Below are 916,542 nucleotides of genomic sequence, written 5' to 3'. Positions count from 1 at the left end.
CAGCAGATATCGCCGACGCTTATCGAGGCGGCCCGGTTGGAAGGCGCATCGGCAACGCAGATCTTCCGCCGCGTGACCGTGCCTCTGATCATGCCGACAACGCTCTTCGTGCTCGTCAACGCGATGATCGGTGCATTCCGTCTGGTCGATCATGTGATTGCCCTCACCAAGGGCGGCCCGGACAATTCGACGACGCTGCTCCTCTATTACATCTACGAAGTCGGGTTCCAGTACTGGGATACGGGTTATGCGGCTGCGCTCACGGCGTTCCTGCTTCTCCTTCTTGCGATTATCGCGCTCTTCCAATTCGGCTATCTCGACAAGAAGGTTCATTATCGATGAACGACACCACACCCACCCGCGCTTCCCATGTGACGACGTTCGGCGCCTGGCTGCTTGCCATCGTCTGGATATCTCCGATGATATTCGCGCTTTGGGCAGCCTTTCACCCCTCCACAGGCTCCAGCAGCTTCGATCTGACCGCGCCGTTGACCTTGGACAACTTCAGTCAGGTCCTCTCCGCCGCGCCGTTTCCGCGCTATTTCCTGAATACGTTTCTGCTCGTGACGCTCATTCTCGCCTGCCAGATCGTGGTGTGCACGTTAGCGGCCTACGCGTTCGTGTGTTTTCCGTTCCGTGGGTCGGGCGTGCTGTTCATGCTGGTGCTGATCCAGCTTATGATCATGCCCGAGATCCTTCTGGTTGAAAATTATCGTACGCTCGCAAGCCTTGGCCTGCGGGACACCATTCTCGGCATGGGCATGCCCTATCTTGCATCCGCATTTGGCATCTTCCTGTTTCGGCAGACGTTCAAGAGCGTGCCGAAAGAACTGGAAGAAGCCGCGAGGCTTGAAGGCGCCAATGCGTTGCAGGTGCTGTTGCGCGTCTTCGTGCCGCTTGCCAAGCCCACCTATGTCGCCTTTGGCCTGGTGACGGTCAGCTATCACTGGAACAACTTCCTTTGGCCTCTCGTGGTGACGAATTCAGTGGAAACGCGGCCGATCACCGTCGGCTTGCAGGTCTTCGCAACGGTCGAACAGGGCGTGGACTGGAGCCGTGTGAGCGCCGCCACCCTGCTTTCCGTGGCGCCGCTTCTGGTCGCCTTCATCATCTTCCAAAGGCAGTTCGTCCAGAGCTTCATGCGGGCCGGCATCCGTTGAGCAGAGGTGGCGAGGCCGCAGAAAGAGATCTACATCATGCTGATAGCTCACATTTCCGATTTCCACGTCTTCTCCAGCCAGCCTGAAACCCGTCAGGTCAGGCTGGATATAGCCGACGTCGCGCGCCGTGTGGTCCAGGACCTCGCAAACTTCACGCCCGCGCTCGATGCAATCGCTTTTACCGGAGATCTGACGGATGGCGGCTCGCAGGAAGACTACGCGCTGTTGAAGGAGATATTGTCGCCGCTACAGGTTCCAGTCTTCATGGTGCCCGGCAATCACGACAAGCGCCGGACGCTGCGCGCAGCCTTCGCCGACACGCTTCCGTTCGAAGACGGGCCGTTTCTCAACTACGAGACGCGGGCCGGAGGTCTCAGGGTGCTGGCGCTCGACACGCTGATCGAGGGGCGGGGCGAGGGCGCTCTCGCGCCGGAAAGTCTTGCCTGGCTCGCCGGACGGCTCACGCCGGCCATGCCCGAGCCGACGCTCGTCCTGCTCCATCATCCGCCATTCCCGTCGGGCATGGCATCGCTCGACAATGCCGCGCTCACGGAAGGGTGCGACGCGTTGGCCGCGATGGTGCGGGAATATCCCGGACGGCTGATCATCCTGGCCGGTCATATCCACCGGCCCTACCAGTCGATCTGGAATGGTGCCTATTGCGCGGTCGGCGGCAGTCCGGCCTTCCAGGTCGCACTTGACCTGGAAGCGGATCGCCATGAGCCCCCCTGCATATCCCAACCCTATGCCTACTACGTCTATCGCATCGACCGAGAGGGCGAGTTCGCCGTTCACACCCGTTTTGTCTCTCTTGATCGCTAAAGGATTGAAGCATTGAATAAAGACTATGAACGCGTAAAAACGATTGCCATCGAGGCGGGTGAAGTCGCGATGGGGCATTTCATGGGCCTGTCGTCGCTCGACGTGGAAGCCAAGGGGCCGCTCGATCTCGTCACTGCCGCGGATCGGGACGTCGAGCGCTTCATTTGCGATCAATTGTCCGCGGCTTTTCCGGAAGACGGCATATTCGGGGAGGAAGGCAGCACGATCGAGAGCAAGTCCGGTCGCGTGTGGGTGATCGACCCGATCGACGGAACGTTCAACTTCGTGCGCGGCAGCGATGGCTGGGGTATATCGATCGGTCTCCTTGAGCAGGGCGTCCCGACATTCGGTGTGGTGAACACGCCGGTAAGACGCGAGCTCTTCGCCGGCGGACAGGGGCATCCGCCATCCCTGAACGACAACGTTTTGCCCGCGCTGCGCCCGTTCAACCGCGGCTGCGCCGCCGTCGGCCTCGGCATTCATCCCAAGGTTCCGACCGAAGAAGGGCTGGATCTGCTGCGACAGGTCACAAGCGACCTCAAGATCGCCTTCCGCGTCACGGGCTCATCCGTCATTTCCCTGATCGACATCGCCAAGGGCGCTGTCGACGGCTACATCGGCCGCGGAATTCCGAGCTGGGATATTCTCGGCATGCTTCCCTGCCTTCAGCAGCTCGGTATCGAGACCACCATCGACTGGCAGGCGGAAGGTCTTGCAACGGAGCTTGACTTCGTTTGCGGGACACCGGAGATCATAGCCATGACAAAGATGCTGGGCTGAGGCGCGGACCGGGGGCGTTTTTCCCTCCGCGACACAAGGCCCGCTCATGAATGACAATATCCCGCGTCCTCTCTCCATCGCAGGAAGGATAGCGCCATAGAGGAAGCAACATGACCTCCACGATCGTCATGATAAATCTGTTCGGCGCGGTTGCCCTGCTGTTGTTCGGGCTTGCCCAGGTCAAGGAGGGAGCGTCGCGGGCGTTCGGAGCAAAGCTGCGGACCGGGCTTGCCACGGGAACGAGAAGCGGCCTGCGCTCCTTCATATCGGGCTTCGTGGCGACGGTCGCCCTGCAAAGTTCGACGGCCACCGCCTTGATGGTATCCTCTTTCGTGGAACGGCAACTGATCGAGCCGCGCATGGCGCAGATCGTATTGCTCGGCGCCAATGTCGGAACAGCCGTAACCGCCTGGATCGTCGCCACCGGCATCGATTGGCTGTCGCCGCTGGTGATCCTGATCGGCATCGTGCTCTACCGGAGTGGGTCGACCAATCGGCAGGGCGGCGGTCTCGCGCTGATCGGCATCGGCTTGATGCTGCTTTCGCTGCATCTGCTGAGCAGCGCAACCGAGCCGATGCGACAGTCGCCGGCGCTGGCCGCCTTCATCGGCCTGCTGGACAATGCATGGCCGGTGGCGCTGGCTTTGGCTGCGATGGTCGCCTTCGTCTCCTCATCTAGTCTGGCTGCCGTGGTCCTGATCCTGTCGGTATCCTCAACCGGCATTCTTTCCAACGGTCTGGTCATCGTGCTGGTGCTGGGCGCCAATCTCGGCGGTGCTATTCCGCCCGTGATTGCGTCGCTGCGCGGTGCACCCTCCGCCAAGCGGGTAACGCTCGGCAACCTCATCGTCCGCGCGATCGGCTGCGCGATCGCGCTGCCGCTTGCCGGTTTCGGTGGCGAGTTGCTGGAGATGTTGCCTCTCGGTCCCGCCAAATTGCCGGTCGATGCCCATCTCGGCTTCAATCTCATCCTTGCCATTCTCGCATGGCCCTTCTCCCGGCCGCTGGCGCGGCTCATGCGCCGATTGGTGCCCGACGAGGCTCAGCCGGACAATGCCCCGAAATATCTTGATCAACGCGAGCTTTCGACGCCGGTGGTAGCGCTCGCCAGCGCGACGCGCGAGACGCTCGGCGTGGGGGATCTCATCGAGCGCATGTTGATCCGTGTTTCGGACGCTTTCGAGCGGAGCGATCTGTCGAAGCTTGCGGAGATCGGCGGTCTCGAGCAGCGGGTGGACGTCCTTCAGAGAGAAGTGAAGGTCTATCTGTCCAAACTCGGCCGCCAGGGGCTGAGCCAGGACAATGCCAACCGCTCGATCGTCATAATCGACTATGCCATCAATCTCGAACATATCGGCGACATCATCGAAAAGGGCCTCGTGCCCCAGGTTGCCAAGAAGGTTACGCAGGGCCTCAAGTTTTCCGACGATGGCTATGACGAACTCGCCAAGCTCTTTCATCTCACGATCGACAATCTGCGCATGGCGCAGACCATATTCGTCACGCGGGATTTCAATCTCGCCAAGCAGATGATGGAGGTGAAGGTCGAGGTGCGGCACATGGAGAAGCAATCTTCGGGGCGCCATCTCGAGCGCCTGCGCGACGGCCGGGTCGAAAGCCTGCAAACGAGCTCGCTGCATCTCGACATATTGCGCGATCTCAAGCGCATCAACGCCCATATCGTATCAGTCGCTCATCCGATCCTCGACGAAAGCGGTCTGTTGATCGAAAGCAGGTTGCGTTCTCCCTAAGAGCCATTTGTTTTCACGCAGTTCCGAACGGAAACCGCTGCGCATTTTTCCTGGAATCGCTCTTAGCTGCAAAACCCGACGTCAACGCTGACCTTTCGGATCATCTCGATGACCTGGCTCAATGCCCGCACGACCGCTCCCTTGTTCGTCGCGACGAACACTTCCTGCATGGGAAGTCGCGTTCGCGTCTTGAGCACCGTCAGCGACCCGCGACGCAGTTGCTCCTGAAGCAACCTTGGGGGCAGGATGCTGATTCCCGTACCGGCCTCCACCAGGTTCAGGATCGCACCCAGGCTGTTGCAGACATTCAGGCGCAGGCCGAGATTGCTGTTGCCGCGAAGCGCGTTCGTCGTCAGCGAATGCAGGTTGGATGGCGCCGGCGTCGAGAATATGCGTTGGGAAAGGAGCGCGTCGTCGGAGACCTCATCCATTCCGGGGAACAGCTTCGGGCTTGCGATCCAGCTGACGGATTGCCGGCCGAGCAATTCGAGCGCGACATTCTCATGAGCGGGCGGCGTCGAGACGACGGCGACGTCCAGCAGGCCTTCGGACAAGTCCTTTGCAAGATTGTGGCTGGTGTCCACCGTCGCGGCGATGCGGCTTCCGGCGAACCGCCGGTCGAGCTCGTCGAGCAGCGCGGGAAGGCAAGCGACCGCAAAGCTGTCCATGACCCCGACGCGCAGCGTCGGCAGGCGGGTATTCCGCGTGCGGATATTGGATTCGATATCGCGGGCGATGCCGATCATGGCTTCCGCATAGCCCTTGAGCGCTTCCCCCTCGCTCGTGAGCAGCAGCTGCCGCTTTTGCCGATGGAACAGCGAAACGCCAAGCTGCGTCTCGAGTTCGCGTATGCGATAGGAAACCGTCGGCTGGGTGACATTGAGCTGCTCGGCCGCGGCGTTGAAACTTTTCAGCTGCGACACCCAGTAGAAAGATTCCAGTGCGGACAAGCTCAACATCGGGCGCCTCAAATAGAATTTTTCTATCGATAGCACCAATTATCCTAATTAGATTTTCAATGCGACAGCGAATAGGGTCAAAACATCAGCAAATGCAGCAGGTGTTGAAAAAATGTACAAGACCATTTCGCGCGCCCATATTTTAGAGGATTTGCCCGAGATCGACGAAATCTCTTCGGCCGATCTGCGGGAGAAGGTAATCGATGCCTGGGTCTTCGCGTTGGAACGGTCTTCGTTCGATCGTGTGATCGACATCCCCGGCGAAGGCAGCCCAAATGTCTTTGCGCTGAAACGCGGCATGCAGGATGCCCATCTCCGCGGCGTGACGCGTCTGGCGCTGGCGATCTATGAGGAATTCAAGGCGACCTTTCCGGAAGCCAGGGTCGATCGCGACATCATTCTCGCGGGCGGCCTTTGCCATGATATCGGCAAGACATGGGAGTTCGATCCGGTAAATCTGCAGCGCTGGCGCGAGCGCGGCGACCGCTATGGCGAGCCGTCGTTCCGGCATTCGGCCTACGGCACGCATGTCTGCCTGTCGGTCGGGCTTCCCGAGGAGATCGGCCACATCTGCATGGGCCATTCGTTGGAGGGCGCGCATATTGGTCACAGCACCGAATGCTATATCATTCGTCAGGCCGACCATACGTGGTGGCATGTCTCGGCTGCGCTGGATCTATGCCGCGCGGATACGATTGCATTCGCCGGGCCCAATCTGCGCGTACGGCCGCTCGGCATACAGTGAGCGCGGCGCTCGAACGCCGAGGCAAGGAAGATAGAGGAAGGTTATGCATTACACCTTTCAGTTTGCCCCACTGCTGGCCTACCTGCCGAAGTTCGCAAACGGTCTTTGGCTGACGCTCCTGCTGTCCATGATCGGGATATTCGGAGGCATGGCGCTCGGTATCGCCTGTGCGGTGATCTCGACGCTTCCGTACAGGCTTCCTCGCTTCCTGGTCCGCTGCTACGTCGAAATCATGCGCAACACACCGTTGCTCGTGCAGATTTTCCTGATCTTTTTTGGCCTGCCTAATCTGGGCATCAGGTTGTCGCCGCTGGTATCCGTGTGCATTGCGCTGGTTCTCAACAATGGTGGCTATATCGCCGAAATCGTCAGGGGCGGTATCCAGTCGACCCATCGCAGCCAGCTGGAGGCCGCCGAGAGCCTCGGCATGACCTACGCCCAAACGCTCAGGTTCGTCATATTGCCGCCCGCACTCGAAAAGGTTTTCGCGCCGATCGTGTCGCAATGCGTCCTCTTGATGCTGTCCACGAGCCTGGTCGCGGCGATTGGTGTCGAGGACCTGTCCGGCGCGGCGATGATTGCGAGCTCCGAGACGTTCAGAACCATGGAAACCTACCTGGTGATCGGGGTGATCTATGTGGTGCTGAACTTCGTGTTTCGAGCGCTCCTGAATGTCTGTGGCCTGATCGTTTTCACGCGGTCTCGCCGTCGCCTGCTGGGGAGGGGTTGAAATGCGTTCGTTTGGCACGCCCGAATTTCTGTTCATCTTCTACGCTCTCAGATGGACGCTCTTGCTGACGGCCATCGCCTTCGCGGGCGGCGCAATCGCCGGCATATTGCTTGCCCTGTTGAGGATTTCGAACAGCGCGATGGCGCGCAGCATGGCTCTTGGGTTCATGCAGCTCATCCAGGGCCTGCCGCTGCTCATCCTTCTGTTTCTCTGCTACTACGCTCCATCCTTGTTGGGGCTGGAAGTGAGCGCCATGGTCGCCGCGGCAATCGCATTGACCATCAATTCAGGCGCGTTTCTGGGCGCGATTTGGGAAAGCGCTCTGAAGGCAATCCCCAGGGCACAGTGGGAGAGCGCCGATGCGCTGGCCCTGACGCCTTATAAGACCCTTCGCCATGTGATTGCGCCTCAGGCCGTGAAGCTTGCCTTGCCGTCGACCGTCGGCTTCCTGGTCCAGATCGTCAAGCAGACGTCGCTGGCGTCGATCATCGGCTTCATCGAGATTACGAGGGCAGGGCAGCTGGCCAGCAACGCGACGTTCGAGCCGCTCAAGGCCTTTCTGGTCGTGGCAGGATTTTATCTCATCGTCTGTTTCCCGCTGACACAGCTCAGCCTGTGGATGGAAGCGCGCACCGGGAGAGGGCGGGGTATCTAGCTTTTACACGGCCCGCAGAGGCCGGATTCAACTGGAACACAAAACTGAGAGGATATGAAAATGCGTCTTAGAAATATCATTGTGGGCCTCCTCGGACTGGTTGCGATAACGGCGACTGCCGTCGCGGCGGAAGCTTCTACGCTCGACGATATCATCGCGCGAAAGAAGGTCATGATCGGCGTCGACCTGTCCGTCCCGCCCTTCGGCATCACCAACGACCAGATGCAGCCAGATGGTCTCGATGTCGACGTTGCCAAGCTTCTGGCAAAAGACCTCGGCGTCCAGCTGGAATTGGTCCCCGTAACCGGCCAGAGCCGCATCCCGGCACTCCAGACGGGCAAGGTGGATTTCGTCGTGGCAAGCTTCGGCATCTACACCGAGCGCGCTTTGTCGATCGCATTCTCCAACCCCTATGGCGGCCACAAGTCCGTCATCGTCGCCCCCAAGGGCACGGAAATTCACAGTCTTCAGGATCTTGCCGGCAAGCGCGTCGGCGTGCCGAGGGGCACGGCGCATGAAAAGATGCTGTCCGAGGCGAACATCAAGGGCATGCAGCTGGTCCGCTTTGACGACGATAGCACGACCTTGAATGCGCTCGTCTCCGGCCAGGTCGATGCAATCGGGACCGTCAACTACATCGCGGCCCAGCTGCAGGAGCGTTATCCCGATCAGTATGAACAGAAGACGACCTATCTGCAGAGCTTCTACGGCGTCGGCATGCGCCGCAACGATCCGGATCTTCTGCATTGGGTCAACACGGTTCTGTTCGTCCACGAGCAAAGCGGCGAGCTCGGCAAAATCTACGAGAAGTGGATGAAGACGCCGATGCCGGAGCTGCCCTCCTTCTAAAGTCTGGAGCGAAACCCTCCATGAGGGTTTCGCAAACCGCAAAGAGGTTTTCATGTCAGTCGTCGTTGCGAAAGACATCCGCAAGAGCTTCGGCCCGCTTGAAGTTCTGAAAGGGGTTTCCCTGACCGTCGAGGCGGGAGAGGTCATCTCCCTGATCGGCCGAAGCGGCTCCGGCAAGAGCACGTTCCTGCGCTGCCTGAACGGGTTGGAAAAGATCGATAGCGGCGACATCGAGGTGGCCGGGCATGTAATGGATCGCAAGCCCGCCAGGCTTCGCGAACTTCGCCGCGATGTCGGTATCGTTTTCCAAAGCTACAACCTCTTTCCGCATCTGACTGCGGGCGAGAATATCATGCTTGCGCCCGTCCAGGTGAATGGCCTCAGCAAGGCCGCCGCCCGCCAGGAAGCCGAAAGATGCCTGTCGCTCGTCGGGCTGGGGGATCGGTTCGGCACCTATCCCGACATGTTGTCTGGCGGGCAGCAGCAGCGCGTTGCCATCGCCCGGTCGCTGGCGATGAAGCCGAAGGTTCTTCTGTTCGACGAAGTGACCTCGGCGCTCGACCCCGAATTGACGGGCGAGGTCCTCGCCGTGATCGAGAACCTCGCAAAGCAGGGAATGACGATGATTCTCGTCACCCATGAAATGGGCTTTGCCCGGCGCGTGGCGAACCGGACGATCTTCATGAAAGACGGCATCATCCACGAAGAGGGGCCTTCGGCCGAACTCTTCAGCGCGCCGAGGACGCCGGAGCTGAGAGCCTTCCTGCGTTCCGAAGTCGGTTGATCCAACCGCCAATTGAAAATCGATGAACGGCCGCGTCCATGGGACGGGCCGAGAGGAGAGCTTTGTGACACGCAAACGGACAGTCGCGATGATCGGATGCGGCGTGATGGGGAGTGCCATCGCCACCCGTCTGCTGGCCCGGGGGCATGAGCTTTTCGCGTATGACCGCGACCCCGCCAAAATCGATGCCTTATGCGCCAAGGGCGCGATGAAAGCGGCGTCCGCCAGCCAGGCGGCGCAACGATCGGAATTCGTGATCCTCAGCCTGAATTCCGCGGCCATCGTGCGCGCGGCCGTATTCGGCGAGGAGGGGGTCTCGACGGGAGCCCGCCGCAACACGGTCATTATCGACATGTCGTCGATCGATCCGATCGCGACCAGAGCGCTGGCTAAGGATGCCGCCGATATCGGCTTGCCATGGCTTGATTGCCCACTTTCCGGCGGCGCCCCCAAGGCACTTCTCGGGAAGCTGACCGTCATGGCCGGCGGCGAGCGGGAAACGTTCGAAAGGGCTCAGACTGTCATGGCGGACCTTTGCGAAAACCTGACCTTGATGGGACCAAGCGGTTCCGGCCAGACGACGAAGCTGATCAACCAGGTCCTGTGTGCGCTCAATTTCGTTGCGGTCGCCGAAGCGACCCGGCTGGCCGTCGACGCCGGTGTCGATGCCCAGAGAATACCTGCGGCTCTGCAGGGCGGGAGAGCCGACAGCGCCATTCTCCAGGAGTTCATGGGAAAAATGGCTCGCCATGATTATTCGCCGACGGGACGGATCGACAACATGGTCAAGGACCTCGATGCCGTGCAGTCGCTCGCGCGCACGACCGGCACGCCCATGCCGATGACGGCGCTTTGTATGGAAATACACAAGGTTCTCGTATCCGCGGGCCTCGGGCCTGCCGACAACGCTGCGCTCATGCGCTTTTTCGATGGCCCCAGGGGTTGAGAGGAGAGAAAAGATGATTACGCGATATGCCGAATTTGTCGGTGCCATCCATGCGGGCAGGGAAAACGATTTCTACGCCTTTGTCGAAGAGCGCCTCGTGCCGCTCTGGACGAAGTTCGAGGGCGCGACGGCGGTTAGCGTATCGAGAGAGGTCTCGCGAGACGAGGGAGCGCCGTCGATGCCGCTCCTGCTCGCGATCTCGTATCCGGACGAAGCCGCGCTGGAACGGGCAATGGCGTGCGACGCTCGTTTTCGGTCCCGGGAAGAAACCCGGGCGTTACTGACGATGTTCGACGGCACCATATTCCATCGCGTCACCCGGCAAAGCAGCTACGAAGTCCGAAAAGCGGGCTGAGGTCCGGTATGGCAAATCTCGCCGGCCTTGGCGGCAAGCGCGTGCTGGAAATGCATGGCTTCAAATCGACGCGATTGCGCTGGTCATTCAAGGACGGCCTTCCATCCCTCTCGTGAAATACCGGAAAAATCGTAAGTTATTACTTACGAATTTGTGCCGCGGGCAAGCGGATTGACTTTCCCCGGCGCGATTGATCTCTCGCCGGACCGGCCTGCGGCATTTTCCGAACGGCTCACCATGGAACTCGCCCCTCCGATCCCCCGGCAAGGGAAGCCCTGTCGCACGCAGGCAGTTCGCGGCCGGCCGCGCTATCAAAAATGGACGTAGGTATTGCGCAGGAATTTGCCTAGCGTCCGGGAGCTGGATGGAAAGGCGGTCGACTGGGTGTCGCGGCCGGCCATCGGCGCTCATCGATCGGGGAAGCCGAACGGACGGCCCGCACGACCGGATTAAGCTTGCGACGCGATGCCGATAACATTGTTGGGAGAAGAATATGGAGCGCCTTCGCCCCTCCATGGGCCGCGATCTGTCGCCGAAGCAACTCGATACACTTCAGAAAGTCTTGAAGCACATCGCCAGCCAGCCATGGTTCGACAATAGGGAACATTGCCGTCAAGCTTTGGCGGAACGGTTGGCACTCTTGATTCACATTGGAATAGAAAGCGCGGCCCATCTGCAGATCATCGCCGTTTCCTGGTCGGTCGACGATTTCAATCGCGCGAAGTCGAAAACAGATCGAGCCGTACCGAAGAGCATGGGTCAGATAATGCAGCTGCGCGATTACCAATAGCGGTTCAATTGACCATTCCCGCGCAGTAGATCCTTTGGATCAAGTCGTCATGACCGACATCGGCCGTCAATAAGCCGGAGGCAGTAAAACAGGCCAAGCTCAGGTCAAGGCGGATAATGCGCCGGACATCAGTCCGTAATCGCGCCGGGCGTGCGTGCCGGATGCGCATCCATAAATGCCGGTATCTCTTCCAGAGCCGCGCGAACTGCCCGGATGCGAGGCATGTCGGCAAGAGAGACACCCCAGCGGTCAGCATTGTAAAGCTGCGGGACGAGGCAGATATCCGCCATCGATATCCGGTCGCCGTGGCAGAAGCGGCCGGTTGCGGGCGAGGCCAGCATCGCCTCGACCGCGAGGAGTCCGGGGCCGATGAATGTCCTCATCCATTCTTCCGCGGTGATGTGCTTTTCCGATGCGCTCACCACATGACAAACCACCCGCAGGTTGCATACGGGGTGGATATCCATGGCGATCGCATAGGCGATGGACCTCACCCTTGCCCGGCCTATGGGGTCGGCCGGCAGGAAGCCGGCGTGGCGCGTTTCATCGAGATACTCGATGATGGCCAGCGATTGGGTCAGGATCGCATCGTCGATCTCCAGGACCGGGACGAGACCTTGCGGATTGAGGGCCAGATGGGCCGGCTCCGTCTGGCGGCCCTTGGTCAGATCGACGGAGACGGTCTCCCAGCTTTCGTTCAGGAGACCAAGCGCGATCCGCAACCGATAGCTTGCCGACGAACGCCAGTAGTCATGCAATATCATGATCGTCCTCCTGCATCATGAGCTGCCGCAGCGCGTTCTGGAACGCGCCCGCCGCAGGCCCGAGTTCGGCTTCAAGCTCCGCCTGGAACGCATCCGCGATCTCGACCAGCCGGCGCATCAGATCCTTCCCCGCCGCCGTCAGCGACAGGCTGACGAGGCGGCGGTCTTCTTCGTGTTCGCGTTTTTCCACGAGGCCCGCCTCTTCCAGGCGTGTTGCCGCGCGGCTCACCTTCGACTTTTCCATGTCGACGCGCTCATGGATGTCTTTCACGCTGACCGAGCCGGATTGCAGAAGATGGGCGAGCACGCGCCATTCCGGCATGGAGATGCCGGATTCGGCACCGTAAAGGCGCGCAAGCCGCCGGCTGACGCGGGCTGCGGCGACATTGAGCTGGTAGGGCAAAAATTGCTGAAGGTCGAAGCGTTTTGTCATGATGAGTTTGTGGCTTGACTTCGTTGCAAATGCAACAATAATATTTATTGCAAATGCAATGAATATCTCCGGCCGGCGAAGGAGGGCAGCCGGCAGATCGCATCCCGACGTTATCGAGGAGGATACACAGGATGAGCATGCCCACCGCTCTGGCGGCGCAATCGGCTTCCGGTCACAAGTCATCCATCCGGCTGCTCTTTGCCAGCAGCGCCGGAACCGTCATCGAATGGTACGATTTCGCCGTCTTCGCTGTTTGCGCGGCCCTTGTTTTCAACACGGTGTTCTTCCCCGGAGCGAACCCGCTCACCGGCCTGATTGCCGCGCTGGCGACACAGGCCGTCGGCTTCGTCGCCCGCCCGCTCGGCGGCTGGTTCTTCGGTGTTCTGGGCGACAGGGTCGGCCGCAAGAAGAGCCTGGTTCTCAGTCTTTTCCTGATGGGCGGTTCCACGGTGGCGATGGGCCTGCTGCCGACCTACGCACAGGCTGGTATTATCGCGCCGGTCCTGCTGTTGCTCCTGCGTCTCCTGCAGGGCTTTGCCGTCGGCGGGGAGTCGACCGGCGCCCTGGTCATGATCGCCGAGAGCCTGCCGGCCAACCGGCGCGGGCTCTGGACCGGGTTCCCGATGATCGGCGGGCCTGCCGGCAATGTGCTTGCGACGGCCGCAGTCGGCGGCGTTATCGGGCTCGTCGGCATCGAGGGCTTCATCGCGTGGGCGTGGCGCGTTCCGTTCCTGGCCTCTATCCTGCTCATTTCGGTCGGCATATGGGTCCGCCGCAAGGTGGAGGAATCACCCGCCTTCATCGAGATTCAGGAAAAGAAGGGAGATGTCGTCAAGACGCCTCTGCGCGAGGCGCTTGCCGAGCATCCCGGCAACATGCTGCGTGTCCTCCTGGTCAAGGCGGGTGAGAGCGCCCTGTTCTACCTGTTCTCGACTTTCTTCATCGTGCTGGCGACGGTCTATCTGAAGGCTCCCCGCGAGGCGGCGCTGAACGCGCTGTTCTTTGGCTCGCTCGTCGAGGTCGCCGCGATCTTGCTGGCCGGTGCCCTGGCGGACCGGATCGGACGACGGCCGGTAACGATCCTCGGGCTGGTCGGAGGCATAGCTGCCGGTTTTCATCTCTTTACGCTCGCCGAGGGAGCAACGGCATCCGAACTCGTGATCGCGACCCTGCTGACCCTCATCTGCCACGGCATCATCGTGGGCGGCATGTCCGCCTATTTCACGGAGCTGTTCCCGGCACGCCTGCGCTACACTGCCATGTCGACCGCCTATTCGGTGGCGGCAGTCCTCGGCGGCGCGCTGGCGCCGATCATCGGCACCTGGCTTCTCGAAGGATTCGGTACGCCGATGGCCGTCGGTATCTATGCAGCCGTCATGGCGGTGCCGGCCATCCTCGTCATGGTGACGACACCCGAAACCAGAGGCCGCGACCTGCCGCGCTGATCTCCGCCAGGCCCGCTTTTATTTCCTCATCGGCAAAGGCCGGCGCGATGCGTCCGCAGGGACCCGATCCCGCTGCCGGGACCCGAAGACGATCTGACATGGATCACCGGTATGCGTACGATCACCACGGCGGACGACGTCAACATACAGGTGGGCATGGCAGGCCACGTCTACCTCGTCACCCGGTCGATGCAGTGTTTCTCAACGACTGGTCGGCGCGCGATATCCAGACATGGGAATATCAGCCCCTGGGGCCGTTCCAGGCCAAGGCCACCGCCACCACCATCAACCCCGTGGATCGTCACCAAGGCGGCGCTGGATCCCTTCCGCGTGTCCACTCCGCCATGCGAGCGCCCTCTGCTCGCCTGCCTCGGGGAACCCCGTCCGCTCAACTTCGATATAGAGCTCGCGGTGGCGCTGACCCCGCTTTCTGGCCAGGAAACCGTCATCTCGGCGACGAACGCCCGGGAGCTTTATTGTTCGGCGGCGCAGCAGTTGGCACACCACGCAAGTTGCGGCTGCCCGATGAGGACCGGTGATCTGCTCGGCTCGGGTACGATTTGGGGGCCGGAGCGCACGAACCGGGGGAGCCTGCTGGAACTGACCTGGAACGGGCAGGAACCGCTCACCCTGCCCGACCGGCAGACGCGCGGATTTATCGAGGACGGCGACCGGCTGACGATCCGCGGATATGCGCAGGGCGCCGGCTATCGCATCGGCTTTGGCGATTGCTCAGGTGAAATCCTGCGGGCGGTCAGCTTACCGAGCTGGGGCGGCGAAGGACATTCCGACGATATCGGGGAAGGTATCTAACGCCGAGGCCGCGTCGATTTTCCTTGGCGTTGCATGCGCAAACCAACGGACCGTCGTCAGTTGCTGCCAGCGACGGGCAAACTCACCGTTAGACCGGCGGCTTCCTTACGCGGCTTCGTGATCGATACGATCATAGCGATTGCAGCAAGGCCCACGAGACAGCCTATGATGACATCGATCACGTAGTGGTTTGCATCCGGTACAGCCGAAAGCGCCATGGTGACGTTCAATGCCAAGCCGGGATAGCGCAGAAGGCGTATTTCCCATGCCGCCCATGCGCAGAGTGTGGCCACGGCGGCATGAACGGAAGGGAAAGTCAGGATGCCGGCACTTTTTGCAAGGCTCCATACGAAAGTGGGATCGTCGCGAACGGCGTGAAATTGCTGCAGGAAAAAATAGCCGTAGGTCGAATCTATATTATGAAGCTTGTTGGGATCGAACTGATAGAATGAGTAGGTGCCGACGGCTGGCCACAGTGTTGAAATTGCACTGGCGATAAAGCACAGCAATCCGTATGCGCCGACCATTTGGTAGGCCCGGTTGCTCCTGCCCGCAACAATCAAAATCAGCGGCCATAGAAGAAGCTGATAGCTAAACGTCCGATAAGCCTGATTGAACGCCGCCGCCAGAAGGCTGTGTTGATCCACCCACATCATCAGGGCTGGCCAATCCACGCCCAGCCAGCTGTCCCATTGCGATAATTGCTGATCTGCTACTGGAAGGTCCATCCGCATCGCTATGTAGGTAGAGAGGGTGATCGGTACGATCAAAAGGAAACCGCAACCCAGACATTCAACCACTGCGCGAAATGTCGGTAGTTTGAACCGTGTCGCGAGGATGCTGAGGACAATCGTATAAAATCCGACGAACAGCACTGCGATGATCGTATCTTGCAGATCGAGTTGCAGGCCACCGGCTTTCGCCAGCAGCCAAGCGGCGCAGTAGGACAGAGGCGTACCCACCGTTAAAACCAATCGGGCTCGAAAAAAATCCTGCATGTGGAGCTGGCCTCGCCTGTAAGTGCGTAGGATTAGCGACGTGAGGTTGCAAATCGGTAAAGATGCCGATCGCAATTGAAGCGTCTGCCCTTCCAGCGCCAGCGCAGGCCCGAGAGGTTGGAAATCGTCAGCAGCACGTTTACGCCCCCGATCCGCATCCCGGCATCATGGCTTTCGGGGTCCGATCAAGGCGGCCTCTGCCTATATCGTGGGGAAATGACAGGCTACCTTGCGGCCGGCGCCAAAGGGTTTTGGCTCTGGTCGCTCCGTGCGGCAGCGGTCTTCTGCAATCGGGCAGCGGGGATGAAAGCGGCAGCCGGGCGGCGGGTTGAGGGGGCTCGGCACATCTCCGGTCAGCAGGATACGCCTGCGCGTACCGGCGCTCGTCGTTTCCACGACGGGAACCGCGGAGATCAGCGCCTGGCTGTAGGGGTGGGCCGGCGTCGAGAAGACCTCCTCGGCTGGTCCCTCCTCGACGATGGAGCCGAGATACATGACGGCGATGCGGGTCGAGACCTGGCGTACCACCGACAGGTCGTGGGCGATGAAGATATAGGTGAGCCCCAGCTTTTCCTGAAGGTCGGCGAGCAGGTTGACGATCTGCGCCTGCACCGACACGTCGAGCGCGGAGACGGGCTCGTCCAGTACCACCAGATCCGGATTGAGCGCGATGGCCCGCGCGATGCCGACGCGCTGCCGCTGGCCGCCGGAGAATTCATGCGGGTAGCGGGCGACGTGATCCGGCAGAAGGCCGACGATTTCGAAGAGTTCCGCAACGCGCCTGTCGATGTCGGCGGAGGAGAGTTTCGTGTGGATGCGCAGCGGTTCGGCGACGAGGTCACCGACGCGCCGGCGCGGATTGAGCGACGCCGATGGGTCCTGAAAGACCATCTGCAGGCGGCGGCGCAACGGCCGCAACTCGTTCAGCGATTTGCCGGTGATGTCTTCGCCTTCGAAGAGCAGCTGGCCGCCGGTGATATCGTAGAGCCGTACCAGACAGCGCGCGAGCGTGGACTTGCCGCAGCCCGATTCACCCACGAGTCCGAGCGTTTCCCCGCGCTGGACCGTCAGCGAGACGTTATCGACGGCGTGAACGGTCCGCCGGCCTTCCGCGGAAAACCGGGTGCCGATCGAAAAGCGCTTCATGAGCGAACGGGTTTCCAGAATGGGGCGGTGTGTGTTCGTCATGGCGTCGCTCATGCTTGTGCCTCCCGAAGGCAGGCGGCGGCGTGCGCGCCGCCTCCGAGGGCCGGCTTTTCCGTCGTGCAGGCCTCATAGCGTACCGGACAGCGCGGTTCGAAGGCGCAACCGTGCGGCAGGCGTAGCAGTGAGGGCGGTGAGCCGGGAATGGCCGGCAGGCGGCGTGGTTTCTCGCCGGTCAGCGGCGGGATCGAACCGAGCAGCGCGCGGGTATAGGGATGGCGCGGTTCGGAAAACAGTGCCGCGCGGCTGCCGCGCTCCACGATGCGGCCCGCATACATGACCATCACCCGATCGGCGAGCTCGGACACCACGCCCATGTCGTGCGTGATGAAAACCACCGCGGAATTGTGGGTGGCGCGCAGCTTGCGCACGAGATCGAGGATACCCGCCTGCACGGTGACGTCCAGTGCCGTCGTCGGTTCGTCGGCGACGAGCAGCGCCGGGTTGCAGGACAGCGCCATGGCGATGACCGCGCGCTGGCGCATGCCGCCGGAAAGCTGGTGCGGATAGCGCGACATGGCCTCGCGCGGGTTGGGGAAATTCACCTCCGCCAGCAGTTCCTCCACCCGCGCCAATGCCTTCGCCTTGCTGATCTTCTGGTGAGCGCGGATCTGTTCGGCGATTTGCCAGCCGATCGTGTAGACGGGCGTCAGCGCCGTCATCGGATCCTGGAAGATCATGGCGATCTCGCTGCCGCGCAGGTGTCGCAGTTCGCGTGCCGGCAGGCCGATCAGCTCGCGGCCGTTGTAGCGGATCGAGCCTTCGATGGTGGCGTTGGGATCGTTGATCAGCCCCATGACCGCCAGCAGGGAGACGGTCTTGCCTGAGCCGGATTCTCCGACGACGCCGAGGATTTCGCCCTTGTCGAGATCGAAGGAAACACCGTCGATGGCCCGGATCAGGCCATCTTCGGTGCGGAACGATACCCGAAGGTCACGCACGGAGAGCATCATGATGTCCTCACACGGGGGTCGAGAAGGATGTAGACGAAATCGACCACCGCATTGGCGACGACCACGAACATGGAGGCATACATCACCGTCGCCATGATCATCGGCAGATCGAGGTTTTGCATCGCGTCATAGGTGAGCTTGCCGATGCCGTTCAGTCCGAAAACCACTTCGGTCAGGAGCGCGGAGCCGCCCACGAGGGCGCCGAAGTCGAGGCCGAACAAGGTGACGAAGGCGATCAGCGAAGTGCGCAGGGCATGACGCAGCAGGATACGGGTCTCCGACAGTCCCTTTGCCCGCGCCGTGCGGATGAAATCCTCCTGCATGGACTCGATGATCGCGGCGCGCAGCACCCGGCCGTAGATGCCGATATAGAGGACGGCAAGCGTGATCCATGGAATGACCAGCGTGAGGAACCAGCCCCTGGGATCGCTCATCAGCGGCTTGTAGCCGAGGGGCGGCACCCAGGAGAACAGCCAGGTATCGTGATAGCGGCTCTGGGTGATGAGATTCATCACTTCGCCGAGCCAGTAGACGGGCATGGAGATGCCGAGCAGCCCGAGCGCCATCAGCAGCTTGTCCAGCCAGCTGTCGCGCGTGGCGGCCGCCACGATGCCGATGACGACCGACACCACGACCCAGAGGATGGCCGCGCCGAAGACGAGCGACAGCGTGACCGGGATGGCGTCGAATACCGCCGGCACGACCTTCCAGCCGCGATTGACGAAGGAAGTGAGGTCGCCGGTGACGAAGATCTTCTTCATCATCAGTCCGTACTGCACATAAAGCGGCCGGTCGAAGCCGAAGGAGTGGCGCACGGCTTCCAGCACCTCGGGCGAAGCGTTGCGTCCGGCAATGCGTGCGGCGGGGTCGGCGCCGGGCGTGGCGAAGAAAATCAGGAAGACGATCACCGAAATGCCGAACATCACGAACAGCATCTGACCGAAGCGGCGCAGGATGGCGTAGATCATCAGGTGCGCCCCAGCTGGACCTTCGAGCGCGGGTCGAGCGCATCGCGCAGGCCGTCGCCGAACACGTTGAGCGCCATCACGGAGACCGCAATCGCAAGACCGGGCGCCAGCGCCACGATCGGGCGCGTATAGAGCAGTGCCTGGCCGTCCTGGATGATCGTGCCCCAGCTCGCGGCCGGCGGCTGCACGCCGATGGAAAGAAAGGACAGCGCCGATTCCGTCAACATGTTGAGCGCCATCATCAGCGGCGTGAAGACGATAAGTGTCGTCGTGACGTTCGGCTGGATGTCGCGCCAGAGGATGCGCCGGCCGGGCACACCGAGGTTGATGGCGGCGAGAACGAATTCGCTGTTGCGCAGCGAGAGGACCTGGCCGCGGATGGGACGCGCCACATAGGGCACGTAGACGATGCCGATGATGATGACAGGCAGCCAGAGACTGCCCGATTCGATCAGGATCGGGCCGATGGATATGCCCTGCGCGATCGTCACGATGGAGAGCGAGATCGCAAGCAGGTAGATCGGAAACGCCCACAGAACGTCGAGGAGGCGGGACAGCGCCGTGTCGGTGAGGCCGCCGAAATAGCCGGCGACAAGACCCGCCGCGGTGCCGATGATCAGCGTGAAGACGGTGGCTCCTCCAGCGATCATGAGGGAGTTCAGCCCCCCGTAGAGCAGGCGGGCCATGACGTCCCGCCCCTGGTTGTCCGAGCCGAGGAAGTAGTTGCCCAGTTCCCAGGTCGGGCCGATCGGCGTGTAGCCGAGGCCGAGCCCTTCCGTCGAAGCTTCCATCACGGGAACCTCGACGCCATCGACCTGGATGACGGCATCGAGCGTCGACGTGAACGGATCCACGCCTGCCCAGCGCGCATAGAGCGGCGCGCTGAGACAGGAAAGGATGATGAGCAGGAAGATGGCAAGGGACGCCATGGCGGCCCTGTTACGTCTCAACCGCGCGAAAGCGAGGGCCCATGGCCCTCGCGTCCGGTGCTGAACGCCAACGGCTTCATTCGACACGCAAACCCCCTACGCCGGATATCACTGCACCCAGGACTGAGTGATCATCCAGTTGAACTGGCGGTTGAACCGGAAATTGCCGAGGCGCTTGCTGACGAAATCGAGACGCTTGGGCGTGAAGAGGCCGACGGCGGGCGCCTGGTCGGTGACTTGATGATCGATCTCGGCCCAGAGCGCATTTGCCGCGGTCTGATCGGTCACGCCGAGGTCGAGTGCCTTGTGCATCTTCGCGTCGATCGCCTCGTCGCAGAAGCCGGCGATGTTGATCGAGGCGTCGGAGCCTTCGCGGAACGAGGCGCAGCCGAACAGGATATTCAGGAAGTCCGAAGCCGCCGGATAATCCTTGTACCACTGGGTCACAGACATCTGCACCTTGTTGTTGGTGTTCTGGATATAGGTGAACTGAATGTTGGCGGAAATCGGCTTGACGTCGGCGACGTAGCCGATGCTCGTCAGAACGCTCTGCAGGTAGACGCCGATGGAGCGCGAGACGGCGGTATCCTCGACGATGATCGTAACCTTTTGGCCCTTGGTGCCCGATTCCTCGACAAGCTGCTTGGCCTTTTCGAGATCGGGAGCCGACCACTTCGCACCCGGATTCTTCGTATAGGGGCAATAATCCACATGGCCGGGGAAATCCGGCGGCAGGACCTGGCAGACCGGCGAGGCGAGCACCTTGCCGCCGAAGAGCTTGACCAGCGTGTTGCGGTCGACGGCGAAGGCGACCGCCTGGCGGGCCTTGACGTTATCGAACGGGGCAAGGCGCGTGTTGAGCGGCGCGTACCACCAGGCCGAAAGCGGCGCGATGTGGAGCTGGTCCTTATATTTAGTACCGAGCTCGGCAAGGCGGTCGCTCGGCAGCGCGTCGAACATCCAGTCCGCTTCGCCGTTCTGGATCGCCGTCACGGCCGCTTCCTCGGAAAGGCCGAAATCGTATTGCACCGTATCCGGATAGCCGTCCGGCTGTGCTTCCTCGCTCCATTCCTTGAAGTGTGGGTTGCGCGAGACGGTCATGCCCTTGTTGGGGTCGAAGGCGGAGATCATGTAGGGGCCGGTGCTCGGGATCGGCACGGAGCCCATGTCTTCGGCGGGCGTGTCGGCGGGGAGCGTCACGGCATGGGGCAGGGCGAGCTTGTAGAGCAGCTCGGCATCCGGCTTGACGAGGTTGATCGTCACGGTGCCGGCCGCTTCGTCGCCCACGACGCCGCCCTCGAGCGTGCAGCTCTTGGTGTCGGCAAGGCATTTGTCCGCGCCGACGATCCCGGCATAGAAGGTGCCGGAGGTCGGGCCGGAGACCTTGAAGATGCGCTGGAAGGAAGCGACCACGTCCTTCACGCCGACCTCCTGGCCGGTGGAAAACTTGATGCCCTTGCGCAGCTTGAAGGTGAAGGTCTTGCCGTCGTTGGAAACTGCGGGCAGCGCCTCGGCAAGGTCCGGAACGATGGTGAAGCCGTCCATGCCTTCGGCCTTGCGGAAGGCGACGAGGCCGTCATAGATCGGCTGGTACATCTGCCAGCCCTGGTCGGTGTAGTTGATGTGCGGGTCGAGCGTGCCGGCCGCAGAGCGGGCGAGAAGGCGCATCGTGCCGCCACGGTGTTCCTTGAGATATTCGGCCTGTGCCGGAGCCAGCCATCCGCCGGCCAGAAGCGCGGCGGCCGAGGCCGTCAAAAGCAGTTTCTTCATTTTTGTCCCCTTTTCTATCGATCGTGCTGATTGAGAAAGTCCCCGACCACCCGCATGCAGTCTTCCTGCTGCTCGATATGCGGCATGTGGCTGGAGTGTTCGAATATCTCCCAGCGCGAGCCCTTGATGCCGTCCTTGAAGGGCTGCACCGTGGCCGGCGTGGCTTCATCGTAACGTCCGGAAATGATGAGGGTGGGCACATCGACGGCCGGCAGGCGGTCGATGACGCTCCAGCTCTTCAAGGTGCCGATGACGTGGAACTCGTTCGGCCCGTTCATCAGCGTGTAGACGGTGGGGTTGCGCGCCGCCTGCTCGAAGCTTTCGGTCACTTCGGGCGGGAACGGCACGACGCGGCAGACATGCCGCTCGTAGAAGGCCATCGTCGCCTGCTGGTAGTCGGGATGGTCCGTCGTGCCAGCCGCTTCATGCCGGGTCAGCGTGTCCTGCACGTCCTGCGGCAGGCCGAGCCGCAACCGGTTGGCCTCCTCTACCCAGAGCTTCATGGAGGCGGGCGAATTGGCGATCGTCAGCGAGGCCAGTCCTCTGGGTTGGAGCACCGCATATTCCGCACCCAGCATGCCGCCCCAGCTTTGCCCGAGCACATGGAAGCCGCCGCGGATGCCGAGGTAATCGACGACGTTCTCCAACTCGTCGATGAAGAGCTGCGGCGTCCAGAAATCGGCGCCTTTTTCCGGCAGCAGCGTGGAATTGCCGCAACCGAGCTGGTCGTAGTGGATGACGGCCCGGCCATCGCGCGCGAGCAGCTTGTAGGCGTCGACATAATTATACGCGACACCCGGCCCGCCGTGCAGAATGATCACCGGCAGCTTGCGGCTGCCGAGGTCGCCGCTTATGCGATACCAGGTTTCATAGCCCCGGAACGGCGCCCGTCCTTCCGTGCTGTCGATCCGAACCGTCATGCCGCCCCTCCCAAGATCGCCGCCATTCAGGCGCTCCTCCTGCCGGTCCGCACCCATTCCTCCAGCATCTGCACGCCGAAGGCCGTGGCGCCCTCCCGGCCGAGGGGGCGGTCCTCCTCAGCCAGTTCCTTGCCGGCAATGTCGAGATGCACCCAGGGGCGGTCTTCGGTGAAATGGCGAAGGAACGCCGCGGCATAGGGTGCGTCGCCATCCTCCATGTCCTTGGCATGGTGGCGGAGGTCGGCAAGGGGCGATTTCAGCCCGTCGTCATAAGCCCGGTCTAGCGGCAGGCGCCAGAAGCGCTCGCCGACCGTTTCGCCCGCGGCGATCATCTCGGCGGCAATTGCATCGTCGGTGCTGAAGAGGCCTGCGAAGACCGAGCCGAGGCCGCGCATGACCGAATAGGTCAAGGTCGCGAGATCGACGATCGCCGATGGCTCGAAACGCGTCGCCGCGTAGTAGAGGCAGTCGGCCAGGATCAGGCGGCCTTCGGCATCGGTATCGAAGACCTCCACGGTCTGGCCCGAGGCTGTGGTGATGATTTCGCGCGGCTTCAGCGATGTGCCGGACGGCAGGTTTTCGGCAATGCCGAGAACGCCGACGGCATGAACCGGGCTCTTCTGCCGGGCAAGCGACAGGAGAAGGCCCGCGACGGCCGCCGCACCGGCCATGTCGGCCTTCATGTCGAACATCTGGACGCCGCCCTTGATGCAGAGCCCGCCGGAATCGAAGCAGACACCCTTTCCGACGAAGGCAAGCGGCTGCTCGCCCGATCCTTCGCCGCGATAGCGCAGCACCGCCACCTTCGGCGCGCGGACCGAGCCGGAACCGACCGCCAGAATGGCGTTCATGCCGAGGTCCTTGAGCCGGTCGGCATCCAGCACCTCCACCTCGATACCGGCGGCGCGCAGTGGTTCCAGGTGCTGCGCGAAACTATCCGGATGAAGATGGTTGGGCGGCAGGTTGACGAGCGTGCGGGCATACTCGACGCCTTCCGCCACGGCATTGGTGCGCGCGAGGGCGGCGTTGAGGGTTTCCTTGTCCGCGCCGACGAGTTGCAGGCGCCAGCTCTTGTCGGCGCCAGCGACAGGTCGCTTGTTGCGCAGGTCGAACCGATAGCGCCGCAGTCGGACGCCAAATGCGACGCGCGCCAGTATTTCGGCTTCGGAAAAGGCGGCGTTGGCAACCGGATCGAGGACCAGGGTTGCCTCATTCTCGCCCCTGCCTTCCAGGTGCGCGGCGAGGCTGCCGCCGGCCTTTGCCAGCGAAAGGGCGCTCATGGCTTCCGCCTTGCCGAGCGGAAGGACGATCACGCGGCGGGCGGTGACGCCCTGCGGCGGCACGAGATCGATGCAGGCGCCGCCTCCGGTGGCGCAGGAGCGCGAGACGATCCCGCCGGTGGCCGCGTCGAGCGCGGCGGCATGCGCGCCGAGGTCCTGCCCGTCGGCTTTCAGGATCACGATGACCGGAGCGTCGGCGGCAACGGCATCAGCCGCTTCGAAGACCGGGACTGGCGATTGGGGCATGAGGGCTACTTCCTGTTACAGCAACGCAAAGGCTGGCTGTCGCAGGCACTTTCCATCGATCCGAAGGACGGCAATTGCCGCCGATCCGTAAGCGATGGCCGTGCCGGAAACTAACCATCACCGGTGGCGAAAGGGGTGCCAGAGAGCGAATAATCGTTTTCCCATGGCGATTTAGGAGCTCATGCAAATCGGTAGCGCCGAAGGGGATAAGCGTTCAAGCGCCAATTTCGTCCATATCGATTGACAAAAACTCAGGTGATAATCCATGGTCCCGCCATGGCTTTACCTTCACTCAACGGCATGCGGGCTTTCGAGGCGGCAGCGCGCCTCGGCAGCATCAAGGATGCGGCGGAAGAGCTGCACCTGACCCCCTCGGCGGTCAGCCGGCATATCCGCACGCTCGAAAAATCGCTTGGCCAGGAACTGTTCGAGCGCGGCTTCCGGCAAGTGACCCCGACGATACGCGGCTCCTATTACGCACGCACGCTTGCGGAAGCCTTCGAGACGATCTGGCGCGCGACGGAGGATGTCAGCCTGCACGAGGGCCCGCGCAGCCAGAAGGCCCACCGCGTCAAGCTCATGTGCGAGCCGACCCTGCTCAATCTGTGGCTGGCCGACCGCCTGCCGAACTTCCGCCGCCTGCATCCGAGCGTGGACCTGGAAATCTCCACCTCGGGCAAGCGGACCAATGTCGATCTCGCGATCATCGACGAGTTCGTCTACAAAGCCGGCCCGGCCCTGACGATGATGATCCCGCTGCTGCTGACGCCGGTCTGTGCGCCTTCGCTGCTGGAAGGGCCGCTGCCGCTGCGCTCGCCCGCCGATCTCCTGCACCACCGCCTCATCCATGAATGCGAAACGACGCGCTGGAAGCAATGGCTGGAGCTGGAAGGCATTTCCGGCGCCGGTATCGCGACGGGCTCCACCCTGCACGATTGCACGCTCATCATGCGCGAGGCGATGAATGGCGCGGGCATAGCCCTTGCCGACACGATCATGGCACAGGACCTTCTGCGGCAAGGCAAGCTCGTCGCCCCCTTCGCAGCCCGCCATGCCTATCCGGCCGGCTATTACCTGCAACAGCGCCGCAGCATCGGCAACAAACCCGGCGCCCGCTTGTTTCAGGACTGGCTGCTGGCCGAGGTCGCCGAGCACAAGCGGGCGATGAACATCGAGTAGGAGGGCGCCGGTTTTCCTGCTGGATCCCGCGCATGCCCTTTGTCATAGAGCCGCGAGACCACGGAATCGCCGGAGTGGATGCCCCAATGAAACCGGACAAATCGTAAAACGCGATATGATGGAATGTTCGTTCCGGGAAAAATCGTAATAAATTGCGGACAACGCAGATTTACTCACCATCCCGACGAATTGTGAATTTTTGATTTATCATATTTTAAGATGTATTTTCCTCTTATGAGCGGCGTATTGCGATAGGTGCTATAGCTTCAGGTGCCGATCATGATGATTGGTGTCGCCGCGTTTTCGCTTGCCGGCCGTATGCGCCGATCGTTGAGATGGTTCATCCGGCCATTCAAAGGCGATCGGCGCAGATCTTTTGGGTGTAACAACGGAGAGGCGGATGCGCTCTGAAATTGATGTCAGAGCAGGTTGAAATATGCACGTATCCAAGGAAACATCGAAGGCGCCGGGCTGTAGGGCGTCGCTTGCTGACGGAGTTGAGGCAGGAACCTGCGCGCGGGCTTCTGCCGGCTGGCATGTCGGGTTTTCCATCGCCATCGCGGCTTTGCTTCCGAGGTTCCTTCTGTCTCGCCAGCCCTGTCCGGCGTCGCCGCTGCAGCCTTCTAGGCCACGCTTCCTGCCAACTCCTGCACTGACATCGAACCGGATGGATGTGACATGTTGAAAGAGACCGAAGAGCAAGCCAGGCACAGCATGCCGGCAAAGGGCGATCCGGCGCAAGCGGGTCTCGAATGGTTGAGCGTGCTGGTTGGCTTCGGCGCTTTCGTAACGTTTACCATATGGGTCAGCGAGTTCATGACGGGAAGCCTCGGAGTGGCCGACATATGGGCATTGCCGTTGCTGTCCCTGGCTTTCGTCGTAACATTCCTGTTCTTGCGGATAAGGCCGGACAGGATAGATGCGATCGGTTATATCCCCGCTGTTGCATTGAACGTCTATCTCATCATCGGCGTATATCTTAATATTTTCCCGCAATTCGGCCGCATGGATTTCTACCAGTTCTACAGTACGTCCTACTGGTTTCCCATCGGAACCGGCGTGTCGTTCATTTTTCTTGCGCCCAGAATTGCGGTGATGTTTTCATTTTCAATGCTGGCAATCATGCTCTTGCCGCTTGCTGTTTCGGCATTGTCGACGGATGCTTATCTTTGGCCCGTAAACTCGCGGCTTCTGGTTCTTCAGGTCGTTCTGGCACAGATCGTATTTGTCATCCTGTTCCTGAACGTTGCAGTCATTCGTTCGAGATATTCGAAGACGCGCGAGTATATTCGCGTGCTCCAGCTTCTGTCCTCAACCGATAGTCTGACCGGTTTGCTGAACCGCCGCGCCATGCTTGAAATCCTTCGCAGGGAGATCGATGCGGCTCGTCATGCGAAGGCGCCCCTTATCGTGGCGATGATCGATGTCGATTACTTCAAGCGAATTAACGACGGACTTGGACACGAGGCCGGGGACGTGGTCCTCATTCATCTCGGACAATTGCTGACGGCGCAATTGCGGAGCCAGGACCATTTCGGGCGATGGGGCGGTGAAGAGTTTCTTCTGATTGCTTCCGAGACGACCTTGCAGAATGGCCATATGCTCATGGAGAAGCTGCGCGAGACTGTCGCGGCGGAGCAGTTTCCATCCGCTCGCCGCGTGACGATCAGCGCCGGTATCGCGGAACTGACCGACCTCGATGATGCAACCATGCTGCTGAAACGCGCGGATGAGGCTCTTTACCGGGCCAAAGCGGAGGGACGAAACCGGACGATGGTCGCGGCTTAGCGCCGTTCGGCGAAAAATCTGCCTGAGGCATAGCGTGCCGCCGGCCTCTCCGTTGTCCACAGCCACCAAAATACTTGACGGCGCGAAGCGGCCGATTGATTGATTTCAATCAGATCTGGGAGATCGCGGTCGATAGCGGCGTTCGGGGATGCTGGCCCGGCTGCAGGTGTCGGAAAGGCTTCGGCGCGGCCGCGGCTGTTGCGGAGAGGTTGGGGCTTATGAATGCGAAACGGCCGGGAGGTCGAGCAACCCTCTTCGATGTTGCGAAGCGAGCGGGCGTCGGCACGGCCAGTGTCGACCGCGTGCTGAACGATCGCGGCAACGTCAGCGAGGAAATCAGCAGAAGGGTTCTGGAGGCCGCAAGGGAGCTTGGCCTTCGCCGGACGCTTCCTCAGGCCCATCGGCGCATGATCCGCATAGACGTCGTTCTCGCGCGGCCCGAGCTGCCGCTTATCGGCAGGCTCGGCTACGAGTTCCGGAGGCTGTCGGCCACGCTCGACCGGTCGATCGTCATCCATCGGACGGTTTTGGACGACGAGCGTCCGGAAACGCTCGCCAAGGCATTGACGAGAACGACTTGCGATGCGGTCGTTTCCTATATGCCGGACCATCCGGCGGTTCACGCGGCTGTGGAGGAGCTGAGCTTGAGAGGCGTTCCTGTGGTGACGGTCGTATCGGATGTGCCCGGCTCCACGCGCATCGGCTATGCCGGTATCGATCACATCAAGGCCGGCCGTTCGGCCGGCTACTTCGTGACGAAGATGGGGAGGGTGCCCGGCAAGGTCGTCATTCTGTGCAACAGCCCGGGCTTTCAGTCCCATTCCGACCGAATCGGCGGCTTCACCCGCTTTCTGGAAGAGAAGGCGCCCGAATGGTCGGTCGCATGCGTCGTGGAGGGTGGCGACGACCGATATCGATCCGAGCTGGAACTGCGCCAAGCCTTCAAGGCAAGCCCGGACGTTGCGGCCGTGTACAATGTAGGTGCCGCCAACATCGGGGTCGCACGGGCGATCCGGGCGGATATCCTGAAGAAGAGACCGATCTTCGTCGGTCACGAGCTGACACGCAACACGGCCGTCTTTCTCAGGGAAGGGATAATGTCCCTTACGATCGATCAAAGCCCCGAACTTCAGGTGCGTGCGGCGGTCAACATGATCCTGAGGCACTTCGAGTTTCCGGGCTTCGACCAACCCGCCTTCGCGCTCGATACCGAGGTTCCGTTCGTCCTGTACGGTCCGGAAAACATTCCCGGTTCGCTTCCCTTCTGATTTAGGGTGTTGATTGAAATCAATCAGCATTGGTTTTGAAATCGGATCGGATTTTGGAAATCCTCCACCCCTCGGCCGAATGCCTCCGAAGCATCGAGGCAACGTCGATAGGGAAGGAGATACCAATGAGCGATAATATTGCCCCGGTCCGCTGGGGTATCCTTGGGGCCGCGCGGATTGCGGATGGCGCCGTCATCCCGGGGATGGTGAACAGCCGATATTGCGACCCCGTCGCGATCGGCGCGCGGAGCTGGGACCGTGCGCGAGCCATGGCCGATCGGCACGGGATCGCCCGCGCCTATGGCAGTTACGAGGAGGTCCTCGCCGATCCGGAGGTCGAGGCTGTCTACGTGGCGCTTCCGAACCATCTTCACGTCGAATGGACGCGCAAGGCTGCGGATGCCGGCAAGCACGTCCTGTGCGAGAAGCCGGCCGGGATGACCGCCGGCGAGCTGACGCAGCTCAAGGGCCTGGATCCGAAGCTGAAGATTTCCGAAGCCTTCATGGTGAGGCAGCAGCCGCGCTGGATCAAGCTTCGCGAGATCCTGCGCAACGGCGACTACGGGCGACCGATGTCTTTCTCGTCACTCCTCTCGTTCATGATGACCAACGAGCAGGACTTCCGTCAGAAGCCCGAGTTCGGCGGCGGCGCCTACTACGACCTCGGCTGCTATACCGCGATGACGGCCCGATACGTCTTCGATGCCGAGCCGAAGCGTGTCTTCGCCGCCGTCGAGCGCAATTCCGGCGGCATCGACATGTTCACGTCGGTGATCCTCGATTTCGGCGATGGCCGGCATGCGACATTCATGGTCTCGCTGGCTGAGGCTTCGTCCCAGTCGATCCAGATCGTCTGCGAACGCGCCTTCATTCAGCTGCCGCAGGCCTACGTGCCTTCACGAGTGAATCCGAACGCGATTGCGATCGATACCTCCGCAGATCATGCGAGCTCGATCGTCCATATGCTCGAATTCCCGCCGCTCGACCAGTACGAGGAGGAGGTCACAAATTTCTCGAAAGCGATCCGCGGGGCGGATGCTCCATATTTCGACATGAACGATGCTCGTGCCAATGCGGCCGTCGCGGACGCGGTCTTTGCCTCGGCCAGGAGCGGCAGCTGGATCGATGTTGGAGAAAACTAGGATGACCATAAAAATTGCCCTGATCGGTGCCGGACGTATCGCGAAAGTCCATTCGAAGGCGATCGCCGCCAGCACTGATGCCGAACTCGTGGCCGTTACCGATGCGTTGCCCGAGGCAGCCCGCGCGCTGGCACTTGCAACCGGCAGCAAGGCGGCGGACCCTGACGCGATCGCGGCAGACAAAAGCGTCGACGCCGTCCTGGTCTGCACACCCACCGACACACATGCCGACCTTATCGAAAAGTTCGCGAAGGCTGGAAAACACGTCTTCTGCGAAAAGCCGGTCGACCTTGATCTGGCTCGGGCCGAGGCGGTCGTCTCGATTGCAGAGAAGGCCGGCGTCCGTCTCATGCTCGGTTTCAACCGCCGTTACGATCCCAATTTCGCCGGCGTTCGCGCCGCCATCGACCAGGGCCGCATCGGCGATGTCGAGATGGTGACGATCACCTCCCGCGATCCGGGCGCGCCGGATATCGCCTATGCATCGCGCTCGGGCGGCATCTTCCGCGACATGACGATCCATGACCTTGACATGGCCCGCTTCATGCTCGGCGAGGAGCCTGTGCTGGTCTCCGCGCATGCCACCGTCCTCATCAAACCCGAACTGAAGGATATCGGTGATTTCGACAGCGCCACGGTCATTCTCGAAACGGCCTCCGGCAAGCAGGCGATCATCACCAACTCCCGGCGGGCGGCCTATGGCTACGACCAGCGTGTCGAGGTTCACGGTTCGCTGGGCGTCGCCGGAGCCGGGAACCAGCTTGAGAACACCGTTGTTATCGGCACAAGGGAAGGATACTCCAGCGCCGCGCTGCAGAACTTCTTCATGACACGCTACACGGCGTCCTACGCGGCCGAGATCGCCGAATTCATCGCCGCGTTGAAGGAAAACCGCGAACCCGCGACGACCGGCCGCGATGGCGTGATTGCGCTGAAGCTGGCCGATGCCTGCGTGGAATCCGTCAAGCAGGGAAGACGCATCGAAGTCTAAGCCAGATATAGGGGAAGCGCGCCCGGCAGCGCGTTTCCCGAGCGACAGCGCATTTCCGCGCGGGAAATGACGTCGTTGTACCGGGCCATCCTCACGCGTCAAAGCTGGTGGTGCTTCCTGTCTGCATGACGAGATCCAGGAACAGCTGCTGGGCAGCCGTGGGCAGCCACTCTGCTCGAAGGGTGACGCCGATCGGCCTTGCCGTATGCTTCAAATCAAGCGGGAGCGCCTGCAATAGCCCGCGCGACAGCTCGGCCTGCGCTTGCAAAAACGATATGCATCCCAGGTGATCGGTTCGGGCCAGAAGCTCGCGCATCAGGATAAGGGAGCTCGACTCGACGATGCTGCTCGGAGGGTTGTCTACCGAGGCGAACAACGCGTCGAAATGGCGGCGGATCGGTGTTCCCGTTTGCCCAACGACCCACGGAAAGGATGCGAGATCCCTGCTCGTGAGATCTTTCCTCCCGACGAGCGGATGGTCGTTGCCCGCGACGATAACGATGGTGTCGCTGAACAGAAGCCGCTGCTCGACGTCGCCAATCGGCGGCGGATCACGCATTGCCCCGATCAGGAAATCAATCTCGCCACGCCGAAGACCTGCCAGGAGGTCTGAATACGGACCTTCCAGCACATGGAGCGGAGTCCTCGGTCGAAGTTTCCGGAACTCTGCAATGGCCCTTGGAAGCACGAAAGAGCGGGAAAGGGGCATCGCCCCTATGATGATCTTGCCGGCTTCCTCATCGTTTGCGTCCGCGAGATCGACCTCGGCTTGCGCGAGCTCGGCAAGCGCAAGACGGGCGGCTTGCGCAAGCCCGTTGGCCGCCTTCGTGGCTACAATGCCGAACGACTTTCGGTCGAACAGCGTGCGGCCAGCTTCCTCCTCGAATTGCGTCACCGCTCTGTGCACTGTCGGTTGCGCCAGCCCCAGCTTCTTTGCGGCAAGGGTGAAGTTCTCGCACTCGCGCACGGCGATCAGCGCGCGCAGTTGCGAGGTGGTCGTCAACATCCGCAGGCGAGGGCTCAGTTCGTCGAGCGCAGGATCAAGGTATCCGAACGCCCGTCGCGCCCTCTTGGCGAGGATGTCGCCGTGAGGAGTCGCGAAAAGCCCCTGCGGCGTTCGCGTGAATAGTTTCGTACGAAGTTCCCGCTCGATCTTTGCCAGCGCCTGTGTGACGGCGGGCTGCGACAGATGACAGGCTGCGGCGGTCTTCGTCACCGAGTTCGTGGTCACGACGGTCAGGAAGACCCTCAGATGGCGAAGGTTGTGCTGAATCTGCGGTGTCGGAGACGTCCCGTTGTTCAATCGGCTGTCGATCCCAAAATCGCGTCGGCCCTGGCTTCCAGAGAGTCTTCGACGGACCACGTCACCCTTCCGCCGATCTGACGCTGCCAGTCCGCCGTCGCGGTTGCCATTCTGTCCGGCAATCCAAGCTCTCTCAGCGTTGCCGCAACCTCGGTCATCTCCGCAGCCCTTCTCTGTCCGTGGACCATCATTCTCTCGAGGTTGTAGGCCGCGCGCTTGTTCCAGTCCAGTCCGGGATCGGAAGCTTGAAGCGACGCGAGCACTGCCGCTTCGACACCTGCGCGCCTTGCCGCCAGAAAGCACTCCGCGGTCAGCGCTTCGAAGCCCTTGATCATCACCGATCTGAGCATCTTGATCGAGGATGCCTGGCCAACGGTGTCTCCGGCTATCGTGGCATTCATGCCGAGCCTGGAAAGAATGTCCAACGCCTTGTCGGCGGACGCGCCCGATAGCAAAAGCGGGGTCCGGTGCCGCGCAGGATATACGGGCGCCATGACTGCGACATCGACATAAATCCCGCCGGCCGCCTCGACGGCTTCCGCGGCTCGCGATTTCGTATTGGGGGAGCACGAGTTGCAATCGAGATAAAGCGTGCTTCTTTCAAGGTTCGCCGCAGCCCGGGTCGCCGCCTGCAGCGCCTTGTCGGCGGTTACGAGACTGAACACGACATCTCGGCCCGCGAGCGCTTCAGCGGGGGTTTCTGCGCATTGAACCCGAAGATCCCCGCATCTGTCCTGCAGATCGGAGCGGGTGGCAAAGTCTTCCATTTTCACGTCGAACGCTGCAATGCTCAGGGGGTCGCCGCTGCTGATCCCGTTGCTCCGCCATCCAGACACGAAGGCCTGCGCGGCCTCCCCAAATCCCATCAGACCTACAGTTGCCATCGTCATTCCTTCCCGGCGCCTAGCGGCTCCCGCGTTTCACGGAATTGCCGACCCGCTCTATCTCTTTGTTTGCACGCAATTCCGAACGGGAAACCGCCGCGCATTTTTCCTGGAATTGTTCTCGTTCGCCCAACGGAATAAAGCGCGGAGGCCCGATTGTGTCTCCGCGCCCATGCATTCAGTGAGCGGGGTCCTTTACGTTCTTGATGGTCTGGAATTCCGTATTGTAGAACTCGCCATCGACCTTCTCGACCTTTCGCATGTATATGTTCTGCACGATGTCGCGGGTCTGGGGATCGATCGAGATCGGTCCGCGCGGGCTGTCGAGCTGCATTCCTTCGGCAGCCTTGATGAACGTTTCACCGCTTGCATCGCCCTTGGTCTTGTCCAGCGTCTTGTAGATCAGGTCTAGGGCGTCCCAAGCCGCGGCTGCGACCATGTTCGGACGCATCCCGTCGTTGTTCTTTTTGAAGGCTTCGACAAATTCCTTGTTTTGCGGGGAGTCGTGGTTGGTGGAGTAAGGGCCTCCGGTAATGACGCCCAGCGCTGGCTCGCCCATCTCGTTCAGCAAATCATCGTCGGTGACATCGGCCATGGCGATCACCTTGATGCCGGACTTGTCGAGACCGCGTTCGACAAACTGCTTCATAAAGGCGGCGCCGGCGCCGGTCGGCACGAACACGAACAGCCCTTCCGGCTTCTCGTCTGCAGCGCGCTGAAGAAACGGGGCGAAGTCGGGATTTGCGAGCGGGACCTTTATCTTGGAGAGGATCGTGCCGCCGTTTTCCTCCAGCGTCTTTGAGAACCATTCTTCGGCATCCTTGCCCGGGCCGTAGTCCGAAACGATGGAAACGAACCTCTTCGTGCCGTTTTCGGGAGCCCATTTTCCGATCACGCTCGCAACCTGCGGGATCGTCCAGGAGGTGCGAAGCATATAGGGGGAAGCCTTCATGATTGACGAGGTTGCCGCCACCATGATCACCTGCGGGATCTTTGCACGCTTCGAAAGCTGTGCCACCGAAAGCGCGGTCGGCGTGTTGCCGAATCCGGTGAGGATCGAGACCTTGTCGTTGGTCACGAGTTCCTGCGAGATGCGAAGGGCGTTATCCGGGGAACTCGCATCGTCCTTGACGATGAATTCGACCTTCTTGCCGCCGGCGGTCTTGCCGTGCGTGGCGACATAGGTCTTCAGCGCTGCGTTGATTTGCCGCCCGTTCGACTGGAAGCCGCCCGTCATGGGAATGACGACGCCGACCTTTACTGCGTCTTCGGCATGCACGGGGACCGCTGTCATCGACATGAGCGACAGCAATGCGGCCGCTCCGGTTAAGATGCGTTTCATGTTCATTCTCTCCTCCTTGTTGACCGCATGCCAGCTCATTTGTCTGCCGCATGCCGCTTCCTTGTCTCAAACCACGTCGTCCGGCGACGTTTGCGACCGTTACGCCGCGCCGACTCCGAGGAACCTGCCCAACGTCGCCCGATCGCCGGCAAGGGAAGAGCTGTCGCCGGAATAGGCGACAGTTCCCCGGTCGAGAATGACCGCGCGGTCGGTAATCGCCAGAATCTGCTGCGCATGCTGCTCGACGATGATTGCAGCAAGACCTTCGTTGCGGACGATCCTTCGGATGGCTGCCAGCAGTTCCTCGACGATGATCGGCGCCAGGCCCTCGGTGGGTTCATCGAGCAGGAGGATCCGCGGATTGAGAACGAGGGCGCGGGCGATTGACAGCATCTGCTGCTCGCCGCCCGAGAGCTGGTTGCCCAAATTCGAACGACGTTCCCGGAGCCGAGGGAAGAGGTCGTAGACCGCCTTCAGTGTCCACTTTCCTGGTCGCGCGACTGCCGTGATGTTTTCCTCGACGGTCAGGGATCGGAAGATTCCGCGCTCTTGCGGAACCCAGCCGACGCCTGCTTCGACCCGCCGCTCCGGGGGCATGCGCTCGATCGGCAGACCATTGAGCTTGATCGAGCCGGACTGGTGGCGCGTCAGTCCAACGATCGTATTGAGCGCGGTCGTCTTGCCGACGCCGTTGCGGCCCAGCAGCGCGACGGCAGTTCCCTGTTCGACCGAGAGGTTGACGTTGTGAAGCACCGTCGCCTTGCCGTAGCCGGCGGATAGCGCATCGATCGCGAGAAGCTCAGTCATGCGCGCCCCCGAGGTAGACTTCCTTGACGCGCTGGTCCCGGGCGATTTCATCAACGCTGCCTTCGGCAAAGAGCGCCCCTGCGACGAGGACGGAAATCCTGTTCGCGAAATTGAAGACCAGATCCATGTCGTGCTCGATTAGCAGGATGGACACGTCCGACGACAAAGCCGCGATTCGCTTCATGACCTCCTTGCGGTCGGCTTCCGGAACGCCCGCGGCGGGCTCGTCGAGCAGCAGGACCCGGGGTTTGGATGCGATCGCCAGCGCGATTTCCAGAAGCCGCTGCTTGCCGTAGGGCAGCGCCGAACACTTTTCGTTGCCCACGCCGGCAAGGCCAAAGTCTTCCAGCAGGGCGGCAATCTCCTGCTCCAATCCCTCGATTGCATGCGTCGGGCGCAGGAAGCTCCATCCGCGACGGTCGCGTTCGGCCACGACGAGCGCCAGGCTCTCGATCACGGTGAGCCCCGCAAAGAGCTGGTTGATCTGGAAGGTGCGGACCAGTCCCTTCGCGACGCGGCGTTCCAGCTTCAGGCGGGTAATGGTCTCTCCATTCAGGACAATCTCACCGCTCGACGGTTGCAACACGCCCGTGAGCAGGTTGATGAATGTCGTCTTGCCCGCGCCGTTCGGGCCGATCAGCGCGTGACGGGCGCCGCGCTCGAGGCGGAAGTTGGCATCGGTAGTCGCGTTCAGGGCGCCGAACGACTTGTTGAGGCCCCTGGTTTCCAGTGCGGGCGTGGTCATGGCGCCTCTCCTTTCGATGCCCGTATCGAAGAGGACGTCTTTCGCGCCCTCAAGCCCCGCGCTGCGAGCTGCTCGATGATCTGACGCGGACGGTCGCGACCCGCCAGGACGAAGGCGACCAACAGGATGCCGAGCCAGAACTGCCAGTATTGCGGGGTCACGGATGAGAGGGCGTCCTGGATCAACTCGTAGACGAGCGCTCCGATCAGGCCACCGTAGAGATAGCCAGTACCGCCGATGACGAGCACCATCAGTCCGTCGGCGGACTTCTGGAACGAGAGGGCGTCGAGCGAGATGAACTGCTGCGTCTGGGTGAACAGCGCGCCGGCGATACCCGCATAGGCTCCGGCCAGTGTATAGATTGCGATCTGGCGTGCCTTCACCGGGATGCCGACGGCGGACGCTCGCAACGGGTTGTCGCGGATCGCCTTCAGGGAGTTTCCGAAGGGCGAGGCCACGAGGTAACGGGCGAGGACGAACAGGACGAAAAGGACGGCGAGGCAATAGGCGTAGCCGACATGTCCGTAGATGTCGAAATCGTAGGAGCCGAACAGGGGCTCGATCGTGATGCCCTGCAAGCCATCGGCGCCGCCGGTCAGCCAGGCAGCCTGATTGGCGATCTCGTAGAGAACCGCCGCCACGCCAAGCGTCACCATCAGCCGGGTCAGATCGGCGCCCCGCAGCAGCAGAAGGCTGGTTGGCAGCGCAACAATGGCACCTGCTGCCGCAGCAACCAGCAATCCGGTCAGCGGCTCCCCGGTTACGTAGATCGAAAAGAGGCCGCTGGCATATGCGCCCACGCCATAGAATGCCGCCTGTCCCAACGTCACTATTCCCGCAAGACCGAGTATCAGGTCGATCGATAGAGCGAGCAGGGCGAAGATCGTGATCTCGGTGAGGATCAGATGTTCGTCAGGCAGAAGGAACCACGATGCCGCCGCCGCCATCCAGAAAAGGACCTCCAGCAGCCCCCAGCGCGTCTGGTGCTTCAAGCTCGCTTTGACCGCGGCCGAAAGTGCTTTGCTTGACTCTTTCGCGAGCGCCATCAGCCGGCCCTCGAGAACAGGCCCTGGGGACGAACAACGAGAACCGCCACCAGCACGATATAGATGATGAAGCCGCCGAGCGACGGCACGTAGTATTTGCCGAGGACGTCAGCCACCCCGAGCAAGATCGAGGCAACGAGCGGTCCGGTCATGCTGGATGTCCCGCCGACCGATACCACGATCAGGAAGTAGACCATGAATTTCAGCGGGAAGGTCGGATCGAGCCCGAGGATTTCCGCGCCGAGCGCTCCCCCCAGTCCGGCAAGGCCCGAACCGACGGCGAAGGTCGCCGCGAAGATGGTGTTGACACGGATGCCGACGCCGCGGGCCACGCGCCGATCGTCGACCGAGGCCCGTAGCCTGCTGCCGAAACGGGTACGGCTCAGGACGAGTTGCAAGCAGGCTGCAAGGGCTCCGCAGACGAGGACCAGGAATGCGCGGTAGACGCCGATCCCGACGCCGAAAACGAACACGCGGCCCTTCAGGAAGTCCGGCAGATTGAGGATCTGCTGCTGGGACCCCATCAGATAGTCGACGCCTGCGACCGCGATGAAGACGATGCCGATCGAGAAGAGGACCTGATCGAGGTGGGTCTTGTCGAACAGCCTGGTATAGAGCGTCCGTTCCAGCACAAGACCCGCGATCGCGGTGACAATGCAGGCGATCGGCAGGGTCAGCAGGAATGGAACGCCCCAGCGGTTCGTCAGGACGACGGTGACATAGCCGCCAGCCATAGCGAAGGCGCCATGCGCCAGGTTGATGAAGTTCATCAGCCCGAGGGTGACCGCCAGTCCGCACGACAATACGAACAACAGCATCCCATAGGCCAGCCCATCGAACAGAAGGGTCAACATGTTTCCTCCCCGTGCGGCCGATGTTCTTGATTCTCGGGCAGCACGTCACGTTGCGGACCCGTCGAAATCGGGCCCGGTTTTCTCGCGTTAACGTGGAGGCATCGGGGATGGAAGGCTATTTCAAAATGGCCCGCAAGACATAACAAATAGCTATAATGTGCGTAGGGTTTCGCGGGTCTCGACAGTTGCCTATAGCCAAATATTATCGGATCGGCCTTAGTTCCAAATTGGCAAACCGCTCTTCAGGGCGTGATATCTCCCCAACAGGAAGGAGACATCAAATGTCGGAAAAGAAGACCGCACTCGTCGTTAGCGCCCATGCCGCCGATTTCGTCTGGCGCTGCGGAGGCGCGATCGCCCTGCACGCGGACAAGGGGTATGACGTAACGGTCGTCTGCCTCTCGTTCGGTGAGCGCGGAGAGTCAGCCAAGCTTTGGAAAGAGAGCGGCATGACGCTGGAGAAGGTCAAGGCGGCAAGGCGTAACGAGGCGGAGAGGGCTGCGAAAGCGCTCGGCGTCCATGATCTCGTCAGCTTCGACCTCGGCGATTATCCGCTGCGATTGACGGACGAGGACAAGTATCGTCTCGTAGACGTGATCCGCGACGTGCAGCCCGCCTTCATGCTGAGCCACTCCCAGTACGATCCCTACAACACGGACCACATGTATGCCACGCAAGTCGCCCTTGAAGCCCGCATGATTGCCCAGGCCTGGGGACATAATCCCGGCCAGAAGGTGCTCGGCGCCCCGCAGCTGTACCTTTTCGAGCCGCACCAGACCGAACAGATGGGCTGGAAGCCGGACGTCTTTCTCGACATCACCCCGGTATGGGAGAAAAAGCGCGCCGCGATCGAATGCATGGAAGGCCAGGAGCATTTGTGGGAATTCTACACGCGTGTCGCTCAGAATCGCGCCAACCACTTCCAGCGTAATTCCGGCGGCCAGTCCGGTGGTCGGGCATCGAAGTATGCGGAAGGATTCCAGTCGGTCTTTCCGCGAACGGTCGACGAACTTTGACCGAACCCGGGAGGATGAAAATGGAGCCATGCTTCGACATCGCGCACCTGGCGCACGTCGAGATGTACACGGACAAGTTCGATGAAAGTCTCGATTTCTTTCTGCGCGTCTATGGGTTGACGCTATCCGCTCAAGAAGAGAATTCCGCATATCTTCGGGCATGGGACGACTACGAGTTTCACACTCTGAAGCTGACGCGCCACCACACGACGGGCGTTGGTCACATCGCCTATCGCGCGTCGTCGCCGGAGGCGCTGGAGCGCAGGGTGAAAGCGATCGAGGAGAGCGGCTATAAGGTGCTCGGCTGGGTTGACGGCGACCAGGGCCACGGACGGGCCTTCCGCTTCGAGGATCCGTTCGGGCACGTATTCGAAATCTATTACGATACCGTGCGCTACCAGCCGCCGGAAGAGCACAAGCCCGCACTGAAAAACATCGCATCCCGGTATCATGGACAGGGATGCCACCCGCGCCGCCTGGATCATTTGAACCTGCTGGCCAGCGATGTCACCGAATTCCGGCGCTTCATGCAGACGTGCCTTGGCTCGCGGGTCACCGAGATGATCCAGCTTGACAACGGCAGGATCGGCGGCTGCTGGTTCACGATCAACAACAAGGGATATGATCTCGCCTGCACCGAGGAGCATGGAAAGGGCAACGCGCGCCTGCACCACGTCACCTATGCGACGGATACGCGCGAAGAAATCCTCCGGGCCGCCGACATTTTTCTCGAGAACGGTGTGCATATCGAGACCGGACCGCACAAGCACGCGATCCAGGGGACTTTCTTCCTCTACGTCTGGGAGCCCGCAGGCAACCGGGTCGAATTGGCCAATGCCGGCGCGCGCCTGATCCTTGCTCCGGATTGGGAGCCTGTCGTCTGGACAGAGGCCGAGCGCAGGAAAGGGCAGGCCTGGGGCCTGAAGACCATCGAGACATTCCATACCCACGGCACACCGCCTGTGGAGACGAAAGGGGACTAAAATGGGCGTCGTCGTACAGAACATCACACGGGCGGACCATTCGGTCATCGAACGTCTTGCGGCTGCCGGCGTTGCAACCGTGCACGAGGCCCAGGGCCGCAAGGGCCTGCTTGCCAGCCACATGCGGCCAATCTATCCCGGTGCCCGGATCGCGGGATCGGCCGTTACGATTTCCGCACCTCCCGGCGACAATTGGATGATCCACGTTGCGATCGAGCAGATCAGGGAAGGTGACATTCTGGTGCTTGCGCCGACCTCGCCAAGCGAGGATGGCTACTTTGGGGACCTGCTTGCCACATCGGCGCTTGCGCGCGGCTGCCGCGGACTGATCATCGATGCCGGCGTGCGTGACGTCAGGGATCTGACGGCCATGAAGTTTCCGGTCTGGTCGAAGGCTGTTTCAGCGCAGGGCACGGTCAAGGAGACATTGGGTTCGGTGAACGTGCCGGTCGTATGCGCCAACGCTTATATCGAGGCGGGCGACGTCATCATCGCCGATGATGACGGTGTCTGCGTCGTCAAGCGCGCGGAAGCTGAAGAGGTTGCGGTTGCCACGGAGAAGCGGCTTGCCAACGAGGACGTCAAGCGCAAGCGGCTTGCGGCGGGCGAACTCGGCTTGGATATCTACGGGATGCGGCCGAAGCTGGAAGCAAAAGGACTAAAATATGTATGAGGAGGGCATCCGCTGCCTGTGGATGCGCGGCGGCACATCGAAAGGCGCCTATTTCATTGCCAGCGATCTTCCAGGCGACAGGACGGAGCGCGATGAACTGCTCTTGAGAATCATGGGCTCTCCGGATCCGCGGCAGATCGACGGTATCGGCGGCGCCGATCCGCTGACGTCGAAGGTCGCGGTTCTTTCCCCGGCCAGCAGGGATGATGCCGATGTCGATTACCTGTTTCTCCAGGTTTTCGTCGACAAGGCGCTGGTGAGCGATGCGCAGGGCTGCGGCAATATCCTCGCAGGCGTCGGACCGGCGGCGATCGAACGGGGACTGGTGCCGGCCGCAGGCGAGGTCACTCCCGTCAGAATCCACATGGTCAATTCCGGCGAAGTCGCCGTCGCCAAGGTCAGCACGCCGGGCGGCAGAGTAAGCTATGTCGGCGCTACAGGCATCGCCGGCGTGCCGGGACACCATGCTGCGGTTCCGATCCTGTTCACCAATACGGAAGGCTCGATGTGCGGGTCGCTTCTGCCGACAGGCAACGAGATCGACGTTATCGACGGGGTCGAGGCGACGCTCATCGATAACGGGATGCCTTGCGTGATCATGCGAGCATCGGACTTCGGCCTGACAGGACAGGAAACGCGCGAAGAGATCGAAGCCAACGACGCACTCAAGCAGCGGATCGAGTCCATCCGCCTGCAGGCGGGGCGGATGATGAACCTCGGCGATGTCGGAACGGCGTCGGTCCCGAAGATGACTCTCGTGTCGGAACCGGTCAGGGGTGGCGCGATCAACACGCGTAGCTTCATACCCCATCGGGTCCATGCCTCAGTCGGGGTGCTGGCCGCCGTTACCGTTGCAACGGCAACCCGCATCGCTGGAACGCACGCCAACAAGCTTGTCGCCGCACCGTCGGACGGACGGTATCGTATCGAGCATCCAACGGGCGAAATGGAAGTGTTCCTGGAAGTGGACGCGCACGGAAGCGTGACAGGGGCCGGCACGGTGAGGACCGCGCGGAAGCTGTTCGACGGATATGTCTTTCCCGCGGAGCAGGTGCGGAAACCAGATTCCCTCACCATGGGGACTAGCTCATGAAAGATCGCCTTTTGCGATGGACGACTCTTTCGTCACCGGACTGTTCTTGTTGCGCTGCCGTCTTGGGATCGCGCTTTTTTCTTTTCGGACAGACTTGACCGGTGCAATGCATGCAGGAGATCCAGTTCCCGGCCTGAGGCGGCAATCCGGCGGGAAAGTGCTGGCAGACATCCTGAAAGCGCCATTTGCGGCAGTGATCGCCACCATGTATTTGAATCATGGTTCTTGAGCGGAAGTTGTTTGTCGGGGAGAGCTTCATGTCGGAGACGCATGTGGTTTGCGAGGTTCGTTATCATATCGATCGGGACGCCCTCGACGAATTCAAGATATACGCACGGACCTGGATGAGGCTTATCGAACGTCATGGCGGAAAACACGACGGATATCTCATCTCTCGACAGGCTCCCGTTGGCGCCGCCATGAGCTTCCCGGCAGTCGGGAACGAGGATGCGTCCGTCGTTGCCGTCGCGCGTTTCGCATTTCCTGATGATGCGAGTTACTTGCGCTATCGGGATGAGGTCGGAAGAGATCCCGACGGTATCGAAGCGAATTTGCGATACGGCACAAACCCGCCGTTCAAACGGTACGAGCGGACCTTTCTCGAGCATTTGCTTTGAATAAATGAGGCACTGCGTTCAAATTGCAAATTATACCGAGGTCTCGGCCCTGACTACCGGAAATCGCGGGCCTTGGGGAATGGGCTCGGCATAGCATCGCGCTCGGGATAAGTGTCCGATGTACCGATCGGCCGGCTCTGTGCTCCGTTTGACATGGTGCCCGAAGCCGCCGGATCAAGCCAACGGATCTCGGTGCTCCAATGGCACCGAGGACGACCCGCCGTCATGGACCTATGGCCGTTCTGAAAAGCTCACCGCTCGCCCCGCACGGGCATTGCGGCAGTTGCTTTTTGACTCAGTCCATGGCCACCCGGAGACCTATTTCGTGCTCAGGTCCTGCGTAATGAAATCGGCTGTTTGCTCATAATGCCGCTGCAGCAGACGGACGGCGTCTTCGGCCTGTCTGTTGAGCACCGTCTTGAGAATGGTTGCATGTTCTTCGGCCACATTCCGCACTCTGAACGCCTTGCGGCTGGATAGCGATCGATAGCGGTGCAGCCTGTCGGCCAGTTGCTCGCAGAAACCGATCAGCGGGCGGGACGCACAATTGCCGATCAGCAGCGCGTGAAAATTCCGGTGGTGGAAGTCCCACTCCGGATTGTTTTCAAAGTGTTCCGGATCAAGCGAACGTGGCGTTCTGTCAAGCCGGTGATGGGCGACGAGCAGGGCCTCCTCCCACTCCGCGTTGGCGTTCGCCATTGATTCGCGAAGCGCCAGCCCCTCCACCCAGCAGCGGGTCTTGGTCAGTTCGGCCAGCTCGTCCAGGCTGATCGACTGGACGAAAAACCCGCGCTGCTCCTTGCCCACGACCAAGTCTTCTGAGGTCAGGCGGTTGAGCGCCTCCCGCAAGGGCGTCTGGCCGGCACCGTACTGCTCCATAAGGAAGCGGAGCTGAAGCTTGCGCCCCGGCTCCAGTCGGGCCGAAAGGATGTCGGCCTTCAGCCGTTCATAGATGCCGGTCGCCAGCGTTGCGGGGCTTTCTCCGCCTCGATTGAGCAAATTCGTGTTCATGATTCTCTCGGATGCCGTAGCTGCCTTTTATATACATGTAGCGATGCAATTCGCAAAATTTATAAATTATTGGCTTGCATTTCAGATTTTGTATATTACACCCTCTTTCCGAGGAGAATGGTCATGGATGGAGTGCGAGATAATTCCCTGCGGCTGAAGCCGGGTTGCCTGTGCGGCGGTGTTGATATTCATTGCCACGTCGTCCCGTCCCGCTTTCCCGAGGCGCCGGGGACCGGCCCCCTGAAGGGTTGGCCTTCGATGGTTGCATCTGGCGAGTGCCACGCGACCGTAGTCATCGATGACAAGCCGTACCGGACCGTCAACGATGCCTGCTGGGTCGCGGAGCGGCGGCTGGAAGAGATGGATAAGACGGGCATTCGCATCCAGGCTCTGTCGCCCATGCCGGAGCTGTTCGGCTATTGGATCCGGGCTGGCGCCGCCAACGATCTCGTGCGTCATGTGAACGATAGCATTGCCGCACTGGTGGCGGAGGGCGAGGGGCGGTTTGTCGGGCTTGGCGGCGTGGCTCTGCAGGATCTTGATCTCGCCATCGAAGAGCTTCGCCGAGTGGTTCTGGATCTGGGATTTGCCGGCGTGGAGATCGGCAGCAATATCAACGGAGTGCCGGTAGGCGATCCGCGTCTTGATCCGTTTTTCGAAGAAGCCGAAAAGCTGGGCGCGGCGATCTTCGTCCATGCGGTCCGCCCGGCGGGCATGGATCGGCTTGTGGGGCCTGCGCCTTTGCAGCAGGTGCTGGGCTACCCGACGGACGTCGGTCTTGCCGCGGCATCCGTCATCACGAGTGGATTGCTTTTGAAGTTTCCGCGACTTCGGATCGCCTTCAGCCATGGCGGCGGCACATTTGCCTCGCTGCTGCCGAGGCTGCAGCAGGGCTATTTTGCCTTCCCCGCCTTGCGGGAGAGCATGGCGGAGTCCCCCATCGTCCAGGCCCGCAGAATCTACGTCGATTCTCTCGTCTTCGATGTCGAGACGCTTCGCCGCGCCGTCTCCGTCTTCGGCGAGGATCGGGTGATGATCGGTACTGATTATCCCTTCAATTTCCGGGATGCGGATCCGGTCGCCAGCATCCAGTCGGCGTTTGCCGACGAGGCTCTCCGCGATCGTTTGATCTTCCGGAACGCCCTGGATTTTCTTGGTCTAGACAAGGTTTTTTCAAATGAGCGACTTTCCCGTGACGAGTTTGCGCAGCGTCGAGCTGTCAACTCCTGATATCGCCGGCTCCGTCGATTTCTATAACCGCGTCTGGGGTCTCGACGTCGTCGCGGAGGCGGGGGGCAAGGTCTTTCTTGCCGCGACCGGCGATGACTTTCACGTACTCGAGCTGAAGGCCGGCGAGCGCTCCGAGTTGCGCAAGATCAGCTTCCGCGTCGGCTCCTCGTCGGATCTGCAAATGTTGGCAGGTCGCACCGTTGCGGCGGGCTGCACTGCGTTGCGCGAGCTCGGAGAGGCTGATGCACCATCGGGGGGACACCGCTTCGTGGTGCGCGAGCCGCAAGGCTCGGTTCTCGAATTCGTGCATGGCGATATCCGCAAGCAGGCAAAACTCGTCGCCAATCGTCCCTGCCGCCTCGCGCATGTCAACGTCAACAGCAACGATGTTGAGGGGCTCTCTTCCTTCTATCAGTCCGTCCTTGGTTTTCGCCTGACCGACCGTTCGAAGATGATGGCATTCCTGCGTTGCAACGATGACCATCATGCCGTCGTGCTCGCGGAAGCGGCCGCGAATGGCCTCAACCATATCGCTTTTCTGATGCCGGACCTGGAATCGGTGATGCGCGGCTCCGGCCGGGTCGTCGATGCCGGGACGCCGATCGGCTGGGGTATCGGCCGGCATGGTCCGGGAGACAATGTGTTTGCCTACTTCGTCGATCCGATGGGAGTCGTGGTCGAGTACACCGCTGAGGTGCTGCAGGTCGATGACGGTTACAAGGTCAAGGGGCCGTCCGAATGGACGTGGCCGCCGGGCCGCACAGATCACTGGGGTATCGCCGCGCCAAAGAGCGAGGCCTGTAAGAAGGCTCAGCTGACGATCGGTTTCGCCAAGTGACGGATCGGTGAAAGACAAGCAATTCAGAGGTTTCCAAGTGCATAGCGAAAATGAAGTTTCCGGTCGTTACGATGTCCTGGTGGTCGGTTTTGGACCGGCCGGAGCGGTTGCCGCCGGTATGCTCGGGCAAAAGGGGTATTCAACGCTGGTCGTCGACCGGCTGACCGGCATCTACGACAAGCCGAGAGCAATTGCACTCGACCATGAGATATTCCGCCATTTCGACAATATGGGCGTGGCCGAGGCGATCCGTCCCTTCGTCGCGCCATTCACGGCCTCGCAGCATTTCGGAGCCAAAGGCCAGCTGATCCGCCGCATCGACATGGTGGCCCAACCCTATCCGCTTGGTTACACGCCGAGCATGGTCTTTACTCAGCCGCCGGTCGAGGCGGTGCTGCGCAACCATGCCGGAAGCTTCGATTGCGTGACGATCGAGCTGGGGACCGAACTGATCGACTTTTCGGATACCGGCGAAGAGGTGGTCGCGAGATTGAAGGATGCCGGCGGCAATGTCCGGACGGTATCGGCGCGCTTCATGATCGGCTGCGATGGCGCATGGAGCACTGTTCGTCAGCATTCCGGCATGAAGCTCGAGGATCTCGTCTTCGACGAACCCTGGCTGGTCGTCGACGTCAAGGTGCATGAGGAGGTGCTCGGCAAGCTGCCGTCGACGTCGGCGCAGTTCTGCGATCCGGCGCGGCCGACAAGCTTTATCATGGGGCCGGAAAATCATCGCCGCTGGGAGATCATGCTTCTGCAAGGCGAAGATCCGCGGGAAATGGAGAAGCCGGAAAACGTCTGGAAGCTGCTTGCTCCGTGGCTGACGCCGCAGGATGGCGAATTGTGGCGTGCTGCGGCCTACCGCTTCCACGCGCTGGTCGCTGATGTCTGGCGCCGTGGTCGCGTCGCCATCGCCGGCGATGCGGCGCATCAGCAGCCTCCTTTCATCGGCCAGGGCATGTGCCAGGGGCTGCGCGACGTTTCGAACCTCGTCTGGAAGCTCGATCGCGTGCTCAAAGGACAGTCCTCGCCCGACCTTCTGGACACCTATACCGTCGAGCGCGGACGCCATGTCCGCAGCCTCACCGGCAAGATCAAGGCGATCGGCCAGAATGTCTGTGAGCGGGACCCCCAAGCCGCCGAGGCCCGCGACGCGCGGATTCTGGCGGAAGGCGGTGGACAGCCGCTGACGATCACTCGCCAGGAAATCGTGCCGCCGATCGAGGAAGGCTTGATCGCAGCAGAGGGGACCCCTGCACGCGGACTGCTGTTTCCGCAGCCGGTCATCGTCGAGCAGGGCGCATTGCGTCTGCTCGACCAGGTGGTCGGAACGGGCTGGCGCGTCTTCATCGACGGCCGGAACGTGAATGCAGGCGAATGCTCCGATCTTGGCAGCGATATCGAGGGCCTCACCGTACGCTCCGTCGTTCCGCGCAGTGTCGATGTGCAAGAGCCCTCGGTGCTCAAGGAGAAGGATGATGTGCTCGCCGGCTGGTTCGACCGGCATCATGCCGTTGGCGTCATCGTTCGTCCGGACCACTACGTTTTCGGCGCCGCCAACGACGTCGACAGCCTTCGTCAACAGCTTACGGAGCTGCGCGGTCGTCTCGCCTGACGGCCGGTGCAGGCTTCACGATTGAACACCGGTTCCTGGGAGGAAAACATGACCGATCCGACATTCCGCAGCGGAAGCCACTGGCGTCCGTTTGCCGTCCTCATTCTGCTCTTTCTCTTCCAGACGCTCAATTTCTTCGACAAACTGGTTTTCGGCCTTTCCGCCGTGCCGATGATGAAGGAGCTTCAGATCACGCCGCAGCAGTTCGGCCTGATCGGCAGCAGCTTCTTTCTCCTGTTTTCGATCTCGGGCGTCGTCGTCGGGCTTTTCGTCATCGGCCGGGTGCCGGTGAAATGGATTCTCGTGACCCTGGCCGCGGTCTGGTCTCTGACCCAGATCCCGATCTATTTCACTGGTTCGGTGACGGTTCTGGTCATTTGCCGTATTCTGCTCGGCCTCGGAGAAGGCCCCGGCCTGCCGACGGCGCTGCATGCGGCGCATAACTGGTTCAGCCCCGAGAAACGCAGCGTTCCGAGCGCGATCGTGCTGCAGGGTATCAGCGTCGGGCTGCTCGCCGGCGGTCCGCTCCTGACCTACATTATCGTGCAGTATGGCTGGCGCAGCGGCTTCCTGTTCTGTGGCGTGATCGGCATTTGCTGGATCATTGCCTGGCTGTTCATTGGCGGAGAAGGCCCGTATTCGGCGTCCGACGAGAAGCGTGCGGCTGTCGCCGCGTCCGATGCCCCGGTTCCGGCGCGCCGTCTATGGCTTGATCCGACCGTCATCGGCGTCATCATCATGTCGACGATGTCCTACTGGATCGTCGGCATGTCGGCTACCTGGCTACCGCCCTTCCTGCAGCAGGGGCTCGGATATTCGCAGCCCCAGACCGGTTCCATCATTTCGGCCGTCTACATCTTCCAGTCGCCGTTGCTCCTGCTCGGTTCCTGGATTGCGCAGCGCATGTTGCAGAGGGGCGTGAGCAAGCGTACGACGCTCGGCAGCGCCTCCGGCTATGCGCTTCTCGTCAGCGGGATCGCGCTGATCTGCTCGGTGCATGTCTCCGGCGCACTGCAACTGGCCCTGATTGCTGTCGCCTTTGCGGCACCGAGCCTCACGACCATCTACGGCCCGATCACGCTCGGTGCGGTCGCCCCCGCCGTTCAGCGCGGCAAGCTGATCGTCGTCATCTATTCGGCCAATGCCATATCGGCACTCGCTTCGAATGCCGTGACCGGCATGATCGTCCAGGCCGCCGGCCCCGACCAACTGCCGCTCGGCTATGCCAATGCGATGATGTTCACGGCAGCGATCCTCATCATCGGCGCCGTTTCCGCCTTTGCCTTGATCTTTCCGGACCGGACGATCGAACGCTTCGGCAAGCTGTCGCGCTTCGCCGATCAAACACAGCAGGCCTGATCGGCCCGCCTCCCTCTTAGAAAGCTACAGGAGAAAGAACATGAGATTGTCTACCGTTAAGGTCGCCGGCTGTGCGACTTGGGGCGTCGTCGAGGGCGACAGTTTCCGCGACGTCGGCGCCGTACTTGCCGGTCGCTATGCGGATCTCAAGGCGGCGATCGGCGCCGGCCTCGCAGGCGTGGAGGAGGCGGCCTCGTCCGCCGTATCGACCCCGATTGCGGACATCGAATGGCTGCCCGTCATTCCGAACCCGGACAAGATCCTCTGCGTCGGATTGAACTACGAGATGCACCGTCAGGAAACCGGGCGTGCGGAGGTCGAAAATCCGACCATCTTCGCCCGCTACTCGAACAGCCAGACCGGACATCTCGCGCCGATCGTTCGTCCGAAGGTATCCGGCGATCTCGATTATGAAGGCGAACTCGCCGTCATCATTGGAAAACCGGGACGCTATATCTCCCGCCAGGACGCGCTGAGCCACGTCGCCGGCTATGCCATCTACAATGACGGCAGCGTGCGGGATTTCCAACGGCATACACACCAGTTCACGCCCGGCAAGAACTTCCCCGATACCGGCGCGTTCGGTCCGTGGATGATGACGCCGGATGAGCTCGGTCCTTTGCCCGAGCTGCGTATCCAGACCCGGCTCAATAGTCAGGTGGTTCAGGATGCGACCTTCGCCCACATGATCTTCGATATCGCGCGCCAGATCGAGTATTGCTCGACCTTCACTCGGCTGGAAGCCGGCGACGTCATCGCAACCGGCACGCCGGGCGGCGTCGGCGCCAAGCGCAATCCGCCTTTGTGGATGAAGCCCGGCGATATCGTCGAAGTCGAGATCGACAAGCTCGGCATCCTGAGAAATCCGATCACGCAGGAAGCGTGATCGGCCATAAAACCGCGTTGCTCTTGGAAAGGAGAGGAGATGAGGACGATCACGTTCGCAGAAGCCGATGGCGCTGAGCTGCACGCAGATCTATACCTTCCGGAGGGAAAGGGACCGTTTCCGCTCGTCACGGGCATCTCTGGCGGGGGATGGGTGCGGGGTCATCGTGGAGCGCTCGCGGCGTGGGGCAAACATCTGGCAAAGGCCGGTTTGGCCTTCGCCAGCATCGATTACCGCCGGGCGGGCGCCAAGCCGGTCTTTCCGGGAAACGCCGAGGACGTGGCGGCAGCCTTGCGGTTCTTCGCCCGGCACGGCGCAGAGCATGGGATCGATCCTGAGCGCATCGGGGTGCTGGGCGTCTCCGCCGGTGGCCATCTCGGCGCGCTGGTCAGCCTTTCTGCCGAGTTCGACTGCCCAACGCCAAAGGTCTTTGCCGGTATTTACGGCGTCTACGACCTGCTGGCGCATTGGCAGGCCGATCGCGATTCCAACAGCGTCACGGCCCTCGACAAGACCGAGCGCATGCTGGGCGCGCGGCCGTTTGTCGATCCGCAACTTTATCATCGCGCCTCGCCGTTGCGGCAGATCACCTATGATCGCAGCATGCCGGTCTTCCTCTGCTGGGGACATCTGGACCGCGATATCGCGCCGGAACAATCGGCTGGCTTTGCCCGTGCGCTTCGCCAGGCGGGCTATCCGGTAACGGTCGTCGAGCTGCCGGATGCGCCGCATCTGTGGTTTTCGGAGGAGAGTCCGGAGGCGTCCGGAAGCTTTTCGGCTCGCGTGGCTCCTGCGCTTGTCCGGTTTTTCAAGCGCAATCTGGTCGCGACGGCGGCGTGAAGATCAAAGTTTGTCCTGCGGCAGAGGCTGCGGGGCACCACCTTTCAACGTAATGAGCGAGAAGAGGCAGGAAAGCCATGTCGAATCCGGATATCAAGACGAACCTTGCCGGCGGGGCGGTTCCCTATGTGCTGCGTCAGGGCGAAGGCCGCGCCCTCGTGGTTGCCGGGCAGGTAGTCCGCATTCTGGCGGGAGTCGATGAGACGGCTGGCGGCTACGGCGCCGTCATTTGCGAGGCGACGATCGACCGGCAGCCGATTCCGCTACATTATCACGAGCGCGAACACGATACCTGGTTTTGCACCCGTGGACGCCTGCGCATTTGGGCCAACGGCATTTCTCGCGTGCTGACGGAGGGCGACTTTGCCTATGTTCGCCCAAATCACATCCATTCCTACCAGTCGGTCGCGCCGCGCACGCAGTTCTTCGGCATTGTCGCCCCGGGAGGCTGGGAGGGCTTCTTCGACAATGCGGGCACGCCATGGGAGCTGCCGGGACTGCCGCCGATAAACCATCCCTTCGACTTTTCCAGGATGGGCCCCGCCATGCAGCGCTTCGGGGTAATGCGCGTTGCATCTGCGACCTATGCCGAGGTTTCGCCGGGCGATGCGACCGATCGCGTCCTGCCGGAGGAGCCACAATCCTACGTGTTGCAGGCCGGCTATGGAAGGCGTCGCCGTCTCAACGGCCATCTCTCAACCCAGGTTCTCGCACCGGAGATCTGCGACGGGAAGGTGGATATGCGTACGATCGAGGCGGGCCGCGGGGCAACGATGCCGTCGATCCGGCATGAGCGGACGCATCTCAGCCTGTACCTTCTGGAAGGCGCTTTGAAGCTGACGCTCTCCGGCGAAACCCATCGGCTCGAAGCTGGCGATTTCGCCAACATTCCGGCTGGCACCGCCTATTCGACCGAGGTCACCGCCGGCCATGCACGCTGGCTGCTCAGCGCTGCGAATGGCGAAGGACTGAGTTTCTGGGACGATCTCGGTGTCATGACCGAGGAGTTCACCTTCTCGCCGCAAACGAACGATCAGGCAATCGTGGCGGCGATTGCCAATACCAGCCTGAAGGACACCGGGATGGCGGGCTGAGACCATGGTGCGATCGCCTCGACGCGTCTCACGCCCGTCTCATCTGTTGTCGCTCGGTTCTCGAATATCCTCTGGAGCTCACGCCGTTGACGCGAGCTCCCACCCTTTATTCTCGCCAGGTGACGAAGTCAGCAGGCGTCGTTCTTCGAAAAGGTGATCCGCGCGTTGCAGATCGTCACGGCGACTGAGACGTTGGAGAACTCCGACACGGACCGCTTCGAAATATCATCATCCAGTATCGTGATATCGGCGAGATAGCCGGGTGCCAGTTTGCCCTTCTGATCTTCCTTGAACTCCACCCACGCGCCGGCGCGGGTATAGGCGAAAAGAGCCTGATCGACAGTGACCGATTGGTCCTTGCCGCCTTCCCGCCATGGACGCCGGTTCACCGCTGCCTGAACGCTTGCGAGCGGGGCCAGCCGGGCAATCGGCCAATCGGAGGAGAAGACAAGCGGCACGCCCGCTTCAAGCAGCTCGCGGGTGCGGAAGGCGATATCCTCGCGATCCTTGCCGATTCGCGGCAGATAGGTCTCTTCCGGAAAGTCCATGGCTGCCGGCGGATGGGCAGGCTGCATGGACGCGACGACGCCAAGCTCGGCAAACCGCGGAAAATCGCTATCCTGCAACAGTTCGATATGCTCGATGCGATGACGGGAATCCCGTTTGCCATTGGCTTTGCGGGCGGTTTCATAGGCATTGAGGACTTGCCGAACCGCCCCGTCGCCGATCGCGTGGACGGCAACCTGCAGCCCGAGAGCATCAGCCAATCCGATCGCATCGTTCAGATCGTTATCGGAAAAAAGCGGCGTTCCGTTTTCCGTGGGCGCGTCCATATAGCCATCGACAAGCACCGCTGTTCCCGATTCCACGACGCCATCGGCAAACAGTTTGACGAAGTCGGAGGTCACGAAATCGCTCTGAAACTCCTCACGCCATTCGGCGGCGCTGCGCAGTTCCTCTGGAGCCGAACCTGGCTTGAACAGATAGGGCACGCGAACGCGGACCGGCAGCTCGCCGTTTGCTTCAAGCTCGCGCAGCATATCGAGTTGATAGTAGTTTCCGTCCATGTTCTGGATGGAGGTGATGCCGTTCTCCGCGCAGAATGCCAGCCCCTTGCGCAACGATGCCATGTCGGCTGCGCGCTCTTCCGCGGATATCCCGCATTCTTCGGCGCTGGTGACCGAGCCGAGCATGTCTCTGCCTCCGGATGGAGAGAGCGCATAAACCAGGTTCATGGCCGGTGCCTCTCTGAGCTCTCCGGTTGCGAGCCCGTCAGCCCCCATCATCACCTCGCTTCCCGAGCGCACCGACGCTCCATGCTCGATGCCGGCAAGCCTGAGGGCTGCCGTATTTGCCCAGGCCGTGTGATGATCCGCGGAAGAGATGAACACCGGAAGATCAGGGCACGCGGCATCGAGATCCTCGCGCGTCGGCATTCTCTCATCCGAGATGAAGTTATATGGCGCGGAGTGGCCGACGATAAAGCCAAGTCCGGGATTCTGCGCCCGCCAGTCGGCAATGCGCGTGGCAAGGTCGCTTACCCCCTTGACCGTTGCAATCGAAAGCTGCTGCAGACTGACGCTCCCCCCGAAGATGTGCAGATGCGCCTCGTTGAAACCTGGCAGGACAGTGCCTCCACGCGCATCGATGACCTTCGTTTCCGGTCCTTCCAGATCCCGGCAGTCGGCGTCCGATCCGACCCGGATAATCCGGTTGCCCAACACCGCCAGGCTCCGAGCGCTCGGTTGGGCTTCGTTCATGGTCCTGATCGCTGCGTTGCGAATGATCAGATCTGCTATGACAGTCATGGGTCCTCCCGATGAGATATTTACGTTGGTTTTCCGGTTGGGCGGTGAGGTCGATTAACTCGCCGAGGTGACGTGCTTGACGCCCTGATAGCTTGCGAGGCCCCATGGGCCGAGTTCCCGCCCGATTCCGCTCGACTTGAAGCCGCCCCAGGCGCTTTGCGGATAGACGATTTGCGGCGTATTGATCCAGATATGACCTGCCTCGATCCGGCGCGCCAGCCGATTGGCCCGGTCAGGATCTCCGGAGACGATGCTGGCCGCCAGTCCGAATTCGGAGTCGTTCGCCAGTGCAATCGCCTCCGCATCGCTGTCGAACCGCCGTGTCGCAAGAACGGGGCCGAATATTTCTTCGGACCAGATCGGGCTTGCCGGATCGACGTCGCGATAGATGGTGGGAGCGACGAAATATCCGCATCCGTCAAGCCTATGGCCGCCGATGAGGCAATCGCAACCCTCGTCGCGGGCGGTCGCGAAATAGGCCTCGACCTTTCGCAACTGCGCGGATGTGGTGAGCGGGCCCATGTCGCAAGTCTCGGCGAAGGGCGATCCGACCGTCATGCCGCGCACGCGCTCCGCGAGCGCTTCCAGCAGTTTGCTTTCGATTTTCCCGTGAACGATCAGGCGGGACGTGGCCGAGCAAACCTGGCCCGCATTGAAGAAGATGCCGGCCGTCACACACTCGACCGCCAGGTCGAGATCTGCGTCTTCCGTCACCACGATTGCCGATTTGCCGCCGAGTTCGAGAGCGACCGGAAGGCCGCGAGCCGCGGCTGCCGCCATCACCTTCGACCCGGCTGCGTTCGAGCCGGTGAACGATATCTTTCGCAACGGGCGGGCGCTCGTCAGCGCCTTGCCGACCTCGGCCGCCCCGGTGACGATGTTCAGCACGCCTGCCGGCAACCCGATCTCCTTAGCGATATCGCCATAGGACAGTTCGGCCAGAGGCGTGAATTCGGAGGGCTTGAGAACGACCGTGCAGCCGGCGGCGAGCGCCGGGGCGATTTTCCAGGCGCTCGTGACCAGCGGGAAATTCCATGGAACGATGAGGCCGACCGGGCCTATTGCCTCATGCCGTACGCGCCCCTTGTGGGCTCCTTCGCCCAGTATCGTTTCCGCGTCCTGTCCTCGATCCATCTGTTCGGCAAGGTCAGCATAATAGTCGAAGGTCGCAATCGCGTCGGCGAGATCGATGGAAGCCTCAAGGCGAGGTTTGCCGCTGTTGATCATCTGGAGCGTGATGAGGTCCGGCGCACGGCTCTCCAGCCCCCGCGCGAAGTCTCTCAGATAGCGGGCGCGGGTCTCGCCCGGCAGACCCGACCAAGGCTCGAACGCGCGCGCGGCCGCTGCTGCCGCACGGTTTACCTGCTCGCTGCTCGTCGTCCCGACCCTTGCGACGGATCTTTCAGTTGCGGGATCGATGACGTCGAGCACCGCGGCGCCTAGCCCGACCTCCCACGCGCCGTTTATGAACGTGGATTCATTGCGATCGAAAGGGTTCATGATTTCATTCCCTGTATTCAGGACAGCGGAAAGCCGAGCTTTCCAACGAATTTGAGCCAGAGATTTCGCCACCCGCCTTTGGCATCCGCGGTGTCGAGCGCATACATCGTCAGGCGCGCGCCCAGGTAGCGAAACGGCTCGGGAGGGATTGTTCCCGGCATTGTGCTCGCAAAATCGCAATCGAGTTCAGGACGATTGGAGCCCATCAGCTTCGCAAGGCCCATATCGGCACCAAAGCGGCTGGCGGAGACACCAAAGCCTGAGTAGCCACCGGCGTACACGACCTTTCCGCCATGATAGGTTTGGAGATGCACCGCCATGCGGGTGGTCAGGTCGATAGGACCACTCCAGGCATGGGTGAAGCCGACATCGTCAAGTTGCGGGAATGTGCGGAAGAATGCTTCGGCGAGCCGCGTATAAGGCGCTGGCGTGCGATCAAGACGCGGATCACGAGGACCGCCGAAGAAATAACCCAGGCGCCCGCCGAAGAGAATGCGATTGTCTCGCGTCAGGCGCATATAATTGAGCTGAGTGCGGGTGTCATAGACGCCCTGGCGGTTTTTCCAGCCGATCCGGTCCATCTGCTCATCGGTCAGGGGCTGCGTCATCAGGATCCGGTCCCGCACCATGGCAACGCGCTTTTTGATATGCGGATGACCGGCCGCGAACGCGCTTGTCGCCAGCAGCACTTTCCCAGCCCGGATGCGGCCGTCCCGGGTCGATGCGACAACCGTGCCTCCTTCATCGGCCAGTTCTCCGAGCGGCGTGTATTCGTGAATGCGGACGCCGAGCGTTAGCGCGGCCCGCTTCAAGCCCCATGCCAGTTTTGCCGGGTGCAGGGTGCCGCTGTTCTTCTTTGCCCAGAGGCCGCCCTCGAAGAGAGGAGAGTTCAGTTGCCGGCGCGTTTCGTCCGCATCCAGAAGCATCACCTCATGGCCGTGCTGCTTGTGTAATTCATACTCTTGCCGCAGGACAGGCGTGCTTCCTTTCCCGACGGCGACGGTCAGCTCGCCATTCCACTCGGCATCGCAATCAATTCCGTATCGATCAAGAGTGGCCAGAAAGCCCGCTATATTGGCCTGTCCAAGTGCTTCGAGGGTGGCAATGTCCTTGGGAAATATTCTGATCGCGTTGTGCAGACCGTGCATGACCGACGTCGAGACGATGGCGCCTGGTCGCCCCGACGCGCCGGAGGCGATGTTCTCGGCCTCTATGAGCACGACGTTTTGCGAAGGGTCAGCCTCCTTTGCCAGGATCGCTGCCCAAAGCCCCGTGAAGCCTCCGCCGACAATCAGCAGGTCTGCTTCCGTGTTGCCGACAAGCCGCGCGTTGGGCGCTGGCGCATCCGGGCGATCGAGCCAGAATGGGTAGAATGTGACGTTCGCCAGTGCGCGTTCACCAAGCATTGCAATCTCGCATAAGGGGCTCGCATAAGGGGGAAGGGGTCGGGCGGGCGGCCACATTGGCCGCCCGTTCGGCCGCAGGATCAGTCATTGAAGAGGACGTAGACCTTACGCAGCGTTTCAAGCACCTCGAATCGCCCCTCGAAGCCCTTCGGGACGATATAGCTGTCTCCAGGGCCGAACGTCTGGACCGTACCATCGGGGTTGGTCAGTGCGACCTTGCCCGTGATCACCAGGCAAAATTCGCTGGTTTCCGGGTAGCTGAGCGTTTCGGCGTAAGGCGTGCACTCCCAGGTCCCGATCAGGAACTTGCCGTTTTTCGACTCGTAGTGCATCGCGCCTGTCTCGGTGGCCGAGCCACTGAGGACGGCTTCGGGCGGAACGACCGAGCAGGCTTCCATAGCGCCCGCGCTCAGGCCGTCACGGGAAAGTCGAATAACTGAGGTCACTGTAAATCTCCTGTCTGAAGTCGGGCGACGACACATCGCCATATTCGTCAGGATGATAGGCAGAGACTGCCGCTCGAAAAATCACGCTTTACATCGCCTTGGATTTGTCGTTCTCAATGAATGGATGAAAATCTCAGGCGCCGATCTGCATCTCCTTTCCGTATTCGACTCCGTGGTTCGCAACGGGGGATTCTCGGCCGCACAAGCCGAGCTCGGCTTGAGCCAGCCGACAATCTCCAATCATATCACCGCATTGGAGACGCGACTGGGTGTTATCCTCTGCCAGCGTGGCAGGCGCGGCTTCCAGCTCACCGAGAAAGGGCTGCAGGTTCACGAAGTGGCCGTTGATCTCCTGCGGCGGATTGACCAGCACTCGATGTCATTGACCGCATTGAAAGGCAGCCTTGTCGGCCAGCTCAAGATTGCTGTTGTCGATTGCGTCGCATCCGATCCGGTGTTCAGGCTACCCGAGGTTGTCCACAAGATCACGGAGGAAGCGCCCGGTATCCGCATCGAGATCGAGGTCGAGAAACCGGGAGCCATTCTTCGCCGGTTGGCCGAGGGGGACATCCACGCAGGGATTGGGAGTTTCGACAACAAGATCAAGGGATTATCCTATACGAACCTGTATGAGGAAAGCCACTCGGTCTACTGCGGCAAGGCTCATCCGCTTTTTTCCACCCCGGACGAAGGCATCACCCAGCTGGAGATGGACAAATGCAACTGGGTGCATAGGGGCTATTGGAGCCGCGAGCGGAAAAAAAGCCAGCAGGTCATCGAAGCCGACCGTATCGTCGACCAGATCGAGGCGCAGCTCATGTTTATATTGAGTGGCAGCTATATCGGCCTGTTGCCCGATCATGCCGTCTCGCCCTATCTGCGCGCCGACCGGCTCAGAAAGCTTCCTCCCCACGAAGACAATTTCGACTGCACAATGCAATTGGTCTATAGAAGCGGCGCGCATCCGAAGACGTTTCAGGTCTTCCGCGAAAAGCTGATCGGTCTTTACCGGTCTCGTGCTCAGGGCCGCGTCAAAGCGACCGAAACGGCCGACGTCTAAAGGCTCTTTGGCGAGTCTGCCGCCTGATACATTGGGTTTTCTCAACGCAAAATTCCGCAGAATGGAATGTTAACCGCCGGACCCATCTCCCAAAAAAGCAAGTGATTACATTTTTTGGGAGGTCGCATGTCTTTCAACCAGCCCCTGGGCGGTAACGCAATGCCGCGCTTTGGAGGTCCCGCCACCATGATGCGGTTGCCCTCCGCAACGTCGGCCGCAAACCTTGACGCTTGTTTCGTTGGCATCCCCATGGATATCGGAGCGTCGAACCGCCCTGGCACCCGCCTTGGGCCGCGGCAGATCCGAGACGAAAGCCGCATGATCCGACCCTACAACATGGCGACGGGCGCAGCGCCCTTCGATGTCCTGCAGGTCGCCGACATTGGTGACGTCCCCATCAATACGTTCGATCTGAAGAAGTCTGTCGACATCATCACCGAGTTTTATCGTGATGTGCTGGAACACGGCACCATTCCTCTGACGCTCGGCGGCGATCATACACTGACCTGGCCTATCCTTCGGGCGATCAAGGAACGCCATGGTCCGGTCGCCCTCATTCATGTCGATGCCCATTCCGATACGAACGAGCACATGTTCGGGGAGGCTGTCGCCCATGGCTGCCCGTTCCGCCGGGCCTGGGAGGATGACTGCCTCTTGAACGACAAGGTTTTCCAGATCGGCATCCGTGGCACCGGCTACAGCCCGGAGGATTTCGATTGGGGTCGCAAGCAGGGCTGGACCTGCATACAGGCCGAGGAATGCTGGTGGAAGTCATTGACGCCACTGATGGCGGACATTCGCCGGAAGATCGGCGATGCGCCGGTCTACCTGTCCTATGACATCGATAGCCTCGATCCTGCATTTGCGCCTGGAACTGGCACCGTCGAGGTAGGCGGACTTACAACGCAACAGGGTTTGGAAATCATTCGCGGCTGCGCCGGGCTCAATCTCGTCGGCTGCGATCTCGTCGAAGTCTCACCCCCTTATGATCCCGCCGGCAATACCGCGGTGATTGCCGCGAACTTTCTCTACGAGATGCTCTGCGCGCTGCCTCGCGTGGCGGAAGCCGCCCGGGAACGAAAGGGAGGCATGCAATGATCGAGGTCGATCGTATCTCCGTCAGGTTCGGCGAGGATCCGAGCGCCTTCGTTGCGTTGAACGATGTCAGCGTGACGATCGGCGAAAGCGAGTTTTTCACCCTTCTTGGCCCCTCAGGCTGCGGAAAAACCACACTTCTGCGTTCGATCGCGGGATTCATCCATCCGCGCGAGGGCGCCATTCGTCTGGCGGGGCAGAATATTCTGTCGCTGCCGCCGTTCAAGCGCCCGGTCAACACGGTCTTTCAGAGCTACGCGCTCTTTCCGCATATGACGGTTGCTGGAAATGTCGCCTTCGGCCTCGAAATGTTGGGGCGACCGCGCGGCGAAATCGCGCGTACGGTCGAGGAGATGCTGGCGCTCGTCAAAATGTCGGCAATGGCGGGCAGGCGTCCGTCCGAACTGTCCGGCGGGCAGCAGCAGCGAGTGGCGCTCGCGCGTGCGCTTGCGCCCAAACCCAAGGTTCTTCTTCTGGATGAGTCGTTGTCCGCGCTCGATCTAAAGCTTCGGAAGGAAATGCAGATCGAGTTGAAGCGTCTGCAGGCGGAAACGGGCATTACCTTCATTTTCGTGACGCATGACCAGGAAGAAGCCCTGACCATGAGTGATCGTATTGCGGTCATGAATACCGGTAAGATTCTACAGATCGGCACGCCCCGCGATATTTACGATCGCCCGCAGGAGCGTTTCGTCGCGGACTTTATCGGCGATACGAATTTCGTCCAGGCCAAGCTTTCCGCCGATGGCATGGTGGAGTTGCCGGGAGGCTCGCGCATCCGGGCAAATATTCCGGAAGGCGGCATATCCGCGCATGGCGCCGTCACCCTCGTTATTCGTCCCGAGCAGACGATGCTGGAGCGATCGGCCGAGCAGCCTAAGCTTTCCGGTGTCTTGGAAAACATCGTCTATTGCGGGACGGACACGCATTTCCATCTCAGGCTCGCCGATGGTGCCCGTTTCGTCGTCCGGCATCAGAACAACCCGCCAAAACCCGTAACGTTCGATAGGGGTCAGCACCTGGGTATCGGGTTCGAACCGCAAGCTGTTCAGGTTCTGAGGAACTGACGCCGTGGCACCAGCACCTGTTCTTTCTGAAACAACCGCCGTCAAGCGGCGCGAAACGCGCAATCGCTGGCTCCTGTTGCTGCCGGCAATCGTTCTCCTGCTTGCGGCCGCCGTCGGCCCGCTGATCGTCGTCGTCTTCTACTCGTTCCTGACGGCGGGCGATTATGGCGGAGTTGTCTGGCACTTCTCTTGGGATGGCTGGCTTGGCGTCTTTACCACCAGAGACGCCTTCGACGGCACTCTCAGCCTTGCCGATGCCCACATTTCCATCCTGTGGCGTTCGGTGAAGCTCTCCCTTTTGACCACACTATTCTGCGTCATTCTCGGCTTTCCCACGGCTTACTTCATCGCCACGCGTCCAGTCACCCAACGGGATGGCTGGATGCTGCTGATCACGATACCGTTCTGGACCAACCTTCTGATCAGAACCTTCGCAATCATGGGGCTGATCCGCAACGAAGGGATCGTGAACGCGTTTCTGAAGTCGCTCGGCCTGATCGATCAGCCGATCCAGATGATGTTTACCGATTTTGCGATCCTGCTCGGCATGGTCTACGTATACCTGCCCTTGATGGTGTTGCCACTCTATGCCTCGATGGAACGATTGAATTTCTCGCTCATCGAAGCTGCATACGATCTCTACGCCACACCGTCGAGAGTGTTGCGCAGGGTCATTATACCTGCCGTCAAACCGGGTATCATCGCCGGATCGATCCTCGTTTTCGTGCCATCGCTCGGTGCCTACGTCATCCCGCGCATGCTCGGGGGAGGAACGCAGCTCATGGTCGGAAACCTGATCGAACTTCAATTCGGCCAGGCCCGCAATTGGCCGCTCGGCGCGGCGCTGTCGTTGACCCTGCTGCTGATGGTGACGGTCGCCCTCATCTTTTACGTGCGGACCACTGCAAATGAAGGAGAGCAAGATGGCTAACCGTTCGAAAGCGTTCGACCCACGCCGTCAGTTCGGCTTCACAGCCATCGCAGCGTTCTGCTTCGTCGTACTCTATCTGCCGATCATCCTGATGGTGGTCTTTTCCTTCAACGGCGGCATGGCGCTGACAAGTTGGGCGGGTTTTTCCTTCAATTGGTATATCACGGCGTGGCAGAACGAGGCCGTTCAGGAAGCGACCGTGCGCTCCGTGGTGATTGCGACAATCGCAACGCTCATCTCGACCGTGGTCGCGGTTCTTGCTGCCGTTGCCATGGGGCGGGGCGGAAACTTTCGAGGGCGCAACGCAATGTTCACTCTCATCAATCAGCCGCTTATGGTGCCGGAGATTGTAACCGCCGTTTCGCTTCTCGTGGTCTTTGCCTTCGTCAAGACACGAACCGGTTATGGTGGACTCGGCTATCTCGTGCTTGCTCATTCCGCCTTTTGCGTCCCCTTTGCCTTCATGCCCGTCAGGGCGCGTCTGCAGGGGATGGACAGGACCCTGGAGCAGGCGGCGGCCGATCTCTACGCATCGCCATGGCGGGCCTTTCGACGGGTTACGCTGCCGCTCCTGTGGCCCGGGGTCCTGGCAGGCGCGATGCTTGCCTTTGTTACCTCGCTCGATGACGTCGTCATCACCGAATTCGTCAAGAGCGCCGGGCAGGAAACTCTTCCGACATACATGCTGGGCCAGATGCGCCGCAACCTGACGCCTGAAACCAATGCGATCGCCACCGTGCTGCTCGCCGTTTCGGTCGTACTCGTCGTCGCGTTCTTTTTCATCAGCCGTGAAAATCACTCCAAGACGCATCATTCCTAATTGAGGAGAAAAGGGAATTATGAAGAGCTTCATAGCATCAGTCGCCGCGGCAGTCCTGCTCGCCGGTCCCGCCTTCGCCGATGGCGAGCTCAACATCTACAACTGGGGGAACTATACGCCTCCGGATCTGATCAAGAAATTCGAGCAAGCCTATAATGTGAAGGTCACGGTCACGGACTATGACAGCAACGACACCGCTCTCGCCAAGGTCGAGGCGGGTGGCCACGGCTTCGATATCGTCGTCCCCGCCGGCATCTATGTGCCCATCTGGATTCAGAAAGGCCTGCTGCTCGAATCTCGTCCCGACCAGATGGCGAATTTCAAGAATGTCGATCCGAAGTGGAGCAACCCCGGCTTCGATCCCGGCCGCCATTATACCGCGCCCTGGCAGTGGGGGACCGTGGGCGTCACCGTGAACAGAGATTTCTACAAGGGGGATATCAACACCTCCGCCATACTGTTCAACCCGCCCAAGGAACTGAAGGGGAAGATCAATATCGTTCCGGAAATGAACGACATCATGGCGCTGGCGGTTCACTATGTCGGCGGCGAGACTTGCACCAATGACATGACGGTTCTGAAAAAAGTGCGCGACCTCCTGGTTGCATCCAAGCCGAATTGGGTTTCGATGGACTATAGCGGGATCGAACAACTGAATCAGGGAGACATTGCCGCGGGCATGAACTGGAATGGCGCCTCCCTTCGTGGTCGCCTTATGAATCCCAAGCTCGAGTTCGGATTTCCGAAGGAGGGCTATTCGGTATTCATGGACAACATCGCGATCCTTGCTGACGCAAAGAACGTCGAGAACGCCAAGCTGTTCGTCAATTTCATCATGGACCCCGAAAACGCGGCGATGATCTCCGCATTCGCCCGTTACGGCAATGGCATCCTCGGCTCGGAGAAATATCTGCCGGAAGACATGAAGGCGGCGCCGGAGATCAATATCGCACCTGAATTTGCGAAAGCGGGCTTTCCCGCGCAGACCTGCTCGCCGGAAGTGATGAAAATCTACACCAAAATCTGGACAGACCTGCAAAAGTGACCTGAATCGCGAGCTCAATCCCACTGTATTTTCGGATCAGCAATTTCATGCCAGGCGCCGGAGACGGCGCCTGGCATTGATTTATCCGGACCCGGAGAATGGGAAGTATTCTTCTGCCGCACGATGCCGTGTCGTCGAGCCGAACTCCAAGCGCCGCCAGACAGCGTCCGCTCTCTACCGGCCCGCTGGCTGCCTGTTCCTGGGTGGATGCGGGGGCAACGATTGTCGGCGGCTGTTGTGTCATCGGCGCGGGTCATATTCATCGCTTGAAAGAGGCTCTTCTTCGCCCTCAAGGCACATAGCGGAACTTCACGAAGTTTCGACCCATTGGGCGCGATGGTGAGCTTTCTTTTGTATCCGGACCAACAGGCGCCGCCGCTGCCGCGCGTGGGAAGGAGAGTTTGGCCATCCGCAGACCTTCGATTTCCTTCGGCGTAAATGCCGATCCCGCTCGCCCGCGGTCAAGGGAATGATCGAACAGGATCGGACTAAATCAGACCGCTTCCCGCTTCGATCGAAATCTGAGCCGCACTCCCGGCATCGCAAGAAAGCAACTTCGCCAAATACCTCAAGGCGCTGCGATGGCGACTACTCTATCAGGCGATCTGCGACGCCTGGACAAAGGACCCGTCAATCTCAAAGACCAATCCGCACCGGCTCACTTTAGGACCATACATCTAGCGTGTCGCGCCCATGATCCATCCGACGGCAGCCGTAATCGCCACAGCCGTCAGTGGGTTTGCCTTGATCCAGGTGCTAATGCTGTTGCCGAGGCCTGCATCGGCGCCGATGTCGGCGTCGGCTTTCACACGCTCGGCCTCCCGGGGATCCGTCCGTCCGGTCGGGACGGAGGTGATCGTGTGTGACACTGGATCGGAGGCGGGGAAGGTGTCTTCCAGCCCCTTGTCGAGGTCGCCCTTGTCCTCTTGCGCGCGCCGTTTGGCTTTTTCCATTTCGTATGCTTGCACTGCAGGGGATGATTTCGGGTCTCTGGCCATCTGTCGCCTCCGTGGATGGATGTCCATTTAACGCCTGCTTCGCCATGATGTTCCTTTTCGGACGTTCTCCCTCCTGTCTGCCGGCGATGAAGAAGGGACGCGATGGCGGCAAGCCGGTTCGGGTTTTCCGGGCGCGATACCCTCGAAATTCAGCGCGTTATCCGCCCTCGAGCTCGATCCAAACCGGCGCATGGTCGCTGGTGTGGTCCCAGGCGCGCGCATACTTGTCCACCCCGGCGGCTTCCAGCCGTTCGCGAAGGGACGGGCTCAATAGAAAGTGGTCGATGCGAAGGCCGGCATCACGAGGGAAGGCATTGCGGAAATACTTCCAGAACGTGTAGATTCGCTCCTCCGGATGCAGCAGCCGGATGGCATCCGTCCAGCCCATGGCGACAAGCTCGGCAAACGCCGCGCGCACTTCGGGGCGAAACAAGGCATCGTCGCGCCATCGCTCGGGGGCGTAAACGTCGAGGTCTGTCGGCATGACGTTGAAGTCGCCGACGAGGGCAACGGGGATTTCCAGCTCGAACAGTTCGGCGGCATAGGCGTGCAAACGCTCGAACCATCGGAGTTTGTAATCGAACTTCGGACCCGGAGCGGGATTGCCGTTCGGCAGATAGAGACAGCCGAAGAGGATACCGCCGATCGCCGCTTCGATGTAACGGCTGTGACGGTCGTCCGGATCGCCCGGAAGGCCGCGCCGGGTTTCGCGCGGTTCCTCGTTGCGGGCAAGGATCGCAACGCCGTTCCAGGATTTCTGGCCATGCCAGATCGCGCCATAGCCCGCGCGTTCGATCTCGCGGCGCGGGAACTTCTCCTCCGGCGCCTTCAGCTCCTGCAGACAGACCACATCCGGCTTTGCCTCCTCCAACCACCGGAGCAGAACTTCCAGGCGGCCGTTGATGCCGTTGACGTTGTAAGTGGCGATCTTCATCGGCTTTTCCGTCAGTGTTTGCGATTATCCTGGCCGGGCTCGGCGTTGTGTTTGGCGTCATGACGGCCACCCGACACAGAGTGGGAAATGTCATGGTCCTGTTGCAACTTGCCCCGTTCTTTACGGTCGACGTAGCGCCTGTCGATGCCGGTATCGATCGATTCGCATTTGCTCACGGCAGAACTCCTTGATGGCTTGCTGGAGGGAGAAACGCTCTGCGCCGCCAAAAGATGCATGACCGGCTGAACGCATGGCCCTGGCCAGGAGAACGGCGGCAATGTCGCAATAGAGGATGTGGTTGTGGATGCTTGCGCATCTTTCTGCGAGGCCATGCGTTTTTTACAGCACAAGCGTGGAGAAAGGCATGACTGTTCGAAAGTTCACTTTGACCCCGGTCCGGATTACCGTAGCGTTGACAGCGGCTTTTCTTGGAGTGCTGGTTTTAGCCGGGAGAAGGCACACGCTCACCAAAGACAGCAGGAATATGGCCCTTGACGACCGTGGTCGCCACGCCACCGTTCCCGAGCAATTGCCCTTGATCGGATTGCGTGACGTATTCTGGCGCGTCGTTCGTGGGGTGTCAGATGATCGCGTTACCTTAATTGCGGCCGGCGTTACGTTCTATCTTCTCCTTGCCATCTTTCCGGCGCTCGCCGCGCTTGTCTCGTTATATGGACTGGCGGCCGATCCGACCGTACTTCCTCAACATCTGCGTGAACTGGCCGGCGTCCTGCCACCCGGAGCCTTTGATCTGTTTTCCGATCAGATCTCCGTTTTGACGGCAAAACCGCGTGGGACACTCGGAATTGCATTTTTCGTGAGTTTGGCGATTGCGCTCTGGAGTACTCACAGCGGTACGCTGGCACTTTTCGATGCGATGAACGTCGCCTACGAGGAAAGGGAAAAGCGAAGTTTCCTCCAGCTGAACCTGATCGCACTGTGCTTTACGCTTTGCGCAATGATTTCCGCCGCTGCCGCGGTGGGGCTCGTTGCCATCCTTCCCGTCCTCTTGGCCAATCTGTGGCTCGATCGTTCTCACGAGGAATTGGCCTTGCTGGCTCGATGGCCCGTGCTTGCGCTGCTGATAGTTTCGGCAATTCTCGCCATCTATCGCTTCGGACCAAGCCGAGAGCCGGCACGGCTGCGATGGATGACGTGGGGTGCGGCGCTGACGGTGCTTGCCTGGCTCGCCATGTCATTTGTCTTCTCCTTCTATCTAAGCCACTTCGCCAATTACAATGCGACCTATGGTACGCTCGGTGCTCTGATCGGTTTTTTGATCTGGACATGGCTATCGGTAACGATCCTGCTCATCGGAGCGGAATTGAACGCTGAGCTGGAGCGTCAGACGGAGAAAGATTCCACAACCGGGTCGCCTCGTCCGATGGGCGTCCGAGGGGCCCATGCCGCCGATACATTGGGCGAGCCGGTGGATTGAGAGGAAAAATATGGCATGGCGCCGACTTGCCGCTCCCGCCACACTGGCGTTCGCCAATCGCCATTCATCGCTTTGGCCGCAATGCTGGCGGGCCAAGCCGCCCGTCAGCATTGCGGACCTAAATGAGACGAATATTATTGCTCTATATCCAACGTGTTCAGGTTTGAACGAGCAGATGCCCAATAATCTCTATCTCGCGATTTTCGCCAATCAGCCGCAACAATGGGGTTTTCGCGGTGATCCCTATTTGTGGAGATTGCTCGCCACCAAACTTGCCGGAATTCCCGACGCTGCGAATGGTGAGGCCGCCATTGAAACGATCTATCGGGTTTTTACGGAGATCACCGGCGAGCACTTAGATATCGCAGGCGATTTTCGACTTGATGGGATTCCAGAGCACGGTATGTCTGGCGGGCTGATCTCGGGTGAAACGTGGCGTGGACTGCTTATTCCATTGCTTCGGTCTCGGGCAGAATCCTATTTCAACGGAGAGCTTTCCTAGACTGACGCGGGACAACGATCGTCACCCCGGCCTCGACCTTTGGTGGATAGTTTTGAAAACTCTGCCGATATGCTCGTCGCCTTCACACGTTCGGGCAATTCCCACGTCCCAACCACCCGTGTCCCATACCACCCGCAGGCTACGTCATCTGCTTCAGGTGCGTGATCAGAGCATCGGTGTTGTCGTTGATCCTTGGGGAAAAGAACTCACTATCTGCCACCTGAAATCGCTATCGGAACCTCGCGCTTGGACCAATCGGCTTCGGGTCGCCGCACCAAGCAACATGGGTCAGGATATGGAGGGTTGCTCGAAGGGGCGTTGTTCATCGCCGAGCTGGCGAATGTAAAGGTGCCGGAAGTTCGGGTTGGTATTGACGAAGATCGGAAGGCTGGCCGCACCGATGACCGGCGCATCGTCCGTCAACTGGCCAACCACGAGTCGGGGAGAGCGCCGATCCTTGCGCTCGCTTAGCGAGCGATATAGCGGATAGGCACGCTCTACCAAGGCGGCGACGATCGAAGGCGGTAGCGAGCCGCCTACGCTGATGAATTCAGGATCGATCGTGCTCTCGAGTATGGCGGTGAGAAAACGCAAGCAAAGCCCGGCTTCTTCCATCCAGCTGGAAAGCCGAGAATCGCGTTGACTATGAAGATCGGTAAGGATCGATACATCGGCAACTGCTGCGTCTGCGCCGTTGATGCTCCATTCGAGCGCTTTCGCAATACCGTTGAGCGAGAGAACGGAATCGATGATGGGCGGTTCGCCGTTGTCGCGCATTCGCTTGGGCTGAAAGGGGAGCAATCCGAGCTCGCCGGCATTACCCCACACGCCTTTCAGGGGCATGCCATCGACGATCATGCCGGCCCCAACGCCATAACCGATATAGAGATGGGCAAAGTTGCGATTTTCTTTCTCGCTGCGTGCAAAATGCTCGCCGATGGCGGCCGCGGTGGCGTCGTTCTCTACGAGAACCGTCAGGCCGCTCAGGTCTTTCAAGCGCTGGGCAACCGGAACGTTGGCCCAGGCGTCCCATCCGGGCTGCTTGGTGGCAAAATCGTAAATGTCGTCATCGAGGGTCGGCAGCACCAGGCCGATGTTCCAGATCTTGTCGCGCGGCACGGCGGTCTCGTTAATCAGGGCATCGGTAAGGCTGGCAATATGGTTCAGCGTCGAATCGGGATCACGGGTATCGCCCATCCAGATCTTTCGGCCGATGACTTCAAGAAGCAGATTGCACACCACCATAACGACCCGATTGCGATCGAGATGGATGCCGATCGAGAAGCCCGCAACCGGGTTCGGTCCGAGATAGATTTGCGGTTGGCCGCGTTGCCCCTGCGAACGGCCGGTCTCGATGATGAACTGCTGATCGAGCAATTCCCGGGTGATGCCGGAGACGGTCTGCGGCGTCAGTCCGACCCGCTTGGCGATATCGATCCGGCTGAGCGGACCGGATTGGTACAGCGCCTCGAAGATGAGGCGCCGGTTGAAAATACGGGAATGCTCGAGATTGGTGCCGGTGACGTTGGGCAGCCTTTGGCGTCCTCCGGGAAGTTTGGTCAGCTTGGGGGCTCCCGACCCTGTCTTTGGCGTATCGGTCATTCCATTTCCATTCAGCGCGCCCGGAATTCCTGGCCGAGGATACCATAGGCCGGGCTTGAGCGACGCCCAAGCATAGCTTGTCCTGCATCGTTGAAAAGATGGACCGCCGCAACCGGGGCTTCCGCCACGAACCGATCGCCGGATTTGCAGAAAATATCGCCGGGATAGCGGACGGTGAGCATCTGCCCGTCGACAAGTCTGAGATAGACGATGCTGGTTTCGCCGAGATGCTCAACGAGGTCGACGATGCCTTCGATCCTCATCGACGGACCGTCGCCCGGGATCCAGTGCTCGGGTCGAATGCCGATGGTCACTTCAGCACCTGCCGCGGTAGCTGCTCCGGAACAGGGAAAGCTTACACGGTGCTCGCCGACCGCAAGCTGCAGATTACTGTCTTCAACAGACAGAACCTGCGCCTTGATCAGATTCATCGCCGGCGATCCGATGAAGCCGGCGACGAACAGATTTGCCGGTGCGTGATACAGATCGAGCGGCGTTCCTACCTGCTCGATACGGCCGCTGTTGAGTACGACGATCTTGTCGGCCAATGTCATCGCCTCGACCTGATCATGCGTCACGTAGATCATCGTCGCGCCAAGTTCGCGGTGCAACTTGGCGATCTCGATGCGGGTATTGACCCGAAGCGCTGCATCCAGGTTCGATAGCGGTTCGTCGAACAGGAAAACTTTCGGTTGGCGGACGATGGCGCGGCCGATCGCAACACGCTGGCGCTGGCCGCCGGAAAGAGCGCCGGGCTTGCGGTCGAGAACCGCATCGAGCTTCAAGATCGATGCCGCCTTACGGACGCGACGGTCGATCTCGTCCTTTGGGATTTTCGCGAATTTCAGGCCAAATGCCATGTTCCGATAGACATCCATATGCGGGTAGAGCGCGTAGGACTGGAACACCATGGCGATCTGCCGTTCTGCCGGGGCGATGTGATTGACCACCTGGCCGCCGATGCGGATCTCGCCGCCGCTGATTTCTTCGAGCCCGGCGATTGCCCGAAGCAGGGTGGATTTGCCGCAGCCGGACGGGCCGACGAACACGACCAGCTCGCCATCTTCGATCGTAAGATCGATCCCATGCAGCACTGTCAGGGCGCCGAACGCCTTGCGCACATTGGTCAGGGACAGGTCAGCCATCGATATTTCTTTCTTTGGTAGCAGGGCGCATCATTTTACCGCTCCCGCCGTCAGGCCGGAGACGATGCGGCGCTGGAAGATCAAAACCAGCAGGATGAGGGGTACGGTGACGATGACGGAGGCCGCCATGATCGTTCCGAATGGAAGCTCGAAGCGGCTCGATCCGGAAATCAGCGCCAGGCCGACCGGAACGGTGCGGACTGTATCGCTGAGCGTGAAGGTAAGGGCAAAGAGGAACTCGTTCCAAGAGGCGATGAAGGCAAGCAGGCCGGTGCTTGCCAGCGCCGGCGCCAGTAGCGGAAAATAGATTTGCCAGATCATTGCCCAGGTCGAGCAGCCGTCCATGCGGGCGGCGTCTTCCAGTTCGGCCGGAATCTGCCGGATGAAGCTGGTCATCACCCATACGGTGAAAGGCAGGCTGAAGATCATGTAGGAGAGAACCAGGCTGCCCAGGCTGTTATAGAGACCGAGCCAGCGGATCGTTCCGAACAGGCCCGAGAGAACGACGATCTGCGGAAACATCGAGGCGCCGAGAATCCCCGCCAGCACGACCCCGCGGCCGCGAAACTTCAGTTTCCCAAGCGCATAGGCCGAGGTGATGGCAAAGATCAGCGACAGCGTCACGACCGATACCGCGACGATCGCGGAATTCAGGATGTTGCGCAGGAAATTGCCGTTGGTCAGCAAGTCGCGATAATTGGTAAGGTCGATCGTCGGAAGGAAGTCGACCGAGAACAGGGCGGACCCTGTTTTGAATGAGGAGACGATCGCCCAGTAGAACGGGAAGACCGTGTAGAACACAACGACGATCTTAAGGAGAGTCAGTGCAATGGTTTTGGCAAGGCGTTTCATCGGCATCCTCACTCGCTGATCAATCGGATCTTGGTCAGCTGGATATAGACAGCCGCCACCAGCGAAATCATCAGGAACACCAGCATCGCCACGGCCGAGCCGTAACCGACATCCTGGAAGTCGACAAGCTGCTGGCGGGCATAGATCGAGATGGTCGCCGTCTCGCGGCTCTTGGAACTGAGCACGTAGGCAAGATCGAACATGCGCACAGCATCGAGGAGACGGAAGAGTATGGCAACGGCAAGGGTCGGCCAGAGCAAAGGCAGGGTAATATAGAAGAACCGTGCCCAGCCGGGAGCGCCATCGACCTTGGCGGCCTCGTAAAGATCACGGGGGATGATCTGCAGGCCGGCGAGAATCAACAGCACCATGAACGGCGTCGTCTGCCAGACATCGACGGCGATGATCGCAGCCATCGCCGTGCCGGTTCCGGCTGTCCAGGCGATGCCGTGGCTGATGAAGCCAAGCTTGATCAACAGCGCGTTGATGACGCCATACTGGTCATGCAGCATCCATTGCCACATCTGCGCGGAGACCACCGTCGGGATCGCCCAGGGGATCAGCATGACGGCCCGCAATGCGCCACGACCCTTGATCTGGCTGTCGATCAAAAGGGCGATACCGACGCCTGCAAGCGTTTCGAGTATCACGGACGTCGTCGCGAAGAGGGCGGTGTTGCGCACGGCATGCCACCAGTCGCCATCCTTCATCAATGCCAGATAATTGCCAAAGCCGATGAAGCGCGGCAGGTCGCCGGCATCGAGCGAGGCATGCATGAAGGAGAGGTACGCTGTGCGGGCAAGCGGCCATGCGGTGACTGTTGCCAGCACGATCAGCATCGGGGCGAGCAGAAGCCATGGTTCGATACGTTTGGTCCAGCTGGATTGGAGAGCCGTCTGCGCCGTCATGCAGTAACCCTGATCGTTTGCCGGCGATCGCCGGGCGGTTTTGCAAGGGCAGCGCCGACAACACCGGCACTCTCGTTGAGCGCTGCGTGAAGCAGCGGAATCGATCGGCAGCGTTCCGCCCAGATGTTCCCGCGCATGTGCTGTTCCAGTTTCGTGCGATAGCGGCCGGTCGAGCAACCAAGCCCGCCGCCGAGAACCACTGCCTCGGGATCAAGCATATTAACCATCTGCGCCATCAGCCGGCCGGTTACCTCCGCCGCCTCATCGAGGATGCGCATGCTGACGGGATCGTCATCGGCGCTTAGGGATTCCAGCGTGCGAACGCCCTCTTCGGGCGGCAATCCGGTGCGGTGAGCAAACGAAAGCTGCATGCCCTTGCCGGAGGCGAAGTCCTCGGCATTTGCGACCGTCAAGCCGGTGTCATCTTCCCTGGGAAGAGCAAGCGAGGAGCTGGCGAAGTGAATCGCAAAGCCGTTGGCCCCCGACCATGGCTGGCCATCGATCACGAGCGAGTAGCTCATACCCGTGCCGAGCGACACATAGACAAAACTGCGATGCAGCACACCGGCGCCGAAGCGGGCTTCGGCATGGGCGGCGGCGCGCACGTCGCTATCGACCATCGCCGGAACATCAAGCATATCTTCGACCTGGGCGCGGATTGTCTCGATCGAGAAATTCCAGTCGCTGCAGACACGGCCTTCGAGATCGACAAGCTCAGGGACGGCGATGCCGATCGATTTTGGACCTCTGCGCTGGGCGTTCGCCAAGGCGATGATTTCGGCGCCGATCTCGACGACATCGCGGATGATGGCGGCAGGGCCCGCGTTGACGGCGGTTGGCCTGCGTCGAAAGTGGCTCACTGCACCCGTTGCGGTATCCACCAGACCGGCGGCGATCTTGGTGCCGCCGAGATCGATGCCGATGCGGTAGTCTGGGCCTTGGGGAGCTGGAGCACGAAATTCGTCGATATTGCCGCTTGTCATATTTTCCCCGCCGCCGCGATATCGAGCAGGATGCGAACTTGCTTGCAGCGATGAATGATGGTGGCCGGCCATTGCGGATCGAAACTATCGCTTTGCGTCAGGCGGCTGGCGGCATCCCTCTTGTGGGCGCCATGGATGACCATAGCAACGGCTTTCGATAGATTGGAGATGGTGCCGAGACCGACGGAGAGGCCATGATGCGGCACGGCATCGAGCGAGGGGAAATCGGGGAAAGTGCCTAAATTGTCGCGCCGCGTTTCCTCAGCGAGCTTGACGATGCAGCTTGAGCCATCCGCGGGGCTGCCCGGCGGATTGAAGGCAACGTGGCCGTCCGTCGCGCCGGATGCGAGGATGAAGAGGTCGACGCCACCCGCGGCCTCGATGCGCGCATCGTAAGCACCCGGATCCGTGGCATCCGGAAACCAGACATGCTCGCTGGGAACCTGATGCTCGGGCTCGATGGCTGCATTCAGCCGTTGGCGGATATCGTGTTCGGCGAACCGGCGGCAGCTATTGTGGGCATCGGGCGGACAAAGATCGAGACCGTTTTCGCCACCGCCGAGATACTCGTCCATCATGACCAGAACGAGATTGGAAAGGTCGAGATTGCCGGCGGCGGCCTTGCCGGCCATTGCGTCATAGACCGGTTTTGGCGATCGTCCGCTTGGGCAACCCAACAGAAACTGTTTTCCGCTGGTGCGTGCGGCGGCAATCCCGGCTAGAATGTCGGTGGCCAGCACGTCGCCGATCTCGGCTGGGGTGTTCAGAATTTCAGTGGAATGCGCGGGCAAATTATCCTCCAGTCAAATCATATGCGGCAGGCGACGGTGCTACGCGGCCTTTAAAGGCCGAGTGTCCTCAGATAGTCGCGATTGTGCTTGGCGATGGGATACGGCTTTTCCGGCGGGCAGGGATACATGTCCTGCTCGACGACGGCGAAACCATCGTAATTCCGGGCTTCGAGGAATTTGACCACGTCTGCGAAGTCGATGACGCCTTTGTCGAGCTCGCACATGACGCCCATCTGGAAGGCATCCATGAATGGAATGTTCTCGTCCGTGATGCGCTGGCGCAGCGTCCCGTCCATATTCTTGAAATGATAATAGGGAATGCGGTCGGCGTGACGCGTCATGAAGGCAAGCGGGTCGGCGCCGGTATAGATGTGATGGCCGAGGTCGAAGCAGAGCCCGACATGCTCCGGTCTTGTATCGGCCAGAAGCCGGTCGATTTCGGCTTCCGTCTCGATGCAGGTGCCGACATGCGGATGGAAGACGAATTTCATGCCGTATTCCTCGACAACGCGCTTGGCCGTCGCGTTGACAATAGCAATCATTCGCGCCCATGCCTGGTCATCGAGCTGGCGATCGCCAGGTGCGGCATAGGATTCGGATTCGTCCATCAGCACGAACCATTCGGCGCCCGCCGCCTTCAGTAGCGCACAGATCGGCCCGACGCGGGCGGCAAGCGTTTCGGCAGAATCGGCAAGCGACAGCGCATGGACAACGCCGGTGCCGCAGAGCTTGATATCACGGCAGCCGAGCTCGGAAAGCAGCGTTTCCGGATCGGTCGGCAGATAGCCCCAGGGGCCAAGCTCGGTCCAGCCGTAGCCGGCCTTTTGCACCTCGTCGAGGTAGCGCTCCCAACCGACCTGCTTTTCGTCCTTCGGATACCAGACACCCCAGGAGTCCGGCGCGGTCGCCACTTTGATCGTCATTATCTTGTCACCTAGCATTTGGAATGGGCGGTCCGCCGTTTCACGGATGCGGACCGCGATTGTCGGAACGTGTTACCAGCCGCCGCGCGACTTCAGTGCCTCAAGTTTCGATGCGATGTCGTCGATGGCGGTGTCGCTTGCCGAAGGATCTGCAAGAGCGGAATGAAGGCCATTGGAAATTTCGGTCGAGATGCGCGGGTAGTCGCTGCCGGTCACGCTGGTCGGACGGGTGACGACATTCTCGAAGGCGGCCTTGGCCGTCGTCAAGAATGGGATGGCCTTCAGAACATCGGCGTCAGAAAACAGCGACGAGATGCTCGGAATATAGGAGCCGGCCAATGCCCGGCGCTTTTCTTCCTTTTCTCCGGCAAGGTAGGCGACCAGTGCCGCTGCTTCCTTCGGATGGGTCGAATATTTCGACACGCCGAGATAGGCGGCACCGTCGATGCCGACATGCTGGCCGTTCGCGCCCTTCGGCAGCGGCGCCACGCCGACCTTGTCCTTGATGGCGCTGTCGGTGCCGTTGGCGAGCGACCAGGCATAGGCCCAGTTGCGCATAAAGACGGCATCGCCATTCTGGAAGACGCCGCGCGAGCCCTCTTCGTCATAATTGAGGACGCCCTGGGGAGAGATCGTTCCGGCCCAGCCGGCAGCCGTCTTCAACATTTCCTTAGCTTCCGGAGAGTCGATGGTGATCTTGCCGTCGGCATCGATAAAGGTGCCCGCGCCGCTGCTGGCAAACCATTCGGTGGCGTTGCAGACAAGGCCTTCATAAGCGCGGCCCTGCCAGACATAACCCCACATCTTGTCGTTGCCGGCCTTACGCTCGCCATCCTGAACAAGCTTGGCCGTCGTCGTCAGTTCAGTCCAGGTTTCCGGAACCTTGGCGCCGTATTTGTCGAGCAGATCCTTGCGATAGAAGAGCAGGCCGGTGTCCATGTACCACGGCATGGCGACGAATTTGCCGCCGACGGTGCCTGCCGCGACGGCGGAGGGGAAGTATTTGTCGACGCTACCGGCGGGCATGGCATCCTTCAGATCAAGCAGGTGGCTCTTCAGCGGGCCGACCCAGACGCCATCGAGGATCATCACATCGACATCGGTCGATTGTGCCGAAAGCAATTGCTGGTAGAGCGACAGCACATCGTCCCAGTTCGCCGGCATCGTGGTGATCTTCACCTCGTTGCCGCTTTCCTTGGCCCAGGCTTCGGAGCCTTCCTTGCACAATTGCAGTTCAATGCCGGAGGACGAGCAGAAGATGTTGATGGTTTCGGCCTGCGAGATGGCCGGATAGGCGGCCGTGAACCCGAGTGCCGCGATACCGAATGCGAATGCCTTGCTGATGGTCATGACATACTCCCCTTTTATTAAATCCAGATTATGGATCATAATACCGAGAAGCTTGCGACTGTAAATGGAATATTCCGGCGTTTTCGCAAAAAATATCGAATATTTATTCTATTTTGTGCTTGAGCTGCCGTTTCGCTTTCGCTAATTAAATGCATTGTTCGAATTTAATTAGCGTTTTTAAAGCGCAACATAGGAGTTGGATATGCGATTGAAGGTTGGTCTGGTTGGGCTTGGGGAAGTGGCGCAACTGATGCACATTCCGACGCTTCACAAGTTGCAGGATCGGTTCGAACTGGCCGCCGTCCACGACGTCTCGCCCTCTGTGCTTACGCAGGTGGCCGACCATTGGAAGATCGAGAAACGCTACGACACGGCGGCGGCGCTATTTGCCGATCCCGAGATCGATGCCGTGCTGATTCTCAGCCCCGACCAGCACCACGGCGAGCAGGCAAGGGCGGCGATCGCCGCCGGCAAGCATGTGTTCATCGAAAAGCCGGCCTGCCTGACGGCTGCAGACCTGGAGACGCTCGTGGCCGCCGAAGCCGCCTCCGATCGTGTCGTCATGGTCGGCTACATGCGCCGCTTCGCGCCGGCCTTCGTGGCCGCCAAGCAGGAACTGGAAGACTTCGGACCGATCTCCTATGTCCGCGTCCGCGACGTGATCTGCGAAGGACCATGGTTCTTCAACCAGACCGACAAGGTCGTCACGCCGAACGGCGATATTCCGGCGGAGCTGATCGACGAGAGCCGGGCGCTTCGCAAGGCGATGATGGATGCCATGTGCGGCGCGGATGCGCCGGCGATCGTCAGGCGAGGCTATGAAGTCATGACAGGACTGTGCTCGCATTCGCTGTCTGCCATGCGCGACCTCCTGGGCAGTTCGCCGAAGCGGGTGATCGGTGCGCAACTGTCGCAGAATGGCGAGCAGCTCACGGCCATGTTCGACTATGGCAGCTTCACCGCCATCTACGAATGCCTCATCGACGATATCGCGCGCTTCGATGCCGGCATCGAGGTCTTCTCGAAGAACAAGCGTCTGCATTTCCGCTATAACACGCCGTATCTGCGCAATCTGCCGATGACGCTGGAGGTGCAGGAAAGCACCGTCGATAGCAATCTGGTGCGCACCCTCGGTCCCTTCCACACGGACGCGTTCCAAATCGAACTTGAAGCCTTCCACTCCTCGATCGTTGACGGTGCGCCGAACCGCACGCCGCCGTCCGACTCGAAAGAGGATATCGAGCTATTCTCAAAAATCCTCGCAGTCGCCAAGTCGACGCTGGCGGCCTGACCGGAGTTTACTTGCTACGAGCCTCTTGGCGCAGGAACGGGTGACGCCGGCGGCAGTGTTGTCGCCGGCCTGGAAAAGTTGCGAGATAGTGCATGTCTCCATCGGCGGCGGGAAGGATCACGTTTCAGTGGCAGATCAGGTTAGCTCTGAGGCAAATTTGATATCTTATGCTGCGGAGTGCCGGAATTTTCGATGCCGAGGAGCTGCCGGAGCGCCGTGGTCGGGCCGACGAGATCCGCTAGAGTGTAACCATCCAGAACATCGAGAAATGCCGAGGCTGCGGTTGCAAGCGCGCGCTTGAGGATGCAGGCCGGCAGGACCGCGCAGCTGTTGCCGCCTTCAGCTTCCATACACGGAACCAGCGCAAAATCGGGCTCGCAAGCTCTGACAATATCGCCAACCCTGATGGATGACGGGTCTTGGGCGAGACGCATTCCGCCCTGACGTCCCCTGACGGTCTCCACCAGGCCCTTCTTGCCGAGCTCGTGTGTAATCTTCATGAGGTGCGCTTTGGAGATGCCGTAAGCGGCAGCGACGTCGTCAATCGTCGACAAGCTGCCGCTCTTGCGGAGACCGAGATACATCATCAGCCGCAACGCATAGTCGGAATAAACTGTCAGCCGCATGAATTCTCTCCCGATTCCATCGCAGCATAATAGCAATCGAGCGGCGGAGCGAATGTCCCGCCGCCGATGCTTTTCTCATGCCGCCAGATCGTCGGCTGGGCCGAAGAACTCATAGTGAATTCTGTCTTTCGGGATGCCGGCCCTGTCCAGCCCATTGACGAACGTGGCGAGGAACGGCTTTGGCCCACATAGATAAATGTCAGCTTCCTTCAGCGGCGTGTTCTCGGCGAGCCATTCAAGGGTGACAAAGCCTTCCTGATCGTAGTGAACGCCCTTCCGGTCGTCGGAGTGCGGCGCGCGATAGAAGATCGTCGATCTCATCCCGTCGCGCCCGAAGGTGAGCTTGCGAACATGCTCGCCCATCGCATGAACCTTGCCGTCCTCAGCGCCATGGACGTAATAGACATTCGCAATGTTCTCTTTTGCCGCGATGGCCTCCAGCATGCTGACCATCGGCGTCAGACCGACGCCGCCGCTCAGCAGGACGACCGGTCGCGCAGTGTTCTCCTTGAGGAAGAAGTCGCCGGCCGGCGGTGCAGCCTCGAGCACATCGCCCACGACCAGCTTGTCATGCAGATAATTCGAAATCACGCCCGAAGGTTCGCGTTTGACGGAAATTCTGTATGTCTCGCCATTCGGAGCGGAGGAGATGCTGTAGTTGCGGCGGTATTCTCCCTTTCCGGGCACGGCGATCCGGAACGTCAGATACTGGCCGGGAAGATGGCGGATGACCGACCGGCCATCTTCCGGCTTCAGGACGAAGGAGGTGATGATGTCGCTCTCGCGGCGCTTGTCGGCAATGCGGAAGCGGCGCCAGCCGCTCCATCCGCCTTCGGCAGAGCTCAGCTCCTCGTAGACCTGCTTTTCCCGGCCGATCAGGATATCCGCCAGGAACCAGTAGGCCTCGCCCCAGGCTGCGAGCACTTCGGGAGTTGCGGCGTCGCCCAGCACCTGCTTGATGGCGGCGAGCAGGGCGTTGGCGACATGCGGATAATGATGCTCCTGGATCTGAAGGCCGACATGCTTTTGTGCGATGCGCTCGACAGCAGACCCGAGGACGGCAAGGTTATCGATATTCTGCGCATAGGCGAGGATCGCCTGCGCCAACGCCTTCGTCTGCCCGCCGCCCTTGCCCTGGTGAGACTGGTTGAAAAGGTTGCGAACCTGCTCGTCCTTGAAAAGCAGCACGTACATGGCGGCGGTGATCTCCGTGCCATGGGCCGCAAGCGCGGGTACGGTGGCCTGCACGATTGCCTTGGTTGCCGCGCTCAGTTCTCTAGCCATTTCGGATCTCCATGATTTTTGATGGTGGCGGCATCGATGTATGATTTAAAACATATATCCACAATATATCTTTTGGCTTTGAGGGCATCCTGTGCGCTTCTGTCACAGCCAGGCGTTTCCACCGGCGTCGGGCGGCGCGAAGGCTTCGGCGTTTGGCTGCGACATCTGATTTCACGGGGCTCTTCCAGGCAATTTCTTGCAGGCAGGCGATCGGTTCGGCCTATCGAAGTCTCATCGCGGCATCGATTCTCTCAATCGCCATGCTCCCGGTGTGCCTGCGCTATCGCAAATCCTCCGGCGACGCTTGCAGCGTCATCGACGCAGCGATGATCGGGGGCAAGGGGTGTGCGAACGAAAAACGGCCCGGTGCATGCACCGGGCCGTTGCCTCTTTGCTTGAACTTTCGCAAATCGCGATGACGGTTCAATCGCGATGTTCAGGCATCGCTTCGAGTTCATCCTTGGTCCAGCTGGTCACTGCGTGGATCGTGCCGCTCTCGTCACGCATGAAATCCAGGTTGGCTGCAGGGACCAATACCGGCTTTGCGCCGATACCGAGGAAGCCGCCGACATCGATAACGATGTTGCTGGCGTTACCGACACCATGAACATGATCCACTTTTCCAATCTTGTGGTCATCGACGCCGTAGACCGAGGCTCCTTTCAGATTGGCTTGCGTGAGTTCGTCTTCGGTGAGGCGGATGTGATTGCTGTGATCCACGACGTTTTTCCTCCATTTGCGTTGATTGGTTTGGCGCAGCTTCGGGCCTTTCCGTGCTGTTCGCTCCGGGCGCGTTCGATGAACGCGCTTACGAAATCAAACGACGGTTCGAAGAGTTTGTTCCAAACAGCAATTTCCGTCACGGCAATGCTTGCGTCCTTTCAACCGAGACGAGCCGGAGGAAAAACGCAAAGCCATAAACCTCCTGCGAGGTGCGCTGCGGGAGGATCACACGCCGGGTGCCCACAAGCTGGACTCCGAGTCCGGCTACTCGAGCTTAATGCCGATCTGAGTGAATGTCGTTTTTGCTAAGCACGAATGGAGGCATTGTCCAGCTGCTGACGCACAAGCATCAGCGCCGACTGGTTCCATGGTTTCGACAAAGTCGGATATCGTGACCACTCGGAGGGCATCTCGTCCGCAAGGACGGAAGTTGAAAATATAACCGGTATGTTCCTCGATACCGCTTTGGCGGCAACGGGAAAGACCAGGTCCGATCCGACATGCACGTCGAGGATGGCCAGCACGATTTCCTTTGTCGTCAGAAGCTCCTGCGCTTGGGCGATATTTGTCGCGACGAAGATTGGTTCAATCCCCAGTTCGGCCAGTCTGTCCTCGATGTCCAGCGCAACGAGGAACTCGTCTTCGACAAGAAGCACTCCCTTCTCGCTTTCCATTTGGCTCTCTCCGTCCATGATCATCATTCCGGCGATACGTCTGCCTTATGTCAACTAGTAGACCGACAAGAAGTTCCATCGGGTGATAGCGAAATCTCACTGAGGTAGGGGTGAGATCCGGACTTTGCTCAATGAGAAGCATCCGACGCAGGCGATGTTCGACCGACAGGCGGAGCTTTGGACCTGCAACCGCCTTCTAGCCTCCTTGCCGCCCCCGGCGACAGAACGCCTGCGCCCTTTCCTCGAGATGATTTCCGCGGAGAAAGGCGACACCTTGTTCGAACCGGGTGACGACGTATCGCATGCCTATTTCCCTCTCGGGCGAACCGTCATCGCGTTTACGCTCCCGTTGCGGGACGGCAGGGCCATCGAGGCTGCCACAGTCGGCCGTGAAGGCGTGGTGGGAGGCATTATCAGCCTTGGGGTCAAGCCTGCTTTCGCCCGCGCGGTGATCCGCATTCCTGGAGACCTCGCGCGAGTCGGCATCCAGCGCCTTGAAGAGGCCAAGCGCGCCGAACCGCGTTTGCAGGAGAACCTGACCCGCTATGCCGACTGCCTGATCGCTCAGGTTTTGCAGTCCGTCGCCTGCGCCACCGTCCATCCCCTTGAGGCCCGTTGTTCCAGATGGCTTCTCATGATGCAGGACCGGCTGCAGGCGCCGCAACTGCCGATGACCCAGGATGCTCTGGCCGAGATGTTCGGCGTTGCGCGCACCTACGTCACCCGTATGGCAAGGGGATTGCAGCGAAAGGGCGCCATCTCCTATCGTCGGGGCGTTATTCGAATAGAAGATCGTGCGGTATTGGAGGCCTCGGCCTGCGAATGTTACGGGCTTGTCCGCGATCATTTCGAAAGAGTACTGCCGGGTATCTACCCCACGCGGGAACCATAAGGTCGTCCATTCATTTCTCCGACAACATGTCTCGGAGGATCCATGGAACGCTCCAAGCGCCAAGTTCATAACCGGCTTCTATCGACGTTATCGGCTCGTGATCGCGCGCTGATTGATCCGCATGTCGAAACACTCGTCCTTTCGAAGGGGGACGTGCTCTTCGAGCCGGGGGAGGATGTCGCAAATGTCTATTTTCCCGGGGCGGGGACGATTGCGTCCTTCGTGTTAGGGCTTCGGGACGGAACCGTCACCGAGGCGGCGATGATCGGGCAGGAGGGCGCGGTGGGCGGCATCATCAGCCACGGACAAAAACCAGCTTTTGCGCGAGCGGTCGTTCAGATCGGCGGAGGCGTTATCCGCGTTCCCGCCGCAGCTCTTGAGGAGGCCCGGCAACGCTCGGTGACGCTGCGGGATCATTTTGCCCGCTATGCAGATTGTCTCCTGGCGCAGGTCCTGCAATCGGTAGCCTGTAACGCGGTTCACGAATACGACGCCCGGCTGGCCCGGTGGCTTCTGGCCACGCAGGATCGGGTCGGGAATTCGCGATTGGATGTCACCCAGCAGTTCGTCTCGGAAATGCTGGGAGTGCAGCGCAGTTACACCAGCAAAGTCATCCACCAGCTCGAGGGAGCGGGAGCCATAGAGCATGGCCGCGGGTTCATCGTCGTGAAGGATCGAAAGCAGCTCACGCGGCACGCTTGTGAATGCTACGGCTATTTGCGCCGGCACTATGAACATCTTCTCCCCGGCGTTTATCCGACCGATGAGAGGTCCTGAAAGGCTGTCCGCGCCTTGGTCTCATTCCGTCGGAGCCGGGATTGCCGCCGTCATCCCGGCGGGGCAGCGATAGCCTGCAGCGAGATTGCGCAACCAGCTACGGCGGCGCGGCTGCCCTCCTGAAGGCGGGCAGCGGAAATGGCAATGCAGGCGAGATCAACCGCAGAGCGCTCCATACGCCCCAAAGCTTAAAATTCCTTCGCCGGCCAGGTAGACTCGCTCGTCGCCTCAATTGTCCGCATACCCTGTCAGGGCGGGACGCGGCATATCGTCAACCACGCGGTTGCACCTTTTTGTTTAGCGCTCAATTTAACCGTTGACACCGTGAAGGGCTTTGTTTAGCGTTAAAAACATGCGGCGGATGTCTCGGGAGAAGAGGGTTCCAATGCATCAGGGAGGCTATCTTTTAACGAAAAGCACCTTTGATCGTATCCGCCCACGGATCATCAAACGGAGGCGATGATCGCGTGCCAACCCGACAGGCATTTTTGCCTGGCGCGCGGACCGTTTCGCCGGATGCTTGGCCATGTCGATCGATGCCTGCCACCGAGCAGGGAGTTTCCCTGAAGAGTGCCCCAGCAATGGGTCGAACGTGGAGAAACACATAATGGACCTGTCCCGTCCCGAAATTTCGAGAACCTTGCCGGTTGCTCAGCGTCTAGCGCAGCTGCATGCAGCGCTTTTGACGCCCTACGACTCCGACGGAGAAGTGTCGGTTGCTTCTCTCAAGCGGCTCGTCGCACACGTCAAGGGAATGGGTATCGAGGGGTTTTACGTTGGGGGATCGACGGGCGAGGGGCTGTTGCAGTCCGTCGAGGAGCGCTTGGCGATCTTTGAGACCGTTGCGGGCGAAGCTGGTTCCGGCGCGAAGATCGGTCATGTGGGTGCGATCGCGACACGCGATGCGCAAACCCTTGCCAAGGGCTGCGCGGCGCTAGGCTATGACGCGGTTTCCGCCATCCCTCCCATCTACTTCCCGCACCGCAAGGATGCGATCTTCGGATATTACGAAGACATTCTCGATGCCTCCCAAGGCACTCCGCTCATCATTTACAACATTCCGAATATGAGCGGAGTCATCTTCACCCTGGACGACCTTGCACGGCTGTTGAGCCTGCCCGGCGTCATCGGAATCAAGCAAACCAGCATCGACATGTACCAGATGGAGCAGCTGCGCCGGGCATTTCCGGACGCGCTGCTGTTGAACGGCTTCGACGAGATGCTGATGGCCGGGCTGGTCTCCGGGGCCAATGGCGGCGTCGGCAGTACGTACAACCTCATGGGACAGCGATACCTCCAGATGCGGGAAAGCCTGGCGGCAGGGAATATGGCGGCGGCCGCCCGCATTCAGTCGGCATGCAACGAGGTTATCGACGAACTCGTCCGGGTGGGCGTGTTCCCCGGCATGAAGTACCTGCTTTACCGCCTCGGCGTGATTGATACGCCCGTATGCCGCAAACCGCTGCTGACGCTGTCGTCATCGACATGCGGTCGGCTCGAAGAGATCTCCGCCCAGCTGAGTTGACGTCGCCTTGATATTCCGAACCTGGCGGCCGTTGGAATGCCGCCGCCCAATGAATCATGAGGATGAGATATGAAACTTGTACCGATGAAGAAGCTCATGGATGCGGCGTATGAAGGCAGGTACGCAGTTCCCGCATTCAATTGCGCCAGCCTGGAAATGATCCAGTGCGTGCTTCAGACCGCGGCCAAACTGCGTTCGCCCGTGATCCTCGGCATTCACCCGGTTGAGGTTGCCTATTTCGGCAACGCCTCGGTGCCCGTGGCTATTGCGAGGGCGGTCGGCGCGGACCTCGACATCGAGGTTGCCATCCATCTCGATCACGGCGACTCCGAAAAGTCCGTCATGGGCGCCATCCGCGGCGGCTTCTCCAGCGTCATGTATGATGGCTCCCATCTGCCGATCGAGCAGAATGTCGAAAATTCCCGCCGTATCGTCGAAATCGCACATGCTGTCGGCGTCACCGTGGAAGGGGAAATCGGCACGATCGGCAATACCGACGAATTCGGTAGGAAACTTGAAAACGCCCACCTGTCCGATCCGGACTGGGCGGAGCGCCTCGCGAATACCGGAATCGACTGCCTGGCTGTCGCAATCGGCAATGCGCACGGCTTCTATGCCGAGGAGCCGCAGCTGCGTTTCGATCTCGTCGAGGAAATCCGCCAGCGCATCAAGATTCCGATGGTTCTGCACGGCGGCACGGGCATCCCCTATGACCAGGTTCAGCGCGCGATCAAGATGGGTGTCGCCAAGATGAATGTCGGCACCGCCCTTCGCTACGCCTTTGTCAAGGCAGCAAAAGACACTTGCGACGCGGAGCCGACCAAGGACCTGCCCCTCATGACCATTGGAACCGCCGGCATCGCCGCAGGGGCCGAAGTCGTCCGGCAGTACATGGAAATGACCATGTCCGCCGGCCGCCTGCGTTGATTGGAGAATTCGTTGTGAACGTCAGAACCGAAAAATTCGAAGTGGAGCGGCATGTGAAAGGCCATAAGATTCAGGACATAGAAGTCCATCTCGTCTCGACCCAGGCTCCCTCGGGCCTCGCCGACGCGACGCGCAAGGTCGAGACCGTCGGTATGACGGTCGTTCGCGTCAAGACCGATCAGGGCCTTGAGGGCATTGGCGTGACCTACCACGAAGTCGGCGGCGAAGCGATCCGCGCGCTGATCAGGAAGGACATGGCGCCTCGTCTCAAGGGACGCGATCCGTTCGATACCGAAGTCATCTGGCGGGAGTTCTTTGCGATCTTCCGCGGCGTCGGTCGCAAGGGCCTGATGTTCTGCGCGCTCTCGGCGATCGACTTCGCACTCTGGGACCTCAAGGGCAAAATCCTCGACATGCCGCTTCACCGCCTGTTCGGCGGCGGTCGCTCCCGCATCCCGGTCTACGCCAGCGGCGGCTGGGCGACCTACGAGGACGACCAGCTGGTCGAGGAAATGCAGGACATGGTCCGCCAGGGTTACAGGATGGTCAAGTTCAAGATCGGTTACGATAACGGCCGCAACCCGACCAGGGACTTCGAGCGCGTCCGCAAGGTCCGCGAGGCTCTCGGCCCGGATATCGGCCTGATGATCGATGCCAACAATTGCTGGGACGCGGCAACGGCAATCCAGTTTGCAAACCGCGTTCGCGAATACAATCCGATGCTCCTCGAGGAGCCCGTCTTCGCCGACGACATTCCCGGCCTTGCCCGTTTCAAGCGCGGGACGGATATCCCGCTGGGGACTGGCGAGCACGAATACACGAAGTGGGGTGTCCGCGACCTGCTGATGGCCGAGGCGGCCGACATCGTCCAGGTCGACGGTGCGCGTGCCGGCGGTTACACCGAGATGATGAAATGCGCCGCCTTATGCGAGGCCTGGAACGTCAAGTTCGCCCCGCATGCGATGGAGCACATCCATATTCCGATCGCCAGCACGGTGGCCATCGTACCGTTCCTGGAGCGTCTGCGCCTGTTCGAGCCGATCACCCACTCTGTCTACCTGAACGCCCAGGTCCCGACTGATGGCTATCTCGACGTCATCGAAGCTCCGGGTCACGGCCTCCAGCTCAACATGGACTTCATCCGCTCCCATGACGAACGCGATTGAGATCGCGATCGATTTCTGAAGATGTTTCCGCCTGACGTGCGGAGTTGAGGAGAACCGACATGCAAATGATCCTCGGAAATGGCTTGGCCGACGCCAGCAATCGGCAGACCAGCCCGATCATCAATCCGGCCAGCGGCGAGACCGTCGACACCGTGCCGGAAGCAACCGTTGAAGACGTGCAACGCGCGATCGCCGTTGCCGTCGAAGCGCAGAAGGACTGGGCCGCCCGCACCACCCGCGAGCGTACCGATCTGATCCGCAAGGCCGCGGGCATCATCCGCAGCCGCCGTCTGGAGCTCGGCAAGCTCCTGTCGCTGGAATCCGGCAAGCCTTACATGGCTGAAGCCGTCTGGGAATTCGACTCCGTAGCCTTCATCCTAGAAGCCAGCTGCGAAGTGGCCAGGCATCATTACGGTGCGGTCATGCCGTCTTCCACGGAATCCGGCTACGACGAAGACCTGCAGTTCACGCTGCACATCCCGCGCGGCGTCATCGCGGCCATCGTTCCGTTCAACTTCCCGCCGGCGATCTGGTCGTTCAAGGTCGGGGGAGCGCTCGCCGCTGGTAACGTGATCATCGTCAAGGCACCGCACCAGAACCCGCTTGCTGTCATCGAATGCCACAAGATCCTCATAGAAGCGGGCATCCCGGCTGCCGTCGCGCAGTGCTTGACGGGTGACGGCCCTCGTGTCGGCGGTACGCTGGTCGGCGACCCGCGCATTGACATGATCAACTTTACGGGCAGTACCCACACCGGCAAGCTGATCGCCAAGGCGGCGGCCGAGCATCTGACGCCATACTATTTCGAGCTCGGCGGCAATGACGGCCTCATCATCTGCGACGACGCGGACATCGATCTCGCTGTCAGCGAAGCTGGCGACAAGTCGAGAAACTCTGGCCAGGCGTGCAGTGCCGCCAAGCGCTTCATCGTCCATAACTCCGTCAAGAAGCGCTTCATGGAGCGCCTGATTGACGAGAAGCTGTCCAAGCTCGTTCTCGGCGATCCCATGGACCCGGCAACGACGATGGGCCCCGTCATCGACAAGCGTGCGGCCGACAACATCGAGAAGCAGGTCAAGCTGACGGCCGATCAGGGGGGACGGGTCGTCTTCGGTGGCAAGCGCCGTAACTCCTATGCATTCTACGAGCCGACCGTTATCGCCGACGTTACGCCGGAAATGGACATCGCCAGGGATATGGAGGTCTTTGGTCCGGTTTGGCCGATCATTGGCTTCGATACGCTCGACGAGGCCATCAGAATTCACAACAACACGAGCTATGGTCTCGGTGGCGGTATCATCACTCCGGATACCCGCAAGGCTCTTCAGGCGGCTAGCAAGATGGTGACGGGCCACGTCGCGATCAACGCTTCCGGTGGTTTCCGCGCAGCGGAGTTGCCATTCGGCGGCGGCAAGAAAGGCAGCGGCAATAGCCGCGAGAGCATGTCCGAAGTGATGCGCGAAGTCACGCACCAGAAATCGATCATCCTGCGGAATGTCTTCAAGCAGGATTGATGCTCATGACATGGCAATCGCGACCCTGTGATTGCGATGTCCATCGAGGCCTGCCCGTTTCTCCTACGGGCAGGCCCTGTCCGTCTCCGGTTCGAATCCTGAAATTACGCGGACTGTCGATTGAGCAGGGCCGGATGCTTCAGACCAATGCGGGTACGCTTTATATCGAGCGGCGGGCCTTTTCCTGTCCCTGTGTCCGGAGTTGCGCAAAAACAAGAGGATAGGGCTTCTTCGCAATTCGAGAAGGAGCGGTAGGTTCCAACGCGCTGCCGCCGGGCTGCTGCTACGGGGCCTTAGCTACCGAGCCGCGCGTGACCATCTGATAAGGAAACACGACATCCTCGTCCAAACGATCGTCCGGGTTGACTTTCCGGCGGCGCACGGCTTCCGTCAGAAGTTCGACGGCGCGTTCGGTCATGGCCAAAGCGTCTTGATGGATTGTCGTCAAACCCGGCCAAGCCTGCTCAGCCACGGGCGAGTCGTCGTAGCCAACGACGGACAGTTTTTCGGGGACAGCAATGCCGCTATTATGCGCAACCGCGAGAACGCTGGCCGCCAGAGTGTCGTTGGCGGCAAAGATCGCCGTCAATCCGGGTTCCTGCTTCAGCAGGCGTTCCGCGGCTTTAACGCCTTGCTGGAAATTGAACTCCGTCTGCACGATCCATTCCGGGCGTGGTTCGATACCGCGATCGGAGAGCGCCTCCTTGTAGCCCTGGAGACGCGCTATGCTGCCGCTTTGCGATTTGGGACCTGCAATGTGACCGATCTTGGTGTGGCCGTGATCCAGAAGCATCGTAACCAGCTCATGGCTGGCCTTTCGGTCGTCGCCGCGCACCGCCGCCATTCCCGAGATCGGAAAGCCCGGCGCGATCGCGACCGCAGGCACATCCAGTGCCTTCTTCTTGAACGTGGACGCGACGAATTCCGCGACGGGCGATGGGAGGAGAAAGCCGTCGATGCCCGCATCTTCCATACGATGCATGGTGTTCCTAAGCGCCTTGGGATCGTCAAGCTTTGCAAGCTCGACCGATACATCGACTTGCAAGCGTGATGCTGCTTTCATCGTGCCGACGATGACGGATGCGATGAACGGGTTGGTAACCCCGGTGTAGATGAGGCCGACATGCGGCCTGGCGATACCTGCGAGCTGCTGCGCCGCGCGGTTGGGTGTGTAGCCCAGCTCCTTGATCTTCGCTTGGACGAGCGCCCTGAGGTCCGTGCCGACGTTGACGCGGTCGTGAATGACGTTCGACACCGTCATCATCGATACGCCCGCCGCGTCGGCAACCTCTTTCAAGGTCACCTTCTGCGTTCCTCGGCCGCGTCGGCGTGTCGTATTCTTTGTATCCATCTCTGTCTCCGGAGCCCTGGGGGAGGGTGGTAGCTATCGATCGGAACCATCGATGCGCGGATGCCGCGCAAAGGGCCGATATCCGGCACTATCCCACGTCTGCCTGTTCATGCCTTTTTCATAAGCCAAACAACTGTCTAGCGGTTGATTTCTGGCAAAATGCGCGTTTTGACGCGTTTTTCCGCCGATGAATTGAATCATTGCCCGATCGAATTGTAGTTGACAACAGTTAGTTTAGCGCTAATTTGGTTTAGCGCTACATTTTTGGAGGCGGTACTCGGTAATCCCGACATGATCGCTGGGCAGGAGCGCCATCAGGTTCTGAGGAGGACAATCTATGAAGAGTTCCGTGTCTGTGGTCGCCGTGGCGGCCGCGCTGTTCATGCACGCCGCCTCCGCAATGGCGGCCGGACCGCAGGCAGAAGTAATGCACTGGTGGGTCTCGGCAGGTGAATCGGCAGCCATCAAGGAGGTTGCGAAAGCCTACACCGCTCAGGGCGGCGTCTGGAAAGACAACGCCATCGCAGGCGGTGAGGTGGCCATCGCGAACATCGTCTCCCGTATCACCGGCGGAAATCCGCCAACCGCCGCACAGATGCCTCTCGGGAAGCAGGTAGAAGACCTGGTTTCGCAAGGTCTTCTCGCACCGATCGATGATGCCGCCAAAGAGACGGGATTCTACAACAATATCCCGGAGACGTTCCAGAAGGCGATGACCTTCAAGGACGGGCACATGTACGCCCTGCCGATCAATGACCATGGCCACAACTGGCTTTGGTACAATAAGAAGGTCCTTGCCGATGCAGGTGCCAAGGAGCCTGTTACATGGGATGACTTTTTTGCGGCGGCAGACGCGATCAAGGCGAAGGGGACCGCAATCCCGATCGCCGTGGGCGCGCAACCCTGGCAGTTGGGGCAGACTTTCCTCTCGGTTCTCCTGACGAAAGAGGGCCCCGAACTTTTCAACAAAGTCTTCGCCGACCTGGACGTGGACGCGATCAAATCCCCTCAATTCAAGGATGCCGTCACGACATTTCTCCGTCTGCGCGACTATTCCGATAATGGCGCGGCAAATCGCGAGTGGAACGTAGCCGCCAATATGGTGATCACGGGCAAGGCAGGCTTCCAGTTCATGGGCGACTGGGCAAAGGGCGAATATCTTGCGGCAGGCCAGAAGGCCGATGTCGATTTCGGTTGCCAAATTCTCGGCAACGGCGACGGAAAGCAGTATTTCAATGTCTCGTCCGACGCGATCATCTTCCCGGTCAACAAGGATCCCGAGCAGCAAAAGGCGCAGGCGATGCTTGAGCGGGTCATGATGAGCAAGGATGTCCAGGTGGCGTTCAACTCAAAGAAGGGTTCGGTTCCTGCCCGTCTCGATGTGGACGAAACCAAACTCGACGCCTGCGCGGCGAAGGGCATCAAGATTCTCAAGGATCCGGCCCAGCGTATTCCGAACGTCGATTTCCTCATTTCGCCAGATGCTATCGGGGCGGAGCGCGATCTCGCAGCACAGGCCTGGGCCGATCCCAGCTATACGCCCGACAAGTTCGTGGCCTCCCTGGTGCAGATCATCGAATCCGAAAAGTCCATGCGCTGAGCCACCTCGGTCTGCCGGCGGGCGCCGGCGGGCCATCATGATCGTGAATTTGAAAGCCATGTGAGGCGGGAGGAAGCAATGAACATTCAGTTGAAGCAAGGTCGCGTCGGTACGGATGTGACAGGCACCGTTCCGGAGCGGTTGAGCCTCAAAGGGCGCGTTGCCATGGTGACAGGCGGATCGCGCGGCATTGGAAAAGCCCTCGCGGTCGGCTTGGCCGAGGCGGGCGCGGACGTCGTCATCCTTTCGAAGAATACGAAGGAGGAAGGCGAAGAAGTGGCAGCCCGGCTCCGTGAAATCGGTGCCAAGGGGTCTTTCGCAATGCTTGCCGACGTGACCAGCCGCTCCGCACTGGATGCTGCCGTCGACGAGGCGGTCAAGCGGCTCGGCAAGGTTGACATCATGGTCGCCAACGCCGGTATCGGCATCGACGTGAATGCCGAAGACATGACCGAAGAGCAGTGGGACCGCCTGATGGACGTGAACCTCAAAGGTGTGTTCTTCGCCGCGCAGGCCGCCGCCCGGCATATGATCCCGCGCAAGTCCGGCAACATCATCGTAACGTCGTCGCTTTCGGCTTACGTAGCCAACGGAAATCCGCAAGCTTGCTACAACACGTCCAAGGCGGGCGTAAACATGCTCGTTCGCTGCCTCGCCTACGAGTGGGCACGTCACAATATCCGCGTCAACGCAATCGCGCCCGGCTTCATCATGACTGATATTCTCGGGCCTTACCTGAGCGAATTCCCCGACGAAGCCTATGGTTACATGATCAAGCCGGCGGCCATGAACCGCATTGGCACGCCTGACGAGCTGGCTGGCGCGGCGGTATTCCTCGCATCCGATGCATCGAGCTACATGACCGGGCAGTGCATGGTTATTGATGGCGGCTATTCTCTAACGCCTCTCGAAAATCGGCTGCTGTGATGGCGGTTCTCGAGAGCACGGCAGGGGTTGCCACGAAGAAAAGCTCCGCAAGACGCAAGGCGCGGTCTCGCTGGGGGAGCTATGCCGGTTTTCTCCCGGCCGTGGTAATCGTCCTCTTCGTCTACATCTTTTCAATGGGTTGGACGGTTTGGATTTCGTTCACGAAATCAAGGATGCTGCCGGTTGATGACTTCGTCGGTCTGGCACAGTATCGGCGCCTGTTCAGCGATGAGCGCTGGCAGATCTCCGTGGTGAACCTCGGAATATTCTGCTGCCTCTTTATCGGCGCAAGCCTGGTGCTTGGGCTCTTGATGGCGATCGCGCTGGACCAGCGCATCCGTTTCGAGAACACTCTGCGGACGATCTATTTATATCCGCAGGGCATGTCGTTCATCGTCACGGGCCTGATCTGGCAATGGATTCTCAATCCGCAGATGGGCTTGCAGCAGTTCTTTCACGATCTCGGCCTGACCTGGGTGACGATCGACTGGCTTACCCGCTCTGATAAAGCGATCTATGTCGTGGCGCTGGCTGGTGTGTGGCAGGCATCCGGACTCGTGATGGCGATCATGCTGGCCGGTCTGCGCGGCATCGACGAGGATCTCGCCAAGGCCGCAAAGGTCGATGGTATTAGTCCGTTCCGCTTCTACGCCCATATCGTGCTTCCGCTGCTGAAACCGATGTTCGCAACGGCGGTCGTCCTGCTCGCTGTCGGTGGCGTCAAGGTTTACGACCTGGTGGTCGCGCTCACGAACGGCGGGCCTGGCATATCGAGCGAAGTGCCCGCGAAGTACGTAATGGAATTCCTCTTTCGCAGAGCCAATATCGGCCTCGCATCGGCAGCAGCTTCCGTCATGCTCATCACGGTGATAGCGGTCGTGGTTCCCTATATCTACCTCGAGCATTTCCGCAAGCAGAAGGGGAGGGCTCCGGTATGACGAAGGAAGTCCATCACAAACTGCGTCATAATCCGGCGGCAAGTGGACGCAAGCCCGGGCATGTTACGGCAGGCCGTGTCGGTTTATACGCATTCATCATCGTCACGGCGCTTTTCTTCCTGCTGCCGCTTGTCGTGATGATCATCACCTCGCTCAAGACCATGGATCAGATCCGCCAGGGCGGGCTCTTCAATCTGCCCAGTCCGTTTACCTTCGACGCATGGATACGTGCCTGGACGAGCGCCTGTACCGGTCTGACCTGCAATGGCGTCAAGGTCGGATTCTGGAACTCGATCCGTATTCTTGTTCCGAGCACGGCATTGTCCATCGGTATTGCCGCGTGGACAGGCTACATGCTCTCGTTCTGGCGCGTGCGTGGCGCGACGGTCCTGTTCGCGATCCTCATGGTTGGCGCATTTATCCCGTTCCAAGTCTTCATCTACCCATTGGTCCGGGTTTTCTCGCTGGCCGGCATTTTCGGCACGCTGCCGGGGATCGTTATCGTCCACACCGCCTTTGGGCTTCCGATGCTGAGCCTGCTCTTCCGGAACTTCTTTCTCGGGCTACCGATCGACCTGTTCAAGGCATCCCGCGTCGACGGCGCCAGCATCTGGCAGATATTCCGGCACATCATGCTACCGATGGCGACGCCGATGGTAATCGTCGCGGTGATCCTTCAGGTAACGGGTATCTGGAACGACTTCATTCTCGGCGTCGTCTTTGCCGGACCCGGTAATCTTCCCATGACGGTGCAGTTGAACAACATCGTCAATTCGGTTTCGGGCGAGAAGGAATACAATGTGAACATGGCTGCAACCATGATTACGGCCCTTGTTCCCTTGGCTGTCTATTTCCTGTCGGGGCGCTGGTTCGTCCGAGGGATCGCGGCCGGTGCAGTGAAAGGATAAGTCATGGGTGTGGTCAAGGCGACCAATGTTTCGGTCGCATTCGGAGCCGTCAAGGTTATCGAAAATCTCAACCTCGACATTAAAGAGGGCGAATTCGTCGTGCTTCTCGGGTCATCGGGGTGCGGCAAGTCCACGCTACTCAACTGCATCGCAGGCCTGCAAGAGATCGTGGACGGCGAAATCTGGATCGGCGACGACAATGTCACTTGGGCGGAGCCGAAGGATCGCGGCGTCGGGATGGTGTTTCAATCCTACGCCCTCTATCCGCGCATGACGGTTCGCGAGAACCTCAGCTTCGGTCTGCGCATGGCCAAGATGCCCAAGGCGGAGATCGACAAGCGCGTGGGACGTGCCGTCAGTATCCTGCAGATCGAGAAGTTGTTGGACAGACGGCCTGCCGAATTATCGGGCGGTCAACGCCAGCGCGTTGCGATCGGCCGCGCCCTTGTCCGCGATGTCGACGTGTTCTTGTTCGACGAGCCGTTGTCCAATCTCGACGCGAAGCTTCGCACCGAACTTCGCGTCGAGATCAAGAAGCTGCACCAACAGCTCGGTTCGACGATGATCTACGTCACCCATGACCAGATCGAGGCAATGACGTTGGCCGACCGGATCGCAGTGATGAACAAGGGCATCATTCAGCAGTTTGCGCCTCCCAGGCAGGTTTACACGCGTCCCGCCAACCGGTTCGTCGCGGGGTTCGTCGGCTCGCCTTCGATGAACTTCATCAAGGCAACCGTGACCGGCGCAGCCGGGCGGGACGCGAAGATTTCGGATGGCCGGTCGCTCTCGCTCAAGGGCTATGAGGGCAGTGATCGTCTGGTATCGGGAAAACAGATCGAAATCGGAGTGCGGCCGGAGCAGTGGATCGTTGGCGATCGGTCCGGCAGCGGACAAACGCTCGATGCTCAGGTCACCGTTGTTGAAAACACGGGTGCCGAGAGCCTGATCTGGGCAAGGGTCGGAGACGAAACGGTCTCGGTCAAGGTTGCGGACGATGCGGGATATCACGAAGGGCAGAAGCTTCGGCTTTCCTTCAACCCGGCGTCCGTATCAATATTCGACACCTCGTCGGGCGAAAGAATTTAACGCTCGGTCGAGCCAATGGCGAAGGGGAGGAGTGCCCCTTCGCCACATTCACAGGGAGCGAGTTTATGTCCACCAAAAGGGTCGCCGTTATTACGGGTGCGACAGACGGAATGGGGCGGGTGGTTGCACCTCGCCTTGCCGGGGCCGGATACCATGTGGTCGTCCATGGCCGCAGCGCGCAACGGGGCGGGGAAGTTGTCAACGAAATCAGGAAAGCCGGGGGCTCGGCGGAGTTCATGGCCGCCAATCTCGCATCTCTTGCGGACATCCGACGGTTTGCCGCCGAATTGAAGGAGAAGTTCCCGAAGATCCACCTGTTCATCAACAATGCCGGGATCGGTACAGGCCCGGAAGATGCGCCGCGTGAAGTCAGCGATGACGGGTTGGAACGCCGCTTTGCGGTGAATTATCTGTCGGTCTACCTGTTGACCAAGCTCGTGCGGGACAGCGTTGTCGCCGCGGCCCCGTCGCGCATCGTCAACGTCGCATCGGATGGCCAGCAGCCAATCGACTTTTCCAACGTGCAGCTGGAGCACGACTATTCCGGCGAAGCTGCATATTGCCGCAGCAAGGTCGCCGAGATCATGTTCACGCTCGATCTTTCCGAAGAACTCAAGGACAAGGGTGTGACCGTAAACACCATGCATCCGAGTTCCTTCATGGACACCACTATGGTCCGGCAGATGAAGCATGCTGTCGTCGAGAGCATCGACGTCGGTGCCGGTCATCTGATCGACCTCGCCCTAAACCCGAAATTCGACGGCGTGACGGGCCGTTATCTGAACCGCGGCGTCGATATGCCTGCCAACGCGCAGTGCTACGACGCGGGCGCGCGCAAAAAGCTTCGCGATCTCTCTGTTGAACTCACGGGCATCTGAACGGACATACCATGACCATCAATCACGCAGCCTATGTACTCGAAAACCGCAAGATGACTTTCGGCGAAGCCAAGATGCCGGAAGTCGGTATCCACGACGTCCTGATCAAGATGAAATACTGCGGCGTTTGCGGCTCCGACGTTCACTTCTACGAGCACGGCGAACCGGAGTTTCCCGATGTCTATCCGTTCATTCTCGGTCACGAGGGTGCCGGTGAAGTCATCGAGGCCGGGAGGGCCGTCAGGAACCTCAAGGTCGGCGACCGCGTCGCGATCGAACCCGGTATTCCGTGCCGCACCTGCGAATGGTGCTCGGGTGGCCGCTATAACCTCTGCCCGAATGTCGTCTTCCCGTCAGCGCCGCGCGAGCCCGGCATCCTGCGCGAATATGTCTGCCACCCGGCCGATCTGTGCTTCAAGCTGCCGGACAGCATGTCCTACGAGGAAGGCGCACTGATCGAGCCGCTTGCAGTCGCAATGACCGCGGCGCGTGAAGCCGGCGCTCGCATCGGCCAGTCTGCCGTCATTCTGGGTGGCGGTTGCATCGGTCTGGTGACGTTGCTTGCTCTTCGCGCGATGGGGCTTTCAAACATCACGGTGGTCGATCTCTTCGATATCCGGCTGAACAAGGCCAGGGAACTCGGCGCGCGCAACGTGGTCAACGCCCGCGAGACGGACCCGATCGCCGAGGTGATCCGTCTTCATGATGGCCTCGGGCCCGATCTGGTTTTCGAGACCGCGGGCAGCACCGTCGCGGCCTCGCAGACCATCAAGATGTGCAAGCGTGGCGGCACGATCATGATCGTCGGCAATGTGACGGGTGAAACCAGGATCGATTTCCAGTTGATGACCAACAAGGAACTGACGATCAAGTCGAACTTCCGCTACAGCAACATCTATCCCACCACGATCGACGCGGTCGCGTCCGGCAAGATCGATGTGAAAAGCATCATCTCCCGTTACTATACGCTGAGCGAAGCGCCGCAGGCTTTCGAGGATTGCATCAACGAGAAGTCGACGATGGTAAAGGCCGTCATCAAATTCGAAGGTGCGTGATCCCATTACCGGTCGTTTCCTGCCCTTTGTCGGGAACGGCCCCAAGGAGCATGAAATGACCGCACCAGACATTCTGTGCGCAGGAATGATTGTCGTGGACGTCATCGTCGACGGGCTGGAGGCAATGCCCCGTTCCGGCGAGACGGGTCGCGTTTCGAGCGTCACGCTGGCCTGCGGGGGTGACGCGATCAACGAAGCTTTCGCGCTTGCCAAGCTTGGGAACAATGTCGGCCTCATGGGGCTCATCGGGCAGGACAGCCAGGGGCAGTTCATCAAGGATCGCTGCGCCGATTACGGGGTCTCGACGGAAGGCCTCCATGCCGACGCCCAACGCCCGACCACAACCTCGATCGTTCTGCTCGACAAGTCGGGCGAACGCAGCTTCCTTTCCGAACGCAACGCGTCGATCGGAGCCTACGGGCCGGAACACGTCGATCTCGACATCATCCGTCCCGGTCTGAAGGTACTGTCCATCGGAAGTATCTTTACCTCGCAGCCCTTCGATACAAAGGCGCTCGCGCCGCTTCTGCGCAAGGCCAAGTCCGTCGGAGCGATCACCGTCGCGGATATGGTGATGGACCAGCAGGGTTACGGCCTTGATGGCCTGGGGGAGGCCTGGCAATATCTCGACTACGTCGTTCCGAGCGAACTCGAAGCTCGGATTTTCACGGGCTCGACCGATCCCAGATCCATTGCCGCGGAGTTCCGTAGGCGAGGTGTCGGGAACGTCATCCTCAAGCGCGGCTCGCAAGGCGTCGTTGGCTTCGCTGACGGAGAAGAGGTGGCTTGCCCGGCATTTGACGTTCCTGTCGTCGATACGACCGGGGCAGGCGACAATTTCGTCGGTGGGCTCGTTCATTGCCTCGTCCGAAATATGCCTCTGAGCGAAACGCTGCGTTTCGCATCGGCCGTCGCGGGTTTGTCGGTCCAGGCCGTTGGCGCTGGTGCCGGCCTGAAGGACCTCGCGCAGGTCGAGCGCTTCCTGGCGGATCAGCGCGTACGTGCGTGAGGTGGGAGAGGCCTGATCATCGGCATCGACATCGGCACGCAGAGCGTTCGCGCGCTGCTTGCCGATGCGGCGGGGCGTACTTTGGCATGCGCGCGCCGCCCTTGGGCTGACGGATGCCGCAAGGCGCGGCTCCATGGTCCGGGCGGTATTCGAAGGCGTTGCGATGGAGGCCCGACGTGTTTCGGATGCGCTCTTTGAACTCCCGGGCGTAGGCGAACCCAGGATTTCAGGCTGATCGGCGGCGGTACTCGCAACTCGCTCCTTCTGGAGATCAAGGCCAGTGTGCTGGGGCGGCCATTTACGGTATGCGACGAGCCGGAAATGACCGCGATCGGCGCGGCGCTGCTTGGTGGCCTGGGTGTACGGCTTTGGCCCGATTTTGCTACCGCCGTCTCGGGACTGGAGTTGTCGACCCGCATAATCCGGCCCAATCCGCAATGGCAGGCGGTCTATGGTGACCTCTATGGATCGGTCTATCGCGGGTTTCACCGGACGCTTGCCGGGACGAACCGGGGCCTTGACGGGATTCCGCACGGCGGCCTGGCGCCTTTCCGCTTTTCTTCGAATCGCGGAAACGCTCTCTCGAATGTCCCTGTTATGGGGGACTGTGATCTGGCGGCTGAATTTTCTGGACCACCGGAACGGATCGATATGGCCGACTACTTCTAAATGCGGGCAGCAAGGCCCCGGTCGGCCAGGTTTCGAAGCAAAGCCCGCGTTCCGAATGTCCATTCAGGGCAGTCGTCGGTCCGGGCGACCCGGTTCGTCAAACGGCCAAGAAGCGGGGTGCCGATCTCGACGATATCGCCGATTTCGTGCGTGAAGCCTTTGCCGACTCCGCGACGGTCCTTTACGGGGGCGAACATCGTTCCCAGGAACAGCACGACGCCGTCGGGGTACTGATGGTTGCGGTTTCGGAGTTGAGCCACAAGGTCGGCCGGCTTGCGGCTGATAGCCTCCATGGCGCTTTCGCCGGTCATCTCGAAACCGTCTTCGCCTGTGACGCGCAGCGTCACGCGAACCTTGCCGAGTTCCTCGAGATTGAAGGAGCCATGGAACAGGCGGATAAACGGTCCGATCGAACAGGAGGCATTATTATCCTTGGCCTTTCCGAGGAGGAGGGCAGATCGCCCTTCCACATCCCGCAAGTTCACGTCGTTCCCGAGCGTTGCACCGAGAATCCGGCCGTCCGAGCGTACCGCGAGCACGACCTCGGGCTCCGGATTGTTCCATTCGGAGATCGGATGAATGCCGACGTCGTCGCCACAGCCGACCGAGGACATCGGCTGTGCCTTGGTGAAGATTTCTGCGTCAGGACCGATGCCCACCTCAAGATATTGAGACCACATGCCCATGCTCTGCAGAAGGTCTTTGACCTGTCGGGCCTTTTCCGACCCGGCAACCACGCCCCGCAGGCTGTCTCCGATCACCGGCGCGAGACGATCGCGGACTTCCTGGGCCCGGCCGCTGTCGCCTTTTGCCTGTTCCTCGATCACGCGCTCGAGCATGCTGTCCGCGAACGTTACGCCGGCCGCCTTGACCGCTTGGAGATCAATCGGGGCTAGAAGGCGACCGCCACTGCCTGTGAGAATGTCGTCCAGGCTTCCCAAGTCCGGAAGCGATGAAGCGGATGCCAGTTTCTGTGCGATGCCGTCGATCTCAAGCAGCCCGGAGACGGTGACGGCAACCTCGGTTAGGTCGAGAAGACGTCCCTCGCGCACGAGCACCGGGCAAGGACCACCCGCCTTGTCGGACCAGATCCGGCCGACGAGGATCGCCGAGGCGGCATCTTGGGGAAGCACGTCCGGGGACGTCAGCACATTCTTCGAGCTCATGATTTCTCCTCAACGGTGCAGGGCTTTTGCGCATGCCGACCCGCGGGCCGGTACTTGCGACCCGAAAACCTCTTGACATTACCCTGGTCCAAAGCTTTCTGTTGTTTGCACGCAATATACAGAAAGCTTATCCATGTCCATAGATTCGAGCGCCGCAGCAATTCTTCTCAACTCCGCCGACGACGTCGCAGTCGCTCGCCGGCGGATCGCTGCCGGAGAGACCACCGGTGTTTCGGGCGTCGTTGCCAATCAGCTGGTGCCGCGGGGGCATAAGGTTGCGCTCCGCGAAATGTCTGCGGGATCGGAGCTTCGGAAGTTCGGGCAGGTAATTGGCGTTGCAACGCAGACCATCCGGCCTGGAGATCATGTTCATCTTCATAACCTCGCAATGTCCGAGGGACATGCCGCTCACCAGTTTTCCACGGAGATTGAAGAGAAGGGGATGGTCGCTCCGGCCGATCGCCGCACCTTCATGGGGTATGACAGAGGAGCCGGCGGCGTCGGAACGCGAAACTACATCGGCATCCTGACGACCGTGAACTGTTCGGCGACGGTTTCCCGCTACATTGCGGATCATTTCAACCGGATGGGCGGTCTGGAAGGCTTCAGCAACGTCGACGGCGTGGTGGCGCTGACACATGGTCTCGGCTGTGCCATCAGCAACAAGTCGGAAGGCTATAAATATCTGACGCGAGTCATCCAGGGATATGCACGTCATCCGAATTTTGGCGGCATCCTGATGATCGGGCTGGGCTGCGAGACAAACCAGATTCAGCCAATCCTCGAACACTATAAGCTGGAAGAAGGGCAACGCTTCAGGACGCTCACGATCCAGCAGCTGGGCGGCACGCGAAAAACGATCGAAGCCGCCTGTGACATGATCCGCGAAATGCTGCCGTCCGTGAACGAGGCCGTGCGCACACCCCAGCCCTTGTCGAAGCTCAAGGTCGCGCTCGAATGCGGCGGGTCCGATGGTTATTCCGGCATCACGGCCAACCCGGCTCTCGGTCACGCATCGGACCTGATCGTCCGCCATGGCGGTACGACCTGTCTTGCCGAGACACCGGAAATCTACGGCGCGGAGCATTTGCTGACCCGTCGCGCCGTGCGGCCGGACATCGCCCAGAAGCTGATGGATCGGATTGACTGGTGGCGGGACTACACCGCCCGCAATGGCGCTGAACTGAATAATAATCCGAGCTATGGAAACAAGCAGGGCGGATTGACCACGATCCTGGAGAAATCCCTCGGCGCGGTGGCAAAGGGGGGCTCGATGCCGCTCAAGGCCGTCTACGAGTACGCCGAGATCATCGACGAAACGGGGTTCGTGTTCATGGACACACCCGGCTACGATCCTGTCGCGGTAACGGGTCAGGTCGCGGGCGGATGCAATGTCGTTTGCTTCACGACCGGCCGTGGTTCCGTGTCGGGATGGAAGCCGGCACCGACGATCAAGATCGCGACGAACACCGAAATGTACGAGCACATGAGCGAGGACATGGACGTAGACACGGGAGGTATCGCGACAGGGCTCTATACGATCGAGGCCGCCGGCGAAAAGCTATTCGAGCAGATTATCGCCGTGGCTTCGGGACAGAAGACCGTCAGCGAGGTCTACGACTACGGCGACAACGAATTCGTTCCATGGCAGGTCGGTGCGATTACCTGATCGAGGGCGCTCGTATCGCTCCGTGCGCGTTCTGACGGCCGACCGCTCCGGCGGTGGGGCAGCGGCGAGATGGTCAAGCAGGCTGCAATTCCGCTGATGAGTAAAAAGGGAAAGCGACGAATCCTGTCGGACCGTACTAACCGCACTGGATATTGAGTATCGACGAATGCATGGCGCCGCCGTTATTCAGGAAATAGGTCCGGGCGACGGGCGCAGCCGTGACAAACGCTCCTGCTGGTCAGGACCAGAGCCTTTCCGCTTCTCTTTAAATCGCGAAAACGCTCTGACCTTTTGTCTTCACGCAACTCCGGACGGAAAACCGCTGGAATTGCTTTAAGGGCGCTCTTTGCGAAGGCTGGACGCCTGCTCGGGAGTGAGGGCCTCGGGTCGATCAGCCCGATGGGAAATAGGGACCTCTCGCCGCAGGTCGGCCGATTGAAGAATTCCGAGCATGACCGCGAGCGTATGAAGCGAGAATTCGCCCGAGCAGCGGTGCGGACGATTGTTCGCAATGGCGTTTGCCATTTCCGCCAGGCCTAGGGAGCGGTAGTTGGCGATCGTCGGATGGCCGAACGGGTAGTTGATCGCGCCGAACGGAAGCTTGGTCGTGCCGATCGGATTCCAATCCGGCCTTTGACCGGCTGCGGCAACAGCGTCGGCGTCGTGGGTGTTGAGGGGCAGGGTGGTATCGGAGAGTTCGACGTCGCCGCCAAACGTATCGGGATCGGGAACGCGGAGAGACGCCTTCGTTCCGTGCAGCTCGATCGGGCGCATTCCGTTTCGCCAGATATCCCAGCTCGCGATGAAGGTAATGATCGCGCCGCTCTCGAATTTCAGGATGGCGTTGATCGTCGTGAATGTCTCGACCTTGAATGTCTTGCCCTTGTTCGGGCCTTCAGCCCCGTAGCGGCGTTCGGCCGGACTGATCTGGCCGATCGCGTATACCGAGGCGACCGGACCGAGGAGGTTGCACAGAGACGAAACGTAATATGGGCCAATGTCCAGGACGGGGCCACCGCCGGCTTGATAGAAGAACGCCGGGTTGGGGTGCCAGTGTTCCATTCCCTTCGACATGATCGCCGCAACGCCGGTAAGAATCTGTCCGGCTGAGCCCTCGTCGACGATCTTTCGCACGGTCTGCTGTCCCGCGCCAAGAATGGTGTCGGGCGCGCAACCGATGCGCAGACCCTTTGCCGCCGCACGCCGGACCAGATCGATCCCGTCTTCGAGAGAGGTTGCCAGCGGCTTTTCGACGTAGACGTGCTTGCCCGCGTCGAGCACCGCGCGACTGATTTCGGCGTGAAAGCTGGGGATCGTCAGGTTGAGGACGATATCAATATCCTCCGACGCCAGCAGCTTATCGACGGACCTTTCTTCGATCCCGAATTTTCCGGCGATGCGCCTGGACGCCTCCGGCAGGATGTCAGCACAAGCGACGATGTCTATGTCACGGAAGAGCTTGCTGTTGGCAGCGTAAATATCGGAAATGTTGCCGCAGCCGATGATACCAACTCTCATTGGAGTCCTCATTGAAAATGTAGTGGAATGGGAACGGGAGTGAGCCCAGATGTTATCGTGACCTGAGATAGCCGGACGGAGCGGCACTTCTGACAAATGCTAGACGATCGGCGGCCTGCCCGGGCTTCAGCGCGTGCAGAATGATCGATCCCTGATAGCCGCTCTCCTGCATCTTTTTCAGGTAGTAGGGATAATCCAGCTTGCCGAGGCCTGCCGGCACATGCCCGGCTTCGCCATCCCTGTCGAGGTCCTTGGCGTGGGCGAGAACGATGTCGGCACCGAGAAGCTCGAACGCTTCGTCGAGTTTCTCGCGCATTCGCGGCAACTCGCCCTTCTGGAAGATGTTGGCTCCGTCCATGATGATCTTCAGGTTCGGCGAGCCAACCTCGTCCAGCAGCCGGCGCGCCTTGCGGACGGTGTTGATGCAGTTGCCGACTTCCGTTTCGACGCCGAGGACAATGCCGTGGGCTTCGGCTGTCTTGACGGCCTGCCTGGTGGTTGCAAGGAGGTCGTGCCACGCTTCGGCGCTATCGCTGTCCTCGTGCCTCTTCCACATGTCTTCCGGATCGCGCGATCCCGTGCATAGCGTGACGACCTTCGTTCCGAGCTTGGGCGCCAGCGCGATCAGCCGATCGAGACCTTTCGCTCCTTCGGCGCGCTTGGCCGCATCGGGGTCGATCATGTTGTATGTGCCCGACAAGGCCGAAAGCTCGAGACGGTTCGCGGCGAAGCCATCCTTGATAGCCGCAATCTGCCTCTCGGTAAGGTTTTCCGGAAACGTGTTGCCGACGGCGTTGACAAGGTCGAACTGAACACCTGTTGCGCCGGCCGCTGCCATGGCCTTCAGGTTGGCTTCCAGGGTAGGGGACGGGAATTCGGGGGAAAGTAGGCCAAGTGTCGCCATGGTCGCATCCAATGCTCTTGAAAGACTTGGGTTGGGAAGTCACGGCCAACTGGCCGTGACCTTTGGCGAGCCGCTGCCAAGAGGGCAGGGCAGGGAGGAATTATTTGCCGCAGGTGTCTGCCTGCTCCGGAGTGCAGGTCACGAAGCCCGTATCGATCGACGGCGGAATCGTCTTGCCGGCCTTGATGTCGTGAAGCGCCATCAGCGCCTTGTACCCGATCTGATAAGGGTTCTGGCCGACGTTGAAGCTACTCAGGCCAGCCTTCAGCAACGGCATCTGCGGCGGCTCGGCATCGCCGAACGAGATGACGAACTCGTGGGCGTCGATCCGCTCCTTGACCCGGTTCATCGCCCGCTTATAGGCGTCCGGTGCATATTGCGCCCAACCACCGACCGCGATCAGCGCGTCGAGATCGGGGTGCGCGATGACGAGGTCATTGAGCTGCTGGGCCGCCAACGTGATGTCATCGTTGTTGTAAAGCGGGCATCCCGACGGTTCGGTCCAGCCGTTCTGGCCATCGAGCTTGGCGACCGGCTTGGACCGGTCGGAACCCGCCAGCGTATCACGCACGCCCTGAACGCGGGTATCGAGATTGATCGACCCGGGGGTTCCCGACTGAATGCAGACGGTGCCGCCCTTGGGCTTCATCTCGATGACCTTCTTGGCCAGCGTGACGCCGAAATTATAGTTGTCCGTGCCGACGAACGAGGTGCGGAGATCCTGGTTGTCTTCGGGAAGATCGCTGTCGAACGTGATGACTGGAATGCCCGAATCCTTGGCCTTCTTAATGAAGCGAGCCACGGATTTGGGGTTCTTCGGTGCGATGGCAATGCCATCGAGGCCCCGCGTCACCATGTCGTTCAGCGTCTGGATTTGGGCTCCTTCGTCATTGCTCGTCGGGCCGACGAACAGGCAGGTGACGCCGATCTCCTTGGCGGCGGCTTCGCAGCCATCCTTCATTTTCGCGCCGAAGGGGTCGATCAGCCCCTTGGGAATGAGTGCGTAGGTCTCCGCAGCCGCGGCACCCGACGGCAACGCCGCCGCCATTCCTCCCAATACCGCCAATGCTGCCAATGCCTGCTTAGTCTTGTGCTTCGAAGTCACGTTGATGTCCTCCTCGACAATCTCAGTGTGGTTTGGTTTCGCGCAATTTCCCCGATGATCACCGTCGAGCGGTGGCCTATTGCCGCGACATGCGCAGTCGCTCCAGCCAGACGGCGAAGATGATGAATGCTCCGACGAAGGTTCCCTGCCAGAAGGGATCAACCCCGGCCAGAAGAAGGGAGTTGCGGATGACCTCGATCAGGAGCGAGCCGACGACGGCTCCCGGCGCGCTGCCGTATCCACCCATCAGGTTCGCGCCGCCGATGACGGACCCTGCGATGACCTGAAGCTCCTGGCCGGTACCGAGGACGTTCGTCGCCGCCCCGAGCCAGCCAAGCAGGAATACCGAAGTCAGCGCCGTAATGACGCCCATGAGGATGTAGACGGAAAGCTTGATCGCGTAGACGGGCAGACCCGTCAGTTCGGCGGCCGACTGATTGCCGCCGATCGCCTTCACGTAGCGGCCCCAGCGGGTCATCGTCAGTGCGAACTGCATCGCGATCGCCGCGATGACGACCGCAATCAACACCGAGGGAATACCAAGGACCGTGCCGCCGCCGACAGCAAACAGCATGTCTCCACCCGGACCGAAATCGTAGAATACCTGGTTTCGGGAGATTACGAGCGTGATCGATCTCAAGACGCTCATCATGCCGAGCGTGACGATGAAGGGCGGCATTTTCATATAGGTGACGAGGAAGCCGTTGATGGCTCCGGCGAGGCCTCCCACCGCCATGGTCAGAATGACCGCGGGAAAGAACGGCATGCCGCCGTTCAACATGATCGCCAGCGAGATCGCGCAGAGGCCGAGGTTCGAGCCGGACGAGATATCGATGCCGCCGGTCATGATGACCGGGGTCATTCCGATCGCCATCAGAGCGACGAACGCGAAATTCTGGAGGATGTTCGACAGGTTGGCGACGGACAGGAACTTGGGTGCGATGGCACCGACGACGATACACAGCAGGATAACGACAAGCAGTATCCAGAATTCCTGGCTGTGCAGAAACGCTCTTGTGAGGCTGCGTTCGCGCTTGTCGAGAACGGCGTCGAGATCGGCCGCGTTCGAGCCGGTAAGACTGGGTGATCCCATGGTCGTATTGTTTCGATCGGTCATGTTCGCTCGTAGAATTTGGTCAGGCGCTGGCCTGAGCGCCGGTGATCAGCGCAGTGACTTCCTGGGGCGAGGTGCTGGCAATCGCCTTGTCGGCTACCTTCTGGCCGCGACGCATCACGATGACGCGATCACAGACCTCGAAGACATCGGGCATTCGGTGCGAGACGAGAACGATCGCCGTTCCCTGGTCTCGGAGGCGTTTGATCAGCGCCAAAACCTCGGCGACCTGGCGAACGGAAATTGCGGCGGTCGGCTCGTCCATCAGAACGATTTTCGACTGGGCCAGACGGGTGCGGGCAATCGCCACTGCCTGGCGTTGGCCGCCCGACATGCGAGCCACAAGATCGCGGGCGCGCGTTTCGGTCTTGAGTTCGCGGAAAATCTCCACGGCCCGCCTGCGCATCGCGCCATGATCGAGGAACTTGAAAGGACCGATGGTCCTCATGATCTCGCGGCCGAGGAAGACATTTGCGGAGGCCGAAAGGTTGTCGCAAAGCGCCAGGTCCTGATAGACCACTTCGACGCCGCTTGCCCTCGCTTCCGCAGGTTTCGTGAAATGGACGTCGTTTCCATTGAGCCTGTAGCTGCCGGAACTGGGCGTGTGATTGCCAGCGATAACGCGGATCAGCGTCGATTTGCCTGCGCCGTTGTCGCCCATCAGACCAACGATTTCCGCAGGCTTGATCGAGAACGACACGTCGGTCAGGGCCTGTATCGCGCCGAAATTCTTCGATACGTTTGATAGTTCAAGAACACTCTGCAAGCTTCTCCTCCTTCTCGCTGAGCTCTCTGTCGGATGCCGCGGCCGAAAAAGCCAGGCAGCTATAATCTTGGTCTTAGACCAGTACTAAAATTCTTCTCCTATCCGCTGCCGCCTTGTTTCCTCCATGGTCTGCATATAGTCTTAGTCTAAGACTTGTGTCAAATTGTTAATGCGGGAGGAGACGAGAATGAGCGTGTATGACGAACTATCGCCGGATATGCAGGCCTTCGCCCGCTATCTCAAAAAGGCGGACGACCTGATCGCATCCGACGCAATCGAAGATGTACGGCTGGGGACACGACGGCTTCGCGATGAGGCAGGGCGCAGGATTCCAGCCGTTGATAATGTGGAGGAGGGAGCATTCGAGGGGATGCGCTTTCGCACGTATCGGCCGGCAACCGCGCCAGGCGTGCCGACCGTGATCTACCTCCACGGCGGCGCATGGAGCCATCTCGATATCGATGTCTACGACCCGATCATGCGGCAGGTCGCCGCCGATGGTCCGGTCAGGGTAATCGGTCTGGAATACCCGTTGGTTCCGGAGGTCCGCTTCCCAGCCAACATGGAGGCCTGCGTAAGGTTCGTCCGTCATGTGATGGCGCGCGAGCCGAATACACCGATTGTCCTGATGGGAGATTCGGCCGGAGCCAATCTCGCGATCGGCACGGCAATCCTCCTGCGTGATCGTTACAAGACCCAGCTTGCAGGGCTCGCGCTTATTTATGGCGGGTTCGATCTTGAAAACGAACGGGAGTCGGATTCACGCTACGGTGGCGGCGAGTTGCCAATGACCACAGAAGGCGTACGCGCCTCACAGGCATTCTATCTCGGGAAGGATGGTGATCCCGCAAACCCGCTCATAAGCCCCATCAAAGCTGACCTGCGGGGTCTGCCTCCGACATTCCTGTCCGTCGCCAGCCACGACAACCTGTACGACGAGAATATCGAGATGGCGCGGCAGCTCGGCTATGCCGGCGTAGCCGTGGAACTGAAAATCTATCCGCGAGCCATTCACGGCTTCCTGGAAGCCTGGAGTGTTACCGGTTCTCCGATAGCGAAGACCGCGCTCGAAGACCTCGCGCGGTTCTCGGTGAGCCGGGGACGGTGATCAGGCCGCGACCGAGCTGAATGCGGGAAGAAGAAACAGATCCTCGCGAATGAGGGCCGCCGCTCCGACCGCGGGCAGGCGTTGTCCGGGGCCGTCGACGACGATCGGCGGCACCGACAATCCGGGAATGAACTTCGCCTGCAGCCGTTCGGCCACTTTATCGGCGACCTTGGGATAGAGCACCGACAGCGGTCCCGACACGACGATAACGGCGGGGTCGAGAAGATAGATTGCGTTCAGGAGCGCCGCTGCGAGCCTGTCCGACCATATGGACAGCACCTCAAGCAGCTCCGTATCAGGTTCCGCGATCGCTGCCAGGGCATTGAGGGCATCCTCGGGGTCTTTGGCTGCGCCGATAAACTTGGCGAAGTGTGCATAGCCCGCACCTTCCTGAAACGTCTTGCCGCTCTGGGAGAGCTCATCCGACAGACGCATCAGGCCGATCTCTCCGGCAACCCCGTGTGCGCCCCGATCCACGATTCCGTTTCGAACAACCGCGCTGCCGATACCGCTTGCCAGCACGAGAACGAGAAGGCTTTCCTTCTCCCGTTCCGGCAGCGGTTCGGAGATAAGGAACGCCGTCGCGGCTGCGTCGTTGCAGCATTTGATTACCCAACCACTTGGCATCGCGGCGGTCAGCATTACCGTCAGATCGACGTCGTTCCACGAACGAACGGGCGGGATAAAGACCTTGCCTGCGGGTGTGACGATACCAGAAACCGACATGCCGAGGCCGTAGACATCTGAATCGGCCAGGCGGCTTTCCCGAAGCATCGCATCGACGATGGATTTCACTCTTTCGACGACGTCTTCGGCAGGCATTTCCGAGATCTTGATGGGTACGTTCACGCGCCTGACGATCGCGAGCGAGAAATCGCACAAGACCGCCAGCAGGTGCTCCGGCGTGACCTCGACACCGACGAAAAATGCGCCGTTGGAATTAAGGGAAAGGACGTTGCCGGGACGGCCTCGATAGCCTCCGCCCTGCTCGACACCGGCTTCGACCACCAAGCCGGCATCCATCAATTCACCCACTGCATAGCCGACCGTCGTTTTGGTGACGCCAAGCTCCCTGGCAAGGTCGGCCTTTGATTGCGGACCTTTGTCGCGAAGCAGGCGAAGGCACTTCTGGGAATTGACATGGCGAAGGAGGCGCGTGGTCGTCATTGATCGATTTTGGTCCTTTCGAATATCGGTCGATGCGTATCGTCGCATGCCCGATAGATCGCGATGCTATCAGACTCCAGCGGTACGGATAAGATAGTTTTTCTCTGAGACAAATTAAGGCAAGTGAAATTCGCTGCCCACGAAAAAAGGGCTCCACCAATGGGAGCCCGATGTTGGTCCTTGCTAAACAATCTTTCCACTGCAACGGGTTAGGCGTTCCAGCTTTTCGAGCCCAGCAGCTTCTCGCCGAGCGGCGTAAGCTCTGCGGTCTTGCCGTGACGCTTTTCCAGGCCACGCGGATCACCGACGAAGCCGGCGCGCGCAATCGGGGTGCGCTCTCTCCAGGAGCGAATGCGGGCTTCACGCTCCACCAGGTCGTGCTCGTCGGCAGGAAACATGGAAATGTACTGCGCCATGCGCACCTTGTTTTCCGACGTGTTGGGTGCAACCCCGTGGGCGAGGAGGGAGTTGAAGATCATGAGATCGCCGGGGAAGAGTTCCAGCTTGACCGCCTTGTCCTCGATGCCAGCCATGTTGGGGCGATGGGGGTCACGGTCGGCAGGCTGGGTCTTCACCCACTCGTCGAAATGCTCGAACAGATACGGGACGCACTGGAAGCCGCCGATATCGCCGCCGTCCTGGTGGACGAGCGAAAGTACGCCCTGAACGGCGATCGGCAGAGGGTCGAGCGACGTATCGGCGTCCCAGTGGATGAAGCCGGGAGAGGCGCGCTTGCCCCTGTTCGGGGTGTTCAGGTTCGCGCGGTCGATCGACACCCAAAGGTCTTCCATATCCCAGATGTCTACGAACGCGTCGTAGATGCGCGGCTCCATACGGTTATTCCAGAGCAGCTGGTGGTGATAGACCTCCACCATGCCCGTATTGGCGACAGCGCCGTCGGGAACCGGATTGCGCGAAGCGACGTCCCATGTGGACGGGTCGTCGGGGTCCTTCTCCTCGAACTCCCAGAGCATCGCCTTGAGGCGCTCGACATTCTCCTTGGGGACGGCGTTGCGGACGATGACGTAGCCGGACCTTTGCCAGTGGTCGAAATCGGCCTGGGACAGGACGCGCAAGGGCAGCTTCTTCTTGATCTGGTGGAGCGGCGTTGTGGCGCGGCTCGATGTCGGGTGGTCGTCCTTGTTGATATCGGTAGCGTGGGTCATCGTTTCTCCTCCGTGGTTGCCAGTCTCCAACTGGCATTCGAGAACGATATCCGAGGCCTTGGCCGCCATGTTGTAGCGTCGTGTTGAATAATGATACTATTGTCGCGTCTATCCGGCTTTGGACGTCACATCGGGGGTACTGGAGCATCGTCTGACGAACGCCCTTTCAACCCAGCCCGTGGCGCGTATCGACATTTCCCTCGACAACGACGCAAGCCGCTGTTTCGCAAGCTTTGCCTTGAACCCGAGCGAAAACCACTATCCCCAACACCGCTTATAGCGCTAAACTGACAAGGGCCGGGGCCAGAAATTGCGCCGGAGCTTATCGTTTTGGGGATGGATACCTCATGAAGCCGTTTCTGGAAAAGGTGGTTGTCGCCGATGATTCTTCATGGTCGATGGTCCGGGCGCTCAGGCATTCCAACGTGCCGTTCGAATGGCATCACCATCCGGAATTCGAACTCACACTTACGACGAATTCGCGCGGCCATCGTTTCATCGGGGACCATGTCGGGACGTATGACGACGGTGATCTGGTCCTGCTCGGACCACACCTTCCGCATACCTGGTCGTCGTCAAGCAAGATCGACGACGACCAGCCTCACAACGTGATGGTGATCTGGTTTCGGCCCGAATGGGCGCGGGGGCTGACGGAGCTTCTGACCGAACTGAAGCCGATCGGCGCAATGCTGGAGCGATCCTCCCGTGGTCTGCGGTTTTCACCGCAAGCGGCCGACCGGGTTCGCGCTTCGATCGAGGCCATTTTCGACAAGAAGCCCGCCGATCGTCTTCTGGACCTTATGGCCATCCTTCTTTCGCTTGCCACGGATGACGGCGCGGCCCCGCTCAGCGCGCCGAACAAGACGCCGTTGGCAACCGAAGCGCCGGGTTCAAGAATCGATCGGGTACTGGAACACGTCCACAAGAATTACCGGGATGAGATCAGGGTCGCCGAGCTGAAGGAAATCGCCGCGCTCAGCGCTTCGGCATTCCATCGCATGTTTATGCGGCATACCCGCCTGACGCTCAGCGAATATGTCATGCGGCTTCGGATCGGCGAAGCCTGCGGCGAGCTGATCGCGGGAGACCGGCCCATTGCATCGATCGCCGAGGCCGTGGGTTACCGCTCGCTTGCCAACTTCGGAAGGCAGTTCAAGTCTCTGAAAGGGCAGACCCCGCGAGAGTACCGACAGCGTTTCAACGTAGCGCCGGCAGGGCAATCTAGCCGGTCACGAGAGTTCTAACCCGATAGACGACTAGGAGCCGGGAATGGCATTCGTGTCGAGAGCGCCGGCGATCTTCTCCATCGAAGCCTTGCAGCGCTTGCAGTTGCGACCGGAGTAACAGGGGCTGACCGCCTCGTCGTCTTGGCCGAGGCGCCCTTCGACAAAGCGGGCGGCATCGGCATCGACGGGATGATGGTCCGATCCACAGGGGCCGCGCCGTTCTCCACGATTGGCCAGTTCGACCCCCGATCCATAACGTCCACTATCGCACATATCCGTCCTCCCAAAGACCATGGCATGGGTTCAGGATATGGACTTGCACGAAACCGTGTTGTCCCGGTTTCTCTCATTCTGATACTATTGTCGCGTTCCCTGCGGCATCAGGGCTCCAATCGGAAAAGTGTTCGCCGTCGAGGTCAGGTCACGCGAAGAAGCTCGCCGGTTCCGTCGCCCCCTCGTGGCGAACCATTTCGGCGCGCGCAACGACGCCAGCGACCGAGCTTCTGATGTGGGCGCGCATGGCAGCTTCCGCCTTGGCGGGGTCCCCCAGCCGGATCGCGGCAAAGACGGCGGCATGTTCGTCGAAGAACGCTTCCCGAGGCGGCTTCTCGACTTTTGTCCCGACGGTGTGCTTTGAGAGAGTGAGCAGGCAATGTGTTGGCTGCAGAGCCTTGGCGAGTTCTCGATTGCTGGTGCGCTGCACGCAAGTCACATGCAGATCGACTTCAAGGTCATACATCTCGGTGGCGGAAATTGCCGGATAACGGCTCGCTCCGTCGGCCAGACGAGCGCTCATGGCGGCAACCTCGTCGTCCGGGAGCCTTTCCAGCGCGCCAGCGAGAGCGACGGGTTCGAGATGCTCGCGCAGTTCGTAGAGTTCGAGGATGCGTCGCTCGTCCAGCGGGACGACCGACCACCGCGAGGCCTCGTCCTTCTCGATCATCCCAAGTGTTTCCAATCTGGAAAGGACATCTCGGGCAACAGTGCGGCCGACGCCATAGTGCCGTGCGAGTTCGTGCTCGTTGATCCGCGTTCGGCCGAAGAAGGAACGGTGGACCACTTTTTGCTCGACGTCGTCGTAAAGCGTCTGCCAGGCGAAATTGATGCGGGGCTCGTGAAGGATCGAGAGACGGGCCAGTGATTGCGCAAGCGGGGCACGGATCGGCTCCACACCGGATGGCCCAACGATATAGCCATGGGCTCCGGCGCGATGCATGAGGCCATCCGCCATCAATTCCTGCAAGGCGCTTCGCACCGGTACGCGGCTGGAGCCCACAAGCTGCGCCAGCGGGACCTCCGTCAAAACGGTGCCGGGCTCGATATCCCCGTTTACGATCGCTTCCCTGAGGCTTCGGCTTAGCTTTTCAGCCAACGTCTGTTTGCGCTGCAATTCGGAGCCCATGCCCTTTCGATCGTCCATGAGCGCAATTGTAACGTCCTCGGCTCGGCGTGTCGACTATCGATGCCCGGCCCTGCGGTACGGTCGCCCGCCCATCGAATGATGTGGCTGACGGGGACTTGCCGGCTCTTATGCCAAGGGCGGAAGTCCCTCGGGTATATTCCGGAAGCGAACCGGACGCAGGAACCTGCGGATCGATAACGTCGCCAGTCCGTATGGCGGCGCGAGCCTCGATCTCATCCGCGATCGCAATCAGGAGCGCCGCACGGCTTGCCCTTAGGCTGTAACCGATAGACGGAAGGCGTCCTCCGTCGCCGCGCAAAACCGATCGGCGCGCTCGACGCCGGCTCATTCTGGAAGGCCGCGCCTCCACCGATCCAGGTCCCTGCTATCAGGTGCCTTAAAGGTCATGCGTTTCTCATTGCGTCGTTGTCAGCGCGACCCAGCGCCAATCGATCGATCGAGGTGGGTGTAGCCGCCGTCCGGGAATATCCATTGGCCCGTGGTGTGGTTCGAGCGATCCGACAGCAGGAATGCGCAGGCGTCACCGATCTCGCGGGCCTCCGTCATGCGCCGTCCAAGCGGAATACGGCCGGTGATTTCCTTCAGTGCCGCTTCTGGGTCGGACATCGTGTCGAGCCAGCGGCGATAAAGCGGCGTCATCACTTCGGCGACAACGATCGCGTTCACACGGACCTTGTGCGGAAGGAACTCCACAGCCCATTCGCGCGTCATTCCCAACTGCGCTGCCTTGGCTGCAATGTAGGCGGAGGTGCCGCCTTGACCGGTCAGTGCCGTCTTGGACGAGATGTTGACGATCGCTCCCTGCGTTGCCCGGAGGTCATCTGCGAGCAGATGGACTATCGTGTAGTAGTGGACAAGGTTCTGATCCAGGCTGGCCCGAAAAGCGGCCGGTCCCTTGTCAATTCCGACGCCGTCATTCGCCCCGGCGTTGTTTACCAGGCCATGGATCAAACCATGCCGCTCCCTGATCGCGCCGACCGCGGCGCGGCAGGCGTCGTCATTCGAAAGCTCGGCCTGTTGAAAGTCCGCTCCGGTCGCCGAAAGCCATTCTTGAGCCGGCCGACGCCGTGCGAGAACCACGGGCTTTGCTCCTTCCTCTGCCAGGACTTCGCAGATTGCGGCTCCGATGCCGGAACCGCCGCCGGTCACGACGACGACTTTGCCCTGAAGATGTAAATCCATCACTTCGCTCCTGTAGTCTGTCCTGAAAATCGGCAGGCTAGTTTCGCCTGCGGATCATTTGGTCAGCTCGTAAAACCGGATCGCGGCTCCGACCATAATCTGCCGTCGAAACCGATCCTGAAATTGATTATTGCGTGCATTATACAGAAGCGCTTGCGCAGTCAACATTTTAACGCTAAATCTAGCGCCGACCACCGAGTTTAGCGCTCCACAAGGCGTCCTCGGAATCAGGTATCGATCACACGAAATAGGAGGATGTGCTCGTGGCGATGATGGACCTCGATCTAACAGGCAAGACTGCGCTGATCACCGCATCGGTAACCGGGATCGGCCTTGCCACCGCGCAGGGTCTGACGGCGCGCGGCGCGAAGGTTTGGATTAACGGAAGAAATGAGGACCGGCTGGCAAAGGCGGCGGACGAGGTGCGTGAACGCGTCCCCGGCGCCGAGGTGATGACGGTTCAGGCGGACGTCGCGACGGCGGAGGGGTGCCGGAAAGTCATCGATACCGTGAAGGACATCGACATCCTGATCAACATGGCCGGCGGCACGAGCAATCTCGTCCCCTTTACACAATTGACCGACGAGGACTGGCAATTCCAGTGGGACTTCAACGTCATGAGCGGCGTGCGCCTGACGCGCCACTATGCTCCGCTGCTGAAAAAGAAGGACTTCGGCAGGATCATTTTCATGACCAGCGAGTCGGGTCTCGTCAGCACGCCTGTCCTGGTCGATTACGGAGTTTGCAAGGCCGCGGTCATTCGTCTGTCCCGAAGCATCGCCGAAGAGTTTCACCGGACCAACGTTACCGTCAATTGCGTTGCTCCCGGCGGCACGATCAGCGAATGGGTTTACCGCGAGGCCAAGGGCATGTCTCTTGAAGAGTTCGAGAAGCGCCACTTCGAAGTCAACGAGCCGACATCGCTGCTGGGCCGTTTTGCCGAAGCGGACGAAGTCGCCAACATGATCGTCTATCTTTGCTGCCCCGCGTCGAACGCGACCCGCGGCGCGCTGCTGCGTGTCGAAGGCGGTGCGGTGCGCACGGACTGATACCCGCGTCAGCTGCCGAAGGGGGGCTTGGCGCCGCGCGTATCAACGACGCACGGCCGAGCCACCTAGTGGCGAACGAGCCGGCGCAGACGCTGGCAGAACAATGGAACCGTGTACGATGAGACTCGCAATCCACTCCTTCGTATGGACCGATGGTCAAGATCAGGAAAGCCTTGAAATGGTGATGGAAAAGGCTGTCGCGACCGGCTACAGCCTGATCGAATTCCCAGGCGTCGACCGCAGCAAGATCAATGTAGATCGCATCGCGAAACGCGCCGATGAACTCGGTCTCGGTGTTCTCGCTTCGGCGGGTCTTGCGCCCGAATACGACCTGACAAGCGAAGACCCCGACGTGGTCCGCCGGGGCGAGGCGTTCCTTTACGAGGCGGTCAGCGTCGCCCGCGATCTCGGCAGTCCGCAGATGAGCGGACCGATGTTTTCCGCCCATCAGAAATTCAAGACGATGCCAACCCGCTGTGGATGGGACACCAGCGTCGGCGTCCTCCAGAAGGTTGCGGCGAAGGCGAAGGCGGCCGACGTCGCCCTCTGCCTCGAACTCGTGAACAGATACGAGACGAACCTGATCAACACGGTCCAGCAGGGGCTGGCCTACATCCGCGATACGGGTTCGGACAACATCTACCTGCACCTCGATACCTTCCACATGAACATGGAGGAGGAAGACCCCGCCCGGGCGATCCGTCTTGCCGGCGATCGCATCGGCTATTTCCACGTCGGTGAGAGCAATCGCGGCAATCTCGGCTCCGGCACGATCCGGTACGCTCCGATCTTCGATGCGCTGCTGGATATCGGCTACTCCAAAATCATCGGCATCGAGGCTTTCGCGAACGCCGGCTGCGGAGATTGGCTCAAGGCAATCTGCGCCGTCTGGCGGGAGAACTGGCGCGATGGCGACAATTTCGCGCGCACCTCCAGGATCTTCGTGGAGATGAAGATCAACGAGGCTGAGAGCCGGCGCAAGGCCTATCAGGCAGCCTGACGCTCAGTCGGCGCCGACCGGTGCGCCATTTCGTAGATCAACAGGTTCGCCCCTTGATTCGGACCGGGGAAGCGCATCAGCGGTCGCCTGGCACAAGCAGCCATACGCGTAAGGTCATGGCAAATCGGAGGAAAACTATGCTTACAGTCGATACCCTCGCTTCCATGATCGATCACTCGATCATCGACCCGAACCATACAGAGGCGGATATGATCGCGGGCATCGAAACCGCGATCGAATACCGTGCAGGCAGGTTCACGACCCAGCCCTTTCGCGTGAAGGCCGCGAAGAAGAGGCTCGAAGGCAAGGGCATTGCCCTCCAGACCTATGTCGGCTTCCCGCATGGCAACGATCACACGGCGACGAAGATCCTGCAGGCGCAACAGGCGCTGGACGAAGGCGTCGATGAGCTCGACATGGTCATCAATATTTCCGCGTTTCTGTCGGGTGACGTCCGGTACGTCGAGGACGACGTTCGGGCAATCGTCAATCTGGCGAAGCCCTACCGCGTGACGGTCAAGGGAATCATCGAATGCTTCTACCTGACGCGCGAACAGCGGCTTGCCGCAGCACGAATCGTCGAAGCCGCCGGGGCAGATTTCGTGAAGACGTCGACCGGCCAGCGCGCCGACATGCAGGCGTCGATCGCGGAAGATGTCCGCGAGATGCGGTCGGTTCTCAAGCCGGAAACGATCATCAAAGCTTCAGGCGGATGCTTCAACCTCGATGCCATCCTTCTCTATTACCGGAACGGCGCGCGTCGCTTCGGGGCGTCCGAGACGGCCACCATCCTGAACGATTTCCGCGCTCGCACGGTCGCCGGCCTCATCATCGACTGATTACAGGAACTGGAGAATCTGATGTTTCGCTACAGCTGGTCGCAGGCTCTTTTCATTGACGAGACGCTGGAGGAGAGCCTCGAGCGTTTGAGCCGCTATGGATATGATGGGGTGGAGCTCCCGCTAATGTCGATGCTGCCGTCCGAGATAAAGAGCCGCCTGAACGCTCACGGGCTGAAGTGTACGTCCGTGAACGGCCGGTTCGTCGGCAGGGACCGGGACCTCTCCAGTTCGGATGACGATATCAGGTCGGCCGCCGTCTCGTATGTCAGATCATGTCTGCAGTTTGCCTCGCATATCGGAGCGCCTGTCGCGATCATCGTGCCGACGCGCATCGGTAAACTGAGCCCGGAGACTTCTCTGGCGCAGGAGTGGGACAATGTCGTCAGGAGTCTGGAGGAGATCGGCCGTATCGGCCAGGGGCTGGGCGTTACGGCGGTCATCGAATGCGTCAACCGGGCCGAGACATACCTTGCGAACCGTCTGGAGACCGCTCACCGCCTCGTCAAGGACTCAGGTTCTCCACACGTCGGGCTGATGGCCGATAGCTTCCATATGAACATCGAGGAAAACGATGTTCATGGGGCGCTCCGCTCCGTTGCGGGGCATCTCAAGCATGTCCATCTGGCCGACAACAACCGTACTGCTCCGGGTATGGGCCACCTGGACCTCGGACGTTTCCTCGAAACGCTCTTCGGCATTGGCTATCGCGGCGCTATCGCCATGGAATGTGATGTGCAGGCGCTTGACCGCTACGGGCGTAACGCGTTCACCTCCGATCCCGAGGTCTTCGATCGATATGCCGAAACAGCGATCTCCAACCTGAAGCGCATGGAAGCAGGCCTTCAGACCAAAGTCGCCGTGTGAGGGAGGGAGAGACAATGGCCACGAAAAATCGCACAGCAATCGTAACGGGAGCCGCACAGGGGATCGGCCGCGGCATCGCGCTTCGTCTGGCGAAGGACGGTCTTTCGGTCACACTGGCCGACTTGCCATCCAGCCTGACGAAACTGAATGCCGTCCGCGCCGAGATGGAGGGCGCTGGCGGCAGATGCCGCATCTCCACTGTAGACGTCACCAAAGCGGATGACGTCAATCGGATGGTTGCCGAGCATGTTGCCGACTTTGGCGGCATCGATGTCATGGTCGCGAACGCGGGTATCGCCATCACCGCTCATTTCGTGGATACGACGGCCGACGACATCGATCGTTCCATGGCGGTAAATGTGCGCGGAGTTTTCAATTGCTACAAGGCAGCCGCGGAGCAGATGATCAGGCAAGGGCGCGGCGGCCGGCTGATCGCGGCGGGTTCCGTCAGCGCACACAAGGGCGGCGAGTGGCAATGCGCATACGTCGCTTCGAAGTTCGCGGTACGCGGTTTCAATCAGACGGTCGCGCTGGAACTCGCGAAGCATGGGATCACCGCCAATATCTACAGCCCCGGAGCGACGCAGACACCGATGTACGATTCAATCGACGAGGTCGTGACACACACGGAAGGCACGCCTCGGGGCAGCGAACTTGCAAAGGTCGGCGCGAAGGTTCCGCTTGGCCGGCTCGCGCAACCTGAAGATATCGCCAAGGTCGTGTCATTCCTGGCTTCAGAGGATTCGGGTTACGTGACGGGCCAGTCGATTGTCGCCGACGGCGGCGTCTACTTCGTCTGATCCGGTGGGATCGTCAGGACAATCGTCAGCCGCAGCTAACCAAGCTCTTTCGCTGTTTCGTTGCTGGTGTAACGCTGAAGCATCGTATCGCTGCATCGCCGACATAGGTAGCAAGTGCTGGAAGACGAAACCGGCTGCCGAAATCGCGGATCTGGAAAAGGCGGTTTGACATGCATCGCCAAAGCGCGAGTTGCTGATGTTCCGCCATGGTGTCTGTCCGCACTTCGCGCCCATTGGCTTGAACGATATTGAACCTGTCGCGTCCGTAACCGATCCTCTGATTTTTGAGCTTCTGAAAACGACAATGATCACCCAACCAAGATTGACAGCCATATCTTTTTTGTTTAGCGTTAAAAACGGCAAATACAGGCAGTTTTCGGGTCGTATTGGGTCTGGATCGTGTGAAAGCGAGCAGTGCCGATATCACTCCGGAACGGGAGAAAGTGCGCCTTGTAATTGGTCGGTCTTGCAGGAACGGCGTCGTTTTGCGGTTCGCTCAAGTTCGCTTGCCAAGTCGAAATCCTCGACATCGGGAGGTTGTTGGATGGAAAATACCAAAACGAAAAAGCAGAACGAGGTGGGAGCTACAATATGCAGCACCCAAGGTTTGACCATTGCCGTCGGCGGCTGGTTTGCTCGCCTGGTTGATTACAGTCGTGTCCCTGGAGGGCTGGCAGGATTGTCGGGGCTGACCTTCCATTCGAAGATGCCGCGACCCGGACACCAGAGCCACATCGACATCTGACATGGAGCGGATGCCGGGGAGAGGCCGGCATCGAAGCAGGCGAGTTCCTGCAGAAGTGTTTCACATAATGTGCTTCAGGCCAACGGCGAGGTGACAATCGCCGAACGTGAAGCCGCGTCGAACTCTGCCGCGCTGCGGTTCAGAGAATGATCTCTTGCGCCTTTTTTACGGCCGAGAGCGCCCGTGATCCCTGAAACCCCGGGATCTGTTGCCTTTTAACCGGCCGTCGAGCGCGGCCATCTGGGAGGATGCAATGCGAATGAGATTTCTTGCGGTGGTCGCCGCAGCGCTTACCCTGCCGATGCTGTACGGCGGCGCGGCACTGGCAGCCGACGACAACAGTGTCGAGGTCCTTCATTTCAACACGTCCGGCAGCGAAGCGGCTTCGTTCTACAAGTTCAAGGACGCGTTCGAAAAGGCCGGCGGCAAGTGGATCGACTCTCCGGTCGCCGGTGGCGGTGGCGACGCGCACGATACGACGCTTCGCGCTCGTGTTCTCGCTGGAGATGCGCCCGGCGCAGCACTTCCGAAATGCCCGGAAGCGGCCCGCTGGTATGAGCAGGGCTATATCGCCAACATCGACGACGTTGCCGCCAAGGATAAGTGGGACGAACGGCTCCCCGAGCTCCTCAAGAATTTCGCCAAGGTCGACGGTCACTACGTTTGCGTACCGTACGATATCCATCGCCTGGACTGGCTTTGGGGTAACGCCGAGGTTCTGAAGTCCGCCGGCGTCGACAAGATGCCTGAAACGTGGGCCGAGTTTGACGAGGCGGCGAAGAAGATCCAGGCGGCCGGCAAGATCGTTCTCGCCCACGGTGGCCAGGAATGGCAGGACGGTACGACGTTCCAGACTGTCGCTCTGGCGATAGGCGGCGCGGACTACTTCCGTAAGCTCGCGAAGGGCGACCCCACCGCAATCGACAGCAAGACCACGCGCGAGATCTTCGACCGCATGCGGATTCTGTCCACCTATGTCGACCGTGGTGCTCCCGGCCGCGACTGGAACCTGGCTTCGGCGATGGTCACCAAAGGTGACGCAGCGTTCCAGATCATGGGCGACTGGGCGAAGGGGGAATTCCTGCAGGCGGGCAAGAAGATGGGTACCGATATCCTTTGCTCGCCGGTTCCGGGTGAAGTCGCCAACCGGCCCGGCATGGTGATGGTTTCGAATTCAATGGGTTTCTTCGTCAAGGAGAAGGGCAAGAACGATGCCACGACGGGACAGAAGCTCCTGGCATCGACCCTGCTGAATCCCGATGCGGAAATCGCCTATACAATGATCAAGGGCTCGGTTCCTTCGGTCAATGACGTGCCGCTCGACAAATACGATAGCTGCGCCCAGCGTTCGGCCGCTGATATCAAGGCGAACAACGAAGCCGGCACCCTTGTTGGCGACATGTGGACGATGACCCAGGGTGTATCTCCCTCTATCGATGCAGCAATTCGCCAGGTCTCCTCGCAGCACTTCAGCTCCAAGACGATGACATCCGACGAGGCTGTCCAGGCAATGCTCGACGCAGTCGAACTCGCGCAGTGATCATCTTAGGCGATCGCGACCCACGGTCGCGATCCGTTTCATGAAGGGAGGTCACAATGACCCGAAAAAGACTGGCGGCTCCATGGCGGGAATACGTCGCGCCCGTGATCGCGATGTCGCCATCGCTCATCACGCTCAGCGTCTTCGTCTATGGCTTCATCGCCTGGACTGTCCTCGTTTCGCTTTCGGCGTCGAAAATGGTTCCCGACTTCACCTTGGTTGGGCTCGAGAACTACTGGAAACTTTGGCGTTTCGGACCGTGGCGGCTGGCCGTCGGGAACTTCCTGGTATTCAGCGTTCTCTACGTAGCGATCGGTCTGGCATTAGGACTATTCCTTGCAATCCTCATCGACCAGCGTGTGCGCGCCGAGAGTCTCTGGCGCACCGTTTTCCTTTATCCGATCGCGTTGTCCTTCGTGGTTACCGGTGTGGTCTGGCGCTGGATCATGAACCCGACGATCGGTGTCGAGCGCTTTGTCCGCGATCTCGGTTTTCCGAACTTCGAGTTCGCGTGGATCAGTGACGAGCGCCTTGTCGTCTATACCCTGGTGATCGCCGGTCTCTGGCAGGTGGCAGGATTCGTGATGGTTCTGTTCCTTTCGGCATTGCGTGGCGTCGATGGCGAAATCATCAAGGCCGCGAGCCTCGATGGGGCCCGTCCTTGGCGGATCTATCTCTCGATCATCGTCCCATCGATCTGGCCCGTGTTCCTGTCCGCAGGTGCAATCCTTGTGGGTATGGCGCTCAAAACCTTCGACCTCGTAATTGTGATGACACAGCGCGGCCCCGGGAGTTCGTCCGAGTTCCCTGCGACGTTCATGTACGACATGGCCTTCAGGCGCAACCAGCTCGGGATCGGTTCCGCTTCCGCTGTGATGATCCTGGTCGCCGCGCTCATCATTGCCCTTCCAGCCCTACTCATTGGAGCGCCAGACCGTGACCGCAACAAATGATTTCTCTCAGCCGACCATCAGGCCGCTGGGGAAGAAAGCCAAAGCGATGACGAGCTCGGAACCTCGAACCGTCGAACAGGCGAGCCCTGTCGCCAGGCTGGTTCTCCATGCGGTCCTGTTGTCGCTCGCGCTTTTCTTCCTGGCTCCGCTTGCGCTGATGCTCATTACTTCGCTCAGGCCGACCGAAGACTTCCGGGGCCAGTCGATCATCAGCTGGCCGGGAACCTGGTCGCTCTATGCCTGGACGAAAGCGTGGGGAGAAGCCTGTATCGGGACGCGGTGTGTCGGCCTCAAGGCCTACTACATGAATTCGTTCATGATCGTTGTTCCCGCGGCGATCATCTCCACCGCGCTGGGTGCGATCAACGGCTTCACGTTGTCCAAGCTCAGGTTCCCGGGCAGCAACATGTTGTTCATCCTGATCGTCTTCGGCGTATTCATCCCATATCAGGCGATCCTGATCCCCGCCGCGCAACTGCTTGGGAAGCTGGGCCTGCTGAATACAATCTGGGGCCTGATCCTCGTTCAGTCTGTCTACGGCATTCCGATCTGCACGCTGTTCTTCCGCAACTATTACACCTCGATACCGGATGAGCTGATCAAGGCGGCCAAGATAGACGGAGCAGGGTACTGGACGATCTTCTTCAGTATCGTCCTGCCGTTGTCGCCTCCGATCATTGCGGTCACGCTCATCTGGCAGTTTACCGCGATCTGGAACGACTTCCTCTTTGGCGTAACGTTCTCCTCGGGCTCCAGTCAGCCTGTCATCGTCGCGCTGAACAATCTTGTCAACACCACCTTCGGCGTCAAGGAATACAACGTCGACATGGCTGGCACGATCATTACCGCACTTCCGACACTCGTGATCTACGTACTTGCGGGCAAGTACTTTGTCCGCGGGCTCACCGTCGGTTCCGTAAAAGGATGAAGTAAATGGGTTCGCTTTCAATCGTAGACGTTACGCGTTGCTATGGATCGTTCACCGCGCTCGACAAGGTCAGCGTCGAAGCAGGCCAGGGCGAGTTCCTCACGTTGCTGGGACCGTCAGGCTGCGGCAAGTCGACCTTGCTCGGCATCATCGCCGGGCTCGACTACCCGACGTCTGGCGAGATCAGAATTGACGGAACGGATGTCAGCGGCACGCTGGCGCGTGACCGCGACATCGCGATGATCTTTCAGTCCTATGCCCTCTACCCGACGATGACCGTTCGGAAGAACATTGAATTTGGGCTCAAGATTCGGAATGTACGGGCGCCGGAGCGTGCGAAGGCAATCCAGAATGTGGCCACGATGCTGCGCATCGACCATCTGCTCGATCGCAAGCCGTGGCAGCTTTCCGGCGGTCAGCGTCAGCGTGTTGCCATGGGGCGCGCGCTCGTGCGCAATCCCAAGCTGTTCTTGTTTGACGAGCCGCTTTCCAACCTCGACGCCCAGCTTCGCACCGAGATGCGCATCGAAATCAAGCGCCTTCATCAGAAGCTCGGCGCGACTATCGTCTACGTCACGCATGACCAGGTCGAGGCAATGACGATGTCGACGAAGATCGTTGTCATGAATGGTGGCAAGATCGTTCAAATCGGCACGCCGAACGATATCTACAATTCGCCGGCGGATCTGTTCGTGGCGAGGTTCGTCGGTTCTCCGGCAATGAATTTACTCGATGGCACCGTCGAAACCCACGGGAGCGCCCAGGTGCTCAAGGTATCGCCCAAACTCTCCATTCCGCTTCCGGACGGATATGCGGCCAACGGGCAGGCGGTGACCTTGGGTATCCGTCCGGAAAACATCACGATCGGCGAGGGACTGAACGAAGACAGCGTCGTCCTCGATGCGCGTGTTGACCTGGTCGAGCCGACAGGTGCCGATACCCTCGTCATCTTCGATGTCGGGGGGAAGGAAGTGACGGCGCGCACCGCACCGACCGCGAAGATCACCACCGGCCAGACTTTGAAATTCGGATTTTCGCAGGATAATTTCCATCTGTTCGACGCCAAGTCGGGCGTGCGCCTACAACAAAGCGTCGAGGCGCGCAGTGCTCGCCCGTCGCTTGCGGCGATGAACGCAGGCCGGTCTTTCTAGGCTATTCGGAGGTTTCCCGAATTGGCCACTCGCAAGAACTATTTAATGCGACTCCGGCAGATTCAGGAGGATTCCCGTTGTAATCTGCTGCGTAGATATTAACATGTGAGTGGGATGGAGTTCCCCTGTAACCGCCATAATCTGGCTGATGACTCCTGCTGCGAAGCTACGCGGCAGGATGCGCCCTGTCTGCCGCGAAGGTGGTTTTGACCAAAGCCCCTCGGCCACGCCACCATTCAGTTTCAAAGCAAAGTTGCCGGCAGGCCGCGGTCTGAGAACAACTCGGTTCGAAGCCTGCCGGCAATTTCAATCTGATAGAAAACGCAATGATTTTATAGCTCGAGTCGTATTTACAACAAACGAGGCTCCCATGCCTTTCCCCTCTCGATCCAAATCAGTTCGTGACGGTTCTTCGCAATATGTCGCCATGCGGTTTGTGCTGCTTGTCGGCGTCCTGAGCTTCTTTGCCGATTTCACCTATGAAAGCGCGCGCAGCATTCTGGGACCGTTCCTGCTGACGCTCGGCGCTACCGCAACTGCCATTGGCTTCATAAGCGGAGTGGGCGAATTGCTCGGCTATGGTCTGCGGCTTGTCTCGGGTCGATGGGCGGATGCTACCGGGAAATTCTGGCCGATTACCATCTTCGGGTATGTTGTGCAGATGGCGTCGGTGCCCGCTCTGGCCCTTTCCCATAGCGTTTGGCAGGCAGCGCTTCTCATCATTCTGGAAAGGGTGGGCAAGGCAATCCGCAATCCGCCTCGCGATGTCATGCTCTCGCACGCCGGCGCGCGCATCGGGCAATATGGTTTTGTATTCGGGATCCATGAGGCGATGGATCAATTCGGCGCCATGTGCGGTCCCCTGATCATCGCTGCGGTCATTGCGCATCGCGGAAGCTATCGAGAAGCATTCGCGATCCTCGTGATTCCGGCTGTCTTCAACCTGACCATGCTCATGCTTGCACGGCTTCTTTACCCGGATCCCGGCCCATTGGACGAACATAGTCTGTCGGCGAAGGGGCAGTTCCCCGGTGCTTTCTGGGTCTATCTTGCCGGAGCGGGATTGGTCGCGGCCGGCTTTGCCGACTATCCGGTCATAGCCTACCACTTTCAGGTCAGTGGGACGGTGACGGGACAGTGGATAGCAATCTTCTATGCGATCGCAATGGGAGTGAGTGGAACGGCATCCATGATTTTTGGCAGAATGTTCGACCACCATGGCTTTAAAATCCTTTTGCCGCTCACGATCGTCTGCGCCGCTTCCGCGCCGCTCGTCTTTCTAGGTAATTTCTGGATTGCCCTGCTAGGTGCTGGAATCTGGGGAATTGGAATGGGAGTGCATGAATCGATTATTCCGGCCGCCGTATCTCCCATGGTCGGGGAGGACAGAAGGGCATCGGCCTTCGGTCTTTTTACCGCCGGCTATGGCGTAGCCTGGTTCCTCGGCAGCGCGACCATCGGCTGGTTATACGACAAGAGCATTTCCGACGTCATAATCTTCTCGGCTCTATGTCAGGTTCTGGCGCTGCCGCTGCTTTGGCGGGTGAGCCGGTTTCACAAGTCGGTCATGTCCCGGACATGAGGCAACCATTTGCCGCCTTCCAAGCAATGAATCTCGGTGCTGCGAGAACAGTCTGGGATGCAGCACGAGCGAAACCCCGCACCGCAGCTCAGGTTCTGCTATCCGGCTAGCTGGCTCGAAGCGTTCTTGGTCTGGCGTTCAGGAATGCTTTTACCCAGGGATGGGGAGATTTATGCAGGAAGCGCGGTTCGCAAAGCGTGACAATCTCGCCGTCAAACAATGCTGCCGCGCGATCGCAGATCTCGAAAAGCGTATCGACGTCATGAGTGACAAGAATGACGGCAATGTTCTGAACTCGGGCCATGTCATGGATAAGGGAGTCGATCTGTTCCGCCATAATCACGTCAAGCCCGGTAGTTGGTTCATCGAGCAGCAGCAGTTCGGGATCGGTGGCGATCGCCCGTGCAAGGCCGGCGCGCTTTGCCATGCCGCCGGACAGTTCACCCGGAAGCCTGTCGGCTACGTCTGCCGGCAGGCCGGCCGCAGCGATCTTCACATCCGCAATCTCATGCAGAAGATCGTCCGGCAGTCCGCTGAGATGCCTGAGCGGGACTGCGACATTCTCCCGCACAGTCAATGTTGAAAAGAGCGCATTGTGCTGGAAAAGTACCCCGCAACGTGATGCGATCCTGCGCAACTCCGCATCCCGGGCAGAGTAAATGTCGGTGCCGAACATCTCAACGATCCCGTCGTCGGGTGGCAGCAGCCCCATGATGCATTTGAGGAGCAGAGATTTGCCCGACCCGGAGTTGCCAACGATGCCGACGATTTCTCCCCGATCGACAGAAAGGTCGATGCCGCGATGAAGCGGTCTGCCTGCGATGGAGGTGCGAAGCTCATGCAGCCGCAGGACGGACGGGCTGCGGTCGCCGCCGTTCAGGCGCGAAGGTTCCGTAAATTTCCTCCCTCGGTCCCGCAGGGACGAACAGACGGTATCCTGTGGATCGAAGTTTCCTGACAACGTCTCCGGAGTGTTGGCAATCTCATATTCCATGACTTCTCCCACCGTTCCATCGGGTTGAACTGGCAGGGGTCATCAGCCATGACGGCGGTTGAGGGAGACACCATTCCCTTTCGATTGACGATCATGCGGGCCATGAGCCGAACGTGGCCGGCAATTCCCCTGACCCGCGAGGCGTAAGAGCTATCGGATCAAGTTTTCGGTAGACTGCGCAAACGTCAGGGGAGGCTTACGTTAGCCGGCATCCTGAGGGACCTTGAAGATTCGCTCATAGAGGTCGACGCCATAACTCTGCGACAGCGGCCTGGCTTCGTTAAGCTGAAAGCTTCTGCTGCCATCTTCACGGCGCTCGGCACGCAGGAAAAGCACATGCGGGTCGTCGATGAAGGCCCGGGCGAACTCGTACATATGCGAGACGAAAAAGACCGTGACGGCGTTCTCGCGCAATGCGGCCACGATCTGCTTCGCGATCTCGGATCCTTCCTCCTCGTGAGTGGCAGCGAAAGACTCGTTGAATAGAACGATCGCTTTGCGATGCATTCGATCGGCGATCCCGCTCATACGCACCAGCTCTTCGTCGAACTTGCCGCTGCGCATCGAGCGATCCTCCTGCCGCTTGAAATGGGTAAAAAGCCCGCTGTGCAACGAGGATTCGAAGGCGTCGGCGGTAACAAACATCCCGCATTGGAGCATCAATTGCGCGAGCCCGACGCTGCGCAAGAAGGTCGATTTTCCGCCGCGGTTGGCTCCCATGATGATGACGAGAGGCCTGTCATCCGCAATTATGCTATTGCCGACCGGAGGCCGTTTCATCGTCAGCGCGAGACAGACATCCCGCAGATTGCGGCAATTGAATATGCCGTCCTTGTTCTTCGGTACTGGAAAAGCGACACTTTCCCCGATCTCTTCAAGATGCTCCCACAAGTTGAGGCAGCCGATATAGAAGGCCAGTTCGGCACGAAACGCGCCGATGAAACTCAACACATGCCTAGCTGACTGGTAGACGGCATCCGAAATCAGGCCGAGGCCTCTTCCCTGCAGTTCGCCAAAGGCCTGCGCTCCGGCATCATCCCGTGGTTGCAGCTGGAGTGTATAGCTCTGGGCACCGGGCGTAAACGCTCGGCGAACCCAGCTCAGGTCACGCTTCTGCGGCTTGCGAAGCATCGTTTCAACCGCCTTGCCGCCGCCGCCGACATGCGCGCTGAGAAGAAGACCGCTTTTGAATGTCAGGTTATCGAGATCCGCACGGGCGGCGGCCAGATAGTCGTTGTCGAGATCGCGCTCCAGTGTTGCAAAGAGCTGCCGAAAGCCGCGTGACGTAAAGCGATGGGCGCTTGCCGAGCAGATGTCGCGAAGGCGCCCAAGGATATCGAGGCAGCTTTGCAGCGTTCTCACGCCGCTGCCAACCATCGAAGAGGGGTCCCGGCCGTAAAGGCTGAAGCTCCAGCTATGCTCGCGATTCAGCGGCTCTATGGCGAGCTGGTAAAATCGACGCACGGTTGCCGCGTTTGCGATGCAATCTTTCATGATGTCCTGGCGGTAGAGGATGGTCGGAACGTCATTCGTCCATGCCTCAAGGCACGCTGCCGCCATGATGTCGTGGACGTAGGCGTCGTCTTTCGCGGCGGCAGCGAGAAGCACCTCCAGCTCTATGTCCTGCGCAAATTCAATAGGCTTGTCTTTCGACGGCACCTTCGCCGCAAAGCCTTGATCTGGATGCATCAGAAAGGTCTTCATGGCAATATGCGCCCTTTCAATTGCTCGTAGGTCACACCCCGCTTTTGAGCGAGCGAGAGCGCATAGGCGAGACCATCGGCGGCCTTTCTGACGATCTTGAAGGTGCGGTGTGCCGGATCCTTTTCGTCGACGGTGCTCACCATGCTGACCGTCTGTTCGCCGAGCCTGGACAGGCGATCGATAAAGGTCACGCAAACCCCAACGGCATCGGTCGATAGGATCATCTTCAGAATATTCGTGCTGAGGAATATTTGGTCATCAAGGCTGGTTGAATTGAAGATTTCATTGAGGATGACCACGCTTTCACCTGTCATTGCCTCGCAAGTTTGATGAAGCCGCACCAGCTCGTCCTCGAGCTTGCCGCGAAGATTGGATATGTCCTCCTCCCGCTCGAAATGGGTGAAGATCCGATCCGGCAAGAACAGCCGCGCGCGACGTCCCGGGACCGGGCAACCAAGGCTCGCCAGGAAATGCAACTGGCCGAACATTCGGGCAAACGTTGTTTTTCCTCCTTGGTTCGGACCGGACACCACGATCAGCCTCTCCGCACCATCGAGATTGAAATCGTTGCAGACGATCGTCCCCCGCTCTTGCAGCAGCTTCCGCGCCAGCGCGAGATCAAAGCTGTCGAGGGCTTCGGACGTCTTTGACGAGGTCGAAATATCAGGAAGGCAAAATGGCAGGCCGGCTCGTCTGAGAGGCTCGATATATGCCAGATAGGAGACGTAGAAACCGATCTCCCGATCAAACCGAGCGATAGTGGGATCTACGAACCCGGCGTGGTGCACGACATATTGCTCGAGGCGGTCGAATTCCCGTTGAAAGAGACGGCTCACAAATTCGAGAATGCCAGCCTCGATATGGTTCAGGCTGAAGTCATTCTTAACGGGATTCACTTCGGTCGGCTTGATGTCTGTCTCTCTGAAGCGTGCGAAGCGCTCCAGGATCGTTACGGTATAATCCGGTTCCCCGGCATACTGGCGCACAGTTACGGCGTCGCCACGGAACAACATCCCATAGCTGCAATTCGCCAGTGTCGTGCGCAGATCCCGAGTTTCGCGTGCTAGCTCCTTGAACAGGCCGGAGCTGGTATAGGTGCGAATGTAGCTTTGCAGATGCTTTAGCCCGATCGACGCTATCTCAACTTTCTGAAGGTGCCAGAGGAGGGAGAGGATGGCCTCGCAATAGGTCTGTGCTGCTCGTAAAATGACGGTGTTTCTGTGGGATTTCTGGGAGATCTGTTCAGCATACGCCAAGTCGGCTCGCACCGAACGCATGGCGTCGCAGAACGGCGGGAATGCGGCATAGGTCTCGGGCTGCTCGAGATCGGCAAAGACTGCCTGCCTATAACGGACGATTTCTTCGCTCCGATGAGCAGAGTAGAATATCGGCCGCAAGATTTCCTCGTCTCTGTTCTCCACTATGGAACCGACGATCTGATCGAGATTCAAATCGACGAAGCAGATTGGTTCGCTCGCCTCATCAACTCCCATATTTTCCAGATGAGAGGGAAAAAGAATGCTGCGGAAGGTCTCGGCTTCAAAGGGACCAGGCGCAACGGTGGCGGGCTCGCTGAACGTTGAGTATTCGCGGAGAGTCATTCGACAGCCCTCCATCCCGATGCAAGGAAATCGTGGTTTACGACACCGCAAGGCATCGATGGATCAGGCGTACAAGATCGGAAAACGTCGTGATTTGCGTTCATGAGTTCCTGCCCTGGCGCCGGATGTGGCGCCTTTAATCAAGTGTGGCAGGAGTCATCAGCTAGTAAGGCGTGAACGGGGGACTCCATCCCCATGGCTTAGAGGTAGGTCGTCGGCGAGGGCAGGTCAATGCCCCATCATCTCTCATAGACGCGTTTCGAAAGCAGATTGGATTGTGGGTCGGGATTTAGGGTCCGATTGAAGGTCATTCAGTGGCTCGTCAGGATCGGGACACCGATATGGTGGAGGAGGTCCTTGGTCGTGCTGCCCAGAAGCGTTTCGGCCAGCCTCGATCGGCCGAATGCTCCCATGACCAGGAGATCCACATTCAGCAGATCGATATGATCGAGGACAATTTGCGGCGTGCCGCCACCTTTCGCTGCTGCAATCTCAGGCCTCGCCCGAATGCCGTGTCTTGCGAGATGATCGGAGACGGCGGCGATCATGTGTTGGGTATGCGTTCGATTTCGGCCTTCGTCCACATAGAGCAAAGTCACTTCAGCCGCATCACGAATGAAAGGTATGGCATCGTGAAGGGTTCTAGCGCACGCGGCGCTATCGTTCCAGGCAATCAATACATGATAACCGATCGTTCGATCGGATCCCCGGCGCTCCGCGAAGCGCCGCGGAACCACCAGCAGCGGTCTGCCGGCCTTGACGATGACATCGTCGACTGGCGGCATGGATGTGTGCTGAAGAGTTGCCGGCAGACCGACAACAACCAGATCTGTGCAGTGCAGCCGCTCCAGCAAAGCCTGGGGACCTGCCTCCTTAAACCAGGCTCCGTTCTCGTTGGCATAACGGAGAAGCTGCGCCATCGTCGAGGTTTCCAGCTCCCCGGTCAGGTCCGAATGCCGGGCGATACCGCAAATGTCGACGGCGCCATAATCGCTATCACCGAGGTCATCGCTCCAGCTAAGGTGCTCGAATGTCTCAGCTCGCCCCTGCTCGAAAACAGTGGTTCTTGCACCGTGATGAAAGGAAAGTCGCAAGGCGATACTGGCTTGCACCGCATCGGCAAGCGGGTCCTCGCCATCGATGATAACAGCAATATCCTTTAACTCACCCGGCATTGCCTAATCCTTCCGCTCATGTGGGTCTCCTCGGGAAAGACGGAGGCTCGATGTCAGGATTGTGCAAAAAAACGATCCCGCCATGAATGAGCTTACGCCTTTCAATAGCAGGAGCCATCAGCCAGCAGGGCGGTTATCTGGAGAGCTCCATCTCCATTCTGTTTTGATAGCCCCAGACACGGGCGTCGTCAAATCCAAAGAGGATGTTCTCGGAAGCGATCAATTTAAGTGAGGTCACGGCAATATTCCCATGCCGGTGCGTTGGTACGCGCTATGGCTGCCATCCTCTCGGAGATCGCCGCCAGGTCAGTTAATGTAGAAAAGCCTCGCATATCCTGTATTCAACAGCAATGGAGTTTGCTTCAACTGCTCTACCGGCAGAAGATCATGCATGGCGTCATCACCCGCCGCGGTGGAATGGCCCGGGCATTCGTTGCCAACAGCGAAGCACGATGTTACCCTGTTCAGGGGAATGGAGTTTCCCGAAAACCGCCTTCACGGCTGATGACTCCTGATCAAGCGTGACCGACTTTAGATTGCGTCGGTCGCGGTGCAGGATTTTGTTGCAATCGTTAAAATGATCGAGGCAGCAAAGTCGGCGTCATCGGCCTGCGAGGTAATCCGTGCGGACATTTGCTGATCCATCTTTTTTCCGTTTATTTCAGGAATTGGTCTCGGAAGCTCATTCCGACCCAAGACGTACGAGGTGGACCCACCGCGGCCTCGATTGGGTGCGGCATCGCCACAGCTTCAACGGCAGTTTTTCGCGATTCTCAATCGATGAATATTGGATCACCAAGCCCGCTCCGCATGGGTGGGCCTTGTTGGTGGTCAAGGAAATGTGGTGGGATGGGGATGACAATCTGCTGCGCTCCACTCATTGGGCCAAGCCTCTCCATGGAAGCCGATCAAGAGCTTTGGAATGGCTCAAGAGGGAGGAGAAACGAATATCGCAAAATTCGCCCGGCGCTCGGCATGCCGATGCGATAATACAGATGGATGGCTTCACTCGGGATGGTTAAAGCCTCAGCCGGCATCGCCTGACACATCTGGCTCCAATCCTGTCGTTCGGTTTCATCCCCCGCCAGTTCCAGCCCCCAGCCAGATCCAGCCAAGGTCGAACTCTTTCTCACGGAGACCGGCCTTTTGCCTGTTTCGTCGCTCGCCAATCTCTTCTATTTGATCTGGAAACCATGAGCCAAGGGATCGCGGTCGTCGACGAAGATCGTGTTGTGACCGATGATCCGCGCCCAGCCACCGACACTGGGCTTGATGCCCCCGAAGTGTCCGACGGTCGCTTCGGCCTCCACGCGGCCCTCGAATATCGTGCCGATCAGGCTTTCCTGCCGGAAGGTTTCGCCAACCTTCAGCCGACCCTTGCCATGCAGCTGCGCCAGGCGCGCAGAGGTGCCGGTGCCGCCGGGGGATCGATCTATCGCCTTGTCGCCATAAAACACCGCGCCGCGACCGTCGGCATTGTGGCTGGTCGGCGCATCGCACCATATCGCATGGTGAACGCCCCGGATTCTTTCATCCTCCGGATGAACCGGATTGCAAATCGGAGCGAGGGCATCCCGTAGCTTCCTGCTGATGTCAACGATGTCATCGTTCGACATGCCGTCCAGCCCGGGCCAGTTCTTTTGTGGTTCGACGACAGCGTAATAATTTCCGCCATAGGCGACGTCTATCGTCAGTGCGCCAACCCCCGGCACATCGATGTCGACATCCGCCGCATGAAGATAGCTCGCGACGTTGAACATGCGGACGACATTTACGGATTCGTCGGGCTTGTCGTATTCGACATCCACTCTTCCGGCCGGTGTTTCGATAGAGAGCTTGCCCGAAATGCGTGGCCTGACGAGACCTTCCTCGATCGCCGCCGTCACGAGGCCGATCGTCCCGGCCCCGCACATAGGCAGGCAACCGCTGACTTCGATGAATATCACCGCAAAGTCGCAGTCCTCGCGATAAGCCGGATAGATCAGCGCGCCCGACATGATATCATGTCCACGCGGTTCGAACATGAGAGCCCGCCGGATCCAATCGTAGTCACGGACGAAAATTTCACGGCGTTCGGCGATTGGAAGATGTGGAAGCAAAGGCCCGCCGCCGGCGACGAGCCGCACCGGATTGCCGCAGGTATGGGAATCGATACAGAAGAAACTGTGTCGCATTGAACTCGTCTCTCCGCCTAGGCGCTTTTTGCCGGTGATCGGGCGCTTCGCTGCAGTGCGCCTTTTGACAGCCTATCGAGCAGGATCGCGATGGCGACGATGGCAAGCCCGGCTCTCAGCCCGAGGCCCATTTCCATTCGGGTTAGGCCGCGCGTTACCTCTGCTCCCAGGCCGCCGGCTCCAACGAGCCCGGCAAGGACGACCATGGCCAGCGAAAGAAGGATGCACTGGTTCAGGCCGACGAGCAGAGTCGGCATTGCCGACGGTACTTCAATCTTGAGCAGGATCGAGCGCGGCGGTGCGCCGCTGGCTTGGCCCAGTTCCAGAAGATCTCTCGGCACCTGATTGAAAGCCAGCGTCGTAAGACGGAGCATCGGCGGCACGCCGTAGATGATTGTTGCAATGATCGCCGGAACGCTACCCAGGCTGAAGATCATGACGGCCGGAATGAGATAGACCCACGGCGGCACCGTTTGCATGATGTCCAGGAAAGGTCTTATGGCAATTTCGAAGCGCTTGTAACGCGATGCGAGAACGCCGAACGGAAAGGCGATCAGGACGGAGATTGTGACCGATACAGTGACCAGCGCAAGCGTCTGCATGGAGGCGGGCCAAAGGCCTGCCAGGAAGCAGAAGGCAAGTGCGAGGGCTGTTATCACCGCGCTTTTGATGTTGATGAACAAGGCGACGAGAAGGACTGCGGCGACGATGACCGCATAGGCAGGCGGGTAGAGCAGTGCGGATTGGATGAATCCGAGCACTGTCTCTATCAGCCTGGTAACGCCTTCGAAGAACGGATGGAAGTTTGTGTTCAGCCAGTCGACGACAGGGGCGAAATATGTGCCCGGCGAGAAACGAAGGCGATCGAGATTCATCTTGCTTCCCTCTTTGCGCGGCGAGCCGAATTCTGCGTCAATCTGTCGAGCACCATCGTTAATATGACGATAGCGATTGCGGCATTGATCGAGGTGGCCATATCGAGCGTGCGGACCGCGCTGTAGATGGTCTCGCCAAGGCCCCCTGAACCGACGATGCCTGCGATCACCACCATGCCGAACGCCATCATCAGGCTCTGATTAATACCGGCCATGACACTCGGAATTGCAAATGGCAGCCGAATTTTCATGAACATCTGCCATGGCGTCAGGCCGCTCGCCTGGCCCAGCTCGATGAATGCGGGCGGAGTCATGCGAATGCCCAGCGAGGTCAGGCGGATCGCCGGAGGCATTGCCACGATGAACGTCGCAATGAGTGCGGTCGCCGGGCCAAAGCCGAGAAGCGCAATTGCGGGAAGAAGGTAAATATAAGGCGGCAGCGTTTGTATGAGATCGAGGATCGGCTCCAGAAACCGATCGAACCATTGCACAAATCCCGCGACAATCCCGACAGGGATGCCGACCATCAGGGCGAAGATCGTAGCGGTCGCCACAAGTGCGAGCGTGCCCATGGTTTCGCTCCAAAGTCCCATGACTGCGCAGAAAAGAAGCGCCAACCCGGCGAGAAGACCGGACACGGCATTGATCAGCCGCCATCCGAGGACCGCACCGACGATGGCGATGACATAAAATGGCGGCAGTTGAAGGAGCCAGAGAACGCCGTTGTAGGTTCCCTCCAGCGCAGTTCGCAAAGGATCGAACAGCCAGTCGCCGTTGTCGCTGATCCAGCCCAGCACATTGTCGGTCCAGGCATCGAAAGTATCCGCAATGACCGAGATGTCCATTTTTCGTCCGTCCTCTCAGGCCATCTGCGTCGGGGAGCCGGCGACGCCGCGAAGCAGGCCGCGGGTAGTGACGATACCGATGATGGAACCATTCTCCACCACTGCCAGCGCGTCGCGCTCCGAGTTCATCGTAAGATCGATGAGTTCGCCGATATCCGCTTCGGGAGAAGTCTTCGGAAACGTGGTTATGTCGTTTTGCGGCTGTAGCGACTTGTATTCCGCGACCGTCTGCATCACCGAATGCGCCTTGACGAGATGAACTCTGGATATGCCCGCCACGAAGTCGGCGACATAATCGTCGATCGGCCGCGTTACGATCTCTTCTGCCGTTCCGACCTGAACGATGACGCCGTCCTTCATGATGGCGATCCGGTCGCCGATGCGGATGGCTTCCTCGAGATCGTGAGTGATGAACACCGCAGACTTGCCCAGCGATTTCGTCAACTGCCGAAACTCGTCCTGCAGCTGACGGCGAATAAGGGGGTCAAGCGCGCTGAACGGCTCGTCCATCAGAATGATTTCGGGATCGGCCGCCAGTGCGCGCGCCAGTCCGACGCGCTGTTGCATTCCGCCGGACAATTCCGAAGGATATCGCGAGGTCCAGTCGGAAAGGCCGACCTTGTCGAGCGCGGCGCGGGCCGTCTTTTCGCGCTCGACTTTCGGAACGCCGCGAACTTCCAGCCCGAACCCGGCGTTCTCAAGAACAGTGCGATTGGGCAGGAGGGCCACGGTCTGGAACACCATGCCGATATGGCGTGAGCGCATGTCACGCAGTTCGGCGGCGTTCAGCCTGGCAATTTCTCTGCCCTTGATCGTAATCCTGCCAAGGCTTGGTTCGATCAGGCGATTCAGGAGGCGGACCAAGGTCGATTTGCCGCTGCCCGAGAGGCCCATGATGCAGAAGATCTCACCACGACGCACCTGGAGATTGGCATCGGAGACGCCGACAACGCAGTTGAATTCCTGAAGCACCTGTTTCTTGGAGAGGCCGCGCTCGGATACTGCCTTGACTGCGGCCGGAGCACGAGCGCCGAATATTTTCCAAATGTTCTGGCAGTCGACCAGGATTTCGCCGGTATTGTTCCCTGCGGTATTCATCGAGTTCCCCTTTATGCCGATCTGGCGCCGGTCTTGTTTCCTTCGTCGGAGGGATGCGGGTCGCACCGAACGGCGACCCGCGGCTTTCATCATTCGCCTTTGATGCTCTCCCAGCGCTTCAGGAGTTCGGCGTGGGCGTCGGTCCAGTCCTTGACGGCCTGATCCATCGTCTTGCCGTCCTTGACCTCGGCGTTGATCGCCGTGATGTCCGCGAGAGGCACATAGACGCTGGCAATGACTTCGCGGGCATGCGGATTGTCGGCGGAGAACCCCTTCTTGCCGATCCAGTAGTATCCCTGCGGCGGGGGGAACACGCCTTTCGGGTCCTTCAGGAACTTGACCGGGTATTTCTGCATCATCCAGGACGGCTCCCAAATCGCAACCGCGACCCATTCCTTGCGGTCGATCGCCGACTTCAGAGCTGCCGTCATGGCCGCCGTGCTACCTTCGACAAGCTGCAGCTTCAGGCCATATTGCTTGACCGCATTGGCGGCATCGCGCATCAGGCCGGAGCCAGCCTCGATCCCGACGATCTTGCCGCCGAACTTGTCCGCATTGTCATTGAGCTGGTCGAGGGAATCGATCGTCACGTAATTTGGAACTGCAATGGCCTGATAAAGGCCATGCGAGACCGGTGAAATCTTCTCCAGGCGGCTTTTGTTCTTGTCCCAATAGTCATGGGCGGCATAGTCGATCTGGGAGGCGAGGATCTGCACGTCCCCCTTGGTAAGGGCGGCGTAAGCGATGCCCCACTCGGAGAACGGCACGACCTTCACGGTGTAGCCGGAATCCTCAAGTACCTTCTTGGTAATTCCCGTGATTGGAGTGAGATCCTCCCAGGACATGGTTCCGATCGTGATTGTCTTTTCTTCTGCTTGAGCAGACATGAAGCTCAACCCGAACATGGCCGCTGCGCAAAGCGCCGTCCACAAAGCCTTCATCTTGTTTACTCCTAGTTTTCGTTCCCATTCTTGTTGAAGATCCGAGGTCGCTCAGTCTTCAGATTGCGCGGCGACGGATCATCCCTCGCGGCCTGCACGCAATTCCTGCCAGCGGATCACCGAATTGATGCCGAGCCATGCGAAGGGCTCCGGTGGCAACCGGGATGGCGCGGCCTGATCCATGAATTGTTCGAGGTTCCGGGAGCCTGTTCCCGTCGCCAGTTCGGCGGCCATCATGCCCGCCAATGTGCTCTTGACGGTGCCGAGTCCGTTCTCGCAGCACGCTGAATAAAGCCCTTCGTCGATCTCGCCGAAAGCGGGCACATGGTTCCGGCTCAGGCAGAGGCGTCCGGCCCAGCTGTATTGAAAGGGGATGTCCTTGAGTCCGGGAAACCGCGCATCGAGGGAGCGTCTGTGCTCCCCGGCCATCTTGATCATCCGGCGATCCGACACGGTGATCGTCGTTTCGCATGTATACTTGGTGCGGATGACGATACGCGACGTCCCGCCCGAGGTGATCTTTCGCACCGTTGCTCCCATGGCATCGGCCGGAAGCAGCGCCCACCTGTCCTGGCCGGTAACGGTCCGGCCGAAGTCGTCCGCGGGAAAGGGCGCAGTCATCGAGGCGTAGGCAAAGATGTGCATCAGGCGGCCACCGAAATGGCCGAAATCATCAATGTGACCGTTCACGCCCAGAATGACTTTCGGAGCCGTGACCTTGCCGCGAGCGGAAGCGGCAACCCATGTTTCATTGTCGCGCGTCAGGGCCGTAACGGGCGAGCGTTCGAAGATGTCGATCTTGCGCGAAAGCGCTGCCGCAAGTTCGCGAATGTAGTCGGCCGGCTGGATCAGCACAGCGCCCGGCGTATAGAGGCCGCCGAGGTAGTAATCGGAGCCGGTTATCTCACGCATTTCGGCGGCGTCGAAAAACGTGTGTTTTTCGCCCGCGTTTCTCAAGGATTGGCCGAAGCTGACATTCAGTTTCACGCCGCGCGCGGTCGCGGCGGCGTTGATCTTGCCCGCCGGGTCGAATGTCTCGGCCGACATGCCATATTCGTCCGCGGCGTCTCTCGCAAAGGCGATTGCAGCCCGATTCTGGGCCATTTCCAAACGAGTGGCATCCAGGCCGCCGCTTGAATATTCGCTCGACGAAAGGTTATGCGGAACATCGATCATGAAGCCGGAATTCCGGCCTGACGTCCCTTTGCCGACCTCGCTTGCATCGAGCACGACGATTTTGTCGTCGGGCCGCAGTTGGAGGAGCCGGCGCGCCGCCGAGAGGCCGGCAAAGCCGGCGCCGATGATCAGCCAGTCCGCCGTCACGTTGCCTTCGAGGCTCCGGGCCGGGAACGACCGGCGACTGATCGCTTCCCAGCCAGAGATGCCGTTTTCTGCCGGCAAACGCCTGACGGACTTTGCGATCATCGGATCGTCTCGTCGACCGAGCGGTCCGATACGTCGATCCAGATCGTCTTCAGTTCGCAATAATTATCATGCGCGAAGATGGATTTGTCACGTCCGCCGAAGCCGGACTCCTTGTAGCCGCCGAACGGCGTTGTCGCGTCGCCTTCACCGAAGCAGTTGACGGTGACGACACCCGCCCGGATTTCGCGCGAGAGCCGGATCGCCTTCCTCAGGCTGCCGGTATAGATCGATGCGGTCAGGCCGTAGTTGGTGTCGTTGGCAAGCGTGATGGCCTCGGCAAGGGTTTCAAACGCCGTCACCGACAGGATCGGCCCGAAAATCTCCTCTTTGAACAACCGGCTCGACGGGGTGACGCCGTCGACGACCGTCGGTTCGATATAGATGCCCTTGTGCGACTTTCCACCATGGGCAACCGAAAGCTCTTCGGTCTTCACATCGTCGAGAAACGACGAAACCTTCTCAAAATGGTTCTTGCTGACGAGGGCGCCAATGCGGTTTTCAGGGTCGAGCGGATCGCCGGTCTTCCATTCGCGCATGTAGGCGCCGATGCGCTTGAGCAATTCGTCCTTGATCGTGGACTGTACGATGAGACGCGAAGTCGCCGAGCAATTCTCGCCCATATTCCAGAACGCGCCGTTCACGACCTGTTCGGCGACGAGGTCCAAATCCTCCGCATCTTCCAGGACGACGGCCGGGTTCTTGCCGCCGCACTCCAGAACGATCTTCTTGAGGTTGGAATCCGCAGCGTAACGCAGGAAGCGCCGTCCGGTCGGCGTCGATCCCGTGAAGGCCACCATGTCGATGCCCATATGCAGTCCGATGGGCTCTCCGACCTCCTTGCCGCCACCGGGCACGACATTGAAAACACCCGCTGGAATGCCGGCCTCATGGGCGAGTTCGGCCACACGCAGCGTGGTCAGCGTCGTTTCCTGCGCGGGCTTGACGATCACGGAACATCCGGCGGCGAGTGCCGGACCGATCTTCCAGGCAAGCATCAGGAGCGGAAAGTTCCAGGGCAGCACGCAGCCGACGACGCCGATGGGTTCGCGCACGACCATGGTCAGTGCATTGGAGCCGACCGGCGCGGTATTGTCGTAAAGCTTGTCGATCAGTTCGGCATGCCAGCGGATGGTATGTATCGTCTCCGGAACGTCCACCGTCTGGCACTCGCGTATGGGCTTGCCGCTATCGAGGCTTTCCATGACGGCAAGTTCGTGGCGATGCTCTTCGAGCAGCCTGGCGAACTTGACGAGCGTGGCTTTTCGGTCGCCGGGCGTTTGCAGGCGCCAGCGGCCGTCCTCAAATGCATCCCGCGCTTTCGAGACTGCAAAGTCGACATCGCTCGCGTCGCAAGCTGCAATCTCGGCTAGAGTCTCGCCGGTGGCCGGGTTCGCCGTCCTGAATGTCTTGCCCGAATTGGATGGACGGAAAGATCCGTCTATAAAGGCGTTCGCGGGAAACTGCAGGCTCGAGGCGATCGCCTTGTACTCGGCTGCGGTCAAGGGTTCATGCATGATTGGCTCCCGACGTGATCTGGGCGACCGTGCGCTTCAAGGTGGCGACGACAGTCTGGAGGGTTCGCTTTTCTTCCGAGTTCAATCCGCGCAGCGGCGCGCGCACCGGGCCTGCCTTAAGGCCGGCGATCTCGCAGCCATGCTTGATGGATTGCACGAATTTTCCGGTTTCGAGAAAATCCATGAGCGGCAGCATCGCCGTCATAATCGCGCGGCCCTTGTCGAAGTTTTTCTCGATCACGCAAGCCTCATAAAGGGCGACGTGTTCACGCGGGAGGAAATTGGAGCCCGCGCAGACCCAGCTTTTCGCACCCCAGGCAAAGAATTCGAGTGCCTGGTCATCCCAGCCGCACGAGACTGCGATGTGAGGATACTTCCTGGCCAGGAGATGGAGGTTTGCCATCTCGCCGGAGCTTTCCTTGATTGCCTTCACGTTCCTGGACTTGCCGACGCGGGAGAAGTATTCGTCTCCCATCATCACGCCCATGCGCGCGGGGTAGTTATAGAGCATGATCGGCAGATTGGCGGCGCGGTCGACCGTCAATGCGTGAATGGCGTTTTCCTTCTCCGTCGGCAGCGCATAGGGTGGCGAGGTTACGAGGATTGCATCGGCGCCGATCTCCTTTGCCGCGGTGGCATAGGCAACCGAATCTTCCGTTCGGGTGGCGCCGGTGCCGACGATCAATGGAATGCGATTTGCAAGGACTTGCCTGGCGTAGCTGGCCAGATCGATGCGCTCCTGCGCAGTCTGCGCATAGTATTCGCCTGTCGAGCCACCGATAATGATGCCATGCACCTTGGCTTCGATGAGCGATTCCAGGACCGCCGCGAATGCGGCCTTGTCGATCTGGCCGTCTGGTCCATGCGGCGTGATCGCCGGGGTGTAGATGCCTTCGAAGTTCAAGACGATTTCTCCATCGATGCAGCGGGCACTTCCACCAGCGCGTCCGCCTTCATTCCCTGCGGTGCGATGAACATTTCCATGTTCTCGCGCGACAGTTCCCAATGCTCGAACACCAGGTCCACGACCGTATCTTCGTCATGCCGTGCGATCGCTTCGATGAAGCCATCGTGATGCTCGACAGCAAGCTGAAGCCGTTCGCGCATGTCGTCATTCCTTGGCCGGAAGAAGGTGTGGCCGATCCGCGCGTGGTCGATCAGCAGGCGGCCCAGGCTCGGCTGCAGATAGGCATTGAATGACATCTCTCCGATGATTTCGTGAAAGCGGTTGTTTTCGAGCACCATGGCGAGAGCGTTGCCGGAGCTGCTCGCCGAGCAAAACCGATCCTGCGTTTCTTTCAGGTCGATGAGTTGCTTCGGTTTGAAGTTCTGAACAGCGAGCCTGCCTATTGCGGCATAGATCATCGGCGCTACCAGGAAGAAGTGCCTGAGAGTCTGATGGTTCATCGGGCTGACACGCGCGCCCCGGTTCGCCCGAATGTCGATATAGCCTTCGCCTTCCAGGCGCCGGAAGATCTCGCGGACGGGGGTGCGCGAGAGCCCGTATTGCTCGCTGAGACTGACTTCGTCCAGATCCTGGTCGGGATCGAGCTCCATCGTCAGAATCTGACGCTTTAGATCGTCGTAGAGACTGTTCTTCCCGCCCTTCATCGCGACGTTCCTCCTTGGGATTTTGCAGCGAATTGAACCCGTCGGCTCCTGTCGATGGAAGAAAGGTCGCACAGGCTTTTCGCTGAGTCAACATAATTGTATAATCTGTGTACACAATGAGTGCTACACAGAAATACAATATCGGGCTGGCCGCCGTCGCCTCGCCGGTCGGCAGCAGGCGGCGGACTTTTGGCCCGTCACTTCCGTGAGGTCGCGGTTCGCTCTTGGCGTGGCATGAGGTCGGGCGTCAATGGTTTGGTCACTGTGCCAGTTCCAGCGAGATCGGAAACGATTTCGCTTTCGCAAGCGTTCTTGGTAGAATTGGTTATGAAAAATCCGGATGGCGCCAGCGCGGGAACCGCCTCCGAAGCATGGAGTTGGCCTGTGTCATTCGATAGCGCGCGCCTGCATGGTCCGTCGCGGAGGGACTGCATGCGGCGTTGTCAGGGCTCTCCATCAAGTTCCCAACCTAAATTGAAATTTGGCGCTCGCCGAGATTTTTGAGGAATGCGATAGACCGGCCCAAGCCCAATAGCCATCGAGGTCGGCTCGTAAAGCTCATAGGGTATCGTGGCAAATATCCTTGAATTGTCTTCTTCCGGTCATTTGAAAGCTATCTTCAGCGACGCTCAAGGAGTGCGCCAGGCTGTCGCCAGCAAATACGCGTTCAAAACAACATGATGGAAGGTCGATTGGGATAACGCAAAGACTAGCGCCATGTTGCCTATGTCGACGATGGAAGCCAACAGCCTTGCCTGAAGCGGCGGGGAGAGGCTCGTTCAGCTCCGATTAAAGAGCGTCATCGGCAAATCCAAAGGCTCATGGACCGACCTTGAGGAAGAGGCCGATGATTGCTCCAATGCGAGCTGAACGTGCTGGCCGCCTCCCGGCACCGTATGCTTCGGGTCGTTCACAAAGCGCGCATTACGCATCCGGCGGAAGATGCGAGTCGACGCTCGTCGTTCGTAACCTGTTGTCTACATTTCGAACCTGTTCGATGGTTAGCAGCAAAGCTTCTATTTTCTTCGCGTCGTCTGCGGTTTCCACGCTGCCTTGGATGACCACCGTATCTCCGTGAACCCGGATTTCGAAGCTGTTGGCGTCGATCTCGCTGTGGCGTCCCAGCCAATCCGTTATAGCCGCCTCCAGGCTGTCATCGTCGATTTGAGTTGCCGGGAGCGGTCCGAATGTGTGGTCGACGTTTTCCTCCAAACCGGTCTCGTCGGCATTGTCGATGATGTAGCCGGAGCTGGCATCGGCATCGAAATTCGCCTTGGTGGAGCCGTATTCCTTGTTTCGAGGATCGGTATCGCTCGCCTCGCTCCCATCGGAGTAAGGCCAACCATCGTTTCGGTCGCGTTCTTCGAAATCTCTGTAGTCTTCTTCACGCGATAGCGGCTTTGAATTCCTGGCGCGTATCATTGCGAATTCCTTTCTTCAAGGCTCTCTCAGGCTGCCGGTGGTAATCGAGGTGGCAAGTGCGACGAGCATTGGCCTTATTGCCATCGCCGCCATTCCGAGTGAGGTGCGACGCAGCAGTCTTCCGGCCGCAAAAGCCAAAAGCGAAGCCGCCGACAGCTTTAGCCATGGATATGGCCCCAGCTGATGATGTGCCGAAGCATCGATCCATTCAGCGTTCTTTCGAACGACGACGTTTGTCTGAACGCCGATTGCTCTAATGCGCGATCGGAGAATTTCGATTTCAATCCGGAGCTGTCGCAACTGTTCATTCAACATCTCTCGAGACTCGCTGTTTTGCGACGCCTCTATGCTGACTTGAAGGGCTCTGCTCGTCTCGGGAAGAATTACGAGGGCTTTACTCGTTCTATTCCCTTCTGAATCGCCGGATGAGCTTTGAAATCGATCCATTGTGCGTAACTTTCCTGGCTGAAGCATGTTCGTCGACTGCGCACATGCCTGCGGCGGGCGCATACTTGACCTTCGAGCTGCATCAGCGGTCAGCAGCGATCGACGTAACGGCGACCATAGCGGTCGCGGTAATAACACTGTCCAGGCTGTCCCGCCACGTTGCCGATCAGGGCACCGGACACCCCGCCGATTGCGGCGCCGACGGCCGCTCCTCTGACATTTCCCGTCGCCGCGCCGCCGATCACGGCTCCCGTGGCTGCTCCGATGCCGGCACCCTGTTCAGTCGGCGTGCATGCCGTCAGCAATGCCATGATAACCCCGGCGGTCCATATCTTTCTCATCCTGGTCTTCCTTTTCAAATAAGGGAGGAACGACTACCGATCGGAACGTGTTTGCTCCCTGGACAATCTCTTCAAATACCGGCTGCATCGAAATCCTAGCCAAAACCGGCTGTGCCTTGGCGCTTTGCGATTGCGCGCGATCATTGCTGACGACTTTCGCGCCGCCGTGATTGCGTCTTGTTCGTCCTGATGTCACCCAACGAAAGCAACACGCAAAAGTTCCCGCCGTTGCGCCGGAACCGACAAACCTTACCGGAGTTATCCGGGCATGAACCAGATGATTTCCAAAGTTGACGCCGCCGCAGCCGCTGCCGAAGCGAAGCTACATTCCGATTTATTTTACATTCAGAGCCTTGACGACGGCATCACTCGAAAACAGGGAAAGAATGGATTTCTCTATTATATGCCTGACGGCACGCGGATTACCGGCCGTAAGGAGATCGCTCGCCTGGCGGCGCTGGCCATTCCTCCTGCCTATACGAATGTCATCATATCCATAAATCCGCATTCGCATCTCCAGGCCATCGGAACCGATGCACGAGGACGAAAGCAATACCGCTATCATCCGGATTGGCAGTCCGAACGGGATCGCGCTAAGTTTAGCCAACTCGTCGAGTTCTCAGGCAAACTTCCAGACATCCGGCAGCGAGTAGATCACGATCTGCGCGCTCGGGCCCTCACCATGGAGAAGGCCCTGGCAACCGTGGTATGGATGCTCGACAATCTCTATATCCGCGTCGGCAATGCGGCCTACGCGGAAGCGAACCATTCCTATGGCCTGACGACCCTGCGGAACCGCCACGTCAAGGTCGAGGGCGGGTGCCTCAAATTCCGATTTAAAGGCAAGTCCGGGAAGGAGTGGAACCTTGTGCATAGCGACCGGCGCATCGCCAACGTCGTTCGAAAGTTGCAGGAGTTGCCGGGCCAGCAGCTTTTCACATATATCGGCGACGACGGCGATTGCCGCCAGATTTCCTCACAGGACGTAAATTCCTATATTCGCGAAGCTTCCGGGAGTGACTTCAGCTCGCGCCAATTCAGAACATGGGGTGCGACCTGTATGGCGGTGGCGGCTCTCGCCGGCATGGAACCCGGTCCGTCGGAGCGGGCAATCGCACGGCAACTCAACGAAGTAATCGATTCCGTCGCCGCCAAGCTCGTGAATACGCGCGCGATCTGCCGATCGTCTTACATACATCCGGCGGCTTTCGAGGATTTCAGGGTAGGGCGTCTTCGCGAAGTTCTTAAATTCCGAACGAGCAGTGAACGGCTCCTCCGCTGGATGGACGAGGAGGAAATTCGCGTGCAGCGGTGGCTCAAAAGGCGCTCGCAGGAAAAGCACGCCGTGAACGACCAATGTCAGGAACCTCCTTCCGGGAGCGGCGTTCTACTTTCGTGAAGAGCACGAACGAAGAGGATAATATCATGCTGAATCCAACTCAGATTCGCGAGCATATGGAAGTCAGAGCTGCCGATGGCAATCATGTGGGAACCGTCGATCATCTGGAGGGCGGAAACCGCATCAAGTTGACGAAGAGCGATTCGGATGATGGCCGTCACCACCTCATCCCGGTGGATTGGGTCGATCATGTCGACGCGCATGTTCACCTTACAAAAAATGCGGACGAGGTTCGCAGCCAGTGGATCTCAGTCAATTAACTGTTTCTGCGCGCCGCATTCGTTGCGGCGCGCACGGCTCCATGGCAATTCATCACGCGGTTGATGATCCGGGTGGCCAACGATATGAGTTTGGCTCGATGCGATAAGCTACCTGCCGATGCCGTTCAGACGTTTTCTATCGCGTGACATGTATGAAGATCTGGCGTCATCTTTGTATCGACATGCAATGTATGTTCATTGAGCAGACACCCTGGCATGTACCGTGGATGTCTCGTACTCTGGACCCGATAGCCGAAGTCGCCGGCCGATTTCCCGAGCGTACCATTTTCACCCGCTTTATCCCGCCGTCGCGTTCCGACCTCATGCCTGGCAAGTGGCGGGACTATTATAAAAAATGGGAGATGATGACCACCGGTCGGCTGCCCGCCGATTCCATGCTGCTCGTAGCCCCGCTTCGGCGTCTTGTTCCTCCTGGCCGTATCTTCGACAAGCTTACCTACTCGCCTTGGACCGATGGTCACCTTCATCGAATCCTAGTCAGGGAGAATGTGGATACCTTGGTCATCAGCGGCGGTGAAACAGATGTTTGTGTACTGGCTGCCGTACTCGGTGCCATTGAATTGGGCTATGGAATTATCATTTTGAAGGACGCGGTCTGTAGCGGCGACGATGATGGGCATGAGGCGGCGCTGACGCTGCTTGAACGTCGATTTTCCGTCCAATCTAATATGATGTCTGTCCAGGAATTTCTATCTGCCTGCTGACCGGAGAGGTTTTGTCGCTTGTCCATCGATCGCGGTTGTCGAACGCCGGCTGACGCCGTGACTTTCGGCAGTTGCCTCGGATAAGAGCCCCCTCGAATTGTTTGTCGTGCCATGTGAGACATGTAATGAGTAGGCCAGAGCCAAGCGCTGATATGCGCTTGGGGGCCGAGCTGCTCGGCCCTGATTTGCCGTTCGATAGAGGAATATTTAATGGATCGAGGCGGCTGCGCGCATTGATGTTTCGCCAAGCATTTGGGCAAGCGTCGTCCGGGCTCGCGATACGCGGCTTTTTATCGTACCGATTTCGCAACCGCAGCGCTGGGCTGCAGTTTCGTAGGACGCGCCGTCGACGATAAGGAGCAACGCATCCCTTTGATAGGCGGGAAGACGCGTCAGCGCCATGCTGACCTCGGCGGTATAGATGGAAAGCTGCTGTTGGCATGGCACCGGAATCTCGAAGAGTTCGTCGTCGGTTGAGCGCAACTGCACGCGCTTCTGTCGTTTGTACTCGGTCATGTAGGTATTGCGCATGATGGTGAAGGCCCAGCTCTTCAACCTTGTGCCCGGCACGAAGCTATCTATATGCACAAGAATCTTCCTGATCGTCTCCTGGGTCAGATCATCGACGTCCGTGTCGTTGGAGACGAACCGCCTCGCGAAGTTACGCAACGCGGGAAGCAAGGCAACGATGTCATTTTGTAGCGACGTCTGCGGTTCTGTGAGCATTTGGCTTCTCCTCTCGAGATATACCAGCAATGCTCGCAATAGCGGCTTGTTCCGTGACTTTTTCGTCTGTACGCCAGCGGACATTGAGACGCATGATCGTGGTGCACCGTATGCCAAACCTGTCTCGTAATGCTTCTGTTTACGGAAAACGACTTGAAGACCGGCGACATTGTCCGAAGGTCTCGGTCAATTATGCGGGGCTGCCGTTATAGAGGTGTTTTTATTCGCTCCCGACCTGGCTCTTATCGAAAATTGGAGAGATGACACGGGAACTCCCGGGATGATCCGGCGTTAGAAGAGCGGACTATCTTGAGGAGGAGTAAAGGCCGTGGAACGCATCAAGCCCGAGGGAACGAAAGTCACCATTTCCGTTTGGTCGGTGAAGGACTATGCCAGGCTCCATAATCTAGGCGAGGATGAGGAACGCCGGCTCCGTCAACTTTTCGGCTCGTTCGCGACTGCTTCCGAGCTTCGGCATAATACGAGACGGCAGCCCAAGTGGCGCTAGCGGCCTCGCTACATTGTTTATCGTAGCCTGTGCTGTTTTGCAGCCGGATCATCCGGCAACTTCCGCCTGATCTTATCGGATAATATTTGTAATATCTAATTTATGGAATTGCGGAAAAGGAAATTTCTCGACCGGATCCGGATTTTGAAGGAGGAGTGGATATGAAAGTGCTTATCGTCGAGGATGAGGCTCTCATCGCCTTTCATTTGAAAGCAATTGCAACCGATGCCGGATTTACGCCGCTCGGTCCGGCGTCGACGATGGAGCAGGCGCTCGCATACGCACCCCAGGCAGACATCGCTTTAATTGATGTCGGTCTCTCCGACGGCAAGAGCGGATTGCAACTCGCGAGACGGCTTATCGACCGCTATCATACGACAGTTATCTTCATCACAGGCATTCCCGAAACTCTGAAAAATGGCGTGGCGGGTGCATTTGCCACGATAGCCAAGCCATTTTTCGACGAAGAGGTCGCTGCCCTTCTGCAGCGCGCTGCGGAAGCCCGTTTGCCGGGGCGTCCGCATGTGACGGTCTGACCATCGCGGGAGTTCTTCACCCTATTCCACCAGGTCCCAAATGACGCTCCATGGCCCGAGCTCGTCGCCCGCAATATTGCCGCATATGAACAGCGCCGCGTCTCCGGTCGGCACGGACATCGTCATGGGGCGGTCCGACAAATTGGCCGTCAAGCGAAGTGTTGACTGACCCATTTGCCAGCTTACGCGCAAGAGCGGGCTATCTGTGTCGTGAACCGTCGCGTGAACTGGCCGCTGTCCGAGAAGGGGCATGATTTTCTGATGCCGCAGCCTGATGAGGTCTCGATAGTGTTGACCGAAGGCCTGGTCGGCCTGGAGTTTGTCCCACTGCAATTTTGCGCTGTGAAACGTTGCATCGCTCGCGGGGTCGACGGCATCTTTCGCATCGAAACCCGGCAGCCGCCTTAGCTCTTCCTTGCGACCAAGCCTCACCTTGTCGTTAAGCTCCTCATCGAAATCGCAAAAGAACGGAAATGGCTGTGTGCAGCCCCATTCCTCGCCCATGAACAGCATCGGAATTTGCGGGGCGAGCAGATAGATTGCCGCGATCGCCTTCATGGCTTCAGCCGGATGGGAGGCAACCATTCGATCGCCTTTCGCCCTGTTGCCGATCTGATCGTGGTTCTGGATGAAGGAAAGAAAAGCGGTCGGGTGCAAGGAAGTGCTTGGCTTCCCTCTGGATCGCTGGCGATAGGCCATGTGCTCGCCTTGAAACGCAAAACCTTCAGCAAGAGACCGGCGAGCGCGCGGCAGCCAATCGGCATAATCTCCATAATAACCGAAGGTCTCGCCTGTCGCTGCTACATGAAGTGCGTGGTGGATATCGTCATTCCACTGCGCGGTGAAGTGCCAAGCCTCGCCATCCGGCTTTCGAGCAAGGAGAGCGGAATCGTTATCTTCATTTTCGAGTATCAAGTGTATGTGACGATCGGGAAAGCTCCGCCGGACGCGCTCGGCAAGCTCGATCAGGATATGCGGATCGCTGTTGTCCTTCATCGCGTGAACGGCGTCCAGCCGCAGGCCGTCCATTCGAAACTCGCCGATCCAATAAATCGCATTTTCGATCACAAAATTTCGCACCTGACGCCCGCCTTCGCCATCGAAGTTCAAACCCTTGCCCCAAGGGCTTTCGTGCCGGGCGCTGAAAATCGGGGCATAGGATGGCAGGTAGTTGCCGTCCGGTCCAAAGTGGTTGTAGACGACATCCAGAAAGACACAGATACCACGCTCATGCGCGGCATCGACAAGTCTCTTGAGATCTTCGGGGCGACCGTAGCTGCTATCTGGAGCATAGGGGAGCACACCGTCATATCCCCAGCCGTAGCGTCCTGGAAAGTCGCTGAGCGGCATGAGCTGGATCGCGGTCACGCCGAGCGATTGCAGATAATCCAGCCGTTCCATGGCCGAGGAAAATGTACCGGCTTGCGTAAATGCGCCGATATGAAGTTCGTAGACGACCATCTCTTCCCAGGGCCGACCTTTCCAGTCCACTCTGCTCCAGGCGAACTGCGGCTGAACGACCTCACTCGGGCCGTGAACGTCCGCCGGCTGGAATCGCGAGGCTGGGTCGGGCACTTCAAGGCCATCGGGGAGAATGAATTTGTAAAGATCGCCAGGCCTCGCCTGCTGCATCTTCAAGATATGCCATCCTCCCTCCCTTGGCTGCATCGTCCAGTCTCCGCGCTGGTCGATCCGGAGAGTCACCCGTTCGGCCAGCGGCGCCCATAGTCGAAACAACACCGCGTCATCCCGGATTTCAGGCCCGAATGTATAGGCTTCCCTCATGTCAATCCGTCCGCTCTTCATAGGACCCCTTCCGAGAGGCCGAACGCATTTTGCCGTCGAGTGTTCCTCCGCGGGAACGGATTGCACGAGAGTTTCGTTGATAGAGGCCGGCTCGCTTCAAGGGGACGCCATGAATATTCCGACTTCCACCTATCGGCTGCAATTTCGCGGCGGCGTTACGTTTGAGCGCGCCGTTGAGCTGGTTCCGTATCTGGAAGACATCGGCATCAGTCATGTCTATGCGTCGCCGATCTTTACGGCAACGACCGGATCCACACATGGTTATGATGTCACCGATCCGAACGAGGTCGATCCGGCTCTCGGCGGGCGACAGGGTCTGGATGTCTTTGTCGCGGCCCTGCAACGCGCCGGCATGGGGCTAATCCTCGATATCGTTCCGAACCACATGGCGGCCTCGATCGAGAATGTTTGGTGGCGTGATGTGCTGGCGCACGGCCGGCATAGCGCCTTTGCCGGCTATTTCGACATCGACTGGAGCCGGAAGCTGACATTGCCGCGGCTTGGAAAGCCGGTGGATGAGGCTTTGGCGGCAGGCGAATTCAAGCTTCGATATGATGTCGCCAACGGCCGGATGATGCTTTTCCATTTCGACGATCCGCTGCCGCTTTCGGACGAGAGTGCAAAAGAGGTCTTGGCGGAAGCCGGGTCCGACGCCGCGCGATTGCAGGCCTTCTCCGCCGACCCGGTCCGAATGAAAGAGCTGCTCGGAAAGCAGCATTGGCAATTGCTGTGCTGGAAGGATGCCGCGGCAAATTTGAGCTACCGTCGTTTCTTCGAGGTTGCGGAGTTGGTCGGCCTTAGAGTGGAAGACCCTTCCGTGTTCGAAGCGACGCATCGTCTCGTGATCGATCTGGTCCGCTCCGGCCAGGTCCAGGGGCTGCGTATCGATCATATCGACGGTTTGGCGGATCCGAAGGCTTATCTCGACCGCTTGCGACAAGCCGTCGGCTTCGAGACGTTCCTTGTCGTCGAGAAGATTCTCGGGCCTCATGAAGCCTTGCCATCGGATTGGCCAGTTTCCGGAACGACCGGATATGAATTCATTACGGCAATGGCCGATCTTTTCGTCGAGGAAGAAGGGCTCGGCAAGATCGATGCGGCATACAGAATGGTCGGCGATGATCACGTCAACTTCGCAAGCGCGCTGAGGGCCGCGAAACTGCAAATGGTCGAGCGCAACTTTGCAGGGGAAATGGCGCGATTGGCCGAACTCGTGCATCGTCTCCTTCCGCAGTTCGGCGAGGAAGCACTTTCCACGGCACTTCGGGAGCTTCTGACGGCTTTTCCGGTCTACCGCACATACGGATATCAGGGTGCGTTGTCAGCAGAAGATGACACCGTCCTGCGCGACGCCATCGAGAGGGCTCGTCTCTCGTCTGCGTCGCCGGCGGCGCTGAATGCGCTGGGCGAGCTGCTCCGAGGCGAAATCGCTGGCTCCGAGGCCATGGAGTTCAGAGCTCGTTTGCAGCAACTGAGCGGCCCGGTGATGGCAAAGTCGGTCGAGGATACGCTTTTCTACCGCTATAATCGCCTGCTCGGGATGAACGAGGTCGGTGGCGAGCCGGCGCGATCGCCCGGAGGTGTCGCCGCGGTTCATCGTTTCATGCTGGATCGATGCCGGCGGCAACCGTGCGGACTATCCGCAACCTCGACGCATGATACCAAACGCGGCGAGGATGCGCGTGCGCGCCTCTACGCTTTAACGCAACGCCCCAAGCTGTGGATTGACGGGGTCGAACGCTGGCGACGCATGAATGCTCGCTTTCGCTCCGATCTTGCCGATGGACCGGCGCCCGAACCCAATATCGAGTGGATGCTGTATCAGGCGCTCCTCGGCATCTGGCCGGCCCCGATGAGACAACGTGATCGGGAAGATCTGTGCGAGCGGCTTTCAGCCTATGCCCAAAAGGCGATCCGCGAGGCGAAACTACGAACGGACTGGATGGATTCCGATGAGGTCTATGAAGCGGCGGTGCTCGATTTCGTCCGTGAGCTTCTCTCCGAGACGAACAATGAGTTTTTGACCGATTTCGGGTCAACCGTCGCTCCCTTCGTCGAGCTTGGTTATCGCAACAGCCTTTCGCAGCTGCTGATCAAGCTCACCGCCCCCGGTATTCCGGATATCTATCAGGGCGCCGAGACACTCGACTTCAGCATGGTCGACCCCGACAACAGAAGGCCGGTTTCTCATATTTGGGCTGGGGTGCCCAGGTCGGAACCGGCGTCCTTGAAGAGACAGATCACTCGCAGCGTACTGCGCTATCGCCGTGACAATCCCGCTCTCTTCCTCAACGGGACTTACCTGCCGCTGGAGGTTGCAGGTCCGAAGAAGGACAGCCTCATCGTTTTCGCGCGCTTTTTTCGCGAACAGGTTGCGATTACCGTCGCCTCGCGCCTGACCGATCCGGACAGGCCCGTATCCGAATTTTGGGAGGATACCACCATCGTCATGCCGCCGGAGATCGATTGCCGCATGCGAGATCTGCTGACGGGAAACCTATGGCCTTCCGGCGATCTTGCTGTCGCTGGCTTGCTGGCGGTTCATCCGGTCGCGTTCCTTGTGAAGCCGGATTAGCGCGTGTGAGCCCAGGCCCGCAGCTGCGAGCCAACCTTTTGGAACAAAGCGACTTATTGGGGTGTTTCTGCTGGGCATCAACGATGAGGTTTCCATGACAGACGACCGAAAGCGGACTGCGATTGAGCCGGGGGACTTTACGCGCCTGGGTGCGACTTATGACGGCGCCGGCGTCAATTTCGCGCTCTTTAGCGCCTATGCGGAAAAAGTGGAGCTTTGCCTTTTCGATGATTCCGGCAGCCGGGAGGTCGAGCGAATTGTTCTGCCGGAATTCACGAATGAGATCTGGCACGGCTATGTGCCGGGATTGAAGCCGGGTGCCTTATACGGCTATCGCGTCCATGGTCCTTTCGAACCGGAAAAGGGGCATCGTTTCAATCCTCACAAGCTGCTCGTCGATCCTTATGCCCGTGAGCTCGTGGGGGCCGTGGAATGGTCTCAGGCGCAATTCGCTTATATCCTGGACGACGAGCAGAAAGACCTTTCCTTCGACGATACGGACAGCGCTGCGCAAATGCCCAAATGCCGCGTCATCGACCTCGCTGACAAGGACAGGGCGCCTAGCCAAAAGCCATCCGTTCCGTGGTCTCGTACAATCTTTTACGAGACCCACGTCAAGGGCTTGACCATGCTGCATCCGGCAATCCCGGAGAATTTGCGCGGCACCTTCGAGGGCGTGGGGCAAAAGGTCATCGTCGATTACATCAAGAGCCTGGGGATTACGTCCGTCGAACTGCTCCCGATCCATTTCTTCCCCGATGACAGCTATCTGTTGGACAAGGGGCTCCGCAACTATTGGGGCTATAATACGCTCGCCTTCTTTGCCCCAGCCTCCCGCTATTACGGTCCAAACGGCCTCATCGGCTTTCGGGAAATGGTGCGTGCATTCCATGATGCCGGCATCGAGGTCATCCTGGACGTCGTCTACAACCATACGGCCGAGGGCAATGAGCTTGGCCCGACCCTTTCCTTCAAGGGGATCGACAATTTTTCCTACTATCGCACTTTGCCTGACCAGCCGCGCTACTACATCAATGATACGGGGACAGGTAATACGATCAATACGTCCCATCCGCGCGTTCTGCAGATGGTCACGGATTCCCTTCGCTATTGGGCCGAAGAGATGCATGTCGATGGCTTTCGCTTCGACCTCGGTACCATCCTTGGCCGCGAACCGGAAGGGTTCGATCAGCGCAGCGGCTTTTTCGACGCGGTCGGACAGGATCCCGTGCTTTCACAAGTCAAGCTGATCGGCGAGCCTTGGGATATCGGTCCCGGCGGCTATCAGGTCGGCGGATTTCCTCCGGGGTGGGCGGAATGGAACGACAAGTATCGGGATACGGTGCGGGATTACTGGAAAGGTACGCCCGGCACCACAAGAGATTTCGCCGCGAGAATTCTGGGATCCGGGGATGTCTACGATCTGCGAGGGCGCAGACCGTGGGCGAGCGTCAACTTCATTGCGGCTCACGACGGCTTCACGCTCAACGATCTGGTCTCATACAACGATAAGCATAATGAGGCCAACGGGGAGGAAAACAGGGACGGTCACAGCGATAACCGCAGCTTCAATTACGGTGCGGAAGGGCCGACTGAAGACGAGGGCATCAATGCAATCCGCGAGCGGCAGAAACGCAATTTCCTGGCGACGCTCTTCCTTTCGCACGGGACACCGATGTTGCTGGGAGGCGATGAAATCGGCCGAAGCCAGATGGGCAATAACAACGGCTATTGCCAGGACAACGAGCTCAGCTGGCTCCATTGGCAGGATGCCCATGGAAGCGCCGAAACGCTGCAGATGTTTGCGCGGCGCCTGATCTCCCTGAGACAGGAACACTCCATTTTAAGACGAGAGAACTGGCGAGACGGCCTGGTCGTCACATGGCTCAATCCCTCCGGCGACGAACAAAGCGAAGAGGAATGGGCAAACGGTGATTGCACGGCGATAGGGCTGCGGCTTTCGCGCTCGCACCCTCTCGAAGAGGGGTGGGACGACGTGCTGATTTTGTTCAATCCCCGCGACGAAAATGTCGGCTTTACCCTGCCGGATGACAAGCGCTGGATGCGCGAGGTTTCGACTTCGGACCCGCGCGCGCAAGGCGCGGAAGCGATCGCCGATGGAACACTTGATCTCGAAAGCCGGAGCCTGGCGATGCTGCGGTCGAGCTGAGCCGGGCTCCGGCTTTCTGAAAGTGCGACGGGCGGCTGCGGCTATCGCGCGCGGTCGTCTCCGTCGTTTCGAAATTGTAATCGGGCAGCACTTCTATTTGGCCTTATGACCCTTGCCTTAAGTCAACAGTCGACATCCAGAGGAGGATATAGTGTTCAAACGCTTGATTTTACTCAGTTTCGCTTTTGCCCCCGCTACGGCTTTCGCGCAATCGGCCGATCTGGAGGCGACCTGCAAGGCTGTCGCTCAGAATTTCTTCCTGTCCGAGAAGTTCGCGATTGGCGCGATTCAGTCATTTCCGGAACTCAAGCCGCCCGGTGTTCGCATGGCTTATTCCACTCGGGCCGGCACGGCTCCGGCTGACATGACCGACACGTTCGAATGCGAATTCGCAAAGCAGGACAAGCCTCATGAGCTCGTCAAATTCTGCGTGTCGACCACTTGCTACACCGCCAACGATGACGATGCCGACCGCAAGCGCCGCTTCGAGGAGATGCGTATTCTTCTGCAGCGAGCCGAGCAATAAGAGCGCGACCTGCAAGAGGAGGAACCCAGGCATTCGGGCGCGATAGCTTGGGAATACCGAGAATCAACATCGCGGCGGCGTGCTGAAAAGCGGAGTTGTCACACGAGCCGGGCGAGGCGAGATTTTCCAGATGGCGGTCCAGTCAGCGACCATTGTCTCGATGTCCTGATTTCTACGCCGATTTCGCCAGGGAAGGCCGTGTTCTGGAATTCCATGATCAACACGCCCCAGAGGTCGAACATGACGACGTTTTACTTTCATACGAGAGACAGGGAAAGTGTACTGGAGGATGATCAGGGGCAAGATTTCCCGGATCTCATCTGCGCTATTGATGAGGCCAAGCGGATCCTGGCGGAAATGGCGGCGGATGGAATTCCGCAAAGGGGCGGGGAACGTCTTGTTGTCGAGATTGCCAGGAGCGACAAGGTCGCCCTTGTGCAGTTGGCTCTCACGATGGAGATTGCCTACCTTGCGCTTGAACAGGACACGGTAAAGCCCTAGCCAGGCAGCGCTTTCTCGGGGAAGCTGGCTGCCCGGGTACGGCATTTCGACAGACGAAGCGCCGTCGCCATATACGCTGCGGCCGCAGGCTAATGGTGCTTGAAATACTGCACTTCGCGCTCGTGTTTTTCTGCGGCTTCCCGGGTCTTGAAGGTTCCGAGGTTCTTGCGCTTTTGCGTCTTTGGATCGACCTTGCGCGAATAGAGACGATATTCACCGGATTTAAGTTTGCGGATCATGGGGCGATCTCCTTTACCAGGAATATAATTCCGAAAGAGCGCTGGAGTTCCGGGACCCCTGCCACCGGGCACGTTTGCCTCCTCGCGTTCCCTGTGCAAATTGCGGAGCCAACTGGCCGCTGGCGTGGTCGCCGCATCGGCGGCGGCGAAAGATTCCAAAGGTGAAGCGGTTCACTATGCAGACATGCCTCATGCGGTTGACCATAAATGGCAAGGGGATCGCCATCACGCCTGACAAGACGCTCTGATAAAGGCTCTTCCCCGGCGAGCAGAAGGTGATCCATCTCTCCTTACGACGTCGTCGGGGATAGGGCGGCTGCGGGGATGCGCAGCGCAATTCTCAATCCGGCCGGATTCCACTCGCGCTGGATGGATCCTTGCAGCGAGCCAATTGTCGCCCGCTCGAGTTGGGTGCCGAAGCCGCCGGCACCCTCGGGTCGTTTGACCGGCGGTCCCCCGGTCTCGGTCCATAGCAATGTGAAATCCGTGTCGCATCGGACATCGATGTCGATGCGCCCATCATGTGCGGAGAGGGCGCCGTATTTTATCGCGTTCGTCGAAAACTCGTGCAATAGCAATGCAAGCGACGTCAGCATGGCGCCATGCACCGTGATATCGTGCCCTCGTATCGATACCCGTTCTATATTGCCGTTCTGATGCGCGGCGAAAAGAGCCTTGACGAGCGTGAACAGAGTCGTTTCCCGAGACTGGATCATGTCGCGGCTGATATCGGGCAATGTTAGCTCATAGGCGATCGCCAATGCGGCTATTCTTTCCCGCATATCGCTTGCAAGCTCCTGTGCCGAGGTCGCGGCACGCTCGCTTAGCCCGATGACGGCATTCATGATCGCAAAGATGTTCTTTACGCGATGGTTCATCTCCTGAAGCAGCAGCATCTGGCGCTCCGCAGCGCGCTTGCGCTCGGACACGTCGCGCGCAACCTTTGAGGCGCCGATGATGTTTCCATTGCTGTCGCAAACAGGCGAAACCGTTAGCGAAATATCAAGGAAGGTTCCATCTTTGCGACGTCGAACGGTTTCATAGTGTTCGATCCTCTTTCCCGCGCGAATGCTGGCGATGATCGTGTCTTCCTCGTGTAACCTGTCCTCGGGGATGATAAGGGTTATATGCTTGCCGACCGCATCCTCGGCGGTGAAACCAAAAAGTCGTTCGGCACTCCTGTTCCAACTGGTGATAACGCCGTTGACAGACTTGCTGATGATGGCGTCGTCAGAGTTTTCGACAATGGCGGCAAGCAAGGCCTGCGCCGGCGGAGCGTGGATGCCGGCTCCCTCCTCGGACGCAGCCTTTCGCTGTGCTGGCGGCAAAATTCCTTCCGCCTTGTACTCGCGGGCTGTTACCGGCGCCGGATGGTCTGTCTCCCCCCTCATCTCTCTCTCTCCCAGTTTCACATTCACGGGCAGCGCGCGTCGGTCCCTGCCATATTCCCACACTTGCGCAAAAACTGAGCCGCATCCCCATTGCATGAGTATCCGTCTTGTCTGCCGACGAGCACCGGCGATGAACAGGCGGATCACATCAATAAACTAGGTATTGCTGTGAACTTTGCCACAGAATCCGCGTTTCTGTCTGATAGCGTACGTTCGTTGTGGCGCGCTTCCAAGAAGAATAGTCTTCTGTGTCCGCTGACAGGGGGTGCCCATGGCAAGGGATGGTTTATCCTCTTGCCCAACCAGGAAGAAGCGATCCATGCCCGCTCCCCACCAATCCGTCATTCGAAACAAGCTCCTCTCGCTCCTTCCCCCTGCTGACTATGAGCAAATCGCAGCCGAATTTGAGCATATCGTGCTGCCGCGCGGCACTGTCATCGGAGAAGCCGGACAGCCGATCGACTACGTGTATTTCCTGTCATCAGGCATAGGGTCCATCGTGGCTTCCACGCCGGAAGGCCGCCGTGCGGAGGCAGGTGTGTTCGGGTTCGACGGCTATGTGCCTACATCCGCTGTCGCGGGCACCGAGTTCAACGCTCACGATGTCATCATTCAGCTGGACGCCGAAGCCTATCGGATAAGCTATGCTTCGTTTCGCTATCTCATGGACCGCAATCGGAACCTTAACAAGCTCATGATCCGCTCCATCGAGGCATTTGCCGTGCAATTGGCCTATACCGCCATTTCGAACGCCCTTCATGAGGTCAATGAACGGTTGGCACGATGGCTGTTGATGTGCCATGATCGGGTCTCCGGGAATGAAATCGCCCTGACCCATGATTTTATCTCCCTGATGCTTGCCGTGCGTCGACCAAGCGTGACTACGTCGCTGCATATATTGGAAGGTAACGGCTTCATTACGGCGCAACGAGGGAATATCACGATCCGGAACAGGCCCGCGCTGGAAGAATTCGCTCACGATGCCTATGGAAAGCCCGAGGAAGAATACAGGCGCTTGATGAAAGGCATCTTTTGATGCCGATGGCACCGGCACCATCGGCATTATCGTTTGGAAGCAAGAATAGAAGCGGCTTCTATGACACGCTACTTCTTTCATATTCGTCGAAATGGCGAAGTGGTTCGCGACGGCGAAGGCGACGAGTTCGCGACGATGGACGATGCGCGTTCGAGCGCAATAAAAGCCGTGCGGGAGCTTGTCGCTGCTCGGATCAAGAACGGCGAGGTTGTTCCCGATGAACATCTGGACGTGCGCGATGAGGCCGATGCATTAAAATTCTCGATCTCGTTCCACCAGGTGGTTCGCGATCATCTCAAGCTGCGGCGCCTCAGAAATCGCCGATAAGTCGGCGATATTCCGCCTCCGGCTTGCCGTAGCAGCTCCCCGCGAACTCCTCCATTCCTTTTCGATCGCGGATCGTTATGCGACCGCGTTCCGCCCGCACAAGCTTTTTGCCCTCAAGCACATGCAATGCCGTCGTGATGCTCGGTCTTCGCACACTAAGCATGGAGGAGATGAACTCATGGGTTAAGGTTATCTCGTCGCCTTCGACCCTGTCGTGACACATGAGCAACCAGCGGGCAAGCCGTTCATCGACCTGGCAATTTGCGTTGCACAAGGCGGTATAGGAAATCTGTGACGCAAAAGTCTGGATGAAGCGGGCCAGCAGATTTGCAAAGACGGGATTTTTCGGGAGAGCGGCTTGAAGGGCCTGCAAGGGTATTCGAAGGCCGTGGCCCTCCACCTGCATGAAAACCTCATGGATGCTGATCGTTCCCCCGACGCCCGCCGGCATGGGTGAAAAACCCTCTCGCCCGAACATCCCCGCCTCGGCACGCTGATCGGCCGTTGAGACCGTGACGACGGACCCAATTCCGCTACAGAGAAAATAGACGTCGTCTATCGGGCTATCGGCGCCGGCAATGTTGAAGCCACGGCTGAGGTTGACGGATTCGAGCTGCTTGCTGATCTTGCGAAATTCATTCTCAGGTAGACGAGCGAGAAGCCGGTTTCTTATCATTGAACGTTCTAGGTCGGGCATGGCTCTCGCAGGAGATCGGGCATGAAATGAGGCGGGCTGGCCGGCAAGCCCGGAGCTTTTTGGACGGATGCCGATTCTATAGCACCCTCGCGTTCGGGGATGATTTTAGGTACGCTGGCAGACGCTCCCGCCATCTCGAGGCGGACAGACGCAGGCGATTTTCTCAGGAGAGATCAGCGGCGCTATCGCGAGGAGAGGTTGCTTCCTGGTGAAGGAGGATACGAGCTGCGCCGAACGGTTGCCCTTGCGGGATGGAGTGGGCACGGCAAGGGCCGGGAAACGGAAGGGCGCAGCCTGCTCGATTTGAACGGCGCAACAGCCATGACAGGTACGCAGGCTCGCTATGCGGCAAGAAATTCTCGCGCCGGAGGGCGGCGCATACGGGCCGCAACCGGAGACAAAGTGAAAGGACCGAGGCGCCAGGATCACCGGCCTGCTGCGGAACGATCGCTGAATTCCCGTTTCGATCGGACGATCAGAACGATGCTACTTCCCCAATTGCTTGGCCATCTGCAGGTGATGTTCGAGAGTAGGCCGCGTATTGGCAGCCCATGCCTTCAAGGCTGGGTTGTCGCCTTTTTCACCGTATCGCTTGAAAAGGTCGACGGCACTTGCATGCGCAGAACGTTGATCGGAATCATAGCGTTGAATGAATTCCTTTCCATTCAGCTTCTGGAGTCTCGCCAACATCTTTTTCTGGTTGGAGGTCATATCCGGGGGAAGGGTTGCATTTGCCTTGCCGCTCGTCACCAGATCTTTCAATTGCATTGTTGTCTTTTGGTGATCGTCGACCATCTGCTGGGCAAAGGCCTTCGTCTGCTTATCGCCACGCTGCAAGGCGAGCTTGCTGGCTTCGATTTCGAACATGTCGCTGCTTGCGGCCTCGTTGACGAAATCCTGCGTTGTGGGCGCGATGCCGACCAGGGAATTGACGCCTGTCTTTTCGGCAGCTGATTGGGCAAATGCCGCCGCGGCGAGGGAAACTATTGCTGCGGTGAGAATGAAACGCTTCATGGCACTCTCCTTTCTTCGATATCCGAACTCCGGAAAGTCCCGAGCGTTCCATTTTCAAAGCGCAATCGTCGTAGAGGCGGCATTGAATAATAGCGTCAAGGCCATCCCGCCGTCCCTGTGAAAGCGGCTTTGCGCTTCAGGGGGCCTGCACTCGCATCCCGCGTCAGCGTCTCATCACATTCATGACGAGCGAAACGACGAAGAAGATGAGGAAGATAAAGAACAGGACCTGTGCGATAGAGGCCGACGCACCCGCGATCCCACCGAATCCAAGGGCGCCTGCGATCAAGGCGACGACGAGGAATACCAAGGCATAATAAAGCATCTTACTCTCCATTGTTTGCTGGATGGAGAACGGAGCTGATAGTTCTTTGTTCCAAAAATCGGAGGCGGCGTCAGCCTGCGAATATCCGTTGTCGTGACGATGCCTTCTGGCCACCCCCAGCGGGCGGCGGGGGGTCGGCGGCATCGAAGTACATTTTCGCCGGTGCCGTCAGCACGAACCAGAGGCTGGCGCCAAGCAGGAAGAGACCTGCTGCCTCATCGCTCGCCGGCACGCAAAAGGGAAAAGCGGCGCCGGTGAGCAAGACCGTCAGGCGTGTGGCCCATTCTGCCTCGCGCTTGCGCGCGGCCCTGGCGGCCAGCGCGCGATAGGACCGTATATCGTAGTCCTGGCTGATCCGGGCAAATGCCAGCAGATGAAGGGACGGCGCACAAAGCATCAGGAGTGTGCCAAGCGCGAAAATATAGATGGTGCCGTCAAGCAGCAGGCTGCTTGCCGAGAGCAGGATGAAAATGACGATAATGTTCCAAAGGGGTGCAAGCTTCTGGGGAGGATGACCTGTGCGTTCATGCCAAATCCGCATGGCCGCCGCCGCTGCAAGAAGCAACGGTCGATCAATGTGACGATTAAGGAATTCCATGGCGCGCCCTTCCAAAGCTCGCGCCAGCTATCAGCAGAGAAATTCGGCGTCAGCATGGCAGGATCCCGAATGCCATGTGAAAGATGCGTTTCTCTGCTCATTGATGCCGGCTGGAACATTCCACGACCGGCAGGGTTGATTGCACGCTTCGCCTTTTGCAAGCGGCTCCGGCAGTGCGCCGGCGCAACCTCAGGTCACAATACCGAAACTCTGGAAAACCTTTCGCCATGACACTTCTCGACGAGGCCATCAAGATCGCACTCAAGGCTCATGAGGGTCAAACCGATAAGACCGGTCGGCCGTACTTCGAACATTGCCAACGGATTGCGCTTCTTGTTTCCGGTGATGAAGCCCGTACGGTCGCCTATCTTCACGACGTTGTCGAGAAAGGAAAGGATTGGACGCCGGATCGCTTGCGAGAAGAAGGCTTTCCGACGCGGATTGTCTCCGCCGTCGAAGCGCTGACGCGACGCCCGGATGAAGCGGATGATGAATTCATCAACCGCGCAGCGTCGAACGCCCTGGCGCTGACGGTCAAACGCGCCGATCTCGAAGACAACCTTTGGCAAAGCGAGCAGACCGGCCAAAGCAGGGCAAAATATGAGCATGGTCTGCGTGTGCTGCTTGAGGTTACGAATAGAAATAGACATCGTCTGTAACGCCCCGTCTCTCTGCCGCTTCGACTGCAACTGAAGCGCTCTGCCACCAATCTGATCTGCCTGCCTGGTTCTTCGGGAACGCTACCCTCCCTTCGCGGTTAGATCATCGGCCCAACCCGAGGAGAACGATGATGAGCCTGAAGGCGCTAGCCCTGAACGCAACTTTGAAGACCTCCCCTGACAAGGAGCCATCCTCCACAGGCCGAATGCTTGCGCTTGTGGCGGAGGCGCTTGCCGGCGAAAAGGTGGAGTCGACCACAATTCGCCTTGCCGACTTTAATGTTCTGCCCGGCGTCACATCCGATCAGGGGCCGACAGACGATTGGCCGAAAATCCGCCGAATGATTCTGGAGGCGAACATTCTGATCATCGGTACGCCGATCTGGATGGGACAGCCGTCGAGCGTCGCGAAACGCGCGTTGGAGCGCATGGATGCCTTTCTGTCGGAAACGGACGACAAGGGCCGAATGGTGTCGTATGGCCGCGTCGCCGCAGTGGCGGTGGTCGGCAACGAGGACGGTGCCCATCATGTCTCCGCAGAGCTTTACCAGGCACTCAATGATGTCGGCTTCACGATCCCGGCCAACGCTGTCGCCTATTGGGTAGGGGAGGCCATGGGGAGCACGAACTTCGTTGATCTGGACGCAGTTCCGGATAACGTCGCCAAGGCGGTCAAGATGCTGGCGCGCAATACAGCGCATCTGGCGAGATTGCTGAACGAGAACGAATATCCGGGTCAAGGATAAGGGCGTGTCTGTCGGTCGGCCGGGAAACGGCGCGCATCTCGCGTCAAGGCTCCCGGCCAAAGTCCTTCCGAAGTTCTTTCTTCGCCTTTTCCAATGTCGCGCGCCGCGATTTCGAAAGCTGATCGCCCGCTCGATTGATATAGAAGTTCAGCATTGACATGGCGGATTGAAACGGGCGGGCTTTACGCCGTTTGCTATGTTCGGCGGATTGCTTCAGGGAGGAGGCGATCTCCTTGGCGCTACCCTTCTTGAACACGCCCTTCTCGAGATCGAGGGAATCGCTACTTTCCGTCACATGATGCGACCATTTCCTTGTTTCGTGCTCAGGCATTGTTCCATCCCTTATTGACATGGATCGGGGCTGCGGCGGACAAGCGCGTATGAAGCACTTCGCCGGCGGAAGCCGCTTCAGCCGTCTCGCGATTCGTCATCGCCTTTTTGTTTGAAAGCGTCGGCGACGCGGCGTTTGCGGGGATGGTCAATATTTTCGCCGCGGGCGTCGCGTGCCTTTTCTCCACCATCCTTGGCGGGAAGATAGCCGGCGGGCTTCGAGCCGGCCGGTCCTTCCCATCGCGGCGATTGATCTGTCGTCCCCGGCGCGCCGTCTCGTGGCTGTTGATGTTTCATTGTCGTTTCTCCTTTGACCAGGCCGGGTTCCCGACATCTTGCCATCGCCTTGAAACCCGCGGGGCGGTGCGTTGTTCCCCGACAAGGCTGCAACGTGCGCGGCTTGAGTAAGCCTGCGAGAGCGACGCCGGAACGGGAACTTTCAACTCGGGTTCTCGTTTGGAACATTGCAAGAGCAAATCCAGGGGAATTCGGTGACGCAGATTTTCACGGCATCTGCTGATACGAGACTGCGCGCATCCCTGCTCGCCGCCGTTATTTTGATGTTTCTGCCGGTTCTGTTCGTCGGCGGTTATGCCAGCTCCAGCTACGGCACGCTGGTTGGTTGGGTACAGGACCAACCCGTTCCCTTCAGTCACGAGCATCATGTGGCGGGTCTCGGCATCGACTGTCGCTATTGTCACACCTCTGTCGAGACAAGCGCCCGCGCGGGCCTGCCCGCGACCCATATCTGCATGAGCTGTCATTCGCAGATCTGGACGGGCGCGAAGATGCTCGCCGCCGTGCGCCATAGCCTTGCAGCCAACGTACCGCTGATATGGAACCGTGTGAGCCGACTGCCTGATTATGTCTACTTCAATCATTCGATCCACGTCGCCCGCGGCGTTGCCTGCGTGACCTGCCACGGGCGGGTCGACCGGATGCCGCTGATGTCCCGTGCACACCCTTTCCAGATGCAATGGTGCCTGGATTGCCACCGAAACCCGGCGCCAAATCTGCGGCCCCCCGATCAGGTGACGCGCATGGATTGGTCCGACTGGGAGGCCGCCCCGGAACAACACAAGGATTTCGGTGAGCAGGTGATGAAGGCCTACGGGATCGAACCGACGAAGCTTATCCAATGCAACATCTGTCACAGGTGAGCCCATGACCGAGCGCCCAGTTTCAAAGGATGCCATCCGCGAACGTCTCGCCGGCAAAACGGGCAGGCATTTCTGGCGCGCTCTGGAAGAACTTGCCAATACCGAGGAGTTTCATCGATTTTCAAGGCGTGAATTTCCAATGCTGCACAGCAACGGCATCAATATCGATCGGCGGTCGCTATTGAAGGTCATGGCCGCCTCGCTTGCGCTTTCCGGGCTCTCGGCCTGCAAGGGCGAGGAGGATGAGGAGGCGCTTCCCTACGTTGAGTCGCCCGAGGGCATTACTGTCGGAATCGCGAAATGGTATGCGACTGCCGTGACCTTTGCCGGCTACGTGCAACCCGTTCTTGGCAAGACCTTTGCCGGCAGGCCGGTTAAACTGGAGGGAAATCCCGATCATCCGGCGTCTCGCGGCGCGACCGATGCTTTTACGCAGGCGGCGCTGCTCGGCCTGTACGATCCTGGCCGCTCGCAAACGCCGCTTCATCTGGGCAAGCCCGCTGATTGGGAGGCGTTTGATGCCGAGATGGCCGCAAACGCCAGCGCGCTCGATACGGTTCAGGGACAAGGTTTCCGCGTTCTGACCACCCCTTTCAGTTCACCGACGATGCATATCCGGATCGAGGCCATGATGAGGCGCTGGCCGAAGGCCCGCTGGCATGTTTGCGACCCTTTGCCCGACGCGGCGCGATTGGACGCCACGCAGCGTGTTTTTGGACGGCAATTGATTTTCCAGCCGGCATTCGCTGCCGCGGAAACCATCGTGAGCCTCGATGATGACTTTCTCGGCCCCGGTCCATTCCAGACCGCCAATGCCCGGTCCTTCGCCGACCGTCGGCGGCTGCGCCAGGAGAAACAGGGGGGGTGCCGGCTGTTCGTTGCCGAACCGACACCCTCGCTCACGGGCACTGTTGCCGATATGCGCCTGAGCGCGTCTCATTCCGCGATGGATCGTTTGCTGCGGGCCATCGGATCCGAGATCGGCTTTGAAGGTCTCGGCGAGGTCAGCCTTGTCGAGCATGAGCGCCGGTGGGTCGCCAGTGCCTCGTCTGCTCTCCGAACATCGAAATCTAAGGGTTTGATATTGATCGGAGCGCATCATGATGCCGATCTCCAGACGCTTGGCCTCCTGATCAACGAGAGGTTGGGAAGCTTGGGAAATACGCTGCGTTTCCTGGACCCGATCATCGCGCCGGCGCCGGATGGGTCTCGATCGCTCGATGCGCTCGCAGCCGATATGCAGGCCGGCAAGGTTTCCACGCTGGCGATCATCGGCGCCAATCCCGCCTATCACGCGCCGGCCGATCTCGGGTTTCGCGATGCGTTGCAGAAGGTGAAGCTGCGCATTCACGCGGGTCTCTATGTCGATGAGACCGCCTCCTTTTCTCATTGGCATGTGCCGCTTCAACATGATCTGGAGAGCTGGAGCGACGGACATGCCGTCGATGGCAGCACCATCATCTGTCAGCCTCTGGTCCGGCCCTTCTATGCCGTACGGTCGGCCCATGTCGTGCTTGAAAATCTAATGGCACGCGCTGCCACCGATCGGGATCTGGTACAGGAGACATGGCGAACAGCATGGGGGCAGGCGTTCGACGAACGATGGCGCGATGCGCTCAATCGCGGTTTTGTTTCGGACACGGCCGCATCACCGGTCAGCCCTGCCGTTCTCGACCGAACCATTCCATCGGCAGCCGCCGTTTCCGGCTCCGGCCTGAATTTGGCCATCCGCCCTGATGCGGGTGTTTGGGACGGCACTCTCTCCGAAAATGCCTGGGCGCAGGAAACGCCGCGACCACTGACGAAGATCACATGGGGCAACGCGATCCTCATCAGTCCGCAGCTTGCATCCCGGAGGCAGCTGGAGAACGGCGCCGAAGTCCGGTTGATGGCGGATAGAGCTGCCATTACCGGGCCGGTGTGGATCATGCCGGGCCAGGAGGAAGATACGATAACCGTCACACTTGGTTACGGGCGGGAGTTGAAGGACTCCATTGCCGCAGGCCTTGGCTATGACGCGTACACTCTTCGACGATCGAGCGCGCTATGGCATATTCCCGGCGTCACCATCGAGCCGACCGGCAACACATTGCAGGTGGCGACGACACAATTACATCAAGCGATCGACGGTTTCGATTTCATTCGAACCGTGGAAACCGGTGAGCTCGATCCCCAATCCCGGGCGAGCCGCAAGCTCAAGCCGCCGTCGCTCTATCCGGATCGGCCGATGTCGGACCCATCCTGGGGGATGTCGATCGACCTCGACCTCTGCATCGGCTGCAATGCCTGCGTCACCGCCTGCCAAGCAGAAAACAATATTCCGGTTGTCGGCAAGGATCTCGTCGCGGAGGGGCGGCAAATGCATTGGTTGCGGATCGATCATTATCATGAAGGGGACGTAACGGCACCGAAATCCTATTTTCAGCCGGTTCCCTGCATGCATTGCGAGCAGGCGCCTTGCGAGATGGGTTGCCCCGTCAATGCGGCCGTCCATAGCATCGATGGCCTGAACCTGCAGATCTATAATCGTTGTATCGGCACGCGCACTTGCTCGTCCTACTGTCCCTATAAGGTCCGTCGTTTCAACTGGTTCGATTTTACCGAAGGCGACACGGACTCCGTCAAGGCCATGCGCAATCCCGACGTGACGGTGCGCAGCCGCGGCGTCATGGAAAAATGCACCTATTGCGTCCAGCGTATCGCCGAGGCGCGAATTGTGGCCGACAAGGACGGGAGGCCGATCCGCGACGGCGAGATTGTCACCGCCTGCCAGCAAGCCTGTCCAACGCAGGCGATCTCGTTCGGCAATGTCGCCGATCCCAATTCCGCCGTCAGCCGCCGCAAAGCCGGCTCGCGCGACTACAGCCTGCTCGAAGAGGCCAATACGCGGCCACGAACGACCTATCTCGCCCGTATCGAGGATTCGGCGATCGCGAAGGTGGAGGCGGCGGGATGAGCGCGAAGATTCGCAATCGGGATGCGTCGGCGACTGCCCGCATCACCCGGATCCCGCTGAAATATCCGGCGCCGGGCGCATGGTGGGTATGTTTCGCGTTTTCGCTGCTGCTGCTCTTGTCCTTCGCCATATCGGCGACGGTGCTTCTGATTTACGGCGTCGGCGTGTGGGGCAACAATATTCCCGTCAACTGGGGTTTGGCGATTGCCAACTATATCTGGTTTCTCGGCATCGGCCATGCCGGCACGCTGATCTCGGCGCTCCTGCTTTTGCTGGGCGCCCACTGGCGCAATTCGCTCAACCGCTTCGCCGAAGCGATGACGCTGTTTGCTGTCGTCTGTGCGGGGCTTTATCCGATCCTGCATCTTGGCCGACCCTGGTTCTTCTATTGGATCGCTCCCTATCCGAATACGATGACGATCTCGCCGCAGTTCAAGAGCCCTTTGAGCTGGGATTTCTTCGCCGTCCTTACCTATCTCACCGTTTCAATACTGTTCTGGTACATTGGCATCATCCCCGATCTGGCGGCAGTACGCGACCGGGCGAAGCGGCGTTGGCAGCAGGTGGTTTACGGCATTGCGGCGCTCGGCTGGCGGGGTTCTGCGAGGCACTGGGCAAGATGGAACCAGGCCTATCGGCTGACGGCGGCGATTGCGGTCCCGCTGGTGGTTTCCGTCCACTCCGAAATCTCGCTCCTCTTTGCGGCCGGCCCGATCCCCGGCTGGACCTCCACCGTCTTTCCGCCCTATTTCGTGCTTGGAGCGGCCTTTTCAGGTTTCGCCGTCGTCGCCATGATCGCGGTCGTCTTGCGCCATGCGCTTGGCCTCGGAATGCTGGTCACCGGCCGTCATCTGGACTTGCTGGGACGCTTCTTGCTCGCGACCGGCCTGATGACGGCCTATGGGTACGTCGCCGAGGTGTTCGACAGCCTTTATGGAGGCGATCCGCAGGAGATCGGGACCCTGATGGATCGGCTGACCGGCGCCTATTCCTTCAGCTATTGGGGAGCCGTCGTCCTCAATTTCGTGCCGCTGCAGCTGCTGTGGTTCAAAAGCGTGCGATGCAAGCCGCTTGCGCTGTTCCTGATCGGCCTGTCTGCCACGATCGGCATGTGGTTCGAGCGCTACATGCTGCTGACGACGTCGCTCTATCGTGATTATCTCGTTTCTTCCTGGGGTCAGTATCATCCGAGCATATGGGAATGGGGCCTCTATGCCGGCATGCTCGGCGTCTTTCTGACGCCGTTCCTCCTCTTCGTGCGCTTCCTGCCTGTCATCTCCGCTTTCGAGGTGGAGGAGGCCTTGCGAGAAACGGGGGATCTGCGCCATGCGTGAGCCGCGTCCCGGAAGCGATCTGTTCGGCCTGCTTGCGGAATTCGACAAGCCCGAGCGGCTGGTCGAGGCGGTGAAACACGCGCGCAAGGCGGGCTTCCTCGCCATGGAGGCATACTCGCCCTATCCGGTCGAAGAATTGTCAGGGGCGCTCGGTTTCGAAGAAAACATCATTCCGTGGCTGACCTTGGCAGGAGGCATCTTCGGGGCAACGTTCGGCTATGGGCTGCAACTGTATACCAACCACGCCTATTCAATCGAAATCGGCGGCAGGCCGCTTTACGCTTGGCAATCCTTCATGCTGATTACCTTCGAGATGACCGTTCTTTTCGCCGTGCTGTCGGCAATTTTCGGCATGCTCATTCTGAATCGGCTGCCGAGACTGCACCATCCGCTTTTCGACATCGAGGCTTTTGATTTCGCGAATTCCGATAGGTTCTTTCTCGTCATTTTCAGCAACGACAGGCGTTTCCATCCGAAGCGCACGCGCGTTTTCCTTGCACATCTCGATCCTGTGCGCGTGGAGGCCATCGAGCACACGGAGCAACCGGAATGAGACGCCGTTTCTTCGTTTTGGCAACGATCCTGCTGTTCACCGGCTGCGATGACATGAATCATCAGCCGCGCTACGACTCCTACGAGAAAAGCTCCCTTTTTGGCGATGGCAAGGCTCTGCAGGCACCTCCGGAAGGAACAGTGGCGCGGGACGACCTTCAGAATGCCTCGGCCCTTGCCGATCGTCCACCCATGAGCGCCGGGCTTCTTCAGCGCGGACGAATGGAATTTGGAATCTATTGCACGCCCTGTCATGACGCCGCCGGTTACGGCAATGGCACTGTGCCGGCGCGTGGCTTTCCCCACCCGCCGAGCTTCCACATCGATCGTTTGCGGCAGGCGCCATCACGCTACTTCGTGGAGGTGATCTCAAAGGGTCATGGCGTGATGTACTCCTATGCAGACCGCGTCTCTCCGCGCGATCGCTGGGCAATCGCCGCCTATATTCGCGCGTTGCAGCTTAGCCAGGGCGCCGATATTGCCGGTCTGCCGCCCGAAGATCAGGCACAGCTGAAAAGGGCGGGATCATGAGCCGGATCGAAGCCCTTCCTGCGCGGATGCTGACGCTCAGCGGCACGGTTTTCTGCCTTGCAGCACTTGCCATGGCTTTTGCCGCGCCCAAGCCGGCATTGTTCGGATGGCTTGCAGCGCTAAGCTTCGTAAGCGCCTTGCCGCTCGGCGGCCTCGCTCTGGCGATGATGATGCGCATCATTCCAGGGGTCTGGCGAAGAGACCTCGACCATGCAGCGCAATCGGTGCTCTCTCTTATGCCTCTCGTGCTGATCGCGTGGCTGCCGATCATGTTCGGCCTGTCCTCGGTCTATGAGTGGGCGAGGCAGCCTCCGGCGGAAACCTTCAAAGCGGCTTTCCTGACGCCGCTCTTCTTCGACCTCAGGACACTGTTCATTCTCGCGGCCGCCTGCTGGCTTGCGCAGGCATTGCCGCGCAGCCGATCCCCGGCGCTTCCCGTTGCCGGTCTCATCGGCTTCGTTATCCTGCAGGAAATTCTGGCAACCGACTGGCTGATGTCGCTCGATCCGCAGTTCCATTCCTCCGGTTTCGCGCTTTACATCCTCGCCGGGCAGATGCTGACCGCGCTTGCGCTGCTCATTCTTTTCAGCGTGACGGAAGGAGGCGTGGCGAAGCCGAGCGTGCTCGGCGCGCTGCTGATCACGGCAATCCTGCTCTGGGCCTATTTGGCTTTCATGCAATATTTCATTATCTGGTCGGGCAATCTTGTCCAGGGTGCGGTGTGGTTTGAGCGTCGCGGCACAGGGATTTGGGCTTCGGTCGAAGTTTTGATCTCTCTACTGCACCTGGCAGCGCTTTTCCTTCTATTCTTTCCGCCGATCCGGCGGTCGAAGCGGTGGTTGGTCGCTCTGGCCCTGGCGATTCTTGGCGGACGAATGCTGGAATATGCCTGGCTCATCCTGCCGCAGCTGACGGCACATCTCGGCTACGCGATCATAGCCTGCTGTTTGTCGCTGACGGGGCTGGTACAGCTCGCGCTTGCTATCCTTTCTCGCGCGAAAACGGTTGTCGTCCAGCGGGCGGCAAGCACGGCGGCGGAGGTTTCCCGATGACCGCGCTGCTCCATAAGAAATCCGGACGACAGGCTTCCTCCCCGCAATTCGAGCCGAGGGATGTCTCATCCCGCCTTGTGCTGCTGGCGACGCTTGGGCTTTTCCTTGGTTTGGGGCTATCGGTTCTCATTGCCTTTGGACTCCTGTGGTGGGTGACGCCCGATCCGCGGCCACCGCAGCCGGGGTTCGGTTCCCGGCAGGCGGCGGGGCCGCGCCTGGAAGTGTCTCCCTCTGCCGATCGTGACCTGCTTCAACGGCGGGCAGAACAACGGCTGCAAGGTTACGGCTCGGTCGATCGCGAGGCCCGGACGGCGCATATCCCGATTGATCGCGCCATGGCTATCCTGGCCGCGCGCGGATGGCCGGATCCCGATGAGCGGGAGGAAGGGCGATGAAGGTTGCTGCATTCATGCTGCCCCTTGGCTTGCTTCTCCTCGTCAGTCCGATACCTGCAGCGGCCTTCGATCCGTTCTCGGCATCCAAGATCGAACGGAAGCCGAATGCGACGGTCCCGCTCGACCAGCGTTTCCATGACGAGGCCGGTCACGTCGTGTCGCTTCGGCAGTTGGGTGGCGGAAAGCCCATCCTGCTCGCTCCGGTCCTGCACAATTGTCCCAATATCTGCGGTGTCACCTTGTCGGGCTTGATGGAGGCAGTTGACGGCCAGCCGTTTCGGCCCGGCGTTGATTTTGTCATCGTCGCCTTCGGCATCGATGCGCGCGAGGGGCCGAAAGAGGCCGGAGCCTCGCTCGATCAATTGAAGCGCCGCTTTCCTTCTCTCTCGAACAATGCCGCGCATGCGTTGACGGGCGAAGAGCGGGCTATTCGCGACGTGACCGATGCGCTCGGATATCGGTACGCCTGGGATCCCGGGATCGGCCAATATGCCCATGCGGCCGCCGTGGCCGTTCTGACGCCGGATGGGAGATTGAGCCGCTGGCTTTACGGCCTGGCGCCGACCAGCCAGGACCTGAAACTGGCTCTGATCGAGGCGGGCGACGGGCGCATCGGCAGTTGGCGCGACCAGCTTCTGGTGCTGTGCTACCACTACGACCCGCTCACCGGGCGATATTCCTCGCTCATTCTGGTCGCCCTTCGTTTGACATCCGCTCTCGTCGCGGTCGCCGGCGTGAGCGCGCTTGTTGCCATTCTCCGCCGCGAACGCCGGTCGAAAGAGGTCAGGGGGAGGGTGCCGTGAGTTTCATTCCGCTCTGGCCGCCTGGAGCATCGGCCTACAGTCATCAACTCGACCTGCTGGTCATCGCCTTTACCGTGCTGATCGTGGCGCTCTCGGCGCCGGTTTTCATTCTGCTCCTCGTCTTCGTCGTCAAATACCGGCGTGGCAGGAAGGCCGATCGAAGACATGCGCCCAACCGCAATATTCCCCTGGAGCTTTCCTGGACGATCATTCCATTTTTTGCCTTGCTCGGCTTCTATGTCTGGTCGACCGATCTGTTCGCCAGTCTTTACCATCCCCCTGCCGACGCAATGCAGATCGATGTCGTCGCCAAGCAATGGATGTGGAAATTCCAGCATCCCGGTGGGCAGGCTGAAATCAATGAGCTGCATGTGCCGTCCAGCCAGCCGGTAAAGCTGACGATGGCATCGCAGGATGTCATCCACAGCCTGTTCATCCCGGCTCTGCGCATCAAGCAGGATGTGGTGCCCGGCCGATATACGGTGAGCTGGTTTGTCGCCGACAAGCCGGGCACCTACCGTATCGCTTGCTCGCAATTCTGCGGCAGCAATCATTCCGAGATGACCGGTAGCTTCATCGTCATGAACCCTGCCGACTACGCCGAATGGCTTGCCCGGTCGTCGAACGACACGAGCCTTGCTGCCGAAGGAGCGGCGCTCTTTCGCAGCCGGGGCTGCAGCGGCTGTCATGACCGGGAGGCAGCCATGGACGCGCCTTCCCTAATCGGAATCTACGGCAATCCGGTGCCTCTGCAGTCCGGCGGATACGTCATCGCGGACGATCAGTACATCCGGGACAGCATCCTGCTGCCCCAGTCGCAGATCGTCGCCGGCTACCGGCCGATCATGCCCACCTTCCAGAATATTTTAAGCGAGGAGGATGTCATGAAGCTCGTCGCCTACGTCAAATCGCTGAAGCGGGCAGAGGTGGCGCAATGACGGAAGCAGCCGACCCACACCTCGAGCGGGCAGAATTTCAAAAAGGCGAGGCAGAGGAAACCGTGGCGCAGCGCGTCAGCTACCTTCGTGCCGGACATAGCCTCCGGTCCTGGCTGCTGACGACGGACCACAAGCGCATCGCCATTCTCTATGTGTTGTCCATCACTTTTTTCTTTTTCATAGGCGCGGTCGCGGCAGCGCTGATCAGGCTCGATCTGCTGACACCCGCAGGCGATCTTCTGACGAACGAGGGCTACAATCGCGCCTTCACCATCCATGGCGTCGTGATGGTCTGGTTTTTTCTGATTCCGTCGATTCCCAATACGTTCGGAAATTTCCTGATCCCCCTGATGATCGGCGCGAAGGATCTTGCCTTTCCGCGGCTGAACCTGCTGAGCTGGTATATCTATATGGTCGCGGGGCTGTTCACGGTATTCATTCTGATTGCGGGCGGCGTGGATACCGGATGGACCTTCTATACGCCGCTCTCGACGATGTACGCCAACGGCAATGTCATTCTGGCGGCAAGCGCGGTGTTCATTGTCGGCTTTTCGTCGATCCTGACGGGACTGAATTTCATCGTGACCGTCCACACCTTGCGCTGCCCCGGCATGACATGGGGCAGGTTGCCGCTTTTCGTCTGGTCGATCTATGCGACGTCGTTGATCCTGGTTCTGGCGACACCGGTGCTCTCGATCACGCTCGTCCTCATCTCGCTCGAGCGGCTATTCGGCCTGGGCATCTTCAATCCCGCGATCGGCGGCGATCCCCTGCTGTTCCAGCATCTGTTCTGGTTCTACAGCCATCCGGCTGTATACATCATGGTACTGCCTGCATTAGGGGTGGTCAGCGAGCTCGTCGCTGCGGGCGCCCACAAGCCCATTTTCGGTTATCAGTTCGTGGCGGGCTCCTCGATCGCGATTGCCGCCCTCGGCTTCTTCGTCTGGGGCCACCATATGTTCGTGTCCGGGCAATCGCTCTATGCGAGCGCCGCGTTTTCCTTCCTCAGCATCGCGGTGGCGATTCCATCCGGTGTGAAGGTCTACAATTGGACCGCAACGCTCTTCAAAGGGCAAATCTCGCTCGATCCGCCGTTTCTCTTCGCCATGACCTTCATCGGCCTTTTCGTCTTCGGCGGATTGACCGGCCTGATGCTCGCCATGCTGGCGATTGATGTTCATGTACATGATACCTATTTCGTGATCGCGCATTTCCACTACATCATGGTCGGCGGAACGATATCGGCCTTCTTCGGCGCACTTCATTACTGGTGGCCTAAGATCATCGGCCGCATGTATTCGCTGGCCTGGGGGCGCGTCACGGCGATTTTCTTCTTCATCGGTTTCAACCTGACGTTCTTCCCGCAATTTCTGCTCGGCTACCTCGGAATGCCCAGGCGCTATCATGTCTATCCGCCGGAGTTTCAGGTGCTGAACGTGGTTTCGACCGGCGGCGCCGCCGTTCTCGGCATCGCTTACGTCATGCCTCTGATCTATTTCGTCTATTCGATGCGCTACGGCAAGCCGGCGCCCAACGACCCATGGGATGCGACCGGGCTTGAATGGACGACGCCGTCGCCGCCGCCGAAGCATAATTTCGAGAGGCTGCCGACCGTCGATCGGCCGCCCTACGACTATGAGATCGAGATGAGGGACGGACATGTCTGACGCAAGGCCGGTCACCGGGCCATTCACCGATCCCTTCCAGCAGCATCGGGCCGCGATGATGGGCATGTATGTCTTCCTCGGCAGCGAAATCATGCTGTTCGGCGGCTTGTTCTGCGTTGCTGCGGCCATGCGTCTGGCGCATCAGCCCGAGATCGTCCAGGCTTCTCGCGCATTGCATTTCGGCATCGGCGGGATCAATACGGCTATCTTGCTCACGTCGAGCCTCTTCGTCGCTCTGGGCGTGGAAAGTGCCAAGGAGGGCCGGGCCAAGATGACCGCCGGCTGGCTCGCCGGAGCCATCATCCTCGGTGCGGCCTTTCTGGCTATGAAGATCTATGAATATCGTCTGGAATTTACCGAAGGGCTGCTGCCGGTGCCCGGTATGCATGCGCGTTATGCAGACGAGATCCAGCATCTCTTCATGAATCTCTATCTGGTCGCCACCGGCCTGCATGCCGTGCACCTGTCTGTCGGCATCGGGCTGCTCCTCGTGCTGCTGTTCCGATCGGGAAGGGGCCTGATCGCGCTGCCGCAGCGGGCGATCGTCCTGATCACCGCCGGCCTCTATTGGCACCTGGTCGATGTGATCTGGGTCTTCCTTTATCCCGTCTTTTATCTTGCGAGGTAGTTTTCACATGCCGCGCCTCGCAAATCCGCTTGTCATGATCTGGGTCGCCCTGCTTGCCCTTCTGGGCGTGACCATTGCGGCCAGCTTCGTCTTGAGCGGCTCTGCCGGCCTTGCCGTCAGCCTCTCGATCGCCGTTGCCAAATCCGCAATGATTTACTGGCGCTATATGCATCTGAACGAGGAGACGGGGCTCAATCGCATTGCAGCGCTCGCCGCCGCTCTCTGGCTTCTGATCCTGCTCGGATTTCTCGGCGTCGATTACTGGGCGCGGCCTCTCCTCTAACTCCGGCCCTGCCGCGGGAACATAAGCCATCTCCGCTTGTTGGATCGCCATTCGCCTCGGCGAATAACGACGCGTAACAAGCGGAGATGGATCATGGCAAAGACGGTTGGCGATTTCATTGTACAGCGCCTTTACGATTGGGGTGTGCGACGCATCTTCGGCTATCCTGGAGATGGCATCAATGGCCTCTTCGGCGCCTTGAACCGGGCCGACGGAAAAATAGAATTCATCCAGGCGCGCCACGAGGAAATGGCCGCCTTCATGGCATCGGCCTATGCCAAGTTCTCGGGCGAACTTGGCGTGTGCATCGCGACGTCGGGGCCGGGCGCCACGCATCTGGTGACTGGTCTCTATGATGCGCGGCTGGACCATCAGCCTGTCCTGGCTCTCGTTGGTCAGCAGGCCCGTCGGGCGCTTGGCGGCCACTACCAGCAGGAAGTCGATCTCGCCTCGCTTTTCAAGGACGTCGCGGGGAATTTCGTTCATCAGGCAGCGGTTCCCTCTCAGGTGCGCCATCTGGTCGATCGCGCCGTGCGCATTGCGCTGGCAAACAAGACGGTCACGGCCGTCATCCTGCCGAACGACCTGCAGGAAATGCCGTATGAAACGCCGCCGCGCAAGCATGGTTCGGTCATGTCGGGCCTCGGCTACTCTGCGCCGAAAACCGTGCCGCACGACATCGATCTGGCACGCGCGGCAGAGGTCCTGAATGCCGGGAAGCGGGTCGCCATGCTTGTCGGCGCGGGCGCGCTCGGCGCCACCGAAGAGGTGATCTCGGTCGCGGACCGGTTGGGGGCAGGCGTGGCGAAAGCGCTGCTCGGCAAGGCGGCTCTGCCGGACGATCTAGGCTGGGTCACTGGTTCCATCGGGCTTCTGGGCACGGAACCGTCCTGGGATCTGATGCGGGACTGCGATACGTTGCTCATGGTCGCCTCCGGCTTTCCCTATTCGGAGTTTCTGCCTGAAGAAGGCGACGCGCGCGGGGTTCAAATCGATCTTCGCCCGGATATGCTGTCGCTTCGCTATCCCATGGAAGTCAACCTTGTCGGCGATGCCCGGGACACCTTGCTGGCGCTTCTGCCGCTTCTCAAGCAAAAGACCGATCTTTCCTGGCGCAAGCAAATCGAGGCGAAGGTCGGCGAGTGGTGGCGGACGCTGGAGGCAAGGGCGCATGCCGAAGCCAATCCCGTCAACCCGCAGCGCGTCGTCTGGGAGCTTTCGCCCCGTCTGCCGGATAGCGTCATCGTCACCAGCGATTCCGGCTCATGTGCCAACTGGTATGCGCGCGATCTCCGCATGCGGCGGGGCATGATGGCGTCGCTTTCCGGCGGGCTTGCCTCCATGGGTGCCGCGGTACCCTATGCGATCGCGGCCAAGGTGGCCCATCCTGATCGGCCGGTGGTGGCTTTGGTCGGGGATGGCGCCATGCAGATGAACAATATGGCGGAGCTGATCACCGTGGCCAAGTATTGGCGCAAATGGTCCGATCCCCGCATGGTCGTCTGCGTCTTCAACAATGAGGATCTCAATCAGGTGACGTGGGAGCAACGCGTCATGGAGGGCGATCCCAAATTCGATGCATCGCAGCGCATACCTGACGTCGCCTATCATCGCTTTGCCGATATGATCGGTCTGCAGGGTATTTTCGTCGATCGGCCGGAAACGCTGGGCGCCGCCTGGGACGAAGCGCTTGCCGCCGAGCGGCCCGTCGTCCTCGAGGTGAAGACCGATCCGGAAGTGCCGCCTATACCGCCGCACCTGACCTTCGAGCAGATGCGCAATCTGAGTGCGGCCTTGCTGAAAGGAGATCCGGAAGAAGGCGGCGTTGTCAAAGGAACCCTGAGGCAGGCGCTCAGCGCTGTCTTCCCCCGGCGCCGATAAAAGGATGGCTCCTGGCCGACCACGAAGGCCGGCCAGGAGCCGCTCGCCGCCGAAGGAGGCTGTTCGGCGGCGCCGAGGCTGGCCGTTTGTCAGGCGAGCGTGCGGATCCGCGGTTCGCGATCCCAATAGCGTTTGGTCGCGGCCCTTAGGAATGAACCGAGATCGACCACGCCGGCATCAGGTTGAACGCCGGCCTTGTCGAGAAGCGCGTTCGCCTCGGCATCATGGCCGATGGCCTTCAGATGACCGAATGCATCCATGACCCATTGAACCGCCGCTCCTTCCTTCGCCAGGGAGGCTGCTCCTTCCTTGGAAAGAATGACGGCGACGGCGTCGAAGAGCTGCGATGGCGAACCGAGGAGTTGGCCATCCGCCCGGATCGTATTGCCGTCGGAGAGCTTCGTCTCTCCGACTTTAGGAGCGACGATGAAAGGCCGCGCCTTGGCGTCATTCAATGCGCCGACAAGGTCGGAAATCGCCTTGGCGTCGCTTCCATCGGCGATCAGAATGCCGATCTGCCGTCCTTCCAGAGTCTCCTTCATGATCTTGTGGATGGAAAGCGCCGCGGATGCGTCGAGCTCGACCGGCTGGCGTGCAGGCGGATTCTTGCTCGGTCCGGCAAGCCCGAGGCCGGCGGCGACGCGATTGGCAAGGCCGGCATCGACATTCATGAGATTGCCGACCATGCGCGGAGGCACCTGTGGCAGCTGTACTTTCGACAGCTCGAAGACGAAAGCCGAGGCGATATGGGCTTGTTCCGATAGTGTCTGGGATTTCCAGAAAAGGCGCGCCTGGCTGTAATGGTCGGCAAACAGTTCGCCACGCACGCGCAGCTTGTCACCTTGTTCCATCGGTCCCGACGCCTGCTCGTAGGTGCGGAACCCCGTCACCGGACACTCGCGCGGCCCGGCGGCTTCGCCGGTGTCGCCCAGGCTGTTCGGTTCGTAATTGGCCCGGCCTGTGGGAACGTTCATTTGCATCTGGCCGTCACGCTGGAAATTCATGATGGGACATTTCGGCGCATTGATGGGCAACTGATGGAAATTTGCCGTTCCGAGCCGGGATTTCTGCGTGTCGAGATAGCTGAAGAGGCGCCCCTGCAGCAGCGGATCGTTGGTGAAGTCGATACCGGGCACGATATTGGCCGGGCAGAACGCCACCTGCTCGGTTTCGGCGAAGAAATTGTCCGGGTTGCGGTCGAGAACCAGCCGCCCGACGATCTTCAACGGCAAAACTTCTTCCGGGATGATCTTGGTGGAATCAAGAACGTCGTAAGGAAGATTTTCGGCAAAGGCTTCATCGAAGAGCTGCAACCCCAGCTCCCACTCGGGAAAATGTCCCGCAGCGATCGCTTCAAAAAGGTCGCGGCGATGGTAGTCGTTGTCGGCGGCCTGCAACTTGAGTGCCTCGTCCCACACCAGCGACTGGACGCCGAGCTTCGGCCGCCAGTGGAACTTGACGAAAGTAGACTTGCCTGCATCATTGACAAAGCGAAAGGTGTGAATGCCGAAGCCCTGCATCATGCGATAGGAGCGGGGGATGGCGCGATCCGACATCGCCCACATCAGCATATGCGTCGATTCCGGCATCAGCGACGCCCAGTCCCAGAAAGTATCGTGAGCGCTGGCCGCTTGGGGATAGGCTCGGTCGGCCTCCATCTTCACTGCATGGATGAGATCCGGAAACTTGATCGCATCCTGGATGAAGAACACCGGGATATTGTTGCCGACCAGGTCCCAATTGCCCTGCTTGGTGTAGAATTTTACCGCGAAACCACGCACGTCGCGCGGCGTATCCACCGAGCCGGCGCCACCGGCGACCGTGGAAAACCGGACGAAGACCGGTGTCTTCTCGCCCTTGCGCTGAAATAGATCGGCCTGCGTAATATCGGAAAGCGGCTCATAAAGCTCGAAGAAGCCATGGGCGCCCGAACCTCTCGCATGCACGATCCTCTCCGGTATGCGTTCATGGTCGAAATGAAAGATCTTCTCGCGCAGGACGAAATCTTCCAGAAGCGTGGGGCCGCGTGTGCCTGACTTGAGGCTGTTCTGGTTGTCTGAAACGCGGATGCCTTGATTGGTGGTGAGGTGGTCCGCAGGATCGTGCGGCCCGCTCTCGGGGATGTGCTGGTGTGTCTCGCCGCCTTCGCCACGCGAGGTTTCGAAACTCGTGTCCGTCGCCATGATGTTCTCCTTCTGCCACAGGAACCGTTCACCCAACGAATTGCGGTCAGCAATGTTCCGGGGCGGAGCGATCGGCGCGATGCCTCAAAGGAAGCGGCCGCCGTGCATCGACCCATCCTCGCGCCCGGGGCGTCATGAGGACGGAGGTCTGCCTCGGGCCGAGTGCGGTATCGGAAGCAATTGTCCTGACGGCGAGGCACCAGGCACCCGGCACCCCTCAGCTCCGGAACATTCCGGGAAGGACACGGTTATCCTTTGTCAGCCATGTGACGCCGAGAAAGCGTCGTCTCTCGCAGGCGGCGTGACGCTCGATAGGAGGCCAAATGGACCGTCAACCGCAAGCGCGTCGCGGCATGATGATCTTCGTTGCGACGATTTTCATTCTTGCCTGTCTCATCGCCGTTTATTTCACCTTCGAGTTCCATCCCGGCGAGCCGGCACTGCCAACGACCGGCGGCGCATCGTCCCAGGTCCAATGACGGGCCCCGGAGGCGGATTTTTTCGCCGAATGCGCGGGGGCGGGCGATCATCGAAAGATGCGGCGCTGAATGAAGTGCTGAAGTCCGGCCGACACAACCGGCCACGGCGATCTTTAGCCGAGTGAGAACCGGACCACAGAAGGCAGCCACCGTCCCCCGCAATCGACAGGGCCGCAAAAATCATCGGCATCCGACGGATTAGGCGCACCATTTTCCGACATGAACCGGAGGCTGTGGAGGCGATGGTCGCAGTTGTGCCATGCATAATCTGCGTGGCACAGCCGAAAGATGTAGTCCGCAGCTATTTCCCGTTGCCTTGCTGTCTGATTTCAGGATGCGGCAATCAGAACTCTCGATCTGATTGCCGCATGCTTCCATGCTATTGCAATGTATCTTCAGTTTTATAGTCTGTTTTCAAAAGAGACTTCGATTTTTTCTCTTGCTTGCGCAAGAGGAAGGCGAACAACAAAATTCCATCTGACAAGAGGGATGTAATGCGTCGCTACCATCACCTTACGGAGGGCGTTCTTCAGCCCGAGGAAATCGACGATCTGCAGAAGATTTTCGATGTTGTCATCGCTCAGCCGTGGTTCGATCTGACCGATTTCAGCCGCGAGACCTTCGCGTCGGAGTTGATCAAAATCTATCGCAGGGGAGTGGTCGATTTCGACAGGCTCCATCACCTCGCCACGTTGATAGCCCTCGCCCATTTCAGCCGTGACATGCCGGAGGAAAAGCGCAGAGCGACCGCTCTCCTTCACAGTGGGCAAGGCGAACTGGGGGAGGATCATGCGCGGGATGCACCCAAGCGTGAGAGCTGATCTTATGTTTGGCGGAAAAGGAAGCTGAGGCTCTGACGTCTTTGCGGCCTTGGTGGGAACCTTCCGTTGAAGCATAAGTTTTAGCCTGACCCGCTCGACATGGATAGGAAGGATGGCATGAGCAGCAGCACAAAGAAGAATATTCCGGTCCTCGTCGTCGAAGACGAGCCGCTACTGCGCATGGATCTGGTCGACAATCTGGAGGATGCGGGGTTCATCGTATTCGACGCGGCAAACGCGCAGGCAGCCATTGACATTCTCGTCGAGCATGGCGAGATCCGGCTCGTGATGACCGATGTCGACATGCCAGGCGGAATGGATGGCATAAGGCTTGCCGCCTATGTCCGCGACAAGTGGCCTCCCTTGAAGATCATCGTCGTCTCAGGATATCGACAGGTATCGATGGACGAGCTTCCGTCTGAAAGCCGCTTTTTCTCGAAGCCTTATGATCCGCGACGGCTCATCAGGTCCATGCATGAGATGCTGGCCGCCGCGTGAGCGTCCGCGTCATGATGGAATATCTTGGATGTCGCAATGGAGCCACTCCGAGGTGGCTCGAACTGCCGGTCGGTCGCGACAAGGCACCGGCAGCGTTTGCGAGGCCGCCATATCCTTCGGCCGCTATTTAACGGATGGTCGGACGAAGGTCATTCCGTCCTTAACGATTTCAACGCCCCGCTCCATTTCGTCAACTCGTCGAGCGCCAGCGTCAGGCCCTCTTTGACCGGTGGCTCGGGGGCAAATATCTTTTCGTCGCTGATGAACTTGGTGAAGAAGGGCACCGGCACGGTTTGCGGAATCGCCATCATGTTGAGATTGCCGATCAGCTGGCGCAATTCCTGGCTGGCGCGGAGCCCACCGGATATCCCGCCGTAACTGACGACGCCGGCGACCTTGTAGCGCCACTCGATCGAGAGGAACTGCAAAGCGTTCACAAGAGCCGCCGAGGTGAAATAGTCATATTCGGGCGTGACGAAGAGGAAGGCATCCGCCGCGCCGATTGCCTTGCTCCAGCGCTTGGTGTGCTCGTGCTCGTATTGCTGCAAGCGAGGGTGCTTCGGCTCGTCGAGCAGCGGCAGACCGAATTCGGCAAGGTCCAGGAGCTCGACATCGAAGGCCCCGTGCGAGACGGCCTCGCTGTAAACCCATTTGGCGACCGGCACCCCGGCACGCCCCGGTCTCGTGCTGCCGATGATAACGCTCAGCTTGTTTTTCATACCTTCACTCCAGTGGTCGTCGTTGCCCCGCCAGTCTCATCACCCAAACAGATACATTAATTCCGATTCAAGCGGAACAAACCCGGCGACGTTTTAGGCGGGTGCCGCGATCCTTCCCGAGGAAGCGCGGAGAAAAGGAAAAATGCTGGAGCGGTTCCTCGTTTCACGGAATCGCCGAACCGCTCTATCTCTTTATTTTTACGCAAATGCGGACGGAAACCGTTACGCAATCCTCCTGGAAGTGCTTAGTGGTGCGCACGGTGCTCCGCGTTCCGTTTGCGGGTCGCTGCCGCTTTCTTGGCTGAGGCCGAGCGCTCCGCAGCCGTCCGTGACGCAGCGGCCTTGCCGCCTTTCCTGCCGCCCTTGTGAGCGGCGGGATGGCCTGTATCCTTTCCCTGACCGGAGCCGCCTGCTTTCTTGCCGCCGCCATCGTCCTTGTTGACGGTCGCCCAGGCACGACGCTCCGCCTCCTTCTCGGAGACGCCGCGATCCTCATAGCTCTCGGCGATATGATCGGCCTTGCGTTCCTGCTTGTCGGTGTACTTGGATTTATCACCACGGGGCATCGCATGTCCTCCTTTGACATTGAGCAGATCGAACGGATGCCCGGCAAGTTTGTTCCAAGTTCACGGCCTGCAGGAACAAACCTCCATGACGGACGTTCGCCGACATGCCCAGCATCAACCAACCCCAACAGCGATCCGGTGTTATCATGACAAACAACGCGCTCCTGAACGACCCTCGTCACCTTTATCCCGCACCGCCTTTTCCCGAACAGCCCCAGCCAGCGCCGGGCCTTGCCGGCAAGATGGATCCCAGCCCGGATCACGGGGAGGAAAGCTATCGTGGCTCCGGAAAGCTGAAGGGCCGCAAGGCTCTGGTGACAGGCGGCGATTCCGGTATCGGTCGCGCCGCAGCGATAGCCTTTGCCCGAGAGGGGGCGGATGTCGCCATTTCGTACCTTTCCGAGGAAGCGCCGGATGCCAGGGAGGTTATCGCGTTGATCGAAGCAGAGGGCCGCAAGGCTGTTGCCTTGCCTGGCGACATCAAGGAGGAGGACTGGTGCGCGGAGCTGGTCGAGAAGGCTGTTTCCGAGCTCGGTGGACTTGACATTCTCGTCGTCAACGCCGGCCGGCAACAATATCGCGAGAAAATCGAGGAGCTTTCGACGGAAGACTTCGACAAGACCATGAAGACCAATCTCTATGCGCTGCACTGGATCGTAAAGGCTGCGGTGCCGCACATGCCGGCTGGGTCGGCGGTCATTACCACCGCCTCCATCCAGGCCTACCAGCCGTCTCCGATCCTCCTCGACTACGCAACCACCAAGGCCGGCATCGTCGCCTATACCAAGGCGCTCGCCAAGCAGCTGATCGAGCGAGGCATTCGTGCCAATGTCGTGGCGCCCGGACCCGTCTGGACTGTACTGCAGCCGAGCGGCGGACAACCGGATGAAAAGGTCGAGAATTTTGGCAAGGACAGCGACTTCGGTCGCCCCGGTCAACCGGTCGAGCTGGCGCCCGTTTTCGTGCTGCTGGCTTCGCAGGACGCCAGCTTCATCAACGGCGAAGTCTATGGCGTCACGGGCGGCAAGGGCGTGGCTTGATCACAACCAAGATATTGCGAGTGTATCACCAGAGCCTTCATTGAAGTATCCGTCCGCAGGCGTGATGGGCGTTGCTTATTGTGTGTCAATCGGCGGGCGGCGGCGTGCCGCCTGTCCTGCCGCGCGGCTTTCTGCGGGGTATGGTCCAACTCGCAATCGATGCCTGCCGCCATCGCTTCCGCGTCGTCACCGGCGATCCCGCTTGCGCGGCCGGTGTGGCAGCCGATTGACTTCGGCGGGGGCAAACAGCATAATCCGATGCGATATTTGGGAATGGAGTCTCCCAATAAAACCGCCGACCGGCTGATGACTCCTGCCTATTCTTCTAAGAGCCAGAAGATATGTTCTGGAGGCAGGGAGTCCGACATCTATTCCTCGTTGTATCTAAAATTTCGCTCAAGGAATCCTTGTTTCCGATGTCGGGAGTCGTGCAATGAGCACGGAAGATGACCTCGGCGACAAGGCCGTGCTGACCATTCTTGCAGAAGTGCCGGATGCGCGCACATGCCTCGATGCCGCGCTCGTTGCCTGCAGCGCAATATCCGGTTCAACGCTCGTCGCCCTCCACGTCCGCGTCGATCCGTTCGACGATATCATGCCGACGGAAGAGGTGCTTACATCCGAACAGATCCGGGCAATGGAGCTTCAGGCCGCGCGGGAAGGACAGATACTCCACGATATCTTCCTCGAATGGGTGAGAACAGCGCGACCTCATTCTCCTGCCCGCTGGCTCGATGTCGAAGGTGGCGAAGTGGCCTTGGTGAAAGCATTGGGATCGCGTTCCATGCTGAACGTCATCGTCAATCCTGAAACCGTCGCGGGCGGCCACACACGAAAAGCGTTCCATGCCTGCATTTTCGATACGCACAGACCGCTCCTGCTGGTCCCAAGATCTTATCGCGCGCAGCCTTTCCGCCGCATCCTTGTCGGATGGCGGGACACGGCGCCGACCCGGCGTGCGCTTGAAGCCGCCGTTCCCTGGCTGATGAAGGCGGACCGCATCGTCATTCTCAGTGTCGGGCGGTATGGAAGGAGTGAGCTGAAGACGGCTGAAGATTTCTTCGAGGCAAAGGGGCTTCGATGCGAATCCCGCAGCATCGACATGCGAACCGACACGTCGGTCGGGCTGCAGATCTTGCACGAGGCGCGGATAGTGAATGCAGATCTGCTTGTAACCGGAGCATTTCGATATGGCGAAGTGATAGAATGGATATTTGGCGGTGTAACCGAAGACCTCCTGCGGGCAACCTCGCTGCCCATCTTCATGCATCACTAGGCCACTCTGAAGGTTTTGCGATCTCGTCAGCGCAGCCTTCCAGCGGTATCATTCGGCGCATATCGGCCCGAGTGCGTTGAAGGAACATTTACCGACGCCTCGACGTTGACCATGAACGTAAGAGTGGTATCATCCACGCAGGCGATGGAGTTCGCCTTTTAACCGCCCCCAGGGCTGATGACTCCTTCTTGTGCCGTAGTCGGCGAGGAGGAGTTGTATGAGAAAAGTATATTTCCCCTTCCCGCAGGTTTCGACGCAAGCATTCGGCGTTGGCAGCACCGCAATTGATTGCGGAGGCCAGTGATGTCGGGTCGCGAACTCTTTCTACAGGCCGCGCAGATCGTTTCCGTCCTGATCTTTGCGCCGCTGCTGCAGGGGATTATCCTGCAATTCGAAGAACGCGTTCAACGGGCTCAAGGCCCCGGCATCTTTCAGCCTTATCGCGATCTAAGGAAGCTTTTCAGCAAAGAGATAGTCGTTCCGGAATCCAGTTCTTGGATATTCTGGCTGGCGCCCGTCATTGCCTTCACCTGCATGCTGACGGTGCCGATGCTCATTCCCGTCCTCACGGACTTTCCACTGCCTTATTCCGACATGGCCGACATACTGGGGGGCGGATTGATCCTGACCCTGGGGTCTTTCATGATTACTCTGGCCGGCCTGGACAGCGGCAGCGCCTATGGCGGAATCGGATCGAGCCGTGCCGTCATGCTATCGATCCTGGCAGAGCCGACACTCATCCTCGTATTCGTCGGAATAACGCTTCTTGCCAAGGCCATGATACCATTTGTCGTCAATCATCTGCTTGTCGAGAATCCCGCCGTCTACTGGAGTCCGGCCCATCTTTTCCTGATTGCGGCCTTCTTTGTGCTTCTTCTCGTCGAGACAGATCGCATGCCGATCCATTCGAGCACCCATATCGAAGTCTACATGATCGACGAGGCGAGAATCCTCGAATATTCGGGCCCGTTGCTTGGCCTCTTGAAATGGGCCTCGATGATGAAGCAGTTCATTCTTTACACGATTTTCTGCAACGTCCTGTTTCTGCCATGGGGCTTGTCTGCCAAGGGCGAAACGGTCGGTATTCTCGGGTCTCTTGGCGCGCTGCTCGTCAAGTTCATCGTCGTGGCCATCGCCGTTGTCTTTGTGGAAACGGCGCAGTCTCGCCTGCGTTTCTATCGATATCAGGAGCCGCTTGCCGCCTCATTTCTGCTTGCCGTTCTCTCGATCATCAGTACACAATTGGGGTAGGCCCATGTTGATGGCACAACTCAGTCCCTTGGCGGCCTCTGTATTCAGTCTCCTTACGATTGTCAGTTTGCTGCTGGCGTTCGTCATGCTCGGATCGCGATGGCTTGACAACTATCTATATGCCTTCGCCGCCGAATGCTGGGTCATTGCCGCTCTGTCCGCGTCGGTGGGTTATTATGCCGGATTTCCGGAGCTTTATCTTGTCGCCGTACTGACGGCTCTCTTCAGGGGCTTGTTGCTTCCCTATCTTCTGTGGCGCATCATCCAGCGCCTGAACGTCGATCGGGAACTTCATGAAATATTGCGCCCGAGCACAAGTCTCGTCGTCGGCGCCTGTGGCGTCGTCTTCAGTCTTATCGTTGCCTACCGAATCGGCGAGGAACTCGGGTTGACGGGAACGGTCGCGGTCCTTGCCCTCACCGTGATGCTGTCGATGAAGCTGATCGGCTTTCTCATGCTTGCCGTCCGCCATGAAGCGATCAGCCACGTCTTCGGTCTGCTCGTATTGGAAAACGGCATTTTTCTCGGAGCACAGATTCTTGTTCCCGGTATGCCTCTTCTCATCGAGCTCGTCATCCTTTTCGACCTTTTGATCGTGGTGGCGTGCTTTGGCGTTCTCGTCCGTTATCTGATTACACGCGTTGGAAGCACGAGCAGCTTCAAGCTGAAGAGATTGGTGGGATAGCGATGATCGGGATCCTCATTCTCATTCTCCTGGGCGCCCCGGCGCTGGCGTCTGCAGGCTCGATTGTCTTCAGGCGGGCAAGAGCGGCGGAGGCTTTGAATCTCGCGGCCGGCGTGATTTCGTTCCTTGTTTCCATCGGCCTGGTAATTCTCGCCGGAAACAGGGAGACGCTATTTCTCGGCGGATACGTATTCATCGACATGATCGGGGCCTGGGTCATTCTCTGCGCCGCGATCGTCTATGTCCTGGCGTCGATCTATGCGGTCGGCTACATGCGCCTGCTCGACGAAGAGCCGCGCCTGCCGGGGTTTTACGCGCTGTTTTCCCTGTTCGCATTCACCATTCTTGCCGGTCCGCTGATGAACAATGCCGGGCTTTACTGGGTCGCGATCGAACTGACCACGCTTGTCAGCACCTTCCTGGTTGCGTTCGAGCGCGAGGCGAGCAGCATCGAAGCCGCGTGGAAATACATAATCGTCGTGTCGGGCGGCATCAGCATCGGCTTGCTTGGGACGGTGATCCTCTATTGGGGCGGCAGCTTCGTCCTCGGCCCGACCTACGATCTGACCTGGGGCACACTCAAAGGCATCGCGCCGAAAATCAATCCGGCCATTCTAACCCTTTCGTTCCTGCTCGCTCTGGTCGGCTACGGCACGAAAGTTGGCCTGGCACCGATGCACACCTGGCTGCCCGATGCCCACAGCGAGAGCCCGGCACCGGTTTCGGCCATGCTGTCCGGCGCGCTTCTCAATACCGCGATGCTCGGAATTGTCCGCTTCCTGTCCATCATGGACGCCTCGCAAATCGGAGCATTGCCACGGAATGCCATGGTCGGCCTGGGGCTCCTTTCCGTATTCGTCGGCGCATTCTTCATCGTCCGGCAGCGCGGTATTAAGCGCCTGATGGCCTATTCGAGCGTCGAACACATGGGGATCATGGCGCTCGGTTTCGGCTTTGGCGGTCCGCTCGGCATTGCCGGGGCGCTGTATCACATGCTCAACCACTCGCTGAACAAATCGCTGATGTTCTTCGGGGCCGGCAATGCGATGCGCGCCTATGGCCGCAAGGACATTGGCGGGATTTCCCGGGTTACCGATCGTCTTCCGGCCCAAGCCGCACTTTGGCTGGCGGGGGCGGCCGCAATTACCGGCGCGCCGCCGTTCGGCCTGTTCCTGAGCGAGCTCGTCATCATCCGGGCAGGGCTTTCCGCTTCTTATCATATCGTCGTCTACGCCGTTCTGATCATGATGATCATCATCTTCGTCGGCTTCATCAACCACTTCCGCAGCATGTACTTCGAGCCAGGTAGCGGCAATGCCGCTCCGCCTGTCGCGCTGGACGCATGGTGCATCGCGCCGATGTGGCTGGCTTTTCTGCCGCTGCTCGCTTTCGGCCTTTGGTGGCCGCAATCCTTCTGGACCTATTTTGCGACGGTATCGCAAGCGCTGACGGGAACGCTGCCATGAGGAAGCGGGACGAAGCCATGGACATCTCAGGCCATGCCGTTCGGGAAAAGGCGGCCGTCACGGTGCAGGAGCTGTGCATCGATGCGGCAGGCCTCGTGGACGCAGCCGATGAGCTGAAGTCCAGCGAAGGCCGCATGCAGATGGCCTATGCCCGGAGGGTCAGGCAAGGTCAGATCGAACTGCGATACCTGGTCGGCGACGGCAAGGGAAAACCGTTCACGATCTGGAAATGTCCGGTGGAAGACAAACCGATTCCGAGCCTGTCCCGCATGTTTCCGATGATGAGCTGGTACGAAAACGAGATTTCCGATCTTTTCGGCATCGAATTCGCCGATCACCCGGATCGGCGCTCCCTTCTGTTCGAGAATGTGCCGTCTATCGTGGCGCCATTCAATCCCGATGCGGTTCCAAAGGGCGGTGATGCCAGCCGGCAGGAGGGGCATAAATTGCCGCTTTTGGAGGGCGCAGGCTCGGATGTCCAGCGCCTGCCATTTGGTCCGGTGCGGGCCGACGTGGTCGAATCCGCGGAGTTCCTGTTCTTCTACGTGGGAGAACAGATCTTGCATTACCATCCGCAGCTCTTCTTCAAGCATCGTGGCATGGAGAAACGCTTCGAAGGATTGACGATACAAGCGGGTGCCGTAATGGCGGAGCGTGTTTCCGGCGTCGGTACGATTGCCCATGCGCTCGCATACTGCCAGGCAGTCGAAGCTGCCGCCGGCTGTGAGGTGCCGATGCGCGGCCGATGCCTTCGCGTGCTGCTGGCCGAGATGGAGCGCGTCTACAATCATTTGCACTATCTCGGAAATCTCGCCGATGCCACGACCCTCAAGGTGGGGCAGGCCGAAGGCCGTCTGCTTGAGGAACAAACCAAGCAGCTCAATGCGCAACTGACCGGTAGTCGTTTTCTGCGCAGCGTGCTGGTGCCGGGCGGATTGCGGCGGGATCTTTATCCGGAAGGTTGGCTGGCGTCGAAGCTCGAAGGGCTGCGAAAGGCAGCGGCGCGCTATATCGAGCTGCTTGAGAGCACGGACAGCTTTCTCGACCGTCTGTTTACGAACGGCGTCCTTCAGCGCAAGGTCGCATTCGATCAGGGCGCGACCGGACCGGTGGAACGGGCTTCCGGTCTCGATCGGGACTTGCGGCGGGATCATTGTTACGCTGCCTACGACACGGTGCCGCTGACCGTACCTATACAGACCGCAGGCGATGCCCATGCCCGATTTAAGGTTCGGGTCGCTGAGCTCGACGCCAGCATCGTGATGATCCAGCGCATTCTTCTTCTCCTGAAGGAGGGGCCTGTTCATTCCAATTGCGTGCCCGCGGCCGACACGTTCGGACTGGGCTGGGCGGAATCGCCGCGGGGAACCTTGTTTTATGCGGTGCATATCGATGAACACGGCCGACTTGGGCGCGTGAAGATCAAGTCGCCGTCTTTCTCGAACTGGCGGGTTTTTCCATTCACCGTCCACGACAGCAACATGATGGACTACGCGATCAACGAAGCGAGTTTCGGTCTTACGATCGCAGGATGCGACAGATAGGAGGGCATGATGGCGCTTTGGACGCTGTTCGGACTGAAGCATGGCATGGCTACCACCCGCTGGCCATCTGCTGACGGATCGGACGGCCAGGACGGCGTGCTCGGAATGCCTCGTTACCGCCCGGAATTGTGCCGGAGCGACTGCACCGCCTGCGCCGATAGCTGTCCTACGCAGGCGATTACGATGCGAGGCCCGGACGACGCCCCGAACGGCGAGGGGACGATCCATGTGGACTATGGCCGATGTGTCGTTTGCCAGCTCTGCACCGAAGCCTGCCCGACAGGTGCCATGGAAGCATCTCCGGACTGGGCTTTTGGAGTGACCGCACGCGACGATCTCGTCTGGCGCAAGAACGCGTCAAGTCTGCCGGCGCAGACCGAGAAGCCGCAGTTCCGTCGCAGCCTGCATATTCGGCATGTCGATGCAGGATCCTGCAATGGTTGCGAGTCGGAGCTTCAGGCGTTGAACAACCCTTACTACAATCTTCATCGTCTCGGCATCTTCTTCACGGCCTCGCCACGGTTTGCGGATCTTCTGCTCGTGACCGGGCCGGTGACCAACGCTATGCTCGAGCCCCTGCGCACCACGTACGAGGCAATGCCAAGCCCGAAATTCGTGATGGCGGTCGGAACCTGCGCGGTATCCGGCGGCATCGCGAGAGATGGCTATGCGTGCCAGGCGGGGCTCGAAGGTACCCTGCCGGTCGATCTCTATCTTCCTGGCTGTCCGCCGAACCCTGCTGCGATCATCGAAGCGCTTTTGATGTTTCTGAACCGGATGCCGCAAAAAGTGGTCGGAGGAAGGATGCGCCATGGCTAATCTGTTGGTTGGCGCCGGCGCCGCATGCTGGCTTGTTGTCGTGGCTCTTGCCTTCTTGCGGTTGAAACTGGCTCTCGGGACGCTCCTGTGCCTTGGGTGCCTGTTGACGATAGCCGCAGCATTGAGCGGATTGCCGGATGGGCTGGACAACGTCGCCCTGCCGGTTGGCATGGCAGGAGAAGCCGTCAATTTCCAATTGAAGCCGGAGGCGCTCTGGCTTCTGGGCTTCGGCCTTTTTCCGGCTCTGTTTGCCTGCGGCCTCGCGGCCCCGCGCAAGCGAAGTGAAGCGGGATGGGCCCTCGGGGCGGCGCTCAGCCTGCTCGGAGCGCTGGGTGTATCCGGATTTTCCGAGGGCGCGGCATTTCTGATCGCTTGGGAGGCCATGAGTTTTGGCGGCGCGGCCATGATCCTCAGCGAAAATCAGGGAAGCGGCCGGCCGGTGTTATTCATGCTCGCTCTGCTGGAGACCGGCCTCATTCTGTTGCTCCTTGCCATACTCGTGCTGGGTGGCCTGGCAAGCGGACTCGATTTTGGCCGCTTTCCATCGGTTGCCCAGGATTTGTCGGCACACTGGCGGTTTGCGCTCACGATGCTGCTGCTCCTGGGCTTCGGAGCCAAGCTGGGGCTGCTGCCCTTCTACGAGTGGTATCCCGGAGCCTATGCTTCGGCCAGCGGCGCCACCGGCGTTATCATGTCGGGCGTCGTGTTGAACGCCGCTTATTTCGCGCTGAGCCAATCGCTGGTGGAATGGCTGCCGCATCCGAACTCGGGACAGGGTATCATAATCGTCGCCTGGGGAACTCTGACAGCCGTCCTCGCAATCCTCTATGCGTTCCAGCAGGAGGACTGGCGGGCGCTCCTGAGTTTCTCGTCGGTGGAGAACGCGGCGATCGCAGTGGTCTGCCTCGGAACCTCAATTCTGTTCCGGGCGGGCGGCCAAACCGCGCTGGCATCGCTTGCATGGACCGTAGCGCTCATTCATCTTGCAGGCCATTCGCTGGCGAAAGGCACCATGTTCCTCGTCGCGGATGCGGTGTATCGTCATGACGGAAGCTACCTCGTCAGGCAGAGCGGACTTCTGAAAGGCAGCGCATGGCCATTGGGAGCGGGCGCATTGATCGCCGCCATGAGCCTGTCCGCCATGCCGCCGCAGGCAGGCTTCGTCAGCGAATGGTATGTGTTCCAATCCATTTTCCAGGGGTTCCATCTTGGCAGCCTTTCCGACCGGCTCACTCTGGCGATTGCAGGCGCCGGGCTGGCGCTTTCGGTCGCGGTCGCCTTTGCGACATTTGTGAAGGTCTTCGGAATCGGGCTTCTCGGCCACAACGGACGGACGGGCGCGATAAAACCTGTCCGGGAAACCATAGCTGTCGGCTTGATTGCATTGGGATTGCTGTTGTTCGTGATCGGCATGCCGCTCTGGATACAGGCGCTGGATCAGGCAACGTATCAACAGTTCGCGGTGCATACGCCCGCCGAAATGAGGGTAGGGCTAATTCTTGTCCCCGGGACCGGCACGCCGATCGCGCCGGACCGGTCGTTTGCATTTATTTCGCCGACGCTGCTTTTCGTTGCGTTCCCATGCCTTGCCATCGTTCCGGCAGCCCTGCTTGTTTTCCTGAAGCGGCAGCCGATCCGCCGGGCACCCGTCTGGTATGGCGGCGGGCGGCAGGATCCGGTCAAGTCGACCACGACGGCCCTTGCCTTCTCAAATGCGCTGCGCGTCTTCTATGCTTTCGTCTATCGTCCAACGTCGACGATGGCGCGTGAAACGGTCGGCAATCGGTACGTCGTGCGCCGTCTCACATTCAATCACATGGTAGCGCCGATTTTCGGGCCGTATTTGTTCGCGCCTGCGGTGCGGATCGTGCGCCGGATCGCTGACAGGATCGCGCGATTGCAGTCGGGTCATCTCAACTTCTATCTTGCGCTGATCGGCGGCCTGCTGGTGCTGATCCTCGCGCTTGTGCTTGTTTAAGCCGAAGGCCGCTCATGTGGACCTATGTTGCAATCGCGATCGGAGGAGTGTTCGGATGCTGGGGCCGCTATGCGATGACAAATCTGATCCAGACCATCTATGGACGGGATTTCCCCTACGCCACGCTCTGCATCAATGTGCTGGGCTGCTTCCTGATGGGATTTCTCTTCATAGAGACGCTCGAACGTCAGACGATATCGCCAGCGTTGCGAGCAGGTATTCTCACCGGCTTTATCGGGGGCTTCACCACTTTTTCGACCTTCGAGATGGAAACGCTTCTTCTGGTCGAAGGGGGCAGCAATCCCAAGGCCGTTCTTTATGTCTTTTTGTCCCTCGTGTTCGGGTTCTTTGCGGCGTTCGCCGGAGCCTACCTGGCACGTAACGTATGAGGATTGCGCCATGAGCAACGAAGTGATGATCGTGCGCATTTACATCCACGAGACCGAGCACGGCCGCCGTACCAACCTGATGGACGAGATCGTCAGTCTCCTTCATGACCAGCAGCGCGTCAGGGGCGTGACGGTATTCCGGGGGATCGTCGGCTTCGGCGCCAGCGGGGCGGTTCACGCGGCAGACGCATTGCGCATCACCGTGGATCTTCCGCTTGTCATCGAGTTCTTCGACACGCCGGAGGTCGCCGAGGCCGCCATGGAGTTGTTGAATGCAATCGTACCGGCCGGCCACATGATCTACTGGAATGCGAACTGCCGGACGCTGACATGACGGACGATACCCGCAGCCGATCGGAAAATACCGGCGACGTCTGGAGCGTCTTTTCCTTCGAAGCGCGAGAACGCTCTAAGAAACGTTGGCTTTCGACGCCTCATCGACAAAGATCTTTTGATAGAGGTCTTCACCGAAACTCGTGGTCAGAGGCACGCCCTCGACCAGCCTGAAGTCGCGCCGCCCGTTTTCATCGCGCTCCGCCCGCAAAAAGATGGCAGGCCGTTCCGCACCGGTCCGCAAGCTCTCCGCCAGTTCGAACATGTGTGTGACCAGGACGACCTTTGAATCATGCTTGAGAAGGGCGTCGATGATCTGCCTGGCTATCTCCGAGCCCTCGCGCTCGTTGGTCGAAGCGAAGGATTCGTTGAAGAGGACCAGCGAATGAGGTCGGATCTGATCGACCAGAGCGGACATCCGGCTCAGTTCCTCATCGAACTTGCCACTGCTCATGCTGGAATCCTCCTCTCTCTTGTAGTGGGTGAATACGCCGGAAACTATGTTCGCGGAGAAGATGCTGGCGGCGACGAACATTCCTGCCTGCATCATCAATTGCGCTTGTCCCGCACTTCGCAGGAAGGTCGATTTCCCGCCTTGGTTTGCCCCTGTGACCACCGTGAGATGCTTTTCCGAGGCGCCGATCGTATTTCCTGCAATCGCTTTCTTCATCTGCAGCGCCAGGCAGATGTCGTACAGCTCGCGGCAGGAAAATTTATATTCGCTGATCGGGCGCGGCTCCGGCAGGCAGTATTGGCAGTTGAGTTCCTTGAGGCGGTCGTCAAGGTTCAGGCATCCCATGTAGAAAGCGAGTTCGGCGCGCAATGTGGTGAAAAAACTCATCACATGGCTGGCGGATTCGGCAACCGCCTGGGCGGCAATCGCCAAGCCGCTGTCCCTGAGCCTGGATAGGGCGCGAAAGCCCGCCTCATCGCGGGGATGTATGCTGAACGTGTAGCTCTCCGGTCTCTTCCGGAACAGCCAGTCGATAATTTCCTGAAACCAGTTCCGGGATGGCGGCGGAGCGCGAAGCGTATAATTCCTGCCCTTGTTGCCGTCCCCGAGCTCGGCGCTGATGAGGATGCCTCCCCAGAATTTCAGCCTTTGCAGGTGTTTTTCGATGACCTTGAAATATTCCTCGTTCAGCTCCTTCCTGAGCACGGCGAACATCGCTCGAAAGCCTTCGGAGTGGAAACTGTTGCCATGTTGGTCCACGAGGGCGCGCAGGCGCCTCTGCATCTCCACGTACAGGTTCAACACCTCGACAGAGCGGTTCAGGACGGTTTCAGGCGAATCCCGGAACAGGCCGTAATGAACCTTCTTTTCCCGTTCGAGCGTTTCGATCGTCAGCTTGTACAATTGCGTGACCGCGGATCTGCACGCCTGGCAGTCCATGAAGATATCCTGTCGATATCGCACCTCCTCCACAGAGGTCTGGAGGGAGGTCAGCAATACACGTCGAACGACACCGTCGATGAACTGATCATTGCCCGCCATCGCGTCGAACAGCGTTTCAAGTTCCAGGTCCTGGGTCAGTGCATCCGCGTTTGTGCGAGCGTCGGCTCTGAAGTCGAAGTTCCTGTCGGCATGAAGAAGATAGGCTTTCATGATTGCAGCCTTTCATTGAGAGCAGACGAGGTCAGCCGGTATTTTTCCGCGATTGCCATCGCATGGGCGCGCCCGTCGGCGGCCCTGCGCACGATCTTGAACGTCCGCGAAGCCGGGTTTTCCGGATCGACGGTGCTGACGAGACTGACGGTCGCCGGAGCAAGGCGCGACAGCTCGTCGATGAAGGTCACACAGACCGCCAGCGAGCCAAGATCGATGATTTTCTGAAGGATGCGTGTGCCGAGAAAAAGGGCGTCGCGCAACGTGGTCGACGTGAAAATCTCATTCATGATGACAATGCTTCGACTCGTGGAACGCTGCAGTATGGCGTGTATGCGAAAAAGGTCGTCCTGTAGCTTGCCGCGCAGGTTATGGATGTTCTCCTCCCGCTCGAAATGCGTGAACAGATTATCGAACAGCAGGAGGTTTGCCTGTGCTCCCGGCACCGGCAGTCCAAGACCGGCCAGATAGTGGAGCTGCCCGAAGGTGCGGGCGAATGTGGTCTTCCCGCCTTGGTTGGGTCCGGACACAACGAAGATGCGTTCTCCCTCGCCGAGTGCAAAATCGTTGGTTACGATTGGTTGCTCCTCTGCAGCTAGTTTTTTTGCGAGCGCAAGATCGAAAGTGCTGTCAGCGCGAATCTTCGTTTCGGTTTCGTCGAGTTGCGGATAGCAGAAGGCAAGACCGGCGGCCTTCAGTGGTGCGATATAGTCGATATAGCCGAGATAGAACTGCAGCTCGCGGTCAAACCGGGCGATGGTCGGATGAACAAGAGCCTGGTGCCGTTCGAAGAAGCCTTGAAGTTCATTGAAGGTCTCGGGATAAAGCTGGCGAACCCCTTCGAGTATATTGGCCTCGACATGATCCATCTCGACGAAGTCCGGAATCTCGAACTTCGGCCGGTCGACGTTGCCAGTACGAAAACGCTGGAAGACGCGGGCAATCTCGACTCCGTAATCTTCCTCCGCATCGAAACGAAAGACGCTGACTGAGGCGTCTTTGACCTGGAACACATACCGAATGCTTTCCAGTCCCGCCGCTGCATGGTCGATCTCGTTCGAGAGCATCCGAAACTGATCGGAAGAAATATGCTCCGCAAGAAATCCGTGTACGGCGATCAGTCCGTCGGATTTCAGGGACAAGGGCCGCAAGGCCGCGTCCAGTTCGATCAGAACAGATCGGTAGAGAGATGCAGCCTTGAGGAACCATGCGTTCTTTTGTTGCTGATATCGAAGCTTCTCGACAAGCTCGAGTTTCTCGCGCAATTCCTTCATGCCCGCGCCGAAGGCTCGCACTATCGCGAGTACGTCGGCGTTCTGAAGATCCTTCACGACTTCCTGGCGATAACGGATGGTATCGCCCGGCAGCGGCCCTGCCCAGATGAAATCTTCAAGTTTGAATCGTTCGCGTCCAGCCATCATTGCAGCCGCGATTTGATCGAGATTCAAATCGTGGAAGCACTCCGGCTGCGCCGTCCCGCATTTGCCGGTGACACCCGCCGGCTCGAGAATGCTCGCGTCCTCGCCATATGGCTTTCTCGACCGAAGCGGCGATTGCGTAATGAACGGAAAAGGTTGCCCGGCTTGTTCTGCGGCGACAGTCTTTAGCGTTAAAGTCATGTCGACTCCTTCTCTCAACAGAGTAGAAGGAGTCATCAGCCACAGATGGCGGTTAAAGGCGAACTCCATCGCCTGAGATAAATTTAAACTATAACTTCCACATTTCAATAGGGTTCCAGTCAGCCGTGGAGAAGGCACTTGATTTGAGAAGCGGTTCATGTAGATTTTTGTGCATGGGGATGGAGTCCCCCGAAACCGCATCGTGCTGATGACTCCTGCCAGTCAATTGCCGCGTGATATTCGCGGAGGCAGGAGCAACAATCATGACTAGACGTACATTACCGTCCGTTATATTCGATATGCTTGACGATCCTATCGTCATGGCTGTGATGAGTGCCGATGGTCTCGACAAGGAATCCGTTCTCAGGATTCTCGATCATGCAGCACAGAGACTTCCCGAAAATGCAAGCAAACCTAAGGCAACCACGCAGGCGAATGCGATGACACATGACCAGCGCAGCACAGCTTCACGCATGGCGCTGATTGCCAGGACGGTGTTGGCAAATACATCGCCCTTGGTATAGCGGCCCTATACGAGAAACGTCGGGAGCAGATAATTCCCGGCAACCAGACGCTCCCGAAGCGGACTCAAGACTGCAAGGCGATGAGCAGACGTCTGCTCCATCGTGCCGATCGTTCTTGCCTGCGATCTGGGATCGCGTCTGGTTGCCGGGAAACAGCAGCAGCGCCGATCAAGAGGCGAGGTTGGAAATGCAGATCATGGCGGCTACAATCACTATCGTCGTGAGCATCTCGCAAGCTCGGCACGTTGTCTCGCCGAGCTTGCGACAATCTTCGAAAAGAGGTGGAGAGCGGGGCGAGGCCGACGATGGTTTCGATCACGACGCAGCTTCATTCATGAATAGCGCCTATTAAGCAGCCTTTCAGCCCTCGGTGTCGATCGGACCTGATCCTCATCAGGTCTCTGCCGTAGCCTCCGACGAGGCATCGCCCGCCCATTGCCGCCGACGGTTTCTAAGCCGCCTTATCCGATCTCGCCGCCGCATGTCCGCTTCGGATCGTTGCGCGGCTACCTCCTCTGCTTCGTCGGTGATGTCGACTCCCAACAGGGCTTCGAAGAGATCCTCAAGCGTTGTGATGCCGACGACCTCACCGTTTTTGACGACGGCACCGATGGGTTCGCGCGCATCCAGAAGTTTCGCGATGGCCTGACCCACCGGGAGGCTGTCTTCAAGCTTGGGCAGGGCATGTCCGAATGCCGAAAGCGGCTTGCGTCGAATCGAGCTGTCTCGCAGCGCCTCACGCAGGACCTCCCGCTGATTGATGTAGCCCGACAAGTGCTCGGGGTTGTCGCCATAGATCGGAATCCGGGCAAAGTGGAGGTCCGCACCATCGTCAAGCAGGGCTGCCGCTGCTGCGGCTTCGGGAAGGGCGACAACGAAAGCCAAAGGCGTGTGCGCATCTGCCAACGTGATCTGGTGGGCGAACAGGATATGGGAAAGCACATCGGATTCACCGTGAGACAATGCTCCCTGAGAGGGAGCGTAGGCAATGATCCGCGCCAGGCTGTTTCGGGTAACATACCCTTTCGAGTCTCCCGAAAGCCATCTTGTAAGCCACCGGGTAATGGCCAGAACGGGCGCCAGCAGCCACAGGAGCGGACGAAGCGTGCGACCGGTGACGCCGGCAAGGTCTTCCGCATGGGTCGCGGCATAGGTCTTCGGTCCAATCTCGGACAGGATCAGCAGGAGAAAGGTGAGGACTGCCGACGCAATGGCAACGGCTGGATCACCCCAAATTCTGGCCGCTTCAGCACCGACGAATCCGGGACCCACGGTGCAGGCGACAGTGTTGACCGTGAGAATGGCACTGATGGCGTCCCCGATCCGCTCCTCCTTGATTTCGAGGAAGAGGCTCACGCCTGACTGGTTTCTTTTTTCGAGAAGGTGCATCGGCCGGGCACTCAGCAGCACGGTCTCGAAGATCGAACACGCGCCGGAAACGATGACCGAGAACAGCACCCAGAAAAGCAGCGTCATCGACGATGCTCCCGACCGCGGCGCTGTCCCCTGCGAACGAGGACGGGGCGCCTTGCCCGACACATATCCCGGCCATGGACGAAGGCCGACAACCCGGCGCCGGACATGAAGAAGAGCAGGATCAAAGACATCTGGAACCTCCTTGGGGCAATCCACGATGACCAATCCCTATCGTCGGCGCGCGCCGCGATAGGGGGCCGTCAGCCGGATGCCGGCCGGTGGCGAATTCCATGCCCTGCAAGGAACATGGATCCCATCGGCTCATCCTCTGGACGACCAGACCTTGAACGGCGAGGAGAAGGCGGCGGCCCGACCCAGGCTTTGCTCGATCCAAAGGAGACGGTTGTACTTCGCAATCCGCTCGCTTCTGGACAGCGATCCCGTTTTGATCTGCCCGGTGCCGAATGCCACCGCGAAGTCGGCAATGAACGTATCCTCGGTCTCGCCGGACCGATGCGAGACGACAGCGTTCCAGCCAGCCTCGTGCGTGACCCGTATGGCCTCCACGGCTTCGGTGACCGTGCCGATCTGATTCAGTTTGATCAGCACGGCATTGGTCGCCTTCCGTTCGATTCCCTGCCTGATTATCGCGGGATTGGTGACGTAATTGTCATCACCGACGATCTGGACCCGGTCGCCCATTGCTTGCGTTTGGGCAATGTAGCCCTCCCAGTCCGCCTCATCGAACCCATCCTCGATGGAAACGATTGGGTACGATTGGATCCATCGCTCGTGGAGGGCAAGCATCGCCTCGCGATCAAGGACGTCTCCAGCAGCGAGACGATAGCCTTTGCCATCGAAGAATGAAGATGCGGCCGGGTCGAGGGCAATTGCGATATCGCTTCCCGGCTTGTAGCCCGCAGCCCTTATCGCTTCCGTTATCAGCTCGCAGGCGTCTTCATTGTTCTCCAGATTCGGCGCAAAACCGCCCTCGTCCCCGACACCGGTCGAAAGGCCCTTTTTCTCCAGTATTTTCTTCAACGCCTTGAATGTCTCCACGCCGTAGCGCAGAGACTCGGCGAATGTCGGCGCACCGTGAGGGACGATCATGAATTCCTGGAAATCCAGGCGATTGGCGGCATGTTTTCCGCCATTGATCACGTTCATCATCGGGACTGGAAGCCGGCGCGCGGTCGGGCCGCCGAGGTAGGAAAAAAGCGGCAGGCGAAGCGAATTGGCCGCGGCGCGCGCGACGGCCATGGAGGCTCCGAGCAGGGCATTCGCACCCAGCTTTGATTTGTTCTTCGAGCCGTCCAGCTCGATCAGCGTCATGTCGATCTGGGCTTGGCGTGTGGCATCGCGGCCGCGCAGGCAGGCTGCGATTTTCGAATTGACGTTCTCGCAGGCGGTCCTGGTGCCCAGTCCATTGTAGCGACCCTTATCGCCGTCACGGATCTCAACGGCCTCGAGGCGCCCCGTCGAGGCGCCTGACGGCACGCACGCCGTTCCCATGGCGCCGCCTTCCAGGGACACCTCTACCTGGAGCGTCGGATTCCCGCGCGAGTCCAAGATTTCGAAAGCATGGACGGATACGATAGAATGTTCACTCATGATCTCTCCTTCGCCGGCGGGTTCCCGTTGGTTCCTGGCGGTCGCTGGTTTGATAGAGATGAACGGCACGAAGCCGTACTCCTGACGCAGTCCTACCGTGGTGCCCAACGGTAGGAGTCATCAGCCGGCTGGCGTTTAAAGACGGGGGACTCCATCCCCGGCCATAAACATCCGATAGAATTGCGGGAAAAGCAATGGGAGACAGTTTTTCCGTTGGCGACTCTGGACTAATTTTGCTCCAGCGCCTATTTGATTGTTACGGGAATGGAGTCTCCCGCAAACCGCCGATCAGGCTGATGACTCCTGCCATTCGCATAGAAGGAGCCGTTGCTCCAGGCAGGATGATCATGATGCTAGTCATATTTGGCACCCTCAGAATTTTCACAGCTTCCCTTCGCGATCCGGTTGTCGCTCGCATGATGGGGGAGCGGCTATGACCGGCATGCTGGTTCTGGCCCGCCACGGGCAAAGCGAAGGCAACAGAAGCAATGTCTTCACGGGGCGCGACGACCCGCCGCTCACGAATGAGGGGCGAATCGAAGCTCGCTTCATCGCCTACCAGATTCAACAGGCACGCATCAGGCCGGATATCTTCTTCACATCCGCCATGAGGCGGACACGCGATACAGCGCAGATAATCGTCGATGAACTGGGTGCGGGCGTCGCCATTGTGTCGGACCCCGCCCTGAACGAACGCGATTATGGCGATCTCACAGGTATGAACAAGGACGAGGCCGCCAGTCAATTTGGCCCGGGACAGGTGCTTGCCTGGCGGCGCTCCTACCGAAAACGTCCTCCGGGAGGAGAAAGCCTTTTCGACACCCGGCAGCGTGTCGTGGCGTATTTCAATCGCGAGATCGCTCCGCGGCTGCGCAACGGGGAAAACGCCGTCGTAATCGGCCACGGCAACTGTCTGCGCGCGCTTGCCATGGAACTGGAGGAACTGTCCCCGTTCGAGATCGAGACGTTCGAAATCGCAACAGGGCAACTCATCGTCTACAAGATCGTGATCGCGGAGCTCGGGTTGAAGGCAGTAACCCTTGGCTCCCGGTCCCAACCGCACAAGAGCATGGCATGACCGGCTCCCGCACGGCATGGTCACGTCGACGGCATGGACCTGGCCCGCTCAGGCTCGATGCGCCATCAGCGAGGCAGACGTTGGCGGATCGCGCGCCATGGTGAGATCGATCAACGAAACGGGTCATCTTCTCGACCACGCAAGCGGTACGGCATAGAGGTTTGAAGGAAGGATTGGAGAGCATGCCAGTTACGTTATGGGTAGCGATCGGTGGGGCGCTGGGCAGCGTTGCCCGATACTGGGTGGCGCTATGGATGCTGCCGATGAGCCGTGATCTGCCATGGGGAACCATCGTCATCAACATTGTCGGTTCCTTCGCGATCTCGTTTTTCGGGACGCTCACGGTGGAGCATGGCCGCTTTCCCATCTCGGATGTCGGTCGGACGTTCTTCATGGTGGGGATTTGCGGAGGGTTTACGACCTTCTCGTCCTTCAGCCTGCAGACGCTGGAACTTCTCAAGGCCGGAGCGGTGGGCAGGGCGGTTCTGAATATCGCCATCTCCGTCGCGCTCTGCCTCGCATCGGTGACGGCAGGCTATCTCGCGGCCGAACGCCTGAACGGCGGTGTGGACGAGGTGGCGCAGAATGCAATCGAGGAGGAAGCCTCATGACCTCTGGAACGCACATAGACGGAGCCGCTATTCTGGCCGTGCTGGCCGAACAAAGAGGCGCACGCGCCTGTCTTGAGGCGGCGCAAGATGCCTGGACCGCCCTTGAGGGAGCTTCAGGCATCACCGCATTGCATGTCCGCGTGGATCCGATATTCGACATCATGCCGACGGAAGAGGTGCTTTCGAAGGATCGACAGCGCTTGATGGAGCTGGATGCCGTAAAAGAAGGGCATGCGCTCCATGACATCTACGCCGCATGGATGGTGGGTTTGCCGGCCAATGTTCCCTCGAACTGGTATGACATCGGCGGAAGCGAAGATGCGAAGATAGAGGAATTTGCCAGGATTGCCCGGATGACGGTGATAGCTCGGCTCGACGCCCATAGCCGGGGCCACGCGCATGAGGCTTTCCATACCTGTCTCTTTCGCACGGGAAAGCCGCTGCTGGTCGTGCCCGACAGATATCAGAAGCGCGATGTGCGGCGCATCCTTGTGGCCTGGAAGGACACCGCGCCAAGCCGCCGCGCCTTGGAGGCCGCGGCGCCATGGCTCAAAAATGTCGAGCAGGTCCTGCTACTTCGAATAGGAGACGAGCGCCCGTTGGAGCTGGAATGGGCGGTCGAGCGGCTCGTCGATCTCGGTGTGCGGAGCAAGACCCTGAACGTGCCCAGAAACCTCAGCCTTTCGGTGGGGCGACAGATTCTTCGTGAAGCACATGCCGTCGACGCCGATTGGATCGTAGCGGGCGCCTTTCACCATGGAGAATTCCTGGGCTGGATTTTAGGGGGAGTGACGGAGACGTTGCTGAAAGAAGCAACGCTGCCTGTCTTCTTCATGCACTAGGACAATCATCGATCCCGGGGGAGACGAGATATGACGGGAGTGCTCATACTTGCTCGGCAGGGACAGAATGAAGGCGAGGCGCTGGAACGCTTCGTGGGGCAGTCCGATTACCGCCTGACCCATCTGGGTCGTCTCGAGGCAAAGGGTATAGTGCGCCAGATTCTGGAGGCCCGTCTGGCCGTTGATACGATATTTGCACCTGTCTCCCGACAATCCGAGGAAACGACGCAGATCATACGCAAGGGGCTGAAATCCGCTGCTCCTGTTTTTCATGCTCCGGCGCTCGGCGAGCGCGACTTCGGCGATCTCACGAACATGAGGAAGGAAATGGCGCTGGATCTATATGGCGCCACCGCAGTCGTCGCCTGGAAACGCTCATTTCACGCAGGCCCGCCTTCCGGAGAGAGCTTCGCCGATTTGCATGATCGGGTCTGGGCTTATTTTACCGAACATGTGCGGCCTTGCCTGGACAGAGATTTGAATGTGCTGATCGTCGCCGATACCGACAGTATACGTTCGCTTGCCCTGGGAGTGGGCGAAGTGCCTGCGACGCAGATGGAAGCGCTGGAATTCGAACGCGGTCAGGTCATCGCTTATGCTTTCGAGGATGCCGGCGGCTCCAGATCCGCCGGCAGAGAGCCGCCACGTCTGCGAATTGTTGCTTAAGTGTTATTGTCCGATCACCCAGCCTTTCCCGTACATCGATGCCTGATGCCGCTCTTTCACCCGCTTTGGGTGGGAGAACGGTATCGATCTACCGATTCAAGAATGATTCGCCTTGCGGCTTCGGCATTTTGCCAGGCGCCGACTTTCGACCATTTTCCGGGTTCGAGATCTTTGTAGTGCTGGAAGAAGTGCGCAATCTTCTGCAGCGTTATTTCGGGCACCTGATCGTAGTTCGTGACGTTTTCAAACTTGCGCGTCAGATGAGGTGACGGAACGGCCAGAATCTTCTCATCCATTCCCGCATTGTCTTCCATCGTCAACAGCCCGATGGGACGGACATTGATGACGCAGCCGGGGATCAGAGGGCGATCGTTGCAGATGATGACATCGATAGGATCGCCATCATCTCCCAGCGTATTTGGAACGAAGCCATAATTTCCGGGGTAGACCATCGGCGTGTAGAGAAACCGATCGACAACGAGCATTCCCGCCTTCTTATCAATCTCGTACTTGATCGGCGGACCTCCAATTGAAATCTCGATGACGACGTTGATGTCGGCGGGCGGATTCTTTCCAACGGGTATCGCTTCCAGACGCATGACGGTCTCCTTGGTTGGATGACGGAGTTGATGTGGGTTTGGTTTTCAAATCTCGCGATCCGTAAGCTCCTCTAGCCTTGTCCGTTCATCGCGAAATGAGCGCTGTTCCCGGCATGCGACATCGCGCGCGGCGTCGCCAGACCGCTTCCAGCGAGGACACGCTTTCTTCATCGATGCGGAACGCCGGATATCGGGTATAGATCTGATGCCGGTCGTCTTTCTCCGACAGGCCTTGCAGGTTCGCCAATCGACGCAGCTCGACGATTATATGCCGGACAAGGCCCAGGATGCCGAAGTTGACTTACAGCTATGGAAAGAAAAATCATGACTCTACTCCGTCGCTTTTGCGCCAAGTAGGAGTCATCAGCTCAAAAGAGCAGTTCCGTCTTTGCGACGCGGCAGAATCCATTGCCGTGTGATTGAAATCACAATCCGATAATTTGCCCCATCTTTGTGAACTGTCAATATGATATCACAACCTGTCGTGGGTGCGGTTGTAATCTGTTCGATACAGCGGTGCGGCTAATGCCTGGTAACTGACTTAATTGCCGCCAGCGTCCTGGACCAAGCCTCCGCTGATGGAATCTCAATGAAAGCGTAAGCGAAAATCCTAGAGCGTCTTGGAGCGTATTTTCTCCTTCTCGCCGCCCTGCTCGGACTGGACAGTCGTGCGCCGGATTACCAGCGAGGGGGCGATCAGCACATGCATCGCCGGCTCGTCGGGTTTCTGCATGCGGGACAGGAGGATGTCGAGGCTTTGGCTTGCCATGTACTGTATCGGCTGGCGGACGGTCGTAAGCGACATCGTTTCGGATTCAGCGAATGGAATATCGTCATATCCGACCACCGCGACGTCCTGAGGTACGCTGATGCCTTCTTTCAGCAGCCGGCTGAGGACGCCGAGCGCCTCGAGATCGTTGGACGCGAAGATGGCGGTCGGACGCGGTTTCTGGGCGAGGATGGCGTCCATGGCCTCGACGCCACCGTCGAGCGTATGCCTTCCAGAATAGACTTTGGGCACGAGCCCTTCCGCTTCCATCGCTGCGCAATAAGCTTCACGGCGGCGCTGCGAGCCGGCATAGGGGCCGCCGTCGATATGCACGATATTGCGATGTCCGAGTTCGATCAGATGTCGGACAATGAGGGAAGCCCCGAGGTGGTCGTCATTGCTGACGCTGTCGATCCGTTCGTTGGAAAGATGCCGCCCGAAGTAGACCACCGGCAGATGTCGCCCTATCCGTTCGATCGCTGCGGTGGATTCCGGGGAGCCGATCAGTATCAGGCCGGCGACACGCTGGGCGACGAGAGACTGGATCGCTTTTTCGGCGGCAGGATCCGAATGACCTTCCAGGGAAAGAAGCACTTCGTACCCCTTCTCTCTGGCCGAAGCGTCTATGCTTTTCGCGACCGATGCGGTGAAGGGGTTCAAGATGTCCGACAGAAGCACGCCGATAGTGCGGGTGCCGCCGCTTGCCAGCCTGCGTGCCGAAAGATCGGGCGTGTAGTTGAGTTCTTCGGCAATCTTGAGAATCCTTGCGCGCTTGTCCGGGTTGACGCCGGGGTCCCCCCGCAAGGCAAGCGATGCAAGCGACCGCGAAACACCTGCTCTATTGGCGATGTCCATCAGAGTGAGTTTCGGCGGCGTCTTGCTCATCAGTTTTCTTTCATCATGTCGAATGCGGCGAACGGGCAGCCGCTGATGCAGCGGTGCCCGGTCCGGGAGCATCGTCACGCTATAGCATACTGTTGCAGAATGCGTGACCCGTCACCGAAAGCCGTCCGCCGGGGTTGTGGCATTGCGGGTTCTACCTATGCCGGTCCTATCGCCCCCTTCGCCTGCGGGTGCAAGCCTCCACCATCGATCGGGCTGTCCGAGCCGCTACGGCCGAACTTGCCGGAGTATGCGCATCACGCGGCCTCTTCGGTGCTTTGCTGGATGCAGAAACGCAACGTGGCGGCAGAGGTCGCGACCGCATCCTCGGCTGCCATGGAATAATCCTCGTTCTCGATGGAGATGACGTCGTCATAACCGGCGGCCCGCAATGCGCGCACGATGTCCAGCCAGGCGCGGACCGAACTGCCGTGGCCGAGCGAGACGAAATTCCAGTAGCGTGAATGGACCGGGATCACATGCTTGGGGTCAAGAAGTCCATTCACCTTCGACGCTGGTTCGATACGGGAATCCTTGCCGTGGACGTGGTAGATGCACTCTCCCAGAGCCTGAATGGCGGAAACGGGGTCGCCTCCCATCCAGATGAGGTGCGACGGGTCGAAATTTACCCCCACGACCGGGCCGACGGCGTCGCGCAACCGGAAGAAGCTCTCGGTGTTGTAGACTACCTGACGGCCGTGCTGCTCCACGCAGAGGCGTATGCCGTCCGTTTCCGCCTTGGAGGCGAATCGTTTCCACCAGGGAATGACCCTTTCGCTCCATTGCCACTCCAGAATTTCCATCGCCTCGAGAGGCCATGAGGAGGTGATCCAGTTGGGATGGCTATCGCCGGGAGCGCCCGGAAGGCCGGACATCATGACCACCCGCCGGACACCGAGCAGCTTTGCGAGTTCCAGCGTCTTGTAGGCAAGGTCCGTATCCTCGGGGCCGATCCGGCCGGGATGGAGCTGGTTGCCGGAGCAGTTCAGGGCGGAGATTTCCAATGCGCGGTCGCGTAGCTTGCCCAGCAGCCGATCCCGCTCCGAAGCGCTCGTAAGCAGCGCCTCCACCTTCAGATGCGGCGCGCTCGACCAGCCTCCCACCCCGAATTCGACGCAGCTCAACCCGAGCGCGGCGACCTTGTCCAGGCATTCGTCCAGACCGAAAGCGCCGAAGCCATCGGTGTTCAAACCTATTTTCATCGATATCCTCCTCACATTTCCATCAGACCGGAGACCGTTCCACCGTCACCGGGCCGCCGTTGTCCGCCGACGCCTGAATCGCATCGAGGACTTCGGCCGCGCGAAGGCCGTCGAGCAGCGTACCGTCTGAGATCGGACGGCCCTCGGCGATCGCGTTCAGGAAGTCGTGGATCATGAACCCGAAGACCTCCGCGTATCCGACCGCGACTCCATCGAACGGCACGGGCAGCATCGATCCCACGTTGGGTGACGACGGACGATTGAAAACGGTCGCAAACGGCGTCTGGCCGCTGCCGTCGAAGCGGGCGATCTGATACTGGTTGATCGACTGTGTCGAGAAGCGGGCGGTTGCTTTCGTTCCAAAGACCTCGAACGAGAGCGTGTTGCCCATGCCGATCGCAACGCGGCTGGTGGAAAACAATCCCTGGGCGCCGCTGTCGAAGCGCAACAGAGCGGACATGACGTCGTCGTTGTCGACGGGACGGCGTTCGGAGCTTAGCTCGACTCGATTGTGTCCCACCGTCGAGCAGGCAGCCAGGAAACGCTCCTTGATGGAAATGGTCGACACCGCGCCGGCGACTTCCGAGACTTCGCCGCAAAGGAAGCGGGCAGTGTCGATTGCGTGCGTGCCGATGTCGAGCAGCGCGCCCGGTCCGGCCCGGTTGCGCTCGTATCTCCACGAGTGGGGCAATTGAGGGTCTGCCGCGTATTCGCACTGGAACTGAACGAGAATGTTGACGATCTCACCGAGTTCGCCAGCCGAGATCATGTTGCGGATTTCGGTGACTGCCGGAATGCGGCGATAATTGAAGACCGTGGCCGCGCAGACGCTGGACGACTTGCCCTGCTCGTACAATCGGCGTGCCTGCGAAGCCGACAGGGCAAGGGGCTTTTCGCAGAGAACATGCTTACCGGCGGCAAGGGCGGCTTCGACTGCATCGACATGCAGGAAATTCGGTAGCGCGACGCTGATCACCCCGATTTCCGGGTCCGAAACAACCTCTCTCCAGTCGGAGACCGTGCGGGAGAAGCCGAAGCTCTGCGCCAACTGTCTGGCGAGCGTTGCGTTCGGATCGGCGACTGCGGTCAGGTTGAGGCCCGGCAGGCGCGATGCAAATTTCGACAGATGGTTCCGATAGCCGAACGCGTGCGCGGCGCCGATCATGCCGGCGCCGACGATTCCGATCCCGTTGCTCACTTCATACCTCCCTTTGCGTCCGATGATGCTGGTTCAATCAGCCGGAGCGCGGTTATTGATATTGGAGCGCTCCAATCCAGTCAATTGGAAATTTTAAAGAGCTGAATGTGGTGTGATGGTAGTCGTTGCCGCCTATAACTATGCGCGGGGCACTCTCTTTGATGGCTGGTGAACGCGTAGACAGGAGGGGGGAAGTTGGAGAGCTGCTCTTGGGCAGGGGCGCACATTGGGAGAAATATATGAATAAAAACAGATGGTTATACAAAGATCGTGGATAGGTGATGCCTCTCGGCCCCGATCGATATGGTGGTCGATGACTTTTCAGGCAGTGCGGTTGGTCATTGCCCTTCGGATGAGCCGATTTCTGATGACTCGCGGATCGGCCTCCGCCTTTCATTCGATTTTTTGATTGACAATATTGGAGCGCTCCAATATTGAGCAGTGAAAGTTGGCGCCGGGAGGGTGCAACGAGAATGGGAGATGGCGGTCGGCTTTGAGGAGTCCGGAAGGTCGTGGCGAGGCTCTCGCGTGGCCGGCGTCCGGTGGCCGCTGGAGCCTGGGTGGCGATCGGACCGGCAGGATTCGTGATCGCGAAAAGATGGTCTCGCCCTTCCAGGCCGCGAAGGTTCTGCATATGGCGCCCCGTCAAGCGCCGAGGTTGGAGATCCCGCCATCGTGGCGGGCAAGAGGAGGAGTGAACAATGAAATTGAAAGCCCTTACGAAGGTGATGCTCGCGACGGCCGCGCTCTCGCTTGCCGCCGCGCAGTCGCATGCCGCCAATATCGCCGTGATTTCCGGCTCGGCGCAGGACGCATTCTTCAATGCCATCAAGAAAGGCGTGGATGATGCGACGATGGTCGTGAAGGCGCATGGCGGCTCCGTCAGCTACATGACCGTTCCCAACTATGACAATTTTGGACCCGATCTGGTCGGCCTGATCAACACGGCAATCAGTCAGAACGTTCAAGGCATCGCTATTCCGGTTTGGGTGCCGGAGGCGCAGATTCCCGCACTCCAGGAAGCGGCAAAGAAGGGCATCAAGATCATGCTCTACAACACCCGGACGGGCGACAAGAGCCAGGATGCCATCGGTCTGAATTACTTCGGTACGGACGAGGCGGTCGCAGGAAATGCAGGCGGCGCCTATCTGGCGAAGCAAGGCGCCAAGAAGATTCTCTGCGTCATCCACGTCCCGGGGGCTGTCAATCTCGAAACGCGTTGCAAAGGTGTGACCGACGGCGCCAAGGCCGGCGGCGCGGAGGTCGAGCCTCTGCGGCTGCCATCGAGCGTACAGTCGGATATGGCCGGCACGGCGGAAGCCATTAAGGCCGAGCTGCTGAAGGATCCGTCGATCGACGCCGTCATGACACTCGGTGCGCAGACCGCCGACGCGGCGGCGATGGGTATCCAGCAAGCGGGCGTGGGCGACAAGGTCAAGCTTGGCACCTTCGACATGAGCGCATCCGTGCTCGACCGCATCAAAAACGGCCAGCAGCTGATGGCGATCGACCAGCAGCCGTATCTGCAGTCGTTCCTGGCGACGACGACGCTTGCCGCGAATATCGACTACGGCCTGGAAATTCCGACGAATCCGGTGCTGACCGGCCCGGCGATCGTCGACTCGTCCAACATCGGCGCCGCACTGAACGGAGTCCAGAACGGCGTTCGCTGACGATAGCCCGGGCGTGTGGCCAGCCCTCCGGTTCCAGGGCTGGCCTGGAAGGTAAAATTGGTTGGACCATGCGGGGAGGCGCATCATGGAAAAACTATCTATCGACAACCTCATGAGACGTCCCGAGATGGGGGCTTTTCTCGGCATGGTCTTCGTCGCGGTTTTCTTCACCATTTTCGGCGGCGTTCTGTTCCTGTCGCCGAACGGTATCGCAAGCTGGCTGAACGTGGCTGCAAATCTGGGCATCATCGCCGTTCCCATCGGCTTTCTGATGATTGCCGGCGAACTGGACATCTCGATCGGCGCCATGGTGCCGGCCTCCTCGATGTGCATCGCCATCGTCTCCGGCTATTACGGCCTGCCCATAGCAGTGGGAATTATTGCGACCCTGGCATTCGGCGCCCTCGTCGGGCTCATCAATGGCCTCATGGTCATCCGTACCGCAGTGCCATCCCTCATCGTGACCATGGGCACGCTCTTCGCCATAGCGGGTCTGATGCTGTTCCTGTCGATCGTCCTGACGAAGACGACGTCTCTGTCCATGATGTCGCCGGCCTGGGCGAAGACCATCTTTGGAAGCTACATCGGCAGCGGTTTCCAGGTAATGATCGTCTGGTGGCTCGTTCTTATGGCGCTCTACTTCTTCTTCCTGCATCTGTCGCCTTGGGGCAACTGGGTCTTCGCTCTTGGAGGCGACCGGATTTCCGCCCGCAATGCCGGCATACCAACCAGCAAGCTGACGGTCGGCCTGTTCATCCTGTCTTCGCTCTCGGCGGCCTTCGTCGGCATGTGCCAGACCATCATGTACAGCTCCGCTCAGGTTTCGACCGGACAGTCGTTCATCTTCAACACCATCATTTCGGTCGTCGTCGGCGGTGTCCTGCTGACGGGTGGGTTCGGGTCGGTCATCGGGATTTTCTTCGGCACGATCACATTCGCCATCGTCAACCAGGGGATTTTCTACACGGGCTTCGACCGCAATCTGTCGAGCTTGATCATCGGCGTGATGCTGCTGATCGCTGTCCTGATGAACAACACCTTCCGTCATATGGCCTTGAACCACACGACCAGGAAGAAGGGAGCGAAATAATGGCCACGCCCATCCTCTCCTTGAAGAACGTCAACAAGAGTTTTGGCCCGATCGAGGTCCTGAACGACATTTCCATCGACATCAAGGCCGGCGAAGTTCTTTGTTTGCTTGGCGACAACGGCGCCGGCAAATCGACGTTGATCAGGATTCTCTCCGGCGTGCATCAGCCGACCTCGGGCACGATCCTGTTCGAGGGTAAGCCGAGCACGTTCCCGACGCCGAAGGCCGCCGCCGAGCGAGGGATCGCCACCGTTCACCAATTCGGCGGAACGTTCCCGCTGATGTCGATCGGCAGAAGTTTTTTCGTGGGCGTGGAGCCGACGAAGGGCTGGGGGCCGTTCAAGGTTTTCGATCGCAAGAAGGCGAACGAAATCGCCGTCCGGGCGGTTCGCGACTTCGGCATCACCAGAATCGATGACGGCGACCGGCTGGTTGGCGGTCTTTCGGGCGGCGAGCGCCAGTCGTTGGCCATTGCCCGCGCCGTTCATTTCGGCGCGAAAGTCCTCATTCTCGACGAGCCGACGGCCGCCCTCGGCGTCAAACAGGCGACCCATGTGCTCCGGATCGTCAACGAGGCGAAACGCCGTGGCCTGGCGGTCGTGTTCATCACGCATCAGGTGATGCATGCCATGGCCGTCGGAGATCACTTCGCCGTCCTCATTCGCGGAGCCGTCGCCGCGGACTTTGCCAAGGGCGAGAAGACCCGCGAGGAGATCACGGATCTGATGGCCGGCGGTGAAACAATGGCGGACCTCGAAGCCCAGATCGAGGGGCAGCCGAGGAGCGAGATGCCTGCGTCCATCGGCGCATGAATTGGCCCGTTCGAAAGGATGGCATCTATGACCTCCCATGCGACGCCGTGCTGGATACCGTCGTTGGGGCAAGCGGGGGAAATGGTCGACGCGGCAGAGCGGTCCGGCCTGGTGACGCAGGTTGGCTTCAACTGCATAAGGAACCCCGCTCTGTCGCTTGCTCGTCAAATGATCATGGAGGGCGAGCTTGGTTCCATCACATCCTTCAGGGGTCTCCATGCCGAGGACTATCTGAGCGACCCGCCATGCCATCGACATGGCGTCTTGCCCCCGATGACGGCGGTGCGCTGATGGATCTCGGCAGCCATATAGTCAACATGGCCCGCTTTCTTCTTGGGCCGATCGAGCGTCTGCGCGGACATGGAGACGGTCATCAAATCCCGCTCTGTCTCGACGGGCGCCAGCGAACGCAAGGCAGTCGAAGTTGACGATCAGGCCCGCCTTCTCGTGCGGTTTGCGCGTGGATGCGCCGGTACGATGGAGGTCTCCTGGACCGCAACGGGCCGGACGATGCAGCTCGTGATTGAGGCGGCAAGGGAATCCTCGAAGCAGGGCAGGTGGCTCGACGTGCTTGAGAGGCGGTATCCTCAGGCGCGATCTTCCTTCGCTGCCTGTTCGTAAAACCAGCAAGCACGGAGCCTGCACGACTTGCGGCAACATAGTGGCTCGAAGCGGAGAAATGACATGCAACCGGACAGCGGCTCAAGCCCACCCAAAGATGTTTCCGAGCTGAAGGAAAGAATCGTCTCGAGAACCACGGAATTTCCTGCATCGATCAAACGGATATTGGAGCTCGGCTTTACGCGACCTGACGCAATCGCATTCGGAAACGCCTCGTCGATAGCGGCGAAGTGCGAACTTGCGCCATCTTCCGTCTCTCGCACGGTACGGGCGCTCGGTTACGCATCTTTCCGCGAATTCCGACAGATTTACCGCGATCATCTTCTGACCGTGTCGCGTGGCTCACGCGTAGCATCGGCGGACAACGGCCAAGCGGTGCTCCGAAACCATGGAAATTGCGGCAGCAGAATTTGAAACTTCAATCCGCTGATCGCGCCTTTATCTTCCAGCCGCCGCCTTTCGGGTCAGGGGTCAATATCCACGACTTTTCGGCGATATCGGTGCCACGCGCCGTCCTGTAGGGGCTTATGGTAAGGCGTATCGTGGCGCTGCCGTTGCGGCTATAGCGAGCCCCGGCGATCGTGCCGTCGCTGAACTGGGCCACGATTTCGTCTGCGTTGTCTTCATCGGCGAGCCTTACCCGGCACCCCGGGTAAGCATGGGTGTTGGCGATTTCAAAACGCATGGTTCACCTCCCGGTTTCATTCTTTCTCCTCATCCCCGCGTTGTGCCACAGCAGGCCCGGATTGCAAGATCGCCGCGGGACGGAGCGAATGCGCTTGACACATCATATACATGAAAATATATTTTGGAATATACGGATTGGCACGCGGGCTCAATCCGTTTTGGGAGGCGATCGCCTGCCAGTGAATCACGCAAACCGAGGGAGCGGGCGGCCTCAAGCATCGCTGCTCCAGAAGAGGTAATGATGTATTATTTCGCTTACTGCACCTGGCTGCACGACATTGAAATTGATCGCTACATGCCGGAGGCAAAGGCTGTTACGAAAGGCTATGCAGCCAATCATTCACTGCGGTTTCATGCCGCCGGCAATCGGACCGATCGTGGCTGGTGCCATTTCCTGAACACGGCCGAGGCCTATGGCGAAAAGGCGATGGGCGTTGTTTTCGAACATGATGAAAGCCACTTCCAGGAAGATTACGACGATTTCGAACGCTGCTGCGTAACGATCTATGGCGACGACGGTAAAACCTACGATTGCTGGACCTATCGTTTGATCACGCCTGGCATTGCGATGCGCCCGCCGAATTTCTATTGGGAGCACATTCCCGCCGGTCTCAAGCAATGGGACTTCCCGCAGGAATACATCGACAAGGTCAATGCCGTATTCGAGGCGGCTGCCGCTTGCCCGCGCGCAGATCGTCCCAATCCCTCGAAAATTCCGGGCCGCGGCGCCGAAACGCGCTGAACGAAGGCCAAAGGCGGCGGATTTTCCGCCGCCTTCACAATGGGGTATGGAGTGAAACGAACGAGCGAGGTTTTATGCGCTGGCCATGGATCGCGCCTTTTGTTGCCTGCCGGTCCGACCGGCACATCGGGCCGCGAGCTTGCGCACGCTGATCCCGGAGCGGGCTGGGCGACGGCGGTTGCACGATATCGCCGGTCGCGTGATCTTCATGGAAAGTGGCCGGATGGTGGAAGATACTGCCGCAGCAGGGTTTTACACGACCGCAAAGCGATAGGGCGCGGCAGTTTCTTGCGCGCGTTCTGGCTGCTTCTACAATATCCGGATGATTCGGAGATCGAGGGCAAATGGCGGCAAAAAAGACAGTTTCCGGTGAATCCATGGCAAAGGACGTCCGGACCCGAATTCGCAGCATGATTCTCGGCTCTGAACTCAAGCCGGGCCAGCGCCTTGTCGAAGACGAATTGTGTGAGCGGCTGGGCGCTGGACGTACGCCCGTGCGCGAAGCGCTTTTGATGTTGCAGGGTGAAGGCCTGCTTGCCCGGGCACGAGGCTGGGTGGTGGAAGATGTCGACGGATCTCAGATCCGGGCGATATTCGAGAGCCGCGCCGCCATAGAGGGTGCGACCGCCCGGTTGGCAGCCAGGCATGCGCCGCGAAAGACGTTCGATGCGTTGCTGCGGCTTATCGAGGCCATGGAGCCGAGCGAGGCTTTAACCCGAGCGGAGCTCAACCGGCTCAACAACGAATTTCACAATCTCATCGTCGAAGGCGCGGAGAACCCCCTTTTGGCCCAGTTCCACGAGCGCACCCAGTTTCACTACTGGATGCTGCGGGTTCCGATCCTCTTTTCGGAAAGCGAGATCATGGAAACGAATCTGCAGCACCGGAAAATCGTCAGCGCCCTGATCGCACGGGACGAGGACGGTGCCGATCGTGCAGCGCGCGATCATGTCGAAAGAACGATGGCCATCGTCGAGCCGGCCATCCATCTCTGATCGATGCCTGAAACGAGAACAACCCGCTCCCGACATCCCGGGAGAACGGAATCCCTATGCCGATTTTCAACTTGGACCAGCCATTCAGGAAACATAGCATGACCGAAATCTTCCAGCATCTGCATCACGTCTGCATCGTCGTCAAAAATCTCGAGAAGACCGTCGCCTATTATGAAAGCCTCGGCTTCGGCCCATGGTTCGACTATCCCAAGAAAGGCGAATATGTCGAACTCGATGTTCCGAACGCGGAAGCCTCCAAGGCCATGCGTTACAAATGCGTGGACCTGGCCAATGTCCAAATCCAGCTTTGCGATCCGGGCGTGCTGGATTCGCCGCAGAAACGCTTTCTCGATGATCACGGTGAAGGCGTCTACCATCTCGGCTTCGAAGTGAACGACCGGGACGCCGCCGAAGCCGGTGGGCGGGCGCTCGGTCTTGAGGTGATCGCGCGCGGCAAACGCACCGACGGCAGCGGCTTCTGCTATTTCGATACGCGTGCCGGTGCCGGCACCGTGCTGGAAGTCCGCAAATCTTAGGAGAGGGATGCACGCGCGCGATTTCTTGACTGCGCGGCCGGTAAAGAACCGCGCGCGTTGCCCGGGCCTGAACTGCTCCCTGTTCGAAACACCCGCTCCGTTATGGCAGCTCGGCCGTTTGGGGAACCGCTTCTCCCAATTCCACGGAACGCATGCGCGCGGCTTTCACCGCCTCGGTGACGAGGGCTGTCAAACGGTTGTCGCCCATGAGCACGGCAAGTGCCGCATCGGTCGTGCCGTTGGGGCTCGTCACCTGTTCGCGCAGCCTCGTCGGGCTCTCGGCACTTGCCGCAGCGAGCGCGCCTGCGCCAGCCACAGTCTGCATGGCAAGCAATGCCGCCGTGTCGTGGGGCAGGCCAATTGCCGTGCCTGCATCGGTCAGAGCCTCGATGAAATGGAACACATAGGCCGGTCCGGAACCGGAGACCGCCGTTACGGCATCCATCAGCGCCTCGTCGTCGACAGTTGCGACCGCGCCGGAAACCTCCAGCAGGCGGGTGATAAAAGCAGCACTCGGCGCGCTCACATGGGGGTTGCCGCAAGTCACCAGCATGCCCTTGCCGATCGCGGCAGGGGTGTTGGGCATACAGCGGACGATTGCCGCATTGGCGCCCAGACATGAGTTCAGCAGTGCAATCGGTATGCCGGCCGCGATGCTGACGAAAGTCGACTGGGCGGCAAAGCGTCGATATGCAGGCAAGACATCGGCCATGATCTGCGGCTTGACGGCGATCAGCACCATATGCGGCTTCAAATCCGGCGGCAGTGTTTCCGCGCCGGCATAGGTGCGAACGCCTGCATTCGCCGCACGGGTGCGCAGCGCCTCCGCCGGTTCCACCACATGCACATCCTCAACAGCCAGGATGCCGCTTTCGAGCCAGCCCTGGAGCAGGGCGAAGCCCATGTTGCCGCATCCAACCAGAATAATCGTACGAGACATGGACCTGATGCTCCTTCGTTTGAGGGGCAGCCGTGTGGCTGCGCCGTTAAGCCGTGCTCTAAATCAGTTCATCAACGCCGATTGCGGCGCCGGATACCTCCGCGCCGTCGGCGAACCGGGCCGAAGAGAATTCGGGTTTGCCGATATCGCGGCTTTGGCCCGTCGCGATCCACTCGGCCGTTCCCATTCCAACAGCCGGCGAGACCTTGAAACCCTTTTCGTTGCCGCCCGCCATGAGGTACAGGTTGCGGCATTCGTGATGCTGGCCGTAGATGCCCTTGAAGTCCGGCGTGAAACCGTCAACGCCGGTCCAGGTATTGATGCCGACGAAACGTTCGGCTGCGGGAATGCGTTGGCGGATTTTCGCGATGCCGCGGGCGACGGCCGCGGGATCGACGTCTTCCTTGCGCTGATCGGGATCGATGGTCTGGCCATAACGATCGTCGCGCATGGAGATAAGGGCGGTGCCTCCATCTTCGGGCCGAAACGACGTGTCGAACCTTCCGTCCAGAAACGTCATCGGATGTTTCACGTCCGCCGGGAGGATCACTCTGCCGATGGTCAACCGACGCGCTTGAACGGGCAGCTCGATGCCGACGCTTCGGGCCAATGGCGCGCACCAGGCGCCCGCGGCAAGGACGATTGCGTCCGCATGTATTTCACCTTGAGGCGTAATGACGCCTACCGCGCGTCCTCCCGCCGCGATGAGGCCGAGGGCGGGGGTACGCGTCAGCAGCCGCACGCCACGCGCCATGGCATTGACCAGCAGTGATTCATTGGCTTTCGCGCCGTAGGCGGTGCCGCAATCCGGCTCGTAGACGGCAATCGTGTTTTCGGCCGCCAGATGCGGCTGGCGTTCCGCAATTTCCGCGCCGTCTATGATCCGGCTGTTGCTGCCGATCTGCCGCAGCATGTCGACATGTGTCTGAAGCGCGCCGCGTCGATCGGCGCTATCGAGCCACAGGAAGCCGGTACGGCGAAATCCGGCGCTGCCCCCGACACGCTCTTTCCAATGGGTGAAAACATCGAGGCTCTTAAGGGCGAGCACCGCCTCGGGTTCATTGGCGTGAAACGTCCGCAACAGGCCCATGCCGCGGCTCGAAGCGCCGGCGCCGGGATAATCCCGGTCTATCACGACCACATTCCTGATGCCTCGTTCCGCCAGGAAGAAGGCCGCGGCCGCGCCGTTGAGACCTGCTCCGACGATGGCAACTTGCGCTGTTGTATAGGCTCGGTTCATTTTCAGACTCCGGAGAATAGCCGTTTCAAATGGAAGTGTGGCGCGGAGCTGCCATGGCGGCAGGCCTCCGGCGCAACGAGAGGAATGAGCCGATGCCGAAGATGACGACGCCGCAGAGCACCGTGGCGAGAGACAGCCATCCTGTCGCGCTCACGCGTTCTCCGAGCACCAGTACGCCGAGCGTGATGCCGACCATCGGCTGGAAATAGGTGTTCAGCGACGCCGCAGTGGATCCCCACAGCCGGATGAAGTGGAAGAACAGCAAATAGGTGAGAGCGGAGCCGGCGATGCCGAGTTCCAGAATAGCGAGAACGGAGATGAGGCTCGGCGTGCCGATCTGCAATGTGCCGGTCAGCAAGCCCGAGACCAGCAGGTAGAATGCGCCGAGGCCGATTTGCAGGAATGCGATGACGAAAGGATGGACGGCATTGAGGAAGCGGCGCGTATAGACGTTTCCGGCGGCGAACATCGCTGAACTCACGACGATGACCAGTGCCCATGCATTGAAACTGCCGCCTGTTTGCGGCTGAAAACCATACAGTGCGGCAATCCCGGCGAATGCGACGAGAAGGCCGAGCGCGCGCATCGGGTTGAAGCGTTCCGTGCGCATGAGCAGCCACGAAAACAGAAAGGCGAACAAAGGCGTCGTCGCGCTCAGCACGCTTGCAAGCGAGGAATGGACGTGAAGCTGGGCCAGCGTCAGCAGGATATAGGGAACCGCGATGTTCAGCGCGCCGAGAAAGGCGAGATGCATCCATATAACGGGATTACGCGGTAGCCTCAGCCCGCGAATGCGGACAATCGCTCCAAGCACGAGCATTGCCAGGAGCATGCGCAGAACCGGAACGGTGAAGCCGTTGAAGCTGCGAAGAGCGAGTGACGTGAAAAAGAAACTCGACCCCCAGACGCTGAACATCAGCACGTAGAGGCACAGCTGCAGCGCAGGGGCGCGCGAAGGGACGCTGCCGCAGGCTGTCGGCGGTGCGGCTGCGGACGATGTCGTGCTTCCATCGCGATCACCAACGGCTCGAAGAGTGCAAATACGCACGATTTCATCCCTCGACTATTCAGTTTCCAGGTTCTTCCATTGATCGAGGCCGATATCCGGACCGGTCGATTTGGAGGTTGAGGTTGGTCAGTTGCGGATCCAAGCTCCGTCCGTTCTCATGAAGCGCTGCGTTGCCGACCCTTTGCGGGCCTGCCTGGCGGGATGCAGCCGGCACCGGATTCCGGCTTTGAAAAGCTTGCCGTAAGGGTGAACTCATGGGTCGCTTCTGGATGCCTCGTTGCCTCGCCGATCACAGACGGCCACTGAAATATATTTTAAAATATATTATGTCAAGAATCGGATGCGTGTGGAGACTGGATTTTTGTTCGTCTACGCAACGCTTCCTTCTGAGGATTCAGCTTAATATGCTGTTATAAATAGATATTTTAACCGTATTCTTGCAAAGACATGCGATGGCGCCGCAAAGCGATCTCGATATTGACAATATATATCTTGGCGTATACAAAGGTATTTATCGTGCTCAATAAACTAGAGAATGCGCGAGCCAGCCATATCAAAGGGGAATGGATAATGACGAAATCGGGATCTGCAGCAAAGTTGATTGCGTTGCTTGCCGGCGGCATGCTTGCCGCATCCGCGCCGGCGAGCCGCGCGGCGGACGCCAAGTTCCAGACGGCGACGCCAGGAGTTCTGGTCATCGCCACGGAAGTCGGCAATCCGGGCTGGATGAACGGTACCGATCCCGACAATGTCAAGGGTGGAGTCGAATGGGCGATGGCCGAACAGCTCGCCAAGGACTGGGGCATTCCGAAAGTCGTGTTCCGCAACATTTCGTTCACGCCGCTCATCTCAGGCACGGCGACAGGCTACGATATCGGCCTGATGACCATTTTCAAAACGCCAGCGCGCGAGAAGGTGAACAAATACTCCGACTGCTATTATGTCGAGGATTCCGGTGCTTTGGTGAAGAAGGGGACGAAGCTGGCCACGGAAGCGGACGCAAAGAAGCTGCAATGGGGACATGTGACCGGCGGTTATGCCGGCCTGATCCTGCAGAAACTCAGCCCCGACAAGCAGCCGAAGGCCTTCCAGGACGGCCCCACCGAATATAACGCCCTGCTGTCGGGCACGGTCGACGCGATACTCGACGACTTTTCAAGCGTTGCCGGCCGCACGCGCGCTGCCGGTTTTGAAAACACCGAAGTTGCGGGAATTCTTGCCTTGAAGGGCGTGCCCGCGCCGTGCGCCGCCGCCCAGCTTCCCAAATCCGCCCCCGATGGCAATGTATCGGCGCTCAACGCCGAGCTGGCAAAATTCAAGTCCGAAGGGCTGATGAAGAACTGGATGGAGCAGTATCTGGCGCCGAACGGCGTCGATCCTTCGAAGTACAAGCGCATAGAAATACAATAACGTCGGCGAGGGCGGTGGTCGCGACACCGCCGCCTTCCTTTTCGATGACGGCGAAAGCATCCTTTGCGCTGCAGGAGTGATAATGAACGCAATTGAAGACAGCAGCTCTATGGCACGCCGGCTGGAGGCGGTGACGTCGATCCGTCGGGGGCGTTACCTTCTTCTTTCCGTTCTTGGCTTGATATTCTGCCTGCCCGCCGGACTTGTCGGGTTGTTCTACCTGCTGCGTGCGAGACGATCTGCCACGAGCAATCTGCGGCAAAGCCGGGTCGATCTTGCGCGTGGCAAGAGCTGGTCCTGGTTTGCCGTCAGCCTTGGCTGTGCGCTTGCTTTGCTTGGTTTGACGGTCCTTATTTTCGCAGCGAATGGCGGCGCGGTATTCTATACGTTCTTCGACTTCGACCTGCTGCGCGACAATGCCAGCTATATCCTGGGCGGCTTCCTGATCAATATCGAACTCTTCGTCGTCTGCGAGGTTCTTATTCTGATCTGGGCGATGATCGTTGCCGTCGTCCGCGAGATTCCCGGGCCGTCGGCAGCGCCGACCCGCTTCATCGCGGCGGTCTACACGGATGTCTTTCGCGGCATTCCATCGCTTCTGGTCCTGCTGATCATCGGTCTCGGATTGCGGCGAACCGGATTACCGGTGCTTTCCGATCTCACGGATGCCCAGGCGGCATGCCTCGCCCTGACATTGAATTATGGCGCCTATGTCGCGGAAGTATTTCGGGCCGGCCTCCACTCCGTACATTGGAGCCAGGGCGCCGCCGCGCGCTCACTCGGATTAAGCTATGCCAAGACGATGCGATTGGTCATCCTGCCGCAAGCGGTCCGTCATGTCATTCCGCCTTTGCTCAACAGTTTCATCAGTCTTCAGAAGGACACTTCGCTCGTCACCATTCTCGGCGTCCTGGATGCCGTCAACAGAGCGCAGGCAGTTTCAAGCTATAGCGCGAGCCTCGCCCCCTATACAGGCGTCGCCATCTGCTTTCTCGTGATCACGCTGCCCCTGACGCGGCTGACTGAGTACCTCGCCCAGCGGGACCGTCGCGCCCGCCTGTCCCGGAGCTGAAAATGGCCCTCGTAAGCCTTACGAACGTTCAGAAGTATTATGGCAATCACCATGTCATCAAAGGCATCAGTCTTGAGGTCGATCGCCATGAGGTCGCTTGCCTGATCGGTGGTTCGGGCAGCGGCAAATCCACCTTGCTTAGATGCATCAACGGACTGGAGAAGATAGAGGACGGAATGATCACCTTCGACGGGGAGGTCATCACCGATCCCGGAGTGGATCTGGACGCGGTGCGCCAGCATCTTGGCATCGTGTTCCAGAGCTACAATCTGTTTCCCCAGATGAGCGTGGCTGAAAACGTCATGCTGGCTCCGCGTCATGTCCTGCGCATGAACAAGGCCGAGGCGCAGGAGCTTGCATTCGAGATGCTCGCGAAAGTCGGGTTGAGGGACAAGGCGGACGCATATCCCGATCGCCTGTCCGGCGGGCAGCAACAGCGCGTCGCGATCGCCCGGGCACTCGCGATGAGTCCGAAGCTTCTGCTGCTTGACGAAGTCACCTCGGCGCTCGATCCGGAGCTCGTCCAGGAGGTTCTCGGCCTCCTTCGCCAACTGGCCGAGGATGGCATGACGATGATCCTGGCAACGCATGAGATGCAGTTCGCCCGCGAGGTCGCCAGTAAAGTCTATTTTCTGGCGGATGGAGAAGTGCATGAAAGCGGGCTGCCGCATGAGTTTTTCGGCAATCCTCAGAAACCACGCACCCGCGCCTTTCTGAAGCGGGTGCTCGGAAGCGACGCGCTTTGACGCGCGACACCCGCGCCGGGAAATCGCGGCCGCGGTGATTTGCTCTGCAGGAAGCCGCTTTTTCGTGAGGAGCGGCGGAACTGCTTGTTGACGCAACGCATTTTGCGCACGCTCCGCACCGCTTCGGCTCACCAGCCCGCCTGAGCCGGCACGAGCACGCCACTCGACGAGAAATCCGGCAGGGTTGCAGTTTTTGCGCGTGAACGTCAAAAAAGTATCAGACATTTCTCCGCCATGAGGTGGATACTTATCCCCGGGAAAGATTACCGTTGGTAAATCTCGCAGCTGCGCCGGAAAGGGAGACCGGAAGGCTATGCCTTGCAGGGAGGCGACAGGGGAGGAGGAATGTGATGCAGCCGGATCTTGAACTGGTCCATATCCGCAAAGGCGAATCTTTCGCCGCCTGGATGCATGGCTATCCGTTCCGCACGGTGCGCTGGCACTACCATCCCGAATACGAAATCCATCTGGTGGCGGCGACGTCGGGCACCTTCTATATCGGCGACCATGTCGGCAGTTTCGGCCCCGGTCAGTTGATCATGACCGGTCCGAATCTCCCACAGAGCTGGATAAGCGATGTCGGCCCTGAAGAGGTTGTTCCCGTCCATTCGCTGGTGATTCAGTTCCCCGAGGCTTTCATCGAGGATGCAAGCGCCGCCATGGCCGAAATGGAGGCCATCCGTCCGCTGCTCGACCGCAGCCGCCGGGGTCTGCTGTTCGACGACGAAACCAGCGCGGCCGTGCGCCCGCTCATGGAGCGGCTGATCGAGGCGCAGGGGCTGCGCCGCCTTGCTCTCTTCTGGGAAATCCTGGATATCCTGGCGTGCGCTCCCGCTCCCGAGGTGCTGGCCAGTCTTAGCTATGAACTCGACCTTGGCGGCGTTCATCACGGCGGGATCAACCGCGCGCTGTCCTATTTGCGGGAACATCTGATCGAGCAGATCGAGGAAGCGGAGCTCGCCCGCATGCTGGGCCAGAGCCCGAGCGCCTTTTCCCGCGCTTTCAAGCGTCATACCGGCACGACGCTGGTGCGCTACCGCAATCAGCTCCGCATCGATCTTGCCTGCCAGATGCTGCTGACCGCGCCGGAGGCGGCGGTGGCCAAGATCTGCTACGATGTCGGCTTTTCCAACTTGTCGAACTTCAACCGGCACTTCCTCAAGTTGAAGGGCATGGCGCCTTCTGAATTCCGTCACACATTCGCGGCCAACAAGGCATTCGCCATGGCCGGCTGACCTCAACCCAACCCGCAAGACACAGCCATTCATGCATCCGGACGGCAGGCGCCGTTCCGGCAACGGCAGGTCGTTCCTGCTTTCACGTTAAGGGAGAAAACAATGATGAAGAAGATGCTTCTCGCCGCCACCGCGCTGGTCGTGCTCGCCGCTGCTCCGGCCTTCGCGCAGGACAAGCTGAAGATCGGCATGAGCTTCCAGGAGCTGAACAATCCTTTCTTCGTGCTCATGCAGAAAACGCTGCAGGAGGAAGCTGCCAGCATCGGCGCGGAAGTCGTCGTCACCGATGCGGCCCATAACGTGGCCAAGCAGATCTCGGACGTCGAGGACATGCTGCAACAGAACATCGACATCCTCCTGCTGAATCCGACCGACAGCGCGGGAGTGGAAGCCGCCGTCAAGGCCGCCAAGGACAAGGGCGTGATCGTGGTCGCGGTCGACGCCAACGCCTCCGGCCCCGTCGACACCTTCGTCGGCTCGAAGAATCGCGACGCGGGCTATATGTCGTGCAAGTATCTGGGTGAAGCGCTCGGCGGCAAGGGCGAGGTTGCGATTCTGGACGGGATCGCCGTCGTGCCGATCCTGCAACGCGTCGAGGGTTGCAAAGCCGCGCTTGCGGAATTCAAGGACATCAAGCTCGTCGATACCCAGAACGGCCGTCAGGATCGCTCGGTCGCCCTCGGCGTGACCGAGAACCTGATCCAGTCGCATCCGAAACTTGCTGGCATCTTCTCGGTCAATGACGGCGGCGCGATGGGTGCGCTTGCGGCAATCCAGGAAAGCGGCAAGGACATCAAGCTGACGTCGGTCGACGGTGCGCCCGAAGTGGTCAAGGCAATTGCCGACGGCACGCCCTTCATCGAAACCACTGCCCAGTTCCCGCGCGATCAGGTGCGCGTGGCGCTGGGGATGGCGCTGGCCCTGAAATGGGGCGCGCGCGTGGTGCCGAAGGAAGTGCCGATCGACGTCCGCGTGGTCGACAAGAAAAACGCCGAAGGCTTCAGCTGGTAACGGTTTCCTCCCCGAGTCCGTCCCCGGTCGCAAGCCGGGGGCGGGCTTGTCCTTAACCCACAGGAGATTTCGATGCTGGAACTGGCCGGGATCCGCAAGAGCTTTGGCGCGATCGAGATTTTGCGCGGCGTCGATCTGACCCTGCGCCCAGGCGAGATTCATGCTCTTCTTGGCGAAAACGGCGCGGGCAAGTCCACGCTGATGAAGATCCTGTGCGGCATCCTTCAGCCGAGCGAAGGCACAATCCGGCTGGACGGCGCCGAGCGCCGCTTCGCCAACTACGACGAGGCGATCGCGGCGGGAGTCGGTGTCGTCTTTCAGGAATTCAGCCTGATCCCCTGGTTGAACGCGATCGAGAATATCTTCCTCGCGCGCGAGAAGACGAACCGGCTCGGCCTGCTCGACCGCCGGGCCATGCGCGCGCGCGCGGCCGAGCTGATGCGCAAGCTTTCCGTCGAGATCGATCTCGACCTGCCCGTCAATCGCCTGTCGGTTGCCGAGCAGCAATTCGTGGAAATCGCCAAGGCATTGGCGCTCGATGCGAGATTCCTCGTCCTCGACGAGCCGACAGCGACACTGACCCCGGCGGAGGTCGAGCATCTGTTTAAAGTGATGCGCGAGCTTCGCCGGCAGGGCGTGGCGATCGTTTTCATCTCGCACCATCTCGAAGAGATTTTCGAGATCTGCGACCGCATCACCATACTGCGCGATGGTGCTTTCATCGCCACCTGCGCGGTGTCCGACGTCGACAACGACCGTCTGGTGGAGATGATGGTCGGCCGCAGGCTCGACCAGAGTTTCCCTCCCAAGCCGCCTGCCCAGATCCGCCCTCCGGTGCTGCAGATCGAGGAGCTGCAGCTTCGCAGGGGCGGCCCCGTCTCGCGATTCGAATTGCGCCAGGGGGAAATCCTCGGTTTTGCGGGCCTCGTCGGTTCGGGGCGCACCGAAACCGTGCTTGCCATGCTCGGCGCCTTGCCCGCCGCGCGCTGCAAGATGAGGCTGGACGGCGTCGAGAAACGTTTTGCCGGACCGGATGAAGGGCTGATGCACGGCATCGGCCTTTTGCCCGAGAGCCGCAAGGAACAGGGGCTGATCACCAGCTTCTCGATTCTTCAAAACATCTCGCTGAACAACTATGGCAGATACCGGCGCGCGCACTGGTTCATCGACCTGAAGAAGGAGCGTGCCGCGACCGAGGCCGCCATGGCCCAGGTTCGCGTCAAGGCGTCCGGCCCGATGGCGCGTGTCGATACGTTGTCGGGTGGCAATCAGCAGAAGGTGGTCATTGCGCGCTGGCTGAACCATGACATGCGCGTGCTGATCTTCGATGAGCCGACGCGCGGCATCGATGTCGGCGCCAAGACGGAGATTTACGCGCTGATGCGCGAATACACGGCCGCCGGGCATTCCATCATAATGATCTCGTCCGAACTGCCGGAGATGGTCGGGATGTCGGATCGGGTCTGCGTATTCCGTTCAGGCGGCATCGTCGCAACGGTCGAAGGCGAGCGTATCACATCGGAGGAAATCATGACCCTTGCCACAACCGGGAGAGTGGAACATGTCGCATAATGCAGTGAAAGACACAGGCGTCAGCGCAGGTGGGCTCTTGCTTGGCCGGACGATCCATTCACCTCTCGCACTGCCTTTTGCCGGGTTGATCGTGGTCTCGATCCTGATGGGGATCGCGAGCGACGACTTCTTCAGCCTCAGCAACATCATGAACGTATTGCGGCAGGTCTCGATAAACGGAATCATTGCGGTGGGCATGACCATGGTCATCCTGACCGGCGGAATCGACTTGTCGGTCGGTGCGGTGATGGCGCTGGTCGGCACGCTGATTGCCGGATTAACGGTGAATGCCGGCCTGCCGGGCAGTGTGGCACTGGTCGCAGCATTGGCGGCCGGCCTCGGGATCGGACTGTTGAACGGGTTGCTCGTCGCCTGGGGCCGGATGCCCGCGATTATCGTAACGCTCGCCACGATGGGCATGGCGCGCGGCCTTGGACTGATCTATTCGGGCGGCTATCCGATCAGCGGAATCCCTGGCTGGATCTCATGGTTCGGAGTGGGGCGCATCGGTTTCGTCCCCGTGCCGGTCATCCTGATGGTCGTCATCTACGCTGTGGCCTGGGTGCTGCTCAACCGTACCGCTTTCGGGCGCCATGTCTATGCCATCGGCGGCAACGAACTGGCCGCGAAGCTGTCGGGTGTGAAGACGCAGCGGATCAAGCTTGCCGTCTACGGCATCTCGGGATTGACGGCCGCGCTTGCGGCGGTCGTATTGACCGGGCGCCTGATGAGTGGCCAGCCCAATGCCGGAGTGGGCTTCGAGCTGGATGCCATCGCGGCGGTCGTGCTCGGCGGCTCTTCGATCGCAGGCGGGCGGGGAGCGATCATTGGAACGCTGATCGGGGCCGTGCTTCTCGGTATCCTGAACAACGGCCTCAATCTGATGGGCATCAACCCTTATCTTCAGGACGTCATCAAGGGCGGCATCATATTGCTCGCCATCTATATCGGGCGCGAATGGCGCTGAGCTTTCCACGGACCTTTTACAACCAGGAGCGAACACAATGTCCAAATCTCTCGACGGCAAGATTGCCGTTGTCACCGGTGCTGCCTCCGGCATCGGGCTTGCCACGACCGAGGCGCTTTTGGCCCACGGCGCGATAGTCGTGATGGTCGACCGCAACGAAGCCGCGCTGAAGGATCTGACAGCGCGGCTCGGACCGAACGCAGTGGCGCAAGTCACCGATCTTTTGAATGCCGAAAGCTGCGCCGCCATGGTGCCCGAGGTGTTGGCGAAGGTCGATCGCATTGATATCCTCTATTGCAATGCGGGGATCTACATCGGCGGCGACCTCCAGGACACGACGGACGAGGCGATCGATCGGATGCTCAATCTGAACGTGAACGCGGTGATGAAGAACGTCCGCGACGTGCTGCCCCATATGATCGACCGCAAGACCGGCGACATCGTCGTGACATGCTCGATCGCCGGACATTTCCCGACCTATTGGGAACCGGTCTATTCCGGTTCGAAATGGGCGATCACGAGTTTCGTGCAGGGGATGCGACGGCAGATGATACCGCATGGCGTGCGGGTGATGCAGGTTTCGCCCGGCCCCGTGGTCTCTGCATTGTTGGCCGACTGGCCGGAGGAGAACCTGCGCAAGGCGAAGGAATCGGGGAGCCTGATAGACCCGTCCGAGGTTGCGGATGCCGTGCTCTACATGCTGACGCGGAAGCGAACGGTGACGATACGCGACATGATCGTGCTTCCCACCAACTTCGATCGCGTCTGAGACGGGCAGGGCGGCGATGGGCGTTCGATCACGCAGCCCGGATGCCGCGTGCGGCAACGCCCTCGTCGCGCCGGGTGTGATATCCATGCGGGCGACGCAAGTTATGTTTCAACCCGTCTGAACCCGCCAAGGAGAGATCATGCAGTTCACCGGAAAATCCGTCATCGTCACGGGCGCAGGCAAGGGGATCGGCCGCGCATGCGCACAGCTGATGGCCGCCCGCGGCGCCGAAGTCATCGCGATCAGTCGCACGCAATCCGATCTCGACAGCCTGCGGGCGGAGATCGGCGGGCGAGGCATCTGCGTCGATCTGGCCGATCCCGTTGCGGCGCGTCAGGCGATGCTCGAGGCGGGAACCTGCGATTTCCTGATCAACAGCGCGGGTATCAACGTGCTGGAGAGCGTCATCGAAATGACCGATGCGGGATACGAAGCCGTGCTGGGCATCAATCTGCGCGCGGCGCTGATCTGCTGCCAGGAGTTTGCCCGCGCCCGCCTCTCGGCAGGCGGCGGCGGGGCGATCGTCAACATCACCTCTATTGCCGGGCATCGCGGCTTTCAGGATCATCTCTGCTACGCGGCCTCGAAGGCCGGCCTGGAAGGGGCAACCCGCGTGATGGCCAAGGAACTCGGCCTGCATGGCATCCGCGTCAATGCCGTCGCGCCGACGATCACGCTGACCGAACTGGCCGTGGAAGCCTGGAGTGATCCGGCCAAGAGCGCGGCGATGATGGTGCGCCATCCGCTCAACCGTTTCGCCGAAGTGGAGGAGGTGGCACAGGCGATCGCTCTGCTGCTGTCCGACGACAGCGCAATGGTAACTGGCGCCGTACTACCCATTGACGGCGGGTTCCTCGCGGTTTGACACCTCCACCGAAGTAGCGCCCGGTCTTTCTTCCTTATTGGAAGAAGCGCTTCCACAGGTAATGGAACACATCTTTTCGGACATGGAAGAACGTGTGCCGAGACCATCAGTTTGCCCGTGAAGGTGAGCAGGCTCACTGCCGCCTTCGCCGGCCAATTGAGAGACTCCGCCAAGGTCGTCTCGCTCTATCCTCAAATCGCCGGTATGATCTCCTCGACCGGGAAGCCCGGCAACGCTGCGCGGGCGATTTTCGCCTTCGGCCCATGCTGCGGCCGAGGAAGGTTTTTGCTCCTTTGGCCGGATCGCAGATGGCATCTGCCTGCCGCGTTTTTCCGGCTTTCAAAGGCGGGCCCGGTTGACACGAAAGCCGGGCGACAACGCCTGACGGCAACCGAGACCCACTCGCTGCGGCAGGCCGCGATCCCTCCCTCTTCTTTTGCGGCTGCCTTTCCGCTCTTGACACAAACTCTCGCCGGTCTATTATTCCACTATTAAATCTTCTATTCCATAATTGGATAATAAAGGGAGAGGGGAATGAAACATCTCAAACTTACAGCGCTTGTTTCCGCGGCCTTGATCGCATCTGCGCCGTTTACTTTTGCGCAACAGAAGGGCGGGGTGATCACCGTTGCGACGATCGGCGAGCCGCCGACGCTGGATCCGATGGTTTCGACCGCCGATCTGGTCGGCATCGTCAGCCAGCATATTTTCGAAACGCTCTATACTTTCGACGCCAGCTGGAAGCCGACGCCGCTTCTGGCAGCGGCGCTGCCGGACATCAGCGCCGACGGCAAGACCTATGTGATCAAGCTCCGGCAAGGCGTGAAATTCCACGACGGCACGGAGATGACGTCGAAGGACGTCGTCGCGTCGCTTGAGCGCTGGACCAAGGTGGCCTCGCGCGGCAAGCAGACCGCCACCATGATCCAGAAGATCGAGGCGGTCGATCCGCTGACGGTCAGGATCACGCTCTCTGCACCCTATGCGCCGCTGGTTTCGCTGCTCGCCTTCAACAATTCGGCGGCGATCATCTTGCCCGCTTCCAAGCAGGCGGAGCCTTTGACCGAATTCATCGGCACCGGGCCTTACAAGTTGAAGGAGCGCAAGCCGGACCAGTATATCCAGCTCGAGCGCTTCGACGGCTATCAGTCCCCTCCGGGCGACAGCAACGGCTATGGCGGCGCGCGCCACCAATATCTGGATGAGATCCGCTTCGTGCCGGTGCCCGACGCCAATACGCGTGTCGAGGCGGCGATTTCCGGCCAGTATGACTATGTGGATTCCATTCCGGTCGAATCCTACGACCGCATCAAGAGTTCGGATGCGTCCGAGCCCGTCATGCTGAAGCCTTTCGGAATGGCGGTTTTCGTTCTCAATTCCGGCGAGGGCATCACCAAGAACAAGGCGCTTCGCCAGGCCGTGCAGGTCGCGCTCGGCGACGAGGACATGATGATCGCCGCCTTCGGGTCCAAGGATTTCTATTCGGCGGACGCTGCGCTCTATCCGGAGGGTTTCGCCTGGCATACGCAAGCGGGCGTCGAGGGGCACTATAACGTCGCCGACCCTGCGAAAGCGGGCGAATTGCTGAAGCAGGCGGGTTACAAGGGCGAGCCGCTCCGCATCCTGACCAGCCGCCAGTACGAGTTCCACTACAAGATGGCGCAGGTTGCAGCCGAATATCTGAAGGCGGCCGGCTTCACGGTCGATCTTCAGGTGGTGGACTGGGCGACACTGACCCAGCGCCGTGGCGATCCCAAGCTCTGGGACATCTACATCACCCACTCGCCCTTCCTGCCGGAGCCGTCCCTGATCGGCATGTTGTCGACCAGCGCACCGGGCCACTGGGACACGCCGGACCGGGCCAAGGCGGTGAATGCCTTCAATGCGGAATCCGACCCGCAGAAGCGCGTGGCTCTATGGGCCGACGTGCAGAAGGTGATCATGGACGAAGTGCCGTTCATCAAGGTCGGCGATTTCAACGCGGTTTCCGCCAAGTCCAGGAAGCTGGAGGGGGTAACGCCGGCGCCGTGGCCCTATTTCTGGAATGCATCGGTAAAGCAATAACGCGATGAATCCGGCCGGGCCAGCCCGGCCGGAGCTCGCATACTCCCGTTGAAACGCCGGAACCGTCATACGTCATGATACGCTACATAATTCAAAGATTGATCGGCATGATCGTCGTGATGTTTCTGGTCGTTACGATCGTTTTCATCATCGTCCGTGTTACGCCGGGCGATCCGGCGGCGGTGATGCTGGGGCCGGACGCCACGCAGGCCGATGTCGCCGCCCTGCGGGCGCAGATGGGGCTCGATCAGCCGCTGATCTTGCAGTACGTCTATTATATCGGCAGTCTGCTGAAAGGCGATCTCGGCCAATCGATCTTCCTCAACCAACCGGTGCTGACCGCGCTCGGCGACCGCGCGGAACCCACCTTCTTCCTGACGTTGTTTTCGATCATCATCGCGTGCGTCGTCGCCTTGCCGGTGGGCATCTACGCCGCTTACCAGCGCGGCTCCCTTGTCGATCAGGCCGCGACCACGCTCGCCATGCTTGCCGCGAGCATTCCAAGCTTCTGGCTCGGCCTGTTGCTGATCCAGTTTTTCGCCGTGCGTCACGGCTGGTTCCCGGTGTCGGGCTATGGCGGGCCGGATGCGGGCTTTCTTGACCGCATGTGGCATCTGAGCTTGCCGGCGATCGCCCTCGGGCTGGTTTCCTCCGCGCTGATCCTGCGTTTCACCCGCGCATCGATGCTCGATGTTCTCAGCGACGATTATGTGCGCACGGCGCGCGCCAAGGGGCTGGATGAGCGGCGTGTCATTCTCAAGCATGCATTGAAGAACGCCTTGATCCCGATCATCACCGTCATCGGCCTCACCATGGCCGTGCTGATTTCGGGCGCGGTGGTCACAGAGACCGTGTTCGGCCTGCCTGGTGTCGGCAATCTGGTGGTGTCCGCGGTGCTGCGGCGCGACTATCCCGTCATTCAGGGCGCGCTTCTCATTATCGCCGCGCTGTACGTGCTGATCAATTTTGCCATCGACATGCTTTACCTGCTGGTCGATCCGAGGGTGCGCTACTGATGACCGATACCGCCATCGAACCCGTCATTGCCGCCGGCTCCCGAAGCGAACGCGCAAAATTCCTGCGCCGGCTTTTGAAGCGCAAGACCGTTGCCGTCGGTCTCGCGATCCTGATCGTCTTCGCGCTGCTCGCGATTCTGGCGCCGTGGATCGCGCCGTACAACCCTTACAAGCTCTCGATCGTCAATCGCCTCAAGCCGCCCTCGGGCGTCTATTGGTTCGGCACGGACGAGTTCGGGCGCGACGTCTTTTCGCGCACCATCTATGCGGGGCGGCTGTCGCTGCTCGTCGGGGCCGCCGTGGTCACGCTCACCTCCGTCATCGGCGTGACGATGGGGCTGCTGGCGGGCTTCTTTCCGAAGCTCGACGCGCCCGTCGCCCGGCTCATCGATGCGATGATGGCTTTCCCCGACATCCTGCTGGCGATCGCGCTGGTCGCGGCGCTGGGGCCGTCTCTGGCGACGGTGATCGTGGCGCTGTCCATCGTTTATGCGCCGCGCCTTGCCCGCGTGGTGCGCGCCTCGACATTGGTGATCCGCGAACTGCCCTATGTCGAGGCTGCCGTCTCCATGGGCGTATCGACGCCGCATATCCTGACGCGCCATGTGCTGCGCAATCTGGTCTCGCCGATCATGGTGCAAGCCACGTTCCTGTTCGCGAGCGCCATGCTGGCGGAAGCGGGCCTGTCCTTCCTCGGTCTCGGCGTCAGCCCGGAAATTCCCACCTGGGGCACGATGATCGCGGCGGGCCGTCAATATGTCGGGCAAGCCGACTGGATGACGCTGTTTCCCGGCGCCGCCATCGTTCTTTCCGTGCTGTCGCTGCAAATGGTGGGCGACGGTTTCCGCGATCTTCTCGATCCCCGCCTGAAAAAGGATATATGATCTCATGCTGGCGCATGCTTCGTCTAATGTCTCGCTGCTTATTGCCAACGTCAAACCCGTGGCTCTGGGTGCTGACGGCCATGCCGGGCCCGTCGACATCCTCGTCGGCGCCGACGGCAGGATCGCCGCGGTCGGCAAGGATCTGCCCCGCGCCGACGCCGGACGGGTGATCGATGGCAAGGGCGCGTGGATTTCGCCCGGCTGGACCGATCTTCATGCGCATGTCTGGCATGGCGGCACGGATATTTCCGTCCGGCCCAATCTGTGCGGCGTGCAGCGCGGCGTGACCACCATCGTCGATGCCGGCTCGGCGGGCGAAGCCAATTTTCACGGCTTTCGCGAATATATCATCGAGCAATCGCGCGAGCGCATCAAAGCGTTCCTCAATCTCGGCTCCATCGGCCTCGTCGCCTGCAACCGCGTCAGCGAACTCAGCGACATCCGCTCCATCGATCTCGACCGCATCGTTGCCTGCTATGAGGCCAATCGCGAGCACATCGTCGGCATCAAGGTGCGTGCGAGCCATGTCATCACCGGCTCGTGGGGCGTCACGCCGGTCAAGGTCGGCAAGAAGATCGCAAAGATCCTGAAGATCCCGATGATGGTGCATGTGGGCGAGCCGCCCGCGCTCTATGACGAAGTGCTGGAAATTCTCGGCCCCGGCGATATCGTGACCCACTGCTTCAACGGCAAGGTCGGCAGCAGCATCATCGAGGACGAGGACCTGTTCCAGCTGGCCGAGCGTTGCGCGAAAGACGGCATTCGCCTCGATATCGGCCATGGCGGCGCGTCCTTCTCGTTCAGGGTCGCGGAAATAGCCATCCAGCGCGGCCTGCTGCCGTTTTCCATTTCCACCGATGTCCATCTGCGTAGCATGAACCAGTCGGTCTGGGATCTGGGCACCACCATGTCGAAGCTCCTGAGTGTCGGGATGCCGTTCGAAAAGGTCGTGGACGCGGTGACGCACGCTCCGGCGGAAGTGATCCGCCTGCCGATGAACGACTTGCTGAAGCCCGGCGCACGCAGCGAGTTCACGATCTTCGACCTTGTCGATACCGAATTGTCCGTGGTGGATTCGCTCGGTCACAAGGCGACGCTCGATCGGCTTTTCGAACCGCGCTACGCCATAATCGGCGGCGACGTCTTCGCGGCCGCCCGTTACCAGCCGGACGCCGTGGACTGTGTCGACCACAGCCATGGCTATGATTACCGCTGATCATATCGAGCAAAATGAGGGTGGCTGCCGTTTGCGCGCCGCCGAATGACAGGAGTTCCCGTGCCGACCCGTACCGCGCATTCAACGACCGGCGAAGATATCGATCCCTATGAACGCCTGGAAGCCCTCGGCATCCAGCTTCCCGACGCGCCGCCGCCGATCGCCAATTTCGTCACCCATGTCCAGGAGGGCAATGTGCTCTACCTGTCGGGGCAGGGCCCGCTCGAAACCGACGGCACGCTTTACAAGGGCAAGGTCGGCAGCGCGGTCTCGGTCGAGGAAGCCTACGGGCACGCGCGCCTGACGGGGATCAACCTCCTCGCCGTCATGCATCACGCCCTGGGCGATCTCAACCGGGTAAAGCGTATCGTCAAGCTGTTAGGCATGGTCAATGCCGAACCGGAATTCGACGAGCATCCGCGTGTGATCAACGGCTGCTCCGATCTTTTCATCGAAGTGTTCGGCTCGGCCGGTCATCATGCGCGCTCGGCCGTCGGCGTCGGCTCGCTTCCCAACAATATTTCCGTCGAGATCGAAGCCATCGTGGCCTTGCACGAATAGGGCAGCCCCGGACGTGCGTGGCGATTTTCCGTTCGGAACCGCAGCACGACAAAGAGACAGGATGGATCAATGATTGCGCCAGCCCATCGCCTTCTCGATCCGCTCGGCGGACTGCCGGACGCTTTCGGTATAGTGTGCCGGGTTGTCCATGATTTTCTGTTCGGGCAGCACGATCGAGATGGTGGCGACGCAGGCGCCCTTCTCGTTGCAGATGGGCGAGGCGATGCAGGCGACCGCATAGTCGGATTCGCCGGCCTGAACCGAAAAGCGCTGCGCGAAGGCGCGCTTGGCCGCATCGGACAGCGTCTGCGGATCGGTGTCGGCCCGACCGGTGGGCGAGGCGGTCGCGCAGCGCGTGAACAGCGCCAGCCGCTCCTCGTCGGGCAGGTGGCCGACCAGCAAGCGGCCCGACGCCGTCCAGTTGAGCGGAACACGGGTGCCGACCCGCGAGGTCACCTGAAAATGGCCGGGACCATCGGCCATGGCCAGCACTTGCATATGATCGCCGTCCAGCCCGCAAAGCTGGATCGTCTCGCCCATCTGGCGGCAAAGATCGTGCATTTCGCTGTTGGCGACGCTCAGGAAATCCAGCGAGCGCGCATAGGCGAGGCCGTAACGGTAAAGCCGGTCGCCGAGCCAGAGATTGCCGTCGGCGCTGCGCGACAGAAGGCCCTTTTCGACCATGTCCTCCACGATCACATAGACGGTGGAGAGCGGTGCGCCGATGGACTTGGCGATGGCGTAGGCGCCGCTCGGCCGGCCGGTGTCGTACAGGAAATCGAGGACTTGCAGCACGCGGTCGATGCCGCTGACACGCGAGCGACGCGCGGCTTTTTCCGTGGCGTCCGCAGGCGCGGTTTTCAGAGCTTGTTCGGCAGGCATGAAACGGGCTCCATCGAAAATTCGGTTGCGAAGCACACTCCCGGCAACGGGGGCGAAATCGATCAATTATTACATAAACAGGAAATAGATGCCAGATTTATGGAATGATCTGGCAGAAAATGAGCGCCGCAGCACCGGCGCATCGGTCCGGAGATGAAGATGACCAATGTGAATATTCGTAACATGCTTGGACTGCGCGAAGTCGTCAACGTCTCGGGCACGATGACGGGGCTCGGCGCATCCATCGCCGTGCCTGAAGTGGCCGAGGCCATGGCGCGCATCCTGCCGCAATTCGTGGAGATCAACGATCTTCAGCGCAAGGCGAGCGCGGTGATTGCGCGCCTGACGGGGGCCGAAGCCGGCTTCGTCACGGCCTCCTGCTCGGCGGGCATCACGCTGGCGGTGGCGGGCTGCATGACCCGCGACGATCTGGCGGCAATAGAGCGCCTGCCGGATACCGCCGGGCTGAGGAACGAGATCATCGTGCAGATGGGCCATGTGGTGAGCTATGGCGCGCCGGTCGATCAGGCGATCCGTATCGCCGGGGCAAAGCCCGTGCTGATCGGGCAGGCGACGAGCGCCTACGACTATCATCTGGAAGGCGCGATCAACGAGCGTACCGCCGCCGCCGTCTATGTCGTCTCGCATCATGTCGTCAATTACGGCCTTCTGGGGCTCAGCCGCTTTGCGGAAATCTGCCATGCGCGCAATATTCCGGTGATCATCGATGCGGCCTCGGAATACGATCTTCGCGGCTTTCTCGACGCCGGCGCCGACGTGGTGCTCTATTCCGGCCATAAGTTCCTCGGCGGCCCGACCAGCGGTATCGTGGCCGGCGCCAAGGAGATGGTGCGCCACGCCTTCCTTCAGAATGCCGGTATCGGACGCGGCATGAAGGTCGGCAAGGAGAGCATCTATGGCGTCATGGCGGCGCTCGAGGCATGGGAGAAGCGCGATCACGCCGTCATTCGCGCGCGGGAAAAATCCTACCTCGATCTCTGGCGCGACGCGCTGGGCGCTTATGACGGGGTGAGCGCCGTGATCGAGGCCGACCCCACGCACAATCCGCTCGACCGCCTGCGTGTGACCATCGATGCGGCGACGGCGCATATTACCGCCTGGGATCTGGTCGATGCGTTGGCACGGGGCAATCCGCCGGTCATCGCCCGCGACCACGAGATCGAGCACAATTATTTCTATCTCGATCCCTGCAACCTGCACCCCGGTCAGGAAACGGTGGTGGCGAAACGCCTTGCCGAGGAGCTCGACAAGGCGCGTGCTTCCAACGAGATCATCGCGACGCCGCTCGGCGATCGCAACAAGCGTCGTTTCGACAGCCTGCGCCGCTGGCCCGACTGAGGCATGCCTCCCGAGGGCGGTTGCCGGTTTCGGAATAAAAGAACAAGGATTCAGGAAGGAACAGAGACCATGACCCGGAATGACGCTGTTAAGCCCGTGCTTTCGGTGGAAAATCTCACCACCTCCTTTCTGGTGGAAGGCGGCTGGAAGCCCGTGGTGCGCGACATCTCCTTCACCGTCAATCCGGGCGAGACCGTCGCGGTGGTGGGCGAATCGGGGTCGGGCAAGAGCGTGACCTCGCTGTCCATCATGCGGCTCCTCCAGAAGGACACCAGCCGCATCGAGGGTCGCATCGTGCTCAACGGGCGCGATATATTGACCCTCGGCGAACCGGCCATGCGCCAGGTGCGCGGCAATGAGGTGGCGATGATCTTTCAGGAGCCGATGACCTCGCTCAATCCGCTCTTCACCATCGGCGAGCAGATTTCCGAGGCGCTGATCTGCCATAAGCCGATGAGCCGCGATGAAGCGCGGGCCGAAACCATCCGTCTGCTTGAGCGCGTGCGCATTCCCTCCGCCGCCTCGCGCTTCGATGAATATCCGCATCGCTTTTCCGGCGGCATGCGCCAGCGCGTGATGATAGCCATGGCGCTTGCCACGCGTCCGAAGCTTCTGATCGCCGACGAGCCGACGACAGCGCTCGACGTGACGATTCAGGGGCAGATTCTCGATCTCATCAAGACCTTGCAGCAGGAGGAGGGCACTTCGGTTCTCTTCATCACCCACGATATGGGCGTGGTGGCCGAAATCGCCGATCGCACGGTGGTCATGTTCCGCGGCGACGCGGTGGAGAGCGGCGTGACGTCGGAAATATTCCACCGTTCGCGCCATCCCTACACGCGGGCGCTTCTCTCCGCCGTGCCGATGCTCGGTTCCATGAAGCCCTATGACCGTCCGCTGCGGTTTCCCGATCTCGACCCGAACACGGGCCTGCCGGAAGAGCCGACCGTGTCGGCCGACACGGTGGACCACGATGCGCCGCCGGTGCTGGAAGTGAAGAATCTCGTCAAGCGCTTCGATATTCATGCCGGCCTGCTGGGCCGCCTGCAGGGGCGGGTGCATGCCATCGAAGATGTGAGCCTCACCCTGCAACCGGGCGAAACCCTGTCATTGGTGGGGGAATCCGGTTGCGGCAAGTCCACGACCGCCCGCGCCATCATGCGCCTGATCACGCCGGAAGAAGGATCGGTAAAAGTCGACGGTGAGGAAGTGCTGCAACTCGACAACCGCGCCCTGCGGCGGATGCGCCACAAGATGCAGATGATCTTTCAGGACCCGTTCGCCAGCCTCAATCCGCGCATCCGGGTCGGAGACGCCATTGCCGAGCCCTATCTCGAGCATCGCATGGGCACGAGAGCCGAGGCGCGCGAAAAGGTGGCCGATCTGTTGCAGCGCGTCGGCCTGCAGCCGGATATGGCCAATCGTTTCCCGCATGAATTTTCCGGTGGCCAGCGGCAGCGCATCTGCATCGCCCGTGCGCTCGCCATGGATCCGAGGATCATCGTCGCGGACGAATCCGTCTCTGCGCTCGATGTTTCGATCAAGGCGCAGGTCATCAATCTGATGCTCGAATTGCAGGCCAGCCTCAAGCTCGCCTATCTTTTCATCAGTCACGACATGGCAGTGGTGGAGCGGGTCAGCCATCGCGTGGCGGTGATGTATCTGGGCGAGATCGTCGAGATCGGCAAGCGGTCGGAAATCCTCGAGAATCCGCAGCATCCCTATACGAAGAAACTGCTTTCCGCGGTGCCCATCCCCGATCCCGACCGCCGGCATCTGCGCCGCATGATGCAGGTGGAGGAGTTGAAGAGCCCGATGCGGCCCGTCGATTATGTGCCGCCGCGGCGCGACTATCGCCAGCTCAGCGAGCATCATTTCGTGCAGGCATGAAGAAAAAGGCCGGAACACCGCGTTCGATGTTCCGGCCTCGCACTGTACGAGCCCGCCAATGACGGGCTTTTTCGACGCTGCAGTTCCGTCAGATTGCGGTCAATGTCAGCCGCTTGGTGCGATCGCTGTTGACGATCATGCCGTCCTGCGTGAACCGCACGGTGAAAAGCCATGGCAGAACCCACGGGCAGACCCGCCATTGATCGTGCACGTCCATGCTCATCGGGTGGGCGAAAAAGAAATCCGCGCCATAAGCGACGAGCTTGACGCGCTGCATGCCTTCCGGCGAGGACAGGCTCAATTGCAGGTCGCCGCCGGCCATCCGGGTTTCGCCGTGGAAATCGCCCGATTGCGCATGGAAGGCGCGGCCCGCAAACGCTTCCAGTGAAATGGCGGCGGGCGCGATGGGTAGGAAACGGCGCACGCGGCCGAAACGCTCGGCAAGAATGACGCCATCGGGCGTGGCCTTCAGCGCAAAGGCGGGGATGGAGGCCTGCGGCTGCCATTTGCCATCATCCACGGCCAGAAGCGGGGCGCCGCCCATATTCATGATCAGGCGTGGCTGGCCGTCGCCGATCTCGATCCGGAACGCATCGTCGCCGCCTTCCTCGCGATAGGTGCCGGGAGCGATATCGAAATCGGCGTCGGGCCTTCCCGCCGATACGCCCAAAAGATCGTAGGCTATGGTGCGCGCCAGCACATAGGGCGCGAAATCGTCATGGTTGGACAGCATGACGATGCCGAGATCCGCTTCCTCGAAACGAACCGATTCCGAGCGTGCTCCGGCGATCCAGCCGCCATGACCGACCGAGGTGAGCGGCCCGCCTGTATCCCGCACGAGACCGTAGCCATAGGGCGAGGCGTGGCCGTTGATCGTCACGCCTGCATCGGCCATGCGTTCGAACAGGGCTCTGTCGCCGACCTTGGGATCGCGCAGGTTCTGTTGCCAGACGACCATGTCGTGCAGGCTGGACACCATGCCGCCCTCGCCGCCAATGGCGATGCCCCAGGCGGATTTGAGCCAGTTGCCGTCAGGGCCGCGCCGGTGATGCACGGCAAGGCGAGGCACGATATCGTCGTCACGCGGCATCAGGCGGGTGTCTTCCATGCCGAGCGGACCGGTGAGGCGCTCATGCAGGAGGTCGTTGAAACTCTTGCCCGAAACCTGCTCCAGAATTTCCGACAGCAGCAGAAAATTGCTGTTGCTGTACAAAAGATCGTGGCCCGGCTCGAAATTCAGCGCGCTCTGGCGGCTGACCACGCCGCGGGCATAGGCGCGCGAGGAAGGGGCGAGGATCGGCACGCCGCCGATCGTCATCATCTCCAGAATGTCGCGCAGACCGCTCGTGTTGGACGCGAGATGATGCAGCGTCACGGGCCGGTCGAAATGCGGCAGCCAGGGCAGATGCTTCTGAACCGCGTCCTGCATCGACAACAGGCCGTCGCGTTCCAGCATCAGAAGCAGGCAGGTGGTGAACTGCTTGCTCTGCGAGGCGATCCGCACGACGGAACGGCTCGACAGCGGCAATCCGTTGGCAATGTCGGCCATGCCATAGGCCGCCTCATGCACGACCTTGCCGCCCGAAAGCACGGCCAGCATCACGCCCGGCGAATTTTCATCGTTCCATGCGCGGAAATAGGGGTCGATGCGGGCGGCGAGCGTGCCGGCTTCGAGAATGGGAAAGCTTGCGGTCATGATATGCCTGCGAAATGCGATCGGGATGGAAAGCGCCGCATCTCGTTTTGAAATGCGGCACGCTGTCAGGTCAGTTCTTGACCTGGACGTTCCAGAAATATGGCCAGGGCGACGGGTTGAAGCCGCCGAGTTTCGGCGACGCCGCCGACAGGGCGCTGAAATCGCCAATCTTGACGATAGGCGCCTGTTCGAAGATCAGCTTCTGCAGGTCGGCCCACAACTTCACGCGGTCCTCCTGCGAGGTCGCGCGGTTGAAAGCATCGAGCGCCTTTTCCTTTTCCGGCGTGTCCCACCAGCCGCCGGCGGTCTTGGACAGGATGAAGTTCAGCGCCGGTTCGGGCAGGAACGGGCTATGGGTAATGAACACATCCCACAATTCCGGCTTCTTGTTGCGCTGGATCATGGTCGCCCAGTCGCTGACCTGAAGATCGACCTTGAAGCCGGCCTGTTCCAGATACATCTGCGCCACCTGTGCCATCTTGTAATGGAACTCGTACTGGCGGCTGGTCAGGATGCGCAGCGGCGTGCCGTCGTAGCCAGCTTCGTCCAGCAGCGCTTTGGCCTTTTCGGGATCGGCGATATTGTAGTTCTCGGTGCCGATATCCGTATGCCAGACATAGTTCTTCGGATACATGGCCGCCTCGACGGCATAGAATTTCGGATCGCCGAAGCCTGCCGCCAGCATATCCGCCTCGCTCAGCGCCATCTGCACGGCCTTGCGGATCTTCGGGTTCTTGAGCGGGCCTTCCTTGTTGTTCATGACAAAGATCGGCCAGCCGAAATGATCGAGCAGGACCGGCTTGTCCTTGCCCTGTTCCAGACGCTGATAGGATTCCACCGGAAGAGAATCGACATAGTCGTACTGGCCGGAAATCGCCGCCTCGACGCGCGTATTGGCATCGGGAAGCGGCGCGAAACGGATTTCATCCGCCTCGGCGACGCGTGCGCCGCCGAAACCGTCGGCCTTTTCGCTGCGCGGCTTGTAATCGTCGAAGCGCACGAGCTGGATATATTGATCCGGCTTGTGTTCCTTGAGCTTGTAGGGGCCGGTGCCGATCACTTCCTTCAGCGGCATGGCCAGCGCGTCGGCCGGCATGATCACGGCGGCGGAATTGTTGAAGGCCAGAAGCGACAGGAGCGGCGCATACGGTTGGGTGAGGGTGATCGTCACCGTGTCGTCGGCCGTCTTCTCGACCGATTTGATATAGACCGCCGTTTGCTTGCCGCGCGAGGCCACGTCCAGCCAGCGCTTGAGCGAGGCAACGACATCGTCCGCCGTCATCTCGCGACCGTTATGAAACTTGATGCCCCGGCGCAGCTTGATCGCATAGACGGTGCCGTCGCCGCTTACCTCGGGCATGGATTGCGCCAGAAGCGGCGTGACGTTCCATTTGCTGTCGAAGGTGAACAGCGTTTCGAATATGTGCTGCGAGATCATGCCGACCAGATCGGTCGCGCTCATCATCGGGTCGAGCGATGCCGGCTCGCCGATGGTCGCGACATTGATCACCCCGCCTTGCTGCTGCGCGAAGGCGGCAGGCGCTGAAAAGGCCAGAAGCGAGGTCGCGACATAGGCAAGCTTCAGGATATTCACGGCATTCTCCTCCCAATTAATACCATTATTGTAGAATAATGGCTATAATTGAAGAATACCCAAGCGGATTGCGACAAGTCAATAGAGGCAGATCCGTATAAGGCCTGACCCCGCTGGATTTGCTTGCTTTGCGATGGCGCAATGGCTGGATTTCGAAGGTTCGCCGTGTTCAGACGACCGCCGTCGCCATGATTTCGAGGCGGATGCCGGCGGACAGGAGATCGGTCACAACGGTAGCGCGGACGGGGTAGGGAGCAGAGAAGAATTCCCGGTAGACGCGGTTCATGCCAGGAGCGTCGGCCTTGTCGATCAGATAGGCTTGGATCTGGACGACGTTGGCGAGCGATCCTCCGGCGGCTTCGAGGGCCTGTCGCAAATTGCGGAAGATCTGGCGGGCCTGCGTTTCGATGTCGCCCGTGACGAGTTCGCCTGTCGCCGGATTCTTGGCGATATGGGCGGAGCGTACGATGCGTCCGGCTCTTACGGTGCCGCTGAGCGGCGCCTTGGAGGCGGCGATGCCGGTTTCGATTTTCTCGAACATAGCTGCTCCCTAGATGGCCCTGCCGAGCGCGGCATGAGCGAGGATTTCGATGCGCAGCCCCTCGGAAAGCAGTTCCTTCACCACGACGGTCGCTCGAACGGGATAGGGTTCCCTGAAAAACTCGGCATAGACGGTATTCATGCCGGCTGCGTCGGCCCGGTCGATGAGGAAGACCTGTATCTGGACGACATCGGCAAGCGTACCGCCGGCGGCGCGCATCGCGATGTCGAGGTTCTGCAGAGTGCGGCGCGTCTGGGTCTCGATGTCGCCGGTGACAGGCTCGCCAGTCACCGGGTCTTCGGAAATATGGACCGACCAGACGAGGTTCCCGGCGCGGACGACTTCGCTGACCGGGACATCCGACGGATCCGACCCGGTATCGATGGCTTCAAACATTTCATTCTCCAATATATAGGGGCAGGCTCATTCGGGCCGCGCGTCGAAACGGGTCACGAATTTCGTGTTGAGATATCCGTCGAAGGTTTCCGTGCCGCCTTCGCTGCCGTAGCCGCTGTCGTTGATGCCGCCGAACGGGGTTTCGGGCAGCGCTAGGCCGAAATGATTGATGCTGACCATGCCGGCGGCAAGGGCTCGGGCGGCGTGCTGGCCGCGGCTGCTCGAACCCGTGAACACATAGGAGGCGAGGCCGAAGGGCAGGCTGTTGGCGCGGCGGATGACGTCCTCGAAACCGGAAAACGGCGTGACGACGGCGATGGGGCCGAACGGCTCCTCGTTCATCAGCCGCAACGCATCCGAGCCGCCGGCCACGACTGTCGGCGCGTAGAAGAAGCCCTCATTGCCGATGCGCCCGCCACCGGTGACGATATCGGCGCCGCGCTCTCGCGCGTCCTGCACGAAGCCTTCCATCGCCGTTACCCGACGGGCGTGGCACAACGGTCCCATCTGCACGCCGGTATCGAGGCCATTGCCGACCGTCGTCGCCGCCATCCTGTCGACAAAACGTGCCAAGAATCGGTCATGGGCGTTTGCCTGCACATAGAAGCGCGTGGGCGAGATGCAGACCTGCCCGGCATTTCGGACCTTTTGCGCGGCAAGCGCGTCGGCGGCGGCATCGATATCGGCGTCGTCGAAGACGATGACGGGAGCGTGGCCTCCAAGCTCCATGGTCGAGCGTTTCATGTGCCGCCCGGCGAGCGCGGCGAGCAGTTTGCCGACTTCGACGGAACCGGTAAAGGAGATCTTCCTGACCTCGGGGGCGGCAAGCAGCGTTTCGGAAATGTGCGACGACGATCCCCAGACTATGTTGAGGCAGCCGTCCGGGAGGCCTGCCTCCTGCATCAGCCTGGCGATCGCGACGGTAGAGGAGGGCGATTCCGCCGGACCTTTCAAGATGATTGTGCAGCCGCTCGCCAGAGCCGCCACGACCTTGCGCAGCGCCTGGCTGAAGGGGAAGTTCCAGGGGGTAAAGGCGATGCAGACGCCGACCGGTTCGCGCAGCACCGCCTGCTGCACGCACGGATCGCGCGCGGGTATGACGCGGCCGTAGATGCGCCGGGCCTCTTCCGCGTGCCAGTCGGCATGGTCGGCGGCAAAACGAATCTCGCCGATGGCTTCCGCCAGCGGCTTGCCCTGGTCGAGCACCATGTTGCGGGCGATCTCGTCGGCGTGCTTGCGGGCGAGATCGGCGAAGCGGCGCAGAATCCGGCCGCGCTCGAGCGGCGAGCTGTCTTTCCACATTTCAAAGGCGCGCTGTGCGGTGCTGACGGCGGCGGCAAGATCGGCGTCGGTGGCATGCGGCAGGTGGCCGAGGATCGCGCCGGTCGCGGGATCGACCACCGCATCCTGCCGATCGGTCTCGTACAGCCAGCGGCCGCCGATAAGCATGCCGAGCCGTTCGTAGGTGTGGGAGGCAGTCATGGCGATCTCCGGTATCAGGCGACGTAACCCTGGGCGCGGGCCCAGGCGAGCGTGTCGTCAAGTGCAAGCTGCATCCGGCCCATGAGATCGTCGATCTCACCCTCATTGATGATCATGGCCGGGCACAGGCTGACCATGTCTCCGAGACCGCGGGTAAGTATGCCCCGTTCCGTGGCGAACTTGCCGGCGTGGTTGGCGACCTGCCAGGCGGGCGGGAAGTTTTCCCTGGTCATCTTGTCTTTGACGAATTCGAGGCCGGCGACGAGGCCCACGCCGCGCGCTTCGCCGATCAGCGGATGCTCGCCGAGCTTGCGGATGCCCTCCTGGAAGCGCGAGCCGACGGTACGAACATGGGAGACGATGTCGATCTCCTGATAGATCGTCAGGGCCTCCAGCGCCACGGCGGCTGCGACGGGATGACCGCCATAGGTGAAGCCGTGCGAGAAGGTGCCGATCTTGCGACTCTGGTCGACGAGAGCATCGGCGATCTTCTCGTTGATCATCAGTGCCGAAATCGGCATGTAGGCGGCCGAAAGCTGTTTTGCGCAGCTGATCATGTCGGGTTTCAGGCCGTAGGTCTCGCAGCCGAACATGTTGCCGGTCCGCCCGAAGCCGCAGATGACCTCGTCGGCGACGAGAAGGATATCGTACTTGGCGAGGACCGCCTGAATCTTCTCGAAATAGGTCTTCGGCGGGGTAATGACGCCGCCCGATACCATGACGGGCTCGGCGAAGAAGGCGGCAATCGTCTCGGGGCCTTCCTCGATAATCATCGCCTCGAGATTACCGGCAAGACGCGTCGCGAAATCCTCCTCGCATTCGCCGGGCTCGGAAAAGCGCCAATAATGCGGGCAATCGGTGTGCAGGATATTGGCGATCGGAAGGTCGAAATCGCGATGGTTGAAGGGCAGGCCGGTGAGGCTCGCGGTCGCGACGGTGACACCGTGATAGGCCTTGCGGCGCGAGATGATCTTCTTCTTCTGCGGCCGGCCGAGCGCATTGTTGTAGTACCAGATCAGCTTGATAGCGGTGTCGTTGGCTTCGGATCCGGAGCCAGCAAAGAAGACCTTGGACATCGGCACCGGGGCCAAGGAGAGGAGCTTTTCCGCGAGCCTGATCCCCGGTTCCGTCGATTTGTGGGCGAAGGAATGGTAGAAGGGCATGGTCTTCAGCTGCCGCGTCGCCGCCTCGACGAGCCTCGACTCGCTGAAGCCGAGGCCGGCGCAGAAGAGGCCTGCGAGCCCCTCGATATAGCGCCTGCCCTTGTCGTCGATGACATAAATGCCCTCGCCGCCGGTGATGACATGCGGCCCCGCTTCCTGATGCACCGCAAGGTTGGTGTAGGGATGGACGAGGCTTTGCCGGTCCAGGGCGTGGAGAGAATTGGGACGATCGTTCATGACGGACTCCGGTATGCTTGACATGGTCTTGGCGATGGTCAGGCGATGACGTGCACATCCTCGCTGCGCCAGGTGACGCGGCATTCGGAGGCGCCGTCGAGCCTGCGCGCATCGACGCCGGGCACGCGCATGCGGATCGCCTGCGTGCCGAGCTTGCCGATGACCAGAAGGTTGTCGCCGTAGTTGATGGTGCTGTCGATCTTCATCGGCTGGCAAGGGCCGTCTGCGCCGTTGGCGAGCCGGATCATTTCCGGCCGCAGCAGCAGCTCGGCCTTGCCGTTGCGGTGGGCGCCCATGACCTTCGTCTCGACCACGCCCACCGGCGTCTCGAAGCGGCCGTCGCCGAGCGAAGAGGCGGCGATGATGTTGCTGTCGCCGATGAAGGAGGCGACGAAGCGCGTCTTCGGTGCGAAATAGATCTCGTCCGGGGTGCCGACCTGCTCGATGCGCCCCTGGTTGAAGACGGCGATGCGGTCGGACATCGTCATGGCCTCGGTCTGGTCGTGGGTGACGTAGACCATGGTAACGCCGAGATCCCGATGGATGCGCTTCAGTTCCACCTGCATGTGCTCGCGCAAGGCCTTGTCGAGCGCGCCGAGCGGTTCGTCGAGCAGGATGATGTCGGGCTGAAAGACGAGGGCGCGCGCAAGCGCCACGCGCTGCTGCTGACCGCCGGAAAGTTCCGAGGGGACCCGTTTCTCGAAGCCTTGCAGCCCGACCTTGGCCAGTGCCTCGCGGGAGCGTCGCTCTTTTTCCGCTCTCTCGACACCGCGCATGCGCAGGGGAAAGGCGACGTTGTCGGCGATCGTCATGTGGGGGAAGAGCGCATAGTTCTGGAACACCATGCCGATGTTGCGTTTGTGCGGCGGCAGCTTGTCGATGGCGCGCTCGCCCAGGCGGATTTCACCGCTCGTCGGGTGCTGGAAACCGGCGATCATCATCAGGGTCGTCGTCTTGCCGGAGCCGGACGGCCCGAGGAAGGAGACGAATTCGCCGGCCTTGATGTCGAGCGACACGTTATCGGCGGCCATATGCTTGCCGTCGTAGGTCTTGTTGACACCGTGAAGCGTCAGGGAACGGGCGTTCATGGCTTTCTCCTGATCAGGATGCCGCAGCAGCGGTCGTGGTTGCGCCGTTTTCCAGGGTCTGGCTCGCGGCACCGGCCCGGCGGCGCACGAATTGCGGCGCGAGCCAGATGCAGATGCCGGCCAGAACCAGCAGGAAGAGGAAGGAGGAGGCAGCCGAGATCGTCGGGTCCGCCTCCTGGCGGACGGCATTGAACATCTGGCGAGGCAGGGTCGCCTTGTCGCGGCCGGAGATGAAAAGCGCGATCACGGCCTCGTCGAAGGAGGCGATGAAAGCGAACAGACCGGCGACCGTGAAGGCTGGGCGTAAAATCGGGAAGGTGATCAGCCGGAAAGTGGTGAAGGGCGAGGCGCCGAGATTCATGGCGGCCCGCTCGACCGAGCGATCGAAACCTTTCAGTGCCGCGGTCAGGATCAGCGTCGACATCGGCATGGCGATGCAACTATGCGCGAGGATGACCCCGAGATAGCTCTGCACGAGGCGAAGCTGGCCGAAATACATGTAGTAGCCGAGCGCCATGACGATGGTCGGCACGATCATCGGCAGCATGATCAGAAGATTGAACAGCGCGCGCCCGACGAAGATGTACCGCACAAGGGCGAAGGAAGCGGGGATCGCCAGGCACAGCGTTACGCATACCGTGCCGAGGCCGATCAGGATGCTGTTCACCAGCGGCTGCGTCCAGTTCGGATCGGAGAAGAAGTTGACGTAGTTCGCCAGCGTATAACCCGGCGGCGGGAAGGCCAGCGAAGCAGCGGAGCTGAAGGACATCGGAATGACGATGAACATCGGCGCGGCGACGAAGAAGGCGATGAGAAGCGCGAGCGCGCGAATGAACGGGTTCATCGGTTGCCTCCTGCCCAGAGCCGGTCGAGGCCGAAGAAGCGGTTGTAGAGCGCGTAGACGGCGAGCGTCAGGCCAAGGAGAACGATCGAGATCGCCGAGCCGAGGCCAAAATCGAGCGTCTGCTCGATCTGGTCGCCGATAATGCCGGCGATCATCTGGTCGCGCGGGCTGCCGAGAAGCACGGGCATGACGTAGAAACCGAGGCAGGAGATGAAGACGAGCGTGCAGCCGTTGACGATGCCCGGCGCCGAGAGCGGCAGGTAGACGGAAAGGAAGGCGCGAAAGGGACTTGCGCCGAGGTTTTCCGCGGCGCGGATATAGAGCGGATCGATGCGTTTCATGACCGAGAACAGCGACATGGTCATGAAGGGAATGAGGGCATGGGTCATGGCAAGCGTTGCGCTGAAGGGGGTGAAGAGCAGCTTTGGCGCGGGGCTCCAGCCGAGCCAGCCGAGCAGCGCGGTGATCGGCCCCTGGTTGCCGAGAATGACCATCCAGGCATAGGTGCGCACGAGGTAGCTCGTCCAGAAGGAGAGGGCGATCACCGTCAGGAGGAAGGTTGCGAAACGCTTCGATCCGTTGGCGGCGGCATAGGCCAGGGGATAGGCGAGGATGAGCGCGAGGGCGGTGACGACAAATGCGGTCTTGAACGTCTGGTAGAGCACGGACGCGAACAGGCTCGATTGCAGCAGGCGGCCGAAATTCTGCAGGCCGAGGACAGGCTGCGAAACGCTCATCCAGCACACGTAGGCCAGCGGCACCAGGAAGAAGACCGCAAGGAAGATCGCCGCCGGGGCCATCAGCGGCATCGGCCCCTCGGTAACAGGCGAAAACGATCTGTGTTTCATGTTTCTGCTCCCTTTCCCGCAATCGGGAAAAAACGGGTCTTGCATGCCGATGGCGCCGGGGCGCTTCAGCGAATGCTTCTGTCATGGATGTTCCCGGTTCCGGTTGTCCGGAACCGGGAGGTCTCCGTCAAAGACCGACCCAGCTTTCGAAGCGGGTGGTCAGTTCGTCGAGCTGCGCCGTCAGCTTGCCGCCGTCGAGCATGACCGCGCGGGCGAGGTGATCGGGATAGGTCGGCATGGTCTTGGCCACGTCCGGCGGTATGAAATCGAAGGCCTTCGGGTTCATCGGGCCGTTCTGGTCGGCAATGCAGAACTGCGCGAGGCCTTTGGCATTCTGGCCGATATGGCTGATCAGCTTGAAACCGTTTTCAGCCCTTGGGCTATCCTTGGCGACGACCCAGCACGCCTGGTCGACGACGGCCTGGTCCCAGACGATCTCGATCGGCTCCTTGGAAGCCTTCTTGGCGCCGGCGGCATCGCTGTCCCAGAGGCCTGCCATGTCGACCTCGCCGTCGGTCAGGATCTGACGGGCTTGCGGGCCTGCGGTCCACCAGACGCGCACGTCGTTCTTGATCTTGTCGAGCGAGGCAAAGGCGCGGTCGAGATCATAAGGGAAAAGCTGGCTGGGGGAAACGCCATCGGCAAGGAGCGCAATGGCAAGGACACGGGCGGCGTGGCGTTGCAGGCTGCGATTGCCCGGAAATTTCTCGACGTTGAAGAAGTCGGCCCAGCTCGTTATGCCAGCCGGATATTTCGCCTTGTCATAGGCGATCTGGGTGGCGAAACCGTGGGTGGAAAGTCCGTTTTCGTAGATGGCGCCCTTCCAGAGCTTGGTGGCATCGATATGATCGCCCAGCGTTTCCAGAAGACCGGCGGCATTCGCACGGGCGATGTCGGCGACGCCGAGCGTGGTCACGTCGAATTCATAGACACCGGTCGTCTTCTGCGCCGCGAGTTTTGCGAAGGAAATCGGCGAGACCGTGCGGATCTCGACGCCGGTATCGGCGGTGAAGGGGTCGAAGAGAAACTTCTTGACGGAGGCTTCCCAGTCGCCGCCCCAGGTGTTGACGTAGAGGACATTGTCCGCGGCGCTGGCGCGACGCACGAACGGCGAGGCAAGCATTGCGGCCCCGAAGAGGCCTGCGCCAAGGACGCTGCGTCGTGATAGGGGATATGCCGATGCTTTCTTGAACGTTTCCATTCGTTCTTCTCCTTAATCGAACGGTCGTTGATTGCTGTTCCCGGGGCCGCTCGCCAGCTGACGGCGACCCTTCTTTCCTTGGATTCCGTTTGCGGATCGATCACTCGGCGCGGAAGACCTCCGAATAGAGGCGCAGCCAATTGTCCCTGAGGATCTTCTTCGCCTCGTCCTGGCTGAAGCCGACACGCCGGAGCGCCGGCGCCACATCCTGGAGGTTTTCCGGCTTCAGCAGCCATTCGGGCTTCGGCACGGCGCCCGGAGTTGCCGCCGAGCCCGCTCCATACTGGACGGAGCGCGTCCAGCGGCCCTTGCGCATCCAGTCGTAGTCGCGCTGGGTATGATTGTGGGAAATGTCGGTGCCGATGCCGACATGGTCTATGCCGGCGATGTCGACCGTGCGCGCCACCATCTCGCACCAGCCGTCGACGCTGGCGCAGGCGCTCTCCGGCGTGATATTGCGGTAGGCGACGCAGCCGATGACGCCGCCGCGTTCGGCAAGCGCCTTGATCACCCTGTCGGACTTGTTGCGCTTGTGCGCGAAAAGCGAGGCAGCGTTGGCATGGGTGATGGCGACGGGCTTTTCCGACCATTCGATCGCATCGAGCGTCGTCCTGTCGCCGACATGGGACAGATCGACCAGCATGCCGACGCGGTTCATCTCACGCACCACATCCTTGCCGAAGCGGGCAAGGCCGCTGTCGTTCTCCTCGTAGCAGGAGCCGCCGAGTTCGTTCTGGTTGTTATAGGTAAGCTGTATGACGCGCACGCCAAGCTCGGCAAAGAACTCCACATAGGCGATGCGGTCCTCGAAGAGATTGGAGTTCTGGTAGCCGAGCACCACGGCGAGCTTGCCTTCGCGTTCGGCGCGTTCGATATCGGCGGCCGTACGGGCAATGAGTACGAGGTCGGCGTTCTCGCGCTCCATGTCGCGCCAGCGGGCGAGGGAATCAAGCGATTCCATCGTTCCTTCCCAGAAGCCGAGCGTCGGCGTGACGGCGCTGTAGCCGCCGCGCTTCAACGCCTCGAAGGAGGCGCGGTTGAAATGGCCGCATTGAAGAGCATCGATGATCATGGCGTTTCACTCAATTGTTGCCAGCGGCGGAACCGATGCCCGGGGCATCGGCCAGCAGCAGAGAAAAGTCGGTTTCGTCTTCGTCCTGCCGGCCAATGACCTTGCCGTCGGCCTCCACGATGATGGGGCCGGCATGCCGGCGCGACAGGTAGGAATCAGGTGCAAGCGCTTCCGCCGAGCGGTGGTAAAGCGTCCACCAGTGCGCCGCATCCACCGCGACACCGTCGCGGCGGATGGTGTCGAGCAGGGCGATCTCCATCGGGTTCGTTGCCGGGGCAACGGCGATGGTCGCGGCCGCTGCGTCAATCTTGACGGTGGCCTTCAGGCCGAAGCGCTGGGCAAGCGCCTCGACCACCCGAAGTTCGCCGATATCAGCGGCGTTGCGTACGGTGACGATGCCCTCGCCGCCGGTTCTGAGGCTCTCGGTTGCGACATCGATGATGGCATCAGCCGCCAGCCAGGCATGCTGATGGCCGCAGTCGATGGTGAGGCCGTCAATCGACAGCGCATGCGGATCGGCCTTTCCGAGCGTATCGAGCGTCGCGGGCAGGCGCGCAAAGCCGCCGAGGCCGAGAGCCGCGGAATAAAGCGCGCAGTCGCGCAGCGACGGCACGAGGCCGCTTTCGATACGCGTCACTTGAAGCAGCCGCTCGAAGACCATGCGCATTTCGCGCAGGCTGACGGTCATGGAGGCGGCGGGATTGGACTGGCAGGTGCTCACAGGTTTGGCTCCGCAGGATAGAACCACAGGTCTTCGGCGCGGCCGGAGGCGATGTCTTCCGGAATGGGGGCGCCGTGAAACAGAACGCCGCGCAGGTTGCGGTCGAGGAAGTCTCGCGTCTTGTCGATGCCGTGGATGCCGACATTGAGCAGACGGGTGATATGGGCCGGCGTGAAGGCGCCGCTCATGATGTCGGCATGAGGCGAATGCAGGCGCGTGCCGGCAAGCGCCTGGACGCGGGTGACTATCGCCCGATGCTGGGGATGGGCGAGAAGGAAGCGCGCGGTGCTGAAATCGGGATCGGAGGCCGCAAGGTCCCGGTCGAGCGCGATGATGAGGCGCGGCAGGTCGAGCCCCAGATTGACGACATCCTCGCCGACTTCGGTGGCAAGGCCGCGGCGCGGTTCTTCCGCGGTCACGGATTTGTACCAGACATAGCGTTCGGTCGCCGGGATATCGAGGCGAAGACGGAATGCCCAGGCATAGTCATTGCGCAGCAGGTCGCGGAGGCGCTTCACCGGCATTTCCGGCCGGCCCGTCAGTTCCTCGTCGATGACGAGACCCTCGACCAATGCGTCGGCTTCGTCGGGCACGAGTTCGATCAGCAGCGAATGAAGCGTTTCCATCGCCTCGGCATGGACGCGGCCTTCGAGCGAGGCGCAGAGGTCGGCGAAGGGTTCGCTTTCGAAACGGCTGCCCGCGCGCCAGCGCTGCAGGAGGTCGGCCACGGCACGGCGGATTACCTGCAGCTCTTCGGCCAGCACGTCCGAGCGCGTGAAATTCTCGTAGGCGGCGCGGTCCTGCATGCGGAAGGTGATCGCCTTCTCCACGAGCCCGAGCAACTTTGCGATCTGCGAGCCCTCATCATCCGGCATCAGGGCTTTGGCGCGGGCGATGGCCTCCTCGCGGATGAAGAGCCAGCGCTCGATCAGCCGCGGATGATTGTTGACGAAAAGCATCAGACCCAGCGCAGAGCCGTTGCCGACGCCGAGGAAGCGCCGCAGGTCCTTCGCCATGTCAGGCGCCTGCGGCGAGCCCAGCCGGACGAGATGCTGCAGGAGGTCCTGCGCAAAGACGCGCATCATGTAGGCGCACAGCATTTGCGCGGCGAGCGACCAGCGCAGCGGATGATCGCCCTCGTAGGCGAGGAAGGTCTTGGTGCCGAAGGTGCCGTTGCCGTCGAGGCCGGTGTTGCGCATGAGGTAGCAGGTCTGGGCCAGCTCGGCGACGTCGGGCTGGCGGCCCGCCGACAGCGCCTGCCGTGCGCTCTCGAAAAAGCGGCCGCTGCGGTTGGAACGGCACCATATCAGCGTGCCGGGCGTGGCACGGCCCTCGTAGAGTTTGGGAAGTTCGCTGCGCGTGGTCTCGAAGTCGGCCCGGCTGATGTCGCCCTCGATCAGCGCACCCATCATGTCCCAGGCGCGGCCGATGATGCGGCCTGTCCGGCCGTGGGGGGAGGGTTCGAAGGAATAGACGGGAAAGCTGAAACGCCAGCCGCCGATTTCGATGCGATACTCCGCGACCCCGTTGCCCTTTTCATCGATCTCGAAACGCTTGCAAAGGATCTGCCAGCGGCCGCGGATCGCCTGGCTGATCAATGCGCGCGAAGCGCTGATGCGCGACGGCTGGATCGCCGCGAGCCGCTCGGGCGCCATTATTTCGCCGGCCGAACGCATCAGCCGCGCGATGCGGTAGGCGTCCGATTCCGGAGCGGGTTTCCTAAGGGCAGTCATTTACTGGTCTCCTCGCATGCGGCCGGAGCTGGCCGCCGCTGCGGCGACGACGATCCCGGTGCATTTTTCAGTGTCAAAACCTTGGAACGGGCCGGAGAGTGCGAGCGCACCGATGCATTCGCCTTGTGCGTCCAGAATGGGCGCGGCGACGGCTGAGACGGTGCGCGGGCCTTCGACCTCCGAAATGGCGTAGCCTCGCGCCCGGACGAGCGACATCATGTCGTCGTCGGGCAGGCTCACTCCCTGTGCCTTCAGTCGCTCCACGATCTCCGGGCGTGCATGCGAAGCCAGAACGCGGCCAAAGGCCGTGCGGTCGAGCCTGAGATGCGCGCCGACCTTGAGATCGGCTCGAAGCACGCCGCGCGACTCCACGCGGCGAACGATGACGGCATCCTTGCCATCGAGAACGGCGAGCGACGCGGTCTCGCCGCTCTGCGTCACCATTTCTTCCAGCACGCCGGCAAAACGGGCGCCGAGATTGGACTGTTCGAGGGCCATGGCCGCATGGCTGACGACCCGAAGGCTGACCCGATAGCGCCCGTCCTGGGTTTGTTCGAGCCAGCCAGCCTCGACCAGCGTGACCAGGCGCTGGTGAGCCGCCCCTCGCGCCTCGTCAAGCTGACGGGCGATATCGGCAAGCCGCATCGGCTCCGTCGCCTGGGCGACGCAATCAAAAGCGGCGAGAGTCTTCAGAACCGATGAAAGCGGGCGCACAGCCATTTTTTTCGTCCGGCCTTTCATTTTTGTGTTGTCCAACATTGAAAGACAATGTATACGTATGTTGGACGATTTACGAATGGCTGTCAACGCAGGAGTTTCTGCGCGCGTAAAAATGATCCGCCTTCTCTCCCGCTCTTGATATGGCCGACAGCCAAGCGATTGAAATTTCATAAAATTTTTTATGTGGAATTATTCCGGGATGGGCGGTCTTGCTGCCGGAAACGGGGCACAGTGCGCTATTGATGCGCCGACGCTCTCCCCGATCTCCATAATTCCGCTCAGCGATGGATCGAAAATCCGCATCATCTGAATCTATTGGAGCAATTCCAGGAAGGGTGCGCAGCGGTTTTCCGTCCGGAATCGCGCATAACCAAAAAGATAGAGCGGCTGAGCGGTTCTAATTAACGTGGAGCCGGTCTAGCGTTTGGGAAAGCCTGGCTGCCGCGCGTCTCTTGGGGTGAACCCGAATTGCTTTTTAAAAGCGGTCGCGAAGTTCGCAGAGCTGGTATATCCGGCAATGTGCGCGGCCTGGCCCACCGTCAGGCCTTCGTCGGCGAGCGCGATACGCGCCTTCTCCAGCCGGAGACGCTTCATGTAATTGAACAGGGTTGTGCCATGGACGGCCTGAAACAGGCGCTGCAACGTGTTGACGCTGGTATTCAATTCCGAGGCAATTGCTTCGATCGACAGGTTGGGATGCCCCTTCAGAAGATCCTCCGCTCTGGAAAGCCGCCTTTGTTCGATCGCGCTCAGACTTGCCAGTTGCGGCCCGGACCCCAGCAAGGCAAAGGCTTCGGATACAAGTCCGAGAACCTTGCTTTCGATATAGAGATTACGCAGGTGGGGTAACAGGTTGGGCGGCCGCATCGCTTGCTCGGCCAAGGCCAGAAAGGCGGCACTGGGGTTCCATGATCTGGCTGACAGCCTCAGGCTTGTGAAAGCACGCAGGCTCTGCGCGTCGGGGTGGGAAAACGTGCCGCCGGCTTCCAGCCATTCGGGAAAAATCTTGATGCTCAGTTTCCTGACCCGATCGCCGGCATTCGCGTTTCTGCGAAACAACTCCTGCTCGGCCTGATTGATCAGCGTCGCAGACGCAATCCACCGATCCGCACCGCCCGCCCGCCGGGGCATCGGAATTTCACAATTTCCGATGCTGGCGCTTACGCCACCGCGAAAGAACAGTTTGATGCCGAGGTGCGGGGAGGCCTCGGACTCGGTCTTCAGATCGACGAGGTTCGTGACATCCGAATAGTGAAGCACCAGACCTTTCCTGATCACCTGCCTGGTGAACGATCCCGTGAGCAAAGGCTGATGACCGTCGACATTCGACTTCAGAACCCGGAAGACCTGGTTCTGCTGCCGCATCTGGTCGAAGAAGTCGTCCGCCTTAACCTTGCCGTGCATGCAATAAGGTACTCCATGAAACGCCAGCCGCCGGATTGACGAAATGCAAACAAGATTGGGGGTTTTGCAAACAGGTTCGGCGTGGTCAATCGCGTCCGGATTCGTATAAAGGAAAAACATGAGTTTTTCCATCATCTTTATCCGGTCAAGACCTGAAATTCGGAAAGATGGGGCGAGAGGGATCAATGCAGTACAGACACATGGCCATCAGCCTGCTGGCCGGAACGGCAAGCCTCGTTTTCAACGCCGCAACGTCGATGGCGCAAGACCAGACGTCGCCAACGGCTCTGGCTCCGATCACCATCAAATCGGCCGGCGCCAAGGACGACGGTCCGGTCGCGAAGGGCGCGCGTGCGGGCACGAAGACGAATACTCCCATCGCCGAGAACCCGCAATCCGTCTCGGTGGTCACGAAGGAGCAGATCAGGAAGCAGGGCGCGACGAGCATTTCGACAGCCCTGCGCTATGAGCCGGGAGTATCCACCGGTTCGCGTCCGGGGGACCGCTTCGACAGCGTCTTCATGCGAGGCTTTGGCGGCTTCGGCGGAAGCGCCAACTATATCCACTTCTGGGACGGACTGCGCGTTCCGGCCGGCATCAATTACAACATTCCGTCGATCGATCCCTATTTTGTGGATCGCATCGAAATTCTGCGCGGTCCGGCCTCCGTGCTCTACGGATCGGGAAATCCCGGCGGTCTGGTCAATGTCGTCAGCAAGCGGCCGGAGGCGGAAGCCTCGCACGAGGTCTTCACACGCTTCGGAAACGACGGCCGCGCCGAAACCGGCTTCGATTTCACCGGGCCGGTGACGCAAGACGGCGACCTGCTCTATCGCCTCATTGGCGTCGGGCGCCGATACGATCTCGGTTTCGACCATTCCGACAGCAAGCGCATCGCGATCGCGCCATCGGTGACATGGTCCCCCGACAAGGATACGACGCTCACGGTCCACGGCAGCTACACGCGCGACCCGAATGCCGCGCTCACCAACTGGATGCCGGCGCTTGGGACCCTGCAGCGCAACCCGAACGGACAGATCCCTTACGACTTCTTCAGCGGCAACCCGAACTACAACTCCTTCAGCCGCACGCAGGAAACCGTCGGCTACGAGTTCGAGCATCACTTCGACGACGTCTGGACGTTCCGGCAGAATGCGCGCTTCATGCACAATGACAGCGACTTCAAGGCCTACTCAGTCGTTCCCAATGCCAATGCATGGTCGACCGCAAGCTGCGGCGGGGTTGCCTATCTTTGCCTGGGGCGCCAGTCGACGCATTATATCGAGCGGTTCAACGCCTTTTCGATCGACAACCAGGCCGAAGCGGACTTCGATACCGGTCCTCTCGAACATCGTCTCCTGATCGGGCTCGATTATCAGCTGCTCGACGCGCAGTCGACCTATGGCAACGGCGCGACGACCTATATCAATTATCTCAATCCGGTCTATGAGGCTGCGCCGAACGTCGCCTTGACGGGCCGTCAAGATCAGACCCGGCATCAGACCGGCGTTTACATTCAGGACCAGATGAAACTCGACAACTGGACCTTTGCGCTGGCGGGGAGGGAGGACTGGTCCTCGATCAGCAGCACGACGACCACGCTTGCGACCGGCGCGCAAAAGCAGGCCGACACCGACGACCGGGCCTTTACCTGGAAAGCCGGGCTGCTCTATCAGTTCGACAACGGCATCGCCCCTTACGCCAGCTATGCGACATCTTTCGATCCCACCATGGGGACAGGCTATGGCGGGACTGCCTTCAAGCCGACCACCGGGCAGCAATACGAGGTCGGCGTCAAATATCAGCCGCAGAACTTCGACGGCCTGTTCACGGTCGCCCTTTATGACCTGCGGCAGCAAAACGTGCTGACGACGGATCTGCAGCATACCAGCACCAACACGACGCTTACCGGCTGCAGCGCCACGGTTTGCCAGACGCAGACCGGCGAAGTCCACTCGCAGGGCGTCGAGCTTGGTGCCAAATTCGCGCTCACCGACAATATCAATGTGAGCGCAGCCTATACTTATGCCGACGTCAAGGTTTCCAAAAGCAACGTCGCCAGCACGGTCGGGACGACGCCCGTCGGCGTGCCGGAGCATATGGCCAGCCTCTGGGCGGATTACACATTCGGCTCCGGCGTTCTCGACGGGCTGAACATCGGCGCAGGCGTTCGCTACATGGGATCGACGAATGGCGACGCGGCAAATTCCCGCCAGATGAAAGTGCCGGACTACACGCTGGTCGACGCCGCGATCAGCTACGACTTCGGCAACTATGATCCCAAGATGAAGGGCCTGCAACTGGCCGTCAGCGCGACCAATCTCTTCAACAAGGAGTATGTTTCCGCCTGCGCATCGGCATATCAATGCTTCTACGGGACAGGCCGTGTCGTGATGGCAACCGCAAGCTACAAATGGTAATGGTTACAGCGATGCTCCCGATGCCGAACACCAAGATGAAACCGACATTCGCGTGGATGGTGGCACTGGCGATGCTGGTCGCAAGTTTCACCGTTCCGTCTTTGGCCCGGGCAGACATCATTCTGCACGACTTGAAAGGCCGTACCGTCACCTTGGCGAAGCCGGCGAGCCATATCGTGGTCGATGACGGGCGCATGATCGTCGCTCTTTCCTTTCTGACGGAGGACCCCGTTCGGCTGATTGCCGCCTGGCCGCATGACGTCGACCGTCTCGGCCAGGAGCTCTATGGCTCGTTTCGCGCCAGGTTTCCCTCGATCGACAGCCTGCCGAGGTCGACGAGCAATGCCCAGGACATGGTTGTCGAGCAGATTTTCGCGGCCAGACCCGATCTGGTCGTGCTGTCGCTTTACTCCCATCCCGCCGAGCAGCAGCTCGACCAGCTGGCGCAGGCGGGAATACCGGTCGTCTTCGTCGATTTCGTCAGCGATCCGTTCGACAATACCGACAGGAGCCTCGAAATTCTGGCACAGGCCATCGGCAGGAGCGGCGCGGCCGAAAAGGTCGTCGCTTTTCGCGATCAGCAAAGAGAGATGATCCGCTCAAGGCTTGCCGGCACGACGGAGCGCCCCGCCGTCTTCATGGAAACGCACGCCTCCACGCAGGAAGCCTGCTGCAACTCCCCCGGAACGGGCAGCGCCGGCAAGTTTCTCGACTTCGTTCATGCGCGCAACATAGGGGATATCCTCAAGAACAAACCTTTCGGGCAGATCAGCCTGGAATATGTCGTTGCCTCCCGGCCGGACATCTATGTTGCCACCGGCGGCGCCTACATGGCCAAACGCGCCGGCCTGCTCATCGGCCCGGCGTTTGGCCCGGACGAGACCAGGCAGTCGCTCGATCGTCTGCTCGCAAGACCGGGCTTTCGCGATTTGCCGGCGGTCAAGGCGGGAGCCGTGCACGGGCTCTCGCAGCAGCTCTTCAATTCGCCGCTGGATATCCTCGCACTCGACCTTCTCGCCAAATGGACCCATCCCGCACTTTTCAAGGATCTCGATGTGGAAGCGGCAAAGCAGACGCTGAACGGCTTGATGGCGGTGCCATTGACGGGCAGCTACTGGACGGAATGATCTTCATGGCCCGGCAAGCAAACGAGCGTCAGCATGACATCGACGACGGCCTGCCGCTGATTGCGGCAGGCTGTCGGTCGTTCACCATGTTCTCCTCCGACACGCATCTCGAATACCGGATTTTCGTGTATGTCCCCGATGAGGCGCCGCCGTCTTCCGGGTTTCCCGTTCTCTGCGTCCTTGATGGCAACGCCGATTTCCTGATGGTGACGGAAACCGTGCGACGCGCGGGCCGGCGCCCGTCCGCTACCGGCATTCCGCCATCGATCGTGGTGGGCGTCGGCTATCCCAACGCCTCCGCCTATGATCCGGAGCGGCGATACTTCGATTTCACCCGGGGGCCTCCCGCCGACCCCACGCAGGCCGATAGCAGATACAAGTATGGCGGCGGCGAGAGCTTCGCCCGCTTTCTGTCGCAACAGTTGCTACCGTATGTCAGCCAGCATTTTTCCGTGCGGCGGGACCGGAGAATACTGCTGGGTCATTCGCTCGCGGCGTTTTTCGTGCTGGACGTTCTGGCGAACCACCCGTCGCTTTTCAGCGGCTACATCGGCCTCAGCCCATCCGTCTGGTGGGATCGGGCGGCGTTGTCGCAAGCGCTGAAGCGCTACGAGGGCGACCCAGCGCCCGTTGCGGCTTACCTGGGTGTCGGACGTTGGGAGGAAGAGTTCGCGCCATGGCAATCAGTCGGCAACGACCGCGATGACTATGCCGACCTGAGAAGGCAGCGGCGCATGATCGAGAATGCCCGCCAGATCTCGCAGGAAATAAAGAGCGCTTTTGGCGAGCGGGCGCGTGTGACGTTCGAAATCGGCGAGGACGAGGACCATGCGACGATCATTCCGACGCTGCTCTGTCGGGCCTTGCGTTTCACCCTCCAGCCGGCAATCGGCTGAGCCGGGACCGCTGCTCCCGCCTTCGTTTCGTGCCTATTTGTCGAATAGCAAATCAATCGATAGAGCGCTTCCACGGGCGCCGTGTAACCGGGAACTGCTATCGGTCCTGGACGGCGCCGTCGACAAGTACGACGGAGTGACCTTTCGAGCATTGCTCGATGCGGGCATCGACCTGGTAGACATCCCGCAGCATGTCGACCGTTATCACTGAAGCCGTCGGGCCGCTTGCCACCATCGATGCATTCGAGATTACGATGGTGTTCTGGCAATAGCGGAAGGCATGGTTCAGATCGTGGATCGCCAGAAGCACGATCATCCCGTTCCGCCTCGCAAGATTCGCAACCAGTTCCAGAACCTCCACCTGACGATGAAGGTCGAGCGCCGATGTCGGCTCGTCCATCAGCAGGACGTTGGGGCGTCTGACCAGAGCCTGGGCGAGCGCCACGAGTTGCCGCTGCCCGCCGGAAAGCTCCGCCAGCCGGCGCGACGCCAGATCGTCGATCCGCAACATCGTCAGCATCGCGTCTATCGCGGCAAGTTCCTGATCCGATACCCGAAGGGCGCTGCCCTGCTTTGCGGAGATGAGCACCGCCTCATGCACGCTCAGCGCGGCGTCGGTGCCTGTATCCTGCGGCATATAGCGAATGGCATCGCTACGGGCGTCCGACAGGCTGACGGCGCCGGAGCCGCCGAGAAGGCCGGCGATCCGCTTGAACAGGGTCGATTTTCCCGCCGCATTCGGACCTATGACGGCGGTCAAGGTTCCCGGTTCGATATTCTCGATCGAGATATCGGCCAGCACCTGCCTCCTGCCATAGGACGCGCCGACCTTATGCAGGCTCAACGTTACCATCGTCTTCTCCGCGCGCCAAAGATCAACACGAAGAAGAAGGGCACGCCGACGAGTGCGGTGATGATGCCGATCGGCAGCACGGCGCCCGGAACCAGGGATTTGCTGAGCACGGAACTCAGCGATAGCAGCAGCGCCCCGCACATCAGCGACGTCGGCAGGAAAAAGCGCTGGTCCTCGCCGACGAGCATTCGCGCAATATGGGGACCGACCAGTCCGACGAAGCCGATCGTGCCTACGAAGGAAACGGGTATCGAGGCGAGAAGCCCGACCAGAAGCATGGTTTGCAGGCGAAGTTGCCGGACCTTCACCCCCATGCTCGCCGCCTTGTCGTCACCGAGCCGGAGCGCCGTCAGGGCCCACGCGTTCCTCATGAAAATGGGGGTGACAAGGACGACGACCCCGGCGACGACGCCGAGCTTCGTCCAGCTCGTCTTCGCGAAGCTTCCCATCGTCCAGAAAACGACCGCGGCAAGCGCCTGCTCCGACGCCACATACTGCAGCAGCGACAACAGTGCATTGAAGGTGAAGACCAGCGCTATTCCCAGCAGGACGATCGTCTCGACGCCGACCCCTCGCATGGTCGAGACCGCATAGATGAAAAAGGTCGCCACCATCGACATCAAAAAAGCGTTGAGCGGAATGACGTATTCGGTCGCACCGGGAAGGAACTGGACCCCGAGCACGAGGGCCAAGGCGGCACCGAAGCCTGCAGCCGCCGAGATGCCGAGGGTAAACGGGCTGGCGAGCGGATTGGAAAGGATCGTCTGCATTTCGGCTCCCGCGGCCGAAAGGCTTGCGCCGACCGCTACCGCCATGAGCGCCACGGGCATCCTGATCTGCCACATGACAACGAGTAGCTGCTGATCCGCGCCGGCCGGGGAGAAGATTGCGGCGGCAACATCGTGAAGCGAGTAGTTCGCAGGCCCGAGCGCCATGTCGAGTGCAACGCTGACGCATAGCGTAAGCAGAAGGCAGCCAATGATAAGGAGCCTTCGGAGGGCTTGTTTCCGGTAGTCCAAACTCGCCATGTTACTGAACGTTAAAGCCTTTTTTTCGACTATCACACCATGTCGGAAAGATAGTCGGCATACCGTTCCGGATGCCTGGTTTCCGCCAAAGCCCTAGGATTTTATGAGGCTCTTTGTCAAGTCTAGAGCCGGCCATACAGGCACGACGAACGGCCATTGACAGCCGCTCGCGGCAGCACCGGACAGAATGCCGCCAAGTGCTTGCACGGAGCCGGCCGTCGTTGCGAACTGCACCATCGGATCTTCGATCACGGTCTTGCCCGTCGCATCAGGAACAGAAAATAGGGAGCGCCTATGAGCGATGCCATCAAACCCGCGGGGATCTCATAGGGAAAGAGCAGGGTGCGGCCGAGCAGATCCGCTGCCACAAGGATGATCGCACTGACGAGCCCTGCCGCAAAAGCCTGCTCGAGCGGCCGGCGAAGGCCCGCTATGCGGACGATATGCGGCGACATCAATCCGACGAAGCTCAACGGTCCGACGAGCATGGTGGTGACAGCCGTCAGGATCGCAATGGCAAGCATGATGACGATGCCGGAAACGGTGCCGTTGACGCCGATGGCGCGTGCCGGCGAGCTGCCGAGCGGCAGGATGGCGAGCCAGCGCCCAAGCAGGGGAAGCGTAGCGGCCGATAACAGGGCAAAGCCAAAGGCAAGCATGGCGTCGCTTGGGGAGACGCCGGAAATGGAACCGGCCATCCAGACGAGAAAGACACGAATGCGCGGATCCCCGATCGTCAGAAGGAAGGTGAGCGTGCCGCTGAACAGCGTGCTTATGGCGACCCCGGCGAGCAGCAGCCTCTCGGGCGAAAAAGCCGAGCGACGGACAAGGGTTAAGACCAGGGCCAATGCCAAGATGGCACCGGCAGCGCCCGATATCATCTGTGTCGCGCGGTCGGGCTGGGCAAACGCCATCACGGTGACGAGCGCACCGAGACCCGCGCCCGACGATACCCCAAGGACTTCCGGCGAGGCCAGCGGGTTGCCCGTCAAGCGCTGGCTTATCACCCCGGCAACGCCAAGAATGAAGCCCGCCGAGATTGCCGTCAACGCGCGCGGCCAGCGCCAGGAGACGGTGGCCCGGAAATCCGCGCCGACGGCAAGATGCCAATGGCTCGCATCGTGGGTCAGGGCCATGGCGAGGCCGCCGAACACCAGAAGCAGCGCAATCGAAAGGACAAGCATCGGCCAGATGCGCCTGCCTGCTGCGGAATGCTCGCCCGGGCGCGTGGTCGGCATCGACACGAGTCGCGGAAGCAGCCACAGCATAAGGGGAGCGCCGAGAAGCGCGGTAACGGCGCCTGCGGGGATTTCTCCGAAGGAACCCGTCAGCAGTTGCAGCCCCTGATCGACGGCCGAAAGGAGCAGGGCGCCGAAGAGCGAGGACAGCAACAGGCGATGTATCAGCCGACGCACGCCGGCCATGCGGGCGAACGTCGCGCCGGCAAGTCCTACGAAGCCGACTACGCCAATCGTGCTTGTGACCGCTGCACTCAGGAATATGCTTGCAGCCAGCGCCAGCAGCCTGACCCTGACGAGAGAGAGGCCAAGACTGCGCGCGCTTTCATCCTGAAGCTGCAGGATCGTCAGCGGCCTCAGAAGAATTGCGATTGGCAGGACGGAGACAAGGATCTGCACCAGCAGGCGGCGTGCGGGATGCCAGTCGTTTTGGACCAGGGAGCCGGCGTTCCAGATGAACAGGCCCTGAAGGCTGTCGTGATGGAACAGCGCCAGCAGCGTGCCCATGGTGCCGCAAAGCAGGCTGACGATCAGGCCGCCGAGGATCAGGCGGATCGGAGACAGGTTTTCGCGTGTTGCCAGCGCCAGGACGGCGAGCATGGCAAGGCCGGCGCCGGCCATGCCGATCAGGTCCCGGCCAGCGCCCAGCAGGCCGGGCGCAAAGAGCGAGGCGATCGTCAGGGCCAGCGAGGCGCCGCCGGAAACGCCGAGCGTGGCCGGCTCGGCAATCGGATTGCGAAGTACAAGCTGCAAGACGGTGCTGACGAAGCCGAGGCATGCGCCCGCCATCAACGCCATGACGAGCCGCGGCAATGCTGAATAATAGAGGATCGCGGCCTGCAGGTTGCCGGAGGGAGCGAATAGATCGGACCAGGCCGAGACTGGAAACGCGCGGCCGAGATGGAGTGTCGTCGCGGTGATGAAGAGAAGCGCCAAGGCGCCGATCATGACCGGCATCAGGGCAGGGCGGCCGAGCGGCGGCGTGGACCGATGCACAACCGTCATCCGTCGCTTCCCGCCAGCGCGGCGGTCAGCAAGCGGGCGAAGCGTTCGGCCGTCGGCAGGGCGCCGAAGCCCCAGATCAAGGGAAGCTGGTGGACGTCCCCCTTCGCCACCTGCGGCAACTGTCGCCAGAGATCGCTGCTGAACAGACCGTCGGAGGAGGCGCCGTCGGGAGATGCGATCCAGACGATGCGTGCCTGCGAATAGGCGGCGAGCGCATCGACGCCGATCTGCGTGCTGCCCCACAGAAGGGTCGGCGGTTTCGACCAGGCATTTCGAAGGCCGATGCGGCGCATGGCGCTGTCGAACAGGCTGCCGCCGGTAAATACGACGAGATTGGTCGGCGACAGGGCCTGCACCAGCAGGATCGGCCGCTGCTCCTTTGCGGCAAGGCGCTTGGCGCAGTCGGCGAAGCTTCGATCCATGCGCGACAGGAATTCGGAGCCGGCCGCGGGGTTTCCGCAAAGCGATGCAAGGCGAAGCGCTGCGCCGCGCGCGGCTTCGACGGGATCGCCCTTGCCGCGATCGTAAAGCGTAAAGCTTTCGACCGGGGCGAAGCGTTCGAGGACCGGCCGTCCCGCCGCCTGCCATGACTGGATGAGGATCAGATCCGGGTCGATTGCGGAAAGCAGCTCCAGGTTCGGATTGTTCTGAAAGCCGAGATCGATCACGCCAGGCGGTGTGGGTGGGTAGCCGACCATGCGCTCGTAGCCGGCGATTTCGGCAGCGGCGACCGGCTCGATATTCATCGCGTACAGCGTTTCGCTCATCGCCCAGTTCAACGATACGACACGTACCTTCGGCCGCTCGGCATCAGCTGTCGCCAGTGTCGGCAGCGCATAGGCCATTGCCAGCGACGGGAGCGTAAGAAGCAGCGAGCGGCGGGTTTGAGCCCGCCGCTGCGACGCCTCGGCGCCAGGGTATGTCCGATGGTCAGTCAAGCGAGGGCCTGTGCTACCATTTGTATCGCAAGCCTGCGAGCACGAGGCGACCCTGGCCATAGGTGCAATAGGTCATGTCCGTGCAGGTGACATAGGTCTTGTCGAACAGGTTGGTGACGTTGAAGGTCGCGGTCAGCCCCTTCGCCTTCGGGAACTGCTTTTCGAAGTCATATTGCAGGCCGATGTCGAACAGGGTGACGGACGGCACGCTGAACGTGTTGGTGGGATTGCCGAAGCTGCCGCCGACAAAGCGTGTCCCGCCCATGATCTTGAGGCCGGGTGCGACATTGTCAGGCATGTCGTAGGAGAGCCAGAGCGATGCCATGTTCGCCGGGATGCCGGCCGGACGCTTGCCTTGGATGTTGGCCGTCGCCCGGGTGTTTTCGATATCCGTATAGGTGTAGCTGGCGATCGCCTGCAGATCGTCGGTCAGGTAGGCATGCGCTTCCAGCTCCATGCCGCGCGAGCGCACTTCGCCCGTCTGCGTGACCGAGCCCGGGTAAAGGGAGCTCGAAACCTTCACATTCGTTTGCCTCAGGTCGAAAAGCGACGCGGTCACGAAGCTGTCGGAGCCGACGGGCTGGTATTTGACGCCGATCTCGTACTGCTTGCCTTTGGTCGGCTGCAGCGCACTGCCGGTATCGGTCGTTCCCGAAAGCGGCTGGAACGAGGTCGAATAGCTGACATAGGGCGCAAGACCATTGTCGAAGTTGTAGATCAGTCCGACCCGGCCGGTCAGCGCATGGTCGTCCTGATCCGACGCGCTGCCATCCTTATAGGAGACGGTATGCGTGTTTGCCCAGTCCTGGCGAAGGCTTCCGACGAAGGTGGCCTTGCCGAATTCGATCTGATCCTGCGCATAGAGCCCGTATTGCTGCGTGCGCTGCTTGTTCGAGGTGCCGAGCATGAAGTCGGGTGTCGGTATATACTGATAGTATATCGGATCGATGATGCTGAGCGAAGGCGTGCCCGCGCCGCTTGTGCTGCCGTAATAGAGATGATGGTCGTACTGGATGTTCTGGAAATCGAACCCGAAGAGCATCTGATGGCTGAGCGCGCCGGTGTCGAAGGTCGCGATAGCCTGATTGTCGACCGTGATGGCGTCGACGGTGCCGAAATTATTATAGGCGACCCGATTCAGAGCGGTCCCCGATGCATCGTAACTGGAGCCGTCTCCGACGTGATGGATCGTCTGGCTATTATGCAGGTAGCGGAAGTTCTGCTTGACCTGCCACACATCGTTGAAGCGATGTTCGAACGAATAGCCGATGGAGGCTTCTTCCTTCTCGTATTCGTCGAAGCCGGGATCGCCGGTATTGAAGGAACGGGGAATATGCACGAGGCCGGGCAGCACGGTGCCGACCGCGGGTACGTAATTGAAGGTGCCGGCTTCGGGGTCCCGCTGGTAAACGCCCGTTATCGTCAGCTTCGTGTCTTCATCCGGCTTCCAGGTGAGGGCCGGTGCGATGCCGATGCGCTTCTGGTCGACGAAATCGGTCTGCGTGCCGGTCGTCAATCCCGTTGCGGTCAGGCGATAGAAGAGATCGTCATGATCGGCGACGGGGCCGGAAAAGTCGAAACCGCCTTGCACGCGGCCGTAGCTGCCGGTCTGAAAAAAGACCTCGTGCTCGGGCGTTTCCGTCGGCTCCTTGCTGACGACGTTGATGATGCCGCCGGGCGGCGTCTGGCCGTAAAGCACGGAAGCCGGCCCGCGGATGCTCTCGACATGGTCGAAGAGATAGGAGTCGCGCGTCGCGATGTTGAACCCGGTAAAGGGAATTTGCAGCCCGTCGAGATAGGTGGTCGTCTGGAAACCGCGGCTATAGAGATATTCGAGCGAATCCTCGTTGACACCGCGCTGTTCGGCGACGACCCCGGCCGTGTATCGCATGGCCTGCGACACGCTCTGGGCATTCTGATCGGTGATCTGCTGCTTTGTGACGACGCTCACGGAGGCAGGCGTCTTGATCAGCGGCGTGTCGGTTTTCGTGCCGCCGGCGCTTCGCGTCGCTACGTAACCCGTGGTGCCGTCCTGCGATCCCTGAACGACGATGGGCGCAAGCACGGTCGCGCCATTCGCGCCGCCGGCATCGGCGGATTGACCAGTCGCGACGATCGTCACCGTCGAGGCGTTGGTGAAGCGATAGGTCAGGCCTGTTCCGGCCAGCAGTCTGCCGAGTGCCTGCTCAGGGCTGAAGTTGCCCGAAAGGCCGCCGCTCTTGCGCCCCGTGACGAGTTGCGAAGGAAAGAGAAGCTTGAGGCCCGCGCGGTCGGCAAAGGTCGTCAATGCGGAGCCGAGCGGCTGGGCCGGGATGTTGTAGGCGGCGAGCCGGGCGGATCTTGCGGCGGCGTCCTGCGCGTGGGCGGGACCGGCCGCAGCCGTCGCCAGAAGCAGCGCCGCTATTGCCGCCGATCCGAGAAGCCTCATCGACGTCGGTCCCATAAGGCCGTATCCGTTCCCCGATCGCGGTATTCGCATTCTGTACCCCTTCGACTTCGATGCATCTGCGGGGCGTCCCTCTGCCCGGCAGCTTCTATCGGAGAGACGAAGCCTTGGCCGCAAACTTGCAGCAAAAGATGACTGAAAATTTCATATTTCGTATAAATTGCTGATATGCTTGGATTATTTTATACGTGACGGATGATCGTCACCAGCGGCAGCTCGGTAATGCGCACCGGCAGCGTCTGGCGGATCGTGGTCAGGACGGATTCGGAATCCGCCATGTCGAAGACACCGGTCACCGGCAGCTGCTGCAGCGACGATCCCACAAGGACGATCTTGCCGCGGCGGTAACGCTCGACCTCGGCAATGACCTCCGACAGGCGGCGGCCGTTGAACACCAGCTTGCCGCGGCGCCAGGCCGTCTCGATATCGGCGTCGACCTCTTCCGTGGCAAGAATGATGCCGTCGTCGCTGTAGCGCATTCTCTGGTTCATATTGACCGGCATCGGCCGGTCCGAGGTGCCTTCCGTCGTGACGGAAACGCCGCCTTCGAGAACGGTTACAGCCACCTCGTCGGGCCGCATGTCGATATCGAAGACGGTGCCGACAGCCTTCGTCTGCCCGCTTGCCGCGGTTACCAGGAAAGGCCTTGCGCGATCATGGGCGACGGAAAACGTCGCCTGTCCTTCGAAAAGCGAAATCCGGCGCTGGTTGGCGTCGAACCTCGCGGAAAGAGCCGACCGCGCGTTCATCAGCACCGTCGAGCCGTCGGCGAGAACGACCGTTTTGCGTTCGCCGATACCGGTGACATAGTCGGCGAGAAAATTCAGCCGCAGAAATCCGGTCTCCACCAGGCCGCTGCCGATCAATCCGACCGAAGCCGCACCGATAAAGGCCCGCCGCGTCACTTTCGCGCGCCTGTTGCTGCGTTCGGTGCTGCGGACCTCCTTGCCGGCGACGCCGATGCCCTGCCAGATGGCTTCGGCCTCCCTGGCGGCGGCCTCGTTCAGCGGATTGTCGCGCCGCCAATTTGCGAAAGCCTCGCGGTCGGCCTGCGTCGCATGTCCAGAATGGATCCGCACCACCCATTCGATCGCCTGATCGCTGATCGCGTCGTCGATGCCCTTTGCGTCTTCCATGTCCGAATTCGCTCCGTCTCGCAGCCGTCATCTATTAGACGAAGGACGCATGCCGATCTTGCAGCCGGTCATGGGACAAACGTCTAGCCGAGCGCACGAAACGCATCACGGCAATGGCGCAACGATTGCGCGAGGTACTTGGCGACCATGCTTTCCGATACCTTCAGGCGGGCGGCTATGTCGCGGTGGGAAAGACCGTCGCAGCGGCTCATCAGAAGCGCTGCCCGGGCCTTTCCGGGCAGCTCCGTCAGTGCGCTGACAAGAGCCCGCAGCTGGTCGCGGTCGATGACGATCGTCTCCGGCGATGGCGCAAGATCTTCGATGGCGGCGAGAATGGCCTCGTCGGCGGTGCACCGGCCCTGATGACGCCGCTCGCGCCTGATGATGTCGATGGCGATGTTGCCTGCGATCCGCAGAAGGAAAGCCTTCTTGTCGCGCACTGCGGCCGGATTCGTAAGGCCGGCGACCCGAAACCATGTTTCCTGCAGCGCATCCTCTGCGACATCGAGCGAGCCGGTTCGTCTGCGCAGATGCGCGCGCAACGCATGCCACTGGCGCAGATAAATCGCCTGAAGATCGTCGTCGATATCGTCAGCAGCTATATTCATTCGAATGCAGTACGTTTGCAAAAGTAACCGTGAGGATGGCTGCTTTATGAGCAGCCAAATGCTTGCCGCTGACCACCACAGTCCTGATCTGCTGGCGACGCGATAATCTATTAAAATTGGTATATTTTAGTCAAGTTATAGTCTGCGCAGTTGCCGCCCTCATCGGTCGTCGGCGGTCTGGCGTACCATTTTAGACACATTCGCCAGGGGAGGGAGTCAATTTAAACCGCGACGATACGGCGGCCGGCGCTTGTTTCGTCACCGATCGGATTCAACAGTGGCGTCAAGCCTGATATCGTCCCTGCATCTGCCATGCAGCAGGGCGCGCGATATCGCGCGCGGAGTGCGGCCCTCACAGGGAGGATTGGAGAGCATGCCGGTTACGTTATGGGTAGCGATCGGTGGGGCGCTGGGCAGCGTTGCCCGATATTGGGTGGCGCTATGGATGCTGCCGATGAGCCGTGATCTGCCATGGGGAACCATCGTCATCAACATTGTCGGTTCCTTCGCGATCTCGTTTTTCGGGACGCTCACGGTGGAGCATGGCCGCTTTCCCATCTCGGATGTCGGACGGACGTTCTTCATGGTGGGGATTTGCGGAGGGTTTACGACCTTCTCGTCCTTCAGCCTGCAGACGCTGGAGCTTCTCAAGGCCGGAGCGGTGGGCAGGGCGGTTCTGAATATCGCCATCTCCGTCGCGCTCTGCCTCGCATCGGTGACGGCAGGCTATCTCGCGGCCGAACGCCTGAACGGCGGTGTGGACGAGGTGGCGCAGAATGCAATCGAGGAGGAAGCCTCATGACCTCCGTTGAGGCGGAAGCGTGCCGAAACACGCTTCGCCATGTTCCGGTGATCAACCGGCATCCGCGATCGTTTCGTCGTCCTCGCTCTGCGGGATGATCGTCTTTTCGACGAGGTGCAGATTGCTGATGGACCAGTGCTCCAGATGCTTGAAGATGATGACCTTGTCATGCAGCATCCCGCCATGTCTCCGGACGAAATTCTCCAGTTCATGGCGATGACCGATGATTTCGACGCACATCGTCAGCTCCGGATTGCGAATCTCGCTGCCGAAATCCTCCACTTTGCCGTGATTGCTGTAGCCATAATGGGTGTGGTGCGCCACGGCGTTCATCAGCCCGGCGTTCTTCGCTTCGAGGACCAGCTCGCGATAGAGGGGGCGGGAGCTCCAGAGGCTGCGAGCTCCTTTGCTCGGCATCTTTTCGCGGGGCTTCAAATAGATTCTTATCATGCCGACGTCGCTATGGGTCAGCGCATGTGAAAACTGCATTTCCTGATCCTTGATCGATGGAGTTTTGGTTCGAGCGGCCGAGGCTTGCCGCCCGAGGCGGTCAAGCAGGCTTGTCACGGGGGCGGGCCGGCCAATTTCCCGAACCTCCCGGAGCGAGACGTCGGGCGGAATGAGCCCGGCATCGTTTTTGGGAACGCCGATGCGCTGCGACAGGTAGATGCCGGAGTGTCCGCTGAAGACGTATGCGATGAAGCAGGCGGTCGCGATGTAGACCGTGTTGCCTGCACCGAAGAGCTCAAGCCCCATAATGGTGCAGGCAAGCGGGGTATTGGAGGCCGCGGCGAATACCGCCACGAAGCCCAGGCCGGCGAACAGATCGACGGGGGCGCCGATCAGCTGCGCGATGGCGTGGCCGAGAGCCGCGCCGATGAAGAAGAGGGGCGTGACCTCTCCGCCCTTGAAGCCGGCGCTCAGCGTTATGACGGTGAAAACCAGCTTGAGCAGCCAGCTCCAGTAATCGGCCCGCGACGGATCGAAAAAGCCGAGAATTGTCGGATCCGCCGGATTTGGCGACCAGACGCCGAGGCCGAGATAGGAACGCGTTCCAAGGGCGTAGACGAGGCCGATGACCAAAAGGCCGCCGACGACCGGGCGGAAGGGGGCGAACGGAAACAGCCGCTTCCAAAGCGTTTGAAGCCCGTGCGACGTTTCTGCGAATATCTGGCCGATCAGGCCGAATGCGATCCCGGCAACGGCAACCTCGGCGAATAGTTTGATATCGAGTTCGAAAGGGGCGCCCGACCCGAATGCAATGGGATATGCGACATGATGGATGCCCCAGAGATGGCAGACCCAGTCTCCCGTGACGGCCGCAATCAGGCAGGGTATCAGGGCTTCGTACTGGATGCGCCCGACGGTGAGCACTTCGAGGGCGAATACGGCTCCGGCGATCGGCGTGCCGAAGACTGCTCCAAATCCCGCTGCGATGCCTGCCATGAGCATCAGGCGGATTTCCGAGGAATCCAGCCGAAAAGCCTTGCCGACCGCGCTTGCCAGGCTGCCGCCGAGTTGCACCGCCGTCCCCTCGCGTCCGGCCGAGCCGCCGAACAGGTGGGTGAGAACCGTCGAAACGAGGATCAGCGGAGCCATGCGCAGCGGCACGCCTGCGCCCGGTTCATGGATTTGGTCGACGATGAGGTTGTTGCCTCCCTCGGCCGAACGTCCGATCCAGTGATAGACCAGTGCTATGAAGAAGCCGGCGACCGGCAGTGCGAAGAGCAGGAAAGGGTATTCGAAACGAGTTTCGGTGGCTCGATCGAGCGCCCAGAGGAAGAGAGCGCAGAGGGAACCGACGGCTGCAGCCATGGGGATTACCGCGGCAGCCCATTTCAACAAGGTGCCGATCTGCGAAAAACGGCCAGTCAAATAAGCAAACGACATGTCTGTCTCCGAACGCAGTCGGAGAGTTCGCCGTCATCGCTTTTGGGGGCGAATGACAGGCACAGGACTCCCACTGCGAGAAAATCACAGTTGAGTAGGAGTCATCAGCCTGTCAGGGCGGTTTGGTTGCGAAGAACCCGGCAGAATCCATTGCCGGAAACGCACTTACCGCATTGCAGCAGAACTTGTCAACGGCGGCATCGACAAATCTCCCTGCCTATCCGCAACCGATAATCTGAACCGCTTGCCGAACAGGGCGGCAGTCTCGCCGGCAGGGCGGCGGAGCACGATCCCGACATGTCATCGGAGGGGGATGGCCCCCTCGCGACAATCGTACTCGACTTACGGGTCGCAGACGGTTTGTTTGATCGCGGCAACCTATGCGGTTGCCGCGCCTTGCGCTCCTGCACTCCACGCCTGCCGGTCTTGGCCTCGGTGCAAGGTCATTTTCCTGCGCCGGATCGTGGAAGGCATTCAGATGGCGGCGCGGCAGCCGACGCTAGGTCATCAGAGCGGCCTGACGTTTTCCGCCTTGGACTTGCCGGTCTTGCGATCCTGGCCCAGATCGTAGGAAACGGACTGGCCCTCTCTCAGCACGTCGCCGTATTGCAGAGCGGAGACATGGACGAATACGTCAGCTCCGCCGGTTTCCGGCGTAATGAAGCCAAAGCCCTTGTCGGTGTTGAAAAACTTAACTTTGCCTGTCGGCATGAGAATCCTCTTGTTTTGTCGCGTGATCGCGGCGCTAACCTAGCGGTCAGCCTTTGCCAGATCAAGCCGCTATGCTGCTGCACTCGATTGTACGTACTTCGGGATCTACAATATGAAAAGCCCGCTCGGCACACGCCTTTCTATCCTTTGGCACACGCCTTTCTATCCTTTGGCCCGCGCATGTTCAATCCATGCTCTCATGGCGGCCATTGCCGCTCCGGCGCGCGGTGCCTGCCTCCATTGCCTCGCGAAAATGTTCTATCCGCCTAAAATCGCGCCCCGGATCATCCGTTGCTGGTGAAGCCGGGCCGGTCCGGATGCGTCAGGCAGCGGCAAACGCTTCAAGGACGTGACGCCGTCCATCGTTGATGACGAACTCCATCGCCTTGTGCGCCGCCGCGCCGTCGCCCGCGGCGATGGCATCGACGATGGCCATATGCGTATCGGCTATATTGCCAAACCCGTTGCTCGCAGGAGGCGCGCTCATGCGGAACATGCCGACAAGCGCCGCCTCGATAAGCCCGCCGAGCGACCGCATGAACGGATTGCCCGAAGCCTCGGTGATCGCCAGATGGAAATGCAGGTCGGCAACCGCAAGGCTGTCCGGCGTGTGATGCGCAGCCGCCATGGACGCGGCAAGACGGCGAAGCAGGTCGATGTCCTCCCGGCTCGCCCGCTGCGCCACCAGACCCGCCGCGAACGGCTCGAACGCCATGCGTATGTCGTAAAGGTGGAGAAGAAACTCCTTGTTGATGCCGCTCTCGAAGTGCCAGTTGAGCACCTCATTGTCGAACATGTTCCAATGGATCCTCTCGGTGACGCGCGTCCCCACCCGCGCCCGCGGCACCACCAGCCCTTTTGCCGCCAGCGTCTTCATGCTTTCGCGCAGCACCGTGCGCGATACCTTGAAACGCTCCAGAAGCTCGCCGTCGCCCGGAAGGATGCTGCCGATCGGAAAGACGCCGGAAACGATCGCCTTGCCGAGGTCGTCGACCACCTGAGCATGGCTCGTGCGCGACTTTCCACCGGGTTCTCTCGTATCAAGCCATCGGCTGCGCAAACACTCCGTCCTTCCCTCAGGCGTATCGTCGATTGAAACGGGACAGCAGCAGAAGGCCCTTCTGCATCAGAATAAAGGCAAACAGCAGCAAGCCGATCAATATCTTCGTCCACCAGCTGGAAAGCGTTCCATCGAAGGTGATGTAGGTCTGAATCAAGCCCTGTATGAGAATTCCGATGAGTGTCCCTCCGACGAACCCCGCTCCTCCCGTCAGCAACGTTCCGCCGATCACCACGGCAGCGATCGCATCAAGCTCGACACCAACCGTGGCCAGCGAATATCCGGCCGATGTATAGAGCGAAAAAACGATTCCGGATAGACCGGCAAGAAAGCCCGACAGCGCGTAGATCCGGATCGTCGTGCGGCCAACGGGCACGCCCATCAGCTCCGCAGTCTGCACACCGCCCCCCAGCGCATAGACGTTCGCGCCGAACCGCGTGCGTTGCGCCAGCAAAATGCCGCCGGCAAAGACGAGAAGCATGATGCCGCCGATCAGCGTCAGCCGACCGCCACCCGGCATCAGCCAATAGAGATCGTTGAGCCTGGAATAGAAATCGTGCTCGATCGGGATACTGTCGATCGACAGCACGAAAGCGATGCCGCGGGCCAGGAACATGCCGGCGAGCGTCACGATGAAGGGCGGCATGCTGAGATAGTGGATGATCGCACCCATGCCGGCGCCGAAGAGCGTGGTGACTATCAGCACCAGCACAAAGGCGATCAGCGGATGGATCGAGGTATCCCGCAGGATGACTGCCAGGAAAACGCCGGTAAAGGCGATGACCGATCCGATCGACAGATCGATGCCGCCGGAGATGATCACGAATGTCATTCCGACAGCCGCAATTCCCAGAAAAGCATTGTCGGTCAACAGATTACCGATCACTCGCGTTGACAGCATATTCGGATACTGCGTCACGCAGCCGGCATAGGCCAGGATGAAGATGACGATCGTCGCAAGCAGCGGAAGATATTTCGAATTCACTTTGCCTGCTCCTTTTGCACCATCTGCCCGTCGCCCCGGCTGCACTGGAGGAATGTCGTCGCGGACCGCATCGCGGGGGATTGAATGACAAGAATGACGATGACGATCACAGCCTTGATCACCAGATTGAACTCCGGCGGGAAGCCCGAGAGCAGGATGCCTGTGTTGACTGATTGAATGATCATCGCGCCGATCAGCGAGCCGACGATACTGAAGCGGCCGCCGAGCAGTGAGTTGCCGCCGACGACTACGGCGAGGATCGCGTCGAGCTCAAGCCACAGGCCGGCATTGTTGGCGTCGGCGCCCTTGATGTCGGCCGAAATGATGATGCCGGCGATGGAGGCGCAAAGCCCGCTCAAGACATAAGCTGCCACGAGCAGGACCGGGGTCCGGATGCCGGAAAGCGTGCTCGCCCGCCGATTGATGCCGATTGCTTCGACGAGCATGCCAAGCGCCGTGCGCCGGACGAGAAGGATCACGACGAGAGCAACGACGAGCCAGATCACCACGGGCATGGGCAACGCCGCAAAGGATCCGCTTCCAAGGAAGGTGAGCCCGTCATTGTTGAAAGTGAGGATCGTGCCTTCGGTGATCAATTGCGCAATGCCGCGGCCGGCCACCATCAGCACCAGCGTCGCGATGATCGGCTGGATATCGAGCATGGCGACGAGGATGCCATTCCAGAATCCGCAGGCCAGTCCGACGCCGATCGTCAGCAATAGCGTATAGGCCAGCGAATAGCCCGCAACGATCGACGCAGCCGCCACGGCGCCGCAGATTGCGATGACCGCACCGACCGAGAGATCGATCCCCTTGGTGGCGATGACCAGCGTCATGCCGATGGACAGGAGCGCCACCGGCGCGCCGCGGTTGAGCACGTCCACGAGGCTTCCGTACAGTCTCCCGTTTTGAATCTCCAGATGAAAGAAATGTGGGAACATAAGGTAATTCAGCGCGAGGATGGCCGCGAGCGCGATCAGCTGCGGCATCAGGCGAAGCAGGGATGCCCTGATTTGCGAGTTCATGGATTCTCCTGCTTCTTTTGAGCCGTGGCGATGGCCTCGACGATATTTCCGGCCGTTATCTCGTCGCCGGTCAACTCGGCGATGTGTTCGCGATCGCGCAGGACGATGACGCGTGAACTATACGCGACAAGCTCCTCGAGTTCCGACGAGATGACCACCAGGGACATTCCCTGGGCGCAAAGGTCGTCGATCAGTCGAATGATTTCCGCATGGGCGCCGACATCGATGCCGCGGGTCGGCTCGTCCAGGATCAGGAAGCTCGGATTGGTGGCCAGCCATCGCGCGAGGATGGCCTTCTGCTGATTGCCGCCCGAAAGAAGCCGGATGGGCTTTTCCCGGTCGGTCGTACGGATATCCAGTGCCTTGATGTAGCGATCGGCGATAGCGTTCTGCTCGCTGCGTGCAAGGGGTTTGGCCCAACCACGCCGCGCCTGCAGCGCCATGATGATATTCTCTCGAATGGAAAGATCGCCGATAATGCCATCGGTCTTTCGGTCTTCCGGGCAAAAGCCGAAGCCGCTCTTGATCGCGGCACGCGGGCTGGAAAGCGTGATGGTATCGCCTTCTATCGTCGCTTCCCCGCTGTCGGCCCGTTCGACACCGAACAGCAATTCGGCGGTTTCCGTGCGTCCGGACCCAAGCAGGCCGGCAATGCCGACTACCTCACCGACATGCACCTCCATATCGAAAGGCTTGATCTTGCCGCGCTTGCCGAAATTCGTGAACCGATATCTTACCGGACCGCTTTCGGTCTCCTTCTGCTTCGCCGTGCTTTCCGTCTGTGAGAGTTCGCGGCCAAGCATCATGGCGATCAGGGTCTGCCGCGGGAGGCCGTTCGCGTCGCGGGTGCCGACCAGGCGACCGTTGCGAAGAACGGTGATGCGGTCGCAGATCTCGTAAACCTGGTCCAGAAAATGCGTGATGAAGATAATTCCGAGGCCGCGCTGCTTCAATCGCCTGACGATGCCGAACAGCATTTCGACTTCATGGGTATCGAGGCTCGCGGTCGGCTCGTCGAGGATCAGCACCTTACCGGAGAGATCGACGGCACGGGCAATCGCAATCACCTGCTGTATGGCAACCGAGAAGCGGTCGAGCTGGCGGCCGACATCGATGTCCATGCCATACTGCTGCAGCAACTCTCTGGCCATGTTGTTCATCGACCTGCTGCTGACCATGCCGAACCGTTGCGGTTGGCGGCCGAGAAAGAGATTTTCCGCGACACTCAGATTGGGCAGCAGGTTTACTTCCTGATAGACGGTTCCGATGCCGAGCTTTTGCGCCGCCAGCGTATCGTGCGGATCGATCTCGGCCCCGTCGAGGACCAGAGTGCCGGCATCGCGGCGATAGGCGCCGGTCATGCATTTGATCAGCGTGGATTTCCCCGCCCCGTTCTCGCCAAGCAGCGCATGCACCTCGCCGCGCATCAATGTGAAATCGACATGATCGAGAGCGGTCGAACCGGGGAAGTATTTACAAAAGCCTGTCGCTGTTAGAAGTCGCTCGACGTCGTGAGCCATGAAGCGCGAATGTCCCTGCATTGAGCCAATGGGCGAAAACAATTGCCAGCGCATTTTGGTGATGCGCCGGCAATCCCGCACGAGAGTCGCACCGGCGGCGTTGCCGGGCCGGTGCGATCGGCGTTCGTCTTAGTAGCCAAGGTCCTTCTTCTGCTCGTAGACCTTCTGCGGGTCATCGGCCTGGGTATAGAGCTTGGACTCGGTCTGGATCCACTTCGGCGGCTCCTTCTTGGTCTTCAGATAGGCGTCGAGCGCGTCGAAGGCGGGGCCGGCCATGTTCGGCGTCAGCTCCACCGTCGCATTCGCCTCGCCGGCGGCCATGGCCTTGAAGAGGTCCGGAACGGAGTCGACGGAAACGGTCAGAATATCCTTGCCCGGCTTCAGCCCTGCTTCCTTGATCGCCTGGATGGCGCCGACGGCCATGTCGTCATTGTGGGCGTAGAGCGCGCAGATGTTCTTGCCGCCGTTCTCGGCCTTGAGGAAGCTTTCCATGACTTCCTTGCCCTTGGCGCGGGTGAAGTCGCCGGTCTGGCTGCGAACGATCTTCAGATTGTCATGGCCTTTGATGGCTTCCTCGAAGCCCTTCTTGCGCGCGATTGCGGGCGAGGAGCCGGTCGTGCCCTGCAACTCGACGATGTTGCACTTCTTGTCGCCGACCGTTTTAACCAGCCAGTCGCCGGCGACCTTGCCTTCATGGACCTGATCGGAAGTAACTGCGGTCAGATAGAGATCCTGCGGTGCGTTGATCGTGCGATCGAGCAGGATAACCGGGATATTGGCTTCCTTGGCTTCCTTCAGGACAGAATCCCAGCCCGTCTCGACGACCGGTGCCAGCAGGATCGCATCGACGCCCTGAGCGATGAAGGAGCGGATAGCCTTGATCTGGTTTTCCTGCTTCTGCTGGGCGTCAGCGAATTTGAGATCGATGCCGCGCTTTGACGCTTCCTGTTTCGTCAGCGTCGTCTCGGCGGCGCGCCAGCCCGACTCCGAACCAATCTGCGAGAAGCCAACGACGAGTTGCTTCGCGGATGCGGACGTAAACATGCAGGCAGCAAGAATCGTGGCACTGATCAGTGCAGTCTTAAACTTCATGATTTCCTCCCAAAGGCCATCTCGTTCGGCCTGCGAAGCAAAAAATCATATAGTAATACTTTTGTAAATCAGTAATCGTTGATGCAGCGCAGCAAACCTATGTGGCCATCGCGAACAACCTCCGGATAGCGCGCCTTCTGGCGCTGCGGGAGCGGCGTTGCGGCCGTGCACGAGGCTCAGGCAGAGGTCTTTGGTTGACGGGATTCCGGTGAGTGAAAGGCAGGGATGCGAAAACGTCCTTGCGGCTGTCGGGGCGGCCGCGATCAAGCTGGCGGCTTGTCGCGCCATCCGGATTCACATGGTCAATTCGGGCGAAGCCGCAATCGTGAAAATCGAGAGGATGCCGGGATCGACGGTATTCCCGCGAGCCATGCCGCCATCCCTCGGCGGTTCGAGAACATTGCCGGCGTCATAGACGGTATCGAGGTTTTCTCGATGCCAGGGAAAGTGGCGCTGCACGGCAGGAGCTGTCTTTACGGCTTCATTTGAAAGGGCATGCGAGGAACGCGGCCGTTTGCTCTGAACGCGATGACAGGGCCGCAAGATTTGGATGAGCTTCGGGGTCCAGGCTTTCGGGTAGCATTTCCCGAGTGAAGCGAAAGGCGACGGCTGTGGTAATGTCGGCCTGAAGGGCCGATTCACCGCAAAGCCAGGGACCGGCGGCCTGCGCTTCTTCCTCCAGCAGGCGGTAGGCCGCGCCGAGCTGTCCCTGCACGCGGGCAAGCCAAGGCTGATGCCGTTTTTCTTCCGGGCGGAGATTGTTTTCATAGACGATCTGAACGGTCTTTTCACACGCTGCCAGAGCCAGGCCGACAATCCTCTGGGCGCGCGTGAAAAGGTGCGCCTCCTCGGGCACAAGTCGCCGCTCGGCGGGAGCAAGCCGTTCCGCATATTCGAGGATCAACGTCGAATCCAATAAGACAATCCTGTCGTCCGTCACCAGAGTTGGTGCTTTCACCACCGGATTGATCGCGGCGAAAACATCGTAGGTCGAGAAGACCGACAAGGATTCATGCTCGAACGGCAGGCCGAGGACGTTGAGGGAGATGGCCACCCGGCGAACATAGGGAGAGTCGTACATTCCAATCAGCTTCATGTTCATTTCCTTGCAACGCGTTCTGGCGGGAGCTTACCGCGGCGGCGGCATCTTGCTAGTGGCAGGAAATGCCACTATCGAAAGGATCATGACAAAAACATCTGGCCCTCTTGTCGCGATCCTTGTTTATGACGGGCTTTGCACCTTCGAATTCGGGTGCGCCTTTGAGGTCTTCGGGTTAACGCGACCGGAGATGGGGCCGAACTGGTATCGCTGCGTGACGGTAGCCGCAGAATCCGGTGTGCTGCGAGCAGCAGGCGGCTTATTTGTCGAGGCAAGCCGAAGCCTGCCTGCACTCATGGAGGCGGATACGATCATCCTGCCGGGTTGGCGCGGCCCCGATGCACGGGCGCCGACGCCGCTTGTGCAGGCGCTGCGCGCCGCCAACGGCGCAGGAAAAAGGATTGTTGCCATTTGTGGCGGGGCTTTCGTGTTGGCTCAGGCCGGGCTTCTCGAAGGGCGGCGCGCAACCACCCATTGGCACCATCTGCAAAAGTTGGCGGATCGTTATCCGGGCGTCGGCGTCGATCCGCAGGCGCTCTATATCGACGCGGGGGATATCCTGACTTCGGCGGGAAGCGCAGCGGGGCTTGATCTGTGCTTGCATGTCGTGCGGCTGGATTTCGGCGCGAAGGTTGCCAACAGCGTGGCGCGCCGGCTGGTCATCTCCGCGCATCGCGATGGCGGACAGGCTCAATTCGTGGAACGCGCCATTCCCTTGCCCGCGGGTACGCACGTCGGAGGGGTGATGGATCGAATCCGGGAGCGCTTGTCAGACGATTGGACGGTGGACCGGATGGCGGCCGTGGCGCATGTCAGCCCTCGCAGCTTGCACAGGCACTTCCACAAGATGACCGGCATGGCTCCGGGAGAATGGCTGCAGCATGAACGGCTGTCCGCCGCGCGGGATCTGCTGGAAGAGACGACGCTTTCCGTCAAGGCGATAGCCGCCCGGGTGGGATTGCGGTCCGACGTCAATTTCCGGCAAGTCTTTCGTCAGGCAACGGGGTTGACACCCACAGACTATCGAAACCGGTTTCATACGAGGGAGACGGCTTCGACACGCCTTACCATTCAGGGCTGACGACCGCACAAGCCCAGCTGCATGCGACCATCCGATTTCGCCGGTCGCCGCTTTTCTTCGTCATGGTTCCATGCGGCTGATGGATCGCCGATATCGCCGCCGGCAGCTTTGGCAGGAACTCCTCCCACATCCGGTTTTCCGGACCGAAAGCGGTGGCGGCTCTGCCGAAACAAGAACCGCCGCCCTGTCGCGGCGATCCTGTTCTTCGGTAATGCTAGTTCCCGTTGGTCAGTCTTCCCAGACGCAGCCCTTCGCCCGCATCATCGCGTAGCGGTCTTCGATGTCCATTTTCCCCTGGCGGTGAAGTGCCATCATGTGGTTTTCGTGCCGGTCTCGCTCTTCGCAGGCGGCAATCAGCTTTGCGATGTCTTTCTCGCGGACGACGACGACGCCATCGTCATCGGCGGAAATTATGTCTCCGGGCGTAATGAGCTCTCCGCCCACCACGACGGGATGGTTGACGGTGCCGAGGGTGTCCTTCGAGGTTCCTTTCATGCACAGGCCGAGCGAGAAGACCGGAAAACCGATCTCGCGCAACCCACGGCCGTCGCGTACGCCGGCGTTGATGACCAGGCCGGCGATGCCGCGGCCGATGCAGGCGGCGGCGAGAACGTCGCCGAAGCCGCCCTGGTTCGGATTGTCGCCGCCATCGACGACGAGAACATCCCCGGGCTTGGCAAGGTTGATCGCTTCGAAGATCATCAGATTGTCGCCGATATGGCATCCGGCGGTGATCGCCGGGCCGCAAACCCTCAGTCCGGGCTTGATCGGCTTGATTCTGCAATCGAGCGCTCCCAGCTTGCCTTGCGCTTCGTGAATCGTGGCGGGACTGAAGCTGCTCAGAGCTTCGACATCGGATTTCGAGGGACGCTCGAAACTGCGGCGGACATGCGGCATGGACATTTACCTTTCGGCTTCTTTGTGGATCGGGATAAAAATCGGTGGGCTGCGGCTCAACCGGTCTTGCCGGATGCGGGGAACGGCTGTGCAAGGCCCGCATCCTCGGGGTTCAATTGCGCGGCGACGATCGGGCCGGTTGGAACGAACCAATAGATCGCGGCCGATACCACCGAGATCGATGCGCCGATGATCAGCGGCATCGAGAAGGACCCCGTGGCTTCCACCGCAAGGCCGGTGACGGCCGGGGCGATTGCGCCGCCGATATAGCCGAAGCAGTTCTGGATTCCGCCGAACGATGCCAGGCAGTTCTCAGGCACGGCGTTGGCCGCGACAAGCCATGAGCATGTCCCGGAAAGCTGGCTGAAGAACATCGCGCAACTGATCCAGACGGTGGCCATCACGACATCGCTCGATTGGGCCGTCAGCACGGTAAAGCCCGCCAGCCCGAGCAGTCCGGCAATGAATACCAGCCGGCCGCTATCCATCGCGGAGACATTGAAACGGGCGATGACATCGGCGATCCAGCCGGCAAAGAGACTGCCGACCGTGGCGCATGCAAAGGGTATGGCGACGAGAAGCCCGGTCTTGCCGATGCTCATATGATAGGTCATCTCAAGATAGGCGGGCAGCCATGTCGCATAGATGCCCGACATATAGGATGTGCCGAAAACACCGAGGAACAGACCCCAGCTCGTGCGGAAGCCAAACAGCTTGCGCCATAGGCTGAAGGTCATGCTCTCGCCGCCGGACACCGGATCGCCTTCCGTCAGGATGGCGCGCTCTTCCGGTAAAAGGGATACATCGTCCGGCTCGCGGTACGTCAGAAACCAGACAAGCGCGCTGATGAAGCCGACGCCGCCCATGAGGATGAACATCCATCGCCAGCCGGCCAGCACCATCAGGGCGGTCAGGACAGGCGCGGCGATAGCCTGGCCGAAATGGTTGGCGCCCGTGAAAATTCCCATGGCCGTTCCGCGCTGGCGAATGCCGAACCATCGCTTTATGACTTTCGTGCCCGCCGGCATGCTCGGCCCCTCGCCGATGCCGAGGAGAAAGCGCAATATCCAGAGCTGGGACATTCCGGTCGCCAGGCCGGACACGCATTGTGCCAGGGACCAAAGCGTGACTCCGGCTCCGAGCAGACGGCGTGGCCCCAGCCGATCGATGATCAGTCCCAGGGGAAGCTGGGCCAGCGCATATGTGAGTGGGAAAGCCGACAGCAGGAAACCCATCTGTGGCAATGAAATACCCAGATCCTCCCGAATGAGCGGATTCGCGATGGAGATCGTCGCCCGGTCCATATAATTTATCATGCCAATGACGGCGAGCTGCGACACGATTCCAAGCTGGATGGATCGCAGGCGTGCGGATGACCGCCCATCGCTCATGGTTTAGTTCCTCCCTCTGCCTGTAGCACTCGGCGAAACCCTCCAGTTGTCGCCTTGCCCCGCATGTTCAAACGGCGCGCGAGGGAAAACAAATACGGATTCTTGAAGCAAACTATAAAAAAGTTGTATAGCTCGGCTGCGCGCCGCGCTTCGGGTCTTCGTCTTGACGCATGCCGTCATTGCGAAACCGCCGCACATTTTCGCGCGGTATGCTTCAACGGGATTCTTGATGCTGGATCTTCATCGACTGAGATATTTCGTCGCCGTCATGGACTGCGGATCGATTTCCGCCGCCTCCAAGCGCGTCAATGCCGCCCAGCCGGCGCTCAGCTACCACATGAGCGAACTTGAACGCCTGACGGGCCTCAAGCTTTTCGATCGGCTGCCGCGCGGGATTTCTCCGACCCCCGACGGTTTGTTTCTCCTGGAGCACGCAAGAAGCCTTTTACAGGCCGTCGACCATGTCGAGCAGGCAATTTCGGCAAGAAGCCACAGATCAGTTCAAGCGCGTGTCAGATTGGGAATGATCCCGTCTCTGGCCGCGACCTACGCCCCCGAGATCATAGCCGCCTGGTCCCGGGCTTTTCCTCAAAGCGAGCTGCATGTATTCGAGGCTCGAACGGCCGACTGCAGCCGGATGCTTGCTCAATCCGAACTCGATATAGCGATCCATGTCGGTACGGGAAAAGAAGATGCTTCCTGCGTATTGTTTACCGAGAAACTCTACCTCATCTCGGGAAAGCCTCTTCCCCAAGCCATCGGCAATGCCATGCCGCTTGAGGCGCTTTCCGGCATAGACCTGATCTTGCCGGCAAAGAGCAATCCGATAAGGGTGGTGATAGACAAGGCATTCAGGGCCAGGCGAATAAATCCGAACATCCTTATGGAAATCGACGGGCAGGATACCGTAAAGAGGGCAGTCGAAGAGGGCATCGCGGCTTCGATCATGTCCTGGAACGGCGTGAGAAAGGAATGCAACAGCAATATGCTGCTGGCATATGCGATAACGGAACCCGATATTCATCGGTCTATCGTTCTGTCGACCGCAAGCCAGTTCGATCAGCGGCTTGTCGGGCAATTGAAGGACATAATGCGGAATATTGTGAATGTTGACAGGGAATAGCGTCGATCTTGAAGACGGCGCGAGGCGGAGGAAGATTGCTTGCCGTTGCCGCAAACGATGCATGAGGCACGCCGATGTCGTCTGAACCCGCGCAGCCAGGCGACCGGCCATCTATTACCGAGCGCTTGATGTTCGCCGTTCCCGCGGCGCTCTTTTATGGAACGATCCTCTACTTCCTGATCTGGATGCCTTCGGGGGAGAGCCTCCCCTTCCTGTCGGGCCTCGTTCTCTTTCCCATGGCGATCACCGGCACCGCGACGATTTTGGCCGATCCGCGCGGAGAAGGAAGCCTGTGGCGCCACATCAAGATCGGCTGGATCTGCATCACGCTCTTTATCGTGCTGTCAATGGTGCTCATGAGGGAGGCTGGCATCTGCGTCGTGATGGCCGCACCGTTCTTTTATGTCGGCTCGGCGTTGGGGTCCCTGATTTCCAGGCTGTTGCTCCGCAAGCTGCGATCGCGATCGATTGCGTCATGCCTCGTCATTCTTCCGCTTGTCGGCCTCCCTGCGGAGCCGCTTGTTCCGGCCCCCGAGCATGAAGGCCAGGTTCAGACCGTCATCGATATCGATGCGCCGCCGGAAATCGTCTGGAAAAACACCGTCGAAATTCCCGATGTCTCTTCCCGCGAGCTGCAATGGACTTTCAGCCACAATGTCGTCGGCGTTCCCAAGCCGGTCGATGCGCGGCTGGAGGGGCAAGGTATCGGGGCCATCCGTCATCTGCGCTGGACACGAGGGGTGACGTTCGAGGAAATCGTGACTGATTGGCAGCCCGACCGATATCTTTCGTGGAATTTCCGGTTCGGGCCGCATTCCATCCCCGAGGCGGTTGAAGGGCATATCAAGGTCGACAGCTCCTATCTGAAGCTGGCCGGTGGCGACTATCGCCTGGACCCTTTGCCCAATGGCGGGACACGGCTGACCTTGACTACCCGATACGTCATCGCGACGCCGATCAACAGCTATTGCGATTGGTGGGGACGCATCTTCCTGAACGATTTTCACGGCACGGTGTTGAACGTCATCCGCCATCGCGCCGAAGCCCAGGCGAAGGGATCGGGCGCGGCGGCCTCGGCTCCGAATCTCATTCACGATCCGGTAGCCGACAGCCCGGCCGGCCGGCCAGTTGCCATGTGATCATGTCGCCGGCGACTGATTTCCTGCAAATGAAGCCGCGCCGCAGTCTCCGACGGCGGTGCTCCTGCGATAGCGAGCGGACCCGGAACTGGAAAAGTTCTACTTAGAGGTCGCTCTCATCGATCAGCCAAGAGGGGCATTGTGTCCGGAAGAGAGCGATAGGCCAAGGCGGATGCGCGGATCACCTTCTACGCGGGCAGGCCTTGCCCGGCGCCCCCCCAGGCCCATCGTGCAGCCGCTGAGTCCACACCTCGATACGGCCGGCGGGATCGGCCTCGGGTGCTTTTCAGGGGTGCTGTTGCACGCTCAATCCGCCATCGATGGTGAGGCAGGTCGCGTTCATGAAGGGGCATTCGTCGGAAATCATGAAGACTGCGGCAAGCGCGATCTCTTCAGGCGAGGCGATACGGCCACCGGGATGCAGCTTCATCGTCTCTGCCCTTGCCGCTTCCGGATCCGGAAAGCTATTCCAGTAGTCGATTACTTTTTGCGTTGCCACATAGCCGGGAGCCAAAGCATTCACTCTGACGCCTCTGGCCGCATATTCCAAGCCCAGCGATTTCGTCATGCCAAGCAGCGCATGCTTGGCAAGCGGGTAGGGGAAGGTGTGCGGAATGATGGTGAATGCGTGTGTCGAGGCGATGTTGAGAATGGCACCGCCGCCTTGCTCGATAAGGCCGGGAAGAACCGCCTTGCAGCAGTTCCACGCACCCTTGAGGTTGATGTCGAAACAGCGCTGCCATTCAGCGTCGGAAGTTGCCAGCGGCTCGGCGAAGACATTCACACCGGCATTGTTGATCAGCGCATTCAAAGGGCCGAGTTCGTCACCGGCCCGGCGAACGGCGGAGGCGACCTGCGCCGCGTCAACGATATCGACGATCTGATGGCCGATATTGGCACCTCCAGCCTTCAGCGTCTCGGCTTCGTGGGCCAGCCTCTCGCCGTCGATATCGACGAGAAAGAGGCTGGCGCCTTCGGCGACGCAAGCCTTCGCTATCGCGAGGCCTATGCCCTGCGCCGCGCCCGTTACGAGGATGCGCTTGTTGGAAAGACGGTTCACCATGACAATCTCCTACCACTCGGCAACGCTGCCGTCCTCGTGACGCCAGACGGGATTGCGCCAGCGGTGGCCTTCCCTTGCGCGCTCGATGACATAGGCTTCGTCGACCTCGATGCCGAGGCCGGGACCCTGCGGGATCGATACGAAGCCGTCGGCATAGCGGAACACCTCCTTGTTGGAGATGTAGTCCAGAATATCGTTGCCCTTGTTGTAATGGATGCCGAGGCTCTGTTCCTGGATGAAGGCATTGTAGCTGACGGCGTCGACCTGCAGGCAGGCGGCAAGCGCGATGGGGCCGAGCGGACAATGCGGGGCGAGCGCCACGTCATAGGCTTCGGCCATGGCGGCGATCTTGCGGCATTCGGTGATGCCGCCGGCATGAGAAAGATCGGGCTGGAGAATGTCGACATAGCCGTCCGCCAGCACGGACTTGAAGTCCCAGCGCGAATAGAGGCGTTCGCCAAGCGCGATCGGCGTCGAGCAATGGTTGGCGATTTCCTTCAATGCCTCGCGGTTTTCGGAGAGGACGGGCTCCTCGATGAACATCAGCTTGTAGGGCTCCAGCTCCTTGGCGAGCACCTTGGCCATCGGCCGGTGGACGCGACCGTGGAAATCGGCGCCAATTCCCACATGAGGTCCGACGGCTTCCCGCACGGCCGCGACATTCGCGATGATGGCCTCGATCTTTTCATGCGTATCAACGATCTGAAGCTCTTCGGCCCCGTTCATCTTGATCGCCTTGAAGCCACGCTCGACAACCTCCCTGGCGTTGTCGGCGACGTCGGAGGGGCGGTCGCCGCCGATCCAGGAATAGACCTTGATCCGGTCGCGCACCTGGCCGCCGAGCAGCGAATGGATCGGCTGGCCGAGCGCCTTGCCCTTGATGTCCCACAGCGCCTGGTCGATGCCGGCAAGCGCCGACATGTGGATGGCGCCGCCGCGATAGAAGCCGGCGCGGTACATGACCGTCCAGTGATCCTCGATCAGGAACGGGTCCTTGCCGATCAGGTAGTCCTCCAGCTCATGCACCGCCGCCTGCACGGTCAGCGCCCGGCCCTCGACCACGGGCTCGCCCCAGCCGGTGATGCCTTCGTCGGTTTCGATCTTCAGGAACATCCAGCGCGGAGGAACGATGTAGGTCGTCAGTTTGGTGATCTTCATGGGAATGCATCCAGTATCATGCAAGAATAAGGTCGGCGGCTTTTCCCGCGGCAGCAAGGACGGCGGCGTTGGTGTTTCCGCTTACGATCGTCGGCATCAGAGACGCATCGACGACGCGCAGTCCGCGCGTGCCTCTGACCTTCAGGTCAAGGTCGAGAACTGCTTCCGGATCATTGTCCCGCCCCATCTTGCAGGTCCCGACCGGATGGTAGCCGGTCTTGACCGTCCGCCTGCAATGGGCGGCAATCGCCTCGTCGCTGACGATGTCCGCACCGGGAAAGATTTCCTTCTCGATAAGATCTCGCATTGGCGTCGCGGCCAATACCGTGCGCGCGAAGCGAAATCCGGCCATTGTCAGCCGCAGATCGTCGGGGTGGCCAAAAATCTGGGTATCCACGATCGGGGCGGCGAGCGGATCGGCAGATGCCAGGGTGACGGAGCCTCTGGCCTTCGGCCGGAGAAGAAGCGAGTTGATCGTGACACCGTCGCCGGGCTCCGTCCCCATGACGTCGCGATCGAGATAGACCGTCGGGACGCAGAACATCTGGATGGTCGGCTGGTCGTTGTTGCCGTCTGGATCATAGAAGGCGCAGGTCTCCACGCCCGTCGTCGAAACCGGCCCTGACTTGAACAAGAGATATTGCAATCCCGCCTTGATCATCGGCCAACCGCGATCCTGCCCATAATAGCCGAACGATCCTCTGGTTGTCGCAACGACCGGGCATTCGTAGTGGTCCTGCAGATTTTTGCCGACCCCCGGCAGCGCGACCTTGGTTCTGATGCCGTGCTTGCCCAGCTCCTCCTCGGGTCCGATGCCCGATACCATCATAAGCTTCGGCGTCTGATAGGCGCCGGCAGCGAGAATGACGTCGATTCCCGCCGATGCGGAGCGCGATCGACCATTCTTCAGGTAGTCGACGCCGGTCACCCGATCGCCGTCCATCTTCAAGCCGGTCACGGTGGCGTCGGTTTCTATCGTCAACAGCGGATCGTTCATGACAGGCGCCAGAAACGCGTCCACGGCGCTGGAGCGCCTGTGCGTCCGCCAATCGATGGTATGCTGCATGAAGCCGACGCCGAATTGGCGCGCGCCATTGAAATCGGGATTATAGGGGATGCCCATGCCCTGCAGCGTCTTTACATAGGTGCGTGTCATAGGACTGGTATGTCCGAGATGGGACACTTTCAGCGGCCCGCCGACACCGTGAAACTCGCCGGCCAGATGATCATTGTCTTCCTGCGCCTTGAAATAGGGAAGCATATCCCGATAAGACCAGGCGCCGTCATTGGCGCCGGGCGGCGAGATCAATTCGTTCCATCGATCAAAATCCGCCGCCTGTCCGCGCATGTAGACCATGGCATTGACCGTGCTTCCACCACCGAGCACCTTGCCCTGGGGAACGATCGGCCCGCGACCGTCGAGCTGAGGCTGGGGCTTGGTCTTATGCATCGCGAGATAGGTGTCTTTTGCCAGGAACTTCATGTAGCCCGCTGGAAAATGCATGATCGGACTTGCCTTTGCCGGGCCGCGCTCGATCAGCAACACGCGTGCCTTGCCTTCGGTGACGAGGCGTGCCGCGACGACGCATGCCGAGCTGCCGCCTCCAACGATGATAAAGTCGAACCGACCGCTATCGGACATAGAAAGTCTCCGTGGTAGTAGAAGTCAGATTGCCTGCGGATGAAGACGGATACGGCCCGAGAGCCGGTCCCCCGGCTTCAGGACCTTGAGATCGCCAAGATCCGGTAGGTTATGACCGTTTGCCAGATGCGACATCGGTTCGAAGCAGAAGTAATCGCGTTTGAAACCCGGATCGAAATCGGTGTCCGACACGAATATGAAGGCATGCCTGAACACCGGGTCCGCGACCAGCCGAAGCGCCGTCCCGCGCTCGGGCCAGCAGATCAAGGCTTCTCCGTCCCAGCCTTCAAAGCCGTTGTTCACCCAGCGGTGGGGAAGGGGCGACGGTTCGCTGAAATTCAGGTCGTCGGGAATAGTCTCGGCCTTGCCGGGAAGCCAGCCGTCGACCTCGGTCCAGAACCTGCGTGCCGGAGCGGTAAGGGTGGTTTGCGGCGTCATCGGAAAGTAGGGATGCCAGCCGAGGCCGAAAGGCAGCGAATGTTCTCCCAGGTTCTCGACGCCAAGCTCCATCTCAAGTTCGTTCTCACGAAGCAGAAACCGCTGATAGGTCCGATACTCGTAAGGCGTATGGCCGCCGCGATGCACGAGGCCGAGTTCGAGTTCGTTGCCGCTTTGCCTTTCCACGGACCATTCGGAATTCCACCCTTCGCCATGAAGATAATGCGGATCCCACTGCGTGTTTGCACTGAAGCCGTATGAACGTCCGTCGAAGGTGAACCTGTTGTTCTTTACCCGATTGCCGAACGGGACCAGCGGATAGCAGCCGGACGAGAGCGCATCGGCCTCGTCGTTCGGCGCGGGTCGAAGCAGCGGCACCGTCTCGGCGCCTTTGTTCCACCAGTAGCCCAGGATCAGACCGCCAGCCGTCGATACGCGGAGCGTCAAAGCGCCATTCTTGAGTTCAATCACCGACATCGACCGGTCAACCCTTGTTGCGCGACGCGCTGCGCTTGATGGCCTGGATGTTGGCCAGGACCGCAACGACGATGATCAGACCTCGCACGACCTGTTGGAAGAACGGATTGATGCCGAGCAGCACCAGACCGTTGCCGATAAGAGTAATGACCAGCACGCCAAGCAGGGTGCCAAGCATAGAGCCGCGACCGCCTGACAGCGACGTCCCACCGACGACCACGGCCGCAATCACGTCGAACTCGAGGCCATTTGCCGCGGTTGCATTTCCGGATCCCAGCCGCGACACCAGAAGGATGCCTGAAATCGCCGCCATCGCGCCGGCGATCGCAAAGAGCGCAACGCGAATCCGCGATACGTCGATGCCGCTCAGGAACGCCGCCTGCGCATTGCCGCCGATCGCAAAGACGGACCGGCCAAAAGCTGTCTTTCTGCTGACGAAGGCAAATACCGCAAACAGGACGAGCATGATGATCGCGGCCGGTGGAATGCCGAAAATCGACTGATCGAGCGCATCAAGCAGATCGTTGCGGCCGATCGATACCGGAAGCGCATCGGTCACGAAGAGGGCAATGCCGCGAAGGGCACTCCAGAGTCCGAGCGTACCGACAAAAGACGGCACGTCGAAATAGGCCCTCAAAATCCCCGGAATCGAGCCGAGCAACGCTCCGACCACCACGGCCAGCGCGAAAGCCAGGGGAGTTGGAATACCCCAGTGCAGGAGATCGGCAAGCACCACGGAAATGAAGGCGACCATCGGGCCGACACTGACGTCGATTTCGCCGGCAATGATGATCAGGGTCGCCGCCCAGGCAGCTATCCCGATCGTTGCCGCGTCGCGCAGGATGTTGATCTGGTTGTTGAACGACATGAAGCCGCTCGCCGTCGAGGTGAACACGATGTAAAGCACGACGATCGCCACGAACAGGCTCAGCTCGTTCATGTGCTGGAAGAAGCTGATGCCGCCCTTATCCACCTTGGCCGCTGCGGGCTTTGCAGCTTGGTCGATTGCCATCGGAACCTCCGTCAATGTCCGGTAATACAGGCGGCCATTACAGCGTCCTGATCGATATTGGGGGAATGGAATTCCTCCTGCAGCGTGCCGTCCCTCAAGACAAGGACCCGGTCGCATACGAGGGGCAACTCCTCTATTTCGCTTGAAACGAAAATGATGCTGCGGCCCTCGGCCGCCAGCTGCCGGATAATCGCATAGATCTGCGCCTTCGCCTCGACGTCGACGCCGCGCGTCGGCTCGTCGAGCAAGAGAACGCGACTGCCGGCATGCACCCAGCGGCCGATGACGATCTTTTGCTGGTTGCCGCCGGAAAGCGTTCCGATCGGCGTATCCGTGCGCGCCGTCTTCACATGCAATCGATCGATCACACGCCGCGCCGCCTCCGACATGAGCCGGGCAGACAGCACGCCGTTGCGACTGACGGAGGCGAAATTCGTCGCCAGGGCATTTTCGTCGACCCCGAGAAGCGGAACGATGCCCTCTTCCTTGCGGCTCTCAGGTGTGTAGCCGAAACCTCGGCTGACCATCTCCCTGTATCGCGGGGTCTTCACCTTCGCCCCGTCGACATGGATTTCTCCATGCGGAAAGGAACGAATGCCCATGATGGCTTGAAGCAGTTCCGTTCGGCCCGATCCCAGCAAGCCGGCGATCCCGAGCACCTCTCCTTCGCGCAGCTTGAAGGATATCGATCGAAGCTTGGGCGGAACGGCCAGATCCTTTACTTCCAGCACCGTCTTTTCGCGGAGGCCGGTCTCAAGCAAAGCGGCCTGCGAAGCCTCGGAACCAAGCATCAGACGAACAATCTCGCGCGTTTCCGCGCCCTTGACGTCCACCGTATCGATGATGCGGCCGTCACGCATGACAGTGGCCGAATGCGCGATCTGCCGGATCTCGTTCATGCGGTGACTGACATAGATAACGGCAATGCCTTCAGATGCGATGCGCGTCACCGCATTCATGACTTTCTCGGCCTCGGCCGCTGCAAGGGAGCTCGTCGGCTCGTCGAGAATGACGAGCTTGGGTTTGCCGATCAGGACACGCGCGATCTCGAGAAGCTGCCGCTCGGCCGGGCTCAGGCTCATGACCAGCCTGCTGGCGGGAAGGTTAAGCCCAAGCCGGCCCATGGCCTCCGCGGCTGCCGCTTCCATCCTGTCATACTGGATTACGCCGCCCTGACGCGGCCACCGGCCCAGAAACAGGTTCTCGGCAAGGGTCATTCCCGGCACCAGGCTCAGTTCCTGATAGACGACGCGGACACCCTTTTCGAAGGCTTCCTGGGCACGTCCCGATCCTGTTTGCCTGAGCTCGACCCCATCGATGGCGACGGTTCCACTGTCCGGAATTTCGGCTCCGGTCAAAAGGCGGATCATCGTAGACTTGCCGGCGCCGTTCTTGCCGAGAAGCGCTCTTACCTCACCCGCCGCGACTTCGAAGGTCGCGTTGTCGAGCGCAAGGACGCCCGGATACTGACGGGTGCAATCCCTGACGGAGGCGACGATCCTGGTGGATGCCGCGGGAGCGGGGTGGTTGGCAGACATCATTGGCACGTTCCACATTGAACATTGCCGCCGGGTATCCGGCGGCATTCTTTCGCGAAAGTCAGGACGACGTCACGTCACGGCAGTCCGTCGGCATGCGCCTTCAGCCAGGCCTTGGCATCGTCTGAGGATTTGTACAGATCGATATCGTAGGGGACCTTGATGTCGGCCGGCGCCTGACCGTTGATCGACTTGACTGCCTGCGCCAAAGCCAGCTTGCCAAGGCCCTGACCGGAAATATCCACGACCGCCTTGATGATGCTGAAATCCGCCAGCTCCTGAGCGATTTCCGTGGTCATGTCGCCGCCGAATACCACGACCTTGCCGGTCTTGCCTTGGCTCTTGACCGCGCGCGCCGCGCCCAGTGTCGCCCCACCGGCTTCACCGAAGAAGGCATCGATATCCGGATTGGAAGAGAGGAGGGTGCTGGCAACCGACACGGCCTTGTCGAGAATGGCGCCCTCCTGATTGGCAACGATCGTCGCGCCGGGAACCTTTGCCTTCAGGGCATCCTCGAAACCCTTGCGTCGCGTCACGCAGACCTCAACGAATTCGCAGTTCAGGATGGCAATCTTGGGAGCGCTTTTCTTTTCGGCCAGGAAATAATCCCCGGCGGCATCGCCGAGCTTATGCCCAAACTCATAAGGGTCTCCGACCGCATAGGCGGAGACGTAGGATTTCATATCGGCATCATTCAGGCAGGTGTTGTAGCAAACCACGGGGATGCCGGCGTCATGCGCGCGGCGAATAGCGCGGTAAGATCCATCTGCCGATACCGGCGAGACGATGATAGCCTTCACGCCTGCGGAAATCAGCGAGTCGATGAAGGACGATTCCTTGCTGACATCGCCTTGGGCGTTGGTTTCGATCAGATCGAGCTTCTCACCCGCATCCTTGGCGCCTGTCTCGATACCCTTTCGAACGCCGGCATAAAACCCCTGGGCATCCATGTAGATGGCGCCAACCTTCAGAACCTTGTCCTGAGCAAAGCCGCTCGATGCATGCGATGCGACAACCGTCGACATTGCCAGCATGGCGGCAACCTTCATGAGCTTCATGCGCTCCTCCCTCCTGATTGAATAATCGAAATAGCAGTGAAGGGCTCAAGGGCCGACCTCGTCTACTGCGGCATCACCATATTCTTGATCATATTAATGTCAATATAAATAGGATTTATTTTTTGATAAATATGGAAAAGAGCCGGCGATTGTGATAGTGAGCAATGGAAAGCAAGCGATATCACGATATAAATATGATTTATCTCAGGCGCCTGCCTGCTCCCGAAAGCCTTGACTGCGAGGCACGCAGACTAAAAAAGCTGTAAGGCAGTGATCTTGGAGAAGGAAAAGGGATGACGAAAGCTAGGGCAGGTCGCGTTTTGACGCTGGACGGCGATCCGATTGCCGAACACGGCAAGCGGAGTGTTCGCGAGGGGCTTCTCCAGCGATTTATCCACCGGATCGTTTCCGGTGAGCTGGCCGAAGGTTCGACACTGCCGAACGAAGCGGAGCTGACGGCTCAGTTCGACGTCAGCCGCACAAGTCTGCGCGAGGCGATGCAGTATATATCCGCGCTCGGCATGGTACGATCGAGAACCCGAGCAGGAACAACGGTGCTTCCGCGGGAAAACTGGAACTATCTGGATCCGCTCGTGCTCGACGCGATGCTGACGCTTTGCGCAGACGAGGATTTCTACGCGTCGCTGATCGACGCCCGCCAGTTGCTTGAACCCGCAGCGGCGGCGCAGGCCGCGGCGAAGGCGACCGCGCGCCAGCTTTATCAGATCTCCAAGGCGTTCGAGGATATGGTCGAAGCCAATTCACGCGACAACGAGGCCTGGAGCCGGGCTGACCTCGAGTTTCACACAGCAATCATCGATGCCAGCGGGAATTGGGTGTATCGCCAATTCGCAACGGCGATCAGAGCGGCTCTTCTGGCCAGCTTTCGATTGACCAACCGTGCCAGCCAATCGCACGAACAAGCCATCATGAAGCATCAGGACGTCCTCGATGCCATAAGGATGCGGCGTCCGGAGGCTGCCAAACATGCCATGGAGCAGCTTATCGGTGTCGCACGCAGCGAGATCAACGAGGCGCTCAGAAAGTCGAGAACCGCGGCCAGCTGACTAGGCTGAGCGATTCCAGAAAAAGTGCATAGCGGTTTTCCGGTATCGGCCGATTTTGTTTCGCTAAGCCCCGGCATGGCGGTGCCAGATCAACCCGTCGTCGGCTTGACCTGGCCGGTTTCAAGTCGTTGTCCGACCGCTTATGCGAGCGAAGCCTTGGCGAGGCCGCTGAGCGCCTGCACAAGAGCCGTCCGGGCCTGTGCCCATACGGCGCCTTTCCAGGCGTCGTTGTCGCAGTAATAGGCGTCAAGAAGCCGTCTGCGGATATCCCTCTGCACGGACGCCGGAAGTTCCGGATGCCGCACGAGCCATTGGGACGCCCTCAGGTGAAAAAGTATCTCCTGAAACGGCAAGGTCCCGATTTCCAGAGCGATAAGGCCGACAGCCGCCTGCGGGCATTCATCGTAGACGGTCGACACAACGGGGCCGGACACTTCGGGCGACTCGGACTGCCCTTCGAACGGCGCAAAGACGTCAGCGCCCCACCAGCTGCGTGCAATCGCGAGATCGGCTGTACTGACACGGCCGGCATATATTTTCTCACCATGGCCGTTTGGGCCCAGGCCGGTGTGAACATCTATCCAGCCGATGTGCTGGGCTCCGGTACAATACCGGCGCAGAATCGTCCGCACTGTGCGATTGTTCCATGTCGGTTCCCGGCCACCATAGAACATGCCGTCGGGCTGATGGTACTGACCCGATGCGAGGGCCGCATGGTAGGCTGACACACCGTATTGCTCCAGGTAGGCAGCCATCGCCCGATCGTCGTCTTGGGTCGGTGGCCACGTTGCCGGCAGCGCCAGAGGATCGACAACTGCATATGCCGGATTAGCGGGAAGCGGCTTGGCAAAATCGATGTGATTGCGGTTGAGATCGACATTGTCCTGGTTGTTGCGCTGGATATGCGAAAACCCGTAGGGGTTGATCCCGTGGATCATCACGAGCCGAATACCCGAACGCTCCAAAAGACCGAGCAAATCATCGTCGTGAAGCGCGGCAACCTGGCAACCGGAACCACAGAAACCTTCAGGGCCATGTGTTCCCGAACTTAGGATCAGCAATCGGCTGGCGTCCCGCGCACCGAGACAGGCGACATCGATCGCCAATTCCTCATCCAGGGCACCGCGATAACCGGGCAGGGGGAAGCTTTCGATGGTCGCGCCGCGATCCGAAGCGGCGGTGAGGAACTTGTTACGCGCCTCGACATAGGTTCCGGAAAAATGGTGGGAAACAATAGCGGATATCATGCGATTACCTTTGCCTTGGAGGACGAGCTGCTGACGGCGTCGCCGCTCAGGTCGATATCGTCCCCGGTGCGATCCTTCAAATAAGGGAGTGCGAAGAGCGAGAGGAGCGCCACGGATATCAGATACCAGGTGGGCGCCAATTTATCGCCGCTCGTCTGGACGAGCCAGGCGCTGACGAATGGTGCAAAGCCTCCGAAAACCGCCACGCCGATGCTGTAGACCAGCGACATGCCGCTGGCACGCACCCGTTTTGGAAACAGCTCGGGAAGGATGACGATGCTTGGCACGGCCTGGACTGCCAGGACGGCGGTAAGCAGGCTGACGATGGTAAAGAGGGTTAGCGGCGTGGGCGAGGCCTTGAGCCATGCGAAAGCCGGATAGATCAGCAGGATGAGTGCCATGCGCCCGCCGGCGATCAATGGCTTTCTTCCGATACGATCGGACCATCGGCCGATCAGGGGAGAAAGCACGAAGGTCAGTCCACCGGTCACGCACGCACCGAAGAGCGCTGCAACCGACGACATGCCAAGCTCGCGAGATGCGTAAGTCGGCATGTAAAAGCCGATGACATAGGAGGCGCCCGTCCCACCCATGGTGATGACGATCGCGACGATAACGGCACGGCGATGATCTCTCCACAGGTCTGCAAGGCCACCTCGTATCGTCGGCTGTCGCTCGCTTGCGGATACGATACCCGCGGCCATGGATGGCTCTTCGACGTGCTGGCGAAGATATGCGCCGATCGGTGCAATCACGAGTCCCAGTATGAAGGGGATGCGCCAGCCGTAGCTTTCCATCGCGGTAGCCGGCAGAGCGAACGACAGTCCGGCGACGATCAACGCGGCGATCAGAACGCCGAGTCCCTGGCTTGCGAACTGCCAGCTCGCCATGAAGCCTCTTTCCGCGGGTGCAGTCCGCTCCACCAATAGCGCGGTGGAGGCCCCGAATTCGCCGCCTGCGGAGAAACCTTGCAGCGAGCGCGCAATGACGATGACAATCGGTGCCGCGATCCCGACCTGTGCATAGGTCGGTGAAATGGCAATCATGGCGCATCCGAGCGCCATCAGAAATATGGTCAGAACCATGGCCTTCCTGCGGCCCGCGCGGTCGGCATAGGCACCTATGACGATGCCTCCGAGGGGGCGCATGACGAAGCCGACACCGAAGGTGGCAATGGTAAGGAGAACCTGACTGGCCGGGTCGAAGGCGGAAAAGAACAGCTTGCCGATGACCAGTGTCAGAAAGCCGTAAACGGTGAAATCGTAATATTCGAGGGCATTGCCAATCGTCGTGGCGAGGATGGTTCGACGACGGTTGCTCTCCTCAAAGGAGTGGGGTCGCATGCTCATGTGCCATCTCCTGAACGTTCCCTCGCAAGGCCGGGAAACCGATGTCCGGAAGTCTGCCCATTTGCCTGCTAATCGAAAAGACAAAATTTTTGACCGAACGTTTCCATTTGGTTTACACTCCCGGCAGGAGGATCCGATGAAGCCGACCCAGCTCAATGCTTTCGTGGCGGTCTCCGCACATTCCAGTATTCGCGGGGCGGCGCGCGTGCTCGGCGTAACGCCTCCCGCGATCACTAAGATCATCCGCGAATTGGAAAGCGAGCTTGGCGTTCCGTTGATCGAACGCAGTGTCAAGGGCGTTGAGCTGACCGAATATGGCGCCGCATTCGCACCAAGGGCCCGTTTGCTTCTCGACGACATGCGGCGCGCGCGCAATGAGCTTGCTGAACTGCGCGACGGCCTCAGGGGCCAGGTTCGTGTCGCGGTCAGCACGACATTTGCGCAGACTTTGCTGGTCCCTACATTCAGGGAGCTGCGCTCCCGTCGCCCGGGCGTTGCTCTCCACCTGAGCGAAACCGGCTTGCCCAGCATGCTGGCTCATCTTCGCGAGGCACAGATAGACCTTGCCATCACCCATCTCGATCCCGCCGTGCTCGATGCCGAGTTCGACAGCATCCCGCTTTTCCCCGTCCCGCTGGTGATTGCCATGGCGAACCGCCATCCGTTGAGGCGCTGCCGCCATGTTCACCAGCTGATGGAAGCCGAATGGGCTTTGCCGGGCGATGCGGATGGAGTATGGCCGGCGACAAAAAGCCTGTTTGCAAGCCTCGGCCTGCCCGTACCGCAGCGAATAATGCAGGGTGATTCCATCACGGCCGGGCTCATGATGGTGGCGCAGATGAATTGTATCGGCATCTTCGCAGAGCCACTTGCAGACAAGATATTCAGACAATACGAGATTCGACGCTTCCAAACCGAGGACCGGCTGCCGGTGCTCCAGATGTGCGCTATCTATCGCCGCGGCAGCCGCCTCACGCCCGCAGCTCTCCAGCTCATCGACTGTATCCGGCACACGATTTCAGCAGGGTAATTCATGTTCGAAGACCAGGGCGCGTGCGAGCCGACGACGGCGCCGGGTATTTGGGGGGAGAGCATGTCCTGCGGTGTTGACGTGTTGATCGGATCGCGTAGCGAGCGGAAATAACCCCGCGTCTATTGAGACCCTCGTAGCAGATGATTGACCAATCGGGCTAGGCAGTCGAAACGAACGATGACAAGAACGTCGCCGGGCGAAGTCCTGCGGCAACTTGGTGAGCACTGGCCTTGCCCGATGCCAGATCCACGCTCTTGATGAATTCGGTGGCAGCCGGCAGCTCGTGGCCTTGGCGTCATCAAGGTGATCTACGATCAAAACCCGCTGTATCCGACAAATAGTCGCGGTGGGGTGAAGGAGAGCTGGTGGCTAAACCTGCTGTGCCCGATTTGGTTCGCTTTTGACGGCATTTGTACAAATAATAAACTCATGAGCAAAGGAAGGTTTGCAAGCGTGTTTTATAGCTCAAATAGAGCGCCGTTCAACGCGTTTTCCTGGTTGAGCTCAACCCACGCTCATCGCGACCCCTTAACGCGCGCCAGCGGGCTCCCTTGGCGGAAATGGCGTGAAATCGGCCGTTTCGGAGCGGAGCTAGGCTGGGCTTGTCATTTTAGCCAGGCTTTGGTGCCAAGAGACGATAGGGGAGGGGAGGAGCTCGACCGGTCCGGCGCGCGTTATTTCCGCTTAATCGGGCAGAATTTCCACCGATCCAAAGTGAAAAAGCCGCAAAACGCCCGGATTTGCGGGCTTTTCGCCGATCCACAAGGACTGACAAGCCGGATTTGCGGGCTTTGTCGATCTATCATCGATAACCAATACTTATCGATGGTTACAAACGCACCCGGTAACACCATCCACGAACGGAAGCAAACGCCACTATAGCTTCCACATGAGGGAATTGAGAAGTTAATTGATATGGTTAATAGATACCAAATTTAGTCGACCTGGCTGTAAGGGAGGTAAGGGATGTCATCCAGCCCGTGACAGACCTCAGGGAGGCAGCACAACGGGCACGATGAGATTTTACAGTCTTGCAATCGTGGCGGTGGTTCGTTGTATGATCACAAAGATGGTGCCGCCGCTGATCAGCAGCGAATGGGGGAGTTCGTGAAGATGGGTGAGGCAGACGGCGACGCGGCGGTCGACGCGTTGCAACCGAAAGCCGAAGCGTCGGCGAAGCCGAAGGATAGGTTCACCTTTGTTTACGCGCTCTGGTAACTGCGCTGCTGCTAGTGTCGAGCTGCTCTCCGATGCTGATGTCGTGTCGGACCTTAAACGGCGCGGGCTGTATCGCGTACGAGGGGAATAAGGTCGTAGTCTACGACGTCGATAAGCCAGAGACGCGGCGTGCGGTGGACCGGTTAGATGCCGCTATGGAGCAGGCGTGCATCTAGTTGCAAAACTATGTGGGGCACTGTCCAATTTGGACGGTGGCGGTGACGGAAAAATCTAAATCGAATCCGTAACTTATCGGAGGTCTCTAAAACAGGCGACAGAACGTCGGCGAGACTGGCGCCAAGATGGTGAATTCAAGGAAATTCCGAAAAGCTGGAAAGCTGTGGAATGCGTGGAAAAGTCTAAATAAAATCAATAAATATCAGATAGTTAGGAAATCACTTGAAAAAAAGGCGGTACTAAAAGCGGGCCATATGAACGGGATGTTCATCCTCGGTTCTCGTGCTCCCCTTGCGGTAGTCGGAAAATCTGACAATATGCGCAGCAGCAGCAGCGCTCACCTTGTTTTTTAAGGAGAGTTGCGCGCATGGAAGATCAGAAAGATTCCCTGACATTCGAATTCGGCAAGTGGAAGGCATCCGCAAGCGGGCGCTTTGCTATTGTCGCGTTGATCCTTTTTGTGGGGTCGGTGGTATTGGGCTCGGCTCTCGCCGGCACAAACCAGATCGCCCATTGGTCTGGCGCAGATCGACAAATAAGCGACAAGTAGCGTTGAAGGATCGGCGTAAAAAATTGCCGCAACCCGAAGGATGCAACAACATTGCTTGTTATTCGGCTGCTTCCAGCCGCTTTTCTTCGACCTCTCCGAACGACCTCTTCCAAAGCCAGTGGGCCGCGTGGCCGGCATAGCTCGCCGCTGAGAATATCGCGCGGTTGTCGTCGGTGAGCACTTTCAGCCAGCTCTCGATGTAGCTGGCGGACCTGAACGACGGCTCGATGCCGAGACGGGCGCATAGGAAGGCGCTCCCAAGCTCGGCCACCAGCTCCTCGAACGCATAGGCCTTATAGCCAAACCGCCTCCCGAAGGTGCGGTCGAGCCGATCCTTGTGGCCGGTCGCGTGCGTCAGCTCGTGATTGAGGACACCCCAATAGGCCGCCTCGTTCACGAAAGCCGCAAGATCCGGCATCACCACCTCGTCGCGGGTAGGGTAATAGGCCGCCTTGTTGGCGCCGTGCTGCACGCCGATGCCGGTTCCCCTGACGAAGGCGATGGCCTTTTCATGGGTCGCCTGCGTATTGTTGGGTTCTTGCTGAGGCTGGCGGTACATATCATCCAGACCGTCGATCTGGTCGATGTTGAAGACCGGATAGCCTTTCACGACCATCCCCGGCTTGTCCTCACCGGAATCATCGTCCTTCCGCACAACGTGCTTTGTGAAGATGATGTGCGTGGCCCGCTCGCCTTTGCAGATGCTGGCGCCTTCCATGCCGATGTCTATGCGTTCTATGTCGCGGGCTATTTCAGCAAATGCACGGGTCGCTTCGCGGAGATGTTTGCGGAGGCGAGGAAGGATATCGGTATGTTCCCTCACCGGTACAAGGAGTGGCCGAAGTAGCGAAGTCCGCTGAAGGGCGGCTGCTGCTATCGGGGATGTCGAAAATTGGGGGAATCATGCTGCTGAACGGACCGGAACGCTACGCACTTACGTACACGCCGCAAAGCTTTACGGTGCTTTGCAATGAAGGCACCTCAAAGCTCTCGGGGCTTGCCGTGTCGAAAAATCCGAAGCTGTATATCGCCAGCGTTGACGGGCACCCGACCTACGTCGGGATCACGAGGCAGAAAATGCAGGCTCGACTTCGCTACGGGTGGAGCGCGGCTTGTACTCATGGCTAGCATGGGTATCCATCGACCGTGCACCCGGTCTCGTTCAGCGCCGAAAATAGGCTCCCCATGCGTTCTTCTTAAGAACGCCACGCTTCACTGCATCCTCGAAGAGTTCGAGGAGTTCGCGCAGTTCGAGGCCACGGCTGATCGCGAAGCTGGGAAAACTCTTGTCGGGGAGGGTATTTCCCCGCTCCACGAATTTGGCCGCGATGAATTCGGCGACGACATCCCGAGGCTCAAAGTGGTCACTTGGTTTTATCATCCGGAGTTCCTTTAGGTGATAGCCGTATGGTTAGTTGGTGGTGTGGCGGCTGTTCGCAAGCCGCACCTATGTGGCTTCATAAGGAAAGATACGGAACTCAGGCCTGCGTCTCGAAAAAAGATGAAGAACCTCTCGGATCTATCGGTAGTCAAGCTTTTGAGAATCGCGGCAACTACTCTTGCAACGAGATGGAGGGGTGGATGGCTGACGAAGCGCAGGATTTGGCGGAGGGGGATGAGGTCTTTGGAAAGCTGAACCGCCTGCTCGCTGTCCTCAACAAAGAGAAGGACGATGAACGTGCCTTGGTCCTATCCATCGCGGCATTTTCGGAAGATTGTCTTGGCCGGCTCCTGCTTGCTTTCATGAGGGATGTGAAGGCTGCCAAGGAGCTGGTTGAGGGTTTCAATGCTCCGCTGGGTACGTTCTCCGCGAGGATTAAGGCGTGTCACGCCATGGGATTGCTGTCGGACATTCAATTCGCTGACTTTGAACACATCCGGAAAATTCGCAACGAGTTCGCACATAACTGGGATGGCATTAATTTCGCCAAGCCCGCGATTGCCAGCAGGCTCGCTCAGATCGCCCCGAGTCGTCTGAGCGCGACCGGGGATGGAAGCGACCGAGGCAAGCTAGCCAGCGCTTTCGCGAGCAACCTGATCGAGTGCGAAGTTCTTATCAGCAATTTGAAAAAAGACGATGGAAGGCTGAAGCCTCAGGCGGTTCGCCTGTCCGCTGGTAAACCGGTGCCGTTGAGAAAACGAAAGTCTGGCGTTGCGGCAAAGAGGCAAAGTCCCTCGAAAGAGGGCTGACCGTCCGGAACGCCAAACGCGGCCTCAGAAATCATTCCAGAACTGCTTGAACGCTTCCATGAAGATGTTGTGGTCGTTTGGTGACCAACTCGTCGGGAAACCATCGCGAAGCAGCCAGTGGATCCCGTTGGCACACGTGAGTTCGGACTTATCTGCCATCCCATAGATATGGTTGAAGCAGTTAATCACGGTTTGCTGGTAGCTAACACCGAAAAGATTGATGGGCACGTTCCAAATCATACCCTCCAAGAAGTAGGACGGGGCAACGCCTTCCTTTAATCGGCCGTCATCGATCATCCTATTCCGGATGTTCTTGAAGATGCGGACGGTGGGCTTGAAATAGCTATTCGTATTTTGGTATTTATTGGTGCAGTTGCTCGAGTGCTGTTTCGGATAGTTGACGATCTGCGTGCCATCCGACTTCCAAAAAATAATGCCTTCGCGATAGGTGGGATTTCCAATGGCCGGATACGTGATGAACTCGCGATGCTCGGCGCAGGCTAGCACGTCCGCGTCGCGACGGTTGCCGCTACCCGGAACAAAGATCGCCTTACCGCTGGCATCAACCCCCGTGCCGAAGTTCTTGGTCAACCACGCGGCCACCTCCTCCTTGAATTTTGCCAAAGAATATTCCGTTGGCGTCCGAAGCTGTTCGTAGTTGGCCTTGTGCTCGGGCGTCAGATTGCTGAGGTCCGAATAGTAAACCGAAGTCAGCCGCATGACGATATCGACATCACTGTCTCGCCATACGTTCGTGTCGTTGCCGTAAGAGCCCTGCAAGAAGATTTCGTAGAACTTTTGGTAATACGGCGAGTCTTTGTGGTCGAGGACGTTGCGGATCGTCTGATAGGTCGCGGCAGACTGCTGGACACTGCCCTGAGCTGACCAGGTATCGAGCTGAGCTTCGTTGATTGCCATGAAGAGGGATCCGCTACAGAAGGTATTCCTTCAGCAAGGCTTCGTTTTTGGCGAATGACTCGCGGCCGCGCTGACGGAGGATGTTGAGTTTTTTGAGGTCGTGTTCAAACAGGTCGGTGGCCATGTCCGGGTGTTCAAAAGTGTCGGATATGCGGACGCTCGGCACGTCCTTGAAGAGAATCGAGCGAAGCTGGTCCATCGACTGTGTGTTGATCTCAAGCGTCTTTTGTAGGAGCTGGACGCTGAGCAGGTATTTGTTTGCCCAATACATCTTGCTGAGCATCGACTGCTTCGGGCTTGGATAGACCCCGACGCCAACGCTGATAACGCGGAGGTCTGCGTGGGTCAGGCCCAATGCCCGGCTGGCATCGGCAATGGCGTATAGAGTCGGATTGTTGGCGCAATAGCCGCCGTCCACCAGTTTCACTTCATCGCCATCGGCAGTGGTGACAGTCTTCGGCGAAAAGAACGGATAAGCGGAACAAGATGCCTGCACCGCGTCGCCAATCCTCACACCGAACCCCGGTTTGAACGTGCCCTTCCGGCCGTGGGCTTGCTCGATGCTGCCCTTGAAGATCATGGGCCTCTCGATCACCCACTTTGTGGTGACGATGCCGACGCCGGTTTTCACGTCATCGAATTTTGCCTCACCAAAAATTCGCTGTGCCAGCTCAGCGAGCTTGGCCGATTTCTGCTCCGGCTTTTTCAGCCGCATGATGTCGGGCACATACTTTTTATAGTTGTCGTGGATATCATCGACGGTCATGCCCAGAGCGATCATGGACGCGATGATGGCGCCAGTGCTGGTTCCGAATACAAGGTCGAACTTCTCGCAGAGACGGCAACCGACAAGGCCTTCGATCTCGGCTAAAACGCCAAGCGTGTAAAACCCTTTGGCGCCACCGCCATCAAGGCTGAGAATACGGTAAGGCTTTCTCGCTTCTACTGTGTCGGCCAAGGCGACTTCCTCCGGATTTGCAACCAGTACAGGAATTCTGTGCTTCGGTCTTACACGCCACCGAGTTGTCCACAGCAAACGCGCGCCCGGAGGCGCGCTTTTACTTGCAACGAGCGTAGCAACTGCCACTCAAACGAAAAGAGGCCCCGTAGGGCCTCTAACAGCAATCACATGGAAGAAACTTAGGCCGGAACGCGGATGAACTTGCCGGGGCGATTGCCACGGTTGTTGCAGATAAAGGCGTTGCCGGTGGTCTGGCTGAACATAATAACGCTACCGATCCGAGCCTGTATCCCTTTGCCGATAATGCGAAGGAATTCGCCAAACGACATATTGTCCGGCTTGGTGATCTGCAACGTAGTCTTGTGCGGCAGGATGTCAGCGGGAATGCCACGCCGCTCGAAGTAACGAAGCGCCTTGCGCACGCTGTCCCCAACGGCGCGATTGAGCTCCAAAATGTAGCGTCTCGGTTTGCTGGCTACTTTCCTACGAATCTTCGGCATGAAATTCTCCTCTCCGGATGAGAATGATGGCTCTACAATTTTGCGCTCTACATTTTGCATCTGGGTGTGAGGGGAGGAATTATCAATCTGCGACGATGAAAAAAATCCGGCCGTTCCGCCGATTACCAGTTGGGAGTTGAGCGAGCCGTTCAAGGTTTGCGCGGAGCTTGAGGAAATCGGGCTCGGCGCGTGGGTAGGTAACGACCTTCTTCTCTATGTCGACGGATTGCAGGCCTTTTTCGTGATGTCGTGCAAGGAGGGCGCGCGGCGGCGCTCATAGGCTATGACTTCGGTTGAAGGCATCGCAGAAGCGACCCTTTTATTTACAGTTGTATTGCTATAGCTCCTCCTCGCGTTTGAACCGGCGAGGGGCCGATGCTTGGTCGATTAGTTGAAATTCTGAATATCGTATTCATCGATCTTCTGCGGAAGAACAAGATCCTGCGGGGAGCTTTCCTTGTCGTTGCGGTCGGGCTCTCCGGAGCAAGTCTTGCCTTGGCCTATGCAGCAACCGTTGGGCACGTCTTCGTGGGCGGGCGCGAGCTTAAACTGATTGATACGCTGCCTGTCCTTCTGACGAGCCTGTTCATCGTCTTCTGGTTGCTCGTATCCGTCGCGGTGAGCGCGATTGATCCTGAGCGATTGAAGGAAGTCCTTTCAAGCAAAGACGAAGATCATTTCGTAAGTGTATTTGCTGAAAGCGTGCTGGACCCGATAGCGGCGACAATCAGGATAGGCAGAAGCGTGGCCGAAGTCCGTCGTGCGCATAAGGAAGAGGTCATCGGTCCGCCAACGCAAGAGGCGCAAGAGCAGACGGTCGTTGAGGAAGACATCATCACCGGCATACGGGGTAACCTCGGCCACCTGATCGAATATTACAAGATGAACAAGAGTCAGGCGCGCAACAGCTTCAATGCGAGCTTGTATTCCATTATTGCGGGTTTTGTCACCCTCGTCATCGGTGGCATCTGGGCCTATACGGCCGAGCGGAACGACCTCACGGCGTATCTGGTGCCGTTTGCAGGCGTCATCCTTCAGTTCATCGGCGGCGGGTACTTCTATTTGTACAACCGTAGCCTCATTCAGCTGAACTTCTTCTTCTCGCGGCTGGCGCAGATGCAAGACACGCTGTTGGCAATCCATCTGACCGAGACGATACCGGATGGGGATGATAAAAACAGGGCGCTTGAACGGCTCATTTTCGTGGTTGCAGAACGGAGCACTACCGCTCCTGCATATCTTAGCCAAGAGGATTTGAAGAAGAAGGCATCGTAGTGGGTAGGCCAGAAATAACCGAGCGGAACTGCATAGAGATTGGCGTCGCGGCGGATCTGAAGCGGCACGGCGCCGATCGCCGCTGGGGGAATCGCCTTGAATTGCTGGAGGATTGCCCCGATCTGGGTTTCCAGTTCAACTCCCTCACGCAACGATTTGAGAAGGGTACTGGTCTCGAGCGACAGAATTTCGCGATTCTTTTTCATCGATTACTTCCTCGTTCGAGCCGTCGAATACACGCGATGCCTTGAGCGGGGAAACGCAGTAGAAAAAGAGCAAGGCAGCGACTGCAGGTTTCATATCTTCTCGAATATCAGGTTGTTGGACCAAGGCGCAATTGTCCGCAATTGGGATAGGCGCGCCTTTGAATGATGCTATGTCGCTAGGGCCAGATGCTCCAAATTGGCCGCTTTCAAGCATGATGCATGCAAGGGAAGGCGGACTATGCCGCCTTCCCCGATGTTTACTGGCGCTTCTTCCGCCAAGGTGCATTCTTCTGCCAGTCGCCGGCCATGATGCTGCCGTATGGGATCACCTCGTCGACTACTTCGGCAAGGCCGTAATGCTCGATCTGTGCCCTCACGTTGGCGGCGCTCTTGTAGGCGCTCGGCAGCTCCGACACGTCGGCAAAACCCGAGAAGAAGCGAACGTCGAGACCGCTGGTCTCCTTCTCCAGGATTGCCGCGATGTTGTTCGGGCTGAGCCCACGCGAATCCGCTCCGTACTCCGCCGACAGCTGCCGCACATGCGCGCTGCGCGAGATGTTGCGGCCGGCGCCATGTGGCGAGAAGCCGAGACCATGAGCGGCATTCGTTCCGCGAACGATCAGCACCGGTTCCGCCATGTTGAGCGGAATGATGGTGAGGTCGGTCGCATCATGTGCCCAGTTGTCAAACGCAGGCGTCGCGCCCTTTCCATGGTAGAACAGCCCGTCCGATTTCCGGAAAACGAAGTTGTGTTCGTTCCAGAAGCGATCGGCGATCTTGGCCGAGAGCTTTTCCGCCGCCATGTCGTGAAGGACATAGTGGTTTTCCTTCGTCCATTGGCGGATCGTCTGCAAGGCCGACCAGTAGAGGTCACCTTCCTCGGTATCCGCCGGAATCCAGGCATTCTCGCGATGGGTCTCGGGTGACATCTGCTCGCGGAACCGATTGGCGACCTTCATGCCCTTGTCGTAGAGCCGTGCACCGGGAGCTCGCGATCCATGATGGGTGACGAGCGCCGTTTCGCCGGTCGACTTCATGGTTCCGACATAGGCGAAATGATTGCCGTCGCCCTGGGTCGCGAAGTGTTCGATGCCGACGCTCAGCGCTCCGTCGCGCAGATAGGGATTCTGCTCGAAACCCGACAGCGTCGCTTCGGAAGGCTTGAACTGTGCGCCGCGCGGACGGCCGCCCGGGCCGAAATGCGTCACGGCATGCACGGCCTCCAGCAGCGATTTCGGATCGACGCCTGGAAAGATCGAGATCGCCATCGAGCAGCAGATATCAGCCGAATGCATGCCAGGATGGATCGCTTCGGAAGCGACGACACCGCCGACAGGAATCGTACCGATCGGACCTGCGGGGCACGCGTCCGGCATGATTGCTGCGGAACGGACAACAGGCGTACGAACCAATGCGCGCATCGTCGCGTGGACCTTTTCGACATTGTCCTGCTCGAAAGCGTTTTCGGCGCGGATGTTCGAATAGATCTCGATATCGTTTTCGGCCCGCAAGGCGAGTGTTGGCCCAGGCTGGAAAGCCTTTGCTGTCTCCAGCGCATCCGCCATCGAGCCGCCGTTGCTCAAAACCGAGTTGGCGGCTTCGAGGGCTGGGCGAAACCACTTTCCCTGGCTCATGCCGGCGTCGATCAAATCCTGTCCGCTCATTACCGTTGTCATCGTCTTTTCTGCGTTTGCAGTCCTTCTATTAGATCGCTTCGTTTCACACACCGCTTGGTTGACGAACGCTGCAGAGGCCATAACGGCACCATTTTGTTTCGTTCGTACCAGATACAGTTCAAGAGGCGTGCCAGTTTGGGGAGATGGACGGGGTGGCGAGAATGTTTCTCATATCTATTTGTTTTAGCAGGATAAATTCTTATCATGCCGCTAGAGAAGTCTGCAGTTGCGAAATCGGATGCCTGGGAGATATTATCCAACTGTCTAGCGGACTATAATTTTGGATAAGTCATGAAGCGGCGTGTTGCCATCAGCATATTGGGAACGACCCTTGATGCGGGGAAATGGGATAACCGTTGGAGCCGCTGGCGCCCGACCGTCGCTCTTTGTCAGCAGCCAGGGCTCTTCATCGACCGGCTGGAACTGATCCACGACAATCATGCACAGCCCCTCAGCCATCGCATCATCAGCGACATAGGAACAGTTTCGCCGGCAACTGAGGTGCGCAGCAATGTCATCAGCTTCCGCGATCCATGGGATTTCTCCGAGGTCTACACAAACCTCAGGGACTTTGCCCGCGACTACAGCTTCGACCCTGATACCGAAGATTATCTCGTCAACATAACCACCGGCACACATGTGGCCCAGATCTGCTGGTTCCTGCTGACCGAGGCGCGCATCATTCCCGGCCGGCTGTTGCAGCTCTCCCCGCCACGCGATCGGGAGGGGGAACAGGATGTCGTCGGTACGCACCGGGTTATCGACCTGGATCTTTCCCGTTACGACGAGATCGCCAAGCGTTTCGCGTCGGAACGGGAGGATGCTGCCTCCTTCCTCAAGTCCGGCATATCGACCCGCAATGCTGCCTTTAACCGTATGATTGACGAGATCGAGAGAGTGGTCATCCGATCGACTGCACCGGTCCTCCTGACCGGACCAACCGGTGCCGGCAAGTCACAGCTTGCCCGCCGGATTTACGAATTGAAGAAGAGCCAACGGAAGATCAGCGGGCCTTTCGTCGAAGTCAACTGCGCAACTTTGCGTGGCGACCAGGCCATGTCTGCGCTGTTCGGCCATGTGAAGGGCGCTTTTACCGGTGCTGCCAGCGAGCGCGCTGGTCTGCTCAAATCTGCCGACAAAGGCGTCTTGTTCCTCGATGAGATTGGCGAACTCGGCCTCGACGAGCAGGCCATGTGTCTGCGTGCGATCGAGGAGAAGAGATTTTTGCCGGTCGGCGCCGATCGCGAGATGTCAGCGGATTTTCAGCTGCTGGCTGGGACCAATCGCGATCTCGGCGAGGATGTTCGGAAGGGACGGTTCCGCGAGGACCTCTACGCCCGGCTCAATCTCTGGACTTTCCAGCTGCCGGCATTGCGCGAGCGCAAGGAGGATATCGAACCCAATCTCGAATTCGAACTCAGGCGTTATCTGGAGCGGGAGGGCGAGAACGTGACCTTCAACAAGGAGGCGCGGGAACGCTATCTGACGTTCGCGACCAGCCCGCAAACCGTCTGGAGCGCCAATTTCCGCGACCTGTCGGCTTCGGTGACGCGCATGGCAACACTCGCGCCACATGGGCGTATTACGACGGAGGTGGTGGACGACGAAATCAAGCGCCTCAATGCGTTTTGGCGACGCGCGACCGATGACGATGGGACGGATGCGATCATTGAAGATGTGCTGGGCGCAGAAGCTGCCGCCCGCCTCGATCGTTTCGACGCGGTGCAGCTTGCAACCGTTCTTCGGACCTGCCGTGAGCACGTAACGGCAAGCTCTGCCGGCAGAGCTTTATTCGCGGTCTCGCGATTAGAAAAGAAAAGCAGCAATGACGCAGATCGCCTAACGAAATACCTCGCGCGCTTCGGCATCAGATTTGAGGACGCCAAACAGTGGTAACGACGGCAGGCTCGGCAGTGCTTCTCTCCAAAACGCCGAAAGGTGAGCTTCATAGTTCAGCCTGATTTAAATAACATATTCTCAAAGGCATAGCAGGCTTATGAGTTGTTTAAAACGCCGGGTCGCAGGATCGATCCCTAATCAAGAATAAGGCGAAACAAATTATGCTCGCACAGGCGCCCTGTGACTGATAGACAATGAAAGGCAGCCTGGAAGTTCGCCTACGCTGCCTTTAAGACGCTCTTTGACAATGTCCGCTGTGTCCCAGGCGCTTTCTTCGCCCGAAAGAAATTCGCCAGGGCTCTCGGATTCGGCGTCATCGTCCACTTTCCACTCTTCAATGAATCTTGCGTGGGCCAGGGCAACCACCTCCGGTGTTTTCTGGCGGTGATAGAATGCCGCTACTCGCATTTCACGATGAAGCGGAAGGTTGGAATCATATTCGTGCTTGCGTCTGCGAGCTTCCTCTAAGACCTCTTCGGTAAATGCCACCTTTGACAAGGAAGTACGCAACCGTCTGGAAGTATCAGAGAGGTCCGGTAGTGCAGGGTAGAAATTCCGCCGCTCACCGCTCAGATCAAATTCGGCCGTGAAATTGACCTGTCCGGTCAGCTGCGTTTCATCAAGCATCCGAGCCAGTGCAACAGCGATGGGGTGGTGGGCCGCTATCATTCTGGGGGTGGTAAATGTTGAGCCACCTAACTGATACCACTCCGCTTTGTGCCCCTCGTGCTTGTTGATAGCCAAGGGCGCTTCTATTCGATCTGCGACACGTTTAACGATGAGTGCGTGGAAATTTGCGATACGGGTAGCTTGATAGGTCCGGAGCGTGAATTTCCTTCCAATCCTTGAGATGGGTAGATCATATAATGAAGCCCAGTCTAGCGATCTCTGAAAGAGTTCTAGCCCAGTCAGGTTCGGGTCGCGCCAATCATCGAAGAGGAATTGGGCACCCGCAAAACGCTGAGGAGGATTCCGGCGGGTATCTGTCGCAACACGACTTCCGTTCGGGCCCTCTTCCCCCAACCAGACGACGGCTTCAGTTAACGCGAGGTCCTCCATTGACACTCTGACCTTCTCCGTCCGAATCTTCTCGTCGGCGCCAGCAAGACCGTTTGGACGGATCACCGTATGATTGGGAATGGGGACGGGCGTTATTTCAGTAGCTGTTTTGGGAGGTGGTGCTGTTCGCGGGACTATAGCCCGATCCGGTTCCAATTCATTGCCCGACTGGACATCGAAAGAGTAGATCCGCCGAAACTCGCAGCCCAGTGACTTTGTCGCATCTTGAGAGAGAGAAAGGCCTCTGATCCCCTTCTTCAGTGCACCGAACACGTTGCGACTGTCGTAACCCTCTTCTGCAAATACCCTGCGGATGAGGTGCTGGCGCCAGGAAGGTGGAACTTTAGTCGCGATCTTGGCGCGTGCTCGAGCAACCTCGTCCTTCGGCACCTTGCGGATTTCGATCTCTGCCTCGATATCGACGTCACCGAAATCTTCGCGATCGAGTTCGAGAACGCTACCGAACAGTCTAAGCTCCTTCACACGTGCAATGCGATCGGGATCGCTGTTAATTCTCCGTGCTCGATTGATTACTTCTTCGATAATGACTTCCGCTTTTTGTCGAGATAGACGTGGACCAAGGTCATCAGCGACAAGGCGAAGTCCGTGCTCCGACAGATCCCAATCTAGACTCCCCCCATATTGGCTATGCCATTTAAGATATCCGGCGACAGCCAGCCGGCGAAGGAAAACATCTGCCTCCTCTGCAGGGATCTTAAGATGTTCGATGGCTGTGGCCAGAAGGGAGCGGGCCTGTCTAGTTTCGTGCTTTAAAAGGAGACTGCGGATGGTTGTGAGGTCCGTACCCGGCACGATAGGATGTTTAGACATGGCACCAAAGTAGCTCTTGGATGAAACAAGTCCAGATATGCGTATATCTTCGTAATCCGCAACCCAAGATTCCATATGAAGCCGCCAGCGAAAATTTGCGGCGCGGGGCGTCTTTGACGCAGGCCATTTGGCATTAATCCGTGTTTTCAAGGAGATATTGCCCGGTTCGTATACTTTCACATCAACTGATCTGATTTCTTAGAATGTGTTTTGCGGTTCAAAGAAGCATCGGAGCGAAGTGCAGGTGCCGGCTGCTTTGCGCTTCCATCAGACATCAAACGCGCTCCTGCACGTGCCTGGAAGCGGTGTCAACGCCGGAGTAAAAGCCGGCCATTCGCGGGAGTAATAGTCGGCGACGGCCGGCCCGCGCATGAGACTCCTGAGACCGGAATGCCGAGCCGGGTAATACCGAATAGCGTCAGCGCGCCGCCGGTACGAACCTGATGGCTCGGTGATCTGCTCACAACGGTGATGGGCAGACCGCTGGGCGATCGCCGGCGGCTTTAATAGGCGTCGGCTCAGGGGATGTTGAACGGTCCCTGATTTCCGGCAACCGTCAGCGTCAAGCCGGGCTCCGGCTGCTCGACGATCGTGACGTCCAGCCCAAGCCTTTCGTAAAGGCTTTGGAGCTTTACCGCCTCTGGATGTCCGACCCGAAACTCTGTTATCCGACCTCCGTCAGGTGCTTCCAGGGATGGGTGATTGGCGGTCTTCCAGGTCATGATATGCGGCATGGCTCGGCCGAATTCGGTCGAGCCGGTTTCCAGAAATTCCCAGGCCAGAGTTTCGCCCGCCTTGGTGCGGCGCGAGCCGGCTACACGACGGGTCGCAATACCGAAATCCGCCAGGGCTTTCTCGGCCGCGTCGAGATCTTCGGTCGCGACGGCGAAGAGAAACAGGTCGCTCCCAGTCTGCGCAGCCATCCACTCGCCGTTATTGCCGACTTGGGACTGCTCCGGATCGGGGCCGTCCAGCGCGAGATAGACACCCGGACCGAGGCTCACGAGCGCGTTGCGCGTGCCCTGGCCGGGATGCGAACCACCTGGCTGCGGGCGAACGCCGGTGCGGGCCTCGAAACGTGCCATCTCATCGTCGAGATCAGGTGAGGACACGGCGAAATGGTCCAGTCGCACGCTCATTACGGCACCATGGTTTCGTTGGGAATCGCGTCGAACGAGCCGAGTGCCGGCGAGCGGAAGATGGAGATGTCCTGCTCGACCTTTTCTTCGAGCGCCAGCCGCGCGGCGATCTCGCCGAAAATAGGCGAAAGCTTGTAGCCGTGTCCGGAAAAGCCGTAAAGCGTCACGAGGTTCGAACAATCTGGATGCAAGTCCACCACCGCGTTGCCCGAAGGCGTCCAACTGTCCATGTAGGCGCCGACGCGGACAGGGTCGGGAATGATCCCCGGTAGGTAGTCGCGGATCATACGGCGCCAGCGAATGAACCAGGCGGACTCGACATTCCTGTTGAGCTTGTCCGGATCCTCGAAAACTCCATGCGAGCCGTTGCGGCCGAGCTTGACGCTGTCGCCGTTGATCATCGGCCAGCCACAGAAATCGAGCCCGCCGGAAAGCCGCATGAAGATGGGGAAGACGTCCGGCTGGAACAGCGTGTCGTTTTCCGTGCGATACCAGGCGAGCACGATGCGGACGAGCTTGTGGTTGAGCTCCGAGCCCGGAAGGAGCCGCCGCGTCCAGGGTCCGGCGGTCAGCACAAGCTTGCGGACCCGCCATTCCTGCGTGTCCGAATAGACCGTCGCGCCATGCTGGCTAAATTCGATGTCGCGGATCGGGGTGTAGCGATGTAGCGTTGCGCCAAGTGATTCCGCTTGGCGGGCAGCCACCATGTTGGCTCGATCGGGCCTGACATAACCAGCCCAACGATCCAGAACTGCGACTTCGCCGGGATCAAGCGTGTGGACCGGATAGCGTTCACGCACTTGGCTCGCCGACAGGATCTCGTGGTCGAGATCGAAATTCCGGCAGGAGGCGATGACGTTGCGCATGTAGTCGGAATCTTCCTGCGCCATGGAGATCGCGCCGATCAGGTTCAGCAGCAAGGTGCCGGTATCGGCTTCTAGTTCGTTCCAGAGATGTCGCGACTTGATCAGAAGCGGGACATAGGCCGGCCCTTCCTTGTAGGCGGTCCGGAAAATCCGGCTCTCGCCGCCCGAAGCGCTCTGGTCATGGCCGGGAGCCAGGCGATCCCAGCCCAAAACGCTAACCCCGCGCTTGGCGAGCCGCCACGCGGTCATTGAGCCCATTGCGCCCAGACCGACTACTCCGACATCCGCATCGAACGTCATGACATGCCTTTCTCGCCATTCCGGCGTGAATTCAGAGAACTTGTTTGAGGAAGGTCCGCAACCGGTCGGATTGCGGGGTATCGAAGATCTGCGCAGGCGTGCCCGTCTCGATGACTTGACCCTGATCCATGAAGACCACACGATCGGCGACATGGCGGGCAAAACCCATTTCATGCGTCACGACAACCATCGTCATTGGGCCGGCCGCGCCGTCACCATGAGCGAGCGCTTCCATGATTTCGAGAACGCCTTTCACGAGCTCCGGGTCGAGGGCCGAAGTCGCCTCGTCGAACAACATGATCTGCGGCTCCATCGCCAGCGCGCGGGCAATCGCGACACGCTGCTGCTGCCCGCCGGAGAGCCGAAAGGTGCGCGAATGCAGCTTGTCCGACAGGCCGACGCCGGCAAGCTTTGCCGCGGCGAGCGCATGGGCGGCGGTCCCGCTCATCCCCTTTACCTTGCGCAGCGCAAAGGCGACGTTTTCGATCACGCTCATATGCGGGAACAGGTTGAAGTTTTGGAACACCATTCCGACCTTGGCACGAAGCTCGTTAAGCTGGCGTTCCGACTCCGGAAAATCGCGGCCGAGCACTTCGACGCGGCCCTTGTCCGGTGTCTGCAGCCCGTTCAACGTTCGCAGCAGGGTAGATTTACCCGATCCGGACGGACCGATGATGCAGACGACCTCGCCACTGTGCACGGTCAGGTCGATGCCTTTCAGCGCCATGAAGTCTCCGAAGCTCAACGATAGGTCGCTGACCTGGATCACGGGCGCGCCCAAGGTCTTCTTCTTCCGCTTCGCCGGGAGCGCGGTCTCGATGGCAACCACCGGAGCGAGCCGTTCCGGCTTGTGCAGCCAGAGGTTCGTCAGTCGGGATGGCAGCAAGGAGCGACCTTCCCGCAAGCGGCGGTCCATCAAATTGACGAGGTGGGTCAGCGGCACGGTGATGATCAGGTAGGCGATGCCGACTGCCGTGAGCGGCGAGAGGTTGCCGGTGCGCTGGGCGATGTCCTGGCCGATGCGATAGAGCTCTCGCTCCGACACCATCAGGCCGAGGACGAAGATCAGGCTCGAATCCTTGACGATGTTGATGAATTGGTTCGTCAGCGCCGGGATGACCCGCCGGACGCCCTGCGGAAAGACGATCTGCAGCATTGTGCGATGCTTGCCGAGGCCGAGAGAGCGGGCCGCTTCCGCTTGGCCGCGATCGACGCTCTGAATGCCCGAGCGCAGGATTTCGGCGATATAGGCGCTCGCGACGATAGAGATCGCGATGATGCCGTAGGGATACGGGTTCTGCCCGAAGGGCCGGAAGCCGGCAAATGGAAGGCCCTGGCCGACGAGGAAGATGGTCACGATCGCAGGCAGTCCGCGAAAGATGTCGATGTAAATGCGGGCGGCATAGCGCAGCACCCAGATGCGGGAGATTGCCAGAAGCGCCAGCGGTGCGCCGATCAGGGCGCCGAGTATGCTCGAAAACAGGGCCACTCTCAGCGTGTTGAGATAGCCGGTGCGCAGGATCTCGGGGATCACCATCGCCATGTAGTCGAGGTTGAAGAATGTATTCCAGAAACCTTGCATCGTGCCGTGTGCGCCCGCGAAGAGACGGGCCGGACACCGCGTGGGGCACGCGCGGCAACCGGCTCCGATGGCTTACTTGGCGGGCTTGAAGTCTGCGCCCGGCAGCGTGGGAACGTTGGCTCCGATCCACTTCTTGTAGATCTCCGCATATTCGCCGTCATCGATCATCTTGCCGATCGCCTTGTCGACGGCGGCAAGCAGATTCGGCCTGTCCTTGGCAATGCCGATACCGGCAGGCTGGTCGGTGTTCGGGATGGAGACGACCACCTTGAGGGGCTTCGGCGATTCCTTGACATAGATCGCTGCCAGGCCGCCATCGAAGAAGGCTGCATCGATCTGACCGGACTGCAGCGCGATCTGGATCGCGGCCGAATCCGGGAATGGTACCACCGAGGCATCCTTGTAGGTGTCGTTGGCGTAGGTTTCCTGGATGCTGGCGGCCACGACGCCGAGACGTTTGCCGGCCAAGCCCTTTTCATCGGCGATGCCAGAATCGGCCGCTGTCAGGATGGTGTAGGACCCGACGAAGTGCGGGCGGCTAAAATTAATGATCTGCAGGCGCGGAAGGGTGATCGAGTGCGAGCCGGCCGAGATGTCGCAGACATGGTTGGCGACGGCGGCGAAGATGCCTTCGAACACGGTCGTGCGGTATTCGGGCTTTAGGCCGAGTTCCTTCGCAATCCCTTGCGTGAAGGAGATTTCATAGCCCTTCATCTCGCCGTCGATCACCGACGACATGGGAGCATTTGCATCGACCACGCAAACGGAAAGCTTTCCCGGCTCATTCGTTTCGACGTCCTGCGCCTGCGCGGCAGCGAAGGAAAGCATGCACAATGCCGCCGCAGCGGCCCCAGTTTTGATCAGTTTCATCGTTCCCAGTCTTTCTTGTTGGTACCGGCGTAAGCCGGGCTTCGCCGTAATGTGCTAATTACAGTTAGCACATTACGATATAGAAAATGGGATTCAAGAGGAAAATTCGCCGCGAGAAAAATCGGCTAGAAGGGTGGAGCAGGCCAGGCCTTCTGGTCAGGCTCGGGCGCGAAAAGCCGCAACATGGGTGCGGTTTCCGCAGGTCTTCGGATCACAGTAGATCTTCGACAGGTTCTTGGTCGTATCGATGAAGACGTTGTGACAGTCCTCCGCCGAACAGCATTTCAGGCGTTGGGTTTCTCTATGGATGATCAACGACATCACCGACATGGCGCTGGTCGAGCGCAAGCGCTCGGCAAGGTCGAAATCGTCACCAAAGAAGTGGATGTGCCAGCCATAGCCTTCTTCGTGATTGAAGATACGCGGCGAGAAACTGAGATCGGCCAGTTCCGCATTGGCGATCCGTGCCAGCTCATCGACGGACGCGCCGAAGATAGAGCGAAAGCGGAGAGCGAGTGCCGCAATCTGATCGCGGTCGTGCGCGGTGACGGGCCGACGATATGTCATGCCGTAGCGGCGGCGGATATCGTCGATCAGACGCAGGTCAATGCCGTCTCCACCGGAGTGCGCGGCGTTGACCAATTCTGCAACGACAAACAGGTCGCGTGTCACTTCCGCAGGCAGCATCTCGAATCCTAGTCGATGAGTGGATCGCTTTCTCGTAGGATAGAAAGGGCGGCAAATGCAATTATTAATGATATTGTGTCTGCTTCCACGACACTCTAGCCTGACGGGTCGTCGGTTCGCATCCGTTCAAGAGCGAAATATTTCCCTTCATCTTGCCAACAGAGGCTTGATTGTTCATTTGTATCAAATCTCACCCGGTTTTGCATTTCGTCGTGAGCCGTTGGTCGCTAGAGAGGTGAGGGGCGATCTGAGGGCTACTTTAATCCTAACTAAATCCTCAACCCTCCAGTTCATAAGGGCAGGATCGTCCTATCCTCTGTCAAATCCGGCGACTCAGTTGAAATAACTGATGCTGACCACTGTCCCCTTACAAGGCCACAGATTTCATTTAAGAGCCTCGTTACGCTGCTGGCCTTATCCGCCAGCCGAACACGGGTTTCGGAAGCTTATCATCTCAGCGAGTTGGTCCGATCTTGTTGACACAAGATATTTTTGATCTTTTTTTGTGTGGCTCATACTCCGTCACAGAAGACGTCTGCCTCAAGGCCTGCCATAAGGAATCACTATGGCGGCAGAGTAGAGTTGTGTTGGCCAAGCTCTGATGCATGAACTTACTGTGAGATCGTCGGCTAAGGCCGGCTCTCGAGAACCGCTTAAGCGGCATAAACGGTCCAGAACGGACCGATAAGAATGTTTCCTAACACGGAGCGGAACAGATGACCCATTCACTTAGCCGCAGAGCTCTCTTTGTCTCCACTGCCCTCCTGACGCTGGCCGCCGCGGTGCCAGGGTTCCCGATTTCCGCGAAAGCGGATGGAGATCCGATCAAGCTGGGCATCGTCGCGCCGATGAGCGGCCCAAATGCGCGTTACGGCGCATTCTCGATGCATGGTGCGGAACTGGCAGCCAAAGAAATCAACGACGCAGGCGGCGTCGACGGCCACAAGATCGAGCTCTACAACGCTGACAGTCAGGGAACGCCGGTCGAAGGCGTCTCAGCGACGCGCCGTCTGATCGATGAAGACGAAGTCGGCTTCATCATCGGCGATGTCTCCAGCTCTGTCACCTTGGCCATGCAGCCGGTTGTTGAGGATGCCGGCATCCTTCTCCTCAACGCCGCGTCCTCCAATCCGAAAATCACCTATGGGGCAGGCGTCGGCGGTTACAAATGGACCTTCCGGAATTATCCAACTGATGAGAACCGTGCTTTGATCGTTGCGAAATACGCAGCCGAACAGCGCGGTTTCACCAAGTTTGCAGTATTGTCCGTTGACACGGATTATGGTCGCTCGGCGATCGAATTCACCAAGAAATACCTCCCCGAGTTCAAGGGCGAAATCCTCAGCGAAGACTACTACAAGGAAGGTGAGGTCGACTTCCGCAGTGTGTTGTCGAAAATTCGCGACAATGGCGCGCAGGCGATCATCATGTACGGCCTTGCCGACACGACGCCCATCGTCGCGCGACAGATGGTGGAGCTCGGTCTCGCGGGCAAGGTGACCCTCATCGGTAATGGCGAATTCAATACGGCAAAGACGATAGAATCTGCGCCAACCGCGCTTGAAGGTGCCATTGAGGCTGCAGCCTGGCTGCCTGCCTGGGATTCGCCTGAAAGCAAGGCATTCGTCGAGAAGTTCACGACGACTTACAAGGATGCGCCCAATAACCACGCCTACGTTCATTGGGATACGGTGCATCTGCTTGCGGAAGCGATCCACGAAGCAGGCAGTATTGATCAGGAAAAGGTTCGCGATGCCCTTTCCAAAATCAAGTATAAGAGTCCCGTGGGCGAGGTTACCTTTGACGATCACAATCAGGCGCGCTTGCCGATGATCCTCCTGCAGATCGAGAACGGCAAGCCCAGCATAAAGGGCGCCTACACCGCAGATATCAAGTATCCGACCGAGTGATCTGGCCGGGAGGAGCGCTACCCATGTTCTCGACTATCCTCGAGCAGGTCGTCAACGGCATCGTCACCGGTTCCGTCTACGCGATCGTCGCCGTCGGCATGACGATGATCTTCGGCGTCCTGCGGGCAATCAACTTCGCTCATGGCGAGTACTACATGCTGGGAACATTCGGTGCGTGGTTCGCAATCGACTATCTCGGCCTGTCATACGAGGCGTCGATCGTGGTCGGTGTCCTGTCGACAATCGTGATCGCCTATGTCGTCGGACGTTTCGTGATGCAGCGCATGGTCGGCGCTCCGGCAGAGGCGGGGGTGCTTGCCACGCTCGGGATTGCTCTCGTCTTGCAGAACACAGTCATTCTCGTCTTCGGCGGTGGCTACAAATTCTTTTCGGGGGGCTATATCCAGCCGGTGTCGATCCTCGGTTTCAGCATTGCCGAGCAGCGAATCCTGATCCTGATCGTGACGCTTCTGGTCTTCATCGGCCTGGAGCTGATGGTTTCCTACAGCCGCATGGGCAAGGCCATGCGGGCGGTCTCGCAGAACGTGGAATGCTGCGAGGTAGTCGGCATCGACGTCTCGCAGGTCGTGCTACGGACGTTCATCCTCGGCGCCGCTCTCGCTGCTCTTTCGGGAGTGCTGACCGCACCGGTCAACGTGAGCGTCTACGGAGGCATGGGTGAGCTCATTACCTTCAAGACGCTTCCCATCATCATCATGGGCGGTCTCGGAAACGTTCGCGGCACGTTCTTCGCGGCCATGATCCTCGGGATCGCCGAGAGCCTGGTTGCCACCTATATCGGCCTGCAGTTTCGCGACACGGTCGGCTTTGCGACCCTCATTCTGATGCTGATGTGGCGCCCCCACGGCCTCTTCTCCACGCAGGCGCGCTTCTAGGCACGCCGCAGGTTCATTCTCGAACGTCGAGGACACGACATGTCTCTCACCGAAACCACCGCACAGCCGAAACGACCGGATTTGCGAATTCCACTCGCCGCGCTGCTGATCATCATTGCCGTGGCAGCCCCTTTCATCGGCAGTCGTTATGTCACGCACGCTCTGATCATCGCCTTGATCTTCATGTTGCCTGCGCATGGGTTGAACCTGCTGGTTGGCTATACAGGCCTGCTGTCGTTGGCCCAGGCCGCCTTCTTCGGCATCGGCGCCTACGCGTCGGGGCTGCTTGCGGTCCATTACGGCACCCCCTTCTATGTGAATATCCTCGCCGCTGCCGCCATAGCGGGCGGTCTTGCTCTCCCACTCGGCATTCCGGCCCTCCGATTGAGGTCAACCTCCTTCGTGATGTGCACTTTGGGCTTCGTGATCATCGGGCAGGCCATTGCGAAGAACTGGATATCGCTGACCCGGGGCGACATGGGGCTTTCAAGCATCCCAAAGCCATTCTTCGAACTCGGCCCATGGTCCTTCAAGATTTCGGGGACGACGAACTTTTATTATCTGACGCTTGTTGTTGCAGTCATCGCCACATTTCTTGTCTGGGCGATCGCACGGTCTCCGGCTGGCCGCAACATGGTCGCCATCCGCGAGAACGAGACGCTCGCTGAATCGGTTGGAATTCCGACCTGGCACTACAAGCTGATCGTCTTCATGATCAGCGCGGCGTTTGCTGGTGCCGGCGGCAGTCTGTACGCCTACTACCTTACCGTGGTCAGCCCGCTGACCTTCCAGATGTACTATTCGACGATGGTCCTGATCATCGTACTCGGCGGCGGCGCCGGCACGATCTCGGGCACGATCATCGGCAGCCTGCTCTTCGTCGGTCTGACGGAAGCACTCCGCGTGGCGCCCGAATTGCGCATGATCATCTACGGTCTCTGCCTGCTGGTGCTCGTCTTCTGGTTCAAGAAGGGTTTTGCACCACTCATCAACCGCTTCTGGAACGTCATCGGGGGTGCGAAATGACAACCCATCTTCCCATCCTGGAGATCAAGAACCTCACGAAATCCTACGGAGCGGTGAAGGCGGTAAACGATGTCTCGATACACATCGATCGCGGTGAGATTGCCGGTCTGATCGGGCCGAATGGGTCCGGCAAATCCACCTTCTTCGATTGCTCGACGGGGCTTGCCCAACCCGACTGTGGAACCGTCACAATCGACGGTCAGGATATCACCGGTTGGTCGCTGAACAGGATTGCCCGCGAGGGGCGGATGCTGCGCTCGTTCCAGAAGACCGTGACGTTCCGGTCCTTGGACGTGGAGGAGAATCTGATCATTGCCGGCCAGATGTTCACGTTTCCATCGCTATGGTCCACCTTCGGCTTGGGGTCAAAGTCCCGAAACCGCGTTGCGGGACTGAGGGAGCGTGCGCGCGATCTCATCAAGATGGCAGGCCTCTGGGACGTGCGGCACCAGCCGGCCGGAAACCTGTCGGGCGGCCAGCAGAAGCTGATCCAGTTCGCCTCGATGCTGATGCCTGAGCCCAAGCTCATCCTTCTCGACGAGCCGATGGCGGGCATCAATCCGAAGATCATCGAGCGCGTCGTCGAGACGATCCTTTATGCAAACAAGAGCCTCGGCGTCAGCTTCCTGGTTATCGAACACAACATCGATGTTGTCACCAGCATTTGCCAACGGGTCATCGTCCTCGACCAGGGCATGAAACTCGTCGAAGGACTCCCGCATGACATCATTCAGGACCAGCGCGTGAGGGAGGCCTACCTTGGCGGCTAATTCCAACCTTTCAATCCAGGGGCTTCGCGCCGGCTACGGCAATCTGGATATTCTCAACGGCGTCGATCTGGATGTGCCATCGGGCCAATTCGTGGCGCTCATGGGTCCGAATGGCGCAGGCAAGTCGACGCTGCTGAAGACGCTTTACGGCATGACGACCATCAAGGGCGGCAGCATATCGTGGCGGGACAAAGAGATTGCCGGATACAGATCGCGGGCAATCCTGGGAGAGGGCATTTCCTTCGTCCCCCAGGGACGCTGCAACTTCCCGCTCATGACGATCGACGAAAATCTGCAGATGGCCGCCTACACGCTGCGCGACGCCAAGGTGAAGTCCGACAGGGACTATGTTTATGATCTCTTTCCGATCCTGAAGACGCGGCGCAACACCCTTGCCGGAAACATGTCCGGAGGCGAACAGCAGCTTCTGGAAGTCGCAATGGCGGTGCTACAGCGTCCCAAGGTACTGCTCGTCGACGAGCCATCCGTCGGATTGTCGCCGGCGGCGATCGGCGTTGTGTTCGATGAGCTGCTGCGGCTTCACGCGGCTGGAATGACCATTCTCCTTGTCGAACAGAACACCAAGAAGGCGATGGAGGTCGCGGAGCGCGCCGTCATCCTTCGCCTGGGCAAGGTGATCTGGGATGGGCTGCCGAAGGACATCACTCACGACGAGCTGGGCGAACTCTTCCTGACTGGAAAGATGCGCGGCGAAACGGAAGCTGCGCACTAACGCAACCGCCCATGCCGGGCGCACATCACCGAGGATATTGAACCATGAGCAATTTCGTGGCCGCGTCACGCGTAGCGCGCATCAAGATTTCGCCCAGCACGGCAGCGGCGGCGCGCGCCCGTGAGCTCAAGGCGGCCGGCAAGGATATCGTCGACATGACCGTCGGCGAGCCCGATTTCGACACGCCGGAGAGTGTGAAGGCGGCGGCGCATGCGGCGATCGACCGAGGCGAAACCAAATATACGGCGGTGAACGGAACACCTGCCCTGCGCAAGGCGATCATGGGTGACTTCAAGCGCCGCCTCGGGATCTCCTATGCCGACAACGAGATTTGCGTCGGTGGCGGGGCCAAGCAGATTCTGTTCCTGGCCTTGATGGCAAGCGTCGAGAACGACGCCGAGGTCATCATCCCCGCACCCTATTGGGTCTCCTATCCGGACATGGTGATCGCCAATGAAGGCAAGCCGGTTATCGTCGAATGCCCGCAGGAGCAGGGATTCAAATTGACACCGGCGGCTCTTGAGGCGGCGATCACGCCGCGAACCATGTGGCTCGTCCTGAATACGCCGTCAAACCCGACGGGCGCCGCCTATAGCCGAACGGAATTGGAGGCGCTTGGAGAGGTGCTTCTTCGTCATCCGCATGTGTTTGTCCTGTCGGACGACATCTATGACCAGGTCTGGTTTCGCGACGAGCCGATGACGACGCTGGTTGCGGCAGTTCCGGAACTCAAGGACCGCGTGCTTCTGACGAACGGCGTATCAAAGTCCTACGCGATGACCGGCTGGCGTATCGGCTACGCCGCCGGCCCAGTGCCGTTGATTGCCGCGATCAACAAGCTGCAGTCGCAGATCTCCTCGTGCCCGTCTTCTATCAGCCAGGCCGCCGCCGCTTATGCTCTTTCGGCCGACCAATCCTTTGTTCGCGATAGCGTTAAGGTCTACAGGGAGCGCCGCGACTATGCCTGCGGCCGCCTCAATGCCATCGACGGATTATCCTGCCAGGTGCCGGACGGTGCCTTCTATCTCTTCCCGAACTGTGCTGGCGTGATCGGCAGGAAGACGCCGGAAGGCAAGGTGATCGAAACGGACCTGGACTTTGTCCTCTACCTCCTCGATGGCGTCGGCGTTGCGGCGCTGCAGGGCGCGGCCTACGGACTGTCACCCTATTTTCGCCTTTCGATCGCCACCTCGATGGAGGTAATCAAGCAAGCCTGCGATCGTATCGAGCGCGCCGTCGCGGCATTGCGCTGAACCGAGCCTCAATGTCGGGAAGGGGGCTTGCATGCGTCCTTCCCGAGAGACTAGGGTCCACGAAAAAGAGCGTGGAACCATGAGCGTAGATTTCCGCAAGCTGAGAAGCTTTGTAAAGATCGTCGACACCGGCAGCGTATCGCGGGCGGCGGCAATTCTGCGAACGGCGCAACCGGCATTGTCGCAGCAGATCGCTTCGCTGGAAGCGCATTTCAAGCACAAGCTTCTGATCCGCAGCAATGTCGGGATTACGCCGACAGAAGCCGGGCTTATTCTCTATCGGCACGCCCAGCTGATGCTGAAACAGATCGATCAGGCACAGATCGACATCAACCAGGCCGCCGCGTCCGTCGCCGGGCGCGTTTCGATCGGGCTTGCGACATATTCGACATCGAGTTCGCTTTCGCTCCCGCTGTTACGCGAAATGAGGGCGAGGCATCCCCAGATCGTCTTGCACATCAACGACAGTTTCGGGCAGATCCTCAGCGAGTTGATCATGACCGGCAAGATGGACATGGCGCTCATTTATGCCTCCGATCCGATCAAGGGCACGACGCTGCAACCGCTCTTCAAGGAAGAGATGTTCCTCGTTTCTCCGCCGGGCGAGAACCTGCCTGGCGCAGCTGGCGAAGCCTTGGCCGTGGGAGCGCTTGCGCAGATACCGCTGCTTCTCCCGAGCAAGAACCATTTGTTGCGACGCCTGATCGACGACGCGCTGGCGCGTGCACGGGCGGCGCCGGTAGTTCTGTCGGAAATCGAGTCCGTCCCGGCCTTGAGCGCTGCGGTCCTTGATGGGCTTGGCTCGACCATTTTGCCGGCTTCAGTGGTGACCGCGACCCCTTCATTCGCCGGAGCACAGGTGCGCGCGCTGACAAGGCCGGTCATCGACGCCACCGTTTCGCTCTGCGTATCCGACCATCTCCCACTATCCGAGCCTGCGCTGGCGGCAAGGGCCGTGCTTCTCGAGATAGTCGCACATATGATGGCAGGGGATCATCCCGGAATTCGCCCTGCATAACATACCCTCTAAAGCTGTCGCAGAACGTTGTTTGCTTGATGACGATCCACTGCCGGCACGACCCCCATCGCCATAAGCAAACCCTATGGCGGCAGACGGTAGTTGTGTTGGCCAATCGGGGCCGAACTCACCTAACCTTGTGGCAGATAAAGGGTTCGGCCTTCGGACCCGCAGTCATAGGCGCGATCGGCGCCAAGCTTCTGCTTCGAGGGAAACATGGCAAAACTGGCTTTCGACACCGGCGGCACATTTACGGATTTCGCGCTTCTTGACGATCGTGGCGAATTGCATCTCCATAAGGTGCTGAGCACGCCAAGCAACCCCGCAGAAGCCGTTGTGCAGGGCGTCTCGGAGCTTCTTGAAAAGTTCTCCGGCTCGATCGCCATCGAAAATTTGCAGATCCTCGGCGCCACGACGGTCGTCACCAATGCTGTCCTCGAACGCAAGGGCGTCGAAACAGGCTTCGTTACCACGAACGGCTTCCAGGACATGCTGCGCATCCGCAACGAAGGCCGGTACGATCTCTACGATCTCAACATCAAATATCCCGATCCCCTCGTAACCCGTGCCAATAGCTTCGGCGTCGAGGAGCGTATCGCGGCCGACGGCGAGGTCATGACGGAACTTAGTGAAGACAGCGTGCGCGAGATTGCCGGCCGCCTGCGCGAGAAGGGTGTTCGTTCAGTGGCGGTGTGTTTGCTGCATGCCTACAAATATCCGCAGCACGAAAAGCGCGTGGCGGCCCTTCTTCGCGAAGAGAACCCGGATATCTTCGTCTCGATCTCGTCCGAGGTTTGCCCGGAAATGCGTGAGTTCGATCGCGCCTCGACCACGGTTGTCAACGCCTATACCCGCCCGCAAATGGCAGGGCACGTCGCTCACCTTGAACGGGAGTTTGCCGGGAGAGGCATCGATCGTCAGGTTCTCTGGATGACGTCTTCGGGCGGTCTCGTGCCGAGCCGTCGGGCTGCGGAGCTTCCGGTCCGCCTGATCGAATCCGGACCCGCGGCCGGTGCTGTCGCCGCCGCCGAGTTCGGTCGTGTTGCCGGCGAAACGAGCGTGCTGTCCTTCGACATGGGCGGAACGACGGCAAAACTCTGCCTCATCCCGAACGGCGAGCCCAACGTCGGCACGGATCTCGAGGTCGCCCATTATCAGCGCTTTCGCAAGGGTTCCGGCTTTCCGCTGAAGATCCAGTCGATCCAGATGATCGAGATCGGCGCGGGCGGTGGTTCGATCGCGGCCAAGAACCCGCTTGGCCTTCTTGACGTCGGCCCGCATTCGGCAGGCGCCATGCCAGGCCCTGCCGCTTATCAGCGCGGCGGCAGCCAGCCGACGGTTACGGATGCCGACATCCTGCTCGGCTACATGGGGACGGAATCTTTCGTCGGCGGCTCCTTCAAGGTCTCGAAAGATGCTGCATACAAGGCGATGGAAAAACTCGCCCTTTCGCTCGACGTCTCGGTAGAGCGCTGCGCCTGGGGCATTCATGATCTCGTCAACGAGTCCATGAGCAAGGCGGCCGCCATGCACGCGACGGATCTCGGCGTCGATCCGCGATCTCTTCCGATGGTGGCCTTCGGTGGCGCAGGTCCGGTCCATGCGTATGGCATCGCCCGCAAGCTTGGTATCAAGCGGATCATTTGCCCGACCGGCGCGGGTGTCAGCTCGGCAATCGGCCTGCTGATCGCGCCTGTTGCGGTGGATCTCTCGATGAGTCATCCGATGCCCGTCAACGCTTGGGATATCGGTGAGATGATCCGTATTCTCGACGAGCTGGCGGCACAAGGTGCGGAAGTGGTATCGGCTGCGGGAGTGGCGAAGGAGACGATCTCCAATCGGTTCACCGTCGACATGCGGCATGTCGGCCAGGGGCACGAGATCACGGTGGTCTTGCCGGATCGCACTCTCCCCAAGGAGGAATTTCTCAAGCAGCTCACCGACAACTTCTTCAAGCTGTATCGCGAACTCTTCGGCCGGACCGTGGCCGCGCCTGTCGAGGTCATCACCTGGCGTCTGCGCGCAAGTGGCGAGAAGGATCAAGTCACCCGTCCTCACGAGACGCGGGCGGAAGAGGCCAGGAAGGGTAGCCGCCAGGTGTATTTCCAGGAGCTGGGCGCTTATGCGGACACCTCGGTCTACGACCACTACAAGCTTCCCGTGAACCACGAGATCGAGGGACCTGCCATTGTCGAGCAGCGTGAGTCGACCGCTGTCGTCGGGCCGAGCGGTATCTTCCATGTCGACGTAAGCGGCAATCTCATAATCAACATTCTCTAGGGAGATATCCGATGTCGAAGCCCGTCACCGATTTCAACGATCCGATCAACCTTCAAGTCATGTGGAACCGTCTGATCTTCATCGCCGACCAGGCCGACAACGTGCTCGGCAAGACGGCATTCTCGCCAATCGTGCGCGAAAACCATGATTACGTGACCGTTCTCCTCGACAGCAAGGGCCGTGCGCTCGCCCAGTGCACCTGGTCGATTCCGGTCTTCATCACGTCGCTGCCGGCTGCGGCACAAAAGTTCTTTCTGCCGAAATTTCCGGCCGAAACACTGGAAGAAGGCGACGTTCTTGCCACCAACGATCCGGAGATCGGAACAGGCCATCTTCCGGACGTGACGATGATCACCCCGATCTTCAAGAGCGGCAAAGTCGTCGCCTATGCCGGATCCATTGCGCACCTCCCGGACATCGGCGGTGCGCCGCTTCACTCGGAGGCCAGCGATATCTTCGAGGAGGGCATCCGCTTCCCGATCGTGAAGTTGCTTAAGGCGGGCGTTCCGAACAAGGATGTGTTCGACATCATCGAAGCGTCTGTTCGCCTGCCGACCGAAGTGCGTGGCGATCTCGAATCCATGATCGCCGCGAACAACGTCATGGGCCGCGAACTCGTCAAGTTCCTGGATGAATACGATCTCGACGACGTCGACGGCTTGGCGGAAGCGATCCACACGCGCTCCGAGGCGCAAACCCGCAAGGCAATCCGCGAGTGGCCAAACGGCAGGTATCCGGCAGAGATGTTGCTCGATGGCTATGACGTCGACATCAAGCTCAAGGCGACCGTGGTTGTGAACGACGATTCGATCCATGTCGATTACACCGGCACGTCGCCGCAGGTGCTGCATTCGATCAACTGCCGCACGAACTATCGCTATGCCCATTCGGTCTATGCGCTGAAATGCCTTCTCGATCCGGATACGCCAAACAATGAAGGCTGCATTACGCCTATCACCGACGATGCCCCATTGGGATCGATCCTGAATCCCGAACAATGGACGGCCGGCAATTCGCGCAATCTCATCGGCCATGCCATTCCCTCGCTGATCTTCAAGGCCCTTGAAGGCGTCGTACCCGACAAGGTCATGGGCGATAGTGGTGGCGCGCCGATCTGGGCCGCAAACTGCGTCGGCCGTCGCGATGACGGCTCGCAATATGGTTCGGTTCAGAATTTTCATGGCGGGCAGGGTGCTCGTGCAGAGTTTGACGGCCTGGACACGCTGAGCTTCCCGTCTAATTGCAAGGTTACCGCGATCGAGATGTTCGAGATCGCTGTTCCCGCGCTGACGGAGTGCAAGGAACTGATTGCCGACTCCGGCGGCGCCGGCAAGTATCGCGGGGGGCTCGGCCAGCGCGTTGTCCTTCGCAACCTCGGCAAGTCGCCGATGAACATCTATCTGGCATCCGAACGCGTCCGTCACCCGTGCTTCGGCGTGGTCGAAGGCCAAAACGGCACCGCTGGCAAGGTCATGAAGAATGGGCACCCGCAGTTCCCCAAGGGCAAGGTCGTTCTCAAGACGGGAGAGCGGCTCGAGGTCGAAACACCCGGAGGAGGCGGTTGGGGGCGAGCGAGCGAGCGTTCCGTCTCATGTATCAAGCAGGATCTTGCCGAGGGCTTGATTAGTCCGCAGGCCGCGAAGACCGTTTATGATTATAAGGGTACCGGCGCGGTCGCAGCAGAGTAGGAGAGAATAATGGGCTTGCTTGAGGGAAAAGTCGCTCTCGTTACCGGAGCCGGCACGGGTATCGGCAAGGAGACAGCATTGCTTCTCGCGAAGGATGGCGCAACCGTCATCCTGACCGGCAGACGGATCGAACCCCTGAAGGAGGTCGCGGCCCTCGTCGAGGCAGCTGGCGGCAGGGCATTTGCGAAATCTCTCGACATCGAATCGCGCTCGGACATTTTCGCGGTGGTCGGATGGGTGAAGGAAAGCGTAGGCCCGGTCGACGTGCTGGTGAATAATGCCGGCAGCGCCAGCAAGGTGTTGAATGCTCGCTTTCTCAGCGAAGAGGAATGGAATTCCACCGTCAACGTCAATCTGACGGCGGTTTTCAATCTGACCCAGGCGGTTCTTCCCGACATGATCGCGAAAGGCGAGGGAACGATCATCACGGTCTCGTCGCTGGCAGTACTCAATCCAAACCTCCTAGGGGGTGCTGCCTATGGTGCCGCGAAGGCGGGCGTGAAGAACTTCATGACGTTCCTGCACAATACCTACAGGAACCAGGGCATTCGGGCGACGACCATCCTGCCTGGCGAAACGGACACGCCGATCATGAACAACAGGGCGCGGCCGCCGCTCGACAGCGAGCGCGCGATCATGCTGAGCCCGCATGATGTCGCTCGGGCAATTGCGTTGTGCGCCAGCCTGCAGAAGGGCGCGACGATCCCCGAACTGCACATTTGCCCGACCTTCATGCGGGATACCTCGGCTGACATCGAGGTTGCCCGCTGGGTAGGCGCCCCGGCCGACACGCCGGACCTGCCAAAAAAGAAGTAATAGGAGGAGCACATCATGAATGGTGCAAGATTACGCGCCCGCCTTCAGGCCGGCGAATCCATAACCATGTTCACGCCACACCACGCCTCCTCGGGTCTTGCTGCCCGCCTGATCGAACTCGGGGCGGACTTGGTGTTTGTCGATTGCGAGCATGGTACCTGGAGCTTCGAGGATGTCCGCGAAACCTCGCAGATCGTTCGGTCTGTCGGCGGCGCCGCGATCATCCGCCCTCACTCGCATGAGCGACCGACCATTATCAGATATCTGAATGCTGGCGCTGACGGGATCATGGTGCCAATGGTGGACAACGCCGAACAGGCGAGCGCCATTGTCGAGGCTGTCCGATACGCGCTGCCGTCGGACTATGAAAAGCGTCTGGTCATCGCAATGATCGAGACCGTCGAGGCGATCGACAATCTCGACTCGATAGTTGCAGTCGAGGGCATAGACGTCTTGTTTATCGGGCCAGGCGACCTCTCGCAGAACATGGGTTTTCCGCCGGCTCCTCCTTTTGGCGAGGCGCGACCGGTCGAAGTGCAGGAGAAGGTGGCGGAAGCGGTCGGAAAGATCCGTTCCGCCGGCAAGGTCGCTGGCACCCTCGTTACAGCGGACGAATTGCCGGGTTGGCTTGAAAGGGGTGTGCAGTTTTTTTACATCCATTCTGACCCCTTCTTGAGACGAGGCATCACGGCAGTAAGACAGATGTTAGCATGACCTACTAATATCCCCCTTCATGAAGGCTGCCAACATTTTGCGGCGGGGGTCGCCCAATAGAAGGCTACAGACCACCTGCACTGGCCAATGATTCAGAGATCTCTCCTTGATCTTGAGGGGTGTGACGCCACTGCGTGTCGGCCCCATTTCTGATGGGGGCTCGTAGAATGTCACCTCAACAATTCGGCAATGAGTAGCGTAGTAGCTCTAGCTTGAGAAGCTCGGGCTCTAACCGGAGGCGACCGCCAATGGCTAAATGCTCGGAAGATCCAGGCTGTCGAGCCCAAACGAAACATGGGAGTATAGTCCCAACAAACTCATGTCATCCCCGCCCTGCGAAACTCAGCGCGACGACGGTCACCGTTCGATCGGGGCTGCGGGAAGACTTTCATCCGCACTCAATTAAGCAGGAGATCGTCTGACCCCAAGGCAGCATCGGCAGGAAGACTAGCTGTTGGCTCGAAAAGCTAGGGGCACGATATCACCTCTTCGAGGACGCCGGTGCCGAGATCATCCTTGCCTCGCCGAAGGACGTCCTGCCGCCGCTCGATCCGCACAGAGACGAGCCGACATTCCAAACCGACCTCGCGCGACGCTTCAACGTCGCCGACGCGGGCCGGGCGCCGCTCGCAGACACCGTCTGCCTCGACAGCGTCGACGCGAATAATTTTGGCACGATCTTCTATCCCGGCGGACACGGCCCGTCATAGGCTCGAGCTGATTGAGTCCCCGGCGCATGGCAAGCCGATCGTCCTCGTTTGCCACCCACCGGGTGTCCTGCGGCACGTGGCCAATCTTGATGGCACCGCGTTAGCTCAAGGACGCTGCGTCACTGGCTTCACCAATACCGAGGAAGCTGTTGTGGGGTTGACCAATAATGATCGCCGACGGCGGCGCACGTTATGTCATCCTCGGTCACTCCGAGCGACGTCAGGAGCATAGCGAGACTAATAGTGACGTCCTTCGAAAAGTGGAACGGGGAATTGCCGCGGGCCTCGTTGTTATTCTCTGCATAGGCGAAACGGAGCATGAAATGGTCGACGGCTCCACGGAGGTTGTTCTTCGTCGGCAACTGGAGGAGTGTCTACCCCACGGCGTCCACGCCTCGCAGGTCATCGGTCGCCTACGAGCCGATATGGGCGATCGGAACCGGACGCGTGCCGACACTTGATCGCATCGCCAAAAACCATTCGTTCATTCGAGGGACGCTCAACCATCTCGTTAACAACGGCGGAGCTGTTCGGATTCTCTATGGCGGATCGGTGAAACCTGACAACGTGACCAATATTAGTCGCATCGACGAAGTCGATGGGATGCTGGTCGGTGGAGCGAGCCTCGAGTCACGTGACTTTCTGGCGATATCGACAGCGTTTGCCGGCTGATCTCGGCTCCTAATCAATGCCGTTAAAGGCATATGTCAGTAGTTTTCGGAATGATGTATCCCTACGCGGTGGTAGGATCTTGCCAATGTCGCAGTATCCTTTTGAAGTAGCCCTATAATTAGACTGTGCAACGCTGTCAGCGATTGCGCATCGGCCCGCGTTCAAACCGCTAAAATGTGATTGATGAGGGTATAATCCTAAATCAGGAGGGCCGTAATCTTCTCTTTTGAAATGGCTGGTGAGAAATAATATCCCTGAATGAGATCGCATTCCCGTGCCGTTAGAAAGTCCAGCTGCTCTCTGGTTTCGACTCCTTCGACAACCACCTTGAACGACATGACTTTCGCGAGATTTATGATCGCTGCGATCAGATTGCATTGTTTTTCGTCGTCAGGAATTCCGACGACGAAGCTTCGATCGATTTTAATGCAGTCGCAGGGGATTTCCCGCAGATAGGAGAGAGAAGAATATCCCGTGCCGAAGTCGTCTAGCGCGATCTGGACACCCATATCCTTCAGCTCCCGGAGCAGAGGGGTGACCTCGTCTTCGCGTTCGATGTAGGTCGACTCCGTTATTTCGATGCCGAGTTGGCCTGCGGGGAAGCCGGTTTGTTCCAAGATCCCACGCAGAACGGATGTGAAGCGGCCAAATCTAAGTTGGCTTGCCGATATGTTCACGGATATGGTGACTGGCGTATGACCGTTTTCCAGCCACTCCTGGCCGTCTCGACAGGCTTTTTCGAGAACATATTCCCCGAGAATATCGATAAGCCCTGTTTCCTCCGCCACCGGAATGAAATCGCATGGAGGAATGACGCCAAGTTCCGGATCGGTCCATCGGACAAGCGCTTCTATGCCACGCAATGCATGGGTCACAGTATCGAACTGGGGTTGATAGTGAACGTCGACCTGGCCCGCCGCGAGAGCGTTTTTCAACTTCAGGCTCAGCTTCATCCTTTTCTGGCTCTCAGCAGTCAGTCCCTCTTCATAGACAGCATAGGAGCCACGTTTATTGCGCTTTGCTTCGTAAAGTGCTGCGTCAGCCTCAAGGAGCAGGTCATTCTCGCTGGCTTCGTGCCGGCTGCTGACCCCGATAGTTGCGGAGGCGATGAATTCCAAGCCGTTCTCGATACGAACTGTCTGGCTAAAAATCGCCTGTATATCCTCAAGGATGGCCCGGATGAATCCGTTGTCGCTGGAGTGAATTAAAAAAGCAAACTCATCGCCGCCGATACGGCATAAGACATCATCGGCAACCAAATCCCGCTTGCGGACCAGGTTCAGACGGTCGGCAATGATACGCAACACCCGGTCACCCACGCCGTGGCCGTAGCTGTCATTGATGTCTTTGAAACGATCGAGATCGAGAATGATAAGTGTATGTGGAATATTCTGAAGGCGGCTTAGGCTCTTGTCGAGCGCGTGGCGGTTGAGGAGCCCGGTCAGATGGTCATGGGATGCGAGATACTCCAGCTTTTCTTGTGTGTTCTTCTGCTCTGTAATATCCGTCAACGAATAGACGTAACTTTCGGCTCCTTCCGTATCCTCGCCGGCTGGCGTTATCGAAAGTATGCCGGGCTTTTTCCTGTCTCGGCCGAACATGATTTCGCGCCGCCACTGTTCTTTCGGGCTTTGCGGCAGGATAACCGGTTTTCCGCCGATCCAGAATGCGTTCGCTAGATCGATGCTCGCGGTGTTTTCCTTGATCTCAAGCATTGCCTGGAAGGCATGATTCGCTTTGAGCACATTTCCTTCATGATCAACGATGGCGAGACCTTCGGTGGAGTTCCTGAAAACGATATTGCCGCGCCGGACGTCCTGATCCTTGCTTGCCATCTCCTTGATCAGTTGCGTGCTGCTGGACGCGAGCAAACGCCAGCGAACAGTGTCGACGGCGAGAAAATCCGCGAATGCCTGCCGTTTCCGCATCACGAACAGAGCGAGCGGCACGCTATAGGCCACTGCCATAAGAATTTTCGCGTCGAGCCCTCCGAAGACGATCGCAGCGATTTCCGCGCTGATGCCGAAAGCGATGAAAGGAAAGGCGATGCCGTCCAGTATGAGGACGAGCATGAATGAGAGAATATAGATTGTCGCCGTAACGACGAGTGGAGATTTTCTTTTCTTTGTGAGCTCGAAGATGAACAGAAGGAGCAGGAGTTCCGCGACGATGAGAAACCCGCCAAGCGCGATCAGAGGCGTTGAAATCGCGAACAGATCGGACGGTACGCCATGCGGATTAACAATTCCCCTGGTTTCGAGAATGGAATGAGTCAGGAAGGAAAAGATGATGTTGAAGATATCGACCAGAACGACAAGCCGAACCAGATGGCGAAGGATGAAGGCGTCCTTTTCGATCCAGACGAACATCACGGATGTCATCATGAAGGCGCCATAGCATAAATTGCCGCCGGAGATGACGATATCGTCGGTGATCGGCAAGGAATAGACATTCCCCATGAAGCCACCGATCAGAAGAACGAGCGAGATGTAGACGTAGAAATGTACCCTGCGCAGCGGGCCGGAAATCGTAGTGAAATACAAAGGAAACAAAGAGAACGCGACAAGCTGCGAAATCAGCAAAAGAGCCATGGTAATTGATCCTTTGATCGCCTCGCACATGCTGCATTTATAGAGCCCTGCCGCCTTTCGGCTGCGTTACTCAGCCTATTGGGATCGATATAAATTTCAGTTACTGCTCTCTCGCGATTGGAATTGGTGACGGTAAAGCAGGGTAGAAGTCCCACTGTCATATCTTCTGACACGATCAGCATCGGTCTGGCAGATCACCGCCTGAATCGGCGACTGCTTTCTTAAGAATGGACAGACAGCTCTTGACCTCATCTCGCTCCTTGCATGGTTACGGACAATTTTCCAAAAGCCATCTTCCTGGCGTGGGCGACTGCGCGAAACGGATAGCGTGTCGAATGTGCATAAGAGCAACACGCGATCCGCTGCCACCTGGTCTAATGGTGCTTCACCTCAAACCAGGCCGCCGGCTGGACTTCCAAAGCGATGAATGATCTCCTAGCTTGCCCCAGGTCTTTCCCTCAATCTGTCCGGACGAAGCCAAAACATGAGCAAGCTCTTCACCTCTATCAAAACAGGCAGCCTTTCAATGCCCAATCGCGTGGTCATCGCGCCGATGTGCCAGTATTCAGCCGAGGCAGGCCGGATGACCAGTTGGCACATGATCCATCTTGGCCAGCTCGCATTGTCTGGGGCAGGGCTCCTGACCATTGAGGCCACGGCGGTCAGCCCCGAGGGACGCATCAGCTATGCCGATGTCGGCCTGTGGGACGACGCCACCGAAGCGGCGATGGTCCCTGTTCTAAAAGCGATCCGGCAATGGTCCGACATCCCGGTCGCGATCCAGCTTGCTCATGCCGGGCGCAAAGCTTCGACTGAAAAGCCGTGGCTGGGCGGGGCGCAAATCCCGCCCGGTCAGTCCAACGGCTGGCAGACCGTCGCACCCTGCGCGCTGCCCTTCACCCCAAATACCCATGCGCCAGAGGCGCTGAACAAGGTCGGGATGGAGCGCATCCGCGACGCCTTCGTCGAGGCAGCCCGGCGTAGCATGCGGCTGGGCATCGACGCGATCCAACTGCATGCCGCTCATGGCTATCTCCTGCATCAGTTTCTTTCGCCACTGTCGAACGATCGCGATGATGCCTACGGCGGCAGTCTTGAGAACCGCTTGCGCTTTCCACTGGAAGTCTTCGAGGCGGTGAAGACCGTCGTTCCAGCCGATTATCCGGTCTCGGTCCGAGTGTCGGGTATGGATTGGGTGGATGGAGGCTGGGACGTTGGAGAGACCATTGCGTTTGCGCAGGAACTACAAAAGCGCGGCTGCGCGGCCATCCATGTATCCAGCGGTGGGTTAGGCCCGCGACAGAAGATTCCGGTCGCTCCGGGCTATCAGGTACCGCTGGCCCGCGCGGTCAAGGCGGCGGTTGACATGCCCGTGGTGGCAGTTGGGTTGATTACCGATTTCGACCATGCCGAATCGATCGTGGCGACGGGCGACGCCGACATGGTCGCCCTTGCGCGCGGGATACTTTACGATCCACGCTGGCCTTGGCACGCAGCGGCACATCTCGGCGCGCAGGCACGGGCTGCTCCCCAATATCTGCGCTGCCAGCCCCGCATCCACCGGCAGTTGTTCCTCGATACATGAGGCATTAGCGAGCGAGGTGTACAGTCGACTTGCTACACGGAAAGAACGGGAGCGCATCGCGCGACGGCAAGCCTTTACAAAAGGGAACTGTTCTTCGCATATCTGGCGAAACAAAGGCGGAGCAAACTCCAGGCAACAACGCCAATGCTGTCGTGATTTTTGTTGAGGGCGGGAGCTGGACATGACGTGGAGGTAGCATCGATTTGCTGAAGATAGCGGAGGGTTCGCTTTGGCATCAAATGGGGATAGTACCAGTTAAGCCACAATCAGCGATAGCGCGCATCATGCGCATCGCATCAGCGTGTGGTTTCGAAAAGGCTACGAGCCACCGCGAGGACATGTTTCGGCACGGGTGAAGGCTTTCCAGCCTTATCGATGGCGATGAGCATGGCGGCGGCCGCGCAGGCGACCTTGCGAAGTTGATGTACACGAAAATCTCGTGGATTGGGCTGCTCGAGGTCGATATCGTTCAGGCTACTGGCGAAAATCTTTATCCAAGGCTGCTCGCTGCTCTTTATGAGCTTTGAAAAAGCGGCAAACGTAGTAGGTTTGCCAAACGAAAAGCCGGTCGAAGTGATTGTTGCCGAAGTGACGATAGGAGTTGCTCCAGATACTGTGGTGATTGGTTTATCCGCAGCTGCAAGTACCAGTTCAATTACGCGTTGCTCCCCATGTGGTCCCGGAATAAGATGGTGAGATTAAATTTGAAGATTGACGGTCTGTTGTCCAGGCGTTGCAGATTGCTCGATACGGAATTCGCTATTGCAGGTCTTGGGCTCTTTGGCGAAATTGAAAGCGATGGTGATGGATAGGGCATGGGTTCAGGCAACCGAGCCATGTCGACAGGCGGCGTGATCTGTTGAAAGCGTTCGCGGCAGGTCTGACAGCGAATGACCCCGTGGTGATCGACGAAGTTTGGCAACGCGTCCCCAGTGGCGATAGCTGTCACGCCGCATGTGGAGAAAGTGATGAGTGAAAACCCATAGGAGGTGTGCATCTTTGCCCGCCGCAAGATCGAGGCGGACACGATCAACGCAGGCGTTCTGAAGCAGCTTTATGCCGACGGATTCTTGCCCAAGGTTTGTATCCCCAATGAACCGATCAAGGTAGTCCGCCGTCAGGCGACGCGACGCAATCAGATCGTCCGGCAGAAATCGTGATTGTAGAATCTCATTCAGTCGATCCCTACGGTCATTTCATACCGTAGTGCCCGCATGCCGGCCTGAGCGGCGTCGAAGGGCAAGTCGGCATTGAGCGAGTGGATTGTACAGTAGGACGAGCGCCTCACCATTGATTGGCATATTCACAAGGTTGACAGGCTGGGTGACGATCTGACGGTCCGTCAGCAGTAGCTAGCAACCGGTGAACCTAGCACCTCCAGTCGTGGAGTTATCCCAAGTCCTGGAAGTTCGGGAGCGGTAATGCGCCCATTCCTGACATCAAACGGACCGTCCGCTGTCTTAAGAGCCACGATGTCGCGGCTCTCAAGAATGCAACGCAGATTTTTTTCGGGAATGGTTTGCCCAAGATGGACGATCGCCGCAAAAGCAATGTCTGAACCCGTCGTCTCCTGAATACTCATGGTGTATCCTGCAGCCAAGCAAATATCCCTGTGCCGGCGGCCCTTCGTCAAGCCTCCATTCTTCGAGACCTTCAACCCAATCCCTTCGGCGGCATCGTCGGCAATGAGCTGGATAATGTTTGGATCATCGATTGCGAGTTCATCAAAAAAGATCGGAACATTTGACCTGCGGCGTAGAGAAACGCATTCCCGCCATGTAGCGCAAGGCGCTTCCAAAACGAAATCCAAGCCGTGTGGGAGCAATCTCAGCATACGAAGGGCGGACTCGACTGTCATACCACCGTTTGCATCTACAATATAAAATTCGCCCGGCTGCTTGTCGGCGAGCGCTGCCGCTATTCGCTCCGCATCAAGAGCGGGGTCGTCGCCTATCTTCACAGAATGGCCGACGTAGCCCTGAGAACGATGTTCAGCGACTCTCTTTCTCATCTCCTCAGGTTCGCCCATGTAGATCGAAGAAATGACCGGCATTTTGACGTTGGTGCGCCCTCCAAGAAGGTCGCAGACCGGCATTCCCACCGATTTGCCGAAGATATCCCAACACGCGACGTCGATGGCGGTCTTTGCGTGAGAATGCCCGACAAGCGCTGTGTCCATTGTCTCGTATACGCGATCGACGCGTCTTGGGTCGAGTCCGATCAGGCTCGGCGCCAATTCGGCGATACCCGCGCGAACGCCCAATGCGTGGGCTGCGATCCAGTTCGGGCCAAAGGGGGTACTTTCACCCCATCCTTCGGTTCCGTCTTGTGTTATAATCCGAACGATTGTGGCGTCGAAACTGGTATACTCACGTCCGCCAGACAGTTTGTAGACACCGCCGGCATATGGAAGATCGACCTGGAAAACGTCGATCTGCTTGATCTTCAGTTCTTTCATTTCAATCACCATTGTTCAAGGGATGACAAGGACCAGCTTGCCGCTGACGGTCTTGGATAGGAAATCTTTCTGTGCTTGCACGATCTGGTGGAGCGGATAGGTTCGGCCGACATTGGGCTTGATCTCTCCGCGCTCCACGTAAGAGACTAGGTTTTCGACAACGACGTCGTCCTGGAATGTGCAGCCGAGAAAGGTAAGATCCTTGAGGTAGAGTGTACGGACGTCTAGTTCGACGATCGGTCCAGCAATCGCCCCGGCAACGGCGTAACGCCCCCCTCTCTTGAGAACATCAAGCAGTTCGGGAAAAGTGGGGCCTGCAGCGACATCGATAACGACATCGACGGCATTCTCGCCTACTGTTTCGAGAAGGCTTTGCTCACGAGACACGACGCGGTCGGCACCGAGTGCACGAACATGGTCGCGCTTTTTATCGCCCGACACTGCGATGACGGTCGCTCCCCGGCGTTTGGCGAGCTGTACAGCGGAAGAACCCACCCCACCGGACGCGCCAGTAATGAGAACGGTTTCTCCGGCGATAACCTTTGCCCGATGGAGCATTCCTTCTGCGGTCGAATAGGCGCATGGGAGAGTGGCAAGTTCGACGTCATTCCACTTACTGTCTACCTTCAAGGTTTCGCGAGAGGGCGCTTTGGCAAATTGGGCGAATGCTCCGTCGCATTCGGAGCCGAAGGTCCAGCACTCCCAAGGACGGTAGTCCACATATGTGCGCAGCAGGTTTCGCACAATGACCCGCTCGCCGATTCTTGCTGGATCAACGCCTTCGCCTGCCGAGACAATGCGACCGCAGCAATCCGCTCCCTGTATGCGCGGAAACTTGAGAGCCTCTCCGGTCCAACTCGCATCCTCGTTTTCTGTCGAAGCGAATCCGGTACCGCCCCCGTGTGACGTTCCTTCTCGGACGGCTTTTGAGTACCATCCAATGCGGGTGTTGATGTCAGTGTTGTTGATTGCGGCTGCAGCGACCTTGATGAGCACTTCGCCCGGCCCCGGACTGGGGACAGGAAGATCGGTGCGGAACTCCAGCTTGTCGAAGCCGCCATGCCCTGTCAGGACGACGCCTGACATGGTCTTTGGGATCGTTTGAGAGGCAAATTGGCCCTCAGGATCGGTGCTATTCATATCCAGATCCTTCACGTTGGATATCCTGTTTCGACCATTGTGATGATGTAGCCGCTTTTGATACTTCTCATCCAAAAGAGGCGATAGGCGCGTCGAACAGGCTTTCGTCCGGAATGACGCCCAGGCCAGCACCGCTTGGCAGTTTGATATGGCCGCCCTCGATATTGATGCCGTTTTCAGGATCGAAGTTCCCCTCGATATAGGGCTGGGCCAACCAGACACCTTCGCAAAGGCGGGGTTGGACTGTGGCGCCGATATGAGTGCAGGCAGCTGCGATGATATCGCCGCCCCATGCGTCGTCGCAAGTATGGGGCATGGTTCTCGCCTCGCAGATGTCGCGGAACGTTGCCATCGCATGCAGCCCGCCAATGCGGGTAACTTTCATACCAAAGCCATCGCAGACGCCGTCACCAATGGCCCGCAGCACGGTTGCGAGATCTTCGCCGTTCTCATCGAGATACACTGCATGATGCAACTGGCTGCGGATCGCCTTGATCTCCTCGATCGTGTTGCAGGGTTGTTCGAGGATGAAGGGAATGTCTAGACATTCCCGACTAAGTCGCAATGTATCACGCGTTGTCAGAGATCGATTGCCATCGACGGCAAGGCGCATTCGGCCGCCGACGCGCTCCCAGACCTTTCGCACGACAGCGATGTCGACCGCGACGTCACGGCCGCCGATTTTGATCTGCATTCTCGGATAGCCCTCACGGGCTCTCTCTTCGGCAATACGCGCGATCTCCTCGGGCTCTCCAATGCCGGATGCATAGTAAGAAGGGACACGCTCGGTCACCGCGCCGCCAAGCAGATCTGCAACGCGGGCTTTGAAATGTTTTCCCATAAGGTCATACGCCGCGATGTCTACAGCTGCCTTCGCATAGCGATGACCATTGAGCAAACCATCCATCGTGCGGCGTAGAAGGAGAGGCTGGATGGGATTGGCTCCGATAAGACCTTGCGCCATTTCCTGCAGGGCGGCGACTGCGCCTCTGGAATGCTGCGGTTGATAGGTGGGACCAACCGGACATGTCTCGCCCCAGCCGAACAGACCGTTATCTGCGACGAGCTTCACCAACGTCGTATCGAGCGAATAAACCTTGCTGCTGGCGATCGTATATGGGCCATTCTTCACGGGCATGGTGTGCGAATAGACGTGTATCTCAGTGATCTTCATTAACTTGCTCCAAGAAAAACGACCGCCGGGAAAACGGTGGCCAAGCATTGAAAGAGATGTCAGTGCTGAGTGTTGAGCTCGTCGACGGCCGGGATTTCGCGCTTGCGCCGCTCGATATAGTCGCGCAGTGCCTCATCGATCCCTTCATCGAGTTTTGGTTCCTGATAGTCGTCCAAGAGGCGCCTGGCATACCGAAGGGCGCGCTCGGTGACCTCAACGCTTCCTTCTGCCTGCCATTGCTCGATGGAGTCGTTGTTAAACAACTTCGGCATGAAGAAAGCGCGCTGGAAATTCGCCTGCGTATGGGGATGGCCGAGATAATGCCCGCCGGGACCGACATCACGGACAGCTGCCAGTGCCTCATCGAAATCGTCCCATCGCACGCCTTCGCCCATCCTGTATCCCATCGCACACATCTCGGCGTCGACCACGAATTTGGCGACACTGCAATGCATGCCTGCTTCGTTCCAGCCGGCTGAATGCCAGATATAATTGGCGCCCGCGTGCAGGACGGCGTTCATAGTCATCGCGCTTTCATATCCGGCCTGGGCATCGAAGGTTTTCGCTCCTCCCAGAAGGTTGGACGTTCGCCATGGTACGCCATAGAATCGAGCCATCTGACCGATCATGAAGTTCATCAAGCTGATCTCCGGCGTTCCCGCCATTGGAGCGCCCGACTTCATCGAGACGGTTGACAGATAGTGACCGTAGATCGCGGGGCAGCCTTTGCGGATCACCTGGGTGTAGGCAAGTGCCGACAAAGCCTCAGCGTTCAACTGCGCGACTGCGGGTGCGACCGAGGCTGGCGTATTGGCTCCGCCGAGAACAAACGGCGAGCACAGGACAGGCTGGTTGCGGCGGCAGAAGGCGCGCATCGCCGATAACATGGTTTCGTCCCATACCAGGGGCGAATTGCCATTGCAGTTGCCGGTGACGACCGGCGTTTGCTCCATTGTGTCTTTGCCGAACAGGATTTCGCACATATCCATGACGTCTTCGGCATTCTTGCCTGAGGTTGTCATGCCCATGAATGTCTTGTCGCTGTATTTCATCGACGAATAAGTGATTGCCAGATGGCGGTGGCTAACCACCATATCCATCGGCTCGACGATGTGATGCGCGGTCGAGTGCAGCGCTGGCGACATGTGAGCCAGCTTGTGAAACATGTTCAGGTCGGCAATCGTCGGCCAACGGCGCTTGTCTTCGAGGTCGCGGATAAACGGTGCCCCCGTCATCGGAACGAAGATGGAATTCTTACCGCCGAAAGGCAGGCTTTTGTCGGGATTGCGTGCGAGATAAGTCCAACTCGACGGTATGGTCGAAATCAGTTCGCGGACGAGTGCACGATCCAAATGAACACGTTCGCCGCGCACGTCCGCTCCCGCCTCCTTCCACTGTTCGATCGCGATTGGATCGCGGAATATGACTCCTACCTCTTCGAGGATCGACATCGACGCATTGTCGATCTTGGCTACATGCTCTTCGTCCATTAACTCGGTGACAGGGAGATTTCGGTGAAGGGCTGGTAGCATTGTAAAATTTGGAGCGTTTCGGAGCGTGCGCCGAGCATCACGGCCTCCGGCTCGGGAGTGTCGAACTGCTTGCTCGCTCATTGACTTATCCCTCCATCAAATCAAGCAAATTTGTGCTTCGGTCGTTCTTCGTCGGCAGTCAGCTTTGCGAACAGTTCGCGCTCAAAAGCGACCGGCGGACAGTTCGCGGATATGTTTCACTCGTCCCGGGCGAGCCATTCCTTCCACCGGAAATACATATTTGCTCCGATCGTGGATAAGGGCGCCGGAATGAGCTTGGTTGGTTGGCCCTCGGCAAGAAAATGTGAAGAGATTTCCGAGGCATGACCGAGTGCGAGATCGGCTGCCCCAATGCCCGTCAGCGTACTACGCACCGTGCCGAGACCGTTGTCGGCGCAGGCGGAAAATAGGCCCGGCTCGAGTTCTCGCATAACGGCGACGCCATTCCAGGTGAGGCATAGATGCCCAGCCCAACTGTATTCCATAGGTACGTCGGCAATCGACGGAAAGCGATCGGCGAACTTGCGGCGATGAATCCCGGCTGCTCGCGCGACGCCTTTTTGCGAGGCCACCATTCCTGGAATGTAGCTGGCGCAGGTTCGCGTCACGATGCGGTTACCACCTTGCGCAGTGTCGATACGGCGCATCGTCGTTCCCATGGGATCCGAAGGCGTGATACCCCAGCGAGGTTGACCGCCGAGCTTTGAAAGGGCCACCTTGTCCAGCTCCACGGTCATCGACGCATAGAGAAACACATGCATCAGCCTGCGGCGTGCGAAACCGAAGCTTTCGAGGTGCCCATTGTTTGCCAGAATGACCTGCGCGCACGAGACGCGACCTTTCGGCGTTGCAAGAACCCAGCCTCCGGTTGCTTGCTCGAGTTTGCTCACAGGGGTATTCTCATAAATCCGGGCGCCGTCGCGGGATAGGCCTGCACTGAGCGATCGGATGTAACCCGCCGGCTGCAGCATCACTGTCCCCGGTGTGTAGAGCCCGGACGTATAATGATAGCTACCGGTGATTTCGTGCATCGACTCGGCGTCGAGCATTTCGTTTGCCTCTCCGAGTTCCGTGAGATGCTCGGCATAGCTGACGTTAAGTTTGTGGCCCTTCCCGGTCGCAGCCCCATTGATCTTGCCCGCGGGGTCGAAAAACGAAGGATCGATCGAATAGTCGTCCACTGCGCCGCGCGCGAATGCGATGGCCGAGCGGTTTAGAGTGGTCATCGTCTTGTCCGCCGCGACCCCCTTTCCGGAGTAGTCGTCCGATTGAAGATCGTGAGGCAGGTCGATCATGAACCCGGAGTTTCGACCGGAAGCACCTTCTGCCAAAGCGCCTGCTTCGAGCACGGCGACACGAAGGTTGGGATCCAGCAGGTGGAGCCTGCGGGCGGCCGAAAGGCCGGCAAACCCGCCACCGACGATGGCGACGTCAACCTGGACGGCTGCATCGAGCGGCGGAAACGGGGCGCGGGTTGGCAGGATCGCGTTCCATGCTGCAGGCCCTCGTTGGATCGGCAGTCTTTCGGCCCTGTGCATTTTTCACCCCACGGCCTCATCGGTGTCGTCAGTGAGATCAAGCCAGATCGTTTTAACCCGGGTATACTGATCGTGGGCCTGTATCCCGTTGTCGCGGCCGCCGAAGCCCGACGATTTGTAGCCGCCAAAAGGTGTTGTGATATCGCCTTCGCCGAAAGAGTTGACGGTCACGGTGCCCGCTCGAATGGCTCTCGCCCCACGGATCGCCCGCTTCGTGTTTGAAGTGTAGATGGATGCCGCTAGGCCGTAATCGGTATCGTTCGCGAGCGCGATAGCTTCTTCAAAGCTTTCCACCGTCAGGACGGAAAGCACAGGTCCGAAGACTTCTTCTCGCACGATCTTGGCATTGCGATCGGAGACGTCAATGATGGTCGGTTCGACGAAACCATCTTTTGCCTTGCCACCAAGGAGGATTTTTTGCCCGTTTTCAAGATACGAACATACCTTATCGAAATGGGCTTTGGAAACCAGGACACCGACGCGATTCTCAGGGTTCAGCGGATCACCCATCGGCCATTCGCGCGCGTGCGCGATGATCCGCTTCATCAGTTCGTCCTTGATGCTGCGCTGGACGATGAGGCGTGAAGAAGCCGAGCAGTTCTCACCCATGTTCCAGAACGCGCCGTTGACGATATGCGCGGCAACGCGGTCGAGATTCTCAGCGTCGTCCAGCACGACCGCGGGGTTTTTGCCCCCCATCTCGAGGGTGACTTCCTTGAGGTTTGAATCGGCGGAGTACCGCGGGAAGCGGCGGCCCGTCGCCGTGGAACCCGTAAACGACACCATGTCGACATCCATATGAAGGCCAAGCGGCTCGCCGACTTCGCTACCGCCGCCTGGTAGCACGTTGAAAACCCCGGCCGGAACGCCGGCCTCCATGGCGAGCTCGGCCACCCGAAGGGCCGTCAGCGTGGTCTCCTTGGCAGGCTTCACAATGACGGAATTGCCTGCCGCCAGGGCAGGGCCAATCTTCCACGCCAACATCAGCAGAGGAAAATTCCAGGGCAAGACAAGTCCGACCACGCCGACCGGCTCACGTACGATCATTGCAATGTGGTTGTCCGACGCCGGAGAGACCTGGTCGTAAATTTTGTCGATCAGTTCCGCGTGCCACTTGATGCAATGGATCGTCTCGGGAACGTCGACGTTCTCGCAATCGTAAATCGTCTTGCCGCTATCGAGGCTCTCAAGGATGGCCAACTCGCGTGCGTTGCGCTTCAAGAGTTTGGCAAGGCGGATAAGCGTCTCTTTTCGCTCCCCGGGATGAAGACTTGACCACCTCCCGTCCTCGAAAGCGGCCCGAGCCTTCTGCACGGTGAAATCCACGTCTTCAGCCGCGCAGGATGCTATTTTGGCGAGGACGCTTCCTGTAGCGGGATTGATTGTGTCGAAGGTCTTGCCCGACATCGATGGGCGGAAACTGCCATCGATGAAAGCCTGCGTTGGAAATTCAAGTTTGGCGGCAATCGCCTTATATTCGTCATGCGTCAGTAGATTGCCCATGCTCATGCCTCCGCCTGGATTTCCGCGATCGTACGCTTGAGAACACGCACCACCTGTTCGAGCTGTCGGACGTCGTCTTTGTTCAATGGTTTCAGAGGGGGGCGGGGCGACCCGGCAAAAAGGCCGGCCATTTCACAACCGTATTTGATGCACTGAATGAACTTGCCGCCCTGTTCGAGGACACGCATGAGAGGCATCATCGCCGACATGATCCGTCTCCCTTTGGTGAAGTTGCCCTCAACGACGCACGCTCTATAGAGCGCGATATGTTCTTCGGGCAAAAAATTCGAGCCACCGCAGACCCAGCTTCTCGCGCCCCAGGCAAAGAACTCCAACGCTTGATCGTCCATGCCGCAAGACATATGGATGTGCGGATAGTCGCGTGCGAGCAGGTGGACGCGGTTGATATCGCCCGAGCTTTCCTTGATGGCGCAAAAGTTCCGGCTTCGGCCGACGCGGTCGAGAAACTCCTCGCCCATATGGATCCCCATCCTGCCCGGATAATTGTAGAGCATGATTGGGAGATCGGCTGAGCGATCGATCGCCAGTGCGTTCAGTGCGTTTTCGCGCTCGGTCGGGACGGCGTAGGGAGGTGACCCGACTAGAATGGCCGATGCGCCGATCTTCGCGGCGGTCTCTGCCATATGGATCGAGTCCGGCAGGCGGATAGCTCCGGTTCCGATGATGAGGGGAATACGCTCACCAATGACGTCCTTTGCGAGCTTGGCCATTTCGACCCGCTCTTCCATCGACTGAGCGTAGTATTCGCCAGTCGAACCGCCGTTGATGATACCGTGCACACCCGACGCGACAAGGTATTCGATTATCTTCGCGAACGCGTCCCGGTCGATCGAGCCGTCATCACGATATGGAGTAATGACGGGCGTATATATTCCCTCAAATTTCATTCAATACTCCCTAAGCTATACTATCGGGCACGCGTCCTAGTGGGACGACGAAGCTTGAAGGCGTTACGAAACTTTCGATTTGCGCGCGCGACAGCTCCCAATGGGAAATTGCGAGATCCGCGCAGCCTTCGGCGTCGCCCGCTTCGATTAATGCGATGAACTGGTCATGTTGCTCGACTGCGATGACGCGTTGATCTGCGAGTTCCGGCCGGCGTGTGTTGTAGAAAATCATTCCAATCCGTGCGTGGTCGATCAGCAACCGTCTCAGGCTCGGCATCAGGAACTCATTATCCGCCATCTCGCCCATGATCGAATGGAATCGTTCATTAGTGAGTGTTCTTTGCTCCGTATTGCCGTCACGGATTGCAGCCCGGAACAACAGCTGAATGTCTTTGAGACGCATGATTTGGGCGGTCGTGGCATTCTGTGCTGCCAGCCTGCCGATCGCGGCGTAAATCATCGGGGCCGCAACGAAGAAATTTCTCAGCGATTTGTGCGACATCGGCGCTACCTGTGCGCCGCGGTTTTCGTGGAGAATGAGATAGCCTTCACCTGCGAGCTGCCGCAGAAGTTCGCGTAGCGGTGGACGGGAAATCCCGTAGGCCTCCGCAATTTCCGTCTCATCGAGATAGCTCCCGGGCTCGAGTGCTTCCGTCAAAATCCTGCGACGGAGATCCTCGAGGCAGTTGGTTTTGTTGCGTTTTGCATCAGAAGTCATGGATCGTCCTCAAACGGGGTCTCATTGTTTCGACCTCGTCCCCTACCATAGCAATATTTGTAGCGCTTCATAATACAACTTGTCTACTGGGATAATTTATGTTGTAAAAAGAAAAACGACAAAGGGGAATGAGTGGATGAACACGCAACCTCAAGAAGCCGTCATCAGATGTGAAAGTATCTGGAAGGTGTTCGGCGGTCGGGGAAAGGATGTCGTCCGGGCGGTTAAAGACGGACAACTGACCAAGGCGCAAATTCGTGACGAGCTTGACTGTATTGTCGGAGTGCGCGACGCCACGTTCGAGGTCACTCGTGGAGAGATATTTTGCATCATGGGATTGTCGGGATCGGGTAAAAGCACCCTGATCCGTCATATCAACCGGCTGATCGAGCCGACCGACGGTGCCGTATTCATTGAGGGCCGTAACGTCAACGCCATGGGTTCTAAGGAACTACGGCAATTACGTGCCGAGAAGATCGGCATGGTGTTTCAGAATATGGCTCTGATGCCCCATCGCAATGTTCGCGACAACGTGGCTTTCGCGCTTGAGGTAAGGGGTATCCCCGAAAGTAAACGCCGCCGTGTGGCCCAGGAAGCCATCGAGGCGGTGGAGTTGTCGGGTTGGGAGTCTAAATATCCAGACGAGCTCTCAGGAGGCATGCAGCAGCGAGTGGGTCTCGCCCGCGCGATAGCCGCCGATCCGACCATTCTCTTGATGGATGAACCGTTCTCGGCGCTCGATCCGCTGATCCGCCATCAGTTGCAGGGAAAGTTCATGGAGCTTTCGGCTGAGCTTCACAAAACGACGGTCTTCATCACGCACGATCTTTCGGAAGCAATTCGCATCGGTGATCGCATCGGAATCATGAAAGACGGGGTCTTGGTGCAGGTAGGAACGCCCGAAGAGATCGTCACAAATCCAGCCGACGACTATGTCGCCCAGTTCGTTGGTGGAATATCGAAGCTCGACCTTGTGACTGCCTCCAAGGTTATGCAGCCACTCGAGCAATTCCGTCAAACCCGGAACGGACAAGATTGGTCTGACTGGCCGGTCGCTCGACCCGACGACAAACTCAATGCATTGGTTGACCTCTCGATCGGTGCGACAACCCCCATTCTGGTCAAAGATGGCGGCGCTCCCGTGGGCGTTGTCACCAAGGATGCCCTTCTCCGTGGGATTCAAGGTCGCGACGACCCGGATCCCGCAATGCAGGAGGCCAAGTGATGGCAGACGAGAACAGCATCAACTGGCTGAATCCCTTCCAAAGTATCGACTTGCATATCGCGGATCGGACTGATGGTATCAAGCAGTGGGCGATTGATCACCGAGAGGCGATTCAACCCTTCAAAATCTTCTTCGACGGAATCATTCAAGGAATTGAGCGGGGATTACAGGCAACGCCGCCTCTGATCATGCTCGTCATCATTGTCCTGATCGCTTGGCAGGCTGCCGGTCGTCGCACTGCCGTCTATGTCGCTATTGCATTGTCCGTTTTGGGTTTCCTTTCGCCCGATGCTTGGGGATTGGCGATGACAACCCTTGCGATCGTTGTAACCGCGGTCATCTTCTCTGTGGTCATCGGATTGCCTGTTGGCATCCTGGCGGCGAAGAGCAATCGTTTCGAGGCGGTTCTACGTCCAATCTTGGACACAATGCAGACCATCCCTGCTTTCGTCTATCTCGTACCCGTGGTTATGCTTGTCGGCATCGGAAACGTCTCCGGCGTTCTAGTAACGGTCATATTTGCGCTCGCTCCATTGATCAGGTTGACGTCGCTCGGAATTCGCACCGTCAACCCCAGCGTCGTAGAGGCAGCGAAAGCCTTTGGATCGACGCCAGCACAGGTGCTCTTCAAAGTTGAGTTGCCGATGGCCACACCGACCATTTTCGCGGGTCTGAACCAGACGATCATGCTCTCATTGTCGATGGTCGTTATCGCGTCGATGATTTCGGTTCGAGGTCTCGGAAACGAAGTCCTTCGTGCCATGGGGCGGCTTGATGCGGGAAAGGCCATCGTCGGTGGTCTCGGTATCGTCATTCTCGCAATCGTTCTTGACCGCGTCACTCAGGGACTCAGTCGCTCCGGGCGCGAACGGGGCCATCGTCATTGGTGGCAGACCGGTCCCGTAGGCCTAGTCGCCAACCTTTTCCATAAGCCTGCCCAATAAATAAACAAACCAGAGGAGAATGAGCATGAAGTTATTTTCCCTTACCGCTGCGATCACTCTTTCGCTCGCAGTGACTTCGGTGATGGCAAAGGACAAGCCAGGCGAGGGGATCACCGTGCATCCAGTGATCCAGCCGGTTCTCGAGGAATATTTCCAAGGACGCATTATCGACCGCGCCCTGAAGGATCTCGGGTACACCGTTGCACAGCCCCAAGAAGTTCTCGCCCAGACGGCGCATATCGCAGTGGGAACGGGAGATGCCGACTATTTCACGAACAGTTGGGATAAGTTGCATGAGGCCTTCTTCAAGGAAGCAGGCGGGCCGGACAAGATCAGCAAGGTTGGCACATTAGTTAGGGGAGCGCTACAAGGCTATCTCGTCGACAAGGCAAGCTACGACGCAGGCGTAAAGAGCCTCGCTGATCTGAAAGACCCAAAGATCGCCGCCAAGTTCGATGCAGATGGCGACGGAAAAGCTGACCTGGCAGGTTGCGTGCCCGGTTGGGGTTGCGAGCGAGTGATCGAACACGAACTGGACGCATACGGTCTCCGTGACACGGTTACGCACAATCAAGGCGAATACAATGCGATCATTGCAGACACGATTGCACGCTTCAAAAGCGGTAAGCCAATCCTCTATTATACATGGACGCCTTACTGGGTTTCAGGCGCTCTTGTTCCGGGTAAGGACGTCGAATTTCTAAGCGTGCCGTTCACATCTCTGCCGGATAACTCTCAAGCTAACACGGTATTTAACGGCAAGAACCTGGGATTCCCGGTCGACGATCTCAGGATTGTCGCACGCAACGACTTCCTGAAAAAAAATCCAGCTGCGGCAAAGTTGTTCGAAGTCGCGACGATCGACATCAACGATATTTCAGCGGAAAATAAGCTCATCGCCGACGGTCAAAAATCCTCCGCCGATATCGACAAGCATGTCGATGATTGGATCAAGGCGCATCAGAGCGAATATGACGGTTGGCTCAAGGCAGCGCGCGACGCGTCGAATTGAAGACAATCAACAGGAGCGCTCTCAAGAGCGCTCCACCATCGAAAACGTTGCGCCATGACTCCAACAATCGATTTCGTTTTCCTTCTCATCGAAGATTTTTCGCATCTAGCATTCTCTTGCGCTCTTGAGCCGCTCAGGATTGCGAACTTGGTTGCCGACCGCGAGCTCTATCGTTGGCATCTTGCATCTACGAACGGCCGGTCGGCAACGTGTTCGAATAGAGCGATTACTTTGGTCGACCGCGGTCTATATCCGACTGAAAATCATGAAATGCTGATGGTTGTCTCCGGACTTCACGTTCAGCATCACATCACGCCGGAACTCCTAAAATATCTCCGCGCGGAGAGGGCGCGGGGCACTTCCATCGGAGCCATATGTTCTGGGGCATTTATTCTTGCGGAAGCAGGATTCCTCCAGGAGCGCAAGGCGGCAGTCCATTGGGAATATCACGATGTGTTCGCAGAGCGTTTCCCTGACGTGCGGCTAACGAAATCCGTTTTCGTCGCTGATGAAAAATTTGTGACTGCATCTGGGGGAGCAGCAGTTGCCGACCTCATGTTGCACATGATCTCCGGAGACCACGGAAGAGATCTTGCCTCGGCAGTTGCCGACCAGATGGTCTACAACGCTGTCAGAGAAGGGACCGCTACGCAGAAGGTTTCGATGCGATCACGATATGGATTGCGCAACAGCCGTCTTGGCGAGGCAATTCGTCTCATAGAAGAGCATGTCGAAACGCCGCTTAGCAGTTCGGATATCGCCGACCGGCTCGGCATTTCGACCAGACAGCTCGAGCGAATGTTTGAAAGATACATGAATACCTCCCCGAAAAGATATGTCATGGAGATGAGGCTCAATCGTGCCCGCAATCTCATCGTACAGTCTGATCAGGCACTAACCGAAATCGCGATGGCCTGTGGTTTCACATCCACCTCGCATTTTTCGAAAGCCTACCGGGAGCACTTTGGGAAGACCCCCGGCAACCAGCGATCGACCCTAAATTAAAACTTGGAACACGAAGATCATGAATTACTTTCGCGACAAGACAGCTCTCGTAACAGGTGCAGCCGGCGGGATCGGCGCGGCAATAGTCAAACAATTGCGTACCGAAGGTGCGCGGGTGGCTGTCGCAGACCGCGAGGTCGCTGGCATTGATGCCGAGGCTCATTTGCCAGGCGATCTTCTAGAACCGGCATATGCTGACGGTCTGCCGCAGGCGGCCTTCGATGCCCTTGGCTCACTCGATATCGTCGTCAACAACGCAGGCGTGATCACCCGAGGTTCTGTAATCAACACCACCGACACAGACTGGGCTCTTTCCTTGGGTGTGAACGTGGAGGCGCCATTCCGGGTATGCCGGGCCGCTATCCCGATCATGGCGGAACGAGGCGGCGGCGCAATTGTCAACGTTTCCTCGTGCTGGGGTGTTAGACCGGGGCCCAATCATGCCATCTATTGCATGACCAAGGCGGCGATCGCATCCCTGACGCAGTGTATGGGTATGGACCACGCGCATCAGAACATTCGCGTCAACGCAGTATGCCCTAACGAAGTCAATACTCCGATGCTACGGACAGGTTTCATCAAGCGAGGCTTCGATCCGGACACCGCAGTCGCCGAACTCGGCAAAACGGTTCCTTTGGGGCGCATTGCGGAGCCGGAAGATATCGCCGAAGTTATCATCTTTCTCGCCTCCGATGCCGCTCGCTACATGTGCGGCGCGTTGGTCGAGGTCAATGGTGGGAAGCCTGTTGGATGAAGCGGTTTGAAGGGAAGGTGGCACTTGTTACGGGTGGTCGTTCGGGCATCGGCCTTGCGATTTCGCACCGTTTGCGGGATGAAGGTGCACGCGTATTCACCGTGCAGCGCGGCAAAGATGCGGAGTTTGAGTCGATCGCGGCGGACATCGGCAATCCTCATGAGGCAATTGAGGCTGTGAGATCCATTGCAGAATGTGCTGGACGGCTTGATGTCTTGATCAACAATGCCGGCGTGATGCAGGAGTCGCTTGCAGAAGAAATGACTTTAAGTGATTGGGAAAGGACTTTGGCGGTAAATTTGACGGCACCTTTCGTCATGATCAAATCGGCCTTGCCGAATCTGCGTCAGGTTGGCGGTACGATCGTGAATATCGGCTCGATCGAGGGGCTGGGCTCTAATCCGAAGCATTCTGCGTACTGTGCTTCGAAGGCGGGTCTTCACGGACTTACTCGGGCAATTGCGATCGACCACAGTGCAGAAGGAGTTCGTTGCAATGCGGTCGCGCCGGGCTGGATTGATACCGATCTGAATCTGGACTTCATTGAGAATATGCCGGATCCAGAAGAGTTTCGTAGATTTATTGGGAAGATTCATCCGGTGGGGCGTACCGGAAAGCCTGATGAGGTCGCGAGCTTGGTGGCTTGGCTTGCTTCGCCGGAATCTTCCTTCGTAACCGGGCAGGTTTGGACAATCGATGGTGGTCGAATGGCGAAACTTAGTTTGCCGCTTTGAGCTGCGCTATAGGAGCGAACGGCTGTCATGAACGGCAACAGCGCCTGAAGTGATTCCGCTACCATACTTTCTCTTATTGATGAGACGACGTTGAACTGCCGGAAGGTGGATAAGCTCAATGGTCGCATTATTTGCGGCTGCATTGCTGTAGCAGTGCGTCGTAAGTTTGGCGTGGGTACACAGCAAGGTCGGATCAATAGCCGACGGGCATCAAGGAGAGGGCCGTACTATTATTTGTGCCGCGTTTTATCGCCACCGCAGTTCCAGTTCGCGATGGTAGATCGTGTCAATTACCAGTTGACACAAGACGTTTGTGTCGTCTATAACACGACACATGGAAATCGAGAGCATCAAGCACAAGGCCCTGCGAAACCTCGTCGAAAAGGGCCGGGTGAAGGGTGTCATCGAAGTCGATCGCGTCATCGACATGATCGCATTTATCGTTGCGGCTACTGATATTGAAGAACTCGGCGTCCCGCCAAACTTCGGTTTCCACGCCCTAACCGGGGATCGCAAGGGGGTTTACGCCATGACGGTTACGAAGAACTGGCGGTTAACATTCACTCTGGCTGATGACGTCACCATCGCTAACCTTGATCTGGAGGACTATCACTGATGGCTATAAAGATTCATCCTTCGATCCACGTTCATCCCGGCCCTTGGCTCAAGCGCCAGATCGTGGAGCCGCGCGGTATCAATGTGAAGGCGCTCGCCGAGCATCTGGACGTTTCCCGCCAGAATCTGAGCAATGTTCTGAACGGCCACACCGCGCTGTCGGCAGAAATGGCAATCCGTTTCGAGAAAGCCTTCGGATTGCGGGCGGAAACGCTTCTGCGGATGCAGGGGGCTTATGACCTTGCGCAGGTGAGAGCCCATGAGCGCGACATCAAAGTCGCACCATTACCCACAGCGGCATGAGGGAATTTCGGGGCCGATAATCGAGAGAGCCTGACACAGGTTTAGAGGGGTGCATTGAAGGGATGTTGAAAACGGATACGCGTCAGGCCAATTGGCGTCGCTCCAATCCGAGCAAATATGATGCTCACCTCGCTGTGCAGCGGGCCGTGAAGGCCGGCGAGCTGGAAAAGCAAACGTGTGAGGTGTGTGGGATCGAAGCAGTCGATGCTCATCACGATCAATACGACGAGCCTTTGCAGGTGCGCTGGTTATGCCGTCGGCATCACACCAGGCTTCACCACTACGGCGAAGACATGTTTCCGGTCAGGGCTCATGCTAGACGAACGGATGCGCTTCGGTAGCGAAGCTGTCGCGAGTTTAGGATTTTTGGGACAGGGCGTCTCCAATGCCACAGGTGGCCGAAGAAAAACCGAGCGGAAAGACTAGCGAAAAATCCGCTGCACCGAACGGCCGTTAGAGAAACCTGTCTTCGTCAGGTTTGGCGGGCGGCTCTACGATGGCGAGCATGCTTCCGGGAAGCGGCCGCTGGAGATGCTTCACCTCGTCCCATTCTCCCGTCAGCCAGAGGTCAGCCTCTTCGGGCGTCGTCAGGATCGCCGGCATGGCCTTGAAATGGATCGGCTTGACGATCTCATTCGGCGAGGTCGGGACTGAGACATTCATCGATAAGAAACTTCATCCGGCGCGCCTACGCCGCGGGGCCCGCTTGTTCGAGATGGCTTGCCCGATCAATTAACCTGTTTGAGATCGACCGACGCGGGCCAGGAGCCCGCATCGGCCGGTACTCGGTGCTTAAAGCGAGGAGTTGAGGCGTTCAAACAGACGCATTGCATTTCCTTGGTTGACCGCTGCGTGGTCGGTGGCATTGAAGCCTTCATAGGCGTCAAGCTTTGCGTTAAACGAGGCCCCGACGCTTGCGGGGGCATAGGGGTAATCACTTCCGTAGAGTATCTGTCCCACACCTGCGAAAGCTTGCAGGCTGGGCAAGCCCGACGGCGATGATAGCGCCGTATCGAAATAGAAGCGCCTGAAGGTCGCCAGCAGCGTTTCCGTATCCGGAACGTCCGACCGCACCGCCGGCGCAAGCTCGGCAAAACGGTGAGAGGCATAGGGAAGGAATCCGCCGGCATGTGACAGGATCACCTTGACGCGGGAATACCGATCCATCACGCCGTTCAGCACCAACTGCACGGCGGTCCGGGTCGTATCGAAGGGATAATCCGTGATCGGACCGGGGATGCCGTCGATAGTCGGGATCGCCGGCTTGCCGGGATGAATGAAGACGACGGCGCCCCTGCGATCGAGTTCGGCCCAGATCGGCTCGAAGAGGATATCGCCGAGATATTTGCCTTGATAGTTGCTCAGCAACACGACGCCATCAGCATCCAGCTTATCGAAAGCGTATTCGATCTCTGCCAAGGCTCCATCGATATCGGGTAGCGGCAATGTGGCGAAATTACCAAAGCGATCCGGATTTCTTGCGACAAGGGCGGCCGTATAATCATTGACCCGATGCGCCATATCGCGGCGTTCATCGGGCTTCCAACCGACGACGCTCGGCGCCGTCAGCGACAGGACGCCAGTCGCGATCTGCTGCGAATCCATGAATTCGATGGCGCTTTCGGGGCTCCATTTCGGGCTATGCCATCCGGAAGGATCGCCGCCGTTGGCCGAGAGCGCTTCGGCCCAGAAAGGTGGAACAACATGTTGATGGACATCTATCCGGGCTGGGCGGGTCATTGGTCGGCTCCTTGTTGCATCTTCGATATCTCCAGAGTGCTTGAGGTGACCAAATCATTCAAATATATTAAATGTATCAATCAATCAGTGAAAGTGATTGAAAATCATGGAACTCCGTCACCTGCGATATTTCCTGGCAGTCGCTGAAGAGGGGCATTTTGGCCGCGCCGCGGAGAGGCTGCATATCGTACAGCCGGCGCTGAGCATGCAGATTCGATCCCTGGAGGACGAGCTTGGAACTCTCCTTTTCACACGGACCAGCCGGAAAGTGGGGCTGACGGAGGCAGGAGAGATCTTGGTCGCGGAAGCAAGAAGAACGATCGGGCAGGCCGAGCGCACCAAAGAACTCGTCATGAAATCGGCCAGGGGAGAACTCGGTTCCATCAGGATTGGCTTTTCCGGAAATGCCTCATTCGTCGGAAAGCTTATCGATGATCTCAAGCTGTTCCACCGGCAGTCCCCCGATGTGGAGATTGAATTGCACGAAATGGCCCCCCGTGAGCAGGCGGACGCCATTCTCGCCGGCGCGCTCGACATTGGCTATTGCCCAACCTTCGATATCGATTTCCATCCGGATTTGAATGCCATGCGTATCGGCTCCTGGCCGTGGCTAATCGCCATGGACGCCGAGCATCCACTTGTCGTTAGAAAAGAAGTTCACAAGGTTGATCTGCTCAACGAGCCCTTCGTCCTCTACGCCGGCGATGGCGCGGATAACGGGCAGTTGGAGCTGCTGCGTCAGGTTCTCGGCAAGGAGCCCAACGTATCATACAAAGTCGGGAATACATTGGCGGTTCTCACGATAGCGGCGGCAGGGCTTGCGCTGGGGTTGGTTCCGGCGCCGCTTGCCAGCGTTGCTCTTCGTGGCGTCCAATACAGGCCTCTCGCCACTCCAGGGCGGATGGCAAATCTCGTGCTGATCAGCCGCAGCCGCGAGACCTCCGGCGCGGTGCGCAAATTTATCGCCCTTGCCAGATCGTAGCTAAGAGTTTTCTCTGATTGGGGGTGAACCCAGCGTCCAGTCCGTCGTCGCAAGCGATAGCAGCATAAAACACTCGCCGTCATGCTGCGCGGATTGAAGTGTTCTCCCCCTTTTAAGTGAGAGCTTTACGCGGCTCGACTTCGACCGTGACATGAGACAGCTCGTGGATTTTGGATAGAACGTCCTTGTAGTGCGACGGCTCCTTCGGGTCCGGCGAGGCGATGGCGACGATCGCCGCATTGTGGCCGGGACCGATCTGGCCTTTGATGCGGCGGGCGCGGGCGAGCAGTTTGTCTCTTTGGCGAGTGATATGGCTCATGCCGTTGGCTACGGTCCCGGAATTATAGTATGGGGGGGTATATTACGTTTGGCGGCTGAGGTGAAGGCATGAACTGGGTCGACGAGCGGATTGAATGGGAAGCGGACGGCAAGCCGATCAAAATCGGCCTGACCCGTTTCGGAACCGGCCCGGCCATACTTCTGCTGCCGGGGCTCAGCTCGATCTCGACCCGGATGGAAATGTGGCCGCTGCAAGAGCGGCTGGGCGCGACCTTCTCGACCGTGGCGATCGACTGGCCCGGCTTCGGCGACATTGCGAGGCCGATGGTCGATTGGCGGCCCGATCTCCACCGCGCCTTTCTGCGCTTTTTGCTTGGCGGGATCGTTCGGCCGAAAGTGACGATCGCGGCCGGACACGGTGCAGGATACGCGCTCGCGCAGGCGGCCGACGATCCGGCCAGCACCGGTCGCCTATGCCTGCTATCGCCGACATGGCGCGGCCCCCTGCCGACAATGACGGGCCGGCGCATGGCGCTGTTTCGGGGGCTGTCCAAGATGGTGGACCTGCCGGTGATCGGCCGGGGTTTCTATCGCCTCAACGTCAACGGTCCGGTTATCGGCATGATGGTGCGGGGCCATGTCTATTCCGATCCCGCTTGGCTGACGCCGACGCGGATGGCGACGAAACGCGCAGTGACCGAAGCGCCGGGCGTGCGCTTTGCCTCGTTCCGCTTCGTCGCCGGCGAGTTGGACCCGTTCAGGGACCGAGGCGATTTCCTTGGAGCAGCGAGCCGCGCAGGGGCGATATTGTGCTTCCACGGTCGCAAGGCCCCCCGGAAGACAAAGGCCGAGATCGAAGCTCTTGGGTCGCTTCCGAATGTGACCGCCATAGAACTCCCCGACGGCAAGCTCAATTTCTACGAGGAATTTCCCGACGAGGCGGTTGCGGCCATAAATGAGAGGCTAGGCCCAGTCGAAGCCTTGATAGGAAAGGGTGCGGAGCACTCCCCTGAAAAACAAACGTTTAGTTGACATCCGACGCAGAAATCCTGCCCGTCTTCGCGATCCAGACATCGCTCGTCCGATCGTGCTCGATCTCGACTCGGCTTTGTCACTGTATCTCCCGTTCCCGACGAAGCAATCTGAACGCAACCGCTGTTGTGGAAAGTGTGATGGCTGCGCTGACGATAAAGACGGCGTTCAAGCCATTCCGGTCGGCGATCCACCCCAGCGTCGGACTTCCGATCGCCATCGCGATATCCAGAAAGGCCGTATAGATGCCCATCGCAAGGCCGCGATTTTCTGGCGATGTGGTTCCTACCGCTTCCACGCCGAGCCCTGGATAAACGAGCGAATAACCGAAGCCTGCCAGCGCAGCTCCCGAGGAAGCAAGCACACTGGTTCCCGCCAGCCCCATGACCAGAAGACCGGCCGACTGCACCAGCACGAACAGCAGGGCGATCTTCGCACCACCGTATCTGTCCGGAAGATGGCCGCAGATCATGCGCGCGGCGATCAAGGCCGCTCCGAACGCCGTGAAACCTAGCCAGACGGGTTGCCAACGGTTATCGGCGTATAGAAGGGAGCTGAAGGCAAGGATCGACCCGTAGCCGATGCTGGCGAGAGCCGCGCCAAGACCGGGCAGCCACACCGTGCCGATAACCGCTCTCAGATTGGATTTCCTCTGCCGCACTCGCCGGCGGGGACCCGGCGTTCGCAACAGCGACACCAACACGACCAACGGCAACAACGCGGTCAGAAGCCCGATCGCGACGAAGCCGCAGGATGTGAACAGGATGGTCCCGAACGGACCGCTGAAGGCCAGCGCCGCAAACATCGCAGTGCCGACCCAGGCGATGACCTTTCCGGAATGTCCGGAGTCAACGAGCGCCAAACCCCAAGCCACGCCACCCGTGATGATGAAGCTCTCCGCTCCGCCGAGCACTGCGCGTCCAACGACGAGGATCGAGACGGAGAGGGCGGGTGAGCCCTCGGCGGCCACGGACAGAAGATAGAAAAGCCCCGCAACCGCTGCGGTCGCCAGGCCGATCAGGACGGCTCGTTTTCCTCCATTCACATCGGAATAGGAGCCCGACCACACGCGCGAGATCAGGGAAGCCGCGAACTGCGCGCCGGCGACCACGCCGACGACGACGCTACCGAAGCCGAGATTGTGGCTGACGTGGAGCGGAAGCACGGGTAACGCCGCACCGATGACGACGAACCCGGCGAGCACCGCGGCCATGATGGGCAGCAGGGTGACAGCGACCGAATGCGATGGGGTTGACGGTGATGGCGAGGGTGTCATTCGGTCGGAGCCATTTGATGAGCGTTACCAGGCGTAGGCTTGCGGTGCTTCGCCGCCGGGCCCGGGCCAGATTTCGTCGAGCTTCGCCAGCGTCTCGTCGGAGAGCTTGAGCGATGGCGCTTTCAGGTTCTGGCGCAGTTGCTCGACGGTCCGTGGGCCGCTGATCACCGAGGTCACAGCCGGATTGTGCAGTAGCCAGGCCAATGCGACGTCTGAGGGTGCTTCGCCCAATTCGCGGCATAGCCCTTCATAAGCCTCCAGTTGCGGACGCTTCCTCTCGATCTGCGCCTGCAAGCCAGGCGTCGCGCGGCGGCCTTCGGAGATTTTGTGCAGCACGCCGCCCAGCAGCCCCATGCCGATCGGGCTCCACGGGATCAGGCCGATGCCGAAATGGCGCAGCGCCGGGATTACTTCCAGCTCGATCGTCCGCTGGGTGAGATTGTAGAGGCTCTGCTCCGACGCAAGGCCTGCCAAGTTGCGCGAAGCGGCCGTCATCTGCGCGGTGGCGATATCCCAGCCGGCGAAGTTGCTGGACCCGACATAGGTGATCTTGCCCTCGCGGATCAGCTGCTCCATCGCCTGCCAGATTTCCTCCCAGGGCGTCGCCCGGTCGATGTGGTGCATCTGGTAGAGGTCGATATGATCGGTCTTAAGCCGCTTCAGGCTGGCCTCGCAGGCGCGGCGGATATGGTAGGCCGACAGGTACTTGTCGTTCGGTCCGGTTCCCATCGGCTGATAGACTTTGGTGGCGAGCACGATCCTGTCGCGACGCGTGCCGTCCTGCGCCAGCCAGCGGCCGATGATCTCCTCGGACGTGCCGAAACCCTTCGCCATGTCAGGCGACTGCGGCCCGCCATAGACGTCAGCCGTATCGAAGAAGTTGACGCCAGCTTCCAGTGCCTCATTCATGATGGCGAAGCTCGCCGTCTCATCGGTCAGTTCGCCGAAGTTCATGGTGCCGAGCGCGACCCGGCTGACTTTGAGGCCGGTGCGGCCGAGATGCGTATAGTCCATCGGATTTCTCCTGATTGTTGGCTGCGCGAACGTCACGCGCAGCAGCGTCTTGAAACGCGCCGTTCACCTACGGTGCTGATTTCCGCGACGATGCGGATCACCAGGGCTGGTTGGCCGGCCCGACCGTGAACTCGTTGATCGTGGTGTCTTCCGGTGCATCGATGGCGAGGGCGACGACGTCGGCGATCCGGTCCGGCGAGATGCCGTATTTGGCATAGATGCCCTGCATGGATTCGGCCGTGCCCTTGTCGCTGATCGTGTCGAGCAGCTCCGTGTTGATCGCCGCCGGGTAGATCGTCGCGGTGCGGATGTTCGTGCCTTCCATGGCGGACTCCATGCGCAGGACCTCCATGAAATCGCGCACGAACCATTTGGTGCCGCCATAGACCGCGCCATTCGGATAAGCCTTGAGCCCAGCGACCGACGAGGTGGTGATCACATGTCCGGACTTCTGCGCCGTGAACGTCGGCAGCACGGCCGCGACGCCGTTGAGGACGCCCTTGACGTTCACGTCGACCATCTGGTGCCAGTCGTCGGTCTTCAGCGCCGAAAGCGGTGAGTTCGGCATGAGGCCCGCATTCAGGAAAATCACGTCGACCCGGCCATAGGTGTCCTTGGCCAGTTCGACGATCGCGTCGTTCTCCGCCTGCCTAGTCACGTCCAGTTCCTGGTAGACGGCCTGACCGCCGCCTTTCACGATCTCGTCGGCGATCCGCTTCAGCTTGTCGGTACGTCGCGCGCCAAGAACGACTTTTGCGCCCTTGCTGGCGAGCAGCTTTGCAGTCGCCTCGCCAATACCCGACGACGCTCCGGTAATGATGACGACCTTGTCCTTGATCATGGCAGTTCTCCGAAATTGATGATCTGGTTTCTCAGGCGCCGTATTCGGCGTCGCTGACATGCTCCATCCAGTCGACGACCTTGCCGTCCTTGACCTCTTGAAGCGCGATATGGGTCATGGCGATCTCGGGCGATGCGCCATGCCAGTGCCTCTCGCCCGGCTCGAACCAGACGACGTCGCCGGGTCGGATTTCCTCGACCGGGCCGCCTTCGCGCTGCACGCGGCCGAGGCCGGAGGTGACGATCAGCGTCTGGCCGAGCGGATGGGTATGCCAGGCCGTGCGTGCGCCGGGCTCAAAGGTGACGTGCGCGCCCTGCACGCGATCCGGAGCCGCCGGATTGAACAGGGCGTCGATGCGAACGCGACCGGTGAACCAGTCGGCGGGGCCGGTACGGGACGGGGTTTGACCAGAGCGATAGATTTGCATGGCGGCCTCCTTCGGCTCAGAGCGCTTCAACGCGCAGCTTATGTTCGCCGCGCACAGAGAGCTGCTTCGCTCCCTGGTCGAACCGGCCGAGCCGGATCAGGCCGCGCGACCAGTGATAGGGGCCGTAGAACATCGCGAGATTGCCCCACGGGGCGTAGTAGCAAAGGTCGCCGACGGCCTCGTTGCCGAAGCGCCCGCCGCCGTCCTCGGTCAGCTTGCGCGGCAGATAGGCGATCTTCTCGTTGCTCGAGTAGTCGCCGATCGTCAGGTCGAGCGGCAGCATCGTAACCAGCTCGCGCGCGGAAGGATTGTCCTCAAGCGTCGCCGTGAAGTCCTGGTCGGCGAAGGTGAATCTGAGACGCATGGCTTTTCCCTCCTGGGCTTGGGCATCTCCTGTTTGCGCGTGGACGACGGCGGGAGCGGCGAGGCCGCCGGAGACAACCAGTAATGTGCGGCGTGAAATCGGGGCGGACATCATCATGTCAGGCCCCTCCTCCAGCTTTGAGCATGCGCTGCCCGTTGCCGATCAGCACGAGCGCGAGCACGGCCAGAACCACACTGCCGATGAAGGTGGCCTGGATCGAAAAGCTGTCGAGCAGAAGACCACCGACCACTGCGCCGAGCAGGATAGAGGCCTGGATCGCCGCGACCATCAGGCTGCCGGCGGCCTCGGGTGCGTCGTCGGCGTTCTGCGACATCCACGTCATCCAGATCACCGAGAACATCGTGTTCATCGCCCCCCAGATCGCCATGAACAGGCCCGCAGCGATCGGAGAGAAGCCGAACAGCAGAAGCCCCACAGTCGCGCCGCCCATCACCAGAGCGGGTAGCTTCAGGAAAGGCGCGACATTGCCCTTCAGAAAGCGCCCTGCCGCCCATGTGCCGATGAAGCCCGCGCAGCCAAGAAGAAGGAGCAGAACCGAGAGCGTCGTCACGTCGACGCCCGTCACCTTCTCCAGAAAGGGGCGCAGATAGGTGAACATCGTGAAGGCCGAACCCCACGACAGCATGCAGGCGATAAGCCCTCGCGAAAAGTAGGGGCGCTTCAGCAGGGCGAACATCGCCCGGAAATCCTGCTTCTGGTGCGCAGGCAGCGACGGCAGCGCGATCACATGCCAGACGAGATTGATGGCGACGATCGGCGTCAGAGCCCAGAACACCGCGCGCCAGCCGAACATGCCGCCGAGATAACTGCCGACGGGTGCTGCAAAGGCGGCAGCGATGGCCTGGCCGCCATACATCAGCGCGAGTGCGCGGGGCACGTCGCTTGCCGGCACCAGCCGCATGATGACGGCGGTTGCAAGCGCCCAGAAGCCGCCGATGCAGATGCCGAGCAGCGCACGGCCGATCATCAGCACGGCGAAATTCGGCGCCATGGCGACCAGCACCAGCGACGCCAGCATGAAGGCGGTCATTGCGACCATCACCCATTTCCGGTTCAGCGTGCCGGCGACAGTGGTGATGAGCAGGCTCGCCGCGACCGCGAACAGCCCGCTGATCGAAATCGCCTGCCCGGTCTGGCCCTCGGTGGCGCGCAGTCCCTCCGCCATCGGGGTCAGCAGGCTGACCGGCATGAATTCCGATGCGATCAGCATCGCCACGCACAGCGCCATCGACAGGACCGCGCCCCAGGCCGCGACCGGCTCTTTATTACTTACATCTGCTGTTGCGGCAGTCATTTCTCCGCATTCTCCTGAACGTTTTTCGGAGCCACATGTAGCCTCCCGCGCGTAGTTTGATTACCCGCCTCAATTGGAATGGACTAATCGACTGGGTCGATTAATCTTGCGAGGCAAAGAGAGCGGGGGCGCATGGAGCAAACCGACTTCAACCATCTGACGTGGTTCCGGATCGTCGCGGAGGAACGAAGCTTCACCCGGGCGGCCGCCCGGATCGGGGTGGCTCAGTCGACGCTCAGCCACACGATCAAGCAGCTCGAGGCGCGCATGGGGATACGGCTTCTTACGCGCACCACGCGCAATGTCGCCACGACGCCCGCCGGAGAAAGGCTGCTTCAGACGATCACTCCGCGCATGGCGGAGATCGAGGACGAGATCGCGGCGCTGATGGCGTTCCGCGACAAGCCGTCAGGCTCGATCCGGCTGACGCTTGCCGATCATGCACTGGAGAGTGTCGTTTGGCCGAAATTGAAATCCGTGCTCAAGGATTATCCAGACATCAGCGTCGAACTGTGTGTGGACGGCCGGTTTCGCAACATTGTCGAGGAAGGCTTCGATGCCGGGGTGCGCCTCGGCGAAAGCGTCGAGAAGGATATGATTGCGGTTCGGATCGGACCCGACTTCCGCCTGGTCGCCGTCGCGTCGCCCGACTATCTCGCCGCGCGCGGGGTTCCACGACATCCCGAAGACCTTCTTGCGCACAACTGCATCAACATTCGCCACGACAGCGCCGGCGGCATCTATGCCTGGGAGTTCGAGAAGGATGGGAAAGCGCTGCGCGTCCGGGTCAACGGTCAACTGACCTTCAGCGATTCCTATGCAATGGTTGATGCTGCGGAGAGCGGGTACGGCATCACCTATGTCCCTGAGAGCATCGTAGAACAGCGCATCGCATCGGGCGTGCTGGTGGCGATCCTGGAGGACTGGTCTCCGTTCTTCGATGGCTATTTCCTTTATTATCCGAGCCGCCGCCAAAATCTTCCCGCCTTCAAAGTGATCGTTGACGCGCTCCGGTATCGGAACTGATCTGGAGAAAGATCTTCGCCTCATAAAACGCACGGCAGTGTTCAGCTCGGCTCTCAAACTTGCTCGCCCTCATACAGAAGCACGGCCCACAGGATCTCGGCCAGGCTGACGATGCTATGAGCATGAATCGGAATAGCCTACGGCAGGGTCGCGTCCGATATTTCTGAGAGCCTAATTCGAGAAACTTGCTTGCGGAATTTTTCTTTTACCAAATCCGGAGACCGCTTCCAGGTTATCTTGAGCGCTGCAGGGTGAGGGAGGAATTATTATGCCCACAGGCACTGTGAAGTTTTTCAATGCCGATAAGGGATTTGGCTTCATAACACCGGAGAACGGTGGGACGGACGTGTTCGTTCATGTGTCCGCTTTGCAAGACGGATCGGTCAGGGAAGGCCAGAAGGTCAGCTACGAACTCGGCCAGGATCGCCGAACCGGAAAGTCAAAGGCCGAAAACGTACGCATCGTCTGACGATACCACACTGTCGAAATGCTGATGGCTCAGAGCGGCGGTTTCCGGCCAGCGGCTCGATGTGCAGCAATTGCAGTATTCGCCATCAGCATGGCGATCGTCATCGGGCCAACACCGTCTGGAACTGGGGTGATGACCGATGCGACCTTCTCGACTTCCGCAAAATCGACGTCTCCGACGAGGCGCATCCTTGGTCGACACCCGCTGCCTGCGGCGCGAGTGCGGTAAATAGCGCCTTTAGGTCCCCGTGAGACGGGAGCTATTCGCCAACGATGAGCTATTGACCAGGAGAGACGGGTGACATGCTATGAAGAGGGCAAGGGTTCGATCCCTTGACCACTGTTTGCTCCGCTTTCATGGCCGCGGCGGCGTCTAATTCAGTGGTTGTGGTACGAACGTAATAACACGTGCTTTACCCCAGGCGCATCTCATCAGTGTGCGTCAGGCCAACCCGGAGAAAATTACTTGAAATTGCACAGATTTCAGCTAACTTCCCGCATAAATAGCAATTCCAACTCTAACGTTTTAGCCGAATTCGACAATGAAACTTCAATTTTTTCTGCATAGCTAAAGTAGAATATTCTGGACGGAGACGGATTGCGATAATGACCGATAACACCTTTCTGACCTATGGCCGTTTGGAGATTGAACGCGCGCAAACGTGCGATGGAATTTCTCGTTTCCTTTACGATCTTCGCGACCGATATCAAGCTGCCAATGTCGTCTACAACATGGCGAAATCCGCCAACCAGATGGGCAGTTTACCAATTTTGGTTGGAACCTGCGACTCATCTTGGGTAAGACAATACCACGATGAGCGGTTAGCCGAGATCGATCCAATCGTAAGGGCCGCCCGCCATTCGATGTTGCCGGTGGAGTGGAAAGACGTAGACCAAACCTCGCGCGCAAGTCGGTACTTTTTCTCGCAGCTCGACCGTTTCAACATCGGTCGCTATGGCGTCACAATCCCACTGGAGGGGCATACGGGTGAGCGCGGCTTTCTAGCCATGAGCCACAATGGAGACGAAGATGATTGGCATGCCTGTTATCATCAACATGTTCCAGAGCTCAGTTATATTGGTCGTTACATTCATGATCGGATGCTGGCTATAAGCGGCAGCGCTCCAAGTCAACAGGCCCCTAGGCTCTCCCGGCAAAGTGCTGCTTGCCTTGAGTTATTGGCGCATGGGCGTGATCCGGCAGAAATCGCTTACGTGCTGGATCTATCCATTCACACAGTCCGGAAACACCTCAATCGCGCGATGGCAACACTTGGCTGTAAAACAAAAATGGAGGCAATCCTCAAGGCGGCTAGGCTGGGCTTTCTGCCGAATGCAATCGGCTTCCTCAGCACTATGATTGTCTCCAGCGCAATATTGGATGACATTTTTGTGGATCGAATGATGATGTGGATATAGTATAATATCGGCAAATTTGGGTATCATGCGGAAGCCATTTCATTAAAATATCTAGTAATTTCAATTAGATAATTCCTTTAATGGTCAATATTGATCCCTTGAGCTTCTATCGTCTTTGAGTATTGTGGGGCGCAAAGCGTCGCCGCTGCGTGGCGCTTTGTTGCATGCATCATGGGGCCAATAGCTCGGTCGAGAAACACGGAATATGTTTGATCAGGATAGCGTCCACAACAGCCCCGATCTTTTCGAACTACATCAAACGCTGGTATTATTGTTTATTCTGGTTATGGTACCTGTGTATCCAGTAATATTTCTTGTATTAAGCATTTTCGGCATAAGTGATTATTTTGGGTTGAATTTCGCGATCTCAAGTATCGTTTCCCTATTAATATTATTAATAAGATCATTATCATATAAATTGAACGATTCTTTTATTAAAAATAGGAAGTTAAAACGTATAAAATATCTCTTCTGGGTGTTGATTCCGTTTATATTTATTTTTGTATTAGTATCATTTAAATCTAATTCATTATACACGCAGCTTATATGTGTTGCTGTATATAATTTGTTCATTTGTTCATTTGTTCTCTACAAAAATGTTTAAAATCGGAGCTATAAGTGAGTACTGTTGAAGCTAATGCCGCAGCAAGAGAGCAATCGTTTATAGATTTTTCGTATGATTTCTTCGGGCTCAAATTTCCCGATGGTAACGTTCCGGTAGTCATTGCCGATTTTTTTGGGATGAGCTCGACAATATTAACTTGGACTACGAGAATTGCGGGAGGGATGGCTAGCTATTCGTCTGGCGAGAGCTTTAAAGCGGCGTTCATGCCTCTGCAACAGGCGCTGGCCGCAATTGGACTCGTTAGTAACGTTTCGGCTGATGTTTTGCGTCTAAGTGACGCAATTGATCACGGGAACCAAGCAAACATTGATCAAGCGGCCAATACGCTATTCTCGGGGATCGCAGGCGCATTGCTTCTGGGGCTCGGTGCCATGGCACTCGGCGTGCCAGCAATTGGTCTTATGGGTTTGGGATACGTTGCTGGCAGAATGCTATACGGCCACGCCGACCTGATTGCGGATCTACTTAGACCGCTGGTAGAGAACCTTCCTGATATGCCCGACTGGCTTGGCGGCGGAATTTCGCAGTTTGGTGAGTTGCTGTCGCCACTTGCCAACATCATTCGTGACCCAATGATACTGGACCTCGATGGCGATGGCATCGAGTTGACCAAGCTTCAAGGCTCATCAGTTCATTTTGACTATAACGGCGACGGGTTCAGCGAGCGGACGGGTTGGGTATCAAGTGATGACGGAATATTGGTGCGTGATCTCAACGGCGATGGCGTAGTCAATGGCGCCGGTGAGATATTCGGCTCAGCGTCACAAGATGGTTTTGCGATACTTGAGACGATGGATTCAAACGGCGATGGCAAAATAGATGCGCAGGATGAGCGTTTCAGTCAATTGCGCGTTTGGCGCGATTTAAATCAAAATGGAATTTCTGACCTGGGTGAGATGCAGTCTCTCCAAGAGATTGGCATCCAGAGTATCTCGACTGTGCGGACCAGTGTCCAGGGGACAAACCAGGGTCATAGCATCGGCTACGGCGCGGAATATGTCAAATCCGACCAATCGAAAGGAACTGTGCAAACGATCTACTTCGAGGTCGACTTGCAAGACACGGTGACCGATAATACTCCAGCATTTACGCCGGGCGATGGCGTACTTGGATTACCGCAATTGGGCGGGTCCGGTCAAATTCCATCGATTGCGTGGAAGCTGACGTTTGATGCAAGCTTCAAGGAGGCATGGCTGAATCTTACAGGTTCGGCCTCTATGGTTTCCGCTGATAGTCTACGAGATACCTTCGAAACCCTAATGCTAAGATGGGCTGGGGTGGAGGCAATCGATATAACTTCGCGAGGACAGTTTGTCGACGCGCGACACTTGGCCTTTGTCGAAAAGTTTTTCGGCTCGAATTACCAGGAAATATATGCTGGCAATCAATTGAGCACATCCCCCACGAACACACAATTTGGGTATGGAATCGAACAGAGCTTTGAGCAAATAGTCAGCGTTCTCCTGGTTTCTTTCCTCAGCCAGGTAGATCTCAGCACAGCAGTTCGTGGTTTAAATATTGACACGCTACAAGTAAGGCCGTACTTCGCGCTAGTCTTACTTCGTGTCGGACTTGACGAATCAGAGACCCTTTCTGACCGTGTATCCGCCGTGGTCAACACCATAATTTCTAATGCGCCAACTGTGCTTGGTGAAGCAGCTACCTACCTCATTAAGGCTTTCTCGGCGCTGAACGGAGTAGTTCCTTCAGGCTACCAAAACAACCGAAATGAATATGTCGCGAATCTCTCTCTGTTTATTTCCAAGATCGAGGATGAGGATTTGCGGCAAATGGTACGATCGATAGTCGATGGAAGTGCTGCACTAGGTACGATGGCAGGCGATGGATTAATAAAATCTATTGGTGATGACGTATTTGTTGGCGGAGGTGGTAACGACATTCTCGTCTCAGGGGAAGGCAGTGATATTTTTGTCTATAGCGGCGGCGACGGCTCGGATTACATTCGGGATACGTCGATTTCTCTAGGGGAAAATGATCGGCTTCTATTCACTGACAAATCGGCGAGCGATCTCACGTTCGAGCGCGCAGGCAACAACCTTCGCATCAAGATCGCCGGTAGCACCGACGTCATCATCTCTGAGGACTTCTTTCGAGAGTGGGGCAAGGAAAATCGGGGTATAGACTCGATTGTCTTGTCTGATGGCTCTGTGCTCAGCCGTGAAGATATACGTAGCAAAACCACGACAATTAGCAATCAATCGACCGAGATCAATGACACTGCACTGAACGACATCATTCACGGTAGCAGTGATCATGAGCAAATCAACATCAGCGGCGGCGACGATACGATCTTGTATTCGGTTGGCGACGGCTTCGACGTCGTCAACGATAAGTCGGGAAACGTAGCCGAGCGCGACAAGCTGGTTCTGGGCGACCTGAAGCCTTCCGAGGTGGAATTTACGAGGTCGGGGAATGCGCTGATCATTAAAATATTGTCCTCGGGCGAGTATCTGACGGACCAATCCTTCTTCTCCAATTCGACCGATGCGTCGACGGCAGGCGGCTGGGGTATCGATCTTATTCAGTTTGCCAACGGCGTTACCTGGAACCGCGATGCGATCAAGGCCGCAGCCGTCGTGCGCGGGGGTGAATTTGCTAACAGCCTTCCTGCCTATAATACCAGCGATAGGTATGACGCAGGCAAAGGCAACGACCAGATTTCGGGAGGAGCAGGCTCCGATACCTATGTTTGGCGGAAAGGTGACGGAAGCGATACCATTATCGACAATGACAACAACGCAGCTTCTTCGGATCGGCTTATTCTCGAGGACGTCGGTCCCGGCGATGTCAGATTCACCCGTTCTGGCGCGCATCTGCTGATTACAATCCGCTCTACTGGCGAAGTAATCACTATCTCAGATCAGTTCTCCAATATCGGTAATATCGTTGAGGACTGGAACGACACGAAATACGGGATTGAAGCGATCCAGTTTTCTTCTGGCGTGGTCTGGGGCCGTCAAAAGATCATGTCGGCGATTTCCAACCTCGGTTTGGACGTCACCAACAAATTTTATGTCGATCCGAAGACAGGGATTAAGTACCCCTATTTCGAGGATGAACTCGGGCATACCGGGACCGGGTACGATCGTGAGCTTGGCAGTCCGGGGCCGACCGCAATTGGCGTTTTCGACACCATCCTCGGCACCAGTGGCGCCGATCAGATTGACGGTTCAATCGCGGCAAGCTCGCTAGATGGGTCTCCTGGCGGGAACTATTTCGACGGCCGCGGCGGCGACGATGTTATTGCGGGCGGCATAGGCAGCGACGGCCTGCGCGGGGGTGACGGAAATGACATCCTCTATGGAGACTTCCTCAATTTTGATCATGAGAACTATGGTCATGACAGCCTCGAGGGGAACAAAGGCAATGACATCCTGCATGGGGGCGCTGGAAACGACTATCTATCTGGGGGCGAAGGTGCCGATAGCCTCTACGGTGACGCGGGTTCGGACTATTTACTCGATGATGTAGGAGCCAGCGACGGTATAAGTGCTGACGACTATTTTGATGGAGGGCAGGGTGATGACACGATCGTGTCCGGCGCCGGCAGCGACACGTTTGTCTACCGTAGAAATGACGGCAATGATGTCATCTCTGATGGCTCCGGATCCACTACCGATCTGGACAAACTGGTCCTTCAGGATATTCGAAGCGATGAGGTCGAACTCACGAGGGCAGGTAATGATCTCATCATCATGATCCGATCCACCAACAAGATGATCGTGGATGCGGGCTTCTTCTGGGGCTCAGGAGCAGCGGGGCAAGGGCTTGAGCAGATCATCTTCGACGATGGCACGATCTGGGACCGCGGTTACATCCGGGAGCACCTTGTTTTCAGGGGAACAGACTCGCGCGAGGTACTCCAGAGCAATGATGCCAATTCGAACACCTTCATTTCGCAGAAGGGCGACGACATCATTATTTCCGCATCGATAAGAGGCGCGGCCAATGTTGGCGGGATGAATGGCAATGATCGGTTCATCTATAGCCGTGGCGATGGTAACGATCTTATTTTTGACGGATCACATTCTCGAGCCGAGACAGATACGCTCATCCTTACAGATATCAAATCGACGGAGGTTGCCGGTTATCGATCAGGGCTGGACTTCGTTTTAAAAGACCTGGCAACTGGCTCGATCCTGATCAACGAAGGTTTTTTCTGGAACTGGGAAACGACGGGCCAGGGGATCGATGTTATACAGTTTGCCGACGGAATATCCTGGGATCGAACCCAAATGCGTGACAATGCCTGGTACCGCGGCAGCGTCACGAACGATTTGCTGCAGGGCTCTGAGGGAAACAACAATGTTTTCTTCGGCGACCTAGGCGATGACATCATCGTGTCCGCTACTACCCGTGGGGGAGCAAACGGCGGGGGTGCGAATGGCAACGATCTCTTCATCTACAATCTCGGCGACGGCAATGACCTCATTTTCGATGGGTCGCATTCAAACGTTGAGACGGATAGGCTGCAACTGAATGGCATCAATGTTTCGGATGTCTTGTTGAGCATCAACGGTTTTGATCTGATCATCAAGATTACTACAAGCGGTCAGCAGATCATCGATGAAGGCGCCTTCTGGTATCGCTCCTCGAACGGCCAAGGTCTGGACGAAATCTTGTTCCATGATGGCACGCTCTGGAATCGTGAAGACATCCGCTATTGGGCGCAGGAAGGGTCGATTTTTTACGGCGGCAACTCGTCCAGCGAGAGGCTGATAGGCTCTCATTTCGATCAAGATTTGAGCGGCAACAACGGCAATGACTATATCGATGGAAAAGGCGGTTCAGATTCGATCCATGGTGATCAGGGTAATGATACGCTTGCAATATCAGTTGCCAACATGGGCGATCTTGACCAACTCGACGGTGGTGCAGGCTCCGACACGGTGACATTTACCGAGTTTGGAGGTTCGGTTTTCGTCGATCTCGTTTTGAACAACGGCGAGGCTAGGACCAGCGATAGCTCAACTGCTGCAGCTGCTTCAGATCGTCTGATCGCCACTATTGTGAACACCGAAAACATAATCGGCACAGCATTCTCCGACGTCGTTCTGGCGGATGCCGGCAACAATACATTGGATGGTGGTGCTGGCGACGACATTCTGGACGGTCGTTCCGGCAATGACATTCTCCTGGGCGGTGCGGGCAACGATGTGTTGGACGGCTACATCGGCGATGATCAACTGGATGGTGGCAGCGGAACAGACACGTTGCGCGGCGGCTTGGGCAACGATATATATGTCTACCGCGCCGGTGACGGCTTGGATGTGATTTTCGAGGGTGTGGCTGAAGGTACCGCGGATGTCCTGAAGCTCTACGGTATCGCCCCATCGGCCGTTTCCTTGGTTCGTGATGGGAATAATTTGAAACTTCAGTTTGCGGGCTTGCCTGGAGACCAATTGACTTTGGTCAACAGCGCCGACACGCCGCTCGAATTCGACCAATATGGAATCGAGAAGATCCAGTTTGAAGACGGGACGATTTGGGACGCGGCGGTTCTGCGACAAAAATCTGTGTATGCAGGAGCCACGGATGGCAATGATATCCTGACCGGTACTGCCGCCTCTGGAGACTTTGGCGGCGGCAAGGGTGACGATGTTCTCGACGCAGGCGCCGGTAACGATAACTATATATATCATCGTGGCGACGGCTATGATTGCATTATCGAAAACGCCAATAGTGGCGTTGCCGATCGCATGACACTTGTTGATATAAATCCCGACGATGTCCTCTTACATCGTGTCGGCAACGATCTCTACATCGATATCAAGGAAAGTTTCGCAGGTGCCGGAGATGGCGGCCTGATCTTGCTTAGGGAGACGCTCGGAAGTGTCTCGCAGCAGGGTGTCGAGCAGATCATGTTTACTGGCGGTACGATTTGGTCACGAACTGAGATCCTTGCCAATATTTCCAGTGAATCCTGGCTACCACCGGTCACAATACCCGGAACGTCGGCAAATGACGTGCTGACCGGCACCTCGGACAACGATGTTTTCGAAGGCGGGGCCGACAACGACCGATTTGAGGGCAAAGAAGGCACGGACGTTTACATATATCGGCCGGGCGACGGGGATGACATCGTCTTCGATTATCGCGGCGTTCGCGACAATCGCCTTGCATTTGGTCCCGGGATAGTAACAAGCGACGTTGTTTTCTCTCGCGTCTCAAGCGATTCAAACGATATGAAGCTGACATTCCATTCCATGACGGGGTCCGTCACGTTCGACAATCAGCTCTGGGGTGATGCCGGCATTGAGTTCATTCAATTTGCGGACGGAACTGTTTGGGATGAGGCTGAGATTTCTCGGCGATATGTGTCCGATCAACAGACCGATGCCAATGACACGATTTGGGGAACAAATCTCTCCGATAACGCAGTTGGTGGTTCCGGCGATGACACCATACTCACCTTCAATGGCAATGATCGGCTTGTCGGCGGAGCCGGTAACGATCGCTTGGAAGGTGGTCAAGGCACAGACGTGTATGTCTACGCAGCCGGAGACGGCGACGACATCATCTTTGACTATACCGGCAGCCGTGACAACGTATTGGAGTTTGGCGAAGGGATCGCTGCAGCGGATATCGTCTTTTCGCGGGTCACAGGTGACTTCAACGACGTGCGGCTGTCTTTCCGATCAATGTCCGGGTCGCTCGTACTCGACAGCCAGCTCTGGGGGGATGCCGGCGTTGAATTCATTCGATTTGCTGACGGTGCAGTTTGGACGGATGCCCAAATCGCGATCCGTTATGTTGCCGGTCAAGCAACGGCTGGCGATGACACCATCTGGGGCACCTATGGTGTTGACACGATCGTCGGCGGAGCCGGAAATGACCGTTTGGAAGGGTCGGAGGGCTCCGATACTTACATCTATAATATCGGTGACGGTGATGATGTAATCCTCGACTATCGCGGAGTGCGAACCAATACGCTGCAATTCGGCGAAGGAATCACGGCCACCGATCTCGTGTTCTCCCGGGTTACGGAAGATGCCAACGATTTCCGGATTTCCTTCCGGTCATTCGCAGGCTTCATTGTATTGGACAATCAGCAATGGGGGGATGCCGGCGTCGAGGCAGTACGATTTGCTGACGGTACAGTATGGAATGAAGCCCAGATTGCGGCGAGATACGTTTTCGATCAGCAAAGTTCGGCAAACGACATAATCTGGGGAACAAATCAGAGCGATAGTATCGCTGCTGGGCTGGGCGACGATATTCTGGAAGGAAATGGTGGAAACGATACCTACGTTTACGTTCGCGGAAACGGAAACGACACCATCAATGAGAAAAGCGGCGGCGGTAGCGCCGACGTGCTAAACTTCGGCGATATAAGCTCCACTTCCGTCACTATGACAAGGAATGGCAACGACGTCTTGCTGCTGATCTCTGAAACAGCACCGGGGGCGGGCGACGGCGCTTCCATCAAACTTACAGCCAGCATCGAAACTTCGTCGGATCAGGGCATTGAAAAGATCCTCTTTGCCGATGGAACGACTTGGAATAAGTCCGACTTTGTCGGAAGAGTTTCCTACGTAGGCGGAACGACGGGCAACGATACTATTGTTGGGACCGCGGTAGCCGATCTCATTCGTGCTGGAGTCGGCGACGATACGCTGCGCGGCCTCCAGGACAACGACAATTATGTCTATAAGATTGGCGATGGTAATGACATCGTCGATGAAGTGACGTCGGGCTCCGATATCGACGTCCTAACCCTGTCAGACCTCAAACTAAACGATATCCGCTACGAGCGCCCGTATGGCGCTATCAATGACGTTGTCATTCGTGTGCTCGCAACGGAAGAGACTATAACGCTGAAGAATCAGCTCAATCTGGCAGGTGGCGTCGAAACAATTGTTTTTGGCGACGGCACTTCAATCGGCGGTACTGTAGGGGCCCTTGATGCGCTCTTGAAGTCACAAAGTTCGATCTATGGAACGGACGGTAACGAAACGATTACGGGCTCATCGGAAGGGGAAACCTTTGTCGCAGGCCGCGGTGATGATCGGATCAATAGCGGGGCAGGTAGCGATCTCGTTCTCTATGCTATGGGCGATGGAAACGATTATCTCGATGATGAATCCGGCTCGACTGTAGACGTCGATACCCTCAAGTTCAGTGATCTGAATGCGAAAGACGTTACCGTCAGCCGCTCCGGCGTTCATGTGAAGGTTCTCGTCAACGAAACTGGTCACGTCATAACCCTCGATGAACAGTTTTATTCCGCAACTGCAAATTGGGGTTTCGAGCGCATCGAATTCGCCGATGGAACGGTCTGGGATCGCGCCGCCATCCAATCGGCTGCCTGGATCAGAGGCACGAGCGGTAACGATACAATCGCCGGCACGGCGAATAATGATGTCATGTACGGCGGAACAGGGAACGACCGTATCAACAACGGCGCGGGCAGCGATACCTATGTCTACGCGAAAGGCGACGGCAATGACTACATCAATGACGAATCCGGCTCCACGTCCGAGGTCGATACGCTTCGTCTCACCGATCTGACGGCGGATGATGTCTTCCTGACGCGATCTGGCGTGCATGCCATTTTGACCGTCAAGGAAACCGGGGAGGCGATCACGTTCGACGAGCAGTTCTACTCGTCTACGGCAAACTGGGGCATAGATAAGATCGAGTTTTCGGATGGCGTATCCTGGGGGCGTGCCGAGATGGAATCTGCCGCCTGGATCAGAGGAACAGGTGGCAATGACACGATTGCCGGCACGACAGGGAACGACACGATCGACGGCGGGCTAGGCAACGATACGCTGAGCGGTCTTGCTGGAAACGATACGTTTGTCTTTCGCGGTAATTTCGGCAATGACACGATCGCGGACTTCACGGCTGGTGCAGGATCCATGGATGTCGTCGCCTTCGACAATGACGTCTTCGCCGATTTCGCGTCTGTCATGGCATCTGCCACTCAAGTAGGCGCCGATACCATTATCGCCTTCGATAGTGACCATAGTGTCAAGCTGAAGAGTGTGCAGATGTCATCGCTGCATCAGGATGACTTCCGCTTCATTTCTGCGGCATGACCAGGATTTGAACGTGTCGAACAGCAATAGCACATCGCCACAGGTCTTCCTTGTAGCGGTCCTTTCGTCCCTGAAGAGGGCGTCGCTCGGGATCGGCATGACCAGCGCCATCATCAATCTGTTGGCGTTGACCGGGTCGTTCTTCATGCTGCAGGTCTACGACCGGGTGATACCCGGCCGTAGTCTGCCGACGCTTGTCGGTTTGGCGATCGTTGCGGCAACACTCTATGCGTTTCTGGGCATACTCGAACTCATCCGATCAATGCTGCTTATGCGCATCGGAACCTCGGTCGACGAGCGTTTCAGCGAGGCGGTGCATGACTCGCTGATTTTGCTTCCTTCTCGCATGCAAATTCCGGGGGATGGCCTCCAATCCGTGCGAGACCTGGATACCGTTCGAGGGTTTCTTTCCGGTCCTGGCCCCACCGCCCTGTTCGACTTACCGTGGATGCCATTCTACCTCGGCCTGTGTTTCCTTTTTCATTTCTGGATTGGGATCACAGGCCTGGCCGGTGCGCTCCTCTTGCTGGGCCTGACCGTCCTCACGGAATATAAATCGCGTCAGCCTGCGAAAGAGGCGAGAAGAATTGCTTCAGAACGCACGGCGATGGCGGAGGCTGCTCGACGCAACTCCGAGGCCGCCCTTGCCATGGGCTTTGGTCATTCTCTCGGGCGTCGCTGGAACGAGGTGAACCAGCGATATCTCGCCAATCACCTGCATGCCACGAACGTGACCACAAGCCTGGCGACATTGTCGAAGATCCTGAGAATGATGCTTCAGTCGGCCATCCTCGCTGTCGGCGCTATTCTGGTGATCCGGCAAGAGGCAACCGGCGGCATCATGATTGCCAGCTCAATCCTTGTCAGTCGCGCGCTGGCACCAATCGAGCTGGCAATCGGCCATTGGAAAGGGTTTTCAGCGGCGCGCGACAGTTGGTCCCGTTTGGTGCGACTGGCCGACATTATGCCCGTAGACGAGCGGGAGGTTTCGCTTCCGAAACCCTCGAGCACGCTTCGAGTGGAGAACCTACATCTCGCTGCTCCGGGTTCAAAAACGATGGTAGTTCGCGGTGCATCGTTCGAGCTTCGGGCTGGTGAGGCGGTGGGTGTCATCGGGCCAAGCGCCTCTGGAAAATCCTCCCTCGCGCGTGGTCTGGTCGGGCTTTGGCTGCCAGCCATGGGTGCAGTACGCCTGGATGGTGCTTCACTCTCGCAATGGGATCCGCGAGCGCTCGGCAAGCACATCGGATACTTGCCCCAAGACGTCTCACTGCTTGGGGGATCGATCGCGGAAAACATTGCCCGCTTCGATCCGGATGCGCCGTCGGACAAAATCATCGCTGCGGCCAAGGCTGCTGGCGTTTACGAGATGATCATACAGTTCTCGGAAGGCTTCGATACGAAGATCGGCGAACAAGGGTCTGCTCTGTCAGGCGGCCAACGACAGCGAATTGCACTGGCGAGAGCGCTTTATGATGATCCGTTCCTGATCGTTCTGGACGAACCCAATTCAAACCTCGATGCGGAGGGTGAGGTCGCACTGTCGAATGCGATCCTTGGGGTGCGCGAGCGTGGCGGCATTGCGATTGTTATCGCGCATCGGCCAAGCGCCCTTGCTGCGGTGGACAAGGTCATCGTCATAGCGAATGGCCAGATACAAGCGTTCGGGCCAAAGGACGAGGTTCTCAAAAAGACCACGCAGCCGACACCGGCCACGCTCCAATCTATTCGATTGATGACGGCTGATGGGGAAATGGCACAATGAGACAGTATCATGCCCCGCTCGCCGAACGGGCCATCAGAAGCCTGACGCTGTTGGCGATTGCCATGATCCTGCTGCTGGTTGGCGTCCTGGGTGGACTTGCCGCAACAATTCGTCTTCAGGGCGCTGTCATTGCCGCAGGAACTTTGGTGGTCGACAGCTACGTCAAGCCGGTCCAGCATAAACAGGGCGGCACGGTTGCGCAAGTCTTCGTCAAAAATGGCGATCGTGTCGACGCGGGACAGATACTCGTGCATCTCGACGATACGCAAACCCGCGCCAATCTTGCGATTGTGTCAAAGCGTTTGAAGGAACTGGCGGCGAGAACCGCGCGACTGTCGGCTGAACGGGACGCAAGGGAGAGGATAGAGTTTCCGGCGTCCCTTCTCAGAGATCGTTCAACCGTTGAGGTCGCGGCGATGCTCGACGGTGAGCAGCGTCTGTTCGACGATCGACGCTCTTCAAGGACAGGCCGCAAGTTGCAATTGGCCGAGCGGGTTCGTCAACTTTCGAGGCAGGCGGAAGGGCTGACCTCCCAACAGGATGGCAAACGCCAGGCGATTGCCATTCTCAAAAAGGAGCTGGCCAGTTTGCAGTCACTGCTCGATCAGGGGATCATCCCGGCGACGAGGGTTTACGCCTTGCAGCGCGATGCAGCCGACCTGACCGGCGAGCTCGGCAGTCTGGTCGCCTCCGAAGCGGAGACAAACGGAAAAATGGCGGAAACCCACTTGCAGATCATTCAAGTCGATGATGATCAGCGAACGGAAGTGTCGGATCAATTGCGACAGGTCGAGAGCGAAACGGGCGAGTATTCAGAGCGATTGATTGCCGCCGAAGACGATTTGAAGCACATAGATATCCGAGCGCCGCAAGGCGGAATCGTCCACCAGCTGTCGGTGCATGCCGCGGGAGCCGTGGTGACGCCAGGTGAGGCCATCATGCAGATCGTTCCCGACAATGATGCCCTCATGCCCGAGCTCAAACTGTCTCCCCAGGATATTGATCAAGTGACGATTGGACAGGACGTGACGCTTCGTCTCTCGGCGTTCAGTCAACGCTCCACGCCAGAGTTGAACGGCCGAGTTAGCAAGATTGCAGCTGACCTGACTACCGACCAACGGACAGGCCAGACCTACTACAGTCTGCGCGTTACTATCCCGGCGGAGGAATGGGCAAAGCTCGATGGTCTGACCCCTGTCGCTGGCATGCCGGTGGAAGCATTCGTTCAGACCGGCGAGCGTACTGCGCTGGCCTATTTGACGAAACCTCTCACCGATCAGATGGCTCGAGCATTCAGGGAAGAGTGAGGTACGGAACCGGGCGTTCTGTTGAATTCAGCCCTGATTTGGCCCGCACTCCCGTCTTTCCGCTTAGCACCGACCTGGTGGACAGAGACAGCTCTATAAGGTGCCTAACTATCTTGAACCAATTGCGGACTATCGCGAAATATCAATCTTGGTGATTTTCGTATGGGATTCAACAGTTTGGTGATCTCATGCAGACGGGTCGCAGGTTCCAATCTTTTCGAGGCGAAAAGCTCCTCCACTGATGGGGTCTAAGGAGGACAGTGATGAATGCGTCTACCGGCGGCTTCGCGCCAAATGCGGCCACTGGAAATGCCGGCGATGGGTTCCGATCAAAGATGACGTGTTGTAGTTCAGACGGGGTCTTTGATGTCAGGGCCATAGGTGTATGTAGCGTCTCCCTCGATAGCGTCTTTGGGTCGAACCCACTTGAAATGGGATTTCACGGGTAACCCCGTATCAACTGATATCCAACTCTTGTAGTAATCAACCTGTTGATACGATAGGTGGTCGTAGGACCAGATTTCGGTCTGGACTCCGCCTATCGTTTCGCTTCCAAGGTGTTCGCAGTTCTCGATATCATTGGTTTTTATCTTCGATGCGTCGGCAGCATTGGATCGAAGGTAAAGACGGATCATCAGTTACTGAGTCTCAGGTGAAGGGTCGATCGGCTAGGCCACATGGCTGTCGCCGAGGCGGGCGGAGTTCGCTGATCGCGCCGCGAGGCGCGATGAAGTTCTTTCATGCAAGATCGAATGGTGCGTCTTCAGGCGCCGTGACGGCTGTTGACGATCGAAACAGCCGGTCTGCCGCGGCTTTGGCAGCTGCTTCGAGATGCATCTTGCGGCGCTTTTGGCGCAGGGCATTCATCTGATCGGCGGCCTTGCACCCTATATCCGATGAAGCACCGCTTATATGCCGTTGCGTTCCGAGCTGCGCGAGCAATGCCTGGATGCAGTCGTCTCGCTCGTCGATCGTTTCGGCGAGATGGAGAGTTTCCCAGAGCTCCTTGATCCGCAGATTGAGGCTGTTCGGGGCAACCAGGTCTCGCCCGATCACACCGATCCCCGTGATGAACACTGGACGACTGCCCGTCCGAAAACGAATTTTATGGGATCGCAGACCCGCACCGGCAATGATCTTGCGGATCTCGCGAACAACGTCGCCATGCACGAACTTCCCCGAAATAGTCAGATCGTCCACCCAGAGGGAATAGAGCAAGCCATCACGCTCGCAAAGATCAGCGATCTTGTCGAACATTGGTCGGTGGATAAGAGTGCAAAGCACAGGTGTCAGCGGCGATCCGAACGAAACCTGGTCATCGATGGTGGCAAGGTGGGTCACCAATCCGGCGACATCCGGATACATTCCCAGCTGGTCCTGAAACCAGCGCCGCACCATCGTGGCCGTCGTCGACGGGTAGAACTGCTTCAGGTCGAGCGTCAGATACTGGTTCTGGCCGAGATGCAGGGCCGCATTGTCGCGTTGGCCGCGACGACGTCGCGGGCTGAACAGGTAGCTCGGCTGTCTGATCTTATTGAGATGGAATTTCAGGCGCTCGTGAACGCCGCGCAGATCCGCTACCGGATACTTTAAGTCGCGAAGCTTCTTCTTCTTACCGATTTCCTCCTGACGGCGCACGATGAAATGCTCCTTGTGGGTGACCAGATAGCGCAGGTGATCGCGCGTCGTGCCGAGAAGTTCGGCGATATCCCGCTGCGTCGGGCGCTGTGCGAAGGGTGATTGGACGAGATCGTACCGTTCAACCGGTGATCGGACGGGCTTACGACGCATGCGAGACGTCGCGTGGAGAAAGCTTATCGAGCAGCGACAGGACGCCGCTTGCCACGATCAGCTTTCCTCGTTTCGGGATCGGCTGGCCGTCGAGTTCTTCGGCGAAAAATAACAACTGCGACATCCGAACATCGAACTTGGTACTGTAACGTTCCAGCAGTTCCATCGACACGGCTTTCGTGCCGCTCTCGACTTCGGACACCATGGATTGCGAAATTTCCAGCTCGGTGGCGAGCTCCTTCTGCGACAGGCCGAGATAAAGACGCAGCAGTCTGAGGGCATCGTTCATCATCGGGCGTTTCATCGTACTCATTACGTGCTCCTTGAGGGCTATTTCCGAGGTCGCCGCTCATTGCCGGTCTGAAAACCAGGACCAAAAGCGCAGGACAGCAAATGTTGCCTGGCCCAACGCGACAATGACCTTAAAGACCACTACCGCGTTCAACATGCGACGCCGCCGCTGGCGATGACCATTTGTGCTCATTTCGTAGTTCTCCATGTTTCCGCCGACCGGGATGGCCGGCGCCCGTAGAAACAGGAAGACTGATCAGCGACGTTTGACCTCGAACATGCCGCACCCGGGCCCGACGGGTGCGGCGCGCGTGCCGCGGTCCCTAGCCAGACGCAGGATTGAATCGGGGATTTTCATCCCCACAGGGCCTCCGGCCCCACGCATAGACGGGTTCAGTTATGAGCAATCATCACGACCAGGAAGATAGGAAACTCGAACGCGATTGTCAAATAAAATATCGCTAAAGGCGATTTGCTATCTGTCCTATGTTCTCGCCCATGGGCTCATCGGGGCTTTCACTGACCTTCTGATGAAACCACGAAATGCATTTATTGTCGCTCGCAGTCTAACTTGGATGGCATGACAAACGACGATCAGCACGAAGCCGACGCTCAGAACGACGGCGACAGGCTTGTTTCCGGACACGCCCGCGAAGATCCTTTCGCTGCTTTCAAAGCGACCTGCATGCCGATGATCGTGACCGATCCGAACCAGCACGACAATCCTCGCGATCGACCAGGACCGTGACAGCATTTCAAAATAATTCAGCTCACCAGCTATATGGGTAAAACCTCGTCATCAGAATCGATGCCGAGAAAATCTTGACCCAAATCGACATCTATTTTCAGCTGCTAGAAGCAGTGCTGAAGGATCGTTGACGACGGTCGAACCGATGAAACCGGCAGCGCGGAGATTGCCGATGGTGTCGCGGCTGACGTCCTTTCCGAAAATCTTCGACAACTCGCCGCGAGTGATCGGCTGAAAATATCCGACCGCCATCAGCACCATTTCCTCGAACTCGGACAGCGTTGCCGCGCCTCCGGGATCTTGGGCAAGAAAGACTTTGGTGCCTTCAAACTCGCCTGAGCTCAGTCCGCCCCGATGCGCTGAAGAACGGCAGCGCGGCGAAACTGCCAAACATCGCCTTCTTGCCCTTTTGAACGCTGGCCCGTTCGCGCTTTTGCCCGCCGCCCGCAATCGAGACCGGTATGGCCGATAGCTTCATCGATCGCGAATACGCGATGGTGGATCTCTTCGCTGATTTTCCATGCGTGCAGGTATATAGGGTCGGCCATAGCGCTACTCTTCGTCGAGGATTTTCAACCGCGCCGGAAGGGTGGTCAGTCTTGGAGTTAACATCGTCAGCTTTCGCTTTGGCTCAGGCTTATGTTTCAAAGCATCTATTGCCGCTTTTGTTAGTCGATAGCATGGGACTACCGGATCCTTGGACCACGGTGTCTTGGTTGCGTAGCCCTTTGCCACGAGACGTTCGGCCATTTCGGCGCTGATGGACGGGATGTGATTTATCGGGTCGTCGAAGCTCGCGCTTTTCAGGGCATTGATCGCCTTGATGATTGCAGGCGGTTCTCGCATCAGCCGAACTCGATCTGGAGCAGATTGGGTCCGCGCATCTTGAAACGGTCGAACTGCAATGGTTCGCCATGGTCGCACGTTCCAAATATGACTTCCGCATCATCCGGCAAATGCGCAATGGCGTCGCGAACATCTTTCACGGTCAAGTAGCCATCGCCATTTCCGGAAATCATGGTGCCGGAAGCCTTGTGCCGATGATTGTAGTTGATTTCACTCATCGCTCTGCTCTCCCGATTTTTCCATCTGAGACAAGGAAATAAGCCACGGATCGGCACACAACTGAAGGATATTGCCGGTGAACGTTTAGGTTTTAGGGTATTAATCCACAACTATGATGATTGCGGGCAGTTGGGGAGCTTTAAGCAAGATGACTTCCCTTGCCGACAATGCCCTCGCGGGCGCGGGGATGGCTCTTTCTTCGAGCTGCGCCGGTCCCAGGTCGATATCCGAGGTACGGGTCGCCGGTTTCTATCATCAGCTTTTGCGCTCTCCTCCGGCCGCTTGGCCAAGAGATCGACGATGGTCCCGGCTTCCAGCTCGTGCTCTGGCCGCCTTCCCCGCGAGGAAGCAGTTTGAACGCTATGTCTCTGGTATTCTCCGCGATGATGCTGGCGTCGATTGGGATGTCGGCCGTATTGCGGCCTGGGCTGTGAATTGAGCCGCCGGTTCTTGTTGGGTGAACACAAATATTGCACGCTCTTCGGAGGATTTTGAGGGCGAGTCGATGTTTGCGAAAGAGTTCGACGAAATAGCACTGGCCGATCTTCAAGCCCTTGTTGATGAGGGAATCCCCGAAGGCAGGCAACTAGAGTTCAAGCGCGATCATTATGGGCGCAAAGACGAAGACCGGCGCGAGTTTGCCGCCGATGTTTCCGCCATGGCCAACGCTGTCGGCGGATATCTTGTGATCGGAGTCGACGAGCGGAACGGAATTGCATCAGACGTCAGCGGCGTTGCGACGTCGGATCCTGATGGTTTGGTTCGAGCGGTTTCCGATACCATTCGAACGTCGCTCGAACCGCCAATCCTCGAATTTCGGGTGAAATGGATTGCTATCGAGGGTGAACGCGGCGTTTTGGCAATCAAGATGGCGCGGAGCTGGAGTGCGCCCCATCGAGTAACTGTCGCCAAGGACTATCGCTTTTTTATCCGCGACGAAAACGGAAAGCATCCGATGTCAGTAGAAGAGTTGCGACGAGCGTTTCTGTTTGCATCCGAGGTCGAAGAGAGGATCAGACGCTTTAGAACGGAGCGGCTGGAAATCCTGACCAACAACGAGGGACCTCTAGCGGTTGGCGCCGATGGAGATGCTCGTCTGGTAATGCAGGTCGTGCCACGAGCATCTTTCACAGAGAGCATTTCACTCTCGTTTGATGAACGTGGCGGAACGATGTGGCCATGGCCTCTCGGCGCCAGCGGCGCGAATCCAATGTACTCGCTCGACGGTCTCGTCGCTTACTCGGGACCGGAAGAGAAATTTGATACCGTCCGCGCATTTTCGACGCTTTTTCGCAATGGTGTCGCCGAGGCCGTTGCAAAATTGAATGTCGGCGGGAAGGACGGTCAACGCAACATTTATCTGACCGGTGTTGAGCAAGGGATTGCGTCCGGTATTCGGCAGATCCTCGGCGAGTACGAACGGCGGTCGATCCCCGCGCCATACACGGTTCTCGTGAGCCTCATTGGCGTTCGTGGCGTTTCGGCCCCGATTGATGAATGGCGCGGCAGCATTACCTATCCGTGTCGTTCTGACCGGATAATGTTACCCGAACTCAACATTGATACGACGGGCGCGGCGGATGTTCCAGAGAATACCCTTAAGCCTCTATTTGATCTCATGTGGAATGCGTTTGGTCATCATGGTTCGCCAAGTTACGACCAGTCGGGAAAATACATCCGGCGCTGAACGCCGTCGTTATCCTCTATTCCTATCCGGCTTATATATAATGCAATGAAACTGCTTGCCTTTTTCGGTTTTTTAGCCGGATTGAACTGATGTTGTTCGCCGAGACTGAGCCGCGTCCCTCATTTTCAGTGCTTTCCTCCACTGCGAACTTATGGTTTTCCAATAATTTAGCGAGAATGAAGAGCACGCCGCAGGTTCGAGTCCGTTCAAGGCGAGGGAGTTACAATAGTGAACTTCTGTGAATCCGCGTTAGCTGCGTGATTTAACCCTGAGCTTTGCTCCATATTCAAAGACGGTGCGGCCCACTTTTTGGGTATGGGACGGTTGTCCACCGCTGTTGTGGCGCTCATCTGCGACGTCAGTCGCGACATGAACTCTTTGCCATAGATTGACGCTAGGCTCCATTCGTGTCCTTTCCTTTCCCATCAAATTCCAGGGGGTCTATTCTAGGGGAAGAATGAGCGGCAGCAGGGTCGCTCAGACACAATTCACTAAGCTCTTGCCAATCGCATCGCGCAGTACTTCGCTCGCTCCTCCCCAGATCGACTGAACGCAACTGTCGATCATATCCTGGGTGGCCCGCTCGCCGGTTTCACCGCTGATACCCTGCGCTCCCCGAAACTGGATAGCGAGTAAAGCGATCGATTTCAGGACTTCGCTCGCACGCAGCTTTGCAATGCTGGACGAGCGGGGATCGTGCCGGCCTTGCATCTGCTCAACGATGCAGGTGTCGATGAAGGCTTGGTTCACGCAGCAGTCGCTATAGAGATCGGCAAGCCTGCTATAGGTCGTCTGATGGTCGAGGATCGTCCCCGTCGACGTCTTGCGCCCATGGCAGAAAAGGATGAGTTCGCGAAGTATGGCGATGGCCGACGCCTGCGCGTAAATGGCAAGCATCAGCCGTTCGAGCCCGAGGAAGGTGAACAGATAGAGCAACCCCTGTCCCTCGGCGCCGAGAAGCCTGGTTTTTGGCACCTCGCAGTCCTGGAAGATCAGTTCGCAGGTATCGAGAGCCTGCATCCCCGATTTAGCGATGGGGGAACGTTTGACGCCCTTCTGACCGGTCTCGACGATGAGCAGGCTCAGTCGGGCATCGCCATCCGGGGCTGTCGCGTCGGTGCGTCCGGCCACCAGGACGACATCGGCGGTAAAGCCGTTCGAAATATGGGTCTTGTGCCCGTTGAGAACGAATGTCCCATCCGCCTTCGAAATAGTCGTGCGCATCTGCGCGACTTCGCTTCCCGACCGAGGTTCGGTCATGGCTATGGCGCCGACCTTTTCTCCCGAGCACAGGCCCGGAAGAAAGGCCGCCTTCTGCTCGTCAGTTGCAAGCCGGACAAAATAGGGAGCGACGATGTCGCTCTGCAGGAATGTCAGAAAGCCCGAAAACCTCCGCTTTCCCAATTCCTCGGCGATTACGACTGACTCGAGAAAGGATGCCGCCCGCCCGCCGTGGCTGCGCGGAGCGGTGCGGCACAGCAGGCCCGCGTCGCCAGCCTTGCGCCAGGCCTCGCGCGGCACGCGGCCGGCCTCCACCCAGCTTGCGTAGCGAGGTGCTATCTCGCCATCGAGGAACGCTGCGACTTCCAGGCGAAACTGCTCGTCTCCCTGAGAGAAAATATTGCGTCTGATCATGCGAGAGCCTCACGAAGCTGAATTGCCGAATTATGCGCCCGAAGAGGGGATGCGCCTCCAACGGGCAGGACAGGCGGCCTGCCACCGTTCGTTCCGGAAAACTTGCGAGAAAACCGCGTATTGGGCGTCCTATATCGTGATTTCTTCCGTCCTTTATCGCGATATAGGAGGCGCCGGACGCGCCAATGCCGTGCCAGGCGCTTAGATCAAGGCGAAGCTGCGGCCTGCAATTGACCGATTGCGCCTGTCAATTTATGGGGATGGCACCGTACTGAAACACGATCGAGGTCGTGTGATGCGACAGTTGCTGACATGATCCTACTTTATCGCATTCAAGCCGCCACAGGTGACTGCCATGCTCTTCATTCCATTCCCTTTCGCCGTCGCTATCGTGCTTCTCGTGCTCTTTGCCGCAGTCTTCAAGCGTGATGACGACCGGCCGGCCAATCTGCCGTTCCTGACGCTCATTCTCGCAAGCGCTCTTCAGTCCGTGCTGTCGGGCCTCCGCTGGGGTTACGGCATTCAATCCGTCATGTATGTGACGCCATTGGTCGCCGCGATCATTCCGCCCCTCGTCTATGCCGGTGTGTCCCAGCTGATCAGAAGGAGCGCCCAGCCGCCGCTCGTGCGCATCGGTATTCACTGCCTGCCTGCCATCCTTGTCCTGATACTCATGATCTTGTGGCGCGATGCGATCGATGTCGTGCTGGTTCTCGTCTTCATCGGCTACGCGATCGCGATCCTCCGGCTCATGCGACCCGGCATGGATGCGCTTCGCCTTGCGGCGTTCGACGAGGCTCGGCCGACTTATTATGCGATCCTGCTGGCCGCAGCCACGCTGCTTCTTTCCGCCATCCTCGATACATTCGTCGCCTTCGATCTGATTTGGAGCCATGGCCGTCACGCCGCGACGCTGATTGCAGGAGGCAACCTCGCGGCACTCATCATATTGTCGGTCGCCGCCGCCGCCGCCAGTCGCGGTCGCGCGGCGAAGGACGTGCCGGAAACCGTCGAAGCTCCGAAGGCCGATGCCGGAGACAGCGAGACGATGGCTGCCATCCAGGCGCTCATGATCGACAGGCAGGTCTATCAGGACCAGGACCTCACCCTGAACAAGCTCGCCCGCAAGGCTGGCCTCTCGGCCCGTCAGATCTCCGAGGCGATCAACCGTGCGAGCGGGAAGAACGTCTCGCAATATGTCAACGAGTTTCGAATCGCGGCCGCTTGCCGGATGCTGACGGAGACGGAGAAATCCGTAATCGAGGTCATGTATGCCGTCGGCTTTCAGACGAAGTCCAATTTCAACCGTGAGTTCCGGCGCGTAACGGATATTACGCCTCTGGAGTGGCGCAAGAAGACGGTTTCGAGGCAATAAAGGGGTCAAAAAGTACCAGATCGCGATCGAGTACGAGCTAGAACGTGTTTGAGGTCGAGTTTTTGCCGGTCTCCTTCATGTTGGCGGCATGAACACGAACACCGAACAAAATCGCAAACTCGCCGAAACGCTCAGGTCATTGTCCCTTGAGCCTTCGTTCCAAACAGTGGAGCCGCCGGTCAGGAAAACCCGGCGTCTTGTCCTCTCAAGTGCCATGCTCGCCCTTGGCGTCAGCGCGATTGCGGTCGCTTTCTTCTGGCCGGATATCGCGCCTCGTCTCAAAACCGCCCTGCAGCCGCAGCCGGCCGTCACGACGCCGACCGACAGCAAACCGGGCGTTCCATCCACCCAGGCGGCGCCCGGTACTGGTTCGCCCATCCCTTTCGCCAATTCGCCGCGACCTGCATCCGCGTCGCAGATAACCGGATCCGGCTTCGTCGTCGCCCCGCGCATCGTGACAGTCTTTTCCAAATATGAGGGAGAGATCGCATCGGTCGGCGTATATGTCGGCGACCGCGTCGAAGCAGGGCAGGTCATTGTTGGAATCGATGACGTCAGCGCCGACTTCGCGCTCGAGCAAGCCAAGGCCGACAGCGATGGCGCAAAGCTCGTCCTCGACGGCAAGATCCTGGCGCTCAAGCAGGCCGACAGTTCGCTGCAGCGCAATGCGGCGCTCTCTGCAAAGAGCGCTGTTTCCATCCAGACCGTCGAGGAGGCGCAGACCGCCAGAGACACGGCGTTGAACGCCGTCGACCAGGCGCGTCAAAGCTATGCCAAGGCGCAACTCGGCGTGAAGATCGCGCAGGAACATGTCGATGCATTGACCGTCAGAGCCCCGATCTCGGGTACGGTGACGCGGCTCGACGCCCATGTGGGTGGCCGGGTACTGGCCCGGGTGGACAGTATCAAGGAAAATGAAAGCCTGCTGACGATCACAGATACCAAGAGCCTAGTGATCGACGCCGACGTCGCCGAAACCAATATCGGCGAACTTCGGCCCGGCCTTCGCGGCCAAGCCGTTCTTGACGGCTTCCCCGACAAGCCCTTCGCGATCGAGATCCTGCAGCTATGGCCGGTCGCCTCGGCGGAAAAGGGTACCATCACGCTGCGTCTGGCGCTCCTCGACCCACCCGAAGGCATCATGCCGAACATGGCCGCCCGCATCCGTATTTCGACCATTCCAGCACAACAGCCAGGAGACACTCCTCAATGACCGCCTCAACAAGCAAAGAGCCGTATATCGTGCTCAACAATGTCAAGAAGGGATACAAGATAGGCACCGAGACCGTACCGATCTTTTCCAATCTCGACCTGCAGATCACCCGTGGCGAATTCGTCGCGATCATGGGGCCTTCCGGATCTGGAAAATCGACGCTGCTCAACATGCTGTCGGGCATAGACAAGCCGGATCAGGGCCGCCTGCGCATCGGTGTCAGCAATCTCGATCAGATGGGAGAGGCGGCCCGCTCCTCCTGGCGCGCCCACAATATGGGCATCGTCTTCCAGTTCTATAATCTCTTGCCGATGCTGAACGCGGCCGAGAATATCGAGCTGCCGCTTCTCTTGAAGCCGCTTTCGTCGAGGGAGCGCCGTGTTCGCGTCGACAAGGTCCTGGATCTGGTCGGGTTGTCGGGTCGCCAGAAGCAGTATCCGAAGCTCATGTCGGGCGGCCAACAGCAGCGCGTCGGCATCGCGCGGGCGATCGTCGCGGACCCGGCTCTGCTGCTCTGCGACGAGCCCACGGGCGACCTCGACCGCCGATCGGCGGACGAGGTGCTGGAAATGCTGCGTTTTCTGAACCGCGAGCTTGGAAAGACCATCATCATGGTGACCCATGACCCTCAGGCAGCAAGCTATGCCGGCCGAACGCTCCATCTCGATAAGGGCAGGTTCGTCGAAGAGCGGAGGATGGACGCATGACGTTCCTCGATCTCGTAAGAAAGAGTGCTTGGCGAAAGCCTATGCGCACAATATTGCTGATGATAAGCGTTGCCACCGCCTTTCTCATCTACGGCCTGACAACGAGCTTTATCGATGGCAGCCAGGGCGCGTCGGCGGCCAGCGAGGACATCCTTGGCGTCATGAGCGCGGCTGGCCGCGCCCAGCCGCTGCCGGTTTCCTACTTGAACCGGATCGGCGCGGACCCGGGCGTGGCCGCCGTCGGCTACATGTCGCGCCTGCGCGGTTTTGCGACGGTTGAAAAGAACATCATTCCGGTGAGTGCCGCCGATCCTGCGCGGCTCTACAGTTCGAACGGCAGGGAGCTCGGGTTGACGCCGGATCTCGTCAGCGCGCTCGCAAGGGACCGCAGCACCGTCCTCGTCGGCCAGGCGCTTGCCGAGGCGCAAGGCTGGACCGTCGGTCAGAAGATCACCGTCACCAGCTTCGACACGGCAAAGCAGGATGGCAGCCGCGACTGGTCCTTCGAAATCGCCGGTATCTTCAACGGCGAGAACGCCTCGACCGACACCTATTTCGTCGTCGCCCAATACGACTATGTCAATGCGCTGAGAGCCCGCAACAAGGACACGGTCGACGCCTTCATCGTCAGGCCGCAGCCGGGTGTCCAGACAGGAGAGCTTGCCTCAAGGATAGATCAGCTGTTTGCCAATTCGGCGGCACCGACCCAAACCAGATCGGAAAAGCAGTTCCTCGAGGCCTTCCTGCGCCAATATGCCGATGTCGGTTTGATCGTGAACATGGTGGTCGGGGCGGCATTCGTCACGCTGCTCATGATCGTCGGCAATACTATGGTCTTTGCCGTTCGCGAGCGCACCTTCGAGATCGGCGTTTTGAAAACCCTGGGCTTTTCCGGCTCCTGGATCATGGCGCTGATCCTTGGCGAAACATTCTTCATATTCGTGGTCGGCGGCACCATCGGCCTGATGCTTGCATTGCTTGCGACGGTCATCACGGGACCTGCGATCGGCCTCGTCTTTTCCAATGCGATTTTTGCAAGAGCCCTGGCGATGGTCACCCTGTTGGCGCTTGCAACCGGCGCCCTTCCGGCGCTCAACGCGCTCAGGATCCCGATAATCTCAGCATTTAGAACGAGGTAAATCCATGTCCTCCAATGCCAAACAAGCATTTGTCATGATCAGGGCAAACCTGTTCAGCTTGCCGCGACGTATCTCCATCTCCGCCTCCATGGTTCTTTCCGTAGCGCTCGTCGTCAGCGTTCTTACAGGCTTCCTGGCCATGGCAAGGGGTTTTGAGACGACTCTGCAAAGTGCCGGCTCCAATTCCGTTGCCGTCGTTCTGGGCGGCGGCACGAACCAGGAGGCTGGCTCGGACGTTCCGGCCTCCGTCATTCGCACCTTGAGCGCAATGACCGATGACATCGGCGCTACAAGGGACACCAGCGGCATGCCGATCTTCTCGCGCGAAATCGTCGTTGCCGTCGACGCCAAACCGAACGGATCAGATGCGAGCCAGACCTTGGCTCTTCGCGGCATGGATCAATCCGGTCCTTCCATCCGCGACCATATAGCCTTGTCGGCCGGCCGCCTGTTCACACCCGGTTCGCGCGAGATCGTCGTCGGGGATCGCCTGGCGCAACAGTTCGGAATTTCTGTCGGCAGTACCTTGCGGCTCGGCACGGTCGGCTGGACGGTGGTTGGTCTGTTCTCGGCGCGCGGCAGCGCCTTCGAGTCCGAGATCTGGGCCGATCTCGACGCGGTTCGATCGGGCTTCGACCGGCAGGGGCAGGTCCAGAGCCTGCGTTTGAGGTTGTCCAATCCCGCCTCCTTGCCGCGGCTGCAGGCCAAGCTCGACACAATCAGGACGACACCGCTGCGCGCCATTGTCGAAGCCGACCTCTATGCGGCGCAATCCGGCCGCACCGCCAGCCTCATCCGGCTGTTCGGCTGGCCGCTCGCACTGTTGATGGCCGTCGGCGCGACCGCCGGCGCGCTCAACACAATGATGAACTCCGTGTCGGATCGTACCGTTGAGATCGCAACGGTCAGGGCACTCGGCTTCAGCAGGATATCCGCGTTTCTCGGCACATGGGTGGAGGCGATCGTGCTTGCCGCCCTTGGCGTGGCGTTCGGACTTCTGGCGTCGTGGCTGGCCTTCAATGGCTGGCAGGCTAGCACGGTTGGAGCGAATGGCGCGCGCATGGCGTTCCAGCTTTCCGTAACCGGCGATGTCATGGCGACGGCGGGTCTGCTCGGACTTGCAATCGGCATTCTGGGCGGCGCATTGCCGGCGACGGTTGCCAGCCGTCTTCCCTTGACCGCCGCCCTCCGGTCGAGCGGATGACCGCGCGGGCATGACGGCCAGCACCAGCAATACCCCAGCAGGGGCCCTGACCTGCCAGGCAGCCAGAGCCCTTATCATCGCCGGACGTAATCGACGCCCGATCGTAATCCCTGAGCGCACGAGATACCAGACAATGCCATCAGGCTCGGCATTCAAAATTCGCGCACACCGCCATTCTGTCCATGAAAAGCACAATCATGCCGCGATCCTTGCGCGATGCGCACTTGCGCGGAAGGGAGGATTGGCATTCTCTCCCGGATGGGATGCTTGGCGGAACCTATCGCGAAAAAAGCACCCTGATGTCGCTCGGCTGGATCTTTGCAAAGGCAATTGAAACGGAATCATTCGACCCCGGTCGGGCACGGTTTCAATTGTCATTTTGATGATCAAATTTCTGCGGGAGTTTCCAAAATGATCAGTCTTCCTTTGCCGATCTTGACAGCAATTTTCCTCGCCATCGTCCTGTTGCGACGATTGAACTCCAAGGATCGATGGGGATCGCCGCTGGTTTTCGTCACGATAGGTCTTTATGCTCTCCAGTCGTTGCTAATCGGAATCAAATGGACACTGGGCGGCTTTCCGTCCTTGTTCCTCGTGAGCGTGTCGCTCGCCATTCCACCAATGACCTGGCTGGTGCTCAGTTCGTTGATCGGCAGATCGAAAGAAGCAAATAAACAGAGGGACATGATGGTTGCCCTAGGGTCTGCCGCAAGCTTCGTCATTGCGGTCAATATCGCCGCTCTCCTAGACTATTTTGTTTTCGCGGAGGCCATTAGCATCGGCGTATACATGGTTTATGGCGCCGCCTTTATCGTGGTTGCCTATCTGTCCGACCACGAGTCGATGGAAAGCCAGCCGCTTCATATGCTCTTTCCCGCGCGGCTCGCATCTCTGGTCGCCGGCTGTATGTTCTTGCTGTCGGCCATAATCGACCTGATCATCGCCTGCGATATTCAATGGAACAATAGCAGCATATCATCGGCACTTGTCGGCTATGGCAATCTCTTCATGCTCCTGGTCCTCATTTCCTTGTTCCTGGGCGTCGGATCGCGGCCAATCATCCCGAGTGCTGAAGCTGATGCCGAGGAAGATTCAAGGCGCGACGACAGGCTGAACCAGGAGATTGTCGATCGGCTTGACCGGCTCATGACGGACACCAAGCTTTTCCGTGATGAATCGTTATCGCTCGACCGGCTCGCCCGCAAACTCGGTCAGCCTTCGAGGCAGATATCGACAGCCGTCAACAGCCTGCGTGCGATGAACGTACCACAATATGTGAATACTTTCAGGATCGCGGACGCCTGCGATCTGCTTGAGACGACCAATGAGTCGATCACGGAGATCATCTACAAGACCGGATTTACGACCAAGTCCAATTTCCACCGCGAGTTTCAGCGCATTACCGGCTATAGCCCGGGAGCCTGGCGCAAGCGTTCGCTTGTGCCCGACCAAAAGGGGACAAGGGTGAAGATGGATCATCTGCGCATCGCGGACCAGCCAATTCCCATGAAGGGATGACTGCCTTTGTCGCGAGGATCGGGAGGAGCTTCCTCTTAAAGTCTGTGCCGGCGTCGCCGCCCTTGGAGTTGCGCCGGCAAGATATGGCGTTGCGTTGTCGCGGGCAATTCCGAAGCACTTGCACCGCACAGCGCGCGGCCGGCAAGCCGGCCTAGATCCCGTTCGGGCAATCCGGGTGCGCTCGGATTGCCTTTTGCTTTTGGCATCGCCGCCAAATCCACCTATCGCTCGGTTGGCAACGACAAGCCGCATGACGCCGGGGCCCTGAGACGTCTCTTGGTCTCGGCGAGCAGGGAAAGGCTCGCCAGCGCCTTTGCATGATCCACGCCAAAATCCACCAGGCAAGCGATCTCGTCGACGCCGGCGCGTGCGAGACGCTCGACCGTTGCGATGACATCGTCCGGCGTGCCAAAGAGACCGCTTTCGTTCATGTAGCGCTCGCAGGCCTCCAGGAGCATCGCGTCGCGGAGTGCCGCCGCAGTCGCGGAATTTCGTCGCGGGGGCTTGAGCCGCTTGGTGGAGGCCTGCGTCAGGTCGAGGGAACTGCCGAGATAGGCCATCAGCGGCTGCTGAATGTCCTTGATCGCCCGCGCCCTGTCCTCATGCACATAGGTGTGCATCATCAAGGTCACCTGGCCACGGCCATCATGGCCGCTGTCCTTTCGACTGCGACGATAGAGCTCGATCTTCTCGGGCAGTTCGTTGAGCTCCTGCCCTCGAAGATGGGTCAGTACATTGGCCCCCATCTTGCCGGCGGCGATGAAACCCTCCTGCCGGCCGGTGGTCGTCAGCCAGACGGGTAGGCTTTCCTGCACGGGTCGGGGGAAGGTCTTTACGGGCAGGCCCGAGACGACGGCATCATCGCCCCGCCAGAGCTGGCGCACCACATCCATGTCGCAGGCCAGCCGCTCCCGGCGTTCCTCGAACGGGCTCGAAGACAATATGAAATCGTTGGCATTCCATCCAGCGGCAAACGAGATGCCGACCCTGCCATTCGACAGATTGTCGACGACAGCCCATTCTTCCGCAATGCGGATCGGGCTATGCAACGGCGACACGACGCTGCCGGCGCGCAGGCCGATTCTCGCGGTGACTGTTGCAAGTGCCGCCGCCAGGACGGATGGATTGGGGAACAGGCCGCCGAAAGCATGGAAATGGCGCTCGGGAAGCCAAACGGCTTCAAATCCGTTGCGGTCGGCATATCGGGTCGCGTCAAGCAGGAGCTTGTAGTTGTCGGCGCCCGGCTTGCCACGATCGTCGTTGGAAAAGAACGACAGGCTGAATTTCATGTTGCTTGCGGTCTGCCGCGGCGCGCCTTGCATGCCTGCATCCAGATGATGGAAGGGCGGCTCGGCAAGCGCTACATCCGCAAGGTCGAATTGATCGTCTGACATGAGCAACTCCTTTTGCTGCTTTGACAAGAATGACGTGGCCGCATTTTCCGGTGCGGCGACAGTTGAAAAGCGCAGGGTTTTCGTGCGCGGAGCCGGTGCCCAGCCGACAAGCGCTCATTTTCCGTCCGCCGCCAAACGCCTTGGCGCGACAGCAGGTCAAATCATTCCTCGTTCAGGCCTCGGCCTTCTTTCCAATTCGCTCGGTGGCTCGGCCGGATCACTCACGTCGCAAGGGCGCAGTCCAGCATGCGGCCGATATCGACCTTGCCGTTGATGTTGAGGATGAACTTGTCGACGATCCGGACGTCGCGCGGGACCATCACCGCCGGAAGCGCGAGCCTCATGTCGGCGACCAGGCGATCGCGAGTCGTTTGACGATCGGGATGCATCTGCGCGAACAGGACGATGTTCGTCACCCGGCCGTCGCTCAAAAGCGGAACGCAGGTGGCCTGGCGAATATAGGGCAGGTCGTTGGCGATACGCTCGATTTCGTTCAGTTCGATCCGGTTGCCGTTCCACTTGACCTGGCGGTCGACGCGTCCAAGCAGGGTCAGGCTTCCATCGAGGTCGACATAGCCAAGGTCGCCGGTCATATAGGTGGGCACTGCGGCGAAGGTGCCGAAGGCATGGTTGCGCGGATGGTCCGAGGGCAGATAGCCCTTTCCGACCTGTGGCCCGAGAAGCTGGACCTCGCCCGGTTCGCCCGCGCTTGCCTCGGAACCGTCCTCGCGCAGGATGCGCATGCTGGAAGGCTCGAGAGCCGGCCCGAGCGGCAGCAGGTCGCCGGTATCGAGATGGCCCCCATCAAGGATCTGGGCATGTGTGACGCAGGTGACCTCGGTCGGTCCATAGGCATGGCAGAGCTTTGCGTGCGGAAACCGCCGCCATAGATCGCGAATGAGAGACTTCTGCACGACCTCGCCGCCGACGAAGAAGCACCGCAGTTCGGGAAAGGTCGCGCCGTTGAAGCCCCTGTCCGTGCACATGATCTGCAGCAATGATGGTGTCGAAAACCAGGAGCCGGGTGTCATTGCGCCGTTTTCGGCGAGCAGGCGCACATTGTTTCGGGCAAGGACGTTGTTGCGATGATCCAGCATGATGACCGCGGAGCCGTTGGCGAGCGCCGGCCATAGATCAAGCATGCCCATGTCGAAGGCGAGGCTTGCGTGATTGACGTGGGCGCCGTTGCCTGCAAGACGACGCAGCATCGGGCCGTACCAGCTGTCGAAATGCTTGAAATTGTCTCTCGAAATGGCAACGCCCTTCGGCTGCCCCGTGCTTCCCGACGTGAAGACGATGTAAAACAGCGTTTCGCTGCCGATGTTGGAACTGCCGCCGTCGGCCGGCAATGCCGCCGCATCGATCGTGGAGACGTCGATTTGATGCAGGGACGCAAGCTCGAGGTAGTCGCCCTCGACGAAGGCATGGCTTGCTCCGGCAATGCGAGCGATCGTCTCGATGCGTTGAACCGGATTGGACCGGTCGACGAAAACAAAGGGCCTGCCGGAGATCGCGCAGGCCAGCATCATCGCGACGCAGTCATGCTCCTTGTGGCCGACGATGACCAGTGGTCCCGGTTCGATCCCCAGAAGATGGCGGCGCATGCCCTCGCAACGTGATCCGAGTTCGCCGAAGCGCATTACGCCGCCGTCGCTGATCAGAGCCGGCGCATCCGGAGTATGGAGGATGTGGCTGCGTATGCGCTGCAAAATACTGTCTACCATGAGTTTTCTCCGCAAAGGGCTGTTTGTGAACGGGCTTCGTCTTGCGCGCGGCTGCGCGCCTCTCCTCTCGGTCGCCACCACAGGCTGACCGCGCCGCGCGGGGCCAGTATCGAGCGGAATACGGGCCGCAGATCCCCCGGCCGGGTTGTCGCCGCCAGGCCGAACGAGCGGCTTGCGCAGATAGCGGTCAGCGCCGATGCGATCTGGGATGTGACCCTTTCGGTCTGCCTACGGGCATTGGGTCCGATGCCGAAAGGCAGGAAATGGCCGGGGTGGCCGGCGAGGTTTGGGACGCGGCCCGGGTCGAAACGGCCAGGATCGAAACGGGTCGGCTCGTCCCATAGGCGCTCGTCGCGGTGCAGCAGGAATGGGGAAAACAAAAGGGTTGCCTGGGCGGGGACGGTGATTGCACCGAAATGGAGATCGCGGCTCGTGGTGCGATAGAGGAAGGGGAGTTCGGGATAGAGGCGCTGGGTCTCCAGGGCGACGGCGGTCGCGAGGCTCGATGCTCCGTTGTCCCGGACGTCCTTGGCAATGGTATCGGCAAGGCCCGGATCCTGGGCGAGATGGACGAGGGCCCAGAGCAGGCTGAGGCCGTCGACCCCAAGCCTTTCGAAGAGGATGCGGAAGAGGAGCGGCCGCAGATGGTCGATCTGGTCGTTCGCTCGGATATCGTCGGGCATGGCTTCGAGCAGGTGGGCGAGGATGGTGTTCTCGCCCGCTCTTGCGGCGGCGATGCCGGCGCGCACGGCGTCGTCGAGAAAGGCGCGTGTCTCGCGGAATTCCTCCAGTGCGTCGGCATCCTTGAAGGCGTTGGCGTCCCTGTTGAACATGAAGCGATGAAAGACCTGCACCTGCGCGATGCCCTCGGCCATTTCGCTGTCATTGACGGCGGTGCCGAAGATGGGATGGCAGGTGGCTCGCACCGCCCACAAGCGGCACAGGGTACGAAGATCGGCGACCGGCGCGAGCGCCTCGTCGAGGAAGGTCGCAGTTGCCCGCGCAAGCGCCTCGTCGAACCAGAGCTCTAACGAGCCGGCAAGGCCGGCGAGCTTGCGGCGCATGGGCAGTCCAACGCGCGCCCAGGAGGCTTCTTCGGTGTTCTCGCCAAGCAGCAGGCGCATGGTCATGGCGCTGCTGGTGACGTCGCCGAACTCGGCGGCGAGCTGGCCGGCATGCTGCCGCCAGAAATCAAGGCCGCGCTCGCCGGTGACGAGATAGGTATCCCGGTCCTCGCGCGTATGCAGAATGACGAGATCGCCATGCTTGCGTGCGGCCGTCTCGGCCACCTTCAGGAGGCCGAGATTCTGATAGAGCGCCGAATTGGCGTCAAAGACCGGACATGTCTGCATATCCATGCTTCCCTTTTCCTTGTCCGTGGGCCGGCTCGCGGCAAGGCCTCAGGCCTGCGCCGCGAGCGAATGAACGTGGCGCGCCGCCGCCTGCGCCGCCGCCTCGACAATGGCGGCGCGGTCGAGTTTGGAGTTCTTGTTGAGCGTCACCGGGAAATCGGCGTACCAGAACCGCGGAACGAGATAGTGAGGCAGCTGCTTTGACAATTGCGTCGCAATCAGGCGTAGCTCGTCACCCGTTTGCGGTCCCAGAACATAGGCGTTGAGCGCGCGCGGCTGATCGTCCAGCGAAAAGACGCTGACGACCACCTCTTCCACACCCGTTTGGGCGCGAATATGGGCCTCGACATCGTCAAGGGCGATACGCACGCCCTGGATCTTGACTTCTCTGTCGATGCGGCCCTTGAAATACCAGAGCCCGTCGGCTGCTTTCCAGCCCCAGTCGCCGGTACGATAAAGGTCGCCTTCGGGAAAGGCATATGCCTGGCGTTCGGGAAGGCCGATATAGCCTCGGCCGACGCTTGCGCCGCGAATATAGATTTCCTGCGCCGCGTCATTGCCGCTATTGTTGCCCTGGGCGCCTGGAGAATGGTCCAGGGTCGTTGCGGCCCGGGCATAGCCGATCGGAAGTTCATGGTCTGCAAGCAGGTGGGCGCGGGTGATATCGACGCTCGTTACCGCGACGGTGCATTCCGTCGGGCCATAGGTGTTGACGACGCGGCAACCCGGGAAGCGGTCAAAAAGGTCGCTGACGATGGCCTTCGTCAAGGGTTCGCCGCAGAAGACGAAAGTCCTACAATCCGGCAGGGTGTCGGCGCCAAACCGCCGGTTCTTGAGGAAGAGCCGCACGATCGATGGCGTCGAAACCCACAAGGAGACCTTATCGGCGGCAAGGCGCCGGATAAAGCCGGTCGAGTTGGCGACGTCGGCGTGATCCAGCGCCGTTATCGGCAGGCGATGCAGCCACGACGTCCATATCTCGAAGAGCGAGACGTCGAAGCAATAGCGAATATTGCCCGACACCGCTGAAAAGCCGGCAGCTTCGGGCAACAGGACGTCAAGCCAGTCGATGAAGTCGACGAGATTGGCGTAAGTGACTTGGATGCCCTTCGGCTGGCCGAGCGTACCGGACGAAAACATGATGTAGGCAACGTCATCATCGGCGATGGCGTCTGTCGCCGGCGCAGGACGGCGCGCCGCGTGATTGGTAAGCCGGTTTTCGCTCCCCAGCTCGATCGCCATGGCCGGAATTGACGGGTCGATGCTCCAAAGCTCCGGCGGCGCGTTGTCGTTGGGGGCGGCGACGAGGATGGCCGAGGCGTTACAGGCAAGGGCGATCTGGCGAACGCGGTCGAGCGGCGTCTCGGGCTCCACCGGAACCAGCGCCCGGCCGCCAATCAGGCATGCCCAATAGGCGACCAGATAGCGCCGATCCTTGTGTCCCCAGATCAGAACCGGGTTTCGGGCCGTGCTCACACTGAAAAGGCGGTCAAGAAGCGCGACAGTCTGTTGGTAAAGGTCGCTGAAGCGCAGATCGCCGGCCGGATGCCGGTAGCAGACGCTTGTGCAGGCTTCGAACGCGGCAAAGATTGCCCGCAGACGCGCCGCTGCCGGCTCTTGCCGCTCGCCCTCGATCGCAAGGGCCGGCCTCATGCGACTTCCCCCTCTAGGAGGCTTTGGCTGACAAATGCCGTGAGGCTTTCGACGGTCGAGAAATGCTCGGGACGCAGCGAGGCCGGATCTATATCAAGGCTTGCGACATTGTCCTCGATCAGGAGGAACAATTCGAGCATGAGGCCGCTGTCGATACCGAGATCCTGCAGGCGCGTCTCCCGCCCGACGGAATGTGGTGCTTGAAGTTCCAACAATTCGACGATCGCATCGATAATGGTGTTCTCAATCGATGTCATGGCTTTTCCTCCTGGCTTCATGGAAAGAGATTGACGTTCAGACGGTTTCGAGGAGCTGCTTGCGAAGAACATGCTTGTCGATCTTGCCATTATGGCTCCTGGCGAACTCATGCAGGATGACGATGCGCGCCGGTATGGCGTGAGGCTCAAGACGATCGCGGCACCACTCCAGAAGATTCTCGGCGCTCACAAGATCCGCGTTCGAAAGTGTGACGAAGGCGACCGGCCGTTGTCCGTGGACGGCGTGGTCCTCCCCGATCACCGATGCTTGCGAGACCGCGTCATGGGCAAGCAGCGCACTTTCGATTTCGCTTGGCGCCACCTTGTGGCCGGCGACCTTCAGGATATCGTCCGAGCGCGCCACGAAATAGAGGAAGCCTTCCTCGTCGAGCTTGCAGGTATCGCCCGTGTAAAGGACGATTTCCTGAAGGTCCGGGCACATGCGAAGCTTTTCGGCGGTCTTTGCCGGATTGTTCCAGTATCCTTTCATGATGGTGTTGCCGCGGATGACCAGCTCCCCGGTCGCGCTGTGGAAATGCTTGCGGCCCGCAGCATCGACGACCCATAATTGCGTGTTGGGGATCGCCTTGCCGATGCTGGATTTGCGCGTGGCGAGCTCAGCCGGATCGAGATAGGTGCAGCGATGGCACTCGGTCAGGCCATACATCGAGAAGATCGTAGCTTTGGCGAAGAGTTTCGCCAACGTGTCGATTTTGCCGGGGTGCAGCGCTGCGGCCGTGCTGGTAATGCAACGCACGCTCGAAAGGTCGAAACGATCGGCGAGCGGTTCGATGAGCGGAACCATCGTCGGCACGATCGGTAGCACCGTTGCCCCGTTCGCGACCATGCGGGCAAGGGCAAACAGCGGCTGTGCAAAATTCCTCTCCACATGCAAGGTCGCCCCGACCAGGGTCGCCATGGTCAGTTGATGCAGGCCATAGTCGAAGGTCAGGGGAATTGCGCAGGAGATAATGTCGCCCTCGACATATCCGAGATATTGCGACACGGACTGTGCCGCCGTCGTCATGTTGAGATGCGTGAGCATGACGCCCTTCGGGTCGCCGGTGGAACCCGAGGTATAGATGATGGCCGCCAGATCCCGGTCGATGACGGAGGCAAGATCGTCGCTGGACATCGACTCGTCGCTCGCCGGACCGGCATCGTCGAACCCCATCCATTTCGAACCCATCAGGCCGCCATCGTGATGGGTCAGGAAATAGACATCCGATCTACTTGCCTGGACGGCTTCGACGGCAACCGAGAGGAGGGCATCGTCGACGATGAGGCTTTTCGGCCCGCAATCCCGGGCGATCCAGGCAAGCTTGTCGCGTTTTGTTTCGGGATTGAGCGGTACTGCGACGGCGCCCGCTAGGAGAACGCCCCAGAGGGCGATGCAGAATCCGACCGAATTGTGCATCAGGAGAATGACGCGCTCACCCTCGGTCACGCCGTTTCGTCGCAGGTCACGGGCCACCGTAAGCGCCAGCCGGTATGCCTGCCCATAGGTCAGCTTGCGCCGCTCGTCCTGTATCGCCGTCCGTTCGGCGCGTGTTTTTGCACTGTTGATCAGGAAACTCGTCAGCATGTTCGGGGAAGGTGTCATCGGCTTGCTCCATTGGAAGGGGACATATGCTTGTGGATCGTGCAGGCACCGACGAAGCCGCCCATGCCGACCGATACGAGGGTCGCGGCGTCTGCCCCGATTTCGGAACTGCGCAATAGTTCGCACAACAACAGGAAAGGATCGCTCGTATAGCAGTGGCCTACGTCCGGAAGCAGGCTGAGGTCGACCCGGCCATATTCCAGACCGTGTTCCCGGCACAGCTGCTGCCAGGCGAGCCTGTTGACATTGTGGGGAAGCAGCGGTGCCGGTCCAAGCCAGTCAAATCCCGCCTCGTCGAGCGCTTGCTTAACCATCGTGCTATGGCCGGAAAAAAAGGCGCTCATCTGCTGCGCCGTGCCGGCTCGCCCGAAATGGAACTCCGGCCTCATGTGAAGCACCATCGGTTCGAACTGCCAGCCGCCGCCCTCCTGATCGACGACGAGACCGCAATAGGCTTCGCCCATCAACGTACATCCCGGGACATATCTGTCGGCCAGCGGCACGTTGGTGTGGCTGTCGCCTGCGATGATGACGACCGAATGTACGATGCCGCCTTGCAGCAGATGCCTTGCCATCTCCAGCGCCCAAAACATGCCGCTGCAATTGTGCTGGTCGACCTCATATTTGAACTTGACGGCGGCAAGCATCGGATGGGAGCCGAGCACCGTGAGCGGCGAGCGGCCGCGCGGATATTGCAGGGGCAGGCCGTGCACATAGATCATGGCATCGGGGCGCGGTCCGCTGTGATCGTCAAGAAGCCGGTCGAGAATGGGTTCGAATTCTGCGGCAAGCGGGCGAGGGGCGGCGTCCGAAGCCGATACCTGTTCGATGCCGAACAGATGCTTGAACACGCGCGCCTCGGAAAGCGGCCGGCCGGCGGCGCGCACGATATCGTCTGCGTCGATTCGCCCGGCGGGTATATGCGTGGCGATGGCTGCAAGCCTCATGGCGCTTCTCCCCCTCTGGATGACAGGCAGACGCCGCTTGCGACGCCATCCTCCCAGTTCAACAGCAGATAATCGCCTCCCTCGGCTCCGTGGCTCGCAAGGGCCGCGAATGGAGCCGAGCAGAGCAGTCGTTGTTCCTGGGGCAGGACGGGTCCCGGCCAGTGGGTATCCGGCAGGATGTGCCGGTCTGCGACGAGCGTGCAGTTTGCGGGATCGACATCGAACTGTTGCGCAAGCCTTCGGGCTGCGCGGCCAACGGTTTCGCATTCCCGGTCGGATAGGCGGCGGTAGCCGCGATAGGTGAGCGGGCCGGTACCGCGCTCGCTCAACACGACCATGCTCGCGGCATTGAAGGGATTGATGGTCTCGATAACGGGGGAGCGGTAAAGAAGATGCCGCTGATCCATAGTGATCAGCAGAGCCTTTCTTCGCCCATTGGCAAGGTAGCGGCCAATGCAATGAAGTGCAAAGAACGGGGCCGATCGGCCGCGGTCGGAAACGGCGAAGCCGAGGCCGTCGTCGATGCCGAGGCTGTGAAGCGCCAGATTGGTAACGGATGTGCCGAGATGGATATCCGGAAGCCAGTGCGCGAGCAGGACGAGATCGAGGTCGTCAAGGTCGGCGCGCTCGCGCAGCAGCGGCAATAGGGCCAAAAGCATATTGGCAAAGGGAGCCCGGTCGCTTGCGCTCAGCCATCGGGCGACATTGCTGTCGTCCGGGGTGTAGTCCCTGCCGTTCGAGCGGAAGAACCGACCAGTATAGTCTTCCCAATAGCCGACCTGGTCCTGCCACCCGGCGACCGGAGGCTCAAGTCCGTCGAATGTGTTCCAGACGATCTGCTTCGGGTCGAGGGATATGGTCATTGCGGCATCCTCGCGACATAGGCGCGGAATGCGTTTTGGGCATGGATGTTGGACGCGCCTTCCATATACTCGAACGCCTTGGCATCGCGTGTCTTCTTGCGGAGTGTCGGGCTCATCATGAGCTCAGTCGACGACGGCAGCGAGAATGCCCGTTCGACGACCCGGTCAGCAAATTGCACCGCCTGCAGCTTCACCATGCTGATCTCGTGCGTCTTGGGGTGACCGGTCTCGTAGGCGGCAAGAACGATCTCCAGCCGACGCAGTAACGCGGCATGCGTCAGCTCCAGATCCGAAATGTCGTGCGCGGCGACTTTCGAGCTTGCGCGCAGATGATCGAGAATGCCGCGACCCGTGCCGAGGGCTAGAGCCGCCACGATCGGCCGGTTCCGCTCGAACACTTCGTTGATCGCCAGGAATCCGTCTCGAAGGCTCTGGTCGTCGCCGCCGAGGATCATTGTGTCGTCGACCGGCAGGTCGTCGATTGCAATGCTGCACAGCATGGCGCCGCAAAGACCGAATGTCGGAAGATGTTCGATCTTCATAGCCGATGTGTTCCGGCCCGGCTCGATCAGCACGAGGATCGGACGGCCGGTATCGGCGTTTCTGGCAAACAGCAGCCCGATCGCGGCTCGCTTGGCGTTTCCGACCAGCATCTTGCGGGCGGTCAGGCGGCGATGTCCCGTTGCTCCGCAAACCGTCGAAACGCCGAGCGAGGGATCGGAGCCTGCGCCCGGTTCCGTAACTGCGAAAAACGTTCCCTGCGGGCCTGTCCTGTATCGGGAAAAGAAGCGTTCGATCTGCCCTTCGGTGCCCATCTTCAAGATAGCGCCACCGGACAGTGACGGGCCTTGGAGCGCGAGGATGCAAGATGCGTCGAAGCGCGCTAGGCGTTCGATCATGGCGATGTGCAGACTGTAGCTGCACGTTTCGACGCCAAGGCTCGTGTTACCGAGCGAAAACCCGTTATAGCGCTCGGGAACGCCAACCAGCGTGAAGGCACGCATGATGGGATCCGCCCAGAGGTCCTGCCACGCATCCGGGTCGTGCTCGAGCTTGTGCCCGGTGGCGATCAGGAGCTCCTTGACCTCGTCGAGGCGCTCAAGGCAGGGATGCTCGAACACCGAGGTGCCGCCGGCGGCGGCTGTCCCGGCTTGCGTCGGCCGGATAGGGCCGGAAATGCTTCGCGGGCGCTGCTCGGCAAGCAGGGCGTCGATCGATGCGCGCTCGCGGACGAGCGTGATCGCCTCGCCGTCGACCATGACCTCGGCCGGCTGTCCGAACCCCAGGAAATTGACGGGCGAGGCGGTCGCGCCGTAAGCGCCCGATTGATGGATGCAGATAAGATCGCCCGCTTCGGGCCGATCGAGCAGGACGTCCTTGCCCAATATGTCCATCGGTGTGCAGAGCGGACCCGTGATGGTCCATTGTCCGCGGGACGGTTCGCGATCCTTCCTCTTGATCAGGGAAACGGGAAAATTCTTGCGCAGCAGCGAGCCTTGTCCGGCGGCGGCGGAGTGAACATTGGATCCGCCGTCACAGATTGCGAAATTTTCCCCTTTCGTGACCTTCGTCTGGCGAACGCCGGTGACGAACCGCCCGGCGGTGGCGACCATGTAGCGGCCGAGCTCGATGCAGATCTTGGTCTCGTGATGCGATGTTTCGTAGCGTGCGATGACCGGGGCGAGCTCATCGGCAAGCGCGTCGATGTCGAGGGCGGTTTCCCCCTCGTGGTAAGGCACGCCGAAGCCGCCGCCGATGTCGACGAAGTCGAGTGGGTATCCGAGCTTGGTTTCCACTTCGTCCGCAAGCAACAGGATCTGTCTGGTGTTGTTGGCGATGGTCGCGGGCTCGAGAATGCGGGTTCCCATATAGACGTGGATCCCGACGATCCGCGTATTGCGATGGCGCCGGGCCTGCCTGAGGACGTCATGGATGGCGACGGCATCGATCCCGAACTGGGTCGCCCGCCCGCTCATCGAAAGTCTCGCGCCAGGGAAATGAAAGTCGGGGTTCAGCCGCAGTGCGACGGCCTGGATACTGTCAAGGCTGCGGGCGAACTGGTCGACCCTTTCAAGTTCCGTCAGGGATTCAACGACGATGGCCTTTATGCCTGTCGCCACGCTTCGCTCCAGCTCCCGGTCCGACTTGGCTGGCCCGACGAACAGGATCCTGTCGCTTCGAACGCCGGCGGCCGATGCCGTTTCAAACTCCAGGAAAGAGCAAACTTCGCAGCCCATGCCGGCTGCGACAAGCTCGGCGACCACGGAGAGATTGGGATTTGCCTTGAGCGAGTAGAAGAAATCTACCGACGGAAAGGCGGTCTTGAGCCTGAAATACTGCTCGCGAATGGCCGCGGCGTCGAACACGTAGAATGGTGTTCCGACCCTCTCGGCAATCGCCCACAAGCGTCTGTCTTCGTCCAACATATCCGATATCTCCGCTTCGGCTCAGGCGGCCTGCGTTACTTTGCCTTCGATGAAACGGGAGAGATCGTCGATGCTACGGAAGGCGGTCGACGAGGTGATGTCGAGGTCGCTCATGAACGTGAAGACGTCGAGGTTCAGTTCCTCGCTCAATCTGGCGACGAAATGAACAAGCTCCAGCGAGTTGAGGATGCCGGTCGGCCCGAATATCTGGGTGCCGCCAAGGACCTCGCCGATGCGCGTGGGGCCAAGGCCGCTCTGCTCAAGCGAAAAGCGAATGATGGATCTGATATCGAGCATGTCTGTTCTCCCAAATGATGATCACAATTTCCATGATCACAGGTTCAGTTCACTTTCACGAGTGCCGACGAGGCCGTGGCGCCAAGGCCGATGCTGAAGAGCAGGACGAGATCGGAGGTCCCGACCCGCCCCTCGCTGCGTGCCTGCATCAGGTTGATGAACGGATCCGCGCCGAAGCAATGGCCATAGGCGGCGATCGTCGACAGCAAGATGCGGTCCGCATCGAGGCCGATCTGCTGAGCGATCTGCAGCCATGAGGGAATGTTGACATTGTGCGGCATCACGCAGCGCAGCTCGCCAAGGCCGATGCCGAAGCGGGAAAGGGCCCTGTGGATCGCCTCGCACGCGAAGTCGAGATAGCGGTTCGAAAACTCGTCGCCGACGGCGTCGCCAGGGCGCCCGGTGATGAGCGCGAAACGGCCGTCGTGATGGACGCTGCTGCCGACGACGTCATAAGGTCCCGACCCATGTCCGACAAGAAGCGCGCATGCCGCCTCGCCCATGATCGTCGCGTTCTCGATGACGCGTACGACGCGATGAAATGCCCGCTCGCCGATGAGCACCAGCGCGACATCCCCGTCCTCAAGCAGCTGGCCGAGCACGTCGAGTACCGTCAGACCCGAGGCGCAATGGTTCATCGTGAGGCTGAAGACTTCAAGGCCGCGAGACGAAAAGGGCTGCAGCACGGATTGCATGTCGGATCGCATGAGGCTTGTCGTCGGCAATGTGTGGCAATGCACGACATGGGTCAGGCGGGCAGCATGCGCTTCGTTGCGTTCAAGGATCTTGCCGGCGGCATCGTGCAGGAATGGCGCGAGCGCTCTCTTCGGCTCGCATCGAAAGCTCTCGAAACCGAAGAACCGCTGAAACATCCGTCTCTGATCATGGGACAGCTGCAATTGCGCCGCCGCCTCGTCCATTCTCTCGACCGTATCGGGAAAATTGAGTTGGACATCAAACAGCGTCAGCATCGGTCCACCTCGAAGGTTCGGCGCCGCCGCCAAGGAAGGCGGTGATGCCGGCGATAAGGCCGGGATGATCGAGAACCGAGCGATGGTTGCAGTCGTCGAGGAAAATCGCCTTCGCCCGGGGAGCGGCCTGGACGATCGAGCGCGCCTCCTCGACGAGGACCTGCCAGTCCGAATTCGCATGGACGACTAGCAATTTATCCTGGAGCCGCGCAAAGGTCGCAGGGCCCGCATCGCAGGGCGAACGCCGCCGCAATTTCCAATAAGCATGTTGCACCTCATGGCGCAGACACTCGGGCGCTCCGGTCTGAACGAGGTAGGCCTGCAGCAGCGACGTCAGCGATTGCGGCGCGCAGATTGTGACGAACCGATGCGCCGGCAACCCTTCCTCCAGCGCGATTGCGGCGATCAGGCCGCCGGCGGAATGACCGATGACGCAGTGAAAGGGTCCATACTGAGCGCAGTAGCGGGCAATCTGCCGCCCCTTCTCGTGAAAGGACATCGGACTCGATGTCGACGCCCCGTCGCCGGGGAGATCGGGATAGACGACCCGGAACCCGCTCCGGGTCAGCGCTGCAGCCAGCGGCAGGATCATCGAGCTGTCGGCGTTCCATCCGTGAATGAGGAGTACCCGTGGCGCCTGCTCGTCGCCGGAAAAACGGATGGCAAGGCGGCCCTTCTCGGTTTGAAGGATCCGGTCAACTGGCTGCGCTCCCGCACGCCGGAGCGGGACCGACGTCCGTTCGAACCGGTGCAATGCGAGCCATGCGCCGGCGAATGGCGAAATCGCTGTCAGGACATGGACGTCCAGTCGACGCAGTCTGGACTTCAGGGCCCTGAATTGTGCGCCCCGCGGCTCCAGTCGCGTCCCTCGAATGCGCGTGAGTGAGCCTAGATATAGTGCCGGGTATAAAATCTCATAGAGCATGATTTTTCTCCCAGCGATGCAGAACGTGGACAAGTCGCGCAACGTATGCCGCAAATAGAAGTGCCGAAGACACCGTCAGAACATGAGATATCGACTCGATCGACTTGCTGTTTTCTGCGGAGAAGATGATCGCGCCTATGGTCGCGGCTTCGGCGACAATGGTGAATACCAGGACCTTCGGCCCGTCTCCGATCTGTTCGAGGATGATCTGAATGCAGACCACACAGGGCATGAGGAAGAATGTCGGCAACAGCAGCCACAGGAGATTGTTCGACCACATGTTCAAGGTGGTGGCGTTTTCCGGAACGATCAGCCCTATCGCCATCGTCTTTGCGAAGAGGATGGCGACGGTGGCGACACCATAGACAGCAAAGACGAGCGGAATGCCCGCAGCGAGATATCGATCGCCTGAAAGGCCGGATCGCGTGTTCAGGGACTGGTTGACGAGAATTGCGATCGCGGATCCTGCCGCGACGGCGGGGATCGTGAAGGCCACTCGCAGGCGAAGCACGACCAGAAAGGCCGAAACCTCATCCGCGCCGAAACGATCGATGACCGGAAAGACGAATGCGGCACTGGCGCTTGCGACGAGAATGGAAAAGAAGACCGGAAATCCAACCGTCGACAGCAATGGCCATATGCGTCTCGCCTCAGGCATGGCTTCCGTGATGTCCGCGTCTTTCATGGCAATCCTTCGAACCAGCATGACGACGATCGGAAGCAGGATCAGCGGGCCGGCGAAGTTGCCGATCAGCACCGCCGTGAACCCGATCTGATATCGATCCAGCAACACATAGGTGACGAGCAGGCTGAGGATTGCGGCAAGCGCGAATGGTCCGATCGCCAGAAGCGCATGGCCGCTGCCACGAAGAGCGCTGTGATGGATCTCGAAGACCAGGAACGCAGCCATCGATAGCGCGGCCATCGGAAGATAGGACAGGATAAGTGCCAGGGATTGCGACTGCAGCGGCAGCATCTGAGATGCGCAATAGGCGATCAGCGCGATGGCGCCGATCAGCAGGAGGCCGACGAGGCAAAGCGTGCGGGAGGATTTGAGGACCGCGCCGGCCGACGGCATATTCTTGCAACGCGCGCTGAAGACCTGATTGCTGATGGCAAGGCCCTCCATCATCGCGATGATGATGAAGAAGGCGGGCTGCATCAGCGACATCAGATAGATTGCCTCGGTATCGCCATGGCGGGCAAGGATCGTCACCATTCCAAGGTTGAGACCGGACAAGATGCAGGCCGAGATCGCCAAGGGCGCGGCAAGCGCGATGATTTGCCCCATCATGGAGGCGAGTGAGACCCGTTGAGCATCGCTGACCTGAACGAGCACGGCGTCGGCTGTCAAAGGCTCATCTCCCGCACATGATTTTGGGCCGAGCGGGCCGGATCCCGTCGAGTCGCCGTCGCATCGCGGCGCTCTTTTTCCAGGACGACATAGCTAACCTCATTGGCCAGCCGGCCGCGCTCGGCGATCCGCTCGACCTCGTCGTTGAGAATGAGAACCTTGGCATGGGCTCCAAGGAGGGCCCTGGCCATGGAGAAGGCGTCTTCGAGTGCCTGCTCGTGTTCGACGCGGATCGCAAACACGTTGCGGTTGATGTCCAGAAGATGGAGCAGCCACTGAAGGATCGGGGAGCGTGTATCGAGTTGATGGCCGCGATGCAGATAAAGGACGGCAAGATCGCGCCCGCCGTGATCCACTCTCAGGCGCTCGACGACGTCTCGCAGGCTCGTGTCATGCGGCAGGTTTTCGTCAAACGCTGCCGTTTGCAGCCCTGCGGCCTCCTCCGCGCCGTGGCAGGCACGCCAGCCATGTAGCTGGTTCCACTCCGATTGCGTTAAATCTCGCCAGCGCGGGGAGACCTGAAGCGTTCCGCGCGCGACGACGAGTTTCTCCGTTGAGAGGGAGGCGACGATCATGGCGCATCTCCAGGCTCAACGGAGTGAACCGTGCGATCACGATACGTCAACACGGCGGATGCGCCATGGCGGCAATAGATCGACGCCATCAGTGATGACAGATACTCCAGCGTGTTGATGCCGGAGATCAGATATCCATGCCCGCCCATGAGTTTCGAGACCTCAGAGAACTCCTCGCTGATCGCAGATTGCATCCTTTCGAGGCCCTGCGGCTCGCCACATTCCTCAACGAGGCCGATTTCTTCGATCAGCCGAACAATCAGAGCGTTCGCATGGGCGAACCTCGTCTTGACCAGCTGATGGTGCATGGTCTTCTGGCCGAAGCTCTGCCGGCCTTCCAGGTGGTGAAAGGCCATATCCAGCGCTTGCGCCAGCAGTCCCAGTCTTGCTGCAACGGCCGCGATCGCGCAGCGTGACACATTCGGCCGCGCCTGGACCTCCGGTTCCGCACGAACCATGGCAAGGCCGATGCGGGCAAGCACAATGTCGCTCTGCTCGTCGACCTGGCGCGCGACGCCGTTTGCCGTCGAGGGACCGACGAGGGGAAAATCGTCATCTACACCGCGCAAGGCATATCCGTTCGCCACCAGGTAACCTTCCCTGGATGTCGCAAAGAGGCAGATTGCGCGAAGGATCGTGCTGGCATCGCCGGTGCGGGCGAGCGCAAACAGGCCTTCCAGGGAGATGCGGGCCGGTACGTGCAACATTATTGTGCCTCGGCGCAGACTTGAGCCGAGATGTAGGAGGCAAGGCTTCCGACCGAATTGAAATCGGTTTGGCCAAGGGCCGTCGGATCGAAGCGGAGACCTTGAACCTTGTCCTCAAGCGAGAGCAGGAACTGCACGAACATGAAGGAATCGAGATCGAAATCCCGGTCAAGCTTCATGTCGCTCCTTATGCCTGGGACGGGCCGCTCCACGACGTCCGAAAGCGCTGCTTCAATCGCTGAAACTATAGTATCGTCCATGTCTATCTCCTCTGTACTTCGCAAAGTTGGACCATCCTTCACAGCCTGAGCCATGCGAATAGTGATGACCGGTGGTCTCCCGTCGGGGAGAAGTAATTCCAGTTAATATTTAGCGTTTGCGGTCAGATGTTGCTTTGGATGCAATGGCTATGCTTTGATGGGGTCGAGCATGCGGACCGAAAATCGCTTCGATGAGTATTCGATAGGCCGAAAAGTGACGCGGCTGCGTCCTATTTCGCGATTCTGGACACACAAAATCGCGAAATAGGACGGAGAAGCTGCAAACGGTCCAAGATTATGAAATGGCTTTGACGTATATTTTGCGCCGATGCTGCCGTGAACTCTTGGTCGAAAGGCAAATATTTCGTTGTTGTTCAGGCCGGTATTTGCAGCAAGGACCGTTCGTGGAGATCAGGACAGGGGAAGAAATCCATCCGCCAATAACAATGCAGCCCGAATCGGGGACTGTCGGCGACGCCAGGCAGCCCGGGCAGGACTGACATTCGCGAACAGCCCGCAAGCTGTCTGGAGTGCCAATTTCCGCGACCTGTCGGCTTCCGGTGAAACGCATGGCGACACTCGTGCCGCATGGGCGTATCACGACGGAGGTCGTCGACGGCGAAATCAAGCGCCTGAACCGTTATGGCGCCGCTCGATCGATGATGATGGAGCCGATATGGATGCGTTGGGCGCAGAGGCTACTGCTCGCCTCGATCGTTTTGACGCGGTGCAGCTTGCAATGGTGCTTCATACCTGCCGTGAGCATGCGACGACGATCTGCCGGCAGATCCTTGTTTGCAATCTCGCGATTGAGAAAGAAAAGCGGCAATGACGCAGATCGCCTGACGAAATATCTCGCTCGCTTCGACCTCTGCTTTGAGGATGTCAAGCTACGGTGAGTGCCCGCAGATCTCGGAGTGCTATTCAAAACGCCGAAGCGAGTTCCATCACCCAGCCTGATCTAAAGCGTAATATACTCGAAGGCTTAGCGAGCTTACGGGTCGTTTGAATTACGGGGCCGACGGTTCGCATCCCATCAAGAGCAATAAGGACCGTTGCGGGTCTCGTCTGGCAGCTTTGTCCGCAAGCCCAAACTGCATTATGCGACTTTAGGATGCGGCCTAACGGGAGACTGCTTCACGTACAAACGGAGCGAGCCTGCAAGAGCGTCTGACAATCACCTGCGAAGGAACAATAATTGCGCGAGTCTCGACGGAATTCGACGAAATCTGCTCCATGAGGATGTCTACCGTCGCACGAACCATTGGTTCAACGGGTTGGCGAACGGTCGTTAGCCGGTAGCCCTTCCAGCCGGCCTCAGGAACGTCGTCAAATCCGACGACTGATATATCTTCCGGCACTTTCAGCCCTAAATCATCGCGAAGCACATCGATGACGCCGAACGCCATGTGATCGTTCGCGACGAAGATGGCGTCTGGGCGCCCCCGCGCGGCGAATAGACGGCGAGTCGCTTCCTCGGCGCCTTCCATCGTGTAGCTGCCGACTTCGCGAAGATGGACCGGCATGCCTGCTTCGCTCATCTCGGCCAAAAAGCCCGCTTCACGGTCCTTGTTGGTCGAGGAATCCTCCGCGCCTGCAATGAAGGCGATATTCTGGTGGCCCGCGTCAATCAACAGCCGGGTGAGCTTGCGAGCACCCTCGAAATTGTCGGTGACGACGCTGCTGGACAACGAATTCGGAACGTATCGGTTGAACAATACGACGGGGATACCCGTATCGACACATTGTTGCGCAAGTGTCGACGACATGTCGGCCGACGCCATCACGATGCCCTCGACCCGATAGGTCAACACCTTCTGGATCACTTCATCCTGATTGCCGCGGTCTGTCATGAACAGCAGGATCTGATAGCCCCGCGCCTGCAACGCCCGCGACAACGTTTCGAGCACGACGGGATAGAAATGGTTGTCCAGATAGGTGACAAGCACGGCGATCAGGCGCGAACGCCCGGTGTTTACCGCCTTTGCCAGAGCATTTGGTCGGTAGCCCAACTGCTCGGCCGCATCGAGAACCCGCTTGCGAACATCGTCCGAAATGCTGGCGCCAGGCGAAAACGCCCTGCTGACCGCCGACTGCGATACCTTTGCCAGCTTCGCGACCTGCCCCGATGTGACTACGCCCTTGGCCATTTCCATATCCCGGATGATTTTGAATAGGCCATAACAATCTATGAATACGATTGCAACAGAATTCATAAATTCGTGAAATATTCAAGTCCTTTCAGTGTGGCTCAAAAATGTAAGAGATATTTCTTAGTGCGAACGGGCGTTGCCGCGGATTGTGTGTCACCCCGCGGCCGTTGTCTTCGGCCTAGAGCTGTCCGCGGCGAAAAAAGCTCTGCATGCGCGCAAAGACATCCACATCCATCTGGAGAAGAAGGTGGATAATGTCCAGCGGCACCCAGTTCTCTCTGATTAGTCCCTCGTCGGCCAGGTAGAAATCCATGACGCGCATCTGGACGTCTCGTCCGGTCGGCGATGTCCCCAGGAAATTCCCGCCGGCATGCCGGGCGTAGACGCTCGGCCAACCGCCGGTCGCCGAATATTTGCCGTCTCCGATCCGAACGTAGTGGTTGCCGCCGCGCCGGTTCGGGAAGGCGTCGCGGAAGGGAAGCTGGTGGTAGTCGACGAAGCCCTGCAGCCCGCGAGTGGTCCCGATGCCGGCCGGTCCGTACCACATCATTTTCGGATGCCAGAATTCCTTTTGCGGCATGACGAGCAGCCCGTCGCGCCCCTTTGCCTGGGTGTCGTCGTATTTGCCCAGCGAAACCTGCATGGCCAGGGTCAATTCGAGCGCTCTTGCCGATTCGGCCGCGTCCTGCTCACACAACAGGATGCCGTCTGCGGAGATCGGACACGGCCATTGCTCCTCGGTTCCAAGGCTTGGCGGGAGCGGCCAGAAGCCAGCTTGACGCATAACGTCCAGAATGTCGAAGAGAACCGTGCTGCAGGTGATCCGTCCGTCGACCACCTGGTGGAATTCACCGTATCGAAGATAGACCGGCCGTCCCGTGGCGGGGATCGTCAGCCAGTCGCGGCGGAAGGTGCCGCAAAGATGGCCGACGGCGCCTACCAGCGCGTTGCCCTGATACGTGCCGCCCATCAAGATCGTATCGCGTCTTTCGATGTCGGGAAACGATTCCATCATTGGTCGCCAGACGGTCGCAGCTATGGCATCCGGTCCCCGCACCTCGTTCAGCGGATGCGAGCCGCGCCACAGCGCGTCCGGAGCGTAGATGTCTGCAAGCGCCCCGTCGATCGTCTGCGGCGATGCCTCGGCTAGGCGTCTCATAGCCTCATGGACCAGTTTCTTATTTGCCAGGTTCTCGCTCGACACCGATGATCCTCCTTGCTGTCGATCAAAAAAAATCCTTGAAACGTATTGAATACGTATTCACATTATGTCAACTTATTTGCATAGAACAGCCGATCAACAGGCTGGCGACCTCAAAAAAGCGGAACAGCGACATGGCTTCAGTCACACTCAAGCGGCTCCTCAAGAGCTGGGGAAAGTTCACGGGCGTCGCTTCCGTCGATCTGGAAATCACCGACCGTGAGTTCCTCGTGCTCCTTGGTCCGTCCGGTTGCGGCAAAACCACGACGATGCGTATGATCGCCGGACTGGAAGACCCGACCTCGGGCGAAATCTGGATCGGCGATCGGATGGTCAATGGCCTGGAACCACGTGATCGCGATGTCGCCATGGTATTTCAAAACTACGGGCTTTATCCCAATCTTACCGTCTACGAAAACATCCGTTTTCCCTTGAAGGTCAGGAAGGTGGCTAAGCCACTCCATGACGAGCGCATCCGGCGCGCGGCGGCGATGGTGGAGCTGGGCGCGCTGCTCGACCGCCGGCCGAGCGAGCTCTCCGGTGGCCAAAGACAGCGGGTAGCGTTGGCAAGGGCGATTGTCCGTGAGCCGCAGGTCTTTCTCATGGACGAGCCTCTCTCCAACCTGGATGCCAAGCTGCGCGTCTCGACGCGGGCACAGCTGAAAAACTTGCACCACGAGCTGAAGGTGACAACAATCTACGTCACGCACGACCAGATCGAGGCGATGACGCTGGCCGATCGCGTCGTCGTCATGAACAAAGGCGAAATTCAGCAGGTCGGTACGCCGACCGAGATCTATGACTGTCCGGCGAACACGTTTGTCGCAAGCTTCATCGGTTCGCCAGCGATGAACCTGATTGCCGGCACCCTGTCGGAGGGCGTCTTTACGGCGCCGAACACGCGAATTGGCGGACTGAGGAGCGATCTGTCCGGGCCGGTGATCCTCGGGTTCCGCGCCGAGGACGCCACAGTCGGGGGCGAAGCCGGCGGCATTCAGGCCCCGATCTACAGCGTCGAGCTTCTGGGCGACATGACGATGGTGAGCGTGCGGTGCGGCGAGGCGCTGGTGGCCGTCCGCGCCAACAAGGACTTTCGCGCCGAGATCGGCAGCGCGGTCGACTTCTCCGTGCCGCCGCGCATCTGCCATCTCTTCGATCCGGATACCGGCCTCCGCCACGAAGCGTCGGTGACAGCCTTATCTGCCTCCAAAAAACAAAAACAGGGAACAACGAAATGATCAGAAAACTTATTCTCGCTGCCGGTATATCGTTGCTTGCCAGCGTCTCAGCCCATGCCGAATGCAGCTACAAGAACGATACGCCGATCAAGTTGCTGGCCGCTGGCTTCGACGCCTGGAAAGCGGTCGCCTCGACGATGGCGGAATGCGGAAATTTTCAGGCCGAGCTCGACCAGAATTTTGCCCAGAAGCAGATGGCAGCCTTCGAGGCAACGCCTGCTCTCTATCAGATCGGTGGTGTCGCCAACGAAACCCTGGTGCCCGTGCTGCAGGAAGGACTGATCCGTCCGCTCGACAGCCTCGTCGCCAAATACGGCCAGAACCTCAATCCCAACCAGCTGATCAAGGTGGATGGTAAGATCGTCGCGATCGCGATGATGGTCAACACGCAACATCTCGTCTTCCGCAAGGACATCCTCGAGCAACTGAACATCCCCGTCCCGAAGACCTATGACGAGGTGCTGGCGGCGGCAAAGAAGATCAAGGATGCCAAGGTCGTCGACTATCCGCTCGGCGGCACCTTCAAGACCGGCTACGATCTTGGCGAGGAATTCGTCAACATGTATCTCGGCTTCGGCGGCCAGTTCTTCGACGACAAGAACATGGCGACGATCGATAACGACAAGGGCGTCAAGACGCTCGATATGTTGAAGGCGCTGTCGCAGTACATGGACCCGGAATTCCTGGTCTCCGACTCGACCTATGTCCAGCAGCAGTTCGAGCAGGGCAAGATCGCGATGGCAAATTTCTGGGCGTCGCGGGCAGGCGTTCTCGAAAATCCGACCGAGTCCAAGGTCGTCGGCAAGATCGGCGTCGCGGCGGCTCCTGCCGCCTATCCGGGCGGAAAGCCGGCGGCGACGCTCTGGTGGGACGGCATGACGATCGCCAGCCATATTTCGGACGCTGATGCGGACGCAGCCTTCAGGCTCGGCATGGAGGGGATGAAGCCGGAGATGGTGAAGGCGCACAACGACGCCTCGGTCTGGCTGGTCAAGGGCTATACGCCGACGCCGATCAGCAAGGGTGCCTTCGAGACGGCCGCGGCCGGCGCCCCTCCCTATCCGGCAACGACCGCGCTCGGGATTCTTCATACGGCGCTCGGTAATCATATTGGCGACTTCCTGACGGGAAAGAAGACGGCCGAACAGGCGCTCGCCGACGTCGAGGCGGAATACAAGACCGGAGCGACCGAGAAGGGTCTGCTGAAGTAGAGCCGACTGCGGGCGGCATGCCGCCCGCTTGCCTTTTCTCACCGGAAGAGTTTGCGATATGAGATCCAGGACGTTTCTTGCCTTCGTGGCACCCTCGGTCGCGCTGATGACGATCTTCATCGCCGTCCCACTGGTCGTCGTCCTCCTGCAGAGCTTCGAGCTGCGCCAGCAGGTCTTTCATCAGGTGAAGACCCAGACGTGCACGCCTGGCTTTGCCGGCCAGGTTTGTACAGACGACATCAAGAATCTGCCGGTTCTCGACGAACAGGGACGTCCCGTCGAGGAGTCGCATTTCGTGGGCTTCGATATCTATCGGACCATTCTATCGCCGACGGCGGTCGTCGATGCATTCAAGCAGGGCGGCGGCGGTCTGGCGGCGATCCTGAATATCGACTTCTATCGCGCTCTCCGCTTCACGCTGACCTTCACGTTGGTCACCCTGCCGCTAGTCATCGGGATCGGGCTTGCACTGGCCATCGCGCTCGAAAACACGCTGAAATCTCTGCGCGGTCCGCTGATATTCTCGTCGTTGCTGCCGTTCATCATCACGCCGGTGATCGGCGCGCTGTCGATCCGCTGGCTGTTTGTCGGCGACGGGATCATGACATCATTGATCGACAAGCTGACCGGCGTCCATATCGCGATGTTTGCACATGGTTGGACGATCGAGATTCTGATGCTGTTCTACAGGGTCTGGAGTTCAGCACCTTTCGCCTTCATAATCTTCTATGCCGGTCTCCAGACGGTTGATCGCGATACGCTCGAATCGGCGATCGTCGATGGCGCCTCGCGCGTCGAGCGTCTACGCTACGTCATCATTCCGCATCTGATGCCGTTGATCGTGTTCGTGGCGCTGATCCACTTGATGGACGCTTACCGGGTCTTCGATGAAATCGTCGGCTTCTCCAGCCAGGGATACCGCATCTCCCTGCAGTGGCTGACCTACGACTTTCTCATTCCCGACAACAGCGGCAATCGCTCTGTGTCTCGCGCGGCTGCCTCATCGATGCTGACCATGGTTGGCATCCTGGTCATGCTTCTTCCCCTCCTGCGCCGGACGTGGCGCGACCATAGAAAGGCGCGCTGAACCATGTCCGTCCCACAAGCCCTCCGGCCGGGTGCCGGCCTCAAGCTCGCCACGGGGATATTCCTGGCCGCCTGGACGCTGATCGCCGTTTTCCCGCTTCTGTGGATCGCGATCATGTCGGTCAAGCTGCCGGTCGATGCCTTCGCATCGGATCCCCTGCAGGTGATCGTCGGAGACGCGACGATCGAGCAACGCGGCGGCCTTTCGCCGATCTTCCTCGTCCTTTATCTCGCGGCGATCTTCGCCGCCTACCGACTGGCCGGAAAACTGGCGAGATCGATGGTGACATCGCTGAGCCTGATGGGCAGCGCGTTCGTCGGCTGGCTGGGCACGGCGCTGGTCATGCTGGGTGCTCTCTTTGTGGCCTTCTTCCTGGTCCTTCCATGGGCGGTGGATCGGCTCGACATTGCGGCCTCGGCGCTGTCGTTTACTTCATGGCTTGGTCGACCGCTTTTCGGCCTGACGATGGAACACTATCGCGCCGTCTGGATTGGGCACGCCTTCTATCACCAGTTCATCAACTCGCTGATCGTGACAACGGGCGTGGTCGTCATATCGTTGACGGTCGGGACCCTTGCCGGCTATGCGCTGGCCCGTACCGAAAGCAATCTCGGCTTCTGGCTGCTGATCATTGCGCTCATCTTCCGCGCTCTTCCGCAATCGGTTCTCGTGACGGGTTATCTGCCGACCTTCATCGACTCGCGGCAATTGCTGATGCCGTTGTGGGCGAGTCCCTGGTCGGGTTGGTTCTTCCGGCTGTTTTCCGATGCACCGCCCACACTCTATGGGCAGCCGCTCGCGGTCATCATGGTCCTGGTGAGCATCAATCAGCCCTTCACCATCTGGATGCTGCGTTCGTTCTTCGTTAACATCCCGCGCGAACTGGACGAGGCGGCCCGCGTGGATGGCTGCACCTATTTCGAAGCCTTCTGGCGGGTAATCATGCCTGTCATGTGGCCCGGTGTGGTGACCACGGGGCTGTTTGCCTTCCTGCTCGCCTACAACGACTTCCTGGTCACCTCGTTGCTGCTGGACTCCCAGTCTCAGACGATGGTTCCGGCAATCGCGTCCTTCTTCAACAGAGAAACAACCACCACCGACCAGGTCCAGGCCGTGGCAGCAGCGGTATCGATTACCGCGCCGCTGTTCGTTCTGGTTATGGTCTTCCAGCGTCAAATCGTATCCGGCCTCACGCAAGGGGCGGTCAAAGGTTAAAAAGGAGAATTGCAATGAAGGGTTCAAGACCGGAACAGGGTAGCCTGACCAAGAACAACGACCGTTCGAAGACGGAGGCGACCCGCGCCGTCGTCGAAGGCATGGTGGACGGCCTGAACGATCATGTCATCGACGGCATCGGGACGTTCTTCGCCAGCAATTTCCGTTGGATGGGCAACGCCGGCTGTGGCACGAAGAATGGCCTGAAGGAATTCCAGGACAACTGGCAGCGCCCCTTCCAGGCGGCCTTTTCCGACAAGGTCTGCGTCGACGAGGCACGGCTTGCCGAGGGTGAGTGGATGGCGGCGTTCGGCCGGCAGGAAGCGACCCATTCCGGCGAGTTCATGGGCATCGCGCCGACCGGCAAGCGCGTCGAAATCCGCTACATGGACTTTTGGAAGGTTGTCGACGGCAAGATCGTCGACAACTGGGTCATGGTCGATTTCCCGCATGTCATGATGCAGCTGGGCGTCGATCCGTTCAATGGTCACGGCTGGGAAGAGTATGACGCCGGCCGCAAGGTACCACCGCGCCCGGATAACAAGGCGGCCTAACAGGCAGTCCGACCAAACGAGATGGAAAATTGACATGCGTGGCGCGACCGAGGTCGGGCTGCGCGTGAAGGGAGGTTTCATGCCGAAATACCTTAAGATCGCCAAGAGCGAACAGGCCCGTGCGGAGGACGATGCGGCAGTCAGGGCAACCGTCGAGCGCATTCTGGCCGAGATCGATGCCGGCGGCGACGCAACCGTCAGGAAGCTCTCGCAGGAGTTCGACCGATATTCGCCCGAAGGGTTCAGACTCGACGAACGGCAGATCGAGGAGGCGCTGTCCAAGGTCTCCGCCAGGGATCTTTCGGATATCCGCTTCGCGCAGGATCAGGTCCGCGGCTTTGCCACGCACCAGAAAGCCGCGCTCCGCGATATCGAAGTGGAAACGATACCGGGCGTGGTGCTTGGCCATCGCAATATCCCGGTACAATCCGTCGGCTGCTACGTGCCCGGCGGAAAATATCCCATGGTGGCCTCGGCACATATGAGCGTCGTCACCGCCAAGGTCGCAGGGGTGCCGAGGATCGTGGCGTCCGCACCACCGCAGGGCGGTGCACCGCACCCAGCCATCGTCGCGGCGATGCATCTCGGCGGGGCAGATGAAATCCTGTGCCTCGGTGGCATCCAGGCTGTCGGCGCGATGGCATTAGGCACCGAGACAATTCGGCCGGTCGATATGCTTGTCGGGCCGGGCAATGCCTATGTGGCGGAAGCCAAACGACAACTTTTCGGACGGGTCGGCATCGACCTCTTCGCTGGGCCGACCGAAACCATGGTTATCGCCGACGAAACCGTCGACGCGGAGATATGCGCGACCGATCTGCTTGGCCAGGCGGAGCACGGCGTCAATTCGCCGGCTGTTCTGCTCACCACATCCGAAGCGCTTGCGCGCGCCACGATGGCGGAGATCGAGCGCTTGCTGAAGATCCTGCCGACCGGTCCGACCGCTCAGCGATCCTGGGAGGACTATGGCGAGGTGATCGTCTGCGAAAGCTATGACGAGATGCTGGAGCAGGCGAACCTGATCGCTTCCGAACACGTCCAAGTCATGACGGACCGCGATGACTGGTTTCTCGAAAATATGACCAGCTACGGGGCTCTCTTCCTCGGACCCAGAACCAACGTCGCTTATGGCGACAAGGTCATTGGCACCAACCACACGTTGCCAACCAGAAAGGCAGGGCGCTACACGGGCGGACTCTGGGTTGGCAAATTCCTGAAGACTCATAGCTATCAGAAGGTGTTGTCGGACGAAGCCTCCGCTCTTGTCGGCGAATATTGCTCTCGCCTTTGCATGCTTGAAGGGTTTGTCGGCCACGCCGAACAGGCCAATCTTCGGGTTCGCCGCTACGGGGGAAGAAATATTCCTTATGGAGAGGCGGCTCTGTGATGAACCTGCCACTCACCCCGTCGTTCAGGCTTGACGGAAAGCGTGCGCTTGTCTGTGGCGCTTCGCGTGGCATTGGGCTCGCCAGCGCGGCAGCCCTGGCGCAAGCGGGTGCGGAAGTCGTCTGCATGTCGCGCGACCGTCCTGCGCTCGAAGCGCTTGTCCATGATCTGAGAGCGAGCGGCGGCACGGCGAGCGCAATCGCCGGCGATGTCTGCGACATATCGTGGACGCGTCATGCGATCGAAGGTCATGGTCCCCTCGACATCTTTGTCAACAGCGCGGGCGCCGCAAGGCATACGCTGTTCACGGACGTCGAGCCCGAGGATTTTGACGCTGTCGCCGGCGTGAACATCCGAGCTACGTTCTTTGTGGCTCAGGCCGCGGCTCGCAACATGCGCCAACACGCAAGAAAGGGTTCGATCATTACCATCTCTTCGCAGATGGGGCATGTCGGTGGCCCGGAGCGATCTGTCTATGCAGCGACGAAGCACGCTACCGAAGGAATGACGAAGTCAGCGGCCATCGAACTCGGGCGTGACGGCATCCGCATCAACACGATTTGCCCGACGTTCGTGCGGACGGCGTTGTCGGAGAAGACGCTCTCGGACCCTGAACGCAGGGCCTGGGTCGACGCCAGGATCAAACTCGGCCGCTTGGCCGAGGTCGAGGACATCATGGGGGCGGTCGTGTTTCTCGCCAGCGATGCGGCTGCGATGATCACGGGCACATCAATTCTAGTGGATGGCGGCTGGACCGCCGAGTGAGGACGACGATGGCAATGAAAGGCTTCGATCCGAAGTTCAAGAACCTTCCCGACTACATCATCGGGATCACCAAGGAGATATGGGAAGATCGGCGCATATCGACCCTTCACCGCTACTATGCCGATGATATGGCCGTTCGATCACCGGCTTCCGTCGTGCTCGGAAACAGGAACGTCATCTCGGCGACGATGGCGACCCTCGCAGAATTTCCCGATCGGACTTTGCTGGGCGAGGACGTCATCTGGTCGGGAAACGAAGACGATGGCTTTCTGTCGTCGCATCGCCTCCTATCAACCGCCACCCATTCCCGGCCGGGCATCTACGGCGAACCGACCGGCAAAAAGCTGACCTATCGAATTCTCGCCGACTGCGCGACGAAGGACAACCAGATCTACGATGAATGGCTGGTGCGCGACCAGGGCGCGATCGTCCGTCAGATGGGTTGGGATCCAAAGACCTTTGCTGCCGATCTCATCGCGCGCGAGGGTGGGCCGGAGAGTTGCGTGCGTCCGTTCACGCCAGAAGTCGACGTCGAAGGGCGCTACAAGGGGCGTGGCAACGATCATCCAGTCGGGCTGCGCTACGAGGATATCTTGACGCGCATCATGTCGGCAGACATGGCCGCGATCTCCGAGGAATATGACCGCGCCGTCCAGCTTGAGCTTCCGGGCGGTGTCACCGGCCACGGCATCGGCGATGCCGACCAGTTCTGGATGAGCCTGCGGGCCGCTCTGCCGAACGCTCGCTTCGAGATCCACCACCGCATCGGACGCGATGATCCCGAGTTTTCACCGCGCGCCGCACTGCGCTGGTCGCTGACCGGAAAGCATGAGGGCTGGGGCTGTTTCGGGACGCCGACCGGCGCGGAGATCCACGTCATGGGCATCAGCCACGCGGAGTTCGGCCCCTGGGGGCTGCGTCGCGAATACGTGCTCTTCGACGAGACCGCGATCTGGAAACAGATTCTTTTGAAGACAGGATGAAACAAATGACACCGGAAGAAATGGAAAAGCGGATCGTCCGCTATGGCGATCTGAAGCCGTGCAAAACCGCGTTCATCGATGCGCACACGCCGGGCTCGAACCAGAAGGAAAACTTCACTATCATCGGCGGCGGCGTTTCGGAAAGCGCCGATCAGCACGTACACATCAAGGAGACCCCCGGTTTCAACATCGGAGCCGCGGGTCAGCCGCCACGCTGCAGGAACTCCCTGCATTCGCACCGCACGGCGGAAGTCTTCTATGTGCACAAGGGAAAATGGCGTTTTTTCTGGGGTCGCCACGGAACGGCGGGCGAGGTGGTACTCGAAGAGGGTGACATCTTCGACATTCCGACCGGTATCTTCCGTGGCTTCGAAAACATCGGCACGGACTACGGGATGATCATGGCGATCCTCGGCGGCGACGACGCCGGCGGCGGAGTGATATGGGCGCCTCAGGTCATCGAAGACGCACGGGACCACGGTCTCGTCCTGGCGGAAACAGGAAAGCTGTACGACAGTAAGAAGGGCCAATCGCTGCCCGAGGGTGTCGGTCCGATGCCGCTTCTGACTGAAGAACAGTTGAAGGAATATCCGGAAACGCCCGTGTCAGATGTCGTGCCGCGTTATGTAGGCCGCTACCTCGACATGATCTCGCTATCCAAACACGCTCCAGCTCGTGTTCTGGGGACCTGGGAAGATGCGCTTATTCGAGACCGCACCGGATTCGAGGTAGAGTTCCTGAGCCGGGGCTCGATCTCTGCGGAAACCTACCAATCCGAACGCCACGAGGTCCTCATGGTTCACAAGGGACACTGGAAGGTTTCCTGGCATGGCGGCGAGGCAGTTTTGGCGCCTGGCGACACATGCGCAGTGCCACCGGAGCTTGAGCATTCTCTCGTTCCATCCATGACGGGGGAATGTGCACTGTTCCGTGTCTACAACACCGATGACCTGGCTGGGCCGACGAGGCTTTGATGCAACCGCTGCTGATCCTGCTGCCCGGTATGATGTGCGACGACCGTCTATTCGCGCCACAGGTCGAGCATTTTTCGGACAGCTTCGACGTGCGCGTCGCCGATCTCACGACGGCGGGCACGATCGAGGAGTTGGCCAAGATCGTTGTAGCTTCGATGGCCGGACGATCGGCGCATGTCGTCGGGCTGTCCATGGGCGGGATCGCTGCCATGGAACTTGCCCGGCAAGCGCCGGAACGTGTCAAAAGCCTCGCGCTATTGAATACGACCAGCGCACCCGATGCGCCGGCGAGACGACCGATACGAGAGGCACAGATGGCGTCGGCCAGAGCAGGACGGATGATGGAAATGTTTGCCGACGAGATCATGCCGCATTACCTGGGGCAGCCGGCGCGAGAGACAGGAAAGTTGGACCCGGTGATCCTTGCCATGGCGCGGGATCTCGGGCCGGACGCGTTCGTCCGACAGAGCGAAGCATTGCTGCTGCGGTCGGCCTATGCGGACGTTGTTGGCGCCTTCGAAGGCCCAATTCTTGCTCTTTCCGGAGCCGAGGACAAGGTATGTGTGCCGGCTCTCCATAAGGAGATGGCCGCAAGGGCGAAGCATGGTCGCTATGTCGAAATCGCCGCCTGCGGGCATCTTTCCACGCTTGAGCAGCCGACAGATGTGAACGCGGCGCTTGAACAGTTTTTGAACGACGTGACCGGAGGAGAATGATGGACTCAACGTTCTGGGAGCTGATGCGCTCGGTTGACACGCCGACGGTCTGTAACGCCATCGAGGTGGTGCAGGGCAAGCGGGGATTTTCAGGCTTCACGAAGGGGACGGTGCTGGCAGCCGTGCCCGACCTCGGAGCGATATGCGGATACGCGCGAACTGCCAGGATTGCAGCGGCGATCGCGGCAAAGGAGCCTCCTGAAGTGGTGCGCGCGCGCCGCATGGATTACTATCGCCATATGGCTTCCGGCGGCTCTCCGCGAATTGCCGTTGTGGAGGACGTCGATTTTCCAGCTTGCGTTGGCGCGTTCTGGGGCGAGGTAAATACGACCGTTCACAAGGGTTTTGGCCTTGAGGGTACCCTCACAAACGGCGTGATGCGCGATCTTGGCGACCTTGCAGAAGGGTTTCAGGTGATCGCGGGCTCTATCGGGCCGAGCCACGCTTTCGTTCACGTCACCCAGGTTGGCGGCGCGGTCGAGGTCTTCGGCTTGCGCGTGGAGGATGGCGATCTTGTGCATGCCGATCGGCACGGAGCCGTGGTCATTCCGCCTGACGTCATCGAGCATCTTGCGACGGCTATCGAGACGATGCGCAAGGCAGAGAATCTGATCCTTCAGCCCGCCCGGCAACCGGGCTTCGATATCGAGGCCTTCGAGATCGCGTGGCGCGCTTTCGAGGAAGCCAGAACCTAACTATCACAGGGCGCGCTCTGCCACATCCTGCGAACACCTATCGGGTCGGCTGCGGCGCGGTTCTTGCCAATGTCGGTTCGTGAACAGGCCGGTTGCCAGAACCCGGACTAAACAGCCTGCTGCTATGTACGGCGATCGGATGTCCCGGTCGAAAGATGAGGCGACCGGGCAGGAATCGGTGCGTTGAGCCGGCAGAATCCCTCCGAACGAAGGAGGAGGACAACACCATCCTAGGGTGGAAAGGACGTTCGATCGAGATGACCGCACTGAAAGAGCCGATGCAAGGCGCAAAAGCGAAACGGCTGAGGATCGGCTTTGTGCTGGCGCGATCGTTCACGCTCTCAGCATTCGCGCTTTTCGTGGACGCGCTGCGTTTGGGCAGCGATCAGCTGGATCGGTCGGGACGTGTTCTCGCCGATTGGCAGGTGTTGGGAAGTACGCGCCATCTTATCGTTTCGAGTTGCGGAATCCAGGTCGCCCCCACCTCCGATTTCGTCGATCCGCGCCAATTTGACTATATTGTCGTTGTCGGTGGTCTGCTGACCATCGAAGAGCCCGTCGATGCCGAAACGATGGATTTCCTTTGTCGGGCGGATGCGCGGAAAGTGCCGCTAATCGGTGTCTGCACCGGCACGTTCATCCTGGCGGCAGCCGGGTTGATGAAATGCCATCCGGTCTGTGTGAGTTGGCTGCATCATCAGGCGTTTCGCGAGCGCTTTCCGGATATCGAAGTGCGCTCGGACCGCATTTTCAATCTCGACCGCAACCGCGGCTCCTGCGCCGGCGGCAGCAGTTCCGCTGACCTGGCCGTCTACCTCATCCGCCGCCATATCGGACTGGACGCCGAACGGAATGCATTGGAGGTTCTGCAGATCGAAAGGGCGCGCTCGCCGCTCGATATTCAACCACGGCGTCCGCTTTATCACGAGTTCGAGGATTCCCGTGTCAGGGCAACACTTATCGCCATGGAGCAAAACCTCGAAATTGCCGTCTCAATTGAAAAGCTGGCCGCTATGGTGGGGTTGTCTCGGCGCCAATTGGAACGCGTTTTCCTGGATGACGCCGGCATTTCTCCGGCAAAAGCCTACAATCGCGTGAGGCTGGAAAGGGCGAAGAGCCTTCTGGCCCGCACGAAAAGACCGCTGATTGATATCGCGCTCGAAGTCGGCTTCGAGAACGCGGCGCATTTTGGCCGCTGCTGCAAACGGATGTTCGGCCGCACGCCGACGCAGATCCGGCAGGGGGCGGCCGGCCTGCCAAGCATCGATACCGCCGATGTCAGCGGCGATCTCCTTGCGGGTGCTGTTTGACGCAATGCCGATACGAATTGGATGGGCATGAAAGCACATATTGCTCGAAGATATGCGCTTACGCAGGACCGTGTTATCTTATAGCGGGGCGCCGGTTCGGCTCCCATCAAGAGCTAAATTGGAGCCAGCAACGGCACAGTTGTCTTTTATCGAATGGAGTGATCCTAGCGTGATGAGAGATGAGGCAGACACCGTCGCCCCGGAAACACTCTACGACGCCCGGAAACTGATCCAAGTGATCTCCGCGGCCGGTTACAACATCAAATATGATGGACCGCCAGCCAAGCTGACCTTGTTGGATCCGGACTAATAATTCGCATTGCCCCCCGCTTAGATCGGCATTCTGTAGCCGTAGAACTCATGATCCTCATTGTAGCCACGTTGGCCAGCACCGAGATGCTTGAAGTCGTCTACAAATTCGACGGCTGAAATCCATTTGACCATCTTAAAGCCCAGCTCATTCTCGCAACGCAGCCGCAGAGGTGCACCGTGCAACACTGTCAATGCCTCGCCGTTCATCTCACAGGCCAGGATCGTCAATTCGTGGCGCATGTTGCTGATCTTGTGGACGTCGTAGTAACGGCCTCGATCTCCGCCCTCGGCGATGGAATAGAAAACTGCATATCGGGCTTCGGGGGCCGGCTTGACGATATTCATGATATCTCGCATCGGTACGCCGGCCCATTTGGCGACACCGGACCATCCTTGAATACAGAAATGTGTGGTGATCTGTTCCTGGCGCCGTAAAGCTTTGAGGTCCGCGAGCGAGAATTCCCGTGGATGTTCGACGAGGCCACCAATTATGAGGCGGTAGCTCTCAAAGTTACCAGCGATAAGGCTGTCGAACTCCGGTGAGTTGGGCATCGTGCCGTTGGGCCAGAGATAGGGCGAGATGTCTTTTTCGGTCATCTGGGAGCGGGGATCGAACCATTCGATCAGACCTTTGATCCAGCCAACCGTGAATTGCCCCGTTTTTTGAACCAGGCGGGCATTACGCAAGGTGAAGGGCGAAACCCACAGCCAAGCGGCAACGATGATAGCCATGGCTAGGAGAAAGAACGGAAATCCTGACCAGCTTTCGTCATGAACCCCGGCGAACATGTGATTGGTGTTCTGCCGAAGGCCGGTCACGAACACCATAACGCCATGCGCGACGATGAAGAACACGAACCACAGAAACGAGATGAAGTGGATGGAGCGCGCCTTCTGCCTGTCGAGTACGCGGCCGAACCAGCCAAGGCGGTTCGAAATAGCCGGCCCCTGCATGAAGCCGGTGATAATCGAAACCGGTGCCGCAACGAAGACGGTGATGAAGTAGGTGAGCTGCTGAAGGCCATTGTAGCGCGTCCACCCTTCGTCGACCGGAAAGTTGAGAGATGCGTATTGTATGCCCGTCGATAGCGCTGCAGGAAACACCTCCCAAGTTAGCGGTATGATGGGCTGCCATTGATCTGTTGCGAAAAGCAGGACGTAGAACAGTACGCCATTGATAGTCCAAAGCAGATTGAGGTCAGAACAAGAGCAGTCCGAAATCGTACGCGGCTCTTATCAACTAAAGACAGAAAATGCCTTGTAAAACAGTATCTTTCATGCGATTCTTCGGTCAGTCCCGAAGGATATAATTATGTCTGAAATGATGCTGGCGATGCTTTCCAATATTCGGACGGTTGAAGACATGGTCGCCGCGTTCCGGGACGAGGAGCGTTGCCGTCGCTTGCTGGAAAGCATGGTATGGCCGACTGGCAGGGTCTGCCCCGCCTGTGGTTACAAGCGTTCGACCGCGATAGCTGGCCGCGACATGGGCAAGCGCCGCGCGCGGCCGGGTCTTTACCAATGCTCCAGCGGGGATTGCCGCTTCCAGTTCACCGTGACAACACATACGCCCCTGCACGCCACGAAGCTTCCGTTGCGCACCTGGCTCAAGGCGCTGTGGCTGTTGCTGCAGTCGGATAAAGGCTTATCCTCGGTCCGTCTCGCCGAGACCCTTGGCGTTAGCCAACCGACGGCCTGGCGGATCGGTCATGCGTTGCGCCTTATGGTGGCGCGCGAGCACATGCTCGACGGCACGGTGGAAGTCGACCATTTCTATCTCGGTGGCAGACCGAGAAAGCATCCCGATGATCCACCGCCCGGAAGAGGCCGCAAGGGACAGGTAAAGACGGAAAAGACGCCGGTCATGGCGATCGTGCAGCGACCGACAGACATCACCCCGGGTTCAAGTGCCGGCGATGCCCGTGCGGCTGTCGTCACCGGCCTTTCGTTGCGTGCTGCCGTTCGAGCAGTTGCAACAGAAGTTGAACTTCGAGCGCATTTGATGAGTGACGAAGCAAAGGCATTCGTTGCCATAGGCGAAAGCTTTGCCGCACACGAGACGGTCAACCACTCCAGCCGCGAATATGTCCGGGATGCCGTCCACGTCAATTCAGCCGAGGCGTTCAATGCACGGGTCCGGCGAACCATTGCAGGCGTCTTTCATCACATCAGCCCGGAACTTGCCGACCTGTATTTCCATGAAATCGGCTTCAGATGGTCCCAGCGCGTTGTTTCCGGCCAAGCAGTGCGGAAAAGCCGAAGCGGCAAGGAAAGCAAGAAGATCCTTTGGTAACGAGTACCTCCTGCACTGCAATTAATACAAGTGTTCCGTGCTGCTACCGGCCGCCAAATGCGCCGTAGTCATAGCGGATGCATCACCATCAAATCTGCCGTGGCTGTCTTTGGTTGATAAGGGCTGCGTACGATTTCGGCCTGCTCTTGTTCTGGCCCCATATAAGCAGCGATGTATTCAGCGTTTACCTTTGGATTTTGTGTCATCTGTCTTGCTATTCAACGGTAAGCGCGTCGTCTTTAGTACGCAGTGCTAGAAGGACAATCGTCCTCCAATTGGGTGAGCTCGATTCCAGCCCCGCCCCTGGACATATTCGTCAGCCCAGTCCGCTTGGCGAACTAGACATGCGGCGCAACGACCATATCGAAGGCCTCCGAAATTTTTCAGAGGACGCACTTCAGGCCCCGGGTCTAAAGCAAAAATTACTCTGAATATACTTATTGCAGAATATTATTGGTGCAGATCGAAGTTTGATCTGCGATGCGGGCGCAAGTTTGTGTCTGGTTCTACCCGGAGAGTGTCAGATTTGCTTGAGATTTAGAGAAAATATGTATAGATTGCAGGTGGGGACTGTCGACTATTACAGGCAACGGGTAGGGAATGCAACGCGAGTGGGACGTTGATCTTATTGCACAATCTTTTTCGGACGCTGCGATAGGTTACAAAAGTTGGCAGAGTTCGCTCGATGCCATTTGCGAAAGCGCTGGCCTCGCGGGAGCAACGCTCATTCCCCTGAAGGGGGCTTTATCTCAGCTGCCAACGAGCGCGAATTTTTCCGAAGCGGTTGATTACTACTTTAGGGACGGGTGGCACAAACGAGATGTTCGCTTTAATGGTTTGGCGACGCTACGAAAGACGGGGCTCGTTACGGATTTTGATTGTGCATCCGAAGACGAGATCAAAAGAAGCCCCTACTATCAAGAATGGCTCGCCGCCTTCCGCTTGAAGTGGTTTGCGGGGGTCTACATCGCCGGGTTCGAGGAAGAATGGGTCCTCTCGCTGCAACAGGCGGAGGCAGGAGACCCCTTCGATCACGTCCAATGCACCCACCTTCGGCGACTCTCCCGCAGCTTTTCTTCCTGCGCAGCACTTGCAAATGCATTGGACTTTTCGCGAGCGGATGCTGCAATGGAGGCATTTGCTGTAAGCGGCAAGGCCGTGGTCCTGCTTAATCGTCATGGTGACGTAACGCGCACCAATATTGCTGCCGAACGGCTCTTCGACGACGAACTACGCATTCGAGATAGGCGGCTCGTTTGTCTGGACAGGACTTCGACAAAGAGATTGGATCTGGCCATCCAGATTGCTTGTACCAGCCCACGGGAGAGTTTCAGTGCTCCCATCCTGATCAAGCGGGCCGATCAAGGCCCCCTGTTCGCGTTCGTTTCGCCTGCTCGAGGAATTTCTCGGGATGTCCTTTCCTCCAGTCAAGCCTATGTAATCCTCGTTGATCCACATCAGCGGCGGACATCATCAACTCTGGTCTTGCAAAGTCTCTTCGGGCTGACCCGAACGGAAGCGGCAGTGGCAGAGCGCTTGGCTCGCGGCGACACATTGCGCGATCTCGCGGGGACAATGAAAATAAGCTACGAAACCGCAAGGTCCCACCTCAGGAGAATCTTTTCCAAGGTCGAGGTTAACAACCAAGCTCACCTGATGGCGGTCCTCATGCAGTTGGTGATCGAGACGAATAGCCATCCGATTGGTTGACGCCAATCTGGAGCGCGACAACGGACAATTTCACAGGGATACGACCATCCAGCGGCCGACGATGGCTGTGATCATGATGGAAGAGCTGCACAGGTACAACATCCATAGTCAGTATCCGGGCAATAGCTCCGAACGCGCCGAAGCAAGTATTCATCGGACACACAGGTCATTTTGCAAGCGTCACCTTGTGAGCAAGTGCGACGAGCTCGGATTGGCGGCCCGTTTTTGTCTTGGCGAAAATCGCCTGCAAATGCGTGCGCGCGGTCTCATAGGAAAACTCGGACGCAATGGCAATCTCACGCAGGGACAGGCCCTCGCAGAGCTTTGAGAGAATGAAGACCTGCCGCGGCGTCAAATTGAAGAAGTTCTGGGATGTCTCGGGCCCCGTTTCCGCTTCTCCGTTGCGTCCTCAAGAAGATACACACCGACGGGCCAGCCAGCTCCCTCGGTCAGCAGGAGACTATGATGTTGCCTGATCCAGTCGCAGCCGGCGAGCTTCAGGATGAGATTGCGGTCAAGGCCGCGATCGGGCGCGGAAGTCGATGTTCTCGACCTGAGCGTCATGGCGCAACCTGGCGACACGGGCTCTCGCCTCGAAGCGCTTCTTGCGGCGCGTGGTCGCCTCACGCTCCAGAAGAAGAGCGAGCCATTCGCCATGCTCGAGGCTCCTCACTTCCGGTTAGGCCTCGAGCTCGTGAAAGGCGCTTGCCATGCCAGAGAGGCCGAGCTCGCGCAGCATGTCGATGGTGGGATTGGTCAGCATTGTCTTGGTCCTCAATGAAAGTAGCCGGGACCGCGCAGGTTTGCGTGTTCCACGACGGCGGCGGGTTCGGTGGAATGCCTGTTGGGCTTGTGGATAGCGATGAGCGCGGTTATGGTCTTGCAGGTCAGGCAGCCGATCTCGACGGCACGCGCTGCGACGGCCTCGGCGCACTCGCGGGGAAGATCGCGATAGAGGCGCAGGATACCGCAGCATCCACCCCGACGGTTAAGCAATTATAACTCTTGGTTGCAATTTCTGCTTCGTGCAAAACTCATCAAGGTTGCGCGAGATGGCCGAGGCTTTAAAGCCGCTTGCAACCAAGCGATGGCTTTCACCCATCCTAGCCGGTGGATGGACAGTGTCGTATTACTATCTTAGTAACAAAAGGTCGGAGCATCGCCTCTGGGCTTTTGCGCTGCGGAGACCTCAGCCGGTTGACTCTGCGCGGGTTTGACCCACCCACCGTCGGCGCGATGAGGGCCGCTATAACCCTCCATACGCGCTCTCCTGCTGCCCGAAAGGCTTTGCAAGTCGATCACCTCCTCCAATTGGGGTACGACAGCAAAATGCACTCCATGGGATAGTCCAAGCGTTGATCATTTATTGTCTCGACACGCAACGGAGTGGGAACACCATGAAGGCCAACGCGCTACGCAACTTAACGCTTGCGGGATTTTCGGGCTTACTCAGCCTAGTCGCTGCCATTGAACCATCGTTTGCACAGAACTGCCCAACAGGCTTCGCTCCAGTCGGGACAGAAAGCGTCAAAAGAAATACTGGGCAAGGCAGCGGCTTCGAACTGCTCCGCATAGCACTTCCTCGCAACCGCGATCGGTCGTATGCTCAGACCAATGCGATTGGCCGACTGACAGGATCGGACGATAGTGGTCGATGGGCTAAAACTCGCTGGGACGGCCGGCACAACATTCGTGGGGTTTGGTTGGAAGCGACTGGGAACTACCACTACGCACTTGGTGTTGACATAAACGGACGTAGGGGCCTTCCCCATACGATTGCCGAAGTTGATCCGGCAACTGGCGAGGTTGTCCGAGAGTTCCTTGAAATCGGTGCCTATTGTGGCCCAGGCGGCAATGGCGAGGGTTGCACCGCGACAATCAATGTCTGCTACAAGCCCAAGTAGTGGCGACGGCTGGAACTGGGGCACGGTGGGCCTCTGGCCGCCGCCCATTTCCAATCGGTGTGACGCGCACCTTTAAATTTCAGCCATACAGAGCTGGTGACTTGCCGCAACGGTGACTTGGCCGACCAACAACCTCTTGCCGCCGTGGTTCACCACACGGATCACGCGCCTTTCAAGGTGGCAGGTGACAGCGGGCTCATTCAGAATTCGGCGCTTTTTGAAAGAAGCGTGGCGTGACCCGTTAACCCGCTGCCACGGAGACCTGCGCAGATAGGCGAGTTATCTCAGGCAGCGACAGCCTTATCGCCCTCAAACGCATAGAAGTGAGGATCCGCAACGGCGTCGCCGGCGAAATTGCGACTGATCTCCACGGTAATCAAACTGTCGCCAGCAAAGGCTGGGCTCAGTTCAAGCGTCAGATATTCGAACAGCGCACGCTCGTGCACCGCGATCACGACTTGCTTGCCGAGACCCTTCGAGAACGTTCGCAACAGAGCGGCAAACTGAGCGATGTGAACGTCATCCATCGACTGCACGGGGTCGTCGAGCACCAACCATGGCAGCTGCGACGGCACCGACAGGTTAAGCGCAAGGAACAGGGTGAGAGCCGAGGTGTTCAAATTGCCCTGGCTTAGCATGGCGCCGGGAGGACCGGAGGACTGCCCTGACCTATGAAACGTCTCCAGCACAGCCTCCACCTTGCCATTCTCCTGATCGGGAAGGCGGAATTGCGGAACGAACTGCTCGTTCGGAGCAAGCCGGACGAACAGGTCGCGCGCGAGCAGGGGGCGTTTGCGGGAGGGGGCGAAATCCTACGCTGAGGCATGGTGGAAGATTACAATGCCAATGGTAATTCGAAACTTCGCTTGAGAGTTTCCATTGGAACATCTGTTTTGACGTTCAGCACGCTCGCGATACGGGTTAGGTGGTCCGCTTGAAAACGCCAATAGCTGTGGAGGTCGGCGGTGACGATGCGCAGGATGGCGTCGCATTCTCCTGTGGTCAGGTAGCATTCCATGACTTCCGGAAGGCGTCTGACAGCTTCTGCAAATTGGAGAGTGACCTGTGCATCCTGCGTTTTGAACCAGACGCGGGCAAACACCGTCAGACCCGCACCCACCTTGGTCGGATCAAGAACGGCCACATAGCGATCAATGATACCCGCCTCTTCCAAAAGCCGAACGCGGCGCAGACACGGCGAAGGAGACAGCCCCACCTCTTTCGCCAGGTCGATATTGGAAATGCGTCCATCACGTTGAAGTACCTTCAGGATCCGCCGATCAATTTCGTCTAAATTGAATGACACAATATGGCTCCGCACCAATAATTTATGGCATAATATGCCAAACTATCTCGTATCCTTGATCTCTTTGCAATCTCATTGCGCGTAGATTGGCCTATCGTTTTCATATTCAATATGAAGGCGAAGGTGATGATGAAAAAGATCGAGAAGATCGTGCTGTCCTACTCGGGAGGTCTGGACACCTCCATCATTCTCAAGTGGCTTCAGGACACGTATCGTTGCGAGGTGGTCACCTTCACGGCGGATCTGGGCCAGGGCGAGGAGCTGGAACCAGTGCGCGAAAAGGCCGAGAGTCTTGGCGTCAAAGACATCCGTATTGTCGATGTTCGTGAGGAATTCGTTCGCGATTTCGTCTTTCCGATGTTTCGGGCCAATACGCTCTATGAAGGGCAATATCTGCTTGGTTCGTCTATTGCGCGACCGCTGATCGCCAAGCATCTCGTCAACATAGCCAAGGAGGTTGGCGCCGACGCCATCGCCCATGGCGCCACCGGCAAGGGCAATGATCAGGTGCGCTTCGAACTGGCAACAAATGCGCTCGATCCGTCGATCAAAATTATCGCTCCCTGGCGCGAGTGGGATATTCAATCGCGCACGCAGTTGATCGAGTATGCCGAAAGGCATCAGGTCGCTATTCCGAAGGACAAGCGCGGGGAAGCTCCTTTCTCGATTGATGCGAACCTCCTGCACACCTCGACGGAAGGAAAGATACTGGAGGACCCGTCGGAGATCGCACCTGCCTATGTCTATCAGCGAACGGTTGACCCTCTGGATGCGCCGAACGAGCCGGAGACTGTTGTTATAGGCTTTGAGAAAGGCGATGCAGTTTCCGTTAATGGCATCGCCCTAACGCCTGCTGCACTACTGACAGAACTCAACAGGCTGGGCGGCAATCATGGGATTGGAAGGGTCGACCTGGTAGAGAACCGGTTCGTCGGGATGAAATCCCGTGGGGTCTATGAGACGCCCGGCGGCACGATCTTGCTCGCCGCTCATCGAGGGATTGAATCAATCACACTCGATCGTGCTGCGGCTCATCTGAAGGACGAGCTCATGCCACGCTACGCCGCGCTGATCTATAACGGCTTCTGGTTTTCCCCGGAGCGGGAGATGCTGCAGGCCTTGATCGATCAGAGCCAAACCTATGTCAGCGGCGAGGTTACGCTCAGGCTCTACAAGGGCTCAGCAAACGTGGTAGCCCGCACTTCGTCCAGCTCGCTCTATTCGATGGATCTCGTTACCTTCGAAGAGGGCTCTGGTGCATACGACCATCACGATGCTGAAGGCTTCATCAAGCTCAACGGGCTGCGTCTGAAAAGCTGGGCCGCCCGCAACGGTAAAGCGCGGCCGGGCCTCGGCGGATCAGAAATTATGTAGGGGGTCTGTTCTGGTGCTGCTCAAGGCCCTAAAGCCAAGCCGAGGACTCGCTTTCCGTAATCTCTGAGTTCGCCCTTGGGGCCGACATACCGGTAGAGGGTGACGCGCTCGATGCCGAGCTCCTTGCACAGATCCGAAACGGGTGTGTCGCGTTGCGCCATAGCGGCCTGCGCGAGACGCACTTGCGCTTTGGTGAGGGCAAACTTACGACCGCCTTTCCTGCCTCGTGCTCTCGCGGCGGCCAGCCCCGCCATGGTGCGCTCGCGGATCAGGTCCCGTTCGAACTCGGCCAGGGTGGCGAAAATACCGAACACCATGCGGCCGGATGCAGTCGTGGTGTCGATCTGAGTGCCCTTTCCGGTCAGCACACGCAGGCCAATCTTGCGTTCTGACAAATCTTTCACGGTGTTGACGAGATGGGCAAGCGACCGCCCAAGGCGATCGAGCTTCCAAACCACGAGTATATCGTCGGCACGAAGGGATTTGAGACAGGCGGCCAGACCCGGCCGATCATCCCGACTACCGGACGCGCGATCCTCATAGATGTTGTCCTGGTCGACGCCGGCGGCCCGTAGATCGTCGTGTTGCAGGTCGAGGGACTGCGAGCCATCGGCTTTAGAGACGCGGGCATATCCTATCAGCATGTATCTTAAACGTTGGTTTGAGGCGGTGTGTCGGACGCGAATGTTTTGTTGGCTAGAATTGTATCTCAACCAGCTTCATAAACAAAGCATCTTAAACATGATCAAATTTTGAAAAAGGAACATAAACGCCGCGTCGCGTCACTCTCGCCGATCGGCAAAGGGATGCGCTGTTGCGCCTGCCGACCTCGCAAGCGGATTTGCTGAAGCATTATACTCTTAGCGATGAAGATCTCGGCCACATCAGGCAACGCCGGCGCGCTCACAACAGATTCGGCTTCGCCCTGCAACTGTGCGTCCTCCGCTATCCAGGCCGGGTGTTGGCTCCAGGTGAACTGATACCGGCAGAGGTGATTGATTTTATCGGAGCGCAGCTCGGCCTCCATGCCGACGATCTTGCCGAATATGCTACCCGTGAGGAGACGCGGCACGAGCATCTTTCCGAACTGCGGGCGCTCTATGGATTCCGCACCTTCTCCGGACGTGGTGCGCGTGATCTGAAGGAATGGTTGTTCCGCGAAGCCGAGATCGCTGTATCGAACGAGGATATTGCCATTCGCTTTGTGACCGAATGCCGTCGCACGCGCACAGTTCTTCCCGCGACATCGACGATCGAGCGGCTTTGCGCCATGGCTTTGGTCGATGCTGAACGACAGATTGAGACAAGAATTGCCAGTCACTTGTCGCAAGAAACCAGGAAGCCGTTGTTAGCGCTGCTCGAAGATACCATTGACGACCGGGTAACTCGGTTCGTCTGGTTGCGGCAATTCGAGCCAGGCTCGAACTCATCGTCTGCCAACCGGCTGCTCGACCGGATAGAACACCTGCAACGCGTCGTTCTCCCCGAAGATTTGCTGGTCGGTGTTCCTGCCCATCGCGTGACACGTCTGCGTCGGCAAGGCGAACGATATTATGCTGACGGCATGCGCGATCTTCCGGAGGACAGGCGGCTTGCAATTCTGGCCGTCTGCGCGTCGGAATGGCAGGCAATGCTTGCCGACGCCGTGGTCGAAACCCATGACCGGATCGTCGGCAGGCTTTACCGGGCATCGGAACGGATTTGCCAGGCGAAGATCGCCGACGAAGCAAACGCGGTGCGCGACACCCTGAAATCTTTCGCTGAAATCGGCGGAGCCCTGGTCGATGCACAAGATGACGGACAGCCGCTGGACGACGTTATCGCAAGCGGATCAGGCTGGGACGGCTTCAAAACCCTTGTCACTATGGCAGCCAGGCTGACCGCCACTATGGCGGACGATCCCCTCAACCATGTGCTGGACGGCTATCACCGTTTCCGCCGCTATGCTCCTCGCATGTTGCGCCTGCTCGATCTCCGGGCCGCGCCGGACGCACAGCCGCTTCTGGAAGCGGTTACGGCCCTACGCACTGGCTTGAACAATACCGCGCATACGGCCTTTTTGCGGCCGAGTTCGAAATGGCATCGTCATCTTCGTACACAGGTGGTCGGCGATACTCGCCTCTGGGAGATCGCAGTCCTGTTCTATCTGCGCGATGCCTTCCGCTCCGGGGATATCTGGCTGGTCAGGTCCCGGCGCTATGGCGATCTGAAACATGCACTCGTGCCGGCGCAGGCGCTGGCCGAAAGCGGCCGCCTGGCTGTGCCATTGCGATCGGAGGAATGGCTGGCGGACCGGCAAGCCCGGCTCGAAATACGGTTACGCGAGCTTGGTCGCGCCGCTCGCGCGGGCACAATTCCCGGTGGGTCCATCGAAAACGGCGTCTTGCATATCGAGAAGCTCGAAGCCGCCGCGCCGTCTGGTGCCGAGGATATGGTTCTCGATCTCTACAAGCAGGTCCCGTCTACGCGGATTACCGACATCCTGCTTGAGGTGGAAGCTGCAACCGGTTTCTGCGAAGCCTTCACCCATTTGCGCACGGGAGCGCCCTGCGTCGATCGGATCGGACTGATGAACGTCATTCTCGCGGAGGGGATCAATCTCGGCCTTCGGAAGATGGCAGATGCTACCAATACCCACACCTTCTGGGAATTGATCCGCATTGGGCGGTGGCATGTCGAGGGCGAGGCCTACGACCGGGCGCTGGCCATGGTGGTCGAGGCGCAGGCGGCGTTACCTATGGCGCAATTCTGGGGCGCGGGTGTCTCGGCATCGAGCGACGGGCAATTCTTCGTAGCGACAGAGCAAGGCGAGGCCATGAACCTGGTCAACGCGAAATACGGCAATACGCCGGGTTTGAAAGTTTACACCCATGTCTCCGACCAATACGCGCCGTTCGCGACCCAGATGATCCCCGCGACAGCAAGCGAAGCGCCATATATTCTTGACGGCCTGCTCATGAATGATGCTGGCCGTCATATCCGCGAGCAGTTCGCTGACACGGGAGGCTTCACCGATCACGTTTTTGCCGCGTGCGCCATTCTCGGCTACCGCTTCGCCCCACGGATTCGTGATCTGCCATCCAAGCGCCTCTATGCGTTCAATCCATCGACAGCGCCGGCGCACTTGCGGGGATTGATCGGTGGCAAGATCAATCAGGCCATGATCGAGCGAAACCGGCCAGACATCCTGCGCATCGCCGCCACCATTGCAGCCGGAACCGTTGCGCCTAGTCAGATATTGCGGAAACTCGCCTCCTATCCGCGGCAGAACGAGCTTGCCACGGCTCTACGTGAGGTCGGCCGCGTCGAGCGAACCCTGTTCATGATAGATTGGATTCTGGATGCCGATCTGCAACGCCGCGCCCAGATCGGTCTCAACAAGGGTGAAGCGCATCATGCGCTGAAACGGGCCATCAGCTTCCATCGCCGGGGCGAAATCCGCGACCGTTCGGCGGAAGGACAGCACTACCGGATCGCCGGCATGAACCTGCTCGCCGCCATCATCATCTTCTGGAACACCATGAAGCTCGGCGAAGTCGTCGCCAACCAGAAACGAGCCGGAAAGCCGTTATCACCCGATCTACTGGCCCATGTCTCGCCGCTCGGTTGGGAACACATCAATCTCACCGGAGAATATCGTTGGCCGAAACCTTAGCGTAGGATTCCGCCCCCTCCCGCAAACGACCTCGAGCAGGCCGTCATCCCGGAGGCGCTCGAGCCAGCGGTCGCACTGAAGCCGATGACATCTGGCGGGGAAGTCGTCGAGGACTACAGCCATGTCGGCCTGACTTTGCGTGCACACCCGCTGAGCTTCCTGCGACATGATCTCACCAAACGCCGGATCGTCACCTGCGAAGATGCCATGAACGCCCGTGACGGCAAGTGGCTCGAGGCCGCAGGTCTCGTCCTCGTACGCCAGCGGCCGGGCTCCGCCAAGGGCGTGATGTTTATCACCATCGAGGATGAAACGAGCCACGCAAACCTCGTCGTCTGGGTGAAGACCTTCGAGAAATACCGCCGCGTCGTGCTCGGCGCCGGCATGATCGGTGTCTACGGCAAGATCCAGCGCGAAGGCGAGGTTGTGCATCTCGTCGCGCGCCGGCTGACCGATCTTTCGGGCGAACTCGCCAGTATCGGGTCGCGGGACAAGGCATTTCCGCTTCCGCATGGACGCGGCGACGAGTTTCACCATGGGTCGTCGGCGCCCGATCCACGCGGGATGCCGAAAGTCCGCGATATCGTTGATCCCTATGGGCACATCGACCAGATCAAGGTCAAAACGCGGGATTTTCGATAGTAGCACCAGCGGAGGTTTTTGTCTCACTTCAGGCTCGCGCCCTGGGTTTGCTTTCAAGCTTTTCGATTGCCAGCATCAGTCTAGCATCGCTCCAACGCTCGTCCGGTCTTGCTCAATCCCGGAAGAGTTTAAGGAGTTGACGACAATTTTCGGTCACCGGTGACGCCAAGCGCGTGAGCGTTAACTGAGTGGCGAGGAACGCCCGTCGAAATGTTGGCGCACCATCCGCATAACGTCAGGCCACAGATCGGGCAGGGCCGGCGATATGACGGAGCCGTATCTTTCGAAGACCATTTCGAGGCTGACACCGTTTTCCGCCCACGTCCCTCCCTCGTTGACGAGGTTGAGCAACAGAGGTTGCAGGCGATCGATTGCCCGGGCAAAAGCCGCTTCGCCACTTAATCCCGTTTCGAATTCTTCCCAGAGTGCAAAATACTCAGCGCCTTGATCCGGCGGCAAAAGCCCGAAGATCCGTCGGGCGGCAAGGGTTTCGGTTTTAAGCTTGTCAGGCCGGTCGGTGCCGTGAAGGGGGGTGTCACCGGCATCGATCTCGACCAAATCGTGGATCAGAAGCATTTTCACTGTATTCAGGAGGTCGAGGGACCGGCCTTTTCCCAGTGTGAGGGCGACGAGTGCGAGATGCCAGGAATGTTCCGCAGAGTTCTCGCGTCGCCCGCCACCGGCAAGCCGTGATTGACGTTCGACCAGCTTCAGCCGGTCAATTTCGATCAGGAATGCGAGCTGCGCGAGGAAGCCGTCTACCACATGACGTCTCCGCCGTTGGGCGAAATGCTCTGTCCGATGAAAAAACCCGCGGGATCGGACGCAAGGTAGACATAAGCAGAAGCGATTTCCTCCGGTTCGCCCGCCCGCCCGATCGGCAACGCCGCGAGCTTCGCATTCACGAATTCCTCTCCCCCGACCCACAGCATGGCCGTGTTGGTCATGCCGGGGCAGACGCAGTTCACGGTAATACCGGCTCCTGCAACTTCCTGGGCCACACTTGCGGTGAGTGCGGTCACCGCTGCCTTGGAGGCACAATAGGCACCATGATTAGCGACCGGCTTGTGTGCGAGCTGCGAAGAGGTGTTGATGATGCGCCCATAGCCGCGCTCCAGCATATGCGGGATCACGTGTTTCATACCGTAGGCGACACCCATCAGATTAACGTCGAATATCCTCGACCAGACATCCCAGTCCTGCCCCTGGATAGGAGAGCCCGAACTCGTGACGCCGGCATTGTTGACGAGAATATCGATGTGTCCAAAGCTCTCCAGGGTTTGACGAACAACGGCGGCCACCGATGTCTCGCTGGTGACGTCGACGTCCAGCCCGATCGCATCGACCGACTGGGCCTCGAGTTCGGCCAGGAGCGAGGCCTTTTCGTCCCGCTTGTCGAGGTCGGCGAAGGCGACATTCGCGCCGGCCTTTGCGAAGGCCAGGCAAACTGCGCGACCTATTCCGACCGCGCCTCCGATCACCAATGCGTTTCTTCCGGTCAATGTCATCACGTTCTCAACCATGGACGACAACCGGCTTGCGTGGAGTGGTCGGGTTGGCGGATTTGGAGTATTTGACGAGCACGGTTTCGAGGCTAGGTTTTTCTTCGGTTTTCTTGTCCTGAAGCAGGTCATGCTCGATATCGTCGAGATGCCGCTCCATCTGCTTGACGGCGTCAGAGGCATCCCGCGCCATCAGGAGCTCGACCAGCCGGCGGTGGTCGTGCGCCTTGCAGCACGCTGTCACATCGCTGTAGGTGGCGATCACCAGCGCCGACCTGCAAATGAGGTTGCGTATGTAGACCCCGAGGACGCCGTTGCCGGAAAGGTCACTCAAGAGAATATGAAACTGGCCTGACAGCCTCAAGGCCTCGCGCTGATCGTTGCGATGATAGGCCGAATCCTCGGCATCGACATGCGCGGCGAGGGCGGCAAGATCCTTGTCGGTAGCAACGTCCACCAGGCAGTTGATGATGAAAGGCTCGATCGCCTTGCGCGCGGCGATAATATCCCGAGCCTCCTTGAGGTCCGGGACGACGACGAAGCACCCCTTGTAGGGCTGCACATCGACAAGGCGATCCTGCTGCAGCCGTTGTATCGCAACGCGTACGATCGTTCGGCTCACGCCGTAGTGGTTGCAAAATACGTCCTCTGGCAGTTTCGTTCCAGGGTCGAGCGCCCTGTCGAGGATCGCGTGGACAACCGTGTCATAGATCTCATCCGGCACACGATCGATGGAGGCGGCCTCGCGCGGCGCTGAACCTGATGCTGCGGTCTGTGGTTTTTTCGACATGAGATCATCCTGGTGTTGATGGGTTGATATAGCCGACGATCGAGTTTCTCTCAACAGGAAATCAATCCGCCGGAGGTATTCGATACGAAACACTAATTTTTCGTATTGACTAAGGTTGGGATTCACTCTCCTATCATGGCGCACAGATCGCCGTCTGCGGTCCGGGCTATCATTGAAGAATGCGGAGGCAAATTAATGCGCAAGAAGCTCATCCTCGACGTCGATACCGGAACGGACGACGCCGTCGCCATCATGCTGGCCGGATTGCATCCCGATCTCGATCTGGTCGCGGTGACTGTCGTCAACGGTAATGTTCCCGTCGAGAACTGCACGGACAACACGTTACGGACGCTGGACTGGATCGGCCGCAGCGATATCCCGGTCTATCAGGGCCTGAGTCATCCGATCGTGCGCGAGGATTTTCCCACACCGCGGGCGACAAAACGCGATCCAAAAGTCCATATGGCGGTATTGCCGCTGCCGGCGGCCACCTCTGCAAAAAAGGACCTGCCAGCACCAATCTTTTTGACTCAGGCATTTGCCGAGCAACCTGGAGAGATCACGCTCGTTGCTGTCGGCCCCCTGTCGAACCTGGCCGCAGCGATTGCGATCGACCCGAAATTTCCAGAAAATTGCGCTGAGCTCATCATCATGGGTGGCGCCGTCAACAAGTCGAATATTACGCCATCGGCCGAATTCAATATCTGGGCAGACCCCGAAGCGGCCGCGCAGGTCTTCCGCGCGCCGTTCCGCAAGATCACGCTCGTGCCGCTTGATGCGACACATGAAGCCCTCGTCTCGAAAGAACAATGCGAGATGTTGCGTGCGCTGGGCAGCCCGGCTTCGAAGGCCTCCGCTGACATCATCGAGCACCGGATCAGAGGCTATGAGGAAACCCAGCCGACCGGCACGCCGCAGACCGCCCCTGTCCACGATGCGGTCTGCGTGGCGGCGCTTGTGGATCGCGAGATTATCGAGACGAAGTATGTGAACGTCGTCATCGAAACCCTTGGCGAATATACGATCGGCCGAACCGTCGTGGATCATGAGAGGCGAACAAAGCGGGAGCCGAACTGCCATGTCGCGTTCCACGCCAGGCGCGAGCCATTCGTCGCGATGTTGACGGAGGTCTTTACTCCGAAAAGGCCGACAGAGGCGAGGGCGAGCTGAATGGCAGCCATCGAACCGGGAGCCGGCCAATGACGATTCGCGAACTTAGTAAGCCAATTCGCATTGACATTTAGATACAATACTGACTAGGATCGTATTAACTTGTGAGGCAGAGTTAATAACTGACCACGGAACACCCGCAAGTTTCCAAATCAAACTGGGGATCAACCATGAGACTGTACAAGACCGCAATCCTGTGTGCCGCGCTTGCTTTCGGAGCGATGTCGACAATCGCTGAAGCCGCCACCCGCGTCGCTTTCGTCACCGCCGAAGGCGGGCTTGGCGACCATTCGTTCAACGACATGATCAACGAGGGACTGAAGAAGGCGAAGGCCGATCTCGGCATCGACTACGTCGTGATCCAGCCGCGGGCAGTGTCGGACATGCAATCGTCGCTGATCAGGGCCGCCGGCCAGAAGTTCGATCTGGTTCTAGGCGCCTCCTTCGACATGATCGAGCCGATGAAGGCGGCCGCCAAGGCCTTTCCCGACCAGAAATTCGGGATCATCGATGTCGGCTCCGACCCGATCGCGCCGAATGTGGTTGGCGCCGTGGCCAAAGACTGGGAAGGCTCTTTCATCGTCGGGATCGCAGCTGCCATGACCTCGAAGACCGGTACGATCGGCTTCGTGGGCGGAAAGGACATTCCGGTCATCCATCGTTTCTTCAACGGCTACTACTATGGCGCAAAGATGGCCAGGCCCGATATCAAGGTTCTTGAGCGCTATTCCGGGTCCTTCACCGACCCGGCAGCTGGCAAGGAATACGCGCTTGCTCTGATCAATAGCGGTTCTGACATCAATTTCGCGGTTGCCAATTTGACCGGCGCCGGGGTTATCGACGCAGCCAAGAGCACGAAGACCTTTGCCATCGGTGTCGACTCCAATCAGAACGGCATGGCGCCAGGAACCGTTTTGACCTCGATGATGAAACGCGTCGATATCCTCGCCTACGACATCGTGAAGTCGGTCGTCGACGGCACCTTCAAAGGCGGCATCAACAAGCAATACGGTCTGAAGGAAGGTGGTGTCGAGGCTGCCATGGATGACAACAACAAGGGCCTGATCGCCGACGCGACCCTGAAGAAGATGGACGAGCTGAAGGCCAAAGTGATCTCGGGCGAGATCGTCGTGCCGAACTACATCGAACTCGACCCGGCCGCCAAGCAGATGGGTACGCCGCCGATCGACCGGCCGGCCGCACAATAAGTCCAACTCCTCCCGAAATGCCCGGGCGTCGCAACGGCGTCCTGGCATGGAAGACATCATTCAGAGGAGAGACGCCATGTCGCAAGCGCCCATACCAGCGCCATCGGATACCAGAGGCGAAATCCTGGCCCTGAACGGGATCACCAAGGCCTTCGGCGACCTGATCGCCATCGAAAATGCCTCACTGACTGTACGCAAGGGGGAGATCCATGCTCTGGTCGGAGAAAATGGCGCCGGCAAGTCGACGCTGATGAATATTCTCTATGGTATCCACGAGCGAGACGGCGGCGAAATTCGCCTCCGCGGCCAGGATGTCCAATTCTCCGGCCCAGCCGATGCCATCCGCGCCGGGGTCGGCATGGTGCATCAACATTTCAAGCTATCTCCGTCATTTACCGTCGCCGAGAATATTATTCTTGGCTCAGAGCCCATGAAGGGGGCAGGCAGGGTGGACTTCACCAGGGCGGAGGCTGAGACTCGTGAACTGAGCCGCCGCTTCGATCTCGAGCTCGATCCGCAGGCGATCGTGGCCAAGCTGCCAGTCGGTCTGAGGCAGCGGGTCGAAATCCTGAAAGCCCTCTACCGCAGCGCGGAGATCCTCATCCTTGATGAACCGACAGCGGTGTTGACGCCGAACGAGACCCGGGAGTTGTTCAACACCATGCGGTCGCTGGCTGCTAGCGGCTGCACGATTATCTTCATCAGCCACAAGCTTCGGGAGGTGCTTGCCGTGTCCGACCGCATTTCAGTCATGCGGCGCGGCAAGATCATGCGCACATTCGACAACAAGAACGTCACCGCGCAGGATATTGCCAACGAGATGGTCGGCCGTTCGGTGCTGCTGCGCGTCGACAAGTCGGCCGCACGCGACGTCGGCAAGCCGATGCTCGAAGTGAACGATCTTGTCGCTTTCGGCGATCGTGGCGAACGGGCGGTCGACGACCTTTCGCTCGTCGTGCGGGGCGGAGAAATCGTCGGCATCGCTGGTGTCCAGGGCAATGGCCAGGATGAACTGGTCGAGTGCATCGCGGGTTTGCGAGCGCCAGGCGCAGGTCGCATCACGATCGACGGAATTGCGGCATCCGCCGAACCGCGCACGGCGCGCGAAGCCGGGCTTGCCTATATTCCCGCCGATCGCGGTGGGCTTGGCCTTTCCCTGCAAAGCCCTCTCTGGGAAAATCTCAGCATCGGCCATCTATCGGAGGTCTCGATGGGGCCGTTCCTTTCGGCACGGCGCGCGCAGGCAAGGGCTGAAACGCTTATCCGGTCCTACGACGTGCGGGGCGGAGGAATGTTCGCCACCGCCGGCTCTCTCTCCGGAGGCAACCAGCAGAAGATCCAGATCGCCCGCGAACTGAGCCGGGATGCAAAGCTGATCGTCGCCGAACAACCATCACAGGGCGTCGATATCGGCGCGATCGAATCGATCCATAAGGTGCTGGTCGCCATGCGCAATGCCGGCAAGGCGGTGCTCGTCGTATCGGCGGACCTCGACGAGGTGATGGCGCTCTCCGACCGGATCGTCGTCATGTATCGTGGCCGGATCGTTGCCGATCTCGCGAGTGAAGAGACCACCTACGAGGAAATCGGGCGTTACATGGGCGGTCTCCACGAAGATGCTCATACGAGTTCCGCCAGGCCCCGCCAAGGCACAGAGCCCACCGGTGCGATCAACGGATAGCGACATGGAAAGCATCAGAACATTGCTCGAAAAGCTCATCAAACCATTGCTTGCACCGCTGGTCGCCATGGCGATTGCCACTGTTGTCGGCGCCATCCTGATCGTGCTGCTTGGTCGCAATCCGCTGGAGGTGTACGAGACGCTGCTCGAAGGCGGGCTCTCCGGCTGGCCGAACCTGTCCGTCACGTTACAGATGATGACGCCGTTGTTGTTCACCGGCCTGTCGGTTTCGATCGCCTTCCGCGCCGGGCTCTGGAATATCGGCGCCGAAGGGCAGATGCTGATCGGCGCGATGTTTGCCGGCGTTGCCGGCTATGCCCTGACGGGTCTTCCGACCATAATCCATCTGCCGCTCTGCATCCTTCTGGGCTTCCTGGGAGGCTTGATCTGGGCATCGATCCCGGCACTCCTGCGCGTTTATCTCGGGGTGAACGAACTTGTTGTCTGCCTGATGCTGAATCCTATAGCGCTGCTGCTGACCGGCTATCTCTCGACCAGGGTTTTGAAAGCACCGGGTCCGACGAACAAGCTGCCAGACATCGCCGAGAGCGCCTACCTGCCATCCTTCTCGATCTATTCGCAGCTCAATGCCGGGATCGTTCTCGGCATCGCGGTCTGCATCGTCTTTCTGATCTTCAACGCCACCACAGTGAGAGGCTTCATTTGGAAGCTGATCGGGCTCAATCCGCGCTTCGCCCATTATGGTGGCATCAACGTCAAGGCCAACGCGCTTTGGGTCATGCTCGTCAGTGGCGGTGTAGCAGGGCTCGCCGGGGTCGAGCAGGTCCTTGGACAATATCATTCCTTCTATGACAATTTCTCGCCGGGCTTCGGTTTCGACGGGATCGCGGTCGCCATGCTCGCCAACTCCAACCCTCTCGGCGTGATCGCGGCCTCCTTCCTATTCGGCACGCTGAACGGCGGAAGTGCCGTCCTGCAGATGACCACGGGCCTGAGCAAATATTTCGTGCAGGTGCTCCAGTTCATCGTGGTCCTCGTTCTCGCCGGCAAATTCGTCTGGCGCCGCCGGCCCCGGGCTCCCCGGCAGGAGGTCGCCCCATCATCCGTCGAACCCAAAACCGTCACCCAGGAGATCTGACATGATCGAAGACCTTGCTTTCTCCGCGCTTCGCATCTCGGCACCCTTGGTGCTGGCGGCTCTTGGCGGCCTGCTGACCTTCCAGGCAGGTATTTTGAACATTGCGCTCGACGGTTTCATGATCATCGCCGCGTTCGCCGCCGTCGCCTTCGCCTATGCAAGCGGCAGCCTCACCGTCGGCATTCTCGCCGCGGTTGTCTGCTCCATGCTCCTGGCGGCGTTGCTGGTGACCTTCAATCTTCGCTTCAAGGCCCATATTTTCATCGCCGGCATCGCCGTAACCTTCATCGCCTACGGCCTCACAGCGCTGCTTCTCGAAGGCATCTTCGGCCAGGACGGCATATTCACCTCAAGCGAGATCCCAACCTTTCCGGCGATCGACATTCCTCTCGTCGAGGATATTCCGTTCATCGGACCGGTCGTCAGCGGCCATACGCTGCTGGTCTATATCGCCTATCTCGCGATCCCGCTCGTCTACTGGGTGCTCTACAAGACGCGCTGGGGACTGCGGGTGCGCGTCGTCGGTGAGGCCGAGGAGGCGGCTGCGGCGGCTGGCGTCAACGTCGAGCGCATCAAGATCGAGACCATGCTCGCGTCGGGTTTCTTTTGCGGACTCGCCGGCGCCTATCTCTCGCTCGGTTATGTCTCGCTGTTTGCCAAGCAGATGACCAACGACCGCGGCCTCATCGCGATCGCGGCGATCATTTTCGCCAAAGGCAACCCATTCGCCACAGCGCTCGTCGCACTGCTGTTCGGCCTTGCCTCCGCCTTGTCGATCCGGCTTCCGGAGGTGACCGGTATCGCGCCGCAGTTGTTGCAACTGATCCCCTATGTCGTCACCGTCCTGGCGCTGATCATCGTCGGCATCCGGAGCGCGAGGACGAGAAACAAGCATGGCAGATGGAATTTCGACATAGCCTGAAAGGCGACCGGATGGAATTCGCAGGAAGCCGGAAGAAGAATGGGAGTAGCATGCAATGCGTGAATCGATCCTCGTCACGGGAGCCAACGGCCTGATCGGCTATGAGGTCGTCAAACGGCTGGCCGGCGCCGGGCGCAATGTCATCGCCGTGGACCGGACGGTGTCGGATGTTGCAACGCTCACCGGAAACGCCTTTCCTCTGGAAATCGGTGACCAGCACAGGCTGCATGAACTGGCAGATCGTTTCCAGATCGACGCCATCGTTCACTGCGGCGGCGTGTCAGGCCCGATGCTTGGCCGCGACAATCCGGCAGCCCTGTTCAATACCAATATCGGCGGCACGATCGACGTCGCCGAGGTGGCGCGGCAGCGCACTCTTCACGGTCATTCTTGCCGGCTTCTTTTCTGCTCGTCGCTTACCGTATACGGCAACCAACCGCAGGACGGCATCCGGGAAAGCAATCCGCTGCTGACGCGGCAGTGCTATGCCTCCAGCAAGGTGGCCGGTGAGGCGGTGGTGCTCTCCTATGTCGAGGAGCACGATCTCGACGCGATCGTGCTGCGTATTGCCGGCGTCTACGGCCCGCGTCGCCGGACGAGTTGCGTGCTGCGACTGATGATTCAGAACGCACTGGAGGGGAGGCCTACGTATCTGCGCTATGGCCAGGGTTTTCCACGGCAGTGGGTGCATGTCGACGACATTGCCGCCGGACTGATCCTGGCGCTCGACGTAGAAGCACCGACCGAGCGCGTCTTCAATCTCAGCGGCGGCGTCAATCCGACGATCGACGAGGCTGCAGACATCATCCGCGCGGTCATTCCGGCGGCAGATATCAGGCTCGATCCCGGCGCAGATCCGGAAGACATCACGCTTGGCCTCCTTAGCATTGAGGCGGCGCGCCGCGTGCTCGGATACGAGCCGTCCGTTACACTTCGGGACGGGATCCATCGCCTCATCCAGTCGATGCGCTCTGGCGACCGACCCAACCAATGATACCAAATTCAAGGGCCCTCACGGCTCGAAAAGGGGAACCCACGCATGAAAAAGATCGCGATCATCGGCTCCGGCCAGGCCGGCTGCATCCTGGCCTATTCTCTGGTGAAGAAGGGCTATGACGTCACGCTCTATTCCGACAAGACGCCGGACCAGTGGCTGAACCATTCCGCGCCCACCGGCACTGCCTGCCTCTACGCCGAGGTCATCGACATCGAGCGCGAGCTTGGCATGGATTTCTGGTCCGATGGCATGTTCCCGGCGGAAGGCGTTCTGCTTGAAAGCGCCCGCTTCCCCAGCGACCCGGAAGCGACGGTAATGAAGGGCCGGATTGAATATGGCCGCAGCGGTGGAGCAATCGACCAGCGCATGCGCATCCACCGCTGGCTGGAGGATTTCGAAAGCATCGGCGGCAAGCTGGTGATCGAAGGCGTTACCCCGGAGCGCGCCGACCGGGTCGCGCTCGAAAACGACCTCACCGTGCTGGCTGCCGGCAAGGCCGATCTTGGCCGGCTCATTCCACGTGATCCGCATCGCAGCGTCTACGAGCGCCCGCAGCGCAACCTTGCAATGACCATCGTGCGCAGCAAGTCGGGCCGGCATGTGCGCGAGTGGTTTTCTGGCCGGACGCCGTACAGCTCGACGAAGTTCGATTTCTTCGCCGATTCCGGCGAATATTTCTGGGTGCCCTACAATCACAAAACGTCCGGCCCGACCTACGGCATTCTGTTCGAGGCGCGGGAGGGCAGCCGCATGGACCGCTTCGCCGGCGCCACATCAGGGCAAGAGGTCACCGAACATGCGCGCAACATCATCCGCGAATTCGCCCCGTGGGAGCACGATATGGTCGATGATATCGAATACGTCGACGAGGATCCGCACGGCTGGCTCGTCGGCCGCTTTCCGCCGACGGTCCGCAAGGCTTTTGGACGCCTTCCGTCAGGTGGGCTGATCATGCCGGTCGGCGACACCGCCATTACCTTCGACCCGATCTGCGGGCAGGGCGGCAACTTTGCCAGCCGCAGCGCGAAGTATCTCGCGGAGGAGATTGCACGACATGGCGATCAGCGCTTCGACGAGGTCTGGATGACCGAAGTGAATTACGGCATGTGGGAGAAATTTGGCCGCGGCGGCTGTGACCTGACGCGTATCTTTCTCGAACCACCATCACAAGCAACACAGATCGTCCTGGACACGGCCCGCGCCGACGAACGAGCGGCTGACGCCTATTATTACGGCTTCCCGCACCCGGAAAGTATCGTTCCTGCCTTAACCGATATCAATGTCGCGAAGGCCTTTGCCGCACGCCACGGCATCACGCAGCCCGGATATTGACCGCGATGCCTAGGTCCGGTCACTTCACCGACATCCAGGAGGATGTAACCGTTTCGTTGCAGGCTTTCCGGGACGGCATGAGCCGTCTCGGGGCAGCAGTGAACGTCATCACATCGAACGGGCCATGCGGCCGCCTCGGCTTTACAGCCACAGCCGTCTGCAGCATCAGCGACACACCGCCGTCGCTGCTTGTCTGCATGAACCGCCGCAGCCTGCAGAACGGCCCGATCCGGCAAAATGGCGTCTTTTGCGTCAACACCTTGTCCGCCGGCCAGCAGGATCTTTCCGGTGTGTTTTCCGGGGTCGGAAAGCTGGAGATGGACGACCGCTTCACGCATGGGAAATGGGCGACGCTGGAAACCGGATCGCCGGTCCTGGTCGATGCGATCGTGTCCTTCGACTGCAGGATCGTTCAGGCACTTGAGGTCAACACCCATACGCTCATGATCGCCGAGGTGCTGGCGGTCAAGAACGGCTCGCGGGCGACAAGCCTCATATACCTCAATCGCCGTTATCACGAACTTCATCCGGAGACCTGAATGGAACCGAAATTCGATCTCGTCATTCGCGGCGGAACCGTCGCCACGGCGGCCGACACATTTTCCTGCGACATCGGGATCGCGAACGGCAAGATCGCTGCGCTTGCCCGTGATCTGCCGAGCGGCATGAGAGAGATCGACGCGACGGATCTGCTCGTGCTTCCAGGCGGGATCGACAGCCATGTCCATCTCGATCAGTACCAGGGCGAGGGGATCGTCATGGCAGACGGCTTCGAGACAGGCAGCCGAAGTGCGGCGGCCGGCGGCAACACTTGCATCGTTCCCTACGCCCTGCAACGAAAAGGACAGTCGTTGCGCGATGCCGTCGCAGACTATCACGCGAAGGCCGACGGGAACTCACTGCTCGACTACGGCTTCCACCTTATCATCAGTGATCCGACACCGGCGGTGCTTGGCCAGGAACTCCCGGCTTTGATCGCAGACGGTTACACATCAGTGAAGATCTTCATGACCTATGACGATCTGGTCCTCAAGGATCGCGAGATCCTGGAAGTTCTCAGTATCGCCCGGCAATATGGTGCGATGGTCATGATCCACGCGGAAGGATACGACCAGATCAAATTCTTGACCGACAAGCTTGAGCAGACCGGCAAGACCGCACCCTATTATCATGCCGAATCCCGGCCGCAACTCGTGGAGCGCGAGGCCACCCATCGCGCCATCGCCCATGCCGAGCTGGTCGATGTCCCCGTCATGATCGTCCACGTCTCGGGCCAAGAGGCAATGGAGCAGATCGAATGGGCGCGAAGCAGAGGCATCAAGGTCTATGCCGAGACCTGCCCGCAATACATCGTGCTGACGGCAGACCACCTGAAGGGCCTCAACATGGACCATTCGGGTGCAAAATACGTCTGCTCGCCGCCTCCGCGCGATCGTGCTTCGCAAGAAGCGATCTGGCGCGGCATCGTCAATGGCATCTTCCAGACCGTCTCGTCCGACCACTGCCCGTTCCGCTACGAGGATGCACAGGGAAAATCCAACCCGAAGGGCAGAACCTCCTTCCGCTGGGTTCCGAACGGCATTCCGGGGGTCGCAGCACGCATGCCAATCCTGTTCTCGGAAGGTGTCGTCAAGGGCCGAATTTCGCTACAGCGCTTCGTCGAACTCACCTCGACCAACCACGCCAAGCTGTTCGGCATGTACCCGGCGAAAGGTACGATCGCTATCGGGTCGGACGCCGATCTCACCCTCTGGGATCCAGAAAGGCAGATAACCATGACGCAATCTCTCATGCATCACGGCAGTGATTACACGCCGTACGAGGGTCTCGAGGTCAAGGGTTGGCCAATAATGACCATCCTGCGTGGAGAAGTCATATTCGATGATGGCCAACCGGTCGGGAAGAAGGGCTTCGGCCGCTTCCTTCCGCGCGACATTGCTGGCAGGCACTAGGTGTCTCATGATCGTTGTTCTGGGTTCGATCAACATCGACACGTCCGATTTGAGGTCGATAGCCTGCCCGCCGCCGGGAGACCGTCCATGCGCGCAATCGAGGCCTTCTCGGCGGTGGCAAGGGCGCCAATCAAGTCCTAGCGGCCAAGCGGGCCGGCGCCGCTGTCGCATTTTTTTTGGGCGCTGTGAGAGCAGATCGGTCCGCTGACATCGCTCTCGGAGAACTCGTTGAGGCGGGCATCCCCGTTTCGAACGTCGCAATGGTGGAGGAGGATACCGGTTCCGCCAACATCTACGTCGATCGACACGGTGAGAATTGCATCGTCGTTGCGACCGGAGCAAATGCGCTCGTGGATATCGATATGGCGGCGGCCGCAGTCGCCAGCGCAAAGAATGGGATTCTGGTCTTGCAGCAAGAGATCCCCTTCGCGACCATCAAGGCGGCGCTAGAACTCGCCCGTCTGAACAACGTCCAGACGATCCTTAATATTTCGCCCTTCGATGAAACGTCCGCCGACCTGTCGCGGCTGGCCGATATCGTGATCGTAAACCAGCATGAGTGGCTACGACTGAACAAGGGCGCGAATCTGCCCGGCACGATGCAGGACTGGAGCCGTTATCAGCGCCAGACCCTTGTCGTGACGAAGGGGGCAGACGGCGTTGCCGTATCCTCACCATCGGAATATTTTGAGATGCCAGCTCCCCAGATTCAGCCCGTACATACGGTGGGGGCGGGCGATACCTTTTGCGGCTACTTCGCGGCGACGCTCGACCATGGCGGATCACTTCGCGAGGCTGCCCAAATTGCCGCCACAGCGGCCAGCCTCGCATGTTTGAAACCTGGGGCACAGCGTCCATTCCTGTCAAAGACGAAGTGATCAAAGCACTGTATCAAGCCAATTGAATACCGCTCGTTGTCGCGCTTTCTGAGCCGGCCACGTTTTCCTCTGCGTGCCGGAGCACGGCAATTCAGATCACGTAACTACGCGGCTTGTCGGGATCGGCATTTAATTGTGAGAATGGTGGCTTCGGTATTCTCATTAACGGCATTTCAGACCAGGTCAGTTCGACCTGCGCGCCTGGAAATAGTCATTCAAATCGGACTGCCGACGTGACGGTTAATCCGTCCTGAACAAGCAAACCTATCAGTTCACTCTTGGCTGCAGAAGGGCAATCCTGAAGCGTAAGCTGTTGCCCGGCTTACATAAATTAGTTCAAATATATGCTACATGAACAACGGGGCGGGCGGCTTCGAGTCCTTTTTGGACCAAACTCAATGATGGTCGTCGAATGGCTTGGTCTGCAGCCATTTCATCATCTTGAACACATTTGAACTGCGCTCAATGCGCACGACAAAGGCAGCAAACAGCTGTTTTCCATATTGTCGCCTTATAAAAAGCAGGCTAATTATTAGTCATCTATCAAAATTATCGTCAGCACGATTATGTCCCATACAAAACGCGTACAGGTTCAGGACTTGCCTGAAAAAGCTGCTGTCGCCGCCTATGAATTGATCGCCAAGGCTTATGAGGGAGACGTTTCGGTCCTGAACATCGAGCTGACGCTCACCGACGACGGTAGACGTGTCGGCCGGTTCGAAATCAGCATTCGTCGGATCGATTAATCCCCTGCAAGGCAAGGTCCGCGAGACCGATCAAAAGGCAGTGCGCCCGGAAGCTAAGTCGTCAGTGAAGAAATCGCCGGTGACATTGGCACGAAACAGGTCGTTGAATTGGTAACCGATGCCCAGGCCGCCGGAAAAATCACCGCCGAAGCGGTTCGAATCGAAATGACCGGAATCGTAATCGCCTCCAGCGGGATCATAGGCGCGGAATGTCGTATCGCTGCGGCTGGCGTTGACGGCGTATCCGACATCGCCGCGTACGTACCATCCCTTTGCAGCCTGGACGCTGACTTCGGGCAGCTTGACGCTTGCTTAGAGCGTCGATTCTGTTTGGTATATCCGCCGTCGAAGATCCGAAATCGTCTTTCATAATTCCTGTCAGGACTAAAATTGAGGGCTTTTCTCTACCTCCTAATATAACGCAGTCCCGTCGACGCCAGCAATTTCAGGGCACTTTGCCGAACGGGGTGCTTCTGTGAAACGTCATGGCCGATCCTTCAAATTTGGAAACCGCCGATATCGGCAGGAATGACGGCCATGATCCCTATTGGACACATGCCCGTTTGCTCGGGCTCACGATGTTGCCATGATATGGCAATTCTATAAAACCTTCGGATCGATAGGAGCATGGCTGCCTTATCGACACGAAGCATTGCAATTGGTTTGATGACGAACACCAACAAAAGAGACGAACATAATGACGAGTTTTTTGGAAAAGTGGTCCTCCAGGAAGTTTGACAAGCCGAAGGCCGGCACACGTAGCGCCGTCGACGCCTTCCGCGTCAGGGTGGCTGAGCAGAAGGCATATCTGGCCGAGTTTGAGAGTGACGCAACCGGTTTCACCAAGTGGCGGTCGACCTGGTTCCAGCGCGTGCCCGGCGGCTTCGGCGAGACCATCGGCCGTGACTCGATCGATGCAGGGCAGGGGCTAAAGTACGTTGTTCTGGAAACCACCGCCCAAGTTGCGGAATTCCTTGATGATCTTCTCCAGCATGCTGACCATGACGTTTCGTTTCAGAAGGCGCTTGAAGAAAATCGTTCGCGTCGCGCCTCGCTTCTGAATACCGCCAAGATGAAGACGAAAGCGCCTGCGACGAAGGCGGCGAGCCGGAAGCCAGCAATGTGAAAGCAACGGAAGCAAAACCAGCGCGGGACGGGACGGAGGCAAAAAGGCCGAAGCGTGGACGCAAGGCAAAGGTATAAGAATCCGGCACAGAGAGGCCCGCGAATGTCGGCCCCTCTGTGACTTTGTCGGAACTCTCCTGCCTGTGGGCGCGGTAGTCCCGCTCAGGCCTCGGTTAGTTTATCACTCTGCCTTGCACTTGAAATTCGCCTGCGGTTTCACGATAGTTCAGACACTCGCCGTGATGTTGCATGAGTTGGCGACCAACGCAAAAATATGGAGCTTTCCGGTAAGCTCCGATCGCCTGATTGTCGGTGGTCGCCGAGCCCTCGAGGCTAAAGGGCAAGTCCGTCACGGTTCAGTTCTATAATCCGTCCATTCTGGTCGTTGCCTGCTCACGCCCGTTTCCCGACGTTGCTCAGGCATGCTCTCACACGGCCATGCCAATGCCGGTACTCGATAATTTCCACTCTTCGCCAGCATGGCCCAGATCACCCGCGTCATTTTGTTTGCGAAAGCGCCGCCCTTTCGTCTTTATGACACCGCCAGATTGCGGGCCTTTGTCGCTTTTTCCCACGAGAACGATCCTAGAACCATCTGTGAACTCGCTTCTTGGAAGTTTAGCGAACCCTTTCCAGGGGCGTGCGTTGCCGGGTTCCATATCGAGATTATGAACAAGTCGGTCATAAGGAAGCTTGCGCAATGGTCGGGTAAGGAAAACTTTCAATGCACATCTTGAACTGATATTATGACTATATTAATCCACTTTTGAGGGCGTGACGTAGTCCTTAAAGCAGAATGGAAGAGTGCCTTCAGTGGATGACGCCGCGCTAAAGAAGCTCTTTGTCGCCCATAAGCGAGAGCTGCAGTCATATCTAACAAAAAAACTGCGCGATCCCGACCTGGCTTCGGATCTGACCCAGGAAACCTTTCTCCGGTTTGCAGAGCATAAACGTGAGGGGCCAGCGCAAGTCAAAGATGATCGGTCTTATCTGTATCGCACTGCGCACAATCTTGCGATCGATCATGTTCGGAAGCGATCGCGCCAAAAGACCGATAGCGTCCCCCCAGAATCTTTGTCTGAATTTCGAGACGAGCATCCAACCCAGGAAGACGAAACAGACGCGAGGCTGCGCCTTAGCCGTTTGCGTGATGCGGTAGCAGAATTACCTGAACTCACGAGAAGAATTTTCGTTTTGAACCGGGTCGAAGGACTGACCTACTCCGAAGTCGCTAATCGTCTTTCCATATCAGACAGCAGCGTCCAGAAACATCTGGCCAAGGCACTTTTTCACGTTACCAGGAAAATGGGCAATCCCCGATGACGATAAATTGCCGCCATTCTTTACCGAGCAGGCCCTCATGAAACGTCTTAGAAAAATAGCGGGTGCAAATAAACGGAAGTACGACGTGTTAAATTCTGAGAGCGAAGGCGAAAAGATTGAAATGGAGGCGGCCGAATGGGTCGTACGCCTCGATGGTCAAGTATCGTCATCTGATCAGCATGCATTCCGACTTTGGCTTTCAAAAAGCGAAAATCACGAACGGGCCTTCTCCATAGCCAGCGCTGTTTGGGCAGAAGCGGCTGCTTTACAGAAAAGTGCAAGACCTGCCTATTATCAGGATACTTCGTTCACTGCCCCCGTTGTTCAAGGCTATTTCAGACCTAAATCAAGGCGCATCTTTGGCCCGGTTGCAGCACTTGCTGCGTGTCTGACGGCTATCATCGGCGGTACAACATATTGGGTCGGCGATCCGATCATTGCTTTAACGGCCGACTATCACACTGAACCGGGAGAGCAGCGACTTATCAAGCTGGTAGACGGGTCGACGATCGAGCTTGGGCCTAATTCCGCAATCGATATCCGATTTAGCTCTGAGGAGCGCCGTGTAGAACTTCTTTCAGGTGTCGCTTATTTCATAGCGGCACCGAGGGCCGGATCAGAGAAACGGTCGTTCATTGTCGAAAGTGCCGGCGGGCAGGTAACTGCCGTCGGAACGCAGTTTTCCGTTGATAGACTCGAGGATGGTGCGGACGTAATAGTGGCTGAGCATCAGGTCGATGTTGCTCTCATGACACGCGACGAAAACCAATTGCCGATCAGGCTGCCGGAGGGCAGTCGCGTGCACTATTCCGAAGCTGCCGGTGTGGGTTCGGTGGAGAAGGTCGATATCGAACAGGCGACGGGGTGGCGGCGCGGTCGGCTTGTCTTCGATGATGTACCTTTGTCGAGAGTGATCACCGAACTCAATCGTTATCGTCGTGGACGGATTGTCATCGCGAACAAAGATATCGCGTTGCGCCGCGTGAGTGGTGTTTTTGACACACGCGACCTTGGTACTGCGCTCGGTCGAATAGCCACGGAATTGAACCTGCGCACAGCCTCGGTGCCTCCGGTTGTCACGGTTTTGTACTGATCGCAGATCGCTGCAAAAAACCGGAAAAAAGTTTTACCGAAAAACATGAGTAGATTCGTCTTATTTCCCGACACGTTCAAGGGGGCGCGTCGGGTCTATTGTAGGGGCATGTATGAAGACGAATTATAGAGGTAGCAGCCCGTTGACACGCGGGATGATCGCGACGTCAAGCTTATTGGCGCTCTTGGTTTCATGGCCGGGTGGTATAGCCCAAGCGCAACAAAAGACGATGCGAGTGTCACAAGCTCCCGCTCTTTTAACTCTCAACATTCCCGCGCAAAGCTTGAACTCCGCTATTCTGGCTTTTGCAGACAAGGCAGGTGTCCAGGTCTTCTACGATACCGCGCGAGTTCAAGGGCTTCGAAGCGGCGGAGCCCGTGGTCAATTTACGCCTGAGCAGGGGTTGGCACGAATCCTGACCGGCACAGGCATGTCCTACCGGTTTACCGGTGCAAATAGCGCGACGATTAGCGCAGGATCACCGGCGGAAGCGAATACACTTGAGCAAGGCGGCGCGACGGAATTAAAGCCCATCACCGTCCGAGCCACGAGTACAACGAGCGACTCCTTTACGGATATGCCGAACCCTTCCACGGTCATTGGCTCTAAGACGCCGCTGACGCAACGGGAAATTCCTCAAACTATATCCGTTGTCACGCAGCAGAAGATACAACAGCAAAATGTCCAAACGTTGAACGAGGCGCTTCAACGAGCACCTGGCGTAACGGTTCTTCAAAGCGATTCATCGCGCTATCAATATTATGCACGTGGTTTTCCCATCGGATCGATCCAGGTCGATGGCCTGCCGACATCGACGAACCCCAATCTTTCGCAGACGTCCAGTACCGGTGCTCCCAATCTTGCCATGTATGATCGTGTAGAGATTCTCGATGGCCCAGCCGGTCTCTACAATGGTTTTGGAAGCCCAGGCGGTGTCGTCAATCTGGTTCGCAAACGCGCACCATATCAATTCAGCGCATCGACGGAGCTTAGCGTCGGTTCGAGTGGCGAACGCAAAGCCCTTTTCGATGTTGGTGGCCCTATTAATCCAGAGGGAACGGTCCGTGGCCGGATCGTCGGTGACGTCTTGAACGGAGATCTGGTTCAGGACGGAACCTGGAAGAAGGATCGTGCGATTTTCGGGACCATCGAAGCAGATCTCACGCCACAGACGTTGTTGCGCCTTGGCGCCAGCTACAGCAGGCGCACCGATCACGATACCTGGGTCGGAAGCCCAATTTACTCCAACAATACGCCAGTTGGTGACCGCTCTCATTACTTTGGTAGCGATTGGAACAAAGATATATATGAAACGACCGACGTTTTTGCGTCGTTGGAACATACCTTTGATAATGATTGGAAATTGCAGTTTACCGGCGATTACAGCTATCTGAAGAATAGCATTCTGCAGACAGATATCTACACACTCGTCGACCCTGCCACCGATCTGGCAACCATCGGCTCCGGCAAAAAAGATGGTAGTGAAAGCAACAAGTCGTTTGACGTCTTTGCGAGCGGGCCGGTGGAACTGCTTGGCCGCAACCATCAGTTCACCATCGGCGCAAACTATTCGCGGATGGACGAACATCAAACAACATATTATGGCGCAGGCGGAGATGACTTTAATAGTCAAGTGATCGACGTTTTTGATTTCAACTATGCCAAGCCGGTGTGGCTTGGCCTGCCAACTGACACCGACGAAAATCGCACCAAGACCTCGCAATTTGGGATTTACGGGAATACTCGCCTCAGCATCACCGATCCCCTGACGGTTATTCTCGGAGGCCGCGTGACATGGTGGCGATCTGACTTTGAACCAGACGCCGTCTATAATTACGATAATTATGATGCGACGCATGACCGCTACGACGGCAAATTCACGCCCTATGCCGGTGTCGTCTACAAACTGAATGAAACCTATTCGGCGTATGGAAGCTATTCCAGCATCTTCCAGCCGCAGACGGAGCGCAGCAGCAATAACGCTGTCATCGATCCCATCGAAGGCCAACAATATGAAGTGGGCGTGAAGGGCGAGTATTTCGGCGGCGATCTCGTTGCATCGGCTGCCCTGTTCCAGATCAATCAGAAGAATCGGGCCGTGCTGGATCCGAATTTCCCGTTCGACGCATTTTACGTCGCGCAGGGAAAAGCCAGAACACGTGGCATCGACCTGAGACTTTCAGGACAGATTGCAGACGGACTGACGATTTTCGGCGGCTACACCTACAATAACTCCAAATATCTTGATGCGGATAGCACAGACGATTTCGGCTCGAATTTTTCTCAAATCGCGCCGACCCATCTCTTCAAAATTTGGACTAATTATCGTCTACCGGATCGCTTGAATAAGTGGGAAGTCGGAGCAGGTCTCAATGTAACCAGCGAATTGTATGCGGAAACGCGTACGGGGAGGCTGACGCAGCCCGGTTATATCACAGTGGATGCTCGTATCGCTTACAATGTCAGCGACAAGGTTTCGATTGCGCTGAACGGAACCAACATCTTCGATCGGCAGTATTTCCAACCGGCGAGCCACAGCGTGAAATGGGGAGACCCAGCCAAGGTAATGCTAACGCTGCGGGCAAAGTATTGATCCGGTGAGGCAGAATAGATCAAGCTTCACCAATCGCCGGACGCTCTTGAAGGGAATGTCATTATTGCCCCTCGTCCGCCGGTCGACCTTTGCAACCGGGCTTCAGTCTCCGCGTTTAGCCGCTCCGGACAGGGGAGCGGCTCAAACCGTCTTGGCGCTTGGCTTAGTTCCTTTGGTATCGGTCTCGCGCGAGTTCTTCGATGCCATGGGCACGGAGCCGCCGATGCCTGACGGCGTTGTCGATTGTGGCGATCCTTCCGAGCCAAATCTGGAAGTCATTCGGAAGATGAACGTCGATCTTATCGTTACCTCGACGATCACGGCCGATATCCGCAATGTCTTGGGCCGCGTTGCGGCGGTCCATGCATTGCAGATTTACACTGGCCTGCCCGATACGCTCGAACGGGCTAAGACAGAAACGCTCAAACTCGCCGCAGAGATAGGTCGGACGGAAGCCTGCCAAAACTATCTCAGGGCGCAGGCGAACTTACTTGAACTATCGCATTCAAAATTATCGTCATGGAAGCGGCGGCCTGTCTACCTGATCGGTTTAGCACCCGATGGACGAAACATGACTGTTTACGGCCGCAACAGTCTCATGTGGGACGTCATGATTAGGCTTGGCGTCGAAAACGCTTGGCACGGTGAAACCAATGTGTTCGGCTTCGCAAATGCCGGGATCGAACGGCTGGCCGATCAGCCGGATGCGGCAATTGTTAGCATCGATTATGGTGCAATCACGCAATCTGCTTTTGCGACGTTGGCACAAAGCCCGTTCTGGGTGCGCTTACCAGCCGTTCAAGCACATCGGGTCTACTCCATAAAGCGCTTCGAAGTCTTCGGCGGCCTGCCGGCAGCAACTCAGTTCGCCCCCCTTCTAACTGACGTCCTGCTTTCGACGGCGATATGACCGAGCAAACTGAACAGCGCCACGAAGCACGCAGTCGAGCTGTTGTTTTACTCCTTTTCGCGATGGCGTCCGTCGCGACAGCCTATAATTTGAATAACGAGTTGCCGCTTCAATCTTGGTTCAAGACTATCGCAAACGGTTCTGCCGATAGTTTGGCCCAAGTCGTTTTCCTGTATTCACTTCTGCCGCGTGTCGTGACGTCGCTCCTATGCGGCGCGGCGCTGGGAATTTCCGGCGCTACGTTGCAGCAAATCCTTCAAAATCCCCTAGCGGAACCGACCACGCTTGGGGTCAGTGCGGGAGCGCAATTGGCGCTCTCAATCGTCACTATTTGGTTTCCTTCCCTTCTAGTTTGGGGAACAGAAACCATCGCTTTGGTCGGGGCCGCAGTGGCAACGCTGCTTGTTCTCTTTCTGGCTTTTGATCGCAGGTTTTTGCCCATTCGTCTGATCTTGAGCGGCTTGGTTGTTTCGCTTTATGCGGGAACTTTGATTGCTGTGATTGCTGCCCTACACGGCGATGATATGGGAGCAGTCCTTCTTTGGAGCAGCGGCGTTCTCAATCAAAACGGTTGGGATGGTGTTCGCCAATTGATTCCACAAGTGGGTGCTTGCACCATTGCGATCCTGCTTCTCGCGCGCCCGCTTTCAATTGCGACCTTGGGCGATGAGCGGGCGTTGGCGCTGGGCGTGCCGATTGGCTTTATTCGTATATCGGCATTGATCCCGGCAATTGCCCTGGGAGCCTCCGTGATCAGTGCCGTGGGCGTCATCGGCTTTGTTGGGATCGGCGCACCGGCGCTCGCTCGTGGCGCGGGCAATCGACGGATGCATGGCTTGATCATCAGTTCGGCACTGCTGGGAGCGCTTCTATTGTGGAGTTCTGATCAGTTCGTCATCGTCATCGGCGCATTCGGAACGATGCTTCCGACAGGAGCGGTAACCGCATTGCTCGGTGCTCCAGTACTATTATGGTTGATGGGAAAAAGCTACGGGAACATTTATTCACTTGAGTCGGAGAGCAATGAACGAAAAAGGCATCCGCGTATGCTGTTCGTTGGGATGTTTATTTTAACAGCTCTTGCATTGCTATTGGCGATGGCAGTTTCGAATTCCGGGCGGCGGTGGAGCGTCGACGCGTGGACAACCATGGAGATGATGTGGGCTCTGCGTCTGCCCAGAATTATTGCTGCAGGTTCCGCTGGCGCTATGCTTGCAATGGCCGGATCGATTTTACAACGTGTCAGTGGAAATCCGATGGCAAGTCCGGAGGTCATGGGCATATCCTCCGCCGCTTCTCTAGGAGCTGTTTTCTTTCTTATGTTTGTTGGCGATCCATCGCGACTGGGAATTTTAACAGCCTCGTCGAGTAGTGCCGCGCTCGCTTTGCTTCTGATGCTCGTCATAACGTTTCGCAACGGTGCGGCGTCGGAGCGACTGCTGCTTGTCGGGATGTCGATCGCGTCATCCACCAGCGCAGCGACGGCACTTTTACTTGCGAGTGGAAACCCAAGACTGAGTCAGGCGCTCGCACTGCTTTCCGGGTCGACCTACAGGGTTACAAACATCGACGCAGGTATGGCCTTCTTCTTCTTATTGGCATCGGGCATCGTTCTGTTTCATCTGACGCGATGGCTGACCATTTTGCCGTTGGGGCAAGCGGTCAGCGTCGGGCTTGGCATTTCGATTAGGCCGGCGAGAATTTTTCTAATCATCATAGCAGCGATCTGTACGGGAGCCGCGACGCTAGTCGTAGGGCCGCTCAGTTTCGCAGGCCTTCTAGCGCCGCACCTGGCACGACGAATTGGTCTTGCAAGAGCCGGTCATCAACTCATAGGTGCAGCAATTATTGGATCGCTTATATTGATTGTCGCGGACTGGCTTGGGCGCAATTTGCTGTTTCCGTATCAAATTCCGGCTGGCCTATTGGGAAGCTTGGTCGGTGGACCGTATTTATTGGTAGCAGTTTATCGAGGCACGCGCTCGCGATGATCTTCCGCTGACAGAGGGATCGCAAAAGCTGATAACTGATCCATAGGTATGGTTAGATTCCAAACGCCAAAAGCTCAGCTTAGGAGATTATGTTCGAGGATTTGACGCATGCAAGCATTACTCGTTAATTAGCCATAAAATGCCGAGGTACATACATCTTTAAGTTTGCAAAGAGAATTTAAGACTTGTGATTACCCAGCGAGAACGGCGGTTCGATTCCCAATTCATATTCACCAAGGCTTCGGTTTCAACCAGCACGATTACGGTGGCGCCGATGCGTTTGTGCGCATTTCCCTGTCGAACGCGCTGGAATGCGCGATCTCGCCGAAGGCCAGAAGATCGGTTACGAGCTGGACCGCGACAACTTCAAGCTTCGGCCTTGGCAAGCCGATGTTCCTCGCGCGCGGCGGTCCAGACGGCGCGGGCGGCGTCGAGGTTCATGAAGGCGATGCCGAAACCGACGATCACGTCCGGCCAGACGGAATGCAGGTAAAGCGTGACGACGCCAGCAATAATGATCGCTACGTTTGCAAGCGCGTCGTTGCGCGCCGAGAGAAAGGCGGTCTTGGCGAGGCTCCCGCCGTGGTGGCGATGGCTCGCGATGAGAAAGGCCGACACGAGATTGATGACGAGCGCGCCGATACCTGTAACGGCGAGCGGGACGGCTTCGGGCGGGACCGGTGCGTTGAACTTCTGCCAGAGCGTCCACAGGAAGGCGAGCGCCGGGGCGAGCAGGATGGCCGACAGCACCATGCCGACCTGCGCCCGGCGCGTGGCGCTCCATCCAAGAGCGGCGACGATCAGGAAGTTGACGGCCGCGTCCTCGAAGAAATCGGCGCTATCGGCAAACAGCGCGACGGAGCCGATCGACAGGGCGATGGCAAACTCGATGCCGAAATAGGCGAGGTTCAGAAGTGCGACGATCAGGACAGCCTGTCGCAGGCCGGAGCTTTCAGCGGTCATGGATTCGCCCTCGGATTTGTGCAGCGGGGCCGGAGATTGGTTTTCCTCGAAAGCCCATGCGTCATCGTTTCTGTCGGCGGCTTCCCCCCGGTAATAGGCCCGGACATGGTTTCGGCCGACGCGATCGACCAGTTGCGGAAGCCACATGATGAGGCCTCCCGTTCATGCCGGAACCTCGAACGTGGCGACGACCGGATAGTGATCGGAAGCGGCGTCCGTTTCAGGGGTGCGGATCACTTCATAGCGGCTCGCGCCGGCGGCGAGCGCGGCGGTCGCCAGCACATAGTCGCAGCGCATGGTCGCGAACTCGGTGCCGGCGAAAGCGGCCGCTGGCACGGTCGGCGTCACTGCCTTGACGAGCGCATGGCCTATGTCGATCCACCCGGCCGCTTCCAGATGAGTGAGAACGCTTCGATCGGTCCCCTTGAGGTCCTCGGCCAGATAGCGGGCGCGATGGTGCGCCGGCAGCACGTCGAAGCCTTCCGGTTCGGGATCGTGTGGCGAGGCGGAATTGAAATCGCCGGTCAGCAGGGCATAGGAGTCCGCAGCGGCCTGTACGGCGAGATAGGCCGCTTCGCGCCGCCTCACGGCCGGGCCATTCGGGCACAGATGCGCGCTGATGAGCGTCAGCGGCTGGCCCGATCCGGGGAGCGCGACCTTGAGCGTTGCCAAGGCATGATGGAAGTTTGCCCCGTCCATCTCGAATGAGAGCGGCCGCAGCGGCTCGCGGATGAAGATCGCGACGTTCTGCCCGGTGCGCGTCGCAACGGCGAGAAAGCCGCGCATTCCGATCTGCGATTCCAGCGCGTGCAGCAGCGCGCCGCCGCCAGCGTCAAAACCCTTGGCCTCCTGCATCAGGAAGACATCGGGCCTGATCTGCGAAATCACATTGATCTGCGTTTGCGCTCGGCGATCGTCCGCGCCGTCCCGACCAGCAAAGAGGGTGTTCCAGGTCAGGATGGTCAGCGTCATGGCAGCGCCCTTCATTTGTTTTCGTCGTGGGCGTCGAAGACGCGCTTGGCGTAGGCGTCGAGCAGGGTTTCGCAGCCCTTCAGCCGCTCGGTGGCCTCGCTGGCGAGCGCCGCGCCGTAGAAATCGAGCTTCCTGATCTTGTCGAACCAGCCCTGGAGCTTTTTCAGATCGACGTCGTTTTCTTCCAGCTCGGCATAAGTGAAATGCTCGGCCGCGGTCTCCTTGGCGATCTCGGCTTCGAAATCGGCACACTTGCCCAAAAACTCGCGATATTCTTCATCGCGATCGGTCTTGAAGCGAGATAAGACCTTTTCCTCTTGCGCCCGGTCTAACGGTCCTGTTTCGAGCAATACCGCCTCACCACCCATTTCCAAGGCGTCGTTCTCCAGCATTTTCAGCCGCCGCAGATGGTCGTCGGTCTTCGGCAACAGGCAGACCCCGTTTTGAAGATAGACGGCACCCATGCCTTTCAGCTTGCGCCAGAGCGCGATGCGCTTGGCGGCCGGTTCGGAGGGAACTTTATAGGTGAGAAGAATCCATGTGTTCAACATGCCGCTATATAAATGTTACGGCTGTTACAAGTCAATCGTTCATTTATGGTGAAGACTAACGACGCCGCAAACCAACAAAGGAGTCAGCTCTTCGACAGGGGGTAATTCCTCGGTTCGCTTCGTAGTAGCCGTATGCGGGAATTCCGCAAATGCGGATCCAGGCGGGACACTCAGCAATGAGCGCCCTACCGCGAACCCTAGGCGACAAGGCAGCTTTCATGCGATTTTGATATGGACCGGTTTCGTCCCATAATAGCTGTTGGATAGTCTCCTTGCAGATGGCCAAATGTGATCGCATCCTTACATGCTTCAACGTAGCTTATGACGGTCCGCCCATGCGGCGATGGCCTTGCCGATGATCTCCGGCTGATCTTCCGGGCAGATGTGGGCAGCCGGTCCGCATGCCTCTACCTCCAGGGCCGAGATGTTCTCCCGCGCCCAACCTGACATTTCCGGTCCGATCATGAGGGTTCCATCTGAATTGTCGAAGACCAGCAGCAATTTGGGGATTTCCGGCGAATTCGCCAACCAGGTGCCGTAGCCTTCGATGCGTCTCACCGTATCGCCGGGTTCGCCCTCTATCGGCATTTCTCTCGGCCAGGCCAGCAGGGGACGCCTGCTTTCTCGCGTGGGATAAGGCTGCCGGTAAATATCGTGATCCTCGGCGCTCAGGCCGGACCGAATGGTTACCTTGAGCGCTTGCTCGATAAAGAAGTTCTCATCAAGGACCTTGGCCTCGCCCATGCCTGCCGTGCGGATCAACTCGTATCGGTGCCGATGCTGGTCGGGAAAATCATTCCAAGTCATCGGACGCAGGATCGTCTCCATGAGGACTATGCCCCGGACACGTTCCGGATGGTGAGCTGCCCAGTCCATGGCGAGCGCGCCGCCCCAATCGTGGCCGATGAGGATCACTCGGTCGAGCGCCAACTTTTCAAACCAGGCGTCGAGATATTCGGCATGATCGGAGAAGCGGTAGGCGATCTCCGGCTTTCCGGAGTGACCCATGCCAATGAGGTCGGGAGCGAGGCTGCGGGCAGGTGAGCCGACATGCGGAATGACGTTTCGCCAGACATGGGACGACGTCGGATTGCCGTGTAGAAATACGAATGGGCTTCCGGTCCCGGTGTCGCGGTAGAAGATTGTGGAATTGAGAACTTGCAGCGAAGGCATGGCTTAATTCCCTGAGTTGGATTTAGTAAGGTACCTGTCTATCTAAACTAAATAGACAGGTACCTGTCAATATGTCTCCAGAGCCTATTCCTGCCCCATATTCGCTCGGCGTCCTGTTGCGGCTTGCTCACCAGCATTTTGCGTCGGCAGTCGATGAGGTGCTGCACCAATGCGGTTTCGGCGACATTCGCCCACATCACGCCAATGTCTTCAGCTTCGTGCCGAACGAAGGGATTCAGGTGTCTGAACTGACTGTGAAGGCGGGCGTGCGCAAGCAATCGATGGCGCAGGCCGTGGAGGAACTGGAGAAACTAGGCTATGTCGAGCGGCGGCGGCATCCAACCGACAAGCGAGCACGCCTGGTTTTCCTTACGGAACGTGGAAAGCAGATACGTCCGCTCGCGATGGCCACCGGCAAGCGCGTCGAAGAACAGTGGGCACAGCTCCTCGGCGAAAGGGACCTGGAGGTTTTGCGTTCTGCTCTGCAGGTGCTGCTCGGCAAGCTGCAAGGTAAGGATGTGGGATCCCAGAGCCGATGACTGGAACTGAATGGCCTGAGGGATGCGCTTTCCCGCGCACCGAGATCTATCGGTGGGATGCCGACTTGTCGGTCAAGCACCTGACGGTGTTTGATCGGTTCAAGGTCGGCTGAGAAGGCGCAGGCGGTCTGCTGTGGGACAATCGATAGTCGTGATTTTTGCAATCGGCCCCATAGCTCTCGGCTCGAGCCAATCTGACTTGGGCCACTCTCCAGTATGCGGCCGGATCTGTCGTCTTGGCGTTTGGATGAGGGATAGGTCGTTGGCTATTGGTTGAGCGTCTGTTTTGAACGTCAGAACAGGATCGAAATGAGGTTGCAGCTCATTGCCAGACTGCGCCAAGCCTAATCGCCGAAGCGAAATCTACTTATCTCCTCGACTGCTCTGATAGTCGATGGTCTGCGGCGTTATAACGCCTTTCCCGTTCATCATCGACCACTATGGTTTTCACCGGCGTAGCCCCAACGCCGAGTGCCTTGATGACGGCGAACTCTGTTCCGGTTGACGCAAGCCTTGACCGCAGTTGCGCAATGTCATCACAGAATTTCGTCTCCGCCTTCACGTCGTTCGCCGTGTCATGTGGAGAAGCCGTGTTAGTAAACGCAACAGCGCGCATCTGAAGGGCCGCTTGCGGATTGCCGCCGAGCTCTACTCCAGTGTCGGGATCAGCGGCACGCTTCAGGACGATACGGCCGTTTTCGACCCATGCAGTCTCCATGCCCTCTTTAATTTCATATCCGAGCTCAGCCAGTCCGGACAGAAGAATCCTCCGCCGGTCAAGTTCGGCCTTCTCCTTCCTCAGCATTTCCAAGAGTGAAGATGAGGAATCGACCATCGTTCTAAGTTCACTGGACAAAAGATCGCTTGTCTCTAGGCTATCGATTGCTTCTAGCCGCTGAGCTGCAGCCTGGTCATCCAACAGCGCAAGCTGTGCCTTTAGGGAGGCGAGTTCAGTCATCAAGCTCAAACGATCTTTAGCTTCGCGTTTGGCTGCCACCACGTCGATGGTCAGGCTGTCGATTAGTAGCGATTGCCTTGATGCCGGCTCATCCGGTAACAATCGCACGCGTTCTTCGAACACAAACGCTGATTGCGGATCGAGAGCTTTCAACTCATAAAGCTGACGTTCCAAAGCGGAAAGCTTGGGATCACTCTCTTCCACCTGGTTCTGTAGCCACGTTGCGCGAGAGGTCCGTTCCTCACCTTCGGAGAGAACAGACGCGAGCTCCTTCTGGCGCTCCGAAAGCTCGGAGGAAACCTGCGACTCCGAAATCGTCACCATCGCCTTCGAAATCGCCGCTTCGATTTCCTGCGAGGAGTAGCGAGCGGGATTGGAAAGCTCCGGTGGAATTGGCGTTTGTCTTTCGCCCAACGCCCGGGATATCGTCACAGCCGCCGCGCGAAGCCGCTTTTCCTTCGTCTGTTCCGATGTTTTCGCATCTGCCATCTTTTGCAGACGATCCTCAACGTCGGCAGTCAGAAAAGCGATTTCCGCCGGCACGCGTTTTTGTAGATCCGCAAACTTGCCAGCCGAAAGCAACTGCTCCATTGCAACGATCCGCGCTTGTACTGCGGCAATATCTCCTTCGGTTATGAGATCGTTTCGCTTGCCGACCCGCTCCCATTGGCCGGCTGCTGCCTTCAGCGCCGCTATATGGCCCCGGCAGATATCGATCAGTTCTTCGCGTGTGACGATCTTGACGATTTTCGGTCCACTCATTCCGCAGCCTCCTTGTACAGCGCAGCTTCAACAGCGCTCCTAAGGTGCTGTCGCTCTTCATCCGGATTATGATACCAGCCATGCGAAGAAACGCGGTGGATGTTGGGGATCGACCTCTTCAGGATACTTGGTCGCCAGATTTCGCGCGCACGGGCGTTGTCGAGGATCTTGTGGCGCGGGGCGTCGCACTCGATACCGAGTCCATAAAGCCCGGTCCGCGGATCCTCGATTGCGAAGTCGAGTCCGAACGCGCTGCCGTCGTTGACGTGATGAGGCTCGACACTCAAGCTGGAGAGGTATTCGAACACCGAGTTCGAGAACCCGTCGAGAGAGTGTTCTCCGCGATACTGTGCCGCTGACCGCTCGGTTACCAGACGGTCTAGGAGCGTGCGTCCAGTTGTCAAGTCGCCTTCGGACATCGTTCGCGCGTATTCGAGATATCCTTGGAGGTAGTCCCGCGGAACGATTGGCTTTCGCCGACTGGACAACATGTCCGACACCAGCTCGATGGGCATGGACGTCACCATGATGACTTTCGTTCGAGCACGTGTAACGGCAACGTTCAAACGGCGTTCGCCACCTTTCTGTCCCAGCACGCCGAAATTCCGGCGGAAGCTGCCCTGAGCGTTGCGGCCGAAGGTCGAGGAGAAGATGACCACGTCGCGTTCATCACCCTGAACGTTTTCAACATTCTTCACGAAGAAGCCAACGTCTTCCCCGCCCTCGACACGCTCCCGCTCGCGAGCGAGCGTCGTCCTGAATTGCTCGTTGCGCTGGGCTCTAGTTTCAAGGACCTCGTCAATCAGGTCTGCTTGCTTGCGATTGAAGGTCACGACACCGACGGTGGGCTTGCGGCCGTCGGTTTTCCAGAGGTCGGCCAACACGTCTACGACCTTCTCCGCCTCGATTTCGTTCTTCTGATCCGCGTAAATGCCATCTGCGCGGATCACTTCTATTGGTCTGGCGCGCCGAATCTCGTCGTCGGGATGACGAACAGGAACGCTCAGGCGGTTTGCATAGAACGAAGCGTTAGAGAAGCCGATCAGCTCGCGGTAGGCGGAGCGGTAGTGGATTTGCAGCGTCGTGGTCGGCATCACGGACTTCGCCAGTTGTAAAAGATCGGGGCAATCCTTGATCTCGCGACGGTTCCATGTGTCGTTGTAGGTCTCGCGCTCTACTTCTGTCGCATCTTCATCCAGCTCTTCGCCATCGAACACGTCGGCTTCATCGTTTTCGACTTTGCTGGAGAAGAAGGCCGTCGGAGGCATCTGCTTTTCGTCACCGCTAACAATTGCGATCTTGCCGCGGAACAGAGTGGGCAATGCGTATTCGACGGGCATCTGTGATGCTTCGTCGTAGATGACGATATCGAACATGCCCTTTCTGAGCGGCAGCACGCGGCTTGCAACGTCCGGATTCATCAGCCAGACAGGTCGAAGTTCCATCAGCCCCAAATCAGGACCCTTTTCGAGGAACTCGCGCAGGCGCTGGGCCCTCTGCCCCCGGAGCCGGGTAATCGGTTCCCATTCACGCTCGGATGCGATTCTCGACCTGTCGACGCCGTGAGCCAGCATTTGCTTGTTCGCTCGCCGCATCGCGCGTTCGCTTTCAGCAACTGTACGAATCTTCGATTGCAATTCTGACGTATCATAGAGAAGTTGTGGGAATTCGCTTTCAAGCTTCGTCTTCCAGGCCAATCGTGCCTCGCGATTGACGATCTTCCTGACTGCGTCCTCGAGTCTATGTGTTGGGATCGCTTCCAAGTCATTCTCCTTGGTGCGAAGCACACCGAAGATCTCGATGGCCTCGGCGGGGAGGGCATTAAGCCGGATGCGGAAACGCTGAAAAGGTTCCAGCGTCACAAGCGCACCAAATATCGCGCCAATCGCGGTATCGTTGCCCTCGTCATCGTCAATCGCCCGAAGTCTAGCCTCGACCCAGCCAGGTTCGAACCATTGGTCGGCGTTCGACAGCGATGCGCGGCTGAATTGCTTGGCTTCATAACGTTCGAACGCCTGCTCGGCACTGTCGCGTAGCTGCTCGTATTGCGCCAGTGTGGCTTTTGCGACGACCTGTCCCATGGCGTCGGTCGACGGAAACGCGAATGCCGCATCCGCAAGTATCTGTGTCTTTTCGAGAGCGGCGTGGCGGTCGTCGGCTACGCGCGCAAGTGCATCCCAAGACATCTCGCGGTTAACCAGCTTGCCTTCGCCCAATCCCTCGATCGTCGTAATGAGAGCTTCGCGGAGCGGCCGCAATTGCAGCTCCCATTCTCCAGCTCTGAGCAGATCCGCGGGCGTCGTTCCTCCGAGACCTAACTCGGCCGTCCGGGCCTTGAGTCGTTTGGCCCGAAGCCAGCGAAACGGGTTCAGCTTTCCAAGCCCCATTGGTGGGGTCGTAACGATCCTTGCCAGTTCGACATCCGCCTGAAGGGTGCCATTGTCCAGAACGATCATCTGGCGACGAACATTCTCAGCCGGAGAGCTGCCGCTCAGCGAACGCAAGCGAACAGCCAATTCGGAAAGTACGCTGGCGATTTCAAGGGCTTTGCTTCCAGTGGCCGCCCGTCCGCAGAAACGAAGCCAGCGAGCTAGGTCATGTCTTTCTCTGTCTTCCAGATGCCGGAACTCAGCATCATGCCGCTCGAACCACAGACGGTAGGGTTCGGGGTCCTTCATTGCCAGGGCATGATCAGTCCTGGTGAGGACGGCCAAGCGTTCGGTCTCACGGTCGACAAACGCTATGAAATCTCCACGGAACGCGGACATGTTCGCTTCGTCCGGATTGAAGATCTTGAGCGACGCCAATGCATTGCCCTCGAATTTTGACGGCAACCAGAAGCGCGCCTGGGGCGCGCAAGCTTCGGCCAGAGCCGCGACCGATCCCGGCTCCAATCGTCCCAAAAGCCGGCGCAATGCGGGGACATCCAACGGAATTCCCGAAGCTTCAAGTTCGATCAGTTCCCCAAGCAGTTCGCGGTACGATAACCCGGTGGTTTCGTCGATACGATGGAGCGCCTCATGATGGACATTGAGATCCTTTTCGATCGCTTCGATGCGCATAGCAAGGTTTTGGCGGTCTCTCCGCCAGCCCTGTGCTCCGGCCGCGCTGTTCTGCACAGCCAATTGGTCACGGATGGCCGTAATAATCGGTTCGCGATCGCGGTTGGTGTCGGTGATCATGAAGATACGGTCTTCGAGGCCTTCGGCCTCCAGACGCTTCTTGACGACCTCGAGCGCCGCCTGTTTCTGGCAGACGACAAGGAGGCTCTTCTTTCGCCCGATGGCATCAGCGACCATGTTGACAATCGTCTGGCTCTTTCCCGTACCCGGCGGCCCTTGAATGACAAGACCCGGTGCGTTTCTCGCCTCTAACACCGCGGCTTCCTGCGACGGATCGCTCGCCACGGTGAAGTAGCGATCGAGTTCCGGAACTTTCATAGCCTCCGGTGCCTTCGGTTCGATCTCCGTAACCTTCAGAGCGGTTTCAAGCCCGCTGTCTCCCAGTTGCTTGCCCTTCAGAGCCCGCAGGTCTTCGACAATGGCTTGCCCCATGTATGCGAGGTGGAAGAAAACTGCGGCGCAGACGATCTTCGGTCGACCGACATCCACCACGGTGTCTTTCCCGGGGAGCGGCCCGAGCTGGCGGCCGCCGAGTTCAGCCAACCCGCCGAAGCCGTCAACCACGTCGGCGGCCGTAAGCGTTGAACGACCGAGTAGATCGTTCGCTGCTTCCTGCCAACGTCGTGTCGCGTCAATACCGAACATGCCTTCGAATGCGGGATTGAGGCGCACCTCCTCGCGATCCCGATCAAACCCGATCGACGCGTGTCCACGGTTGCCGACCTCGGGAATAATCTTGATCGGCCATAGCAGGATCGGGGCAATTCGGGTCCGTGTCCGGTCCTCACGATGCAGCAGGAAAGGAAAGCCGAGATACATTCCGTCGATGCCCGTATCTCGTTTGTATAACGTGGAGTGGGCATGGAGGCTCCGCATCCGGCGCTCAAGCGTATCCGACACTCCGATCGCAGCGGGATCGAGGGTCTGTGTCTGATCGGTTCGAGCAAGGATGTGGTCAAGAAGGGCAGGGGACGGGCGGCGCTCTGTGCCCAGTTCCATGACATCGACACGTGGCGTCGTTTTGCCGATCGTCATTTTAGTTAAAGGGCCGCGGAGGATGCTACCGGAGATCTTCTTTGAGAAGTATTCGAGCAACGTCGACACATATGACTGCTTTGGCGGCTCCAACCAATGTTCGGTGGGTACCGAAAGCAACACTAGCGATCGGTCGAGGCTTATCCTGCGATCCAGACGGAATTGGTCCGCCCATTCGTCGACCCGTTCAATGCCACAGCGCGAGAAGCCGTTGAGACGCTCATCGATCATTGCATGGAGATCGCGCCGGGCGTGCTGAAGGAAATGGCGTACATCCTCGCGATCGAAAAAATATACTCCGGCGCGATCAGCCGTTTTGGCCGCTTCATCGAGGATTTCGTCAATCGACCGGAATTGGCTCACTTCCGCCGACAGAAGGAGAATAAAGTCTTCTTCCGTTGTTTGACGCCGTTCGGTCAGGGAGTTGAGGCCTGGATGATCCGTGTCTGGGAAGATGCGTCTTCGTTCAGCCCAGAGCGCCGCCAATCTAGCTTTCGAGGTCGACAGCAGATGGATCTGCAGATCTTCCTCGTTCAACTGAATCGAAAACTGCTTTGCCTTCTCCCGGACCGAAAGCCCTCGCTGCTTCATCCTCTGAAGCCATTCTTCTGCACCCAGTCGGTGTAAGAACTCGGTCGCGGGACCGAAGATCAGCTCTGTGCCTTCCACCGGATGGTCGAGCAACCAACCAGGGGTGACGATATTCCCCTTGACGATCAGCGGCATGGCGGGATGCAGGATTTTCAACGCAAGCGAAAGCTTGAGGTCGTCCATCAGGCCTTCCGTGTGGGAAAGGCGACGGATGGCAGCCTGTGTCAAGCTATCGAGACCTGCGTCTTCAACCCATGCTGCGACACTTCCACGGGAGACTTGGTTTCGGGCCTCGTCCCAGTTCCCGGGTTCGGCGGCCGCCAAGGCATAGCTTGATGGCTTGCGGAACTCCTTGCCCCCGAGAGAAATCGCGGCGCGGCTATCTAGCTCTGCTGTTTGTTGTCGCGTGTCGGATACCGGGACCTCTTCGCCGTCGTACCAAGCCCTGACCTCGCGCCACTGCCAGCGGTCGCGGTGATCCCGCGTCAGCAATCCTCGCAGCAACGTCGCTATCGTTGGCGGAATATCCGCCGGAATCTCAACACCGTTGGTGATAATGTGGATCAGCAGGGCATGTGAATTTATACCCTCGAAGCATTTCCCGGCGGTAGCGATCTCGAGGACAATCATGCCCAAACTCCACCAGTCGGAAGCCGCCGAAACTCCGCCCGCAATGGCTTCGGGAGCCATGTAGCGTGTGGTTTCCAGGGGGGCGACGATGTCCAGATCGTAGTCTGAAAGTCGGGCTGACCCGAAGCCGCTGATCACGAGATCCAGTGGTTCCGCCGTTCGGATCAGAATGTTGGATGGGCGAATGTCACGGTGGCGCAAGCCTGCCTGAGAGAACGAGCCGAGCGCTTTCCCGATCTCGAATGTGATGGTGCGCAAGATCTGCGGGTCAGCAGATTTCGATGCGAGATGCTCAAGTGTCCCGCCGGTGATCTCTTCGCTGATTTCGTATGCCCGGTCGTTCCAGCGACCAATCTCGAAAATTTCCGGCAGGTGATCGAGCGGCATATTGCGGATTGCGTCGTAAACGGCGGTGTCCGGTTCCGCTCCATCCGCGTAAAGCGTCAGGACGCCTCGTTGTTCGCTAATGGGATTCGTCGCGATAAATCTCTCGCGGACGGAGCTCGACGAAGTGATCCGTGATTCAACGGTCCATCCGCCTATTTCGGTCGGAACCGATGCTGAGACTGGGCTCGTGTCAGCGGCAGGCTCGGGGACAACCGTGAGAGGGGCGTTGCTGTCAATTTCGATCTCTGCCCCGCAGGTCATGCAGAGAAGATCGCCTTCTTCTACAGCGTGGCCATTGGGGCAGGTCCTTGCATGTGCAACCGGCGCGCTGGTAGTTATTGAAGCGGATGACGCGACATTGACAGGCTGGGCGCTCCCGGTTCCCGGCTCACGAATTGCCACAGACGTCAGGTCCCAGTTACAGGTCTTTCCATCGGCCAGGACATTTTCGCAGAAGAATTCACTCAGCGGACGCTCGGTATTGCAGTTTGGACAAAGTCTAATCATGGGGCTTGCCTCGACGTGCTCGGCTTGTGGAGCGGTCTTGCGTAGTGAGGACCGTGTGATGTTGGTTCGATAGATGGCTCGACAGCTTTTCGAAGTCTCCCCGCGCCGGGATTCCTGCCATCCAGACCGTGCCGTCGGCATCCATCATAAGATCAAATTTCTTCTCGCCGGATTGGACAGCCCGATCATACGCGGCAAACCGCGTTTCGCCGAGCGCGGTTAGTCGATGAAGTCTCTGGTTGTCGCTACCTCTCAGGGCCTTCGTCTGAGGGGTGTCGACCAAATATGGATCGGAGATCAGCGCATCCACCAGACCATTTATTCTCTCAAGATGAGGTACGAGCTTTTCTATTGGGTAGCCCGAAAACACCAGGATGTCCGCTTCAGAGCGATGACGAAAAGCCTGCAAGAGTTCGGTTAGCGCATTCGGTTGATCAAATGGCTCGCCGCCCGAAACGGTGAGGCCTTCAGCGTTGGGCAGCCATTGATCCATTACATCGATGACGGCTTCCACGCTCGTTGTCTCCCGACGTACAGCCCAGGTGTCTGCCGAAATGCAGCCGGGACATCGTATCGAACATCCCTGGAACCAGATGCCGATACGGTTGCCTGGACCAAGGGTCGTGATCGGAAAATGTAGCCGTGATAGCGCGATCGGAGTCATGACGTGGGTTTCTCGGTGATCTCCAGCGCGATCAGCGGTTCAATCCGTGCCGCGCTAACGACGAAGGCACCTTCCGTCTTGCCGGAGTCAAAGAGCGCTCTTGACAGTGGGTTGGCAAGGTAAGCTTCGACCTTATTCCGGATGCCACGGCCGCCGTTTGACAGGTCTGATAGGCAATGTTCGCGAAGATCGGCTTCGGCGGAAGACGAGAGCGAGACGTCGTATCCAATTGTTCGCGTTTGATCGAGCAGTCCCCGGACGATCTGGGCAAAAATCTGCTCGGCGATAGGTCTGCGGATGAAATCGAAGACAATGATGTTCTCGCCCATTCGATTTAGGATCTCGGGACGATTCAAGACGAGCTTAAAGTGCCGATCGATCTCTTCGCGTACCTTGGTTTCCACGTCCGGATGGTCATCGCTCGGTGTCACGTTTGGAATTCTGGCTCCTGAGGCATCAATCCGATAGATCCCGAGGTTCGAAGTAAACAGGATGATTGCTTCGGAGAAATAGACGCGATCCCCGCGACCCGATGTCAGGACGCCATCGTCGAGGATTTGTAGAAACTTATCGAGAATCCGTGGATGAGCTTTCTCGATTTCGTCGAAGAGCACAACACTGAAGGGCTTTTCCCGGATCGCGTTCGTAAGTTCGCCGCCTGCGTCGTAGCCCACGTATCCGGGGGGCGCTCCGATCAGCCGCTGGTCAGCATGTTCGGCGCTGAATTCGGACATGTCGAACCGGATATAAGCGGACTCGTCTCCAAACAGGAGGCTCGTGATTGTTTTCGCCAGCTCCGTCTTTCCGACGCCCGTGGGCCCAGCGAGGAACGCGACGCCTCGTGGCCGTCCGTTGGAAGAGGACCTACCAACGCCCGTGACTGCCCGCTTGATAATATCGAGCATATGGACGACAGCATGGCGCTGGCCTTTAACGCGTGAACGGATGAACTCTTCAGCTCCCGCGATCCGGCCACGATCGATTCTCCGCCATGGGTCATCGGTGACGCCGACCTTATAGCGGCGGATGGCGTCCGCGATCCGCCTGATGGAAAGATTGTCGTTCCGGCCCAACTGAGCGATCGCGTTCATGTCAGACAGAAGCAGCCCGTCGGTTAGGTTCACAAAGGTATTGACAGCCTTGTCGAAATCCTCCGCGGAGACCTCACGGGCATCCGGTAGTCCGCGGAGAATGCTCGGAGCGATGGATTTTCGGACAAGGCTGTCCGGAGTAGCAATCGGGATGTGCCGGATCCTTGGGTTTGCGACCATGAACCAATCTGGTAGGTCGGATTCCTTGTCCGCGATCCAGATGACGGTGTTATAAAACGGTCTTCGGCTATCACCTGAAGGTCTGGTTTTCGCGTTCGATGAGCAGATTTGTGCTCGTGTAAACAAAGCCTGTTCTGCGGCGAGAAGGGCGTCGCTCCGATTGACCAGCCTTGAAGCAAAGTCAACGATCAGCGCGGCGGGCTCGCCCTTTGCATCGATAAACGCGGGAAGGATCGCGGCAAGACTCTCAAGTCCGAGGCCGCCATCCGGTTGGTTCGGGATGCCGAGCCTTCCCAATACTGTCGCAACGTCAACGCCGGGGATCGGAGAGGCCAGACTGAAACCCGACATCGGTGTGAAAACGATAACGTCCCCATAGCCCTCCGCACGTAATTGGCTGTCCAGGCAGTGAAGGAGAGGGATCGCGGCGACCGTCCCTGGTTGTAATTCGTATGCCTGCAGATCCCGTACGTTTCCCGTAAGAACGAATTGGCTTTTAAGCGACAAAAACCGGGACAGGTCTCGCAGCCAACGGGATTTCGATGTATTGGTCAATGTGCCCTCCGTCGTAGACCTTACAAGAGGTGCTTGCAGTTGAATAGATGGCATAAAAGCACAATCATGCCTTTTCAACCGAGGATGGTTCATTCGCAACAATCCAGTTTTGTCTGATTGTAGTGGAGTGAACCCCTCGGGCTGGACCACGGGACCGGAAAAACTGATACGCTTTAAGGGCCTCAGTCGGAAAAGGCTCATGAAGTCCAGAGGACCATATCGACGACAATCGGCACCGTTCGAGCTGCAGCTTTGTCAGAATATCCGCAACGGTGTTATCAGGCGGCGTGACGCGTAGCGCACTTACGACGTCTCGGCCAACCTCATTCAGTTGTGGCTGACGCAATTCAATCGCGGCGAACTCACCGGGGAAGAAGCCGAGGCGAGCGTCATCGCTGAATATGAGGCGCAGACCGCGGCGGCTGGAACGCAAGGTCGGCCAGCTCACGATGGAGCGGACCTGGTAAAAAACACCGCACCAGCCGATCGCCGGTAATGAAAAACCCTCCATCGTCACCGGCCCGCCCGCGGCCTGCTCCGTCAGACTGGGGTGCAAAATGATCGACCTCCCGAGAAGCATCTAGTAATACCGACTATTACCGATCGACGGTACAGCCTTTGCGTCTCTGCGATGCCGAACTCGTTGCAATCATCGAGGGCATTCAGGACGCATGGTCCTGCTATGGGTACCGGCGCGTAATGTACGAGCTTCACCGGCGAAGCCACCTCACGGCAGAATGCGCTCGCCCCCTCATTGCGGGAAAAGTGGGCTGCCGTGCGCTGCGACCTCCTTGATGAGATCGGAACGGCGCCGTGTGCCTGTCTTGCGGAAGAGCGAGGCGAAATGGCTTTTGACGGTGGGCACCGTGATGCCGAGGGCGGCTGCTATTTCGCTTGCGCTACCCATCGTCATCGCCGCTTGCAGGATCCTGATCTCGGCTGGCGACAAACGGTGGAGCTTCGCGACGACTTCGATACCCGATATGATCGGAATCTCGGCCCGGCGGATGAAAACTGCAGCGCTGGCCGAAAAGCCCAGACTTGCTTTCTGGCGCGCACCGGACGCCAATGGCAGCACATGGGCCAGGAAACGCACCCCGGTTGTATTCGTCAGCACGATCGATGGCCGCGCATCGCCGAGCGCCAGGTCGTTCCGAGTGCTTGCTGCAAGCAGTGCCGCTTGAAGCAAGCGGTCGGTCGCCGGATCGCAGGCTTTCAGGATGCCGTCCTGTTCCTTCACGATTTCCCTCGCATCAAGAAACTTGCGTCCCATTTCGTTGATGAAGTCGAGGCGGCCCGCCGGATCGACGAGAAATGCGCCGGCTGAAACCGCTCCCAGCAGGGCGTCAAGCTTCGCCGTGCTGGCGCGCTGCGTATCGATCTCGCGCCCGATCATCGCAGCGCGTCTTACATGAGGCACGATCAGTGCCATCTTTCGACGGACTTCTTGATCGGTATAACCTTGTGCGCGGCTGCGGCGGATGGAGAAGGATGATGCGCTTGTCGGATATCGATGAAGGTTTGCGCCGGCGAAATCGATAAAGCCCTGCGGCGAAACCCATTCCTTGAAAAAGCGCGTCTGCTGGAACTCTTCATGCGGCATGAAATCAATGCCGCTGAAAACGACACCCGGCTCAACGAATACGGCGGCGGGAAAAAGTGGGTTCAGATGGACGTAATGCTCCAGATAGCTCGCGATGGCTTCCGGCGAATCCCCGTGGTGGTGCAAGACCATCGCTGACTGTGTCACCGGATCCTGCCAGAACATATTGGCCGCTGCCGCATTAAGGAACACGCAGGCCATCTCCAAGGCATTCGGCCAACCGTCGGGATCAAGGGCCGCATCATAGAAGGCGCCGACCAGGCGTGAGAGCTGCTCGGTCTCTGTCATATCCATGCCAGAATGCCCCCGTTCAGTGTCGTTATGAGTGAGTCAAAAGCCGTTGAACACGATATAGCCATCCCCGAGTTGATCATCGCGAACACGGCCGTCATTTCCAGCGAAAGCCTCCAAGGTTAACACCTTTCGGCTTGGGGCAATCAGGATAACCCGTCCCTCTGTAATCAAGTTCGCAATGGGAGTTCCACTCTTATAGAGCTGAAGATCTTCCGGGAACCTAAAGAAATAGCCTCCGATTGCGTTGTATTCCCTTTCTATAGGCAGGAACCGGCAATGGAAGCTTTCTCCGGGAAACTTTACAGATGGCTGCTTGGGCCATTGTGCTCAGCAGCCTGGGCACTATGGCTCATTGTCACATTTCCTGCCAAGGCTCCCAAAAGAGCGCCGGCGACCAATGACCTACGGCTAAATCTCATCTCTTTACCTTCCGCGCCAGGCGTGATGCTGGTGCTGGTAACTCGATGATGAATTTGCGACCAGTGTTTGGCTGGCGGCTAAAGATGCATAAGAAATTGACGGCGAGGCATCAACGCCGGAGCCGGCGTCGCAGGTCGATATTGCTTGAACCAAGCGGCTTGCTGATGCGACAGTCGTCGTACAAAGGAACTACGCCAAAGATGTCATCATAATGCACCTGCGAGTGGCCGGCATCGCTTAGGGACAGCGCCCATTCGGTCGCATTGAAGGCCTGCGGCGCGGTTTTGCGTGGCGAGATCGAAGCGGAAACTGCGCGCGGCTTGTTCGCTGCGTTCGCCGAAGAACACGATTTGCTGGCGCCGAAGATTGATGGGGTCGTCGCGTTTCCGCGGCAAGACAAAGATCCGCACGTTCGTTGGGCGCTCTATACGTACGATATGTTGCAACAGGCCGCGCCCAATGTCGTGGTCGCCCCGACCTCACCATGCCAGTCAGGCCGGATCAGAGCACCGGCGATCACGGCGGTGACGACGCCGGCGAGTGGCTGCGGGTCCCCGCTATGCGTGACGGAGCGAGAGGTGCTGTGTGACCTTCGTGCTGCACTAATTTTGAAAAGCCGAGTTTATCCACCGCTTCGCCAGCCGCAGCTCTTCGATCGATTCAAGGGGATCGATGTGCAAGGCAGCATATGGAAGGTTTGCCTACACGATCGCCGATCCACCGCCCAGAGTGGCAGCCAGCGTGTTGACCCAGGCTTGGCCAACGAGGCCGTCCGGGTCAGCGACGGATGCCGGGTGGGCTATGGCGCTTTCGGGTGCCAATGGATCGGGGCCTGCCCACAACGGAAGAAGTTTCGTGCGATGGCCGGCCGCCAGGCAATCGGCAAAGGCCTCGTGGGCGGTGATCGGATTGTGGAGGCGCACCCAGTCACCGCTTGGCGCGCCGACGATATTGGGCGGGGCTCCGCCGCCGACCGGCGTAGGACCGACGCCAAGATGGGTCGCCATCAGCGCCTTACGGTGGTTCCGGATGGCGGTGCTCGCGCCGCGATCGAGCAGCCAGTCGGTCAGGACGACATCGTTGGAGCCGTCGAAGGTCAGGCCGCGACGGCTGAGAGAGGAGGCTCCGGTCATACACCAGACGTCGTCGACGATGACAGTCGAGCTGTGGATCGTCATCGGGCGCCCCGGCATGCCAACCGGGTGCGCGATGATGAAGCGTGGTCGGGTTGTGTTGAGGCCGTCCATCGGTTCCGGCGCAAAGCCTGCGAATGTGGCGGCGAGCTGATTGCGCGCGGCGTAGAAATAGGCCGAAAACGGATGGTAATTCGGGCCGAACGGCGTCTCGCGCGGCGTCAGGATGATCACCCGCAGGCGTGGTTCCTGGCGCATGCGCAGAGCCAGTTCCCCGAGAACGTCAGCCGCTGCCGCCGGGTCGGGCGGCGCTCCGTTGCCGGTGGCAGTCATCGAGAGCAGGGGCGTTTCAATATAAACGAGTTCGCGGGCATGCGCGAAGGCACGTCGCAGCGCCCATTGACTATCGCGCCGGCCGTAATTGGCACTGCGCAACTCGCGGCCGATCTGCCGATGCAGTTCTGTATCATTCGGCGTGGTCACCCAGTTGCCGAGTTGGTTTGTCACCCAGTTCACGGCCGCCGGCAGGTCGTTGTCGGGAATGATCGCAAGCTCCGGTGTTTCGACGTAAGCCGGCACGGTCTGCAGCAGCGCCGCCGCGATGGTGGTGGGCGCGGCGGGCGGCGCGGGCGGAACCGACGTGGCGTTGGCCTGCAGCATAAGCCAGTTGTTGGGCAGGCCGGCGATCGGCCCGCTGGTGAAGACAGCGGCAACGTCGGCGGTGGGCACAATCGGCCGCGCCCGATGCGCCGCCGCGACCCACAGGTCGAACCCGAGCTGGCTTGTAGCGGTAATGGCAGGTGCATGCACTTCATGCATGCCGGCCCCGCCGGGATTGGCAAGGCGAGGGGACTGCACGTCCGTCTCGCTCGTCAGCCAGCCGCCGGTCAGGAAGGCGCGATAAAGGTCGGGGCCGGCTGCGGGTAGCAACTGGAGTGCAAACAGGCTCTCGTTGCGGGACATGGTCGGCAGGCGCGGCGCCTCGCGCGGATTGGCGTCCGTGGTCAGCGAGCGCACGATAGCCTGCATGAAAGCGATGGGGTCTCCCAGCGCGCTGGCGAGCGGAAACGGTCCGGGCGAAGGCGCGCCAATCATCGGGTTGCGCGACCAGCCGCGCCAGAACATCGCCGAGAGGATATTTCCGGGCGGCGGAGCGGGGGCGGCAACATCGGGACCGACAGACCACTGGAGATTGCCGATCAGCTTCACCCTGGCGACCTGCGGGTTGCCGGCCGCATCGGGCCCCGGTTGCCAGGTGGCGGCAGCGTCCACCCGAAGTGTCGGCGTCTGAGCGGGGCGCACGGCATTGGGGCCAAGCGCGAAGGGATCGACGAGCCGCAATGTATCGTTTGCGCCGGTGGTGATCAGCCCCGGTCCGTCGGCGCGACGCAACAGCGGTTGCTCGTCGGGGCTGATACCCATCTTGATCTGAAGCGGATAGAGGCGGATCGCAATCCCTGCCGGCAGGGCGGTGGATAACGTCACCAGCACGTCGTTCGTGCCGGCGATCCAGTTTGCGCTGCCGCCGGTGCGCAAGGGGGCAAGCGAGGTGAGTACGGCGGCGTCATTGCCGGGGATCTGGATTGCAGCGGGAGCAAGAGGCCAGGCACCTGCCGGGCCGGGCGCGGTCGGAAACGGCCAGTTGCCATCGATGAACGGGCTTGCGGCAAACATCGGCCCGGTGTTGAAGGCGGCCGCCGGATTGCCGCCCTGCAGATTAAGGATGACCTGTCCCATCCAGCCGAGCGCCGAACGTCCGTCCGGTAGAAGCGTGACCGGGCTTCCCTCGCGGATTTGCGGCTTGTCGGAGACCTGTGTCCGGATATCCGGCGGCGGCAACCCGTCGCGAGGCGCGGCACTCCAGTTGCCGAGCAGATGGAATTCGGGATCGCAGACGACGACGCGCAGCGTATCGCGAACCGGAACCTGCGGACCGGCCGCCGGCCAGCTCAGCGGCGTCGAGTTCATACGCCCCAGCGGATGCCAGCCGAAGCGAATGAGCGTCGGGATCGCCGTAGCAGTCATTCCGCTGGCGAGGGCAATATCGCCGGCCAGTGTCAGCTGTTGACCGGAAGGCCAGGCGTGCAGCAGGCCGTCGCCGACGGGATCCACTTGAGTCAGGGAACCGGGCTGTCCGGAATAGATGCTGATACTGCTGATCTGGCCCGGCGGCGCCTGCCACGGCCTGCCATGCAGGTCGATGGCATGGATGAACTGCCCCGGCGCGGTATTGGCGATCGCCAACGGCGTTCCGGTCGGTGTCCCGGCAGGAACGTTGGTTGGCATCGGCGTTTGGTCGGCCGGCGCCCCGGCCAGCACCGCCGCGACGGCTCCGGCGAAAGCCAGGGGATCGATCGGCAGGCCGTGATCGTCGAACATATAAACCGTGCCGGCCGGCATGGTGAGATCGCCGGCAGCGCAGATCTGCGGCACGGTGAATGTCGCCGACGGGTTGTTGATCAGGATGATCGACGGGACGGGTCGGATCGACTGGTCTATAGGTGTGGCGCCTGCCGGCTGCAGATTGGCCACCATCAGGCGTTCGAGCCGCAGCCGTGCCTGAGGGTGGATCTTGAAAAGAACGGCCGCGGGACCGCCGGCCTGCCACTGCGTTCCGTCGTAACAGGTCAGGCCCAGCCCGCTCGGATTGGGCTCTGCCATGATCATGCCGGCGATCGGTGCGAACCAGTTCGCCGTGACGGTGAAGCTGAGATCCGCAAGATTTGCGGTGGGCACCGCCTGTGTCCAGACCTGTGAGAGCAATGGGGCGCCAAGCCCGAGTGCCGCGACGCCATCGGTATTCAGCCGGTTGCGGATATCGGCTTGCCCTGCGACGGTGAAAGTAACAGGTCTGATCATCGCATGCCCCTCAAGTGCTTGTCGCCTGGCGGTTGATTGACTGGCCGGTGCTGTTGGTGAGCGCGACTGCGATCGCAAGCGGTGTCGTGCTACGGACCCAGATGACGAACTGGCCGGCTTTGCCGACGCGGGTCGCCAGCCACGCGCCTTTGAACTCGGCCGGCGTCGGCACGTCGGCCACCGTCTTGACGACCGGGATGGTCGAAATGGCGACGCTGCGCGTCGTCCAGGTCTGCAGCAGTCCCGTCGCGGGGCGGTGGCGCAGCGAAAGCGTCCAGTCATGGCTTGCATTGAGGGCGGCGGGTGCGTTGCAGACCAAACCGATCCATACCGCGCGATCTGTCGGCGTGTTGTGCCGCGCCACAGTGAGGTTCGCGATGACGGGTTTGACATCGGCCACATAGGCCGGCAGTTGCATCACCCGATGCGTCGCGCGCGACATCGGGTCGGCCAGGTCGATCGATAGGGAAAGAGGCGCGCCGTTCTCGCGGGCAAGCTGCAGATAGAGCTCGTCACCGACATAACCGATCGCGTTGGCTGTCCCCAGCAGCGTATCGAGCGAGGCGAAGCGCTCCAACCCGGAAAGTGGTGAGGAGCCTCGCACGAGCGGTTCGGTGGCCTGCTGCACGACCCAGGCCAGCATATGGTCGCCGATCCCGGTTCCGTCGCGCGGACCATCTGTGTCGATCCGCACTACCGCCCGGTTCGCGGTACGGCGATCGGTCACCTCCACGAGGTTGAGAACCGGCGGCCCGGACGGCGGGTAGAGCAGGTCGAACGGATGGGAGGCCTCTGAATCCACGGCCATACCGGCAATATCCCGGTCGTCGGCATAACGGGCGACGGCCCGATACTGAACCCATTGCCAACCCGGTGCCGCACCGGCGTCGGTGAATTCGGCTCGTTGCCGGGCAGTCGGATCAGCCGCCCGTCGTTGCTGCCAGTCAGCGAGATCGGGGGCCGCGACGCCGACCTTCTGCATCGTCACCGTCTGGCGGGCAAGGATCGGCTTTGCCGTGCGGTAGAGAGAGATCGATGCGGCCGGCCGCATGCCGGCAACGGACACGGTGATCCGGGGCGGGCCACCCGACGAGGCTGTACCCTGAAGCTCCGGCGGTGGCGGCTGCAGGGGACGCGGAATGGCATAGGCGAGGAAGCCGCGCCGGCCATCGGTGCCGGCATTGGGCCACTCCGAGACGACATTGTTTTCACTGATGCCTACGACGATGAAGCAATGGATCAACCGGCTGCCGCGGGGCAGCAGTGCTTCGTAGCGCATCTTTGCGTTCGGCTGGGCCGGTGCCATTATCGGCTGCTCGCCAAGCTTGCGATAGGCGGCTTTCAGGGACGGATGGTTGGCCGGATCGGCATAGAGATCGAACAGATATTGCATGCGGTCGCCATAACCCGCGGTCAAGATCGGGCCGGGCTTGCCGCAGGCTGCCCTGAGTGCCGCTTCGGTCGCCTCGAAGACACGATAACCCCAGGCCCCGGTCGCCTGCCATTCGACGGACGCAAGCGACAGCCCCGCTGCATCCGGCAGAGACGCCCAGACAGGATACTCGACCGGAGGAGGGGTTGGCGTCGGAGGCGGCAGGGGATTGGGCGCAATCACCATTTCGCGCGCATGGCCCCATACGGTAGGCCATTCGCCGGGCCGCACGGTTTCTTCGGCCTGAGCGTAGATGACGACAGCCTTTTCGCGCGCTCCGCCGTAAACGATTGGTAGGTCGCGCCATTCGACGCGATAGCGCCATTCCCGCGTTGCGAACGCCTCGCTTGGAGCCACCGGCGTTTCGTCAGCCTGCAGCGGCGTCACCGTCACGCCTGCAGGAACGCCGGTCGGCTGGCCTGATAGATCGAAGGTAATCATGCTGTCCGCCCGCGCCAGGCCGGGCTGCGGTGTTGTCGCCGGTTCTGGGAGCGGCTGAGGTGGGGCCGGCGGATCGAATACATCGACCACCAGCCGCATCCGGTGGCAGGTCCGTTCCGTGGCGTCCCAGACGACGACCGCCGAGGCTTTCAGGCGGCAGGGATCCTGATTGTTGGCGCCGGGTGACGCCTTTGCACGCGTGATCGTGATGATCGGCGTCTGGATATTGCCGGGGCCGAGCGCCAGCCAGGCCTTGCCCCATGGGCTCCATTGCCCAAACAGATCGACCGCCGCCACCGCGTATTGGTAATTGCTGGAGGAACCGGAAAAGGGCAGGGCAACGCCGCCGTCGCGCAGCGTCACTGTATCGGGCGACTGTGTCGGGTCCGGCGATTGATCCGGCGCGCGCACCGGCGCCACCGCGCCGACGGGAATCCAGCCGCCTTTCGGCCGTTCGCGCAGGCGGTACTGACCGGCCTGCGGCTTGTCGAAGCGGGCGATGGCATAGCCGCTCACCTGTGTCCTGCCGGGGAGGATCTTCACCCGCGGTGTTTCGATCTTGACCGCGCTGGTAAATTGCGCGTCGGGCCACGGCGCGCCCTCCACGAATGTGCTGGCGGGAAGAAGCGGTGAGGGCGCCGCCGGGGCGCTGCGGCGTCTGGGGGAAAGAACAACGGCCACGAGCTCGCGATCGTATTCCTGCTCGATGAGCTTAGTTGTCTTGTCGCTCCACGGCCATGGCGAGGGCTCCTTGACCGAGGCCTTCATCATGCCGTGCCATGGCGCCGTGATCATGAAATCGTCGTAACCGGCCGGCTCGCCGGTCATCTTGCCGAGTTCAGCCCCGGTGCCGAAACCGAGCGCCAAGCTGGCCCAGGTGTCGCTGGCAACGGCAAGCGTCAGCACCTGCAGCGGTCTGGTGACGATCTCGGAGCGTTCGATCTCGCTGCCAGGGCCGAACTTATAGGCGCCGTCTGCGACCAGCTGACTGAATTCCGGTAGTGGCCGGGGGGCGCGCTCCGCCCGATATTGGTCGCTCCCATGCGGCGGCCGGTGTGCGTCGAGAACGCCGACGAGGTCGGTGACGAGATCTGCGCCGAACTGCTCGACCAGGAGCTGAGGTTCCGGCATGACCCAGGGATCGAGTCCGAGAAGCGGACGCCAGCCGAGCACCGGTCCCCAGCGCTTCAACCGTCCGATCGCCGCATCGTAAGGTGTTGTCGGTGCGCCGGCAGGGCCTTGGCCGGATGAATGATAGTAGCTCGCCTCATCGAGTTCGTCGGGTATCGGCAGGCCGACATTCTCGACCTTTTCCCAGCCGTCTTCATTGGCCATGAAGAAAGCGGAGTGTCCCTTCGCCAAGATGACGCTGTCGGGCACGCTCACCCTGACGCCGAGCATCGGTCCGCCTTCCAGCACGATCACGCCCGGGCCGCCGGTCACGGTGGCGACAGGATCGTGATCGGCGCGCGACAGTCCGTAAGCGGTGACCTGTTCGGAGACTTCCAGTTCGATCCGCAGCATCTCGCTGACGCCGTCCCACCAGTAGGTATCGGCGGCAATGCGGCGCCAGAAGCTGATCTCCCGCGCCGGACCGCGTTTTTCCACGGGGCGACGCCAGACAGTGAAGGGTGCGAGCGGAATGCCGAGAACCGGATTGAGCACCCATCTCAGCGCAATGAAGGGCTCCGCGTTCTTGACGCGTCGCTCCGTTTCGGGATCGAACCGGCCGGGATTGGCCCAATCTTCTTTGGTGGACTCGCCCTGGGACATCGCCAGCGCACGGGCTTGATCGATGACGACCGCATCGAGAAACAGTTCGCCCGGAAGGCCAATCCGACGGGCCATTACACCACCTCCCAGATGGCTGCTTGCAGGGTCATGGTGAACAGGTCGATGTCGCTTGTGCCTTCCACTTCGCCCAGGAACGCGCTGTCATGGCGACGCAGCGAAAGGGAAATCGGCTTGCCGCGTCCTTCGGCCACCAGCGCGATGACGACGTTGAGGCCGGGCTGGCTGATGATCGTCAGGCCGGCCGAGCCGGGCACGTCAGCAGAAGCGACCACTTCGAGATAGGGCCTGTCCTCCATGACAATCACTTCGCGCTGCAGCCGCGGCTGTCCGGGCGGCTCGATATTGACCGGCTGTTTGCGCGTCCGGACCAGCGGTTCGGGAGTGCGCAACACCAGGACGCGAGGTTGCTGTGTCCCGCCGCTGCCGCTCCACATAACCTCGACTTCCGGGCTGGCGACGTCGAGAACCGGCCGCAGGCCGGCAGTGCCGAGCGCATCGTCGATCTGCGAGCGGGAAAGCGGCGCTGGCGCGCCGGCCAGCGCCTCGATCGCGCTGATGTCACCGGCGGGAAGCTCGGTGAAACGTGCCTGTCCCACTGAGGCGCACATTTCCTCGGGGTTTGCGTAACGAGATGTTACGAAAGAGCGCCGGAACATCGGCCGCGCCGGCTGGCGGGGTTCGGGCTGCGGCGAATCGACTGGCTCCACATCGAGAATATAGTCGGTCACAGGCTCAAGCAGCAGATTGAGATCAACGATCGTGTGACGGGTGACCGCGCCCAACGTATCGACGCAGGGTTTGTCGGCCAGAACGTCGCGGGCCATGTCTTCCCATGGCGTCAGGACGCTGCTGCCGACCAGCGGCTCGGCATTGATGGCGCCGCCGGTTACGGCAGCGGTGACCGCATCGTTGAGCAAGGCGATCGTGTTGGCGAAGCCCGGAGAGGTCGGACTGACATTCCGGAACGAGGACGCCCGGACCTTGGCCTGCAAGGCCACGCCATAGGTCTGGAACATGCTCAGCAGGTAATCGACTGACAGCACGATGCGCACCGGCGATCCGTAGAAATAGAAATTCTCGCCTTCGTCCGGGTCGGTCGTCAGCACCCAGGGATCAAGCCGGGACGGCAGGGTCTTCTCACCTTGCTCATCTTCACCCGGTGGGCGCACGACGCGCGGCGCAAGCGGCACCCGGTCGGTCCGGAACCTGTAGGTCTGGTCTCTCTGTTTCCAATCTAGCTGGCCGCCGCCATTCGCATCGCAGGTCGCGTATTCCCAGTCGATCCTCACGGCATATTCGGTGTCGGGCAACAGCAGCGCCGGCGGCGCGGCCATGGCGGTCAACCCGCCATTGATCTCGCTCTGCTGGTGGTTCTTGATGAGCGTTTCGGAATCGTGACGCACCAATTCGGCGGTTGCGAGCGTTTCGATCAGCGCAACGAGATAGCTCGGGCGGGGTATGCCGGCTTCCGTCAGAAGCTCGACGTCGTGGATGCCGAAATGGATATAGGCTGTCTCTTTCGGGACATCCGTCTCCGCCAGCACCACCGATCCCGGCCGGTCGCGGCGCGGGTCGGGGATGTCGAGGAAATCCAGGACCTCGAGGACCCGGCAGCGCCAGGGTTTTTCCGGGTCGAGCCATTCCTTGGGAACATCGTTCAACTTAGAGACGCGGCGGCTGATATCGCTGATGCCGATACGCGCCACGATGTTGCCGTTGCGGTCGAAGCAGCGCAGTTCCATCAGGCCCTTGTCGAGCACGATATTCGGCACGTAAAGGAGGCCGCGCAGCCTTGCGATTTCCCCGGTCGACAGGGCGACGATGTCGGCGAATTCGCCCGGCCGTTGCTCCATCTGGCCGTAGAGGCTGGCGAAGACATCGGCGAGCGGATGGTCGTTGAACAGTTCCTTCGGACCGACACGCAGGAAGGGCGCTTCCAGCACCCGTGCGAAGCAGCCGCGCTTTGGCGTGGCGAGACGCGTTTTCATGTTCGCTGCGATGAAGCTGTTGAGTGGCCCCATCTGCTCGGCAGTGCTCGTTGTTAGCAAGCTGTCGCGGATGGAGACATGACTGCCGGTGCTCAGAAGGCCGCCGGTCGCCAGATCGTCGCTCAGAAGCATCGTATTGATCTGCCGGGGACGTGGCCTGAATATGGGGCTTGGGATCTTGCCGCCGCAGCCTTGCGGGCAGGTGACAGGGCCGCCGATGATGCGGGCAGGCGAAATGTCCATGAACATGTCGGCCGCGCCGTCACCCGACCGCCACGTCTCGGCGATATCCAAGCGCAGTCTCGGCGGCGTATCGCGCGTCGTGCCCGGAGGATCGGGCCATGCGATGCCATCGACGATCCAGCCGGTTGGCGAGGGGCCGAGCGCGCTGTCGTGAAAGGTAAAGAGAACCGGGGCGGGCGGGGCTGCCGGGGTGCAAACCGTTTCCCAGTGCTGGGCAATGAAATCCTCGGCATGTTTGCTGCGCTCGACGGCGCTTGGATGGGCGTCCGGCACGCGGGTCAGGAGCGCCAGTTCGCGCTTGCTTTCCGGGCCGGGATTGGGGACGCTCGGCCACCAGACGACCGGCACGGCTCCCGGCGTCAGCGGGTTGTCGAGGGTGATCTTGCGGATGCGATAGGTGTAATAGGGTTCACCGCGCCGCACGGCCGGGCTCGTCGAACCGACCGGTGGACCAAGCGGTACCGTGAAGTCCGCATTATTCTGCCTGACTGCGAAAGCGCCGTCGACGCGTGGCGTGCAGTCGAAATGCAGGACGATGATGGAATCGATCGGCACCGCCTCGCCAGCCGGCACCGGTGCGCCCGGCAGGCCGCCGACATCCTCATGCGCATCCGCAAGCTTGCCGTCGATTGGCCGGTCGCTGCTGACGCCGCTCAGAAGCGCTGCCGACCGCGACTGGAGGCTGATGCCGGTCAGAAGCGGCGGCGGCTCAGGCGCCGAACTCGGTTTGGAGCCCAGCGTAACGTGCACCGATCCTTCCACATTGAAGAAGAAGCAATCGACCTTGCCATGCACTTCGCCGTCTATCTGCACGGTGTTTCGGGTTGGCTGATAGAGCTCGCCCGGATGGTCCGGGTCCGGAACGGGAGGCCCGTCCGGGATTTGCCCTGCGAGCACGCTGAGGCGGGCTGAAGCCTCGATGCTAACGACCCAGAGATGCAACTCGCCCCAGATCCTGAGCTCGCCGGAAAAGATTATCGGCGAGAAGCCGATGCCGAAATCCGCTGACCCGCCGACCGAGATATAAAGGCCCGATCCCTTGTCGCCCCAGATGAAGGATGCCGAAACGCCGGTCGCGAGCGAGAACCCGCCGAGCGGTGAAAGCGGGAAGAGCGTTGTCGCACCGCTGTCGTAGCTGTCCGGCGCGGTGTCCGGAATGCCCTTGCCGCGGATCATCACATAGCCGCGCGCTTTGAAAAGCTCGAAGAAAGTGACGCTCGCCGGCGCATACCAGGTGCCGGCGTCGATTGCGAAATGCGCCAGGTCCTCGAACGGGAAGATCGCCCTTACCGGCACATGGATCGACAGCATCGGCTTGATGTCGTAGTCGAACGTAAGTCCGATCGTGATGCGGCCGCGACCTAGATCGAGGTCGATGACGGCTAGGATGGTTGCGGTCGGATTGCCTTGCCGCGGCGGTCTGATCGCAAGGATCTTCGCCTTCATGACGAAGAGGACACGGGGGCCGGGCATTTCGTAGATCAGCATGCCCTTGACGTTGATGATGAAGCCCGCATCCATGGTGCCGAGCACTGCGCCGAGCCCGATCGCCCAGTTGTCGATATCTGGTATCCACCCCGTGATATCGGTTGGATTGCCGTTGACACGTATCAACCAGTCGAGCGCCGGTACAGGATCGGTCTCGCGCTCGTCGCGCCGGTGGTGCAGGGCGAAAAGTCCGCCGAACCCGTAGATGCCGAGGCCGGAATTGCCGAGCGCGATGGGAACCGGGAAATCCACCTCGAGCGTTATCAGGATCGCCGTTGCCTTGCGGGACGGATCCTGCTCGTCGGTCACCTGACGAACCGACAGCCCACCGGAGACGCGTACGCCGAGGCTCGGCAGAGAGACGTCGAGCTGGCCGGCAAAGCCGTTGTCGTAGATCGCGAGGTAGCCGCCGCCCTCGATCGCGCCGGCGATATCGATATGGACGCCGAGCGCGCTCACTGTTGGAACATGTCCGCCTTCAAGCGGAATTCGGATCGTCGTCTTGTCGATCGTGACGACGCCGAGATCCGCCTTCAGGTTGAGATCGAGCTCGATATTGACGGGGTTGGAGCGGGCGATGCGCGTGCCGGCGACCTGTAGAATATCGCCGAGCGGGCCGGGAACGGTGATGCCACCGCCACTCGGGATGTTGATCGTGTACCCCTTCGAGGAATCGAAGACCGGCACAATATCGTTGAATTGCGGCTGGTCCGACGTTGCGAACCCAACGGCCTTGTAGCGCACGGTGATCGGATTGTTCGGGTCGGTATCGATCAGCTTGGTGCTGCCGCCGAGATCGAGCGTGACGAGAAGCGCCACTTCCACATCGAGCAGCACGGCGACGCGCGTCCCGTTCGGATCGTGGCCGACGATGATCTCACCGCCATAGAAGGTGATGCGCGGCACATGGACGATATCGAGCGCGACGACCGCCAAAGGCAGAGCGGCGCCGGCCGCCAGCGCGACGATATTGCCCGGTACCGTGTCGGCGCTCGCGGTGGCGTCGAGAAGCGGGATCGTGGCGATCATCACGCCGAAGTAGTCGCGCCAGAAATTTTCCGGGACCGGCCCCGTGGCGACCGCCACGGGCGGTGGGGTCTGCAAGAAGCCGTCGCTATCCTGTTCGAAGAAACTGCCGCGCACTTCCCACCGCCCGACCGTACTGTCGAGCGTCAGCTGGAAGCGCATGTCCAGCACGCCGTCATTGGGATCGGAAAGTCTGCCGACCGGCAAGACTGTAGCGCCTTGGCCGCCACCCGGCGGGTTCTGCTGCTGCTTGACGCGGGTAAGGTAGGATTCCAGAACCGTGGTGATATCGATCTTAAGCCGCAGTTCCAGCGCGATGACCTTGTTGTGGTCGAGCTGCAGCCGGAGATGGAATTCCCTGAAGCGGAATTTCTCGTTGCCTGGGGCCTCGCGTTTGATGACTGGCGGCTTGAAGACCGGCGGAGCCGGCTTGCGCGGCGCGCGGATGATGCGGATTGCGGCATTGTAGGTCGTTTGGGTCGGGGGATTCTGGACGGCAATGCTGGCGATCACCCGCCGATACAGGCCGCGACCCGGTGCGCCGGGATAGTCCTGCTCCGGTGGCTGCTCGCCTCTCGGAAGGAAGGTCATCGCATTTGTAGCGCCTTTGCTCTCCAGGAGCTCCTGAATAACCCAGATCCGCCGTTGGGACAGCGCGACGTTATAATCCTCGAGCTTCTGGTTTTCCTTGCTGGCCTCACCGATCAGGGTAATCGCCGTGCCTGAATTCGCTTTGGCGATCGCCAGGAAGTCCGTGAAGGCGCTGCTCTTCTCCACAGGCTCCGTTGGTGGCGGGAATTTTCCGTCCGGATCGTGCGCGTCTTCTGAAGGATGGGTCTGGATGCGGTTGGATTGTTTTGAGAAGGCTTCCCATGCCGGATCGTTCGGATCGTCGACCGGCGCCTTCGGATTGGGCCGTAACGGCTGGTCGTACTGGAACTGTGCGTTGAACGTGGTGGTGCTGCCGGGTGCGGCCTGTTTGACGGTCCATGTCGCCGAGACGTCGATGTTCTTTCCATGCGCCAATGAAACCGACGCTCGGCCATTGACGAAATCGGCGAGCATGGCAACGCCGTTCGATTTCACTTCGACGGTGGCTTCCGGCGGTGTCACCAGAAGCGTGACGGCCTCCTGGCTCGGATAGTCGTATATCAGGATCGTATAGCCTGGAGGCCCGGCAGTTATGACTTCCGATATCGCAGGCTCGAAGGCCGCAACGATCCCGCCCTCTGGTGCGGTGAGCGATGGCGGCAGCAGATAGATCGGAATCTCCGCGACCCGCGACCGCTGGGTATGGACGTCGACGATCTCGATATGGATCGTGCGTTCGGTGACATCAGGTGTCAGCGTTATCGAAACTGGTTGATCGGTCTGCTGGGTATTGTCGATGCTTATATTGTAGGGTGGCTGGCCACCCGTCACATCGACCACCCATTGCGATTTGCGCGGCACCGGAGCAGGCGGAGACGTATAGGTCGGCAGCGGACCTCCGATCGTTCCGGTATCGAGTTCCGGCAGCGCGATCCGATCGACCATGCCGCCGAACTCGTCGTAAATGGTGATCGTGCCGGCCTGTGGTTTGTCGGGGTTGACGATATCCACGCCGAAGATCGCCGAAAGGCCGCCCTCCGGCCCAAGCCCGATCAGCAGCTCGCGGGCCGACACGTCGATGCTCATGCCCTTGGCGCCCGGCACCTTTACGAAGACGCGCACGTCGGGAAGATAGATACCCCTGAAATCGGCTCCGACGCCGTATTTGTCGAGCAGTTGCGGCGGCGTTTCGGTGCCCGACAGGTCAAGGATGACGCTGTTAAAGCCGAATCCCAGGACGTCGTCGGGCCCAAGCAGGGCATAGGGCGGCTGCATTCTGATCACCTCGCCGTAACCGGCGCCGGAAGGGTCGTCGATATCCTGTGCGGCAAAGGAATCGAGCGTCAGCGTCATCTGCGGATCGGCAGTGCCCGGTATCCCGGCAGTCTGGTCGAACGACAGCTTGATCTTCGGCAGCGTGACCGTGACTTCCGGATTGGTCGGATCGACCGCAAGCACGCCGTCTGGCTGCAGCAGCGCGCCGGTCAGGAAAGGCAGGTGCAGGGTTGCGGCATCGAGCAGGAGATCGAGATGGAAGACGGTGCCCGGCGCATCCGCGGCCGGCTGGCCAGGCGGCGGCATGCCCCGCCCGAAATTGCCAAGCAGCGTGCCGACCGCGGCATTGTTCAGCCCCGGCAAAATCTGGTCGGCGACCGGCGAGGATGTGCGGGGCGCGGTTAGCCGGAAGGTGATGGCGATGTCGGGCAGTTCCCAATAGGCGCCGGCCGTGCGCTGCGTCGTATGGTTGACGGTGGCGTTGGGAGCCCAGGTTATCGTTGCCGGCGGAACGTAACGCGGTGTGAAATTGTCGAGATCGGCGCTGAACCGCGCAATGCCGGAGATGCAGATGCCATTGTCGTCGAATGCCGTTTCGATCTCGGTGACGAACAGCGCGCTCAAGAGTTCGTGCCAGGGTTCGCCGATTGCGGCTCCGCCCATCACATAGGGACTGACGACATCCAGCAGCGCAAAACTCGGCATGGCATCCTCCGCGGATAAGCCTATGACCTCATGCGGCGCACCCACGCTGCACCCGACGACAGTTCACAGGATCCGCAAGGCGAGCCCATGATCGAACTCGCAACCTTCGATGGCGCTTTGATCAGCGCGCCAACATAATCAAAAACGATATATTCTAGGCAGGTAGATTGAAACCCGTAAACGCAGTACGACCCCATTGCTCGGTGAAATGCTTTCTAAACTGGATATTTCAAGGGGCCTTCGATGCGGCTTGTTTCAAAACGGTCGAATTCGCTCAAGGACACGGCGCGCAACATCCGCGAGACCGGCGAGTTTACCCTCCATATCTGCGGCAACGTTCTGGTAGACCAGATGGAGGTCTGCGCCATCAAGTTCGGGCCCGAGGTCGACGAGATGGAGAAGGCTGGCCTGGCGACGGTCCCTGGCCAGATGGTGCGCAATCCGCGCATCCTGGCGGCCTCAGCCGCACTCGAATGCCGTCGCCACACGACATTGCAGGTCGGCCCTGCGCGGGAAATCATTCTGGGGAAGGTGATTGGAGTTTTTGTCCGCTCTGATGCGGCCAACACCTCGAAGCTGCATATCGACTAGCAAATAATAGATGCGGTCAGCCGTATGGGCGGCCACGCCTACGCCCGAACACGCGAGTAGTTCGATATCAAAACGTTGACGCCGCAAGAGTGGGAAAATCGTAAGACCGAAGCAACACTCGCGGCGGAGTGACCGGGGCTTCTAACTTCTGAAGAGCCGCCGGTTGCTTGTTATGGAAAAGAAGCAAGAGTTCATTACGACGGATCTTTTCGATCTCGTGAGAGATACATTACTATTATGTTAAATAGGCGTGTTGACGTAAAATCGAACTTTTTCTGAACGTTGATGATAGGGGCTATGCGTCAGCGATTCATATCCCTTCAAGAGCCCGGGCTCCCAATTGTCCATTGCCAACTGGGCTGGGAATTTGGCAGATCACATGTGATGCTCGACCTTGCAATAGTTTCAGCAAAAACAGGTCTATTGAACTTTCTAGCGAAAAACGGCTTGTCCTGGCTGGCTAAACCCGGCCGCAGCATGCCAATTTCAAGATTGAAATGCCAAACTAAAATCCACACTGAACGACAAGCAGGGCGGAGATTGCCAGCCTGATCGGGCGATCCGCGGTCTCCATGGAACGAGAGCCGACAGGGGAGGGAAGTCCGCCATCATCCGACAGATTAGGTGAAGGCAGCTTCGCGGCTGAGCTAGCCAAAATCGATGCAGCTCTTGATCGCTCAGCGCGAGTGCTCGAAAGTAGACGAGCGTGAACGCTACATGCAAAGGGCGGGTCGTCGCTGGTGTCACTCGGTCGGATCGAGACGATCAGGTTGACGCTGTCTTTTACGGGACGCTCGTTGGAAGCGCGGATAAGCGCCGAAGGATGTAATCGACGGATATGCGTCCCGGACCCCAGGCCATGATGGCGAGAGCCATGGCCGCCCATGTGATGTGGATAGGCCATCCGTCCGGCACAGTGAGCTCTACGATCAGCGTCATGAAGAGCAAGCCCAAACCGGCAAATCGCGTCGCAAATCCGAGGACGAGTAGGATTGGAAAGGTGATTTCCCCGCAGCCAGAAAGGAAAGCCATCGCTGTTGGAGCTGGAAACGGGTAGGGGCCACCTGGAAGGTGCAGCATGAACTCATCGGTGAACAGGGTAACAGCCGTGTCGCTCAGTTGAAGAAAGCCATCCCACTTCAATATCCCGGATCGCCAGAACGGAACCGCTAGGGCCACCCTCAGCACAAGCTGGACAAAGGAGGGTTGCGCAATCGCGCGGACGATCTGGCTCGTCTTGTCGACGAGGCGCAAAATAGGGCGAAGTCTTTCAGCCGCCGAAATTGATTGGTTCGTGCTACTCATGAGGTCGCTCCAAAGTCGAGGCCAGTGAACGCACCGGCGGTGAACATGCCGGAAATGCTGGCGGGAAGGTCAAAATTGGGGGCGCTCGCCATCGCGGCCGCAGCCGCGGTGGCGAGCGTCTGCCCGCTGATCAATGCAGTCAGAAAAACCGCCCCGCCTTCCGGGAGGTGACGAACCTCGACCTCGTTTTCCGGGCGCGTGATGAGGGCATCTTCGGCTTCGGTCGCGTCGATCGGATCAACAGGGTCCGTGCTGCGATTGGCAGAGAATATGGTGAGTGCGGCATATCGCGATCTCACTACCCGCGTTGCCGGATGGGACCTGAAGGTAAGTTCGCCGAGATGTTCCGGCGGGACAATAGAAAGCCTCTCGGCCGCAAGCGGGATGGCATCCGCCGCGTGATAGGCATCGAGCCAGGCCCGCTCGATGCGTGCCGTATCGGCGAGCCAGGGCATTCCCCGCGCGTATTCATAACGTTCGATGAAGGCCGGAAACTCGCGCCCATATTCGAAAAGGAGAGGCGAAGTCGGCGGCGTTGCCCGCACATGAAACCGAGCCATGGCACGAAAAAATTCGACACCAGTGATACGTTGCACGACCGGATAAATCGCGGCGAGCGAGTCGATAAGACTGACCGTGACGTTGTTGCGATAAACGTTGTAGCGCTTGACCGCAGCCTTCCCGTTCGGACCCGCGACCACATCAGGCGTTTGATGATCTGGATCGACGAGGGCTGAGGAAAAGGCGTCTGCGTAGGTCGGACGCTGGCGCATATCATGTCGTGAAAAGCGGCTAAGCTGCATGGTTCTTATCCAGAGAAGAGAACCCGACGTATTGGTCCAGAATGCGCTGCGCGGCTGTCGCCTCGGCCTTGAGCACAGGCCAATCGGGAATGTTGCTGTCCCACTCGATGAGCGTCGGGACGGGTCCGCATTTCTGAATGACGATTTCGTAAAGCTTCCACACCGCATTGGCGACCGGGCCGTCGTGGCTGTCAATAAGAAGAAGTTCGCCCTCGTCGTCGGCTTGCTCGGCGTGACCCGCGAGATGGATTTCTCCAACTTTGGCAAGCGGGAAGTTCGAAAGATAGTCGAGGGCTGAAAAACCGTGGTTGGTTGCCGATACGAATACGTTATTGACATCGAGAAGGAGACCGCAACCGGTCATCCGCGCTATGGCGCGGATGAAGTCGGTTTCGCTCATCGTGGATTCACGGAACATCACATAGGTTGATGGATTCTCAAGGAGGATCGGACGCCCAATTTCTTCCTGCACCTCGTCGATATGCGCGCACACCCTCGAAAGCGTTTCGTTGGTATAAGGCAATGGAAGCAAGTCATTGAAGAACGTGTTTTCGTGTGTCGACCAGGCCAAATGCTCGGACACGAGCGCAGGCTCGTAGCGCTCAACGAGCGACTTGAATCGTCCGAGGTGTTCGCGATCGAGCGGCTGTGGGCCTCCGATCGACATGCAGACGCCATGGAGTGACACAGGGTTGTCCTGACGGATCGTTTCGAGTGCTCGATGCGGGGGGCCACCGGCCCCCATGTAGTTCTCGGCATGGACCTCGAAGAAACCCTTGGACTTCCCGTCGGCCATAATCGCCGGAAGATGCTCGTGCTTGAAACTCGTCCCGGCCTGCCCGACGATTGCATGATCCGGAAAGCGGAAAGTGTTCGCCGTCAGCCCGGTGTTCTGATTGAAGCTCGAGGTCATTGCGTTTCTCCGCTTTCCGGGGCTGTTATGGTGGCGATCAGATCGGCTTCAGCGAGCCGTGCTTGCCGCCCGGCACCACGATCGACTCGCAGGTGCCACCCTGCACGAACTTCCAGGAATTGCCCTGGAAATCGACGGTCGAGGTACCTTGGCAGGTGGTGCCAGGACCAGCGGCGCAGTCGTTCTGGCCCTTGAGGGCAACACCGTAGCACTTCACCTTGTGAGCGGAGACGGCGGCCTGCTCTTCGGCCTTGGTCAACGGGGCAGCGACGGCGATAGAGGCTAGCGCACTTGAAACGGCACCGGCGAGTATCAATGAGCTGATTGCGGACTTTGCAGACATTCGGTTACTCCTTGTTGGATTGTGCCTCGAATAAGCGGCACGATAGGTCTTCGTGAGTTTGACGTCTTTCGTTACAAAAAAAATGCTCACGGAGTCGTGAGCGTCCTTCAGGCCGCTTCGTGTGCTCGAACAACGGGGAAGTCGACGTCGGTCTTGGCAACTTCGTTGACGTAGTTCGTCAGCGTGTTGAGCGCGACGTGCAGAACAATCTCGATGATCTGCGCATCGTCATAACAGGCGGCGCGAACGCTCTGAAGTGCAGCGTCGCTGATATGCCCACGCTCGCGCGTGACCGTCGCAGCGAACTTCACCGCCGCATCGGCCTTGGGATCGTTCGAGGCGCCATTACGATTGGCAGTGATTTCGGCGTCATCGAGTTTTGCGAGATTCTTGCCGAGGTAAGTGTGAGCTGACAGGCAATAATCGCACCCGTTGATCTGCGCCACTGCGATGGCGATCCGTTCGCGCGTCGGCGCCGGTAGCTGGCCTTTTCCGAGTGCACCGAGGAGGCCGAGATAGCCCTCGATCGAGGCTGGGCTGTTGGCGACGAGACGGAATAGATTCGGGACACTGCCGAGTTGCTTTTTCGCAGCTTCGAGAAAGGGCTGAGAGGAAGACGGGGCGGCGTCGATGGAAGCCGGGATGGCGATGCGGGACATAGCTTTGTGTCCTTATTCTGGGGCAGGCGACATTGCCTGCCGTTTTTTTATGTGCTTCCGCATTTGATGAATATTGCGGTTCTCTGGAACTTAATCTTCCAGAAATCGGGAGATTAATCGCGGAGATAGCGGTCTTTTCTCCAGCGATTCCGGGGATACCAGCTGGTCTCCTGTCGACCGTCAGCGCCATTCGCCACGCGGCTGTTTTTGCTGCTGGTGATAAAGCAAGGCCAGTCGGCTCGACTGCGCGAGCCGAGTCGTTCAAGTCCGGGTATGCAGCGGTGAATGGTGAAAAGGCAGGGCCCGGAAGCTGTGGGATCCTCAATCAGAGCGATTTCGCGAGTGCGCTGGCGACAGTTGCCAATTGGACGCCGTTCGGATCCGCCAGATCGGTTAGGATCGAGAAGTGTCTCCGCCCAGGAAGCGATAGAAATGAAGCGGTCTCGCCGCCCGCTTTACAAGCGTCGGCGTAATCCTCCGATTGGCGTATCAGCTCGGGAAGTTCATCGGCCCCGACGGAGACGATCAAGGGAGCGCCCGGTTCGATTTTGCGGAGCGGACTAAATCGCGCGATCTCCTGCGGCGTCAATTGGAGTTTGTCGTTAAGCCAACACTGCGCGATTGGCTCCAGGTCAAACAATGCGCTAATCGTCATCGTCAGAGTGATCGCAGGGTGACTTCGGTAGAGGGCCGCCAACTGTCCGCCAGCGGAATGACCGCAGAGACAGACCGGCCGCCCGCCGAAACCGATATCGCTCCCACTGTTCTGCAGAAACTCGATCATCAATCCGATTTCACCGACGATCTCGGTCATGGACGCGTCCGGAGCTAGCGTATACTCAGCAAGCACGACATTAAATCCACATTCCAGCGCTCCTTTTGCAACGAATGCCAGATCTTCTTTTGTGTAGTTTTGCCAGTATCCGCCATGGACGAACAAGAAAGTGGGCGCGTCCGCGCGGTCGCCCGTTAGCCAGTCAAAACGCTGGCGGGGTCGAGGGCCGTATGCGATATCGCGCCGAGCGTCGACATTGCGATAAAGCGCATCACCCTGTTCCTTGAAGCGAGCCATCATGGCCAAATAATCCGGCTCCGCCCGGACATTGTTATACGCCAAGTCAAGGGCGGAGCGGTCCATGCGACGATAGGGAAGAAAAGCCATCTATCCGAATTCCTTTGGCCACCTTGAGGTACATTTCCTCCGCGTTTGGTGGCCGTAAACGATCGGTTAGAGACTCGGAATCCTGAGCCGTGATCAGCCGGGATGCTTCGCCATGAAATCGCGGATCAGCCGCGCGATCTCGTCGTTCTTTTCGTCCATTGCGAAATGGCCCGCATCCAGCAGGTGGATTTCAGCATCGGGCAGATCGCGCTTGAACGCCTCGCCGCCCGGCGCCGTGAACGACGGATCATTTGCACCCCACGCGACCAGCGTGGGCGGCTTGTGATCGCGGAGCCACGCTTGCCATTTTGGATAGGAGGCGACATTGGTCCGATAATCGTAGAGAAGATCTGATTGGATTTCGCGCTGACCCGGCTGGGATAGATGCGCGTATTCATCCGTCCAGGTGTCGGGGTTGTAGCGCTCGGGATGCGACGTGCCGGCGAGATGGCGGCCCTTCGTTGCTTCGAACGACAGAAACGCGTTGACCACCTCGGGATGCTCTTTCGGATTGGCCCAATATTCGGCGATCTTCGCCCATTTGGGGCCTAGGCCGTCCTTATAAACATTGCCGTTCTGGGTAATGAGCGCGTGAAGTCGCTCGGGGTGCATCAGCATGATGCGAAACCCGACTGGCGCGCCATAGTCGTGAATGTAAAGCGTGTAATTATTGATCTTCAGTGTTTCGAGCAGGTCGTCGGTCGTCTTCGCCAGGTGGTCGAACGTATAGGTGTAGCTTGACGGTGGCGGCGCATCGCTCTGACCGAAGCCTGGAAAATCCGGCGCGATCAGATGGTAGTGCGTAGCGAGCAACGGAATGAGGGTATCGAACTCACGCGACGAAGATGGGAAGCCGTGGAGGAGCACGATGGTCGGCGCATCCTTGGGTCCGGCTTCGCGGTAGAAAACGCCTACGCCGTCTACCTGCACACGATGGTAGGTCGTACTTGATGACGTGGACGCCATCGGCTCGGCCCTAGCCGCCTGCGCGGCGAAAAGGCTCGCGGCCACCGCCGCTGCCAATACAATCGGTTTTCTCATCAAATCGCTCCTGCGTTGACAGTTTGGTTTCGGACATGCCCCTGAGCCAGGCGAACAGCGTCCTGTTTGGCGCGTTCGAGGTCAGCGGCAGCGTCGCTTGTCAGGAGCGTCGGCTGAAAGCGCACCTCGTCGATCGCTGATATGCCCGCCTGGTTCAGCCAGGCACGCAAGTAGGTCGAATGGTGATCCACCCCGAAGGCGGGCGACGGCGAAGTCGGCGCAAATGCACCAGACGTTAGGACTAGCGTCGCCTGCTTGTTTTCCAGCAGTCCGAAATAGCCGGTTTCCGGCTTCAATCCGAAAAGAAGACCAGGCTGGTGGATGATGTCGATATACTGCTTCAGCCGGTAGGGAATGCCGCCATTCCACATCGGCACCGCGAAGAGGTAGCGGTCGGCGGAGATGAAGCGATTGGCAATGCCGACGATCTGATCCCAGGCGGTTTGCTGGATGGCGTTTTGATCGTTGCCCAGTATGACGTTAAGTTTTGCTGCAGCCTTATCGCCGTCGAAAGCCGGTAAGTTCGTGTCCCAAAGGTCGAGTCTGTCAATTTCGAGCCTCGGGTCTCCGGCCTGGAGAGTCTTGAGGTAGACGTCGGCAATCTCGATCGATTTGGAATCCGTGCCGCGTGGCGACGCTTGCACGAACAACAGCTTGGTCATGGGTTATCTCCTTGGAATATTGTGATGTTAACGGCACAGGCCGAGGTCGCTCAAACCCGGGTGGTCATCAGGATGGCGGCCAAGCGGCCACCGGAATTGTGATCAGCGTCTGCGATCGGAAGGTCATTGATGCAGGCGAACCGCCGGTGCATCAGGCCGTCCGGCGCGAATTCCAATCCTCGTTGCCATAGCTTCGGAACCAGTTGCCGCTGTCGTCATGTCATTCATAGGCGCAGCGGACGGCAATGCGGTTTCCGGAGAACGCCCAGAGCTCCTTGATCAGACGGTAGTCGAGCTCCTTGCTCCACTTGCGCGTCAGAAACGCGACGACCTCGCCGCGACCATTGACGAATTCGGACCGGTTGCGCCAAGCCGTGTCCGGGGTATAGGCGAGCGAAACTCTTTTGGGATCCCTGTTATTCCAGCCATCTTCGGCAATGCGGACTTTTTCAGTGGCGGTCGCTTGGGTGAATGGCGGAAAGGGTGGTCGGCTCATCGTGCTTGCTCGTTCTATGGCGGATGTCATCCGCATAGATAGAACGCAAATAAAGGACGCAGAATACGTGATAGTTGGAACGCTACCTCCCATTTCGTGGAAGGGGTAACCAGCATCAAACGTCGAATTGAATTACGGCGTCCTTTTGCTCAAAGCTCAGTTGAGATCTTGACGACCTTCCCGGTCTTTCGACCCTGGAGTGTCTCTGATCCTTGAAGCGTGTCCTCTTCGCCCGCGAGATGGTTCTCCGCACCGCGTTTTGGGCCGATTTGCGATAGAAGCGCGCGCAACCGGGGAGTCATGAAGTCGAGGAACGCTCGGAGCTTGAGTGGGATCATTCCTCCGCCTCGATAGACCAGGCTTACGGGTATCGGAGGCGGCTCGAACTCCTCGAGCACGATGACGAGTTCGCCTTTCCTGACGGCGTCTTCGATTTGATAAGAAAGAACGCGCGTCACACCGGCTCCGAGTTTTGCCGCGTTGATCGACGCTTCCGCCGTTGTCGCGACAAACCTCGAATGAACGGGCACGGTGATCGGGGCTCTTGCGATGCCAAAGCTCCACGACAGCGGATTGGACTGCCCTTCGAATGTGACGCAAGGGAGCTGGCTTAAATCGGAGGGGCGTCGGGGCAGACCGTGTTTTTCGAAATAGGCTGGACTACCGCACACCACGCGCCGGATTTCGCCGACCTTTGTCGCCATAAGGGTGCTATCGGGAAGCAGGCTTATGCGTAGGGCTGCGTCGATGTGCTCATCGAGGAGATTGGTGATGTGGTCGCCGAGCGTCAGTCGTACGTCCACCTCTGGATAAGCGTCGAGAAAGTTGACGATGATAGGGACCATATGCAGGCGGCCGAAGACAATGGGGGCTGTGACAACCAGATCGCCACGTGGCGCAACGTATTCGCCGGCAGCAGCACGCTCTGCTTCGTAGATCTGCTGAAGGATATGTCTGCTCGCTTTGAAATATGCTTCGCCCGCGTCCGTCAACGTCAACTTCCGGTTCGAGCGGTTCAGAAGCTTGGTTTTCAGATGCGCTTCGAGATAGGATACCTTCCTGCTCACGGTGGCCAGCGGAACGCCCAGGCTCCGCCCGGCCGCGGAGAGGCTGCCCTTTTCGACGATGGTGACCAGCAACTTCATTGCCTCGATTCGATCCATGCAACTCTCACATTCCGGAAGCGTTTTACTGGAACAGTACACTTGCATTGTGCATGTTGATGCTGGCGAACGTGCCGCCGCTCAGCTTGGTCCACGTCCAGATTTTCGGGGGTGTATAGTCAGAGGAGCTCGTCATTTTGTTCTCCGCCACGTCTTCGGTCAGCTCACGCTGCGGGCGGATAGTTCGATGGGAAGAGAGAGCGCTTGGTCTCTTCATCATTCACTGTTTTGAACGTGTGGTTCTTGCCGACTGCGCGTGCCCGTGCGACCGCCGGGCGAGCGTCCACTGTTTGAAACAACCGCTTCAGATTCGGATAGGGACCGAGAGGATCTTCCGCGCCTTTGCGCACCCGAGAGGCACGGTCCAGCCAGCCCCAGGCCGAGATGTCTGCAATCGTGTAGTCGTCGCCGACGATGTAGGCCCTGCCTTCGAGGTGATCGTTCAACACCTGATAGTGCCGTTCGGCCTCCCTGCGATAGCGATTGACGGCGTAGTCGAGTCCTTCGGGGGCGGTGAATTGGAAATGGACGGCCTGGCCTGAGAACGGGCCGAGGCCCGACGCCAAAAAGAGCAACCACGACAGAAGCTCGGGACGATCCTCCGGTTTGCCGACGAACTTGCCGGTCTTTTCCCCGAGGTAGATCAGGATCGCGGTCGAGTCGAACAGGCGAGCTTCTTTGCCACCAGGGCCCTCGGTGTCGATGATTGCCGGCACCTTGCCATTGGGATTGATGGCACGGAACGACGGCGAGTGCTGTTCGCCCTTGCTGGTGTCGACGGGGACGGTCTCATAGCGAAGACCTGCCTCTTCAAGGAAGAGGGCCACTTTCGCGGGGTTTGGCGTCGGATGAAAATAGAAGCGAATCATATGTCTCTCCTTTAGATTTTGACGGATGAATGCACGGGTGATGGAGTAGGCCCGGAAGCCAGCAGAACCCCGATGACGATGACGGCGATCGACAGCTCCTTGCTAAAAGAGGGTGTCTCAGCAAGAACCGGAACCGCGAGCATCGCTACGGCTGCTGGCAGGAGCGCGATAATGGCGCTTGCTGCCGAAGGGGCTAGCTGTGAGACAGCGCGGTTGAACGAGAATATCGCGAAGTAGGCCGCCGACCAAATGCAAATGAGAGCGGCGGTCTGCGTCACGGTTAGACCGCTTGCGCGAAATACCGGCGTGTAAACGGCCCATAAGCCCCCGGCGCCGGCCAACGCCGCGACGCCTGTCGGATCCGGCGCACCTCGATTGAGCGCCGTGGCGGAAAGCAGGCATGCTAATCCCACGACAATTGCGGCATAGCTGATCCATCGCATAGCGCCTTGCGATTGCCCAATGAACATCCACCCGAAGATGCCCGCAAAGACCGGGATTATCGTCGGCGCAATTGAAGCCGCGTCTGCAGACGGCGTAAGCCGTAGGCCGAGCGCGACGAGGAGGACAAAAGGAACGCCCCAGAGCATGGAAAAGACTAATCCCTGTCTCCATGCCGCCCACGGGAGTCGCGACGATCCACGCATGATTGTCGGAGCAAGAAGAAGTGCTCCCACGCCGAAGCGCAAAGCCGTGATATCCCAAATGCGGAGTTCGCGTATGACGCTAAACCGCGTTGCCACAAACCATCCGGAGAAGATGATCACCGACAGGCCCGCCCAAACGAAACCGGTGAGCCGCCTCAGGCCTGATGACGAGGCGAAGTCACCTTCGGCTATTGCTTCCGTGGCCGAGACCTCACTGTTCGCCATGCGTCATATTGCCCTCAGCGAACCCAACGCGGCTAAAATTTTCTCGGGCTCAAGGCGCTGTGTGTAGTCGACGTCGATATGGGCAAGCTTGACGCGGCCATCGCGGGCGACGACGTAAGTCGACGGCACTGGGAGCTCCCAACTATCGTCGCCGTTGATGTCGGGAAGCGCCTTGTTGACGGAACGCAGTGCCGCTCGGAGTTCGTCAGCTAATGAATAGACAAGGCCGAAGCTACCCGCCACGCGATTTCCCACATCGCTGAGGACGTTAAAGGTGAGGGCGTTCACCTCTGCTGTCGATAAGGAGCCGTCAGGCGCCTGAGGAGATATCGCGACGAGGCTTGCTCCGGCGGCAATGATCTGTGGAAGGATAGCCTGGTAGGCCCGCAGCTGAATATTACAATAAGGGCACCAGCCACCACGATAGAAAGTGATCACGGTCGGGCCCTGTACCAAGAGCGTCGAAAGCGACACAGAGCCGCCCTTGGCATCCGATAGTGAAAAGTCAGGAGCAATGTCGCCTTCGGTGATCGCATTGTCGCGTGCGAAGCTTTGGCGGAGTTCTTCAATTTTTGTGGCGTAGAACTCGACGCGTCCTGCCGGCGCAGATTGCGCAAACTGAGCCTTGAAGGCATCGAGGTCTTGTTTCAGTCCCATGTGGCTTTCCCCCCGGGGCTTGCATTTCGGCAAAAACTGACGAAATTGAGTTTTATTACGTTCGTTCTAGAATGCAATCTCGTTACAATCATGGCACGGTAAATTCTGAGAGAGGTCTGGACGGACGAGAACATGGCAAGGCCGCGAGAATTTGAAGAGAGTGCGGTGCTCGATGCCGCTATGGAATGTTTCTGGAGCCGCGGCTACGAGGCCACGTCGATGCGCGACCTTGTTGACAGGACAGGCATCACCGGAGCGAGTTTGTATAACGCCTTCGGCGACAAGCGCGCGATCTATCAGCGAGCGCTTGATCGTTACGTCGAGGGGAGTGTTGTCGCTCGCCTGGCGCGCTGTGAAGAATTTCCTTCGCTCGATGCGATCGTTGCCTTTTTCGACGATATCGTGTCGCGATCCGTCGAGGATCCTGCCCGGAAGGGATGCATGCTTGTGAACGCTGCGCTGGACGTCGCACCCCATGATGACGAGTTTCAGCGAGTCGTCGCCGAGGTGCTCATGCGCATCGAGGATTTTTTCCGGCGATGCGTCCGGAAAGGGCAAGAGCAGGGCGCGATCACGTCGTCGATGTCAGCTGATGAGTTGGCCCGACACCTGCTGGGTGTTTTGCTTGGGGTTCGGGTGCTCGCACGTGTCCGTCCAGACCGGACATTGCTCGAGGGAGTGGTACGTCCGGCGATCGAGCTTCTTCAGCTGGGCGCGCGCAGATGACGCGGGCGTCACCAACGCAACAACCTTGCACCGACGAAGTAGGACACGCCTGCCACGATAAATGAGGCGAGCGGATACCAGTTGGCAACGAACAACGGGCTGTCGTCGATGGAGTTGGCCGCATAGAAAGGCGCGGTGAATGCCGCGCGCTGCCAGCCCGGCAGCTGCGCCCATAAGTCCCGGTTTAGAGGGAGCGCCTCTGCGAAACGCAAGAAATATGCAGATCAGGGGACCGACCGACAGAAGCGGGATGACTGTTACACACACCCGGGTGTGTTGTGGCCAATGAGATTAACTGCCCACGATCGGGACGGCAGAACATCAGTTCCACGACAACCGCACGCAATAGGATCAGCGGATTGATCAATAAGCTCCAGGACCTGCGCTTGCTTGCATCGCCGGGGCGCGCAAAACTGATGACCGCGCAGATGGCGGTTGCCGCCAACGTCAATGTGACCACGCATTTGAAGAGAAATCTGACAGATGTGAGCGGCGACGAAATATCAGGACGAAAGGCGAGGAAATGACGAACATCACATACGCGAGAGCTGCGCCGCAGGGCACCGCAGATGAGGGAGCACCTCGAACGCAAGCTGAAGGGAAAGCGTTCGCTCTGGTAGCGACCGAACACGCCTGTCGCAAGCTGGCTCGAGGATGCTCCAATCTGCTCGGCGAATTCAAGGATTTCCTCAGCCGCATCTGTCAGCCGATAGCTGGAGGGGCCACTTCTCGAACATTTGCGTTCCAAGGCGCCTTCCAATTGGGCGGTGCGCCGTAGCACGGTGTAATGATCGACCTCGAGACGCTCGGCGGCCGAGCCTTCGTTTGCGACAGCAAGGAAATAACGGACGTCATTCCAATCAATCATCTATCCGGATCCTGCGCAGCCGCAGGCCTGAAGGCGAACCCATCAGAAGCTAAGCAACAGGATTAGCACCGATGGTTTGAGTTTGCACCGGCATATAGGGTTCAAAACGACGCCTTGCCAATGGATGCGCCGCCATCGACATGAAGCGTCTGGCCGGTGATGAAGGCGGCCTCGTCCGAAAGGAGAAAGGCGATGGCTGCGGCAATTTCGTCCGGCTTTCCGAAGCGGCGCATCGGCACGCTTGAGAGATAGCGAGCCTCTCCCTCGCTGCCGGCCGGATTGTTTTGCCGGAACAGCTCGGTTTCCGTCGGCCCTGGCGAGACGGCATTGACGGTAATGCCCAAGGAGGCGACTTCCAGCGCCCAGCTTCGAGTGAAACTGACAAGGGAGGCCTTGGCGGCGGCATAGCTGGTACGCTCGATGCTACCGAGCACTGTAAGGCTGGAGATATTGATGACGCGGCCCCAGCCTCTGGATTTCATGCCAGGCAAAGTGGCCTGCACCGCGATGAGGGCCGGATGCAGATTGACCCGCATTACCTCTTCGCGCGTCGAGATTGTGATCGCGCCGAGCGGTTCCGCCCGCACCAGCCCGACATTGTTCACAACACCGTCGATGCTATTCTCGCGAACAATTTCCACGAGCTTGTCTCTCGATGCAGGATTGCCAAGGTCCATGCGCTCGAAGCGGCCGGGGAAATCGTCAACGGCGTTGCGTGCAATACCGACGATATCGTGTCCTTGTCCAGCGAGGCGCTTGGCGAGGGAAAGGCCGATACCCTTGCTGGCGCCGGTGATCAGGAATGTTCTCTTCATGGCAATTCCCCTCGGCCCCGCTTCATCCGAGCAGGGCCGTTTCAAGATTTCGATCAGGCGACCTGCGAGGTGGCGCGGCGCAGTGCCGGTAGCATGTCTTCCGGCTCGGGGCGGCGCGTGTAGTCCGGGTTCACCTCTGCGTAGAGAATGACACCATCCTGGCCGACCACGTAACGGGCCGGCATCGGCAGTGTCCAGCTTGGATCACCGTTGAAGGCCGGCAGGTCGTTCTTCAGTGACTTGTAGAGTTCGATGAGGTAATCCGGCATTTCAAAGCGCAAGCCGAAGGCGGCTGCGACATGATTGCGCGGGTCCGACAGGATCGGGAAGGTGAGATTATTCTGGCGCACCGACTTGCGGCTGTTCGCCGGGTTCTGCGGCGAGATTGCGACGAGTTTGGCACCGAATTCCTCGAACTGCGGAAGCGCTTCTTGCAGGGCTTGGAGCTCCATGTTGCAATAGGGGCACCAGACACCGCGGTAAAAGCTGATGACGAGCGGGCTGTGGGCGAGTAGGTCGGCGGACGAGACCGTGGTGCCGTCCGGATCGGAGAGCATGAAGGCAGGCAGACTATCTCCGGCTTTCAGAGCATGTTGGGCAGCACCGGAGGCGATCAGTTCCGCGGTGGCGCGGTGCATCGTCTCGATGACCGAATAGGGGACGTTATAAGGTGTTTTGCCGGCTTCGAAATCAGCCTTGAAGGCGTCGAGCCTTGATTGCAGGGTCATGTTATCTCTCCTTGGTTTGACGGACAAATTTGCGCGATCAGCCGTTGGCGGCCATCAAGCGGGCGACTTCGGCGGCGCTGATGCCTTCGAGAGCCAGGCCGTAACCGGCGCCCTCGTCAATGATGCGACGCAGCTTCTGGGTGAGCGCGATGCGGGTGTAGCGGCTGGTGAGAGGCGGCAGGGCTGCCAGTCCCTCGGCGATCTCATGGGCGCGAGAGAGCAGGTTTCCCGCCGGCAAGATTTCGTTCACTGCTCCCCATTCCTTGGCGGTCGCTGCGTCGAGCACCTGGCGCGTGAGGATGAAGTAGCGGCCACGCACGCTGCCGACTACCTCCGGCCAGAGCAGATTGACGCCGTCGCCGGGCACGATGCCGAAGTCGAAATGCGGCTTGTCCTGGAAGACGGTTTCCGGTGTGGCAAGGACGATATCGGCCAGCAGCGCATATTCCGAATGCAGTAGGACCGGGCCGTTTAGCGCGGCGATCAGCGGCACCTCGATGTCGAGGATGTTCATGAGGACTTTCTTGCCCTCGCGGTAGATCTTGTCGTAGCCGTGCGGCGAGAAGAAATCGAAACCCTCGGGACTAATCGCGTCCATGAAGGCATCGCCGGAGCCGGTCAGGATGACGACGCGGTTATCCGGGTCGGAGCCGATTGCGTGGAAGAGGTCGACGAACTGTTCGTGGGTATGGCCGTTGAAGACGAGCTTGTCGCCGTTTGTATGCAGCGTGACTTCAAGGACGCCACTCTCGGATCGCGTGAGGCGAGCATTTGCAAACGCATTCCTGTAGGTGTCGAAGCGGGACATGGTGGTTCTCCGGTGTTCGGATTGGAAAGCGGAAAGGAAAGTCAGGCGGCCGGGACAAGGGCCTCGACGCGGGCGATGGCGCGCTGAACGGCGGGGCGGGATGCGACCTGCTCGTACCAGTGGGAAAGATTAGGCCGGCCGTCGAGCGTCAGACCGGGGAACTGGCGCCGCCACAGCCAGCCGAAATGGGCGATGTCGGCGATCGTGAAGCTGTCGCCTGCGACGAAGGCTTGGCCGGCGAGCCTCTTGTCGAGCAGGCTGAGGATCCGTTCGGCTTCTCCGGAAAAGCGTGACTCCGCGACCGGCTGCGGCTCGGGCGACGAATGTTTGAAGAAGCCGGCATTGCCGAAGGCGGGGCTTAAGCCCGAGGCGTGGAAGAAGAGTTGTTCGAAAACGCGGGCGCGATCTGGGCCACTTTCCGGCAAAAGCTTGTCCGTCTTCTCGGCGAGATAGACGAGAATGGCGGCACTTTCGGTCACAACCAGCCTGTCGCCATCGGTGTCGTCCACCAGCACCGGAACCTTGCCGTTCGGATTGAGAGCGAAGAATGCCGCTTGCCGCTGCTCGCCCTTGCGAACGTTGACTGGCTTCAATTCGTAGGAAAGTCGCATTTCTTCGAGGGCAATCGGCACCTTTACGCTGTTCGGCGTGGCGAAAGCATAAACTTCAATCATCGTCATCTCCATCGACTGTCTTTGTCGTTAGAGCTGTTATGATCATTCCAAGGACGTTGTGGCAGCCGCCTTCAAGCGATAATGCTTATTCCGAAGGAGAATAGGCAATGGACAGGCTACAAGCGATGACCGCGTTCGTGCGGGTTGTGGAAACCGGTTCCTTTTCGGAGGCGGCCCGCCAGATCGGTGTCGGCCAGCCGGCGATCTCGAAGACGATCGCGCAACTGGAGGACAGGCTCCGGGTCCGCCTGCTTATCCGATCGACCCACGGCCTGACGCCCACCGATGCCGGGATGCGTTTCTTTGAGCGCGCCAGGACGGCGATTCAAGAGGCGGACGAGGCGGAACTGGAAGCGCGGGGAGCCGGGGTGGGGCTGTCTGGCCGCCTGCGCGTCTGCGCTGCGACAACCTTTGCCAGACTGATGGTCGTCCCCAAACTTCCCACCTTCATGGCGGCCCATCCGGAACTGGAGGTGGACGTGATCCTCGACGATCGCATTATCGACCTCGTTACCGAGGGGATCGATGTCGCGCTGCGGATGGGGGAGCTTGCCGATTCCTCGGCCGTCGCACGGCGCATCGCATCCAGCCGCCGCTCGGTCATCGCGACGCCGGGCTATCTTCGGCAGCACGGTATTCCGCTCGTCCCGGCAGATCTCGCCACCCACCCGGCGGTCGTCTACAGCCAGCTCGGCAATAGTTGGACCTTCCGCAAGCAGGGGACGGAGGCCTCTGTTGCCGTGTCAGGCAGGGTCCGTTTCAGCGCCGCGGAGGGAATCCGGGCCGCGGTCCTTGCCGACATGGGCCTAGCCGTTGCCTCCGACTGGATGTTCGGCCCGGAACTGGAAACCGGAACCGTCGTCCGCCTATTGGAAGACTGGGAACTGCTGCCGCTCGACCTGTGGGCGGTATTCCCGACCGGCAGGCTGGCGAGCGCCAAGGCCCGTGCGTTCGCGGACTTCGTGGAAGGATTCATGAGTCGATAGTTTTGAGGGGGAACGCAGGACTGTGTCGGACCAGAATCTGGACGCGTTTGACAGGATCATATTGGGGACCATCAGCGTTGTTAAGCATGTCGTAAGACATCGACGAGCACGTAAGTGTTGAAATGAAGCCCAGGCAGATGGCAAGGATGGCAACGAGTTGAAACCTTTCCGGCATATGCATAACGCCCCGTGACAAGTTGCCTTTCCGGCGACGGCTGACGCTTTAAGCAGGACGCTTCGCAACCATTTCGACAGGCCAGGTTCCAAAGGACCAAAACGTTCGGTAAACGGATGGATTTCAAATATCTGCTATCGATGAACGCTATCTAAGCAGCCAAGCAAAGGCACGGCGCAGTTCCTGGGTACCGTCAGTTTCATACCATCGTCCGTGTGCCAGAATAATGCGCTGCGGATTCCATTCGATCATCTGTTCGACAACGGCTTTGAGCCTTCCACGATTTCGCAGGAATGTCATTCTCATGTCCCTGGGTATGCTCCCATGAGGATCTTGCACGCCACCGAACCATGTCAGCCAGCACATGAGAAAACCATTGAGCCGACAAAGCTCAAAGTTTTCGATGAGGTCGGTGAGCACCAATGTACGGCTAGTAAGATGGAAAAACTCGATCTCAGTCATGAAACTACTTTCCACAGGTAGGGTCATGAGTTCCTGATCCCAAGGGTAACCGTTCGTCGACGACAGCGCATGCGCAGCAAAATTGATGCGTCCCTTGGACTGTTCGCGGATATGCGGAGCAAGATAGATTTGCGCGCGCGGATAGGCATCTTTCCAATCGGGGATCCACCAATAATGAATGCGGTTCGGCCCCACGATCCAGCGCGGAGCGCCCAAAGCTTCCAGTTCCTTCTTTAGATGGGGGGATAGAGCCGTCGGCGAATGAAGGAAGAGTCCACCAGCAAGCCTGATCACAGTCATTCGCGTCGGAAATGCCATCTTTGGCCATGGCATGCCAAATCGAATGAGTGGGCCGTCCACAATCCAAATATTCTCGGTAACCGGCTTCAGGACGCCAATCGGCGGATAGGTTCCCTGGGCGTCACGAGACAAAGCTGCTCCTCCTTGCGCCTGACTTCATTAAACGAACGCGAGTATTCCTGAACTCTAGCCGTCCAGCGGCGGCTTGGTCGCCCCCAGGTGCAGGAAATTACTGATCGTCATGGCACTTCTCGGAGGCGGCAGGCCGCCGAATATTGTTAGGACCGGTTAAGCGTGCCGATACGAAGCTCTGATACTTGCCAGTGGTGGCATATCAGAAAGCGAATGAGCAGCGAGAAATCGCCCTCTGCGTCCATTTATGGCAACGGAATTTCATCTTTCGAAGGGGCCGGCAGGGGCATCCCAAAGATCATCGTTGTCGAGAACATCGAGAGCAAGGTCATCCTCATCGAATTCGAGATTGCTGAGAACAAGCAAATGACTACCATGACGCAAGTTTCGCAGGAGGGCGCTCCTATCGTCGTCCTCGAAAAGCAACGTGGCAAGCTTGTGCCAGAATCCGTTCTCCTCGCTGGCCGCAAATGCGATGGCATCGGCTCCCGTCAGCACCTCGATCTTTGTCGGAGAGATGCCAACGGAAACCAGACGCTCAATCGCCTCGTTTGCACTGGCAAGGTCATCGAAAAGCGCCGCTATTGCATTCGTCTTTTGCTTTGGCGCCATCGGCAGCAACCCTGTCCATACTGCGAGGTGAGAGGCAATTTATATCACAACATGATATAGTCCGTACAGAGCGATCACAATCCTCAAAGGGTAAAATTCATCGAAGTCCGGAACTGGCATGGCAATTGTCCGATATGACGTCATGCCAGTTTCCCATCGTCTGCGATGAGGCAGGCAATCAAGTTGCATTGATTTCAACCGACTGTCAGCTGAGCCCTTTCAATTTATATCATGTTATGACATATATTGTGGAGAGGAGCAAAATGAAAGGCGGTCGGTCGGGACACTGAAAGACAGAGCGCTTTATCCACGGAGGAGCTTCGGGTGGAACGGCTTGATGCGAGAATTGATGGTTCGATACGGCTAGATCGCGATGTACGGTTTTATGGAATAGTCACCGGCAGTCTTACGGTCCCGAGAGGCCGGACTTTCGAGCTTCATGGGACGATTTGCAACGATCTCATTGTCGAAGCTGGTGCAATCGTCGTGGTTTATGGTGCTGTCGGTGGAGTTTTGAGAAACGAAGGCGGTGACGCCCGCGTCTTCGGTTCGGTTGGATCGGTGATGGATACCGAGGAGACAAGGCCAACGGATCTGTCGTCCCATACGACTGCTACGCGAACCGGATAAGGGTTGCTTGCGTCCATAATCGGGCGGCACATTAACTGATCAGTGGAACGGCCGGCCGGCTTACGCCTGTAAGCCGAAATTCATCCGAGCCTTATCAACCTCTAGGTATTTGAACATGGCTGAGGTGGTGCACTTCAAAACAATAAGAACGCAATCCAGACGGCGTCGCGTTGAAGCTGCCGTCTGTAACGCGAACCCTCGACCGCCGGAATTGCGTTGCCGATCGAAAATTCGGACATTTGGCGATATTGGAAAGAGAGATCCGGGGACGGCACCCTCGGTTATGGACCTCATAAAGACGGTCGTTATACCTCTTATCATCGTGCTTTGCTCGATTGCGGCTTTCGCTATCTTCGTCGCCCATATCAGCGGGCAACCGGGCTATTCGGCAAGGAATAACGTATCATCCTCCACGCTGGTCGAATAATCGGCGCAAGCTCCCGCAGAAAGTCCGCGATCGTGTGTTTTATCTCGGATAGATCTTGAGGCCGTCAGCCACCGAATTGGCAACGTGTTCCCTGGTAATCACGCCAACGACGTCGGCTTCTCGCGGAACGCCGTGCCCGCGAACAACCACGGCCATGAATGCGTTCTTTCGCCACAGCCGCTGAATGACCTCGGAGGCAATCATTTCCGTGCCGACGATGGTAAAATCACGGTTTGCGATATCGCCGAGATTCACGCCCGTATGACGATCTTCCAAGCCGCGCCGCAGCCCTGTGTTGATGCGTATGACACCAAAGACATGGTTGCCCTTGATGACCACGACGTGGCGAAGCCGTCCTTCCCCCTCGTGTTGGCGCAGGAACTCATCGAAACTTTGCTCGGCTTGCGAGACAAGGATGTCGCTGTCCATGACTTCGCGTGCATGGCGCACGAGAAACATGTTGGCATGCAGCGCCTTGGGTATCGGCCGACCCCGACGAACCAGCTTGAGCGTGTAGATGTTCTCGCGGGAAAGCAGCCGCCGGACACCGACACTGGTGGCGACCGCAAGAATCATCGGCATGACAATGTCATATTCGCGGGTCATTTCGAATGTCATGGTTATGGCTGTCATCACCGCGCCGGTGCCACCGCCGACCATCGCGCCCATGCCGACCATGGCGAAAGCCGGGATGCTGATCGGAATTGGAATTCCGAGCGCTTGAAGCAAGGCTGCGAAGCAACCACCGAGCGTTGCGCCCATGAAGAGTGACGGCGAGAAAATCCCGCCGGAAGATCCCGCCCCCAGGCTCATCGACGTTGCCATCAACTTGCACGCAAACAGCAAGGCCAGGAGCCAAAGGGTAGTCGTATTGCCAACCAGAATACTTTCGATCGTCGCGTATCCGACACCATCGACATAATACTGGCCGCATGAGACAAAGAGACCATACATGAGCAGGCCAAGAAGGAACATGCCCAGGATATGACGCGTGTAGCGACCCGGGATTTTGTCGAAACAGTCTTCGGCCAGATGCAGGCCATGAATGAAAGCGGCCGCCGCAACGCCCGTTAGGCCACCGAGGACTGTGTAGAATAGTAATAAAACAATTGCGCTGGCGTCGGTCGTCAGTGCCTGCAAGGGTGGCACCAGAAATGCGGGCTGCTGGCCGATAAACCAACGCCCGACGAAAGTCGCCGCTCCGGTTGCGATGGCCACCGGCAGAAAGGTACTGACGCTGACTTCGGGCATCATCAGTTCGATGGCGAACATTACGCCGCCGATCGGGGTATTGAAGGTTGCGGCGATACCCGCGCCAGCGCCGGCCGCGACCATGACAATGCGCTGGCCGATCGGCATGCGAATAATCTGCCCAAGGGTCGATCCCAACGCCGAACCGATCTGAATGATCGGTCCCTCGCGGCCGACCGACGAGCCACTACCAATCGCGACCGCGGACGCCAGAGATTTCACGACGGCGACAATCGGCCGGATCCGGCCCTCATGATGATAAATGGCGTTCATGACTTCCGGGACGCCGTGCCCCTTGGCCTCAGGCGCAAAATTGCTGACGAGAAAGGTTACAATGATCCCTCCAATCACCGGCGCGCCAATAATGAATACACCCCATCGGCTGGGTGCGGTGAAAACGTTTGCATCGTAGGCGATTGAGAATGTGCCGTTGAAAAATAGGTTGTGCAAAAGCCCAATCAAATCACGAAAGAGGACCGCGCCCAACCCCGTCACGATGCCGAGGCCGAGTGCCAGTGCCGACAGCAGAAGCAGGCTCAATCGCAAGTCCTCGTCATGCTCCGGCGCATCTTTATTTGAGACGTGCCAAGCAGGGGCGTTCTCGATCGGCTCGAGTACCTTTTCATATTCAAGGTTCGACTTCTCTGTTTCTACCATGAGGACATGCCTTTTGGTTATCTGCCTGTCATTCGACGCCGATGCGTGGCCAAGCGGCGGCAGACCGATCGTCGAGGGCACATATATCATGACATGACATACAATCCGAGCTATGAAAAGTGGCCGATTCGTTTCGATGGATTGGGTCCAAGTCAATGTTGAAGGAAATTGTTCGCGCCGAGCCACGCTATGACGGCAGACTTTGAAAGCATGACTTAGCTCGCGCACACAGGCTCGTGCCGGACTTCCTTGATAGAAGAAATGATAGGAAGATGACTGTCAAAATTCTTGCAGCCTCTCTCGTACTCGCCATGTCCGCAATCACCGCAGCTCAAGCGGCAGCGCCTGTCCGGATCGACCAGTTCGGCGCGTGGGGTGCATTTTCGTATAAGACCGGCGCCGGTACGAGTTGCTATATCTTGTCGACGCCTGTCACCCAAAAGCCCTCCGGTGTCGATCATGGCGATAATTTCTTCATGGTGGCGCATCCGCCGGAAAAGGACTATGTGCCGGAAGCGATAGCAGGTTACGATCTCAAGCAAGGTGCGCCAATGACGGCCGTAATTGGCGGCAAAACCTTTGCGATGTTCACCCAGGACCGGCATGGCTGGGTTGAAAACGAAGCTGATCAGCCGATCATGATCCAGGCGCTCAAATCGGGCGATAAACTGGAACTGCATGCCACCTCCAAGCGAGGAACGGCAACCAGCTATACCTACTCTTTGTCAGGCGTTGCCGCTGCTTTGGAGCGAATAGGGAAATGCCAATAAGGCCTCAATGCTTCGCCTCGTCGCCCACGGGCTTGTCGATGGGTAACTGGCCCAAAAGGCTTACTTTTCATGCCGAACTGCGTCTTGCCGATCGACCTGCAGGACGACTTTTTCCGGTCGTTGGCCTTCCTCTGCCCGAAGGATTGTGATGGTGCATTTTTTCTCGTCCGAGCGGAACGAAAGCAATCGGCCGTTCGCTTTTGCAAGCACCTCGTCAACAAGATCAGCACAATCTGCGACGCGGCCTGTAGCTAGTGCTGGCTCGCGCACCTGGGCATGAGCAAGTGCCGTCATCAAAGGAAAGATCAATAGCAACGCCTGGATTGCGCTCACGCGATCGGCCGATAACCGCAACACTTCAAAGGTCGATACAATCAGCTGTAATCGCATCCGCAATCCTCATGGTTGATGCAAGCCTTCTTTCTCCATGGCTCGCCGGGCGCGGATCGCCGCGGCAATGAAGACGCGGGAAAGCCCGTGATACAGGGGCTCGCGCGACAGCAGCCGGGAGGTCACGTAGCCGATCATCGATACCGCCATGATCGGGATGACGGCCTGGTGGTCGCCTGTCATTTCCAGAATGATGACGAAGGCTGTCATCGGCGCCTGGACCACGCCGGCGAAATAGCCGGCCATGCCGAGGATTGCCGCAAGTGCCACGCCGCCGCCGACAAGCGTCCCGACCGTGCTGCCGAAGCCGGCGCCGACGGCGAGCGAAGGTGCGAAGATGCCGCCGGGAATGCCCGAAATCATCGACAGGAAGCTTGCCAGCAGCTTCTCGATGAAGAACAGCATCGGCAGGGCGTGGCCTTCCACCGCGCCGCGAGCCTGCTCGTAGCCGGTGCCGAAGGTCTGGCCGCCGGAGAACACGCCGATGGCGGCCACGACGAGGCCGCAGAGACCTGCCAGGATCAGCATCCTGCCGAGCGGCTGCGGCTGCGCCCAGCGGCGGATGCGGATGCCGGCATAGAGCGCCAGCCCGCTGAAGGTCGCGCCGAGCGCACCGCCGCCGACGCCGCAGATCAGCATGACGACCCAGTCGCGAAACATCGTCGGCGCGACATCGGCCGTGCCGAAATAGTTGTAGCTGCCGGAAAGGCCGAGGGCGGCAAGGCCGGACAGGATGACGGCCGTCAGCACCAGCCCGTTGGCGCGGGACTCATAGGTGCGGCTCATCTCCTCGATGGCAAAGACGATGCCGGCGAGCGGCGTGTTGAAGGCGGCGGCGATACCGGCGGCGGAACCGGCAAGGATCAGCCCCTTTGCCTGCGCCATGCCGCCGAAGCGGGCGACCGCCAGCATGAAGGAAGCGCCGACCTGAACCGTCGGTCCCTCGCGGCCGATCGAGGCGCCGCTGAAAAGGCCCAATATGGTCAGCACGATCTTGCCGAAGGCAAGCCGGAGCGACAGCAGTTTCGTGCGGTCCTCGTCATGATGCAGGTGCCGCGCGGCAATTGCCTGCGGGATGCCGCTCCCTTGCGAATTGGGAAACAGCGTCGCCGCGAGATAGGCTGACAGCACGAAGCCGAGGGGGGTGAGCAGCAACGGCAGCAGCCACGTCCATTCGCCCGATTGGGTCACGCCCGTAAAGGCACGCTGCGCCAGATCCGCAGCCTTGGCAAAGCCGACGCTGATCACGCCAATCGCCAGAGCCCCCGTCCAGAACACCAATCTTGGCCGCCAGAGATTGAAAGACCCCCAGATCACACGGGAACGGCGGAGCAGTTTCGGTCTACGGATGCGCGATGACATTATTTGCCTAAGGAAATATGGAAGCGGCGGCTGCCGGCGCTATATGTCATGGAATGATATAAAATACGAGACTTTATTGAGCCACTGAAAACGGAGCGATATGGTCAGGACGCAAAGTCACGGGATTGAGAGGGCCGTAGGCGAGGGCAAGAGAACCGTTTTTCCTACGCTTGGCCAGTGACATCGACATGCAGGTCGATGTGACGGTTTTCCTGGGTGCTTGCCAGTCACGACATGCGTAAAATATATGGTCATGGGGTATATAAAGGAAAAGATGTGTATGCGTTCCGACAAGCGGGCCAGACGATCTCACAAACAGGCATTTGAGGTAAACGAACCCCTGAATCCCGATGTATATCACGGCCTTGCTGGCGTGCGGCTCGCCATGCGACGGTTTCTTTCATTTAGTGAGGCTGCACTTTCCGAAGTGGGCGTGACGTCGCAGCAATATCAGGCATTGCTCGTGATCAAGGTTGCCTCAACAGGCCGCATCATGATGCGGGAGCTCGCCGAACAAATGCTGTTGCAACATAACGGCGCGGTTCAGTTGGTAGATCGGTTGGAGGCCGCAGGTCTCGCGATCCGCATACCCTCTACGGAAGACAAGCGGAGCGTGTTGATCGGCCTCACCGAGATTGGCGAAGAGTTGCTTGAGAGATTGGCGACGATCCATCTCAAGGGGATGCTCGATAACGAGGAACTGCTGGTCGAATCCCTGAGGCGGCTTCGGCGCCTTTCGCGATCCGATTGATCACAGGCGGTACCGGCGTCTCATCGGACGCTCCAGCTACAAGCGACGTTCAAGCTATGGGTATGATGTAAAGCGGTACGAAACATACTATTGTTTTGTCTTCCCGCCTTCGAGTGCACCGCAGACTTCCTCCATCATGATCTGCGCAGCATTCATTACGGCCGGGGAGAGCGGTTTACCACGGCGCACCTCTCGTCCGACCTCGATCAGTCCTTTGAGTTCGGCCTTGTTTTCGAGGAGACCGGCCAGCCTATGCTGCAGCTCGACCGACAGCTCGCCAGTCTTGGAGGATTCCATCTGGACTTGTCCATCCAGAACGCCATGACGTTGCAGCATCTGTTCAAGGCGCAATGACAGAAGGCCGAGGGATTTGCGCGTCGTATGCATGATGTGACTGATCTTCCTAGAGCGGGCCGCGTCTTTCCGGCGCAAACAGGTGTAGCGCTGGAGGACGGGGCGTCTGGTGAGTCTTGTGGTTCGACATAAACTCCAACACCTGCTTGATTGTTACCGGTTGCGCCGGCTTGGAGATGACACCGATTACCCCGAAGATGCCATCGGCAACAGTCTCAGGGTTAGCCGTTACCATGACGACGGAGATACCAAATTCGCTGGCCAGAAATTGCCCGATGCGTGGTCCGGTGGCGCCGTCGATAAGGTTGACGTCGACAAGGGCAAGATCCGAATGAGGTGCAAGGCGTTTTGCGCTATCAAAGCTGTTAGCTATTCCGGACGTCACGTATCCCAGAGCATGAATGGTATGCTCGAGGTCGATTGCGATGAGCGGATCATCCTCAACAATTAGCACGCGTTGCATCGTTTCCCTTGCCCCTAATCTCTATCGCAGATTTGCCGCCCTCTTTGCGTGCATGCGAGATTGCTGTCGCTAATCATGCTTCAATGCAGGGAAGAGGGAACGAAATAGCGGTGAATGGGCCTGTAATTGTTCCAGCTGTTCATCCCACATTCAGAATCACCAAAATCACGTAGGTTTAAAATATCATGGTATGATACAAAGAGCGAGAAGAAAGCAATTGAGCGATAGCGAGGAAGCAATTGCTATTCCGAATTGATTTGGCAACCAGCTGACCTGAATTCCTATTCATGAATTGCGGGTTAATTTATTGTTTTTCATAGGTATATTTCCTGACCTCCACTTGCCGCACGAGGCATGTTTCCAAACTGCTGTTCAGCGTGAAGTTCCCGCGCGCTATGAAAAGACGCTTCGAAATGAGCTATCATATCAGGAAGATTTAATGTCATTGCCCGATTGTCGTCACAATCGCACTGGATCGTTCCAGCGTCTTGGCACATCGACAGTAGCCGAGCCAGCATGCCATTGTTGATTTGGGAGTGATGCGATGAATCGCATTCGTCATTTCCTGCCGGCCATAGTGCTTGCCGGCAAGGTGGGTTCGTATGCATCCGTCGTCTGGGCGCAGACGGCGCCAGCCAAGCCCATCGGCTTGTGGCTAACGACAGATTTTCCTGTTCTGACCGATCATATCGGTGAGGACACTAGCCTGCCTCTGGGGTCCGGCAAGCATGCGCTGCCGAACGCTCCTCACCAAGGGATATCGCAGGCGAGGCGCGTATCGAATGTCCGGCTTGCAATCGCCTGATTGTTGACGAACAGCATCTGTGATGCTTCCTATCCCAGAAACGAGCCGCCTATTTCATCTCGCAGGGAACGCCGTAACCGCTGCAATCAACATCTAAGACAACGAGTTTTAAGAATTGGATTTCATTGCGCTTGAGCTGACAGAAAGTGGGGAACGTCATCATCTCATGGCGACGACCCAAACTCATCTTATAGCTGTACCCAAGGACGCGCGGATGCCGATTGAAATGACGATGCGGTTCAGTTTATTTCGATCCAATGTGGGCATGCGAGCCGCTCACCTTCGTTTCATATCCTGATGGTATGAATAACCCGGCTTGTACAGGTTGTCCGCGATCTCCGGATCGTAGACCTCCGTGAACCAATCGCCGGCAGCGACAACCTCGACGGCATCGATGTGCCAAGGTGGCAGGTGTTTAACCTCCACAACAGAGGAGTGCCCGAAATGGACGTTAGCACAATTGGGTTGGATCTGGCGAAAAACGTGTTTCAGGCGCATGGCGCCGATGCTTCGGGATCCGTTGCTTACCGAAAGCAATTGCGGCGTGACAAAGTATTGAGTTTCTTCGCTAGCCAGCCGCGTTGCGTAGTTGCAATGGAAGCTTGTGGTGGGGCCCATTATTGGGCGCGCGCTATCGGTGATCTCGGTCATACGGTTCGTTTAATCCCTCCAGCCTACGTTAAACCGTTCGTCAAACGCCAGAAAAACGACATGGCCGATGCTGAGGCAATCTGCGAGGCGGCTCAACGACCAACGATGCGGTTTGTCACAGTTAAGAGCAAGGAGCAGCAGGCCAGCTCAGCGGTATTTCGGGTTCGAGATATCTTGGTGCGGCAACGGACTCAATTGATCAATTCCCTGCGTGGGCATCTTGCGGAATACGGACTGATTGTCGCCCAAGGGCCGGCCCATGTTGCTAAGTTGATTGAAAAGACTAGAGATCCCGAAAGCGATCTTCCGGAAGCAGCGCGTATGGTGCTTCTCATGCTAATCGAAGCGCTCGGGTCTTTGGAAGACAAGATCAAGCAACTCGATCGCGAAATCGTACGGCGCACCAGGGAGGACAAAGACGCGCGCCGGTTGACGACAATCCCTGGCATCGGGCCGATAACCGCAACGGCTCTTATTGCGCTGGCGCCGGACGCTACAACCTTCAAGAAAGGCCGCGACTTTGCCGCCTGGCTGGGCCTGACGCCACTGCAACGTTCAACAGGAGGAAAACAAAAACTCGGCTCGACGTCGAAAATGGGCGAGCGGACGCTTCGGCGACTACTGATTATTGGCGCCTGCGCCGTGGTCCAACAAGCTTGTAAGCGCGGCAGTCAACAGAAAACGTGGCTTGCTCGCATGCTCGCCCACAAACCGCGCATGCTTGTGATAGTGGCTTTGGCCAACAAGCTCGCTCGGATCGCGTGGGCACTGATGGCATCGGGTGGGACATATAGAGCTCCGGCGGCGGCATAGCCGCACAGCCTGAGGCGTCGAGAATGTAGGAAGGTCAAAAGGAAGGTATGGCGAAACGGTCGATGAGAGGGGCCAGAAGAATCAGTTCACGACGAAGTGCATCAAAGCACGCTTTCGTGGTTTGGATCTGGTCCGCTAACTCCCATACGGGCCCGCGACACTCAAAGGTCGCTTCAAAGGCCGGACAGATGTCAGCACCCGACTACTCGCAAATGATACCTGACTGAAGATTCTACTTGCATTCACCGGGGTGTCCACAGATGTCGTGACATCACATTGGCTGGAATGCGCGGGCGAGGCTTTGCAAGCGCTATCGAGATTTTTCGAAACCGGAAAACTCCACCGCGTGTTCTCACCGCGGTAGCTCGCGAACTGGCCGAGCTTCATCTGGGATACTGCCCGAAAGGTGCCACTCTACTCTCGGTGTAAACGCAACTCATAGCAACTTTCTGCGTCTGCAGCATCCTGGGGTCAAAGATTAGAAAACCCTCGACACATGTTGGGCTAGATATCCGTTCTTAGAGAGAGGTGAGCCCGCATTGAATGTTGTCAGGCGAAAAATCCGCGAAAACCTAAATCGCTCATGAGAGGGTTTTCTATAACCCTCGCCGAAATACGGCTTGTCAAACTATTGGTCTTATTTGACGTTGCTTGCTTGGCCACAATGCTCCGCTATTAAACGCAGGCTTTCCTGAAGCCTCGGCACAGCAAAGTCTAGAAAGGCGCGTAGCTTCAGCGGCTGCTGTCGATGCGCAGCATAGACGAGCTGTACCGGGATCAGTGGCGGCGCCCATTCGATCAAGATTGGCAATAGAGTTCCGTCACGCACGCTGGCCGCGGCCTGATAGGACACACGCGCGCGATCCCGAGACCTGCGACGGCCGTGTTGACCGAAAGCGGGTGCCTATGGCGATTTGCTCAATGCCGTTGGTGCAGCTGAACGGCCACTCGCGATAGCGCTGCAGTTCCTCGAAGGCGATGCAGTCATGGTCGGAAAGGTCAGCGGGCGTGCGTGGCTTCCCATGCCGGTTGAGATAGTCCGGGCTCGCGCACACCATCCAGCGAATCTCGCCGACATGCCGAGCCATCAGGGCGCTATCCGGCAGGTGTCCAATTCTCAGCGCGATGTCGATGTGAGATTCTACCAGATCGATTACCCAATCGGACAACACAAGCTGTATTGTGACCTCGGGGTAGGCAGTGAGGAAATCATGGGCGATCGGGGCGACATTGAGCGTGCCGAACATGATTGGCGCCGTGACGAGCAGCTCGCCACGCGGCGCGATATTCGCCGGATGCCGCCCGCTCGGCCTCGGCCAGGTCTTCCAGCACTTGGCGGACCGAGGCCACATAGGACGTGCCGGCTTCGGTCAGCAGCAACCCGCGGCTGGTGCGAACGACCAATTGTGATCCGAGGTGTTTCTCCAGTTCCGCCACGCGCCGGCTGACAGTCGGCAGCGGCACGCCAAGCGCCCGACAGGCTGCCGCCGTCGACCGCAGCCACAAGGGTACGAATTGCCTCGAACCGGTCCATCTTGCCTCTCACGTCGCGGAAGGCTGACTTCCAACACTAGCGGCTATTGATGTCTTGCGGAAGGGAATATGCTTTCTTCCGAGGGTCGGTCACGGCTCAATTCGATCAGGAGTGAAAGCCAATGTCCCGCATTCCAAATCCCGCGATGGAGCAGGCGCCAAATGCGGCCCAACCGTTGCTCGCGTCGGCCGAGAAGCAACTCGGCACCGTCCCGAACCTGTTACGGATTCTCGCCAACAGCCCGGCGGCGCTGGAAGCTTATCTCGTTTCTCCGGTGCGCTCGCCACAGATGCCCTGGACGCGGCGACGTGTGAGCGCGTCGCGTTGGCGGTGGCTGAAGTGAACGGTTGCGACTATTGCCTGTCGGCGCACACCTATCTCGCCCGCAAGGTAGCGAAGCTCGACGATGCGGAGACCACCGCAAACCGGAGCGGGGCGTTGAACGACACGAAGGCGGACACGGCCATTCGTTTCGCCGCGAAACTTGCGCGCGAACGAGGCCGAGTGAGCAAGACCGATATTGCCGCCGTCAAGCATGCCGGTTACTCGGACGCCGAACTCGCCGATGTCGGCCTCAATCTCTTCACCAACACGATCAGCGTAGCGCTGAAGACCGATATCGACTTTCCGCGCATAGGCCCGAAAGATCGACTGATCGATCAGAAAATCAACAGCGCGTCGCACCCTGAAAGGAGACCTATAATGTCCGTTCATTTCAATTCTGTCGATGTAGACGGCCTTAAAGTATTTTATCGCGAGGCCGGTAACCGGGCTCGCCCGAGCGTTCTGCTGCTCCATGGTTTTCCGACCGCGAGCCACATGTTCCGTGACCTGATTCCGCAACTTGAAGACCGTTATCATGTCGTGGCGCCAGACCTGCCAGGCTTTGGCATGACCGAACAGCCGGCACGGGACAAGTTCGCCTATACCTTCGAGAACTTTGCCCGTGTAATCGATCGCTTCACCGAAGTGCTCGGGCTCGACAAATTCGCACTCTATGTTTTCGACTATGGCGCACCGGTCGGCTTTCGCCTTGCCGTGAAGCACCCTGAGCGGATCACCGCGATCGTCACACAGAATGGCAACACCTATCTTGAAGGCGTATCGGAAGCCTTTGCTCCAGTGCAGGCGTACTGGAAGGAGCCGACCCAGACCAACCGCGATGTGCTGCGTAGCTTCCTGGCGCCGCAGACCACTCTGTTCCAGTACACACACGGGGTTGCCGACCCGAGCCTGGTGTCGCCAGACGGCCGCAACCTGGATGATTTTTATCTGGCGCGTCCGGAGAATGACGAGATCCAGTTGGACCTGCTCGGCGACTACAAGACAAATGTCGCGCTTTACGGCGACATTCAGGCCTATCTGCGAGACAAGCGTCCGCCAGTGTTGGCCATCTGGGGCAAGAACGACCCCTTTTTCATTCCGGCCGGTGCCGAAGCCTTTAAACGGGATGTCCCGGAAGCGGAGGTCCGCTTTGTCGACACCGGCCATTTCGCCCTGGAGACCCATGCTAGCGAGATCGGCGCGATCATGCGCCACTTCCTTGCCAAGCATCTGCGCTGACCTCGGCCCGCTGCCGGACGTAACTCGCGGTGCCCGGCTCCCCTGACCTTAAAGGCCGCTGAGGCCTCCGATGGAGACTAATCATGACCTCCACCTTAGCGGATACCATCCGCGACTTCTACGACAGGCTCGCCGTCGGTGATTCTCCCGGCGCAATGGGCCTGATGGCCCCGGACATCGAGTGGATCACCATGTGGCACTACAAGGTCGAAGGCCGCGGCCCCGCCGCTGTCGCCGAAGGCCTGTTCAAGCCGTTGATGGCAGAGTGGACCAGCTTCTCGCTTGTGCCCACGGAGTTCATCACCGAAGGAGAAACAGTGGTGTCGCTCGGCGATTTCACAGGCGTCCACGGAACCACCGGCAAGACCTCCAAGGCGCGCTACGCTCACATTTGGATGGTGAGGGGCGGGAAGATCACCCGCTTCCGGCAGTACATCGATACCCTGGCGATCGCCGAAGCTCAGCGCCCGTGATCTGCTGCCGGTCGGCCTATAAAGCCAAGCTTGCCGATGCGCACGCGATTTCCACTCGCAGTCGAAAGGTAAGTTGCGATGACCAATCTCTACAATCGGCGTCCGCAGTGGTTGGTCGATGCTCACTCGGATTTAGATGCCGCTATTGCCGCAGCCTACGGGTGGCCTGCGAATATTGCTGAAGAGGAAGCTCTGGCAAACCTTTTGGAACTCAATCTGTCGCGTGAGGCATTAAATGCTGGCGCCAAACCCGGACTGAAAGCAAAACTTCCACGCCGTTCAACGCCGGAAGAGCTTCGACGTGCCCCACAGATGAAGTTGCCGATTGCAGGTAGCCGCACGCCAGTAGTGGATTCGCAAAAATTGGACTTTGAGCAACGCGATAGCCGGTCGACATCATCAAAACGAACGCGAAACACCAAAAGCCGAGCAAGCTGATCCACGTGAACTGAATTGCGGGAGGTATCTGTTTCCGCTGTTAGGCGCTCCGATGTCGGTCGTAGAGGTCGTCATCGCGCTCGCCCGAAAGCGGACATAGCTACGTGGCGGCGTCATGTTTCCTGCGCAAAAGTAGTCATACCAAGCTCCGCTTTTATTAATCCGGGTCCTTGAGTCGCCCGACTTTCAATCGCTCGAAGATGGCCAGCGGTTGCCACTCGGGCCTGCTGCCGATCTCGGACGCTTTGCCATATTTTTCCAGGGGAGACAGCTTGGAGAGCATCGTCACACCGGTGATAAAGGCCGCCTGCAGATCTTTCATCGTCTTTTGATTGGCAAAGAACATATCACTGGACGGATTACTGCCACCGGTAACCGACTTGCTCTCTGTGTAAACGAGAATGCCAGGGACGTTGTAACCTGAGTATCGCGATCTCGCTCACTCCAGATGCTGGTAAACTTGCCCGACTTCCTCGGAGTTGATCGGATTGTCCTCAAGCTTGTCCGTCTTCAATTCAATAAGCACCCGGCCCGCGTTCGGGGCCAGTTTCGATTTCATGGATTTTTCTAGTCAGATAAGATTGAGAACGTGCTATCGGCGTGCGATGATCATGCCGCTCGCAAGGCAAGGTGCGATAAACGTTGCAACATTTTATCCAGCGGGACTGACAAAGACACCCCGTTGCCGGCGCAATCCTCGTGTGCTGGGCACCCGCCTTGCCTGAATGTGCTTCGCTACAATCACTTCTTGGTGAGTGAGATTGAACACGCCAGTCTCGCGTGCAACTCTTGGTGGCCTACAAGGCAAAGGGTGCGACGGGTAAATCCTGTTCCCCGTCGGATGAGTTTTGCAACACCCCACTCATCGGCGCCGGCATTCCTACAAGTGTCGGCGGCCACCCTATATTCCACTTTCCTCATTCATATTCGGTTCATTTAGCGGGTCCTAAAGGTTGCAGCACCGCACCGTCATATGCGGCAGAGACTCGGCGCGGCGGACATCACGAGGACGAAGAGCCGGGTCTCTTTCCGGGGACCTGGATGTGAAATTCTTTATAGATTATTGCGTTTCGCCGCATTCTCCAAACCTGCCAGCAAAGACGAGACCCCTGAGCTTGGGTTTTGGGCTGTTTCCGCGATTGAGAACTTTGAACGCTCTCGCCTGTCTCAAACCCGTGTTTGAGCCGTCTTATTGCTTACGTGCTCCATCTGGCGGAATACGTGGCGCCTGTCGAGTATCGCCGCCACCGTGATATTTTTGAGCATCGTGCAATTGTCGTATCGACAAGCGCTTTTCATGCGGTTGGCTTCGACTGAAGTGAGCATTGGCAGTCAAACTGGCGAGATGGTGGAGCTTGTCGACGTCCGTCACGCCCCTTCGGTAAAGCCTAATCAACTCTGCTGCAAAAGCCTCGCGGTTCACATCCGTTAGATCAAACCATGGTTCGGCGATCACGGCGTTAAAAATCTTTTGCAGATTAGCGATCTCGTCCGGCTGGAGAACGCCTTCGACCAGATGGTGGTAGCGCTGCATATCCTCCTCCCTAGTCAGGCGATTTCATTCTTCATCTTCCCCCAAATTTAGGCAAGAGGTTGCATTGAAATCCCAGTTCAATCACATCATTTTGAGCCAGCTTGGCTGGTGGAATTATAGAGAACAGGTCGCCAAACTATGCCCGTCGTCGTTGCGCCTGGACCGCACCGGCCGCCCGGTTAAAGGCGACCGTAACTCATTCGAACCGCCCGAAGGGACGGTAGGAACCTTTAAGGGAGTTGTCGGTTAGATGTATGGGAGGCAGCCCACTCCTCCCAATCCCTCTCCTCAAAAGGCCCTATCGCGAGATGGGGCCTTTCTTTTGTCCAAGCACACCGCCAGCATCTTAGCGATCGATCTCGTATATTTGGTTTCTGAATATTGCCGGGCCGAATCAAGTGTTGCGCAGCGCATCGGACCGTGTTGGGGTGCATTCGTCGTTACCAGATTGGATTGGGTCTCTTCTGGGCTGCGACACCAGTCATCCGGCAAGAGTGACTGGCAGACGCAGCGGCGGCCTGACCTGAGCCGGTAGCAGGCCGTCGCTGTTGATGTAAATCGTATATAAGACCGCTTAGAAACATCCAGAAACGCAATAATCCTTGCGCTTTTTGTCTCATGTCAGCATGACGGTGCCAATCAGAGCCTTTGCTACCCGCTGGGCGATGATACCAGCAAGCACCCCAAGTTTTTGCTGGCAGAGGCGGCGGCAAGGTACGGATGGCTCCAAAGCCTTGCCGTCGCGGATGAGCTTAATTCGTATCATGTTGCGATACTTTTTCTTGACGACACGATATCGTATCGTGTAATGATACGTCCATGATCAGGTCATACAAAGACAAGACCACTGAGGCGGTCGCCGCCGGTAAATCTCCAAAAGGCTTTCCGTCCGATCTGATCAAGGCAGCACGTCGCAAGCTGTTTATGCTCGACAACGCCATTGTTCTTGATGACCTGAAATCGCCTCCGGGTAACAAACTGCATGCCTTTGTGAGTGACCGCGCTGGACAGCATGCGATCTGGATAAACGACCAATTCAGACTTTGTTTCCGCTGGACTGACGCCGGCCCCGAAGACGTTGAAATTACCGACTATCACGATTGAGGATCAAGCTATGACCACTCTCGGCTTTGCCATCCATCCAGGTGAAATCCTGCGCGAGGAATACCTCGCCCCGCTTAACCTGAAGCCCTACACGCTCGCCAAGAAGCTCCATGTCCCGCGTACGCGTATTGAGCGGCTTGTTGCAGAGCAGACGCCCATCACGCCCGACACAGCTCTTCGGCTCGCCAAATTCTTCGGCACCACGCCACTGTTCTGGATGAGCATGCAGGCGTCTTATGATCTGGCAACCGAGGCCGAAGCCAAGAAAGCCGAACTCGACGCCATCGAACATCTAGAGGCGGCTTAATCGACTCGACTATCGCTTTGATTGATTCCATGCTCCTCTCGTTATTGCGGGAGGGGTATAATTTTGATCAGGCAGTTTGTGACTCTATCGTCATTTCTTCTCTTGGTTGGCTGTGGCGATGGCCCGAGGCCACTTCCATATCAGCCGCCTCCAGCCTACGCTCCTCCGGGCGGCTTTACCGACCCAGATTCTATTCAATGCCAAACGTCTCCTACAAAAGAGCAGTTTGACGCCTGCAAAAATGCAATCGCGATGGCTCGATATGATTCTAGCTTGCCTTCATCAGCCGCCGTGATAGCAACATCGGAAAGTTATTCTAGGCCGAGTGGCGGCAACAGCCGGGCCAAGATTTCATCTTACTCGCGTCACTATTATACGGGACCGCGTGGCGGTTGTTACTACCTGTCCTCCGGCGGCGGGAAAGTCTACGTCGATCACAGCTTTTGTAGGTGAATCGACTTCCGCGCGCTGTGCGGTTTCACTGTTAAGCTACGGAGGGCAAAGTGGATCACGATAAGTCGAAATGGCACTTCAGGAATATCAACGACATCAAAGCCGATACCCTTTATGATTGGGGTGTCGCGGCCACCGCACCGCATAGCCATTCGAATAGACTACGCGAAGTCGCAGGCTGAATTAGATAAGGCCCGTCGTCTCGTCCGTTCACCGCATCAAATCCAGGTAGCAATGTCTCCGGCGGCCGCTCGGCACTTGGGTGAGCAACTGATACGGTAAGCTGATGGTCTGAATTCGACAATCCCGCCGAAAGATCGCCAGAACTAGGTTTCATTTTATCTTCTCCTCTTATCCGGAAACAATGCTATGCAACGCCACGTCCAGCGTCATGACCTCGGCAAAATCGCCGCCATCGACAAACCCGAATGGGTCGGTGCAACGGCGATTTAGGTTGTGCAACTGATGTTTCGGGGGTTGGGTGCTGTGCCCGCCGTATATCGCAGTTCCATAAACCGCACTATGCCGGATCGGATGCCAAGTCATTGATAATGTCGGATGCGACACGAAAGCAGCGGTTCAGCTCCCATCAAGACCCGCATCGCGACCGCGCACAATGACTAACCGCAATTCGATTGATAAGAAAAAAAGTAGCCGTCGCTGCAGGCAACGCATTGCCTTTGATTGATCATTGTCAGAATTTTAGGCTCAAGAATAGCTGCCCATGATCATCGAGAGATGCTGTTATCTTGGTGTAGTTGGAAATGGTCGATCGACCAGCAAATTCTATCTTGCCTTGGTTTGACGTCACCACCAGTACGTCAGTACCGGCCGCCTCTCCCGCCTGCACGCCTGCTGTGACGTCTTCAAACACAAGGCACCGGCTTGCCTGGATGCCGAGCTTATCCGCACCCACGAGATAGCATTGTGGGTCAGGCTTGCCAGCTGTCACCTCCTCGCCGGTCACCATGAAACGCGGGCGAGGGAGTCCGGCTGCCTCCAGCCGTCTAAGCGCTAGCGCCTTGACAGATGAGGTTACGATCGCCCACCGGTCCAGCGGCAACGCGGCCAGAAACTCACCCGCACCGGGGATCGGCTCGATGCCGTCAAGGTCCTCCATTTCTGCCGCGGTGATCTTGGCGTCTTCTGCCTCCGGATCGATGCCCGGGAGATTGAGACGACGGATGACATCTATGCCCCGCGAACCGTGCATGGTGGGCAGGAACTTTACCGGATCGAGGCCGTGGTTTTCGGCCCATGTTCCCCAGACCCGTTCCGCCGAAGCGGCAGACCTGAGAATGGTCCCGTCCATATCAAACAGAAATCCAGCATAGCGTTTATCGAGAAGGGACAAAGCCACGGCGAATACCTCCATCATTTGGCGAGAGTGTAAGATGGGCGGCTGGAACGGAGAGGCAAGCAACATGGCTACCGAAGGGCTTCCTAATAACGGATCAGCCAAATGAAGCAAGCCGAGCAGCTGCGATATTGGCCAGAATCGACAGCGCCAGCGACGCGGCATCCCGGGTAGGTCCAAACATGCCGATCGGCGCCTTGATCCGATCGATATCCTGCTGTCTGAACGATTGTGCTTTCAGGCGCTGAACCCGGCGACAATGGGTGCGCGTACTTCCGAGCGCACCGATATAGAACGTGTCCGAACCGAGGGCTGCAGCAAGGATCGCATCCTCTGCGTCAAGGTCGTGGTGGAGGGGAACGACCGCGGTATAGCGATCGATAGAACGGGCCGCGTTTTTAGCAGTAGTGTCCCGCCAGTCTTCCGCAATATAACCGGAGGGCTCCGCCAATCTGGCGACGACTTCCCCTTCCGCCGTCTGTCCGGAGATTACGACCCGTGTCGTCTGTTGGTAAAGCGCGATGAACTCGTCATGAAGCCAACCGGTCCGGCTAGCTATTTCGACGAGAGCAAGGGTTTGAGATCGGGGTGAATACCGAAGCGCCGTGACCTGCCTTCGCGAAAGACGGCCAAGAACGTGCTGCAGAATCTCAATGTCTCTCAGTAGGTGGATGGCAACCGAGATACCGCCGCCACAGGGAAGAACGACGTCGAAGAACGGAGAGCCCTTTCCGAACTTGATTGTCCGGTCGCGCCCTTCCGCCATGGCGAGAAGCGCTTCCGCCGCGACGGCCGCTTCCACGCAGCCACCGGAAACATAACCGCAAAAGCGACCGTCCGAGGCGACAACCACATGCGATCCCAGGGCTCGCGCGGCACCACCGCGTATTTCGACAAGGGTGGCCAGAGCAACAGGACCGCGATCAAAACCCTCGACCGCGAAGCGAAAGAAGTCATCGCGCTGGTCACTTGTGAATGCGCGTGTCGGATTGGCTTCCAAGGCCGCAAGCATTTGAACTACATTATCTTTCTTGAAGAAAGCGAGGCTGGCGGCCGAGGATCGACCGCCAGTGCGTTGAGCGTCAAGCCACCTCTGGCAAACCGCCGATCAGCTTGTCGAGGGTGATTGGATAATGCCGGACGCGGATGCCCGTGGCGTTATGGATAGCGTTGGCGATTGCCGCCGACACGCCGCAAAGCCCGAGTTCGCCCACACCCTTGGCCTTCATCGGTGACGACATCGGATCCGTTTCATCCATGAAGATCACTTCCTGATGCGGAATGTCGGCATGCACAGGCACTTCGTAGCCAGCGAGATCATGATTGACAAAGAACCCGCGACGGGTGTCGACGGCAAGTTCCTCCGACAGCGCACCGCCTGCGCCCATGGTCATCGCCCCGATCACCTGGCTGCGCGCCGTGATCGGATTGAGAATACGGCCGGCTGCGCAAACCGCCAGCATCCGGCGGATGCGGGTTTCCCCGGTCGCGACATCGACGCCGACCTCGACGAAATGCGCGCCAAAGGTGGATTGCTGATGCGTCTCAGTCAGGTCGCCCCACTTCATCGTGTCTTCGCCGACCAGGCCTTCAGCGCCTGCCGCCTCTGCGAGCGAGACGGATCGATCGCCGGAACGCACCTGGCCATTCGCGAATGTGATGTCTTGGGCGTTCAGGCCGAGCTTAATTGCTATAGCCTCTCGCAGCTTGACGCAGGCGGCATAGACGCCAGAGGTCGCGGAGTTGGCGCCAAACTGCCCGCCAGACCCGGCTGAGACCGGAAAGTGGGAGTCGCCTAGCTGGACGGCGACCTTATCGATTGCAATTCCCATCATCTCGGCCGCCGTCTGGGCGATGATCGTGTAGCTGCCGGTGCCGATATCGGTCATGTCGGTTTCGATCGTCACGAGCCCTTGACTGTCGAGCTTGGCGCGGGCGCCCGATGGAAGCACCATGTTGTTGCGGAAGGCGGCCGCTGCCCCCATTCCGATCAGCCAATTTCTGTCGCGACGCATGCCGACCTCCGGCCTGTCGGTCCAGCCGAAGCGCTCCGCGCCCAGCCTCAGACAGCCGATCAGATCACGATGGCTGAATGGACGCTCCGGCTTTTCCGGATCGACCTGCGTGTCGTTGACGATCCGGAACTGGATCGGATCCATGCCAAGCTTCTCTGCGATTTCGTCGATGGCGATTTCGAGCGCCATCAGACCTGGTGCCTCGCCGGGGGCACGCATGGCGTTGCCTTCCGGAAGATCGAGCGTGGCAAGGCGCATTGCCGTCATTCGGTTGGCGCCGGCATAGAGCAACCGGGTCTGGTTGACGGCAGTCTCCAGACCACCGCCCTTCAAATCGCCAGACCAGCTCTCGTGGCCGATGGCGGTGATCCTGCCGTCGCGTCCAGCACCGATGCGGATCCGTTGGATGGTTGCCGGACGGTGCGTCGTGTTGTTGGCCATGAACGGACGCGGCAGAGCCACTTTGACGGGGCGACCAACGGCCTTGGCACCGAGTGCGGCTAGCACTGCATCGGCGCGCAAGAACAGTTTGCCACCGAACCCGCCGCCGATGAAGGGCGACATGAGGTGGATCTTCTCCCTCTTAATGCCGAGCGTCGTGGCAAGATCGGTGCGCCACCAGTCGATCATCTGGCTTGATGTCCACACCGTTAGTTCGTCGCCATCCCAGACGGCGATCGATGCGTGCGGCTCCATCATCGAGTGGGATTGATCCGGAGTCGTATAGGTCTCGTCGAGTTTCACCGGAGCGGATTTGAAGGCGCCCTCGAAATCTCCAACCGCAGTGTCCGGCGGAGAGCCGTCCGCGTCCTTCGGCTTGACCGCGGCATCTTTTGCATCTGCAAGGGCGAAAGTCCCTTTGTCCTCGGCGTATTCCACCTTCACCAGTGAGGCTGCAGCACGGGCCTGTTCAAAGGTCTTTGCGATCACCACCGCAACGGCCTGATGGTAATGCTGGATCTCGTCACCACCAAAGAGATTGGCGGTGTTGTATTTTCCCTTTTTGAGCTTGCCGACATCGAGCGTCGTCACGACCGCGACCACGCCGTCGGCTTTCTTCGCGGCCGATGTGTCGATCGACCTCACCCGTCCCTTGGCGATGGCGGAGCCAACGGGATAGCCATAGACATAGGCAAGGTTCGGGTCATGCCATTCATAGGCGTACATCGCCCGGCCCGTCGCCTTGAGCTGGCCGTCGATGCGCTGGATCGGCTGCCCGACGACCTTCAGCTGGTCGATCGGGTTTGTCGTTGCTGGTTTGTCGAACTGCATGATCTCAACCCCTTGCTTCGGCGATGACCGCGCCGAGCGTGCGCTCGACGAGATCGACCTTGAACCGGTTCTGATCGGTAGGGCGGGCATCGGCGAGAAAGATTTTTGCTGCGGCTTTGGCTCCCTTCGGGAGCTCGGCTTCAGCCGCCTCGATCCGCCATGGTTTGTGCGCGATCCCACCGACCGCGACGCGACCGGTGCCATCGGGCTGAATGACGGCGCCGACAGAGACGAGAGCGAAGGCGTAAGAGGCGCGATCGCGGACCTTGCAATAGATGTGCATGCCGCCTATCGGCGCCGGCAGCATAACGGCCGTAATAAACTCGCCCCGCTCTAGCGTGGTCTCGATCTCGGGCGTATCACCCGGAAGCCGGTGGAAATCCTCAATCGGGATCGAACGGCGGCTTCCGTCCGGCTTGATGGTCTCGACGACAGCGTCGAGCGCGCGCATGGCGACCGCCATATCGCTCGGATGCGTGGCGATGCAGGCGTCGGAGATGCCAACAATCCCAAGCTGACGCGTCACGCCGCCAATGGCGGAACAGCCGCTTCCGGGCTGACGTTTGTTGCAGGCCTGGTTGGTATCGTAAAAGTACGGACAGCGCGTCCGCTGAAGCAAATTTCCGGCGGTCGTTGCCTTGTTGCGCAACTGCCCAGACGCGCCCGCGACCAGCGCGCGCGACACGAGCCCGTAATCGCGACGGACCGCCGGATGGGCGGCAAGGTGGGTGTTGCGAACCAGAGCGCCGATGCGCAGGCCACCGTCTGGCGTTGCCTCGATCGTGTCGAGGCCAAGCCCGTTGACATCGATCAGATGTGTCGGCGTCTCGATCTCAAGCTTCATGAGGTCAAGAAGGTTGGTGCCGCCGGCGATGAATTTTGCTTCAGCGTTGGATGCGGCCGCCTTGGCCGCCGCCTCAACCGACGAGGCGCGTTCGTATGTAAAGGCTCTCATGCCTTGATCCCTCCGACTTCCGAGATGGCGTCGAGAATGTTGGAGTAGGCGCCGCATCGACAGATATTGCCGCTCATGCGCTCGCGCACCTCCTCCTGACTCAGCTGAACCGGCGTGGTCAGATCGCCAGTGGCATGGCTTGGAATGTTCGCCTTGATCTCTTCAAGCACCGCGACGGAGGAACAGATCTGCCCGGGAGTACAGTAGCCACACTGAAAGCCGTCATGTTTGACGAAGGCGGCCTGCATCGGATGTAGGTCGCCGGGCTTGCCGAGCCCCTCGATCGTCGTGATCTCGTCGCCGTCATGCATCACGGCAAGCGTCAGACAGGAATTGATGCGGCGGCCATCGACCATGACCGTACAGGCGCCACATTGACCATGGTCGCAGCCCTTTTTGGTGCCAGTTAGATGCAGGTGCTCGCGCAGGGCATCAAGCAGAGTCGTGCGATTGTCGACATCGAGTTCGCGGCGTTCGCCGTTGACGGTCAGCGAAAGCCTGCTGCTCTGGCCCGAAGACGGTGCAGCGGGCCGGGCGGCTGCCTTCCGGGCGACACTGGTGACAGCCATTGTCGCAGCGGACGACACCAGAAGGTCCCGGCGAGAAATGTCGAGATTGACGGAATTTTGCATGTCCGGCTCCATGTTTAGTGATCTCGGATAAGACGAACGACAAGGTTCCCCTAGGCGTAGAACGCGCGAAACCCCTAACGGTTACATGAATGGGGGTCTTAATGTTATCGATGTTGCTCATGAATGCTGACGGGATTTGACGACCGAATGGCGACAAGGGAGGAAGCGAGGAAGACCACGGCGCTCAGTGCAAAGGGCTCCGCCCGCCGAGATGGTCGAACAGCGGACCGCCGGCGAACGCGCCCGACGTGATCGCGAACTGGATGAGCGCGACGAACCAGGCTCCGCTTTCCTCGAGGTGGTCGGAGATCGTGCGGGTCATCCACGTCGTCCATGCTGCCGGAACAGGAGTTGTGAACAGGCCCCAGATCAGCAGCAGTCCTGCGGTCACGTAGGGCAAGGAGCCGAGGCCCAGAGAAGACGCTGCAGCGAACCGCCCTTGGCGCCATATCGGCTGGCCTCAAAGACCAGTCGCAACACGTCACAGGCATCACGCACGTCGTGACCGGTGATCAGTCGAAGCGCCCCGCCAATCGCCGTGCCACGTAACGTAAGCTCCCTGATCTGCGCTTAGTAGCCGGCGCCGTTGCTGATGGATTTGGCGAAGATGGTCGGGTTCGTCGTAGTCCCGACGATCTCGCCGGCTTCGACCATACGAGCAGGGCTTCCAGATCCTAGACGTTCCCTGTTAAGATCGTCTAGCCAGACTGCCACTCCGGCGGTCCTGAGGTTTTCATATGCGGTCGGCATAGGAACTCCTGTATTCTAGTGGCGCTATCCGCGCCGATCTCGACAAACGGTGCCCTTACACAGATCGAGGGCCGAAGTTCCATCGCGTCGGAAACAGGTCGGGAGATGGTTCGCCGCTTTATTGAGGAGAAGAGGAAAGGTCGCGGTTCAGGCCAGCCTCGGAAACTCTCGGCCGAAAAAGGCGTTATGATCACTGAATGTGAAGATCAGGAGAGGTCAGATGGCGGATGACAACACTGTGACAATCACGGCCACTTTCGAGACACGCGAGGCGGCAGACCTTGCGGTTGAACACTTGGTGCAGCAGCATGGCGTCTCCCGGCCCGATATCTTCGTCCAGGCGAAGGCGACCGCAATACAGCTGGATCGGCGCCTTCCGGAGGAGATGGTCCCATTCGGAGGGTGCCCGTGACGACGCGGCGCTCGCAGGCGAGATCGAGATCTCCATCGACATCGCCGAAGATCAGATCGCGGCGGTCCAGCGCTGCCTCGGCGATGCCGGGGCGATCCGCATCTCAGGTTGTTCAGGAGGTATTCAAATGGGATCTGCCCGTGACGTCAATGACACTCAACTCAAGGGCGTCGTCGATGAGAAACTGACCTCTCTGGTTCGCGAACTGGAAGACGCCAATTGGACCTTTGAGGAGATCGTTTTCTCGATCGAGGCCGTCTTGGTGGAAAAATGGCTCACACAGGCACGCGCGCTGCGAGCGGCTCGGGAGAATGTCCCGAATAATTTCGTCTCAGATGGCAACGAAGGATAGCAGACCAACACAAGGGAGGCGGCGATGCCGGCAAGGTTTCAGGTTATTGCGCTCAGTTCGCTCGACCCAGACGGGAGCGATACACGCGACGAGCCGAAGCTTCTTTATCCCGAGGCGCTGAAGACGGCGAAGGAATTGAAGGCTCAAGGCAAGGCATATCGCGTCATAGCCGAGGCTGAGGCAACAGTGGAACAGCAGCAATCGTTCGCCGATCTCGGCGCTTTGGAATAGCAAGGCGGAAGAGCGGCGAGCATTTGTTCTGCCGATTTTCAGCAAAACATTCCAAGCCTTTGATGTTTACCATCAGCGACCTTCCGATGGATCACGAGCGCACGACCAATGCTACAGATACCGATATCTTGAATACTGCCGCGTGCACCTCATGAGGCTTGACGCCCCTCCGCAGACCTCTTGAGAGAACCTGATTAGAGCGTTGTAGGCGCAAACTGCTAACTTACTCTCCCTGATGAAGTAGGACGCGGTTTCGACCGGATTGCTTGGCCACATAGAGAGCCTTATCTGCCCGGCTTTGAAGTTGTTCGGGGCTAATGTCGTCAATAGCCGCAAGATAAGCTACGCCGACACTGACCGTGACGTAAGGTAAAGTCTGCGCGCCAGGATTGGGAAGTGAAGCCGTCTCCACGGCTTCTCGGATGCGCTCGGCGACCTCGCATGCCTCAGGCTCGCTGATCGTGGGAAGTACAATCAGGAACTCTTCGCCGCCATAGCGTGCTACCTGATCATGGTTTCCTCTCAAGTTGCTCTGAATGATGCCGGCGACCTTCACGAGGCAGCGATCACCCTCGCCATGGCCAAGGCTGTCATTCAAGGCCTTGAAATGATCGATGTCGCACATCAGCAGGGCTATACCCCTCGTTTCGGCTTCCGCATCCCAAAGGCGATTGAGCAGTTCCATCATCCAGCGCCGGTTGGCGATGCCGGTGAGTGGATCGGTTCTTGCCAGGAGCTCAAGGCGCGCGTTTGCAGAAGCCAATTCCGTTACCCGGCTTCGGTCCCGGAGCTCGAGGAGAAAGGCCTTTTGCGCAAGTATCGTCATGGTGCGCCGAGACACTATTGTCGCGATGATTCCGGCAGAAAAAAACAAGGTTGCCGCCTCTACGCTTCCGACGGTGATACTCGGATTATGGATCTGGAAGAAGAGATAAAGGCCCAGAGCCATTGCCGCGATGGTCGTCGTCGCCGGCAGCGGAATGGCGAAGATAATGATCGCGGAAATAGCTACGAACAACATGATATTCAAATGCCGTTCGTAAAATTCCCCACCGGCCGTTACGCCCACGAGTGCAACGGAGAGGAGGATAAAGAACAATCCGGCTATAAGGACGGCTATATGAAGCTTGGATATTTCTGGTTTTCTCCAGAAAAAGGCCGTAGCCAAAGCCGCGGGAGGTAAAATGCAGGCCGGCGCAAGCATGGAGACTGTGACCGTTCGCGGAAGCAGAATTACATTCAGACCCAATGTAAGCAGATCTATGAACGTTACCCAAATCATCTATGAGCGGATGATCTTGGCGGTTCGTGGCAAGGAACGCTCTTGAAAAAGGCGAAGGAGCTCGCCTTTCAGTCGTATGTCTCGGGTACGACCTTTCAGTAGGCGTTCAACCTCCTCCAAGAGGGCAAGATTTTCCCACGAATGCGACTTTTCCTTGGATACGTCCACAGCATTTAGCGGAATTGCTTTGTTTACCTCTTTCATTTCATTCACTTAGTGAAGCTCCCTGCCGTCAAAAAATGGCTGCTGTCCAGATTAGCTCGGAAAACGGCTAAGATGCCCGTGGGCGATTCCAATCGCGGCATTCTTGCCTGAGGATTGCGATCCCACTACATTGTCCGTTAAAAGGGCTCCCCTCGACGTCTGCTTTCCAGCTATATTTCATATAGATATTTTGCGGCGATCTCACCGACGACAGTCCAACGAACATCTTCGGACTAATAATGGATATTTCGAAGCCGCTGCTATGTCCTCTCGTGGGTAGCCCTGAATCTCCCTGATGTTATTGGGGATTCATCAGGAAACCAGAAAATCGCATCGGTGAATATGAGAGGCGCGAGTTCTTCGAGCAGGCGATCATCGGGTGTCATCACTGAGTCTCTATAACCTGGGTCGATGCCTGGTTAAACTTTTTCAGCCAATCTTCGTTCCCATAAGGAACAGGTTCGGTCGTCGCCTTCAGTTTTATGGGCGGTATACACGGCTAAATTGAATTTCAGTTCGCGCAGGATCTGAACCGCGCCGGGTTTGCCGGAGGCTCCAACTTCTGAGAAAGTGGAGCCGATATGAGCAAGACAACGAACAAGTTTTCACCTGAAGTCCGAGAACGTGCCATCCGCATGGTGCTGGAACACGAGGCAGAACACCCGCCCCGGTGGGCGGCCGATCATGCGGTGGATCGATCGCGAACGGGACGTTGACAGTATGAGATCGATGAAGTCCGAGGAGAATGATGCCGGTGGGATGTGAAGACGATAGCTACGATCTCAACTGCGGCGCGCTCATTTGGATTTCCGCGGAGGCTGCCTCTCATCCGGCGATGAGAGCTGCCTTCTTGCGGTTGCGATACCAGGAAGGTCTAAATCCCGCGAGGTTTATGCGAGTCCCAAGCGAATGAGATCATGAGCGGGATTGCCGATGACGGTATGATCAAAGTCCCTGATTTGTATGGCGACTTCTCTGTCAGGATCCGCCAAGGCGGCTAGATTGCTGATGTGACAAATCATGGCGGGTCCATATCTGGGTCTTCTGGAATGGATAGCGAGCGCGTATCCCAGCCATTCATAAAAATGATTGATAGAGCTTCGTGTGGACGCGCCCGGCGACTGTGACATCTTAGAGCGCGCCGAAAACCCAGAAGCAGAATCTTACTTCCTATCAGGTGGCATTTGCGCTTTTGCTTTATACCCATCATGCACTTCCGCTTTCATCATCGACAACCTCGGTATCCGGACGATCCCCACCGTCGACATGTTCAACGCGCCAGCTACCGGCTGGAAGCTGATAGGAAATTTCTGCATCCTGGCCCTCGAGATGCTGGCGTTCGGCTGCCGCCCTGGCTGCGGCAAATGCGGTATCGTGATCCGGAAATGTCTCGGACCAAATCTTTTAAAGACGATAGCCGTATCCGTCTTCGTGCTTGCCGACATGATAAGTCACCGCCATGCGATCTCCTCCATTGAACTCCGGTCGAATTGCCGTTGCGCTCTGAGCGTATGGCCTAATATATCGCGGCGGCGGGATACACCGATTCCGCGCCCAGCATTTTGATAAGCGTCCTCAACATCTCCCATCGCGCGAAGAGAATGAGAAGGTTGATGATAGGCAACGGAATCCCCTATAAGTCTGGAACTGGTTACTTCCGGACAGGTCTTGGCGTCTTCGCAGGAGCAGCTTTCTTCTGCTGGTGATCATGCGCTGGCGAGTTGTCGCTTTCCGGTCCGTTGGATGAGTTCACTTCTTGTTCTGTATGCTCGTGCTGTTCTTCCGCTCGTTGCCAATGGTCGAGATGACGTCCCTCCGGTCTTCCTTCCTCTTCCCAGATTCTGTAGGCACGTTCACGGCGCTTGCCGTCGTTCTCATCTTCATTGTCGATCATTGAATTTCCTCTTGTCTTCAGTAACGGGTTAGCGTCGTTCAATGCTGCCAATCGCAACGTCATTTCTTCGTCAGTTTCATCGAAGGCCAGGGATTGACACTTACGGGCGTGACCAATCAGGAAACTCGGCCGGGCTCTCGCCGAGAAGACCAATTTTTCCGAAATCCGTTGGCAATGGACTCGCCGCTGATCGGACGTGCAGTTTGAAAGGCCGTTGCTTTTTCATATCCAATGCTCCTCCTCATTAATCACTCAAATCGACATGCGAGTTGAAAGTTCCTTTGGTGAAGAAATATTGCGGAACCGCAGGGAGGAAACGGGGAGACGTGTTTCGGGAAAAGCTCCCAATCTGACGGATTGATTATCTATCGGGGCAGGGGTATCGTTGAAGTCCTGCACCAATCCCGCTGCCATTGCGGCGTCAAGCCGTCCCAGAACACATCCGCCGATGTCGGCGATCTGGCCGGTCTGGCTGTCGACGATATTCCACGTTCCATCATCCTGTTTCCTGGCGATATAAACGGGATCGACCGTGGGATCCATTGCCACCTCCTGGCTACGGGAGGGATGATGACTTTGAGAATTGGCGGAGCCGTTTGTTGTTCCGCTGCAGTGCAGCATTCCATCAAAATTCTCACCGGCGAAAATGAACAATTTTTCTCCAACCAGCTCTTGAATCCGAAATTTCCAAAAACCAAATCGAATGCCGCCAGCCGCTAAAGTCAGGGCTGGCTTTGCTGGGAGCGTCGCTTTCGGCGCTTCCATACCCATGTTGCTTCAAGGAGGATATGGCTATGGCAACATCTTACGACTATGCACCGCTTTTCCGTTCGAGCGTCGGTTTCGACAGGATCTTCAATCTTCTCGAAAACGCCCAGCGCGCCCGCTCGATCAGCGACTGGCCGCCCTATGACATCGTCAAGACCGGCGATGACAGCTACCGGATTTCGATCGCCGTAGCGGGCTTCGCGCAGGATGATCTCGACATCACCTTCCAGTCCAACCTTCTGACCGTCACCGGCAAGAAGCAGGAAACCCCTTCCGAAGGCTACCTGCATCGCGGTATCGCCGGCCGGCCGTTCGAGCATCGGTTCGAACTTGCCGACCATGTCAGGGTGAACGGTGCTGATCTGAAGAACGGTCTCCTCTCGATCGATCTCATCCGTGAGATCCCGGAGGCCCTTAAGCCACGGAAGATCGACATTCAGGCATCGAACCTGGAACGCTCTGCTGTTCCGGCGCAGATCGAAGCACAGAAGGCGGCTTAATCAGAAGTTTGGGAAAGGGCGCCGCCGTGGTGGCGCCCGTCAACATTCCGGGTTGGAAGGAGAGAGCGGTGAAACCCGATATGTTCAAACAACCTGTATCCATTCTCGTCGGCCTTGGCTTTCCGACAGAGGTTCGCAGTGTCACCGAAGCGTACAGCCATCTCTGCGAGTGGCCGGCATCGTTTAGGGACAGTGCCCATTCGGTCGCACTGAAGGCTTGCGGCGCGGCTTTGCGTGGCGAGATCGAAGCGGAGACTGCGCGCGGCTTGTTCGCTGCGTTCGCCGAGAAACACGATTTGCTGGCGCCGGAGATTGATACCATCGTCGCATCTCGCCGGCGGAAAGATCCCCACGTTCGTTGAGGCGCTCCATACGTACGATATGTTGCAGCGGGCCGCGCCCAATGTCGTGGTCGCCTCAACCTCACCAGGTCAATCAGGCCGGATCAGAGCGCCGGCGATCATGGCGGTGACGACGCCGGCGAGAGGATGCGGCCTGTTCTCGTCGCTGACCACACCCGCGAGTGGCCGCTGAGTGCCACAAGAGCTTCGTCAAAGTCCGATGAAGTCGGGCACGCCATTGCCCAGGCGGCACATGAATGCAGTTGCAGGGTGTTAGGCGGCATAGAACTCCAACATGTCTTGCGTCTTTCGAGTTTTCCGACAGTCTGCCCAAAACCTGCTAACAACGTCTTGCCTGACTTTTGCGACACTACGAGCCGTATTGACGTCAACCTCCAAGATCTGCCTACAACAACCATTACATCCGACTGCGAACTGAACGTTCCGCAGCGGGTTGATCGGCGCCGGAACTCTGTCATCGGCCGCTCGTTGCCAGTGGTCGAGATGAAGCCCCTTGGATCGCCCTTTCTCCTCCCAGAGTCTGTAGTTGTACTCGCGGAATTGGCAGACGCGCCTCGCGGTATCAACATATCCGCCGCCGGAGCGTCCCACGTCAGCGATGCGTGGCTCGTTTTGCGAGCCGGCACATTGGGGGCAATCAAGGATTCAAACACACATCGATATGTGGTGAAAACCTAATTTTCCGTCGTTACGAGGCTATTAAGAGCTGCAACCAACGCCCGGCTGGGCGAAGGTTTCATGAGAACAACTGTATTGCTCGCCAGGTCCTGCATACGCTCGGGCAGGGACTGGCCCGTGTAAAATAAAAAAGGAATCCCTTTCTCCTTCAACCGTCGTGCGGCTGCTTCAGAGGTTTCACGACCAAGCCGGACGTCGAGTACAGCGACGGAAAAGCTCTCGCTCTCGATTGCGGAAAGCGTTGCCGAAAGAGTGCCGTACGGCCCGACGGTCTCACCACCAGCTCTCATAACGCTGTCCTCGACATCGAGGGCGATTAGAAGCTCATCGTCGACGACCAACACCTTGGCCCCTTTCAGCGCGGTTGTCTGATCAATGATTGGGTCCATGCTCTTCCTGCTCCGGAATTTCTATTTCTATTGTGCAATGGAGACCGTGCGCCAAGAATTGCCGTTGGACCTTGGCACCGGGAAGGCCCTTGCTGATCAAGATCCCACCCAGTCCCTGTTTCGTGGGTGGTTCGACGGGCGGGCCTCCGCTCTCCGCCCAGATAACTGTCACATTGCGCGGATTGTTTCCTTCCCGGGTCCACGAAAGTTCAACTTGCCCTTCGGGCGCGGATAGCGACCCATATTTGATGGCATTTGTCGCAAGTTCATGTAATACGAGTCCGAAAGGTGTTGCGAGCTCGGCCGGCAGGCGGATCGCCGGTCCGTGGACTTTCAAGCGGCTCGTCTCTCCACCGAGGTGCGCCTGCAATTGTGATTGGGCTACCTCCTGCAGTTCGGCGCCTTCCCAGTGCGACTCTACCAGCAGCTTGTGTGCATTGGCGAGAGCTAGAAGGCGACCTTCGAACCGCTCGACGAAGTCCTCGCCCGACGAACTCGTCCGCAAAGTCTGGCGTGCAAGTGACTGCACCACGGTCAGCGAATTCTTGACCCGATGAGCAAGTTCATCGAGCAGGAAGCTTTGACGCTTGGCCCATCGCTTTTGGTCGGTAATGTCGCGTGTGCTTTCCAACACAATCCGGCGTTCTCCCGATGTCATCAATTCGAGCTGGCTTTCCACCGTCAGCACACGTCCATCCTTGGTCGTATGAAGGACCTCACCACTCCAGCTGCCATCGTCAAGGAGCGCCTGTCGAAGGCACTCAAATGACGATCCGGGAACCACCGTCTTCAAGAGCTTTTCCTTGGGCTTGCCGGCTGCCTCGTCACGCGTATAGCCGTAAAGAACCTCGCTGCCGTGATTCCATTGCACGATACCGTGGTCGAAATCCCAGGCAAATATCGGCGAGCGTGAAAGTTCAACCAACCGTGCTTCCTGGCGAAGATGCTCCTCACTTTCGCGAAGCGCAGCCTCAATTTTGCGTCGCTCGGTAATGTTCACAAACGTGGCGACCACGCCATCCGGTCGATCATCGATTGTTCGATAAGGGCCGATTCGCAGCATATACCAGCTACCTGTCCGGCTCTGCACCTCGCGTTCCAGAGGCGTCAGTGTTTCAAGAACCAGACGAATATCGTCGATCAGGCTCTCATGGTCCAACCGATGGGAAAAGTCGGTGAGCGGGCGATCGATATCTCCAGATGTGATATTGAAAATATCGCGCAACCGAGGCGTAAAGCGCTTAATGCGCAATGCCGGATCGAGAAACAGCGTGCCGATGTCGGTGGCCGCCATCAGATTTTGTATGTCACTGTTTGCCCGCGACACAGTCTCCAGCTTCAGCTTGAGTTCGTTATTGACAGTATGCAGTTCCTCGTTGATCGATTGAAGCTCTTCCTTGCTCGTCTCAAGTTCTTCGGACGTCGAGCGATATTCCTCGTTGATCGACTGCAGTTCTTCGTTTGCCGCCCGGAGTTCCTCGTTGGTCGCCTCTGCCTCCTGCCGCGTCTCGCGCAGCCGCAGGTTGGCAATCTGAAGCTCTTCCCGGAGCTGCCGAATAATCTCGTTGGCCGGCGCGTGTTCGGCCGGAACTTCGAGCAGGCCGGAGGCTCCGACCATAGCTTCGCCTTCGATGAACATCACGACGGCGGATCGTACCGTGCCATCATCCTCAAGGAGAGGCTTTACCTGCAGATAAATCCGGCGGGGGCCTTCGCCAAACCTGACGAGAAGTGGCATGGTAAGCGTAGCTTCGCCACGCTCGAACGCCCGATTGAGCGCGCTTCTAAGGTCGAAGCGCAGTTCCTGGTGTACCATGTCGACCGAATCGGTGGTCACAGGTCCTCCCGACGGCTGCAGATAGCGCCCAACGCTGTCAGACAGATGTAGCGCCCGATGGGCCTCATCCACCATCATGCTCGGCGGGGCGACACGCTCAAGAGCTTTCTGGTGAAACGCCGCATCGACCGCGTTAGTAACCGCTACGGACGACTTCGAGCCGCGGATAAGGCGCTCGGTCCTCTCTGCGGTCGCAAACAACACAGGCAGTTCCGTTCGCTTCGGGCTTACGAGCGACCGATAGATCTTGGCATCCCGATCAAAGGCCTTGAACAGTCCTGCGGGTTGGTCTGCACTTTCCGAAGCTCCGAGAAACAGATAACCGCCAGCATTGAGTGCATAGTGAAACGTGGCGTAGACTTGCTGCTGCAGGCTTCGGTCGAGATAGATCAGGACATTGCGGCAGGAGATCATGTCCAGCCGCGAAAACGGAGGATCGCTCAGAAGACTGTGGTGAGCAAAAAGAACAATGTCGCGTAATTCATTACGAACCCTATATTGACCTTCCTCGCGTTGAAAGAAGCGCCGAAGCCGCTCCTCCGACACGTCCGCCTCGATCGACGGAGGATAGCGCCCCTCGCGTGCGAAGGCCAATGCTGCGGCGTCGAGATCCGATCCAAAAACCTGGATCTGTGGAGAAATGTTACGACGGTTGGCTTCCTCCAGCAGAAGCATGCCGATCGAATAGGCCTCTTCTCCGGTCGCGCAGCCGGGAACCCACACGCGGATCGCTGCATCTGGCGCCTGAAACAGCTGTGGAATGACGGATTGTTCGAGGGATCCAAAAGATCTGGGATCGCGGAAGAACGACGTTACCGAGATGAGAAAATCGCTGAGCAGAGCCTGAGCCTCCTCCGGGTCGTCTCGGAGGTAGTCGAAATAGGTCGCAAATGAATGTTTTCTCGCGACCTGTGTGCGTCGGGCAATTCTGCGGACCAGTGTGGCGCGCTTATAGTGCGAGAAATCATGTCCCGTCTTCAGACGCACATGGCTGAGAATGCGTTTGAGAAAATCTTCGTCGTTGCTGTCAGAAAATGAGCTGTTCCGGTCATGCTGAGACGAAAATTCGGCCACGCAGCGTGCAAGTTCGGCAGCCGGCAGCAAGACATCCGCCAGCTCGACCGGAAAGGTGGCATCCCCTGGCATATCATCCGTGGCGGATTCAGGCGAAGTTGCAAGTATAATCCCGCCTGCCTCCTTGAGTGGGGCGATGGCTGCGGCCGCATCGTGGCCGACATTGGCGAGGATGACGACAAGAGGATTCTGGCATTGTCCGGCAATCGCTTGAAGGAAAAGCTGAGCCGATTCCGCTCGCCCGGACGGCTCACTGATCGGAAGGGCTGCGATGCGGCCTTCCGCACATTGGAGACACCGACCTGGGGGCAGGACATGAATGGCGTCTTTCTCCAACATGGTTGTTTTTTCGATCCGCTGCACCGGCCGGCTGGTGAACCTGGAGATGATCTCCGCAAGTTCAATTTCGCCTGCCGGTGCGACGTCGGCCATTATGATATGGGCGTTGAGGTTTTCAGGCAAAGCGTTGAGAAAAATTCGCAATACATCGGCGTTTTTAGCCGATGCCGCAATTGCGATCACCGGTAAAATATCTTCGTGTTTCACGAGCAATGCTTTCGTAACAGGCGCAAAAAATGGAGGGAAGCGGATCTGGAAGTGTTCTCACCGTAAAGGGGATTGACCGTAAAGTTAAGACCCGTTTTGAACCGTAGCATATCTGCATGGCAAAGCGGTCCCACAATGGGCATTGGATTAACAGCCTCGTTTCGGATCCAGGGAGGCAAAATAGGTCGTGACGATCCGTTATCCTCTCCAGCCTGCTGCTCGCGAATTTCGATTTTTCGACGATGGGGCGCTGCGCGATCCATATTGCGTGGAACAACCTGGTCATCCGCTCCCTTTCTAAAGAAGCGATTGTGCCGAACCGTGGATTGGGATCAGATTTTGGAAACGCCTCCTCTCCAAAGAAAACTCGCGGCCATCCTCGCTGCCGATGTCGAGGGATATTCCCGTCTTATGCATCTCGATGAGGAGCGGACATTGGCAATGCTGACGAGCCACCGAGCGATAGTGGACGGCTTGATCGAAAACGCCAATGGACAGATTTTCGGAACGGCGGGAGACAGTATACTGGCGGAGTTTCCCAGCGTGGTTCAAGCGTTCAATTGCGCGATCGCCATCCAACTCGCCATTGATCGAGCCAATGTCGGCATCCCTATGGATGAACAAATGAACTTTCGCATCGGAATAAATGTCGGTGATGTCATGGTTAAAAGCGGCGACATTTTCGGCGATGGGGTTAACATAGCCGCGAGACTAGAAAGCCTCGCCGATGTTGGTGGCATCTGCGTGACGCGTGGCGTTCGCGACCACATCCGCGATCGTGTCGAGGCAAAGTTCCAGGACATGGGCGAGCATACCGTCAAGAATATCGCTCGTCCCGTCCGTATCTTCAAGGTTTTGTTCGACGCCAGTTATGAGCCGGTTTTGGCCCGTGCCTTGCCGAGGAGTCGCCCCGGTGAAGATGTCACATTAAATACTGACGAGGACTTGACTGAAATTGCCTTCTGGGAATCGATCCGCGACGACGACGATGGGACGGAGTTGCGTCTCTATCTCGAGCACTACCCCGATGGTGCCTTCTCGGACCTTGCTCGGGCGCGGCTCCGGCATGATCTTCCGCCGTCGGAAGAACCGGCTGTAGAGGTGTCTTTCTGGGAAAGTGTACGCGACAGCGGCAATATAGAAATGATCCGCGCCTATATCGAGCGTTACCCAGCTGGGAAGTTTGTTTCGCTCGCCCAGATTCTTCTTCAAAAAAATAGCCCGTGAGCAAGCAACAGACGACCTAACGCTTTGAGCCGGATATGATGTGACGGCGCTTTCGCCGCAGCATGACGAGGCTATGGCAGCTTGCGGGAATATTTCATCAGTCGAGTGAAGACGTTGCGCTTGCTTTCGTAGGGAGCGAGATCGATATCGCTTACCAGCCTTGCACCCCCCTCATGCTTTTCGAGTGTGATCTTGCGACTGTGGAAGGCCTCGAGCTCGGCACGGTGCGCGACACTGACGATCGTAGCGCCCGGAAGTTCTTCGATCATCATTTCCATGATCTTATCTTGGGTCTTCTCATCGAGTGCCGAGGTCGCTTCGTCAAGTACGATAATATCTGGATCATTCAGCAGCAGCCGCGCAAAGGCCAGCCGCTGCTTTTCACCTCCCGACAACGTGTGGTCCCATGGCGCTTCGTCCTCGATCTTATCACTCAAATGGCCTAAGCCCACCTTTTCAAGGGCCATGCATATTTCGTCCGCGGTCCATCTGTCGGCGGCCTGAGGATAGGCAACAGCTCGGCGAAGTGTTCCGGAAGGAATGTAAGGACGTTGAGGCAACATGAAGAGCTGTCGGTCCGCATGGAAGTTCACACTTCCACCACCCCAGGGCCAGAGCCCGGCGATGGCCCGCACAAGAGTACTCTTGCCAGCCCCGGATTCTCCAGCTACCAAAACACGCTCACCCGGTCCCACCTCGACTTGCGTTTCCTTAACGACGGCGGTCCCATCGCCGAGCGACACTGAGACGTCGTTCAAGCTGAGCATGATCTCCCCCTCCGTTTCACCGCGTTTGATCCGGCCCATAGATTCGCTCTGTTCGGCCTGCTCCAGCCCGTCGAGCGACATCATCAATGAAGCGACGCGCCGGGCGCAGGCGTTCCAGTCGGCAAGGCGTGGATAGTTGTCGACAAGCCATCCGAACGCGCTTTGGACAATAGTGAAGGCAGATGCCGCCTGCATGACTTGGCCCAGCGACATGCTGCCGTCGAGGAACTTGGGAGCACAAAGCAGTACCGGCACCACGGGCGCGATCAGCATCGAACCATGGGACACCAGTGTGGTACGCATATACTGATGCGCCAGCAGTCGCCATTGTTGTCGCACATTGGCGAACGTCTTCTCCAAGTCGTTGCGCTCTTCTTCCTCTCCGCCAAGCAGGGCAATGCTCTCGCCGTTTTCGCGCACCCTGGTCAAGGTATAGCGAAACTCCGCCTCCACCTGATTTTTTGCTTCTGAAACCCGGACGAATTTTCTGCCGATGAAGGTTATGGAGCCGGAGGTTATGACGGCGTAGAGGACAGCTGTAACGACGAGGAAGCCCGGAATAGTGATGAACGTGTCACCGATGGGCAGGGTCAAAGCTCCGCCGATCGTCCACAACACGATGATGAATGTCGAGGCTGACACGAATGCTGCAATCACGCCGGCCACGAAATCGACCGGGGACTCGGTTGCTATCCGCATGTCTTCAGAAATGCGTGCCTCAGGGTTTTGATGATCCCCGCCGATCAGATTGAGTTGATAATAGCGTCCGTTTGCCAACCATCGCGCGATCAGCGCTTTCGTCAGCCAGGAACGCCAGCGGCGCTGGATCAACATGCGGACGTAGACCTGGATGGTGACGATCGCGACACTACCAAGCACGAGTGGCGGAAAAACTGCGCCCAGAAAATATACCATCGATGCATTGCGCTGCTCGATGGCGTCGAAAAGCCTGCGGTTCCATACGTTGATACCGTATTGGAAGCCGACGTTGATTGCGATCAGAACAAGAAGCCCGATTGAAAACGGCCAGGCGAGCCTATCGCCCTTTCGTCCCCAATATTCGCGTGCGCTGATCCAGAAACGTTTGAGCAAATACGCTTTGCGCGCCTCATCTGCTTGAACCGGGGTTAGCTCGGACGGGGCTTCGACAATATCTGCAGGGGGCGTTTCTTGGATCAAGTTATTCTCTCCCATAGCTTCCTCCAAGCCACAATGGCTCTATGCCTATTGGGCTCGCTCCACATAAAAACCTGGCATCATATTGTTGAACGAGTTTGAGATGCTTGATCGCTTCCAGGAAATCTACGGCAAATATACGAAGGCCAAACGCCGGCTAAGGTCGAGAAACTTGCAGGAACCGTAAGACGCCTTTGCAAGCGGAGGTACGACGCCGAGCAATTGATCGATGCGGGTGCGTAAGGGACATGCGGGCGTGATAATGAAGGCGCCTTCCAGGTTGACCTGTGTAGGAAACCTGCAATCGACACAGATTGTTCCGGTCGGTCTGCAGAGCAGAAAGCTTGTCGGTACACTTTCGAAACCGATTACTTTTTGAGCTTCCATAAATCGAATTTTGGCGCCTTCGAGGACCTTCCTTGTTTGTGGCGACGCACTTGAGGGGATCGTCGCGGTGGTTTCCATGCATGATATTCGGACCTGCGATCGTTGCATTGGAGCGGGTTGGTACCGTCTGTTGTGCAAGAACGGTGCCGGTCATGGAGACGGAAATGGCGATGCAAGAGATAGGCCTTCATGGATGCTCCCGGATGAGTTCAGCCTGCACCGTCCATGACGGCATTAGAAAATGCGCCCGCACCTGTAATGTTCCAAAGCCGCCGTCGAATTCGGCGCCCTCTGCGACCTGGCACTGGAGGTATTGGCGCCGCAATTGTTGATCAAAGATCGGACGCGACCCGCTTCGTCGTGCGGAAGACTTTTGTCGAGCTCGATGAAAATGCTTCTGTCGACCATCCAGGGGTAACCTACTTTCTATTGCTGTCGCTCTTTCCAGCCCTTGGCGCGCTGGTTGCGCTCTATGGGTTTATTGCCGATCCGGCCACGATCATGGGTCATAGCGGCTTCCTGGCAAGCGTCTTTCCGCCTGGTTCATTCGACCTGATTCTCAACCGGCTGACCGCTCTCACCGAGCAGAAGACCTCTACGCCAAGCTTTGTATTTGTAACCGACCTCATTGTCGCCCTGTGGAGTGCCAACAGCGGAATGAAGGCATCATTTGACGCGATGAACGTTGCCTGCCAGGAAGATGAAAAGCGTAGCCTGATTCCGCTTAATCTTCGGGCACTCGCATTCACCTTCGGCGCGCTCATCATCGCGATCGTTCTCATTGTCGCTATTGGCGTGCTTCCGGCGGCACTTGCCTATCTCTGGCTGGACAAATGGCAGGAGCTTCTCGCTCGTTTTGTGCGCTGCCCTTCATTCTCGTCTTTGTCGGGTGTGGTATAATAGTTATTTACCGTTATGGTCCGAGTCGCGAACAGGCAAAACTGAAATGGCTGAGCTGGGGCGACTTGTTCAGCACATTGTTATGGATGGCTGCATCGATCTTGTTCTCTTTCTACCTTGAGAACTTCGCTAACTACAATGCGGCCTACGGCACGCTTGGTGCGTTCACAGGACTGATGGTGTGGGTCTGGATCTCGGTGATCATCCAGATAGTCGGCGTCGAACTCAGCGCCGAACTGGAACACCAGACCGTTCGGGATTCCACCACCGGATCACCGAAATCAATGGGAGCGCGCGGTGCGTTCGTTGCAGACACAATCGGCGAGGCAGCCGATTGATTTCGCCCGGTCAGTCAACGCCGGCGGAGTTGTTTCACGATCTTATCGTAACGAGGCATTAAGATGTCGCTACGACGTTGCATTCGAAATACCGTCCTGCCAGGCGAGCAAGCTCTCGCGATCGGATATCGGATAATGTTCGACCGACAGCGGTGCAAGCAACAAGGTAGTGTCGGCACCAAGCGTCCAGCGCTTTTGAAAGTCTATCGGTCGCTTGCCGCTACCGCCATAAATTATGTCCTCGCTTGACCACAAGACCGTCCACTGATGGCCTGTTGGCGCTGAAAACAACGGCTCTGCAAGGCTCATTACGGAAAGATCTTCACCGAGATTGACCAGTAGCAGCCGTTCGCTCTTCGGCTCGCCGGAAAAGAAGCGAAGTAGGAATGCCTTTCGATCCAGTACGCTTCCATCCAGCAAACCACGCAGCATTCCATTGCCGCTGGAAATAACCGTCGTTTTTTGGCGCAGTACCAGCAAATCACGATGCAATGCGACAACATGCGCGTTGACGTCCCGCGCAGACCAATCGAGCTTCGAGCGTTCGAAGGTTGAGCGTTCGGCCGGCACAGGCATCCATTCAGCGAAGGCAGGATCCTTTAGGCTCGGGAACTGTTTAAGGAAATCGATGCGACCATTTCGAACGATTTCGACAAGCTCCCCCGAGTGGTCTGCGAAATAATAGAACGGACTGGTCGCGCCGAACTCCTGCCCCTGGAATAGCATGGGCGTCTGTGGACCTAATAGCAAAAGGGCCGTCAGTGCCCGGACTCTCGCCGGCGAGGCAAGCTTTCCCATGCGGACCCCAGTTCCGGAATTGGCAATCTGATCGTGGTTCTGCAGGAAATGGATAAAGTTACTCGAAGAAAGATCGAAGCCGGGCCGGCCGCGTGGCGCATCTTGCCAGTCGTATCGCTGCCCTTGGAAGAGGTATCCGTATTTCGCCGAGGATACAAATTCCTGCGCGCAGCCAAGATGATCATGGTAGTAGGCTTCATTCCTGCCCGTCAGTGCGACCATTGCAGAATGATGGAAGTCATCGTTCCAGAGAGCGTCCAGGCCATAACCTTTTTTATCGGCGCCGCAAACGATGCGCGTGTCCTGAGGTTCGTTTTCCGCCACGAGATAGATGGACTTCCTCCCGGCAGCAGCGCGAGCTTCGTGGTCGATCATCGCCATGATGTGCTCTTCGCTGCGATCATGAAGTGCTTGGGTGGCGTCGAGGCGCAATCCGTCGAAGTGGAACTCGTCGATCCAATAGGCAGCATTTTTCGCGAAGAACTCGCGCACGCCGGCGCTGTTTTCGCCATCGAAATTGATCGAGCTGCCCCACTCGTTCCAGTAGCGTTCGGTGAAGTAGGCAGGCGTGAAATCACGGAACCGGTTCCCGACGCCAAAGTGATTGTAGACGACGTCGAGAATGACGCCGATGTCTAGCTGATGGGCAGTGTCAATGAACGATCGTAGATCGTCAGGTGTGCCATAGAGCCGGGTCGGCGCGTAGGGAAGCACGCCATCGTAGCCCCAGCCAAACTCCCCGCAGAATTCGTTGAGCGGCATGATCTCCAGACAGGTGATACCGATCTCCTTCAGGAAAGGGAGCTTTTCGCTGGCGGCCGCATATGTGCCTTCAGCGGTGAACGTCCCGATGTGCATCTCATATAAAACTTGACCGTTCGGCGTTATGCCGGTCCAGTCGGCATCGCTCCATTCAAAGTCGTGCGGATCAATCACGGCGGAATAGCCCAGCGGCCCTTCCGGCTGGAAGCGGGAGGCGGGATCCGCCGCAGGCGCCAAGCTGCTATCTAGCTGGAACCGATAGAGTGTACCAGCACCAAGACCTTCAAGATCAAGGCGAAAATAGCCTCCATCCTCTCGATTCATCGCATGTTCGCTACCGTCCTCAAGTCGAATTGCTACGTGCTCCCGAGACGGTGCCCAAACACGAAATGATACCGTATCGCCGAGGATTTCAGCACCGATCGGATATCGTCTCGTCGTATTTGATGAAGTAGATGTATCGATCTCACGACTCGTGATGCTCATGGTTGATCCTTGTGTCAGAGAGATCCACGAGCATCTGGGAACATGCACGGGTGTATGCGAAAACTTCCGTTTTAAGACTTTGTTCCGCCGTCAATCTAAAACGGCTAAAATAGCAAACGCTTCATATGGTTGCAGATCGACTTTGTCCGGTAGTCGATCGCAAGGTCTGTAATTGCTGATCAGGCAACGCCCGGCTATCTGCAGTTCGCCCGGCAAATCCAGTGAAATCGTTTTTGCAGAGAAGTTTGCAACGACGGCCAACCGCTTTCGGTCCAGCGTTCGCGTATAGGTAAAGACGTCGGGATGTTGATCCAGATAGGATTGGTACCGCCCATAGACGATAACCGCGTGCTCCTTTCTGAGCGCGATCAGCTTGCGATAATGATTCCAGATCGAATGCTCGTCCGAAACGGCACGTTCCGCATTGATGACCGTGTAGTTCTCGTTTACCTCGATCCAGGGGATGCCGGTCGTAAAGCCTGCATTCGCCTCCGGCGTCCATTGCATCGGTGTCCGGGCATTGTCGCGGCCGTTCTCGTTTGCGCCTTTGATAAAATCCTCGGGCGACAGGCCAGCATCGAGATGGAGGCGATGCATGTTGAGAGTTTCGATATCCCTGTATTGCTCGATCTTGGCGAAGGGAGCGTTGGTCATACCGATCTCCTCGCCTTGATAGACGAATGGCGTCCCCTTCAGAAGATGAAGTACGGTTGCGAGCATCTTGGCGGACTCGACCGGGTAGCCCCTCGCGTCTCCGTATTTTGAAACTGCGCGCGGCAGGTCGTGGTTGCCCCAGAAGAGCGAATTCCAGCCGTCTTCGGCGAGAGCATATTGCCACTTGCTCAAGACCGATTTCAGCTTGATGAGGTCAAAGGGCCGAGACCGCCATTTGCCGTAGATCTCGTCCCATTGCTGTGTCACATGCTCGAACTGAAACACCATCGAGAGTTCGTGACGATCCGCGCCCGAGTAAAGGAGAGCAGAGCCGGGCGTCGCGCTCCAGGTCTCGCCGATCGTCAGGACGTCCCGACTGCCGAAGGTCTCGCGGTGCATCTCCTGCAGATAATCGTGAAGATGGGGGCCGTCCGTGATGATCGACTGGTCGACCTGCTTGCCGATGTAGTCGATGACGTCCATACGAAATCCAGCAATGCCACGTTCCAGCCACCAGTTCATCATTTGGTAGATTTTTGCCCTGACTTTTGCGTTCTCCCAATTCAAGTCTGGCTGTCGGCGGGAGAAGAGATGCAAATAGTATTCTCCCGTCCGAAGATCCAGCGTCCAAGCCGGCCCGCCAAAAGAGGATGTCAAATTGTTCGGAGAACCACCGTCTTCGGCAGGCTTCCGCCAGATGTAGAAGTCTCGGTAGGGGTTGTCGATCGATTTGCGGGCTTCTATGAACCAGGGATGTTCGTCCGATGTATGATTGACGACGAGGTCTAGGACAATGCCGATGCCGCGGCTCTTCGCTTCGGCGATAAGCCGGTCGAAATCGGCGAGCGTGCCGAATTCCGGTGCGATCTCCTGGTAGTTCGAAATGTCGTAGCCATTGTCGTCCATTGGGGACGCGTAGATCGGAGAAAGCCAAATGATCTCGATGCCGAGCGCCTTCAGATACTCAAGCTTCGAAATAATGCCATCGATGTCGCCTATCCCATCGCCATTACTATCGGCGAAGCTGCGCGGATAGATCTGGTAGATCGTCGATCGATGCCACCAACGAGACGCTGAGACCAGATTCCCAGATGCCGTCGCTTGAGCCATCGGCTTTCCAAATCTTTAATGACAAAGGGATGAGGAGCGACCAGCCGATCGCTCCTCCAAAGCAAAATGGATTTCAATCAAATGCCTGGTCGGTGATAACGCAGGCGCTCGCGCTCGATCTGCTCGGCATCGTACGGGTCCAGCGTGTCGTCGAAGCGTGTCCAACCCTGCTCTTCGTAGGCCCGGCGGCGCTCGACGGGATCGACCCAATTAGAACGCTTGAGGATGGCTTCGGCTTCAGGGGCGTGAGCATCATCGACCTTGGCAGTCACCAGAGTGCCGCCGCGCCGAATTCCTTCAGCGTAGACATGTGCGTCGCTTTCGGAAACGCCGGAACTCGTCAGGGCGCCAATAATACCACCAGCAGCACCGCCAGCCACTGCGCCTGCCGCTGCGCCTGCCGCCGTCGCGGCGAGCCAGCCGGCCGCGACCACCGGACCGACACCCGGAATCGCCATCAGGCCCAGGCCGGTCAACAGACCCCCGGCACCGCCGACGACAGCCCCGATACCAGCGCCGGTTCCGGCGCCCGCTGCGGCATTCGACTGGTTGCCGTGACGCTTGTCGACGTTGTTAGAAACGATACTGATATCGCCCGAAGATACGCCAGCCGACTCAAGCGCGCTTACCGCCGTGCTCGCGTCACTATAATCGTCAAACAATCCGGTTACGGTTCTCATCATTCAAACTCCTTGAGGTTACTTCGCCACCACATTGCCTTGGTAGTCGAGGGTAATTGATACCGACTTGCCATCCTTCATGCCGGACGCGTTCCAGATGCCCTTGTCGTCTTTCTTGAGGTCGTTGACCTCGCTGTAACCGGCCTTCTCGATTCGTTCCTTGGCTTGGCTCTCCGTAAAACTGTTGGCCCCTTCGACCGGTGCGGTCGCGTTCTTTGAGTCCGGGGTTGCGATGGCGGGTGTATCGCCGTTGCTGTTGGTGGAAGGCGCAGTCTGCGCTACGGCACTAACGGCTGTCGCGGAAACGAACGCCGCGGCAAGAATTAGGTTTTTCATGGGATTTCCTTTCTAGCCTAGATCTCGTCATATCGATCTATCGGCCTAACCCTCGAGGTTTATTATTGTTCCCGCATTAGGATGTTGCCCGACGTCGCTGCCTGCAAGCTCCTGAGCCAGCACGAAGCATGTGACACCGGTGAGAAAATGAACGAGACGGCGATGTCGAAGAAGCGTTGCAGTTGGAGTTGAGTTACCTGTGCCGTTTCAAGGTTGACAAGATCAAGATCGATCGGTCTTTCACACAGACGTTTGGGGCGGCAAGAGAGCAATGCGATTGTGACATCGGTGCTCAACCTCGGTCATGCAATGGCAAGAGGGACACCGCGAAAGGCGTCCACACAATGGACCGCTTGGAGCTACTGTTCGAATGGCTGTGAAGCGCTTCAGAAATTTCCGTTTTCGCGCGCGATTTTGGCAAACGAACTGCCGGCTCTGCTGGTACCGGGTCCTTTAGCGAAGAAAGGCACCAGTCAGCTGCAAATAGAAGGTCTGATCCATTTTAGCCAGGCTCGCTGAGTAGATCGCGCAGGCGACTGAACAGTTGAGTACCGTCAAGGTTTCGCGGATCGAAGCCGCTCCGAGAGGCGATAGACGAGAGACTGACCGCGACGCCTTCGGACGAGCCGATGAAGGCCATCGACCATGTCAGAAAACTCCTTGTCGAGGTAGACGTGAAGTCGAGGAGCTGCACATTGCCGTGGCGTCGGTCCTGCTGGATGCGCTCGAAGGTGCTCTCGATTGCCTGTTGCGTACCTTCCAGCACCTGTGCGAAAAATCCGGCGTTGAACATCAGGGCGCCGGAAATCCCGACGAGCCCGTTGTTCCGGCGGCTGGCTCCGAGGATCGCCTCGATTTCGGCCTCGAGCCTCTCCGGCGGGATGCGGTTTTCGCTGTAGTAGACGAGGCGGAAGTCGGTCATTGGTGTGATCCTCGTTTTGTTATGCGCTGGAAGCGACAAGTCGATCGGCGACATCTGGGGCGAGGGGACGACCCGTTAGGTATCCCTGGACCTGCTGGCAGCCCTTCTTCTCGATCTGCGACATCTGCTCCTCCGTTTCGACGCCCTCGGCAATCGTGGTGAGGCCTAGCGTCTTGCCCAGCGCGCAGACCGACCGAATGATCGCCAGACTGTCGCGATTAGCCGAGAGGCTCCTGACGAAGGATTGGTCAATCTTGATCTTATCGAAGGGAAACTTCTGCAGATAGCTCAACGACGAATAACCGGTTCCGAAATCGTCCATGGAGAAACGGACGCCAATCGCCTTCAACTGCCGGAAGGTTTCCATGATCGGTGCGCTATTCATCAAGATCGCGCCCTCGGTGACCTCGAGATCGAGCCGTCGTGGATCAAGGCCGGAGTTTTCCAGGGCTGTCTTGACGGACGAGACGATCGTCGTGCTGCGGAATTGCAGCGGCGATATATTGACGGAGATTGAGATGCCCGGCGGCCATGATGCTGCCTTCCGGCAGGCCGTCCGTAGCACCCATTCTCCTATCGGCAATATCAGGCCGAGCTCTTCGGCCAGCGGTATGAATTCAGCTGGGGAGATAGAGCCATGGTCAGGATGGTTCCAGCGCAGCAGCGCCTCGAAACCGACGAGACGGCGGCCCTTGACCCGGAATTGCGGCTGATAGACGAGCGAAAGCTCCCGCATCGCTAGCGCCTTTCGAAGTTCAGTCTCCAGCATTCGCTTGCGCTGCATCGCCTCATGCATTTCAGTTGTGAAGGTGACAGCTTGATTGCCTCCTTCGGCTCGGGCTTTTTTCAGTGCGAGGCTCGCGTTGCGAAGAACAGTTTCTGCGTTGGAACCGTCAGCAATTGCGACACCTATGCTCACCGTGGGATAGACCATCTTGCCATCAACGAGATGCGGGCGGCTAAGGAGGTCAAGGAGAACCTCGGTCAATGGTAGGGCTTCGTCCTCCGTCGCGACGAAGAGGAATTCTCCTCCACCGACATGTGCAAGTCGAGCCTCTGCTATCCTGATCTGACCGGAAATTCTCTCGGAAACCCGCCGGAGTAGATGGTCGCCAACGGCATGACCAAAGAGTTCGTTGACGTCTTTGAAATTATCGAGACGGAGATCGAAGATGAAATGTCGAGCAGAGTTTTGCGCAAGCAGATTGTCGATCACAACGAGAAATTCACGACGCGTGAAGAGGCCGGTCGTCGGATCACGGCCGCCGGCGTCGGAAAACACGCTCGATATATCCGTCCATTCGACATAGATACTGCTCTTCGAGACATGGCTGTGCAGCAGGAAGGTCCTGGCATCCTCCAACCGAAACGTAGTCGATCCGGTTTCGATGCCGGCAATGATCCGGCCGACGGCTGTCTTGGAGATCGTTCCGAACTTTGCAGCTTCGGCAAGCATCTCAGAGAAAAGACGGCCTCTCCCGTTCTTGCCTACCAGCGTACCTGCTGCGGCGGAGTTATACCATTCGATAACGCCGTTTTCAGCGAGGACGACGAAACTAGTCAGAAAATCCTGGAAGCAAAAGGTTGCCGACGGGCCGGTTGTCTTTGCCATCTATTTGCAACCTCATCGCTGCTTCCGTTGTCTTAGAGCCAAGGCAGCGAGAACGCGTTAAACTCCCGGCTGGTTTATGCTGGTAAAAACGGGAGACACGAGCGAAAATGCCGCTGCCAGTGCCTGGCTCGGCGACAGCTCAAGGGTCCCTTCGCAGCATTCTTGCTGTTTGGAAACACATTTGCGTGCCTCATTGTTCCGCCTCGCACGACATAAGTGATCCGGTCATGGCGGCAATCCGCAAAGGTTGCTACGCCGCAAGAGCGCATATCGGGATCAACTCACCAGATTTGCGAGAGGAATTCTAAGTGACAGCGAAAGGCCATCAGGCCGCCAGTCTCTCGCAATTGTACCGCTCAAGCCTTGTAGCGCCGCCCTTTCCAATGTTGTTCCGAACCCTTCGCGTCCAGACGCTTCCGGGCAGGGTGTCGAGCCGTGCTCGTTCCATTGCAAATCGAGAAGTTCGTCGACTGCCGAGACAGTTATCGCAAGTTGCCCGGATGTCGTCGAAAGCGCACCGTATTTAGCCGCATTGGTCGTCAGTTCATGCAACAGAAGCGCAAGCGACGTCAGCGCTCGACCGGCAAGCGGAGCATCCGAACCAGCGATATCGATACGTGGCCCGTCAGCATGCTCGTGAGGCGCGACGATCGCCTTGAGCAAGGCGGTAACGGTCGTGGCGGCAGGGCTCGCATCATCGTCTCTGATGAGATCAGGCAGCGTGAGTTCATGGGCGCGTGCGAGCGCATGCAGACGCGAGCGGAGATCGCCTTCCAGTTCTGCAACGCTTGTGGCCGGTTTGGCGCTCAACGAGATCAAGCCGGCGGTGAGACTGAAGAGGTTCTTGATCCGGTGGTTGATCTCGCGCAGGAGGACGTCTTTATAGCGTGCCGCTTCCTTGAGAGCTTCCGCCTGTGCCGCGAGCTCGTCGCGCTGCGCAGCCAGTTGCTGCCGTTGGCGGTAAAGTTCGAAGAAGACATCCACCTTGCTGCGGAGAATGTCTGGCTCGATCGGTTTCTGGATAAAATCGACGGCCCCAGCCTCGTACCCGCGAAAGCGGCGTTGACCATCACCGGTCCCGGCGGTCACGAAGATGATTGGAATGCGTCGCGTTCGCTCGTTGCCGCGCATCAGCTCAGCCAGTTCAAATCCGTTGAGGCCGGGCATCTGTACGTCCACCAGGGCCAGAGCTATGTCATGCTGGAGCATGATCTCAAGCGCCTGATCCCCAGACCGGGCTTTCAAGAGGAGGAGATCGTCGCGTCGGAGTAGTGCCTCCAGCGACAGAAGGTTTTCCTCGAGGTCGTCAACAAGAAGAAACGGAACAGGCTCCATGGATTGTCTCAAACCTCTTTTAAATATTGCGCGATCTCTCCGAGCGACATGACGCGAGCTCGGGGGGACATCTGAATGGCGGTTTCGGGCATTATCGATGCGAACGCATTAATCGGATCTTGGACAAGTGCAACTCCGCCTGCTTCCACCACCGCCTGCAAGCCTTTAGCGCCGTCACCATTGGCGCCGGTAAGGACGATTGCGATCAAGGTTTCCCCAAAAGCGTCAGCGGCAGTTTCAAAGAGGACGTCGATCGACGGGCGGGAGAAAAGAACCGGTTCGTCACTGGAAAGCGACAGGCTCTTGCCGGTTTCGATAAGCAGATGATAGTCGGGAGGAGCGAAATAGACGGTACCGCCGAAAAGTGGCTGTTTATCCTCCGCCTCGCATACTGCGAGTTCGCACTTGGCTTGGAAGAGATCGGCCATGATGCTGCGTTTGTCAGCGGGCACATGAACCACCACGACAATCGGCAGTCGATAGTCTGCGGGAAGGGCGGGAAGAATGACAGAGAGAGCCTCGACAGCGCCAGCCGACGCGCCGATTACGATGGCTTCGGGAGCGACCGCCATTATTCGGGCCGCCTTTGATAGATCTTCTCCTCCCGGACGAAGTCGGTGAAGGCTGTAGCGTGTCGTGAGAACCGCAGGCTTTCCTTGGCGCCGAGGCCCAGGAATCCCTTCCGCGCCAAGGAATCCTTGAAGAGCTCAAGCGCACGGTCCTGCAGGCCGCGATCGAAGTAGATCATCACGTTGCGGCAGGAAATCAGGTGCATCTCTGCGAAGACGGCGTCCGTGACCAGGCTGTGATCCGAGAAGACCACATTGCGACGCAGGGTCTTATCGAAAGTCACCCTGCCATAAGCAGCCTGATAATAGTCGGACAGGGATGACTTACCCCCCGATTTGCGATGATTCTCCGTGAAGAGTTGTAGCCTGTCCAGCGCGAAGATTCCTGCCTCGGCCGCCAACAGTGCTTCCTGATTGATGTCAGTCGCGTAAAAGATTGTGCGATCTTCTAAACCCTCTTCGCGGAAGAGGATGACGAGCGAATACAATTCCTCACCAGCGCTGCAGCCGGCGATCCACACCTTCAGCGACGGATAGGTCCGCAGATGGGGTACGACCTTTTCCCGGATAGCCTTGAAGTAGCTGGGGTCGCGAAACATCTCGCTCACCTGCACGGTTAGGAACCGCAGCAGCTGTGGCAGCATGTCCGGGTCGCGCAGGAGATTTTCCTGCAACGCCGAAAAGGTGGCGAATCCCAGCTGTTCACGCGCTTGCTTCAGCCGGCGCTTGATAGACGCCATCGCGTAATTGCGGAAATCGTAGTGGTACTTGAAATACAAGGCTTCCAGCAGAAGTCGGATTTCAATGTCTTCGATTTTCTCTGGCATAGCTGAATCCGTCATTTGGGCATCCAGACACGCACGAGTGACAATAGCTTTTCGACGTCAAGGGGCTTTGCCATATAGTCGTTGGCCCCGGCCTCTATGCACCGCTGCTGGTCATCGGGCATCGCCTTGGCCGTCAGCGTAATGATGGGAAGCTTCTTCCATGCGGGATTTTTGCGGATCTCGCGCGTGGCGGTCAGCCCATCCATCACCGGCATCATCACATCCATGAGCACCAGCTCGATTGCTGAGCCACCATCGGCCGAAGCCTTGTGCAAAGCATCCAGCGCTTCGCGCCCGTTGCGGGCGATCTCGATGCCGGCGCCTCGTGGCTCAAGAATATTTGTGAGCGCATAGACATTGCGAACGTCGTCTTCGACCACCAGGATGCGCCGGCCTTCGAGAAGCGCATCCCGGTTCCGCGCTTTCCGGATCATCTTCTGCTGTTCAGCAGGCAGTTCGGAGATTACCTGGTGCAGAAAAAGGCTGACTTCATCCAGGAGGCGCTCGGGGGATTTCGCTCCCTTGATGATGATCGATTTTGAATAACGCCGTAGCTTGTGCTCCTCGTCCCGCGAGAGTTCCCGGCCGGTATAAACGATGACGGGTGGAAAGGCGTAGGCACTCTCCTGGCTGAGGGTTTCGAGAAGCGAATAGCCAGAGGCGTCCGGAAGGGACAAGTCGAGCACCATGCAGTCGAACGTTTCATTCTTGAGAAGGCTCAGGCATTCGGCCGCGGTCCCGGCGGTCACTGTTTCGACATCCTGCGAGCCCAGTAGTTTTGATACTGCTTCACGTTGCACCGCATCGTCCTCGACGATTAGAACACGGTGCACGCGCTGCGAAAGCCGGGCTTCGAGTTTCTGCAGGACTTCCACCAACTGTTCTCGATTGACGGGCTTGATGGCATATCCTGCCGCCCCAAGCGAATAGGCCGTCTCTGTGTGATCGCTGCCAGATACGACGTGGATGGGAATATGGCGGGTCTGGACGTCATGCTTCAGCCGATCAAGAACCGCAAGTCCCGACTGGTCAGGCAGGCCGACATCTAGCACAATCGCGCTCGGCTTGAATTCCTGGGCCAGACTCAACGCTTCCTCAGCGGTGCCAGCGACGATGGACCGAAATCCCATTTCGCGCGACAGGTCGCGAACGATCGCGGCAAAAATGTCGTCGTCTTCGATAACCAGAAGGACGCGCTTTGCGTCGTTTAGCTTATCGCGGTCATCATCGATCTTGCGAAGCGGTCTGGGTCGGACAGAGCGCGCCTGCTCCTGTGTTGGTATCTCGGGTGCAGGCGATTCGGTCGGAATCTGATCCCGAGCCGCCACTCGCGACGGATCGTAGGTTTTGGGGATCGTGACGATGAAGGTGCTGCCCTTACCTGCCTGACTCTCCAAGGCGATCGTTCCGCCGAGTAGACGGACAAGCTGCCGCGAGATCGAGAGACCGAGGCCGGTGCCGCCGTATTTGCGGCTGATCGTGCCATCGGCCTGATGGAAGGCTTCGAAGACACTCTGTTGCTGTTTCTTGTCGATGCCAATGCCGGTGTCGGATACAAAGAAAGAGAGCTGGCCATCCCTGCCGAGCGCGACCTTCATGCTGACCTTGCCAGCTTCGGTAAATTTGATCGCGTTGGACAGGAGATTTTTAAGCACTTGCTCAAGCCGCTGGGGATCGGTTTCGATCTCCACCGGTGCTTCCGAGGCGATTTCCACTGCGAATTCAAGTCCTTTGTCCGCCGCCAGAGGTTGGAAGACTTGGCGCAGATTATTGGCAAGGCGCTCGAGCGCGACCGTCTCGGAGCGGATATCCACATGGCCAGCCTCGATCTTGGAGAGATCGAGAATATCGTTGATGAGGTTCAAAAGGTCGTTGCCGGATGACTGGATTGTCTTGGCGTATTTGACCTGCTCCTCCGTCAGGTTTTCATCAGGATTATCGGCGAGAAGCTTGGCAAGAATGAGCGACGAATTCAGCGGTGTGCGCAGTTCGTGCGACATGTTGGCGAGAAAGTCGGACTTATACTGGCTTGCCTGTTCAAGTGCCCGTGCTTTGAGCTGGATCGAGGCATTGGCCTGTTCGAGATCGTCGCGCTGCGTCTCCAACTGCTGCGCTTGCTCCTCGAGTTGGGCATTGGTCTGCTCGAGCTCGACTTGCTGCTGCTCGAGGCGAGCCTGCGATTCCTTCAGCGCCCGGCTCTGTTCCTCCAGCTCCTCGTTCGAGACGCGCAGTTCCTCACTCTGGGTCTGAAGTTCTTCAGACTGCCGTTGGGTCTCTTCCAGAAGGTTCTGCAGCTCTGCGCGGTAGGTCGCGGAGCGGATGGCGATTGCAATAGCTTCCGACGCACGGTCGAGAAGTGCGACAATCTTCTCATTGATCGGACGCAGGAAGCCGAGCTCGATGACGGAGTTGACGGTGTCATCGGTCTTCCCCGGCAGAATGATGAGATGACGCGGCTTGTCCTTGCCGAGCGCCGAACCGAAGGAAAGGTATCCGTCGGGCACGTTATCAACCACCATGGCCCTGCCTTCTGCAGCCGCTTGGCCCATCAGGCCCTCTCTCGGTTTGAATTGCGTTGGAATGCTTGCATCGTTGCGGACACCATAGACAGAGGCGCGCTGGTAGCTATCGCCACCGGCGATGAAAACGGCACCGGCAACCGCTCCTGCGTAACGCGCCAGGAAGTCCAGGATGCTATTGCCGAGCTGCTCGACGGGCTGGTCGCCCATCATGGCGGACGCCAATCCGACTTCGCCAGACTGCAGCCATTCCTCTCGACGACGGGCGAGAGTGGTCCGGCGAACAAGGAAACCGATCACGGCAGTCAGCACGATGCCAAGGAGACCGGACAGAAGCGTGCTGAGTAGCGCTCGCTGCTGCGCCGCCTTCATGTCCGCGAGCCGTCGGACGCGAACTTCACCTTCGCCGACAGCCATTGCCGCGATTTGCGCGCGGATCGCGTCCATCTCGATCTTTCCGGCATCGGAGTTGACAACACCGAGCGCCGCATCGGGACCTTCGGTGCGGCGAAGATCGATCGTCTGCGCTAGCTCGGATAGCTTTGCGTCGACATGCTGCCGCAGCGTCATCAACCTTTGGCTTTGGCCCGGATTGCCATTGGTCAACTGGGCGATCCTGTCCAACTGCGGCGGGATGGCGCGAAGAGCTGAATTATAGGGCGCGAGATAGCGCTCGTTGTTCGTCAGCAGGAAGCCGCGTTGGCCCGTTTCTGCGTCCTGAACATGCGAGAGCAATTCGTCTAGCGCGACGATGGCAACGTGTGTCTGGATGATCTTCTCGTTGCCCGCCTCCAGAGCCTGAAGATTGAGGTACGCAACGACGCCGCTGATCAGGAAAAACACGATTGCGCCAATAAGCCCGAACGCGACACCGGGATCGAGACCAAGCATGCGATTGGCGGTTTGTGGCGTTTGGCTTTGTCTCATGGCTACTCTCATTGACATTGAAGCGCGGGAACAAAGGTGGACACGGATGACGAGTGTGTCTTCCGGAGCGAACGCCATATCAGATCAATGCGCTGAGGCGTATAGGTTTTTTCAGAAAGCTGTGGGTTGGATCATTTCCAGAAACGGACAATCACGATGGAACAATATGACCTTCGATACCTTATCACGCTGCTGGCTAAAAAAGGCTTTGCCTCCAACCTCCCCGTTCTGAGACTCATCCGTATCCTGTGCGCCAGTGCGCATCTACTCGATGCCTCGAATGTCGGCGGCGAGATATTTGCCCTGTTATGCCCGCCTGCCTTCGACGAAGACGATTTGGCCGCCAGCATGGAAGCTGACCACGACCGCACCCCGACAGCAAAAAAACGACCGGGCCGCGAGTTTAGCGTGGCTCGGCATTGATGCGATGCTTGGTGTTAATTCAGCCATCCAAGATATTTCATGAGTGCCGCGCCGCCAATGATCAGCGGCGTCAACAGGAGCACGATCGCAAATATCAACTCGCTCAAATCGCGGGGATACATCGTGTTACCTCGAAACTGCCTTTCAAGTGCTAAAACTGATGCTTGATGTTGATGTTCCACAACCTGTGGAACATTCGGCCGTGCATTCAGTTCAACAGTAGGGAACGATTGCTCACGAGGTCCTCTGTTCCCCGGTGCGCCACGGCCCCTCCTTCCCGGAAGCCGTGGCGTGCTTTCAAAGGAGAGAACCATGACGCCTCCAGTAATTGGCCCGAAGACGACGGCGTGAGGTCGACCGCCAGCTTGCCGTTTATCGCGCTTGCAAACGGACGCGCTCAGCCTTTTGACACAGGTCAATATTTTTAAGCGATAACTCATATTAAGATGAGCTATATCAACCTGCGGTTTTCCTATGGCTGATTGTGTGACTTTATAGGGTATGTGGTTGGGAAATGGCATGGAGCGTTTGCGGCGTCTCGCAGGTAGGACACTACGCCCGAAAGACCTTGAGGTCGTTGAACAGATATTCGACCTGGTGACCGGTGAGCCTTGGTTCGATGCGTCTGACTATTGCCTGGATGCATTCGCGGTTCGGCTGATCCAGCTGGTTCGATCTGGCATTGTAAATCCAGCGCAGCTTGAAACCATCGCCGTCGTATGGGCAATGACGGATTTCAACCGCGATATGACCAACAGTCAGCGGGCGAAACTTATAGCGGCTTATGAAGCGCACCGCCGTCGTCGCCATACCCATTAGAGGCTTGGCACGCTAGCGTGCAATGATGCCTGTGGACGCTGCCTCTTTAACGAGTAAGGTGAATGATCGTTATCCACAGAACCTGTAGCAGCGCCGACTGAGGGTTGTGCTCTCCGCCTGCAACACCAAGGAGGACGAGTTATGCCATTTCGGAAGTATACAGCAACACCACTAGATCTGCATTTTCGCGATGATCTTCACAGTTGGACGAGAAAGCTGGTCTGCTCCCATGTCGCGGTAAACCGTGTGGTTCAGCGGACGATCGACGTTTTATGCAACAATCCGGAACGGTGGCGGCCAAATCGTTTTCATCGAAGGCGTGTCGGCGTAACAAGGCGAATACATGAGAAAATTTGACTAGAGATGAAACGATTACATTGCGTTGGCATAGAGGAAGACGTGGATTGTCGTTCCCCCGGGCGTCTGCATTGGCCAGAACAGCCCGAGTTCTTTCGACGTCGATGCGCCGTTCTTCCTGGTGAGAGGCATTTCTTTTCCCGAATGACGAAGGGCACTCGACCCTTTCGGGGAGCGTCCTTCCGACCCGGACGACTACGAACGCGCGACAGAGCACCATCGCTGCGGGCAGTCATCGAATACGGGTGGTAAGCGATAGATGGGAGGGGGCCGAAAGTTCAAGACCATTCTGATCCTCCCTTGTCCGAACAGTCAAACCGAGACATGCATCGCAAATGCCGCAACCGTCGTCATCCATCGGTTGGTCCGTCCGCTCGCAGCAGAGGCAAACGGCAGAGCAGCGCGAGCCGGTTGCTCTTTTCTCCGGGGTGATGATTTCGATCCCATCATCCGACGCGATATTCTCGAAAAACTGTCGCATTGCGTTTCTCCGCAGGCTCCCATGCCTGAAGATGGGAGCGGCCGGCCGCTTTGCAATGGCGAGCGTTCGCGAGGTGGCGTTTCGATGCTGCACGGATGGACTCGGCGTATTGCCCATGCTTTCTTTTCGGTCGGAGGGGCTTATATGGCGTATGAATGGGATCCCCGGCGCGCGCGGCGCGCCCGCATCATCAGGTATGCAACGGCGTTGGCGATCAGCGCGTTGGCCTTAACGGTGCCTGTCGCAGTTCTGCTGGCCGCCGCACCCGACTGAGATCGGCATCAAAGGCAACGAGCGATGGCAGAGAACGATCCATTTGAGCTTTCCCGCTTCGTGTGGGCGCAGGATTTTGTATTCGTTACGGTCCTTGCCGAGCTGAGGGCGGGACGCAAGGAAACCCATTGGATGTGGTTCGTCTTTCCGCAGTTGCGTGCACTCGGCAGATCTCCGACTGCGAGCTTCTACGGTATCGGCTCCATTGAGGAGGCTCGGGCCTATCTCCAGCATCCCATGCTTGCTGAACGATTGGCCTGCTCGGTCGATGCGGTGCTCGGGGTATCCGACCGTACCGCCCACGAGATATTCGGGTCGCCGGACGATCTGAAATTCCGCTCGTCCATGACCCTGTTCAATGAAGCTGCCGGCGCGGCGGAGGAAAAGTTTCGGCTCGCCCTTCAGCGCTTCTTTGCCGGCGAACCGGATCGACGCACCCTTGAATTGCTCGGGCGGCGGCATCGATAACCGCCGCCCTTGACCCGCGCCCATCAGATCGCGCGAACGTTTTCCGCCTTCGACTTGCCGGTCTTGCGGTCCTGACCGAGGTCGTAGCTGACCTTCGAGCCATCGCGCAGCGGCCCGCCCGAGATGACGCCCGAGACATGGACGAAGACATCCTGCCCGCCGTCGTCGGGCGTGATGAACCCGAAACCCTTGTCCTGATTGAAAAACTTGACTGTACCCGTTGCCATGAAGATCCTCGTAAGTGAGCGGCATTGCGCCAGCGGCGAGCATACTTGCCAGGTGCGGCTGTCGCAACCAGACATCGTGGTGAGCGCTTGGGAACAAGGATCATTCACGTGGGGTTTTCTTCTCGTCGTCGCCGAATTTCGATGGCGTTGTCAACGTGAGATGGATCGAGGTCGATGATGACGGCTGACAAGCTCTCAACCTACAAGAAGAAGCGGGATTTCAAGCAGACCCAGGAACCGAGCGGAGCGACGGAGGTCAAGCCGTCGAACCGGCTGCGCTTTATCATTCAGAAACACGATGCCACGCGGCTGCATTACGATCTCCGGCTCGAACTCGACGGAGTTTTCAAAAGCTGGGCGGTGACAAAAGGCCCTTCACTCGATCCGGGCGACAAGCGGCTTGCCGTTGAGGTGGAGGATCATCCGCTCGACTATGGCGATTTCGAAGGTACGATCCCGAAAGGCCAATATGGCGGCGGCACGGTGATGCTGTGGGACCGAGGCTATTGGGAGCCGGAGGGCAGCAAGTCGCCGGAAGAGGCGCTCAAAAAGGGCGACTTCAAATTCGTGTTGCACGGCAAGCGTCTGCACGGAAGCTTCGTGCTCGTTCGGATGCGTCACAACCGCGACGGCGGCAAGCGCACCAACTGGCTGCTGATCAAGCATCATGACGACCATTCCGTCGAGGAGAACGGCGCGGCCATCCTCGATGAGAACCTGACCTCCGTCGCATCGGGCCGGACCATGGAACAGATCGCCGCCGGCAAGGGCCGAAAGCCAAAACCGTTTATGATGGCAAGTGGCGATGCTGCCGTAATTTCCATTAGGCAACGCATACGACAGCTTGATGTATAGGAGACCGTCTCCCGTATGGTCGAACTACTATGCCTCTAATGTCTATGCCAGCCGAGGTCCGTGTAGGTGAAGTCGTCACCCTTAAAGGCAATCCGCGTTCTGTACGCATGCGCGCAGGCGTATGTGAAGCAGTCGCCCATGTTCAGCTTGGCAGGATGATTCATGATCTTGCCGAATTGCTGCGCGGCATCGAGGGCCTTGGCGCCAACGTCGCCGGAAATCATCGCTTCCTTGCACTCCAGGTCGGAGATGAACTGATCGACAAGGCGTCGCGCGGTATCCAGCATTTCTGGAGTGGCTGGCTTATCGCGACCCGTTGCCTCTGCCAGCCGCCGGGTTAGCGACAGCGTCGCTTCCATTCGCACGATAACCGAAACGTAGTAGGGTCCGCCTTCCTGCTCAAGCCGATCAATCAGGGCGAAAGCGTCTTCTTCTTCCGCGAGAATGGCAACGACAACCGAGGCATCGATAAAGAGCATCAGTTCTCGCCCCACATCTCATCTGTCTCCTGTTTGTGATTTCCGCGCGCAAAGGGGCCGGCTTCGCGAGCCATGGAGAGGGACTTCGTAAGCCGCTCACGGAGGGGCAGCGCGGCCCGACGTGTTGCGATCTCGTGCTTCAGTGCGTCTTTGACAGCATCCACCTTGCTGGATTTCGTGATGCTGATAAGTTCTTCCGTGAGCCGGTCGACCTCCGGGTCTTTGATATAAAGCGGCATGACAGCATATCCTTTCGAGGATATTATCATATCCAACTTTTCATATCCCATCCAGCCCGAATATCGATTGCCGAGCAATGATCCAGCCGACAGGTTGGCGAATAAATTCGGTCTCAAACGCTGCTGGCCCAGCCGATAAAGTCGAGCTGGGTGCTGAACACTCGGCGTTGTATTGCCGACGCGAGAAAAATCTGTCGCTACAGGCTGAAAATTCGTCAAACGATGGTCTCAAGGACCTCGTACTCCGCAACAAAAGCGCCGGGACCGATATTCAGCAATAACAAGATGTTGGAATGGGAGATTGGTACTGTCACCACCTTTTCGATATTGGTGGTCGTCCACTCCATGTCGGGATCCGCGGTGATATCGTCGCGCATGGCGAGCACTGCACGTCTTGCCTCCTCACGATCGGCAAAGAAGATATCTCGCAGCCCGGTCGGCTTCCAGCGCTCATTGAGCGGAACACAGGCATCGGAATAGGTATAGAAAGTGTAGGCAAGACCTTCCGCCAACGGTTTCTCCTGAAGCAATTGTGGCGGTGCGCCCCCGCCTTCCAATGCTCATTGACCCCATGATCGGGGAGTTGGAAACCGTGTGAAACGGCCCTGAGCTTTTAGTTCGGAGAACCTGGACATAGCTACAGGCTCCCCGACCAAAAGGCCAAGGAGTGTGATGCTGTATCGGCCAGCATCAACCGTTCACAGGGGTTTCCACGCCCCAAAGCGGCGCGTACCGCTTCGCGCCAGACGATATGCCATCCCGTTGAATTTGTCCTGAAATTTCTTCATCCGCTCCTGCGTATCGGGCCACTATCCGAACCGGGCCGATGGCGTGGGCGGCCGGAAATGGGAAAGACGGGTCGGCGGCGGGAGAGGGAGAGTGGGGCGGAGCGGCTGTGCGGGTTGAGAGGCTGGAGAGAGGCTCCGGCTGCTCGCCATGGAGCCGCATCATGCACTCCCACCTAAACGTCGACCACGCACGCCCGCGAATGGCTTCGCCCACGTCGCCGCTGGCAATATCGATTTCCCGTGCCTTTCCACAGATCTCCATCGTCCCGCCCATCGTCGATCTTCTGAAGCAGGGCGCGGCCGTCGCCATCGGGGTTTCGGGCGGCAAGGATAGCCAGGCCGCGGCCATGGCGACCTTCGAGTACCTCGACAGGATCGGACATTCCGGCCCACGGCTCCTAATCCATGCCGACCTCGGTTCGGTGGAGTGGACGGATTCACTACCGATCTGCGAGCATCTGTCCACTCGTCTCGGCGCTGAGCTCATTGTCGTCCGCCGCAAGCAAGGCGGGCTCATGGATCGTTGGGAAAGCCGATGGCGATCGAACGTCGCGCGCTACGAAAACCTCAGCACTGTGACGCTCGTGCCGTGCTGGAGCACGCCGGCAATGAGATTCTAACACGTCCGAGTTCAAGACCTCGAAAATCCATGCGGAACTCAAACGGCGATTTTCCAGGCTGCCCATCATCAGCGTGACCGGCGTCCGTCGCGAGGAAAGTCCGCAGCGCGCCCGCGCCGAGATCCTCGACCATAAGCCGGGCGAGCGCATATGGACCTGGCGGCCGATCCTGGAATGGTCTGAGAGAGAGGTCTTTTCGTCGCTGGATTTCTGGGGCATCGAGCCTCATCCCGCCTATCGCCAGTTTGGCCTCAGCCGCGTCTCCTGCCGCTTCTGCATCATGTCCAGCCTTCCCGATTTGGTGGCCGCGGTCGCCCAGCCGGAAACACACGACCTTTATCGCCACATGGTCGGCCTGGAATGCCGCAGCACATTCGCATTTCAAAGCAGCCGCTGGCTAGGCGATATTGCGCCTCATCTGCTTGAGACGAGCACGCAGGATCGTCTTGCCATGGCCAGGGACAAAGCGGACCGTCGTCGTGAGGCGGAGCGCCGGCTGACGAAGCCGATGCTCTATGTGAAGGGCTGGCCAATCCGGATGCTGTCGGACGGCGAGGCCGACCTCCTCGCCGAGGTGCGGTCCGAAGTCAGCACCATGGTGGGAATTCGCGCTCGCTACCTAGATCGATCGTCGATCCATGCGCGCTATGCCGAGCTGCTCGATATGCGCGACAGCAGGGGGAGGGCAGCATGACCAGCATATTGCCTTCCCGGCGTTTGTTGATCCTGTCGTGCTCGACGACCAAGCGCGATGGCCCGCAATACATGCCGGCGCGCGATCGCTATGATGGACCGCTCTGGCGCACCCTGCGTCATGCCGATCCCGATGGACAGAAGGCTCAGGTCGCCTTCCTGTCGGCTGAGTATGGTTTCCGCGAAGCCAGAAGCACCATCGAGAACTATGAGGCACGGATGACACCGGAGCTTGCGGCCGCCATGAAGGCCGGCGGCCTCGGTACGCGATGGCCGCGCCCGAAAACCCAGCGGCGCGTGATGCCACCGGGCGAACATCCAGGCATGCACATCGCCTCGATGACAGAGCATGGCCGAAAACCGTTCGTCGAGGTCTGCCTGGTCGGCGGCGCCCTCTATCTCGATGTCATGCAGCACTTTGTCGAACTGTTTCAGGCAGATGCTTTGTAATCGGGAGCGCGCCGATCATGGAAATCTGCGCGCCAATCGGCATCATGCGGCAGCAGATGTCGATCTGGCTGAACAGTTGCCCGCGCGCCGCCAACAGCGACGTGGGCGCTGGCGGCTGGCGTTAAGGGCGGTGGACCGGGAAAGAGGGGGAGGGGGCAGGGGTCTTCGTGGCGGATTGAGGTGGCTGGAGAGAGGCTCCGGCCGGTCCGCCGCGGAGACATGACATGGCACAGGCCATTCAGAAAATCTCGCTCAACGCCGGGCGCGATATTCCCTTCAACAAGCTCGTTCTCAGCCAGCAGAACGTGCGCAAGACAAAGGCCGGCGTCTCGATCGAGGAACTCGCCGACGACATTGCCCGCCGCGGGTTGCTGACCAGCATCAACGTGCGTGCGGAACGCGATGCCGAAGGCAAGGAGACCGGTATCTATCGCATCCCTGCCGGCGGCCGCCGCTACCGCGCGCTGAAACTGCTGGTCGACCGGAAGCAGCTGACGAAGACCACGGCCGTTCCCTGCATCGTCAGCGAAGGCGAAACCCTCGAAGCCGAGGATTCGCTGGCCGAAAACGTCAAGCGTGCCGATCTTCATCCGCTGGATGAATTCCGCGCGATGATGGTCTTGCGCGAGCAGGGGCTCGACGAGGAGGAAATCGCCGCTCGCTTCCACATCTCGGTTGCGACGGTGAAGCAGCGCCTCCGGCTGGCGTCCGTCTCGCCGCGTCTGCTGGAACTCTATGGCGACGACCAGATGAAGCTCGGCCAGGTGATGGCGTTCTCGCTCACCAAGGATCATGCGCGCCAGGAGCAGGTCTGGGAGACGGTTTCGCGCACGCAGAGCACGGATCCGTACTACATCCGCCGGCTGCTGACCGAAACGGCGGTCCGTGCAACGGATCGCCGTGCGGTCTACGTCGGCATCGAAGCCTATGAAGCCGCCGGCGGCGGCGTCATGCGCGACCTCTTCGAGCAGGACAACGGCGGGTGGCTTCAGGATCCGGCGCTCCTCGAACAGCTCGTGCTGGAAAAGCTGACGGCAGATGCCGAAGCTCTGAAGACGGAGGAAGGCTGGAAGTGGGTCGATTCCGCCATCGACTTCCATTTCGGCCACGCGTCCGGTCTTCGCCGCTTCTATGGGAAGCAGGCGGAGTTCACCGAGGAAGAGCTTGCTCGCCATGATAGCTTGCAGGCGGAGTTCGACAAGCTCAGCGAGGAATACGAGGCCGCCGACGATTATTCCGAGGAAACGGAAGCGCGCCTCGATGATCTCGATGCGCAGCTTACTGCCCTGAACGAACGGCCCTACGTGCTCGATCCCGACGACGTCGCTCGCGGCGGTGCCTTCATCTCGCTCGCCGGCAATGGCGAACTGAAGATCGAGCGCGGCTTCGTCCGGCCCGAGGACGAGCCTGTCATCGAGGCCGAGGAGGGCGACGCCGCCGATCCGGATGGCGATGGCGGGGACGACGTCATCGCGTCGGCAGAAGGTGGCGTCACGGTCAACGGCAAGCCCGTCGGTTTCGAGGAGCCGGAAGACGACGACGGCAAGATCAGGCCGCTCTCGGAACGCCTCATCGAGGACCTGACCGCGGCCCGCACGCTTGCGCTCAGGAATGCGCTCGCCAATGAGCCGATGACGGCCTTCATCGCCGTGCTGCACCTTCTGGTGCTGAAGACCTTCTACTACTACGGCACGGCGTCTTGCCTGGAAATCACGGTGCAGCATACGGTGTCGACCAAGACGCAGGGCCTCGCCGACACGGTCTGGGCAAAGGAGATCGAACAGCGCCAGGAAAACTGGGGGCACGATCTTCCGGGTGAAGCCGATGCGGTGTGGGCCTACCTGATCGCGCTCGATCAGGACAGCCGGCTGGCGCTGTTTGCGCATTGTGCGTCGATGTCGCTGAACGCCACGATCCAGCAATGGAACCGGCGCACCAAGGAAAACCAGCACGCCGTGCAGCTGGCCCAGACGATCGGGTTCGGCATGGTGGGTGCGGGCTGGACGCCGACGGTCGACAACTATCTCGGCCGCGTGACCAAGGCCCACATCCTGCAGGCCGTTCGCGAAGCCAAGGGCGACCAGTCCGGGCAGCTCATCGACCACCTCAAGAAGCAGGATATGGCGCGCGAAGCCGCCCGGCTGCTCGACGGCAGCGGATGGCTCCCCGAGGTGCTGCGTTATCCTGCCGATGAAATCGCGGATGAGACCGGGATTTCGGAGAAGGATAAAACGGTGATCGTTGATGAAGACGATACCGACGCCGTCAAGGTCGCGCTTCCGGCGTTCCTGACCGAGGGCGTCGACGACGAGCAGGCGGCCGTCGATCCCGAAGAGGATCAGGGCGGTCATCTCGAAGCCGCGGAATAAATCCGCAAAGCGCCAACGATCAATCGGAGGCCCGGCCGCCGCGCCGGGCCTTTCTGTTTCTCGATCTTGAGACCTATGACATGCGCCAACCGGCGGATTGATGCCTGGACCAACGCGTCCCCGCGTCTTCTCCAAACCGCCATCCCAACCGTCCGGCGACCCGGCCATCCATTCTCATTTCACCACCCGGCTTGGCCCGACAGCGCCGGTCGGGCTCTTTCGTTCCAGGAGTCCAAGATGCCTGACTACACCATTGAGACGAGCTATCGTCTGCCAGCCTACCGTCATCGCACGTATCAGGCCGATACCGTTGTGCTGGCCTGCCGGAAGGCCATCGAGGACGGTGACTGGTCCGGTGAGAAGCTGAGCTATGAAGACGCTGGTGAGACCTACGTTTCAGGTATCTGGAACGGGGTCGACGCCGCCTATTCCGGCCCGGCGATCCCCATCGCACGACGACCGGAAGCCGGTGAGTTCCGCGTCCTTCAGGAATACGGTGTGCACAGCATCCTCCTCTATCTCGCGAAAAACAGGCCCGATGCGGAGCGCTGGGTCAAAGAAAGCGGGCACATCAACATTCGTCTTGAGGAAGTGACCGCCGAAGAAGTCTGCGCGGATGTCATCGAAGGGCGGGCAGCCTGATGCGCAACGCCACCTACGACGAGCTCGAGCGCATCGCCGGCCAGGCCGGATGGGATGGGTTCACCCTTCTTTTGCTGGTCTGCCGTTGGGCCGAGCAAAAGGACCTTTCGCGCAGCCTGATCGAACATCTCGCCGGCATCGCCCGCACCGAAGACGACGATCATGCCGAGGTGTGATCGACCGATGACCCTCTTCCCAGCCGCCAGCCCCTGCCATTGCCCAGGGCAGGCGGGCATTCCGAAAGGACAATCGTTATGACGAATCTCGAAAAACTACGGGTCGCCAAGATCTCGACCGGACACGTATCGGCGTCGACAGCAACAATGCTCAACACCAAGCCGTGTGCTGAGTGGCCATGTGCCGGGGGATGCTATTCCGACTACGGCTGGTTCATTTACGCCCATGACGAGAACTGCGGCGAAGGCGATCAGCGCATTCCCGAGGATCTGTTCGCAGTCATGACATGGGCCGGGCAAAACGGGTGCAGCCACATCCTGTTCCATCAAGACGCCGACGAGGTTGACGGCCTGCCGTTCTACGACTGGTAGCATGGCAAGACAGCTCCAACGCGGTCGACTTGCGCCGCGAGAGGGAGAGGAGGGCGGTCCGGGGCCGGGCTCCGGGTGCTCCGAGAGGGGGTGTCCGCAGCTGGTCCATCGCCGCGTCGGATAGTTCCTCAGCGGTCCATGTTCATCTCACCAGCCCGGTTGGCGCGACAGCGCCGGCCGGGCTCTTTCATTTCAGGAGAACTCGACATGCATTCCATGATCTCCGGCTCGCCGGCGGTAACGTCCGGCTTCAAGGTCGATATCTCGCGCGGCGAGCGAATCGGCCGCGTCTCGTCCGAATGGTTTTCTCGCCCGGATGACGAGCGCTACCTCTCGCTCTCCGACCTCCATCGCGCCGTCAGCGAGCGGACGGAGCACGCCCGTGTTCGCACCGTCGAGAGCGCGGATATCCGCGTGGAAGCAACGCGCGATAACGCCGAGCGCCTTTCGCTTGTCGTTCCCGGTAGCCGGGTGCCGATGGCGCCGACGCATTGGAGCTACGGGCAACTGTGCAGCCTTGTCGGCGCGCCCGCGAGCTACATGCGCCAGCTTCCCGCCCCGCTCGCCGCGATCAATCTCCAGCACGGCTTGCTCAACCACAGCGCCGAGTTGGTCAAGACCCTGGAGATGGACGATGGGCGCGTCGAGCTGCGCGCGGTGACCGGCCCCGAATATGGGCGCATCTGGGACAAGGATCTTGTCGCTGCCGTGATGAGCATCGCCGGCGATGGTGTGGGCGACACGATGTGGAAGGTTCCGGGCGTGCTCGACTGGTCGACCATGACCCACAATCCCTTCGTTGATATCACCAAGGATACGACGACGCTCTATGCCAGCGACAGGGACGTTTTCCTCTTCCTTGTGGACGATACCCACCCCATCGAAGCCGGCCGCCTGCCGAACGGGGAGCCGGACCTTTATTTCCGAGGCTTCTATGCGTGGAACTCGGAAGTCGGTTCGAAAACCCTCGGGATCGCAAGCTTTTACCTGCGGGCCGTGTGCTGCAATCGCAATCTCTGGGGCACGGAGAATTTCGAGGAAATCACCATTCGCCACTCGAAATTCGCAGCAAAACGCTTCGCGCACGAGGCGGCCCCGGCTTTGACGAACTTCGCCAACTCGTCGCCGGCGCCCTTCATCGCCGGTATCCGTGCTGCCCGCGAAACCGTTGTCGCCCGCAATGAAGAGGACCGGTCCAGCTTCCTGCGCAAGCGTGGATTCTCAAAGGCGGAAACCGGCAAGATCATCGACACGGTGCTTGCCGAAGAAGGCCGGCCGCCGGAATCGATCTTCGACTTCGTTCAGGGCATCACCGCGCTGGCACGCGGGAAAGCGCATCAGGACACGCGGCTGGAGCTGGAGGGCAAAGCCCGAAAGCTGCTCGAAAGCGCAGCCTGATCCAGGTCCGCCTCGTCACCCTTGCTCCCATCGGCAGCCCCGCCATCGCGCCGGGCGCTCACCAATATGGAGAATTTGCTATGACCAGCTTTTCCTTTCACGCACAGGTCGCCGCGCGGGCTATCGAGAAGGTCGGCCGCCTTTTCAACGCCTCGATCGACGATATTCTCAACGAACTGCTCCAGAATGCCCGGCGCGCTGGCGCCGCAAAGGTCGTGATCGACCAGATCGAAGATCCGCGGTTCGGTCCGTCAATCCGCATCGCAGATGATGGCGCGGGCCTCGCCGACCCCCGCTCGCTCTTTTCGCTCGGTCAGAGCGAATGGTCGACGGCCTTGTCCCAGTCGGAGGACGCCGCCGGCATGGGCTTCTTTTCCCTTGCCAATCGCGGGACGGTGATAATCGCCCAGCAGAATGGCACCGAGCGCGCCTGGACCATCGCGGCCACGCCCGATGCCTTTCACGGCAAAGAGCCCGTCACGGTCGACGTCGGGCCAGATGGCCACCAAGGGGTGACGATCATCTTCCCGGAGAGGAAGGGCGATAATCTCGCCGGTGCTGTCCGCGTCGCCTCCCGCCATTTTCCTGTTCCCGTCTATTTCAACGGCGAGGAAATGCCTTCCTCCGACTTCCTCGAAACGGCGGATCATGTCGAGGAATGGAATGAGATTCGGATCGGGGTCTTCGGCAGTGATCAGGTGCGCTACAACGTCGATAACGCCAACTTTCATGGCGTGACGCTGAAGATCAATCTCCCTGAACTGCACCAAGCCTGGCACCGCACCCTTTTCGCGAGGATCGACGTGGTCGATTGTGCCCACCTCAAGCTTGTGCTTCCCGCGCGCAAGGACGTCGTACGCGATGCGATGTACGACGCGCTCATCGAGGAGATCAATCGACTGTATTTTCGGATGGTCGCGGCAAGCGGCGCGCATAGCCTGACGTTCCAGGACTATCAGCGTGGTCGGATGCTTGGCATCGATCTGAAGGAAGTAGCGGCAATTCTGCAACCCCACGTTGTTTCCTTCGCCGGCACCGGCCGCAATGTCTACGTCGCACCTCAGAAAGTGCCGGCGGCCGCTTTTGTCTACGAGGGAGCCGGTCCGCCCGAAGAGCAGACCGTTGCTCGCGCATTGGCGAGGCTCGATCACGCTCCCCTGCTTTTCGAACCGTACCATCCTTTTACTGGGTATACCTGGTACGACGAGATTTCTCGCATGCTGGTTAAATCGTACCGAATGGAGATCGATGGCGAGGTCGAGGAAGCTCACCCTTGTGACCTGTTCTGCCGGAAGGGACGGCCCGATCGTCTCACAATCCTTCTGGAAATTACGGAAACGGAGCACCCGGAACGGGCGCTCGAAACAGACCTGATCGTCGTGGGACCAGAGTATGGATCGCTGGATGAGATGGAGATTCTGGTGACGAAGCAGTCGGCCATCACGCCGTCGGAGCTGACGACCTTCCTTATCGATGCGCTCTTTTCTCCCTCGGATGATGCAGATGCCGGCTCCTACGAGCAGCAGGCAGAATGGTTCTCCGACGAGGCAGAGGATCTGAGCATCGCCTTGCTGGAAACCGAACATGCCGCCGATTTGAATGCGATCGTGCGCGTCGTCGAGCGCGATTTGGTTTGGCGCGTGCCTCGCGAGGGAGCGTTCCTGATCAGGATCGACGATCGGAAGGTCTCGGTAGAGGGCTTTTCATCGGCAGGCGATGAACGAGCTTCTCCATCCCTTGCTTCGCGGACAGCGACCTAGCGCTCGCCCGAGACGTACGAGCATTCCTCTCCCCTTAGTCAACCCGGCCGTCGTGCCAGGTTTCTCGCATTCACGGAAACGTATTCCCATGACCAATCTCGAAACCCAGATCTATATCCATCCGCCAATCCCGCTTGCCGATGTCACGCCACTCGAAAAGCTCGTCCTGAGTCATGTGCTCGAATGTGGCGAGACCGAAGCCGGGCTTGTCATGTTCACCGACGTCGGCCCGATCAATCCAATCAGTGTCAAACGGCAGGCGCTTCTCGACGCCTTTCGCGCCTCCACGTCGCAAGCAAACAGCGCGCTCAATGCCTTCATCGGCAATCGCATTCTCGCGTTGTTGCCAACGTCGCCAGACGGCGAGGATCTGGATATCTATGTCGAGGTCGATCTAAGCGAATTCCCTTGGCAGTTCATCGTGCAGGACATTGTCGCGCGGTCGCCGAGCCTGACGGAAATGACGGTGATCCAATGGATGAACCATCCGTCACAACGGCCGGAGACCTGTGGCGCCAGCGTTTCGCTCATCACCGGCAAAGGCATCCATCATGCGACCAGCGAGGAGTTGCTCAATCGGTTCCGTTCGCAGGATCGCGCGCTCGTGCCGCCGGCCGCGCCGGTTTCGCCGGTGGACGCTACTCCGGTGGTCGCCGCATCGCGCTCTTTCACCGTCGGCGAGATGGAGACGGCACTCTGCATCTGGGAGGCCATGCTTTATTTCCGTGGCCTTCATGAGGATCACCGTTCGGTGCCCGATGGTGTTGTCCACATGTCGGAATTGTGGGATGCGGCCGGTTGGCAGGCCATGCGAACGCATGTCCGGGCAGTCGTACCCCTCGTAGAGGAAGCGTACACTGCTCTCTCGGACGCTTTGGAGGAGGGCGGATTTACCTTCGATTTCGATTTCGTTCCCGCTGTCGTCGGAGCGTTGGACTGGTCCGAATACGGGCCACATCGCGATGGCGAGCCCGAGGAATTTCTGGAAACCGTCATGGCGTCGGTCGCCGGCCGCCGACGGGACATCGCCACCGCAGCGCTCGCTATCGATCAGCTGTTCACCGAGAAGTCCTGACGCCAGATCATGGAGGCGATGCCATGTCGAAAATCAATGATCCTGAGAACTTTCGAGGCCGCGTTGCCTATGCCGCCCAAGTGATTGCCCGCGGCGGCGCGAACAGGCGGATATTCGATAGCTGCTTCGAGAATTACGATGGCGACGAGGTCGCTGTCGCCGTCCTGCGCCGCTCGCGGAAGAATCCCAAGCTGGCGGCGAACCTCGCCAAATACCTGAACCTGGCCCTTGCGGAGGAATGCGATCGGCGGATGGCCGATATTCCGACCCGCAAGCTGCCGGAGGCGGCACGACAGTCGCGCCAGCGTGCAAACGCGCGCCGGGCGAGCGAATAGCCCGATCACCCTAATCGATCACCCAAACCAACCCGACCGAAGAAACTGTCGATGGGGCCAAGTCTCTGGCCCGTCGATGCACGCGGTCGCGAGGAGACCCCCATGTTCCAGACAGAATCTCTCACACCCATGCAATCGGGACGCCTGAATGTTGCGCTTGACCGACCGTATCGTTTCGATGGTGTCGTCAAGACGCTGCGCGCTCATATCGAGGAATTGGCCGCGTCAGGCCCGCTGGATCTCACCGAAGGCGACGGGATGATCGACTACTCCCGCACCCACTTCAATCGGCTCGGTTCCTTCAAGGAGCAGGATGCCTATATCGCTCGCCTCAAGGCAAAACGGTACTTCTATATCAACGGCTGGGTGGTTCCGAAACTGGTGTTCGACGCAATCAGGCGCTGATGGCGGCCCGGGCTAAGCGTGGCTTCGGATTCCGGCGATGGCCCGTTTGTGATCGCTTCAGCCTGGTAGACCATCTCCTCAACCGAGATCGCGTCGCTAGCGCCCTTCAGGTCGATGCGTCCCCAGATCGACGTTTCTTTCCGGGGGAGACGTCGCCGATTCTTGAACTCGACGACGAAGGGCTTTTTCTCAGGCTTCATGATGCTCCGGCTGACTATGGCAGATGACTGACGTCGAGCAGCTATTCTTATTCGCTTGAACCTGTCAACGGCCCTTGGCACGAAGTCCATGATCACGGAAGTCGGGGAATCTCGCCGTCGCCGACACGCCAGACCCAAGGTGTGATCTCCGGTCTGGTCTCGATCATGTCGGCAAGCGCGTGCTCGTATTCCTCGCTCGCGCTCGCCGGCACGATGAACATGGCCACCGGCGCGGGCTTTTGTTCCGGCAGCGTCACCGACACGATCGGCGCGTCGCGCGGGAGATTGAAGCGCAGGCCCTTGACGCTCTTGCGCTTCAGGTGGCCGAGTTTCTCCAGCAGTCGCAGTTCATTGATGTCCTCGAAGGGCAGCCAGTGTTCGTTCACCACCATCAATGCGACCTCATCGACCGATACGATGCCTGCGGTCGAGATGCCGAAGGTGGCGATGACGATCAGGTGGAACATCTCGCTCGAGCGCCACAATTCCAGCTCGGTTTCGTAGCGGGCCGCCAGCCGCCGCCAGGCTCCGTCCTCGATCATCAGGGGGAAAGGCATATGGCGCACGACGATCCTCTGTCCCTCCCGTGCTGGAGAAAACTCCTTGACCTCCGCGACGATCATCATCAGCTTGCGTGGCCCAGAACCCGTCGCCTGCACGCCCTTTAGTGCGGTCGCGCGCCGTGCGGCGATCCCGTCCTTGTCCTCTGGCTGATAGACCTCGGGCACATAGAGCATGTCGCTGAGGGGGCCGCCTCTCGCCGTCATTTGCGACGCCGCGTTGATCAGGCTGGTGCGAACCCGGCCCCAGCCGCGCCGCCCGGCCCAGACCGAACGCCATTCCGTAAGCTCGCCGGCTTCCCAGAGATAGTGGAGCATCGCCTTCAGCGACAGCTTCCCCGGCTCGCTGCGAATCCCCGGCTCCGATTGTTCCGTCGGAGCGCCGGCCGCAGCGCGCGGTCCCCGTTTCGTCAGGGAGAAGTCGAGCTTCAGATCGGCTTTTCCGCTGGCGTCGATCTGGATGGCGCTGCCGATGAGCGGCCCGAGGCCGGAAAGCTCGTATGGCGGTTCATAGGAAGGGCAGGCCGGATCGTGCTCGCGCCCGGACAACGGCATGCGCTTGACGACATATTGGTCGTCAAGCCGGGCGATGTACATCGCGACCGGTGGCTGCCTGCACATGCACATCGGGCGAAGCCGCTCCTCATAGGCGTGCGGAAGAAGTTCCCGGAACTCCTGGGAGGTTTCCGAAAGCACCTTATCGCCAATCGTGAATGTTCGCACCGTCGATCTCTCCTTCTCAGGCCAAAGCCTACACGACGCGGCGGCTTTATACTATAAAAAATATTAATAGTAAAACGCCGCCCGGCCGACTGATTTGACCGGCAAGGGGATTGGCGCAGCGCGGCTGCTGGTGGCCGAAGGCAGTTTCTCCACCACCGCTAGGAACGCCATCCATCCCGACCGCCGGCTATTGCCGGCATTCCCTTACGGAAGCTGACCATCGCCGCCGCAGACGGAGCCGTTGCGTTGCCCTGGTGCGGGATGTGGCTTTGTATAGAGGCCGACGGCTACACGCATAGCTAGACGGCCGATCCGACATTCGGATCCCGTTTCGCGCTCGATCTTCTCTTTGTTTCCTCAATCCCGGCCCGGTGCTCCGAAAGGAGCGCCGAGCCTTTCTGTATTTTCAGGAGAGCAACATGAGCCTGTCTATTCTCGCCTGCCCCCACGCCGCAACGCCTGTCTTCCTGAACTTTCGTTCGGAAGTCGTCGAGCCGACTCGCTTCGCCATCGTCTTCTGGGACGGCCCGGGCGACACGCTCTACGCCTTCGAGGACGGGGAAGCGTTCGAACGCCAGCGCGCGGCCGCCGAGCGCAACCTTGTCCATGTGCATGAGCTATCGGCCGAGCAGGCGGCCGCATGGATCGCTGCAGGCGGCAACGCCGTCCTGCACGAAGTCTCGGTCGCCGGCGTCGCTGCGTTCGGAAACCTCAAGCTCGCGCCCGGCTGAAGGCCGGGCGCCGCCGCCTCTGCCGCCGAGAGGGAGAGAGGGGCCGGAAAGGGGTGGCCTGGCGGGGTTGGAGAGCACCCGGCGGCCGGCTCTTTCCCGCTCTCGATGAGGTTTCCCATGAACGCTTTATCCTCCCGCGGCGCGAACGCGATCGCCATTGGGCCCCGCTCGCCCGAAGAACGCAGCCGTGCGAGCAGCATCTTTGCGGCCGGACGTGTGCTTCTGCCGCTTCTCGAATCTGGCGATACGATCACATCGGGCCACCTGCGCGCCATCCTCACCACTGAATTCGGCGGCTCGGATGCCGAAGGATACTGGTCGTGGAAGGACGCCTACGAGGTGACCGAAGCGGCCCAGGTTCTCTTCCTTCGCAAGTTCGGCTCGGCCATTTCCGCCCGCACGAATACGCCCGCGGCAGCCCTTTCCATCCTGACCAGGCTCGTGGCGCGCATTCCGACGCACACGCGTCGATCCGAGGAAAGCCAGAGGCTCCAGCAGTTTTCCACGCCGATCCCGCTCGGCTATGTCGCGGCCCGCGCCGCCGCCATCATGGCGGATGACGTCGTTCTCGAACCTTCCGCCGGAACCGGCCTCATGGCGATCTTCGGCGAGATGGCCCGCGCGCGCCTCGTGCTCAACGAATATGCGCCGGTCCGCCATTCCCTCCTCGAGCATCTGTTTCCCGGATCATCAGTCACGCACCATGACGCGGCCCACATCGACGACTATCTCGATCGCGCCGCTCGCCCCACCGTCGTATTGATGAACCCGCCATTCTCGGACGGGGTGCATGTCGAGGGTCGCATGGCCGATGCAGCGTGGCGGCATCTCGCCTCCGCCTTCGCCCGTCTTGCGCCCGGCGGACGTCTGGTCGCCATCACCGGCTCCAGCCTTTCTCCCGACAACCCGAATGGCGTGACGCCTTCGTTCGCTTGCAGGAGCGCGGCACGGTCGTGTTCAGCGCCGCGATCGCCGGCGATATCTATTCCCGCCACGGCACGACCATGGAAACGCGGCTGACGGTCATCGACAAGATTGCCTCCGCCGATCCGACAAAGCTGGTCGCGAGCATGTGTGTCGCTCCCGATCTCACCACATTGCTGTCCTGGATCTCGGACCTGCCGCCGCGCTCGCCCTCGGCCGCGTCGAATTCCATCGGCGCGCTTTCCAACGGCATCCTTCGCGCCTGCGCCGCGAAAATGGCCGCGCGTAAGGCCGCCGAAACACTGCGCCCCGCCGCGGTCGCCGGGATACCGTCGCATTCTGCGCTCTCTTCCCGCACGCCGGGCAGGGTGTCGCCGCCGCCCTCGCCAGCCTATGGCGAGATCGTCGAGCTCGCCTACGAGCTGCGGGATGCGCCGCCATCGGCGCGCCTGGAGGCCGCCGATGGCATCTACGAGCCCTATGAGGTCCGGGCGATCCGCATCCCCAACGCCAAGATGCATCCCGACAAGCTTGTCGAGTCGGTCGCCATGGCGTCGGTTGCTCCGCCGAAACCCAGCTATCGGCCCCATCTTCCAAAAAACGTGATTTCCAACGGCGATCTCTCGGACGCCCAACTTGAAAGCGTGATCTATGCTGGCGAGGCCCATTCCGGCCACCTCGCCGGTCATTGGAAGGTCGATGCCTCTTTCGACAATCTGGCAGCGGTCGCCCCCGACACCGAGGGCGCTGTCCGATATCGTCGAGGCTGGTTTCTAGGCGACGGCACGGGAGCCGGGAAGGGCCGGCAGGCCGCCGGTATCATCCTCGACAATTGGCTGAAGGGCCGCCGGCGGCATGTGTGGATCTCTAAATCGGAGACCCTGATCGAAGATGCCCAGCGCGACTGGAGCGCGCTCGGCCAGGAGAAGCTGCTGGTCACGCCGCTGTCACGCTTCCGCCAAGGAAAGCCGATCAAGTTGGAAGAGGGGATCCTCTTCTGCACCTTCGCGACGCTCCGCACGGACGAACGCGAGGGAAAGCGCTCCCGCGTCCAGCAGATCGTCGACTGGCTTGGCGGCGATTTCGATGGTGTCGTGATCTTTGACGAGGGGCATTCAATGGCAAACGCGGCCGGCGGCAAGTCCGACCGCGGCGACAAGGCGGCTTCGCAGCAGGGTCGCGCCGGCCTTCGTCTTCAGCGCGCCTTGCCCGACGCCCGTGTCGTCTATGTCTCGGCAACCGGCGCGTCCGAGGTCGAATCGCTCGCCTATGCAGAGCGGCTGGGCTTGTGGGGCAGCGCCGATTTTCCCTTCGCGACACGCAGCGAATTCATCGCGGCGATCGAGGATGGCGGCGTCGCGACGATGGAAGTGCTGGCGCGCGACCTCAAGGCAATGGGTCTCTATGCGTCTCGCTCACTGTCGTTCGAAGGCGTTGAATATGAGTTTCTCCAACATACGCTGACCGAGGAGCAGGTTCGTATCTACGACTCCTATGCCGAAGCCTATCAGGTCATCCACAATCGGCTGGACCAGGCGCTGGAAGCCTGCAGCATCACCTCGGCGACCGGGACGCTCAACAAAAACGCCAAGGCAGCGGCGCGCTCCGCCTTCGAGGGCACAAAGCAGCGGTTTTTCAACTTGCTGCTGACCAGCATGAAAACCCCGACGCTGATCGGTACGATCAACCAGGACGTGGCCGACGGCCATGCCGCCATCGTCCAGCTCATCTCAACGGGGCAGTCGATAACCGAGCGCCGCCTCGCGGAAATCCCGACCGAGGAATGGGCCGATATCCAGGTGGACGTCACCCCGCGCGAGATCGTCGCGGAGTATCTGATGCACTCCTTCCCGACCCAGCTCTTCGAGGAATATTCGGACGACGAGGGCAATCTGCTCTCACGGCCGGTCTACGATGCTGACGGCAATGCTGTCCTGTGCCGTGAGGCTGTAGCACGGCGCGACGAATTGCTCGAACGGCTCGGCAGCCTGCCGGCGATCCCGACCGCACTCGATCAGATCGTGCAGCATTTCGGGACGGACAAGGTCGCCGAGATCACCGGGCGCTCCCGCCGCATCGTTCGCCGCGACGGCGACGGCGCATTCGCCCGCTTTGCTGTCGAGACCCGGCCGGGCAGCGCCAATCTCGACGAGACGCGCGCCTTCATGGATGACCAGAAGCCGATCCTGGTCTTCTCGGAAGCGGGCGGGACAGGACGATCCTACCATGCAGACCTTGCCGCGAGGAACCAGCGCCAGCGCCTGCACAATCTGCTCGAAGCCGGATGGCGCGCCGACGTGGCGATCCAGGGTCTCGGGCGCAGCCATCGCACCAACCAGGCCCAGCCGCCGCGCTTCCGGATGGTCGCGACCGACGTCAAGGCCGAGCGGCGGTTTTTGTCGACCATCGCCAGGCGGCTCGACACGTTGGGCGCAATCACCCGTGGCCAGCGCCAGACCGGCGGGCAGGGGATGTTCCGTAGCGAGGACAACCTCGAATCCCAGTACGCCCGCGACGCGCTGCGGCAATTCTACAAACGCGTCCATAGCGGCCAGGTGTCCGGCTGCTCGCTGCAAACGTTCGAGGGGATCACCGGCCTTTCCCTGTCCGACGAGGACGGCGGGCTGAGGGACGAGCTGCCCCCGATCCACACCTTCCTCAATCGCATGTTGGCGCTGACCATCACCATGCAGAACTTGCTGTTCGCGTCCTTCGAGGAGCTATTGGCCGCCCGGATCGAGGGTGCCATCGCCGCCGGCGTCTACGACAAGGGGCTGGAGACGCTGACGGCCGATCGCATGACGCTCAAGGATCGCAAGCTGGTCTATACCCATCCGGTCACCGGCGCGCAGTCGCACCTGCTGACCATTGAGCGCATGGACCGCAATCGACCGATGCCCCTCGAGGATGCCCTTCATCTGGTGGCGCGGGATCCGCGTGCGAAGCTGATGATCAACGGCAAGTCCGAACGGGCGGCGGTAATGGCTCCGACGCGCTCCATCATGCTCGACGACGGCTCGGTCCAGCCGCGCGTCGCGCTGATCCGGCCGATGGACGAATTGCGCTTCGAGATCCGCCATCTGGAAGAGACGAACTGGGAGGAGGCGGACGAACAGGTCTTCGCCGCCGCCTGGAAGGGCGAGGTTGCCAATGTGCCGGAGTTTTCCACCTCGACCTTGCACGTCGTCTCGGGTCTGTTGCTGCCGATCTGGAAACTGTTGCCGCAGGACTATTGCAGGGTCTATCGCCTGCAAACCGAGGATGGCGAGCGCATCGTCGGCCGCGTCATCGCGCCGGCCGGTCTTTCACGGCTGTGCACCAATTTCGGCATCGACCGGAGCGAGGTTCTCGACCCGGATCAGGCATGGAGATCGGTGGTCGATGGCTCGTCCATCATCAGCCTTGCCGGTGGGATGACGCTGCGCCGCGTGCGGGTCATGAACGACAACCGCGTCGAATTGGCCGGCTTCACGGACGGCATGCGTGACTGGCTGCGCTCCATCGGCCTGTTCTCGGAGATGATCGCATGGAAGCTGCGCTTCTTCATTCCGGTGACCGATGACGGCTCTGCGGTCCTTTCGCGCCTGATGCAGCGCCATAGGTTGCTCGATGTCATGAGCCGGCACTGAGGGGGACCGCCATGCTTTCGGCCTCCGAACTGGCGAACCGCCTCGCGCGCGATGCGGAAGCGGTTTGCCGCCACTATCTCTCCGCCGGACGCAGGGCCGGTAATTACTGGATCGTTGGCGATACCGCCAACAACAAGGGCAAATCGCTCTATGTCCATCTCACCGGCCCCCGTGCGGGCCGTTGGGCGGACGGAGCAACGGCCGAATATGGCGACCTGCTCGATCTCGTCCGGGAGACCTGCGGGCTCATCGATTTCCGCGACGTTGCGGACGAGGCGCGACGGTTCCTCAGCCTCCCGCAACCCGACCCGGCCCACCTTAAATGGGAAATGGCCCGCAGGGGCGACGCCCGAACCGACCCGCCGGTCGAAAGACCGGCAGACGAGCGCGCGCAGCGCCTTTTTCGCATGACGCAGCCGCTGGACGGGACCCTGGCGGACAGCTACCTGCGCCAGCGGGGCATCCTGCGCGCATCCCTGCACCCGGCGCTTCGCTATCATCCGTCCTGCTACTATCGCGATCTGGTGACGGGCACGACTCGCAGCTTTCCCGCGCTCATCGCAGCCGTGACCGATCCCGCCGGCACGATCACCGGCGTGCATCGCACTTGGCTCGATCCCGACGGTGGCGGAAAGGCGCAGATCGACGATCCCCGCCGCGCGCTGGGCGGCCTGCTCGGCAATGCGGTGCGCTTCGGCTTTCCCGTCCGGGGTCCCGTATCGGTCATGGCAGCCGGCGAGGGTCTCGAAAGTATCCTGTCGCTCTCGCACGTAATGCCCGTGATGCCGATGGTCTCGGCGCTGACGGCCAATCACCTCGCCGCCTTCGACCTGCCGCCCGGTTGCGTGCGCCTCTACATCGCCGCCGACGCCGACGCAGCCGGCCGGAACGGTATCCAGCGATTGAGCCGTCGGGCGCAGGCTCGCGGGATCCTGCCGCTGGTCCTCGCCCCGGAACTCGGCGACTTCAACGACGATCTGCGGCTGGGTTCGAACCGGCTGATCACCAATCTCAGGGCGCAGCTCGCCCCGGAAGATGCGCTCGTATTTCTATCATAGTTGCGAATGTCGAAGGCGTCAGTCGACCACTAATCTGGCCGTATCGGGCTGTATTCCAGTTCTTCAATCATATACGGTTCGCTGCAAAGGCAATACGATAGATTATTTTTTGCGCCGAAGCTGCGAGATAGGTTTGAATGAAGAGTGAGCAAACGAGTCGGCTTCAGGCGATTCTGGAATTCTGGCACAGAATAGAATTTTTCATCCCGTTTGATCTGTCTGCCCATGCCGAAGAGCAAGAAGATCGAGCGTCGTTCTGGCTACATGCCGACAGCCTTCAGGATGATCTGGCACAGGCGCGCCGGCCAATCATTCCAAAGGACAAGGAAATTGCGTCGATTAGGATGTATTTCGGGGTTTTCGACAAGTCGGAAATCGTCGAGTCCGTTCGCCGATTCTGTCAGGTCGTAGACGAAGCGTCGGTATATGAGGATGACGAGCGCGCCGACCTGGAAGGCGATACATGTTTCGCTAGTCTGGATCTCGACGCTTTCGGTGTTCCAAACTTCACCCGGTTTTCCGTTTCGACACTCCCTTGGGCGCTCGGGTCCATCAAGAACGGTGGTCTTTCTCGACTCTCGTCAACAGCCTTCGAGACAAGCAGGCTGCGGCTGAAGGAGCTGTTGTGGAATTTCGCGGAACAGAGGCGCCTGAGCCAACCTGACGAACGCCAGGAACCACAGGAGCCACAACCGCTCTCTGCCGCGGACATCCTCGATCTTCATACGATCCTTCAGGATTGGGCCGGGTTCCGCACGAAGCCAGAGCGGCCCATCGCGTTGGTCGAAATTCGTTTTAAGGAACAGCGCGAGCAGCCGGTCATCAAGCAACTGCAAGCGCCAAAGGTCATTGATCTGACGCCTGAGGGTGATGATGAACCAGAGGACGAAGATTACGAGGCTGCGGTCGACTGCGAGATCGGCATCCTCAACAGCTTCTATCTTGAAGATCTCGAATGGGCCATCGCCCTTGTCCGTGAGAGCGCCATCCCGGAACCGCTTCTGCAATATCTGACATCGGTCGGCCTCGACGCTCGTGTGGATCTCTATTCCAGCGACGGGCGGCGGGCCATCCTGCAAGCGCTGAACCCGCGCACCCTCAACCGTGGCCGATGGCCGAGTGCCCCCCAGCATGCCATGAGCCTTATGCAACAATTCGCAATCAACATGGTGGGCGGCCTATCGGATCAGGGCGAGTTATTCTCGGTTAACGGTCCGCCGGGCACGGGGAAGACAACCCTTCTTCGCGATGTCATTGCTGACAATCTCGTCAAACGCGCGCGTGCTCTCTCCGGTTTGCTTTCTCCCCGTGATGCTTTCGATGGGCGCTCCAGAAAAATAACCTTTGCCGACGGGAAGACCGCATCTGTTTCACCGCTGAGGCCCGAGCTGACAGGCTTCGAGATGGTGATTGCGTCATCGAACAATACCGCCGTCGAGAACATTTCCCGCGACCTCCCGAAACGGGGTTCCTTGTGGCGGCATTCTTCCGCCGAATACCTGCAATCTGTCGCCCACAATGTAGCTGCCCAAACGGAAAAAGGTTCGTTCGCGCAACTAAAGGAGGAGGATCAGCCCTGGGGACTTATTGCGTCGGTGCTTGGAAACGCCAAAAATCGATGGGCCTTTACCAAGCGCTTCTCAAAGCCGATAGGGAAAGAGAAGAAGAGTACGGTCCAGCGTGGCGAGAATCTGTTCCAGAATATTTGGGGATGGCTCAACAACTATCAGGGTCCCTCGTTCTCGCAAGCGGCTGAGACCTTCCGTATTGCGGACGCTGCGGTTGGAGCCACTCTGACCCAATACGCGCGATATGCCGACCTCTTCGCGGAAGTGGGGCTTTCTTCCTGCGAGGAGTACTGCCGTACTGCGCTCTCAGAGCGTGAACAGGCAGTGCGCGTGTGGGAAACTGCGAAGCTTTCTCACGAGACGGGTCTGAATAACGCCCAAACGGTCAATGTCCAGTTATTCGAACTCAAGGAAGAAGAGCGCCTCCTCGATCGTTCCACCCCCGCATGGTGGTATATGCTGCTGCCGACCGCGACAGGTCATCGCCACAGGCAAGCCAAGGAGACAAACGCCAGGGCCCAGCTTGCTCTAAATTCCCGGTTGCAGGAACTTAAACGATCAGTGAAGAGCTTACGCTCTGATGTGGACGCTGCGCTCGCATGCCTGGAAAGGTGCGAAGTGGATTTGAAGGCGCGGCAAAATGCATGGGTATGCAAGACGGAAGACTTCGCTAAGTTCGGTATCTCTCTCGGGCACCCAGTCGTGCCGCAATCCCTTGACGATCTGGAGTCGGACCAGTTCCAGATCGCCGGCCTTTGGCATAGTGAGAAACTGGCATCCGAACGATCCGACCTCTTCGCTGCCGCCTTGCAGCTCCATGCGGCATGGCTCGCCGAAGTCGGCCAGAACAAGGGCGGGTTTGGCGGAAACATTTTCGCGGCCGTGGAAATGCTCTCGGGAAACATCCCAATCGAGCCTGATGCTGTTTGGTTGATCTGGCAGAGTTTCTTCATGATCGTTCCTGTGGCGTCGACGACATTCGCTTCCTTCGCCCGGCAATTCCAAGGTGTTGGGGTTGGAGAGATCGGTTGGCTTTTCATCGACGAAGCCGGCCAGGCTGTGCCGCAAGCCGCAGTGGGCGCTTTAACGAGGGCCCGTCGTGCCGTGGTCATAGGAGATCCACTGCAGATCGAACCCGTGTTTACCTTGCCAACCACTTTGATCAAGGCGCTTGCCGACCTCTCGATTCATACCGCCGATGGCTTTTATTCTCCAACGCAGACGTCGGTGCAAATACTGGCTGATGCTGCAAACACATTTGGCACCCTCGTTCCGACAGAAGGAGACGTACCGCTCTGGATCGGCAGCCCATTGCGGGTGCATCGTCGTTGTATCGATCCAATGTTCAGTCTCGCAAACCGCATCGCCTATCATGAGAAAATGGTCTTCGCTGCCGGCGACCGATCTCCCTCGGAGGACAGCCCGCCATTCTACGGCGGCAGTGCCTGGATCGACATCAAGGGCGCGGTGTCAGGCAAGCAAACCGTTCCGGAACAGGTCGCATTCGTCATTCAGGTCGTGGGCGAAAGCTTTCGGCGTGATGGCGATTTACCTGATCTTTATGTGATCTCCCCATTCAAGGAAACCAAGGCTGCCCTTAAGCGTTCGTTCGAGCACGTAGCGTGGACCGGGCCAGACGGTTTGCCTGTGCCGCGTCCCAGGAAACTAACCGCATGGCTCAAGAACCGCGTCGGGACGGTTCATACGTTTCAGGGGAAGGAGGAAAATGCGGTGATCATGGTCCTCGGGACCGACGCGTCACGACGGGGCGCTGCCAAATGGGCCGCGTCGGCACCGAACCTTCTGAATGTTGCCGTGACGCGCGCGCGGCATCGTATCTTTATGGTTGGAGACCGGGATCTTTGGCGTGAACAGCCATATTTCAGCGAAGCGGCCAGCATGATGCCTTCGGTACAGGCGGCGGAGTTTCTGGCGCGCTTTCGACCATGACAAAGCCCCGGCGCTATTGCTTTGGAACTGGCTTACGCCATGGCACCCAAATAGCGCGCATCCGCGTTGGCCTCCAGATCGTTTGTCGCTGGCGATAACCAACGTTACAGCCTTCGATCTGCCGCCCGATTGCGTGCGCCTCTACATCGCCGCCGACGCCGACGCGGCTGGCCGGAACGGTATCCAGCGATTGAGCCGCCGCACGCAGTCCCGCGGGATCCTGCCGCTGGTGCTCGCTCCGGAACTCGGCGACTTCAACGACGATCTGCGGCTGGATCCGAGCCGGCAGATCACCAGTCTCAGGGCGCAGCTCGCCCCGGAAGATGCCGAAGTCTTTCTACCGTCTTGATGAGGCCGTGCTGGGAGGATGGGCGGAGCGGTGGCGGCGGGGAAGGGAGGGCCGGGCCTGCCAGTCACCGCCCGGTGAGCGCGCGCCTGCGGGCCTGCCGAGAGGCGACCCTTACCATCCGGCGTTCGGTCCTCCAACCGCCGGAGGCCCGGTTTTTTCCCCGCGCCGGCAGAGCCGGCGCTCCTCGCGCAGCAAAAAACCTGTCCCCGGCGACCCGGCGCTGCGCTGGGCCGCGGCGCGAGCGCCGCGGTTCCGGCCCGCCCGCCGGATGGAAAGGGATCGCCGTCAGGCCGCGAGAGGCGCGGCCGCAACCGACGGAGACCAACATGAACGTCCAGCTTCCCATCGATGCCGCCATCGAACTCCACGCATCGTCCCCGACCGACCGGATCATCTACGAGATGCAGGTCTACGGCTATCGTCCGTTCCAGGACGAGCCCGACCCGCGTCCGCTTCCCGAAGAGCCGGTCGTCCAGTCCGCGCTGACCGCGATGTTCGACGCCATGTTCGAAATGCTCGGCGACACGCGTTTGGAGCCCGATCTCGAAGACCTGCTCTGGTCGACGGTCAATCTCTTCCACCGTGCGGGCGAGCGCATCCAGCGCGAGCTTCAGCGCAACGAGGACGCCCAGCGAAACGACCAGCGCGAGCAGGACGGCTCGGAGGTGAAGAGCGTCGAGCTCGAACGGCATATCATGGAGGGCATCTCTCTCCTCGAGCGCCGCAACGCCTTCGAGTTCATGCGCGACTATGCATCCGACCTCTTCGAAGCGCAGACCGGTTCGACGTGGAGGCCTCGCACCGGTTCCAAGGTCAATCATGCCAACATGACCGCGGCGATGATCGACAGCCGCGACTTCCTCTCGGCCCGCCGCCGTGCCGAGACTGAGGTGCTGATCCCTTCCGGCACCAAGATCGCCTTCGGCGGCGGCCTGGACTATAACGATCACGACCGGATCTGGGCGGCGCTCGACAAGGCCCTTGTCAAACACGCCGACATGGTGCTGCTGCATGGCGGTTCGCCGAAGGGTGCTGAACGCATCGCGGCGTGCTGGGCTGAAGCCCGCGGTGTGACTCAGGTCGCGTTCAAGCCGAACTGGAACCGGCACGCGAAAGCGGCTCCGTTCCGGCGCAACGACGAGATGCTCTCGGTCATGCCGGCCGGCGTCATCATCTTTCCGGGCTCCGGCATCACCGAAAACCTTCGCGACAAGGCCCGCCGTTTCGGCATCACCGTATGGGAACTTGCAGGAGGCGGCGCATAAGCGCCGTTTTCTTGCAAATCGGGAAAATATGGATATTATGGAGATCGACAAAGGAGCAAGGCCATGCGGCAGTTCACGACAGGCGATCTCAACAAACAGGTGGGCGACGTCACGGACGCCGCCGCCCGCGAGCCGGTTGTGCTCACCAAACACCGGAAGCCCCGCTTCGTACTGATGAGCTACGAGCACTACGAGCGGCTGCGCACCGGCGGTGATCCTCGCCAATCACACCACACAGCAGGCATGCCGGATGAGCATGCGGAACTGTTCGGTGCGGCGCTCGATCGGCTGGCGCGTGGCGAAGGATATGACGATGAGTCGTGAGTATCTACCGGGCGAGGTCATCATCTATCCTTATCTCTGGTCATGGCAGGACGAACGCGGAGAAACAGAAGGCCGCAAAGACCGGCCGACTTGCGTCGTCGTCGCCGTGCGCGGCGCAAGCGATGGCCTGACTCATCTCGCTCTTCTTGCCATCACCACACAACCGCCGCAGGCGGATCGCATCGCTCTGGAGGTTCCTGCCATCGAATGCAGGCGGGCGGGTCTTGGCGATCTCAAGCAATGCTGGGTCGTCGTTGACGAATACAACTATGATATCGCCGAGCGCTCCTGGTATATCGAACCCGGCGGTAAGACCCTCGGCCGGTTCAGTAAAGCCTTCTTAATGAAAATTGCCAGTGCCTTCGCAGGCGCGCGCACCTCCGGGCGGCGGGTTAGCCGCCTAGACTGAGCTGACGCCACGCCACCAACTCGCCGAAAGACCAAATATGACAATGCTTCGCGATGCGATAACGATGGCGATGCTTGCCCACGATGGGCAAACCGACAAAGCCGGCGCGCCATATATCTTCCATCCGATACGGGTCGCCTCGACCTTTTCAGACGAAATATTGCAGGTCATCGCCGTGTTGCACGACATTGTCGAGGACACCGAGATCACGCTTGCCGATCTTGATGCTCGTTTCCCACGAAGCGTCGTCAATGCGATTGAGGTGCTCACCCGGCGTGACGACGAGACCTACAAAGAGTTTATCGATCGCGTGGCGCGGAATCCGAACGCCCGATTGGTGAAAATCGCGGATGTTCGTGACACCTCCGACGTGGCGCTGAACATCTGCGTCCGCGTTATGAGGCGGCATTGAAAGTGCTGGAGCGAGACGCGGACGGCGCTTAGAGATTGGATCGCCGCAGCCTAAATGCGTGGGCGTATTTTCAAGGCTTCGGGCGAGGACGGCCCATGAGTGCTTCATATTCCCGATCGGTCAATCGCTCGACCGTGAGCAACTGCGCAGGTATGTCCATCCGCTCGTGCAGGACGGCGGCAATAACGAAGGTTGTCTCGTCCACGACGATATAGGCGGCGTAATGGTGCTCGATCTTGTGGAGCCGGAACAGCGACGAACCGACGCGCTCGTCTTTCCTGTTGCGGACGCGCGCATAGACCTCGGGAATCTCCTCGAAGCCTTGCCGGAGTCGGCGGCCATAGGCTTTTGCCTGTTGCGGCGACCATTTCCGTGCCGTTTCCCGCACCGCCAGACGGTAGTTCTCCATCGCTGTCGGCAGGATCAGGATGCGAGGAGTCACTTTCACAGTTCTTTATCGAGTTCCGCGTCGATTTCATCCAGCGCGGAGAGGGGAAGTATGTCCCCGCGCCGGAATTCCTGCTCGGCCCGCAGCAGGGAGCGAACCGCATAGAGCCGGTCCTCTTCGCGTGCCATGTCCTCGCGGATCAGCGCGCGCACATATTCGCTCGGCGTCGTGTACTGGTTCTTCCCGTTCGCGCGCCTATCGACGAAGGCGCGCATTTCATCGGGCAAACTCACATGCAGGCTGCTGGTCATGGCCGCGCCCTCCTGGTTGGTTCAATTGCCTCGAATTCTCATGGATCGAAGGCCCAATGTCAATATTTGACATTGGGCCTAGCAGGAAATGACAGGAGACCCCGTCGTACAGGGGCGGTCGGCGCAGTTGTCCCCAGCCGATTTCTTCACATCCCGGAGCGGCCGCACGCCGGCCCGGCCCAGCCGGAGGATAGGCTGCTCTCCGGCCGGCTGCGCCGGCCTGTTCACACACGCCGATCAGGTCGTTCAGAGAGGAGAGGTTGGCCGGGAGAGGAGTAGGGCTGTTGGTAGAAAAAGGAGAGCGACCATGGCGATGATATTCGTAGGCGGATCACGCGACATATTCGAACTGCCGGAGCCGGCGATAGCGCGCATAGGTGCGATGATCGCCGCCGAGCACGGCGTGCTGGTCGGCGATGCGCCCGGCGCTGACGCGGAGGCGCAGAGCTTGCTCGCCGGCTACGGCTATGAGCATGTCGGTGTCTTCCATGCCGGGAGCGAGCCGCGCAACAATCTCGGCGACTGGGCGGCCTATCACCGGCCGGCACCAGGCGGCGCGCAGGGCCATGCCTTTCATGCCGAAAAGGACCGGGAGATGGCCCGGCGCGCCGATTACGGCCTGATGATCTGGGATGGCGTCTCGCCGGGCACAATGCCTCAACATGCTGCGTCTCGCAGCCGTCGGCGCGCCCTGCGTCGTCTACGACACGATGCGCAGTATGAATCTCACGCTCCGCAGCCTTCCCGACTGGCACGAGATGCTGCGCAGTGCTGGCCGGGACGTCCTGCGGCAGGTCGATGCCCGCATGACCGAGGACGAACGCATCCTCGCCAACGGGTGATTAGCCGTCGGTCCGGTGGGCTTTGTGTTTGGCCGCGACCGGTGGCCAAATTGCGCGCGAGAGCCTGTCACGATGATCGTCACGGCATTCCGCCGCCCGCGCGGAAGCCGGCCCTCGCGGGCCCAGTCCGCTCGGACACGCCGGTGTCGTGCGCAGAAATCGTCTTCTTGCCGTCTTCGCCGCCCGGCGCGGAGAGCCAGGACCAACGTCGAAGATCACGTTGATCTCGAAGCCTCCATCCGGGACGCGGCGTACCGGGCCCACCGCACAGCTCAACCCAGTCCCAGCCCGCGCCGGCGAACGTCGGGGCGCTTGCGAAGACGGCGGCAGCCCGGAGCACCCTCGCGGGGTGGTCGTGCGGGAAGGGCGGCGAGGGCAATGGCGGGCGAACCGATTGGCAAAGGCGCATCCACGAGCAGGTCTGGGCGCTGGCGGAGAGGCAGCAAGTCGGGACGCCAGGGCGCGCATCGCCTCCTGTTCCACCCGGCCCGTTCCCATTGATGCCAACTTTGTAGAGGACTGCCTGCTTTTGCGGCCAACCCCTGAAGGGGTAAGACTCGACAGAAATTTTTGCAAAATTCGATTTCGGTTTGTTCGCCTCTGGCGGAAAACCGAATTTTGCAAAATTTTCCGCCGAGCTGACCGCAGCAGGTCAGCCCTCTCCATTGCCGCCATCGGGAACGGTCCCGATGGAACCGAAGGAGAACTACCATGGCATCCACGATCGCAAACCTCACCACCAAGTCCGACGGCTCGATGGAAGGCGTCTTCGCAACGCTCCGCGTCAATACCCCGATCGCCGTCCTCCCCAACGCCCACAAGGCCCGCGAGGACGCCCCGGACTACCGCGTCATCAACAAGCGCACCGGGTTCGAGATCGGCGCGGGCTGGAACCGGATCTCGCCGCGCAGCGGGGTAGAGTATGTCTCGATCCGGTTGGAAGCGCCTGAGATCGGCGTGATCTTCGGGAACCTGGCTCCCGCGCCGGGCGGCGAAGACGGCAAGAGGGTGCTCCTCTGGAACAACCCGGAGTGAGGCCCAAGCAGAACCGGCCCCGCAAGGGGCCGGCTTCTTCGCGTGCTTCCTGCCGCGATCGCGCGAAACGGCCCGCATGTCCGGGTGCCCCACGAGAGGAAAGTCTGTCTGCTCAGAAAGACAAGTCTGCCATGACGGAACGGCACGCGTCAAAACCGCATGGTCACCCCCCAATTTTTCCGCCGAACCGCTGAAGCGGCTCGACAAAAAAATCGGTTCCCCCATGCGCGAGCCGCTAAAGCGGGTTTTGACCCGCACCGCTCCGTCATGGCTGCCAGCGTCATCTTTCACATCTAACCAAGGAGATGACGATGATGACGAACGCCCTCGAAACCCAAATCGAAGAACTGCGCCGCGAGGCCAACCACTGCCATCCCGCCGAACGCGCCCAGATCGAAGCGGAACTCGAACAGGTCCGCGCGGAGCTGGCGGCGATCATCACCGTCGAAGACGCCGAGCGCCCCGGAGAGCCTCCCCACTGAGGGAGGCTTTTGCCTTGCACGATGGGGCCGATGCGCCGGATCGACCGGCGCCGCGACCCGAGGCTGCGCCTCATGCCCCTGCCGCCATTTTCATCGAACATCATCCGCGCAGTGACGCCTCGGTCGGCTTCGCCCTGTATCCATGAGCACGCCTCTCCCGCAGCAGTTCGAGAAACAGGGCGACGGCTTCCTCTTCCCGTTCGAAATGATGCACCATCGTCCGGCCGAGCGTGCCGATCCTTCCCCATCGTCGTAGCAGGCGCGGGGTGCCGAAGAGCGTGGGTTCAATGGCGAGCGTATAGAAGCGGGCCATGTTCTGGTCGGGGTCCACGCGCTCGACATAGAGGTAATAGGGTTGCGTAAGCATAAGCGAAGAATCGCCCGTCTCGATTTCCACGTCCAACGACAGTTTTGAATCGATCTCGACGGTCCGATTCATCTTCGTGATGATTGCCGTTTCGGGACGACGCGTGCCGTGGGCGAGCCGACCTTCGGCCGACCGGGTGCTATTCGCTGCGCTCACGGAGACCGCATGCGGTCTCCGCCCATGCGGGTGCCGCCCCCTCTCGCGGGATGAAGCCGGCTGGACGCCGGACACGGGCCGCGCCCCAGGGGCGCGGGGCTCTTCTTCTGACGTCCTATCGTACGTCAGCCCTCGTGGCCTCAAGGACGGCGCGGAGCCGCAGCGAGAGCAGCAGCGACTTCGCGCGCGGCCTGCACGACACCTTGTCGCGAAACTCGACAGGGCGACCGAGGCCCTTCATGAGGAGATCGAAACGGAAAAGCGGCTCGCAGCCGGCAAGGGAACAGAGGACGGAGATTTCCTCTACGAGATTTACCACACCTGCACCACCTTCGAGAATCGTTGGGTCGAAAGCGGGCCGATCTCGATACTCGATGAGATCTATGAAGACGTCGTCTTCGAGGGAGAATCCTGCCGGATCGGCCTAGAATACACAATCGTCCCGGACGCCGAACTGGAGGGTCTCGCGGAGATCCTCGACAGCATCCGACGTGAGACGGGCATAGAATTCGTCGCCGCGCGCGTCTGAACAATAAGAAGGGAGGCGCTCGCGCCTCCCTTGATTTCTGCATCGGCTGATGATTCCTCTTTTTCTCAGGCGTCGACCGGCCCCATCCCACGAATGTCGCGCACTTTATCGATCTGTATCGATCTGTGCTTGCCGCGTCCCGCTGCCGCGACTAGACTCTCTAAAATTCGAGAGTATGCGCCGTCTGCCGGTCGACGGCGCATCCTTCCAGAACAAGGAATTGTCACGGTGATCGAAGAACGACCCATTGTCGATATGAACGGAAGGCCCGAACATCGGAACCCATTTTTTCGGCTTCTGCGGTACGTCGCCCGGGCGCTTGTTGCCCTCGTGGCGAGAACCGTCCGTGCCGTTCTCCATTGCATTTGGCACCTCGCCTACTTCCTGCTCTGCCTGCTTCGCCCAGTTGTTGACGTGCTCATGCTCGGCGGTGTGATCATGCCGTTGGTCGCATTCGTCGCTTTCGTCAAACCAGAAGCAGCCAATGGGATACCCTTTTGGGTGTTCCTGCTGATGGCCGTCGGCTTCGTCGGCGTTTCCATGGGCTATTCGAAGTTCATCGACTGGATCGCGCCGCCGCCGGGCTAGACCGATCCATCTTCGCAGCCCGATGCGATCGCCGTGCGGCAATTGAAGTGAGCGATGCGTCGGTGGCGCAGAACGCACCGCCTTGTCATTACTCTTTCCGCGCGGACAGAATGCTGGCGACCGTTCCCACGACGATAAGGATCCCCGCCTGAATCAACACCCAAAGATCCGGTCCGTAGACGACGCACCAGAGCGCGGCAAGCAATACGACCAGCACGCTGAGGATCAGGCACTTCACGCGCCACGAAAGACGCTTTCCCCGCTGAGACATAAAAAGATAGAGCACGATCGCAATCGCAAGCAGACCGGCAAGCGTGAATAAGAGTTCCATGAAATTCCTTTCGATCTGAAATCATTCAAAGGTGCGTTTTGTCGTTGTCGTTTGAGCTGCCTCCTATCGTCAAGCCGCCGAGCAGCCTTATGCCGCAACATAGTCATTTTGGATCCTGTGACCTCCTGAGTTCTTGCGAATGATAAGTTTGATATTCCGGATCGCCCTTCTCCAATCCGATTTCGCCACGATCGCTCGACCTCTCAGGGCGCGCGCTTGACGAAGCGGTTGGTCCGCGCGGCTGCGTCCATCTCCTTGCGGCGAAAATAGATCGCGCGCCCGCAGCGGATCGGGCTATGTCCCTGCACGACGATGATCTGCTCATCCTTCCGCATCGACTGGGTGATCTCGTGCGGCATGATCAGCGGTCGCCGCTGGAAGTTGACGCTCTCCGATTTTCGCGAGGCGCTGTTTTTCGTATCCCAGCCGATATTGCGCGAACTGCCTTTCACCTCGACCGTCATTTCCCCGCATTGCGCCGAAACATTGCGCGCCGTGTCGAGCGCCTTGATCGCGGCATAGCTCGCGAAGGCGCAGCCGTCGATCCATGACACCGCGCCGTCCTTCCCGAAATGCCGCTCAAGCTGGCCGACGGACTGGTAGATCAGCATCATGCTGATCCCGTATTTGCGGCCGCGATCGCGAGCCTCTTCCAGCACGCGCATATAGCCGAGCAGGTCTACCTCATCGAGCATGAACAGGGCGCGGCGCTGGAACGCGCCATCGGCTTCGATCATCGCGTTGATCAACGAGCCGATGATCACGCGGCCGATGCCCGGATAAGAGCGCAAGATGGAAGCGGGAATGTTGAGGAACACATCCTTTTTGCCTTCGGCGATCTCGGAGGATTTGAAAGTATTCCCGCAGACGAGAGCGGCATAATTTTCGAGGGACAGCCATTGGGTATCCTTCGATGCGGTCGAGTAGACGCCCGAAAAGGTCTGCTCCGTCATGTTCACGAACACGCCGAGGGTCTCGCGGATGAAGGCCGAAGCCGAGTGTTCCTGGACGTCGCGGAGCATGGCGAGAACCGAGGTCTCGGGTTCCGATACGATCTGGCGCAGGCTGCGCAGATTGCGACGGCCGTCAAATTCCGGCGACAGCATGACATGCGCCAGAAGTCCGGTCAGGAGATTGTGCGCCTGGTTCTGGAAATAGGAGCCGGTCGAGCTTTCGAAGCGCACGCTTTCCGACAGCAGCATATGCGCGATGCCGACGATATCCTCCTCCTTCTTCTTCGAGGTCTCGATCCCGTCGAGCACATTGAAGCCCATGATCGGGTTTGTCGGATCAAGCACCATGACCTCGCGCCGCAGACTGTTACGGCGATGATCGACGACCATCGGCGCGACCTCGGTAGAGGGATCGAGGCAGATGATCGGGCCGGTGTAGCGCAGAGCCGTCGGCACGACGTTGCTGGTCGTCTTATAGCCGCCTGACCCCGCGAAGAAGAGCATGTGTGTGGAATCGAAATCCTGCCTGTAGGTGAGCAATGGTGCTTTTCCGCCGCGTCCCCAAGTCGACGGATCGTTCGGATCGAACGGCAGCTCGTGGACGAGTTCCTTGTCGACGCGATAACGCTCGCCGACGACGACCTCACCGTCTTCCGGAAACAGCCGGGCCGCCGCTGCCATCGACAGCCAATCGGCGTCACCGAAGGTTCCCCGCTTGGCGCGCTTGACCGGTTCGGGCACGACGCTGGAAATGCGCGCCGAAACGGCCGCAGCGATGAAGCCGCACCCCGCGCTGGCGACCGCGACCATATCGAGGAAGGACAGCGCCTGATCCCAGCGTAATGCGCCGCTCTCGACGAAGGGCGAAAGCCGGGCAACCTCACGCAGCCCATAGAAGCCCGCCATGAGCAGAAAGCAGATGAAGCTCGCCATCGCGATCGGCCGCCGCCGATGCAGCGGCAGCGCCCAGACCGTCAGCAGACCCGCGAGCGGTCCGAACAGAAGAACCGGCACAGGTGACAGCCGGAGGAACCAGTCTTGCGTCTTCCCCGTCATGCCGGTCGCCAGCTCCGGCCAGCGCCAGTTGGCAACATAGAAGGCAAAAGCGGAAACGACGATCGGCACAAGGATGAGCAACAGGCTCGGATGCGGTCTTCCCCGTGCCATCATTCCGCAGCCTCTAGTATCCGCCGGGCGTCGCCGAGGACGGGAGCCTTGAAGGCTTCCTCGCCTACATCGCGCAGCCGCCGGTATTCCGCGGAGCCGGAAGCGACGCGCGCCAGTTCGATAAGCCCACCGAGCAGAAACGCCCGGTCGACCTTCGACAGCCCGGCGCGCACGACGATCCCGCCGAGCAGGAATTTCTCGCGAGCTTCCTTCTTGCGATCAGCCGTCATGAGAAACCTCCGTCGCCGTTCCAGTCCCGCCAGTTGCTGATCCACGCGGCGAAGCAGCTGCGCCACCAGCCCCTTTCTTCTCCGCTTTGCGAAATCGCGCGGCGATCTCTTCGAAGATGCGATCGACCTCCTCATCGGCGATCTCCATCTCCGCAAGACCCGCTTTCGTCGCAGCGCGTGCAAACCGCTCGGCCGATTTTACTATCAGCGTTTTGCGACGTTCACGAAGCTTCTCGATTTGCGCATCGATATCCAGAATAGACGATTTTGCAGCCATTTACCGGATTTCCTCTGATGAAGCGATTATTGCGATCCGCTGTTTATACTAACTAGAAAACAATAGTAAAATAAGCTACCTTGTGCAAGCCCCCAAAACGTCGATGCCGGAATTCTTAGCTGGGCCGTCTTCCGGAAAAGCGGCATCGGGCCTGCGGCCCGATCGATTTGAGGGCGCAATATACGTCGCTGGCGCGACGTGCTTGGGAGGTTGGGAGACATCAGTGGCGATCATGTTCGTCAGAGCGCAGGTGATCAGCAGGGGAGCAGGGCGAAGCATCGTCTCTGCCGCCGCTTATCGTCACCGCGCCCGGATGATGGACGAACAGGCCGGAACCTCCTTCAGCTATCGCGGCGGTGCTGGCGAACTGAAGCATGAAGAGCTGGCGCTGCCGGATGAGATACCCGCCTGGCTCCGCACGGCCATCGAGGGCAAAAGCGTCGCCGCGGCAAGCGAGGCGCTCTGGAACGCAGTGGAAGCTTTCGAGACGCAGGCGGACGCGCAGCTTGCCCGCGAGCTGATCATCGCCCTGCCGGAGGAACTGACGCGGGCGGAGAACATCGCCCTGGTTCAGGAATTCGTCCGAGACAATCTGACGTCGAAGGGCATGGTCGCCGACTGGGTTTATCACGACAAGGACGGAAATCCGCACATCCACCTGATGACGGCGCTGAGGCCCCTGACGGAGGAGGGGTTCGGGCGTAAGAAGGTGCCGGTGATCGGCGAAGACGGCGAGCCGCTGCGCGTCGTGACGCCCGATCGGCCGAATGGCAAGATCGTTTACAAGCTCTGGGCTGGCGACAAGGAAACGATGAAGGCGTGGAAGATCGGTTGGGCGGAAACGGCCAACCGGCATCTGGCGCTTGCAGGCCACGACATCCGTCTTGACGGGCGTTCCTATGCCGAGCAGGGTCTCGACGGTATCGCGCAGAAGCACCTTGGGCCGGAGAAGGCCGCACTCGCTCGCAAGGGCGTCGAGATGTATTTTGCGCCGGCCGGTCTCGCCCGTCGTCAGGAGATGGCCGACCGGCTGCTTGCAGATCCCGAACTTCTCCTAAAGCAGCTCGGTAACGAGCGCTCGACCTTCGACGAGAAGGATATCGCCAAGGCGCTGCATCGCTATGTCGACGATCCCACGGATTTCGCGAACATTCGCGCACGGCTGATAGCCTCCGACGACCTCATTCTGTTGAAGCCGCAGCAGGTCGACGGGCAGACCGGCAAGGTGGCGGAGCCGGCGATCTTCACCACCCGCGAGATCCTGCGTGTCGAATATGACATGGCGCAGTCGGCGGAAGTCCTGTCGCAGCGCAAGGGCTTCGGGATTGCAGAAGCGAAGATCGCGGCGGCTGTTCGTAGCGTCGAAACGGCCGATCCCGAAAACCCCTTCAGGCTCGACCGGGAGCAGGTCGATGCCGTTCGTCACGTCACCGGCGACAACGGCATCGCCGCCGTCGTCGGGCTTGCCGGCGCAGGCAAGTCCACGCTGCTGGCCGCCGCCCGCGTGGCCTGGGAAGGCGAGCGTCATCGCGTTTTCGGTGCGGCGCTTGCCGGCAAGGCGGCCGAGGGGCTGGAGGACAGTTCTGGCATCAAATCGCGAACGCTCGCATCGTGGGAGCTCTCCTGGGAGAACGGCCGCGATCTTCTTGATCGTGGCGACATCTTCGTTGTCGATGAGGCCGGCATGGTGTCGTCGCAGCAGATGGCGCGCGTACTGAAAGCGGCGGAGGACGCCGGCGCGAAAGTCGTCCTGGTCGGTGACGCGATGCAGCTGCAGCCGATCCAGGCCGGCGCGGCCTTCCGGGCAATAGCGGAGCGGATCGGTTCCGCCGAACTTGCTGGTGTCCGCCGCCAGCGTGAGGACTGGGCGCGAGATGCGTCGCGTCTCTTCGCCCGGGGAAAAGTCGAAGAGGCGCTGGACGCCTACGCGCAGAAAGGCCGTATCTTTGAAGGTGACCGGCGTGCTGATGTGGTAGAGCGCATCGTCACCGACTGGCGTGAGGCGCGCGAGCAGGCGGTCTCGAGATCGTGGACTGCGGGCAACGAAGGAAAGCTGCGGGGCGACGAGCTGCTCGTCCTCGCCCACACCAACGAGGATGTGAAGCGGCTCAACGAATCCCTACGCGTGGTCATGAACCGGGAGGGGGCGCTGACCGACGCTCGCGAATTCCAGACCGAGCGCGGCGTTCGGGAATTCGCCACCGGCGACCGGATCATCTTCCTCGAAAATGCGCGCTTCTTGGAACCACGGGCAAAGAAGCTCGGCCCGCAATATGTCAAGAACGGTATGCTCGGCACTGTCGTTTCCACCGGCGACAGGCGCGGCGGCCCGCTGCTGTCGGTCCGTCTCGACAATGGCCGCGACGTCGTCATCAGCGAGGACAGCTACCGCAACATCGATCACGGCTATGCCGCGACCATCCACAAGTCGCAAGGCGCGACGGTCGACCGGACCTTTGTGCTCGCCACCGGCATGATGGACCAGCATCTGACCTATGTGGCGATGACCCGCCATCGCGATGATGCCGTCCTCTATGCGGCGCGGGAGGATTTTGAGCCGAAGCCGGAATGGGGCCGCAAGCCGCGCGCCGATCACGCGGTCGGCGTCACCGGCGAGCTCGTGGAGACCGGCGAGGCCAAGTTCCGGCCTGATGATGAGGATGCCAAGGAAAGCCCTTATGCCGATGTCCGCGCGGACGACGGAACCGTCCAGCGTGTCTGGGGTGTGAGCCTGCCGAAGGCTCTGGCCAACGGCGGCGTTTTTGTCGGTGATACGGTCACGCTTCGCAAGGATGGTACCGAAACGGTCAAGGTGGATGTTGTCGTCACCGACGAGGAGACAGGCGAAAAGCGGACAGAGAAGCGCGAGGTCGAGCGGAATGTCTGGACGGCGGAGCTGAAGGAAGCAGCGGATGTCCGCCAGGAGCGGATCGATCGTGAGAGCCATCGGCCCGAACTGTTCAAGCAGATGGTCGAGCGTCTCGGCCGTTCCGGTGCAAAGACGACGACGCTCGATTTCGAGAGCGAGGCTGGGTACCAGACGCACGCGCGCGACTTCGCCCGCCGGCGCGGTATCGACACGTTCGCCGAGGTTACGGCGCGACAAGAGGAGGCGGCGTCCCGGCGTGTGGCATGGCTTGCGGAAAAGCGCGGGCAGGTGGCGAAGCTGTGGGAGCGGGCGAGCGTGGCGCTCGGCATTGCGATCGAACGCGAGAAGAGTGTTTCCTATAATGAGGAGCGCACAGAGAACCTTGCTGCACAGAGCCCAGACAATCGCAAGTACCTGATCCCGCCGACAACTCGGTTCGCGCGCAGCATCGACGAAGATGCCCGCCGGGCACAACTGGCCTCGGACCGCTGGAAGGAGCGGGAGGCCATTCTTCGCCCTGTGCTGGAGAAGATCTACCGCGATCCCGACGGTGCGCTGGCCAGGCTGAATGCGCTGGCGTCGGATGCCGGCATGGAGCCGCGCCGCCTTGCCGATGATCTCGCCGATCGGCCGCAGCGCCTTGGCCGCCTGCTTGGATCCGATCTTCTGGTCGACGGCCGTGCAGCCCGCAATGAACGCAAGGCGGCGCTGGGCGCATTTGCGGAACTTGTGCCGCTGGCGCGTGCCCATGCGACGGAGTTCCGCCGCCAGGCCGAACGCTTCGGTATCCGCGAGGAGCGGCGGCGCGGCCATATGCTCCTGTCCATCCCTGCTCTCTCGAAACCGGCGATGGCGCGTCTTGTCGAGATCGAAGCGGTCCGCAAACGCGGCGGACCTGATGCCTACGAGACGGCCTTCGCCTATGCGGTCGAGGATCGCCTGCTGGTCCAGGAGGTGAAGGCGGTCAATGAGGCGCTGACGGCGCGGTTCGGCTGGTCCGCCTTCACGGAAAAGGCCGACGCCGTCGCCGAGCGCACCATGGTGGAACGGATGCCGGACGATCTCGCAACGGATCGGCGCGAGAAACTGGCGCGGCTGTTCGTCGTCGTGCGCCGGTTTGCCGAGGAACAGCACCTTGCCGAACGCAAGGATCGGTCGAAAGTGGTTGCCGGCGCCAGTGTCGAATCGGGGAAGGAGACCAGTGCCGTGTTGCCGATGCTCGCCGCCGTCACGGAGTTCAAGACCTCGGTCGAGGACGAGGCGCGGGGCCGGGCGCGCGACGTTGCCCACTATGATCACAACCGGGCGGCCCTTGTCGAAACGGCGGCGCGCATCTGGCGTGATCCCGCCGGCGCCGTCGACAAGATCGAGGCGCTGATCCTGAAGGGCTTCGCGGGAGAGCGGATCGCGGCGGCCGTTGCCAATAAACCCTCAGCCTACGGTGCGCTCCGCGGCTCCGATCGCATCATGGACAGATTGCTGGCGGTGGGCCGCGAGCGCAAGGATGCCCTTCAGGCCGTTCCGGAAGCGGAAAGCCGCGTCCGCTCGTTGGGTGCATCCTATGCCATGGCCCTTGATAGCGAGACCAAGGCAATCGGCGAGGAGCGCCGGCGCATGGGTGTCGCCATTCCGGGCATGTCGCCGCCGGCCGAAGACGCCTTGCGCGAGCTCGCGGCGGCGATGAAGAAGAAGGGCGCCAAGCTCGACGTTGCCGCCGGTTCGATCGATAGCAGCATCTGGAATGAGTTTGCGCAGGTCAGCCGGGCGCTTGACCTGCGGTTCGGCCGCGACGCGATCCTGCGCGGTGAGAAGAACGTGGTCAACAGCGTGTCGCCCACGCAGCGCCGGGCCTTCGAGGTGATGCAGGATCGCCTGAAGATTCTGCAGCAGACCGTTCGCATGGGAAGCGCCCAGAAGATCGTGGCGGAGCGCCAGCGCCGGGCCATCGACCGCGGTCGTGGTGTCATCCGTTGAGCATTTTGAGGAAGCAGAAAGGAGCCGAGCATGGCTGAACAGGAAACCTCCTACGACGCGATCGTCCGCACGGAGATCGCGATCGAAATCATCAACCAGGCGCGCGCGATCGTGACGGCCCGCGTCTACGAGCTCGAAGGCAGCGATCCCGATGCCGCCGAAGCGCTGCGCGCCCGCCGGCGTGAACTGATCGCCCTGCAGCACAGCATCACAGGTGCCGACCCTAAAGCGGTCGAGACCGTGATCACGCTCTGGGGGCCGAGGGTGAAGGACGAGGCCCGCTTCTGGGCGGAGTTCTGATCATGGCGGGGGATCAGGCATCCGGCCCGCTTGCGCCGGAAAGGAACGAGAGCATTTTCCGCAACGATATCCTGCCCGACTATCTGCCGGAGACGATGCGGCAGGCGGAGCGGCCGCGGATGATCCTGCTCGGCGGCCAACCGGGCGCTGGCAAGACCGCGGTCCTGATCGCAAGCCATGCGGAGCTCGATCAAACGGGACCGACGATCCGCATCGTTGGCGACGACCTTCGATCCTACCATCCGCAGTTCCGCGCGTTCCAGCAACAGGATCCTGAAACCGCATCGCAGTTTACGCAGCTCGATGCGGGGCGATGGACGGAAAAACTGCTGGCGGCGGCCGTGGAGCGGAAAGCCAACATCGTGTTCGAGACGACGATGCGCACGCCGGAGAACGTCGCTCGCGTCATCGGCATGGCGCGCGCCGGGGGCTACGATATCGAGGCGCGGGCGGTTGCCGTCAATCCGCGGCTCAGCTGGCAGGGAAACCATTATCGCTTCGAGGAGATGCTGCATGCCGGCGATGCGGCGCGCATCCCGCCGCAACATGTCCACGATGCGGCCGTCACCGGATTACGGGTCAGCCTCGAGAAGGTCGAGACGGAAAACCTCGCAGACCGTGTCCAGCTGCGCACGCGCGGCGGGATCGTCCTTTATGATAACGAGCGGAGTCCGGATGGCTGGTCGCGGCCGCCAGAGGCGCGGGCCGCACTCGAGCGCGAGCAGACGCGGCCGATGACGCGGGGCGAGTTGCAGCGCTTCGCAGACGACTGGAGCCACGTTCTTGGCCGCATGGAAGACCGGCGCGCGCCCGACGACCGGATTGCAGCCGTGCGAGCGCGTGCCGTCGAAGACGTGAACCATCTGCTTGCGCAGCGGCGCGAGGCGGACGGCGATGACGGATCACGGCGCGGACGCTCAATCTTCCAGACGCGGGCCGATGCGCTGGGCATGTTCGTCGAGCTCTACGACAATGCGCTGCGCGACGCCGAGCGCCGCCCGATTGGCGACATCGAGTCCCATGCGGCCGGACGGCTCGCGCAGAGTTACATGGCATTGAAGCTGGTCGAAACTGTTCGTGATCTTGGCCTCCTGCCCGACAACGGCACGATCGTCGCAACGCGAGCGATAGTTCAGGACAAGCGCGGGAGCGTGGAGTTTCCCGCCGCGCACCGCCTGCCGGCCGATCTTGCGGTCGAGACGCCGGACGGGGAGCGCCGACGTCTGTCCGAGCATCTGGATGTGCAGCTCAACCGGGTCGCTGTCGACCGTGATGTGTTCAGCCGGACGGACCGGCTATCCCGCATGGCGAATGTCGTTGACTCCTGGCTGGAGGCAGCGGGGATGCGAAAGACCTTGGCGCGGGCAGCAAACGCCGTCGCATCCGGACGCATGTCGGCGAGCGCGGCCATGTCGGATATCTTGGAACCGGGCTACGCGGCGGCGGTCGCCCATACCCGCCAACGGCTGGAACGGAACATGGCGCTCGCCGAGCGAACAGCAATCGCCACCGCGATCGTCGATCAGCGTGGCGAGCCGTTTCGCGCGATGCCGGACGACCTGCGGCTGCGGACGGGCGATCTCGAAAATCGGGCGCGGGCCAAGGCCATGATGGAAGAGATCCTGACGGAGACCGCGCGGCATGAACGGCTCGACGCCGGGCGGCGGCGCGCGGCCGAGGAATTTGCGCGTGGCATAGCCGATAACGAGCGCAGCCTTGGTGCCGGCCGGATTGTAGATCGTCCCACCAAACGGGCTGACGTCCTCGTGCCGGCGCGGGATGTCCCGGACCTGACCGAGAAGGAAATTGCCGACAGGCTGCACGCTTCCACCCCTCTCGCCGACAAGCGTGCCGAGATCGAAAACCTATCGCGCCTCGTCTTCGGCAACAGCCAGGCGGTCGCATCGTCGGTGGCAGGCATCCGCGACGCAAGAAGCGGCGCAGCCGCCGGCGACGATGTTCGCGAGGGGCGGCTTGGCGAAATGACCGGGGAGGGGAAAGGATGGTTGCGAGGACCCAGTCCAGCGCGGCAGGCGGCCGAAGCACATGCCCCGCAGTTGGCGGCGGCGCTGACCGATTACGGGCATGCGGTGGATTTCGAGCGGCATCAGATCGTGTCGCAGCATCGTGGCGAGCAGGCACGGCAGCGGGTGGAGATTCGCGCCCCGTCGCCGGAACTCGCCGGAGTCTTGAAAAGTGAAGGTCACGATCAGGTTCGTCGCTTGAGCAGCGCACCATCCCTTCGTCGCGAGTTTGAGACGATCACGCTGGCGATCAACAGGCGGCTGGCGCCCATGGACAAGGCCGATCTGAAGGAGGGCAACGTCGCTCGGCTCGCTTCGTCGCTTGGCGTTACCCGCGACCAAGCCGCATCCCTACGACAGGTCCATGAGCAGGCGCGGGGTCTGCAGGAAAGGAACCTCCGCCAGAACCGCGAGCTCGCCCGTGGAAGCCAAATAGGGATCCGCCGTTGATGCCGTGTTCGGCAGGTCCGAACCAGCTGCCGGTCACGGAGCAGTTCGGGCAGACTTATGGCGTCGCCCCATCTGTCCTAAACGGCACATGTCCGGCCGGTTCCCATTCGATCGCTCTGACCTGGACGATGGCCAGGGCCGAAAGCTGGCCCTGCAGGAGCGTTCGAACCCCGCAGAAAACGACGAGGTTCTGTCCTTCGACCCGCATCCGAAGGCCTGCTTCGACTGGTCGAAGGATGGCGCGGGCGTCCTCGAAGGTGAGGAGCTTGTCGGCACCGGCGAGGTCGATCGATTGGCAGAAAACTTCGCTGCGCCGGCAGATTTCCTCGGCAATGCGATGTGCGTGCGCGAGCGAGACGAAGGATTCAGCATTATATTGGTGCATTTGATTTCCTTCTCGGCCGGCTTCTGGCCATTCTGCAATTTGATTTGCACGAGGGGTGCTGGTCAGACGGAGTCGGGCTCGAACACGTCTGTGGCTAAACGCGTTTGAAATCCCCGAACGATGCCAATCGCTACGATCGTCATTCAGACATCGTCCGAATCTCATCCATGCTCGCACCAATCGCTGCGCAAAGAGATTTGATCTCGTCATCGGTGTGGCCGGCGCTCATGCAGACTCGCAATCCCGATCTGCCCTTCGCCACCGTCGGAAAGAAGATCGCTGAGGTATAGAAGCCCTGTTGGAAAAGGCTTCTCGCAGCGCCGATTGCAAGCAACTCGTCGCCGAAATGCACCGTGCGAATCGGAAGCTGCGCACCGTGTTGCTCTGTCGGCATCAGATCGTCGAACAAGGTGATCTTCCGCTGCAAGGCATCTTGCAGTCGAGGGAGCTCCGCCGATCGATGCAGTCTTGCAGAAGCCAAACCGGCGCCAATGGCGGCGGTATTGAGCGAAGCCGAAAATGCATGGGCCAAGGCAAATCTGCGAAACAGAACTTCCTGATGAGCGGTGCCTAGCATCAGCATCCCACCGGAAGCCCCAAAGCCCTTGCCAAGCGAGGCCGCTATAATCGTTCTGTCGCCCAATTCACCGATCTGGGATTTGGCGAAACCTTCGCCGTGCTTGCCGAAGAGCGAGATGCCGTGGGCATCATCGATATAGAGAAAGAGATTGTATGTTTCCTGCAGACGGCGCAGTTCGGCGATCGGAGCGCTACCGCCCATGGAATAGACACCGTCGCAGATATAGGCGACGGCCTTGTTGTGGCGGCACAGGCGCTCAAGAGCCTCCAGGTCGTTGTGAGCGATTGTTTCGACCCGCGTTTCTTCGGCGATGGTGCCCTTGTGGTAAGCAAGGGTCGCGTGCGCCAGGCGATCAAACACCATGACGGGTTTTGGACCGCCGGTAAGATGCCCTGATGCAATAAGCGGCAAGGCGCTCATGTTGGCGGCGAGTACCGTAGTGTAGGTAATCACTCGTGCAGCGAAGAGATTTGAAAGGGACTCCTCCAAGTCGCCGAGATCGGCGAAATTTAACCGGGTCCGAGCGCACGACCAATGGAGAGCGCCTGCCGTTCGCACCGCTTTGACCGCGCCTTGGATGATATCGGGATGGTTGTCCAGCCCGAGGTATGAGCATCGGACGAAATCGACGATCGTGCGATCTTCGTGGTTAAGTCTGACGGTCCTGCCCTGCGAGGGATGGGCATAGATCGCCATGATCCCCTGATAGTGAGCTGCCTCGAAATGCCTGTTGGCGGTGTCGACAAGGCTGCCGGTGTTTCGATGGCTTCCTTTCCGGCCTCGGTCAGCGCGCGCGAAAATTTTGTCTCTCATGTTTCAAACTCCGATCCGTCGATATGGGGATCAGAGGTTGAAAGCGGCGCCTCTCAACATCAATAAAGTAGAGTGGAAATCTTCGACAATATGAGGCGTCACGAATGTTAAGTAGCCGGCAGTATATGAACTAATTTGAATATGCTGATTAATCGAATTCGGCGGCGTAGCCACTCGATCGAATCGTGCGAATTAGTTTGCGACCTGTCATCTGCTCCAGTATCCGGCGCAAGCGCCCAATATGGACATCGACCGTTCGCGGCTCGACATAATGGTTCGCAGGCCAGGCTGTCTCGATAAGTTCGGAGCGGCTGAACACACGGCCGGGAGCCTGGAGCAAGCGCCACAAGAGCTTGAATTCAATCGGCCCCAATTGGACTTCCTGCGAGCCATACCTGACCAGCCTCTGGCTCATCTCAAGGCTGAGCTCCCCTATGTTGAGCGTGTTGCCGTAGCGGGGCGTGCTCGGCGCTTCCCGAGAGGTGCCGGACTGGAGAAATTGCAGATAGCCCAATATCCTTCCCGGTGACGCCGGACGAACGAAACTTTCGTTCACGCCCGCCTTGAGGAGATCGAGATAATGGCGTTCATTGCCGCCGGGCACCAGCGCAAGCAACGGAATGTGTGCCGTCGTCCGGTCGGATTTGACCGAGTTGCAGATGCGTAGCGCTTGCTCGATATTGTTTTCCGTATCAAGCAGGATGGCGAGGACAGGAGTCTGGGCTGCGAGCTTACAAAGGTCCTCCTCATCCACGAGTGTGGATTTGAAACCCTCAACGGCGAAAATGTGGCTGAAGAGCATGTAAAGATCCGGGTTCTGCGACCAGAAAAGAACAATCGGGTTCATGAGGTGGTCCCTTTTCTCTCGCTGGGCGGGGGAATCCAGAATTCTGTTGCATCAAAAATATACGCCTCTGGCTCTATATGCGGATTTTTTCGCCATATTTATCTGATTTCACCTAATTGTCATATTTATGGAATGGAAGTCCAGCGCATTTCATGATTTTTTGATGCAACATTTTGTTGCTTTTCCAATCATTTTTGCCCAAGCTGTGGATTTGAAGCGCGAGCTTCGCTATCTCTGTTCCATGCCCGTGAAAGATCCGCCCGTGTATATGAAGTCCAGCATCGACCACTTGCCGCCGCTCAAGCAGCGTGAGCTCGTCCGTGCTGTCGAGGTCCTGCGCGAGGAGTTTGCAGCCGCGCTGAAGGGCGGCACGGCGGAGTTCAAGAAGCGCGGCAGCATCCTCAAGATCATCCTGTTCGGATCTTATGCCCGAGGTGGCTGGGTCGACGAACCGCATACCAAAAAAGCGTATCGTTCGGATTTCGATGTGCTCGTGATCGTCAACAACAGCAAGCTCACCAATTTCTCCAGCTATTGGCAAAAAGCAGCCGACCGGTTTACGCATCAGGAGGAATTCAAGACGCCGGTGAATTTCATCGTGCATTCGCTTCGGGACGTGAACACCTTGCTCAAGCAAGGCCGCTATCTCTTTGTCGACCTTCGCCGCGACGGCATCGTGCTTTACGAACTCGACGACAAGCCGCTGGCCAACCCCAGCCTTCTTCGCCCCGAGGAAGCATATGAATATGCCAAGGAATATTTGGAGGACCGGCTGCCGCACGCGAAGACTTTTGCCGAAGGAGCCGAGTTCTTTAGGGAGAAAGGTAAATTCAAGGAGGCTGCATTCCTGCTGCATCAATCGATCGAGCAGGCCTATGCCACCCTGCTGCTTGTGTTGAGCAACTACAGTCCGGCCTCTCACAATATCAAACATCTGCGGGGGCTCGCGGAAGGCCAGTCGACCCAGTTGGCAGACGTATGGCCGCGTGATCAGCAGCGCTTCGTTGCCTGGTTCAACGTCCTCAACGAAGCCTACGTCAAGGCTCGTTACTCGAAGCATTATGAGATCAGCCGGGAAGCGGTCACATGGCTTCTGGCGCGCACGACGGATCTCATTGCCCATGTGGAAGCGGTCTGCGAGGCCCATCTCGACGTTCTGAAAACTCAGATTGAGGAGGCTGATCGTCGCTTACGCAATGGGTGAGAGGTTTGCCATCAGAACCTCGAACTTCTCGTGCAAGAGAGGCCTCCTTTTACGATATTATTCAAAATGCCCGGGACGATAGATAAACGGTCGACCAGATCGACTTTCGCGGCTCTTCCTTGAGCCTCCAACGTCCGGCTTCGATTTCCGCTCCCTGCGCCGGACGCAGGAGGTGTTTGCTTGTCCCGAAAACTCACGTCCCGTGCCGTAAACCATTACCTTGGCGGCAAATTGACGGCTGCTCATGAAACCCATGAGATCGTTCAGGCCGCCATGGTACTTTATGGTGACAGCGCACCGACCGCTGTTGCATGGTGCGCTCTTGATGCCTGGTGCGAAGCCGACATTGAGGCGTACAATTTCTGGCTCGGAGTCTTTCGAAGACTGAACAACTAAAGTCTGCGATAGGGAAGGTATTAAGCGGGGTGCTTGCCATGCTGCGGCACCGTGCACGCCTCCTTTGCTTCGACGCTGTCGTATTCGACGAGACGCGCATCGCTAGAAGCCAAGGCGATCCCGACGCTTGCAGCTTCATCTTCGGAGGAAGGAAGCCGGTGATTGCACGGATGGATTTTAAGGCCGGGCAGAGCGAACATTGCGGATCACATGGTTCAGAGGCATTGCGCTGGTAGCCACATAGCCACATATGTGCCAATGTGGGTTTTCTCAGTTCAGGGAGTGCGTCGGATGAGCCGATTGACGATCGACATAACGGACCAGCAGCATCAAAGTCTAAAGGCGCTGGCCGCTTTGCAGGGTAAGACGATCAAACAATATGCGCTCGAGCGCCTATTTCCGGGAGATACGGATGGCGACCGGGCTTGGCAGGAGCTGAAAACGTTGATGAGCGCGCGCATCAATAACGGGCTAGCCGGAAAATTGTCGACCAAAACCGTAGGCGATATCCTCGATGAAGAGATTGCCGAGGATCGTGCTTGACGGCCTATATCCTCACGGTGGAGGCGGAAGCTGATCTACGCTCCGTGATCCGATACACCACAGTGGGATGCAGCTCAGGTACGCCGTTACGTCTCAGCTCTGGAGCGAGGTATAGCAGACCTTGCTGAGGGAAAAGGCTCATTCAAGGATATGAGCGCGCTTCATCCGGGGTTGCGGATGTCGCGGTGCGAGCACCATTATGTCTTTTGTCTGCCTCGCGAGGAGGCGCCCGCACTCGTTGTGGCGATTTTTCATGAGCGGATGGATCTCACGAAGCGCTTGGCTGGCCGTCTCGATGAGTGAACCTTCGACGGACACAAGATTGCCGAGAAATATCTCGGATCAATACCTCACGTCGTGAGGTGACATGCTGCTAAACATTCGGCAGCTTCCGTATTGGCTACCCGAGGCTTCGAAGCAGGGCTTGTGTCGGCGGACGTTGAGAAAACTGTGTGTCAACGGCGATAGCGCATCGATACCCGGCGGCCCGGCCGGGCTTCATTGTCGAATCCAACTGTTCCAACACTGCAGTAGCATGGCGGCATTGGCATTGATCCAGTCGGCGTCCGGCACCACGATGTAATCGCGGATGTCGCCAGCGCTTGGCATTGTTTTTCTGATGTCTTCAGGGATCAAGGCAACCGCATCGCTGCTCGGAGGTGTGCAGGACAGTATCGCACAGGCTTTCGCTTGAACCTCTGGCGAATTCAGCCAGAACGCAATCAGCTTCAGCGCGTTGTCATGATGGGGTGCGCCTTTGATCAGGGCAATACGATCACCGACCAGAAAAGATGCCTTGTAGGACCAGCCGATGGGCAAGCCCTCGCTCTGCATCGCCTTTGCCCGCGTCAGCCAGATCTGCCCGAGCGAATAATCCCCGTTGCGGAAACCCTGCACGCTTTGATCACCGGTCTTCCACCAGATGGAAATTGCCGGGCGGATCTCGTCCAGCTTTTTCAGGGCGCGGTCGACGTCGAGTGGAAATAATTTGTCCCGGCTCACGCCGTCGGCAAGAAGTGCCGCCGCCATCACCCGCCATGGATCGTCGAAATTGGGAAAGGCGCGGCCGCCTGGAAATTTTTGCATATCCCACATATCGGCCCATGTTTCCGGAACCGGATCGCCGGGTTTTCCAACATGATAGGCTAGAAGCGTGGCGGTCGACTGCAACAGGGCGCCACCGGCAGCGCAAGCGTGCGGGCCAAGGTCCTTGCGGTCGGCGAATTGCTGGCAAAACCCGGTGAGATCCTCGGTCACCTCGCGATGGGCTTTCGAGGCTGCCTGTATCTCGCCGTCAAGGTAGAGATCCCATGTGACATTTCCCGTTTTCACCATCGCGCTCGCCTTGGCGCGCATTTCGGCATTGGTGGCGACGACGGTCACGACCTCGATGCCTGTTGCTTTGGTGAAGGGGTCGAACCAGGCCTCTTTCAGGGCTCGGTCATAGGCGCCGCCGGTGGAGGCGATTATGACTTGCTCTGCGGCGGTTGCCGATTGTGGAGGAGCAAGGAGCCAAAGGAGGCCGACAGTTGCATAGGCCAATCGTCGGAGTTGGAATTTGGATGTGAGATTGCTTCGGTGTAACATGGAATGTTCCGCCTCTTTGCTTGTTTGAAATTTGAAGGACTTAAGCGTTATCGCGAGGATTTGCGGGAAGTCAGCAGATGTCCCGCTCCCATGAGGGCGAGGGAAATTGCAACAAGGACTGCGGATGCGGCGGCAATCACCGGCGTCAGGTTGAAATCGATGTCTTCGAACATTTTCCGGCCGATCGATTTTCCGCCGGTATCCGAGATGAAGAAGGCAACCGTTGCTTCATCGAAGGACGCCAGGAAGGCGAAGACGGCGGCCGAGGCGATGCCAGGCGCGATATTGGGCAGCACAATTCGAAAGAAGGTCTGCAGCCGGTTCGCACCACAGCTAAACCCCGCAAGCTCCAGCATCGGGTCAAGCCGCTGCAGCGATGCCGTGACCGTGATGACCACATAGGGGATGGCAAGCACGGTATGTGCGATCAGAAATCCTACGAAACTGCCGGTCAGTTGCAGGGGCGAGAACACGAGATAGAGCGCGACCCCGAAGACTATATGCGGAACGATCATCGGCCCGACGGTCAGGGCCTGCAGTGTACCCTTGAACGGTAGATCACCGCGGACAATGGCGAGCGACGCCATCGTTCCGATGATGGTGGCACATGCTGTGGTCGCCATCGCGATCCTGACGCTGAACCAGGTCGCGGCCATCCAGTCCGGATCGCTGAAATACGCCTTGTACCAATGCCAGGTCAGCCCTTGGGGCGGGAACTGAATATAATCTGTCTGGCTGAGCGACATCGGGATAATGAGCAACGTCGGCAGAATGAGAAAGAATAGGATGCACCCGACGAGCAAGCCGGCACCGACGAGTGACGCGGCTCTGACAAGGGGATGCAGGGTTGCGAAACCGAGCCTGTCGGCGGCACCACCGAGGGGCGACAGGGCGGAGGATTGGTCAATGGACACTGTTTAATCCTTTGCTGAAGGAGAGCGTCTTGCGAAACACGATGATGAAGACGATCGTCATGACGAGAAGAACCGTCGACAAGGCGGCAGCAAATGGCCAGTCGAGCAGCACGGTTGTCTGCTGGCCGATTAGGTTCGCCATCAGCATCGATCCCGGACCACCAACGAGAGACGGGGTGATGTAAAAGCCGAGAGCAAGCACGAAACACATCGTCGCGCCGGCGAAGACGCCGGGCAGGCTAAGCGGTAAGGTGACAAAGAGAAATGCTTTTGCCGGTCCCGCCCCGAGATTGCGTGCCGCTCGAGTATAGTCATCGGATAGCAGTTTCAAGGTGGAGAAGATCGGCAGGATGACGAAGGGCAGAAGCACATGTGTCATCGCAAGGACGACGGCGCCCTGGGTGTAGAGTAGCTTGAGCGGTTCATCTGTGAGGCCTGTCTCCATGAGAAATGAGTTCACGACGCCGCGCCGTTGGAGCAGGACGATCCACGCATAGGAGCGGATCAGAACCGAAGTCCACAGCGGAATGAAGACGCAGGCCGCTATAGCCAGCGCCAAACGCCCTTTCAAACGCGCCATCGCGAGCGCGACGGGATAGCCGAGCAGCACACAGCCTAGGGTCACTGCAAACGCTATCCCGACCGTGTTGGCGAGGACGGCCAGGTAGAGAGGGTCCGTAAACAGCCGTCCATAGGTGGCCGAAGGTCCGCCAGTAAAGCTGAGCGCCATCAATTTGATCAAGGGATAGAGGAAGCCGATAGCGAAGATTGCCACGAGTGGCGCGATCAGCAACCAGGACGGCATTAAGGCATATTGCCGTGCAGAGCGCGGCTGCAGCCACCCGGCCAAGCGCGACCGCCCTTTTGTGCTCGAGGGAGAAACGGGCAGGCTCATGCCGCAAACGCCTCCTTCACTGGAAAGATTTGCAACCGTGCCTCGTCAATAAGGACATCGACGCTTGTTCCGCGCTCGAAGCAAGCCGCCCGGCTTGCCGGCATCTGCACCCGTAAGACTGTGTCGCGCAATCGGGACAGACGGACGAACAGGATCTGTGTTGGACCGAAGAAGACGGAGGTCTCCACGATGCCGGCGAGAGCACTGTTGTCTCCCTTGCCCGATGGTGCCAAGCAGACATGTTCTGGTCTTATGGCGAGGCGAAGCGCTGATCCCTTGACCGGGTTGAACATCTCGCGACCGGAGTTGTAGGGCAACCTTACCAAAATACCTTCCGCGAGTTGGACCACGTCCTGATTGCCCTCGATGCCGATATGGATGCCGGGCATAAAGTTCGTGACACCGATAAAGTCGGCGACAAAGGCATTGGCGGGTTTGCTATAGAGTTCAACGGGTGAGCCGATCTGCTGCAATGCTCCGTCCTTCATCACGGCGACACGGTCGGACATCGCCAGAGCCTCGTCCTGGTCATGTGTGACATAGACGACGGTTGCACCCAGCCGCTGCTGGAGGCGCTTGAGCTCGAACTGCATCGTCTCACGCAGCTTCTTGTCGAGTGCACCGAGAGGTTCGTCCATCAGGATGATCGGCGGGTCGAAGACCAGCGCGCGGGCAACCGCGACACGCTGTTGTTGGCCTCCGGATAATTGGCTCGGATAGCGGTCGCGATATTCTGAGAGCTGAACGAGTTGAAGTATCTCTTCCACTCGCCTCTTGAGCGGTGCGCCTGAGAGCGCCCGGCGCATCTTGAGTGGGAATGCTATGTTCTGCCCAACGGTCAGATGTGGAAACAACGCATATTTCTGAAAGACCATGCCGATGTCCCGGCGGTTGGGCGGCAGATGCGTGACGTCCTTGTCGCCGATGCGGATGATGCCTGCCGTCGGCATCTCGAAACCTGCAACCATGGTCAGCAGCGATGTCTTGCCGGACCCGGATGGCCCGACGATCGAGACGAATTCGCCAGGCTCGATCTCGAGGTTCGTCTCTTTGACCGCCCAGACGTCGGCATAGCGCTTCTGGAGCCCCGAAAGGATCAATCTTCGGCCAATCAAACTCTTGTCCTCCTATAGTTCTAGAGAGAATTCCCGTCTTCGCGTGCCGCGGTCTTGTTCGTCGGTGGACGATGGCGGCATCTTTCTGGCGCCCTGTCCGTTTATCCAGGCGCAAATCCATCGGTTCACAGCCTCGTGACAGTGAAACGGGAGGCTGCTAAAACACGTTTTGGTGTGACAATCTCTTTGCGAAAACTTCACACAATTTTTATGTTGCATCAAAAAATATGACTGTCAACACATGGGAACGGAAATGGCGCTGGAGTTGCGGGAAGGTGGGGGCTTGGATCGGCAGGCAGCCGGATTGGGGGATTCGGCCTATCGGGAAATGAAGGAGCGGCTGATCCGCGGCGTCTACAAACCCGGCTACAAGATGACGGTTCGCGCCGTTGCCGAGGATTTGGGCATCAGCTCGACGCCCGCCCGCGACGCCATCAATCGGCTGATCAGCGACGGCGCACTGGTTTATGCAGGCCCCAAAACGGTGATTGTCCCCGTTCTCAGTGAGTCGGATTTAAGGGAAATAACCTCGATCAGAATTGCACTTGAAGGGCTCGCCTGCGAGCTGGCAGCGCAGCACGGAACGGAACAAAATATTGAAATTTTGAGGAAATTGCAGGACGCAATTAATGCTGCGCTCGACGGAAAGGATTACCAGAGGGTGCTCCGTCACAACAAGGAGTTCCACTTTCTGATCTATCGCATGGCCGGCCTTCCTCATCTTGTTTTGATGATTGAGGGCCTTTGGCTCCGTGTCGGGCCGTCGCTCTACAATCTCTATCCGGAATTTGCCGAGGAGAAGCACGGCGTGCGCAATCACGAGATGGCAATGGAGGCGCTTGTCGAGCGCGATGGCGCGGCTTTGCGGGCAGCTTTCGAACGCGATATTCGCGATGGCTATCGTTCTCTGCGCCGTGCGGCGCGGGAGAATTCGTAGATCTAGTCGGTTTTTTTGATGCATTGACTTGACGAATGCATATTTTGTTGCAACAAAATTATAAAGACGATGCAAAGTGCGCGTCTCACCTTGCAACAGAAAGCCTCTTGTCATGTTTACAGATAAAGTCCAGGGATTGGGCTGGCCGGCTGTTCGTGCCCACTCGGCCCATCTCTTTCACCGCGGCAATCACGTTTTTCCTGCCGGCCTAACGCGTTCGACGGTCGAGAAGGACCCCATCCCGATCTATCTAGCCAGAGGTGAGGGCGCTTATGTCTGGGATGAGGACGACAATCGCCTGCTCGACCTCAACAACAATTTTACGACCCTCATCCATGGACATGGTTTCGAGCCCGTGATCGACGTGGTGGAACGGGTGCTGAAGACCGGCACATGCTTTGCCAATCCCACCGAACATGAGATTGCGCTCGCCGAACTGCTGGTCTCGCGCATACCGGCGATCGATCGAGTGCGTTTCGTCAACAGCGGAACCGAGGCGGTCATGTTCGCCGTCAAGGCGGCACGCGCCTATACACGGCGCTCGACTATTGTCCGTTTTACCGGTGCGTATCATGGCGCCTATGATTGGGCCGAGGCGGGGCAGGGCGGCACGGTCACCGATACCGGCCGGCCGAAACTCGGCTACCCCGGCGCGCCCCCGGCAGTTGCCGACAACGTGATTGTTCTGGATTTCAACGACGCGGCAGGCATTGAGCAGGCGATTGTGCCGAGGGCTGGTGATATCGCTGCCATTCTCATCGATCCGACGCCGAGCAGGGCGGGTCTCTTGCATCCGACGCCCGAGTTCGTCGCAGCTGTGTCGGCCGTCGCCCTCAAATATGACATCCTGCTTATCGCCGATGAGGTTCTCAATCTGAGGCAGGGATTTGCCGGAGCCTCTGCCCGCTATGGTCTTGAACCGGATCTGATCACCGTCGGCAAGATCATCGGCGGTGGCTTTCCGATCGGCGCCATTGGTGGTCGTGCCGATGTCATGGCCGTGTTCGGCGTTGACGACAAGACGCCGCTGGTCTCTCAAGGGGGCACGTTCTCGGCCAATCCCGTGTCCATGGTTGCTGGAAAGGCTGCGATGGACGCTCTAACGGTCGAGGCTTTCGATCGGCTTGAGCGATTAGGAGACCGCGTACGGACCGGCCTGACTGAAGCGGCCTTAAAACGAAATGCGCCGTTCTCCGTCTCCGGTGTTGCATCTCTGTTTCGCGTTCATCCAAGGAAGGCTGCACCGGTCAATTCTAGCAGCGCGACGATGACGCCGGCGGAAGCCGTTACTATGCGGGCACTGTCACGGCACTTCCTGGCGTCGGGGATTCTGCTCCCATTTGGCGCTGCAGCCTGCCTGTCGACGCCCATGACCGATGCGGATGTAGACACCGTTATCGACACATTTGATGATTTTTTGGAGAAAAATAGCCACATGGCGTGGGAGGAACAGCAATGAACGCGATTTCGAAAACCGGCACAGTCGCGGACAGGATCGCGGAGGCTCTCAGTCGTCATGGCGTCGAGATGATCTTCGCGCAAAGTCTGCCTTCGGCGCTTATCCTTGCGGCGGAAGCTCGCGGTATTCGTCAGATTGCCTATCGGCAGGAGAACATGGGTGGCGCGATGGCGGACGGCTATGCCCGTATTTCGGGCAAGGTTGGTGTCGTTGCCGCGCAGAACGGGCCCGCCGCAACATTGCTCGTGCCTCCGCTTGCCGAATGCCTGAAGGCGAGCATTCCGGTGATTGCCTTGGTCCAGGACGTCGAACGCGACCAGACCGACAGAAACGCATTTCAGGATTTCGACCACATCGCCCTGTTTCAATCCTGCACCAAGTGGGTCCGACGCCTGACGGTTGCCGAACGGGTGGATGACTACATCGATGCGGCATTTACTGCCGCCACCTCCGGCCGCGCCGGTCCGGTGGCGCTGCTGCTGCCGGCCGATCTCCTGCGCGCCGCTGCACCTGTTACTGCGGCCGTCCGCACCAGCAGTCTCGGACGATGGCCGCTTGATCGAACAAGGCCGTCGGATCAGGACCTGCAGCAGGCGGCCGAACGGATCGCAAAAGCCCGTTTGCCGGTCATCCTGGCCGGCGGCGGCGTCCATTGCGCCGGTGCCGCGGAGCAGCTGACGCGCCTGCAGGACGAGGCCGCCCTTCCTGTCTTCACGACCAATATGGGAAAGGGGGCCGTCAGCGAATTTCATCCTCTTTCCGCCGGCGTGCTGGGTTCGCTGGTCGGCCCGCGGTCGCTCGGCTTCCATAGTCGCGAGCTGATGTCGGAGGCCGATCTCGTCGTCCTTGTCGGGACGCGCACCAATCAGAATGGCACCGACAATTGGCGACAAATACCGGCCGATGCCAAAGTCATCCATATCGATATCGACCCCGTGGAAGTGGGGCGCAATTTCGAGGCGCTTCGGCTTGTGGGCGATGCCAGGGAAATACTGGAGGCCCTACGTCAGGTGCTTTCAGGCCGCGACCTCTCTCTGCGGCGCGATATGCGGACGCTCCTTGAAGAACGCATTGCGTCGTTCTGGCATCGCTTCGATGAGGCTCGCCGCATTCACTATGCATCCGACGGATCACCCATTCGGCCGGAGCGAGTTATGGCGGAACTGCAGCTATGGCTCGAACGCGATATCGCAATCGTTGCGGATGCCAGCTATTCCTCGATGTGGATTCTCGGACAAATGCGTGCGCCGCATGCCGGCATGCGCTTTATTACGCCGCGTGGCTTGGCTGGACTTGGATGGGGCTTTCCTCTTGCGCTCGGCGCAAAGGCGGCAGAACCTAATCGTCCGGTGGTAGCGATTGTTGGCGACGGCGGTTTTGGTCATAGCTGGGCCGAACTCGAAACGATGATGCGCATGTGTTTGCCGGTAACGGTCGTCGTGCTTAACAACGGTATTCTCGGTTTCCAGCGCGACGCCGAAACTGTGAAGTTCGGACAATATACATCCGCATGCCATTTCAACGACGTTGACCATGCAGCGCTTGCCAAGGCTTGCGGCTGCCCATCCATCCGTGTCGATGATCCGGCTTTGCTCGCGCCAGCCCTGAAACGCGGCATCGAGGGCGAGGGGCCGCTGCTCATCGAAGTGATGGCCGATCCACAAGCGCACCCGCCGCTGTCGTTGTTCGCACAAATGGATGAGGCGGCATGACAACTGCTGTCCGCCAAAGGCTTGCCGTCGTTACCGGCGGCAGCTCCGGGATCGGTCTTGCGACGGTGGCACGTCTGCTTAACGAGGGCCATAAGGTCGCTTTGTTCGGTCAAAATCCGGAGCATGTCGCCAATGCCGAGGGGGTGCTTTCGGCGCAGTTCGACGCGGAAAACATTTTTGCCCGGACCATCGACATCACGGCACCTGCCGAGATAGAGGACTTTTTTCATGAACTCAGGCAGACATGGATTATGCCGGATATCCTCGTTTGCAACGCAGGAGTATCTCCCAAAGGCAAAGGCGGCCCAACCCCATTTCCAGAAATCACCCTGGAAGAATGGCATTCGGTTTTAGCGGTCAATCTGACCGGTGCGATGCTTTGTTGCCAAGCGGTTCTTCCGCCGATGATGGAGCGCGGCTTTGGGCGTATTATCTTCGTCAGCTCCCTTGCTGGCCGAACGATCCCAAGGATCGCCGGGACTGCCTATACCACATCAAAATCCGCTCTCGCCGGACTGGCGCGATCTCTGGTAGCGGCGTCCGCCGGCCACGGAATGACCATCAATCTCGTAGCGCCCGGCAGGATCGCCACCGACATGGCCGGACCGCCCGATAGCCAGATCAACCGGGCTGCGATCGCACGCATTCCGGTTGGGCGCATCGGAACGCCGGATGATGTCGCGGCGGCGATCAGTTTCCTAGTCTCGGAAGGGGCCGGCTTCATCAATGGTGCAGTCCTGGATATCAATGGCGGGGAGTTCGCTCCGCTGTGAGACGCTTCCGGAGGAGAGGCGATGGAGTTTCGTATTCTGGTTTGTGCGCAAGATGCACAGATGTTTCTGCTCCTACGTCATGTTCTGGCAATGGAGGGATTTACAGCATTCTGTGTCGACAACCTCAAAGAGGCTGAAGATCGGCTGGACGATCCTGATGTCAGAGCCGTGATCGTCGACTGTTCAACCCCCGGTGCGGATGCCGCAAGCCTGCTTAGCCTCAAGGCCGCCCGATCTGATCTTTCCATCGCATTGTTCTGCAACAGGCTAAATCCACAGCTCGATAAAGCTGGCGCCGATCTTGTCCTCGGACATCCATTCGATCCTGCGCACCTCATCCGGTTCCTGCGGCGCCTGAGGCTCGATGTGCTGATCGAAAAAAGTGACATCCGGGCCGAGGTCAACGTACTTCGCTTCGCAGATCTCGAAATGAACATTGCGACCGCAAAAGTCCGCAGAAATGGTCACGATCTTGTGCTGACAGCCCTGGAGTTTCGCTTGCTGCAATATCTCTTGATAAGTCCAAAGGCTGTTCGGAGTCGGGAAGAATTGATAGTTGCAGCGTGGCCGGCGGGCATGGATGTCGAGCCGCGAACCGTGGATATTCATGTCGGGCACATTCGTCGAGCTCTCAAGAGAGCTGGGTCAGATCTTATCCGGACCGTTCGTGCGCGCGGCTACGCCCTGGATTTGGAGTGCGAAGCATCTGACTAGTACACTGGGGACATTGCAGGGTATCGTGACATGAAACGCGCCAAAGGTTGCATATATGAAAATATGCCCTTAATAAGTGTCTTTCTAGCATAATATGTATTATGGAACCGCTATGAAGGACTCTGGTTCTCCTTGCCTCTCGCCTAAATAATACCAGCTTTGACGCGAATATCGTGAACTGCTTCTCTTAAGACGGCGACACAGCGAACTTGGGTCTCGTGATCGAATCGGAAAACTGGCACACCAACGTTCAGACAAGCGAGTGGAAATCCCGCGGCATTGAGAATTGGTACCGCGGCTCCTCCCATACCCGGCGTATATTCGTCGAAAACGTAAGCCGCTCCTTCCTGGCGGATTTCCTCAATATTTCGTTTCAGCGCCTCAAGCGTTTCGATCGTGTTCACAGAATGCTTTACGAATTTGACACGTTGGTAGTAGGACTCGCGCATCCGTTCCGGTAGGAACGCGAGCATGGCCTTGCCAGGTGATCCCGCGTACAGCGTGGCTCCTTCCCCGACCTTAAGGTTTGCGATGATGCTCTTGGAACTGAGTGCAACAGCCGCCGCCTGATGTCGGTCGCCGATCAAAAAACTCAGTGAACTCGACTCGCCCGTCCTGTCCGTAATCTTCTTGAGAATTGGGGGCGCGTGAGACAGAAGGTCGACGGAATACTGCGACCGATTGCTCAGCTCGTTGACGGCGACGCCGATCCCATATCGCTTGCTTTCGGCAGAGTAGTGCAGGAAGTTCCTGCCGAGGAGCGTTTGTAGCAAGGGCGTCAAGCTGCTCTTCGGGATCTTGAGGCTCGACGCCAATTCGGTATGGGTCATGGGTCCGCTTTGGCTCACGAGGTCCAGCAGATCCATGACACGAGTAGCCGACTTAACGGAACCCGCTTCGGAAGCGTTGTCGGTCTGCATGATCTGCGCCTCACTTTCGCGCCGCTGTAACATCAATTTCCTTATTCGAACACTTTACCCCGTCCAAGGGGAATTTCCGGAATTGTAGCTAGATCGCTTCCGCACGCTAACTCTTCAATACAAAGACTTCCCCCGATGTGCGAAACGTGTTTCCTGAAAACGGCTCGGAAGTCACTGAAACTTGCGTATCCGAGCAAATCCGAGAACCGATGGACCGAGGTCACGCTTGTGCCGGTAACTTCGGCCAACGTCTTGGCCGTGGCAAACGCGACATCGTAAGGATGGAGGAATGCATAGTTCCCGATAATGCGGTGACAGCGCGAGAAACCTCCCCGTGAGACGACAAGTGCCTTCAGTTCCTGAATGCTCGACGGCGCCATTCGAAGCTCAATTGGTCGTTGTCGTTGAGGCTTGAACGGAATTGGCCAATGCAGCCAGACATCGGACATTTTGGGTCCTTCTCTCGTGACCGGGACGACGCTTCTCAAGTGGTCTTTCGCATCATTTCCAGCTCAATTCTGTGAATCGCTGCCGTGAGAGCTACATTGAGAGGTGTGGGTACGCCGACTTGCGATCCGAAACTTGCAATCGCACCGTTCAGGGTATCGACCTCCGTCTTGCGTCCGGCCGCAAGGTCCAGGCACATGGAGGAGGTGTGCTGGTAGCTGTGCACATCGGTCGCCTGCCGGACGTAGTTGACAGGATCATCGCCACCAGGAAGCGGGATACCCTTGGCCTTTGCGACTGCGATGGCTTCGATGCCGCATGCGATCATCGCCTGGCGAACGTCCGGAAGGTCGCCGGCTTGACGGTTCGGAAGGTTGAGAATCGTCGCAAGGGGGTTGGTCCCGACATTGACCAGTGCCTTCTGCCACTTCAGGGCGAGAACGTTTTCGTCGACCACGCAGTCGAAGCCTGCTTTGGAAAGCGCCTCGCCGAGACGGGTAGCGGCCGCATGGCCCGCGGGGAGCAGCCCACCTACAGCAATACCCGCCTTGGGGTTGGAATGCCTCACGCGGCCAGGGCTGACTACGTTGCCGCCGAAGTAGAGCGTACCACCCAAGGTCCGCTCTGGGCCAACGACCTCTGCGATAATCTCCTCGTTGCCGAGACCGTTCTGGAAGGAGATTACGGCGCCGCCTTCGGCTAGATGCTCATTGGCAATCGTCGCGGCCTCCCGCGTCACATGTGCCTTGACCAGGATGATGACGATGTCGAACCGCATGTCCCTATCGGGACGCTCGAACATCTTGACGGGTGCAGTGATGGTGCCTTCGTCGCTTTCGACAGTCAGACCCGACGCATTGGCCACATCACGGTGATCCTTCCATGTGTCGAAAAGCGTCGTGTCGATTCCAGCGTGAGCGAGGCGTGCGCCCACAATGCTTCCCATGGCTCCCGCGCCGATAATACCGATCTTCATCTCTGTGCCTTTCTATGGTCTCTGGTAGCTCGCCGATCAGCCGAAAATTGCCTTGAAGCGGCCGATGGCAGCCTGGAATCCCTCTTCGAAAATACCGCCTTCAGGGCGATAGACGCTCTCGTAGGAGATGACACCGTCGTAGCCATCCTCCTTGAGAGCCTTCGCAAGCGGCCAAAGCTGGTCGGCGAGGTTACCCTCACCGAGGTTGCGATTCTCGAGCGTTGCCTTTGGCGTATCGACGAAGACATCCTTCATATGGATGTGCCCGAGATACTTGCCGCGGATCAGCTCGTATCCGTCGGGGTAGGCGCGCTCATGCGCCCAGCAATTGTTGGCCGATCCCAAAGGACCTTGAAGTGGTCGCTGTCGATCTGGTCAAGAAGCTGCCGCGCCGTCCAGCAGGAGTTGATCATCGTCCCGATGCCCGTCTCGACGACAAGGACGACGCCTTCCTTTTCGGCTATGCGCACCGCCGGCTCGATCAGCGGCGCCAGGGCGTCGAAGGCACCCTTCGCGAGGTTCCACTGCTCCGCGCCGTTCTTGCCGAAGAGGACCTGCTCTTTTCGACCGCTGAATGTCACGTGCTATCAATGAGGTATTCCAGCTGATCTGCCCGCACCTGATGATCCGTCACCAGAAAACCCTCAACAACAAGGAGCGCCTCCTTGCATTCTTAGATGTATTTCGGTTCGATCAGGCCGAGAACCATTGTCTGCCGGAACCGTCCACATGCTGCGGTCGGAGCGCGATGACTGACGCCGACAGTAATCGGAACACCCGGCAACCAAGTTAGGCGGCGTTTCGCGCTACCGGCGAAGCTTAGAATGCGTGCCGATCAAAGCGCAGAAGATCTTGTGATATTGGTGCGATCGGGCGACATGTTCGGCGCTACCGTCTACGGCATGTATCTAGCGGCCTGCTCCTTAAATGCTCAAGAATCGCAAGGTATCGGCAGGATTGGATTGCTGCATGCTCAAATGACAGCTACGGCCCCGACAGCGGAGCATCCGTTGATCAAATAGAATTCCTTCGCGCATTAGAAGCCTCTCAGCGACGCTCACGAACTCAGCAAATCAGCGGCTAAAGTAGACTTCTGAAAGGCGAAACACTCCGTTGTCGCGCTTGCACTGTGCGACGACGTCGATGCCGGCCCGAAGCATAGTGAGAATATCCGTCCGATCCAGGCCTTTCCCGCCATCGGATTCCTTGACGAGGATCGCCAACTGCTCGAAAGCGAGTTCGGCCGAGTTCGCGTGGACGGTCGTGATTGAGCCAGGATGGCCCGAGTTGACATTTCGGATATAGTAAAACGCGGTTCCGTCGCGAAGCTCCTGAAGCAAGATCCGATCTGGCCGCATGCGAAGGCAGGACTCCAAGAGTTCCTTTGGGCCTGCCCTGGAAAGCCCCTGCCCTCCCTTCGAATAGAACAAACGTACATGATTCGGTTGCGAGATGAAAAGCTCTGGCGTGTCTTCGATCGAGATGACTCTCTCGTTCTCAGGAATGTGTTTGATGAGTGCTTTGGAGAGAGTCGTTTTTGCCGAACCCGTCGCACCGGAAATTATGATGTTCTTACGGGCGATAACTGCTTGTCGCAGGAAATCCTTGAAACGGCCGGCGCGGTAGATTTCGATGAGTTCTCCATCCAGCGACGACAAGCCCTCAGTCGAAGCACGCGTTTTTCCAAAAAATCCCCTCTCCTCAAGGTCATCGAGGCTGAAATCCACAGAGGACGGCTTTCGAATGGTAATACTTACGGTACCTTTTAACGTGGCCGGAGGAATGACGATCTGAATTCTTTCATCATTGGGAAGCGTCGCCGACAGAATTGGGCGCGTCTCGTCAATCGACTGATGCGAGAAACTGGCCACGGCCCGAGCGAGGCGCATGAGTTTTTCGAAGGTCAGTTCCGGCATGTCATGGGTCCGCCATCCACCGGGACCCTCCGTCAGCACCTGCCCAGGCCGATTGACAATCACTTCATAGAGTGAAGGATCCTGCAGATAGTTTGAGAGCGGCTTCAATAGTTCGCTGACAACGGCCGCATCCTGCCCCTCCGTCATTCCGCCCCCTATTTCGTGACAATCGTCGATCGCGGCGAAAAATCGCCGAAGACGGCCCGATCGAAAATCCGGTTCTTTGGCTCGGTCACCTGCAGGCGGTAGATTCCGGAGAAGTCCAGATCGCGAGCCACGAAGATTGAAACCAGTTCGCCCTGGTGCTTGTTCAGCGTCGGCGGGATATTGATTGATTGCTCGACCGCGATGGCCGCCGCCTGTTGGCCGGCGCTGGTGGTATTCTGAGCGCCGACGTCGCTGTCCTGAAGCTGGCTGCTGGCATAGCTTGTCGCGTCACCGACAATGGAGAGCAGGAGGGCGCTGCCGAACCGCTCCCACCAATGGGTATCAACATAGCCATCGACCCCCGCCCGACCCAGCGCATCGGTTGCAGGAGAAGCGAGCGTGACGATGACTCCCTTCGGGGTCTTCGCTCGGTTCCAGAGAACGAAGAGCCGTTTCTGTCCGCGTTGCAGTCCTCCGCGATATTCCCCCACGACCTGAGTACCCTTTTCCATCAGCACAACCCGACCGTTGTCCGAAAGGATGTCGCGGTTTATCACGCAACTGGTGAAGCCGGGCTGGTCGGATGCCAACGCGGTTTCAAGCACGCAAGGAATGGACGTCCCCATTGCGACAATGAAGTCGCGATTTCCAAGCGTACCGGCCCGCGAACCTTCGAGGCGGGTCGGCCGCAACAGACCGTCGAAACGCTGTTGGTCGTTACTCGATTGATTTTGCGCAGCCAAATTGTTGTCGAGCGGCACGAATTTCCCATTGTCCGGACTATCCGGATTATTGGCCTCCCGCCGCTCCTTCGGGTTTTTCTGCCCACTGCTGAAGGCCATCACTGGCGCTCGTCGAGCGGAATCCAGGAGTTTATCTTTTTCCTCGACGACAGGTTCGACAATGGGTGTGGGAAGCTTCACCTCCGGGATCGGCTGCGCCGGTTCTGCTTTTTCCTTGGCCGCCTCAAACGGATTGGTCTGGCGAATAACGACCCTCTCGGGCTGGCTGTTCTCGTCTTTCGCCTTCTTGCCCGTCGTCGACCAAAGGGCAAATCCTATGAACGCGACGATGGCGATGGCCACCGCGCCGCGCTTCAATAGCGGGTTGTTGTCGATGCGACGGCCAGTGACCGTTTCCGCGCGCTCTCCGGGAATGTGGCCTGTGTCTTCCTGCGTCATGATATTTCCCCTATTGCCCGGTTGCGTCAGTCTTGACGACGCGCTCGACAGACGGAGAGGTCGTGTTCGTATCCGGATTTATCCCGACCCGGTCATAGGCCTCATTGAAAACGCACAGCACATCTTTTCCGCGACGCAGAATGAACTTGCGGCTGATGGCGTGCACCATCACGAGGTTGCCGTCGACGGATTTGGGAACCAGGCTTTCGGAGCCGTCGGAATTTTCCATGTAGATCGCAGGCATCTCCTGGTTTCCAACAAAGGCGAAGGTGGTGATCTTACCGTTGTCGTAGACGCTCTGCGGCTCCAGTGCTTGCGTGCCCTGGGCAGAGTATCGCCAGTTTCGGGGTCCGTAAGCTTCATGGAGCGCGAGCACATTGTCGGCATCTTTTGCCTGAGTCGCGAGGGCCCTGGATGCTGCTTGCTGACGACGAAGTTCAGCCTCGTCTTCAGGATATCTGAATTTGACGTAAAAATAGGTGTTCTGCCCGGCCTCCACGGAACCGTCTCGCACTGTCAATTCCATTTGATAGCTGCGCGTCGAGCCATCTCGACGCGTTGTCACGACGGAAATGTTGGTCACCGGCTGGTTCTCGCGCGGCTTGAGGAACAAGATGTTACCAGCCGGAGCGACTTCCCAGGCGACGCTGTTTCCCAGCGCCACATGTGCGATCTCCTCGTCAGCCGCGAACTCGACCTGAACGGATGAACGCAGTGTGCCGACGATCCTTGTGATGTTGAAGGGCTGATAGTTCACGAAACGGACACGACTATCCTGAGACGCGCCGCGGGGTATCTCCAGCGCGAGGGTTGGCGAAGCAGCCGTTGAAAGGACGAGTGCGACGATCAGTGCTTTGCGCATCATCTCACCTCCTCCGGATCCGCGCGATAGTCGCTGACGACGAAGCCCAGTGGATTTACGAGCCGGTCCGTCGACGACATCGGAGCGTTGACATAGGAATAGGTCAGGGTAGCGACCCAATGCGTTGTCCGGACGTCGTCGCCGCGGGTGATTGTCCGCATATAGCGCACAGAGACAACATTCTGATTAATCAGGGAAATCGAAGCGATGTCGATTCTTGCTGTGGCCGCCCGACCATAGATGTTTTGAGGCGATTCCGCGTTGCTCCCGCGGTACAGCGCCGCGAACCGCGTCTGCTCGGCTTGCGTCGACAGCAAAGCGATGGTGCGGAAATTCTCCTGCGCCTCGCTCCAGATATAGCCCTCGCGGGCACGGACATATCTCGCCGCAAAGTACTTGGTGACGGCTTCATCGTAGGTGCCGGCCGTTGACGTCAATGCTGAGACGACATCCACGATGCCCGTCGAATTATCTACGCGAACGACAAAAGGCTCGACGGTCTTGAGGGGCGTGAGGCCCGCGACGGCAAAGACGGAAATGCCGGCGACGATGCCTGACGCGATGGCGATCAACCAGGCGATCCTGTTCGAGCGCTCGATCTGGATCATTCGATCCTGGTCGAAACGCCGAGCCTTGTCGAAATAACTCTTGAGACTGTCTGGAGATAGCATGTCTCAGCCCTCACAACGGCGATAGGAACGCTCGACGTCTAAACGAGCGAACGCCTCCGGCTCTCGCTTTTCTTCGGCGAAGGGCGTCATCGACGTTGGTGGCTTTGCCTCGGATTGCTGTTGTTTCAGCTTGGTGTCACCTTCCTCCCACATCGAGCGGTTCAGCGGGCGGCGTGAATAGCCATCGCATTTCGGCAACGGATAGCTCAGGGATGCGCAGCCGCCAAGAGTGGCCGCGATAACGAGCAACAGGGTAGGCTTGATCATTCAGGCAGGCCTTTTCTTATTCTTCGGATGAGATGTCATGCACCGGCGCTTCTCGATCCGAGGGCCCGACCGGCAAAGCGCGCGCCGCGCCCGATCATCCGGCCGGTGTACGACGTTCCGCGTGCCAACATGCCTTCATGGGCATCCCGTGCGGCGCCGTAGCCATACGCCAGCGACGCGCCCCCCGAGGCCAACGCCGAAGCAATGCCGGGGAGCTGGTAGAAGACATAGAGTGCAGCGATCCCGATGGCGCACAGGGCGATGGGGCGCATCAGAACGTCGCTATAGCTATCGATCGCGGTAAACGTCGAATCTATGCACGAGGTCAGCAGAGAACCGACAGCAACGACGAGTACCTGCAGGATGACGAAGTTCGCGAGCTGCCCGATCCAGGATTCAGTAAAGCGGCGTGTCGACTGAAACATGGCGAGCGCAATGAAGATGGGTCCGATGGCCAATACGATTGCCAGCGCTAGCCGGGCATAGAGGGAGACGACATAGCCGATCCCCGCAACGAGGAAGCTCACGCCGATCACCATCATCCCGCCGACGCCGGTCACAATATCGACGGGCCACGAAGCACGCGACCAGATATCGGTCGCAGACGCCTGGCCCTTATCGAGCAAGCTATCGAAGGTGCTGGCGCTCGGCGCTGCGCCCGAATTCAGGGCCTGTGCGATCTCACGGGGCAGAACATCGAAAAAGATGTTGGTGACGTAGGTCTGATAGTCGCCGGCGTTTTTGACCAGCATGACGATGATCGCCAGCTTTATCGCGCGAAAGGCAAAGTCGAGGATCGGTTCCTGGACAGAGCCTCGCAACACGAGATAGCCGTAGAGGATGACATAGAGCGTGACGGCGGCGGTTAGTGGACCCGTCACCCATTCGGCAATATTCGAGGTTCCATCAGAGACGAACGTCTCCAATGGTCGCTTGAACTGTCCGTCGATAAAGTCGAACACCTGGTACATGTGTCAGCCTCCAAGCGCCTTGCGCATGTTCTGGAGGCGGAGCTTTCCATCGGCCGCTTCCGCGTTCCGGCAATTCGCCGTGTTGCGCAGCTCACCGGGATTGTCCCTGCACTCCGTAACGGTTCGCTTCAGAAGTGCGCCATCAGACATGAATTCATCGACAGTGTAGGTCCGCTCGGCGTCTTCCGAGCAGGAAGCCAGCACCACAAGTGTGATGATGAAGATCGACCTCATTGCAGCGCCGCCTTCATCGCATCCATGCGCTGGCGCCAATCTTCGGCTTTGCGTTGTTCGTCGACCTGGTTCTGGGCTTGCTGGACCATCCGCAACCCTTCCATGCGCAAAACATCGGTCTGGAGGAAGGCTTGCTCGGCCTGGAGCCGCGCCTGCAGGTCAGCAATTTCCTTGGCGCCACTGGCAGTCGAGATCTTTTGGCGAAGCTCATCGATGCCATCTATTCGCTTCGTCGCAGCATCATAGATCTGCTGACCGAGGCTCATTTGGCCGGCATTCTTGTTCTGGATCCGCGACAATTCCTTCGCGTAAAAATCATCGGCGTTCGTACGATAGGTCGAATTGCTGTCCAAAAATTTCGACGCGGAATCGCCGAACACGCCGCTGCCATTGCCCTTCAGCAAACCCTCGATGGCGGCGAAATCTGGCGGAAGTGCCTTGCGGATCGCGGGATCATTGAGAACATTGGCAATGTCCGCCATGTCTGTCAGCTTATTCAGCGATCCATAGAGCTGCTGGGCCTGCTCGATCTGCTGATTGAGCGCATCGAGCTGCGATTTGAGTTGCGCGATGCTCTCGATCTGCTTGGCGATCGCTGTCTGGTCGATGACGGGAATCCCCTGCCCTGCCGCGCCATTGGCGGCAAGAATGAGAGCCGCCGCGAGCAATGTGCCGTGAAGTCGATAGGAAGCCATCAGCTTGCACTCCTTCGCTGCTGAAAAACGGGAAGCCAGTTCTTGACGTCGTCCCCCACCTCCGCACGGATCGCGTCGACAAGTTCGACATTTGCGGTGCGGCCAGAGAGGATTGCAAGTTCATCATCGAAGCCGTTGAGGTCGAGTTCGGCGACGACGCTGTTGTGACCCTGCTTCAAGACGAACCTGCGGCTCTCGACAGAGAGTTCGCGAGCAATCAGTTCGAACTCCGGCTCGGTGAGCTTGAACCCGTCGACATAGTCGGCGCGGTTCCCCCGAGAGTTGGGCAAGAAGATCTGAGTCGGGCATTGTTCAATGATCGTGTGCGCGATGGGCGAGATCAGTGCATCTCGCGGGCTCTGCGTGGCAAAAAGCATCAAACCGTTCTGCTTGCGGATCGTCTTCAGCTTGTTCTGTGCGAGATCGCGAAAGCCCTCGTCCTGGAGCGCTTTCCAGAATTCGTCGATGACGATGATAATCCGGCGACCATCGATCAGCTGCTCGACGCGATGGAACAAGTAGGCCATCAGCGGCGTGCGGATCTCCTCGTTATCGAGAAAGTCGGTCATGTCGTAACCGATGAACTTGCCGGAGCCGCCGAAATCGCCAAACCCGATATCCTCGATGAGGTTGTCGAAGACCCACCCGAGCGGCCCTCCCCTCTCCCATCGGCGCAGGCGCGCTGCAATCCCTTCGGGGTCGGTGTTATTGAGGAAGGCTCTGAGAGCGCTGATCGTGCGTTGCTCGACGGGCAGGTCGGCAAGTCCATCGATGGCGCCAGAGATGTCGCGAAGTTCGGTGACGGTCAGCTCCCGCGTGCCCGAACCCGCAAGCTTGCCGATCCAGCGCGCCAGGAACACCTTGTTCTCTGGTGTCAGGTCGAGGGCCTTGAGGGGAGCGCAGCCGGTGGGGACACCGTTCTTGAGCGGCAGGTAGGAGCCGCCAGCGGCGCGGACATAGAGGTCCGCGCCGCGGTCCTTGTCGAAGAAGACGACATGCGGATCGTGCTTCTCGAGCTGCGACAGCATGAAATTTACGATCACGGTCTTCCCGGCGCCCGATGGGCCGCACATAAATGTGTTGCCAAGATCGCCGTAGTGGAAATTGAAATAGTAGGGTGAACCTGATGCCGTCTTGAGCAAAGCGACAGCAGGTCCCCATTCATTCCCATCCTTCTGACCGATCGGATAGGAGTGGAACGGCGACAGCGCCGCGAAATTCTTCGAAGAGATCGCTCCCGACCGCGCACGATACCGGAAGTTGCCCGGGAGCTGTGCCCACCAGGCGGCCTCGAGACCGAGATCCTCGCGAGCCACCACTGCGCCGCCGTTCGTGAGGCCGGCGCGGGCCTTCGCGAGATTGTCCGTCAGTTCCTTCACGGTCGCTGCAAAGACGGAAAGCGTCATGTGGTGTTCACCGACGACGAACCGGTTGGACTCCAAATCGTCCATCGCGTCGTCGAGCTCGTCGATCTGTGAGGCTGCCTTGTCACCGCTGCTCACCAGCTGGTTCTGCTTTCGCCCCATGATGACGCGAGCGTCCGCCTTCGATACGAAAGAGAAGGACTGAGAAAGAACGAATTCAAATGGGCTGGTGAGAACGGCGTTGAGCATGCCCGTCCTGGTTCGAGCCGGATATTCCTTGAAACTCAGCATGCCGGCATATCGGCTAGCCGCCTCATGGCGGATCTCAATTGTTTCGCGACCGATGATCACACGATCCGAATAGATCGCCGAGGAAATGCGACCGTCGGTCAGCGGTAGCGGTTCACGCCGTCCGCCGACAAGCTGGTGCAGTACCTCGCTCGGTTCAGAAAAAAGCATGCCGTCCTGCTCATAAATTGAGAGCACACGAGGTTCGAAACGCTTCAACCCCGCGGTGACGTCGACGACTTTGTCACGCAGCTGTTTCAGGGCTTCTTCGTCTAGCTCAAGGCCACCGCGCTTTGCCCGACGCAGTCTTGAAAGCAGCTTGACCGCCTTGTCGGCTGGATCGTGAGGCGGCGACCAGAGAATGCTCAGATAGAGATCGTTGCGAAACAGATCCTCGCCCACCATGCGATCGCGGTACTTCTCGTTGAGTGTAGCCGAGAATGGCGTGGCAAATGTCCCATCCGGGTAGTCGCTGTCCCGGCGTCGAATGAGGTGCGTCCAGAGGGCGAGGCGCTCATCGGAGATATTCCGATAGAGAGTATTCAGGTCTCGATGGAGAGCGTTGAGATCCAGCACGTCGGCTGTTTCGAAGGAGACGCCCTCGAGCGCGACCATGACCATCAGGTTTCGGGAGTCGAGACCGATAGTCGTCTCGTTGATGTGACGCACGTACGGAATAAAGGCTTCGGGCAACAGCTCGCGCGATCGGAGGGTATTGAGCTTAGGCAAATCCGATATCCCTTTCATCAAAGCGACGAGCCAATCTCAACGGCGAGAGCGTTGCTCCGCCCCAGTAGCCGCTGTTGCGTGACCGGCCGCGCGTCTCGACCCATGCCACCAGGATCCGGAACATGTTGTGGTCATGTTTGACGAGTGCTTGAAACACGAAGTGGAAGACCACGCCCACGAGCGCATAGGCGACCGAACCGGCGGCCAGGTAAAAGATCGTCGTGGCCATGACGTTCAGCCCCATGGCCTCCATCGTCACGCCCGCGATCATCGCTGGTCGGGTGCAGGCGATGAACAGCGTATCGTCTTCGAGTGTGGGTTGGTCGGCCACCATTCCGTCAGCCCCCGACGATGGTGCCAACGAGCTCGGATGCGCCGGCGATGACGCCAATGCCGATAATCCAGTAGCCCGCCCGCCGCAGGTCCATGTAGCCAAACATCCAGGCGATCGCGATGACGATCACCGCGATCGTCGCCAACAGCTTGAAGATGTTGCCAGTGAGCAGAGTGACGATGTTCTGAAGGATTGTCTCGATGCCCGCGCCGGCGGCTTGGGCGAAGGCAGGCTGGGCCAAGGTCGCGACCATGACTATTGCCATAACGGAAGAAGCTGCGATTGGTCGGAAACGGGAATTGGGTTTCATTCACTGTTCTCCTTGAGAGCTTTGAAAGACCAGAACGGATGAACGGCGCCGGGTATGGAAAACATCCCACGTCGGGACCAGCGAAACCGCGTCGGGTTCGTTCGATGAGTTTTCCGCCACCACTTCAGCGACGACATCGGTCGGAGGAAGTCCGGTGGGAGTGTTGTCCCCCCTCCCCTCCCCGTCGTCGCTGATCGTCAGCCGGGCAGTGGTCGGTCCCAGTCGTTTGATTTCGCGGCGTACCTGTTCATCGTAGTTGACCATCGCCCCGACAGAGGGATCATCTCGGCCGTAGTAGGATTGCAGCATGATCTGCTCCGCCCTCGCTGGCGCGGCCCCCTCTTTCGTCGCAAGGCGGTAGTAACCATCGAGCAACGTCGCTGTAGCCTTCAGATTGAGACAGGGGTCGAAAGCGTCTGAAATGGATAGGTTCAACCGGCGCAACTCGTCTAATCCGATCCCCCCAAGGCCCAACTGGACGTCCTGGCGTTCGGCCGCCAACGAGGTGGCGAGCTCGATCGCCTCGGCCTTCGTAGCAAGCTGGCTCTTGGGAGGAGCGCCGCTGTTGATCCGGATATTGAAGGGGGCGAACCGGCTCTCGAGGCTGACAACGCCTGCAAGGGTTTCGGACGCAACGAAGGGTGCGCAGGTCTGTGCAAGGTCGATAAAGCTTATGGGCATGATTAGAACCACACCCTCTGCTTGCCGACACCGTCGATGGTCACATCTATGTATCGTGGTTTATCGCGGACCAAAGGACGTTCGACGGTGTACGCCATGCACTGTGTGCGGCCATTGTCGCGCTGCCATCGAGGTGACATCACAGAATTGTTCGAGCTACCACCGTCCCGATCCCAGGAGCAGAAGGTGCCACTAACAATCTGCAGTGCCGTAGAAATGCATGTCGCCTCACTTCCTCGCGGGCCGTAGCCGGTTGAAAGACGGTGGTCTGCGTTGCAGAAGTATGGTTCATACTTCGGCTGAGAGCTTCGGAACCCGACGCCGCTGCAAGTGGGGAAGGAATGTCCCCTGGCGAGAGACCGCCAAAGTTTCTCGATCGGGGGCCCGCACTCGGCGTATTGCGTTGGGCTACCCGGGTTCGATAGGCAAAGGATAACTTGGCATCCCCAATCATCAGCGCGAGCACTCCGCTCCGAAATCGTGTAGAGTGAAGCGAACCCAAACGCTGCGATAACAATTCGAAAGAAAAGGCTCTTCATGCCCCCTACCCTCCGGTTTTTCCAATGTCAGCTTGGCTTGAAAGCGACTCGCCTCAACGCCATTACTATGCAAATAATAGATAGTTAAATCGATGGCAAGCAATTTGAGCGACCGATGGCAAAGCCAAGCACTATCTGTTTTCGCAGTGCGTGAAATTCTGGAGAAACCGATCGAGGGTGAATCGGCGCAGTCCCGTATCAAGCAGATCGGGATGATGAACATCCTGTACATGATGCATCAAGCCCATGAGAAGCTAACCTTATCAAATATAATAGAAATTACCGGAATGACGCGCGGCGGCGTTATCGAGACCATGGACCTTCTTGTCCAGCGGGGAATACTTCTCGAAACCCTTGGACGGAACTCGATGGGACGCGGGACAGCCCGGCAATTTCAATTCGCTCCTGGGGTGTTCGAGAGCTTGCGCGCCGTGGTTGGCGATTGACAAACGCAGATTTTAGTTAACATAATATATAATGTTATCTGCAAACGGACCAGCCTTAGCCGCACCCGGGCCCGACGGGCGCGGCGCGTGGCCAGGTCCCTGCCACATCGTCGATTCGGGGCCTGGTTTGTATCCACGTCGCCGCCTTGGCCAGCGTATGTGATCTGAACGGTCAGCGAGATATCGGAAAGCATGAATAACAGCAACGCAATCAGGCGATCGCGACCCCATCACCTCTTTTCGCGGCCGAGCCTGAGAAATTCATGCGCTATGGAGGGAGTTGGATGCGCTCCACAAGGCCTAGCCGCAACCGGACGGTCTTCCATCGGCTCAAAGGCCATAATCAGTGCTTTGGCGTGGATTTTCTGGCGCCGCGCGGTCAGGCAACCGCGGAGGCCTATGGTCTCAAGGCATAGACAGCCAAGACGGCTTCGCAACTCGATGGCGCGCTCGCAGCCGCCTTTGCTCACGACGACGGGCTGTGCTTTATCGACATTCACGTCGAATCCATCGCAGACCGGATACCGCCGGTCTATTCCTGGCTATTGAAGCGAGGAGAAGATCCGCTCGAGCTGAAGCGGTGGAAAAAACCTATTTTTGATCCAAGGGATACACGAGAGGCAGGAATTGCCACCGGCGCGTGAATTCGGTCGCGAACCAATCGCGAAAGATCCGCACATTGGCCGAGTTCATCCGTGCCTGCGGGAAACAGAGATAGAAGCCTTCCCCCGATGTCTGCAGCCTACTTAAAGCGGGCTGCAGAATTCCTGCCGCGAGTTCGGTGCGCACATGGAGCTCGGGAACAACCGCCAGCCCCATGCCGCTAATGGCGCATTCCAGGATCATATCGAAGTTCGGCAAGCGCGGACCGTAGATGCGACTCTTGTAGTGTACGCCCGCCCCCCGCAGCCAATGCAGCCACAGGCTCGGGCGACTGGAATTCTGGATCAGCGGGTATTCCAGTAGCGCCTCGTCATTCGGCAACCCTCCCGATGGCACCAGCTTCGGCGCACCGACCACGATCAACTCCTCGTCGAAGAGCAATTGGCTGCGCGCTCCGCTCCAATTGCCCGTGCCGCGTAGAAATGCCAGATCCAGCTCGGATGCCGGGAAATCGAGATCGTGGCGGCAGGGATAGACCTCGAACCATGTTTGAGGATGCGCGGCTGCAAAGGCGGTCAGCATCGCCGCACCCCACCGCCGCATCAATGTCGGCGGAAAGCCGATTTTCAGCATGCTCTGCGCCTTTCGACCGCGGACGGCATCGATGGAGACATCTTCCAGCTTGTCGAGGAGGCGCGAAATCTCATCATAATAACGCGCGCCCTCCTCCGTCAGGATCAGCTTAGGTCCGGCTCGCTCGAACAGGGTAAGACCAAGAAAATCCTCAAGGTTTTTTATCTGCCGGCTGATGCCGCTTTGCGTGATCCCCATGTCCTCTGCAGCCTTGGTAAAACTCAAGTGACGCACGGACGCATCGAATGCATGAAGGGCGCTCAAGGATGGCAGAAAACGGCGCATGACGAAACTCCTATTGATCAGCATGAATAAAAGTCATGAAGAACCCATTTTTCAATGCTTTTCTTTGGGAAAGTTTAGCCCCAGTCTTCCCGCATAAAAAAGTGGGAACGACATGGACTACGGCGACAGCATTGACCGCAATCTGCTCAGCATCCTGGAGGAAAACGCACGCGTGACAGCCAGTGAATTGGCGCGACGTGTCGGTCTCGCGCGCTCAAGTGTCCAGGAACGTATCGAGCGATTGGAACGTCGCGGCGTCATCCTTGGCTATCGCGCGATCGTGGGTCGCCGTGAAATTGATCAAAGCGTTTCAGCCTATATCTTCATCACCACCGCCCTGCGCGCCACGCGAAGGCTGTTTACGGTATTGCGTGGGTATCCCGAGATCTCGACCGCCGATGCGATCAGCGGCCCGGCCAACATTCTCTGCCGTGTGAACGTCAATTTTTTGGAAGATCTGGAAGCGCTCATCGAAGAGCTTGCGCGGATCGAAGAAATCGAAAGTGTGACCTATTCGGTCGTGCTTTCCAACAAAATCAATCGCGAAAACGCATTGATCGCCCGCAAGGCGCAATAGGGAATGAACAATCAACTGGGATATGACCATGAACAGACGTGACTTCGGAAGGGTAATGCTGCTTGCAGGCGCTGCTGCACTCCTTCCGCCCTCCGCACTTCTAGCAGCGACCGAAGGTCCGACACTCGAAGCGATCCGGGCGCGTGGCGCTCTGCGGATCGGCGTGTTTGCGGGCACCGAACCTTATTATCACAAGAATCTCGCAACCGGAGAGTGGGAAGGTTTCTGTGTCGCCATGGGGCACGACCTCGCGCAGTATATCGGCGTCAAGCTAGAATTGGTCGAGACGACCTGGGGCAACTCCGTGATCGATCTGCAAAGCAACAAGATCGACATCATGTTCGGGCTCAGCAACAGTCCGGAGCGCGCCAAGGTTGTCGACTTCACCAAGGCGCTGATGGACAATACCTTCACCCTCGTTGCCCGCAAGGATCTGGAGGTAACGAAGTGGGAAGAAATGAACAAGCCGGAGATGCGGGTGGCCGTCGACCTCGGCTCGACGCAGGACAATTTCGCCCGCAAGAACCTGCCGAACTGCACGCTGGTCGCGCTCAAATCTGCCGATGAGACCATTCTGGCGCTTCAGTCGGGTCGCGCCGATGCCATCATCCAGGTCGCGCTGCTTGCCGTCGTGACGACGAAACACCTTGCTCCAAACGTCAAACTCATCATCCCGGACCCTCACGGAAGCCAGCCGACCACGATCGGCGTACGCCGCGACCCGAATGGCGAATTCCGCGACTATGTCGATGCCTGGCTTGCGGAACGCCGCGGGCAAGGCAAGGTCTCAAGCTGGATTGTCGATAGCCTCGCGCTCGTCGGTGTCGACAAGGCTGCGCTGCCTGCAAACCTGACCTTCTGACGGGCACGACCATGTCCGTCTCTTCAGGTGCCCTTGGCATCATCATGCTGGATACGACGTTCGAACGTCCGCCTGGCGATGTCGGCCATGCTGCATCATGGCGCTTTCCGGTCAGGTTCCGCCGGGTGCGTGGTGCATCCGTTTCCCTCGTCGTCCGCGCGGGCGGCGAGGGTCTCGTCGACGATTTCGTCGCCGTGGGACGAGAGCTGATCTCGGAGGGCTGCAGCGCGATTATCACGTCTTGCGGCTTCATGGCGCGCCACCAACGAAAGCTGGCCGAGGCGCTGGGCATGCCGGTGGCCGCCTCCAGCCTCATGCAGCTGCCCATGGTGGAAATGGCGCTCGGCGCAGGTCTACGCCCCGGTGTGATAACCTATGATGCAGCCAGCCTTGGTCCCGAGGTGTTCGAAGCTTGCGGGGCCGATCCATCCGTGCCCGTGCGCGGCGTGCCCGCCGGCGGCGCATTTCACGCGCTCATCGAGGGCTCTGCCGCATATGATCATGCAGCCTTGGAGACCGAGGTGATCGATACAGCCCGAAGGCTTGTCGCCGAACATCCATCCGTCGGCGCCATCGTGCTGGAATGCACCAATATGCCGCCCTTTGCCCAGGCGATTTCGGCTGCCCTCGATCTCCCCGTCTTCGACATACTGACGCTTGGCGAGTGGCTTTTCACCTCAACCTCTCCCCGGACTTTCCGTCGGGTCGAACAAAGCGCGCTGTGATGCAATATCAATGGGACTTCTCCAGCCTTTGGCAGTACCGCGGCCTATTTCTTCAAGGCTTGGGCTACACGGTCGGCTTTACCGTTTTGACCATCGTCTCCGGAATCCTTGTAGGCACGGTTTTCGCTCTTGCCCGACTTTCGGGTTTGAAAATCGTCACCGTTCCGATCATGACGATCGTGGAGCTGTTTCGCTGTACGCCTGTCCTCGTGCAGCTGGTCTGGTGTTACTACGCCCTCCCCATGCTGGTCGGAATTCAGATCTCCCCTGCGATGGCAGCCTTCATCACGCTGACCATGTACGGCGCCGCGTTCTACGCCGAGATCATTCGGGGCGGCATCGTCTCGATCGACGCCGGGCAATGGGATGCCGGCCGCGCGATCGGCATGCGTCGAGGCCAATTGATGGCCAAGATCATCCTGCCGCAGGCGCTGCGCCGCATGGTGCCGCCGCTGGTCAACCAGTCTGTCCTGCAGCTCAAGAACACCTCGCTTCTCTCCGTGCTCGCCGTGCCCGATCTGCTCTATCAAGGTCAGCTCGTGACGTCTGCCACCTACCGGCCGCTTGAAACCTATACTTTGATTGCATTTGTCTATCTGGCGGTCCTGTTCCCAATGACACGCCTGGCGCACTGGCTGGAGGCTCGCAAGGCATGAATAGCAAGGTAGAGAGAACGGGCGGCGACGAATCAATGATCGAGGTCGTAGGCCTGAAGAAATCCTTCGGTCCTGTCGAGGTCTTGAAGGACATCAACCTTTCCGTGCCGCGCGGTCAGGTCGTGGCGATGATCGGGCCGAGCGGCTCGGGAAAGTCGACCCTGTTGCGCAGCCTCAATTTGCTGTCATTGCCGGATGCAGGCTGCATCACCATCGGCGGAAAGCGGATGGATTTTTCCGCAGGGCGGGTCGCCATGCGTGACCGGGATCTCGCCGCCTTCCGTGCCAATACAGGGATGGTGTTTCAAAACTTCAACCTGTTCCCGCATATGAGCGTCATCGACAATGTGATGGTCGGCCCGGTGAGCGTGTTGAAGCAGGACAGGAACTCCGCGCGGAGCGCAGCGATGGAGCTTCTCGCCAAGGTCGGCCTGGTCACGAAAGCCGATGCCCGTCCGGAGCAGCTCTCGGGTGGACAGAAGCAGCGCGTGGCGATCGCCCGGGCGCTCGCCATGAAACCGGAAGTCATGCTGTTTGATGAGGCCACCTCTGCCCTCGATCCAGCACTGGTCGGCGAGGTTCTGGCCGTCATCCGTCAACTCGCCGAGCAAGGCATGACGATGATCCTTGTCACCCATGAGATGGCTTTTGCCCGCGATGTCGCCGACACGGTCATCTTCATGCAGGACGGCTTCGTCATCGAGTCCGGTGATGCACGCCAGGTCATCAACGAACCCCGCGAAACGAAAACGCGGGAATTTCTCAGCCATTTCCATGGCGGACTTTCCTGAGAGCAGGATAAAACGGCAATGACAGGCAAGGTAATCGTGGTCGGCGCGGGCATTATCGGTGCCACCGCGGCATTGAGATTGGCAGAGGCTGGCTGGGATGTCGCACTTTGCGACGGCAACGCGCCGGGCAGCGAAGCCGGGGCAAGCTACGGCAATGGCGGCTGGATCAGCCCAGCCTCGATCATACCGATGAGCATGCCAGGTCTGTGGCGGAAGGTTCCCGGCTTCCTTCTCGATCGAAACGGGCCGCTGACGATCGATTGGAGGTCGCTACCGCAGCTGACACCCTGGCTCCTGCGGTTTTTGTGGGCCGGTGCCAGCAAGACCCGCGTGCGCCGGACGGCGAAATTGCTGAGCTTCCTACTGCACGATGGCCCCGAGCGACATCTGGAACTCGCGCGAAAGACCGGGCAGGAGCAGCTCGTTCTTCAAAAAGGGCTGCTCTACGCCTATCCCGACCGGGCTTCCTTCGAGGCCGAAGCACTAAGCTGGGAGCTGCGTCGAGAAAACGGCGTTGCATATGTGGAGTGGGACGAGACCGAAATCCGGCGAAAGCTCCCGGTTTTAGGCCCTCCCTACCGGTTCGCCATCCATGTGGTCAACGGTGCCCATTGCCGCGACACCGGACGCTATGTGGCCGGCATTGTGCAAGCCGCCCAACGCAGGGGCGTGCAATTCCACCAGTCCGCCGTGACAGCCATCCTGGACGGTATGGCGCCGCAGGCCGTACTTGAGGGTGGCGAGACGCTATCTGCCGACCGCATCGTCGTGGCCGCGGGCATACATTCCGGCCGCCTGCTTCGCCCGCTCGGCGTGCGCATTCCGATGCAGAGCGAAAGGGGTTATCATGTGACCGTAACATCAGGGCAAACACCCTTCGAAATTCCCGTGATGCCGAGCACGGGCCGGATGGCCAATACGCCGACCAATATGGGTCTGCGCCTTTCGGGCCAGGTCGAGCTTGCAACGGTGAACAGACCTCCGAATTGGGAGCGCGCGCAGGTGCTGCAACGGCATGCCCTGGCGAGCTACCCCTATCTGTCGGCGGACAAGACACCCAACCTTCGTCTCTGGATGGGACATCGCCCATCCACGCCCGACGGCCTCCCGGTGATCGGCCCGCTGTCGCGCCATCCCGGCCTGATCGCCGCATTCGGCCATGGACATGTCGGCATCGCGGCAGCTCCCAAAACCGCGGATCTGGTGCTCGACGCGCTGGAACGTCGCATCAGCGACAACGCTTACGCCTTTCTACCCAGCCGTTTCGGTCAATGACTAACAGCCTATGCTGTAAGAGTTGCAAATTGTTGATTTCCGCGCAGAACTGAGCCGGTTATGGAGTGAACCCTTCGGGCCGAACCACGGGACACGGAAAACTGATACGCTGTGCGGGCCTCAATCGGAGAAGGCTCATGAAGTCCCAAGGTCCATATCGACGGCATTCGACAACGTTCAAGTTGCAGTTTTGCCTGGATATCCGAAACGGCGTCATCGGAGGCGCGACACACAGCGCACTTATCGCGTTTCCGCCAACCTCATTCAGTTGTGGCTGACGCAGCTCGATCGTGGTGAGCTAAACGATGAGGAGGCTGAGGCCAGTGTCATCGCCGAGTACGAGGCCCACATTGCGCGCGCTCGAACGAAAGGTCGGCCAGCTCACGATGAAGCTCGACCTAGTTAAAAAACTTCGCGTCAGCCGATCGCCGGCGACAGCGGGAACTCCTCCATCATCACCGTTCACCGACCTGTTCTGTCAGATGGGGATGCAAAATGATCGATCTCCCGAGAAACAGTTATTATTACGGATCAACTGCGTGAGCCTTGAACCTTGGGGATACCGAACTCGTTGCAATCATAGAGGACATCCAGGACGAGCTCCCCTGCTAAGTATACCGACGTGTAACGCACGAGCTTCGGCGGCGAGGCCTCCTCGTCAATCACAAGCGGGTCGCTGGTGTCATGCGGGCCAACGGCCTCGGAATCAAGCCACGCAAGCCTTATGTGTGCACGACCGACAGCAACCACGATTCACAATCTACCCGAACCTCTATCACAATGTGATCCCGGCGCGGCCCGATATGGTCTGGGTGGCCGACTTCATACATCCGTATCACCGTCGGCTTCTGTTATCTGGCCAGTGCTGATTCCCTGGGAGGGCCGTCGCTTGAAAGTTTCGACGTTTAGGTAGCCCTCTTTGCTAACTAGGGAATCTGTGAGTAACTTCCGACCGACAGTATTGACACTCAGTAGGCATCTATTTGTTTCTGCAACGGATTCATAAGAATCCTCTTGATCGATAGCGCATTTGTAAGCGAGACGTTAATGCCTCGTTAATCCTATTTCCCTTGCGGTGTATTTAGAATCATACCTTACTCGAGACGGCAGCAGCGCCTCTGACGCCATCTAAAAACGGAGGCAACTATGAACGTGATTGATTGATACATCAATCGAGCATCGACTTCCGCACACTTTACTCAGTGCGCGGATACTGTCTGCGTGGTTTGAGCTTCGAGGTGTTGAGCAAGCAAAGTTGTGGCCCACGCGAGTGCACTCGGTCCCATGCCGAAAGCACGTTCAGCGAGAGGAGCTTCCCCCGTCAGGTTGAAAATTGTTGCCTATTCTTTGCGTAAAGCCCACATGACTTCGAAACACCATGATCGCACTCACTGTAAACAACTGCCCAGAATTGTGAAAAGTCGCCCTTGAAAAACATGATAAATTGAGTCAGGTATTTATTGTGTGCTTCCCGCTTCACGCCCCTTGGGACTCATAAGGATCAGCCTGAGCCGTCATCTGTTGGCGAGATTTCCGGCGGGTCGACAACAGAGGATTTTCAATGAACATCAAGAGCCTTTTTCTCGGCTCCGCCGCAACACTGGCAGTCGTCTCTGGCGTTCATGCGGCTGACGCCATCGTCTCCGCAGAACCGGAGCCGCTCGAATATGTGCGCATTTGCGATGCATACGGAACCGGCTATTTCTATATTCCCGGCACTGAAACCTGCTTGCAGATCGGCGGCATGGTCCGCACCGAAGGCCAATGGTATGACGCCTATACCGCCAGGAGCAAGGTGGGCACGAAATGGTACAACCGTACCGAACTGAATGTGAATACGGCAACCGACACGGAATATGGCCCGCTGAAGACGCAGACGGTCTTTCGGTGGGAATGGAACGACGGCGGCGACACCGAAGCCAAGCTGCTCTGGGCCAATATCACCCTCGGTGGCTTCCTCGTTGGCAAGCAGGATTCGCAGTATAATCTCTATGCTGGCTATGCCGGCGATGTCGTGAACGATGACGCGATCTACGACGGCCCGAACGAACTTAACCAGTTGACTTACAGCTATGATGCCGGCAACGGCTTCACGGCGGTCGTGTCGCTGGAAGATTCCAACTCGTCCGATGACGAGGACAGCTACGGCGGTGCGTGGCGCACCTCGAAGGCCAATCACTATGCACCGAACGTCGTCGCCGGTTTCGGTTACACGACCGGCGCGATTGGCTTCAAGGTCGTCGGCGGTTATGACTCCATTGTCGAGGAAGGCGCCATCAAGGCGCGCATCGACGCCAAGTTCGGCGGCGTGGAAGCCTTCCTCATGGGCGGCTGGAACACCAATGGCGACAAGCTCAACCAGTATGCCGGTTCGAACCAGGACGAATCCGCCTGCACGACGGCCGACGGGGTTGTCCACGGTGCGAAATGCGGCTGGGGCGATTGGGCTGTCTGGGGTGGAGTCGGCGTTCCGATCAACGACAAGCTGAAGTGGAACCTGCAGCTTGCCTACACCGACTCGAAGATTTTCGAGGCAACCACGAACGTCAAGTTCAATCCGGTCAAGGATCTGCTGATCATGCCGGAATTGACCTACATGCATTATGACTTCATCAACGACGACACGGTCGCCGGCGTGCTTCGCTTCGAACGAACTTTCTGAGCTGATGGTAAGAGCCGGAGGCCGAGGCCTCCGGCTTTATGACGGCAAGTGAATTCCGCTGATGATAGTGTACAACTCGCAGCCGCTACGTGAACATCTCCTGAGCAATATATGAGCCTTCGCGAGGCGCCGGAGGAACGAAAAAGATCCCCGAGCCGATATGGGATATGTATTCGTTGAGGGCGTCCGAAGCGCCAAGCTTCTCCTGGATCGTCTCGAAATGGGCAGGGTCGTTCTGGTAGGAGATGAAGAGCAGGCCGGCATCGAGCAGGCCGATTTCGTTGATGCCGTCGGTGTAGTTGTAGGAGCGGCGCAGTATCCTGAGCCCGTTGTTGTTTTCATGCGCGGCAAGCCGGATATGCGCGGTCGCGGGGATCACCAGGTTTCCGCCCGGATCCTGTTTCCGGAAGTCCGGTGTATCAAATTCTTCGGCGCCGGTCAGCGGTGCACCGGAAACCTTGAAACGGCCGAACACATTGTTCTGATCTCCGATCCGGTCGGTATCCCAGTTCTCGACGTGCATCTTGATCTTCCGCACAATCTGATAGGTGCCATTCCGCTGCCACGACGGTCCTCCCTCCTTGAGCCAGACGAATTTTTCGAAATCGGCCTCTTCAATGATATTGCGCGTGCCGTCCTTGAATCCCAGAAGGTTGCGCGGGGTCGTTTGTCCCTTCCCGGCAGAGGCGCGACCGAAGCCCATGACCGTCCAGCGCGTTGCCGCCGCACCCGTGTCCTTGGCAATGCGGGCAAGGTCGCGGACGGCATGGTAGGCAACCTGAGGATCGTCGGCACAGGCCTGGACCGAGAGATCGCCGCCAGTAAGCTCCGGTTTCAGATCGTCGCTGGGAAGTTGCCGCAGATTGCGCAGCAAGGGAGGCTTCTGGTCGGCTAGGTCATAGGTGTCCGTGAAGACCTTCGGGCCGAGCCCGACGGTCACAGTCAGGGAGGCGGGGCCGAGGTCCAGGGCCTCACCGGTATCGAAGCCTGTGGCGTTGGGCCGTGACGGCTCCACTTGGCCGATGGTTCCGCCCTGCATCAACTGGGCGATAGCCCCCGACCAGCGCGCCAGCAGAACCTGGAGATCCCTGCGCAGTGGCGAGGTCAGATCGAAGGTCATGTAGAAGATGTGGCGTTGAGGTGGCGTGCGAATGCCAGCTTGTCCGACCTCGCCATAAAAGGCGTATCGCCGGTTCAAATCGAGCATGTCGCCCGCATCCGTGGCCGCCGTGGCTGAGGCGGTAGCCGATACGGCTGTGCCGATGGTGCTCGCGGCCGCTCCCAAGAGCAGGCCGCGGCGCGATAAGCGATTATCGTTACCAGACCCCATCAGTGCGCGGTTGCCACTTTTTCGGCAATCTTTGATAGCGGCTCCTGGAGTGCCTGGATGCTCTTGCTGAGTTTCGCGGCGTCAGACGCCTTCAGTTCGGCGGTATAGATCTTGTAGCCGCCAGAGACGCTTGGGTCGCGGTAATCCTTGAGCAGCGACAGGACGTTGGCAAACTGGGCGTTCACCTGCTTGGTGAGATCGGTATCGATTTTCTCCATGCCAGGCTCCAGGAAGGCGAAAGCCTGCTGCGCCCCCTCGACATTGCCGGCGAAATCCACGAGGTCGTAGTGGCTGAAGGCTTCTTCCTCACCCGAAACCTTGTTGCTCTGCACCTCTTCGAGCAGGTCGGCCGCGCCATTGGCAAGATCCTCCGGCTTGTACTCCAAGGTCTTTACCAGCTCGGCGAGCTTTTTGACGTTCTGCTGCAGCTCGCCAGCCAGCGTCTTGGTCTCGTCGGTGATCTGGCCCTTTTTAAAGAGGTCGCGCTCAACCGCGTGGAAGCCGTGCCAGCCAACCTTGTCGTCCAGGTTGGAAGCGCGCATGTCGATCAGGTAGTCGAGGTTGCCGGCATTGTCGGTTGCCTTGAAGCCGGGCAGCACGAAGCCGTCGACATCGGATTCGATGCGTTCATAGAAGGGTCGGGCCAACGGATAGTCGGCTTTGGCCTTGGCGAGGTCTCCGGCGTCGATATCCGTTTTCAGCTTATCGACTGCGGTCACCATGGCGTCAACGACGCCGGTTACGTAGCTTGCGTAGCCCTTGGTGCTGTCCGCCAGAATATCAGCCGTACTGCCCGCGGGCTGGGGAGCCGCCGCGCCGGTGACCTTGAACTCCACCATTTCCTGCTTCGCGCCGGGGCAGTAGACCTGATAAGTGCCGCCGCCGAGGGTTACAGTGAAACTGACGGTCGGTAGTCCGGGTGCTAGGTTCTCCTTCTCGCCGAGGATGCGGTTGTTGCTCTGAAGTTCGATTTCGGTGATCGCCGTGGCGGTCTTATTGGTCACGGCGAAGGTGATCGGGCCGGCGTTGGCCGTGGCGTGGTCGAGGCTGCAGGTGCCGCCGTCGTCACCCGTCAGCGTGATTGCGACCTGCGCGGCGCCGTTCGTTACCGGTGCGGTGTCGTCTGCTGCGGCACTCGAATAGACGCCGGAAGCGAGCGCCAGAAGTGCCGTCAATCCGCTTGTCGTCATCAGGGTCCGTCTCGAGTTAATGCGCGGCATGTGTTGCTCCTTTTACGGTAGATTTGCCGACGCCATGGCCGGGATTTGAATTGGGACAGTCGGGCGCCTCAGCCCGGCGGCGCAGCCGGGCGATGGTGCGGCCAGCGAAAGCGGCCAGTACGATAGCGGCGACGGCAAGAGCGAGCGGCAGTTGTACGGCCCAGAAGGCACGCTCCGCCTTGGCCGCAGTCAAGGCGGAGCGTGCAGCAGCGACCTTATCGCGATAGGATGCCGAAACCTGCCAGTCGCCGGCGGAAATATCGTTGTCGGTATCGCGAACCGCCAGAGTGCGCGATGTCTGGAGACCGCCACCGGAAAGGGTGACGACGGTCGTGCCGCTCCGGGCGGCGTCGAGCAGCACACCGTTCGCCACCCACACCTTGACCGAACGATGAACCGACCAGCCGGCCATGAAGGGACCGGGGTGCCGCGCCGGACTGAAACCGACCGGTATACGTCCGCCCGACAGCGCGACGAGCTGATCGAGCGTCAGGCTGGATAGTGCATGCGGCGGCGGGTTCGTATCGGTGATCGTCCAGGCAGACGTCTGTGTGCCGTCATGCAGTTCGTGCCGCGCGTCCTCTGACGGAAGTGATAAGTTGAGATCCGCCGATCCACTAGCAGCGACCTTCAATACGGACGCCGAACCGCCCTCTCCGTTCTTCAGCCGTACCGCCCCGATCGGTTGAGCGGATGTGCTCGAAACGATCGGCGCCTCGACGGGGAGCTGCGCATGCGGAGTGGGATAAAGCGTGGCGAGACCGAGGGCCAGCGTGGCGAGCGCTGCCGCCGCGACAAGCCGCAATCTTGCTGCCATGCGCGCCTCGATGCGCATGGATGCGGGCCAATAGATGAACAGGGCGACAGGAACAAGATATGCAAGCCAGCCGAGGACTTCGATCAGCCGCGGGTCAGCGGGGATGCCGAGTACACCCGTGACGAGGGCCGAGCGGACGGTGCCTGGCGTAACGAGCCAGGCAAGGTTAACCGTTGACTGCTGGCCGGCGTTCAGCCAGCCCGCCTCGTGTGCCGCGCGCAATGCGCTGATCACCAGTCCTGCGGCAACAAGGACGAGGAAGGCACCCGTGAAGCGAAAGAACCGCGACAGATTGATCCTGATCCCACCGATATAGATGCCCCAGCCGATGATAACCGCCAGAGCGAGGCCGATGATTGCACCCGCGGCAGCCAACACCGCCGACTGCGCGGCCGAAAATGTCGCGAGCAGGAACACGCTGGTCTCGAAGCCCTCCCGCAGAACGGCGAGAAAAGCCATGCCGACCAGCGCATAGGCGCCGCCCTGACTTAGCGCTTCGTTAGCCTCTGCTTCGAGATCGTGCTTGAGACCGCGAGCATGGGTGTTCATCCATGCAATCATGCCGGTCACGAAAAAGACGGCAATGGCTCCGATAACGCACTCCATGCCCTCCTGACTGGCCTGCGGCAGCGCCTGTTCGACCAGTTCGAGGCCGACGCCGACAGCGACCGACAGCAGTACGGCAAGAGCCACGCCTAACCACATGGCCGAAAGCGATTTGCCGTTTTTCCGCAGGAAGGCCGCGATGATGCCGACGATCAGCGATGCTTCCAGTCCTTCCCGAAGGCCGATGATGAGCGTCGCTAGCATCAGGACACCGCAACTGGCTCAAGGTGATCCCTCCGGAATCCCATGAAACCGGATGAAGACGTAGAACCACTGGCATTTCCGCTTTTGCGCTGGCTTCCTGCGGCCCAATGCACGGCCTCGATATTTTTAAGCTTCGCAGTCATTTGGCATCACAATCACCTGCCAACGCTTCCGGTGGCCCGTGCTCACATCCGAATGCAGCGATCTTAAACCGCCAAAAAAAGCCTGCAATGACAATGATTTATAGTGATTCTAATGTCGATGTTTGCCAAACGAAGACATGGCTTTTGCGATCAACTTTAGTATCTGATTTTGTTACGTTCCTTGGATAATCCAAGTGCGTTTCTTCGGCCCAGCCGGTGCGACGAAACGTCGCCACGCGCCTCTTTGACGATCACGGAGAATAGAGAATGTCCACCTCGAACATCTCGTTTGAAGCAAAATGGGTGCATGATCCAGAGTGGCGAAATGAGGCTTGATATTCAACCGGTTATCGGCATGGGTCAGGTGAAGTTCGGCATATCGGCAGCCCGGCATCCATCGCAATGTTAGGTTAGCTTGCCCCGGGCACCAATACCGCCGCACCAACCAGATGCCCGGCCCGGAGATCGGCGAGCGCATCGTTGGCTCTTTCCAACGGATAGGCTGTCGTGCGGGTTCGTACGCCTGCCGACCGGGCAATTGGGAAAAACTCTTCAGCGTCCGTGCGTGTCAAGTTGGCGACCGAGACCAGCTCGCGCTCGCCCCAAAGAATGGCATAGGGCATGGAAGGCAAATCGCTCATGTATATTCCCCCGCATACAACCACTCCGCCTTTACGAACCGCCTTGAGCGCAGACGGCACCAGATCGCCTACCGGCGCGAAGATGATGGCTGCGTCAAGCGGAACCGGCGGATTCTCCTCCGACGAGCCGGCCCATGTCGCGCCAAGCTCAAGTGCAAACTGCTGTGCAGCACAATCACCTCGGCGTGTGAACGCGTAAACCTCTCGACCCTGCCAGATGCAGATCTGGGTTAGGATATGCGCGGCGGCGCCGAAGCCGAAGAAGCCGATGCGTCTGGCATCGCCGGCCTTCTTGAGCGAGCGCCAGCCAATCAATCCCGCACACAAAAGCGGCGCGAGCGATATGGGATCAGCGTTCGCGTCGAGATCGAACGCAAAGGCTGCGTCGGCCACAACATGCGTCGCGAAACCGCCGTCGCGGGTATAACCGGTGAACTGCGGACGGTCACATAGGTTCTCGGCTTTCATTCGGCAGAAAGAACATGTGCCGCAGGTATGACCAAGCCAGGGAACGCCTACGCGACGGCCAAGTTTGGCATTGTCGGTGCCGTGGCCTACGGCCTCGACAATGCCCACGATCTCATGGCCCGGCACAAGCGGAAGCCTTGGATCGCTGAGATCACCGTCTATAACGTGAAGATCGGTACGACAGACGGCGCAGGCTTCAACCCTTATCCTTAACTCGCCTGGCCCTGGCATCGGATTGTCGCGTTCGACAAATGCCAGCGGTTTGCCGATTTGTTGGAGAATCATTGCCTTCATGGCTGGAACCGATCGAAATTGAGCTTCTTCTCGAAGCGAGATATCGGGCGAAAAAGCCGGAAATCGTCCCCTCGATCGACGCTTCAAGCACCTTTTCGCCGATACTCCGGCGGGTGGATTCATTACCACCCTTCCCTTCCCACACAAATGGTGTTTCGGCTTTGACGCGAATCAACATGTGCACCGGAAGAACGTGAAAACGTCAACGAACAGGACAATCGTGTGACATTTCAGGAGATATCGGTGCAAAAACTATTGCTGATCATATTGATCGTCATGATCGCTACGATCATCGGCATTTTATGGGTGAAGCCGATCGCCGACACCGGGCGACAGACAGCGCTTGAGAAATCGGCGCAATGACCATTCCCAAAACACCTGGCGGTTCAAGGGCGGCGATATCGGAGCGGTTTCCGAAAAACGTTATCCTGCCCCGAACGCTGTACGGCTTCGTTTTCCGAGCTTCCGGATGGCACCAGCTCGCTACCGCGATCTTATCCATTGTGCTCTTTTCAGCAGGAACCATACCACTGGAAATACAGCGACGGATCGTGAACGCAGCAACAGACAGCAGCTCTTACCGAACGATCGCTTTTCTGGTGCTGATATACATCTCTCTAGCCCTGATCGAAGGAACCGTGAAACTCGTCCTCAACGTGTACAGTAGCTGGATCGGAGAAGCGGCAATCCGTTGGCTCCGCCTGCAAGTGTTCGAGACATCGCAGGCGTCAAAGGAGGAAAGCTCCATTATGACGAGTGAAGGCGTGCAGCTCTCGATTATCCTGGCCGAAGCCGAGCCTGTCGGTGGCTTCGTCGGCGCCAGCATCTCGGAGCCCCTGCTGCAAATCGGGATATTAACAGCTGTTTGCGGCTATCTGGTCTATCTGCAGCCCCTTATGACGATAATCGTTGTCACGATCTTTCTTCCACAAAGCGGCTTCGTCCCGCTCATGCAGGAATCGATCAATCAGCGCGTCGCCAAAAAGATCAGTATCATGCGCCACGTCAGCGAGGACATCGTCCGTACCGGGCGCGCAATCGACATGGATGGCCTCCAGACGTCGCGTATCGAAGAGGTCTTCCAAATCAACATGGGTATCTACAAAATCAAATTCACGATGAATTTCATGATGAACCTGATGACGCAGATGGGTTACGCAGGCATTTTCGCGATGGGCGGCTACTTTGTGGTCACCGGGAAAACCCAGATCGGGACAGTTGCCGCTTTCGTATCCGGACTGTCGAAAATAAACGATCCCTGGGGTGATCTCGTCAATTGGTATCGCGATCTGCGCGTGGCGCAGGTCAAGTACCGCCTCATATTCAATTCAGCACATGCGGGCAACGCTGCAGTGGGTTAAGGAACCAGACTCCGCTCCTTCACTGGCGGTTTTTCATCCGTGGTCGCGAGCTTTCCGGTTACATGCCGGAACAGCGGATCGATCGGCAATCATGGGCCGCCGATTCTCCTGCGGAAATCACGATTGAGATCGCTGATCGTCCATGAGACAACAATCGTACGGAGCTGCGCGGGATTTCCAATGCCCATACGATTGAGCAGCGCAAGTCTTTCTGCTAGACGTCTGCGGCAGCATAAACTGCTTTCGAACCACGGCTGGCCGGCAATACTATCCAGCACGCCCCGAAGCATCTCATCATGCGCTGGCTCGCAACGGTTCGCTTCCTGTCGAAGTCCTTGATCCATCGTCGTTCCTAAATCAAATGCATCCAAAATTCGCCTCGTCATGCACACTGCAGGGTGCTTAAAGAGCTGGTATCCTTGGCTATGGACAGGTTCAGACGAAGCGAACCGATCCGAGGCCGCTAGGCCACCAGACGAAATCCCATTGCAACCAAAGCGGCGCCGGCCAGAAAATTGAGCCTGGAAAGAAGCGTATGCGGCAACCGGTCCTTCAGCATCCATGTGGAGCCGCTTAGCGCCGCGTAACAGGTGATGCTTCCAAGCAAAACACCAGCCACGGTCGCCGAAAGCGTAAGGAGCCTCCCCCTTTCGACGAACATTCCGGACCCGACCAGCGCTAGGTAAGGAAGAATGGTCGCGGGATTGGTCAATGCCAGCATCAAACCAGCGAGATAGTCGGCGAAGCCGCTAGTCTTTGTTATGACTGACCGCTGCGGATTTTGGATCCTGACCAATATCTTCAGCCCGATTATGACCATAAGGGCGCCGGATGCCGGACGGACAAGCGGCTGCCACCCGGTAAGCGATTCCGTTATGGCATTGGCTCCCAATACTGCGAGGATCGCGAACAAGCCGTGGGCCGTGGCTGCCCCTGCGCCGCAGGCCAAGCCGCGCAAGGCACCGTTCAGGAGGGTGCGCTGCACGCACATCAGCGACACCGGCCCGAACGGAAGGGCAATGGAGAAGGCAAAAAATGCGCTGGAAGTGATGACCGACATGGCTACGCAGACTTTCCGTGCATCGGCGCAACGGCACACTGCACAGTCGAAAACCTGTCCTCACAGGCTTTCTCGGCAGCTTTCCGGCAGACGCCCTCAATCATCCGTGAGGGTAAGTGCGATGCGTTCGCATCGCATCGGTGCGACTACCTAAATTTGGGAATATCGCGTACCTAAATTTCATTCCAACGACGGAAGCGTTCTGTCTGATCAAGTCTGTTCTGGACAGCCCGACGGGTATCATCCCAATGGATGATGACTGATGGCGAATTTCAGCTAAATTCTCTCATAACGGGCAAAATAACGGAATGAAATAAATTTCATTGGAGAATTATCCGGTTACATCACGCTCACGGAAAGCTTCATCCTATGGTTTCGAATTCTGGATCGCAGACGAAGGGACACATTTCGAAGCACGCGCCCTTCAGCAATGTCGGACATCCCGGTCGACCCTTTGTGGCCAACGGTCCGCTGCTGGAAAGAGAAGCCGCGATGGCGGCGCTGTTGGCGGCATTGGAGAGCGCTGCCTCGGGAAGAGGCAGCATCGTGATCGTCGAGGGCGAACCCGGTATCGGCAAGACGTCGCTGCTCCAATCCTTTTCGGAGATGATTGACGGCAAGCACGAGGTTCATTGGGGATGGAACGACCCGTTGAGCACGCCGCGGCCGCTCGGCGTGCTTCAGGACATGGCGATGACCATGGATCGCCGCATCGGCGAGATGCTTGCCAGCGGCGCCTCTCCCGGCCTTATCTTTCCGGCAGTGCTCGCAGCCGTCATGCAATCGTCGAGGACGACAGTTCTCGTTTTCGAGGATCTGCACTGGGCAGACCACGCAACGCTCGATCTGATCCGCTTCCTCGGGCGTCGCGTCTCGCTGCTCCGGGCCGTGCTGGTCCTCACCATACGCAGCGTCGATGTCGACCGGGATCATCCCGTCACCCAGCTTTTCGGCGAGCTACCGGCAGCCGCTCTTAGCCGAATACCTCTGGAACCGCTATCTCGAGCGGCCGTGACAACGCTCGCCGGCAGCCCGGACAAAGGCGATGCGCTGTATCGCACTACCGAAGGCAACCCTTTTTTCGTGACGGAGCTCCTCACGGACGACAACGCCAATCAGGGGCACCTGCCCGCCTCGGTGCGGGATGCGGTGTGGGCTCGCTGGTCTCGTCTGCCCGCTGCCATCCGCGACTTTCTCTACCTCATCAGCATTCTTCCGGGCGGCGCGTCTCCATCCATGATTCCTCGCTTGATGATCGACGACGCCGAAAATATTGCCGAGCAATGCATCGAACGTGGTTTGCTGCGGCGCGATGAGAAGGGTGCGTTGGTCTTCCGGCACGAATTGGTTCGGGAGGCGACGCTGGAACGGCTTTCTCCGGCAACAAGACGCACGCTTCATGCAAGCATGGAAGATGTATTTGCGGCTTTGCCCAATTCGGAAAGCGATCCCGGCATCTTGTCTCAGCGCCTTCATCATGCCGATATGTCCGGAAATGTTGCGCGAGTGCTCGACCTGGCGCCGAAGGCCGCGGCTCAGGCTGCAGCGCTCGGAGCGCATCAGCAGGCCGTCGCCCATTTGACGACGGCGCTCAACCATATCACGTTGGCACATCCGGCAGCCGCAGCCCAGATCTACGAGGACTGGGCCCACGAGACCTTTCTGGCAGGGAACGTCTCTTCCGACGAAACGATGCACGCCTACAGCTTTGCGATTGCGTTGTGGCGGTCTCAGGAAAAGATCGTGAAGGTTGGGCTGAACCTCTGCCGCCTTGCGCGTTTGCACTGGCGCCGCGGCGAGACCGACCAGGCGGTGGCCTATACCGAGCAGGCAGTTCACGAGTTGGAGGGCCTGCCTCCGAGCAAGGAGCTCGCCCTGGCCTACAGCACGCGCTCCCAATTACTGATGCTCCATGACCGCTTCGACGAAGCGATCTTCTGGGGCAGGCGCGCAATCGACCTTTCCGGCAAGCTGGGCGAAATCGAGATCCGTATCCATGCCCTCAACAATGTCGGCACGTCTCTGATGATCGCGGGGCAATCCGGTGGAGACGCCCTGCTCGAGGAGAGCCTTGCCCTTTCGCTGCATCATGGTTTCGATGACCATGCCTCCCGGGCCTATACCAACCTTTCTGAGTGCTGCATGATCTTCAAGGATTTTGCCGTGGCCGAAAGGCTGATGACGGAAGGAATTGCCTTTTGCGTCCAGCATGACCTCGATGCCGCGGCACATTATCTGCTGGGCCGGCAGGCCCAGTTGCGCATGGAACAAGGGCGCCTGCACGAAGCGCATACGATTGCAAAAGGCGTGATTTCAAAAGACGGGTTTCCGCGCGTCATGCACCTGCCGGCCCTTTCCGTTCTGGCCCGCGTCAGGATGAGGCTGGGCCTGCCAGACGGCATCGAGCTTCTGCATCAGGCTTTGGAACAAGGACAGTCGACCGGAGAGCCTCAGCGAATTATTCCGGTTCGCCTCGCCCTGCTCGAAGCGGCGTGGTTGCGCGATTGTGTCGAGGAGGCGCGCGAACAGGCCGATGCCCTCATGGCGGCAGGGATCGGGCAGCTATCGTCCTGGGATCTCGGCGAACTGCAAGTCTGGCTTCGCCGCTGCGGGTTGCCCATGCCCGTAACGGTGTTGAACGCGCATTCGGTCCCGCCTAGGGCGGCCGAGCTCGCGGGGGATTTCGAAACGGCGGCCAGCCTTTGGTTTTCCCTGGGCCAGCCTTACGAAGGCGCTCTCTCGCTGATACAGGTCGCCGGAGAAGGTGCAGGCGGGGCATTGTCCCGCGCGGTCGAAGTTCTCGAAGGCATGGGAGCAAAGCCAGCCGCCGCCTTTGCGCGTCGCCTGGCGGCGCGGACAGGATGCGCCGACACGCTGCCGAAGCAGCGCAGAGGACCCTACAGATCGGCACGACAGCACCCTCTCGGCCTAACCGGCTCCGAGCAGAAGGTTCTGGTTCTCATGGTGCAGGGACTGGGCAACAAGGACATCGCGCGCCGTGTATCGCGATCGCTGAGAACCGTCGAGCATCAGGTGTCTTCCGTACTTGGGAAATTCAATGCGGCAAACCGGCTGGAGGTGCTGCTGAGGGTGCGCGGCGAACCCTGGCTCATCGACAAGGCGGAGAACGAGGCGGAATAGCCGCCGAATTTGGGGACGCGCGGTTCACCGAGCGCCACGGCCAAACATTCACCAACATGATGACGCAGGCCGGATCATCTCATCGAGACCTTGCCGCAGTTCCAGTGGGTTTCAGAATCTTTGCGCCAGGCAACGCCCCTACAATATGACGGAAAGCTTCATTTTTAGTGATTGTTAAAACCATTTGCTCATCCAAAATGGCAACGATCGATTCAGTCATGCATTGTAGTTGTGCTTGTGATTATCCTAGCCGATACAAATGTTACAGCGGATGCCTGGATTATGATGGAAGCGGGAACGGTCTTTACGACGGTGTCCCTGATGATGCTCGCAAATGGCATTGTCCTTGCCGTTGTCTATCGTGACTTAGCGACGACGCTACGTCCTGCGGCGATCTATTGGCAGCTCGGTACGATGCTTGCCGCCGCCGGTTGTGTGGTCTTTGCCGCAACCGGTCTATTACCCAGGCCGCTGATGCTTTTGGCGGCGAATGGCTTCATGAGCTTCGCCCTCACCGCTTATTATGCGGCGGTCCAACGATTTTGCAATGCAAGCCCAAAGCTCTGGCAGCTTCTGCCGGCAAGTATCGCGACAGCATGTGTCCTATGGTTTTCTGCGATCTCGCCCAACTTTCACATTCGGCTTATCGTCGTTTCAGCGGTCTGGATTTTTCTTATGCTGGCCAGCGCCCTCACATTGTTGAACAGCAGAACTGAAGATACCTCGCTTAGCCGATGGGTTCTGTTCGGCATTTTTTCTGTGGTCGCTTTCTATACGCTGTGCCGGCTCGCCATATACCTGGTTATGGGTCTCAGCTCGGATTTTGCCATCGAGTCCGGCGTGAACTGGTTGAACTTGCTGTCGCCGATATTGATGACACTCCTGCCCGTGGTGGGGACCACCGCATTTCTATTAATGTGCTCGGACAAACTAAGACGACAGCTGGAGATCGCAGCCGCGACGGACTACCTGACCGGGCTGCCAAATCGCCGCATGCTGGCTCTTCTCAGCACCAGGGGCTTCGAACAGGCAACGAAGCAGAGGGGCGATTTTGCCGTGGCAGTTCTGGATATCGACAATTTCAAAGCAATTAACGATACGCATGGCCATGATGCGGGTGATATGGTGCTGGTCGGCGTTGTGGATCAATTTCGAAGCCACGCTGACAAGGTTGATATGATTGCGCGCACCGGCGGCGAGGAATTCACCGTCCTGTTCAGCGGAGTTCCTCCAAACAGGGTCGCTGAAACTATAGAAGCCGTACGATCTGCAGTGGAAGCAGCCGCGATCTACGCCGGAAACATCAGGATACCCGTCACTATTTCGGCAGGTATCGCCATGTATAATCCCGACGACGCGATGTTCGAGGATATGCTGCGCCGGGCGGACCAGGCGCTATATTCCGCGAAAATGGCCGGGCGCAATCGCGTTGAGTTTCCGATGTCAAACGTCAGACCGGTAGAGCCTGGCTGCATAGCTGACGATAGGCAACATTTAGGCGCTTAGTCGCTGGCGATCGGACACGCATTTTAATTTCAGCGTGCTTTCGAGAGATCGAGATCGCCGTCAGCATGCATGCATGCGACGCTGTAGTACGATAGGCGTTTCCGCACAGTCATTCCCCTCCCCGTTCGCAAAGGCCGGATGCAAGGATGACTTGAGCGGCTGCTTGCCGTCTGGCCTATCGACTATCGCCATGACACTTCTGCGCGCGTCCTTGCGATAGCCGTGCCGTCGTTGCAGTAAGCAAACCGTCTGTCGGAGAAAGCAGCACTCACACGCGGTGTCCCCCGCCAGCACGCATCTGGCCCGCTGCGGCAATCTGGTCCATGGGACCAGGACGTCCGAGCAGGAAGCCCTGAGCCTCATCGCAGCCTTCGCTCGAGAGCATGGAAAGCTGGTCCTGGGTCTCGATCCCTTCGGCTAGAACCGGAATGCCGAGACTCTTGCCTAGCGCCAATATTGCCCGGATGATGGCGATGCTTTGCGGTGTCGGTGTCGTCTCGGCAAGGAACGAGCGGTCGATCTTGATACGGTCGAACGGGAAGGAGCGGAGAGTATCGAGAGAGGAATAGCCGGTCCCGAAATCGTCAAGCGCGATGCTCACGCCGAGAGCCTTGATCTGGCGCACCGTATGCAAGGCTCGCGTCTTGTCGGCATAGATTGTCGTCTCGGTCAGTTCGAGTTCCAATCGCTCCGGCGGGAGTCCGCTCTCCATCAGCGCCTCCATGATAAGCCGCGGCAGATCGGCATGCCCGAACTGAACGGCCGACAGATTCACGGCGACCTTGTGCGGCGGGTCCCAGGTTGCGGCCGTGGCGCATGCGGTTCGCAAAACCCATTCGCCGATCGGCAGGATCAATCCGTTTTCCTCTGCTAGCGGAATAAACTCGGCCGGTGAAACCGGACCGAGCCGCGGATGGTTCCAGCGCAGCAATGCCTCGTAACCCTGGACCTCGCCGGTCGAGACCGAGGTCTGCACCTGGTAATGGATGGAAAGCTGGTTTCCGGCCAGCGCTTCGCGCAGATCGGCGGCGAGACTGCGCCGCGCACGTACCGTTTCATCCATAGACGGCTCATAGAAGCATGCCGATCCTCCGGCCGTGGACTTCGCCCGATACATGGCGAGATCGGCATTGTTGACAAGCGTCGTCTTGTCGGCCGCATCGTCGGGAAAGATCGCTACGCCGAAGCTCGCACCCGGCATGATCGCGTAATCCTCGATGTGAATGGGCTGGAAGCAGGCAGATTCGAGTCGAGACAGGAATTCGGAAAGACCGTCCGCATTGTCCATCCGATAAAGGGCCGCGAACTCATCTCCGCCTGTCCGAGCGACAAACTCTCCTTCGGTTTCGCGCAAGGCGCCCTTCATGCGCCGCCCGAGGATACGCAATACCTCGTCGCCGGCACTATGGCCGCGCAGGTCGTTGATCTCCTTGAAACGGTTGAGGTCGATGCCGACCAGCGCGAGCCTGCCTCCCTGACTTTTCGCGAGATCGAACTCGTGGTCAAGACGCTCGCCGAAATTGGCCCGGTTCGGCAGGCCGGTGAGCGGGTCGTTTAGCGCCATCACGCGAAGACGCTCGATGGTTTCGGCACGGCTGCTGTCGTCGATGAGGTAGCTGACCATACCGGCCACGACAATAACGAAAGCCATGCCCGCAACGGCCAGAGCAAGAGCGTGCAGCGCTTCAGGATTTGTAAAGGAACCCTCGATCAACGCCGGTTCCACGCGGAAAGCCGTCATGCCGGTGAAATGTAGTGCGACAATCGCAAACGCCAGGATACCGGCCATGACGTTGGCGGCGTACCGACCGGATCGCATGGCCATGTGCAGCGCTGCCGCAGCCAAGACGACCGAGAGCACGATCGACGCGATCAGATACCTCATGTCCCACGATACGATACCCTGCACTCGATAGGCCATCATGCCGGTATAGTGCATCGCCGCGATCGCCAGACCGACGACCGCACCGCCAAGGGCCGGCATGAAACGAGCAACACGGCTTCCGGCAATGGCGAAACCGGCCGTGGCGCCAATGACGGCGGTGAGCAGGGAAACGACCGTCAGGACGGGATCGAATCCTATCGGCGTTCCGGGGTCGAAGCCAAGCATGGCGACGAAATGAGTGCACCAGATAGCAACCCCGGCGGCAAGCGCCGTCAGGATGTGCCAGCCTATCCGCTGCGCGCCTGTCGTGCTGAACGTTCGCTGATAAAGGCGAGCCGTGACCCACGAGCCCGCGGCGCAGAGAACGGCAGCCATGCCCACGAGCCAGATATTGTGTTCGTTGATGATGCAGCCAAGCACCGTCATCATGAAAGAGGTCCCTTTAAGTTCTCAGACGCACCAGACGCAACCACCGATCTCGTTCGGTTAGACCCGAAGGCGTTAATGATTTCCCGTAGGAGATCAACTCCCCGATCGCAAGGCGAAACGAATTTCTTGACGATGCTCCGCCCCAAAGACGCCTTCTCGTCACACATTCGGGCAAATCGACACCATTTCCATGCTACCGACATATTCGGAGTTTTCCTCGATTTGTATGTTTAACGAGCCGCTGGCGAGGATGCCGGGAAAAGCGAGCATGCGCGCGAAATCGCAATGGCGTCCGGTCCGGGATCAAAGTTCAAAATCGTCTCCCCGGCGATATAGGCCGGATGCAGGCTTGCACCCATCTCCGTCACAGATCGGATGCACCAGATGGTCAAGGTCAGGGATTTCATAGGCTCTGTTACCTGGCGGTTTTAGGCGGCTGCGATCCTGGTTGTCACCTTGTTTAACTCCGCTACGGCGGCGGCATCTTTGGCACTCGGCTCGGGCCGACCAAAGAAATAGCCCTGAACCTCCGTACACCCTTCGTCGATGACTCGCTGCAGATGGGCCTCGGTTTCAACCCCTTCGGCTACCGTGGTCACGCCCAGCCGTTTTCCGAGGTCGGCAATGGCGCTTACGACGGCAGCCGATTCCGGTCGCTCGACGGCATCCTTCACGAAAGACCCGTCGATCTTGATCTTATCGAAAGGAAACGCACGGAGATGGGTGAGCGAGGAATAACCGGTTCCGAAGTCGTCAAGCGCCACACGTACACCCATATCGCGAATGAGGCGCAGGTCTCCGATCCCGCTATGTTCGTCTTCGAGCATGGCGGTTTCGGTAACTTCGATTTCGAGGCGGTTCGGGGGCAAACCGGTACGCGTCAGGGCCTCCAGAACGACAGGCACGAGTGTCCCTTTGCCAAGCTGTGCAGCCGATATGTTGACGGCCACGCACGCGCCGTCTTCCCATTGGGCGGCTTCGCGGCAGGCCGTGTTCAGTACGAACTCCCCGAGCTGTTCTATCAAACCGCCTTGCTCGGCAACTGGAATAAACTCGCCTGGAGAAATCCATCCGTGTTGCGGATGGTGCCAACGGATCAGCGCCTCGCGGGCGGTAACCTTTCCGCTGCGAACATCAACGATCGGCTGGTAGAAGACGAATAATCCTTTTCGCGTCTGGAGCGAAGTCCGCAGCTTGGCTTGCATGCGTACTCGTTCCTGGATCTTGCTTTCCATGTCGTCGGAGAAAAGCCTATATGTTCCTTTGCCCGCAGCCTTGGCGGCATAGAGCGCTATATCGGCACGAGCCAACAATGCCTCGCCGGTGTTGCCATGCATCGGAGCGAGCGCGATACCGATCGAAGCGCCGATTTGAATCTGCCTGTTATGGTCAAGTGTGTAGGGCGATGACAGCGCATCGATGATCCGCGCTGCGAGATTTTCCAGTGGCGGCGTATCATCGCACTGAATCAGTGCTGCAAATTCATCGCCGCCAAGCCGGCCGATCATCATGGCCGGATCGTTGCAGACGATGCGTAACCGATCGGCGACTTGCTGCAGCAATTGGTCGCCGACACGATGTCCTCTGGTGTCGTTCACCAGCTTGAACCCGTCGAGATCGATAAACAGAAGGCCAGGTCCATTTCCCGGTGCGGCGAGGTTCGCCTCCATTTGCTCGCTGAAAGTGATACGGTTGGCGAGGCCGGTCAGTGTGTCATAATGAGCAAGCTGCCGAATGCGTCTTTCGGCCTCCACTTCCTTGGTGACGATCGCCCAGGTGAGCATGGGTCCAAGATAGCTGCCATCATCGGCCATGATGGCGGAAACCTTTAGATCCAGTACTTCCGACCCGAGATTGATGCGAGCGTTGTGCGGGAGGTTGGCGGGATTGGCCAGCAACCTGCGCTGGTGCGCAGGATGTTTATGGAAAACGTCGATGGACGTGCCGAGCAAAGCGTCCGCCTTGATCGGTAGCAGATGCTCGATCAGGCAAATCAAACGTTTCGAGGTTTCATTGGCATAATTGATGTTCAGCGTATCCGGTTCAACGGTCATCACGGCGACAGGCATGTCATCGATCATCCGCAGCAAACGGGTTTGCGCCTCTTCCCTCCGGCGTGCCTCGGTCTGTGCGTTGATCATCCGCGCGAAGTCGCGATAATTGATGTTGATGATCACCAGCATGCCTATTGAAACAAAGGCAATGTTGACTGCGGTCGCGATGAAGGTCGGCTGCCCGGTTGCTGCGAAGAACGCGATGAATGCTCCGTTAACGAGCATGGCCACGATCAGGGCGGCCGAACGCAGGTGCATCAGGCTGAAGATGCAGGAAATTACCGTGATGGCCATGTAAAAGGCCAGATGTGACCGGGTGTAAGCGTCTCCATAAGGAAAGAGCAGGAACGACCAGGCGGTGAAGGACAGGGCGATGCCGAAGGCAAGATAGTTGACTTGCCGGAGAGCCCGCAGCGCGCCCTCCGCCGTCGGACTGGTGCGGCGAGACTTCCACCAGTGCAGAACTCTCACGGCGCATACAAGCGTAAGCACGCCGGGAATTCCTCCCGTCAGCCAGAGAGGCGCGACCGGCAAATGGGTAAGAGCCACTGCCCAGGTGCTCGACAGGAGAATAAGATACATTAGCGGCATCTGCCGCGAAAACGCACGATATTGCGCCTTGAGCAACTCCGGATTGTCGACTGGGATCGACATGAACCCCTGGACCCGCTGTATCACCTGCTTCATTAATACATTGCCTCCTCACTTCCCGGACGCGGCGCAAAACCATATCCAATATTACTCTGGGAAACTCAGCCGTTTGCCGCGATCGTTAATCAAACCATTCCGGAGGCGCTCCCGAGCGAGAACCCCGGCATTATCCCGCCAGCCTGCGCGGCATGAGGGACATCGGGCTTGTGACGGACGCCAGATCCTTTACTCTGCTTCGGCTATTCTCCTCGGCGACACGGAACTGCCCCAGGAGGGTGAAGAGAGCGTCGGCCTCGCGTGCCAGGCTATGACTCGCGGCGGTGGATTCTTCGACCATCGCGGCATTCTGCTGCGTCCCCTGGTCGATGCTGTTAACAGCGGTGTTGATCTCCTTCAGACCGGTCGCCTGCTCCCGGGATGCATCCACGATCGCCACCACATTGAGGCTGATGTTCTGAACTTGCCGGACGATCTCCTGCAGAGCATCTCCCGTTTGCACGACGAGCGAGACTCCGGATTTCACCTGCTCGCTGGAAGTATTGATGAGCGCCTTTATTTCCTTGGCCGCCTTTGCCGAGCGTTGCGCGAGTTCACGAACCTCTTGCGCTACGACGGCAAACCCTTTTCCGGCCTCGCCGGCGCGAGCGGCTTCGACGCCGGCGTTAAGCGCCAGGAGATTCGTCTGGAAGGCGATGTCATCGATTACGCCGATAATGTTGGAAATCTCGTTTGACGATCCTTCGATCGCGCTCATCGCCGTAATTGCGGTGCGGACGATCTCTCCGGACTTCTCAGCGTCCTGTCGCGTAGTCGCAACAAGCTTGCCCGCTTCAGCAGCGCGACGGCTGGAATCTGTGACCGTCGTCGTGATTTCCTCCAGAGCGGCCGCTGTCTGCTCGACCGAAGACGCCTGCTGTTCAGTTCGCTTCGACAGATCGTCAGCAGCGGAACGAATCTGATTGGAGCCGGCAGCGATCACCTGTGCATTTTCACCGACCGCGCGCATTGCAGCGCACAGCTTTTCCGACGCCCCGTTGAAATCGGTACGTAATTGTTCGAGGGATGGAATGAATGGGTTTGAAAGAGTCAAAGTCAGATCGCCATTCGCGAGGCTTTTCAGCGCGCCGGCAAGCGATTCGACATTTTCGACACGGCTGGTGACGTCGGTCGCGAATTTCACGACCTTGAACACGCTGCCATTCATGTCGAAAATTGGATTGTAGGAGGCTTGAATATAAACTCGCCGGCCACCCTTGCCGATGCGCATGAATTCTTCCGCAACGAATTCGCCGCCACGCAGGCGTTCCCAGAACTGTTTGTACTGGGGACTCTGCGCATAGGCCGCCTCGCAGAACATCGAATGATGCCGCCCCTCGATTTCCGAAATCTGGTAGCCGAGAGTGGAAAGAAAATTCTGATTTGCGGTGATGATATCGCCCGTCGGCGTGAATTCGATGACCGCCTGTGCCCGCGACAAGGCATCCAATTTACCCACGTCCTCTGCGCTCCTTAGCTTCTGCGCAGTGATATCGGTGGCAAACTTGACGATCTTGTAAGGCTTGCCGCGGCGAAACACCGGGTTGTAGGACGCCTCAATCCAGACTTCCTTGCCACCCTTGCCGATACGTTTGTATTGTCGCCGGTCGAATTCGCCACGAGCAAGTTTCGCCCAGAATGCGCGATAATGTTCTGAGCCGGCCTCCGCAGGATCGACAAACATTCGATGATGCTGCCCGATGATCTCAGAAGGAGCATAACCCAAGGCATGACAAAAATTTTCATTTGCTTTGAGTATCTTGCCATCGAGATCGAATTCGATGATCGCCTGGGACTTCTGCATTGCGGCAAGTACGGCCGCTGCATCGGAAGCATAGCCGAAAACTAGAGATTTCATGATCCCTCCTCACAGTCGTTAATAGAATTTGAAAATGCTCATTGGTCTGCGCTCCGCGCCTCATGGGCCGGGAGGAGCGCTGGAAAGAAATTCAACAGGTGCGTGCGATGCAGTCGAGCCGTCGCTTACGCACAGCGTTCGGGCAGATTGATCAACCAGAATATCAGTCGGTTCGGAGCGTGAAACTCAAGCCTGGCATGCGTTCTTTGTTCTTTGAACGCAACCGCTTGCTAGGATCGGAAACCGGCAAGATTATTCTCAAGGGACGCATTCGACGGCTCGCAATTCGGCTTTGACTTTTGTTCCAAACCCGCCCTCATGTCGGTTTCGATAATGACCTTATCATCTGGCTATTTTAAGCTAGCAGACAGATATTGACGATCATCATACAAGTTAACCCTCCGCGAGAGAATCAAGGAAGAAAATTGCAGAATTTTCTATCAAAAAACATGCAGAAGCTCGGCTGCAGGAAATAAATTGATTAGATTTTCATCGTCTTGTTTCGATTTAAGCTTGAGGTTCGTTTTCGATCGCTAAAGTTACGCCTATCGATCCGGAAGAATACGACATAACAATACCATGACGATTGAGTACCGCGAGTATCGCCGAGACGGTCACTTCCTTCATGTGCTCGTCGGTGGTTTCATAACGCCTTATCGTCGCCGGAGAGACACCGGCTTCATGGGCAAGTCTGTCTGCCGACCAACCAAGCATCGCTCGCGCGGCTCGTAACTGCTGGGGTTTCAGAGCAGCGATGTGATCCAACCGGGGTTCCGCGCACTCAACGCGCCATATTTCCTGGATGCCTCCAAGCCACTCGATGATCGCTCCATTCTCTTGCCGGACGGGCATGCATCGCGCCAGTACCCGTTTGTACATACCGTCTGCGTAGCGTAAACGATGATAGCTCTCAAAGGCGACTTCTTCACGCAGACAAATCGACCATTTTTCAAGAACGCGGTCGCGGTCGTCGGGATGTATCACGGTCTCCCAGCCGACGTTTTCGGCTTCGTCCGGATCCTGGCCTGTGATGGCCTGCCATCCCCTGCGATCGATAATGGTGCCGGCGAGATCCATTGACCAAAAGATTTCGCGCGTCATGTCGAGAAAGGTGGTGAGCCTTGCACGCTCCCTATAGACTGCAGCCCGCGCTTCGCGATCGCTGGACAAGCCTTGAATAAGACCGACAAGGCGACCGTTCACGGCGGAATGCTCCGCGGCGATCCGGACCCAGCGAGGGGGATGGTTTCGCTGTACCAAACGGACTTCTCTCGACACGGATTCCCCCATTGTCGCGATTGAGAAGAGGGCGCGAAAGTTCTCGCGGTCGTCGGGATGCAATAACGAAATCCAACGCTGGAGATTTATCGCTTCCCCACGAGGAAGACCCGTCAGCCTGGAAAAGCCGTCGGTACCGCGGATCTCTCCGCCCCTTATGTCCGCATTCCAAAAGCCGATATCGATGAACTGTTCGGCGAGTTCGACATAGTGCCGGGACGAAACGAAGTTCGGCTGTCTATTGGGCATGCCATATTCCGGTCAGCAGGAGTGACCAGTTGCAAAAGCGAGCAATAGATTCGTCGAGCCATCGCGTTGCACCGTCTGGTCAAGAGAGATTGCTCACCCGCCTAACATGGAAATCTGGATCGAGCATATCAGGTATTCACCTGATAGAAGTCCGCTTTATGAAATAACCCCGTCCCTCCCCCCTGGAAACCTTCAACGCAACCCGGGTCACGGTGAAATCAATCTTCTCCTGATCGCGCAGCGGACAAGCTCGGCAACCGTGTGCACCTCCAGCTTTCTCATTGCCGCCATTCGATGTGAATCGACAGTCTTGATGCTGACATTTAACCGAGCGGCAATATGCCGGTTTGTTGCACCCTCCGAGACAAGTTTTACAATTTCAAGCTCTCGCGGCGTCAAGACCGACCGCGAAGAGCCATCAGAGACGAGCGGCGGCGAATTAAACGGATATGGACCAATCGTGTGGCTCACATATGTCCGCCCCTCGACCACGGTCTCGATGGCGGTTAACAGCGCGATATCTTCGTCGTTTTTTGATACCCAGCCACGCGCTCCGGCCTCCAGCAGATCCATCACGAGTTCATCTTGATTATGCATCGTATAAATCAATATGCCCAAGCGCGGAAATTCCCGGGAAAGGAGCCGCGTTACTTCCAATCCATTACGCAGAGGAAGGGAAAAATCGAGGATAACGACATCGGGATTATGCTCTCGGGCAAGATTGACCACGGCCTCACCATCTTTAGCTTCGGCACAAATGTACCATTCCGGTCGCACCGCAAAGCATGTCCTTATGCCTGCGCGTATCAGCGGATGATCATCAGCGATCAATATGGAAAGGCGGCCGGTGGTTTCAGCCATGACGATTGTCTCTGTTCTGGGGCGTGGACTTCCGTTCAGGGTTCATTCCCCCGGCTCGATGCGAATTCGATACATCGACGAGCGCGTCTGCTCCCATCTCCAACGGTAGCCGAAGCCTAACGACGGTGCCCCGATTTTCCTTGCTGAAAATCTCCACACGGCCGCTGCACTGGCGGACGAAATCCAGCACTTGGCTCAAACCCACACCATTGCCAAGACCTGGCTCCTTCGTCGTGAAGAACGGATCGAAAGCTCGGTGCCTGACATCGTCGGCCATACCGGCGCCGTCGTCGCTTACATGGATATCCACCCAACGCGAAACGCCATTTCCACCGTCTTCCTGCGCGATACGGACATCGATACATACCGTTCCGCCGAACGGCATCGCATCGCGCGCGTTCAAGACCAGATTGACAATGGCGGATTGGAACTGCTTCTTATCGACAAGGCAGATGGCCGCATCCTCCGTTAAAGTGGTCGTAACCTTGGTGAGCGGCCCTGCGGCTTGCGTCAGGATAGGCAAAGCTTCTGAAATGAGCTGATTGAGGTCGAATGCTTCAAGGCGCGTCTCCGTGTTCCACGCATGAGAGAGTAGCTGGTTGACCATTTCCCTCCCGGCCACAAGGGATTGGTCGATCTCGTCAAGTACGCCGAGCGCGTCACGCCTGTCTGTCACCATCGGTCGCAGGACCGAGACGCCCGAGCGAACAATCCGCATGAGATTGCCGATATCATGCGCGATGCCACCGGCAAACCGCCCTATCGCTTCCAGCCTCTGGGCACGCTCCAGACGCAGGCGAGCCAATTCCTCACGATACCTGCTACGGCGCGACAACCATTCCAGCGCAAGGAGCAACAGCAGCAGGATTGTGGCGCCTATGATCCCCACGGTCGCATGAGTCCGCCAGGCACTCATCACCTCAGTCTCGTTCAGCGTCATCATAACCACGACCGGAAGAGAATCCAGATGTTGGTAGCCGATGACCCTGTGGATACCGTCGATCGGGCTTTCACCCCAGTAGACCCCATGACTATCGCGCGTGAGCAGGCTGCGGAATGGCTCTGCGGCGGCAAAAGAAGTTCCCATCGCCCGATCGTCTTCCGGAGAGCGGGCAAGCAGCGTCCCATCCTCCAGCAAGAGAAGGATCGTGCCGTCGCCCATCCATAATTGCCGATAGAAGCGCTCGAAATACAGCGGCTCCACGGCAGCGACGACGATGCCGCGGAAATCGCCGTTCGCCGCGTTTATTCTTCTGCTCATACTGATGAACCAGACGCCCACGGAACGGCTTTTCAATGGACCGCTGATATGCATCTGAACCGACGCATCCAGTTTATGCACGCGATAATACTCCCGGTCGGCAAGGCTAACTCTTGGCGTCGACGGATAATCGGTATCGTGAGAGATATATCCATCGGCCCCAATCACGAACAAAGCGCGGACGTAGGGGAGTGTCGCCAGGCGTTTATGCAGTTCGTTGCGAAACGTGGAATCGTTGTCGGCGAGGCTCGGATTGCTGGAAATCTCGCCTGCGATGCCCTGCAAGTTCAGATCAATCGACTGAATAGTCCGAGCGATTTGCTCGGACATGACATGAACGAGGTTGAAGACCGTGTTTTCCGCCTCCACGCGTGCTGCAGAATGACTGCGCCATAACTCATAGGAAAGCAGCGATATAATACATAGACCGAGGATGATCGGCCGTATCGATTGGAATAATTGACGACGGATTTCAAACCAGATCTGCATGTTGCGCGGGCACCGTTGATCAATCTATTCAGAGAACTTTGCTCATAAAGCCAAAACAATGGCCGACGCTATGATCGCCATCAATATAGACACAATCGAGGGCAAACGCATTTTTGACGGCGCCTGCTTCTCGAATGCATTACTTGGAATGTGCAACTGGATGGCGATGAATTGCTTCAATGCGGCCAACATATGCCGTTTGCTCAAAACGGCGACGCCTTCAAATGGAAGACATGCAATAAATACATATCGAAATGGGCGCCCAAGCATGCGAACCGCATGGCCTGAAGCATGAAGGCGCCATATAAAAACGCCCGCAACATGAGCGGGCGTTACATGGCTTTATCGGATATCGGTTCCGCGCGACTAGCGAGCGATCGATGCACGGGCAATACGGCGAATATCGGACCGGTCGATGCCAAGGTCCTGCAATTCACGACCAGACATGCGGCTAAGCTCGGCCACGGTTTGATGAAATTTGCGCCAATTGTTGAAGGAGCGTGCTACGTTCATAATAATTCTCTTTTCCGAGGTTGGCTGACGTCAGCAACCTTTCTCGGCCCCGGCGTCGTTTCGATGATCGGAATATAGGCATTTCAATCGATTTAAAACAGCGCTAATATCTCACATCACCTATGCATTGAATGCAAGACCGAAGACATATCCGAGCCGCCAGTGGCATAAATAACGGCATTATGAGAAATTTGCCTTCAATATCCCTCTACGCTCGCATCATTAAAATCGCGAGCCGCTTGCGGAAAAGTTCCACATAGGGAGAGGTCGGGATAATCGGGAAAGTAAAAATTCAATCATTTTGAGTGGCCCAATTTTGGGCGAGTATCATTTTGATTAAAATTTGTATGTTTTGGGCGGTTGAATCCTGCGTAGCGGAAGGCTCCCATTGGGCAATAAGCAACATCTGCCTCATAGATTTAACGAACCAAGTCCGCGAAAATTATTATCAAAATCGCCATTCCATAGGATTTGGAATGTTGGCCGGAGCTCAATGGCAGACAGCTCGAGCAGTGCGCCGAACAACGCCGCAACTATGGGAGCAGAGCATTGGATGAGAAACAGGCAGAGCTTGCCGCCGCACTCTTGACGGCAATGGCAAATCCGATCCGACTCGAGACGCTTGCTTTGCTGCTGGAAGGAGAAGCTTCCGTTAGCAGAATTATTACTCATATCGGAATGAGCCAATCGGCAGTATCGCAGCACTTGGCAAAATTGCGAAGGGAACGCCTGGTCAGGACACGAAGGGATGCTCAAACAATCTATTACTCCTTGAGCTCTTCAGCCGTGCGCACTCTCCTCCAAGTTCTGGATACTATCGATCCCAGCTCGTCAAAATAACATGTCCCGTTGCCTCTGTCGCATTTGTCACACCTCAAGACCCTCTTGCGTAATTTCAAATCCTATGGATCAATTTGCGGTGTATGGCTTTTCCATCCAGGTTCATAGTGGCTGTGAATTGGGGAGCTGATGATACACAAAGCCTACTTCCCTATAACCTATATCGATGTGCCGGCAAGCGAACCGCATCCGGCCAATACATACTATCGCGTGTCAATGGGCATCGAGCATTGGGATAACGAAGAGCCGCGCTACGTCTATAAGATACAGATGGTCTTTAATGGTGTGGTAGTCTGCGATACATCGCCATTTTACCCACAGGGTAGTGGAGATTTTTCCAGAATCATCGATGCGATCAGTACCATCCGGAAGGGTGGAGGCAGAAACGGCCGAGGAATGATGACCGCAACCGGTGATCAGCCGGGTATGCTGTTGCAGGAAATGGAGCAGATGCTCAAGATGTATTCGATCTGAAATATGATCACTTTGACATAGTAGCTTAATCCCGGGATGTGATGGCGGATTATTGTTGCAGCAAGAGGTGCACCGGCACACCCTCGATCCGAAGAGTTCAGTGACGCTGGGCAGCCGTAGGCCTATATCGCGCAATATGGCCTTCCAACGCCCCCCTGATAGGATTGCACAATAGCCACTCGTGCACCGAAGATATCGACAACGCTCTCTGTGCCGGCCTTGGGTTGTCATCCTTCCTGGAGAGCCGCTTCTTCAGAAAATTCGCCATTATGTGTTTCCTCTCATTTCGCTCTCGAACGAATTAGCCTGAAACACAGCGAAGTGCTTTGCATCTGTCCGCCGGCGCGTTCGACAGAATGGCAGCATCATGGATTGGGCCGAACCATGCATGAAATGAAGTTCGCTCGCGTATGATATCGCTGCGCATCATCTCGACAAGACGGTCAGCCGCTTCTCATGCTGGAACTCGGACCCCCGTATTTTCAAATCCTTTTGATTGGAGATAATATTTGAAGCAATATTCATAGTTGCGTGGTCATTCCTAACATGGAAGCACGATTACACTGAACGGGGGCGCGTTCTGGCATGGATACAACAGAGACGGAGCAACTATCGCGCGTGGTCGGCGCCTTCTATGATGCGGCCCTTGATCCGGACAGCTGGCCGAATGCCCTGGAGATGACCTGCTCCTTCCTTGATGCTGCGGCAGCCAATATGGCTTGGCAGGATCCGGTAACGCAATCGGCAATGGTTTTGCATAGTTATGGGGAAGACCCCAAAGCTCAAAGGGAATATCGGGAACGTTACGTTCATCTGAATCCTCTCTTCCCCGCCGCCATATTCCTTGAGCCGGGTGCCATTTTCAGCTGCATTGACTTCATGCCGCATGAAGAGTTCCAGCAGACGCGCTTTTTCAAGGAATGGGTTTCGCCGCAGGGCTTTATCGATTTCGCCGCCACCAATATTTATCGATATCCGACAAGCTCATCGTTCTTTGCTGTTCGCCGCAGCCGCGCGCAAGGTTATACCGATCAAGAAGTCCGTCGAAAGATGGCACTGATCGTGCCTCATGTAAGACGCGCTGCGATGATCGGGCGCGAGATCGATACGCAGCGCGCCAGCACCGCGAAGCTTGATGCCCTGCTTGGAGCGGTTTCAGCCGGCGCATTTCTCGTCGATCCGGCGGGCCGCCTCGACTTCATCAACGAAATGGGACGCAAGTTTCTTGATGCGAGGGAAATCGTGAGGGAACAGGACGGCATCCTGAAAGCCTGCGATCCGGCGACCGACCGCTTGCTTCAAGCGGCACTGCTTGCAGCAAGCACTCGGAACGACCTGGCGCTCGGCGATGCGCGGCCATCGATCGTGCTGACAAATACGACCGGGGTGCGTTTCCTGGCCCATGTGCTGCCATTGGCGTCCGGTGCGCGCCAGAAAGCAAGTCTGGGCTTTTCGGCCAGCGCTGCAGTTTTCATCCGCCGGGCCGAGATTCCGATCATATCGGGTATCGAAGTCGTCGCGAAGCTCCACCGTTTGTCGCCAGCCGAGATCAGGATCCTGCAAGCGGCGATGACGATGGGTAGCGCAAGCGAAATAGCAGCCGCCCTCGGCATCACGGTGCCCACCGTCAAAAGCCATTTCGCCTCGCTCTTCCGCAAGACAGGCACACGGCGCCGCTCCGATCTCATCAAGGAGGTCGCAGCGCATGGCAGCCCGCTTTTCCCGCAATGAGGGGGCGATCGCATCCATCGGACGATGAGCAATCCGAAGCCACGCCTGGACGGGTTTAGACAAAAAGCCGCGCCGACAAAGCCAAACCAACCCATCGCCAGAAGAAGAAGGGGCTCGGCAAAAGGTTGGGCGCCAGGAAGGCAGATGCTCGCGCGTTACGCTTCGGGCAAATTGCCAGGACCTAAAGTCGCGGAAAATCCTGGAGAGAGAATAATTGATGCCCTAAGGTCGATGATTATATCGATCTACGATGTCTCGCATGGCATTCCTGTGCCACAAAATAGGGAACCCGGCCATATGCGGCGGTATTACGGTGTAAGTTTGGCGATCAGCGTCATTACGCTGCTGGTTTGGATGGTCTACTGGATGAGCTATCATGCGCCGACCGCGGCCGATGGCAATGGGCCGGACGGTTTCGGCCTGCTGTTACTCCTAGCCTTCTGCCTCGTCATGTTGCTGCTTGCCCATTCTGCCATATTGGCGTTGGTGGTGCGCAAGCATCGCGCCGCAACCATTTTCGGCGGCCGCTGGGGATTGCCGATCCACCTGGGGTTGGCGGTATTGGGGGTGCTCTGGCTGATGTTCGGCGTAGGCATGCTTGCGGAGTAAACACGATACCCATGAGCCGGAAGCCATCGAACAGCCGCGCTCCTAAATTCGGGGGCTCTCGTGTCGCAGGTCTTGGTCGCAAGCGATGAAAATCTTGCGACACTATCTGCGACAGTCAGCGCGTGACATGAAAATGGCCGGCGTGTTCTGCAGACACTATCGGTTAAGATTGCTTGTCTAGCGGCCTCGGCCTCATTCAGTTGCCGGTGATAACAAGCGACCGCAGCGAGATCGACTTTCGGTATGAACCGATTGCGGCCCCGAGCTAATGAAAATTCCGGCTCTTCACCTTCATCGTGTCGATATGAAGATTTGAAACTTATGCCGAATCCGTTCCCTAAAGCTCGAGACAGGAAAAATTACAAATCTATCTCTCACCAACTGAAACGAGGACCGAAAGAGCCATAAGACCCCGATGCAGACCCGCTTGGTGCTAATTCATTATCCCGTTGGACTCTCTCTGCCCACCGACGACGGTCGGCCGCTTTATCTTTGGCGTCGGCGGGATCAGTCGATTTGCTCTCGGTGACGGGACGAGATTGACCGCCGGCGCCGCCGACCGTCGAGCAGGAAACGAAGAAGACGGCGGGAAAGATAATCAGAACTCCTGTGGCAGCTGCCCTCGTGACCCCGTGGTAGATCGCCTGCATAGACATCCGTGATGCTCTCGTTGACCATTTGTAATAGCGAGAGATATTATTCAATTTCGCACCAGGTGAAAACCGCAGGCTATTCAGATGTCCGTTTGATGATCAGTACCGGTCTCCGGCCTCACGTTGCCACTCGCCATATCGTACGTTGTATATCACAAGCAATATTGCAGCCTCGGGCCGTAAGTGGCCGAGTTCACTGAAAATTGCGGATTCGAACCTGAGTCTGCATTTTCATTAGAAACGGTCGAGTTTTCAAAAATACACGGGTCCGGAACTTGAAGCGAAATTTCCAAACGCTAAGAAATTGCCGCGGCGCCCAGGTGTTCTCCGAAGTGCTGCTGAAACAAATATTTCTCCTGATGACCCGGCCAGAACTCGCAATTCAGAAAAGTCGGCGTCTGAAACGGTTGCCGCCGCCTTGTCCCTATGCCGACAATTCGTCCTCTTCTGTCTTAGTAACGATATCGACTTCGCTCTATTCTTTGGCTGTTCATTATGGGGTGATCCGCCCTTCCGGGGACGTCGAGTATGATAATCCGTCATCGAAGGAAGAGGAACCAATCCATAGTTAGCACATTGCCTTTCCGACCAAAGCCCATCTGCCAGCCCGAACGAGGCTCTTCAACGAGTTTCTCGTTCGTCATTTCAGGGACCGTAAATTACGGGGAGGACCAGCATTCGCTGGCCGGTATTGCCCGTCCCGGCCCTCTCAACCTCGCGGATCGCGCCAACGGCCGCTCTGCCCTTGCCGCACAAACTAGCGGTCGCCGGCCAGTTCCGCAGGGTGCCGGTCGAATAATCTTCAAAAGTGTCGACACATTAGTGGACAGATTGAAGGGCGTCATCTTATAGTGCTTCTAACACCACTAGGGGAATGAGATGGACACCTTTGATGTTGTCGTTATCGGGACGGGTTCGGCGGCCTGCTCGGCGGCGCTCCGCGCTGCAAAGGGAGGCTTCAAGGTCCTGGCGATCGAGAAGAGCGACCGGCTTGGCGGAACCTCGGCCATGTCCGGCTCGGGTGTATGGATTCCGGCGAACCACATCGCAGCGGCTGCAGGCGTGGCCGACAGCAAGCAGGATGCGCTCGACTATCTTCGCGCAGTTCAGCCCACCGACTGGGCCGAGACGGAAGGCGCCCGCCATCGCGCCTTCGTCGAAAATGCCCCGGCGATGCTGAAATTTGTCTCCGACAACACGCCGATCGACTTCCGGCTCATCGACGAGCCGGACCCCTATGTCGAGGCGCCGGGAGGCAAGAAATACGGGCGCATGCTATCGCCAATGCCGCTTCGCCGCAATCTGGTCGAGAAGCAGGTCGGACGGATGCGCCGCTCCACCCTGCCGCACGTCTTCACCTATCAGGAAAACGTCAATCTCGACCTCTACCATCATCCGATCCGCGCCGGCTTCAAGATGTGGCCGAAGCTGCTTTGGCGGTGGTTGACCAATTCCGGTGCGCAAGGCACGGCGCTGATGACCGGCCTCATCAAGGGATGCCTCGATGCCGGCGTCACCTTCCGCCTGTCGACGAGGGCAGTCGGCCTTGTCCAGGACAATACCGGCCGCGTCATCGGCGTCGAGATCGACAGCAAGGGGCGGCGCGAGACCATTTCAGCTCGTCGCGGCGTGGTTGTTGCGTCAGGCGGTTTCGAATGGAACAAGGAGATGCGCGAGAAGCATTTTCCAGGCCCCTTCGACCGCATCGGCACGCCGTCCACCAACGAGGGCGACGGCCAGAAACTCGCGGCCTCGGTTGGCGCCCATCTCGACCGGATGGATCAGGCAAACGTCTATGTCTGCCTGCCGACACGTTACGAGGGCAAGCGTTACGGCCTGCCGATCAACTTCCTCTACGAGCCGCATTCGATCGTCGTCAACCGGTTCGGCAAACGCTTCGTCAGCGAGGCGCATTTCAACATCGGCGAGGCACTGGACGCGCGTAATCCGGACGGCTCGCCGGTGCATCTCCCCTGCTATCTGGTCGGCGATCATCGCTTCCTGCAATCGGCGATCACCTTCCGCTGGTACGCTTCCTATGAGCGCGACTGGGTCAAGAAGGCCGATACGATCGAGGGCCTTGCCGCCAAGCTCGGCCTGCCGGTTAAGGAGCTGAAGGAATCGATCGAGCGCTGGAACGCGCTCTGCGCCAAGGGCCGCGACGAGGACTTCCATCGCGGCGAACCGGCCTGGGAGCGCAAGAAGGATGGCGGTCAGGTGCGACTGACGCCGATCGACAAGCCGCCCTATATCGGGCTCTCCGTCAACCGCTCGATCATCGGCACCAAGGGCGGCGCGCGCACGAACGAATTTGCGCAGGTGCTGCGCGAAGACGGTTCGATCGTCTCGGGCCTCTACGCCGCCGGTCTCGCCATGGCCAATCCGATCGGCACCCGGGCCGTGGGCGCCGGAACGACCCTCGGGCCGAACCTGACCTGGGGCTACATTTCGGCCGAGACCATGCTGAAGCAGAACCAATAAGCAGCCCGCAGAGAGTGAAGACACGCCTCGCAGAAGGCGACAATCCAGAGGTTTGAAAAATGACGGACATCAAGACTTCGGACATCCCGCCCGGCGTTCACATTTCAGGCCCGGAGGCCCGCGAAAGCTACTGGCAGCCGGTTCCCGCCAACGGCCATGTCGACGTGGCGCTCGCGCCACACATCGTGCCGATGGAATCGCCCTTCGGCATGGGCACGCAATCGGTCGCGCCCGGCGGCTATGTCCGTGAACACACACATGACCGCAACGAGGAGGCCGTGTACATTATCGAGGGCCATGGCCGCGCCGTCGTCGACGGCAAGGAATTTCCGATCGGCCCCGATACGGCGATCTTCCTGCCGAAGAACACCCGTCACATGTTCATCAACGACGGCGAGACGCGCCTGCGCTGGGTCTGGCTGATCGTGCCGAACGGCCTGGAGGACTTCTTCCGCCTGATCGGTAAGCCGCGCAAGCCGGGCGATCGGGTACCATCGAACTTCCCGCGTCCGGAAAACGTCCTTGAGATCGAACGCCAGACCGTCTTCGGCTCGGACCTGAAGGACAAGTTCGATCCGCTGAAGCAGGGCAATTGAGCCATGACGGCGATCGAGCCGACAACCGTTGGATTGATCGGGTTCGGCACACTGGCCCGGCAACTCGTCGCCGCGCTCCCGGATCGGACGGACGGCCCGATCGTCCGCTGGATAGCGCTTCTGCGCGAGGGCTCGACGGCAGCGATACCATCGGACATCACGGTCGTGCGGCGACTTGAGGATATGGTCGCGACACAGCCATGCGTGGTCGTCGAGGCGGCCGGGCAGGAGAGCGTCGCTGCGTGTGTGCCAGCGCTCCTGCGATCCGGTATTTCCGTCATCGTCGCCTCCGTCGGCGCACTTGCCGACGAGACGACGGCGGCGGCCATTGCCGAGGCACGGCGCCAGTCCGGCGCCCGCCTCGTGATGTCCTCCGGTGCTATCGGTGGCCTCGACTATCTCGCTGCCGTCGCGGGCCTTGCGGATACGCGGGTCGTCTATCGGCTGAAGAAGCCGGTCGCAGCTTGGTGCGCCGAGCTCGGAGCGCTTGGCCTTGCCGAAACGACGCAAGCCGTGACCCTCTTCGAGGGAACGCCCGCTGAGGCCGCGCGACTCTACCCGAAGAACCTCAACGCTGCGTTCACTGCGATGCTGGCGGTGCAGCCGGCCCGGATCACCGTCTCCGTCGTCGCAGACCCCGGCATTACTGCCAACATCCATGAGATCGACATCGAGAGCGCTGCAGGCACGGCGAGCTTCCGCTTCGCCAATACCCCCTCTTACGACAATCCCAAGACATCCGCAGTGACGGCGCTCAGCCTGGCTGCCGCCGTGCGGAATTTTCTCGACAAGGGGGTGAAGGCCTGATGCCGTTCCACACAGCGGCCGATGGCTGCCGCGTCCACTACGAGACATTCGGCGACAAGGGTCCTCGCATCATTCTGATCCCGGGGCTCGGTGGCGATGGCCGTTTTTGGGGCGGCGTGGTCGCCGAACTCCGGAACCATTTTCGCCTTGTTGTCGTCGACCATCGCGGTGCGGGACGCAGCGATCGACCGGACGGCCCCTATTCGATCGGCCAGATCGCGTCGGACGTCGCCGACATCATTGCGGCCGAGGGCGGCAATCTTCATATCGTCGGCCATTCGACGGGCGGCGCCATCGTGCAGACCCTGGCACTCGACTACCCCGGCATAGGCCTCAGCTATACGATCAGCAGTTCCTGGGCGCGTGCGGACGAGCGCTTCAAGAGCCTCTTCATAGCCCGGGCGGAGCTTTTGGAAGGCGGCATGGCCGAGGCCTACCAGCGACTGACGCAGGTGTTCGGTTACGAAGCCGCCTATCTCGACGAACATGCCGAGCGCCTTGCGGCAGCCGTCGCCACGGCGGCGACTGCGCTGGCTCCGCTGCCGGTTACCGCCGCGCGCGTGCGCATGCTTCTCGATCACGACCGTCTGACGGATTTGCCGCGCATCGCAGCACCCGTCCATGTCATTGCTGCCGACGGCGATATCCTTACGCCACCCTACCTCTCCCATACAATCGCCGATGCCATTCCCGGCGCGGTCATGACGACGCTGACCGGCGCGCATTTTCACCCGCAGGCGCGGCCGCTTGAGTTCGCCGCCGCGACCCGCCGCTTTCTCGCGGACCTAGATCATGATCGATGATAACACCCCAGCACTGATCGACCCGCGCCTGACGCCGGGCGCCGATCTCCTGAATGCCGGACGCAGCATGGCGCGCGACTGGCGGCTTGGCAGCTGTCTTTTCCTGAGCGAGGCCGGTGTCGCCTCCGAGGCGGAGTGGAAGCGCCGGTGCGCGGCCGAAGGCCGGGTGATGCAGCACGCGCATATCGGATTTCGCGATGTCAATCGCACGATCGAGGCGATCCGGACCGTGCACGGCACCTGTGCCGGGGCTGGCGTCACCGTCGATCGCTTCGGCATCACGCTCGACTGGTCGATGGGCTATCCGGAAGCGATGCGCGCCAAGGCGTCGCGCGGCACCGGCATCGTCTTGAACGGCCCGGAGGATTTCGCCCGCATTACCAATGCGGCGCCGGCGGCGGCGCATTTCGGCGATTTCATGCTCGGCCTGCCGGGTGCAGTGGAAAACACCCGTGCGGCGATCGCCGCGGGTGCGACGGCAGTCGGCAATCTCGGCCAGTATTTTACCTTCCGCCTGCCCTATTGGGACGACGATGTCGCTACAACGGAGGCGACAGTGACCGCGCTCGGCCTGATCGCCGCTCAAGACGAGACGATCCTCGTCCATTCCAATCTAGACGATGGGTTTGCCGGCCTTTTCATCGACATGGCCTGCGCGCTCGGGATGGTGATCGTCGAGAAGCATATCGTCGAGGGACTGATCGGCGCCCGCGTCTCGCATTGCTACGGCCACCACTTCAGCGACCCCCTATCGCGTGCCGCCTTCCACGCAGCCCTGGTGCGCGTCAGCGACACACCGGGCACGATGATCTTCGGCAATACGGTCTCCTATCAGTCGACGCCGGCTGCCAACTACGCAAGCCTCGCGAGCTATCTGTTGGCCGACATCCTTGCGCTTGGCCGCTGGCCGGCCGGCCACGCCGTCAATCCGGTCCCCGTCACCGAGAACCAGCGGATCCCCGATATAGACGAGATCATCGATGCGCAGGGTTTCGCCCATCGCCTCGCATCGCATGCACCCTTCTATGAGCCCGTGATGGATTGGGGAAAGATCGAGGCTATGGCGGATGTCCTCGTCGAGGGCGGTCGCCGCTTCGCGGCTTCCGTCCTGGAAGGGCTTGCCGATCGAGACGTCGATACCAACGATCCGGCGGCGCTGATGTTGGCTATTCGCCGCATGGGCCCGAAGCGGATGGAAGCGCTTTTCGGCCCTGGTCTCGAAGGCGAACGAAGCCGCCAACCGCTCATTCATGCCGAATGGGCACGCGAACTCAATCAGAAGGCCGCCGATTGGGTCGGCCGGCAGGTGCCGCTCGAAGCTGCGCGCAAGCCGGTCGTCTGCATCGGCACGACCGATGTCCACGAACATGGCAAATATCTCGTCGAACAGGCGCTGGAAGGGCTCGGTGCCGGCATCATCGACGCCGGCGTGGCAATCGATCCGGAAACGCTTGTCATGCGGGCGAAGGAAACCGGCGCTGACATGATCGCCGTCAGCACCTACAACGGCGTGGCGCTTTCATATGCCAAGGCGGTAAAAGCAGTCATGGCGTCGCATGGCCTCGACCTTCCCGTCATGATCGGCGGGCGGCTGAACGAAATCCCGAAGGATTCGAATTCCGGCCTGCCCGTCGACGTCCGGTCCGACATTGCCGAAATCGGCTGCCGACCATGCGCCGACCTGGACGAAATGCTGGCGGCCCTGCGCGCCAGCATCGCCTCAGGCTGACGTCACCACGCCGTCATGCCGCCATCGACGGTCAGGATGGATCCGGTCGCATAGGAAGACTCGCCGCTTGCCAGCCAGAGGATCGCCTGCGCGATTTCTTCTGGCCGGGCAACGCGGTGCATCGGCGCCCTGGCATTGAGGGCGGCAACGAAGCCGTCGGGGTCTGGATGGGTTTCGAGGATCTTGTCGAAATAGCTCGACCACGTCGTCCCCGGAGCCACGGCATTCACGCGGATGTCGGCTGCCGCGTGATCGAGCGCCATGGCACGCGTCAGTGCCGCGACGGCTCCCTTCGAGGCGACATAGGCCGCCCGGTCGGCGAGCCCCACATTCGCCACGTTGGAGGCCGTGTTGACGATCGCGCCGCCGCCCGCCATCAGGGGGATCACATGCTTCGAGCAGAGAAAGACGCCCTTGACGTTGACCGCCATCAGCGCGTCCCAATCGGCGGCCTCGATCGTCAGGACCGAGCCGCGGATACCGTAGCCGGCGTTGTTGACCAGAATGTCCACCCGGCCGAACGCTGCTGCCGCCTGCGCCGCCATCGCCTTGACCGCCGTCTCGTCGGACACGTCGACCGCGGCAGCGATGCCAACGATCTGCCTGGCAACGGCCGCGGCAGCCGCGCCGTCGCGATCGGCGACGAGCGCGCGGGCACCCTCGCGCGCAAACAGCGCCGCCGTCGCGGCACCGATACCGGCAGCCGCTCCCGTGACGATCGCGGTCTTATCCTTCAAACGCATTTTTCGCTCCTTTCACAGCCTTCGAAATCTATTTTGCAGAAGCCCTTGCAAAGTGTCGACACTTTTGTATTAAATTTGGAAAGGCATTTGGAGGCTATGGTGAAGAACACACCCTCGGTTGAAGAGCACCTCGAAATCTATCGAAAGATGCTCATGGTCCGTCACTTGGAAGAAGGCCTCGGGGCGCTTCACAAGGAGGGCCGTACGCGCGGCCCGATCCACCGCTGCGACGGCCAGGAAGCGGTCGGCGTCGCTGCCACCGCCGTGCTCGAAGCGAGCGACAAGGTCGCCACGACTCACCGCGGCCACGCCGTCTACATCGGCAAGGGCATGGCGATGCGCCCCGTGATTGCGGAGATCTTCGGGCGGGCAACGGGCGCCTGCGCCGGTCGCGCCGGACACATGCTGGTCGCGGATGCGGAAAAGGGTGTCATCGGCGGCAATGCCATCGTCGGCGCCGGCATACCAGCGGCAACGGGCATGGCACTGTCGATGCAGATCATGGGCCAGGCCAACGTCGCCATGTGCATCTTCGGGGATGGCGCGGCCCAGACCGGCATTTGCCACGAGGCCATGAATATGGCCGCGCTCTGGAAGCTGCCGGTCGTCTTCGTACTGGAGCACAACCAGTTCGGCCTGACTGTCCCCTCCGACGTCCAGTCCTCAGTCGCGGATCTGTCCGTGCGCGCGACAGGCTATGGAATGCCGGCCGAGATCGTCGACGGCAACGACGCGGTTGCGGTCTACCGCGCGGTCGCGGCCATGGTCGAGCGCGCCCGCCGCGGCGAAGGTCCCGGCATGATCGAATGCAAGACCTATCGCCTCGAGGGTTTTTCCACCTCCGACATGGGTGGCTACCAGAAGCCGGAAGATATTGCTGCGTGGAAGGCACGCGATCCCCTGACGCTTTCGCGCCAGGCGCTGCTGCCCGACCTTGGCGAAGCCAGACTTGCCGAAGTCGAGGCGCAGGCAAAGGCTGAAGTTGACGCGGCCTTCGAAGCCGCCCTTTCGGACCCGATGCCGCAATTTGCGATCGACGAAGCATGCAACCCCTATAGCGAGGCGCTCTGACATGGCCCTGATGCGATATGCCGAAGCCCTCAATGCCGCGCTGCGTGAAGAGATGGCTGCCGATCCCTCCGTTTTCCTTTTCGGCGAGGACATCGGCCGCTATGGCGGCGTCTTCAAAGTCACCAAGGGGCTGATGGACGAATTCGGCGAAAGCCGCGTGCGCGACACGCCGATCTCCGAACAGGCTATGACGGCAATGGCTGTCACGGCAGCGATGACCGGCACGCGCCCCGTCCTCGAAATCATGTATGCCGACTTCATCCCGCTTTCGCTCGATGCGCTGGTCAACCAGGCCTCGATCTACAATTACATATGGGATGGCCAGGTTAAGATGCCTTTCGTGCTGCGCACGCAGGGTGGCGGAGGAGCCGGCGCGGGTGCCCAGCATTCGAAAGCATTGGATTCCATGCTTGCCCACATTCCGGGCATCAAGGTGGTTGCGCCGTCGACGCCGGCTGATGCCAAGGGCATGCTGAAGGCCGCGATCCGCGACGACCAGCCTGTCGTCTTCCTCGAACATAAGCTGCTCTACAATACCCGCGGCGAAGTGCCCGATGGCGATGTCATCGTTCCGCTCGGCAAGGCCGCGGCGATGCGCGAGGGCAGCGACGTCTCGATTTTCGCCACGTCCAAGATGGTCGTCGAGGCCGTGAAGGCCGCCGACCTCCTGGCTGCCGACGGTGTTTCGGCCGAAGTCATCGACCTGCGCTCGCTGCGCCCCCTGGATATCAAGGCCATCGTCACCTCGATCGCCAAGACTCACCACGCCGTCGTCGTTAACGAGGGCTGGCGCTTCTGCGGCTACGCGGCCGAACTTTCAGCCACGATCATGGATCACGCCTTCGACGAACTGGATGCGCCGGTTGCCCGTGTGACGCTGCCCGACATGCCGATCCCCTATTCCGAGCCGCTGGAAATCGCGATGCTGCCCAATGCGGAAAAAATCCGCACCGCGGCACTTGCCACGTTGAAGTGAGGAAGGCGCGTCATGGCTAACCATCCGATCAGCATCGAAAGCGCCGGCGGCGAATATATGGAGTCCGTCCTCGTCGTCGCCTGGGCCGCCAAGCCAGGCGAGACGGTCAAAGCAGGACAACTGCTCGTCACCGTCGAGACCGCGAAGGCGGCGACCGAAGTCGAGGCCGATCGCGACGGCTGGCTCGCCGAGATTCATTTCCGCGAAGGCCAGGAAGCACCGGTCGGCGCGGTGCTGGGCACCATCTCCGACGTGGAGCCGCAACTCGCCGCATCGGCGCAGGCTCCCACTCCGACACCCCAGCCTGCCGCACCCAATCTGGAACCGGCTGCCGCGATCGCACGAGAAACAGCGGCCGGCAGGCAACCCGGCGCACGCGTCGTTGCAAGTCCGCTGGCCCGACGCCTTGCGCGGCAAGCGGGTATCGACCTTGCCGATCTCGAAGGCTCCGGCCCGAACGGCCGGATCAAGCAGCGCGACGTTCAGAAAGCGCTCGACGGCCGCGCGGCACGGCCCCCGACCGAAGCCGTTGCTGCCCCATTGCTTTCGCCGCAGCCCGCGCCGAAATCCTCATCCGTTCCGATCATCCTGTTGCACGGCTTCGGCGCCGATCGTTCGGCTTGGCGCCAGGTGCTGCCGCTTCTCGGCAAGGATGTCGATACCATTGCGCTCGATCTGCCCAGACACGGCGCGAACGCCAGTGTGGCGGCCGACGGCGTCGATCATCTGGCCTATTGGGTCTCCGATCAGTTCGAAGCCATGGGCATCGAAGAGGCGCATGTCGTCGGTCATTCGCTTGGAGGGGCGACTGCGCTGGCACTGACCTCGATTGGCCGCGTCGCGGTCCGGTCGCTGACGCTTCTGGCACCCGGCGGCCTCGGGCCCGAGATCAATGGCGGCTTCATTGCCGGACTGACCCGGTCGACCACCGCGGCGGCTCTGGAGCGATGGCTGCACGTCATGCTCGGCGATCCCTCGTCGCTGCCGCAGGGCTATGCACAGGCGGTGCTGCGACAGATGGAAAAGATCGGCAACCGCGCATCGCTGGAGATGCTGGCGTCCCGCCTGTTTTCCGGCGACACGCAGCTTTTCGACACTCTCTCCGCGCTCGGGCGGATCGCAGTTCCGACCCGCATCGTCTGGGGCCGTTCCGACCGCGTCATTCCGGCGACCCATGCACAACGGGCACCCGATTTCGTAGCGGTCCATCTCCTGTCCGGCGTCGGCCACGTACCGCAAATGGAAGCCCCGGCTTTGACCGCACGACTGATTATGGAAACCGTCCGGAGCGCCGCCTGAGAACCATCAACCCAACAGGGATCAAGCAGAAAAAGGGAACAAGTAGATGATCTTCGACCACCGCACCTACACCGCCAAGCCGAACATGCTGCCGAGTTTCCTCAAGCTTTACGAGGATATCGGCCTGCCGATGCAGCGCCACTATCTCGGAGAGCCTTTCGGTTTCTTCCAGACGCATATCGGCGACCTCTCCCGCACCGTTCATCTGTGGAAATACGACAGCCTGGCCGACCGCGAAACGCGTCGCGACCGGATGGAAGCCGATCCCGAGTGGCAGGCCTACCGCCGCAAGGTGATCGAGACGGATTATCTGCTCGACATGCGCAACCAGATCCTCAAGCCCGTTTCCTTCTTCAACCTGGAAAAATAGCATGCGTCTTCTCTTCTCGGCCGAAGGGCAATCCTGGCCGATCAAACTGACCGGCAACGCCGAACGGACGCGCAACGCCATGTTGCGCAACCTGCCGCTGGAGCTGCAGCTCCACACGCCCAAGATCGCCGGCAGCCATATCTACTGGCATGCCCCCTTCGTCGAAGACGTCGAGGGCGCAACGCACGTACTTGACGCACCGGCCGGTGCCTTCATCTACTGGCCGGTGCGCCAGTTCCTAGAGATCACCTTCGCGCCGTTGCAGGCCGAGACCGCACAGGTGACTGTTCTCGGCACGCTCGATGCACCCATCGAGGGCATCGCAGCGCTCGCCGCGACCCTGAAACGCGAACAGGGCCGCCGCATTCTCTCGGGCAGCCTGGCACTCGTCGAAGGTAATGCACCAGCGCCAGCGCCAGCGCCAGCGCCGGCCACCAGCCTGCCGGCGGACATTCTGTCGGCACGCGCTGCTTTGTGGGCGAAATGTCCCAAGGATATCGCAAGGGTGACGGCGTCGCGCGCCATCATGCATCCGGCCGGCCCGGTCTTTGCGGCCGAAGCCGAGGCGCGCGTGTTGCACGAGTTCCTGTGGTGGATCCGCGACGCGCGCGAACAGCGAAGCGAACAGGTCCTGCGCCAGACCGCAGCGCTTGCGCTCAACAAGACCGCGACCCGCCTGCGTGACTTCTGCCACATGGAAGAGACGCCGGCGCTTCTCTTCCGTCTGGAAAAGGCCATGGCGGAACCGCTCGATTTCGGCGTGCTGATTGATGAAACGATCATCATCGCGGGACGCATCGGCGCCTGGCTGGATCTGCTCATCCCGTGGAACGACCTCAACGAGGCCTTCCGCGCCGCACTCGACTAAAAGGACAATCATATGGGCAGGCAGACGATCGGCATTGTCGGCTTTGGGGTGATCGGCCAGCGCTGGGCAGCGGCCTTCGCGCATGCCGGCCACGTTGTACGGGCCTATGATCCCAATCCGGAGCGGGAGGATGACTTTCGCCGGAATTTCCCTGCGCTGAAGGCGGATCTCGATGCGCTCTCGCCGGGTGCCGAGGCACGAGGCGAAATCCGCTTCTTCGACGAAATTGGCGAGACGCTTGCAGGCGTCGACTTCGTCCAGGAGAACGGCCCGGAGCAGATCGACCTCAAGCGTCAGCTGCTGGCCGACATCGAAAATCATGTCGGTGATGCCGTCATCATCGCCTCCTCCTCTTCCGCACTGCTCGTGTCGGACATGCAGACGCAATGCCGCCGTCCCGATCGCATCGTGCTCGGACACCCGTTCAACCCCGTGCACCTCATGCCGCTGGTCGAGATCGTCGGCGGCAAGCTGACCGATCCGGCGGCGCTGGAGACGGCCAGAGCGCTTTATGAGGAGATGGGCAAGAAGCCTGTCGTCATGAGCCGCGAGATCACCGGCCATCTGGCGCTGCGGCTGATGGGCGCCATGTGGCGCGAGGCGATTGCGCTGGTGCGCGACGGCGTGGCCTCGGTCGAAGATGTCGACCGCGCCTTCGTCTACGGCCCCGGTCCGAAATGGGCTCTGCAAGGCTCCTTCATCTCCAACCAGCTGAATGCGGCCGGCATGGAGGATTTTCTGCGGAAATACGGACCGACCTATCAGGCGATCTGGGACACGCTGCTCGACGCCAAGCTGGACGAGGCGACGATCGCGGCCGTGACCGCGTCGACGTCGGAAGCCGTCGGTGGGCGCAGCCAGGAACAGCTGAAGGCCGAGCGTGAAGCCGGTCTGGTGGCCGTGCTGAAGAACATCGCGCAGCACGGTGCCTTGTAATTCACCCAAGGAGAACGACCATGGATTACCGCAGCGCCCTCGTGACCGGCGGTTCCAAGGGGATCGGGGCCGCCATATCGGCAGCGCTGGTGGCCCAGGGACTGACCGTCTATGCCCTTGGCCGCGACCGAGCGGCATTGGATGCGCTGGCCGCTCGGCTCGGTCCGGGGCTGAAGCCGCTGGTCGCCGACGTGCGCGATCATGCCGCCATAGCAAGCCGGCTCGGCAACGCCGAGATCGACGTTCTGGTCAACAATGCCGGCGGCCTGTCCACCGTCCGGCCGTTGCACGAGCAGACCGCGGCGGAGACCGAAGAGGTCATCGCGCTCAATCTGGCGGCACCATTGCAGCTGATCCGCATGCTGCTGCCCGGCATGATCGCAAGACGCCGCGGACATATTTTCAACCTGACGAGCACCGCCGCGTCCGCGGTCTTTCCCGGCACCACCACCTACGGCGCCGCCAAGGCCGGCCTCTCGCAGGCCGGTCGTATCCTGCGCTACGATCTTGCCGGCTCGGGCGTGCGGATGACCGAGATCGCGCCCGGGCGCGTTGAAACGGAATTCTATCTCAAGGCCTTCGACGGCGATGCCGAAAGCCTGCGGGAACGGATGTACACGCATCAGCGGCCGTTGCGACCCGACGACATCGCCTCAGTGCTCGTCTCGGCGCTGCAGCTGCCTCCGCATGCCGACATCGCCGAACTCATCCTGTCGCCTAGCGAGCAGGCCGCCGGTGGCCATGTCTACCCGGTCGCGCCGCAAGCCGTCGATCACGACTGATTCGTTCAGCCCGTCAGACGGGCGAGAACGGCATCACACGCGTCGCGCCATGCATCCGGCTGGCCGCGCTCGCCTAAGACCTTCAATCCGAGTTCGGTTATGCCGCCAGGCGTCACCAGCTCGGCCAGCATATCCTCCATCGGCTGGTCCTTTTCCGCTATAAGCCGCCCTGCCCCGACAAAGGTCTGGGCCACCAGCTGCCGCATCGTCTGCGGATCCGTGCCGTGCGCGGCGCACCATTCGGCGCTTTGCTTCACCAGCGTCTGGGCCCAGCCGTAAATAGCGGCATTGACAGTCGCGATCTCGAATTCGCGTTCGCTGCGCAGCGCGATCGCCGGGCCGACCTGCTCAATCAACCAGCGCGCTTCCGGGATGTCGGGGAAGAACACGGTCGGGCTGGCATTGATTTCCGCCGCCGTCAGCGGCATCGCCCGCACCAGCCGCGCCGGACCCGCCGGCAGGCTCGACAGCCGCACGCCCGCACAGACGGATATCAGCACCTGTTCCGGCCTCCACGCAAGCCCGTCAACGGCAGCCGGCGCATCTTGTGGGCGGACGGCAAGGAGAACGAGATCAGACCTGTGGACAAGGTCCCGGACGTCGGCACAGATTTCCAGGTCGTAAAGCGCGGCCAGTTCCCCCGAGCGGCCCCGCGGAGAGAGCAAAATCGACTTGGAGGGTAGCCCCGCACGCTTCAGGCCTGCCAGCAACGATGCTGCCAGATGGCCCACACCCAGAATTCCGACGATCATTCTTCGCTCCTCAATGATAAATCTTATTGTTGCCAACGCGGCAAACTTGATGAACAAGAATGCGCAAACAACTGTCGACACCAGCTTGCAACAATCGAGACGGGACGCCATGACTGAACGAAACGAACTGAATACAGTCGATGAAGCCCCGTTGGAGGGCGATTCCGAAACGCGGCGTTCGGCTGACAGCAGCGAGCGCGCCTACAACACCATCCGCAAACTTCTGGTGGAGTTCAAGCTCAAGCCCGAGGAGCGGATCAACGAGGTCCAACTCGCCAAGACGTTCGGTGTGTCGCGGACGCCGATCCGAGAGGCGCTGAACCGACTGGCCTCCGAAGGTTTCGTTTCGCTGACCCCGAACCGCGGTTTCTTCGTCCGCAGCTTGAGTACAGAAGGGCTTCTCGATCTTTACGAACTGCGCTCCATTATCGAATGCGCCGCTTTCCGGCTGATGTGCGAACGCGCCGAAGACGACCAGATCGAGCGGCTGCGCGTTTACTGGGAGGCGATCGTAGACGGCTACCGCGATCAACCGGCGGATATCATTCTTGCGGAAGATGAAGGTTTCCATCTGCTGATTGCCGAACTCTCCGGCAATCCGGAATTGGTCAACCAACTGGCGGCGATCAACGCGCGCATTCGCTTCATTCGTCGCATCCAGATTGAGCACCGCACGCATGACAAGGATCAGGTCGCGTCGCATTCGGCGATCGTCGATGCGGCCGTCAGGCGAAACATTGAAGGCGGTGTCGAACTGCTGCGCCAACATATCGAACTAACCGTCTCCGCGACACAGCAGGCGCTCAAGGACGCGCTGTTGAAGGTGTTTTCCCCGAATGAACCGTCGGAACGGCGGCAACGCGGGCGTCCCCGCAATGCGTAGAATTAATCCATCGATAAATTGAACGCAATAGTGTCGACACTTTCTTGACGTGACCTCAATTGTCTGCTTCCATGTCCTCAATCGGCAAGAAGACCGGAACGGCCTGTCGAATGCGACCGAATGACAACAAAGGGGAACATCATGAAGTTCATCGCCTCGCTCGCCGTTGGCGCAGCACTGCTTTCGACGCCGGTCCTCGCCAAGGACATGACGATCGGCCTCGCCGGTCCGCTTTCCGGACCCCAGGCCTATTTCGGGACGACCTGGCATAACGGCTTCAAACTCTACATCGACAAGCTGAATGCAGCTGGCGGCGCCAATGGCGTAACCGTCAAGATCGATCAGGAAGACGATCAGGCCGACCCGCGCCAGGGAACGCTGGTGGCGCAGAAATTCTGCGACGATGACAACGTCATCATCGGCCTCGTCAACTTCAATTCCGGCGTCGCGCAGTCCACGCTGCCGATCTACGAAGATTGCTCGATGCCGACGATGACCTTCGGCTCCAACCCAACGCTGACGCAGCAGGGCTACAAGTTCATGGTCCGCCCAGTCGCCAACGACTTCGCGGGCGCGCTGCTCCCGGCGGAATACGCGCTGCAGAAGCTCGGCGCCAAGACTGCCATCGTCGTCAACGACAAGCAGGTCTTCGGTCAGGGCATCTCGGAAATCTTCGGCAAGAACTTCACGGCGGGCGGTGGCAAGCTGCTCGACACGCTCTCGGTCGCACCGACCGACGTCGACTTCACCGCCGTTCTGGCCCAGATCAAGGCCAAGAACCCGGATGTCATCTATCTCGGCGCGGTGATGCCGCAGCTGGCGCTCTTCGCCAAGCAGATGCACGAGCAGGGCGTCAAGGCGACCCTGATGGTTCCTGATGGCGGATATACGCCCGACTTCATCACCCAGGCCGGTCAGGCCAATGTCCAGGGCGCGACCGTTGCCGTACAGGCTCCGCCGCTTGACGCAACACCGGCGATCGCCGACTTCGCCAAGGCCTACAAGGACAAATACGGTTCCGACGCAGGTCCGTACTCCATCTACGGCTATGTTCAGGGACAGATTCTCGAAGCCGTCCTGAAGAGCACCAAGGGCCTGACCCGCGAAGACATGAACGAAGCGCTGCACAACGTCAAAGTCGATACGGCGATCGGTCATCTCGAATTCGACGACAAGGGTGAGCTGAAGGTCGCTCCGTCCTACCTCTACAAGGTCGACGGAGACAAGTTCGTGCTGGTCGGCACGAAGTAAGCTCCGCCGCGTTCGGCCGGCATGGCCCGGCCGAACCTTTTCGACGCGCGGCGCCGTCACTGTCGGAGACATACGGCCGCGCATATCCTATCCTCGCCATCATGGCGCTCGCGGACGGGACAGCGATGCTCGGGACAGTTATTCAACAGACTTTCAACGCACTGACGATCGGTTCGATCTACGCGCTGATCGCCCTTGGCTACACCATGGTCTATGGTGTCTTGCGCATGATCAACTTCGCCCACGGCGAGATGTTCATGCTGGGGGCTTACGTGGCCTTCCTCGGCCTATCCTTTCTGGTTGGCAATATCGGCGGCGCCGGTGCCATCGCCCTGACACTGGCCTTCCTCGCCGCGGTCGTCGTCGTTGGTTTCATCGGCGTCGGCATTGAGCGATTGGCTTACAAGCCGTTGCGAAATTCGAACCGGCTTGCTCCCATGCTGTCGTCGCTCGGCGTATCGCTTTCGCTGGTGACTGCCGTGCAGATCATGGCCGGCCCGCAACCTGTCGCCTTTCCGAGCTTCTTTCCGAACACGCGCCTGAATGTGCTCGGTGGCACCGTGACGTCGGTGCAGATCGGCATTCTGATCGCGGCCTTCGTGCTGATGTTCGCGCTCTACACGCTCGTCAACCGCAGCCGCGCCGGCATCATAGTGCGTGCGGTCTCCGAGAGACGCCCGACGGCACAACTGCTTGGGATCAACGTCAACCTCGCGATCTCGCTGGTGTTCTTCACAGGGCCGCTTCTGGGTGCAGCCGGCGGCATTCTCTATGCCAGCTACTATGGGATCATGACGCCGACTATGGGTGCCGTGATCGGCCTGAAAGCCTTCACTGCGGCGATCCTCGGCGGCATCGGTTCCATCCCTGGCGCCATGCTCGGCTCCTTCATCCTTGCTTTCGTCGAAGTCGCAGGCACGGCGCTGCTTCCGGTCATTTCCGGCGGGCTGCTTGGCACCGAATATCGCGACGTGCTTGCCTTCGTCATTCTGATCCTCGTTCTTCTTGTCCGTCCCGCGGGTATTCTCGGTGAGCCGGTCTCCGAGGAGAGCATGGTCTACAAGAGGGAATTCTGATGACGTCGGTCGATACCACTCTTTCCACGACGGCGCGCGGCGGCAGGATCATTCCCTGGCTGGTTGTGGCGCTGGTGATCGCGCTCGTCGCCTCCACTCCGTTCATGTCGAACTACTACATCCGTGTCGCCAATGGCCTGCTGATCTACATCCTGCTCGGCATCGGGCTGAACATCGTCATCGGCTATACCGGCCTGCTCGACCTCGGCTTCGTCGCCTTCTATGCCGTCGGCGCCTATACCTACGGCCTGCTGGCGAGCCCGCAGCTCGGCCTGCACCTGCCCTTCATGCTGATCCTGCTGATCGCTGCGGCGCTGGGCATGATCACCGGCATTCTGCTCGGACTGCCGGTACTGAAGCTGCGCGGCGACTATCTCGCGATCGTCACCCTCGGCTTCGGCGAGATCATCCGTATCCTGCTCAACAATATCGATTGGCTCACCGGCGGCCCGAAGGGTATCGCCCGCCTGGACAAGGCCTCGATCTTCGGCCTGGAAATTTCAAAACCGGTCGATTTCTATTGGCTGCTCATCGTTGCGGTCCTGCTGATCGGCACCATCGTCTGGCGGATGGAGCGCTCGATCCTCGGCAAGGCCTGGGCCGCGATCCGCGAAGATCAGGACGCTGCCCGCGGCATCGGCATCAACACGACAAAGGCCAAGCTCGCAGCCTTCGCGACCTCTGCGACGATCGGCTCGATCGCCGGCGTCATCTTCGCCGGATCGCAGCGCTTCGTCAGCCCGGAAAGCTTCTCGCTGCAGGAATCGGTGTTGATCGTTCTGATGATCGTCGTCGGCGGCATCGGCAACATTCTCGGCATCATCGTCGGCGCCGCCATCCTCATCCTTCTGCCGGAGGTGCTGCGCGAATTCGCCGAGTGGCGTATCCTCTTCCTCGGTCTCCTGATGATCGGATTGATCATCCTGCGGCCGGCGGGCATCGTGCCTCGAACCTTCGGGCCTGAAAAACTCATTCGAGGACTGTTCGGAAAATGACCCTCGTCTTTCAAAACCTGCGCAAGCAATATGGCAGCAACGTCGCGATCGACGACGTCTCGACGCGGTTCGAGCCTGGCATGATCCATGGCGTCATCGGACCGAACGGCGCCGGCAAATCGACGTTGATCAACATGACCGCCGGATCCTATACGGTTTCGGCGGGCGCCATCAGCCTCGACGACCGCAAGCTCAGCGGCCTGAAGAAATATCAGATCGCCAATGCCGGCATCGCCCGCACATACCAGAATATTCGCCTCTTCGACCAGATGACGGCGCTGGAGAATCTGGAAGTGTGCTTTTATCCGCAGGAAGTCGGGCAGGCTTGGCGGGAAGTGCTCTGGCCGCCTTTCGCCGCCAAGCGCGAAGCACGCCGCCGCGACGCCTGCATGGAGCTTCTGACCTTCTTCAATCTGCAGTCCTATGCCAATGCGGAGGCAGGCAGCCTGCCCTATGGCCGCCAGCGCATGCTGGAAATCGCCCGCGCGCTCGTCACCAACCCGCGCGTGCTGTTGCTCGACGAGCCGGCCGCCGGCCTCAACCACCACGAGACCGCCGAGCTCACAGCCAAGCTTGGCGAGCTGAGATCGCCCGACCGCGTGATGATCATCGTCGAGCACGACATGGATCTGGTCATGGCGCTCTGCGACCGCATCGTGGTCATGCACCACGGCAAACTGCTCTTTCAAGGAACGCCCGCCGAAGTTCAGGCGAGCACCGACGTTCAACTCGCCTATCTGGGAACAGCCAATGACATCGACGACATCCGGACCGCTGCTAAAGATCGCCGGGCTCAGCTCGGGATACGGGCGCGTCGGCGTTCTTGAAGGCATCGACCTCGAGATCGACGAACGCGAAATCGTCGTTATCCTCGGGCCGAACGGCGCCGGCAAGACCACGCTCCTGAATTCGATATCGGGTGTGGCGCGGCCTACCGCCGGCACCATCCGCTTCGACGGCAGGGACATCACCGGCGCCCGCCCCGAAAACGTAGTCCGCATGGGTCTCGCCCATTGCCCTGAAGGCCGACAGATCTTCCAGCGCCTGACCGTTGAGGAAAACCTCGTCGCGGCTCATATCGGCCGTGCCGGCAAAAGCTTCGAAACGTTGCGTGCCGAAGTTTTCGAGCTTTTCCCGATCCTGAAGGAGCGTCGCAACGGCATGGCGAGCCGCATGTCGGGCGGTCAGCAGCAGATGCTGGCCATCGGCCGCGCGTTGATGGCCGAGCCGAAGCTTCTGATGCTGGACGAACCCTCGCTCGGCCTCGCGCCGAAGATCATCCAGCAGATCTTCCATATTGTCCTCGATCTCTCCAAGGCGGGCATCTCCATCCTACTGGTCGAGCAGAATGTGCAACTGGCGCTGGAATGCGGCGATTATGCCTATCTTCTCAACACCGGCCGCGTGCGGCTGCACGGGCCCGCACAGGAGATAGCCGAACATTCGGATATCGGCGATCTCTACCTCGGTGGCGCGACGGAAGCGGCGATCCATGTTTGAAGTCGACTGGAAGACCCCGCATCTCTGGCGTAAGACAGCCGCGAAGCGGTCGACCGCTCTAAGCCTCAAAGGTGACCACCGGACCGACGTCCTGGTTGTCGGCGGCGGTTTCACGGGCATGGCGGCCGCCCTCGGCGCCCGGGACAGCGGCGTCGACGTCATGCTGCTCGAAGGAAACGAGATCGGCTCGGCCGCCTCCGGCCGCAACAACGGCCTGGTGATCTCCCACCACTCCAAGGCCTCGCCATCCGAGTTCGAAGCGACGTACGGCAAGATGATCGGCGAGCGATACAACCGCATGGTTGCTGATGCCGCCGGCGTTGCTTTCGGCCTTATGCAACGCTTCGGCATCGACGCCCATCAAGTGCAGGAAGGCTGGATCCAGCCGGCACATACCGAAAAAACCTTGCAACGCGCGCGGCAATTCTACGAGGAATGGAAGGCCTTCGGCGCAGATGTCGCCTGGCTCGATCGGGCAGAGACAACCACATGTATCGGCAGCCCTTATCTCGGCGGCTGGATGGTGCGCAATTCCGGCCACATCAATCCCTTCGCCATGACGATTGGTCTTGCAGGCGCGCTAGAGCGCGAAGGCGTCACGATCTGCGAGAACTCCCGTGCGCAGCGTCTAGAGCGCGTCGAAGGCGGATGGCGTGTCCACACGGCCTCTGGCAGTGTTACCGCGCCGGAAGTGATCCTGGCAACGAATGCGCTTACCGGCGACATCTGGCCCGGCCTGAAGCGAACCCTGATACCGTTCAAGGTGTTCCAGGCTTCCACGGAGCCGCTTTCGGAGGAGTTGCGGGCACAGATCCTTATCGGCAATCCCGCGGTTTCCGATATGCGCAACGACCTTCGCTATTTCCACTACGATTGCGACCATCGGCTGGTCAGCGGCGCGACGCATACGCTCTGGTACGATGAGGCAGAACGCGGCCGCGCCAAGGTGGCGCAAGTGCTCGGCAAGGCCTTCAAGGCCTTCGGCGGGCCGCCGAAGGTGGTGGAATACTGGCATGGGACCTTTGCCGTTGTTCCTGACCGGCGACCGCGGCTCTATCGCCTGGCGCCGGGCCTCGTCTTCGGCGGGATCTATTCTGGTCGCGGCGTCGCGCTTTCCATGTCGCTGGGACAGGAGATGGGCCGCTGGGCCGCCGGCAGGCGCACCGACGAACAAATGCCGCTTCCCGTCACCGGCATGAAGCCAATCGCGATGCACGGACTGGCGGTTCAGGTCGCCAACCGCATGCATCACTGGCACCGCCTACAGGACCGCCGCACCTGACACGGCATTCCGCCGATCATCGCTATCAAGCCGCAGGGCGCTTTGATGAGCCGCCGCTTCCACCACCGATGGAAACCCATCCATATCGCAACGTCGAACCACCGGTTATCGCAGGAGGTCGAACATCAGTGCAAAGAAGCGATCAGCATCAACCTCATAGGCAATCCGGGCATTGTCAGCTTCTCCTCGTTCCTGCCAGAAATCAGCAACGGTTGCTCCGAAAGCATAGGTAGCATTGAGATCGACGCCAATATGCGCCGGACGCGTGCGGACGAGGCTCGGGTCGATCACCAAGGCCAAGGCAAGGGGATCGTGCATGGCACCGCCGACCCCCATCGAGTTTCGATGAAGCTTCTCGTAGAATTTCAGCCAGTCCATGACCAGCCTGCCAAGTGGCGTGTCTATGCCGGCAAGCTCTTCGTATTGCGGAGCTTCTATCAAGACCTGCATGGTGACGTCCAGCCCCACCATTGTAAGCGGGATTTGGCTGTCGAGAACGATCTTGAGGGCTTCCGGATCGCAGAACGCGTTGAACTCGGTGGGCGTGATGATCTCGCTCTTGCGATAAAACACGCCGCCCATCCAGATAAGCTCCTTGATCTTGGGAAGCACATCCGGCCGTTTGAGCACGAGGAGCCCGATATTACAGAGCGGACCGGTCGCCACTACGATCATCGGCTCGGGCGCTTCCTCCAGCTTTTCGGCGAGAAAGTCGACTGCGTGCTGCTTCAGGGCAGTACGGCGCGGCATCGGCAGATAGGGCGAACCTTCAAGTCCGCTCGGGCCGTCGGCGGTGCCAAGGATCAATGGCCGCGCGAGAGGGCGAACGCAACCCTGCGCAACGGGCACATGCGAGGCGCCGATGAAGTCTAGGATGCGGATGGCGTTCGAGGTCGTCTTTTCGACCTCCGCATTGCCGCAGGTCGTAGTGACGCCGAGAAGATCGATAGCGGACGAACGATGCGCCATGACCAGCGCAATGGCATCGTCATGACCCGGATCGCAGTCGTAGAGAATAGGAGTAGGCATGGGTCAATGTCCTTTTGCTGAAATATCAGACGGAAGCCGAGCGATAGCGCAGCATCGTCGCCTTGAAGAGCTCCATGAAGCGGCGGCCATCCAGGTTTTCGGCAATTCGCGTTGTCCTCGGGCCGTTGCCGCCGGGAAGGATCTGATGCCCGCGATAGGCCACGGTCTGACCGCGTGCGATGCCCTTTTCGATGACGACGTCGGCAAAAAGCGGCGGAGTTGTCTGCACAAGGTCGGGCGCGATCGCCAGCGCCACGGTTATGACGTCGTCCATTGGAAAGCCGACAAGGCCGAAGAACTCTCGCCAGATATCGATGTAGATCGGAAAGACGTCGGCGATCATCTCGACCACCGGGTTGCCCGTGTTCGCTGCAAGCATGTCGGCAATATCGTCGCGCGTCAGCATGGAGGCAGCGACACGATTGTCCTCGCAGACATCCAGCGGCACCAGAATCTTCTCGCAATCGGCGTTCAGCACGATACGCGCGGCTTCCGGATCCGCCCAGATATTGTATTCGGAGAGCGGCGTCATGTTGCCGGGCGTGATGAAATTGCCGCCAAGCACAAGCATGCCCTTGAGCAATTTTGGCAACTCCGGCTCCTGCAGGATGGCCATCGCGGCATTGGTCGTCGGCCCCGTGGTGACGAGGATGATCTCACCTGGCCTTGATCTTGCTGTTTCGATGATGAAGTCGACCGCATGCCCTGCAGTTGCTGGCCGCGTAGGCGCTGGCGCCGGCGGATTGAACTTCTTGAGTCTGTCGCCGAAGCGAGCCGTCAGCCGCTTTTCGAAATGCACGGGCGCCAGCATGTCCTCCTTGGAATTGCCGACGATCGGGCGCCACGCGCCAGCATGAACGGGGATATCGTCGCGGCTGGCAAGCGACAATGTATTGAGCACAACATCGGTCACCTGCCTGATCGAACCGGCCGCACCCGCGCAAGTCGTGACCGCCTCCAGCTTGATGTCGGGATGGGCTGCGGCAAACAGGACGGCGAGAATGTCGTCTCCCGCCGAATCTACGTCGAGAATGATGCTTTGCATAAGTTTGCCTCTAAGATTTGAAATCGTGCCGGACGTCAATGTTCGCATTGCCGGTCCTGTTGATGGAAAGTGAGCGCCCCAAACTGGTTATGGTCTCGCGCAGAAGTTTGGGCCGCGCCCGCCATGACAGGGCAAACAGCGCGGCAAGCGCGACAGTGTAAGGAACAGCAAGTACGAGATAGGACGGAAAGCCGAAGGCCTGCAGCCTCAGCGACAGAGCATCGGCAAAACCGAAAAGCAGGCAACCGGCCAGCACCCTCAAGGGATCGCCTGCGGAAAAGATGAGGATGGCGACGGCCATGAAACCTCGGCCCGACGACATGTTTTCCGTAAACATGGTGATGTAGCCGAGTGACATATGTGCACCGGCAAGTCCGGCGAACAAGCCGCACAGCAATGCTGCAGCATAGCGGATTCTGGCGATCGAGATGCCAAGCGCTTCCGCCGCCTCGGGCTTTTCGCCGACGACGCGGATATAAAGACCGAGCCGCGTGCTACCATAGACGAAGATCAGTAGTGGGACTGCAAGGAAGGCCACATAGACCAGAGGCGTGTAGCCGGAAACGATCTGAGCATAAGGACCGATCGCATCGCGCAGGCCCGGTATCTGCAGCTTCGGCAGGCCGACGATGCCGTGGCCGACGATCGAGCCGCGCGTACCGAAAATCGCCTTCATCAGCGAGATGGTCATTCCGCCCGCAAGGATATTCAGCGCCAAGCCGACCACGACCTCATTGGCGCGGAAGCTGATGACAAGGACGGCAAAGATCAGGGAGAAGAAAAGCGCGGCTGCGACCCCTATCGCGATACCGCCAAGGGAAGATCCGGTCCATATCGAGCCAAGGACGGCAAAAAAGGCTGAGATCAGCATCTGGCCTTCCAACCCGATGTTGAAAATGCCGGCTTTCGTGGTGAATGAGCCGCCGAGCGCCACAAGCAGGATCGGCGCAGTGGTGCGGATCGTAGCGACGAGGACCGCGATGTTGAGCAGGCTGCCTAAAACTTCCATCTGCGCTCCCCCGTACGATCGCCACGCCGGCGCATCAGAAGATCGGCCGAAACCGCCAGGATGATCAGCGCCTGGATGACGGTAATGATTTCGCGCGAAGCTGCGGTGTCGACCTCCAGAAGCAGCGATCCCGCACGAAGAGCCCCGAAGAACAGCGCGGTAAAGATCGTTCCAACTGGCGAACCGTTGGCCAAGAGCGCGGCAATTACTCCGTCGAAACCGAAACCCGGCGCGAAGCCTTCCATGAAACGGTGGTGGACGCCCAGTGTTTCGACCCCTCCGGCAAGACCGCCCACCGCACCGGAGACGAGCAGTACGCCGAAGCCGGTCTTTCGCACGTTGACACCACCATACTCCGCAAATTTCGGCGCAGATCCGACCATGCTCACGCGGTAGCCCGTCACCGTCCAGCGAAAGAAGACGAATGTCGCAACCGCCATCGCGAGACCGATCAGCAGGCCGATGTTGAGGCGCGAGAAGGAAAAGAGTTCAGGCAGATAGGCGCTCGGCAGTATGGGAGGCGTTTCCGACCATCCTCCCGGTCGCTTGAATACGAAAATGGTCAGATAAGAGGTCAGCAGCGTCGCTATATAGTTGGCGAGAATGGTGGAGACGACCTCGTTGGTGCCGTAGCGAACGCGAAAGAAGGCTGGAATTGCCACCCAGGCCGCACCCGCGGCCACGGCAACCCCCAAGGCAAGAAGAATGTGAACGACCGGCGGCAGCGAGAAGGAAAACCCCACCCAGGCGGCAGCAAAGCCGCCCATGAAGAGCTGGCCCTCGATGCCGATGTTGAACATGCCGCCACGCAGCGCGATGCAGGCCGCAATCCCGCAGATGAGGATCGGCGTCGTCTGAAGCAGGGTGCCTGCGATCTTTTCCTCATCGCCGAAAGCGCCGCGCATGAGGGTCAGAAAGACGCGAAGCGGGCTTTCGTTCGTCATCAGGATAATGATCGCCCCTAGCCCCAGCGCAATGGCAAAGGCAAGCAACTGCCCACCAACCGTGCGCACGAAGCCTGGGGGAAAAGCGGGAATTCTCATGCCTGCTCCTTCGCATCCGCCGGATCCACACCGGCCATCATCAACCCGATTTCATCTTCATCCGCAGCATCGCCGTCCACGATGCCCATGATCCGGCCTTCGAACATGACGAGAATTCTGTCGGCAAGCGCACCCAACTCGTCGAGCTGGGTCGAGATCAGGAGGATGGCCCGCCCGTCGCTGCGCTGGCGCATAATCTCGTCATGAATCGCTTCCTGAGCGCCGATGTCGACGCCGCGCGTCGGTTGGTCGATCAACAGCATGTCGCCACCGGCAGTAAATTCCCGAGCCAGAACCACTTTTTGAATATTTCCGCCGGAAAGAGCCCGCGCCGGATCCTTCGGTCCGCGCGCGCGAATATCAAAACGCTTGATGAGCGCACGCATTTCTTCATCGATCGCCCACCATCGGAGCCAACCTCGGTGGGAGAAGGGTTGCTTCATCTCCCGTCCCATCAGTAAGTTGGCTGAAAGAGAGGCGTTTCGGTCAACGCCACGCGTCATGCGGTCGCCGGGAACATGGGCGAGACCCTTTGCGCGGATCGCGGCGGGCGACAGGCTGGTAATATCGACGCCGTGCAGCAGGGCCTGACCATGACTTGCCGGCCGGAGGCCCGAAAGGACCTCGGCAAGCTCCGCCTGCCCATTTCCGGCGACCCCTGCAATGCCGAGGATCTCCCCTGCCCGCACGCTGAAGCTGACCGATCTCAGTGCCGGAAGGCGACGGTCGTCGCGAGCCCAGAGATCCGATACCGACAGGACCTCGGCCCCTGCCTTGGCATCGCGGGGCCGCCGATCAAAGCTGATGTCCCTCCCGACCATGAGGCGCACAAGTTCGCGCTTGGATAATGCGGACTTGGGCTGCGTGGTGACGACTTTACCGTCGCGCAGCACGGTGATCGTATCCGATACCGCCATCACCTCTTCGAGATGGTGCGAGATGAAGATAACGGTCATCCCGTTATCGACAAAGCTTCTCAGCGTATCGAAAAGATCGCGGCTTTCCTGCGGCGTCAAGACCGCGGTCGGCTCATCGAGAATAATCGTGCGTGCATCGCGCGCAAGCACCTTCAGGATTTCGATACGTTGTTCGATGCCGACCGAAAGTCCGGCCACACGCTCCCTGGGATCGACCTTCAGGCCAAACTTTCGCGACAATTCGGCAGTTGCCGCAAATTGTGCGGCGCGATCGATCAGGCCGCCCTTTCGGATTTCCATCCCGAGAAAGATATTGTCGGCGATGGTCAGCGATGGCACAAGCTTGAAATGCTGATGCACCATGCCGAGGCCCGCGCCGATCGCAATAGCCGGGCTGTCGACGATCATCGTTTGCCCGTCGATCGCGATCGTTCCCTCGTCGGGCTGCAGCAGTCCGAAGAGGATGTTCATCAGCGTCGTCTTGCCCGCTCCGTTTTCGCCGATGATGGCATGAATCTCCCCGCGCTTTACGGCAAGGTCAATGCTGCTGTTGGCGACGAAGGCGCCGAAGCGTTTGGTGATACCCTTCAGTTCGATGGCGAAGCTCATGGGGCACAACAGCAATGTTACTTCGCCTTGGCAATCTGGATCTTGCCGTCGACGATATCCTTATGGATTGCATCAAGCTTGGTCTTGATCTCGGAGGGGAGCTTGGCGGCGATATCGTCACAGATCTTCGCCTCCACGCCGCCGGAGGCGAGGTCGAAGGTACGCGTTCCCGGCATCACCTTTTTGCCTTCAACCTCGTCCTTAATGAGCGAATAGACGGCAATGTCGCCACGTTTGAGCATGGAGGCGAGAACATTGCCGGGAGCCGAGGCACACATGTCGATATCGACGCCGATCGAATACTTGTCGGCGGAGGCGGAAGCCTGCATCACGCCTTCGCCAGTCGGTCCGGCGACATTATAGACGATATCGGAACCCTGGCCGTAAAGGGTCATGGCAAGTTCCGAGCCCTTGGCCGGATCGTCGAAGGTTCCGGCAAAGACGGGACTAACCTTAATATCGGGCGCGGCATATTTTGCGCCTTGCTCATAACCGCCCAAAAAGTTGCGGATGACCGGAATGTCACGTCCGCCGACGAAACCGATCGCCTTGCCATCCCCGATCTTGTCGAAGGACGTCCCCATATCCTCCACCATGCCTGCAAGAGCGCCTATGACGAATGAGCCCTGCTCCTCGGCAAAGTTCGCATAGATTATGTTCTTGGAATCCAGAACGCCATCGATAAAGACGAAGCGCTGGTTGGGATACTGGGCCGACACTTTCTGAAGGGCATCAACCAGCTCCCAGCCCATCACAAAGATCAGATCGTACTGGCCGCTCTTGGCGAGGTTGGCGAACTGCTCTTCGTAATCCAGCGAGCGATTGCCGGTATCGACGAGTTTGAGATCGATGCCGAAGTCCCGCTTGGCATTATTCAGACCGTTGACGATGGAGATACCGAAGCCCTGTGCGAAATAGCCGGAAATGGCAGCGACATGCACTTTTTCAGCGGCGAACGATGAAATCGAGGATGCGGCAAGCATGGAGCCGGCCGCCAAAAGGCGAACGAAACTTTTCATGGCGTTGAATCCCTCTGGTAGCCTTCAAGGCAATGCCATCAAGTTCGATCTTGATTGCCGAATTTATTGATGGTCAAATGAATACTGCTCACGATTTTCTGGATTGTCAATGAGCATTTGCGACGACAACAGCATCGAAATTCGAAGATTATTCACAGATTACTTCATTTCTACGCTAGCTACCATATTTCGGCATTTGCTTGGGCATCCTGCTTGACAAATTCCACATACGAACGAATTGTTGCTGCTCTAACGAATATTGGAGGTACTCGTGACGGACGTGAAGCTACGCAAAATCGTCGTTTCCGTGGATGAGATTTTCCATGAAGGCGGCCCACCACCGGCTGTACCTTTGAGGCGCGCGGCCGTTGTGGCGGTGATCGAAAATCCGTTCGCCGGCAGATATGTCGAGGAAATTGCTTCCTACATGGAGGCACTGAGACCGCTCGGACTTGAAATGGCGAAACGACTCATTGACGCGCTTGGCGGCGATCCGGCTGTCGTGGAAGGGTACGGAAAGGGCGCCATAGTCGGCGCAGGCGGCGAGCTCGAACACGCCGCACTGTGGCACAATCCAGGCGGCTATGCGATGCGCGAGTTGCTTGGCGATGCCAAAGCCATAGTCCCCTCCACCAAGAAGGTCGGGGGTCCGGGCACGCATCTCGACATACCGATCACCCATATCAACGCCTCCTACGTGCGCAGCCATTTCGATGCGATCGAAGTGGGAATCAACGATGCGCCGAGAGCCAACGAAATGGCCGTGGTGCTCGCCATGACCACCGGTTCACGCATTCACGCCCGCGTCGGAGGGCTGAAGGCAACCGAAATCAAGGGGGAGGATGGCCTGCGATGAACGAGGTGAACACGCTCGGCATTCGGCGCATCCTCACGGTGATGGAGGAAACCTTCATCGAGGGCGGCAAACCACTTGCGACGCCCACCCGCCGCGCGGCGGCCATCGCCGTCATCAACAATCCGTTGGCCGGAGATTACGCCGAGGATCTCTCGCCGCTGATCGCCGCAGGCCGCGAACTGGGCCATATCCTTCCCGAACGCGCCGTGCGAGCGCTCGGCGTCGAAGGTAGCAAGGTCGAGAGTTTCGGCAAGGCTGCCTTGGTTGGAGAGGACGGCGAGCTGGAACATGCCGCGGCTCTCCTGCATCCTGAGCTTGGAGCCCCTTTTCGGAAGGTACTGGGTGGCGGCGCAGCACTCATTCCCTCCTCCAAAAAACGCGGAGGCATTGGCGCCGCGTTCGATATCCCTCTCGGGCATAAGGATGCGGCGCGCGTGCGCAGTCACTTCGACGGCATGGAGGTGCGCGTGCCGGATGGGCCTCGCGCAAACGAGATTGCAGTCGCGATCGCCGTGACCGATTCCGGACGGCCCCATCCCCGTGTCGGCGGCCTGACGAAGGACGAGATCACCGGCAAGGACGGCTTGACCTGAAGGAGCGGCGGCAGAAAGCCCAGCACAGACACGAAAATGAAACCCCGCTTTCCAGGCGGCGTTTCATTTTCGGATAGCCGAAGATTGCTTACATGGCCTGCATTTCGGGAACCAGGATGGCGGGCGGCGTGTTGCGGCTCCGGCCAACACGGACTACACCATCGATGAGGATCATGCCGATGCCGGGCATATTGCCGAGCGTCATGCTATCGAGAACCCCCTGCCCGGCACCGCCCATCGCCTGATCGAACAAGACAAGATCCGCTGCACGGCCCGGCGCGATGATCCCGCGATCATCCAGGCCACGCAAGTTGGCAACGTTCCCGGTCGCAAAACATACCGCGACTTCCGGCTCCACACCGCCCAGGGATGCGAGCATCGTTACCATGCGCAACATGCCGAGCGGTTGCACGCCCGATCCTGCCGGCCCATCGGTGCCGAGAACCAGACGATCGAGCACGCCGAGATCGCGCACGACGTCGAGCACGAAGAGCGCGGCACGCATATTGCCGTTGTGGACGATCTCCAACCCACGTTTGGAACGTTCGCAGATCAGGCGAAGTTCGTCCTCCGGCAGCGAGGTGGGGCCACCATTCAGATGCGCGGCAACATCCGCGTCGACTTCGAGCACGGTCTCGCTGCCGATACGCGATGAGCCAGGAATCGAATGACCCCCGGTATGAGTCATGGACGTCATGCCGTATTTGCGCGCCCAGTCCATCATGCGCCTGCCGGTCGGCCCGTCCTTGATCGCACCGAGCCCGAATTCACCGACGAGCTTTACACCGGCGGCGGCGAGTTCCGCGAAATCCCCCTCATCGAGGCCCGGTTCGAGGATCAGCGCACCAGCCAAAACCTTCATGCCAGACGGCGAGAAATTGGAATAGACGCGCTGGGCGGTGATTGCGAGCGCCTTGACGCCGACAACATCGGTTGGACGACCAGGCAGATGCACCTCGCCCGCCGATATCAGCGTCGTCACGCCGCCATGCAGCGTTGATTCGATCCAGCCTAGCTGGTTCTGCCGCGGAGTCCAATCGCCCATGGCGGGATGGGCATGGTTGTCGATCATGCCGGGCATGACCGACGACCCGCGCGCATCGATAACCCTGATCCCGCTCGCCTCTAAATCGGCACCGCGGCCGACGGCCGCGATCTTTCCACTCTCGATCAGAATGGCATCGGCATCTGCGAGAGGCGATCTTATGTCACCGCTCAGGACACGCCCGAGATTGCGGATCAGCAGACGGTCGGCGGATGCCGCCGCGTTGGAGGATTGAGGCATGATCTTGTCCTTGACGGTCATTTATCGTTGTGACAATCCGAACCTAACCCTACCGCGCAAGCAGCCAGATCGGTCAGGGCTATTCCACGTTCTCCTGGCCGATGCGATTCAGGAGATCGAGAAGCGTTGCCTGTTCGCTGGGACTAAGCGGCGAGAGCAGACGCCGCGCCGCCTCCATGGAGAGATCGAGCAGCGGCAAAGTGTAATTCACACCTCGATTGGTCAGCGTGATCATGGTCATGCGCTGATCCGTTTCCGAGCGCTTGCGGACAATCAATCCGCGCTTGAGAAGTGCCTTCACCACAAGACTGATCGTCGAAGGATCCATCTGCGTGATACGGCCAAGCAGGTTCTGGGACAATTCACCGTAGCGGAGCAGGCTTGCGAGAGCCGCATGCTGGGTTGGCGTCAGATCGTCACCCGGCATTACTTCCTGAAAGCAGGCGGTGGCACGTTGGTGGGCCCGTCGCAACAGATGGGCAGGATGATGCTCGAGCGCATGGCCGGTGCGAGCGATATAAGCCTGGATCTCCTCTCGGCCAAGCGTCGGCGGTTCCGGCGGATGGTCGGATGCGGCTGGATTTCTATTCGCTTTGAGGCTGCTCAATTATGGTCCCGTTCGTTCAAGCTGCAATCAAGTTGGTAATGGTAGCACCCCGAGTTAGAGCTGCAACCACGGTATCGGCGTTGGAAACGACGCCGAAATGCGTGGCAATGTCATAGAGGGAGCTTGCCTGCTCCCGCGGACCGGTTGCGGCGCAGGCATCGGCCGGCACGACGACCTCGTAACCATTGAAGAAAGCGTCATGAACAGTGGAGCGCACACAGATGTTCGTAACGACACCGAAGATAATCAGCTGATCGACTTGCATATCCTTCAGCGTCAAATCGAGATCCGTCTGGAAAAATGCCGAATAGCGGCGCTTGATCACATGAATTTCGTCGGATCTGGCATCCAGGTCTTCGATGATCTCAGTCGCCCAGCTGTTCTCAAGGCCATGAGGAGTACGCTTGGCCCATTCGCGCTCCTGGCGCATGCCGGGACGATGGGCGTCATGAACCCAGATGACCGGCACGCCGACGGTGCGGGCGGCCCCGATGATGCCGAGTTGCGGATCGACGAGCGCTTCATAACCGGGCAGCACCATCTTGCCGCCGGGCTTGCAGAATTCGTTGATCATATCCACCACGACAACGGCCGCGCGGCCTCGGTCAAGTTGCACCCGCTGCTCGTTCAGATGGGACGAAAACACATCGAGGGACATTGCGGTTCACTTCCGGGCGAGTTGTCTGACAAGCAAAAATTCATTTGATATCAAACAAGCCGCGACGATCGTTCAAAGTCAAGAACTTTCTGCACTCGGCGCAAGCGAAACAAAATATTGGGATATTATGCTAAATTTTGCCGGCACATCGCAAGGAGATGCCGCTTGACAATAAATCAAAGCTGATCCTTACTCATATGACCATCAACGATATGGTCGTCGACATGAAAGGTCGATCGCAAGCATAAGAGGGGTTCGTCATGCTTGGTTCCTCACCTGCGAAATTCCGTATGCCCACCGTTCTGCCTATCGGCTCTGGCCATGGCCGCTCTTCATTCATCCGGCTTGTGGCAATCATGGTCGGCCTGTCCGCAATCTCTCCAACCTCGGCTGTGGCCGACGGCGTAACATTGAAGGTCTTCGGAGGGTCTTCGCTCGACGTCCTGGCGCCGCGCGAGCAGCCCGATGTTCAAAACAGGATCCGCGAGGAGATCGTTTCAGGCTTCCTCAAGACGCATCCCGAGGTCTCTGCAATCGATTGGGATGCCCAGGGGCCGCAATCCGGCTCGTTACAACGCTTGATGACGGCCAAACTCTCCGGCCAGGAAATGGATATCATCGCGTGCTCGGCTTTCTGGACGAATGGCGCCTATGTGCGTCGCGGGCTGCTGCGGGCAATGAGCGACGATGAGGTGAAGACCTTCGCCGCGAATGTCGATCCGGCGAGCATGGGCGCCTATACCGTCAACGGCAAGATCTATGGTGCGCCGATCACCTCGCTCTCCACCTCGACGATCTTCTACAATGTCGATCTCTTCAAGAAACTTGGCATTCCCGTACCGCCCACCTATGCCGACCTGAAGGCGTCGGTTCCAAAATTCAAGCAGGCCGGAGTCATTCCGCTGCTGCATCAGGGCGCCAACGCCGTCATGTGGCCGATGTGGTATTTCGAAACCCTGTCGCAATCGAGCGGCGATGCCGTCGGGCTGACCCAGAAGCAACTTGACGGCAAGGAGCCTTTCGACGACAAGGCTGCGGTCGAAGCCTTCGCGCTGATCAAGCAATGGGTTGACGACGGAATCCTGTCCAAGGATTCGCTCTCCGTCGACATGGATGGCATGCGCGCGGCTTTTGCCGCCGGCAAGAGCGCCATGTATTACGGCGGCACCTGGGAGGTTCCCTCGCTCAAAGAGAGCGTGAAGAATTTTACCTGGGGCGTGTTTCCGTTTCCGAAGATGCCGGGTACGGCCGGCCAACCGAGGCATGGCGGCGGCGCGGATAACGGCATGTGTCTGGCTGCCGGCATTCCGGACGACAAGGTCAAACCCGCTCTCGATTTCATCTCCTATCTGACCAAGCCGGAAATTGCCAAAACCTATCTGGAGCCGGAGCAGCCGATCGCAACCTCGATCAAGGGTGTCGACGGTATCGATGAGGCCTATGCCAAGGATTTGCGCGCCACGGCATTTCCGAACACGATCAAGTTCCTTGACTGGATCTGGCCAAGCGAGGTGACGAGCGCGGTCGCGTCAGGCATCGCCGGCGTGGTCGGCGGGTCAAGCACGCCCGAGCAGGCCGCGCAGGGCGTCGAAGCGGCCTATAAGGCGCTTGTCGACGAGGGAAACTGGCCGCCAAAGGATTGACCAGGCAAACTCGCCCGGATCTGATTACGCCCGGCGGCGATGAGTCTTTCCGTATTCGCCGCCGGCATCCGTCCTATCTGCAATGAAGGCCATGCCATGTCACGTTCCGCCAGACAGCGTTTTTCAATCGGCTATCATCTCAACAGCTGGGACCTGACGAGCCAGCCGCTTCGCCCGGCATTGGAATTCCTCGCCGGAGAAGGTTTCGGCTGGTTCGAAATTCTCGCCTTCACCAGCCTGTCCGACCAGTTCGCCCGCAAATACATGCAGCTCGGAGATCTCGCACCGCCCGGCGTTATGACGGATACCGATCTCCTGCGACGCTATGCACTGCTATCAGAAGCCCAGAGCGACCTAAACATCCGTCTCTCCTCACTCTATGTGAACGCGACCTTCATAAATCCGGTCCTTTGGGAATATGAGCGCGGTTGCCTGATTTCGCTCGCGCGCCTTCTCAAGGGCTTCGGCTCGCCGGTTCTCGTCCTCGGCGGCGGTCCATCGGTTGCCTCCGGATGCACCCATACTCCCGAGGAGTATAAGGCCTTCTGCCGCTCGCTTGAGGATATAGGCCGCCGCACTGCCGATCTCGGCGTAACAACCGTCTATCATCCGCATCTCGATACCTTCATCGAGCGCCGCGAGCAGCTTGACAGGATGATGGACGAACTCGATACCTGCCATGCCGGCCTCTGCATCGACCCCGCCCATCTGGCCCAGACACATTCTGATCCGGTCGATGCGCTGAAGACCTATATCTCGGCGGTGCGCTACATGCATCTCAAAGACACCCGGGTCGATGACAGTCTCGTCGGCTGGGCGCGCTATGCCGCCTTCTGCGAGCTTGGGGCAGGCGCGGTCGATATGCCAAGCCTCATCGATGTGCTGCTTGATGCCGAATATGATGGCCTTGCCATCGTCGAGCTGGACGCTTCCCAGAAGACCGCGGAGCAAAGCGCGCGGGAAAGCATCGCCTATCTTACCGGGACGCTCGGTCTGATGCTCAATCCAAACGTCAGGTGAAGGAGCAAGGTATGGCCGAGGCCGCAAGGCGACCCATGAGGTTCGACAGCGATAGCATCGCCGCCGCACTTATGCTTGCGCCTGCGGCCGTCATGCTCTCTCTATTCTTCCTGTGGCCTTTCTTCCGAGGGCTCTATATCAGTCTCACGCGCTGGGATGGCTTTTCCGCGCCCCGCTTCGTCGGGGTCGCCAATTACGTGCACCTCTTCAACGACAGGATTTTCGGCGGCGCTCTGGAAAACAACCTGATTTTCGTCGTACTCATTCTGGTCTTCAAGAACGCACTTGGAATGGGCCTCGCCATTCTGCTGGATCGGGCGATCTTCCTGCGCGGACCGATCCGGGCCGCAGTCTTCATTCCGGTGACGCTCTCGTTTGCCGCGACTGGCTTGCTTTGGTCATGGATCTACAACCCCGTGTTCGGGCTGCTGAACGCGGCGCTCGATCTCGTCGGACTTTCCGCACTGAAAATGTCATGGCTCGGCGATGCCCATATCGCGCTCTATTCGGTGATTGCAGTCGATATCTGGAAGTGGCTGGGCTTTCACGCGGTCATCTACCTCGCGGGACTGCAGACCATTCCGCAGGAGCTTTACGAGGCAGCGCGTGTGGATGGCGCAAATGCATTCAAACGCTTCCGGCACATCACACTGCCGCTGATGATCCCGGTCGTGCTGATCAACGTCATTCTCGGACTGTCAGGCGCGTTCGTGAGGAATTTCGATATTGTTCAGGTCCTTACCCAAGGCGGACCCAATCACGCCACGGAAGTGGTGATGACGTTGATGGTCAAGACCGCCTTTCAGGACGGAAACATGGGTTATGCATCGGCGATGGGTTACGCTCTCTTCATCATCGTAGCCCTTTCCTGCATCGCGCTCCTGGCCGTCATGCGGCGTTCGAAAGTGGAGTTTTGATTGTGCCTGCAACGTCTTCGCTCGAATTGACGACCCGCCCTCTCACATTCTCGACAAAACGCCTGCCATGGCGCGATGCGACCAATGGCCGATCGCCGAAGGAAATCGTCTTCGTGTATTCGGCGCTCGCCATCGTGCTCTTCGAGACGCTCTATCCCCTTCTCTGGGTATTGTCCGGTTCATTGAAGACCAAGGAGGAGGTTATCTCCAACGTATGGGGCCTGCCGATTTCCCTGCAGTTTTCGAACTATGCGGAAGCATGGCGCATAGCCGGCATGGGCTCGCGGATCTTCAACAGCGTCATGGTGACCTCGCTCGCACTTGCTCTGATCCTCCTCGTCGCAACGCCTGCGGCCTACGCCATTTCCAGGCTAAGGTTCCGCGGCCGCAACGCTTTGATGGCCTTCATCGTCGCCGCGATGCTCGTGCCGCCGCAGGTGATGGCGATCCCCTTGTTCATGACCGCGCGGGATCTCGGCCTCGTCAACAGCCGTATCGGCGTCGCAATCATACATGCCGCATCGAACTTGCCGCTTTCGATCTTCATTCTCCGCTCGTTCTTCTTGACCTTGCCGATGGAACTGGAGGACGCTGCGCGTATCGACGGTGCAAATCGCCTGCAGATTCTGACAAAGGTCATGCTTCCATTGGTACGGCCCGGAATTGCGCTGGTGACCATCTTCGGTTTTATCGAAGTATGGAATGACTTTTTCCTCGCCTTCCTGCTGCTGCGAGACCCCTCCGTGCAAACGATTCCGCTCGGGCTCGTCGCCTTCTTCCAGCAATATGGTTCGATGTGGAACCTGTATTTCGCAGCGCTGACATTGACGACGCTGCCAGTCATCGTGGTGTTCATCGCCATGCAGAAGCAATTCATCGCCGGTTTGACGGCTGGTGCGGTCAAAACCTGATCGGGACAAGACAGGGAGCCATCATGACAGAGACAACCCAGATCGGCATTGGCGTCATCGGCTGCGGCGAGATCGCGCAGCTCATGCATCTGCCGATCATTCATGAACTGCCCGAACTGAAGGTCGCCGCCCTGTGCGACCTCTCAAGAACAGTGCTGAAAAACCTTGGTGCTCAATACGGTGTCGACGCACTCTATGACGACTATCATGCCCTTCTTGCCGATCCCGCGGTCCATGCAGTCATCATTTGCACCTTCGACCACGCGCCTGTCGTCGAAGCGGCGATCGCCGCCAGGAAGCACTTCATCGTCGAAAAGCCGCTTGCCTTCACCGCAGGGGTAGCCCGTCCGCTCGTCGAAGCGGCAAAGGAGAGCGGCCTGATTGCGCTGATCGGCTACATGAAGCTCTATGATCCCGGCTATCGGCTCGGCCTCCAGCAGCTCGAACGCATCGGCCGGCCGAAGATGATCCAGGTGCATGATTTCGCAGGGCGATTCGACCGGTATCAGCAGCTATATACCCAGGTTCGCGGTCAAGATGTCGACCGCAGATTGATCGACGCCACCCAGGCGGAAGTCGCCGCATGCGTAGCCGCCAGCCTTGGTCCGGACCACGCCGGATACCACGATCTCTACATGACGCTGCTGATGCTCGGGAGCCATGACCTTGCCGTGCTGCGGGGCGCCTTCGGCGTACCTGAACGGGTCGACTATGCCCAGGCGGCCGGCCCGACACATATCATAGCGGTCCTCGGCTTTGCCGACCGCGTCCCCGCATTGCTGGAGATTGCGTTCGGTGCGCAATATGAATGGTGGGATGAGTGGATGACCGTTCACGGCGAAGACAGCGAGATGCGTATCGATTTTCAAAACCCCTACGTCCGCAATGCCGCCGCGATCGTGCGCATCAAGGAAGCGTTCGGGCCGATGCCGAGCGAACGTATCCTCCCCGCCGTTCCCGAAACTGCATTCCGCCGACAATGGCAGCATTTCATTGCCTGCATCAAAGAGGGTGCCGAGCCGATCACGCCGCTTGGTGGCGGATTGGAGGATCTGGAACTCGCCGAGCGCATCATCAAGGCGCTACCGCCCAAAACGGTAGGGAGCTGACCATGAGCCGCGTTCTGGTAACCGGATCGAGCGGTCTTCTCGGAAGCCATGTCTGCGCCGCACTGGTTGCCGCGCACTATGAGGTCACTGGGCTAGATCTGGCCGCACCAGCCCAGGGGTCTGGCTGGAGCCATGTCACCGGCGATGCCGGCCGGCTCGACATTCTCGCCGAACTATGCGCCGGCATGGACACCGTTGTTCACTGCGCTGCGATCCCGCGGCCGACGGGCCGTGCCGCGTCGGACGTCTTTCACATCAATATGTCCGCGACCTACGCCGCGCTCGAAGCCACCCGCCTCCACCGCATTGAACGCTTTGTCTATGCCTCCTCTTTCAGCGTGCTCGGCTACCCCTTTTTCGAACAGCCGGTCGCTCCGCCCTACCTTCCCGTTGACGAAGCCCATCCAATCGGCACGCAAGACGTCTATGCTACGACCAAATGGCTCGGGGAAGAGATGGTCGAGGCCGCCGTTCGACGCGGGTTGCATTCCGCCGTGAGCTTACGCATGCCCTGGATTCAGACGCCGGCGACATTTTTCCACGATGTCGGCCTACGCCGGACACAGCCGGATGCAGCCCGAGACCTTTGGGCTTATCTGGATGCCCGCGATGCCGCGGACGCCTTCGTTGCGGCAGTCCAGCGGCCGATCATCGGACACCTGCGTCTCCTGTTGAGCGCCGCCGACAGCTATGGCGACCAGCCGAGCGCCGAACTCGCAGCTGCGGCGTATCCGCAAGCCGAGATGAGAAAGCAGCTCGCTGGCAATACGGCATTGATCGATACATCGGCAGCGTATGATGCGCTCGGATTTACGCCACGCTATTCCTGGCGCGATTATCCAAGAGCCTGACGGAGGATGAAATGCGGTTTGACGAAAAGACGGTCTTGGTCACCGGCGCCGCCGGCGCGATTGGCTCTGCGGCCGTGCGCCGCTTTCTCTCCGAGGGCGCGAATGTCGCAATCGCCGATCTGGACCTCGACAGGGCCAAAGCTTTAGCCGCCGAGCTTGGCGACAAGGCAGCGGCCTTCGGCGTCGACGTGGCCGATCCAGCCGCTGTGGAGGTCATGGTCAGGGAGGTCGATATGCATTTCGGCGGCATTGACGTGCTGTTCAACAATGCCGGGATTCCTGGCACGGTGACGCCCGTGCACAGCCTGACGCTCGATGACTGGAAGAAGACCATCGACATCAACCTGCACGGCATATTCTACGTCCTGCGTGCGACACTCATTGTGATGATCGAGAGGAAAATCCAAGGAGCGGTCGTTAATATGGGTTCGTCCATGGCCGGTTGGGATACACTCTCGGGCGGCGTCGGCTACGCAGCAAGCAAGCACGGCGTGGTCGGCATCACCCGCATCGCCGCGCTCGACGCCGCCCCTTACGGCATTCGCGTAAACGCAATCTGCCCCGGCGTTATCGAGACGCGGCTCGGTGTACCGGCAGATGATGATGTTGCCTACGAAGCTGGAATTCAGCGCTTTGCTGACCGCATTCCGCTGCGCCGCATCGGCCAGCCGGAGGACGTCGCTGCCGCCGTCGCCTTCCTCGCCTCCGACGACGCCCGCCATGTGACCGGTGTGGATTGGCTTATCGACGGTGGCCAGACGCTACAAAGCTGGGCGAATGCCCCGGATTCCAAGAGGTTTCCGCGATACGTATAGCGTTTACGGCAGTGGTTAGCGGAAGTTTCTGGGCTTTTTGCAGACTTTCGTCGAAGAAATTTCCGCTCCATTGATGTGGAGTGAGCCGTTGGGCCTGAAAGCCGTTGCGGAGAAACTGAGGCGCCACTCGAAAGATGATGTAGACGCATCGTGAAGTTAGCGGAATTTGAAATTTGACGCGCGATGCCGGAATTTGACAGATCCTGATCCTCTTTACTGCCGCGATCGCTTTTCAGCCGAGATCATCGCGCACGCCGTCTGGCCCTGTGGTCGCCGTTCCAGACAAGAGGAGGAGCGACAGTCGGCGACAACGCATGCCGTCGCTGCAAACGAAGCGCGTGACGCCGCACAACCTCCGTCACGCCACCGCCTATCGGCCAACACTACCGGCGTCTTGCCGCTGCCGGGAAATCATAGCCGAAAGTCATCGATCGCTCGTAAACTAGCGGGTTTCGTTTGGAATATAAGCCGGCACGCGAACCCAGCCGTCTTCGCCGGAGCACTCTGATAAACCACGATATCTACAAGGCCAGAAATGAGTTGAACATAGCAACCTGACCAACGTGTCGCGAAATCCTGGCATAATGGGAAATCCTCAGACTATGTTGGGGAAGGCTTCGGCTTATGCCCGTTCCGAGACAGGAGAAGGCCGGCGACGAACATGGGAAATGCGGTAGCCAATCCGCGGATGAAAGCATGATCAATCGTCGCCCGATCGGATCGTAACACACTGGTCGGGGTGAAATCCATCGCCGTCGGCGGCCGCTTCGACCATATCCGGCGTCCAAGACGCTATGATGGCCAACCATCTGACTCAAGGCCAGCAATCCCCGGAATTCGGCCGCGGATGCTTGTCTTCAAATAAGCCCGGATCTTGGATCTCCGGTCTGCGCCCTATATGCGCGCCCGGCCCGATGGTCAGGCAGCAAAGCGTCCGATCCGCCGGATGTCGTCGCGAAAGCGCGCCAGCTCCTCCGCTCGCCTACCCTCGTCGGGAATGCGCAGCAAATAGGAGGGGTGAACCGTCACGAACAGAGTCCGTCCCTCTTCCATCACGATCGACCGGCCGCGAAGGTCCTCAAGACGATCCTTGTAATCGGTGAGCGAAAACAGTGCGGTTGCCCCCATGGCCACAATTACCTTCGGCTGCACCAGGTGAATCTCGCGGGTCAGCCACCAGCGGCATTGCTGCACCTCACCCATATTGGGTCGCCTGTGGATTCGACGTTTGCCCCGCGGCTCATATTTGAAATGCTTGACCGCATTGGTGACGTAAAGCATGCGCCGGTCCAGACCGGCGAGTGACAGCGCCTCATCGAAAATGCGACCCGCAGGCCCCGTGAATGGACGTCCTTCAAGATCCTCTTGATCACCCGGTTGCTCACCAACAATCATCAACCGGGCATCGACAGGTCCTTCACCGAATACCGTCTGAGTGGCGCGGCAGTGGAGATCACAACGGCTGCAATGCCGCGCCTCCTGCCGCAGCGATTCGATCGTATCGATTTCGACAACTGGCCTGGCCTGCACCTGCGCGGCCGCCGCCTGCAGGCGATGATGAAAAGGCAAGGGCTCGCTGGCCTGCCGTCGTCCCATATCCATAACCTGCGCTTCCGCACCAGCGATCAGGCCGGGAATGAGATCCGCCTCCGGCAAATTCCTCCAGTATTTCTTCGGCATCTCCGTCATCATCATCTTCACCTTCAACCGGGCAGGATTGAAGATGGAGGCATAATAGGTGCGCCAGAGTTCTTCTGTCTCATCGCTTATGTCGGGCTTTTGCGCCGGTTGCGTCGAGGTGCGCAAGGTCTCGCCATCCCAAGAGGCCGATCCACGCGGTGTGGCTATTATCCAATCCATGTCGTTAAATCGGCGTTGGAAGAACGGGGCAACCCGCGCGACGATAAAATGGTCTGGCTCGAACCATGAAAAAAAGCGGCGGCGGCCCACTGTGCCCGCAGGCAACGGCATTTCCTTAAAACGTACGAAGGCCGTCATCTTGTGATAGTCGCGACCCACGGATTTATGCATGCCGTGCGCCGCGACGACATCGACATCCGATTTTACGTCCAGCAGATGCCGTTCCTGTTTCAGGCGAAACAGAAGGCGATAAAGCAACGCAAACCGGCCAGGATTGGAGTGGCAGACTACGGCTTCAGCGAGCCGAAGAAAAGCCAGCGGCACAGAAACCTGTATCGTGTCCGTTTCCGTCAAAGTTGGAGAAGAGCGCAGATTCGGGAACACGGTTGCAGTGGCATCAAACAGCCCCTGCTCGTCGCCCCTCAGCCGCCAGTCGATCTCCGCGGGTTCTATCCCTGCCATCAGAAAACGGCGCGCGGCATCCCGCCACTCGGTAAGATCACCCCGTCCTTCGAGAAAACAGCTCGCGGTCATAACAAGGACAGCTGTTCCGATTTGGGCATGAACATCGAACGCAGATCGGTTCGCTCGTCCAACCGATGCGGCGTCCAGCCTTCGGCGATAACGAAGGTCCGTACCTTTTTTAATGAAACACCGAGCCGTCCGATATCCTCCAGCCTCAATCGGCGGAAACGGCGAGCGGAAAGAATGGATTTTACCGTTCTAGCGCCAAAACCGGGCACCCGCAAAAGCGTCTCCTTTTCGGCGCGATTGACATCGACCGGAAACCAGTCGCGATGACCGAGTGCCCATGCCAGCTTAGGATCGAGGTCAAGATCGAGCATGCCATCCTTCCGTGTCGAAGTAATCTCGTCGATATCGAAACCATAAAAACGATAAAGCCAGTCAGCCTGGTAAAGTCTGTGCTCGCGCATCAGCGGCGGCTTGATCAACGGCAGGTTCTTTGACGAATCCGGGATCGGACTGAAGGCCGAATAATAAACGCGCTTCAAACCATAGCTGCCGTAAAGCCGCGCACTGGTATCGAGAATCGTCGCATCGTTCGCGGCATCGACGCCGACGATCATCTGCGTACTCTGCCCAGCCGGCGCGAATTTTCGCCGTCTCTTGGTCCGCAAGGTCGGCTCGGCCATCTCCTCGATTTTCAGGCGCAGATTGCCCATCGAGCGACGAATATTGTCAGGTCGCTTTTCCGGCGCAAACTTTCCAATCCCGGCATCGGTAGGCAGTTCGATATTGATCGACAGGCGGTCGGCATAGAGTCCGGCCTCCTCGATCAATTGCAGCGAGGCTTCCGGAATGGATTTCAGGTGGATATAACCGCGAAAATTATGAACCGTGCGCAATTCGCGGGCAATGCGTACCATCTCCCCCATCGTATGATCGGAGGAGCGAATGATGCCGGACGAAAGAAACAGGCCTTCGATATAATTGCGCCGATAAAATTCGAGCGTCAGCCAGACCACCTCCTCCACCGAAAATCGCGCTCGCTCGACATTGCTCGATGAGCGGTTGATGCAATAGGCGCAGTCATAGATGCAAAAGTTGGTCATCAGAATTTTCAAAAGCGAAATGCATCGACCGTCCGGCGCATAGGCATGGCAAATGCCGGACCCTTCCGTAGAACCGAGCCCGCCGGTCGAGGACGAATCTCTTTTTGCCGTTCCGCTCGAAGCGCAGGACGCGTCATATTTGGCCGCATCAGAGAGAACAGCCAGACGTTCTTTGAGTGTTTTCTTCATCTAAATGTTCACTATATGTTCTTGCCTGCACTGTCAAGAAATCCAGCTTGGCCTGCCGTCAGCGCACTTTCCTATTTCGGCGATCCATGTCAAAAATTTCGACGCCTGGATGCGTACCGGTCGTAGAACGTACCGGCGACTGGCAAGCCACTTTCTTCATCACCTGCGCAAGATCAGGTGATTTCATAGGCGTTGACCTGCGGGGAACGCCCATGAATTTGCGTCGGTCGCTCCACTGCGAAGGAGCCAAAGGAATATTTATTCCAGATATTACAAATACTTGAGAATCCGAGCCTCAATCTCATCCAGCCGCGATCCCTTATGGCATCTGTATTGCATATCTCCCTTTGCGGATCGTACCCCCAGGGATTTTACTCATGCCGAACGCAACAGCATCGCCATCAGTGCGAAGACCGATTTTGTCGGCCGGACATTCGTCAATAGTCGTGGCAATCGTTCTTAAGGAATGCTGTATCGCCATCGGAAGCTCCACCGCAATCCACTCATGATCCGTTTCGGCAGACAAACCGCTCAAACCGATGCGTCATCTTCCGGCGCCATGATCGTGACACCGCATTGGCTGGCCAGCGAAGCTGGCGCAAAAGTGCTCAGGCGTGGTGGCAATGCGATCGAGGCTTTGATTGCCGCCGGAGCAGTGCTGGCGGTCACCTATCCTCATTTCTGCGGACTCGGTGGCGACGCGGTCTGGCTAGTTGCCGACAGAAACGGCAACGCACGGGCCTTTGCCGGCATTGGACAGGCAGCGGCAATCATGCCGCGTGGTGACATACCTTTACGCGGCGCAGCCTCCACACTTACAACGGCCTGCCTGGTGGACAGCTGGGAGAAAGTGCTTGCTTACTCCGCCGCCGAATGGGCGGGCACCGAACGATTGGCCACTCTTCTCGACGACGCGATTGCAATCGCAGACGGTGGCTTTGAAGTCAGCCGGTCGCAGGCTTTCTGGTACGAATTCCGACGCGTTGAATTGAACGGCTGGGCGGGTTTCACGAAGCTTTTCCGATCTGGCGGCATCCAACGCCAACCCGCCTTGGCCCGTACGCTGGGTTCCATAGCTCGTCACGGTACGCGTGAATTCTATGAAGGTGCTCTTGCGCGGCGAATTATAAGCGGACTTAACGAGGTTGGTTCGCCGCTTTCGGCTGCCGATCTTGCCACCACGCGGACCGATGTCGTGGCTCCCCTCAAACAGACTTATCGGGATACCATACTTCTTGCTCCGCCCCCACCGACGCAAGGAATTACCACTCTCGCCATAATGGGAGTGCTCGACCATCTGCCGTTGGCGGATTTCCAGCCAGATAGCCCAGCCTATTATCATCTGCTGATTGAGGCTGTGAAACAGGCCTTCCTCGACCGGCATGCGATTGCCGATCCTCGCTTCGCTGCGGACATCTCGAAACGCCTTCTCGATCCATCTCGTCTCGTCGCAAAAGCCGCAGCGATTGATCCACGTAGGGCATTACCCTGGCCACATAATTATCAATACGGCGACACCGCATTGCTTGCGGCCGTGGATGTCAATGGAGGTTGCGCATCGCTGCTGCAAAGCCTCTACTTCGACTGGGGCAGCGGCGTGGTGATCGGCGACACCGGCCTCCTGTGGCAAAACAGAGGCGCGGCCTTTAGCACGAATCCAGCGAGCCCTAACTATATCCTGCCCGGGAAGCGTCCTTTCTATACGCTCAATCCGGGTATCGCGCTCAGGGACGGGCGGCCGCATCTCGTCTACGGTACACAGGGTGCGGACGGCCAGCCACAAACGCTGTCGTTGCTGCTTAGCCTTCTTATCGACCACGACCTTGATCCGGCTGCCGCTCTCGCTCGCCCGCGTTTTTTGCTCGGTCGCACCTTCTCAGATAACCGGGACAGCCTGAAAATCGAGGCAAATATCGGCGACGAAATAGTTTCTGCCTTGGCGGCCATGGGGCATGAGATCTCGACCATCGACGCGCTGAGCCCACTTGGCGGCCAAGCCGGCGTAATCCGGATTGAGGAAGACGGGATGATAAACGGCGCGCATGATCCGCGCAGCGACGGAGGCGCGATCCTGCTGTGAGCGTCACCGGGCAACCTTACGATCTCCTCATACGAAATGTCCGTATCCGGGAAGATGGCGATCTCGTCGACATTGCCGTGCAGGGAGACAAGATTGCTGCCATCGAGTCCCGCATGCGTTGCGATGCCGTATCGGATGTCGATGGCGAGGGATGCTTTGCCTTTGGCGGATTCATCGACACGCATATTCATCTCGATAAAGCCTGCATTCTCGACCGTTGTACGATTTGCGAGGGCACGCTTGCCGAAGCCGTAAAGGAAACGGCCAAAGCCAAGGCAGGTTTCGACGAGGACGATGTCTACGCGCGAGCCGCCCGCGTGGTAGAGAAAGCAATTTCTCACGGCACAACGCGCATGCGGACCTTCGTCGAAATCGATCCCCGCGCCGGTTTCCGTTCCTTCGAGGCGATCAAGCGTATCCGGGCGGATTATGCCTTCGCTGCCGACATCGAAATCTGCGCCTTCGCTCAAGACGGGCTCACGAACGAGCCGGAAACATATGATCTGCTCGACGCAGCGCTCTCGAATGGGGCGGATCTGGTGGGCGGCTGCCCTTATACGGACTCTTCTCCCAGTCGGCATGTAGATATGGTTTTTGCTCTGGCAGCAAAGCACAATGTCTCGGTCGACTTTCATCTCGATTTTAGCCTCGATCCCGATCGCACCGATCTACCAAAGGTGATCGAGTCAACACTTCGCCATGGCTGGCAAGGCCGCGTGTCTATCGGCCATGTCACAAATTTGTCGGCCATGCCGCAAGCGCGGGTACTAACCATCGCCGATAGTCTCGCTAAGGCCCGCATCGCGCTCTCGGTTCTCCCGGCAACTGACCTCTTCCTGATGGGACGAGGGTATGACCGATTGGTTCCGCGTGGCGTGGCACCGGCTCACCTCCTCGCAAAAAGCGGCGTTGCTACCTCCATTGCCACCAACAATGTGCTCAACCCCTTCACGCCCTATGGCGACGCTTCATTAATCCGCATGGCCAATCTTTATGCCAATGTCGCCCAGCTCTCCCGTGATGACGAAATGAGCCTGGTCTTCAACATGGTGAGCCAACTCGACGGCAACACGCACCTCCAACCAGGTGGCGAAGCGACAATCGTGCTCCTCGACAGCACCGGTCCCCGCGCTGCCGTACGGGAGGTTGCTCGAGTGGTTGTCGGCTGGAAAAGGGGACGTAAAAGCTTCGATAACGGCCACCCTATGCTTTACAAAGCAGTCTGAACCGTCGGACCGGCGATAGCCGCGGGCTTTCAGCTGATACTTCATGTCGCAAACGGCATCTCGGCCGGGCCAGATGGAGCCCGCCCGAGCACCTCAAGCAAGGCGAAATAATCATCGACGGCTCGATGGCCTTCATGGAAGTAACCTGTCCACCTCACGGGCGCCCTTGACAAAAAAGGGTCCGATGTTCGGTGCTGATTGACAGCGATCGGGGTTCGTGTCGGCTGTCGCAAATAACTTAAGCTCGTTATAGCTTCTGCACCTGACTTTTGAGACTCTGCAAACGCGCCAACGTCCACTTGCAGGTGATCGAGCTTCGCCCTTCCCACGGCGGGCAATTCTTTATGAAGTGCCTTCTGGCTCTGTAGACGTTATAGCCGTTGCTTCGTTACATTTCAGCCAATTTCCAGCCATTGGACCTCGTCCGGCGAAAGCGCTATCGATGCCGCGATAAGACTGTGGCGAAGCTCGGCAAGGCTTGCCGGTCCGATCAGCGGAACGACCGGCCAGGGCTGATTGAGCACATAGGCCAGGGCGATCTGAATCGGGTCCTTGTTCAGGCGCCTGCCGAGTTCCTCTGCGCGCGCCTTTCTTTGGAAATTGAGATCGGAGTACCAGGCCCGAACGAGCTCACGGTCTTCGATCTTATCGGGCCCCGACCGGTCGGTGAAGAAGCCTCGCGCCTGGCTCGACCATGCAAAGTTGATGACTTTTCGATCTTTCAGCCATTGCTTCCAGGACGTGTCGGACGATGCGATGCAGCCTGGCCAGACAGGATCGATCATCTCAGCGAGCGAGAAATTGTTCGATAGGACGCTCGGCCTGGTCTTGCCTGTCCGTTCAGCATATTCGATCGCCTGATCCATTCGTTCGCGCGTCCAGTTCGATCCACCGATCGGACCACGGATACGACCCGCCTGAACTTCGGCATCCATGGCGTCGACAAATTCGCCGACCGGAATGTCGGGATTGTCGCGATGCATGAAATAGATGTCCACGTAGTCGGTCTGCATCCGCTCGAGGCTGGTTGCGAGCTGCTTGGCGATAACATCAGGATAGCATAAGGGCGAGTGAGCTCCCTTCTCGATGATCACCACATCGGCGCGGACCCCGCGGCTGCGCACCCATTCACCAATCAGCCGGTCTTGCGTGCCGCCTCCGTACTGGAAGGCGGAATCAACAAGATTGCCGCCTGCCTCGAAGAACTCGTCAAGAGCGATCGATGCCGCTGGAAAAGTCGAAAACAGCATCATGCCAAGCGCCAGCATCGACACTTCTTTCTCGATGCCCGGAATATGACCCCTCGGAACGATTTGCTCCCCGCGGCGGAGGGTTTCACCCGCAAGCGTCTTCGTCCGAACTGCAGGCGCTTCCAAAGCATATTCCAGCCCGATACCGGCACGCCATTTGTCCATGACTTTGAGGTTGCCAATCGTATCGGCGGCGGTCATCCCGGGATAGGCAAACTCCTTCTTGCCCGCCCGCATTGCGTCCGCGACCGCATCGACTTCGAAACTATAGACGTGACGAGGTTCATCGACCGCGATATCGGTCCGCGTGCCGGCAGCATCGCACAACCTGATGACGGCGGTGCCACCCTGCTTGCCGGCGGCAAACCAGAAATGATCGATTTCGATCGATCCGGCCGTGCCGAAGATGCGCAGAACATTATCCTGCGCCAAGGATATCGAGCAAGCAACTTCGGCAACGATACCATTCGGGAAGCGCAGAACAGCTGCGCTCCACTCATCGACGCCCGTCGGGCCGAGATGACCCACTGCAAAAACTTGATCTGGCTCGAGGACACCATTTGCTCCATCGATGCCGGCAATCAGTCTCGCCATTGAGACTGGATAGCCGCCGATATCGAGGATGCCGCCGCCGGCGAGGTCGTTGGCGAACAGGCGGTGCGCCTTGTCGAAAGGTTTTGCGAAGCCGAAGCTCGACTTGATCATCCGGACATCGCCGATCGCCTTTTCTTTCAAAAGCTCGATCAGCTTTAGCGTTAGCGGATGATGCCGGTACATGTAGGCTTCGCCGAGAAAGGTGCCAGCCGCATGTGCAGCGACCAGCATCGCCTCAGCCTCTGCCGCGGAAAGACCAATCGGCTTCTCGCAAAGCACATTCTTGCCTGCCCTGGCCGCCTTGATCGCCCATTCCGCATGAGTGGGATGCGGCGTCGAAATATATATGGCGTCGATATTCGGGTCGGCCAACAACGCTTCATAACCCTTGATTATTCTTGTACCCGGGAAACGTTCCGCGAGACCGGGCCTATTCGGTTCGCGAGTCGCAATTGCATCGACGCGGCCTGTTCTCGATTGAGCGACGCCCGCAAAAAAGTCGCCGGCGATCCGGCCGGGGCCAAGAATGCCCCAGCGAATTTTGTCTCTGTTGGTCATATCGTCTTCCTGAATGTCATGCCGCCGGACGACCCTGCGGCTCCTCGTTTCAAGAGATCTGGTCAAGAGATCTGGATCACGGCGCAGCCATAGCCTTCGAGCTCAAGCTCACCGCCGACGGGTTTGCCGGCATCGAGGAGATTGCGTCCGGCCGGCACCTGGGCGATCTTCGCAGGCTTGCTCAGGTAGTTCTGGATGAAAAGTAGCTGCCGATCGTTGCTCATGCGCATCGTCACCTCGATGCCCGCTGGCAAGTCGGCAATGAGTGGCTGGACCCCGGCATCGGAGAAAAGACGCTCAGAAAGGGCATCGGTTAGATCCGGCGTCAGATAGGTGCCAAGATAGACGACACGACCCTTGCCAACCCTCCGGGAGGTCGCCATCGGTGTCCCCTCCGCATACCGATTGGACCAGACCGCCAATGTCTCGACGTCATCGTCGACGACGAGATTCTCATAGAAGTAACCGGCGGCAAGTTCGCGGTTGCCGATCTTGAAACGCCGCTGCCTGTGGTAGGATTCGGCCGGTCTGTTTGGCGGGACCACCAAACCACCGGAACGCTCCATGACCTCGAACAAACCTTTCGCGCCGGGCGCTACGAGCCGTCCAAAATCCTCGACGCGAACGCCTGTCAAACCGGACAGCGATGCACCCGGCGCGGTCTGCCTGATAACATGATTGTTCTCGTCGCGCGTCCCGGTGCGCGCGCCGATCACGACCGTGCCCCCCTGCTCGGCGAACGTTTTCAGTCTTTCCGTCCACCCGTCCTTCCACATCACCCAGTGCGGAACATAGAGGAGCTTTAGCTTGGAGAGATCATCTTCTGGATGGATAAAACCGCAGGCTATACCCCGGTCATAGCAATATTGATGCAGGAGGACGGCATCGTCCTGTGGACTTGGAAGTCCGATAGGATAGGTCTTGTGCGCTTCCTGATTGTCGAAATCCGATCCTGCGATGCCCACATCCATGCGGACATAGGTGCCGAGAATCTTGTCGTTGAGCGTTTTCATCTCGATGGCAAAACGCTTCGCCTCTTCGTACCGATGGCGTGGCACGTCGTCATGATCGATGATCCCCATCCAGTAGATTTCGGCGCCAAAGTGGGCCGGACGCCAGCGGAAGAACATCAGGCCATCGGCGCCCCGGGCGACAGAGGACATCGCCATCCGCCGCATCTCTCCGGGTTCGGGAGTCAAAGTGCAGAAACCCGGCTGGCTGCCGAAGCCGGACTGTTGTTCGGGCACAATATAGTTACCCGAAAATCCGCGGCAGATATCCAGATGCAGGGCTTGCACCTTGGCGTGGTTGCCGATGCGCTGGAATTCGTCGTAGAGCATCGGGTAGATGTCATAGCCGACGAAATCGAGATCGGTCGTGAACTGCCCGCGAAAGTCAATATCGCGCAAGCCGCCGAGGTTGTGGAAGATGAACCAATCGGCTTTGGTCGCGCGCAGAATTTCGACCTGCTCGTGTTGGAAGCGCGCCGTGGAAAACGCGAGGAAACGATGATAGTCCTGCAAATGCCCAGGGCTCGGGAACGTCGGACCAAACTCGATCGGAAGGACAACCTGATCGAAATCATTATAGGCGGTCGCCCAGAAATCCCCGCCCCAGGCGAAATTGAGTTTGTCGATCGTGCCGTATTTGTCGGCAAGATAGGCCTGAAACTCCGAAAGCGTCGCCGCTGAGAAGGATTCCGGCATGCTGGTATTCAGCTCGTTGTCGGTCTGCCAGCCGACGACATGCGGATTGTCCCGATAGTGTTCGGCCATAGCCCTCGTGATGCGCTTGCTATGCTCGCGAAACACCGGGCTTGCGGTATCGCAATGCTGGCGCGAGCCATGGCTCATGGAGCGGCCCTTACCGTCCACCCGCAGGATTTCCGGATGTGCGACTGTCAGCCATCTCGGTGGCGTCGCCGTCGGCGTGCACATGATTGTATCGATTCCGCGCTGGCCGAGACCGGAGATCGCCCGATCGAACAGATCGAAATTGAATATGCCGAGCTCCGGTTCGAGAATATGCCAGGCAAATTCGGCCATCCTGACCACGTTGAAACCTGCGGCCGCCATGCGGTCCGCATCTCGCTCCCAATAGCTCTCGTCGACATGCTCTGGATAATGGGGAGCACCGACAAGGAACCGATCGGTTCTGATCGGATTCCAGACCGAGATTGCTGCAGAAGCTTTGCTATCAGACATTGTCATTTTTCTACCGTTCTATGATTGCCTTGCGGGCGCTGATTGTGTGTCCGCCGTCAGGCGAGAAGAGATAGAGTTGGCCGGCATCCAGTTTCAGCGCGACCGGCTGTTCGGCCTTGAAAGGCGCCACGTAACTGAGCTGGACGGTGATGTTTCCCGTGCCGCTTTCGGAAGCAACGGTCCTGAGGTTGCCGGCATCGACATAAAGGATCGTTTCACGTCCAAGATGTTCGACAAGCCGAACATGGCCGCTCACTGCGGCTTCCGAACCGTCCGTCACCACCGAGATATTCTCGGGCCGGATACCAAGCGTCAGCGCCGTTCCCTTTGACAGATGGGCCGGCGTTGCCAGCTCGATCGTCAAGGGTGAAAGGCCCGGTGCTGAAACACGGATCGAATTGCCGGAGGTCTCATCGACCGTGACGCCGAGAAAGTTCATTCGCGGCGCTCCGAGAAAACCCGCCACAAAAAGATTGTCCGGGTTGCGATAGAGCTCCAGCGGCGAGCCGACCTGCTCGATCGCGCCCTTGTTCAGCACGACGATTCGGCTTGCCATGGTCATCGCTTCGATCTGATCGTGGGTGACATAAACCATGGTCGCGCCAAGCTCAGCGTGCAGGCCGCTCAACTCGACACGCATCTGCGTACGAAGAGCGGCATCAAGATTCGACAACGGCTCGTCGAATAGAAAGACATCAGGGGAGCGGGTAATGGCGCGCCCGATGGCGACGCGCTGGCGCTGGCCGCCGGACAATTGCTTCGGTCGTTTGTCGAGCTGGTCGGTGATGCGTAGAATTTTCGCCGCTTGCGCGACCGCCGCATCTATTTCGGCTTTCGGACGTTTTGCCATCCGCAGCCCAAATCCCATGTTTTCGGCGACGGTCATGTGCGGATAGAGCGCGTATGACTGGAATACCATAGCGATGCCGCGTTCACCAGGTTCGGCTTTGCTGACGTCGCGGCCGTTGATCAGAATCTGGCCGGAGGAGATCGTTTCAAGACCGGCGATCGACTTCAACAAGGTGGATTTGCCACAGCCCGAAGGGCCGACCATGACGATGAACTCGCCCTGCTCGACAGAAAGATCTATGCTGCGCAGCGCATGATAGGAGCCATAATTCTTGTTGACGTTTCGAAGTTCGAGACTGCTCATGCTTCGGGACTCTCAGAGGGAGTTGGCATAAAGGACGAGAGGGCGAGAGACGGCGGATTGGTCATCCCTTCACCGCCCCCATGGTGAGGCCGGCGATGAAGTGTCGCTGCATCAGGAAAAACATGATAACGGGCGGCACCGCGACGACGATCGTGCCGGCGGAAATGAGATTCCAAGCGGAAACCCATTCTCCTCGAAGATTGGCAAGTCCGGCCGTGACCGGTTTGACCGTATCGCTCACCGTCAATACCACGGCCCAGAAATAGTCATTCCAGACGAAGGTGAAGATCAGGATCGCCAGCGCCGCGAGCGCTGGCCGAACGAGCGGTATAACCACATGAACGAGGGTCTGGAACGGTGTGGCCCCCTCGGCTCTCGCCGCCTGGAACAGCTCATCCGGCAAGGCAGCGATGAAGTTGCGCATGAACAGTGTCGCAAAACCCGTCTGGAAGGCGATGTGGAAGATGACCAGCGCCCCTGTCGTATCGTAGAGACCGATGCGCACCATCAGATCGCGCACCGGTATCATCATGATTTGATAGGGCAGAAAATTGCCGCCGACGAACAAGGCGAAGATCAGCATGTTGCCGCGAAAGCGATAGCGCGCCAGCACGAAGCCGGCGAGCGTACTGAGAGTCAGCACGCCGATCACCGACGGGATCGTGATCGTTAGGCTGTTCAGAAAGTAACGCGCCATCGGCGTTTGGGTGAAGACGGACGTATAGTTTTCCACCAGGCCGAATTGGGTCGGCCATCCCCAGAGGTTGCCCCCCATGACATCCTGCGTCGATCGGAACGACGTCAGGATGATGGCAAAGAGCGGGCACAGCCAGAAGATCAGGATGGCAAGCACGACGATAAAATAGAAGCGGCGACGCCATATGGCATCTTCGGGAATCGGGCGCGGATACATCAGGCCCCTCTTTCTTCGATGCGGATAATGCGCGTGAGATACCAGGCGATGAAGACCGCCATGATTACGAACAGAACCGATGCGATCGCCGCGCCGTAGCCGAAGCGGTAGGAAAAGATCGATTGCTCGAACATCTGATAGGCAAGAACTTCGGAGGAACCGAAAGGACCGCCCTGCGTCATGACCGATACCATGTCGAATGATCGCAGCGCCCCGACAACTGTAACGGCAATGGCGATGAAGGTGACCTGCGTCAATTGCGGCAAGACGATGTGGCGCAGCATGTTCCACCCCTTGGCGCCGTCGACCCGACCGGCGCCAATCAGCTCCTCACTGAGATTGTTTAGACCGGCGAGATAGAGGACCATGCAGAAGGCGATCTGCGGCCAGAGTGCGGCGATGACGATCGCGAAGGTCACGAAATGCTCGTCGGACAAAACAGCGGGCGCCGTTGCGCCAAAAAAGCCGAAGATCAGCGCAAGCAATCCCAGTTGGGGCGTGTAGACCCAGGTGAAGACGACGCCAACGGCGACCGAGGCCAGCACCAGTGGAATAAAAAACAGGGATTTCATCAGCCGCATGCCGCGGATCTTCTGGTTGACCAGCAGCGCGATTGCCAGTCCCAGCGGCGGTGCCGCCATGAACATGACGAGCCAGATAACATTGTTCTTCAACGAGACGTAGAATTGCGGATCGTTGAACAGCTCGACGTAATTACCGAAGCCGATCCATGTCATCGGGCTGAAGCCGTCCCAATCGTGCAGGCTGATCCAGAGGCTTTCCATAGCCGACCACAGGATCACGACAGAAAAGAGAATGGCCGCCGGCAAAATCAGCAAGGCCGGGGTGAGCCACCAGCGATGGCGGCGCCAGAGCATCATCATTTTGTCCTCTTTCGGGTGGGAGAGGCGGAGCCGATGCTCCGCCTCCCGGTCGCTGGGAGGAAGTTAGAGCTTGTAGATACGCTTGCGGGTCGCCTCGAGCCGATGGAGGATCGCGTCACGCCGCTCGGGCTTGGCCATGAATTCCTGGAACCCGACCAGGCCCGCCTGCGCCATGTCCGGGTCGCTATCGCGGTCGTAATATTGCGACGTGCCCTGCACCGTCTTCAGCGACGCCACGGCGGCATTGACAAGCGGATCCTTGCTCGGCGGCAGGTCGTTGCGCGGTGGAACATTGCCGCCAGGTTCCAGATAAAGGGCGAGATTCTCTGGACGGTAGAAATAGGCCAGAAATTCGCGGGCGCCCTGCTTGTTCTTTGCGTTTGCCGGGATGTGCACCGAGTCCAGTGAGAATTCCTCGAAGCGGCCGACTTTCGGGTCTATCGTTGGGAAGGGCGCCAGCGCGAGTTGGTCGACATCATCTTTCGGGAAAGCCGCCCGCACGAAAGCGCCTAGATTCATCATCCCCGCCTTCTTCTGCGACAAAAGCGCGCCGGCTTCCTGCCAACCGAAGGACGTATTGTTCGGCGTGAAGAAGTCCTGCTTGATCAAGGTCTCCCACATGTCGAACACTGGCTTGAGCGCCGGATCGAGATAGCTCATCTCGCCGTTCATCAGGGCCATGTGCTTATCGAGACCGTTGATGCGCAGGTTCATCTGGTCGAACCAGCCAGCAGCCGGCCACAATTCCTTGGTGCCCATGGCGATAGGCGTCAGGTTTGCGCTCTTGCACTTGGCGCCGAAGGCCAAAAAGTCGTCCCAGCTTGTCGGCGCCGAGACGCCCAGTTGGCTGAAGACATCCTTACGATAGAACATGCCCCAGAGCGTCCCGCCTGTCGGCAGACCATATTGCTTGCCGTTCACGGTAACGGCGCCGGCTGCCGCACCGAGCACGTCCTTGTATTTCTCCTTCTCGAAAAGATCGGAGATATCGTCGAACAGGCCACGTTTGACGAAAGCGCGCATACGATTTCCGGAAAACCAGAAGCAGATGTCCGGCGCACCGGCGACAAGGTAGTTGCGGATCGCCGTCTTGTGTGCCTCGTGATCCATATTGTTGACCTGGACCTTGACACCAGCCTGCTTGGCGAAATCGTCGGCGATTTTGCGGAAGACCGTCAGGCCATCTCCATTGCTTATGTCGGAGATAATGGTGATATCCTGCGCCTGAGCGATTGCGGGTATCGGAAAGCCGCCTGCAATTGCGGCGGCGGAAGCCATACCGGCCCCTTTCAAGAAGGTCCGGCGCGTGGTCGTAAGAAACGGGTTCGTGAATGCCATTGAATTCCCTCCCAGTTGAAACTCATGAACACGTCCCTGCGCATCGTCCTCCACAACGACGGCGCAGAACGCTCAGTGTGCCGACCGAATCCCGTCCCCCGTAGCCTTGAATAACCATTGCGAAGTTGATCGACGGGCGAACTTATGCATATAACAATCAGCGCCGCAAGAATTAATTTACAAAATTAAGGAATGAAATCGTGAAGCTAAAAGGCGATCAGACGACCACACGAGCACTAAATCGTCGTCTGATCTTGAACCTCCTTCGACAGCATGGTCCCAAGAGCCGGGCCGATCTTGCAATCGCAACCGGGCTCAGTCCGGCCGCGGTGACATTCGTCATCGGCGATCTGATCGAGGAAGGCATCGTAAAGGAAGGTACAGCCGTATCGGGCCTTACCGGGCGCCGTCCCATCCCGGTGGAAATCGACTACAATCATGGAATTGCTCTCGGTTTCAAGCTGATGGCAGATACGATTGAATGTGTTGCGACAGACCTGGCAACAAACCCCATTGCCGCAATGCGAGTTCCGCTGCCCCTTTCCACACCCGAGACTGTCACCAACGTGCTTGTCGACACGGTACCCACACTTATCAATCTGGCGGATCGTCCGCACGCGAAGCTGGCCGGTGTTGGCATAGCTATGCCGGGTGTCATGAGCCATGACCAAACGGTCTGCGTAAGAAGCAACCGCTTCGACTGGAATAACGTGCCATTGGCGGAGATGGTCGCGTCGCGTCTCAGCGTGCCGGTATGGCTCGAGGACGATACGAACGCCTATGCGATCGCACAGCAGTTGTTCGGCCTTGGGCGCCAGCATCGAAACATGGCGGTGCTCGCCGTCGGTGTCGGAATAGCTTGTGCACAGGTGATCGAGGGAAAGTTGTACCGCGGAGCCAACGGGGCGGCGGGCAAGATGGGTCACACGATTTTCGAGCCGAACGGCCGCCCATGCGAATGTGGCAAACGCGGTTGCCTCATGGCTTATCATTCCGAAGCATCGATGCTAAGGCGTTGGAAAGAGCAGACCGGTGGCGGGGAAGATAAAGGTCGTGCGGAATTTCGCGTCGCGCTTGTGTCCGAAGACCCTGTTGTCGTCGCAATCGTCGAAGAGGCCGGCCGTTGTATCGGGACGGCGCTGGCCAATCTCGTCAACATCACGGACCCGGAAGTCATCGTCGCTGGCGGTGAAGCCGTATCACTCGGAGAGCCATTTCTAGCCCCGCTCAGGCAGGCTCTGGCTGCGGGCACCTTCCGGACTGCCCCACCACTCCTACCCGACTGGGAAGACAATTCCTGGGCACGGGGTGCAGCAGCTCTCGTGACGCAGAAGATGTATGATTTCGAGTCTTCCGGCGGTACGAAAAATTTCGAACTGGCACCAGCGATTGCCGCCAGCGCCATCACCGGATCGTCCTCGCTCATGTAGGAATTGCCGCGAGCGGCCTTCGAGCTCGATAACTTGGTTCTCTGTCGCATTGGCGGGACTGTTGAGCGCCAACGAGACCTCCATCGCTATGGAGGGGCGCACGAGGACAATCCGGTGTGGACTCTGCCCTCGTGGGAGCCCTGCAATTCGGGGTGGCCTTCGTGTGGTCAGAAATCGTGGCGTCGTCGATTTCGACAAGCGCACTTCCGCTTGCGCTCGGGATTCTGATCCCCGCCGTCATCGCGTTGCTGCTCTGGATGGTCGATCAGCCGCTGAACGTATCGCGTGCCAATGAGGACAAGACACGCAAAGCGTGACACCGATCGTGCAGAAATATAGAATTTGGACTTTACAGAATCGTTGCGGCCTCATTGCAAAGTTAGCTGGTGAGCGCCGATCGTTGAACAAGAATGAAGGTGAGCATGGCCGACACTAACAAGATATCCTTCATAGCCCGCGCGACTCTTATCGTCCTTGGCGTGCTTTTTGCGCTGGTCGGGCTTTATTTCACCATTGGCGGCGGCATGCTGATCGCCCGCGGCGGCAGCTGGTATTATCTGCTCATGGGGCTGGCTGTGATTGTCTCGGGTGTCGAGATCGCGCGCGGTCACAGCCGGGGCGCGTGGATCTATGGCCTTGCCGTGATCGCCACCGCTTTCTGGTCGTTTTGGGAAGCCGGCCTTGATTTCTGGGCGCTCGAGGCCCGTCTCCTGACATTCACCATGGCTGCAATGGTGCTGGCAATCTTCATTCCGCTGCTGCGCCGGGCCGAAGGCAGGTCGGGCGGCGGAAAACTGATGGCCGGCATCTTTGTAGTCCTTCTCCTTGTCAATGTCGGCTGGTTCTGGGGCATGTTCACCCCTCACGGCATTTTCACCCCCCGCGTCGACGAACAGCCCGCTGCGTCTGTCGCAAGCGAAGATTGGTCGAATTATGCAGGCAACAGCCTCGCCCATCGTTTCGGTGCGCAGGACCAGATCAACGCTTCAAATGTCCAGGACCTGAAGGTCGCCTGGACGTTCCGCACAGGCGATATTCCAGACAGCCCCGGTGGTGGCGGAGCAGAGGACCAGCAAACGCCGCTCCAGATCGGCAACACGCTCTTCCTGTGCACGCCGCACAACACGGTTATTTCAGTCAATGCGACAACCGGCAAGGAAAACTGGAGGCACGAGTTTCCCACCAAGACGACGGTCTGGGTACGCTGCCGCGGGTTGGCCTATTTCGATGCCGCCAAGCCGATCGTTCAGCCGACCGCGGCGGGCAGCACACCCGTTCCGTCGGTCTCGCTGCCGCACGGTGCCGTCTGCCAGCACCGCATCTTCATGAATACGATCGACGCGGTTCTCGTCGCGCTCGACGCAGACACCGGCGAACTCTGCGAGGATTTCGGGACCAAGGGTGAAGTCGATCTCAAGACTGGACTCGGTGATGCGCCGAGCCCGCTCTACGAGATGACGTCGCCGCCCACGTTGGCCGGCACGACTGTTGTTGTCGGCGGCCGCGTCGCCGACAACGTTGCCCTCGACATGCCGGGCGGCGTGGTCCGCGGCTTTGACGCAGTCACTGGCAAGATGCGCTGGGCCTTTGATCCCGGCAATCCCGACGATCGCCAGGCACCAGCCGAAGGCAAGACCTTCACGCGCTCGACACCGAATGTCTGGGCGCCGATGACCTATGACGTCGCCTCGAACACGGTGTTCATGCCGGTAGGCAGCGCCGCGATCGATCTGTGGGGCGTACCTCGCACGAAATTGGATGAAGAATACGGCGCTTCGGTCCTTGCGCTCGATGCCACGACCGGCAACGAAAAGTGGCACTTTCAGACAGTGCATCACGATCTCTGGGATTACGACGTGCCGATGCAGCCGACGCTGTTCGACTTTACGAAACCGGATGGCGGCAAGGTTGCGGCCCTGGTGATCGGCACCAAGATGGGTCAGCTCTTCGTGCTCGACCGCCTGACGGGCAAGCCGCTTACGGAAGTGACCGATATTCCGGTGAAGGCCGGCCCGATCCAGGGCGAGGCTTATCCCAAGACCCAGCCGCTTTCGACAGGCATGCCACAGATCGGCGCTGAGGTTCTGCATGAGAGCGACATGTGGGGCATGACGGCCCTCGACCAGCTCGCTTGCCGGATCATTTTCCGCGGCTGCGCTATGACGGGCTTTTCACCTCGCCAGGCGAGGATTATTCGCTCAGCTTTCCGGGCTCGCTCGGCGGCATGAACTGGGGCGGCCTGTCCTACGACCCAACCTCATCGATGCTCTTCGCCAACGATATGCGTCTCGGCCTCTGGGTTCATATGGTGCCGCAGCCGGCCGGAGCGCAGGCGTCGAATGGCAACGAGTCGGTCAATGCCGGCATGGGCGCCGTGCCGCTCAAGGGCACACCCTATTCGGTGCTCAAGGATCGCTTCTTCTCGCCGCTCGGCATTCCCTGCCAGGCGCCGCCCTTCGGCTCGCTGACGGCCATCGACATGAAGACGCAGAAGATCTCGTGGCAGGTTCCGCTCGGTACTGTCGAGGACACGAGACTGTTCGGCATCCGCATGAGCATGCCAATGCCGATCGGCATGCCGACCATCGGCGGCTCATTGGCCACCAAGGGCGGTCTCGTCTTCTTTGCGGCCACGCAGGATTTCTATCTGCGCGCCTTCGACCAGAAGACCGGCAAAGAGGTCTGGAAAACCCGTCTGCCGGTCGGCAGCCAGGGCACGCCGATCAGCTATACCTCGCCGGAAAACGGCAAGCAGTACATCCTGATATCGGCTGGAGGCGCACGCGATTCCACGATGCGTGGGGACTACGTCATCGCTTACGCCTTGCCATAAAGAACTTCGCTCTCTGCGGTGGCTCTTCGATAAACGCGCCCTAAGTATACCAAACGCATTGGCTGGCGTTGGTGAGCCGGCCTCATTGGGGATTGAATGGACAGCGCGAAAGATGAGCAGATTCAGGCGACTACCGATTTGACCACAGCGCCGATCGGCCAGGCTCTGCTTCTCTTCGCGCTGCCTACGCTCGGCTCTTCGGTGCTGCAATCGGCGAATGGTTCGATCGATGCAATCTGGATTGGCCGTCTTCTCGGCACTGAGGCGCTCGCCGCGACGACCAACGGCAATCTGGTCATGTTCCTCTTGACCGCCTTCGTCTTTGGTTTCGGCATGGCGGCCACCATTCTTGTCGGTCAGTCGTTCGGACGCCATGACATTGCAACCGCGCGTATCGTGACCGGAACGACAGTGGGCGCCTTCGTTCCGCTCAGCATCGTGATTGCGATCATCGGATGGTTCCTCGCCCCCGATGTTTTGACGCTGCTGGGAACACAGGCCGAGATTGAGCCGCTGGCTCGCGCCTACCTTCAGGTTACGTTTCTGGCGATGCCGGCGATCCTGATGCAGACTATCCTGATGATGACGCTGCGCGGCAGTGGTGACGCGATCACGCCGCTCATCTTCATGGCGATTGCGGTCACGCTGGATGTGATCTTGAACCCGCTGCTCATCATGGGATCGGGACCGGTGCCCGCGCTGGGTATTGCCGGATCGGCGCTGGCTACAGCGATCGCTAATTATGTCAGCCTGTTTGCCATGCTCGCCTATATCTATCGGCGCGATCTGCCGCTACGGCTTCGTGGCGCTGAACTTCGCGATCTCATTCCCGATCTGACAATCCTGCGAACGATCTTCGTCAAGGGATTGCCAATGGGCATTCAGATGATCGTCGTCTCGAGTTCCATGCTGACGATGATGCGGCTGGTCAATCGCGAGGGTGTCGACACCACCGCCGCATTCGGCGCAACCCAGCAATTGTGGACCTATGTCCAGATGCCGGCGATGGCGCTGGGTGCCGCCGTCAGTGCGATGGTCGCGCAGAACATTGGTGCGAATCTATGGGAGCGCGTCGGTCAGATCACCCGGATCGGCGTGATCTATGCCGTGCTGCTGACCGGCGCTCTCGTGATTCTGCTGCTGTTTGCGGATCGGCAGGCTATGGAAATTTTTCTCGGCTCAAACAGCCCCGCCATCCCGGTTGGCCGGCATATCGGCAGGATCGCAACCTGGGGCTTTGTCGCGTTCGGGGTGTCGATGGTCCTATTCGGAACGGTGCGCGCTAATGGCCAGGTAGTCTGGCCCCTGATCATCCTGTTCGTGTCGATGTATCCCGTTCGCCTCGGTGTCGCGCTTGGTCTGCACGACATGCTGGGGGTCGATGCCCTCTGGATCAGTTTCCCTGTGGCGATGGTCTCCACTCTGATCATGGCGTCGATTTTGTACCTGCAGGGTGGGTGGCGGAAGAGTTCATCGATGGATCTGGTTTTGAACGAACACCGCGCTCCGGTAGAGGAGATATCGCAGACGGCTGAGGGGGCATTGCCTTGCAACGCCCGGGCACCAGCCCCACCTGCCGTCCTTCCCAGATGAAATCGACAAAACCGTTCTTGCCTGCCCAGCCATCAGGTAACAAGAGGTAGGCCGACATCGATGGCAATGGTCTGTCCCGTGATGAAGCCGCACCGCATCAGGACGAGATAAGCCAGGGCGACTTCGCGTGGCTCCGCTGTGCAGCGGAGCGGAATTTGCTGGGCAAACCAATACACACCCGTACGCAGAAAACTATAACTCCTGCACGTTTGAAAGTGCTGCATCAATCAAAGCATATTACACACAAGAAGCAGGAAAATAGCATGTGATCTAACGGATACGTCTGTTCATCTTTAACACACCTCTCAATGCTTCCTTGGATATCATCATACCATATTACTGTTGGCGCTACGCTCCGAACTCGCCACGATGGTGGCCAGATCACCTATTCCCGTAGCGTGATATCAGTTCGTCGGCATATATTTCGGTATGAACACCATACTTATGCCCATATTGAAATGCGAAACGGAACTATCTAATAAATTAAATTAGGGCTTCAGATCTGGTCGGCAATTGAAGCGGCTATATGAGAAATCCTCAAGCTTATCATTAGCAACACGCATTTGTGGAATAGTCGGCGGAAAACATGGCTACAAACTTGGACGTGGCGACTCTGCGGTCCTTTACCTTGATTGCAGAAGGACGAACATTCGCAGATGCGGCGGACGCTGTTGGCAGGTCGCAATCGGCAATCACTCTTCAGATTCAACGGCTGGAACAGGAGGTCGGCGCGCCGTTATTCCGGCGCAACCGGCAGAGCGTGGAACTAACGATCGCCGGAGAACGGCTTCTCGGTTTTGCGCAGCGCCTGGTGCAGATCAATGACGAAGCACTCGTGACCATGGCGCCCGATGCCGCACGTTCACTTGGACTTGGAGTAACACCGGACATCGCCGAAACCATTCTCGAGCAGGTGCTGGAATGCTTCCGTCAAGAACATCCCGTGGTCGATATAACCTTGCGGATCGATGGGTCGCGCAAACTGGTGGAGGCCGTAGGGCGCGAGGAGATCGATATTGCAATCGCGCTGAACATGGATGACTCGCTCAATCAAGGCCCTCTCAGCGAGGCGCAAATGCTCTGGATTGGGCGGCCGGGCTTCTCCATTCGTGAGAATAACAAGCCCCTGCCCCTCGCGTTCTTCGAACCTCCATGCGCATTTCGCACGGCAGCGCTCGAAGCGCTTGGCTCGGACATTCCCTACCGCTTCGCAGCGACGAGCCCCAGTCTGGGCGGCATCATAGCGGCGGTTCGTTCGGGGCTCTGCATGACGATCCGGACGAAACATCTGCTCGGCGCCGGCCTCGTGGATGTAGGGCAGAGCATGCAGCTGCCATCACTCCCGAGCGTTGCTTTCAGCTGCTACACGCGCATCGGCGAAAAGCGTCCGGAGCGCGATGACCTCATCGAGATCTGCCGCCGTTACCTGCAATAGCTTGCATCTGCTTCCGGATCATATCGTCGATGGCGGTTCGCGCCTGGCCGATATGCCGTTGAGCCGGGGATGGTGCGTCAGCCCGGGGAGCATCGCCCTTGGCCGCGCCGATTCTCAACGCTGTCGATGAAAACAGGTTCCAGACTTCATGCGAGGCTTCGTTCGACCGATATCAACATGGCCGTTCGGGCACAAAGCGACGTCCGCTGGGCTGCTACGAGGCCGAGCGGACGTCGGCCGGAAAACACGAGAAGCATTGGGCGCCGGTATTTTCCCTAGCCTGGGACCAGCTCAAGGTGACGGCGCAAACCTTCGTACAGCCTCTTCGACAAAGCGCCCGATCTTCGCGGTGCGCTGGCGATCGGCCGGATAGATGAGATGCATGGGTCTCGAAGGTCCTTCGAAGCCCGGCAGCACCTGAACGAGATTACCTGCTTCCAGATCGGCGCGGATCAGGTCGTCGGCAGCGAGCAGGATACCCGCCCCCTGCAAGGCAGCCCTGAGCTGGGCCGGCGCGCCGTTGACCTGGAAACGGCAATTGACGCGTACCGGAATGCTCTCGCCGTCCTTTCGGAATATCCATTCGTTGAAAACCTTCCGGTTCCAGAAGACGAAGCCGATGCAGGCGCGCGTGCTCAGCTCGTTCGGATGTTCCGGTATGCCAGCCTGCGCGAGATAGCCGGGCGATGCACAGGCCACCATCCGGTAAGGGCGCAACGGCCGTGCGATCAGGCTGGTGCTGTCGCCGACGCCGGGATCGCCAATCCTGAACGCCGCCTCGATGCCGTCATCCGGCAAACTGACGCGCTCGTCCGAGAGGCGAAGGTCGACCTCAACCTTGGAGTGGCGCCGCATGAAGTCGATCGTAAAGTCCACAAGCGACAGGGAACCGAATTCGTAGGGCGCGCTGATGCGCAACTGCCCGTGGGGCTCGGCCATGGCTTCCAGCGCCAATGCGTCGGCGGCAGCCGCCTCTCTCAGCACGACAACGCAACGCTCGTAATATTGGCGTCCCAGTTCCGTCAGGCTATGGCGGCGGGTCGTGCGCGTCAGAAGGCGGACATGGAGTCGATCTTCGAGCGCCTGCACATAGCGCGCCACCATTTGCGGCGTCATGCCGGTCTGGGCAGCGGCAGCGGCAAAAGACCCCGCGTCGACCGCGGCCACAAACACTTCCATGGATTTGAAACGATCGAGCATTCGAAACCATTAGTACATAAACAACATTACATCAGTTTATTTATCCGCACGGCGGTTGTCATTAGGGTCTGGCCAACCATTCAAGGGAATTCGATCATGCTTGACACCACATCCTTCGAAACCATTGTCCGTAACCGACGCGCGACCCGCCAATTTCTCTCGACACCCGTACCCTCGGAGCAGATCACCGCAGTCCTGCGCGATGCCCAGCACGCGCCATCGAATTGCAACACGCAACCCTGGAATGTGCATATCGTTTCGGGAACCAAACGCGACGAACTTTCGCAAGCTCTCCTGCATGCCGAAGAAAAAGGTGAGGCTGCGCCGGACTTCTCCTTCGACATGGCCGATTTCTTCGGGATCTATGGCGAACGGGCGCAGGCCAGCGGCAAGGCGCTTTACGACATTCTGGACATCGCACGCGAAGACAGGATCGGCCGCAGGGAGGCACTCCTGAAGAACTTCGATTTCTTCGGTGCGCCACATGTAGCCCTGATGTTCATGCCGACCTTTGGCGATAACGTGCGGACGGCGGGCGACCTCGGAATGTATGGCCAAACCTTCCTCCTGTCGCTGAAAGCGCGCGGCCTCGCAGGTATCCCGCAGACTTCGCTCAGTTTCTTTGCTCCGAGCATCCGTTCAGTTCTGGGCATCTCCGACGAATACAGAATGCTGTTCGGGATTTCCTTCGGCTATGGAGATCCGGCTGCCGTCGTCAACCGGCTCGATGCGGGCCGCGCCGACATTTCGGAAAGCGTGATTTTTCATGGCTAGATGCGCGGCCGCACGCTCCAGCCCGCCGATGTCGTCACCGGGCCGGCAATGCTAGCCGCATGACGAGGTCGCGAAATTCCTCTGCCGCGCAGCAGAGGGAGCAGCCTCAAGACGACCCGCGCCCACCGGATTCGCTTTTGAGAAATTGCAGCTCTGATCGCAGGAAAACGAGCAGCCGCCGGGTGACTTCCGAGGTCGAATCGGTCGGGCCGTGCAGCATGCGCAATCGGAAACCGGGAACATCATATTGGGGCAGGATGCGCTTGAGCTGACCAGCCGCGAGCGCCTCCGCACATGCCGGCAGCTGCAGGACGCCGATACCGGCGCCGGCGAGCAGAAGCGCATGAAGCGGGCGCCAATGGCTGACGGTCCATACCGTCTTGATCGGCGCCGCGATAACGTCACCACGCCGACGCAACGGCAGGTTGCCATCTTCAAAAATTCCGGCGACACGCAGGAAGGGATGTGCGGGCAATTCTTCCGGAACGGTGGGAATGCCGTAATCGGCGATATAGCCCGGAGAGACCACCAGGACGCGCTCGACATGGCCGATCTCCTCATCCTCGCAATCCGGCGCCGGCCGATCCCCCAGCCGGAAGGAAACATCGATACCTTCGCTGCGCGGACTGACGATCCGGTCATTAAGAATAAGATCGACATTCACATGCGGATAGAGTCTGCGAAACCGCATAAGCGTCTGCGGCAGTATCATCTCGCCGAGCCCGTGCGGAGCGGCGACACGGATTGCTCCTGCCAGAGCCCCCTCGCACTTGAGACTGACGCTTTCGGCAAAGGACGTGGCGTCCAGCGCCTTCTTCGCGCGCTCGTAGAACAGCAGGCCGATGTCGGTCGGCCGAACCGACCGCGTGCTGCGATTCAGCAACTGCTCGCCTAAATGCGCTTCGAGCTTCGTGATCCGTTCGCTGATCGTCGGCTGCCCCATGCCAAGATCCCGCGCAGCCTTCGACAGGCTGCCATGCTCGACGACTCGCGCGAATATTCGCATTGCGGCCACGATATCCATCTGCTTCCTCCATCGCTCCTCAGGCCGTGGACCATCGTAATATATCGTATTTATCGATATATAAGCAAGACTTTATAGGAATAACCCTATGAATGGCTAGTAATTCTTATCGAAAAGCACGTAATTTGCAGTCTAAGTGCCGTTTTTTATCGCCTTTTCATATTTGGGCGAGATAAATTCGAGTCGTCCGTCGCCGATTACAGGAACGCGGGCCGATGCATGCAGAAACCTGCATTTCACCTCTACGGAGCGGCCCGAATTCTTTGGACGTCGCCGCCGGGGAATGAAGGGGCAGCAAGAGCGGCACCTCATACTAACCTCACGGAGAGGATTCATGCTCGAGGAATTCAAGAAATTCGCATTGCGCGGCAATGTCGTCGACCTCGCAGTCGGCGTGATCATCGGCGCGGCATTCGGCGCGATCGTAACGTCGCTTGTCAGCGATATCATCATGCCGCTCATCGGCGCCGCCACGGGCGGGCTCGATTTCGGCAATTACTATCTCCCCCTGTCCTCCAAGGTACAGGCCGGTCTCTCCTATGCCGATGCGAAGAAGGCTGGCGCCGTTCTCGGGTATGGATCGTTCATCACGGTTGCGATCAACTTTCTCATCATCGCCTTCGTTCTGTTCCTCATCATTCGCGGAATGAACGCACTGATCAACCGCAACAAGAAGGAAGAGGCCGCCGAGCCGCCGGCTCCTGCGGCGGATATCGTTCTGCTGACCGACATCCGCGATCAGATCTCGGCATTGAACAGGGCGCTTGCCAAGGCCTCCTGACGGATACGGCTACGAATGCCTGTCGCAGGGGTGGGCCAAACCGGCCTGATGCACGACGGGCATACGTCTCAGCAATTGAAGAGGACGGCTTCTTTGAGTCGACGACGCGTTGTTTTCCTTGCCTGTGCTGCGGCTGCGCTGGCCGTGGCGGTGAGTATCGCAACGCTCGTCTGCCTTGCCCGCAAGCTCGCTTTGGACGAAGAGAGTGCGGACCTGGCGCAACTCGATCGCCGTGTGATCGAGCGCACCAATCTTGCTTACCGCAGCGCCATCGACGGCTTGCTGGATCTGAAAACGAGCACCCTTCCCCGCTGTTCCGAGGCTCAGATCGCGGCCATGCGGCAAGCGACGGCAAACAATCGATATTTGACCGGCATGGGGGTGTTCGATGGCGGCTATCTGCAGTGCTCCGCCTGGGGAAGATCCGATGCCAGAATCCCTGTCTCGGAGCCGGATTTCGTCACCCGAGACGGCATCAAGGTCAAGCTCAACCTGCGTCCGCAAGTGTCCGGCAGCGGCCCCAGGATCGCGCTTTCTCTCGGCGACTACTTTGTGCTGCTCGATCCGGCGGCGCTCCTCGACAGCATCACGGCCCCGACCAATCGTTTCGCAGTCGCGACCGAGGACGGCCATATGCTGGCAACCCGTAACGACCCCGATCCGGAGTTACTGCGATCTTTGATCGCAAATCCCGGCAGTGGAATGGACGATCAAAGCATTTATGCAACCGTTCGCGAAAGAGGCTTCATAGCGGTCGCCATGAAGCCCCGCCAGAATATGCTCGCATCTTTCAGAAAACAGATCGTCTTCATACTGCCCCTCTTTGTGCTCGTCGTTTCCCTGATCGTGGGGACAGCCGTGTGGATGACAAAAAGACGCTTGTCTCCACTCGGGGAGCTGAAGGCAGCAACCCCCAGGCGTGAATTCAGCGTTCACTATCAACCGATTATCGAGCTGCGGACGACCCGATGCATCGGCGCCGAGGCCCTCCTGCGCTGGCGGCGGGAGGATGGGAGCTACACGCCACCCAGCGAGTTCATCGCGCTCGCCGAGCAAAGCGGACTCATCCTTCCGATCACGGATCAGGTGATCGACTGCATCATCAGCGATCTTCAGCCGCTTCTCGAAGCCGATCCTCTGTGCCATGTCACCATCAATCTCAGCGCCATCGACGTTCGCACGGGCCGTTTCCTCGATGTGATGCAGGAAAAGCTGGCGCCGACAAACATCCGAAGCAGCCAGATTTGGCTTGAGGTAACCGAAAGCAGTTTCATCGAGATCGAGGCGGCTTCGGCCACTCTGCGACGGGCCAATACCCTCGGGCATCCCGTTGCCATCGACGATTTCGGAACAGGCTACTCCAGCCTGCTGAGCCTGCAGGATTTGCCACTCGACGTGCTGAAGATCGACAAATCCTTCATCGAAACAATCGGTCGTGAAAGTGGACACGGTTTCATTGTGCCGTGGATCATCGAAATGACCCGCAAGCTCGATCTGGACAGCATCGCCGAAGGAATAGAAGCGCGGGAGCAGATCGATTATCTCATCGAACAGGGGGTCGCTTACGGACAGGGCTGGCTCTTCTCCAAGCCGTTGCCGGCCAGCGAGTTCATCGCGTTTTATCACCGCAACAGAACTGGGCTGCCATAGCAGCCGCGTTGATCGATATCATGGCGTGCCGACGAGGAAGACAGAGTCCGTAAACCTCGCCGGCGCCCCGGATACACCGCTTTGACGCGGGCTCAATCCGGCATCTCAGCTCTTGCAAGCCAGCAGGACGGCGGCCGGGAGACGCTGGGCGCTTTTCCCATTTTTCCTCATGAAGAAACGACACGATTCGGCAAGACGGCGCGAGTGCGGCAACCATCGCGCCACAGGTCCTCACGGGGGTGCTGCCGCGATGAAATCAGCATCGTCATTGCGCCTCCCGCATGATGGTTTTTTTCAATCGCCTCCGACCGATTCGCGACTGTCCGCTACGGAAGTTGCAGCAGCGCCATGAGAAAATTCTTTTGATTGATCATTGGCTTGGCCAAGAAAGCTCACGCGACTTCTCACCCTGGCGTTCATCTATTCAGTTTTACTCATGCGCAGGTTGAGAAAAACAAATTTGATTGAGCGAATTTCGCGCTGTTACCAGACCAAAATGGACAGCGTGGCACGGACACGTTGATGATCGGCACGATTAGAGAAGTTTTCTGTGCGTTCCGACGAAAACCTCCCGCAGACACGGGAGGCCGCCAGATAGCGCGCCTTTGGCAGGAGGCGCGAATTGAAATTACGAGTCGAAATTATGTCGCCGCAGCAGAGAGCAAGCAATTCTGCCCAGGCGACATGCGGAGCCACAGATGATGACCGATTCTCATACCGCATCAGCCGCTAGCGAGCTGCGCCAGCGCAAATCCCTTTTCACGTTCTCTGGCGGGCGCTCGATCGGAGCCAATCAGTCACGCAGGTTCCGTCGCCGGGTTCTGGCTATGTTGCGCCTTGCTCATCGGGTTCTTGGCTTGCGCCGCGACCGTCTGGGTGTGGGAATACCGAGCAGCGGCCGCGTGATTGGCCTGTCGCACGCGGATGTCGCATCCAGTGGCCCGGCTGGAGCCAAGTTTCCCACCTGCCCTCATTGCCGCCGCCCCCTCGCCCTGTTCATGCGCAATCGAGTCGCGCTGGGATTGGCTCTGGCCGCCTTCGGACTGCTTGCCCCGATGGGAACGGCCTCGGCGACCACCTATGGTCCGAGTACGTGTAATTCTACCGTCGGCACGGGCCCCGATGGCGTCGCGAGACCAGCGGCCGGCGCCCCGACCGACGGCTCCGGGCAATGGTCCAACGTCATTGGCTGTGGCGCGGCAGGCGGTAACTGGAATGGAGTCCAGGTGATGGGTGCCTATGCGGCGGCGACCGGAGCCGGTGCTACGGCACTCGGCTACGCCGCAACCGGATCGGAGCGTGCCACCGGCGTTGGCATGCAGGCCCAGGCCAGCGGCAGCGGATCGACTGCCGTCGGCCAGTGGACCCGCGCCACCGGAAATGGATCCGTCGCGATCGGCGGCGATATGTCTTCCAACAGTGCCGCGGCAGGGGCACAGGCACTCGGCGCGAATGCCATCGCCATCGGCGGACAATCCCGCGCGAACCGAAACGGAGATATTGCGATCGGCTCGGGGGCGGTCGCGAACGCGCAGGCTGATGCGTTATCGGCGCTGGCCATTGGCGTCACGGCGAACGCCACCGGCAACGACGCGGCGGCTTTCGGCAACAATGCCAGGGCCACCAACAACTACGCGACGGCGATCGGCAACTATTCGAGCGCCGCAGGCCAGAACTCGGTTGCGACGGGCAATTCGGCAAGCGCCGGCGGCGACTATTCGACCGCGATGGGCAACTTCTCCAGCGCCGCGGGCCGCAACTCGGCGGCGGTGGGCAATGGAGCGAGCGCGGGCGGAGACGGCTCTTCGGCTTTCGGCAATTTCGCCAATGCCGGGGCGATCAACTCGGTGGCCATCGGCTCCGGCGGCGCGCCGGGAAGCTACGCGGGAGCGAACGCGTCCGCTGCGGGCGCCGTCGCGATCGGCGGCAACAGCACGGGCGCTGCGTCGGCGGCGGCCGCGGATGCGCTCTCGTTCGGAGGGCAGTCATCTGTTGCGAACGGGGCAACGTCGGGCATAGCCGTCGGCCGTGGTGCCAGCGTCTCCACGGCGGCGGTGTTCGGTATAGCTGCCGGCGACGGCGCGGCGGCGCAACAGGCCAATGACATCGCGATCGGAAAAAGCGCCTCAACGAACGCAGGCTCGGCCGGCAATAACATCGCCATCGGCAATGGCGTAGCGACCGGTGCGAACGGGCAGAATGTCGCGATGGGCTCGGGCGCAACGACCGCGAATTCGCGCACGACCAGTGGCGGCGCCGTCGCCATCGGCCGCGATCAGAAGGCAACCGGCGACGGAGCCGTTGCGCTCGGCGATCCCAATACCGCAAACGGCGATGGCGCCGTCGCGCTCGGCCGCAACAATATGGCCGCCGGCGATACCGCGGGCAATACGGCTGCGAATGGTGCCGTGGCAATCGGCAACACGAATAGCGCTATCGGGCAGGGCTCGGTTGCAATGGGCACCAATTCGAGTGCCGCGGCAGCCGGTGCCGTTGCGTTCGGCGATACCGCAAAAGCGCAGGCTTCGAAAGCCATTGCGCTCGGCTCAGGTTCCACGGCCGCCAATGCCGGCGACGTCGCGCTCGGCTCGGGATCGAAGACGGCGGCGGCGGTGGGCACGGCCAACGCCACGATCAACGGCCAGCAATATGGCTTTGCCGGGACGGCGCCGGCAAGCACGGTCAGCGTCGGCGACGCCGGTGCCGAGCGCACCGTCACCAACGTCGCCGCCGGCAGGCTCGGCGCATCGAGCACCGATGCCGTCAACGGCTCCCAGCTCTTCGCCAGCAACCAGGCCATCGACGCCCTCGGCACCACCGTCAACGACCTCGGCAGCAACGTCGACAACCTCGGCAACAGCACCGCCTCGGCAATCGGCGGCGGCGTCAGCTACGACCCGGCCACCGGCATGGTCTCCGCACCGAGCTTCCACATCGCCGGCGGCACACAGACCAGCGTCGGCGACGCCATCGACGCGCTGAACCAGGGCTGGACCCTCACCACATCCGGCAATGCGACGGGAACCAGCAACACGGCGATCCAGCCAGGCTCCACCGTCACCATCAAGGGCGACCGCAACATCGCCGTGACGCAGAACGGCGGCGAGATCGCCATCGCGACAAGCGCCACCCCGACCTTCGACAGCGTCGGCATCGCCAATGGCGGCCCGGTCATCGGGGCCAGCGGCATCGACATGAACGGCCAGAAGATCGCCAACGTGGCGGCCGGCACCGCCGGCGGCGACGCGGTCAACTACGATCAGCTGCAGGATGCCATCGGCACCTCGACGAAGTACTTCCATGCCAACTCGTCGCTGGCCGACAGCACCGCGGCCGGCACGGACAGCGTCGCCGTCGGTCCGGCGGCCGTCGCGCAGAACGCGAATGACGTCGCCATGGGCAATGGCGCATCCACCGCCAGCGGCCAGTCCGGCGACGTCGCGCTCGGCTCGGGCTCGAAGACGGCGGCGGCGGCAGGCACGGCCAACGCCACGATCAACGGCCAGCAATATGGCTTTGCCGGGACGGCGCCGGCAAGCACGGTCAGCGTCGGCGATGCCGGTGCCGAGCGCACCGTCACCAACGTCGCCGCCGGCAGGCTCGGCGCATCGAGCACCGACGCCGTCAACGGCTCCCAGCTCTTTGCCAGCAACCAGGCCATCGACGCCCTGGGGACAAACGTCAACAATCTCGGCAATTCGGTTGCGACCGCATTTGGTGGCGCGTCGAGCTACGATCCCGCGACGGGCAAGGTGACGGGCGGCTTCAACTACGAGGGAAGCAGCTACAACTCGGTGCAGAACGTCTTCGACGAGATCCAGAATGCGGTAGGCGACAGCAGGAAATACTTCCACGCCAATTCGACCGACCCTGATTCCGTGGCGACAGGCGCCAATGCTCTGGCCATCGGACCCAACACCACGACGAGCGGCGATGACGGCATCGGCATCGGCAACGGTGCAAACGTCGGCCAGAGCGCAACCGGCGGCATGGCGATCGGCTCGCATGCCACGGTCAGCACACCGGGCGGTATCGCGCTTGGCACGAGCTCCGTTGCGAGCACGGGGGCTGGAATTGCCGGCTATATGCCGCCGGGCGCCACGGCTTCCGGCCTCGATGCCACCCAAAGCACCCTCGCCGCGCTCTCCGTGGGCGACGCAGAGAATGGAAAGTACCGGCAGATTATCGGCGTTGCCGCGGGTACGAACGACGGCGATGCCGTCAATGTCGCCCAACTCAAGGGCCTTAACGGCAAGATGGATGGTGTCGGCGCGGACGTCGCCGCCATCTTCGGCGGCAACTCCACCTATGATCCGGCAACCGGCAAACTGACCGGCGGCTTCAGCTATGCCGGCAACAGCTACAATTCGGTGCAGAACGTCTTCGACCAAATCCAGAGCGCGGTGGGCGACAGCAGGAAATACTTCCACGCCAACTCCACCCTTCCCGACAGCGTTGCCAATGGAACCGACAGCATCGCTGTGGGACCGAATGCGCTTGCTCAGAACGCGGGCGACGTTGCCGTCGGCAATGGCGCATCGACGCTGAAGGGACAGGCCGGTGACGTCGCCATCGGCTCGGGCTCGCAAACCGCTGCCGTGGCTGCGACGTCCGGCATGACGATCGGCGGAGCCACCTACACCTTTGCCGGCGTCTCGCCACAGAGCACGTTCAGTATCGGTGCGGTCGGTGCCGAGCGGACGCTCACCAATATGGCGGCCGGTCGCGTCACGGCCGACAGTACTGACGGGGTCAACGGCTCGCAGCTCTTTGCGGCCACGCAAGCGACCGAGAAGGTCGATAAGAAAGTCGACGCCAGCGGCGCCTCCGTCGCGAAGCTGTTCGGCGGCTCGACCGTCTACGACCCCGCGACGGGTCAGCTCACCGGCGGCTTCAAATATGCGGGCGGCAGCTATAGCAGCGTCCAGAGCGTATTCGACGATATCGGCGGCGCGGTGAACGGTGGCGGCATCAAATATTTCCACGCCAACTCCAGCCTGGCCGACAGCGATGCGACCGGCGTAAACAGCGTCGCGGTCGGTCCGGCCGCGAGTGCTTCAGGCAGCAATGCCGTGGCTATCGGCAACGGTGCGAAGGCCACGGGCGGCAATTCCGTCGCGCTCGGGTCGGATTCCGTCGCCGGAGAAGCCGTTTCAACAGCAAGCACCACGATCAACGGCAAGGAATACAAGTTCGCCGGCGCGACGCCGACGGGCACTGTATCCGTCGGCGATGTCGGCAAAGAGCGCACGATTACCAATGTGGCGGCCGGCCGGGTCGACGAGAACAGCACCGACGCCGTCAACGGATCACAGCTCTGGGGCACCAACAAGGCGGTCGAGGATCTGGCGAACAAGGTGGGCGATGTCGGCGAGGTTGCCAAGAACGCAGTCGTGTACGACACGGATAGCAACGGCAATCGGCAGAATTCCATTTCGCTTGCCGGTGGCGATCCGAACGCTCCGGTCGTGATCCACAATGTCGCGGCCGGAACGGCCAACACCGATGCCGTCAACGTGGGTCAGCTCAATAACGGCCTGGCAAATACTCTCACGCAATCGAAGGCCTATACCGATCAGGTTGCGGTCGGTACGCTCAATCAGGCTAACTCCTATACGGACTCGAAATTCGCCGGGCTTCAATCCGACATTTCCTCGGTCCGCAACGAAGCCCGCCAGGCGGCGGCGATCGGCCTTGCCGCCGCTTCGCTCCGCTACGACAATCGACCGGGCAAGGTCAGCGCGGCGATCGGGGGTGGCGCCTGGCGTGGTCAGGGTGCGGCCGCGTTCGGCCTCGGCTATACGAGCGAGGACGGTTCAATGCGCGCCAACGTCTCGGGTACGACCGCCGGCGGTCAATGGGGCATTGGCGCGGGCTTGAGCTTCACGCTGAACTAGATGATGGACGCGCGGACTTTCATCCTCATCGGTCTATCGTGGCTGTCCGTCGGCGCGTCGGCCTCCGCTCAGCCGGCCAGGACGACGTACACCATCAAGCCATCGGAGGTAACAACCCCCGATGGCGTGCCTCTTGGCAAATTTCAACGCGTGACGCGTCCCTTCCGCAATTGGACACTGATCTGCGACGAAAATCTGAAAGCCCGCAAGCGGGTCTGCAACGTGACCCAGGCGATCATCGACCAGAACGGCGCGACCGCATTTAGCTGGTCGCTTGCCGGGAGCGATGGCGGAAGTCCGGTCCTGATCCTGCGGACACCTTCGAATGTGGGCAGGGACGCGCCTGTCACGCTCAGTTTCGACGACAAGAGCGCACCCATCGTTGTGCGAACCACAGGCTGCAATGAGCGCGTTTGTGTCGGGGTGCAGCCGGTTGGTCCGCGGCTGAGGACTTACATCGCCAAGGCGGCTGTCGTCCTGGTGACGTTTTCCCTGCCTGCGGGCGCCACACCGGAATCCAGGCCCTCGGTGATAGGGCTTTTTGCAACGTTTGACGGTTTGTCGGAAGCCGTCGCCTCGATCTGAGATGCCGCATCGTCGTGCGCTTACGGTCGCGGGCACATGCGACGGAAGACACGTCGAGTCAGCATAAAAAGCGTGAACGCGCTGTAAGATGAGAAAGTGAGCATGCATATGACAAATGAAAATCCGAATGAGATCCGCCTGGCGTCCAATGATGCGATCATGGATGGTGGCAATGACGGTCACGATCAGGAGATGGAATCCCTCCGTCGTCGGCAGACCTCGAGGCGGCGGATCGGATGGCTTGCCATGGGCGGACTTACCTGCGTGCTGGCGGTCGGCGGCACCGCAATGGTCGTGGCGACACCCATGCAGAACGACAATGTGCAGGTCGCGGAAAACGCCGCGCCGCAAGGTACGCGGGCGAAAGCAAAAGCCGCGAAACCTGCCGCTGCGGCTCCTGCCCAGCCGGCACGGCAACAGTCCGCGCAATCCGCAACGACGGCGCCTGCAAGCCAGAGCCCGTTCCTCGCCCATGCTCATCAAGCGGGATTAACGACGTGCGGAGCGGTTTATCCGGCGCTAGGCGAGATCCTTACGCGCGGCAGCGAATACATGGTCCAGTCGACATGGAACCAGACCAATCCCAACGCCTTTCCGCTGCAGGCGCTGGTGGGCATGAACTATCGGACCGACAGCTATACGGGCCCCGCTGTCGGTGCGATCTTCGCATCGCCGAATGGCCAGCAATGCGAAGGCGATATGGTCCGGGTCGTACCACTGCAGCAGACTTGTGAAGCCGCGGCTTCGCAGCTTCCGCAAGGCGCGCAACCCTTGGCAAACCTGGCAAGCATCCCAGTTTATAATCTACCGGATGGCGGCGGTCAGGTCTTCCTGATGAGTTCAGGTCCGACCTGCGTCGCGGTATCGGTATTCCGCGTCGCACACTGATCGGCCTTGTCCTGGGTGCTTGCTGAGCAAAGCACCCTTCAGACAAAGCCGCGCCAATGCCGATTTTGCTTGCGCCTGCGGCAGTGCGGGTTTTGGCGGCAATCTCGCATTGGATGGCTTATTCATGGCAGGTCGCCCGAGCAGTGTCTTTGCTGCAAAGAGGCGCGTTCCCTGATATCCTCTTTAGAGCGGCTTCGCGTTTCAGAGACCGGTGAGCCGCTCTATCTCCTTGTTCTTACGCGATTTTGGACGGCGAACCGCTGCATACCCATTCCGGAATTGTGCTGGAGACAGCCACCTCGATGCCAGCCGCAACTCACCAGCACCGGGATTGAGGCGGCATTGTCCTCTTCCCGAGCGACGGCACGGAGGAGCTCAGACATTATCGAGGCTGGCAGGAACGCTGACGGCGCGTAAAAGCAGCAGCTGCCTGCAGGACTATGGCATCATGAAACTTCCGGTCGGGAATATCCGCGGAATCAATCACCGAAACTCCAAGCAGGGAACGATCTTTTCTTAGTTCAACAGCGATAGTGCGAATAGCTGCGTTGACGGCGGGCTCAGGAATGCAGAAGTCCCGAGGACAATCGCCCATCCCGATCATTGTTCATGGCAATGGTTATGATTGCCATGAGAACATAGTCATGTTTCCAGCCGGATTTCAGTGCGGCGGCAAGCACGTTCTCGATCGAAGGCTCAAGGGCGAAAAGGCAGGCCGCCAGATAGTTCGTGTGGGAAGTTTCGTCCGAAGGGGGAGGATTGATGGCTGGCTTCAATTTCTTGTTCCATTCATTGACGCGGCCAGAGCGGAAATGGCCGTCATTTCACCGGACCGCCGTATCGCATCGGCACCATGTTAAGCAGATAGCTTTATAACTTATTTCATATATACATTTTTACGATATATCAAGCTATGCTTGCCTGACGGTGGAACGACCCACAAGGAAGATGCAGTCACTATATTAAAGAGTTATTCGAGCGACAATCTCGACGTTTCTAACTGCATTTTCAAGAAAAAGCGGAATTCAAGTCCAACGCCCGGCGGCTCAAGGCGATCCCGGGAGGACGATAAATCATCGAATATTAGTCGTATTTTACGATTAATTCTCGTGAGAAAAGCGTTCTTGCATGGCAGCGAAAGGACGAGACGACGGTCCTGTCGAACCAGTGATCTGAACAGAAATTCTCTCAAACGGCGGGCCACCAGACGCTGGAATTTATAGCGTCAATCAGCTCAGTTCGACGACGGCACCGATAGCGCCCTGTGGCTGGACCTTGACCATGGATTCCTCTGCAAGATCGGCACGAAGCCCGATATCCGGCTTCCGCGGAGAACGCCGCTGATCGGCTATCCCTTGCCTGGCGTCCTCATCCGGCTTGCCTAGGTCGCCAGCGCAAAAGATAGCTCTCCAGCGCATAGGCCAGACGGTTGAGCGTGAAGCCGACGAGGCCCAGGACGAGAACGCCGACCATCACCAGCGCCATATCGAATCTCTCGCGGCCGGCGATGACCAGGCCGCCGATGCCGGGGCCGACCGCCAGGAAATATTCCGCTCCGACCGTTGCGAGCCAGGCATAGATCAAGCCCAGATGCACGCCGGTCGCGATCGATGGCATCGCCGCCGGTATGTAGATTCGCAATGCCCTCTGGCGGGCGTTGAATTTCAATGCCCTTGCGACCTCCAGAAGCTCGGCGGGAGCCTCGCGCATGCCGTCATAGGTGTTGAGCACGATGGGAATGAAGGCCGCGAGAGCGACGAAGACGATCTTGGCCTGTTCGCCAAAGCCGAACCAGACGGAAATCAGCGGTATCCAGGCGAGAAGAGATATCTGCTTTAGCCCGTTGAACGTCGGCATGATCAACCGGTCGGCAATCCGCGACAGCGCAAGCAGGCTTGCAAAGCCGACACCGAGCACGCATCCGATGAGAAAACCGGCGATGTTTCGCATCAGGCTGAAGCCCAATTCGCCGATGAGATCGTTGTCGATCAGCTCACGCTTGGCGGTGGCAGCGACGTCTTCCAGAGGAGGCAGGAATCGCGCATCGACGAGGCCGGTCCGGCTCGAAACCTCCCACGCAACAAACAGGAGGATCGGCAAGGTAATGCCACGCCGGAAACGGACGAAACGGCTCGCTGTCGCCATCCTCAGGACTCCTGTCGTTTCCAGCGCTGGATCAGCAATTCGGTGCGATCGAGCCCCTTGTCCATGATGAAGCCGACCAATCCGATGGCGATCATCGCGACGATGACGGTATCCAGCCAGAACATCTGCCTGCCCCAGACCAGCAGATAGCCAAGCCCTTCGGACGACGCGAGCAATTCGACGCCGACAAGCGATGTCCAGGAATGGGTAAGGCCGTAGCGGATGCCGGTGAATATGGAGGGAACGGCTCCCGGCAGCACGATCAGCCGCAGCATCTGCCAGCGATTGAAGCGCAACGCCCGGCCGACCTCGATGTATTTCGGCGACACGCCACGGATCCCGGTCAAGGTATTCATCGTCATCGGCACGATGGCGCCCTTGGCGATGATGATGATCTTCAATGTCTCTTCGATGCCGACCAGCAGCATCAGAAGCGGGATCCAACCGAGGGTCGGAATTTGCGCGAAGGCAAGGAAGAGCGGCTTTACATAATCCTCGACCGTTTCCGAAAGCCCCATGGCGATCCCGAGAGCAAGCCCCAGCCCGGCACCAATCGTAAAACCGACGAGGACGCGACCCAGGCTGACGCCGGTGTGATAAAGAAGCTCGCCGCTCAGGATCATGTCGCGGCCGGTCTGGTAGACGTAGGCCGGCGCCGGCAGAATCTGCTCGGGCAGCCAGCCTCTGGCAGAGGCGATCCACCAGAGGCCGAACAAGGCAAGCGGAAAGATCAGGTCCGTCGCAAGCACGGCCAGCCGCCGTGCCCTGGCGGAGGGAAGCCCGATACCGGCGCGGCCGATAGTCTCGATAATGGCGCTCACGCAAGCCTCCTTCGCTCGGCCGCTCCCGTTCAGGAGGCGGCCGGCTTTCCGTCGGCTCCATAGGGCTGCCAGAATTTGGTCAGGCCGAGCTTTTCCAGCGCCTTGTCGAGGTATTTCGGCTCGAACCAGCCATTCAGATCGACATCGCGGCGGATAAGGCCATATTCCTTGCTCTTGACCGCCTGCTCCTTGTACTGCGAAACCAGCAGGCCATCGATCAGCGGTGAATTGCGATAGGCCAGCGTATCGTTGCGGAAGTACTCCTCAAGGATCGGAACGGGCGTTCCGGACTTGTGCCATAGCTCGAACAGCGCCGAGCGGTTCGCTTCCTCCGACGACCATTGCGCCGCCTTGACGAAGGCATCCACCACGCGCTGCGTAATTTCGGGATGGGCGTCGATGAAAGCCTCGCGGGCGATAATACCCGCGTTGCGGCCAAAGCGCGGATCGTCACCCTTCGTGGTGTAGACGATATCGGCGCTGCCCTTGGCCGCCAGATTGATCAGCTGCGTGTCGCCGAAGGCGGCGTCGATGTCCTTGCTGGTCAAAGCGGCAACCGTGCCGGCGCTGTCGAGGTTGACGACCTGGATATCCCGCTCGGTCAGTCCATGCGCCTCCAGCACCTTGATGGCCGCGAGGTGGCCGTTGGTGCCGCGCTGCAGCGCGATCTTGCGTCCCTTCAGGTCTTCGATCGTCTTGATGCCGGAGCCTTTGGCAACGGCGAGATAGAGCGGCTTGCGCGCACCGCTCGCCAGCAGAAACCTGGTCTTCAGGCCCGTTGCCCGACCTATCAGCGCGGGAAGATCGCCCTGATAGGCGAAATCGAGCTGGTCATTGGCAAAGCCTTCGTTGACGGCCGGGCCGGCCCCCTTGAAGAAGGTCCATTCGATCTTGACGTTCGGATCGCCGGCAAATTCCTTTTCGAGGAATTCGCCTGCTCGCGCCGTTGCGGCGGACGTCCCCTCGGAATAGGGGCGATTGTCGACGCCTATTGCCGCGTAGCCGACATGAATGACGAGCGGGTCCTGAGCCCTGGCGGACGCCGAAAACAAGGTCAGGGCGATGGCGGCTCCGGCGACCAAACGCGACATATCTGGCAGTTTCATCTTTTGCTCCGTTTCTATTCTGCAGCGAGGACGGCAGGCCTGGTTTCGGCTGCCCGGCCTTGCGTGACGGGCGCCGGACGAGATGCCGGCGCGGTTTCATTGAGGCTTTCGAGCACGCGATTGCGGATCTCGACCAGCCGCGGAGAGGTTCGAGCGCGCGGGCGCGGCAACTCCACCGGGATGACGTCGCGGATGCGGCCCGGCCGGGGCGACATGACGACGACGCGATCCCCGAGATAGACCGCCTCCTCGACATCGTGCGTCACCAGAACCATGGTGATGCGCTCCTTCGCCCAGATCGTCTGCAACTCGTCCTGCAGCCTGGCCTTGGTGATGGCGTCCAGCGCACCGAAGGGCTCGTCGAGAAAGAGAACGTTGGGACGATTGACCAGCCCCCTGGCGATACCGGCGCGTTGCGCCATGCCGCCGGAAAGCTGGTGCGGATAGGCGTCGGCGAAGCCGGAGAGCCCGACAAGCTCGAGATGGGATTGGACCAGCTTCTTTTTCTCGGCTTTCGGCAGGCGGGAGTTTTCCAGGCCGAGCGCGATGTTGCGGCCGACCGTCAGCCACGGGAAAAGCCGTGGCTCCTGAAAAACGATGCCGCGTTCGAGGCTGGGTTCGGTGACTGACCGGCCGGCATGGCCGACGAAACCCGACGTGGGGGTGTCGAGACCGGCGCCTAGCCGCAGCAAGGTCGATTTACCGCAGCCGCTCGCGCCGACGATGGTAACGAATTCGCCTTCGGCGACATCGAGGCTCACATCGTCAAGAGCGGTCAGGATCTCGCCATTGACCTTGAACTGTCGAGTGACGTGGCTGATCTGCAGATGCAAGGAATTGCCCATGGCTTTGCTACTCCGCCGCGACTTGCCGCCGGGCCGGATGCTGCGGCACCTTCAATCCGAGATTATCGCGAAGAGTCGCGCCCTCGTACTCGCTTCGGAAGAGGCCGCGGCGACGCAATTCCGGCAGCACATGCTCGACAAAATCGTAAAGGCCGGTCGGCAGCTGCGGCGGCATGACATTGAAGCCGTCGGCCGCACCCGTCTTGAACCATTCCTCCATCCGATCGGCAATCTCGGTCGGGGTGCCGACGATCTGCCAATGACCCCGCGCCCCGGCAATCCGGAGGTAGAGCTGCCGGATCGTCAGATTTTCGCGGCGCGCAAGGTCAAGCAGCAATCGTTGCCGGCTCTTGCTGCCATTCGTTTCCGGCAGATCCGGAACCGGGCCGTCAAGCGGATATTGCGACAGGTCGATGCCGCCCGACATGCCGTTCAGCATCGAAAGGCCGACTGCCGGATGGATGAGGTCCTGGATTTCGGCGAACTTGCGTTGCGCCTCTTCGTGCGTCCTGCCGACAACCGGAAAGATCCCCGGCATGATCTTGAGGTCGTCGTGAGTTCGGCCGTATTTCCCAAGGCGTCCCTTGAGATCGGCGTAGAAGGTCCGGGCGTCCTCGATGGTCTGGTGAGCCGTGAAGACCACCTCGGCCGTGCGGGCGGCGAGCTCCTTGCCCGGCTCGGAAGAGCCGGCCTGAACCAGAACCGGGTGTCCTTGCGGTGCGCGCGCCACATTCAACGGCCCGCGGACCTTGAAATGCCTGCCCTTGTGATTGAGGATATGCTGCTTGGCGGGATCGTAGTAGACGCCGCTCTGCTTGTCGCGAGGGAAAGCGTCTTCCTCCCAGGTATCCCAGAGACCAAGCACCACATCGGCAAATTCTTCGGCGCGGTCGTAGCGCTCGGCATGGGCATAATGCTCGTCCCTGCCGAAATTATGCGCCTCGTGATCGCTCGATGACGTCACTAGATTCCAGCCGGCCCGGCCGCCGCTGATATGATCGAGAGAGGCGAATTTGCGGGCGATGTGATAGGGTTCGTTGAACGATGTCGAGGCAGTGGCGACAAAACCGATGTTCTTCGTCACTGCCGCAAGTGCCGAAAGCAATGTGATCGGCTCGAACTGCGCGACATAGCGAAGGGCGGTACGATGGAGCGCTTCGGTATCCTCGCCGCGCGTGCCGACGCCGTCGGCCATGAAGATCAGATCGAATTTCGCGGCTTCGGCGATTTGCGCCAGCTCGACATAGTGGGCAAAGTTGGAACCGGCGTCGGCCTGCGTCAAAGGATGCCGCCATGCGGCGATGTGATGGCCGGTGGGGTAGAGGAAAGCCCCAAGTTTCAATTGCCGTCGTCTGCCCGTCATCGTCTTCTCCATCATCGCTGCGGAAGAAGGCTAACCATTAAAGATTATAATCTATAGAAATTATATTCTATTTACCGCCGACGCTTCGAATTGTCATCGCGCCACGAGCTTGATCGTGCGCAGAACGTTCCTCGCGGCCGGCATCGAATGATCGCGAACGATCATGGACCCGCGACCCCGATCCCTGCCCTGAAAAGAATTTCTTCCTGCCGGATCAAATAGATATTGCTGGACTTGGGCCTGTTCTCACCGAACCCTTCATGCCTGAGGCGGCCAGACGCCGCTCGTATCCATCGGCATGGAGCAGACATGTCTTTCAATTCAGACGCATCCGATCCGTTCGTTGCCAAAGCCATCGAACTCAGACAAGCGTTCCATCGAGACGCAGTGGAACGTGACAAGGCGGGCGGCAGGCCAACCGAGCAGATCCGTCTGCTGAAGGAAAGCGAATTGCCTTCCGCGCAGATTCCCACGCGCTATGGCGGCCGGGGCGCCTCCTGGCTCTCCATCCTGCGGGTCGTGCGCGAATTCGCCCGCACCGATGGGTCGCTCGCGCATCTCTTCGGCTATCATCACCTGCCGCTGAACCTCGTTCTCTTTCGCGGCTCGGACGTGCAAAGGGAACGATTGCTGCGGGCTTCGGCCGCCGGCAACTTCGTCTGGGGCAACTCCGGCAATGCAATGTCAAGGACATCGTCGGGGCGCAAGATCGACAATGGCTGGCTGGTCAACGGCTCCCGCCCGTTTTCCTCCGGTTCGCATGTGGCCGACTATATCCAGATCTCCTTCGAAAATGCCCAGGGGGAACGCCTCACGGCCGCCGTGCCGGCCGACCGGCAGGGTATCGTCATAGAGGATGACTGGGACGGCATCGGCCAGCGCCAGACCGGGAGCGGCACCGTCAGCTTTCACGATCTTGAGATCTGGGATGACGAACTCATCGCCTCGCCTGCAATTCCCCTTACGCCCTACACATCGTTGACGTCCCTGCTGCAGCAAAGCGTGTTGCTCAACGTCTTCGTCGGCAGCGCGCAAGGCGCCCTGGAAGAGGGCCGGGATTATACGACGGCATCGTCGCGGCCCTGGATCCATTCCGGTGTCGACAGGCACTCGGACGATCCGTGGATCAAGCGGCAATATGGCGACCTCTACATCCGCACGCTGGCTGCGGCCGAGCTTGCCGACAAGGCGGCACGCAGCCTCGACGAAGCCTTCAACCGGGGGCCCGGCCTGACGCACGAGGATCGCGGGGCGGCGGCCATCGATATCGCCACGGCCAATATCTATGCCGGCGAGATCGGGCTTGCCGTCTCCAGCGAGATTTTCGAGGTCATGGGCGCACGATCGGCAACCACGGCCAACGGTTTCGACCGCTTCTGGCGCAATGTGCGCACCCACACGCTCCACAATCCCGCCGAATACAAGAAGCGCACGATAGGCACATGGCTGCTGACCGGCGAATTCCCCATTCCGGCCATGTACCGCTGAAAGGACACCCCATGGCAAGACGCAAGGATCAGATCAAGCTTGGTGCCTTCCTGCTTTTTACCGGCCATCATGTCGCGGCATGGCGGCATCCGCAGGCATCGGTGGGCACCGAGTTCGAGAACTATCTCGAGCTCGCGAAGCTCGCCGAATCCGCCAAGTTCGACACCATCTTCTTTGCCGACGGCGTCGCCGCCCGGCTGAAGGATATAAATGCCGCAAGCCGGAAGGCGCATAGCGGGGTCTATCCGTTCGAGCCGATCACGCTGCTCTCGGCGCTTGCAAGCGCCACCCGCAATATCGGCCTGATCGCCACCGCCTCGACGAGCTTTTCCGATCCATTCAATCTGGCACGTCAGTTCGGCTCGCTCGACCGCTTGAGCGGCGGCCGCGCCGGCTGGAATCTCGTGACCTCGTCCGATCCCGACGCCGCCTTCAATTTCGGCCACGATGCGCAGGTCCTGCATGCCGACCGTTACGACCGGGCAGAGGAGTTCGCCGATGTCGTGCTCGGCCTCTGGGACAGCTGGGAGGACGATGCGTTCGTTCGGGATCGCGAGAGCGGCCGCTATTTCGATCCGGAGAAGCTGCACCGGCTCGACCATAAAGGACGTCACTTCAAGGTTCGTGGTCCGCTGAACATTCCGCGTTCGCCGCAGGGGCGGCCAGTCGTGGTGCAGGCCGGAGCTTCCGAACCGGGCAAGGAACTGGCCGCACGCACCGCCGAAGCCATTTTTGCCGCGCAGATCACCCTTGACGAGGCGAAGGCCTTCTATGCCGACGTCAAGGGCCGGCTCGGCAAGTATGGCCGCTCGCCGGACGACTTGAAGATCCTGCCGGGCATCTTTCCTGTGGTCGGCCGCAGCGAGGCGGAGGCCGAGGATAAATTCCAGGCCCTGCAGGACCTCATCCAGCCGGAAGTCGGCCTCAATCTTCTCTCGCAGCTGACCGGCGTCGATCTGAGTTCCTATCCGCTTGACGGCCCGGTGCCGCCCGAGCCGCCGGCAACCAACGCCGGCAAAAGCCGGCAGGAACTGGTACTGGATCTCGCCCGTCGCGAGAACCTGACCATTCGCCAGCTCTATCTGCGCATCGCCGGGGCGCGCGGGCATTGGCAGGTGGTGGGCACGCCGACACAGATCGCCGATGTCATGGAAGAGCGCTTCGAAAACTACGGTGCCGACGGCTTCAACATCATGGCGCCGATCATGCCCGGTGGCCTTGCCGATTTTATCGCGCTCGTCGTGCCGGAGTTGCGCCGACGCGGCCTGTTCCGCACCGAATATGAGGGCGCGACGCTGCGGGAAAATCTCGGTCTCAAGCGTCCGGGCAATCGTTTTTCCGCAGGCAATGCGGTCGCAGCAGAATAGGAGAACACCAGATGGCCCGTGACAAATTGTTCCTCATTTCGCCCGGCTTTGCCGATCCGAAGCATCCGGGCATCAGCTTCGTCTGCCCCTATTGCAACGTGATCGAGGGATTGCTCGCCTCCTTCCCGGACCTTGCTTCGGCAATCGATGTCGAAAGGGTTGCTTTTCTGCGTCCCCGACAAAAGGTGATCGACGTCGCCGGCGAGGAAAACCAGTCCCTGCCGCTCCTCGTTTTCGCGGAAAACCCGCCTGATGATGCCGGCGACTGGAATGGCACGCGCTTCGTCAATTCCACCGATCGCATCCTCGAGCTGCTCGCCGAGCGGCACGGCTTTCCACATTTGCACTGATGAACGGAGGTCGCCATGACCGTAAAACCCGGCGGCTTCGAGCCGCCCTCTGCTTCGCCTGCCCTCTTCGAGACCGACAAGGCGAACCCGTTTCTGGCAAAGGCGGCCGAACTGCGTGAGATCTTCGCCCGCGATGCCACCGAGAGGGATCAATCGGGCGGCAGGCCCGGCGAGCAAATCAGGCTGCTCAAGGAGAGCGGCCTCGTCAATCTGCTGATCCCGAAAGAGTTCGGGGGCGCTGGCGAGCGTTACTCCACGGCCATGCGGATCGTGCGAGAATTCGCCAGGACGGACGGCTCGCTCGGCCATCTCTACGGCTATCATTTCAGCCCATTGCAGAACGCCGTCGCCACGGTTGGGAATGAACGGTCCCGGGATATCCTGCGTCGTTCGGCGACGGGTCGCTGGTTCTGGGGAAACACCACGAACAGCTTCTCCAAGAGTCTCTTCGGCCGGCGGCACGCCGGGAAGGTCATCCTCAACGGGTTCAGGCCGTTCGCCTCGGGCTCCCATGTCGCCGACTACCTGATGGTCGCCTGGGAAGACGAGGAAACAAACAAGCGGAGCTTCGCCTATGTTCCGGCAGACCGCGACGGCATCACCATCGCCGACGATTGGGACGGGATCGGCCAGAGGCAGACCGGAAGCGGCCGCGTCTTCTACAAGGATGTCGAGATCAGCGACGACGAAATATGGCCGGAGCGACCACCAAACCCGGCCGCCCTGCTTGCGCCGCTGCAACAGCAGAGCGTGCTTCTCAACGTCTTCATCGGCAGCGCTCAGGGCGCGTTGATGGCGGCGCGCGACTATACCGTCACGAAATCGCGCCCGTGGATCTTTTCCGGTGTCGAGCGGCACGCCGACGATCCGTGGATCAAAAGGCAATATGGCGAGCTATGGATCAAGGTGCAGGCCGCAACGGCACTTGCGGACCGGGCTTTGGCAGCGGTCGATGCCGTCTTTGAAAAAGGGCAGGATCTCACCGCGCAGGATCGTGGCGAGGCAGCCATCGCCGTTGCGTCCGCAAATGTGCTCGCCGGCCGCGTTGCCCTTGAAGTGACCAGCGAGATTTTCGAAGTCATGGGCGCAAGGTCCGCCGTCAGGCCGCTTGGGTTCGACCGTTTCTGGCGCAACGTACGCATCCACACGCTTCATAACCCCGCCGAATACAAGACCCGCAATGTCGGGACATGGTTCCTGGACGGCGAGTTTCCGGAACCGGGGATATTTCAGTGAGCAGAAAACGCGAACTCCACCTTAATATCAACATCCTGCATTCCGGCTTTTCGCCGGCTGCCTGGCGCATGCAGGGCAGCGATCCGCGCGCGTCCTTCGATATCAACCACTATATCAATGTCGCGCGGATTGCCGAGCGCGGCACCTTCGACGCGATTTTCCTCGCCGATCAGGCGGCCATATCGGATCGCATCGATTTCAGGCCGCTCACCTCGCTTGAGCCGACCATCGTGCTGGCCTCGGTCGCTGCCCATACCGAGCGGATCGGCCTGATCGCGACGGCGTCGACCACCTATAACGAGCCCTATAACATCGCGCGCCGCTTTGCGACGCTCGATCATGCGAGCGGCGGCCGCGTCGGCTGGAACATCGTGACCAGCGCCGACCTCTCGCAAAGCCGCAACTTCGGTCTGGAGAAGCCGGTCGCGCATCAAAGCCGCTATGAGCGCGCAGCGGAATTTACAACCGTCGTGAAAGCGCTGTGGGATAGCTGGGAGGAAGATGCCTTTATCGGCGATGTCGCCACCGGGCAGTTCGTCGATACGAGCAAGGTTCATGCGATCGCCCATCGCGGCAAGCATTTTTCCGTGCACGGTCCCCACAACGTCCCGCGCCCGCCGCAGGGGCATCCCGTCATCGTGCAGGCCGGCGGGTCCGACGATGGCCGCGAGCTCGCGGCCCGGCATGCGGAAGCCGTGTTTTCCGCCTCGCAGTCGCTGGAAGAGTCGCTCGACTATGCCGGCGATCTCAGGCAGCGCGCCGCACGCTACGGCCGGACGCCGGACAGCCTGCTGGTGCTCGCCGGCCTAGCAACCATCATCGGCAGCACCGAGGCGGAAGCCCGGCAGCGGCAGGAAGAACTGCGCGAACTCATCCCGCTGGAATACAGCCTTTCGCGGCTTGCCGGCGTTCTGCAAATCGATCCGGGCCGGCTGAAGCTGGATGAGCCCCTGCCCGACGGCATTCCGCTGCCGGCCGATGGCGGACACACGTTCTTTCGGGCGACGCTAGCCCTGGCACAGCACGAGAAATTGACCGTGCGCGGCCTCATTCGTGCATTGAATGGCGGAACCGGACATCGCACCATCGTCGGCACGCCGGAAGCGATCGCCGACGATATCGAGACGTGGTTTGCTGCCGGTGCCGCAGATGGCTTCAACCTGATGCCGGATGTCCTGCCGCATGGCCTGGAAGTCTTCGTCGATGAAGTGGTGCCTATCCTGCGGCGCCGCGGTCTGTTCCGGAAGAGCTATGCCGGCCGTACGCTGCGTGATCATCTGGGTCTCTCCCGGCCCGCCAACCCCTATGCCATAGCCGCAGAATGAAGGAGAAAGAGCATGACGTCAGTGGCGACAGCAAAGCTTCCGGACGATGATCGGCTCGCCGCGCTCATAAGGGAACGTTATCGCAACAGCCAGCCTCTTGCTGCGGACTGGAACGAAACGATCGAGACGCTGCTGTCTCATCGCACCGTGCGCGATTATCTGCCGAAGGCGGTTCCGGACGATATCCTGCGCCTTGCCGTCGCGGCGGCACAATCCGCGCCGAGCTCATCCAATCTCCAGGCCTGGAGCGTCGTCGCCGTCCGGGACGATGCGCGCAAGGCCCGCCTGAACGCCGTTGCCGGAACACAGAGGCAGATCACGCAGGCACCGTTGCTGCTGATCTGGCTTGCGGACCTTTCGAGACCGCGCCGCATTGCCGCTGACCAAGGTTCCGCCGCCGATGGCCTGGACTATGTGGAAAGCTTTCTGCTGGGCGTCATCGATGCGGCGCTGGCCGCGCAGAATGCCGTTGTCGCCCTGGAGTCGCAAGGCCTCGGCACCTGCTATATCGGTGCCATCCGTAACGATCCGGAAATCGTCGCGCGCGAACTGGCATTGCCGGAGGGCGTGTTTCCGGTCTTCGGCCTGACGGTCGGCTATCCGGATCCTGCCGCACCGGCCGCCGTCAAGCCGCGTCTGCCGCAAGCAAGCGTGCTGCACAACGAGCAATACGACCGACGGCAAAGGCCGGAAGATCTGCGTCACTACAACAGTGTTTTGCAGGATTTCCAGGCGGAACAGCGCATGCCGCGCATCGACTGGACGGTACAGGTGAAGAACAGGATCGGCACCGTCGAGGCGCTGAAGGGACGGCACCTGCTCGGCGTTGCCGCCCGGCGCCTCGGTTTCAGGCTGAAGTGACCGGCGTCATTCGGCCGCGGCGATGTCGAGTTTGCGGAGTGAGTGCCACGACAGGGCATCGCCGACGGCTTGCAGCGCCTTCGCCTCGGCCTGAAGCCAATTGCGGAAAAGCTCGACGCGCATGACGCGCGCCTTGGGTTGCGTCGTGACGAAGAAATAGGAAAAGCTCACCGGCTGCAAACTGCCGAAGGGACTGACAAGGCGGCCCGCCTTCAAATCGGACTCCGCCAGCCTGACCTTGCCGAGGCCGAGCCCCTGTCCCGCCAGAGCCGCATCAATGACCAGCGAAGACTGGTTGAGGCGGAATCCGCCTTGCGGCAACCGGCAGGACAGCCCTTCGGCGCGCAACCACGCGCTCCAGTCAGGGCAGGAGTGATCGTGCTCGACGCCGTCCTCGTGCAGGAGCGGCGCTCCCTCTATCGCCTGCGGGTCGTTCCAGAGCCAATGGCGCTCGGCAAATTCGGGGCTGCAGATCGGCACGACAGCTTCCGAGAAGAGATGATCGACGACCAGACCGGGGTAGCCGCCGCTGCCGTAGCGAATGGCGCAATCGGTGTCGCCGGCATTGAGATCCGTCAATTGGGTCGAGGCGTCGACCAGGATCTGCAAGCCGGGCGCCGCCCTCCTCAACCCGTCCAGTCGGGGGATCAGCCATTTGCTTGCGAAGGACGGTGCCACGGAAACGCGGACAGGCAGCTCGTGATCGCTGGAAATAAACTGCGTCATCGTCTCGAGCACGGCGTCGAAAGCGTCGGTCAGGCCGGGAACGAGCGCCAGGCCGGCAGCCGTCAGTTGCAGCTGCCCCCTCACGCGATGAAAGAGCGGCTGGCCGAGATAGTCCTCCAGCAGACGGATCTGCTGGCCGACGGCAGCCGAAGTGACGTGCAGCTCTTCGGCGGCACCCAGAAAGTTCAGGTGCCGCGCGGTAGCCACGAAGGCGCGCAGCGACGTCAATGGCGGCAGGCGCGCCAAGGTCGGCTGGATGGCTTTTTTTCGTTTGCTGATAGGCGTGTTCATGCTGCGATTGCAGCACGATCCGGCCCTCGAAGACGAGAACGCGCTTTGCGTTTGTCCGGAAGTGGACGGACATTTTCTTCCATGACCGGCTGGCCGCGTGGAAGCAAAAACTAAAATCGCAAAATAGTCTATATTTTTACTAGATAAATATGCACGCACCCTCTGCCTGGCCGAATTTCGAAAAGCTTTTCTTTCTCGGCCGATGAGAAAAACATTCTTCCGTTTTGCCGGTCCAGCACCCGAAAATGCCCATCCATTCAGCCGGCAAGGAAAACCGAATGACCATCAATCGCCGCCGTTTCAATCAATTGCTTCTGCTCTCCACCGCCGCGACCTTTCTGCCGTCTACCGCAACCTACGCGGCAGATACAGCACCTCCGCGCGGAGGCACGCTCAACTTCATCGTCGAACCCGAACCGCCGACGATCCTGGCGCTTGCCCACACCGCCGGCGGCACGCAGAAAATCAGTCCGAAGATCACCGAGGGCCTTCTCGCCTACGACTTCGACCTGACGCCGAAACCGCAGCTCGCGACGGAATGGTCGGTCGCCGCCGACGGACTGACCTATACGTTCAAGCTGCGGCCCAACGTCAAATGGCATGACGGCAAGCCGTTTACCTCTGCTGATGTCGCTTATTCGATCGAACTTCTGAAACAGGTCCATCCCCGCGGGCGGGGCACTTTTGCCAACGTCGTCGCCGTCGATACGCTGGATCCGCTGACTGCGGTATTCCGCCTTTCCAAGCCTGCACCCTACCTGCTGAAAGCGCTCTATGCGGCCGAATCCCCGATCGTGCCCAGACACCTCTATGAAGGCGTCAAGATCGCCGACGTTCCGGCCAGCCCGAATGGCGGCGCTCCCGTCGGCACAGGTCCCTTCGTCTTCCGGGAATGGGTGCGCGGCTCCCATATCATCCTGGAGCGCAATCCCGAATACTGGGACGCCGGCAAACCCTATCTTGATCAGGTCGTCGTCCGCTTCGTGCCCGATGGCGCCGCTCGTGCGGCAGGTTTCGAAACCGGAGAATTCGATCTCGGCGGCGACAATCCCATTCCGCTCGCCGACCTCGACCGCATCAAGGCGCTGCCGAATATCGGCATCGATTCACGCGGCTACGAGACGAAAAGCGACCAGACGCAGCTCATCCTCAACCTCGACAACGCGTATTTGAAGGATGTCCGCGTGCGCCGCGCGATTGCCCACGCCATCGATCTCAACGTGATCCTCAATACGGTCTGGTATGGCTATGGACACGTTTCGCCGACGCCGATCAGCACGTTCCTGCCGCAATATCTCGATACCACGATCAAGCCCTATGCTTTCGATCTGAAAGCCGCCGAACAGCTGCTCGACGAAGCGGGTTACAAGCGCAACGGCGGCGGCATCCGCTTCACGCTTCGCCTGACGCACAATTCCTACAACGAGGGCTTCAAGCGCGTCGCCGAATATCTGAAGCAGAATCTTGCGCGCATCGGCATCGATGCACGGATCGACTCCTATGATTTCTCCACCTACATCCAGAAGGTCTATACCGAGCGCGCATTCGACCTGGCGGCCGAGTATCTCGGCAACCAGTTCGATCCGACGCTTGGCGTGCAACGCATCTACTGGTCGAAGAACTTCAAGCTCGGACTGCCCTTCTCCAATGCCAGCCACTATCAGAACCCGGAAGTCGACCGGCTTCTCGAGGCGGCGTCGGTGGAGGTCGATGAGGCGAAGCGCAAGCAGGAGTTCAACGACTTCCAGAAGATCATCGCCGACGAGCTTCCCGTCATCAACCTGATCGCGCTCGAAAACGTCACCGTCTTCAACAAGCGGGTCCGGAACCATACAATCGGCGCCGAAGGCGTGCAGTCGAATTTCGCGGATGTCTATATCAAGGAAAACGAGGGCTGAGATCGGCTCTCGGCACATCGTTTGGGGGGCGATGCGGCGCCCCCTTTTTTTATCTCGCCTTACGAAGCGACAAGCGAAAGCGGAGTGAGCTTGCCGAGAATGCGGTCCGCCAGCGCGATCGCCTGCGCACGCTGCTCGGTGATCGAGCTCGATTCCCAGGCGACGCCCCTGAGCGGATGACCGATGGCGCTGATGTTGCGGTGGACACGCCCCTCTTCGGAGATGACATCGCCCTGCTCCGTGGCATCGATGCCGAAGCCGGTGCTGTGTGGACGAACCTCGCCGCTGGCAAGCAAATTCCTGACGAAGGGATCGGAAATGCGCCGCCAGTCGTGCAGCTGATGGCCGCGGCAATCGATGACGCCGCCGAAGGAACGGACTTCCGTGCCGGATCGGGTTTTCAGCGTCGCCGCGATCAAGCGGCCGGAGCGCCTCATCGCGAGCAATCGCGCGGGCTGATGCCGGAGGCGGCCCTCGGCAATCGCATTGGAAACGGCGTGATAGCTGTCGGGTGCGGCGCGATGCGCCGTCACATCCCAGAACGCCCGGAGATGCCGGGCAAACCGCAATCTCTCCGTATCGCTCGCCTTCTGCCAGAGAGGCAGGATATGCGGCCGGATGGCAAGCGGCAGCGCCTGCCAATCCTTGCCGGCGGCCGCCAATGCGCGGCGCTCGGCCTTGACGACGGATAGCAGCGAGCGTGCGGTGGTCGGCAGCGGTCCTTCAGCGAGAAAGTCGCGCTCCAGCGTTGCATTGCGCCGATCCTCGATGAATTGGCCCCGTCTGGATATGACCCGATAGTGGCCACGGAAGCCGCGCGCCTCCATGCTGGCGACGGCGTCGACCATCGACAGGCTCGACCCGATGAGCAGGATCTCCTGAGCGTCGACAAGCCGATCCAGAGCTGTGCTGTCCCATGGCGACGCGGCAAAGCCTGGATGAGCGGCGACCGCCGCCTCGCGAGGCGCCAGCTCGGGCTGGAAGACGCCGAGGGCAAGGATCACCTCATCCGCCTCGATGGTTTCTCCTTCGCTCGTCGTGATCTCGATTTTATGCGGAGCGGAAACGAGGCGGGTCGCCGATGCCCTGACATGGCGGAAGCTCGATCCGGATCGCGCCGTCGAGACGGCCCGGCGCAACTCGTCGCGAACGTAGGCTCCATAGAGGTATCGCGGCGGGAAACTGGAGGCGATATCGGCAGGCGGCGTCCAGCCGTAGCGTGGCGCATTCTCCGCGAGCCAATGAACCAGATGGTCGGGCTCTTCCGGGTGCAGCGAAAAGGTGCTAGCCGGGCCGTTGACGAGATGAACGGCTTCGGTGGTGCTGTAGGCCACCCCGCGTCCAAGCTCCTCGCGAGGCTCCAGTATCGTGACCGACAGCGGCACCTCGGTCCTGTCGAGCAGCTTGATCGCGGTGAGCGCGCCGGCAAAACCGCCGCCGATGATGGCGATGGACCGAAAGGAATGCGGGTCTGTGTGCATGGTTCAAAAGACCTTGCCTTCTTCCAGATGCGTGGTGGTGCCGTTGATGTAGTAGTCACCCACCACCCGCGCCTTGTGCAGCAATGGATTGTGGTTGAGCACCGTGCGGATATTGCGCCAATGGCGGTCGAGATTGAGATGGCGCGACGTCGCCGAACCGCCGCCCAGCTCGAAGACGTTGGTGGCGGCGGCAAGGGCAAGCTGCGACGCGACGATCTGGGTGCGCGCCGTCGTCAGCGCACTTTCGACGAGGGCTGCTTCCAGTGCCTCGGGATCGTCGCCCGCGAAGGCTTCCACCGTGCGGTCGAGCGCGCGGGCGCTCTCGCGGATCAGCGTATCGACGGCGAAGGAGCCGGCGGCGATCTCGCCCAATATCTTTTGCACGAAGGGGTCGGCATTGGCTGTTTCGGCGGCGCTATGGGCTGCCGAACGCGCCTGCCTGCGCACATATTCCGTGCCCTCGCGCAGCGCACCGCGGACCGCGCCCGCCATCGAGGCGGCAAGGTGAAGCTGGCGTAGCGTCGATGTGTGCCTGCCGACCAGCGTGTTCAGCCCGCGCGTCGAAATCTCGTGCGGCAGCACTTCGACATCATCGAGAAGCACGCCACCGCTTGCCGTCAGGCGCTGGCCCATGCCATCCCAGTCGTCGAGGATGGCGATCCCCTTGCGGTCGACCGGCAGCAGCACGCTGACGAGCTGGTCCTCGTCGTTCCTGGCGCTGAACGATGCAAAATCGGCAAACGCCGTGCCTGTCGCATACCATTTTCGACCATTGAGCCGGTAACTTTCGCCGGATTTCGTCAGCCGGGTCGTCACCTCGCCCGGACGTTTCGTCCCCTGCTCCGTATGGGCGCCGCCGAAGAGTTTACCGCCGAGGACGCGGGCAAGCTGCGTGCGGTCGACGGCGCCGTTCGGATTGAGCAGCAGCGCCTCGGTGAAATTGAAGTGGCTTCGCAGCGCATGGGCGACATTGGAGTCGGCCGCGCCGATCGTCATGATCATCTCGATATAATCGAGCACCGATCCGCCCGGCCCGCCAAGCGTGGTCGGTATGCGCAAGGCCCCAAGCCCCGCCTCCTTGAACAGCCGAAAGGCCTCATGCGGCAGCTCGCGTTCAAGATCTCGCCGCGCCGCCTCTTTCGCGATCCCCGTGGCAAGGTCGGGTATTCGGGCAAGCAGCGTCGCCCGGTCGGTTTCAGCGGGAGTGGAGGGTAAGGCTGATGAAGCTATGATGGGCATGAACGGTTCTTTTCGCGCCGAAAGGAAAAAGGCCCCGCCTGGGCGGGGCCCTGGGCTCGATGACTAGGCTACGGCGCGGGTAAGCGGCACGACGTTCTCCGCATCGCCGGCGGCATTGAGCGGAACGCGCCCCTCGACAGGATGGCTTGGGTCATTGAAGCCCGGTGTCGAAGGATGCCCAGTCGTGACAAGGCGGTCGACCAGGGCTTCGTCCTCGGCATTGAGCCTGACGTCGAGAGCACTTAAATAGCTGTCCCAATGCTCTTCCGTGCGCGGGCCCGTGATCGCGGAGGTGATCAGCCTGTTGTTCAACACCCAGGCGATCGCGAATTCGGTCGGCGTCACCTTCCTGGCGGCGGCGTGCTCAGCAATTTCCCTGGCGATGGCGATCGATTCCGGCCGCCATTCGGTTTCGAGAATGCGCTTGTCGCCACGGCCGGCGCGCGTATCGGCCGCCGGCTCCTTACCCGGCTCGTACTTTCCGGTCAGCACGCCGCGCGCCAGCGGCGAGTAGGATACGACGCCGAGACCGTAATGGTGGGCGGCCGGAAGCTGCTCGGCCTCGGCCGTGCGGTTGACGATGTTGTAAAGCGGCTGGCTTGCGACCGGGCGATCGATGCCGAGCTGATCGGCCAGATGGGCGATTTCGGCGATCCGCCAGCCGCGGAAATTCGACACGCCGAAATAGCGCAGCTTGCCCGCGCGGATGAGATCGGCAATCGCGCGTACCGGTTCTTCCAACGGCGCGTCGAAGACGGCGCGGTGGAAATAGAGAATGTCGATGTAATCGGTGTTGAGACGGCGTAGCGAGTTCTCGACCGTCTCGATTACCCATTTGCGCGAGTGACCGCCGAGATTGGGACCCTTTTTGTGCGAATTGACGAACTTCGTCGCCAGAACCCAATGGTCGCGGTTCGCCTTGATGCCGCGGCCAACCACCTCTTCCGACTTGCCGTCATGATAGACATCGGCGGTGTCGATGAAGTTGATGCCCTGATCGCGTGCCTTGTCGATGATGCGGAAAGCGACGTCGTCAGGCGTCGGACCACCGAACATCATGGTTCCAAGGGTGAGAGGCGATACCTTCAGCGCACTGCGCCCGAGATAGCGATAGTCGACCATGTCATTTCTCCATTTCATTGTGCGTGATGGCAGGCAACGGCGTGGCCGCTGCCCATTTGCCGGAAGGCCGGATCGTCGGTCCGGCAGATGTCTGAAGCGAGCGGACAGCGCGTGTGAAAGCGACAGCCGGACGGTGGGTTGTGAGGACTCGGCAGATCGCCGGTGATCGGCGCCGCCTGCTTGCGCCGCGACGGATCCGGCACGGCGGCAAGCAGGGCCTGCGTATAAGGGTGCTTGGCGTCGTTCCAGAGGCTCGCCGTCGAAGCGCTTTCGACGATGCGGCCGAGATACATGACGAGCACGCGATCGGCGAAATAGCGCACGACCGAGAGATCGTGAGAGATGAAGAGGTAGGAAAGCGAAAGCTCCGTCTTCATCTCGACGAGAAGATTGAGGATCTGCGCCTGGATCGACAGATCGAGCGCGGAAACGGGCTCATCGCAGATGACGAGCTCCGGCTGCAGGACCAGAGCGCGGGCAATGCCGATGCGCTGGCGCTGGCCGCCGGAAAATTCATGCGGGTAGCGATCGAGCGAATCCGCCGGCAGGCCGACATGGGCCATCATCGAGGCGGCGATGGCGTTGCGCTGCCTGCGGTCGCCGATGCCGTGAACCGCGAGCGGTGCGGTCAAAATCGTCCGGATCGTCTGGCGCGGATTGAGCGAGGCAAACGGGTCCTGGAAGATCATCTGGATATGCCGGCGGATCGCCTGCAATTCCTTGCTCGACATCGCCGCCACGTCGCGCCCCTTGAACGTGACCCGGCCGGAGGTGGGATCGATCAGGCGCATCAGCGATTTGCCGAGGGTCGACTTGCCGCAGCCGGATTCGCCGACCAGCGCCACGGTCTCGCCCTCGAGAATCTCGAGCGACACATCATCCACGGCCCGGACCGTTCCGGCCGCGGCAGGATAGTGCGTGGACAGTCTATCGACCGACAGAAGCGACACGGGCTCTCTCCGCTACAGCTGGAACATAGGGACAGGCCACTTCACGATTGGCCGAAACCTCGACAAGCGGCGGCACGGACTGCCCGCAAGCCGATCGCGCCACGGGACAGCGAGGCCGGAAAGAACAGCCTTTCTCGCCGGCAGCCGAGACGATGGAGCCCCGGATTTCTGTCAGCGGTCCGTCGCGATAGTGATAATCGGCCTTGAGGCGCGGCGAGGCGGCGAGCAGCCCTTGCGTATAGGGATGATAAGGCGTTTCAAACAGCGCGCCCGGCAGGCCCTGCTCGATCTTTCGGCCGGCATACATGACGACGACCCGATCGGCCCATTGCGCGACGATGCCGAGATCGTGCGTGATCAGGATCACGGCCATGTCGAGCTGGCTGCGCAGGCGATCGAGCAGTTGCAGCACCTGTGCCTGTATCGTGACATCGAGCGCCGTCGTCGCCTCGTCGGCGATCAGGAGCCGCGGATTGCAGGCAACCGCGATGGCAATCATCACACGCTGGCGCATGCCGCCCGAGAGCTGGTGCGGATAGTCGTCGATACGCTTTGCCGCCTCGGGAATGCTGACGAGATCGAGCAGGTCGATCGCCCGCTGACGAGCCTGCTTCCGGCTCAATCTCTCATGGATGCGCAGAACTTCGACGATCTGATCGCCGATCGTCAGGACCGGATTGAGCGATGTCATCGGTTCCTGAAAGATCATGGCGATATCGTGCCCGCGAATGCCGCGCATCTCGCGTTCGGACAATTTCAGGAGGTCGCGCCCGTCGAAGACGATCTCGCCCGCCGTTTGCGCATGCCGCGGCAGCAGCCTCATCAGGCCGAGCGCCGTCAGCGACTTGCCGGAGCCGGACTCGCCGACGATCGCCAGCATTTCTCCGGCAGCGGCGCTGAAGCTGACACCTTTGACCGGTTGCGCTGCACCAAAGCCGACGGAGAAATCGCGAACCTGCAGAAGCCCTGTCATCAGCGTTCCTCCGAAAAGCGGGGATTGAGCGCATCGTTCAGACCGTCGCCGATGAGATTGAGCGCGAGCACGGTGAAGACGATGGCGAGACCGGGCAAGGCGGTGAGATACCAGGCCGTGCGGATGACATCGCGTCCGGCGCCGATCATGGAACCCCACGAGACGCGATTGGGATCGCCGAGCCCCATGAAGGACAGCGCCGATTCCATCAGGATCGCGCTCGCCACCATGACGGAAGACGTCACGATCAGGGGCGGCAAAGCATTCGGCAGGATCTCGCGAAAGATGATGCGGGCGTGGCCGAAACCGAGGCTGCGGGCGGCAAGGACATAATCCTTCTCCCGTATCGCGCGGAATTCGGCGCGCGTCAGGCGCGCAACCGTCGGCCAGCTGACGATGGCGATCGCCATCGTCACCGTCGACGTGGTCGGCTGCGCGATCGCGACCAGCACCACGAGAAGGACGAAACTCGGTATCGTCTGGAAAATCTCGATGAGCTTGACGAGCAGATCGTCGACTATGCCACCGAAATAGCCGGCAAGCGCGCCGATCACCACGCCAACGCCAAGCCCGAGAAGCGTTGCCGCGATGCCGACGGTCAGCGAGATCTGGGCACCGTGCAGGATACCCGCCAGCACATCGCGCCCCATGGAATCCGTGCCCAACGGATAGGTTGCGTTTTGGCCCGGCCAAAGGAAAGGCCGCGCCACCATTTCCAGCGGATCGCCGGGATAAAGCACTGGCGCCAGCAGGGCCGCAAGCACGATGCCGGCAAGAACCGCAAGGCCGAAGAGCGCGTTGGGATTGGCAAGAAAGATCCGCAGTTCCCGGCCGCGTCCCTGCCAGCGCCCTCCCGACACGGCTGTCGTGCGCGCATCGGGTGCATGAATATGGGTCCAGCGACGCTCCGGAACCGATGCAGGCCGCGCTTCCGTCGCAGGTGCCTCGGACCTGAAATCACGCTCCTCCTCCGCATAGATCTTGAGTTCTTGTGCTTTCATCGGCTTGCTCCGATCCGGGGGTCGAGCCAGGCTTGCAGGATATCGACTGCCGCGTTGGCGATGATGACGAGGAATGACGAGAGAAGCAGAATGCCGAGCAGGACGCTGAAATCGCGGGCCATGACCGCCTCGAAAGCCAGCCGTCCAAGCCCCGGCCAGCTATAGACGGTTTCGACCACCACGGCGCCGCCGAGCATGCCGCCGAAGTGCATGCCGGCCATGGTGGTGATGGGGATGAGCGCGTTGCGCAGCACATGCCGGGTTGTCAGGATGAAGGGAGAGACGCCCTTTGCCCGCGCCGTGCGCACGAAATCCTGGGACTTGACCTCCAGCATCGCCGCGCGCGTCAATCTGGCATAGATGGCGAGATAGAACAAAGCGAGCGATATGGCCGGCAGCACCATGTAACGCGCCCGGTCCAGCAGGGCCGGCAGGCCGGTCAGCCGCGAGCCGATGGTGCTGTCGCCGCCGCTCGGCAGCCATCCGAGCTTGACGGAAAACAGGAGGATCAGCATCAGCCCGATCCAGAAGCCCGGGATCGAATAAAAGAGCAGCGAAACGATGGAGATCAGCCGGTCCGGCAGCCGTCCGGCAAAGCTTGCCATCAGAGATCCGAGCGTCAGGCCGATCACGATGGCGAAGACGAGCGCTGCCAGCATCAGCGTCAGGGTGCCGGGCAACCGCTGTCCGATCAGATCCGCCACCGGCATGCCGTAGCGCGGCGAAAAGCCGAGGCTGAAATGAGCAAGATTGTTCAGGTAGTTCCCGAGCTGGACGAGGATCGGATTATCCAGGCCGAAGCGTTCGCGCAGAGCCGCCATCGTCTCGACCGTCGCAGAGCCTGCTTCCGCCGCCATGACATCGGCCGCATCGCCCGGCGCCAGCTTCAGCAGGAAGAAGTTCAGGATGACGATGCCGAGTACCGTCGGCACCGCCTGAATGGCGGTCCGGCGTAGCGTTCGCCCTATCCGAATGTAAGCCGACATCGAAACTCCTCGGGCAGCGTCGCGGAAATTCCAATCGCTGCATCGCAATATTAGTTGACTAAATCTGTAGGTTTTGTCAAATCCGTATTGGTAGATATTTCCAGAATTTATCGAACGGGCAGCAACATTTGGAACAAATCAATGAGATTTGAATGCATGATAGTTTTTAATACTAAAAATCCGACATTCGAGAATAAACGAACCTACGGGAACCGCTCTCTTCGGAAAGATAAAACCCAGCCGCTGCTCCCACGTCACAGCACGGCCCCAGACATGCGAGGCAACCTCAGATGACCAGACTTCCAGCAACTACACGGCGCAGTTTCCTGCTTTCGTCCGCAGCCTTCGGCGCGCTCGTCATGACGGGAACGTCGGGCTACACAGCTCCGTCCAAGGGCGGCACGGCAACCCTGCTGCTTTCGGCCGAACCGCCGGTTCTGACGACGATCGCCCATACGGCGTTCAATTCGGTCTATGTATCGCCGAAAGTGACCGAGGGCCTTCTGACCTATGACTTCGATCTCAACCCGCAGCCGCTGCTCGCCAGGCAGTGGGCCGTCAGCGACGATGGGCTGCGTTACACGTTCAAGCTGCGGGAAGGCGTCAAATGGCACGACGGGAAACCCTTCGGCGCCGACGACGTGGCCTTTTCGATCAGGACGTTGAAGGACGTTCACCCGCGCGGCCGCAATACATTTCTCAATCTCGTCGATATCGAAACGCCCGATCCTTTGACCGCGGTGCTCGTCCTTTCCAAACCGGCGCCCTATCTCATCACCGCACTCGCGGCTTCTGAATCGCCGATCGTCCCGCGCCATCTCTACGAAGGCACGAAGGCCGCGGAAAATCCGGTCAATCTCGCACCTGTGGGCACCGGACCGTTCAAGTTCAAGGAATGGGTGCGCGGCAGCCATATCGTTTATGAGCGCAACCCCGACTACTGGGACCAGCCGCGCCCCTATCTCGACCAGTTGATCGTTCGTTTCATTCCCGATGCCGCCGCGCGCTCCATCGCGATCGAAACCGGCGAGATCGACCTGGCGCCATCGACGCCTGTCCCGCTCAGCGATTTGGAGCGGTTCAAGAGCGTGGACAGCCTCGCCTTCGAGACACGCGGCTATCAATATTCCAACGGCGTCAGCCGCATCGAGTTCAATCTCGAAAAACCGGTCTTCAAGGATATTCGGGTCCGGCGCGCCTTTGCGCATGTCATCGACCGGAAGGTAATCCGCAACACGATCAACTATGGCTACGGCGAACCGATCCCCGGTCCCATCAATCCCAACCTGACGAAATGGTATGTCGCCGACCTGAAGACGTATCCGATCGACCTCGCGGCCGCCGAGAAACTGCTGGACGAGGCCGGCCATCCGCGCGGCTCGAACGGCGTGCGCCTGCGCCTCAACCTCGACTATGTGCCGAGCGGCGAAAGCTATAGCCGCGGCTCGGAATATATCCGCCAGGCGCTCGCCAAGGTCGGCGTCGAGGTGACGGTACGCAGCCAGGATTTTGCGACCTACACCAAGCGCATCTACACGGATCGCGACTTCGATTTCGCCTTCGAGGGCATGAGCAATCTCTTCGACCCGACCGTCGGCGTGCAGCGGCTTTACTGGAGCAAGAATTTCCAGCCCGGCGTGCCCTTCTCCAATGGCTCGGCCTACAACAATCCCAAGGTCGATGCGCTTCTGGAGGCTTCCGCCATCGAGGTGGATTCGAAAAAGCGCGTCGAGCAATGGCGGCAGATTCAGGAAATCCTCGTCGACGACCTGCCGGCCCTCGACATCGTCAGCCAGCCGGAACTGACCATCTACAACAAGCGCATCGCCGACCACACGCTCGGCGGCGAAGGCATCTCCGGCAGTCTCGCCTACGCTTATCTCGCAACCGCCTGAAGCACAGAAAGCAGGGAATGCCATGTCTATTCAACACCTGCCCGGCTCCATCGTGGGCCTGCCGAAATTCGCCGCGCCGACCGATTTTGCGGATAGTCCGCTGTCGCAAGCCCTGAAGCAGCCCGTGCTTCTCGGCCTCTTCCTGCCGATCCAGGCGGGCGGTTGGACGCAATCGACGCTGGAGCGGTCCACCGACTGGCGCTTCGACTACAACAAGGCGCTGACATTGCGCGCCGAGGAGCTTGGCTTCGATCTGGTGTTCGCTCTGTCGCAATGGCTTCCCAAGGGCGGCTATGGCGGCGTTTTCAACGGACAGGCGCTCGACAGCTTCGTCTCGACCGCCGCCTTGGCCGGCCTCACGAAGAAAATCATGCTCATTTCCACGATGCATGTGCTCTACGGGCCTTGGCATCCCCTGCACCTCGCAAAATTCGGCGCCACGCTCGATCACATCACCGGCGGCCGCTGGGGCATCAATGTCGTCACCGGCCACAGGGCGGTCGAACACGAGATGTTCGGCTGGCCGCGCATAGAGCATGACAAGCGCTACGAGCTTGCGGCGGAGTTTCTCGAGGTCGTACAGCGGCTGTGGAGCGACGACGAGAATTATTCGTTCGAGGGCGAGAGCAGCTGGAAGCTCGGCGGCGGCTTCGTCACGCCAAAGCCGAATTTCGGCCGGCCGATCCTGGTGAACGCCACCGGCTCGGATGCCGGCATCGCCTTCGCCGCCCGCTACTCCGATATCGTCTTCATCACCAGCCCGACCGGGGCGGATATCGACAGCGCCCTTGCCTCCCTGCCGGCCCACACGAAGAGGGTGAAAGACGCTGCCGCCGATATCGGCCGCACTGTACGCACCCTGCTCAATCCGATGGTCATTTGTCGGCCGACCGAGAAGGAGGCATGGGAACTGGCGGACCGGATCGTCGCCCATGCCGACCAGCGGTCTCCGCAGGGCTTCCAGTCGCTGAACTCGGACGCCCAGGCATGGAAGGGCCGCGACCCGCAGGATCCCTACCGCTTCGTCGGTGGCAACATCCGCGTCATCGGCTCGCCGGAACAAGTGGTCGACCAGTTCGTCAAGCTCAAGGCGGCCGGCGTCGACGGCCTTCAGCTCAGTTTCTTCGACTTCCGCGACGATCTCGAATTCTTCGGCACGGACGTCCTGCCGCTGATGAAACAAGCCGGCCTGCGCCACTGAAAGGAACGATCATGACCAGCAATGCCATTTCCGAAATCTGGTACACGCGCTGCCCTGTTCCGACGCCTGTCGGCCTTGCCGCGCAACTCGGCTATCTCGAGGACGCCTTTCGCACCGAGGGCGTGACGCTGAAATCCATCATCGACTCGCCCGACCGGAACATCCGGCAGAGCCACTTCAACCATACGCTCGACTGGTCCTTCCGGCACGGCGGCAACGTGCCGCCCATTCGAGCCCGCTCGGAGGGCCGCCGCACGCGCCTTGTCGGCATCACATGGACGGACGAGTTTCAGGCAATCATCACCCTGCCGGGAACCGGCATCAAGACAACCAGGGATCTCAAGGGCCGTCGCTTCGGCATTGCCCGCCGCCCCGAGGGGATCGTCGACTTCATGCGCGCCACGGCGCTCAAGGGTCTCGTCTCGGCCCTTTCGCTTGAAGGACTGTCCCTCAACGACGTCGAGATTGTCGAGATCGCGCTTGCCGATTCCGTGCTGGCAAGCCAGGAAGGGCCATCGCTTTTCGGCCTCAAGCGCCGGCAGGCCTATGGCGAGGAAATCGCCGCTCTCCTGCGCGGCGAAGTGGACGCCATCTACGTCAAGGGAACCGCGGGCATCAATGTCGCCAATCTCATCGGCGCCGTCCAGGTGGCCGAATTCGGCTTTCATCCCGATCCGAAGATCCGCATCAATTCCGGCTCGCCGCGCGTGCTGACCGTGGATGATCTACTGGCCGACGAGCGCCCCGATCTCGTGCGGAAGCTCATCGAGGCGATCTCCAAGGCAAGCGCCTGGGCGGAGACCCATCCGGAGGAAACACGGCGTTTCGTCGCGCGTGAATCCGGAGCGACCGAAGAGCAGGTCCTTGCGGCCAACGGCCCGGAAATCCATCGCCATCTCGGCCTCGGATTGGAGCCGGAGCTTGTGTCCGCCGTCGAGCACTACAAGAATTTCCTGCGCGACTTCGGCTTCCTGGCCGGCGATTTCGATATCGGCGAGTGGGTGGACCGCCGCCATCTCGACGGCTTTGCCGAACGTGCCGTTGCCTGAAGGCTTGCAACAACGATGACCGAGACACTCACCGACCCGATCGGCAAGGCCAAAAGCCTTGCCGACGATTTCTCCGGCACAGCCGCGCATCACGACGCGACCGGCGCCTTTCCCTTCGAAAATTTCGACAGGCTCTTCGAAGCGGGCCTGCTGGGCCTCGTCACCGCTCGCGATCATGGCGGGCTTGGCGAGGGCCTGACCTTAGCGCAGGCCGTCATCAGCGAGATTGCCCGGGGCGAGCCCTCGACCGCGCTGGTGCTTGCCATGCATTACAACTTGCATTTTACGATCCGCCGCTTCGGCAAATGGCCTCGGCATCTGGCCGACCGCGTATTGTCGGCAAACAGGCAGGGCGTGGCTTTGATCAACAACGCCCAGGCCGAACCGCGCATCGGCTCACCGGCCCATGGCGCTCTGCCGGAAACCATCGCGCGTCGCGACGGCGCGTACTGGCGGATTTCCGGCCATAAAAGTTACGTGACCGGTATTCCCATCCTGAAATGGGTATCGCTCCTCGCCCTCACCGACGAACCGGAGCCCCGCCTTGCCTCCTTTCTGGTGCCGACCGATGCCGCCGGCCTCAGGATCGAAAAAAGCTGGAATGCGGCCGGCATGCATGCGACGGCGAGCGACGATATCATCCTCGAGGACGTCCCGGTCCCGCTCGACGACCTCATCGAGGCCCAGCCGACCGCCGAGCCGATCCGCCGCGACGAGCATGCCGCGGCCTTCTTCTTCGGCCTGCTCGGTGCGGTCTATCATGGCGTGGCGAGGGCGGCGCGCGACCGCGTTCTTGCCTTCGCAAGCCATCATGCGCCCGCCAGCCTCGGCGCGCCGATCGCAACGGTGCCGCGTATCCAGGACGGCCTCGGCGAAATAGAGGTGCGGCTCGCGACGAATGCGCGGCTGCTGCGTTCGCTCGGGGAGGATGTCGATGCCGGCAGGTCCGTCGGAATGGACGGCATGAACGTCCGCCATGTCGTCATCGACAATGCTGTTGCCGTGACCAGCCTCGCACTCGAGCTTGCCGGCAATCCCGGCCTCAATCGCGATTTTCAGCTGGAGCGCCATCATCGCGACGCGATCACCGCCCGGTCGCACGCGCCGCAAAGCCATATGATCCGCACGATCGCGGCCAGGAACGCATTGAGCCGGCTTGGATAAGCCGGCTCAAGATCCACGGGCGGCAAGCGCCGGCCCCCTCAGGCGTTCGGGCTCAGCCAGATCTGGCCGAAGCTGTTGTTGATGCCCTGCGCACCGGGTGCAAAATTCCTCACGCGCTTGTTGGCGACGATCTGGGCGCCCGCAGCGACCAGATCGACGGATACGACGTCATCATGGACGATGTGCTGGAACTTGTACCAGAGCTGGCGGCGCTTGGCCTCGTCCGGCTCGGTGGCTGCGGCCTCGAGCACCGCATCGACCTCCGGATTCGAATAGTGGCTGGCATTGGAGAACACCAGGCCGATCTTGAAGTTCTTCGACCAGTAGGCACGCTGCACGCCAAGGGTAGGATCGAACGTGTTGGAAAGGGATTCGATCACAAGGTCCCAGGTGCGATCCGTATAGACGGTCTTCAGAAAGGTCGCGAGGTCGAGCTGCAGGATTTCCGCATCGATGCCGATTGCGGCAAGCGACTGCTTGATGAAATCAGCATAGGACGTCTGCAGGAAGGGATTATAGGCAAGCCGCAGCTTGAAGCGCGTGCCATTGGCGCCGCGCGGATAACCGGCGTCGTCGAGCAGTTTGTTGGCAAGCTTGGCATCCGGTTCGCGCGCCTTGACGCTCGGGTCGTACCATTTCGGCAATGCGGTGCTGATCGGGCTTGGCGAAACCTGCCCATAGCCGAACAGTGCGATATCCACGAGCTTCTGCAGGTCGATGGCATGGGCGATCGCCAGCCGCACATCCTTCTTCGTGAGGATCTCGTTCTCGTAATTGAAGAAGAGCTGCTGCTGCGGCCCGGAATAGGCATAGGTCGTGGTATCGACCACGAGGTTCGGGTTGGCCTTAAGGCGCTCGACATCGGATAGCGGCACCGGGTTTGCGCCGATATCGATTTCCCCCGTCTCAAGCGCTGCGGCCCTTGCCGCCGGATCGAGGATGACGCGCAGGACCACGCGGTCGAGGTAGGGCTTGGGCGCATCCCAGTAGTCGGGATTGCGATCGAAGATCAGATGACTGCCCGGCACCCATTCCTTGAGGATGAAGGGGCCGGTGCCGATCGTCTGCGCAAGTGTCGGCTGCTCGGCCGGCTTGAAGGTTTCATAGACATGCTTCGGCACGATTGGCGATTCCGAGCTTCCGAGCGCCGAAATCAGGTAGGGCGCCGGCTTGGACAGCACGATGACGGCCGTCAGCGGATCGGGCGTCTCGACCGATGTCACGTTCTGGAAGGTGATGCGCCCGCGCGGATGCGCTTCCTTCAGCCGGAAAATGGTGAACCTGACATCCTCGGAGGTGAAGTCCTTGCCGTCGTGCCATTTCACGCCCTTGCGGAGCGCGAAGGTGTAGCGAAGTCCATCGGCGCTTGCCGACCACGACGTCGCCAGAAGCGGGGTCGGGTTGAGATCGTAATCGAAATCGAGCAGCCCCTCGTTGATCTTCGGGCCGATCGCCTGTCCCGTGCCGGAAGACGTGTTGATCGCGATCAGCGCGGTGGGATCCGGATAATAGGCCCAGTTCAGGGTTCCTCCATTCACGGGCGTCTCGGCGGCCGCGGCCCATGACGGAATGCTTCCAAAGGTAACGCCCGCCCCTCCCAGGAGGAGCAATTGGTTGAAGTGACGGCGATCGATCGACATTTGCTTCGCTCCGAAAATTGATGGTTCCGGGCGCTGGGACCCGTCGCAAAAATGATCGTTTCGAAACCGGCATATCCAAAGACAGTTTTTCTAGCGCGCACCGAAAGCAATCCTTCGCGCGGTCACGGATACCGGCATGCATGCCGATCAGACTTGGGCACGCACTCCTTTGTCCCCGAAGGCTGGAAATTATTTCCCTCCCCTTCGATGATATTAGTCTATAAATTCTGTAGGGAATTAAATTTACGAACTAGCGTGCATCGCCTTCCAGAATACGAAAGCCGACCCGCATGACCAACGCGAAACGACAGCTCAATCTCAACGTCGGCATCAACACGACGGGCTATCTTGGCAATGCCTGGCGGTATCGCACCGGCACGCGGCACGATATCAACGATCCCGGCTACTATCGCAGGCTGACCGAACTCGCGCACAAGGGACTGTTCGACGCGGTGTTCTTCTCCGACCACCCCGCGTTGATGACCGATCCCAACGGTCGTCCGTTCCACACGATCGACCCATTGATCCTTTGCACGGCGCTGGCTGCACAGGTGCCTGACATCGGTTTCGTCGCGACCGTGTCCTCGACCTATAATTCTCCCTATAATCTCGCCCGGCGCACCCAGTCCGCGGATATCATCTCCGGCGGCAGAATGATCATCAACATCGTTTCCTCCTTCAACCCGAATGTCGCCGCCAACTTTGGAGCGGCGCCGTTGCCGCCACGCAGCGAACGCTACGCCAAGGCATCGGAGTTCCTCGATGTCGCCAAGCGGCTCTGGTCGAGCTGGGATCCGGCCCGCGAGGGCGACATCCCGGAGAACCGATTTTGGGATGCCTCAAGCGCACAGGCAATCGATCACACGGGCGACTATTTCACCGTCAAAGGTCCGCTCAACGTACCAGTCGGACCGCAGGGCCATCCGGTGATTGCGCAAGCAGGCGCCTCGGAGGGCGGTATCGAACTTGCCGCGCGCCATGGCGAGATCATCTATTGCAATATCCTTTCGAAGCCCGCGGGCCAGGCCTTCGGAAAGAAGGTCAAGGAGCGCGCGACAGCGCTTGGGCGCGACCCTTCCGGAATCCGTATCGTGCCGGGCCTTGTGGCGATACTGGGTGAAAGCCGCAAGGAGGCACTGCGCAAGCACGAGCTCTTCAGCGGCGCCGGCTCGGAGGATGGCCTGATCGCCCGCTTCGTCAAAGACAATGGCATCGATCCGGATGGCTTCGACCCCGACGCCATTCTCGAGGCCGAACGTTTCATTCCCGATCCCAACCGCATACAGGCGGTCGGCATGGGCTTGGGATTGGCTGACCTTCTCGCCCATGAGAAGCTTACGGCGCGTCAGGCTGTCCGTCGCTCCGAAGGGCACCATCGTCTGGTGCTCGGAACGCCGGACGAGGTCGCCGATGCCATTATCGATCTCTGGGCCGACGGTACGGTCGACGGCTATACGCTGCAGCCGCCGCGCGCGCCTGATGACATTGAGGAGTTCGTCGAGAAGGTCGTTCCGATCCTTCAGGAGCGAGGCGTCTACCGGACGGAATACGAAGGAAAGACGGTCCGCGACCGGTACAATCTGCCGTATCCTTTCAAAGAACCGGCCGATGCCAAAGTGTCCTTGCCGTTTAAAACGGTCCGAGCCCCATAGCTCGGCACTGCCCCGCGAGCCTGATATTGCTTTCATCCGGCGACGAGGCTGTTTTATCGGGATCGAGCCTTGTCAGTACACGTCCCTCACATAGCGTTTTTCGGCAGAGAGCGCTTTCACATAATTTTCCGCCATATCGCCGGTCAGGTTTCCATGGCAGGCGACGATCTCCTTGAGCGTTGCGTCGACATCCCTGGCCATACGGCTCGCATCGCCGCAGACATAGAAATGGGCACCGCGCTCCAGCCAGCGGAACAGTTCCCCGCCGTACTCGCTCATTCGATGCTGGACGTAGATCTTGGCATCCTGGTCGCGTGAGAAGGCAAGGTCCAGCCGCGTCAGATGACCGCTCTTCGTCCAACGTTCCAGTTCATCCCGATAGTAAAAATCGGTGGCCTGATGCTGTTCTCCGAAGAACAGCCAGTTCTTTCCCTTGGCACCGATCGCCTCCCGCTCCTGGAGGAAGGCACGGAAGGGAGCGATGCCCGTGCCCGGCCCGACCATGATCACCGGCGCGTCGGGATCTTGCGGCGGACGGAAATGCACCGACGGCTGAACGAAGATCGGGACATCGGCATCCGTGGCACGATCCGCGAGAAACGCCGATGCGGTTCCTGTCCGGCTCACGCTGCCGTTCAGATATCTGACAACCGAAACCGTCAGGTGAGCCTCGCTTCGATGGAGCTTCGGGCTCGATGAAATCGAGTAAAGTCGCGGCTGCAGGCGTTTCAGCCTGCCGACGAATTCCTGCGCTCCGACCCCACGCGGCGCCAGCGCCACGATATCGGCGATCTGCTTGCCCCAGAGCCAGCGTGCGACATCCTCCCGCGCGCCGGATATCGTTTCCGACAGCATGTCGCTCCCGGAAAGGGAAGCCCACCATTTCACGAAGTCGGCGCTCACCCGCCCGATCTCGAAATGCCTTTCCAAGGCCTGCGCGAGCGGCAACTCTCCCAATCCTTCGACCGAAACCGGGGCGTCGGCTTTGAGTTTCAGCGCCGTCAGGATCTCGCCGACCAGTACGGGGCAGTTGCTCGGCCAGATGCCGAGGGCATCGCCGGCCTCGTAGCTCAACTCTCCGCCGCCGAGACCCAGGGCAAACTGCCGGACCTCCTTGGCGCCCCCCTCCGCCGTAAGCCGCTTGTTGACCAACAGCCGGGACGCATAGGGCGCCTTCCGGCTGAACGCCGGTTTCGGCAGAATGCCGGCGGCGGGACGAGGCATAGTGAGGCCGCTTCCGGCAGCAGTCGAGGGCGTAATCGCGATTTCGGCCGATTGCAGCATGGTGGCTATGCGCTCGGTCCAGGCTGCGACCCGCTCCTCATAGTCCGGCTCGCAATCGACGCGCTCGAGCATGCGGCGCGCGCCGAGCGCCTCCAGCCTGTGATCGAGTTTGCGGCCGAAGCCACAGAACTGGTCGTAATTGCTGTCGCCGAACGCACAAACCGAAAACCGCAGGCCATCGAGACGCGGTGCCGGCTCCTCGGCAAGGGCGCTCCAGAAGGCGGCGGCGTTGTCGGGCGGATCGCCATCGCCAAAAGTGCTGACGAAGAACAGGCAGGTCCGCGCCTCGGCAAGATCATCGGGGGACAGGGTCTCCAGCGCCAGAAGACGAAACGCCCGGCCTTGCGCCTCAAGACGCTTTGCAAAGCTCGACGCCGCCGTCTCGGCATTGCCGGTCTGAGACGCCCATGCGATCAGAACGGCCGACGCTGCTCCCTCGGCCGGAGACGCGATCGGGAGGTTGGAAAGCGGCGATGCGACAGCGTCCGATCTTGCGCGGCTTCGCGAAAAGAGGCCCGCCAGCATGCCGTCGACGAGCAACCGGCGTTCGGTTGTCAAGGGCGCGCTTTCGGGCAGCACCGGAACATCCGTCGAACCATTGGCGAGCGCGGCGCTCAGGCCGGTCATGAACCCTTGCAGATAGGCCTGCTCCGAAGGCGCAAAGACCGGGGCAGGAGCAAGCGCGACACCTGTTATTTTGCTCAGCACAGAAATCTCCGACGCGGCGGCGGACTCCGCGCCGGCCAAGGCGTCGGTGTGAGGCTTCACAGCGATGTTCATCTGGTGCGTCTCCTGGGAATGCTTCGTCGGGGCCGCTTTTTCGGCGCGCCTCAGGGCTACGGCCGTGAACTTGAATTCCGGCTGCAAAGAGAGAGGATCGACGGCGTCACTGGTAACGGCATTGACGGCAAGGTCATCGCCGAAGCTGTCGTTCCAGTGGAAGGGCGCAAAACATGTTCCGGGCCTTACCCGGTCGCTGACGACGGCGGGAAGAAGCACACGGCCCCGCTTCGAGCGGATCTCTACCCGGTCCCTGTCCCCGATGCCCAGTTCCGCGGCGTCTTCGGGATGGATTTCCACGAACGGACCGGGATTGAGCTTGTTCAGCGTCGGAACCTTGCCGGTCTTCGTCATCGTATGCCATTGGTGCTGCAGGCGGCCGGTATTGAGCACGAGTGGAAATTCCAGGCCGGGTGTTTCTGCCGGCGCCATGTGCGGACGCGCGAAGAACATCGCCCGCCCCGTTGCCGTCGCAAAGGCGAGCCGGGGCTCGGTTCCATCCGCCAGGACCTTGCGCTCCTGGCTGACGCCATCGTTGATATAGCGGATCGGATTCCGGTCTGCGGCGTCCACCGAAGCCACCGGCCATTGCAGCGGCGACCGGTCCAGCCGCTCGTGGCTTGCGCCCCGGATGTCATAGCCTGTCTGAGGGTTCCAGGCCTGTTTGATCTCCTCGAACACCTCGGACGAGGAGGCATAGTCGAATGGCTCGGCAAACCCCATCTCACGTGCGACCCGCGCGATGATAAGCCAGTCGGGCAAGGCTTCGCCCGGAGGTTCGACAGCCTTGCGCGTCAGCGTCATGTTGCGCTCGGAATTGATCGTCACGCTGTCGTCTTCCGCCCAGAGCGCGCCGGGCAGGAGGATATCTGCATAGATATTGGTTTCGGTATCGAGAAAGGCATCCTGCGTGACCACCAGCTCCGCGGCCTTCAGCGCCCTTATGACGTTGTCGCGGTTGGCGACGGTCGCCACGGGATTCGTGCAGATGATCCAGCAGGCCTTGATCGCTCCGGCGGCCATCTCCTCGAACATGGCGATCGTGCCGCCGCCCGACTCGGCGCGCAGGCTGCCGCGCGGAATCTTCCAGAGGTCTTCCGTAAAGAAGCGATCCGCTTCCACGAGCGCCGAGCGCTGCCCGGGCAGGCCCGGCCCCATATATCCCATTTCGCGGCCGCCCATCGCGTTCGGCTGGCCGGTCAGCGAAAAAGGGCCGCTTCCCGGCCGGCAGATCTTGCCCATGGCGAGATGCAGGTTGCAGATCGCGTTGGTGTTCCAGGTGCCGTGCGTGCTCTGGTTCAGCCCCATCGTCCAGCAGCTCATCACGTCCGGCGCGGCGCCGATCCATTCGGCCGCCTTGACGATGTCCTCCATCGGGATGCCGGTGATCGCGGATACCTTTTCCGGCGGATAATCCGCCAGAAAGCCGGGCATCTGCTCCCAGCCCTCGGTGAATTCGGAAATGAAGGCGGCGTCTGTGCGGCCATTCCTGACGATCAGATGCAGAAGGCCGTTCAGAAGCGCGAGATCGGTCCCCGGCTTGATCTGCAGGAAGAGGTTCGCCTTGTCGGCCGTGGCGTTGCGGCGCGGATCGACCACGATCAGCCGCGCGCCCTGTTTGACGCGGTCCATCATGCGCAGGAACAGGATCGGGTGACAATCGGCCATGTTGGCGCCGATGACGAAGAACAGATCGGCCTTGTCGAAATCCTGATAGGAGCCCGGAGGGCCGTCGGAACCGAGCGAGAGCTTGTAGCCGCTGCCGGCGCTTGCCATGCACAGCCGGGAATTGGACTCGATATGCCTGGTCCGGATGAACCCCTTGGCGAGCTTGTTGGCGAGATACTGGGCCTCCAGGGACATCTGGCCGGACACGTAGAAGGAAATGGCGTCCGGTCCGTGGCGTTCCAAAATCGACGTCAGCCGCCGAGCGGTTTCGCTGATCGCCCTGTCGATCGAAACCGGGAGCTGGTCCTGATTCCGCGCGGCGCGCATATGTGCCTTGTCCGTGCGGCCGGCCGCAGCGATGGCCTGGCCGCAGGTATTCCCCTTCGTGCAAAGTCTCCCGAAATTCGTCGGATGGCTTTTGTCGCCGGACACTTTGATTACCTTGTTGTCCTTGACCTCCATCACGATGCCGCAGCCGACGCCGCAATAGGGACAGGAGCCTTTCACCGTTCTTGCGCCCGACATCACGGACGGCTTTTCCGCAGGGGCAGGCTGCCGGCGAAATCGCTTTCGAACGCAAATGTCGCAAGGCTGTCCTTCACGGCTGCCTCCGGATCGGACGGCGACCGATGGCTCCGGGCAGCCTGCCGCGGCGCGATTGTCCGGTGGCAAAGCGGGCGGATCGGGTGCGGCCGCGAAGCACCGGCAAATCGTCAAACCGCGCGGTCATGGCGCCGGTCGCGGCGATGCCGGGGATGATATCGACCCGGATATCCCTGCTCTCAAGCTGCCCGATCTCCTTGCTGGCCCGGCCGAGTGTCGTGGGGTCGCCGGCCTTGAGCCGCACCACGCGCTTGCCGGCTTTCGCCAGTGCCACCATCATCTCGGCAACGCCTTCCTGCCGGCAAGTCTCACCGTCACCGCTGCCGCCGACCACGATGCGCCTGGCCTCGCGGCGGGCGAGTTCCAACACTTCGCCGGAAACGAGATCATCGAAGAGGATGACGTCGGCCGCCTGCAGCGCACGCATGGCCTTCAGCGTCAGCAGCTCGGCATCGCCGGGACCGGCGCCGACGAGAGTCACGCGACCACGTTGCGAAGACGATTGCCCGCGAAGTCTTTCTGCTTCGTTCAGAAGCAGCCTGCCGGTGCCCTCCTCCGGCCCGCCCGAGCCGGCAAATACGCGATCGACAAAGTGTTCCCAGAACGCCCGGCGTTGCGGGCCCGGCGACAGCCGCTCGTTGATCTTTTCCCGCAGCGACCGGGCAAGCTCCGCCCAGTTTTTCAGCGAAGCCGGTAGCAGCGCCTCGATGCGCCGGCGTATCGCCTGTGCAAGGATCGGAGCGGCGCCATCGGTCGATATCGCTACGACGACCGGCGAACGGTTGACGATCGAGCCGAACTGGAACTGGCAGAAATCAGGCTTGTCGATGACATTCGCCGGCACGCCGGCCATATGCGCGGCTTCGAAGAATGCGCGTGCCTCCTCATCCCTGTCGAAGTCGGCAACGGCAAGCGTGGCACCGGAAAAACTTTCAAGGCTCCACGGCTCGCGATGGCGGACAAAGCAGCCATGACGATGCCCTGCCCCGCGCTCAATCAATGTCTCGAAAGTGCCGGAAAGCCCGTCTGCATGCACATGCACTTCGGCGCCGCAGGCGGCGAGAAGCTCGGCCTTCCAGGCGGACGCGTCCGAGCCGCCGACGACGATCACCCGTTTGCCCTCCAGCGCCCAGAAGACGGGAAGCTTGGCAAGCGGCGCCATGCGGGCGCACGCTTCATTGGTCGGCGCAGGCAAGATAGCCGGCGATGACCGCCCTGCCCCCGGTGCAACTGGAGAGGCAGCAGTCGCCGCCGCATTTTCGGTTTCGGACGCCATCTATTCGGCCGCCGCCATCATCATGGTTTCAAGGGCAATGAAGAGCTTTCCATCCTCGTTCCTGATGCAGAGGGTGCGCACCTCGCCTTCGTCGGCACCGAGCGCCTTGCCGGTTTCGAGCGATATCACCCAGTTGTGCAGCGGGCAGGTCACGGCTTTTCCATGAACGATGCCCTGAGAAAGCGGGCCGTTCCCGTGCGGGCAATGGTCGTCGATGGCGAAAACCTCGTTCTCGGCGGTGCGGAAAACGGCGATCTTGCCATGCGGCGTCTTCACGCAACGCGCGCCTCGCAATGGGATATCGGAAACGTCACCGATCGGGTGCCAGTTCATCTTGTCCTCCATCATTCGGCCGCCTGCGGATAGCCGATCGTCGCCATCGGCCGGAATTCGTGCTTGTCCTTGCCGGAGACGCGCTCCGACCACGGATCGACCTGGGCGAATGTCTGAGAGAAGACGAAGCGCTCGTAATAGGCTCTTCGTTTTTCGGCGTCGTCCATGATCTGTCGGCGGATCTCGTCGAGGCCGATGCGCTTGGCCCATTTGTAGATGCGTTCGAGATAGCGCCCCTGCTCGCGATACATCTGCGTCAGCGCCACGATATGTTCGAGCGCCTCATCCTCGGTCCTGACGAGGCCGAGAACTTCGGTGCCCTTGATGTCGAGGCCGGCGGCGCCCGCGAAGTGGATCTCGAAACCCGAGTCCACGCAGATGACGCCGATGTCCTTGCACGTTGCCTCCGCGCAATTGCGCGGACATCCCGAGACCGCCATCTTCAGCTTGGCCGGCGTCCAGGAACCCCACATGAATTTCTCGATGCGGATGCCGAGCCCGGTCGAATCCTGCGTCCCGAACCGGCACCAGTCGGAACCGACGCAGGTTTTCACGGTACGCAGTCCTTTGGCATAGGCCTGGCCGGAGACGAAGCCGGCCTTGCCGAGATCGGCCCACACCGCCGGCAGGTCTTCCTTCTCGACGCCGAGGAGGTCGATGCGCTGGCCGCCCGTCACCTTCACCATCGGGATTGCAAACTTGTCGACCACGTCGGCGATGGCGCGCAGCTCCTTCGAGCTGGTGACGCCGCCCCACATGCGCGGCACGACCGAATAGCTGCCGTCCTTCTGGATATTGGCGTGGACGCGCTCGTTGATGAAGCGCGATTGATAGTCGTCGGCATATTCGTCCGGCCAGTCGCAGACGAGATAATAGTTGAGTGCCGGCCGGCATTTGGCGCAGCCGCACGAGGTCTTCCATTCCAGTTCCTGCATGACGGCCGGAATGGTCTTCAGTTTCCTGGCCTTGATGAGACGGCGCACATCGTCATGGCCAAGCTCGGTGCAGGAGCACATGGGCTGCACGGCTTTCGGATTGTAGGCATCTCCGAGCGTCATGCTCATCAGCTTCTCGACGAGGCCGGTGCAGGTTCCGCAGGAGGCGGAGGCCTTGGTATGGGCGCGCACGTCATCGAGCGTCGTCAGGCCCTTCTCCAGGATCGTCGAGGTGATTTTACCCTTGCAGACGCCGTTGCAGCCGCAGATTTCCGCATCATCAGGCAAGGCTGCAATGGCTGCCATGGGATCCAGCGGAGAGCCACCCTGGTAGGCCTGGCCAAAGATCAGCGTGTCGCGCATGCCGGAAACGTCGACGGCCTTTTTCTTCAGGTCGTTGAACCAGGCGCCGTCGGAGGTCTCGCCGTAAAGCACGGTGCCGATGATGCGGTTGTCCTTCAGCACGAGCCGCTTGTAAACGCCGGCGGCGGCATCGCGCAGCACGATTTCCTGCCGGTCGTCTCCATCGGCGAAATCGCCGAGCGAATAAAGGTCGATGCCTGTGACCTTCAGCTTGGTCGGCGTGTCGGAATGCGCGAAGGCGGGGGTGGTATCGCCGGCCAGATGCGAAGCGGCGACACGGGCCATTTCATAGAGCGGTGCAACGAGGCCGTAGACCATGCCGCCCACTTCGGCGCATTCGCCGAGCGCCAGAATATCGCCGTCCGAGGTCTGCATGCCGGCGTCGACGACGATGCCGCGATTGACCGCAAGGCCGGCCTCCTTCGCAAGGCTCGCGTTCGGGCGAATGCCGACCGCCATGACGACGAGCGTGGCGGGAATGACGCGGCCGTCGTCCAGTTCGACACCCTCGACCTTGCCGTCCCCGACGATCGCCCTGGTATTGGCCTTGCAGACGACCTTGATGCCGCGCTTCTCGACCGCTCTTTGCAGCAGGTAGCCGGCGGCAGGATCGAGCTGGCGCTCCATCAGGGTCGGCATGACATGCAGCACCGTCACGTCCATGCCACGCTGGGCGAGCCCGGCCGCCGCCTCCAGGCCGAGCAGGCCGCCGCCGATGACAATCGCCTTCTCGCGCGACTGCGCGGCAAGCAGCATGGCATTCACGTCATCGAGATCGCGATAGGTGATGACGCCGCGCAGATCCTTGCCCGGCACCGGAATGATGAACGGCACCGAGCCCGTGGCGATGACCAGCTTGTCATAGCTTTCCGTGACGCCGTGATCGGAGGTCACTGTCTTGGCGGCACGATCGATCGCGACGATCCTGTGCCCCTTGTAGAGGACGATGCCGTGCTTGATGTACCATCCATCGCCGTGGATGATGATCTCCTCATAGTCTTTTTCGCCTGACAGCACCGGCGACAGCATGATGCGATCGTAGTTGACGCGCGGCTCGGCATTGAAGATCGTCACCTGGTATCGACCGGGTGCCTGTTCGAAGAGGTGTTCCAGCATGCGCCCGGGCGCCATGCCGTTGCCGATGATGACAAGTTTCTCGGTCATGGTTTCAAATCCTCCAATCAGACAGCGGCAGCGGTTCGGGCGGAAGGTGCCCGACGATCGATCTGCCTGACCGACAGGTGCATCCAGGCGAGGGAGATCGCGACGATCGCAAAGAGCAGCATGAAACAGCTCGACCACAGGCCGGTCATGTCCTTGAGAAGGCCGAAGGCGATGGGCAGGACGAAACCGCCCAGACCGCCCATCATTCCGACGATGCCGCCGACGGCGCCGATGCTGTCCGGATAATAGGCGGGGATATGCTTGTAGACGGCCGCCTTGCCGAGCGCCATGAAGAAGCCAAGCACGAAAATGACGATGATGAAGACGGCCGGCGTGATGCCCAACGCCTGGTCGCTCCCTGCCGGCGGCAGCGACAGAATGAGGGTGGCGACGGCCGAGACCCCAAACATGGCATACATGACGCCGCGCGCACCCTTCCTGTCCGACAGCACGCCGCCGAAGATACGGAAGAGACTGCCCGGGATGGAGTAGGCGGCGGCAACCATGCCGGCGACCTCGAGATTGAAGCCATAGACGCCGACCAGGTAGCGGGGAAGCCAGAGGGAGAGTGCGACGAAACCGCCGAAGGCGAAGAAGTAATAGAGCGAAAAGCGCCAGACCTGGACATTCTTCAACGGCGTAAACTCCTGCCGGAGGCTCATGGGTGCCGAACTCGTGCCGCGGCGGGCGCGGAATGCCGGGTCGTCGCTGGTGGTGAACCAATAGACGATGGCCATGACGGCAAGGACCGCCGCCCAGATTTCCGCCACCGCCTGCCAGCCCCATGCGACGAGCACGAAGGGCGCAGCGAACTTCGTAACGGCCGCGCCGACATTGCCGGCACCGAAAATGCCGAGCGCCGTTCCCTGTTTTTCGGGCGGAAAGAAGGGGGAAACATAGGCAACGCCGACGGCAAAGGAGCCGCCTGCAAGGCCGACGCCGAGGCCTGCGATCAGCATCTGCGCATAGGTATGGGCGTAGGACAGAAGAAAGGTCGCAATCGCCGCCCCCAGCATCGTCAGCGTGTAGACCAGGCGGCCGCCGTAACGGCCGGTCCACACGCCAAGAAGGACGCGAGCCAGCGACCCGCTCAGGACAGGAATACCGACCAGCAAACCGAATTGCGCCTCGCTGAGGCCGAGTTCCTGCTTGATGCGAATGCCGATGATCGCAAAGATCGTCCAGACGGCAAAGCACAGCGTGAAGGCAATCGTGGACACCCACAGGGCTCTGGCCGGTTCGCCGGCAGACATGGGCTGTGATTTTTCAGAAAAAGACATGGCTTCTCCGTGGCTCGACAAGGTCGCGCCGATCAATCGCTGGGTTAAAAACAAAAAAGCCGCCAGTCAGGAACGCGCGCATCGTAAGTGCACGAAATATCCTGAATAGCGGCTTTGCTCGGGAGCGCCCGTCGTTGGACGCGAATATCTTGGCCTCGTGGCCTGCTCATAGCAAAGCAAGGCGCGTGCCAGATTTTTCAACCCATTGTTTTTAAAGTATTATCTATATCATGCATCGATTAGCGCGCGCCTGTCCTGCCCGCGGTGCTATCGCTATGCCGCCAAATTTTGTGCAATGCGCACAAAATAAGCGCCCAGTTATCGGCCGATCTGGCCGGCAATATAGCCATCCACGTCGTCCGGATCGAAGAGGCTGCCGTCGAAGAAGCCGTCCGGCCCCAGGGTCAGCGCACCGGTGGAGCCAACCGGCGTTTCGATGCGCAACGCGCCCTCCACCTTGGCGCTTGCCGACGGCATGGCGATTCCCAGAGCCCTGAGCGCTTCGCGGTAGATATCGGGCCGGTAGGTATTGCCGGCAATCCGCTGATGGCCCTCGTCGTGCTCGACATGTCCCCAGCGGACCATCTGCGTGTAAAACCACAGGGCATGGCTCTTCCAGGGAAAGGTCGCGGCTTTTGCATTCGGCACGAAGAAATCCGTAACCTCCCGGGTCTCGCTCTCCCCGATCCGCAACAAGCCCGACAGCGCCGGTTGCAGCCATTGCGGCGGGCAATTGATATAGGCCGGCCCGGAAAGCATCGCGGCGAGCTCTTCACGGTTGCGCGGCTCTCCGCACCAGCGCGAAGCCTTGTAGAGCGCTCTCAGCAGCGAAGCGAGCGCTTCGGGATGGCTGCCGGCCCACCGGCTGTTCGCGCCGAGCACCTTTTCCGGGCTCGATTTCCAGATCGCCGCCTTGACCGTTGCCAGATGCGCATGTCGTTCGAGGACGCCGAACGTGTTCCAGGGCTCGCCGGCGCAGTAGCCGTCGATGGCGCCTTCCTGCAGCGCATCTCCCATATCGGGAGGCGGCAGGACGACGATCTCGATGTCGCGGTCCGGATCGATGCCGCTTGCCGAAAGCCAGTACCGCAACTCGTAATTGTGTCCGGAATAGGGATGAACGACACCGAAGCGCAGCCGCTCGCCGCCGCGACGGGAAATAGCCTGCCGCAGGGCTGCGCCATTGGCGAGCGCATCGAGATCGCCGCCCGCTCCATGCTCGGCCATGAGCCGCCAAACGCGGTCGGAGACGGTGACGGCATTGCCGCCGAGCCCGAGCGCCATGGGGACGATCATCGGCGGTGCGGGTGCCGTCAGGCCCAGATTGCAGGCAATCGGCATCGGCGCGAGGATATGGGCAACTTCGAAATGACCGACGGCAAGCCTGTCCCTGATCGACGCCCAGGACCGCTCGCGCACCAGCGTCAGCTCGACATTCTCTTCTTCGGCAAAGCCTTTTTCCCTGGCCGCCACGAGAAGCGCGCTGTCGAGCAGGGGCACGAAGCCGGCGGTGATTTCGTACCTGTCCTTCATAGGTCTGCCCCCGGATCGAGCAGGCTCGCGGCCGTAATCAGGCTCTGAGCGATCTCGACGATTTTCCTGTTCTGGTTCATGGCTGTCCGTCGCAGCAGCGCATAGGCAGCCTCTTCCGACAAGCCGCGTGTGCGCATCAGCAGCCCCTTGGCGCGATCGATGAGCTTGCGGTTTTCCAGCTCTCCCCGCGTCTCTTCCAGCTCCCGGCTCAGCCGGGCAAACGCGTTGAAGCGGCTGATCGCCATCTTGAGGATCGGCCGCACGCGCTCCTGCTTCAACCCGTCGACGATATAGGCCGAAACACCTGCCTCGACGGCCGCTTCGATGGATGCCTCGTCCGACCTGTCGACGAACATGGCGATCGGCCGCTTCACGGCGCGAGATATCTGGAAGAAGCTTTCGAGCATATCCCGGTTCGGGTTTTCCAGATCGATGACGATGACGTCGGGATTGATATCGGTGATGCGGCGGGCAAGACCGTGCATGTCGTCGACGATCGTGACCCTCTCGTAGCCCGCTTCGCGCAATCCCTGCTCGATGATGGACGCGCGAATGCGGTTCTCATCGATGACCAGGACGTTGAGACTGCTTGGCTTCATGGGATCGTCGCTGCGAATTCTGGAACAATCGGGCCAATATCGGCAGGCAAGGCCTGCCCCGTCGTTCGCACATGCTCGAAGCAGCCGTTGAAATCAAGCAATATCTGCGAGTGTCGATATCCGGTTCAACTTTCGTACGTGTTTGTTCCGCTTTGGGGGCAATTGAAGGAGCCGATCCGGGCTTCGAACGCGGCGCATATCTAATGCCGATTTTGCCCTTCGCGCTCCGCCCCGGCCGCCGGCACGACGACGCCGGAATATAATGTGGGATTGTCTACACCGTTTCGAAACGCCCTGCCAAAAGCTGCGACCCAACGATAAACCCCATGGGCATCGCGGACACGGTATGTCGATTGCTGGGGAACTTCCGCGACGATCGTATTGTGAATGGCCTTCGCCAAGTGTGAGCGGTCTTCGGGATGAACACGGGCGAGATATGTTTCAAGGGGCAGGCCATGCACGGTTTTTGCCGGATCAAGCCCAAATAGATGGGCCAGGGCGGGATCAGCAAAGACCAGATTCTTTTCGATGTCCCATGTGTAGATCCCGGCCTCCGGCGCGACTGGATCCAATATTTCCGCTACGAAGAGCGGTCGCGTCTGCTTCAATAAACGTCTCCCCACCGACGTACATCGAGAATCAGTTTATATCAATAAAAGCGGGGGCATGCGAGTTCAGCGGGGTTGCCGGTCGAAAATGATCCGTAATTCCGCGAGGATCGTCGCAACATCGGTGTTGACCGCAACCAGCTCCGCGATCCGTCTTTCCGGGGAAGCCACTCCTTGAGCATTCGAGCCCAATCGATCGAGATGCCGGTGCAAAACCGTGATCGGAGGTTGCGGCGATATCGGGCCGGGCGTTGTCTCGATCTCGCTCGCGAATTGCGCCAACATGGCGAGTGCCGAATTGTCGTGGGACATTTGCCATCTCGCGAAGTAAAAGACCGGCGAGTTATAGGAATTGACGAATTTCGGCGCCACCTATTCCTGATTGCATTTTCTCAAGCAGGCCGGTATCGGCCACCACGCCCGGTGGCTGTGTCCGGAATGACGGCTCCTCACGCTTTGACAGGCTCGCCGAGGGTATGCATCAATCGGTTGGCCCAGCCGAAAATCGCGGCCGAGAATACGAGGTCGAGCTGCTGCAGTTCATCCAGCCCGACATCGCCAAGGGCCTGCGCGTCAGCCTCCGTCGCCTCGGAGGGAGTGGACGACAACCTGGCCGAGAAGTCGAAGATCGCCTGCAGATGCTCCTCGAGCTCCGCCTCGACTCCGTCGGCAAAGATCGCATCGATGACGTCGTTTCGCTTCGTATGGCTGATGAACCGCGAGGCGTGCACCGCCGCGCAATAGACGCAACGATTGACGACGGATGCCGCCGTGGCGCCCAGTTCGCGCTCGCCCGGAGCCAGTCCATCCTTGCCGTACATGATGCCGTTGAACAGCGGCGAGCGGACAGCGAGCGACTCGGGATCGTGAGCCAGCGTCAGCACATAGGGCGAGATGCCCTTGTTCGACGGCGTCACCTGCATGGCGCTACGCTGTTCCTCGGTCGCGGTTTCGAGATCGACGGGAACGACATATGGCTGCCAGCGCGGGATCGTGGTCGTGAAGATATGGACAACCTCGCTCATTTTATTCCTCCGATGAGCTTCATGCCGGCGATAACGCGCACCTGGTAATTGACGAAGGCCGCAAGCTCCGAAAGCCGGACGATATCGGCATCAGCGACGCCGGCCGCCCTCAAGGATTCGATATTTGCGCGGGTCGCCTCGCGCGGCGCGAGGGTCAGCATATCGGCATGGCGAACCATCTCGGCGATGCGCGTGTCTGAAACGCTGGTCCCGGGGATGGAAAGCGGCGCCATTTCGGGCTCCGCCGCCCGATCAACGAGCGCGTCATAATGAGCGGCAAGTTCCTCGTTGCCGTTGTGGCGAGCCATCCGGGCGGCAAGCGCGGCCCTGAGCCCGTGCGACAATCCGCCGGGATCGCGCGCCAGCAGCACGGCATCGTGCGCGGCCTGACTGAGACGCAGGATTTCTGCGCGCTTCGCCATTGCATCGGCGAGTGCGGAACCCGGCTTGGCGGAGACGAGGGTTTCGATGATCTTCAAAACAGGCTCCCTGGGTCATCGAGCAGACGTGCGATCTAGGTAGGCGCGACTTTCCATCATGTCAATCAAGAATGATTGAGCGCAGTTGATGCGAAAAAATTATCTATTTCCAATCGCCAATTGAGAAAGTCCATGCTTTACTGACATCAAGAGGAGTGTTTGATGTCCATTATGCATTCTAATTCTTTTGATATCCGACAGCTTGAAGCGTTCGCAGCCGTCATGTCCGCCGGCAGCGTGACAGGCGCCGCCCGTCTGCTGGGACGATCTCAACCCGCCGTCACCCGGCTGATCCAGGATCTTGAGGCGGATATCGGCTACGCGCTGCTTCATCGAAGCGGGCCGCGCATCACGCCGACGGCGCGCGGACTGCTTTTCCACGCCGAGGTCGAGCGCCATCTTTCAAGTCTTGCTCATATTCGCGAGCGGGCGACGGCCATCGGGCTCGATGAGCCCGCATCATTGACCATCGCCGCCACGCCGTCGCTGGCAGCGGGCATTCTGCCAAAGGTCATCGCGGCCGTTGCGCCGGAGCTGGTTCCGCGCCATCTCCATGTCCAGGCGCTTGCTGCTGAAAACGTCGTGCAGGCGGTGCTGGCGCGCTCCGCAGACTTTGGCATATCGAGCCTTCCGCTGGAGCATCCCGGCCTCGACGTGCACTGGGTCGCCGACGCGCCATGCGTTCTTACCCTTTCCGCAGACGATCCGCTTGCGGGCAACGACATCGTTCGCCTTGCCGATCTCGCCGACCGCCGGATCATCACCCTGGCGAACCCGTATCGCCTCCGCCATCGCATCGACGAGGCGCTCGAAAGAGCCGGCATCGTTCCGCGACAGATGATCGACGTGAACGCATCGATCACCGCCCTCACCATGGTCCGCGCCGGACTGGGCGTAGCGATCGTCGAGCCCGCGACCGTCGTCGGCGTTCCGCTCGAAGGCACCGTGATGCGCATGCTCGATCACACCATCCCGTTCCTGTTCGGCGCGATATCGCCCGCGGCACTTCCAATGACTCCCACCGTCGCCGCGATGATCGACGCGGCCCGCGCCGTTGCTCTGGCGATGCCGGGCTGCCGCCTCCATGATTCCGGCGGCGTCGAGGCACTCGCCGACAGTGTTTACGGCCAAACGCCGCATAGCGAAGGAGTGCCGTCATGAGCGACCTGTCTGCCTTTCCGAAAGGGCTGGATGCTCTCGAAGCGCGCCTGCAACAGGATCTCGCCTGGCTGGAACTGCCCGCCAAATCCTGGGTGCCGCCTCGCGAGGCGGACGGCCAGCCGGTGATCGATGTCGTCATCATCGGCGGCGGCATGGCCGGGCTCGTCGCCTCGGGCATGCTGAAGCGGATGGGCGTCGCCAACCATGTCGTCCTCGACAAGGCGCCCGCCGGCCACGAGGGACCCTGGATTACGTTCGCCCGGATGCGCACCCTTCGCTCTCCCAAGCAATTGACCGGTCCGGCGATGGGCCTGCCCGCACTGACCTTCCGCGCCTACTACGAAGCCCGCTATGGACGTGCGGCATGGGAAGCGCTCGATCGCGCCCCGCGCGAGATCTGGATGGACTATCTGATCTGGTATCGCCGCGTGCTCGACCTTCCGGTGCGCAATGGCATCTCCGTGGATGCGATCGTGCCGCGCAAGGACGGCATGCTCGACCTGACGTGCAGGCAAAACGGCCGGGCTGAAAGGATGATCGCTCGGCATGTCGTGCTGGCCACCGGCCGCGACGGCCTCGGCGGCCCGTTCGTACCCTCCATCGCCGACCGGATCGATCGCAAGTTCTGGGCACACACCGCCGACGAGATCGACTTCGCCGCCCTTCGGGGAAAGCGCGTCGGCGTGGTCGGGGCCGGCGCTTCGGCGATGGACAATGCAGCCACCGCACTCGAAGGCGGCGCGGCGCGGCTCGACATGTTCGTGCGGCGCAAGGAGCTTCCCCGCATCAACAAATTCACCGGCATTGGCAGCCAGGGCGTCGTGCATGGATTTGCCGGTCTTCCCGACGAGTGGAAGTGGCGGTTCCTGAACTACGCCATGAGCCAGCAGACGCCGCCGCCACGGCCGAGCGTTCTTCGCGTCAGCGCGTTCCCGCAGGCGCATCTTCATCTCGAAAACCCCATCGCCGGGCTGGAGCAGATCGGCGATCACATCGAGGTGACGACGCCCAAGGGCCGCTATCCCGTCGATTTTCTGATCTTCGGCACCGGCTTCAAGATCGAGCTGGCCAACCGGCCGGAACTCGCGTCCGTGGCGCCGCATATCCGGCTGTGGCGTGATCGCTTCCCGGCTCCCGCCGGGATGGCGAATGCCGAGCTTGAAGGATCGCCCGACCTCGGCGGGGCGTTTGAATTTCTTGAGACCGAACCCGGCGCTTGCCCGGCCTTGTCCAAGATCCACTGCTTCAATTTCCCGGCAACGCTGAGCCACGGCAAGCTCACCGGCGACATTCCCGCAATCAGCGAAGGCGCCGACCGTCTCGCCCGCGGCATCGTCAGGTCGCTCTTCGTGGCCGACCGTGAGCAGCACTTCGAAAATCTGCAGGCTTTCGACACGCCCGAGCTGCTCGGCGACGAGTGGGCGGACAACGAGACCGAAACGCTTTCCGAACGACCCTCCGAAAGGACCTGAGACCCGAAATGCTTGAGCTCAAGAACCTAAAGCTGTCCTACGGAAGCACCCAGATCCTGAACGGCGTCGATCTGACGGTCAGGCGCGGCGATGTCGTCTCGATCATCGGCCCGAGCGGAACGGGCAAGACGACCCTGCTGAAATGCATCAACCACCTGGCCAAGCCGTCATCCGGCACCATCACATTCGATGAGATCCGGATGGACTATGGCAGGCCGGACAAGGCCGCGGTCCAGGCAATCCGGCTGCGCACGGCCATGGTCTTCCAGCAATTCAACGTCTTCAAGAACATGACGGTCATCCAGAATGTCATGGATCCGCTGGTGGTCGTGCAGGGCAAGTCGAAGGAGGAGGCTCGGTCGATCGCCGCCAGGGAGCTTGAGCGGGTCAGCCTTTCCGCCAAGGCGGACAACTATCCCTCGCAGCTCTCCGGCGGCCAGCTTCAGCGCACGGGGATCGCCCGCGCACTGGCCGTGAAGCCCGACGTGATGCTGTTTGACGAGCCGACGTCCTCGCTCGATCCGGAACTGGTCAACGAGGTTCTGAAGGTGATCAAGGACGTGACGTCCTCGGGGATTACATCTCTTCTCGTCACCCACGAGATGCAGTTCGCAAAGAATATCTCGAACCGCATCGTCTTCATGGACCGGGGCGTCGTCGCGGCGGATGGCAGCCCGGCCGAGATCTTCGACGCTCCGTCGAACCCGCGCCTCGCGCAGTTCCTCAATTCCGAACACTCTTTCCAATAACGACAGGATGCCTGACATGTCTTCCATCAAGTCTACTTCCCGCCGCGCCTTCGGCCTTGCCATGGCAGGCGTCGCCCTCGCCCTGGCGACCGCGGATGTCTCCCACGCCGGGGACGTCCGGACGATCAAAATAGCAACCGCGGCTGAATCCAAGCCTCTGTCATGGGGTGCGATCGGCGTCGAGCCGCAGGGCTATGAGCCCGATGTGCTGAAGGCGATCAACGCGAAGCTGCCGCAATACAAGTTCGTGATGGAAGGGGTCGCAGACATTGCCCAGGAAACCGGTCTGGCCACCGGCAAGTACGACATCGCGACGGGCGGCTACTATCGTGCGCCCGCCCGCGAAAAGCAGTTCCTCATTCCTGAAGCGCCGATCGGGGCAAGCCTGATCAAGATCTACAGCCGCAAGGACAGCGGCATCAACGAGATGAAGGATCTCGTCGGCAAGAAGATCGTGCCCGTTACGGCCGGCGGCGGCATCTACAAGTTCGCGACGGCGTGGCAGGAGCAGAACCCGAACGACAAGATCGAGATCACCGCATCGAGCGCCGGCGTTCCCTATCCAGACCGTCTGAAGGAAGTGCAGAACGGCAAGTACGACGCTCTCGTCCTGCCCTCCAATCTCGGCGAGCAGACCGTGATCGACCAGCAGAAGCTCGCCATCAAGACGAGCGAACCGGTCGCGATCAACCAGACCTACGTGCTGATCCATCGCTCGGAGGAGAACAAGGCTCTTTCCGACGGCATCGACAAGGCTCTGAAGGAGCTGAAGGCCGACGGCACCCTCGCCAAGCTTTCGCAGAAGTGGTTCGGCGAGGACATCACCGCATACATGAAATAATGCCACGAACCGACGATCAAGGCTGACATCGCAAGAAGGAGTGTTCCAGAGTGGACCTTTCCATAATGATCTCCGAGTTGCTCAAGGCATTGCCGCTGACGCTCGCGATCACCTTTACAGCCATGGTCGTCGGCTTCGCGCTGGCATTGATTGCGACGACGTTCCGGGTGCGAAGGATACCCGTCCTCAGCCAACTGGCCGATCTCTACGTCTCCTATGCCCGGAGCGTCCCCGTTGTCCTCCAGTTGTTCGTCGCCTTTTACGGGCTTCCCGTGCTCATGGGCGCGTTCGGCGTGGAGGACTTCGTGTCGCCGACAATCGCCGCCATGCTTGGTCTCAGCCTGTACCACGGAGGCTACCTCTCCGAGGTCCTGAGGCCGGCATACCTGGCGGTGGAGCGAGGGCAGCATGACGCCGCCGACAGTCTCGGATACAGTTTCCGCCAGAAGATCCTCCGCGTCGTCGGGCCACAGGCGGTGCATATCGCCCTGCCCGGTTATGGCAACTCGATAATCTACCTGATCCACAATATCGCGCTCGTCATGTACATCGGCGCGGCCGACGTGATGGCGACGGCCCATCTCGTCATGGAGAGGGACTACAACCAGTATCAGTTCGAGACCTACCTCGTGCTGGCGGTCATCTACTCGCTTCTATGCCTGGCCGCCTGGCTCATCGTCCGTTTCTTCGAAATGCGAAACGCAAGGTTTGGGCCCGACGCAGGGCCTGCCAAAGCCACGATGATGGCAAGCGTCTGATCGGTAACGGAGGTCATCCCATGTTCGATTCCGAAGTTCTTCTTCCCGATCTTTACGACATCCTCGGCGCCGTTCCCGCGACGCTTGCCATGGCGCTTGCGATCTTCGTCCTGTCGACGATCATCGGCAGCCTGTTTGCGATGGCGGAATATCGGCGGGTTCCGGTGGCGCGCGAACTCGTCGTCGCCTACAAAATCGTCTTCAAGGGCGTGCCGATGGTGATCGTCATCTTCCTCGCCTATTACGGCCTGCCTCCGGCGATCGCGTTCGTGAGCTCGCTCGCAGGTATCGACTACAATGGCCATTCGACGCCGAACGTGGTCACGCTCATCGTCGCCCTGACCCTGTGCGTTTCGGCATTCCAGGCGGAGGTGGTGAAGGGCGCCCTGAATTCCTTCGACGCCGGACAATCGGATGCGGCTTATTCGCTCGGTTACAAGCGCAGCCAGGTATTCCGCCGGGTCATGCTGCCTCAGGTCATCGTCGCCGCGATCCCCGATCTCGCCAATTCGATCATGGTGATCATGAAGGCGTTGTCGCTCGGCTTTGCTATCGAAGTCGTCGACATCTTCGCCCAGTCGCAACTGACCGCCGCCCTGAACTTCTATTATCTCGAGGCATTTCTGATCGCGGTCGTGGTCTATATGGCGATTGCATATATCGTGACCTTCGTCGCAGACCGGCTGGAGCGTGCGCTGAGGGTGTGGGCATGACGGCGGGCGGACGGAATGCGCCGCCGGCCTCGTCCCGAACCTCTTGAAGCGGCATAACGCCTGAATTTCATTTTGGCTGCCTTCATGTTACCAAGACGCATGACCCGCAAACCCTCGGAGCCGCCAACCGGAATTCAGCCCGACCACCCGCTGTTCGACATCATCGAAGACGCTTATCGTGTCTTTACCTGTCGCAAGCCGAAAAGCATCGAGGTTTGTCGGGGTTGCTGCATGGACGCCGGGATTGAGGCCGATTTCTTCAATCCCCCTATAAGGGAGCTTCCGCTTCACTACGTTCAGGATTGGTATTCCGCCGCTTATGATCCGAAGGGAATTGCGAAAGAGACCTGGGCATATCTCCTTCCGCGTATCCTGGAAATCCTGGCCTGCGGCGGGAACGTCAGCAATGTCGGAATAGAGGTTAGCCTGAACCGCTTTGATACCGGCAATCGTGAAAACTGGTCCATGGAAGAGTGGAGGATTCTCGATAGTTTTCAGCGCGAATACCTGAACCGGACCGTTAACCGGCAAGAGGACTTCCTCGACGAGGTCATCTGCATGTTCAGGCTCGGGGGCTGGGATCTCGAGGATTTATTCGCACAAGTCGCAGCTATCTCCGGTGCAAAGCTGGCGCAACGCTTGTGGCATGACTGGTGTAGCTGGCCGGCGCCGGGACGCGAGGGCATTTCGATCACGCCGTTCTGGAAAAGTCCCGACAATGTGGCCGCCTTTGAATTTTATACATCGCGAATGCTGTACGATAAAATGGCGGCGTTGGCGCTCGCCGACGATACGGATGCCGAACTGGCGGCAAAAGCATCCGCCGTGGCGGGCATCGTTGAGGCGAATGCCGCTTGGTCGCATTGAGATCGGCGCGCAGGCAGAGCGCGATGCAGATTTCTTTTAAATCGTACACTGTGGTCATTGCCGTGTTGCAATTCTAGCGATCAAATTGTAGCTGTTCTTCGTTGGAAATCACACTTGGTTCAAGACAACGTTGTGGGCATGCCTGGTCATGATGCGCCTCCCACACAAACGAAATGGGGCCCAAAATGGGATTTACAGAAGCTGTTCGAACCGTTCTGCAACAAAAATATGCTACATTTTCCGGTAGAGCCTCTCGCTCGGAATACTGGTGGTTTCAGCTTTTCTATATATTGCTGCTCCTGGCATATGGATTGATCGGCGGCTTTTTGGCTGGATTGCTGTCCGACAATCATGACGGACCTTCCGCCCTTGTGATCATCGTCGCAATTGTCGGCGGCATAATTGTGCTCGCATTGATTTTGCCGCAGATCGCCCTTCAGGTCCGTCGTTTCCACGATCGCAATATTTCCGGCTGGTGGTATCTTGGGCTTATCATCCTGAGCATGATTCCTTATCTCGGCATCATTCCGGCGATCGCCATTTTCGTCATCAACGTACTGCGCGGTACGGAAGGTCCGAACAAGTTCGGTGCGGATCCGTTGCGTCCCGACGCGAGAGCGGCGGTGTTTGCCTGACACATGGCTATCCGCGGCGTCGGCCTGTCGGCGGCCATATTCCTGGCCGCCGCGGCTCAGTTCCAGCCTGCGCAGGCACAAAACAACATGCAGCCGGCCAGTGCCGCCGGTGGTGAATATTCCGCACAATGTTTGCTGAACGGTCTGCGTTGCACGCTGATCTACAGCGACTCATCGGAAGCAGCCAAGCCGGCATCGAGCGCGACGACGCCGCAAACAAGGCCGGCCTTCATTCCCCGGGAGCCGATCGTATCCGGCCCTGCGGCTATCTTTGTCGTGCTCATCGGCCTTGTTGCTGCGATCGGGCTGTGGATGCGCTTCGGAAATGGCGGCATTTTGCTGTCGCAAGCGCCACGCGAGCTCAAGCGGCGGCAGGGAGAAGCGCCGGAGAGCTGGCGGACCTCCGCCGGCGAAATCGAGGAGCGGCCGAACGATTTCCTGCGGCGGATCGCCGCCATGGCGGATCGAAGGCAGGCACTCGTTCTGTTGCTCAGGCATTGCCTGCTTCACGCAGCGGACATCACGGGAACACGCCTTTTTCGCTCGGACACAGAGCGGGCGGTTCTGGCTCGCCTGCCCGAAAACATGCCGGACCGCGATCATCTGGAAAATCTGCTGACAGAAACCGAGCTCGTTCACTACGGCGGTCGTATTCTGGCGGAAAATCATTTCACGACCCTTCTCGCGACGGCGCGTGGCCTTCTTCTGAAGGGTAAAATCGCCGATGCGTAAATTTGGCCCGATCCTGTTTCTGGCATTGTTGCTCGGCCTTGCGGCATTGGCAGTCTTCGGCCTGTCGCGGGAGACGGACTATGATCGGTCGCCTCTCGGCAGCAAAGGGCTGGAGGTTTGGCTGCAAGCCAAAGGGATACCGGTCATTCGATCGGACGTGCATGCGACGCGCGCAAGTTCCGAGTTCTCGTTGCGCATCGTGCCCTTGCCGATAGCCCGAGCTGACGCCGCATCGGCACAGGACGACGGAAAAAAAGAAGCGGGACGCCTGGCCTCCTGGATCTATGAGGCCACCATCTACGAACTGCGGACGCTGATCATATTGCCGAAATGGCGCGGCAGCGTGCTGGACGATGGAATTGCCCGCGAATCCGGATTGGTGCCTTTTTCCGATATCAACAATGAGCTTAACAAGGCGGATCTGTCGAATCTGTATCTCACGCGGCTGGGTCCCGGGTTCGAGGAGGCGGAGCAAACCGTGCAGCCGGGCGATCCGCAAAAGATCAGGCTATATCGCGCCCAGGTCTTCGACCGCTCCACGATCCCGGACCGGTGCGAGGAGATTGCGGGCATCGATGCCGGCGCATTGCTCCTGCAATGCGAGGATGACCACATGGTCTATGTTTTGTCGGATCCGGATCTCATGAACAATCATGGGCTGGCATTGGGCGACAATGCCGCTTTTGCCCTGTCCCTGGTCAGGAAACTGCGCGGGGCAGACGCGACAAAGCCGGTCTACCTCGATACGAGCGGCAAACTGCTCGATGGCGAGGCGCCCGTAGACGAGGGCCGCACCTACGAGCGGTCCACCAGCGATCTGGCCCGCCTCTTTGCCTATCCGCTGTCGATCGTCTGGGGAGCGATCCTGCTTGTCACTGCCATGTGTTTCTGGCGCGGAGCCTATCGGTTCGGGCCGGCCCTGGCCGAGACCGCGGCCAATATCGAAATCTCGAAGACCGCGGCGATCGAAGCCACGGCGCGACTGCTGCGGCTATCCGGCAATGACGGGCGAATGGCCGCGCAATTCGTGCAGCATCTGCTTGCGGACAGGGCCGCTTTGCACTTTGGGCCCGGATCCCGAAATCAATCCGGCATCGATCGGATGTTTCGGCGCCTGGCCCTTCGCGACCGGGCATCGGCCGAGGCATTGCAATCGGCCGCCAAGGCGCTTGTCGAACGCGGCGATGTCATGACGAGGTCGGATCTGCATCGCAATCTCGAAACATTCAGGAAATTGCTAGGGAGCATTGAGCTTGGATCTAGGTGAATTTCGCAATCTCGTCGCCACGGTTCGTGGCGAAATTGCCAAGGCTGTACAAGGACAGGACGCACTTATAGATCTCGTCCTGATCTCGATTTTCGCGCGCGGCCATTGCCTTGTCGAAGGCCCCCCGGGCACGGCCAAGACCCTACTCGCCCGTTCCGTCTCCGCCGTGATGGATCTGGAATACCGGCGCATCCAATTCACGCCCGACCTGATGCCGGGCGATGTTCTCGGCATCAATCTCTTCAATTTCCAGACCAATCAGTTTCATTTGACCAAGGGGCCGGTCTTTACCGACGTCCTGCTCGCCGACGAGATCAACCGTGCGCCGCCGAAGACGCAATCGGCCTTGCTGCAGGCCATGAACGAGCGGATTGTCACGATCGACGGCACCGACTACTCGCTCGGGTCCGATTTCTTCGTGCTCGCCACGCAGAACCCTATCGAGCAGCAGGGCACCTACCCCCTGCCCGAAGCCCAGCTCGACCGCTTCCTCTTCAAGCTCGTCGTCGATTTTCCGGATCGCGCTACGGAAATCGCCATTCTGGCAAAACATGCGGGTCAGGCGCTGAGCATGGACGTGCGCAATGCCGGCATCCAGCCGCTTGTTTCGAGCGCCATACTCGCCGACGGACGGACGCTGATCGACGGCATCCATCTCGACAGCACCATCCTGACCTATGTCGTCGATCTCGTGCGCGCCACACGCTCCGACCCGGACATCCTGCACGGCGCATCGACGCGCGCCGCCGACGCGCTCGCATCGGCCGTCCGGGTCCGGGCCGCTTTCGAGGGCCGCGACTACGCTCTGCCCGACGATGTGCAGGCGCTGCTCGTGCCCGCCCTGCGCCACCGCATCGTTCTTTCGCCGGCAGCCGAAATCGACGGTCGCAACGCCGACGAGGTGCTTCGCAATATCAAGAACCGCGTGGATGCGCCCCGGTAAATGCGGCCATCACCCTACCTGATCGCTCTGGTGCTATTTTTGACTGCGGTGACGGTCGTCGCCGGCGTGTGGTGGCCCGACACCGGTTTCGTGCTGCTCTGCCTGTGGTTGGCGCTTGCAACGATAACCGTCTGCGATCTCGCGCTGTCAGCGCTGTCGAACCGGATGAGGATCGAGTTCGATCTGCCGCCGCAGGGCTTTGTCGGCCATGACGCGCAATTCACGATCGACATATCGCCGCGGAAAGGCTCGCTGCCCGCCGAAATCGAAACGCGCCTCGATCTCGCGCCCGAGCTCTTGGCCAGCGACGGCAAGCTGTCGCGCAGAACGGTGGGAGACGGTGCCGGACATATCAAGGCCTCCATGAGCCTTCGCCTGACGCGGCGCGGGCAATATGCGATCAACAATCTCTGGCTGAAGTGGTCGTCGCGACTGAAATTGCTCGATATTATCGTGCGTATGCCGGTCAAGCGAGACATCACCGTTCTTCCGGACATATCGCCGGTGCTCTCCGGTGCGATCAAGACGCAGATACTGCCGCTCGAGGCGGGCCAGAAGGACCTGCGGCTACGCGGTGAAGGATCGGAATTCCATCAGCTGCGCGAATTCGCAACCGGCATGGATCCGCGCAGCATGGATTGGAAACGCTCTGCCCGCATGCGCAGTCTCATTGTGCGCGAAATGAGGGCAGAGCGAAACCATCAGATCATTTTGTGCGTCGATTCCGGGCGGCTGATGGCGGAACAGCTTGCAGGGCTTCCCAAGCTCGATCGCGCCATCAATGCGGCTCTTGCGATGTGCTGGGCGGCCGGACTTGCTGGGGATGTGGTCGGCTTTTACAGCTTCGACAGCCGCCCCCGTCTTTTTGTGCCCGCCCTGCCCGGTCGCGCGGCCTTTCCGCGCCTGCAGACAGTGTGTGCGAAGCTCCGTTATGAAACCCAGGAAACCAACCATACGCTCGGGCTGACGCATCTGTCCGGCCGGCTGAGACGCCGCTCGCTGATCGTGATATTCTCCGATTTCGTCGACAGCATCACGGCAGAGCTGATGATCGAAAACATGCAGGTGCTCGCCCGGCACCATTTCATCGTCTACGTCGCTCTCCGCGACCCCGTGATCGAAAAATTCACCGAGCCCGAGGAAATGACCCTCGACACCGTCGCTCGCTCCGTCGCGGCTCGCCAGATCCTGCAGGAAAGGCGTACCGTGCTGGAAAAGCTGGCCCGCCTCGGCGTGCTTTGCCTCGACAGCACGCCCGAGGCTCTTACCTCGGACCTGGTTGCCCGCTATATCGAAATCAAATCCCGCGAGATGATATGACGGATATCAGCATCGATGACAGGATCGACATGGGCGCGGCGGCGGCCACCGGCGCGGCCCAGTCCGACATGCTTCGCTCGGCGCGATTTCGCGTGGAGCGGGAAACCCACTGGCGCGAGCTGGACCAACTGGTCGCACGGGCGGAGAAAGGCGGCGCGTCGGCCCTCAGCTATGATGAGATCCGCACTCTTACGGCAGGATACAGACAGGCGATGAATTCGCTGAGCGTGGCGCGCGACATTTCCCTCGACCGCGCGCTGATTGCCTATCTCGAAAGCCTGTGCGCGCGCGCCTATCTGGTGGTCTATGCACCGCAGGAAAGCCTCGGCGGCCTGGCGGCGCGCCTGCTGATCCGCGGCATTCCGCAGGCGGTGCGCCGATCGGCACTGCCTCTGTTCATCGGATTCCTGGCGCTCATCTTGGGGGCGGCGGCCGGATACAGGCTCTGCACGAACGACGCCAGCTGGTTCTACACCTTCGTGCCGCCGGAAATGGCGGATCAGCGCACGCCGGACGCCTCGGCCGACTATCTCCGATCCACGATCTATGGCGATGAACGACACGAAAGCGACGAGCTGGCTACTTTCTCGACCTTCCTCTTTTCGCACAATACGACGATCGTCGTTCTGATTTTCACGCTCGGCATCTTCGTGTCGGTGCCGAGCTTTGCGCTCACCTTCTATAACGGTCTGATCTTGGGGGCGTTCTTTGCGATGTTCCATCAGAAAGGGCTGGGATACGACGTATTTGCGTGGCTCTCGATCCACGGCGTGACCGAACTCGCAGCCATTTCCATCGCATGCGCCGGCGGTGCAAGGCTCGGGCTTGCCGTGCTTCTGCCGGGTGCACGCAGCCGCAGAGAAGCATTGCGGCATCAGGCGCATGACGCCATCAAGCTCGCCATCCTGGCGGCACTCATGCTGATCGTTGCAGCCTTCATCGAAGGATTTCTCCGCCAGCTCATACAGGATCCCACGTTGCGCCTGACGATCGGCTGGGGGATGGGTCTTTTCTGGACGGCCTGGCTGCTGCTCTCAGGCCGCGAGCGCAAACACCCGCGAGAGCCCGCACAATGAGCCAGGAGCTTCAAGGCGACAAGCGCTTGGAACAGTTCATCCCGCCCGAAGGCGTTCCGATCCACCTGGCCATTGCCTCGCTCGGAACGCGGCTTGGCGCGCAATGCCTGGACCTTCTGTTCACCTTCATCATCGTGTTCATCTGCGCCGTCGCGATCATCTTCGGCGGCTTCCTGTCGTCCGAAGCCGAGGTGATGCTGGTCATCCTGCTGGCATTCCTGTTTCGTACGCCCTACTACATTCTCTCCGAGCTCATCTGGAACGGCCGCACGCTTGGAAAGAGGATAACGGGCATTCGCGTCGTGAACGTAAACGGCCGCCGCCTCACCCCGCATCAGGTCACTGCGCGCAACTTGATGAAGGAGGTGGAGATCTTCACGCCGCTGGCCCTGATATTTTCCATCCGTTCGACGCACTTGCTGGAATCCGGTTTCACGATCCTCTGGATCGTCATCGTCACGATCGTGCCCTTGGCGAACCGGCGGCGGCAAAGGCTTGGCGACATCATTGCGGGAACTCTGGTCGTCGATAATCCGCGCTCCGTGCTGCTTGACGACCTTGCGATATCGAGCCCTTCCGCGCTGTCGTCCCTGTCGCCGCAGATAGGTTTCGATTTCCTGCCCGAGCATCTGGATGTCTATGGCAAGTACGAGCTGCAGACGTTGGAAGAGGTGCTGCGCGACCCGACGAAAAGCCCCGGCAACGAGGAGACGATCCAGATCGTCCGAACCATTGTCAGGAAGATCCGGTATCAGGATCCCGTGAAGCCCGGCCAGGAACTGCTGTTCCTGAGCGCCTTCTACCGTGCCCAGCGCGAGCATCTCGAAACGCTGAGGCTGTTCGGAACTCGTCGCGAAAACAAATTCCATAACGACGAAAAAGACCCCGGAAGCATCGGGCCTGCGGTCTAGAACCTTTCCGCTTTTCTTCTGCCCCATCGCCAGTTCGGAGCTGCGCAGCGTCAATGCGCGGATCGAAATCCTGCCGAGAGAAGCGCCGAAGGCGCGCGGCCTGCTTGAAGGTGACGAAAGAGGCTGAGATCCGGTGGCCTGCAGAGCGGATTGATATGCTTGCGGGCAGTGCTCCGCAAGCATGACCACGCCTTGTTGCCTGTGTCTTCAAAAGGGGGCGCCGCCGACTGCCTCGAAAGACGGAACCATGGCATCGCCCATGGTGACGAACCCGATCAAAACAGAAGATGCGCCCGATCAGACAAGCCCAAAAGATGAGCGGGCCTGCAGGCAAGCCCCATCTCCGGGGGTGCAGGCGCGGCAAACATCCGGCCGCAGGTCGTAGATCGAGCATGATGTGCTCGACCCCACGCGGCCTTCCAGGGCAGAACAGCGCGCGCCGTAACAGCGCATTCCCTGCTCATCCTCCGCAACGAAGTGCGGCGGCAGGGAGTCGAGATGGGCGTCCGTCTCGGTCGAAAATCTTGGCCAGTCGGACGAAAAAGAACAGCAAGCGCCGCAGGTCTGACAGTCGAAATCAACAGCGGTGTTCATAACTGTCTCGCCTTCCAGGGTGTGAACCGCAGACGTTGCTACACAATATTGTTCAATTTGGCACGGATATTATTATTTCGGTGCGCCCGTCCGGACCAGAAAGGCCGCGCCACCCGCCTGCGACAAACACAGCCTGGCCGGTATCGGCTGTTGCCTCACCGTCATTTCCCCCAGCTGCCCATAGCCGAAATCGTCTCCTCGACGTTCTACGCTGCCTCAGAAATCACCCGGATTTCCGCGCTCGTGCGCGCCCATTCGGATCGGCTCCGCCGGCCGGCCAAATAACGCTTGCGTCTCCCATATAATTAGGTAAGTTGCCTAATAAATGGAAACGGATACATGATTGTCGGAATAGATATTGGCGGCACGAAAACCCAGCTGATCGCCGAACGCGATGGCAGAACGGTCGGTGATGCGTTGGTGAGCACGGCCGAATGGCGCGGACGGGCCGATCACGATGCGGACGTCGGCGCGCTTGTCTCGCTGCTCGTTGCGACCGCCGGAGCGATGCCGGCGGTCACGGTCGTCGGCGCGCATGGTTGCGACAGCGATGAGGATCGACTGGCGCTGCAGACGAAGCTTGCGTCCCGCCTGCGCGGCACGGTCCTGGTTCTCAACGATTCCGAACTCCTTCTGCCCGCGGCAGGCAAGGAGAGCGGTATTTCGGTCATCAGCGGCACAGGCTCGATCGCCGTGTCGCGGGATTCGTTGCGAAGAATGATCGCATCGGGCGGATGGGGCTGGTATCTGGGCGACGAGGGCAGCGCCAGCGGACTTGTGCGCGAGGCCGCGCGCAGCGTGCGCCTTACGCTTGACCAGGGAGGCGCGCTGGATTCCCTCGGCCTGACCCTGATGGAGGCTCTGGCCGTCTCGTCTCCAATCGAACTCGGTCGAACGCTCGGCGAGATCGGCACGGCCGCCGGCATCGGCCGGCTCGCTCCGCTTGTCTTTGCCGCCGCGGATGCGGGCTCGAAGCAGGCGCAGAAGGTTATCGCCGCTGCGGGCGTGGCGCTTTCGGTGCTCGCCGAGCAACTGGTGCATCGTGGCGCGCCGCGCGGCGACGTCGTGACCGGCGGTGGCGTCATTGCCCGGCAGCCGCGACTCCTTGCCGCATTCCAATCCGCCCTCGCGAACCGCCTGCCGGATGTGACGCTGACATTGCTGCACGAACAGCCCGTTCTGGGAGCGATGGTGCTGGCGCGCAAGCTGAGCGCCGGCGCTCTGCCCGCAACCCTTCCACTGCCTCACATCGATGGCGAGCTGAAAACCGCATGTGATTGGAGAGCTGCATGACGACCCAGAAAATCATTCCAGCGCGAAACTGGGGGCAGCGCGCAGCGGCACTCTTGCTCATTGTCATCGTCGCCTTGCTTGTGTTTCTCGTCGCGACCAGCCGGCACATCACCTGGTCGGCCATACCGCAGTATATTTTCGATGAAACGATCCTCGACGGGATCAGGCTGACGATCCTCTTTACCGTCTTGTCGATGGTCATCAGCATCGTCGCCGGTGCGATCCTTGCAATGCTGCGGCTTTCCTCGAACCCCGTGCTTTCCGGCTTCGCGAGCCTCTACATCTGGTTCTTTCGCGGCACGCCGCTGCTGGTTCAGATCATCTTCTGGTTCAATATCCAGCTGTTCATACCGAGCATCGATATCGGGTCCATCCATATCGATACCAACTCGATCATCACGGCCTTCGTCGCGGCCCTTCTCGCCCTCAGTCTCAACGAGGCGGCCTACATGGCCGAAATCATTCGCGGCGGGCTGATGGCGGTGGACAACGGTCAGCATGAGGCGGCCAAAGCGCTCGGCTATACGCCGGGCCAGGCCATGCTCCGCATCATTTTCCCGCAGGCGCTTCGCGTCATCATCCCGCCGATCGGCAATCAGACGATCTCAATGCTGAAGACGACCTCGCTTGTCTCCGTCGTCGCTGCCCAGGACCTGCTGACGCGTGCTCAGAACATCTACGCCCGGAACTTTCTGATCATCGAACTGCTGATCGTGGCAAGCATCTGGTACCTCGTCATGACGACGATCGCCTCCGCCATCCAGTTCGTCATCGAGCAGCAGCTTGGGAAATCAACGAACCAGGCGCCCGGCTTCTTGAAGAGCGCCCTGCGCCTGATGCGCGCCGAAGGGAGAAACGGATGAGCATTCCAAATATTTCGCCGGCGGCTTCACCCATCGTCGAGGCGGTCGATGTTCACAAGTCTTTCGGCTCGCTCGATGTGCTCAAGGGCATCAACCTCTCGGTCAGCAAGGGCGAGGTCGTATGCCTGCTCGGTCCCTCGGGAAGCGGCAAATCGACATTTCTGAGATGCATCAATCATCTGGAGCGCATGACCAGCGGCCGAATTCTCGTCGATGGCCGGTTGATCGGCTATCACGAGCGGGGCGGCACACTGCATGAAATGAGCGGCAAGGAGCTTGCCGCCCAGCGGCGCGACATCGGCATGGTGTTTCAGCGCTTCAATCTCTTTGCCCATCAGGACGTCCTGACCAATATTTCGCAGCCGCCGATCCTCAATCGCGGCATCTCCCGCGCCGAGGCGCTCGCCCGCGCAAGGGAGCTGCTCAAGATGGTGGATCTGGAGGGGCGCGGCAACGCCTATCCCTATCAGCTTTCCGGAGGCCAGCAGCAGCGCGTGGCGATTGCCCGCGCGCTGGCGATGAATCCGAAGCTCATGCTCTTTGACGAGCCGACATCGGCGCTCGACCCCGAACTCGTCGGCGAGGTGCTGAACGTCATGCGCAAGCTGGCGGCCGATGGAATGACCATGATCGTCGTCACTCACGAACTTTCCTTCGCGCGTGAAGTCGCCGATCGCATCGTTTTCATGGACCAGGGCGTGGTGGTCGAGGAAGGCCCTGCTCGCGAGGTTCTCGACAACCCCAGACAGGAACGAACCCAGGCATTTCTGAGACGCATGCACTGACCGGCAGGCAGGCATCGGAATGAGGCCGCACGTCCTTCACGTGCATCAGGAAAAAAGGGGAATACCAATGACAGGGAAAACAAATCTGACGATCATCCTCGCCGCTGCGGCAGTGCTGGCAAGCTCCACCGCATGGGCGGCGGGCGTCGACCAGAAGCTGCATGACATGCTGCCGGAAAAGATCAAATCGGCGGGTGAAATCAAGGTCGGCACCGAGCCGCAGACGCCGCCTTACGATTTTTACGGCGAAGACAACAAGACGATCATCGGTCTCGAGCGTGAGCTTCGCGACGAAATGGGTACGCGCCTCGGCGTGAAGTTCACCGACGTCCCCGCTCAATTCGCAAGCATCATTCCCGGCATCCAGGCCGGTCGTTTCGATATGGGCATGTCCGCTTTCGGCGACTTTGCCGAGCGCGAGAAGATTGTCGATGTCGTCAACTACATGCTCGAAGGCACCAGCATTCTCGTTCTGGAGGGCAATCCGAAGGGCGTGCACAAGCTGAAGGATGCCTGCGGGCTGAATGCCGGCGCGGTTCAGGGCTCCATCCCGCTCCAGCTTCTCGACAAGCAGAAGACGCTTTGCCCGGCCGACAAGCCGCTCAACGTCATGCAGTTCCCCTCGAACGACCAGATCAAGATCGCGTTGCAGAGCGGGCGCGTCGACCTTTCCATGGATACGACGGGCGTTGCAGCCTACAGCCTTCAGCATCAGCCCGAAGGCAACAAGAAGCTCGAACTCGTCAAAGGCACCCAATATGCCGTCGGCTATCAGGCGATGCTGGTCGGCAAGGACAGCCCGCAGCTGCGCGATGCCCTGGCAGCCACCATGCAGTCGATGATCGATGACGGCTCGTACTCCAAGATCTTCGAAAAATGGGGTCTCGGCGAAAACAAGCTGGACAAAGTCACCATCAACGATGCCGCGCGTTTCGCCGACTACATGAAGCTGGATTGAACCCGGACAAATCCCCTGGCGGCCGCGATCTGCGCGGCCGCCATTTTTCCAAACGTACAGGAATGACCATGACAGACAGAGTGCCCTATCGCGAAGCGATCGCGCTTCAGCCCGCAGCCCTGAGAGCTTGCCTCGATGCCGTTTCCAGGCAGCTCGAAGCGCTTGACGTCGAGCCTATCACGAAAGGCCCTGCGGTCCTGGTCGGCATCGGAGCCAGCCTCTACGCGGCCGTCGTGGCCGCGGCTCAGATGCGTACGCAAGGCATTCGGGCCTTCGCATTGCCGGGCACGGATCTCTATGATGCATCGATCGATGCCGGCGGCGCCTATATCGCCTTTTCCGCATCCGGACGCAGCGAAGAACCGGCGCGTGCGATGGAGCTTCGTCCGAATGCACACTCTTATGGTATCGCCAAGGCCGATGGCACGCCGATTTCCCGCGTCGTCAAACACATGATCGCGACCGAAAGCGGCAACGACAGCGGTCCGAACACAACGAGCTATCTCGGCTCGCTGTTGACCGCGGCGCTGCTTGCCGACAAGGCCGGACGCCCGTCGGCCACGAATTGGGCGGAGATACCGGATCGGGCCGAAGCCGTCTTGAAGGCGACGCGCGTACAGGCAGACAAGGCCGCCAAGCTTTTTGCCGGCAAGAAATCCATCGATTGCGTAGGTGCGGGCACGGCCTGCGGAACGGCGGGTTACGCGGCACTTCTCATTCGCGAGGCAGCCCGTGTGGCGGCTCAGGACTGGGATACGCTGAACTTCCTGCACGGGCCGATGGAGCCGAACGACCGCGACAGCGGCGTGCTGCTGTTCGGCAACGGGCGGGAAGTCAAGCTGGCACGGGATCTCGCCGGCTTTGGCATTCCCTCGGTTCTGGTGACGTCGAGAGCCGACATCGCGGATGCCGACAATCTGGTCGTCATCCATGTTCCCGCCTTCTCCGAGGGCATCGGCGACGCAATCCTGCAGGCTATTCCGGCGCAGCTGCTCATTGCGACGCTTTCGGAAGACGCCGGTCTGCCGGTCTGCGAATTCCGCTACCGCCAGACCGACACCAAGCGGGACGTTTGACCAACGGCTAAACGCTGATCCGATCCACGGCCAGCGCTTCCGGATAGAGGAAAGCGGGCTTTCCTTCCTCTCCCAAAAGTCTTGCCATGGCGAAATCCATGGCAAGGCGCACGGCACCGAGAACGGTCGCCTGGTTGGCCAGCTGGCCATTGACCACTTCGACGGCCCAGCACAATTCGTTCACGACACTTCTTACGCCCGGCAACAACTGCGGATTTTGCCCGACGCCACCGCCAAGCACGATCAGTTCCGGATCGAGCACGCTCACGCAAGCAGCGGCCAGGTTTCCGACATCCCGGGCATGTTGTTCGACAATGGCGCGCGCAGCCGGAGACTGCTCGACGCGCGCAAAGAGGTCGCTGGTGCTTTCCGGCGGCTTTCCTTCCTTTTCCGGCCAGCTCGCGGCCGCGCGCTCCAGCAACGCCGCCGAGCCCATATAGGTTTCCACCTGCTGCCACTTCGGCTGCTCCCGCTCCGACCAGGGAAACGGCAGATGGCCGATTTCGCCGGCGCCACCCTTGAAGCCGCGGAACAGCCGTCCATCGAGTACGATGCCCATGCCGGTCTTCACGCCGATCTGCATGTAGATCGCGAAGGAGTGATGCTTTGCCGCTCCCTCGTGATATTCGGCGAGCGCGGCGCAATTGACGTTGTTTTCCAGGAGTACGGGCGCTCCGTAGGCGGATTGCAGCCGTGCCAGTATGGGAAGCAGTATATCGCGGCCGAACATTCTCTCGAGCGAAGCCGAGATGATGTTGGGAAGAGCGATCACCAAGGCACGCAGCGGTGTCGATCGCGCTTCGAACTGTGAGAGCAGCTGCTTGATAACCTCTTCGATCAGCCGAAACCGTTCGGCGGCGGACTTATCGACCAGCTGCCTTCCCACCGTGGCCAGCGTCGCGCCATCGAGACCGCGCGCGATCGCGTTGATATGCGTCGTTCCGCAATCGATCCCGACAACGAAGCCGGCCCCGGGGCCAAGGCCGTAGGTAACCGAGGTGCGCCCGACCGAGCCGCGGTTGATGCCCGCCGGAGCCAGAAGATCATAACGTTCGAGCTCGCTGACCGCCGCGGACATGGTGGGCTTGGAGAACATGAGCGCAGCGCTCAATTGCGGTCTGGTGGCAGGCCCGTTGCTGGCGATCGTCCGCAGCACCGCCCGCGCGCTTTCCGTCAGCGGCGGCGCGTCAATTCCGGTCTGTTGCCGTGCAGTATTCAAAAGACACCCGGAGCAATCGTCATTCGTAAAGCTCCCTTACCATCGCCACCGCCGAAAAGACAGAGCGGATATCATACGCCCCCGACTTTTAAAGTCTTCATGAGGCGCCCGACCCTGGCACTGGTGCTTTGCCGGGATATCCGCAACGTTTAGCCGGAAGATAGGCTTGAGCTTACGGAGCCGCCGCCCGCAAGCTGTCGATGCGGCATGCGAACCATGGCGGACAATTTTGGAAACTATCTCGTCGTCGGCAGCGTTTCGGACATCCGATGCGTTGTCACATCCATGTCATCAAATGCGTCGACACCTCAAGCCTGATCAAAAGCGAGTACCGAGATGGATTATTTCAGACGCTTCAACTTTCTGTTCGCAACGCCGGCCTTCGACAGCGAGGATTTGGAGGGAGCTCGCTACAATCAGATCGTCGAGGAGATCGAACGCTCCGGTTTCGAGGTCGTGCGCGCGCGCAACCTGGAAGATGCGGAGATCGCCGTGCAGACGGATGCCGCCATCGGCTGCATGCTGGTCGACTGGGGCAAAAAGGGGCTTGAGGGCAAGACGGCTTCCCTCATCAATCTGATGCGCCGGCGCGGCCTCGAATTTCCGATCATCCTGCTGATCCGCCGCAAACGCTTCGAGGATGTGCCGGTCGAGGTGCTCGATTTCATCGACGGCTACGTCTTCCTTTCCGAAGAGACGCCCGCTTTCATCGCCAAGAGCCTCATCAGCCGGCTCAAGCAATATGCCGAGACGCTGAAGACGCCTTTTTTCGGCGCGCTGGTCGATTATGCCGAGGAAGGCAACCAGCTCTGGACCTGCCCGGGGCACAATGGCGGCATCTTCTACAGCCGCAGCCCGATCGGCCGGGTGTTCATGGAGCATCTGGGTGAAGCGGTCTTCCGCGACGACCTCGACAATTCGGTGCTCGATCTCGGCGACCTGCTGACCCATGAAGGCCCGGCACTGGCCGCACAGAAGGAGGCTGCCAAGATTTTTGGCGCCGAGAAGACCTATTTCGTCCTGAACGGCACCTCGACATCCAACAAGGTCGCGCTCTCGGCCCTGGTCACGGACGGCGATCTGGTGCTGTTCGACCGCAACAACCACAAGGCCGCTCATCACGGCGCCCTGATGATCTCCGGCGGCATTCCGGTTTACCTGCCGACCATCCGCAATCTCTACGGATTGATCGGCCCCATCGATTTTGCCGCCATGGATGAGGAAGCCCTGCGGGAGCGCATTCGCACCCATCCGCTTGTGAAAGACCCGGAGGCCTACAAAAAGCCGCGTCCGTTCCGCGTCGCGGTCGTGGAGCAGTGCACCTATGACGGCACCATTCACAATGCCGAGATGATCCTCAAGCGCATCGGGCATCTATGCGACTACATCCTCTTCGACGAGGCATGGGCGGGGTTCATGAAATTTCACCCGCTCTATGCCGGACGCTTCGCCATGGGCCTCGCCGACCTCGGCCCGGAGGCGCCGGGAATCATCGCGACGCAATCCACCCACAAGCAGCTGGCAAGCTTTTCTCAAGCCTCTCAGATCCACATGAAGGACCGGCATATCACCGGCCAGAAACGCCGTGTGGAACACCGGCGCTTCAACGAGAGCTTCATGCAGCACGCCTCGACCTCTCCTTTCTATCCGCTGTTTGCCTCGCTCGATGTCGGCGCGCAGATGATGAAGGGGCGCTCGGGCGAGGTGCTCTGGGACGACACGATCCGCCTCGGTATCGAGCTGCGCAAGAAGATCCGCGCCGTGCGCCGTGAATTCGAGGAGAAGGAACACCGTCCCGAGCGTCGGTGGTTCTTCGAGCCTTTCGTGCCGGATCGGGTGGCTATCCCGGATGTGTCCAGTCCCGGCGCAGTGCATGACGTGCCATGGGAGAGCGTCGCCACCGACCAGCTCGCTACCAATCCCGCCTTCTGGCATCTCACGCCCGGCGCGGCATGGCACGGCTTTTCGGACATGGAGCCGGGCTTCGCCATGACCGACCCGAACAAGCTCACCCTGCTCACCCCCGGCTTCGATCGCGCAAGCGGGCAATACACCGAGCACGGCATACCGGCGCCCGTGGTCGCGCAATATCTGCGCGAAAACCGTATCGTCGCGGAGAAGAACGACCTCAATTCTCTGCTGTTCCTCCTCACCCCCGGCGTCGAGGCCAGCAAGGCCGGCACCTTGATCAGCGGTCTCGTCGCCTTCAAGAAACTCTATGACGACAATGTGCCGCTGGAGGAGGCAATCCCTGAATTCTACCGCCGCCGGCCAGGCCGCTATGCAGGGATACGGCTGCGCGATCTGTGCACGCAAATGCACGGCTTCTTCCGTCAGGCCAATGTCAGCGCGCTTCAGACGCTGCAGTTTTCCGCCGACCATCTGCCGCCGATTGCGATGTCGCCGCATGATGCGGCGCGCTGCCTTGTTCGCAACGATGTCGACTATCTGCCGATCGATGCCATTACCGGCCGCATCGCGACGACGCCGTTCGTCGTCTATCCGCCGGGGATCGCCACCATCGTACCCGGCGAGCGGCTGACGGAGGAAGCAAAGCCCATGCTCGACTATCTCAAGATGTTCGAAACCTGTTTCAACACCTTCCCCGGCTTCGAAGTCGAGATTCAGGGAGTCTATCGCGAGGCCGATGACGCCGGCCGCATCAGGCTCCACACCTATGTCGTTGCCGAATAGGCCAGCAATTCAGGTTTGATCATGGAGCAGAATAAAACGATCGTCATTCGCCCGTCTCGCGATACCGACGTCGATGCCATGCTGGCGATCTATCGCCGCCATATTCGCCGCGGCGTCGAAGATGGGGTCGACGATAGCGACACGCCGCAACCGGACGATTTGCGGGAGCGCCGCAAGAATTTGAAGAACCGCAGGTTTCCCCATGTCGTCGCGATCGAAGGCGAAAAGGTGGTGGGCTATGCCTATGTGGTGTTGTTCCGCAAGCGCCCGGCCTATCGCTATACCGTCAAGCACTCCATCTATGTGCATCACGAGCATGTCGGCCAGGGCGTCGGGAGCCTGCTCATGCGCGGGCTGATAGACGCCTGCGCGGCAGCGGGCTTCCGGCAGATGATCGGTTATATCGACGCGGACAACGTCGCCTCGCTGGCCCTGCACGAACGCTTCGGTTTCGCCCGTGTCGGCCTGTTGCCGGCAGTCGCCTATCGCTACGGTCGCTGGGCGGACAGCGTGATGGTCCAACGTTCGCTGGGCTTCGGTTCGACCACTCCGCCACCTCCCCCGCCGCTCTCCACCCGCTGAAGCAACAGACCCGATGCATAAGCAGCGTCATTCGTCATGGCGCCAGGCACTCGTCACATATGCCGCAGCCGTCATCGTCCATCTTCGCCGCCGATCGCATCCTTCGACAGCAAAGACATGCCGTGGCGTCCGCCTGAGGCTCCTCGGTGCGCTCGGGTGGAAGAATCTCCATATGCAGATCGGAAAGCGGATTGGTTGCAAGATGGCCCATGTGAGGCTCCGTGTAGGGGGATCGACAAGAGATAGGAAGCCTTGCACGCATCGCAAGATGGCGACGGCAGCTTAGACGGCGCCGGCCGATTTTCCTGTGCTCTCTCCAACGAGGCACGGCCCCGGTTTTGCGGCATAGACGAACTCCGGGTGAAGCCGGGCCGGGAATTCCTCGGCGTGACGGATAAGGTTTGCCGAGATGTCACGCCATGCGGACAGCATGTTTGAGGCCGACAAGCAGCGGCCGGTCGATGTCCGTTCCAAAGATAGAGTCCAACATCGCAAACCATTGCGTCGGTACGAACGCTGCAAAGGGATTGGCGATCGCCCGCCGTCGCTGTAGGACAGCATTGCAATCAAGATTCTGTAAGGCCGCCGGGGAGTGAGACGAAAGAAATGAATAAGATAACCTTTCCGAATGAAAAGGCCGCGGCAGCATCTGTTCCTTCCGAATCCGAGAAGAACATCATTATTGCGGGAGTTCTGCTTTCCATGCTGCTTGCCGCGCTGGACCAGACGATCGTCGCCCCTGCCATGCCGACGATCGGCGAGGCGATCGGGCATCCCGAATATCTGCCCTGGCTCGTGACCGGCTATCTCCTGACTGCGACCGCCATGGCGCCGCTCTACGGCAAGATATCGGATGTGCATGGTCGCCGCCCGACCATCTTCGCGGCCATCATCATCTTTCTCGCAGGCTCGCTCATCAGCGCTCTCGCCCCCAACATGCTGGTGCTGATCATCGGCCGCGCGGTGCAGGGCCTGGGTGGCGGCGGCCTGTTCGCACTGTCGCAGACAGTCATCGGCGATCTCGTCCCGCCGCGCGAACGCGCGCGTTATGCGGCCTGGATTTCAGGAACGTGGGCGGTGGCAAGCATTGCCGGGCCGCTGCTCGGCGGCACGTTCGCCCAGCACCTGCATTGGTCCCTGATCTTCTGGATCAACATCCCGCTCGGCCTGATGGCGCTGGCAATCATCAACAACCCCTTGAAGAAGCTGCCCGTGAGCGCTCGCGCGCACCGCATCGACGCCGCCGGCGCGATGCTGCTCGTCGTCGCGACTGCACTGTTGCTCCTCGCTCTCAACTGGGGCGGCAGCCGCTACTCATGGCTGTCACCGATCATCTTAGGGCTGCTGGGCTGTTCGGCCGCCCTCTGGGCCGTGTTCGGCCTACGCCTGCAGCGCACGGAAGAGCCCCTGATCTCGCTTGAAGTGCTCGGCAATTCCGTCGTGCGGTGCGGGACGCTGGCAATGTTCACGGTGCAGGCCGCCAATGTCGGCCTTTCGGTCTATCTTCCCGTTTACATGCAATCGGTTTACGGGCTTTCCGCAAGCAGTTCGGGCATCGCCATGCTCGGCCTGCTGCTTGGCACGGTGGTTGGAGCCATGGCCAGCGGAAGGGCGATTCCACGCATCGCCCATTATAAGATGATCGCGATCATCGGGGCGCTGTTCAGCCTGGTTTGCCTCACGGCGCTGGCGCTCCTGGCCGGCCATTCTTCATTGATTGTGCTTGAGCTTCTAACGATCGGCGCGGGACTTGGCACCGGAACGACATTTCCGGTCGCCACTGTGTCCGTGCAAAATGCGGTCGATCAGGCTCATCTCGGAGTGGCGACGGGCGTCCTTACGTTTCTGCGTTCGCTCGGCGGCGCTCTCGGGGTCGCGATCCTCGGCGCCATCGCGCTCGGCAACGGCCTCCCGCTTGGCGGAGAGGGCCTGCAGGCGCTGAATACCGCCGGCACGGCGGCGATGCCCTTCGCCTATATTTTCTTCGCTTGCGCCACCACAATGGCACTGTCGCTCGTCGCGTTTCATTTCATGCCGGAAAAGCCGCTCCGTGGCCGCGCCGAAAGTGACACGCCGGTCATCGTCGAATGAGGGTAGCCGTGCCGATCACGGAAGGATGGCGCCGCCAACTCTCTTGCCAAAGAGCGGATTGACAGCGTTTCGAGAGGCTTGGAGCGGTTCGGTTCCTCTTGAAATCACCGAACTGCTCCAACTGTTTGTTTTGGCGCAATTTTGGCAGGAAAACCGCTATGTCCTCCTGCCGGCATTGATCTAGCGAGCCGCCCTCAGCAAGCTTGCGGTCAACCATCTCCCCCACTGTTCGACGGTTTCCCGGGTTTCTATGAGGTCATGACGGACTTCGATCAAAAGGCCCGGCAATTGGCGTGTATCCGCATGCACGGGCACCGTATAATCCTCGTCGGGATGAATGTTGTAAGGTTCGTTATCCCCTATGGTCAGGCCGGTTTCCTTTTCCAGCGCGGCGATCAATGCACGGCCGAATTCCTTCGCCTCGCCATAGAGCACGCCGGCATGCCACGGTCTTGTCTTTCCGTGATAGACGGGCGTGAAACTGTGAATGCCGACCACCATGGTCGGCAGGTGCCGTGCCTGCCGCAAATCGAGCCGGCGCTCGACGGCATCGGCAAATGGTCGAAACAGCGTATCGATGCGCTGAAACCGTTCCGCCTCGCCGATGCCGATATTGCCCGGAATGTGCGTGGCCTCGCTGATTTCAGGAATAGCCGAAGGCACATGCAGCGGCCGGTTGCAGTCGATGACGAGACGCGAATAGTTGGTCATGAAGAGCGGCGCATCCAGCGCCACGCTCAAATGCTGTGAAAGCGCACTTACTCCGATGTCCCAGGCGATGTGACGCTGAAGATCGGAATGCGACAGGCCGAGGTCGCCCAGCATGCGCGGAATACGGTTCGACGCATGCTCGCACAGCAGCAGGAATGGCGAAGTGCCGTCCGGGTTCACCACCGCATAGGGTGGAGGTTCGTCAATCGCCAGCAGCGACTCTGCGGGATTGGCGCGCATCGCTGCCGCTTTGGCCTTGGTCATGTCATTCATGGTCGTTTCCGTATCAATAAACCGCCGAATAGCGGGCGCAAAGTTCATCCGGGGTGCTGCCGGACACGATGCTCATCTCCATTCGCTTCATGGCAAGATAGCAGTCGATGAAATCCTTGGAGAACCAGCCCGTTACGGTCGTATCCTGCTGGAGCGCTTCAAGAGCTTCCCCAAGGCTTGCCGGCAGGCGGCGGATACCCAGGCGCTCGCGTTCGGCTTCGTCCATGTCGGCGGGATCGGAATTCGTCAGCGGCGGCTGTTCCAGCCCGGCGCGAATACCCTCGAGCCCGGCGCGCAGCAGCACGGCCAGCGACAGATGCGGGCTGGCGCAACCGTCGGCGGCACGGAACTCCATGTTGAACTGCTTGGCCGGATTGCTGCCCGGCAGGTCGAGCGTCGGGCAGATGCGCAGCGTCGCCTCGCGGTTCTTTTCGCCGAGGCAGGTGAAGGCCGCGCTCCAGTGATGCGGCACGAGCCGCAGATAGGACAGCACCGACGGCGCCGTGAAGGCCACGAGCGCCGGCAGATGCTTGATGACGCCCGCTGCGAACGAACCGGCTATCTTCGACAGACGACCGGGCCGCGCAGGATCGAACGTCACGGGATTGCCGTCGAGATCGGTGAAGCTCACATGCAGGTGCACGCCGTTGCCGACGCCGTCGGCCGCGATTTTCGGGGCGAAGCTCGCATGCCAGCCGAAATGGGCGGCAACCTCGCGCGTGACGGCGCGGATGGTGGCGGCGCGGTCGGCAGCCGCCAGCACCGACGCCGGGCGGCAGGTGATTTCGAATTGGTCCTTGCCATATTCCGGCAGGAACATTTCCGGCTCGGCGCCGGCTTCCTCCAACGCCTGCATCAGCAGCGAGGGGAAAGCGCCGGTACGGCGCTGGGCGCGCAGGCTGAAGGCGGGCGCCTCCGGCCAGTCCGCGCCGATGATCTGGAACTCCTGTTCCACCGCGCTGATCACACGCAACCCGGCCTCGCGTTCATAAGCCTCGACCGTGTCCTTGAGAAAGCTGCGCACGCAGCAGTCCCATGGCGAGCCGTCGAGATGGGTAATATCGGCGTGGTAGAAATGCAGCGGCGTTTCATTGGGCAGGCACGTCACGCGCACGCGGCTTTCCGCATCGGGGATGAGCCGCAGGTCGCCTTCGGACCCCCAGGGATTGTCGCCGGCGATCGCGTCGAAAGGCGTCAGCGCCAGATTGGCCGGCACCCAGCCCACGCCCTTGCGAAGATAACTGTCCAGCTCGGCTGCGGCAAAGCTGCGTCCGCGCGTGATGCCGCAAAGATCGGTCGTGACGATGGTGGCGAGTTCGGTCAGGCCTGTATCGGTATTGGTGCGATTATCCATCTTTTTTCCTCCGGACACGGTATCAGGCCGTCAATGCGCCGAGCCGCTCGAGCACGGTCTCGGTATCGGTGATCCAGCAATAGCCGGCATAAGCGCTCAATGCCGCGTCGTGGCGTGCCTGCGTGTAGGTCGCGCAGGCATCGTGCACGAGCGTCACCAGGTAGCCGCGATCGGCGGCGTCGCGCACCGCCATGTCCACGCATTGGTCGGTGACGACGCCGGCGATGATCAGGTAACGCGTGTTGAGATTGCGCAGCACATAATCGATATTGGTCGAGTTGAAGACGCCGGAGGAGGTCTTCGGCAATACGATCTCGTTCTCGATCGGCTTCAGCGCGTCGATGACCGCACCTTCCGGCGCGTCCTTCGGCACATGCATGTCGGACAGCTTGTGATCCAGGGACCGGTCGCGGCCGTCATTCGTGAGGCTCTGTATGATCGTGTGCAGCACATTGGCGCCGGCCGCACGCGCCGCGTCGAGAATGCGCCTCTGGTTGGGCACCACCAGATCGCGCAGGCGGCGGTGGTAATAGCTGTCGGCATCTTGCGGATGGGTCGGGTCGAGATTGGGCTCGCACCAGATTCTCTGCATGTCCACGAGCAGGAGCGAGGTCATGCCCGGCTCATAGGCGCTTTCGCGCCGCAAGTGATCGTTGCCGAATTTCACTTCGATGGAAGCCATCGTATTCTCCTGGTTATGTCGGGGTTTGGGGACGTGCTCACTGGGTCCGCTTGAGCGCGTCTTCCGTAATGGCATAGCTGCTGCGAAGTTCTTCCAGCCGCTCGATGCGTTTGCGGGATGTCGCTGCGAAGCGCGCCGTCAGCGCGGCGATCAGCGCTTCGGTCTGCGCCATGGCCGGAACCATCGTGTCATAGGGCGAGGCGGTATCGACCGGCACGGTCAGCGTGACGGCGGCGAATTCGGAGATCGGCGAAAGCCAGCGGTCGGTGAAAAGAACGATCTTCGCGCCCTGATCGGCCGCATGGCGGGCAAAGCGGATCGTACCGGTCTGGTAGCGCCGGTAATCATAGACGAACAGCGTGTCCTTCCTGCCGAGATCGACGAGATGGTCGACTTCATCGGCTTGCGCGCCGTTGATCCAGTGCGTGTCGGGCCTGAGCTGCTTCATATGGGCCCAGAGCATCCCGGCCAGCATGCCGCTGAACCGCCCGCCGAGGCAATGAACGCGCATGCCCACATCGGCAGCGGCATCGACTGCGGCCTTGAAATCATGCGACGGCAGCGTCGACTTGGCCGTTTCCAGGGCCTGGATGCTGGCATCCAGAAAATGCTGGTAGAAATTGTTCTGCCCCGGCGTGGGTTTGCGCTCGTCCATCATGGATAGCGGGGAGCTCATGCGCTCCTGCACTTCCCCAAGTAGGGCAGCCTGAAATTCGGGATATCCGCTGAAGCCGAGCTTGCTGACGAGGCGCACCACGGTCGGATCGCTCACACCAGCCGCAGAGGCCAGATAGGCCACCGTGTTGAGGCCGGAGGCCGGATAATTCGACAGAAGCTGGCGCACGATCTTCAGCTCGGAACGCGTGAAGGTGATGGAGCCGTCGGTGAGCCTGTCGCGGATGCTCATGCCAGACCTCCTTCGCGGCCTTCCCGACCCCGTTCGGCGCGTCCGTGCATATCCGGAATCATCGACAGGAGGCTGGCGGTGTAGGCATGCCGGGGTGAGTTGAACAAGGTCTCGGTGGTGCTGGTCTCGCAGATGCAGCCCTTTTCCAGCACTGTGATCCGATCGCAGATCTGCCGCACCACCGGAAGGTCATGGCTGATGAACAGGATGGTGAGCGAGAGTTTTTCCTGCAAATCCTTCAGCAGATTGAGAATCTGGGCCTGGATCGACACATCGAGCGCCGATGTCGGTTCGTCGCAGATCAGGAAGCGCGGCCGGCTGGCCAGCGCGCGGGCAATGGAGATGCGCTGGCGCTGCCCGCCCGAGAAGGCATGAGGGTAACGATGCGCCGCGGCGGCATCGAGGCCGACCGCGTTCAAGAGCTCCAGCATCACCGGCTCGGCCTGCCGCCGGCTGGCAGCGAGCCCGTAGTGTACCATCGGCTCGGCGATGATGTCGCCGACGCGCATCTGCGAATTCAGCGAGGAGTAAGGGTCCTGAAACACCATCTGCGTGGCACGGCGGATCTGCTGCCGGGCAGCAAAGGGCGCCGCGAAGACATCCTGCCCGGCAAACAGCATCTGGCCGTGGCTCGGCCGCGTCAGGCCCGCGAAAATGCGCGCCATGGTGGATTTTCCGGAACCGGATGCGCCGACAAGCCCCATTACTTCGCCATTGCGGATCGTGAGGTTGATGTCGTGCAGCGCCTTGAAGCCGCCGGACCCGCCGCCGAAGAAAAACCGCCCGCCGCCATAGACCTGCTCGATCTGGCGCAGCTCCACCAGCAAGTCGCCGGCGATGCCGCGGCCCGTCTCTCCGTCCAGCAGCCATTGCATGGCGGCGTCGATGTTCTTCGGCGCGCCGGCCACGGGAAAACGGTCGAGCTTCACATCGGCGCGCGGCACCACCGAGATCAGAGCGCGGCTGTAATCGTGCCTGGGGCGGTCGAGCACGGTTCCAGTGGCGTCAAGCTCGACGATTTCGCCGGAGCGCATCACGGCCACGCGATCCGCCACCTGCGCGATCGCGCCCATATCGTGGGTGATGAGCATAACCGCCACCTGGCGCTCCTTGGCCAGCTTGCGGATCAGCTCCAGAATCTGCGCCTGGATCGACACGTCGAGCGCCGTGGTCGGCTCGTCGGCAATGATGAGCTCCGGTTTCGAGCATAGCGCGAGCGCGATCACCGCCCGCTGACGCATGCCGCCGGAAAACTCATGCGGCCAGTTCTTCACGCGGCGTTCCGGTTCGGGAATGCCGACCGCTTCCAGCTGCCGCACCGCTTCGGCGCGGGCCTCGGCGCGCGACATGGGACGGTGCGTGCGGATGGTGTCGACCAGCTGCCGCTCGATGGTGAAGAGTGGATTGAGGCTGGTCAACGGGTCCTGGAAGATCGTCGAAATGCGCTTGCCGCGCAGAGCCTGCATCGCCCTGGCGTTGCGTGCGTCGATGATGTCGCCCGCCAGGCGGATTTCGCCGGCGCTGATATGGCCCGGCGGTTGCAGCAGTCCGGTGATGGCGGCCCCGACCGTGGACTTGCCTGCGCCGGATTCGCCGACGATGCCGAGGATTTCGCCGGCGGCGATGTCGAATCCGACATTGCGAACCGCCTGGAACGTGCCGTGACGGCTCGGAAAATCAACGCTCAGCCCGCGGATCGACAGGATGGGGGGACGGGTTTGCGCCATGGTCAGATGCCCCTCGGATTGAGCGCATCGCGCAGCCAGTCACCCAGTACGTTGATCGCCAGCGCCAACGCCAGAAGCGTGACGGCAGGAAACAGAAGGATCCACCACTCGCCGGCGAAGAGGAAGTCCTGGCCGCTGCGGATCAGCGTTCCGAGCGAGGGCTGCGTCGCCGGAAGGCCCGCGCCGAGATAGGACAAGGTCGCCTCGGTGATGATGGCGAGCGCCAGCGAGATCGTGGCGATCACCAGGATGGGGCGGCGCACATTCGGCAGGATATGCCGTGTGAGAATGGTACGGGTGGGCAAGCCCATCATCAGCGCGGCCTGCACATATTCGCGCTGCTTTTCCACCATCACCGCGCCGCGCACCGTGCGCGCATAGGACACCCAGCCCGAAAAGCCGATGGCGAGGATCAGCACATAGACGGCCACGGTGTCGCGCGCGCCGGGCGGCAGCAGCGAACGGGTCAGGCCGAAGATCAGAAGCGCGATCAGGATCGCCGGTATCGATAGCTGAACGTCGGCGATGCGCATGATGACGGCGTCGACGCGGCCGCCGAAATAGCCGGATACCAGCCCGAGCGTGACGCCGATCGTCATGGAGAGCATGACCGCGGCAAGGCCGACGAGTAGCGAAACGCGCGTGCCGTAGAGCGTGGCGGAGAGAATGTCGCGGCCCTGGTCGTCGGTGCCCAGCACATAGAATTGGCCGGAAAGCTCGCTGACGCTCCATGGCGGCGTGTTGGCCGACATAAGGTCGAGCTGAGCCGGATCGAGAATATCCTGCGGAGCCAGGAACGGCGCGGCGACGGCAGCGATCAGGATGACAAGGAGAACCAGCGTGGCGAGGATGGCGCCCGGCGAGCGCACGTAGGAGTAGCCGATATCGGAGCGGAGAAAACGCGTGATGGCGGTCATTGGATGGCTCCCACGGCGCGCAGGCGTGGATCGATGAGATAATAGATGCAATCGACCACCATGTTGATCGTCACGAAGATGACCGAGGTCAGAAGCAGGTAGGTGGCCATGATCGGCACATCGGAGAAATTGACCGAGTTGATGAACAGCAAGCCGACGCCCGGCCACTGGAAGACGGTTTCCGTGACCACCGCGAAGGCGATGATGGAGCCGAGCTGCAGGCCCGCAACCGTGACGACCGGGACCATCGTGTTCTTCAGCGCATAGGTGAAGTAGATCAGCCGTTGCGGCAGGCCGCGCGCGCGTGCAAAGCGGATATAATCCGAATGCATCACCTCCAGCATTTCCGTGCGCACCAGACGCAGGATCAGCGTCAACTGGAAGGTGGCGAGCGAAATGGCGGGCAGGATGATCGCCTCCCAGCCGCTTCTGGTCAAAAGCCCCGTGGTCCACCAGCCGATCCGGACGGTCTCACCGCGCCCGAAGGCAGGCAGCCAGCCGAGATGCACCGAGAAGACATAGATGAGCGCGATGCTGATCAGAAAATTGGGCAGCGACACCGCGACCAGCGATCCGGTCATGCTGAGGCGCGAGAAGATGGAGCGCGGACGCAGGGCCGTCATGACACCGAGCATGATACCCGCCGCCATGGCGATGATGAAGGACAGCACGGCCAGCTCCAACGTGGCGGGCAGCCGCTCCAGGATCAGGTCGAGCACGGGACGGCCCACGCGGGTAGAGACGCCGAAATCGCCGTGCAGGATGGAAACGATGAAACGCCAGAACTGGATGTAGAAAGGCTGGTCGAACCCCAGTTCGGCGGCAAGGCGCGCCCGGTCCTGCGCAGTCGCATCCTGTCCCAGCATGTTCTGCAGCGGATCGCCGATGAAGCGGAACGCGGCAAAGGACAGGAAGGCCGTGATCAGCATGACGGGCACGGCCGATGCCAGTCTGCGCAGGAGGAACGCGATCATTTGTCTACCGATATCGTCTTGACGAAGATGCTGTTGGACAGGTTTGGCGTGATATGGATCTTCTTCTGCGAGGCACGGGCGAGCATCTGCGCGTGGATCGGCAGGTAAAAGCTCTCATCCTGCACCACTTTCCAGATGTCGGCGATCGTGGCGTTGCGCTTGTCGAGATTGGCTTCCGTGCCCAGGGTCTCGATCTTGGCGTCGATCTCCTTGTTGTTGAAATTCACCGCGCTCCACGCACCGCGCCCTTCGCTGCGCGAATGAACCAGATTGTCGAAGATGTACTGGGAATCGAAGGTCGATGCGCCCCAGCCCATCAGGTAGAAATCGGTCTTGCCGTTGGCGACCATCGGGTAGACCACGCCGGCCGGCTGCACGTCGAGATGCACGGTGATGCCGATCTTGGCCATCATGCCGACCATTGCCTGGCAGATGCGCTCGTCGTTGACGAAGCTGTCATTGGTGCAGTTGAGAGTGACGGAGAAGCCATCGCCGTAACCGGCGGCGGCCATCATTTCCTTGGCCTTGGCGATGTCGACCTTGGGCAGCTTGCCCATTTCTTCCGTATAGCCGTTGATGAAGGGCGGCGCGATGGTGCCGATCGGAATGGATTGGCCGCGCATGATCGCCTTGCCGATCACTTCGCGGTCGATCGCCATATTCATCGCCTGACGCACGCGCTTGTCGGCGAAGGGATTGCCCTTCGCCTCGCCGTAGGTGAGCTTGTCGGCACCCATGTTGACGCCGAAGAAGATGGTGCGGTTTTCCGGCCCCTTCACCACGCGCAGGTCCGGATTCTGCTCCAGCTTGGCGATATCCTGAGGGGGAACGTCCTGCAGGAAATTGACTTCGCCGCTGATGAGCGCCGAAACGCGCGTGGCCGGCGACTGGATCGGCGTGTAGATGATCCGGTCGATATCGAGCGGGAACTGGCCGATGCCCCAATACTTGTCATAGGCGACGAGTTCGGTGCGATGGTCGGCCTCGCGGCTGACCAGGCGGTAGGCGCCGGTGCCGTTTTCGTTGCGCGCGGCATAGTTTTCCTGGCCGCTCTTGAAGTCCTGCGGCACGGCCGCACCGTTCTTTTCCGCCCAGGCGCGGTTCATCATGAAGAGGTTGACCAGATTGTTGACCAGAAGCGGGCTTACGCCCTTGGTCTTGATCTGGACGGTGTGATCGTCCTTGACGGTGACGCTGTCGACGGCGTTCAGGAGCGAACGCATATTCGAGGTCGGCGCCATGGCGCGCTGGAACGAGAAGACGACGTCATCGGGCGTGAACGGCGCGCCGTCGTGGAAGGTCACGTTCGGACGCAGCTTGAACTCCCAGGTATCGGGATGGTCCGGCAACATCTGCCATTCGGTGGCAAGGACCCCTATCAGCTTGCCGTCATCCGAACGCGCCACGAGCGGCTCATAGATCTGTTGATTGAAGGCATGGGTGATGCCTTCATTGTAGGCGTGCGGGTCGAGCGTCTGGACGTCGGAGGCGCGCGCCCACTTGAGCGTTTCGGCATAGGCCGGCGCGGCGGCGGCGAGAACAACGGCAAGGACGGCAGCCGGGCCTACTGAGGCGAGCAACGATGCAGGCAGGCGTTTCAGCATGATACGGTTCCTCTAATGGCGCGGGTGGACGCCGGGCAGAAAGGATGAAGGGACAGCAAGGGCAAACTTGAATGCGAGATGCGAAACTCAGGCGACGCCGCACCAGTCGAGGATGGCGGCCGCGAGAACTTTTGTGGTCGTCTTGATCGATTCCACATCCGCCCATTCGTCGGCGGCGTGCTGGTTGGCGCCAAAGGGGCCGTAGCGGATCGGGTGAACACCGGCAACCGCATAGTGAGCCCCGTCGGTCACGCCGATGGAGCCGCGCAACGCCGTCGGTTTTCCGAGGCTGGCCCGCCGGTCGGTGACGATCCTGACAAGCGGATGATCGGCAGACGTGTTCATCGGCGGGAAATGCAGATCGTAGAGATCCCACTTCACCTCGATCGGATTTTCGCGCAACCACGGATCGGTAGCGCAGAAATGCGCCACGAAGCGTTCGAAATCGGCCCGAATGTCGGCGCTCGTCTCGTGCGGCATGAATTTATGGTCGATGTCGATCACGGCCACGTCCGGCACGATACCCGGATTGGTCATGATCATCGGCAGGCCGTCGGCACCGAGGCCCGCACCGATGCGCACCGCGCCGACGCCGAAATGATTGATGCCGGGCGGCATCATCGGATGGCTTTTCACGCGTGCATTGGCGGCCTCATAGTCGCGCAGCGCCGACAGGAAGCGCGTCGCCATGTCGGCAGCACTGATCGGCGGAGCCTTGCGGTTTTCCTGATAAGGCTGGGGATACATGCCGGTGAAGCGATAGGCCGAATGCCCCTGGCGTCCGCGGATGGTGACGCGCAGCCATTCGAGACCGCCCTGGCTGATGAAGATCTCGTCGCCGCCTGGTTCTGCGATGATTGCCGCGGGAGCGAGATGACCGGCACGCACCATGGCCTTGGCGCCGAAGCCGCCCGCCTCTTCGTCGACGACGGAATGCAGCGCGACCTTGCCCTGAAGCCGGATGCCCGCCTCGCGAATGACGCGCAACGCCTCCACGCAACAGGCCATGCCCGCCTTCATGTCCATGGTGCCGCGTCCCAGCACCTTGCCCTCGCGGATGTCGCCGCAGAACGGATCGTAACTCCATTCGCGCCGGTCGCCGACCGGCACCACATCGATATGGCCGCACAGGATCAGCCCGCGCTCCGGGCTGCCAGAGGCTTCGGTTTCAGCCAGAAGATTGGGGCGGCCAGGCAGCGCGTCGAACGTCCGGATGTCGAGACCGCAACCGGAGAGCTCGCCGGCGATCAACTCCTGAACCTGACGTTCCAGGCCCTCTTCGGGCTCGACCTGAAATTTCGGATTAACGGAGGGAATACGCACCAGGTCGCTGGTCAATCCCACTGCCCGGTCCGGCCCGGCATCCAGGCGCGACCACACATCGGCCACCGCCTCTTCAACTCTTTTATGCATCGTTCCCTCCTCGCGGCATTGGCCATGACCGACACATCGCCAGGCATGGTCTGGAGAGAGCGTTCTTCTGTGCCCTATCGTCTCCAGCGCGATTTGAACGGTAGTATGGGTGCGAAATAAAATATGTCAATAATATTTCATTTCATCCAATATTTTTTCATAAAAGAGGATTTCATTACATTTTCTGCCGTCAACCTGAAAGCGCCGCGCGTTCGGCTGCGATCTGGGCAACGAGATCGGAGAAGCGCTCGCCCTGAATGGCGATATGCATGCGCAGGGCTGCGGCAGCCTCGTCTCCGTTGCCGTTCAGTATGGCTTTGACGATGCGGTCGTGCTCGGCAAAGGAATTGTCCATCCGGTTGCGGGCGCGCAATTGCAGGCGACGATAGGGGCGCAGGCGCCGATGCAGGGCGATGCACTGTTCCTTCAGGAAATCGTTATGGCTCGCCTCGTAAATCGCAGCGTGAAAAGCGTCATTGTCGTAATAATAGGCGTCGGCGTCCCCGGCCTGCAGCGAGCGGCCGCATTTTTCGTGTGCCGCAAGAAGGGTGCGGCAATCGGCCGAGGTATGGCGCCGCGCCGCATGCCTGCCTGCCATGGCTTCAAGCTCGGCCATCACTTCGAACATTTCGTAGACACGATGCGGCGCCGGCTCCACAACGATGGCGCCCCGCCGCGGACGGATCTCGATCAGGCCGATGGCGCCAAGCTGCATCAGGGCTTCGCGAACCGGCGTACGCGAAACGCCGAACTGATTGGCCAGCTTGGTTTCGTCCAGTCGATGACCGGTCGGAAGGCGGCCGCTGAAAATGTCATTCTCTATCTGGTCGCGTAGCCTTTGGACGATATTTTCCGACATGAATGCTCCAGCGAAGAATCTTGCATACAAGAATATTGACTTTGCATGCAAGAACGATAGCATGATTTCGACTGCGGGAGAATATGAAGCCGGACCAATCTTTTGTTGCGGCGTATCGCCTCCCGCGATTGCCTGGTCATAAGGCGGAGAAGCTCATGGGTACTTTATCGTCCTTCCGCGATATGCTCGATGCCATTGCCGAACGTGGCCGCCGGCTGGTTGCTTCGTCACAGCGGCCGGGAAAGAAATGCACGGCGATGGAAGCCCTCGCCATGCGTTGCGAAGAACTGCTTTCCAGCAAGGGCGAAGCATCCGGACTGGCGCTGGCGCAAGATATTCTCACCGGCTGGGCGGCGCTGAACGAGGATGAGCAGCGCGCATTCATGCGCACGCTGCTCGAAAGGTTCGGTGCCGACGATGCGCAGCTGGACAAGGCTATCCGGGCCTATGAGGCACAGAGAAGCCCGGAAAACCTCGCCCTTTTGCACGAGGCGGCCGAGCCAAGGCGGCAGGAACTGATCCGCAGGCTGAACGCAGCCCCGAAAGGCACGGCCAGTCTGGTGCATATGCGCGAAGCGCTTTTGCGGCGGCAGGCTTCCATGCCGGAACTGGCGGTGGTCGATGCGGATTTTTCGCATCTTTTCGCCTCGTGGTTCAATCGCGGCTTCCTGCAATTGCAATCCATCGACTGGACGACACCCGCGCATATTCTGGAAAAGATCATCCATTATGAGGCGGTGCATGCTATCGGCGACTGGAGCGAGTTGCGCCGGCGCCTGGCACCGGCGGACCGGCGCTGCTTTGCTTTCTTCCACCCGCAGCTGGTGGACGAGCCGCTTATCTTCGTGGAAGTCGCGCTGACCCGTTCCATGCCCGAAAAGATCGCGACGCTGCTCGATGAAAAGCGCGAGGCCATCGCGCCGGGCGATGCCGATACGGCGGTTTTCTATTCCATCTCGAATTGCCAGCCCGGGCTGCGCGGCATTTCCTTCGGCAATTTCCTCATCAAGCAAGTCGTGGAAGAGTTGCGGCGGGAAGAACCGGGGTTGAGGAATTTCGTCACGCTTTCGCCCGTGCCGGGTTTTGCCCGCTGGCTGAACGCAGCGGATAAAACGGCGACATGGGATGCCGATCTATTGAAAAACCTGCTGGCGCAGCCCGGTTGGCACCAGGATGACGCGGCGGCCGCACAGGTCCGGCCGCTCCTGCTCGGTGCTGCGGCGCATTACTTCCTTGATGCCCGCAATGGCGGCGGGCGGCCCGTCGATCCCGTTGCGCGGTTCCATCTGGGCAACGGCGCGCGGCTCGAGCGGCTGAACTTCCTCGGCGACGTCTCGGCCAGGGCGCTGCGGGAATCCTGCAGCCTGATGGTCAATTACCTCTACAAACTCGACGATATCGAGCGCAACCACGAAGCCTATGCCGAACGCGGCGAAGTGGTGGCCTCGCCGGAAGTCCGCAAATGGAACACGGCGCCGAACTCCAGAAAAACAACAGCAAAATCTCCGGAAAAAACGCATGCCTAATCATCTTTTCGACGCCATCCGCAATGCCCTTCCCGCACCGGAAGCGACTTTCATCGAAACGCAGGCCGGCCACGTCTGGACCTATGGCGACATGCTGGATTTGTCGGCACGACTCGCCAATGTTCTGGTGGAACGCGGAGTTGGGCCGGGCGACCGTGTTGCCGTGCAGGTGGAAAAGAGCGCGGAAGCATTGATGCTTTACCTCGCATGCCTGCGCTGCGGAGCGATCTACCTGCCGCTCAATACCGGCTATACGGTCGCGGAACTCGACTATTTCTTCAATGACGCCAAACCGGCGGTCGTGGTGGCGTCACCCGCCAACGCGGACAAGCTGGCAAAGACGGTCCGCGACTGCGGCGCCCTTCTCGAAACGCTCAATGACGAGGGCGGCGGCTCGCTGATGGAGCGCGCGAAGGACGCCAGTTCCGTTTTCAGCGATGTGGAGCGCGGGTCTGACGATCTCGCCGCCATCCTCTATACCTCGGGCACGACCGGGCGCTCGAAAGGCGCGATGCTCAGCCACGGCAATCTTCTATCCAACGCGCTGACGCTGCGGAACGTATGGCGCTTCACGGCGACCGACCGTTTGATCCACGCCTTGCCGATCTTTCATACCCACGGCTTGTTCGTTGCCGTCAACGTTACGCTGATCTCCGGCGCGTCGATGTTCCTGCTGCCGAAATTCGATCCCCACCAGATCGTCGCCCGCTTCGATGCAGCAACGGTCCTGATGGGCGTGCCGACCTTCTATGTACGCCTCGCACAGGACGAGCGCGTGAACCGCGAAAGCACGGCGCATATGCGTCTGTTCATCTCCGGTTCGGCACCGCTTTTGAGCGAAACGCACCAGACATTCCGGGAGAAGACCGGACATGCCATTCTGGAGCGCTATGGCATGACGGAAACCAACATGAACACCTCCAATCCCTATGAGGGGGACCGCATCGCCGGAACGGTCGGCTTTCCGCTGCCCGGCGTCGACATCCGCGTGGTGGACATGGAGACCGGCGCAGCGCTCGCGCCCGGCGAGACCGGCATGCTGGAAGTGAAGGGACCCAACGTCTTTCGGGGCTACTGGAACATGCCGGAAAAAACCAAGGCGGAATTCCGCGACGACGGCTATTTCATCACCGGCGATCTCGGCCAGATCGACGAGCGTGGCTACGTGCATATCGTTGGACGCGGCAAGGATCTGGTGATTTCGGGCGGATACAACATCTATCCCAAGGAAATAGAGACCGAGATCGACCAGGTTGAAGGCGTTGTCGAAAGCGCCGTCATCGGCGTGCCGCACAAGGATTTTGGCGAAGGCGTCACGGCGGTCGTCGTGGCACGGCCCGGTTTCGCTCCGGATGAGGCCGGGATCCTGGCTTTCCTCGGCGAGAGGCTGGCACGCTACAAGCTGCCGAAACGCATCCTCTTCGTCGACGAGTTGCCGCGCAATACGATGGGCAAAGTTCAAAAAAACATTCTGCGCGAACGTTACGCTCATCTCTATGACTAGGGCGCGAGAAGGCGCCGGAAACTCCCGCGAACCGGGTTGACCTTGCCCCGTCGCCCGGTGATCGCATCAGCACTCCCCACGCAACGGCGTGGGGAATGGCGCTGAACCGCTCTACCCGTTCGGGACATCAGGTGGACCGGTAGGAATTCAAGATGACCATGGTCTGCCTTCTCACGACGGCTTTGAGCGTTTCGATTCTCTCGGTCGTAAACTCCTTCCATCCCATCCAGTCCTCGATGTGTTGCCGGGCGAGATGAACGACGACCAATTGACCGTTGATCGTCGTGCACACGACGCTGATTTCCTCATCGCCGAGACGAGGGCCGCCGATACGGGACACGACAGCGGCGCAGCAGTCCCGAATCCGCCTTCCCGTAGCGCTCTTCCCGCCTGATTTATTTGTCGTCCGGCTTGACGGCGCTTGATGCTGCGCGATGAACAAGGCTCGGGTTGCGGCGTCAGGCGTGGCAAACAGGAAATCCGCCAGGGCCTCAAGAATCCGGCAATATCCATCGATGAGCCTGTCGGCGTCCGCATTCGCTGCAAGCAGGTCCTCGACATCCCTGGCAACAGGCCCGATCGCATCCCAGGCGGAAGCGTGGATGTCTTCGATGCAGGCCTGATAAAGCCCTTCCTTGTTTTCGAAATAATATTGAAGCGATGGCGGCGGAACACCTGCCGCGCTTGCGATTTCCCGTGTGGAGACGCCGGCGAACCCCTTCTCGCCGAAGAGGGTAATCGCCTTCCTGATGATCTTGGTCTTCGTTTCCTCGCCGCGAGGATAGCCGCTCTCGGCGTTGCGCCTTCTCAAACTCGTCATCAATCACTCCATTCACGCAGGACGATAACACGGCCGTCAAAAATATTCCAATCGGAAAAATTCTTCCAGTTGACATATTTCTTCCAAATGGAATAATTCACGCACTTCAACGAACATCGAGCGACATGAACATGGACGCGCAAGTCTCCCCCACGCCCGCCTCCACGACGGATACGCAGACCCGGAAGAAGCGCAGGCCCAGGCGATATATCCTGGCGGCCATCGCAGCCCTCGCCCTCATCGGCGGCAGCTATTACGGCTACGACTGGTATACGAACGGGCGTTTCATCGAGAGTACCGACAATGCCTACCTGCGGGCCGATCAGGTCTCGATGGCGCCGGTGGTGTCCGGGCAGATCACCGAGATCTACGTCTCCGACAACCAGGCCGTCGCCATGGGTCAGCCGCTTGTGAAGATCGATCCGCGTCGCTACGAGATGGCCGTTCGCGAGGCAAAGGCGACCGTCACCGCTCGAGAGGCCGACGTGGCCAAAAGCGAAGCCGACATGGAGCATCAGGATTCCATCATCGCGCAAGCCCAGGCCGACCTGGACAATGCGGACGAAAATGCCCGGCTTGCCCAGCAGGACTTCGACAGGACATCGCCCCTTGCGGCAAGGGGCATCGAAAGCCAGCAGAAAGTCGAGCAGGTTCAGAGCGCTCTCGAACAGGCCAAATCGGTCATCCGGCTGAAGCAGGCGGTCCTCGACGCCGCCCGCCAGGAGATAACAGCCTTGAAAGCCCAGGTCGAACAGGCGCATGCGGAGCTGGCCGCCGCCCGGGAAAGCCTCGGCAAAGCCGAGATCGACCTTGGCGACACGGTGCTGCGCAGCTCCATTTCGGGCCGTGTCGGAGATCGCACCGTTCAGGTCGGCCAGTTCGTGCAGCCCGGAACGCAACTGCTCACGGTCGTACCGACCGACAAGATCTATCTCGTCGCCAACTACAAGGAGACCCAGATCGGCGACATGCGCGAGGGACAACCGGCCACGATCCGCGTCGACGCCTTTCCCGACCTTGAACTGACCGGCATCGTCGATAGCTTTGCCCCCGGAACAGGAGCGCAGTTCGCCCTCCTGCCGCCGGAAAATGCCACGGGCAACTTCACCAAGATTGTCCAGCGTGTGCCCGTCCGCATCAAACTCGATACGGCACAAAAGGACATGCCCGCGCTCGTCCCCGGCCTCTCCATCGAAGTCTCCGTCGATACAAGAGCCGCGATCTCGCCTAAGGTGGCATACGCACAATGAGCGGCAATGCGACAGCGACGTCTTCGGAAAGCGCAAGCGTCACAGATTGGGTGGCGGTCGTCGCCGGGGCGCTTGGTGCCCTGATGGCGACGCTGGACATCTCGATCACCAACACCGCCCTGCCCCAGATCCAGGGCGCGATCGGAGCCAGCGGCACCGAAGGAACATGGATCGGCACGGGATATCTGGTCGCAGAGGTCATCATGATCCCGCTGACTGCGTGGTTTACGCGATTGCTCGGCCTGCGGACGCTGCTTCTCGTCACCACCACGATGTTCGTTCTTTTCTCCATGTTCTGCGGCCTGTCGGACAGCCTCGTCGGAATGATCATCGGGCGTGTCGGCCAGGGTTTCTTCGGCGGGGCTTTGATACCAACGGCACAGGTAATCGTCCGGACCCAGCTGCCACCGCGCCAGATGCCGGTCGGCATGAGCATTTTTGGCGTTATCGTGCTTATCGGGCCGATCCTCGGCCCCGTTCTCGGCGGCTACCTCGCCGAAGAAATCACATGGAGATGGTGCTTCTTCCTCAATCTCCCGGTGGGGATCGCGCTGTCGATCCTCCTGCTCGTCGGCCTGCCCCGGCAAAGCCCGAACCTCGGGCTCCTGGCCAAGGCGGACTGGCTGGGCATTGCGGGCATGACGCTCGCATTCAGCTGCCTGACGGTCGTGTTCGAGGAAGGCCAGCGGGAGAGCTGGTTTGAATCTTCGATGATCGTCGAGCTCAGCCTCGCCTCATTGCTCGGTTTCGTCGTGCTCTTCATCACCCAGAAGACGAGCGCGGACCCGGTCATCAAGCTCTCCCTGCTTCGAAACGGCGCTTTCGCCAGCGCCACCATGATCGCCCTGGCCGTGGGCGCCGCGACCTATGGCGCGACCTTCATCCTGCCCCAGTTTCTAAGCTCGATCGCGGGCTACAATCCCCGCCAGGCGGGCGGCATCATGGCCTTGTCGGCCGTGCCGGTGTTTCTGCTCGTCCCGATTCTGCCGCGTGTGGTCGGCCGCTTCGACGCGAGGCTCATGGTGGCGCTGGGTCTGTTTTTCTTCGCAGCCAGCTGCTTCGTCGATGTGGGCTTGAGCCCGGACAGCGCCGGGGGTGATTTCACCATCTCGCAACTGCTGCGTGGCGTCGGCCAGATACTGGCCGCAATGCCGCTCAACCAGGTCTCAATGGCCGCCATCGGACGAGAGAACGCCGCCGACGGCGCGGGCATATACAGCATGGCGCGAAACCTCGGGGGATCTATGGGGCTTGCCCTGAGCGGCGTTGTCATCGATCAGCGAAGCGCGGCCCATTCGGACACGATCCGCGAGACGCTCACGGCCAATTCGCTCGCCGGACAGGCGCGGCTGGCGGTGAGCGGCGTATCGCAGGGAATAGACACCGCCACGGCCAAGTTGCGCGCCATCTCGCAATTATCGAGCCTGATCGAGCGAAACGCGCTCGTGATGACCTACAGCGATTGCTTCTGGCTGATGGGCGTCATGATCCTTGCCATGATGCCTGTGGTGCTGCTGCTTCGCCGGCCGAAGCCGGTGAGCGGAGAAACCGCGCTCGCCGCCGGACATTGAATACGGGCACCCACCGCCCGCGCATATGCGACCTGTCGCATCCGAGGCATGATGCCGCCCGGATCGAAAAATAAGGGACCGAGCAAGGTTTGGGTTGACCGTTTTCGGCGGCAGGACGACACTTGAAGGCGCAGCAAGGTGGGAGGAAACAAGATGGAAGAGTCGGACCGGTGGCGCCAGATGGCAACAGCGCCGAAAGACGGCAGTCGGATCCTGGTTACGGTCCGCCCGTCCGAACAGGGGCCGGCGGAAGTGGATCTTGCCTACTGGTCGCATGGCGATCAGTTCGGGGCGGAAGGCTGGCGCGCCTCCGATTCCTCACCCGGTTGTATCATCGAATATGCCGAACCGGAGCTGAAGTGTTGGATGCCGATGCCCTTGGCCAATCTCAACCGTGCCGCAATGCCCTTGCCATGGGAAGGCGAGGACGCCGAGCAGCTCGACGGCTCGGGGATTTGACGAGACGCTTCCCCATATCGTGAAGAACAGGCCGCCAGCGGAGCGCTAATCGCCGCGAGGCTTGCCAATGCCCGCTTCGACGGAAAGCGAACCCGTGCGCCATCGAGAGCTCATGACCGTCTCATGCATCCCTCATCCATGCTGCCATCCGGCAAAAGCTTTGCGATGACGCTTTCATGCTCCGCCGTTCGATGCGTAACGGCATGGGAAGCGCCCTCACGAAAAGGGAGATCACGCCACATGCCGGATGAGAGCGGCTTGTAGCAACGCGCGACCTCCCCCCGGAAACGGCCAGCCCCAAGCGGCCCGCCGGCCGGCGATAGCGGCCGATACCGGATCATGGATCCAATCGTTCATCTGAACGACTAGGCGAATTCGAATCCGCTTCTGATACTGCGCGTTCTCGATAGACGAAGAACGCCGAAAACAATCGGCCATCAGGGGGATCGAACAGCTACGATGAAATATTTCGTTCAGTGTCAGCAATGGGTGTGGTCATGACGATGACATCAACCTCGCCTCACCCTCCGACTGCGTTTCCGAAACTTACCCTGACCGCGCTGGTGGCATTTGCCGCAATCACACCGATGGCCCTCTTGGTCGCGCCAGCGCTTGCCGCACAGCTCGGCATGGAACTGGGCATCGGCCCGGCGCAGATCGGCACCTATTTCTTCGTGGAAAACGGCGCCTTCAGCGCGGCCTCACTGGTGTCGCTTGCCTGGCTCGGGCGGGCCAATGTGCGTGTCGTCGGCCTCGTCGCGCTCGCCATCTTCATAATCGGCAACCTGACCACCCCGCTCGTGCTGCCCGATTATACCAGCCTGCTGTTCATTCGTGCCTTCACGGGCTTCGGCGGCGGCACGCTTATGGTCCTGTCGATGGTCAGCGGCCAGGACGCCGAAAATCCGGATCGCGTTTTCGGCTACTGGGTGGTGGGGCAACTCGTGGCCGGCGCGCTGGGGCTTTTTCTCTTACCCCATCTCTTTGCGGCTTTCGGGCTCAAATCCTTCTATCTTGCACTCGGCGTCATTACTCTGCTGCTTTCGCCTCTCTACCGGGGATTCCTGGCGCCCGCCTCATCGCAGCCATCCGCTTCAGCGGATGCGTCGACCGGCCGCTTCGTCGTGCTCGCCATTCTGGCTGTCGCGGCCATACTTGCCTTCTACATCGCCATCGGCGGCGTCTGGACCTTTGCCAGCATGGCGGCGTCACAGGCGAAAATCGCCAACGAGGCCGTTGGCGGCATCCTCGCCGTCGCCTCGCTCTTCGGCATTGCCGGCGCAATGCTCGCCACCTATCTCGGCGGTCGCCTGGGTCGACGGGCGATGCTCATCGTCGGCTATGCAATCCTGCTGCTGTCATTGATCGGCCTGGCGATGTCCTCCGACAGAACCGGCTATACCGCGGCCATCTGCAGCTTCAAATTCGCCTGGACCTTCGTCCTTCCCTTCATCGTCGCAGAGGTGGCAGGCCGCGACCCAACCGGCCGGCTCGTTGCCTCGACGACGCTCATCATCGGCACAGGACTGTCGCTCGGACCGCTCTTCGCCGGCCTGCTGCTCGGTTCGGCCTGGGGTCTCTCCGCGGTCTTCACCGCCGCGACGCTCTGCGCCCTCCTCTCCTGCATCTGCCTGTTTGCCTCACCGAAATTGCAATCCACGGTCTGAACGGGAGGTAACATATGGGAAAGACGGCCTTTTTTACCGATGAAAGAACCTTCTGGCATACCGGCGGCATCCAGTCGCTGGTCCTGCCGGTGGGTGGCTGGGTGCAGCCGCCCTCAAGTGCCGGCTTTGCGGAATCGCCCGATTCCAAACGACGGCTCCTGTCGCTGCTCAAGGTCTCGGGGGTTGCGGACAAGCTTGACATGCGTTCGGCGGAGCCGGCCAGCCGGGAGGACCTGCTGCGCATCCATCCGGCGGCCTATCTTGAGGCTTTCAAGCAGGCCAGCGACACGACGGGCGGCGATTTCAGCGGCTCGGCGCCCTTCGGCATCGGCAGTTATGAGATTGCGGCACTCTCGGCCGGCCTCGCCACAGGTGCGATCGACGCCGTCTTGTCCGGCACATGCGGGAATGCATTCTCGCTGTCGCGTCCTCCGGGGCATCATTGTCTGCCGGACATGCCGCTCGGCTTCTGCCTGCTTGCAAACATTCCGATCGCTATCGAGGCGGCGCGGGCAAGGCATGGAGTTGAGCGTGTCGCCATTGTGGACTGGGATGTTCATCACGGCAACGGCACACAGGCGATCTACTACGAAGATCCCGATACGCTGACGATCTCGCTCCATCAGGACAGGTGCTTTCCACCCGGCTACTCGGGCGCCGAAGATATCGGCGCCGGCAGAGGAACGGGCGCGAATATCAACATTCCTCTCCTGCCCGGCGGCGGTCACGCCGTCTATATGCGCGCCTTCGAGCGCATCGTCGTCCCAGCCCTGGAGGCCTTCAAACCGGACCTGATCGTCGTGGCCAGCGGCCTTGATGCGTCGGCGGTCGATCCGCTTGCCCGGATGAACCTGCACAGCGACAGCTTCCGCAACATGACGCGGACCATGGTCGATGCGGCCGCCCGCCTCTGTGGGGGGCGGCTGGTCATCATTCACGAAGGCGGGTACTCGGAAACATACGTCCCCTTCTGCGGGCAAGCCGTGATCGAGGCGCTTTCGGGCGAAACCAGCGCCGTTGTCGATCCTCTCATGGAGATGGCGCTGGCATGGCAACCGGAGGAGCGGTTCGATGCCCTTCAGTTCGGGATTCTCGAAGAAATGGCGCGATCCCGTGGCCTCTAGAAATTGACCTGCGCGAAGCCGGCGGTCTATCCTGCGTAAGCCGGCATGATGCGCGACCTGGCTCGGCTTCAGCCGGCTTCAAAGGGGGGAGCGAAACTTGCGATGGGACAAGGCGTCACGACGCGCGGAAGACGTGAATCGCCGGCGTTGAGCACAGGAAATCTTCATGAACCTATCCGGCTGGATATGGTTTCCGGCTCCGCGCGGCCCGCGCGCCGCATGGATTTTGCCGAAACGCTGGCCAGCCCCGGCAATGTCAGCAGCAAGCTGAGCCTTTTTCTTCTTGACCTTTACGCCGCCGCCGTGCACGAGGATGTCGGTCGCTTCGAAAGATGCTTCTTTTCGCTGCTGGAAGATCTCGTCCCTTGCGACGCGGGTTGGACGGGTGTTGCCGCGCCGGCGGAGAACAGGCCGGTCAACCACTGCAGCTTCGTCTACCAGCTGCCCGAGGATTTCTTCCGGGAGTGGCTCCATGTCACCGATCGGGACCCCTTGGCCGATCTGGCACGCCTCGTCTTCGGGCAGGCCACGGTCGTCGACAGCGACGACGAGACGGTCGATCCGGAATTCAGAGCGTGGGCGCAAAAATTCGGCCTTAAATATCTTCTGCGGGTCTGCGCGCTGGACAATCGTTTCGGGCTGATCGGCTTCCTGTCCATCTATAGGCGCGACGCCGCGCAACCATTCACCAAAGCGGAAATCGAGATGATGGAAACCCTGATTCCGCATCTTGCGGCGGCGATGCGGATTAATCGCACGATGCAGCTGTTTCGCCTGGGACAGGAGGTGGTCGGCGCCACAAGGCGCGCAATCTGCGACGCTTATGGCGTCATACACCGCGCGGACGAGGGCTTTGCCGAGGTGGTGCGGGCGGAATGGCCGGACTGGAACGGCGGCAAGCTACCTTCCCCTCTTTGCCGGCACGTCCGCTCGCAAACCGACAAGCCTTTCATGGGTGCGCTTCACCGCATCGACATCAGCCCTATTGCCGGCCTGTTTCTCCTTGAGCTGCGCCCACGGTCGCTGGCCGATCGGCTGGCGTCGCGGGAGCTCGAAACGATCCAGCATTTCGCCAATGGCGCCTCCTATAAGGAAGTGGCGCGCCGGATGAACATTTCCCCGGCAACGGTCAGGCATCACTTGCGATCGGCCTATAAGAAGCTCGGCGTCCACGACAAAATGCAGATGTCGCGCTTGATTGCCGGAGTGGGTGAACGCCGGTTCGAATAAGACGGGAGCAGTACGGAGGAACGCGGCAGGCAGGGGCGACAGGCCGGATCAGCCGGGCTGATGGCCGATATCCCAGAACAGACCGGTCATGATCGCCAGCCCTTCGGCGATGATCGAGACTGGCAAATGTTCGTCTGCGCCGTGCTGACCGCAGCCGGGATACGAGTGCGGAATCCAGATGGTCGGCAGACCGAGCGTCTGCGCGAACACATGGTTGGGAAGCGCGCCGCCGAAATTGGGAATGATCTGTGGTTTGCGCGCCAGCGTCCGCTCCATGGAGCCCGCCGCGAACGTCACCCATTCGTTTCCGAGCTCCGATCTGCTCGCAGGGAAAGGCATGGAGCCCGTCGGTGTTGCTTTCACCCGCGAACAGCCTGCGCTTTCGAGCTTTCGCGAGACGGCAGACAAGACGCCATCGGCATCGACACCCAGAGGAAAGCGCAGCTCAAGCCGCGCCCTTGCCGAGGGAGGGATAGCGCCGATCGGTGACTTGATATTGCCGACTTCGATGTCCATGACTTCGAGGGTCGACCACGCGTAAACGCGCTCCGCCTGGGTCAGGCCCGGCTCTCCCCACCATTCATCCAGCGAGACCTTCTCCGCCGGTGCCTTGATATGGCAGGATTCCAGCGACTTGCGGATATCGGCCGGGATGGTCCCCGGGGTCAATTCCGGGACCAGGCACTGGCCGGTGGGACCGATCAGCGCCGCTATCGCGTGGCAAAGCTCGACGCCGGGATTGGCAACCAGGCCGCCCCAGTTGCCCGAATGCAGGAAATTTGCTCGCTCGTGGACCTCGAGATAAAAATCGAGAGCGCCCCGCGAGCCTAAAAACATCGTGGCTTCGTCTTCCGAAATCCGCGGGCCGTCCGACGCGATGAAAAGATCAGCGTCAAAATCGTCCTTCCGGTCGGCGCAGAGCTCGGCAAGCCCGGGAGAACCGCATTCCTCTCCCATTTCAAAAAGGTATTTTACATTGAAACCCAGCGAGCCGACGGTGTCGAGCACGGCAGCCAGCGCGGCAAGATTGACCAGATGCTGTCCCTTGTTGTCGGCCGTGCCTCTGCCATAATACCGACCGTGCCGCTCCTGCAGGACGAAAGGCGACAGACCCGGCGTCCATTGTTGCTCAAGGCCGCTCACGACATCGCCATGTCCGTACATCAGAACCGTCGGCAAGGCCGGATTCTCGATGCGGCTTGCGAGCATGAACGGCAAAGGCGTCTCTGTTCGCCTGTAATACGCTACCTGAAAACCAAGCCGCTCGCATATGGGCTCGATCTCGTCCCTTAGATATCTTTCGACATCGGCAATATGTTCGGGTTCCCTCGAAACGGTCGGGATGGCGACGCAGCGCGCGAGATCCGCGCGAAAGCTGCCGTCTTTCAATCCTGCAAGAGCAGTCGCAATCGCGTCGTCGCGGGTGGATAAGGCGGTTGTATGCATCGGTTCTCAAGCCACGATATCGATTTGGCCCGTTCTTCTCGCATGAAGCGGATCGATGCTCAAGCTGCATACCGGCGGGAAAGCTCCATTCAAGGTTTCGCCTGCCTGCAATGGCCGTCCTCTCGCCGCGAAAAGTGGCGTGGCGCCGCCAACCGGTCCAAATGACCGATTGCCACTGCCGGCTACATCGATATATCTAACGAGATATATCGATTTTCGTCAGAGTCTGGCGATGCGCGCTCACGCGCGGCCAATGGCTCTGAAATCACCCAAACATACGGAGTATCGCTTGACGTTTGAGCTTGTCGTTTCCCAAGGGCGCATTGCCGACCGCACGCGCGGCGCGATACCAGGCGCGGCGAAGACGGCGGAAGCGCTACGCCAACAGACCGGTCTATCTCCAACGGTGGTCGGAACGCCCGCCCCTCCAAAAAGCGACGATTGGTCGACGAGCCTGCCTGAAGCAAGCGGCACACTGACCGAACTGCAGGCGGCGGTTCGCGCAATTCTGGAGCGCGGCAACACGCCGTTGATCGCGGCGAACACCTGTTCCGCAAGTCTCGCAACGCTTCCCGTCGTCGCACGCGCGCATCCTGATATAACGATCCTCTGGATCGATGCCCATGGCGACTTCAACACGCCGACGACGACGGAAAGCGGCTATCTCGGCGGCATGGTTCTCGCGGCGGCCTGCGGGTGCTGGGACAGCGGTTTCGGCGACGGCGTCGACCCGTCGAAGGTCGTGATCGCGGGTGCGAGAGATATCGATCCCGCTGAAGAGGCACTCCTGCGGCACGCCGGCGTTCGCGTCCTGTCCCCGGCGCAAACAAGTCCCGGCTCCATCCTGTCGGCGATCGGCAACGGACCGGTGTGGATCCATGTCGATTGGGACGTTCTCGAGCCGGGCCATGTGCCCGCGGCCTACGCGATCGCCAAAGGGCTTCTTCCGGAAACATTGCGGGCCATCTTCGAACGGATTCCACGGCGACAGATTATTGGAATAGAGCTTGCCGAGTTCGAGGCGTCGGAGGACGAAGCGGAGAATGCGAGAGCGCTCGCCTTTCTCCTTCGGGCCATCTCGCCGTTGATCGCGACGCGGCAAGAGTAAGTTCCGGTTGCCCCCGCTCACCGGGCTTGCTCCGGGACAAAGGGTTATTGCGCCACGTCTCTGAGAAATCCGATGATATTCGATGCAACCCGCAGCGGATCTTCCCAATGTGGGTTATGGCCGAAACCATGCATGACGATCGATCGGGCGGCGGGTAGCGCGGCGGATAGTCTCCGGCGGTGCCCTGCATCGAAGAGTTCGTCCTTGTCTCCCGCAAGGCAGAGTACGGGGACCGCTATCTCCGCCGCCGCTTCGCCCAGATCAAGATCATGAAAGCCGGAAAGCACTTCATGCCAGACGGACGCCGGAATGGTCGCTGCTTCCCGGCCCAGATAGGTCAGGAAATTCCGGTCGACCTGCTGCGGGCTTGCATGCCAGAACGCAAAGAACGGATTCGAGGGCTCTATGGGATCGGACAGGGCAAGGATACGCCTGGAAATATCTCCATCCGCCGGGAAACCGGGTCTCAATGTTCCTGAGACAGTCACAAGCGCCTTCAAGGAACGAGGGCGGCGGGACGCGAGTTCGATTGCCGTCATGGCGCCCAGCGAATGACCGACGACAGCAAGAGGCTCCGTGCCCAATTCCGCAATCAGGGCCTCGACATCGTCGGCGAAGTCGCGCACGGCCAACTCCGTGCGCGCATCCGAGTGACCATGGCCAGCGAGATCGGGCATGATAAGGCGATAGTCTTCGAGATACGGCTCGATCAATGAGAAGCTGCGGCTTGAATCCGAGTAGCCATGCAGCAGGAGCAGCGTTGGGCCTGCTCCCCCATTGTCGATGAAGGCCGACATGCGGCCGTCCGGCAACCGAATTCTCGATTTGCGGTCGTTCCAGCTATCCTGTGCGATATGTTGCATGGGTAGAGGATCACAGACCCAGTTTCGCCTTAACCGCGTCAAAACCCGGCTGTCCGTCGATGGTCGTGACGTCCTTGAGCCAGGCATTCAAGCGGGCGGGTTCCGATGTCAGCGCCTTGGTCGCGGCCTCTTCGGGCGACAATTCGTCATTCATCAGATAACCCATGCCCTTGTTTTCGAAATCAACGTCGAAGGTGAGGTTCTGCAGGAGTTTCGCCACGTTGGGGCATTCTTGCATATAGCCCTTGCGCACCTGTGTCGAAACGGTTGCAGCGCCGAAATCCGGCCCGTAGAATTTATCGCCGCCGGTCAGGTATTTGATATCGAACGCCGTGTTCATCGGATGCGGCGCCCACGCCTGGAACACGATGAAATCCTTGCTCTTCACGGCGCGCTGGACCTGGGCCAGCATGCCCTGCTCGCTGGATTCCACCACGTCCCAACCCTTCAGACCCAAGGCAGGATCGGCTACGGCGTCGAGCATCAACTGATTTGACCCCGGCTCGATTCCATAGAGCTTCTTGCCAAAGCGGTCGCTGAACTTCTGAAGATCCGCGAAATCCTTGACGCCCGCGTCCCAAACGTAAGTGGGCACGGCGAAGGTGTACTTGGCGCCTTTCAGGTTGGTCGCGACGGTCTCGACCGAACCGTCGGCTTTGAAGGGCTTGTAGTAGTTGACCATGGCCGGGTCCCAATAGCCAAGAAAGACGTCGAGATCCTTGTTCTTCATGCTCACGTAAATGATATCGACGCCGAGCACGGAGCTTTGCGCCTGATAGCCGAGCGCATTGAGAAGCGTCGCGGCGATGCCCGTCGTAAAGGCGAGGTCGTTCCAGCCGGGCTCCGCCATTCGCACCGCCTTGCAGCTTGGAGGATCGGCGGCAAAACTCGGCGCGGCAGCGGCGCACAAGGAGAGGGAAAGCATCCCCGTTTTCAGAAGCCTGTTCATTTCATCGCTCCCATTTTTTCACATTGCCTTATTGGTCATTTTATTGTCCCACTGGTCAACAATTGATCTTTGCCGCTGAATTGTCAATGGTGAACCGTCAAAACGGGAATAATCGATGAAACTCACCGCAATCAGCACGGTCCGGCGCCTGGAACTCCGCAAGGCAGCGTTCGAGGTTTTGCAGAAGGAGGGGATGGCGGGTGCGACCTTGGAAAAGGTCGCCATGCACGCCGGCGCCTCGAAAGGCATCGTGCTTCACTATTTCAGAAATAAGCAGGAACTGTTCGAACACGCGATGCGGGAAGCCAACGCGTCATTGAGCGAAGCGGTCAGCGCCAGACTGAAGCGGGCGACGACACCGTATGAACGGCTCGATGCGATTATCCAGGGAAATTTCGAGGAACGTTTTTTTCAACCCTCGGTCTGCCACGCCTGGCTGTCCCTCTGCGCTGAAGTTCCGCGGGAGCCGCAACTGGCGCGGATTCAGAAAGTCATTCACGCTCGCATGCGCTCGAACGTGATGTCCGCCCTTGTCGATATATTGCCTCGTGCCGAATGCGAAGCGGTCGCATTGACGATCACGTCTCTGATCGACGGGCTCTGGCTGCGCGGCGGCCTTCAATCGGGGGGATTATCGCGGGAAACAGCAATAGCACAGGTTCAGGACTACCTGGCCTATCGACTGGGTCCGCCACGAAAATAGCCATACGATCCACCGGCCGTTGCAAAATTGCGGCGAGAGAGCCGGGTTACAGCGAGAACTTTTGCGCCGGCACCCAATCCCGATGTCAGGTATCGACTGCGAGCCATCTCCCGGCTCCCCTCTCTCCAAGGCCACGGCTTCGGCAAACCGGTCTAATGCATCGTCCCGCTTGTGCGGGCAGGAACAGTCAAAACGGCCCGGGAGCGACATTCAATTCGGTCTGCCTGCCGGCCGATGGGTGAAGTGAAAATTGAAAGAGAACGATGTTGACGCTTTTGAAATTGATCGCGCCTCTGCCATGCATTTGCCTTCTCGCCTGCCATCCGGCGCAGGCGCAGGAATATCAGGAAAGCGTTATTCTTTCCGTTTCCTCCAAAACGCTGCAATGGGCCGATGTCTACAAGGCGCTGCCGAACCGGCCGGACGATCCCTATTATCATGTGCGTGTCATCAAGCGGCAAAAAGGCTGGAAGCCCTGGCAGTTCAAGGAATTGGCGTTTCACATGGCGGTGACGCCAAAGGCGTTGGAGGCGAGCCGGATCCATGAAAAAGCGAAGATCTACAGCTACAAGGATGTGGAGATTCGCGGCGCGTATCGTCGCTGGCTCGACGATCCGTCGACGCGCTCCGAAGTTCCCGTTTGCGATACGAATATTCTGAGCTGCGTCAGACAATTGCCGGCGCGATAGAACGAGGAGAAGCCTGTGCGAAATCTGCTTCGAGGCGCGGCACTCTCCGCAATGTTCTGCGGCGCGGCCGCTGCCGCCGATATCGGCGATGTCGTCTTCCGGAATGATCTGGCTGCCTGTGTGACGGTCGAAGCCGCGATGACGCGAATTGAGGCGAACATCGTCTCGACGGACGCCAGGTTTCGATTGCACCGCCCCATCGGCGCATGCGGATGCTTCTCGGCGCTTGCGACCTATACCAGCAGCGTCAACGACCACGGGACCAGGCAGATTGTGAATGAGGGCCTGATAAGCATCAAAAACGGAGGCCGGAAAAGGCTTGTCCTTGCCGCCGAGCCGGCGCTCATTACAGGCAAGAACGTACAAGTGCGCCTGACCTGCGCACGTCCATCGTAGTGACTCGCCCGATTATTTAAACTCGTGATGGAGACGCACTTTCCGCAGCGAAATTGTGCCCTAAGTTAGCTCTGCCGCACCGCCAAATGTGGCAGAGACCCGGCACGGCGGACAACACGAGGACGTAGCGTCGGGTCTCAACCGGGAGAGGGCCGGGAAACCTTTTTGCCTTCCGCATAGCGCGTTTTCGCCTCTGCGCCGACAGCTTCACGAGCGATTTGCCCCGAACCGTGGCTGCGGGCGGTTCCGTATGTCATGGCATCGCGGGGCCGCATGCGCTCTTTGTGAGGCCGGACGACAAGCCGCTGGGTGACGATGCCAGCGGCGTTCGACAGGCCAGTGTCAAGAGGCGTCGTCAGTTGCCAAGGTTGTTCGCCGTAGCCGCGCCCTGTGAGGCGATGCCGAGCGGGGTTCCGATGAGACTGAGGAACTTGCGGATATCGACGGAAGGATGGCGCGAGACATAGATGACGTCGCGGCTCTTGACCGGGAACGTCTGCCCGACGATCAGGCTGTCGGGCCTGGACATGTCAAAGCGATAGACGATCGGATAGCGTCCCTTGGCATCCGCCGCCATCCCCTTGCGCAGCAGTTCCTGGAAGCGGGCCGGGCCAAGCAGGCTCCGGGCGATTTCCGGCTCTTCGTACCGGAACAGGAAGAAGCCCGTGGCATTACTTGCCGCGTCGACCGCGCCATGGCCCAGCGCAACCGCCTCGAGCAGGTTGAGATCGTTGGCGCCGAACTCGATGCGGCCGCTTCCGCGAACGGAACCGAGCAAGGTGAAGGTTCTCGGATCGCGCACCAGGAAAATCTGGTCGCCCGGACGGACATAGATGTCCTCCGAAGGGTGCTCGATGATCGATTTCAGCAGAACCGTTCCGGTCCTGTTGCCGCGAACCAGCGTGACATAGGTTTCGTAAGGCTGCGTCACCGGGCCGCCGGCCTCGGCGATCACCTCGGTTATCTTCTTGCTGGTCAGGTCCAGCGGCACCATGGAAGGACGCCCGACCGCGCCGGAAACGGTGATGGTGCGCGACGGCGCGCCCGTGCTCGTGACGATGACATCCGGCTCGACGGCCTTGGTCGCCAGAGCCGCAAGGATCGCCTGGCGCGCCTGCTCGAGCGTCTTGCCGGCAAAGCGCACCGAGCCGGCATAGGGGATCGCCGCCGTGCCGTTCGGCTGCACGACGATATCCATCGACACCTGCTTCGACTGCGCCGTCGAGAACAGGCCGTCGACACCCGCTTCGAAAATCGTGACCTTCAGCGCATCGCCGACGCCGATCACGACGGGCCCGACGCCGCCGCCCATGCCGAAGCGGCGATTGAGCGTGGAGGAAACATAATCGGAAACGAGACGCGCGCTGCGGCTGTCTATGTCGACAATATCGAAAACCGCGGCATTGCGGCGACCAAGCTCGGCGCTGGACTGTCCCGCATCGCTCTCGATGCTCCCAGCCAACGGTCCCTCGCTCGAGACCGAGTTACATCCCGCCAGAACCACGCAAAACAACACGGCGCCAATACGAATCAATTGCAAAACCTCAAACCTATCAGCTGCCGCGATAGCCAATGGCATGCATCGAATTCATCGACGCTTTGAAACAGGATGAACCCAATCGACAAGCCCGATCAACCGATAGAAACCCAGCCACGATCATCGGATGACTCTCGGTTTTCAAATAGCCGGAACACGGCCAAAGAAGCGTAAGCCAAACAGCATAGAGAGAAGCCCTCGAGGGAACGAGGCCTCCTCCCCTCTCTGACCGGAGGTCAACCGATCAATGAATGAAGCCTGGCGGATTGGTACGTCAGGCTTCTCTTACCCGGCACGGAGCCGGGTAATTCATCATTAGAAGTTGCGTTCGAAGCGCAGGATACCGGAAACCGTATCGTCCTTGGCATAGTCGTAGTGGACGTAGGTCAATTCCGGCTCGATCAGGAGATCCTTGACCGGGTTGAACTTCAGGTTCGTCGTTGCTTCGAAGATCTTCGAGTCGGTGTAGGCGAGCTGAACGTTCCACTTCAGCTTTTCGTTGACCGGTACGCCAACGCCACCCCAGACAGCCCAGTCACCCCAGCCGCACTTGGCTGCATTGACGGTGCCGTTCGGCGCCGTGCAAGCGGAAACGTCCTGGTTGGTGCCTGCGTACTTGTTGAGGTTGTCGCCGTCGGTGTTCCAGCCGCCCATCAAGAAGGCCGAGAATGCGCCGAAGTCGGCATCGACACGAGCCTTGATCGCGCCTTCCGACTTGATCGAGTCGTAACCGCCGACAACCTTGAAGCCCCATGCGCCGGACTTGAAGCCAGCACCGGCAACAACGTCAGGAGCGTAGTGGTTGGCCTTGTCGTCCGTGGCCCAGCTTGCGCCGTAGGCAGCGCCCGAGCCGCTGGAGTTCGAATCTTCGAGCGAGATAACAGCCGAGAAGCCGTTGCCTGCGTCGTATTCGTAGGTCAACTGGTTGAGTTCGTACGGACCGTCATAGATCACGTCGTCGTTGATGACGTCGCCGGCGTAGCCCATGTACAGGTTGTACTGCGAGTCTTTCTTACCGACCGTGAAGCCGCCGAGGCTGATGTAGGACCACAGCAGGTTGGTGGAGGTGGAGTTGCCGTCGTTCCAGTCCCAGCGAACGATGGTTTCGGTCTTCAGCGGACCGTATTCGGTGTCGGTTGCGGTGTTGACGTTCAGCTCGGCGCGGGTATGCCAGAGCGTGCCCTGCTTGCTGGCGCGGTTGTAAGCGTTGTACCATTCACCTTCGGTACGAACCTTGCCGCCGATCTTGAGGCAGGTTTCGGTACCCGGGATGAAGAAGTAGCCAGCACCGTATGCGTCGCAGATGCGAACGTATTCCAGAGGCTCCGGCTCGGCAGCAACGATAGCGTCGGCTGCATGCGCGCCAGATACTGCTGCCAGGGCAGCAGCGGAGCCGAGAAGAAGGCTCTTGATGTTCATAATAACTCCAATCTCTCTTGATTGGGTCTGAGATATCGCGCCGGAAGCCGGCGCGCCCTACCCCATCCCGTTCATGTCCCCTATCAGTAGGTGCGGAATGGTAACTTCCGCCAACTATGTGTTGAACCGACTTCACTGATTTAGCAAGATACCAAGGGTGACGAACTATTGCGAATGCCGCTTGAAAACGGGCGTCGTTGCAAAAATGACACAATCCTAGGGTGAGTGGGGCCGCAAATGTCGATCCCGTGGAGCGATCTTCGCCGGGCATCGCCATACCTTAATAAACCATTAATAAATCTGAAGAAATTCGAAATTCGCAAGAATGCCTGCGATGCCGAGCATCAACGCGGTTGCGGTGCACACAATTCGACGGCAGACATGGACGCACGGCTGGACGATTGCGTTTCGCCGATCCCAGCCCTTGGCCCAGGCAGCAAGCCCCGGTCGGTGGCATCGGCAACCTTGTTCGCCGCCGCCGGCCGCATCGAAATCCGGCGCGAGGCCGGACAACGGTCAATCAGGCTGCGACGGCCAAAACCGTCGCAGCCTGATCTCTTACTTGGGAAGTTGCGCGCCAGCCTGCTTTACTGCGTTCGCAATGGCTTCGCAGAACTGCTTTTCGGAGATGTTCTGCGCCTTCGTAACGGTTGCAAGATCCTGGTTCACCCCCATGGCCGAGATTTTGCCATTTTCGCCTTCCTGCTCGGCCGCATCGCCCTTCGTCTTGTCCGAAGGCACCGGGATGAGGGCGATCATTTTTGTCTGCGTCTCGACGGCGGCCGCATCAATGTGACCTGCGTTCTGGCAATATTTCAGCACGCCAAGCTGATTGCGCGCCGAGTTGTACGCCAGTTCCATCTGATCGCTGGACACCTGCGCATAGCCCGGAACGGCGAAACCGAATGCTGCGATGCCGGTCAGAATGATCTTTCTCATATAAAACTCCTGATTGTTTCGACAAGCAGCGATGTATCCTGGATCGCATCGAAGGCAATAGCTGCGGCTTCAATCTCGGCGACCGTTATCCTTAGACGGCGAGACCTTCATCTCGCCGTCTTCGGCCCTGCCGGCATGGCGCTGCAACCTGCCCGGCGCGTTACAGCTCGCTCAGGATGACATCCGTCTTCTGGAACCGCGTGACGTCGATGAGGCCTATGTCGGAGATGCGCAGTTCCGGGATCACCACGAGCGCCAGCAGCGAATGCTGCATGTAGGCGTTGTTGAGGACACAACCGCATGCGCGCATGCCGTCCACCAGACGGTTCGCCTTTTCCGCCACGATCTCCGCGCGCTCGTCCGACATCAGGCCGGCAACAGGCAGCTCGACAAGGGCAAGCTCCCGACCATCCGCGACGAGCACGATACCGCCGCCCACCTCCTGCAGCCGGTTCGCGGCCTGCGCCATGTCGGCTTTGTTGGTGCCGACGACGATCATGTGGTGACTGTCATGGGCAACCGTGGAGGCCATGGCGCAGTTGGTGTCGTAGCCGAAGCCGGAGACGAACGCATTGACCACACCGCCGGTCGCGCGGTGGCGCTCGACCAGGGCGATCTGGCAGACATCGCCGGCGCGATCCATCTGCACGAGGCCGTCCTCGACCGTCAAACTGCGTTGCAAGGCTTTGGTCGGGGCCTGGTTCTCGACGACGCCGATGACCCTGACATCCACCTTCGAGGCACCGGGAGCGGGAATGTCGAAATCGGCCGCGACCAGCGACTTTCCGAGATTTACCGTGTTCTTGGCGCTCGCCGGATAGTCATAGGCCGGGATGTCGGCGACCAGGGCGCCTTTTTCCGCCAGCAGTCGACCACGGGCGAAAACCATCTCGATCGGCAGGGTTGCGAGGTCGGAAGTCACGATCAGATCGGCCCGGCGTCCGGGTGCGATCGATCCCAGCTCCCGCTCAAGGCCGAAATGCTGGGCGGTGTTGAGCGTCGCCATCTGGATCGCAGTTATCGGCTTCAGTCCCTGCGCGATGGCATGGCGCACGACGCGGTTCATGTGACCGTCATTGACCAAGGTGCCCGAATGGCTGTCATCCGTGCAAAGCACGAAATTGCGTGGATCGATGCCGCGTTCCGTGACGGCCTTGATCTGGGCCGCCACGTCGAACCAGGCGGAGCCGAGGCGCAGCATCGCCCGCATGCCTTGCCGCACCCGGGCAATGGCGTCGTCCATGGTGGTTCCCTCGTGGTCGTCGGCCGGGCCGCCAGCCACATAGGCATGGAAGGCCCGGCCGAGGTCCGGGGAGGCATAGTGACCGCCGACCGTCAGGCGCGCGGCCTGCGTCGCCGCGATTTCCGCGACCATCTTCTGGTCGTTCGCCGCGACGCCGGGGAAGTTCATCATTTCGCCGAGGCCGACGATATTCGGCCAGGCAAGCGCTTCGCGAACGTCCTCCGCGCTCAGCGTCGCGCCGGCGTTCTCCAGCCCGGGAGCGCTCGGAACGCAACTCGGCACCTGCACGAAGACGTTGACAGGCAGGTTCTGCGCTTCGTCGTTCATCAGCTTCACGCCCGCCATGCCCAGCACGTTGGCGATTTCATGCGGATCGACGAACATCGTGGTGGTGCCATGCGGAATGACGGCGCGTGCGAATTCGGTCACGGTGACCAGTCCGCTTTCGACATGCATGTGGCCATCGCAAAGGCCAGGCACGAGATAGCGGCCTCCGGCGTCGACGACCTGCGTCTCTTCGCCGATCATGTAGCCGGCGTCGGGTCCGACATAGGCGAAGCGGCCTGCTGCGACTGCAACATCGGTGTTGGAAACGATCTCGCCCGAATAGACGTTCACCCACCTGCCATTGCGGATGACGAGATCCGCCGGCTTGCGTCCCATCGCGACGTCCACAAGCAGCGGCGCGGTTTCAGACCATGATTGCAGCATTGCCGCCTATCCTTCCCAAAATGTGTGTTGTACGGCCCGGCGGCACCGTCTTGCGCCACCGCCGGACATTGTCATTGAATCTGCATCACGAGCATGGCGGCAAGCGCTGCCACGAACCACATTACCGGCCGCACCTCTCTCGCCTTGCCGAGAACGAGTTTCATCACGACGAAGCCGATGATGGCCAGCGAAAGGCCGAGCGTAATCGAAAACGTCAGTGGAATGAGCACGATCGCGAGGAAGGCTGGAAGGGCATCCTCGATATTCGTCCAATTGATCCGCCCCATGGGCTCCGACATAAAGAGGCCGGTGAGGATGAGGACCGGCGCGGTCGCAATCGCCGGCACGAGCGAAAGAAGTGGCGAGAGAAACAGGAACGGCAGGAACAGAAGGCCGGCGATGAACGCGACAAGGCCGGTGCGGCCGCCCTGGGCGATGCCGGCGCCCGATTCCAGGTAGACCGTCGCGGGGCTCGTGCCAAGCGGCGCCGAGATGAGAGCCGCGACGGCGTCGACATGCATCGACTCCTTGACGTTGCGGGGCATGCCGTTCTCATCCTTGAGATCGGCCGCTTCGGCAAGCCCGAGAAAGGTGGAGAGGGCTTCCACGAAATTCGTGAAGAGGAAAACGAAGATGAACGGTACATAAGCGAACTGCAGAGCGCCGACCAGATCGATCCTGCCGACGAAACTGAAATCGGGGGCGGCAAAAAAACCGCTCCAGTTGACGAGCGTATGGACATCGGGCGCACCCGCTTCGAAAGCGCTGCCGTCGCCCCACCAGCGTCCGATCGGAATCGCGAGTATCGTCGTAATAATCATGCCCGCCATCATGGCGCCGGGTACGCGACGCACCACGAGCGCGACCGCGATGACGAAACCGGCGATAAAGGTGAGCGTAACGGGCGTAAAGCGGGTCAGCGCGACGATCGTGTCCGGATTGGCGACAATGAACTTGGCATTTTCAAAGCCGATCAGCGTGATGAACAGGCCGATGCCGCAGGCTATTCCATACCGCAGATCCTTGGGGATCGCCTCGATGACGGCCGTTCGCAAATTGAGCAGCGCCAGTATGGTAAAGAGCACGCCGGCCCAGAACACGCAGCCGAGCGCGATTTCCAACGGCACTTTGGCGCCGCCGACCATGGTATAGGCGAAGAGGGCATTGATGCCCATGCCGGGTGCGACGAGAATCGGGCTGCGCGCATAGAGACCCATGGCACAGCTGCCGACGAGGCTGACCAGCACCGTAGCCGTCACGCCCGCCGAAAAGGGAATGCCGGCATTCTCCAGGATCGACGGATTGACCACGATGACATAGGACGCCGCCAGAAACGTCGTCAGCGCGGCGATGATTTCCGTGCGGATCGTGGATCCGCTGCGGGTGACGTCAAACAGGCGGTCGATGGTGCCGCCTGGCCGGGGTCGCCCCCGGCCTGCGGGATCTTCCGCGACTTTCGACTGATAGTTCATATTGCTCCTCCCCATTTTGAACATCATCGAGCCGCTTGACGGTTCTCCTATTCAGCCGCCAGCGTTTGTGCCGTGGAGCGCCCGTCCGGGTCCAGCGGCGAAATGATCCGAAGATTGACGCAGTCGACGACCCCGAGATCGGTAATGGCATAATCGGGGATCGCCGTGATCTGTAGAACGAACATGTACATGAACGGCCACGGCAGGTCGCAGCCGAGGCCGCGCGCCGCTTCGTCCAGCCGCATCTCGGCCGCCGCCATCTCCTCCGGATCGATGTCGGAGACGATACCGCCGATCGGCAAGTGCAGGAATTCGACCACCTTGCCCTTGTCGACCACCACCTGGCCGCCGTTGTTGGCGATGAGGTGGTTGATGGCGACCGCCATGTCGTCCGGGTTGGCACCGACGCAGATGATGTTGTTGTCGTCGGGTGCCGTGGAGCTGGCGATGGCGCCGGATTTCAGGCCGAAGCCGGAAACGAAGGCCACGGGCCGGTTCCCGGTCTTGCCGTAGCGCTCGATGACCGACACATATTGCACGTTCTGGCCGGCATCGGCGAGAACCTTGCCATCGACGACGGGCAGGGTCACGTCGCGGCGCGTGCGTACGAAAACCTTCTCGGGCGTCACGGCAATCGCCAGCGCCCTGGCGGAGGCTGCCGCGCCGGCGAACGGTACGGCGATATCGTCGGCCGTGATCGGCGCTACCTTCATGGAGTGCAGCAATCCCGGGCTACGCGCCGGCGCTACGAGCTCCATCACCATCCGTCCGTCGCGGGCGGCAAGCGCCCCGTTCGCCACCACCGCCTCGATGCGGAATTCGCGCAGATCGTTGACGATCAGGATGTCGGCCGTCCGGCCCGGGGAAATCGAACCGACCTTGTGATCGATGCGCAGCGCTTCCGCGCCGTTGATCGTCGCCATCTGAATGGCCGCCATCGGCGAGATGCCCATGGCGATCGCCATTCGGACCATGTTATCCAGATGGCCGCGGGAAAGGATATCGCTGGCGACCACGTCATCCGTGCAGAAGCTGATACGGCGCAGCGCCTTCACGCCCATCTCGGTGACGATGCGCAGATTGTCGGAGAGGAAGTGGGAAATGGAGGATTCGCGCACGACGACATGCATGCCGGCGCGCAGCTTCTCCAGCATCTCTTCCGGCGTGTAGCTTTCATGGTCGGCGCGCACGCCGGATTGCATATAACCGTTCAGCCGCGCACCGCGCGTCATCGGGCAGCAACCAAGCACCGGCAGGCGGCTCGCCTGGCCTATCTCGATCGCCTGAAGGACATCCTCGTCCTCCTCCTGGATGAACTCGCGCACAGTCTCCCAGATGCCGACGCATTCCGGCCAATGGTGCGTGTCACGATGGTCCTTCGGGCTGAAGTAATGGCCGACGGTCGAACGCGGCATGGTGTAGGGCGTCTTGCAAGGCGCGCCCCAGAACACCTTGAGCGGCGTCTGCTTGACCTCGTCGAGAAATTCGCGGGCCGCATCCGGACCGCCGACGACGATGATCTGGTCGAGACCCGATACGATGGACGTCGTTCCGAGCGGCACGACCGCTTTGGCAAAGCTTGTCAGCGACAGTTTCGAGCATTCGACGTGAAGATGGCCGTCAATCATGCCCGGCACGAGATACTTGCCGCTCGCGTCGACGATGTCTGTTTGAGGTCCCGTATATTCGCTGACATCGCCAACCGCGATGATACGGTCGCCGTAAATGGCTATATCGGCCTGATAGATCTCTTCCGAAACGACGTTGACCAGCCGCCCGCCACGAACGACCAACGTTGCCTTGGACTCGCCACCGGATGCGGCGCGAATGAATTCTCGAATATCGGACATCCAAATCTCCCTTGTTCCCATGCAGTATTTCAGTCGCAAACCGTTTGAACAACTGGTCGAAATCGGTCTAATATCGGACGCATTGTCCAATTTATTGAACGAAACGAGGCTGGAAAAATGGATCTTTCGGTGATTGACTGCTTCGTCAAAGTGGCCGATGCGCGATCGATATCGGCCGCCTCGCGCCTGTATCGCCTACCGAAATCAACGCTCAGTCACCGGCTCAGGCAACTCGAGGACGAATTCGGGGTCGAGCTGTTCGTGCGCGAGGGCCACCAGCTGCATCTGACCGATGCGGGTTCGGAGCTCCTGCGCCATGCGCGAAAAATTCAAAGCAGCTGCGACGACGCTGCCACGGCGATGGCCGAGATGCATCAGGAGGTCGCCGGAACGCTTCGCGTCGGCTCGACGGGCGAATTCGGCACGACCATAACTTCGGAGCTGCTCTATGCCTTTCAGAGAACCTATCCCCAGGTCATTCTCGATGTCGTGTTCCTCTCGGCCCGCCAATCGTTCAGCGACGTTTCCGATATGGCGCTGGACGGGATTTTCCACTGGGGAGAACCGTCCGAGGTCGATTATGTCAGCCGACGGCTGGCGACGGCTTCCTATGGTCTCTACGCAAGCCCCGAATACCTGGCGCAGCATGGGCAGCCTGCCCGGACGGACGATCTTGCCGGCCATCGCGGCCTCCTCTTCCGCAACACGACGCGCCTGCAGCCCTGGTATCTCACGCGACAGGGCGGTGAAGAAACGGAGATCCTGCTCTCGGCCAGTCTGATGGCGAACGACTACTGGACCCTGAAATACTTCACCGTCGCCGGGCAGGGAATCGCCTATCTTCCCGGATTCTTCGTCGAGACGGAGTGCCAGAGCAACCTCCTGCTGCCGGTCCTGCCGGAATGGCGCTCCCGCGAGACGACAATCAACCTCATCTACTCCCGGCGACGGCACGTATCGCGACGGTTCAAAGCCTTCATCAGCTTCTGCCTGGAATTCTACCGCCGCCGGGAGCGTGACCAAATCCCACGCTATTTCGTGGAGAAGATCACCCGCGGGTAATTTTCACCGCAAACGAGCGGATCGATCGTAGAAGGCATATGAAATGGCCCCTGAGGTGCCTCCTGACTGCGGACCGCGATCGGGTAAGGGTGGCAGCTTCGGTTCCCTATCTACGGAGAAGGAGGATGCATGACAGGTCTCGCCACCGCTGTTTTGCGGCGATACGTGAAACGAACGACATAGCCTCGGGGCCGGCGAGTTGCAGTTTTTCCAGACCATCACAACCTTTACGCCTCGTTCACCATGCGCACAGCTTGTTTTCCGGAGTAAGTCGACGTTTACCCGAACATAACCACCCGAAAGCAGGATGGTGTTTCACACCTGCTCCGAGGAATTCCGTTGACTAAAGGTGTCACTGCGGACGGCAAACCACCAATCTTATTCTCCACGGTCGAACCGGCTTCGAACACAGCCAGATTTTGCAGGACGCAGGAGGGCTCTCATCGCGAAGCCGACCTGGCCGCGCGCCAGTGTTGGCTGGAGAATATGATCAATCAGATCCCTGACTATATCTATGCGAAGGACTTGGAAGGGCGTTTCCTGTTTGCGAACCAGGCGATCGTCGCCAACAATGGACTGTCGCGTCTTGAGGATTTGGTCGGGCGCACGGATTTCGATTTCCTGCCGAGGGAGGTGGCGCAAGTCGCCACGGACGTGGAGCGTCGCGTAGCCGAGACCGGACAGCCCCATTCCGGGGGCGAAGAGCTGGCGTTTCGCGGCGAAGGCGAACGATGGCTGATGATCACGCGCGTCCCGCTGAGAGACGAATCCGGAACGATCGTAGGCGTTGTCGGGGCCTCGCGCGACGTCACCGCGCAGAAATCGGCGGAGCGCCGGATGCGCGCCCAGTCCCGCCTGCTCGAGATGATCGCACGCGGGATGCCTCTTTCCGATTTTCTCGAAGAACTCGCGCGGATGATCGCCGGATTTGCGGAAGGCGTGCACGCTGCATTCCTGACGGTTGCGCCGGATCAGGGAGAACTGCGCCTGATGGCGGCGCCCACCTTGAACGAGAACTATCGCAGGCGGGCCAATGCGGCATTCATTCGCATCATTCCCGCAGATCTTGCGGTGGCCACTGCGGCGCTCAAGCACGCCTTTGATCAAGCGAATGTCTCCGGAGCCGACCATGAATGCCGCTGCCTGCCAATTTCCGATGCGGATGGCCAGATCGAGGGCATTCTTGCGCTCCATTCGTCCGAGGGCGCGCACTATCAATCCGACTTCTCCGAATTTGCTTCGATAGCCGTGCACATGGCGGAGATAGCGATCAGCCGCCATCGCGCGGAGGCCCGCATAGGGTTTCTCGCCGACCATGACCCTCTGACGGGGATGGCCAACCGTGCCCTGCTGGATCGAAGGCTCACCCTTGCCATGCGGACGGCCGATTCCATCGGGAGTGAAGTGGCGCTCGCATTCCTCGATCTCGACAACTTCAAGCTCGTCAACGACAGCCTCGGCCATTCCGTCGGCGACCAGTTGCTGAAGATCGTCGCCGGAAGGATCGGCGAACTGACAAGCGACCAGGGTTCCCTCGCCAGAATCGGCGGAGACGAGTTCGTGATCATTCTCGAGCACATGGATGCCAGGAGCTGTCTGGATCGATTGTCGGCAATAAGGGAAGCGGTCGCGCGTCCGATCGTACTCGACGATATCGAGCTCAAGGTAACTTGCAGCATCGGCGTTGCCAACTACCCGAGCCATGGCAGGACCGCGGAAGACTTGCTTGCGTTCGCGGACATGGCCATGTACCGGGCAAAGGAGCTGGGTCGCGATGGAATAGCATCGTTCACCTCTGAAATGACCGCCAACGTCCGGAGAAAGCTTTCCCGCACGGACGAGTTGCGCCAGGCGCTTCTTCGCGACGAATTTGTGCTGCACTATCAGCCGCAGGTGGACGTCCAGACAGGCAGGATCGTGGCGGCCGAAGCGTTGATCCGCTGGAACCATCCCAGCGAGGGCCTTGTCTATCCGGGGGATTTCATCGCCCTGGCCGAAGAGACGGGCCTGATCGTGCCGATCGGCGAGTGGGTGCTCAAGACGGCGTGCAGGCGCGCCAGGGCATGGCAGGACAAGGGGCTGGAGCCGATCCGGATCAGCATCAATGTCTCCGCCAGGCAGTTTCAGGAAAAGCACCTGATCGAGACTATGGCGGCGGCTCTGGACGAAAGTGGCCTCGATCCGACACGACTCGAGCTTGAAATCACCGAGAGTCTGATCATGAAGGATCTCGCCGGCTCGATTGCCCGCATGCACGAATTGGAGAAGCTGGGAGTAAAGCTCGCAGTCGACGACTTTGGAACGGGTTATTCGAGCCTGAGTTCGCTCAAGAGATTTCCGTTGTCGCGCCTCAAGATCGACCGCTCATTCATCGCAGACATTCCGCACGACGCCGACGATATGGCCATAACCTCGGCAATTATCTCGCTCGCCCAAAAACTCGGGCTGGAGGTGATTGCCGAAGGGGTCGAAACGGAGGAACAGGCCCGCTTCCTCATCGAAAGCGGCTGCAACGGCATACAAGGCTACCTCTACAGCCGGCCCGTCGAGGAAGAGCACTTCAATCGAATGCTCGAAAACAACGGCCGCCTTCATCCGCTCCCGCCGACAAAGCCTTTGTAACCACCGCCCGGATGAGGGCGGTGTCATGGCGAGGTGTTCTGACCAAAGGGACGTACGGTCCTGTTACGGCTGCACGCCAGCCTTTTGCAGCTCCGGCAGGGCTTCGAAGAGATCTGCGACGAGGCCGTAGTCTGCGATCTGGAAGATCGGGGCATCCTCGTCCTTGTTGATGGCGACGATGACCTTCGAATCCTTCATGCCGGCCAGATGCTGGATGGCGCCGGAGATGCCGCAGGCGATATAGAGCTGCGGTGCCACCACCTTGCCCGTCTGCCCCACCTGCCAGTCGTTCGGCGCATAGCCGGCATCGACGGCGGCGCGCGAGGCGCCGACGGCAGCCCCGAGCTTGTCGGCAACCGGCAGGATGACTTCCTTGAACTTCTCCGCCGAACCCAGCGCACGGCCGCCCGAGATGATGATCTTCGCCGAGGTCAGCTCCGGACGATCCGAAGAGGACAAGGCATCGCCGACGAAGGAGGACAGCGCCGGATCGGAAGCCGCCGACACCGTCTCGATGGCCGCCGAACCGCCTTCGGCGGCCGATGCGAACGAGGCCGTGCGCACGGTGATGACCTTCCTGGCGTCGGTCGACTGCACCGTCTGGATGGCGTTGCCGGCATAGATCGGACGCTTGAAGGTGTCGGCAGAGACCACTTCGATGATTTCCGAGACCTGGGCGACATCGAGCAGGGCGGCCACGCGCGGCAGCACGTTCTTGCCGACCGAGGTGGCCGCGCCGAGGATGGTGTCGTAGGACCCGGCAAGCGACACGATCAGCGCCGCCAGCGGCTCGGCCAGATTGTTGGCAAGGCTCGCATCCTCGGCAACCAGCACCTTGGAAACGCCGGCAAGCTTGGCAGCCTGCTCAGCCGCCGCCTTGGCGCCCGCGCCGGCGACAAGCACATGCACGTCGGAACCGATCTTGGTCGCCGCCGTCAGCGCCTTGGCGGTCTGGTCGGAGAGATGTTCATTGTCGTGATCAGCCAGAAGAAGAATGGCCATGATGTCTAACTCCTCGTTCGGACCGGATTAAAGCACGCCGGCTTCGACTTTAAGCTTCTCGACCAGCTCGGCGACCGAGCCTACCTTGACGCCCGCCTTGCGGCCCGACGGCTCCTCGGTCTTCAGCACCTTCAGCCGCGGCTCCGTCGACACGCCGAAGTTTGCGGGCGACGTCTTGTCGAGCGGCTTCTTCTTGGCCTTCATGATGTTCGGCAGCGAGGCATAGCGCGGCTCGTTCAGGCGCAGGTCCGACGTGACGACGGCCGGAAGCTTGACCTCGATCGTCTGCAGGCCGCCATCCACTTCGCGCGTGACCTTGGCCGAACCGTCGCCGATCTCGATCTTCGAGGCGAAGGTGGCCTGGGCCGTGCCGAGCAAGGCCGCAAGCATCTGGCCGGTCTGGTTGGAATCGTCGTCGATCGCCTGCTTGCCGACGATGATGAGGCCCGGCTGTTCGGCCTCGGTGACGCCCTTCAAAATCTTGGCGACGGCCAGCGGCTCGACTTGATCGTCGGTCTCGACCAGGATGGCGCGATCGGCCCCCATGGCCAGCGCCGTCCTCAGCGTCTCCTCGGCCTTGGCGGGTCCGATCGACACGACGATCACTTCCTCCGCCTTGCCGGCTTCCTTCAGACGCAGCGCCTCTTCCACCGAAATCTCGTCGAACGGGTTCATCGACATCTTCACGTTCGACAGCTCGACGCCAGATCCATCCGGCTTGACCCGGATCTTCACGTTGTAGTCAACCACCCGCTTGACGGGAACCAGTATCTTCATGGCCAAATCCTTCTGTTTCAACGAGTGGGCACGGGCGGATCGCTGCGATAGTCATAGAAGCCGCGGCCGGTCTTGCGGCCGAGCCAGCCGGCTTCGACATATTTCACGAGCAGGGGACAAGGCCGATACTTCGGATCGCAGAAACCTTCGTTCAGGACCTGCATGATCGACAAGCATGTATCGAGGCCTATGAAATCGGCAAGTTCCAGCGGTCCCATCGGCTGATTGGCGCCGAGCTTCATGCTGTTGTCTATATCGATGACGGAACCCACGCCTTCATGCAGGACGAATATGGCCTCGTTGATCATCGGCATGAGGATGCGGTTCACGATGAAGGCCGGGAAATCTGACGCGACGACCGGCGTCTTGCCGAGACGCTCGACAACTTCCTGGACGGCGACGAACGTCTCCTCGTCGGTGGCGATGCCGCGGATCAACTCCACCAGCTGCATGACGGGAACCGGATTCATGAAGTGCAGCCCCATGAACCGCTCCGGATGCGGCGTTCTGCCGGCAAGCCGCGTGATCGAGATCGACGATGTATTGGAGGTCAGTATGCTGCCCGGCTTCAGGTGCGGAACAAGGTCGTCGAATATCTTCTGCTTGACGCTCTCCTTCTCCGTCGCGGCTTCGATGACGAGATCGCAGCGTCCGATGTCGCTCAGCGCAAGGCTCGTCTCGATGCGACGCTCGGCGGCTTGGCGATCCGTCTCCGAAAGCTTTCCGCGCGCCGCCATTTTTGCAAGGCTCGCCGAAATTCTGGAAAGCGCCGTTTCGAGCGCATTGGCGGCGACGTCCGTCAGCGTGACGTCATAGCCGGCAACGGCAAGGACCTGGGCGATCCCGCTTCCCATCTGGCCTGCGCCGATAACGCCGATCGTTCGAATTGTCATGTCCTGTCGTCTCCCGTGGTGAAATTCCGTGCGCCGTTGCCGAGAGCCGGGCCTGCTTTATCCAGCGCCAGCGGACTTCTGGAAAAGCGGATCGGCGTGCGAAGCCCCGGCAGGCTCTCCGGTTCGATCTTCATCGCGCGCGCGATATCACCTGCGGATCGGCAATGGCCTCTTCGACGGTGGCGCTCTACGAAGGGCGGACCCCATGAACGGGTATCGTCGCCCTTCGTGCTTTCCACCTCGGCCACCTTCAGCCCGGCAAGCGGCGCGCGTTCGCCGCCTGCCATCAGAAAAAGGCCTGCAATCCGGTCTGTGCCCGACCGAGGATCAACGCATGGATGTCATGCGTGCCTTCATAGGTGTTGACCGTTTCCAGGTTCTGCGCGTGACGCATGACATGGTATTCAATCTGGATGCCGTTGCCGCCATGCATGTCCCGCGCCTGGCGCGCGATGTCGAGCGCCTTGCCGCAGTTATTGCGCTTGACGATCGAGATCATCTCCGACGCGAACCTATGTTCGTCCATCAGGCGGCCGACGCGGAGCGACGCTTGCAGACCGAGAGCGATCTCCGTCAGCATGTCCGACAGCTTCTTCTGGTAGAGTTGTGTGCCGGCAAGCGGCTTGCCGAACTGAAGGCGATCAAGACCATACTGACGGGCACGAAACCAGCAATCCTCCGCAGCGCCGAGAACGCCCCAGGAGATGCCGTAACGGGCGCGGTTAAGGCAGCCAAAGGGACCGGCAAGCCCGGATACGCCGGGCAACAGGGCATCCTCGCCGACCTCGACCCCATCCAGCACGATCTCGCCTGTGATTGACGCGCGCAGCGATAGCTTGCCGCCGATCTTCGGCGCGGAAAGTCCCTTCATGCCCTTTTCGAGAATAAAGCCGCGAATCTTGCCGTCGTGCGCCTCCGACTTCGCCCAGACGACGAAAACATCCGCAATCGGCGCGTTCGAAATCCACATTTTGGATCCGCGCAGCCGATAGCCGCCGTCGATCTTTTCGGCGCGTGTTTTCATGCCGCCCGGATCGGAACCGGCATCCGGCTCCGTCAAGCCGAAGCAGCCGATCAGTTCGCCGGAAACGAGGCCGGGCAGATATTTGTCCTTCTGCTCTTCCGAACCGTAGGCGTGGATCGGATAGATGACCAGCGAGGATTGGACGCTCATCATCGAGCGGTAGCCGGAATCGATGCGCTCGACCTCGCGGGCGACCAGGCCGTAGGCGGTGTAATTGGCGCCGGCGGCGCCGTATTTCTCCGGCAGCGTCACGCCCAGCAGGCCGGCCCTGCCCATCAGGCGAAAGAGCTCGGGATCGGTCTGTTCCTCCAGATAGGCGGCCTCCACGCGGGGAAGCAGTTCCTCGCCGGCAAAGGCGGCAGCCGCATCGCGGATCATGCGCTCTTCGTCCGACAGCTGATCGTCGAGGAGGAAAGGATCATTCCAGGCAAAGGCGCTTGTGTCGCGCCTATGGCCATTCGAAGAAGCGATCTCGGCAGACAAGAAAACCTCCGTTGCGAGTGTAATATGCAAAAATACCGAACGTGTTGCTGCCTATTCACATAATGCTTGCCAGGGGCCTGAGATAACGCTATCTGCCCCTGACATCATGTATAAAATGCATAGGTTTCGATGCGCCCTCGTCGCTTCCTGCCCTCCGTCAGCCTGCTTTTCGCCTTCGAGGCCGTGTTGAAAACCGGCTCGACCGCCGCAGCGGCCCGCGAACTGAACCTGACGCAGAGCACCGTCAGCCGGCTCCTTCAAAATCTGGAGCAGCAGCTCGGCCGGCCGCTCTTCGAGCGCTACCGGCAAAAGCTCATTCCAACGCAGGCAGCTCTCGCCTACGGCAAGGATATCACGCGGGCGCTGGATCTCATTCAGCGGGCCAGCATGGAATTCACCACCAATCCCGGCGGCGGCACCCTTTCCCTTGCCATCCTGCCGGCCTTCGGCACGCGCTGGCTCGCTCCGCGGCTCGGAACGTTCCTGACCGCCCATCCGGGCATCACGGTCAACCTGGCAACCCGTCTCAAGCGCTTCAACTTCACAGCCGAAAGCTTCGATGCGGCGATCCATTTCGGCGCCGACGACTGGCGCGACGCCGGCCATATGAAACTCTTCGACGAACGGCTGACCGCCTGCATCGCACCGGAGGTTCTGGCAAGCCACCCCATTCGGCAGATCGAAGATGTTTCGGAGTTTCCGCTTCTTCAGCTTGAGACGCGTCCAAGCGCCTGGAAGATATGGTTTGAGGCACAAGGTGCGAGCGCACCCGCCGCGAAGGGGATGCTGTTCGACCAGTTCGCCACGATGACGCAGGCGGCCATCTCCGGATTGGGCATCGCTCTGCTGCCCGATTATCTCGCCGACGTCGAAGTGAGCGCCGGCCGTCTCATGCCCGTTTTGAAGCGCTCCGTCGCGGGCTCGGGCGCCTATTGGCTGGTGTGGCCGGCATCGCGCGCCGACTACCCTCCCCTCGAAGCCTTCCGCAGCTGGCTGAAGCGCGAGATGGTCGGGGAATAATCGCTTTCAGAGCGGGCCGCCAGAGCATGCCGGCAGCGGTCACGGATGGTTCATGCCCGGGTGGCGCCGGGAGCTCACGATGCGATGTGTCTCATTCTCGTCATCCAGTATTTCAGGTCTTCATCGCCCAGGCTGGCGACAATACGGGCGAATGTTCCCGCCGTCTCGTCCTGCCCGAGTTTGAAGCGCGCCGAAACCGACAAGATGCGGGCGATTGCCCTCGATCACCGAAAGATCGGAATGGCAAAGGCCCGCTGCCGCCATTTTCACCAGCACCTCGCCCGGACCCGGGCCTTCCAGGTCCAGGATTTGCACATCAAGCGGCCTGCTTTTGCCATAGGGACGGGCAAGCCCCATTTCGTCGAGAACGGCTGCCTTGATCTTCATGGGATATCCTTTGCGGTCGAATCGAGCGAGCTGCAACCGCTCAGCCAAGGATATTGCGCGCGACGCGCATGAAAATAGTCGCGCCGACTCCGATCAATACATCCGGAAAGTCATAATCGGGGCTATGAAGGGCCGGGCATTCGGTTCCAGCTCCGAGAAAGAGCATCGCGGTAGGACCTGTCGAGCGAAAACGGCCGAAATCCTCGGAAGCAAGCATCGGCAGCGTGCCGGGACCGTGGGGTATGCCTTCGTCTTCCACGGCTCGCCTCAAATGGTCGGTAGCCTCGGGGCTATTTTCGCAATGCGGGAAAATATCATGATAGTCGATCTGCACCGCGAGACCTTCCTCCGCTGCGATTTCCCGCGCGAGCGTTTCGACGGACGAAGACAGAGCCTCCATCCGCGCATCGATCAGCGTTCGCAGCGTTGCCCAGACTTCCGCCGATCCGGGCGCTACTCCGAATGTGGGTTCGCCAAGCGTGGCGTGCGTCACGGTGATCATCGCGAAGTCGCGGTTCAGGCCCTTCTCGTTCCTGATCCCAGCCTCCGACATCCGCGCGAGCCCAGGCATCAATCGCGTCATGGCCAGCATCGGAGATTTGCCGGAACCCGGTGTCGATGCATGGGCGGTTCTGCCGGTCAATCGGATACGGATTCCGCGCGATGCGCAATTGACGGGTCCATCCGTCAATGCCGCAAAACCCAGCGCATGGCCGGGCGAATTATGCAGGGAGAAAGACATGCTCGGCCGGACCTCGGCAAAAAGAGGATCTTCGAGAACGGCCAGGGCGCCGGCGCCCGTCTCCTCCGCCGGCTGAAACAGCAATATGACCTTGCCCCTGGCCGGTTGCTTGCGCGCAAGACCCCGCGCCAGCGCCGCAAGGATCGCCATGTGGCCGTCGTGTCCGCACATGTGCCCCTTGCCGGGAACGCGCGAGGCGTAAGGCGGCGAACCTGTTTCCGCTATGGGCAGTGCATCGAGCTCGCATCGGAAAAGGATCGTCGGCCCCGGTTCGTTTCCGGCAAAAACCGCCGCCACGCCGGTCTTGCCGAGCGCGGTCACCACCCGATCCGGGTTCAGGGATGCGAGAAATGACACGACACGCTGCGCGGTCTCATGTTCCTCCCCCGAAATTTCCGGATGACGGTGAAGTTCGTGGCGGAACTGGATGAGTTCCGCCATGTCCTGTTCGGTCAGGAACGAAACGCTCGTATCAAGCATCAAGACCAGTCTCCCTATCTAGCCTGCCGGGCACCATGGATCATGGTTGCCGCCCGTTCAGTATATGGTCAACGAAATTCGCGCCATGGGCAATCGCATCCAGCGCAAAGCGCGACATGGACATTGCGATCCATCACCGGGCCGGGTCCGCCGTACGATCCGCTTCATGCCGGCGCCGATATTGGCTCCGCTCGGCCATTCGCCGGTATCGTCCACCTCGTCGATCGCGTCGCGCTGCAAATTCGGGGCTGATTCCCGCAGGACCGCCCATGGCAGGCGCGGCCCGGAGGCGGCGGACGGTGTGGAAATTGTTCGTTCTTGCAGCTGGCTTTGAGGCAACCGCCCGCACGCTATCGACGCATTCCCTTGACGATGAAAATCTTGCATACAACATTCGGAACGCAATAGATTATGATACCACATGCCGCATCAGGGCTGGACAGACGTGGACGGAAAAGGTACGTCCAGAGCTAAATCATTATTTTCTAAAGGCTAGGGGATCGATATGGCGGCAGGCTCCGACCCAGTTTCGAGCACATCGGGCGCATTTGTCAGCGAGTCCGGCCCGATCGCCCGCGTGTCCCTTCACGACGCGATCGTCAATCGCCTGCGCGACATGATCATCGAGGGTGAGCTGCAGCCGGGTTCGCGCATTCATGAGACCCAGATGGGCCAGCGGCTCGGCGTCTCCCGCACGCCGTTGCGCGAGGCGATAAAATTCCTGGCAAGCGAGGGGCTCGTGGAGCTCGTGCCGACCCGAGGAGCCATTGTGCGCCAGTTCAACGCCAAGGACATCAAGGACATGTTGCTTGTGCTCAGAACCCTTGAGAGCCTTGCGGGACGCATCGCCTGCGAGCGTGCGACCGACGAGCAGATCGCGCATATCCGATCCCTGCATGACCAGATGCTTGCCTATTATCGCGAGCGCAAGCGCATGGAATATTACAAGCTGAACCAGAACATCCACTCGGCCATCGTGGCGCTTTCCGACAACGAGCCGCTGGCCTATACCCACGGCATGCTGCAGGGACGCCTGAAGCGGGTGCGCTTCGTCGGGCATCAGGGCGAAGAGAACTGGGCCAAGGCGGTCCGCGAGCATGAAGAGATGATCGAAGCTTTCGAAGCGCGGGATGCCGATCGCCTGTCGAAGATCATCGAACGGCATCTGGCGGCCGCCTGGGAACGGGTCGAGGCGTTCGTGTGAAGGCAATACGCCCGCGGAAGCGGGTCGTGGCCGCTTAAGCCCAGCTCGTGCATTGCCGGCATTTGCTTGGGGAATATTTTCGATCGAAGCGGAAACCAGCGGCGAGCGGTTCATCGTATAGAGATGAAACTCGTGGATGCCGCGGCGCATCAGATCCCGGATCTGCTCGGCGGCGACATCGGCTGCAACCTTGGCCCGCTCCTCGGTATTGTCGTCCAGTCCCTCGAAACGCGCATCGAGCCAGCCGGCCGCCAGGAACTCGTCGATCATCCGGTGCGTGTCCTCGCGCGTCGCGCCGACACAGGTCAGATGCGACGCGGTCGTGAACGGCGTCTCATGGATCACCCGCCGCACGGCCGACAGCGTCGGCGCCTTGGTCGAGCCGCCTGCCCCATAGGTCACGGAGACGAACTCGGGCTCCCAGCCGCTCAGATCCGCAACCGTGTTCCACAATTGCTGCTCGGCCTCTTCCGACTTCGGCGGAAAGAACTCGAAGGAGATGCGCAGATCGCCGTTACGGCTTTCGGATCTCGAAGTCATGTCAAATTCCTCCATCACGAACAAGGAGAGGCTGGCAGCATTGACGGGATCGACTTGGGAGCCGGTCGGCAGCGTCGCTCGCAGAAGCCGCAACTTCCAAAGCGGATTGCCGGTTAACAAGATGGATGGTCCGGCGATTGGCCGGACCATCAGATCGCTTTACTGAGCGGCCTTGCGCAACTCGGCTGCAGCCTGCACCATATTGACGAGTGCCGGCCGGACCTCGTCCCACTTGCGGGTCTTCAGTCCGCAATCGGGATTGACCCAGAGCTGCCGGTCCTGCAGCCGCTGGCGTGCCAGCGACAAGAGCTCGGTCATCTCGCCGACTTCGGGGACACGCGGCGAATGGATGTCGTAGACACCTGGGCCGATTTCGTTCGGATACTTGAAGTTCCTGAAGGCATCGAGCAGTTCCATCTTCGACCGGGAAGTCTCGATGGAAATAACGTCGGCATCCATCGCAGCGATGGCGTCGATGATCTGATTGAACTCGGAGTAGCACATATGCGTGTGAATCTGGGTCTTATCGTCGACGCCGCTCGAGCAAATGCGGAAGCTTTCAACCGCCCAATCGAGATAGGTTTTCCAATCCTTGTGGCGAAGCGGAAGGCCTTCGCGAAGGGCCGCTTCATCGATCTGGATCATCTTGGCGCCCGCGGCTTCGAGATCGTTGACCTCGTCGCGGATGGCCAGCGCGATCTGCCGGCACGTCTCGCTGCGCGGAATATCGTCACGCACGAACGACCAGTTGAGAATCGTGACGGGACCGGTGAGCATGCCTTTGACGGGCTTGTCCGTGAGCGACTGCGAATACTGCCACCAGCGGACCGTCATCGGGTTCGGCCTGGAAACGTCGCCGAAGATGATCGGCGGACGGACATAGCGAGAGCCATAGCTCTGCACCCAGGCATGCTGGGTGAAGGCGAAGCCCGAGAGCTGCTCGCCGAAATACTGCACCATGTCGTTGCGCTCGAACTCGCCATGAACCAGCACGTCGAGGCCGATTTCCTCCTGCCAGCGAATGGTTGCCTCCGTTTCCTTGCGCAGGAAAGCTTCGTAGTCGACATAGCTCAGCGTACCCTTGGCATGCGCCGAACGGACCTTGCGAACCTCCGGCGTCTGAGGGAAGGAGCCGATCGTCGTCGTCGGGAAGAGCGGTAGCCTGATCGCTTCCGCCTGTGCTGCGCGCCGCACCGCAAACGCGCTTTTGCGCTGCCTCATGCCCGCATCGATGCCGGCGATGCGACCCCGCACCAGCGGATCGGTAACTTTCGGGGAAGAGGCGCGTGCGGCGATGGCTCTGGAGGCCGCGTCGACTTCGGCAGCGACGGCAGCCTTGCCCTCGGAAAGACCGCGACCCAGAATGGAGAGCTCCGAGAGCTTCTGCGTCGCGAATGCCAGCCAGCTCTTCAACTCGGCATCGAGCGCCGTCTCAAGCTCGAGATCGATCGGCACATGGAGCAGCGAGCACGAGGTCGCCACTTCCACTCCGCCGCCGCCGCGGGCAGCCACGACCGGCTGAAGGCGGTTGAGGATCGAGGCAAGGTCGGCCCGCCAGATGTTGCGTCCGTCGATAACGCCGAGCGACAGGACCTGATCCTTGCGAACGGCCTTCAAGACATCGTCGAGCTGCTCCGGAGCCCGCAGCAGATCGACATGCAGACCGGCGACCGGCAGGGCGGCAACGGCGGCAAGATTATCTGCCAGGCCGCCGAAATAGGTCGCCAGCATGATCTTCAGTTCCGGCACGGCCTGCGTCAGGGTCTTGTAGGTGACGGAAAGCGCGTGACGCTCGCCCTCGGTCAGGTCGAGGACGGAGATCGGCTCATCGATCTGCACCCAGTCGGCACCCGCAGCGGCGAGACGGCGCAGCAGCTCTTCATAGACCGGCAGCAGTTTCGGCAGCAGATCCAGCGGCTTGAAGATTGCCGAGCGCGCCTTGGCGAGCTTCAGGAAGGTAACAGGCCCCAGCACGACCGGGCGGGTGTGAATGCCCAGCGCCCTGGCTTCCAGGAAATGGTCGAGGGGCTTCTGCGAGGTCAGCGTGAATTCCTGCTCCTCGGAAACTTCGGGCACCATGTAGTGGTAGTTCGTGTCGAACCACTTGGTCATTTCGAGCGCCGGCACGCCGTGACCATGATGCGTATGGCCGCAATCGGCATGACCGTCGCCCTGGCTGCCGCGCGCCATGGCGAAGTAGGTTGACAGCAGGACGTCGCCGCCCGTCCAGCCGTAGACGGACGGGATGGCACCTACCATCACGGCCGTATCGAGCACATGGTCGTAGAAGGAGAAATCGTTGGAAGGGATGCGCGTGATCCCGCAGTCGCGCTGGAGAGACCAGTTTTCAGCCCGAAGCTTCCTGGCCGTCTCAAGTAATTCGGATTCTGCGATCTTGCCGGACCAGAAGCCTTCAAGCGCGAATTTCAGCTCGCGATGCCGGCCGATTCTCGGAAAGCCGAGCGATGCTACTGCAATGTTGTTCTGTGACACTGTCATACCCCATTGGTTTGAGGGGGCATGGGTAAAGCGGACGCGTGCAAATACGGTCCTTTCGGAACCGTCGCAGCAACCACCGGGACACCCCGCCCGTGGACGTTATCTTGTCCTGGCAGGTCTCCTGGCTCACGGGTTATCGCCTTTGTCCGTCTTCCCAAGGCTGGTCGCCTCAGTGACGTCGTGGACAGCGGCTCGCCGTTTACAGTTGCGGGGGCAGCCCCGGAATAACCGATTTCTCGGCTCACCGGATTCCCTCTTAGCTCCAAGGCAGACAAGCTGCCCCAGAGAACCATGACACGCGGATTCTTACCAACGGAGCGCCAAAGTCAAGTGGCATAAATAAATCTTTATATATTTATGTCAGGAATATTTTCTTATCCATCATCGATATCGCGATGGAGATTGGCTTTTCAAGCACGGTACATTTACCCGGGTCCTTCAGGAGCATCTACGGCAAGACCCCGACGCAGGTTCGCATCTCCGCCTCGCCGTCCCAGTTCATGCATGGATAATTCGGCTTGCTCATGAACTTGTAAGAAGTCAGTGTCATTTCGGTCTTCCGGGACATGATTGTCGTTATTGGCCGCGATTCAGGCTGCAGCCGTTCGGCAAAATCGAAAGGAATAATGTGGCAAACGAGCTTAATCGCAATCAGGCGGCCTTCGCGACCCGCGCCGTCCATGTCGGGCAGGAACCCGATCCCTTGACCGGCGCCGTCATTCCCCCCGTCTATCATGCAACGACCTTCGTTCAGGACGGCATCGGCCGCAGCAAAGGGTTCGACTATTCCCGCAGCGGCAACCCGACACGCAACATGCTGGAGCTTTGCCTCGCAGATCTCGAAGGTGCGGAGACCGCTCACGTCTTCCCGAGCGGCCTCTCGGCCGCGGCGACATTGCTTGAGGCTTTGCCGGCCGGCTCCTCGATCCTGGCGCATCACGACCTCTACGGCGGCGTCTACCGGCTGCTGGCAGACGTCAGGCCGGTGACGGCGGGCCACAGGATAAATTTCGTCGATTTCTCGGACATCGACGCCCTGAAGCAGGCAGTCGCGGCGCATCGGCCGAGCCTGCTCTGGTTCGAAACGCCGTCCAACCCGACGCTGCGTATCGTGGACCTGTCCGCCGTTGCCCGGATCGGCAACGAGGTGAATGCAATCACCGTCTGCGACAGCACGTTTTCCTCGCCCGCGGGCCAGCGTCCGATCGAGCACGGTATCCATGTCGTCGTGCACTCGGCAACGAAGATGCTCAACGGCCACTCCGATCTTCTGGGCGGTGTCGTCGCTGTTTCCGCCACCGCGCCGGCAGGGCTTGCCGAGCGGATAAAGTATCTGCAGAACGCTCTCGGCGCGGTGATGTCGCCGACGGACTGCGCCCTGCTTCACCGCTCACTGAAGACGCTGGAAATCCGCAGCGCGCGGCAATCCGCCTCGGCCCTGTCGCTCGCCACCAGCCTGCAGCGGCGAGCCGATGAATTGCGTCTCGACCGGGTCGTGTATCCCGGTTTGGAAAGCCATCCGCAGCATGCGCTGGCAGCCCGGCAGATGTTCAACTTCGGCTGCGTCATTTCCATCGAGCTCGCGGGCGATATCGTCCGCGTGGAACGCGTGCTGACGGCAACCCGCTATTTCCGCTTCGCCGTCAGCCTCGGAAGCGTCGAGAGCCTCATCCAGCACCCGGCATCGCTGACACATGCAGCCGTTCCGGAAGACCGAAGGTCCGCAACCGGAATCGGCCCGCAGCTCATCCGGCTTTCCATCGGCCTCGAAGACCCGGTCGATCTCGAGCAGGATTTGGTGCAGGCGCTCAAGATCCAATCCTAGGCAAATTTGCGGATGTCGGCCGCCTTCGCCTTTTCCGATTTGGCGTCTTCAAAAAAGCGGTCGACGGCTCCGAAGCGCCTCGATGCCGGCGGCTGAATGGCACCGCCGATCAAAAGAGCGCAATGATTTTCCGTCCGGAATTGCGTGAAAACAAAGAGATAGAGCGATTCCGTGAAATGCGGAACCGCTCATCCAGCCTGAATTCCCCATCTGAACGGGTTGAGGAGCATGGAATTTCAGTTTCAAAATCTTCGAGACGAATCCGCCCGTGGAACAGATGTTGCCTCTGAAATCCGGGAGTTCTGTCTTAAGATCATCAAGGATTTCTATGGCATTGATTATACGAAGGAGTGGCACGCCGATCTCGATTCCCTTTTGCTCGATGGCGACGGCAACTGGTTCTCTCGGGAAAACCGTGGCTCGTTCTATCATGTCCGCGACGGTTCCGGGGCGATCATAGCGACCGGAGGCGTCTACGACCTGAAGCGTAAACCTTCGACAGGCCAAAGGATCGCCAAGCGCTATAGCGATGACGCGGAAATTTGCCAGATCGTTCGGGTCTATCTCGATCCGGATTTTCGAGGAGCAGGCCTGGGCTCTCAAATCGCAACCCGTCTGGAGCGGGATGCCTTGAGCTTGGAATATGACGTCGCTTATCTGCATGCCGATGCCCAAGCGCCAAAGGCACTGAGCTTCTGGAAAAAGTGCGGCTACAGCGACTTCGGCAGTTTTTCCTATCCCTCCAAGACCGGCATGGATACGAGCGTCGACTTTGAAAAGCTCTTGTAGCCGGCAGGTTGCCGAAAGCCGCCGAGCCCCATCTGGGCGTGACGCGCATGTCATCGCCCGTCCGAAACCGCCAGAAACTGGATTATAATAATCCACTATTGCCAGCCCGACCTGCGCATACTATTGCTGTCGCGACGCGGACGAGGCGTCGCTCGGGACCTCTTCATGACAGACCACAACGATGAACTGTTGGCGATCTTTTCTGGTCATGAGACCCAACTGCGCCGCTATCTGCGCTCGAAAACGAAATCCCGCGAAGACGTCGACGATCTGTTTCAGGAAGCCTGGATCAAGCTCGCCAGGAACGGCGCGGCAGCCATTGCGGCTCCTATCCCCTATCTCATGCGCATTGCACGCACCCTTGCGCTCGATCACGGCAGAGCGGAGAGCCGCCGGCTCGGGAAGCGCGAGGTGGCCGATCTGCTGGAGGTTGCCGACCAGCGAGCGGGGCCGGAAAAGACCGCCCAGGATCGCGATCAGCTTCGTTGCCTGATGGAAATCATCAACGAACTTCCGGCGCGCCAAAGGCAGATGTTGACCGCCAGCCGGCTGCAGCAGCGCCCCCATGCCGAAATCGCCAAGGAATTCGACCTTTCGGTCCGTACCGTCGAACTGGAAATCCGCAAGGCTTGCGACTATTGCCGTCGGCGGCTGGACGACAAGAACAGAATTTGAGCGACCGGACCGGCGCGGCCTTTCGACTTTTCAATTTTCAAGCGTTAATAGCATGGGATGTACGCGCATCCATGAATTCATTTTGGCAAGGGATCGGGATTTGGACCAGGATATCGACGCTCTGAAAAAGGAAGCGACGACCTGGATCGTCCGGCTGACATCCGGCGACGCGACGGTTGCGGATGCGAATGCTCTTAAGCGCTGGCGCGCGCAAAGCCCGGCACATGAAAGCGCGTTCCAGGACGCGGCGCAGACCTGGAACAGGCTTGGGCCGGCGCTGAAAACGCAGCTGGCGCGGCCCCGCGCCGCCGTCACGAGACGGCGGTTCCTGGCCGCAGGCAGCCTCGCGGCTGGTTCGGCCGGCGCTGCATTCTGCCTGATGGAGCTTGGCATCATTCCTTCGATGGGCATGCTGCTTGCCGACTACACGACCGCGATCGGCGAACAACGCACCATCCGCATGCCCGACGGGTCGACTGCGGCGCTCGATGGCGGCACGGCATTGTCTGTGCGCTTCTCGCAAACAGAGCGGCAGGCAAGCCTTGTCGCGGGCGCCGCGGTCTTCGACGTCGCGCATGATTCTGCGCGGCCGTTCACCGTCTCGGCGGCAAACGGACGGACGATGGGTTCGGATGCATCCTTTGCCGTCAGCCTCGCAACGGACGAGGTCTCCGTGGAGTGTTTGCGCGGCCATGTCGGTGTCGAATGTCGTGGGCGTGACGACCTGATCCAGGGAGAAGCCGTCAACTATTCGGCAGACGGCCTGAGTGAAAAGACCAAGGCGGACATTGCCACCTCTGCCGCCTGGCGCAACGGACTGCTGGTGTTCAAGAACCGTACGGTCGCGGACGTCGTCTCGGATCTCAACCGGCATCGCCGTGGCAAGATCATTGTCGCCAACAGCTCCTTGCAGGCAAGGCGCATCTCGGGTGTCTTCCACCTCGACCGGCCGGAAGAGGTATTGTCGCATCTTGAGGCCACGCTGCATGCACGGCCCGTCAGCCTGCCCGGCAGCGTTGTCGTGCTCCTTTAAAATTATCTGCAAAAAAATCCGCGAAAAACCTGAATTGAATTTCGGGTTCGCGATTTGTGATCGTTTTCTTCAATGGGTGCCGCGGGAGAGTTTGCGCGGCTGATCGCATTGAGGGCGTTACATGTTGCAGTTTACCTATTGGCTCGGACGGGCGCGACTTTTCAATCGTTTTCACAGCCTTCCGGGCGGCACCGCCCTCGTCGCCGTTCTTGCGTCGGCCACTATCGCCTGCGCGCAGACGACGACAAGCTACTCCATCGCCGCGGGCAGCCTCGACGGCGCACTGACCAGTTTTGGCGCCTCCAGCGGCATCCAGGTCCTCTACAATGCGTCGATCACGAGCGGGCTGCGCACGGCCGGCGTGAGAGGCAAGCTCTCGCCTCAAGCCGCGCTCACAAGGCTGCTGGCCGGTACGGGACTGAGCTTCCGGTTTACCGGCGCGACCAAAGTGACCATCAGTGCAGGTGCCGGCGGGGATGCGGCGGACACCAGCGACGGGGCGACCGCGCTGGCGCCGATCACCGTCCATGGAAGCGGCGACGGCACGGTTGGCTATGTGGCGACGCAGAGCGCTGCTGGAACAAAGACGAATACGCCGATCATCGAGACGCCGCAGGCCATTTCCGTCGTCACGCGCAAGCAGATGGATGCCCAGGGCGCTCAAAGCGTTGCTCAGGCGCTCAGCTACAGTTCCGGCGTCGTCGCCGAGCAGCGTGGCGTCAACATGTCCGGCTTCGAGTATTTGACCGGCCGGGGCTTCCAGATGGAAAAATATCTCGACGGCCTGCGTCTGCCCAACATTGCCTACAACCTGCCATCCTACGAGCCCTACGATCTCGACCGCATCGAGATACTGCACGGCCCCGCGTCGGTGCTCTACGGACAGACCTATCCCGGCGGAATCGTCAATCTCGTCAGCAAGAAGCCGACACAGGATGCTTTCGGCGAGGTGCAGGCGACTGTCGGCAGCCACAACTATGCCGGAACGGCCTTCGATTTCGGCGGCCCCGCGCCATCCACCGATGCATTCCTCTATCGTCTGACCGGCACCTTCCGGAACAGCGACACACAGGTCGACGGCACCAAGGAACGCCGATTTTCCATTGCCCCTGCATTTACCTGGCAACCCGATGCGGACACCACGCTGACGTTGCTGTCCAGCTACCAGGATGATCCGGAGGCAGGCTATTATAATTTCGTGCCGGCGCTCGGCACCGTGCTTGCCAATCCGAACGGCAGGATTTCCTCCTCGCTTAATCCCGGAGAACCCGGATTTGATCGTCACTCGCGCGAGGAATACAATATCGGCTATCAGTTCGAGCACCGGTTCGACGACACATGGACGATACGCTCCAATCTCCGTTACACTCACCTCAAGGACGATCTTCAGAACGTCTTTGCCAACGGGTTTGCGGCCGACGGCCGGACGCTTAACCGCTACTCCTTCTTCAATGACGAAAGTCTCGGCCAGCTTACGACTGACAATCAGGTCGAGGCCGATTTCGATACAGGCGCGCTTTCGCACAAGGCGATCGTCGGCCTCGACTACCAGCGCGTCAATTACCGGGAACTCTACGGTTCGAATTTCTTCACCACTCCGGGCCTGGATGCCTATGACCCGAACTATGGTGCCGATATCGCCAGGCCGGCCGCCACGGGCAGCGACGATGCCGTCATGAACCAGCTCGGCGCCTATGGCCAGGATCAGATCAGTTTCGAGAACTGGCGCTTCATGGTGTCAGGCCGCCAGGACTGGACGAACTCCCGTGATTACGACCGGATCAACGATACGGACACCAGGCAATCCGACCGTGCCTTTACCTGGCGGGCGGGCCTCGTCTACCTCTTCGACAATGGTCTGGCGCCCTATGCCAGCTATGCGACCTCCTTCCAGCCGCAGATCGGCCAGAGCTATTCCGGAGCCGCATTCAAACCGACCAAAGGCGAGCAATACGAAGTCGGCCTGAAATATCAGCCGACTGGCTTCAACAGCTTTGCGACCGTCTCCCTCTTCAACCTGACGCAACAGAACGTCCTGACGGCCGATCCCATCCATGCCAACTTCAGTGTCCAGAGCGGCGAAATCCGCTCGCGCGGAGCCGAACTGGAACTGCATGCGAGCCTCACCGACAATCTCGATCTCGTCGCCGCCTATACCTATCTGGACAATGTCGTGACGAAAGCCAACGAGACGGATTCGGCTTACAACATCGACGTCGGCAAGCATCCGTCCGGAATCCCCAGCAATGCTGCGTCGCTATGGGGGAACTACACCTTCGACAACGGGCCTCTCGCCGGCCTCAGCCTCGGCGGCGGCATACGCTATGTCGGTTGGACCTATGGCACCAACAACAACGTCTGGGGATTGAGCGGCTACGAGAACACGCCGTCCAAGGTGCCGAGCTACACCTTGTTCGACGCGTCGGTGAAGTATGATTTCGGCGCCAGAAATCCGAAGCTGCAGGGACTTCAGCTGGCGGTGACGGGGCGCAATCTCTTCAACCGAAACTATGTCGCCTATTGCCAGAGCGCCGCCGCCTGCCAATACGGCACCGGCCGGACCGTGCTGGCGACCTTGAGTTATCGCTGGTAAGCCGCGTTGCACGGTGTCCCGGAGCAGGAAGGTGCCGAAGCCGGAAAAGAGACCGGGCGCCGTGTCGTGGCAGCCAGCCGGCGCAGCGTGCTGAAGCTTGCCGGCGGCGGGGCACTTGCCTGCCTTTTCAACGGCGCTGGTCTCGCCGCAAGCCAGCGCGTCGTCGCCCTCGACTGGGGCGCGGCGGAAACGATGATCGCCATGGCCAGTCCGCCAACGGGTCTGGCCGAGCGCGACGCCTACAACAAGGTTGTTGCCGATGCACAATGCGCGCGGCTCGAAACAGTCGATGTCGGGCTGCGGCTGGCGCCGAATGCCGAGGCGCTTTACGCGCTCAAGCCAAGCCTGATCGTAATCAACTCGGCCCAGGCCTATATGCGCTCGTCACTCGAGCGCTTTGCCCCGGTGCACACATTTACGATCTACGGGACTGAGGACGAGCCCCTTGCCATGGCCGAACAGGCGACGTCGCTGCTTGGTAAGGCGATGGCCGCGCAGGAGCAGGCGGCCGAGCTGCGCGGAACGACCGCGGCCGCTCTCCAGCAGCTGCGCCGGTCCCTGGCGGGCAAGACACAGCGGCCGGTCTTCGTCGTTCAACTGCAGGACGAACACCATGCGGCGGTCTTCGGCAAGGGTAGTCTTGTCCAGGGAGTTCTGGATCGGATCGGCATCAGCAATGCCTGGACGGGCAAGGCTGATTTCTGGGGACTGTCGGTCGTAGGGCTGGAAGCCTTCGCCGCCGTTCCCGAGGCAATCCTGATTTATTTCGCCCTCCCCCAAGTCGATGTGGCCTCCATCAGATCCGGATTCTTCTGGCAAAACCTGCCGCAAGTCCGCGCCCAGCGAGCCGTGTCACTGCCTTCGCTATGGGCTTATGGCGGCCTGCCCTCGGCCACAAGAATTGCCGCCGCGATCGCCGCGGCCGTCGACAGGTAAACGGATGAGACAGATCCTTGCTCTGAAAGGCCATATTCCAGCCATTGGCCTCATCGTGCTGGCGGCGGCACTGTCGTTATGCGGGCTCGAACGGGAGCTGCCGCTTGCGCTGTGGCAACGCGCGCTCACGCATCCCGACTTCACCGATCCTCGACAGCTCGTTGCCCTTTACAGCCAGTTGCCGCGGGCGCTCACGGCCATTCTTGCCGGCATGGCCCTTGCTCTTGCGGGCGTCGTATTTCAGCAGATCGCACGCAATCCATTGGCCGAGCCAGCAACACTCGGCACCTCGGCGGGCGCTTATCTGGCGCTTACAGTCGGCACGGTCCTGTTTCCGGGCCTTTTCGGCGTGAGCCGTGAATTGACGGCTCTTGCCGGAGGCGCGGCTGCGACCTTGCTGGTCTTTGCCCTTTCCTGGCGGCGAGGCCTTGCTCCGGGGGCGTTGATCCTTGCCGGCCTCATCGTCAGCTTCATCTGCGGATCTGTGAGTTCCGTGCTGCTCCTTTATGCCAATCCCTATGACCTTTCCCTTTATCTGTGGGGAGGCGGCTCGCTCAGCCAGAACGACTGGAGCACGGTCGTGACGCTTCTACCGCGTCTCGCCTGCTGCGCTGCAGCCCTCGGCGTGCTCGCTCGCCCCTTGACGCTGCTCGGGCTTGATGACGCGGCGGCGCGCAGCATCGGCCTGCCTGTAATCTGGACTCGGCTGGCGGGGCTCGTGATCGCGGTCTATCTCTCCGTTTCCGTGGTCTGCACGGTCGGCATCATAGGCTTCATCGGTCTGATCGCCCCCGCGATGGCACGCTTCGCCGGCGCAAGGACATTGCGCCAACAGATCGTTTACGCGCCCATGATCGGCGCCGGTCTGCTGTGGTCGACGGATCAATGCCTTCTGCTCGGTACCGGCGGCGGACGGGAATGGCTCCCGGCCGGAGCCGCGACCGCGCTGATCGGCGCGCCGGTTCTGCTTGCCATGCTTTTGCGCGGCTCGCTTCCGGCCGATCCGCCAGGTCCGGGCATCAACATGACGGCGCGCAGCAGGCGCCCCTGGGCAATCGTCCTCGGCGCCGTGGGCCTGCTGACGATACTGGCAATGATCGCGCTGGACCTGGGGAAAGGCGTCGGCGGCTGGTACTGGGCAAGTCCGGAGCAGCTGGACGGCCTTGTTGCCTGGCGCGGCCCCCGCGCAACCGGCACGGCGGCGGCCGGTGCCATGCTCGCACTTTCAGGCGCCATCCTCCAGCGCATCACAGGTAACGATCTGGCCAGTCCGGAAATCCTCGGTCTTGGCGGCGGGGCGACCTTGGCGCTTGTCATCCTTGCGCTTGTTGCTCCAGCTGCCGGAGCCGGATGGCAGTTTGCCGCGATGTGCGGCGGCGCCGGCGCGGTCACTGCGGCCCTTCTGGCGCTTGGACGCAGCACGAGCTTCAGCTCGGATCGGTTTCTGATCAGCGGCGTCGCCATCGCGGCGCTAACAAACGCCATCGTCGTCGCTGCGCTTGCCACCGGGGCGCCGCCGTTACAGAACCTGAAACTATGGATGGCCGGTTCGACCGGTCAGGTCAGTGCCGGGCAGGCGCTGACGGGCCTCGCTCTGGCGCTTGCCTTCCTCGCCGTCGTGCCGCTGCTGCGGCGTTGGCTAGACCTCCTGCCGCTAGGGCATGCGGCGGCCCGGGCCGCGGGACTTCATGCACAGCGGGCGCTGTTCATGCTGGTTCTCCTCGCTGCGGCACTGGCCGCAGCCGCCACGCTCATCGTCGGGCCGCTCGCTTTCGTCGGCCTGATGGCACCCCGGCTCGCCGCGCATTGGGGCATTCGGCAACCGACGGCGCAGCTCTTCGGCGCGGCAGCCATCGGTGCCGTCATCATGCTCGCCGCCGATTGGCTGGGCCGAACGCTGCTCTTCCCTTACGAAATGCCTGCCGGATTGATGGCTTCCCTGATCGGTGCGCCATTCTTCATCTGGATATTGTGGGCACGAAAGAGCTGACGCTGCGAGGCGGGAAACCTCCACACACAGGGGGTGCGGAATAGCGACAGCGAACGGCAAATCCGGCGCGAACGCGGCGCCTTCCCATGTCGGCTCGAGCGAAACGGATTATGTTTGTTCGAACTCCACGAGCGCACCCTGGAAGTCCTTGGGATGGCCAAAGATCACCGGCTTGCCATGCGCGCCGATTTTGGGTCTGCCGTCTCCCAGAACGCGCGCGCCGATCTCGGTGATCCTGCTCTGTGCGGCGTCGATATCCGCCACCTCGAAGCAGAGGTGGTGAATACCGCCCGCCGGGTTCTTGCTTAGAAAGCTTGCGATCGGAGAGTCGTCGCCCAGCGGATAAAGCAGTTCAATTTTGGTATTGCGCAACTTGATGAAAACGACGGTTACGCCATGTTCCGGCAGATCCTGCGCCTCGGAAACATCTGCTCCGAGCGAACGGTACTGGGCAGCTGCCGTTTCCAGATCAGGAACGGCGATCGCCACATGATTGAGCGAACTTATCATCCAATCCTCACTGGTTGCGGCGCTTGCCTTCGAGAAGGTCGATGACGGCATTTGCCGCATCGAGAACATTGGTGCCCGGCCCAAAGACGGCCGAAACGCCATTCTCCATCAGAAACTCATAGTCCTGGCGTGGTATGACCCCGCCAACGACGACGATCACATCACTGGCGCCCTTCGCTTTCAGCGCTTCGACCAGTTGCGGCGCAAGCGTCTTGTGGCCTGCCGCGAGCGACGACATTCCCACGACCTGAACCCCGTTTTGCACCGCCATCTCCGCCGCTTCGTCAGGCGTCTGGAACAACGGGCCGGCCAGCACGTCAAACCCGATATCCCCGAAGGCAGAGGCGATGATCTTCGCGCCCCGATCGTGACCATCCTGGCCGAGCTTCGCCACCATGATCTTCGGCTTCCTGCTGTGCAAGGATGCATAGTCGGAAAGCCGGCTGGTCAGCGTCCTGTATTCCGGATCGTTCTCATAGGCCGGGCCGTAAATATCGCCGACGACTTCCGGCACGGCGGCATGATCGCCGAAGGACTCGCGCATGGCGTCGGAGATTTCGCCGACGGTTGCCCGCGCGCGCGCCGCCTCGACTGCCGCCTCGAGCAGATTGCCCGCGCCGGTGCGCGCGACCTCGGCCAGCCTGGCTAGCGCCTGCTCCACGGTCTCCGGGTCGCGCTGGCGCCGGGTCTTTTCCAGCCGCGCGATTTGCGACTTGCGCACCGCGGTATTGTCGATCGCCAGAATGTCGATTGGATCTTCGTTTTCCAGACGATACTTGTTGACGCCGACGATGATTTCTTCGCCCCGATCGACCTTCGCCTGGCGCAATGTCGCGGCTTGCTCGATCAGGCGCTTCGGCAGGCCGTCCGCCACCGCCGCGGTCATGCCGCCCATCGCCTCGACCTCTTCGATCAGCGCCCAGGCCTTTTCCGCCAGCTCGTTCGTCAGGGTTTCCACGTAGTAGGAGCCTGCAAGCGGATCGACCACCTTGGTCACGCCCGTCTCGTGCTGAAGAATGAGCTGGGTGTTGCGCGCGATGCGGGCGGAAAACTCCGTCGGAAGGGCGATTGCTTCGTCCAGCGCATTGGTATGCAGCGACTGCGTGCCGCCGAGCACGGCCGACAACGCCTCGTAGGCGGTACGGATGATATTGTTGTAGGGGTCCTGCTCCTGCAGCGACACGCCCGAAGTCTGGCAATGGGTGCGCAGCATCAGCGAGCCGGCCTTCTTCGGCTCGAACTCTTCCATGATGCGGGTCCACAGAAGGCGCGCGGCGCGCAGCTTGGCGGCTTCCATGAAGAAGTTCATGCCGATCGCGAAGAAAAAGGACAGCCGACCGGCGAAATCATCGACATTCAGCCCCTTGGCGAGGGCGGCCCGCACATATTCGCGGCCGTCGGCCAGGGTGAAGGCCAGTTCCTGCACCAGCGTCGCCCCGGCTTCCTGCATATGATAACCGGAAATCGAGATCGAATTGAAGCGCGGCATTTCCTTTGCCGTGTACTCGATGATGTCGGCAATAATGCGCATCGAGGGCGCCGGAGGGTAGATGTAGGTGTTGCGGACCATGAACTCCTTGAGGATGTCGTTCTGGATAGTCCCGGACAGTTCGGCGCGCGAGACGCCCTGCTCCTCGCCGGCAACGATGAAGTTGGCGAGGATCGGGATGACCGCACCGTTCATCGTCATGGAAACGGACATTTCCTTCAGCGGAATGCCATCGAAGAGGATCTTCATGTCCTCGACGCTGTCGATCGCCACGCCCGCCTTGCCGACATCGCCCTCCACGCGCGGATGGTCGCTGTCATAGCCGCGGTGGGTCGCAAGGTCGAATGCGACCGACAGACCCTTCTGGCCGGCCGCGAGATTGCGGCGGTAGAAGGCGTTGGACTCTTCAGCCGTGGAAAAGCCGGCATACTGGCGGATCGTCCACGGGCGGCCGGCATACATGGTGGCGCGCGGCCCGCGCACGAAGGGTTTCATTCCAGGCATCGTATCCAGATGCCCAATACCCTCAAGATCGTGGGCGGTATAAACGGGCTTTACGTCGATGCCCTCGGGCGTGCGCCAGGTGAGGGCCTCGGTTGAGCCTTTCAACTCACGCTCAGCCATCGATCGCCATACTTCGAGCTTGTCATCCATACTGCTGCCCCGTTACTCGAATTCCATGATCAGCTCGTCCACGGCCAGGCTTTGGCCGCTGGTTGCGACCACTCGCTTCACGATCGCCTGCCGCTCGGCCTTGAGAGAATTTTCCATCTTCATGGCTTCGACCGTCGCCAATGTCTGGCCGGCCTCGACCTTATCGCCGACCTTGACCGTCACCACAGTCAGAACGCCGGGCATCGGGCACAGGAGCATCTTCGACGTATCCGGCGGCAGTTTCACCGGCATGTGTCGAGCCAGCTCCGCAACACGCTGGCTGCGCACCCGTGCTGCGATGTCGATGCCGGCCCAGCGCAACCGGATGCAGCTGCCAATAAGGTCGATTTTCACCCCGATCGTTCGGCGGGCGGCGAGATCCGGTGCGTCAATCGTGAAGAGCGCATGGCGCTGCCCGGGCACCCAGGAACCGATCACGCTGAGGTTCGGACCGTTTTCGAACAGAGCGACGGTTTTTCCTTCTTCGGTGCGAAGCGTAACCGCTTCCTCGATGGATCCAAGCTTTACAACCCATTTCGATCCGACAACCCGCCGGTGGTTACCGACTGTGCCGGAGATCGTCGAGGCGCGCTCCTGGACATTTCGATGAACTATGGCGGCAACCGCGGCAAGCAGCCGGACAGCGGCGGCATCCGGCTCGACCCCATGGAAACCGTCGGGGAACTCCTCCGCGATATAGGCGGTCGTCAGCCGTCCTTCCCGGAAACGTTCCTGCTGCATGACGGCGGAAAGGAAGGGCAGGTTATGGCCGATGCCCTCGACCTCGAAATCGTCGAGCGCGCGGGCCATGGCATCGACAGCGGCCAGACGCGCGCCAGCACCCTCGCCGGGCGCCCAGGCGCAGAGCTTGGCGACCATGGGATCGTAATACATCGATATCTCGCCGCCCTCATAGACGCCGGTGTCGTTGCGGACGATGGAGCCATCGGCGGCCTCGCCTTCTTCCGGCGGGCGGTAGCGCGTCAGGCGGCCGATCGAGGGCAGGAAATTGCGATAGGGATCTTCGGCGTAAAGCCGGCTTTCGATCGCCCAGCCGTTAAGCTTCACATCGTCCTGCGCGAAGGATAGTTTTTCGCCGGCGGCGATGCGGATCATCTGCTCGACGAGATCGATACCGGTGATGAGCTCAGTCACGGGATGTTCGACCTGCAGGCGGGTGTTCATTTCGAGAAAATAGAAGTTTTTCTCGCCGTCGACGATGAATTCCACCGTGCCGGCGGAGTGATAACCGACCGCCTTGGCGAGCGCGACGGCCTGCTCGCCCATGGCCTTTCGGGTTTCCGGATCAAGGAAAGGTGAAGGCGCTTCCTCTATGACCTTCTGGTTCCGCCGCTGGATCGAGCATTCACGCTCACCGAGATAGAGCGTCGTGCCATGCTTGTCTCCCAGCACCTGGATTTCGATATGGCGCGGCTGCGTCACGAATTTTTCGATGAAGATGCGATCGTCGCCAAAGGAGGATTTCGCCTCGTTCTTCGACGATTGAAAGCCTTCGCGCGCCTCCTGGTCGTTCCAGGCGATGCGCATGCCCTTGCCGCCGCCGCCGGCCGAGGCCTTGATCATTACGGGATAGCCGATGGAAGAGGCGATCCTCACGGCCTCGTCGGCGTTCTCGATCAGGCCCATATGGCCGGGCACGGTGTTGACGCCGGCTTCAGCCGCGATCTTCTTCGACGTGATCTTGTCGCCCATCGCCTCGATCGCGGCGACCCCGGGGCCGATAAACGCGACGCCTTCCGCCTCAAGTGCGGCCGCAAACGCTGAATTCTCGGAGAGGAAACCGTAACCCGGATGAACCGCGTCAGCGCCGGTCTGACGGATTGCGCCGATAATCTTTTCGAGAACGATGTACGATTGGCTCGAGGGTGCCGGCCCGAGACGAACGGCCTCGTCAGCCATTTTCACATGCAGGGCGTCACGGTCGGCGTCCGAATAAACCGCGACGGTTGCAATTCCCATTTTCTTCGCGGTCTTGATGACCCGGCAGGCGATTTCGCCGCGATTGGCGATGAGGATTTTCTTGATCATGGATTCATTCCTCACAGCGGGATCGTGTCGTGCTTTTTCCAATGCGCCGTCGCCTGTTTGTTGCGCAGGGACGCAAAGGCTCTCGCGATGCGGCGGCGGGACGAGTGCGGCATGATCACTTCATCGATGAAGCCCCGCTCGGCGGCCACGAAGGGGTTGGCGAAACGTTCCTCATACCCTTTCGTGCGCGCGGCGATCTTGTCCGGGTCGCCAAGCTCCGACCGATAGAGGATTTCGGTGGCGCCCTTGGCCCCCATGACCGCGATCTCCGCCGTCGGCCAGGCATAGTTGATGTCGGCGCCGATGTGCTTGGAGGCCATGACGTCGTAGGCGCCCCCATAGGCCTTGCGGGTGATGAGCGTCACCATCGGGACCGTCGCCTGGCTGTAGGCGAAGAGCAGCTTGGCGCCGTGCTTGATGACGCCGCCGTATTCCTGGGCGACACCCGGCAGGAAGCCGGGAACGTCGACCAGGGTCAGAATTGGAATATTGAAGGCGTCGCAGAAGCGAACGAAGCGCGCCGCCTTGCGAGAGCTATCGATGTCAAGGCAGCCCGCCAGTACCATCGGCTGGTTGGCAACGACACCGACCGTTTGCCCCTCGAGCCTGATAAAGCCCGTGACGATGTTCTTTGCAAAAGCTTCCTGAAGCTCGAAGAAATCGCCCTCGTCGGCAATCGCAAGGATCAGCTCCTTCATGTCGTAGGGCTTGGCCGAGCTGTCGGGGATCAGGCTGTCGAGGCGGGAAACAAGCCGAGCCGGATCGTCGTGGAAGGGGCGGACCGGCGGTCTTTCGCGATTGTTGAGCGGCAGAAAATCGAAGAGCAGGCGAACATGCTCCAGCGTTTCGATATCGTTTTCATAGGCCGCATCGGCGACCGAAGATTTCCTTGTGTGGGTTGATGCACCACCGAGTTCCTCTGCGGTGACGATCTCGTTGGTCACCGTCTTCACCACATCCGGACCGGTGACGAACATATACGAGCTGTCCCGCACCATGAAGATAAAGTCGGTCATGGCGGGAGAATAGACCGCGCCGCCGGCGCATGGTCCCATGATGACGGAAATCTGGGGAATAACGCCCGATGCGTCGACATTGCGCTTAAACACGTCGGCATAGCCCGCCAGCGAGGCGACCCCTTCCTGAATGCGCGCGCCGCCGGAATCGTTGAGACCGATCACCGGTGCGCCGACCTTGACCGCCATGTCCATGATCTTGCAGATTTTCTGGGCGTGAGTTTCGGACAAGGAGCCACCCAGCACCGTGAAATCCTGGCTAAAGACATAGACCTGCCGGCCATTGATGGTGCCCCAGCCGGTAACGACGCCATCGCCGGCAATCTTTTGGTCGGCCATTCCGAAATCGGTGCAGCGATGGGTGACGTACATGTCGAACTCTTCGAACGAGCCTTCATCCAGAAGGACTTCGATCCGTTCGCGCGCAGTCAGTTTTCCCTTGGCGTGCTGAGCATCGATACGCCGCTGCCCTCCGCCGAGCCGTGCCTCGCTCCGCCGCTTTTCAACTTCCGCCAATATCGCCCGCATAGCTCTTCTCCTGCTTTCGCCATATCTGGCTAGCTGCATTCATTCGAGAAGAAAACACTTGAGAATGCGCTTAGGTGAAACTATCAAAATTGAGAAAGTGAAATTGGGGATTTGTGAAAATGGCGACAGGCAAGCTGTTCATCGGCCGCAAGGTGCGCGAACTCAGATTGAGCACAAACGCCACACAAGTTCAGTTCGCCGAACGGCTCGGCATATCCACGAGTTACCTCAACCACATTGAGAGCAATCAGCGCCCGGTCTCCGCCACCGTTCTCATTGCTCTCATGGACAAGTTCAAGATGGACTTCTCCGAGCTTGCGAGCGGGGAAACCGACAGGCTGCTCTCGGCACTGTCGGAAACCCTTGATGACCCGATATTCGAGGGATATTCGCCGAGTCTGCAGGAGCTGAAGCTCATAACTCACAATGCGCCGGGGTTTGCCCATGCCCTGATCGCCTGTCACCAGGCCTATCGAACCAATAGCGAGCAATTGGTAAGCCTCGACCGGGAGGTGGGCCGCGGGCTGAACGAAGTCACGCCATACGAGGAGGTGCGCGACTTCTTCCATTTCGTCGACAATTATATTCACGATATCGATGTCGCCGCGGAGGCCTTGGCCAAGAGTTTGAACTTGTTGGCCGATCCGCGCTCGAAGCTCATGCATTGGCTTGAAAACGAATATAAAATGAACATCGGCTTCGGCCCCGCCGATGCGCCTTTACGTGACCTAGACCATGAGCACCGCAGGATTACGCTCAACGGTTTCGCCGCACCGCAGACCCAGACGTTTCAGCTGGCTGTCGCGCTGGCACAGCTGGCGGTTCAGGACTCGATCACGACCATCATCGAAAGCGCGAGCTTCCGCACGCAGGAAGCCAGAGACATCTGTCGCGTCGGGCTGCACAATTACTTCGCCGGCGCCCTGTTGATGCCTTACGGCGATTTCCTTGAATCCGCCCGGCTGTTACGCCACGATATCGAGCTGCTCGCATTGAAGTTCGGCACGTCTCTGGAGCAGGTCTGCCACCGGCTCTCCACGCTCCAACGTCCTAATAACAAAGGCATTCCCATTTTCTTCGCGCGCATCGATCGCGCCGGCAACATCACGAAACGGCACAGCGCGACGAAATTGCAATTTGCCCGCTTCGGAGCTGCCTGCCCCCTTTGGAACGCGCATCAGGCATTCGAAACACCAGGGCGAATACTACGCCAGCTTGCGGAAACCCCTGACGGCGTGCGCTACCTTTCCATCGCCACCCAGGTCGGCAAAGGCGTGGTGGGCTTTCACGCAGACCGGCCCGTCTACGCCTTGGCGCTGGGATGCGAGTCGACCTATGCAGACGCATTCGTGTATGCGGACGGCTTGAATCTGTCGGACCGCAGCGATTTCGAGCCAATAGGAATTTCCTGCCGCATCTGCGAACGTACAAATTGCGCCAGCCGCACGATGCCACCGCTCAAACGTCGCCTGAGCGTGAATCACGGCAGGCGCGGTCTCCTTGCCTATGAGCTGAAATAGCCGGGCGGCGAACACGGCCGCTGCCATCAACCATGGCAACGTCGTGGAAGCGCTTGCCCCGTCGCGCCATCGCTGTTTCAGGCTTGCGAAAGTAAGACCTGCATTGGCAAAACCGGTTAGTCCCCGCGAGCAATCAATATTCCGAATATGACAATCATTCCGCCGATCGCCTGCATGAGGCCAAGGGGTTCGGTCAGGAAAACCCAAGCCAGAAGCGCTGCCACAACCGGCTGAAGCATAAGCGTGAGCGATGAAAACGACGGCGCCAAATAAGCGAGCGCATAGGCGATCATGCTTTGGCCGGCAGCATGTGTCATCCATGCCAGCGCGGCGAGTATGAGCCAGCCGTGGATTGTCATCGGCAAGATTCTACCTTCCATGAAATAGGCCACTGGAAGGGAGATGGCAGCTGCGGTCGCAGTGCTCCACAGCATGATGCATCTGGTCGAAAAGCGGCTGCGCAGACGTCCAACCAAGAGAATATATCCCGCGTAGAAGACGGCTGAGAGAAGCGCGATGCCATCGCCCGCCGACTGCTCGTGCACTATCTCGCCCACACCACCTTTCAGAACAACGACACCGGCGATGGCGATTGCCAGTCCGGCAATGAGCCTGCCGCTAATTCGCATCCTGAATAGGAGCCATGCTCCAATGCTGACGAAAATCGGCGCCAGATTCATGAGCAAGGTCGCATTCGCCACGGACGTCAAATGCAGCGAGAAATGCCATGCGCCGAGATCGGCAGCGATGAAAATTCCCGGCAAAATGAGTTGAAGGCAATTTATCAGGTTGAACGGCGAGCGCTCCTGGAGCTTCCGGCGTTCACCGGCACCAAACATGAAAAGAGGGAACATGGCCAACGCCAGGCGCCAGAAACTGGTGGCGATGGGCCCTACTTCAGACAAGCGTACGAATATCGGGGAACTGCCGATAGCGATGCCTCCGGCGATCAGCATCGTCATGGCCCACCGCTGGTGCTGCGCCTGCGGCGGGATAGTGCCTGAAATAGACGGCTTCGGCATTCTCGAACTCAGTTAACGGATAGATGAGACCAACTGCCGGCTCGAGCCTGCCATGCAACGCAGAGGCCTAGCTCGGCAGTCCTCCAACAGCGTGCCGGACTTCTACTTGCCGGGCCTTGGTATCTGATCGACAAGAGCCGCAGCCTGGATCAGAACCTCGTTCTCATGCGGCTTGAGCTCGTGTCCGCCAATTAGGCCGAACCAACCGAGATAAGGATCCTGCGCTTCTGTTTTAATGCCGGACATTTCCTCCAGAACGGCCAATCCGCACCAGGGGACATACGTTTCCGAATAGCCGCCCTCGTGGGTCATCATCAGCCGACCCTCGCAAAGCCGGTCTGCCGCGGACATCAGCAGGCGGGTCATCATTCGGAATGTCTCCGAACCCGCCATCTGGCGGCCGAGGGGATCGAACACGCTGGCATCAAAACCCGACGGCACGATAATCATTTCAGGCTGGAAGCGCGTGAGAGCGGGAACCACCACCCGCTCAATCGCCGCCACATAGGCTTCATGGCCCGAGCCTGCGGGCAGTGGAATATTGAGGGAGGCTCCCAATCCGTCCCCGACGCCTCTTTCTTCAATTGACCCGGACCGAAACAGGCGATCCTGGTGAATGGAAATCGTCAGAACATCCGGATCGTCGTAGAAGATTGACTGCGCCCCATTGCCATGGTGGACATCCCAATCGACCAACGCAATACGCTTCACACCGCGGGCCTTGCGCAAATGCTCCGTCGCGATCGATGCATTCGCGAGAAGGCAGAAGCCAATCCCACAATCGCGTTCGGCATGGTGTCCCGGAGGACGGCACAAGACATAGGCGTTGCGAACAACACGATCATATACAGCGTCGGCAGCGACGATACAGGCACCCGCAGCACGTTGGGCAATTTCGAACGAGCCCTTGCCGACCAAGGCTCCCCTGCCGGCATCGCCGATGCCCGCATTGCTCAGCCGCTTCAGCTTTTCCAGATAATCCACCGTATGAACGCGGAGAAGTTCTTCATCCGTGGCAAGCCGCGTGGGCAGAATGCTCAGGTCGTCAAGCAGGCCGCTGACTTCCAGCAGATTCCGCAATCTGCGCTTCGTCTGTTCGTTTTCGAAAGGGGCTCCAGGCTCCACAAAACCTCCGGCCGGAATCGATCCGGAGACCGTTCCAAACGAATGCCATGCAAAATATTCGTGCCAGAGAAATCCCGTCTTCATAAACCACCTCGCATTTTTGAATCGAATGCCGACTATCGCCGCCGACCAAACACCGTCACACCGAGGCGAGGTTTTGGAGACTTGGCGCTGCGGCCTTTCAAGCCGCCAAGGAACTATTTGGTGAGGGTCGTATCTTCAAACGTCCATGTCAGCGAAGGCGTGAGTTTCAGACCTTCCACTCGTTTGGAATATGCCACCGCATTCGGTGCGTAGTAGAGCGGGATCTGGGAGACCTCTTGTGTGGTGATCTTCTGAATCTCCTTATAGATCGCCAGGCGCTTGGCGGGATCGGCCTCCCTGGCACCTTCTTCGATCAAGTCGTCCACCTTGGGATTCTTGTAGAAGGTGTTAAAGGCATTCGACTTACAGGAGCCGCATACGGACCAGCGAACCCCGATATCGGGATCAGGCGACTCCTGGTACCACCAGGAGACGGCCGCATCATAGTCCGCCTTGCCGGTCGCGTCCCACCATGCACCGCTATCGACATTCACGATCGTTGGCTTCAGGCCGATGGCCTGCCATTGCGCCTGCAAAAGCAGAGCCGTCTGCTGCCCTGTCGCATCGGGCAATGCGAGGATCTTCACCTCGTGCCCCTGCATCCCGGACTCGGTCAAAAGCTGCTTTGCCTTCTGGATATCCTGCGGAATGCCGGGATACGCATCGTCATGGAAATCAAAGCCATCCGGCAAGGTGGTATTGGCCGGCCGGGCATAACCATATGTCAGCGCGGCGGTCATTGCTTTGTTGTCGATGGCGTAGGCTGCCGCCTGGCGAGCCTTCATGTCTGAAAAAGGTTCGCGTTTATGGTTGAGCAGTACTTCGTAAATGACACCGGATGATTCCATCCGGACGACGATCGAAGGCAGTTTCTTGAGTTCCGCGATATTCGCCCATGGGACCGACCTCACCGCGTCCACAGTGCCTGCTCGCAACATGGCGATACGCGTGTCGGCCGAGGACGTTTCCAAGAAATGAATGGTAGCATCGGATTTCGGGTGGCCGGCGCGCCAGTAATGCGGATTGGGCCGCAGCTCTATCCCCTCATTGGGCTTCCATTGCTTCACGATATATGGGCCAGACGTAACCGGATCGCTGGTGAAAGCCTTGTCTCCCTGCTTTTCGACATCGGACTTCGACACGATGCCCATGTTGAAGGCGGCAAGGTTCTGAAGAAACGACGAGCGCGCCCACTTCAACTTGATCAGAACGGTCTTCTGGTCTGCAGCGGTCACTGTGTCGACCGCGCTCAATCCGGCGGGATACACTGATTGCTTATCGCTATGGACGCGGTTCAAGCTGAAAGCCACGTCCTCGGCGGTGATCGGCGAGCCGTCCGAGAACCGGGCGTCACGCAAATGAAGCGTATAGGTCAAACCATCCGGTGAAACCTCCCAACGATCCGCCAGAGCCGGCTCAAGCTCGCCGGTTTGGGAATTCCGTCTCATTAGGCCCGAGTAAAGCTGAAAATAGACCTCGATATTCCCCGAGCTTGTCGATCGCATCGGATCGAGGGTGGTGATCGGATTAGGCGTCGCGAGGGTTATCGTATCAGCGGCGACTGCCGCTGCCGTCGTGCTGAACACGATCGCCAACAATGCCGAGCCGCGCAACGCGCAAGCGCGAAAAATCCTGCAGACACCCATGCTTACACTCCTCCCCAGTGTTTGGTGTCCATCATAATGTTGATTTTAAAACATTAGTCAACAGAATTGGTGGAAATACAACATATAAATGGGAAAATCATTCTATCTCATTGAAAAATAACATGTTCAGACAGAAGCCTCGGTGGAACGTTCGAAAGTGCCGGGCGGTCTCCAATCCCGCCGACGTGCGGAGGTCGGCATCTTTCGCCGTCTGCACGCTGAATCTCGGGCCGGATTGCACGTTTCCGGTTGCGCTGGGATGAATGCTCCCAAGAACGCCGTGGCGCAGGCGGATATTCGCTTTCCAGACGGCCCCCATCGCCACATACCGGCAGTCGCGACTCGCGCCACAAAGAGGCCCTTCCTTGGAGAAATCGGTATTTCCGACCACGCAACACATAGATGTGAAAATCGACCCTATCGCGAATGATCGATAATTACGATATATGGTCACGCAGCCAAAGCGAATCATTGCGATAATTTGAAAGGAGGCCAGGACCTGCCATAATTTCCCGCAAGAGCGCGCCGTCGCGAAGACATCAGCATGATACTTATAAACAGCTGATATAAGTTCATGTTTTTCAATTCTTCGGCAGGCCGGCACATCTTTCCGCCATACAATCTTTGGAGCGGAATGATGTCATGCGCGACAATCTATATATCTGCTTCACCAATATATAGACGGGAATTTATCGGAAAACTCGCATAACTCTTGCCGCTGACCGTGCAATACCGCCGCACTCTTCGCCCGATGGCGAACGCCTGTGCGGCGTTGGAGATGCGATGTCCCATGAGCTCAAGACCGACGTCGGGGAGCCGCGTGCCAACTCCGACTTGAAACACGCGGGACCGCATTTCTCGCATGGAAATCATGCAGCTACAACGAAACCGATCCGCTCCTAAAAAGCGGTCATGATCCGAAAAGGAAAGAGGTATCCATGAAAATGTCCTTCCCTCACATGATTGCAATTTCTGCGGCAATGGCCGCATCGCTCAATGTCTGCAGCGTATTCGCCGCCGAGCGCAACCTGAGCATGGAAGAATCGAACCGAGCGCTTGTCGTCTCGTTTTACGACAAGTTTTTCAATCAGCATGACGTCGCCGAAGCCGCCCAAGTGGTCGCTGACGACTACAAGCAACACAACCCGAACGTTCCTGACGGCAAAGCCCCCTTCGTTGACTATTTCACCAAGGCCTTTCAGGACAATCCCGCCCGCAAATCGCAGATCGTTCGCAGCGCAACGGATGGCGACCTCGTTTATCTCCATGTCCATGCGACAAGCGGACCGACCGATCCGGGCTCGGCCGTCGTTGACATCTTTCGCGTCGCGAACGGCAAAATCGTCGAGCATTGGGACGTTATCCAGAAAGTGCCCGAGAAATCGGCCAATACCAACACCATGTTCTGATGTTGGCACGCCAATTTCCTCGGACAGGCGGTTAACTGCTTGATTTTTCTAGAGAAATTCCAGGAAAAGCCCTGGCGGCTCAAATTGTTGCGCGGGCGAAGATTTTCCGCGGACTCTCCAAACTCCGTAACAATGTCGTTGACGGACGCGGGAGACCCTACGGGCGGTGATCCTTTATGATTATCGCCCGGCCATGGCGGCGATCGCTCAATCGCCCAATCGGCACTTCTGCCCGGAAGAGGTTTTCTTCCCTGTTGCCCGCAGCACCGGTGCGGGCAACAGGCAGACCGCTCCCGATGCAAGCGACGATCGACGGAATGAACGCTTCCCCGGACAATGTGCAGGCATTTTGCCAAGAAGGCTGATGGGAGCTCCATCGCTCTCGGTCTGCCTCGGCGCGCAAGCGCCGGCAGACCGGATGTCGTTTGGAGAAGCAGGCCGCATGGACCGGCGCGGATATCACAGAGAAAGCCGTGTGCTTTCCGCGCTCTTCGCTAGAATGTCGGAGGCGTGCAGGCGCTTACGACTTCGCAGGGTAGCGAACCGACGCAGCGGAAACGGTGCGGGCGGCGACTTTCGAAATAATATGCATCCCCCGGCCCCAGGATGCGGCGTTCGTCGCCCACGGTCACATCCAGACGACCCGAGAGGACGATGCCGCCTTCCTCGCCATCGTGGACTAACGATACCTTGCCTGTATCTGCCCCGGGCTGATAGCATTCCCTGACGATCTGAAGGCTGCGGCCAAAGAGGGTCTTGCCGACCTGCCGATACGAAATTGCTCCTTTGCCAATCTCGACCAATTCATCGGACCGGTAAAAAGCGCTCGCTGGCCGTTCCGGCTCGAACGCGAAAAACTCTGCCATCCCGATCGGAATTCCATCCAGTATCCGTTTCAACGCACCGACGGATGGATTGGACGCATTCGATTCGATCAACGAGATCGTTGAATTGGTAACACCGGTGCGTTTGGCAAGTTCGCGCTGGGAAAGGTTGTGCTGCATGCGCAAATGACGCAACCTGCCCCCGATGTCGACGGACGTGGATTTCCCTGCCATTCTCAACTCATTTATGGTTGGCAAGCGGCGTCGATTGCCAGGTCAGCATTCTTGGACCTGAAGCCGTGCTTACCCATGTGCAGCAATAACGGATACGAATCGAGGCCGGGACGTCACCCCTGTAGAGATCCATCTCCAGAATACCGGCAATGGCGACGGTCTCTCCGCATGCCCCCGACCGCTCGATATTGTTTCCGATGCGCATGTAGCGAAGCATGCCCGTTTTGACTTTTTCGATGAACTCGGACTTCGAATCGATATTGCCGGCGGTGTGGATATAAAGGCAATCTTCGGCCATAAGCTCTTCCAGGACAGGAATATCGGCAGCCAGGCAGGCATCCAGCCGTCTGCGATCGGCTTCCAGTGCTTCATCGATAGTCATATCAAGTTTCCTGTTTATGGTTGAGAGTTGGAACGCTTACGAATTCGTCGAAGTCCGCCATCAGTTTCGTAAGGACCTCGCAATGCTTTGTCGCCTTTGAGCCGAGCTTCATGGCCACGGTATTGATGAGCAGATTGAGCACAACGTTTATCGACGCCGAAGAATCCCAATAGGTCTGGACATGGGCGTGGGCTTCGAAAACAAACTCGGTATAGGCAAAGCCCCAGTGGCTAAACATGTCCGTTACGATGATCAAAGGCATGCCGATGTCTTTCAGACGCTGCGCCAGCTTTATGCTGCGTGTGGCATAGTTTGCGGCGTCAATGAGCACGACCAGGCTGTGCGCCGGGTCGGCGGCGATGATTTCCCCATAAGTACCGCTTGCACTATCGACGAAAATCACGTTTGGGCGCGTCCACAGCAAGCGACTGGCAAAGTCCATTGCGAGGCCTTTGATCGCCTGAAATCCGACGACATAGATCGTTCGCGTTCTCGCCAGCGCGCTGGTCGCATCGTCCCATAATTCGGTCGTTGCGAGCGCATAGGCTTTGACAATCGCATCAAGTTCCAGACGCAGGCTTTCCTGCAATACCTCATGCCGCTTATCCCGCACTTTGAAGCGGGATGTGTAATCGTCGAGGTCCCCTTCTTTTTCAACCGCGCTGCGCAACTTGCTCTTCAGGTCGCGGAAGCCCTGGAAGCCAAGGCCCCGCGCGACGCGCAGCACCGTCATTTCGCTTACGCCAACCGCCTTGGCGATACTGCCGCCCGTCTCAAACGACAACATCTGCAAATTTTCGAGCATGAAGGCAGCGACGCTTTGCTCGGAAGGCGTCGCGGTCGCAATATGCGCCCGCAGGAGCGCTTCGATATCGACTTTCTTGCCATTTTCAATGGCACGCTTTTTCTTTTCCCCGTTTCGCGGCTTTGCCACTCGCAGTCCTCCTGTTAGTGGCCGGCGTAGATATCAGGCAATCCCTGCCCCCATATACCCGGCTTACCTTCCAGTTGTTCCTCCAGTTGGCGCGCGATCGCAAGCAAAAGATCGTCACGCCCGAAACGACCGACAAATTGCATTCCGATCGGAAGGCCATTGCCGCTACGGCCAAGAGGCAACGAGATCGCCGGTTGGCCGGTGCCGTTAAAAAGGGCGGTAAAGGTTTCTTTGGGCTCGAGGTCCGCGAAAACGTCGTCGATATCCAGACCTGGCCTGTTGGGGTCGTAGGTGCCGATCAGCTCCGGCGCAATCGCACTTGTCGGCGTTAGCAGGAGATCGTACCGTTGCATGAAACGCCCGACCTGCCTTGTGATGTGATCGTAGACCTCCAGCGCTTCCCTAAGCTGGGAAGCGCGCAATGTGCATCCAAAGCGATAAACGGCATGAACGGAAGGCCCGAGGGTATCTTCATCCAATGGGGCGCCGGCTAATTTCGCCAGAACGGGCAAGTCAGCGGCAGCTCCTGCTGCCCAGATGATCTTTTGCGCATGAAGGAAAGCGGAATAATCGAAATCCGGCGAGGCGTTCTCGATATGATGGCCGAGATTGCTCAGCCGGTCCGCCGTAATCCGTACGGTGTCCAGAACATCCTGCTCGACAGGCGTGCCGGACCAGGAGCGCGTGCACACGGCGATACGCAATTCCTTTGGCGAACGATGCATGGTTCCGGCATAAGCCTCGGAGGGACGCGTGATCTCATAGCCATCGCCCGCATCGGGGCCGTGGCAGACGTCCAGAAGGGCGGCCGTGTCGCGAACCGATCGCGTAAGCATGAAGCCGGTCCCCAGGCCGAAGCGCGGAGCGTTTGCATGTGGGGAACCTGTCACGCGACCGCGGGAGGGCTTGAGGCCGATGACGCCGCAAAACGATGCGGGATTGCGGATTGATCCACCACCGTCGCTGCCTTGAGCGAAGGGCACTATGCCAGCAGCTACGGCCGCGGCAGCGCCAGCACTGGAGCCCGCTACCCCTCGCTTTACATCCCATGGGTTGCGGGTTGCGCCATACAGCAGCGTTTCCGTGGCCGCGGGGATGGCGAACTCGGATGTCGTCGTGCGCCCTACGCTGATCAAGCCGCTTTCGCGCAGCCGCTGCCAGTATACGGCATCATGCTGTGCCCGAAAGCCCTTCATCAGGCGGCTGCCGAATTCCGCGTGTCGTCCGGCCTCGATCGGCAGGTCCTTGATCAGCGTTGGAATGCCGTAAAACGGACCTGCCCCCCTTTGGTTCGTCAACCGATCGAGAGCATCGGCAAACACCTCCACAACGGCATTGAGTGCCGGGTTGACGGATTCGATTGCCTGCACCACGCACTGCCCGAGATCACGCGGCGTTATTTCCCCTTCCCGGAGGAGACGGGCGAGGCCGATGCCATCCTGCGCGGCATATTCATCAAGTCGCATCGCTAAGGTCCAGTTTCACGGATACATGGAATTGTCGAGGCGCATGTCTCCTGTCGAACTCCTAAGCGCGGGGCCGTCCGGCAAAGACCGGGGGGAGACCTTGTCCCCAGACGCCGTTATTTCGGTCGAAATTCTCTTCCAGCTGCCTCGCCACCCCAAGCAGCAGGTCTTCGCGTCCGAACCTTGCGACCAACTGGCTACCAATCGGCAGACCCGCCGACGAAGTCCCGGTCGGCAGCGATATCGCGGGCTGGCCCGTACCGTTGAACAGAGCCGTAAAGGTCTCCTTCAACTCCATGTCCGCAAAGACGGTGTCGATGTCAATGCCAGCGCGCATCGGATCATAAGTGCCGAGAATCTCCGGCTGGATGCAGCTCGTCGGCGTCAGCAAGAGATCGTAGCGATTAAAGAAGCGTCCGACCCGCCGCGTCATCTCGTCGTAAACCTTGAATGCGTTCACGAGCCGCGAAGCGCAAAGATCCTTGCCGAAATGATAGACCGCAAGAACGGTGGCACTGAGGTTTTCGGGCCCGATCTCCCGTTGCATCTGCTGCGCTACCTGCGGCAAGCCCGCAGCCAGGTCGGCGCCCCAGATAACTTTCTGCGCCTCCAGGAATGCCGCATAGTCGAACTCGGGCGCCGCCTCCTCCACCTCGTGGCCGTACGAGGCGAGCAGCCGGGCGGTTTTCAGGACGGACTCCGCAATTTCCGGATCACAGGTGGTTTGCGACCATGACTTGACACAAAAGCCAATGCGCAGAGCTTCGGGGGGACGCCGAATTGCTTCGCTGTAGGGGGTGTGCGGTGCGCAGATTTCGTATCCGTCGCCGGCATCCGGCCCATGGCACTCGTCGAGCAGCAGAGCCGTGTCACGGACCGATTTTGTCAGCATGAATGCGGTGGCAAGTCCGAACAGCGGTGCATTCGCTCCCGGCGACCCCGTGACGCGTCCGCGGGAAGGTTTGAGGCCGATCAATCCGCAGAAGGAGGCCGGATTGCGGATGGAACCGCCGCCGTCGCCGCCATGGGCAAAGGGGACGAGGCCGGCAGCGACCGCTGCCGCCGCCCCCCCGCTGGAACCGGAAACTCCTCGCCGGATATCCCAGGGGTTGGCGGTGTTGCCGTAAAGAGATGTCTCCGTGGCGGCCGCCACCCCGAATTCCGAGGTGGTGGTGCGGCCGACATTGACAAGGCCCGCAGCCTTGAGGCGTTGCCAGGCGACGGTATCCCGGAGCGCCCGAAAGCCCTTCGCCAGCTTGCTGCCGCATTCTCCGGGCCTGCCTGCCTCCACGGGAAAGTCCTTCGTCAACGTCGGAATGCCGTAAAACGAGCCGGCGCCGCGGGTCTGCGGCAAAGCATCCAGTGCATCCGGATAGAGTTCGACGACCGCATTGAGCACGGGATTCACTGCTGCCACCGCATCGACGACGCAGCCACCAAGCTCCTTCGGCGTTATTTCTCCCTTTGCCAAAAGCTCCGCCAGGCCGATCCCGTCATAAGTTACATATTCATCGAGACGCATGGGCATGCTCCTGTTCTGCTGCTGTCTTGAGATGGGTAATCGAGCCGATCAGTTCCTGGGTATAGGGGTCCTGCGGTCGGCTCAGCACCTGACTTACAGGGCCGCTTTCCACAATCCGGCCGGTTTTGAAAACGTAGACCCGCTGGCAGATACTGTTCACCACGCCGAGGTCATGAGAGATATAGAACAGAGCGAGCTGGCGCTCGCGCTGCAGTCGCTTCAACAGCTCCAGGATCTGGGCCTGCGTGGTCACGTCGAGCGCCGACGTGATCTCATCGGCAATCAACAATTCCGGCTCCAGAGCCAGCGCGCGCGCCAGTCCCACGCGCTGGCATTGGCCGCCGGAGAGTTGCCGGGGCCGGCGCTCGCGCAGGGTCGCTGCCAGCTCCACGCTGTCCAGGAGCGCATCGGCCCGGGCCAACGCCGTGCGCCGATCCGCGAGACCGTGCCGCCAGATGGGCTCCGCGACGGCGTCGCGAGCCGTCATGCGCGGGTTGAGAGAATCGTACGGATTTTGGAACACCATCTGGACGCGCCGCCGAAACGCCAACAGCGCTCCGCCTTGCAGCTTGTGGATGTCCTCTCCATCGAAGCGGACCCGGCCGGCGCTCGGCTGGATCTGGCGCACGATCGCGCGTGCCAGGGTGCTCTTACCCGATCCGCTTTCCCCGACTACACCAACGGTTTCGCCGGGCGCGATCTGAAGATCGATGCCCTCAAGAGCGCGGAACGGCGCCCTGGCTTCGCGTGAAGAGAATATGCTACCCTTCCCGGCGAAGGAGACGCCCAGCTTTTCGACACTGAGTAACGGCGCCGCGAGAGAGGGTGAAGGGTCGGCCGAAGCTTTACTCCAGTCATTCGGCTGCGAGGCGAGCAGTAGCTTGGTGTATTCGTGCTGGGGACGGCTGATGACGTCGGCGGTCGCCCCTTCCTCGACTATTTCGCCGTTGCGCATGACGATGACACGCGTGCAGGTGGCGGCGACGGCGGCAAGGTCATGGGAAATCAGGATGACGGAAAGACCCCGATCCCTGTTGAGGTCGCGCAACAGCTTCAGGATACGGGATTGAACCGTCACGTCCAGCGCTGTGGTCGGCTCGTCGGCGATCAGCAGTTTCGGGTTGCAGCCGATGGCCGCAGCGATCATCGCACGCTGCTTCATCCCTCCGGAAAACTCGTGAGGATAGCTGCGGGCTTTTTTCGCGGCATCGCGGATTCCCACGTCTTCAAGCAGGCGAACCGTCCTTTCCTCCGCCGCGCGTTGCGACAGGCCGAGATGACGTTTCATGGGAGCCGCCACTTGCGCGCCGATGCGGCGTAACGGATCGAGATGAGACGCGGGGTTTTGGAAGATCATTCCAATCTCGCTGCCACGCAGAGCACACCACTTCGCCTCGGTAAGGTCGAGCAGGCTGTCCCCGGCGAGCCGCACCGAGCCGGTCGCATTCGCCAAGCGCGGCAGAATGCCCATCAGCGCTCGACAGGTCAGCGATTTTCCCGAACCGCTCTCGCCGACGATCCCCAAAATCTCGCCGGCGTTGACATGGAAGGATACGCCCTTAACGGCCTTGAACGCACCGAAGGCAATGGTCAGGTCTGCGACCTCCAGCAAAGGCTGCGCGGTGTCGATACGGCCGGTCATACAGTCACCTCCCGTCGTTGCAGGTGGCCCAAACCGTCTCCGAGAAAAGCGAAGCCGAGCCCAAGCGAGATGGCTGCGAGGCCGGGGAAGAAGCAGATCCACCATGCTTGCTGAATGAAGGCCTGGCCATCTGCAATGATGACTCCCCATTCGGCGGTGGGAGGTTGCGCACCCATGCCGAGATAGCCGAAACTCGCGCCGGCAAGCATCACGAGAACTGCGTCGCTCACCGCATATGCAATGACCGGGCCAATGGCATTGGGCAGAACATGACGAAGGAGTATCGCGCGTTTGGGATAACCGAGGCATTCCGCGGCGCGGATATATTCGCTTTCACGCACTGTCAGAACCTCGGCCCTGACCAACCGGGCATAACTGACCCAGCCAACCACGGTCAGTGCGATGATAAAATTAACAAGTCCGGGACCAATCACGCCGACAATGGCAAGAACGAGTACGAAGAAAGGGAAAGCCACAGTCAGATCGTAGATGCGCATGAAGATCGAATCGATGATCCCTCCGAAGTAGCCGCTGAGAAGTCCGACGAAAGTACCGATGATAAGCGGCGGCAATACGCCGAGAACGCAAAGGAGAAGATCGACCTGTGCCGCATAAAGGACCCGCGAGAAGATATCGCGCCCGACCTGGTCCGTGCCGAACCAGTGTGCAGCACTCGGACCCGTCAGCATATTGGCGATATCGATAGCATCCGGATCGTAAGGAGCTATGAAAGGAGCGGTTAGCGCGACAACGAACCATCCTGCCAATATGACGACAGCGATAATCATCGTCGGAGACCAGGCAAAGAAAGCCGTTCTGGCCACGCCCGAAATAGGAATGTTTGACATTGTTAAACCTTACAGCCGGATGCGTGGATCGATGGACGCCGACAGGAGATCAACGGCGAGCGTTATGAGGACAGTGGCGAATGCGAAGACCAGCGTCAGCCCCTGCACGACATAGTAATCCCGTCCGAGCAGGGCGCCGACCATCAGGGAACCGAGCCCCGGTATGGCATAGACGGTTTCCACGATGATTGCCCCGCCGATCAAATAGGCGACCATCACGCCGAGCAGGTTGATCGTTGGCAGCACGGCATTCGGTAGGATCGTTCGCCAGAAAATTTCCCGCTCGTTCGCCCCCTGCGCACGCGCCGCGGTGACAAAATCCGCTGTTGTCTTCTGGATCAACGCTGCCCTGAGGCTCTGCGTCAGCACCGGAATTAGCCAGAGCGAGGTGGAGATCGCCGGCAAGAGCATGTGATACAGGTGGTCCACGAAGGAATCGCCGTATCCTGACACCGGCAGCCAGCCAAGCGAGACGCCGAAAAAGCGCGACATCATGAGGCCGAGCCAGAAGACGGGAATCGTCAGACCCATGATGCCGAGGAGGCGGATAAGCTGATCCGCAAACCCGCCCGGCCGGCGCGCGCTTGCTATGGCCAGCACCACGGTCGGCGGAACGGCAAGCACGACTACATAGCCCGTCAGAAACAGGGTGGGCCACATAAATTGCCCAATCAACTCGATCACCGGCCGCTGAAAGCGTAGCGACAGACCGATATCGCCTTTCGCAAGATTGAGGAGATAGGCAAAATATTGCTGCCAAAGCGGCAGATCGAGACCATATTGGGCGCGAATGGCCGCGAGCGTCTCCGGACTGGCGCGATCCCCTGCCAGGAGACGTGCCGGATCACCCGGCGCAAGATGTAGCAGAACGAAAGTCACTACACTGATGCCGAACATAACGGCAAAAAGTTGCAACAGTCGCCTGACGATGAGTGACAGGAAGGTCAATATAGCTCTCCGGAAGAAGAAAGATGGCGCGGCTTGGCGGCGGCGCCATCTGGTGTCCATCTATCTATTTGGTGATCGTTGCGTCCTCTAGCGTCCATTGCAGCGCAGATGTCAGCTTCATACCCTTCAGCTTTGTCGAATAGGCGTTGGTATTGGGCGCGTAAAAGAGTGGAATCTGCGATACCTCTTCGGTGGAGATTTTCTGAATCTCCTTGTAAATCGCCGCGCGCTTGACAGGATCGGTTTCCCGAGTTCCCTGCTCCACGAGATCGTTGACCTTTGGGTTGTTGTAGTACGTGCTGTAGGAATTGGACCCGCATGTGCCGCACACCGCCCAGCGAACGGCGAGATCGGGATCGGTCGTCTCGTTATACCAGGAAGAGGGGGTCGCATCGTAGTCGCCCTTGCCGATCGCGTCCCACCACGCGCCGACGTCGACGTTAACAATGGTTGGCTTCAGGCCGATTGCCTGCCACTGCGCCTGGAGAAGCAAAGCGACCTGCTCGGTCGGACCGGACATCGCGAGGATCTTGACCTCGTGACCCATCATACCGGATTCCTGCAGAAGAGCCTTCGCCTTGACGGGATCGTAGGGAATACCGGGATAATCATTATCGTGAAAATCGATCATCGGCAGGGTCGTGTTCGCGACCTGGGCGTTGCCAAGCGTGACCGCCTTGGCTATCGCCTTGCTGTCGAGCGCTTCCGCCGCGGCCTGCCGTGCTTTCAGATTCGAGAATGGTTCGCGCTTGTGATCGAGCAGCGTCATGTAGATGGTCGTCGATGGCTCGAGCCGCATGTCGATGCCCTTCGTTGCCTTCAGGTCGGCGATCTGGGTCCACGGCACGCTGCGCACCACCTCAGCCTCGCCCGCCTTGAGCATCGCGATCCGGGTCTCGGGCGAAGTCACTTCCCGCAATTCAACGGTTGCGTCCGACTTCGGATAACCGGTGCGCCAGTAATGAGGATTGGGCTCAATCACGAGCATCTCATTCGGCTTCCATTCCTTGACCTTGTATGGACCCGAAGTCACCGGCATGTCGGCAAAGGCCTTTTCGACGCCTCGCGCATCGACGTCCGCCTTGGAGACTATGCCCATATTCCAGATCTCGAGATTGTCCAGGAACGGTGCGAAGGCGGACTTCAGCGTGATGACGACCGTCTTTGGATCCTTTGCCACGATCGTATCCATCGCTTCCAGCGGCGCGGGATAGGCTGACTGCTTATCGCCGTGAATGCGCGACAGGCTGAACACCACGTCATCCGCCGTGATCTGAGTTCCGTTTGAGAACTGGGCGTCACGAAGATGGAACGTATACACGCGGCCATCATCGGAAATTTCCCAGCGTTCGGCGAGACCCGGTTGGAGTGCTCCGCTTTCCGGGTCGCGTCGCAAGAGACGCGCATAGATCTGCCCGTAGGTCTCGATGTTGCCCGCCGACGCCGAGCGCATAGGGTCGAGCGTCGTCGTCCGGTAAGGAGAAACAATACGAATTAGATCCGCCGACAAGGCGGGATCGGAGGCAAAGGCGGAGATCGCCAGTGCGAATGCCGCCGATGCCAACGAGAATCGTTTTGATATGCCCATGGTCGCGCCTCCCAACGCAAACGGAATAATTGACAGGCGGCATATTCGTTATATTACCAACAAATGTCAACATCTTTGTTAGTTTTATCACCATCGCGACCCACAACCGCTGGCCCGTGTGCAATCGGTACCGGACATGACGATAAGAAGCGCAACCTCTGGAACGCGCCGATCGGAGGCCCGGCAGGCCCGGCAGAACACGATTTCGGATTGTCGGCTAAGGATGGTGGAGTTCGGTCATCCGATGTTCGGCGCCGTCGGCGACGGACGCCGAGCGAAAGTAATCACACGCTCGACATACCGGGGCGGGAACGGCATCGGCTGTATTGCCGACTGGACCAATGACGAACAGCCCATCCCTCCCATGAGCGTAATGACAGGCAAAGACAGGACGGATGATGGCCACAGGCCTGCACGCCTTCCTTGCCGGCGTTCCGCATCGCGCGAAACATTCCGGCGAGGCGCTGAAGCATATCGCGTCACGAAGCGAAGTCCGGCTCGCGACGGGCGGCGAGATCATCGACGCATACAAGCGGCAGATGACGGAAGGCGACCGTCCGCCGCAAGGCAATGCCGCGGCCGGCGCTCCAGCCCCTTTTGCCTTGCAATCCGATTTGTTTCGCGGCTTTTCAATTCTTGGACGGCAAGCGAGGAGATACGCGCTGTGGACACGCGCAGCCAGCCGAGAGGAAGTGGCGCCCATTTCAGGAAACACCCAGGCCGCCGCATCTCGTCACCGGAGAAAACGTCCTTCGCAACGGAGGTATCACCCTCTCCATCGGAAAGGACCTCCATCTCTCAATCCTGCGCATCGAGGCACGTCTGCATGACCGGCATGCCGGCTGCCAGAGGATCCGCGCCGGTCAAGTATTCCAGCATTCGGGGGGCTGGGGCGGATGGACCGGCTCGCGGAACGTGCGTTGCAGTTTGCCCCAGCCGGGATCATGCATATGAGCTTGCAGTCCGGCGCGCTCGACAAGCGCCAGGGCTTCCTGCTGGCCGAAATCAAGTGCGGCTTCGATGTCGGCGGTCAGCACCTTGCCGGCTTCCATCAGCAGCTTGCCGTCGACGATCACGGTGTCGACGTCGCTTCCCAGAACCTGATGGATGAGGCGGTGGACCGGCATCCAGTTGGGCATCAGATGCGGCTTTCGCATGTCGATGATGGCTATGTCCGCCTTCTTGCCGATCTCGAGCGAACCGATTTCATGTTCCATGCCGATAACCTTCGCGGCATCGATGGTGATCATCTCGAAGATCTTGCCTGGCGGCAGCAGATAGCGATCGTGGTTATGCAGGATGTGCTGTGTCGACTGGGCGAGCCTGGCGGTCTGGAACATGTCGAAATGCCGGCTCGGCGAGACGCCGTCCGAGGTGATCGCCAGCGGAATGCCTCTGGCCATCATTTCCAGAATCGGCGTGGATCGACCTGGCGGCGCATGGGTGACATGAGTTCCGGTCTCGGCCAGGATATCCATCTCCTCATGCGAAATCCCCCAGCAGTGCTGCAGATGCACATCGGGTCCGAGAAGAGCATTTTCCTTGTCCTGAAACGCCATGCGGATCTGGCCGGCAAAAGCATCGGAATGGATGCGTACATTCCATTTACGGGCAGTCTCCCGAACCCGGCGTGCCTGCATGCGATCGTCATCCGTCAGATTGACCGCCTGATCCGGCGTCGAAGCATTGGACGGCTCGACCGATGGGACGATGGTAAAGGGGGTCAGGAATACGCTGATACGGCCATCCGCGCCGCCGTTCACCGCCTCGATCACGGCCTCCGAGCCTTCGATCATCTCCTCGAAGGCGATATGGCGGCGCTCGGGCCTGCCGCGTTCCCAGCGCGTGACGGGATGCGGCCACGGCAGCCCCGAAGGACCGACGCATACGATCTCGCGCAGGCCGAGTTCGCTATAGGCGCGCGCGTGGTTGATGGCGAAGACCGGGTCGTCGCTGCGGGGCATCGAGGTGATGATGCTCGCACCCGTCGTCACGCCCGCGCGCAGCCGCTCAAGCCCCGACACGAGCCCGTCCGCATACCAGAAGTCGCGCGTGACATAGTGATAATAGGTTGGCGTCACCACCCGCATCCACATGCCGTTGGTATCGGCGGCGATGCTGCGGATCAACGCGTGTCCGGCGTGGCCATGGGCGTCGATCAGACCCGGTATGATCAGCTTGCCGCGGCAATCGATAATTCTCTTGTCCGCATGACGGGGCATCAGCTCCGCGGCGGTGCCGATGTCGACGATCCGGTCCGCCGATATCGCCAGACCTCCATCCTCGATGATGCGTCGTTCCCCATCGACGGTAACGATCGTTCCATGCACCAGTAACAAACCTTCCACACTTTCCTCCTCTGTGTCTACGCGTGAAGTGCCGCTGATCCGTTCGGACTTTGGATACGATAATTGTCAACAATTTTATTGACAATAGAAAAGGTCACATCGATACTTCGGAGCAAATGGGAACAGAGCCCATCATACCGGAGGGAGGAATCAATGCTTCATTTCAAAAAGGTCATCATTGCCGCACTGGCGGCGGCGGCCATCGCCGCGCCGGCGGACGCAGCCACATTGCGCTGGGGCAGCCGGGCGGACATCTATTCGCTGGACCCGGATTCAGTCCCGTCCACGTCGAATCTCGCTTTTCTCAACCATATCTACGAAGGGCTGGTTCGCTACGACGCGAACTTCAAGATCGAACCGGCGCTTGCCACCGAATGGAAGCTGATCGACAACAAGCATTGGCGCTTCACCCTGCGCAAGGGCGTGAAGTTCCAGAACGGCGCGGACTTCACCGCCGACGATGTGGTCGCGTCCTTCAAGCGTGCATCCGATCCCGCTTCGCCGCTGCGCGGCAACATTCCGCTCTATGTCGGCATCCAGAAAGTCGACGACTATACCGTCGATATCGAGGTTTCCGCATCGACCTCGCTGTTCCTGAACGACATCACCAATATCTTCATATTCAATGCCAAATGGCTGAAAGACAACGGCAGCGAAAAGCCGACCGATTTCGCCTCGAAGGTCGAAGGCTATGCGACGATGCATACCAACGGCACCGGCCCGTTCAAGCTTGAAAGCCGCGTACCCGACAGCAAGACGGTGCTGGTCGTCAATCCCGGCTGGTGGGATCAGAAAAAGCACAATCTCGACCGCATCGAGTTCGTACCGATCGCCTCCGCCGCCACGCGCGTCGCCGCCTTGCTGTCCGGCGAGATCGACTTCATCGATTCCGCGCCGATCCAGGATCTGCCGCGTCTTGAATCCACGCCCAATATCACCGTGAAGAAGCGCACGGAGCTGCGTACCGTCTTCATCGCCTTCAACCGCAAGGAAAAGCTGGAGGACGGACGTCCCAATCCATTCAACGACTTGCGCGTGCGCCAGGCTTTCGAAGCCTCCATCGACCGCGATCTGATCAACAAGAAAGTCATGCGCGGCCTGGCGCGACCGTCCGGCTCCTTGATCGCGCCGGAGCTTCCCGGCTACGTCAAGGATCTCGATACCTACCAGCCGGCCGACCCCAAGCTCGCACAGAAACTGCTGGAGGAAGCCGGCCAGAAGAACCTGGCCTTCACCTACATGTGCATGAACGACGAGAGCATCAACGAGGAGGATATCTGCTCGGGCGTCACCAACATGCTGAAGCGCGGCGGCTTCCAGCCGAACATCGATATCGCTCCGCGTGCGGTGCAGACATCCAAGCGCAGCAACGGCAAGGCCGATGTCTTCAACCTGAGCTGGGCCAACGAGCCGACCCTCGATGCCTACTCCCTGCTCTCGCAGGTCCTTTCGACGCGCAACGGCGCCATGGGCGTTTCCAACTACGGCGGCTGGTCCAACCCCGACCTTGACAAGCTGGTCGCGGAGGCAGCGCAGGAGCCGGACAATGACAAGCGGCTGGCCCTGGAAGCGCAGGCGCTGAAAATCGCCAAGGATCAGGTCATGCTCATTCCCCTGCATCAGCAGCCCATCGCCTGGGCCTTGCTGAACAAGGTCAAGAGCATCGATTTCCGGGCCGACAACAAGCCGCGCCTGTGGCTGACGCAGATGGCCGAATAGCAGCCGCCAAACCGCGACGACGAAGGAAGACGGAGCGCTTTGCAAACCCTGCAAGGCGCTTTTTTCGTCGGCCGGCCGATCCTTCGACAAGATTTCCGCAATCGCCGCCACAATGGCGGGCATATGCTCCGCCTGCGGCAGAACGGCCCGCCGGCTTACCGGTGGAAAACCTGATTGAGATACATAAGTGTTCAATATTGTCGACAATCAAGTTGACAACTTTCAAATATCTGCGTTAATGCTGACTAGGGAGCGAGGGAGGTTTGTTCGCAGCGGGCGATGTTCGTGTGGCGGTGGCTGCCGGCTTGCGGCAGGGTCGGACGACACATCGTTTGCGCGCGGCTGCGGCTGTTCTTTCTTCACTTCCTCGACTGAATTCAGCCGGGTCTTATCGGGCAGCCTTGCCGAAAGACCAAGCGAAGCCGGGAGGTTCTCATGCTGGTTTTCATCATCAAGCGCCTCGGGAATGCCATTCTGGTGATGCTTGCCGTCGCCCTGCTGGCATTCCTGATCTTCCGGCTTGCGGGCGACCCTGTCGAAATGATGGTCGGCGAGCAGGCGTCTCAGGCGGATCGCGCCGCGCTGCGCGAGCGGTTGGGCCTGAACGACAGCCTGCCGACGCAATATATCCGGTTCGTCGTCAATGCGTCCGAGGGCAATTTTGGCGTCTCCTATCGCAACGGCCAGCAAGTGCTGCCGCTGATCGCCGAGCGTTTCCCCGCCACGCTGGAACTCGTCTTCGTCGCAACCTTGATTTCGCTGGTGCTCGGCCTTCCCTTGGGCGTGCTGACGGCCATCAAGCGCGGCAAGTGGTACACCGAGGGTCTGCAGTTTCTCTCCATCATCGGCGTGTCCCTGCCCAGCTTCGTCGTCGGCATCCTGCTCATCCTGGCCTTCTCCGTCACCATGGGCTGGCTGCCCGCCTTCGGCCGCGGCGACGTCGTGCAGATCGGCTGGTGGTCGACGGGCTTCCTGACACCGTCGGGCCGCGCGGCGTTGATCCTGCCGTCGATCGCGCTCTCGCTCTATCAGATCACGCTTGTCATGCGTCTGGTGCGCGCCGAAATGCTGGAAGTGCTGCGCTCCGACTATGTGAAATTCGCCCGAGCGCGCGGCATTCCGCGCTGGCGCATCTATTTTCGTCACGCCCTGCGCAACTGTCTGATGCCGGTCGTCACCATGACCGCGATGAACGTCGGGTCGCTGATCGCCTTCGCGCTGATCACGGAGACCGTGTTCCAGTGGCCGGGCATGGGCATGCTCTTCATCCAGGCCGTCACCTTCCTCGATATCCCGGTGATGGCGGCCTATCTCTGCATCATCTCCTTCATCTTTGTCGTGCTCAATACGCTGGTGGACATCGCCTACGCGGTGATCGATCCCCGCCTGCGCACCGCACGCTGATCGAAACCAGGAGCCCGTCGATGACCATGGAACTGTCGGAAATTTCAAAGCCGGAAAAGGCCGCGCGTCCGTCGCGCCTCAAGCGGCTCCGCAACAGCGACCTGTGGTGGTCGTTCACGCACAGCAAGGCGGCGATCATCGGCGCGACCGTGCTTGCGATCCTCGTCCTGACGGCGATCCTGGCACCGCTGATCGCGCCGCAAAACCCCTATGACGGCGCCCAGCTCGACATGTGGAAGGCCGAACTGCCGCCGATCTGGCATGATGGCGGCGAGATGCCCTATCTGCTCGGCACCGATACACAGGGCCGGGACATGCTGTCGGCCATCCTTTACGGCACGCGCATCTCCATCGTCATCGGCCTCGCGTCGGTCGTGCTGTCGCTGGTGATCGGCATGATCGCCGGCCTCGTTGCCGGCTTCTTCGGGGGCTTCATCGACAATCTGCTGATGCGTATCGGCGATGTCATGCTCTCGATCCCGACCATTCTCGTCGCCATTCTGGTTTCGACCGTCGTGCGGCAGATGTTGCCCGAAAGCCTGCGCGAGATCGGCGCTTCGGCCGTGCTCGTCTTTGCCATCGCGCTGTCGAGCTGGGTGCAATATGCCCGCACGGTGCGGGCGCAGGCCATCGTCGAAAGCGGGAAAGACTACGTACAGGCGGCAAGGCTGATCGGCGTGCCTGCCCGCCGCATCATGGCAAAGCATATCCTGCCCAATACGCTGACGCCGATCATGGTCGCCGCGACGCTCAATTTCGGCATGGCGATCCTCACCGAGGCGACGCTATCCTTCCTTGGCATCGGCATGCCGCCGAGCCAGCCTTCGCTCGGCACGCTCATCCGCATCGGCAACCAGTTCCTGTTTTCCGGTTCGTGGTGGATCGTGCTGTTCCCCGTCATTCAGCTCTGCCTGCTCGTCGTCGCCGTCAATCTCCTCGGCGACTGGCTGCGCGACGCGCTCAATCCGAAACTGAGGTAAGTTCATGAACAATCTTCTGCTGCGCAATGTCCGGCCCATGGCGGGCGAAACCTGCGATATTCTGATCCGCGACGGGAAGATTGCCGGCTTCGGTAGCTTCGAGGCCGAGCCGGGCATGGCCGTCGAGGACGGCGGCAATGCCATCGCGGCGCCGGGCTTGATCGACGCGCATACCCATCTCGACAAGACGACCTGGGGCATGCCCTGGCATGTGAACAACCGCGCCGCGATCCTGCGTGAACGCATCGATTTCGAGCGCGAGCACCGCCTGGAGATCGGCATCGACCCGCATCGCCAGTCCATGCGTCATGCCATCGGTCTGGCGGCGCACGGCGCCAGCCATATTCGCAGCCATGTCGATATCGATCCGACCCATGGCCTGCGCCTCGTCGAAGGCGTCTGGGAAACGCGCGAGAAACTGGACGGCATCATCGACATCGAGATCGTCGCCTTCCCGCAATCCGGCGTCATGGTCATGCCGGGCACGGTGGAATTGCTTGACGAGGCGCTGCGCCAGGGCTGCGAAGTGCTTGGCGGCATCGATCCCTGCGGCATCGACCGCGACCCCAAGGGCCAGCTCGATATCCTGTTCGCCCTTGCCACCAAGCACGGTGTTCCGATCGACATTCATCTGCATGAGGCCGGCGATCTCGGCGCCTTCACGATGGAGATGATGTTCGAGCGCATCCGCGCCAACGGCATGCAGGGCAAGGTCGCCATCAGCCATGCCTTCGCTCTCGGGATGAACGATTACCTGCGCGTCGGCAAGCTGATCGACGAGATCGCAAAGCTCGATGTCGCGATCCTGACCACCGGCGCGCCTTCGGCGGCCGTGCCCTCCATCATGCGTCTCAAGGAAGCCGGCGTCCGCGTCGGCGGCGGTTGCGACGGCATCCGCGACACCTGGGGTCCGTGGGGCCAGCCCGACATGCTGGACCGCGCCAAGGTGATCGGCATGAAGAACGGCCTGCGCTCGGATCGCGATCTGGAACATGTTCTGCATGTCGTTTCGCAGGGCGGCGCGGACGTCATGGAACTGGAGAATTATGGCCTGAAGGTCGGCTGTGACGCCGATTTCACGCTGCTGGCCGGCCAGACGCTCGCCCATGCCGTGGTCGATGTCGCCCCGCGCCCGCTGGTCGTCAAGCGCGGCCGCGTGGTGGCACGCCAGGGACAGGCCACAGTGGAGATGCCTTGATGTCGCAGGATTTTGCAGACCTTTCGCTTGGTCGTCGCCCGGAAGGGCGCACTCTGATCACGGCAAGCTGGGTGGTCGGCCACACGGACGGTGGCCACACGCTGCTGCGCAACGGCGAGGTCGTGTTCGAGAATGGGGCCATCCTGTTCGTCGGACATCGCTTTCCCGGCGAGGTGGCGCGCCGCATCGATTTCGGCAATGCGCTCATCAGCCCCGGCCTGATCGATCTCGACGCCCTGTCGGATCTCGATACGACGATCCTCGGCATCGACAACCATCCGGGCTGGGCCAAGGGCCGCGTCTGGCCGCGCTCCTATGTGGAAGCCGGGCCTTATGAAATGTACGGCGAAGAAGAGCTGGCGTTCCAGAAGCGCTTCGCCTTCGGCCAGCTTTTGCTGAACGGCATCACGACCGCCGCGCCCATCGCATCGCTGTTCTATCGCGAATGGGGGGAAACCGTCGCCGAGTTCGATGCCGCCGCCGATGCGGCCGGCGAGCTCGGCCTTCGGGTCTATCTCAGCCCCGCCTATCGTTCCGGCGGAATGGTGCTGGAAGCGCCGGGCAAGATGGTGCCTGTCTTCGACGAGGAGCGCGGGTTTCAGGGCCTGAATGACGCCGTTGCCTATATCAAGCGGCAGAACGGCAGGCATGGGGATCTCGTGCGCGGCATGCTGGCGCCCGATCGGGTCGAGACATCGACGCTCGCCCTGCTGCAGCGCACGGATGCCGCCGCGCGCGATCTCGACTGCAAGTTCCGCCTGCACATGGCGCAGGGCACGATGGAAGTCGATACGGTGCGCATGCTGCACGGCTCGACCGCTCCTGCCTGGCTCGCCAGGAACAAGTTGCTGAGCGAACGGCTGATCGCACCGCACGCCACCAATGCGACCGCGGACGATCTCGGCCTTTACGCCGAGCATGGCGTTTCCATCGTGCACTGTCCCCTCGTCTCGGGGCGCAGCGGTTCGACGCTCAACTCCTTTTCGAAGTGCCGCGAGCGCGGCATCAACATCGCCATGGGCACGGATACCACGCCGCCCGACATGCTGATGAATCTGCTCGTCGGGCTGATCACCTGCCGCATCAACGATCATGCACCCGATCGGGTCCGCTGCGCCGATCTCTTCGACGCGGCAACGCTGGGCGGCGCACGCGCGCTCGGACGCCCGGATCTTGGGCACCTGTCGCCGGGCGCGCGCGCCGACATCGCCGTCTTCGGCCTGGACGACGCGATCATGGCGCCTTCCGTCGATCCGATCACGACGCTGGTCATCGGCGGCTCCGGCAAGGCGACGCGGGCTGTCTTCGTCGATGGCCGCCTCTCGATGCTGGATCGCCGGCTGGCAAGCTTCGACATGGAAAAAGCACGGCAGCGGGCACAGGCGCAATATGACGGGCTGATTGCCAAATATCCCGAACGGAGCTGGAACCATCCGCCCGTTTCGGAGATCTTCCCGCCCAGTTATCCGATCGAGGCCGACAATGGTTGAGGCAAGGGAACCGGTCATCGACGTCAAAAATCTCAAGGTGGAGTTTCCGAACCGCCGCGGCACCGTCACGGCGCTTTCGGATGTAAGCCTCTCCATCCGTCCGGGCGAAATCCTTGGGGTGGTCGGCGAATCCGGCGCCGGCAAGTCCATGACCGGACTTGCCATCCAGGGGCTGCTCGAACGTCCGGGCCGCATCGCCGGCGGCGAGATCTGGCTCGGCAACAGGCGGATCGACACGCTGGACGACCGATCCATGGAGCAGATTCGCGGCCGCGAGATCGGCGCGATCTTCCAGGATCCGTTGACCTCGCTGAACCCGCTTTTCACGGTGGGCGCACAACTGACGGAGACGATCCGGCAGCATCTGCCGCTCGGCAGGGCCGAAGCCCGCGCGCGTTCCGTCCAGCTGCTGCGCGATGTGGGCATCCCCGCGCCGGAGGAGCGCATCAACCATTATCCGCATCAGTTCTCCGGCGGCATGCGCCAGCGCGTGGTGATTGCGCTTGCGCTCGCCGCCTCGCCCAAGCTGATCATCGCGGACGAGCCCACCACCGCCCTCGATGTCTCGATCCAGGCGCAGATCATCTCGCTGCTTCGCCGGCTGTGCAAGGAGAAGCAGGCAGCCGTGATGCTGGTGACGCACGACATGGGCGTGATCGCCGAAGCCGCGGACCGCGTGGCGGTCATGTATGCGGGCCGGCTCATCGAGATCGGCCAGGTGGAGCAGGTGCTGCATGCGCCGCGTCACCCCTATACGCAGGGCCTCATGGCTTCCATTCCCTCGCTCGGTGCGCGTGTCGAAAAACTGAACCAGATCGATGGTTCGATGCCTCGGCTGGATGCCATTCCCGATGGCTGCGCCTTCAATCCCCGGTGCAAATCCGCCGGTCCGCGCTGTCTGCGCGAACGGCCAGAACTGATCACGGCCAGCGATGGTTCGAGCGCCTGCTGGCTCAACGCGGGAGGCACGGCATGACCGCATCGTCCGAAAAAACATCCGCCTTGGCCGTCGACGGGCTGGTCAAGACATTCGACGTCTCGGCTCCCTGGCTCAACCGCGTGGTGGAGCGCAAGCCGCGCCAGTTCCTGCAGGCGGTCAACGACATCAGCTTTGCCGTACCCGCCGGCGGCTGTCTCAGCATCGTCGGCGAAAGCGGCTGCGGCAAATCCACGGTGGCACGGCTTGTCACCGGCCTCTACAAGCCGACAAGCGGCGAAATCCGTTTCGCGCCCGGGCGCAGCGGCGAGCCGCTTTCTGCCCAGATGATCTTTCAGGACCCCTATGCATCCCTCAATCCGCGCTGGCGGGTGAAGAATATCATCGCCGAACCGCTGCGCGAACTGAAGCTGCGCAGCACTGCCGCCGAAATCACCGAGCGCGTCGAGGAACTGCTGCTAACCGTCGGCCTCTCGGTGTCCGACGGTGAAAAATTCCCGCATGAGTTTTCCGGCGGACAGCGCCAGCGCATCTCCATTGCCCGCGCGCTTGCCAGCGAGCCGGAATTTCTCGTCTGCGACGAGCCCACCTCCGCGCTCGACGTTTCGGTGCAGGCCCAGGTGCTGAACCTCATGCGACGGCTGCAGGACGAACTTGGCCTCACCT

The 916,542-nt window shown here is 59.6% G+C and carries 801 protein-coding genes, 32 pseudogenes and 14 riboswitches (2 of these 847 running past the window's edge); of the genes and pseudogenes, 416 read left to right on the top strand and 417 right to left on the bottom strand.

The window, feature by feature from the left end; translation table 11 throughout:
• From ACJJVH_RS32690 to ACJJVH_RS32670, 5 genes are all read left to right on the top strand, one after another.
• Positions 1 to 342: the 3' portion of a carbohydrate ABC transporter permease gene (locus ACJJVH_RS32690; RefSeq protein WP_112794946.1), read on the top strand. It extends 534 nt beyond the left edge of the window; only the last 342 of its 876 coding nucleotides appear in the window; its start codon lies beyond the left edge, outside the window; the stop codon is at positions 340 to 342.
• On the top strand, positions 339 to 1,160 hold the full coding sequence (locus tag ACJJVH_RS32685) for a carbohydrate ABC transporter permease (protein ID WP_112794759.1): 822 nt from the start codon (positions 339 to 341) through the stop codon (positions 1,158 to 1,160). The genes ACJJVH_RS32690 and ACJJVH_RS32685 overlap by 4 nt, the downstream gene beginning before the upstream one ends.
• Positions 1,161 to 1,196: 36 nt before the next feature.
• Positions 1,197 to 1,982, top strand: coding sequence for a metallophosphoesterase (locus ACJJVH_RS32680; protein WP_113423557.1), 786 nt, complete (start codon positions 1,197 to 1,199; stop codon positions 1,980 to 1,982).
• 12 nt (positions 1,983 to 1,994) lie between these two features.
• Positions 1,995 to 2,762 carry an inositol monophosphatase family protein gene (locus tag ACJJVH_RS32675; protein WP_113423469.1) on the top strand — a complete coding sequence of 256 codons (768 nt, stop codon included), beginning with the start codon at positions 1,995 to 1,997 and terminating at the stop codon, positions 2,760 to 2,762.
• A gap of 110 nt (positions 2,763 to 2,872) precedes the next feature.
• Positions 2,873 to 4,513, top strand: a complete 1,641-nt coding sequence (locus tag ACJJVH_RS32670; RefSeq protein ID WP_113423468.1) for a Na/Pi cotransporter family protein — start codon at positions 2,873 to 2,875, stop codon at positions 4,511 to 4,513.
• A 62-nt stretch (positions 4,514 to 4,575) separates the two neighbouring features.
• Here the strand turns inward: ACJJVH_RS32670 and ACJJVH_RS32665 are convergent, their stop codons facing one another.
• Positions 4,576 to 5,472, bottom strand: coding sequence for a LysR family transcriptional regulator (locus ACJJVH_RS32665; protein WP_113384627.1), 897 nt, complete (start codon positions 5,470 to 5,472; stop codon positions 4,576 to 4,578).
• Between the two features lie 112 nt (positions 5,473 to 5,584).
• On the opposite strand from ACJJVH_RS32665, the gene ACJJVH_RS32660 reads away from it, so the two are divergent.
• The 8 genes from ACJJVH_RS32660 (at position 5,585) to ACJJVH_RS32625 (ending at position 11,326) form a co-directional block, all read left to right on the top strand.
• On the top strand, positions 5,585 to 6,217 hold the full coding sequence (locus ACJJVH_RS32660; RefSeq protein WP_112794762.1) for a 3'-5' exoribonuclease YhaM family protein: 633 nt from the start codon (positions 5,585 to 5,587) through the stop codon (positions 6,215 to 6,217).
• 43 nt (positions 6,218 to 6,260) lie between these two features.
• Entirely contained in the window at positions 6,261 to 6,947 is a 687-nt protein-coding gene (locus ACJJVH_RS32655) for an amino acid ABC transporter permease (RefSeq protein WP_113423467.1), read from the top strand.
• Position 6,948: 1 nt separating this feature from the next.
• On the top strand, positions 6,949 to 7,602 hold the full coding sequence (locus ACJJVH_RS32650) for an amino acid ABC transporter permease (RefSeq protein ID WP_412066523.1): 654 nt from the start codon (positions 6,949 to 6,951) through the stop codon (positions 7,600 to 7,602).
• Positions 7,603 to 7,656: 54 nt separating this feature from the next.
• Positions 7,657 to 8,451, top strand: a complete 795-nt coding sequence (locus tag ACJJVH_RS32645) for a transporter substrate-binding domain-containing protein (protein ID WP_112794765.1) — start codon at positions 7,657 to 7,659, stop codon at positions 8,449 to 8,451.
• 52 nt (positions 8,452 to 8,503) lie between these two features.
• A complete protein-coding gene (locus tag ACJJVH_RS32640; protein ID WP_412066522.1) occupies positions 8,504 to 9,235 on the top strand; it encodes an amino acid ABC transporter ATP-binding protein in 732 nt (243 codons plus the stop codon).
• 106 nt (positions 9,236 to 9,341) lie between these two features.
• Positions 9,342 to 10,181, top strand: coding sequence for an NAD(P)-dependent oxidoreductase (locus ACJJVH_RS32635; RefSeq protein ID WP_412066964.1), 840 nt, complete (start codon positions 9,342 to 9,344; stop codon positions 10,179 to 10,181).
• Positions 10,182 to 10,194: 13 nt separating this feature from the next.
• Positions 10,195 to 10,536: a hypothetical protein gene (locus ACJJVH_RS32630; RefSeq protein ID WP_412066521.1), complete on the top strand. Its 342-nt coding sequence runs from the start codon at positions 10,195 to 10,197 to the stop codon at positions 10,534 to 10,536.
• Positions 10,537 to 11,029: 493 nt separating this feature from the next.
• The gene (locus ACJJVH_RS32625) at positions 11,030 to 11,326 is read left to right on the top strand and encodes a hypothetical protein (RefSeq protein ID WP_412066520.1); all 297 of its coding nucleotides are present in this window, start codon (positions 11,030 to 11,032) and stop codon (positions 11,324 to 11,326) included.
• A gap of 128 nt (positions 11,327 to 11,454) precedes the next feature.
• Here ACJJVH_RS32625 and maiA read toward each other — a convergent pair whose 3' ends face one another.
• Together maiA and ACJJVH_RS32615 are read right to left on the bottom strand one after the other, a co-directional pair.
• The gene (gene maiA, locus ACJJVH_RS32620) at positions 11,455 to 12,090 is read right to left on the bottom strand and encodes a maleylacetoacetate isomerase (RefSeq protein WP_412066519.1); all 636 of its coding nucleotides are present in this window, start codon (positions 12,088 to 12,090) and stop codon (positions 11,455 to 11,457) included.
• Positions 12,077 to 12,523 (bottom strand): MarR family transcriptional regulator, encoded by a 447-nt coding sequence (locus tag ACJJVH_RS32615; protein ID WP_113435411.1) that lies wholly within the window; start codon positions 12,521 to 12,523, stop codon positions 12,077 to 12,079. The genes maiA and ACJJVH_RS32615 overlap by 14 nt, the downstream gene beginning before the upstream one ends.
• Positions 12,524 to 12,654: 131 nt before the next feature.
• Here ACJJVH_RS32615 and ACJJVH_RS32610 point away from each other — a divergent pair, with 131 nt between their 5' ends.
• Positions 12,655 to 13,968, top strand: a complete 1,314-nt coding sequence (locus ACJJVH_RS32610; protein ID WP_412066518.1) for an MFS transporter — start codon at positions 12,655 to 12,657, stop codon at positions 13,966 to 13,968.
• Between the two features lie 66 nt (positions 13,969 to 14,034).
• Positions 14,035 to 14,781 (top strand): fumarylacetoacetate hydrolase family protein, encoded by a 747-nt coding sequence (locus ACJJVH_RS32605; protein WP_412066963.1) that lies wholly within the window; start codon positions 14,035 to 14,037, stop codon positions 14,779 to 14,781.
• A 56-nt stretch (positions 14,782 to 14,837) separates the two neighbouring features.
• Here ACJJVH_RS32605 and ACJJVH_RS32600 read toward each other — a convergent pair whose 3' ends face one another.
• The 8 genes from ACJJVH_RS32600 to ACJJVH_RS32565 all read right to left on the bottom strand — a co-directional run bounded on the left by ACJJVH_RS32600 (position 14,838) and on the right by ACJJVH_RS32565 (position 24,048).
• Entirely contained in the window at positions 14,838 to 15,779 is a 942-nt protein-coding gene (locus ACJJVH_RS32600; protein WP_113360012.1) for a phosphatase PAP2 family protein, read from the bottom strand.
• A gap of 201 nt (positions 15,780 to 15,980) precedes the next feature.
• A complete protein-coding gene (locus tag ACJJVH_RS32595) occupies positions 15,981 to 16,967 on the bottom strand; it encodes a dipeptide ABC transporter ATP-binding protein (protein ID WP_112794951.1) in 987 nt (328 codons plus the stop codon).
• Positions 16,968 to 16,975: 8 nt separating this feature from the next.
• Positions 16,976 to 17,935 (bottom strand): ABC transporter ATP-binding protein, encoded by a 960-nt coding sequence (locus ACJJVH_RS32590; protein WP_412066517.1) that lies wholly within the window; start codon positions 17,933 to 17,935, stop codon positions 16,976 to 16,978.
• Positions 17,932 to 18,903, bottom strand: coding sequence for an ABC transporter permease (locus ACJJVH_RS32585; protein ID WP_412066516.1), 972 nt, complete (start codon positions 18,901 to 18,903; stop codon positions 17,932 to 17,934). The genes ACJJVH_RS32590 and ACJJVH_RS32585 overlap by 4 nt, the downstream gene beginning before the upstream one ends.
• Positions 18,903 to 19,919, bottom strand: coding sequence for an ABC transporter permease (locus ACJJVH_RS32580; RefSeq protein WP_112794775.1), 1,017 nt, complete (start codon positions 19,917 to 19,919; stop codon positions 18,903 to 18,905). The genes ACJJVH_RS32585 and ACJJVH_RS32580 overlap by 1 nt, the downstream gene beginning before the upstream one ends.
• A gap of 21 nt (positions 19,920 to 19,940) precedes the next feature.
• Complete coding sequence (locus ACJJVH_RS32575; RefSeq protein ID WP_113384615.1) at positions 19,941 to 21,602, bottom strand: ABC transporter substrate-binding protein; 1,662 nt, start codon at positions 21,600 to 21,602, stop codon at positions 19,941 to 19,943.
• Between the two features lie 14 nt (positions 21,603 to 21,616).
• A complete protein-coding gene (locus tag ACJJVH_RS32570) occupies positions 21,617 to 22,522 on the bottom strand; it encodes a proline iminopeptidase-family hydrolase (RefSeq protein WP_412066515.1) in 906 nt (301 codons plus the stop codon).
• Between the two features lie 26 nt (positions 22,523 to 22,548).
• The gene (locus tag ACJJVH_RS32565) at positions 22,549 to 24,048 is read right to left on the bottom strand and encodes a leucyl aminopeptidase (RefSeq protein ID WP_412066514.1); all 1,500 of its coding nucleotides are present in this window, start codon (positions 24,046 to 24,048) and stop codon (positions 22,549 to 22,551) included.
• 276 nt (positions 24,049 to 24,324) lie between these two features.
• Here ACJJVH_RS32565 and ACJJVH_RS32560 point away from each other — a divergent pair, with 276 nt between their 5' ends.
• The 5 genes from ACJJVH_RS32560 (at position 24,325) to iolG (ending at position 30,416) form a co-directional block, all read left to right on the top strand.
• The gene (locus tag ACJJVH_RS32560) at positions 24,325 to 25,227 is read left to right on the top strand and encodes a LysR family transcriptional regulator (RefSeq protein WP_112794778.1); all 903 of its coding nucleotides are present in this window, start codon (positions 24,325 to 24,327) and stop codon (positions 25,225 to 25,227) included.
• Between the two features lie 678 nt (positions 25,228 to 25,905).
• The gene (locus ACJJVH_RS32555; protein ID WP_113360011.1) at positions 25,906 to 27,015 is read left to right on the top strand and encodes a GGDEF domain-containing protein; all 1,110 of its coding nucleotides are present in this window, start codon (positions 25,906 to 25,908) and stop codon (positions 27,013 to 27,015) included.
• 218 nt (positions 27,016 to 27,233) lie between these two features.
• A complete protein-coding gene (locus ACJJVH_RS32550) occupies positions 27,234 to 28,283 on the top strand; it encodes a LacI family DNA-binding transcriptional regulator (protein WP_112794781.1) in 1,050 nt (349 codons plus the stop codon).
• A gap of 125 nt (positions 28,284 to 28,408) precedes the next feature.
• Positions 28,409 to 29,425 carry a Gfo/Idh/MocA family protein gene (locus tag ACJJVH_RS32545; RefSeq protein ID WP_112794782.1) on the top strand — a complete coding sequence of 339 codons (1,017 nt, stop codon included), beginning with the start codon at positions 28,409 to 28,411 and terminating at the stop codon, positions 29,423 to 29,425.
• Between the two features lies 1 nt (position 29,426).
• The gene (iolG, locus tag ACJJVH_RS32540) at positions 29,427 to 30,416 is read left to right on the top strand and encodes an inositol 2-dehydrogenase (RefSeq protein WP_412066513.1); all 990 of its coding nucleotides are present in this window, start codon (positions 29,427 to 29,429) and stop codon (positions 30,414 to 30,416) included.
• Positions 30,417 to 30,507: 91 nt separating this feature from the next.
• Here the strand turns inward: iolG and ACJJVH_RS32535 are convergent, their stop codons facing one another.
• From ACJJVH_RS32535 to ACJJVH_RS32505, 7 genes are all read right to left on the bottom strand, one after another.
• A complete protein-coding gene (locus tag ACJJVH_RS32535) occupies positions 30,508 to 31,719 on the bottom strand; it encodes a LysR family transcriptional regulator (protein ID WP_112794784.1) in 1,212 nt (403 codons plus the stop codon).
• Positions 31,716 to 32,603: a DUF1932 domain-containing protein gene (locus ACJJVH_RS32530; RefSeq protein ID WP_412066512.1), complete on the bottom strand. Its 888-nt coding sequence runs from the start codon at positions 32,601 to 32,603 to the stop codon at positions 31,716 to 31,718. Before ACJJVH_RS32530 ends, ACJJVH_RS32535 begins: the two co-directional genes overlap by 4 nt.
• A gap of 178 nt (positions 32,604 to 32,781) precedes the next feature.
• A complete protein-coding gene (locus ACJJVH_RS32525; RefSeq protein ID WP_113435458.1) occupies positions 32,782 to 33,951 on the bottom strand; it encodes an ABC transporter substrate-binding protein in 1,170 nt (389 codons plus the stop codon).
• 93 nt (positions 33,952 to 34,044) lie between these two features.
• Positions 34,045 to 34,752 carry an ABC transporter ATP-binding protein gene (locus tag ACJJVH_RS32520; RefSeq protein WP_113423451.1) on the bottom strand — a complete coding sequence of 236 codons (708 nt, stop codon included), beginning with the start codon at positions 34,750 to 34,752 and terminating at the stop codon, positions 34,045 to 34,047.
• Positions 34,745 to 35,497, bottom strand: coding sequence for an ABC transporter ATP-binding protein (locus ACJJVH_RS32515; RefSeq protein ID WP_412066511.1), 753 nt, complete (start codon positions 35,495 to 35,497; stop codon positions 34,745 to 34,747). The genes ACJJVH_RS32520 and ACJJVH_RS32515 overlap by 8 nt, the downstream gene beginning before the upstream one ends.
• On the bottom strand, positions 35,494 to 36,444 hold the full coding sequence (locus ACJJVH_RS32510) for a branched-chain amino acid ABC transporter permease (RefSeq protein ID WP_412066962.1): 951 nt from the start codon (positions 36,442 to 36,444) through the stop codon (positions 35,494 to 35,496). Before ACJJVH_RS32510 ends, ACJJVH_RS32515 begins: the two co-directional genes overlap by 4 nt.
• A gap of 98 nt (positions 36,445 to 36,542) precedes the next feature.
• Entirely contained in the window at positions 36,543 to 37,397 is an 855-nt protein-coding gene (locus tag ACJJVH_RS32505; RefSeq protein WP_412066510.1) for a branched-chain amino acid ABC transporter permease, read from the bottom strand.
• 281 nt (positions 37,398 to 37,678) lie between these two features.
• On the opposite strand from ACJJVH_RS32505, the gene ACJJVH_RS32500 reads away from it, so the two are divergent.
• From ACJJVH_RS32500 to ACJJVH_RS32480, 5 genes are read left to right on the top strand one after another with little or no spacing between them, the layout of a single operon-like run.
• The gene (locus ACJJVH_RS32500) at positions 37,679 to 38,413 is read left to right on the top strand and encodes a PIG-L deacetylase family protein (RefSeq protein WP_112794790.1); all 735 of its coding nucleotides are present in this window, start codon (positions 37,679 to 37,681) and stop codon (positions 38,411 to 38,413) included.
• 20 nt (positions 38,414 to 38,433) lie between these two features.
• Complete coding sequence (locus ACJJVH_RS32495) at positions 38,434 to 39,396, top strand: VOC family protein (RefSeq protein WP_113423448.1); 963 nt, start codon at positions 38,434 to 38,436, stop codon at positions 39,394 to 39,396.
• Between the two features lies 1 nt (position 39,397).
• A complete protein-coding gene (locus tag ACJJVH_RS32490) occupies positions 39,398 to 40,069 on the top strand; it encodes a 4-carboxy-4-hydroxy-2-oxoadipate aldolase/oxaloacetate decarboxylase (RefSeq protein ID WP_412066509.1) in 672 nt (223 codons plus the stop codon).
• The gene (locus ACJJVH_RS32485) at positions 40,062 to 41,162 is read left to right on the top strand and encodes a 4-oxalomesaconate tautomerase (RefSeq protein ID WP_412066508.1); all 1,101 of its coding nucleotides are present in this window, start codon (positions 40,062 to 40,064) and stop codon (positions 41,160 to 41,162) included. Before ACJJVH_RS32490 ends, ACJJVH_RS32485 begins: the two co-directional genes overlap by 8 nt.
• A gap of 16 nt (positions 41,163 to 41,178) precedes the next feature.
• Positions 41,179 to 41,391 (top strand): hypothetical protein, encoded by a 213-nt coding sequence (locus tag ACJJVH_RS32480; protein WP_412066507.1) that lies wholly within the window; start codon positions 41,179 to 41,181, stop codon positions 41,389 to 41,391.
• A 706-nt stretch (positions 41,392 to 42,097) separates the two neighbouring features.
• On the opposite strand, the gene ACJJVH_RS32475 is transcribed toward ACJJVH_RS32480, so the two are convergent.
• On the bottom strand, positions 42,098 to 42,790 hold the full coding sequence (locus tag ACJJVH_RS32475) for a GntR family transcriptional regulator (protein ID WP_112794794.1): 693 nt from the start codon (positions 42,788 to 42,790) through the stop codon (positions 42,098 to 42,100).
• 123 nt (positions 42,791 to 42,913) lie between these two features.
• Between ACJJVH_RS32475 and ACJJVH_RS32470 the strand changes: the two genes are divergently transcribed.
• The 7 genes from ACJJVH_RS32470 (at position 42,914) to ACJJVH_RS32440 (ending at position 50,652) form a co-directional block, all read left to right on the top strand.
• Positions 42,914 to 44,020, top strand: coding sequence for an amidohydrolase family protein (locus ACJJVH_RS32470; protein ID WP_412066506.1), 1,107 nt, complete (start codon positions 42,914 to 42,916; stop codon positions 44,018 to 44,020).
• Positions 43,968 to 44,858, top strand: a complete 891-nt coding sequence (locus ACJJVH_RS32465; RefSeq protein WP_412066505.1) for a VOC family protein — start codon at positions 43,968 to 43,970, stop codon at positions 44,856 to 44,858. Before ACJJVH_RS32470 ends, ACJJVH_RS32465 begins: the two co-directional genes overlap by 53 nt.
• A gap of 118 nt (positions 44,859 to 44,976) precedes the next feature.
• Positions 44,977 to 46,473 (top strand): bifunctional 3-(3-hydroxy-phenyl)propionate/3-hydroxycinnamic acid hydroxylase, encoded by a 1,497-nt coding sequence (locus ACJJVH_RS32460; protein ID WP_412066961.1) that lies wholly within the window; start codon positions 44,977 to 44,979, stop codon positions 46,471 to 46,473.
• Positions 46,474 to 46,521: 48 nt separating this feature from the next.
• Positions 46,522 to 47,832, top strand: coding sequence for an MFS transporter (locus ACJJVH_RS32455; RefSeq protein WP_113400301.1), 1,311 nt, complete (start codon positions 46,522 to 46,524; stop codon positions 47,830 to 47,832).
• A 40-nt stretch (positions 47,833 to 47,872) separates the two neighbouring features.
• Positions 47,873 to 48,718 carry a fumarylacetoacetate hydrolase family protein gene (locus tag ACJJVH_RS32450; protein WP_113400299.1) on the top strand — a complete coding sequence of 282 codons (846 nt, stop codon included), beginning with the start codon at positions 47,873 to 47,875 and terminating at the stop codon, positions 48,716 to 48,718.
• 39 nt (positions 48,719 to 48,757) lie between these two features.
• Complete coding sequence (locus ACJJVH_RS32445) at positions 48,758 to 49,558, top strand: alpha/beta hydrolase fold domain-containing protein (protein ID WP_412066504.1); 801 nt, start codon at positions 48,758 to 48,760, stop codon at positions 49,556 to 49,558.
• A gap of 77 nt (positions 49,559 to 49,635) precedes the next feature.
• Positions 49,636 to 50,652 (top strand): cupin domain-containing protein, encoded by a 1,017-nt coding sequence (locus ACJJVH_RS32440; protein WP_112794799.1) that lies wholly within the window; start codon positions 49,636 to 49,638, stop codon positions 50,650 to 50,652.
• A 128-nt stretch (positions 50,653 to 50,780) separates the two neighbouring features.
• Here ACJJVH_RS32440 and ACJJVH_RS32435 read toward each other — a convergent pair whose 3' ends face one another.
• Genes ACJJVH_RS32435 through ACJJVH_RS32420 form a run of 4 tightly spaced genes read right to left on the bottom strand, consistent with a single transcriptional unit; the run spans position 50,781 to position 55,812 of the window.
• Positions 50,781 to 52,460 (bottom strand): amidohydrolase, encoded by a 1,680-nt coding sequence (locus ACJJVH_RS32435; RefSeq protein WP_412066503.1) that lies wholly within the window; start codon positions 52,458 to 52,460, stop codon positions 50,781 to 50,783.
• A 54-nt stretch (positions 52,461 to 52,514) separates the two neighbouring features.
• Positions 52,515 to 53,960, bottom strand: a complete 1,446-nt coding sequence (locus ACJJVH_RS32430; RefSeq protein WP_113423437.1) for an aldehyde dehydrogenase family protein — start codon at positions 53,958 to 53,960, stop codon at positions 52,515 to 52,517.
• Between the two features lie 17 nt (positions 53,961 to 53,977).
• Positions 53,978 to 55,423, bottom strand: coding sequence for an NAD(P)/FAD-dependent oxidoreductase (locus tag ACJJVH_RS32425; RefSeq protein WP_412066502.1), 1,446 nt, complete (start codon positions 55,421 to 55,423; stop codon positions 53,978 to 53,980).
• A 23-nt stretch (positions 55,424 to 55,446) separates the two neighbouring features.
• Positions 55,447 to 55,812: a cupin domain-containing protein gene (locus ACJJVH_RS32420; protein ID WP_412066501.1), complete on the bottom strand. Its 366-nt coding sequence runs from the start codon at positions 55,810 to 55,812 to the stop codon at positions 55,447 to 55,449.
• A 124-nt stretch (positions 55,813 to 55,936) separates the two neighbouring features.
• Between ACJJVH_RS32420 and ACJJVH_RS32415 the strand changes: the two genes are divergently transcribed.
• From ACJJVH_RS32415 to ACJJVH_RS32385, 7 genes and pseudogenes are all read left to right on the top strand, one after another.
• Entirely contained in the window at positions 55,937 to 56,872 is a 936-nt protein-coding gene (locus ACJJVH_RS32415) for a LysR family transcriptional regulator (protein ID WP_412066500.1), read from the top strand.
• A gap of 126 nt (positions 56,873 to 56,998) precedes the next feature.
• Positions 56,999 to 57,970: an agmatinase gene (speB, locus tag ACJJVH_RS32410; RefSeq protein WP_112794805.1), complete on the top strand. Its 972-nt coding sequence runs from the start codon at positions 56,999 to 57,001 to the stop codon at positions 57,968 to 57,970.
• The gene (locus tag ACJJVH_RS32405; RefSeq protein ID WP_412066499.1) at positions 57,967 to 59,034 is read left to right on the top strand and encodes an ABC transporter ATP-binding protein; all 1,068 of its coding nucleotides are present in this window, start codon (positions 57,967 to 57,969) and stop codon (positions 59,032 to 59,034) included. The genes speB and ACJJVH_RS32405 overlap by 4 nt, the downstream gene beginning before the upstream one ends.
• A 4-nt stretch (positions 59,035 to 59,038) precedes the next feature.
• Positions 59,039 to 59,965, top strand: a complete 927-nt coding sequence (locus ACJJVH_RS32400; protein ID WP_112794807.1) for an ABC transporter permease — start codon at positions 59,039 to 59,041, stop codon at positions 59,963 to 59,965.
• The gene (locus ACJJVH_RS32395) at positions 59,958 to 60,785 is read left to right on the top strand and encodes an ABC transporter permease (RefSeq protein ID WP_113423432.1); all 828 of its coding nucleotides are present in this window, start codon (positions 59,958 to 59,960) and stop codon (positions 60,783 to 60,785) included. Before ACJJVH_RS32400 ends, ACJJVH_RS32395 begins: the two co-directional genes overlap by 8 nt.
• Positions 60,786 to 60,804: 19 nt before the next feature.
• The gene (locus tag ACJJVH_RS32390; RefSeq protein ID WP_113384592.1) at positions 60,805 to 61,830 is read left to right on the top strand and encodes an extracellular solute-binding protein; all 1,026 of its coding nucleotides are present in this window, start codon (positions 60,805 to 60,807) and stop codon (positions 61,828 to 61,830) included.
• Positions 61,831 to 62,021: 191 nt separating this feature from the next.
• A pseudogene (locus ACJJVH_RS32385) lies at positions 62,022 to 62,132 on the top strand (homocysteine S-methyltransferase family protein); the annotation flags it as partial.
• Positions 62,133 to 62,507: 375 nt separating this feature from the next.
• Here the strand turns inward: ACJJVH_RS32385 and ACJJVH_RS32380 are convergent.
• The 3 genes from ACJJVH_RS32380 to ACJJVH_RS32370 form a co-directional block, all read right to left on the bottom strand.
• On the bottom strand, positions 62,508 to 62,783 hold the full coding sequence (locus ACJJVH_RS32380; protein WP_412066498.1) for a hypothetical protein: 276 nt from the start codon (positions 62,781 to 62,783) through the stop codon (positions 62,508 to 62,510).
• A gap of 202 nt (positions 62,784 to 62,985) precedes the next feature.
• Positions 62,986 to 63,762, bottom strand: a complete 777-nt coding sequence (gene xth / locus ACJJVH_RS32375; RefSeq protein ID WP_113423430.1) for an exodeoxyribonuclease III — start codon at positions 63,760 to 63,762, stop codon at positions 62,986 to 62,988.
• Positions 63,763 to 63,773: 11 nt separating this feature from the next.
• The gene (locus tag ACJJVH_RS32370; RefSeq protein ID WP_412066497.1) at positions 63,774 to 63,938 is read right to left on the bottom strand and encodes a hypothetical protein; all 165 of its coding nucleotides are present in this window, start codon (positions 63,936 to 63,938) and stop codon (positions 63,774 to 63,776) included.
• A gap of 188 nt (positions 63,939 to 64,126) precedes the next feature.
• Between ACJJVH_RS32370 and ACJJVH_RS32365 the strand changes: the two genes are divergently transcribed.
• Together ACJJVH_RS32365 and ACJJVH_RS32360 are read left to right on the top strand one after the other, a co-directional pair.
• Positions 64,127 to 65,200: a YihY/virulence factor BrkB family protein gene (locus ACJJVH_RS32365; RefSeq protein ID WP_113423429.1), complete on the top strand. Its 1,074-nt coding sequence runs from the start codon at positions 64,127 to 64,129 to the stop codon at positions 65,198 to 65,200.
• Between the two features lie 10 nt (positions 65,201 to 65,210).
• Positions 65,211 to 65,702: a hypothetical protein gene (locus tag ACJJVH_RS32360; protein WP_113423428.1), complete on the top strand. Its 492-nt coding sequence runs from the start codon at positions 65,211 to 65,213 to the stop codon at positions 65,700 to 65,702.
• 288 nt (positions 65,703 to 65,990) lie between these two features.
• On the opposite strand, the gene ACJJVH_RS32355 is transcribed toward ACJJVH_RS32360, so the two are convergent.
• The 8 genes from ACJJVH_RS32355 to ACJJVH_RS32320 form a co-directional block, all read right to left on the bottom strand.
• Complete coding sequence (locus ACJJVH_RS32355) at positions 65,991 to 67,304, bottom strand: ROK family transcriptional regulator (RefSeq protein WP_412066496.1); 1,314 nt, start codon at positions 67,302 to 67,304, stop codon at positions 65,991 to 65,993.
• A gap of 11 nt (positions 67,305 to 67,315) precedes the next feature.
• A complete protein-coding gene (locus tag ACJJVH_RS32350) occupies positions 67,316 to 68,449 on the bottom strand; it encodes an ABC transporter ATP-binding protein (protein ID WP_412066495.1) in 1,134 nt (377 codons plus the stop codon).
• 30 nt (positions 68,450 to 68,479) lie between these two features.
• Positions 68,480 to 69,301, bottom strand: coding sequence for a carbohydrate ABC transporter permease (locus ACJJVH_RS32345; protein ID WP_412066494.1), 822 nt, complete (start codon positions 69,299 to 69,301; stop codon positions 68,480 to 68,482).
• Positions 69,302 to 69,309: 8 nt separating this feature from the next.
• Positions 69,310 to 70,209 (bottom strand): carbohydrate ABC transporter permease, encoded by a 900-nt coding sequence (locus ACJJVH_RS32340; protein ID WP_113423425.1) that lies wholly within the window; start codon positions 70,207 to 70,209, stop codon positions 69,310 to 69,312.
• Positions 70,206 to 71,192 (bottom strand): ROK family protein, encoded by a 987-nt coding sequence (locus ACJJVH_RS32335; RefSeq protein ID WP_113423424.1) that lies wholly within the window; start codon positions 71,190 to 71,192, stop codon positions 70,206 to 70,208. The genes ACJJVH_RS32340 and ACJJVH_RS32335 overlap by 4 nt, the downstream gene beginning before the upstream one ends.
• Positions 71,189 to 71,983, bottom strand: coding sequence for a 6-phosphogluconolactonase (locus tag ACJJVH_RS32330; protein WP_113423423.1), 795 nt, complete (start codon positions 71,981 to 71,983; stop codon positions 71,189 to 71,191). The genes ACJJVH_RS32335 and ACJJVH_RS32330 overlap by 4 nt, the downstream gene beginning before the upstream one ends.
• Positions 71,984 to 72,033: 50 nt before the next feature.
• Positions 72,034 to 72,906, bottom strand: coding sequence for a sugar phosphate isomerase/epimerase family protein (locus tag ACJJVH_RS32325; protein ID WP_113423422.1), 873 nt, complete (start codon positions 72,904 to 72,906; stop codon positions 72,034 to 72,036).
• 72 nt (positions 72,907 to 72,978) lie between these two features.
• Entirely contained in the window at positions 72,979 to 74,256 is a 1,278-nt protein-coding gene (locus ACJJVH_RS32320; RefSeq protein ID WP_113423421.1) for an ABC transporter substrate-binding protein, read from the bottom strand.
• A 202-nt stretch (positions 74,257 to 74,458) separates the two neighbouring features.
• On the opposite strand from ACJJVH_RS32320, the gene ACJJVH_RS32315 reads away from it, so the two are divergent.
• A complete protein-coding gene (locus tag ACJJVH_RS32315) occupies positions 74,459 to 75,547 on the top strand; it encodes a Gfo/Idh/MocA family protein (RefSeq protein ID WP_113423420.1) in 1,089 nt (362 codons plus the stop codon).
• Between the two features lie 140 nt (positions 75,548 to 75,687).
• Here ACJJVH_RS32315 and ACJJVH_RS32310 read toward each other — a convergent pair whose 3' ends face one another.
• The 4 genes from ACJJVH_RS32310 to ACJJVH_RS32295 form a co-directional block, all read right to left on the bottom strand.
• On the bottom strand, positions 75,688 to 76,173 hold the full coding sequence (locus ACJJVH_RS32310; RefSeq protein WP_113423419.1) for an RrF2 family transcriptional regulator: 486 nt from the start codon (positions 76,171 to 76,173) through the stop codon (positions 75,688 to 75,690).
• 75 nt (positions 76,174 to 76,248) lie between these two features.
• On the bottom strand, positions 76,249 to 77,457 hold the full coding sequence (gene hmpA / locus ACJJVH_RS32305; protein WP_113423418.1) for an NO-inducible flavohemoprotein: 1,209 nt from the start codon (positions 77,455 to 77,457) through the stop codon (positions 76,249 to 76,251).
• 423 nt (positions 77,458 to 77,880) lie between these two features.
• Complete coding sequence (locus ACJJVH_RS32300) at positions 77,881 to 78,177, bottom strand: PRC-barrel domain-containing protein (RefSeq protein ID WP_112794814.1); 297 nt, start codon at positions 78,175 to 78,177, stop codon at positions 77,881 to 77,883.
• A 308-nt stretch (positions 78,178 to 78,485) separates the two neighbouring features.
• The gene (locus tag ACJJVH_RS32295; RefSeq protein ID WP_113359997.1) at positions 78,486 to 78,854 is read right to left on the bottom strand and encodes a response regulator; all 369 of its coding nucleotides are present in this window, start codon (positions 78,852 to 78,854) and stop codon (positions 78,486 to 78,488) included.
• Between the two features lie 124 nt (positions 78,855 to 78,978).
• Between ACJJVH_RS32295 and ACJJVH_RS32290 the strand changes: the two genes are divergently transcribed.
• From ACJJVH_RS32290 to ACJJVH_RS32265, 6 genes are all read left to right on the top strand, one after another.
• A complete protein-coding gene (locus tag ACJJVH_RS32290; protein WP_112794816.1) occupies positions 78,979 to 79,746 on the top strand; it encodes a Crp/Fnr family transcriptional regulator in 768 nt (255 codons plus the stop codon).
• 42 nt (positions 79,747 to 79,788) lie between these two features.
• Positions 79,789 to 80,523 (top strand): Crp/Fnr family transcriptional regulator, encoded by a 735-nt coding sequence (locus tag ACJJVH_RS32285; protein WP_113384585.1) that lies wholly within the window; start codon positions 79,789 to 79,791, stop codon positions 80,521 to 80,523.
• 526 nt (positions 80,524 to 81,049) lie between these two features.
• Positions 81,050 to 82,048 carry an N-acetylneuraminate lyase gene (locus tag ACJJVH_RS32280; RefSeq protein ID WP_412066493.1) on the top strand — a complete coding sequence of 333 codons (999 nt, stop codon included), beginning with the start codon at positions 81,050 to 81,052 and terminating at the stop codon, positions 82,046 to 82,048.
• A gap of 69 nt (positions 82,049 to 82,117) precedes the next feature.
• Entirely contained in the window at positions 82,118 to 82,975 is an 858-nt protein-coding gene (locus ACJJVH_RS32275; protein ID WP_113384583.1) for a class II fructose-bisphosphate aldolase, read from the top strand.
• A 14-nt stretch (positions 82,976 to 82,989) separates the two neighbouring features.
• Positions 82,990 to 84,141 carry a mandelate racemase/muconate lactonizing enzyme family protein gene (locus ACJJVH_RS32270; RefSeq protein ID WP_412066492.1) on the top strand — a complete coding sequence of 384 codons (1,152 nt, stop codon included), beginning with the start codon at positions 82,990 to 82,992 and terminating at the stop codon, positions 84,139 to 84,141.
• Between the two features lie 59 nt (positions 84,142 to 84,200).
• Positions 84,201 to 85,655, top strand: coding sequence for an aldehyde dehydrogenase family protein (locus ACJJVH_RS32265; protein ID WP_412066491.1), 1,455 nt, complete (start codon positions 84,201 to 84,203; stop codon positions 85,653 to 85,655).
• Positions 85,656 to 85,938: 283 nt separating this feature from the next.
• On the opposite strand, the gene ACJJVH_RS32260 is transcribed toward ACJJVH_RS32265, so the two are convergent.
• Entirely contained in the window at positions 85,939 to 87,006 is a 1,068-nt protein-coding gene (locus tag ACJJVH_RS32260) for a LacI family DNA-binding transcriptional regulator (protein ID WP_113384581.1), read from the bottom strand.
• A gap of 337 nt (positions 87,007 to 87,343) precedes the next feature.
• Between ACJJVH_RS32260 and ACJJVH_RS32255 the strand changes: the two genes are divergently transcribed.
• From ACJJVH_RS32255 to ACJJVH_RS32215, 9 genes are all read left to right on the top strand, one after another.
• Positions 87,344 to 88,606, top strand: a complete 1,263-nt coding sequence (locus tag ACJJVH_RS32255) for an ABC transporter substrate-binding protein (RefSeq protein WP_112794822.1) — start codon at positions 87,344 to 87,346, stop codon at positions 88,604 to 88,606.
• A gap of 78 nt (positions 88,607 to 88,684) precedes the next feature.
• On the top strand, positions 88,685 to 89,533 hold the full coding sequence (locus tag ACJJVH_RS32250; RefSeq protein WP_113384579.1) for a glucose 1-dehydrogenase: 849 nt from the start codon (positions 88,685 to 88,687) through the stop codon (positions 89,531 to 89,533).
• Entirely contained in the window at positions 89,533 to 90,471 is a 939-nt protein-coding gene (locus tag ACJJVH_RS32245; RefSeq protein ID WP_412066490.1) for a carbohydrate ABC transporter permease, read from the top strand. The genes ACJJVH_RS32250 and ACJJVH_RS32245 overlap by 1 nt, the downstream gene beginning before the upstream one ends.
• A complete protein-coding gene (locus tag ACJJVH_RS32240; protein ID WP_113423416.1) occupies positions 90,468 to 91,379 on the top strand; it encodes a carbohydrate ABC transporter permease in 912 nt (303 codons plus the stop codon). The genes ACJJVH_RS32245 and ACJJVH_RS32240 overlap by 4 nt, the downstream gene beginning before the upstream one ends.
• 3 nt (positions 91,380 to 91,382) lie before the next feature.
• A complete protein-coding gene (locus ACJJVH_RS32235; protein WP_412066489.1) occupies positions 91,383 to 92,468 on the top strand; it encodes an ABC transporter ATP-binding protein in 1,086 nt (361 codons plus the stop codon).
• A 65-nt stretch (positions 92,469 to 92,533) separates the two neighbouring features.
• The gene (locus ACJJVH_RS32230; protein ID WP_113423414.1) at positions 92,534 to 93,346 is read left to right on the top strand and encodes an SDR family NAD(P)-dependent oxidoreductase; all 813 of its coding nucleotides are present in this window, start codon (positions 92,534 to 92,536) and stop codon (positions 93,344 to 93,346) included.
• Between the two features lie 11 nt (positions 93,347 to 93,357).
• The gene (locus ACJJVH_RS32225) at positions 93,358 to 94,401 is read left to right on the top strand and encodes an NAD(P)-dependent alcohol dehydrogenase (RefSeq protein WP_113423413.1); all 1,044 of its coding nucleotides are present in this window, start codon (positions 93,358 to 93,360) and stop codon (positions 94,399 to 94,401) included.
• Between the two features lie 55 nt (positions 94,402 to 94,456).
• Positions 94,457 to 95,410, top strand: coding sequence for a carbohydrate kinase family protein (locus tag ACJJVH_RS32220; RefSeq protein ID WP_113423412.1), 954 nt, complete (start codon positions 94,457 to 94,459; stop codon positions 95,408 to 95,410).
• 321 nt (positions 95,411 to 95,731) lie between these two features.
• On the top strand, positions 95,732 to 96,079 hold the full coding sequence (locus tag ACJJVH_RS32215) for a hypothetical protein (RefSeq protein ID WP_412066972.1): 348 nt from the start codon (positions 95,732 to 95,734) through the stop codon (positions 96,077 to 96,079).
• Here the strand turns inward: ACJJVH_RS32215 and ACJJVH_RS32210 are convergent.
• Positions 96,076 to 97,245 (bottom strand): fumarylacetoacetate hydrolase family protein, encoded by a 1,170-nt coding sequence (locus ACJJVH_RS32210; protein ID WP_412066488.1) that lies wholly within the window; start codon positions 97,243 to 97,245, stop codon positions 96,076 to 96,078. The two genes, ACJJVH_RS32215 and ACJJVH_RS32210, sit on opposite strands and share 4 nt — an antisense overlap.
• A 133-nt stretch (positions 97,246 to 97,378) precedes the next feature.
• Here ACJJVH_RS32210 and ACJJVH_RS32205 point away from each other — a divergent pair, with 133 nt between their 5' ends.
• Complete coding sequence (locus ACJJVH_RS32205) at positions 97,379 to 98,914, top strand: altronate dehydratase family protein (RefSeq protein ID WP_113384572.1); 1,536 nt, start codon at positions 97,379 to 97,381, stop codon at positions 98,912 to 98,914.
• Between the two features lie 333 nt (positions 98,915 to 99,247).
• On the opposite strand, the gene ACJJVH_RS32200 is transcribed toward ACJJVH_RS32205, so the two are convergent.
• The 5 genes from ACJJVH_RS32200 to ACJJVH_RS32180 all read right to left on the bottom strand — a co-directional run bounded on the left by ACJJVH_RS32200 (position 99,248) and on the right by ACJJVH_RS32180 (position 104,321).
• Positions 99,248 to 100,432 carry a Gfo/Idh/MocA family protein gene (locus tag ACJJVH_RS32200; protein WP_412066487.1) on the bottom strand — a complete coding sequence of 395 codons (1,185 nt, stop codon included), beginning with the start codon at positions 100,430 to 100,432 and terminating at the stop codon, positions 99,248 to 99,250.
• 52 nt (positions 100,433 to 100,484) lie between these two features.
• Entirely contained in the window at positions 100,485 to 101,336 is an 852-nt protein-coding gene (locus tag ACJJVH_RS32195; protein WP_412066486.1) for a sugar phosphate isomerase/epimerase family protein, read from the bottom strand.
• A gap of 100 nt (positions 101,337 to 101,436) precedes the next feature.
• Positions 101,437 to 102,441: a sugar-binding protein gene (locus ACJJVH_RS32190; protein WP_113451489.1), complete on the bottom strand. Its 1,005-nt coding sequence runs from the start codon at positions 102,439 to 102,441 to the stop codon at positions 101,437 to 101,439.
• A gap of 76 nt (positions 102,442 to 102,517) precedes the next feature.
• Complete coding sequence (locus ACJJVH_RS32185) at positions 102,518 to 103,558, bottom strand: ABC transporter permease (protein WP_412066485.1); 1,041 nt, start codon at positions 103,556 to 103,558, stop codon at positions 102,518 to 102,520.
• Positions 103,559 to 103,577: 19 nt separating this feature from the next.
• Positions 103,578 to 104,321 carry a sugar ABC transporter ATP-binding protein gene (locus tag ACJJVH_RS32180; RefSeq protein WP_113384567.1) on the bottom strand — a complete coding sequence of 248 codons (744 nt, stop codon included), beginning with the start codon at positions 104,319 to 104,321 and terminating at the stop codon, positions 103,578 to 103,580.
• A 187-nt stretch (positions 104,322 to 104,508) separates the two neighbouring features.
• On the opposite strand from ACJJVH_RS32180, the gene ACJJVH_RS32175 reads away from it, so the two are divergent.
• Positions 104,509 to 105,429: an alpha/beta hydrolase gene (locus tag ACJJVH_RS32175; RefSeq protein ID WP_412066484.1), complete on the top strand. Its 921-nt coding sequence runs from the start codon at positions 104,509 to 104,511 to the stop codon at positions 105,427 to 105,429.
• Here ACJJVH_RS32175 and ACJJVH_RS32170 read toward each other — a convergent pair whose 3' ends face one another.
• Both ACJJVH_RS32170 and ACJJVH_RS32165 read right to left on the bottom strand, forming a co-directional pair.
• Positions 105,430 to 106,596: an ROK family protein gene (locus tag ACJJVH_RS32170; protein WP_412066483.1), complete on the bottom strand. Its 1,167-nt coding sequence runs from the start codon at positions 106,594 to 106,596 to the stop codon at positions 105,430 to 105,432.
• Between the two features lie 209 nt (positions 106,597 to 106,805).
• Positions 106,806 to 107,762: a phytanoyl-CoA dioxygenase family protein gene (locus tag ACJJVH_RS32165; RefSeq protein ID WP_112794961.1), complete on the bottom strand. Its 957-nt coding sequence runs from the start codon at positions 107,760 to 107,762 to the stop codon at positions 106,806 to 106,808.
• A gap of 347 nt (positions 107,763 to 108,109) precedes the next feature.
• Between ACJJVH_RS32165 and ACJJVH_RS32160 the strand changes: the two genes are divergently transcribed.
• Positions 108,110 to 109,006, top strand: a complete 897-nt coding sequence (locus ACJJVH_RS32160) for a helix-turn-helix domain-containing protein (RefSeq protein ID WP_412066482.1) — start codon at positions 108,110 to 108,112, stop codon at positions 109,004 to 109,006.
• A 12-nt stretch (positions 109,007 to 109,018) separates the two neighbouring features.
• On the opposite strand, the gene ACJJVH_RS32155 is transcribed toward ACJJVH_RS32160, so the two are convergent.
• The 3 genes from ACJJVH_RS32155 to ACJJVH_RS32145 form a co-directional block, all read right to left on the bottom strand.
• The gene (locus tag ACJJVH_RS32155; protein WP_113423404.1) at positions 109,019 to 109,261 is read right to left on the bottom strand and encodes a hypothetical protein; all 243 of its coding nucleotides are present in this window, start codon (positions 109,259 to 109,261) and stop codon (positions 109,019 to 109,021) included.
• Between the two features lie 148 nt (positions 109,262 to 109,409).
• Entirely contained in the window at positions 109,410 to 110,408 is a 999-nt protein-coding gene (locus ACJJVH_RS32150) for an FCD domain-containing protein (protein WP_412066481.1), read from the bottom strand.
• Between the two features lie 411 nt (positions 110,409 to 110,819).
• Positions 110,820 to 111,593: an SDR family oxidoreductase gene (locus ACJJVH_RS32145; protein WP_412066480.1), complete on the bottom strand. Its 774-nt coding sequence runs from the start codon at positions 111,591 to 111,593 to the stop codon at positions 110,820 to 110,822.
• Positions 111,594 to 111,862: 269 nt separating this feature from the next.
• Here ACJJVH_RS32145 and ACJJVH_RS32140 point away from each other — a divergent pair, with 269 nt between their 5' ends.
• From ACJJVH_RS32140 to ACJJVH_RS32090, 11 genes are all read left to right on the top strand, one after another.
• On the top strand, positions 111,863 to 112,642 hold the full coding sequence (locus ACJJVH_RS32140; RefSeq protein WP_113451494.1) for an SDR family NAD(P)-dependent oxidoreductase: 780 nt from the start codon (positions 111,863 to 111,865) through the stop codon (positions 112,640 to 112,642).
• 118 nt (positions 112,643 to 112,760) lie between these two features.
• Positions 112,761 to 113,642 (top strand): sugar phosphate isomerase/epimerase family protein, encoded by an 882-nt coding sequence (locus ACJJVH_RS32135; protein WP_412066479.1) that lies wholly within the window; start codon positions 112,761 to 112,763, stop codon positions 113,640 to 113,642.
• A gap of 137 nt (positions 113,643 to 113,779) precedes the next feature.
• Positions 113,780 to 114,481: a deoxyribose-phosphate aldolase gene (gene deoC / locus ACJJVH_RS32130; RefSeq protein ID WP_162761019.1), complete on the top strand. Its 702-nt coding sequence runs from the start codon at positions 113,780 to 113,782 to the stop codon at positions 114,479 to 114,481.
• A gap of 21 nt (positions 114,482 to 114,502) precedes the next feature.
• Entirely contained in the window at positions 114,503 to 115,348 is an 846-nt protein-coding gene (locus ACJJVH_RS32125; protein WP_412066478.1) for a sugar phosphate isomerase/epimerase family protein, read from the top strand.
• 14 nt (positions 115,349 to 115,362) lie between these two features.
• On the top strand, positions 115,363 to 116,148 hold the full coding sequence (locus ACJJVH_RS32120) for an SDR family oxidoreductase (protein WP_113451497.1): 786 nt from the start codon (positions 115,363 to 115,365) through the stop codon (positions 116,146 to 116,148).
• Between the two features lie 196 nt (positions 116,149 to 116,344).
• Positions 116,345 to 116,893, top strand: coding sequence for a hypothetical protein (locus ACJJVH_RS32115; protein ID WP_412066477.1), 549 nt, complete (start codon positions 116,345 to 116,347; stop codon positions 116,891 to 116,893).
• Positions 116,894 to 117,152: 259 nt separating this feature from the next.
• On the top strand, positions 117,153 to 118,433 hold the full coding sequence (locus tag ACJJVH_RS32110; RefSeq protein WP_162703906.1) for an ABC transporter substrate-binding protein: 1,281 nt from the start codon (positions 117,153 to 117,155) through the stop codon (positions 118,431 to 118,433).
• Positions 118,434 to 118,546: 113 nt separating this feature from the next.
• Positions 118,547 to 119,386, top strand: coding sequence for a carbohydrate ABC transporter permease (locus tag ACJJVH_RS32105; RefSeq protein ID WP_412066960.1), 840 nt, complete (start codon positions 118,547 to 118,549; stop codon positions 119,384 to 119,386).
• 46 nt (positions 119,387 to 119,432) lie between these two features.
• Positions 119,433 to 120,314, top strand: coding sequence for a carbohydrate ABC transporter permease (locus tag ACJJVH_RS32100; protein ID WP_412066476.1), 882 nt, complete (start codon positions 119,433 to 119,435; stop codon positions 120,312 to 120,314).
• A 5-nt stretch (positions 120,315 to 120,319) separates the two neighbouring features.
• Entirely contained in the window at positions 120,320 to 121,465 is a 1,146-nt protein-coding gene (locus ACJJVH_RS32095; protein WP_412066475.1) for an ABC transporter ATP-binding protein, read from the top strand.
• Positions 121,466 to 121,566: 101 nt separating this feature from the next.
• A riboswitch (Fluoride riboswitch) is annotated at positions 121,567 to 121,630 on the top strand.
• Positions 121,631 to 121,892: 262 nt separating this feature from the next.
• Positions 121,893 to 123,047 (top strand): MFS transporter, encoded by a 1,155-nt coding sequence (locus ACJJVH_RS32090; RefSeq protein WP_412066474.1) that lies wholly within the window; start codon positions 121,893 to 121,895, stop codon positions 123,045 to 123,047.
• A gap of 106 nt (positions 123,048 to 123,153) precedes the next feature.
• Here ACJJVH_RS32090 and ACJJVH_RS32085 read toward each other — a convergent pair whose 3' ends face one another.
• The 16 genes from ACJJVH_RS32085 to ACJJVH_RS32010 all read right to left on the bottom strand — a co-directional run bounded on the left by ACJJVH_RS32085 (position 123,154) and on the right by ACJJVH_RS32010 (position 141,214).
• Positions 123,154 to 124,041 carry an ABC transporter ATP-binding protein gene (locus tag ACJJVH_RS32085; protein ID WP_412066473.1) on the bottom strand — a complete coding sequence of 296 codons (888 nt, stop codon included), beginning with the start codon at positions 124,039 to 124,041 and terminating at the stop codon, positions 123,154 to 123,156.
• A 26-nt stretch (positions 124,042 to 124,067) separates the two neighbouring features.
• Positions 124,068 to 124,128, bottom strand: a riboswitch (Fluoride riboswitch).
• Positions 124,129 to 124,242: 114 nt separating this feature from the next.
• Positions 124,243 to 125,745: a MutS-related protein gene (locus ACJJVH_RS32080; RefSeq protein ID WP_412066472.1), complete on the bottom strand. Its 1,503-nt coding sequence runs from the start codon at positions 125,743 to 125,745 to the stop codon at positions 124,243 to 124,245.
• Positions 125,742 to 127,346: a MutS-related protein gene (locus tag ACJJVH_RS32075; RefSeq protein WP_412066471.1), complete on the bottom strand. Its 1,605-nt coding sequence runs from the start codon at positions 127,344 to 127,346 to the stop codon at positions 125,742 to 125,744. The genes ACJJVH_RS32080 and ACJJVH_RS32075 overlap by 4 nt, the downstream gene beginning before the upstream one ends.
• A 143-nt stretch (positions 127,347 to 127,489) precedes the next feature.
• Positions 127,490 to 127,550: riboswitch (Fluoride riboswitch) on the bottom strand.
• A gap of 107 nt (positions 127,551 to 127,657) precedes the next feature.
• A complete protein-coding gene (locus ACJJVH_RS32070) occupies positions 127,658 to 128,521 on the bottom strand; it encodes a universal stress protein (RefSeq protein ID WP_412066470.1) in 864 nt (287 codons plus the stop codon).
• 101 nt (positions 128,522 to 128,622) lie between these two features.
• Positions 128,623 to 128,685, bottom strand: a riboswitch (Fluoride riboswitch).
• 295 nt (positions 128,686 to 128,980) lie between these two features.
• Positions 128,981 to 129,042: riboswitch (Fluoride riboswitch) on the top strand.
• A 654-nt stretch (positions 129,043 to 129,696) separates the two neighbouring features.
• Positions 129,697 to 130,695 (bottom strand): 4-hydroxyproline epimerase, encoded by a 999-nt coding sequence (locus ACJJVH_RS32065; protein WP_412066469.1) that lies wholly within the window; start codon positions 130,693 to 130,695, stop codon positions 129,697 to 129,699.
• 17 nt (positions 130,696 to 130,712) lie between these two features.
• Positions 130,713 to 131,570 carry an ABC transporter permease gene (locus tag ACJJVH_RS32060; RefSeq protein ID WP_412066468.1) on the bottom strand — a complete coding sequence of 286 codons (858 nt, stop codon included), beginning with the start codon at positions 131,568 to 131,570 and terminating at the stop codon, positions 130,713 to 130,715.
• On the bottom strand, positions 131,567 to 132,415 hold the full coding sequence (locus ACJJVH_RS32055; protein ID WP_412066467.1) for an ABC transporter permease: 849 nt from the start codon (positions 132,413 to 132,415) through the stop codon (positions 131,567 to 131,569). Before ACJJVH_RS32055 ends, ACJJVH_RS32060 begins: the two co-directional genes overlap by 4 nt.
• 15 nt (positions 132,416 to 132,430) lie before the next feature.
• A complete protein-coding gene (locus ACJJVH_RS32050; protein ID WP_412066466.1) occupies positions 132,431 to 133,513 on the bottom strand; it encodes a quaternary amine ABC transporter ATP-binding protein in 1,083 nt (360 codons plus the stop codon).
• 89 nt (positions 133,514 to 133,602) lie between these two features.
• A complete protein-coding gene (locus ACJJVH_RS32045; RefSeq protein WP_112794860.1) occupies positions 133,603 to 134,454 on the bottom strand; it encodes a glycine betaine ABC transporter substrate-binding protein in 852 nt (283 codons plus the stop codon).
• A gap of 78 nt (positions 134,455 to 134,532) precedes the next feature.
• Positions 134,533 to 135,879 (bottom strand): NAD(P)/FAD-dependent oxidoreductase, encoded by a 1,347-nt coding sequence (locus ACJJVH_RS32040; RefSeq protein WP_412066465.1) that lies wholly within the window; start codon positions 135,877 to 135,879, stop codon positions 134,533 to 134,535.
• Positions 135,876 to 137,393: an aldehyde dehydrogenase gene (locus tag ACJJVH_RS32035; protein ID WP_113384543.1), complete on the bottom strand. Its 1,518-nt coding sequence runs from the start codon at positions 137,391 to 137,393 to the stop codon at positions 135,876 to 135,878. The genes ACJJVH_RS32040 and ACJJVH_RS32035 overlap by 4 nt, the downstream gene beginning before the upstream one ends.
• Entirely contained in the window at positions 137,386 to 138,297 is a 912-nt protein-coding gene (locus ACJJVH_RS32030) for a dihydrodipicolinate synthase family protein (RefSeq protein ID WP_412066464.1), read from the bottom strand. The genes ACJJVH_RS32035 and ACJJVH_RS32030 overlap by 8 nt, the downstream gene beginning before the upstream one ends.
• The gene (locus ACJJVH_RS32025; RefSeq protein ID WP_412066463.1) at positions 138,294 to 139,004 is read right to left on the bottom strand and encodes a GntR family transcriptional regulator; all 711 of its coding nucleotides are present in this window, start codon (positions 139,002 to 139,004) and stop codon (positions 138,294 to 138,296) included. Before ACJJVH_RS32025 ends, ACJJVH_RS32030 begins: the two co-directional genes overlap by 4 nt.
• Before the next feature lie 924 nt (positions 139,005 to 139,928).
• Complete coding sequence (locus ACJJVH_RS32020) at positions 139,929 to 140,426, bottom strand: BON domain-containing protein (protein WP_113384541.1); 498 nt, start codon at positions 140,424 to 140,426, stop codon at positions 139,929 to 139,931.
• 15 nt (positions 140,427 to 140,441) lie between these two features.
• Positions 140,442 to 140,873 carry a hypothetical protein gene (locus tag ACJJVH_RS32015; protein ID WP_412066462.1) on the bottom strand — a complete coding sequence of 144 codons (432 nt, stop codon included), beginning with the start codon at positions 140,871 to 140,873 and terminating at the stop codon, positions 140,442 to 140,444.
• 89 nt (positions 140,874 to 140,962) lie between these two features.
• Positions 140,963 to 141,214 (bottom strand): YMGG-like glycine zipper-containing protein, encoded by a 252-nt coding sequence (locus ACJJVH_RS32010; protein ID WP_112794867.1) that lies wholly within the window; start codon positions 141,212 to 141,214, stop codon positions 140,963 to 140,965.
• A gap of 268 nt (positions 141,215 to 141,482) precedes the next feature.
• Between ACJJVH_RS32010 and ACJJVH_RS32005 the strand changes: the two genes are divergently transcribed.
• The 3 genes from ACJJVH_RS32005 to ACJJVH_RS31995 all read left to right on the top strand — a co-directional run bounded on the left by ACJJVH_RS32005 (position 141,483) and on the right by ACJJVH_RS31995 (position 143,598).
• Positions 141,483 to 142,613 (top strand): DNA topoisomerase IB, encoded by a 1,131-nt coding sequence (locus tag ACJJVH_RS32005; RefSeq protein ID WP_412066461.1) that lies wholly within the window; start codon positions 141,483 to 141,485, stop codon positions 142,611 to 142,613.
• A gap of 26 nt (positions 142,614 to 142,639) precedes the next feature.
• Entirely contained in the window at positions 142,640 to 142,873 is a 234-nt protein-coding gene (locus ACJJVH_RS32000) for a DUF2171 domain-containing protein (RefSeq protein WP_112794963.1), read from the top strand.
• A 152-nt stretch (positions 142,874 to 143,025) separates the two neighbouring features.
• Entirely contained in the window at positions 143,026 to 143,598 is a 573-nt protein-coding gene (locus tag ACJJVH_RS31995; RefSeq protein ID WP_412066460.1) for a cysteine hydrolase family protein, read from the top strand.
• 207 nt (positions 143,599 to 143,805) lie between these two features.
• On the opposite strand, the gene ACJJVH_RS31990 is transcribed toward ACJJVH_RS31995, so the two are convergent.
• Positions 143,806 to 144,408: a sigma-70 family RNA polymerase sigma factor gene (locus tag ACJJVH_RS31990; RefSeq protein WP_412066459.1), complete on the bottom strand. Its 603-nt coding sequence runs from the start codon at positions 144,406 to 144,408 to the stop codon at positions 143,806 to 143,808.
• Between the two features lie 585 nt (positions 144,409 to 144,993).
• On the opposite strand from ACJJVH_RS31990, the gene ACJJVH_RS31985 reads away from it, so the two are divergent.
• Entirely contained in the window at positions 144,994 to 145,368 is a 375-nt protein-coding gene (locus ACJJVH_RS31985; protein ID WP_112794871.1) for a response regulator, read from the top strand.
• Positions 145,369 to 145,389: 21 nt separating this feature from the next.
• Here ACJJVH_RS31985 and treZ (ACJJVH_RS31980) read toward each other — a convergent pair whose 3' ends face one another.
• Positions 145,390 to 147,153 (bottom strand): malto-oligosyltrehalose trehalohydrolase, encoded by a 1,764-nt coding sequence (gene treZ, locus ACJJVH_RS31980; protein ID WP_412066458.1) that lies wholly within the window; start codon positions 147,151 to 147,153, stop codon positions 145,390 to 145,392.
• 130 nt (positions 147,154 to 147,283) lie between these two features.
• Between treZ (ACJJVH_RS31980) and treY the strand changes: the two genes are divergently transcribed.
• The 4 genes from treY (at position 147,284) to ACJJVH_RS31960 (ending at position 152,946) form a co-directional block, all read left to right on the top strand.
• Positions 147,284 to 149,749: a malto-oligosyltrehalose synthase gene (treY, locus tag ACJJVH_RS31975; RefSeq protein ID WP_412066457.1), complete on the top strand. Its 2,466-nt coding sequence runs from the start codon at positions 147,284 to 147,286 to the stop codon at positions 149,747 to 149,749.
• Positions 149,750 to 149,843: 94 nt separating this feature from the next.
• Positions 149,844 to 151,919, top strand: a complete 2,076-nt coding sequence (gene glgX / locus ACJJVH_RS31970; protein ID WP_113384763.1) for a glycogen debranching protein GlgX — start codon at positions 149,844 to 149,846, stop codon at positions 151,917 to 151,919.
• A gap of 151 nt (positions 151,920 to 152,070) precedes the next feature.
• Positions 152,071 to 152,445 (top strand): hypothetical protein, encoded by a 375-nt coding sequence (locus tag ACJJVH_RS31965; RefSeq protein WP_112794874.1) that lies wholly within the window; start codon positions 152,071 to 152,073, stop codon positions 152,443 to 152,445.
• A 240-nt stretch (positions 152,446 to 152,685) separates the two neighbouring features.
• Positions 152,686 to 152,946 carry a DUF6894 family protein gene (locus ACJJVH_RS31960; protein WP_162703910.1) on the top strand — a complete coding sequence of 87 codons (261 nt, stop codon included), beginning with the start codon at positions 152,686 to 152,688 and terminating at the stop codon, positions 152,944 to 152,946.
• An 89-nt stretch (positions 152,947 to 153,035) separates the two neighbouring features.
• Here ACJJVH_RS31960 and ACJJVH_RS31955 read toward each other — a convergent pair whose 3' ends face one another.
• Both ACJJVH_RS31955 and ACJJVH_RS31950 read right to left on the bottom strand, forming a co-directional pair.
• Positions 153,036 to 153,185: a hypothetical protein gene (locus tag ACJJVH_RS31955; protein ID WP_112794876.1), complete on the bottom strand. Its 150-nt coding sequence runs from the start codon at positions 153,183 to 153,185 to the stop codon at positions 153,036 to 153,038.
• Between the two features lie 290 nt (positions 153,186 to 153,475).
• On the bottom strand, positions 153,476 to 154,576 hold the full coding sequence (locus tag ACJJVH_RS31950) for a PAS domain S-box protein (protein WP_412066456.1): 1,101 nt from the start codon (positions 154,574 to 154,576) through the stop codon (positions 153,476 to 153,478).
• A 319-nt stretch (positions 154,577 to 154,895) separates the two neighbouring features.
• Here ACJJVH_RS31950 and ACJJVH_RS31945 point away from each other — a divergent pair, with 319 nt between their 5' ends.
• On the top strand, positions 154,896 to 155,612 hold the full coding sequence (locus ACJJVH_RS31945) for a Crp/Fnr family transcriptional regulator (RefSeq protein WP_112794878.1): 717 nt from the start codon (positions 154,896 to 154,898) through the stop codon (positions 155,610 to 155,612).
• A 33-nt stretch (positions 155,613 to 155,645) separates the two neighbouring features.
• Positions 155,646 to 155,939 (top strand): DUF6894 family protein, encoded by a 294-nt coding sequence (locus ACJJVH_RS31940; RefSeq protein ID WP_162752147.1) that lies wholly within the window; start codon positions 155,646 to 155,648, stop codon positions 155,937 to 155,939.
• Here ACJJVH_RS31940 and ACJJVH_RS31935 read toward each other — a convergent pair.
• The 4 genes from ACJJVH_RS31935 to ACJJVH_RS31920 form a co-directional block, all read right to left on the bottom strand.
• Positions 155,923 to 156,615: a Crp/Fnr family transcriptional regulator gene (locus ACJJVH_RS31935; protein WP_412066455.1), complete on the bottom strand. Its 693-nt coding sequence runs from the start codon at positions 156,613 to 156,615 to the stop codon at positions 155,923 to 155,925. The genes ACJJVH_RS31940 and ACJJVH_RS31935 overlap by 17 nt on opposite strands.
• Before the next feature lie 507 nt (positions 156,616 to 157,122).
• Positions 157,123 to 157,650, bottom strand: a complete 528-nt coding sequence (locus ACJJVH_RS31930) for a DUF4142 domain-containing protein (protein WP_112794881.1) — start codon at positions 157,648 to 157,650, stop codon at positions 157,123 to 157,125.
• 163 nt (positions 157,651 to 157,813) lie between these two features.
• Positions 157,814 to 157,975: a DUF1328 domain-containing protein gene (locus ACJJVH_RS31925; RefSeq protein ID WP_015343210.1), complete on the bottom strand. Its 162-nt coding sequence runs from the start codon at positions 157,973 to 157,975 to the stop codon at positions 157,814 to 157,816.
• A gap of 70 nt (positions 157,976 to 158,045) precedes the next feature.
• Positions 158,046 to 158,588 carry a hypothetical protein gene (locus tag ACJJVH_RS31920; protein ID WP_412066454.1) on the bottom strand — a complete coding sequence of 181 codons (543 nt, stop codon included), beginning with the start codon at positions 158,586 to 158,588 and terminating at the stop codon, positions 158,046 to 158,048.
• A gap of 212 nt (positions 158,589 to 158,800) precedes the next feature.
• On the opposite strand from ACJJVH_RS31920, the gene ACJJVH_RS31915 reads away from it, so the two are divergent.
• The gene (locus ACJJVH_RS31915) at positions 158,801 to 159,232 is read left to right on the top strand and encodes an HD domain-containing protein (RefSeq protein ID WP_112794882.1); all 432 of its coding nucleotides are present in this window, start codon (positions 158,801 to 158,803) and stop codon (positions 159,230 to 159,232) included.
• 131 nt (positions 159,233 to 159,363) lie between these two features.
• Positions 159,364 to 159,978 (top strand): flavodoxin family protein, encoded by a 615-nt coding sequence (locus ACJJVH_RS31910; RefSeq protein WP_412066959.1) that lies wholly within the window; start codon positions 159,364 to 159,366, stop codon positions 159,976 to 159,978.
• A 43-nt stretch (positions 159,979 to 160,021) separates the two neighbouring features.
• On the opposite strand, the gene ACJJVH_RS31905 is transcribed toward ACJJVH_RS31910, so the two are convergent.
• Both ACJJVH_RS31905 and ACJJVH_RS31900 read right to left on the bottom strand, forming a co-directional pair.
• Entirely contained in the window at positions 160,022 to 160,309 is a 288-nt protein-coding gene (locus tag ACJJVH_RS31905; protein ID WP_412066453.1) for a DUF3175 domain-containing protein, read from the bottom strand.
• A 77-nt stretch (positions 160,310 to 160,386) separates the two neighbouring features.
• On the bottom strand, positions 160,387 to 160,605 hold the full coding sequence (locus tag ACJJVH_RS31900) for a hypothetical protein (protein WP_412066452.1): 219 nt from the start codon (positions 160,603 to 160,605) through the stop codon (positions 160,387 to 160,389).
• 194 nt (positions 160,606 to 160,799) lie between these two features.
• Between ACJJVH_RS31900 and ACJJVH_RS31895 the strand changes: the two genes are divergently transcribed.
• The 13 genes from ACJJVH_RS31895 (at position 160,800) to ACJJVH_RS31835 (ending at position 174,488) form a co-directional block, all read left to right on the top strand.
• The gene (locus ACJJVH_RS31895; RefSeq protein ID WP_412066451.1) at positions 160,800 to 161,468 is read left to right on the top strand and encodes a cytochrome c3 family protein; all 669 of its coding nucleotides are present in this window, start codon (positions 160,800 to 160,802) and stop codon (positions 161,466 to 161,468) included.
• 4 nt (positions 161,469 to 161,472) lie between these two features.
• Positions 161,473 to 164,424, top strand: coding sequence for a TAT-variant-translocated molybdopterin oxidoreductase (locus ACJJVH_RS31890; RefSeq protein WP_412066450.1), 2,952 nt, complete (start codon positions 161,473 to 161,475; stop codon positions 164,422 to 164,424).
• Positions 164,421 to 165,758 carry an NrfD/PsrC family molybdoenzyme membrane anchor subunit gene (gene nrfD, locus ACJJVH_RS31885; RefSeq protein WP_112794886.1) on the top strand — a complete coding sequence of 446 codons (1,338 nt, stop codon included), beginning with the start codon at positions 164,421 to 164,423 and terminating at the stop codon, positions 165,756 to 165,758. The genes ACJJVH_RS31890 and nrfD overlap by 4 nt, the downstream gene beginning before the upstream one ends.
• Positions 165,751 to 166,311, top strand: coding sequence for a DUF3341 domain-containing protein (locus ACJJVH_RS31880; protein WP_412066449.1), 561 nt, complete (start codon positions 165,751 to 165,753; stop codon positions 166,309 to 166,311). Before nrfD ends, ACJJVH_RS31880 begins: the two co-directional genes overlap by 8 nt.
• On the top strand, positions 166,308 to 166,841 hold the full coding sequence (locus tag ACJJVH_RS31875; protein ID WP_113384523.1) for a c-type cytochrome: 534 nt from the start codon (positions 166,308 to 166,310) through the stop codon (positions 166,839 to 166,841). Before ACJJVH_RS31880 ends, ACJJVH_RS31875 begins: the two co-directional genes overlap by 4 nt.
• Complete coding sequence (locus ACJJVH_RS31870) at positions 166,838 to 167,893, top strand: hypothetical protein (protein ID WP_412066448.1); 1,056 nt, start codon at positions 166,838 to 166,840, stop codon at positions 167,891 to 167,893. The genes ACJJVH_RS31875 and ACJJVH_RS31870 overlap by 4 nt, the downstream gene beginning before the upstream one ends.
• A complete protein-coding gene (locus tag ACJJVH_RS31865) occupies positions 167,890 to 168,288 on the top strand; it encodes a hypothetical protein (protein WP_412066447.1) in 399 nt (132 codons plus the stop codon). Before ACJJVH_RS31870 ends, ACJJVH_RS31865 begins: the two co-directional genes overlap by 4 nt.
• On the top strand, positions 168,285 to 169,091 hold the full coding sequence (locus ACJJVH_RS31860) for an SCO family protein (RefSeq protein ID WP_112794891.1): 807 nt from the start codon (positions 168,285 to 168,287) through the stop codon (positions 169,089 to 169,091). The genes ACJJVH_RS31865 and ACJJVH_RS31860 overlap by 4 nt, the downstream gene beginning before the upstream one ends.
• Positions 169,088 to 170,029 carry a cytochrome c oxidase subunit II gene (gene coxB, locus ACJJVH_RS31855; RefSeq protein ID WP_412066446.1) on the top strand — a complete coding sequence of 314 codons (942 nt, stop codon included), beginning with the start codon at positions 169,088 to 169,090 and terminating at the stop codon, positions 170,027 to 170,029. Before ACJJVH_RS31860 ends, coxB begins: the two co-directional genes overlap by 4 nt.
• Entirely contained in the window at positions 170,026 to 171,696 is a 1,671-nt protein-coding gene (locus tag ACJJVH_RS31850; RefSeq protein ID WP_412066445.1) for a cbb3-type cytochrome c oxidase subunit I, read from the top strand. The genes coxB and ACJJVH_RS31850 overlap by 4 nt, the downstream gene beginning before the upstream one ends.
• Positions 171,689 to 172,324, top strand: a complete 636-nt coding sequence (locus ACJJVH_RS31845; RefSeq protein ID WP_412066444.1) for a heme-copper oxidase subunit III — start codon at positions 171,689 to 171,691, stop codon at positions 172,322 to 172,324. Before ACJJVH_RS31850 ends, ACJJVH_RS31845 begins: the two co-directional genes overlap by 8 nt.
• 7 nt (positions 172,325 to 172,331) lie before the next feature.
• Positions 172,332 to 172,607 carry a cytochrome C oxidase subunit IV family protein gene (locus ACJJVH_RS31840; RefSeq protein WP_412066443.1) on the top strand — a complete coding sequence of 92 codons (276 nt, stop codon included), beginning with the start codon at positions 172,332 to 172,334 and terminating at the stop codon, positions 172,605 to 172,607.
• Between the two features lie 93 nt (positions 172,608 to 172,700).
• A complete protein-coding gene (locus ACJJVH_RS31835; protein ID WP_412066442.1) occupies positions 172,701 to 174,488 on the top strand; it encodes a thiamine pyrophosphate-requiring protein in 1,788 nt (595 codons plus the stop codon).
• Positions 174,489 to 174,577: 89 nt separating this feature from the next.
• Here the strand turns inward: ACJJVH_RS31835 and ACJJVH_RS31830 are convergent, their stop codons facing one another.
• The gene (locus tag ACJJVH_RS31830) at positions 174,578 to 176,671 is read right to left on the bottom strand and encodes a catalase (RefSeq protein WP_412066441.1); all 2,094 of its coding nucleotides are present in this window, start codon (positions 176,669 to 176,671) and stop codon (positions 174,578 to 174,580) included.
• Between the two features lie 323 nt (positions 176,672 to 176,994).
• On the opposite strand from ACJJVH_RS31830, the gene ACJJVH_RS31825 reads away from it, so the two are divergent.
• From ACJJVH_RS31825 to ACJJVH_RS31815, 3 genes are all read left to right on the top strand, one after another.
• Complete coding sequence (locus ACJJVH_RS31825; RefSeq protein WP_412066440.1) at positions 176,995 to 177,150, top strand: hypothetical protein; 156 nt, start codon at positions 176,995 to 176,997, stop codon at positions 177,148 to 177,150.
• A 494-nt stretch (positions 177,151 to 177,644) separates the two neighbouring features.
• Positions 177,645 to 177,971, top strand: coding sequence for a hypothetical protein (locus ACJJVH_RS31820; RefSeq protein ID WP_113384515.1), 327 nt, complete (start codon positions 177,645 to 177,647; stop codon positions 177,969 to 177,971).
• Positions 177,972 to 178,088: 117 nt separating this feature from the next.
• Positions 178,089 to 178,469 carry a response regulator gene (locus ACJJVH_RS31815; RefSeq protein ID WP_112794969.1) on the top strand — a complete coding sequence of 127 codons (381 nt, stop codon included), beginning with the start codon at positions 178,089 to 178,091 and terminating at the stop codon, positions 178,467 to 178,469.
• A gap of 149 nt (positions 178,470 to 178,618) precedes the next feature.
• Here the strand turns inward: ACJJVH_RS31815 and ACJJVH_RS31810 are convergent, their stop codons facing one another.
• Together ACJJVH_RS31810 and ACJJVH_RS31805 are read right to left on the bottom strand one after the other, a co-directional pair.
• Complete coding sequence (locus ACJJVH_RS31810; protein WP_412066439.1) at positions 178,619 to 179,188, bottom strand: NADPH-dependent FMN reductase; 570 nt, start codon at positions 179,186 to 179,188, stop codon at positions 178,619 to 178,621.
• 245 nt (positions 179,189 to 179,433) lie between these two features.
• Entirely contained in the window at positions 179,434 to 179,754 is a 321-nt protein-coding gene (locus ACJJVH_RS31805) for a plasmid stabilization protein (protein WP_113423358.1), read from the bottom strand.
• Positions 179,755 to 179,900: 146 nt separating this feature from the next.
• Between ACJJVH_RS31805 and ACJJVH_RS31800 the strand changes: the two genes are divergently transcribed.
• The 10 genes from ACJJVH_RS31800 (at position 179,901) to ACJJVH_RS31755 (ending at position 190,536) form a co-directional block, all read left to right on the top strand.
• On the top strand, positions 179,901 to 180,794 hold the full coding sequence (locus ACJJVH_RS31800) for an SDR family oxidoreductase (protein ID WP_412066438.1): 894 nt from the start codon (positions 179,901 to 179,903) through the stop codon (positions 180,792 to 180,794).
• 260 nt (positions 180,795 to 181,054) lie between these two features.
• A riboswitch (Fluoride riboswitch) is annotated at positions 181,055 to 181,117 on the top strand.
• Positions 181,118 to 181,227: 110 nt separating this feature from the next.
• Positions 181,228 to 182,070: a universal stress protein gene (locus ACJJVH_RS31795; protein WP_112794901.1), complete on the top strand. Its 843-nt coding sequence runs from the start codon at positions 181,228 to 181,230 to the stop codon at positions 182,068 to 182,070.
• A 131-nt stretch (positions 182,071 to 182,201) separates the two neighbouring features.
• Positions 182,202 to 182,264, top strand: a riboswitch (Fluoride riboswitch).
• Positions 182,265 to 182,373: 109 nt separating this feature from the next.
• On the top strand, positions 182,374 to 183,321 hold the full coding sequence (locus ACJJVH_RS31790) for a respiratory chain complex I subunit 1 family protein (RefSeq protein WP_412066437.1): 948 nt from the start codon (positions 182,374 to 182,376) through the stop codon (positions 183,319 to 183,321).
• Positions 183,322 to 183,331: 10 nt separating this feature from the next.
• Positions 183,332 to 184,006, top strand: a complete 675-nt coding sequence (locus tag ACJJVH_RS31785; protein WP_412066436.1) for a hypothetical protein — start codon at positions 183,332 to 183,334, stop codon at positions 184,004 to 184,006.
• A gap of 2 nt (positions 184,007 to 184,008) precedes the next feature.
• Positions 184,009 to 185,472: a proton-conducting transporter membrane subunit gene (locus tag ACJJVH_RS31780; RefSeq protein ID WP_113436771.1), complete on the top strand. Its 1,464-nt coding sequence runs from the start codon at positions 184,009 to 184,011 to the stop codon at positions 185,470 to 185,472.
• Positions 185,469 to 187,016, top strand: a complete 1,548-nt coding sequence (locus ACJJVH_RS31775) for an NADH-quinone oxidoreductase subunit C (RefSeq protein ID WP_412066435.1) — start codon at positions 185,469 to 185,471, stop codon at positions 187,014 to 187,016. Before ACJJVH_RS31780 ends, ACJJVH_RS31775 begins: the two co-directional genes overlap by 4 nt.
• Positions 187,017 to 187,025: 9 nt before the next feature.
• Entirely contained in the window at positions 187,026 to 187,835 is an 810-nt protein-coding gene (gene nuoB / locus ACJJVH_RS31770; RefSeq protein ID WP_113436772.1) for an NADH-quinone oxidoreductase subunit NuoB, read from the top strand.
• Positions 187,828 to 189,813: a proton-conducting transporter membrane subunit gene (locus tag ACJJVH_RS31765; protein WP_113436773.1), complete on the top strand. Its 1,986-nt coding sequence runs from the start codon at positions 187,828 to 187,830 to the stop codon at positions 189,811 to 189,813. Before nuoB ends, ACJJVH_RS31765 begins: the two co-directional genes overlap by 8 nt.
• A gap of 14 nt (positions 189,814 to 189,827) precedes the next feature.
• Positions 189,828 to 190,202, top strand: a complete 375-nt coding sequence (gene crcB, locus ACJJVH_RS31760; protein ID WP_112794907.1) for a fluoride efflux transporter CrcB — start codon at positions 189,828 to 189,830, stop codon at positions 190,200 to 190,202.
• Between the two features lie 10 nt (positions 190,203 to 190,212).
• On the top strand, positions 190,213 to 190,536 hold the full coding sequence (locus tag ACJJVH_RS31755; RefSeq protein WP_113436774.1) for a DUF190 domain-containing protein: 324 nt from the start codon (positions 190,213 to 190,215) through the stop codon (positions 190,534 to 190,536).
• A gap of 75 nt (positions 190,537 to 190,611) precedes the next feature.
• Here ACJJVH_RS31755 and ACJJVH_RS31750 read toward each other — a convergent pair whose 3' ends face one another.
• The gene (locus ACJJVH_RS31750; protein WP_412066434.1) at positions 190,612 to 192,141 is read right to left on the bottom strand and encodes a MutS-related protein; all 1,530 of its coding nucleotides are present in this window, start codon (positions 192,139 to 192,141) and stop codon (positions 190,612 to 190,614) included.
• The gene (locus tag ACJJVH_RS31745) at positions 192,138 to 193,760 is read right to left on the bottom strand and encodes a MutS-related protein (RefSeq protein WP_412066433.1); all 1,623 of its coding nucleotides are present in this window, start codon (positions 193,758 to 193,760) and stop codon (positions 192,138 to 192,140) included. Before ACJJVH_RS31745 ends, ACJJVH_RS31750 begins: the two co-directional genes overlap by 4 nt.
• Positions 193,761 to 193,779: 19 nt before the next feature.
• Positions 193,780 to 193,842, bottom strand: a riboswitch (Fluoride riboswitch).
• 84 nt (positions 193,843 to 193,926) lie between these two features.
• Positions 193,927 to 193,985, top strand: a riboswitch (Fluoride riboswitch).
• Positions 193,986 to 194,023: 38 nt separating this feature from the next.
• Between ACJJVH_RS31745 and ACJJVH_RS31740 the strand changes: the two genes are divergently transcribed.
• The gene (locus ACJJVH_RS31740) at positions 194,024 to 194,284 is read left to right on the top strand and encodes a hypothetical protein (protein WP_162703913.1); all 261 of its coding nucleotides are present in this window, start codon (positions 194,024 to 194,026) and stop codon (positions 194,282 to 194,284) included.
• 393 nt (positions 194,285 to 194,677) lie between these two features.
• On the opposite strand, the gene ACJJVH_RS31735 is transcribed toward ACJJVH_RS31740, so the two are convergent.
• Both ACJJVH_RS31735 and eno read right to left on the bottom strand, forming a co-directional pair.
• Positions 194,678 to 195,760 (bottom strand): CNNM domain-containing protein, encoded by a 1,083-nt coding sequence (locus ACJJVH_RS31735; protein ID WP_112794911.1) that lies wholly within the window; start codon positions 195,758 to 195,760, stop codon positions 194,678 to 194,680.
• A gap of 261 nt (positions 195,761 to 196,021) precedes the next feature.
• A complete protein-coding gene (eno, locus tag ACJJVH_RS31730) occupies positions 196,022 to 197,311 on the bottom strand; it encodes a phosphopyruvate hydratase (RefSeq protein ID WP_113436777.1) in 1,290 nt (429 codons plus the stop codon).
• A 104-nt stretch (positions 197,312 to 197,415) separates the two neighbouring features.
• Positions 197,416 to 197,479, bottom strand: a riboswitch (Fluoride riboswitch).
• Between the two features lie 83 nt (positions 197,480 to 197,562).
• Positions 197,563 to 197,624, top strand: a riboswitch (Fluoride riboswitch).
• Between the two features lie 120 nt (positions 197,625 to 197,744).
• Here eno and ACJJVH_RS31725 point away from each other — a divergent pair.
• The 4 genes from ACJJVH_RS31725 to ACJJVH_RS31710 all read left to right on the top strand — a co-directional run bounded on the left by ACJJVH_RS31725 (position 197,745) and on the right by ACJJVH_RS31710 (position 200,508).
• Positions 197,745 to 198,389 (top strand): 2,3-bisphosphoglycerate-dependent phosphoglycerate mutase, encoded by a 645-nt coding sequence (locus ACJJVH_RS31725; RefSeq protein ID WP_113404672.1) that lies wholly within the window; start codon positions 197,745 to 197,747, stop codon positions 198,387 to 198,389.
• 182 nt (positions 198,390 to 198,571) lie between these two features.
• Positions 198,572 to 199,000, top strand: a complete 429-nt coding sequence (gene crcB, locus ACJJVH_RS31720; protein WP_113365863.1) for a fluoride efflux transporter CrcB — start codon at positions 198,572 to 198,574, stop codon at positions 198,998 to 199,000.
• A 38-nt stretch (positions 199,001 to 199,038) separates the two neighbouring features.
• The gene (locus ACJJVH_RS31715; protein WP_162749358.1) at positions 199,039 to 199,842 is read left to right on the top strand and encodes a universal stress protein; all 804 of its coding nucleotides are present in this window, start codon (positions 199,039 to 199,041) and stop codon (positions 199,840 to 199,842) included.
• 93 nt (positions 199,843 to 199,935) lie between these two features.
• Complete coding sequence (locus ACJJVH_RS31710) at positions 199,936 to 200,508, top strand: histidine phosphatase family protein (RefSeq protein WP_412066432.1); 573 nt, start codon at positions 199,936 to 199,938, stop codon at positions 200,506 to 200,508.
• A 56-nt stretch (positions 200,509 to 200,564) separates the two neighbouring features.
• On the opposite strand, the gene ppa is transcribed toward ACJJVH_RS31710, so the two are convergent.
• From ppa to ACJJVH_RS31690, 4 genes are all read right to left on the bottom strand, one after another.
• The gene (gene ppa, locus ACJJVH_RS31705; RefSeq protein WP_113436779.1) at positions 200,565 to 201,107 is read right to left on the bottom strand and encodes an inorganic diphosphatase; all 543 of its coding nucleotides are present in this window, start codon (positions 201,105 to 201,107) and stop codon (positions 200,565 to 200,567) included.
• A gap of 347 nt (positions 201,108 to 201,454) precedes the next feature.
• Positions 201,455 to 201,529, bottom strand: a riboswitch (Fluoride riboswitch).
• Positions 201,530 to 201,717: 188 nt separating this feature from the next.
• Positions 201,718 to 202,761, bottom strand: coding sequence for a LacI family DNA-binding transcriptional regulator (locus ACJJVH_RS31700; RefSeq protein WP_162761087.1), 1,044 nt, complete (start codon positions 202,759 to 202,761; stop codon positions 201,718 to 201,720).
• Between the two features lie 254 nt (positions 202,762 to 203,015).
• Positions 203,016 to 203,960, bottom strand: a complete 945-nt coding sequence (locus ACJJVH_RS31695) for a sugar phosphate isomerase/epimerase family protein (RefSeq protein ID WP_113436781.1) — start codon at positions 203,958 to 203,960, stop codon at positions 203,016 to 203,018.
• Between the two features lie 22 nt (positions 203,961 to 203,982).
• Positions 203,983 to 205,158 (bottom strand): Gfo/Idh/MocA family protein, encoded by a 1,176-nt coding sequence (locus ACJJVH_RS31690; RefSeq protein ID WP_412066431.1) that lies wholly within the window; start codon positions 205,156 to 205,158, stop codon positions 203,983 to 203,985.
• A 701-nt stretch (positions 205,159 to 205,859) separates the two neighbouring features.
• Here ACJJVH_RS31690 and ACJJVH_RS31685 point away from each other — a divergent pair.
• The 4 genes and pseudogenes from ACJJVH_RS31685 to ACJJVH_RS31670 all read left to right on the top strand — a co-directional run bounded on the left by ACJJVH_RS31685 (position 205,860) and on the right by ACJJVH_RS31670 (position 209,354).
• On the top strand, positions 205,860 to 206,831 hold the full coding sequence (locus ACJJVH_RS31685; protein ID WP_113386298.1) for a substrate-binding domain-containing protein: 972 nt from the start codon (positions 205,860 to 205,862) through the stop codon (positions 206,829 to 206,831).
• A gap of 85 nt (positions 206,832 to 206,916) precedes the next feature.
• A complete protein-coding gene (locus tag ACJJVH_RS31680) occupies positions 206,917 to 207,921 on the top strand; it encodes an ABC transporter permease (RefSeq protein WP_113436782.1) in 1,005 nt (334 codons plus the stop codon).
• Complete coding sequence (locus ACJJVH_RS31675) at positions 207,921 to 208,733, top strand: sugar ABC transporter ATP-binding protein (protein WP_113436783.1); 813 nt, start codon at positions 207,921 to 207,923, stop codon at positions 208,731 to 208,733. Before ACJJVH_RS31680 ends, ACJJVH_RS31675 begins: the two co-directional genes overlap by 1 nt.
• A pseudogene (locus tag ACJJVH_RS31670) lies at positions 208,730 to 209,354 on the top strand (Gfo/Idh/MocA family oxidoreductase). Before ACJJVH_RS31675 ends, ACJJVH_RS31670 begins: the two are co-directional and overlap by 4 nt.
• 418 nt (positions 209,355 to 209,772) lie before the next feature.
• On the opposite strand, the gene ACJJVH_RS31665 reads toward ACJJVH_RS31670, so the two are convergent.
• Positions 209,773 to 210,039, bottom strand: a complete 267-nt coding sequence (locus tag ACJJVH_RS31665) for a hypothetical protein (RefSeq protein WP_113369940.1) — start codon at positions 210,037 to 210,039, stop codon at positions 209,773 to 209,775.
• Positions 210,040 to 210,162: 123 nt separating this feature from the next.
• Here ACJJVH_RS31665 and ACJJVH_RS31660 point away from each other — a divergent pair, with 123 nt between their 5' ends.
• From ACJJVH_RS31660 to ACJJVH_RS31650, 3 genes are all read left to right on the top strand, one after another.
• The gene (locus tag ACJJVH_RS31660; protein ID WP_412066430.1) at positions 210,163 to 210,783 is read left to right on the top strand and encodes a gamma-glutamylcyclotransferase family protein; all 621 of its coding nucleotides are present in this window, start codon (positions 210,163 to 210,165) and stop codon (positions 210,781 to 210,783) included.
• A gap of 377 nt (positions 210,784 to 211,160) precedes the next feature.
• Complete coding sequence (locus ACJJVH_RS31655) at positions 211,161 to 211,778, top strand: GntR family transcriptional regulator (RefSeq protein WP_162704046.1); 618 nt, start codon at positions 211,161 to 211,163, stop codon at positions 211,776 to 211,778.
• 98 nt (positions 211,779 to 211,876) lie between these two features.
• On the top strand, positions 211,877 to 212,314 hold the full coding sequence (locus ACJJVH_RS31650) for a VOC family protein (RefSeq protein WP_113436821.1): 438 nt from the start codon (positions 211,877 to 211,879) through the stop codon (positions 212,312 to 212,314).
• A gap of 100 nt (positions 212,315 to 212,414) precedes the next feature.
• Here the strand turns inward: ACJJVH_RS31650 and proC are convergent, their stop codons facing one another.
• From proC to ACJJVH_RS31635, 3 genes are read right to left on the bottom strand one after another with little or no spacing between them, the layout of a single operon-like run.
• Positions 212,415 to 213,254: a pyrroline-5-carboxylate reductase gene (gene proC, locus ACJJVH_RS31645; RefSeq protein ID WP_113436785.1), complete on the bottom strand. Its 840-nt coding sequence runs from the start codon at positions 213,252 to 213,254 to the stop codon at positions 212,415 to 212,417.
• 58 nt (positions 213,255 to 213,312) lie between these two features.
• Positions 213,313 to 214,494 carry an NAD(P)/FAD-dependent oxidoreductase gene (locus ACJJVH_RS31640; protein ID WP_113436786.1) on the bottom strand — a complete coding sequence of 394 codons (1,182 nt, stop codon included), beginning with the start codon at positions 214,492 to 214,494 and terminating at the stop codon, positions 213,313 to 213,315.
• A 25-nt stretch (positions 214,495 to 214,519) separates the two neighbouring features.
• Positions 214,520 to 215,542 (bottom strand): EamA family transporter, encoded by a 1,023-nt coding sequence (locus tag ACJJVH_RS31635; RefSeq protein ID WP_162761088.1) that lies wholly within the window; start codon positions 215,540 to 215,542, stop codon positions 214,520 to 214,522.
• Between the two features lie 531 nt (positions 215,543 to 216,073).
• Between ACJJVH_RS31635 and ACJJVH_RS31630 the strand changes: the two genes are divergently transcribed.
• From ACJJVH_RS31630 to ACJJVH_RS31565, 14 genes are all read left to right on the top strand, one after another.
• Complete coding sequence (locus tag ACJJVH_RS31630) at positions 216,074 to 216,913, top strand: transporter substrate-binding domain-containing protein (RefSeq protein WP_162704045.1); 840 nt, start codon at positions 216,074 to 216,076, stop codon at positions 216,911 to 216,913.
• Between the two features lie 82 nt (positions 216,914 to 216,995).
• The gene (locus ACJJVH_RS31625) at positions 216,996 to 217,985 is read left to right on the top strand and encodes an amino acid ABC transporter permease (RefSeq protein ID WP_113360596.1); all 990 of its coding nucleotides are present in this window, start codon (positions 216,996 to 216,998) and stop codon (positions 217,983 to 217,985) included.
• Positions 217,986 to 217,987: 2 nt separating this feature from the next.
• Positions 217,988 to 218,731, top strand: coding sequence for an amino acid ABC transporter ATP-binding protein (locus ACJJVH_RS31620; protein WP_113436789.1), 744 nt, complete (start codon positions 217,988 to 217,990; stop codon positions 218,729 to 218,731).
• Between the two features lie 350 nt (positions 218,732 to 219,081).
• The gene (locus tag ACJJVH_RS31615) at positions 219,082 to 219,966 is read left to right on the top strand and encodes an AraC family transcriptional regulator (RefSeq protein WP_113436790.1); all 885 of its coding nucleotides are present in this window, start codon (positions 219,082 to 219,084) and stop codon (positions 219,964 to 219,966) included.
• Positions 219,967 to 220,071: 105 nt separating this feature from the next.
• Positions 220,072 to 220,977, top strand: coding sequence for an ABC transporter substrate-binding protein (locus ACJJVH_RS31610; protein WP_112802273.1), 906 nt, complete (start codon positions 220,072 to 220,074; stop codon positions 220,975 to 220,977).
• Positions 220,978 to 221,049: 72 nt separating this feature from the next.
• Positions 221,050 to 222,549, top strand: coding sequence for a sugar ABC transporter ATP-binding protein (locus tag ACJJVH_RS31605; RefSeq protein ID WP_113436791.1), 1,500 nt, complete (start codon positions 221,050 to 221,052; stop codon positions 222,547 to 222,549).
• Positions 222,539 to 223,516 (top strand): ABC transporter permease subunit, encoded by a 978-nt coding sequence (locus ACJJVH_RS31600; protein WP_112802218.1) that lies wholly within the window; start codon positions 222,539 to 222,541, stop codon positions 223,514 to 223,516. The genes ACJJVH_RS31605 and ACJJVH_RS31600 overlap by 11 nt, the downstream gene beginning before the upstream one ends.
• Positions 223,517 to 223,553: 37 nt before the next feature.
• Positions 223,554 to 224,285, top strand: a complete 732-nt coding sequence (locus ACJJVH_RS31595) for an SDR family oxidoreductase (RefSeq protein WP_112802216.1) — start codon at positions 223,554 to 223,556, stop codon at positions 224,283 to 224,285.
• A 139-nt stretch (positions 224,286 to 224,424) separates the two neighbouring features.
• Complete coding sequence (locus ACJJVH_RS31590; protein WP_113386290.1) at positions 224,425 to 225,150, top strand: SDR family oxidoreductase; 726 nt, start codon at positions 224,425 to 224,427, stop codon at positions 225,148 to 225,150.
• A gap of 534 nt (positions 225,151 to 225,684) precedes the next feature.
• Positions 225,685 to 227,214: an ABC transporter substrate-binding protein gene (locus ACJJVH_RS31585; protein WP_113452760.1), complete on the top strand. Its 1,530-nt coding sequence runs from the start codon at positions 225,685 to 225,687 to the stop codon at positions 227,212 to 227,214.
• A 74-nt stretch (positions 227,215 to 227,288) separates the two neighbouring features.
• A complete protein-coding gene (locus ACJJVH_RS31580; RefSeq protein WP_412066429.1) occupies positions 227,289 to 228,230 on the top strand; it encodes an ABC transporter permease in 942 nt (313 codons plus the stop codon).
• Complete coding sequence (locus ACJJVH_RS31575) at positions 228,230 to 229,114, top strand: ABC transporter permease (protein ID WP_112802208.1); 885 nt, start codon at positions 228,230 to 228,232, stop codon at positions 229,112 to 229,114. Before ACJJVH_RS31580 ends, ACJJVH_RS31575 begins: the two co-directional genes overlap by 1 nt.
• 4 nt (positions 229,115 to 229,118) lie before the next feature.
• Complete coding sequence (locus tag ACJJVH_RS31570; RefSeq protein ID WP_113436793.1) at positions 229,119 to 230,330, top strand: amidohydrolase/deacetylase family metallohydrolase; 1,212 nt, start codon at positions 229,119 to 229,121, stop codon at positions 230,328 to 230,330.
• 60 nt (positions 230,331 to 230,390) lie between these two features.
• Positions 230,391 to 230,891, top strand: coding sequence for a RidA family protein (locus tag ACJJVH_RS31565; protein ID WP_412066428.1), 501 nt, complete (start codon positions 230,391 to 230,393; stop codon positions 230,889 to 230,891).
• A gap of 66 nt (positions 230,892 to 230,957) precedes the next feature.
• On the opposite strand, the gene ACJJVH_RS31560 is transcribed toward ACJJVH_RS31565, so the two are convergent.
• Positions 230,958 to 231,773, bottom strand: a complete 816-nt coding sequence (locus ACJJVH_RS31560) for an IclR family transcriptional regulator (RefSeq protein ID WP_112802269.1) — start codon at positions 231,771 to 231,773, stop codon at positions 230,958 to 230,960.
• 159 nt (positions 231,774 to 231,932) lie between these two features.
• On the opposite strand from ACJJVH_RS31560, the gene ACJJVH_RS31555 reads away from it, so the two are divergent.
• Both ACJJVH_RS31555 and ACJJVH_RS31550 read left to right on the top strand, forming a co-directional pair.
• Positions 231,933 to 233,132: an aminotransferase class V-fold PLP-dependent enzyme gene (locus tag ACJJVH_RS31555; protein WP_113436796.1), complete on the top strand. Its 1,200-nt coding sequence runs from the start codon at positions 231,933 to 231,935 to the stop codon at positions 233,130 to 233,132.
• 69 nt (positions 233,133 to 233,201) lie between these two features.
• Positions 233,202 to 235,022, top strand: coding sequence for an ABC transporter ATP-binding protein (locus tag ACJJVH_RS31550; protein WP_113452761.1), 1,821 nt, complete (start codon positions 233,202 to 233,204; stop codon positions 235,020 to 235,022).
• Between the two features lie 88 nt (positions 235,023 to 235,110).
• Here ACJJVH_RS31550 and ACJJVH_RS31545 read toward each other — a convergent pair whose 3' ends face one another.
• The 15 genes from ACJJVH_RS31545 to ACJJVH_RS31475 all read right to left on the bottom strand — a co-directional run bounded on the left by ACJJVH_RS31545 (position 235,111) and on the right by ACJJVH_RS31475 (position 251,897).
• The gene (locus tag ACJJVH_RS31545) at positions 235,111 to 236,718 is read right to left on the bottom strand and encodes a serine hydrolase domain-containing protein (RefSeq protein ID WP_113436798.1); all 1,608 of its coding nucleotides are present in this window, start codon (positions 236,716 to 236,718) and stop codon (positions 235,111 to 235,113) included.
• Between the two features lie 70 nt (positions 236,719 to 236,788).
• Positions 236,789 to 238,312: an ABC transporter substrate-binding protein gene (locus ACJJVH_RS31540; RefSeq protein ID WP_412066427.1), complete on the bottom strand. Its 1,524-nt coding sequence runs from the start codon at positions 238,310 to 238,312 to the stop codon at positions 236,789 to 236,791.
• 169 nt (positions 238,313 to 238,481) lie between these two features.
• Positions 238,482 to 238,853 (bottom strand): RidA family protein, encoded by a 372-nt coding sequence (locus tag ACJJVH_RS31535; protein ID WP_412066426.1) that lies wholly within the window; start codon positions 238,851 to 238,853, stop codon positions 238,482 to 238,484.
• A gap of 9 nt (positions 238,854 to 238,862) precedes the next feature.
• The gene (locus tag ACJJVH_RS31530) at positions 238,863 to 239,249 is read right to left on the bottom strand and encodes a RidA family protein (RefSeq protein ID WP_412066425.1); all 387 of its coding nucleotides are present in this window, start codon (positions 239,247 to 239,249) and stop codon (positions 238,863 to 238,865) included.
• A gap of 27 nt (positions 239,250 to 239,276) precedes the next feature.
• On the bottom strand, positions 239,277 to 240,731 hold the full coding sequence (locus ACJJVH_RS31525; protein WP_412066424.1) for an NAD-dependent succinate-semialdehyde dehydrogenase: 1,455 nt from the start codon (positions 240,729 to 240,731) through the stop codon (positions 239,277 to 239,279).
• A gap of 14 nt (positions 240,732 to 240,745) precedes the next feature.
• Positions 240,746 to 242,131 carry an aspartate aminotransferase family protein gene (locus ACJJVH_RS31520; protein ID WP_412066423.1) on the bottom strand — a complete coding sequence of 462 codons (1,386 nt, stop codon included), beginning with the start codon at positions 242,129 to 242,131 and terminating at the stop codon, positions 240,746 to 240,748.
• A gap of 38 nt (positions 242,132 to 242,169) precedes the next feature.
• Positions 242,170 to 243,219 (bottom strand): ABC transporter ATP-binding protein, encoded by a 1,050-nt coding sequence (locus ACJJVH_RS31515; protein WP_112802191.1) that lies wholly within the window; start codon positions 243,217 to 243,219, stop codon positions 242,170 to 242,172.
• A 13-nt stretch (positions 243,220 to 243,232) separates the two neighbouring features.
• On the bottom strand, positions 243,233 to 244,063 hold the full coding sequence (locus ACJJVH_RS31510; protein ID WP_113386279.1) for an ABC transporter permease: 831 nt from the start codon (positions 244,061 to 244,063) through the stop codon (positions 243,233 to 243,235).
• On the bottom strand, positions 244,060 to 244,911 hold the full coding sequence (locus ACJJVH_RS31505) for an ABC transporter permease (protein ID WP_112802187.1): 852 nt from the start codon (positions 244,909 to 244,911) through the stop codon (positions 244,060 to 244,062). The genes ACJJVH_RS31510 and ACJJVH_RS31505 overlap by 4 nt, the downstream gene beginning before the upstream one ends.
• Before the next feature lie 127 nt (positions 244,912 to 245,038).
• Positions 245,039 to 246,112, bottom strand: a complete 1,074-nt coding sequence (locus tag ACJJVH_RS31500) for an extracellular solute-binding protein (RefSeq protein WP_112802186.1) — start codon at positions 246,110 to 246,112, stop codon at positions 245,039 to 245,041.
• Positions 246,113 to 246,212: 100 nt separating this feature from the next.
• Positions 246,213 to 247,184: a dipeptidase gene (locus tag ACJJVH_RS31495; protein WP_112802184.1), complete on the bottom strand. Its 972-nt coding sequence runs from the start codon at positions 247,182 to 247,184 to the stop codon at positions 246,213 to 246,215.
• A gap of 10 nt (positions 247,185 to 247,194) precedes the next feature.
• A complete protein-coding gene (locus ACJJVH_RS31490) occupies positions 247,195 to 247,905 on the bottom strand; it encodes a hypothetical protein (protein ID WP_113386277.1) in 711 nt (236 codons plus the stop codon).
• Positions 247,902 to 249,638 carry a hypothetical protein gene (locus ACJJVH_RS31485; RefSeq protein WP_412066422.1) on the bottom strand — a complete coding sequence of 579 codons (1,737 nt, stop codon included), beginning with the start codon at positions 249,636 to 249,638 and terminating at the stop codon, positions 247,902 to 247,904. The genes ACJJVH_RS31490 and ACJJVH_RS31485 overlap by 4 nt, the downstream gene beginning before the upstream one ends.
• Positions 249,639 to 250,358 carry an IclR family transcriptional regulator gene (locus ACJJVH_RS31480; RefSeq protein ID WP_112802180.1) on the bottom strand — a complete coding sequence of 240 codons (720 nt, stop codon included), beginning with the start codon at positions 250,356 to 250,358 and terminating at the stop codon, positions 249,639 to 249,641.
• A 417-nt stretch (positions 250,359 to 250,775) separates the two neighbouring features.
• The gene (locus ACJJVH_RS31475; protein WP_412066421.1) at positions 250,776 to 251,897 is read right to left on the bottom strand and encodes a helix-turn-helix transcriptional regulator; all 1,122 of its coding nucleotides are present in this window, start codon (positions 251,895 to 251,897) and stop codon (positions 250,776 to 250,778) included.
• Positions 251,898 to 251,947: 50 nt separating this feature from the next.
• Between ACJJVH_RS31475 and ACJJVH_RS31470 the strand changes: the two genes are divergently transcribed.
• Genes ACJJVH_RS31470 through ACJJVH_RS31460 form a run of 3 tightly spaced genes read left to right on the top strand, consistent with a single transcriptional unit; the run spans position 251,948 to position 256,205 of the window.
• Positions 251,948 to 254,182: a TonB-dependent siderophore receptor gene (locus tag ACJJVH_RS31470; protein WP_412066420.1), complete on the top strand. Its 2,235-nt coding sequence runs from the start codon at positions 251,948 to 251,950 to the stop codon at positions 254,180 to 254,182.
• A 35-nt stretch (positions 254,183 to 254,217) separates the two neighbouring features.
• Entirely contained in the window at positions 254,218 to 255,309 is a 1,092-nt protein-coding gene (locus ACJJVH_RS31465; protein WP_412066419.1) for an ABC transporter substrate-binding protein, read from the top strand.
• 5 nt (positions 255,310 to 255,314) lie between these two features.
• Positions 255,315 to 256,205, top strand: coding sequence for an alpha/beta hydrolase (locus ACJJVH_RS31460; RefSeq protein WP_412066418.1), 891 nt, complete (start codon positions 255,315 to 255,317; stop codon positions 256,203 to 256,205).
• A 97-nt stretch (positions 256,206 to 256,302) separates the two neighbouring features.
• Here the strand turns inward: ACJJVH_RS31460 and ACJJVH_RS31455 are convergent, their stop codons facing one another.
• From ACJJVH_RS31455 to ACJJVH_RS31425, 7 genes are all read right to left on the bottom strand, one after another.
• Positions 256,303 to 257,058: an ABC transporter ATP-binding protein gene (locus ACJJVH_RS31455; protein WP_412066417.1), complete on the bottom strand. Its 756-nt coding sequence runs from the start codon at positions 257,056 to 257,058 to the stop codon at positions 256,303 to 256,305.
• Positions 257,052 to 258,086: a FecCD family ABC transporter permease gene (locus tag ACJJVH_RS31450; protein WP_412066416.1), complete on the bottom strand. Its 1,035-nt coding sequence runs from the start codon at positions 258,084 to 258,086 to the stop codon at positions 257,052 to 257,054. The genes ACJJVH_RS31455 and ACJJVH_RS31450 overlap by 7 nt, the downstream gene beginning before the upstream one ends.
• Positions 258,087 to 258,334: 248 nt before the next feature.
• A complete protein-coding gene (gene fhuB / locus ACJJVH_RS31445; RefSeq protein ID WP_412066415.1) occupies positions 258,335 to 260,329 on the bottom strand; it encodes a Fe(3+)-hydroxamate ABC transporter permease FhuB in 1,995 nt (664 codons plus the stop codon).
• On the bottom strand, positions 260,326 to 261,267 hold the full coding sequence (locus tag ACJJVH_RS31440) for an ABC transporter substrate-binding protein (protein WP_412066414.1): 942 nt from the start codon (positions 261,265 to 261,267) through the stop codon (positions 260,326 to 260,328). Before ACJJVH_RS31440 ends, fhuB (ACJJVH_RS31445) begins: the two co-directional genes overlap by 4 nt.
• Before the next feature lie 13 nt (positions 261,268 to 261,280).
• Positions 261,281 to 263,695 (bottom strand): TonB-dependent siderophore receptor, encoded by a 2,415-nt coding sequence (locus tag ACJJVH_RS31435; RefSeq protein ID WP_412066413.1) that lies wholly within the window; start codon positions 263,693 to 263,695, stop codon positions 261,281 to 261,283.
• Positions 263,696 to 263,895: 200 nt separating this feature from the next.
• Positions 263,896 to 264,849, bottom strand: coding sequence for a FecR family protein (locus tag ACJJVH_RS31430; RefSeq protein ID WP_412066412.1), 954 nt, complete (start codon positions 264,847 to 264,849; stop codon positions 263,896 to 263,898).
• 83 nt (positions 264,850 to 264,932) lie between these two features.
• Entirely contained in the window at positions 264,933 to 265,457 is a 525-nt protein-coding gene (locus ACJJVH_RS31425) for an RNA polymerase sigma factor (protein ID WP_112802161.1), read from the bottom strand.
• 373 nt (positions 265,458 to 265,830) lie between these two features.
• Here ACJJVH_RS31425 and crcB (ACJJVH_RS31420) point away from each other — a divergent pair, with 373 nt between their 5' ends.
• Positions 265,831 to 266,259: a fluoride efflux transporter CrcB gene (gene crcB, locus ACJJVH_RS31420; RefSeq protein WP_113365863.1), complete on the top strand. Its 429-nt coding sequence runs from the start codon at positions 265,831 to 265,833 to the stop codon at positions 266,257 to 266,259.
• A 51-nt stretch (positions 266,260 to 266,310) separates the two neighbouring features.
• Here the strand turns inward: crcB (ACJJVH_RS31420) and ACJJVH_RS31415 are convergent, their stop codons facing one another.
• The 9 genes from ACJJVH_RS31415 to ACJJVH_RS31375 form a co-directional block, all read right to left on the bottom strand.
• Positions 266,311 to 268,149: a DUF190 domain-containing protein gene (locus ACJJVH_RS31415; RefSeq protein ID WP_112804339.1), complete on the bottom strand. Its 1,839-nt coding sequence runs from the start codon at positions 268,147 to 268,149 to the stop codon at positions 266,311 to 266,313.
• Positions 268,150 to 268,237: 88 nt separating this feature from the next.
• Positions 268,238 to 268,313, bottom strand: a riboswitch (Fluoride riboswitch).
• Positions 268,314 to 268,656: 343 nt separating this feature from the next.
• Positions 268,657 to 268,860: a cold-shock protein gene (locus tag ACJJVH_RS31410; protein ID WP_112804338.1), complete on the bottom strand. Its 204-nt coding sequence runs from the start codon at positions 268,858 to 268,860 to the stop codon at positions 268,657 to 268,659.
• Positions 268,861 to 269,182: 322 nt separating this feature from the next.
• Positions 269,183 to 269,920, bottom strand: coding sequence for a FadR/GntR family transcriptional regulator (locus ACJJVH_RS31405; protein WP_412066411.1), 738 nt, complete (start codon positions 269,918 to 269,920; stop codon positions 269,183 to 269,185).
• Between the two features lie 16 nt (positions 269,921 to 269,936).
• Entirely contained in the window at positions 269,937 to 270,905 is a 969-nt protein-coding gene (gene yjfF / locus ACJJVH_RS31400) for a galactofuranose ABC transporter, permease protein YjfF (protein WP_412066410.1), read from the bottom strand.
• Entirely contained in the window at positions 270,902 to 271,930 is a 1,029-nt protein-coding gene (locus ACJJVH_RS31395) for an ABC transporter permease (protein ID WP_412066409.1), read from the bottom strand. The genes yjfF and ACJJVH_RS31395 overlap by 4 nt, the downstream gene beginning before the upstream one ends.
• Positions 271,927 to 273,450, bottom strand: coding sequence for a galactofuranose ABC transporter, ATP-binding protein YtfR (gene ytfR, locus ACJJVH_RS31390; protein ID WP_113424207.1), 1,524 nt, complete (start codon positions 273,448 to 273,450; stop codon positions 271,927 to 271,929). The genes ACJJVH_RS31395 and ytfR overlap by 4 nt, the downstream gene beginning before the upstream one ends.
• 129 nt (positions 273,451 to 273,579) lie before the next feature.
• A complete protein-coding gene (gene ytfQ / locus ACJJVH_RS31385) occupies positions 273,580 to 274,542 on the bottom strand; it encodes a galactofuranose ABC transporter, galactofuranose-binding protein YtfQ (protein WP_112804290.1) in 963 nt (320 codons plus the stop codon).
• A 294-nt stretch (positions 274,543 to 274,836) separates the two neighbouring features.
• Positions 274,837 to 275,001 (bottom strand): hypothetical protein, encoded by a 165-nt coding sequence (locus ACJJVH_RS31380; protein ID WP_412066408.1) that lies wholly within the window; start codon positions 274,999 to 275,001, stop codon positions 274,837 to 274,839.
• 22 nt (positions 275,002 to 275,023) lie between these two features.
• Entirely contained in the window at positions 275,024 to 275,638 is a 615-nt protein-coding gene (locus ACJJVH_RS31375; RefSeq protein WP_412066407.1) for a glutathione S-transferase, read from the bottom strand.
• Positions 275,639 to 275,726: 88 nt separating this feature from the next.
• Between ACJJVH_RS31375 and ftrA the strand changes: the two genes are divergently transcribed.
• Positions 275,727 to 276,722 carry a transcriptional regulator FtrA gene (gene ftrA / locus ACJJVH_RS31370; protein WP_412066958.1) on the top strand — a complete coding sequence of 332 codons (996 nt, stop codon included), beginning with the start codon at positions 275,727 to 275,729 and terminating at the stop codon, positions 276,720 to 276,722.
• 228 nt (positions 276,723 to 276,950) lie between these two features.
• On the opposite strand, the gene ACJJVH_RS31365 is transcribed toward ftrA, so the two are convergent.
• Together ACJJVH_RS31365 and ACJJVH_RS31360 are read right to left on the bottom strand one after the other, a co-directional pair.
• Positions 276,951 to 277,619, bottom strand: coding sequence for a 4-carboxy-4-hydroxy-2-oxoadipate aldolase/oxaloacetate decarboxylase (locus tag ACJJVH_RS31365; RefSeq protein WP_112804297.1), 669 nt, complete (start codon positions 277,617 to 277,619; stop codon positions 276,951 to 276,953).
• A 56-nt stretch (positions 277,620 to 277,675) separates the two neighbouring features.
• Positions 277,676 to 279,010, bottom strand: a complete 1,335-nt coding sequence (locus ACJJVH_RS31360) for an MFS transporter (protein WP_412066406.1) — start codon at positions 279,008 to 279,010, stop codon at positions 277,676 to 277,678.
• A gap of 229 nt (positions 279,011 to 279,239) precedes the next feature.
• Here ACJJVH_RS31360 and ACJJVH_RS31355 point away from each other — a divergent pair, with 229 nt between their 5' ends.
• Together ACJJVH_RS31355 and ACJJVH_RS31350 are read left to right on the top strand one after the other, a co-directional pair.
• The gene (locus ACJJVH_RS31355; protein ID WP_113406279.1) at positions 279,240 to 280,133 is read left to right on the top strand and encodes a LysR family transcriptional regulator; all 894 of its coding nucleotides are present in this window, start codon (positions 279,240 to 279,242) and stop codon (positions 280,131 to 280,133) included.
• Between the two features lie 74 nt (positions 280,134 to 280,207).
• Positions 280,208 to 281,272 carry an SRPBCC family protein gene (locus tag ACJJVH_RS31350; protein WP_412066405.1) on the top strand — a complete coding sequence of 355 codons (1,065 nt, stop codon included), beginning with the start codon at positions 280,208 to 280,210 and terminating at the stop codon, positions 281,270 to 281,272.
• Between the two features lie 286 nt (positions 281,273 to 281,558).
• Here the strand turns inward: ACJJVH_RS31350 and ACJJVH_RS31345 are convergent, their stop codons facing one another.
• The 7 genes from ACJJVH_RS31345 to ACJJVH_RS31315 all read right to left on the bottom strand — a co-directional run bounded on the left by ACJJVH_RS31345 (position 281,559) and on the right by ACJJVH_RS31315 (position 289,658).
• Complete coding sequence (locus tag ACJJVH_RS31345) at positions 281,559 to 282,335, bottom strand: SDR family oxidoreductase (RefSeq protein WP_113386112.1); 777 nt, start codon at positions 282,333 to 282,335, stop codon at positions 281,559 to 281,561.
• A 9-nt stretch (positions 282,336 to 282,344) separates the two neighbouring features.
• The gene (gene dgoD / locus ACJJVH_RS31340) at positions 282,345 to 283,493 is read right to left on the bottom strand and encodes a galactonate dehydratase (RefSeq protein ID WP_412066404.1); all 1,149 of its coding nucleotides are present in this window, start codon (positions 283,491 to 283,493) and stop codon (positions 282,345 to 282,347) included.
• A gap of 16 nt (positions 283,494 to 283,509) precedes the next feature.
• Positions 283,510 to 285,135, bottom strand: a complete 1,626-nt coding sequence (locus ACJJVH_RS31335; protein ID WP_412066403.1) for a GMC family oxidoreductase — start codon at positions 285,133 to 285,135, stop codon at positions 283,510 to 283,512.
• Between the two features lie 24 nt (positions 285,136 to 285,159).
• Positions 285,160 to 286,050, bottom strand: a complete 891-nt coding sequence (locus tag ACJJVH_RS31330) for an aldose 1-epimerase (protein ID WP_412066402.1) — start codon at positions 286,048 to 286,050, stop codon at positions 285,160 to 285,162.
• Positions 286,051 to 286,057: 7 nt separating this feature from the next.
• Positions 286,058 to 287,062, bottom strand: a complete 1,005-nt coding sequence (locus tag ACJJVH_RS31325; protein WP_113386108.1) for an ABC transporter permease — start codon at positions 287,060 to 287,062, stop codon at positions 286,058 to 286,060.
• Positions 287,063 to 287,073: 11 nt separating this feature from the next.
• A complete protein-coding gene (locus tag ACJJVH_RS31320) occupies positions 287,074 to 288,603 on the bottom strand; it encodes a sugar ABC transporter ATP-binding protein (RefSeq protein ID WP_412066401.1) in 1,530 nt (509 codons plus the stop codon).
• 74 nt (positions 288,604 to 288,677) lie between these two features.
• Positions 288,678 to 289,658, bottom strand: a complete 981-nt coding sequence (locus tag ACJJVH_RS31315; protein ID WP_112804087.1) for a substrate-binding domain-containing protein — start codon at positions 289,656 to 289,658, stop codon at positions 288,678 to 288,680.
• A 293-nt stretch (positions 289,659 to 289,951) separates the two neighbouring features.
• On the opposite strand from ACJJVH_RS31315, the gene ACJJVH_RS31310 reads away from it, so the two are divergent.
• Positions 289,952 to 290,725, top strand: a complete 774-nt coding sequence (locus tag ACJJVH_RS31310; RefSeq protein ID WP_112804086.1) for a FadR/GntR family transcriptional regulator — start codon at positions 289,952 to 289,954, stop codon at positions 290,723 to 290,725.
• A 140-nt stretch (positions 290,726 to 290,865) separates the two neighbouring features.
• Here ACJJVH_RS31310 and ACJJVH_RS31305 read toward each other — a convergent pair whose 3' ends face one another.
• Positions 290,866 to 291,972, bottom strand: a complete 1,107-nt coding sequence (locus tag ACJJVH_RS31305) for a M14 family metallopeptidase (RefSeq protein ID WP_412066400.1) — start codon at positions 291,970 to 291,972, stop codon at positions 290,866 to 290,868.
• Positions 291,969 to 293,321 carry an MFS transporter gene (locus ACJJVH_RS31300; RefSeq protein ID WP_412066399.1) on the bottom strand — a complete coding sequence of 451 codons (1,353 nt, stop codon included), beginning with the start codon at positions 293,319 to 293,321 and terminating at the stop codon, positions 291,969 to 291,971. Before ACJJVH_RS31300 ends, ACJJVH_RS31305 begins: the two co-directional genes overlap by 4 nt.
• On the opposite strand from ACJJVH_RS31300, the gene ACJJVH_RS31295 reads away from it, so the two are divergent.
• The 4 genes from ACJJVH_RS31295 to ACJJVH_RS31280 all read left to right on the top strand — a co-directional run bounded on the left by ACJJVH_RS31295 (position 293,314) and on the right by ACJJVH_RS31280 (position 296,299).
• Positions 293,314 to 294,351, top strand: coding sequence for a LysR family transcriptional regulator (locus tag ACJJVH_RS31295; RefSeq protein WP_412066398.1), 1,038 nt, complete (start codon positions 293,314 to 293,316; stop codon positions 294,349 to 294,351). The genes ACJJVH_RS31300 and ACJJVH_RS31295 overlap by 8 nt on opposite strands.
• Before the next feature lie 306 nt (positions 294,352 to 294,657).
• Entirely contained in the window at positions 294,658 to 295,236 is a 579-nt protein-coding gene (locus ACJJVH_RS31290; protein WP_412066397.1) for a hypothetical protein, read from the top strand.
• Positions 295,237 to 295,407: 171 nt separating this feature from the next.
• Positions 295,408 to 295,572, top strand: coding sequence for a hypothetical protein (locus ACJJVH_RS31285; RefSeq protein ID WP_412066396.1), 165 nt, complete (start codon positions 295,408 to 295,410; stop codon positions 295,570 to 295,572).
• Between the two features lie 544 nt (positions 295,573 to 296,116).
• Positions 296,117 to 296,299 carry a hypothetical protein gene (locus ACJJVH_RS31280; protein WP_412066395.1) on the top strand — a complete coding sequence of 61 codons (183 nt, stop codon included), beginning with the start codon at positions 296,117 to 296,119 and terminating at the stop codon, positions 296,297 to 296,299.
• Positions 296,300 to 296,357: 58 nt separating this feature from the next.
• Here the strand turns inward: ACJJVH_RS31280 and ACJJVH_RS31275 are convergent, their stop codons facing one another.
• The gene (locus tag ACJJVH_RS31275) at positions 296,358 to 297,017 is read right to left on the bottom strand and encodes an ArdC family protein (RefSeq protein ID WP_412066394.1); all 660 of its coding nucleotides are present in this window, start codon (positions 297,015 to 297,017) and stop codon (positions 296,358 to 296,360) included.
• Between the two features lie 116 nt (positions 297,018 to 297,133).
• Here ACJJVH_RS31275 and ACJJVH_RS31270 point away from each other — a divergent pair, with 116 nt between their 5' ends.
• Complete coding sequence (locus ACJJVH_RS31270) at positions 297,134 to 297,427, top strand: hypothetical protein (RefSeq protein WP_412066393.1); 294 nt, start codon at positions 297,134 to 297,136, stop codon at positions 297,425 to 297,427.
• A 34-nt stretch (positions 297,428 to 297,461) separates the two neighbouring features.
• On the opposite strand, the gene ACJJVH_RS31265 is transcribed toward ACJJVH_RS31270, so the two are convergent.
• Positions 297,462 to 297,680, bottom strand: a complete 219-nt coding sequence (locus ACJJVH_RS31265; protein WP_412066392.1) for a hypothetical protein — start codon at positions 297,678 to 297,680, stop codon at positions 297,462 to 297,464.
• Positions 297,681 to 297,880: 200 nt separating this feature from the next.
• Here ACJJVH_RS31265 and ACJJVH_RS31260 point away from each other — a divergent pair, with 200 nt between their 5' ends.
• Positions 297,881 to 298,489: an MltR family transcriptional regulator gene (locus ACJJVH_RS31260; RefSeq protein ID WP_412066391.1), complete on the top strand. Its 609-nt coding sequence runs from the start codon at positions 297,881 to 297,883 to the stop codon at positions 298,487 to 298,489.
• A gap of 24 nt (positions 298,490 to 298,513) precedes the next feature.
• On the opposite strand, the gene ACJJVH_RS31255 is transcribed toward ACJJVH_RS31260, so the two are convergent.
• The 3 genes from ACJJVH_RS31255 to ACJJVH_RS31245 form a co-directional block, all read right to left on the bottom strand.
• The gene (locus ACJJVH_RS31255; RefSeq protein ID WP_412066390.1) at positions 298,514 to 299,407 is read right to left on the bottom strand and encodes a nucleotidyltransferase; all 894 of its coding nucleotides are present in this window, start codon (positions 299,405 to 299,407) and stop codon (positions 298,514 to 298,516) included.
• A gap of 13 nt (positions 299,408 to 299,420) precedes the next feature.
• The gene (locus ACJJVH_RS31250) at positions 299,421 to 300,365 is read right to left on the bottom strand and encodes a patatin-like phospholipase family protein (RefSeq protein ID WP_412066389.1); all 945 of its coding nucleotides are present in this window, start codon (positions 300,363 to 300,365) and stop codon (positions 299,421 to 299,423) included.
• 182 nt (positions 300,366 to 300,547) lie between these two features.
• On the bottom strand, positions 300,548 to 300,868 hold the full coding sequence (locus ACJJVH_RS31245) for a hypothetical protein (protein ID WP_412066388.1): 321 nt from the start codon (positions 300,866 to 300,868) through the stop codon (positions 300,548 to 300,550).
• A gap of 375 nt (positions 300,869 to 301,243) precedes the next feature.
• Between ACJJVH_RS31245 and ACJJVH_RS31240 the strand changes: the two genes are divergently transcribed.
• Positions 301,244 to 302,143: a TRADD-N-associated membrane domain-containing protein gene (locus ACJJVH_RS31240; protein WP_412066387.1), complete on the top strand. Its 900-nt coding sequence runs from the start codon at positions 301,244 to 301,246 to the stop codon at positions 302,141 to 302,143.
• Positions 302,144 to 302,606: 463 nt separating this feature from the next.
• Here the strand turns inward: ACJJVH_RS31240 and ACJJVH_RS31235 are convergent, their stop codons facing one another.
• On the bottom strand, positions 302,607 to 304,013 hold the full coding sequence (locus ACJJVH_RS31235; RefSeq protein WP_412066386.1) for an RtcB family protein: 1,407 nt from the start codon (positions 304,011 to 304,013) through the stop codon (positions 302,607 to 302,609).
• A gap of 303 nt (positions 304,014 to 304,316) precedes the next feature.
• On the opposite strand from ACJJVH_RS31235, the gene rtcR reads away from it, so the two are divergent.
• A complete protein-coding gene (gene rtcR, locus ACJJVH_RS31230) occupies positions 304,317 to 305,921 on the top strand; it encodes an RNA repair transcriptional activator RtcR (protein WP_112803923.1) in 1,605 nt (534 codons plus the stop codon).
• 162 nt (positions 305,922 to 306,083) lie between these two features.
• Here the strand turns inward: rtcR and ACJJVH_RS31225 are convergent, their stop codons facing one another.
• The 6 genes from ACJJVH_RS31225 to ACJJVH_RS31200 form a co-directional block, all read right to left on the bottom strand.
• Complete coding sequence (locus tag ACJJVH_RS31225) at positions 306,084 to 307,889, bottom strand: hypothetical protein (RefSeq protein ID WP_412066385.1); 1,806 nt, start codon at positions 307,887 to 307,889, stop codon at positions 306,084 to 306,086.
• A gap of 443 nt (positions 307,890 to 308,332) precedes the next feature.
• A complete protein-coding gene (locus ACJJVH_RS31220) occupies positions 308,333 to 308,953 on the bottom strand; it encodes a VOC family protein (RefSeq protein ID WP_113436220.1) in 621 nt (206 codons plus the stop codon).
• Positions 308,953 to 310,119 (bottom strand): N-methyl-L-tryptophan oxidase, encoded by a 1,167-nt coding sequence (gene solA / locus ACJJVH_RS31215; protein WP_412066384.1) that lies wholly within the window; start codon positions 310,117 to 310,119, stop codon positions 308,953 to 308,955. The genes ACJJVH_RS31220 and solA overlap by 1 nt, the downstream gene beginning before the upstream one ends.
• A gap of 31 nt (positions 310,120 to 310,150) precedes the next feature.
• Positions 310,151 to 311,701: an amino acid ABC transporter permease/ATP-binding protein gene (locus tag ACJJVH_RS31210; protein WP_113436219.1), complete on the bottom strand. Its 1,551-nt coding sequence runs from the start codon at positions 311,699 to 311,701 to the stop codon at positions 310,151 to 310,153.
• Between the two features lie 72 nt (positions 311,702 to 311,773).
• Positions 311,774 to 312,571, bottom strand: coding sequence for an ABC transporter substrate-binding protein (locus ACJJVH_RS31205; RefSeq protein WP_412066383.1), 798 nt, complete (start codon positions 312,569 to 312,571; stop codon positions 311,774 to 311,776).
• Between the two features lie 156 nt (positions 312,572 to 312,727).
• Positions 312,728 to 313,258, bottom strand: coding sequence for a CGNR zinc finger domain-containing protein (locus tag ACJJVH_RS31200; RefSeq protein ID WP_113436217.1), 531 nt, complete (start codon positions 313,256 to 313,258; stop codon positions 312,728 to 312,730).
• A 716-nt stretch (positions 313,259 to 313,974) separates the two neighbouring features.
• Here ACJJVH_RS31200 and ACJJVH_RS31195 point away from each other — a divergent pair.
• From ACJJVH_RS31195 to ACJJVH_RS31135, 13 genes are all read left to right on the top strand, one after another.
• Positions 313,975 to 315,168: an ABC transporter substrate-binding protein gene (locus tag ACJJVH_RS31195; RefSeq protein WP_412066382.1), complete on the top strand. Its 1,194-nt coding sequence runs from the start codon at positions 313,975 to 313,977 to the stop codon at positions 315,166 to 315,168.
• Between the two features lie 23 nt (positions 315,169 to 315,191).
• Positions 315,192 to 316,064: a branched-chain amino acid ABC transporter permease gene (locus ACJJVH_RS31190; RefSeq protein ID WP_412066381.1), complete on the top strand. Its 873-nt coding sequence runs from the start codon at positions 315,192 to 315,194 to the stop codon at positions 316,062 to 316,064.
• A gap of 39 nt (positions 316,065 to 316,103) precedes the next feature.
• Positions 316,104 to 317,090: a branched-chain amino acid ABC transporter permease gene (locus ACJJVH_RS31185; RefSeq protein ID WP_412066380.1), complete on the top strand. Its 987-nt coding sequence runs from the start codon at positions 316,104 to 316,106 to the stop codon at positions 317,088 to 317,090.
• Positions 317,087 to 317,860, top strand: coding sequence for an ABC transporter ATP-binding protein (locus ACJJVH_RS31180; protein WP_412066379.1), 774 nt, complete (start codon positions 317,087 to 317,089; stop codon positions 317,858 to 317,860). Before ACJJVH_RS31185 ends, ACJJVH_RS31180 begins: the two co-directional genes overlap by 4 nt.
• Positions 317,850 to 318,593, top strand: a complete 744-nt coding sequence (locus ACJJVH_RS31175; RefSeq protein ID WP_412066378.1) for an ABC transporter ATP-binding protein — start codon at positions 317,850 to 317,852, stop codon at positions 318,591 to 318,593. The genes ACJJVH_RS31180 and ACJJVH_RS31175 overlap by 11 nt, the downstream gene beginning before the upstream one ends.
• A gap of 44 nt (positions 318,594 to 318,637) precedes the next feature.
• Positions 318,638 to 319,846: an aspartate transaminase gene (locus ACJJVH_RS31170; protein WP_412066377.1), complete on the top strand. Its 1,209-nt coding sequence runs from the start codon at positions 318,638 to 318,640 to the stop codon at positions 319,844 to 319,846.
• Positions 319,847 to 319,925: 79 nt separating this feature from the next.
• Positions 319,926 to 320,864, top strand: coding sequence for a nitrogen assimilation transcriptional regulator NAC (nac, locus tag ACJJVH_RS31165; RefSeq protein WP_412066376.1), 939 nt, complete (start codon positions 319,926 to 319,928; stop codon positions 320,862 to 320,864).
• A 216-nt stretch (positions 320,865 to 321,080) separates the two neighbouring features.
• Positions 321,081 to 323,144, top strand: coding sequence for a hydantoinase/oxoprolinase family protein (locus ACJJVH_RS31160; protein ID WP_412066375.1), 2,064 nt, complete (start codon positions 321,081 to 321,083; stop codon positions 323,142 to 323,144).
• Between the two features lie 11 nt (positions 323,145 to 323,155).
• Positions 323,156 to 324,832 carry a hydantoinase B/oxoprolinase family protein gene (locus ACJJVH_RS31155; RefSeq protein ID WP_412066374.1) on the top strand — a complete coding sequence of 559 codons (1,677 nt, stop codon included), beginning with the start codon at positions 323,156 to 323,158 and terminating at the stop codon, positions 324,830 to 324,832.
• Positions 324,833 to 324,841: 9 nt separating this feature from the next.
• The gene (locus ACJJVH_RS31150; protein WP_412066373.1) at positions 324,842 to 325,648 is read left to right on the top strand and encodes an SDR family oxidoreductase; all 807 of its coding nucleotides are present in this window, start codon (positions 324,842 to 324,844) and stop codon (positions 325,646 to 325,648) included.
• Positions 325,649 to 325,663: 15 nt separating this feature from the next.
• Positions 325,664 to 326,362: an HpcH/HpaI aldolase family protein gene (locus ACJJVH_RS31145; RefSeq protein WP_412066372.1), complete on the top strand. Its 699-nt coding sequence runs from the start codon at positions 325,664 to 325,666 to the stop codon at positions 326,360 to 326,362.
• An 877-nt stretch (positions 326,363 to 327,239) separates the two neighbouring features.
• Positions 327,240 to 327,533, top strand: a complete 294-nt coding sequence (locus ACJJVH_RS31140) for a triose-phosphate isomerase (protein WP_412066371.1) — start codon at positions 327,240 to 327,242, stop codon at positions 327,531 to 327,533.
• Positions 327,520 to 327,744 (top strand): triose-phosphate isomerase, encoded by a 225-nt coding sequence (locus tag ACJJVH_RS31135; protein WP_412066370.1) that lies wholly within the window; start codon positions 327,520 to 327,522, stop codon positions 327,742 to 327,744. Before ACJJVH_RS31140 ends, ACJJVH_RS31135 begins: the two co-directional genes overlap by 14 nt.
• A gap of 197 nt (positions 327,745 to 327,941) precedes the next feature.
• Here ACJJVH_RS31135 and ACJJVH_RS31130 read toward each other — a convergent pair whose 3' ends face one another.
• On the bottom strand, positions 327,942 to 330,335 hold the full coding sequence (locus ACJJVH_RS31130) for a putative bifunctional diguanylate cyclase/phosphodiesterase (RefSeq protein WP_412066369.1): 2,394 nt from the start codon (positions 330,333 to 330,335) through the stop codon (positions 327,942 to 327,944).
• Between the two features lie 484 nt (positions 330,336 to 330,819).
• Between ACJJVH_RS31130 and ACJJVH_RS31125 the strand changes: the two genes are divergently transcribed.
• Complete coding sequence (locus tag ACJJVH_RS31125; RefSeq protein WP_412066368.1) at positions 330,820 to 331,920, top strand: NADH:flavin oxidoreductase/NADH oxidase; 1,101 nt, start codon at positions 330,820 to 330,822, stop codon at positions 331,918 to 331,920.
• A 1,342-nt stretch (positions 331,921 to 333,262) separates the two neighbouring features.
• Here the strand turns inward: ACJJVH_RS31125 and ACJJVH_RS31120 are convergent.
• The 8 genes from ACJJVH_RS31120 to ACJJVH_RS31085 form a co-directional block, all read right to left on the bottom strand.
• Positions 333,263 to 334,378: a mandelate racemase/muconate lactonizing enzyme family protein gene (locus ACJJVH_RS31120; protein ID WP_412066367.1), complete on the bottom strand. Its 1,116-nt coding sequence runs from the start codon at positions 334,376 to 334,378 to the stop codon at positions 333,263 to 333,265.
• Positions 334,379 to 334,393: 15 nt separating this feature from the next.
• Complete coding sequence (locus tag ACJJVH_RS31115; protein ID WP_412066957.1) at positions 334,394 to 335,464, bottom strand: alcohol dehydrogenase family protein; 1,071 nt, start codon at positions 335,462 to 335,464, stop codon at positions 334,394 to 334,396.
• Positions 335,465 to 335,585: 121 nt separating this feature from the next.
• Positions 335,586 to 336,692 (bottom strand): mandelate racemase/muconate lactonizing enzyme family protein, encoded by a 1,107-nt coding sequence (locus ACJJVH_RS31110; protein WP_412066366.1) that lies wholly within the window; start codon positions 336,690 to 336,692, stop codon positions 335,586 to 335,588.
• Between the two features lie 59 nt (positions 336,693 to 336,751).
• Positions 336,752 to 338,305: a trimethylamine methyltransferase family protein gene (locus ACJJVH_RS31105; RefSeq protein WP_412066365.1), complete on the bottom strand. Its 1,554-nt coding sequence runs from the start codon at positions 338,303 to 338,305 to the stop codon at positions 336,752 to 336,754.
• Positions 338,306 to 338,421: 116 nt separating this feature from the next.
• Positions 338,422 to 339,762 carry an NAD(P)/FAD-dependent oxidoreductase gene (locus ACJJVH_RS31100; protein ID WP_412066364.1) on the bottom strand — a complete coding sequence of 447 codons (1,341 nt, stop codon included), beginning with the start codon at positions 339,760 to 339,762 and terminating at the stop codon, positions 338,422 to 338,424.
• 3 nt (positions 339,763 to 339,765) lie between these two features.
• Positions 339,766 to 341,265 (bottom strand): aldehyde dehydrogenase, encoded by a 1,500-nt coding sequence (locus ACJJVH_RS31095; protein ID WP_412066363.1) that lies wholly within the window; start codon positions 341,263 to 341,265, stop codon positions 339,766 to 339,768.
• A gap of 2 nt (positions 341,266 to 341,267) precedes the next feature.
• A complete protein-coding gene (locus tag ACJJVH_RS31090) occupies positions 341,268 to 342,173 on the bottom strand; it encodes a dihydrodipicolinate synthase family protein (protein ID WP_412066362.1) in 906 nt (301 codons plus the stop codon).
• A 10-nt stretch (positions 342,174 to 342,183) separates the two neighbouring features.
• Entirely contained in the window at positions 342,184 to 342,891 is a 708-nt protein-coding gene (locus tag ACJJVH_RS31085) for a GntR family transcriptional regulator (RefSeq protein ID WP_412066361.1), read from the bottom strand.
• 136 nt (positions 342,892 to 343,027) lie between these two features.
• Here ACJJVH_RS31085 and ACJJVH_RS31080 point away from each other — a divergent pair, with 136 nt between their 5' ends.
• The 9 genes from ACJJVH_RS31080 to ACJJVH_RS31040 all read left to right on the top strand — a co-directional run bounded on the left by ACJJVH_RS31080 (position 343,028) and on the right by ACJJVH_RS31040 (position 349,824).
• Positions 343,028 to 344,116 carry a quaternary amine ABC transporter ATP-binding protein gene (locus tag ACJJVH_RS31080; RefSeq protein ID WP_412066360.1) on the top strand — a complete coding sequence of 363 codons (1,089 nt, stop codon included), beginning with the start codon at positions 343,028 to 343,030 and terminating at the stop codon, positions 344,114 to 344,116.
• Complete coding sequence (locus tag ACJJVH_RS31075) at positions 344,116 to 345,060, top strand: ABC transporter permease (RefSeq protein WP_412066359.1); 945 nt, start codon at positions 344,116 to 344,118, stop codon at positions 345,058 to 345,060. Before ACJJVH_RS31080 ends, ACJJVH_RS31075 begins: the two co-directional genes overlap by 1 nt.
• Positions 345,061 to 345,085: 25 nt before the next feature.
• A complete protein-coding gene (proX, locus tag ACJJVH_RS31070; RefSeq protein ID WP_412066358.1) occupies positions 345,086 to 346,072 on the top strand; it encodes a glycine betaine/L-proline ABC transporter substrate-binding protein ProX in 987 nt (328 codons plus the stop codon).
• 54 nt (positions 346,073 to 346,126) lie between these two features.
• Positions 346,127 to 347,077 (top strand): GlxA family transcriptional regulator, encoded by a 951-nt coding sequence (locus ACJJVH_RS31065; protein ID WP_412066357.1) that lies wholly within the window; start codon positions 346,127 to 346,129, stop codon positions 347,075 to 347,077.
• A gap of 19 nt (positions 347,078 to 347,096) precedes the next feature.
• A complete protein-coding gene (locus ACJJVH_RS31060; RefSeq protein WP_412066356.1) occupies positions 347,097 to 347,831 on the top strand; it encodes an SDR family NAD(P)-dependent oxidoreductase in 735 nt (244 codons plus the stop codon).
• The gene (locus tag ACJJVH_RS31055) at positions 347,828 to 348,565 is read left to right on the top strand and encodes an SDR family NAD(P)-dependent oxidoreductase (RefSeq protein WP_412066355.1); all 738 of its coding nucleotides are present in this window, start codon (positions 347,828 to 347,830) and stop codon (positions 348,563 to 348,565) included. Before ACJJVH_RS31060 ends, ACJJVH_RS31055 begins: the two co-directional genes overlap by 4 nt.
• 334 nt (positions 348,566 to 348,899) lie before the next feature.
• A complete protein-coding gene (locus ACJJVH_RS31050; RefSeq protein ID WP_412066354.1) occupies positions 348,900 to 349,181 on the top strand; it encodes a type II toxin-antitoxin system RelE/ParE family toxin in 282 nt (93 codons plus the stop codon).
• Complete coding sequence (locus ACJJVH_RS31045) at positions 349,181 to 349,483, top strand: HigA family addiction module antitoxin (protein ID WP_113436271.1); 303 nt, start codon at positions 349,181 to 349,183, stop codon at positions 349,481 to 349,483. Before ACJJVH_RS31050 ends, ACJJVH_RS31045 begins: the two co-directional genes overlap by 1 nt.
• A 62-nt stretch (positions 349,484 to 349,545) precedes the next feature.
• Positions 349,546 to 349,824 (top strand): hypothetical protein, encoded by a 279-nt coding sequence (locus ACJJVH_RS31040; protein WP_412066353.1) that lies wholly within the window; start codon positions 349,546 to 349,548, stop codon positions 349,822 to 349,824.
• A gap of 112 nt (positions 349,825 to 349,936) precedes the next feature.
• On the opposite strand, the gene ACJJVH_RS31035 is transcribed toward ACJJVH_RS31040, so the two are convergent.
• Positions 349,937 to 350,146, bottom strand: a complete 210-nt coding sequence (locus ACJJVH_RS31035) for a hypothetical protein (protein WP_412066352.1) — start codon at positions 350,144 to 350,146, stop codon at positions 349,937 to 349,939.
• Positions 350,147 to 350,275: 129 nt separating this feature from the next.
• Positions 350,276 to 351,223, bottom strand: coding sequence for an amidohydrolase family protein (locus tag ACJJVH_RS31030; RefSeq protein ID WP_412066351.1), 948 nt, complete (start codon positions 351,221 to 351,223; stop codon positions 350,276 to 350,278).
• Positions 351,224 to 351,329: 106 nt separating this feature from the next.
• On the opposite strand from ACJJVH_RS31030, the gene ACJJVH_RS31025 reads away from it, so the two are divergent.
• Positions 351,330 to 352,205 (top strand): LysR substrate-binding domain-containing protein, encoded by an 876-nt coding sequence (locus tag ACJJVH_RS31025; protein ID WP_412066956.1) that lies wholly within the window; start codon positions 351,330 to 351,332, stop codon positions 352,203 to 352,205.
• A gap of 112 nt (positions 352,206 to 352,317) precedes the next feature.
• Here ACJJVH_RS31025 and ACJJVH_RS31020 read toward each other — a convergent pair.
• Positions 352,318 to 352,464, bottom strand: a pseudogene (locus ACJJVH_RS31020) (cation transporter); the annotation flags it as partial.
• A 128-nt stretch (positions 352,465 to 352,592) separates the two neighbouring features.
• Here ACJJVH_RS31020 and ACJJVH_RS31015 point away from each other — a divergent pair.
• On the top strand, positions 352,593 to 353,516 hold the full coding sequence (locus ACJJVH_RS31015) for an alpha/beta fold hydrolase (protein ID WP_412066350.1): 924 nt from the start codon (positions 352,593 to 352,595) through the stop codon (positions 353,514 to 353,516).
• Between the two features lie 79 nt (positions 353,517 to 353,595).
• Here the strand turns inward: ACJJVH_RS31015 and ACJJVH_RS31010 are convergent, their stop codons facing one another.
• The 6 genes from ACJJVH_RS31010 to ACJJVH_RS30985 all read right to left on the bottom strand — a co-directional run bounded on the left by ACJJVH_RS31010 (position 353,596) and on the right by ACJJVH_RS30985 (position 358,753).
• On the bottom strand, positions 353,596 to 354,792 hold the full coding sequence (locus ACJJVH_RS31010; RefSeq protein ID WP_412066349.1) for an arabinose transporter: 1,197 nt from the start codon (positions 354,790 to 354,792) through the stop codon (positions 353,596 to 353,598).
• Positions 354,793 to 354,816: 24 nt separating this feature from the next.
• Positions 354,817 to 355,806: an aldo/keto reductase gene (locus ACJJVH_RS31005; RefSeq protein WP_412066348.1), complete on the bottom strand. Its 990-nt coding sequence runs from the start codon at positions 355,804 to 355,806 to the stop codon at positions 354,817 to 354,819.
• Between the two features lie 97 nt (positions 355,807 to 355,903).
• Complete coding sequence (locus tag ACJJVH_RS31000) at positions 355,904 to 356,647, bottom strand: SDR family oxidoreductase (RefSeq protein WP_412066347.1); 744 nt, start codon at positions 356,645 to 356,647, stop codon at positions 355,904 to 355,906.
• A gap of 31 nt (positions 356,648 to 356,678) precedes the next feature.
• Positions 356,679 to 357,074, bottom strand: coding sequence for a cupin domain-containing protein (locus ACJJVH_RS30995; RefSeq protein ID WP_412066346.1), 396 nt, complete (start codon positions 357,072 to 357,074; stop codon positions 356,679 to 356,681).
• A gap of 16 nt (positions 357,075 to 357,090) precedes the next feature.
• Positions 357,091 to 357,555: a cyclophilin-like fold protein gene (locus tag ACJJVH_RS30990; RefSeq protein WP_412066345.1), complete on the bottom strand. Its 465-nt coding sequence runs from the start codon at positions 357,553 to 357,555 to the stop codon at positions 357,091 to 357,093.
• Between the two features lies 1 nt (position 357,556).
• Positions 357,557 to 358,753, bottom strand: coding sequence for an MFS transporter (locus ACJJVH_RS30985; protein ID WP_412066344.1), 1,197 nt, complete (start codon positions 358,751 to 358,753; stop codon positions 357,557 to 357,559).
• 132 nt (positions 358,754 to 358,885) lie between these two features.
• Here ACJJVH_RS30985 and ACJJVH_RS30980 point away from each other — a divergent pair, with 132 nt between their 5' ends.
• Both ACJJVH_RS30980 and ACJJVH_RS30975 read left to right on the top strand, forming a co-directional pair.
• On the top strand, positions 358,886 to 359,779 hold the full coding sequence (locus tag ACJJVH_RS30980) for a LysR family transcriptional regulator (protein WP_412066343.1): 894 nt from the start codon (positions 358,886 to 358,888) through the stop codon (positions 359,777 to 359,779).
• A 268-nt stretch (positions 359,780 to 360,047) separates the two neighbouring features.
• Positions 360,048 to 360,248 carry a cold-shock protein gene (locus tag ACJJVH_RS30975; protein WP_412066342.1) on the top strand — a complete coding sequence of 67 codons (201 nt, stop codon included), beginning with the start codon at positions 360,048 to 360,050 and terminating at the stop codon, positions 360,246 to 360,248.
• A 29-nt stretch (positions 360,249 to 360,277) separates the two neighbouring features.
• On the opposite strand, the pseudogene ACJJVH_RS30970 reads toward ACJJVH_RS30975, so the two are convergent.
• Positions 360,278 to 360,439 (bottom strand): annotated as a pseudogene (locus ACJJVH_RS30970) (bifunctional methylenetetrahydrofolate dehydrogenase/methenyltetrahydrofolate cyclohydrolase); the annotation flags it as partial.
• Positions 360,440 to 360,853: 414 nt separating this feature from the next.
• Here ACJJVH_RS30970 and ACJJVH_RS30965 point away from each other — a divergent pair.
• From ACJJVH_RS30965 to ACJJVH_RS30950, 4 genes are all read left to right on the top strand, one after another.
• Positions 360,854 to 361,666 (top strand): helix-turn-helix transcriptional regulator, encoded by an 813-nt coding sequence (locus ACJJVH_RS30965; RefSeq protein ID WP_412066341.1) that lies wholly within the window; start codon positions 360,854 to 360,856, stop codon positions 361,664 to 361,666.
• Positions 361,667 to 362,284: 618 nt separating this feature from the next.
• Positions 362,285 to 371,356 carry a calcium-binding protein gene (locus ACJJVH_RS30960; protein ID WP_412066340.1) on the top strand — a complete coding sequence of 3,024 codons (9,072 nt, stop codon included), beginning with the start codon at positions 362,285 to 362,287 and terminating at the stop codon, positions 371,354 to 371,356.
• Positions 371,357 to 371,453: 97 nt separating this feature from the next.
• On the top strand, positions 371,454 to 373,121 hold the full coding sequence (locus ACJJVH_RS30955) for a type I secretion system permease/ATPase (RefSeq protein ID WP_412066339.1): 1,668 nt from the start codon (positions 371,454 to 371,456) through the stop codon (positions 373,119 to 373,121).
• Positions 373,118 to 374,428 (top strand): HlyD family type I secretion periplasmic adaptor subunit, encoded by a 1,311-nt coding sequence (locus ACJJVH_RS30950; protein WP_412066338.1) that lies wholly within the window; start codon positions 373,118 to 373,120, stop codon positions 374,426 to 374,428. Before ACJJVH_RS30955 ends, ACJJVH_RS30950 begins: the two co-directional genes overlap by 4 nt.
• 738 nt (positions 374,429 to 375,166) lie before the next feature.
• Here the strand turns inward: ACJJVH_RS30950 and ACJJVH_RS30945 are convergent.
• Both ACJJVH_RS30945 and ACJJVH_RS30940 read right to left on the bottom strand, forming a co-directional pair.
• Positions 375,167 to 376,219 carry a reverse transcriptase family protein gene (locus ACJJVH_RS30945; RefSeq protein ID WP_412066337.1) on the bottom strand — a complete coding sequence of 351 codons (1,053 nt, stop codon included), beginning with the start codon at positions 376,217 to 376,219 and terminating at the stop codon, positions 375,167 to 375,169.
• Complete coding sequence (locus ACJJVH_RS30940; RefSeq protein ID WP_412066336.1) at positions 376,209 to 376,532, bottom strand: helix-turn-helix domain-containing protein; 324 nt, start codon at positions 376,530 to 376,532, stop codon at positions 376,209 to 376,211. Before ACJJVH_RS30940 ends, ACJJVH_RS30945 begins: the two co-directional genes overlap by 11 nt.
• 558 nt (positions 376,533 to 377,090) lie before the next feature.
• Between ACJJVH_RS30940 and ACJJVH_RS30935 the strand changes: the two are divergent.
• A pseudogene (locus ACJJVH_RS30935) lies at positions 377,091 to 377,237 on the top strand (histidine kinase); the annotation flags it as partial.
• 159 nt (positions 377,238 to 377,396) lie between these two features.
• Here ACJJVH_RS30935 and ACJJVH_RS30930 read toward each other — a convergent pair.
• From ACJJVH_RS30930 to ACJJVH_RS30920, 3 genes and pseudogenes are all read right to left on the bottom strand, one after another.
• Positions 377,397 to 377,552, bottom strand: a pseudogene (locus tag ACJJVH_RS30930) (SMC-Scp complex subunit ScpB); the annotation flags it as partial.
• A 258-nt stretch (positions 377,553 to 377,810) separates the two neighbouring features.
• Entirely contained in the window at positions 377,811 to 378,104 is a 294-nt protein-coding gene (locus ACJJVH_RS30925) for a hypothetical protein (RefSeq protein ID WP_412066335.1), read from the bottom strand.
• Positions 378,104 to 378,322, bottom strand: a complete 219-nt coding sequence (locus tag ACJJVH_RS30920) for a hypothetical protein (RefSeq protein ID WP_412066334.1) — start codon at positions 378,320 to 378,322, stop codon at positions 378,104 to 378,106. The genes ACJJVH_RS30925 and ACJJVH_RS30920 overlap by 1 nt, the downstream gene beginning before the upstream one ends.
• A gap of 506 nt (positions 378,323 to 378,828) precedes the next feature.
• On the opposite strand from ACJJVH_RS30920, the gene ACJJVH_RS30915 reads away from it, so the two are divergent.
• Complete coding sequence (locus tag ACJJVH_RS30915; RefSeq protein WP_412066333.1) at positions 378,829 to 380,010, top strand: helix-turn-helix domain-containing protein; 1,182 nt, start codon at positions 378,829 to 378,831, stop codon at positions 380,008 to 380,010.
• Positions 380,011 to 380,487: 477 nt separating this feature from the next.
• Here ACJJVH_RS30915 and ACJJVH_RS30910 read toward each other — a convergent pair whose 3' ends face one another.
• On the bottom strand, positions 380,488 to 381,645 hold the full coding sequence (locus tag ACJJVH_RS30910; RefSeq protein ID WP_112804072.1) for an acyl-CoA dehydrogenase family protein: 1,158 nt from the start codon (positions 381,643 to 381,645) through the stop codon (positions 380,488 to 380,490).
• 355 nt (positions 381,646 to 382,000) lie between these two features.
• On the opposite strand from ACJJVH_RS30910, the gene ACJJVH_RS30905 reads away from it, so the two are divergent.
• From ACJJVH_RS30905 to ACJJVH_RS30880, 6 genes are all read left to right on the top strand, one after another.
• Positions 382,001 to 383,020 (top strand): helix-turn-helix domain-containing protein, encoded by a 1,020-nt coding sequence (locus ACJJVH_RS30905; protein ID WP_112804071.1) that lies wholly within the window; start codon positions 382,001 to 382,003, stop codon positions 383,018 to 383,020.
• An 88-nt stretch (positions 383,021 to 383,108) separates the two neighbouring features.
• On the top strand, positions 383,109 to 384,233 hold the full coding sequence (locus ACJJVH_RS30900; protein WP_113360662.1) for an efflux RND transporter periplasmic adaptor subunit: 1,125 nt from the start codon (positions 383,109 to 383,111) through the stop codon (positions 384,231 to 384,233).
• The gene (locus ACJJVH_RS30895; RefSeq protein ID WP_112804069.1) at positions 384,230 to 384,940 is read left to right on the top strand and encodes an ABC transporter ATP-binding protein; all 711 of its coding nucleotides are present in this window, start codon (positions 384,230 to 384,232) and stop codon (positions 384,938 to 384,940) included. Before ACJJVH_RS30900 ends, ACJJVH_RS30895 begins: the two co-directional genes overlap by 4 nt.
• Positions 384,937 to 386,079 (top strand): ABC transporter permease, encoded by a 1,143-nt coding sequence (locus ACJJVH_RS30890; protein WP_412066332.1) that lies wholly within the window; start codon positions 384,937 to 384,939, stop codon positions 386,077 to 386,079. The genes ACJJVH_RS30895 and ACJJVH_RS30890 overlap by 4 nt, the downstream gene beginning before the upstream one ends.
• Before the next feature lie 4 nt (positions 386,080 to 386,083).
• Positions 386,084 to 387,283: an ABC transporter permease gene (locus ACJJVH_RS30885; RefSeq protein WP_113423774.1), complete on the top strand. Its 1,200-nt coding sequence runs from the start codon at positions 386,084 to 386,086 to the stop codon at positions 387,281 to 387,283.
• Between the two features lie 411 nt (positions 387,284 to 387,694).
• Positions 387,695 to 388,801, top strand: a complete 1,107-nt coding sequence (locus ACJJVH_RS30880) for a helix-turn-helix domain-containing protein (RefSeq protein ID WP_412066331.1) — start codon at positions 387,695 to 387,697, stop codon at positions 388,799 to 388,801.
• 221 nt (positions 388,802 to 389,022) lie between these two features.
• Here the strand turns inward: ACJJVH_RS30880 and ACJJVH_RS30875 are convergent, their stop codons facing one another.
• The 16 genes from ACJJVH_RS30875 to ACJJVH_RS30800 all read right to left on the bottom strand — a co-directional run bounded on the left by ACJJVH_RS30875 (position 389,023) and on the right by ACJJVH_RS30800 (position 406,109).
• Positions 389,023 to 390,195, bottom strand: a complete 1,173-nt coding sequence (locus ACJJVH_RS30875) for a MupA/Atu3671 family FMN-dependent luciferase-like monooxygenase (protein WP_412066330.1) — start codon at positions 390,193 to 390,195, stop codon at positions 389,023 to 389,025.
• Positions 390,196 to 390,416: 221 nt separating this feature from the next.
• Positions 390,417 to 391,919 carry an AMP-binding protein gene (locus ACJJVH_RS30870; RefSeq protein WP_112804063.1) on the bottom strand — a complete coding sequence of 501 codons (1,503 nt, stop codon included), beginning with the start codon at positions 391,917 to 391,919 and terminating at the stop codon, positions 390,417 to 390,419.
• Complete coding sequence (locus ACJJVH_RS30865; protein ID WP_412066329.1) at positions 391,913 to 393,277, bottom strand: cytochrome P450; 1,365 nt, start codon at positions 393,275 to 393,277, stop codon at positions 391,913 to 391,915. Before ACJJVH_RS30865 ends, ACJJVH_RS30870 begins: the two co-directional genes overlap by 7 nt.
• A 42-nt stretch (positions 393,278 to 393,319) precedes the next feature.
• The gene (locus ACJJVH_RS30860) at positions 393,320 to 394,924 is read right to left on the bottom strand and encodes an AMP-binding protein (protein ID WP_113423213.1); all 1,605 of its coding nucleotides are present in this window, start codon (positions 394,922 to 394,924) and stop codon (positions 393,320 to 393,322) included.
• Positions 394,921 to 395,181, bottom strand: coding sequence for a phosphopantetheine-binding protein (locus ACJJVH_RS30855; RefSeq protein ID WP_113423214.1), 261 nt, complete (start codon positions 395,179 to 395,181; stop codon positions 394,921 to 394,923). Before ACJJVH_RS30855 ends, ACJJVH_RS30860 begins: the two co-directional genes overlap by 4 nt.
• Before the next feature lie 37 nt (positions 395,182 to 395,218).
• Complete coding sequence (locus tag ACJJVH_RS30850; protein WP_412066328.1) at positions 395,219 to 396,784, bottom strand: class I adenylate-forming enzyme family protein; 1,566 nt, start codon at positions 396,782 to 396,784, stop codon at positions 395,219 to 395,221.
• Entirely contained in the window at positions 396,781 to 397,731 is a 951-nt protein-coding gene (locus tag ACJJVH_RS30845; protein WP_112804227.1) for a hypothetical protein, read from the bottom strand. Before ACJJVH_RS30845 ends, ACJJVH_RS30850 begins: the two co-directional genes overlap by 4 nt.
• The gene (locus tag ACJJVH_RS30840; RefSeq protein ID WP_112804226.1) at positions 397,728 to 398,594 is read right to left on the bottom strand and encodes a hypothetical protein; all 867 of its coding nucleotides are present in this window, start codon (positions 398,592 to 398,594) and stop codon (positions 397,728 to 397,730) included. The genes ACJJVH_RS30845 and ACJJVH_RS30840 overlap by 4 nt, the downstream gene beginning before the upstream one ends.
• Positions 398,591 to 401,020 (bottom strand): acyl-CoA dehydrogenase family protein, encoded by a 2,430-nt coding sequence (locus ACJJVH_RS30835; RefSeq protein ID WP_412066327.1) that lies wholly within the window; start codon positions 401,018 to 401,020, stop codon positions 398,591 to 398,593. Before ACJJVH_RS30835 ends, ACJJVH_RS30840 begins: the two co-directional genes overlap by 4 nt.
• 21 nt (positions 401,021 to 401,041) lie before the next feature.
• Positions 401,042 to 401,317, bottom strand: a complete 276-nt coding sequence (locus tag ACJJVH_RS30830; protein WP_112804224.1) for a hypothetical protein — start codon at positions 401,315 to 401,317, stop codon at positions 401,042 to 401,044.
• Between the two features lie 44 nt (positions 401,318 to 401,361).
• Positions 401,362 to 402,288 carry a 3-oxoacyl-[acyl-carrier-protein] synthase III C-terminal domain-containing protein gene (locus ACJJVH_RS30825; protein WP_162704111.1) on the bottom strand — a complete coding sequence of 309 codons (927 nt, stop codon included), beginning with the start codon at positions 402,286 to 402,288 and terminating at the stop codon, positions 401,362 to 401,364.
• On the bottom strand, positions 402,272 to 403,213 hold the full coding sequence (locus ACJJVH_RS30820; RefSeq protein WP_112804222.1) for an alpha/beta fold hydrolase: 942 nt from the start codon (positions 403,211 to 403,213) through the stop codon (positions 402,272 to 402,274). Before ACJJVH_RS30820 ends, ACJJVH_RS30825 begins: the two co-directional genes overlap by 17 nt.
• Entirely contained in the window at positions 403,203 to 404,567 is a 1,365-nt protein-coding gene (locus ACJJVH_RS30815) for a hypothetical protein (RefSeq protein ID WP_113423218.1), read from the bottom strand. Before ACJJVH_RS30815 ends, ACJJVH_RS30820 begins: the two co-directional genes overlap by 11 nt.
• A complete protein-coding gene (locus tag ACJJVH_RS30810; protein ID WP_412066326.1) occupies positions 404,564 to 405,142 on the bottom strand; it encodes a hypothetical protein in 579 nt (192 codons plus the stop codon). Before ACJJVH_RS30810 ends, ACJJVH_RS30815 begins: the two co-directional genes overlap by 4 nt.
• Positions 405,139 to 405,849, bottom strand: a complete 711-nt coding sequence (locus ACJJVH_RS30805; RefSeq protein ID WP_112804219.1) for an acyl-CoA dehydrogenase family protein — start codon at positions 405,847 to 405,849, stop codon at positions 405,139 to 405,141. The genes ACJJVH_RS30810 and ACJJVH_RS30805 overlap by 4 nt, the downstream gene beginning before the upstream one ends.
• Complete coding sequence (locus tag ACJJVH_RS30800; RefSeq protein WP_412066325.1) at positions 405,849 to 406,109, bottom strand: acyl carrier protein; 261 nt, start codon at positions 406,107 to 406,109, stop codon at positions 405,849 to 405,851. Before ACJJVH_RS30800 ends, ACJJVH_RS30805 begins: the two co-directional genes overlap by 1 nt.
• A 490-nt stretch (positions 406,110 to 406,599) precedes the next feature.
• Here ACJJVH_RS30800 and ACJJVH_RS30795 point away from each other — a divergent pair.
• Positions 406,600 to 407,008 (top strand): annotated as a pseudogene (locus tag ACJJVH_RS30795) (sigma 54-dependent transcriptional regulator); the annotation flags it as partial.
• A gap of 222 nt (positions 407,009 to 407,230) precedes the next feature.
• On the opposite strand, the gene ACJJVH_RS30790 reads toward ACJJVH_RS30795, so the two are convergent.
• Complete coding sequence (locus ACJJVH_RS30790; protein WP_412066324.1) at positions 407,231 to 408,259, bottom strand: LacI family DNA-binding transcriptional regulator; 1,029 nt, start codon at positions 408,257 to 408,259, stop codon at positions 407,231 to 407,233.
• Between the two features lie 181 nt (positions 408,260 to 408,440).
• The gene (locus tag ACJJVH_RS30785) at positions 408,441 to 409,421 is read right to left on the bottom strand and encodes an ester cyclase (RefSeq protein WP_412066323.1); all 981 of its coding nucleotides are present in this window, start codon (positions 409,419 to 409,421) and stop codon (positions 408,441 to 408,443) included.
• 176 nt (positions 409,422 to 409,597) lie between these two features.
• On the opposite strand from ACJJVH_RS30785, the gene ACJJVH_RS30780 reads away from it, so the two are divergent.
• The 12 genes from ACJJVH_RS30780 (at position 409,598) to ACJJVH_RS30725 (ending at position 421,597) form a co-directional block, all read left to right on the top strand.
• Entirely contained in the window at positions 409,598 to 410,701 is a 1,104-nt protein-coding gene (locus tag ACJJVH_RS30780) for an ABC transporter ATP-binding protein (protein WP_412066955.1), read from the top strand.
• Positions 410,698 to 411,912, top strand: coding sequence for an ABC transporter substrate-binding protein (locus ACJJVH_RS30775; protein ID WP_412066322.1), 1,215 nt, complete (start codon positions 410,698 to 410,700; stop codon positions 411,910 to 411,912). The genes ACJJVH_RS30780 and ACJJVH_RS30775 overlap by 4 nt, the downstream gene beginning before the upstream one ends.
• A 58-nt stretch (positions 411,913 to 411,970) precedes the next feature.
• A complete protein-coding gene (locus ACJJVH_RS30770) occupies positions 411,971 to 412,999 on the top strand; it encodes a carbohydrate ABC transporter permease (protein WP_412066321.1) in 1,029 nt (342 codons plus the stop codon).
• A gap of 3 nt (positions 413,000 to 413,002) precedes the next feature.
• Entirely contained in the window at positions 413,003 to 414,214 is a 1,212-nt protein-coding gene (locus tag ACJJVH_RS30765) for a carbohydrate ABC transporter permease (protein ID WP_412066320.1), read from the top strand.
• A 14-nt stretch (positions 414,215 to 414,228) separates the two neighbouring features.
• The gene (locus ACJJVH_RS30760) at positions 414,229 to 414,768 is read left to right on the top strand and encodes an ester cyclase (protein ID WP_412066319.1); all 540 of its coding nucleotides are present in this window, start codon (positions 414,229 to 414,231) and stop codon (positions 414,766 to 414,768) included.
• Between the two features lie 79 nt (positions 414,769 to 414,847).
• Positions 414,848 to 416,155, top strand: coding sequence for a histidinol dehydrogenase (gene hisD, locus ACJJVH_RS30755; protein ID WP_412066954.1), 1,308 nt, complete (start codon positions 414,848 to 414,850; stop codon positions 416,153 to 416,155).
• Positions 416,155 to 416,919, top strand: coding sequence for an SDR family NAD(P)-dependent oxidoreductase (locus ACJJVH_RS30750; RefSeq protein ID WP_412066318.1), 765 nt, complete (start codon positions 416,155 to 416,157; stop codon positions 416,917 to 416,919). Before hisD ends, ACJJVH_RS30750 begins: the two co-directional genes overlap by 1 nt.
• A 14-nt stretch (positions 416,920 to 416,933) precedes the next feature.
• Positions 416,934 to 417,902, top strand: a complete 969-nt coding sequence (locus ACJJVH_RS30745) for an ester cyclase (RefSeq protein ID WP_412066953.1) — start codon at positions 416,934 to 416,936, stop codon at positions 417,900 to 417,902.
• Between the two features lie 5 nt (positions 417,903 to 417,907).
• Entirely contained in the window at positions 417,908 to 418,876 is a 969-nt protein-coding gene (locus tag ACJJVH_RS30740; RefSeq protein WP_412066317.1) for a cupin domain-containing protein, read from the top strand.
• On the top strand, positions 418,876 to 419,592 hold the full coding sequence (locus tag ACJJVH_RS30735; RefSeq protein ID WP_412066316.1) for an alpha/beta fold hydrolase: 717 nt from the start codon (positions 418,876 to 418,878) through the stop codon (positions 419,590 to 419,592). The genes ACJJVH_RS30740 and ACJJVH_RS30735 overlap by 1 nt, the downstream gene beginning before the upstream one ends.
• Positions 419,592 to 420,287, top strand: a complete 696-nt coding sequence (locus ACJJVH_RS30730) for an RraA family protein (protein WP_412066952.1) — start codon at positions 419,592 to 419,594, stop codon at positions 420,285 to 420,287. The genes ACJJVH_RS30735 and ACJJVH_RS30730 overlap by 1 nt, the downstream gene beginning before the upstream one ends.
• Positions 420,288 to 420,544: 257 nt before the next feature.
• Complete coding sequence (locus tag ACJJVH_RS30725; RefSeq protein WP_412066315.1) at positions 420,545 to 421,597, top strand: GlxA family transcriptional regulator; 1,053 nt, start codon at positions 420,545 to 420,547, stop codon at positions 421,595 to 421,597.
• A 330-nt stretch (positions 421,598 to 421,927) separates the two neighbouring features.
• On the opposite strand, the gene ACJJVH_RS30720 is transcribed toward ACJJVH_RS30725, so the two are convergent.
• On the bottom strand, positions 421,928 to 423,013 hold the full coding sequence (locus ACJJVH_RS30720) for a molybdopterin-dependent oxidoreductase (protein WP_412066314.1): 1,086 nt from the start codon (positions 423,011 to 423,013) through the stop codon (positions 421,928 to 421,930).
• A 208-nt stretch (positions 423,014 to 423,221) separates the two neighbouring features.
• Between ACJJVH_RS30720 and ACJJVH_RS30715 the strand changes: the two are divergent.
• A pseudogene (locus ACJJVH_RS30715) lies at positions 423,222 to 424,319 on the top strand (IS1595 family transposase).
• Here the strand turns inward: ACJJVH_RS30715 and ACJJVH_RS30710 are convergent.
• Positions 424,271 to 424,408 (bottom strand): hypothetical protein, encoded by a 138-nt coding sequence (locus ACJJVH_RS30710; RefSeq protein WP_412066971.1) that lies wholly within the window; start codon positions 424,406 to 424,408, stop codon positions 424,271 to 424,273. The pseudogene ACJJVH_RS30715 and the gene ACJJVH_RS30710 sit on opposite strands and share 49 nt — an antisense overlap.
• Before the next feature lie 394 nt (positions 424,409 to 424,802).
• On the opposite strand from ACJJVH_RS30710, the gene ACJJVH_RS30705 reads away from it, so the two are divergent.
• Complete coding sequence (locus ACJJVH_RS30705) at positions 424,803 to 425,912, top strand: helix-turn-helix transcriptional regulator (RefSeq protein ID WP_412066313.1); 1,110 nt, start codon at positions 424,803 to 424,805, stop codon at positions 425,910 to 425,912.
• Positions 425,913 to 426,078: 166 nt separating this feature from the next.
• Here ACJJVH_RS30705 and ACJJVH_RS30700 read toward each other — a convergent pair whose 3' ends face one another.
• The 5 genes and pseudogenes from ACJJVH_RS30700 to ACJJVH_RS30680 form a co-directional block, all read right to left on the bottom strand.
• The gene (locus ACJJVH_RS30700) at positions 426,079 to 426,267 is read right to left on the bottom strand and encodes a LuxR C-terminal-related transcriptional regulator (RefSeq protein WP_412066312.1); all 189 of its coding nucleotides are present in this window, start codon (positions 426,265 to 426,267) and stop codon (positions 426,079 to 426,081) included.
• An 80-nt stretch (positions 426,268 to 426,347) separates the two neighbouring features.
• A pseudogene (locus tag ACJJVH_RS30695) lies at positions 426,348 to 426,675 on the bottom strand (ATP-binding protein); the annotation flags it as partial.
• Between the two features lie 11 nt (positions 426,676 to 426,686).
• On the bottom strand, positions 426,687 to 426,908 hold the full coding sequence (locus ACJJVH_RS30690; RefSeq protein WP_412066311.1) for a hypothetical protein: 222 nt from the start codon (positions 426,906 to 426,908) through the stop codon (positions 426,687 to 426,689).
• A 1,192-nt stretch (positions 426,909 to 428,100) separates the two neighbouring features.
• Entirely contained in the window at positions 428,101 to 428,514 is a 414-nt protein-coding gene (locus tag ACJJVH_RS30685; protein ID WP_412066310.1) for a hypothetical protein, read from the bottom strand.
• 137 nt (positions 428,515 to 428,651) lie between these two features.
• Positions 428,652 to 429,122: an Lrp/AsnC family transcriptional regulator gene (locus ACJJVH_RS30680; RefSeq protein ID WP_412066309.1), complete on the bottom strand. Its 471-nt coding sequence runs from the start codon at positions 429,120 to 429,122 to the stop codon at positions 428,652 to 428,654.
• A 129-nt stretch (positions 429,123 to 429,251) separates the two neighbouring features.
• Between ACJJVH_RS30680 and ACJJVH_RS30675 the strand changes: the two genes are divergently transcribed.
• Positions 429,252 to 430,496, top strand: a complete 1,245-nt coding sequence (locus ACJJVH_RS30675) for an argininosuccinate synthase (RefSeq protein ID WP_412066951.1) — start codon at positions 429,252 to 429,254, stop codon at positions 430,494 to 430,496.
• 20 nt (positions 430,497 to 430,516) lie between these two features.
• Here the strand turns inward: ACJJVH_RS30675 and ACJJVH_RS30670 are convergent, their stop codons facing one another.
• Positions 430,517 to 431,140 carry a recombinase family protein gene (locus tag ACJJVH_RS30670; RefSeq protein WP_412066308.1) on the bottom strand — a complete coding sequence of 208 codons (624 nt, stop codon included), beginning with the start codon at positions 431,138 to 431,140 and terminating at the stop codon, positions 430,517 to 430,519.
• Positions 431,141 to 431,307: 167 nt separating this feature from the next.
• Between ACJJVH_RS30670 and ACJJVH_RS30665 the strand changes: the two genes are divergently transcribed.
• Together ACJJVH_RS30665 and ACJJVH_RS30660 are read left to right on the top strand one after the other, a co-directional pair.
• A complete protein-coding gene (locus ACJJVH_RS30665) occupies positions 431,308 to 434,151 on the top strand; it encodes a Tn3 family transposase (RefSeq protein WP_412066950.1) in 2,844 nt (947 codons plus the stop codon).
• Positions 434,152 to 434,199: 48 nt separating this feature from the next.
• Positions 434,200 to 434,793: pseudogene (locus tag ACJJVH_RS30660) on the top strand (OB-fold nucleic acid binding domain-containing protein); the annotation flags it as partial.
• Positions 434,794 to 434,973: 180 nt separating this feature from the next.
• On the opposite strand, the gene ACJJVH_RS30655 reads toward ACJJVH_RS30660, so the two are convergent.
• Genes ACJJVH_RS30655 through ACJJVH_RS30645 form a run of 3 tightly spaced genes read right to left on the bottom strand, consistent with a single transcriptional unit; the run spans position 434,974 to position 437,085 of the window.
• Positions 434,974 to 435,558: an HD domain-containing protein gene (locus ACJJVH_RS30655; RefSeq protein ID WP_412066307.1), complete on the bottom strand. Its 585-nt coding sequence runs from the start codon at positions 435,556 to 435,558 to the stop codon at positions 434,974 to 434,976.
• Positions 435,552 to 436,316 carry an SDR family NAD(P)-dependent oxidoreductase gene (locus ACJJVH_RS30650; protein WP_412066306.1) on the bottom strand — a complete coding sequence of 255 codons (765 nt, stop codon included), beginning with the start codon at positions 436,314 to 436,316 and terminating at the stop codon, positions 435,552 to 435,554. Before ACJJVH_RS30650 ends, ACJJVH_RS30655 begins: the two co-directional genes overlap by 7 nt.
• The gene (locus tag ACJJVH_RS30645) at positions 436,309 to 437,085 is read right to left on the bottom strand and encodes a GntR family transcriptional regulator (RefSeq protein ID WP_412066305.1); all 777 of its coding nucleotides are present in this window, start codon (positions 437,083 to 437,085) and stop codon (positions 436,309 to 436,311) included. Before ACJJVH_RS30645 ends, ACJJVH_RS30650 begins: the two co-directional genes overlap by 8 nt.
• A 195-nt stretch (positions 437,086 to 437,280) precedes the next feature.
• Between ACJJVH_RS30645 and ACJJVH_RS30640 the strand changes: the two genes are divergently transcribed.
• From ACJJVH_RS30640 to ACJJVH_RS30585, 12 genes and pseudogenes are all read left to right on the top strand, one after another.
• Complete coding sequence (locus ACJJVH_RS30640; RefSeq protein ID WP_412066304.1) at positions 437,281 to 438,255, top strand: nucleoside hydrolase; 975 nt, start codon at positions 437,281 to 437,283, stop codon at positions 438,253 to 438,255.
• Positions 438,256 to 438,425: 170 nt separating this feature from the next.
• Positions 438,426 to 439,463, top strand: coding sequence for a BMP family lipoprotein (locus ACJJVH_RS30635; protein WP_412066303.1), 1,038 nt, complete (start codon positions 438,426 to 438,428; stop codon positions 439,461 to 439,463).
• 76 nt (positions 439,464 to 439,539) lie between these two features.
• Positions 439,540 to 441,144: an ABC transporter ATP-binding protein gene (locus ACJJVH_RS30630; RefSeq protein ID WP_412066302.1), complete on the top strand. Its 1,605-nt coding sequence runs from the start codon at positions 439,540 to 439,542 to the stop codon at positions 441,142 to 441,144.
• A gap of 4 nt (positions 441,145 to 441,148) precedes the next feature.
• A complete protein-coding gene (locus ACJJVH_RS30625; protein ID WP_412066301.1) occupies positions 441,149 to 442,243 on the top strand; it encodes an ABC transporter permease in 1,095 nt (364 codons plus the stop codon).
• A gap of 1 nt (position 442,244) precedes the next feature.
• Positions 442,245 to 443,165, top strand: coding sequence for an ABC transporter permease (locus ACJJVH_RS30620; RefSeq protein WP_412066300.1), 921 nt, complete (start codon positions 442,245 to 442,247; stop codon positions 443,163 to 443,165).
• A gap of 55 nt (positions 443,166 to 443,220) precedes the next feature.
• Complete coding sequence (locus ACJJVH_RS30615) at positions 443,221 to 444,159, top strand: NAD-dependent epimerase/dehydratase family protein (RefSeq protein WP_412066299.1); 939 nt, start codon at positions 443,221 to 443,223, stop codon at positions 444,157 to 444,159.
• Between the two features lie 45 nt (positions 444,160 to 444,204).
• Complete coding sequence (locus tag ACJJVH_RS30610; protein ID WP_412066298.1) at positions 444,205 to 445,494, top strand: styrene monooxygenase/indole monooxygenase family protein; 1,290 nt, start codon at positions 444,205 to 444,207, stop codon at positions 445,492 to 445,494.
• A 5-nt stretch (positions 445,495 to 445,499) separates the two neighbouring features.
• Positions 445,500 to 446,033 (top strand): flavin reductase, encoded by a 534-nt coding sequence (locus tag ACJJVH_RS30605; RefSeq protein WP_412066297.1) that lies wholly within the window; start codon positions 445,500 to 445,502, stop codon positions 446,031 to 446,033.
• On the top strand, positions 446,034 to 447,446 hold the full coding sequence (gene hydA / locus ACJJVH_RS30600) for a dihydropyrimidinase (RefSeq protein ID WP_412066296.1): 1,413 nt from the start codon (positions 446,034 to 446,036) through the stop codon (positions 447,444 to 447,446). It abuts the gene before it with no gap.
• A 137-nt stretch (positions 447,447 to 447,583) separates the two neighbouring features.
• Positions 447,584 to 448,324: pseudogene (locus tag ACJJVH_RS30595) on the top strand (PfkB family carbohydrate kinase); the annotation flags it as partial.
• A 599-nt stretch (positions 448,325 to 448,923) separates the two neighbouring features.
• Positions 448,924 to 449,070: a hypothetical protein gene (locus ACJJVH_RS30590; protein WP_412066295.1), complete on the top strand. Its 147-nt coding sequence runs from the start codon at positions 448,924 to 448,926 to the stop codon at positions 449,068 to 449,070.
• A 697-nt stretch (positions 449,071 to 449,767) separates the two neighbouring features.
• Positions 449,768 to 450,196 carry a hypothetical protein gene (locus tag ACJJVH_RS30585; RefSeq protein WP_412066294.1) on the top strand — a complete coding sequence of 143 codons (429 nt, stop codon included), beginning with the start codon at positions 449,768 to 449,770 and terminating at the stop codon, positions 450,194 to 450,196.
• 427 nt (positions 450,197 to 450,623) lie between these two features.
• Here the strand turns inward: ACJJVH_RS30585 and ACJJVH_RS30580 are convergent, their stop codons facing one another.
• The gene (locus tag ACJJVH_RS30580; protein WP_412066293.1) at positions 450,624 to 450,920 is read right to left on the bottom strand and encodes a hypothetical protein; all 297 of its coding nucleotides are present in this window, start codon (positions 450,918 to 450,920) and stop codon (positions 450,624 to 450,626) included.
• 88 nt (positions 450,921 to 451,008) lie between these two features.
• On the opposite strand from ACJJVH_RS30580, the gene ACJJVH_RS30575 reads away from it, so the two are divergent.
• From ACJJVH_RS30575 to ACJJVH_RS30550, 6 genes and pseudogenes are all read left to right on the top strand, one after another.
• Entirely contained in the window at positions 451,009 to 451,518 is a 510-nt protein-coding gene (locus ACJJVH_RS30575) for an RNA polymerase sigma factor (RefSeq protein WP_412066292.1), read from the top strand.
• Between the two features lie 37 nt (positions 451,519 to 451,555).
• Positions 451,556 to 452,611 (top strand): FecR family protein, encoded by a 1,056-nt coding sequence (locus ACJJVH_RS30570; protein WP_412066291.1) that lies wholly within the window; start codon positions 451,556 to 451,558, stop codon positions 452,609 to 452,611.
• 112 nt (positions 452,612 to 452,723) lie between these two features.
• Entirely contained in the window at positions 452,724 to 455,204 is a 2,481-nt protein-coding gene (locus ACJJVH_RS30565; RefSeq protein WP_412066290.1) for a TonB-dependent siderophore receptor, read from the top strand.
• A gap of 55 nt (positions 455,205 to 455,259) precedes the next feature.
• Positions 455,260 to 456,114, top strand: a complete 855-nt coding sequence (locus ACJJVH_RS30560; RefSeq protein ID WP_412066289.1) for an ABC transporter substrate-binding protein — start codon at positions 455,260 to 455,262, stop codon at positions 456,112 to 456,114.
• Entirely contained in the window at positions 456,111 to 458,105 is a 1,995-nt protein-coding gene (gene fhuB / locus ACJJVH_RS30555; protein WP_412066288.1) for a Fe(3+)-hydroxamate ABC transporter permease FhuB, read from the top strand. Before ACJJVH_RS30560 ends, fhuB (ACJJVH_RS30555) begins: the two co-directional genes overlap by 4 nt.
• A 222-nt stretch (positions 458,106 to 458,327) precedes the next feature.
• Positions 458,328 to 458,548: pseudogene (locus ACJJVH_RS30550) on the top strand (cold-shock protein).
• Here the strand turns inward: ACJJVH_RS30550 and ACJJVH_RS30545 are convergent.
• The 4 genes from ACJJVH_RS30545 to ACJJVH_RS30530 all read right to left on the bottom strand — a co-directional run bounded on the left by ACJJVH_RS30545 (position 458,472) and on the right by ACJJVH_RS30530 (position 461,764).
• Complete coding sequence (locus tag ACJJVH_RS30545; RefSeq protein WP_412066949.1) at positions 458,472 to 459,068, bottom strand: cation transporter; 597 nt, start codon at positions 459,066 to 459,068, stop codon at positions 458,472 to 458,474. The pseudogene ACJJVH_RS30550 and the gene ACJJVH_RS30545 sit on opposite strands and share 77 nt — an antisense overlap.
• Positions 459,069 to 459,230: 162 nt before the next feature.
• Complete coding sequence (locus ACJJVH_RS30540; RefSeq protein WP_412066287.1) at positions 459,231 to 460,055, bottom strand: endonuclease/exonuclease/phosphatase family protein; 825 nt, start codon at positions 460,053 to 460,055, stop codon at positions 459,231 to 459,233.
• The gene (locus tag ACJJVH_RS30535) at positions 460,052 to 460,591 is read right to left on the bottom strand and encodes a Chromate resistance protein ChrB (protein WP_412066286.1); all 540 of its coding nucleotides are present in this window, start codon (positions 460,589 to 460,591) and stop codon (positions 460,052 to 460,054) included. The genes ACJJVH_RS30540 and ACJJVH_RS30535 overlap by 4 nt, the downstream gene beginning before the upstream one ends.
• Before the next feature lie 309 nt (positions 460,592 to 460,900).
• Positions 460,901 to 461,764 carry a haloalkane dehalogenase gene (locus ACJJVH_RS30530; RefSeq protein ID WP_113452327.1) on the bottom strand — a complete coding sequence of 288 codons (864 nt, stop codon included), beginning with the start codon at positions 461,762 to 461,764 and terminating at the stop codon, positions 460,901 to 460,903.
• A gap of 71 nt (positions 461,765 to 461,835) precedes the next feature.
• Between ACJJVH_RS30530 and ACJJVH_RS30525 the strand changes: the two genes are divergently transcribed.
• Positions 461,836 to 462,303, top strand: coding sequence for a MarR family winged helix-turn-helix transcriptional regulator (locus ACJJVH_RS30525; RefSeq protein ID WP_412065902.1), 468 nt, complete (start codon positions 461,836 to 461,838; stop codon positions 462,301 to 462,303).
• Positions 462,304 to 462,670: 367 nt separating this feature from the next.
• On the opposite strand, the gene ACJJVH_RS30520 is transcribed toward ACJJVH_RS30525, so the two are convergent.
• The 6 genes from ACJJVH_RS30520 to ACJJVH_RS30495 form a co-directional block, all read right to left on the bottom strand.
• On the bottom strand, positions 462,671 to 464,023 hold the full coding sequence (locus ACJJVH_RS30520) for a hypothetical protein (RefSeq protein WP_412066285.1): 1,353 nt from the start codon (positions 464,021 to 464,023) through the stop codon (positions 462,671 to 462,673).
• Complete coding sequence (locus ACJJVH_RS30515) at positions 464,020 to 470,295, bottom strand: protein kinase domain-containing protein (RefSeq protein WP_412066284.1); 6,276 nt, start codon at positions 470,293 to 470,295, stop codon at positions 464,020 to 464,022. Before ACJJVH_RS30515 ends, ACJJVH_RS30520 begins: the two co-directional genes overlap by 4 nt.
• Positions 470,288 to 470,959, bottom strand: coding sequence for a 4Fe-4S single cluster domain-containing protein (locus ACJJVH_RS30510; protein ID WP_412066283.1), 672 nt, complete (start codon positions 470,957 to 470,959; stop codon positions 470,288 to 470,290). The genes ACJJVH_RS30515 and ACJJVH_RS30510 overlap by 8 nt, the downstream gene beginning before the upstream one ends.
• Complete coding sequence (locus tag ACJJVH_RS30505; protein WP_412066282.1) at positions 470,956 to 472,785, bottom strand: AAA family ATPase; 1,830 nt, start codon at positions 472,783 to 472,785, stop codon at positions 470,956 to 470,958. The genes ACJJVH_RS30510 and ACJJVH_RS30505 overlap by 4 nt, the downstream gene beginning before the upstream one ends.
• A gap of 64 nt (positions 472,786 to 472,849) precedes the next feature.
• Positions 472,850 to 473,341, bottom strand: a complete 492-nt coding sequence (locus tag ACJJVH_RS30500) for a hypothetical protein (protein WP_412066281.1) — start codon at positions 473,339 to 473,341, stop codon at positions 472,850 to 472,852.
• 195 nt (positions 473,342 to 473,536) lie between these two features.
• Positions 473,537 to 474,589, bottom strand: coding sequence for a response regulator transcription factor (locus ACJJVH_RS30495; protein ID WP_412066948.1), 1,053 nt, complete (start codon positions 474,587 to 474,589; stop codon positions 473,537 to 473,539).
• Positions 474,590 to 475,323: 734 nt separating this feature from the next.
• Here ACJJVH_RS30495 and ACJJVH_RS30490 point away from each other — a divergent pair.
• Positions 475,324 to 475,518: pseudogene (locus ACJJVH_RS30490) on the top strand (DUF982 domain-containing protein); the annotation flags it as partial.
• Between the two features lie 285 nt (positions 475,519 to 475,803).
• Here the strand turns inward: ACJJVH_RS30490 and ACJJVH_RS30485 are convergent.
• The 3 genes from ACJJVH_RS30485 to ACJJVH_RS30475 are packed head-to-tail and all read right to left on the bottom strand — an operon-like array spanning position 475,804 to position 490,077.
• On the bottom strand, positions 475,804 to 479,094 hold the full coding sequence (locus tag ACJJVH_RS30485) for a hypothetical protein (RefSeq protein WP_412066280.1): 3,291 nt from the start codon (positions 479,092 to 479,094) through the stop codon (positions 475,804 to 475,806).
• A gap of 10 nt (positions 479,095 to 479,104) precedes the next feature.
• Positions 479,105 to 482,815, bottom strand: coding sequence for a hypothetical protein (locus ACJJVH_RS30480; RefSeq protein ID WP_412066279.1), 3,711 nt, complete (start codon positions 482,813 to 482,815; stop codon positions 479,105 to 479,107).
• Positions 482,815 to 490,077, bottom strand: coding sequence for a cadherin-like beta sandwich domain-containing protein (locus tag ACJJVH_RS30475; RefSeq protein WP_412066278.1), 7,263 nt, complete (start codon positions 490,075 to 490,077; stop codon positions 482,815 to 482,817). The genes ACJJVH_RS30480 and ACJJVH_RS30475 overlap by 1 nt, the downstream gene beginning before the upstream one ends.
• 276 nt (positions 490,078 to 490,353) lie before the next feature.
• On the opposite strand from ACJJVH_RS30475, the pseudogene ACJJVH_RS30470 reads away from it, so the two are divergent.
• Positions 490,354 to 490,800: pseudogene (locus ACJJVH_RS30470) on the top strand (flavin reductase family protein); the annotation flags it as partial.
• Positions 490,801 to 491,451: 651 nt separating this feature from the next.
• On the opposite strand, the gene ACJJVH_RS30465 reads toward ACJJVH_RS30470, so the two are convergent.
• The 13 genes and pseudogenes from ACJJVH_RS30465 to ACJJVH_RS30405 all read right to left on the bottom strand — a co-directional run bounded on the left by ACJJVH_RS30465 (position 491,452) and on the right by ACJJVH_RS30405 (position 501,613).
• Entirely contained in the window at positions 491,452 to 491,973 is a 522-nt protein-coding gene (locus ACJJVH_RS30465) for a DoxX family protein (RefSeq protein WP_412066277.1), read from the bottom strand.
• Positions 491,970 to 492,746, bottom strand: a complete 777-nt coding sequence (locus ACJJVH_RS30460) for a putative DNA-binding domain-containing protein (RefSeq protein WP_412066276.1) — start codon at positions 492,744 to 492,746, stop codon at positions 491,970 to 491,972. Before ACJJVH_RS30460 ends, ACJJVH_RS30465 begins: the two co-directional genes overlap by 4 nt.
• A gap of 19 nt (positions 492,747 to 492,765) precedes the next feature.
• Positions 492,766 to 493,689, bottom strand: coding sequence for a DUF692 domain-containing protein (locus ACJJVH_RS30455; RefSeq protein ID WP_412066275.1), 924 nt, complete (start codon positions 493,687 to 493,689; stop codon positions 492,766 to 492,768).
• Positions 493,690 to 493,726: 37 nt separating this feature from the next.
• Positions 493,727 to 494,032: a DUF2282 domain-containing protein gene (locus ACJJVH_RS30450; protein ID WP_113452471.1), complete on the bottom strand. Its 306-nt coding sequence runs from the start codon at positions 494,030 to 494,032 to the stop codon at positions 493,727 to 493,729.
• A gap of 107 nt (positions 494,033 to 494,139) precedes the next feature.
• Positions 494,140 to 494,691 carry a carboxymuconolactone decarboxylase family protein gene (locus ACJJVH_RS30445; RefSeq protein WP_412066274.1) on the bottom strand — a complete coding sequence of 184 codons (552 nt, stop codon included), beginning with the start codon at positions 494,689 to 494,691 and terminating at the stop codon, positions 494,140 to 494,142.
• Positions 494,692 to 495,016: 325 nt separating this feature from the next.
• Positions 495,017 to 495,853 carry an alpha/beta hydrolase gene (locus ACJJVH_RS30440; protein ID WP_113452469.1) on the bottom strand — a complete coding sequence of 279 codons (837 nt, stop codon included), beginning with the start codon at positions 495,851 to 495,853 and terminating at the stop codon, positions 495,017 to 495,019.
• Between the two features lie 93 nt (positions 495,854 to 495,946).
• Positions 495,947 to 496,894 carry an alpha/beta fold hydrolase gene (locus ACJJVH_RS30435; protein WP_113452468.1) on the bottom strand — a complete coding sequence of 316 codons (948 nt, stop codon included), beginning with the start codon at positions 496,892 to 496,894 and terminating at the stop codon, positions 495,947 to 495,949.
• A complete protein-coding gene (locus tag ACJJVH_RS30430) occupies positions 496,894 to 497,556 on the bottom strand; it encodes an NAD(P)H-dependent oxidoreductase (protein WP_113452467.1) in 663 nt (220 codons plus the stop codon). The genes ACJJVH_RS30435 and ACJJVH_RS30430 overlap by 1 nt, the downstream gene beginning before the upstream one ends.
• Positions 497,557 to 497,583: 27 nt before the next feature.
• Positions 497,584 to 498,052, bottom strand: a pseudogene (locus ACJJVH_RS30425) (DUF1348 family protein).
• Positions 498,053 to 498,201: 149 nt separating this feature from the next.
• A complete protein-coding gene (locus tag ACJJVH_RS30420; RefSeq protein WP_412066273.1) occupies positions 498,202 to 499,215 on the bottom strand; it encodes a LysR family transcriptional regulator in 1,014 nt (337 codons plus the stop codon).
• A gap of 164 nt (positions 499,216 to 499,379) precedes the next feature.
• A complete protein-coding gene (locus tag ACJJVH_RS30415) occupies positions 499,380 to 500,084 on the bottom strand; it encodes a glutathione S-transferase family protein (protein ID WP_412066272.1) in 705 nt (234 codons plus the stop codon).
• A gap of 11 nt (positions 500,085 to 500,095) precedes the next feature.
• On the bottom strand, positions 500,096 to 500,956 hold the full coding sequence (locus tag ACJJVH_RS30410; RefSeq protein WP_412066271.1) for an EamA family transporter: 861 nt from the start codon (positions 500,954 to 500,956) through the stop codon (positions 500,096 to 500,098).
• Positions 500,957 to 500,959: 3 nt separating this feature from the next.
• A complete protein-coding gene (locus ACJJVH_RS30405) occupies positions 500,960 to 501,613 on the bottom strand; it encodes a peroxiredoxin-like family protein (protein ID WP_412066270.1) in 654 nt (217 codons plus the stop codon).
• Positions 501,614 to 501,745: 132 nt separating this feature from the next.
• Between ACJJVH_RS30405 and ACJJVH_RS30400 the strand changes: the two genes are divergently transcribed.
• Positions 501,746 to 502,339 (top strand): TetR/AcrR family transcriptional regulator, encoded by a 594-nt coding sequence (locus tag ACJJVH_RS30400; RefSeq protein ID WP_412066269.1) that lies wholly within the window; start codon positions 501,746 to 501,748, stop codon positions 502,337 to 502,339.
• 8 nt (positions 502,340 to 502,347) lie between these two features.
• Here ACJJVH_RS30400 and ACJJVH_RS30395 read toward each other — a convergent pair whose 3' ends face one another.
• From ACJJVH_RS30395 to ACJJVH_RS30365, 7 genes and pseudogenes are all read right to left on the bottom strand, one after another.
• Positions 502,348 to 502,551 (bottom strand): NrsF family protein, encoded by a 204-nt coding sequence (locus ACJJVH_RS30395; protein WP_412066268.1) that lies wholly within the window; start codon positions 502,549 to 502,551, stop codon positions 502,348 to 502,350.
• 152 nt (positions 502,552 to 502,703) lie between these two features.
• A pseudogene (locus ACJJVH_RS30390) lies at positions 502,704 to 502,970 on the bottom strand (NrsF family protein); the annotation flags it as partial.
• Positions 502,943 to 503,207, bottom strand: a pseudogene (locus tag ACJJVH_RS30385) (LysR family transcriptional regulator); the annotation flags it as partial. The pseudogenes ACJJVH_RS30390 and ACJJVH_RS30385, both read right to left, overlap by 28 nt.
• Before the next feature lie 101 nt (positions 503,208 to 503,308).
• Positions 503,309 to 504,022, bottom strand: coding sequence for an SDR family oxidoreductase (locus tag ACJJVH_RS30380; protein ID WP_412066267.1), 714 nt, complete (start codon positions 504,020 to 504,022; stop codon positions 503,309 to 503,311).
• 53 nt (positions 504,023 to 504,075) lie between these two features.
• The gene (locus tag ACJJVH_RS30375) at positions 504,076 to 504,750 is read right to left on the bottom strand and encodes a peroxiredoxin-like family protein (RefSeq protein ID WP_412066266.1); all 675 of its coding nucleotides are present in this window, start codon (positions 504,748 to 504,750) and stop codon (positions 504,076 to 504,078) included.
• Positions 504,751 to 504,787: 37 nt separating this feature from the next.
• Positions 504,788 to 505,558 carry an enoyl-CoA hydratase/isomerase family protein gene (locus ACJJVH_RS30370; RefSeq protein WP_412066265.1) on the bottom strand — a complete coding sequence of 257 codons (771 nt, stop codon included), beginning with the start codon at positions 505,556 to 505,558 and terminating at the stop codon, positions 504,788 to 504,790.
• Between the two features lie 41 nt (positions 505,559 to 505,599).
• Complete coding sequence (locus tag ACJJVH_RS30365) at positions 505,600 to 506,232, bottom strand: glutathione S-transferase family protein (RefSeq protein WP_113452834.1); 633 nt, start codon at positions 506,230 to 506,232, stop codon at positions 505,600 to 505,602.
• Positions 506,233 to 506,339: 107 nt separating this feature from the next.
• On the opposite strand from ACJJVH_RS30365, the gene ACJJVH_RS30360 reads away from it, so the two are divergent.
• Complete coding sequence (locus ACJJVH_RS30360; RefSeq protein ID WP_412066264.1) at positions 506,340 to 507,218, top strand: LysR family transcriptional regulator; 879 nt, start codon at positions 506,340 to 506,342, stop codon at positions 507,216 to 507,218.
• 322 nt (positions 507,219 to 507,540) lie between these two features.
• Here ACJJVH_RS30360 and ACJJVH_RS30355 read toward each other — a convergent pair whose 3' ends face one another.
• Complete coding sequence (locus tag ACJJVH_RS30355) at positions 507,541 to 508,287, bottom strand: DUF4336 domain-containing protein (RefSeq protein WP_412066263.1); 747 nt, start codon at positions 508,285 to 508,287, stop codon at positions 507,541 to 507,543.
• Positions 508,288 to 508,500: 213 nt separating this feature from the next.
• On the opposite strand from ACJJVH_RS30355, the gene ACJJVH_RS30350 reads away from it, so the two are divergent.
• A complete protein-coding gene (locus tag ACJJVH_RS30350; RefSeq protein WP_412066262.1) occupies positions 508,501 to 508,959 on the top strand; it encodes a hypothetical protein in 459 nt (152 codons plus the stop codon).
• Between the two features lie 1,036 nt (positions 508,960 to 509,995).
• Here the strand turns inward: ACJJVH_RS30350 and ACJJVH_RS30345 are convergent.
• Positions 509,996 to 511,864 carry a chloride channel protein gene (locus ACJJVH_RS30345; protein ID WP_412066261.1) on the bottom strand — a complete coding sequence of 623 codons (1,869 nt, stop codon included), beginning with the start codon at positions 511,862 to 511,864 and terminating at the stop codon, positions 509,996 to 509,998.
• A gap of 272 nt (positions 511,865 to 512,136) precedes the next feature.
• On the opposite strand from ACJJVH_RS30345, the gene ACJJVH_RS30340 reads away from it, so the two are divergent.
• The gene (locus tag ACJJVH_RS30340; RefSeq protein WP_412066260.1) at positions 512,137 to 512,634 is read left to right on the top strand and encodes an invasion associated locus B family protein; all 498 of its coding nucleotides are present in this window, start codon (positions 512,137 to 512,139) and stop codon (positions 512,632 to 512,634) included.
• A gap of 60 nt (positions 512,635 to 512,694) precedes the next feature.
• On the opposite strand, the gene ACJJVH_RS30335 is transcribed toward ACJJVH_RS30340, so the two are convergent.
• Both ACJJVH_RS30335 and ACJJVH_RS30330 read right to left on the bottom strand, forming a co-directional pair.
• Positions 512,695 to 513,024, bottom strand: a complete 330-nt coding sequence (locus ACJJVH_RS30335; protein WP_113452828.1) for a hypothetical protein — start codon at positions 513,022 to 513,024, stop codon at positions 512,695 to 512,697.
• Between the two features lie 9 nt (positions 513,025 to 513,033).
• Positions 513,034 to 514,386, bottom strand: coding sequence for a chloride channel protein (locus ACJJVH_RS30330; RefSeq protein WP_412066259.1), 1,353 nt, complete (start codon positions 514,384 to 514,386; stop codon positions 513,034 to 513,036).
• 280 nt (positions 514,387 to 514,666) lie between these two features.
• On the opposite strand from ACJJVH_RS30330, the gene ACJJVH_RS30325 reads away from it, so the two are divergent.
• Positions 514,667 to 515,137 (top strand): MarR family transcriptional regulator, encoded by a 471-nt coding sequence (locus ACJJVH_RS30325; protein ID WP_113452298.1) that lies wholly within the window; start codon positions 514,667 to 514,669, stop codon positions 515,135 to 515,137.
• 87 nt (positions 515,138 to 515,224) lie between these two features.
• Here ACJJVH_RS30325 and ACJJVH_RS30320 read toward each other — a convergent pair whose 3' ends face one another.
• Together ACJJVH_RS30320 and ACJJVH_RS30315 are read right to left on the bottom strand one after the other, a co-directional pair.
• Positions 515,225 to 515,524, bottom strand: a complete 300-nt coding sequence (locus ACJJVH_RS30320) for a hypothetical protein (protein ID WP_412066258.1) — start codon at positions 515,522 to 515,524, stop codon at positions 515,225 to 515,227.
• A gap of 16 nt (positions 515,525 to 515,540) precedes the next feature.
• Positions 515,541 to 515,954 carry a response regulator gene (locus tag ACJJVH_RS30315; RefSeq protein ID WP_412066257.1) on the bottom strand — a complete coding sequence of 138 codons (414 nt, stop codon included), beginning with the start codon at positions 515,952 to 515,954 and terminating at the stop codon, positions 515,541 to 515,543.
• Positions 515,955 to 516,498: 544 nt separating this feature from the next.
• On the opposite strand from ACJJVH_RS30315, the gene ACJJVH_RS30310 reads away from it, so the two are divergent.
• Complete coding sequence (locus tag ACJJVH_RS30310; RefSeq protein WP_412066256.1) at positions 516,499 to 516,759, top strand: hypothetical protein; 261 nt, start codon at positions 516,499 to 516,501, stop codon at positions 516,757 to 516,759.
• Positions 516,760 to 517,203: 444 nt separating this feature from the next.
• Positions 517,204 to 518,223, top strand: coding sequence for an IS110 family transposase (locus tag ACJJVH_RS30305; protein ID WP_113452800.1), 1,020 nt, complete (start codon positions 517,204 to 517,206; stop codon positions 518,221 to 518,223).
• Positions 518,224 to 518,860: 637 nt separating this feature from the next.
• On the opposite strand, the pseudogene ACJJVH_RS30300 reads toward ACJJVH_RS30305, so the two are convergent.
• Positions 518,861 to 519,757: pseudogene (locus ACJJVH_RS30300) on the bottom strand (LysR family transcriptional regulator).
• Between the two features lie 111 nt (positions 519,758 to 519,868).
• Here ACJJVH_RS30300 and ACJJVH_RS30295 point away from each other — a divergent pair.
• From ACJJVH_RS30295 to ACJJVH_RS30280, 4 genes and pseudogenes are all read left to right on the top strand, one after another.
• Positions 519,869 to 520,102: pseudogene (locus ACJJVH_RS30295) on the top strand (hypothetical protein); the annotation flags it as partial.
• 357 nt (positions 520,103 to 520,459) lie between these two features.
• The gene (locus ACJJVH_RS30290; RefSeq protein ID WP_412066947.1) at positions 520,460 to 521,320 is read left to right on the top strand and encodes an alpha/beta fold hydrolase; all 861 of its coding nucleotides are present in this window, start codon (positions 520,460 to 520,462) and stop codon (positions 521,318 to 521,320) included.
• Positions 521,321 to 521,403: 83 nt separating this feature from the next.
• Complete coding sequence (locus tag ACJJVH_RS30285; RefSeq protein WP_412066255.1) at positions 521,404 to 521,793, top strand: nuclear transport factor 2 family protein; 390 nt, start codon at positions 521,404 to 521,406, stop codon at positions 521,791 to 521,793.
• 78 nt (positions 521,794 to 521,871) lie between these two features.
• Positions 521,872 to 522,231, top strand: coding sequence for a hypothetical protein (locus tag ACJJVH_RS30280; protein WP_113452792.1), 360 nt, complete (start codon positions 521,872 to 521,874; stop codon positions 522,229 to 522,231).
• A 157-nt stretch (positions 522,232 to 522,388) separates the two neighbouring features.
• Here the strand turns inward: ACJJVH_RS30280 and ACJJVH_RS30275 are convergent, their stop codons facing one another.
• Positions 522,389 to 522,553, bottom strand: a complete 165-nt coding sequence (locus ACJJVH_RS30275) for a hypothetical protein (RefSeq protein ID WP_162762097.1) — start codon at positions 522,551 to 522,553, stop codon at positions 522,389 to 522,391.
• A gap of 867 nt (positions 522,554 to 523,420) precedes the next feature.
• The gene (locus ACJJVH_RS30270) at positions 523,421 to 523,765 is read right to left on the bottom strand and encodes a hypothetical protein (protein WP_412066254.1); all 345 of its coding nucleotides are present in this window, start codon (positions 523,763 to 523,765) and stop codon (positions 523,421 to 523,423) included.
• 819 nt (positions 523,766 to 524,584) lie between these two features.
• Between ACJJVH_RS30270 and ACJJVH_RS30265 the strand changes: the two genes are divergently transcribed.
• Both ACJJVH_RS30265 and ACJJVH_RS30260 read left to right on the top strand, forming a co-directional pair.
• Positions 524,585 to 524,869, top strand: a complete 285-nt coding sequence (locus ACJJVH_RS30265) for a type II toxin-antitoxin system RelE/ParE family toxin (RefSeq protein WP_412066253.1) — start codon at positions 524,585 to 524,587, stop codon at positions 524,867 to 524,869.
• 10 nt (positions 524,870 to 524,879) lie between these two features.
• Positions 524,880 to 525,176 (top strand): HigA family addiction module antitoxin, encoded by a 297-nt coding sequence (locus tag ACJJVH_RS30260; RefSeq protein ID WP_113436266.1) that lies wholly within the window; start codon positions 524,880 to 524,882, stop codon positions 525,174 to 525,176.
• A 1,147-nt stretch (positions 525,177 to 526,323) separates the two neighbouring features.
• Here ACJJVH_RS30260 and ACJJVH_RS30255 read toward each other — a convergent pair.
• From ACJJVH_RS30255 to ACJJVH_RS30225, 7 genes are all read right to left on the bottom strand, one after another.
• Positions 526,324 to 527,004, bottom strand: a complete 681-nt coding sequence (locus ACJJVH_RS30255) for an HAD-IA family hydrolase (RefSeq protein WP_412066946.1) — start codon at positions 527,002 to 527,004, stop codon at positions 526,324 to 526,326.
• 79 nt (positions 527,005 to 527,083) lie between these two features.
• Positions 527,084 to 527,998 carry an XdhC family protein gene (locus tag ACJJVH_RS30250; RefSeq protein WP_412066929.1) on the bottom strand — a complete coding sequence of 305 codons (915 nt, stop codon included), beginning with the start codon at positions 527,996 to 527,998 and terminating at the stop codon, positions 527,084 to 527,086.
• 70 nt (positions 527,999 to 528,068) lie between these two features.
• Entirely contained in the window at positions 528,069 to 530,273 is a 2,205-nt protein-coding gene (paoC, locus tag ACJJVH_RS30245) for an aldehyde oxidoreductase molybdenum-binding subunit PaoC (RefSeq protein WP_412066928.1), read from the bottom strand.
• A gap of 4 nt (positions 530,274 to 530,277) precedes the next feature.
• Complete coding sequence (locus ACJJVH_RS30240) at positions 530,278 to 531,228, bottom strand: FAD binding domain-containing protein (RefSeq protein WP_113401145.1); 951 nt, start codon at positions 531,226 to 531,228, stop codon at positions 530,278 to 530,280.
• Complete coding sequence (paoA, locus tag ACJJVH_RS30235; RefSeq protein WP_412066927.1) at positions 531,225 to 531,872, bottom strand: aldehyde dehydrogenase iron-sulfur subunit PaoA; 648 nt, start codon at positions 531,870 to 531,872, stop codon at positions 531,225 to 531,227. The genes ACJJVH_RS30240 and paoA overlap by 4 nt, the downstream gene beginning before the upstream one ends.
• A 172-nt stretch (positions 531,873 to 532,044) precedes the next feature.
• On the bottom strand, positions 532,045 to 532,182 hold the full coding sequence (locus ACJJVH_RS30230) for a hypothetical protein (RefSeq protein WP_412066926.1): 138 nt from the start codon (positions 532,180 to 532,182) through the stop codon (positions 532,045 to 532,047).
• A 248-nt stretch (positions 532,183 to 532,430) separates the two neighbouring features.
• Positions 532,431 to 532,610: a transaldolase family protein gene (locus ACJJVH_RS30225; protein WP_113401144.1), complete on the bottom strand. Its 180-nt coding sequence runs from the start codon at positions 532,608 to 532,610 to the stop codon at positions 532,431 to 532,433.
• Between the two features lie 220 nt (positions 532,611 to 532,830).
• Here ACJJVH_RS30225 and ACJJVH_RS30220 point away from each other — a divergent pair.
• From ACJJVH_RS30220 to ACJJVH_RS30210, 3 genes and pseudogenes are all read left to right on the top strand, one after another.
• A pseudogene (locus tag ACJJVH_RS30220) lies at positions 532,831 to 533,128 on the top strand (hypothetical protein); the annotation flags it as partial.
• Between the two features lie 21 nt (positions 533,129 to 533,149).
• On the top strand, positions 533,150 to 533,374 hold the full coding sequence (locus tag ACJJVH_RS30215; protein WP_113401160.1) for a hypothetical protein: 225 nt from the start codon (positions 533,150 to 533,152) through the stop codon (positions 533,372 to 533,374).
• Positions 533,375 to 533,398: 24 nt separating this feature from the next.
• Entirely contained in the window at positions 533,399 to 533,605 is a 207-nt protein-coding gene (locus tag ACJJVH_RS30210; protein ID WP_412066925.1) for a hypothetical protein, read from the top strand.
• A gap of 223 nt (positions 533,606 to 533,828) precedes the next feature.
• On the opposite strand, the pseudogene ACJJVH_RS30205 reads toward ACJJVH_RS30210, so the two are convergent.
• The 4 genes and pseudogenes from ACJJVH_RS30205 to ACJJVH_RS30190 all read right to left on the bottom strand — a co-directional run bounded on the left by ACJJVH_RS30205 (position 533,829) and on the right by ACJJVH_RS30190 (position 537,756).
• Positions 533,829 to 535,091, bottom strand: a pseudogene (locus tag ACJJVH_RS30205) (GGDEF domain-containing protein).
• Between the two features lie 890 nt (positions 535,092 to 535,981).
• Positions 535,982 to 536,221 carry a DUF2252 family protein gene (locus ACJJVH_RS30200; RefSeq protein ID WP_113452798.1) on the bottom strand — a complete coding sequence of 80 codons (240 nt, stop codon included), beginning with the start codon at positions 536,219 to 536,221 and terminating at the stop codon, positions 535,982 to 535,984.
• Between the two features lie 521 nt (positions 536,222 to 536,742).
• Positions 536,743 to 536,985, bottom strand: a complete 243-nt coding sequence (locus ACJJVH_RS30195) for a DUF2934 domain-containing protein (RefSeq protein WP_412066924.1) — start codon at positions 536,983 to 536,985, stop codon at positions 536,743 to 536,745.
• 252 nt (positions 536,986 to 537,237) lie between these two features.
• The gene (locus ACJJVH_RS30190; RefSeq protein WP_162762099.1) at positions 537,238 to 537,756 is read right to left on the bottom strand and encodes a hypothetical protein; all 519 of its coding nucleotides are present in this window, start codon (positions 537,754 to 537,756) and stop codon (positions 537,238 to 537,240) included.
• A 23-nt stretch (positions 537,757 to 537,779) separates the two neighbouring features.
• On the opposite strand from ACJJVH_RS30190, the gene ACJJVH_RS30185 reads away from it, so the two are divergent.
• Both ACJJVH_RS30185 and ACJJVH_RS30180 read left to right on the top strand, forming a co-directional pair.
• On the top strand, positions 537,780 to 538,253 hold the full coding sequence (locus ACJJVH_RS30185) for an Hsp20 family protein (protein ID WP_113436205.1): 474 nt from the start codon (positions 537,780 to 537,782) through the stop codon (positions 538,251 to 538,253).
• A gap of 68 nt (positions 538,254 to 538,321) precedes the next feature.
• A complete protein-coding gene (locus ACJJVH_RS30180) occupies positions 538,322 to 538,615 on the top strand; it encodes a DUF982 domain-containing protein (RefSeq protein ID WP_113386063.1) in 294 nt (97 codons plus the stop codon).
• 252 nt (positions 538,616 to 538,867) lie between these two features.
• Here the strand turns inward: ACJJVH_RS30180 and ACJJVH_RS30175 are convergent, their stop codons facing one another.
• From ACJJVH_RS30175 to ACJJVH_RS30165, 3 genes are all read right to left on the bottom strand, one after another.
• Positions 538,868 to 539,206 carry a DUF2934 domain-containing protein gene (locus tag ACJJVH_RS30175; RefSeq protein WP_162704092.1) on the bottom strand — a complete coding sequence of 113 codons (339 nt, stop codon included), beginning with the start codon at positions 539,204 to 539,206 and terminating at the stop codon, positions 538,868 to 538,870.
• An 83-nt stretch (positions 539,207 to 539,289) separates the two neighbouring features.
• Positions 539,290 to 539,682 (bottom strand): response regulator, encoded by a 393-nt coding sequence (locus tag ACJJVH_RS30170; RefSeq protein ID WP_112803948.1) that lies wholly within the window; start codon positions 539,680 to 539,682, stop codon positions 539,290 to 539,292.
• Positions 539,666 to 543,139, bottom strand: a complete 3,474-nt coding sequence (locus ACJJVH_RS30165) for a CheR family methyltransferase (RefSeq protein WP_412066923.1) — start codon at positions 543,137 to 543,139, stop codon at positions 539,666 to 539,668. Before ACJJVH_RS30165 ends, ACJJVH_RS30170 begins: the two co-directional genes overlap by 17 nt.
• Before the next feature lie 339 nt (positions 543,140 to 543,478).
• Between ACJJVH_RS30165 and ACJJVH_RS30160 the strand changes: the two genes are divergently transcribed.
• A complete protein-coding gene (locus ACJJVH_RS30160; RefSeq protein ID WP_113361307.1) occupies positions 543,479 to 544,366 on the top strand; it encodes an adenylate/guanylate cyclase domain-containing protein in 888 nt (295 codons plus the stop codon).
• A 71-nt stretch (positions 544,367 to 544,437) separates the two neighbouring features.
• Here the strand turns inward: ACJJVH_RS30160 and ACJJVH_RS30155 are convergent, their stop codons facing one another.
• Positions 544,438 to 546,327 (bottom strand): ABC transporter ATP-binding protein/permease, encoded by a 1,890-nt coding sequence (locus tag ACJJVH_RS30155; protein ID WP_412066922.1) that lies wholly within the window; start codon positions 546,325 to 546,327, stop codon positions 544,438 to 544,440.
• Positions 546,328 to 546,921: 594 nt separating this feature from the next.
• Between ACJJVH_RS30155 and ACJJVH_RS30150 the strand changes: the two are divergent.
• A pseudogene (locus ACJJVH_RS30150) lies at positions 546,922 to 547,934 on the top strand (YihY/virulence factor BrkB family protein).
• Between the two features lie 69 nt (positions 547,935 to 548,003).
• On the opposite strand, the gene treZ (ACJJVH_RS30145) reads toward ACJJVH_RS30150, so the two are convergent.
• From treZ (ACJJVH_RS30145) to ACJJVH_RS30100, 10 genes are all read right to left on the bottom strand, one after another.
• Complete coding sequence (gene treZ / locus ACJJVH_RS30145) at positions 548,004 to 549,980, bottom strand: malto-oligosyltrehalose trehalohydrolase (RefSeq protein WP_412066921.1); 1,977 nt, start codon at positions 549,978 to 549,980, stop codon at positions 548,004 to 548,006.
• 90 nt (positions 549,981 to 550,070) lie between these two features.
• Positions 550,071 to 551,744, bottom strand: coding sequence for an alpha-glucosidase (locus tag ACJJVH_RS30140; RefSeq protein ID WP_412066920.1), 1,674 nt, complete (start codon positions 551,742 to 551,744; stop codon positions 550,071 to 550,073).
• Positions 551,745 to 551,821: 77 nt separating this feature from the next.
• Positions 551,822 to 552,424 (bottom strand): general stress protein, encoded by a 603-nt coding sequence (locus tag ACJJVH_RS30135; RefSeq protein WP_113361309.1) that lies wholly within the window; start codon positions 552,422 to 552,424, stop codon positions 551,822 to 551,824.
• 18 nt (positions 552,425 to 552,442) lie between these two features.
• On the bottom strand, positions 552,443 to 552,760 hold the full coding sequence (locus ACJJVH_RS30130; protein WP_112803952.1) for a PepSY domain-containing protein: 318 nt from the start codon (positions 552,758 to 552,760) through the stop codon (positions 552,443 to 552,445).
• Positions 552,761 to 553,262: 502 nt separating this feature from the next.
• Positions 553,263 to 553,682, bottom strand: a complete 420-nt coding sequence (locus tag ACJJVH_RS30125) for a BLUF domain-containing protein (protein WP_112803954.1) — start codon at positions 553,680 to 553,682, stop codon at positions 553,263 to 553,265.
• A 19-nt stretch (positions 553,683 to 553,701) separates the two neighbouring features.
• Positions 553,702 to 555,294: a putative bifunctional diguanylate cyclase/phosphodiesterase gene (locus tag ACJJVH_RS30120; RefSeq protein ID WP_412066919.1), complete on the bottom strand. Its 1,593-nt coding sequence runs from the start codon at positions 555,292 to 555,294 to the stop codon at positions 553,702 to 553,704.
• 276 nt (positions 555,295 to 555,570) lie between these two features.
• Positions 555,571 to 556,629 (bottom strand): response regulator, encoded by a 1,059-nt coding sequence (locus ACJJVH_RS30115; RefSeq protein ID WP_112803956.1) that lies wholly within the window; start codon positions 556,627 to 556,629, stop codon positions 555,571 to 555,573.
• 8 nt (positions 556,630 to 556,637) lie between these two features.
• Entirely contained in the window at positions 556,638 to 557,201 is a 564-nt protein-coding gene (locus ACJJVH_RS30110) for a chemotaxis protein CheB (RefSeq protein WP_112803957.1), read from the bottom strand.
• On the bottom strand, positions 557,201 to 558,040 hold the full coding sequence (locus ACJJVH_RS30105; RefSeq protein ID WP_412066918.1) for a CheR family methyltransferase: 840 nt from the start codon (positions 558,038 to 558,040) through the stop codon (positions 557,201 to 557,203). Before ACJJVH_RS30105 ends, ACJJVH_RS30110 begins: the two co-directional genes overlap by 1 nt.
• Positions 558,037 to 561,471: a response regulator gene (locus tag ACJJVH_RS30100; protein ID WP_412066945.1), complete on the bottom strand. Its 3,435-nt coding sequence runs from the start codon at positions 561,469 to 561,471 to the stop codon at positions 558,037 to 558,039. Before ACJJVH_RS30100 ends, ACJJVH_RS30105 begins: the two co-directional genes overlap by 4 nt.
• Positions 561,472 to 561,627: 156 nt before the next feature.
• Here ACJJVH_RS30100 and ACJJVH_RS30095 point away from each other — a divergent pair, with 156 nt between their 5' ends.
• A complete protein-coding gene (locus ACJJVH_RS30095; protein WP_412066917.1) occupies positions 561,628 to 561,894 on the top strand; it encodes a hypothetical protein in 267 nt (88 codons plus the stop codon).
• Between the two features lie 14 nt (positions 561,895 to 561,908).
• Here ACJJVH_RS30095 and ACJJVH_RS30090 read toward each other — a convergent pair whose 3' ends face one another.
• Entirely contained in the window at positions 561,909 to 562,208 is a 300-nt protein-coding gene (locus ACJJVH_RS30090) for a hypothetical protein (protein ID WP_162749336.1), read from the bottom strand.
• A 238-nt stretch (positions 562,209 to 562,446) separates the two neighbouring features.
• Entirely contained in the window at positions 562,447 to 562,710 is a 264-nt protein-coding gene (locus tag ACJJVH_RS30085; protein ID WP_113361299.1) for a hypothetical protein, read from the bottom strand.
• 1,138 nt (positions 562,711 to 563,848) lie between these two features.
• Between ACJJVH_RS30085 and ACJJVH_RS30080 the strand changes: the two genes are divergently transcribed.
• Complete coding sequence (locus ACJJVH_RS30080) at positions 563,849 to 564,292, top strand: DUF1810 domain-containing protein (RefSeq protein WP_112803962.1); 444 nt, start codon at positions 563,849 to 563,851, stop codon at positions 564,290 to 564,292.
• A 23-nt stretch (positions 564,293 to 564,315) separates the two neighbouring features.
• Here ACJJVH_RS30080 and ACJJVH_RS30075 read toward each other — a convergent pair whose 3' ends face one another.
• Positions 564,316 to 564,519 (bottom strand): cold-shock protein, encoded by a 204-nt coding sequence (locus ACJJVH_RS30075; protein ID WP_112803963.1) that lies wholly within the window; start codon positions 564,517 to 564,519, stop codon positions 564,316 to 564,318.
• Positions 564,520 to 564,696: 177 nt separating this feature from the next.
• Here ACJJVH_RS30075 and ACJJVH_RS30070 point away from each other — a divergent pair.
• Positions 564,697 to 565,326, top strand: a pseudogene (locus ACJJVH_RS30070) (DNA polymerase ligase N-terminal domain-containing protein); the annotation flags it as partial.
• 83 nt (positions 565,327 to 565,409) lie between these two features.
• Here the strand turns inward: ACJJVH_RS30070 and ACJJVH_RS30065 are convergent.
• The 3 genes from ACJJVH_RS30065 to ACJJVH_RS30055 all read right to left on the bottom strand — a co-directional run bounded on the left by ACJJVH_RS30065 (position 565,410) and on the right by ACJJVH_RS30055 (position 566,604).
• The gene (locus tag ACJJVH_RS30065; protein WP_412066916.1) at positions 565,410 to 565,853 is read right to left on the bottom strand and encodes a type II toxin-antitoxin system VapC family toxin; all 444 of its coding nucleotides are present in this window, start codon (positions 565,851 to 565,853) and stop codon (positions 565,410 to 565,412) included.
• Positions 565,853 to 566,092 carry a type II toxin-antitoxin system VapB family antitoxin gene (locus ACJJVH_RS30060; RefSeq protein ID WP_112803984.1) on the bottom strand — a complete coding sequence of 80 codons (240 nt, stop codon included), beginning with the start codon at positions 566,090 to 566,092 and terminating at the stop codon, positions 565,853 to 565,855. Before ACJJVH_RS30060 ends, ACJJVH_RS30065 begins: the two co-directional genes overlap by 1 nt.
• Before the next feature lie 215 nt (positions 566,093 to 566,307).
• The gene (locus ACJJVH_RS30055; protein WP_113401077.1) at positions 566,308 to 566,604 is read right to left on the bottom strand and encodes a hypothetical protein; all 297 of its coding nucleotides are present in this window, start codon (positions 566,602 to 566,604) and stop codon (positions 566,308 to 566,310) included.
• A 437-nt stretch (positions 566,605 to 567,041) separates the two neighbouring features.
• Between ACJJVH_RS30055 and ACJJVH_RS30050 the strand changes: the two genes are divergently transcribed.
• The 12 genes from ACJJVH_RS30050 (at position 567,042) to ACJJVH_RS29995 (ending at position 577,175) form a co-directional block, all read left to right on the top strand.
• Entirely contained in the window at positions 567,042 to 567,500 is a 459-nt protein-coding gene (locus tag ACJJVH_RS30050; protein WP_412066915.1) for a hypothetical protein, read from the top strand.
• Between the two features lie 73 nt (positions 567,501 to 567,573).
• Entirely contained in the window at positions 567,574 to 568,194 is a 621-nt protein-coding gene (locus tag ACJJVH_RS30045) for a phosphoadenosine phosphosulfate reductase family protein (RefSeq protein WP_412066914.1), read from the top strand.
• Positions 568,191 to 568,643, top strand: a complete 453-nt coding sequence (locus ACJJVH_RS30040; protein WP_412066913.1) for a hypothetical protein — start codon at positions 568,191 to 568,193, stop codon at positions 568,641 to 568,643. The genes ACJJVH_RS30045 and ACJJVH_RS30040 overlap by 4 nt, the downstream gene beginning before the upstream one ends.
• A 224-nt stretch (positions 568,644 to 568,867) precedes the next feature.
• A complete protein-coding gene (locus ACJJVH_RS30035) occupies positions 568,868 to 571,012 on the top strand; it encodes a ParB/RepB/Spo0J family partition protein (protein WP_412066912.1) in 2,145 nt (714 codons plus the stop codon).
• A gap of 237 nt (positions 571,013 to 571,249) precedes the next feature.
• On the top strand, positions 571,250 to 571,654 hold the full coding sequence (locus tag ACJJVH_RS30030; protein ID WP_412066911.1) for a hypothetical protein: 405 nt from the start codon (positions 571,250 to 571,252) through the stop codon (positions 571,652 to 571,654).
• Entirely contained in the window at positions 571,654 to 571,830 is a 177-nt protein-coding gene (locus ACJJVH_RS30025; protein ID WP_162704097.1) for a hypothetical protein, read from the top strand. Before ACJJVH_RS30030 ends, ACJJVH_RS30025 begins: the two co-directional genes overlap by 1 nt.
• Positions 571,831 to 571,908: 78 nt before the next feature.
• Entirely contained in the window at positions 571,909 to 572,202 is a 294-nt protein-coding gene (locus tag ACJJVH_RS30020; RefSeq protein ID WP_113452827.1) for a hypothetical protein, read from the top strand.
• A 207-nt stretch (positions 572,203 to 572,409) separates the two neighbouring features.
• Positions 572,410 to 573,600 (top strand): DUF932 domain-containing protein, encoded by a 1,191-nt coding sequence (locus ACJJVH_RS30015; RefSeq protein WP_412066910.1) that lies wholly within the window; start codon positions 572,410 to 572,412, stop codon positions 573,598 to 573,600.
• Between the two features lie 215 nt (positions 573,601 to 573,815).
• A complete protein-coding gene (locus tag ACJJVH_RS30010) occupies positions 573,816 to 575,360 on the top strand; it encodes a hypothetical protein (RefSeq protein WP_412066909.1) in 1,545 nt (514 codons plus the stop codon).
• 88 nt (positions 575,361 to 575,448) lie between these two features.
• A complete protein-coding gene (locus ACJJVH_RS30005) occupies positions 575,449 to 576,435 on the top strand; it encodes a hypothetical protein (RefSeq protein WP_412066908.1) in 987 nt (328 codons plus the stop codon).
• 23 nt (positions 576,436 to 576,458) lie between these two features.
• Positions 576,459 to 576,770, top strand: coding sequence for a hypothetical protein (locus ACJJVH_RS30000; protein ID WP_112803973.1), 312 nt, complete (start codon positions 576,459 to 576,461; stop codon positions 576,768 to 576,770).
• A gap of 102 nt (positions 576,771 to 576,872) precedes the next feature.
• Entirely contained in the window at positions 576,873 to 577,175 is a 303-nt protein-coding gene (locus ACJJVH_RS29995) for a hypothetical protein (protein ID WP_112803974.1), read from the top strand.
• 292 nt (positions 577,176 to 577,467) lie between these two features.
• Here the strand turns inward: ACJJVH_RS29995 and ACJJVH_RS29990 are convergent, their stop codons facing one another.
• The gene (locus tag ACJJVH_RS29990; protein WP_113386049.1) at positions 577,468 to 578,658 is read right to left on the bottom strand and encodes a DUF1173 domain-containing protein; all 1,191 of its coding nucleotides are present in this window, start codon (positions 578,656 to 578,658) and stop codon (positions 577,468 to 577,470) included.
• 419 nt (positions 578,659 to 579,077) lie between these two features.
• Between ACJJVH_RS29990 and ACJJVH_RS29985 the strand changes: the two genes are divergently transcribed.
• From ACJJVH_RS29985 to ACJJVH_RS29945, 9 genes and pseudogenes are all read left to right on the top strand, one after another.
• The gene (locus ACJJVH_RS29985) at positions 579,078 to 579,389 is read left to right on the top strand and encodes a hypothetical protein (protein WP_112803985.1); all 312 of its coding nucleotides are present in this window, start codon (positions 579,078 to 579,080) and stop codon (positions 579,387 to 579,389) included.
• A 117-nt stretch (positions 579,390 to 579,506) separates the two neighbouring features.
• Positions 579,507 to 583,942 (top strand): annotated as a pseudogene (locus tag ACJJVH_RS29980) (strawberry notch-like NTP hydrolase domain-containing protein).
• A gap of 11 nt (positions 583,943 to 583,953) precedes the next feature.
• Positions 583,954 to 585,000, top strand: coding sequence for a toprim domain-containing protein (locus ACJJVH_RS29975; RefSeq protein WP_113452826.1), 1,047 nt, complete (start codon positions 583,954 to 583,956; stop codon positions 584,998 to 585,000).
• 137 nt (positions 585,001 to 585,137) lie between these two features.
• Positions 585,138 to 588,518: an AAA domain-containing protein gene (locus ACJJVH_RS29970; RefSeq protein ID WP_112803979.1), complete on the top strand. Its 3,381-nt coding sequence runs from the start codon at positions 585,138 to 585,140 to the stop codon at positions 588,516 to 588,518.
• Positions 588,519 to 588,627: 109 nt separating this feature from the next.
• Positions 588,628 to 588,867: pseudogene (locus ACJJVH_RS29965) on the top strand (toprim domain-containing protein); the annotation flags it as partial.
• A gap of 326 nt (positions 588,868 to 589,193) precedes the next feature.
• Positions 589,194 to 590,132, top strand: coding sequence for a DUF2493 domain-containing protein (locus ACJJVH_RS29960; protein WP_412066907.1), 939 nt, complete (start codon positions 589,194 to 589,196; stop codon positions 590,130 to 590,132).
• 63 nt (positions 590,133 to 590,195) lie between these two features.
• On the top strand, positions 590,196 to 590,456 hold the full coding sequence (locus ACJJVH_RS29955; RefSeq protein WP_112804200.1) for a type II toxin-antitoxin system prevent-host-death family antitoxin: 261 nt from the start codon (positions 590,196 to 590,198) through the stop codon (positions 590,454 to 590,456).
• Entirely contained in the window at positions 590,446 to 590,865 is a 420-nt protein-coding gene (locus ACJJVH_RS29950; protein ID WP_112804199.1) for a hypothetical protein, read from the top strand. The genes ACJJVH_RS29955 and ACJJVH_RS29950 overlap by 11 nt, the downstream gene beginning before the upstream one ends.
• Positions 590,866 to 590,902: 37 nt before the next feature.
• Entirely contained in the window at positions 590,903 to 591,277 is a 375-nt protein-coding gene (locus tag ACJJVH_RS29945) for a GTP pyrophosphokinase (protein WP_412066906.1), read from the top strand.
• Between the two features lie 70 nt (positions 591,278 to 591,347).
• Here the strand turns inward: ACJJVH_RS29945 and ACJJVH_RS29940 are convergent, their stop codons facing one another.
• From ACJJVH_RS29940 to ACJJVH_RS29930, 3 genes are all read right to left on the bottom strand, one after another.
• Positions 591,348 to 591,719: a type II toxin-antitoxin system RelE/ParE family toxin gene (locus tag ACJJVH_RS29940; RefSeq protein WP_112804197.1), complete on the bottom strand. Its 372-nt coding sequence runs from the start codon at positions 591,717 to 591,719 to the stop codon at positions 591,348 to 591,350.
• A gap of 2 nt (positions 591,720 to 591,721) precedes the next feature.
• Positions 591,722 to 591,976 (bottom strand): CopG family transcriptional regulator, encoded by a 255-nt coding sequence (locus ACJJVH_RS29935; protein WP_112804196.1) that lies wholly within the window; start codon positions 591,974 to 591,976, stop codon positions 591,722 to 591,724.
• Between the two features lie 331 nt (positions 591,977 to 592,307).
• Positions 592,308 to 592,640, bottom strand: a complete 333-nt coding sequence (locus ACJJVH_RS29930; protein WP_412066905.1) for a hypothetical protein — start codon at positions 592,638 to 592,640, stop codon at positions 592,308 to 592,310.
• Here ACJJVH_RS29930 and ACJJVH_RS29925 point away from each other — a divergent pair.
• From ACJJVH_RS29925 to ACJJVH_RS29915, 3 genes are all read left to right on the top strand, one after another.
• Complete coding sequence (locus tag ACJJVH_RS29925) at positions 592,639 to 592,818, top strand: hypothetical protein (protein WP_412066904.1); 180 nt, start codon at positions 592,639 to 592,641, stop codon at positions 592,816 to 592,818. The genes ACJJVH_RS29930 and ACJJVH_RS29925 overlap by 2 nt on opposite strands.
• A 711-nt stretch (positions 592,819 to 593,529) precedes the next feature.
• Positions 593,530 to 593,853: a DUF736 domain-containing protein gene (locus ACJJVH_RS29920; protein WP_412066903.1), complete on the top strand. Its 324-nt coding sequence runs from the start codon at positions 593,530 to 593,532 to the stop codon at positions 593,851 to 593,853.
• A gap of 311 nt (positions 593,854 to 594,164) precedes the next feature.
• The gene (locus ACJJVH_RS29915) at positions 594,165 to 594,335 is read left to right on the top strand and encodes a hypothetical protein (protein WP_162751248.1); all 171 of its coding nucleotides are present in this window, start codon (positions 594,165 to 594,167) and stop codon (positions 594,333 to 594,335) included.
• Positions 594,336 to 594,435: 100 nt separating this feature from the next.
• Here the strand turns inward: ACJJVH_RS29915 and ACJJVH_RS29910 are convergent, their stop codons facing one another.
• Positions 594,436 to 594,702 carry a WGR domain-containing protein gene (locus ACJJVH_RS29910; RefSeq protein WP_113401376.1) on the bottom strand — a complete coding sequence of 89 codons (267 nt, stop codon included), beginning with the start codon at positions 594,700 to 594,702 and terminating at the stop codon, positions 594,436 to 594,438.
• A gap of 76 nt (positions 594,703 to 594,778) precedes the next feature.
• On the opposite strand from ACJJVH_RS29910, the gene ACJJVH_RS29905 reads away from it, so the two are divergent.
• Positions 594,779 to 595,387, top strand: coding sequence for a hypothetical protein (locus ACJJVH_RS29905; protein WP_162764548.1), 609 nt, complete (start codon positions 594,779 to 594,781; stop codon positions 595,385 to 595,387).
• 30 nt (positions 595,388 to 595,417) lie between these two features.
• Positions 595,418 to 595,975 carry a hypothetical protein gene (locus ACJJVH_RS29900; RefSeq protein ID WP_162764549.1) on the top strand — a complete coding sequence of 186 codons (558 nt, stop codon included), beginning with the start codon at positions 595,418 to 595,420 and terminating at the stop codon, positions 595,973 to 595,975.
• An 88-nt stretch (positions 595,976 to 596,063) separates the two neighbouring features.
• On the opposite strand, the gene ACJJVH_RS29895 is transcribed toward ACJJVH_RS29900, so the two are convergent.
• From ACJJVH_RS29895 to ACJJVH_RS29880, 4 genes are all read right to left on the bottom strand, one after another.
• Positions 596,064 to 596,306 (bottom strand): hypothetical protein, encoded by a 243-nt coding sequence (locus ACJJVH_RS29895; protein WP_113383514.1) that lies wholly within the window; start codon positions 596,304 to 596,306, stop codon positions 596,064 to 596,066.
• 203 nt (positions 596,307 to 596,509) lie between these two features.
• Positions 596,510 to 598,429 (bottom strand): Ti-type conjugative transfer system protein TraG, encoded by a 1,920-nt coding sequence (gene traG / locus ACJJVH_RS29890; protein WP_113435066.1) that lies wholly within the window; start codon positions 598,427 to 598,429, stop codon positions 596,510 to 596,512.
• The gene (locus ACJJVH_RS29885) at positions 598,426 to 598,656 is read right to left on the bottom strand and encodes a conjugal transfer protein TraD (RefSeq protein ID WP_112804189.1); all 231 of its coding nucleotides are present in this window, start codon (positions 598,654 to 598,656) and stop codon (positions 598,426 to 598,428) included. Before ACJJVH_RS29885 ends, traG begins: the two co-directional genes overlap by 4 nt.
• Positions 598,646 to 598,933, bottom strand: coding sequence for a TraC family protein (locus tag ACJJVH_RS29880; RefSeq protein WP_113401167.1), 288 nt, complete (start codon positions 598,931 to 598,933; stop codon positions 598,646 to 598,648). The genes ACJJVH_RS29885 and ACJJVH_RS29880 overlap by 11 nt, the downstream gene beginning before the upstream one ends.
• 223 nt (positions 598,934 to 599,156) lie before the next feature.
• On the opposite strand from ACJJVH_RS29880, the gene traA reads away from it, so the two are divergent.
• From traA to ACJJVH_RS29865, 3 genes are all read left to right on the top strand, one after another.
• Positions 599,157 to 603,776 (top strand): Ti-type conjugative transfer relaxase TraA, encoded by a 4,620-nt coding sequence (gene traA / locus ACJJVH_RS29875; protein WP_412066902.1) that lies wholly within the window; start codon positions 599,157 to 599,159, stop codon positions 603,774 to 603,776.
• Positions 603,777 to 603,806: 30 nt separating this feature from the next.
• Positions 603,807 to 604,076 carry a hypothetical protein gene (locus ACJJVH_RS29870; protein ID WP_113383509.1) on the top strand — a complete coding sequence of 90 codons (270 nt, stop codon included), beginning with the start codon at positions 603,807 to 603,809 and terminating at the stop codon, positions 604,074 to 604,076.
• A 95-nt stretch (positions 604,077 to 604,171) separates the two neighbouring features.
• Positions 604,172 to 606,550 carry a zeta toxin family protein gene (locus ACJJVH_RS29865; RefSeq protein WP_412066901.1) on the top strand — a complete coding sequence of 793 codons (2,379 nt, stop codon included), beginning with the start codon at positions 604,172 to 604,174 and terminating at the stop codon, positions 606,548 to 606,550.
• 55 nt (positions 606,551 to 606,605) lie between these two features.
• Here ACJJVH_RS29865 and ACJJVH_RS29860 read toward each other — a convergent pair whose 3' ends face one another.
• The 3 genes from ACJJVH_RS29860 to ACJJVH_RS29850 all read right to left on the bottom strand — a co-directional run bounded on the left by ACJJVH_RS29860 (position 606,606) and on the right by ACJJVH_RS29850 (position 609,175).
• Entirely contained in the window at positions 606,606 to 606,935 is a 330-nt protein-coding gene (locus ACJJVH_RS29860) for a hypothetical protein (protein WP_113383507.1), read from the bottom strand.
• 139 nt (positions 606,936 to 607,074) lie between these two features.
• Complete coding sequence (locus tag ACJJVH_RS29855) at positions 607,075 to 608,328, bottom strand: aminotransferase class I/II-fold pyridoxal phosphate-dependent enzyme (RefSeq protein WP_113401164.1); 1,254 nt, start codon at positions 608,326 to 608,328, stop codon at positions 607,075 to 607,077.
• A gap of 148 nt (positions 608,329 to 608,476) precedes the next feature.
• Entirely contained in the window at positions 608,477 to 609,175 is a 699-nt protein-coding gene (locus tag ACJJVH_RS29850) for a response regulator transcription factor (RefSeq protein ID WP_113401163.1), read from the bottom strand.
• A gap of 268 nt (positions 609,176 to 609,443) precedes the next feature.
• Here ACJJVH_RS29850 and ACJJVH_RS29845 point away from each other — a divergent pair, with 268 nt between their 5' ends.
• The 3 genes and pseudogenes from ACJJVH_RS29845 (at position 609,444) to ACJJVH_RS29835 (ending at position 611,621) form a co-directional block, all read left to right on the top strand.
• Positions 609,444 to 610,379, top strand: a complete 936-nt coding sequence (locus ACJJVH_RS29845) for a nucleotidyltransferase and HEPN domain-containing protein (protein WP_113405243.1) — start codon at positions 609,444 to 609,446, stop codon at positions 610,377 to 610,379.
• Positions 610,380 to 611,066: 687 nt separating this feature from the next.
• The gene (locus ACJJVH_RS29840; protein WP_113359937.1) at positions 611,067 to 611,318 is read left to right on the top strand and encodes an antitoxin; all 252 of its coding nucleotides are present in this window, start codon (positions 611,067 to 611,069) and stop codon (positions 611,316 to 611,318) included.
• A pseudogene (locus ACJJVH_RS29835) lies at positions 611,315 to 611,621 on the top strand (type II toxin-antitoxin system RelE/ParE family toxin). The gene ACJJVH_RS29840 and the pseudogene ACJJVH_RS29835 overlap by 4 nt, the downstream one beginning before the upstream one ends.
• 195 nt (positions 611,622 to 611,816) lie before the next feature.
• Here the strand turns inward: ACJJVH_RS29835 and ACJJVH_RS29830 are convergent.
• The 4 genes from ACJJVH_RS29830 to ACJJVH_RS29815 form a co-directional block, all read right to left on the bottom strand.
• On the bottom strand, positions 611,817 to 612,905 hold the full coding sequence (locus tag ACJJVH_RS29830; RefSeq protein ID WP_412066900.1) for an extracellular solute-binding protein: 1,089 nt from the start codon (positions 612,903 to 612,905) through the stop codon (positions 611,817 to 611,819).
• Between the two features lie 47 nt (positions 612,906 to 612,952).
• Complete coding sequence (locus ACJJVH_RS29825) at positions 612,953 to 613,651, bottom strand: ABC transporter permease (RefSeq protein WP_113359963.1); 699 nt, start codon at positions 613,649 to 613,651, stop codon at positions 612,953 to 612,955.
• 157 nt (positions 613,652 to 613,808) lie between these two features.
• Positions 613,809 to 614,624 (bottom strand): ABC transporter permease, encoded by an 816-nt coding sequence (locus ACJJVH_RS29820; protein WP_412066944.1) that lies wholly within the window; start codon positions 614,622 to 614,624, stop codon positions 613,809 to 613,811.
• Between the two features lie 86 nt (positions 614,625 to 614,710).
• Positions 614,711 to 615,829 (bottom strand): ABC transporter ATP-binding protein, encoded by a 1,119-nt coding sequence (locus ACJJVH_RS29815; protein ID WP_113359943.1) that lies wholly within the window; start codon positions 615,827 to 615,829, stop codon positions 614,711 to 614,713.
• 253 nt (positions 615,830 to 616,082) lie between these two features.
• Between ACJJVH_RS29815 and ACJJVH_RS29810 the strand changes: the two genes are divergently transcribed.
• From ACJJVH_RS29810 to ACJJVH_RS29790, 5 genes are all read left to right on the top strand, one after another.
• Complete coding sequence (locus ACJJVH_RS29810) at positions 616,083 to 616,766, top strand: GntR family transcriptional regulator (protein ID WP_113359945.1); 684 nt, start codon at positions 616,083 to 616,085, stop codon at positions 616,764 to 616,766.
• Between the two features lie 112 nt (positions 616,767 to 616,878).
• Complete coding sequence (locus ACJJVH_RS29805) at positions 616,879 to 618,225, top strand: aspartate aminotransferase family protein (protein ID WP_113405233.1); 1,347 nt, start codon at positions 616,879 to 616,881, stop codon at positions 618,223 to 618,225.
• A complete protein-coding gene (locus tag ACJJVH_RS29800; RefSeq protein ID WP_113405234.1) occupies positions 618,222 to 619,937 on the top strand; it encodes an acetolactate synthase catalytic subunit in 1,716 nt (571 codons plus the stop codon). The genes ACJJVH_RS29805 and ACJJVH_RS29800 overlap by 4 nt, the downstream gene beginning before the upstream one ends.
• A complete protein-coding gene (locus tag ACJJVH_RS29795) occupies positions 619,934 to 620,710 on the top strand; it encodes an SDR family oxidoreductase (RefSeq protein WP_113359951.1) in 777 nt (258 codons plus the stop codon). The genes ACJJVH_RS29800 and ACJJVH_RS29795 overlap by 4 nt, the downstream gene beginning before the upstream one ends.
• A 21-nt stretch (positions 620,711 to 620,731) precedes the next feature.
• Positions 620,732 to 621,424, top strand: a complete 693-nt coding sequence (locus ACJJVH_RS29790; protein ID WP_113383498.1) for a response regulator transcription factor — start codon at positions 620,732 to 620,734, stop codon at positions 621,422 to 621,424.
• 143 nt (positions 621,425 to 621,567) lie between these two features.
• On the opposite strand, the gene ACJJVH_RS29785 is transcribed toward ACJJVH_RS29790, so the two are convergent.
• The 17 genes from ACJJVH_RS29785 to ACJJVH_RS29705 form a co-directional block, all read right to left on the bottom strand.
• Complete coding sequence (locus tag ACJJVH_RS29785) at positions 621,568 to 622,344, bottom strand: IclR family transcriptional regulator (protein ID WP_162760949.1); 777 nt, start codon at positions 622,342 to 622,344, stop codon at positions 621,568 to 621,570.
• A 484-nt stretch (positions 622,345 to 622,828) separates the two neighbouring features.
• Complete coding sequence (locus tag ACJJVH_RS29780) at positions 622,829 to 623,767, bottom strand: ketopantoate reductase family protein (RefSeq protein WP_113435070.1); 939 nt, start codon at positions 623,765 to 623,767, stop codon at positions 622,829 to 622,831.
• A 36-nt stretch (positions 623,768 to 623,803) separates the two neighbouring features.
• On the bottom strand, positions 623,804 to 624,112 hold the full coding sequence (locus ACJJVH_RS29775) for a TIM barrel protein (RefSeq protein WP_412066899.1): 309 nt from the start codon (positions 624,110 to 624,112) through the stop codon (positions 623,804 to 623,806).
• The gene (locus ACJJVH_RS29770) at positions 624,052 to 624,348 is read right to left on the bottom strand and encodes a hypothetical protein (RefSeq protein ID WP_412066898.1); all 297 of its coding nucleotides are present in this window, start codon (positions 624,346 to 624,348) and stop codon (positions 624,052 to 624,054) included. The genes ACJJVH_RS29775 and ACJJVH_RS29770 overlap by 61 nt, the downstream gene beginning before the upstream one ends.
• Positions 624,349 to 624,840: 492 nt before the next feature.
• Complete coding sequence (gene virB11, locus ACJJVH_RS29765) at positions 624,841 to 625,830, bottom strand: P-type DNA transfer ATPase VirB11 (RefSeq protein WP_113435072.1); 990 nt, start codon at positions 625,828 to 625,830, stop codon at positions 624,841 to 624,843.
• An 8-nt stretch (positions 625,831 to 625,838) separates the two neighbouring features.
• Positions 625,839 to 627,011 (bottom strand): type IV secretion system protein VirB10, encoded by a 1,173-nt coding sequence (gene virB10 / locus ACJJVH_RS29760; protein ID WP_113435073.1) that lies wholly within the window; start codon positions 627,009 to 627,011, stop codon positions 625,839 to 625,841.
• 10 nt (positions 627,012 to 627,021) lie between these two features.
• Positions 627,022 to 627,876, bottom strand: coding sequence for a P-type conjugative transfer protein VirB9 (virB9, locus tag ACJJVH_RS29755; protein WP_162760950.1), 855 nt, complete (start codon positions 627,874 to 627,876; stop codon positions 627,022 to 627,024).
• On the bottom strand, positions 627,873 to 628,544 hold the full coding sequence (locus tag ACJJVH_RS29750) for a virB8 family protein (RefSeq protein WP_113435074.1): 672 nt from the start codon (positions 628,542 to 628,544) through the stop codon (positions 627,873 to 627,875). The genes virB9 and ACJJVH_RS29750 overlap by 4 nt, the downstream gene beginning before the upstream one ends.
• A 3-nt stretch (positions 628,545 to 628,547) precedes the next feature.
• Positions 628,548 to 628,811 (bottom strand): hypothetical protein, encoded by a 264-nt coding sequence (locus ACJJVH_RS29745; protein WP_113435075.1) that lies wholly within the window; start codon positions 628,809 to 628,811, stop codon positions 628,548 to 628,550.
• Between the two features lie 35 nt (positions 628,812 to 628,846).
• A complete protein-coding gene (locus tag ACJJVH_RS29740; RefSeq protein WP_113435076.1) occupies positions 628,847 to 629,782 on the bottom strand; it encodes a type IV secretion system protein in 936 nt (311 codons plus the stop codon).
• A gap of 3 nt (positions 629,783 to 629,785) precedes the next feature.
• Positions 629,786 to 630,016: an EexN family lipoprotein gene (locus tag ACJJVH_RS29735; RefSeq protein ID WP_112803332.1), complete on the bottom strand. Its 231-nt coding sequence runs from the start codon at positions 630,014 to 630,016 to the stop codon at positions 629,786 to 629,788.
• Positions 630,013 to 630,711: a P-type DNA transfer protein VirB5 gene (gene virB5, locus ACJJVH_RS29730; protein ID WP_113435077.1), complete on the bottom strand. Its 699-nt coding sequence runs from the start codon at positions 630,709 to 630,711 to the stop codon at positions 630,013 to 630,015. The genes ACJJVH_RS29735 and virB5 overlap by 4 nt, the downstream gene beginning before the upstream one ends.
• Complete coding sequence (locus tag ACJJVH_RS29725; protein ID WP_412066897.1) at positions 630,711 to 633,110, bottom strand: VirB4 family type IV secretion/conjugal transfer ATPase; 2,400 nt, start codon at positions 633,108 to 633,110, stop codon at positions 630,711 to 630,713. Before ACJJVH_RS29725 ends, virB5 begins: the two co-directional genes overlap by 1 nt.
• A complete protein-coding gene (locus tag ACJJVH_RS29720) occupies positions 633,085 to 633,426 on the bottom strand; it encodes a type IV secretion system protein VirB3 (protein WP_113435079.1) in 342 nt (113 codons plus the stop codon). Before ACJJVH_RS29720 ends, ACJJVH_RS29725 begins: the two co-directional genes overlap by 26 nt.
• Before the next feature lie 4 nt (positions 633,427 to 633,430).
• Positions 633,431 to 633,736, bottom strand: coding sequence for a TrbC/VirB2 family protein (locus ACJJVH_RS29715; protein WP_113435080.1), 306 nt, complete (start codon positions 633,734 to 633,736; stop codon positions 633,431 to 633,433).
• Complete coding sequence (locus ACJJVH_RS29710; RefSeq protein WP_113435081.1) at positions 633,737 to 634,417, bottom strand: type IV secretion system protein VirB1; 681 nt, start codon at positions 634,415 to 634,417, stop codon at positions 633,737 to 633,739. It abuts the gene before it with no gap.
• 2 nt (positions 634,418 to 634,419) lie between these two features.
• Positions 634,420 to 634,956, bottom strand: a complete 537-nt coding sequence (locus ACJJVH_RS29705) for a hypothetical protein (RefSeq protein WP_113435082.1) — start codon at positions 634,954 to 634,956, stop codon at positions 634,420 to 634,422.
• Positions 634,957 to 635,048: 92 nt separating this feature from the next.
• Here ACJJVH_RS29705 and ACJJVH_RS29700 point away from each other — a divergent pair, with 92 nt between their 5' ends.
• Entirely contained in the window at positions 635,049 to 635,402 is a 354-nt protein-coding gene (locus ACJJVH_RS29700) for a transcriptional regulator (protein ID WP_112803347.1), read from the top strand.
• 323 nt (positions 635,403 to 635,725) lie between these two features.
• Positions 635,726 to 636,003, top strand: a pseudogene (locus ACJJVH_RS29695) (thiamine pyrophosphate-binding protein); the annotation flags it as partial.
• Here the strand turns inward: ACJJVH_RS29695 and ACJJVH_RS29690 are convergent.
• On the bottom strand, positions 635,994 to 636,923 hold the full coding sequence (locus tag ACJJVH_RS29690; protein ID WP_412066896.1) for a LysR substrate-binding domain-containing protein: 930 nt from the start codon (positions 636,921 to 636,923) through the stop codon (positions 635,994 to 635,996). The pseudogene ACJJVH_RS29695 and the gene ACJJVH_RS29690 overlap by 10 nt on opposite strands.
• A gap of 112 nt (positions 636,924 to 637,035) precedes the next feature.
• Here ACJJVH_RS29690 and ACJJVH_RS29685 point away from each other — a divergent pair, with 112 nt between their 5' ends.
• From ACJJVH_RS29685 to ACJJVH_RS29650, 8 genes and pseudogenes are all read left to right on the top strand, one after another.
• A complete protein-coding gene (locus tag ACJJVH_RS29685; protein WP_112803351.1) occupies positions 637,036 to 637,500 on the top strand; it encodes an Lrp/AsnC family transcriptional regulator in 465 nt (154 codons plus the stop codon).
• Positions 637,501 to 637,528: 28 nt separating this feature from the next.
• A complete protein-coding gene (locus ACJJVH_RS29680; RefSeq protein ID WP_112803520.1) occupies positions 637,529 to 638,362 on the top strand; it encodes a transporter substrate-binding domain-containing protein in 834 nt (277 codons plus the stop codon).
• A gap of 11 nt (positions 638,363 to 638,373) precedes the next feature.
• Complete coding sequence (locus ACJJVH_RS29675; RefSeq protein ID WP_113383491.1) at positions 638,374 to 639,087, top strand: aspartate/glutamate racemase family protein; 714 nt, start codon at positions 638,374 to 638,376, stop codon at positions 639,085 to 639,087.
• Complete coding sequence (locus ACJJVH_RS29670) at positions 639,087 to 639,743, top strand: amino acid ABC transporter permease (protein WP_112803355.1); 657 nt, start codon at positions 639,087 to 639,089, stop codon at positions 639,741 to 639,743. Before ACJJVH_RS29675 ends, ACJJVH_RS29670 begins: the two co-directional genes overlap by 1 nt.
• Positions 639,740 to 640,534 (top strand): amino acid ABC transporter ATP-binding protein, encoded by a 795-nt coding sequence (locus tag ACJJVH_RS29665; protein WP_113435083.1) that lies wholly within the window; start codon positions 639,740 to 639,742, stop codon positions 640,532 to 640,534. The genes ACJJVH_RS29670 and ACJJVH_RS29665 overlap by 4 nt, the downstream gene beginning before the upstream one ends.
• A gap of 18 nt (positions 640,535 to 640,552) precedes the next feature.
• Positions 640,553 to 641,809 carry an FAD-dependent oxidoreductase gene (locus ACJJVH_RS29660; protein WP_113435084.1) on the top strand — a complete coding sequence of 419 codons (1,257 nt, stop codon included), beginning with the start codon at positions 640,553 to 640,555 and terminating at the stop codon, positions 641,807 to 641,809.
• A gap of 666 nt (positions 641,810 to 642,475) precedes the next feature.
• Positions 642,476 to 642,595 (top strand): annotated as a pseudogene (locus tag ACJJVH_RS29655) (hypothetical protein); the annotation flags it as partial.
• Positions 642,596 to 643,370: 775 nt separating this feature from the next.
• Entirely contained in the window at positions 643,371 to 644,471 is a 1,101-nt protein-coding gene (locus ACJJVH_RS29650; protein ID WP_113423660.1) for a porin, read from the top strand.
• A gap of 85 nt (positions 644,472 to 644,556) precedes the next feature.
• Here ACJJVH_RS29650 and ACJJVH_RS29645 read toward each other — a convergent pair whose 3' ends face one another.
• The 4 genes from ACJJVH_RS29645 to ACJJVH_RS29630 all read right to left on the bottom strand — a co-directional run bounded on the left by ACJJVH_RS29645 (position 644,557) and on the right by ACJJVH_RS29630 (position 650,194).
• Positions 644,557 to 645,801, bottom strand: a complete 1,245-nt coding sequence (locus tag ACJJVH_RS29645; RefSeq protein WP_113423659.1) for a Dyp-type peroxidase — start codon at positions 645,799 to 645,801, stop codon at positions 644,557 to 644,559.
• On the bottom strand, positions 645,801 to 647,021 hold the full coding sequence (gene efeO, locus ACJJVH_RS29640; protein ID WP_412066895.1) for an iron uptake system protein EfeO: 1,221 nt from the start codon (positions 647,019 to 647,021) through the stop codon (positions 645,801 to 645,803). The genes ACJJVH_RS29645 and efeO overlap by 1 nt, the downstream gene beginning before the upstream one ends.
• Positions 647,008 to 648,648 (bottom strand): iron uptake transporter permease EfeU, encoded by a 1,641-nt coding sequence (gene efeU / locus ACJJVH_RS29635; RefSeq protein WP_113435086.1) that lies wholly within the window; start codon positions 648,646 to 648,648, stop codon positions 647,008 to 647,010. Before efeU ends, efeO begins: the two co-directional genes overlap by 14 nt.
• Positions 648,649 to 649,201: 553 nt before the next feature.
• Positions 649,202 to 650,194: a zinc-dependent alcohol dehydrogenase family protein gene (locus tag ACJJVH_RS29630; protein ID WP_113435087.1), complete on the bottom strand. Its 993-nt coding sequence runs from the start codon at positions 650,192 to 650,194 to the stop codon at positions 649,202 to 649,204.
• A gap of 359 nt (positions 650,195 to 650,553) precedes the next feature.
• Between ACJJVH_RS29630 and ACJJVH_RS29625 the strand changes: the two genes are divergently transcribed.
• Positions 650,554 to 651,555 (top strand): ABC transporter transmembrane domain-containing protein, encoded by a 1,002-nt coding sequence (locus tag ACJJVH_RS29625; protein ID WP_412066894.1) that lies wholly within the window; start codon positions 650,554 to 650,556, stop codon positions 651,553 to 651,555.
• A gap of 89 nt (positions 651,556 to 651,644) precedes the next feature.
• On the opposite strand, the gene ACJJVH_RS29620 is transcribed toward ACJJVH_RS29625, so the two are convergent.
• Both ACJJVH_RS29620 and ACJJVH_RS29615 read right to left on the bottom strand, forming a co-directional pair.
• A complete protein-coding gene (locus ACJJVH_RS29620; protein WP_162749183.1) occupies positions 651,645 to 651,926 on the bottom strand; it encodes a hypothetical protein in 282 nt (93 codons plus the stop codon).
• Between the two features lie 92 nt (positions 651,927 to 652,018).
• A complete protein-coding gene (locus ACJJVH_RS29615) occupies positions 652,019 to 652,615 on the bottom strand; it encodes a LysE family transporter (RefSeq protein WP_113358306.1) in 597 nt (198 codons plus the stop codon).
• A 492-nt stretch (positions 652,616 to 653,107) separates the two neighbouring features.
• On the opposite strand from ACJJVH_RS29615, the gene ACJJVH_RS29610 reads away from it, so the two are divergent.
• Both ACJJVH_RS29610 and ACJJVH_RS29605 read left to right on the top strand, forming a co-directional pair.
• Entirely contained in the window at positions 653,108 to 655,756 is a 2,649-nt protein-coding gene (locus ACJJVH_RS29610) for an ATP-binding protein (RefSeq protein ID WP_412066893.1), read from the top strand.
• A 282-nt stretch (positions 655,757 to 656,038) separates the two neighbouring features.
• On the top strand, positions 656,039 to 657,262 hold the full coding sequence (locus tag ACJJVH_RS29605) for a GGDEF domain-containing protein (protein ID WP_113383464.1): 1,224 nt from the start codon (positions 656,039 to 656,041) through the stop codon (positions 657,260 to 657,262).
• 268 nt (positions 657,263 to 657,530) lie between these two features.
• On the opposite strand, the gene ACJJVH_RS29600 is transcribed toward ACJJVH_RS29605, so the two are convergent.
• From ACJJVH_RS29600 to ACJJVH_RS29570, 7 genes are all read right to left on the bottom strand, one after another.
• Entirely contained in the window at positions 657,531 to 659,576 is a 2,046-nt protein-coding gene (locus tag ACJJVH_RS29600) for a bifunctional diguanylate cyclase/phosphodiesterase (protein ID WP_113358309.1), read from the bottom strand.
• Between the two features lie 428 nt (positions 659,577 to 660,004).
• Entirely contained in the window at positions 660,005 to 662,317 is a 2,313-nt protein-coding gene (locus ACJJVH_RS29595) for a putative bifunctional diguanylate cyclase/phosphodiesterase (protein ID WP_412066892.1), read from the bottom strand.
• A 130-nt stretch (positions 662,318 to 662,447) separates the two neighbouring features.
• Positions 662,448 to 664,175: a PAS domain-containing methyl-accepting chemotaxis protein gene (locus ACJJVH_RS29590; protein WP_113452623.1), complete on the bottom strand. Its 1,728-nt coding sequence runs from the start codon at positions 664,173 to 664,175 to the stop codon at positions 662,448 to 662,450.
• 507 nt (positions 664,176 to 664,682) lie between these two features.
• Positions 664,683 to 665,702, bottom strand: a complete 1,020-nt coding sequence (locus tag ACJJVH_RS29585) for a PAS domain-containing protein (RefSeq protein WP_113383460.1) — start codon at positions 665,700 to 665,702, stop codon at positions 664,683 to 664,685.
• Positions 665,703 to 665,909: 207 nt separating this feature from the next.
• On the bottom strand, positions 665,910 to 666,563 hold the full coding sequence (locus ACJJVH_RS29580) for a response regulator transcription factor (protein ID WP_113358313.1): 654 nt from the start codon (positions 666,561 to 666,563) through the stop codon (positions 665,910 to 665,912).
• Complete coding sequence (locus ACJJVH_RS29575) at positions 666,556 to 668,313, bottom strand: hybrid sensor histidine kinase/response regulator (RefSeq protein ID WP_113405885.1); 1,758 nt, start codon at positions 668,311 to 668,313, stop codon at positions 666,556 to 666,558. Before ACJJVH_RS29575 ends, ACJJVH_RS29580 begins: the two co-directional genes overlap by 8 nt.
• A gap of 366 nt (positions 668,314 to 668,679) precedes the next feature.
• Positions 668,680 to 668,826 carry a DUF1127 domain-containing protein gene (locus tag ACJJVH_RS29570; RefSeq protein ID WP_113358315.1) on the bottom strand — a complete coding sequence of 49 codons (147 nt, stop codon included), beginning with the start codon at positions 668,824 to 668,826 and terminating at the stop codon, positions 668,680 to 668,682.
• Between the two features lie 594 nt (positions 668,827 to 669,420).
• Between ACJJVH_RS29570 and ACJJVH_RS29565 the strand changes: the two genes are divergently transcribed.
• From ACJJVH_RS29565 to ACJJVH_RS29525, 9 genes are all read left to right on the top strand, one after another.
• On the top strand, positions 669,421 to 669,666 hold the full coding sequence (locus ACJJVH_RS29565; protein ID WP_113358439.1) for a metalloregulator ArsR/SmtB family transcription factor: 246 nt from the start codon (positions 669,421 to 669,423) through the stop codon (positions 669,664 to 669,666).
• A gap of 129 nt (positions 669,667 to 669,795) precedes the next feature.
• On the top strand, positions 669,796 to 670,140 hold the full coding sequence (locus ACJJVH_RS29560) for a hypothetical protein (protein ID WP_412066891.1): 345 nt from the start codon (positions 669,796 to 669,798) through the stop codon (positions 670,138 to 670,140).
• Positions 670,141 to 670,758: 618 nt separating this feature from the next.
• On the top strand, positions 670,759 to 671,871 hold the full coding sequence (locus ACJJVH_RS29555; protein WP_162760951.1) for a helix-turn-helix domain-containing protein: 1,113 nt from the start codon (positions 670,759 to 670,761) through the stop codon (positions 671,869 to 671,871).
• Between the two features lie 144 nt (positions 671,872 to 672,015).
• On the top strand, positions 672,016 to 672,480 hold the full coding sequence (locus ACJJVH_RS29550) for a hypothetical protein (RefSeq protein ID WP_162749180.1): 465 nt from the start codon (positions 672,016 to 672,018) through the stop codon (positions 672,478 to 672,480).
• A 1,532-nt stretch (positions 672,481 to 674,012) separates the two neighbouring features.
• Positions 674,013 to 675,614 carry an FAD-dependent oxidoreductase gene (locus ACJJVH_RS29545; RefSeq protein ID WP_412066890.1) on the top strand — a complete coding sequence of 534 codons (1,602 nt, stop codon included), beginning with the start codon at positions 674,013 to 674,015 and terminating at the stop codon, positions 675,612 to 675,614.
• A gap of 59 nt (positions 675,615 to 675,673) precedes the next feature.
• On the top strand, positions 675,674 to 676,210 hold the full coding sequence (locus ACJJVH_RS29540; protein WP_113358320.1) for a cupin domain-containing protein: 537 nt from the start codon (positions 675,674 to 675,676) through the stop codon (positions 676,208 to 676,210).
• Positions 676,211 to 676,213: 3 nt separating this feature from the next.
• Positions 676,214 to 677,017 carry an aspartate dehydrogenase domain-containing protein gene (locus ACJJVH_RS29535; RefSeq protein WP_113452135.1) on the top strand — a complete coding sequence of 268 codons (804 nt, stop codon included), beginning with the start codon at positions 676,214 to 676,216 and terminating at the stop codon, positions 677,015 to 677,017.
• Positions 677,017 to 677,820 carry an alpha/beta fold hydrolase gene (locus tag ACJJVH_RS29530; protein ID WP_113452136.1) on the top strand — a complete coding sequence of 268 codons (804 nt, stop codon included), beginning with the start codon at positions 677,017 to 677,019 and terminating at the stop codon, positions 677,818 to 677,820. Before ACJJVH_RS29535 ends, ACJJVH_RS29530 begins: the two co-directional genes overlap by 1 nt.
• A complete protein-coding gene (locus ACJJVH_RS29525) occupies positions 677,810 to 679,549 on the top strand; it encodes a cobalamin-dependent protein (protein ID WP_113452137.1) in 1,740 nt (579 codons plus the stop codon). The genes ACJJVH_RS29530 and ACJJVH_RS29525 overlap by 11 nt, the downstream gene beginning before the upstream one ends.
• Before the next feature lie 2 nt (positions 679,550 to 679,551).
• Here the strand turns inward: ACJJVH_RS29525 and ACJJVH_RS29520 are convergent, their stop codons facing one another.
• Entirely contained in the window at positions 679,552 to 680,292 is a 741-nt protein-coding gene (locus ACJJVH_RS29520) for an SDR family oxidoreductase (protein WP_113452138.1), read from the bottom strand.
• Positions 680,293 to 680,388: 96 nt separating this feature from the next.
• Between ACJJVH_RS29520 and ACJJVH_RS29515 the strand changes: the two genes are divergently transcribed.
• Genes ACJJVH_RS29515 through ACJJVH_RS29485 form a run of 7 tightly spaced genes read left to right on the top strand, consistent with a single transcriptional unit; the run spans position 680,389 to position 686,594 of the window.
• A complete protein-coding gene (locus ACJJVH_RS29515) occupies positions 680,389 to 681,363 on the top strand; it encodes a thiamine pyrophosphate-dependent dehydrogenase E1 component subunit alpha (protein WP_113452139.1) in 975 nt (324 codons plus the stop codon).
• A 1-nt stretch (position 681,364) separates the two neighbouring features.
• Positions 681,365 to 682,339, top strand: a complete 975-nt coding sequence (locus ACJJVH_RS29510; RefSeq protein ID WP_113452140.1) for an alpha-ketoacid dehydrogenase subunit beta — start codon at positions 681,365 to 681,367, stop codon at positions 682,337 to 682,339.
• Positions 682,340 to 682,351: 12 nt separating this feature from the next.
• Positions 682,352 to 683,638, top strand: coding sequence for an acetoin dehydrogenase dihydrolipoyllysine-residue acetyltransferase subunit (locus tag ACJJVH_RS29505; protein WP_113452141.1), 1,287 nt, complete (start codon positions 682,352 to 682,354; stop codon positions 683,636 to 683,638).
• Positions 683,639 to 683,684: 46 nt separating this feature from the next.
• Positions 683,685 to 684,008 carry an NIPSNAP family protein gene (locus ACJJVH_RS29500; protein ID WP_113383445.1) on the top strand — a complete coding sequence of 108 codons (324 nt, stop codon included), beginning with the start codon at positions 683,685 to 683,687 and terminating at the stop codon, positions 684,006 to 684,008.
• 1 nt (position 684,009) lies between these two features.
• Positions 684,010 to 684,876: a hypothetical protein gene (locus tag ACJJVH_RS29495; protein ID WP_412066889.1), complete on the top strand. Its 867-nt coding sequence runs from the start codon at positions 684,010 to 684,012 to the stop codon at positions 684,874 to 684,876.
• A gap of 12 nt (positions 684,877 to 684,888) precedes the next feature.
• Positions 684,889 to 685,812, top strand: a complete 924-nt coding sequence (locus tag ACJJVH_RS29490; protein WP_113452143.1) for a 3-hydroxyacyl-CoA dehydrogenase NAD-binding domain-containing protein — start codon at positions 684,889 to 684,891, stop codon at positions 685,810 to 685,812.
• Positions 685,813 to 685,832: 20 nt separating this feature from the next.
• The gene (locus ACJJVH_RS29485; RefSeq protein WP_412066888.1) at positions 685,833 to 686,594 is read left to right on the top strand and encodes an SDR family oxidoreductase; all 762 of its coding nucleotides are present in this window, start codon (positions 685,833 to 685,835) and stop codon (positions 686,592 to 686,594) included.
• Between the two features lie 5 nt (positions 686,595 to 686,599).
• On the opposite strand, the gene ACJJVH_RS29480 is transcribed toward ACJJVH_RS29485, so the two are convergent.
• Entirely contained in the window at positions 686,600 to 687,346 is a 747-nt protein-coding gene (locus tag ACJJVH_RS29480) for a pyrroline-5-carboxylate reductase dimerization domain-containing protein (RefSeq protein ID WP_162749179.1), read from the bottom strand.
• A 49-nt stretch (positions 687,347 to 687,395) separates the two neighbouring features.
• On the opposite strand from ACJJVH_RS29480, the gene ACJJVH_RS29475 reads away from it, so the two are divergent.
• The 7 genes from ACJJVH_RS29475 (at position 687,396) to ACJJVH_RS29445 (ending at position 694,333) form a co-directional block, all read left to right on the top strand.
• Positions 687,396 to 688,229: a GntR family transcriptional regulator gene (locus ACJJVH_RS29475; RefSeq protein WP_162749178.1), complete on the top strand. Its 834-nt coding sequence runs from the start codon at positions 687,396 to 687,398 to the stop codon at positions 688,227 to 688,229.
• A gap of 141 nt (positions 688,230 to 688,370) precedes the next feature.
• Entirely contained in the window at positions 688,371 to 689,480 is a 1,110-nt protein-coding gene (locus tag ACJJVH_RS29470; protein ID WP_162749177.1) for a branched-chain amino acid ABC transporter substrate-binding protein, read from the top strand.
• 125 nt (positions 689,481 to 689,605) lie between these two features.
• Positions 689,606 to 690,556: a branched-chain amino acid ABC transporter permease gene (locus ACJJVH_RS29465; protein ID WP_412066887.1), complete on the top strand. Its 951-nt coding sequence runs from the start codon at positions 689,606 to 689,608 to the stop codon at positions 690,554 to 690,556.
• Positions 690,556 to 691,551, top strand: a complete 996-nt coding sequence (locus ACJJVH_RS29460; protein ID WP_113358334.1) for an ABC transporter permease subunit — start codon at positions 690,556 to 690,558, stop codon at positions 691,549 to 691,551. Before ACJJVH_RS29465 ends, ACJJVH_RS29460 begins: the two co-directional genes overlap by 1 nt.
• Positions 691,548 to 692,378 (top strand): ABC transporter ATP-binding protein, encoded by an 831-nt coding sequence (locus ACJJVH_RS29455; RefSeq protein WP_113358335.1) that lies wholly within the window; start codon positions 691,548 to 691,550, stop codon positions 692,376 to 692,378. The genes ACJJVH_RS29460 and ACJJVH_RS29455 overlap by 4 nt, the downstream gene beginning before the upstream one ends.
• Complete coding sequence (locus ACJJVH_RS29450; RefSeq protein ID WP_412066886.1) at positions 692,302 to 693,051, top strand: ABC transporter ATP-binding protein; 750 nt, start codon at positions 692,302 to 692,304, stop codon at positions 693,049 to 693,051. The genes ACJJVH_RS29455 and ACJJVH_RS29450 overlap by 77 nt, the downstream gene beginning before the upstream one ends.
• Positions 693,044 to 694,333 carry an NAD(P)/FAD-dependent oxidoreductase gene (locus ACJJVH_RS29445; RefSeq protein ID WP_412066885.1) on the top strand — a complete coding sequence of 430 codons (1,290 nt, stop codon included), beginning with the start codon at positions 693,044 to 693,046 and terminating at the stop codon, positions 694,331 to 694,333. Before ACJJVH_RS29450 ends, ACJJVH_RS29445 begins: the two co-directional genes overlap by 8 nt.
• Positions 694,334 to 694,438: 105 nt before the next feature.
• Here the strand turns inward: ACJJVH_RS29445 and ACJJVH_RS29440 are convergent, their stop codons facing one another.
• The 6 genes from ACJJVH_RS29440 to ACJJVH_RS29415 are packed head-to-tail and all read right to left on the bottom strand — an operon-like array spanning position 694,439 to position 701,004.
• A complete protein-coding gene (locus tag ACJJVH_RS29440; protein WP_113358338.1) occupies positions 694,439 to 695,362 on the bottom strand; it encodes a nucleoside hydrolase in 924 nt (307 codons plus the stop codon).
• Between the two features lie 25 nt (positions 695,363 to 695,387).
• A complete protein-coding gene (locus tag ACJJVH_RS29435) occupies positions 695,388 to 696,407 on the bottom strand; it encodes a nucleoside hydrolase (RefSeq protein ID WP_113383437.1) in 1,020 nt (339 codons plus the stop codon).
• Between the two features lie 10 nt (positions 696,408 to 696,417).
• Positions 696,418 to 697,416: an ABC transporter permease gene (locus ACJJVH_RS29430; protein ID WP_113423631.1), complete on the bottom strand. Its 999-nt coding sequence runs from the start codon at positions 697,414 to 697,416 to the stop codon at positions 696,418 to 696,420.
• On the bottom strand, positions 697,404 to 698,459 hold the full coding sequence (locus ACJJVH_RS29425; RefSeq protein ID WP_113358341.1) for an ABC transporter permease: 1,056 nt from the start codon (positions 698,457 to 698,459) through the stop codon (positions 697,404 to 697,406). The genes ACJJVH_RS29430 and ACJJVH_RS29425 overlap by 13 nt, the downstream gene beginning before the upstream one ends.
• Complete coding sequence (locus ACJJVH_RS29420) at positions 698,456 to 699,985, bottom strand: ABC transporter ATP-binding protein (RefSeq protein ID WP_113423630.1); 1,530 nt, start codon at positions 699,983 to 699,985, stop codon at positions 698,456 to 698,458. Before ACJJVH_RS29420 ends, ACJJVH_RS29425 begins: the two co-directional genes overlap by 4 nt.
• A gap of 17 nt (positions 699,986 to 700,002) precedes the next feature.
• Positions 700,003 to 701,004, bottom strand: a complete 1,002-nt coding sequence (locus ACJJVH_RS29415) for a BMP family lipoprotein (RefSeq protein WP_412066884.1) — start codon at positions 701,002 to 701,004, stop codon at positions 700,003 to 700,005.
• Positions 701,005 to 701,275: 271 nt separating this feature from the next.
• Here ACJJVH_RS29415 and ACJJVH_RS29410 point away from each other — a divergent pair, with 271 nt between their 5' ends.
• Positions 701,276 to 701,860: an amino acid synthesis family protein gene (locus tag ACJJVH_RS29410; RefSeq protein WP_113358443.1), complete on the top strand. Its 585-nt coding sequence runs from the start codon at positions 701,276 to 701,278 to the stop codon at positions 701,858 to 701,860.
• Complete coding sequence (locus ACJJVH_RS29405; protein WP_412066883.1) at positions 701,857 to 702,453, top strand: amino acid synthesis family protein; 597 nt, start codon at positions 701,857 to 701,859, stop codon at positions 702,451 to 702,453. Before ACJJVH_RS29410 ends, ACJJVH_RS29405 begins: the two co-directional genes overlap by 4 nt.
• Before the next feature lie 88 nt (positions 702,454 to 702,541).
• Here ACJJVH_RS29405 and ACJJVH_RS29400 read toward each other — a convergent pair whose 3' ends face one another.
• The 3 genes from ACJJVH_RS29400 to ACJJVH_RS29390 all read right to left on the bottom strand — a co-directional run bounded on the left by ACJJVH_RS29400 (position 702,542) and on the right by ACJJVH_RS29390 (position 705,003).
• Positions 702,542 to 703,738: an amidohydrolase family protein gene (locus ACJJVH_RS29400; protein WP_113358444.1), complete on the bottom strand. Its 1,197-nt coding sequence runs from the start codon at positions 703,736 to 703,738 to the stop codon at positions 702,542 to 702,544.
• Between the two features lie 79 nt (positions 703,739 to 703,817).
• Positions 703,818 to 704,345 (bottom strand): MarR family transcriptional regulator, encoded by a 528-nt coding sequence (locus ACJJVH_RS29395; protein WP_113358345.1) that lies wholly within the window; start codon positions 704,343 to 704,345, stop codon positions 703,818 to 703,820.
• Positions 704,346 to 704,361: 16 nt separating this feature from the next.
• Positions 704,362 to 705,003 carry an isochorismatase family cysteine hydrolase gene (locus tag ACJJVH_RS29390; RefSeq protein ID WP_113358346.1) on the bottom strand — a complete coding sequence of 214 codons (642 nt, stop codon included), beginning with the start codon at positions 705,001 to 705,003 and terminating at the stop codon, positions 704,362 to 704,364.
• A gap of 290 nt (positions 705,004 to 705,293) precedes the next feature.
• Here ACJJVH_RS29390 and ACJJVH_RS29385 point away from each other — a divergent pair, with 290 nt between their 5' ends.
• From ACJJVH_RS29385 to ACJJVH_RS29355, 7 genes are all read left to right on the top strand, one after another.
• Complete coding sequence (locus ACJJVH_RS29385; RefSeq protein ID WP_412066882.1) at positions 705,294 to 706,646, top strand: extracellular solute-binding protein; 1,353 nt, start codon at positions 705,294 to 705,296, stop codon at positions 706,644 to 706,646.
• A 96-nt stretch (positions 706,647 to 706,742) separates the two neighbouring features.
• Positions 706,743 to 707,666 (top strand): sugar phosphate isomerase/epimerase family protein, encoded by a 924-nt coding sequence (locus tag ACJJVH_RS29380; RefSeq protein ID WP_412066881.1) that lies wholly within the window; start codon positions 706,743 to 706,745, stop codon positions 707,664 to 707,666.
• A gap of 35 nt (positions 707,667 to 707,701) precedes the next feature.
• Positions 707,702 to 708,583: a carbohydrate ABC transporter permease gene (locus ACJJVH_RS29375; RefSeq protein WP_412066880.1), complete on the top strand. Its 882-nt coding sequence runs from the start codon at positions 707,702 to 707,704 to the stop codon at positions 708,581 to 708,583.
• 2 nt (positions 708,584 to 708,585) lie between these two features.
• On the top strand, positions 708,586 to 709,494 hold the full coding sequence (locus ACJJVH_RS29370) for a carbohydrate ABC transporter permease (RefSeq protein ID WP_412066879.1): 909 nt from the start codon (positions 708,586 to 708,588) through the stop codon (positions 709,492 to 709,494).
• 23 nt (positions 709,495 to 709,517) lie between these two features.
• The gene (locus tag ACJJVH_RS29365) at positions 709,518 to 710,603 is read left to right on the top strand and encodes a Gfo/Idh/MocA family protein (RefSeq protein ID WP_412066878.1); all 1,086 of its coding nucleotides are present in this window, start codon (positions 709,518 to 709,520) and stop codon (positions 710,601 to 710,603) included.
• 2 nt (positions 710,604 to 710,605) lie between these two features.
• A complete protein-coding gene (locus ACJJVH_RS29360) occupies positions 710,606 to 711,454 on the top strand; it encodes an NAD-dependent epimerase/dehydratase family protein (RefSeq protein ID WP_412066877.1) in 849 nt (282 codons plus the stop codon).
• Positions 711,455 to 711,465: 11 nt separating this feature from the next.
• Positions 711,466 to 712,269, top strand: coding sequence for an SDR family NAD(P)-dependent oxidoreductase (locus ACJJVH_RS29355; protein WP_412066876.1), 804 nt, complete (start codon positions 711,466 to 711,468; stop codon positions 712,267 to 712,269).
• 918 nt (positions 712,270 to 713,187) lie between these two features.
• Here ACJJVH_RS29355 and ACJJVH_RS29350 read toward each other — a convergent pair.
• Both ACJJVH_RS29350 and ACJJVH_RS29345 read right to left on the bottom strand, forming a co-directional pair.
• Positions 713,188 to 714,663, bottom strand: coding sequence for a UdgX family uracil-DNA binding protein (locus ACJJVH_RS29350; protein WP_412066875.1), 1,476 nt, complete (start codon positions 714,661 to 714,663; stop codon positions 713,188 to 713,190).
• On the bottom strand, positions 714,660 to 715,892 hold the full coding sequence (locus ACJJVH_RS29345; RefSeq protein WP_412066874.1) for a putative DNA modification/repair radical SAM protein: 1,233 nt from the start codon (positions 715,890 to 715,892) through the stop codon (positions 714,660 to 714,662). The genes ACJJVH_RS29350 and ACJJVH_RS29345 overlap by 4 nt, the downstream gene beginning before the upstream one ends.
• Positions 715,893 to 716,397: 505 nt before the next feature.
• On the opposite strand from ACJJVH_RS29345, the gene ACJJVH_RS29340 reads away from it, so the two are divergent.
• Both ACJJVH_RS29340 and ACJJVH_RS29335 read left to right on the top strand, forming a co-directional pair.
• Complete coding sequence (locus ACJJVH_RS29340; protein ID WP_412066873.1) at positions 716,398 to 717,972, top strand: gamma-glutamyltransferase family protein; 1,575 nt, start codon at positions 716,398 to 716,400, stop codon at positions 717,970 to 717,972.
• On the top strand, positions 717,969 to 719,198 hold the full coding sequence (locus tag ACJJVH_RS29335; RefSeq protein ID WP_412066872.1) for an amidohydrolase family protein: 1,230 nt from the start codon (positions 717,969 to 717,971) through the stop codon (positions 719,196 to 719,198). The genes ACJJVH_RS29340 and ACJJVH_RS29335 overlap by 4 nt, the downstream gene beginning before the upstream one ends.
• On the opposite strand, the pseudogene ACJJVH_RS29330 reads toward ACJJVH_RS29335, so the two are convergent.
• The 7 genes and pseudogenes from ACJJVH_RS29330 to ACJJVH_RS29300 all read right to left on the bottom strand — a co-directional run.
• Positions 719,193 to 719,347: pseudogene (locus ACJJVH_RS29330) on the bottom strand (DNA polymerase III subunit epsilon); the annotation flags it as partial. The gene ACJJVH_RS29335 and the pseudogene ACJJVH_RS29330 overlap by 6 nt on opposite strands.
• Before the next feature lie 246 nt (positions 719,348 to 719,593).
• On the bottom strand, positions 719,594 to 721,600 hold the full coding sequence (locus ACJJVH_RS29325) for an aldo/keto reductase (protein WP_412066871.1): 2,007 nt from the start codon (positions 721,598 to 721,600) through the stop codon (positions 719,594 to 719,596).
• Positions 721,601 to 721,662: 62 nt separating this feature from the next.
• Entirely contained in the window at positions 721,663 to 723,804 is a 2,142-nt protein-coding gene (locus ACJJVH_RS29320; RefSeq protein ID WP_412066870.1) for a beta-galactosidase, read from the bottom strand.
• Between the two features lie 10 nt (positions 723,805 to 723,814).
• A complete protein-coding gene (locus ACJJVH_RS29315) occupies positions 723,815 to 724,957 on the bottom strand; it encodes an ABC transporter ATP-binding protein (RefSeq protein ID WP_113405875.1) in 1,143 nt (380 codons plus the stop codon).
• 61 nt (positions 724,958 to 725,018) lie between these two features.
• On the bottom strand, positions 725,019 to 725,870 hold the full coding sequence (locus ACJJVH_RS29310; protein ID WP_412066869.1) for a carbohydrate ABC transporter permease: 852 nt from the start codon (positions 725,868 to 725,870) through the stop codon (positions 725,019 to 725,021).
• Positions 725,870 to 726,754, bottom strand: coding sequence for a carbohydrate ABC transporter permease (locus ACJJVH_RS29305; protein WP_113358359.1), 885 nt, complete (start codon positions 726,752 to 726,754; stop codon positions 725,870 to 725,872). The genes ACJJVH_RS29310 and ACJJVH_RS29305 overlap by 1 nt, the downstream gene beginning before the upstream one ends.
• Positions 726,755 to 726,817: 63 nt before the next feature.
• The gene (locus ACJJVH_RS29300; protein WP_113358360.1) at positions 726,818 to 728,092 is read right to left on the bottom strand and encodes an ABC transporter substrate-binding protein; all 1,275 of its coding nucleotides are present in this window, start codon (positions 728,090 to 728,092) and stop codon (positions 726,818 to 726,820) included.
• Between the two features lie 200 nt (positions 728,093 to 728,292).
• Between ACJJVH_RS29300 and ACJJVH_RS29295 the strand changes: the two genes are divergently transcribed.
• From ACJJVH_RS29295 to ACJJVH_RS29275, 5 genes and pseudogenes are all read left to right on the top strand, one after another.
• Positions 728,293 to 729,522: an ROK family transcriptional regulator gene (locus tag ACJJVH_RS29295; RefSeq protein WP_412066868.1), complete on the top strand. Its 1,230-nt coding sequence runs from the start codon at positions 728,293 to 728,295 to the stop codon at positions 729,520 to 729,522.
• 116 nt (positions 729,523 to 729,638) lie between these two features.
• The gene (locus tag ACJJVH_RS29290; protein ID WP_412066867.1) at positions 729,639 to 729,839 is read left to right on the top strand and encodes a hypothetical protein; all 201 of its coding nucleotides are present in this window, start codon (positions 729,639 to 729,641) and stop codon (positions 729,837 to 729,839) included.
• Between the two features lie 105 nt (positions 729,840 to 729,944).
• A pseudogene (locus ACJJVH_RS29285) lies at positions 729,945 to 732,355 on the top strand (membrane-bound PQQ-dependent dehydrogenase, glucose/quinate/shikimate family).
• Positions 732,356 to 732,451: 96 nt separating this feature from the next.
• Positions 732,452 to 733,948 carry an MATE family efflux transporter gene (locus ACJJVH_RS29280; protein ID WP_412066866.1) on the top strand — a complete coding sequence of 499 codons (1,497 nt, stop codon included), beginning with the start codon at positions 732,452 to 732,454 and terminating at the stop codon, positions 733,946 to 733,948.
• A gap of 586 nt (positions 733,949 to 734,534) precedes the next feature.
• Positions 734,535 to 735,383 carry a LysR substrate-binding domain-containing protein gene (locus ACJJVH_RS29275; RefSeq protein ID WP_412066865.1) on the top strand — a complete coding sequence of 283 codons (849 nt, stop codon included), beginning with the start codon at positions 734,535 to 734,537 and terminating at the stop codon, positions 735,381 to 735,383.
• A 291-nt stretch (positions 735,384 to 735,674) separates the two neighbouring features.
• Here the strand turns inward: ACJJVH_RS29275 and ACJJVH_RS29270 are convergent, their stop codons facing one another.
• Entirely contained in the window at positions 735,675 to 736,583 is a 909-nt protein-coding gene (locus ACJJVH_RS29270) for a LysR family transcriptional regulator (RefSeq protein WP_412066864.1), read from the bottom strand.
• A gap of 96 nt (positions 736,584 to 736,679) precedes the next feature.
• On the opposite strand from ACJJVH_RS29270, the gene ACJJVH_RS29265 reads away from it, so the two are divergent.
• Positions 736,680 to 737,357 carry a nitroreductase gene (locus ACJJVH_RS29265; RefSeq protein WP_113358365.1) on the top strand — a complete coding sequence of 226 codons (678 nt, stop codon included), beginning with the start codon at positions 736,680 to 736,682 and terminating at the stop codon, positions 737,355 to 737,357.
• Between the two features lie 106 nt (positions 737,358 to 737,463).
• Here the strand turns inward: ACJJVH_RS29265 and ACJJVH_RS29260 are convergent, their stop codons facing one another.
• The gene (locus ACJJVH_RS29260) at positions 737,464 to 738,381 is read right to left on the bottom strand and encodes a LysR family transcriptional regulator (protein ID WP_412066863.1); all 918 of its coding nucleotides are present in this window, start codon (positions 738,379 to 738,381) and stop codon (positions 737,464 to 737,466) included.
• Positions 738,382 to 738,715: 334 nt separating this feature from the next.
• Here ACJJVH_RS29260 and mscL point away from each other — a divergent pair, with 334 nt between their 5' ends.
• From mscL to ACJJVH_RS29235, 5 genes are all read left to right on the top strand, one after another.
• Complete coding sequence (gene mscL, locus ACJJVH_RS29255) at positions 738,716 to 739,162, top strand: large conductance mechanosensitive channel protein MscL (RefSeq protein WP_113358367.1); 447 nt, start codon at positions 738,716 to 738,718, stop codon at positions 739,160 to 739,162.
• Positions 739,163 to 739,177: 15 nt separating this feature from the next.
• Entirely contained in the window at positions 739,178 to 740,812 is a 1,635-nt protein-coding gene (locus tag ACJJVH_RS29250; RefSeq protein ID WP_412066862.1) for an EAL domain-containing protein, read from the top strand.
• Between the two features lie 698 nt (positions 740,813 to 741,510).
• A complete protein-coding gene (locus tag ACJJVH_RS29245) occupies positions 741,511 to 746,709 on the top strand; it encodes a hypothetical protein (RefSeq protein WP_412066861.1) in 5,199 nt (1,732 codons plus the stop codon).
• Positions 746,710 to 747,294, top strand: coding sequence for an invasion associated locus B family protein (locus tag ACJJVH_RS29240; protein ID WP_412066860.1), 585 nt, complete (start codon positions 746,710 to 746,712; stop codon positions 747,292 to 747,294).
• Between the two features lie 102 nt (positions 747,295 to 747,396).
• Positions 747,397 to 748,182, top strand: coding sequence for a hypothetical protein (locus ACJJVH_RS29235; protein WP_412066859.1), 786 nt, complete (start codon positions 747,397 to 747,399; stop codon positions 748,180 to 748,182).
• A 560-nt stretch (positions 748,183 to 748,742) separates the two neighbouring features.
• Here the strand turns inward: ACJJVH_RS29235 and ACJJVH_RS29230 are convergent.
• The 6 genes from ACJJVH_RS29230 to ACJJVH_RS29205 form a co-directional block, all read right to left on the bottom strand.
• Positions 748,743 to 748,958, bottom strand: a complete 216-nt coding sequence (locus ACJJVH_RS29230; protein ID WP_113435121.1) for a hypothetical protein — start codon at positions 748,956 to 748,958, stop codon at positions 748,743 to 748,745.
• 592 nt (positions 748,959 to 749,550) lie between these two features.
• Complete coding sequence (locus tag ACJJVH_RS29225) at positions 749,551 to 750,327, bottom strand: ABC transporter permease (RefSeq protein WP_113435122.1); 777 nt, start codon at positions 750,325 to 750,327, stop codon at positions 749,551 to 749,553.
• Positions 750,328 to 750,329: 2 nt separating this feature from the next.
• Complete coding sequence (locus tag ACJJVH_RS29220) at positions 750,330 to 751,148, bottom strand: ABC transporter permease (protein WP_412066858.1); 819 nt, start codon at positions 751,146 to 751,148, stop codon at positions 750,330 to 750,332.
• A gap of 29 nt (positions 751,149 to 751,177) precedes the next feature.
• Complete coding sequence (locus tag ACJJVH_RS29215) at positions 751,178 to 752,254, bottom strand: ABC transporter substrate-binding protein (RefSeq protein ID WP_113435124.1); 1,077 nt, start codon at positions 752,252 to 752,254, stop codon at positions 751,178 to 751,180.
• A 14-nt stretch (positions 752,255 to 752,268) separates the two neighbouring features.
• Positions 752,269 to 753,099, bottom strand: coding sequence for an ABC transporter ATP-binding protein (locus tag ACJJVH_RS29210; RefSeq protein WP_113435125.1), 831 nt, complete (start codon positions 753,097 to 753,099; stop codon positions 752,269 to 752,271).
• A 7-nt stretch (positions 753,100 to 753,106) separates the two neighbouring features.
• Positions 753,107 to 754,462: an LLM class flavin-dependent oxidoreductase gene (locus ACJJVH_RS29205; protein ID WP_113435126.1), complete on the bottom strand. Its 1,356-nt coding sequence runs from the start codon at positions 754,460 to 754,462 to the stop codon at positions 753,107 to 753,109.
• 309 nt (positions 754,463 to 754,771) lie between these two features.
• Between ACJJVH_RS29205 and ACJJVH_RS29200 the strand changes: the two genes are divergently transcribed.
• From ACJJVH_RS29200 to ACJJVH_RS29175, 6 genes are read left to right on the top strand one after another with little or no spacing between them, the layout of a single operon-like run.
• Complete coding sequence (locus ACJJVH_RS29200) at positions 754,772 to 755,950, top strand: acyl-CoA dehydrogenase family protein (protein WP_113435127.1); 1,179 nt, start codon at positions 754,772 to 754,774, stop codon at positions 755,948 to 755,950.
• Positions 755,951 to 755,961: 11 nt separating this feature from the next.
• Positions 755,962 to 757,317 carry an LLM class flavin-dependent oxidoreductase gene (locus ACJJVH_RS29195; protein ID WP_113358378.1) on the top strand — a complete coding sequence of 452 codons (1,356 nt, stop codon included), beginning with the start codon at positions 755,962 to 755,964 and terminating at the stop codon, positions 757,315 to 757,317.
• 11 nt (positions 757,318 to 757,328) lie between these two features.
• Positions 757,329 to 757,667 carry a DUF3088 domain-containing protein gene (locus tag ACJJVH_RS29190; protein WP_113358379.1) on the top strand — a complete coding sequence of 113 codons (339 nt, stop codon included), beginning with the start codon at positions 757,329 to 757,331 and terminating at the stop codon, positions 757,665 to 757,667.
• A 15-nt stretch (positions 757,668 to 757,682) separates the two neighbouring features.
• The gene (locus ACJJVH_RS29185) at positions 757,683 to 758,903 is read left to right on the top strand and encodes an acyl-CoA dehydrogenase family protein (protein ID WP_412066857.1); all 1,221 of its coding nucleotides are present in this window, start codon (positions 757,683 to 757,685) and stop codon (positions 758,901 to 758,903) included.
• A complete protein-coding gene (locus ACJJVH_RS29180) occupies positions 758,858 to 760,228 on the top strand; it encodes an LLM class flavin-dependent oxidoreductase (protein WP_412066856.1) in 1,371 nt (456 codons plus the stop codon). Before ACJJVH_RS29185 ends, ACJJVH_RS29180 begins: the two co-directional genes overlap by 46 nt.
• A gap of 12 nt (positions 760,229 to 760,240) precedes the next feature.
• Entirely contained in the window at positions 760,241 to 761,089 is an 849-nt protein-coding gene (locus tag ACJJVH_RS29175; RefSeq protein ID WP_113435131.1) for an NADPH-dependent oxidoreductase, read from the top strand.
• A gap of 6 nt (positions 761,090 to 761,095) precedes the next feature.
• Here the strand turns inward: ACJJVH_RS29175 and ACJJVH_RS29170 are convergent, their stop codons facing one another.
• Positions 761,096 to 762,106, bottom strand: coding sequence for a LysR substrate-binding domain-containing protein (locus ACJJVH_RS29170; protein ID WP_113435132.1), 1,011 nt, complete (start codon positions 762,104 to 762,106; stop codon positions 761,096 to 761,098).
• Between the two features lie 278 nt (positions 762,107 to 762,384).
• Between ACJJVH_RS29170 and ACJJVH_RS29165 the strand changes: the two genes are divergently transcribed.
• Positions 762,385 to 764,004 (top strand): ABC transporter substrate-binding protein, encoded by a 1,620-nt coding sequence (locus ACJJVH_RS29165; RefSeq protein ID WP_113435133.1) that lies wholly within the window; start codon positions 762,385 to 762,387, stop codon positions 764,002 to 764,004.
• Positions 764,005 to 764,063: 59 nt separating this feature from the next.
• Here the strand turns inward: ACJJVH_RS29165 and ACJJVH_RS29160 are convergent, their stop codons facing one another.
• The 7 genes from ACJJVH_RS29160 to ACJJVH_RS29130 all read right to left on the bottom strand — a co-directional run bounded on the left by ACJJVH_RS29160 (position 764,064) and on the right by ACJJVH_RS29130 (position 771,756).
• Entirely contained in the window at positions 764,064 to 765,485 is a 1,422-nt protein-coding gene (locus tag ACJJVH_RS29160) for an FAD/NAD(P)-binding protein (RefSeq protein ID WP_412066855.1), read from the bottom strand.
• A 3-nt stretch (positions 765,486 to 765,488) separates the two neighbouring features.
• Positions 765,489 to 766,724: an acyl-CoA dehydrogenase family protein gene (locus tag ACJJVH_RS29155; RefSeq protein WP_412066854.1), complete on the bottom strand. Its 1,236-nt coding sequence runs from the start codon at positions 766,722 to 766,724 to the stop codon at positions 765,489 to 765,491.
• Positions 766,725 to 766,787: 63 nt separating this feature from the next.
• A complete protein-coding gene (locus ACJJVH_RS29150) occupies positions 766,788 to 767,846 on the bottom strand; it encodes an aldo/keto reductase (RefSeq protein WP_412066853.1) in 1,059 nt (352 codons plus the stop codon).
• 14 nt (positions 767,847 to 767,860) lie between these two features.
• Entirely contained in the window at positions 767,861 to 768,796 is a 936-nt protein-coding gene (locus ACJJVH_RS29145; protein WP_412066852.1) for an ABC transporter ATP-binding protein, read from the bottom strand.
• A complete protein-coding gene (locus ACJJVH_RS29140; protein WP_113423317.1) occupies positions 768,774 to 769,769 on the bottom strand; it encodes an ABC transporter ATP-binding protein in 996 nt (331 codons plus the stop codon). The genes ACJJVH_RS29145 and ACJJVH_RS29140 overlap by 23 nt, the downstream gene beginning before the upstream one ends.
• A complete protein-coding gene (locus ACJJVH_RS29135) occupies positions 769,769 to 770,770 on the bottom strand; it encodes an ABC transporter permease (protein ID WP_412066851.1) in 1,002 nt (333 codons plus the stop codon). The genes ACJJVH_RS29140 and ACJJVH_RS29135 overlap by 1 nt, the downstream gene beginning before the upstream one ends.
• Entirely contained in the window at positions 770,767 to 771,756 is a 990-nt protein-coding gene (locus ACJJVH_RS29130) for an ABC transporter permease (protein ID WP_113405852.1), read from the bottom strand. Before ACJJVH_RS29130 ends, ACJJVH_RS29135 begins: the two co-directional genes overlap by 4 nt.
• Before the next feature lie 290 nt (positions 771,757 to 772,046).
• On the opposite strand from ACJJVH_RS29130, the gene ACJJVH_RS29125 reads away from it, so the two are divergent.
• From ACJJVH_RS29125 to ACJJVH_RS29110, 4 genes are read left to right on the top strand one after another with little or no spacing between them, the layout of a single operon-like run.
• The gene (locus ACJJVH_RS29125) at positions 772,047 to 773,651 is read left to right on the top strand and encodes an ABC transporter substrate-binding protein (RefSeq protein WP_412066850.1); all 1,605 of its coding nucleotides are present in this window, start codon (positions 772,047 to 772,049) and stop codon (positions 773,649 to 773,651) included.
• Positions 773,652 to 773,673: 22 nt separating this feature from the next.
• Positions 773,674 to 774,852, top strand: a complete 1,179-nt coding sequence (locus tag ACJJVH_RS29120) for an LLM class flavin-dependent oxidoreductase (protein ID WP_113423319.1) — start codon at positions 773,674 to 773,676, stop codon at positions 774,850 to 774,852.
• A gap of 11 nt (positions 774,853 to 774,863) precedes the next feature.
• Positions 774,864 to 775,901, top strand: coding sequence for an ABC transporter substrate-binding protein (locus tag ACJJVH_RS29115; protein ID WP_412066849.1), 1,038 nt, complete (start codon positions 774,864 to 774,866; stop codon positions 775,899 to 775,901).
• 15 nt (positions 775,902 to 775,916) lie between these two features.
• A complete protein-coding gene (locus ACJJVH_RS29110; protein ID WP_412066848.1) occupies positions 775,917 to 777,065 on the top strand; it encodes an acyl-CoA dehydrogenase family protein in 1,149 nt (382 codons plus the stop codon).
• Between the two features lie 38 nt (positions 777,066 to 777,103).
• On the opposite strand, the gene ACJJVH_RS29105 is transcribed toward ACJJVH_RS29110, so the two are convergent.
• Positions 777,104 to 778,705 (bottom strand): ABC transporter substrate-binding protein, encoded by a 1,602-nt coding sequence (locus tag ACJJVH_RS29105; RefSeq protein ID WP_113423322.1) that lies wholly within the window; start codon positions 778,703 to 778,705, stop codon positions 777,104 to 777,106.
• A gap of 290 nt (positions 778,706 to 778,995) precedes the next feature.
• On the opposite strand from ACJJVH_RS29105, the gene ACJJVH_RS29100 reads away from it, so the two are divergent.
• Positions 778,996 to 780,357: an NtaA/DmoA family FMN-dependent monooxygenase gene (locus tag ACJJVH_RS29100; RefSeq protein WP_412066847.1), complete on the top strand. Its 1,362-nt coding sequence runs from the start codon at positions 778,996 to 778,998 to the stop codon at positions 780,355 to 780,357.
• Positions 780,358 to 780,429: 72 nt separating this feature from the next.
• Here ACJJVH_RS29100 and ACJJVH_RS29095 read toward each other — a convergent pair whose 3' ends face one another.
• The 5 genes from ACJJVH_RS29095 to ACJJVH_RS29075 form a co-directional block, all read right to left on the bottom strand.
• Positions 780,430 to 784,614, bottom strand: a complete 4,185-nt coding sequence (locus ACJJVH_RS29095; protein WP_412066846.1) for a molybdopterin-dependent oxidoreductase — start codon at positions 784,612 to 784,614, stop codon at positions 780,430 to 780,432.
• A 73-nt stretch (positions 784,615 to 784,687) separates the two neighbouring features.
• Positions 784,688 to 785,854 (bottom strand): SAM-dependent methyltransferase, encoded by a 1,167-nt coding sequence (locus tag ACJJVH_RS29090; protein WP_412066845.1) that lies wholly within the window; start codon positions 785,852 to 785,854, stop codon positions 784,688 to 784,690.
• A 114-nt stretch (positions 785,855 to 785,968) separates the two neighbouring features.
• On the bottom strand, positions 785,969 to 786,301 hold the full coding sequence (nirD, locus tag ACJJVH_RS29085) for a nitrite reductase small subunit NirD (protein ID WP_112803526.1): 333 nt from the start codon (positions 786,299 to 786,301) through the stop codon (positions 785,969 to 785,971).
• Positions 786,302 to 786,312: 11 nt separating this feature from the next.
• Positions 786,313 to 788,763: a nitrite reductase large subunit NirB gene (nirB, locus tag ACJJVH_RS29080; protein ID WP_113405845.1), complete on the bottom strand. Its 2,451-nt coding sequence runs from the start codon at positions 788,761 to 788,763 to the stop codon at positions 786,313 to 786,315.
• Between the two features lie 17 nt (positions 788,764 to 788,780).
• On the bottom strand, positions 788,781 to 790,043 hold the full coding sequence (locus ACJJVH_RS29075; protein WP_412066844.1) for an MFS transporter: 1,263 nt from the start codon (positions 790,041 to 790,043) through the stop codon (positions 788,781 to 788,783).
• Here ACJJVH_RS29075 and ACJJVH_RS29070 point away from each other — a divergent pair.
• Positions 789,976 to 790,152 carry a hypothetical protein gene (locus ACJJVH_RS29070; protein ID WP_412066974.1) on the top strand — a complete coding sequence of 59 codons (177 nt, stop codon included), beginning with the start codon at positions 789,976 to 789,978 and terminating at the stop codon, positions 790,150 to 790,152. The two genes, ACJJVH_RS29075 and ACJJVH_RS29070, sit on opposite strands and share 68 nt — an antisense overlap.
• 209 nt (positions 790,153 to 790,361) lie before the next feature.
• Here the strand turns inward: ACJJVH_RS29070 and ACJJVH_RS29065 are convergent, their stop codons facing one another.
• From ACJJVH_RS29065 to ACJJVH_RS29040, 6 genes are all read right to left on the bottom strand, one after another.
• Positions 790,362 to 791,576, bottom strand: a complete 1,215-nt coding sequence (locus ACJJVH_RS29065; protein WP_412066843.1) for a CmpA/NrtA family ABC transporter substrate-binding protein — start codon at positions 791,574 to 791,576, stop codon at positions 790,362 to 790,364.
• Positions 791,573 to 792,175: an ANTAR domain-containing response regulator gene (locus ACJJVH_RS29060; protein WP_113358400.1), complete on the bottom strand. Its 603-nt coding sequence runs from the start codon at positions 792,173 to 792,175 to the stop codon at positions 791,573 to 791,575. Before ACJJVH_RS29060 ends, ACJJVH_RS29065 begins: the two co-directional genes overlap by 4 nt.
• A 200-nt stretch (positions 792,176 to 792,375) precedes the next feature.
• Positions 792,376 to 792,783 (bottom strand): PAS domain-containing protein, encoded by a 408-nt coding sequence (locus ACJJVH_RS29055; RefSeq protein ID WP_112803410.1) that lies wholly within the window; start codon positions 792,781 to 792,783, stop codon positions 792,376 to 792,378.
• A 66-nt stretch (positions 792,784 to 792,849) separates the two neighbouring features.
• Positions 792,850 to 793,095, bottom strand: a complete 246-nt coding sequence (locus tag ACJJVH_RS29050) for a hypothetical protein (protein ID WP_162704078.1) — start codon at positions 793,093 to 793,095, stop codon at positions 792,850 to 792,852.
• Between the two features lie 137 nt (positions 793,096 to 793,232).
• A complete protein-coding gene (locus ACJJVH_RS29045) occupies positions 793,233 to 793,808 on the bottom strand; it encodes a peroxidase-related enzyme (RefSeq protein ID WP_112803414.1) in 576 nt (191 codons plus the stop codon).
• On the bottom strand, positions 793,805 to 794,287 hold the full coding sequence (locus tag ACJJVH_RS29040; protein WP_113358403.1) for a hypothetical protein: 483 nt from the start codon (positions 794,285 to 794,287) through the stop codon (positions 793,805 to 793,807). Before ACJJVH_RS29040 ends, ACJJVH_RS29045 begins: the two co-directional genes overlap by 4 nt.
• Before the next feature lie 162 nt (positions 794,288 to 794,449).
• Here ACJJVH_RS29040 and ACJJVH_RS29035 point away from each other — a divergent pair, with 162 nt between their 5' ends.
• The 14 genes from ACJJVH_RS29035 to ACJJVH_RS28970 all read left to right on the top strand — a co-directional run bounded on the left by ACJJVH_RS29035 (position 794,450) and on the right by ACJJVH_RS28970 (position 807,732).
• Positions 794,450 to 795,448, top strand: a complete 999-nt coding sequence (locus ACJJVH_RS29035) for a LysR family transcriptional regulator (RefSeq protein ID WP_412066842.1) — start codon at positions 794,450 to 794,452, stop codon at positions 795,446 to 795,448.
• Positions 795,445 to 796,920 carry an NAD(P)-binding domain-containing protein gene (locus tag ACJJVH_RS29030; RefSeq protein WP_412066841.1) on the top strand — a complete coding sequence of 492 codons (1,476 nt, stop codon included), beginning with the start codon at positions 795,445 to 795,447 and terminating at the stop codon, positions 796,918 to 796,920. Before ACJJVH_RS29035 ends, ACJJVH_RS29030 begins: the two co-directional genes overlap by 4 nt.
• Positions 796,921 to 796,928: 8 nt before the next feature.
• The gene (locus tag ACJJVH_RS29025; RefSeq protein WP_412066840.1) at positions 796,929 to 797,669 is read left to right on the top strand and encodes an amino acid ABC transporter ATP-binding protein; all 741 of its coding nucleotides are present in this window, start codon (positions 796,929 to 796,931) and stop codon (positions 797,667 to 797,669) included.
• A gap of 16 nt (positions 797,670 to 797,685) precedes the next feature.
• Positions 797,686 to 798,510 carry an amino acid ABC transporter substrate-binding protein gene (locus ACJJVH_RS29020; protein ID WP_412066839.1) on the top strand — a complete coding sequence of 275 codons (825 nt, stop codon included), beginning with the start codon at positions 797,686 to 797,688 and terminating at the stop codon, positions 798,508 to 798,510.
• 50 nt (positions 798,511 to 798,560) lie between these two features.
• Positions 798,561 to 799,268: an amino acid ABC transporter permease gene (locus tag ACJJVH_RS29015; RefSeq protein WP_412066838.1), complete on the top strand. Its 708-nt coding sequence runs from the start codon at positions 798,561 to 798,563 to the stop codon at positions 799,266 to 799,268.
• Between the two features lie 20 nt (positions 799,269 to 799,288).
• A complete protein-coding gene (locus tag ACJJVH_RS29010) occupies positions 799,289 to 799,981 on the top strand; it encodes an amino acid ABC transporter permease (RefSeq protein ID WP_412066837.1) in 693 nt (230 codons plus the stop codon).
• Positions 799,982 to 800,080: 99 nt separating this feature from the next.
• On the top strand, positions 800,081 to 800,848 hold the full coding sequence (locus ACJJVH_RS29005; RefSeq protein ID WP_412066836.1) for a hypothetical protein: 768 nt from the start codon (positions 800,081 to 800,083) through the stop codon (positions 800,846 to 800,848).
• 185 nt (positions 800,849 to 801,033) lie between these two features.
• Positions 801,034 to 801,483 (top strand): DUF805 domain-containing protein, encoded by a 450-nt coding sequence (locus tag ACJJVH_RS29000; RefSeq protein WP_112803431.1) that lies wholly within the window; start codon positions 801,034 to 801,036, stop codon positions 801,481 to 801,483.
• 3 nt (positions 801,484 to 801,486) lie between these two features.
• Positions 801,487 to 802,215, top strand: coding sequence for a hypothetical protein (locus tag ACJJVH_RS28995; protein ID WP_412066835.1), 729 nt, complete (start codon positions 801,487 to 801,489; stop codon positions 802,213 to 802,215).
• The gene (locus tag ACJJVH_RS28990; RefSeq protein WP_412066834.1) at positions 802,208 to 803,482 is read left to right on the top strand and encodes a DUF4350 domain-containing protein; all 1,275 of its coding nucleotides are present in this window, start codon (positions 802,208 to 802,210) and stop codon (positions 803,480 to 803,482) included. Before ACJJVH_RS28995 ends, ACJJVH_RS28990 begins: the two co-directional genes overlap by 8 nt.
• Entirely contained in the window at positions 803,469 to 804,425 is a 957-nt protein-coding gene (locus ACJJVH_RS28985) for an AAA family ATPase (RefSeq protein ID WP_112803437.1), read from the top strand. The genes ACJJVH_RS28990 and ACJJVH_RS28985 overlap by 14 nt, the downstream gene beginning before the upstream one ends.
• Complete coding sequence (locus ACJJVH_RS28980) at positions 804,426 to 805,745, top strand: DUF58 domain-containing protein (RefSeq protein WP_412066833.1); 1,320 nt, start codon at positions 804,426 to 804,428, stop codon at positions 805,743 to 805,745.
• Positions 805,742 to 806,821 carry a stage II sporulation protein M gene (locus tag ACJJVH_RS28975; RefSeq protein WP_412066832.1) on the top strand — a complete coding sequence of 360 codons (1,080 nt, stop codon included), beginning with the start codon at positions 805,742 to 805,744 and terminating at the stop codon, positions 806,819 to 806,821. Before ACJJVH_RS28980 ends, ACJJVH_RS28975 begins: the two co-directional genes overlap by 4 nt.
• Positions 806,818 to 807,732, top strand: a complete 915-nt coding sequence (locus tag ACJJVH_RS28970; protein ID WP_113358411.1) for an RDD family protein — start codon at positions 806,818 to 806,820, stop codon at positions 807,730 to 807,732. Before ACJJVH_RS28975 ends, ACJJVH_RS28970 begins: the two co-directional genes overlap by 4 nt.
• Before the next feature lie 297 nt (positions 807,733 to 808,029).
• Here the strand turns inward: ACJJVH_RS28970 and ACJJVH_RS28965 are convergent, their stop codons facing one another.
• The gene (locus ACJJVH_RS28965; RefSeq protein WP_112803445.1) at positions 808,030 to 808,326 is read right to left on the bottom strand and encodes a YkgJ family cysteine cluster protein; all 297 of its coding nucleotides are present in this window, start codon (positions 808,324 to 808,326) and stop codon (positions 808,030 to 808,032) included.
• 339 nt (positions 808,327 to 808,665) lie between these two features.
• Between ACJJVH_RS28965 and ACJJVH_RS28960 the strand changes: the two genes are divergently transcribed.
• The 5 genes from ACJJVH_RS28960 to ACJJVH_RS28940 all read left to right on the top strand — a co-directional run bounded on the left by ACJJVH_RS28960 (position 808,666) and on the right by ACJJVH_RS28940 (position 813,301).
• The gene (locus ACJJVH_RS28960) at positions 808,666 to 809,619 is read left to right on the top strand and encodes an N-acetylglucosamine kinase (RefSeq protein WP_412066831.1); all 954 of its coding nucleotides are present in this window, start codon (positions 808,666 to 808,668) and stop codon (positions 809,617 to 809,619) included.
• Entirely contained in the window at positions 809,616 to 810,482 is an 867-nt protein-coding gene (locus ACJJVH_RS28955) for an amino acid ABC transporter permease (protein ID WP_412066830.1), read from the top strand. Before ACJJVH_RS28960 ends, ACJJVH_RS28955 begins: the two co-directional genes overlap by 4 nt.
• Entirely contained in the window at positions 810,479 to 811,267 is a 789-nt protein-coding gene (locus ACJJVH_RS28950) for an amino acid ABC transporter ATP-binding protein (RefSeq protein WP_412066829.1), read from the top strand. Before ACJJVH_RS28955 ends, ACJJVH_RS28950 begins: the two co-directional genes overlap by 4 nt.
• 67 nt (positions 811,268 to 811,334) lie before the next feature.
• Entirely contained in the window at positions 811,335 to 812,225 is an 891-nt protein-coding gene (locus ACJJVH_RS28945) for an ABC transporter substrate-binding protein (protein ID WP_113435160.1), read from the top strand.
• A gap of 68 nt (positions 812,226 to 812,293) precedes the next feature.
• Positions 812,294 to 813,301 (top strand): SIS domain-containing protein, encoded by a 1,008-nt coding sequence (locus tag ACJJVH_RS28940; protein WP_412066828.1) that lies wholly within the window; start codon positions 812,294 to 812,296, stop codon positions 813,299 to 813,301.
• Between the two features lie 7 nt (positions 813,302 to 813,308).
• Here ACJJVH_RS28940 and ACJJVH_RS28935 read toward each other — a convergent pair whose 3' ends face one another.
• A complete protein-coding gene (locus ACJJVH_RS28935; RefSeq protein ID WP_412066827.1) occupies positions 813,309 to 814,520 on the bottom strand; it encodes an ROK family transcriptional regulator in 1,212 nt (403 codons plus the stop codon).
• A 336-nt stretch (positions 814,521 to 814,856) separates the two neighbouring features.
• On the opposite strand from ACJJVH_RS28935, the gene ACJJVH_RS28930 reads away from it, so the two are divergent.
• The 3 genes from ACJJVH_RS28930 (at position 814,857) to ACJJVH_RS28920 (ending at position 819,887) form a co-directional block, all read left to right on the top strand.
• Entirely contained in the window at positions 814,857 to 817,214 is a 2,358-nt protein-coding gene (locus ACJJVH_RS28930; protein ID WP_412066826.1) for an Orn/Lys/Arg decarboxylase N-terminal domain-containing protein, read from the top strand.
• Positions 817,215 to 817,235: 21 nt separating this feature from the next.
• Positions 817,236 to 817,796, top strand: coding sequence for an N-acetyltransferase family protein (locus ACJJVH_RS28925; RefSeq protein ID WP_412066825.1), 561 nt, complete (start codon positions 817,236 to 817,238; stop codon positions 817,794 to 817,796).
• Positions 817,797 to 818,402: 606 nt separating this feature from the next.
• Positions 818,403 to 819,887, top strand: a complete 1,485-nt coding sequence (locus ACJJVH_RS28920; protein WP_113358417.1) for an MDR family MFS transporter — start codon at positions 818,403 to 818,405, stop codon at positions 819,885 to 819,887.
• Positions 819,888 to 820,067: 180 nt separating this feature from the next.
• On the opposite strand, the gene ACJJVH_RS28915 is transcribed toward ACJJVH_RS28920, so the two are convergent.
• The 10 genes from ACJJVH_RS28915 to ACJJVH_RS28870 form a co-directional block, all read right to left on the bottom strand.
• Complete coding sequence (locus tag ACJJVH_RS28915) at positions 820,068 to 820,871, bottom strand: N-formylglutamate amidohydrolase (RefSeq protein ID WP_112803461.1); 804 nt, start codon at positions 820,869 to 820,871, stop codon at positions 820,068 to 820,070.
• A gap of 13 nt (positions 820,872 to 820,884) precedes the next feature.
• Entirely contained in the window at positions 820,885 to 822,225 is a 1,341-nt protein-coding gene (locus tag ACJJVH_RS28910) for a glutamine synthetase family protein (protein ID WP_412066824.1), read from the bottom strand.
• Between the two features lie 22 nt (positions 822,226 to 822,247).
• Positions 822,248 to 822,907: an isochorismatase family cysteine hydrolase gene (locus tag ACJJVH_RS28905; RefSeq protein WP_412066823.1), complete on the bottom strand. Its 660-nt coding sequence runs from the start codon at positions 822,905 to 822,907 to the stop codon at positions 822,248 to 822,250.
• Positions 822,908 to 822,944: 37 nt separating this feature from the next.
• A complete protein-coding gene (locus ACJJVH_RS28900; protein ID WP_412066822.1) occupies positions 822,945 to 823,814 on the bottom strand; it encodes a MurR/RpiR family transcriptional regulator in 870 nt (289 codons plus the stop codon).
• Positions 823,811 to 825,541: a dipeptide ABC transporter ATP-binding protein gene (locus ACJJVH_RS28895; protein ID WP_412066821.1), complete on the bottom strand. Its 1,731-nt coding sequence runs from the start codon at positions 825,539 to 825,541 to the stop codon at positions 823,811 to 823,813. The genes ACJJVH_RS28900 and ACJJVH_RS28895 overlap by 4 nt, the downstream gene beginning before the upstream one ends.
• Before the next feature lie 2 nt (positions 825,542 to 825,543).
• Positions 825,544 to 826,458: an ABC transporter permease gene (locus tag ACJJVH_RS28890; protein ID WP_112803471.1), complete on the bottom strand. Its 915-nt coding sequence runs from the start codon at positions 826,456 to 826,458 to the stop codon at positions 825,544 to 825,546.
• The gene (locus ACJJVH_RS28885; RefSeq protein WP_112803473.1) at positions 826,455 to 827,432 is read right to left on the bottom strand and encodes an ABC transporter permease; all 978 of its coding nucleotides are present in this window, start codon (positions 827,430 to 827,432) and stop codon (positions 826,455 to 826,457) included. Before ACJJVH_RS28885 ends, ACJJVH_RS28890 begins: the two co-directional genes overlap by 4 nt.
• A complete protein-coding gene (locus ACJJVH_RS28880) occupies positions 827,429 to 829,036 on the bottom strand; it encodes an ABC transporter substrate-binding protein (RefSeq protein WP_412066820.1) in 1,608 nt (535 codons plus the stop codon). Before ACJJVH_RS28880 ends, ACJJVH_RS28885 begins: the two co-directional genes overlap by 4 nt.
• 87 nt (positions 829,037 to 829,123) lie before the next feature.
• Positions 829,124 to 830,449 carry a M20 family metallopeptidase gene (locus ACJJVH_RS28875; protein ID WP_412066819.1) on the bottom strand — a complete coding sequence of 442 codons (1,326 nt, stop codon included), beginning with the start codon at positions 830,447 to 830,449 and terminating at the stop codon, positions 829,124 to 829,126.
• 190 nt (positions 830,450 to 830,639) lie between these two features.
• Positions 830,640 to 831,308 carry a GntR family transcriptional regulator gene (locus tag ACJJVH_RS28870; RefSeq protein WP_412066818.1) on the bottom strand — a complete coding sequence of 223 codons (669 nt, stop codon included), beginning with the start codon at positions 831,306 to 831,308 and terminating at the stop codon, positions 830,640 to 830,642.
• A 155-nt stretch (positions 831,309 to 831,463) separates the two neighbouring features.
• On the opposite strand from ACJJVH_RS28870, the gene ACJJVH_RS28865 reads away from it, so the two are divergent.
• A complete protein-coding gene (locus tag ACJJVH_RS28865) occupies positions 831,464 to 832,834 on the top strand; it encodes a malonyl-CoA decarboxylase (protein WP_412066817.1) in 1,371 nt (456 codons plus the stop codon).
• Entirely contained in the window at positions 832,827 to 834,338 is a 1,512-nt protein-coding gene (locus ACJJVH_RS28860; protein ID WP_412066816.1) for a malonate--CoA ligase, read from the top strand. The genes ACJJVH_RS28865 and ACJJVH_RS28860 overlap by 8 nt, the downstream gene beginning before the upstream one ends.
• Before the next feature lie 127 nt (positions 834,339 to 834,465).
• Here the strand turns inward: ACJJVH_RS28860 and ACJJVH_RS28855 are convergent, their stop codons facing one another.
• Positions 834,466 to 835,158: a CerR family C-terminal domain-containing protein gene (locus ACJJVH_RS28855; protein WP_412066815.1), complete on the bottom strand. Its 693-nt coding sequence runs from the start codon at positions 835,156 to 835,158 to the stop codon at positions 834,466 to 834,468.
• 131 nt (positions 835,159 to 835,289) lie between these two features.
• Between ACJJVH_RS28855 and ACJJVH_RS28850 the strand changes: the two genes are divergently transcribed.
• The 6 genes from ACJJVH_RS28850 to ACJJVH_RS28825 all read left to right on the top strand — a co-directional run bounded on the left by ACJJVH_RS28850 (position 835,290) and on the right by ACJJVH_RS28825 (position 842,459).
• On the top strand, positions 835,290 to 836,408 hold the full coding sequence (locus ACJJVH_RS28850; RefSeq protein ID WP_412066814.1) for an HlyD family secretion protein: 1,119 nt from the start codon (positions 835,290 to 835,292) through the stop codon (positions 836,406 to 836,408).
• Positions 836,405 to 837,979, top strand: coding sequence for a DHA2 family efflux MFS transporter permease subunit (locus ACJJVH_RS28845; protein WP_113358427.1), 1,575 nt, complete (start codon positions 836,405 to 836,407; stop codon positions 837,977 to 837,979). Before ACJJVH_RS28850 ends, ACJJVH_RS28845 begins: the two co-directional genes overlap by 4 nt.
• A 153-nt stretch (positions 837,980 to 838,132) precedes the next feature.
• Positions 838,133 to 838,438, top strand: coding sequence for a hypothetical protein (locus ACJJVH_RS28840; RefSeq protein WP_113358428.1), 306 nt, complete (start codon positions 838,133 to 838,135; stop codon positions 838,436 to 838,438).
• Between the two features lie 497 nt (positions 838,439 to 838,935).
• Entirely contained in the window at positions 838,936 to 840,105 is a 1,170-nt protein-coding gene (locus ACJJVH_RS28835; protein WP_412066813.1) for an MFS transporter, read from the top strand.
• A gap of 14 nt (positions 840,106 to 840,119) precedes the next feature.
• Positions 840,120 to 841,229: a class II histone deacetylase gene (locus ACJJVH_RS28830; protein WP_412066812.1), complete on the top strand. Its 1,110-nt coding sequence runs from the start codon at positions 840,120 to 840,122 to the stop codon at positions 841,227 to 841,229.
• A gap of 219 nt (positions 841,230 to 841,448) precedes the next feature.
• Positions 841,449 to 842,459 (top strand): helix-turn-helix transcriptional regulator, encoded by a 1,011-nt coding sequence (locus ACJJVH_RS28825; protein WP_412066811.1) that lies wholly within the window; start codon positions 841,449 to 841,451, stop codon positions 842,457 to 842,459.
• A gap of 48 nt (positions 842,460 to 842,507) precedes the next feature.
• On the opposite strand, the gene ACJJVH_RS28820 is transcribed toward ACJJVH_RS28825, so the two are convergent.
• Positions 842,508 to 843,905, bottom strand: a complete 1,398-nt coding sequence (locus ACJJVH_RS28820) for a M20/M25/M40 family metallo-hydrolase (protein WP_412066810.1) — start codon at positions 843,903 to 843,905, stop codon at positions 842,508 to 842,510.
• Between the two features lie 289 nt (positions 843,906 to 844,194).
• Between ACJJVH_RS28820 and ACJJVH_RS28815 the strand changes: the two genes are divergently transcribed.
• Positions 844,195 to 845,013 carry an arginase family protein gene (locus ACJJVH_RS28815; RefSeq protein ID WP_412066809.1) on the top strand — a complete coding sequence of 273 codons (819 nt, stop codon included), beginning with the start codon at positions 844,195 to 844,197 and terminating at the stop codon, positions 845,011 to 845,013.
• Positions 845,014 to 845,057: 44 nt separating this feature from the next.
• Here the strand turns inward: ACJJVH_RS28815 and ACJJVH_RS28810 are convergent, their stop codons facing one another.
• Both ACJJVH_RS28810 and choX read right to left on the bottom strand, forming a co-directional pair.
• Positions 845,058 to 845,876 carry an alpha/beta fold hydrolase gene (locus ACJJVH_RS28810; protein ID WP_412066808.1) on the bottom strand — a complete coding sequence of 273 codons (819 nt, stop codon included), beginning with the start codon at positions 845,874 to 845,876 and terminating at the stop codon, positions 845,058 to 845,060.
• Positions 845,877 to 845,886: 10 nt separating this feature from the next.
• On the bottom strand, positions 845,887 to 846,825 hold the full coding sequence (gene choX / locus ACJJVH_RS28805; protein WP_112803499.1) for a choline ABC transporter substrate-binding protein: 939 nt from the start codon (positions 846,823 to 846,825) through the stop codon (positions 845,887 to 845,889).
• A gap of 115 nt (positions 846,826 to 846,940) precedes the next feature.
• Between choX and betI the strand changes: the two genes are divergently transcribed.
• The 3 genes from betI to ACJJVH_RS28790 all read left to right on the top strand — a co-directional run bounded on the left by betI (position 846,941) and on the right by ACJJVH_RS28790 (position 848,613).
• Positions 846,941 to 847,528, top strand: coding sequence for a choline-responsive transcriptional repressor BetI (gene betI / locus ACJJVH_RS28800; RefSeq protein ID WP_112803501.1), 588 nt, complete (start codon positions 846,941 to 846,943; stop codon positions 847,526 to 847,528).
• 263 nt (positions 847,529 to 847,791) lie between these two features.
• Positions 847,792 to 848,217 carry a DUF5086 family protein gene (locus ACJJVH_RS28795; RefSeq protein WP_412066807.1) on the top strand — a complete coding sequence of 142 codons (426 nt, stop codon included), beginning with the start codon at positions 847,792 to 847,794 and terminating at the stop codon, positions 848,215 to 848,217.
• Positions 848,218 to 848,268: 51 nt separating this feature from the next.
• Positions 848,269 to 848,613: a DUF2195 family protein gene (locus ACJJVH_RS28790; protein WP_412066806.1), complete on the top strand. Its 345-nt coding sequence runs from the start codon at positions 848,269 to 848,271 to the stop codon at positions 848,611 to 848,613.
• A gap of 355 nt (positions 848,614 to 848,968) precedes the next feature.
• Here ACJJVH_RS28790 and ACJJVH_RS28785 read toward each other — a convergent pair whose 3' ends face one another.
• The 6 genes from ACJJVH_RS28785 to ACJJVH_RS28760 all read right to left on the bottom strand — a co-directional run bounded on the left by ACJJVH_RS28785 (position 848,969) and on the right by ACJJVH_RS28760 (position 857,784).
• Entirely contained in the window at positions 848,969 to 850,192 is a 1,224-nt protein-coding gene (locus tag ACJJVH_RS28785) for a polysaccharide biosynthesis/export family protein (RefSeq protein WP_412066805.1), read from the bottom strand.
• Positions 850,193 to 850,465: 273 nt separating this feature from the next.
• Positions 850,466 to 851,569 carry a porin gene (locus ACJJVH_RS28780; protein ID WP_113401335.1) on the bottom strand — a complete coding sequence of 368 codons (1,104 nt, stop codon included), beginning with the start codon at positions 851,567 to 851,569 and terminating at the stop codon, positions 850,466 to 850,468.
• A gap of 558 nt (positions 851,570 to 852,127) precedes the next feature.
• On the bottom strand, positions 852,128 to 852,508 hold the full coding sequence (locus ACJJVH_RS28775) for a pore-forming ESAT-6 family protein (RefSeq protein ID WP_112804141.1): 381 nt from the start codon (positions 852,506 to 852,508) through the stop codon (positions 852,128 to 852,130).
• 160 nt (positions 852,509 to 852,668) lie between these two features.
• Complete coding sequence (ade, locus tag ACJJVH_RS28770) at positions 852,669 to 854,462, bottom strand: adenine deaminase (RefSeq protein WP_113361313.1); 1,794 nt, start codon at positions 854,460 to 854,462, stop codon at positions 852,669 to 852,671.
• Positions 854,463 to 854,533: 71 nt separating this feature from the next.
• Positions 854,534 to 855,934, bottom strand: coding sequence for an NCS2 family permease (locus tag ACJJVH_RS28765; RefSeq protein WP_113436871.1), 1,401 nt, complete (start codon positions 855,932 to 855,934; stop codon positions 854,534 to 854,536).
• Positions 855,935 to 855,981: 47 nt separating this feature from the next.
• Positions 855,982 to 857,784, bottom strand: coding sequence for an adenine deaminase (locus tag ACJJVH_RS28760; RefSeq protein WP_412066804.1), 1,803 nt, complete (start codon positions 857,782 to 857,784; stop codon positions 855,982 to 855,984).
• A gap of 117 nt (positions 857,785 to 857,901) precedes the next feature.
• On the opposite strand from ACJJVH_RS28760, the gene ACJJVH_RS28755 reads away from it, so the two are divergent.
• Complete coding sequence (locus ACJJVH_RS28755) at positions 857,902 to 858,846, top strand: LysR family transcriptional regulator (protein WP_112804137.1); 945 nt, start codon at positions 857,902 to 857,904, stop codon at positions 858,844 to 858,846.
• 486 nt (positions 858,847 to 859,332) lie between these two features.
• Entirely contained in the window at positions 859,333 to 861,468 is a 2,136-nt protein-coding gene (locus tag ACJJVH_RS28750) for an EAL domain-containing protein (protein ID WP_412066803.1), read from the top strand.
• A 63-nt stretch (positions 861,469 to 861,531) separates the two neighbouring features.
• Here ACJJVH_RS28750 and ACJJVH_RS28745 read toward each other — a convergent pair whose 3' ends face one another.
• The 5 genes from ACJJVH_RS28745 to ACJJVH_RS28725 are packed head-to-tail and all read right to left on the bottom strand — an operon-like array spanning position 861,532 to position 865,542.
• Positions 861,532 to 862,470 carry an electron transfer flavoprotein subunit alpha/FixB family protein gene (locus ACJJVH_RS28745; protein ID WP_412066802.1) on the bottom strand — a complete coding sequence of 313 codons (939 nt, stop codon included), beginning with the start codon at positions 862,468 to 862,470 and terminating at the stop codon, positions 861,532 to 861,534.
• Between the two features lie 27 nt (positions 862,471 to 862,497).
• On the bottom strand, positions 862,498 to 863,247 hold the full coding sequence (locus ACJJVH_RS28740; RefSeq protein ID WP_412066801.1) for an electron transfer flavoprotein subunit beta/FixA family protein: 750 nt from the start codon (positions 863,245 to 863,247) through the stop codon (positions 862,498 to 862,500).
• Between the two features lie 17 nt (positions 863,248 to 863,264).
• On the bottom strand, positions 863,265 to 864,140 hold the full coding sequence (locus tag ACJJVH_RS28735; protein ID WP_112795279.1) for a 3-hydroxybutyryl-CoA dehydrogenase: 876 nt from the start codon (positions 864,138 to 864,140) through the stop codon (positions 863,265 to 863,267).
• On the bottom strand, positions 864,137 to 864,427 hold the full coding sequence (locus ACJJVH_RS28730) for a hypothetical protein (RefSeq protein WP_412066800.1): 291 nt from the start codon (positions 864,425 to 864,427) through the stop codon (positions 864,137 to 864,139). The genes ACJJVH_RS28735 and ACJJVH_RS28730 overlap by 4 nt, the downstream gene beginning before the upstream one ends.
• Positions 864,427 to 865,542, bottom strand: a complete 1,116-nt coding sequence (locus ACJJVH_RS28725; protein ID WP_412066943.1) for an acyl-CoA dehydrogenase — start codon at positions 865,540 to 865,542, stop codon at positions 864,427 to 864,429. The genes ACJJVH_RS28730 and ACJJVH_RS28725 overlap by 1 nt, the downstream gene beginning before the upstream one ends.
• 234 nt (positions 865,543 to 865,776) lie before the next feature.
• Between ACJJVH_RS28725 and ACJJVH_RS28720 the strand changes: the two genes are divergently transcribed.
• On the top strand, positions 865,777 to 866,667 hold the full coding sequence (locus tag ACJJVH_RS28720; protein ID WP_113436997.1) for a LysR family transcriptional regulator: 891 nt from the start codon (positions 865,777 to 865,779) through the stop codon (positions 866,665 to 866,667).
• Positions 866,668 to 866,874: 207 nt separating this feature from the next.
• On the opposite strand, the pseudogene ACJJVH_RS28715 reads toward ACJJVH_RS28720, so the two are convergent.
• Positions 866,875 to 867,054, bottom strand: a pseudogene (locus ACJJVH_RS28715) (alcohol dehydrogenase catalytic domain-containing protein); the annotation flags it as partial.
• Positions 867,055 to 867,094: 40 nt separating this feature from the next.
• Positions 867,095 to 868,276, bottom strand: a complete 1,182-nt coding sequence (locus tag ACJJVH_RS28710; protein WP_412066799.1) for an amidohydrolase — start codon at positions 868,274 to 868,276, stop codon at positions 867,095 to 867,097.
• 505 nt (positions 868,277 to 868,781) lie between these two features.
• Here ACJJVH_RS28710 and ACJJVH_RS28705 point away from each other — a divergent pair.
• Positions 868,782 to 869,480 carry a GntR family transcriptional regulator gene (locus ACJJVH_RS28705; RefSeq protein WP_112795275.1) on the top strand — a complete coding sequence of 233 codons (699 nt, stop codon included), beginning with the start codon at positions 868,782 to 868,784 and terminating at the stop codon, positions 869,478 to 869,480.
• 39 nt (positions 869,481 to 869,519) lie between these two features.
• Here ACJJVH_RS28705 and ACJJVH_RS28700 read toward each other — a convergent pair.
• Together ACJJVH_RS28700 and metE are read right to left on the bottom strand one after the other, a co-directional pair.
• Positions 869,520 to 870,020: pseudogene (locus ACJJVH_RS28700) on the bottom strand (methylenetetrahydrofolate reductase); the annotation flags it as partial.
• A 159-nt stretch (positions 870,021 to 870,179) separates the two neighbouring features.
• Positions 870,180 to 872,513 carry a 5-methyltetrahydropteroyltriglutamate--homocysteine S-methyltransferase gene (metE, locus tag ACJJVH_RS28695; RefSeq protein ID WP_412066798.1) on the bottom strand — a complete coding sequence of 778 codons (2,334 nt, stop codon included), beginning with the start codon at positions 872,511 to 872,513 and terminating at the stop codon, positions 870,180 to 870,182.
• A gap of 99 nt (positions 872,514 to 872,612) precedes the next feature.
• Positions 872,613 to 872,828, bottom strand: a riboswitch (cobalamin riboswitch).
• 319 nt (positions 872,829 to 873,147) lie between these two features.
• On the opposite strand from metE, the gene ACJJVH_RS28690 reads away from it, so the two are divergent.
• The 7 genes from ACJJVH_RS28690 to fhuB (ACJJVH_RS28660) all read left to right on the top strand — a co-directional run bounded on the left by ACJJVH_RS28690 (position 873,148) and on the right by fhuB (ACJJVH_RS28660) (position 882,360).
• Positions 873,148 to 874,344, top strand: a complete 1,197-nt coding sequence (locus tag ACJJVH_RS28690; protein WP_412066797.1) for a trans-sulfuration enzyme family protein — start codon at positions 873,148 to 873,150, stop codon at positions 874,342 to 874,344.
• A 228-nt stretch (positions 874,345 to 874,572) separates the two neighbouring features.
• Positions 874,573 to 875,133 carry a GNAT family N-acetyltransferase gene (locus ACJJVH_RS28685; protein ID WP_412066796.1) on the top strand — a complete coding sequence of 187 codons (561 nt, stop codon included), beginning with the start codon at positions 874,573 to 874,575 and terminating at the stop codon, positions 875,131 to 875,133.
• A gap of 165 nt (positions 875,134 to 875,298) precedes the next feature.
• Positions 875,299 to 875,808 carry a sigma-70 family RNA polymerase sigma factor gene (locus ACJJVH_RS28680; protein ID WP_112795270.1) on the top strand — a complete coding sequence of 170 codons (510 nt, stop codon included), beginning with the start codon at positions 875,299 to 875,301 and terminating at the stop codon, positions 875,806 to 875,808.
• Between the two features lie 100 nt (positions 875,809 to 875,908).
• Positions 875,909 to 876,841, top strand: coding sequence for a FecR family protein (locus tag ACJJVH_RS28675; protein ID WP_412066795.1), 933 nt, complete (start codon positions 875,909 to 875,911; stop codon positions 876,839 to 876,841).
• A 121-nt stretch (positions 876,842 to 876,962) separates the two neighbouring features.
• Complete coding sequence (locus ACJJVH_RS28670; protein WP_412066794.1) at positions 876,963 to 879,434, top strand: TonB-dependent siderophore receptor; 2,472 nt, start codon at positions 876,963 to 876,965, stop codon at positions 879,432 to 879,434.
• Between the two features lie 66 nt (positions 879,435 to 879,500).
• Entirely contained in the window at positions 879,501 to 880,370 is an 870-nt protein-coding gene (locus ACJJVH_RS28665) for an ABC transporter substrate-binding protein (protein WP_412066793.1), read from the top strand.
• A gap of 4 nt (positions 880,371 to 880,374) precedes the next feature.
• The gene (gene fhuB / locus ACJJVH_RS28660) at positions 880,375 to 882,360 is read left to right on the top strand and encodes a Fe(3+)-hydroxamate ABC transporter permease FhuB (RefSeq protein ID WP_412066792.1); all 1,986 of its coding nucleotides are present in this window, start codon (positions 880,375 to 880,377) and stop codon (positions 882,358 to 882,360) included.
• Between the two features lie 108 nt (positions 882,361 to 882,468).
• Here the strand turns inward: fhuB (ACJJVH_RS28660) and mce are convergent, their stop codons facing one another.
• From mce to ACJJVH_RS28640, 4 genes are read right to left on the bottom strand one after another with little or no spacing between them, the layout of a single operon-like run.
• Positions 882,469 to 882,870: a methylmalonyl-CoA epimerase gene (mce, locus tag ACJJVH_RS28655; protein WP_412066942.1), complete on the bottom strand. Its 402-nt coding sequence runs from the start codon at positions 882,868 to 882,870 to the stop codon at positions 882,469 to 882,471.
• A gap of 7 nt (positions 882,871 to 882,877) precedes the next feature.
• Positions 882,878 to 885,013 carry a methylmalonyl-CoA mutase gene (gene scpA / locus ACJJVH_RS28650; RefSeq protein WP_412066791.1) on the bottom strand — a complete coding sequence of 712 codons (2,136 nt, stop codon included), beginning with the start codon at positions 885,011 to 885,013 and terminating at the stop codon, positions 882,878 to 882,880.
• A 12-nt stretch (positions 885,014 to 885,025) separates the two neighbouring features.
• Positions 885,026 to 887,062 (bottom strand): acetyl-CoA carboxylase biotin carboxylase subunit, encoded by a 2,037-nt coding sequence (locus ACJJVH_RS28645; RefSeq protein WP_412066790.1) that lies wholly within the window; start codon positions 887,060 to 887,062, stop codon positions 885,026 to 885,028.
• Positions 887,063 to 887,073: 11 nt separating this feature from the next.
• Positions 887,074 to 888,606: an acyl-CoA carboxylase subunit beta gene (locus ACJJVH_RS28640; protein ID WP_113405415.1), complete on the bottom strand. Its 1,533-nt coding sequence runs from the start codon at positions 888,604 to 888,606 to the stop codon at positions 887,074 to 887,076.
• Positions 888,607 to 888,725: 119 nt separating this feature from the next.
• Here ACJJVH_RS28640 and ACJJVH_RS28635 point away from each other — a divergent pair, with 119 nt between their 5' ends.
• Positions 888,726 to 890,126: a helix-turn-helix domain-containing protein gene (locus ACJJVH_RS28635; RefSeq protein WP_412066789.1), complete on the top strand. Its 1,401-nt coding sequence runs from the start codon at positions 888,726 to 888,728 to the stop codon at positions 890,124 to 890,126.
• A 116-nt stretch (positions 890,127 to 890,242) separates the two neighbouring features.
• Here the strand turns inward: ACJJVH_RS28635 and ACJJVH_RS28630 are convergent, their stop codons facing one another.
• From ACJJVH_RS28630 to ACJJVH_RS28620, 3 genes are all read right to left on the bottom strand, one after another.
• The gene (locus tag ACJJVH_RS28630) at positions 890,243 to 891,148 is read right to left on the bottom strand and encodes a DMT family transporter (RefSeq protein ID WP_412066788.1); all 906 of its coding nucleotides are present in this window, start codon (positions 891,146 to 891,148) and stop codon (positions 890,243 to 890,245) included.
• 102 nt (positions 891,149 to 891,250) lie between these two features.
• Positions 891,251 to 892,357 (bottom strand): class II histone deacetylase, encoded by a 1,107-nt coding sequence (locus ACJJVH_RS28625; RefSeq protein ID WP_412066787.1) that lies wholly within the window; start codon positions 892,355 to 892,357, stop codon positions 891,251 to 891,253.
• Between the two features lie 113 nt (positions 892,358 to 892,470).
• A complete protein-coding gene (locus ACJJVH_RS28620) occupies positions 892,471 to 894,003 on the bottom strand; it encodes an ABC transporter substrate-binding protein (protein ID WP_412066786.1) in 1,533 nt (510 codons plus the stop codon).
• Positions 894,004 to 894,962: 959 nt separating this feature from the next.
• Here ACJJVH_RS28620 and ACJJVH_RS28615 point away from each other — a divergent pair.
• Positions 894,963 to 895,412, top strand: a complete 450-nt coding sequence (locus ACJJVH_RS28615; protein WP_412066941.1) for a nuclear transport factor 2 family protein — start codon at positions 894,963 to 894,965, stop codon at positions 895,410 to 895,412.
• Between the two features lie 494 nt (positions 895,413 to 895,906).
• Here ACJJVH_RS28615 and ACJJVH_RS28610 read toward each other — a convergent pair whose 3' ends face one another.
• The 10 genes from ACJJVH_RS28610 to ACJJVH_RS28565 form a co-directional block, all read right to left on the bottom strand.
• Positions 895,907 to 896,470, bottom strand: a complete 564-nt coding sequence (locus ACJJVH_RS28610) for a cupin domain-containing protein (protein WP_112795254.1) — start codon at positions 896,468 to 896,470, stop codon at positions 895,907 to 895,909.
• A 7-nt stretch (positions 896,471 to 896,477) separates the two neighbouring features.
• On the bottom strand, positions 896,478 to 896,852 hold the full coding sequence (locus tag ACJJVH_RS28605; RefSeq protein ID WP_112795253.1) for a nuclear transport factor 2 family protein: 375 nt from the start codon (positions 896,850 to 896,852) through the stop codon (positions 896,478 to 896,480).
• 1 nt (position 896,853) lies between these two features.
• Positions 896,854 to 897,786 carry a MurR/RpiR family transcriptional regulator gene (locus ACJJVH_RS28600; protein WP_112795252.1) on the bottom strand — a complete coding sequence of 311 codons (933 nt, stop codon included), beginning with the start codon at positions 897,784 to 897,786 and terminating at the stop codon, positions 896,854 to 896,856.
• Between the two features lie 14 nt (positions 897,787 to 897,800).
• On the bottom strand, positions 897,801 to 899,252 hold the full coding sequence (locus tag ACJJVH_RS28595; RefSeq protein WP_412066785.1) for an amidase: 1,452 nt from the start codon (positions 899,250 to 899,252) through the stop codon (positions 897,801 to 897,803).
• Between the two features lie 61 nt (positions 899,253 to 899,313).
• Positions 899,314 to 900,774, bottom strand: a complete 1,461-nt coding sequence (locus tag ACJJVH_RS28590; protein ID WP_412066784.1) for an amidase — start codon at positions 900,772 to 900,774, stop codon at positions 899,314 to 899,316.
• Positions 900,761 to 902,416 carry a dipeptide ABC transporter ATP-binding protein gene (locus tag ACJJVH_RS28585; RefSeq protein WP_412066783.1) on the bottom strand — a complete coding sequence of 552 codons (1,656 nt, stop codon included), beginning with the start codon at positions 902,414 to 902,416 and terminating at the stop codon, positions 900,761 to 900,763. The genes ACJJVH_RS28590 and ACJJVH_RS28585 overlap by 14 nt, the downstream gene beginning before the upstream one ends.
• Positions 902,413 to 903,264 carry an ABC transporter permease gene (locus tag ACJJVH_RS28580; protein ID WP_112795248.1) on the bottom strand — a complete coding sequence of 284 codons (852 nt, stop codon included), beginning with the start codon at positions 903,262 to 903,264 and terminating at the stop codon, positions 902,413 to 902,415. Before ACJJVH_RS28580 ends, ACJJVH_RS28585 begins: the two co-directional genes overlap by 4 nt.
• 9 nt (positions 903,265 to 903,273) lie before the next feature.
• Positions 903,274 to 904,212, bottom strand: coding sequence for an ABC transporter permease (locus ACJJVH_RS28575; RefSeq protein ID WP_112795247.1), 939 nt, complete (start codon positions 904,210 to 904,212; stop codon positions 903,274 to 903,276).
• A gap of 64 nt (positions 904,213 to 904,276) precedes the next feature.
• The gene (locus ACJJVH_RS28570) at positions 904,277 to 905,800 is read right to left on the bottom strand and encodes an ABC transporter substrate-binding protein (RefSeq protein WP_412066782.1); all 1,524 of its coding nucleotides are present in this window, start codon (positions 905,798 to 905,800) and stop codon (positions 904,277 to 904,279) included.
• Between the two features lie 863 nt (positions 905,801 to 906,663).
• Entirely contained in the window at positions 906,664 to 908,148 is a 1,485-nt protein-coding gene (locus tag ACJJVH_RS28565; RefSeq protein WP_412066781.1) for an amidohydrolase family protein, read from the bottom strand.
• 153 nt (positions 908,149 to 908,301) lie between these two features.
• Here ACJJVH_RS28565 and ACJJVH_RS28560 point away from each other — a divergent pair, with 153 nt between their 5' ends.
• The 7 genes from ACJJVH_RS28560 to ACJJVH_RS28530 form a co-directional block, all read left to right on the top strand.
• Positions 908,302 to 909,867, top strand: a complete 1,566-nt coding sequence (locus ACJJVH_RS28560; RefSeq protein ID WP_113358490.1) for an ABC transporter substrate-binding protein — start codon at positions 908,302 to 908,304, stop codon at positions 909,865 to 909,867.
• A 435-nt stretch (positions 909,868 to 910,302) separates the two neighbouring features.
• A complete protein-coding gene (locus tag ACJJVH_RS28555; protein WP_112795220.1) occupies positions 910,303 to 911,271 on the top strand; it encodes an ABC transporter permease in 969 nt (322 codons plus the stop codon).
• Between the two features lie 26 nt (positions 911,272 to 911,297).
• Positions 911,298 to 912,251, top strand: a complete 954-nt coding sequence (locus ACJJVH_RS28550; RefSeq protein WP_412066940.1) for an ABC transporter permease — start codon at positions 911,298 to 911,300, stop codon at positions 912,249 to 912,251.
• 4 nt (positions 912,252 to 912,255) lie between these two features.
• Positions 912,256 to 913,449, top strand: coding sequence for an amidohydrolase family protein (locus ACJJVH_RS28545; protein ID WP_412066780.1), 1,194 nt, complete (start codon positions 912,256 to 912,258; stop codon positions 913,447 to 913,449).
• Entirely contained in the window at positions 913,449 to 914,939 is a 1,491-nt protein-coding gene (locus ACJJVH_RS28540; RefSeq protein ID WP_412066779.1) for an amidohydrolase family protein, read from the top strand. The genes ACJJVH_RS28545 and ACJJVH_RS28540 overlap by 1 nt, the downstream gene beginning before the upstream one ends.
• Entirely contained in the window at positions 914,932 to 915,915 is a 984-nt protein-coding gene (locus ACJJVH_RS28535) for an ABC transporter ATP-binding protein (protein ID WP_113358493.1), read from the top strand. Before ACJJVH_RS28540 ends, ACJJVH_RS28535 begins: the two co-directional genes overlap by 8 nt.
• Positions 915,912 to 916,542: the 5' portion of an oligopeptide/dipeptide ABC transporter ATP-binding protein gene (locus ACJJVH_RS28530; RefSeq protein WP_112795215.1), read on the top strand. Its footprint extends 347 nt past the window's final position; only the first 631 of its 978 coding nucleotides appear in the window; the start codon lies at positions 915,912 to 915,914; its stop codon lies off the right edge, out of view. The genes ACJJVH_RS28535 and ACJJVH_RS28530 overlap by 4 nt, the downstream gene beginning before the upstream one ends.

Source organism: Rhizobium sp. SYY.PMSO, from assembly GCF_046840415.1.
Classification (GTDB): domain Bacteria; phylum Pseudomonadota; class Alphaproteobacteria; order Rhizobiales; family Rhizobiaceae; genus Rhizobium.
Note: the sequence above shows the minus strand (reverse complement) of the source record. Positions and strands in the feature narration are given on the sequence as shown.

What these genes read in the sequence shown, in the direction of transcription:
- ACJJVH_RS32685 (WP_112794759.1), top strand. Translation starts at nt 339, where the DNA reads ATGAACGACACCACACCCACCCGCGCTTCCCATGTGACGACGTTCGGC.
- ACJJVH_RS32680 (WP_113423557.1), top strand. Translation starts at nt 1,197, where the DNA reads ATGCTGATAGCTCACATTTCCGATTTCCACGTCTTCTCCAGCCAGCCT.
- ACJJVH_RS32670 (WP_113423468.1), top strand. Translation starts at nt 2,873, where the DNA reads ATGACCTCCACGATCGTCATGATAAATCTGTTCGGCGCGGTTGCCCTG.
- ACJJVH_RS32665 (WP_113384627.1), bottom strand. Translation starts at nt 5,472, where the DNA reads ATGTTGAGCTTGTCCGCACTGGAATCTTTCTACTGGGTGTCGCAGCTG.
- ACJJVH_RS32660 (WP_112794762.1), top strand. Translation starts at nt 5,585, where the DNA reads ATGTACAAGACCATTTCGCGCGCCCATATTTTAGAGGATTTGCCCGAG.
- ACJJVH_RS32655 (WP_113423467.1), top strand. Translation starts at nt 6,261, where the DNA reads ATGCATTACACCTTTCAGTTTGCCCCACTGCTGGCCTACCTGCCGAAG.
- ACJJVH_RS32650 (WP_412066523.1), top strand. Translation starts at nt 6,949, where the DNA reads ATGCGTTCGTTTGGCACGCCCGAATTTCTGTTCATCTTCTACGCTCTC.
- ACJJVH_RS32645 (WP_112794765.1), top strand. Translation starts at nt 7,657, where the DNA reads ATGAAAATGCGTCTTAGAAATATCATTGTGGGCCTCCTCGGACTGGTT.
- ACJJVH_RS32640 (WP_412066522.1), top strand. Translation starts at nt 8,504, where the DNA reads ATGTCAGTCGTCGTTGCGAAAGACATCCGCAAGAGCTTCGGCCCGCTT.
- ACJJVH_RS32635 (WP_412066964.1), top strand. Translation starts at nt 9,342, where the DNA reads ATGGGGAGTGCCATCGCCACCCGTCTGCTGGCCCGGGGGCATGAGCTT.
- ACJJVH_RS32630 (WP_412066521.1), top strand. Translation starts at nt 10,195, where the DNA reads ATGATTACGCGATATGCCGAATTTGTCGGTGCCATCCATGCGGGCAGG.
- ACJJVH_RS32625 (WP_412066520.1), top strand. Translation starts at nt 11,030, where the DNA reads ATGGAGCGCCTTCGCCCCTCCATGGGCCGCGATCTGTCGCCGAAGCAA.
- maiA (WP_412066519.1), bottom strand. Translation starts at nt 12,090, where the DNA reads ATGATATTGCATGACTACTGGCGTTCGTCGGCAAGCTATCGGTTGCGG.
- ACJJVH_RS32615 (WP_113435411.1), bottom strand. Translation starts at nt 12,523, where the DNA reads ATGACAAAACGCTTCGACCTTCAGCAATTTTTGCCCTACCAGCTCAAT.
- ACJJVH_RS32610 (WP_412066518.1), top strand. Translation starts at nt 12,655, where the DNA reads ATGAGCATGCCCACCGCTCTGGCGGCGCAATCGGCTTCCGGTCACAAG.
- ACJJVH_RS32600 (WP_113360012.1), bottom strand. Translation starts at nt 15,779, where the DNA reads ATGCAGGATTTTTTTCGAGCCCGATTGGTTTTAACGGTGGGTACGCCT.
- ACJJVH_RS32595 (WP_112794951.1), bottom strand. Translation starts at nt 16,967, where the DNA reads ATGACGAACACACACCGCCCCATTCTGGAAACCCGTTCGCTCATGAAG.
- ACJJVH_RS32590 (WP_412066517.1), bottom strand. Translation starts at nt 17,935, where the DNA reads ATGATGCTCTCCGTGCGTGACCTTCGGGTATCGTTCCGCACCGAAGAT.
- ACJJVH_RS32585 (WP_412066516.1), bottom strand. Translation starts at nt 18,903, where the DNA reads ATGATCTACGCCATCCTGCGCCGCTTCGGTCAGATGCTGTTCGTGATG.
- ACJJVH_RS32575 (WP_113384615.1), bottom strand. Translation starts at nt 21,602, where the DNA reads ATGAAGAAACTGCTTTTGACGGCCTCGGCCGCCGCGCTTCTGGCCGGC.
- ACJJVH_RS32570 (WP_412066515.1), bottom strand. Translation starts at nt 22,522, where the DNA reads ATGACGGTTCGGATCGACAGCACGGAAGGACGGGCGCCGTTCCGGGGC.
- ACJJVH_RS32565 (WP_412066514.1), bottom strand. Translation starts at nt 24,048, where the DNA reads ATGCCCCAATCGCCAGTCCCGGTCTTCGAAGCGGCTGATGCCGTTGCC.
- ACJJVH_RS32560 (WP_112794778.1), top strand. Translation starts at nt 24,325, where the DNA reads ATGGCTTTACCTTCACTCAACGGCATGCGGGCTTTCGAGGCGGCAGCG.
- ACJJVH_RS32555 (WP_113360011.1), top strand. Translation starts at nt 25,906, where the DNA reads ATGTTGAAAGAGACCGAAGAGCAAGCCAGGCACAGCATGCCGGCAAAG.
- ACJJVH_RS32550 (WP_112794781.1), top strand. Translation starts at nt 27,234, where the DNA reads ATGAATGCGAAACGGCCGGGAGGTCGAGCAACCCTCTTCGATGTTGCG.
- ACJJVH_RS32545 (WP_112794782.1), top strand. Translation starts at nt 28,409, where the DNA reads ATGAGCGATAATATTGCCCCGGTCCGCTGGGGTATCCTTGGGGCCGCG.
- iolG (WP_412066513.1), top strand. Translation starts at nt 29,427, where the DNA reads ATGACCATAAAAATTGCCCTGATCGGTGCCGGACGTATCGCGAAAGTC.
- ACJJVH_RS32530 (WP_412066512.1), bottom strand. Translation starts at nt 32,603, where the DNA reads ATGGCAACTGTAGGTCTGATGGGATTTGGGGAGGCCGCGCAGGCCTTC.
- ACJJVH_RS32525 (WP_113435458.1), bottom strand. Translation starts at nt 33,951, where the DNA reads ATGAACATGAAACGCATCTTAACCGGAGCGGCCGCATTGCTGTCGCTC.
- ACJJVH_RS32520 (WP_113423451.1), bottom strand. Translation starts at nt 34,752, where the DNA reads ATGACTGAGCTTCTCGCGATCGATGCGCTATCCGCCGGCTACGGCAAG.
- ACJJVH_RS32515 (WP_412066511.1), bottom strand. Translation starts at nt 35,497, where the DNA reads ATGACCACGCCCGCACTGGAAACCAGGGGCCTCAACAAGTCGTTCGGC.
- ACJJVH_RS32510 (WP_412066962.1), bottom strand. Translation starts at nt 36,444, where the DNA reads ATGGCGGCGGCGGCATCGTGGTTCCTTCTGCCTGACGAACATCTGATC.
- ACJJVH_RS32505 (WP_412066510.1), bottom strand. Translation starts at nt 37,397, where the DNA reads ATGTTGACCCTTCTGTTCGATGGGCTGGCCTATGGGATGCTGTTGTTC.
- ACJJVH_RS32500 (WP_112794790.1), top strand. Translation starts at nt 37,679, where the DNA reads ATGTCGGAAAAGAAGACCGCACTCGTCGTTAGCGCCCATGCCGCCGAT.
- ACJJVH_RS32495 (WP_113423448.1), top strand. Translation starts at nt 38,434, where the DNA reads ATGGAGCCATGCTTCGACATCGCGCACCTGGCGCACGTCGAGATGTAC.
- ACJJVH_RS32490 (WP_412066509.1), top strand. Translation starts at nt 39,398, where the DNA reads ATGGGCGTCGTCGTACAGAACATCACACGGGCGGACCATTCGGTCATC.
- ACJJVH_RS32485 (WP_412066508.1), top strand. Translation starts at nt 40,062, where the DNA reads ATGTATGAGGAGGGCATCCGCTGCCTGTGGATGCGCGGCGGCACATCG.
- ACJJVH_RS32480 (WP_412066507.1), top strand. Translation starts at nt 41,179, where the DNA reads ATGGACGACTCTTTCGTCACCGGACTGTTCTTGTTGCGCTGCCGTCTT.
- ACJJVH_RS32475 (WP_112794794.1), bottom strand. Translation starts at nt 42,790, where the DNA reads ATGAACACGAATTTGCTCAATCGAGGCGGAGAAAGCCCCGCAACGCTG.
- ACJJVH_RS32470 (WP_412066506.1), top strand. Translation starts at nt 42,914, where the DNA reads ATGGATGGAGTGCGAGATAATTCCCTGCGGCTGAAGCCGGGTTGCCTG.
- ACJJVH_RS32465 (WP_412066505.1), top strand. Translation starts at nt 43,968, where the DNA reads ATGAGCGACTTTCCCGTGACGAGTTTGCGCAGCGTCGAGCTGTCAACT.
- ACJJVH_RS32460 (WP_412066961.1), top strand. Translation starts at nt 44,977, where the DNA reads ATGCTCGGGCAAAAGGGGTATTCAACGCTGGTCGTCGACCGGCTGACC.
- ACJJVH_RS32455 (WP_113400301.1), top strand. Translation starts at nt 46,522, where the DNA reads ATGACCGATCCGACATTCCGCAGCGGAAGCCACTGGCGTCCGTTTGCC.
- ACJJVH_RS32450 (WP_113400299.1), top strand. Translation starts at nt 47,873, where the DNA reads ATGAGATTGTCTACCGTTAAGGTCGCCGGCTGTGCGACTTGGGGCGTC.
- ACJJVH_RS32445 (WP_412066504.1), top strand. Translation starts at nt 48,758, where the DNA reads ATGAGGACGATCACGTTCGCAGAAGCCGATGGCGCTGAGCTGCACGCA.
- ACJJVH_RS32440 (WP_112794799.1), top strand. Translation starts at nt 49,636, where the DNA reads ATGTCGAATCCGGATATCAAGACGAACCTTGCCGGCGGGGCGGTTCCC.
- ACJJVH_RS32435 (WP_412066503.1), bottom strand. Translation starts at nt 52,460, where the DNA reads ATGACTGTCATAGCAGATCTGATCATTCGCAACGCAGCGATCAGGACC.
- ACJJVH_RS32430 (WP_113423437.1), bottom strand. Translation starts at nt 53,960, where the DNA reads ATGAACCCTTTCGATCGCAATGAATCCACGTTCATAAACGGCGCGTGG.
- ACJJVH_RS32425 (WP_412066502.1), bottom strand. Translation starts at nt 55,423, where the DNA reads ATGTGGCCGCCCGCCCGACCCCTTCCCCCTTATGCGAGCCCCTTATGC.
- ACJJVH_RS32415 (WP_412066500.1), top strand. Translation starts at nt 55,937, where the DNA reads ATGAAAATCTCAGGCGCCGATCTGCATCTCCTTTCCGTATTCGACTCC.
- speB (WP_112794805.1), top strand. Translation starts at nt 56,999, where the DNA reads ATGTCTTTCAACCAGCCCCTGGGCGGTAACGCAATGCCGCGCTTTGGA.
- ACJJVH_RS32405 (WP_412066499.1), top strand. Translation starts at nt 57,967, where the DNA reads ATGATCGAGGTCGATCGTATCTCCGTCAGGTTCGGCGAGGATCCGAGC.
- ACJJVH_RS32395 (WP_113423432.1), top strand. Translation starts at nt 59,958, where the DNA reads ATGGCTAACCGTTCGAAAGCGTTCGACCCACGCCGTCAGTTCGGCTTC.
- ACJJVH_RS32390 (WP_113384592.1), top strand. Translation starts at nt 60,805, where the DNA reads ATGAAGAGCTTCATAGCATCAGTCGCCGCGGCAGTCCTGCTCGCCGGT.
- ACJJVH_RS32380 (WP_412066498.1), bottom strand. Translation starts at nt 62,783, where the DNA reads ATGGAAAAAGCCAAACGGCGCGCGCAAGAGGACAAGGGCGACCTCGAC.
- xth (WP_113423430.1), bottom strand. Translation starts at nt 63,762, where the DNA reads ATGAAGATCGCCACTTACAACGTCAACGGCATCAACGGCCGCCTGGAA.
- ACJJVH_RS32365 (WP_113423429.1), top strand. Translation starts at nt 64,127, where the DNA reads ATGACTGTTCGAAAGTTCACTTTGACCCCGGTCCGGATTACCGTAGCG.
- ACJJVH_RS32360 (WP_113423428.1), top strand. Translation starts at nt 65,211, where the DNA reads ATGGCATGGCGCCGACTTGCCGCTCCCGCCACACTGGCGTTCGCCAAT.
- ACJJVH_RS32355 (WP_412066496.1), bottom strand. Translation starts at nt 67,304, where the DNA reads ATGACCGATACGCCAAAGACAGGGTCGGGAGCCCCCAAGCTGACCAAA.
- ACJJVH_RS32350 (WP_412066495.1), bottom strand. Translation starts at nt 68,449, where the DNA reads ATGGCTGACCTGTCCCTGACCAATGTGCGCAAGGCGTTCGGCGCCCTG.
- ACJJVH_RS32345 (WP_412066494.1), bottom strand. Translation starts at nt 69,301, where the DNA reads ATGAAACGCCTTGCCAAAACCATTGCACTGACTCTCCTTAAGATCGTC.
- ACJJVH_RS32340 (WP_113423425.1), bottom strand. Translation starts at nt 70,209, where the DNA reads ATGACGGCGCAGACGGCTCTCCAATCCAGCTGGACCAAACGTATCGAA.
- ACJJVH_RS32335 (WP_113423424.1), bottom strand. Translation starts at nt 71,192, where the DNA reads ATGACAAGCGGCAATATCGACGAATTTCGTGCTCCAGCTCCCCAAGGC.
- ACJJVH_RS32325 (WP_113423422.1), bottom strand. Translation starts at nt 72,906, where the DNA reads ATGACGATCAAAGTGGCGACCGCGCCGGACTCCTGGGGTGTCTGGTAT.
- ACJJVH_RS32320 (WP_113423421.1), bottom strand. Translation starts at nt 74,256, where the DNA reads ATGACCATCAGCAAGGCATTCGCATTCGGTATCGCGGCACTCGGGTTC.
- ACJJVH_RS32315 (WP_113423420.1), top strand. Translation starts at nt 74,459, where the DNA reads ATGCGATTGAAGGTTGGTCTGGTTGGGCTTGGGGAAGTGGCGCAACTG.
- ACJJVH_RS32310 (WP_113423419.1), bottom strand. Translation starts at nt 76,173, where the DNA reads ATGCGGCTGACAGTTTATTCCGACTATGCGTTGCGGCTGATGATGTAT.
- hmpA (WP_113423418.1), bottom strand. Translation starts at nt 77,457, where the DNA reads ATGGCTAGAGAACTGAGCGCGGCAACCAAGGCAATCGTGCAGGCCACC.
- ACJJVH_RS32295 (WP_113359997.1), bottom strand. Translation starts at nt 78,854, where the DNA reads ATGGAAAGCGAGAAGGGAGTGCTTCTTGTCGAAGACGAGTTCCTCGTT.
- ACJJVH_RS32285 (WP_113384585.1), top strand. Translation starts at nt 79,789, where the DNA reads ATGGAACGCTCCAAGCGCCAAGTTCATAACCGGCTTCTATCGACGTTA.
- ACJJVH_RS32280 (WP_412066493.1), top strand. Translation starts at nt 81,050, where the DNA reads ATGTCGATCGATGCCTGCCACCGAGCAGGGAGTTTCCCTGAAGAGTGC.
- ACJJVH_RS32275 (WP_113384583.1), top strand. Translation starts at nt 82,118, where the DNA reads ATGAAACTTGTACCGATGAAGAAGCTCATGGATGCGGCGTATGAAGGC.
- ACJJVH_RS32265 (WP_412066491.1), top strand. Translation starts at nt 84,201, where the DNA reads ATGCAAATGATCCTCGGAAATGGCTTGGCCGACGCCAGCAATCGGCAG.
- ACJJVH_RS32260 (WP_113384581.1), bottom strand. Translation starts at nt 87,006, where the DNA reads ATGGATACAAAGAATACGACACGCCGACGCGGCCGAGGAACGCAGAAG.
- ACJJVH_RS32255 (WP_112794822.1), top strand. Translation starts at nt 87,344, where the DNA reads ATGAAGAGTTCCGTGTCTGTGGTCGCCGTGGCGGCCGCGCTGTTCATG.
- ACJJVH_RS32250 (WP_113384579.1), top strand. Translation starts at nt 88,685, where the DNA reads ATGAACATTCAGTTGAAGCAAGGTCGCGTCGGTACGGATGTGACAGGC.
- ACJJVH_RS32245 (WP_412066490.1), top strand. Translation starts at nt 89,533, where the DNA reads ATGGCGGTTCTCGAGAGCACGGCAGGGGTTGCCACGAAGAAAAGCTCC.
- ACJJVH_RS32240 (WP_113423416.1), top strand. Translation starts at nt 90,468, where the DNA reads ATGACGAAGGAAGTCCATCACAAACTGCGTCATAATCCGGCGGCAAGT.
- ACJJVH_RS32235 (WP_412066489.1), top strand. Translation starts at nt 91,383, where the DNA reads ATGGGTGTGGTCAAGGCGACCAATGTTTCGGTCGCATTCGGAGCCGTC.
- ACJJVH_RS32230 (WP_113423414.1), top strand. Translation starts at nt 92,534, where the DNA reads ATGTCCACCAAAAGGGTCGCCGTTATTACGGGTGCGACAGACGGAATG.
- ACJJVH_RS32225 (WP_113423413.1), top strand. Translation starts at nt 93,358, where the DNA reads ATGACCATCAATCACGCAGCCTATGTACTCGAAAACCGCAAGATGACT.
- ACJJVH_RS32220 (WP_113423412.1), top strand. Translation starts at nt 94,457, where the DNA reads ATGACCGCACCAGACATTCTGTGCGCAGGAATGATTGTCGTGGACGTC.
- ACJJVH_RS32215 (WP_412066972.1), top strand. Translation starts at nt 95,732, where the DNA reads ATGACCGCGATCGGCGCGGCGCTGCTTGGTGGCCTGGGTGTACGGCTT.
- ACJJVH_RS32210 (WP_412066488.1), bottom strand. Translation starts at nt 97,245, where the DNA reads ATGAGCTCGAAGAATGTGCTGACGTCCCCGGACGTGCTTCCCCAAGAT.
- ACJJVH_RS32205 (WP_113384572.1), top strand. Translation starts at nt 97,379, where the DNA reads ATGTCCATAGATTCGAGCGCCGCAGCAATTCTTCTCAACTCCGCCGAC.
- ACJJVH_RS32200 (WP_412066487.1), bottom strand. Translation starts at nt 100,432, where the DNA reads ATGAGAGTTGGTATCATCGGCTGCGGCAACATTTCCGATATTTACGCT.
- ACJJVH_RS32195 (WP_412066486.1), bottom strand. Translation starts at nt 101,336, where the DNA reads ATGGCGACACTTGGCCTACTTTCCCCCGAATTCCCGTCCCCTACCCTG.
- ACJJVH_RS32185 (WP_412066485.1), bottom strand. Translation starts at nt 103,558, where the DNA reads ATGACCGATCGAAACAATACGACCATGGGATCACCCAGTCTTACCGGC.
- ACJJVH_RS32175 (WP_412066484.1), top strand. Translation starts at nt 104,509, where the DNA reads ATGAGCGTGTATGACGAACTATCGCCGGATATGCAGGCCTTCGCCCGC.
- ACJJVH_RS32170 (WP_412066483.1), bottom strand. Translation starts at nt 106,596, where the DNA reads ATGACGACCACGCGCCTCCTTCGCCATGTCAATTCCCAGAAGTGCCTT.
- ACJJVH_RS32165 (WP_112794961.1), bottom strand. Translation starts at nt 107,762, where the DNA reads ATGACCCACGCTACCGATATCAACAAGGACGACCACCCGACATCGAGC.
- ACJJVH_RS32160 (WP_412066482.1), top strand. Translation starts at nt 108,110, where the DNA reads ATGAAGCCGTTTCTGGAAAAGGTGGTTGTCGCCGATGATTCTTCATGG.
- ACJJVH_RS32155 (WP_113423404.1), bottom strand. Translation starts at nt 109,261, where the DNA reads ATGTGCGATAGTGGACGTTATGGATCGGGGGTCGAACTGGCCAATCGT.
- ACJJVH_RS32150 (WP_412066481.1), bottom strand. Translation starts at nt 110,408, where the DNA reads ATGGACGATCGAAAGGGCATGGGCTCCGAATTGCAGCGCAAACAGACG.
- ACJJVH_RS32145 (WP_412066480.1), bottom strand. Translation starts at nt 111,593, where the DNA reads ATGGATTTACATCTTCAGGGCAAAGTCGTCGTCGTGACCGGCGGCGGT.
- ACJJVH_RS32140 (WP_113451494.1), top strand. Translation starts at nt 111,863, where the DNA reads ATGATGGACCTCGATCTAACAGGCAAGACTGCGCTGATCACCGCATCG.
- ACJJVH_RS32135 (WP_412066479.1), top strand. Translation starts at nt 112,761, where the DNA reads ATGAGACTCGCAATCCACTCCTTCGTATGGACCGATGGTCAAGATCAG.
- deoC (WP_162761019.1), top strand. Translation starts at nt 113,780, where the DNA reads ATGCTTACAGTCGATACCCTCGCTTCCATGATCGATCACTCGATCATC.
- ACJJVH_RS32125 (WP_412066478.1), top strand. Translation starts at nt 114,503, where the DNA reads ATGTTTCGCTACAGCTGGTCGCAGGCTCTTTTCATTGACGAGACGCTG.
- ACJJVH_RS32120 (WP_113451497.1), top strand. Translation starts at nt 115,363, where the DNA reads ATGGCCACGAAAAATCGCACAGCAATCGTAACGGGAGCCGCACAGGGG.
- ACJJVH_RS32115 (WP_412066477.1), top strand. Translation starts at nt 116,345, where the DNA reads ATGTTCCGCCATGGTGTCTGTCCGCACTTCGCGCCCATTGGCTTGAAC.
- ACJJVH_RS32110 (WP_162703906.1), top strand. Translation starts at nt 117,153, where the DNA reads ATGAGATTTCTTGCGGTGGTCGCCGCAGCGCTTACCCTGCCGATGCTG.
- ACJJVH_RS32105 (WP_412066960.1), top strand. Translation starts at nt 118,547, where the DNA reads ATGTCGCCATCGCTCATCACGCTCAGCGTCTTCGTCTATGGCTTCATC.
- ACJJVH_RS32100 (WP_412066476.1), top strand. Translation starts at nt 119,433, where the DNA reads ATGACGAGCTCGGAACCTCGAACCGTCGAACAGGCGAGCCCTGTCGCC.
- ACJJVH_RS32095 (WP_412066475.1), top strand. Translation starts at nt 120,320, where the DNA reads ATGGGTTCGCTTTCAATCGTAGACGTTACGCGTTGCTATGGATCGTTC.
- ACJJVH_RS32090 (WP_412066474.1), top strand. Translation starts at nt 121,893, where the DNA reads ATGCGGTTTGTGCTGCTTGTCGGCGTCCTGAGCTTCTTTGCCGATTTC.
- ACJJVH_RS32085 (WP_412066473.1), bottom strand. Translation starts at nt 124,041, where the DNA reads ATGGAATATGAGATTGCCAACACTCCGGAGACGTTGTCAGGAAACTTC.
- ACJJVH_RS32080 (WP_412066472.1), bottom strand. Translation starts at nt 125,745, where the DNA reads ATGAAGACCTTTCTGATGCATCCAGATCAAGGCTTTGCGGCGAAGGTG.
- ACJJVH_RS32075 (WP_412066471.1), bottom strand. Translation starts at nt 127,346, where the DNA reads ATGACTCTCCGCGAATACTCAACGTTCAGCGAGCCCGCCACCGTTGCG.
- ACJJVH_RS32070 (WP_412066470.1), bottom strand. Translation starts at nt 128,521, where the DNA reads ATGCCGGGTGAGTTAAAGGATATTGCTGTTATCATCGATGGCGAGGAC.
- ACJJVH_RS32065 (WP_412066469.1), bottom strand. Translation starts at nt 130,695, where the DNA reads ATGCGACACAGTTTCTTCTGTATCGATTCCCATACCTGCGGCAATCCG.
- ACJJVH_RS32060 (WP_412066468.1), bottom strand. Translation starts at nt 131,570, where the DNA reads ATGAATCTCGATCGCCTTCGTTTCTCGCCGGGCACATATTTCGCCCCT.
- ACJJVH_RS32055 (WP_412066467.1), bottom strand. Translation starts at nt 132,415, where the DNA reads ATGGACATCTCGGTCATTGCGGATACTTTCGATGCCTGGACCGACAAT.
- ACJJVH_RS32050 (WP_412066466.1), bottom strand. Translation starts at nt 133,513, where the DNA reads ATGAATACCGCAGGGAACAATACCGGCGAAATCCTGGTCGACTGCCAG.
- ACJJVH_RS32045 (WP_112794860.1), bottom strand. Translation starts at nt 134,454, where the DNA reads ATGAAGGCTTTGTGGACGGCGCTTTGCGCAGCGGCCATGTTCGGGTTG.
- ACJJVH_RS32040 (WP_412066465.1), bottom strand. Translation starts at nt 135,879, where the DNA reads ATGATCGCAAAGTCCGTCAGGCGTTTGCCGGCAGAAAACGGCATCTCT.
- ACJJVH_RS32035 (WP_113384543.1), bottom strand. Translation starts at nt 137,393, where the DNA reads ATGCATGAACCCTTGACCGCAGCCGAGTACAAGGCGATCGCCTCGAGC.
- ACJJVH_RS32025 (WP_412066463.1), bottom strand. Translation starts at nt 139,004, where the DNA reads ATGAAGGGCGGGAAGAACAGTCTCTACGACGATCTAAAGCGTCAGATT.
- ACJJVH_RS32020 (WP_113384541.1), bottom strand. Translation starts at nt 140,426, where the DNA reads ATGATACGCGCCAGGAATTCAAAGCCGCTATCGCGTGAAGAAGACTAC.
- ACJJVH_RS32015 (WP_412066462.1), bottom strand. Translation starts at nt 140,873, where the DNA reads ATGGATCGATTTCAAAGCTCATCCGGCGATTCAGAAGGGAATAGAACG.
- ACJJVH_RS32010 (WP_112794867.1), bottom strand. Translation starts at nt 141,214, where the DNA reads ATGAGAAAGATATGGACCGCCGGGGTTATCATGGCATTGCTGACGGCA.
- ACJJVH_RS32005 (WP_412066461.1), top strand. Translation starts at nt 141,483, where the DNA reads ATGAACCAGATGATTTCCAAAGTTGACGCCGCCGCAGCCGCTGCCGAA.
- ACJJVH_RS32000 (WP_112794963.1), top strand. Translation starts at nt 142,640, where the DNA reads ATGCTGAATCCAACTCAGATTCGCGAGCATATGGAAGTCAGAGCTGCC.
- ACJJVH_RS31995 (WP_412066460.1), top strand. Translation starts at nt 143,026, where the DNA reads ATGAAGATCTGGCGTCATCTTTGTATCGACATGCAATGTATGTTCATT.
- ACJJVH_RS31990 (WP_412066459.1), bottom strand. Translation starts at nt 144,408, where the DNA reads ATGTCCGCTGGCGTACAGACGAAAAAGTCACGGAACAAGCCGCTATTG.
- ACJJVH_RS31985 (WP_112794871.1), top strand. Translation starts at nt 144,994, where the DNA reads ATGAAAGTGCTTATCGTCGAGGATGAGGCTCTCATCGCCTTTCATTTG.
- treZ (WP_412066458.1), bottom strand. Translation starts at nt 147,153, where the DNA reads ATGAGGGAAGCCTATACATTCGGGCCTGAAATCCGGGATGACGCGGTG.
- treY (WP_412066457.1), top strand. Translation starts at nt 147,284, where the DNA reads ATGAATATTCCGACTTCCACCTATCGGCTGCAATTTCGCGGCGGCGTT.
- glgX (WP_113384763.1), top strand. Translation starts at nt 149,844, where the DNA reads ATGACAGACGACCGAAAGCGGACTGCGATTGAGCCGGGGGACTTTACG.
- ACJJVH_RS31960 (WP_162703910.1), top strand. Translation starts at nt 152,686, where the DNA reads ATGACGACGTTTTACTTTCATACGAGAGACAGGGAAAGTGTACTGGAG.
- ACJJVH_RS31955 (WP_112794876.1), bottom strand. Translation starts at nt 153,185, where the DNA reads ATGATCCGCAAACTTAAATCCGGTGAATATCGTCTCTATTCGCGCAAG.
- ACJJVH_RS31950 (WP_412066456.1), bottom strand. Translation starts at nt 154,576, where the DNA reads ATGAGGGGGGAGACAGACCATCCGGCGCCGGTAACAGCCCGCGAGTAC.
- ACJJVH_RS31945 (WP_112794878.1), top strand. Translation starts at nt 154,896, where the DNA reads ATGCCCGCTCCCCACCAATCCGTCATTCGAAACAAGCTCCTCTCGCTC.
- ACJJVH_RS31935 (WP_412066455.1), bottom strand. Translation starts at nt 156,615, where the DNA reads ATGATAAGAAACCGGCTTCTCGCTCGTCTACCTGAGAATGAATTTCGC.
- ACJJVH_RS31930 (WP_112794881.1), bottom strand. Translation starts at nt 157,650, where the DNA reads ATGAAGCGTTTCATTCTCACCGCAGCAATAGTTTCCCTCGCCGCGGCG.
- ACJJVH_RS31925 (WP_015343210.1), bottom strand. Translation starts at nt 157,975, where the DNA reads ATGCTTTATTATGCCTTGGTATTCCTCGTCGTCGCCTTGATCGCAGGC.
- ACJJVH_RS31915 (WP_112794882.1), top strand. Translation starts at nt 158,801, where the DNA reads ATGACACTTCTCGACGAGGCCATCAAGATCGCACTCAAGGCTCATGAG.
- ACJJVH_RS31910 (WP_412066959.1), top strand. Translation starts at nt 159,364, where the DNA reads ATGAGCCTGAAGGCGCTAGCCCTGAACGCAACTTTGAAGACCTCCCCT.
- ACJJVH_RS31905 (WP_412066453.1), bottom strand. Translation starts at nt 160,309, where the DNA reads ATGCCTGAGCACGAAACAAGGAAATGGTCGCATCATGTGACGGAAAGT.
- ACJJVH_RS31900 (WP_412066452.1), bottom strand. Translation starts at nt 160,605, where the DNA reads ATGAAACATCAACAGCCACGAGACGGCGCGCCGGGGACGACAGATCAA.
- ACJJVH_RS31890 (WP_412066450.1), top strand. Translation starts at nt 161,473, where the DNA reads ATGACCGAGCGCCCAGTTTCAAAGGATGCCATCCGCGAACGTCTCGCC.
- nrfD (WP_112794886.1), top strand. Translation starts at nt 164,421, where the DNA reads ATGAGCGCGAAGATTCGCAATCGGGATGCGTCGGCGACTGCCCGCATC.
- ACJJVH_RS31880 (WP_412066449.1), top strand. Translation starts at nt 165,751, where the DNA reads ATGCGTGAGCCGCGTCCCGGAAGCGATCTGTTCGGCCTGCTTGCGGAA.
- ACJJVH_RS31875 (WP_113384523.1), top strand. Translation starts at nt 166,308, where the DNA reads ATGAGACGCCGTTTCTTCGTTTTGGCAACGATCCTGCTGTTCACCGGC.
- ACJJVH_RS31870 (WP_412066448.1), top strand. Translation starts at nt 166,838, where the DNA reads ATGAGCCGGATCGAAGCCCTTCCTGCGCGGATGCTGACGCTCAGCGGC.
- ACJJVH_RS31865 (WP_412066447.1), top strand. Translation starts at nt 167,890, where the DNA reads ATGACCGCGCTGCTCCATAAGAAATCCGGACGACAGGCTTCCTCCCCG.
- ACJJVH_RS31860 (WP_112794891.1), top strand. Translation starts at nt 168,285, where the DNA reads ATGAAGGTTGCTGCATTCATGCTGCCCCTTGGCTTGCTTCTCCTCGTC.
- ACJJVH_RS31850 (WP_412066445.1), top strand. Translation starts at nt 170,026, where the DNA reads ATGACGGAAGCAGCCGACCCACACCTCGAGCGGGCAGAATTTCAAAAA.
- ACJJVH_RS31845 (WP_412066444.1), top strand. Translation starts at nt 171,689, where the DNA reads ATGTCTGACGCAAGGCCGGTCACCGGGCCATTCACCGATCCCTTCCAG.
- ACJJVH_RS31840 (WP_412066443.1), top strand. Translation starts at nt 172,332, where the DNA reads ATGCCGCGCCTCGCAAATCCGCTTGTCATGATCTGGGTCGCCCTGCTT.
- ACJJVH_RS31835 (WP_412066442.1), top strand. Translation starts at nt 172,701, where the DNA reads ATGGCAAAGACGGTTGGCGATTTCATTGTACAGCGCCTTTACGATTGG.
- ACJJVH_RS31830 (WP_412066441.1), bottom strand. Translation starts at nt 176,671, where the DNA reads ATGGCGACGGACACGAGTTTCGAAACCTCGCGTGGCGAAGGCGGCGAG.
- ACJJVH_RS31825 (WP_412066440.1), top strand. Translation starts at nt 176,995, where the DNA reads ATGGACCGTCAACCGCAAGCGCGTCGCGGCATGATGATCTTCGTTGCG.
- ACJJVH_RS31820 (WP_113384515.1), top strand. Translation starts at nt 177,645, where the DNA reads ATGCGTCGCTACCATCACCTTACGGAGGGCGTTCTTCAGCCCGAGGAA.
- ACJJVH_RS31815 (WP_112794969.1), top strand. Translation starts at nt 178,089, where the DNA reads ATGAGCAGCAGCACAAAGAAGAATATTCCGGTCCTCGTCGTCGAAGAC.
- ACJJVH_RS31810 (WP_412066439.1), bottom strand. Translation starts at nt 179,188, where the DNA reads ATGAAAAACAAGCTGAGCGTTATCATCGGCAGCACGAGACCGGGGCGT.
- ACJJVH_RS31805 (WP_113423358.1), bottom strand. Translation starts at nt 179,754, where the DNA reads ATGCCCCGTGGTGATAAATCCAAGTACACCGACAAGCAGGAACGCAAG.
- ACJJVH_RS31800 (WP_412066438.1), top strand. Translation starts at nt 179,901, where the DNA reads ATGACAAACAACGCGCTCCTGAACGACCCTCGTCACCTTTATCCCGCA.
- ACJJVH_RS31795 (WP_112794901.1), top strand. Translation starts at nt 181,228, where the DNA reads ATGAGCACGGAAGATGACCTCGGCGACAAGGCCGTGCTGACCATTCTT.
- ACJJVH_RS31790 (WP_412066437.1), top strand. Translation starts at nt 182,374, where the DNA reads ATGTCGGGTCGCGAACTCTTTCTACAGGCCGCGCAGATCGTTTCCGTC.
- ACJJVH_RS31785 (WP_412066436.1), top strand. Translation starts at nt 183,332, where the DNA reads ATGGCACAACTCAGTCCCTTGGCGGCCTCTGTATTCAGTCTCCTTACG.
- ACJJVH_RS31780 (WP_113436771.1), top strand. Translation starts at nt 184,009, where the DNA reads ATGATCGGGATCCTCATTCTCATTCTCCTGGGCGCCCCGGCGCTGGCG.
- ACJJVH_RS31775 (WP_412066435.1), top strand. Translation starts at nt 185,469, where the DNA reads ATGAGGAAGCGGGACGAAGCCATGGACATCTCAGGCCATGCCGTTCGG.
- nuoB (WP_113436772.1), top strand. Translation starts at nt 187,026, where the DNA reads ATGGCGCTTTGGACGCTGTTCGGACTGAAGCATGGCATGGCTACCACC.
- ACJJVH_RS31765 (WP_113436773.1), top strand. Translation starts at nt 187,828, where the DNA reads ATGGCTAATCTGTTGGTTGGCGCCGGCGCCGCATGCTGGCTTGTTGTC.
- crcB (WP_112794907.1), top strand. Translation starts at nt 189,828, where the DNA reads ATGTGGACCTATGTTGCAATCGCGATCGGAGGAGTGTTCGGATGCTGG.
- ACJJVH_RS31755 (WP_113436774.1), top strand. Translation starts at nt 190,213, where the DNA reads ATGAGCAACGAAGTGATGATCGTGCGCATTTACATCCACGAGACCGAG.
- ACJJVH_RS31750 (WP_412066434.1), bottom strand. Translation starts at nt 192,141, where the DNA reads ATGAAAGCCTATCTTCTTCATGCCGACAGGAACTTCGACTTCAGAGCC.
- ACJJVH_RS31745 (WP_412066433.1), bottom strand. Translation starts at nt 193,760, where the DNA reads ATGACTTTAACGCTAAAGACTGTCGCCGCAGAACAAGCCGGGCAACCT.
- ACJJVH_RS31740 (WP_162703913.1), top strand. Translation starts at nt 194,024, where the DNA reads ATGACTAGACGTACATTACCGTCCGTTATATTCGATATGCTTGACGAT.
- ACJJVH_RS31735 (WP_112794911.1), bottom strand. Translation starts at nt 195,760, where the DNA reads ATGACGCTGCTTTTCTGGGTGCTGTTCTCGGTCATCGTTTCCGGCGCG.
- eno (WP_113436777.1), bottom strand. Translation starts at nt 197,311, where the DNA reads ATGAGTGAACATTCTATCGTATCCGTCCATGCTTTCGAAATCTTGGAC.
- ACJJVH_RS31725 (WP_113404672.1), top strand. Translation starts at nt 197,745, where the DNA reads ATGACCGGCATGCTGGTTCTGGCCCGCCACGGGCAAAGCGAAGGCAAC.
- crcB (WP_113365863.1), top strand. Translation starts at nt 198,572, where the DNA reads ATGCCAGTTACGTTATGGGTAGCGATCGGTGGGGCGCTGGGCAGCGTT.
- ppa (WP_113436779.1), bottom strand. Translation starts at nt 201,107, where the DNA reads ATGCGTCTGGAAGCGATACCCGTTGGAAAGAATCCGCCCGCCGACATC.
- ACJJVH_RS31700 (WP_162761087.1), bottom strand. Translation starts at nt 202,761, where the DNA reads ATGAGCAAGACGCCGCCGAAACTCACTCTGATGGACATCGCCAATAGA.
- ACJJVH_RS31695 (WP_113436781.1), bottom strand. Translation starts at nt 203,960, where the DNA reads ATGAAAATAGGTTTGAACACCGATGGCTTCGGCGCTTTCGGTCTGGAC.
- ACJJVH_RS31685 (WP_113386298.1), top strand. Translation starts at nt 205,860, where the DNA reads ATGAAATTGAAAGCCCTTACGAAGGTGATGCTCGCGACGGCCGCGCTC.
- ACJJVH_RS31680 (WP_113436782.1), top strand. Translation starts at nt 206,917, where the DNA reads ATGGAAAAACTATCTATCGACAACCTCATGAGACGTCCCGAGATGGGG.
- ACJJVH_RS31675 (WP_113436783.1), top strand. Translation starts at nt 207,921, where the DNA reads ATGGCCACGCCCATCCTCTCCTTGAAGAACGTCAACAAGAGTTTTGGC.
- ACJJVH_RS31665 (WP_113369940.1), bottom strand. Translation starts at nt 210,039, where the DNA reads ATGCGTTTTGAAATCGCCAACACCCATGCTTACCCGGGGTGCCGGGTA.
- ACJJVH_RS31655 (WP_162704046.1), top strand. Translation starts at nt 211,161, where the DNA reads ATGGCAAAGGACGTCCGGACCCGAATTCGCAGCATGATTCTCGGCTCT.
- ACJJVH_RS31650 (WP_113436821.1), top strand. Translation starts at nt 211,877, where the DNA reads ATGACCGAAATCTTCCAGCATCTGCATCACGTCTGCATCGTCGTCAAA.
- proC (WP_113436785.1), bottom strand. Translation starts at nt 213,254, where the DNA reads ATGTCTCGTACGATTATTCTGGTTGGATGCGGCAACATGGGCTTCGCC.
- ACJJVH_RS31640 (WP_113436786.1), bottom strand. Translation starts at nt 214,494, where the DNA reads ATGAACCGAGCCTATACAACAGCGCAAGTTGCCATCGTCGGAGCAGGT.
- ACJJVH_RS31630 (WP_162704045.1), top strand. Translation starts at nt 216,074, where the DNA reads ATGACGAAATCGGGATCTGCAGCAAAGTTGATTGCGTTGCTTGCCGGC.
- ACJJVH_RS31625 (WP_113360596.1), top strand. Translation starts at nt 216,996, where the DNA reads ATGAACGCAATTGAAGACAGCAGCTCTATGGCACGCCGGCTGGAGGCG.
- ACJJVH_RS31620 (WP_113436789.1), top strand. Translation starts at nt 217,988, where the DNA reads ATGGCCCTCGTAAGCCTTACGAACGTTCAGAAGTATTATGGCAATCAC.
- ACJJVH_RS31615 (WP_113436790.1), top strand. Translation starts at nt 219,082, where the DNA reads ATGCAGCCGGATCTTGAACTGGTCCATATCCGCAAAGGCGAATCTTTC.
- ACJJVH_RS31610 (WP_112802273.1), top strand. Translation starts at nt 220,072, where the DNA reads ATGAAGAAGATGCTTCTCGCCGCCACCGCGCTGGTCGTGCTCGCCGCT.
- ACJJVH_RS31605 (WP_113436791.1), top strand. Translation starts at nt 221,050, where the DNA reads ATGCTGGAACTGGCCGGGATCCGCAAGAGCTTTGGCGCGATCGAGATT.
- ACJJVH_RS31600 (WP_112802218.1), top strand. Translation starts at nt 222,539, where the DNA reads ATGTCGCATAATGCAGTGAAAGACACAGGCGTCAGCGCAGGTGGGCTC.
- ACJJVH_RS31595 (WP_112802216.1), top strand. Translation starts at nt 223,554, where the DNA reads ATGTCCAAATCTCTCGACGGCAAGATTGCCGTTGTCACCGGTGCTGCC.
- ACJJVH_RS31590 (WP_113386290.1), top strand. Translation starts at nt 224,425, where the DNA reads ATGCAGTTCACCGGAAAATCCGTCATCGTCACGGGCGCAGGCAAGGGG.
- ACJJVH_RS31585 (WP_113452760.1), top strand. Translation starts at nt 225,685, where the DNA reads ATGAAACATCTCAAACTTACAGCGCTTGTTTCCGCGGCCTTGATCGCA.
- ACJJVH_RS31580 (WP_412066429.1), top strand. Translation starts at nt 227,289, where the DNA reads ATGATACGCTACATAATTCAAAGATTGATCGGCATGATCGTCGTGATG.
- ACJJVH_RS31575 (WP_112802208.1), top strand. Translation starts at nt 228,230, where the DNA reads ATGACCGATACCGCCATCGAACCCGTCATTGCCGCCGGCTCCCGAAGC.
- ACJJVH_RS31570 (WP_113436793.1), top strand. Translation starts at nt 229,119, where the DNA reads ATGCTGGCGCATGCTTCGTCTAATGTCTCGCTGCTTATTGCCAACGTC.
- ACJJVH_RS31560 (WP_112802269.1), bottom strand. Translation starts at nt 231,773, where the DNA reads ATGCCTGCCGAACAAGCTCTGAAAACCGCGCCTGCGGACGCCACGGAA.
- ACJJVH_RS31555 (WP_113436796.1), top strand. Translation starts at nt 231,933, where the DNA reads ATGACCAATGTGAATATTCGTAACATGCTTGGACTGCGCGAAGTCGTC.
- ACJJVH_RS31550 (WP_113452761.1), top strand. Translation starts at nt 233,202, where the DNA reads ATGACCCGGAATGACGCTGTTAAGCCCGTGCTTTCGGTGGAAAATCTC.
- ACJJVH_RS31545 (WP_113436798.1), bottom strand. Translation starts at nt 236,718, where the DNA reads ATGACCGCAAGCTTTCCCATTCTCGAAGCCGGCACGCTCGCCGCCCGC.
- ACJJVH_RS31535 (WP_412066426.1), bottom strand. Translation starts at nt 238,853, where the DNA reads ATGTTCGAGAAAATCGAAACCGGCATCGCCGCCTCCAAGGCGCCGCTC.
- ACJJVH_RS31530 (WP_412066425.1), bottom strand. Translation starts at nt 239,249, where the DNA reads ATGTTTGAAGCCATCGATACCGGGTCGGATCCGTCGGATGTCCCGGTC.
- ACJJVH_RS31525 (WP_412066424.1), bottom strand. Translation starts at nt 240,731, where the DNA reads ATGACTGCCTCCCACACCTACGAACGGCTCGGCATGCTTATCGGCGGC.
- ACJJVH_RS31520 (WP_412066423.1), bottom strand. Translation starts at nt 242,131, where the DNA reads ATGAACGATCGTCCCAATTCTCTCCACGCCCTGGACCGGCAAAGCCTC.
- ACJJVH_RS31515 (WP_112802191.1), bottom strand. Translation starts at nt 243,219, where the DNA reads ATGAACGCCCGTTCCCTGACGCTTCACGGTGTCAACAAGACCTACGAC.
- ACJJVH_RS31510 (WP_113386279.1), bottom strand. Translation starts at nt 244,063, where the DNA reads ATGAACCCGTTCATTCGCGCGCTCGCGCTTCTCATCGCCTTCTTCGTC.
- ACJJVH_RS31505 (WP_112802187.1), bottom strand. Translation starts at nt 244,911, where the DNA reads ATGAAACACAGATCGTTTTCGCCTGTTACCGAGGGGCCGATGCCGCTG.
- ACJJVH_RS31500 (WP_112802186.1), bottom strand. Translation starts at nt 246,112, where the DNA reads ATGGAAACGTTCAAGAAAGCATCGGCATATCCCCTATCACGACGCAGC.
- ACJJVH_RS31495 (WP_112802184.1), bottom strand. Translation starts at nt 247,184, where the DNA reads ATGATCATCGATGCTCTTCAATGCGGCCATTTCAACCGCGCCTCCTTC.
- ACJJVH_RS31485 (WP_412066422.1), bottom strand. Translation starts at nt 249,638, where the DNA reads ATGACTGCCCTTAGGAAACCCGCTCCGGAATCGGACGCCTACCGCATC.
- ACJJVH_RS31480 (WP_112802180.1), bottom strand. Translation starts at nt 250,358, where the DNA reads ATGGCTGTGCGCCCGCTTTCATCGGTTCTGAAGACTCTCGCCGCTTTT.
- ACJJVH_RS31475 (WP_412066421.1), bottom strand. Translation starts at nt 251,897, where the DNA reads ATGATGGAAAAACTCATGTTTTTCCTTTATACGAATCCGGACGCGATT.
- ACJJVH_RS31470 (WP_412066420.1), top strand. Translation starts at nt 251,948, where the DNA reads ATGCAGTACAGACACATGGCCATCAGCCTGCTGGCCGGAACGGCAAGC.
- ACJJVH_RS31465 (WP_412066419.1), top strand. Translation starts at nt 254,218, where the DNA reads ATGAAACCGACATTCGCGTGGATGGTGGCACTGGCGATGCTGGTCGCA.
- ACJJVH_RS31460 (WP_412066418.1), top strand. Translation starts at nt 255,315, where the DNA reads ATGGCCCGGCAAGCAAACGAGCGTCAGCATGACATCGACGACGGCCTG.
- ACJJVH_RS31455 (WP_412066417.1), bottom strand. Translation starts at nt 257,058, where the DNA reads ATGGTAACGTTGAGCCTGCATAAGGTCGGCGCGTCCTATGGCAGGAGG.
- ACJJVH_RS31450 (WP_412066416.1), bottom strand. Translation starts at nt 258,086, where the DNA reads ATGGCGAGTTTGGACTACCGGAAACAAGCCCTCCGAAGGCTCCTTATC.
- fhuB (WP_412066415.1), bottom strand. Translation starts at nt 260,329, where the DNA reads ATGACGGTTGTGCATCGGTCCACGCCGCCGCTCGGCCGCCCTGCCCTG.
- ACJJVH_RS31435 (WP_412066413.1), bottom strand. Translation starts at nt 263,695, where the DNA reads ATGAGGCTTCTCGGATCGGCGGCAATAGCGGCGCTGCTTCTGGCGACG.
- ACJJVH_RS31430 (WP_412066412.1), bottom strand. Translation starts at nt 264,849, where the DNA reads ATGGAAGACGCAAAGGGCATCGACGACGCGATCAGCGATCAGGCGATC.
- ACJJVH_RS31425 (WP_112802161.1), bottom strand. Translation starts at nt 265,457, where the DNA reads ATGAATATAGCTGCTGACGATATCGACGACGATCTTCAGGCGATTTAT.
- crcB (WP_113365863.1), top strand. Translation starts at nt 265,831, where the DNA reads ATGCCGGTTACGTTATGGGTAGCGATCGGTGGGGCGCTGGGCAGCGTT.
- ACJJVH_RS31415 (WP_112804339.1), bottom strand. Translation starts at nt 268,149, where the DNA reads ATGTCGTTTGCTTATTTGACTGGCCGTTTTTCGCAGATCGGCACCTTG.
- ACJJVH_RS31410 (WP_112804338.1), bottom strand. Translation starts at nt 268,860, where the DNA reads ATGCCGACAGGCAAAGTTAAGTTTTTCAACACCGACAAGGGCTTTGGC.
- ACJJVH_RS31395 (WP_412066409.1), bottom strand. Translation starts at nt 271,930, where the DNA reads ATGAACTCGCAAATCAGGGCATCCCTGCTTCGCCTGATGCCGCAGCTG.
- ytfR (WP_113424207.1), bottom strand. Translation starts at nt 273,450, where the DNA reads ATGGCTCACGACGTCGAGCGACTTCTAACAGCGACAGGCTTTTGTAAA.
- ytfQ (WP_112804290.1), bottom strand. Translation starts at nt 274,542, where the DNA reads ATGAAGTTTAAGACTGCACTGATCAGTGCCACGATTCTTGCTGCCTGC.
- ACJJVH_RS31375 (WP_412066407.1), bottom strand. Translation starts at nt 275,638, where the DNA reads ATGAAGCTGATTGGAATGTACGACTCTCCCTATGTTCGCCGGGTGGCC.
- ftrA (WP_412066958.1), top strand. Translation starts at nt 275,727, where the DNA reads ATGACAAAAACATCTGGCCCTCTTGTCGCGATCCTTGTTTATGACGGG.
- ACJJVH_RS31365 (WP_112804297.1), bottom strand. Translation starts at nt 277,619, where the DNA reads ATGCCGCATGTCCGCCGCAGTTTCGAGCGTCCCTCGAAATCCGATGTC.
- ACJJVH_RS31360 (WP_412066406.1), bottom strand. Translation starts at nt 279,010, where the DNA reads ATGAGCGATGGGCGGTCATCCGCACGCCTGCGATCCATCCAGCTTGGA.
- ACJJVH_RS31355 (WP_113406279.1), top strand. Translation starts at nt 279,240, where the DNA reads ATGCTGGATCTTCATCGACTGAGATATTTCGTCGCCGTCATGGACTGC.
- ACJJVH_RS31350 (WP_412066405.1), top strand. Translation starts at nt 280,208, where the DNA reads ATGTCGTCTGAACCCGCGCAGCCAGGCGACCGGCCATCTATTACCGAG.
- ACJJVH_RS31345 (WP_113386112.1), bottom strand. Translation starts at nt 282,335, where the DNA reads ATGGTGAACCGTCTTTCCAACAAGCGCATCCTCGTAACGGGCGCGGCG.
- dgoD (WP_412066404.1), bottom strand. Translation starts at nt 283,493, where the DNA reads ATGAAGATCACCAAACTGACGACCTACATCGTTCCTCCGCGCTGGATG.
- ACJJVH_RS31335 (WP_412066403.1), bottom strand. Translation starts at nt 285,135, where the DNA reads ATGTCCGATAGCGGTCGGTTCGACTTTATCATCGTTGGAGGCGGCAGC.
- ACJJVH_RS31330 (WP_412066402.1), bottom strand. Translation starts at nt 286,050, where the DNA reads ATGTCGGTGATTGAACTCAAGAATGGCGCTTTGACGCTCCGCGTATCG.
- ACJJVH_RS31325 (WP_113386108.1), bottom strand. Translation starts at nt 287,062, where the DNA reads ATGGCAATCGACCAAGCTGCAAAGCCCGCAGCGGCCAAGGTGGATAAG.
- ACJJVH_RS31320 (WP_412066401.1), bottom strand. Translation starts at nt 288,603, where the DNA reads ATGATGTCTGCCAACCACCCCGCTCCCGCGGCATCCACCAGGATCGTC.
- ACJJVH_RS31315 (WP_112804087.1), bottom strand. Translation starts at nt 289,658, where the DNA reads ATGAAGCTCATGAAGGTTGCCGCCATGCTGGCAATGTCGACGGTTGTC.
- ACJJVH_RS31310 (WP_112804086.1), top strand. Translation starts at nt 289,952, where the DNA reads ATGACGAAAGCTAGGGCAGGTCGCGTTTTGACGCTGGACGGCGATCCG.
- ACJJVH_RS31305 (WP_412066400.1), bottom strand. Translation starts at nt 291,972, where the DNA reads ATGATATCCGCTATTGTTTCCCACCATTTTTCCGGAACCTATGTCGAG.
- ACJJVH_RS31295 (WP_412066398.1), top strand. Translation starts at nt 293,314, where the DNA reads ATGCTCATGTGCCATCTCCTGAACGTTCCCTCGCAAGGCCGGGAAACC.
- ACJJVH_RS31300 (WP_412066399.1), bottom strand. Translation starts at nt 293,321, where the DNA reads ATGAGCATGCGACCCCACTCCTTTGAGGAGAGCAACCGTCGTCGAACC.
- ACJJVH_RS31280 (WP_412066395.1), top strand. Translation starts at nt 296,117, where the DNA reads ATGGAAGATCAGAAAGATTCCCTGACATTCGAATTCGGCAAGTGGAAG.
- ACJJVH_RS31275 (WP_412066394.1), bottom strand. Translation starts at nt 297,017, where the DNA reads ATGGAAGGCGCCAGCATCTGCAAAGGCGAGCGGGCCACGCACATCATC.
- ACJJVH_RS31265 (WP_412066392.1), bottom strand. Translation starts at nt 297,680, where the DNA reads ATGATAAAACCAAGTGACCACTTTGAGCCTCGGGATGTCGTCGCCGAA.
- ACJJVH_RS31260 (WP_412066391.1), top strand. Translation starts at nt 297,881, where the DNA reads ATGGCTGACGAAGCGCAGGATTTGGCGGAGGGGGATGAGGTCTTTGGA.
- ACJJVH_RS31255 (WP_412066390.1), bottom strand. Translation starts at nt 299,407, where the DNA reads ATGGCAATCAACGAAGCTCAGCTCGATACCTGGTCAGCTCAGGGCAGT.
- ACJJVH_RS31245 (WP_412066388.1), bottom strand. Translation starts at nt 300,868, where the DNA reads ATGCCGAAGATTCGTAGGAAAGTAGCCAGCAAACCGAGACGCTACATT.
- ACJJVH_RS31240 (WP_412066387.1), top strand. Translation starts at nt 301,244, where the DNA reads ATGCTTGGTCGATTAGTTGAAATTCTGAATATCGTATTCATCGATCTT.
- ACJJVH_RS31235 (WP_412066386.1), bottom strand. Translation starts at nt 304,013, where the DNA reads ATGAGCGGACAGGATTTGATCGACGCCGGCATGAGCCAGGGAAAGTGG.
- rtcR (WP_112803923.1), top strand. Translation starts at nt 304,317, where the DNA reads ATGAAGCGGCGTGTTGCCATCAGCATATTGGGAACGACCCTTGATGCG.
- ACJJVH_RS31225 (WP_412066385.1), bottom strand. Translation starts at nt 307,889, where the DNA reads ATGGAATCTTGGGTTGCGGATTACGAAGATATACGCATATCTGGACTT.
- ACJJVH_RS31220 (WP_113436220.1), bottom strand. Translation starts at nt 308,953, where the DNA reads ATGAGCGTGCGACTGGACCATTTCGCCGTGTCCTCACCTGATCTCGAC.
- solA (WP_412066384.1), bottom strand. Translation starts at nt 310,119, where the DNA reads ATGACGTTCGATGCGGATGTCGGAGTAGTCGGTCTGGGCGCAATGGGC.
- ACJJVH_RS31210 (WP_113436219.1), bottom strand. Translation starts at nt 311,701, where the DNA reads ATGCAAGGTTTCTGGAATACATTCTTCAACCTCGACTACATGGCGATG.
- ACJJVH_RS31205 (WP_412066383.1), bottom strand. Translation starts at nt 312,571, where the DNA reads ATGAAACTGATCAAAACTGGGGCCGCTGCGGCGGCATTGTGCATGCTT.
- ACJJVH_RS31200 (WP_113436217.1), bottom strand. Translation starts at nt 313,258, where the DNA reads ATGCTGCCTGCGGAAGTGACACGCGACCTGTTTGTCGTTGCAGAATTG.
- ACJJVH_RS31195 (WP_412066382.1), top strand. Translation starts at nt 313,975, where the DNA reads ATGACCCATTCACTTAGCCGCAGAGCTCTCTTTGTCTCCACTGCCCTC.
- ACJJVH_RS31190 (WP_412066381.1), top strand. Translation starts at nt 315,192, where the DNA reads ATGTTCTCGACTATCCTCGAGCAGGTCGTCAACGGCATCGTCACCGGT.
- ACJJVH_RS31185 (WP_412066380.1), top strand. Translation starts at nt 316,104, where the DNA reads ATGTCTCTCACCGAAACCACCGCACAGCCGAAACGACCGGATTTGCGA.
- ACJJVH_RS31180 (WP_412066379.1), top strand. Translation starts at nt 317,087, where the DNA reads ATGACAACCCATCTTCCCATCCTGGAGATCAAGAACCTCACGAAATCC.
- ACJJVH_RS31170 (WP_412066377.1), top strand. Translation starts at nt 318,638, where the DNA reads ATGAGCAATTTCGTGGCCGCGTCACGCGTAGCGCGCATCAAGATTTCG.
- nac (WP_412066376.1), top strand. Translation starts at nt 319,926, where the DNA reads ATGAGCGTAGATTTCCGCAAGCTGAGAAGCTTTGTAAAGATCGTCGAC.
- ACJJVH_RS31160 (WP_412066375.1), top strand. Translation starts at nt 321,081, where the DNA reads ATGGCAAAACTGGCTTTCGACACCGGCGGCACATTTACGGATTTCGCG.
- ACJJVH_RS31155 (WP_412066374.1), top strand. Translation starts at nt 323,156, where the DNA reads ATGTCGAAGCCCGTCACCGATTTCAACGATCCGATCAACCTTCAAGTC.
- ACJJVH_RS31150 (WP_412066373.1), top strand. Translation starts at nt 324,842, where the DNA reads ATGGGCTTGCTTGAGGGAAAAGTCGCTCTCGTTACCGGAGCCGGCACG.
- ACJJVH_RS31145 (WP_412066372.1), top strand. Translation starts at nt 325,664, where the DNA reads ATGAATGGTGCAAGATTACGCGCCCGCCTTCAGGCCGGCGAATCCATA.
- ACJJVH_RS31140 (WP_412066371.1), top strand. Translation starts at nt 327,240, where the DNA reads ATGATCGCCGACGGCGGCGCACGTTATGTCATCCTCGGTCACTCCGAG.
- ACJJVH_RS31130 (WP_412066369.1), bottom strand. Translation starts at nt 330,335, where the DNA reads ATGGCTCTTTTGCTGATTTCGCAGCTTGTCGCGTTCTCTTTGTTTCCT.
- ACJJVH_RS31125 (WP_412066368.1), top strand. Translation starts at nt 330,820, where the DNA reads ATGAGCAAGCTCTTCACCTCTATCAAAACAGGCAGCCTTTCAATGCCC.
- ACJJVH_RS31120 (WP_412066367.1), bottom strand. Translation starts at nt 334,378, where the DNA reads ATGAAAGAACTGAAGATCAAGCAGATCGACGTTTTCCAGGTCGATCTT.
- ACJJVH_RS31115 (WP_412066957.1), bottom strand. Translation starts at nt 335,464, where the DNA reads ATGTCAGGCGTCGTCCTGACAGGGCATGGCGGCTTCGACAAGCTGGAG.
- ACJJVH_RS31110 (WP_412066366.1), bottom strand. Translation starts at nt 336,692, where the DNA reads ATGAAGATCACTGAGATACACGTCTATTCGCACACCATGCCCGTGAAG.
- ACJJVH_RS31105 (WP_412066365.1), bottom strand. Translation starts at nt 338,305, where the DNA reads ATGAGCGAGCAAGCAGTTCGACACTCCCGAGCCGGAGGCCGTGATGCT.
- ACJJVH_RS31100 (WP_412066364.1), bottom strand. Translation starts at nt 339,762, where the DNA reads ATGCACAGGGCCGAAAGACTGCCGATCCAACGAGGGCCTGCAGCATGG.
- ACJJVH_RS31095 (WP_412066363.1), bottom strand. Translation starts at nt 341,265, where the DNA reads ATGGGCAATCTACTGACGCATGACGAATATAAGGCGATTGCCGCCAAA.
- ACJJVH_RS31090 (WP_412066362.1), bottom strand. Translation starts at nt 342,173, where the DNA reads ATGAAATTTGAGGGAATATATACGCCCGTCATTACTCCATATCGTGAT.
- ACJJVH_RS31085 (WP_412066361.1), bottom strand. Translation starts at nt 342,891, where the DNA reads ATGACTTCTGATGCAAAACGCAACAAAACCAACTGCCTCGAGGATCTC.
- ACJJVH_RS31080 (WP_412066360.1), top strand. Translation starts at nt 343,028, where the DNA reads ATGAACACGCAACCTCAAGAAGCCGTCATCAGATGTGAAAGTATCTGG.
- ACJJVH_RS31075 (WP_412066359.1), top strand. Translation starts at nt 344,116, where the DNA reads ATGGCAGACGAGAACAGCATCAACTGGCTGAATCCCTTCCAAAGTATC.
- proX (WP_412066358.1), top strand. Translation starts at nt 345,086, where the DNA reads ATGAAGTTATTTTCCCTTACCGCTGCGATCACTCTTTCGCTCGCAGTG.
- ACJJVH_RS31065 (WP_412066357.1), top strand. Translation starts at nt 346,127, where the DNA reads ATGACTCCAACAATCGATTTCGTTTTCCTTCTCATCGAAGATTTTTCG.
- ACJJVH_RS31060 (WP_412066356.1), top strand. Translation starts at nt 347,097, where the DNA reads ATGAATTACTTTCGCGACAAGACAGCTCTCGTAACAGGTGCAGCCGGC.
- ACJJVH_RS31055 (WP_412066355.1), top strand. Translation starts at nt 347,828, where the DNA reads ATGAAGCGGTTTGAAGGGAAGGTGGCACTTGTTACGGGTGGTCGTTCG.
- ACJJVH_RS31050 (WP_412066354.1), top strand. Translation starts at nt 348,900, where the DNA reads ATGGAAATCGAGAGCATCAAGCACAAGGCCCTGCGAAACCTCGTCGAA.
- ACJJVH_RS31045 (WP_113436271.1), top strand. Translation starts at nt 349,181, where the DNA reads ATGGCTATAAAGATTCATCCTTCGATCCACGTTCATCCCGGCCCTTGG.
- ACJJVH_RS31040 (WP_412066353.1), top strand. Translation starts at nt 349,546, where the DNA reads ATGTTGAAAACGGATACGCGTCAGGCCAATTGGCGTCGCTCCAATCCG.
- ACJJVH_RS31035 (WP_412066352.1), bottom strand. Translation starts at nt 350,146, where the DNA reads ATGAATGTCTCAGTCCCGACCTCGCCGAATGAGATCGTCAAGCCGATC.
- ACJJVH_RS31030 (WP_412066351.1), bottom strand. Translation starts at nt 351,223, where the DNA reads ATGACCCGCCCAGCCCGGATAGATGTCCATCAACATGTTGTTCCACCT.
- ACJJVH_RS31025 (WP_412066956.1), top strand. Translation starts at nt 351,330, where the DNA reads ATGGAACTCCGTCACCTGCGATATTTCCTGGCAGTCGCTGAAGAGGGG.
- ACJJVH_RS31015 (WP_412066350.1), top strand. Translation starts at nt 352,593, where the DNA reads ATGAACTGGGTCGACGAGCGGATTGAATGGGAAGCGGACGGCAAGCCG.
- ACJJVH_RS31010 (WP_412066349.1), bottom strand. Translation starts at nt 354,792, where the DNA reads ATGACACCCTCGCCATCACCGTCAACCCCATCGCATTCGGTCGCTGTC.
- ACJJVH_RS31005 (WP_412066348.1), bottom strand. Translation starts at nt 355,806, where the DNA reads ATGGACTATACGCATCTCGGCCGCACCGGCCTCAAAGTCAGCCGGGTC.
- ACJJVH_RS31000 (WP_412066347.1), bottom strand. Translation starts at nt 356,647, where the DNA reads ATGATCAAGGACAAGGTCGTCATCATTACCGGAGCGTCGTCGGGTATT.
- ACJJVH_RS30995 (WP_412066346.1), bottom strand. Translation starts at nt 357,074, where the DNA reads ATGCAAATCTATCGCTCTGGTCAAACCCCGTCCCGTACCGGCCCCGCC.
- ACJJVH_RS30990 (WP_412066345.1), bottom strand. Translation starts at nt 357,555, where the DNA reads ATGATGATGTCCGCCCCGATTTCACGCCGCACATTACTGGTTGTCTCC.
- ACJJVH_RS30985 (WP_412066344.1), bottom strand. Translation starts at nt 358,753, where the DNA reads ATGACTGCCGCAACAGCAGATGTAAGTAATAAAGAGCCGGTCGCGGCC.
- ACJJVH_RS30980 (WP_412066343.1), top strand. Translation starts at nt 358,886, where the DNA reads ATGGAGCAAACCGACTTCAACCATCTGACGTGGTTCCGGATCGTCGCG.
- ACJJVH_RS30975 (WP_412066342.1), top strand. Translation starts at nt 360,048, where the DNA reads ATGCCCACAGGCACTGTGAAGTTTTTCAATGCCGATAAGGGATTTGGC.
- ACJJVH_RS30965 (WP_412066341.1), top strand. Translation starts at nt 360,854, where the DNA reads ATGACCGATAACACCTTTCTGACCTATGGCCGTTTGGAGATTGAACGC.
- ACJJVH_RS30955 (WP_412066339.1), top strand. Translation starts at nt 371,454, where the DNA reads ATGACCAGCGCCATCATCAATCTGTTGGCGTTGACCGGGTCGTTCTTC.
- ACJJVH_RS30950 (WP_412066338.1), top strand. Translation starts at nt 373,118, where the DNA reads ATGAGACAGTATCATGCCCCGCTCGCCGAACGGGCCATCAGAAGCCTG.
- ACJJVH_RS30945 (WP_412066337.1), bottom strand. Translation starts at nt 376,219, where the DNA reads ATGCGTCGTAAGCCCGTCCGATCACCGGTTGAACGGTACGATCTCGTC.
- ACJJVH_RS30940 (WP_412066336.1), bottom strand. Translation starts at nt 376,532, where the DNA reads ATGAGTACGATGAAACGCCCGATGATGAACGATGCCCTCAGACTGCTG.
- ACJJVH_RS30925 (WP_412066335.1), bottom strand. Translation starts at nt 378,104, where the DNA reads ATGCGAGAACCGCCTGCAATCATCAAGGCGATCAATGCCCTGAAAAGC.
- ACJJVH_RS30920 (WP_412066334.1), bottom strand. Translation starts at nt 378,322, where the DNA reads ATGAGTGAAATCAACTACAATCATCGGCACAAGGCTTCCGGCACCATG.
- ACJJVH_RS30915 (WP_412066333.1), top strand. Translation starts at nt 378,829, where the DNA reads ATGTTTGCGAAAGAGTTCGACGAAATAGCACTGGCCGATCTTCAAGCC.
- ACJJVH_RS30910 (WP_112804072.1), bottom strand. Translation starts at nt 381,645, where the DNA reads ATGATCAGACGCAATATTTTCTCTCAGGGAGACGAGCAGTTTCGCCTG.
- ACJJVH_RS30905 (WP_112804071.1), top strand. Translation starts at nt 382,001, where the DNA reads ATGCTCTTCATTCCATTCCCTTTCGCCGTCGCTATCGTGCTTCTCGTG.
- ACJJVH_RS30900 (WP_113360662.1), top strand. Translation starts at nt 383,109, where the DNA reads ATGAACACGAACACCGAACAAAATCGCAAACTCGCCGAAACGCTCAGG.
- ACJJVH_RS30895 (WP_112804069.1), top strand. Translation starts at nt 384,230, where the DNA reads ATGACCGCCTCAACAAGCAAAGAGCCGTATATCGTGCTCAACAATGTC.
- ACJJVH_RS30890 (WP_412066332.1), top strand. Translation starts at nt 384,937, where the DNA reads ATGACGTTCCTCGATCTCGTAAGAAAGAGTGCTTGGCGAAAGCCTATG.
- ACJJVH_RS30885 (WP_113423774.1), top strand. Translation starts at nt 386,084, where the DNA reads ATGTCCTCCAATGCCAAACAAGCATTTGTCATGATCAGGGCAAACCTG.
- ACJJVH_RS30880 (WP_412066331.1), top strand. Translation starts at nt 387,695, where the DNA reads ATGATCAGTCTTCCTTTGCCGATCTTGACAGCAATTTTCCTCGCCATC.
- ACJJVH_RS30875 (WP_412066330.1), bottom strand. Translation starts at nt 390,195, where the DNA reads ATGTCAGACGATCAATTCGACCTTGCGGATGTAGCGCTTGCCGAGCCG.
- ACJJVH_RS30870 (WP_112804063.1), bottom strand. Translation starts at nt 391,919, where the DNA reads ATGGTAGACAGTATTTTGCAGCGCATACGCAGCCACATCCTCCATACT.
- ACJJVH_RS30865 (WP_412066329.1), bottom strand. Translation starts at nt 393,277, where the DNA reads ATGGATATGCAGACATGTCCGGTCTTTGACGCCAATTCGGCGCTCTAT.
- ACJJVH_RS30860 (WP_113423213.1), bottom strand. Translation starts at nt 394,924, where the DNA reads ATGAGGCCGGCCCTTGCGATCGAGGGCGAGCGGCAAGAGCCGGCAGCG.
- ACJJVH_RS30855 (WP_113423214.1), bottom strand. Translation starts at nt 395,181, where the DNA reads ATGACATCGATTGAGAACACCATTATCGATGCGATCGTCGAATTGTTG.
- ACJJVH_RS30850 (WP_412066328.1), bottom strand. Translation starts at nt 396,784, where the DNA reads ATGACACCTTCCCCGAACATGCTGACGAGTTTCCTGATCAACAGTGCA.
- ACJJVH_RS30845 (WP_112804227.1), bottom strand. Translation starts at nt 397,731, where the DNA reads ATGAGGCTTGCAGCCATCGCCACGCATATACCCGCCGGGCGAATCGAC.
- ACJJVH_RS30840 (WP_112804226.1), bottom strand. Translation starts at nt 398,594, where the DNA reads ATGACCATATCCCTCGACCCGAAGCAGATCGTCTGGAACACATTCGAC.
- ACJJVH_RS30835 (WP_412066327.1), bottom strand. Translation starts at nt 401,020, where the DNA reads ATGTTGGACGAAGACAGACGCTTGTGGGCGATTGCCGAGAGGGTCGGA.
- ACJJVH_RS30830 (WP_112804224.1), bottom strand. Translation starts at nt 401,317, where the DNA reads ATGCTCGATATCAGATCCATCATTCGCTTTTCGCTTGAGCAGAGCGGC.
- ACJJVH_RS30825 (WP_162704111.1), bottom strand. Translation starts at nt 402,288, where the DNA reads ATGCTGACGCTGTTTGATGTCCAACTCAATTTTCCCGATACGGTCGAG.
- ACJJVH_RS30820 (WP_112804222.1), bottom strand. Translation starts at nt 403,213, where the DNA reads ATGCTCTATGAGATTTTATACCCGGCACTATATCTAGGCTCACTCACG.
- ACJJVH_RS30810 (WP_412066326.1), bottom strand. Translation starts at nt 405,142, where the DNA reads ATGATCGTCGCCTCCCTCTCAACGGAGAAACTCGTCGTCGCGCGCGGA.
- ACJJVH_RS30805 (WP_112804219.1), bottom strand. Translation starts at nt 405,849, where the DNA reads ATGTTGCACGTACCGGCCCGCATCTCCCTGGAAGGCCTGTTTGCGCTC.
- ACJJVH_RS30800 (WP_412066325.1), bottom strand. Translation starts at nt 406,109, where the DNA reads ATGGACGATACTATAGTTTCAGCGATTGAAGCAGCGCTTTCGGACGTC.
- ACJJVH_RS30790 (WP_412066324.1), bottom strand. Translation starts at nt 408,259, where the DNA reads ATGGCCAAGGGCGTAGTCACATCGGGGCAGGTCGCGAAGCTGGCAAAG.
- ACJJVH_RS30785 (WP_412066323.1), bottom strand. Translation starts at nt 409,421, where the DNA reads ATGAGACGCCTAGCCGAGGCATCGCCGCAGACGATCGACGGGGCGCTT.
- ACJJVH_RS30780 (WP_412066955.1), top strand. Translation starts at nt 409,598, where the DNA reads ATGGCTTCAGTCACACTCAAGCGGCTCCTCAAGAGCTGGGGAAAGTTC.
- ACJJVH_RS30775 (WP_412066322.1), top strand. Translation starts at nt 410,698, where the DNA reads ATGATCAGAAAACTTATTCTCGCTGCCGGTATATCGTTGCTTGCCAGC.
- ACJJVH_RS30770 (WP_412066321.1), top strand. Translation starts at nt 411,971, where the DNA reads ATGAGATCCAGGACGTTTCTTGCCTTCGTGGCACCCTCGGTCGCGCTG.
- ACJJVH_RS30765 (WP_412066320.1), top strand. Translation starts at nt 413,003, where the DNA reads ATGTCCGTCCCACAAGCCCTCCGGCCGGGTGCCGGCCTCAAGCTCGCC.
- ACJJVH_RS30760 (WP_412066319.1), top strand. Translation starts at nt 414,229, where the DNA reads ATGAAGGGTTCAAGACCGGAACAGGGTAGCCTGACCAAGAACAACGAC.
- hisD (WP_412066954.1), top strand. Translation starts at nt 414,848, where the DNA reads ATGCCGAAATACCTTAAGATCGCCAAGAGCGAACAGGCCCGTGCGGAG.
- ACJJVH_RS30750 (WP_412066318.1), top strand. Translation starts at nt 416,155, where the DNA reads ATGAACCTGCCACTCACCCCGTCGTTCAGGCTTGACGGAAAGCGTGCG.
- ACJJVH_RS30745 (WP_412066953.1), top strand. Translation starts at nt 416,934, where the DNA reads ATGAAAGGCTTCGATCCGAAGTTCAAGAACCTTCCCGACTACATCATC.
- ACJJVH_RS30740 (WP_412066317.1), top strand. Translation starts at nt 417,908, where the DNA reads ATGACACCGGAAGAAATGGAAAAGCGGATCGTCCGCTATGGCGATCTG.
- ACJJVH_RS30735 (WP_412066316.1), top strand. Translation starts at nt 418,876, where the DNA reads ATGCAACCGCTGCTGATCCTGCTGCCCGGTATGATGTGCGACGACCGT.
- ACJJVH_RS30730 (WP_412066952.1), top strand. Translation starts at nt 419,592, where the DNA reads ATGGACTCAACGTTCTGGGAGCTGATGCGCTCGGTTGACACGCCGACG.
- ACJJVH_RS30725 (WP_412066315.1), top strand. Translation starts at nt 420,545, where the DNA reads ATGACCGCACTGAAAGAGCCGATGCAAGGCGCAAAAGCGAAACGGCTG.
- ACJJVH_RS30710 (WP_412066971.1), bottom strand. Translation starts at nt 424,408, where the DNA reads ATGACACAAAATCCAAAGGTAAACGCTGAATACATCGCTGCTTATATG.
- ACJJVH_RS30705 (WP_412066313.1), top strand. Translation starts at nt 424,803, where the DNA reads ATGCAACGCGAGTGGGACGTTGATCTTATTGCACAATCTTTTTCGGAC.
- ACJJVH_RS30675 (WP_412066951.1), top strand. Translation starts at nt 429,252, where the DNA reads ATGAAAAAGATCGAGAAGATCGTGCTGTCCTACTCGGGAGGTCTGGAC.
- ACJJVH_RS30670 (WP_412066308.1), bottom strand. Translation starts at nt 431,140, where the DNA reads ATGCTGATAGGATATGCCCGCGTCTCTAAAGCCGATGGCTCGCAGTCC.
- ACJJVH_RS30650 (WP_412066306.1), bottom strand. Translation starts at nt 436,316, where the DNA reads ATGGTTGAGAACGTGATGACATTGACCGGAAGAAACGCATTGGTGATC.
- ACJJVH_RS30645 (WP_412066305.1), bottom strand. Translation starts at nt 437,085, where the DNA reads ATGTCGAAAAAACCACAGACCGCAGCATCAGGTTCAGCGCCGCGCGAG.
- ACJJVH_RS30640 (WP_412066304.1), top strand. Translation starts at nt 437,281, where the DNA reads ATGCGCAAGAAGCTCATCCTCGACGTCGATACCGGAACGGACGACGCC.
- ACJJVH_RS30635 (WP_412066303.1), top strand. Translation starts at nt 438,426, where the DNA reads ATGAGACTGTACAAGACCGCAATCCTGTGTGCCGCGCTTGCTTTCGGA.
- ACJJVH_RS30630 (WP_412066302.1), top strand. Translation starts at nt 439,540, where the DNA reads ATGTCGCAAGCGCCCATACCAGCGCCATCGGATACCAGAGGCGAAATC.
- ACJJVH_RS30625 (WP_412066301.1), top strand. Translation starts at nt 441,149, where the DNA reads ATGGAAAGCATCAGAACATTGCTCGAAAAGCTCATCAAACCATTGCTT.
- ACJJVH_RS30620 (WP_412066300.1), top strand. Translation starts at nt 442,245, where the DNA reads ATGATCGAAGACCTTGCTTTCTCCGCGCTTCGCATCTCGGCACCCTTG.
- ACJJVH_RS30615 (WP_412066299.1), top strand. Translation starts at nt 443,221, where the DNA reads ATGCGTGAATCGATCCTCGTCACGGGAGCCAACGGCCTGATCGGCTAT.
- ACJJVH_RS30610 (WP_412066298.1), top strand. Translation starts at nt 444,205, where the DNA reads ATGAAAAAGATCGCGATCATCGGCTCCGGCCAGGCCGGCTGCATCCTG.
- ACJJVH_RS30605 (WP_412066297.1), top strand. Translation starts at nt 445,500, where the DNA reads ATGCCTAGGTCCGGTCACTTCACCGACATCCAGGAGGATGTAACCGTT.
- hydA (WP_412066296.1), top strand. Translation starts at nt 446,034, where the DNA reads ATGGAACCGAAATTCGATCTCGTCATTCGCGGCGGAACCGTCGCCACG.
- ACJJVH_RS30585 (WP_412066294.1), top strand. Translation starts at nt 449,768, where the DNA reads ATGACGAGTTTTTTGGAAAAGTGGTCCTCCAGGAAGTTTGACAAGCCG.
- ACJJVH_RS30570 (WP_412066291.1), top strand. Translation starts at nt 451,556, where the DNA reads ATGAAACGTCTTAGAAAAATAGCGGGTGCAAATAAACGGAAGTACGAC.
- ACJJVH_RS30565 (WP_412066290.1), top strand. Translation starts at nt 452,724, where the DNA reads ATGAAGACGAATTATAGAGGTAGCAGCCCGTTGACACGCGGGATGATC.
- ACJJVH_RS30560 (WP_412066289.1), top strand. Translation starts at nt 455,260, where the DNA reads ATGTCATTATTGCCCCTCGTCCGCCGGTCGACCTTTGCAACCGGGCTT.
- fhuB (WP_412066288.1), top strand. Translation starts at nt 456,111, where the DNA reads ATGACCGAGCAAACTGAACAGCGCCACGAAGCACGCAGTCGAGCTGTT.
- ACJJVH_RS30545 (WP_412066949.1), bottom strand. Translation starts at nt 459,068, where the DNA reads ATGACCGCTGAAAGCTCCGGCCTGCGACAGGCTGTCCTGATCGTCGCA.
- ACJJVH_RS30540 (WP_412066287.1), bottom strand. Translation starts at nt 460,055, where the DNA reads ATGAAGGGCGCTGCCATGACGCTGACCATCCTGACCTGGAACACCCTC.
- ACJJVH_RS30535 (WP_412066286.1), bottom strand. Translation starts at nt 460,591, where the DNA reads ATGTTGAACACATGGATTCTTCTCACCTATAAAGTTCCCTCCGAACCG.
- ACJJVH_RS30530 (WP_113452327.1), bottom strand. Translation starts at nt 461,764, where the DNA reads ATGCCTTCGCTGCAAGTTCTCAATTCCACAATCTTCTACCGCGACACC.
- ACJJVH_RS30525 (WP_412065902.1), top strand. Translation starts at nt 461,836, where the DNA reads ATGTCTCCAGAGCCTATTCCTGCCCCATATTCGCTCGGCGTCCTGTTG.
- ACJJVH_RS30520 (WP_412066285.1), bottom strand. Translation starts at nt 464,023, where the DNA reads ATGAGTGGACCGAAAATCGTCAAGATCGTCACACGCGAAGAACTGATC.
- ACJJVH_RS30515 (WP_412066284.1), bottom strand. Translation starts at nt 470,295, where the DNA reads ATGATTAGACTTTGTCCAAACTGCAATACCGAGCGTCCGCTGAGTGAA.
- ACJJVH_RS30510 (WP_412066283.1), bottom strand. Translation starts at nt 470,959, where the DNA reads ATGACTCCGATCGCGCTATCACGGCTACATTTTCCGATCACGACCCTT.
- ACJJVH_RS30495 (WP_412066948.1), bottom strand. Translation starts at nt 474,589, where the DNA reads ATGGCCTGCGTGTTCCTTAATGCGGCAGCGGCCAATATGTTCTGGCAG.
- ACJJVH_RS30485 (WP_412066280.1), bottom strand. Translation starts at nt 479,094, where the DNA reads ATGATCAGACCTGTTACTTTCACCGTCGCAGGGCAAGCCGATATCCGC.
- ACJJVH_RS30480 (WP_412066279.1), bottom strand. Translation starts at nt 482,815, where the DNA reads ATGGCCCGTCGGATTGGCCTTCCGGGCGAACTGTTTCTCGATGCGGTC.
- ACJJVH_RS30475 (WP_412066278.1), bottom strand. Translation starts at nt 490,077, where the DNA reads ATGCCGAGTTTTGCGCTGCTGGATGTCGTCAGTCCCTATGTGATGGGC.
- ACJJVH_RS30465 (WP_412066277.1), bottom strand. Translation starts at nt 491,973, where the DNA reads ATGAGTAGCACGAACCAATCAATTTCGGCGGCTGAAAGACTTCGCCCT.
- ACJJVH_RS30460 (WP_412066276.1), bottom strand. Translation starts at nt 492,746, where the DNA reads ATGCGCCAGCGTCCGACCTACGCAGACGCCTTTTCCTCAGCCCTCGTC.
- ACJJVH_RS30455 (WP_412066275.1), bottom strand. Translation starts at nt 493,689, where the DNA reads ATGACCTCGAGCTTCAATCAGAACACCGGGCTGACGGCGAACACTTTC.
- ACJJVH_RS30450 (WP_113452471.1), bottom strand. Translation starts at nt 494,032, where the DNA reads ATGTCTGCAAAGTCCGCAATCAGCTCATTGATACTCGCCGGTGCCGTT.
- ACJJVH_RS30445 (WP_412066274.1), bottom strand. Translation starts at nt 494,691, where the DNA reads ATGTCCCGCATCGCCATCCCGGCTTCCATCGACGCCGCCCCGTCTTCC.
- ACJJVH_RS30440 (WP_113452469.1), bottom strand. Translation starts at nt 495,853, where the DNA reads ATGGCTTTTCTTCCCTATCGTCGCATGGACCGCTCCGCCCTTGACTTG.
- ACJJVH_RS30435 (WP_113452468.1), bottom strand. Translation starts at nt 496,894, where the DNA reads ATGAGAAAACCGATTGTATTGGCAGCGGCGGTGGCCGCGAGCCTTTTC.
- ACJJVH_RS30430 (WP_113452467.1), bottom strand. Translation starts at nt 497,556, where the DNA reads ATGACCAAGCTGTTGTTCGTGCAAGCGTCGCCACGCGGCACGGATTCC.
- ACJJVH_RS30420 (WP_412066273.1), bottom strand. Translation starts at nt 499,215, where the DNA reads ATGGATCGAATCGAGGCAATGAAGTTGCTGGTCACCATCGTCGAAAAG.
- ACJJVH_RS30415 (WP_412066272.1), bottom strand. Translation starts at nt 500,084, where the DNA reads ATGATTCGCTTCTATTTTCATCCGACGCCAAACCCCGCGAAAGTGGCC.
- ACJJVH_RS30410 (WP_412066271.1), bottom strand. Translation starts at nt 500,956, where the DNA reads ATGGCGAACAGTGAGGTCTCGGCCACGGAAGCAATAGCCGAAGGTGAC.
- ACJJVH_RS30405 (WP_412066270.1), bottom strand. Translation starts at nt 501,613, where the DNA reads ATGGGACTGAAACAAGACCTCGATGCCTTCAAGGCTCAGTTTGCGCAA.
- ACJJVH_RS30400 (WP_412066269.1), top strand. Translation starts at nt 501,746, where the DNA reads ATGGCAAGGCCGCGAGAATTTGAAGAGAGTGCGGTGCTCGATGCCGCT.
- ACJJVH_RS30380 (WP_412066267.1), bottom strand. Translation starts at nt 504,022, where the DNA reads ATGAAGAGAACATTCCTGATCACCGGCGCCAGCAAGGGTATCGGCCTT.
- ACJJVH_RS30375 (WP_412066266.1), bottom strand. Translation starts at nt 504,750, where the DNA reads ATGACCCTGCAATCAAGGCTCGACGCCTTCAAGGCTGATTTCGAAGCC.
- ACJJVH_RS30370 (WP_412066265.1), bottom strand. Translation starts at nt 505,558, where the DNA reads ATGTCCCGCTTCGACACCTACAGGAATGCGTTTGCAAATGCTCGCCTC.
- ACJJVH_RS30365 (WP_113452834.1), bottom strand. Translation starts at nt 506,232, where the DNA reads ATGATTGAAGTTTATGCTTTCGCCACGCCGAACAGCGTAAAGGTGCCG.
- ACJJVH_RS30360 (WP_412066264.1), top strand. Translation starts at nt 506,340, where the DNA reads ATGGACAGGCTACAAGCGATGACCGCGTTCGTGCGGGTTGTGGAAACC.
- ACJJVH_RS30350 (WP_412066262.1), top strand. Translation starts at nt 508,501, where the DNA reads ATGAGCAGCGAGAAATCGCCCTCTGCGTCCATTTATGGCAACGGAATT.
- ACJJVH_RS30345 (WP_412066261.1), bottom strand. Translation starts at nt 511,864, where the DNA reads ATGGTAGAAACAGAGAAGTCGAACCTTGAATATGAAAAGGTACTCGAG.
- ACJJVH_RS30340 (WP_412066260.1), top strand. Translation starts at nt 512,137, where the DNA reads ATGACTGTCAAAATTCTTGCAGCCTCTCTCGTACTCGCCATGTCCGCA.
- ACJJVH_RS30335 (WP_113452828.1), bottom strand. Translation starts at nt 513,024, where the DNA reads ATGCGATTACAGCTGATTGTATCGACCTTTGAAGTGTTGCGGTTATCG.
- ACJJVH_RS30330 (WP_412066259.1), bottom strand. Translation starts at nt 514,386, where the DNA reads ATGTCATCGCGCATCCGTAGACCGAAACTGCTCCGCCGTTCCCGTGTG.
- ACJJVH_RS30325 (WP_113452298.1), top strand. Translation starts at nt 514,667, where the DNA reads ATGCGTTCCGACAAGCGGGCCAGACGATCTCACAAACAGGCATTTGAG.
- ACJJVH_RS30320 (WP_412066258.1), bottom strand. Translation starts at nt 515,524, where the DNA reads ATGCATACGACGCGCAAATCCCTCGGCCTTCTGTCATTGCGCCTTGAA.
- ACJJVH_RS30315 (WP_412066257.1), bottom strand. Translation starts at nt 515,954, where the DNA reads ATGCAACGCGTGCTAATTGTTGAGGATGATCCGCTCATCGCAATCGAC.
- ACJJVH_RS30310 (WP_412066256.1), top strand. Translation starts at nt 516,499, where the DNA reads ATGAATCGCATTCGTCATTTCCTGCCGGCCATAGTGCTTGCCGGCAAG.
- ACJJVH_RS30305 (WP_113452800.1), top strand. Translation starts at nt 517,204, where the DNA reads ATGGACGTTAGCACAATTGGGTTGGATCTGGCGAAAAACGTGTTTCAG.
- ACJJVH_RS30290 (WP_412066947.1), top strand. Translation starts at nt 520,460, where the DNA reads ATGTCCGTTCATTTCAATTCTGTCGATGTAGACGGCCTTAAAGTATTT.
- ACJJVH_RS30285 (WP_412066255.1), top strand. Translation starts at nt 521,404, where the DNA reads ATGACCTCCACCTTAGCGGATACCATCCGCGACTTCTACGACAGGCTC.
- ACJJVH_RS30280 (WP_113452792.1), top strand. Translation starts at nt 521,872, where the DNA reads ATGACCAATCTCTACAATCGGCGTCCGCAGTGGTTGGTCGATGCTCAC.
- ACJJVH_RS30275 (WP_162762097.1), bottom strand. Translation starts at nt 522,553, where the DNA reads ATGAAAGATCTGCAGGCGGCCTTTATCACCGGTGTGACGATGCTCTCC.
- ACJJVH_RS30270 (WP_412066254.1), bottom strand. Translation starts at nt 523,765, where the DNA reads ATGCAGCGCTACCACCATCTGGTCGAAGGCGTTCTCCAGCCGGACGAG.
- ACJJVH_RS30265 (WP_412066253.1), top strand. Translation starts at nt 524,585, where the DNA reads ATGATCAGGTCATACAAAGACAAGACCACTGAGGCGGTCGCCGCCGGT.
- ACJJVH_RS30260 (WP_113436266.1), top strand. Translation starts at nt 524,880, where the DNA reads ATGACCACTCTCGGCTTTGCCATCCATCCAGGTGAAATCCTGCGCGAG.
- ACJJVH_RS30255 (WP_412066946.1), bottom strand. Translation starts at nt 527,004, where the DNA reads ATGGAGGTATTCGCCGTGGCTTTGTCCCTTCTCGATAAACGCTATGCT.
- ACJJVH_RS30250 (WP_412066929.1), bottom strand. Translation starts at nt 527,998, where the DNA reads ATGCTTGCGGCCTTGGAAGCCAATCCGACACGCGCATTCACAAGTGAC.
- paoC (WP_412066928.1), bottom strand. Translation starts at nt 530,273, where the DNA reads ATGCAGTTCGACAAACCAGCAACGACAAACCCGATCGACCAGCTGAAG.
- ACJJVH_RS30240 (WP_113401145.1), bottom strand. Translation starts at nt 531,228, where the DNA reads ATGAGAGCCTTTACATACGAACGCGCCTCGTCGGTTGAGGCGGCGGCC.
- paoA (WP_412066927.1), bottom strand. Translation starts at nt 531,872, where the DNA reads ATGGAGCCGGACATGCAAAATTCCGTCAATCTCGACATTTCTCGCCGG.
- ACJJVH_RS30230 (WP_412066926.1), bottom strand. Translation starts at nt 532,182, where the DNA reads ATGACCCGCACGATCTCCGACCACCTCGAGGAAAGCGGAGCCTGGTTC.
- ACJJVH_RS30225 (WP_113401144.1), bottom strand. Translation starts at nt 532,610, where the DNA reads ATGCCGACCGCATATGAAAACCTCAGGACCGCCGGAGTGGCAGTCTGG.
- ACJJVH_RS30215 (WP_113401160.1), top strand. Translation starts at nt 533,150, where the DNA reads ATGGGATCTGCCCGTGACGTCAATGACACTCAACTCAAGGGCGTCGTC.
- ACJJVH_RS30210 (WP_412066925.1), top strand. Translation starts at nt 533,399, where the DNA reads ATGCCGGCAAGGTTTCAGGTTATTGCGCTCAGTTCGCTCGACCCAGAC.
- ACJJVH_RS30200 (WP_113452798.1), bottom strand. Translation starts at nt 536,221, where the DNA reads ATGTCACAGTCGCCGGGCGCGTCCACACGAAGCTCTATCAATCATTTT.
- ACJJVH_RS30195 (WP_412066924.1), bottom strand. Translation starts at nt 536,985, where the DNA reads ATGATCGACAATGAAGATGAGAACGACGGCAAGCGCCGTGAACGTGCC.
- ACJJVH_RS30190 (WP_162762099.1), bottom strand. Translation starts at nt 537,756, where the DNA reads ATGGGTATGGAAGCGCCGAAAGCGACGCTCCCAGCAAAGCCAGCCCTG.
- ACJJVH_RS30185 (WP_113436205.1), top strand. Translation starts at nt 537,780, where the DNA reads ATGGCAACATCTTACGACTATGCACCGCTTTTCCGTTCGAGCGTCGGT.
- ACJJVH_RS30170 (WP_112803948.1), bottom strand. Translation starts at nt 539,682, where the DNA reads ATGGACCCAATCATTGATCAGACAACCGCGCTGAAAGGGGCCAAGGTG.
- ACJJVH_RS30155 (WP_412066922.1), bottom strand. Translation starts at nt 546,327, where the DNA reads ATGGGAGAGAATAACTTGATCCAAGAAACGCCCCCTGCAGATATTGTC.
- treZ (WP_412066921.1), bottom strand. Translation starts at nt 549,980, where the DNA reads ATGAGCATCACGAGTCGTGAGATCGATACATCTACTTCATCAAATACG.
- ACJJVH_RS30140 (WP_412066920.1), bottom strand. Translation starts at nt 551,744, where the DNA reads ATGGCTCAAGCGACGGCATCTGGGAATCTGGTCTCAGCGTCTCGTTGG.
- ACJJVH_RS30135 (WP_113361309.1), bottom strand. Translation starts at nt 552,424, where the DNA reads ATGAGAACCGTAACCGGATTGTTTGACGATTATAGTGACGCGAGCACG.
- ACJJVH_RS30130 (WP_112803952.1), bottom strand. Translation starts at nt 552,760, where the DNA reads ATGAAAAACCTAATTCTTGCCGCGGCGTTCGTTTCCGCGACAGCCGTT.
- ACJJVH_RS30125 (WP_112803954.1), bottom strand. Translation starts at nt 553,682, where the DNA reads ATGACCGACTTCCGCCTCGTCTACTACAGCGAAAACCGCATCCCGCCG.
- ACJJVH_RS30120 (WP_412066919.1), bottom strand. Translation starts at nt 555,294, where the DNA reads ATGGCAAAGACAACCGGCCCGTCGGCAACCTTTTGCTTCCAGGATTTT.
- ACJJVH_RS30115 (WP_112803956.1), bottom strand. Translation starts at nt 556,629, where the DNA reads ATGGAGCCTGTTCCGTTTCTTCTTGTTGACGACCTCGAGGAAAACCTT.
- ACJJVH_RS30110 (WP_112803957.1), bottom strand. Translation starts at nt 557,201, where the DNA reads ATGGCGGTCGCTCCCGAAGCCATCGTAATCGGCGCGTCGGCTGGCGCT.
- ACJJVH_RS30105 (WP_412066918.1), bottom strand. Translation starts at nt 558,040, where the DNA reads ATGACGGATTCAGCTATGCCAGAGAAAATCGAAGACATTGAAATCCGA.
- ACJJVH_RS30100 (WP_412066945.1), bottom strand. Translation starts at nt 561,471, where the DNA reads ATGAGACAAAGCCAAACGCCACAAACCGCCAATCGCATGCTTGGTCTC.
- ACJJVH_RS30095 (WP_412066917.1), top strand. Translation starts at nt 561,628, where the DNA reads ATGGAACAATATGACCTTCGATACCTTATCACGCTGCTGGCTAAAAAA.
- ACJJVH_RS30090 (WP_162749336.1), bottom strand. Translation starts at nt 562,208, where the DNA reads ATGGTTCTCTCCTTTGAAAGCACGCCACGGCTTCCGGGAAGGAGGGGC.
- ACJJVH_RS30085 (WP_113361299.1), bottom strand. Translation starts at nt 562,710, where the DNA reads ATGGGTATGGCGACGACGGCGGTGCGCTTCATAAGCCGCTATAAGTTT.
- ACJJVH_RS30080 (WP_112803962.1), top strand. Translation starts at nt 563,849, where the DNA reads ATGGCAGAGAACGATCCATTTGAGCTTTCCCGCTTCGTGTGGGCGCAG.
- ACJJVH_RS30075 (WP_112803963.1), bottom strand. Translation starts at nt 564,519, where the DNA reads ATGGCAACGGGTACAGTCAAGTTTTTCAATCAGGACAAGGGTTTCGGG.
- ACJJVH_RS30065 (WP_412066916.1), bottom strand. Translation starts at nt 565,853, where the DNA reads ATGCTCTTTATCGATGCCTCGGTTGTCGTTGCCATTCTCGCGGAAGAA.
- ACJJVH_RS30060 (WP_112803984.1), bottom strand. Translation starts at nt 566,092, where the DNA reads ATGCCGCTTTATATCAAAGACCCGGAGGTCGACCGGCTCACGGAAGAA.
- ACJJVH_RS30050 (WP_412066915.1), top strand. Translation starts at nt 567,042, where the DNA reads ATGCACTCCCACCTAAACGTCGACCACGCACGCCCGCGAATGGCTTCG.
- ACJJVH_RS30040 (WP_412066913.1), top strand. Translation starts at nt 568,191, where the DNA reads ATGACCAGCATATTGCCTTCCCGGCGTTTGTTGATCCTGTCGTGCTCG.
- ACJJVH_RS30035 (WP_412066912.1), top strand. Translation starts at nt 568,868, where the DNA reads ATGGCACAGGCCATTCAGAAAATCTCGCTCAACGCCGGGCGCGATATT.
- ACJJVH_RS30030 (WP_412066911.1), top strand. Translation starts at nt 571,250, where the DNA reads ATGCCTGACTACACCATTGAGACGAGCTATCGTCTGCCAGCCTACCGT.
- ACJJVH_RS30025 (WP_162704097.1), top strand. Translation starts at nt 571,654, where the DNA reads ATGCGCAACGCCACCTACGACGAGCTCGAGCGCATCGCCGGCCAGGCC.
- ACJJVH_RS30020 (WP_113452827.1), top strand. Translation starts at nt 571,909, where the DNA reads ATGACGAATCTCGAAAAACTACGGGTCGCCAAGATCTCGACCGGACAC.
- ACJJVH_RS30015 (WP_412066910.1), top strand. Translation starts at nt 572,410, where the DNA reads ATGCATTCCATGATCTCCGGCTCGCCGGCGGTAACGTCCGGCTTCAAG.
- ACJJVH_RS30005 (WP_412066908.1), top strand. Translation starts at nt 575,449, where the DNA reads ATGACCAATCTCGAAACCCAGATCTATATCCATCCGCCAATCCCGCTT.
- ACJJVH_RS30000 (WP_112803973.1), top strand. Translation starts at nt 576,459, where the DNA reads ATGTCGAAAATCAATGATCCTGAGAACTTTCGAGGCCGCGTTGCCTAT.
- ACJJVH_RS29995 (WP_112803974.1), top strand. Translation starts at nt 576,873, where the DNA reads ATGTTCCAGACAGAATCTCTCACACCCATGCAATCGGGACGCCTGAAT.
- ACJJVH_RS29985 (WP_112803985.1), top strand. Translation starts at nt 579,078, where the DNA reads ATGAGCCTGTCTATTCTCGCCTGCCCCCACGCCGCAACGCCTGTCTTC.
- ACJJVH_RS29975 (WP_113452826.1), top strand. Translation starts at nt 583,954, where the DNA reads ATGCTTTCGGCCTCCGAACTGGCGAACCGCCTCGCGCGCGATGCGGAA.
- ACJJVH_RS29970 (WP_112803979.1), top strand. Translation starts at nt 585,138, where the DNA reads ATGAAGAGTGAGCAAACGAGTCGGCTTCAGGCGATTCTGGAATTCTGG.
- ACJJVH_RS29960 (WP_412066907.1), top strand. Translation starts at nt 589,194, where the DNA reads ATGAACGTCCAGCTTCCCATCGATGCCGCCATCGAACTCCACGCATCG.
- ACJJVH_RS29955 (WP_112804200.1), top strand. Translation starts at nt 590,196, where the DNA reads ATGCGGCAGTTCACGACAGGCGATCTCAACAAACAGGTGGGCGACGTC.
- ACJJVH_RS29950 (WP_112804199.1), top strand. Translation starts at nt 590,446, where the DNA reads ATGAGTCGTGAGTATCTACCGGGCGAGGTCATCATCTATCCTTATCTC.
- ACJJVH_RS29945 (WP_412066906.1), top strand. Translation starts at nt 590,903, where the DNA reads ATGACAATGCTTCGCGATGCGATAACGATGGCGATGCTTGCCCACGAT.
- ACJJVH_RS29935 (WP_112804196.1), bottom strand. Translation starts at nt 591,976, where the DNA reads ATGACCAGCAGCCTGCATGTGAGTTTGCCCGATGAAATGCGCGCCTTC.
- ACJJVH_RS29925 (WP_412066904.1), top strand. Translation starts at nt 592,639, where the DNA reads ATGCTGCGTCTCGCAGCCGTCGGCGCGCCCTGCGTCGTCTACGACACG.
- ACJJVH_RS29930 (WP_412066905.1), bottom strand. Translation starts at nt 592,640, where the DNA reads ATGTTGAGGCATTGTGCCCGGCGAGACGCCATCCCAGATCATCAGGCC.
- ACJJVH_RS29920 (WP_412066903.1), top strand. Translation starts at nt 593,530, where the DNA reads ATGGCATCCACGATCGCAAACCTCACCACCAAGTCCGACGGCTCGATG.
- ACJJVH_RS29915 (WP_162751248.1), top strand. Translation starts at nt 594,165, where the DNA reads ATGATGACGAACGCCCTCGAAACCCAAATCGAAGAACTGCGCCGCGAG.
- ACJJVH_RS29910 (WP_113401376.1), bottom strand. Translation starts at nt 594,702, where the DNA reads ATGCTTACGCAACCCTATTACCTCTATGTCGAGCGCGTGGACCCCGAC.
- ACJJVH_RS29895 (WP_113383514.1), bottom strand. Translation starts at nt 596,306, where the DNA reads ATGGAACTCTTATTCACGCTTGCCGGTCTGCTTGCGATTGCGATCGTG.
- traG (WP_113435066.1), bottom strand. Translation starts at nt 598,429, where the DNA reads ATGATGGCACGGGGAAGACCGCATCCGAGCCTGTTGCTCATCCTTGTG.
- ACJJVH_RS29885 (WP_112804189.1), bottom strand. Translation starts at nt 598,656, where the DNA reads ATGACGGCTGATCGCAAGAAGGAAGCTCGCGAGAAATTCCTGCTCGGC.
- ACJJVH_RS29880 (WP_113401167.1), bottom strand. Translation starts at nt 598,933, where the DNA reads ATGGCTGCAAAATCGTCTATTCTGGATATCGATGCGCAAATCGAGAAG.
- ACJJVH_RS29870 (WP_113383509.1), top strand. Translation starts at nt 603,807, where the DNA reads ATGGCTGAACAGGAAACCTCCTACGACGCGATCGTCCGCACGGAGATC.
- ACJJVH_RS29865 (WP_412066901.1), top strand. Translation starts at nt 604,172, where the DNA reads ATGCGGCAGGCGGAGCGGCCGCGGATGATCCTGCTCGGCGGCCAACCG.
- ACJJVH_RS29860 (WP_113383507.1), bottom strand. Translation starts at nt 606,935, where the DNA reads ATGCACCAATATAATGCTGAATCCTTCGTCTCGCTCGCGCACGCACAT.
- ACJJVH_RS29855 (WP_113401164.1), bottom strand. Translation starts at nt 608,328, where the DNA reads ATGAGAGACAAAATTTTCGCGCGCGCTGACCGAGGCCGGAAAGGAAGC.
- ACJJVH_RS29850 (WP_113401163.1), bottom strand. Translation starts at nt 609,175, where the DNA reads ATGAACCCGATTGTTCTTTTCTGGTCGCAGAACCCGGATCTTTACATG.
- ACJJVH_RS29845 (WP_113405243.1), top strand. Translation starts at nt 609,444, where the DNA reads ATGAAGTCCAGCATCGACCACTTGCCGCCGCTCAAGCAGCGTGAGCTC.
- ACJJVH_RS29840 (WP_113359937.1), top strand. Translation starts at nt 611,067, where the DNA reads ATGAGCCGATTGACGATCGACATAACGGACCAGCAGCATCAAAGTCTA.
- ACJJVH_RS29830 (WP_412066900.1), bottom strand. Translation starts at nt 612,905, where the DNA reads ATGTTACACCGAAGCAATCTCACATCCAAATTCCAACTCCGACGATTG.
- ACJJVH_RS29825 (WP_113359963.1), bottom strand. Translation starts at nt 613,651, where the DNA reads ATGTCGCTCAGCCAGACAGATTATATTCAGTTCCCGCCCCAAGGGCTG.
- ACJJVH_RS29820 (WP_412066944.1), bottom strand. Translation starts at nt 614,624, where the DNA reads ATGCCGTCCTGGTTGCTGATCGCGCCACTCGTGGCAATCTTCGCTATC.
- ACJJVH_RS29810 (WP_113359945.1), top strand. Translation starts at nt 616,083, where the DNA reads ATGGCGCTGGAGTTGCGGGAAGGTGGGGGCTTGGATCGGCAGGCAGCC.
- ACJJVH_RS29805 (WP_113405233.1), top strand. Translation starts at nt 616,879, where the DNA reads ATGTTTACAGATAAAGTCCAGGGATTGGGCTGGCCGGCTGTTCGTGCC.
- ACJJVH_RS29800 (WP_113405234.1), top strand. Translation starts at nt 618,222, where the DNA reads ATGAACGCGATTTCGAAAACCGGCACAGTCGCGGACAGGATCGCGGAG.
- ACJJVH_RS29795 (WP_113359951.1), top strand. Translation starts at nt 619,934, where the DNA reads ATGACAACTGCTGTCCGCCAAAGGCTTGCCGTCGTTACCGGCGGCAGC.
- ACJJVH_RS29790 (WP_113383498.1), top strand. Translation starts at nt 620,732, where the DNA reads ATGGAGTTTCGTATTCTGGTTTGTGCGCAAGATGCACAGATGTTTCTG.
- ACJJVH_RS29785 (WP_162760949.1), bottom strand. Translation starts at nt 622,344, where the DNA reads ATGCAGACCGACAACGCTTCCGAAGCGGGTTCCGTTAAGTCGGCTACT.
- ACJJVH_RS29780 (WP_113435070.1), bottom strand. Translation starts at nt 623,767, where the DNA reads ATGAAGATCGGTATTATCGGCGCGGGAGCCATGGGAAGCATTGTGGGC.
- virB11 (WP_113435072.1), bottom strand. Translation starts at nt 625,830, where the DNA reads ATGACGGAGGGGCAGGATGCGGCCGTTGTCAGCGAACTATTGAAGCCG.
- virB10 (WP_113435073.1), bottom strand. Translation starts at nt 627,011, where the DNA reads ATGACGCAGGAAGACACAGGCCACATTCCCGGAGAGCGCGCGGAAACG.
- virB9 (WP_162760950.1), bottom strand. Translation starts at nt 627,876, where the DNA reads ATGATGCGCAAAGCACTGATCGTCGCACTCGTCCTTTCAACGGCTGCT.
- ACJJVH_RS29750 (WP_113435074.1), bottom strand. Translation starts at nt 628,544, where the DNA reads ATGCTATCTCCAGACAGTCTCAAGAGTTATTTCGACAAGGCTCGGCGT.
- ACJJVH_RS29745 (WP_113435075.1), bottom strand. Translation starts at nt 628,811, where the DNA reads ATGATCAAGCCTACCCTGTTGCTCGTTATCGCGGCCACTCTTGGCGGC.
- ACJJVH_RS29740 (WP_113435076.1), bottom strand. Translation starts at nt 629,782, where the DNA reads ATGTACCAGGTGTTCGACTTTATCGACGGACAGTTCAAGCGACCATTG.
- ACJJVH_RS29735 (WP_112803332.1), bottom strand. Translation starts at nt 630,016, where the DNA reads ATGAGGTCGATCTTCATCATCACACTTGTGGTGCTGGCTTCCTGCTCG.
- virB5 (WP_113435077.1), bottom strand. Translation starts at nt 630,711, where the DNA reads ATGGCTTCCTATCGACTTCACGGCACATTGCTCGCGGCGGCTCTCATT.
- ACJJVH_RS29725 (WP_412066897.1), bottom strand. Translation starts at nt 633,110, where the DNA reads ATGAAAGGGATATCGGATTTGCCTAAGCTCAATACCCTCCGATCGCGC.
- ACJJVH_RS29720 (WP_113435079.1), bottom strand. Translation starts at nt 633,426, where the DNA reads ATGGTGGCCGACCAACCCACACTCGAAGACGATACGCTGTTCATCGCC.
- ACJJVH_RS29715 (WP_113435080.1), bottom strand. Translation starts at nt 633,736, where the DNA reads ATGAAACCCAATTCCCGTTTCCGACCAATCGCAGCTTCTTCCGTTATG.
- ACJJVH_RS29710 (WP_113435081.1), bottom strand. Translation starts at nt 634,417, where the DNA reads ATGCCCATAAGCTTTATCGACCTTGCACAGACCTGCGCACCCTTCGTT.
- ACJJVH_RS29705 (WP_113435082.1), bottom strand. Translation starts at nt 634,956, where the DNA reads ATGAAGAGCCTTTTCTTTCGAATTGTTATCGCAGCGTTTGGGTTCGCT.
- ACJJVH_RS29700 (WP_112803347.1), top strand. Translation starts at nt 635,049, where the DNA reads ATGGCAAGCAATTTGAGCGACCGATGGCAAAGCCAAGCACTATCTGTT.
- ACJJVH_RS29690 (WP_412066896.1), bottom strand. Translation starts at nt 636,923, where the DNA reads ATGCGCCGTTTTCTGCCATCCTTGAGCGCCCTTCATGCATTCGATGCG.
- ACJJVH_RS29685 (WP_112803351.1), top strand. Translation starts at nt 637,036, where the DNA reads ATGGACTACGGCGACAGCATTGACCGCAATCTGCTCAGCATCCTGGAG.
- ACJJVH_RS29680 (WP_112803520.1), top strand. Translation starts at nt 637,529, where the DNA reads ATGAACAGACGTGACTTCGGAAGGGTAATGCTGCTTGCAGGCGCTGCT.
- ACJJVH_RS29675 (WP_113383491.1), top strand. Translation starts at nt 638,374, where the DNA reads ATGTCCGTCTCTTCAGGTGCCCTTGGCATCATCATGCTGGATACGACG.
- ACJJVH_RS29670 (WP_112803355.1), top strand. Translation starts at nt 639,087, where the DNA reads ATGCAATATCAATGGGACTTCTCCAGCCTTTGGCAGTACCGCGGCCTA.
- ACJJVH_RS29665 (WP_113435083.1), top strand. Translation starts at nt 639,740, where the DNA reads ATGAATAGCAAGGTAGAGAGAACGGGCGGCGACGAATCAATGATCGAG.
- ACJJVH_RS29660 (WP_113435084.1), top strand. Translation starts at nt 640,553, where the DNA reads ATGACAGGCAAGGTAATCGTGGTCGGCGCGGGCATTATCGGTGCCACC.
- ACJJVH_RS29650 (WP_113423660.1), top strand. Translation starts at nt 643,371, where the DNA reads ATGAACATCAAGAGCCTTTTTCTCGGCTCCGCCGCAACACTGGCAGTC.
- ACJJVH_RS29645 (WP_113423659.1), bottom strand. Translation starts at nt 645,801, where the DNA reads ATGGGGTCTGGTAACGATAATCGCTTATCGCGCCGCGGCCTGCTCTTG.
- efeO (WP_412066895.1), bottom strand. Translation starts at nt 647,021, where the DNA reads ATGCCGCGCATTAACTCGAGACGGACCCTGATGACGACAAGCGGATTG.
- efeU (WP_113435086.1), bottom strand. Translation starts at nt 648,648, where the DNA reads ATGCTAGCGACGCTCATCATCGGCCTTCGGGAAGGACTGGAAGCATCG.
- ACJJVH_RS29630 (WP_113435087.1), bottom strand. Translation starts at nt 650,194, where the DNA reads ATGAAGGCAATGATTCTCCAACAAATCGGCAAACCGCTGGCATTTGTC.
- ACJJVH_RS29625 (WP_412066894.1), top strand. Translation starts at nt 650,554, where the DNA reads ATGACCATTCCCAAAACACCTGGCGGTTCAAGGGCGGCGATATCGGAG.
- ACJJVH_RS29615 (WP_113358306.1), bottom strand. Translation starts at nt 652,615, where the DNA reads ATGTCGGTCATCACTTCCAGCGCATTTTTTGCCTTCTCCATTGCCCTT.
- ACJJVH_RS29610 (WP_412066893.1), top strand. Translation starts at nt 653,108, where the DNA reads ATGGCGGCGCTGTTGGCGGCATTGGAGAGCGCTGCCTCGGGAAGAGGC.
- ACJJVH_RS29605 (WP_113383464.1), top strand. Translation starts at nt 656,039, where the DNA reads ATGATGGAAGCGGGAACGGTCTTTACGACGGTGTCCCTGATGATGCTC.
- ACJJVH_RS29600 (WP_113358309.1), bottom strand. Translation starts at nt 659,576, where the DNA reads ATGATGACGGTGCTTGGCTGCATCATCAACGAACACAATATCTGGCTC.
- ACJJVH_RS29595 (WP_412066892.1), bottom strand. Translation starts at nt 662,317, where the DNA reads ATGAAGCAGGTGATACAGCGGGTCCAGGGGTTCATGTCGATCCCAGTC.
- ACJJVH_RS29590 (WP_113452623.1), bottom strand. Translation starts at nt 664,175, where the DNA reads ATGAAATCTCTAGTTTTCGGCTATGCTTCCGATGCAGCGGCCGTACTT.
- ACJJVH_RS29585 (WP_113383460.1), bottom strand. Translation starts at nt 665,702, where the DNA reads ATGCCCAATAGACAGCCGAACTTCGTTTCGTCCCGGCACTATGTCGAA.
- ACJJVH_RS29580 (WP_113358313.1), bottom strand. Translation starts at nt 666,563, where the DNA reads ATGGCTGAAACCACCGGCCGCCTTTCCATATTGATCGCTGATGATCAT.
- ACJJVH_RS29575 (WP_113405885.1), bottom strand. Translation starts at nt 668,313, where the DNA reads ATGCAGATCTGGTTTGAAATCCGTCGTCAATTATTCCAATCGATACGG.
- ACJJVH_RS29570 (WP_113358315.1), bottom strand. Translation starts at nt 668,826, where the DNA reads ATGAACGTAGCACGCTCCTTCAACAATTGGCGCAAATTTCATCAAACC.
- ACJJVH_RS29565 (WP_113358439.1), top strand. Translation starts at nt 669,421, where the DNA reads ATGGCAAATCCGATCCGACTCGAGACGCTTGCTTTGCTGCTGGAAGGA.
- ACJJVH_RS29560 (WP_412066891.1), top strand. Translation starts at nt 669,796, where the DNA reads ATGATACACAAAGCCTACTTCCCTATAACCTATATCGATGTGCCGGCA.
- ACJJVH_RS29550 (WP_162749180.1), top strand. Translation starts at nt 672,016, where the DNA reads ATGCTCGCGCGTTACGCTTCGGGCAAATTGCCAGGACCTAAAGTCGCG.
- ACJJVH_RS29545 (WP_412066890.1), top strand. Translation starts at nt 674,013, where the DNA reads ATGGACACCTTTGATGTTGTCGTTATCGGGACGGGTTCGGCGGCCTGC.
- ACJJVH_RS29540 (WP_113358320.1), top strand. Translation starts at nt 675,674, where the DNA reads ATGACGGACATCAAGACTTCGGACATCCCGCCCGGCGTTCACATTTCA.
- ACJJVH_RS29535 (WP_113452135.1), top strand. Translation starts at nt 676,214, where the DNA reads ATGACGGCGATCGAGCCGACAACCGTTGGATTGATCGGGTTCGGCACA.
- ACJJVH_RS29530 (WP_113452136.1), top strand. Translation starts at nt 677,017, where the DNA reads ATGCCGTTCCACACAGCGGCCGATGGCTGCCGCGTCCACTACGAGACA.
- ACJJVH_RS29525 (WP_113452137.1), top strand. Translation starts at nt 677,810, where the DNA reads ATGATCGATGATAACACCCCAGCACTGATCGACCCGCGCCTGACGCCG.
- ACJJVH_RS29520 (WP_113452138.1), bottom strand. Translation starts at nt 680,292, where the DNA reads ATGCGTTTGAAGGATAAGACCGCGATCGTCACGGGAGCGGCTGCCGGT.
- ACJJVH_RS29515 (WP_113452139.1), top strand. Translation starts at nt 680,389, where the DNA reads ATGGTGAAGAACACACCCTCGGTTGAAGAGCACCTCGAAATCTATCGA.
- ACJJVH_RS29510 (WP_113452140.1), top strand. Translation starts at nt 681,365, where the DNA reads ATGGCCCTGATGCGATATGCCGAAGCCCTCAATGCCGCGCTGCGTGAA.
- ACJJVH_RS29505 (WP_113452141.1), top strand. Translation starts at nt 682,352, where the DNA reads ATGGCTAACCATCCGATCAGCATCGAAAGCGCCGGCGGCGAATATATG.
- ACJJVH_RS29500 (WP_113383445.1), top strand. Translation starts at nt 683,685, where the DNA reads ATGATCTTCGACCACCGCACCTACACCGCCAAGCCGAACATGCTGCCG.
- ACJJVH_RS29495 (WP_412066889.1), top strand. Translation starts at nt 684,010, where the DNA reads ATGCGTCTTCTCTTCTCGGCCGAAGGGCAATCCTGGCCGATCAAACTG.
- ACJJVH_RS29490 (WP_113452143.1), top strand. Translation starts at nt 684,889, where the DNA reads ATGGGCAGGCAGACGATCGGCATTGTCGGCTTTGGGGTGATCGGCCAG.
- ACJJVH_RS29485 (WP_412066888.1), top strand. Translation starts at nt 685,833, where the DNA reads ATGGATTACCGCAGCGCCCTCGTGACCGGCGGTTCCAAGGGGATCGGG.
- ACJJVH_RS29480 (WP_162749179.1), bottom strand. Translation starts at nt 687,346, where the DNA reads ATGATCGTCGGAATTCTGGGTGTGGGCCATCTGGCAGCATCGTTGCTG.
- ACJJVH_RS29475 (WP_162749178.1), top strand. Translation starts at nt 687,396, where the DNA reads ATGAACAAGAATGCGCAAACAACTGTCGACACCAGCTTGCAACAATCG.
- ACJJVH_RS29470 (WP_162749177.1), top strand. Translation starts at nt 688,371, where the DNA reads ATGAAGTTCATCGCCTCGCTCGCCGTTGGCGCAGCACTGCTTTCGACG.
- ACJJVH_RS29465 (WP_412066887.1), top strand. Translation starts at nt 689,606, where the DNA reads ATGCTCGGGACAGTTATTCAACAGACTTTCAACGCACTGACGATCGGT.
- ACJJVH_RS29460 (WP_113358334.1), top strand. Translation starts at nt 690,556, where the DNA reads ATGACGTCGGTCGATACCACTCTTTCCACGACGGCGCGCGGCGGCAGG.
- ACJJVH_RS29455 (WP_113358335.1), top strand. Translation starts at nt 691,548, where the DNA reads ATGACCCTCGTCTTTCAAAACCTGCGCAAGCAATATGGCAGCAACGTC.
- ACJJVH_RS29450 (WP_412066886.1), top strand. Translation starts at nt 692,302, where the DNA reads ATGACATCGACGACATCCGGACCGCTGCTAAAGATCGCCGGGCTCAGC.
- ACJJVH_RS29445 (WP_412066885.1), top strand. Translation starts at nt 693,044, where the DNA reads ATGTTTGAAGTCGACTGGAAGACCCCGCATCTCTGGCGTAAGACAGCC.
- ACJJVH_RS29440 (WP_113358338.1), bottom strand. Translation starts at nt 695,362, where the DNA reads ATGCCTACTCCTATTCTCTACGACTGCGATCCGGGTCATGACGATGCC.
- ACJJVH_RS29435 (WP_113383437.1), bottom strand. Translation starts at nt 696,407, where the DNA reads ATGCAAAGCATCATTCTCGACGTAGATTCGGCGGGAGACGACATTCTC.
- ACJJVH_RS29430 (WP_113423631.1), bottom strand. Translation starts at nt 697,416, where the DNA reads ATGGAAGTTTTAGGCAGCCTGCTCAACATCGCGGTCCTCGTCGCTACG.
- ACJJVH_RS29425 (WP_113358341.1), bottom strand. Translation starts at nt 698,459, where the DNA reads ATGAGAATTCCCGCTTTTCCCCCAGGCTTCGTGCGCACGGTTGGTGGG.
- ACJJVH_RS29420 (WP_113423630.1), bottom strand. Translation starts at nt 699,985, where the DNA reads ATGAGCTTCGCCATCGAACTGAAGGGTATCACCAAACGCTTCGGCGCC.
- ACJJVH_RS29415 (WP_412066884.1), bottom strand. Translation starts at nt 701,004, where the DNA reads ATGAAAAGTTTCGTTCGCCTTTTGGCGGCCGGCTCCATGCTTGCCGCA.
- ACJJVH_RS29405 (WP_412066883.1), top strand. Translation starts at nt 701,857, where the DNA reads ATGAACGAGGTGAACACGCTCGGCATTCGGCGCATCCTCACGGTGATG.
- ACJJVH_RS29400 (WP_113358444.1), bottom strand. Translation starts at nt 703,738, where the DNA reads ATGCCTCAATCCTCCAACGCGGCGGCATCCGCCGACCGTCTGCTGATC.
- ACJJVH_RS29390 (WP_113358346.1), bottom strand. Translation starts at nt 705,003, where the DNA reads ATGTCCCTCGATGTGTTTTCGTCCCATCTGAACGAGCAGCGGGTGCAA.
- ACJJVH_RS29385 (WP_412066882.1), top strand. Translation starts at nt 705,294, where the DNA reads ATGCCCACCGTTCTGCCTATCGGCTCTGGCCATGGCCGCTCTTCATTC.
- ACJJVH_RS29380 (WP_412066881.1), top strand. Translation starts at nt 706,743, where the DNA reads ATGTCACGTTCCGCCAGACAGCGTTTTTCAATCGGCTATCATCTCAAC.
- ACJJVH_RS29375 (WP_412066880.1), top strand. Translation starts at nt 707,702, where the DNA reads ATGAGGTTCGACAGCGATAGCATCGCCGCCGCACTTATGCTTGCGCCT.
- ACJJVH_RS29365 (WP_412066878.1), top strand. Translation starts at nt 709,518, where the DNA reads ATGACAGAGACAACCCAGATCGGCATTGGCGTCATCGGCTGCGGCGAG.
- ACJJVH_RS29360 (WP_412066877.1), top strand. Translation starts at nt 710,606, where the DNA reads ATGAGCCGCGTTCTGGTAACCGGATCGAGCGGTCTTCTCGGAAGCCAT.
- ACJJVH_RS29355 (WP_412066876.1), top strand. Translation starts at nt 711,466, where the DNA reads ATGCGGTTTGACGAAAAGACGGTCTTGGTCACCGGCGCCGCCGGCGCG.
- ACJJVH_RS29350 (WP_412066875.1), bottom strand. Translation starts at nt 714,663, where the DNA reads ATGACCGCGAGCTGTTTTCTCGAAGGACGGGGTGATCTTACCGAGTGG.
- ACJJVH_RS29345 (WP_412066874.1), bottom strand. Translation starts at nt 715,892, where the DNA reads ATGAAGAAAACACTCAAAGAACGTCTGGCTGTTCTCTCTGATGCGGCC.
- ACJJVH_RS29340 (WP_412066873.1), top strand. Translation starts at nt 716,398, where the DNA reads ATGATCCGTTTCGGCAGACAAACCGCTCAAACCGATGCGTCATCTTCC.
- ACJJVH_RS29325 (WP_412066871.1), bottom strand. Translation starts at nt 721,600, where the DNA reads ATGACCAACAGAGACAAAATTCGCTGGGGCATTCTTGGCCCCGGCCGG.
- ACJJVH_RS29320 (WP_412066870.1), bottom strand. Translation starts at nt 723,804, where the DNA reads ATGTCTGATAGCAAAGCTTCTGCAGCAATCTCGGTCTGGAATCCGATC.
- ACJJVH_RS29315 (WP_113405875.1), bottom strand. Translation starts at nt 724,957, where the DNA reads ATGAGCAGTCTCGAACTTCGAAACGTCAACAAGAATTATGGCTCCTAT.
- ACJJVH_RS29310 (WP_412066869.1), bottom strand. Translation starts at nt 725,870, where the DNA reads ATGTATCCGCGCCCGATTCCCGAAGATGCCATATGGCGTCGCCGCTTC.
- ACJJVH_RS29305 (WP_113358359.1), bottom strand. Translation starts at nt 726,754, where the DNA reads ATGATGATGCTCTGGCGCCGCCATCGCTGGTGGCTCACCCCGGCCTTG.
- ACJJVH_RS29300 (WP_113358360.1), bottom strand. Translation starts at nt 728,092, where the DNA reads ATGGCATTCACGAACCCGTTTCTTACGACCACGCGCCGGACCTTCTTG.
- ACJJVH_RS29280 (WP_412066866.1), top strand. Translation starts at nt 732,452, where the DNA reads ATGGACAGCGCGAAAGATGAGCAGATTCAGGCGACTACCGATTTGACC.
- ACJJVH_RS29275 (WP_412066865.1), top strand. Translation starts at nt 734,535, where the DNA reads ATGGCTACAAACTTGGACGTGGCGACTCTGCGGTCCTTTACCTTGATT.
- ACJJVH_RS29270 (WP_412066864.1), bottom strand. Translation starts at nt 736,583, where the DNA reads ATGCTCGATCGTTTCAAATCCATGGAAGTGTTTGTGGCCGCGGTCGAC.
- ACJJVH_RS29265 (WP_113358365.1), top strand. Translation starts at nt 736,680, where the DNA reads ATGCTTGACACCACATCCTTCGAAACCATTGTCCGTAACCGACGCGCG.
- ACJJVH_RS29260 (WP_412066863.1), bottom strand. Translation starts at nt 738,381, where the DNA reads ATGGATATCGTGGCCGCAATGCGAATATTCGCGCGAGTCGTCGAGCAT.
- mscL (WP_113358367.1), top strand. Translation starts at nt 738,716, where the DNA reads ATGCTCGAGGAATTCAAGAAATTCGCATTGCGCGGCAATGTCGTCGAC.
- ACJJVH_RS29250 (WP_412066862.1), top strand. Translation starts at nt 739,178, where the DNA reads ATGCCTGTCGCAGGGGTGGGCCAAACCGGCCTGATGCACGACGGGCAT.
- ACJJVH_RS29245 (WP_412066861.1), top strand. Translation starts at nt 741,511, where the DNA reads ATGATGACCGATTCTCATACCGCATCAGCCGCTAGCGAGCTGCGCCAG.
- ACJJVH_RS29240 (WP_412066860.1), top strand. Translation starts at nt 746,710, where the DNA reads ATGATGGACGCGCGGACTTTCATCCTCATCGGTCTATCGTGGCTGTCC.
- ACJJVH_RS29235 (WP_412066859.1), top strand. Translation starts at nt 747,397, where the DNA reads ATGCATATGACAAATGAAAATCCGAATGAGATCCGCCTGGCGTCCAAT.
- ACJJVH_RS29225 (WP_113435122.1), bottom strand. Translation starts at nt 750,327, where the DNA reads ATGGCGACAGCGAGCCGTTTCGTCCGTTTCCGGCGTGGCATTACCTTG.
- ACJJVH_RS29215 (WP_113435124.1), bottom strand. Translation starts at nt 752,254, where the DNA reads ATGAAACTGCCAGATATGTCGCGTTTGGTCGCCGGAGCCGCCATCGCC.
- ACJJVH_RS29210 (WP_113435125.1), bottom strand. Translation starts at nt 753,099, where the DNA reads ATGGGCAATTCCTTGCATCTGCAGATCAGCCACGTCACTCGACAGTTC.
- ACJJVH_RS29205 (WP_113435126.1), bottom strand. Translation starts at nt 754,462, where the DNA reads ATGACGGGCAGACGACGGCAATTGAAACTTGGGGCTTTCCTCTACCCC.
- ACJJVH_RS29200 (WP_113435127.1), top strand. Translation starts at nt 754,772, where the DNA reads ATGTCTTTCAATTCAGACGCATCCGATCCGTTCGTTGCCAAAGCCATC.
- ACJJVH_RS29195 (WP_113358378.1), top strand. Translation starts at nt 755,962, where the DNA reads ATGGCAAGACGCAAGGATCAGATCAAGCTTGGTGCCTTCCTGCTTTTT.
- ACJJVH_RS29190 (WP_113358379.1), top strand. Translation starts at nt 757,329, where the DNA reads ATGGCCCGTGACAAATTGTTCCTCATTTCGCCCGGCTTTGCCGATCCG.
- ACJJVH_RS29185 (WP_412066857.1), top strand. Translation starts at nt 757,683, where the DNA reads ATGACCGTAAAACCCGGCGGCTTCGAGCCGCCCTCTGCTTCGCCTGCC.
- ACJJVH_RS29180 (WP_412066856.1), top strand. Translation starts at nt 758,858, where the DNA reads ATGGTTCCTGGACGGCGAGTTTCCGGAACCGGGGATATTTCAGTGAGC.
- ACJJVH_RS29175 (WP_113435131.1), top strand. Translation starts at nt 760,241, where the DNA reads ATGACGTCAGTGGCGACAGCAAAGCTTCCGGACGATGATCGGCTCGCC.
- ACJJVH_RS29170 (WP_113435132.1), bottom strand. Translation starts at nt 762,106, where the DNA reads ATGAACACGCCTATCAGCAAACGAAAAAAAGCCATCCAGCCGACCTTG.
- ACJJVH_RS29165 (WP_113435133.1), top strand. Translation starts at nt 762,385, where the DNA reads ATGACCATCAATCGCCGCCGTTTCAATCAATTGCTTCTGCTCTCCACC.
- ACJJVH_RS29160 (WP_412066855.1), bottom strand. Translation starts at nt 765,485, where the DNA reads ATGCACACAGACCCGCATTCCTTTCGGTCCATCGCCATCATCGGCGGC.
- ACJJVH_RS29155 (WP_412066854.1), bottom strand. Translation starts at nt 766,724, where the DNA reads ATGCCCATCATAGCTTCATCAGCCTTACCCTCCACTCCCGCTGAAACC.
- ACJJVH_RS29150 (WP_412066853.1), bottom strand. Translation starts at nt 767,846, where the DNA reads ATGGTCGACTATCGCTATCTCGGGCGCAGTGCGCTGAAGGTATCGCCT.
- ACJJVH_RS29140 (WP_113423317.1), bottom strand. Translation starts at nt 769,769, where the DNA reads ATGACAGGGCTTCTGCAGGTTCGCGATTTCTCCGTCGGCTTTGGTGCA.
- ACJJVH_RS29135 (WP_412066851.1), bottom strand. Translation starts at nt 770,770, where the DNA reads ATGAAAGCACAAGAACTCAAGATCTATGCGGAGGAGGAGCGTGATTTC.
- ACJJVH_RS29130 (WP_113405852.1), bottom strand. Translation starts at nt 771,756, where the DNA reads ATGTCGGCTTACATTCGGATAGGGCGAACGCTACGCCGGACCGCCATT.
- ACJJVH_RS29125 (WP_412066850.1), top strand. Translation starts at nt 772,047, where the DNA reads ATGACCAGACTTCCAGCAACTACACGGCGCAGTTTCCTGCTTTCGTCC.
- ACJJVH_RS29120 (WP_113423319.1), top strand. Translation starts at nt 773,674, where the DNA reads ATGTCTATTCAACACCTGCCCGGCTCCATCGTGGGCCTGCCGAAATTC.
- ACJJVH_RS29115 (WP_412066849.1), top strand. Translation starts at nt 774,864, where the DNA reads ATGACCAGCAATGCCATTTCCGAAATCTGGTACACGCGCTGCCCTGTT.
- ACJJVH_RS29110 (WP_412066848.1), top strand. Translation starts at nt 775,917, where the DNA reads ATGACCGAGACACTCACCGACCCGATCGGCAAGGCCAAAAGCCTTGCC.
- ACJJVH_RS29105 (WP_113423322.1), bottom strand. Translation starts at nt 778,705, where the DNA reads ATGTCGATCGATCGCCGTCACTTCAACCAATTGCTCCTCCTGGGAGGG.
- ACJJVH_RS29100 (WP_412066847.1), top strand. Translation starts at nt 778,996, where the DNA reads ATGACCAACGCGAAACGACAGCTCAATCTCAACGTCGGCATCAACACG.
- ACJJVH_RS29095 (WP_412066846.1), bottom strand. Translation starts at nt 784,614, where the DNA reads ATGTCGGGCGCAAGAACGGTGAAAGGCTCCTGTCCCTATTGCGGCGTC.
- ACJJVH_RS29090 (WP_412066845.1), bottom strand. Translation starts at nt 785,854, where the DNA reads ATGGCGCCGCTTGCCAAGCTTCCCGTCTTCTGGGCGCTGGAGGGCAAA.
- nirD (WP_112803526.1), bottom strand. Translation starts at nt 786,301, where the DNA reads ATGAACTGGCACCCGATCGGTGACGTTTCCGATATCCCATTGCGAGGC.
- nirB (WP_113405845.1), bottom strand. Translation starts at nt 788,763, where the DNA reads ATGACCGAGAAACTTGTCATCATCGGCAACGGCATGGCGCCCGGGCGC.
- ACJJVH_RS29075 (WP_412066844.1), bottom strand. Translation starts at nt 790,043, where the DNA reads ATGTCTTTTTCTGAAAAATCACAGCCCATGTCTGCCGGCGAACCGGCC.
- ACJJVH_RS29065 (WP_412066843.1), bottom strand. Translation starts at nt 791,576, where the DNA reads ATGAAGGACAGGTACGAAATCACCGCCGGCTTCGTGCCCCTGCTCGAC.
- ACJJVH_RS29060 (WP_113358400.1), bottom strand. Translation starts at nt 792,175, where the DNA reads ATGAAGCCAAGCAGTCTCAACGTCCTGGTCATCGATGAGAACCGCATT.
- ACJJVH_RS29050 (WP_162704078.1), bottom strand. Translation starts at nt 793,095, where the DNA reads ATGTCCCACGACAATTCGGCACTCGCCATGTTGGCGCAATTCGCGAGC.
- ACJJVH_RS29045 (WP_112803414.1), bottom strand. Translation starts at nt 793,808, where the DNA reads ATGAGCGAGGTTGTCCATATCTTCACGACCACGATCCCGCGCTGGCAG.
- ACJJVH_RS29035 (WP_412066842.1), top strand. Translation starts at nt 794,450, where the DNA reads ATGTCCATTATGCATTCTAATTCTTTTGATATCCGACAGCTTGAAGCG.
- ACJJVH_RS29030 (WP_412066841.1), top strand. Translation starts at nt 795,445, where the DNA reads ATGAGCGACCTGTCTGCCTTTCCGAAAGGGCTGGATGCTCTCGAAGCG.
- ACJJVH_RS29025 (WP_412066840.1), top strand. Translation starts at nt 796,929, where the DNA reads ATGCTTGAGCTCAAGAACCTAAAGCTGTCCTACGGAAGCACCCAGATC.
- ACJJVH_RS29020 (WP_412066839.1), top strand. Translation starts at nt 797,686, where the DNA reads ATGTCTTCCATCAAGTCTACTTCCCGCCGCGCCTTCGGCCTTGCCATG.
- ACJJVH_RS29010 (WP_412066837.1), top strand. Translation starts at nt 799,289, where the DNA reads ATGTTCGATTCCGAAGTTCTTCTTCCCGATCTTTACGACATCCTCGGC.
- ACJJVH_RS29005 (WP_412066836.1), top strand. Translation starts at nt 800,081, where the DNA reads ATGACCCGCAAACCCTCGGAGCCGCCAACCGGAATTCAGCCCGACCAC.
- ACJJVH_RS29000 (WP_112803431.1), top strand. Translation starts at nt 801,034, where the DNA reads ATGGGATTTACAGAAGCTGTTCGAACCGTTCTGCAACAAAAATATGCT.
- ACJJVH_RS28995 (WP_412066835.1), top strand. Translation starts at nt 801,487, where the DNA reads ATGGCTATCCGCGGCGTCGGCCTGTCGGCGGCCATATTCCTGGCCGCC.
- ACJJVH_RS28990 (WP_412066834.1), top strand. Translation starts at nt 802,208, where the DNA reads ATGCGTAAATTTGGCCCGATCCTGTTTCTGGCATTGTTGCTCGGCCTT.
- ACJJVH_RS28980 (WP_412066833.1), top strand. Translation starts at nt 804,426, where the DNA reads ATGCGGCCATCACCCTACCTGATCGCTCTGGTGCTATTTTTGACTGCG.
- ACJJVH_RS28975 (WP_412066832.1), top strand. Translation starts at nt 805,742, where the DNA reads ATGACGGATATCAGCATCGATGACAGGATCGACATGGGCGCGGCGGCG.
- ACJJVH_RS28970 (WP_113358411.1), top strand. Translation starts at nt 806,818, where the DNA reads ATGAGCCAGGAGCTTCAAGGCGACAAGCGCTTGGAACAGTTCATCCCG.
- ACJJVH_RS28965 (WP_112803445.1), bottom strand. Translation starts at nt 808,326, where the DNA reads ATGAACACCGCTGTTGATTTCGACTGTCAGACCTGCGGCGCTTGCTGT.
- ACJJVH_RS28960 (WP_412066831.1), top strand. Translation starts at nt 808,666, where the DNA reads ATGATTGTCGGAATAGATATTGGCGGCACGAAAACCCAGCTGATCGCC.
- ACJJVH_RS28955 (WP_412066830.1), top strand. Translation starts at nt 809,616, where the DNA reads ATGACGACCCAGAAAATCATTCCAGCGCGAAACTGGGGGCAGCGCGCA.
- ACJJVH_RS28950 (WP_412066829.1), top strand. Translation starts at nt 810,479, where the DNA reads ATGAGCATTCCAAATATTTCGCCGGCGGCTTCACCCATCGTCGAGGCG.
- ACJJVH_RS28945 (WP_113435160.1), top strand. Translation starts at nt 811,335, where the DNA reads ATGACAGGGAAAACAAATCTGACGATCATCCTCGCCGCTGCGGCAGTG.
- ACJJVH_RS28940 (WP_412066828.1), top strand. Translation starts at nt 812,294, where the DNA reads ATGACAGACAGAGTGCCCTATCGCGAAGCGATCGCGCTTCAGCCCGCA.
- ACJJVH_RS28930 (WP_412066826.1), top strand. Translation starts at nt 814,857, where the DNA reads ATGGATTATTTCAGACGCTTCAACTTTCTGTTCGCAACGCCGGCCTTC.
- ACJJVH_RS28925 (WP_412066825.1), top strand. Translation starts at nt 817,236, where the DNA reads ATGGAGCAGAATAAAACGATCGTCATTCGCCCGTCTCGCGATACCGAC.
- ACJJVH_RS28920 (WP_113358417.1), top strand. Translation starts at nt 818,403, where the DNA reads ATGAATAAGATAACCTTTCCGAATGAAAAGGCCGCGGCAGCATCTGTT.
- ACJJVH_RS28915 (WP_112803461.1), bottom strand. Translation starts at nt 820,871, where the DNA reads ATGAATGACATGACCAAGGCCAAAGCGGCAGCGATGCGCGCCAATCCC.
- ACJJVH_RS28910 (WP_412066824.1), bottom strand. Translation starts at nt 822,225, where the DNA reads ATGGATAATCGCACCAATACCGATACAGGCCTGACCGAACTCGCCACC.
- ACJJVH_RS28905 (WP_412066823.1), bottom strand. Translation starts at nt 822,907, where the DNA reads ATGGCTTCCATCGAAGTGAAATTCGGCAACGATCACTTGCGGCGCGAA.
- ACJJVH_RS28900 (WP_412066822.1), bottom strand. Translation starts at nt 823,814, where the DNA reads ATGAGCATCCGCGACAGGCTCACCGACGGCTCCATCACCTTCACGCGT.
- ACJJVH_RS28895 (WP_412066821.1), bottom strand. Translation starts at nt 825,541, where the DNA reads ATGGCGCAAACCCGTCCCCCCATCCTGTCGATCCGCGGGCTGAGCGTT.
- ACJJVH_RS28890 (WP_112803471.1), bottom strand. Translation starts at nt 826,458, where the DNA reads ATGACCGCCATCACGCGTTTTCTCCGCTCCGATATCGGCTACTCCTAC.
- ACJJVH_RS28885 (WP_112803473.1), bottom strand. Translation starts at nt 827,432, where the DNA reads ATGATCGCGTTCCTCCTGCGCAGACTGGCATCGGCCGTGCCCGTCATG.
- ACJJVH_RS28880 (WP_412066820.1), bottom strand. Translation starts at nt 829,036, where the DNA reads ATGCTGAAACGCCTGCCTGCATCGTTGCTCGCCTCAGTAGGCCCGGCT.
- ACJJVH_RS28875 (WP_412066819.1), bottom strand. Translation starts at nt 830,449, where the DNA reads ATGCATAAAAGAGTTGAAGAGGCGGTGGCCGATGTGTGGTCGCGCCTG.
- ACJJVH_RS28870 (WP_412066818.1), bottom strand. Translation starts at nt 831,308, where the DNA reads ATGTCGGAAAATATCGTCCAAAGGCTACGCGACCAGATAGAGAATGAC.
- ACJJVH_RS28865 (WP_412066817.1), top strand. Translation starts at nt 831,464, where the DNA reads ATGGGTACTTTATCGTCCTTCCGCGATATGCTCGATGCCATTGCCGAA.
- ACJJVH_RS28860 (WP_412066816.1), top strand. Translation starts at nt 832,827, where the DNA reads ATGCCTAATCATCTTTTCGACGCCATCCGCAATGCCCTTCCCGCACCG.
- ACJJVH_RS28855 (WP_412066815.1), bottom strand. Translation starts at nt 835,158, where the DNA reads ATGACGAGTTTGAGAAGGCGCAACGCCGAGAGCGGCTATCCTCGCGGC.
- ACJJVH_RS28850 (WP_412066814.1), top strand. Translation starts at nt 835,290, where the DNA reads ATGGACGCGCAAGTCTCCCCCACGCCCGCCTCCACGACGGATACGCAG.
- ACJJVH_RS28845 (WP_113358427.1), top strand. Translation starts at nt 836,405, where the DNA reads ATGAGCGGCAATGCGACAGCGACGTCTTCGGAAAGCGCAAGCGTCACA.
- ACJJVH_RS28840 (WP_113358428.1), top strand. Translation starts at nt 838,133, where the DNA reads ATGGAAGAGTCGGACCGGTGGCGCCAGATGGCAACAGCGCCGAAAGAC.
- ACJJVH_RS28835 (WP_412066813.1), top strand. Translation starts at nt 838,936, where the DNA reads ATGACGATGACATCAACCTCGCCTCACCCTCCGACTGCGTTTCCGAAA.
- ACJJVH_RS28830 (WP_412066812.1), top strand. Translation starts at nt 840,120, where the DNA reads ATGGGAAAGACGGCCTTTTTTACCGATGAAAGAACCTTCTGGCATACC.
- ACJJVH_RS28825 (WP_412066811.1), top strand. Translation starts at nt 841,449, where the DNA reads ATGGATTTTGCCGAAACGCTGGCCAGCCCCGGCAATGTCAGCAGCAAG.
- ACJJVH_RS28820 (WP_412066810.1), bottom strand. Translation starts at nt 843,905, where the DNA reads ATGCATACAACCGCCTTATCCACCCGCGACGACGCGATTGCGACTGCT.
- ACJJVH_RS28810 (WP_412066808.1), bottom strand. Translation starts at nt 845,876, where the DNA reads ATGCAACATATCGCACAGGATAGCTGGAACGACCGCAAATCGAGAATT.
- choX (WP_112803499.1), bottom strand. Translation starts at nt 846,825, where the DNA reads ATGAACAGGCTTCTGAAAACGGGGATGCTTTCCCTCTCCTTGTGCGCC.
- betI (WP_112803501.1), top strand. Translation starts at nt 846,941, where the DNA reads ATGAAACTCACCGCAATCAGCACGGTCCGGCGCCTGGAACTCCGCAAG.
- ACJJVH_RS28795 (WP_412066807.1), top strand. Translation starts at nt 847,792, where the DNA reads ATGTTGACGCTTTTGAAATTGATCGCGCCTCTGCCATGCATTTGCCTT.
- ACJJVH_RS28790 (WP_412066806.1), top strand. Translation starts at nt 848,269, where the DNA reads ATGTTCTGCGGCGCGGCCGCTGCCGCCGATATCGGCGATGTCGTCTTC.
- ACJJVH_RS28785 (WP_412066805.1), bottom strand. Translation starts at nt 850,192, where the DNA reads ATGCCATTGGCTATCGCGGCAGCTGATAGGTTTGAGGTTTTGCAATTG.
- ACJJVH_RS28780 (WP_113401335.1), bottom strand. Translation starts at nt 851,569, where the DNA reads ATGAACATCAAGAGCCTTCTTCTCGGCTCCGCTGCTGCCCTGGCAGCA.
- ACJJVH_RS28775 (WP_112804141.1), bottom strand. Translation starts at nt 852,508, where the DNA reads ATGAGAAAGATCATTCTGACCGGCATCGCAGCATTCGGTTTCGCCGTT.
- ade (WP_113361313.1), bottom strand. Translation starts at nt 854,462, where the DNA reads ATGCTGCAATCATGGTCTGAAACCGCGCCGCTGCTTGTGGACGTCGCG.
- ACJJVH_RS28765 (WP_113436871.1), bottom strand. Translation starts at nt 855,934, where the DNA reads ATGAACTATCAGTCGAAAGTCGCGGAAGATCCCGCAGGCCGGGGGCGA.
- ACJJVH_RS28760 (WP_412066804.1), bottom strand. Translation starts at nt 857,784, where the DNA reads ATGTCCGATATTCGAGAATTCATTCGCGCCGCATCCGGTGGCGAGTCC.
- ACJJVH_RS28755 (WP_112804137.1), top strand. Translation starts at nt 857,902, where the DNA reads ATGGATCTTTCGGTGATTGACTGCTTCGTCAAAGTGGCCGATGCGCGA.
- ACJJVH_RS28750 (WP_412066803.1), top strand. Translation starts at nt 859,333, where the DNA reads ATGATCAATCAGATCCCTGACTATATCTATGCGAAGGACTTGGAAGGG.
- ACJJVH_RS28745 (WP_412066802.1), bottom strand. Translation starts at nt 862,470, where the DNA reads ATGGCCATTCTTCTTCTGGCTGATCACGACAATGAACATCTCTCCGAC.
- ACJJVH_RS28740 (WP_412066801.1), bottom strand. Translation starts at nt 863,247, where the DNA reads ATGAAGATACTGGTTCCCGTCAAGCGGGTGGTTGACTACAACGTGAAG.
- ACJJVH_RS28735 (WP_112795279.1), bottom strand. Translation starts at nt 864,140, where the DNA reads ATGACAATTCGAACGATCGGCGTTATCGGCGCAGGCCAGATGGGAAGC.
- ACJJVH_RS28730 (WP_412066800.1), bottom strand. Translation starts at nt 864,427, where the DNA reads ATGGCAGGCGGCGAACGCGCGCCGCTTGCCGGGCTGAAGGTGGCCGAG.
- ACJJVH_RS28725 (WP_412066943.1), bottom strand. Translation starts at nt 865,542, where the DNA reads ATGATCCGCGATGCGGCTGCCGCCTTTGCCGGCGAGGAACTGCTTCCC.
- ACJJVH_RS28720 (WP_113436997.1), top strand. Translation starts at nt 865,777, where the DNA reads ATGCGCCCTCGTCGCTTCCTGCCCTCCGTCAGCCTGCTTTTCGCCTTC.
- ACJJVH_RS28710 (WP_412066799.1), bottom strand. Translation starts at nt 868,276, where the DNA reads ATGCTTGATACGAGCGTTTCGTTCCTGACCGAACAGGACATGGCGGAA.
- ACJJVH_RS28705 (WP_112795275.1), top strand. Translation starts at nt 868,782, where the DNA reads ATGGCGGCAGGCTCCGACCCAGTTTCGAGCACATCGGGCGCATTTGTC.
- ACJJVH_RS28685 (WP_412066796.1), top strand. Translation starts at nt 874,573, where the DNA reads ATGGAATTTCAGTTTCAAAATCTTCGAGACGAATCCGCCCGTGGAACA.
- ACJJVH_RS28680 (WP_112795270.1), top strand. Translation starts at nt 875,299, where the DNA reads ATGACAGACCACAACGATGAACTGTTGGCGATCTTTTCTGGTCATGAG.
- ACJJVH_RS28670 (WP_412066794.1), top strand. Translation starts at nt 876,963, where the DNA reads ATGTTGCAGTTTACCTATTGGCTCGGACGGGCGCGACTTTTCAATCGT.
- fhuB (WP_412066792.1), top strand. Translation starts at nt 880,375, where the DNA reads ATGAGACAGATCCTTGCTCTGAAAGGCCATATTCCAGCCATTGGCCTC.
- mce (WP_412066942.1), bottom strand. Translation starts at nt 882,870, where the DNA reads ATGATAAGTTCGCTCAATCATGTGGCGATCGCCGTTCCTGATCTGGAA.
- scpA (WP_412066791.1), bottom strand. Translation starts at nt 885,013, where the DNA reads ATGGATGACAAGCTCGAAGTATGGCGATCGATGGCTGAGCGTGAGTTG.
- ACJJVH_RS28645 (WP_412066790.1), bottom strand. Translation starts at nt 887,062, where the DNA reads ATGATCAAGAAAATCCTCATCGCCAATCGCGGCGAAATCGCCTGCCGG.
- ACJJVH_RS28640 (WP_113405415.1), bottom strand. Translation starts at nt 888,606, where the DNA reads ATGCGGGCGATATTGGCGGAAGTTGAAAAGCGGCGGAGCGAGGCACGG.
- ACJJVH_RS28635 (WP_412066789.1), top strand. Translation starts at nt 888,726, where the DNA reads ATGGCGACAGGCAAGCTGTTCATCGGCCGCAAGGTGCGCGAACTCAGA.
- ACJJVH_RS28630 (WP_412066788.1), bottom strand. Translation starts at nt 891,148, where the DNA reads ATGCCGAAGCCGTCTATTTCAGGCACTATCCCGCCGCAGGCGCAGCAC.
- ACJJVH_RS28625 (WP_412066787.1), bottom strand. Translation starts at nt 892,357, where the DNA reads ATGAAGACGGGATTTCTCTGGCACGAATATTTTGCATGGCATTCGTTT.
- ACJJVH_RS28620 (WP_412066786.1), bottom strand. Translation starts at nt 894,003, where the DNA reads ATGGGTGTCTGCAGGATTTTTCGCGCTTGCGCGTTGCGCGGCTCGGCA.
- ACJJVH_RS28615 (WP_412066941.1), top strand. Translation starts at nt 894,963, where the DNA reads ATGATTGCAATTTCTGCGGCAATGGCCGCATCGCTCAATGTCTGCAGC.
- ACJJVH_RS28610 (WP_112795254.1), bottom strand. Translation starts at nt 896,470, where the DNA reads ATGGCAGGGAAATCCACGTCCGTCGACATCGGGGGCAGGTTGCGTCAT.
- ACJJVH_RS28605 (WP_112795253.1), bottom strand. Translation starts at nt 896,852, where the DNA reads ATGACTATCGATGAAGCACTGGAAGCCGATCGCAGACGGCTGGATGCC.
- ACJJVH_RS28595 (WP_412066785.1), bottom strand. Translation starts at nt 899,252, where the DNA reads ATGCGACTTGATGAATATGCCGCGCAGGATGGCATCGGCCTCGCCCGT.
- ACJJVH_RS28590 (WP_412066784.1), bottom strand. Translation starts at nt 900,774, where the DNA reads ATGCGTCTCGATGAATATGTAACTTATGACGGGATCGGCCTGGCGGAG.
- ACJJVH_RS28585 (WP_412066783.1), bottom strand. Translation starts at nt 902,416, where the DNA reads ATGACCGGCCGTATCGACACCGCGCAGCCTTTGCTGGAGGTCGCAGAC.
- ACJJVH_RS28580 (WP_112795248.1), bottom strand. Translation starts at nt 903,264, where the DNA reads ATGTCAAACATTCCTATTTCGGGCGTGGCCAGAACGGCTTTCTTTGCC.
- ACJJVH_RS28570 (WP_412066782.1), bottom strand. Translation starts at nt 905,800, where the DNA reads ATGGGCATATCAAAACGATTCTCGTTGGCATCGGCGGCATTCGCACTG.
- ACJJVH_RS28560 (WP_113358490.1), top strand. Translation starts at nt 908,302, where the DNA reads ATGCTTCATTTCAAAAAGGTCATCATTGCCGCACTGGCGGCGGCGGCC.
- ACJJVH_RS28555 (WP_112795220.1), top strand. Translation starts at nt 910,303, where the DNA reads ATGCTGGTTTTCATCATCAAGCGCCTCGGGAATGCCATTCTGGTGATG.
- ACJJVH_RS28550 (WP_412066940.1), top strand. Translation starts at nt 911,298, where the DNA reads ATGGAACTGTCGGAAATTTCAAAGCCGGAAAAGGCCGCGCGTCCGTCG.
- ACJJVH_RS28545 (WP_412066780.1), top strand. Translation starts at nt 912,256, where the DNA reads ATGAACAATCTTCTGCTGCGCAATGTCCGGCCCATGGCGGGCGAAACC.
- ACJJVH_RS28540 (WP_412066779.1), top strand. Translation starts at nt 913,449, where the DNA reads ATGTCGCAGGATTTTGCAGACCTTTCGCTTGGTCGTCGCCCGGAAGGG.
- ACJJVH_RS28535 (WP_113358493.1), top strand. Translation starts at nt 914,932, where the DNA reads ATGGTTGAGGCAAGGGAACCGGTCATCGACGTCAAAAATCTCAAGGTG.